The 908,122-nt window shown below is 65.2% G+C and carries 840 protein-coding genes, 12 tRNA genes, 1 other RNA gene, 2 pseudogenes and 2 riboswitches (2 of these 857 only partly in view); of the genes and pseudogenes, 379 read left to right on the top strand and 476 right to left on the bottom strand.

What is annotated here, in order from left to right; all coding sequences use genetic code 11:
- The 5 genes in view from ACZ1JC_RS16990 to ACZ1JC_RS16970 are tightly spaced (at most 54 nt apart) and all read left to right on the top strand, a layout consistent with a single transcriptional unit that may run on beyond the window.
- Nucleotides 1-1,243 carry the 3' portion of a type II and III secretion system protein family protein gene (locus ACZ1JC_RS16990; protein WP_465135754.1) on the top strand. Its footprint begins 362 nt before the window's first position, so only the last 1,243 of its 1,605 coding nucleotides appear in the window; its start codon lies off the left edge, out of view; its stop codon occupies nt 1,241-1,243.
- A gap of 14 nt (nt 1,244-1,257) precedes the next feature.
- Nucleotides 1,258-1,932, top strand: coding sequence for a CpaD family pilus assembly protein (locus tag ACZ1JC_RS16985; protein WP_465135755.1), 675 nt, complete (start codon nt 1,258-1,260; stop codon nt 1,930-1,932).
- A gap of 4 nt (nt 1,933-1,936) precedes the next feature.
- A complete protein-coding gene (locus ACZ1JC_RS16980; RefSeq protein ID WP_465135756.1) occupies nt 1,937-3,208 on the top strand; it encodes a pilus assembly protein CpaE in 1,272 nt (423 codons plus the stop codon).
- A 54-nt stretch (nt 3,209-3,262) separates the two neighbouring features.
- Nucleotides 3,263-4,234, top strand: coding sequence for a type II secretion system F family protein (locus ACZ1JC_RS16975; protein ID WP_465135757.1), 972 nt, complete (start codon nt 3,263-3,265; stop codon nt 4,232-4,234).
- Between the two features lie 15 nt (nt 4,235-4,249).
- On the top strand, nt 4,250-5,269 hold the full coding sequence (locus ACZ1JC_RS16970) for a type II secretion system F family protein (RefSeq protein WP_465135758.1): 1,020 nt from the start codon (nt 4,250-4,252) through the stop codon (nt 5,267-5,269).
- A 90-nt stretch (nt 5,270-5,359) separates the two neighbouring features.
- Here the strand turns inward: ACZ1JC_RS16970 and ACZ1JC_RS16965 are convergent, their stop codons facing one another.
- The 3 genes from ACZ1JC_RS16965 to ACZ1JC_RS16955 form a co-directional block, all read right to left on the bottom strand.
- On the bottom strand, nt 5,360-6,154 hold the full coding sequence (locus ACZ1JC_RS16965; protein ID WP_465135759.1) for a hypothetical protein: 795 nt from the start codon (nt 6,152-6,154) through the stop codon (nt 5,360-5,362).
- A 112-nt stretch (nt 6,155-6,266) separates the two neighbouring features.
- Nucleotides 6,267-6,911, bottom strand: a complete 645-nt coding sequence (locus ACZ1JC_RS16960; RefSeq protein ID WP_465135760.1) for a LysE family translocator — start codon at nt 6,909-6,911, stop codon at nt 6,267-6,269.
- A 53-nt stretch (nt 6,912-6,964) separates the two neighbouring features.
- Nucleotides 6,965-9,268, bottom strand: coding sequence for an arylsulfatase (locus ACZ1JC_RS16955; protein WP_465135761.1), 2,304 nt, complete (start codon nt 9,266-9,268; stop codon nt 6,965-6,967).
- 245 nt (nt 9,269-9,513) lie between these two features.
- On the opposite strand from ACZ1JC_RS16955, the gene ACZ1JC_RS16950 reads away from it, so the two are divergent.
- Nucleotides 9,514-9,589, top strand: a tRNA-Ala gene (locus tag ACZ1JC_RS16950).
- Between the two features lie 43 nt (nt 9,590-9,632).
- Here ACZ1JC_RS16950 and ACZ1JC_RS16945 read toward each other — a convergent pair.
- The 9 genes from ACZ1JC_RS16945 to ACZ1JC_RS16905 form a co-directional block, all read right to left on the bottom strand.
- Nucleotides 9,633-9,860, bottom strand: coding sequence for a hypothetical protein (locus tag ACZ1JC_RS16945; protein WP_465138568.1), 228 nt, complete (start codon nt 9,858-9,860; stop codon nt 9,633-9,635).
- A gap of 43 nt (nt 9,861-9,903) precedes the next feature.
- Nucleotides 9,904-10,794, bottom strand: a complete 891-nt coding sequence (mtnP, locus tag ACZ1JC_RS16940) for an S-methyl-5'-thioadenosine phosphorylase (protein WP_465135762.1) — start codon at nt 10,792-10,794, stop codon at nt 9,904-9,906.
- Complete coding sequence (locus tag ACZ1JC_RS16935) at nt 10,784-11,425, bottom strand: TetR family transcriptional regulator (RefSeq protein WP_465135763.1); 642 nt, start codon at nt 11,423-11,425, stop codon at nt 10,784-10,786. The genes mtnP and ACZ1JC_RS16935 overlap by 11 nt, the downstream gene beginning before the upstream one ends.
- Nucleotides 11,426-11,440: 15 nt before the next feature.
- Nucleotides 11,441-12,226 carry an SDR family oxidoreductase gene (locus ACZ1JC_RS16930; protein ID WP_465135764.1) on the bottom strand — a complete coding sequence of 262 codons (786 nt, stop codon included), beginning with the start codon at nt 12,224-12,226 and terminating at the stop codon, nt 11,441-11,443.
- 151 nt (nt 12,227-12,377) lie between these two features.
- Complete coding sequence (locus ACZ1JC_RS16925; protein WP_465135765.1) at nt 12,378-12,728, bottom strand: hypothetical protein; 351 nt, start codon at nt 12,726-12,728, stop codon at nt 12,378-12,380.
- Between the two features lie 97 nt (nt 12,729-12,825).
- A complete protein-coding gene (locus ACZ1JC_RS16920) occupies nt 12,826-14,319 on the bottom strand; it encodes a 2OG-Fe(II) oxygenase family protein (protein WP_465135766.1) in 1,494 nt (497 codons plus the stop codon).
- 6 nt (nt 14,320-14,325) lie between these two features.
- Nucleotides 14,326-15,540: an aspartyl/asparaginyl beta-hydroxylase domain-containing protein gene (locus ACZ1JC_RS16915; protein WP_465135767.1), complete on the bottom strand. Its 1,215-nt coding sequence runs from the start codon at nt 15,538-15,540 to the stop codon at nt 14,326-14,328.
- Nucleotides 15,541-15,563: 23 nt separating this feature from the next.
- Nucleotides 15,564-17,612, bottom strand: coding sequence for a tetratricopeptide repeat-containing sulfotransferase family protein (locus tag ACZ1JC_RS16910; RefSeq protein ID WP_465135768.1), 2,049 nt, complete (start codon nt 17,610-17,612; stop codon nt 15,564-15,566).
- A gap of 116 nt (nt 17,613-17,728) precedes the next feature.
- A complete protein-coding gene (locus ACZ1JC_RS16905) occupies nt 17,729-20,809 on the bottom strand; it encodes a TonB-dependent receptor domain-containing protein (RefSeq protein ID WP_465135769.1) in 3,081 nt (1,026 codons plus the stop codon).
- A 426-nt stretch (nt 20,810-21,235) separates the two neighbouring features.
- Here ACZ1JC_RS16905 and ACZ1JC_RS16900 point away from each other — a divergent pair, with 426 nt between their 5' ends.
- The 3 genes from ACZ1JC_RS16900 (at nt 21,236) to ACZ1JC_RS16890 (ending at nt 26,350) form a co-directional block, all read left to right on the top strand.
- The gene (locus tag ACZ1JC_RS16900) at nt 21,236-21,787 is read left to right on the top strand and encodes a hypothetical protein (RefSeq protein WP_465135770.1); all 552 of its coding nucleotides are present in this window, start codon (nt 21,236-21,238) and stop codon (nt 21,785-21,787) included.
- Nucleotides 21,788-22,128: 341 nt separating this feature from the next.
- Nucleotides 22,129-25,284, top strand: coding sequence for a TonB-dependent receptor domain-containing protein (locus tag ACZ1JC_RS16895; protein ID WP_465135771.1), 3,156 nt, complete (start codon nt 22,129-22,131; stop codon nt 25,282-25,284).
- A gap of 85 nt (nt 25,285-25,369) precedes the next feature.
- A complete protein-coding gene (locus ACZ1JC_RS16890; RefSeq protein WP_465135772.1) occupies nt 25,370-26,350 on the top strand; it encodes a 2OG-Fe(II) oxygenase in 981 nt (326 codons plus the stop codon).
- A gap of 48 nt (nt 26,351-26,398) precedes the next feature.
- Here the strand turns inward: ACZ1JC_RS16890 and clpB are convergent, their stop codons facing one another.
- Nucleotides 26,399-28,978, bottom strand: a complete 2,580-nt coding sequence (gene clpB / locus ACZ1JC_RS16885) for an ATP-dependent chaperone ClpB (protein WP_465135773.1) — start codon at nt 28,976-28,978, stop codon at nt 26,399-26,401.
- Between the two features lie 338 nt (nt 28,979-29,316).
- Here clpB and ACZ1JC_RS16880 point away from each other — a divergent pair, with 338 nt between their 5' ends.
- The 3 genes from ACZ1JC_RS16880 to ACZ1JC_RS16870 all read left to right on the top strand — a co-directional run bounded on the left by ACZ1JC_RS16880 (nt 29,317) and on the right by ACZ1JC_RS16870 (nt 33,261).
- Complete coding sequence (locus tag ACZ1JC_RS16880) at nt 29,317-29,772, top strand: nuclear transport factor 2 family protein (protein WP_465135774.1); 456 nt, start codon at nt 29,317-29,319, stop codon at nt 29,770-29,772.
- A 250-nt stretch (nt 29,773-30,022) separates the two neighbouring features.
- On the top strand, nt 30,023-32,923 hold the full coding sequence (locus ACZ1JC_RS16875) for a M16 family metallopeptidase (protein ID WP_465135775.1): 2,901 nt from the start codon (nt 30,023-30,025) through the stop codon (nt 32,921-32,923).
- 35 nt (nt 32,924-32,958) lie between these two features.
- Nucleotides 32,959-33,261, top strand: coding sequence for a hypothetical protein (locus ACZ1JC_RS16870; protein ID WP_465135776.1), 303 nt, complete (start codon nt 32,959-32,961; stop codon nt 33,259-33,261).
- Nucleotides 33,262-33,532: 271 nt separating this feature from the next.
- Here the strand turns inward: ACZ1JC_RS16870 and gatB are convergent, their stop codons facing one another.
- The 7 genes from gatB to ACZ1JC_RS16835 all read right to left on the bottom strand — a co-directional run bounded on the left by gatB (nt 33,533) and on the right by ACZ1JC_RS16835 (nt 39,706).
- Nucleotides 33,533-35,035, bottom strand: a complete 1,503-nt coding sequence (gatB, locus tag ACZ1JC_RS16865; protein WP_465135777.1) for an Asp-tRNA(Asn)/Glu-tRNA(Gln) amidotransferase subunit GatB — start codon at nt 35,033-35,035, stop codon at nt 33,533-33,535.
- Nucleotides 35,036-35,212: 177 nt separating this feature from the next.
- Nucleotides 35,213-36,700 (bottom strand): Asp-tRNA(Asn)/Glu-tRNA(Gln) amidotransferase subunit GatA, encoded by a 1,488-nt coding sequence (gene gatA / locus ACZ1JC_RS16860; RefSeq protein ID WP_465135778.1) that lies wholly within the window; start codon nt 36,698-36,700, stop codon nt 35,213-35,215.
- Nucleotides 36,700-37,002, bottom strand: coding sequence for an Asp-tRNA(Asn)/Glu-tRNA(Gln) amidotransferase subunit GatC (gene gatC / locus ACZ1JC_RS16855; protein ID WP_021234714.1), 303 nt, complete (start codon nt 37,000-37,002; stop codon nt 36,700-36,702). The genes gatA and gatC overlap by 1 nt, the downstream gene beginning before the upstream one ends.
- Before the next feature lie 123 nt (nt 37,003-37,125).
- The gene (locus tag ACZ1JC_RS16850; RefSeq protein ID WP_465135779.1) at nt 37,126-37,656 is read right to left on the bottom strand and encodes an FKBP-type peptidyl-prolyl cis-trans isomerase; all 531 of its coding nucleotides are present in this window, start codon (nt 37,654-37,656) and stop codon (nt 37,126-37,128) included.
- 11 nt (nt 37,657-37,667) lie between these two features.
- On the bottom strand, nt 37,668-38,261 hold the full coding sequence (locus tag ACZ1JC_RS16845; protein ID WP_465135780.1) for an FKBP-type peptidyl-prolyl cis-trans isomerase: 594 nt from the start codon (nt 38,259-38,261) through the stop codon (nt 37,668-37,670).
- 345 nt (nt 38,262-38,606) lie between these two features.
- Nucleotides 38,607-38,813, bottom strand: a complete 207-nt coding sequence (rpsU, locus tag ACZ1JC_RS16840; RefSeq protein ID WP_132386556.1) for a 30S ribosomal protein S21 — start codon at nt 38,811-38,813, stop codon at nt 38,607-38,609.
- A 242-nt stretch (nt 38,814-39,055) separates the two neighbouring features.
- Nucleotides 39,056-39,706 carry a hypothetical protein gene (locus ACZ1JC_RS16835; RefSeq protein ID WP_465135781.1) on the bottom strand — a complete coding sequence of 217 codons (651 nt, stop codon included), beginning with the start codon at nt 39,704-39,706 and terminating at the stop codon, nt 39,056-39,058.
- A gap of 166 nt (nt 39,707-39,872) precedes the next feature.
- On the opposite strand from ACZ1JC_RS16835, the gene crcB reads away from it, so the two are divergent.
- The 6 genes from crcB to ACZ1JC_RS16805 are packed head-to-tail and all read left to right on the top strand — an operon-like array spanning nt 39,873 to nt 43,798.
- On the top strand, nt 39,873-40,280 hold the full coding sequence (gene crcB, locus ACZ1JC_RS16830) for a fluoride efflux transporter CrcB (protein ID WP_465135782.1): 408 nt from the start codon (nt 39,873-39,875) through the stop codon (nt 40,278-40,280).
- Nucleotides 40,277-41,584, top strand: coding sequence for an RluA family pseudouridine synthase (locus ACZ1JC_RS16825; protein ID WP_465135783.1), 1,308 nt, complete (start codon nt 40,277-40,279; stop codon nt 41,582-41,584). Before crcB ends, ACZ1JC_RS16825 begins: the two co-directional genes overlap by 4 nt.
- Nucleotides 41,584-42,186 carry an FMN-binding negative transcriptional regulator gene (locus ACZ1JC_RS16820; RefSeq protein ID WP_465135784.1) on the top strand — a complete coding sequence of 201 codons (603 nt, stop codon included), beginning with the start codon at nt 41,584-41,586 and terminating at the stop codon, nt 42,184-42,186. Before ACZ1JC_RS16825 ends, ACZ1JC_RS16820 begins: the two co-directional genes overlap by 1 nt.
- Complete coding sequence (locus ACZ1JC_RS16815) at nt 42,183-42,833, top strand: HAD-IA family hydrolase (RefSeq protein ID WP_465135785.1); 651 nt, start codon at nt 42,183-42,185, stop codon at nt 42,831-42,833. Before ACZ1JC_RS16820 ends, ACZ1JC_RS16815 begins: the two co-directional genes overlap by 4 nt.
- The gene (locus ACZ1JC_RS16810; RefSeq protein ID WP_465135786.1) at nt 42,830-43,060 is read left to right on the top strand and encodes a hypothetical protein; all 231 of its coding nucleotides are present in this window, start codon (nt 42,830-42,832) and stop codon (nt 43,058-43,060) included. Before ACZ1JC_RS16815 ends, ACZ1JC_RS16810 begins: the two co-directional genes overlap by 4 nt.
- A gap of 15 nt (nt 43,061-43,075) precedes the next feature.
- Complete coding sequence (locus ACZ1JC_RS16805; RefSeq protein WP_465135787.1) at nt 43,076-43,798, top strand: ATP12 family chaperone protein; 723 nt, start codon at nt 43,076-43,078, stop codon at nt 43,796-43,798.
- Between the two features lie 141 nt (nt 43,799-43,939).
- Here the strand turns inward: ACZ1JC_RS16805 and ACZ1JC_RS16800 are convergent, their stop codons facing one another.
- The 5 genes from ACZ1JC_RS16800 to ACZ1JC_RS16780 form a co-directional block, all read right to left on the bottom strand.
- Nucleotides 43,940-44,488 carry an outer membrane protein gene (locus ACZ1JC_RS16800; RefSeq protein WP_465135788.1) on the bottom strand — a complete coding sequence of 183 codons (549 nt, stop codon included), beginning with the start codon at nt 44,486-44,488 and terminating at the stop codon, nt 43,940-43,942.
- Nucleotides 44,489-44,806: 318 nt separating this feature from the next.
- Nucleotides 44,807-45,436 (bottom strand): ABC-type transport auxiliary lipoprotein family protein, encoded by a 630-nt coding sequence (locus ACZ1JC_RS16795; protein WP_465135789.1) that lies wholly within the window; start codon nt 45,434-45,436, stop codon nt 44,807-44,809.
- Nucleotides 45,437-45,459: 23 nt separating this feature from the next.
- On the bottom strand, nt 45,460-46,398 hold the full coding sequence (locus ACZ1JC_RS16790; RefSeq protein ID WP_465135790.1) for an MlaD family protein: 939 nt from the start codon (nt 46,396-46,398) through the stop codon (nt 45,460-45,462).
- Between the two features lie 11 nt (nt 46,399-46,409).
- A complete protein-coding gene (locus ACZ1JC_RS16785; RefSeq protein ID WP_465138569.1) occupies nt 46,410-47,315 on the bottom strand; it encodes an ABC transporter ATP-binding protein in 906 nt (301 codons plus the stop codon).
- Nucleotides 47,316-47,320: 5 nt separating this feature from the next.
- Nucleotides 47,321-48,436, bottom strand: coding sequence for an ABC transporter permease (locus ACZ1JC_RS16780; protein WP_465135791.1), 1,116 nt, complete (start codon nt 48,434-48,436; stop codon nt 47,321-47,323).
- Nucleotides 48,437-48,611: 175 nt separating this feature from the next.
- Here ACZ1JC_RS16780 and ACZ1JC_RS16775 point away from each other — a divergent pair, with 175 nt between their 5' ends.
- The 3 genes from ACZ1JC_RS16775 (at nt 48,612) to ACZ1JC_RS16765 (ending at nt 53,891) form a co-directional block, all read left to right on the top strand.
- Entirely contained in the window at nt 48,612-51,281 is a 2,670-nt protein-coding gene (locus tag ACZ1JC_RS16775; protein WP_465135792.1) for a valine--tRNA ligase, read from the top strand.
- A 424-nt stretch (nt 51,282-51,705) separates the two neighbouring features.
- The gene (locus tag ACZ1JC_RS16770) at nt 51,706-52,452 is read left to right on the top strand and encodes a 7-carboxy-7-deazaguanine synthase QueE (RefSeq protein ID WP_465135793.1); all 747 of its coding nucleotides are present in this window, start codon (nt 51,706-51,708) and stop codon (nt 52,450-52,452) included.
- A gap of 8 nt (nt 52,453-52,460) precedes the next feature.
- Nucleotides 52,461-53,891: an MATE family efflux transporter gene (locus ACZ1JC_RS16765; protein ID WP_465135794.1), complete on the top strand. Its 1,431-nt coding sequence runs from the start codon at nt 52,461-52,463 to the stop codon at nt 53,889-53,891.
- A gap of 129 nt (nt 53,892-54,020) precedes the next feature.
- Here the strand turns inward: ACZ1JC_RS16765 and ACZ1JC_RS16760 are convergent, their stop codons facing one another.
- The 5 genes from ACZ1JC_RS16760 to ACZ1JC_RS16740 form a co-directional block, all read right to left on the bottom strand.
- Nucleotides 54,021-55,793 carry an ATP-binding protein gene (locus ACZ1JC_RS16760; RefSeq protein WP_465135795.1) on the bottom strand — a complete coding sequence of 591 codons (1,773 nt, stop codon included), beginning with the start codon at nt 55,791-55,793 and terminating at the stop codon, nt 54,021-54,023.
- A 121-nt stretch (nt 55,794-55,914) separates the two neighbouring features.
- The gene (locus ACZ1JC_RS16755) at nt 55,915-56,676 is read right to left on the bottom strand and encodes a TIGR02186 family protein (RefSeq protein ID WP_465135796.1); all 762 of its coding nucleotides are present in this window, start codon (nt 56,674-56,676) and stop codon (nt 55,915-55,917) included.
- Nucleotides 56,673-57,587 carry a sulfite exporter TauE/SafE family protein gene (locus tag ACZ1JC_RS16750; protein ID WP_465135797.1) on the bottom strand — a complete coding sequence of 305 codons (915 nt, stop codon included), beginning with the start codon at nt 57,585-57,587 and terminating at the stop codon, nt 56,673-56,675. Before ACZ1JC_RS16750 ends, ACZ1JC_RS16755 begins: the two co-directional genes overlap by 4 nt.
- Nucleotides 57,588-57,634: 47 nt before the next feature.
- Nucleotides 57,635-58,909, bottom strand: coding sequence for a hypothetical protein (locus ACZ1JC_RS16745; protein ID WP_465135798.1), 1,275 nt, complete (start codon nt 58,907-58,909; stop codon nt 57,635-57,637).
- 11 nt (nt 58,910-58,920) lie between these two features.
- Nucleotides 58,921-60,438: a glycosyl transferase family protein gene (locus ACZ1JC_RS16740; RefSeq protein WP_465135799.1), complete on the bottom strand. Its 1,518-nt coding sequence runs from the start codon at nt 60,436-60,438 to the stop codon at nt 58,921-58,923.
- Between the two features lie 120 nt (nt 60,439-60,558).
- On the opposite strand from ACZ1JC_RS16740, the gene nhaA reads away from it, so the two are divergent.
- Nucleotides 60,559-61,776, top strand: a complete 1,218-nt coding sequence (nhaA, locus tag ACZ1JC_RS16735) for a Na+/H+ antiporter NhaA (protein WP_465135800.1) — start codon at nt 60,559-60,561, stop codon at nt 61,774-61,776.
- A gap of 27 nt (nt 61,777-61,803) precedes the next feature.
- On the opposite strand, the gene ACZ1JC_RS16730 is transcribed toward nhaA, so the two are convergent.
- Together ACZ1JC_RS16730 and ACZ1JC_RS16725 are read right to left on the bottom strand one after the other, a co-directional pair.
- Nucleotides 61,804-62,232 (bottom strand): VOC family protein, encoded by a 429-nt coding sequence (locus ACZ1JC_RS16730; protein ID WP_395331588.1) that lies wholly within the window; start codon nt 62,230-62,232, stop codon nt 61,804-61,806.
- Between the two features lie 183 nt (nt 62,233-62,415).
- Nucleotides 62,416-63,180 (bottom strand): TorF family putative porin, encoded by a 765-nt coding sequence (locus ACZ1JC_RS16725; RefSeq protein WP_465135801.1) that lies wholly within the window; start codon nt 63,178-63,180, stop codon nt 62,416-62,418.
- A 237-nt stretch (nt 63,181-63,417) separates the two neighbouring features.
- Here ACZ1JC_RS16725 and ACZ1JC_RS16720 point away from each other — a divergent pair.
- Nucleotides 63,418-63,993, top strand: a pseudogene (locus ACZ1JC_RS16720) (metallophosphoesterase); the annotation flags it as partial.
- 227 nt (nt 63,994-64,220) lie between these two features.
- On the opposite strand, the gene rnpB reads toward ACZ1JC_RS16720, so the two are convergent.
- The 4 genes from rnpB to ACZ1JC_RS16700 form a co-directional block, all read right to left on the bottom strand.
- Nucleotides 64,221-64,653: RNase P RNA component class A (gene rnpB, locus ACZ1JC_RS16715), an RNA gene on the bottom strand.
- A gap of 9 nt (nt 64,654-64,662) precedes the next feature.
- Nucleotides 64,663-65,367: an N-acetylmuramoyl-L-alanine amidase gene (locus ACZ1JC_RS16710; protein ID WP_465135802.1), complete on the bottom strand. Its 705-nt coding sequence runs from the start codon at nt 65,365-65,367 to the stop codon at nt 64,663-64,665.
- Between the two features lie 27 nt (nt 65,368-65,394).
- Nucleotides 65,395-66,051, bottom strand: a complete 657-nt coding sequence (locus ACZ1JC_RS16705) for a histidine phosphotransferase family protein (RefSeq protein ID WP_465135803.1) — start codon at nt 66,049-66,051, stop codon at nt 65,395-65,397.
- A 48-nt stretch (nt 66,052-66,099) separates the two neighbouring features.
- Nucleotides 66,100-66,561 carry a M67 family metallopeptidase gene (locus ACZ1JC_RS16700; protein ID WP_465135804.1) on the bottom strand — a complete coding sequence of 154 codons (462 nt, stop codon included), beginning with the start codon at nt 66,559-66,561 and terminating at the stop codon, nt 66,100-66,102.
- 18 nt (nt 66,562-66,579) lie between these two features.
- Here ACZ1JC_RS16700 and ACZ1JC_RS16695 point away from each other — a divergent pair, with 18 nt between their 5' ends.
- Nucleotides 66,580-67,524 carry an RluA family pseudouridine synthase gene (locus ACZ1JC_RS16695; protein ID WP_465135805.1) on the top strand — a complete coding sequence of 315 codons (945 nt, stop codon included), beginning with the start codon at nt 66,580-66,582 and terminating at the stop codon, nt 67,522-67,524.
- An 89-nt stretch (nt 67,525-67,613) separates the two neighbouring features.
- Nucleotides 67,614-68,525, top strand: a complete 912-nt coding sequence (rpoH, locus tag ACZ1JC_RS16690) for an RNA polymerase sigma factor RpoH (RefSeq protein ID WP_465135806.1) — start codon at nt 67,614-67,616, stop codon at nt 68,523-68,525.
- Nucleotides 68,526-68,604: 79 nt separating this feature from the next.
- On the opposite strand, the gene ACZ1JC_RS16685 is transcribed toward rpoH, so the two are convergent.
- Both ACZ1JC_RS16685 and ACZ1JC_RS16680 read right to left on the bottom strand, forming a co-directional pair.
- Nucleotides 68,605-69,660 carry a patatin-like phospholipase family protein gene (locus ACZ1JC_RS16685; RefSeq protein ID WP_465135807.1) on the bottom strand — a complete coding sequence of 352 codons (1,056 nt, stop codon included), beginning with the start codon at nt 69,658-69,660 and terminating at the stop codon, nt 68,605-68,607.
- A 77-nt stretch (nt 69,661-69,737) separates the two neighbouring features.
- Nucleotides 69,738-70,487, bottom strand: coding sequence for an SDR family oxidoreductase (locus ACZ1JC_RS16680; protein WP_465135808.1), 750 nt, complete (start codon nt 70,485-70,487; stop codon nt 69,738-69,740).
- A gap of 113 nt (nt 70,488-70,600) precedes the next feature.
- Here ACZ1JC_RS16680 and ACZ1JC_RS16675 point away from each other — a divergent pair, with 113 nt between their 5' ends.
- Together ACZ1JC_RS16675 and mtgA are read left to right on the top strand one after the other, a co-directional pair.
- Nucleotides 70,601-70,981: a winged helix-turn-helix transcriptional regulator gene (locus ACZ1JC_RS16675; protein ID WP_465135809.1), complete on the top strand. Its 381-nt coding sequence runs from the start codon at nt 70,601-70,603 to the stop codon at nt 70,979-70,981.
- Nucleotides 70,982-71,061: 80 nt separating this feature from the next.
- Complete coding sequence (mtgA, locus tag ACZ1JC_RS16670; protein ID WP_465138570.1) at nt 71,062-71,727, top strand: monofunctional biosynthetic peptidoglycan transglycosylase; 666 nt, start codon at nt 71,062-71,064, stop codon at nt 71,725-71,727.
- 1 nt (nt 71,728) lies between these two features.
- Here the strand turns inward: mtgA and ACZ1JC_RS16665 are convergent, their stop codons facing one another.
- Entirely contained in the window at nt 71,729-72,376 is a 648-nt protein-coding gene (locus ACZ1JC_RS16665) for a YitT family protein (protein WP_465135810.1), read from the bottom strand.
- Nucleotides 72,377-72,477: 101 nt separating this feature from the next.
- Nucleotides 72,478-75,126 (bottom strand): TonB-dependent receptor, encoded by a 2,649-nt coding sequence (locus ACZ1JC_RS16660; protein ID WP_465135811.1) that lies wholly within the window; start codon nt 75,124-75,126, stop codon nt 72,478-72,480.
- A gap of 358 nt (nt 75,127-75,484) precedes the next feature.
- Here ACZ1JC_RS16660 and ACZ1JC_RS16655 point away from each other — a divergent pair, with 358 nt between their 5' ends.
- Together ACZ1JC_RS16655 and ACZ1JC_RS16650 are read left to right on the top strand one after the other, a co-directional pair.
- Nucleotides 75,485-76,429 (top strand): cation diffusion facilitator family transporter, encoded by a 945-nt coding sequence (locus ACZ1JC_RS16655; protein WP_465138571.1) that lies wholly within the window; start codon nt 75,485-75,487, stop codon nt 76,427-76,429.
- A gap of 137 nt (nt 76,430-76,566) precedes the next feature.
- The gene (locus tag ACZ1JC_RS16650) at nt 76,567-77,139 is read left to right on the top strand and encodes a nuclear transport factor 2 family protein (RefSeq protein WP_465135812.1); all 573 of its coding nucleotides are present in this window, start codon (nt 76,567-76,569) and stop codon (nt 77,137-77,139) included.
- A gap of 9 nt (nt 77,140-77,148) precedes the next feature.
- Here ACZ1JC_RS16650 and ACZ1JC_RS16645 read toward each other — a convergent pair whose 3' ends face one another.
- From ACZ1JC_RS16645 to clpP, 3 genes are all read right to left on the bottom strand, one after another.
- Complete coding sequence (locus ACZ1JC_RS16645) at nt 77,149-77,496, bottom strand: low molecular weight protein tyrosine phosphatase family protein (RefSeq protein ID WP_465138572.1); 348 nt, start codon at nt 77,494-77,496, stop codon at nt 77,149-77,151.
- A 123-nt stretch (nt 77,497-77,619) separates the two neighbouring features.
- Nucleotides 77,620-78,882: an ATP-dependent Clp protease ATP-binding subunit ClpX gene (gene clpX / locus ACZ1JC_RS16640; protein ID WP_395390794.1), complete on the bottom strand. Its 1,263-nt coding sequence runs from the start codon at nt 78,880-78,882 to the stop codon at nt 77,620-77,622.
- 148 nt (nt 78,883-79,030) lie between these two features.
- The gene (gene clpP, locus ACZ1JC_RS16635) at nt 79,031-79,699 is read right to left on the bottom strand and encodes an ATP-dependent Clp endopeptidase proteolytic subunit ClpP (protein WP_465135813.1); all 669 of its coding nucleotides are present in this window, start codon (nt 79,697-79,699) and stop codon (nt 79,031-79,033) included.
- Nucleotides 79,700-79,948: 249 nt separating this feature from the next.
- On the opposite strand from clpP, the gene ACZ1JC_RS16630 reads away from it, so the two are divergent.
- Nucleotides 79,949-81,424, top strand: a complete 1,476-nt coding sequence (locus ACZ1JC_RS16630; RefSeq protein ID WP_465135814.1) for a hypothetical protein — start codon at nt 79,949-79,951, stop codon at nt 81,422-81,424.
- A gap of 88 nt (nt 81,425-81,512) precedes the next feature.
- On the opposite strand, the gene tig is transcribed toward ACZ1JC_RS16630, so the two are convergent.
- On the bottom strand, nt 81,513-83,078 hold the full coding sequence (gene tig / locus ACZ1JC_RS16625) for a trigger factor (protein WP_465135815.1): 1,566 nt from the start codon (nt 83,076-83,078) through the stop codon (nt 81,513-81,515).
- Between the two features lie 88 nt (nt 83,079-83,166).
- Nucleotides 83,167-83,251 (bottom strand) — tRNA-Leu (locus ACZ1JC_RS16620).
- 209 nt (nt 83,252-83,460) lie between these two features.
- Here ACZ1JC_RS16620 and ACZ1JC_RS16615 point away from each other — a divergent pair.
- Entirely contained in the window at nt 83,461-83,622 is a 162-nt protein-coding gene (locus ACZ1JC_RS16615; protein WP_465135816.1) for a hypothetical protein, read from the top strand.
- Between the two features lie 19 nt (nt 83,623-83,641).
- On the opposite strand, the gene sppA is transcribed toward ACZ1JC_RS16615, so the two are convergent.
- Nucleotides 83,642-85,543: a signal peptide peptidase SppA gene (sppA, locus tag ACZ1JC_RS16610; protein WP_465135817.1), complete on the bottom strand. Its 1,902-nt coding sequence runs from the start codon at nt 85,541-85,543 to the stop codon at nt 83,642-83,644.
- A 154-nt stretch (nt 85,544-85,697) separates the two neighbouring features.
- On the opposite strand from sppA, the gene ACZ1JC_RS16605 reads away from it, so the two are divergent.
- Nucleotides 85,698-86,678, top strand: coding sequence for an aspartate carbamoyltransferase catalytic subunit (locus ACZ1JC_RS16605; protein WP_465135818.1), 981 nt, complete (start codon nt 85,698-85,700; stop codon nt 86,676-86,678).
- Complete coding sequence (locus ACZ1JC_RS16600) at nt 86,675-87,916, top strand: dihydroorotase (RefSeq protein WP_465135819.1); 1,242 nt, start codon at nt 86,675-86,677, stop codon at nt 87,914-87,916. The genes ACZ1JC_RS16605 and ACZ1JC_RS16600 overlap by 4 nt, the downstream gene beginning before the upstream one ends.
- A gap of 278 nt (nt 87,917-88,194) precedes the next feature.
- On the opposite strand, the gene ACZ1JC_RS16595 is transcribed toward ACZ1JC_RS16600, so the two are convergent.
- Genes ACZ1JC_RS16595 through ACZ1JC_RS16585 form a run of 3 tightly spaced genes read right to left on the bottom strand, consistent with a single transcriptional unit; the run spans nt 88,195 to nt 90,948 of the window.
- Entirely contained in the window at nt 88,195-89,499 is a 1,305-nt protein-coding gene (locus ACZ1JC_RS16595) for an SPOR domain-containing protein (RefSeq protein WP_465135820.1), read from the bottom strand.
- A 22-nt stretch (nt 89,500-89,521) separates the two neighbouring features.
- Entirely contained in the window at nt 89,522-90,208 is a 687-nt protein-coding gene (locus tag ACZ1JC_RS16590) for a hypothetical protein (RefSeq protein WP_465135821.1), read from the bottom strand.
- 14 nt (nt 90,209-90,222) lie between these two features.
- The gene (locus tag ACZ1JC_RS16585) at nt 90,223-90,948 is read right to left on the bottom strand and encodes an AAA family ATPase (RefSeq protein WP_395331538.1); all 726 of its coding nucleotides are present in this window, start codon (nt 90,946-90,948) and stop codon (nt 90,223-90,225) included.
- A gap of 282 nt (nt 90,949-91,230) precedes the next feature.
- On the opposite strand from ACZ1JC_RS16585, the gene ACZ1JC_RS16580 reads away from it, so the two are divergent.
- The 5 genes from ACZ1JC_RS16580 to ACZ1JC_RS16560 all read left to right on the top strand — a co-directional run bounded on the left by ACZ1JC_RS16580 (nt 91,231) and on the right by ACZ1JC_RS16560 (nt 95,776).
- Nucleotides 91,231-92,409, top strand: a complete 1,179-nt coding sequence (locus ACZ1JC_RS16580) for an SPOR domain-containing protein (RefSeq protein WP_465135822.1) — start codon at nt 91,231-91,233, stop codon at nt 92,407-92,409.
- Nucleotides 92,410-92,532: 123 nt separating this feature from the next.
- Entirely contained in the window at nt 92,533-93,834 is a 1,302-nt protein-coding gene (locus ACZ1JC_RS16575; RefSeq protein WP_465135823.1) for a DUF418 domain-containing protein, read from the top strand.
- Between the two features lie 86 nt (nt 93,835-93,920).
- Entirely contained in the window at nt 93,921-94,115 is a 195-nt protein-coding gene (locus tag ACZ1JC_RS16570) for a (2Fe-2S)-binding protein (protein WP_465135824.1), read from the top strand.
- 105 nt (nt 94,116-94,220) lie between these two features.
- Nucleotides 94,221-94,700 (top strand): bacterioferritin, encoded by a 480-nt coding sequence (bfr, locus tag ACZ1JC_RS16565; RefSeq protein WP_465135825.1) that lies wholly within the window; start codon nt 94,221-94,223, stop codon nt 94,698-94,700.
- A 23-nt stretch (nt 94,701-94,723) separates the two neighbouring features.
- Entirely contained in the window at nt 94,724-95,776 is a 1,053-nt protein-coding gene (locus ACZ1JC_RS16560; protein WP_465135826.1) for an NAD(P)H-dependent flavin oxidoreductase, read from the top strand.
- Here the strand turns inward: ACZ1JC_RS16560 and ACZ1JC_RS16555 are convergent.
- Complete coding sequence (locus ACZ1JC_RS16555) at nt 95,769-97,856, bottom strand: prolyl oligopeptidase family serine peptidase (RefSeq protein ID WP_465135827.1); 2,088 nt, start codon at nt 97,854-97,856, stop codon at nt 95,769-95,771. The genes ACZ1JC_RS16560 and ACZ1JC_RS16555 overlap by 8 nt on opposite strands.
- Nucleotides 97,857-98,001: 145 nt before the next feature.
- Between ACZ1JC_RS16555 and ACZ1JC_RS16550 the strand changes: the two genes are divergently transcribed.
- Complete coding sequence (locus ACZ1JC_RS16550; protein WP_465135828.1) at nt 98,002-99,159, top strand: AI-2E family transporter; 1,158 nt, start codon at nt 98,002-98,004, stop codon at nt 99,157-99,159.
- 82 nt (nt 99,160-99,241) lie between these two features.
- Here the strand turns inward: ACZ1JC_RS16550 and der are convergent, their stop codons facing one another.
- On the bottom strand, nt 99,242-100,618 hold the full coding sequence (gene der, locus ACZ1JC_RS16545; RefSeq protein WP_465135829.1) for a ribosome biogenesis GTPase Der: 1,377 nt from the start codon (nt 100,616-100,618) through the stop codon (nt 99,242-99,244).
- A 189-nt stretch (nt 100,619-100,807) separates the two neighbouring features.
- Between der and ACZ1JC_RS16540 the strand changes: the two genes are divergently transcribed.
- Nucleotides 100,808-101,452, top strand: a complete 645-nt coding sequence (locus tag ACZ1JC_RS16540) for a CHAP domain-containing protein (RefSeq protein WP_465135830.1) — start codon at nt 100,808-100,810, stop codon at nt 101,450-101,452.
- A gap of 193 nt (nt 101,453-101,645) precedes the next feature.
- Here ACZ1JC_RS16540 and ACZ1JC_RS16535 read toward each other — a convergent pair whose 3' ends face one another.
- Nucleotides 101,646-101,933 (bottom strand): DUF3297 family protein, encoded by a 288-nt coding sequence (locus ACZ1JC_RS16535; RefSeq protein ID WP_395331520.1) that lies wholly within the window; start codon nt 101,931-101,933, stop codon nt 101,646-101,648.
- Between the two features lie 89 nt (nt 101,934-102,022).
- Between ACZ1JC_RS16535 and ACZ1JC_RS16530 the strand changes: the two genes are divergently transcribed.
- Nucleotides 102,023-102,097: transfer RNA gene (locus tag ACZ1JC_RS16530), tRNA-Val, on the top strand.
- Between the two features lie 98 nt (nt 102,098-102,195).
- Here the strand turns inward: ACZ1JC_RS16530 and ACZ1JC_RS16525 are convergent.
- Nucleotides 102,196-103,392: a methyl-accepting chemotaxis protein gene (locus tag ACZ1JC_RS16525; RefSeq protein WP_465135831.1), complete on the bottom strand. Its 1,197-nt coding sequence runs from the start codon at nt 103,390-103,392 to the stop codon at nt 102,196-102,198.
- Between the two features lie 272 nt (nt 103,393-103,664).
- The gene (locus ACZ1JC_RS16520) at nt 103,665-104,723 is read right to left on the bottom strand and encodes an acyltransferase family protein (protein ID WP_465135832.1); all 1,059 of its coding nucleotides are present in this window, start codon (nt 104,721-104,723) and stop codon (nt 103,665-103,667) included.
- Nucleotides 104,724-104,908: 185 nt separating this feature from the next.
- Here ACZ1JC_RS16520 and serS point away from each other — a divergent pair, with 185 nt between their 5' ends.
- The 4 genes from serS (at nt 104,909) to ACZ1JC_RS16500 (ending at nt 109,295) form a co-directional block, all read left to right on the top strand.
- Nucleotides 104,909-106,189 (top strand): serine--tRNA ligase, encoded by a 1,281-nt coding sequence (gene serS, locus ACZ1JC_RS16515; RefSeq protein ID WP_465135833.1) that lies wholly within the window; start codon nt 104,909-104,911, stop codon nt 106,187-106,189.
- 189 nt (nt 106,190-106,378) lie between these two features.
- Nucleotides 106,379-107,143: a 5'/3'-nucleotidase SurE gene (surE, locus tag ACZ1JC_RS16510; protein ID WP_465135834.1), complete on the top strand. Its 765-nt coding sequence runs from the start codon at nt 106,379-106,381 to the stop codon at nt 107,141-107,143.
- Complete coding sequence (locus ACZ1JC_RS16505) at nt 107,140-108,231, top strand: LysM peptidoglycan-binding domain-containing protein (protein ID WP_465135835.1); 1,092 nt, start codon at nt 107,140-107,142, stop codon at nt 108,229-108,231. The genes surE and ACZ1JC_RS16505 overlap by 4 nt, the downstream gene beginning before the upstream one ends.
- A gap of 11 nt (nt 108,232-108,242) precedes the next feature.
- On the top strand, nt 108,243-109,295 hold the full coding sequence (locus tag ACZ1JC_RS16500; protein WP_465135836.1) for a potassium channel family protein: 1,053 nt from the start codon (nt 108,243-108,245) through the stop codon (nt 109,293-109,295).
- 20 nt (nt 109,296-109,315) lie between these two features.
- Here ACZ1JC_RS16500 and ACZ1JC_RS16495 read toward each other — a convergent pair whose 3' ends face one another.
- Nucleotides 109,316-109,708, bottom strand: a complete 393-nt coding sequence (locus tag ACZ1JC_RS16495) for a DUF1761 domain-containing protein (RefSeq protein WP_465135837.1) — start codon at nt 109,706-109,708, stop codon at nt 109,316-109,318.
- 347 nt (nt 109,709-110,055) lie between these two features.
- Here ACZ1JC_RS16495 and rimO point away from each other — a divergent pair, with 347 nt between their 5' ends.
- The 4 genes from rimO to ACZ1JC_RS16475 all read left to right on the top strand — a co-directional run bounded on the left by rimO (nt 110,056) and on the right by ACZ1JC_RS16475 (nt 115,360).
- The gene (gene rimO / locus ACZ1JC_RS16490; protein WP_465135838.1) at nt 110,056-111,435 is read left to right on the top strand and encodes a 30S ribosomal protein S12 methylthiotransferase RimO; all 1,380 of its coding nucleotides are present in this window, start codon (nt 110,056-110,058) and stop codon (nt 111,433-111,435) included.
- A gap of 1,100 nt (nt 111,436-112,535) precedes the next feature.
- Entirely contained in the window at nt 112,536-113,990 is a 1,455-nt protein-coding gene (locus tag ACZ1JC_RS16485; RefSeq protein ID WP_465135839.1) for a serine hydrolase domain-containing protein, read from the top strand.
- 79 nt (nt 113,991-114,069) lie between these two features.
- On the top strand, nt 114,070-114,831 hold the full coding sequence (locus tag ACZ1JC_RS16480) for a competence/damage-inducible protein A (RefSeq protein WP_465135840.1): 762 nt from the start codon (nt 114,070-114,072) through the stop codon (nt 114,829-114,831).
- Nucleotides 114,821-115,360 (top strand): chorismate--pyruvate lyase family protein, encoded by a 540-nt coding sequence (locus tag ACZ1JC_RS16475; RefSeq protein ID WP_465135841.1) that lies wholly within the window; start codon nt 114,821-114,823, stop codon nt 115,358-115,360. Before ACZ1JC_RS16480 ends, ACZ1JC_RS16475 begins: the two co-directional genes overlap by 11 nt.
- Nucleotide 115,361: 1 nt before the next feature.
- On the opposite strand, the gene ACZ1JC_RS16470 is transcribed toward ACZ1JC_RS16475, so the two are convergent.
- The 5 genes from ACZ1JC_RS16470 to ACZ1JC_RS16450 all read right to left on the bottom strand — a co-directional run bounded on the left by ACZ1JC_RS16470 (nt 115,362) and on the right by ACZ1JC_RS16450 (nt 119,803).
- Nucleotides 115,362-116,210 (bottom strand): TauD/TfdA dioxygenase family protein, encoded by an 849-nt coding sequence (locus ACZ1JC_RS16470; RefSeq protein WP_465135842.1) that lies wholly within the window; start codon nt 116,208-116,210, stop codon nt 115,362-115,364.
- Between the two features lie 294 nt (nt 116,211-116,504).
- Nucleotides 116,505-117,278, bottom strand: a complete 774-nt coding sequence (locus ACZ1JC_RS16465) for an SDR family NAD(P)-dependent oxidoreductase (protein WP_465135843.1) — start codon at nt 117,276-117,278, stop codon at nt 116,505-116,507.
- 172 nt (nt 117,279-117,450) lie between these two features.
- Nucleotides 117,451-118,152, bottom strand: coding sequence for a 50S ribosomal protein L1 (gene rplA, locus ACZ1JC_RS16460; RefSeq protein ID WP_465135844.1), 702 nt, complete (start codon nt 118,150-118,152; stop codon nt 117,451-117,453).
- 4 nt (nt 118,153-118,156) lie between these two features.
- Complete coding sequence (gene rplK, locus ACZ1JC_RS16455; RefSeq protein WP_395331488.1) at nt 118,157-118,588, bottom strand: 50S ribosomal protein L11; 432 nt, start codon at nt 118,586-118,588, stop codon at nt 118,157-118,159.
- A 171-nt stretch (nt 118,589-118,759) separates the two neighbouring features.
- A complete protein-coding gene (locus ACZ1JC_RS16450; protein WP_465135845.1) occupies nt 118,760-119,803 on the bottom strand; it encodes an acyltransferase family protein in 1,044 nt (347 codons plus the stop codon).
- 113 nt (nt 119,804-119,916) lie between these two features.
- Between ACZ1JC_RS16450 and ACZ1JC_RS16445 the strand changes: the two genes are divergently transcribed.
- Entirely contained in the window at nt 119,917-120,642 is a 726-nt protein-coding gene (locus ACZ1JC_RS16445; protein WP_465135846.1) for a GNAT family N-acetyltransferase, read from the top strand.
- A 72-nt stretch (nt 120,643-120,714) separates the two neighbouring features.
- On the opposite strand, the gene nusG is transcribed toward ACZ1JC_RS16445, so the two are convergent.
- The 4 genes from nusG to ACZ1JC_RS16425 all read right to left on the bottom strand — a co-directional run bounded on the left by nusG (nt 120,715) and on the right by ACZ1JC_RS16425 (nt 123,569).
- The gene (gene nusG / locus ACZ1JC_RS16440; RefSeq protein ID WP_465135847.1) at nt 120,715-121,251 is read right to left on the bottom strand and encodes a transcription termination/antitermination protein NusG; all 537 of its coding nucleotides are present in this window, start codon (nt 121,249-121,251) and stop codon (nt 120,715-120,717) included.
- Between the two features lie 23 nt (nt 121,252-121,274).
- Nucleotides 121,275-121,472 carry a preprotein translocase subunit SecE gene (gene secE / locus ACZ1JC_RS16435; protein WP_395331480.1) on the bottom strand — a complete coding sequence of 66 codons (198 nt, stop codon included), beginning with the start codon at nt 121,470-121,472 and terminating at the stop codon, nt 121,275-121,277.
- Between the two features lie 145 nt (nt 121,473-121,617).
- Nucleotides 121,618-123,153, bottom strand: a complete 1,536-nt coding sequence (locus tag ACZ1JC_RS16430; protein ID WP_465135848.1) for a hypothetical protein — start codon at nt 123,151-123,153, stop codon at nt 121,618-121,620.
- A gap of 340 nt (nt 123,154-123,493) precedes the next feature.
- Nucleotides 123,494-123,569 (bottom strand) — tRNA-Trp (locus ACZ1JC_RS16425).
- 215 nt (nt 123,570-123,784) lie between these two features.
- Here ACZ1JC_RS16425 and aat point away from each other — a divergent pair.
- Nucleotides 123,785-124,612: a leucyl/phenylalanyl-tRNA--protein transferase gene (aat, locus tag ACZ1JC_RS16420; protein WP_465135849.1), complete on the top strand. Its 828-nt coding sequence runs from the start codon at nt 123,785-123,787 to the stop codon at nt 124,610-124,612.
- A 35-nt stretch (nt 124,613-124,647) separates the two neighbouring features.
- On the opposite strand, the pseudogene ACZ1JC_RS16415 reads toward aat, so the two are convergent.
- From ACZ1JC_RS16415 to ACZ1JC_RS16400, 4 genes and pseudogenes are all read right to left on the bottom strand, one after another.
- Nucleotides 124,648-124,830, bottom strand: a pseudogene (locus tag ACZ1JC_RS16415) (DUF2155 domain-containing protein); the annotation flags it as partial.
- A 254-nt stretch (nt 124,831-125,084) separates the two neighbouring features.
- A complete protein-coding gene (locus tag ACZ1JC_RS16410) occupies nt 125,085-125,492 on the bottom strand; it encodes an NADH:ubiquinone oxidoreductase subunit NDUFA12 (RefSeq protein ID WP_465135850.1) in 408 nt (135 codons plus the stop codon).
- Nucleotides 125,493-125,681: 189 nt separating this feature from the next.
- Nucleotides 125,682-126,182, bottom strand: a complete 501-nt coding sequence (locus ACZ1JC_RS16405) for a DUF192 domain-containing protein (protein WP_465135851.1) — start codon at nt 126,180-126,182, stop codon at nt 125,682-125,684.
- A 3-nt stretch (nt 126,183-126,185) separates the two neighbouring features.
- Complete coding sequence (locus tag ACZ1JC_RS16400; RefSeq protein ID WP_465135852.1) at nt 126,186-126,740, bottom strand: regulatory protein RecX; 555 nt, start codon at nt 126,738-126,740, stop codon at nt 126,186-126,188.
- Nucleotides 126,741-126,903: 163 nt separating this feature from the next.
- Between ACZ1JC_RS16400 and ACZ1JC_RS16395 the strand changes: the two genes are divergently transcribed.
- Nucleotides 126,904-128,664 carry a fatty acyl-AMP ligase gene (locus tag ACZ1JC_RS16395; protein ID WP_465135853.1) on the top strand — a complete coding sequence of 587 codons (1,761 nt, stop codon included), beginning with the start codon at nt 126,904-126,906 and terminating at the stop codon, nt 128,662-128,664.
- A gap of 267 nt (nt 128,665-128,931) precedes the next feature.
- Here the strand turns inward: ACZ1JC_RS16395 and ACZ1JC_RS16390 are convergent, their stop codons facing one another.
- The 5 genes from ACZ1JC_RS16390 to ACZ1JC_RS16370 all read right to left on the bottom strand — a co-directional run bounded on the left by ACZ1JC_RS16390 (nt 128,932) and on the right by ACZ1JC_RS16370 (nt 133,505).
- Complete coding sequence (locus ACZ1JC_RS16390; protein WP_465135854.1) at nt 128,932-130,215, bottom strand: MFS transporter; 1,284 nt, start codon at nt 130,213-130,215, stop codon at nt 128,932-128,934.
- Between the two features lie 72 nt (nt 130,216-130,287).
- Nucleotides 130,288-130,749 (bottom strand): DUF2721 domain-containing protein, encoded by a 462-nt coding sequence (locus ACZ1JC_RS16385; RefSeq protein ID WP_465135855.1) that lies wholly within the window; start codon nt 130,747-130,749, stop codon nt 130,288-130,290.
- A 3-nt stretch (nt 130,750-130,752) separates the two neighbouring features.
- Nucleotides 130,753-131,568, bottom strand: coding sequence for a class I mannose-6-phosphate isomerase (locus tag ACZ1JC_RS16380; RefSeq protein ID WP_465135856.1), 816 nt, complete (start codon nt 131,566-131,568; stop codon nt 130,753-130,755).
- Nucleotides 131,569-131,593: 25 nt separating this feature from the next.
- Nucleotides 131,594-132,640, bottom strand: coding sequence for a mannose-1-phosphate guanylyltransferase (locus tag ACZ1JC_RS16375; RefSeq protein WP_465138573.1), 1,047 nt, complete (start codon nt 132,638-132,640; stop codon nt 131,594-131,596).
- Nucleotides 132,641-132,731: 91 nt separating this feature from the next.
- Nucleotides 132,732-133,505 (bottom strand): energy transducer TonB, encoded by a 774-nt coding sequence (locus tag ACZ1JC_RS16370; protein ID WP_465135857.1) that lies wholly within the window; start codon nt 133,503-133,505, stop codon nt 132,732-132,734.
- Nucleotides 133,506-133,706: 201 nt separating this feature from the next.
- Between ACZ1JC_RS16370 and ACZ1JC_RS16365 the strand changes: the two genes are divergently transcribed.
- Complete coding sequence (locus ACZ1JC_RS16365) at nt 133,707-134,423, top strand: dienelactone hydrolase family protein (RefSeq protein ID WP_465135858.1); 717 nt, start codon at nt 133,707-133,709, stop codon at nt 134,421-134,423.
- Nucleotides 134,424-134,857: 434 nt separating this feature from the next.
- Nucleotides 134,858-137,581, top strand: a complete 2,724-nt coding sequence (locus tag ACZ1JC_RS16360; RefSeq protein ID WP_465135859.1) for a TonB-dependent receptor — start codon at nt 134,858-134,860, stop codon at nt 137,579-137,581.
- A 157-nt stretch (nt 137,582-137,738) separates the two neighbouring features.
- Here the strand turns inward: ACZ1JC_RS16360 and ACZ1JC_RS16355 are convergent, their stop codons facing one another.
- Nucleotides 137,739-138,812, bottom strand: a complete 1,074-nt coding sequence (locus ACZ1JC_RS16355; protein ID WP_465135860.1) for a phosphotransferase — start codon at nt 138,810-138,812, stop codon at nt 137,739-137,741.
- Nucleotides 138,813-138,932: 120 nt separating this feature from the next.
- On the opposite strand from ACZ1JC_RS16355, the gene ACZ1JC_RS16350 reads away from it, so the two are divergent.
- The 4 genes from ACZ1JC_RS16350 to ACZ1JC_RS16335 all read left to right on the top strand — a co-directional run bounded on the left by ACZ1JC_RS16350 (nt 138,933) and on the right by ACZ1JC_RS16335 (nt 143,029).
- On the top strand, nt 138,933-140,144 hold the full coding sequence (locus ACZ1JC_RS16350) for a CaiB/BaiF CoA transferase family protein (RefSeq protein ID WP_465135861.1): 1,212 nt from the start codon (nt 138,933-138,935) through the stop codon (nt 140,142-140,144).
- Nucleotides 140,144-140,563 (top strand): Zn-ribbon domain-containing OB-fold protein, encoded by a 420-nt coding sequence (locus ACZ1JC_RS16345; RefSeq protein ID WP_465135862.1) that lies wholly within the window; start codon nt 140,144-140,146, stop codon nt 140,561-140,563. The genes ACZ1JC_RS16350 and ACZ1JC_RS16345 overlap by 1 nt, the downstream gene beginning before the upstream one ends.
- Nucleotides 140,560-141,744, top strand: a complete 1,185-nt coding sequence (locus ACZ1JC_RS16340; protein WP_465135863.1) for a thiolase family protein — start codon at nt 140,560-140,562, stop codon at nt 141,742-141,744. The genes ACZ1JC_RS16345 and ACZ1JC_RS16340 overlap by 4 nt, the downstream gene beginning before the upstream one ends.
- An 85-nt stretch (nt 141,745-141,829) precedes the next feature.
- Nucleotides 141,830-143,029, top strand: a complete 1,200-nt coding sequence (locus ACZ1JC_RS16335; protein ID WP_465135864.1) for an amidohydrolase family protein — start codon at nt 141,830-141,832, stop codon at nt 143,027-143,029.
- Nucleotides 143,030-143,244: 215 nt separating this feature from the next.
- On the opposite strand, the gene ACZ1JC_RS16330 is transcribed toward ACZ1JC_RS16335, so the two are convergent.
- From ACZ1JC_RS16330 to ACZ1JC_RS16315, 4 genes are all read right to left on the bottom strand, one after another.
- On the bottom strand, nt 143,245-144,291 hold the full coding sequence (locus tag ACZ1JC_RS16330; RefSeq protein ID WP_465135865.1) for a phosphotransferase family protein: 1,047 nt from the start codon (nt 144,289-144,291) through the stop codon (nt 143,245-143,247).
- Between the two features lie 129 nt (nt 144,292-144,420).
- Nucleotides 144,421-145,260, bottom strand: a complete 840-nt coding sequence (locus ACZ1JC_RS16325; RefSeq protein WP_465135866.1) for an IclR family transcriptional regulator — start codon at nt 145,258-145,260, stop codon at nt 144,421-144,423.
- Between the two features lie 234 nt (nt 145,261-145,494).
- Nucleotides 145,495-147,039 (bottom strand): class I adenylate-forming enzyme family protein, encoded by a 1,545-nt coding sequence (locus ACZ1JC_RS16320; protein WP_465135867.1) that lies wholly within the window; start codon nt 147,037-147,039, stop codon nt 145,495-145,497.
- Nucleotides 147,040-147,179: 140 nt separating this feature from the next.
- A complete protein-coding gene (locus ACZ1JC_RS16315; RefSeq protein ID WP_465135868.1) occupies nt 147,180-148,568 on the bottom strand; it encodes a helix-turn-helix domain-containing protein in 1,389 nt (462 codons plus the stop codon).
- A 164-nt stretch (nt 148,569-148,732) separates the two neighbouring features.
- Between ACZ1JC_RS16315 and ACZ1JC_RS16310 the strand changes: the two genes are divergently transcribed.
- From ACZ1JC_RS16310 to ACZ1JC_RS16290, 5 genes are all read left to right on the top strand, one after another.
- Entirely contained in the window at nt 148,733-150,325 is a 1,593-nt protein-coding gene (locus ACZ1JC_RS16310; RefSeq protein ID WP_465135869.1) for an isocitrate lyase, read from the top strand.
- A 72-nt stretch (nt 150,326-150,397) separates the two neighbouring features.
- Nucleotides 150,398-150,568 (top strand): hypothetical protein, encoded by a 171-nt coding sequence (locus tag ACZ1JC_RS16305; RefSeq protein WP_395331434.1) that lies wholly within the window; start codon nt 150,398-150,400, stop codon nt 150,566-150,568.
- Nucleotides 150,569-150,872: 304 nt separating this feature from the next.
- A complete protein-coding gene (locus tag ACZ1JC_RS16300) occupies nt 150,873-152,996 on the top strand; it encodes a putative bifunctional diguanylate cyclase/phosphodiesterase (protein WP_465135870.1) in 2,124 nt (707 codons plus the stop codon).
- Between the two features lie 155 nt (nt 152,997-153,151).
- A complete protein-coding gene (locus ACZ1JC_RS16295; RefSeq protein WP_465135871.1) occupies nt 153,152-154,081 on the top strand; it encodes a 1-phosphofructokinase family hexose kinase in 930 nt (309 codons plus the stop codon).
- 66 nt (nt 154,082-154,147) lie between these two features.
- Nucleotides 154,148-154,570, top strand: a complete 423-nt coding sequence (locus ACZ1JC_RS16290) for an acyl-CoA thioesterase (RefSeq protein ID WP_465135872.1) — start codon at nt 154,148-154,150, stop codon at nt 154,568-154,570.
- 134 nt (nt 154,571-154,704) lie between these two features.
- Here the strand turns inward: ACZ1JC_RS16290 and ACZ1JC_RS16285 are convergent, their stop codons facing one another.
- On the bottom strand, nt 154,705-155,355 hold the full coding sequence (locus ACZ1JC_RS16285; protein WP_465135873.1) for a TetR/AcrR family transcriptional regulator: 651 nt from the start codon (nt 155,353-155,355) through the stop codon (nt 154,705-154,707).
- A 172-nt stretch (nt 155,356-155,527) separates the two neighbouring features.
- On the opposite strand from ACZ1JC_RS16285, the gene ACZ1JC_RS16280 reads away from it, so the two are divergent.
- From ACZ1JC_RS16280 to ACZ1JC_RS16265, 4 genes are all read left to right on the top strand, one after another.
- On the top strand, nt 155,528-155,854 hold the full coding sequence (locus ACZ1JC_RS16280) for a 2Fe-2S iron-sulfur cluster-binding protein (RefSeq protein WP_465135874.1): 327 nt from the start codon (nt 155,528-155,530) through the stop codon (nt 155,852-155,854).
- Nucleotides 155,855-155,868: 14 nt separating this feature from the next.
- Nucleotides 155,869-157,128 (top strand): cytochrome P450, encoded by a 1,260-nt coding sequence (locus ACZ1JC_RS16275; RefSeq protein WP_465135875.1) that lies wholly within the window; start codon nt 155,869-155,871, stop codon nt 157,126-157,128.
- A gap of 990 nt (nt 157,129-158,118) precedes the next feature.
- Nucleotides 158,119-159,759: an FAD-dependent oxidoreductase gene (locus ACZ1JC_RS16270; RefSeq protein WP_465135876.1), complete on the top strand. Its 1,641-nt coding sequence runs from the start codon at nt 158,119-158,121 to the stop codon at nt 159,757-159,759.
- Between the two features lie 33 nt (nt 159,760-159,792).
- The gene (locus ACZ1JC_RS16265) at nt 159,793-161,130 is read left to right on the top strand and encodes an MATE family efflux transporter (RefSeq protein ID WP_465135877.1); all 1,338 of its coding nucleotides are present in this window, start codon (nt 159,793-159,795) and stop codon (nt 161,128-161,130) included.
- Here ACZ1JC_RS16265 and ACZ1JC_RS16260 read toward each other — a convergent pair.
- From ACZ1JC_RS16260 to ACZ1JC_RS16220, 9 genes are read right to left on the bottom strand one after another with little or no spacing between them, the layout of a single operon-like run.
- Nucleotides 161,117-161,719 (bottom strand): DUF938 domain-containing protein, encoded by a 603-nt coding sequence (locus tag ACZ1JC_RS16260; protein WP_465135878.1) that lies wholly within the window; start codon nt 161,717-161,719, stop codon nt 161,117-161,119. The two genes, ACZ1JC_RS16265 and ACZ1JC_RS16260, sit on opposite strands and share 14 nt — an antisense overlap.
- A gap of 40 nt (nt 161,720-161,759) precedes the next feature.
- Nucleotides 161,760-162,086 (bottom strand): hypothetical protein, encoded by a 327-nt coding sequence (locus ACZ1JC_RS16255; RefSeq protein WP_465135879.1) that lies wholly within the window; start codon nt 162,084-162,086, stop codon nt 161,760-161,762.
- 25 nt (nt 162,087-162,111) lie between these two features.
- Nucleotides 162,112-162,567, bottom strand: a complete 456-nt coding sequence (locus ACZ1JC_RS16250; protein ID WP_465135880.1) for a chemotaxis protein CheW — start codon at nt 162,565-162,567, stop codon at nt 162,112-162,114.
- Between the two features lie 14 nt (nt 162,568-162,581).
- Nucleotides 162,582-162,953: a response regulator gene (locus ACZ1JC_RS16245; protein ID WP_132386747.1), complete on the bottom strand. Its 372-nt coding sequence runs from the start codon at nt 162,951-162,953 to the stop codon at nt 162,582-162,584.
- A 17-nt stretch (nt 162,954-162,970) separates the two neighbouring features.
- Nucleotides 162,971-163,555: a chemotaxis protein CheD gene (locus ACZ1JC_RS16240; RefSeq protein ID WP_465135881.1), complete on the bottom strand. Its 585-nt coding sequence runs from the start codon at nt 163,553-163,555 to the stop codon at nt 162,971-162,973.
- 4 nt (nt 163,556-163,559) lie between these two features.
- Nucleotides 163,560-164,585: a chemotaxis-specific protein-glutamate methyltransferase CheB gene (gene cheB / locus ACZ1JC_RS16235; RefSeq protein ID WP_465135882.1), complete on the bottom strand. Its 1,026-nt coding sequence runs from the start codon at nt 164,583-164,585 to the stop codon at nt 163,560-163,562.
- Nucleotides 164,582-165,451 (bottom strand): CheR family methyltransferase, encoded by an 870-nt coding sequence (locus ACZ1JC_RS16230; RefSeq protein WP_465135883.1) that lies wholly within the window; start codon nt 165,449-165,451, stop codon nt 164,582-164,584. The genes cheB and ACZ1JC_RS16230 overlap by 4 nt, the downstream gene beginning before the upstream one ends.
- Complete coding sequence (locus ACZ1JC_RS16225; RefSeq protein ID WP_465135884.1) at nt 165,448-167,613, bottom strand: chemotaxis protein CheA; 2,166 nt, start codon at nt 167,611-167,613, stop codon at nt 165,448-165,450. The genes ACZ1JC_RS16230 and ACZ1JC_RS16225 overlap by 4 nt, the downstream gene beginning before the upstream one ends.
- Nucleotides 167,610-167,870 carry an STAS domain-containing protein gene (locus ACZ1JC_RS16220; protein ID WP_465135885.1) on the bottom strand — a complete coding sequence of 87 codons (261 nt, stop codon included), beginning with the start codon at nt 167,868-167,870 and terminating at the stop codon, nt 167,610-167,612. The genes ACZ1JC_RS16225 and ACZ1JC_RS16220 overlap by 4 nt, the downstream gene beginning before the upstream one ends.
- 199 nt (nt 167,871-168,069) lie before the next feature.
- Here ACZ1JC_RS16220 and ACZ1JC_RS16215 point away from each other — a divergent pair, with 199 nt between their 5' ends.
- Complete coding sequence (locus ACZ1JC_RS16215; protein ID WP_465135886.1) at nt 168,070-169,113, top strand: chemotaxis protein CheB; 1,044 nt, start codon at nt 168,070-168,072, stop codon at nt 169,111-169,113.
- A gap of 292 nt (nt 169,114-169,405) precedes the next feature.
- Here the strand turns inward: ACZ1JC_RS16215 and ACZ1JC_RS16210 are convergent, their stop codons facing one another.
- The 3 genes from ACZ1JC_RS16210 to ACZ1JC_RS16200 are packed head-to-tail and all read right to left on the bottom strand — an operon-like array spanning nt 169,406 to nt 173,569.
- Complete coding sequence (locus tag ACZ1JC_RS16210) at nt 169,406-170,956, bottom strand: DHA2 family efflux MFS transporter permease subunit (RefSeq protein WP_465135887.1); 1,551 nt, start codon at nt 170,954-170,956, stop codon at nt 169,406-169,408.
- Entirely contained in the window at nt 170,956-172,107 is a 1,152-nt protein-coding gene (locus ACZ1JC_RS16205) for an EmrA/EmrK family multidrug efflux transporter periplasmic adaptor subunit (RefSeq protein ID WP_465135888.1), read from the bottom strand. The genes ACZ1JC_RS16210 and ACZ1JC_RS16205 overlap by 1 nt, the downstream gene beginning before the upstream one ends.
- Nucleotides 172,100-173,569 (bottom strand): efflux transporter outer membrane subunit, encoded by a 1,470-nt coding sequence (locus ACZ1JC_RS16200; protein WP_465135889.1) that lies wholly within the window; start codon nt 173,567-173,569, stop codon nt 172,100-172,102. Before ACZ1JC_RS16200 ends, ACZ1JC_RS16205 begins: the two co-directional genes overlap by 8 nt.
- Nucleotides 173,570-173,695: 126 nt before the next feature.
- Between ACZ1JC_RS16200 and ACZ1JC_RS16195 the strand changes: the two genes are divergently transcribed.
- From ACZ1JC_RS16195 to ACZ1JC_RS16170, 6 genes are all read left to right on the top strand, one after another.
- Nucleotides 173,696-174,250: a TetR/AcrR family transcriptional regulator gene (locus ACZ1JC_RS16195; protein ID WP_465135890.1), complete on the top strand. Its 555-nt coding sequence runs from the start codon at nt 173,696-173,698 to the stop codon at nt 174,248-174,250.
- A 184-nt stretch (nt 174,251-174,434) separates the two neighbouring features.
- Complete coding sequence (locus ACZ1JC_RS16190) at nt 174,435-177,830, top strand: acyl-[ACP]--phospholipid O-acyltransferase (RefSeq protein ID WP_465135891.1); 3,396 nt, start codon at nt 174,435-174,437, stop codon at nt 177,828-177,830.
- 297 nt (nt 177,831-178,127) lie between these two features.
- Nucleotides 178,128-178,625 carry an asparaginase domain-containing protein gene (locus tag ACZ1JC_RS16185; RefSeq protein ID WP_465135892.1) on the top strand — a complete coding sequence of 166 codons (498 nt, stop codon included), beginning with the start codon at nt 178,128-178,130 and terminating at the stop codon, nt 178,623-178,625.
- 239 nt (nt 178,626-178,864) lie between these two features.
- Nucleotides 178,865-180,328 (top strand): sensor histidine kinase, encoded by a 1,464-nt coding sequence (locus tag ACZ1JC_RS16180; RefSeq protein ID WP_465135893.1) that lies wholly within the window; start codon nt 178,865-178,867, stop codon nt 180,326-180,328.
- Nucleotides 180,321-180,776, top strand: coding sequence for a response regulator (locus tag ACZ1JC_RS16175; RefSeq protein WP_465135894.1), 456 nt, complete (start codon nt 180,321-180,323; stop codon nt 180,774-180,776). The genes ACZ1JC_RS16180 and ACZ1JC_RS16175 overlap by 8 nt, the downstream gene beginning before the upstream one ends.
- A gap of 17 nt (nt 180,777-180,793) precedes the next feature.
- A complete protein-coding gene (locus ACZ1JC_RS16170) occupies nt 180,794-182,629 on the top strand; it encodes a putative bifunctional diguanylate cyclase/phosphodiesterase (RefSeq protein ID WP_465135895.1) in 1,836 nt (611 codons plus the stop codon).
- A gap of 60 nt (nt 182,630-182,689) precedes the next feature.
- On the opposite strand, the gene ACZ1JC_RS16165 is transcribed toward ACZ1JC_RS16170, so the two are convergent.
- A complete protein-coding gene (locus ACZ1JC_RS16165; RefSeq protein WP_465135896.1) occupies nt 182,690-183,364 on the bottom strand; it encodes a 2'-5' RNA ligase family protein in 675 nt (224 codons plus the stop codon).
- A gap of 199 nt (nt 183,365-183,563) precedes the next feature.
- Here ACZ1JC_RS16165 and ACZ1JC_RS16160 point away from each other — a divergent pair, with 199 nt between their 5' ends.
- Together ACZ1JC_RS16160 and ACZ1JC_RS16155 are read left to right on the top strand one after the other, a co-directional pair.
- Nucleotides 183,564-184,079: a nitroreductase/quinone reductase family protein gene (locus ACZ1JC_RS16160; RefSeq protein WP_465135897.1), complete on the top strand. Its 516-nt coding sequence runs from the start codon at nt 183,564-183,566 to the stop codon at nt 184,077-184,079.
- Nucleotides 184,080-184,133: 54 nt separating this feature from the next.
- Complete coding sequence (locus ACZ1JC_RS16155; protein WP_465135898.1) at nt 184,134-185,309, top strand: FAS1-like dehydratase domain-containing protein; 1,176 nt, start codon at nt 184,134-184,136, stop codon at nt 185,307-185,309.
- Here the strand turns inward: ACZ1JC_RS16155 and ACZ1JC_RS16150 are convergent.
- Nucleotides 185,306-186,145 (bottom strand): PhzF family phenazine biosynthesis protein, encoded by an 840-nt coding sequence (locus ACZ1JC_RS16150; protein WP_465138574.1) that lies wholly within the window; start codon nt 186,143-186,145, stop codon nt 185,306-185,308. The genes ACZ1JC_RS16155 and ACZ1JC_RS16150 overlap by 4 nt on opposite strands.
- Before the next feature lie 159 nt (nt 186,146-186,304).
- Between ACZ1JC_RS16150 and ACZ1JC_RS16145 the strand changes: the two genes are divergently transcribed.
- Nucleotides 186,305-186,712: a glycine zipper 2TM domain-containing protein gene (locus ACZ1JC_RS16145; RefSeq protein ID WP_465135899.1), complete on the top strand. Its 408-nt coding sequence runs from the start codon at nt 186,305-186,307 to the stop codon at nt 186,710-186,712.
- Between the two features lie 190 nt (nt 186,713-186,902).
- Nucleotides 186,903-188,387 carry a methyl-accepting chemotaxis protein gene (locus tag ACZ1JC_RS16140; RefSeq protein ID WP_465135900.1) on the top strand — a complete coding sequence of 495 codons (1,485 nt, stop codon included), beginning with the start codon at nt 186,903-186,905 and terminating at the stop codon, nt 188,385-188,387.
- A 333-nt stretch (nt 188,388-188,720) separates the two neighbouring features.
- Here ACZ1JC_RS16140 and ACZ1JC_RS16135 read toward each other — a convergent pair whose 3' ends face one another.
- The gene (locus ACZ1JC_RS16135; RefSeq protein ID WP_465135901.1) at nt 188,721-189,101 is read right to left on the bottom strand and encodes a VOC family protein; all 381 of its coding nucleotides are present in this window, start codon (nt 189,099-189,101) and stop codon (nt 188,721-188,723) included.
- A 236-nt stretch (nt 189,102-189,337) separates the two neighbouring features.
- Here ACZ1JC_RS16135 and ACZ1JC_RS16130 point away from each other — a divergent pair, with 236 nt between their 5' ends.
- Nucleotides 189,338-189,676 (top strand): glycine zipper 2TM domain-containing protein, encoded by a 339-nt coding sequence (locus ACZ1JC_RS16130; protein ID WP_465135902.1) that lies wholly within the window; start codon nt 189,338-189,340, stop codon nt 189,674-189,676.
- A 179-nt stretch (nt 189,677-189,855) separates the two neighbouring features.
- Nucleotides 189,856-190,614, top strand: a complete 759-nt coding sequence (locus ACZ1JC_RS16125) for a sulfotransferase family 2 domain-containing protein (RefSeq protein ID WP_465135903.1) — start codon at nt 189,856-189,858, stop codon at nt 190,612-190,614.
- A 31-nt stretch (nt 190,615-190,645) separates the two neighbouring features.
- Here ACZ1JC_RS16125 and ACZ1JC_RS16120 read toward each other — a convergent pair whose 3' ends face one another.
- A complete protein-coding gene (locus tag ACZ1JC_RS16120; protein WP_465135904.1) occupies nt 190,646-191,131 on the bottom strand; it encodes a nuclear transport factor 2 family protein in 486 nt (161 codons plus the stop codon).
- Nucleotides 191,132-191,387: 256 nt separating this feature from the next.
- Here ACZ1JC_RS16120 and ACZ1JC_RS16115 point away from each other — a divergent pair, with 256 nt between their 5' ends.
- The 4 genes from ACZ1JC_RS16115 (at nt 191,388) to ACZ1JC_RS16100 (ending at nt 195,462) form a co-directional block, all read left to right on the top strand.
- Nucleotides 191,388-192,125: an SDR family oxidoreductase gene (locus ACZ1JC_RS16115; RefSeq protein ID WP_465138575.1), complete on the top strand. Its 738-nt coding sequence runs from the start codon at nt 191,388-191,390 to the stop codon at nt 192,123-192,125.
- Between the two features lie 97 nt (nt 192,126-192,222).
- Nucleotides 192,223-193,467: a class I SAM-dependent methyltransferase gene (locus ACZ1JC_RS16110; RefSeq protein ID WP_465138576.1), complete on the top strand. Its 1,245-nt coding sequence runs from the start codon at nt 192,223-192,225 to the stop codon at nt 193,465-193,467.
- Between the two features lie 89 nt (nt 193,468-193,556).
- Nucleotides 193,557-194,777, top strand: a complete 1,221-nt coding sequence (locus ACZ1JC_RS16105; RefSeq protein WP_465135905.1) for an argininosuccinate synthase — start codon at nt 193,557-193,559, stop codon at nt 194,775-194,777.
- Nucleotides 194,778-194,907: 130 nt separating this feature from the next.
- Nucleotides 194,908-195,462: a septal ring lytic transglycosylase RlpA family protein gene (locus ACZ1JC_RS16100; protein ID WP_465135906.1), complete on the top strand. Its 555-nt coding sequence runs from the start codon at nt 194,908-194,910 to the stop codon at nt 195,460-195,462.
- A 29-nt stretch (nt 195,463-195,491) separates the two neighbouring features.
- Here the strand turns inward: ACZ1JC_RS16100 and ACZ1JC_RS16095 are convergent, their stop codons facing one another.
- A complete protein-coding gene (locus ACZ1JC_RS16095; RefSeq protein WP_465135907.1) occupies nt 195,492-196,346 on the bottom strand; it encodes a hypothetical protein in 855 nt (284 codons plus the stop codon).
- A 726-nt stretch (nt 196,347-197,072) separates the two neighbouring features.
- Between ACZ1JC_RS16095 and ACZ1JC_RS16090 the strand changes: the two genes are divergently transcribed.
- On the top strand, nt 197,073-198,770 hold the full coding sequence (locus tag ACZ1JC_RS16090; RefSeq protein ID WP_465135908.1) for a retron Ec67 family RNA-directed DNA polymerase/endonuclease: 1,698 nt from the start codon (nt 197,073-197,075) through the stop codon (nt 198,768-198,770).
- A gap of 116 nt (nt 198,771-198,886) precedes the next feature.
- On the opposite strand, the gene ACZ1JC_RS16085 is transcribed toward ACZ1JC_RS16090, so the two are convergent.
- The 3 genes from ACZ1JC_RS16085 to uvrA form a co-directional block, all read right to left on the bottom strand.
- Nucleotides 198,887-199,048: a hypothetical protein gene (locus tag ACZ1JC_RS16085; RefSeq protein ID WP_465135909.1), complete on the bottom strand. Its 162-nt coding sequence runs from the start codon at nt 199,046-199,048 to the stop codon at nt 198,887-198,889.
- An 18-nt stretch (nt 199,049-199,066) separates the two neighbouring features.
- Nucleotides 199,067-199,447, bottom strand: coding sequence for a hypothetical protein (locus ACZ1JC_RS16080; RefSeq protein ID WP_465135910.1), 381 nt, complete (start codon nt 199,445-199,447; stop codon nt 199,067-199,069).
- A gap of 180 nt (nt 199,448-199,627) precedes the next feature.
- Complete coding sequence (uvrA, locus tag ACZ1JC_RS16075) at nt 199,628-202,582, bottom strand: excinuclease ABC subunit UvrA (RefSeq protein WP_465135911.1); 2,955 nt, start codon at nt 202,580-202,582, stop codon at nt 199,628-199,630.
- Between the two features lie 525 nt (nt 202,583-203,107).
- On the opposite strand from uvrA, the gene ACZ1JC_RS16070 reads away from it, so the two are divergent.
- The 6 genes from ACZ1JC_RS16070 (at nt 203,108) to ACZ1JC_RS16045 (ending at nt 208,480) form a co-directional block, all read left to right on the top strand.
- Nucleotides 203,108-203,506, top strand: coding sequence for a UrcA family protein (locus ACZ1JC_RS16070; protein WP_465135912.1), 399 nt, complete (start codon nt 203,108-203,110; stop codon nt 203,504-203,506).
- Nucleotides 203,507-203,993: 487 nt separating this feature from the next.
- Nucleotides 203,994-204,428, top strand: coding sequence for a UrcA family protein (locus tag ACZ1JC_RS16065; protein WP_465135913.1), 435 nt, complete (start codon nt 203,994-203,996; stop codon nt 204,426-204,428).
- 176 nt (nt 204,429-204,604) lie between these two features.
- Complete coding sequence (locus ACZ1JC_RS16060) at nt 204,605-204,961, top strand: hypothetical protein (RefSeq protein WP_465135914.1); 357 nt, start codon at nt 204,605-204,607, stop codon at nt 204,959-204,961.
- 259 nt (nt 204,962-205,220) lie between these two features.
- Nucleotides 205,221-205,652 (top strand): VOC family protein, encoded by a 432-nt coding sequence (locus ACZ1JC_RS16055; protein WP_465135915.1) that lies wholly within the window; start codon nt 205,221-205,223, stop codon nt 205,650-205,652.
- Between the two features lie 293 nt (nt 205,653-205,945).
- Nucleotides 205,946-207,430, top strand: a complete 1,485-nt coding sequence (locus ACZ1JC_RS16050; RefSeq protein ID WP_465135916.1) for a DUF4403 family protein — start codon at nt 205,946-205,948, stop codon at nt 207,428-207,430.
- Nucleotides 207,431-207,547: 117 nt separating this feature from the next.
- A complete protein-coding gene (locus ACZ1JC_RS16045) occupies nt 207,548-208,480 on the top strand; it encodes a quinone oxidoreductase family protein (protein WP_465135917.1) in 933 nt (310 codons plus the stop codon).
- 12 nt (nt 208,481-208,492) lie between these two features.
- Here the strand turns inward: ACZ1JC_RS16045 and ACZ1JC_RS16040 are convergent, their stop codons facing one another.
- The gene (locus ACZ1JC_RS16040; RefSeq protein WP_465135918.1) at nt 208,493-210,160 is read right to left on the bottom strand and encodes a dipeptidyl-peptidase 3 family protein; all 1,668 of its coding nucleotides are present in this window, start codon (nt 210,158-210,160) and stop codon (nt 208,493-208,495) included.
- Between the two features lie 161 nt (nt 210,161-210,321).
- Here ACZ1JC_RS16040 and ACZ1JC_RS16035 point away from each other — a divergent pair, with 161 nt between their 5' ends.
- Nucleotides 210,322-211,188 (top strand): DUF3617 domain-containing protein, encoded by an 867-nt coding sequence (locus tag ACZ1JC_RS16035; RefSeq protein ID WP_465135919.1) that lies wholly within the window; start codon nt 210,322-210,324, stop codon nt 211,186-211,188.
- 33 nt (nt 211,189-211,221) lie between these two features.
- Here ACZ1JC_RS16035 and ACZ1JC_RS16030 read toward each other — a convergent pair whose 3' ends face one another.
- Nucleotides 211,222-212,547, bottom strand: a complete 1,326-nt coding sequence (locus tag ACZ1JC_RS16030) for a cytochrome P450 (protein WP_465135920.1) — start codon at nt 212,545-212,547, stop codon at nt 211,222-211,224.
- Nucleotides 212,548-212,814: 267 nt separating this feature from the next.
- Here ACZ1JC_RS16030 and ACZ1JC_RS16025 point away from each other — a divergent pair, with 267 nt between their 5' ends.
- Nucleotides 212,815-213,264 carry a hypothetical protein gene (locus ACZ1JC_RS16025; protein ID WP_465135921.1) on the top strand — a complete coding sequence of 150 codons (450 nt, stop codon included), beginning with the start codon at nt 212,815-212,817 and terminating at the stop codon, nt 213,262-213,264.
- Between the two features lie 7 nt (nt 213,265-213,271).
- On the top strand, nt 213,272-213,913 hold the full coding sequence (locus tag ACZ1JC_RS16020; protein ID WP_465135922.1) for a trimeric intracellular cation channel family protein: 642 nt from the start codon (nt 213,272-213,274) through the stop codon (nt 213,911-213,913).
- Here the strand turns inward: ACZ1JC_RS16020 and ACZ1JC_RS16015 are convergent, their stop codons facing one another.
- The 34 genes from ACZ1JC_RS16015 to rpsJ form a co-directional block, all read right to left on the bottom strand.
- Nucleotides 213,914-214,309 (bottom strand): hypothetical protein, encoded by a 396-nt coding sequence (locus ACZ1JC_RS16015; RefSeq protein ID WP_465135923.1) that lies wholly within the window; start codon nt 214,307-214,309, stop codon nt 213,914-213,916.
- A 114-nt stretch (nt 214,310-214,423) separates the two neighbouring features.
- Nucleotides 214,424-214,843: a hypothetical protein gene (locus ACZ1JC_RS16010; RefSeq protein ID WP_465135924.1), complete on the bottom strand. Its 420-nt coding sequence runs from the start codon at nt 214,841-214,843 to the stop codon at nt 214,424-214,426.
- A 126-nt stretch (nt 214,844-214,969) separates the two neighbouring features.
- Complete coding sequence (locus ACZ1JC_RS16005; protein ID WP_465135925.1) at nt 214,970-217,135, bottom strand: prolyl oligopeptidase family serine peptidase; 2,166 nt, start codon at nt 217,133-217,135, stop codon at nt 214,970-214,972.
- Nucleotides 217,136-217,372: 237 nt separating this feature from the next.
- Nucleotides 217,373-217,795, bottom strand: a complete 423-nt coding sequence (gene rplQ, locus ACZ1JC_RS16000) for a 50S ribosomal protein L17 (RefSeq protein ID WP_465135926.1) — start codon at nt 217,793-217,795, stop codon at nt 217,373-217,375.
- Between the two features lie 148 nt (nt 217,796-217,943).
- Nucleotides 217,944-218,339: a diacylglycerol kinase family protein gene (locus ACZ1JC_RS15995; RefSeq protein ID WP_465148395.1), complete on the bottom strand. Its 396-nt coding sequence runs from the start codon at nt 218,337-218,339 to the stop codon at nt 217,944-217,946.
- Between the two features lie 144 nt (nt 218,340-218,483).
- Nucleotides 218,484-219,551 (bottom strand): DNA-directed RNA polymerase subunit alpha, encoded by a 1,068-nt coding sequence (locus ACZ1JC_RS15990; RefSeq protein WP_465135928.1) that lies wholly within the window; start codon nt 219,549-219,551, stop codon nt 218,484-218,486.
- Nucleotides 219,552-219,656: 105 nt separating this feature from the next.
- On the bottom strand, nt 219,657-220,046 hold the full coding sequence (rpsK, locus tag ACZ1JC_RS15985) for a 30S ribosomal protein S11 (protein WP_007011846.1): 390 nt from the start codon (nt 220,044-220,046) through the stop codon (nt 219,657-219,659).
- Nucleotides 220,047-220,097: 51 nt separating this feature from the next.
- The gene (gene rpsM / locus ACZ1JC_RS15980; RefSeq protein ID WP_142635077.1) at nt 220,098-220,466 is read right to left on the bottom strand and encodes a 30S ribosomal protein S13; all 369 of its coding nucleotides are present in this window, start codon (nt 220,464-220,466) and stop codon (nt 220,098-220,100) included.
- A gap of 398 nt (nt 220,467-220,864) precedes the next feature.
- Nucleotides 220,865-221,557, bottom strand: coding sequence for an SRPBCC family protein (locus ACZ1JC_RS15975; protein ID WP_465135929.1), 693 nt, complete (start codon nt 221,555-221,557; stop codon nt 220,865-220,867).
- Between the two features lie 105 nt (nt 221,558-221,662).
- Nucleotides 221,663-222,310, bottom strand: coding sequence for an adenylate kinase (locus ACZ1JC_RS15970; RefSeq protein ID WP_465135930.1), 648 nt, complete (start codon nt 222,308-222,310; stop codon nt 221,663-221,665).
- Between the two features lie 35 nt (nt 222,311-222,345).
- A complete protein-coding gene (gene secY / locus ACZ1JC_RS15965) occupies nt 222,346-223,713 on the bottom strand; it encodes a preprotein translocase subunit SecY (RefSeq protein WP_465135931.1) in 1,368 nt (455 codons plus the stop codon).
- Nucleotides 223,714-223,950: 237 nt separating this feature from the next.
- Nucleotides 223,951-224,430, bottom strand: a complete 480-nt coding sequence (gene rplO / locus ACZ1JC_RS15960; protein WP_465135932.1) for a 50S ribosomal protein L15 — start codon at nt 224,428-224,430, stop codon at nt 223,951-223,953.
- 153 nt (nt 224,431-224,583) lie between these two features.
- Complete coding sequence (locus tag ACZ1JC_RS15955) at nt 224,584-225,933, bottom strand: hypothetical protein (protein WP_465135933.1); 1,350 nt, start codon at nt 225,931-225,933, stop codon at nt 224,584-224,586.
- 115 nt (nt 225,934-226,048) lie between these two features.
- Complete coding sequence (locus tag ACZ1JC_RS15950) at nt 226,049-227,596, bottom strand: hypothetical protein (protein WP_465135934.1); 1,548 nt, start codon at nt 227,594-227,596, stop codon at nt 226,049-226,051.
- A 150-nt stretch (nt 227,597-227,746) separates the two neighbouring features.
- Complete coding sequence (gene rpmD, locus ACZ1JC_RS15945; protein ID WP_395331284.1) at nt 227,747-227,923, bottom strand: 50S ribosomal protein L30; 177 nt, start codon at nt 227,921-227,923, stop codon at nt 227,747-227,749.
- A 6-nt stretch (nt 227,924-227,929) separates the two neighbouring features.
- Nucleotides 227,930-228,634, bottom strand: a complete 705-nt coding sequence (gene rpsE / locus ACZ1JC_RS15940) for a 30S ribosomal protein S5 (protein WP_465135935.1) — start codon at nt 228,632-228,634, stop codon at nt 227,930-227,932.
- 2 nt (nt 228,635-228,636) lie between these two features.
- On the bottom strand, nt 228,637-228,975 hold the full coding sequence (gene rplR, locus ACZ1JC_RS15935; RefSeq protein WP_465135936.1) for a 50S ribosomal protein L18: 339 nt from the start codon (nt 228,973-228,975) through the stop codon (nt 228,637-228,639).
- Entirely contained in the window at nt 228,975-229,508 is a 534-nt protein-coding gene (gene rplF, locus ACZ1JC_RS15930) for a 50S ribosomal protein L6 (RefSeq protein WP_465135937.1), read from the bottom strand. The genes rplR and rplF overlap by 1 nt, the downstream gene beginning before the upstream one ends.
- Nucleotides 229,508-229,903 carry a 30S ribosomal protein S8 gene (rpsH, locus tag ACZ1JC_RS15925; protein ID WP_465135938.1) on the bottom strand — a complete coding sequence of 132 codons (396 nt, stop codon included), beginning with the start codon at nt 229,901-229,903 and terminating at the stop codon, nt 229,508-229,510. The genes rplF and rpsH overlap by 1 nt, the downstream gene beginning before the upstream one ends.
- A gap of 12 nt (nt 229,904-229,915) precedes the next feature.
- Nucleotides 229,916-230,221: a 30S ribosomal protein S14 gene (gene rpsN, locus ACZ1JC_RS15920; RefSeq protein ID WP_086490047.1), complete on the bottom strand. Its 306-nt coding sequence runs from the start codon at nt 230,219-230,221 to the stop codon at nt 229,916-229,918.
- Between the two features lie 26 nt (nt 230,222-230,247).
- On the bottom strand, nt 230,248-230,829 hold the full coding sequence (gene rplE / locus ACZ1JC_RS15915; RefSeq protein WP_142635097.1) for a 50S ribosomal protein L5: 582 nt from the start codon (nt 230,827-230,829) through the stop codon (nt 230,248-230,250).
- The gene (rplX, locus tag ACZ1JC_RS15910; RefSeq protein WP_395331274.1) at nt 230,822-231,139 is read right to left on the bottom strand and encodes a 50S ribosomal protein L24; all 318 of its coding nucleotides are present in this window, start codon (nt 231,137-231,139) and stop codon (nt 230,822-230,824) included. Before rplX ends, rplE begins: the two co-directional genes overlap by 8 nt.
- Nucleotides 231,139-231,507, bottom strand: coding sequence for a 50S ribosomal protein L14 (rplN, locus tag ACZ1JC_RS15905; RefSeq protein WP_395331271.1), 369 nt, complete (start codon nt 231,505-231,507; stop codon nt 231,139-231,141). Before rplN ends, rplX begins: the two co-directional genes overlap by 1 nt.
- Nucleotides 231,508-231,711: 204 nt before the next feature.
- Nucleotides 231,712-231,981 carry a 30S ribosomal protein S17 gene (gene rpsQ / locus ACZ1JC_RS15900; protein ID WP_021233437.1) on the bottom strand — a complete coding sequence of 90 codons (270 nt, stop codon included), beginning with the start codon at nt 231,979-231,981 and terminating at the stop codon, nt 231,712-231,714.
- A gap of 12 nt (nt 231,982-231,993) precedes the next feature.
- Nucleotides 231,994-232,194, bottom strand: a complete 201-nt coding sequence (gene rpmC, locus ACZ1JC_RS15895; protein ID WP_465135939.1) for a 50S ribosomal protein L29 — start codon at nt 232,192-232,194, stop codon at nt 231,994-231,996.
- Nucleotides 232,195-232,206: 12 nt separating this feature from the next.
- The gene (gene rplP / locus ACZ1JC_RS15890) at nt 232,207-232,641 is read right to left on the bottom strand and encodes a 50S ribosomal protein L16 (RefSeq protein WP_465135940.1); all 435 of its coding nucleotides are present in this window, start codon (nt 232,639-232,641) and stop codon (nt 232,207-232,209) included.
- Between the two features lie 22 nt (nt 232,642-232,663).
- Nucleotides 232,664-233,359, bottom strand: coding sequence for a 30S ribosomal protein S3 (rpsC, locus tag ACZ1JC_RS15885; RefSeq protein ID WP_142635107.1), 696 nt, complete (start codon nt 233,357-233,359; stop codon nt 232,664-232,666).
- Between the two features lie 3 nt (nt 233,360-233,362).
- Complete coding sequence (gene rplV, locus ACZ1JC_RS15880) at nt 233,363-233,740, bottom strand: 50S ribosomal protein L22 (RefSeq protein WP_132386855.1); 378 nt, start codon at nt 233,738-233,740, stop codon at nt 233,363-233,365.
- Nucleotides 233,737-234,018, bottom strand: a complete 282-nt coding sequence (gene rpsS / locus ACZ1JC_RS15875; protein ID WP_142635109.1) for a 30S ribosomal protein S19 — start codon at nt 234,016-234,018, stop codon at nt 233,737-233,739. The genes rplV and rpsS overlap by 4 nt, the downstream gene beginning before the upstream one ends.
- A gap of 6 nt (nt 234,019-234,024) precedes the next feature.
- Complete coding sequence (gene rplB, locus ACZ1JC_RS15870) at nt 234,025-234,861, bottom strand: 50S ribosomal protein L2 (RefSeq protein ID WP_465135941.1); 837 nt, start codon at nt 234,859-234,861, stop codon at nt 234,025-234,027.
- 5 nt (nt 234,862-234,866) lie between these two features.
- Nucleotides 234,867-235,178: a 50S ribosomal protein L23 gene (locus ACZ1JC_RS15865; RefSeq protein WP_465135942.1), complete on the bottom strand. Its 312-nt coding sequence runs from the start codon at nt 235,176-235,178 to the stop codon at nt 234,867-234,869.
- Nucleotides 235,171-235,797, bottom strand: a complete 627-nt coding sequence (gene rplD / locus ACZ1JC_RS15860; protein ID WP_465135943.1) for a 50S ribosomal protein L4 — start codon at nt 235,795-235,797, stop codon at nt 235,171-235,173. The genes ACZ1JC_RS15865 and rplD overlap by 8 nt, the downstream gene beginning before the upstream one ends.
- Before the next feature lie 2 nt (nt 235,798-235,799).
- Nucleotides 235,800-236,555 carry a 50S ribosomal protein L3 gene (rplC, locus tag ACZ1JC_RS15855; protein WP_132263823.1) on the bottom strand — a complete coding sequence of 252 codons (756 nt, stop codon included), beginning with the start codon at nt 236,553-236,555 and terminating at the stop codon, nt 235,800-235,802.
- A gap of 347 nt (nt 236,556-236,902) precedes the next feature.
- The gene (gene rpsJ, locus ACZ1JC_RS15850; RefSeq protein WP_007011873.1) at nt 236,903-237,214 is read right to left on the bottom strand and encodes a 30S ribosomal protein S10; all 312 of its coding nucleotides are present in this window, start codon (nt 237,212-237,214) and stop codon (nt 236,903-236,905) included.
- 213 nt (nt 237,215-237,427) lie between these two features.
- On the opposite strand from rpsJ, the gene ACZ1JC_RS15845 reads away from it, so the two are divergent.
- Nucleotides 237,428-237,928: a hypothetical protein gene (locus ACZ1JC_RS15845; RefSeq protein WP_465135944.1), complete on the top strand. Its 501-nt coding sequence runs from the start codon at nt 237,428-237,430 to the stop codon at nt 237,926-237,928.
- 204 nt (nt 237,929-238,132) lie between these two features.
- Here ACZ1JC_RS15845 and tuf read toward each other — a convergent pair whose 3' ends face one another.
- The 4 genes from tuf to rpsL all read right to left on the bottom strand — a co-directional run bounded on the left by tuf (nt 238,133) and on the right by rpsL (nt 242,641).
- Nucleotides 238,133-239,323, bottom strand: coding sequence for an elongation factor Tu (tuf, locus tag ACZ1JC_RS15840; RefSeq protein ID WP_465135945.1), 1,191 nt, complete (start codon nt 239,321-239,323; stop codon nt 238,133-238,135).
- Between the two features lie 90 nt (nt 239,324-239,413).
- Nucleotides 239,414-241,498, bottom strand: coding sequence for an elongation factor G (gene fusA, locus ACZ1JC_RS15835; RefSeq protein WP_465135946.1), 2,085 nt, complete (start codon nt 241,496-241,498; stop codon nt 239,414-239,416).
- Between the two features lie 117 nt (nt 241,499-241,615).
- Nucleotides 241,616-242,086 (bottom strand): 30S ribosomal protein S7, encoded by a 471-nt coding sequence (gene rpsG / locus ACZ1JC_RS15830; protein ID WP_379486881.1) that lies wholly within the window; start codon nt 242,084-242,086, stop codon nt 241,616-241,618.
- A gap of 183 nt (nt 242,087-242,269) precedes the next feature.
- Nucleotides 242,270-242,641: a 30S ribosomal protein S12 gene (rpsL, locus tag ACZ1JC_RS15825; RefSeq protein WP_395390960.1), complete on the bottom strand. Its 372-nt coding sequence runs from the start codon at nt 242,639-242,641 to the stop codon at nt 242,270-242,272.
- Nucleotides 242,642-243,299: 658 nt separating this feature from the next.
- Here rpsL and ACZ1JC_RS15820 point away from each other — a divergent pair.
- Together ACZ1JC_RS15820 and ACZ1JC_RS15815 are read left to right on the top strand one after the other, a co-directional pair.
- A complete protein-coding gene (locus ACZ1JC_RS15820) occupies nt 243,300-243,680 on the top strand; it encodes an endonuclease domain-containing protein (protein ID WP_465135947.1) in 381 nt (126 codons plus the stop codon).
- 469 nt (nt 243,681-244,149) lie between these two features.
- Nucleotides 244,150-244,740: a hypothetical protein gene (locus ACZ1JC_RS15815; RefSeq protein ID WP_465135948.1), complete on the top strand. Its 591-nt coding sequence runs from the start codon at nt 244,150-244,152 to the stop codon at nt 244,738-244,740.
- 16 nt (nt 244,741-244,756) lie between these two features.
- Here the strand turns inward: ACZ1JC_RS15815 and ACZ1JC_RS15810 are convergent, their stop codons facing one another.
- From ACZ1JC_RS15810 to ACZ1JC_RS15795, 4 genes are read right to left on the bottom strand one after another with little or no spacing between them, the layout of a single operon-like run.
- Entirely contained in the window at nt 244,757-245,269 is a 513-nt protein-coding gene (locus ACZ1JC_RS15810) for a Csu type fimbrial protein (RefSeq protein WP_465135949.1), read from the bottom strand.
- Nucleotides 245,266-247,668 carry a fimbria/pilus outer membrane usher protein gene (locus ACZ1JC_RS15805; protein WP_465135950.1) on the bottom strand — a complete coding sequence of 801 codons (2,403 nt, stop codon included), beginning with the start codon at nt 247,666-247,668 and terminating at the stop codon, nt 245,266-245,268. The genes ACZ1JC_RS15810 and ACZ1JC_RS15805 overlap by 4 nt, the downstream gene beginning before the upstream one ends.
- Before the next feature lie 22 nt (nt 247,669-247,690).
- Complete coding sequence (locus ACZ1JC_RS15800) at nt 247,691-248,422, bottom strand: fimbrial biogenesis chaperone (RefSeq protein WP_465135951.1); 732 nt, start codon at nt 248,420-248,422, stop codon at nt 247,691-247,693.
- Complete coding sequence (locus ACZ1JC_RS15795; protein WP_465135952.1) at nt 248,422-248,973, bottom strand: Csu type fimbrial protein; 552 nt, start codon at nt 248,971-248,973, stop codon at nt 248,422-248,424. Before ACZ1JC_RS15795 ends, ACZ1JC_RS15800 begins: the two co-directional genes overlap by 1 nt.
- 286 nt (nt 248,974-249,259) lie before the next feature.
- Between ACZ1JC_RS15795 and ACZ1JC_RS15790 the strand changes: the two genes are divergently transcribed.
- Entirely contained in the window at nt 249,260-250,234 is a 975-nt protein-coding gene (locus ACZ1JC_RS15790) for a DUF1214 domain-containing protein (RefSeq protein ID WP_465135953.1), read from the top strand.
- 128 nt (nt 250,235-250,362) lie between these two features.
- Here ACZ1JC_RS15790 and ACZ1JC_RS15785 read toward each other — a convergent pair whose 3' ends face one another.
- From ACZ1JC_RS15785 to ACZ1JC_RS15755, 7 genes are all read right to left on the bottom strand, one after another.
- The gene (locus ACZ1JC_RS15785) at nt 250,363-250,983 is read right to left on the bottom strand and encodes a hypothetical protein (protein ID WP_465135954.1); all 621 of its coding nucleotides are present in this window, start codon (nt 250,981-250,983) and stop codon (nt 250,363-250,365) included.
- 209 nt (nt 250,984-251,192) lie between these two features.
- The gene (locus ACZ1JC_RS15780; protein WP_465135955.1) at nt 251,193-251,864 is read right to left on the bottom strand and encodes an imm11 family protein; all 672 of its coding nucleotides are present in this window, start codon (nt 251,862-251,864) and stop codon (nt 251,193-251,195) included.
- 320 nt (nt 251,865-252,184) lie between these two features.
- Nucleotides 252,185-253,555 (bottom strand): aromatic ring-hydroxylating oxygenase subunit alpha, encoded by a 1,371-nt coding sequence (locus tag ACZ1JC_RS15775; RefSeq protein ID WP_465138577.1) that lies wholly within the window; start codon nt 253,553-253,555, stop codon nt 252,185-252,187.
- Between the two features lie 156 nt (nt 253,556-253,711).
- Nucleotides 253,712-254,176 carry a hypothetical protein gene (locus ACZ1JC_RS15770; RefSeq protein ID WP_465135956.1) on the bottom strand — a complete coding sequence of 155 codons (465 nt, stop codon included), beginning with the start codon at nt 254,174-254,176 and terminating at the stop codon, nt 253,712-253,714.
- A gap of 68 nt (nt 254,177-254,244) precedes the next feature.
- Nucleotides 254,245-255,753 (bottom strand): hypothetical protein, encoded by a 1,509-nt coding sequence (locus ACZ1JC_RS15765; protein WP_465135957.1) that lies wholly within the window; start codon nt 255,751-255,753, stop codon nt 254,245-254,247.
- 197 nt (nt 255,754-255,950) lie between these two features.
- The gene (locus ACZ1JC_RS15760; RefSeq protein ID WP_465135958.1) at nt 255,951-256,832 is read right to left on the bottom strand and encodes an OmpA family protein; all 882 of its coding nucleotides are present in this window, start codon (nt 256,830-256,832) and stop codon (nt 255,951-255,953) included.
- Nucleotides 256,833-257,284: 452 nt separating this feature from the next.
- Nucleotides 257,285-259,762 (bottom strand): PhoX family protein, encoded by a 2,478-nt coding sequence (locus ACZ1JC_RS15755; protein WP_465135959.1) that lies wholly within the window; start codon nt 259,760-259,762, stop codon nt 257,285-257,287.
- A 457-nt stretch (nt 259,763-260,219) separates the two neighbouring features.
- Here ACZ1JC_RS15755 and ACZ1JC_RS15750 point away from each other — a divergent pair, with 457 nt between their 5' ends.
- The 3 genes from ACZ1JC_RS15750 (at nt 260,220) to ACZ1JC_RS15740 (ending at nt 262,627) form a co-directional block, all read left to right on the top strand.
- Entirely contained in the window at nt 260,220-261,305 is a 1,086-nt protein-coding gene (locus tag ACZ1JC_RS15750; RefSeq protein ID WP_465135960.1) for a 4-oxalomesaconate tautomerase, read from the top strand.
- 129 nt (nt 261,306-261,434) lie between these two features.
- Nucleotides 261,435-261,944, top strand: coding sequence for a c-type cytochrome (locus tag ACZ1JC_RS15745; protein ID WP_465135961.1), 510 nt, complete (start codon nt 261,435-261,437; stop codon nt 261,942-261,944).
- Nucleotides 261,941-262,627: a cytochrome b/b6 domain-containing protein gene (locus ACZ1JC_RS15740; protein WP_465135962.1), complete on the top strand. Its 687-nt coding sequence runs from the start codon at nt 261,941-261,943 to the stop codon at nt 262,625-262,627. The genes ACZ1JC_RS15745 and ACZ1JC_RS15740 overlap by 4 nt, the downstream gene beginning before the upstream one ends.
- Before the next feature lie 258 nt (nt 262,628-262,885).
- On the opposite strand, the gene ACZ1JC_RS15735 is transcribed toward ACZ1JC_RS15740, so the two are convergent.
- On the bottom strand, nt 262,886-263,251 hold the full coding sequence (locus tag ACZ1JC_RS15735) for a glutathione S-transferase N-terminal domain-containing protein (protein ID WP_465135963.1): 366 nt from the start codon (nt 263,249-263,251) through the stop codon (nt 262,886-262,888).
- 19 nt (nt 263,252-263,270) lie between these two features.
- Nucleotides 263,271-264,440, bottom strand: a complete 1,170-nt coding sequence (locus ACZ1JC_RS15730; protein WP_465135964.1) for a lactonase family protein — start codon at nt 264,438-264,440, stop codon at nt 263,271-263,273.
- Nucleotides 264,441-264,608: 168 nt separating this feature from the next.
- Here ACZ1JC_RS15730 and ACZ1JC_RS15725 point away from each other — a divergent pair, with 168 nt between their 5' ends.
- Entirely contained in the window at nt 264,609-265,127 is a 519-nt protein-coding gene (locus ACZ1JC_RS15725) for a hypothetical protein (protein ID WP_465135965.1), read from the top strand.
- Nucleotides 265,128-265,136: 9 nt separating this feature from the next.
- Here ACZ1JC_RS15725 and ACZ1JC_RS15720 read toward each other — a convergent pair whose 3' ends face one another.
- Nucleotides 265,137-266,276, bottom strand: coding sequence for a hypothetical protein (locus ACZ1JC_RS15720; protein ID WP_465135966.1), 1,140 nt, complete (start codon nt 266,274-266,276; stop codon nt 265,137-265,139).
- Between the two features lie 248 nt (nt 266,277-266,524).
- Here ACZ1JC_RS15720 and fumC point away from each other — a divergent pair, with 248 nt between their 5' ends.
- The gene (fumC, locus tag ACZ1JC_RS15715) at nt 266,525-267,904 is read left to right on the top strand and encodes a class II fumarate hydratase (RefSeq protein ID WP_465135967.1); all 1,380 of its coding nucleotides are present in this window, start codon (nt 266,525-266,527) and stop codon (nt 267,902-267,904) included.
- Nucleotides 267,905-267,946: 42 nt separating this feature from the next.
- Here the strand turns inward: fumC and ACZ1JC_RS15710 are convergent, their stop codons facing one another.
- Nucleotides 267,947-268,609 carry an O-methyltransferase gene (locus ACZ1JC_RS15710; RefSeq protein WP_465135968.1) on the bottom strand — a complete coding sequence of 221 codons (663 nt, stop codon included), beginning with the start codon at nt 268,607-268,609 and terminating at the stop codon, nt 267,947-267,949.
- An 85-nt stretch (nt 268,610-268,694) separates the two neighbouring features.
- Here ACZ1JC_RS15710 and ACZ1JC_RS15705 point away from each other — a divergent pair, with 85 nt between their 5' ends.
- Entirely contained in the window at nt 268,695-269,357 is a 663-nt protein-coding gene (locus tag ACZ1JC_RS15705) for a TetR/AcrR family transcriptional regulator (protein WP_465148396.1), read from the top strand.
- Nucleotides 269,358-269,367: 10 nt separating this feature from the next.
- Here ACZ1JC_RS15705 and ACZ1JC_RS15700 read toward each other — a convergent pair whose 3' ends face one another.
- The 13 genes from ACZ1JC_RS15700 to ACZ1JC_RS15640 all read right to left on the bottom strand — a co-directional run bounded on the left by ACZ1JC_RS15700 (nt 269,368) and on the right by ACZ1JC_RS15640 (nt 284,118).
- Nucleotides 269,368-270,792 carry an efflux transporter outer membrane subunit gene (locus tag ACZ1JC_RS15700; protein ID WP_465135970.1) on the bottom strand — a complete coding sequence of 475 codons (1,425 nt, stop codon included), beginning with the start codon at nt 270,790-270,792 and terminating at the stop codon, nt 269,368-269,370.
- Nucleotides 270,785-272,011: an efflux RND transporter periplasmic adaptor subunit gene (locus ACZ1JC_RS15695; protein WP_465135971.1), complete on the bottom strand. Its 1,227-nt coding sequence runs from the start codon at nt 272,009-272,011 to the stop codon at nt 270,785-270,787. The genes ACZ1JC_RS15700 and ACZ1JC_RS15695 overlap by 8 nt, the downstream gene beginning before the upstream one ends.
- A complete protein-coding gene (locus ACZ1JC_RS15690; RefSeq protein WP_465135972.1) occupies nt 272,004-275,198 on the bottom strand; it encodes an efflux RND transporter permease subunit in 3,195 nt (1,064 codons plus the stop codon). Before ACZ1JC_RS15690 ends, ACZ1JC_RS15695 begins: the two co-directional genes overlap by 8 nt.
- 297 nt (nt 275,199-275,495) lie before the next feature.
- Entirely contained in the window at nt 275,496-276,701 is a 1,206-nt protein-coding gene (gene pcaF, locus ACZ1JC_RS15685; protein WP_465135973.1) for a 3-oxoadipyl-CoA thiolase, read from the bottom strand.
- Nucleotides 276,702-276,709: 8 nt separating this feature from the next.
- Complete coding sequence (pcaD, locus tag ACZ1JC_RS15680) at nt 276,710-277,486, bottom strand: 3-oxoadipate enol-lactonase (protein ID WP_465135974.1); 777 nt, start codon at nt 277,484-277,486, stop codon at nt 276,710-276,712.
- On the bottom strand, nt 277,486-278,139 hold the full coding sequence (locus tag ACZ1JC_RS15675; RefSeq protein ID WP_465135975.1) for a 3-oxoacid CoA-transferase subunit B: 654 nt from the start codon (nt 278,137-278,139) through the stop codon (nt 277,486-277,488). Before ACZ1JC_RS15675 ends, pcaD begins: the two co-directional genes overlap by 1 nt.
- Nucleotides 278,139-278,846, bottom strand: coding sequence for a CoA transferase subunit A (locus ACZ1JC_RS15670; protein ID WP_465135976.1), 708 nt, complete (start codon nt 278,844-278,846; stop codon nt 278,139-278,141). The genes ACZ1JC_RS15675 and ACZ1JC_RS15670 overlap by 1 nt, the downstream gene beginning before the upstream one ends.
- Before the next feature lie 14 nt (nt 278,847-278,860).
- Nucleotides 278,861-279,646 carry a benzoate diol dehydrogenase BenD gene (benD, locus tag ACZ1JC_RS15665; protein ID WP_465135977.1) on the bottom strand — a complete coding sequence of 262 codons (786 nt, stop codon included), beginning with the start codon at nt 279,644-279,646 and terminating at the stop codon, nt 278,861-278,863.
- A 163-nt stretch (nt 279,647-279,809) separates the two neighbouring features.
- Nucleotides 279,810-280,322, bottom strand: a complete 513-nt coding sequence (benB, locus tag ACZ1JC_RS15660) for a benzoate 1,2-dioxygenase small subunit (RefSeq protein ID WP_465135978.1) — start codon at nt 280,320-280,322, stop codon at nt 279,810-279,812.
- Nucleotides 280,319-281,677, bottom strand: coding sequence for an SRPBCC family protein (locus ACZ1JC_RS15655; RefSeq protein ID WP_465135979.1), 1,359 nt, complete (start codon nt 281,675-281,677; stop codon nt 280,319-280,321). The genes benB and ACZ1JC_RS15655 overlap by 4 nt, the downstream gene beginning before the upstream one ends.
- A gap of 27 nt (nt 281,678-281,704) precedes the next feature.
- The gene (locus ACZ1JC_RS15650) at nt 281,705-282,625 is read right to left on the bottom strand and encodes a dioxygenase family protein (protein WP_465135980.1); all 921 of its coding nucleotides are present in this window, start codon (nt 282,623-282,625) and stop codon (nt 281,705-281,707) included.
- A 41-nt stretch (nt 282,626-282,666) separates the two neighbouring features.
- Nucleotides 282,667-282,957, bottom strand: coding sequence for a muconolactone Delta-isomerase (gene catC, locus ACZ1JC_RS15645; RefSeq protein ID WP_465135981.1), 291 nt, complete (start codon nt 282,955-282,957; stop codon nt 282,667-282,669).
- A gap of 3 nt (nt 282,958-282,960) precedes the next feature.
- Entirely contained in the window at nt 282,961-284,118 is a 1,158-nt protein-coding gene (locus ACZ1JC_RS15640; RefSeq protein WP_465135982.1) for a muconate/chloromuconate family cycloisomerase, read from the bottom strand.
- A gap of 110 nt (nt 284,119-284,228) precedes the next feature.
- Between ACZ1JC_RS15640 and ACZ1JC_RS15635 the strand changes: the two genes are divergently transcribed.
- From ACZ1JC_RS15635 to ACZ1JC_RS15625, 3 genes are all read left to right on the top strand, one after another.
- A complete protein-coding gene (locus ACZ1JC_RS15635) occupies nt 284,229-285,152 on the top strand; it encodes a LysR family transcriptional regulator (RefSeq protein ID WP_465135983.1) in 924 nt (307 codons plus the stop codon).
- A 70-nt stretch (nt 285,153-285,222) separates the two neighbouring features.
- Nucleotides 285,223-286,449: an NAD(P)/FAD-dependent oxidoreductase gene (locus tag ACZ1JC_RS15630; protein ID WP_465135984.1), complete on the top strand. Its 1,227-nt coding sequence runs from the start codon at nt 285,223-285,225 to the stop codon at nt 286,447-286,449.
- 344 nt (nt 286,450-286,793) lie between these two features.
- A complete protein-coding gene (locus tag ACZ1JC_RS15625) occupies nt 286,794-287,447 on the top strand; it encodes a Crp/Fnr family transcriptional regulator (protein ID WP_465135985.1) in 654 nt (217 codons plus the stop codon).
- A gap of 101 nt (nt 287,448-287,548) precedes the next feature.
- Here ACZ1JC_RS15625 and ACZ1JC_RS15620 read toward each other — a convergent pair whose 3' ends face one another.
- The 4 genes from ACZ1JC_RS15620 to ACZ1JC_RS15605 form a co-directional block, all read right to left on the bottom strand.
- Entirely contained in the window at nt 287,549-289,024 is a 1,476-nt protein-coding gene (locus tag ACZ1JC_RS15620) for a TRAFs-binding domain-containing protein (protein WP_465135986.1), read from the bottom strand.
- Between the two features lie 31 nt (nt 289,025-289,055).
- Nucleotides 289,056-289,532 (bottom strand): nucleotide synthetase, encoded by a 477-nt coding sequence (locus tag ACZ1JC_RS15615; RefSeq protein ID WP_465135987.1) that lies wholly within the window; start codon nt 289,530-289,532, stop codon nt 289,056-289,058.
- 18 nt (nt 289,533-289,550) lie between these two features.
- Nucleotides 289,551-291,131 carry a toll/interleukin-1 receptor domain-containing protein gene (locus ACZ1JC_RS15610; RefSeq protein ID WP_465135988.1) on the bottom strand — a complete coding sequence of 527 codons (1,581 nt, stop codon included), beginning with the start codon at nt 291,129-291,131 and terminating at the stop codon, nt 289,551-289,553.
- 170 nt (nt 291,132-291,301) lie between these two features.
- Nucleotides 291,302-293,566, bottom strand: a complete 2,265-nt coding sequence (locus ACZ1JC_RS15605) for a S9 family peptidase (protein ID WP_465135989.1) — start codon at nt 293,564-293,566, stop codon at nt 291,302-291,304.
- 545 nt (nt 293,567-294,111) lie between these two features.
- Here ACZ1JC_RS15605 and ACZ1JC_RS15600 point away from each other — a divergent pair.
- Nucleotides 294,112-297,507: a glycosyltransferase gene (locus tag ACZ1JC_RS15600; RefSeq protein ID WP_465135990.1), complete on the top strand. Its 3,396-nt coding sequence runs from the start codon at nt 294,112-294,114 to the stop codon at nt 297,505-297,507.
- 66 nt (nt 297,508-297,573) lie between these two features.
- Here ACZ1JC_RS15600 and tenA read toward each other — a convergent pair whose 3' ends face one another.
- Nucleotides 297,574-298,236, bottom strand: coding sequence for a thiaminase II (gene tenA / locus ACZ1JC_RS15595; protein ID WP_465135991.1), 663 nt, complete (start codon nt 298,234-298,236; stop codon nt 297,574-297,576).
- Nucleotides 298,237-298,360: 124 nt separating this feature from the next.
- Between tenA and ACZ1JC_RS15590 the strand changes: the two genes are divergently transcribed.
- Together ACZ1JC_RS15590 and ACZ1JC_RS15585 are read left to right on the top strand one after the other, a co-directional pair.
- Nucleotides 298,361-298,999 carry a GNAT family N-acetyltransferase gene (locus ACZ1JC_RS15590; protein WP_465135992.1) on the top strand — a complete coding sequence of 213 codons (639 nt, stop codon included), beginning with the start codon at nt 298,361-298,363 and terminating at the stop codon, nt 298,997-298,999.
- A 500-nt stretch (nt 299,000-299,499) separates the two neighbouring features.
- Nucleotides 299,500-299,952 carry an energy transducer TonB gene (locus tag ACZ1JC_RS15585; RefSeq protein ID WP_465169088.1) on the top strand — a complete coding sequence of 151 codons (453 nt, stop codon included), beginning with the start codon at nt 299,500-299,502 and terminating at the stop codon, nt 299,950-299,952.
- A 262-nt stretch (nt 299,953-300,214) separates the two neighbouring features.
- Here ACZ1JC_RS15585 and ACZ1JC_RS15580 read toward each other — a convergent pair whose 3' ends face one another.
- Nucleotides 300,215-302,269: an NAD(+) synthase gene (locus ACZ1JC_RS15580; protein ID WP_465135993.1), complete on the bottom strand. Its 2,055-nt coding sequence runs from the start codon at nt 302,267-302,269 to the stop codon at nt 300,215-300,217.
- 102 nt (nt 302,270-302,371) lie between these two features.
- Between ACZ1JC_RS15580 and ACZ1JC_RS15575 the strand changes: the two genes are divergently transcribed.
- Both ACZ1JC_RS15575 and ACZ1JC_RS15570 read left to right on the top strand, forming a co-directional pair.
- Nucleotides 302,372-302,803 carry a SufE family protein gene (locus ACZ1JC_RS15575; RefSeq protein WP_465135994.1) on the top strand — a complete coding sequence of 144 codons (432 nt, stop codon included), beginning with the start codon at nt 302,372-302,374 and terminating at the stop codon, nt 302,801-302,803.
- Nucleotides 302,800-303,159: a YbaN family protein gene (locus tag ACZ1JC_RS15570; RefSeq protein WP_465135995.1), complete on the top strand. Its 360-nt coding sequence runs from the start codon at nt 302,800-302,802 to the stop codon at nt 303,157-303,159. The genes ACZ1JC_RS15575 and ACZ1JC_RS15570 overlap by 4 nt, the downstream gene beginning before the upstream one ends.
- Before the next feature lies 1 nt (nt 303,160).
- On the opposite strand, the gene ACZ1JC_RS15565 is transcribed toward ACZ1JC_RS15570, so the two are convergent.
- Nucleotides 303,161-303,673 carry a sterol desaturase family protein gene (locus tag ACZ1JC_RS15565; protein ID WP_465135996.1) on the bottom strand — a complete coding sequence of 171 codons (513 nt, stop codon included), beginning with the start codon at nt 303,671-303,673 and terminating at the stop codon, nt 303,161-303,163.
- 544 nt (nt 303,674-304,217) lie between these two features.
- On the opposite strand from ACZ1JC_RS15565, the gene ACZ1JC_RS15560 reads away from it, so the two are divergent.
- The 8 genes from ACZ1JC_RS15560 to ACZ1JC_RS15525 all read left to right on the top strand — a co-directional run bounded on the left by ACZ1JC_RS15560 (nt 304,218) and on the right by ACZ1JC_RS15525 (nt 309,298).
- Complete coding sequence (locus ACZ1JC_RS15560; protein WP_465135997.1) at nt 304,218-304,592, top strand: hypothetical protein; 375 nt, start codon at nt 304,218-304,220, stop codon at nt 304,590-304,592.
- Nucleotides 304,593-304,738: 146 nt separating this feature from the next.
- A complete protein-coding gene (gene leuC / locus ACZ1JC_RS15555) occupies nt 304,739-306,172 on the top strand; it encodes a 3-isopropylmalate dehydratase large subunit (RefSeq protein ID WP_465135998.1) in 1,434 nt (477 codons plus the stop codon).
- 7 nt (nt 306,173-306,179) lie between these two features.
- Nucleotides 306,180-306,341 carry a hypothetical protein gene (locus ACZ1JC_RS15550; protein WP_465135999.1) on the top strand — a complete coding sequence of 54 codons (162 nt, stop codon included), beginning with the start codon at nt 306,180-306,182 and terminating at the stop codon, nt 306,339-306,341.
- Nucleotides 306,341-306,943, top strand: a complete 603-nt coding sequence (gene leuD, locus ACZ1JC_RS15545; RefSeq protein ID WP_465136000.1) for a 3-isopropylmalate dehydratase small subunit — start codon at nt 306,341-306,343, stop codon at nt 306,941-306,943. Before ACZ1JC_RS15550 ends, leuD begins: the two co-directional genes overlap by 1 nt.
- 210 nt (nt 306,944-307,153) lie before the next feature.
- Complete coding sequence (locus tag ACZ1JC_RS15540; RefSeq protein WP_395330959.1) at nt 307,154-307,471, top strand: DUF1476 domain-containing protein; 318 nt, start codon at nt 307,154-307,156, stop codon at nt 307,469-307,471.
- A 12-nt stretch (nt 307,472-307,483) separates the two neighbouring features.
- Nucleotides 307,484-307,717, top strand: coding sequence for a BolA/IbaG family iron-sulfur metabolism protein (locus tag ACZ1JC_RS15535; RefSeq protein ID WP_465136001.1), 234 nt, complete (start codon nt 307,484-307,486; stop codon nt 307,715-307,717).
- 29 nt (nt 307,718-307,746) lie between these two features.
- Nucleotides 307,747-308,076: a Grx4 family monothiol glutaredoxin gene (grxD, locus tag ACZ1JC_RS15530; RefSeq protein ID WP_395330955.1), complete on the top strand. Its 330-nt coding sequence runs from the start codon at nt 307,747-307,749 to the stop codon at nt 308,074-308,076.
- A gap of 427 nt (nt 308,077-308,503) precedes the next feature.
- A complete protein-coding gene (locus tag ACZ1JC_RS15525; RefSeq protein WP_465136002.1) occupies nt 308,504-309,298 on the top strand; it encodes an NUDIX hydrolase in 795 nt (264 codons plus the stop codon).
- Here the strand turns inward: ACZ1JC_RS15525 and ACZ1JC_RS15520 are convergent, their stop codons facing one another.
- The 4 genes from ACZ1JC_RS15520 to ACZ1JC_RS15505 all read right to left on the bottom strand — a co-directional run bounded on the left by ACZ1JC_RS15520 (nt 309,299) and on the right by ACZ1JC_RS15505 (nt 313,945).
- Entirely contained in the window at nt 309,299-310,570 is a 1,272-nt protein-coding gene (locus ACZ1JC_RS15520) for an MFS transporter (RefSeq protein ID WP_465136003.1), read from the bottom strand. It abuts the gene before it with no gap.
- 201 nt (nt 310,571-310,771) lie between these two features.
- The gene (locus ACZ1JC_RS15515) at nt 310,772-311,098 is read right to left on the bottom strand and encodes a PilZ domain-containing protein (protein WP_465148397.1); all 327 of its coding nucleotides are present in this window, start codon (nt 311,096-311,098) and stop codon (nt 310,772-310,774) included.
- A gap of 148 nt (nt 311,099-311,246) precedes the next feature.
- Nucleotides 311,247-312,557, bottom strand: coding sequence for a sugar MFS transporter (locus ACZ1JC_RS15510; RefSeq protein ID WP_465136005.1), 1,311 nt, complete (start codon nt 312,555-312,557; stop codon nt 311,247-311,249).
- Nucleotides 312,558-312,916: 359 nt separating this feature from the next.
- Entirely contained in the window at nt 312,917-313,945 is a 1,029-nt protein-coding gene (locus tag ACZ1JC_RS15505) for a bile acid:sodium symporter family protein (RefSeq protein ID WP_465136006.1), read from the bottom strand.
- Nucleotides 313,946-314,274: 329 nt separating this feature from the next.
- Between ACZ1JC_RS15505 and ACZ1JC_RS15500 the strand changes: the two genes are divergently transcribed.
- From ACZ1JC_RS15500 to ACZ1JC_RS15485, 4 genes are all read left to right on the top strand, one after another.
- Nucleotides 314,275-315,468 (top strand): efflux RND transporter periplasmic adaptor subunit, encoded by a 1,194-nt coding sequence (locus ACZ1JC_RS15500; RefSeq protein WP_465136007.1) that lies wholly within the window; start codon nt 314,275-314,277, stop codon nt 315,466-315,468.
- A 3-nt stretch (nt 315,469-315,471) separates the two neighbouring features.
- On the top strand, nt 315,472-318,663 hold the full coding sequence (locus tag ACZ1JC_RS15495; protein ID WP_465136008.1) for a multidrug efflux RND transporter permease subunit: 3,192 nt from the start codon (nt 315,472-315,474) through the stop codon (nt 318,661-318,663).
- Nucleotides 318,656-320,110 carry an efflux transporter outer membrane subunit gene (locus ACZ1JC_RS15490; RefSeq protein ID WP_465136009.1) on the top strand — a complete coding sequence of 485 codons (1,455 nt, stop codon included), beginning with the start codon at nt 318,656-318,658 and terminating at the stop codon, nt 320,108-320,110. Before ACZ1JC_RS15495 ends, ACZ1JC_RS15490 begins: the two co-directional genes overlap by 8 nt.
- 538 nt (nt 320,111-320,648) lie before the next feature.
- The gene (locus tag ACZ1JC_RS15485; protein ID WP_465136010.1) at nt 320,649-321,164 is read left to right on the top strand and encodes a porin family protein; all 516 of its coding nucleotides are present in this window, start codon (nt 320,649-320,651) and stop codon (nt 321,162-321,164) included.
- Nucleotides 321,165-321,496: 332 nt separating this feature from the next.
- On the opposite strand, the gene ACZ1JC_RS15480 is transcribed toward ACZ1JC_RS15485, so the two are convergent.
- From ACZ1JC_RS15480 to ACZ1JC_RS15470, 3 genes are all read right to left on the bottom strand, one after another.
- Entirely contained in the window at nt 321,497-322,681 is a 1,185-nt protein-coding gene (locus ACZ1JC_RS15480) for a pyridoxal phosphate-dependent aminotransferase (protein WP_465136011.1), read from the bottom strand.
- A gap of 61 nt (nt 322,682-322,742) precedes the next feature.
- On the bottom strand, nt 322,743-323,570 hold the full coding sequence (locus tag ACZ1JC_RS15475) for a sulfite exporter TauE/SafE family protein (protein WP_465138579.1): 828 nt from the start codon (nt 323,568-323,570) through the stop codon (nt 322,743-322,745).
- Nucleotides 323,571-323,650: 80 nt separating this feature from the next.
- On the bottom strand, nt 323,651-326,278 hold the full coding sequence (locus tag ACZ1JC_RS15470; protein ID WP_465136012.1) for a TonB-dependent receptor plug domain-containing protein: 2,628 nt from the start codon (nt 326,276-326,278) through the stop codon (nt 323,651-323,653).
- A gap of 898 nt (nt 326,279-327,176) precedes the next feature.
- On the opposite strand from ACZ1JC_RS15470, the gene ACZ1JC_RS15465 reads away from it, so the two are divergent.
- Nucleotides 327,177-328,157 carry a helix-turn-helix domain-containing protein gene (locus ACZ1JC_RS15465; RefSeq protein WP_465136013.1) on the top strand — a complete coding sequence of 327 codons (981 nt, stop codon included), beginning with the start codon at nt 327,177-327,179 and terminating at the stop codon, nt 328,155-328,157.
- Nucleotides 328,158-328,512: 355 nt separating this feature from the next.
- Nucleotides 328,513-330,039 carry an aldehyde dehydrogenase gene (gene adh / locus ACZ1JC_RS15460; RefSeq protein ID WP_465136014.1) on the top strand — a complete coding sequence of 509 codons (1,527 nt, stop codon included), beginning with the start codon at nt 328,513-328,515 and terminating at the stop codon, nt 330,037-330,039.
- A gap of 50 nt (nt 330,040-330,089) precedes the next feature.
- Here adh and ACZ1JC_RS15455 read toward each other — a convergent pair whose 3' ends face one another.
- The 3 genes from ACZ1JC_RS15455 to ACZ1JC_RS15445 form a co-directional block, all read right to left on the bottom strand.
- Complete coding sequence (locus tag ACZ1JC_RS15455) at nt 330,090-331,118, bottom strand: acyltransferase family protein (protein WP_465136015.1); 1,029 nt, start codon at nt 331,116-331,118, stop codon at nt 330,090-330,092.
- Between the two features lie 137 nt (nt 331,119-331,255).
- Nucleotides 331,256-331,594 (bottom strand): YciI family protein, encoded by a 339-nt coding sequence (locus ACZ1JC_RS15450; protein WP_465136016.1) that lies wholly within the window; start codon nt 331,592-331,594, stop codon nt 331,256-331,258.
- A 67-nt stretch (nt 331,595-331,661) separates the two neighbouring features.
- A tRNA-Arg gene (locus tag ACZ1JC_RS15445) sits at nt 331,662-331,738 on the bottom strand.
- Nucleotides 331,739-331,848: 110 nt separating this feature from the next.
- Here ACZ1JC_RS15445 and ACZ1JC_RS15440 point away from each other — a divergent pair.
- Entirely contained in the window at nt 331,849-332,661 is an 813-nt protein-coding gene (locus ACZ1JC_RS15440) for a queuosine precursor transporter (RefSeq protein ID WP_465136017.1), read from the top strand.
- Nucleotides 332,662-332,714: 53 nt separating this feature from the next.
- Nucleotides 332,715-333,806 carry a DNA replication/repair protein RecF gene (recF, locus tag ACZ1JC_RS15435; protein WP_465136018.1) on the top strand — a complete coding sequence of 364 codons (1,092 nt, stop codon included), beginning with the start codon at nt 332,715-332,717 and terminating at the stop codon, nt 333,804-333,806.
- Between the two features lie 86 nt (nt 333,807-333,892).
- Here the strand turns inward: recF and ACZ1JC_RS15430 are convergent, their stop codons facing one another.
- Complete coding sequence (locus ACZ1JC_RS15430; protein WP_465136019.1) at nt 333,893-334,306, bottom strand: hypothetical protein; 414 nt, start codon at nt 334,304-334,306, stop codon at nt 333,893-333,895.
- Nucleotides 334,307-334,538: 232 nt separating this feature from the next.
- On the bottom strand, nt 334,539-335,255 hold the full coding sequence (locus ACZ1JC_RS15425; RefSeq protein WP_465136020.1) for an arylesterase: 717 nt from the start codon (nt 335,253-335,255) through the stop codon (nt 334,539-334,541).
- A gap of 48 nt (nt 335,256-335,303) precedes the next feature.
- Here ACZ1JC_RS15425 and ACZ1JC_RS15420 point away from each other — a divergent pair, with 48 nt between their 5' ends.
- The gene (locus ACZ1JC_RS15420; RefSeq protein ID WP_465138580.1) at nt 335,304-336,020 is read left to right on the top strand and encodes an ABC transporter ATP-binding protein; all 717 of its coding nucleotides are present in this window, start codon (nt 335,304-335,306) and stop codon (nt 336,018-336,020) included.
- Nucleotides 336,010-338,541 (top strand): ABC transporter permease, encoded by a 2,532-nt coding sequence (locus tag ACZ1JC_RS15415; RefSeq protein ID WP_465136021.1) that lies wholly within the window; start codon nt 336,010-336,012, stop codon nt 338,539-338,541. Before ACZ1JC_RS15420 ends, ACZ1JC_RS15415 begins: the two co-directional genes overlap by 11 nt.
- Here the strand turns inward: ACZ1JC_RS15415 and ACZ1JC_RS15410 are convergent.
- Nucleotides 338,538-339,017, bottom strand: coding sequence for an RDD family protein (locus ACZ1JC_RS15410; RefSeq protein ID WP_465136022.1), 480 nt, complete (start codon nt 339,015-339,017; stop codon nt 338,538-338,540). The two genes, ACZ1JC_RS15415 and ACZ1JC_RS15410, sit on opposite strands and share 4 nt — an antisense overlap.
- A 583-nt stretch (nt 339,018-339,600) precedes the next feature.
- On the opposite strand from ACZ1JC_RS15410, the gene typA reads away from it, so the two are divergent.
- Nucleotides 339,601-341,433, top strand: a complete 1,833-nt coding sequence (gene typA, locus ACZ1JC_RS15405) for a translational GTPase TypA (protein WP_465136023.1) — start codon at nt 339,601-339,603, stop codon at nt 341,431-341,433.
- 244 nt (nt 341,434-341,677) lie between these two features.
- Here the strand turns inward: typA and ACZ1JC_RS15400 are convergent, their stop codons facing one another.
- Nucleotides 341,678-342,064 (bottom strand): PilZ domain-containing protein, encoded by a 387-nt coding sequence (locus ACZ1JC_RS15400; RefSeq protein ID WP_465136024.1) that lies wholly within the window; start codon nt 342,062-342,064, stop codon nt 341,678-341,680.
- A gap of 235 nt (nt 342,065-342,299) precedes the next feature.
- Here ACZ1JC_RS15400 and ACZ1JC_RS15395 point away from each other — a divergent pair, with 235 nt between their 5' ends.
- From ACZ1JC_RS15395 to ACZ1JC_RS15385, 3 genes are read left to right on the top strand one after another with little or no spacing between them, the layout of a single operon-like run.
- Nucleotides 342,300-342,983, top strand: coding sequence for a DUF969 domain-containing protein (locus ACZ1JC_RS15395; protein ID WP_465138581.1), 684 nt, complete (start codon nt 342,300-342,302; stop codon nt 342,981-342,983).
- The gene (locus tag ACZ1JC_RS15390; RefSeq protein ID WP_465136025.1) at nt 342,980-343,936 is read left to right on the top strand and encodes a DUF979 domain-containing protein; all 957 of its coding nucleotides are present in this window, start codon (nt 342,980-342,982) and stop codon (nt 343,934-343,936) included. The genes ACZ1JC_RS15395 and ACZ1JC_RS15390 overlap by 4 nt, the downstream gene beginning before the upstream one ends.
- Nucleotides 343,933-344,934 carry a DUF2891 domain-containing protein gene (locus tag ACZ1JC_RS15385; protein ID WP_465136026.1) on the top strand — a complete coding sequence of 334 codons (1,002 nt, stop codon included), beginning with the start codon at nt 343,933-343,935 and terminating at the stop codon, nt 344,932-344,934. The genes ACZ1JC_RS15390 and ACZ1JC_RS15385 overlap by 4 nt, the downstream gene beginning before the upstream one ends.
- Nucleotides 344,935-345,034: 100 nt before the next feature.
- Here the strand turns inward: ACZ1JC_RS15385 and ACZ1JC_RS15380 are convergent, their stop codons facing one another.
- On the bottom strand, nt 345,035-345,190 hold the full coding sequence (locus ACZ1JC_RS15380; protein ID WP_465136027.1) for a hypothetical protein: 156 nt from the start codon (nt 345,188-345,190) through the stop codon (nt 345,035-345,037).
- A gap of 1,117 nt (nt 345,191-346,307) precedes the next feature.
- Here ACZ1JC_RS15380 and ACZ1JC_RS15375 point away from each other — a divergent pair.
- The 3 genes from ACZ1JC_RS15375 to ACZ1JC_RS15365 all read left to right on the top strand — a co-directional run bounded on the left by ACZ1JC_RS15375 (nt 346,308) and on the right by ACZ1JC_RS15365 (nt 351,712).
- Nucleotides 346,308-349,358 carry a beta strand repeat-containing protein gene (locus ACZ1JC_RS15375; protein WP_465136028.1) on the top strand — a complete coding sequence of 1,017 codons (3,051 nt, stop codon included), beginning with the start codon at nt 346,308-346,310 and terminating at the stop codon, nt 349,356-349,358.
- A gap of 539 nt (nt 349,359-349,897) precedes the next feature.
- Entirely contained in the window at nt 349,898-351,169 is a 1,272-nt protein-coding gene (locus tag ACZ1JC_RS15370) for a DUF1214 domain-containing protein (RefSeq protein ID WP_465136029.1), read from the top strand.
- A 228-nt stretch (nt 351,170-351,397) separates the two neighbouring features.
- A complete protein-coding gene (locus ACZ1JC_RS15365) occupies nt 351,398-351,712 on the top strand; it encodes a DUF1622 domain-containing protein (protein WP_465136030.1) in 315 nt (104 codons plus the stop codon).
- Nucleotides 351,713-351,727: 15 nt separating this feature from the next.
- Here the strand turns inward: ACZ1JC_RS15365 and ACZ1JC_RS15360 are convergent, their stop codons facing one another.
- Nucleotides 351,728-353,230 (bottom strand): DUF1254 domain-containing protein, encoded by a 1,503-nt coding sequence (locus ACZ1JC_RS15360; RefSeq protein ID WP_465136031.1) that lies wholly within the window; start codon nt 353,228-353,230, stop codon nt 351,728-351,730.
- A 312-nt stretch (nt 353,231-353,542) separates the two neighbouring features.
- Here ACZ1JC_RS15360 and ACZ1JC_RS15355 point away from each other — a divergent pair, with 312 nt between their 5' ends.
- The gene (locus tag ACZ1JC_RS15355; RefSeq protein WP_465136032.1) at nt 353,543-354,547 is read left to right on the top strand and encodes a SphA family protein; all 1,005 of its coding nucleotides are present in this window, start codon (nt 353,543-353,545) and stop codon (nt 354,545-354,547) included.
- Nucleotides 354,548-354,589: 42 nt separating this feature from the next.
- Here the strand turns inward: ACZ1JC_RS15355 and ACZ1JC_RS15350 are convergent, their stop codons facing one another.
- Entirely contained in the window at nt 354,590-356,029 is a 1,440-nt protein-coding gene (locus ACZ1JC_RS15350; RefSeq protein ID WP_465136033.1) for an arylsulfatase, read from the bottom strand.
- A gap of 387 nt (nt 356,030-356,416) precedes the next feature.
- Here ACZ1JC_RS15350 and ACZ1JC_RS15345 point away from each other — a divergent pair, with 387 nt between their 5' ends.
- Both ACZ1JC_RS15345 and ACZ1JC_RS15340 read left to right on the top strand, forming a co-directional pair.
- A complete protein-coding gene (locus ACZ1JC_RS15345) occupies nt 356,417-361,363 on the top strand; it encodes an autotransporter outer membrane beta-barrel domain-containing protein (RefSeq protein ID WP_465136034.1) in 4,947 nt (1,648 codons plus the stop codon).
- 229 nt (nt 361,364-361,592) lie between these two features.
- On the top strand, nt 361,593-361,871 hold the full coding sequence (locus ACZ1JC_RS15340; RefSeq protein ID WP_465136035.1) for a hypothetical protein: 279 nt from the start codon (nt 361,593-361,595) through the stop codon (nt 361,869-361,871).
- A gap of 216 nt (nt 361,872-362,087) precedes the next feature.
- On the opposite strand, the gene ACZ1JC_RS15335 is transcribed toward ACZ1JC_RS15340, so the two are convergent.
- Both ACZ1JC_RS15335 and traA read right to left on the bottom strand, forming a co-directional pair.
- Nucleotides 362,088-362,786, bottom strand: a complete 699-nt coding sequence (locus ACZ1JC_RS15335; RefSeq protein ID WP_465136036.1) for a DUF6118 family protein — start codon at nt 362,784-362,786, stop codon at nt 362,088-362,090.
- 4 nt (nt 362,787-362,790) lie between these two features.
- The gene (gene traA / locus ACZ1JC_RS15330; RefSeq protein WP_465138582.1) at nt 362,791-365,619 is read right to left on the bottom strand and encodes a Ti-type conjugative transfer relaxase TraA; all 2,829 of its coding nucleotides are present in this window, start codon (nt 365,617-365,619) and stop codon (nt 362,791-362,793) included.
- A gap of 171 nt (nt 365,620-365,790) precedes the next feature.
- Here traA and ACZ1JC_RS15325 point away from each other — a divergent pair, with 171 nt between their 5' ends.
- From ACZ1JC_RS15325 to ACZ1JC_RS15305, 5 genes are all read left to right on the top strand, one after another.
- On the top strand, nt 365,791-366,117 hold the full coding sequence (locus tag ACZ1JC_RS15325; protein WP_465136037.1) for a conjugal transfer protein TraD: 327 nt from the start codon (nt 365,791-365,793) through the stop codon (nt 366,115-366,117).
- Nucleotides 366,118-366,133: 16 nt separating this feature from the next.
- Nucleotides 366,134-366,346 carry a conjugal transfer protein TraD gene (locus ACZ1JC_RS15320; RefSeq protein WP_465136038.1) on the top strand — a complete coding sequence of 71 codons (213 nt, stop codon included), beginning with the start codon at nt 366,134-366,136 and terminating at the stop codon, nt 366,344-366,346.
- Nucleotides 366,347-366,451: 105 nt separating this feature from the next.
- Nucleotides 366,452-366,823 (top strand): excalibur calcium-binding domain-containing protein, encoded by a 372-nt coding sequence (locus tag ACZ1JC_RS15315; protein ID WP_465136039.1) that lies wholly within the window; start codon nt 366,452-366,454, stop codon nt 366,821-366,823.
- Between the two features lie 351 nt (nt 366,824-367,174).
- Nucleotides 367,175-367,756, top strand: coding sequence for a hypothetical protein (locus tag ACZ1JC_RS15310; protein ID WP_465136040.1), 582 nt, complete (start codon nt 367,175-367,177; stop codon nt 367,754-367,756).
- Nucleotides 367,757-368,078: 322 nt separating this feature from the next.
- Nucleotides 368,079-368,297, top strand: a complete 219-nt coding sequence (locus ACZ1JC_RS15305) for a helix-turn-helix transcriptional regulator (protein WP_465136041.1) — start codon at nt 368,079-368,081, stop codon at nt 368,295-368,297.
- 63 nt (nt 368,298-368,360) lie between these two features.
- Here ACZ1JC_RS15305 and ACZ1JC_RS15300 read toward each other — a convergent pair whose 3' ends face one another.
- The 8 genes from ACZ1JC_RS15300 to ACZ1JC_RS15265 all read right to left on the bottom strand — a co-directional run bounded on the left by ACZ1JC_RS15300 (nt 368,361) and on the right by ACZ1JC_RS15265 (nt 375,876).
- Nucleotides 368,361-368,645 (bottom strand): sigma factor-like helix-turn-helix DNA-binding protein, encoded by a 285-nt coding sequence (locus ACZ1JC_RS15300; RefSeq protein ID WP_465136042.1) that lies wholly within the window; start codon nt 368,643-368,645, stop codon nt 368,361-368,363.
- Entirely contained in the window at nt 368,642-369,529 is an 888-nt protein-coding gene (locus tag ACZ1JC_RS15295; RefSeq protein WP_465136043.1) for an ArdC family protein, read from the bottom strand. Before ACZ1JC_RS15295 ends, ACZ1JC_RS15300 begins: the two co-directional genes overlap by 4 nt.
- A 371-nt stretch (nt 369,530-369,900) precedes the next feature.
- Nucleotides 369,901-371,166, bottom strand: coding sequence for a tyrosine-type recombinase/integrase (locus ACZ1JC_RS15290; RefSeq protein ID WP_465136044.1), 1,266 nt, complete (start codon nt 371,164-371,166; stop codon nt 369,901-369,903).
- 211 nt (nt 371,167-371,377) lie between these two features.
- Nucleotides 371,378-371,453 (bottom strand) — tRNA-Thr (locus ACZ1JC_RS15285).
- A gap of 61 nt (nt 371,454-371,514) precedes the next feature.
- A complete protein-coding gene (locus tag ACZ1JC_RS15280) occupies nt 371,515-373,248 on the bottom strand; it encodes a DUF885 domain-containing protein (protein ID WP_465136045.1) in 1,734 nt (577 codons plus the stop codon).
- 71 nt (nt 373,249-373,319) lie between these two features.
- Nucleotides 373,320-374,183 carry a hypothetical protein gene (locus ACZ1JC_RS15275; RefSeq protein ID WP_465138583.1) on the bottom strand — a complete coding sequence of 288 codons (864 nt, stop codon included), beginning with the start codon at nt 374,181-374,183 and terminating at the stop codon, nt 373,320-373,322.
- Nucleotides 374,184-374,203: 20 nt separating this feature from the next.
- The gene (locus ACZ1JC_RS15270) at nt 374,204-374,554 is read right to left on the bottom strand and encodes an MmcQ/YjbR family DNA-binding protein (protein WP_465136046.1); all 351 of its coding nucleotides are present in this window, start codon (nt 374,552-374,554) and stop codon (nt 374,204-374,206) included.
- Nucleotides 374,551-375,876 (bottom strand): replication-associated recombination protein A, encoded by a 1,326-nt coding sequence (locus ACZ1JC_RS15265; RefSeq protein ID WP_465136047.1) that lies wholly within the window; start codon nt 375,874-375,876, stop codon nt 374,551-374,553. Before ACZ1JC_RS15265 ends, ACZ1JC_RS15270 begins: the two co-directional genes overlap by 4 nt.
- 92 nt (nt 375,877-375,968) lie before the next feature.
- On the opposite strand from ACZ1JC_RS15265, the gene ACZ1JC_RS15260 reads away from it, so the two are divergent.
- The 7 genes from ACZ1JC_RS15260 (at nt 375,969) to ACZ1JC_RS15230 (ending at nt 380,545) form a co-directional block, all read left to right on the top strand.
- Nucleotides 375,969-376,406, top strand: a complete 438-nt coding sequence (locus tag ACZ1JC_RS15260) for a hypothetical protein (protein ID WP_465136048.1) — start codon at nt 375,969-375,971, stop codon at nt 376,404-376,406.
- A gap of 13 nt (nt 376,407-376,419) precedes the next feature.
- Complete coding sequence (locus tag ACZ1JC_RS15255; protein WP_465136049.1) at nt 376,420-376,740, top strand: hypothetical protein; 321 nt, start codon at nt 376,420-376,422, stop codon at nt 376,738-376,740.
- 87 nt (nt 376,741-376,827) lie between these two features.
- Nucleotides 376,828-377,067, top strand: a complete 240-nt coding sequence (locus ACZ1JC_RS15250) for a ParD-like family protein (RefSeq protein WP_465136050.1) — start codon at nt 376,828-376,830, stop codon at nt 377,065-377,067.
- Nucleotides 377,064-377,834, top strand: coding sequence for a type I methionyl aminopeptidase (gene map, locus ACZ1JC_RS15245; RefSeq protein WP_465136051.1), 771 nt, complete (start codon nt 377,064-377,066; stop codon nt 377,832-377,834). Before ACZ1JC_RS15250 ends, map (ACZ1JC_RS15245) begins: the two co-directional genes overlap by 4 nt.
- A gap of 168 nt (nt 377,835-378,002) precedes the next feature.
- Nucleotides 378,003-378,422, top strand: coding sequence for a hypothetical protein (locus ACZ1JC_RS15240; protein WP_465136052.1), 420 nt, complete (start codon nt 378,003-378,005; stop codon nt 378,420-378,422).
- A 283-nt stretch (nt 378,423-378,705) separates the two neighbouring features.
- A complete protein-coding gene (locus tag ACZ1JC_RS15235; RefSeq protein ID WP_465136053.1) occupies nt 378,706-379,254 on the top strand; it encodes a hypothetical protein in 549 nt (182 codons plus the stop codon).
- A 139-nt stretch (nt 379,255-379,393) separates the two neighbouring features.
- On the top strand, nt 379,394-380,545 hold the full coding sequence (locus tag ACZ1JC_RS15230) for a glycosyltransferase family 4 protein (RefSeq protein ID WP_465136054.1): 1,152 nt from the start codon (nt 379,394-379,396) through the stop codon (nt 380,543-380,545).
- 24 nt (nt 380,546-380,569) lie between these two features.
- Here ACZ1JC_RS15230 and ACZ1JC_RS15225 read toward each other — a convergent pair whose 3' ends face one another.
- The 4 genes from ACZ1JC_RS15225 to ACZ1JC_RS15210 form a co-directional block, all read right to left on the bottom strand.
- The gene (locus ACZ1JC_RS15225; protein ID WP_465136055.1) at nt 380,570-381,538 is read right to left on the bottom strand and encodes a MarR family transcriptional regulator; all 969 of its coding nucleotides are present in this window, start codon (nt 381,536-381,538) and stop codon (nt 380,570-380,572) included.
- A gap of 105 nt (nt 381,539-381,643) precedes the next feature.
- Nucleotides 381,644-382,633: a ferrochelatase gene (gene hemH, locus ACZ1JC_RS15220; RefSeq protein ID WP_465136056.1), complete on the bottom strand. Its 990-nt coding sequence runs from the start codon at nt 382,631-382,633 to the stop codon at nt 381,644-381,646.
- Nucleotides 382,633-384,903 (bottom strand): molybdopterin cofactor-binding domain-containing protein, encoded by a 2,271-nt coding sequence (locus tag ACZ1JC_RS15215; protein WP_465136057.1) that lies wholly within the window; start codon nt 384,901-384,903, stop codon nt 382,633-382,635. Before ACZ1JC_RS15215 ends, hemH begins: the two co-directional genes overlap by 1 nt.
- The gene (locus ACZ1JC_RS15210; protein WP_465136058.1) at nt 384,903-385,886 is read right to left on the bottom strand and encodes a P-loop NTPase; all 984 of its coding nucleotides are present in this window, start codon (nt 385,884-385,886) and stop codon (nt 384,903-384,905) included. Before ACZ1JC_RS15210 ends, ACZ1JC_RS15215 begins: the two co-directional genes overlap by 1 nt.
- 197 nt (nt 385,887-386,083) lie before the next feature.
- Here ACZ1JC_RS15210 and hflK point away from each other — a divergent pair, with 197 nt between their 5' ends.
- The 4 genes from hflK (at nt 386,084) to dinB (ending at nt 391,264) form a co-directional block, all read left to right on the top strand.
- Nucleotides 386,084-387,376 (top strand): protease modulator HflK, encoded by a 1,293-nt coding sequence (gene hflK, locus ACZ1JC_RS15205; RefSeq protein WP_465138584.1) that lies wholly within the window; start codon nt 386,084-386,086, stop codon nt 387,374-387,376.
- Nucleotides 387,376-388,212, top strand: coding sequence for a protease modulator HflC (gene hflC / locus ACZ1JC_RS15200; protein ID WP_465136059.1), 837 nt, complete (start codon nt 387,376-387,378; stop codon nt 388,210-388,212). The genes hflK and hflC overlap by 1 nt, the downstream gene beginning before the upstream one ends.
- 159 nt (nt 388,213-388,371) lie before the next feature.
- Nucleotides 388,372-389,913, top strand: a complete 1,542-nt coding sequence (locus ACZ1JC_RS15195) for a Do family serine endopeptidase (protein WP_465138585.1) — start codon at nt 388,372-388,374, stop codon at nt 389,911-389,913.
- Between the two features lie 235 nt (nt 389,914-390,148).
- On the top strand, nt 390,149-391,264 hold the full coding sequence (gene dinB, locus ACZ1JC_RS15190; RefSeq protein WP_465136060.1) for a DNA polymerase IV: 1,116 nt from the start codon (nt 390,149-390,151) through the stop codon (nt 391,262-391,264).
- Here dinB and ACZ1JC_RS15185 read toward each other — a convergent pair.
- The 5 genes from ACZ1JC_RS15185 to ACZ1JC_RS15165 all read right to left on the bottom strand — a co-directional run bounded on the left by ACZ1JC_RS15185 (nt 391,261) and on the right by ACZ1JC_RS15165 (nt 394,196).
- Nucleotides 391,261-391,743: an NUDIX domain-containing protein gene (locus ACZ1JC_RS15185; RefSeq protein ID WP_465136061.1), complete on the bottom strand. Its 483-nt coding sequence runs from the start codon at nt 391,741-391,743 to the stop codon at nt 391,261-391,263. The two genes, dinB and ACZ1JC_RS15185, sit on opposite strands and share 4 nt — an antisense overlap.
- Nucleotides 391,731-392,351 carry a 6-phosphogluconolactonase gene (locus ACZ1JC_RS15180; protein ID WP_465136062.1) on the bottom strand — a complete coding sequence of 207 codons (621 nt, stop codon included), beginning with the start codon at nt 392,349-392,351 and terminating at the stop codon, nt 391,731-391,733. The genes ACZ1JC_RS15185 and ACZ1JC_RS15180 overlap by 13 nt, the downstream gene beginning before the upstream one ends.
- Before the next feature lie 199 nt (nt 392,352-392,550).
- Entirely contained in the window at nt 392,551-393,012 is a 462-nt protein-coding gene (locus ACZ1JC_RS15175; RefSeq protein ID WP_465136063.1) for a Dps family protein, read from the bottom strand.
- 99 nt (nt 393,013-393,111) lie between these two features.
- Complete coding sequence (locus ACZ1JC_RS15170) at nt 393,112-393,669, bottom strand: hypothetical protein (RefSeq protein WP_465136064.1); 558 nt, start codon at nt 393,667-393,669, stop codon at nt 393,112-393,114.
- A 71-nt stretch (nt 393,670-393,740) separates the two neighbouring features.
- Nucleotides 393,741-394,196, bottom strand: a complete 456-nt coding sequence (locus ACZ1JC_RS15165; protein WP_465136065.1) for an XRE family transcriptional regulator — start codon at nt 394,194-394,196, stop codon at nt 393,741-393,743.
- Between the two features lie 104 nt (nt 394,197-394,300).
- Here ACZ1JC_RS15165 and ACZ1JC_RS15160 point away from each other — a divergent pair, with 104 nt between their 5' ends.
- Entirely contained in the window at nt 394,301-394,999 is a 699-nt protein-coding gene (locus ACZ1JC_RS15160) for a murein L,D-transpeptidase catalytic domain family protein (protein WP_465136066.1), read from the top strand.
- A gap of 24 nt (nt 395,000-395,023) precedes the next feature.
- Here ACZ1JC_RS15160 and ACZ1JC_RS15155 read toward each other — a convergent pair whose 3' ends face one another.
- The 10 genes from ACZ1JC_RS15155 to ACZ1JC_RS15110 all read right to left on the bottom strand — a co-directional run bounded on the left by ACZ1JC_RS15155 (nt 395,024) and on the right by ACZ1JC_RS15110 (nt 406,869).
- Nucleotides 395,024-396,166 carry a glycosyl hydrolase family 28 protein gene (locus ACZ1JC_RS15155; protein ID WP_465136067.1) on the bottom strand — a complete coding sequence of 381 codons (1,143 nt, stop codon included), beginning with the start codon at nt 396,164-396,166 and terminating at the stop codon, nt 395,024-395,026.
- A gap of 4 nt (nt 396,167-396,170) precedes the next feature.
- Nucleotides 396,171-397,433, bottom strand: a complete 1,263-nt coding sequence (locus tag ACZ1JC_RS15150; RefSeq protein WP_465136068.1) for a polysaccharide biosynthesis protein — start codon at nt 397,431-397,433, stop codon at nt 396,171-396,173.
- Complete coding sequence (locus tag ACZ1JC_RS15145; RefSeq protein ID WP_465136069.1) at nt 397,430-398,536, bottom strand: GumK N-terminal domain-containing glycosyltransferase; 1,107 nt, start codon at nt 398,534-398,536, stop codon at nt 397,430-397,432. Before ACZ1JC_RS15145 ends, ACZ1JC_RS15150 begins: the two co-directional genes overlap by 4 nt.
- Complete coding sequence (locus tag ACZ1JC_RS15140; RefSeq protein WP_465136070.1) at nt 398,533-399,660, bottom strand: glycosyltransferase; 1,128 nt, start codon at nt 399,658-399,660, stop codon at nt 398,533-398,535. Before ACZ1JC_RS15140 ends, ACZ1JC_RS15145 begins: the two co-directional genes overlap by 4 nt.
- Nucleotides 399,661-399,725: 65 nt before the next feature.
- Entirely contained in the window at nt 399,726-400,829 is a 1,104-nt protein-coding gene (locus ACZ1JC_RS15135; protein ID WP_465136071.1) for a glycosyltransferase, read from the bottom strand.
- Nucleotides 400,826-401,947 (bottom strand): glycosyltransferase family 4 protein, encoded by a 1,122-nt coding sequence (locus ACZ1JC_RS15130; RefSeq protein ID WP_465136072.1) that lies wholly within the window; start codon nt 401,945-401,947, stop codon nt 400,826-400,828. Before ACZ1JC_RS15130 ends, ACZ1JC_RS15135 begins: the two co-directional genes overlap by 4 nt.
- 10 nt (nt 401,948-401,957) lie before the next feature.
- Nucleotides 401,958-403,295 (bottom strand): O-antigen polymerase, encoded by a 1,338-nt coding sequence (locus ACZ1JC_RS15125; protein WP_465136073.1) that lies wholly within the window; start codon nt 403,293-403,295, stop codon nt 401,958-401,960.
- A gap of 121 nt (nt 403,296-403,416) precedes the next feature.
- Nucleotides 403,417-404,583 carry a nucleotide sugar dehydrogenase gene (locus ACZ1JC_RS15120; protein WP_465136074.1) on the bottom strand — a complete coding sequence of 389 codons (1,167 nt, stop codon included), beginning with the start codon at nt 404,581-404,583 and terminating at the stop codon, nt 403,417-403,419.
- Nucleotides 404,584-404,953: 370 nt separating this feature from the next.
- Nucleotides 404,954-405,700, bottom strand: a complete 747-nt coding sequence (locus ACZ1JC_RS15115; RefSeq protein ID WP_465136075.1) for an HAD-IIB family hydrolase — start codon at nt 405,698-405,700, stop codon at nt 404,954-404,956.
- Nucleotides 405,701-405,822: 122 nt separating this feature from the next.
- Nucleotides 405,823-406,869, bottom strand: coding sequence for a mannose-1-phosphate guanylyltransferase (locus ACZ1JC_RS15110; protein WP_465136076.1), 1,047 nt, complete (start codon nt 406,867-406,869; stop codon nt 405,823-405,825).
- Nucleotides 406,870-407,102: 233 nt separating this feature from the next.
- Here ACZ1JC_RS15110 and otsB point away from each other — a divergent pair, with 233 nt between their 5' ends.
- The 4 genes from otsB (at nt 407,103) to ACZ1JC_RS15090 (ending at nt 411,727) form a co-directional block, all read left to right on the top strand.
- Nucleotides 407,103-407,945 (top strand): trehalose-phosphatase, encoded by an 843-nt coding sequence (otsB, locus tag ACZ1JC_RS15105; RefSeq protein ID WP_465136077.1) that lies wholly within the window; start codon nt 407,103-407,105, stop codon nt 407,943-407,945.
- Nucleotides 407,942-409,756: a glycoside hydrolase family 15 protein gene (locus ACZ1JC_RS15100; protein WP_465136078.1), complete on the top strand. Its 1,815-nt coding sequence runs from the start codon at nt 407,942-407,944 to the stop codon at nt 409,754-409,756. Before otsB ends, ACZ1JC_RS15100 begins: the two co-directional genes overlap by 4 nt.
- Before the next feature lie 51 nt (nt 409,757-409,807).
- On the top strand, nt 409,808-411,250 hold the full coding sequence (gene otsA, locus ACZ1JC_RS15095) for an alpha,alpha-trehalose-phosphate synthase (UDP-forming) (RefSeq protein WP_465136079.1): 1,443 nt from the start codon (nt 409,808-409,810) through the stop codon (nt 411,248-411,250).
- A gap of 216 nt (nt 411,251-411,466) precedes the next feature.
- Nucleotides 411,467-411,727, top strand: coding sequence for a hypothetical protein (locus ACZ1JC_RS15090; RefSeq protein WP_465136080.1), 261 nt, complete (start codon nt 411,467-411,469; stop codon nt 411,725-411,727).
- A 19-nt stretch (nt 411,728-411,746) separates the two neighbouring features.
- Here the strand turns inward: ACZ1JC_RS15090 and ACZ1JC_RS15085 are convergent, their stop codons facing one another.
- The 3 genes from ACZ1JC_RS15085 to ACZ1JC_RS15075 all read right to left on the bottom strand — a co-directional run bounded on the left by ACZ1JC_RS15085 (nt 411,747) and on the right by ACZ1JC_RS15075 (nt 416,739).
- Nucleotides 411,747-412,925 carry a hypothetical protein gene (locus ACZ1JC_RS15085; protein WP_465136081.1) on the bottom strand — a complete coding sequence of 393 codons (1,179 nt, stop codon included), beginning with the start codon at nt 412,923-412,925 and terminating at the stop codon, nt 411,747-411,749.
- A 15-nt stretch (nt 412,926-412,940) separates the two neighbouring features.
- On the bottom strand, nt 412,941-415,136 hold the full coding sequence (locus tag ACZ1JC_RS15080; RefSeq protein ID WP_465136082.1) for a GumC family protein: 2,196 nt from the start codon (nt 415,134-415,136) through the stop codon (nt 412,941-412,943).
- 160 nt (nt 415,137-415,296) lie between these two features.
- A complete protein-coding gene (locus ACZ1JC_RS15075) occupies nt 415,297-416,739 on the bottom strand; it encodes an O-antigen ligase family protein (RefSeq protein WP_465136083.1) in 1,443 nt (480 codons plus the stop codon).
- 491 nt (nt 416,740-417,230) lie between these two features.
- Between ACZ1JC_RS15075 and ACZ1JC_RS15070 the strand changes: the two genes are divergently transcribed.
- The gene (locus ACZ1JC_RS15070; RefSeq protein WP_465136084.1) at nt 417,231-417,956 is read left to right on the top strand and encodes a polysaccharide biosynthesis/export family protein; all 726 of its coding nucleotides are present in this window, start codon (nt 417,231-417,233) and stop codon (nt 417,954-417,956) included.
- Between the two features lie 178 nt (nt 417,957-418,134).
- Here ACZ1JC_RS15070 and ACZ1JC_RS15065 read toward each other — a convergent pair whose 3' ends face one another.
- Entirely contained in the window at nt 418,135-419,151 is a 1,017-nt protein-coding gene (locus ACZ1JC_RS15065) for an NAD-dependent epimerase/dehydratase family protein (RefSeq protein WP_465148398.1), read from the bottom strand.
- A 222-nt stretch (nt 419,152-419,373) separates the two neighbouring features.
- On the opposite strand from ACZ1JC_RS15065, the gene galE reads away from it, so the two are divergent.
- The gene (gene galE, locus ACZ1JC_RS15060; RefSeq protein ID WP_465136085.1) at nt 419,374-420,378 is read left to right on the top strand and encodes a UDP-glucose 4-epimerase GalE; all 1,005 of its coding nucleotides are present in this window, start codon (nt 419,374-419,376) and stop codon (nt 420,376-420,378) included.
- A 64-nt stretch (nt 420,379-420,442) separates the two neighbouring features.
- Here the strand turns inward: galE and ACZ1JC_RS15055 are convergent, their stop codons facing one another.
- The 3 genes from ACZ1JC_RS15055 to ACZ1JC_RS15045 form a co-directional block, all read right to left on the bottom strand.
- Nucleotides 420,443-423,619, bottom strand: coding sequence for an autotransporter domain-containing protein (locus ACZ1JC_RS15055; RefSeq protein WP_465136086.1), 3,177 nt, complete (start codon nt 423,617-423,619; stop codon nt 420,443-420,445).
- Between the two features lie 53 nt (nt 423,620-423,672).
- The gene (locus tag ACZ1JC_RS15050; protein WP_465136087.1) at nt 423,673-424,638 is read right to left on the bottom strand and encodes a dioxygenase family protein; all 966 of its coding nucleotides are present in this window, start codon (nt 424,636-424,638) and stop codon (nt 423,673-423,675) included.
- A 146-nt stretch (nt 424,639-424,784) separates the two neighbouring features.
- A complete protein-coding gene (locus tag ACZ1JC_RS15045) occupies nt 424,785-425,573 on the bottom strand; it encodes a response regulator (protein WP_465136088.1) in 789 nt (262 codons plus the stop codon).
- A gap of 758 nt (nt 425,574-426,331) precedes the next feature.
- Between ACZ1JC_RS15045 and ACZ1JC_RS15040 the strand changes: the two genes are divergently transcribed.
- Together ACZ1JC_RS15040 and ACZ1JC_RS15035 are read left to right on the top strand one after the other, a co-directional pair.
- A complete protein-coding gene (locus ACZ1JC_RS15040; protein WP_465136089.1) occupies nt 426,332-428,512 on the top strand; it encodes an ATP-binding protein in 2,181 nt (726 codons plus the stop codon).
- Between the two features lie 11 nt (nt 428,513-428,523).
- A complete protein-coding gene (locus ACZ1JC_RS15035; protein ID WP_465136090.1) occupies nt 428,524-429,522 on the top strand; it encodes an autotransporter domain-containing protein in 999 nt (332 codons plus the stop codon).
- Between the two features lie 710 nt (nt 429,523-430,232).
- Here ACZ1JC_RS15035 and rtcA read toward each other — a convergent pair.
- The 4 genes from rtcA to ACZ1JC_RS15015 all read right to left on the bottom strand — a co-directional run bounded on the left by rtcA (nt 430,233) and on the right by ACZ1JC_RS15015 (nt 435,470).
- Nucleotides 430,233-431,249, bottom strand: a complete 1,017-nt coding sequence (gene rtcA / locus ACZ1JC_RS15030) for an RNA 3'-terminal phosphate cyclase (protein WP_465136091.1) — start codon at nt 431,247-431,249, stop codon at nt 430,233-430,235.
- Entirely contained in the window at nt 431,246-432,028 is a 783-nt protein-coding gene (locus ACZ1JC_RS15025; RefSeq protein ID WP_465136092.1) for a nucleotidyltransferase domain-containing protein, read from the bottom strand. Before ACZ1JC_RS15025 ends, rtcA begins: the two co-directional genes overlap by 4 nt.
- A gap of 47 nt (nt 432,029-432,075) precedes the next feature.
- On the bottom strand, nt 432,076-433,302 hold the full coding sequence (locus ACZ1JC_RS15020) for an RtcB family protein (RefSeq protein WP_465136093.1): 1,227 nt from the start codon (nt 433,300-433,302) through the stop codon (nt 432,076-432,078).
- A gap of 620 nt (nt 433,303-433,922) precedes the next feature.
- A complete protein-coding gene (locus ACZ1JC_RS15015; protein WP_465136094.1) occupies nt 433,923-435,470 on the bottom strand; it encodes a vWA domain-containing protein in 1,548 nt (515 codons plus the stop codon).
- Between the two features lie 266 nt (nt 435,471-435,736).
- Between ACZ1JC_RS15015 and rtcR the strand changes: the two genes are divergently transcribed.
- Nucleotides 435,737-437,323, top strand: coding sequence for an RNA repair transcriptional activator RtcR (gene rtcR / locus ACZ1JC_RS15010; RefSeq protein ID WP_465136095.1), 1,587 nt, complete (start codon nt 435,737-435,739; stop codon nt 437,321-437,323).
- A 359-nt stretch (nt 437,324-437,682) separates the two neighbouring features.
- Here rtcR and ACZ1JC_RS15005 read toward each other — a convergent pair whose 3' ends face one another.
- From ACZ1JC_RS15005 to ACZ1JC_RS14995, 3 genes are all read right to left on the bottom strand, one after another.
- Entirely contained in the window at nt 437,683-437,985 is a 303-nt protein-coding gene (locus ACZ1JC_RS15005; RefSeq protein WP_465136096.1) for an NmrA family NAD(P)-binding protein, read from the bottom strand.
- 91 nt (nt 437,986-438,076) lie between these two features.
- A complete protein-coding gene (locus ACZ1JC_RS15000) occupies nt 438,077-438,355 on the bottom strand; it encodes a DUF1330 domain-containing protein (protein WP_465136097.1) in 279 nt (92 codons plus the stop codon).
- A 155-nt stretch (nt 438,356-438,510) separates the two neighbouring features.
- On the bottom strand, nt 438,511-439,428 hold the full coding sequence (locus ACZ1JC_RS14995) for a LysR family transcriptional regulator (RefSeq protein WP_465136098.1): 918 nt from the start codon (nt 439,426-439,428) through the stop codon (nt 438,511-438,513).
- A 133-nt stretch (nt 439,429-439,561) separates the two neighbouring features.
- Between ACZ1JC_RS14995 and ACZ1JC_RS14990 the strand changes: the two genes are divergently transcribed.
- Nucleotides 439,562-440,458 (top strand): zinc-dependent alcohol dehydrogenase family protein, encoded by an 897-nt coding sequence (locus ACZ1JC_RS14990; RefSeq protein WP_465136099.1) that lies wholly within the window; start codon nt 439,562-439,564, stop codon nt 440,456-440,458.
- A 227-nt stretch (nt 440,459-440,685) separates the two neighbouring features.
- Nucleotides 440,686-441,138, top strand: coding sequence for a hypothetical protein (locus ACZ1JC_RS14985; protein WP_465136100.1), 453 nt, complete (start codon nt 440,686-440,688; stop codon nt 441,136-441,138).
- Between the two features lie 318 nt (nt 441,139-441,456).
- Here ACZ1JC_RS14985 and ACZ1JC_RS14980 read toward each other — a convergent pair whose 3' ends face one another.
- Together ACZ1JC_RS14980 and ACZ1JC_RS14975 are read right to left on the bottom strand one after the other, a co-directional pair.
- Nucleotides 441,457-442,527: a L,D-transpeptidase family protein gene (locus ACZ1JC_RS14980; RefSeq protein WP_465136101.1), complete on the bottom strand. Its 1,071-nt coding sequence runs from the start codon at nt 442,525-442,527 to the stop codon at nt 441,457-441,459.
- A gap of 310 nt (nt 442,528-442,837) precedes the next feature.
- The gene (locus ACZ1JC_RS14975) at nt 442,838-443,797 is read right to left on the bottom strand and encodes a GAF domain-containing protein (protein ID WP_465136102.1); all 960 of its coding nucleotides are present in this window, start codon (nt 443,795-443,797) and stop codon (nt 442,838-442,840) included.
- 214 nt (nt 443,798-444,011) lie between these two features.
- Between ACZ1JC_RS14975 and bioF the strand changes: the two genes are divergently transcribed.
- The 6 genes from bioF to ACZ1JC_RS14945 all read left to right on the top strand — a co-directional run bounded on the left by bioF (nt 444,012) and on the right by ACZ1JC_RS14945 (nt 449,303).
- Nucleotides 444,012-445,187 (top strand): 8-amino-7-oxononanoate synthase, encoded by a 1,176-nt coding sequence (bioF, locus tag ACZ1JC_RS14970; RefSeq protein WP_465136103.1) that lies wholly within the window; start codon nt 444,012-444,014, stop codon nt 445,185-445,187.
- A complete protein-coding gene (locus ACZ1JC_RS14965) occupies nt 445,184-445,819 on the top strand; it encodes an alpha/beta fold hydrolase (RefSeq protein WP_465136104.1) in 636 nt (211 codons plus the stop codon). The genes bioF and ACZ1JC_RS14965 overlap by 4 nt, the downstream gene beginning before the upstream one ends.
- Nucleotides 445,816-446,562, top strand: coding sequence for a methyltransferase domain-containing protein (locus ACZ1JC_RS14960; protein ID WP_465136105.1), 747 nt, complete (start codon nt 445,816-445,818; stop codon nt 446,560-446,562). The genes ACZ1JC_RS14965 and ACZ1JC_RS14960 overlap by 4 nt, the downstream gene beginning before the upstream one ends.
- Before the next feature lie 7 nt (nt 446,563-446,569).
- Nucleotides 446,570-447,214 (top strand): dethiobiotin synthase, encoded by a 645-nt coding sequence (gene bioD / locus ACZ1JC_RS14955; protein WP_465136106.1) that lies wholly within the window; start codon nt 446,570-446,572, stop codon nt 447,212-447,214.
- Nucleotides 447,211-448,464, top strand: coding sequence for an adenosylmethionine--8-amino-7-oxononanoate transaminase (locus tag ACZ1JC_RS14950; RefSeq protein ID WP_465136107.1), 1,254 nt, complete (start codon nt 447,211-447,213; stop codon nt 448,462-448,464). Before bioD ends, ACZ1JC_RS14950 begins: the two co-directional genes overlap by 4 nt.
- A gap of 179 nt (nt 448,465-448,643) precedes the next feature.
- Nucleotides 448,644-449,303, top strand: a complete 660-nt coding sequence (locus tag ACZ1JC_RS14945; protein ID WP_465136108.1) for a peroxiredoxin — start codon at nt 448,644-448,646, stop codon at nt 449,301-449,303.
- Nucleotides 449,304-449,447: 144 nt separating this feature from the next.
- Here the strand turns inward: ACZ1JC_RS14945 and ACZ1JC_RS14940 are convergent, their stop codons facing one another.
- Nucleotides 449,448-450,224: a class I SAM-dependent methyltransferase gene (locus ACZ1JC_RS14940; RefSeq protein ID WP_465136109.1), complete on the bottom strand. Its 777-nt coding sequence runs from the start codon at nt 450,222-450,224 to the stop codon at nt 449,448-449,450.
- Nucleotides 450,225-450,305: 81 nt separating this feature from the next.
- Between ACZ1JC_RS14940 and ACZ1JC_RS14935 the strand changes: the two genes are divergently transcribed.
- Nucleotides 450,306-451,091: a helix-turn-helix domain-containing protein gene (locus tag ACZ1JC_RS14935; protein ID WP_465136110.1), complete on the top strand. Its 786-nt coding sequence runs from the start codon at nt 450,306-450,308 to the stop codon at nt 451,089-451,091.
- A gap of 202 nt (nt 451,092-451,293) precedes the next feature.
- Here the strand turns inward: ACZ1JC_RS14935 and ACZ1JC_RS14930 are convergent, their stop codons facing one another.
- From ACZ1JC_RS14930 to ACZ1JC_RS14920, 3 genes are all read right to left on the bottom strand, one after another.
- A complete protein-coding gene (locus ACZ1JC_RS14930) occupies nt 451,294-452,343 on the bottom strand; it encodes a hypothetical protein (protein ID WP_465136111.1) in 1,050 nt (349 codons plus the stop codon).
- Nucleotides 452,344-452,453: 110 nt separating this feature from the next.
- Nucleotides 452,454-453,284 (bottom strand): type I methionyl aminopeptidase, encoded by an 831-nt coding sequence (map, locus tag ACZ1JC_RS14925; protein ID WP_465136112.1) that lies wholly within the window; start codon nt 453,282-453,284, stop codon nt 452,454-452,456.
- A 74-nt stretch (nt 453,285-453,358) separates the two neighbouring features.
- Entirely contained in the window at nt 453,359-454,162 is an 804-nt protein-coding gene (locus ACZ1JC_RS14920; RefSeq protein WP_465136113.1) for a DUF4163 domain-containing protein, read from the bottom strand.
- An 89-nt stretch (nt 454,163-454,251) separates the two neighbouring features.
- On the opposite strand from ACZ1JC_RS14920, the gene ACZ1JC_RS14915 reads away from it, so the two are divergent.
- The 8 genes from ACZ1JC_RS14915 (at nt 454,252) to ACZ1JC_RS14880 (ending at nt 462,071) form a co-directional block, all read left to right on the top strand.
- Nucleotides 454,252-455,646 (top strand): leucyl aminopeptidase family protein, encoded by a 1,395-nt coding sequence (locus tag ACZ1JC_RS14915; RefSeq protein WP_465136114.1) that lies wholly within the window; start codon nt 454,252-454,254, stop codon nt 455,644-455,646.
- A 129-nt stretch (nt 455,647-455,775) separates the two neighbouring features.
- Nucleotides 455,776-456,075, top strand: a complete 300-nt coding sequence (locus tag ACZ1JC_RS14910) for an SH3 domain-containing protein (protein ID WP_465138587.1) — start codon at nt 455,776-455,778, stop codon at nt 456,073-456,075.
- Entirely contained in the window at nt 456,075-456,998 is a 924-nt protein-coding gene (gene argC, locus ACZ1JC_RS14905) for an N-acetyl-gamma-glutamyl-phosphate reductase (protein ID WP_465136115.1), read from the top strand. Before ACZ1JC_RS14910 ends, argC begins: the two co-directional genes overlap by 1 nt.
- Before the next feature lie 393 nt (nt 456,999-457,391).
- The gene (locus tag ACZ1JC_RS14900; protein WP_021233466.1) at nt 457,392-457,730 is read left to right on the top strand and encodes a P-II family nitrogen regulator; all 339 of its coding nucleotides are present in this window, start codon (nt 457,392-457,394) and stop codon (nt 457,728-457,730) included.
- A gap of 205 nt (nt 457,731-457,935) precedes the next feature.
- The gene (gene glnA, locus ACZ1JC_RS14895; RefSeq protein ID WP_465136116.1) at nt 457,936-459,345 is read left to right on the top strand and encodes a type I glutamate--ammonia ligase; all 1,410 of its coding nucleotides are present in this window, start codon (nt 457,936-457,938) and stop codon (nt 459,343-459,345) included.
- 208 nt (nt 459,346-459,553) lie between these two features.
- Entirely contained in the window at nt 459,554-460,765 is a 1,212-nt protein-coding gene (locus tag ACZ1JC_RS14890; RefSeq protein ID WP_465136117.1) for a hypothetical protein, read from the top strand.
- A 58-nt stretch (nt 460,766-460,823) separates the two neighbouring features.
- On the top strand, nt 460,824-461,387 hold the full coding sequence (locus tag ACZ1JC_RS14885; protein ID WP_465136118.1) for a fasciclin domain-containing protein: 564 nt from the start codon (nt 460,824-460,826) through the stop codon (nt 461,385-461,387).
- A gap of 96 nt (nt 461,388-461,483) precedes the next feature.
- Nucleotides 461,484-462,071, top strand: coding sequence for a lysozyme (locus tag ACZ1JC_RS14880; RefSeq protein WP_465136119.1), 588 nt, complete (start codon nt 461,484-461,486; stop codon nt 462,069-462,071).
- A gap of 10 nt (nt 462,072-462,081) precedes the next feature.
- On the opposite strand, the gene ACZ1JC_RS14875 is transcribed toward ACZ1JC_RS14880, so the two are convergent.
- Entirely contained in the window at nt 462,082-462,591 is a 510-nt protein-coding gene (locus tag ACZ1JC_RS14875) for an Lrp/AsnC family transcriptional regulator (protein WP_465136120.1), read from the bottom strand.
- 97 nt (nt 462,592-462,688) lie between these two features.
- Between ACZ1JC_RS14875 and ACZ1JC_RS14870 the strand changes: the two genes are divergently transcribed.
- A complete protein-coding gene (locus ACZ1JC_RS14870) occupies nt 462,689-463,687 on the top strand; it encodes a DMT family transporter (RefSeq protein ID WP_465148399.1) in 999 nt (332 codons plus the stop codon).
- A gap of 33 nt (nt 463,688-463,720) precedes the next feature.
- On the opposite strand, the gene ACZ1JC_RS14865 is transcribed toward ACZ1JC_RS14870, so the two are convergent.
- From ACZ1JC_RS14865 to ACZ1JC_RS14855, 3 genes are all read right to left on the bottom strand, one after another.
- Nucleotides 463,721-464,077 (bottom strand): VOC family protein, encoded by a 357-nt coding sequence (locus ACZ1JC_RS14865; RefSeq protein ID WP_465136122.1) that lies wholly within the window; start codon nt 464,075-464,077, stop codon nt 463,721-463,723.
- 33 nt (nt 464,078-464,110) lie between these two features.
- Nucleotides 464,111-464,947 (bottom strand): arginyltransferase, encoded by an 837-nt coding sequence (locus tag ACZ1JC_RS14860; protein WP_465136123.1) that lies wholly within the window; start codon nt 464,945-464,947, stop codon nt 464,111-464,113.
- 471 nt (nt 464,948-465,418) lie between these two features.
- Entirely contained in the window at nt 465,419-466,672 is a 1,254-nt protein-coding gene (locus ACZ1JC_RS14855; protein WP_465136124.1) for a threonine ammonia-lyase, read from the bottom strand.
- Between the two features lie 211 nt (nt 466,673-466,883).
- Between ACZ1JC_RS14855 and ACZ1JC_RS14850 the strand changes: the two genes are divergently transcribed.
- Nucleotides 466,884-467,780, top strand: coding sequence for an NAD(P)-dependent oxidoreductase (locus ACZ1JC_RS14850; RefSeq protein WP_395328111.1), 897 nt, complete (start codon nt 466,884-466,886; stop codon nt 467,778-467,780).
- Nucleotides 467,777-469,489, top strand: coding sequence for an amidohydrolase (locus ACZ1JC_RS14845; RefSeq protein WP_465136125.1), 1,713 nt, complete (start codon nt 467,777-467,779; stop codon nt 469,487-469,489). The genes ACZ1JC_RS14850 and ACZ1JC_RS14845 overlap by 4 nt, the downstream gene beginning before the upstream one ends.
- Nucleotides 469,490-469,741: 252 nt before the next feature.
- Here the strand turns inward: ACZ1JC_RS14845 and tatC are convergent, their stop codons facing one another.
- From tatC to ACZ1JC_RS14800, 9 genes are all read right to left on the bottom strand, one after another.
- Entirely contained in the window at nt 469,742-470,560 is an 819-nt protein-coding gene (gene tatC, locus ACZ1JC_RS14840; protein WP_465136126.1) for a twin-arginine translocase subunit TatC, read from the bottom strand.
- 45 nt (nt 470,561-470,605) lie between these two features.
- The gene (tatB, locus tag ACZ1JC_RS14835; RefSeq protein ID WP_465136127.1) at nt 470,606-471,016 is read right to left on the bottom strand and encodes a Sec-independent protein translocase protein TatB; all 411 of its coding nucleotides are present in this window, start codon (nt 471,014-471,016) and stop codon (nt 470,606-470,608) included.
- A gap of 24 nt (nt 471,017-471,040) precedes the next feature.
- Nucleotides 471,041-471,286, bottom strand: a complete 246-nt coding sequence (locus ACZ1JC_RS14830) for a twin-arginine translocase TatA/TatE family subunit (protein WP_465136128.1) — start codon at nt 471,284-471,286, stop codon at nt 471,041-471,043.
- Between the two features lie 130 nt (nt 471,287-471,416).
- Nucleotides 471,417-472,052 (bottom strand): SMC-Scp complex subunit ScpB, encoded by a 636-nt coding sequence (scpB, locus tag ACZ1JC_RS14825; protein ID WP_465136129.1) that lies wholly within the window; start codon nt 472,050-472,052, stop codon nt 471,417-471,419.
- On the bottom strand, nt 472,049-472,867 hold the full coding sequence (locus ACZ1JC_RS14820) for a segregation and condensation protein A (protein ID WP_465138588.1): 819 nt from the start codon (nt 472,865-472,867) through the stop codon (nt 472,049-472,051). The genes scpB and ACZ1JC_RS14820 overlap by 4 nt, the downstream gene beginning before the upstream one ends.
- Before the next feature lie 4 nt (nt 472,868-472,871).
- The gene (gene nagZ, locus ACZ1JC_RS14815; protein ID WP_465136130.1) at nt 472,872-473,882 is read right to left on the bottom strand and encodes a beta-N-acetylhexosaminidase; all 1,011 of its coding nucleotides are present in this window, start codon (nt 473,880-473,882) and stop codon (nt 472,872-472,874) included.
- A 94-nt stretch (nt 473,883-473,976) separates the two neighbouring features.
- Nucleotides 473,977-474,795, bottom strand: a complete 819-nt coding sequence (locus ACZ1JC_RS14810) for an SPOR domain-containing protein (protein ID WP_465136131.1) — start codon at nt 474,793-474,795, stop codon at nt 473,977-473,979.
- 3 nt (nt 474,796-474,798) lie between these two features.
- A complete protein-coding gene (gene argS, locus ACZ1JC_RS14805; RefSeq protein WP_465136132.1) occupies nt 474,799-476,544 on the bottom strand; it encodes an arginine--tRNA ligase in 1,746 nt (581 codons plus the stop codon).
- A 117-nt stretch (nt 476,545-476,661) separates the two neighbouring features.
- The gene (locus ACZ1JC_RS14800) at nt 476,662-476,901 is read right to left on the bottom strand and encodes a helix-turn-helix domain-containing protein (protein ID WP_465136133.1); all 240 of its coding nucleotides are present in this window, start codon (nt 476,899-476,901) and stop codon (nt 476,662-476,664) included.
- A 165-nt stretch (nt 476,902-477,066) separates the two neighbouring features.
- Here ACZ1JC_RS14800 and ACZ1JC_RS14795 point away from each other — a divergent pair, with 165 nt between their 5' ends.
- On the top strand, nt 477,067-478,134 hold the full coding sequence (locus tag ACZ1JC_RS14795; protein ID WP_465136134.1) for an RDD family protein: 1,068 nt from the start codon (nt 477,067-477,069) through the stop codon (nt 478,132-478,134).
- 210 nt (nt 478,135-478,344) lie between these two features.
- Nucleotides 478,345-479,910, top strand: a complete 1,566-nt coding sequence (locus ACZ1JC_RS14790; RefSeq protein ID WP_465136135.1) for a hypothetical protein — start codon at nt 478,345-478,347, stop codon at nt 479,908-479,910.
- A gap of 6 nt (nt 479,911-479,916) precedes the next feature.
- Here ACZ1JC_RS14790 and ACZ1JC_RS14785 read toward each other — a convergent pair whose 3' ends face one another.
- Entirely contained in the window at nt 479,917-481,134 is a 1,218-nt protein-coding gene (locus ACZ1JC_RS14785; RefSeq protein ID WP_465136136.1) for an amidohydrolase family protein, read from the bottom strand.
- Nucleotides 481,135-481,254: 120 nt separating this feature from the next.
- On the opposite strand from ACZ1JC_RS14785, the gene miaB reads away from it, so the two are divergent.
- Nucleotides 481,255-482,601: a tRNA (N6-isopentenyl adenosine(37)-C2)-methylthiotransferase MiaB gene (gene miaB, locus ACZ1JC_RS14780; RefSeq protein WP_465136137.1), complete on the top strand. Its 1,347-nt coding sequence runs from the start codon at nt 481,255-481,257 to the stop codon at nt 482,599-482,601.
- The gene (locus ACZ1JC_RS14775; RefSeq protein ID WP_465136138.1) at nt 482,598-483,305 is read left to right on the top strand and encodes an alpha/beta fold hydrolase; all 708 of its coding nucleotides are present in this window, start codon (nt 482,598-482,600) and stop codon (nt 483,303-483,305) included. The genes miaB and ACZ1JC_RS14775 overlap by 4 nt, the downstream gene beginning before the upstream one ends.
- A gap of 3 nt (nt 483,306-483,308) precedes the next feature.
- Here the strand turns inward: ACZ1JC_RS14775 and ACZ1JC_RS14770 are convergent, their stop codons facing one another.
- Nucleotides 483,309-483,917, bottom strand: a complete 609-nt coding sequence (locus ACZ1JC_RS14770; protein WP_465136139.1) for a hypothetical protein — start codon at nt 483,915-483,917, stop codon at nt 483,309-483,311.
- Nucleotides 483,918-484,116: 199 nt separating this feature from the next.
- Nucleotides 484,117-484,566, bottom strand: coding sequence for an RcnB family protein (locus tag ACZ1JC_RS14765; protein ID WP_465136140.1), 450 nt, complete (start codon nt 484,564-484,566; stop codon nt 484,117-484,119).
- Nucleotides 484,567-484,847: 281 nt separating this feature from the next.
- On the opposite strand from ACZ1JC_RS14765, the gene ACZ1JC_RS14760 reads away from it, so the two are divergent.
- Nucleotides 484,848-485,882 (top strand): PhoH family protein, encoded by a 1,035-nt coding sequence (locus tag ACZ1JC_RS14760; protein WP_465136141.1) that lies wholly within the window; start codon nt 484,848-484,850, stop codon nt 485,880-485,882.
- A gap of 148 nt (nt 485,883-486,030) precedes the next feature.
- Here ACZ1JC_RS14760 and ACZ1JC_RS14755 read toward each other — a convergent pair whose 3' ends face one another.
- Nucleotides 486,031-486,330, bottom strand: a complete 300-nt coding sequence (locus ACZ1JC_RS14755) for a GIY-YIG nuclease family protein (protein ID WP_465136142.1) — start codon at nt 486,328-486,330, stop codon at nt 486,031-486,033.
- A gap of 205 nt (nt 486,331-486,535) precedes the next feature.
- Here ACZ1JC_RS14755 and ybeY point away from each other — a divergent pair, with 205 nt between their 5' ends.
- From ybeY to ACZ1JC_RS14740, 3 genes are read left to right on the top strand one after another with little or no spacing between them, the layout of a single operon-like run.
- On the top strand, nt 486,536-487,027 hold the full coding sequence (gene ybeY / locus ACZ1JC_RS14750; protein WP_465136143.1) for an rRNA maturation RNase YbeY: 492 nt from the start codon (nt 486,536-486,538) through the stop codon (nt 487,025-487,027).
- A 22-nt stretch (nt 487,028-487,049) separates the two neighbouring features.
- The gene (locus ACZ1JC_RS14745; protein ID WP_465136144.1) at nt 487,050-487,973 is read left to right on the top strand and encodes a hemolysin family protein; all 924 of its coding nucleotides are present in this window, start codon (nt 487,050-487,052) and stop codon (nt 487,971-487,973) included.
- A gap of 55 nt (nt 487,974-488,028) precedes the next feature.
- Entirely contained in the window at nt 488,029-488,913 is an 885-nt protein-coding gene (locus ACZ1JC_RS14740) for a LysR substrate-binding domain-containing protein (protein ID WP_465136145.1), read from the top strand.
- Between the two features lie 161 nt (nt 488,914-489,074).
- Here ACZ1JC_RS14740 and ACZ1JC_RS14735 read toward each other — a convergent pair whose 3' ends face one another.
- On the bottom strand, nt 489,075-490,757 hold the full coding sequence (locus ACZ1JC_RS14735; protein WP_465136146.1) for a SulP family inorganic anion transporter: 1,683 nt from the start codon (nt 490,755-490,757) through the stop codon (nt 489,075-489,077).
- A gap of 173 nt (nt 490,758-490,930) precedes the next feature.
- On the opposite strand from ACZ1JC_RS14735, the gene ACZ1JC_RS14730 reads away from it, so the two are divergent.
- Nucleotides 490,931-491,356 (top strand): hypothetical protein, encoded by a 426-nt coding sequence (locus ACZ1JC_RS14730; protein ID WP_465136147.1) that lies wholly within the window; start codon nt 490,931-490,933, stop codon nt 491,354-491,356.
- A gap of 57 nt (nt 491,357-491,413) precedes the next feature.
- Here ACZ1JC_RS14730 and ACZ1JC_RS14725 read toward each other — a convergent pair whose 3' ends face one another.
- Nucleotides 491,414-491,884, bottom strand: a complete 471-nt coding sequence (locus tag ACZ1JC_RS14725; RefSeq protein WP_465136148.1) for a peptidylprolyl isomerase — start codon at nt 491,882-491,884, stop codon at nt 491,414-491,416.
- Nucleotides 491,885-492,079: 195 nt separating this feature from the next.
- Between ACZ1JC_RS14725 and mgtE the strand changes: the two genes are divergently transcribed.
- Complete coding sequence (gene mgtE / locus ACZ1JC_RS14720) at nt 492,080-493,558, top strand: magnesium transporter (protein ID WP_465136149.1); 1,479 nt, start codon at nt 492,080-492,082, stop codon at nt 493,556-493,558.
- Nucleotides 493,559-493,702: 144 nt separating this feature from the next.
- Here mgtE and ribA read toward each other — a convergent pair whose 3' ends face one another.
- The 9 genes from ribA to ACZ1JC_RS14675 form a co-directional block, all read right to left on the bottom strand.
- Entirely contained in the window at nt 493,703-494,737 is a 1,035-nt protein-coding gene (gene ribA, locus ACZ1JC_RS14715) for a GTP cyclohydrolase II (protein WP_465136150.1), read from the bottom strand.
- 23 nt (nt 494,738-494,760) lie between these two features.
- Nucleotides 494,761-495,549: an exodeoxyribonuclease III gene (gene xth, locus ACZ1JC_RS14710; protein WP_465136151.1), complete on the bottom strand. Its 789-nt coding sequence runs from the start codon at nt 495,547-495,549 to the stop codon at nt 494,761-494,763.
- A gap of 559 nt (nt 495,550-496,108) precedes the next feature.
- The gene (locus ACZ1JC_RS14705; protein WP_465136152.1) at nt 496,109-496,765 is read right to left on the bottom strand and encodes a LolA family protein; all 657 of its coding nucleotides are present in this window, start codon (nt 496,763-496,765) and stop codon (nt 496,109-496,111) included.
- Between the two features lie 75 nt (nt 496,766-496,840).
- Entirely contained in the window at nt 496,841-497,008 is a 168-nt protein-coding gene (rpmG, locus tag ACZ1JC_RS14700) for a 50S ribosomal protein L33 (RefSeq protein ID WP_086490179.1), read from the bottom strand.
- 198 nt (nt 497,009-497,206) lie between these two features.
- Nucleotides 497,207-498,001, bottom strand: coding sequence for a polyphosphate kinase 2 (gene ppk2, locus ACZ1JC_RS14695; RefSeq protein WP_465136153.1), 795 nt, complete (start codon nt 497,999-498,001; stop codon nt 497,207-497,209).
- 16 nt (nt 498,002-498,017) lie between these two features.
- Entirely contained in the window at nt 498,018-498,830 is an 813-nt protein-coding gene (locus ACZ1JC_RS14690) for an undecaprenyl-diphosphate phosphatase (RefSeq protein ID WP_465136154.1), read from the bottom strand.
- Nucleotides 498,831-498,929: 99 nt separating this feature from the next.
- On the bottom strand, nt 498,930-499,628 hold the full coding sequence (locus tag ACZ1JC_RS14685) for a glutathione S-transferase (protein WP_465136155.1): 699 nt from the start codon (nt 499,626-499,628) through the stop codon (nt 498,930-498,932).
- Nucleotides 499,629-499,775: 147 nt separating this feature from the next.
- The gene (locus tag ACZ1JC_RS14680; RefSeq protein WP_465136156.1) at nt 499,776-501,932 is read right to left on the bottom strand and encodes a M13 family metallopeptidase; all 2,157 of its coding nucleotides are present in this window, start codon (nt 501,930-501,932) and stop codon (nt 499,776-499,778) included.
- 167 nt (nt 501,933-502,099) lie between these two features.
- Nucleotides 502,100-503,884, bottom strand: coding sequence for an ABC transporter transmembrane domain-containing protein (locus ACZ1JC_RS14675; protein ID WP_465138589.1), 1,785 nt, complete (start codon nt 503,882-503,884; stop codon nt 502,100-502,102).
- Nucleotides 503,885-504,157: 273 nt separating this feature from the next.
- Here ACZ1JC_RS14675 and ACZ1JC_RS14670 point away from each other — a divergent pair, with 273 nt between their 5' ends.
- The 5 genes from ACZ1JC_RS14670 (at nt 504,158) to ACZ1JC_RS14650 (ending at nt 508,671) form a co-directional block, all read left to right on the top strand.
- On the top strand, nt 504,158-505,402 hold the full coding sequence (locus ACZ1JC_RS14670) for a polyhydroxyalkanoate depolymerase (protein WP_465136157.1): 1,245 nt from the start codon (nt 504,158-504,160) through the stop codon (nt 505,400-505,402).
- 315 nt (nt 505,403-505,717) lie between these two features.
- The gene (locus ACZ1JC_RS14665; protein WP_465136158.1) at nt 505,718-506,398 is read left to right on the top strand and encodes a murein L,D-transpeptidase catalytic domain-containing protein; all 681 of its coding nucleotides are present in this window, start codon (nt 505,718-505,720) and stop codon (nt 506,396-506,398) included.
- Nucleotides 506,399-506,463: 65 nt separating this feature from the next.
- On the top strand, nt 506,464-507,096 hold the full coding sequence (locus ACZ1JC_RS14660; protein ID WP_465136159.1) for a TetR/AcrR family transcriptional regulator: 633 nt from the start codon (nt 506,464-506,466) through the stop codon (nt 507,094-507,096).
- Nucleotide 507,097: 1 nt separating this feature from the next.
- Nucleotides 507,098-508,102, top strand: a complete 1,005-nt coding sequence (locus tag ACZ1JC_RS14655) for an XdhC family protein (protein ID WP_465136160.1) — start codon at nt 507,098-507,100, stop codon at nt 508,100-508,102.
- Nucleotides 508,099-508,671, top strand: coding sequence for a nucleotidyltransferase family protein (locus ACZ1JC_RS14650; protein WP_465136161.1), 573 nt, complete (start codon nt 508,099-508,101; stop codon nt 508,669-508,671). The genes ACZ1JC_RS14655 and ACZ1JC_RS14650 overlap by 4 nt, the downstream gene beginning before the upstream one ends.
- Nucleotides 508,672-508,833: 162 nt before the next feature.
- Here ACZ1JC_RS14650 and ACZ1JC_RS14645 read toward each other — a convergent pair whose 3' ends face one another.
- The gene (locus ACZ1JC_RS14645) at nt 508,834-509,343 is read right to left on the bottom strand and encodes a YqgE/AlgH family protein (protein WP_465138590.1); all 510 of its coding nucleotides are present in this window, start codon (nt 509,341-509,343) and stop codon (nt 508,834-508,836) included.
- A 154-nt stretch (nt 509,344-509,497) separates the two neighbouring features.
- Here ACZ1JC_RS14645 and ACZ1JC_RS14640 point away from each other — a divergent pair, with 154 nt between their 5' ends.
- The 6 genes from ACZ1JC_RS14640 (at nt 509,498) to ACZ1JC_RS14615 (ending at nt 514,695) form a co-directional block, all read left to right on the top strand.
- Entirely contained in the window at nt 509,498-510,190 is a 693-nt protein-coding gene (locus tag ACZ1JC_RS14640) for a fumarylacetoacetate hydrolase family protein (RefSeq protein WP_465136162.1), read from the top strand.
- Between the two features lie 4 nt (nt 510,191-510,194).
- Nucleotides 510,195-512,210 (top strand): TonB-dependent receptor, encoded by a 2,016-nt coding sequence (locus ACZ1JC_RS14635; RefSeq protein ID WP_465136163.1) that lies wholly within the window; start codon nt 510,195-510,197, stop codon nt 512,208-512,210.
- Nucleotides 512,210-512,944, top strand: a complete 735-nt coding sequence (locus tag ACZ1JC_RS14630) for a metallophosphoesterase family protein (protein WP_465136164.1) — start codon at nt 512,210-512,212, stop codon at nt 512,942-512,944. The genes ACZ1JC_RS14635 and ACZ1JC_RS14630 overlap by 1 nt, the downstream gene beginning before the upstream one ends.
- Before the next feature lie 61 nt (nt 512,945-513,005).
- Nucleotides 513,006-513,602 carry a (2Fe-2S)-binding protein gene (locus ACZ1JC_RS14625; RefSeq protein ID WP_465136165.1) on the top strand — a complete coding sequence of 199 codons (597 nt, stop codon included), beginning with the start codon at nt 513,006-513,008 and terminating at the stop codon, nt 513,600-513,602.
- Nucleotides 513,603-513,615: 13 nt separating this feature from the next.
- Nucleotides 513,616-513,960 carry an arsenate reductase (glutaredoxin) gene (arsC, locus tag ACZ1JC_RS14620; protein WP_465136166.1) on the top strand — a complete coding sequence of 115 codons (345 nt, stop codon included), beginning with the start codon at nt 513,616-513,618 and terminating at the stop codon, nt 513,958-513,960.
- 102 nt (nt 513,961-514,062) lie between these two features.
- Nucleotides 514,063-514,695, top strand: a complete 633-nt coding sequence (locus tag ACZ1JC_RS14615; protein WP_465136167.1) for a class I SAM-dependent methyltransferase — start codon at nt 514,063-514,065, stop codon at nt 514,693-514,695.
- A gap of 151 nt (nt 514,696-514,846) precedes the next feature.
- On the opposite strand, the gene ACZ1JC_RS14610 is transcribed toward ACZ1JC_RS14615, so the two are convergent.
- Nucleotides 514,847-515,659, bottom strand: coding sequence for a DUF7847 domain-containing protein (locus tag ACZ1JC_RS14610; RefSeq protein WP_465136168.1), 813 nt, complete (start codon nt 515,657-515,659; stop codon nt 514,847-514,849).
- 82 nt (nt 515,660-515,741) lie between these two features.
- On the opposite strand from ACZ1JC_RS14610, the gene lipB reads away from it, so the two are divergent.
- Together lipB and ACZ1JC_RS14600 are read left to right on the top strand one after the other, a co-directional pair.
- Entirely contained in the window at nt 515,742-516,437 is a 696-nt protein-coding gene (lipB, locus tag ACZ1JC_RS14605; protein ID WP_465136169.1) for a lipoyl(octanoyl) transferase LipB, read from the top strand.
- Nucleotides 516,434-516,769 (top strand): hypothetical protein, encoded by a 336-nt coding sequence (locus tag ACZ1JC_RS14600; RefSeq protein ID WP_465136170.1) that lies wholly within the window; start codon nt 516,434-516,436, stop codon nt 516,767-516,769. Before lipB ends, ACZ1JC_RS14600 begins: the two co-directional genes overlap by 4 nt.
- On the opposite strand, the gene ACZ1JC_RS14595 is transcribed toward ACZ1JC_RS14600, so the two are convergent.
- Nucleotides 516,750-517,748, bottom strand: coding sequence for an HpcH/HpaI aldolase/citrate lyase family protein (locus tag ACZ1JC_RS14595; RefSeq protein WP_465136171.1), 999 nt, complete (start codon nt 517,746-517,748; stop codon nt 516,750-516,752). The two genes, ACZ1JC_RS14600 and ACZ1JC_RS14595, sit on opposite strands and share 20 nt — an antisense overlap.
- Nucleotides 517,749-517,989: 241 nt before the next feature.
- Nucleotides 517,990-519,174, bottom strand: a complete 1,185-nt coding sequence (locus tag ACZ1JC_RS14590; protein WP_465136172.1) for a GNAT family protein — start codon at nt 519,172-519,174, stop codon at nt 517,990-517,992.
- Between the two features lie 146 nt (nt 519,175-519,320).
- Here ACZ1JC_RS14590 and ACZ1JC_RS14585 point away from each other — a divergent pair, with 146 nt between their 5' ends.
- A complete protein-coding gene (locus tag ACZ1JC_RS14585) occupies nt 519,321-520,412 on the top strand; it encodes a fatty acid desaturase family protein (RefSeq protein ID WP_465136173.1) in 1,092 nt (363 codons plus the stop codon).
- A 195-nt stretch (nt 520,413-520,607) separates the two neighbouring features.
- On the opposite strand, the gene lptG is transcribed toward ACZ1JC_RS14585, so the two are convergent.
- Nucleotides 520,608-521,705, bottom strand: coding sequence for an LPS export ABC transporter permease LptG (lptG, locus tag ACZ1JC_RS14580; RefSeq protein ID WP_465136174.1), 1,098 nt, complete (start codon nt 521,703-521,705; stop codon nt 520,608-520,610).
- Nucleotides 521,706-521,711: 6 nt separating this feature from the next.
- Nucleotides 521,712-522,944: an LPS export ABC transporter permease LptF gene (gene lptF, locus ACZ1JC_RS14575; protein ID WP_465136175.1), complete on the bottom strand. Its 1,233-nt coding sequence runs from the start codon at nt 522,942-522,944 to the stop codon at nt 521,712-521,714.
- Nucleotides 522,945-523,300: 356 nt separating this feature from the next.
- On the opposite strand from lptF, the gene ACZ1JC_RS14570 reads away from it, so the two are divergent.
- Complete coding sequence (locus ACZ1JC_RS14570) at nt 523,301-523,804, top strand: hypothetical protein (RefSeq protein WP_465136176.1); 504 nt, start codon at nt 523,301-523,303, stop codon at nt 523,802-523,804.
- Between the two features lie 57 nt (nt 523,805-523,861).
- Here the strand turns inward: ACZ1JC_RS14570 and clpS are convergent, their stop codons facing one another.
- The 3 genes from clpS to ACZ1JC_RS14555 form a co-directional block, all read right to left on the bottom strand.
- Nucleotides 523,862-524,200 (bottom strand): ATP-dependent Clp protease adapter ClpS, encoded by a 339-nt coding sequence (gene clpS, locus ACZ1JC_RS14565; RefSeq protein ID WP_465136177.1) that lies wholly within the window; start codon nt 524,198-524,200, stop codon nt 523,862-523,864.
- Nucleotides 524,201-524,574: 374 nt separating this feature from the next.
- A complete protein-coding gene (locus tag ACZ1JC_RS14560; protein WP_465136178.1) occupies nt 524,575-525,768 on the bottom strand; it encodes a phasin family protein in 1,194 nt (397 codons plus the stop codon).
- Between the two features lie 537 nt (nt 525,769-526,305).
- A complete protein-coding gene (locus ACZ1JC_RS14555; protein ID WP_465136179.1) occupies nt 526,306-528,174 on the bottom strand; it encodes a PHA/PHB synthase family protein in 1,869 nt (622 codons plus the stop codon).
- A 227-nt stretch (nt 528,175-528,401) separates the two neighbouring features.
- Here ACZ1JC_RS14555 and ACZ1JC_RS14550 point away from each other — a divergent pair, with 227 nt between their 5' ends.
- Both ACZ1JC_RS14550 and ACZ1JC_RS14545 read left to right on the top strand, forming a co-directional pair.
- Complete coding sequence (locus ACZ1JC_RS14550; protein ID WP_465136180.1) at nt 528,402-529,601, top strand: LL-diaminopimelate aminotransferase; 1,200 nt, start codon at nt 528,402-528,404, stop codon at nt 529,599-529,601.
- Between the two features lie 372 nt (nt 529,602-529,973).
- A complete protein-coding gene (locus ACZ1JC_RS14545; RefSeq protein ID WP_465136181.1) occupies nt 529,974-530,693 on the top strand; it encodes a winged helix-turn-helix domain-containing protein in 720 nt (239 codons plus the stop codon).
- 15 nt (nt 530,694-530,708) lie between these two features.
- Here the strand turns inward: ACZ1JC_RS14545 and ACZ1JC_RS14540 are convergent, their stop codons facing one another.
- Nucleotides 530,709-531,233, bottom strand: coding sequence for a molybdenum cofactor guanylyltransferase (locus ACZ1JC_RS14540; protein ID WP_465136182.1), 525 nt, complete (start codon nt 531,231-531,233; stop codon nt 530,709-530,711).
- A 200-nt stretch (nt 531,234-531,433) separates the two neighbouring features.
- On the opposite strand from ACZ1JC_RS14540, the gene ACZ1JC_RS14535 reads away from it, so the two are divergent.
- Nucleotides 531,434-531,507, top strand: a tRNA-Cys gene (locus ACZ1JC_RS14535).
- A 221-nt stretch (nt 531,508-531,728) separates the two neighbouring features.
- Here the strand turns inward: ACZ1JC_RS14535 and ACZ1JC_RS14530 are convergent.
- The 3 genes from ACZ1JC_RS14530 to ACZ1JC_RS14520 all read right to left on the bottom strand — a co-directional run bounded on the left by ACZ1JC_RS14530 (nt 531,729) and on the right by ACZ1JC_RS14520 (nt 536,017).
- Nucleotides 531,729-533,099, bottom strand: a complete 1,371-nt coding sequence (locus ACZ1JC_RS14530) for a class I SAM-dependent methyltransferase (protein WP_465136183.1) — start codon at nt 533,097-533,099, stop codon at nt 531,729-531,731.
- A 145-nt stretch (nt 533,100-533,244) separates the two neighbouring features.
- Nucleotides 533,245-534,240, bottom strand: a complete 996-nt coding sequence (locus ACZ1JC_RS14525; protein ID WP_465136184.1) for a KpsF/GutQ family sugar-phosphate isomerase — start codon at nt 534,238-534,240, stop codon at nt 533,245-533,247.
- Between the two features lie 34 nt (nt 534,241-534,274).
- The gene (locus ACZ1JC_RS14520; protein WP_465136185.1) at nt 534,275-536,017 is read right to left on the bottom strand and encodes a hypothetical protein; all 1,743 of its coding nucleotides are present in this window, start codon (nt 536,015-536,017) and stop codon (nt 534,275-534,277) included.
- A gap of 214 nt (nt 536,018-536,231) precedes the next feature.
- Between ACZ1JC_RS14520 and ACZ1JC_RS14515 the strand changes: the two genes are divergently transcribed.
- Nucleotides 536,232-538,625, top strand: a complete 2,394-nt coding sequence (locus ACZ1JC_RS14515) for an HAD family hydrolase (protein ID WP_465136186.1) — start codon at nt 536,232-536,234, stop codon at nt 538,623-538,625.
- A 599-nt stretch (nt 538,626-539,224) separates the two neighbouring features.
- The gene (locus tag ACZ1JC_RS14510) at nt 539,225-539,521 is read left to right on the top strand and encodes a hypothetical protein (RefSeq protein WP_465136187.1); all 297 of its coding nucleotides are present in this window, start codon (nt 539,225-539,227) and stop codon (nt 539,519-539,521) included.
- A gap of 204 nt (nt 539,522-539,725) precedes the next feature.
- Here the strand turns inward: ACZ1JC_RS14510 and ACZ1JC_RS14505 are convergent, their stop codons facing one another.
- The 9 genes from ACZ1JC_RS14505 to ACZ1JC_RS14465 all read right to left on the bottom strand — a co-directional run bounded on the left by ACZ1JC_RS14505 (nt 539,726) and on the right by ACZ1JC_RS14465 (nt 549,227).
- Entirely contained in the window at nt 539,726-540,400 is a 675-nt protein-coding gene (locus tag ACZ1JC_RS14505) for a flagellar hook assembly protein FlgD (RefSeq protein WP_465136188.1), read from the bottom strand.
- Between the two features lie 14 nt (nt 540,401-540,414).
- Nucleotides 540,415-542,058, bottom strand: a complete 1,644-nt coding sequence (locus ACZ1JC_RS14500; RefSeq protein WP_465136189.1) for a flagellar hook-length control protein FliK — start codon at nt 542,056-542,058, stop codon at nt 540,415-540,417.
- Between the two features lie 94 nt (nt 542,059-542,152).
- Nucleotides 542,153-544,261, bottom strand: coding sequence for a flagellar biosynthesis protein FlhA (flhA, locus tag ACZ1JC_RS14495; RefSeq protein WP_465136190.1), 2,109 nt, complete (start codon nt 544,259-544,261; stop codon nt 542,153-542,155).
- Nucleotides 544,262-544,354: 93 nt separating this feature from the next.
- Entirely contained in the window at nt 544,355-544,942 is a 588-nt protein-coding gene (locus tag ACZ1JC_RS14490) for a helix-turn-helix domain-containing protein (protein WP_465136191.1), read from the bottom strand.
- On the bottom strand, nt 544,939-545,295 hold the full coding sequence (fliN, locus tag ACZ1JC_RS14485) for a flagellar motor switch protein FliN (RefSeq protein ID WP_465136192.1): 357 nt from the start codon (nt 545,293-545,295) through the stop codon (nt 544,939-544,941). The genes ACZ1JC_RS14490 and fliN (ACZ1JC_RS14485) overlap by 4 nt, the downstream gene beginning before the upstream one ends.
- 11 nt (nt 545,296-545,306) lie before the next feature.
- A complete protein-coding gene (gene fliF / locus ACZ1JC_RS14480; RefSeq protein ID WP_465136193.1) occupies nt 545,307-546,926 on the bottom strand; it encodes a flagellar basal-body MS-ring/collar protein FliF in 1,620 nt (539 codons plus the stop codon).
- A gap of 94 nt (nt 546,927-547,020) precedes the next feature.
- Nucleotides 547,021-547,806 (bottom strand): FliH/SctL family protein, encoded by a 786-nt coding sequence (locus ACZ1JC_RS14475; protein ID WP_465136194.1) that lies wholly within the window; start codon nt 547,804-547,806, stop codon nt 547,021-547,023.
- Between the two features lie 57 nt (nt 547,807-547,863).
- Complete coding sequence (gene fliG / locus ACZ1JC_RS14470) at nt 547,864-548,892, bottom strand: flagellar motor switch protein FliG (protein WP_465138591.1); 1,029 nt, start codon at nt 548,890-548,892, stop codon at nt 547,864-547,866.
- A 167-nt stretch (nt 548,893-549,059) separates the two neighbouring features.
- On the bottom strand, nt 549,060-549,227 hold the full coding sequence (locus tag ACZ1JC_RS14465) for a hypothetical protein (protein ID WP_465136195.1): 168 nt from the start codon (nt 549,225-549,227) through the stop codon (nt 549,060-549,062).
- Here ACZ1JC_RS14465 and ACZ1JC_RS14460 point away from each other — a divergent pair.
- From ACZ1JC_RS14460 to ACZ1JC_RS14440, 5 genes are all read left to right on the top strand, one after another.
- Complete coding sequence (locus ACZ1JC_RS14460; protein WP_465136196.1) at nt 549,214-551,724, top strand: hypothetical protein; 2,511 nt, start codon at nt 549,214-549,216, stop codon at nt 551,722-551,724. The genes ACZ1JC_RS14465 and ACZ1JC_RS14460 overlap by 14 nt on opposite strands.
- A gap of 26 nt (nt 551,725-551,750) precedes the next feature.
- Nucleotides 551,751-552,176, top strand: coding sequence for a flagellar basal body protein (locus tag ACZ1JC_RS14455; protein ID WP_465136197.1), 426 nt, complete (start codon nt 551,751-551,753; stop codon nt 552,174-552,176).
- Nucleotides 552,177-552,973: 797 nt separating this feature from the next.
- The gene (locus tag ACZ1JC_RS14450) at nt 552,974-553,978 is read left to right on the top strand and encodes an XRE family transcriptional regulator (protein WP_465136198.1); all 1,005 of its coding nucleotides are present in this window, start codon (nt 552,974-552,976) and stop codon (nt 553,976-553,978) included.
- Between the two features lie 79 nt (nt 553,979-554,057).
- Complete coding sequence (locus ACZ1JC_RS14445) at nt 554,058-555,419, top strand: putative bifunctional diguanylate cyclase/phosphodiesterase (RefSeq protein ID WP_465136199.1); 1,362 nt, start codon at nt 554,058-554,060, stop codon at nt 555,417-555,419.
- 63 nt (nt 555,420-555,482) lie between these two features.
- Nucleotides 555,483-556,364 (top strand): CatB-related O-acetyltransferase, encoded by an 882-nt coding sequence (locus tag ACZ1JC_RS14440; protein WP_465136200.1) that lies wholly within the window; start codon nt 555,483-555,485, stop codon nt 556,362-556,364.
- 107 nt (nt 556,365-556,471) lie between these two features.
- Here ACZ1JC_RS14440 and ACZ1JC_RS14435 read toward each other — a convergent pair whose 3' ends face one another.
- The 8 genes from ACZ1JC_RS14435 to flgC (ACZ1JC_RS14400) form a co-directional block, all read right to left on the bottom strand.
- Complete coding sequence (locus ACZ1JC_RS14435) at nt 556,472-556,894, bottom strand: flagellar biosynthesis protein FlgN (protein ID WP_465136201.1); 423 nt, start codon at nt 556,892-556,894, stop codon at nt 556,472-556,474.
- Nucleotides 556,884-557,345, bottom strand: a complete 462-nt coding sequence (locus ACZ1JC_RS14430; protein WP_465136202.1) for a rod-binding protein — start codon at nt 557,343-557,345, stop codon at nt 556,884-556,886. Before ACZ1JC_RS14430 ends, ACZ1JC_RS14435 begins: the two co-directional genes overlap by 11 nt.
- A 10-nt stretch (nt 557,346-557,355) precedes the next feature.
- Complete coding sequence (locus tag ACZ1JC_RS14425; RefSeq protein WP_465138592.1) at nt 557,356-558,426, bottom strand: flagellar basal body P-ring protein FlgI; 1,071 nt, start codon at nt 558,424-558,426, stop codon at nt 557,356-557,358.
- A 128-nt stretch (nt 558,427-558,554) separates the two neighbouring features.
- The gene (flhB, locus tag ACZ1JC_RS14420; RefSeq protein ID WP_465136203.1) at nt 558,555-559,625 is read right to left on the bottom strand and encodes a flagellar biosynthesis protein FlhB; all 1,071 of its coding nucleotides are present in this window, start codon (nt 559,623-559,625) and stop codon (nt 558,555-558,557) included.
- Between the two features lie 4 nt (nt 559,626-559,629).
- Nucleotides 559,630-560,400 carry a flagellar biosynthetic protein FliR gene (gene fliR, locus ACZ1JC_RS14415; RefSeq protein WP_465136204.1) on the bottom strand — a complete coding sequence of 257 codons (771 nt, stop codon included), beginning with the start codon at nt 560,398-560,400 and terminating at the stop codon, nt 559,630-559,632.
- 6 nt (nt 560,401-560,406) lie between these two features.
- A complete protein-coding gene (locus ACZ1JC_RS14410; RefSeq protein ID WP_465136205.1) occupies nt 560,407-560,670 on the bottom strand; it encodes a flagellar biosynthetic protein FliQ in 264 nt (87 codons plus the stop codon).
- A gap of 22 nt (nt 560,671-560,692) precedes the next feature.
- Nucleotides 560,693-561,028 carry a flagellar hook-basal body complex protein FliE gene (locus ACZ1JC_RS14405; RefSeq protein ID WP_465136206.1) on the bottom strand — a complete coding sequence of 112 codons (336 nt, stop codon included), beginning with the start codon at nt 561,026-561,028 and terminating at the stop codon, nt 560,693-560,695.
- A 12-nt stretch (nt 561,029-561,040) separates the two neighbouring features.
- Nucleotides 561,041-561,448 carry a flagellar basal body rod protein FlgC gene (gene flgC, locus ACZ1JC_RS14400; RefSeq protein WP_465136207.1) on the bottom strand — a complete coding sequence of 136 codons (408 nt, stop codon included), beginning with the start codon at nt 561,446-561,448 and terminating at the stop codon, nt 561,041-561,043.
- Nucleotides 561,449-561,576: 128 nt separating this feature from the next.
- Between flgC (ACZ1JC_RS14400) and ACZ1JC_RS14395 the strand changes: the two genes are divergently transcribed.
- Genes ACZ1JC_RS14395 through fliP (ACZ1JC_RS14385) form a run of 3 tightly spaced genes read left to right on the top strand, consistent with a single transcriptional unit; the run spans nt 561,577 to nt 562,889 of the window.
- On the top strand, nt 561,577-561,810 hold the full coding sequence (locus ACZ1JC_RS14395; RefSeq protein WP_395328355.1) for a FliM/FliN family flagellar motor switch protein: 234 nt from the start codon (nt 561,577-561,579) through the stop codon (nt 561,808-561,810).
- Between the two features lie 3 nt (nt 561,811-561,813).
- Complete coding sequence (locus tag ACZ1JC_RS14390; protein ID WP_465136208.1) at nt 561,814-562,125, top strand: flagellar biosynthetic protein FliO; 312 nt, start codon at nt 561,814-561,816, stop codon at nt 562,123-562,125.
- Nucleotides 562,122-562,889 (top strand): flagellar type III secretion system pore protein FliP, encoded by a 768-nt coding sequence (fliP, locus tag ACZ1JC_RS14385; RefSeq protein WP_465136209.1) that lies wholly within the window; start codon nt 562,122-562,124, stop codon nt 562,887-562,889. The genes ACZ1JC_RS14390 and fliP (ACZ1JC_RS14385) overlap by 4 nt, the downstream gene beginning before the upstream one ends.
- A gap of 129 nt (nt 562,890-563,018) precedes the next feature.
- Here fliP (ACZ1JC_RS14385) and ACZ1JC_RS14380 read toward each other — a convergent pair whose 3' ends face one another.
- Genes ACZ1JC_RS14380 through motA (ACZ1JC_RS14320) form a run of 13 tightly spaced genes read right to left on the bottom strand, consistent with a single transcriptional unit; the run spans nt 563,019 to nt 572,575 of the window.
- On the bottom strand, nt 563,019-563,714 hold the full coding sequence (locus tag ACZ1JC_RS14380) for a PilZ domain-containing protein (RefSeq protein WP_465136210.1): 696 nt from the start codon (nt 563,712-563,714) through the stop codon (nt 563,019-563,021).
- Between the two features lie 28 nt (nt 563,715-563,742).
- On the bottom strand, nt 563,743-564,180 hold the full coding sequence (locus ACZ1JC_RS14375; protein WP_465136211.1) for a hypothetical protein: 438 nt from the start codon (nt 564,178-564,180) through the stop codon (nt 563,743-563,745).
- A 40-nt stretch (nt 564,181-564,220) separates the two neighbouring features.
- Nucleotides 564,221-565,084, bottom strand: coding sequence for a flagellar motor protein MotB (locus ACZ1JC_RS14370; protein ID WP_465136212.1), 864 nt, complete (start codon nt 565,082-565,084; stop codon nt 564,221-564,223).
- A 10-nt stretch (nt 565,085-565,094) separates the two neighbouring features.
- Nucleotides 565,095-565,376: a hypothetical protein gene (locus tag ACZ1JC_RS14365; protein ID WP_465138593.1), complete on the bottom strand. Its 282-nt coding sequence runs from the start codon at nt 565,374-565,376 to the stop codon at nt 565,095-565,097.
- A 46-nt stretch (nt 565,377-565,422) separates the two neighbouring features.
- Nucleotides 565,423-565,953 (bottom strand): chemotaxis protein CheD, encoded by a 531-nt coding sequence (locus ACZ1JC_RS14360; RefSeq protein ID WP_465136213.1) that lies wholly within the window; start codon nt 565,951-565,953, stop codon nt 565,423-565,425.
- Between the two features lie 5 nt (nt 565,954-565,958).
- The gene (locus ACZ1JC_RS14355; protein WP_465136214.1) at nt 565,959-566,348 is read right to left on the bottom strand and encodes a response regulator; all 390 of its coding nucleotides are present in this window, start codon (nt 566,346-566,348) and stop codon (nt 565,959-565,961) included.
- Between the two features lie 15 nt (nt 566,349-566,363).
- Entirely contained in the window at nt 566,364-567,425 is a 1,062-nt protein-coding gene (locus ACZ1JC_RS14350) for a protein-glutamate methylesterase/protein-glutamine glutaminase (protein ID WP_465136215.1), read from the bottom strand.
- Nucleotides 567,422-568,300 carry a CheR family methyltransferase gene (locus ACZ1JC_RS14345; RefSeq protein ID WP_465136216.1) on the bottom strand — a complete coding sequence of 293 codons (879 nt, stop codon included), beginning with the start codon at nt 568,298-568,300 and terminating at the stop codon, nt 567,422-567,424. Before ACZ1JC_RS14345 ends, ACZ1JC_RS14350 begins: the two co-directional genes overlap by 4 nt.
- Nucleotides 568,297-568,788: a chemotaxis protein CheW gene (locus ACZ1JC_RS14340; protein ID WP_465136217.1), complete on the bottom strand. Its 492-nt coding sequence runs from the start codon at nt 568,786-568,788 to the stop codon at nt 568,297-568,299. Before ACZ1JC_RS14340 ends, ACZ1JC_RS14345 begins: the two co-directional genes overlap by 4 nt.
- Entirely contained in the window at nt 568,785-571,040 is a 2,256-nt protein-coding gene (locus ACZ1JC_RS14335) for a chemotaxis protein CheA (protein ID WP_465136218.1), read from the bottom strand. Before ACZ1JC_RS14335 ends, ACZ1JC_RS14340 begins: the two co-directional genes overlap by 4 nt.
- On the bottom strand, nt 571,037-571,402 hold the full coding sequence (locus tag ACZ1JC_RS14330; protein WP_395328388.1) for a response regulator: 366 nt from the start codon (nt 571,400-571,402) through the stop codon (nt 571,037-571,039). Before ACZ1JC_RS14330 ends, ACZ1JC_RS14335 begins: the two co-directional genes overlap by 4 nt.
- Nucleotides 571,399-571,707, bottom strand: coding sequence for an STAS domain-containing protein (locus tag ACZ1JC_RS14325; protein ID WP_465136219.1), 309 nt, complete (start codon nt 571,705-571,707; stop codon nt 571,399-571,401). The genes ACZ1JC_RS14330 and ACZ1JC_RS14325 overlap by 4 nt, the downstream gene beginning before the upstream one ends.
- Nucleotides 571,691-572,575 carry a flagellar motor stator protein MotA gene (gene motA / locus ACZ1JC_RS14320; RefSeq protein WP_395328393.1) on the bottom strand — a complete coding sequence of 295 codons (885 nt, stop codon included), beginning with the start codon at nt 572,573-572,575 and terminating at the stop codon, nt 571,691-571,693. Before motA (ACZ1JC_RS14320) ends, ACZ1JC_RS14325 begins: the two co-directional genes overlap by 17 nt.
- A gap of 204 nt (nt 572,576-572,779) precedes the next feature.
- Here motA (ACZ1JC_RS14320) and flaF point away from each other — a divergent pair, with 204 nt between their 5' ends.
- The 3 genes from flaF to ACZ1JC_RS14305 all read left to right on the top strand — a co-directional run bounded on the left by flaF (nt 572,780) and on the right by ACZ1JC_RS14305 (nt 576,690).
- Complete coding sequence (flaF, locus tag ACZ1JC_RS14315; protein ID WP_465136220.1) at nt 572,780-573,160, top strand: flagellar biosynthesis regulator FlaF; 381 nt, start codon at nt 572,780-572,782, stop codon at nt 573,158-573,160.
- A gap of 225 nt (nt 573,161-573,385) precedes the next feature.
- A complete protein-coding gene (locus ACZ1JC_RS14310) occupies nt 573,386-576,073 on the top strand; it encodes a PAS domain-containing sensor histidine kinase (RefSeq protein WP_465136221.1) in 2,688 nt (895 codons plus the stop codon).
- A complete protein-coding gene (locus ACZ1JC_RS14305; RefSeq protein ID WP_465136222.1) occupies nt 576,070-576,690 on the top strand; it encodes a response regulator transcription factor in 621 nt (206 codons plus the stop codon). Before ACZ1JC_RS14310 ends, ACZ1JC_RS14305 begins: the two co-directional genes overlap by 4 nt.
- Nucleotides 576,691-576,734: 44 nt before the next feature.
- Here ACZ1JC_RS14305 and ACZ1JC_RS14300 read toward each other — a convergent pair whose 3' ends face one another.
- From ACZ1JC_RS14300 to ACZ1JC_RS14275, 6 genes are all read right to left on the bottom strand, one after another.
- Nucleotides 576,735-578,201, bottom strand: a complete 1,467-nt coding sequence (locus ACZ1JC_RS14300; RefSeq protein ID WP_465136223.1) for an alginate export family protein — start codon at nt 578,199-578,201, stop codon at nt 576,735-576,737.
- A 302-nt stretch (nt 578,202-578,503) separates the two neighbouring features.
- On the bottom strand, nt 578,504-579,406 hold the full coding sequence (locus ACZ1JC_RS14295; RefSeq protein ID WP_465136224.1) for a sigma-70 family RNA polymerase sigma factor: 903 nt from the start codon (nt 579,404-579,406) through the stop codon (nt 578,504-578,506).
- A gap of 179 nt (nt 579,407-579,585) precedes the next feature.
- Nucleotides 579,586-580,605, bottom strand: a complete 1,020-nt coding sequence (locus tag ACZ1JC_RS14290; RefSeq protein WP_465136225.1) for a peptidoglycan-binding protein — start codon at nt 580,603-580,605, stop codon at nt 579,586-579,588.
- Entirely contained in the window at nt 580,602-581,054 is a 453-nt protein-coding gene (locus ACZ1JC_RS14285; RefSeq protein WP_465136226.1) for a hypothetical protein, read from the bottom strand. The genes ACZ1JC_RS14290 and ACZ1JC_RS14285 overlap by 4 nt, the downstream gene beginning before the upstream one ends.
- A complete protein-coding gene (fliI, locus tag ACZ1JC_RS14280; protein ID WP_465136227.1) occupies nt 581,038-582,435 on the bottom strand; it encodes a flagellar protein export ATPase FliI in 1,398 nt (465 codons plus the stop codon). The genes ACZ1JC_RS14285 and fliI overlap by 17 nt, the downstream gene beginning before the upstream one ends.
- Nucleotides 582,436-582,444: 9 nt before the next feature.
- Nucleotides 582,445-582,912: a flagellar biosynthesis repressor FlbT gene (locus tag ACZ1JC_RS14275; RefSeq protein WP_465136228.1), complete on the bottom strand. Its 468-nt coding sequence runs from the start codon at nt 582,910-582,912 to the stop codon at nt 582,445-582,447.
- 174 nt (nt 582,913-583,086) lie between these two features.
- Between ACZ1JC_RS14275 and flgE the strand changes: the two genes are divergently transcribed.
- From flgE to ACZ1JC_RS14260, 3 genes are all read left to right on the top strand, one after another.
- A complete protein-coding gene (gene flgE, locus ACZ1JC_RS14270; protein ID WP_465136229.1) occupies nt 583,087-584,400 on the top strand; it encodes a flagellar hook protein FlgE in 1,314 nt (437 codons plus the stop codon).
- A 201-nt stretch (nt 584,401-584,601) separates the two neighbouring features.
- Nucleotides 584,602-586,701, top strand: a complete 2,100-nt coding sequence (gene flgK / locus ACZ1JC_RS14265) for a flagellar hook-associated protein FlgK (protein WP_465136230.1) — start codon at nt 584,602-584,604, stop codon at nt 586,699-586,701.
- 12 nt (nt 586,702-586,713) lie between these two features.
- Nucleotides 586,714-587,622, top strand: coding sequence for a flagellin N-terminal helical domain-containing protein (locus ACZ1JC_RS14260; RefSeq protein WP_465136231.1), 909 nt, complete (start codon nt 586,714-586,716; stop codon nt 587,620-587,622).
- A gap of 291 nt (nt 587,623-587,913) precedes the next feature.
- Here ACZ1JC_RS14260 and ACZ1JC_RS14255 read toward each other — a convergent pair whose 3' ends face one another.
- Together ACZ1JC_RS14255 and ACZ1JC_RS14250 are read right to left on the bottom strand one after the other, a co-directional pair.
- The gene (locus tag ACZ1JC_RS14255; protein WP_465136232.1) at nt 587,914-589,800 is read right to left on the bottom strand and encodes a hypothetical protein; all 1,887 of its coding nucleotides are present in this window, start codon (nt 589,798-589,800) and stop codon (nt 587,914-587,916) included.
- Nucleotides 589,800-590,075, bottom strand: coding sequence for a hypothetical protein (locus tag ACZ1JC_RS14250; RefSeq protein WP_465136233.1), 276 nt, complete (start codon nt 590,073-590,075; stop codon nt 589,800-589,802). The genes ACZ1JC_RS14255 and ACZ1JC_RS14250 overlap by 1 nt, the downstream gene beginning before the upstream one ends.
- Before the next feature lie 139 nt (nt 590,076-590,214).
- Here ACZ1JC_RS14250 and ACZ1JC_RS14245 point away from each other — a divergent pair, with 139 nt between their 5' ends.
- Nucleotides 590,215-590,610 (top strand): hypothetical protein, encoded by a 396-nt coding sequence (locus tag ACZ1JC_RS14245; RefSeq protein WP_465136234.1) that lies wholly within the window; start codon nt 590,215-590,217, stop codon nt 590,608-590,610.
- Between the two features lie 212 nt (nt 590,611-590,822).
- Here the strand turns inward: ACZ1JC_RS14245 and ACZ1JC_RS14240 are convergent, their stop codons facing one another.
- The 4 genes from ACZ1JC_RS14240 to ACZ1JC_RS14225 are packed head-to-tail and all read right to left on the bottom strand — an operon-like array spanning nt 590,823 to nt 593,639.
- Nucleotides 590,823-591,491 (bottom strand): MotE family protein, encoded by a 669-nt coding sequence (locus ACZ1JC_RS14240; protein WP_465136235.1) that lies wholly within the window; start codon nt 591,489-591,491, stop codon nt 590,823-590,825.
- The gene (locus ACZ1JC_RS14235) at nt 591,488-592,087 is read right to left on the bottom strand and encodes a DUF6468 domain-containing protein (protein WP_465136236.1); all 600 of its coding nucleotides are present in this window, start codon (nt 592,085-592,087) and stop codon (nt 591,488-591,490) included. The genes ACZ1JC_RS14240 and ACZ1JC_RS14235 overlap by 4 nt, the downstream gene beginning before the upstream one ends.
- Nucleotides 592,084-593,106, bottom strand: a complete 1,023-nt coding sequence (fliM, locus tag ACZ1JC_RS14230; protein ID WP_465136237.1) for a flagellar motor switch protein FliM — start codon at nt 593,104-593,106, stop codon at nt 592,084-592,086. The genes ACZ1JC_RS14235 and fliM overlap by 4 nt, the downstream gene beginning before the upstream one ends.
- A complete protein-coding gene (locus tag ACZ1JC_RS14225) occupies nt 593,103-593,639 on the bottom strand; it encodes a flagellar basal body-associated FliL family protein (RefSeq protein WP_465136238.1) in 537 nt (178 codons plus the stop codon). The genes fliM and ACZ1JC_RS14225 overlap by 4 nt, the downstream gene beginning before the upstream one ends.
- Nucleotides 593,640-593,790: 151 nt before the next feature.
- On the opposite strand from ACZ1JC_RS14225, the gene ACZ1JC_RS14220 reads away from it, so the two are divergent.
- The 6 genes from ACZ1JC_RS14220 (at nt 593,791) to ACZ1JC_RS14195 (ending at nt 600,144) form a co-directional block, all read left to right on the top strand.
- Nucleotides 593,791-594,534, top strand: coding sequence for a flagellar hook-basal body complex protein (locus ACZ1JC_RS14220; RefSeq protein WP_465136239.1), 744 nt, complete (start codon nt 593,791-593,793; stop codon nt 594,532-594,534).
- A gap of 52 nt (nt 594,535-594,586) precedes the next feature.
- Nucleotides 594,587-595,372 carry a flagellar basal-body rod protein FlgG gene (gene flgG, locus ACZ1JC_RS14215; RefSeq protein WP_465136240.1) on the top strand — a complete coding sequence of 262 codons (786 nt, stop codon included), beginning with the start codon at nt 594,587-594,589 and terminating at the stop codon, nt 595,370-595,372.
- A 5-nt stretch (nt 595,373-595,377) separates the two neighbouring features.
- The gene (flgA, locus tag ACZ1JC_RS14210) at nt 595,378-595,827 is read left to right on the top strand and encodes a flagellar basal body P-ring formation chaperone FlgA (protein ID WP_465136241.1); all 450 of its coding nucleotides are present in this window, start codon (nt 595,378-595,380) and stop codon (nt 595,825-595,827) included.
- 29 nt (nt 595,828-595,856) lie between these two features.
- Nucleotides 595,857-596,624 (top strand): flagellar basal body L-ring protein FlgH, encoded by a 768-nt coding sequence (gene flgH, locus ACZ1JC_RS14205; protein WP_465136242.1) that lies wholly within the window; start codon nt 595,857-595,859, stop codon nt 596,622-596,624.
- A 410-nt stretch (nt 596,625-597,034) separates the two neighbouring features.
- Nucleotides 597,035-597,874 (top strand): flagellin, encoded by an 840-nt coding sequence (locus ACZ1JC_RS14200; protein ID WP_465136243.1) that lies wholly within the window; start codon nt 597,035-597,037, stop codon nt 597,872-597,874.
- A 380-nt stretch (nt 597,875-598,254) separates the two neighbouring features.
- Nucleotides 598,255-600,144 (top strand): methyl-accepting chemotaxis protein, encoded by a 1,890-nt coding sequence (locus ACZ1JC_RS14195; RefSeq protein WP_465136244.1) that lies wholly within the window; start codon nt 598,255-598,257, stop codon nt 600,142-600,144.
- A 98-nt stretch (nt 600,145-600,242) separates the two neighbouring features.
- On the opposite strand, the gene cobU is transcribed toward ACZ1JC_RS14195, so the two are convergent.
- From cobU to ACZ1JC_RS14150, 9 genes are read right to left on the bottom strand one after another with little or no spacing between them, the layout of a single operon-like run.
- Nucleotides 600,243-600,749 (bottom strand): bifunctional adenosylcobinamide kinase/adenosylcobinamide-phosphate guanylyltransferase, encoded by a 507-nt coding sequence (cobU, locus tag ACZ1JC_RS14190; protein ID WP_465136245.1) that lies wholly within the window; start codon nt 600,747-600,749, stop codon nt 600,243-600,245.
- Nucleotides 600,746-602,200, bottom strand: coding sequence for a cobyric acid synthase (locus tag ACZ1JC_RS14185; protein ID WP_465136246.1), 1,455 nt, complete (start codon nt 602,198-602,200; stop codon nt 600,746-600,748). The genes cobU and ACZ1JC_RS14185 overlap by 4 nt, the downstream gene beginning before the upstream one ends.
- The gene (gene cbiB, locus ACZ1JC_RS14180) at nt 602,188-603,141 is read right to left on the bottom strand and encodes an adenosylcobinamide-phosphate synthase CbiB (RefSeq protein WP_465136247.1); all 954 of its coding nucleotides are present in this window, start codon (nt 603,139-603,141) and stop codon (nt 602,188-602,190) included. Before cbiB ends, ACZ1JC_RS14185 begins: the two co-directional genes overlap by 13 nt.
- The gene (locus ACZ1JC_RS14175) at nt 603,134-604,129 is read right to left on the bottom strand and encodes a threonine-phosphate decarboxylase (protein WP_465136248.1); all 996 of its coding nucleotides are present in this window, start codon (nt 604,127-604,129) and stop codon (nt 603,134-603,136) included. Before ACZ1JC_RS14175 ends, cbiB begins: the two co-directional genes overlap by 8 nt.
- The gene (cobS, locus tag ACZ1JC_RS14170; RefSeq protein WP_465138594.1) at nt 604,126-604,839 is read right to left on the bottom strand and encodes an adenosylcobinamide-GDP ribazoletransferase; all 714 of its coding nucleotides are present in this window, start codon (nt 604,837-604,839) and stop codon (nt 604,126-604,128) included. The genes ACZ1JC_RS14175 and cobS overlap by 4 nt, the downstream gene beginning before the upstream one ends.
- Entirely contained in the window at nt 604,839-605,423 is a 585-nt protein-coding gene (locus tag ACZ1JC_RS14165; RefSeq protein WP_465136249.1) for a histidine phosphatase family protein, read from the bottom strand. Before ACZ1JC_RS14165 ends, cobS begins: the two co-directional genes overlap by 1 nt.
- Nucleotides 605,420-606,442, bottom strand: coding sequence for a nicotinate-nucleotide--dimethylbenzimidazole phosphoribosyltransferase (gene cobT, locus ACZ1JC_RS14160; protein ID WP_465136250.1), 1,023 nt, complete (start codon nt 606,440-606,442; stop codon nt 605,420-605,422). Before cobT ends, ACZ1JC_RS14165 begins: the two co-directional genes overlap by 4 nt.
- Nucleotides 606,439-606,846, bottom strand: coding sequence for a DUF1636 domain-containing protein (locus ACZ1JC_RS14155; protein WP_465136251.1), 408 nt, complete (start codon nt 606,844-606,846; stop codon nt 606,439-606,441). The genes cobT and ACZ1JC_RS14155 overlap by 4 nt, the downstream gene beginning before the upstream one ends.
- Nucleotides 606,846-608,813, bottom strand: coding sequence for a TonB-dependent receptor plug domain-containing protein (locus ACZ1JC_RS14150; RefSeq protein WP_465136252.1), 1,968 nt, complete (start codon nt 608,811-608,813; stop codon nt 606,846-606,848). The genes ACZ1JC_RS14155 and ACZ1JC_RS14150 overlap by 1 nt, the downstream gene beginning before the upstream one ends.
- A 188-nt stretch (nt 608,814-609,001) precedes the next feature.
- Nucleotides 609,002-609,210: riboswitch (cobalamin riboswitch) on the bottom strand.
- 57 nt (nt 609,211-609,267) lie between these two features.
- Nucleotides 609,268-609,477, top strand: a riboswitch (cobalamin riboswitch).
- A 199-nt stretch (nt 609,478-609,676) separates the two neighbouring features.
- Here ACZ1JC_RS14150 and ACZ1JC_RS14145 point away from each other — a divergent pair.
- From ACZ1JC_RS14145 to ACZ1JC_RS14135, 3 genes are read left to right on the top strand one after another with little or no spacing between them, the layout of a single operon-like run.
- Nucleotides 609,677-610,264, top strand: a complete 588-nt coding sequence (locus tag ACZ1JC_RS14145; RefSeq protein ID WP_465136253.1) for a hypothetical protein — start codon at nt 609,677-609,679, stop codon at nt 610,262-610,264.
- The gene (locus ACZ1JC_RS14140) at nt 610,261-611,577 is read left to right on the top strand and encodes a cobyrinate a,c-diamide synthase (protein WP_465136254.1); all 1,317 of its coding nucleotides are present in this window, start codon (nt 610,261-610,263) and stop codon (nt 611,575-611,577) included. Before ACZ1JC_RS14145 ends, ACZ1JC_RS14140 begins: the two co-directional genes overlap by 4 nt.
- 32 nt (nt 611,578-611,609) lie before the next feature.
- Entirely contained in the window at nt 611,610-613,355 is a 1,746-nt protein-coding gene (locus tag ACZ1JC_RS14135; protein ID WP_465136255.1) for a tetratricopeptide repeat-containing sulfotransferase family protein, read from the top strand.
- On the opposite strand, the gene nagE is transcribed toward ACZ1JC_RS14135, so the two are convergent.
- The 4 genes from nagE to ACZ1JC_RS14115 are packed head-to-tail and all read right to left on the bottom strand — an operon-like array spanning nt 613,295 to nt 622,446.
- Nucleotides 613,295-614,995: an N-acetylglucosamine-specific PTS transporter subunit IIBC gene (gene nagE, locus ACZ1JC_RS14130; RefSeq protein WP_465136256.1), complete on the bottom strand. Its 1,701-nt coding sequence runs from the start codon at nt 614,993-614,995 to the stop codon at nt 613,295-613,297. The two genes, ACZ1JC_RS14135 and nagE, sit on opposite strands and share 61 nt — an antisense overlap.
- Nucleotides 614,992-617,484, bottom strand: coding sequence for a phosphoenolpyruvate--protein phosphotransferase (gene ptsP, locus ACZ1JC_RS14125; RefSeq protein ID WP_465136257.1), 2,493 nt, complete (start codon nt 617,482-617,484; stop codon nt 614,992-614,994). The genes nagE and ptsP overlap by 4 nt, the downstream gene beginning before the upstream one ends.
- Nucleotides 617,481-619,730 (bottom strand): family 20 glycosylhydrolase, encoded by a 2,250-nt coding sequence (locus tag ACZ1JC_RS14120; protein ID WP_465136258.1) that lies wholly within the window; start codon nt 619,728-619,730, stop codon nt 617,481-617,483. The genes ptsP and ACZ1JC_RS14120 overlap by 4 nt, the downstream gene beginning before the upstream one ends.
- Before the next feature lie 40 nt (nt 619,731-619,770).
- Nucleotides 619,771-622,446, bottom strand: coding sequence for a TonB-dependent receptor (locus tag ACZ1JC_RS14115; RefSeq protein WP_465136259.1), 2,676 nt, complete (start codon nt 622,444-622,446; stop codon nt 619,771-619,773).
- 239 nt (nt 622,447-622,685) lie between these two features.
- On the opposite strand from ACZ1JC_RS14115, the gene ACZ1JC_RS14110 reads away from it, so the two are divergent.
- The 4 genes from ACZ1JC_RS14110 to ACZ1JC_RS14095 all read left to right on the top strand — a co-directional run bounded on the left by ACZ1JC_RS14110 (nt 622,686) and on the right by ACZ1JC_RS14095 (nt 627,712).
- A complete protein-coding gene (locus ACZ1JC_RS14110; RefSeq protein WP_465136260.1) occupies nt 622,686-623,420 on the top strand; it encodes a GntR family transcriptional regulator in 735 nt (244 codons plus the stop codon).
- Between the two features lie 10 nt (nt 623,421-623,430).
- On the top strand, nt 623,431-624,465 hold the full coding sequence (locus ACZ1JC_RS14105; protein WP_465136261.1) for an SIS domain-containing protein: 1,035 nt from the start codon (nt 623,431-623,433) through the stop codon (nt 624,463-624,465).
- Nucleotides 624,462-625,595, top strand: a complete 1,134-nt coding sequence (gene nagA, locus ACZ1JC_RS14100; protein ID WP_465136262.1) for an N-acetylglucosamine-6-phosphate deacetylase — start codon at nt 624,462-624,464, stop codon at nt 625,593-625,595. Before ACZ1JC_RS14105 ends, nagA begins: the two co-directional genes overlap by 4 nt.
- A 329-nt stretch (nt 625,596-625,924) precedes the next feature.
- Complete coding sequence (locus ACZ1JC_RS14095; RefSeq protein ID WP_465148400.1) at nt 625,925-627,712, top strand: DUF885 domain-containing protein; 1,788 nt, start codon at nt 625,925-625,927, stop codon at nt 627,710-627,712.
- Between the two features lie 296 nt (nt 627,713-628,008).
- Here ACZ1JC_RS14095 and ACZ1JC_RS14090 read toward each other — a convergent pair whose 3' ends face one another.
- Complete coding sequence (locus tag ACZ1JC_RS14090) at nt 628,009-629,223, bottom strand: M24 family metallopeptidase (RefSeq protein WP_465136263.1); 1,215 nt, start codon at nt 629,221-629,223, stop codon at nt 628,009-628,011.
- 123 nt (nt 629,224-629,346) lie between these two features.
- Here ACZ1JC_RS14090 and ACZ1JC_RS14085 point away from each other — a divergent pair, with 123 nt between their 5' ends.
- Both ACZ1JC_RS14085 and ACZ1JC_RS14080 read left to right on the top strand, forming a co-directional pair.
- Complete coding sequence (locus ACZ1JC_RS14085) at nt 629,347-630,258, top strand: dihydrodipicolinate synthase family protein (protein ID WP_465136264.1); 912 nt, start codon at nt 629,347-629,349, stop codon at nt 630,256-630,258.
- Between the two features lie 490 nt (nt 630,259-630,748).
- Nucleotides 630,749-630,883, top strand: coding sequence for a hypothetical protein (locus tag ACZ1JC_RS14080; RefSeq protein WP_465136265.1), 135 nt, complete (start codon nt 630,749-630,751; stop codon nt 630,881-630,883).
- 66 nt (nt 630,884-630,949) lie between these two features.
- Here the strand turns inward: ACZ1JC_RS14080 and ACZ1JC_RS14075 are convergent, their stop codons facing one another.
- Nucleotides 630,950-632,152, bottom strand: a complete 1,203-nt coding sequence (locus ACZ1JC_RS14075; RefSeq protein WP_465135341.1) for an IS256 family transposase — start codon at nt 632,150-632,152, stop codon at nt 630,950-630,952.
- Nucleotides 632,153-632,620: 468 nt separating this feature from the next.
- Nucleotides 632,621-632,711: transfer RNA gene (locus tag ACZ1JC_RS14070), tRNA-Ser, on the bottom strand.
- A gap of 75 nt (nt 632,712-632,786) precedes the next feature.
- Here ACZ1JC_RS14070 and ACZ1JC_RS14065 point away from each other — a divergent pair.
- Nucleotides 632,787-633,722, top strand: a complete 936-nt coding sequence (locus ACZ1JC_RS14065; protein ID WP_465136266.1) for a peptidylprolyl isomerase — start codon at nt 632,787-632,789, stop codon at nt 633,720-633,722.
- Nucleotides 633,719-634,039: a DUF1905 domain-containing protein gene (locus ACZ1JC_RS14060; protein ID WP_465136267.1), complete on the top strand. Its 321-nt coding sequence runs from the start codon at nt 633,719-633,721 to the stop codon at nt 634,037-634,039. Before ACZ1JC_RS14065 ends, ACZ1JC_RS14060 begins: the two co-directional genes overlap by 4 nt.
- 33 nt (nt 634,040-634,072) lie before the next feature.
- Here ACZ1JC_RS14060 and ACZ1JC_RS14055 read toward each other — a convergent pair whose 3' ends face one another.
- The gene (locus ACZ1JC_RS14055) at nt 634,073-636,169 is read right to left on the bottom strand and encodes a RelA/SpoT family protein (RefSeq protein ID WP_465136268.1); all 2,097 of its coding nucleotides are present in this window, start codon (nt 636,167-636,169) and stop codon (nt 634,073-634,075) included.
- A 291-nt stretch (nt 636,170-636,460) separates the two neighbouring features.
- On the opposite strand from ACZ1JC_RS14055, the gene ACZ1JC_RS14050 reads away from it, so the two are divergent.
- Nucleotides 636,461-636,958, top strand: a complete 498-nt coding sequence (locus tag ACZ1JC_RS14050; protein ID WP_465136269.1) for a PilZ domain-containing protein — start codon at nt 636,461-636,463, stop codon at nt 636,956-636,958.
- Between the two features lie 16 nt (nt 636,959-636,974).
- Here the strand turns inward: ACZ1JC_RS14050 and ACZ1JC_RS14045 are convergent, their stop codons facing one another.
- From ACZ1JC_RS14045 to hemF, 3 genes are all read right to left on the bottom strand, one after another.
- A complete protein-coding gene (locus tag ACZ1JC_RS14045; protein WP_465136270.1) occupies nt 636,975-637,361 on the bottom strand; it encodes a hypothetical protein in 387 nt (128 codons plus the stop codon).
- A 107-nt stretch (nt 637,362-637,468) separates the two neighbouring features.
- Nucleotides 637,469-638,593 carry an adenosine deaminase gene (gene add, locus ACZ1JC_RS14040; RefSeq protein ID WP_465136271.1) on the bottom strand — a complete coding sequence of 375 codons (1,125 nt, stop codon included), beginning with the start codon at nt 638,591-638,593 and terminating at the stop codon, nt 637,469-637,471.
- 129 nt (nt 638,594-638,722) lie between these two features.
- Complete coding sequence (gene hemF, locus ACZ1JC_RS14035) at nt 638,723-639,589, bottom strand: oxygen-dependent coproporphyrinogen oxidase (protein WP_465136272.1); 867 nt, start codon at nt 639,587-639,589, stop codon at nt 638,723-638,725.
- A gap of 59 nt (nt 639,590-639,648) precedes the next feature.
- On the opposite strand from hemF, the gene pdeM reads away from it, so the two are divergent.
- Together pdeM and infC are read left to right on the top strand one after the other, a co-directional pair.
- Nucleotides 639,649-640,341, top strand: a complete 693-nt coding sequence (pdeM, locus tag ACZ1JC_RS14030; RefSeq protein ID WP_465136273.1) for a ligase-associated DNA damage response endonuclease PdeM — start codon at nt 639,649-639,651, stop codon at nt 640,339-640,341.
- Nucleotides 640,342-640,505: 164 nt separating this feature from the next.
- Entirely contained in the window at nt 640,506-641,027 is a 522-nt protein-coding gene (gene infC / locus ACZ1JC_RS14025) for a translation initiation factor IF-3 (RefSeq protein WP_465136274.1), read from the top strand.
- 81 nt (nt 641,028-641,108) lie between these two features.
- On the opposite strand, the gene ACZ1JC_RS14020 is transcribed toward infC, so the two are convergent.
- The 17 genes from ACZ1JC_RS14020 to hisB all read right to left on the bottom strand — a co-directional run bounded on the left by ACZ1JC_RS14020 (nt 641,109) and on the right by hisB (nt 651,815).
- The gene (locus ACZ1JC_RS14020; RefSeq protein ID WP_465136275.1) at nt 641,109-641,630 is read right to left on the bottom strand and encodes a GNAT family N-acetyltransferase; all 522 of its coding nucleotides are present in this window, start codon (nt 641,628-641,630) and stop codon (nt 641,109-641,111) included.
- A gap of 77 nt (nt 641,631-641,707) precedes the next feature.
- Nucleotides 641,708-642,244, bottom strand: a complete 537-nt coding sequence (locus tag ACZ1JC_RS14015; RefSeq protein WP_395391636.1) for a J domain-containing protein — start codon at nt 642,242-642,244, stop codon at nt 641,708-641,710.
- A gap of 133 nt (nt 642,245-642,377) precedes the next feature.
- Nucleotides 642,378-642,866, bottom strand: a complete 489-nt coding sequence (pal, locus tag ACZ1JC_RS14010; RefSeq protein WP_465138596.1) for a peptidoglycan-associated lipoprotein Pal — start codon at nt 642,864-642,866, stop codon at nt 642,378-642,380.
- A 194-nt stretch (nt 642,867-643,060) separates the two neighbouring features.
- Nucleotides 643,061-644,497, bottom strand: a complete 1,437-nt coding sequence (gene tolB / locus ACZ1JC_RS14005) for a Tol-Pal system beta propeller repeat protein TolB (RefSeq protein ID WP_465136276.1) — start codon at nt 644,495-644,497, stop codon at nt 643,061-643,063.
- Nucleotides 644,494-645,459 carry a hypothetical protein gene (locus ACZ1JC_RS14000; RefSeq protein ID WP_465136277.1) on the bottom strand — a complete coding sequence of 322 codons (966 nt, stop codon included), beginning with the start codon at nt 645,457-645,459 and terminating at the stop codon, nt 644,494-644,496. The genes tolB and ACZ1JC_RS14000 overlap by 4 nt, the downstream gene beginning before the upstream one ends.
- 15 nt (nt 645,460-645,474) lie before the next feature.
- Nucleotides 645,475-645,933: an ExbD/TolR family protein gene (locus ACZ1JC_RS13995; protein ID WP_465136278.1), complete on the bottom strand. Its 459-nt coding sequence runs from the start codon at nt 645,931-645,933 to the stop codon at nt 645,475-645,477.
- Complete coding sequence (gene tolQ, locus ACZ1JC_RS13990) at nt 645,933-646,643, bottom strand: protein TolQ (RefSeq protein ID WP_465136279.1); 711 nt, start codon at nt 646,641-646,643, stop codon at nt 645,933-645,935. Before tolQ ends, ACZ1JC_RS13995 begins: the two co-directional genes overlap by 1 nt.
- Nucleotides 646,640-647,140, bottom strand: coding sequence for a YbgC/FadM family acyl-CoA thioesterase (locus tag ACZ1JC_RS13985; RefSeq protein ID WP_465136280.1), 501 nt, complete (start codon nt 647,138-647,140; stop codon nt 646,640-646,642). The genes tolQ and ACZ1JC_RS13985 overlap by 4 nt, the downstream gene beginning before the upstream one ends.
- Nucleotides 647,141-647,249: 109 nt before the next feature.
- Nucleotides 647,250-647,627 carry a histidine triad nucleotide-binding protein gene (locus ACZ1JC_RS13980; RefSeq protein ID WP_465136281.1) on the bottom strand — a complete coding sequence of 126 codons (378 nt, stop codon included), beginning with the start codon at nt 647,625-647,627 and terminating at the stop codon, nt 647,250-647,252.
- Nucleotides 647,628-647,642: 15 nt separating this feature from the next.
- Nucleotides 647,643-647,969, bottom strand: coding sequence for a phosphoribosyl-ATP diphosphatase (locus ACZ1JC_RS13975; RefSeq protein ID WP_465136282.1), 327 nt, complete (start codon nt 647,967-647,969; stop codon nt 647,643-647,645).
- Nucleotides 647,970-648,018: 49 nt separating this feature from the next.
- On the bottom strand, nt 648,019-648,237 hold the full coding sequence (locus ACZ1JC_RS13970; protein WP_465136283.1) for a PEP-CTERM sorting domain-containing protein: 219 nt from the start codon (nt 648,235-648,237) through the stop codon (nt 648,019-648,021).
- 123 nt (nt 648,238-648,360) lie between these two features.
- A complete protein-coding gene (gene hisF, locus ACZ1JC_RS13965) occupies nt 648,361-649,122 on the bottom strand; it encodes an imidazole glycerol phosphate synthase subunit HisF (RefSeq protein WP_395328566.1) in 762 nt (253 codons plus the stop codon).
- A 3-nt stretch (nt 649,123-649,125) separates the two neighbouring features.
- Nucleotides 649,126-649,371, bottom strand: coding sequence for a hypothetical protein (locus ACZ1JC_RS13960; protein WP_465136284.1), 246 nt, complete (start codon nt 649,369-649,371; stop codon nt 649,126-649,128).
- Between the two features lie 58 nt (nt 649,372-649,429).
- Nucleotides 649,430-650,161 (bottom strand): 1-(5-phosphoribosyl)-5-[(5-phosphoribosylamino)methylideneamino]imidazole-4-carboxamide isomerase, encoded by a 732-nt coding sequence (gene hisA, locus ACZ1JC_RS13955; RefSeq protein WP_465136285.1) that lies wholly within the window; start codon nt 650,159-650,161, stop codon nt 649,430-649,432.
- 138 nt (nt 650,162-650,299) lie between these two features.
- Complete coding sequence (hisH, locus tag ACZ1JC_RS13950; protein ID WP_465136286.1) at nt 650,300-650,923, bottom strand: imidazole glycerol phosphate synthase subunit HisH; 624 nt, start codon at nt 650,921-650,923, stop codon at nt 650,300-650,302.
- Nucleotides 650,920-651,213: a YciI family protein gene (locus tag ACZ1JC_RS13945; protein ID WP_465136287.1), complete on the bottom strand. Its 294-nt coding sequence runs from the start codon at nt 651,211-651,213 to the stop codon at nt 650,920-650,922. The genes hisH and ACZ1JC_RS13945 overlap by 4 nt, the downstream gene beginning before the upstream one ends.
- Complete coding sequence (hisB, locus tag ACZ1JC_RS13940; RefSeq protein WP_465136288.1) at nt 651,213-651,815, bottom strand: imidazoleglycerol-phosphate dehydratase HisB; 603 nt, start codon at nt 651,813-651,815, stop codon at nt 651,213-651,215. Before hisB ends, ACZ1JC_RS13945 begins: the two co-directional genes overlap by 1 nt.
- A 308-nt stretch (nt 651,816-652,123) precedes the next feature.
- On the opposite strand from hisB, the gene ACZ1JC_RS13935 reads away from it, so the two are divergent.
- The 9 genes from ACZ1JC_RS13935 to ACZ1JC_RS13895 all read left to right on the top strand — a co-directional run bounded on the left by ACZ1JC_RS13935 (nt 652,124) and on the right by ACZ1JC_RS13895 (nt 659,104).
- The gene (locus ACZ1JC_RS13935) at nt 652,124-652,627 is read left to right on the top strand and encodes an SspB family protein (RefSeq protein WP_465136289.1); all 504 of its coding nucleotides are present in this window, start codon (nt 652,124-652,126) and stop codon (nt 652,625-652,627) included.
- Nucleotides 652,628-652,660: 33 nt separating this feature from the next.
- Nucleotides 652,661-653,170, top strand: a complete 510-nt coding sequence (locus ACZ1JC_RS13930) for a hypothetical protein (protein ID WP_465136290.1) — start codon at nt 652,661-652,663, stop codon at nt 653,168-653,170.
- Nucleotides 653,171-653,275: 105 nt separating this feature from the next.
- Nucleotides 653,276-653,929 carry a guanylate kinase gene (gene gmk / locus ACZ1JC_RS13925; RefSeq protein WP_465136291.1) on the top strand — a complete coding sequence of 218 codons (654 nt, stop codon included), beginning with the start codon at nt 653,276-653,278 and terminating at the stop codon, nt 653,927-653,929.
- 122 nt (nt 653,930-654,051) lie between these two features.
- Nucleotides 654,052-654,822 carry a hypothetical protein gene (locus ACZ1JC_RS13920; RefSeq protein WP_465136292.1) on the top strand — a complete coding sequence of 257 codons (771 nt, stop codon included), beginning with the start codon at nt 654,052-654,054 and terminating at the stop codon, nt 654,820-654,822.
- A 116-nt stretch (nt 654,823-654,938) separates the two neighbouring features.
- On the top strand, nt 654,939-655,775 hold the full coding sequence (dapD, locus tag ACZ1JC_RS13915) for a 2,3,4,5-tetrahydropyridine-2,6-dicarboxylate N-succinyltransferase (protein ID WP_465136293.1): 837 nt from the start codon (nt 654,939-654,941) through the stop codon (nt 655,773-655,775).
- A gap of 179 nt (nt 655,776-655,954) precedes the next feature.
- On the top strand, nt 655,955-656,200 hold the full coding sequence (locus ACZ1JC_RS13910) for a hypothetical protein (protein ID WP_465136294.1): 246 nt from the start codon (nt 655,955-655,957) through the stop codon (nt 656,198-656,200).
- Nucleotides 656,201-656,205: 5 nt separating this feature from the next.
- The gene (locus ACZ1JC_RS13905) at nt 656,206-656,628 is read left to right on the top strand and encodes a DUF1810 domain-containing protein (protein WP_465138597.1); all 423 of its coding nucleotides are present in this window, start codon (nt 656,206-656,208) and stop codon (nt 656,626-656,628) included.
- A gap of 137 nt (nt 656,629-656,765) precedes the next feature.
- Nucleotides 656,766-656,969 (top strand): hypothetical protein, encoded by a 204-nt coding sequence (locus tag ACZ1JC_RS13900; protein WP_465136295.1) that lies wholly within the window; start codon nt 656,766-656,768, stop codon nt 656,967-656,969.
- A 548-nt stretch (nt 656,970-657,517) separates the two neighbouring features.
- Complete coding sequence (locus ACZ1JC_RS13895) at nt 657,518-659,104, top strand: GMC family oxidoreductase (protein WP_465136296.1); 1,587 nt, start codon at nt 657,518-657,520, stop codon at nt 659,102-659,104.
- A gap of 4 nt (nt 659,105-659,108) precedes the next feature.
- Here the strand turns inward: ACZ1JC_RS13895 and ACZ1JC_RS13890 are convergent, their stop codons facing one another.
- Nucleotides 659,109-659,906 carry a sugar phosphate isomerase/epimerase family protein gene (locus ACZ1JC_RS13890; protein WP_465136297.1) on the bottom strand — a complete coding sequence of 266 codons (798 nt, stop codon included), beginning with the start codon at nt 659,904-659,906 and terminating at the stop codon, nt 659,109-659,111.
- Nucleotides 659,907-660,032: 126 nt separating this feature from the next.
- Here ACZ1JC_RS13890 and ACZ1JC_RS13885 point away from each other — a divergent pair, with 126 nt between their 5' ends.
- Entirely contained in the window at nt 660,033-660,467 is a 435-nt protein-coding gene (locus ACZ1JC_RS13885; protein ID WP_465136298.1) for a cupin domain-containing protein, read from the top strand.
- Here the strand turns inward: ACZ1JC_RS13885 and ACZ1JC_RS13880 are convergent, their stop codons facing one another.
- The 3 genes from ACZ1JC_RS13880 to ACZ1JC_RS13870 all read right to left on the bottom strand — a co-directional run bounded on the left by ACZ1JC_RS13880 (nt 660,468) and on the right by ACZ1JC_RS13870 (nt 662,048).
- Nucleotides 660,468-661,061, bottom strand: a complete 594-nt coding sequence (locus tag ACZ1JC_RS13880) for a hypothetical protein (RefSeq protein WP_465136299.1) — start codon at nt 661,059-661,061, stop codon at nt 660,468-660,470.
- Between the two features lie 158 nt (nt 661,062-661,219).
- Complete coding sequence (locus tag ACZ1JC_RS13875) at nt 661,220-661,531, bottom strand: hypothetical protein (RefSeq protein ID WP_465136300.1); 312 nt, start codon at nt 661,529-661,531, stop codon at nt 661,220-661,222.
- A 109-nt stretch (nt 661,532-661,640) separates the two neighbouring features.
- On the bottom strand, nt 661,641-662,048 hold the full coding sequence (locus ACZ1JC_RS13870) for a hypothetical protein (protein WP_465136301.1): 408 nt from the start codon (nt 662,046-662,048) through the stop codon (nt 661,641-661,643).
- Nucleotides 662,049-662,227: 179 nt separating this feature from the next.
- On the opposite strand from ACZ1JC_RS13870, the gene ACZ1JC_RS13865 reads away from it, so the two are divergent.
- From ACZ1JC_RS13865 to ACZ1JC_RS13855, 3 genes are all read left to right on the top strand, one after another.
- A complete protein-coding gene (locus ACZ1JC_RS13865; RefSeq protein ID WP_465136302.1) occupies nt 662,228-662,464 on the top strand; it encodes a DUF2061 domain-containing protein in 237 nt (78 codons plus the stop codon).
- 182 nt (nt 662,465-662,646) lie between these two features.
- A complete protein-coding gene (locus tag ACZ1JC_RS13860) occupies nt 662,647-663,075 on the top strand; it encodes an OsmC family protein (protein WP_465136303.1) in 429 nt (142 codons plus the stop codon).
- Between the two features lie 57 nt (nt 663,076-663,132).
- On the top strand, nt 663,133-663,387 hold the full coding sequence (locus tag ACZ1JC_RS13855) for a hypothetical protein (protein ID WP_465136304.1): 255 nt from the start codon (nt 663,133-663,135) through the stop codon (nt 663,385-663,387).
- On the opposite strand, the gene ACZ1JC_RS13850 is transcribed toward ACZ1JC_RS13855, so the two are convergent.
- Nucleotides 663,336-663,803: a COG3650 family protein gene (locus tag ACZ1JC_RS13850; RefSeq protein ID WP_465136305.1), complete on the bottom strand. Its 468-nt coding sequence runs from the start codon at nt 663,801-663,803 to the stop codon at nt 663,336-663,338. The two genes, ACZ1JC_RS13855 and ACZ1JC_RS13850, sit on opposite strands and share 52 nt — an antisense overlap.
- A 416-nt stretch (nt 663,804-664,219) precedes the next feature.
- Between ACZ1JC_RS13850 and ACZ1JC_RS13845 the strand changes: the two genes are divergently transcribed.
- Nucleotides 664,220-664,510, top strand: a complete 291-nt coding sequence (locus ACZ1JC_RS13845) for a hypothetical protein (RefSeq protein WP_465136306.1) — start codon at nt 664,220-664,222, stop codon at nt 664,508-664,510.
- Nucleotides 664,511-664,685: 175 nt separating this feature from the next.
- Here ACZ1JC_RS13845 and ACZ1JC_RS13840 read toward each other — a convergent pair whose 3' ends face one another.
- Nucleotides 664,686-665,081: a hypothetical protein gene (locus ACZ1JC_RS13840; RefSeq protein WP_465136307.1), complete on the bottom strand. Its 396-nt coding sequence runs from the start codon at nt 665,079-665,081 to the stop codon at nt 664,686-664,688.
- A gap of 184 nt (nt 665,082-665,265) precedes the next feature.
- Between ACZ1JC_RS13840 and ACZ1JC_RS13835 the strand changes: the two genes are divergently transcribed.
- Complete coding sequence (locus ACZ1JC_RS13835) at nt 665,266-665,793, top strand: hypothetical protein (RefSeq protein ID WP_465136308.1); 528 nt, start codon at nt 665,266-665,268, stop codon at nt 665,791-665,793.
- A 16-nt stretch (nt 665,794-665,809) separates the two neighbouring features.
- Here ACZ1JC_RS13835 and ACZ1JC_RS13830 read toward each other — a convergent pair whose 3' ends face one another.
- Both ACZ1JC_RS13830 and ACZ1JC_RS13825 read right to left on the bottom strand, forming a co-directional pair.
- Entirely contained in the window at nt 665,810-666,205 is a 396-nt protein-coding gene (locus ACZ1JC_RS13830; protein WP_465136309.1) for a nuclear transport factor 2 family protein, read from the bottom strand.
- The gene (locus tag ACZ1JC_RS13825; RefSeq protein ID WP_465136310.1) at nt 666,202-666,504 is read right to left on the bottom strand and encodes a YciI-like protein; all 303 of its coding nucleotides are present in this window, start codon (nt 666,502-666,504) and stop codon (nt 666,202-666,204) included. Before ACZ1JC_RS13825 ends, ACZ1JC_RS13830 begins: the two co-directional genes overlap by 4 nt.
- A 174-nt stretch (nt 666,505-666,678) precedes the next feature.
- On the opposite strand from ACZ1JC_RS13825, the gene ACZ1JC_RS13820 reads away from it, so the two are divergent.
- Both ACZ1JC_RS13820 and ACZ1JC_RS13815 read left to right on the top strand, forming a co-directional pair.
- A complete protein-coding gene (locus tag ACZ1JC_RS13820) occupies nt 666,679-668,931 on the top strand; it encodes a transglycosylase domain-containing protein (protein ID WP_465136311.1) in 2,253 nt (750 codons plus the stop codon).
- A 342-nt stretch (nt 668,932-669,273) separates the two neighbouring features.
- Nucleotides 669,274-670,257, top strand: coding sequence for a CorA family divalent cation transporter (locus ACZ1JC_RS13815; protein WP_465136312.1), 984 nt, complete (start codon nt 669,274-669,276; stop codon nt 670,255-670,257).
- Nucleotides 670,258-670,394: 137 nt separating this feature from the next.
- Here ACZ1JC_RS13815 and ACZ1JC_RS13810 read toward each other — a convergent pair whose 3' ends face one another.
- Nucleotides 670,395-671,270: a dienelactone hydrolase family protein gene (locus ACZ1JC_RS13810; RefSeq protein ID WP_465136313.1), complete on the bottom strand. Its 876-nt coding sequence runs from the start codon at nt 671,268-671,270 to the stop codon at nt 670,395-670,397.
- A 74-nt stretch (nt 671,271-671,344) separates the two neighbouring features.
- Here ACZ1JC_RS13810 and ACZ1JC_RS13805 point away from each other — a divergent pair, with 74 nt between their 5' ends.
- Nucleotides 671,345-671,854 carry a protein tyrosine phosphatase family protein gene (locus ACZ1JC_RS13805; protein ID WP_465136314.1) on the top strand — a complete coding sequence of 170 codons (510 nt, stop codon included), beginning with the start codon at nt 671,345-671,347 and terminating at the stop codon, nt 671,852-671,854.
- Here the strand turns inward: ACZ1JC_RS13805 and ACZ1JC_RS13800 are convergent.
- From ACZ1JC_RS13800 to ACZ1JC_RS13790, 3 genes are read right to left on the bottom strand one after another with little or no spacing between them, the layout of a single operon-like run.
- Nucleotides 671,838-672,242 (bottom strand): VOC family protein, encoded by a 405-nt coding sequence (locus ACZ1JC_RS13800; protein WP_465136315.1) that lies wholly within the window; start codon nt 672,240-672,242, stop codon nt 671,838-671,840. The genes ACZ1JC_RS13805 and ACZ1JC_RS13800 overlap by 17 nt on opposite strands.
- A gap of 13 nt (nt 672,243-672,255) precedes the next feature.
- A complete protein-coding gene (gene purU, locus ACZ1JC_RS13795; protein ID WP_465136316.1) occupies nt 672,256-673,110 on the bottom strand; it encodes a formyltetrahydrofolate deformylase in 855 nt (284 codons plus the stop codon).
- A gap of 11 nt (nt 673,111-673,121) precedes the next feature.
- The gene (locus tag ACZ1JC_RS13790) at nt 673,122-674,144 is read right to left on the bottom strand and encodes an NAD(P)H-dependent flavin oxidoreductase (RefSeq protein ID WP_465136317.1); all 1,023 of its coding nucleotides are present in this window, start codon (nt 674,142-674,144) and stop codon (nt 673,122-673,124) included.
- A 150-nt stretch (nt 674,145-674,294) separates the two neighbouring features.
- On the opposite strand from ACZ1JC_RS13790, the gene ACZ1JC_RS13785 reads away from it, so the two are divergent.
- Entirely contained in the window at nt 674,295-675,590 is a 1,296-nt protein-coding gene (locus ACZ1JC_RS13785; RefSeq protein ID WP_465136318.1) for an acetyl-CoA hydrolase/transferase family protein, read from the top strand.
- Between the two features lie 243 nt (nt 675,591-675,833).
- On the opposite strand, the gene ACZ1JC_RS13780 is transcribed toward ACZ1JC_RS13785, so the two are convergent.
- Nucleotides 675,834-676,169: a GIY-YIG nuclease family protein gene (locus ACZ1JC_RS13780; RefSeq protein WP_465136319.1), complete on the bottom strand. Its 336-nt coding sequence runs from the start codon at nt 676,167-676,169 to the stop codon at nt 675,834-675,836.
- Nucleotides 676,170-676,262: 93 nt separating this feature from the next.
- Here ACZ1JC_RS13780 and ACZ1JC_RS13775 point away from each other — a divergent pair, with 93 nt between their 5' ends.
- Entirely contained in the window at nt 676,263-676,790 is a 528-nt protein-coding gene (locus ACZ1JC_RS13775) for a DUF2239 family protein (RefSeq protein WP_465136320.1), read from the top strand.
- A 57-nt stretch (nt 676,791-676,847) separates the two neighbouring features.
- On the opposite strand, the gene ACZ1JC_RS13770 is transcribed toward ACZ1JC_RS13775, so the two are convergent.
- Complete coding sequence (locus ACZ1JC_RS13770; protein WP_465136321.1) at nt 676,848-678,107, bottom strand: aspartate kinase; 1,260 nt, start codon at nt 678,105-678,107, stop codon at nt 676,848-676,850.
- A gap of 81 nt (nt 678,108-678,188) precedes the next feature.
- Between ACZ1JC_RS13770 and ubiG the strand changes: the two genes are divergently transcribed.
- Nucleotides 678,189-678,938 carry a bifunctional 2-polyprenyl-6-hydroxyphenol methylase/3-demethylubiquinol 3-O-methyltransferase UbiG gene (gene ubiG, locus ACZ1JC_RS13765; protein ID WP_465136322.1) on the top strand — a complete coding sequence of 250 codons (750 nt, stop codon included), beginning with the start codon at nt 678,189-678,191 and terminating at the stop codon, nt 678,936-678,938.
- Between the two features lie 112 nt (nt 678,939-679,050).
- Here the strand turns inward: ubiG and ACZ1JC_RS13760 are convergent, their stop codons facing one another.
- From ACZ1JC_RS13760 to ACZ1JC_RS13745, 4 genes are read right to left on the bottom strand one after another with little or no spacing between them, the layout of a single operon-like run.
- A complete protein-coding gene (locus ACZ1JC_RS13760; protein WP_465136323.1) occupies nt 679,051-679,581 on the bottom strand; it encodes an AAA family ATPase in 531 nt (176 codons plus the stop codon).
- On the bottom strand, nt 679,578-680,159 hold the full coding sequence (gene pnuC / locus ACZ1JC_RS13755; RefSeq protein WP_465136324.1) for a nicotinamide riboside transporter PnuC: 582 nt from the start codon (nt 680,157-680,159) through the stop codon (nt 679,578-679,580). The genes ACZ1JC_RS13760 and pnuC overlap by 4 nt, the downstream gene beginning before the upstream one ends.
- 24 nt (nt 680,160-680,183) lie before the next feature.
- Entirely contained in the window at nt 680,184-680,531 is a 348-nt protein-coding gene (locus tag ACZ1JC_RS13750) for an arsenate reductase (protein WP_465136325.1), read from the bottom strand.
- Nucleotides 680,528-680,842, bottom strand: coding sequence for an antibiotic biosynthesis monooxygenase family protein (locus ACZ1JC_RS13745; RefSeq protein WP_465136326.1), 315 nt, complete (start codon nt 680,840-680,842; stop codon nt 680,528-680,530). Before ACZ1JC_RS13745 ends, ACZ1JC_RS13750 begins: the two co-directional genes overlap by 4 nt.
- Nucleotides 680,843-680,936: 94 nt before the next feature.
- On the opposite strand from ACZ1JC_RS13745, the gene aroC reads away from it, so the two are divergent.
- Together aroC and ACZ1JC_RS13735 are read left to right on the top strand one after the other, a co-directional pair.
- Nucleotides 680,937-682,004, top strand: coding sequence for a chorismate synthase (gene aroC, locus ACZ1JC_RS13740; RefSeq protein ID WP_465136327.1), 1,068 nt, complete (start codon nt 680,937-680,939; stop codon nt 682,002-682,004).
- Between the two features lie 12 nt (nt 682,005-682,016).
- Nucleotides 682,017-682,517, top strand: coding sequence for a GNAT family N-acetyltransferase (locus ACZ1JC_RS13735; RefSeq protein ID WP_465136328.1), 501 nt, complete (start codon nt 682,017-682,019; stop codon nt 682,515-682,517).
- 149 nt (nt 682,518-682,666) lie between these two features.
- On the opposite strand, the gene ACZ1JC_RS13730 is transcribed toward ACZ1JC_RS13735, so the two are convergent.
- A complete protein-coding gene (locus ACZ1JC_RS13730; protein ID WP_465136329.1) occupies nt 682,667-683,251 on the bottom strand; it encodes a DUF3885 domain-containing protein in 585 nt (194 codons plus the stop codon).
- 270 nt (nt 683,252-683,521) lie between these two features.
- On the bottom strand, nt 683,522-683,905 hold the full coding sequence (locus ACZ1JC_RS13725; protein ID WP_465136330.1) for a hypothetical protein: 384 nt from the start codon (nt 683,903-683,905) through the stop codon (nt 683,522-683,524).
- A 197-nt stretch (nt 683,906-684,102) separates the two neighbouring features.
- Between ACZ1JC_RS13725 and ahpC the strand changes: the two genes are divergently transcribed.
- The gene (gene ahpC / locus ACZ1JC_RS13720; protein WP_465136331.1) at nt 684,103-684,669 is read left to right on the top strand and encodes an alkyl hydroperoxide reductase subunit C; all 567 of its coding nucleotides are present in this window, start codon (nt 684,103-684,105) and stop codon (nt 684,667-684,669) included.
- A 160-nt stretch (nt 684,670-684,829) separates the two neighbouring features.
- Nucleotides 684,830-686,419 (top strand): alkyl hydroperoxide reductase subunit F, encoded by a 1,590-nt coding sequence (gene ahpF / locus ACZ1JC_RS13715; protein WP_465148401.1) that lies wholly within the window; start codon nt 684,830-684,832, stop codon nt 686,417-686,419.
- 60 nt (nt 686,420-686,479) lie between these two features.
- Here the strand turns inward: ahpF and ACZ1JC_RS13710 are convergent, their stop codons facing one another.
- Nucleotides 686,480-687,808 carry an Hsp70 family protein gene (locus tag ACZ1JC_RS13710; protein ID WP_465136333.1) on the bottom strand — a complete coding sequence of 443 codons (1,329 nt, stop codon included), beginning with the start codon at nt 687,806-687,808 and terminating at the stop codon, nt 686,480-686,482.
- Between ACZ1JC_RS13710 and ACZ1JC_RS13705 the strand changes: the two genes are divergently transcribed.
- Together ACZ1JC_RS13705 and ACZ1JC_RS13700 are read left to right on the top strand one after the other, a co-directional pair.
- Complete coding sequence (locus tag ACZ1JC_RS13705; RefSeq protein WP_465136334.1) at nt 687,789-688,082, top strand: hypothetical protein; 294 nt, start codon at nt 687,789-687,791, stop codon at nt 688,080-688,082. The genes ACZ1JC_RS13710 and ACZ1JC_RS13705 overlap by 20 nt on opposite strands.
- Nucleotides 688,083-688,093: 11 nt before the next feature.
- Complete coding sequence (locus ACZ1JC_RS13700) at nt 688,094-690,976, top strand: TonB-dependent receptor domain-containing protein (RefSeq protein ID WP_465136335.1); 2,883 nt, start codon at nt 688,094-688,096, stop codon at nt 690,974-690,976.
- A gap of 258 nt (nt 690,977-691,234) precedes the next feature.
- Here ACZ1JC_RS13700 and ACZ1JC_RS13695 read toward each other — a convergent pair whose 3' ends face one another.
- From ACZ1JC_RS13695 to ACZ1JC_RS13685, 3 genes are all read right to left on the bottom strand, one after another.
- The gene (locus tag ACZ1JC_RS13695; RefSeq protein ID WP_465136336.1) at nt 691,235-691,810 is read right to left on the bottom strand and encodes a Smr/MutS family protein; all 576 of its coding nucleotides are present in this window, start codon (nt 691,808-691,810) and stop codon (nt 691,235-691,237) included.
- Entirely contained in the window at nt 691,807-692,991 is a 1,185-nt protein-coding gene (mltA, locus tag ACZ1JC_RS13690) for a murein transglycosylase A (RefSeq protein WP_465138598.1), read from the bottom strand. Before mltA ends, ACZ1JC_RS13695 begins: the two co-directional genes overlap by 4 nt.
- A 187-nt stretch (nt 692,992-693,178) precedes the next feature.
- Complete coding sequence (locus tag ACZ1JC_RS13685; RefSeq protein WP_465136337.1) at nt 693,179-693,874, bottom strand: Tim44/TimA family putative adaptor protein; 696 nt, start codon at nt 693,872-693,874, stop codon at nt 693,179-693,181.
- Nucleotides 693,875-694,257: 383 nt separating this feature from the next.
- Here ACZ1JC_RS13685 and secB point away from each other — a divergent pair, with 383 nt between their 5' ends.
- The 3 genes from secB to trpS all read left to right on the top strand — a co-directional run bounded on the left by secB (nt 694,258) and on the right by trpS (nt 697,817).
- Nucleotides 694,258-694,773, top strand: coding sequence for a protein-export chaperone SecB (secB, locus tag ACZ1JC_RS13680; RefSeq protein ID WP_465136338.1), 516 nt, complete (start codon nt 694,258-694,260; stop codon nt 694,771-694,773).
- A gap of 100 nt (nt 694,774-694,873) precedes the next feature.
- A complete protein-coding gene (gene murJ, locus ACZ1JC_RS13675) occupies nt 694,874-696,442 on the top strand; it encodes a murein biosynthesis integral membrane protein MurJ (protein ID WP_465136339.1) in 1,569 nt (522 codons plus the stop codon).
- A 355-nt stretch (nt 696,443-696,797) separates the two neighbouring features.
- Nucleotides 696,798-697,817, top strand: coding sequence for a tryptophan--tRNA ligase (gene trpS / locus ACZ1JC_RS13670; protein ID WP_465136340.1), 1,020 nt, complete (start codon nt 696,798-696,800; stop codon nt 697,815-697,817).
- Nucleotides 697,818-697,925: 108 nt separating this feature from the next.
- On the opposite strand, the gene ACZ1JC_RS13665 is transcribed toward trpS, so the two are convergent.
- Both ACZ1JC_RS13665 and ACZ1JC_RS13660 read right to left on the bottom strand, forming a co-directional pair.
- Complete coding sequence (locus tag ACZ1JC_RS13665; protein WP_465136341.1) at nt 697,926-698,384, bottom strand: UrcA family protein; 459 nt, start codon at nt 698,382-698,384, stop codon at nt 697,926-697,928.
- 312 nt (nt 698,385-698,696) lie between these two features.
- Nucleotides 698,697-699,368 carry an MOSC domain-containing protein gene (locus tag ACZ1JC_RS13660; protein WP_465136342.1) on the bottom strand — a complete coding sequence of 224 codons (672 nt, stop codon included), beginning with the start codon at nt 699,366-699,368 and terminating at the stop codon, nt 698,697-698,699.
- A 203-nt stretch (nt 699,369-699,571) separates the two neighbouring features.
- Here ACZ1JC_RS13660 and ACZ1JC_RS13655 point away from each other — a divergent pair, with 203 nt between their 5' ends.
- From ACZ1JC_RS13655 to ACZ1JC_RS13645, 3 genes are all read left to right on the top strand, one after another.
- Entirely contained in the window at nt 699,572-700,249 is a 678-nt protein-coding gene (locus ACZ1JC_RS13655; RefSeq protein WP_465136343.1) for a DUF4136 domain-containing protein, read from the top strand.
- Nucleotides 700,250-700,390: 141 nt separating this feature from the next.
- Nucleotides 700,391-700,570 carry a hypothetical protein gene (locus ACZ1JC_RS13650; RefSeq protein WP_465136344.1) on the top strand — a complete coding sequence of 60 codons (180 nt, stop codon included), beginning with the start codon at nt 700,391-700,393 and terminating at the stop codon, nt 700,568-700,570.
- Nucleotides 700,571-700,820: 250 nt separating this feature from the next.
- On the top strand, nt 700,821-700,997 hold the full coding sequence (locus ACZ1JC_RS13645; RefSeq protein WP_465136345.1) for a hypothetical protein: 177 nt from the start codon (nt 700,821-700,823) through the stop codon (nt 700,995-700,997).
- A gap of 22 nt (nt 700,998-701,019) precedes the next feature.
- Here the strand turns inward: ACZ1JC_RS13645 and dut are convergent, their stop codons facing one another.
- Genes dut through ACZ1JC_RS13615 form a run of 6 tightly spaced genes read right to left on the bottom strand, consistent with a single transcriptional unit; the run spans nt 701,020 to nt 707,595 of the window.
- The gene (dut, locus tag ACZ1JC_RS13640; protein WP_465136346.1) at nt 701,020-701,493 is read right to left on the bottom strand and encodes a dUTP diphosphatase; all 474 of its coding nucleotides are present in this window, start codon (nt 701,491-701,493) and stop codon (nt 701,020-701,022) included.
- Nucleotides 701,474-703,102 carry a bifunctional phosphopantothenoylcysteine decarboxylase/phosphopantothenate synthase gene (locus tag ACZ1JC_RS13635; protein ID WP_465136347.1) on the bottom strand — a complete coding sequence of 543 codons (1,629 nt, stop codon included), beginning with the start codon at nt 703,100-703,102 and terminating at the stop codon, nt 701,474-701,476. The genes dut and ACZ1JC_RS13635 overlap by 20 nt, the downstream gene beginning before the upstream one ends.
- A 37-nt stretch (nt 703,103-703,139) precedes the next feature.
- Nucleotides 703,140-704,297 carry a hypothetical protein gene (locus ACZ1JC_RS13630; RefSeq protein ID WP_465136348.1) on the bottom strand — a complete coding sequence of 386 codons (1,158 nt, stop codon included), beginning with the start codon at nt 704,295-704,297 and terminating at the stop codon, nt 703,140-703,142.
- A 23-nt stretch (nt 704,298-704,320) separates the two neighbouring features.
- Nucleotides 704,321-705,889, bottom strand: a complete 1,569-nt coding sequence (gene ubiB / locus ACZ1JC_RS13625) for a 2-polyprenylphenol 6-hydroxylase (protein WP_465136349.1) — start codon at nt 705,887-705,889, stop codon at nt 704,321-704,323.
- 8 nt (nt 705,890-705,897) lie between these two features.
- Entirely contained in the window at nt 705,898-706,629 is a 732-nt protein-coding gene (locus tag ACZ1JC_RS13620; protein ID WP_465136350.1) for a class I SAM-dependent methyltransferase, read from the bottom strand.
- A 51-nt stretch (nt 706,630-706,680) separates the two neighbouring features.
- On the bottom strand, nt 706,681-707,595 hold the full coding sequence (locus ACZ1JC_RS13615) for a DMT family transporter (protein WP_465136351.1): 915 nt from the start codon (nt 707,593-707,595) through the stop codon (nt 706,681-706,683).
- 312 nt (nt 707,596-707,907) lie between these two features.
- Here ACZ1JC_RS13615 and mutM point away from each other — a divergent pair, with 312 nt between their 5' ends.
- The 6 genes from mutM (at nt 707,908) to ACZ1JC_RS13585 (ending at nt 714,353) form a co-directional block, all read left to right on the top strand.
- Nucleotides 707,908-708,720 (top strand): bifunctional DNA-formamidopyrimidine glycosylase/DNA-(apurinic or apyrimidinic site) lyase, encoded by an 813-nt coding sequence (gene mutM / locus ACZ1JC_RS13610; protein WP_465136352.1) that lies wholly within the window; start codon nt 707,908-707,910, stop codon nt 708,718-708,720.
- Nucleotides 708,721-708,865: 145 nt separating this feature from the next.
- Nucleotides 708,866-709,126 carry a 30S ribosomal protein S20 gene (rpsT, locus tag ACZ1JC_RS13605; protein ID WP_465136353.1) on the top strand — a complete coding sequence of 87 codons (261 nt, stop codon included), beginning with the start codon at nt 708,866-708,868 and terminating at the stop codon, nt 709,124-709,126.
- A gap of 957 nt (nt 709,127-710,083) precedes the next feature.
- Nucleotides 710,084-711,520, top strand: coding sequence for a chromosomal replication initiator protein DnaA (gene dnaA, locus ACZ1JC_RS13600; protein WP_465138599.1), 1,437 nt, complete (start codon nt 710,084-710,086; stop codon nt 711,518-711,520).
- Between the two features lie 651 nt (nt 711,521-712,171).
- Nucleotides 712,172-713,038 (top strand): GGDEF domain-containing protein, encoded by an 867-nt coding sequence (locus ACZ1JC_RS13595; protein WP_465136354.1) that lies wholly within the window; start codon nt 712,172-712,174, stop codon nt 713,036-713,038.
- 113 nt (nt 713,039-713,151) lie between these two features.
- Nucleotides 713,152-713,559, top strand: a complete 408-nt coding sequence (locus tag ACZ1JC_RS13590; protein WP_465136355.1) for a DUF983 domain-containing protein — start codon at nt 713,152-713,154, stop codon at nt 713,557-713,559.
- Nucleotides 713,556-714,353: a HesA/MoeB/ThiF family protein gene (locus tag ACZ1JC_RS13585; protein ID WP_465136356.1), complete on the top strand. Its 798-nt coding sequence runs from the start codon at nt 713,556-713,558 to the stop codon at nt 714,351-714,353. The genes ACZ1JC_RS13590 and ACZ1JC_RS13585 overlap by 4 nt, the downstream gene beginning before the upstream one ends.
- Here ACZ1JC_RS13585 and ACZ1JC_RS13580 read toward each other — a convergent pair.
- The gene (locus ACZ1JC_RS13580; protein WP_465136357.1) at nt 714,332-714,670 is read right to left on the bottom strand and encodes a GFA family protein; all 339 of its coding nucleotides are present in this window, start codon (nt 714,668-714,670) and stop codon (nt 714,332-714,334) included. The genes ACZ1JC_RS13585 and ACZ1JC_RS13580 overlap by 22 nt on opposite strands.
- Nucleotides 714,667-715,380 carry an NAD-dependent deacylase gene (locus ACZ1JC_RS13575; RefSeq protein WP_465138600.1) on the bottom strand — a complete coding sequence of 238 codons (714 nt, stop codon included), beginning with the start codon at nt 715,378-715,380 and terminating at the stop codon, nt 714,667-714,669. Before ACZ1JC_RS13575 ends, ACZ1JC_RS13580 begins: the two co-directional genes overlap by 4 nt.
- A gap of 36 nt (nt 715,381-715,416) precedes the next feature.
- On the opposite strand from ACZ1JC_RS13575, the gene dapB reads away from it, so the two are divergent.
- From dapB to ACZ1JC_RS13560, 3 genes are read left to right on the top strand one after another with little or no spacing between them, the layout of a single operon-like run.
- Complete coding sequence (gene dapB, locus ACZ1JC_RS13570; protein ID WP_465136358.1) at nt 715,417-716,145, top strand: 4-hydroxy-tetrahydrodipicolinate reductase; 729 nt, start codon at nt 715,417-715,419, stop codon at nt 716,143-716,145.
- Entirely contained in the window at nt 716,142-716,801 is a 660-nt protein-coding gene (gene nth / locus ACZ1JC_RS13565) for an endonuclease III (protein ID WP_465136359.1), read from the top strand. Before dapB ends, nth begins: the two co-directional genes overlap by 4 nt.
- Nucleotides 716,802-716,846: 45 nt before the next feature.
- Complete coding sequence (locus tag ACZ1JC_RS13560; protein WP_465136360.1) at nt 716,847-717,239, top strand: hypothetical protein; 393 nt, start codon at nt 716,847-716,849, stop codon at nt 717,237-717,239.
- A gap of 116 nt (nt 717,240-717,355) precedes the next feature.
- Here the strand turns inward: ACZ1JC_RS13560 and ACZ1JC_RS13555 are convergent, their stop codons facing one another.
- Nucleotides 717,356-718,675 carry a dicarboxylate/amino acid:cation symporter gene (locus tag ACZ1JC_RS13555; protein ID WP_465136361.1) on the bottom strand — a complete coding sequence of 440 codons (1,320 nt, stop codon included), beginning with the start codon at nt 718,673-718,675 and terminating at the stop codon, nt 717,356-717,358.
- 250 nt (nt 718,676-718,925) lie between these two features.
- Entirely contained in the window at nt 718,926-720,071 is a 1,146-nt protein-coding gene (gene dapE / locus ACZ1JC_RS13550; protein ID WP_465138601.1) for a succinyl-diaminopimelate desuccinylase, read from the bottom strand.
- Between the two features lie 79 nt (nt 720,072-720,150).
- Between dapE and ACZ1JC_RS13545 the strand changes: the two genes are divergently transcribed.
- A complete protein-coding gene (locus tag ACZ1JC_RS13545) occupies nt 720,151-720,615 on the top strand; it encodes a cupin domain-containing protein (RefSeq protein ID WP_465136362.1) in 465 nt (154 codons plus the stop codon).
- A gap of 144 nt (nt 720,616-720,759) precedes the next feature.
- Here ACZ1JC_RS13545 and ACZ1JC_RS13540 read toward each other — a convergent pair whose 3' ends face one another.
- The 9 genes from ACZ1JC_RS13540 to rpmH form a co-directional block, all read right to left on the bottom strand.
- The gene (locus ACZ1JC_RS13540) at nt 720,760-721,620 is read right to left on the bottom strand and encodes a S1/P1 nuclease (RefSeq protein WP_465136363.1); all 861 of its coding nucleotides are present in this window, start codon (nt 721,618-721,620) and stop codon (nt 720,760-720,762) included.
- 8 nt (nt 721,621-721,628) lie between these two features.
- A complete protein-coding gene (locus tag ACZ1JC_RS13535; protein ID WP_465136364.1) occupies nt 721,629-722,291 on the bottom strand; it encodes a glutathione S-transferase family protein in 663 nt (220 codons plus the stop codon).
- Between the two features lie 263 nt (nt 722,292-722,554).
- Entirely contained in the window at nt 722,555-723,556 is a 1,002-nt protein-coding gene (locus ACZ1JC_RS13530; RefSeq protein WP_465136365.1) for an anion permease, read from the bottom strand.
- 15 nt (nt 723,557-723,571) lie between these two features.
- Nucleotides 723,572-724,708 carry a DUF47 family protein gene (locus ACZ1JC_RS13525; protein ID WP_465136366.1) on the bottom strand — a complete coding sequence of 379 codons (1,137 nt, stop codon included), beginning with the start codon at nt 724,706-724,708 and terminating at the stop codon, nt 723,572-723,574.
- A gap of 412 nt (nt 724,709-725,120) precedes the next feature.
- Entirely contained in the window at nt 725,121-725,762 is a 642-nt protein-coding gene (gene yihA, locus ACZ1JC_RS13520) for a ribosome biogenesis GTP-binding protein YihA/YsxC (RefSeq protein WP_465136367.1), read from the bottom strand.
- A 7-nt stretch (nt 725,763-725,769) separates the two neighbouring features.
- A complete protein-coding gene (gene yidC, locus ACZ1JC_RS13515; RefSeq protein ID WP_465136368.1) occupies nt 725,770-727,548 on the bottom strand; it encodes a membrane protein insertase YidC in 1,779 nt (592 codons plus the stop codon).
- A 72-nt stretch (nt 727,549-727,620) separates the two neighbouring features.
- Nucleotides 727,621-727,866: a membrane protein insertion efficiency factor YidD gene (gene yidD / locus ACZ1JC_RS13510; RefSeq protein ID WP_465136369.1), complete on the bottom strand. Its 246-nt coding sequence runs from the start codon at nt 727,864-727,866 to the stop codon at nt 727,621-727,623.
- A complete protein-coding gene (gene rnpA / locus ACZ1JC_RS13505; RefSeq protein WP_465136370.1) occupies nt 727,863-728,249 on the bottom strand; it encodes a ribonuclease P protein component in 387 nt (128 codons plus the stop codon). Before rnpA ends, yidD begins: the two co-directional genes overlap by 4 nt.
- A 152-nt stretch (nt 728,250-728,401) precedes the next feature.
- Nucleotides 728,402-728,536, bottom strand: coding sequence for a 50S ribosomal protein L34 (gene rpmH / locus ACZ1JC_RS13500; protein WP_086494189.1), 135 nt, complete (start codon nt 728,534-728,536; stop codon nt 728,402-728,404).
- A 224-nt stretch (nt 728,537-728,760) separates the two neighbouring features.
- Here rpmH and ACZ1JC_RS13495 point away from each other — a divergent pair, with 224 nt between their 5' ends.
- Nucleotides 728,761-729,054 (top strand): hypothetical protein, encoded by a 294-nt coding sequence (locus ACZ1JC_RS13495; RefSeq protein ID WP_465136371.1) that lies wholly within the window; start codon nt 728,761-728,763, stop codon nt 729,052-729,054.
- On the opposite strand, the gene ACZ1JC_RS13490 is transcribed toward ACZ1JC_RS13495, so the two are convergent.
- Entirely contained in the window at nt 728,996-729,841 is an 846-nt protein-coding gene (locus tag ACZ1JC_RS13490; protein ID WP_465136372.1) for an alpha/beta hydrolase, read from the bottom strand. The genes ACZ1JC_RS13495 and ACZ1JC_RS13490 overlap by 59 nt on opposite strands.
- A 169-nt stretch (nt 729,842-730,010) precedes the next feature.
- Here ACZ1JC_RS13490 and ACZ1JC_RS13485 point away from each other — a divergent pair, with 169 nt between their 5' ends.
- Complete coding sequence (locus tag ACZ1JC_RS13485; protein ID WP_465136373.1) at nt 730,011-731,519, top strand: YifB family Mg chelatase-like AAA ATPase; 1,509 nt, start codon at nt 730,011-730,013, stop codon at nt 731,517-731,519.
- Between the two features lie 367 nt (nt 731,520-731,886).
- Nucleotides 731,887-732,771 (top strand): EamA family transporter, encoded by an 885-nt coding sequence (locus ACZ1JC_RS13480; protein WP_465136374.1) that lies wholly within the window; start codon nt 731,887-731,889, stop codon nt 732,769-732,771.
- A 96-nt stretch (nt 732,772-732,867) separates the two neighbouring features.
- Here the strand turns inward: ACZ1JC_RS13480 and ACZ1JC_RS13475 are convergent, their stop codons facing one another.
- Nucleotides 732,868-733,593, bottom strand: coding sequence for an esterase/lipase family protein (locus ACZ1JC_RS13475; RefSeq protein ID WP_465138602.1), 726 nt, complete (start codon nt 733,591-733,593; stop codon nt 732,868-732,870).
- 59 nt (nt 733,594-733,652) lie between these two features.
- Complete coding sequence (locus ACZ1JC_RS13470; protein ID WP_465136375.1) at nt 733,653-734,198, bottom strand: DUF3617 domain-containing protein; 546 nt, start codon at nt 734,196-734,198, stop codon at nt 733,653-733,655.
- Between the two features lie 120 nt (nt 734,199-734,318).
- On the opposite strand from ACZ1JC_RS13470, the gene uvrB reads away from it, so the two are divergent.
- The 4 genes from uvrB (at nt 734,319) to ACZ1JC_RS13450 (ending at nt 741,282) form a co-directional block, all read left to right on the top strand.
- Nucleotides 734,319-736,505 (top strand): excinuclease ABC subunit UvrB, encoded by a 2,187-nt coding sequence (gene uvrB / locus ACZ1JC_RS13465; protein WP_465136376.1) that lies wholly within the window; start codon nt 734,319-734,321, stop codon nt 736,503-736,505.
- 245 nt (nt 736,506-736,750) lie between these two features.
- Nucleotides 736,751-737,863: a helix-turn-helix transcriptional regulator gene (locus ACZ1JC_RS13460; protein ID WP_465136377.1), complete on the top strand. Its 1,113-nt coding sequence runs from the start codon at nt 736,751-736,753 to the stop codon at nt 737,861-737,863.
- A gap of 127 nt (nt 737,864-737,990) precedes the next feature.
- Nucleotides 737,991-739,496 (top strand): acetyl-CoA hydrolase/transferase family protein, encoded by a 1,506-nt coding sequence (locus ACZ1JC_RS13455; protein ID WP_465136378.1) that lies wholly within the window; start codon nt 737,991-737,993, stop codon nt 739,494-739,496.
- 271 nt (nt 739,497-739,767) lie between these two features.
- Nucleotides 739,768-741,282, top strand: a complete 1,515-nt coding sequence (locus ACZ1JC_RS13450; protein WP_465136379.1) for a S10 family peptidase — start codon at nt 739,768-739,770, stop codon at nt 741,280-741,282.
- 111 nt (nt 741,283-741,393) lie between these two features.
- On the opposite strand, the gene ACZ1JC_RS13445 is transcribed toward ACZ1JC_RS13450, so the two are convergent.
- The 5 genes from ACZ1JC_RS13445 to tsaD form a co-directional block, all read right to left on the bottom strand.
- Entirely contained in the window at nt 741,394-742,035 is a 642-nt protein-coding gene (locus ACZ1JC_RS13445; RefSeq protein WP_465138603.1) for a hypothetical protein, read from the bottom strand.
- 157 nt (nt 742,036-742,192) lie between these two features.
- Nucleotides 742,193-742,912 carry an OmpA family protein gene (locus ACZ1JC_RS13440; RefSeq protein ID WP_465136380.1) on the bottom strand — a complete coding sequence of 240 codons (720 nt, stop codon included), beginning with the start codon at nt 742,910-742,912 and terminating at the stop codon, nt 742,193-742,195.
- Between the two features lie 9 nt (nt 742,913-742,921).
- On the bottom strand, nt 742,922-744,445 hold the full coding sequence (locus ACZ1JC_RS13435; RefSeq protein WP_465136381.1) for a lipopolysaccharide biosynthesis protein: 1,524 nt from the start codon (nt 744,443-744,445) through the stop codon (nt 742,922-742,924).
- Entirely contained in the window at nt 744,442-745,455 is a 1,014-nt protein-coding gene (locus ACZ1JC_RS13430) for an NAD(P)H-dependent glycerol-3-phosphate dehydrogenase (RefSeq protein ID WP_465136382.1), read from the bottom strand. Before ACZ1JC_RS13430 ends, ACZ1JC_RS13435 begins: the two co-directional genes overlap by 4 nt.
- The gene (tsaD, locus tag ACZ1JC_RS13425; RefSeq protein ID WP_465136383.1) at nt 745,452-746,486 is read right to left on the bottom strand and encodes a tRNA (adenosine(37)-N6)-threonylcarbamoyltransferase complex transferase subunit TsaD; all 1,035 of its coding nucleotides are present in this window, start codon (nt 746,484-746,486) and stop codon (nt 745,452-745,454) included. Before tsaD ends, ACZ1JC_RS13430 begins: the two co-directional genes overlap by 4 nt.
- Nucleotides 746,487-746,547: 61 nt before the next feature.
- On the opposite strand from tsaD, the gene hemC reads away from it, so the two are divergent.
- Genes hemC through ACZ1JC_RS13410 form a run of 3 tightly spaced genes read left to right on the top strand, consistent with a single transcriptional unit; the run spans nt 746,548 to nt 749,145 of the window.
- A complete protein-coding gene (hemC, locus tag ACZ1JC_RS13420; protein WP_465136384.1) occupies nt 746,548-747,501 on the top strand; it encodes a hydroxymethylbilane synthase in 954 nt (317 codons plus the stop codon).
- Nucleotides 747,498-748,205 carry a uroporphyrinogen-III synthase gene (locus ACZ1JC_RS13415; RefSeq protein WP_465169087.1) on the top strand — a complete coding sequence of 236 codons (708 nt, stop codon included), beginning with the start codon at nt 747,498-747,500 and terminating at the stop codon, nt 748,203-748,205. Before hemC ends, ACZ1JC_RS13415 begins: the two co-directional genes overlap by 4 nt.
- A gap of 49 nt (nt 748,206-748,254) precedes the next feature.
- Nucleotides 748,255-749,145: a hypothetical protein gene (locus ACZ1JC_RS13410; RefSeq protein ID WP_465169083.1), complete on the top strand. Its 891-nt coding sequence runs from the start codon at nt 748,255-748,257 to the stop codon at nt 749,143-749,145.
- A gap of 209 nt (nt 749,146-749,354) precedes the next feature.
- Here ACZ1JC_RS13410 and ACZ1JC_RS13405 read toward each other — a convergent pair whose 3' ends face one another.
- Both ACZ1JC_RS13405 and ACZ1JC_RS13400 read right to left on the bottom strand, forming a co-directional pair.
- Nucleotides 749,355-750,599: an FAD-dependent monooxygenase gene (locus ACZ1JC_RS13405; RefSeq protein WP_465136386.1), complete on the bottom strand. Its 1,245-nt coding sequence runs from the start codon at nt 750,597-750,599 to the stop codon at nt 749,355-749,357.
- Nucleotides 750,596-752,281: an alkaline phosphatase family protein gene (locus ACZ1JC_RS13400; RefSeq protein ID WP_465136387.1), complete on the bottom strand. Its 1,686-nt coding sequence runs from the start codon at nt 752,279-752,281 to the stop codon at nt 750,596-750,598. Before ACZ1JC_RS13400 ends, ACZ1JC_RS13405 begins: the two co-directional genes overlap by 4 nt.
- 98 nt (nt 752,282-752,379) lie before the next feature.
- On the opposite strand from ACZ1JC_RS13400, the gene ACZ1JC_RS13395 reads away from it, so the two are divergent.
- On the top strand, nt 752,380-754,443 hold the full coding sequence (locus ACZ1JC_RS13395) for a protein-disulfide reductase DsbD family protein (protein WP_465136388.1): 2,064 nt from the start codon (nt 752,380-752,382) through the stop codon (nt 754,441-754,443).
- A gap of 215 nt (nt 754,444-754,658) precedes the next feature.
- Nucleotides 754,659-754,781 (top strand): hypothetical protein, encoded by a 123-nt coding sequence (locus ACZ1JC_RS13390; RefSeq protein ID WP_465136389.1) that lies wholly within the window; start codon nt 754,659-754,661, stop codon nt 754,779-754,781.
- Between the two features lie 229 nt (nt 754,782-755,010).
- Here the strand turns inward: ACZ1JC_RS13390 and ACZ1JC_RS13385 are convergent, their stop codons facing one another.
- The 10 genes from ACZ1JC_RS13385 to ACZ1JC_RS13340 form a co-directional block, all read right to left on the bottom strand.
- Nucleotides 755,011-757,077 (bottom strand): MGH1-like glycoside hydrolase domain-containing protein, encoded by a 2,067-nt coding sequence (locus ACZ1JC_RS13385; protein ID WP_465136390.1) that lies wholly within the window; start codon nt 757,075-757,077, stop codon nt 755,011-755,013.
- Between the two features lie 162 nt (nt 757,078-757,239).
- A complete protein-coding gene (locus tag ACZ1JC_RS13380) occupies nt 757,240-760,026 on the bottom strand; it encodes a TonB-dependent receptor (RefSeq protein WP_465136391.1) in 2,787 nt (928 codons plus the stop codon).
- A gap of 206 nt (nt 760,027-760,232) precedes the next feature.
- Nucleotides 760,233-761,675, bottom strand: coding sequence for a glycoside hydrolase family 43 protein (locus ACZ1JC_RS13375; RefSeq protein ID WP_465136392.1), 1,443 nt, complete (start codon nt 761,673-761,675; stop codon nt 760,233-760,235).
- A 94-nt stretch (nt 761,676-761,769) separates the two neighbouring features.
- Entirely contained in the window at nt 761,770-762,786 is a 1,017-nt protein-coding gene (locus tag ACZ1JC_RS13370; RefSeq protein ID WP_465136393.1) for an arabinan endo-1,5-alpha-L-arabinosidase, read from the bottom strand.
- Nucleotides 762,787-762,788: 2 nt separating this feature from the next.
- Complete coding sequence (locus tag ACZ1JC_RS13365) at nt 762,789-763,421, bottom strand: 2-dehydro-3-deoxy-6-phosphogalactonate aldolase (protein ID WP_465136394.1); 633 nt, start codon at nt 763,419-763,421, stop codon at nt 762,789-762,791.
- Nucleotides 763,418-764,317, bottom strand: coding sequence for a 2-dehydro-3-deoxygalactonokinase (locus tag ACZ1JC_RS13360; protein WP_465136395.1), 900 nt, complete (start codon nt 764,315-764,317; stop codon nt 763,418-763,420). Before ACZ1JC_RS13360 ends, ACZ1JC_RS13365 begins: the two co-directional genes overlap by 4 nt.
- Complete coding sequence (locus ACZ1JC_RS13355; protein ID WP_465136396.1) at nt 764,314-765,891, bottom strand: alpha-N-arabinofuranosidase; 1,578 nt, start codon at nt 765,889-765,891, stop codon at nt 764,314-764,316. The genes ACZ1JC_RS13360 and ACZ1JC_RS13355 overlap by 4 nt, the downstream gene beginning before the upstream one ends.
- Before the next feature lie 22 nt (nt 765,892-765,913).
- Complete coding sequence (locus tag ACZ1JC_RS13350; RefSeq protein ID WP_465136397.1) at nt 765,914-766,840, bottom strand: Gfo/Idh/MocA family protein; 927 nt, start codon at nt 766,838-766,840, stop codon at nt 765,914-765,916.
- A gap of 3 nt (nt 766,841-766,843) precedes the next feature.
- A complete protein-coding gene (gene araD1, locus ACZ1JC_RS13345; RefSeq protein WP_465136398.1) occupies nt 766,844-767,848 on the bottom strand; it encodes an AraD1 family protein in 1,005 nt (334 codons plus the stop codon).
- Between the two features lie 80 nt (nt 767,849-767,928).
- Nucleotides 767,929-769,455 carry an aldehyde dehydrogenase (NADP(+)) gene (locus ACZ1JC_RS13340; protein WP_465136399.1) on the bottom strand — a complete coding sequence of 509 codons (1,527 nt, stop codon included), beginning with the start codon at nt 769,453-769,455 and terminating at the stop codon, nt 767,929-767,931.
- 106 nt (nt 769,456-769,561) lie between these two features.
- On the opposite strand from ACZ1JC_RS13340, the gene ACZ1JC_RS13335 reads away from it, so the two are divergent.
- Nucleotides 769,562-770,335 carry a FadR/GntR family transcriptional regulator gene (locus ACZ1JC_RS13335; protein WP_465138605.1) on the top strand — a complete coding sequence of 258 codons (774 nt, stop codon included), beginning with the start codon at nt 769,562-769,564 and terminating at the stop codon, nt 770,333-770,335.
- Nucleotides 770,336-770,697: 362 nt separating this feature from the next.
- Here the strand turns inward: ACZ1JC_RS13335 and ACZ1JC_RS13330 are convergent, their stop codons facing one another.
- A complete protein-coding gene (locus ACZ1JC_RS13330) occupies nt 770,698-772,020 on the bottom strand; it encodes a sugar MFS transporter (RefSeq protein ID WP_465136400.1) in 1,323 nt (440 codons plus the stop codon).
- 229 nt (nt 772,021-772,249) lie between these two features.
- Here ACZ1JC_RS13330 and ACZ1JC_RS13325 point away from each other — a divergent pair, with 229 nt between their 5' ends.
- The 3 genes from ACZ1JC_RS13325 (at nt 772,250) to ACZ1JC_RS13315 (ending at nt 776,229) form a co-directional block, all read left to right on the top strand.
- Nucleotides 772,250-773,356, top strand: coding sequence for an aldose epimerase family protein (locus ACZ1JC_RS13325; protein ID WP_465136401.1), 1,107 nt, complete (start codon nt 772,250-772,252; stop codon nt 773,354-773,356).
- A gap of 20 nt (nt 773,357-773,376) precedes the next feature.
- On the top strand, nt 773,377-775,185 hold the full coding sequence (locus tag ACZ1JC_RS13320; protein ID WP_465136402.1) for an IlvD/Edd family dehydratase: 1,809 nt from the start codon (nt 773,377-773,379) through the stop codon (nt 775,183-775,185).
- A gap of 177 nt (nt 775,186-775,362) precedes the next feature.
- Nucleotides 775,363-776,229, top strand: coding sequence for an SMP-30/gluconolactonase/LRE family protein (locus tag ACZ1JC_RS13315; RefSeq protein WP_465136403.1), 867 nt, complete (start codon nt 775,363-775,365; stop codon nt 776,227-776,229).
- Nucleotides 776,230-776,462: 233 nt separating this feature from the next.
- Here ACZ1JC_RS13315 and ACZ1JC_RS13310 read toward each other — a convergent pair whose 3' ends face one another.
- The 8 genes from ACZ1JC_RS13310 to ACZ1JC_RS13275 all read right to left on the bottom strand — a co-directional run bounded on the left by ACZ1JC_RS13310 (nt 776,463) and on the right by ACZ1JC_RS13275 (nt 783,121).
- The gene (locus ACZ1JC_RS13310) at nt 776,463-777,218 is read right to left on the bottom strand and encodes a sigma-70 family RNA polymerase sigma factor (RefSeq protein WP_465136404.1); all 756 of its coding nucleotides are present in this window, start codon (nt 777,216-777,218) and stop codon (nt 776,463-776,465) included.
- Nucleotides 777,215-779,287: a flagellar biosynthesis protein FlhA gene (locus ACZ1JC_RS13305; protein ID WP_465138606.1), complete on the bottom strand. Its 2,073-nt coding sequence runs from the start codon at nt 779,285-779,287 to the stop codon at nt 777,215-777,217. Before ACZ1JC_RS13305 ends, ACZ1JC_RS13310 begins: the two co-directional genes overlap by 4 nt.
- A 77-nt stretch (nt 779,288-779,364) precedes the next feature.
- Complete coding sequence (locus tag ACZ1JC_RS13300) at nt 779,365-780,258, bottom strand: lytic transglycosylase domain-containing protein (RefSeq protein WP_465136405.1); 894 nt, start codon at nt 780,256-780,258, stop codon at nt 779,365-779,367.
- 253 nt (nt 780,259-780,511) lie between these two features.
- On the bottom strand, nt 780,512-780,865 hold the full coding sequence (locus tag ACZ1JC_RS13295; RefSeq protein ID WP_465136406.1) for a flagellar protein FlgN: 354 nt from the start codon (nt 780,863-780,865) through the stop codon (nt 780,512-780,514).
- Nucleotides 780,862-781,176 (bottom strand): flagellar biosynthesis anti-sigma factor FlgM, encoded by a 315-nt coding sequence (locus ACZ1JC_RS13290; RefSeq protein ID WP_465136407.1) that lies wholly within the window; start codon nt 781,174-781,176, stop codon nt 780,862-780,864. The genes ACZ1JC_RS13295 and ACZ1JC_RS13290 overlap by 4 nt, the downstream gene beginning before the upstream one ends.
- Nucleotides 781,177-781,329: 153 nt before the next feature.
- Nucleotides 781,330-781,827 carry a flagella basal body P-ring formation protein FlgA gene (locus ACZ1JC_RS13285; protein WP_465136408.1) on the bottom strand — a complete coding sequence of 166 codons (498 nt, stop codon included), beginning with the start codon at nt 781,825-781,827 and terminating at the stop codon, nt 781,330-781,332.
- The gene (locus ACZ1JC_RS13280) at nt 781,824-782,360 is read right to left on the bottom strand and encodes a hypothetical protein (protein WP_465136409.1); all 537 of its coding nucleotides are present in this window, start codon (nt 782,358-782,360) and stop codon (nt 781,824-781,826) included. Before ACZ1JC_RS13280 ends, ACZ1JC_RS13285 begins: the two co-directional genes overlap by 4 nt.
- Nucleotides 782,357-783,121, bottom strand: a complete 765-nt coding sequence (locus tag ACZ1JC_RS13275; protein ID WP_465136410.1) for a MotA/TolQ/ExbB proton channel family protein — start codon at nt 783,119-783,121, stop codon at nt 782,357-782,359. Before ACZ1JC_RS13275 ends, ACZ1JC_RS13280 begins: the two co-directional genes overlap by 4 nt.
- A 205-nt stretch (nt 783,122-783,326) precedes the next feature.
- Between ACZ1JC_RS13275 and flgB the strand changes: the two genes are divergently transcribed.
- The 13 genes from flgB to ACZ1JC_RS13210 all read left to right on the top strand — a co-directional run bounded on the left by flgB (nt 783,327) and on the right by ACZ1JC_RS13210 (nt 793,261).
- Entirely contained in the window at nt 783,327-783,674 is a 348-nt protein-coding gene (flgB, locus tag ACZ1JC_RS13270) for a flagellar basal body rod protein FlgB (protein ID WP_465136411.1), read from the top strand.
- A 2-nt stretch (nt 783,675-783,676) separates the two neighbouring features.
- Nucleotides 783,677-784,102: a flagellar basal body rod protein FlgC gene (flgC, locus tag ACZ1JC_RS13265; RefSeq protein WP_465136412.1), complete on the top strand. Its 426-nt coding sequence runs from the start codon at nt 783,677-783,679 to the stop codon at nt 784,100-784,102.
- Nucleotides 784,099-784,437 carry a flagellar hook assembly protein FlgD gene (locus ACZ1JC_RS13260; protein ID WP_465136413.1) on the top strand — a complete coding sequence of 113 codons (339 nt, stop codon included), beginning with the start codon at nt 784,099-784,101 and terminating at the stop codon, nt 784,435-784,437. The genes flgC (ACZ1JC_RS13265) and ACZ1JC_RS13260 overlap by 4 nt, the downstream gene beginning before the upstream one ends.
- A 25-nt stretch (nt 784,438-784,462) precedes the next feature.
- Complete coding sequence (locus ACZ1JC_RS13255) at nt 784,463-785,278, top strand: flagellar hook-basal body complex protein (RefSeq protein ID WP_465136414.1); 816 nt, start codon at nt 784,463-784,465, stop codon at nt 785,276-785,278.
- 14 nt (nt 785,279-785,292) lie between these two features.
- A complete protein-coding gene (locus tag ACZ1JC_RS13250; RefSeq protein ID WP_465136415.1) occupies nt 785,293-786,051 on the top strand; it encodes a flagellar basal body rod protein FlgF in 759 nt (252 codons plus the stop codon).
- A 13-nt stretch (nt 786,052-786,064) separates the two neighbouring features.
- Complete coding sequence (gene flgG, locus ACZ1JC_RS13245; RefSeq protein ID WP_465136416.1) at nt 786,065-786,853, top strand: flagellar basal-body rod protein FlgG; 789 nt, start codon at nt 786,065-786,067, stop codon at nt 786,851-786,853.
- Nucleotides 786,854-786,870: 17 nt separating this feature from the next.
- Nucleotides 786,871-787,728, top strand: coding sequence for a flagellar basal body L-ring protein FlgH (locus ACZ1JC_RS13240; protein ID WP_465136417.1), 858 nt, complete (start codon nt 786,871-786,873; stop codon nt 787,726-787,728).
- Nucleotides 787,729-787,778: 50 nt separating this feature from the next.
- A complete protein-coding gene (locus ACZ1JC_RS13235; protein ID WP_465138607.1) occupies nt 787,779-788,870 on the top strand; it encodes a flagellar basal body P-ring protein FlgI in 1,092 nt (363 codons plus the stop codon).
- A complete protein-coding gene (locus tag ACZ1JC_RS13230; RefSeq protein WP_465136418.1) occupies nt 788,867-789,202 on the top strand; it encodes a rod-binding protein in 336 nt (111 codons plus the stop codon). Before ACZ1JC_RS13235 ends, ACZ1JC_RS13230 begins: the two co-directional genes overlap by 4 nt.
- Nucleotide 789,203: 1 nt before the next feature.
- The gene (gene flgK / locus ACZ1JC_RS13225; RefSeq protein WP_465136419.1) at nt 789,204-790,541 is read left to right on the top strand and encodes a flagellar hook-associated protein FlgK; all 1,338 of its coding nucleotides are present in this window, start codon (nt 789,204-789,206) and stop codon (nt 790,539-790,541) included.
- A 19-nt stretch (nt 790,542-790,560) separates the two neighbouring features.
- Nucleotides 790,561-791,484: a flagellin N-terminal helical domain-containing protein gene (locus tag ACZ1JC_RS13220; RefSeq protein WP_465136420.1), complete on the top strand. Its 924-nt coding sequence runs from the start codon at nt 790,561-790,563 to the stop codon at nt 791,482-791,484.
- Nucleotides 791,485-791,562: 78 nt separating this feature from the next.
- Nucleotides 791,563-792,426: a flagellar motor stator protein MotA gene (motA, locus tag ACZ1JC_RS13215; RefSeq protein WP_465136421.1), complete on the top strand. Its 864-nt coding sequence runs from the start codon at nt 791,563-791,565 to the stop codon at nt 792,424-792,426.
- Between the two features lies 1 nt (nt 792,427).
- Nucleotides 792,428-793,261 carry a flagellar motor protein MotB gene (locus ACZ1JC_RS13210; RefSeq protein ID WP_465136422.1) on the top strand — a complete coding sequence of 278 codons (834 nt, stop codon included), beginning with the start codon at nt 792,428-792,430 and terminating at the stop codon, nt 793,259-793,261.
- Nucleotides 793,262-793,545: 284 nt separating this feature from the next.
- Here ACZ1JC_RS13210 and ACZ1JC_RS13205 read toward each other — a convergent pair whose 3' ends face one another.
- Both ACZ1JC_RS13205 and ACZ1JC_RS13200 read right to left on the bottom strand, forming a co-directional pair.
- Nucleotides 793,546-794,607 carry a class I SAM-dependent methyltransferase gene (locus ACZ1JC_RS13205; protein WP_465136423.1) on the bottom strand — a complete coding sequence of 354 codons (1,062 nt, stop codon included), beginning with the start codon at nt 794,605-794,607 and terminating at the stop codon, nt 793,546-793,548.
- Nucleotides 794,608-794,795: 188 nt separating this feature from the next.
- Complete coding sequence (locus ACZ1JC_RS13200) at nt 794,796-795,614, bottom strand: flagellin N-terminal helical domain-containing protein (RefSeq protein WP_465136424.1); 819 nt, start codon at nt 795,612-795,614, stop codon at nt 794,796-794,798.
- Between the two features lie 282 nt (nt 795,615-795,896).
- On the opposite strand from ACZ1JC_RS13200, the gene ACZ1JC_RS13195 reads away from it, so the two are divergent.
- From ACZ1JC_RS13195 to ACZ1JC_RS13100, 20 genes are all read left to right on the top strand, one after another.
- Nucleotides 795,897-797,183: a sigma-54 interaction domain-containing protein gene (locus ACZ1JC_RS13195; protein WP_465136425.1), complete on the top strand. Its 1,287-nt coding sequence runs from the start codon at nt 795,897-795,899 to the stop codon at nt 797,181-797,183.
- Nucleotides 797,180-797,566, top strand: a complete 387-nt coding sequence (gene fliE / locus ACZ1JC_RS13190; RefSeq protein ID WP_465136426.1) for a flagellar hook-basal body complex protein FliE — start codon at nt 797,180-797,182, stop codon at nt 797,564-797,566. The genes ACZ1JC_RS13195 and fliE overlap by 4 nt, the downstream gene beginning before the upstream one ends.
- 6 nt (nt 797,567-797,572) lie before the next feature.
- The gene (gene fliF, locus ACZ1JC_RS13185; RefSeq protein WP_465136427.1) at nt 797,573-799,339 is read left to right on the top strand and encodes a flagellar basal-body MS-ring/collar protein FliF; all 1,767 of its coding nucleotides are present in this window, start codon (nt 797,573-797,575) and stop codon (nt 799,337-799,339) included.
- Nucleotides 799,339-800,364: a flagellar motor switch protein FliG gene (gene fliG / locus ACZ1JC_RS13180; RefSeq protein WP_465136428.1), complete on the top strand. Its 1,026-nt coding sequence runs from the start codon at nt 799,339-799,341 to the stop codon at nt 800,362-800,364. The genes fliF (ACZ1JC_RS13185) and fliG (ACZ1JC_RS13180) overlap by 1 nt, the downstream gene beginning before the upstream one ends.
- Nucleotides 800,357-801,058 carry a FliH/SctL family protein gene (locus ACZ1JC_RS13175; RefSeq protein WP_465136429.1) on the top strand — a complete coding sequence of 234 codons (702 nt, stop codon included), beginning with the start codon at nt 800,357-800,359 and terminating at the stop codon, nt 801,056-801,058. The genes fliG (ACZ1JC_RS13180) and ACZ1JC_RS13175 overlap by 8 nt, the downstream gene beginning before the upstream one ends.
- A complete protein-coding gene (locus tag ACZ1JC_RS13170; protein WP_465136430.1) occupies nt 801,055-802,383 on the top strand; it encodes a FliI/YscN family ATPase in 1,329 nt (442 codons plus the stop codon). Before ACZ1JC_RS13175 ends, ACZ1JC_RS13170 begins: the two co-directional genes overlap by 4 nt.
- A 4-nt stretch (nt 802,384-802,387) precedes the next feature.
- Nucleotides 802,388-802,846 (top strand): hypothetical protein, encoded by a 459-nt coding sequence (locus ACZ1JC_RS13165; protein ID WP_465136431.1) that lies wholly within the window; start codon nt 802,388-802,390, stop codon nt 802,844-802,846.
- Between the two features lie 8 nt (nt 802,847-802,854).
- Nucleotides 802,855-804,450 (top strand): hypothetical protein, encoded by a 1,596-nt coding sequence (locus ACZ1JC_RS13160; protein ID WP_465136432.1) that lies wholly within the window; start codon nt 802,855-802,857, stop codon nt 804,448-804,450.
- 48 nt (nt 804,451-804,498) lie between these two features.
- Nucleotides 804,499-805,104 carry a flagellar basal body-associated FliL family protein gene (locus ACZ1JC_RS13155; protein ID WP_465136433.1) on the top strand — a complete coding sequence of 202 codons (606 nt, stop codon included), beginning with the start codon at nt 804,499-804,501 and terminating at the stop codon, nt 805,102-805,104.
- A gap of 8 nt (nt 805,105-805,112) precedes the next feature.
- The gene (locus tag ACZ1JC_RS13150) at nt 805,113-806,006 is read left to right on the top strand and encodes a FliM/FliN family flagellar motor switch protein (protein WP_465136434.1); all 894 of its coding nucleotides are present in this window, start codon (nt 805,113-805,115) and stop codon (nt 806,004-806,006) included.
- Nucleotides 806,007-806,055: 49 nt separating this feature from the next.
- Nucleotides 806,056-806,376 (top strand): flagellar motor switch protein FliN, encoded by a 321-nt coding sequence (fliN, locus tag ACZ1JC_RS13145; protein ID WP_465136435.1) that lies wholly within the window; start codon nt 806,056-806,058, stop codon nt 806,374-806,376.
- A 6-nt stretch (nt 806,377-806,382) separates the two neighbouring features.
- Nucleotides 806,383-806,676 carry a flagellar biosynthetic protein FliO gene (locus tag ACZ1JC_RS13140; RefSeq protein ID WP_465136436.1) on the top strand — a complete coding sequence of 98 codons (294 nt, stop codon included), beginning with the start codon at nt 806,383-806,385 and terminating at the stop codon, nt 806,674-806,676.
- Nucleotides 806,673-807,455 carry a flagellar type III secretion system pore protein FliP gene (gene fliP / locus ACZ1JC_RS13135; RefSeq protein WP_465136437.1) on the top strand — a complete coding sequence of 261 codons (783 nt, stop codon included), beginning with the start codon at nt 806,673-806,675 and terminating at the stop codon, nt 807,453-807,455. The genes ACZ1JC_RS13140 and fliP (ACZ1JC_RS13135) overlap by 4 nt, the downstream gene beginning before the upstream one ends.
- 4 nt (nt 807,456-807,459) lie before the next feature.
- The gene (locus tag ACZ1JC_RS13130; RefSeq protein WP_465136438.1) at nt 807,460-807,750 is read left to right on the top strand and encodes a flagellar biosynthetic protein FliQ; all 291 of its coding nucleotides are present in this window, start codon (nt 807,460-807,462) and stop codon (nt 807,748-807,750) included.
- Entirely contained in the window at nt 807,747-808,529 is a 783-nt protein-coding gene (gene fliR / locus ACZ1JC_RS13125) for a flagellar biosynthetic protein FliR (protein WP_465136439.1), read from the top strand. Before ACZ1JC_RS13130 ends, fliR (ACZ1JC_RS13125) begins: the two co-directional genes overlap by 4 nt.
- 9 nt (nt 808,530-808,538) lie before the next feature.
- Entirely contained in the window at nt 808,539-809,684 is a 1,146-nt protein-coding gene (locus tag ACZ1JC_RS13120) for an EscU/YscU/HrcU family type III secretion system export apparatus switch protein (protein WP_465136440.1), read from the top strand.
- Between the two features lie 152 nt (nt 809,685-809,836).
- Nucleotides 809,837-811,021 carry a 5-demethoxyubiquinol-8 5-hydroxylase UbiM gene (ubiM, locus tag ACZ1JC_RS13115; RefSeq protein WP_465136441.1) on the top strand — a complete coding sequence of 395 codons (1,185 nt, stop codon included), beginning with the start codon at nt 809,837-809,839 and terminating at the stop codon, nt 811,019-811,021.
- 63 nt (nt 811,022-811,084) lie between these two features.
- Complete coding sequence (gene fliD, locus ACZ1JC_RS13110) at nt 811,085-812,539, top strand: flagellar filament capping protein FliD (RefSeq protein WP_465136442.1); 1,455 nt, start codon at nt 811,085-811,087, stop codon at nt 812,537-812,539.
- Nucleotide 812,540: 1 nt separating this feature from the next.
- Entirely contained in the window at nt 812,541-812,912 is a 372-nt protein-coding gene (locus ACZ1JC_RS13105; RefSeq protein ID WP_465136443.1) for a flagellar protein FliS, read from the top strand.
- 406 nt (nt 812,913-813,318) lie between these two features.
- Complete coding sequence (locus ACZ1JC_RS13100; protein ID WP_465136444.1) at nt 813,319-813,921, top strand: response regulator transcription factor; 603 nt, start codon at nt 813,319-813,321, stop codon at nt 813,919-813,921.
- A 316-nt stretch (nt 813,922-814,237) separates the two neighbouring features.
- Here the strand turns inward: ACZ1JC_RS13100 and ACZ1JC_RS13095 are convergent, their stop codons facing one another.
- Nucleotides 814,238-814,675, bottom strand: a complete 438-nt coding sequence (locus ACZ1JC_RS13095; RefSeq protein WP_465136445.1) for a hypothetical protein — start codon at nt 814,673-814,675, stop codon at nt 814,238-814,240.
- Nucleotides 814,676-814,873: 198 nt separating this feature from the next.
- Nucleotides 814,874-815,590 carry an alpha/beta hydrolase gene (locus tag ACZ1JC_RS13090; RefSeq protein ID WP_465136446.1) on the bottom strand — a complete coding sequence of 239 codons (717 nt, stop codon included), beginning with the start codon at nt 815,588-815,590 and terminating at the stop codon, nt 814,874-814,876.
- Nucleotides 815,591-815,675: 85 nt separating this feature from the next.
- Between ACZ1JC_RS13090 and ACZ1JC_RS13085 the strand changes: the two genes are divergently transcribed.
- Entirely contained in the window at nt 815,676-816,236 is a 561-nt protein-coding gene (locus tag ACZ1JC_RS13085; protein ID WP_465136447.1) for a TetR/AcrR family transcriptional regulator, read from the top strand.
- 548 nt (nt 816,237-816,784) lie between these two features.
- A complete protein-coding gene (locus ACZ1JC_RS13080; protein ID WP_465135341.1) occupies nt 816,785-817,987 on the top strand; it encodes an IS256 family transposase in 1,203 nt (400 codons plus the stop codon).
- 404 nt (nt 817,988-818,391) lie between these two features.
- Here the strand turns inward: ACZ1JC_RS13080 and ACZ1JC_RS13075 are convergent, their stop codons facing one another.
- The 5 genes from ACZ1JC_RS13075 to ACZ1JC_RS13055 form a co-directional block, all read right to left on the bottom strand.
- Nucleotides 818,392-819,312 carry an SDR family NAD(P)-dependent oxidoreductase gene (locus ACZ1JC_RS13075; protein ID WP_465136448.1) on the bottom strand — a complete coding sequence of 307 codons (921 nt, stop codon included), beginning with the start codon at nt 819,310-819,312 and terminating at the stop codon, nt 818,392-818,394.
- Nucleotides 819,313-819,426: 114 nt separating this feature from the next.
- A complete protein-coding gene (locus ACZ1JC_RS13070; protein WP_465136449.1) occupies nt 819,427-820,635 on the bottom strand; it encodes a CaiB/BaiF CoA transferase family protein in 1,209 nt (402 codons plus the stop codon).
- The gene (locus tag ACZ1JC_RS13065) at nt 820,632-821,657 is read right to left on the bottom strand and encodes an alpha/beta hydrolase (RefSeq protein WP_465136450.1); all 1,026 of its coding nucleotides are present in this window, start codon (nt 821,655-821,657) and stop codon (nt 820,632-820,634) included. The genes ACZ1JC_RS13070 and ACZ1JC_RS13065 overlap by 4 nt, the downstream gene beginning before the upstream one ends.
- Before the next feature lie 109 nt (nt 821,658-821,766).
- Nucleotides 821,767-822,903, bottom strand: a complete 1,137-nt coding sequence (locus ACZ1JC_RS13060; RefSeq protein WP_465136451.1) for an FAS1-like dehydratase domain-containing protein — start codon at nt 822,901-822,903, stop codon at nt 821,767-821,769.
- Nucleotides 822,904-822,935: 32 nt separating this feature from the next.
- Nucleotides 822,936-824,531: an acyl-CoA synthetase gene (locus ACZ1JC_RS13055; RefSeq protein WP_465136452.1), complete on the bottom strand. Its 1,596-nt coding sequence runs from the start codon at nt 824,529-824,531 to the stop codon at nt 822,936-822,938.
- A 133-nt stretch (nt 824,532-824,664) separates the two neighbouring features.
- Between ACZ1JC_RS13055 and ACZ1JC_RS13050 the strand changes: the two genes are divergently transcribed.
- On the top strand, nt 824,665-825,453 hold the full coding sequence (locus ACZ1JC_RS13050; RefSeq protein ID WP_465136453.1) for an IclR family transcriptional regulator: 789 nt from the start codon (nt 824,665-824,667) through the stop codon (nt 825,451-825,453).
- A 20-nt stretch (nt 825,454-825,473) separates the two neighbouring features.
- On the opposite strand, the gene ACZ1JC_RS13045 is transcribed toward ACZ1JC_RS13050, so the two are convergent.
- Together ACZ1JC_RS13045 and ACZ1JC_RS13040 are read right to left on the bottom strand one after the other, a co-directional pair.
- Nucleotides 825,474-826,247 (bottom strand): helix-turn-helix domain-containing protein, encoded by a 774-nt coding sequence (locus ACZ1JC_RS13045; protein ID WP_465136454.1) that lies wholly within the window; start codon nt 826,245-826,247, stop codon nt 825,474-825,476.
- Between the two features lie 158 nt (nt 826,248-826,405).
- Nucleotides 826,406-826,894 carry a DUF4136 domain-containing protein gene (locus ACZ1JC_RS13040; RefSeq protein WP_465136455.1) on the bottom strand — a complete coding sequence of 163 codons (489 nt, stop codon included), beginning with the start codon at nt 826,892-826,894 and terminating at the stop codon, nt 826,406-826,408.
- Nucleotides 826,895-826,910: 16 nt separating this feature from the next.
- On the opposite strand from ACZ1JC_RS13040, the gene ACZ1JC_RS13035 reads away from it, so the two are divergent.
- Nucleotides 826,911-828,146 carry a hypothetical protein gene (locus ACZ1JC_RS13035; protein ID WP_465136456.1) on the top strand — a complete coding sequence of 412 codons (1,236 nt, stop codon included), beginning with the start codon at nt 826,911-826,913 and terminating at the stop codon, nt 828,144-828,146.
- Between the two features lie 318 nt (nt 828,147-828,464).
- On the opposite strand, the gene ACZ1JC_RS13030 is transcribed toward ACZ1JC_RS13035, so the two are convergent.
- From ACZ1JC_RS13030 to ACZ1JC_RS13005, 6 genes are all read right to left on the bottom strand, one after another.
- Complete coding sequence (locus ACZ1JC_RS13030) at nt 828,465-828,956, bottom strand: MaoC family dehydratase (protein WP_465148403.1); 492 nt, start codon at nt 828,954-828,956, stop codon at nt 828,465-828,467.
- A 16-nt stretch (nt 828,957-828,972) separates the two neighbouring features.
- On the bottom strand, nt 828,973-829,374 hold the full coding sequence (locus tag ACZ1JC_RS13025) for a hypothetical protein (RefSeq protein ID WP_465136458.1): 402 nt from the start codon (nt 829,372-829,374) through the stop codon (nt 828,973-828,975).
- Nucleotides 829,375-829,472: 98 nt separating this feature from the next.
- Nucleotides 829,473-831,317 carry an acetyl/propionyl/methylcrotonyl-CoA carboxylase subunit alpha gene (locus ACZ1JC_RS13020; RefSeq protein WP_465136459.1) on the bottom strand — a complete coding sequence of 615 codons (1,845 nt, stop codon included), beginning with the start codon at nt 831,315-831,317 and terminating at the stop codon, nt 829,473-829,475.
- On the bottom strand, nt 831,314-831,787 hold the full coding sequence (locus tag ACZ1JC_RS13015) for a hypothetical protein (protein WP_465136460.1): 474 nt from the start codon (nt 831,785-831,787) through the stop codon (nt 831,314-831,316). The genes ACZ1JC_RS13020 and ACZ1JC_RS13015 overlap by 4 nt, the downstream gene beginning before the upstream one ends.
- 29 nt (nt 831,788-831,816) lie before the next feature.
- Complete coding sequence (locus tag ACZ1JC_RS13010) at nt 831,817-832,131, bottom strand: DUF3088 family protein (protein WP_465136461.1); 315 nt, start codon at nt 832,129-832,131, stop codon at nt 831,817-831,819.
- A gap of 5 nt (nt 832,132-832,136) precedes the next feature.
- Nucleotides 832,137-833,738, bottom strand: a complete 1,602-nt coding sequence (locus tag ACZ1JC_RS13005; protein WP_465136462.1) for a carboxyl transferase domain-containing protein — start codon at nt 833,736-833,738, stop codon at nt 832,137-832,139.
- 125 nt (nt 833,739-833,863) lie between these two features.
- Here ACZ1JC_RS13005 and ACZ1JC_RS13000 point away from each other — a divergent pair, with 125 nt between their 5' ends.
- The gene (locus ACZ1JC_RS13000) at nt 833,864-834,727 is read left to right on the top strand and encodes a LysR family transcriptional regulator (protein WP_465136463.1); all 864 of its coding nucleotides are present in this window, start codon (nt 833,864-833,866) and stop codon (nt 834,725-834,727) included.
- Between the two features lie 193 nt (nt 834,728-834,920).
- Here the strand turns inward: ACZ1JC_RS13000 and ACZ1JC_RS12995 are convergent, their stop codons facing one another.
- The 3 genes from ACZ1JC_RS12995 to ACZ1JC_RS12985 all read right to left on the bottom strand — a co-directional run bounded on the left by ACZ1JC_RS12995 (nt 834,921) and on the right by ACZ1JC_RS12985 (nt 840,888).
- Nucleotides 834,921-835,919 (bottom strand): LLM class flavin-dependent oxidoreductase, encoded by a 999-nt coding sequence (locus tag ACZ1JC_RS12995; RefSeq protein WP_465136464.1) that lies wholly within the window; start codon nt 835,917-835,919, stop codon nt 834,921-834,923.
- A 90-nt stretch (nt 835,920-836,009) separates the two neighbouring features.
- Nucleotides 836,010-839,480, bottom strand: coding sequence for an indolepyruvate ferredoxin oxidoreductase family protein (locus ACZ1JC_RS12990; RefSeq protein ID WP_465136465.1), 3,471 nt, complete (start codon nt 839,478-839,480; stop codon nt 836,010-836,012).
- Between the two features lie 301 nt (nt 839,481-839,781).
- Complete coding sequence (locus ACZ1JC_RS12985) at nt 839,782-840,888, bottom strand: TauD/TfdA family dioxygenase (protein WP_465136466.1); 1,107 nt, start codon at nt 840,886-840,888, stop codon at nt 839,782-839,784.
- Nucleotides 840,889-841,200: 312 nt separating this feature from the next.
- Here ACZ1JC_RS12985 and ACZ1JC_RS12980 point away from each other — a divergent pair, with 312 nt between their 5' ends.
- Nucleotides 841,201-841,680 carry an META domain-containing protein gene (locus ACZ1JC_RS12980; protein ID WP_465136467.1) on the top strand — a complete coding sequence of 160 codons (480 nt, stop codon included), beginning with the start codon at nt 841,201-841,203 and terminating at the stop codon, nt 841,678-841,680.
- Between the two features lie 78 nt (nt 841,681-841,758).
- Nucleotides 841,759-844,284 (top strand): mechanosensitive ion channel family protein, encoded by a 2,526-nt coding sequence (locus ACZ1JC_RS12975; protein WP_465136468.1) that lies wholly within the window; start codon nt 841,759-841,761, stop codon nt 844,282-844,284.
- Nucleotides 844,285-844,338: 54 nt separating this feature from the next.
- Here ACZ1JC_RS12975 and ACZ1JC_RS12970 read toward each other — a convergent pair whose 3' ends face one another.
- Together ACZ1JC_RS12970 and ACZ1JC_RS12965 are read right to left on the bottom strand one after the other, a co-directional pair.
- Nucleotides 844,339-845,685: a TldD/PmbA family protein gene (locus ACZ1JC_RS12970; RefSeq protein ID WP_465136469.1), complete on the bottom strand. Its 1,347-nt coding sequence runs from the start codon at nt 845,683-845,685 to the stop codon at nt 844,339-844,341.
- A gap of 428 nt (nt 845,686-846,113) precedes the next feature.
- The gene (locus tag ACZ1JC_RS12965; protein WP_465136470.1) at nt 846,114-846,425 is read right to left on the bottom strand and encodes a hypothetical protein; all 312 of its coding nucleotides are present in this window, start codon (nt 846,423-846,425) and stop codon (nt 846,114-846,116) included.
- A gap of 439 nt (nt 846,426-846,864) precedes the next feature.
- On the opposite strand from ACZ1JC_RS12965, the gene lptB reads away from it, so the two are divergent.
- The 5 genes from lptB to ACZ1JC_RS12940 all read left to right on the top strand — a co-directional run bounded on the left by lptB (nt 846,865) and on the right by ACZ1JC_RS12940 (nt 853,600).
- Complete coding sequence (gene lptB / locus ACZ1JC_RS12960; RefSeq protein WP_465136471.1) at nt 846,865-847,647, top strand: LPS export ABC transporter ATP-binding protein; 783 nt, start codon at nt 846,865-846,867, stop codon at nt 847,645-847,647.
- Nucleotides 847,648-847,726: 79 nt separating this feature from the next.
- Nucleotides 847,727-849,280: an RNA polymerase factor sigma-54 gene (rpoN, locus tag ACZ1JC_RS12955; RefSeq protein WP_465136472.1), complete on the top strand. Its 1,554-nt coding sequence runs from the start codon at nt 847,727-847,729 to the stop codon at nt 849,278-849,280.
- A gap of 174 nt (nt 849,281-849,454) precedes the next feature.
- Nucleotides 849,455-850,138, top strand: a complete 684-nt coding sequence (locus tag ACZ1JC_RS12950) for an energy transducer TonB (protein ID WP_465136473.1) — start codon at nt 849,455-849,457, stop codon at nt 850,136-850,138.
- Between the two features lie 284 nt (nt 850,139-850,422).
- Nucleotides 850,423-851,760: a methyltransferase domain-containing protein gene (locus ACZ1JC_RS12945; protein ID WP_465136474.1), complete on the top strand. Its 1,338-nt coding sequence runs from the start codon at nt 850,423-850,425 to the stop codon at nt 851,758-851,760.
- A 184-nt stretch (nt 851,761-851,944) separates the two neighbouring features.
- Nucleotides 851,945-853,600: a hypothetical protein gene (locus ACZ1JC_RS12940; protein ID WP_465136475.1), complete on the top strand. Its 1,656-nt coding sequence runs from the start codon at nt 851,945-851,947 to the stop codon at nt 853,598-853,600.
- A gap of 15 nt (nt 853,601-853,615) precedes the next feature.
- Here ACZ1JC_RS12940 and ACZ1JC_RS12935 read toward each other — a convergent pair whose 3' ends face one another.
- Nucleotides 853,616-855,853: an O-linked N-acetylglucosamine transferase, SPINDLY family protein gene (locus tag ACZ1JC_RS12935; RefSeq protein WP_465136476.1), complete on the bottom strand. Its 2,238-nt coding sequence runs from the start codon at nt 855,851-855,853 to the stop codon at nt 853,616-853,618.
- Between the two features lie 177 nt (nt 855,854-856,030).
- Between ACZ1JC_RS12935 and ACZ1JC_RS12930 the strand changes: the two genes are divergently transcribed.
- From ACZ1JC_RS12930 to ACZ1JC_RS12885, 10 genes are all read left to right on the top strand, one after another.
- Nucleotides 856,031-857,098, top strand: a complete 1,068-nt coding sequence (locus ACZ1JC_RS12930) for a glycosyltransferase family 2 protein (protein WP_465136477.1) — start codon at nt 856,031-856,033, stop codon at nt 857,096-857,098.
- A gap of 4 nt (nt 857,099-857,102) precedes the next feature.
- Nucleotides 857,103-857,489: a GtrA family protein gene (locus ACZ1JC_RS12925; RefSeq protein WP_465136478.1), complete on the top strand. Its 387-nt coding sequence runs from the start codon at nt 857,103-857,105 to the stop codon at nt 857,487-857,489.
- Nucleotides 857,486-859,087 (top strand): GtrA family protein, encoded by a 1,602-nt coding sequence (locus ACZ1JC_RS12920; RefSeq protein WP_465136479.1) that lies wholly within the window; start codon nt 857,486-857,488, stop codon nt 859,085-859,087. Before ACZ1JC_RS12925 ends, ACZ1JC_RS12920 begins: the two co-directional genes overlap by 4 nt.
- Nucleotides 859,088-859,167: 80 nt before the next feature.
- Nucleotides 859,168-859,707, top strand: a complete 540-nt coding sequence (locus ACZ1JC_RS12915) for a sigma-70 family RNA polymerase sigma factor (RefSeq protein WP_465136480.1) — start codon at nt 859,168-859,170, stop codon at nt 859,705-859,707.
- Nucleotides 859,704-860,378 carry a DUF1109 domain-containing protein gene (locus ACZ1JC_RS12910; RefSeq protein ID WP_465136481.1) on the top strand — a complete coding sequence of 225 codons (675 nt, stop codon included), beginning with the start codon at nt 859,704-859,706 and terminating at the stop codon, nt 860,376-860,378. The genes ACZ1JC_RS12915 and ACZ1JC_RS12910 overlap by 4 nt, the downstream gene beginning before the upstream one ends.
- 227 nt (nt 860,379-860,605) lie before the next feature.
- Nucleotides 860,606-863,617, top strand: coding sequence for a response regulator (locus tag ACZ1JC_RS12905; protein WP_465136482.1), 3,012 nt, complete (start codon nt 860,606-860,608; stop codon nt 863,615-863,617).
- Nucleotides 863,614-864,543: a CheR family methyltransferase gene (locus ACZ1JC_RS12900; RefSeq protein ID WP_465136483.1), complete on the top strand. Its 930-nt coding sequence runs from the start codon at nt 863,614-863,616 to the stop codon at nt 864,541-864,543. The genes ACZ1JC_RS12905 and ACZ1JC_RS12900 overlap by 4 nt, the downstream gene beginning before the upstream one ends.
- Nucleotides 864,536-865,162, top strand: coding sequence for a chemotaxis protein CheB (locus tag ACZ1JC_RS12895; protein WP_465136484.1), 627 nt, complete (start codon nt 864,536-864,538; stop codon nt 865,160-865,162). Before ACZ1JC_RS12900 ends, ACZ1JC_RS12895 begins: the two co-directional genes overlap by 8 nt.
- A complete protein-coding gene (locus ACZ1JC_RS12890) occupies nt 865,159-866,334 on the top strand; it encodes a sensor histidine kinase (RefSeq protein WP_465136485.1) in 1,176 nt (391 codons plus the stop codon). The genes ACZ1JC_RS12895 and ACZ1JC_RS12890 overlap by 4 nt, the downstream gene beginning before the upstream one ends.
- The gene (locus ACZ1JC_RS12885; protein ID WP_465136486.1) at nt 866,321-866,758 is read left to right on the top strand and encodes a response regulator; all 438 of its coding nucleotides are present in this window, start codon (nt 866,321-866,323) and stop codon (nt 866,756-866,758) included. Before ACZ1JC_RS12890 ends, ACZ1JC_RS12885 begins: the two co-directional genes overlap by 14 nt.
- A 20-nt stretch (nt 866,759-866,778) precedes the next feature.
- Here ACZ1JC_RS12885 and ACZ1JC_RS12880 read toward each other — a convergent pair.
- The 6 genes from ACZ1JC_RS12880 to ACZ1JC_RS12855 form a co-directional block, all read right to left on the bottom strand.
- Nucleotides 866,779-866,852: transfer RNA gene (locus ACZ1JC_RS12880), tRNA-Gly, on the bottom strand.
- 172 nt (nt 866,853-867,024) lie between these two features.
- Nucleotides 867,025-869,868 carry a TonB-dependent receptor plug domain-containing protein gene (locus ACZ1JC_RS12875; protein ID WP_465136487.1) on the bottom strand — a complete coding sequence of 948 codons (2,844 nt, stop codon included), beginning with the start codon at nt 869,866-869,868 and terminating at the stop codon, nt 867,025-867,027.
- 365 nt (nt 869,869-870,233) lie between these two features.
- Nucleotides 870,234-871,460 (bottom strand): glycoside hydrolase family 27 protein, encoded by a 1,227-nt coding sequence (locus ACZ1JC_RS12870; RefSeq protein WP_465136488.1) that lies wholly within the window; start codon nt 871,458-871,460, stop codon nt 870,234-870,236.
- Nucleotides 871,461-871,616: 156 nt separating this feature from the next.
- A complete protein-coding gene (locus tag ACZ1JC_RS12865) occupies nt 871,617-874,055 on the bottom strand; it encodes a glycoside hydrolase family 3 protein (RefSeq protein ID WP_465136489.1) in 2,439 nt (812 codons plus the stop codon).
- An 8-nt stretch (nt 874,056-874,063) separates the two neighbouring features.
- Nucleotides 874,064-875,611, bottom strand: coding sequence for a tryptophan halogenase family protein (locus tag ACZ1JC_RS12860; RefSeq protein WP_465136490.1), 1,548 nt, complete (start codon nt 875,609-875,611; stop codon nt 874,064-874,066).
- A gap of 110 nt (nt 875,612-875,721) precedes the next feature.
- The gene (locus tag ACZ1JC_RS12855; protein WP_465136491.1) at nt 875,722-878,853 is read right to left on the bottom strand and encodes a TonB-dependent receptor; all 3,132 of its coding nucleotides are present in this window, start codon (nt 878,851-878,853) and stop codon (nt 875,722-875,724) included.
- Between the two features lie 248 nt (nt 878,854-879,101).
- Here ACZ1JC_RS12855 and ACZ1JC_RS12850 point away from each other — a divergent pair, with 248 nt between their 5' ends.
- Together ACZ1JC_RS12850 and ACZ1JC_RS12845 are read left to right on the top strand one after the other, a co-directional pair.
- A complete protein-coding gene (locus ACZ1JC_RS12850) occupies nt 879,102-880,388 on the top strand; it encodes an ROK family protein (RefSeq protein ID WP_465136492.1) in 1,287 nt (428 codons plus the stop codon).
- A gap of 135 nt (nt 880,389-880,523) precedes the next feature.
- Nucleotides 880,524-881,444, top strand: coding sequence for an ROK family protein (locus ACZ1JC_RS12845; RefSeq protein WP_465136493.1), 921 nt, complete (start codon nt 880,524-880,526; stop codon nt 881,442-881,444).
- Nucleotides 881,445-881,593: 149 nt separating this feature from the next.
- Here ACZ1JC_RS12845 and ACZ1JC_RS12840 read toward each other — a convergent pair whose 3' ends face one another.
- From ACZ1JC_RS12840 to accD, 7 genes are all read right to left on the bottom strand, one after another.
- On the bottom strand, nt 881,594-883,060 hold the full coding sequence (locus ACZ1JC_RS12840; protein ID WP_465136494.1) for a carboxylesterase/lipase family protein: 1,467 nt from the start codon (nt 883,058-883,060) through the stop codon (nt 881,594-881,596).
- A complete protein-coding gene (locus ACZ1JC_RS12835) occupies nt 883,057-883,836 on the bottom strand; it encodes a GDSL-type esterase/lipase family protein (protein ID WP_465136495.1) in 780 nt (259 codons plus the stop codon). The genes ACZ1JC_RS12840 and ACZ1JC_RS12835 overlap by 4 nt, the downstream gene beginning before the upstream one ends.
- A 2-nt stretch (nt 883,837-883,838) precedes the next feature.
- Nucleotides 883,839-887,225 (bottom strand): glycosyl hydrolase 2 galactose-binding domain-containing protein, encoded by a 3,387-nt coding sequence (locus tag ACZ1JC_RS12830; RefSeq protein ID WP_465136496.1) that lies wholly within the window; start codon nt 887,223-887,225, stop codon nt 883,839-883,841.
- Between the two features lie 468 nt (nt 887,226-887,693).
- The gene (locus ACZ1JC_RS12825; RefSeq protein WP_465136497.1) at nt 887,694-888,641 is read right to left on the bottom strand and encodes an acetyl-CoA carboxylase carboxyltransferase subunit alpha; all 948 of its coding nucleotides are present in this window, start codon (nt 888,639-888,641) and stop codon (nt 887,694-887,696) included.
- Between the two features lie 32 nt (nt 888,642-888,673).
- On the bottom strand, nt 888,674-890,023 hold the full coding sequence (accC, locus tag ACZ1JC_RS12820; protein WP_465136498.1) for an acetyl-CoA carboxylase biotin carboxylase subunit: 1,350 nt from the start codon (nt 890,021-890,023) through the stop codon (nt 888,674-888,676).
- Nucleotides 890,024-890,036: 13 nt separating this feature from the next.
- Nucleotides 890,037-890,495, bottom strand: a complete 459-nt coding sequence (gene accB / locus ACZ1JC_RS12815) for an acetyl-CoA carboxylase biotin carboxyl carrier protein (protein WP_465136499.1) — start codon at nt 890,493-890,495, stop codon at nt 890,037-890,039.
- Entirely contained in the window at nt 890,492-891,340 is an 849-nt protein-coding gene (gene accD / locus ACZ1JC_RS12810; protein WP_395329164.1) for an acetyl-CoA carboxylase, carboxyltransferase subunit beta, read from the bottom strand. The genes accB and accD overlap by 4 nt, the downstream gene beginning before the upstream one ends.
- Nucleotides 891,341-891,830: 490 nt before the next feature.
- Between accD and ACZ1JC_RS12805 the strand changes: the two genes are divergently transcribed.
- The 4 genes from ACZ1JC_RS12805 (at nt 891,831) to ACZ1JC_RS12790 (ending at nt 895,438) form a co-directional block, all read left to right on the top strand.
- The gene (locus tag ACZ1JC_RS12805) at nt 891,831-892,247 is read left to right on the top strand and encodes a secondary thiamine-phosphate synthase enzyme YjbQ (protein ID WP_465136500.1); all 417 of its coding nucleotides are present in this window, start codon (nt 891,831-891,833) and stop codon (nt 892,245-892,247) included.
- A 43-nt stretch (nt 892,248-892,290) separates the two neighbouring features.
- Nucleotides 892,291-893,163, top strand: coding sequence for a cytochrome b/b6 domain-containing protein (locus tag ACZ1JC_RS12800; protein ID WP_465136501.1), 873 nt, complete (start codon nt 892,291-892,293; stop codon nt 893,161-893,163).
- A complete protein-coding gene (locus ACZ1JC_RS12795; RefSeq protein ID WP_465138608.1) occupies nt 893,157-893,924 on the top strand; it encodes a molybdopterin-dependent oxidoreductase in 768 nt (255 codons plus the stop codon). Before ACZ1JC_RS12800 ends, ACZ1JC_RS12795 begins: the two co-directional genes overlap by 7 nt.
- Before the next feature lie 134 nt (nt 893,925-894,058).
- Nucleotides 894,059-895,438, top strand: coding sequence for an L-serine ammonia-lyase (locus ACZ1JC_RS12790; RefSeq protein ID WP_465136502.1), 1,380 nt, complete (start codon nt 894,059-894,061; stop codon nt 895,436-895,438).
- 150 nt (nt 895,439-895,588) lie between these two features.
- Here the strand turns inward: ACZ1JC_RS12790 and ACZ1JC_RS12785 are convergent, their stop codons facing one another.
- Nucleotides 895,589-896,200 carry an LON peptidase substrate-binding domain-containing protein gene (locus tag ACZ1JC_RS12785; RefSeq protein ID WP_465136503.1) on the bottom strand — a complete coding sequence of 204 codons (612 nt, stop codon included), beginning with the start codon at nt 896,198-896,200 and terminating at the stop codon, nt 895,589-895,591.
- Nucleotides 896,201-896,214: 14 nt separating this feature from the next.
- A complete protein-coding gene (locus ACZ1JC_RS12780; protein ID WP_465138609.1) occupies nt 896,215-897,114 on the bottom strand; it encodes a tetratricopeptide repeat protein in 900 nt (299 codons plus the stop codon).
- A gap of 214 nt (nt 897,115-897,328) precedes the next feature.
- Here ACZ1JC_RS12780 and ACZ1JC_RS12775 point away from each other — a divergent pair.
- Together ACZ1JC_RS12775 and ACZ1JC_RS12770 are read left to right on the top strand one after the other, a co-directional pair.
- A tRNA-Gly gene (locus tag ACZ1JC_RS12775) sits at nt 897,329-897,403 on the top strand.
- A gap of 47 nt (nt 897,404-897,450) precedes the next feature.
- A tRNA-Gly gene (locus ACZ1JC_RS12770) sits at nt 897,451-897,525 on the top strand.
- 161 nt (nt 897,526-897,686) lie between these two features.
- On the opposite strand, the gene ACZ1JC_RS12765 is transcribed toward ACZ1JC_RS12770, so the two are convergent.
- The gene (locus tag ACZ1JC_RS12765) at nt 897,687-898,853 is read right to left on the bottom strand and encodes an aminotransferase class I/II-fold pyridoxal phosphate-dependent enzyme (RefSeq protein ID WP_465136504.1); all 1,167 of its coding nucleotides are present in this window, start codon (nt 898,851-898,853) and stop codon (nt 897,687-897,689) included.
- A gap of 123 nt (nt 898,854-898,976) precedes the next feature.
- On the opposite strand from ACZ1JC_RS12765, the gene ACZ1JC_RS12760 reads away from it, so the two are divergent.
- Entirely contained in the window at nt 898,977-900,041 is a 1,065-nt protein-coding gene (locus ACZ1JC_RS12760; protein ID WP_465136505.1) for an aldo/keto reductase, read from the top strand.
- Nucleotides 900,042-900,458: 417 nt separating this feature from the next.
- Here ACZ1JC_RS12760 and ACZ1JC_RS12755 read toward each other — a convergent pair whose 3' ends face one another.
- The 3 genes from ACZ1JC_RS12755 to ACZ1JC_RS12745 all read right to left on the bottom strand — a co-directional run bounded on the left by ACZ1JC_RS12755 (nt 900,459) and on the right by ACZ1JC_RS12745 (nt 903,529).
- Nucleotides 900,459-901,259 carry an SDR family NAD(P)-dependent oxidoreductase gene (locus ACZ1JC_RS12755; protein ID WP_465136506.1) on the bottom strand — a complete coding sequence of 267 codons (801 nt, stop codon included), beginning with the start codon at nt 901,257-901,259 and terminating at the stop codon, nt 900,459-900,461.
- Nucleotides 901,260-901,270: 11 nt separating this feature from the next.
- On the bottom strand, nt 901,271-902,023 hold the full coding sequence (locus ACZ1JC_RS12750; RefSeq protein WP_465136507.1) for an SDR family oxidoreductase: 753 nt from the start codon (nt 902,021-902,023) through the stop codon (nt 901,271-901,273).
- Between the two features lie 396 nt (nt 902,024-902,419).
- Nucleotides 902,420-903,529 carry a helix-turn-helix transcriptional regulator gene (locus ACZ1JC_RS12745; RefSeq protein ID WP_465136508.1) on the bottom strand — a complete coding sequence of 370 codons (1,110 nt, stop codon included), beginning with the start codon at nt 903,527-903,529 and terminating at the stop codon, nt 902,420-902,422.
- A 125-nt stretch (nt 903,530-903,654) separates the two neighbouring features.
- Here ACZ1JC_RS12745 and ACZ1JC_RS12740 point away from each other — a divergent pair, with 125 nt between their 5' ends.
- The 5 genes from ACZ1JC_RS12740 to ACZ1JC_RS12720 all read left to right on the top strand — a co-directional run.
- Nucleotides 903,655-904,785: an LLM class flavin-dependent oxidoreductase gene (locus ACZ1JC_RS12740; RefSeq protein ID WP_465136509.1), complete on the top strand. Its 1,131-nt coding sequence runs from the start codon at nt 903,655-903,657 to the stop codon at nt 904,783-904,785.
- A gap of 2 nt (nt 904,786-904,787) precedes the next feature.
- Entirely contained in the window at nt 904,788-905,951 is a 1,164-nt protein-coding gene (locus tag ACZ1JC_RS12735; RefSeq protein ID WP_465136510.1) for a sulfotransferase family protein, read from the top strand.
- Nucleotides 905,951-906,760 carry a sugar phosphate isomerase/epimerase family protein gene (locus tag ACZ1JC_RS12730; RefSeq protein ID WP_465136511.1) on the top strand — a complete coding sequence of 270 codons (810 nt, stop codon included), beginning with the start codon at nt 905,951-905,953 and terminating at the stop codon, nt 906,758-906,760. Before ACZ1JC_RS12735 ends, ACZ1JC_RS12730 begins: the two co-directional genes overlap by 1 nt.
- Nucleotides 906,761-906,764: 4 nt before the next feature.
- Nucleotides 906,765-908,000 (top strand): DUF1214 domain-containing protein, encoded by a 1,236-nt coding sequence (locus ACZ1JC_RS12725; RefSeq protein WP_465136512.1) that lies wholly within the window; start codon nt 906,765-906,767, stop codon nt 907,998-908,000.
- 119 nt (nt 908,001-908,119) lie between these two features.
- Nucleotides 908,120-908,122: transfer RNA gene (locus tag ACZ1JC_RS12720), tRNA-Thr, on the top strand; it runs 73 nt beyond the window's last position.

The following is a 908,122-nucleotide window of genomic DNA, read 5'->3' as shown; positions in this document are numbered from 1 at the left end:
CGGCTCCAACATCGACAGCGTCGATTCGATGCTGCACCTCGCCATGCCGGAAGCCCGGATCGGCGTCTCCACCGTGGGCACCGGCACGTTCCTGCTGACCGGCACCGTGAAGTCTCCGGAAGACGCGGCCGAGGCGGAGCGTCTGGTCCAGGCCTATGTCGGCAAGGACGCCAACGTGATCAGCCGCCTGCGCCTGGCGACGCCCGTGCAGGTCAACCTGCAGGTGCGCATTGCTGAAGTCAGCCGCACGCTGGTCAAGCAGTTGCAAACGAACATCACCACCATCGACGGCACCGGCGGCTTTCAGTTCGGCCTAGGCCAAGGCCGCACCGGCTGGTACGATCAATTCAATACCGGCGGCCCTCTCGGCATGGGAAACACCATCGTCCGCACCAACCCCGATGGGACGAAGACTCCCGGCACCGGGGTCAATCCCATCACCACTGGCAGCACGCTGGCAGGCATGGGCAAGCTGTTCGGCATGAACATCCTTGGCGCGCTCGATGCGGGTGAAACAGTGGGTCTTTCCACCACGCTAGCCCAGCCGAACCTGACCACGCTTTCGGGCGAGACCGCCAACTTCCTGGCGGGCGGCGAATACCCGATCCCGGTCGCGCAGGGCGGCACAAGCAACGCCATTTCCGTCGAATACAAAAACTACGGCGTCTCGCTCAGCTATACGCCCACGGTGCTTTCGAACGGCCGCATCTCGATGCGCGTGCGCCCCGAAGTGTCTGAACTTTCGGCTGACGGCGCAGTTGCGTTGAACGGATATGCGGTCCCGGCGCTCAACGTGCGCCGCGCCGAAACGACCGTGGAATTGGGCTCCGGCCAGAGCTTCATGATCGCCGGCCTGCTCAGCAACAATTCGCAGAACACCATCCAGAAGCTGCCCGGCGCGGGCGATATACCGATCCTCGGCTCCCTGTTCCGGTCGACCAACTACAAGCGCGGCGAAACCGAACTGGTGATCGTGGTCACCCCGTACCTCGTCAACCCGGTCGACGCCAACGACATCAAGCTGCCGACCGACGGGTTCAACGCACCCAACGACCTGCAGCGCCTGCTGGGCAACATGGCCAGCGACGGCGTCAGCGGCGCCAAGCAACAGGCACCGGCATCGAACGGCGACACCGCTCCGGCCGCGCCTTCGGTGGGCAGTGGCGCCAGCGCAAGCGACGGTAAAGGCTCCAAGGGCGCTTCGGCACCCGCAGGCGCCCGCCCCGGCTTCAGCATGAAGTGAGAAAGGTGAAACCGATGACCCTGATCAAAAGCGCCCCCTCGCGGGCTCTTTCCGGCCGCATCGCCGGGGGCGCATTCGCCCTCTCGCTTGGCCTCGCGCTGTCCGCCTGCGGCGGCATCCCCACCAACCGCTCGATGAATTCGGTTCATCAGCCGGTGGTGGAGAAAGTGAACTACACGCTGGACGTCGGCATGGGCGGCGATGGCCTGGCCTATGGCGAACAGACCCGCCTTGCCGACTGGTTCACCGCCATGGGTGCCCGCTATGGCGACCGCGTCTATATCGAGGATACCAGCGGCAACCCGGCCACGCGCAGCGCGGTGGAAGCCGTTGCCTCGCGCTTCGGCATTCAGCTGAGCGAGGGCGCGCCCGCCACCGAGGGCTATCTGGATCAGGGCCGCGCGCGCGTGGTGCTGGTGCGTGCCAAGGCGACCGTGGCCGGCTGCCCGGACTGGTCGAGCAACAGCGACTTCAATCCCGGCAGCGGCCTGTCCAGCAACTATGGCTGCGCCAACAATTCGAACCTGGCCGCCATGGTCGCCAACCCGGAAGACCTGGTCCATGGCCAGCAATCCGAAGGCACTTCCAGCGTGCGCAGTTCCAAGGCGATCGATGCCTGGCGCAACGCCATGCCCACCGGCGGTGGCGGCACTGCCGTTTCTGCCGTCTCTTCGAAGGGAGGGAGCTAATCCCATGAACGCACCCTGGAAATCCGGCGGCCCTGCTGGCCGCGACCAGTTCGCCGCCTATCTCTGCGACGAAGCCTCGCTCGACGTGCTGCGTCCGATCGCGATCGAGATGGGCTGGCAGCCCGAGAAGTGCAACAAGGGCGGCCTGCGCAACGCCGTGCAGTCGCTGGCGATCACTGCATCGCCCAACATCCTGCTGGTAGACCTGTCGGAAAGCGGCGATCCGCTGAACGACATCAATGCCCTGGCCGAAGTGTGTGAGCCGGGCACCGTCGTCGTCGCGGTGGGCCAGGTCAACGACGTGCGCCTCTACCGCGATCTGATCGCCAGCGGCATTCACGACTATCTGCTGAAGCCGCTCTCGCCCTCGCAAGTGCGCGATTCGCTGGCACAGGCGCAAGCCGTGTTCACCGCGCCGCGCAGCCATGACGGCGGCGCCTCCAAGCCGCACATCGCGACGGCCGTGATCGGCACGCGCGGCGGTGTGGGCGCATCGACGCTGGCCACCTCGCTGGCCTGGCTGTTCAGCGCCGACAACAAGCTGCCGACCGCGCTGCTGGATCTGGACATCCACTTCGGCACCGGCGCGCTGGTGCTGGATCTGGAGCCGGGCCGCGGCCTGACTGACGCGATCGAGAACCCCAGCCGCATCGACGGCCTGTTCATCGAACGCGCGATGATCCGCGCCAACGACAATCTGGCGATCCTTTCCGCCGAAGCGCCGATCAGCACGCCGCTGATGACCGATGGCTCCGCCTTCGTCCAACTGGAGGAAGAGTTCCGTCAGGCCTTCGAGATGACGGTGATCGACCTGCCGCGCAACATGCTGATCAACTTCCCGCAACTGGTGGCCGACGTGAACGTGGTGGTGCTCGCCACCGAACTCACACTGGCCTCCGCGCGTGACACGATCCGCATGCTGTCCTGGCTGAAGGCCCATGCCCCGCATGCCCGGGTGATCGTGGTGGCCAACAAGGTCCAGTCGGGTCTGGCAGAAATCAGCAAGGCCGATTTCGAGGCTTCGATCGAAACGCGCATCCAGCTTTCGATCCCCTACGATCTCAAGGCCGCCTCCACCGCGGCCAAGCTGGGGCAGACCTTTGCCGACGCCAACCGCTCCACCCGCGCGGGCGGGGCGATCCGCGAACTCTCGCGCATGATCCTGGAGGACGCCGGCGAAGCGTCCGAAAAGGGCGCGGCCAAGCCGTCGCTGCTCGGCAAGTTCGATCTCAAGGCGATGATGGGCAAGAGCACCAAGAAAGAAACGGCGGCCTGAGGGCACCGCGTGGGGAAACCCACGCGGCGCCTGGCCCGGTGACGGACGACGGCAATGAATGTGATGCAGCTCATCCTGGTGGCAGTCGGCCTGATCGCAGTGATCGGGCTGGTCCTGGCCGCGTTCTCCGGCCCTTCGGCCGCCAAGGAATCCTCGCGCCGCCTGAAATCGGTGCGGTTTCGCCATTCGCAGAGCCAGACGGATCGGATGGAGGCGCAGATGCGCCGCGCCGTCGCCGCGCGCAAGCCGCGCGTGCACAAGGTCGCCGGATCGGGATCGAGGATCGATGCGCTGGCTTTGCGCCTGCACCGTTCGGGGCAGGCCTGGACGGTGTCGCAGTACATCTACGGTTCGGCGGGGCTTGCCGTGGCGCTGACCCTGCTGGTCTACCTCAAGTCCGGAATGCCGCTGTTCGCGCTGGCTTTCGGCGGGTTCCTGGGCTTGTGGCTGCCGCATTTCGTGCTGGGCAAGATGATCTCGCGCCGCACCAATTCCTTCAACGTCAAGTTCGCCGATGCCATCGACCTGCTGGTGCGCGGCCTGCGTTCCGGCCTTCCGGTTACGGAGACGCTGGGCATCGTCGCCGCCGAAGTGCCCGGCCCGGTGGGCGTGGAATTCAAGCTGGTGACCGAACGCATGAAGATCGGCAAGACCATGGAGGACGCCCTTCAGGAGACTGCGGACCGGCTTGAGATTCCGGAATTCAACTTCTTCTGCATCACCCTTGCGATCCAGCGCGAAACCGGCGGCAACCTGGCGGAAACCCTGGCCAACCTGGGCGACGTGCTGCGCAAGCGTTCGCAGATGAAGCTGAAGATCCGCGCGATGAGTTCGGAATCGAAAGCATCGGCCTACATCGTCGGCTCGCTGCCCTTCATCGTCTTCGGCATGATCTACTGGATCAACCCGGGCTACATCGGAAAGTTCTTCATCGACGAACGCCTGATGGTCGCCGGCATCGGCGGCGGCATCTGGATGGGCATCGGCGCCTTCATCATGGCCAAGATGGTCAGCTTCGAGATCTGAGCGGAAAGAACCACCATGCTCAACCAATCCGCAGGTCCCACCCTCCTCGGCTTCGACGTCTACTTCGTCGCCACGCTTCTCTCGGCGGTGGCCGCCGTCGCCGTGCTCATGGCGATCTACGCCGCCATCACCGTGCGCGATCCGATGGCCAAGCGCGTAAAGGCACTCAACCAGCGCCGTGAAGCGCTGAAGTCCGGCCTCGTCACCAGCACTGCCAAGAAGCGCACTTCGGTCGTCCGCCGCAACGAGACGACCGACAAGATCGGCAGCGTCCTTGGCGCGATGCGGGTGCTGCAGGACAGCCAGCTGAAGGTGATCCAGCAGAAGCTGGCGCAGGCGGGCATCCGCAACAAGGAATGGGCGGTCGCGGTCGTCTTCGCGCGCATGGTGGCCCCGATCGTGCTGGGCGGCACTGCCGCACTGGTGATCTACGGCATCAACTATTTCCCCGAATGGAGCGCCTTCAAGCGCTTCATGGGCTTTGCCGCCATGCTGCTGCTTGGCTACAAGGGCCCGGACATCTTCCTGCAGAACCTGATCACCAAGCGCACCGATCTGATCCGCAAGGGCCTGCCGGACGCCTTGGACCTCCTGGTCATCTGCGCCGAGGCCGGCCTTACGGTCGACGCCGCATTCGATCGCGTCGCACGCGAACTGGGCCGTGCCTATCCCGAACTGGGCGAGGAATTCTCCCTCACCTCCATCGAACTCTCATTCCTGACCGAGCGCCGCCAGGCGTTCGAGAACCTGGCCTATCGCGTCAATCTGGACGCGATGCGGGGCGTGGTGACGACGATGATCCAGACCGAGCGCTACGGCACGCCGCTCGCTTCGGCACTGCGCGTGCTCTCGGCCGAATTCCGCAACGAGCGCATGATGCGCGCCGAGGAAAAGGCCGCGCGCCTTCCCGCGATCATGACCGTGCCGCTGATCCTGTTCATTCTGCCGACGCTGTTCGTCGTCATCCTTGGCCCGGCGGCCTGTTCGATCGCCGACGCCTTCTCCGGCGGCGATCCGCATCCGCCGCCGAAGTAAGACGCGCTGAGGTCATTTAAATACCGAGCCCCCTTCCCGGCACTGGCCGCGGAAGGGGGGCCGCGGAAGGGGGTTTGCTTTTTTGGAACCCTATTCGCCCGAATCTGCCGCCTTTGCCATTCGCGCCGAAATGTCGCTGCGCTGGTTTGGCCCCCTGGCATCCACGGCCGAGCGATAGAGACCGCTCAGGAAAGCCATGTCATTGCCGGTCAATTGCCAGCGTTCCCCCGGCGGCCGGTCCCGATCGAACATCGCCATGATCGAGGTCGCGGGCGGGGCGCCACCTCCGCGCGGATTGGCCAATGCTACGAAGGCCACATAGTCGGACAACTCGGAAAGATCGAAACCGTCGAGCTTGCGGCCATCAATGACCATCAGCATCCCGGTCAAGACCGGGCGTTCAGCCGTGGTGAGGCGCGAATTGGACACCGCACAGCCTCCGAATCCGCAAGGTTTGGTGACGCTGAGCCAGCGGACCGGCCGCCGCGACTGCGCAAACCGGGGCAGTCCGTCCGCATCATCAGGCCGCAGCGATATCGGAAACGACTTCACCAACCGCGCGACGACGCCATCCGCATCGTTGTCGACAATGATCAAGAGCGAGTTGGCGCAGGGACTTCGACCCGCCCGCAGCCTCACGCTGGCTGCCACTTCGCCGATCCGCCGTTCCATTGCCCGTGCCTGATCCGGAGCGATGCCGATCACTTCGGGGCAGACCTGTCGGTCCCAGCGCGCAAGTTGGCTGCTGATATTGGCAGATGTCATGGCGGCAACGAAATCGCGTGCTTCCTGCTTACGCTGGGCCCGGACGACGATATCGGCATTCGTGTCCGCAGAAGTCTGCGCCGCCACCAATGACGATTCCGACAAAGTCAGTATGGCCATTATGCAGACAAGCCGCCTTCTGAGCCGCAACCCCATCATAGCTTTCGCACCTTCGCCGCTACACGGTGCGCACTCTATCGCATTGTTACTCCGTTGATAAGTAGAGCGCGGCTCAACGCGCAGAAGAGGTCGCCAGCTTCAATCCGAACAGCACGAACACCCCGCCGGTCAGCCGGTCCATCGTCTTCACCGCACCGGGACGGCGCAGGAACCGGCCCAGCGGGGCCGCCGCGCCGATCAGTGCGGCGAACCACACGACCGTCAGGAGCACATGGACCACGGCAAGAAAGAAGGTGTACCCGGCAACGCCCGCGCTGCCCGTTACCGAATGCGGCACGAATTGCGGCAGGAAAGTCACGTAGAACACGCCGATCTTGGGATTGAGCATGTTGGTGAGGAAACCCTGCAGGAACGCCCCGTGCCCCGCGGGCGGGGCATCGACCGCCCCCTCCTTCACGTCCAGCGCCTCACGCGGGCGCAGCACCAGCTTCGCGCCCAGCCACAGCAGATAGGCGGCGCCGGCAAACTTCACGACCGTATAGGCCATCTCGGACGCGCGCAGCAGCGCGCCCAGCCCCAGCGCTACCGCCGCGCCCCAGATCAGGCAGCCGACCAGAATGCCCATGCCGGCAAAAGCTGCCGGGCGGCGACCGTCCACAGTGGCGGAGCGCAGCACCATGGCCGTGTCCACGCCGGGCGTGATCGTCAGGATCGTCGCCGCGACGACGAAGGCAAGCAGCAGGGAAAGGCCGGTCATGACGCGCTTCTACAGCCGCATCATGACCGTGCCACCCCTTTTGCCTGCAGATCCTATTGCCCGGGCTTCACCTCGATCTCCACCCGCTCCACCTTGCCGGTGAACTTGAACGGCATCTTGTAAGTGAAGTCGATCGGCGATCCGGTATCCAGGCCGATATCCAGCCCTTCCCCCAGCGAGAACTGGATCGGCACCGTCTTCTCCAGCCGCCCTCCGGCGATCTGCGCGCCATTGGCGGAAAGGGTGATCGTGCCGCCCTTGCCCATGCCGCCACCGTCGTACTTGAAATCGACCACCAGCGTCGTCTTGCCCTTCGGCAAGGCCGTTTCCGCCACGAATGTCGGCCGGTCGACCGAGAGGAAGTTATAGACGAACACCGGCTTGCCCTCCCGCAAGTAGAGGCCATAGCCGCCCTCCAGCCCGCCGTGGGTGACGATCATGCCTTCCGCCTTGCCATCGGGCACGTCGATCTCCGCGGTGATCGTCCAGCTCTTGTTGAGCATCGGCAGGCAGGCGGCATCGGGCAAGGCGACCTGCCCTTCGTAATAGACCGCCTTGGTCCGCCCGCCGACCAGACTGGGCCGCCCCATCGCTTCGGCATTCATGCGGATCGTCGCGCGCCAGTCCAGCGGGAGGACGCTGTACTTGGCCGCCTCCACCCACCACATGTCCTGCAGTTCTCGAAGCTTGTCGGGATGATCGGCCGCGAGGTCCTTCGCCTGCGAAAAGTCCCCGTCCAGCTTGTAGAGTTCCCAGACCTGCTCGTCAGGGTCCCAGTCCTCGGAGCGAACCGGGGCCCATGGCACGAAGGAAGGTGCGGAAGCCATCCAGCCATCGTGATAGAGCCCCCGGTTGACGCCCAACTCGAAATACTGCGTCTTGCGCTTGCTGGCCGCCGCGCCGTCATCGAACGTCGCTGCGAAGCTGACGCCTTCCACCGGCTTTTGCTGGATGCCGTTCAGCACGCTGGGCGCCTTCACGCCGCATACCTCGTAAAGCGTCGGCACGATGTCGATCACATGGATGAACTGGTCGCGCAGCGCGCCCTTGTCCTTGATGCCGTCCGGCCAGGAGATGATCATCGGATTGCGCGTGCCGCCGAAGTGGCTGGCGACTTGCTTGGTCCACTGGAACGGCGTGTTCATCGCGTGGGCCCATGATGACGGGAAGTGATTGAAGTGCTTCGGCCCGCCCAGTTCGTCGATGGCCTTGATGTTGTCTTCCCAATTTTCCGGAAAGCCGTTGAAGAACATGTTCTCGCAGAGCGATCCTTCAAGGCCGCCCTCCGCGCTCGATCCGTTGTCGCCGGCGATGTAGATGATGATGGTGTTGTCCGCATCGGGCAGCGCCTTCACGGCATCGACCACGCGGCCCATCGCCGCATCGACTTGCGCGCCATATCCCGCGAAGACTTCCATCATCCGCGCATAGAGCCGCTTCTGATCGGCGTTCAGATCGTCCCACGCGGGCAGGCCCTTTGACCGCACGGTCAGTTCGGTGTCGGCCGGCACCACGCCCAGCTTCTTCTGCCGTTCGATGGTCTGTTCGCGGTAGGCGTCCCAGCCTTGGTCGAACTGGCCCTTGAACTTGTCGATCCATTCCTTCGGCGCCTGATGCGGGGCGTGGGTGGCCCCCGGCGCGACGTAGAGGAAATAGGGCTTGTCGGGCGCGATGCTCTTCACCTGCCGCACCCAGGTGATTGCCCGGTCGGCCAGATCTTCGGTCAGGTGATAGTCCGGGTCTTCCGATGCGGGGACAAGGTTCTTGTTCTCGTAGAGAATCGGGTTCCAGTGGTTCATGTCGCCGGCGTTGAAGCCGTAGAAATAGTCGAAGCCCAAACCGTTGGCCCAGCGGTCGAACGGACCTGCCGCGCTGGTTTCCCAAGTGGGTGTGTTGTGGTTCTTGCCGATCCACGCGGTCATGTAGCCGTTCTGGCGCAGCACTTCGCCCACCGTGCCGCAATTGCGCGGCAGGATGCAGCAATAGCCGTCATAGCCGGTGGCCAGTTCGGTGATCCCCGCGAAGGACGTGGAATGGTGATTGCGCCCGGTGATCAGCGCCGCGCGAGTCGGGCTGCACAGCGCCGTCGTGTGGAAATAGTTGTAGCGCAGCCCCTCCGCCGCCAGCCGATCCATCGTTGGCGAAGGCACACCGCCGCCGAATGTGCTGAACTGGCCGAAGCCGACATCGTCCAGCAGAATCAGCACGATATTGGGCGCGCCTTTGGGCGGTTGCACAGGCTGGGGGAAGGTGGCGGGGTCCGAATCCTTGTAGGTCCGCCCCACTTCGCCCTGAAAGTGGAAATCCGGGCGAGGCAGAATGTCTGGCGTTTCGGCAGTTCGACGGTCGTTGGCCATGGCGCGGCTCCTTCGCGTGGAACCCTTGCAACACCACGCCCGCGCCCCCGCGCCCATCGGGTAAATCCCGCGCAAGCCGGTGGGGCGACTCCTATTTGCCGGCCTGAATGGAGGGTTCGGGCAAAGCCTGTCGATAACTTCATTTTTGTCTTGCCAGCCCGGCAAAGTCCCGCCAAAGGGCGCTCCTCCCCGGCGCAAGCAGGGGCACGGATCGACCTTCCCAGGATCGATCTGCTGAAATGATTGGGGCCTTAGCTCAGCTGGGAGAGCGCCTGCATGGCATGCAGGAGGTCAGCGGTTCGATCCCGCTAGGCTCCACCATTTCCCTTCCGCCAATGCGGACTTTCCCGTAAAATCAGATAGTTCAGACCGGAACTTCAGCCAGTTCCACGATCTCGAACTGATAGCTTTTCCAGCCGCGCATACGCTTGGCCTCTTCCGTGGCCGCACGCTTGCGCTTCGCCTCGGCCAGCGAACGCTCGTGGCCCCAGAACACCTCGGTCTTGCCGTTTTCCAGCTCGGCGACGATGCGCCAGTAATGGGTGAACGGATCGGCCGTGGGCCCGATGGTCTTCACATAACCATCGGGCATCGTCGCCGTCAGATAGCGTTTCTTGCGTTTCGCCACAGCCGGATCACCCTTGCGGTGAGAGCACCCTGCCCGCCACCGCATCCAGCCTTGCGAGCACGCCAGCATCGCGCGCGTCGGGCGCGGTGATCAGCGCGTGGTCCAGCGCATGGTCGATAGGGCTATGCGTACGCTCAGCCGGCAGCGTGGCGGCCAGCAGGCGCAGCGTCTGACGTGCAATGCGGGCATTGGCGTGCATCACTTCCAGCACGTGGCTGACCTCGACGCCGGCCTCGTCCTCGCGCCATGCGTCATAGTCGGTGACCATGCCCAGCATCGCGTAAGGCAGTTCCGCCTCGCGCGCGAGGCGTGCCTCGGGCATTCCGGTCATGCCGATCACATCCGCGCCCCAGCCCTGATACATGCGGCTTTCGGCGCGGGTGGAGAACTGCGGGCCTTCCATGGCAAGGTAGCACCCGGCCGGATGCACCGTGGCCCCGGCCAACTTCGCCGCCTCTCCCGCCAGCGCGGAAAGGCGCGGGCAGACCGGATCGGCCAGCGAGACATGCGCCACCATGCCGGTGCCGAAGAAGCTGCCGCTCCGGCCATGGGTGCGGTCGATGAACTGATCAACCATCACCATGTGCCCCGGCGCCATCGCCTCGCGCAGCGAACCGATGGCGGAAAGCGCCAGCACATCGGTCACCCCGCAGCGGGCCAGCACATCGATATTGGCGCGGTAGTTTACGGCAGAAGGCGGGATCGCATGCCCGGCCCCGTGGCGGGCGATGAAAGTGAAGCGGATGCCTTCCAGCCGCCCGGTCACGACCGGCCCCGAAGGCTCTCCGAAGGGGCTGGAGACCGCGATCTCCTGTGCTTCTTCCAGTTCGATCCCGGCAGTCAGACCCGATCCGCCGATCACCCCGATGTGCCAGAAGCTGCCTTTTTCAGCGCGCAAGAATACCTGCCATGATGATGTCTATGGTATGCTCGCGATAGCGGTCGCGCAGTTCCTCGGTCAATGTGTCCTGACCGAAACAGTGCTTGAGAACCAGCCGGGCCGAGAAGAACCGGTCCACCGCCCCCGTCACCGTGAAGTAGAACAACTGCGGGTCGATCTCGCGGAAAACCCCGGCGTCGACGCCGTTGCCGATCAGTTCCTCATAGGCCCGGTAGATCGGCGAGAGGTAGCTGTCGGCAATGCGGCGCGCCTCGGCATCGTCGCTTTCGCGGACCATGCGCATCGTCAGGCGGTTGAGGTAAGGCACTTCGTAGAAGGTATCGACCACCTTCCAGAGGTGACGGCGCAGCTTGGCCTCCGGCGACCAGCCATCTTTCGCCAGCAGCGCATCCACGCTGGTAACGATGGCCTGCCAGTCCCGGTCCAGCAGCGCCTTCAGCAGCCCGGCCTTGTTGCCGAAATAGTACTTCACCAGCGCCGAATTGAGGCCAGACCGCAAGGAAAGCTCCGACAGCGAGATGTCGATCACATCACCGTCGCGCATGATCGCGCTTGCCGTATCCAGCAGGTGCGCCCGCGCGCCCGGTGGCGGCGTGGTCTCTTCGCTGGTGGAGCTATTCTGGGCCATCTGACCGGGCCCCGCTTACTTCGGCCCCATGCGGATCGCGCCGTCCAGACGGACGCTTTCGCCATTGAGGTAGTCGTGTTCGACCATGAACAGCGCCAGCTTGGCGTATTCCTCGGCCTTGCCCAGGCGCTTGGGGAACGGCACCATCGCCGCCAGCGCATCCTGCACCTGCTGCGGCATCGCGGCCATCATCGGGGTTTCGAAAATGCCCGGCAGGATGGTGTTGACGCGAATGCCCTCGCTCATCAGGTCGCGGGCAACCGGCAGCGTCATCGCCAGCACGCCGCCCTTCGATGCGCCATAGGCCGCCTGCCCGATCTGCCCGTCCTGCGCCGCGACGGAGGCGGTGTTGACGATCGCCCCGCGCGCACCGAACTCGTCGACGGGATCCAGCGTGACCATGCCGGCGGCGGACTTGCTGATGCAGCGGAAGGTGCCGACCAGATTGATCGCGATCACCTTCTCGAACACGGCCATGTCGTGCGCGCGCGGCTCGCCCGTCTCGCGGTTCTTGCCCACGGTCTTGGACGCGGGCGCGATGCCGGCGCAGTTGACCAGCACGCGTTCCTGGCCGTGCGCCGCACGGGCCTTGGCGAAACCGGCATCGACGCTGGCGTCGTTGGTCACGTCCACCTTGCAGAACACGCCGCCGATCTCCGCCGCGATCGCTTCGCCCGCTTCCTCGTTCAGATCGAAGATCGCCACCTTCGCGCCCTTGGCCGCAAGCGCGCGGGCCGTGGCCGCGCCAAGGCCGGAGGCTGCGCCGGTGACTACGGCGGCCGTGCTGCTGTCCAGAATCATCGAATTCTCCCGTTCCACGAAGCCGCCCGCCTTCCGCCTGTGCGAGAAGGTTGCACGACAATTTAATCGGCCGGTTAAGCGGCCTTCGTGGACAGGTCAACACTCAGCGCGAAAACCCGCCCCGGCGACGTTGGCCGCCGGGGGCCGGACGTCACTGAACCGGGTCAAGCCCGCGCTGGATCTGCGAACGTTCGATATTCTCGCGGTTGATCTGGCGCTGGGCATCCCACTGGCTCTTGGGCATGCAGACCTTCTTCGCGTGCAGCAGCGAGCCGATTTCCTGCTGGCGCTGGCAGACGATGGGATCCTTCTTCTCGATCGGCGCCACTTGCGAGGCCGGCTGGACGGCAGCCTGACCGGCGGTTGGGTTCGCGGCAGCGGCAGCGCCATTGGCCGCATCGGCGGCGGCCGGGGCAGCCGGCGCAGTGGTCTGGCCCGCAGCGAAGGCCGGTGTCGCAGTCAAAAGGAAGGCGGCAATCAGAACAGGGGTACGCTTCAACATTGTAATCTCCCGGGCGCGCGCCCCGCAGGCATCGCGCCGCTTTCTCAATGAAACGAAACTATGCTGCGTTGCGGCCCCGTTCAAGTGCCCAAGATCATCACGCGCGGGGCGGTGGGGCGACATCGAATGCCACCGACATGCGCTCGCCGGACGGGAACGGGCGGGTGCCGTGCCACATCCACGACGGGAACAGCACCAGTCGCGCGGGCCGCGGCGCAACCGTAAGACGCGGGGCCAATTCGATTCCCAGCGGGGCCGGTGCGCCGCCGAGGTCAAGGTGCCCCTGCCCGTCCTCCAGCCCTTCGGGCACAGAGATATAGAGCGCCGAACTGATCCAGCCCTGCGGATGGTGATGCGGCGTATGAAACCCCGCCCCCGCCAGCCGGACCGACCAGCTGCCCGCAAAGCGCGGCCGTGCCGGACGGGCATGAGAGAGCAAGGGATGCGCCGCGTCCGGCGGCGGCAGATCGGCGATGTAACGCGCCACCTCGCGGCGTAGCAATGTGCGCAGACGCACCACTTCCGGCTCGATCCGCGACAGCAGCGCCCCATCGGTCTGCGAACCGCCGCGCACCGATTGATCGAGGAACCGGCCCGAACGGCCATGCAGCCCGCCCAGGAAAGCCCGCAGATCGGCAAGGCCCATCTCCTGCGGATCGAGATCGACCACGCGGGTCAGCCCCGCCTGTCCATCCAACCACTCCGAACGCGGATCGCCCGTCAACCGCCATGCCAGCGCGGCATAGGGCCACATGCCTTCCGCCCCCGGTGCCGTCAGCCAAGGCTCAATAGTCTCGCGCGCCTCCGCATGGCGCCCGCCGCGCAGAAGGTGCCGGACCAGCCAGACCGCGTGCCCCTGATCCGCCGGAGCGCCTAAGGCGGCGAACTGCGCCGCGGCCTCATCAATCCGGCCCAGATCGTCCAGCGCCGCCGCGCGCGCCAGTTGGAACCGCACAGACGGACCATTCCGCGCCAACGCGCGATCCGCCACTGCCAGCGCCGGCGCAAAGCGCTCGCCCGCCAGCAGCAGGTCCACCGCCAATCCGCGCAGCGCATCGCTATCGGGAAAGCGCGAAAGCGCAGCCTCTATCGTCGCCAGCGCCCGCGCATTCTGGCCCAGATGCGTGGCCAATTGCGCGAATTGCCGGTGCCCTTCCATCCAGCCCGGATTGGCGGTGAGCATCGCCTCCATCTCGGCCAGCCCCCGCGCGCCCTCTCCTTCCGCATGCCGGGCCGACGCCAGACCCAGCCGAATCTCGGCCTTGGCTGGAGCCAGCCGGACCGCCTGCTCGAACGCCGCCGACGCGAGAAGCCCTGCCTCCAGCCGGACATGCGCCAGAGCATGGGCAATGCCGCCATTGTCAGGCGAAAGGCGAAGCGCGTGTTCCAGCGCCGAAATCGCCGCGTCACGCCGATCCAATGCGCGGCGCAACATCGCCGCCCAGTGCAAAAGCGCGGGATCGGCCGGATGACGGTCCAGATAGCGGGTCAGTCGCGCCTCGGCCGCCTCCTCGGTGCCATCCGCCAGCGCCTGCCCGGCAAGCGCGGCCAGCTGTTCGGGATCGTCCCTTTCTGCCGCAACGGGCCGCATCGCCGGTCAGCCCCGCCCTTCGGAAGCGATGGTCGCCGCCACCGCATCGCGTTCGGGCTGGGAAAGGCCGGGATGCCAGACGTCGAAGATCAGCACCACGCGCAGCACCTCGCTGGGGTTCATCGCCTCATGCTCGATGGTATCGTCGAAGACAAAAGCCTCCCCCTCGCGCCATTCGCGGGTTTCGGCGCCCACGCGGAACCAGCAGCCCGGCGGCACCACCAGCGGGAGGTGGCACACCAGCCGCGTATTGTCGACGCCGACGTGGGCCGGGATCGCCGTGCGCGGCGCCAGCAGCGAGAACATCGCATTGGGAGACGCGCCGGGAACCTGCGGCTGCGGCAGGCGCGACAGGATCTCCATCGTGCGCGGCGCCTGCGCGGCATTGCGCTCCACCGTCTTGCCATGGCGCAGCAGGTGGATCGCGCTCCAGTCGGCATTGTGGTTCAGCGTGCGCCACTGATCGAGCGACTGGCGATCCTCGTACTGCACGTAAGGTTCCAGCTCGGCTCGTTCGGACTGGATCAGCGCCAGCATTTCCGCACGGATCGCGTCGAAACCCGCCTCCACATCGGCCAGCCAGGGCATCGTATGGCGCGGATGGAACTCGCGCTCGACCAGTCCGGGATAATGGAAATGCGTCGGGGTCGAGTGATAGACGCGCGTCTTGTGCAGGATATTGTCGCGAAACCGCGCCAGCTTCCACGCCATGTCGTCGCCATTCTGATCGACCGCTTCGGCAGTGGTTTTCGCGCTGGGCTCGGCCTGGGCAAGCGCCGCCTCGCTGGCTTCGGCCAGACGCTTTTCCCGCTCTGCCTGCCAGACGGCATGAAACGCCTCGCCCGCCGTGAAGGCGGCAGCAAGCGGCGCCGGCAATGCACCATCGGGCTTCTGCGCGATCGCCTGTCCCCACGCCTCACCGGCGCCGGGATCCTCCAGCCGTTCCAGCAAACCGGCGCGCATGACCAGAGCCATGACGTCGAGAGGCGCCAGTTCCAGCGCGCGGTGCACCGCGTCCAGCGCGCGGCGCGGCTGACGCAGAGCGCGCCGCAGCGCCGCCAGCTTCAGCCATTGCGCCAGGGCCTGCGCACCGGCAAATGCCCCCGCATTCCCGGTCAGCAGCCTTTCAAGTGCATCCGCCGCATCGGGCAAGCGCCCCGCAGCGACAAGTCGATCGATTTCCGCAAGTTGCGTTTCTGGTTGCGAAAGGCCTGAATTCATTACCCCCCCGGGTCCGATCAACTCTAAGGCACGTCGGAACCGGACGGTTCCGACCATGGCGGCACCCGATCGTCATCGAGCGAATATCCGAAGCCCTCCACCCAGGGCTTCAGCGTTGCGAAAATGGGTGCAAGATGGCGCTCATAGCGCCGCCAGCGACCGGCCGCGCGCGTGTAGACCGCTTCGGTCACTTGTGCATAGCTAGCCGTTCGTACGACGCCGCGCGACCGGGCGGCCTCCCGGTGATCGAAATCCTCGCCCTGCCAGGGCAGACCCAGCCAATCGAACAGCGGTTCCAGTTCACGGGCCTGATCGGCCACCAGCCGTTCGTAGACGACCGTCCGCACCGGCAGATCGAACACCGCGCGCGCCTGCTCCCAGTTGGAGAAGGTCAAGTCGTAAAACGCAGCGGCCGTTTCCAGATCGAGGAAATTGCTCATCGCGTTGTTCGGGCGGAAGTTGGTGATGAAGCAGCTGAGAACCACGTCGCACGGATGGCGCAGCGCCAGCACGAACTTCGCATCGGGGAACAGGCGGCGGATCACCGGCACCTTGTTGAGATGCATCGGGTGCTTGTCGATCACCGTAGTATCGGGGCCCAGCGTACCCAGTGCCGCGACCCGATCGAAATAGCGGGCGCGGGCCGCTGCGATCGTTTCGCCGTCCAGCCCCGCCAGCGCATCGATGCCGCCCAGTTCGGTCTCGAGCTGATCGAAGAGCGGCTCTTCCTCCAGCACCAGCGTGTCGGGCGCGGTCATCAGCATCGTATCGAGCAGCGTCGTGCCCGAACGCGGAAAGCCCAGCAGGATGATGGGCGCGGCGCGTTCGCTGGCCGGAGCATCGGTCCAGCCCGCCACCCACGGCGCCGTCACTTGCGCCTTCGCACGCGCAATAGCGTCACGGAACTGTGCGGCGCGTTCCGCCGGCTGCGAGGGTTCGTCCAACTGGCTGGCATTCATCGCGGTAAATTCCGCGAACGCCTCGTCATAGTGCTCCATGCGATCCAGCATGATGCCGCGCAGCTGGTGTAGACGGTGAGCGACCACCACATCGCCCGCCTGTTCCAGCGCGGTAAACGCCTGATCGAACTGCTCCATCCGCTTGAAGCGCAAGGCATCGATGAACGCCTGAGTCTGGGCATCGGCACCATGGGCGATGGCCCGTTCGCGCAAGGGCTCCAATTCCGCCTCGCGATTGCTGCGTTCATAGACCGCCGCAAGGCCAACCAGCGAAGGCCCTAGCGCCGGATCGATGACCAGCGCGGCCTCGAACTGGCGCTCCGCAATCGCGAAGTCGTTTCGGCGCGCGGCTTCCTGTCCGTAATCAGAAAGAATGCCTGCATCGCCCGGCGCCCGGCGCGCAGCCTCGGCGATCGCTTCGTATTGCAAAGCATCCATGCCGGTATCGCGATAGAAGGTCGCAAGGGTCAGCATCGGCACATGGTCGGCCGGAAAATCGCGCGCGGCATCGCGCAGGACCTGCACGCCCTCGTCGGTCCGCTCGGCGCGAAGCAACGCGGTACCCAGGTTCACGCGGATCGGCGGCGAGTCCGACGCCAGCTTCATCGCGCGCTGGAGCACCTCCACCGCCTCCGCGTGTTCGCCTTCCTGCGACAGCGCATTGCCAAGGTTGTTGAGCAAGGACCAGTCATCCGCCCGCTTGGCGAGCACGATCCGGTAGAGGCGGATGGCCAGCGGAAAGTCGCCCGCTTCCTGCGCCAGATGGGCGCCCAGCCCGGCCAGCCGCAAGCTGGGATCGGCGCGCGCGGAACCTTCGTCGCACAGCGCCAGGGCTTCGTCATTCCGGCCTGTCCGCCAAAGGCTTTCGGCAAGATTGGTGCGCACCACCAGATCCTGCGGCCGCATGGCATGGGCGGTTTCGAGATAGGGCACGGCACGCGCGAATTGGCCGCGGTGAAACTCCACCGCACCGCCTAGCGCGGCCAGCGTGGGGTCCGCCGGGCTTTCCGCGACCGCAGCGGCGACCGCCAAAGCGGCTTCGTCGAGCCGCCCCATGCGCGCGAGCCCGGCGATCCGGCGAAGCTCATCGGAGGGCGTGGCGGTATCGGTCATGCGCGAGATCCGGAAAATTCTGGGCCATTTCCCGCGATTTACGCGGAGGCCGGATACAAAGGCGGCGGCCCTCCCAGGGAAGACCGCCGCCGAAGACTAAACGTTCAAGGGAACGATTAGAAGTTCATGGTGATGCCGGTGAACACGTAACGACCCAGAGCGTCGTAGGTACCCGGGTAGGTGTTGCCGTTGCAGACCACGCTGGCGCAACCGGTCGAGGTGACCAGCGGCGGGTCCTTGTCGAACAGGTTGGTCGCACCCAGGCGCCAGGTCAGGTGATCGCCCAGAGCCGCCGTCAGAGTCAGGTCGAAGTAGTCCTGCGACTTGATCTTGGTGTCCAGGTCGTTCTGCTGCTGCAGCTGGTTCTTGGGAATAGACTGCAGCGTGCTCGACGCGTTGGCGAATTCGGTGGTGACACCCGAGAGGTGACGCCACTGGAACGACACGCCGATACCGCTGGCCGTGTTGAACGACACGCGGGCCTTATGGCGCCACTTGGGCAGCGGGGTGCCGCAAGTCGGGCCGTAGTAACCGGCGCAGTTGTACACCTCGGTCAGACCGTTATCGACCGTGTAGTGGTTCAGCCAGGTGCCGACCATGTTCAGGGTCAGACGGCCGGCATTACCGATTTCGGTGGTGTAGTTGCCGTTGAACTCCATGCCGCGGGTCTTCACGCTACCAACGTTGTGGTAGATGTCTTCCACGTAGCCGTCGGAGCTGAGCCACAGCGAACCGGCGGGGTTGCGATGGATGAGATCGCAGGCATCAGCCGCACCGTCCGAAACGCCGCAAGCAGCCAGGATCGCATCGGCGCCGTAACGCTGGATGGCGTCCTTCACCTTGATGTCGAACCAGTCGACGCTGCCGGTCAGACCCGGGATCCAGTGCGGAGCAAGCACGACACCGATGGTCTTGGTGGTCGACTTTTCCGGGTTCAGATCGGGGTTGCCGCCGATCAGGCCGTTGTACTGGCCAGCCGGGTTGACTGAGGTACCACCGGTGAGGCCCTGCGCGGCGCAAGCGGCGGAGAGTTCGTCCTGGCCGGCGCAAGGATCGGTCGTGCCGTCAAGCGCGACGATCTGCGGCGAGAACAGTTCCTGGATGTTCGGAACGCGAACGGCGCGGTTGTAACCGGCACGCAGGCGGATGTCCGAGATCGGAGCGAGTTCCACACCCAGCTTGTAGGTGCTGGTGTTGAAGGTACGGCCGTTCGAGATGCTGTAGTGCGAATAGCGGTAGCCGCCATTGAACGACAGGCTCTGAACGAAGCCGTCCTGAACGATCGGAACGTCGATTTCGCCGAACAGTTCGCTGACCTTGTAGCTACCCGCGGTCGAGAGCGTGGGAGCGCCCTGGCCGGTGAGGTCGCCCGTGGTGAAGGCTTCGTCGGTGTTCAGTTCCAGCGAGTCACGGCGATATTCGGCGCCGAGAGCGACGTTCACGCCATCCGAAGCGAGCGGCGACTGGATGCCGTATTCGCCCAGCATACCGGTGAAGGTGGCGCTGGCGACCTGCTGCGAGGTCTGGCCCTTCATGAAGCCGGTGGCCGACAGGTAATCGATCGCAGCCTGCGAAACGTTGCCACTGAAGATGTCGTAAGGAGCGCAACGCGACGACGGATCCGATATGGCAACGCGGCATACGTTGCTCGTTACACCAGTTTGGGGATTGGTGTAGCTAACCACGTCAAGCGCATTGGCCAGACGCGAAGCCGAGAACTCGTTCGAGTAGACCTGCGTGTAGTTGGTACGGCCATACTGGTAGTAAGCATCGTACGACCAGGCCTTGCCCAGCTCGCCGCGCGAACCGATGACGGTGCGGAACGCGGTGTGCTGGAGGTCGCTCTGGCGAGCGCCGCCCTGAACGTTACGCTGCAGCAACTGCATGAACGCCTTGTTGTACTGGCTGCCCCTGGGATCGGTAAAGTCGAGCGGACCCGCCCCCGGATTCGGGTTGAACGGCGCGCCGGAAGCCACCGGGAAGTTGCCGATATAGCCCGTAATCAGGTTGCTCGCCTGGCAGAGTTCTGCCTTCTGAGCGGCCGACATAAGCGGGTTGTCGCAGTTGATCGTCAGCGTGTTGCCGAAGTCGCCCGAAGGGGCGATCTGCGCAACGGTGCGGTCATCCATGAACATGAATTCCATGTACGGATGGATTGCTTCGCTGATTTCGTAGTCCGTAAAGACGCCAGCGGTGTAACGCTCGTCCGGACGCTGATAGTAGTTCAGCGGCGCGAAGTTGTAGATGTTCTGCGCGCCCTGCTTGATCGTGCCGGCACCCAGCGCGCCGATGGTCGACGACGAGGTGTTCGAGGGATCGTAGTAGAGCACGTTGCCCGGGTTGGCCGTGGCCGAACCGCCGCAGCTGAACACGCCGGTTTTGCTCACGCCGATCGAGCACGAAGAATAGTCGCGCTTGCGCTGCGTCACGGCGCTGGCACGGCGATAGCCGACATAGGCGGTGGCGTGGCCACGGCCGTCGTCGAAGCTGGTGCCGAACGCGGCAGTGACGTCATACTGACCACCGTCGGCATTGGTGCCGGTCGGGTAGGTGTAGTCGAGGTTGCCGGCACGCTTGTCGAGAATGCTCTGAGCGAAGTCATTGCCGTTGCTGTGCGTATAGAGGCCGTAGTTGGCGTCGATGCGGAAGCCTTCGAACTCGGTGTCCATCTGGAAGTTGACGACACCGGCAACGGCGTCCGCACCGTAGGTAGCCGAAGCACCGCCGGTCAGCACGTCGATGCGCTTCACCAGCGCGGCGGGGATGAAGTTAAGGTCGGCAGCCGACGAGGTGCTGTTCGGGTCGCCGGTCATCAGACGGCGGCCGTTGATCAGCACGAGGGTGCGCGACGGCCCAAGACCGCGAAGGTCGACCGTGGCGGTACCGGTGGCGCCGTTGGCAAGGCCCGAACTCTGACCCGCGACGACCTGCGGCAGCGAGTTCAGCAGGTCTTCCGTGCGGATCGTACCCTGCAGCTTGATGTCCTGCGAGGTGACGGTGGTGATCGGTGCGATCGAGGTCTGGTTCGGCGACGCGATGCGCGAACCGGTGACGACGATCGGCGTGCCGGCATCAGCAGGCGCGGCATCTGCGGGTGCAGCGGCGTCCTGCGCATAGGCAGCGCTGCTGACCAGAGCGAAGCCCAGCACCACGGGTGCTGCGCCTGCCTTCAGCGCGGTAAGAGTGGATTTTTTCACTGGTGTGTCCCTTTCATAAGGCGCGGCGTGACCCATGCGCCTTGAATTCCCCGGCAGTGCAAAATCCGAGCAACGATATTTCGCAACCCCGGAAGATGCCGTTTCATTGCGCAAAGCTGGGCTATCGCAAAGAGCCTTGCCTCTTGCGGCGCAACATTACCGTTACCTTGTGGCATATGCGCAACATTACAGATTTGCTGCGACGGACAGCCGCGCGTCGCAGCCGTCAAAACCAAGCCATCGGTCGTGGCATTGTCGCAACATTGCAAGAAACACGCCCTTAAAGTTCGCTCTTTTATTGCGCAACCGGACTCTCGCGCAGCGCATCCATTACGCGGATATGGCGCAAGCTTGCGAAAGCCCGCCGGGCCTTGCTACGCCCGTCTCGCGGCTGACCGGATGCAGCCGACATAAAAAGGACACACGATGCGCAGGACGATCAGCACGAGTCTGAAGACGATTATCGCCATTGCCCTGCTCACCCCCATTGCCGCCACGGCCGCACGCAAGGAGGCGGAATCCCCGGCACAGCCGGAACTGTTCCAGCGCCTTCTCGATTGCCGCACGATCACCGACAACACCGAACGTCTTTCCTGCTTCGATCGCCAAGCCTCTGCGCTGGACGATGCAGCACGCAAGAAGGAGATCGTCGTTGCCGACAAACAGGCCGTGCAACAGGCCAAGCGCGGCCTGTTCGGATTCGCCGCCCCGGTAGCCAAGCTGATGGGCTTCGGCGGCAGCGAGGAGGATGCCAACGAGATCAAGGAAGTGACGACCACGGTCCAGAGCGCGCGCCGCAACCCCAACGGCTGGGTGATCACTTTCGCCGACAACAGCACGTGGGAGCAGAACGACACCAACGATTTCGTCCTGTCCCCCAAGCCAGGCAACGAAGCTCGCATTACCCGCGGGGTACTCGGCACCTATTTCGTTTCGGTTCGCGGACAGACAGCGCTTAAGATGCGGCGTGTGCAATAATTCACACTTCGGCCGGCCCTTTGGAAACTGCACGATAATTACCAAAAGGACTTGGCGCGTGGAATTTTAGCCCATGCCTCGCGCTATATTCGACGCATCGTTGCGGCTTCCGCACCCAAACTCTGTTAATCCTGAAAAATCCCTGCAATAAATCTGTTACATAAACGCCACAAAGCAAAATTCATTATCCGTTCAGGTAGGAATACGGGTTGAACGGCCCGTCTGCTGAGGCAACACATCGTCCCATGGCGGCGGGCATTTTCCGATGCCTGTCAGCTACATCCACCCCCTCCCTGTTTGGTCACGCTGCGGGAGGCGGGTCGCAAACAAGGGACACACACTTGAAATCGACGCTCATGAAGGGCGCCCTGCGGGGCGCCACGAGCCTGACGGCGTTTGCCGTCCTGTGCTCGACCCAGGCTTACGCGCAAGAAGCGCCTGCCGACACCGCAAGCGACGCCGAAGCCGGCGAGGCCATCGTGGTCACCGGTTCGCGCATTTCGTCGCCGAACCTCGAATCGGCCAACCCTGTTGCCGTCCTTACCGGCGAGCAGATCTTCAGCTCCGGCAACCTTTCGGTGGGCGACCAGCTGAACGAACTGCCCATGCTGCGCAGCAACTTCAGCCAGGCAAACTCGACCCGCTTCCTCGGTACGCGCGGTCTTAACCTGCTCGACCTCTATGGTCTCGGAACGCAGCGCACGCTGGTTCTGGTGAACGGCCGCCGCCACGTCGGCAGCGACGTTCTCGTCAATGGCGTGTCGGTCGACGTCAACACGATTCCTGCCGACCTCATCGAACGCGTCGACATTCTGACCGGCGGCGCCTCTGGCGTCTACGGTTCCGACGCGATCGCCGGCGTCGTGAACTTCGTCATGAAGGAAGACTTCGACGGCATTCGCGCCCGCGCTCAGACCGGCATCTCCACTTACGGCGACGCTGGCAAGCAGTTCGTCTCTTTCGTGGCCGGCAAGAACTTCGCCGAAGGTCGCGGCAACATCACCCTGGCGGCCGAGTATTCGCACTCGGACGACTTCTACGCGTCCGACCGTCCCGGCCTGCGCCGCAACCAGAACTTCGTCATCACCGACGTCGATCCGGCCGGTTCGCCGAACGGTTCGAACGGGATTCCGGACCGCACGTTCTACAACGACATCCACTCGGCCACCATCTCGCTGGGCGGCCAGGTCGCAGCCTATGTGAATCCGACCGCAGCCCCCTGCGGCACCGGCACCAACGGCCGGGCCTTCACCTGCAACTACCTGTTCCAGCGTGACGGCTCGCTGGTGGCGCAGACCGGCGAACGCATCGGCATCGGTCCTAACGGCAGCTTCCAGGGCGGCAACGGCACGAACAGCCGCGAAGGCCAGCTGGTCGCGCTTTCTCCCGACCTGCAGCGCTACACCGTCAACCTGGCTGGCCATTACGAAGTCAGCCCCGCGCTGGTGCCGTTTTTCGAGGCCAAGTACAGCCGCACGGACGCGCGCGGTTCGCAGAGCGGTCCGTTCTTCTCGCAAGGCACCACGTTGGGCGACTCGCGCGAGCGGGTTCGCCTCGACAACCCGTATCTGAGCGACGACGCGCGTCAGACGCTGACCGATGCGTTCATGGCTTCGACGGTTAACGTGAACACCGGTGCTGCGCTCTCGTCCGCCGCACTCGCCGCACAGCGGGCCGCAATTGCCGATGGCTCGTTCCAGTTCAACCTTCGCCGCAACTGGACCGACTTCGGCATGCGCGACGAGCAGATCAAGCGCGAGACCTTCCGCATCGTCGGCGGCGTCAAGGGCGATTTCAACGATGACTGGCACTACGAACTGTCCGCCAACTATGGCGAGCACAAGGAACGCAACGTCATCACCGGCAACGTCAACGTCCAGCGCTACCTGCTGGCGCTTGACACGACGACGGACGCCAACGGCAACATCGTCTGCCGTTCGAAGGTCGACCCCTCGGCCGCGTTCTCGTACATCACTGGCGGCGACGCTTCCACCGACCCGCGTCTCGCCGGCGATATCGCAGCCTGCGTTCCGCTCAATCCCTTCGGTCAGGGTTCCGTCAGCCAGGCGGCCAAGGATTACATCCTGACCAAGAGCGTGGCGACCGGCAAGATCACCCAGTTCGACGCCGTGGGCTTCATCTCGGGCGACTCCAGCGAGTTCTTCAACCTGCCGGGCGGCCCGGTGGCCTTCTCGATCGGCGGCGAATACCGTCGCGAGACGCTGAAGTACAACCTCGATGACCTGACGCAGGAAGGTTACGCGTTCTACAACGCCATTCCGTCCTTCGACTCGCCCGCTTTCGAAGTGAAGGAAGCTTACGCGGAAATCGCGCTTCCGATCCTCAAGGACCGTCCGTTCTTCGAAGATCTGAGCGTGCGCGGCAGCGGCCGTATCTCGGACTACAAGGGCGCGACCGGCACCGTCACCACCTATGGCGCCGAAGCGATCTGGAGCCCGGTCCGCGACCTCAAGTTCCGCGGCACCTATGCCCGTGCAATTCGCGCGCCTAACCTGAGCGAACTGTACTCGGCCGTCGGCCAGAACTACGCGCCGAGCTTCGTCGACCCCTGCTCGGCCCGTAACATCGCCACCGGCACGACCAACCGCCCCGCCAACTGCGCCGCGGCTGGTATCCCCAGCTCGTACGACTACGCCTATTCGAGCTCGCTCGAAATCCTCAGCGGCGGCAACGTCAACCTGCGTGAGGAAACGTCGGATTCGTACACCGTGGGTGCCGTCATCCAGCCCCGCTGGGTCCCCGGCCTGTCGATCTCGGTCGATTACTGGGACATCACCGTCAACAACGTGATCGCTTCGGTTGACGCGCAGACCATCGCGGACCTGTGCTATGACTCGGCTTCGCTCGACAACCCGTACTGCGGGCTGTTCCAGCGCGCCGGTGCAAACGGTGGTCCCAACGGCGAACAGCCGTACCAGATCCTCGAAGGTTCGCTGCTGCAAAGCTCGCTGAACTACGCGAAGATGAAGGTTCGCGGCATCAACGTGGAAACCAGCTACGATCACCGGTTCGACTTCGGTCGCCTGACGCTGTCGGCTTACTGGACGCACTACTTCCAGAACGACACCTTCACCGATCCGACCGATCCGACCTACAAGGACACCTATCTCGACGAACTCAGCTACCCGTCGGATGCGGTGAACCTGAATGCGACGTTCCAGACTGGTCCGGTGAAGTTCAGCTACGGCCTGCGCTGGCTGGATGCCATGTATCTGAACGCTTACGAGGACTACAACTCGGTCAACGGCAACCCGCCGCAGAACGCGGACTACGCCCCGATCAAGAAGTACCCGGACGTGTTCTACCACGACATCCGCCTCGAAACGGAAATCGGCAAGGATTACACGTTCTACCTTGGCGTGGACAACGTCTTCAACAAGATGCCGCCGTACGGTCTGACCGGCGTCGGCGAAGGTTCGGGCGTTTACCCGAACATGGGTCGCTATTTCTACGCGGGCATCACCGCCAAGTTCTGATCGTAGCGATCACAAGCCTTCGAGGGGCGGCGGGTCATCCCGCCGCCCCTTTTCTTTGAAGACATGTCAGGCCAAGAGACTTTCCATGACCCTAGCCAGCGACCGAGCCCTTGCCGCCCTTGACAACGGCGATAATGCCGACGCCGTCGCGATTGCCCAGGATGCCGCGGCTCGCGGCGATGCCGACGCCTTGGCGCTGCTCGGACAATGGCGGCTGATCGGCAGCCCGCTTACGCGCGATCTTCCCGAAGCCCGGCGTTTGCTGCGCGCGGCAACGCTTGCCGGACATGAAGACGCGGCCCTGATGGAAGTGGCGCTGACCGCCAACGGCACCGGCGCGCCCGCAGACTGGGCCAGCGCCGTGGAATATCTCAAGGCGGCTGCGGATCGTTACGGCGGCCCGGCGGCGGATGATCTCGCCCTGTTGGAACAGATGAGCCTCGATGCGCAGGGCTACCCCTCCGTCCTCGGCGATCCGGAAGTCCTCGATGAAGCTTGCCAGGTCCGGCACTGGCGCGGCCTTTTCACGCCTGCCGAGTGCGCCCACATCGCCATGGCTGCGCGCGATCTGCTTGCGCCGTCAACGGTAGCCGATCCGCGCACGGGTCGCCTGATGGCACATCCCATCCGGACCTCCTCAGCTGCGGTCGTCGGCCCCACGCGCGAATCCCTGCCGCTACAGGCCATACTCCGGCGGATCGCCGCCGCCACCGGCACCCGCGTCGAGCAGGGCGAGCCGCTCAGCGTGCTCCACTACGCGCCGGGGCAGGAATACCGCGAGCACATGGATACCCTGCCCAACGAGCCCAACCAGAGGATCGCCACCGCTCTGGTCTATCTCAACACCGGCTACCTCGGTGGCGAGACGCGTTTTCCCCGGCAGGGCCTTTCCGTGGCGGGCGGCGGCGGCGACATGGTCGCCTTCCGCAATACACACGCAGACGGCGCGCCCGATCCCCGCAGCAGCCATGCGGGCGCCCCCGTTCGACAGGGCGCGAAGTGGGCGGCCACGCGCTGGATTCGTGCCGAACCCATCGACATCTGGAACCACCGCATTCCCGCGTAACGGGATGGAATGAAAAACGGGGGGCCGGTTTCCCGCCCCCCGTAGATTTTACGCCACGCTGATCGCCAGCGCCCCGTCGCCATCGTCGACCTTGACGTGCGAGCCATCCGGCACTTCGCCCGCCAGCAGCTTCTCCGCCAGCGGATCCTGCAGGTACCGCTGCACCGCCCGCTTCAAAGGCCTAGCGCCGTAGACCGGATCGTAGCCCACCCGGCCCAGCCAGCGCTTGGCGGCGTCGGTCAGGTCCAGCGTGATCTTGCGGTCCTTCAGCAGCTTCTGGACGCGCGCGACCTGGATATCGACGATCGGCCCCATGTGCTCCTGCCCAAGGCGGTGGAACAGCACGATCTCGTCCAGGCGGTTGAGGAACTCGGGCCGGAAATGCCCGCGCACCACTTCCATCACTTGCGGCTCCACGGTGTCCACGTCCTGCCCTTCATCAAGCTGGGTCAGGTACTGGCTGCCGAGGTTACTGGTCAGGATGATCAGGGTGTTGGTGAAGTCCACCACCCGGCCCTGCCCGTCGGTCAGGCGGCCATCGTCCAGCACTTGCAGCAGCACGTTGAACACGTCCGCGTGCGCCTTCTCCACTTCGTCGAACAGCACGACCTGATAGGGCCGGCGCCGCACGGCTTCGGTCAGCACGCCGCCTTCCTCGTAGCCGACATAGCCCGGAGGCGCGCCGATCAGGCGGGCCACCGCGTGCTTTTCCATGAACTCCGACATGTCGATGCGCACCATCGCGCTGTCATCGTCGAACAGGAAGCCGGCCAGCGCCTTGGTCAGTTCGGTCTTGCCGACGCCCGTGGGGCCGAGGAACAGGAACGAGCCCAGCGGTCGGTTCGGATCCTGCAGACCCGCACGCGCACGCCGCACGGCCTTGGACACGGCCGAAACGGCATCCTTCTGGCCGATCACGCGGGCGCCGATCATCTCCTCCATCTTGAGGAGTTTCTCGCGCTCGCCTTCCAGCATCTTGTCGATAGGCACGCCGGTCCAGCGGCTGACGACACCGGCGATGTCATCCTCGGTCACTTCCTCGCGCAGCAGCGCATTTCCGGCCTGCGCTTGCGCCTCGGCCAGCTTGCGCTCCAGCGAGGGGATCGTGCCGTAGGACAACTCGCCCGCCTTGGCGAGGTCGCCGCCGCGCTGCGCCTGTTCCAGTTCCAGCCGCGCCTGATCGAGCTGCTCCTTGATCTTGCCTTCGGCGGCGATCTTGTCGCGCTCGTTCTGCCAGCGGGTGGTCAGTTCGCTCGACTGCTGTTCGAGATTGGCCAGTTCCTCGCGCAGAGTGGCGAGGCGGTCCTTCGATGCCTCGTCGGTCTCCTTGCCGAGCGCCATTTCCTCGATCTTCAGCTGGATGATCCGCCGGTCGAGCTTCTCGATCTCCTCGGGCTTGCTTTCCACTTCCATGCGGATGCGGCTGGCGGCCTCGTCCATCAGGTCGATCGCCTTGTCCGGCAGGAAGCGGTTGGTGATGTAGCGGTTGGAGAGCGTCGCCGCCGCCACGATGGCGCCGTCGGTGATCCGTACGCCGTGGTGCAGTTCGTACTTCTCCTTCAGCCCGCGCAGGATCGAGATCGTGTCCTCGACCGTCGGCTCGCCCACGAAGACCGGCTGGAAACGGCGCTGCAGGGCGGCGTCCTTCTCCACGTACTTCTGGTACTCGTCCAGCGTGGTCGCACCGATGCAGTGCAGTTCGCCGCGCGCCAGCGCCGGCTTCAGCAGGTTGCCCGCGTCCATCGATCCTTCGGAGGCGCCCGCGCCGATCAGCGTGTGCATCTCGTCGATGAACAGGATGATCTGCCCGTCCGCGCCCTTCACTTCGTCGAGCACGGCCTTCAGCCGTTCCTCGAACTCGCCGCGATACTTGGCGCCCGCGATCAGCGCGCCCATGTCGAGCGCCATCAGACTGCGGCCCTTCAGGCTATCCGGCACGTCGCCATTGGCGATGCGCAGGGCAAGCCCCTCGGCAATGGCGGTCTTGCCGACGCCGGGATCGCCGATCAGCACGGGGTTGTTCTTGGTGCGGCGGGCAAGGATCTGCACGGTGCGGCGGATTTCCTCATCGCGGCCGATCACCGGGTCGAGCTTGCCCTCACGCGCGGCTTCGGTGAGGTCGCGCGCGTACTTCTTCATCGCGTCATAGGCGTTTTCCGCGCCCGCGCTGTCCGCCGTGCGGCCGCCGCGCAGATCGGTGATCGCCGCTTCCAGCGCCTGCGGCGTAAGGTTGGCCGCCTTCAGCGCCTGCCCGGCCGAAGTGGTGGTGGCGAGCGCCAGCGCCAGCAGCATGCGCTCCACGGTGACGAAGCTGTCGCCCGACTTGGTGGCAAGCTGCTCGGCCTGGTCCAGCACGCGCACGGCGTCGTTATCCAGCCCGGGCGACGCCTGCGCGCCGCTGCCGGATACCGCGGGCAACTTGGCCAGCGCCTTGTCCACTTCCTGCTGCGCGAACGCGGCATTGCCGCCCGCGCGCTGGATCAGGCCGGACGCCATGCCCTCGCTGTCTTCCAGCAGGGCCTTGAGGATGTGATCGGGACCGATGCGCTGGTGGTTCATGCGGATCGCAACGGTCTGCGCCGCCTGAAGGAAGCCCTTGGCCCGGTCGGTAAACTTTTCGAGATTCATGGTCGTGAATGCCTCCTGACCTCGATCATATAGTGTTGCATATTTACAACACAAGGCCTGCCCTGCGGATTTTCTTTCTGCCCGACTCGGGGCCCGAAAGCATTGATCGCGCTCAGTCTTTCCTCGTGACAGCGAATGCCGGAACCGGCCGGGCACCAAGATGGGTGTCTGCGCGCAGATTGCCACCCCCGATAACCCTGAACCGCGCGGCATTTTCTCCCCGCAAACGACGCCGGGGCGTTGATCGCGCGTCAAAGCTTGGCCTCCGCGCCCGCTTTGCCTAGCTTTCGCCGGGAAACCCGTAGCATCGGGCCAACCAACGGGAAGAGGCATCGACAGTGGCGAAATTCACCCCCCAGCAGGCAGCGGACGTGCTCGCGATCAAGCAGGTCGTCTATGAGTGGGGCGACGAGCTCGACCTCAACAACGGCCTCTCGATGCGCAAGGCGGACGTGCTGGCCGAAGACGTGGCCTACAACGTCGGCGGCGAATGGCGCGAAGGGTTGAAGGCGGTGGAAACCTTCTATCAGGGCCGTGCGGAGGCGCTGCGCGCGGGCGCCGGACTGATGACGATGCGCCACATCATCACCTCGCTGCGCGTCTCGTTCGACGATGCGGACAATGCCAAGGTCGGCTACCTGCTGGTGTTCTTCGCCGCCGTGGGCGAAGGACCGTTCGACAAGTATTGCGACCCGCTGGCCGTGGCTGACGTGAAGATGGAATGCCGCCGCGATGCCGATGGCGAATGGCGGATCACCCGCTTCGATTCGGGGCAGATCTTCCGGCGCGGATAAGTCGCCCAGTCAGGAAGTCGGACAAAAAGCTCGCATCTTAAATCCCGTCGCCCCCGCGAAGGCGGGGGCCCCGCTGCCTTTTGCTACATAGCCAAGAAAAGCGGGGTCCCCGCCTGCGCGGGGACGACGAGGTTTATGACGCAAAGGTGGCGCAGGCGATCAAAGCCCGTCAACCGTCTGAAACTCTGCCAATCGGTTGGGCTCAATCGAAACTCTGGTCAGTCGCGATCAACGTGATAGACCTTGCGCCATGCGTCTCGACCATCGTTCCAGCGCCATCGCGCTCGCCACCGCCCTTCTCCTGTCCGCCTGTGCCGGAGCGCCCGCCTCCAAGATGGCATCGACACCGCCGGCACCAGCCGTGCCCGCAGCGCCCCAGCCCGCTTCGCCGGCCGCGCTCGTTTCCAAGGTGGATATTCCTTACGAGAAGTTCGTGCTGGCCAACGGCCTCACCACCATCGTCCACACCGATCGCAAGGCGCCGATCGTCGGCGTCACGCTCTACTACCACGTCGGATCGCGCAACGAACCGCGCGGCAAGACCGGCTTCGCGCACCTCTACGAACACCTGTTCTTCGGTGGATCGTCCAACGTGCCCGATTTCGACGTGCCGCTGGATGCCGCCGGCTCCACGTCGAGCAACGGATCGACCTCCTACGACCGCACCAACTATGTAGAGACGGTGCCCACCGGCGCGCTGCCGCTGGCGATGTTCCTGGAAAGCGACCGCATGGGCCACCTGCTGCCCGCCGTCACCCAGGACAAGCTCGATAAGCAGCGGGGCGTCGTCCAGAACGAGAAGCGGCAGGGCGACAACCAGCCCTATGGTCTGGTCGAATATGCGCTGAACGAAGGGCTGCTGCCGGTCGGCCACCCCTATCGCCACACCACCATCGGTTCGATGGCGGACCTTGATGCGGCCAGCCTGAGCGACGTGCGCGCATGGTTCACCGATCACTACGGCCCCAACAACGCCGTGCTCGTGCTTTCCGGCGATATCGACGCCGCCACCGCCAAGCCGCTGGTCGAAAAGTGGTTCGGCCAGATCCCGCGCGGACCGGAAGTGGCGCCTGTCTCTGCCGGGCCCGTAACCCTGCCCGCCCCGCTCCATCGTGAGATCGCCGATCAGGTGCCGCTGGTCTACCTCTCCCGCAACTGGACCGGCCCCGGCCTCAACGATGCCGATGCCCCGGCTCTCGAAGTGGGCATGGACATTCTGGGCGGCCTCGCCAGCTCGCGGCTGGATAACGAACTGGTGCGCGGTCAGGAACTTGCCGTGGGCGTCACCGCCTCCGCGCAGATCGAGGAAGGCGTCAGCTTCCTGGGCATGGCGATGCAGGTGAAGCCCGGCGTCGATCGCGCCAAGGCCAATGCCGCCTTCGACAAGGTGCTGGCCGACTTTCTGCGTGACGGCCCGACCGAGGATGAAGTGCGCCGCGCCGTCGTCAGCACGCTGTCCGAAGAGATCGGCGGGCTGGAGCGCGTCGGCGGCTTCGCCGGCAAGGGCGCCACGCTGGCGGAAGGGCAGGCCTATTCGAACGACCCGGCCAAGTACAAGCATGACCTTGCCGCCATGGCCGCGCTGACGCCGGACCAGATCAAGGCGGCGATGAACAAGTGGCTCTCCCGCCCGGTCTACGCGCTGGACGTGGTGCCGGGCGAACGCACGATGGACGGCGCCAAGCTGGGCGGCTGGGGCGATGAGGACAAGACTCCTGCGCCGAAGCCGGACGCGAAGAAGCCCGCACCCGCGCTGCCGCCCGCCCCGAAGATCTCCGCCCCGCCGGTCGCCCCGGTGGGCGCGCTGGCCTTCCCGGCGATGGAGCGCACCACGCTTTCCAACGGCATTCCGGTGGTGCTGGCGCGCCGTACCGCTGTGCCGAAGCTGGTGCTGACGCTGGATTTCGACGCGGGCTACGCGGCGGATGCGCTGGACACGCCGGGCACGCAGGGCCTGATGCTCTCGATGCTCGATCAGGGCACCGCTACGCTCGACGCCACCCAGATTGCCGAGGCGCAGGAACGGCTGGGCGCCAGCATCTCCATCGACGGATCGCTGGACACCTCCAGCGCCACGCTGACCGCACTGACCGACAATCTTGGGCCCTCGCTGGACCTGCTGGCCGATGTGGTGCGCCACCCGGCCTTCGCCCCGTCCGAAGTGGAGCGCGTGAAGGCGCAGGCCGAAGCCTCGCTGGCGCAGACGCTGTCCTCGCCCCCCGCGCTCGCCCGCCGCGCGCTGGGCGCCGCGCTCTACGGTGCGCACCCCTATGCCCAGCCCAATGATGGACTGGGTCAGGCCGCCACCCTCGCCGCGCTGACACCGGATGCGCTGAAAGCCGCCCATGCCAAGTGGCTGCGGCCGGACCTCGCCCGCATCACCGTGGTGGGCGATGTGTCGATGGAGCAGCTGAAGCCGCTGCTCGAACGCGCGTTCGGCAACTGGCAGGCCCCGGCCACCCCCGCCCCGGTAAAGCCGCTGACCGCGCAGATCGCCGCCGGCAAGCCGCGCATCGTGCTGATCGACCGTCCGCACTCGCCCCAGTCGGTGATCCTGGCTGGGCGCGTGTTGCCGGTCACCGGCCGCACACCCGATACCGAAACGCTGCAGCTTGCCAACGACGTGCTGGGCGGCGGCTTCCTCTCGCGCCTGAACAAGGATCTGCGTGAGGAAAAGGGCTGGTCCTACGGCGTCCACAGCGGCGTCAGCAAGCCGATCGGGCCCAGCAGCTTCACGCTTTCCGCACCCGTCCAGTCGGACCGCACCGGCGCCTCGATCAAGGCGATCCTGGCGGACATGGCCGCCTATCCGGCCACCAAGCCGATCACGGACGAGGAATTCCAGCGCGTAACGGACGGCGCCATCCGCCAGCTTCCCAACTTGTTCGAAACCAACGGACAGGTGGCCGGCGCGATCAGCCAGAACGACCGTCTTGGCCGCCCCGAAGACTACTACGTGACGCTGGCCGCCAAGTACCGCGGCATCGACAAGCCCGCCGTCGCCAGCGCCGCCACGCAGTTCCTGCGGCCGCAGGGGTTGGTCTTCGTGATCGTGGGTGATCGCAAGGTGGTGGAACCCCAGCTCAAGGGGCTTGGCCTGCCGATCGAAATCCAGCAGGCACCCGCAGCAACGGGCGACGAATCGGAATGATCGATCCGCGCCGGACAACGAACAGGAGAATGTGAATGTCGCTTGGGGGAACCTACGAATGCTCGACCAAGACCCCGATGGGCAACCAGAAGGGCACGCTGACGGTCGTTCCGGGCGAAGGTGACAGCTTCACCGGCCAGATCACCGGCGACCTCGGCACGATGGACCTGCGCGGCGGCAAGATCAGCGGCAATCAGCTGAGCTGGAAGATGAAGATGACCTCGCCCATGCCGATCGACCTCGACTGCAAGGCGACCGTCGAAGGCGCCGAGCTTACCGGCACGATCAAGGCCGGCTTCTTCGGCACGATGCAGCTGACCGGCACCAAGGTCGCCTGAGATAGGCGAGCGATCGGGGTGGATGTGCCGATTGGGATGGCTATGCCGATAGCCATCCCAACAACCTCGCCGTCATCCCCGCGCAGGCGGGGATCCCGCTTGTTCTTGATGCGGCGCAAAGGCAACGCCCCCACCTGCCCTCCGGGCAGTTCATCCTGAGCGGCCGGCCTACTGGCCAGCAGAAGGGCGAGGCGACGAGATAAGGTTGATATGAAAAAGCCCCGGAAAGCGCGCTGCTTTCCGGGGCTTTTCTATGCGTTCGGTAAAGAGATCAGCCCAGCTTGGCCTTCAGGATCTCGTTCACCACCTGCGGGTTGCCCTTGCCGGCCATCGCCTTCATCGTCTGGCCGACGAAGAAGCCGAACAGCGCAACCTTACCTTCGCGGTACTGGGCAACCTTGTCGGCATTGGCGGCGAGGATCTCGTCCACCTTGGCCTCGATGGCGCCGGTGTCCGATTCCTGCTTCAGACCTTCGCGCTCAACGATGACGCCGGCATTGTCGCCGGTCTCGAACATCGTTTCGAGAACCTGCTTGGCGATCGAGCCGGAGATCGTGCCCTTGCCCACCAGAGCCAGCAGTTCCGCCGCCTGTTCGTGGCTGATCGGCGAGTCTTCCAGCGATTTGCCCTGCTTGTTGAGCGCGCCGAAGAATTCGGAAATCAGCCAGTTGGCCGCCTGCTTGGCCACTTCGGACGGAGCCTTGCCCTGTGCAGCAGCGGTTTCGGCCAGCAGCGCCTCGAACCATGCGAAAGTATCGACATCGGCGGTCAGCACGGCGGCGTTGTAGGCTGAAAGGCCCAGTTCGCCTTCGTAACGGGCGCGCTTGGCGTCCGGCAGCTCGGGCAGGCTCGCGCGGCATTCCTCAAGGAAGGCATCGTCGAGTTCGAGCGGCAGCAGGTCCGGATCGGGGAAGTAGCGATAGTCGTGCGCGTCTTCCTTCGACCGCATCGAACGCGTGGAGCCGGTGGTCGGATCGAACAGGCGGGTTTCCTGCACGATCTTGCCGCCGCTTTCCAGCACATCAACCTGACGGCTGGCTTCATGCTCGATCGTCTGCATGACGAAGCGCACGGAGTTGACGTTCTTGGTCTCCGTACGGGTGCCGAACGGCTCGCCGGCCTTCCGCACCGAGACGTTGACGTCGCAGCGCATCGAGCCCTGATCCATGTTGCCGTCGCACGAGCCGACATAGCGCAGGATCTGACGCAGCTTGGCCACGTAAGCCCCGGCCTCTGCGGGCGAGGTCATGTCCGGGCGGCTGACGATTTCCATCAGCGCCACGCCGGAACGGTTGAGATCGACATAGGACATCGTCGGATGCTGGTCGTGCATCAGCTTGCCCGCGTCCTGCTCGACGTGGATGCGCTCGATGCCGATCACCTTGTCGGCCGGGATGCCCGCCTTCTCGTCCGCCTCGATCGTCAGCGAGCCTTCGCCCACCAGCGGGTGGTAGAGCTGGCTGATCTGGTAGCCCTGAGGAAGATCGGCGTAGAAGTAGTTCTTGCGGTCGAAGCGCGACCACTTGTTGATCTGCGCCTCGATCGCCATGCCGGTACGCACGGCCTGACGGATGCATTCGCGGTTCGGAACCGGCAGCATGCCCGGCATCGCCGCGTCGATCAGCGAGACCTGCGAGTTCGGCTCCGCGCCGAACGCGGTGGCAGAGCTGGAGAACAGCTTGGAGTTCGAGGTGACCTGCGCGTGGACTTCGAGGCCGATCACGACCTCCCAGTCACCGGTGGCGCCCTGGATGCGATAGGTTGATTCAGTCATCGTGTTTCGGTCCACTTCTGGGGCGACGCAGCAGCCGATGCCGCTGCCTCACCCCGTCATTTGTTTCCCGCTCCGGCACTTTGCGCCGAGTTGCGGGTCGGTCGTCTTCCCTTTTCGGCTCCCGGATCGGCAACACCTCCGCGATGCCGCTGACCAGTTCGAAAAGGAACGACCAGCTTACCACCACTTCTCCGGCTTGGCCGCGAACAGCGCGCGCTGTTCCAGCGCGAGACCGGCGTTCAACACGCCCTGTTCGTCGAATGCCTTGCCGATGACCTGAAGACCCAGCGGCAGACCTTCGCGGTTGAGGCCGGCCGGGACCGACATCGCCGGAAGACCCGCAAGCGAGGCCGGCACCGCGAAGACGTCGTTCAGGTACATCTTCAGCGGATCGTCGACGTTCTCGCCAAGGCCGAAGGCGGCCGAAGGCGCGGTCGGCGCGAGGATCACGTCGCACTGCTCGAAAGCCTTGGCGAAATCCTGCGCGATCAGCGCGCGGACCTTCTGGGCCTGCGTGTAGTAGGCGTCGTAGAAACCGGCCGAAAGCACGTACGTACCGATCAGGATGCGGCGCTTCACCTCGGGGCCGAAACCGGCGGCGCGGGTCGCGGCGTACATGTCCTGAAGGTTCGCACCGTCCGGCAGATCGCGCAGGCCGTACCGCACGCCGTCATAGCGGGCGAGGTTCGACGAGGCTTCGGCCGGGGCGATGATGTAGTAAGTCGGCAGCGCGTACTTGGTGTGCGGCAGCGAAATCTCGACGATCTCCGCGCCCGCATCCTTCAGCCAGGCAATGCCGTCGTCCCACGACTTGGCAACATCGTCGTCCAGGCCATCGACGCGGTATTCCTTGGGAATGCCGACCTTCTTGCCCTTCATGTCGCCCGAAAGCGCGGCTTCCCAGTTCGGCACCGGGAGGTCGAGGCTGGTCGAATCCTTGGCATCGAAACCGGCCATGGCTTCGAGCATGATCGCGCAGTCCTGCACCGAGCGGGCCATCGGGCCTGCCTGGTCGAGCGAGCTGGCGAACGCCACCACGCCCCACCGCGAGCAGCGGCCATAGGTCGGCTTGATGCCGGTGGTGCCGGTGAAAGCGGCCGGCTGGCGGATCGAACCGCCGGTGTCGGTGCCGGTCGCCGCCGGGCAGAGACGCGCGGCGAGCGCGGCCGAGGAACCGCCCGAGGAACCGCCGGGCGCGAGCGGGGCATTGCCACCGTCATTGCGCTTCCACGGCGAGATCACGTTGCCGAAATAGCTGGTCTCGTTCGACGAGCCCATGGCGAACTGGTCAAGGTTCAGCTTGCCCAGCATGCCCGCACCGGCATCCCACAGCTTCTGCGAGACGGTGGATTCGTACTGCGGCTTGAAGCCTTCCAGCATGTGGCTGGCGGCGGTGGTCTGCACGTCGAAGGTGGCGAACAGATCCTTCATGCCGATCGGCACGCCGCCCATCTTGCCCAGAGCCTCGCCCTTGGCGCGCTTGGCGTCGGTGGCCTGCGCGGCCTCGATCGCCTTTTCGGGGGTGGTGATGATGAAGGCGTTCAGCGCTTCCTGCGCGGCGGCGACGTTCGCGTTGAACGCCTGCGCCACTTCGACGGCGGTGAAATCGCCGCCCGCAACACCGTCGCGGATCTGCGCGACGCCGAGTTCCGTAAGATCAGTCATTATTCGATCACCTTGGGCACGCCGAAGAAGCCGTGTTCGGCGGCGGGAGCATTGGCCAGAACGGCATCGCGCTTGTCGCCGCCGGTCAGCGGATCGGCATCGATCACGTCGTCGCGCAGGCGCAGCGTATTGGGGATGACGGCGGTCATCGGCTCGACTTGCGAAGTATCGACTTCGCCAAGTTGCTCGACCCAGGCGAGAATGCCGTTGAGTTCGGGGACCATCGCCTCGATTTCAGCCTCGCTCACCTTGATGCGGGCAAGGCTGGCGATCTTCGCAACGGTTGCGGTATCGACCGACATGGCTTTCCTTCACGATAAATCCGGCACGCGGCTGCCGCGCACCGGAAAGTTCAGGCCGGGGCGCTAGCACCCGGCCGGAATTGCTTCAAGCATCGAGCGGCCCACGAAGGGCCGCCGACGTCTTTATTGCTTGGGTTGTTGTGTCGCAGGGGCGCCAGCCGGATCACTCTGATCCGCTTCGTGCTGGGCCTGAACTTGCGCCATCATCTGTTCGAATTCGGCGCGGGTCTTCCAGTCGATCAGCTGCACTTCGAACACGAGGTCCGAATTTGCCGGGATCGGGCCGGTAGCTTCGGCACCGTACCCCAGCGCGGCCGGGATCGTCAGGCGATAGGAACCGCCGCGCTGCATCTGCACGAGGCCATCGGCAAAGCCGGGAACCACGTCGCCCACGGCCATCGGCGTCGCGTCCGACTGGTCGAACACGGTGCCGTCCTTGAGCATGCCCTTGTAGGCGATCAGCACGAAGTCGTCGCGCGTGGGCATGGCGCCCTCACCCTTGGTCACCGTTTCCACGGTAACCTTGGGCGCAGCCGGAGCGGCAGCAGCGGGGGCCGCAGCAACCGGCGCGGCAGCGGGCTTCGCAGCCGCGTGAGCGGCCACGGGGAGTGCGAGCGCCAGCCCGGAGGCCAGCGCGAGGGGGGCGAACTTCACCGGGCGCGCGATCAGGGCTGGACCGGGGCGCCGGCAGGCGCGCCTTCGGGAGCCGCACCGCCGGGGGCCACACCGCCGGGAACTGCGCCGCCGGGCATCGCGCCGGCCGCAGCGCCGCCCTGCTGCATCTGCATCTGCTGCAGCTGCTGAAGGATGCGCTGCTGCTGCTCGATCTCGGCGCGGCTCTTGAAGTCGATCAGTTCGATTTCGAACTTCAGATCGCTGTTCGGCGGAATCGGGCCGGCACCCTTGGGGCCGTAACCGAGCGCAGCCGGGATCTCGACATCGTACTTGCCGCCGCGCTGCATCTTCACCATCGCCTTGCCGAAGCCGGGGATCACTTCCGCCAGGGCCATCGGGGCGTTCTTCTGCTCGTCGAACACCTTACCGTCCGGCAGGGTGCCCTTGTAGTTGATCAGCACCACGTCATCCATGGTCGGCGATTCGCCCGAACCGGCCTTGATCGTCTCGACATGGACCGAAGGCGGCAGCGAGGCATAGGCGATGCCGGCAGCGGCGAGCGCGATTGCGGCCACGCCGATCCAGATCTTGGCAACGGCGCCCTTGGCAATCGGCTGCAGCGGGACGCGGGTGATCTCTGTCATGGAGCCTTCCTGGTTTATCTTGTGGCGCCGGTTGGGCTGCGTTCGCGCGCGGGACGCGGATACGCAAAAGGGCGCGGGATTCGTCCGCGCCCTCATGGATCAGGAAAACGCAACCATCAAGCGATTAAGCCGCGTTTCCGGTTGCCCGATATGCAGCAGGCCGCAAGATCGCGGAACCGAATGGGCGGGCAGGCAAATAAACGGCAGGCAAGCGAAAGCGGCCCGCGCCCTCACCCGACTTGTCCGCCCCGGCAAAACCGGAAGCAGTATCGGATGAGGGCGCGAGCCGCCCGAGACATGCCTGCAAGGCGCAGGGACAATCCCCACGCCTATCGGCAAGTGCTCTTACTTGACGCCGTCGCGCTCGAGACGCTTGCGCTCCAGCTTGCGGGCGCGGCGAACGGCAGCAGCCTTTTCGCGTGCACGCTTCTCGGAGGGCTTCTCGAAGTGACGACGCAGCTTCATCTCGCGGTAAACGCCTTCACGCTGCAGCTTCTTCTTGAGAGCCCGGAGAGCCTGATCGACGTTGTTGTCGCGGACGAGAATCTGCATAAACCGACACACCTCACAAATCGAAAGCACTGTTTCCGCATTCCGACGCGGAAGGTGCCCTGAGAAAATACGAAAATACGCCGAATCCCTTGCGAGGTCGGCTCGAAGTTGGGGGCCGCTAGCACCAACGGGGCTGCAAGGCAAGCAATGTCGGCACAATCGAGGCCGAAATAGCCGCTTTCACACAGTCCTCCGCCGGGCGCGGCTGCCCGACGGAGGATGTTCTACACCAATATGGCCAATCAGGCCAGTTGGTCGACGATCAGGCCGGAAGCCGTGGTTTCGCTGACGCCGGAGGCCGAATACGTGCTGCCAGTGCTCTGCGTGTCCTTCAGGTTCTGGATGAAGGCCAGGATCGCATCGAGCGCTTCCGACGTGGAATCGGTCGAATCCGTGGAATCGGTGTCATCGGTCGAATCGGTGGAAGTCGAATCGTCCGTATCGTCGGTTTCATCGGCCGCGCCCGTCGGCGGCGGACCCGGAGGCGGACCGCCGGCACCCTGGGGACCGCCCGGGCCGCCCATGCCCTCTACACCGCCCATCGCCTCTTCACCGCCGGCCGAAGCCGAGGCATCCGTGGCGGACGAGCCCGAAGGCCCCTGTGCGAACAACGATTGCAGCGCACTCGCCTGATCCTCGGTCAGCGTGCCGGACGATACCTGATCGGAAATCAGCGAATCGATCCGGTCCTTCATCTGCGAAGGATCGAGGCGGCTGCCTGAAGAACTGCTGGAGGAAAGCGAACTGTCGATCGAATCGAGCGCCGATTCCAGAGCCGAGGCATCGGTGTCGGTGATCGAACCGCTGGAAACGGCGGACGTGATCTTGTCGTCCATATCCTTGCGGGGATTGAACAGAGCGCTCATGGCGCTCGTTGCGGATGAGACTTGCATTGAATGTCTCCTTGCGGAGTGGGGTCGCACCCAGGGCTCTTTATAGAGTGCGGCACGCGGCAACCGGTCAAAGCGCACACAAGTATCTGCACGGATGAGGCGCTTCATTTGCCCATCCGCTCCACCACGATTGGAAATCCGCGCATTCGCGGCTAAGGCGGGCTCAATGCCCCAACCTTCCTTCCTCCTCGCCTCCTGTCTGGTGGTGCTGGGCGGCGCGGTCGGCTCATGGCTGCGGTTTGCCGTTGCCTATGCCTTCAGTGCCCTGCTTGGCCCCGTCCGTGCACTGGCGTTTCCCTATGGCACGCTGACGGTGAATATCGTCGGCAGTCTTGTCATGGGCCTGCTCGTCGGGTGGCTCGGCCGCTCGGCACCGGGTGGAGAGGGCCTGCGCCTGTTAGTCGGCGTGGGCGTGCTAGGGGGCTTCACCACGTTTTCTTCCTTCAGCCTCGATACCGTCGCGCTTGCCCAGCGCGGCCAACCGGGGCTTGCCGTGTTTTACGTCGCGATTTCGCTGGCCGCCGGCCTTTGCGCGCTGTTCCTCGGCCTTACCATGATGAGGAGCGCCGCATGAGCCGCCCAGAGAATACCGATACCGTCCGCCAGTTCACCGTCGGCCACGACGACGAAGGCGTCCGCCTTGACCGCTGGTTCAAGCGCCACCTGCCGCAAGTCGGCTTCGCCATGGTCTCGCGCTGGGCGCGCACCGGCCAGCTGCGCGTCGACGGCAAGCGCGCCGATGTCGATACCCGCCTTTCCGCCGGGCAAGTCCTGCGCGTGCCGCCGGGCGGCGAGCCCAAGCCCGGCCTTGGCGCCTCGCGCCCGCGCCGCGAACTGACCGAGGAAGAGATCGAGCGCGCAGACGCCATGGTGCTGACGCAGGATCGCGCCGCCATCGTGCTCAACAAGCCGCCGGGCCTCGCCACGCAGGGCGGTTCGGGCATGAAGGAACATGTCGACGGCCTGCTGGACGCCTATGCCGACAAGGGCCCGCGCCCCCGCCTGGTCCACCGTCTGGACAAGGACACCTCGGGCGTCCTGCTCGTCGCCCGCACGCCGGGCAGCGCGGCATTCTTTTCCAAGCGGTTCTCCGGCCGCACTGCCAAGAAGATCTACTGGGCGCTCGTCGTCGGCGTGCCCAGCATCAACGACGGCATGATCGAACTGCCGATCGCCAAGCAGCCGGGCACCGGCGGCGAGAAGATGCATGTGGACGAGAAGGAAGGCCAGACGGCCAAGACGCGCTACCGCGTGCTGGACCGTGCCGGCAACCGCGCCGCATGGGTGGAACTGCACCCGCTGACCGGCCGCACCCACCAGCTGCGCGTCCACATGGCGGCGATCGGCCACCCGATCGTGGGTGACGGCAAGTACGGCGGGCAGGAAGCGTTCCTCTCCGGCACGATCAGCCGCAAGATGCACCTCCACGCCCGCCGCCTGATCATCGAGCATCCGGACGGCGCCCCGCTGGACGTGACCGCCCCCCTGCCCGAGCACTTCGCCAATTCGATGGAATCGCTCGGCTTCGATGAGGCCGATGGCGCCGAACTGCCCGAAGGCGCGCCGGTGTTCACCAAGGACGACGAAAAGCGTGCCGCCAAGGCCCACGCCAAGCAGTACCGCAAGGAACGCCGCGGCGAACGCCGTTCGCGCCGCGACGGCGCCTCCGAACGCCCCGGCTCGCGCGGAAAGCCCAGCGGCAAAGCGGGTGGCAAGCCGAGCGGTCCGAAGGCCGGTCCGCGCAAGGCCGCAGGCAAGCCGGTTGCCGGAAAGCCCGCAGGCGTTCGCAAGCCGGCCGGCCCGCGCAAGCCTTCCGGCGGCGCTGGCGGGCGGCCCAGCGGCTCTCCGGGCGGCGGCGCACCGCGCGGCAAGCGCTGATGCACCCCAACGCGCAGTTCCGTCCGGCCGATCGCATGATGGCCGAGGCGCTGGTGGAGGAGATCGGCTTCGGCATGATTTTCGCCACCACGCCGGACGGGCCGCGCGTTGCCCACACCCCCCTGCTCTGGACCGGGGATGGCGCCGTGCAGTTTCATCTGGCGCGCGGCAACGCCCTTACCCGCCACATTGCGGACACCAATGCGCTGGCCGTCGTGAACGGGCCTGACGCCTACGTCTCGCCGCGCTGGTATGAGAGCAGCGAACAGGTGCCGACGTGGAATTACGTCAGCGTGGAAATGGAGGGCCGCGTGCGGCGGATGGACGACGAAGGCCTGATGGGCCTGCTCGAAGCCCTTTCCGCCCGTAACGAGGCGCGCATTTCGCAGGGTGAGGCCTGGACCATGGACAAAGTCTCGCCCGGCTATCTCGCGAAACTCAAGGCCGGCATCGTCGGCTTCGAGCTGGAAGTGCAGGCCTGGCGGCCGACGTTCAAGCTCTCCCAAAACAAGCCCGCCGACGAACGCGAACGCGTCGCGCTGGGGCTCGAAGCTGAAGGTTCGCGCGCGATTGCGCAGCTTATGAGGGATTTGGTTGGATGAAATTCGCCGTCTTCGATTGCGACGGCACGCTGGTCGACGGGCAGGCACCGATCTGTGAGGCGATGGAGGCGACTTTCGCCCAGTTCGGCCTGCCCGCCCCCTCGCGCGGGTTGATCCGGCGCGCGGTGGGCCTGTCGCTGCCGCAAGCGATGCGCCAGTTGCTGCCTGACAGCGACGAGGCGCAGCAGCACGCCATGGCCGATGGCTACAAGGCCGCGTTCCGGCAGGCGCGCACCGAGGGGCGCGTCTCGCAGCCGCTGTTCCCGGGCATCGCCGAAGTGCTGCACGGCTTGCAGGACGCCGGCTGGACGCTGGGCGTCGCCACTGGCATGTCCGACCGCGGCCTGTCGTTCTGCCTGGAGGCGAACGGCATCAAGGACCTGTTCGTCACGCTCCAGACGGCGGACCGCCACCCCTCCAAGCCGCATCCCGCGATGCTGGAGGAAGCGATGGACGATGCCGGCGCACGGCCGGGCGAAACGGTGATGATCGGCGATACCGTCTACGACATGCAGATGGCCACCAATGCCGGCGCGCGCGGGATCGGTGTGGACTGGGGCTATCACCACCCCACCGAAATGATCGCCGCCGGGGCCGAAAAGGTCTTCGAAACCCCGCAGCAACTGCTGGAGCACCTCCTCGCATGACGACCGACAGCAATGGCGCCGGCGCCAAGGATCCGGCCCGCAATCGCTGGATCACCATCCAGCTTGTCCGCCTGTTCGGCGTGGCCTGCGTGGTCGCCGGCATGGCGATCGGCGCGAACAAGCTGCAATGGCCGCTCTGGCTGGGCTATCTGCTCATCCTCAATGGCATGATCGACGTCTTCGTCATTCCCCGCCTGCTTGCGCGCAAGTGGCGCAGCGGCAACTGACCGGAAATTCGTGAAGTGAAGCGTTTCTACAAGGAAGTAACCGTCGCCCAGATGGACGGCGAGGCGGGCGGCGATGCGGGTGGCGGCTGGCGCGTGCTGCTGGACGGGCGCGGCATCAAGACCGCCGGCGGCCGCGCGCAAGTGCTGCCCAGCCGCGCGCTGGCAGAGGCGATGGCCGCCGAATGGGCCGCGCAGGGTGAGGAGATCGATACCGCGACCTTCCCGCTGCGCGACCTTGCCGATTTCGCCGTGGACGCCATGGCGGCCGACCCGCAATTGGCCGTTCGCGAGATCCTGCCTTATGCGGAAACCGATACGCTCTGCTACCGCGCCGATCCCGAAGACGCGCTGTACCAGCGCCAACTGGCGGTGTGGGAGCCGATGCTGGCTGCCGCCGAAGCGCGCCATGGCCTGCAGTTCCCGCGCGTTTCCGGCATTCTTCACAAGTCGGTCCCGGCCGACACGCTGGCGCGCCTTGAAGCCATGCTGACGGCACAGGATGCCTTCACGCTGGCCGCGCTGCGCATGCTGTCCAGCCTTGCCGCCTCGCTGGTGATCGCGCAGGCCGCCATCGAGCCGGACGCCGATGCCGACGCCTTGTGGAACGCCGCCAATCTGGAAGAGGACTGGCAGGTCGAACTCTGGGGCGAGGACTGGGAAGCGGCAGAACGCCGCGCCACGCGCTTCACCGCCTTCAAGCTGGCAATGGATTTCGCCCGCCTGGCACGCGCGGGGTAACGGCTGCCGCAGGCAGGTCGCAGCTTTCCATGCGACCTTCGGAACAGAAAAAGGCCCGCCCCGGACAAGCCGGAACGGGCCCCCTCGCGCGGACGGGGCTGGGTCGCTCGCCCCGCCCGTCAGCGTCGGTACCTCAGTTCATCAGAACTTGATGCCGAAGCCGGCCAGCGCCTGGTGGCGCGAAAAGCCGTCTTCATAGTTCGAATAGCGATATTCGATCTTGCCGAACATGTTGTGGCCGAGAGCCTGTTCGAAACCGGCGCCCAGACGGACGCCGTCGGCGTCGCCGCTGGCCTTCAGCTTGAGGTCCGGATCTTCGTAAGTCGCGGTGACGCGGCCATTGGTATAACCGGCAAGGACGTAGAGCTTGCTGTTCGCACCCACATTGGTGCCCAAGCGAACGACGCCGGCGAGGTCGCGGCCGGTCTTCATGCAAAGACGCGCCGTATCGTCACCGTAGCACTTCTTGCCGGTGCTGCCGGCAACCGTCGCCTCGATGCCCACGAACATCGCGTTGCTGATCGGCAGTTCGTATCCGGCAGCGGCGCCGTAGTCGAAGCCGTCGGAGTTGATATCGCTGCCGTAGGAGACGGCATCGTAGCCGCCAGTCACCTGCACATAAGCCTGCGCATTGGCAGCGGCAGGCATGGCAAACAGCGCCGCAACGGCGGCGAGGGTGATCTTCTTCATGGTAATTCGCACCTGTATTCACTCCCGCCCCCCTGGCGCGGAGTGGGGGCCGAATACAGGGCACCGGCCATGTTGCAACGATATAAGGAAGTGCACGACTTACCCTCGCCCTTGCCGTTGCAATCGGGCCACACAGGAATTTTCAGGAAAAGCAGTGCAACCCGCAGAAACGCTTAAGCAACAATTGACGAGCGCCAAACAGCAATCGCACTGTCAAATATAAACGGCCGGACTACAAAAAGTTCACACCTGGGGCCGGCAATGCGCGGGAATAGCAAAAATTACTTTCGCCACCCCGCCGGGTCGCAATCAAGTCTTTCAGGAACCCTTGATCCAGTCGGCTGCCTGCTTGGCCACATCGTTGGCGGCCCGGTTCAGCGCCGGTCCCACGGCGGCGGCATCGGGCTTCACATCGGGCACACTGGCTTCGAACCGGCGCGTGGTCAGCGGGCCGCCGCGTTCAACTTTGGTAACGTCAAGCCGGACAACCACCGAACGGGTCGGCACGTCATAGCCCATCGCCAGCAACCGTCCACCGATCTGGACTTGTCCGGCATTCTCGAAATTCAGCCCTTCCACCACCATTCGGCCGGTGCGCGCACGCAGCGTTTCGGCCAGCAGCGCGCGCATCTGGCGCGCAGGCTTCTCCGTCCAGAACGCATCCTTCAGGTAGGAAAGGCTGGAGGCATCGATCTTCACCGGCACGCGCGGCGTATCCAGGCTGCGATCGGAGTCGGGATCAAGCACCACGATCGCCTCGGACAGCTGGCCGCTGACCTGTGAACCCGCAGCGGCGCTTTCGTCCGGCGTCAGACGGATCAGCTGCTCCGGCGGCTTGGGGGCAAGGCTGATGCAGCCGGGCAACGCCAGACAGGCCGCGATCGCAAGCACGCTGCCCAGCGCCTTCCGGTGGAGAACCTTGCCGGCGTTCGTCTTCACGGTTCGCATCGCAGTTCGCATTTCGGGCCCCATCATGGCTTATAGGTGGGCAGCTTCTGCCCCTTCAGCAGCGCGCCGGCGCCCTGTTCGTCGATCTTTTCGGTTACCGAGCGCAAGGCGCGGCTGGTCGCCTGCAGGTCGCGGATCGCGGCTTCTGCGGCGGGCAGAGTCTGGTCCGAAACCTTGTCGAACGCGGGCTGCGCATGCTGCAGCGTCGTGTCCAGCGTATCCATGGACTTCTGCGCCGATGCCAGCGTCTTGCGCAGCTGATCGGCCAGCGAATTGCCCTGATCGCCCAGCAGGTTGTCCGCCTTGCCGGCCACGCCTTCGAAGGCGGCCAGCGTCTTGGTCGCCTGATCCAGCGTGCCCTGAAGCTGAACCAGCGTCTTGCGCACTTCCGGCGAAGCGGCCGAAAGGTCCTTGGTCATCTTGTCCGTGTTCTTCAGGATGCCGGTGATCGAACGCCGGTTATCCTCGGACAGCAGCAGGTTCAGGTTCTCGGTCAGCGTCGCCAGCCGTTCCAGCAGCAGCGGGGCGTTCGACAGGATTTCACCAAGGCCGCCACGCTTGGTGGGGATCACCGGCACGCCTTCGGGGCCCGGCTCGGTCAGCAGCGGGGCATCCTTCACCGCGCCTTCCAGCTGAATGTCGGAAACGCCGGTGAAGCTGCCCTGGATCGTTGCCGTGGTGCCGACCGTCACCGGCACCTTCTTGTCCACCCGGATGCGCACGCGCACGAAGCTGGGATCCTGCGGCCACAGCTCGATCTCGCGGATCTGGCCCACCGGCACGCCCGCGTAATCGACGCCCGACCCCTTCGCCAGCCCGTCTACCGACTGCTTGAAGAAGATGTCGTATTCGTTGCGCGCGCCTTCGTTCAGGCGGGCGATCCAGATGATGAACGCCGCAAGCGCCGCAAGCAGCACCAGCGTGACCGCTCCGACCCAGACGTGATTGGCGCGTGTTTCCATACTCTGGTGCCCTATGCCCCCGGCTCGTCAGACGTGTTGCCGGTATTGTCTTCCACGGCGGCGATCAGCGGTTCGTCCGCCGCTTTGCCTGCCGAAATCTCGTCCTTGGCGCCTAGCGCCGCACGGCCGCGCGGGCCGTTGAAATATTCCTGAATCCACGGATGGTCGAGCGCCAGAAGCTCCGGGATCGTCCCCACCGCGATCACCTTCTTGTCCGCCAGCACGGCCACGCGGTCGCAGATGGCGTGCAGCGTGTCGAGGTCGTGGGTGATTAGGAACACGGTAAGCCCCAGCGTTTCCTTCAGGCCGCGGGTCAGCCGGTCGAACGCGGCGGCGCCGATGGGATCGAGGCCGGCGGTCGGCTCGTCCAGAAACAGCAGCTCGGGATCGAGCGCCAGCGCGCGGGCCAGGCCGGCGCGCTTCCTCATGCCGCCCGAAAGCTCGTTCGGATACTTGTAGGCCGCCTCTTCGGCCAGACCGGCAAGGCGCACCTTGAAACGGGCGATATCCGCGCGCAATTCATCGCCGATCTCGGGGAAGAACTGCTTCAGCGGCACTTCCACGTTCTCACCCACCGTCAGCGTGGAGAACAGCGCGCCGCCCTGGAACAGCACGCCCCAGCGCGATCGCAGGTCGATCCCCTCCTCGTCGGTGGAATCCTCCATGTGGTGGCCCAGCACGGTAATATCGCCCGACTGCGGCTGCTGGAGCCCGATGATCGAGCGCATCAGCACCGACTTGCCAGTGCCCGATCCGCCGACGACGCCCAGAATCTCGCCCTTGCGAACCTTGAGCGACAGATTTTCGTGCACCACGAAACCGTCGAAGGCATTGGTCAGCCCTTCGACGACGATGGGATATTCATCGTCCGCTTCGGTACGGGCGGCGGCGCGGTCATCGACCTGTTCGGTGGCCATATCGGTCATTGCCAGCCGATCTTGGTGAAGAAGATGGCGAAGAAGGCGTCCAGCACGATCACCGTGAAGATCGCCGTGACCACCGCCTGCGTGGTGCGCTGGCCCACTTCCTCTGCATTGGAAGTGACCTGCATGCCCTGATAGCAGCCCGCCAGCGCCACGATCAGCGCAAAGACCGGTGCCTTCAGCAGGCCAACCCAGATGTCCGTCGTCGGCACCACTTCCTGCGTGCGCTGGAGGAACGTCCAGAACGGAATATCCAGCGCGAAGTTGGCAATGAAAGCGCCGCCGATGATCGCCAGCACCGTGGAATAGAAGCCCAGCAGCGGCATCATCAGCATCGCCGCCAGCACGCGCGGCACCACCAGCGCCTGCATCGGCGAAACGCCGATGGTGCGCATGGCGTCCACTTCCTCGGTCAGCTTCATCGTGCCGATCTGCGCCGCGAAAGCGGAACCGGAGCGGCCGGCGACCATGATCGAGGTCATCAGGATGCCAAGCTCTCGCATGGCAAGGCGGCCGGTGAGGTTGATCGTGTAGATTTCCGCCCCGAACTGCGCCAGCTGCACCGCACCCTGCTGGGCGATGACGATGCCGATCAGGAAGCTCATCAGCCCGATGATCCACAGCGAGTTGATGCCCACATGCTGCATGTGGAAGACCAGCGCCGTGCCGCGCAGGCGCGACGGGTGGCGGATCGCCACGCCCAGCGCCAGGATCAGTTCGCCCAGAAAGCCGATGGCCTTGACGAAACCCCTGCCCCAGTTGACCACGACATCGCCGAACTCACCCACCGTGCGCATCAGCAGGCCGGGTTGGGGCACGATTTCCGTTTCATCCTTGGGCATGCGGCCGATGGCCGCGAACAGGCGCTTGGCCCCTTCGCTTTGACCAACGATTTCAAGGCCATGTTCTTCAGCGAAACGCTTTACCAGCCAGGCGCCGGTGGTGTCGATATCGGTCACGCCGGACAAGTCTATGCGGTCTACGGGAGAGCCGCACTCCGCCATCTTGGCATCGAGATTGCCCAGCGAATGAACGCACAGCGGCCCCTTAAGCGCCACCGTGTGGACACCGCCTTGGTCGCTTCCCGACAGAGTGAATTCAGCCCATTCCCGCATGTGCGCTCGTATTGGGGGAAAATGCCTGTACCGGCAAGGGGTTCCCCGGTTGCGACGGATTGTTGATTTCGCAAGAGTCTGTCTGAGAATAGTCCGTGGCAATTTGATGGCAGAGTTAGCCCCCGCCCCTACGCGTACTTGCGCGCGAGGGGCTCTACTGGCAAAGCGCCGCGCCATGACCGACACTCCAGAAACCGCCCCCGAAGCCGCTCTCGAATCTGGGCTCGACAAGACCTTCGACCCCGCCCAGATCGAGGCGAAGTGGTATCAGCATTGGGAAAGCGAAGGGCTGTTCCGCCCCGAGCGTGCCGACGCGCAGCCGTTCACCATCGTGAACCCGCCGCCGAACGTCACCGGATCGCTCCACATCGGCCACGCGCTGGACAATACGCTGCAGGACATCGTGATCCGTCACGAGCGCCTGAAGGGCAAGGACGCGCTCTGGGTGGTCGGCACCGACCATGCCGGCATCGCCACCCAGATGGTGGTCGAACGCCAGATGGAAGCCAAGCAGGACAAGCGCGCCAACTACACGCGTGAGGCTTTCATTGAGAAGGTCTGGGAGTGGAAGGCCGAATCCGGCGGCACCATCACCGGCCAGCTGCGCCGCCTCGGCTGCTCGATGGACTGGAGCCGCGAGCAGTTCACGATGGATCCGCACTTCACCAAGGCCGTGGTCAAGGTCTTCGTGGACCTGCATAAGCAGGGCCTGATCTATCGCGACAAGCGGCTGGTGAACTGGGACCCGAAGTTCCGCACCGCCATTTCCGACCTTGAGGTCGAAACGCGCGAGACCAACGGCCACTTCTGGCACATCAAGTATCCGCTTTCGGACGGTTCGGGCTACATCCACGTTGCCACCACCCGCCCGGAAACGATGCTGGCCGACATGGCCGTCGCGGTTAATCCCGAGGACGAGCGCTACAAGGAACTGCTGGCGCGCGGCGCCACCGTTACCCTACCGCTCACCGGCCGCGAGATTCCGATCGTCGCCGACGAACACGCCGATCCCGAACTGGGTTCGGGCGCAGTGAAGATCACCCCGGGTCATGACTTCAACGATTTCGAGGTTGGCAAGCGCGCGGGCTTCAAGGCCGCCGACATGCTCAACATGCTCGATGCCGATGCCCATGTCTGCCAGACGCAGGACGGCCTTGTCCCCGCGCAGTTCATCGGCATGGACCGGTTCGAGGCGCGCAAGGCGATCGTCCAGTTCCTCGAAGACGACGGCCTGCTGGAAAAGGTCGAGGACCGCGTAATCCAGACCCCGTTCGGTGACCGCAGCGGCGTGGTGATCGAACCCTGGCTGACCGATCAGTGGTACGTCGATGCGCAGACGCTGGCCGGCCCGCCGATGGAAGCCGTCCGCTCCGGCGCGATCGAGATCGTGCCCAAGACCTGGGAAAAGACCTTCTTCAACTGGATGGAAAACATCCAGCCCTGGTGCGTCTCGCGCCAGCTCTGGTGGGGCCACCGCATCCCGGCATGGTACAGCGAAGACGGCGAAATCTTCGTGGCCGAAACCGAAGAAGAGGCACAGGCGCAGGCCGGCAACAAGAAGCTGACCCGCGACAACGACGTGCTGGACACCTGGTTCTCCTCCGCGCTCTGGCCTTTCGCCACGCTCGGCTGGCCCGATGAAGATGCCCCGCTGCTGAAGAAGCACTACCCGAACGACCTGCTGGTTTCCGGCTTCGACATCCTGTTCTTCTGGGATGCGCGCATGGCGATGCAGGGCATTCACTTCATGAAAGAAGTGCCGTGGAAGCGGCTCTACCTCCATGGTCTGGTGCGTGCTGCCGACGGTCAGAAGATGTCGAAGTCCAAGGGCAACGTGGTCGATCCGCTGGGCCTGATCGACAAGTACGGCGCGGACGCGCTGCGCTTCTTCATGGCCGCCATGGAAAGCCAGGGCCGCGACGTGAAGATGGATGAAAAGCGCGTCGAAGGTTACCGCAACTTCGCCACGAAGCTGTGGAACGCCGCGCGTTTCTGCCAGTCCAACGGCATCGTCGCCAGCACCTCGATCAAGGCGCCTGCAGCCAGTTCCGCCGTCAACAAGTGGATCATCGGCGAAGTCGTCGAAACCGTCGCCGCGCTGGACAAGGCCATGGCCGACCTGCGCTTCGACGCCGCTGCCAACGCGATCTACCACTTCGTGTGGAACCAGTTCTGCGACTGGTACATCGAACTCATCAAGGGCAACTTCGACGAAGAGACCAAGGCCGTCGCCGGCTGGGTGCTCGACCAGATCCTCGTCATGCTCCACCCCTTCATGCCCTTCGTCACCGAAGAGCTGTGGAGCAAGATGGGCGCGCGCGATCAGGACCTGATCGTCGCCGCATGGCCCGCGCCGGAAGCTTCGGTGGACGGCGAGGCCAAGGCCGAAGTCGAATGGCTGATCGCGTTGGTCGGCAACTTGCGCGGCGCCAAGTCCGAACTCGGTATCGCACCCGGCGCGCGCCTTACCGCCTATGTCGCCGATCCCTCGGACGCGACGCGCGCGGTGATCGGCCGCAACGGCACCGTGATCGACCGTCTGGCGCGTTTGGATGCGATTTTGTTCGAGGCCGCTCCGGCCGGTGCCGCCATGCAGGTGGGCGCGGGTGACGCGACGCTGGCGATCCCGCTGGAAGGCGTGATCGACATCGCCGCCGAAAAGGCCCGTCTGGAAAAGGCCATGGCCGCTTCGGTCAAGGAACGGGACTCGCTCGACAAGCGCCTGGGCAACCCGGCCTTCGTCGAGAAGGCCAAGCCCGAGGCGATCGACAAGGCCCGCGCCGACCATGCCCACCACTCGGCCGAAGCGGAGCGTCTGGCTGCGGCGCTGGCACGGCTGGGATAAGATGAAGCGGAGGGAAGCGGGGCCGACACAACCCCCTTCCCTCGTCGCCCCCGCGAAGGCGGGGGCCCCGCTTTTTCCTGTTTCACGCGGAGGCACGGAGACGCGGAGGGACAGTGCAGCCACCCCATTCTCCGTGCCTCCGCGCCTCCGCGCCTCCGCGTGCTAAAAAAGAAGCGGGATCCCCGCCTTCGCGGGGATGACGAATATTGAGGGATGGGCGTTGCTCCGGCACCGTTTCGCTTCGTTTTGGATTTCCTACCCCACGCGCATCTGACACTTTTCCGGGCATGACCGCCCTGCTCTTTCCCCACGATTCCAGCCACAAGGTGACACCCTCGACACAAGGTGACACTTTTCCCTCTGGACCGTGTAAACTGTGTCAACCTCACCCCTCAAAACCGTAACCTTGCATTCGAGACCATCCGTGACGCTTGCGCTTGCCACCACCACTCCCGGCGAACCCGAAGTGTTCGCTTCGCTTCAGGGCGAAGGGCCCAGCATGGGGCGGCCGAGCACTTTCGTGCGGCTGTCGCGCTGCAACCTTGCCTGCCAGTGGTGCGACACCGCGTATACCTGGCGCTTCACCGGCGATAACCGCTTCCACCGCGACGATCTGGCGTTCGAGCGCAAGGCCAATCAGGTCATGGCCGAAGAAGCCGATGTGGCACGCATGGTGGCGGACTTGCCGCCCGACCGGCTCGTCATCACCGGCGGCGAGCCGCTGCTGCAAGGCCCCCAACTGGCGCGAATGCTGGCGGCCCTCGACGAAGCGCGGCCGGGGATGCATGTGGAGATTGAAACCAACGGATCGGTCGCACCGCACGCCAGCCTCGATGCGCGGGTGCAGCAGTACAATGTCAGCCCGAAACTGGCGCACAGCGGCAACCCGGCGGAACTGGCATTGGTGCCCGAACGGCTGGCGGCATGGGCGGCGGACCCGCGCGCCTACTTCAAGTTCGTGGTGGCCGAACCCGCCGACGTGGCCGAAGTGGAAGCGCTTAGGGAGACTTACGCGATCCCGCGCGAGCGGCTATTCCTGATGCCGGAAGGCCGCTCCAGCGATGTCATCCGGCAGCGTTCGGGTTGGCTCTCGGATTTATGCATGCGTGAGGGCTATCGCTTCACGGACCGCCTGCACATCCACATCTGGGGCGATACGCGGGGCACGTAAGGGGACATATGAACGAAGCATCGCCGATTCCCGCCGGGGAAACCGAACCGGGGGAACCTGAAACGCCGGCGCAGCAGCAGCGCATGAAGGGCGACCTCACGCAGGGGCCGATCCTCAAGACGCTGCTGGTGTTCTCGATCCCGATGCTGATTTCGAACGTCCTCCAGACGCTGAACGGATCGGTGAACGCGATCTGGGTCGGGCGGCTGCTGGGCGAAAGCGCGCTGGCGGCCACGGCCAATGCCAACATCATCATGTTCCTGCTGATCGCGCTGGTCTTCGGCTTCGGCATGGCGACCACCGTGCGCGTGGGCCAGCACTTCGGCGCGCGCGACATCGATGCGGCGCGCAAGACCTTCGGCTCGGGTGTCGGCTTCTGCTCGCTGCTGGCGATCGGCTGCGGCCTGGCCGGCTGGTTCGGCGCCGATGCTCTGCTGCACGCGCTGGGTACGCCGGGCGCCAGCCGGATCGAGGCGCTGGCCTATCTGCGCGTGATCTTCGTGACGCTGCCGCTGGGATCGCTCTCGCTGATGGTCTCCATGGGCATGCGCGGTGCGGGCGATTCCAAGACGCCGCTCTACGCGATGATCCTGACGGTGGCGCTGGACGTGATCCTGAACCCGCTGCTGATCATCGGCCCCGGCCCGCTGCCCACGCTGGGGATTGCCGGCTCGGCGACGGCGACGGCCTTCGCGAACTTCGCCGGCCTCGTGTTCCAGCTCTGGACGATCTACCGCAAGGACCTGCCGATGCGCCTGCGCGGCGCGGAACTGGGCTATCTGATCCCGCGCGGCAGCGAGCTGAAGTATGTGATCCTGAAGGGTCTGCCAATGGGCGCGCAGATGCTGCTGGTGTCTTCCGCCGGCCTCATCATGGTCAGCCTCGTCAACGCGGAAGGGCTGGAGGCGGCGGCGGCCTATGGCGCCTCATTGCAGCTGTGGAACTACCTGCAGATGCCGGCGATGGCGATCGGTTCGGCGGTCAGCGCGATGGTCGCGCAGTCGCTGGGCGCGCACGATCACGGCCGCGTGGGCAAGGTGACCGAGATCGGCCTCGTTACCAACCTCGCGCTCTCCACGCTGATGGCAGCACTGATCGTGGTGTTCGATCACCCGCTGCTGGCGCTGTTCCTGGGCGGGCATAGCCCGGCGATGCCGATCGCGCAGCATATCCAGTTGGTCTGCACCGCCTCGTTCGTGATCGTGTCCATCACCATGATCCTCACCGGCACGCTGCGCGCCTATGGCGCGGTGGTAGTGCCGCTGGTGATCATGTTCATCGGCCTCTATCCCGGCCGTCTGGGCTTCTACCACCTCGCCTATCCGCTGATCGGCAGCGAAGCGCTTTGGTGGTCCTACCCGGTCGGCTCGGCGCTGACCGTGGCCCTGACGCTGGCCTACTATCGCTGGGGCAAGTGGCGCGCGGCCTTCGATCTTTGAGACATTCCTCCCCTGCAAGGGGAGGTGGCAGCCCGAAAGGCTGACGGAGGGGTATCCACGCCAGCGGCGACACCCCTCCACCGCCTTCAGGCGGTCCCCCTCCCCTTGCTGGGGAGGACACAAGCGCCGTTACCTACCCTGCGCGCGCCAGCGCTGAACGGTGCGCAGGACGGACTCCTCCTCCCCGCCGGAGCTGTTCCACAGCTCGGTGAACGAAGGGTCGGCCGAAGCGGGGCGCTTGTACTCTTCCAGCTCGTCGAAAGAGACGCGGATCGGGATCGTCACGCCCTCGCCGCAGATGATGCACTCGCGGTTGCGCAGCGCCGGGATGGAATCGAGGAACCCGCGTGCGCCTTCCGGCATCGCCGCGCGCACGAAGGCCTGGTCGCGATCGTTGTTGAGGCGCATCGAGATGATCGTGCCGCACTGCGACAGCACGCCTTCGGCGAGGTCGGACGGGCGCTGGGTGATAAGACCCAGCGAGATGCCGTATTTGCGGCCCTCCTTGGCGATGCGCGAAAGGATGCGGCCTACCGAGGATCCATCGGCGTTCTTCTCGCTGGGAACGTAGCGGTGCGCTTCCTCGCAGACGAGCAGGATCGGCCGCGTCTTCTCCTCACGCCCCCAGATCGCATAGTCGAACACCATGCGGCTGAGCACGGCGACCACGGTGCTGGTGATGTCCGAAGGCACGCCCGAAACGTCGATGATCGCGATCGGCCGGCCGTTCGAGGGCAGACGGAAGATCTTGGAAATGAACTCCGCCATCGTATCGCCCACCAGCATGCCGGAGAACATGAACTGGTAGCGCGGATCGCCCTTCATCTCGTCGAGCTTGTTCTTGATGCGCATGTAGGGTGCGCTGGAGTGCCCCTTGTCCAGCTTGCCCATGTGGTTGTTGAGGATGATGGACAAGTCGGAGAGCAGGTACGGGATCGGTGAATCCACGGTGATCTTGCCCAGCTGTTCCGCCAGCCGGCTCTTGCCCCGCGCTTCCAGCAAGCACTTGCCGAGGATCTCGGTATCCAGCTGGCGATCGTCCCCGCGCGAGGTCAGCAGGATCTCGCAATGCTCCTCGAAGTTCATCAGCCAGTACGGCATCTGCAGGTTCGACACGTCGAGGATCACGCCGGTGTTGCGAAACGCCGATGCATACTCGCCGTGCGGGTCGATCATGATGATGTGACCCTCCGGCGCATGTTCGCAGATGCGGTGCAGGATCAGCGCCGCGCTGGTCGACTTGCCGGTGCCGGTCGATCCCAGCAGCGCGAAGTGCTTGCCCAGCAACGCGTCGACATAGAGGCCGGCGCGGATGTCCTTGGTGGGATAGACGTTGCCGATCTGCACCGCGCTGCGTCCGTCGCTCGCGTAGATCTGGCGCAAGTCCTCCGTCGTCGCGGGATAGACCAGCGCGCCGGGAGAGGGATAGAAGGTGACGCCGCGGCGGAAGCCGTGAATGCGCCCGGTCAGCCGCTCCTCGCTGCCTTCGCCCAGAAAGTCCGCCTCGGCCACGATGCCGCCGGGAATCTTGCTGTCGCTCTTCTGGTTGCGGACGCTGGCGAGCAACCAGCCATTGCCGACACGGATCTTCACCTGACTGCCAACCTGCCCGGACTGCGCGACCGAGGGATCGCCGTCCTTCGTCACTTCGCCCAGTCGGTTGATGTCGAGCGCGATGCGCGTGCCGGCGCCGGAAATCTCCAGGATCACGCCGATCGGCTCGCGCCCGGTATCCAGCCGCGGCGCCTGCCGCTGGGCTGCGGCGTGAGCGTGGGGATTGGGCGCGCTGGTCCCCGGATGCGCGGCGGCCTGTTGTGTCGGTTGCCCCACAGGCTGCGCTGCCGGTTGCCCGGCCTGCGGCGCGCGCGCGGGATCGAAGCCTTCCATCTGCATCTGGTTCATTGTGCCCTCGAAACGGTACCGGAAGGAAAATTCCGGGCCATTGAGAGCTATGACCGGGCAGTTAATTTCCGGCTAAGATCGCACTCGTACAAAAGTCTCAGCACCAAACCGAGCCGGCGCTTCAGCGCAGCGCGAAAAGCCGGCCGGCGATCCAGCCCATGCCCACCGAAACGATCACCGCCAGCAGGCCATAAGCAAAGCCGTAGTTCTCGGCAAAAGTGGCGATTGCCCGCTCCACGCCGAGCTTGCGCACTTCGACCTGGCTGCTGGCCGATGCCACCACGCGCCCCTTCGAAATGGCAAAAGTCTCGGCCGTGTAGGTTCCCGTCGGAACGCGCGAGGGCAGGCCGATGCGCGCCTGATAGAGCACTTGCTCGCTGACCTTCACGCCGCCCTCATCTTCGCGATAGAGCCCGTTGCGACGGTTGAGGTCGACCAGACCATTGGCAAAGCGCGTCTGCTCATCCGGGTCGATCGCGCCGATCGGCGAGAGTTGCAGCCATTTCAGGCCCAATTCGTAGATCGCCGCCGTCTTGTCATCGACGATCCGGGCGATGGGCTTGGTCGAGGCGATGGCATAGTACGACGGCGCCGAACGCAGTTCGGTGCTGTTCGCATTGATCCAGATCCCGGCGACCTTGCGCTTTTCACGCAGGATGATCGATTGGGTCGGCCCCTTCAGCACCACGACGATGTCATAGTCCTGCGCGGCGCGTGATCCTTCCGGGGTCAGGATCGCGCCGAACAACAGCAGTTCGGTGCCGGTAAAACCCTGCTGCAGCGCCACTTCATGCTGCGAGACTTCGGGCACCAGGATCGGATCGCGCGCGCCGCCCAGCATGACCGCTGCCAGGAGAGCGAATGAGGCAGCCACCAGCCTCATAGCGGGGCGACCGTGAAGATCTCGTCAGGCCGATATCCCAGCCCGATCGCCATGCGCCCCGCCACCAGCAGCACGATCACCGCCAGAATCAGGCGCAGTTTCACCGGGCTTGCCTTCTGCGCGAGCTGTGCGCCCATCTGGGCGCCGGTAACGGAGCCGAACAGCAGCAGCGATGCCAGCACGATGTCCACGGCATGCGTGGTCATCGCGTGCATCATGGTGGTGGCAATCGTGGTGAAGAGGATCTGCCAGAGCGAGGTGCCGACGACGACATTGGCGCTCATACCCAGGATGTAGAGCATGGCCGGCACCAGGATGAAGCCGCCGCCGATGCCCATCAGCATCGTCAGGATACCGGTGGCGACCCCCAGCAACAGTGGCGCCAGTGGCGAGATGTAGAGGCCGGATCGATAGAAGCGCCAGCGCATCGGCAGGCTGGCGACCATCGGGTGATGCCGGCGTTTTCGCGCCGCGATCGGCACGCCGCTGCGCTCCGCCCGAATCGCCTGAATGCTTTCCTTGGCCATCAGGCTGCCGATCGAACCCAGCATCCCGACATAAAGGATGTTGATCACGGTATCGATCTGGCCCAGCCGCGCCAGCAGGTTGAACAGCAGCGCGCCGATCCCGGTGCCGACGATGCCGCCGAACACCATGACCGACCCCATCAGGTAATCCACTCCGCCGCGCTTGGCATGGGCGAACACGCCCGAAACGCTGGCGCCGGTAACCTGGCTGGCGGCCGATGCCGCCGCGACCGTGGGGGGAATGCCGTAGAAGATCATCAGCGGCGTGGTCAGGAAGCCGCCGCCCACGCCGAACATTCCCGACAGGATCCCTGTCAGTGCACCCAGCGCAACGATGACCAGCCCGTTGACCGAGAGATTGGCGATGGGAAGATAGACATCCATTCCAGTTCTCTCGCTAACGCAGCACGGCAGCGGAGAAAAGCCGCGAATCAGAAACCTGCGGAAAGAGTCAGAGCCGGTCCGGAGTCCGGTTTGGCGTCTCCGGCAACGCGGAAACGCCAATCGACTGCCAGACGCCCGAACACGTTCTTTGCCAGAGGCAGCGCCAGCGTGGCCGAGGGCCCAGCATCCAGCCTGCCCGCCCCCTTCTGGACACCGCCCCACAGCCCCCCGCCCAGCCGCGCTTCCGCGCGCGCCAGACTGAACAGGCTGCGATCAACCCGAAGCTGTCCTTCCGCAAACGGCGTCGCGAACTTGCCGCCGACATAGCCGGCTTGGCCATAGGTCTCACCGCGCAACCGGTGCGGCAGTTCGAACGGCGGCAGGGCGGTAATCGCCATGGCGACCGGCTGGAACCAGTGCTGCCCGGCCTGCTGGGTCATGCGCGCTTCAAGGGCGGTCACCACGGGCAAGCCTGGCAAAGGACGTGCGGCGAGGCCGATTGCGGTGGCGATCTCGTTCCGGGTCTGCCCCAGCGTGGTCGTGGATCGCAGGTAGACTTCGGGGCGATAGGCAGACTGCCGCGCCAGTCGGTAGCGGATGATCGCACCCGTCTGGCTGGCGCCATAAGTGGCCGGCAATGCGCCGTTCGCCAAAGGCCCCGCGCCATTGCCGCGCAGCAAAGCCCAGGAGTCGACCGACCAGCGCTTCAACGCAAACGCAGGTCGTGCGGCTCCGTCCTGCCCCTCCGGCGGCGCGACCTGCCCGGCACCAGCAGGCGCATCGACGGGTAACGGCGCGGAAAGCAACGCGAAGGACGGCAAACCGGCAGGGAGCCGCCGCGGCGCCACGGCCCCCATCGGCGTTCGCGGAAAGTCCCGCCCGGGGTCGACAGCGGCCCAGCCTGGAGCCTGCTCGTTATCGGCATTCGCCTGCGCGAAAAGGGCCGGGTCGCGCCCCGCTGCACCTGCCGGACCGGGCACGAAAACATAGGCTACGCCGCCCGGATAACCGGCGACGCGGACCTGCCGGAAAACCGCCCCGCGCGGAACCATCGCGCCCGGCTGCCAGTACTGCGGAGGGCCATAGGCCTGGCCGGCAGATGACGGCACATCCGGATATCCGCCGGCAAACGGATAGGTCCCGGTAAACGACTGGGGCCCCGTCGCAGGGTCGACGCGATAACCGCCCTCCCCTTCCGTGCCGGCGCTTGCCGTACCTATCGCCGGCGCCGCCACCGAAGGCTCCGCCTCCCATGCCGAGAGCCGGCCGCCCGCCCATCCGCAAAGCACCGCGAGCAAGGCGACCACAGGCTGTCCGCGCATGCGCCCCGACATCATGCGGCCGTCCGCATAGGTTCGGCCGCCGCAGTCCCACGTATCGACGAAACGGCCGCCGCTGGGCGATTTTGAGCAAGGCGGTGGCCACTTGCCGGAATGGCCGCCGGATGGGCCGCGTGGCGCGTCTTGTCCCAGACGACCGCACCGCCCGCCAGCGTCCGCACATAGCTGGTCAGTGCCCGGCGCGTGGCAAGGATCGCGATGATATTGGCCACCGGCAGGCGCAGAATAGCCCAAACCCCTTCCATCGCGCCGTATTCGCGGGCGGTGAACATCCCTCTGAGCGCGCATCGCCATGCCAGGCTGACGGCGCATGCAATCAGCATGATCCGCAGCACGGGCGATTGCATCGGCAAGATCTGCCAGCCACTGAGACGAAGAATTGCCAGGGCCGCCTCCACCACGATCAGCAGATAGCTCGCCGCCAGGATCACCGCCGTCAGCGGCCCGCGCCGATCGCGCAGCGCCATCCAGACATCGGCCATGCCTGCGGCCCGGCCGGCGCGCCCGTCGATGCGGCTCCAGCCCAGCCGGTCCCAGGACTGAAACGCGATGCCATGGATCCAGCGCGTCTTCTGCCGCACCGAATCCTCCAGCCGATCCGGAAAATAGGCCCGCGTAGCGACCAGTTCGCCCTGCGGATCGCGCGCGCGGACGAAGCGCCCCTTGCCGCCTTCCCGCCAGACCAGCACGCCCAGCTCGTAGTCTTCGGTAAGGCATTCGGCCGCGAACGGTCCCTTGCCGCCCGCCGCCACGCGTTGCTGTGCAATCCGCGCCAGCATCTTGCGGGAGAACCCGCAGCCCACCCCTGCAGCCGGCAACGCTGCCCCCAAGGCATCGCGCACCACCAGCGATTTGCCATGGGCTTCGGCAAACTCGTCGAGATAATGCCCGCCCACCCATCGCGAGCGCGCCTCGCGTTCGGCACGGACCGGCAACTGCACGAAATCGGCGTGGTCCAGCGTGCGGTCGATCACGGTCAGTTCGGCGGAATGAACCATGTCCTCGGCATCGTGAAGCACAATGCAGCGGAACGGATGATCCCAGCGCCGCTCATCCTCGCACAGGGCGTCGTAAAGGCGATTCAGGCAATCGGCCTTGGTGGTGGGGCCATGGCGCGAATGGATCACCAGGCGTACGCGGGCATCCTGCCCCGCTCCGTCCATCGCAGTCGCCAGCGTTTCTGGATCGTTGGCATAGCAGCCGATGTAGAGGCGAAAATCCTGCTGTCGCCACGCCGCAAGCGCGTGCCGGATGGTGTGGCCGATCACCTCATCCTCTTGCCAGGCGGCCACAAGGATCGCGACGCGTCCGGTCAATGGCGCATCGCAGTCCTCCTGCGACAAGCGTGTGCCGCGCGCCCTGCCCGTCAGCCGCAACCAAAGCCACGCAATGTCCGTGCCCAGATCGTCGCACGCGCCCAGCAAAAGCCAGAACGCCGTAAAGAGCAGAAGTTCCTGCTCGACATGCTGCAGGCACACGAGCGCCTGCTGAATCGCACCAGCTGTTACCACGTAGTCCCCCCGAACCCCGACAGGCGCATTCCGGATGAAGCGCTTGACGTTACCGTCAGGCCGGCATCCGGATTGCATGGGCGGCTTGCATCGCCGCCAAGTCTGCCCGAGACAGGACTTATGAGTGCACAGCGCAATTACGCCAATGAATTGGCGTTCCGTTTCATAAAGTTAATAAGCAGCGAGGCTTCGGCGGGGATTCTGCTGATTTTCGTCGCAATAATGGCGCTATTGGTGGCCAATTCGTCGCTTGGTCATGGTTACCATGAACTGTTTCACCATCCGCTGAGTTGGACGCCGGTCGCCCGACTCGACACGCTGCATGCCTGGATCAACGACGCGCTGATGGCGGTGTTCTTCCTTGTCGTCGGGCTGGAGATAAAGCGCGAGATCATCGACGGCGAACTGTCCAGCCCGGCGCGGCGGCGGCTTCCCGTACTGGCGGCGCTGGCCGGAATGATTGCGCCTGCACTGATCTATCTTGCGACCGCCGGCCTGGAGCCACCCGCCCAGCGTGGTTGGGCGATCCCGGCAGCAACCGACATCGCCTTTGCAGTGGGCGTACTTGCCCTGCTCGGCCGCCGCGTGCCGGCATCGCTACGTCTGTTCCTGCTGACCGTAGCCATTGTCGACGATCTTGGCGCGGTTGCGGTGATCGCACTGTTCTATACTGCGCACATCGATGCGATCTGGGCCATGGCGGGATTGGGCGTGCTGATCGCGCTGCTGGCCTGCGGGCGGCTGCGGGTTCCGTTCCTGTCGGTCTATCTGCTGCTGGGCCTTGCACTGTGGATCTGCGTGCTGAATTCCGGAATCCATGCCACGGTAGCCGGCGTGCTCCTGGCTTTCACGATCCCGCTGCGCCCATTGCGCCGCGAATCGATGCTGCTGCGGCTGGAACATGCGCTGGCGCCCTGGAACAGCTTCCTGATCGTGCCGCTGTTCGGCTTTGCCAACGCGGGCGTGGCGCTTTCGGGGGATGGCACCGGCAACAGCTTGTTGGATCCGGTGCCGCTGGGCGTGGCGCTGGGCCTGTTTCTGGGTAAGCAGATCGGCATCTTCGCCGCCATCGTGCTGGCGGACCGCACCGGTTTCGCCTCGCGCCCGGAAGGTGCCAGCTGGCTTCAGCTGTGGGGCATGGCAGCGCTGTGCGGGATCGGCTTCACGATGAGCCTGTTCATCGGCGCGCTTGCCTTCCCGCGCTTTCCGGAGCTGGTGGAGGAAGCCAAGCTGGGGGTGCTGGCCGGGTCGCTGTGTTCTTCGCTGCTGGGCTTCGCGATCCTGCGTTTCGCGCCGCAATCCGCGGGACGTACTGCGCGAACGGCCGACGCGGCCTGACGCCGCGCCGGTCTTCGTAGCAAGGCCTTACCAGGCGCCGACGTTCGGCATCGAGGCCCAGGGCTCTGCGGGTTCGAGGCGGCCGTCCTGCAGCAGTTCCACCGAAATGCCGTCGGGCGTGCGCACGAAAGCCATGTGACCGTCACGCGGGGGGCGGTTGATGGTCACGCCCGCATCGGCCAGCGTCTGGCAGGTGGCGTAAATATCGTCGACCTGGAAGGCGAGATGGCCGAAATTGCGTCCGCCGGTATATTCCTCAAACGAACCGTCCTCGGCCGGCCAGTTATAGGTCAGCTCCACTTCCGATTCCTCGCCCGGCACGGCCAGATAGATCAGCGTGAAACGGCCCTGTTCGCTGGAAAATCGGCGCGTTTCCTTCAGCCCGATCAGTTCGAAGAAGGCGATCGTCGCGTCCGGATCGGTCACGCGGATCATGGTGTGAAGGTACTTGGTCACGGGATGTCCTTTGGAAAACGGCAGCGCACCTTTGCGGGCGTCCGCACGCATTTTTGACTTGGATGGGGCACGATAGACCAGACCAAGCCTGCCACTCCACCATGTTCTCGCAATCGCAGCGTCCGGACGCGAAAAACCCGCCCGGAATGCTCCGGGCGGGTCCTCCTGCGAATTTTCGTTGGATCAGAACGAAGCGGTAAGCGTGCCCACCACCGCGTCGTTGGTGTAGCTGTCGATGCTGGGACCGCTGACGCCGACGTAGCTGACGCCAACCGAGAGCGGGCCGTACACCGTCATCGAAGCGCCGATCGAATAGTCGACGCCGGTCTTGTCGCCATTGCAGTAATAGCACGGCGCGAGCACGCCGTTGGTGTAGCCGAGGTGGCCCGACACGGTGACCGGCGTATTGGGGATGGCGACGTCGACGTTGCCGTAGACATAGACGTTGTCGTGCTTGTAGCCGTTGATGGTCAGCAGGCCCTTCTGCTTCCACGCATAGGCAAGGCCCGCCTTCAGCTTGGCCGGTCCGACCGAGTAGGCCAGCGATGCGTAAGGTTCCCAGTAGTTGGCATCGCCCACGTGGCCGCTCGGATAGGCGTAATACAGCATGCCGGCGTCAAGCGTCAGGCCGCTGCTGCCCAGGCCGCCGGTCCAGCCGGCGATGAGGTCCAGTTCCTGATCGCCATAGACGTCGCCACCATGGATCGAGGACGACCAGGTGCTGACGTAGACGCCGCTCTTGTGCGAAACGGTGATGCCGCCCTGAATGGCCGGATCGCCGTTCGACAGCGAAACGCCGCGGAAACGGTAATCGGTGGTGAGCGCAACGTTACCGGTGACGGTGAAGTCCTTGGGAGCGTCGGCTTCGTCGGCGAAGGCGGGGGTCGCTGCGAGCGCGGAGCCCGCAAGAAGGGTCGCGGCGATAAGGCCACGGACGGACATAACCATGTTCATTCCCTCACAAATTCTTTTTGGTGCTTCGTTCCCACCTGCGCTTTTCGCCGCGTCCTCGTTTCGGGACAGCGTGCGTCAGCACAATAATGCTGCATCGCACCAAGAAAACGCACAAGGAAAATTTCAGAAAAGCAACAATCGGGAAACGAAGTGTGGACTTTTTGCCACTCGCAGTTGCAGCGCGGCGCGCTTGCCCAGGCTCCGGGCGCGGCGTATACCGGCCGGCATAGAATGCTTTCAAAGCTCAAAAATCTTGTCGCCCGTCCCGCCAGACAATGGACGCCCAAGCTGCCGCCAGGCCAGCGAGTCTATGCCGTGGGGGACATTCATGGCCGGCTCGACCTCTTCGAGGGACTCATCGCCGCGATCGAGCGCGACGACGCCAATCGGGGTGAGGCCGTCAGCAACGTCATCCTGCTTGGCGATCTGATCGACCGCGGCCCCGCAAGCGCCGGCGTGATCGACCGGGCGCGGCGATGGTCGCGCGAACGCCGGGTGGACTTCATTCAGGGCAATCACGAGGAAATGCTGCTGGTCGCCGCGCGCAAGCTGGACGCGTTCCGCAGCTTCGTGAAGTACGGCGGGCGCGAGACGATCATCTCCTATGGCGTGGACCCAGGTTTCGTGATGGCAGCCGAGCCGGAAGAACTGCAACTGGCGATGCTGGATGCCATCCCGCAGGATGATTTCGATTTCCTCGACGGGTTCGAGAAAATGGTGCGCATCGGCGATTATCTGTTCGTCCACGCCGGGGTGCGGCCGGATACGCCGCTGGACCATCAGTTGGGCCATGACTGCCGATGGATTCGCGAGCCGTTCCTGACGCATGCCGGCGATTTCGGGGCAGTGGTCGTGCATGGGCACACCATCACCCAGCAGCCGGAAATCCGCTCCAACCGCATCGGCATCGACACCGGCGCCTATGTCCACGGCACGCTGACGGCTATCGGGTTGGAGGGCGAGAATCGCTGGTTCATCCAGGCCTGCGACACTGCAGACGGCATTGTCATTCAGGTCGCCGCTCAGGATCGTAACGCACCGGGGAGCCTGTAAGCCGGGTTCTGTACCTGGCGTGGTCTCCCAAACAGAGGGACCTTACGCCGCGGCGGCAGCCATTCCTCTAGGCGACGCATTGCTGCGTCGCTCAAGCGACCAACCCGGGCTGCCTGGGTCCGAAACGAACCCGCCATTCAAGATGGCGCGCAGCCCCTATTCGGTCTTGCTCCGGGTGGGGTTTGCCATGCCGCTTGCCGTTACCGGTAGCGCGGTGCGCTCTTACCGCACCCTTTCACCCTTACCTTCCGAACCTGAGCCCGGTTGGCGGTCTGCTCTCTGTGGCACTTTCCCTAAGCTTCGCCGGGCCTGAAAACCCAACTCGCCCGGCGGGCGTTACCCGCCACCCTTGTTTCGTGGAGCCCGGACTTTCCTCGCGCATCCAAAGATGCCCGCGGCTGCCCGGCTCCCCGGTGCGGGCGGTCACCTAGCACGACCGGTGTCGCGCTCCAACAGCAGTTCGAAGAGAATTCCGCCGATTTCGCCATCGATCACGCCATCGATGATCTCGGGCCGCCAGCGGCGCTGAAACGCGCTGACCGCCGCGCGGCCATCCGCGATGTCGTATCCGAACCGTTCGAGCGCCAGGTAGAAGGCGCCGGGATTGTCGTAGAACAGGTTCATCTTCGCCGGCGGGATTTCCAGCGCAAGCCCCAGTTGGCCAAGGCGGGCCCAATCGAAGTACTCGCCCGGATCCAGCTTGCGCGACGGCGCGATGTCCGAATGGGCGACCACATTCGCACGCGGGATGTCGTGCCGGTCCATGATGTCCGCCAGCAGCGGCAGCAGCGCGTCCATCTGCGGTTCGGGGAACGGACGATAGCCCCATTCATGCCCGGGATTGACCAGTTCGATCCCCACCGAGGCGGAATTCACGTCAGTCACGCCGCGCCAGTAGGACCGGCCGGCGTGCCACGCCCGCCTGTCCTCCGGCACCAGCGAGGTGACGATCCCCTCCTCGTCGATCATGTAGTGCGCGGAAACTTCCGCCGCCGGATCGCACATGCGCTCCAGCGCCTCATCGGCGCTCTTCATGCCGGTATAGTGGAGCACCACCATGGAAACCGGCAGCTTGCGCTCGTTGTGGTTGGGCGATTCGACGACTCGGTTGACCAGCCAGCGGTTCATCGTCCGATGCCCTTCCCTTGCGGCCCGTCAGATACCGGGAAGAACCGCGCCGAGCACCAGCGCATCGTCGCCCAGTGCATATTGCAACCGCCCGCCAAGGCTTTGCGCAAGCTGCTGGATCATCGCCGCCGGTGCGGTGCGGCTGGACAGGTCGCCCTCGGGCAGCGTGCCTTCAAGGGCCCGGCCGACGTCGCGGTCGAAAGCGATACGCGGGCCCGCCGCACGCACGACGATCTCGCTGGTGCCGCAAGTCAGCTGATCGGGACGCAGTTCGGCAGCGATATCCAGTGTGCCGCCGCGCGGCAGCGCCTCGATGCCGATCAGCGCGAAGTTGAGCAGCGTCTTGATCGCCGGCTTGGGCATCGTGTCGCTGCCCAGCGACCAGTTGACGACGATCCGCGCATTATTGGCGATCAGCGCATCGACCAGGGCCCGCGCCTCGGTAACCGGCACCATGTCGCCGAAACCGCCCGCCGCGCCGAACGCAAGGCGGAAGAACTTCAGCTTGTCTGCCGAGATTCGCGCGCTCTGGTCCAGCAGTTCGAAACAGCGCTGGCGCATCTCCGGATCCTTCTCGTCGGACAGGAGTTCAAGGCCGTTCGACAGCGCGCCCACCGGGCTCAACATGTCGTGACAAAGGCGCGAACAGAGGAGACTGGCAAGTTCGATCGCACTGGTGCTCATATTCGCGGAAACTTCCATGCTTTCAGGTGGCCAACAGATAGGTGGCGATCAGGTTTGGGCAAGATGCGCCGCATCAGCAGAATCTATAGGCGAATCCGGATGATTCCCGCCGATGACATCGCAGATAATTGGTGAAAAACCATTCCCGCTATCTCGCCAGAATGCAACACGCCCGTCGCCGATGATCGCCCAAATCCGCAAATCGCCGGTGGAATGTTCGCGATCCACGGCGGAAGGTACGGGCTGTCCCGTAGGATGCGAATGATAATAGCCGAGAATCTGCGGCCCGCCGGCCCGCGCGGCGCGGTGGGCGGCCAATAGCATCGCCGGATCGATCTCGAAATGGCGGGTGCGTTCGGGGGCGACATTGGCAGCGGAAACCGCACGGTCGATGCGCGTGCCCTCCCCCGCCGCTGCCCCCAGCAGCAGCCCGCAGCACTCTTCCGGATGGCAGCGCGCGGCTTCCTCCATCAAAGCGGTAACAACCTCTCTTGTCACTTCGACATTCATCCCCAAATCGTACAGACAATGGGGGTCATGGAAAACATCATTGAAGGTACGATCGGGGAGGCCGGTGGCCGCCTCGACAAGGCGCTTGCAGAGGCCAGCGGCCTCTCGCGCGAACGCATCAAGGCCCTGATGGGCGAAGGCCGCATCACGCTTTCGGGCAAACCTGCCGCGCAGGCCTCGCTCAAGGTGGAGCCCGGCACGCCTTTCGCCATCGCCGTGCCCGAAGCCATTCCCGCCGAAGCGGCGCCGCAGGACATTCCGCTGAACGTCGTGTTCGAGGATGAATACCTGATCGTTGTCGACAAGCCGGCCGGCCTCGTCGTCCATCCCGCCGCCGGCAATCTGGACGGCACGCTGGTCAATGCCCTGCTTCATCATTGCCGCGGCCAGCTTTCGGGAATTGGCGGCGTGGCGCGGCCCGGCATCGTCCACCGCATCGACAAGGACACCTCCGGATTGCTGGTGGTCGCCAAGACCGACCGTGCCCACGAGGGCCTCGCCGCCCAGTTCGCCGACCACTCGATCGAGCGTGCCTATCGCGCCGTCGTCGCCGGAAAACCGATTCCTCTTGCCGGCACTGTAACCGGATCGATCGGTCGTTCGAATACCAACCGAAAGAAGATGGCACTGGTCGAAGAAGGCAGAGGCAAACACGCGGTGACTCATTACCGCACGATCGAAGCGCTTAAAGGCGCGTCGCTTGTAGAATGTCGCCTCGAAACGGGAAGAACGCACCAAGTACGCGTTCACATGTCGTCAATCGGGCATTCGCTATTGGGGGATCCAGTATATGGACGTACACCTTCAGCGATTCGTCCGGTCGTGCAACGACTCGGATTTCACCGCCAAGCGCTTCACGCAGCGGAACTTGGCTTCGTCCACCCCGTTACTGGGGAGACAGTCCGATTTTCCAGCCCCCTTCCCGATGACATGCGGGCTCTGATCGACGAACTGCGTCAGTGAAATCGGATTAACATGCTATCTTACAAAGGTGGCCCCAAGCTAAGATGCCTGCATAGGGTCTTCGACCGCGGGCCGACCGGAAAGGACGGATGACAGTGAACACCAAGCGACGCAATCTCCCGGCGGTACCTTCGCTGGGCAGCGAGCAGAGCCTCAATCGTTATCTCTCCGAGATCCGCAAGTTCCCTGTGCTTGCGCCCGAGCAGGAATACATGCTCGCCAAGCGCTACAAGGAACACGAGGATCCCGAAGCTGCTGCACAGCTGGTAACCAGCCATCTTCGCCTCGTCGCGAAGATCGCGATGGGCTACCGTGGCTATGGCCTGCCCGTTTCCGAACTGATCTCCGAAGGCAACATCGGCCTTATGCAGGGGGTCAAGAAGTTCGAGCCCGATCGGGGCTTCCGCCTCGCCACTTATGCTATGTGGTGGATCAAGGCGTCGATTCAAGAGTTCATCCTGCGCTCGTGGTCGCTCGTGAAGATGGGCACCACCGCGGGCCAGAAAAAGCTGTTCTTCAACTTGCGCCGCATGAAGAAGAACCTCGACGCCTACGAGGACACCGACCTGCATCCGGACGATGTCGCCACGATCGCGACCACGCTTGGCGTGTCGCAGCAGGAAGTGGTGAACATGAACCGGCGCATGATGATGGGCGGCGATGCTTCGCTGAACGTCTCCCTGCGCGAGGAAGGCGAAGGCCAGTGGATGGACATCCTTGCGGATGACCGCCCGCTGCAGGACGAGACCGTTGCCGACGCGGAAGAAGCCACCGTTCGCCACGACATGCTGGTCGAGGCGATGGACTCGCTGAACGACCGCGAACGCGACATTCTCACCGAACGTCGCCTGACCGAAGACCCGAAGACGCTCGAAGAGCTGAGCCAGGTCTACAACGTCAGCCGCGAACGCGTGCGCCAGATCGAGGTTCGCGCTTTCGAAAAGCTGCAGAAGGCGATGGCCCGCATCGCCACCAGCAAGAAGCTGGTTCCGGCGATGTAATTTTCGTCTAGGTACGTGCAAAGATTAGCCGGGTCGCTCGCAAGGGCGGCCCGGTTTTCTTTTGTCATTTGCGCTGGCGTCACGCCGGCCCGAAGCGCTTGGCGAAATTCACGGTGCTACGCTTGCCAAGATGCTCGACATTCGCCTCGCACCACAGCTTGGCCGCCGCCTCACCGGCATCGTGAAGCTTCAGCAGCAGATGCCGCACCGGCAGCAGCTTGGTCTGCGCCGGCATGGCGGCAAGCGTGGGCTCATCGTGAATCTCATGAAGCCGCAGCCGCTCGACTTGCGCGACCAGCCCATCTTTCGCGCCGGCCTTCGTCCGGGCCTGCCCGATCGCGGATTGCAGCAGCACCAACCCCTGCAATTCCTTGCGCATGGACTGGTTGAAGCCGATTTCCGTCAGCCGATCGATGATTGCGGCGGCATTGCGCGGGGTTTCGGAACGTACCTGGGTATTCACGGTGATCAGTAGCAGATCGTCGTTGGCGCTTTCCTGCACCAGCGGAACCAGCGGCGGATTGGCGCTGTAGCCGCCGTCCCAATAATCCTTCCCGTCGATCGTGACGGGAGGGAAATAAAGCGGCAGACAGGCCGAGGCGAGCAGCGCATCGCTGGTCAAATCGGCATTGCGGAACAGACGCAAGGCGCCCGATCGGGCATTGGTAGCCGAAACGAACAACGGCGGCGCCTCTTCGCTGCGGATCGCATCGAAATCGACGTGCTTGTCTATCACCTTGCGCAGGATTTCCTGCATCTCGCGGCCCAGTTCGGGGGAAGCATGGGCCATGCCCACGTCTCTGAACACGGTCGACCACCAGGACGAGAGCGCGCGCGATGTCTGCGGAAACGCCTCGATCATCGGAATCAGCGGCCCCGCCTCTCGGCCGGAGCGGTTCAGCTCCTTCCAGAAGCTGCGAAGCCTATCCCGCGCGCCCTCGCGCCCGCCGCTAACGAGGCCCGAAACCAGCACGGCGGCATTCATGGCCCCCGCACTTGCCCCGCTCAGGGCGCCGGGGATCAACCGTTCATCCTGTAAAAGCCCGTCGAGCACACCCCAGGTGAAGGCGCCGTGCGCGCCTCCACCCTGAAGTGCGAGATCCAGGTAATGTACGTGCTTGTCTTTGGAAAACATGGCCGTGCCGCCGATGCTGCGCTGCAACATACAGTGATAGCACCGGCCGCCGGATGGTTCCAGCGGTGAGCCGTTTTTCAGGTGTGCGGCGCGTTGAGAGTGGCGAACGTCTCGGCATAGCGGCCTTCCGCCTCTGCATTGCGCAGAAAGCCAAGGCGCTGCACGCCGATCAGTTCGGGCGTCGGCTGCTGTGCGAACAGGCTCATCACTTCGTCGGTGAAATCGCCCAGCGGCATGTAGCCCTCCCGCGTGGACTGCCCAGGGGTCAGTTCGGTCTGCACCGCCGGCGGCGCCAGTTCGATAACCTCTACCTTGCCGGCCAGCGCGAAGCGCAGCGAATCGGTCCACGAATGGATCGCCGCCTTGGTCGCCGAATAGACCGCCGCCGCAACCAGCGGCACGAAGGCAAGCCCGGAACTGACATTGACGATCGCCGCATCCGGTTGCGCCGAAAGGTGATCGATCAGGGCATCGGTCAGGCGGATCGGGCCCAGCAGATTGGTGGTCACGCAAGCCTCCGCCCGCGACAGGTCGCGCGAGCTCGAAATGTCCTCCAGCGGCATGATCCCGGCATTGTTGACCAGCACGTTGAGCGCCGGGAACTTCGCCAGCACGTCCTGCGCAAAGGCACGGATCCCCTCCGGATCGCCGACATCCAGCGCCATCGGGTGAATGTTCGCATGCCCCTTTGCCGTCTCTTCCAGACTGGAAAGCGTGCGCCCGGTGACGATCACGACATTGCCGGCGTCATGCCAACGCTGCGCCAGTTCGCGGCCGATGCCCGTACCGCCGCCGGAAAGAAGAATGGTGTTGCCGCTGGTCTTCATAGTGAACTCCTTGGAAGCAAAGCTGCGAGGAAGGTTGCGAAGACGGTGTGATGCTTATACTCTCTTTTGGAAAGTAGGCACCTGAAAGTGCTGTAGTCACCGGAAGGTAAGAAATGGAAAATCAGCCGATCACCACCTACTCCAATGTCCCCGGTGTGGACGCGCTCGTCAATGAACTGATCGGCCGTGTAGCGGACAAATGGACCTTGCTGGTGCTGGAGGCGCTGGAAGAAGGCGGCGAATCACGCTTCAGCCAGCTTGCCCGCACGGTTCCCGGAATCAGCCAGAAGATGCTCACGCAGACACTCCGCCAGATGGAGCGCGACGGTTTCGTCCATCGCACCGTCCACCCCGTGATCCCCCCGCATGTGGATTATCGCCTTACCCCGCTGGGCCATAGCTTGGGCGAGGCATTCTGCGGCGTCTGGCTCTGGGCGGAGAAGCATCTGGGCGACGTTCAGACGGCCAGGGCCGCATTCGATACCCGCGATTGATCGCACGCCACCTTTCGCCCCTCGCGCAACCTCGCTAGGCAGGCGGCGTCAATCTGAGAATTCGGGGCTCCCTTCCTTTGCTGCGCATCCTTGCCAAGGTCATCATCTGGTTCGTCGCCATCAGCGTGGGGTTGACCGTGCTCTACCGCTTCGTGCCGCCGCCGGTGACGGTGACGATGCTGGTGGACGGCAACGGCATCACCAAGGACTGGCAGCCGCTCAGCCGGATAGACCGCAACATGGTCGCCGCCGCGATCGCAGGTGAGGACGGCAAGTTCTGCACCCACAACGGCTTCGACACCGATGCCATCGAAAAGGCGTTCGAGCGCAATGCCGCCGGCGGCCGCATTCGCGGCGGATCGACGATCAGCCAGCAGACCGCGAAGAACGTCTTTCTCTGGCAGGGCGACGGCTGGATCCGCTATCTGCGCAAGGGTTTCGAGGTCTGGTTCACGTTCCTGATCGAGAACCTGTGGGACAAGCGGCGGATCATGGAAGTCTACCTGAACGTCGCGGAAACCGGCATCGGCACTTATGGCGTGGAAGCGGGTGCCCAGCGCTACTACGGCAAGTCCGCCACCAACCTGACCCCGATCGAGGCCGCCCGCATCGCCGCCGCACTGCCCAGCCCCAAGACGCGCGACGTCAAGAACCCGTCCGGCTTCACGCGCCGCTACGGCAATATCATCGCCGCACGCATCGGCACGGTGAAGCGCGAAGGCTTCGATTCCTGCGTCTACGACTAAATTAATACCCGTTATAGCGACCTGGCCGGTGCCACACGAATAGGATGCCGCCGGTCGCCATGACGCCCAGCAGCGACCAGAGGACCTGCACAAGGTCCAGCGCCAGCAGCGAAAACAACAGAACGCCGGTATCGAAGATCATCTGCGTGCGCCCGGCATTCCATCCCCGCGTCCGGTAGAGCGACAGCACGACCGCACCCGACCCGCCCGAACCCGCCGCGTGCCGGGCCAGCGCCAATGCGCCCATGCCGATCAGCGTCCCGCCGAACACCGCGGCAACCGGGCGCGCGACATAATCCAGCACCAGCACATGCGGCGCAAGCGCGGTAAGTGCGAAGAGCCCCAGCGTCACGATCATCGTCTTGAGGAGGAACGCACTCCCCATGGACCGCACGGTCAGTGCCAGCATGGGCAGTGACAGCACCGCATAGAGCAGTCCCACGGGCGCGCCCGTGAGATAATTCAGCGTCAGCGCAAGCCCCGCCACGCCGCCAGTCGCAAGCTGGGCCTGCTGCAGCAGAATGAGGCCCATCGACAGCAGGATCGTGCCCACGACCAAGGCGTAGCCATCTTCGAACAGACTATGTGGCGTGCCCTCGGGAATTGCCCCGGCATCGGCAAGATCGACGGTATCTTCGTGAATTTCCATGTTCCGCGCTGAATGATTTTCCAAAGTTGGCAGCCAACAAAAAAGGGGAGGGAACCGCAGTTCCCTCCCCTCCCCTGTTTCGCGTGACGCGATTTTTCGGATCAGAAGCCCATCGAGATGGTGCCGCTGACAGTGCGCGGCGAACCGATGTAGGCGTAAGGAACCGAGTTCGTAGCCGTGTTCGACGTGAAGCCGCCGACATAGAGCTTGTTGAACAGGTTGGTCACGTTGAGCTGCAGGTAGGTCATGTCGTTCAGGCCGAGGAAGCCCAGACCGACCTTCGCGTCGAGATCCACGACCGTGTAGGCCGGGGTCTTGGCGCCATAGACCTGGTACGTGGTGGTCGCACCGTTGACCGTGTAGGTCTGAACGATCGGCAGGTTCTGATCGTTCACGTAACGCGGACCGGTACGCTTCGCCTGCGCGCCCAGTTCGACCGGCCCCAGGTTGCCCTGCACGCGGCCACCGAACATGTAGGTGGAAGCACCACCTTCACGCTTGCCCTTGGTGATGTAGTAGATCGGATCGCCAACGGCCGAGCAGGTGCCGATGCCGGTCGAGACGCCGGCAGCCACGTTGGCCGCGGTGCACTCACCCGACTGAACGTTGTCCATGATCTTCGACTTCAGCACCGAACCGAAGGCATAGAGCGTGACTTCCGGGATCGGCGAGTAGCCAACGCTGCCATCGAGGCCGTACTTGTGAACCTTGCCGAGGTTACGATAGGTCGTAACATCGAGTTCGGGGTTGTACGACGAAGCAAGGCGGTTGTTGAACCAGGTGTACCAGGCCGAGAACTGCGCCTGGAACTTGCCCGAGATGAAGCGCGTGCCGATGTCGAGGTTGTCGGTGGTTTCCGGCTTCGGCAGAGCCTGGCCAGCGGCAAAGCCCAGCGACTGATACAGGTTGTCCGTACCCGGAACCTGCATACCCTTGGTGTAGTTGGCGTACACGCTCAGGTTGTCGGTGACCGAGAAGTTCAAACCGCCGGTCGGCAGGATCTTGTGGAAGTTATAGTTGCGCTTGGTCGGGCCGACATAAGTCGGATTGGCCGCCAGGAAGGTTGCCTGCTGCGCCGCGTCGGTGAAGCAGTCGACGAACGAACCGCCCGCTTCGGTGACGCAGAGGTTGTTCAGCTTGCGCGTGAACCAGGGCGAACGAATGCCCAGGTTGACGGTCAGGCGCTTGTCGATGAATTCGCCGCGGTACTCACCCGAAACCTGGTTGAGCATGGCGATCGACTTGCGGTTGCGCTTCTGGATGACGCCGCCGCCCACATCGAGGAGCGGATTGTCTTCGGGGAAGTATTCCGTCGTCAGGCCGCTGCCGTACACTGCGGCAACTTCGCCAGTCTGGCGGTGACGGCCGTAGTCAAACGAGTAGTTCAGGCGGAAGGTCTGACCGTCGATCGGGTTCCAGATCAGGTTGGCGATCAGGCCGAAGCGGTTGGTCTTGGTTTCGCTGGGAGCATAAACCGTGACGCTGTCGCGCGTGTCGCCGTCACCGTTCAGATCGACGCCGCCAAAGTAAGGCTTGCCGCCAATGTAGCCATAGATCGGCCCGATTGCCGCGAGAGTGGAGGTCGCAGCGCGGGTGTAGAAGCCTTCATAGCCGGTGACCGCGCCGGTACCGCCATTGGCCTTAGTGTACTGGTAGCTCGGATCCACGGTCAGGATCAGGCTATCCGACAGCGTGAAGCGCGAGTTGATGCGGATGTTACCGGTGTTCGACGGGTTGTAGCTCTCGTCGTAACGGGTGCCGCAAGTGTTCGGCGAGTCGGTGACGCCGGGATTGGCGGCAGCGATGTGGCACGAGGCCAGCGTGTAATCGGCTTCGCTCATGCTGGTGGGGAAACGGTTGCTCGAACCCGAACCGACGACGCGATCGGTGCTCGTCAGGGTCTGATTCGGCGAGGTGCCGGACACGGCGAAAATCTTGCTGTCAGTGCGCAGCGGAACCGACGAGAAGTTGCGGTTACGGCTGATGTTGTAGTTGCCCGCAACCGACACGAAGTCGCCATTATCGCCGATCGGCTGATAAATCTTGGCGTTGAATTGCGTGCGGTCGGTCTTGCTCGAACGCTGATACGGGTTCTCGTTCGTCGCATGGCTGGCGGCAACGAACGCGCGGGTGCCAATGCCAGTGAACACGCCGGTGTCGACCACGCCGAACATGCGGAAGTAGCCGTATTCACCCGCCGAACCGCGCACGTTGACGTGGAAGTCTTCGGTGGGGTTACGCGTACGATAGTTCACCGTCGAACCCGACGCGGCAGCCGTGGGGCTATCGATGTCGGTGGTGCCGAGGTTGACGTTCACCTGCTCGACCAGTTCCGAATCGAGCTGCTGGCTCGAATACTGGGCGTAGTTGCCCGTATCGTTCAGCGGCAGACCGTCAAAGGTCAGCGAGATGCGGCTGGCATCGAAACCACGGATGTTCAGCGTACCGCCCGAACCGCCGTACGGATCGTTGTTCTGGAAGCTGACGCCCGGAACCAGGTTGATCAGTTCGTGAATGGCCTGACCCGAACGCTGATTGGCGATCATGTCCTGGGTGATGACCTGCTTGGTCTTGGTCGAATCGGGCAGCTGGATCCCGTCGATGCCGCGCTGGGCGGAACCGGTAACAAGGATCGTGCCTTCTTCGAATTCAGTCGAACCAGTCGACTGAGCGAGAGCCGGCATGGCAAGAAACGCTGCGCCAACGGCCAGCGTGCTGGTCGCCGTAGAGAGAACGGTGTGAAATTTCATCTTAGCCCCCTGGAGCCATCTGAATGGGTTGGTTGCAATTTGCAGAAGGTTTGCCCCGCCACAGTTTTGCTGCGGCTGCTAAGAGCAGCGCAATATGACAAGTCTCTGACACAGTGGATTCATTTCTGGACAGGTCGCAGCAATTTTTGACCCGTGTGGCAGAAACGATGCAGTTGGATCCGATTTTTTGTGACATTTCCGAGGATTGTCGAAAAATTCACGCTTCCCCACTGCGGCATAAATGTCACGAGGATGCCTTACGCCCGTTTTCCGCACTGCCGCATGAGGGCCGCCGAAGCTATGACATGTTACGACATCGCTTGATGGCGGCCGACTGGCCGTGGCAATCATCACCGTCATGGGCGTCGCACACGATCATCATGGCCACAATCATGGCCACCACCACCACGGGCATCATCATGCCGTTCCCGGTAATGTCGGCAGGGCCTTCGCACTCGCGGTAGGACTGAACCTGGTCTTCGTCATCGCCGAAGTCGCAGCCGGCTTCATCAGCGATTCGATGGCGCTGCTGGCCGATGCCGGGCACAATCTTTCGGATGTACTGTCGCTGCTGCTCGCCTGGGCGGCCAGCGTGCTCGCCTCTCGCCCGCCGACGGAACGGTTCACTTACGGCCTCAAGAGTTCCTCGATCCTCGCTGCCATCGCCAATGCCGCCCTGCTCTGGGTGGCGATCGGCGCGATCCTGGTGGAAACGATCCGCCGGTTTGCCGAACCGGCACCGGTTACCGGCACGACGATGATCGTCGTTGCCGCGCTCGGCATCGCGGTGAACGCGCTTTCCGCCCTGCTGTTCGCCAAGGGCAGCAAGGACGACCTCAACTTGCGTGCCGCCTTCGTGCACCTGATGGCTGACGCTGCGGTCTCGGCCGGGGTCGTGATTGCCGGGATCGTGATCGTGTGGACGGGCTGGGCCATGGTTGACCCTATCGCCTCACTGATCATCACCGCCGTCATCGCCTGGTCCAGTTGGAGCCTGCTGCGCGAATCGCTTCGCATGGGGATGATGGCCGTGCCCGAAAGCATCGACATCGCCGCCGTCCGCACCTTCTTGGAAGCTCGCCCCGGTGTCGCGCGCGTTCACGACCTTCACGTCTGGCCGATGAGCACGACCGAAACCGCCCTCACCGCGCATCTGGTGATGCCGGCCGGCCAGCCCGGCGATGGATTCCTGCATGATCTTGCCCACGATCTGGATCACAAATTCAAGATCGGCCACCCGACCATCCAGATCGAGACGGAGGCCCACACCCCCTGCGCTCTGGAAAGCGAAATGGTCGTCTGAACATTGACTGGGCTGTTTCCAGCACCGCGCAGGCGCACAGGGAATTCCGCGACAATAAGGTACAATAATCCCGATTGCGGCACGCGGGCCCGTGGCTAGGAATCGTGTCCATCACCGACTGGATGGACAGATCCGCAATGACACCTCGATACCCCGCCCGCCTGCTGCTTTCCGCGGCGCTTGGCTGCGCCCTGCTGCCCGGCCTTGCCCATGCCGACACCAAGAGCGACCTTGAAGCGCGCTACGCCGCCCTCAAGACCGCGATGGACACGCGCGAGCCGGACGATATCAAGCCCTTCCTCACGCCCGACTTCAAGCGCACCGATCTGGGCGGCAATTCGATGAATGCCGACGACATGATCGATCGCCTTGCCAATATTCCCGTCGACCCCAGCCGCAAGTCGACCAACACGATCCTTTCGGTGACCGTCAACGGCCAGACCGCCGAAGTCGAACAGCGTCAGGATGCTGCGGGCAATCGGCAGGACCGCGATGGCCAGTCACACCAGTTCGCCATGAGCGAGCTTTCGCACGATACCTGGGTGCAGAGCGATAAGGGCTGGCTGCTCAAGTCCACCGAGACCGAGCAGATGACCATCTCCCGCGACGGTCAGGTCGTTCGCACGATGAAGAAGGGCGATCCGATGCCCCCGCGCGGCCAGCGTGGTCCCGGTGGCGGCGGCATGGGTCCCCGCCCCGACGGTAACTGAGGCCTAGTTCTACCCGCCTCGGCCCGTCGGCCGGGGCGGCAGGTGGCGAGACATCCGCAGTTCGAGCAGTTCGACCAGCGCCGGATCCATGAACGCATAGTCGTCCGGAATGTCGAGGCAGATCATCCGCTGCCCGTTGAGATGGCGACGGAACCGCTGCTGCACTTTGCTGCGATGCACCTTTTCCATCACCACGATCACATCGGCCCATGCGACCAGTTCGCCAGTCAGCGGCTCCACGGCATCGACATTGGTTCCGGCCGAGGCCACTTCGATATCGCCCCGGCTGGAAAATATCTGTTCGGCCGTTGGACTGCGCAGCTTGTTCTGGCTGCAGACGAAGAGATAACGCTTCATCGCCCGACCGAAGCACACCGCGCGGACCACGGCAATTGCGCCGAACAACGAAAGCCCCACAACGAAAAGGGCCCGCCCGGATGATCCGGACGGGCCCTTTTCGTTTTGACCTAGCGGCAGCGCTTAAGCTGCGGCTTCGGCCTTGTCGCCCTTCAGCACGCGGACCGGTTCCTTGCGGCCTTCGACCACATCCTTGTCCACGACGACTTCGGCGATATCGCCTTCGGTCGGCAGGTCGAACATGGTGTCGAGCAGCAGCCCTTCCACGATCGAGCGCAGGCCGCGCGCGCCGGTCTTACGGTCGATGGCCTTCTGGGCGATCGCCTCAAGCGCCTCGTCCGTGAAGGTCAGTTCCACGTCTTCCAGCTCGAACAGCTTGGCGTACTGCTTGATCAGCGCGTTCTTCGGTTCGCGCAGGATCTTGACCAGCGCCTCGATGTCGAGGTCGTTCAGGGTCGCGATCACCGGCAGACGGCCGACGAATTCGGGGATCAGGCCGAACTTGAGCAGATCTTCCGGCTCCGCCTTCTGGAGCAGTTCGCCCACGCGGCGCTTGTCCGGATCGGCGACATGCGCGCCGAAGCCGATCGAACGCTTCTGGAGGCGGTCGGCAATGATCTTCTCAAGACCCGCAAAGGCGCCGCCGCAGATGAACAGGATGTTGGTCGTGTCCACCTGCAGGAATTCCTGCTGCGGATGCTTGCGGCCGCCCTGCGGGGGAACCGAGGCCGTGGTGCCTTCCATCAGCTTCAGCAGGGCCTGCTGCACGCCCTCGCCCGAAACGTCGCGCGTGATCGACGGATTCTCGGCCTTGCGGCTGATCTTGTCGATCTCGTCGATGTAGACGATGCCGTGCTGCGCCTTCTCGACGTTGTAGTCGGAAGCCTGCAGCAGCTTGAGGATGATGTTCTCCACGTCCTCGCCCACGTAACCGGCTTCGGTCAGCGTGGTGGCGTCGGCCATGGTGAAGGGCACGTCGAACGTCTTGGCGAGCGTCTGCGCGAGCAGCGTCTTGCCCGAACCGGTGGGACCCACCAGCAGGATGTTCGACTTCGACAGCTCCACATCGCCCTGCTTGCCGCTGTGCTTCAAGCGCTTGTAGTGGTTGTGCACCGCTACCGACAGCACGCGCTTCGCGCGGTCCTGCCCGATCACGTAGTCGTTCAGCGTCTCGCAGATATCACGGGGAGACGGCACGCCGCCGTCCTTCTTGCCCGCAATTCCGGCCTTGGTTTCTTCGCGAATGATGTCGTTGCAAAGCTCGACACATTCGTCGCAGATGAAGACCGTGGGGCCCGCGATCAGCTTGCGCACTTCGTGCTGCGACTTGCCGCAGAAGCTGCAGTAGAGGGTGCTTTTCGCGTCAGATCCGCTCAATTTCGTCATTTTCCGTCTTTAGGCCATTTCCAGGCGACTCGTCGAGTCTACCTTGGACGGGGCCGGTTTTGCAATCCTAGCCCTATATGGGTACCCCGATAACCGTTGCAAAGAACTGAAGGTCGATACCCGCAGGCACCGACCTTCTGCGTCATGCTCAGGCTTCGGCCGGCTTGTCGGCGTCGGGCCGCGTTTCGAAGACCTTGTCGACCAGACCGAACGCCAGCGCTTCCTCGGCTTCGAGGAAGGTGTCGCGGTCCATCGCCTTCTCGATCTCGTCCAGCGACTTGCCGGTGTACTTCACGTAGAGATCGTTGAGACGCTTGCGCATCCGCAGGATCTCACGCGCCTGGATCTCGATGTCCGAAGCCATGCCGCGCGCGCCGCCCGAGGGCTGGTGCACCATGATGCGGGCATTCGGCAGCGCGATGCGCATGCCCGGCTCGCCGGCGGCGAGCAGGAAGCTGCCCATCGATGCGGCCTGGCCGATGCACACGGTCGAAACGCGCGGCTTGATGTACTGCATGGTGTCGTGGATGGCCATGCCGGCCGTCACCACGCCGCCCGGCGAGTTGATGTACATCGAGATGTCCTTCGTCGGATTTTCCGATTCGAGGAACAGGAGCTGCGCGACGATCAGCGAGGCCATGTGGTCCTCGACTTCGCCGGTGATGAAAACGATGCGTTCGCGCAGCAGGCGCGAATAGATGTCGAAGCTGCGCTCACCACGGCTGGTCTGCTCGACGACCATCGGCACGAGTGCGCCGGTAACGGGGTCGGTAGTGAACTTTCCTTGGGCGCCCGAGGCGCCAAACAGGTCGAGCATGGGAGTCCTCTTTTGGTTTGGACCGCCTATGTCGCGTGCCCCTGCCCGATGTTCAAGGGCTTTAACCCTTCATTCGATGCAGGACACACAACTATCGGGGGGCAATCGGGCGGAACAGCGTAACTTGCGCCGGTTCCGATCGGATGGACGGGGGATTTGTGCCCTCTCCGTTGCCCGCCATCAATATTTCGGCCATCCCTTCATAAGATAAGTAAATTCACGTGTCGCCGGCTTCGGGGGGAGCCCACCATGTCGAAAAAGCTCCATGCGAGCACGATTCTGCTCGCCGCGATTGCTCTCGCCCTGGCGATTGCATGGGCCTGCCTGCATCGCGGGCCCTGGTATGACGAATTCTACACGCAATACGTCACCCGCGTCGGCCCGGGCTGGCTTGAGGCGCTTCACACCAGCTGGTTGCCGGACAACCACCCTCCCCTCTATTATGCGCTCGCCCGCGCGACCGCGTGGTTAGGCCAGACCGAGACGCACCGGCTGTTGAACCTGGCGATCGGCATGGTCAGTCTGCTGGCCGGCACGCTGATCGTCCGCGATGTGCCGCGCCTGCTGCCGGCCGGCACCGCGCTGCTCCTGCTGCTGATGGGCAATCTTTGGTCGGTGATGAGCGCGAGCGAGCTGCGATCCTACTTCCTATCGCTCTGCGTCGGCATTCTGTTGGCCTTGTCGCTTTCCGCGCTGGAACTCACCCGCGAAGGCGGATCAACGGCGCGGCGACTGGTCTACGCCGCCACCCTACTGGTGGCTTTCAACACCCATATCGTCACCACGCTGATCGCAGGGGCCCTTGTCGTCCCCTTCCTGGCAGCCGCGTTGGTGCGGCGCGACTGGGCGCAGACCCGCGCCATTGCCCTGCCTGCCGCGGCATCGGGGCTGGTCTTCATGGCCGTCAGCCTTGTCCAACTGCCCTATTGGCAGGCCAATACGCAAAGCTTCTGGATCAGCCCCGGCCTCGCCAGTGCGCGCTGGTCGATCGAATATGCACTGCTGCGAAGCCTGGAGGCGAATCCGCTGGTCCTTTTGGGGGCATTGGCGGGCGTGGCATTGCTGGGGCGCGATCTCATGCGCAGCCGCTTCCCCTGTCGCGGCATCAGCACGCTGACGCTGCTGGCGGGCGGCGTCGTGCTCGGGCTGGGCATTCTCGTGGTGCTGCACCTGCTGCATCCGATGCTGATCGAGAAGTATCTGACGGCGATGGTCGGCGCCGTCAGCGTCGGCATCGCTCTCGCCTGCGGGCGACTATTGCATGCGCTGGGGCCGCGCATGACCGCGCTATTCCTTGGCCTTGCGTTCATCCTCTCGGCATGGTCGCTGGTGGAGAACGTCGAAATCACGCAGGCACGCTATTCGTGGTATGGCACTGGCGGCTTCATCGCCGATCAGGTCGCGCACTGTCCGCAGACGCTGGTGCATACCGACCGCTTCTGGAACGCCAACGTCATCGCCGGCCCTCCGGTGGACAACGCCGCGGTGATTCCCTGGGCCTACCGGGCGGTAGCCACGCACTTCGGCTTCGCGCTGGAATCGGACGATTCGCGCAAGCTGGCGCGGAATTGCCCCACACTGTTCTGGGCCGAGCACGATGCCGACCACCGGTTCGATGCCGCCGCGATCCTCACCCACCTGCGACGCAGCGGCTTTGCCGTGAAATCCATCGAACTTCGGCGCATCGGCAATGGCTGGGTGGCAGTGGCGCCGCCCGGAGACTGAGCACTCTCCCGACTCCGCAAAAGGAAAGGCCCGCCGTGCTTGCGCACGGCGGGCCTTCAACGATCGGTCAGCGTTCTACGCGACGCGATCAGTCTTCCTTCTTGGCAGCAGCCTTCTTGGCCGGAGCCTTCTTGGCCGGCTTCGCCTCGGCTTCAGCTTCGACAGCCTCGTCCTTCTTGGCAGCGGCCTTCTTGGCGGGAGCCTTCTTCGGCTTTTCCTCGGCAGCAGCTTCCTCGGCCGTAGCTTCAGCTTCGTCCTTCTTGGCGGCAGCCTTCTTGGCCGGGGCCTTCTTGGCGGCCGGCTTCTTGGCTTCGGTGGCCTTCTCGCCGTCGGTGTCGGCTTCGATGGCGGCCTGCAGTTCGTCGCGGGTCACTTCACGCTCGGTGACGTCAGCCTTCTCGATAAGGAAGTCGACGACCTTGTCTTCGTAAAGCGGCGCGCGCAGCTGGGCAGCCATCATCGGGTCCTGGCGGACATATTCCATGAAGCGCTGGCGGTCTTCCGGACGATACTGCTGCGCGGCCTGCGCGACGAGCATCGACATTTCCTGCGCGGTCACTTCGACGCCGTTCGACTGGCCGATTTCCGACAGAAGCAGGCCAAGGCGCACGCGGCGCTCGGCGATCTTGCGGTAGTCGTCCTTCTCGGCTTCGATCTCGGCCAGAGCGGCGGCGGGATCTTCCTCGCCAGCGGCTTCCTGGGTCAGCTGCTGCCAGATCTGCGAGAATTCGGCTTCCACCATGGTCGGCGGCACGTCGAAGTCATGACCGGCGGCAAGCTGGTCGAGCAGCTGGCGCTTCATCGCGGTGCGGGTCAGGCCGGCAGTTTCCTGCTCCAGCTGGCCCTTGAGCAGGCCCTGGAGCTGCTCAAGGCTCTCAAGACCCAGTTCCTTGGCGAAATCGTCGTCCAGCTTCGATTCGGCAGGTGCCTTCACTTCGTGCACGACGATGTCGAAGGTGGTTTCCTTGCCGGCCAGATTCGCGGCCGGGTAGTCTTCCGGGAAGGTCACGGTGATGGTGCGCTCGTCGCCAGCCTTGGCGCCGCCCAGCTGCTCTTCGAAGCCGGGGATGAAGCGGCCCGAACCGATGACCAGCGGGGCCTTCTCGGCCTTGCCGCCGTCGAACTCGACGCCGTCGAGCTTACCGGTGAAGTCGATGATCAGCTGATCGCCGTCAGCGGCCGCGCCGTCCTTGGTTTCGAAACGCTGCTGCTGCGAGGCAATGCGCTCGACCGCTTCGGTCACGGCGTCTTCCGACACGGGCACGACCAGCTTTTCAAGCTTCAGACCGTCGATGGCGGGGGCTTCGATGACCGGAAGGACTTCCAGGCTGACGGTCAGCTCGGCATCCTTGCCCTGTTCGTAGCCTTCGCCCAGCGCAACGTCGGGGTTCATGGCGGGGCGCAGCGCGTGGTCGGTGACCAGCTTATCCATGGCTTCGCGGATGGTGGCGTTCAGCGCGTCCTGATGGATCGCTTCGCCGTGCATCTTCTTGACCAGGTTGGCGGGCACCTTGCCGGCGCGGAAGCCGGGCATCTTCACCTGCGGGGCGATCTTCTTGATTTCGCCTTCGACGCGCGCGGTGATGGCGGTAGCGGGAATGGTCACCGTGTAGGCGCGCTTGAGGCCCTCGTTGGTGGTTTCGACGATCTGCATTTCAAATGCCTTCCTGTGCAATTCAACGGGCCCGGCAACGAGCCTGCGGGCCGATTCTCGCGGCTACCCTCCCCCGGGGCGACGAGACTGGTGCGGGCGAAGGGACTCGAACCCCCACATCTTTCGATACTGGTACCTAAAACCAGCGCGTCTACCAGTTCCGCCACGCCCGCATGGATGAAAGCCAGAAACTCAAGGAACGTGCCCTTATAAGGACACGCGGGAAAGGGCAAGGGCGGCGATTCGCCGTGCCCTTATATTGTGCGTGGGATGGCCGTGGCGTTTCGGGTGCAAGGCGGGCTGCACCGCCTTGCCGGGGCACCAACTTGCACCCTCAGGCGTTACCTACGAACCAGACACGCACCAGCGAGCGAGAGGCGACATGGCCACCCAACCCGCAGACGATCCCGGCAATACCCCACCCGAAACGCCCGTTCCGCCGATGGAGCCCGGCCCGCCGGACTTGCCCGAGGAACTTCCGCCCGGAGGACCGGACTTCGACCAGCCAGATACCGGCCCGCTGGAGATGCCGCCGCCGGATTAAGCGGCGACATCCGGTTCCATCAGTCGAAACCGACCAGCTTGGCGAGCATCCGCAGGGTCGAAACCTGGTCCGCCTTGCGATCTGCGCTGCCCGGTACGACCGGGCATTCAAGGCAGTAGGCCTGCGCCCCGCGGCTTGAGAGCATCGCAGTCAACTGCCCGGCCACGCGCGAAGCCTGTTCGTCACGGCGGCGCGAAACCAGGCTGGTAAAGTCGTAGGCACCCGCCTGCACGTGGGCGCTGTCATCCGGGGCCTGAGAGGTCATGCTGCTGAGGAACTTGCTGAAAGTGTCCTCCTCGCTCTGCAGATAGACCGCATGCCACTTGCCGTTGCCGACGCCGCCGACCCGGGCCGCTTCGGCCAGCGCCGCGTCCAGATCGCCCATCTTGTCGACAAGGCCGATCCTCTGCGCTTCCGATCCCGGCCAGACGCGGCCCTGTGCGATCGTATCCATCTTTTCCGGCGTCGTCTTGCGCGCCTTCGCCGCAAGGGCGACGAACTTGCCATAGGTATTTTCGACGGAGGCCTGCAGCATCCCTTCCACTTCGGGGGTGAAACCGCCCAGAATGTCGGGCTGGCCGGACAGCGGCGTGGTCTTCACCCCGTCGCTGGTGACGCCGTATTCGCCCAGCGTCTTCTCGAAGCTGGTCACCACCGCGAAAACGCCGATCGAGCCAGTGATCGTCGCCGGCTGCGCGAACACCGTCTGGCCCGGGGTGGAGACCCAGTAGCCGCCGCTGGCAGCAAGGTTGCCCATCGAGACGACGACGGGGATCTTCTTCGCCTTATACCGATCGATGGCGCGGCGCATCCGCTCGGCGGCCATGGCCGAGCCGCCAGGCGAATCGATTCGCACGACCAGCGCCTTGAAGCCCTCGTCGATATTGTCGTCCAGCAGCTGGGCGATGCGGTCTCCGCCTGCTCGGCCCGGTCCGGCGTCGCCGTCGACGATCTCTCCCGCGATGGTGATAACGCCGATCTTCGCGCCTTCCTGCTTTTCGGGATTGGCCTTCAGCCATGCCGCCAGATCGGTGTGCTTGTAGGGCAGGTCGTTATCGTCCCGCGCGTCGTCCTCGCCCGCGATCTCGGTCACGCGGGCGTCGAATTCGCTCTTGTCGCCGATGCGGTCGACCAGTCCGGCCGCCTTTGCGCCTTGGGCAAAATCACCGCCGGTGGCCTTGGTCCAGGCGATAGGATCGCCGGTCATGCGGTCCAGCTGCGACTTGGGGCGGGCGCGGGCGACATCCGCCTTGTAGCTGCCCCACAGCGCGCCGTAGATGTCCTGATAGGCTTCCCGCGCGGCGGGGGACATGTCGTTGCGGAGATAGGGCTCCACGAAGCTCTTGTAGGTGCCCGCGCGATAGACGTGGGCGTTGACCTTGAAGCGATCGAGCAGCGCCTTGAAATAGACCTGGTTGCCGCCCGGCCCCGCCACGAAGGCGCCGCCCATCGGATCGATCCAGACTTCGCTGGCGTGGGATGCAAGCTGCACGCCGTCGTCCGCATAGGCATTGGCGAAAGCCAGCACCGGCTTGCCCGCCTTGCGCACATCGTCCAGCGCGTGGCCGATTTCCTCGATATGCACCATGCCGCCACCCAGAAAGCGCGACATGTCGAGCACGACGACCTTGATGCGCTTGTCCGTCGCGGCCAGCTTCAGCGCGCGTTCTATGTCGCGCGCCTGGAACTGACCGGCGGGCGCCTGGCTGCTGGCCAGCAGGCTTAGCGGATCGGGCCGGCTCTTCTCCTCGACGATGGATCCATTGAGGTCCAGCAGCAGCGCCCCGTCCTGAATGCGGGTGGCCGCCGGCCGGGACGTCAGCACTGCGTAGAGCAGGCCGAAAAACAGCAAGAGGAAAACCAGCGCCAGCGCGTCCTTCACGCCGACCAGCAATTTCCAGACCCTGTGCGCGAACTTCATGGATTCACCAGCCTTTCCGGGAACCTGCATACGCCCCACGGCGGCCTGCCGCCAGACCGCGAAACAAGGTTTCCGGACACAGCGCATCTCTTGCGTGTTATTGCCCGTAAAATGCTTGAGCCCGGAGCCAGCTGGGCCTAGTGCCTGATCTTCGATGACATCCCCAGAATATATCTATCCGGAAGGCGCGCTCGCCTTCCCGCATCGCGGTCTCGTGGGCATTGGCGGTCTTGCCCCGCATGAGATCTGGTTCCTCCTCGACGAGGCCGAACAATGGGTCGAGATGAATCGCGGCACGCAGAAACGCCGCGATCTGCTTTCGGGCCTGACGATCATCAACGCGTTCTTCGAGAATTCGACGCGGACGCTGCTGAGCTTCGAGATCGCCGGCAAGCGCCTGGGCGCCGATGTGGTGAACATGGCGGTGGCGAATTCCAGCGTGAAGAAGGGCGAAACGCTGATCGACACGGCGATGACTTTGAACGCCATGCGCGCCGATGCCATCGTCATCCGCCATGCCAGTTCGGGCGCGGTGCAGCTGATCGCCAATCTGGTCGACTGCCCGGTTCTGAACGCCGGCGATGGCCAGCACGAACACCCCACCCAGGCCCTGCTGGACGCGCTGACGATCCGGCAGGCCAAGCGCGCCTTCAACGGCCTGCGCGTCACCATATGCGGCGATATCCTGCACAGCCGCGTCGCCCGTTCGAACATCCTCTCGCTCGCCTCGCTGGGCGCCGAAGTGCGCGTCTGCGCGCCGCCCGCGCTGATGCCCGCGGATATCGAGCGGATGAACGTGAAGGTGTTCCACGATTTCGACGCCGCGCTGAAGGGCGCCGACGTGGTGATGATGCTGCGGCTCCAGCTGGAACGCATGGAAGGCCAGTTCATCCCCTCCCCGCGCGAATATCGCCATCTTTACGGTCTGACGCTCGACCGGCTTGCCAAGGCTGAGTCCAACGCCCTCGTCATGCATCCGGGGCCGATGAACCGCGGCATCGAAATCGATTCGAACGTGGCCGATCTGGTCGGCCGCTCGCAGATCACCACGCAGGTGGAAATGGGCGTGGCCATGCGCATGGCCTGTCTTGATGTGCTGACCCGAAAAGCCCGCAATGTGGAGGGCTGGGCATGAGCAATCAGGCACCCCTCACCCTCACCAACGGCAAACTGGTCCTTGCCGACGGCACTATCACCCCCGGCGCTCTGCGCTGCGAGGGTGGTTTCATCACCGCGATCGGCGCCGACGTCTCCGCGCAACCGGGCGACACCGTCCACGATGCCGGCGGCCACCTGATCGCACCGGGTCTGGTCGATCTTGGCGTCTTCGCCATCGACAAGCCCGCCTTCCACTTCGGCGGCATTACCCGCGCGGCGCTGATGCCGGACCAGAACCCGCCGCTCGACGTGCCGGCCCGCGTGCGCTTCGCCGCGCAATCGGGCAAGCCGGACTTCTGGGTCCACCCGCTCGCCGCCGCGACGCAGGGGCTGGAAGGCACTTCGCTGGCCGAAATCGCGCTGATGCGCGATGCCGGCGCCAAGGCGGTCGCCACTGGCCGCAGCTGGATCGGCGATTCGGGCACGATGCTGCGCCTGCTGCAGTACACCGGCATGCTGGGCATGGTGGTGATGACCCATTCGGAAGACGCGGGCATCGTCGGCAAGGCCGTCGCCACCGCGGGCGAAATGGCCACCCGTCTGGGCCTGCCCTCTGCCCCCGCCGAAGCCGAAGCGCTGGCGATTGCCCGTGACATCGCGCTGGCCGAACTGGCGAATGCGCCGATCCACTTCCGCAAGGTGACGACTGCCAAGGGGTTGGACCTCGTGCGCGCGGCCAAGGCGCGCGGTCTGAAAGTGACGGCGGGCGTGACGCCGGCCTACTTCATGCTCTCCGACCTGGCGCTGGCAGGTTTCCGCACGTTCGCCCACCTCTCCCCGCCGCTGCGTTCGGAAGACGACCGCAAGGCGGTGATCGCCGCCATCGGCGACGGCACAATCGACGTCATCGCATCCGGCCACGATCCGCGCGGGCCCGAGGACAAGCGCCTGCCGTTCTCCGATTCGGCGCCGGGCATGGCGGGGGCAGAGACGCTGCTGCCGCACACCATGAACCTCGTCCGCGATGGCGTGATTTCCCTGTCGCGCGCGTTCGAGCTGATCGCCACCAACCCTGCGAAACTGCTGGGCGTCAATGCCGGCAAGCTTGAGGTGGGCGCGGAAGCGGACATCGCGGTGATCGCGCCGGACCGTCCGTGGATCGTCGATTCGGACAAGATGGCCGCCCTCGCCGGCAATACGCCGTTCGACAAGCAGCCCGTGCAGGGCCGCGCCGTGGCGTTGTTCAAGGGCGGCGTGCCGGTTCTGCAGAAGTAATCGGTTTCATGGACCAGAGCGGGGCCGAACACGACGCAGCCCCGCTCAAATCTCTCTCAAAACACACCGTCATCCCCGCGAAGGCGGGGCCCCCGCTTCTCTTGCGCGCTGGGCAAAAAGAAAGCGGCCCCCCGCCTTCGCGGGGGCGACGGGTTGGATTTGATAAGCTCCGCTGATCGCTGACCAGCCAACTCCCCATACCCACAAAAAAAGACGGCCCCTGTTCGAAAACAGGGGCCGTTCAGGTTCACATGGAACTGGTAAAGCAGTGAGGCGCGTCAGCGGCTCGCAAGCTTGGCGCCCGGCAGCGGGCTGCGTTCGGAATAGGCAAGGCAAGCCGATCCGCCCTTGCGGACAGTGGAGCACAGCGACTGTGCGCCATCGCGATCGAAGCCTTCGGCGGCGACGCGGTAGTAGCGCTGGCCGTTCACCTGCGCCTCGGTGATGCGCAGGGTGTGATCCTTCAGCTTCGGATTCTTCGCCTGGAAGATGGCCCAGGCGCGCTTGGCACCGTCCATCGAGCGGAACGAACCGAGCTGGACGAGATGGGTCGTGCCACCGGCAACCCGCTTCGGCTGCGCAACGGCGACCTTGGCCGGAGCGGCAGCGCGGCGCGCGGCCGGCGCCTGTGCAAAGGCGGGTTGGGGCAGGCTGCGCGCAGCAACGGCAACCGTCATGGCCGGGCGCGGCGCGGCGACAGGCGCCGGGGCCGCTTCCTCGGCCTGGCCGGAGCCCCAGAAGGTTTCGCCGGACTGCACCGCCGGGAGTTCGCCACCGGCGGCAGCAACCTGCACGGGTGCCGGAGCGGCAACCGGTACTTCCGCGACCGGTGCGGGAGCTTCGGCGGTGGCAAGCTGAGCGCTATCGGTCGACGGGTTCAGTGCCAGCATTGCCGGCTGACCCGCATCACCCCGCAGCGGCGCGCCGATCAGCGTAGCGATACGCTCACGACCTTGCGCCGGGGCGGCGCTGGAGGCCCATTCGTTGAGGCGCGCATCAAGCTGATCGCCCGAAAGATCCTGCGATGCGATCAGACGCGCTTCGCGCCAGCGGCCGTCGAGGGCATAGGCATAGGCAAGGTTCTGGCGCGTTTTTGGCGACGCCTCGCCGCCGCGCACGAGGTCGGTCAGGATTGAAACGCCGCTGGCCGGCTGACCGGCCAATGCCACGGCCAGACCGAAATCGCTGGCAGGAAGCTTGTCCTGCACGCGCTCCAACACGGCCAGCGCCTCTGCATTGCGGCCGGCACCGATATAGGCCAGCGCGGCACCAAGGGCAGTATGCGGATCCTGATCGCCCAACGAGATCGCATCTTCGAACGTGGTGGCCGCCGAATCGAAGCGACCCGCAGTAAGATACGCCTGCGCCAGAGCCGAACGACCGGCAGCGTCACGCGGAGACTTGGCCACGCGCTGTTCGGCACGGGCAATAGCTTTGTCACCCGCATCGGCCGAAGCCGTGGCAGGGGCGCCGGAGCTGGCGACTGGTCCGTGGCTCGCACAGCTGACCAGCAGCGCCGCTGCCATGGCCGCGCCCATCGTCAGCCCAACCGTACGGGTGCGAGAAGAATTGAGGCGTTCCATCAGAATGTCCCCCCTAGGACGATCAGCTGCGCTTCGCGGCCATGCGGGCCGGTGCCGAAACGTCGGCGAATTCGGCCAGGTACTTGTCCAGCGCTTCGGTCACGATGGTCTGGGCGCTGCGGTTGAGCAGCACGCCGGCCATCTTGAGGCGGAAATGACGTTCGGCATCGAGCCGCAGCGTGAATGCAGCGCGGCGACCTTCGGTGATCATCGGGCGCACCGGCGCGGCGGTACGGTTGATGCGCTCGGCCAGATCCTCGATCTGACGCAGCACGTCCGGCTTGCGCGGCGCGAGAGCCGGCATTTCGGGCATGAGCGATGCCATCGGCGCGTCGGTCGAACCGTCTTCGCCTTCTTCCTCGCAGAAATGCATGTCGCCGAGATCAGCCTCATGCGTTTCCTCGAAAGCCTGAGCCTCGAAAGCCTGAGCCTCGAAAGCCGGTTCCTCGATCGGAGCCGGGTTCGAAACCACCACAGTCATCGGCGCAACGGCCTCGACAACCGCAACCGGAGGTTCAGCCGCAACCGGCGCAGCCTGTTCGGGCGCACCCCAGTCGTTCCAGCCAAGGTCGTCGATCGGTGCCGGCGCGGCGGTCATGCCGCTCATGCCGAAAGAGGCGTTGTCCTGACGGCGCATCGCCGGCTTGGCGCTGCCCTTGCGGGCCAGCAGGCTCGGCGAAAGCGACGCGAATGTACGGGGCTCGCTCATCGCGCCGGACATGCTCAGGACCCCGCGACGCGGCGGCCGAAGCCACCGACCGGACGCTGCGCGCCCTGGATCACCGGCTGCCCCGGAACCGGCGGGGCCGAGAACACGGTGCGGCGGAAGTTCTTTTCGAGACGGTCCGAAATGTAGTTCCACAGCGCCGCCACTTCCTGCGAGGAACGGCCGTTGGGATCCACTTCCATCACCGTGCGGCCATCGATCATAGAGGCGGCGAAATCGGTGCGCTGGTGCAGCGTAACCGGGGCAACGGTGCCGTGCTGCGAAAGCGCGACGGCGGCTTCGGCCGTGATTCGCGCCTTGGGCGTGGCGGCGTTGACGACGAAGAGCAGCGGCTTGCCCGAACGCTCGCAAAGATCGACCGTGGCGCCCACGGCGCGCAAGTCGTGCGGGCTGGGACGGGTCGGGATCACGATCAGTTCGGCAACCGAAATCACGCTCTGGATCGCCATGGTGATTGCCGGCGGCGTGTCGATCACGGCCAGCTTGAAGCCCTGCTGGCGCAGCACTTGAAGATCGGCGGCGAGGCGGGCCACGGTGGTCTGGGCGAAGGCGGGCAGTTCGGCCTCACGCTCGTTCCACCAGTCGGCCAGCGAGCCTTGCGGGTCGATGTCGATCAGCACGACCGGCCCGGCGCCGACGCGCTGCGCCTGGACGGCAAGATGTCCCGAGAGCGTGGTCTTGCCCGAGCCGCCCTTCTGCGATGCCAATGCCAGTACTCGCAAAGCCCTGTCCCCTGAGAATTCCATAAGGAATGTGAACCTGTCTGAGGGCTGGGATCGCAGATCGTTCCTAATTTAGAGTTAATTACGTACGCCGCGCTCCCGGGCGCAGGCTTCCCGCGCCCACCCTTTCATGCCACCTTCGCGTCAGTAATTTGTTTACCATGCCGGTTAAGGGCGATTTTCGGCAGTAGCCCGTATTGTCCCGCGACCGGGCTGGTGCCATCCGTCAATCTTCGCGTAGCATGTCTTCCATCCGGGAACGGTCATCGGGGCGGGATCAAGATGCAGAAAATTCTTCGTTTCCTTGCAACGAGCGCTGCCTCGACCGGGGCCTTCTGCACGTTTTGCGCCCTGATTCCGACTCCCGCCGCGGCTGACGTGAAGGCCGGAGTCGATGCCTGGTCGGACGGGAAATACGAAGCCGCCGTGCAGCAATGGCAGCCGCTGGCCGACAAGGGCGATGCCGACGCCGAATTCAACATGGCGCAGGCCTACAAGATGGGCCGGGGCGTGCCGCTGGATCTGGGGCAGGCCGAAACGCTCTATGGCAAGGCCGCCGCGCAGGGCCATGTGCAGGCCTCGGACAATTACGGCCTGCTGCTGTTCCAGCGGGGAGAGCGTGAGAAGGCCATGCCTTATATCGCCGCCGCCGCTGGCCGCGGGGATGCGCGGGCGCAGTACATTCTGGGCGTTGCCTGCTTCAATGGCGACCTTGCCGAGAAGGACTGGGTGCGCGCCTATGCGCTGGTCAGTCTGGCCCAGCAGGCCGGTCTGCCGCAGGCCACCCGCGCGCTTGCCCAGATGGACGAGCACATTCCGCTGGAACAACGGCAGCAGAGCGTCCCGCTGGCCGCAAAACTCGCCGCCGACGCCGATGCAGAGCGTGCGCGCGTGGATGCGTCCGCCGCACTGGGCGCACCCGGAGCCGCCGCGACTCGCCCGCAACTCGCCCGCGAATCGGTGCAGCCCACCGGCCCTGCGACGGCGGGCGCCGACTATGCGCGGCCCGTGCCAGCCTCGATCGAAAGGCCCGCCTCGATCGAAAAGCCCACGGTTTCGCCCACAAAGAAGCCGGCCATTGTCGCGACGGTGCCAAGCGCAAGCCCGCCCGAGCCGGCGCGGCTTGCCGTGGCGAAGCCCATTGCGCAGAAACCTGCCGCGCAAAAACCCGTCGCAATTGCCAAGCCCCCTGCCCTCGCTTCCGCCTCCGCCGCCACGTCCTCCAAACCCGGTAGCTGGCGCCTCCAGCTGGGAGCCTTCGGGGTGGCCGCCAATGCCGACAAGCTGTGGTCCAGCCTGTCGAAGCGCCCAGAACTGGCTGGAAGCCGCCGCGAGCAGGCGCGCGGCGGCACGCTGATCTTCCTCTATGCCACTGGCTTCGCCGGCAAGGCGGAGGCCGATAAGGCTTGCGCGGCGCTGAAGTCTTCGGGCCACGAGTGCATCGCCACACCGCCCAAATGACCGCCTGACAACGGCCTGAGGCAAGCGTCGGGGCGATAGCCCCCGCCATCCCGTCTTCTATCGGCAATTTCCATGGACTCCGGCGAGTCGCAGGCATAGCCTCCCGATTGGGAGACAGGGGCTATGCCGAAGGCATTGACGGGCGATAACGCCCGCGAAGTCCACTACGATTTCGAGGTGACCGGCGCGGCGGAAGCTGTGGACCGGCTCGAAACGCTTGACCTCATTCGCGGAATCGCCGTTCTGGGTATCCTGGCCATCAACATTTCGGGCTTTGCCGGGCCGGCGGTGGGATCGGCCTCCCCCGGATTTGCGATGCCCGTCAGCGGTGCCGACGAATGGGGCTATGCCATTGGCTTCCTGTTCTTCGAAGGCAAGATGCGCGCGCTGTTTGCGATGCTGTTCGGTGCCGGAATCGCGCTTTATTGCGATCGTATGGACGCCGCCGGGCGCGATGGAGACGTGTTGCAGGTCCGCCGCCTCGCCTGGCTGATGCTGCTGGGGCAGCTGCATTATCTGCTGCTGTGGTGGGGAGACATCCTGTTCGTCTACGCCACTTGCGGCATCGCCGTGCTCTTCGTGCGCCGCCAGCCTTGCGCGGTGCTGCTGGGATTGGCGGGGGGAATCGCGCTGACCGCCGCGATCGTCGATCTTGCCGCCATGCTGCCGCTTCTGCGGGCCGAAGAGGCCGTTCGCCTAGGCATCGCCACGCTGGCGGAGCGCCACGAAGTCGCCGACCGGCTCGCGCGATATCGCGAAGCGGCAAAGGCACAGGCAGCGCTCTACCATGCGGGATTCTGGGACATTGCGGCGGCCAAGCTGCGCGACGATCCCTTCTGGCTGGTGACGATGACTCTGCATGCGTGGAGCGAGGTGATCCCGCTGATGCTGGTCGGCCTGGTGCTTCAACGCATGGGGCTGGCCCAAGGCGCTATATCACGCCGCACTCTGCTGGCTTTCGGCACGGCAGCGGCGGGGATCGGTCTTGCCCTCACCCTGATCGCACTGGGCTGGGCCTGGCCGCGCCATTTCCCGCCGGTCGCCATGTACGTGATGCTCGGCAAGGGACTGATGCCGGCGCATTTCGTTACCGCGCTGGGCTACGGCGCGCTGATGCTGGCCGCCGCGCCGGCGCTGCTGCGCACCGGCATGGGCCGCCGTCTCGTCGCATGCGGGCAGATGGCCTTCAGCAACTACATCGGCACCAGCCTGCTGATGAGCGTCCTGTTCTTCGGTTGGGGCTTCGACCTTTACGGCAAAGTGGGCGCGGCGGCGCAGTGGCTGTTCGTGCTGCTAGGCTGGTCGATCATGCTGGCCTGGAGCGCACCTTTCCTGCGCCGATACCGGCGCGGACCGCTGGAACTTGTGTGGCGTTCGCTGGTCGAAAAGCGCCTTTTGCCCAATCGGCGCCCACTATCTACCTGAGTTTTTTGGCGGATTTTCGGCCCTAAAGAATGCTATTGCGATCCATTTGCAGTTGCATATGATGGGCCTTGTAAGAGGATTCGCCCATGTACGTTTGCATCTGCAATGCGATTAAGGAAAACGACCTGCGCACCGCCGCGCGCTGCTGCCGTGGGGATGCCAATGCACTCTACGCCGCGCTCGGCCGGACACCGCAGTGCGGACAGTGCCTGGAAGATGCCGAAGACATTATCGCCGATGAAATGTCGGCGCTGGAAGCACCACTCAGCGCCGCCGCCTAAACGGTACACCCGGCGTAAGAGGTTCACCTCGCGGGGCTTTCCGCGGGTTGCACCCGTTTGCATACGCGCCCATAATGCGCCCTGAAATTTTCAGGAGCATCCCCCATGAAGGGCGACCCCCAGGTCATCGACTTCCTCAACAAGGCTCTCTTCAACGAGCTGACCGCGATCAACCAGTACTGGCTGCATTATCGCATGCTGGACAACTGGGGCATCAAGAAGCTTGCCGAGTATGAGCGCCACGAGTCGATCGACGAGATGAAGCACGCCGACGTGCTGGCCGATCGCATCCTTTATCTCGACGGGCTCCCCAACTTCCAGGCGCTGGGCAAGCTGCGCATCGGTGAAAGCGTGGAGGAAGTGCTGAAGGCCGACCTCGCGCTGGAGCATGACGCCATTCCGCTGCTGCGCGAAGCCATCGCCCACTGCGAAGCCGTGCGTGACTATGTCAGCCGCGAAATCTTCGCGCGCATTCTGGAGAGCGAGGAAGAGCACGTCGACTTCCTCGAAAAGCAGTTCGACATGATCGAGCGCATGGGCATCCAGAACTACTGCCAGCTTCAAAGCAAGCCGGCGGAAGACTGATTTTAGGAAGGCGCGCGGGTTAGATGGACTTTCTCGCGCGCCTTGGCCTTTCCATTCCGCTGATACAGGCCCCGATGGCGGGCACTTCGACGCCGGCCCTTGCCGCCGAAGTCTGCAATACCAGGGCGCTCGGTTCGCTCGCCCTCGGCGCCATCGGACCGGATGAAGCCCGCAGGCAGATCGCCGATCTGCGCAGCCGCACCGACCGGCCTTTCAATCTCAACCTCTTCGTTCACGAGACGCCGCAGGCCGATCCTGTGGGCGAACAGGCATGGCTCGATGCCCTCGCCCCGCTGTTTCGCGGATATGGCGCAGAACCACCCACCGCGCTGGAAACGATCTACGACAGCTTCGCAGGCAACGCAGCCATGCTGGACGTCGTGCTGGAGGCCAAGCCCGCCGTCGTCAGCTTCCACTTCGGCTTGCCCGAAGCCGATGCCATCGCCGCGCTCAAAACAGGCGGTTGCCTGCTGCTCGGCAGCGTCACCAGTCTTGCCGAAGCGGAACTCTCGCTGGCGGCGGGTGTCGACGTGCTGGTCGCGCAAGGGTGGGAGGCCGGCGGCCACCGCGGCATGTTCGATCCCGATGCGCGAGACGACCGGCTTGGCACGTTCGCACTGACGCGGCTGCTGGCCCGCTGGGGCAAGCTGCCGGTGATCGCGGCGGGCGGCATCATGGACGGTGCCGGCATTCGCGCCGCGCTGAACCTTGGCGCGGTGGCCGCGCAGCTTGGCACTGCCTTCATCGCCTGTACGGAATCGAACGCCGATGCCGGTTATCGCGCCCTGCTCGCCAGCGACGCGGCACTCCATACGACGATGACGCGCGCCATTTCGGGCCGCCCTGCCCGCTGCCTTGCAAATCGCTATACGGAGTTCGGCGAACGCAGCGACATCCCGCCGGTCCCCGCCTATCCGCGCACGTATCTGGCCGGAAAGGCGCTCAACGCCGCGGCCAAGGCCAAGGGCGAGCCGCTCTACGGCGCGCAATGGGCGGGACAGGGTGCGCCGCTGTCCCGGCCGATGCCGGCGGCGGAACTGGTCGCCCAGTTCGCCGCCGAACTTTCGCTTACTTAGCGTCCGCCGCCGGAGCCGTCTTGTCGGTCCGGTACTTGTCGAACCACGCCAGAATCGCCGAAGCCTTGGCCGCCGACTGCGAAGGCCGCGCGGCGATACCGCCGTGGCTCGCGCCCGGCACCTTCACCAGCGCCGTCGGCACGCCGCGGATCTGCAGCGCGGCATAGTACTGCTCCGCCTCGCTGACCGGGGTGCGATAGTCTTCCGAACCCACCACGACCATCGTTGGAGTCTTCACGTTGCCGACGATGCTCAGCGGCGAGCGGCGCCAGTATTCCATCGGGTCTTCCCACGGCTTCTTGTCGAACCAATAGCGCGAGGTGAAGGTGGTGGCGTCCATGGTCAGCGCCTCGCTGATCCAGTTGATCACCGGCTTCTGCGTGACCGCCGCCTTGAAGCGATCGGTCTTGCCGACGATCCATGCCGTCAGCACGCCGCCGCCCGAACCGCCTGTGACGAAAAGGTTGTTCGGGTCGGCCACGCCATCGGCAATCGCCGCGTCTACGGCCGCCATCAGGTCGTCGTAGTCGGTACCGGGATAGGCACGGTCGATCAGGTTGGCGAACTCCTCGCCATAGGACGTGCTGCCGCGCGGGTTGGTGTAGAGCACCGCATAGCCGTGCGCCGCGTAGAGCTGGTAATCGGTCGCGAAACCAGGGGCGTAAGCGGTGTTGGGGCCGCCATGGATTTCCAGAATCAGGGGCGCGCGCTGGCCAGCGGCAAGGCCCGGCGGGGTCACCAGCCATGCGTCGATCGCACGGCCATCGGGCGCAGTGACGGCCAGCTTGCGCACCGGGGCCATCGCCTTGGCTTCCATCCAGGTGCCGTTGAGATCGGTCAGCTTGCGGCCCGCTCCGCCGCTGCTCACCCAAAGGTCCGCCGGCCGCGCGGCTGTGCCCGAGGTATAGGCAATGCGCCCGTTGCCGGAGACCGAGAACTCGCCGCCCGAATAGGGCCGGTCATACCCCTTGCCCGGGCTCAGCCCCTCCACGGCATTGCGGATCGAACCGTCGAGGCCCACGCGCGCCACGTAAGTCTTCGCGTGATCGTCGTACTGGGCAAGCACCGTCGAATTGCCGCTCCACGCGATCGAATCGATCGAATGGTCGAACTTGCCGGTCAGCGCCTTCACGCCCGAACCGTCGATGTTCATGACGTAAAGCTCGGTGTTCTCGTAAGACCGGTTCACATCGTCATAGCCGAGATAGGCCACGCGCTTGCCGTCGGGCGAGACCAGCGGATTGGCATCCGGTCCCTTGCGCGTGGTGAGCGCCGTCAGCGAACCGCTGGCGATGTCGAGCGAATAGACCTCGGAATTGTTCGCTTCCCGCTGCCAGTCGGCATTACGATTGCCCGAAAACAGGATGCGCTTGCCGTCCGGCGTCCACGAGAGCGGGCCCTCATCGTCGAAATTGCCGAAAGTCAGCTGGCGCGGCGCACCGCCATCGGTGGAGACGAGGAACAAGTGATCGTACCCCGGCTGCGTATAGCCGCCGCCATCGGCGCGATAGGTCACGCGGTCGATCACTTCCAGCGGATCGGCCCACTTGGCGCCTTCCGGCTTGTTGGCGGGGCCGGAACCCAGCTTCATCGCCTCACCCGGAACGCGCATGGTATAGGCGATCTGGCGGCCATCGGGCGACCAGGCGATGCTGCCGGGGCTATCCGGCAGGCCGGTCACGCGCACTTTGGCGCCGCTATCCAGCCACAGCACGTAAAGCTGCGGCGCGCCGCTGCCGTCGCTGGAAACGAAGGCCAGCCGCTTGCCGTCCGGCGACCAGACCGGTGAGAAATGCGCGCCCTGCCCGGTGACCAGCGGGCGCTGCGCGCCGCTTGCCACGTCCACCAGCCAAATCGACGGCACCTGCTTATCCACCATCACGTCCGCGCTGGAGCGCACATAGGCGATACGGCTGCCGTCCGGCGAGATCTGCGGATCGGTAACGCCCGAAAGCTTGAACAGATCGTCGGCTGTAAAGGCGCGCTGCGGGCCGGCATCGTCCGCCAGGGCGGGCGCAAAGGGAACCACGGCGCAGCCGAGGGACAGAATAGCGAGGCGAAGGGCGAGAGTTGTGCGCAAGACGCGATCTCCGGTTCTTTTTATGGATGCGCGGAAAGCCGTTCGCCGCCCGCCCGATGCGGCTTGTCTTGCCCAGCCGCCAGAAAAAATCCACCCCGTACCCGATCCGGGCTGGCGCAATATGAAATCGTGCTAAGACAGGATCATGGAGAGTCCACGTCCGCAGCCCCCCTATCGCCTCGAAGACTATGGCTTCGCATTTCTGGTCATCATCGTATCGGTCGCCTTCGCATGGCTGCTGATGCCCTATTTCGGCGCCGTGCTCTGGGGCGTGGTCGCCGCGATCCTGTTCGAGCCACTGACCTTCCGCTTTTCGCAGAAGATGGGCGGGCGGCCCAACACTGCCGCCGGGCTGATGCTGCTGATGCTGCTGGCCCTGTTCATCATTCCCGCCATCCTGCTGGGCATCAGCCTGGTGCAGGAAGTGAGCGCGATCTACGAGAAGATCTCCACCGGCCAGCTGGATGTCGGCCACACGATCGCAAAACTACGCGCGGCCCTGCCCGATTCGGTGGAAGGACTGGTGGACCGGTACGGACTGGCCGACTTCGAATCGCTGCGCCGCCAGTTCGGCGCAGGAATCGCCAGCGGTTTGCAGGGGCTGGCGACGCGTCTGGTCTCCGCCGGTCAGGGCGCGCTGAGCTTCCTCGCCGCATTGGGCGTGATGCTCTACCTCACGTTCTTCCTGCTCCGCGACGGGCGCCGTTACGGTGAACTGATCCGTGAATCGCTGCCGCTGCGCCCGCACCTGCGCGACCGGCTGATTACCAACTTCCTCGTCGTCGTGCGCGCAACGATGAAGGGCACAGTGGTCGTTGCCATCCTGCAGGGCCTCGTCGGCGGGGTCATCTTCTCGCTGCTGGGCATTCCCGGATCGCTGCTCTGGGGCGTGCTGATGGGCTTCTTCTCGCTGCTGCCGGCAGTGGGAACCGGCCTCGTCTGGGTGCCGATGGCGCTGTACCTGCTGGCGACGGGCCATGTCTGGCAGGGTTCCATCCTCGCCTTCTGCGGCATGTTCGTGATCGGCATGATCGACAACCTGCTGCGCCCGATCCTGGTCGGCCGCGATACCCGCATGCCAGACTTCGTGGTGCTGATCGCCACGCTCGCCGGCCTGCAGATCTTCGGCCTCAACGGCTTTATCGTGGGCCCGGTGATCGCCGCGCTGTTCATCTCGGTCTGGAACCTGATGCGCGAGATGCGCAGCGCAGACGGCATGATCGAGCCCGACGCCATCGAACTGGAAGACGAAGCCGCCGAGCAGCGCGGTGCCAGCGCCGAAACGGCAGCGCACCCCTCGTAAGCCACGGCTCCCCGCTCCCACGAAAAAGCCCGCTCCCGCACAATGCGGAAGCGGGCTTTTTCATGTCTGAGGCAATTGGCGCCTACTTGTTTGCGAAGGGGTTCTTCGCACTTCGCAGGTTCAGGCGGATCGGCACCGCGTCAAAGCCCAGTTCGCGGCGGATGCCGTTGACCAGGTAGCGCTTGTAGCTTTCCGGCAGCAGGTCCAGTCGCGTGCCGAACAGTACGAAGCCCGGCGGGCGGGTCTTGGCCTGGGTGATGTAGCGCAGCTTGATGCGCTTACCGCCCGGCGCCGGCGGCGGATTGGCCGACAACGCATCGTCGAACCAGCGGTTGAGCGCGGCAGTCGGCACGCGGCGCGTCCATGCCTCGCGGATCGAGAAGGCGGCGGCGATCAGTTCGTCCAGCCCCTTGCCGGTGCGTGCCGAAACCGCCAGCAGCGGCACGCCGCGGACCTGGGCCAGACCATCGTCCAGCGCGCCGCGAATGCCCTGGAACAGCTTCGAAGCGTCCTCGGCCACGTCCCACTTGTTGATCGCGATCATCAGTGCGCGACCTTCTTCCAGCACCTTTGAGGCGATGGTGAGGTCCTGATGCTCCAGCCCGCGCGTTGCATCGAGCAGCAGCACGACCACTTCGGCAAAGTCGATCGCATGGCGCGCGTCGGCCACGGCCATGCGTTCCAGCTTTTCGGTCACGTTGGCGCGCTTGCGCATGCCGGCGGTATCGATCAGGCGAACCGGGCGGACTTCGTCCGTCTTGGGATCGGTCCATTCCCAGTCGATCGCGATCGAATCGCGGGTAATGCCCGCTTCCGGCCCGGTCAGCAGGCGGTCCTGCCCCAGGATCTTGTTGATCAGGGTGGACTTGCCCGCGTTCGGACGGCCGACGATGGCCAGCTTGAGCGGCGCGCGCAGCAGCGCTTCCTCGTCCAGCTCTTCGAACTCTTCCTCTTCAGGCTGGAGCGGTTCCAGATGCGGTAGCAGGGCCTCGAACAAGTCGGCCATGCCCTCGCCATGCTCGGCGGAGATGCCAACCGGATCGCCAAGGCCCAGCGAATAGGCTTCGAGCAGACCACCCTCGCCCGCGCGGCCTTCAGCCTTGTTTGCCAGCAGGATTACCGGCACCGGCGAGGCGCGCAGCCAGTTGCCGATTTCCTCGTCCAGCGGGGTCAAGCCGGCACGCGCGTCGACCACAAACAGCGCAACGTCGGCGGTTTCCAGCGAAGCCTCGGTCTGCTGGCGCATACGGCCGGGCAGCGTCTCCGCTTCGTCGTCCTCCCAGCCGGCAGTGTCGACGATCTGGAACTTGAGCCCCAGCAGTTCGGCATCGCCGAAGCGACGGTCACGCGTGACGCCCGGCTGATCGTCGACAAGCGCAAGCTTTTTGCCGACGAGCCGATTGAACAGCGTGGACTTGCCAACGTTGGGTCGGCCGATGATGATCACCTGGGGAAGCATATAAGAACTCGATAAAGGATTCGCGCCGATAGGGGAATTTGCCGCAAATGGAAATGACCCTGCAAAAAGACACGGTTTTCTGCGGTTTCGGCGCTCAAATAGTTACCGCGCCATTAACCACATAATTCAGGAAGCCCCTAACCCTGCCCGCCGAACATGGCAAACATGAAGGGTTACCGCAGATTCATCATGTTGGGCCTCGCACTTGCGGCGGCGGCACCAGCCATCAATCCGGTCGCTGCCAGCGCCGCCATCGACGATACCATGGCCGGTGTCGACGGCGGATCGGACGCCGCCAAAGGCCCGGATTATCTGGAATGCGTGCCCTATGCACGCCAGCTTTCGGGCATCCGCATCTTCGGCGATGCCCATACTTGGTGGCAGCAAGCGCATGGACGCTATGCCACCGGCCACACGCCGCGCGTCGGCGCAGTCATGGCGATGCAACCTTACGCCAATTCCGAATTGGGCCATGTGGCCACGGTCAGCAAAGTCGTCGATTCGCGCACGATCCTGGTCAGCCATTCCAACTGGTCCCCGATCAATGGCCGCCGCGGCCAGATCGAGAAGAACGTGACCGTGCTGGACGTCTCGCCCGAGAACGACTGGAGCGAAGTGCGCGTGTGGTACGCACCGATCCATAACCTGGGCACCACGCACTGGCCAGTTTCCGGCTTCATTTATAATGCGAAGCCCGGCGCGATGAAGGATCTGGGCAGTGCCCGGCTCGACGCCATCGCGGAACCCGACGAATCGCCCGCCCTCACGCCGCAGGCAAAGAAAAAGGGCCGCCGAAGCGACCCTATCGGCGCCATCATCGCAGGCACCTACTGATAGCAATCGGGCCGCATCACGCGGCCCGATCCATATTCAGAGTCCGTTTGGAAAATGCCCGGATGGGCATTTTCGTAGCGGCACCGGCCCACTCCCCCTCCCGACCGCCCATCAGGATACACTCGTGGGCGGTCGGGTGGGGGAGTGGGCCGGTGCCGCGAAATTCGCCTTCAGCGAATTTCCAAACAAACTCTCAGAGCTTGGCGACCGGCGCGTCCTCGCCCAAATCCTCGTACCAGGCTTCGACCGGGCCGGCGAGCTTCACCGTCAGCGGATTGCCCTTGCGATCCAGCGTCTTGCCGGCCTGCACGCGCACCCAACCTTCGGAAATGCAATATTCCTCGACATTGGTGCGCACGGTACCCTTGAAGCGGATGCCAACGCCGCGCTTCAGCTTTTCCTCATCGAAGAACGGGCTCTTCGGGTTGATGGCAAGGTGGTCGGGCGGCACGTCTGCGCCGGTCTTGGTCTCTTCGGTCATGCCTCGCGATTTAATTGCAGATGCACGCTTGTCAATTCGATCCGACTCATCTAGAGGCGCGCTTCCGCAGCGGACATGGTCCAGCCGGCGGGCGCGTAGCTCAGTGGTAGAGCACACCCTTCACACGGGTGGGGTCGCAGGTTCAATCCCTGCCGCGCCCACCATTCCTTTCCCGGAATGGTAATCTCCAAACACCCCAAACATCGATGGCTTCTGCAGGCTTCCGCCGCAGCGACCCGTGCCGCCGCGACGGAATGAAGCGTCAGACGCGTCCGCTCACCAGCATCGGCCGGAAACCGCCCTGCGTCGGCGTCATGCGAAAACGATCCGCCTCCGCCGCCAGCGTGGCCACTTCGGACGTCAGATTGCGCGCCGCCGCCGAAGTCTGCTCCACCATCGCCGCGTTCTGCTGCGTCGAATGGTCCATCGCGCTGACGGCGGCGTTGATCTCTCCAATCGCGGCGGCCTGAGCGTCGTTGTCAGAGGCGATCAGCCCGGCTAGCCGTGTGACTTCCTCGCCCGAAACTGAGATCACGCCGAAAGCGGAATCGACCTTGTGCACGGCCTCCACGGCGGCCTCGATATCCGTCTGCGTCACGCCGAGTTGATCGCGCGCCCGCTTCGATTCCTCTTCGGCACGCATGGCCAGTGCCGAAACCAGATCGGCCACCACCGCAAAACCGCGCCCGGCATCGCCGGCGCGTCCGGCCTCCACCGCCGCGTTCATCGCCAGCACGCGCGTCTGGAAGGCGATCTTGTCCAGCCCCTCGATCACTGCGTCGATGCCCTTGGCGCTTTCGCTTACGCGGTTCATCGCCTCAACCGCGGCATCGGTGCGCGAGCGCCCCTCATGCACCGCATCCATCGCCTGCCCCGATGTCGCGACCGAACGCGTCGCCGCCTCCGCCGTCGCCTTAAGCCGATGATCGATCTGCTGAATCGCGGCAGCCGTCTGTTCCAGGCTGGCGGCATTGGCCTCCGTCCGCCGGGCAAGATCTTCCGAAGCCTGCGCAATCTCGCGCGAGCCGACAAGGCTGTTCTGCGTGCCTGACTTCACCGAACCCAGCAGCCCGCGCAGACTTCCCAGCGCTTCGTTGAAGCTATCCTTCAGCGCCGCATATTCGCCGGGATAGTCCTCGACGATGTCCGCCGTCAGGTCGCCATCGGAAAGACGGCGGAAGTTCACCGCCATGCCCTGCACCACTTGGGCATTGCGCTGCGCCTCGTCGCTCTTGGCGATCTCTGCCTGCGCGGTTTCGCGGAACTGGAACATCGCCTGCGTCATTCGCCCCACACAGTCGCGGAAATGCGTGAACTCGATCGGACTGTCGAGATCGCCTGCGGCAAGCCCCTCCATCCGCACGACGGTGGCAACGTAAGGCCCGGCAATCGCCTCGCGATAGGCGATACCCAAAACCGCCGCTACGAAAGTGGCTGCAACCACGGCCCAGCCCGCCATTCCGTCTGCCAGGTATAGCCCGGCCAGCCCGCTTGCCAAAGTCAGCGCCGCCATACTGCCAAATGAAATCAGCAATTTAAGCCGAATAGGCGCGTTCGCCCTGAACCACTCCATAGCTTTTACCCCAATCCCGCCCGCGCAAGTCGGAACCGTTCCGGCTTTTTGCGGACCCCAAGGGTTTTATAGGCGGCGTTCCCGACCTTCGATTGCGAAGAATTATCAACAGCGGTGTCGCAAGGGCAGCTTGCGGAAATTTAATGGTATTTTCCTGCTTAACAGGAAGCACTCTTCATATTCGTGGATATTCTTCGGGTTCGAATTCTCGTTCGGAGACGCTCTACGAGCGGGTCGAAGGTCAAAGTCAATAAACGGCCAAAAGCGATCGAGACTATCAAGGTGATGAGGCAAAGGGTCAGTCGCTGCCACAAATGCGCCCCTTGCCAGCCCAACGACCATGCAATGACCAACCCGACAATCCAGTGGGAAATATAGATTGGATACGACAAGTCCCCGAGGCGCTTGTCCAATGCGCGCGGAACGGGGTTCCAATCCGACACGGCCAAAGGCGTAACGATCAGGAGCGCGATCGGGCCGGTCACGATCAGAGCGATCGCATCGCAAACGCTCGGTCCCCACAGGGCTCTCGCGGCAAAACGCGATCCAATGACGGCTGCAAATGCCACAATCGCGCACCATGCCAGTTTCGGTGCATGCCCGGTGATACGGGCGCCGACCCCCTCCCGGTAATGATAGGCAAGCGCGCCAAGGCTGAACGGCAGACTGCCACCGGGAATGGCAAGGTAGGAAAACAAGCCCAGGTCACCGGCAAGTATTGCGACCATGCTGTAGGCGAGCGACAGGCCAAACCATACGAGCGTGATTTGCCGATTGCGGGAGATTCCCAGGCTGATGAGCAGGTAAAATACCAGTTCCGTCGTGATGGCCCAGGTCGCAGGCGCCAGCCTCGGCGAAATGCTGCTGGGTACGATGGCCGGATATATCATCGTCAGGTTCTCCAGCCATTGGCCGGTGGTAGCCGGAATCGCCATCTCCGGCTTGAACGCGATGCGAAAACCGTCGGGCACCAGGGCAAGCAGGCTCACCGAAAAGGCAAGCACGAGCAGATAGGACGGATACAGCCTGAGCGCCCTGTTGCACCAGAACCGGGCGAAACCCTCCAGGCCGTATCCGTAGCTGCGCTGCATGACGAAAGTCATGAGATAGCCCGAAATGACGAAAAAGCCGACAACGGCATTGTCTCCGCCGAACGGGAAGCGACCAATGTGCTGAAGCAGGACGGCGATGGCGAGGATCAGTCGAAGCGTTCCCATGGCCGGGATCGTTTCGCAATTGCGACATGGCGCCAACGGCAAATACGTCCGTTTCGGCCCGGGTTGGAACGGTGCGGACACTTTGCCCGCCATGCGCAAAGACTGTGGGTGCATCGAAGATCGGCGGCACAAAGCGCGCCGCCCAATCTTGCGCCTGCGGGCAGGAGGCGGCATAGCCCCGGCCCATGCACGATATCCGCCTGATCCGCGAGAATCCCGAAGGATTCGACGCCGGCCTCGCCCGCCGTGGGGTTGCCCCCGTGGCCGCTGACATCCTCGCGCTTGACGAGCAGCGCCGCTCGGTCGCGACGCACATGCAGGAGGGGCAGAATCGTCGCAACGAGGCCTCGAAGGCGATCGGCAAGGCCATGGGCCAGGGCGATACCGCCACGGCCGAAGCGCTGAAGGCCGAAGTGGCCCAGTTGAAGGACACCCTCCCCGCGCTAGAAGCCGAGGAGAAGGAGCTTTCCGCGCAGCTGCAGAGCGTGCTGGCCGGCCTGCCGAACATCCCGGTTGCCGAAGTGCCCGATGGCGCGGACGAGACCGAGAATCTTGAAGTTGCCAAGTGGGGCACCCCCGGCACTTTCGCGTTCACGCCCAAGGAACATGCGGACCTCGGCCCGGCGCTCGGCCTCGATTTCGAAACCGGCGCAAAGCTTTCCGGCGCACGCTTCACCTTCCTGAAGGGGCAGATGGCGCGCCTGCACCGTGCGCTGGCGCAGTTCATGCTGGACACCCAGACCGCCACCAACGGCTACATGGAATGCATCGTGCCGCTGCTGGTGAAGGACGAGGCCGTGTTCGGCACCGGCCAGCTTCCCAAGTTCGCGGAGGACCTGTTCAAGACCACCGACGGCCGCTGGCTGATCCCCACCGCCGAAGTCTCGCTGACCAACGCGGTGCAGGATGAGATCGTCGATCTTGAGGCCCTGCCCCTGCGCATGACCGCGCTCACGCCCTGCTTCCGCTCCGAGGCAGGCTCCGCAGGCCGAGATACGCGCGGGTTCATCCGCCAGCACCAGTTCGAGAAGGTGGAACTCGTCACCGTCTGCCAGCCCGACCAGTCGGAAGCCGAGCACGAGAAGATGGTCGCCGCTGCCGAATCGATCCTGCAGGCGCTGGAACTGCCTTATCGCAAGGTGCTGCTCTGCTCCGGCGACATGGGCTTCACCGCGAACAAGACGTTCGATCTGGAAGTCTGGCTGCCCGGCCAGGGCGCCTATCGCGAGATCAGCTCGGTCTCGAACTGCGGCGATTTCCAGGCCCGCCGCATGAACGCGCGCTTCAAGCCGGAAGGTTCGAAGAAGACCGAGTTCCTGCACACCCTCAACGGCTCCGGCCTCGCGGTCGGCCGCACGCTCGTCGCCGTGTTGGAGAACTACCAGCAGGAAGACGGCTCGGTTCTGGTGCCCGAAGCGCTGAAGCCGTGGATGGGCGGGATCGAGAAGCTGGAGCCCTGCTTCTGATTGAGTTCCGAGGGGGCTTCGACAAGCTCAGCCTGAGCGGGTTTGGGAAGATATTCATCCAATCCCACTCCGTCTGAGCCCCCCTTCCGCTCATCCTGAACTTGTCGAAGGATGGATGGGCCCCCTCCGCTCATCCTGAGCCTGTCGAAGGATGAATGGGCCAACGCCCGGCCAAGTTAGAGAGACATCATGCGCATCCTCCTCACCAACGACGACGGCATCAACGCCCCCGGCCTCTACGTCCTTGAAAAGATCGCCGCCCAGCTTTCGGACGACATCTGGATCTGCGCGCCGAGCGAAGAACAGTCGGGCGCCGGCCACTCGCTCACGCTGGGCCGTCCGGTGCGGATGCGCGAACATGCGCCCAAGCGCTTCTCGGTCACGGGTACACCGACCGATTCGGTGACGCTTGGCCTCAAAAAGGCCCTGCCCGGCCCGCCCGACCTGATCCTGTCCGGCGTCAATCGCGGCGCCAATCTGGGCGATGATGTGACCTATTCCGGCACCGTCTCCGCAGCGATGGAAGGGGCAATGGCCGGCATCCCCTCGATCGCGCTGAGCCAGGTCTACGCCGGCGAAGGCCACGGCAACAACGTCAGCTTCTCCGCCGCAGAGGAATGGGGCGCCAAAGTGCTGCGCCCGCTGCTGGACGTTCCGTTCGCGCCGCGCACGCTGATCAATGTGAACTTCCCTCCGGTGGCCGCCGCCGACGTGAAGGGTATCCGCGTGGTCCGTCAGGGCTTTCACGATTATGCGCGCGGTTCGGTCGTCGAAGGCATGGACCCGCGCGGGTTCCCGTACTTCTGGTTCGGCCTGCACGGCATCGAGCACACGCCCGGCCACAACACCGATCTGGAAGCGATTGCCGAGGGCTATATTTCGGTAACGCCGCTGCAATTGGACCTGACCCACGACGCCTCGCTGGCGCAGATCGCGAGCCGCTACTCGGCATGATCCGCCACGCGTTTCTCCCGATTGCCGCGCTCGCGCTAGCCGGCGCGCCCGCGCTTGCCGCCACGGGGGCCGAAAAGGTCCACGTCGTCGGGCAGGGAGAGACGCTGAACGGCATCGCCAATCGCGCCGGCGTATCGGCCACCGCGATCGCCAAGGCCAATGGGCTGAAAGCGCCTTATGTGGTCAAGGCCGGGCAGAAGCTGACGATCCCCCGCAGCTCTTCGGCCAAACCTCCCGCTTCGGCCAAACCTGCCGCCACACCCACGCCCACCGCAACGCCCACGCCCGAAGCGCGCACCGCCGCGCGCGCACAGACTGTGGCGCGCAGGGCTGCGGCCGCCTCTGCCGAGACCGAGGAAATCCATGAGGTCGAACCCGGCGAAACACTGGGCGGCATCGCCCAGCGCGCCGGCGTCGCCCGCGTACTGCTCATCGAAGCAAACGCGCTGCAGCCACCCTATGCGGTTCGCACCGGCCAGCAGCTCAAGATCCCGCGCACGCGGCGCCACACGGTGAAGGCGGGCGACACCGGCTTCTCGCTTTCGCTGAAATATGCCGTGCCGTGGGATCAGATCGCGCTTGCCAACGGGCTCGATCCCGCAGCGCCGGTCAAGCCCGGCCAGTCGCTGCTGATCCCGACTCTGGTCGATGCGAAGGCCGCGCCGGTCGCAGCCTCCGCGCCGGTGCCTGCATCTAGTGCAAAAACCACCGCCGCCCGCTTCCTCTGGCCTGTGTCCGGGCCGCTCCGCCGCAAGTTCGCCGCCGGGGCCGATCCGCATGACGGCATCGACATCAAGGCACCCGAAGGCACAATGGTCCGTGCCGCCGCCGCTGGCACCGTCAAGTTCGCCGGACCGGAAAAGCAGCAATTCGGCAACCTCGTCGTCCTCGATCACGGCGACGGATGGTTCACCGCCTATGGGTTCCTCAGCCGCGTCACCGTGAAGCAGGGCGCGAAAGTGGCCGCCGGCGAACGCGTGGGGCTGGTGGGCGACACCGGCCTTGCCAAGGGTGACGAGCTCCACTTCGAAGTGCGCCGCGACGGCAAGCCCGTAGACCCGCTGGACGAGTTGCCCAAGGCCCCGTAAGTTACGGGGGCATGTCGAAAAAGCGCCCTGCCCGTGCGGTGTTCAGGCCGCTGCGCCGCTCGCTGGCGGTTCCCGTCTGGGCCGATGTCGCCATGCGCCTCGGCGGCGCGTTCCTGCTGATCTTCATCGTCATCATGGTCCACTGGACCGACCGTGCGGGTCTGAACGACACGCATGATGGGCAGGTCAGCTTTCTGGACGTCGTCTACTTCACGATGATCTCCATCACCACCACCGGCTTCGGCGACATCGCCCCGGTCAGCGACCGGGCGCGGCTGATCGAGGCCATACTGGTCACGCCGATCCGGCTGGCGGTGATCACCATCTTCGTGGGCACCGCCTATAACTTCATCATCAAGCGAAGCTGGGAGACCTGGCGCATGAAGCACATCCAGGAAAGGCTGGAGGGCCATATCGTCGTTCTCGGCTTCGGGGTCAGCGGTTCGGAAGCGGTCAAGGAATTGGTCGAGCGCGGCACCGATCCCGCGCGGATCGTGGTCGTCGATCCCGCCCAAGCCCGGCTTTCGTTTGCAGAGAACATGGGCTGCAATGTCCTGCAGGGTGACGCCACGCGGGACGAGATCCAGAACGCCGTGCGCGTCAGCACCGCCAGCACCGTGCTGGTGTCCGCCGGGCGGGACGATACTTCGGTGCTGATCGTGCTGACCACGCGCCATCTTGCGCCGGAGGTGCCGATCACCGTCGTCATCCGCGCCGACGATAACGAGTTGCTCGCCCGGCAGGCCGGGGCCAACAACGTGATCAACCCGGTACGCTTCACCGGCCTGCTGCTGGCGGGATCGGCCGAGGGGCAGCATGTGGCCGAATACCTGTCGGACCTCGCCTCGGTCGCAGGGCGGGTGCAACTGGTGGAGCGGCCGGTCGAGCCATCCGAAATCGGCCAGCCGCTGGACCGCCTTGCCACCGGCGGACGCGGCCTCAGAGTCTATCGCGGGGATCGCTGCATCGGCTTCTGGGAAGACGACGCCAAGGTCCTGCAGGCCGGCGACATCGTGGTCGAGATCGCGCCCACCAAGGCGTCCGACGAAGAGCCCTCAGGCTAACGCCGTCAGGCCCGAATCGATCAAGCGAGCACCCAGAACACCAGCCCCATCGCCAGATAGGCCACCAGCCAGAACGCGCAGTCGACCACGCGCTTCAGCGGCTCGGTGCCCTGGCGCAAATGCGTAAGCCAGACAGAGGGGATCACGAAGGCAATGGCGACGCCGCCGGTCTGCATGAAATAGAGCCACGGCTTCACCGCCAGCGTCGCTTCACCGATGCGCGCGAAGTTGTGGCCGAGCATGATCGAGGAAATCAGCATCACCAGCCCGACAACGCCGTAATTCGCCGTGCGCTTGGAATTGCCCGGAAACAGCTGCCGACCGGTGCGGAACATCGGCCCGTGCCACACGATCCCCACGGCGATCGCCAGTGCCGCAGCAAGGAACACCGCCAGCCAGTTCACGGGACCCATTGCAAACCCTTTCGTCCATAAAGCACGAGCACAACCCGCACCCGCCGCACCCTGAAGGTACCGGCCTAGTGGTACAGCGGAACTCTCGCAAGCGATCCGCGCAGCAGAGCCGCCCGCGCGCGAATCTCCTCTGACGGCTTTTGGACGAAAACACCCGCCACACCGCGTTGTGACGGCCGCGTTCACGATTTTCCGCAACCCACGCTCGTTCGCAGCGGGGCCGCCTGCGAGGCGCAATTTCCATGACTTGCGCCCTGCCTCGGCACCGCTGCGGCAGGCCGACTCGCCCGGATTCCATTCAATCCGTGACTCCGGGGCGCAATCGGAGTATCGGGCGCGCCATTCCTATGGCTATTGAAATCCCCTCCCCGCCCAAGGTCGGCATGGTCAGCCTCGGCTGTCCCAAGGCGCTTGTCGACTCCGAACGCATCCTCACCCGCCTGCGCGCCGATGGCTACACGATGAGCCCGGACTATGCCGGCGCCGATGTCGTGCTCGTCAACACTTGCGGTTTCCTCGATTCCGCGAAGGAAGAGAGCTTGGCCGCAATCGGTGAAGCCATTGCCGAAAACGGCCGCGTGATCGTCACCGGTTGCATGGGCAATGAAGCCGACGTGATCCGCGCCCGCTTCCCGGACGTGCTGGCCGTTACCGGCGCGCATCAGTACGAAGCCGTGGTAGAGGCCGTGCACGACGCCGCCCCGCCGGAGCTTTCGCCCTACGTCGACTTGATCCCACAGATCTACGACGAAGCCGGCGTGAAGCTGACGCCGCGCCACTACAGCTATCTGAAGATCTCGGAAGGCTGCAACCACGCGTGCTCGTTCTGCATCATCCCCAGCCTGCGCGGGAAGCTGGCCAGCCGCCGCATCGACGCCGTGCTGCGCGAGGCGGAAAAGCTGGTGCAGGCCGGAACGCGCGAGCTGCTGGTCATCAGCCAGGACACGTCTGCCTATGGCGTGGACGTGCGGCACGAGACGCGCACGTGGAAGGACCATGAAGTCCGCACCCACATGACCGACCTTGCCCGCGAGCTGGGTCAATTGAAGGATGCGCAAGGCCGCGCGCCGTGGGTGCGCCTGCACTACGTCTATCCCTATCCCCATGTCGACGCGGTGATCCCGCTGATGGCGGAAGGCCTGCTGACGCCGTACCTGGACATTCCGTTCCAGCACGCCGCGCCGTCGGTGCTGAAGTCGATGAAGCGTCCGGCCAATGAAGCCAAGGTGCTGGAACGCCTGCACAAGTGGCGCGAAATCTGCCCGGATATCGCGATCCGCTCCAGCTTCGTGGTCGGCTTCCCCGGCGAGACCGAGGAAGACTTCCAGTACCTGCTGGATTGGCTCGACGAAGCCCAGCTCGACCGCGTCGGCGCGTTCCGTTTCGAACCCGTAGAGGGTGCTTCCGCCAACAACCTGCCGAATCCGGTTCCGGAAGAGGTGAAGGAAGAACGGTACGCGCGGATCATGGAAAAGACCGCCGCGATCAGCGCCGCCAAGCTTCAGGCCAAGGTCGGCCGCGTGATCCCTGTGATCATCGACGAAGTGGGCGAGCCGGACGAGGACGGCGAAATCGGTGCAACCGCCCGCTCGCAAGCGGACGCGCCCGAGATCGACGGCAATGTCTTCCTGCGCAACGTGGGCGACGTGCAAGTCGGTGATATCGTTGACGTTCTTGTAGAGGACGCGGACGAACACGACCTTTACGGGGCATTGACCCAGGGCTGATCCCTATCGGTTCTGCGCCTTATAGTTGCAAGTCTTGCAATCATTGGCGATTTTTTCGCGTTTGCGAAGAATCCGCCCGGCAAGCATATAGAGCGGGCCTTTCAGGCATCCTCTCCCAAAAACTTTCTAAAGGGGCTGGTCTTCGGACCGGCCCTTCTTTTTTGCCTGCTTTGCGCGGGAGGCTCGTTCGATCGAGTGCGGATGGTAGCGCATGACAATGGTGGCTGCGACATTGCCCTCATCGCCGGGTGCCCCCTCAGCATCACGACCTGACCAGCTAACGGGCCCACGCACCTCTTCAAATTCGTCGCCCCCGCGAAGGCGGGGGTCCCGCTTCCTTCCTGCGAGGTGCGGGCAAAGAAAAAGCGGGATCCCCGCCTTCGCGGGGATGATGAGTTGGGCAGGCGTTCCGACGAAAACTGCGGCGAATTAGACGGTTCGGCCCGCCCTCAAACCCAACCGAACATCGTTCAAATGCAATACTCACAAACCTGAACGACGCATTTCCGCGAGTTCACCGACCCGCCTAGTTGCACGTCTTGCAACCATACTCCAGTTTTTCGCGTTTGCGGAGAATCAGTCCAGCGAGCATATGGAGCAGGCCTTTCAGGCATCCTCTCCCAAAAACTTTCCAAGGGGCTGGTCTTCGGACCGGCCCTTCTTTTTTGCCCTCAGCCCGTCCGACTGTCGGGAAGGCTCTTAAGAGCCATCCATCAAGACATGTCGATCGCAGCAGCGACATCGGGATATGGCTTCGCGCTTACTGATAGCGCCACCACTTCGGCGCGTGCTGCCAGCAACACCCCTTCACACGCCCGAAACCCACCGAAACCCGCAAAAACGGCCAGGAAATGCAAATGCATCAAGCCGCACTCACGCAAATCCGCCACTTCGCCCCTGCGATGGGTTGCGCGACGCGCAACCATGCTCCATTTTTTCGCATTTGCAGCAAAACCTGTCTGGCAGCATAAGGATCGGGCCTTTCAGGCATCCTCTCCCAAAACTTTCACGGGCTGGTCTTCGGATCGGCCCTTTCTTTTTGCCCGGCTTCCGCGCGGTGCCGGCATTGAGTTTGCCGGGCTTGCCTGTAGCGTCGCGCCATGAATCGCACCGCTCTTACCCGCCTGCTGACTGCCGGCGCCTTCATCCTCTCCCCGGCCACTCTCGCCGCCGCCCCCGCGTCGCAGCCAGCGCCCGCCGCTGCTTCGACGAGCGCCGCGCTTACGCCCGCGCAGGAAAAGGCCATCGACGAGGCCGTGACCAAAGCTCTCGCCCATAGCGGCGTGCCTTCGGCGCAAGTCGCCATCGCGCGCGGCGGCCAAATCGTGCTGGCCAGGGCTTGGGGCAAGGCGGCAGACGGCATGCCCGCGCGGCCCGACCAGCCCTACCAGATCGCCTCCAACTCCAAGCAGTTCCTCGGCGCGCTGATCCTCAAGCTGCGCGATCAGGGCAAGCTTTCGCTGGACGACAAGGTTTCCAAGTACCTGACCGGCGTATCCGGCGGCGATGAGATCACGATCCGGCAGTTGCTCTCCCACACCTCGGGCCTGCGCGACTTCTGGCCGCAGGACTACGATTTCGTCGATATGCATACCCCGGTGAAGCCGGAGGAAATCGTCAAGCGCTGGGCCACCGCCCCGCTGGACTACAAGCCCGGCACGCGCTGGCAATATTCGAACACAGGCTATGTCGTGGCCGGCGTGATCGCGGAAAAGGCGGGCGGCGCCCCGCTGTGGCAGCAGTTCGAGCGTGAGCTGTTCCAGCCCCTCGGCCTGCATCCACTGAAGCTGGACGATACCAACAAGCCCGGTTTCCCGCAGGGCTATCACCGCTATGCGCTCGGTCCTGTGGTTGCTGCCACGCCGCCCGCCTCGGGCTGGCTCTGGGCGGCGGGTGAAATCTCGATGACCGCCTCCGACCTCGCCCGCTGGGACATCGCCCGGCTCCACCGCACCCTGCTACCCGCCGCCGACTGGGAAGAACAGGAAGCCCCGGTGATCCTCGCGGACGGCACAAACAGTTCCTACGGCCTTGGCGTGTTCACCCGCACCACCGATGGGCGCCGGATCATCAACCACGGCGGCGAATCGACCGGCTTCCTCTCGCAGGCGACGATGTATCCCGACCGCGATGTGGCCATCGTCGTGCTCACCAATGCCGATTTCGGCGCGGTGACGGGCACCGTCACCTCCGCAATTGCCGATATCGTGATGCCGCGTGACCTGCCGCTAGACAGCGGCGAGGCTCCGCGCACCGCCGATGCCCGCGCCGAACTGGAAGCGCTGGTGGCGGGCAAGTTCGAAGCCGCGCACTTCACTGCCCACGCGCTGGACTACTTCTCGGCCGCCGTGCGCAAGGATTACCGCGAGAGCCTGACGCCGCTAGGCCCGCTCACCGCTTTCGAACCGGCAGGCAAGCCGAAGCTGCGCGGCGGTTTCGTCAACCGCACTTTCACCGCCACCTTCGGCAACCGCAAGCTGGCGGTCTCGACTTACGCCGATCCCGGCGCGAAGGGCGCCTGGGAGCAGTTCATCGTAATGCCTTCTGACGATTGACGGCAGAAACGCCGTCGGGCTGACGATTGACGGCTTGGACGGGTGGCGGTGTCCCGTCGGGTCGGCTAGCCAATGCGGCATGGTCGATTCGTCGCGTATCTACACCGCCGCCCTCGTCGTCATCGGTGACGAGATTCTCTCGGGCCGAACCCACGACAAGAACATTGCCCAGGTCGCGACCTGGTTGCAGGTGCAGGGCATCCGCCTGAAGGAAGTACGCGTGGTGGCGGACGATACGCCCGCCATCGTCGAAGCGGTGAACCTGCTGCGCGCACGCAACGACTATCTGTTCACCACCGGCGGCATCGGCCCGACGCACGACGACATCACCGTGGACGCCATTGCCGAGGCACTGGGCGTTCCCGTGATCGTCCACCCCGAAGCGCGGGCGATCCTGGAGACTTATTACGAGACGCGCGGCGGCCTGACCGATGCGCGCCTGCGTATGGCGCGCACGCCCGACGGTGCCAGCCTGATCCCCAACCGCTACACCGGCGCGCCGGGCATCCGTTATGACAACGTGTTCATCATGGCGGGCGTGCCCAGCATCACCGCCGGCATGCTCGACGCACTGACCGGCACGCTGGACGGCGGCGCGCCGCTACTTTCCGAAACGGTCGGCTGCTGGGTCGGTGAAAGCGAAGTGGCGGACTTGCTGCGCGAGACGGAGAAGGCTTTCGAAGGCTGCCAGATCGGCTCCTATCCCTTCTGGGGCGAAGGCCGCACCGGCGCCAATTTCGTGATCCGCTCGGTCGATGCCGACCAGCTTGCCGCCTGCACTCGCACGCTGGTCGATGGATTGGCCGCGCTGGGCAAGGCGGCCGTGCCGGGTGGGATTTAGCTTTATCTCCCTCGCCCCGATCTTCCTTGCCGGCTCCGCGCCGCAAGAGGCCGAATTCGAACGCCTGCTCGCCCGCAACGACAGCGCCACCGCCGCACTGGGCGAGTGGTGCGCGACGCATCGCAGTGCCGACGCCCCGGTGGTCACCGCCAGGCCGGTGACGGGCGAGGACGCCGCCCTTCCCTCCGACGCGCGCGCGCTGCTGGAAGTCTCCGGCGATCAACCGCTCGGCTATCGCCATGTCCGCCTTACCTGCGACGGCGTGACGCTGTCCGAAGCGCATAACTGGTTCGTGCCGGCGCGGCTGACCGATACGATGAACGCGATGCTGGCCGATACCGACACCCCGTTCGGCAAAGTCGTCGCGCCCCTGCATTTCACCCGCGAGCGGCTCGAATCGCGGCATGGCCGGCTTGAAGGCTGCCCGCCCGGCACGTTCCTGACGCACCGGGCGCTGCTGCGTTTGCCCGACGGAAAGCCGATCAGCCTCGTCGTCGAATGCTACCAGCGCGAGGCGCTGGAGAAGTAGTTTAGGCTGCTACCGTCTCGGTCCCGGCGATCGAGGTGCGGTGCATCATGCGGCCGGTCGACTTGTCGTAGGGGATCGCGCGGTGCATCGCACCGGTGTTATCCCAGATCACGAAGTCGCCCTTGGTCCACTTGTGCCGCAGCGAGAATGCCGGCTGTGCCGCCCATTCCTGCAGGCGGATCAGCATCGCGCGGCCGGCCGGGATCTCCATGCCGACCACATGATCGGCGGTCGTACCGATCACCAGCGACTTGCGACCCGATTCGTGCGTCCAGACCAGCGGATGCTCCTTGACCAAGCCGATGCCCAGCACCTTCTCCCGGTGCTTTTCCGGAATGGCGTCGGCGATCGGCGAGAGGCTGGCACGCACCGAGTGGACCGCCTTCATCCCCTCAAGCTCGCCCTTTTCCTCGTCCGACAGGCCTTCATAGGCCGCGTAAGTGCTGGCGAACTCGGTTTCGCCACCCTTGTCGGGGGCGATACGGCAGGACAGCAGCGTCGCGAAGGGCGGCGGCATGTCCACGGTGATGCCGTCCATGTGCCAGAAGAACGTGCCCAGCACATATTCGGGCTGCGGGTTGATCTTCTCGTCCAGCGTGACCTGATAGACGTCCTCGTCGTTCGACTGGACATTGTTGCGCGCGGTCAGGCGCACCTTTTCGCCCATCAGGTTAGTGATTTCGAGCTGTTCGGCATCGGTCAGGTTCAGTTCGGGGAACACCACCACGGTGCGTTCCTCCACCTTGGCGCGGATCGCCTTGGCAGCCTCGGGCGTAAAGATGTCGGCGCGGTCGTCCCAGACCACGCGCGAGCCGATGTGTTCCTTGATGTCTTCAAAGCGGATAGCCATCTGGCCGCCTCTCCCGTTTCGTTATGCTGAACATGTGTACAGCACTCGCAAACCCCGTGCAACCTCGGACCGATGGATCGCGCCCGCGCGTCGCAAGGTGACACTTCGGTTGACACAGTTGACACGGTCCTGAAACGGAAAGCCCCGCCCCTGCATCGGCCGCCAGAATGGCCCCCGCCAAACGGCGTTCAGGCGCATAATCCCGACGATTTCAAAGAGCCTTGCCGCCGCGCAGGATGGCAGAACGAGGCCGCGTAGGAAAATCGCCCCCTCCTGAACCGATACTCCGGCAGATCAGATGCCTGCCGCCATGCCCCCGGTAACGCGCAGGGTCTCTCCGGTAATGAAGCGTGCGCGGGGCGAAGACAGGAACAGCATGGCTTCGACGATGTCCGCCTCCTCCCCGAAAGCTTCGAGGTACTGCATCGCCTTCACGCGCGCCTTGGTCGCTTCGGGCAGCTCATTGCGGATCGTGTCGGTCAGTATCAGGCCGGGCGAGATCGCGTTCACGCGGATGCCTTCAGGGGCCAGTTCGCGGGCGAACGTGATCGTCAATCCGGCAACCGCCAGCTTCGACGTGCCATAGGCCGTTCCGCCCATATGCGCGGCCGAGGACGAGATGTTGACGATGCTGGCGTTAGCGCGGCCGGCCATGAATGGTTTCGCCGCAAGCGTCGCGATCACGGTGCCCATTACGTTGACATCGAACAGGCGGCGCACCTTGGCGGCGCCCATCGCGGCAATCGGTTGGCTATATTCGTCGCTGTGCAGGCCGGCATTGTTGATCAGCAGGTCGATCCCGCTGTGCGCTGCGGCGACTTCGGCCATCAGCGCGTTCATCCGCGTCTCGTCGGTGACGTCGCCGGCATAGCCGGTGGCGCTACCGCCCGACGCCCGGATTGCCGCCGCGGCCGCTTCGGCTTCCGGCCCGTCGCGGTCGATCAGCACCGCATGGGCGCCCTCTGCGGCCAGGGCTGCCCCGAAGGACTTGCCGAAGCCCCGGCCGCCCCCGGTCACCACGGCGACTGAGCCTGCCCTCTCTCCTGCGGGTGCAATCGATCCGTTCATCCCATCGCTCTCCATCGCGCTGTTATGCCGGAGAGGTTAGGAGCGGGTGCCTGGGAACGCCAAGCGCAGGCGCGATGTCTATCGACCCCCAAAAACACAAAGAAAAAGGGCCGGAGGTTTCCCCCCGGCCCTTCTATCCGTTTCGCCGATCCCGAAGGACCGTGCGCCTAAATCAGGCGCCGGCGATGTCGGTCGTGTCGATCTTCAGGCCCGGGCCCATCGACGACGACAGCGAGATCTTGCGAACGTACTTGCCCTTCGAGCCCGAGGGCTTGGCCTTGACGATCGCATCGACGAACGCGCTGAAGTTGGTCAGCAGGTCGGCGTCCGAGAACGACATCTTGCCGATACCGGCGTGGATGATGCCCTGCTTTTCAACGCGGAACTCGATCTGGCCGCCCTTGGCGTCCTTCACGGCCTGCGTGACGTTCGGGGTCACGGTGCCGAGCTTCGGGTTCGGCATCAGGCCCTTCGGACCCAGCAGCTTACCGAGACGGCCGACGACGCCCATCATGTCCGGGGTGGCAATGACGCGGTCGTAGTTCAGGTTGCCGGCCTGCATGTCTTCCATGAGGTCTTCCGCACCAACCTTGTCGGCACCGGCGGCGAGAGCTTCGGCAGCCTTGTCGCCCTTGGCGAACACGGCAACGCGAACGGTCTTGCCGGTGCCGGCCGGAAGCGAAACCATGCCGCGAACCATCTGGTCGGCGTGACGCGGGTCAACGCCCAGGTTCATCGCGACTTCGACGGTTTCGTCGAACTTGGTCGTCTTCAGGTCGCGCAGGGTCTGCAGCGCGTCAGCGACGGGGTAGTGCTTGAGGTTTTCGCCGAGCTTTTCGGCCAGCGACTTCTGCTTCTTGGTCACCTTGGCCATGGAATCAGCCCTCCACCACTTGCAGGCCCATCGCGCGGGCCGAACCTTCGATGATCTTGGTGGCGGCATCAATGTCGTTGGCATTGAGGTCGGCCATCTTGACCTGGGCGATTTCGGCAAGCTGCGAACGCTTGACGGTACCGGCGCTGATCTTGCCCGGCTCCTTCGAGCCCGACTTCAGGTTCACGGCCTTCTTGATGAGGAAGGTCGCCGGGGGCGTCTTGGTGACGAACGTGAAGCTGCGATCCGCATAGACCGTGATGATGGTCGGGATCGGCATGCCCTTTTCGAGCTCCTGCGTGGCGGCATTGAACGCCTTGCAGAATTCCATGATATTCACGCCGCGCTGACCCAGCGCAGGGCCGATCGGCGGGGACGGCGTGGCGCTGCCGGCCTTGACCTGCAGCTTGATGTAACCTTCGATCTTCTTGGCCATGTGGCCACTCCTTTCACACTTTCGCACCTGCGGCGCAGATGCTCATGTTTAGCGGTCTTACGGACGCCGGGGGCATCCTCCCGCAGGGAATCGGTCGGCACAGGGCCGCTCCGAAGGGCGCGCCCCTAAACGAAATCGGGAGAAAAGAAAAGGGCGGAAAGTGATTCCCGCTCAGGCAGCGGTTACTGCCCTGCGCGCATCCACCTGCCGCTGCCAGGCCGCACGGATCATGCGGCGGGCCGGGCATTCCAGATAACGGAACGAAAGGTCCGACACCAGCAGGACCAGTGCGCCGAAGCCCAGCGTCACTGCAAACCAGGTTGCGATCCCGCCCGAGATGGGCCCGTAGTACCCCTCAAGGACACGCAGCAGCGGCCAGTGGACAAGGTATATCGCGTAAGACCGGTCCCCCAGCCAGCGCATGGGCGCGGAACCCATGAACTTCAGCCGCAGCGCCACCAGCAGCAGCGCCGGCCATGCCAGCAGGCTCAGCGGCAGCAGCGAACTCATCCGGCCCATGTCCAGCGCGATGCCGATGGCCATCAGGCAGGCCAGCAGCCCGGTCGGCGCATGGCGCAGCCGCGCCCGTGCGTGCCAGAGTACCTGCCCCAGAAAGAAGCCCAGAAGCCCGCGCGGAAGACCGTCGCCCACCCAGGGGCCGCCCGCCCTGCCCTGCACGGCAAAGTGCAGCAGCGCGCCGGCGATCGCCAGCACCGTCACTCGCTGCAAGATCCGCTTGCCGCCCACGGCACCCAGCGCGAAAAGCACGTAACACAGACACTCTACGGAGATCGACCAGCTCGGCCCGTTGAAACTGTGCCCCACCGTGCCGACGAAGCCCTGCAGCATGAACAGGTTGGCCATGAAGGTCAGCGGCGTGTTGTTCGGATCGCCAAGGAAAGTCACCGCGCAGACCAGCAGCGTGACGAGGTGCAGCGGATAGAGCCGCGCGACCCGCGCAACCGTGAAACTGCCCACCGCGCCGCGCCTGAGGACATAGCCCTGCCCCGGTCCGCGCTCGATCAGATAGACATGCGCGAAGATATAGCCGGAGATCAGGAAGAACAGGTCCACCAGCGTCCAGCCCCAGTGCTGGAACCAGCGCAACAGGCCCGGCAGAGCCTCGTTGACGTCCGGCGCGAACAGCGACTGCGGGTGATAGAGAAACGCCACCCCGCAAGCGGCGAGACCGCGCAGTCCATCGAGACGCGTCAAGCGTCCGCCCGGCCCTGTCGCCTCTCCTTTCAAGGTCGCGAAAATCCCCATCGCCGGGACTATTACAGAGACAGGGTTAAAAGGCTGATAATTACGTCTTCACGCGGAGAGCCGTGCCCGCCATAGCCCCCGGCATGGACAATTCGGAACTCGACCGCCTGCTCTGGACCGCGCTTTCCGGCGAACAGGCCCGCTTCGCCTTGGGCACGGAAAACGCCCGCCGCTTCCATCCCGAGATCGGCCCGCTGGCGGCCATTCGCGACTTTTCGGCGGAAAGCATGGCGGACTTCGCCGCCCTCGCCCGCGAGCATGGGCCGCTGGCTCTGATGCAGCCGGGCGAACCGGTGCAGATCCCCGGCGTCGAACTCGTGAAGTCGGCCCAAGGTGTGCAGATGATCTTCGCCGGCGATGCCGCCGCGCTGGAAGCAATCGCCGTGGCCGCGCAGGATCCGCGCATCGTTCCTCTGGGGGAGGACGATTATCCGGAGATGCTGGAACTCGCCACGCTCACCCAGCCCGGCCCGTTCGGCACGCGCACCGGCGAACTGGGCGATTTCTGGGGCGTGAAGGAAGACGGCCGCATTCTCGCGATGGCCGGGCAGCGCACGCGGACGGCCAACTATATCGAGATCAGCGCGGTCTGCGCCCATCCCGACGCGCGCGGTCGCGGGCTTGCTGGCCTGCTCTCACGCCGCGCCGCCGCCGCGATCCTCGACATGGGCCGCACGCCGATCCTGCATTCCTATGCCGATAACGAGGCCGCGCTTTCGCTATACCGCAAGCTGGGCTTCGTAGAACGCGCCCGAGTGGGGCTGACGATCTACGCCCCTTATGACTAACACGAAAAAGGGCGCCTTCCGTTTGGGAAGGCGCCCTTTTTCGTATCCACGGACCGCAAGCGGCCCAGCAGATTACTTGCTGAGTTCGACGTGCTCGAAATCGAGATCGACCGGCGTGGCGCGGCCGAAGATCGACACCGAAACCTTGACGCGGTTCTTGTCGAAATCGAGTTCCTCGACGATGCCGTTGAAGCTGGCGAACGGGCCGTCCAGCACCTTGACCGAATCGCCGATCTCGTAATCGACGCTGACCTGCTTGCGCGGGGCGGCGGCAGCGGCTTCGGCGGCGCCGAAGTAGCGTGCGGCCTCGCTCTCGCTGATCGCCTGCGGCTTGCTGTTGTTGCCCAGGAAGCCGGTGACCTTCGGGGTGTTCTTGACGAGGTGGTAGACGTCGTCGTTCAGGGTCAGCTTGGCGAGCACGTAACCGGGCATGGTCTTGCGCTCGACCTGGACCTTCTTGCCGCGCTTGACCTCGGTGATGGTCTCATGCGGGACCTGCACGTCCTCGACGAGCTGCGAGAGGCCGATACGTTCGGCTTCGGCGAGGATCGATTCCTTCACCTTGTTCTCGAAGCCGGAATAGGCGTGGATGATGTACCAGCGGGCCATGGTTCTCTCTTCGTTGTCTGGTTTCAGCCGATCAGCGACAGGAGCGAGCTGACGATCCAGCCGAACAGTGCGTCGATGCCCAGGAAGAACACTGCCAGCAGCAGCGTCATCAGGCCGACGAAGATCGCGGTCGTCACCGTCTCCTGGCGCGAGGGCCAGTGAATCTTGGAGGCTTCGGTGCGCACCTGGCGGAAGAATTCGCCGGGAGTGGTCTTGGCCATGTCAGTCGTACTCGCGTCTCTGCCTGGTGCCCGAAAGGCAATCCGGGCGGGAAAAAGTCTCTTGTCTTCCGCCTAGGGCTCATCGCCGCCCCGGCCTAGGCCGGGAGGGGCAGATGGGATCCGCATGTCGGAAGGAAAGCGCGACTTAGCGCCCGTCGCCCTGATTTGCAAGGTCTGCCGGATCGGCAAGACGTGCAAGGAACGAGTTGGAGCTGGAATACAGCACGCGCGCGCCATCGGGCAGCGCCACCGGCTTGATCGTGCCGATATACCACAGGTAATCGGCATGGCGCGCGGGCGGGAATGTGCGCAGATCAATGTGCTGCTGCGGTGAATACAGAATCCGCTGCGTGGGATCGGCGAAGCGATAGGAAAGATCGCGCATCGACAGCATGTGCACATCGGGCAGCGCGAAGTTCGAATTCTCCATCGCGCTGCGGCGGACCACGGCGTAGGAGCCGAAATGCTCGAACGGGCCGAAGCGCCACTGGCTGCGCGGGATCGCCACGGCGGTGGCGACACGGGCGCCTTCGGGCACCTTGTCCAACGCGGCGATCAGTTCGCGCGCGGTCTGCGCATCCTGATACCAGACCACCGTCGTCACCAGCGTGCGCGCCACGAACAGCGCGGTCGCCCCGCGTACCGCCCAGCGCGGCAGGTTCCAGTCGATCGCGAGACAGGCCACCATCAGCGCCATCGTGGACAGGCGATAGTCGGCATAGTCGCCGCCGAAGATCTGGCGCGGCACGATCAGCGTCAGCACGAACAGGATCAGCGCGGCCCAGCCGAAGCGCCCGTCGATCTTGCGCAGCGCCAGCGCCCCGCCCAGCACGCCCAGCACGATCCACAGGCTGGCGATATCGAACGTATAGTCGAAGCTGCGCATCGACTTGTAGAGGATGCTCCACTTGTAATCGAGCACCCAGCGTCCGTAGGAAACCTTGGAGTTGCTGCCCATGCCCATCAGCATCGGCAGCATCGGAAAGATCAGCGGCCAGGGCTTCAGGAACGGGCGCCAGTCGCGCCAGCTTTTCCGGTGGCTCCATTCATAGCCGAAGATCAGCACGCCCATCACGCCCCAGCCGGACACGTGGCTGAGCCAGACCACGAAGCTGGCCGGCACCATCGCCGCCCAGCGCCATGGCTTGCCCTCCAGCTTCACCCAGGCCGCGAAGACGAACAGCGCCAGCGCCACCGAGAGCGACCAGTTGACGAAGCCCATCAGCAGCGAGGGCGACCAGATCATCGCCAGCGAGAGAATCGGCCCCACGCCCATCTTGCGGTTCAGCGAACGGCACAGGGCGTGGACGGAAAGCACCGAAAGGAACGGAATCAGCGCGACGATGATGCGCCCGGCCTGCTCCAGCCCGAAGATCGGCGTCATCGGCACCATCAGCAGTTCGACGCCGAGATTGCCCGTCCATTCCCAATTGAAGCGGAAATAGCGCGTCAGATACGGGTCCTGCCCGTGATCGAGCGCGACCTTGTATCCCGCCAGGTGCGAGGGATAGTCGGTCATCTGCGGCGCCCAGGCGACCAGCACCGGCAATGCCGCGAGCACCGCCATGGCGAGCGCGAACATCAGTCCGCGATCCATCGTCGGCAAGCGGAAGCGGCCGCCGAAGCGACTGGCCGCAGCCTTGAACAGGTCCTGGGTCTGCGGTTGCGCGGTACCGTGCATCTGCGGCGTAATCTTTCCCGACTTCAAGCCAGTCTGGTGCCCAACGGGGCGGGAGATCGGCAAGCTTGCCGGCTTCTCCACGGGTGCCCGAATCGCCAGACGCGGCCCCTCCTAGAGCGCGCCTAACCGCAATCGCGGTATCGGCAAAGCGAATCACGGTATCGCGGCTTGCGGCTTATCGCAAATGCGAAGACGGGAACGGCACCCCAAGCGGCACGCAACGGCCACAACCAACCCGCCAAACGCGATCCGAATACGAATCACTTCGCCGTGAACGCACAAAGGCCCCGGAGATGTCCGGAGCCTTTGTATTTCAGCGCGTTCCAGCGAAGGAAAATGCTGGCAGGAGTGGAGGGACTCGAACCCACGGCCCTCGGTTTTGGAGACCGATGCTCTACCAACTGAGCTACACTCCTGCGGGCGGGCTGGCCTCTAGACACTGTTCCGCAGGATGACAAGGGGATTACGGCAGATAGTGCCGAACTTAATCCACAGGTCCGGCAACGCGCCCGATATCCCGGATGCATTTCCCGCCCCTTTTCGGCCTACAATGCGACTTGCAATCCACTGGCCCCTGCGTTCACCCTGACGCAGACCACCTTCAAGCCGCCATTCCAACCAGGCGAGAGACGTGCACGCACCCAATTCCACCCGAGCGATCGAGCCAGACCTGCTGATGCTGGCCTATCGCAGCGGGATCTTCCCGATGGCGGACAGCCGCGACGATCCGGAAATCTTCTGGATCGAGCCGCGACTGCGCGCGATTCTGCCGCTGGATGGCTTCCACCTTTCGCACTCGCTGGCGCGCACGCTGCGGCGCGGGCGTTTCACGGTTACCTGCAACACCGCCTTTTCCGAGGTGATGGAAGCCTGCGCCGCACCGCGCCGGGTGCGCGAGGATGACGACGAAGACGAATCGGGCAGCTGGATCAGCCATCGCATTCAGGCGAGCTACGAAACGCTGAACCACTTGGGACAGGCCCACTCGATCGAGGTCTGGCAGGAGCATGACGGCGCGCGCAGGCTGGTCGGCGGCCTCTATGGCGTGGGGTTCGACCGGGTGTTCTGCGGCGAAAGCATGTTCTCACGCGAGACCGACGCGTCGAAAGTGGCGCTGGCCTGGCTGGTGGCGGCGCTGCGCCTTGGCGGCGCGACGCTGCTGGACTGCCAGTTCATGACGCCGCACCTCGCCTCGCTTGGCGCGGTGGAAATGCCGCAGAAGCGCTATCTGGCGCTGCTGCAGCAGGCTCAGTCGGCAGTATCGTCCGAAGGTGACGGCGATGCGGAAGGCGTGGCAGTGGCTGCCGGAGCAGGCGCGGCCGAATCGGTGGCATCCGAAGAAGGCGCGGTGCTGGGCTTGCCCGATGCCTTCGCAGCGCTGCTGGAACTGGTTGCCGAGGCGGGCAGCGCTTCCTCACCCGGGAAAGTCATCGCGCAGCTCTTGACCCAGACGTCATAGACCGGGTGCTGCACCGTGTTCAGCGCGGGCGAATTCTTGAACAGCCAGCCAGAGAATACTTTGTGCCAGGCCAGCTTCTCGTTGGCGTTGGCGCGTTCTTCGACGAAGGCCTGGACGAAGGCGCCCTCTTCCTGAGGACGTTCCCAGGGCAGCGACTTCTCGCAGGTGGCGACCTTGACCACCAGATTGCCGATGCGCTTCGCCTCGCCCGGCTTCATTACCAGGTCCTGAGTCAGGTTGTTGCGCTTGTTGAGCACGCCCAGCGTGACCACGCGGTCCTTGTTCGGCGTGCCCAGCTGCTGGCCCTGCGCTGCCTGCGCGGGGCCCGCCTGCATGCCGGCAATGGCATCGGGGATCGAAGTATCCTGCGCTTCCGGCGCGGGCTCACCCTTGCCGCAGGCGGCCAGCGCCAGCGGCAAGGCCAGCGCAACGACCGGCGCGTAGGCGAAGACCCGCTTCACAGGCGCGCCCTTCAGGCTTCGGGAGACCAGGCCTCGTAATCGCCGGTGGCAGGCGCACGCACGCCACCGCGTTCGAGCGCACCCTGCGGGCGATAGGCGGAGCCGGTGCCGGTGGCATTGGGGGTGTAGTCCACTTCCCAGATGCGCGGCGGCGGCAGGTGGCTTTCGGGAACGCCGTCATAGCTGTGGTGCAGCCAGCCATGCCATTCGGCAGGAACGTTGCTGGCATCGTTGGCGGCCGCATAGATCACCCAGCGACGTTCGTACCCCTCGGTCGTCCGCACTTTGGCGGACTTCGAGCGATAGTACTTGTTGCCCTGCGCGTCGGTGCCGACGTGCTCGCCATTGCGCGAGCTCCAGAGCGAGGTGCCGATGGTGGCGCCGTCCCACCAGGTGAAGATCTTGGACAGGATTCCCATGGGCTGCGCGTTAGCGCCGTTCCACGCCGATGCCAAGCATGTTCCCGCGCGAAAACGACAGTTATGCCGAGCATGTAAGGCGGATCGCACGCCTTTCCCGCCCACTTGGCGGGGCAGGCGCCCGCAAGGCTTGCGCGCGGCGCTTCTGCCTTGCGCGTTTTTTCAACCGCCCCGACCTAGCAGGTCTCGCTACCAGCTCACTTTGTCGCCCGGCGCGATGCCGAGTTCGGCGGCCCGGCCACCGTTGAGTTCCAGCACACCGATCACGGGCCCCGCCGAAGGCAGCGGCTTTTCATCATAAGGCACGGCATTGGCGGCGATGTTGAGCACGCGGTGGTCCGGGCCGATGAACAGGATGTCCAGCGGGATCACCGTGTTCTTCATCCAGAACGCCGCCTTGCGCGGGGCCTTTTCGGGGAAGACCATGCCCTCGTCCGCGCCCATCGCGGTGCGGAACATCAGGCCCTTGGCCTGCTCCGCCTCGCTCTCGGCGACTTCGACCTGGAAGATGTGCGACTTGCCGGCGGACGCCACCGTCAACGGCACCACCGACAGGCCCGATTCGGGATGGACCGCGCCGGTCTGCGTCGCAGCGCTGATCGCGGCTTCCGCGCCGCTTTTCGAACAGCCGGCCGGCAACAACAGTACGGAAGCCAGCAGGCACGCGGCGATGGGACGATTGAGGGGCATGGTTCAGGCTTCTCCGGATTCCGATTCTGCTTCCTGCACCCAGGCCTCTGCCGCCTCCTGGCTTTCCGCGTTCATGATCGCGCGCGCCATGTCGAGGCGGTGCCCCGCCCGCAGCATGGCCGCGATGTGCTTTTCGCGCAGTGGCCTGTCGGCCGGCTGAACGGCAAACGGGCCGAACCGACGGCGCCGCGCCAATACAAACGCCGCGCGCCGGGCCGCGCCCTCATCCGGGCTTGCCTCATGGCGCAAGTCTTCGTCCACGCCGGCCTGACCCAGCGCCTCGCCCACGCGCCGGGCGCCATAGCCGCGCCGCAGCAGGCTGCCCGCCTTCATCCGCGCCCAGGCCGCGTCATTGACGTAGCCCAGCTCGCAATAGCGGGCGATCAAGGCATCCAGATCGGGGAAATCCCCATCATCCCATCCCCGCTCACGCAGTTTACGTTGCAGATAATCGCGCAGCTTCCCTTGCGTCGTCGCGAAACGCGCGACATAGGCGAGCGCCAATTCCTCCAGGCGGGTCTGGTTAAGCGGTTGTGGATTACGACGCTTGTCCGACATCTTGCCCTATTCGTGCCACAGTCGGCTCGGAATGGGGAGAGCGCACGGAACCATGCAGGTGGGATAGCTGTGAAAATTGCTATGTCCGGTTCAGGTTGGGCCGGATAGAAGTCCCAGGTTCCGTAGAGAATTAAACGGTATAACAACAACGGGTTATAACGAGATGAACGACACCATCAACATGGTGCCGCAAGCGAGTGAAGCACTTGTCGCAACCCCCAACGGGGACGCGCTTGCCCGCCGTTTTGCCGATTTTGACACTTTCTGCGATGCCCTCGACTATGCGGCGAAGGGCCAGCGCGGCTTCAATTTCCACGATCCGCGTGGCGTGCTGAAACGCGTCTATCCGTTTTCGCAGCTGCGCGAAGATTCGATCAAGGTCGCCCACGCGCTGATCGCGCGCGGCGTGAAGCCGAACGATCGCATCGCCCTGATCGCCGAAACCGGCACCGATTTCGCGGCACTGTTCTGCGGCGTGGTCTACGCCGGTGCCTGGCCGGTGCCGCTGCCGCTGCCCACCAGCTTCGGCGGCAAGGACAACTATATCGAGCAGTTGGCCGTCCAGCTTTCCAGCTCTGACCCGATGCTGCTGGTCGGCCCGGACGAGATTGCCGAGATGACCGCCGCCGCGGCCGAGCGCCAGGGCTGCGGCCACGCAACCTGGGCCGATTTCGCCGCCAAGGACGCGCCCGAAGTCGCCCTGCCTAAGGCCAGCCCGGACGATATCTGCTATCTGCAGTATTCCAGCGGCTCCACCCGCTTCCCGCACGGCGTTGCCGTTACGCACCGTTCGCTGATGTCGAACCTGGCCGCGCACAGCCACGGCATGCAGGTTTGCGAAACCGACCGCTGCATCTCCTGGCTGCCCTGGTACCATGACATGGGTCTGGTCGGCTGCTTCCTCTCGCTGATCGCCAACCAGGTCTCGGGCGACTACCTGAAGACCGAGGACTTCGCCCGCCGCCCGCTGGCGTGGCTGGACATGATCACGCGCAACGAAGGCACCTCGATCTCGTACTCGCCGACTTTCGGCTACGACATCTGCGCCCGCCGCATCTCCAGCCAGAGCCATGTCGACGACCGGTTCGACCTGTCGCGCTGGCGGCTTGCCGGCAACGGTGCCGACATGATCCGTCCGGACGTGATGCAGAACTTCGTCAACGCCTTCGCGCAGGCGGGCTTCAAGGCAACCGCCTTCCTGCCCAGCTACGGCCTTGCCGAAGCGACGCTGGCGGTGACCATCATGCCCCCGGGCGAAGGCATCCGCGTCGAACTGGTCGAGGAAGAGCGCCTGTCCGGCAGCCCGCGCGACCTCAGCCGCCCGGCCCGCTACCGCGCCATCGTCAACTGCGGCAAGCCCGTGCTCGACATGGAAGTGGTGATCCGCGGCGAGAACGGCGACAGCCTGACCGACCACAAGATCGGCAAGGTCTGGTGCCGCGGCACCAGCGTCATGCACTCCTACTTCCGCGATCCCGAAGCGACCGAGGCCTGCCTCGTCGACGGGTGGCTGGACACGGGCGACATGGGCTACATGGCCGATGGCTACCTGTTCATCGTCGGCCGCGCGAAGGACATGATCATCATCAACGGCAAGAACCACTGGCCCCAGGATATCGAATGGGCCGTGGAACAGCTGCCGGGCTTCAACCACGGCGATATCGCCGCCTTCTCGGTGGAAATGGACAATGGCGAGGAAGCCCCCGCCGTCCTGGTCCACTGCCGCGTCTCCGATCCGGCCAAGCGCATCGAACTGCGCGACCTGATCCGCGACAAGGTCCGCTCGATCACCGGCATGAACTGCGTGGTCGAACTGGTGCCGCCCAAGAGCTTGCCGCGCACCAGCTCCGGCAAGCTCAGCCGCGCCAAGGCGAAGAAGCTGTACCTGTCGGGCGAGATCGAGCCGTTCAAGCTCGCGGCCTGATCTTGCGGTTTTGAATTTGGGAACGGGCCGGGAAGCGTTGCGCTTTCCGGTCCGTTTCGATTCGTCGGCGAGAGTGTACCACTCACCCTCCTTCAACCACCCGTCGCCCCCGCGAAGGCGGGGGCCCCGCTTTTCTTGGTTTCACGCGAAGACGCGAAGGCGCAGAGCGGTCGCGCAGCAATCCACCCGCCCCTCCGCGCGCCAAAAGAAGAAACGGGATCCCCGCCTTCGCGGGGATGACGAAAACATTGTTGCTGGCAGAGAATGTTAGCCCGCCACCTCACGCGCCGCCCAATCGGGATAGCGCGGCAAAGTGACCAATAGCGCGCCGCTGACCACGCAGCCCACCACGCCGGCCCACAGGAACGGGCCGTAACCGCCGAACTTGTCGTAGACCACGCCCGCCAGCCACGGCCCCAGTCCCGAGGCGAAGGCCACCATTGCCGCCATCACGCCGTAGATCGCGCCGAAGTGCCGCATTCCGGCGTAACCGGCCGTGAGGAAAGCACAGATCTGCGTCTTGGTCCCGGCCGCGTAGCCGTTCACCAACAGGCCGAAGATCACCGCCGCCGTCGAATCGATCCACCAGATCAGAACGATGAAAGTCACGGCGGTAACGGCCATGGTCACGCCGCCGATCCAGTTAGGCTTGTAGCGGTCCATCAGCGCGCCCGTAACCAGCTTGCCGACGATCCCCGCGACGCCGGTCAATGCCGTAAGCCATGCGGCATTGGCGCGGGTGACGCCGGCTTCGGTCAGGATCGGAAACAAGTGAATGCCAAGGCCAACGGTCAGCGCCATGACGAGGAAAGTCGATGCCGCCAGTTGCCAGATCGCCCGACTACGCAGCGCCTCTCGCGGGGTAAGCCCCGGCAGATGCAACGTGCTGCGCGCGGCGGCGGCTTCGCCGGCCTTTTGCGCATCGCGCCGCGCACAGTCGTGAACGTCGTAGAGAAACAGCGCGCAGAGCAGCAGCGTCAGCCCGCCCCAGCCGATCCCGAACCAGACGAAAGCGCCGCGCCATCCGGCGTGGTCGATCAGATAATTGCCGAGCGGCGGGACGACCGCCTGCGCCACCGCCGTTCCCGCCACCGTCATACCGAGGGCAAGCCCCCTGCCCTTGTCGAACATGCCGGCGACGGCGGTGGTCCAGACGGTGGACTTGATCGTGGTGAGCAGCACCCCGAACACCACCCAAAGCGCGATCCACTGCACTTCCGACCCGTTGGCGAGGGCAAACGAACTCATCGAAACCATGACCAGCACGATCCCCGGCAGCGCCAGGCGGCGCGATCCCATGCGGTCGATCAGCGCGCCATAGAAGGGCGAGAGGATTGCGGTGACGAATGTGGCGATGCCGGGCCCTGCCGAAAGCAGTGAGCGACTCCAGCCGAATTCCTTGCCCAGCGGCTCGAAGAACAGCCCGGTCCCCGCCAGCAGCACGGAGAAGAACGAGAAGCCGACGGCCGAGGCCAGCACGAGCTTCCAGCCCCGTCGCCATTCCTCCCGCTGGCCGGTCGGTTCCGGCGCGGCTCTACCCGGTGCGTGCATCTGTTCTCTCCCTTGGGAGAGAGCCTAGGGCATGCGGCCAGATCGCCAAACGCCCCGGCGATACCCGCACGATCAAATGGTCCGGTGCAGCTCCAGATAATCGCGCGGTATGCTGAGGGCTTGCTTGGCCACTTGCGTCTCGCGCAGGAACAGCACCAGCGCGACAAGCAGCAGCACGATCGAGGCGAGGAAGATGATCGCCGCGATGCCGTGCATGTCGAAACCGGCCAGTCCCTGAAGGAACAACACCGCCACGGTCGTACCGATGCACAGCGCGGAAAGCACCATGAAGCGGATGGCGTTGGTGATGATGTTGATGCGCTTGTCGACCAGTCGGATTTCCAGCACCACCATGTCGTGGGCGGGGCCTTCGGTCTCGTTATGGCGTTCCTGAAGCGTGCGGGCGCGGTCCACCACCCGGCCCAGACGGGTCGAGAGGATGTTCAGGATATTGCCGATGGCGACCAGCACGAACACCGGCGTCAGCGCCAGTTGGATGGTCTGGACGATCGTTGAATCGCTGATGGTGAACACGGATCAGGCTTCGCAGGCCCGTGCCAGCAGGCACACTCCGTTTTCCGCAAAGGCGACTTCGGCCAGCGAACTGGCAAGGCCGCAGCCGCCCGGCGCGATCAGGTCGTCGCCCACCTTCACTGATTCCTCGCGCGGGATCACCAGCAGTGCGCCGGGATAACGCGCGGCGATGTCCGGCGTGGGCACGCCGGCCACCTGATCGAGCAGGAACAGCGGGCCATCAACGAGCACTTGCGTGTCGTTCGAGCCAATGCGCTTGTGCCAGCGCGCCAGATCGTAGACCTCGCCCTTCGACACCGCCATGCCCTCATCCAGATGCAGCTCGCGCGGGCGGCCGTAGTCGTAGAGGCGATAGGTAATGTCGCTGTTCTGTTGCACTTCGATCAGGCTGACGCCTTCACCGATGGCGTGCACGGTGTTGGCCGGAATGTAGAAGAAGTCACCCGGCTGCACTTCGTGCCAGGTCATCAGCCCTTCGATGCTGCCATCCAGCGAGGCGGCGCGCATGGCTTCCTCGGAAATCGGCGCATCGAAACCGATGCCCAGCGTGGCGCCCGGCTCGGCAGCGAGGATCAGCCAGCACTCTTCCTTGCCCTGCTTGCCAAGGCCCTTGGCGATCGTCTGCGCATCGCTGGGGTGGACCTGAACGGACAGCTTTTCGCTGGTGAAAATGTACTTCACCAGCAGGTCCGGCAGTGCGGCGGGCGGTTCGAACCAGACTTCGCCGATGCGCTCACCTTCCGGGGCGACGAAAGGCGCGGGCAGGACGTCCTTGCCCCAGGGCTTCTCGACTTCGCGGATCGCGAGTGCGGCAGTCATGGCAGGTCCTCTATTACTGGTGCGTCTATTGGTTTGCGGCGCCGTGAAGCTTTCCGACCTTCTGCACGCCTTCAACCGTAGTGACCAGCACCTCGTTCCCGTCCACCACAACTATGACGTCGGAAAGCCCGATTACCGAGACGCGCGGCCCGTCGCTGTCGACCAGCACATTGCTGCAATCGACCAGCTCCGCCGCGCCCGGCCCGCGCACCGAATTGCCGGTTTCGTCACGCTCCAGCGCGTCGTGCAGGGCCTGCCAGTTGCCGATGTCGGACCAGTCCATGTCGGCCGGCACCATGGCCGCGCGGGCCGTGTTCTCCATCACTGCGTAGTCCACCGAATCGCTGGGCACCTCGGCGAACGTCGCCGCGTCGGGATGGAAGCGCTGGCCGTCTTCGGCGCCCTTCGCCACGGCTTCGCGCACTTTGGCGGCGATCTCGGGACGGTGGGCGGCGAGTTCGGCCATGAAGTCACCGACGCGGAAGGCGAAGATGCCGCCGTTCCACGCATAGCCGCCGTCGGCCAGGAAGCTTTGGGCGCGCTCAAGGTCCGGCTTCTCGACGAACTGCGCGGTGCGATAGCCGGGCGTGCCCTCGATCGCCTCGCCGCGCTTCAGATAACCGAAGCCGGTTTCCGGCGCGGTCGCCTCGATACCGAAGGAGACCAGCCAGCCATCGCTCGCCAATGCAGCGGCGGCGCAGGCGGCTTCGGCGAAGACTTCCGGACGGCCGATGTGATGGTCGCTGGGGCAGACGAGCATCACCGCATCCTCAGGCAAGCGGCAGGCCGCCAGCGCGATGGCGGCGGCGGTGTTGCGCGCGGCAGGCTCGACGATGACGCTGGCACCGGGGGCGCCGGCAAGCTGCGCCTCGACATGGTCGAGATGCATGGCGCCGGTCACCACCACCGGTGCGGCAAAGCCCAAGTGCGCCGGGCAGCGCGCAAGGCTTGCCTCGAACAGCGTGCTGTCGCCCACCAGCGGCAGGAACGGCTTGGGCTTGGCAGCACGGCTGCGCGGCCACAGCCGGGTGCCGCTGCCGCCGCACAGGATGACCGGGACTATCGTGGGGATTGGGCGCGAAGCATCGCGGGAATCGGAAGACATGCCAATCGCCATACCGCGCCTTCGGGGCAATGCAACGGGGGTGATTAGGGATGCCCGATTACCGGGCGTCGCCATCCTGCCCCTTCAGGAACCAGCGTTGGCGCCAACCATAGTCGGCCTCCACCGCATTGCCTGCCGCATCCCGCGCGGGGCGGAAGCGGAACCGCTCCATGGCCAGGCGGCACGTGATGCGGTCCGCCTCGGCATCGGGACTGGGCTGCGCGACCCGGCAGGCTTTCGCCTTGCCGTCAACGCCCACGCGCAGGACCACCACGACCTGGTGGCCCAGCCGCAGCGCGCGACTGGCCGCTGGGTAATCGCGGGCCGAGTTGATGTCTCCGGCGATCCTTTCCGGCTTGCTGGCCAGACCGCCTCCGCCGCCCTGGTCCGATCCCGATGTGCCGGAACCGAGCCAGGTACCCTGCCCGCCCGCCCCCGTTCCCGTGCCGGCGCGACTGGCGCCCGCGGCATCGTCGTGCCCGGCGCCGGCCACCGGTGGCGCCTGCGTCGGCGCGATGGCTATCGGCGCCGTGGGCACTGCCACGTCGCGCGGAGTGGCGCGCTTGCCCGGCGCGCCTTCGGCTCCCGGTGCGCGCGGCGGCGCAGTCGGCTGCGCGGAGGCGCGGACTTCAGGCTGCGGGCTTGGCGGCGGCGAAAGCGGAATGTCGAACGCGCGCGTGGTCGAACGCACCACGTCTTCCGCAAAATGGGGCGCGAAAGCCCGCACCAGCAGCGCCAGCACCAACAGATGCAACACCAGCACAAGCGCGGCCATGCCCCACCGGATGGACCTCGGCGGCCGCAGATCGGCTCCTGTAGTCACCGGTCGCATGGCTCTTCGATGCCACGCCCTCCGCGCGAATGGCAAGCCATGCCGCGCCGGACCGAAGTGACTGCTGCCCCTTTGACAGCCGGCCCGGTCGCAGTCATTCTCATATGCGAACCCATGTTCCCCAGTGCGACAACGATTCGCCGGATATCCAGCGTCAGCATCGCCGAAGACAGAGAGCAGGGTTTTGGAGAGGGGAGGCGCATGGCGGGTTTCGAATCCCTTGAGTGCGAGCATGAAGGCACCGTCCTTCGGGGCCTTGTTGCGCGCCCCGAAAAGGCGCCGTCCGGCGCAGCGGTCATGATGTTTCCTGGCGCCACCGGGCCTTCGGAATGCTTTTATGCGGCCATGCGCGAAGTGGCCGCAGGCGGCAGGCTGGTTATCGCGCCCGACATGTACGGCGCCGATGCCGACATCTCTTCCAACCAGGCGGCAGGCACGCATTTCGCCGCGCTGATGGCCGCGCCCGACCGCTTGCGGGAACGCGTACTGGTCTGGTTCGAAGCCGTTCGCGCACTGCCCGGCGTCGATCCGGACCGAATTGCGGCGATCGGTTACTGCTTCGGCGGAAAATGCGTGCTGGAACTCGCGCGCAGCGGCGCGGCGTTGCGATCGGTCACAAGTTTCCATGGCCTGCTTGGCACCCATGCGGCGGCCGGCGCCGGCGATATCGGCGCGCGGATCGCGGTTTGGACCGGGGGCGAGGATCCATACGCCCCCGCTGCCGATGTCGATGCCTTGCGCGCGGAATTGGATGCGGCCGGCGCAGATTACCAACTGACGGTTTTCGCCAAGGCGGCCCACGCCTTCACCGACCCCGATCACGACGGCATCGCCCCGGGGATCGCCTACGACCGGACGGCACATCGTATTGCCTGGAACGGAACGATTATCCTGCTGGAAGAGACTGTAGACGCCTGAACGGCTCCAAAGAGTCTTCTACAGGCAATTGTTCCCCCACAAAGAAATGAGGGAGGTTCATCAGACGAATTGCACCGGAACGACAGGAGGGTTAGTTTTCGCGAAGACGCAGACTCAAGTGCGCACGCGGAAAAAACCGCCAATAAATACGGTCCATACAAAACAAAACCGCCCAGAAGATGCCGCTCATCGGCACGGGGAGAACGTGGGGAGGACAGATCCGGGAAACCGGGCCCAAACATACTGCAACGGGACATGCGCCTATTGTCGTCCGGCCATCTGCCGGCACGGCGCATTTTACCCGGAACGCCGAATCCCAAGAATTTCAATGCAGGCCCGTGTGCGTGTCGATCGGTCAGAACCGGCGTCGCGCATCGCCCCGAAATCGAGGCGGCCTGCCGTGAGAACATGGTTTCCGTGAGGAGAGGAAGAACATGCTTGCAAGGAATTTCAGGACTTCGCTGATGATCGGTGTCGCGGCGGTGGGGACCGGCGCGGGGCTGATCGCGTCACCCGCATTCGCCCAGGATGGAACGCAGGATCAGGCCGCTTCGACGGCGCCGCAGCAGGCCCAGTCTGGCCGCCGCGAAAGTCCGGCAGTCAATCCCGGCGACATCATCGTCACCGCCCGGCGTACCGAGGAACGCCTGCAGGACGTGCCGATCTCCATCACCGTGTTCAACCAGGAGCAGCTGACCAACCGCAACGTCGTCAGCGCGTCCGACCTCGCCACCAGCACGCCTTCGCTTTCCGCCAACACCAACTTCGGTTCGCAGAACTCGTCCTTCGCGATCCGCGGCTTCGTGCAGGATCTGGGCACCGCGCCCTCGGTGGGCGTCTACTTCGCCGACGTGGTGGCCCCGCGCGGCGCATCGAACGGTCTGCCCTCGGGTGACGGCGCCGGTCCGGGCGCGTTCTTCGACCTGCAGAACGTGCAGGTGCTGAAGGGGCCGCAGGGCACGCTGTTCGGCCGGAACACCACGGGCGGCGCGGTGCTGCTGGTCCCCCAGCGGCCCACCGACCTGTTCGAAGGCTATGTGCAGGGATCGATCGGCAATTACGACATGCGCCGCGTCCAGGCCGTGCTGAACGTGCCGCTGGCCGATACCTTCAAGGTCCGCCTCGGCGTGGACCGCATGAAGCGCGACGGGTATCTGCACAACACCAGCGGCATCGGCCCCAAGGATTTCAACGATGTGGACTATACCTCGGTCCGCCTCAGCGTGGTCGCGGAACTGACGCCGGACCTCGAAAACTACACGATCGCCACTTATTCGCGTTCGGACACGCATGGTGACGCGCAAAAGCTGATCGCGGCCGATCCGGCCTACAGCCTGGGCCACTTCGCGGACGAGCAGCTGACGCCGGGCAGCGCCAACTATCAGGGTTCGGGCTTCTACGACTTCGCGCAGGACGTGCCCGATGCGCGTTCGCTACTGACCGTCTGGCAGGTGATCAACACCACCACCTGGCACGCCAGCGACACGCTGACCTTCAAGAACATCGCCAGCTATGGCGAGTTGAAGGACAGCTTCAACAACCCGATCTTCGGCACTGCCTTCGAAACGCCGGCGATTCCGCAGATCGGCCTGTCCAGCTATCGCTTCGGCTTTGCCAGCAGCCGCCCGCTGCCCGGTCGTGACACGGCGGCGGAATCGACCTTTACCGAGGAATTCCAGATTCAGGGCCGCAGCAGCAACGACAAGCTGACCTGGCAGACCGGCGCCTACTTCGAATCGGTGCAACCGCTTGGGCTGGTGGGATCGAAGTCCCCCGTCATCCAGTCCTGCGCCGACTCCGCCGCACTCGCGGCCAGCCAGTGCTATGACATCCTGGGCTATCTGGCCGCCGTCACCCCGGTTTTCTTCGGCGGCGCCTTCGATCCCACCCAACACGCCGGTGCGATCAACACCACGGCGGGCCGTACTTCGTTCCGCAACGTCGGCCTCTATGCCCAGGCAACCTACAAGTTCACCGACCAGCTAAAGCTGACCGGCGGCTTCCGCTACACCTGGGACCGGGAGAACAACACCAGCGTCCAGACGACGACGATCACCGGATATCCGCTCAGCTTCCCATTCTTCCAGCCGGTGCCGGCCGGCCCGTTGTTCACGTATTGCACCTATCCGGACGCCCCGGTGCAGGATCCCACCGCCGCCAACGGATGCCGCCGCGACATCAAGCAGAAGTCGCAGAAGCCGACCTGGCTGATCGATCTTGACTATACGCCGATCCAGGACGTGCTGATCTACGGCAAATACGCACGCGGCTATCGCGCCGGCGGCATCGCGCCCAACGTGACCTCTGCCTTCGCGGTCTTCGGCCCGGAAAAGGTGGATGCCTTCGAACTGGGCGCCAAGACCAGCTGGCGCGGGTCGGTACCCGGCAATTTCAACATCGCCGGGTTCTACAACAAGTTCAGCAACCAGCAGCTGCAGCTGGGCTTCAACGCCAACCCCTGCCAGTTCACCGATCCCGACACCGGCGCCTGCATCGCCGCTCCGGTCTCGCCCACGGCCGCGCCGGTCAACGCCGGCAGGTCGCGGATCTGGGGTATCGAGGTGGACGCATCGGCCAGCCCGTTCGAAGGCCTGCTGCTGCAGGTCGGCTATACCTATCTGAACACCAAGCTGACTTCGGCGGAGACTTTCTCGCTCGAACCCGGATCGCCCTATGTGCTGTCGGGCACCTACCTGGTGGGTGATCCGCTGGCGCTCAGCCCGAAGAACAAGGTCACCGTCAGCGGCACTTACACGCTTCCGCTGCCCGACAGCGTGGGCAAGGTCTCGTTCGGGGCCACCTTCACGCATACCGACAAGATGCTGGCGAACACCGGCAACCGTTTCTACTTTGGCTGCAATGGTACGGCGAACACCTACCTGCCGAACTGCCAGGCAGGAGCGGTGTCCGATCCGGCCACGGTCGCCTACATCCAGAGCCTGACGTTCCTGCCGGCCACGGACCTGCTGAACCTGAACGTCAATTGGGACAATATCGGCGGCTTGCCCGTGGATGCGGCGTTCTTCGCCACCAACGTGACCAAGGAAAAGTATTATACCTTCTATCCGGGCCTTTCGACCGGCACCGGTTTCGAAACCGCATCGGTCGGCGCGCCGCGCATGTACGGCTTCAGCCTGAAGTATCACTTCGGCGGCTGATCCGGTTTAGAGCAGTCGACCCGACTGCGTCGGATCGACTGCTCTAAGTTTTTGGTTTGTCGCATTTTCCGAGTCATCGGGTGATTCTACCTGATTGGAAAATGCTCTAATCGCTTCGTCGGAGGGGCCGTCCGCACTGCGGGCGGCCCTTTTCCGTTCAGGTGGCCAAAAGGGCGAAGCTGCCGTGCCGCATGACCGCGCGGCCAAGGCGGCCGACGAACGCCTCGATGATCGGCGGATCGACGCGGCGGGTGATCGCCCAGAGATAGTACCCGTAGACCACCGCCTCCCGGTACTGCGCCCAGGCCTCGTCTTGATCGGGCATGGCACAGCCGTACCCGCGCATCGCGGCGAGATACTCGCCAAGCAGCCGCCGCTCCTCTACTTCCGCGATATCCACCGGCAACACGGCATTGATGTGATAGGCCACATCCAGCGCCCAGCCGCCGCGCTGGAGAAGCTGCCAGTCTATCAGACCCATTCCCGTCCCTTGGCCCTCGCTTGTCCGGTAGAGATTGCCGGCATGGGCATCGCCATGAAGCAGGAACTGCGGCCGCCCCGCATCGCGCGCCGCCAGTGCCTGCATCGCGGTGACGAGATTGCCGGCATGGCGCACATCGGGGGCGAGCCCCTCCCCGCGCGGCCCGTCGAGAAGGTCCTGCAGCATTTCCGGCGTCACATACGTCATCGCCGCAAGCTGCGCCGCGCGCGGGGCAATCCAGTCCTTGCCCGCAAGCAGGTCCGCCCGCGAATGAAGCCGGGCAAGCAAGGACAGGCTCTGCGCCGCGTCGTCCGCCGTGAACGGATCGAGCGCCGAACAGAACGCCGCCCCTTGCGCGATCAGGTCACGCATCACCGTCACCGCCTGCTGCCCCTTGCGGTCCACCACTGTGGCGACGCAGGGCGGCACCCGCAGATCCAGCACCGGGGCAAGCCGGTTGTAGAAGTCCGCCTCCAGCACACACGTCGGCCCGCCCCGCGCCGTGGCCTCGTCCACGTCGAGCAGGCCCTTGATGCAGAACTGGTGCGTGGCCTGTTCCCCTTCGAAGCGAACAGCAAAGCGCACTTTGGTGGCGACCGTGCGGATCACTTCCAATGTCTCGACAGAGGCGATCCTGCGGCCGAACACGCCTTCCAGCCAATAGGGATCCAGCGCTTCGGCCAGCGTAGCGGGCACCGGCCCGGCATGTTCCACAGGCCCATTCCGGGGCGGGGCTGCTGTGATCGTCATCGTCATCTCCCACGGGTGCATCGGCTTGCCCAATTCTCCATTTCGGTACATCATTCGCAATAGAGAATTTTAACGGTCACGCGATGGTCGTCGAAAAGGCCGAAACGGGAGAGGCAAACGATGGGAAAGCCACTTGAAGGCATCCGCGTGGTCGAAGTGGCGATGTGGGCTTTCGTTCCCGCTTGTGGCGGCATGCTGGCCGATCTGGGCGCCGAAGTGATCAAGGTGGAACCGCCCAGCGGCGATCCGCTGCGCGGGCTCAAGATCGGCAGCCTTGGTGTGGCTGAGGCCGCCTACGACTGGTCGTGGGAAAGCTATAACCGGGGCAAGCGATCGATCACGCTGGACTTGCGGCAGGAGGCCGGGCGTGCGGTGCTGGAGCGCTTGCTGGAAGGGGCAGACGTGTTCCTCACCAGCCTGCTGCCGCCTGCGCGCCGGTCGATGGGCATTGACGCACAGACTCTGCGCGCCCGCTTCCCCAATCTGATCTATGCCAGCGGCAGCGGCACCGGCCCCCATGGCCCGGATGGCGAGAAAGGCGGCTACGACGCGATCACTTTCTGGGCGCGCGGCGGCATTGCTTCCTCGCTCACCGAGAACGACGCGCCCGCGCCGGTCGGCCCGCCCGGACCGGCGTTCGGTGACACGCTTTCGGGCGCGATGCTGGCCGGCGCGATCTCCGCCGCGATCGCGCGGCGGGCCATGACCGGAGAGGCCGGCGAAGTGGACGTATCGCTGCTGGGCACCGCCATGTGGTCGCAGCAGCGGCTGATCTGTCAGGGCACGGCCGACGGTGTGCAGCGCTTCCCACGCCCGTCCGGCCCGCCGCACAATGTGCTGGTGGCGAATTATCGCACCGCGGACCACCGCTTCATCGCGCTCTGCATGTTGCAGGCGGACCGTTACTGGGCGCGCTTCTGCGAGGCGGCGGGACGGCCCGACCTCGCCGCCGATCCGCGCTTTGCGGATGATGCCGCGCGGCGAGCGAACGGTGCCGAATGCCATGCGGAAGTGACCGCCCTGTTCGCCTCCAAACCGCTGGCCGAATGGAAGCAGATCCTTGCCCGGCAGGACGGCCAGTGGGACGTGGTGCAGGACGTGGGCGAGCTGAAGGACGACCCGCAAGTGCAGGCCAACCAGTACTTGCGCCAGATCGATGCCGGAAACGGCGCAACGATCCCGATGGTGGCCAGCCCCATGCTGTTCGAAGGCCAGGCCCTGCCCTCCACCCGCGCGCCGGAGCTTGGGGCGGATAGCGACGCCGTGCTGGCCGAACTCGGCTATGACGAGGATGCCGTGATCGACCTCAAGGTGCAGGGAGTGGTGTTCTGATGGCGCCCGGAAGCGTTCCGGCACGCAAACTGCCCGCGCTCGAAGGCGAAACCGCGTTCTTCTGGACTTCGGGCGCGGACGGCCAATTGCGCATCCAGCGCTGCACCGAATGCCGCACATGGCAGCACCCGCCGCTTCCCCGCTGCGCCGCCTGTGGCAGTGAGGAGCTGGAGGCCGAGCCGACTTCCGGCAAGGGCCGCCTCGCCAGCTACACCATCAATCACGAGGCATGGCTGCCGGGCCTGCCCGTGCCGTTCGTGCTGGCGGCGGTGGAACTGGCCGAACAGGCCGGCCTCTACGTCCTTGCCAATCTCGACGATGCGCCGCAGGCCGCGCGCGTGGGTCTGCCCGTGACCGTACGGTTCGAACAGCATGAGGACGTCTGGCTGCCCTTCTTCACGCCGGAGGAAGGTCTATGACCACCCTTCCGGAGAAGTCCGTCTGCGTGACCGGCGCCGCGCAATCGGAAGTGGCGCGGCCGTCCGCCCGCAGCGCGCTGCAACTCACTGCCGACGCCTGCCTTGCCGCCATTGCCGATGCCGGCCTGACCGTGCGGGAGATCGACGGCATCGCCACTTATCCGCCCAAGTCGGCCGAAGGCGGCGGCATTGCCCCGGTCAGCACATCGGAAGCCGCCGCCGTGCTGGGCATCAATCCGCGCTGGATTCTCGCATCCGGCGAAGGGTTCAGCCACATGGCGCCGATCTTCAATGCGGTGACCGCGATCGCCTGCGGCCTTGCCCGCCATGTCGTGGTGTTCCGCACCGTCGCGCAGGCCAGCGCCCGCGCGCAGGCCCGCGCATCCACACTGATGGGCGGCCGCGGCGCGCGGGTAGACGGGATCAGCGCCTGGACCGTGCCGTTCAATGCGCTCTCCCCGATCAACATGTTCGCCCTCTACGCACAGGCCTATTTCGACAAGTACGGCGCCACCGAGGCGCAACTGGGCGCCTTAGCGGTGAACGCCCGCCGCCATGCCGCGCACAACCCCGCCGCGATCTACAAGGCGCCGCTGACGTTGGACGATTACCTGCAATCGCGCGTGATCTCCTCCCCCATGCGGCTCTACGACTGCGACGCCCATGTCGACGGCGCCACCGCCATCGTCCTCTCGCACAAGGATGCCGCAAAGGACCTGCGCAACCCGCCGCTGCACATCGAGGCGATGGGCATGGCTGTCGGCGGCCTCTGGGCGGGCCGGCATGATGGCGACTTCACCAGCCTGCCCGCCGCCCGCCGCGCGGGAGAGATGCTGTGGTCCCGCACCAGCCTACGGCCGACCGACCTCGATTGTGCACAGCTGTACGACGGGTTCTCGATCCACACCTGGCTCTGGATGGAGGCGCTGGGGCTGGTACCGCAGGGAGAGGCCTGCCGCTTCGTCGAAGGCGGCACGCGGATCGGGCTGGACGGCGAACTGCCGCTCAACACCGGCGGCGGCCAGCTCTCGGCCGGGCGCCTGCACGGCTATGGCCATATCCACGAGGCCTGCGTGCAGTTGTGGAATCGCGGCGGCGGGCGGCAGGTGCCGGATGCGCGCACCTGCCTGATTTCCAACGGTGGCTTTGGATACGGCGCGATGCTCTTGCGGCGGGATTGATGCTGAGTCGTCGTCTTGACTTTTCTTGTTCGTTATGCCGATAATATATTCACAATAGCGAATAATAGATCGAGAGGAATGGGAGATGAGCGAGGCTGATCCGGCCATCCGCGCAGGCGCCGCAACCGAATGGGCCTACGGTCCGATCTTCGATGCGGACGCGCACATCGATCCGCCGCATGACATGTGGAAGGACTACCTGCCCGCGCACCTGAAAGACCGCGCGCCCTATATCGAGCATGCGGAAGACGGCGATTACATCTGCTTCGAAGGCAATCGCCGCCCCTTCATGATGATCAACAATCAGGCGGGGCGAGAGGGAAAGAACTTCAAGATGAAGGGCCGCCTTGCCGACCAGCGCAAGGTCTGGGAGCCCGCCACCCGCCTGGCCGACATGGATGCGGACGGCATGGACGCCGCGCTGCTGTTCGGCGGCGGGCCGCTGGGATCGTTCGACAACGAACTCTACGTCGCCAGCTACGAAGCCTATCAGAACTGGGTGCTGGACTTCTGCTCGGCCGCGCCGGACCGGCTCTTCCCGGTCGGCTACGTGCCGATGCGCGATATCGAGGAGACGTGCGCCCATGTCCGCCGCCTCGCCTCGAAAGGCTTTCGCGCGATCAACCTGCCCGCCTTCCCCCAGAATCCGGAGGCGTGGAAGACCACTTCGGGCGTGCAAGCCCTGAAGGACGGGCAAGTCTCCGCGCTGACCGGCGATCCCAAGGGCGCGCTGCAATATTCGAACCCCGCCTTCGACGCGCTGTGGAAGACGGTGGTGGACGCCGGGATCGTGGTGACATTCCACCTCGGCGCCCGCGTGCCGCGCTTCGGGCAAAAGGAATATTTCCTGGCCGACATGCCGATGAGCAAACTGGCGATGGCGGAACCGATCGGCATCCTCATCTACAACGGCGTGTTCGACCGTTTCCCGGACCTGAAGATCGGATCGATGGAATCGGGCGTGGGCTGGTTCGCGTGGTTCGCCGAATACAACGATCGCACCTGGGAAAAGCAGCGCTACTGGACGGAATCGCCGCTGAAGAACCCGCCCAGCTACTACATGGACCGCAACGTCTACGGCTCCTTCATCCAGGACCGCGCAGGCATTTTGAACCGCGACCAACCGGGTGGCCGCAACATCATGTGGTCATCGGACTACCCGCATTCGGAAACGACCTTCCCGCATTCGCGCGATGTGATCCTGCGCGATTTCGCGGGCGTGCCGGAAGCCGATGTGCGGGCAATCATTCACGACAATTGCCGGCGATTGCTGGGGTTGTCGTAGGCGGCGTAAATACGGTCAACGAGGCGGATAAACGATAGCCCAATACACTTCGTCGCCCCCGCGAAGGCGGGGGCCCCGCTTTCTTCTCGCCAAGCGCGCAAGAAAAGCGGGATCCCCGCCTACGCGGGGATGACGGTGCGGAGGGAAGGTACGGCCCGCAAAACCCAAACCCGCTCATCCTGAGCTTGTCGAAGTATCCCGCACAGCCCTTTCCCTCACCCCACCTTCAACCGCCTCGCCATCGACGCCTCATCCATCATCGGTGCACCGCGCAAGTGGCCAAGGCGGATGCCGGTGCAGGTCATCTTGAACTTCGCAAAATCCTCGTACCATTCAAGGTCGGCGGCGGATTTGCCGGTCAGGCCTTCCCACAAGCCCACCGTTTCTTCGCGGCTGCCCATGCCTTCCAGCGGCGCGCCATAGGTCGAGCCCGGCCCGTGCATGGTATCCGCGATCACGCAGAACCACGCCAGATCGTGCAGTGCGCCGCCCAGCGAGGGCTGCTCCCAGTCCATCACCGCGACGACATCGAAGTTCGCATCGAACATCATGTTGCCGATCCGCGCATCGCCCCAGACCAGCCCCTCTGGCTGATTCTCGGGCCAGAGCCCGCGCAGCCGTTCCAGCGCCGCGTCGAGTATCGGCAGCGCCTCTACCTGCTGAAGCCAGCGGGCGAAGCGCGCGTACTTGTCCCATTCCTGCGCCAGCCCCCGCTCTCCGTTCGGCCCGGCAAGGAAATCGAACCCGTCCAGCCGCACGCGCTGCACCGCCGCCAGTTGCTCCACCGCATTGCGCCAGAGCACGCGGCGCTGCGCGGGCGCGGCGTCCCTCAGCCAACCTTCGCGCGCATAGGGCGGGATCGACACCGGCACGCGGCCGGTCTTGCGCTCCATCACGAAGAAGGGATTGCCCAGCAGCGCCGGATCTTCCTCGAACCATAGCGGGCGGGCGACACGCACCTCTCCACTTTCGGCCAGCGCCTTCATCACCCGGTATTGCTGCACGAACAGATCATCCGGGAAGACCGTGAAGCCGCCCGGCTTGATCCGCACCACGCAGCCTTGTTGGCGTTCTTCGCCCTGCTCGCGCCAGTGCGCTTCGAACAGCACCGTCTCATGGCTTTGCCCGGCGCCGCGCGGATAGGCGAGATCGGTGATCCGCACCTCGCTCGCCTGCGGCATCCGCGCCGCCAGCCATTGCGCCAGTGCGCCCGCCAGTTCGTCAAGGTCCCGGGTTTCCGGCGCGACGATCACGTCCGACATCCAGCACTCTCCCGCTCGTATCGCAATTCCAAATTGCGAATTTATTTTCGAATATTTGATAAATCGACAAGCAGGGACGGTCAAGCAAAGCCGGCTTTGACGGTGCGGGAACCGCCGGGGCGGCGGCGGTCAGAAGTCTTCGGGCTGGCCGATCAGAAAGCGGGAGATGCGGGCGCAGGCTTCGGCCAGCGCCTCACCCGCCTTGCGTACTTCGGCGCCGGTCATGGCATCGTTGAAGCCACCCAGCACCAGCGAGATGGAGACACGGTCACGCGCGTCGTAGATCGGCGCCATGATCCCCATCAGCGAATAAGTCCGCGCGTCGTCCAGCGTGATTTCGGGCACCACCGGCGGGTCCTGCATGCCGTTGATCGTGGTGATACCGTCATCGGGCACGGTACCGGCACGGCGCGACAGGGCGATGAAGCCATGTTCGCGCACGAAGGCCATGCCGCCGTGGAGCTGCTCCAGTTGCTCGGCCGTGGGCGCGGGATTGGTGCGGGCCTGCACCGCATCGGCCTCTCGCGGCGTGCGCGCGAAGAACGAGGTTGCCTGCACCCAGCGCAGCGGCATGCGCGTGCCCAGCGGCACCGGATAGCCGACGTGGCTGGCAGAGGCCGCACGCTCGCGAAGGTGGATCATGTCGCCTTCCAGGAAATAGGCACCGCAGACCACATCGAAATCGTCCGCCAGCTTGCGCATTTCCGGCTGCGCGACCTGCAGCGGCGAGAAATGCTCCGCCGCGGTGCGCCCGATCGCCGCCAGCACCGGGCCCAGCACATAAGTCTTGTCGCTGGTGCGGTAGAGATAGCCCACGTCGACCAGCCCGGTCAGCAGCGCATGGCAGGTCGCCCGGCTGAGCTTCAGCGCGCGCACCAGATCGGTAAGCGCGAAGGACTGCCCCGGATGATCGGCGATGAAATTGAGGATGGCGGCCATGCGGGCGACGCCAGGGGAAGAACGCGACATGAGTGCTTTCGCTATTTCGAATTACCTGTCGGGTTATGGGGCGTGGAGAGGTTCGTCAATGGGGGCGCAGAGGTGGCGGCCCCACATGCACGGCTCGCTAAACCCCTTCGTCGCCCCCGCGAAGGCGGGGGCCCCGCTTCCTTCTCGCCGCGCCCGCCAACAAAAGCGGGGTCCCCGCCTTCGCGGGGACGACGAGGTTTGGTGCGCGACGTTCGGGTTCAATCGTCGGACGCTCTAGCCGCTGACCGCAGTTTCCTTCAACCGCTCGGCCACGATCCGCGCGATTTCGCGTCGGGCAACCTTGTTGGAATGCAGCAGCGGCACCTCATCGCGGGTAAGCTCCACCCACGCGCGCGGCACTTTGTACGACGAAAGGCTGGCCTTCATCCGTGCCTCGATAGCCGCCACATCGAGCGCCGCCCCGTCGCGCGGAACCAGCGCCGCCACCAGCAGCGCCCCCCGCTCGCGATCCGGCAGGCCGACGACATAGGCGCTATGCACGCCGTCCAGCGCCTGCAATTCCATCTCCACCTCGGCGGGCGAGACGTTCGAGCCGGAAACCTTGATCATGTCCCCGCCCCGGCCAACGAAATGGATACGGCGGCCATCGGCGCGATCCTCGACAAGACAGAGGTCGCCGGTGCGCAAGTAGCCGTCCGGCGTGTAATGCTCGGCCCGGTCGATCTTGTGGAGCGCCGGGGCGACGGCAGGGCCGCGCACCTGCATTTCGCCCACTTCGCCGTTGCCAACCGGGCGGCCGTCCTCATCCGCGATGCGGACCTCGTAACCCGGGGCGAAGTGGTCCATCGGCGCGCAGACCGGGCGGCCGGGCACGCGGAACTCGTCACCCCAGCCGTAAGGCCCCAACGTTTCGCTCATGCCGAGGCCCCACCAGGGCTGCGGGCCCTTGATGCGTTCAAGGTCTTCCTCGGCCAGTACCGATCCCATGGCGAAGCGGCTGTTGCTCAGCGTTCGTTCGGAGCAAACCGTAACCGCGCCCTGCTCCCAATCCGGCAGCAGCGAGAGCATCAGCCCGCCCACCCAAAACATCGGCAATTGGGCGGGGCGTTCTTCGCCCTGCTTCACACCCAGCATCTCGACCAGCCAATGGCTGCGCGCCAGAACCGCGCCGTGGAGATGGCGCACACCCTTGGGCAGCGCCATCGAGCCGGAGGTGTAGATCTCGATCATCTGGTCGGTCGGATGAACTTCGGACTCGGCCTCGCGCAGCACCTCTTCGCCCACATCGACATCGCTAAGCCACGCCATTGGCGCGACGGCGGCGGGCAAGTCCGCGCCGCTGGAGACGATCCAACGCAGGTACGGCACACGCGGCAGGCGCAGCGCGCCGCAAGTCTGGCCGGAAAGTTCGGGCAGCGCCTCGGTAAGCCGCGCCACGAGGTCCTTGCCCAGCATGGTCCGCTGGACGATCAGCCCCTGTACGTCGCTCTGGCGCAGCACGCGGACCAGTTCGTTGGCGCGGATCATCGAGCTGATCGGCACCGCGACCGCGCCGATGCGGGCGATGGCAGCCAAGGCCGTGGCAAAGCCCGGACCGTTGCCGAAGATGAACCCGACGCGCGCGCCCTTCCCCACACCACGCGCCAGCAGTCCGCGCGCGAGGTCTGCGGATTGGCGGTCAAGATCGGAGAAACTGGCGCTTTCGCTGCCGGTTTCGGTCTCCAGCGTGATCGCCACGGCATCGCCATAAGCAGCGGCGGCGGAGCGGATCAGTTCGGGAAAGGTCCGGGCCGCGCCCGGCGTGCTTTCGCTGCTCAATGCACTCATCCTCTCGCCGGATTTTCTACCCTTTAGGGCGCGATCCTGCGTCGTGAGAACTGCCTTCGCAAGCATCTGCGGCGCGACATCGCTGGGGCGGAATCGTCGTATTGGCGAATTTAAATTCGCAATGGAGAATATCAGCTTTCAGAGAAGGTATAGGGCTGAGCGGCGCGGCGATAGTCGTCGGCCAGCACATCGCGGCCGATCGGCGGCACCGAGCGGGCGGCGCAATCGGCACGCTGGCAGAGGCGGCAGGTCACACCGATCGGCGTCGCCCTGACCTCAGCTTCACCGCCATAGACCAGCTTGCCCGCCTCTTCCGCCGCGCAGGCGAGCGCCACGGCGCGGGTGACTTTCATCCGCCCATGCCGCCCCTCGCCCGAGGTGACAGTGCGCGCGATCGAGAAGAAGCGTTGCCCGTCCGGCAGTTCCAGCCACTGGGTGCGCACTTCGCCCTGCCAGCGGAACACCTGATGTACCGACCACAAGGGACAGCCGCCGCCATGCGCCGCGAAGGGAAAGCCCGCGCCGTCCAACCGCTTCGAGACGTTCCCCGCCTCATCCACGCGCAGGAAGAAGAACGGCACCCGCTCCTCCCCCGGACGATGCAACGTGGTGAGCCGGTGCGCGACTTGCTCGAAACTGGTGCCGAACAGCCCGCAGAGCGCCTCTATATCGTAGCGCCGCGCCTCCGCGGCGCGGGCGAACTTGGCATAAGGCATCAGGATCGCCGCCGCCGCATAGCCCGCCAGCGCCCGGCGCACGAGCGTCGCCGTGGTGGTCTGCACAAAGGCGGCAGCGCGCACGACCGCCACGATGTCACCGCGCATCGCGGTATGGGCGATGTGCGTGGCGATCTGGAAGGCCCGGCTTGAGGGGCCGAGCGTATCGTCGATCAGCAGCTGCTGGTTGTGCCGGTCGAACCGCCGCAGGGAATCGACCATGACGTCGGGCGGCAGAAAGCGCACGCGAACGCCCTTGGCGGCAAGCCATGCGGTGGCGCCACCGGCTTGCTCGATTTCGCCGGCAAGTTCCTCCGCCCGCACGTCGATGGCGTGGAAGTAGTTGCGCGATTGGCCGAGGAACCGCTGCGCCTCACGCACCGGCTCGTTCTCTTCCGCCGCCGGGCCAGAGGCGCGCTGCTCTGCCAGAGCCTGACTTTCGCGGGTGTAAGCGCCGTGAAGCCGCAGCAGCGCTTCCGAAATGCCCGGAAAGCTCATCGCCAGGTCGGCCACTTCCAGCGAGGGCAAGTCGATATCGGCGAACAGCGGATCGCGCAGCACATCCCCCACGCGGCGAGCATAATCCTCGCCATCGTCCCCGGCGATGTCGGCAATGTCCAGCCGATAGGTCCGTGCAAGGCGCAGCAGCATGTCCGCCGTGACCGGGCGCTGGTTGCGTTCCAACAGCGCGACGTAGCTGGGCGAAATCTCCAGATCGTCCGCCATGGCCTGCTGCGTCAGGCCCAGTTCGCGGCGCAGGCGGCGAAGCCTGGGGCCAAGGTAGAGAGGTCTCGATTCCGCCATGGCTCAGCACTTTGTCATGCCTGCACATCTTTACAAGGAATATCTGTAAAGTTTTACAACCGGACTTCGCAGGCCGTTCCGCACTGCAAAAATGGGGCCTAGCTCAAGGTCATCGCCCAAACACATTTTTCGGCGCCCATTTTTCAAGACGGGGACTTTTGGCAGTGACCTACCAGAGCAAGATCACCGAAGCCGGCCAGACCATCGGCACCGAGCCCAACTGGAACGGCATCGAGCCGGAATCGGTCGCGCGCATGCGCCTGCAGAACCGCTTCCGCACCGGCCTCGACATCGCCCGCTACACCGCGCGCATCATGCGCGAGGATATGGCGGCCTATGATCGCGACCCTGCCAACTACACCCAGTCGCTGGGCTGCTGGCACGGCTTCATCGGCCAGCAGAAGATGATCTCCATCAAGAAGCATTTCGGCACGACCAAGGGCCGCTACCTCTACCTGTCGGGCTGGATGGTCGCGGCGCTGCGCAGCGAGTTCGGCCCCCTGCCCGACCAGTCGATGCATGAGAAGACCTCGGTTCCCGCGCTGGTCGAGGAACTTTACACCTTCCTGCGGCAGGCGGACGCCCGCGAACTGGGCATGCTGTTCCGCGATCTGGACAAGGCGCGCGAGGCCGGTGACGAGATGGAGGCCAAGCGCCTCGAAACCGCGATCGACAATCACGAGACGCACGTGGTGCCGATCGTCGCCGATATCGACGCGGGCTTCGGCAATGCCGAGGCGACCTACCTGCTCGCCAAGAAGTTCATCGAGGCCGGCGCCTGCTGCATCCAGATCGAAAATCAGGTCTCTGACGAGAAGCAGTGCGGCCATCAGGACGGCAAGGTTACCGTTCCGCATGAGGACTTCATCGCGAAGATCCGCGCAGTCCGCTACGCCTTCATGGAACTGGGCGTGGATGAGGGCCTGATCGTGGCGCGCACCGACTCGCTGGGCGCGGGGCTGACCAAGCAGATCGCCTTCACCCGCGAACCGGGCGATATCGGCGACCGCTATAACAGCTTCCTCGACTGCGACGAGATCGCGGCGGGCGATGTCGGCCACGGCGAAGTGCTCATCACTCGCGAAGGTCGCCTGATGCGCCCGAAGCGGCTGCCCTCGAACCTCTACCAGTTCCGCAGTGGAACCGGCGAGGATCGCTGCGTGCTCGATTGCATCCATGCGCTGGAGAACGGCGCGGACCTGCTGTGGATCGAAACCGAAAAGCCGCACATCGGCCAGATCGGCGGAATGGTCAGCCGCATCCGCGAAGTGATCCCGAACGCCAAGCTGGTCTACAACAACTCGCCCAGCTTCAACTGGACGCTGAACTTCCGCCAACAGGTCTTCGATGCCTGGACAGCGGAAGGCCGCGACACCGGCGCCTATGACCGGGCGAAGCTGATGAGCGTCGACTACGACGGCACCGAGCTGGGCAATGAGGCCGACGAGCGCATCCGCACCTTCCAGAAGGACGCGGCGCGCGAGGCGGGGATCTTCCATCACCTCATTACCCTGCCGACGTACCACACCGCCGCCTTGTCGACCGACAATCTGGCGAAGGAGTACTTCGGCGAGGCGGGCATGCTCGGATACGTCAAGGGCGTGCAGCGTCAGGAAATCCGCCAGGGCATCGCCTGCGTGAAGCACCAGAACATGGCCGGATCGGATATCGGCGACGACCACAAGGAATACTTCGCCGGCGAGGCTGCCTTGAAGGCGGGCGGCACGCACAACACGATGAATCAATTCGCTGCCTAAGGCGGCGACGAAACGAACTTCGAAGGTCGCCGGGAATCGTCCGGGACCGCCAAGCAAGGAAAGGAAGGTACTATGACCACCATGACCACCGAACCGGCCCGCGCCCGCGCGGTGCTTTCGAACCAGGACTTCAAGCTGCTGCAGGAAGCCGTGCTCTTCTACATGCGTGCACATGAGGACGATCCGATCTCGTCGCAGTACTCGAACCTTTATCACCGCCTCGGCAGCGCCGGACGGCGTTGAGCGGTAACTCGACACGAAACACGAAGAATGATGGTGCCGGAGGATCAACCGGCACCGAAACCCCGCCTTTGCCAACCGGCAAGGCGGGGCCAACTCAAGACCTTTCCTGGGGAGGAAAGCCGCCCGTCGCACCTTGCGTGCGGCGGGCTTTTTCGTCGGCCACCGGAAAAACACCGATCGCCGTGATAGCCGGTTAGCAACCAGAATGGATCATACTCTGGCGCTGGCACTCGTCCCGTCGCATCCGCATTGACAAGAAAATTAACGGCTTGCCTATATCCCCGGCTGCCAGCTTGGGGGCACCATGTTGATTCCTGGGGACGAATTCAAAGGCGATGTAAGCGAAACGGCGGGCGAACCGGCGATCGCGGACGCGCACGAATCGCTGGAGGCTGCCCTTGCCGCCGCCTCCCGCGCCGAACGTCTGCTGCGCGACGCGATAGAGGCGTTGCCGCAGGGAATCGTGATTCTCGACGAAGACGATCGCTACATCCTGTGGAATCGCCGTTACGAGGAAATCTACTGCCGCTCCGCCGATCTGCTGAAGCGGGGCGAGAAGCTGGGCGATACCCTGCGCATCGGCGTGGCACGCGGCGACTATCCCGAAGCGATCGGCCGTGAGGAAGAATGGCTGGCCGAACGCGTGGCCAAGCTGCGCCAACCCGATTGCCGCCACGAACAGCGCCTTTCCGACGGCCGCTGCATCCTGATCGAGGAACGCAAGACCGACAGCGGCGGCACCATCGGCGTGCGCGTGGACATCACCGACATCAAGCAGCGCGAGGAAGCCTTCCGCCTGCTGTTCGAACAGAACCCGCTGGCCATGCTGGTCTACGACGATGCCAGTGGCCGCGTCCGCTCCGCCAACGAGGCCGCCTGCCGGCTGTTCGGCTATGCCGGAGACCAGATCGCCGGCATTGAGGCGGTGCGCCTGTTCTCCGCGCCCGAGCGGGAGACCGCCGCGCGGATGCTGGCCACCGATTGCCCCGAAGGCGATTCGTGCTGGCGCCTCGTCCGCCGCGATGGCGGCACGGTGGAGGCCATGGTCTCCACCCGGCTGTCGCAGCTTGAGAACGAGACGGTGACGATCGTCTCGATCGTCGACGTGACCGAGCGCCGCCGCATCGAACAGCGCATGGCCCACATGGCCCGGCATGACGAGTTGACCGGCCTCGCCAACCGCGCACATTGCCGCGAATACCTGAGCCAGGTGCTGGAGCATGCCTCCCCCTCGGACACGGTGACGCTGGCCTTCGTCGACCTCGACCACTTCAAGGCGGTGAACGACACCTACGGCCACCACTTCGGCGACATGCTGCTGACCGACGCGGCGCGGCGGATGCGCGAGCTGATCCCGCCCGGCGCCCTGCTCTGCCGCATCGGCGGGGACGAATTCGCCATCATCTTCCGCCGTTCCAGCCAGACGCAGGCGGAACTGGTGTCCAAGTCGATCATCACCGCGCTGAGCGAGCCGTTCTTCGTCCACGGCAACATGCTGCACATCGGCGCTACCATCGGCTTTGCCAGCGCCCCTTACGACACCACCGATCCGCAGACCCTGCTGCGCTACGCCGATCTGGCGCTCTATGCTGCCAAGGGCGAGCGTCGCGGTTCCTGCCGCGGCTTCGAAGCGCGCATGGACGAGGCGGCGCAGGCCAAAAGCCGGCTTGAGAAGGACTTGCGCAAGGCCGTGCAGGAAGGCGGGCTGGAGGTCCACTACCAGCCGCTGGTCAATCTGGAGACCGGCGAGATCGAATGCTGCGAGGCACTGCTGCGCTGGGATCATCGCGATCGCGGGCCGGTCTCTCCCGAAGTGTTCATCCCACTGGCGGAAGAACTGGGGCTGATCGATCAGGTCGGCCGCTTCGTGCTCAATTCGGCCTGCCGCGAAGCGATGACATGGCCGCAGAACGTGCGCCTGTCGGTCAACGTCTCGCCGCTGCAGTTTCGCAATGGCAACCTGCTGAGCACGGTGATCAACGCACTTTCGGCCTCTGGTCTTCAGGCAGAACGGCTGGAACTGGAAATTACCGAGGCGGTACTGATGGAGCGCGGCCCGCGCCCTGCCGCGATCATCCGCAACTTGCGCGCCTTCGGCATCGGCATTTCGCTGGACGATTTCGGCACCGGCTATTCCTCGCTCAGCTATCTGCTCAATTACCCCTTCACCAAGATCAAGATCGACAAGTCGTTCATCCTGAACCTGCAGCGCGAGGCCAATTCGCGCGCGGTGATCCGCGCCGTGATCGGCCTTGGCCGCAGTCTGGGCGTGGCGGTGGTGGCCGAAGGGATCGAGCGCGAGATGGAGCGCGAATACTTGCGCACCGAAGGCTGCACGCAGGGACAAGGCTTCCTGTTCGGCCGCCCCGGCCCGGCCGGCACGATCACCTTCGAAGCGCGCGAGACCGGCAGCCGCGACGCGGCCTGATACGCCGCCAAGCCCGGCTGCCCGTTCTGGCGCCAGCCCGGCCCGCGTCTGACGCCGCTTGACGCATCTTTGCGATGACGGGCATGATTTCCGATAGATAAGCGCGCCATCACCAGCACCGGCACTCCCTTCCCCCCGCCACGGAGCCCGCCTCGATGAAAAGCATCGCCACGCTGACCATGAACCCGACGATCGACGTGTCGTATGATGTCGGAAAGGTCCGCCACACGCACAAGATGCGCACCGATAACGAGCACTATGCGCCCGGCGGCGGCGGTATCAACGTGGCCCGCGTCTTCGTGCGCCTGGGCGGCAATGCGCGCAGCTACTACCTTTCGGGCGGCGCCACCGGCCCGGCGCTGGACGGATTGATAGACCTGCACCAGCTTGTCCGCACCCGGATCGAGATCCAAGGCCCCACCCGCATCGCCGCCGACATTCTAGAGCACGAAACCGGCAAGGAATACCGCTTTACCCCCGCCGGCCCGCATGTCAGCGAGGCGGAATGGACCCACGCGCTGGAGGTTCTGGACGAGGCCGATTGCGACGTGATGGTGATGAGCGGATCGCTGCCGCCGGGCGTCCCGACCGACTTCTACGCCCGCGTCATCCGCCTGCTGCGGCCCAAGGGGATCGAGATCGTGCTGGACACCTCTGGCGAAGCGCTGGCGGCCGGCATCGCCGAGGGCGGGCTCACGCTGGTGAAGCCCAGTCATGGCGAATTGGCGCAATATGCCGGCCGTCCGCTCGACACACATGAGGCACTCGGCAAGGCGGCGATGGAGATCGTGGACGCCGGCAAGGCGCGCCTCGTCGCCGTCACCATGGGTCACGAAGGCGCATTGCTGGCCCACGCCGATGGCACCAAATTCCTGCCCGCATTGAAGATCGACGCCGCCAGCGCAGTGGGCGCGGGCGACAGCTTCGTCGCGGCCATGGTCCACGCCTTGTGCCGGGGGGACGATGATCTCACCGCGTTCCGCATCGGCCTTGCCGCCGGCTCCGCCGCCGTGCTGCGCGCCGGCACCGACCTTGCGCGGCCTGCGGATATCGAGCGACTGCTGGAGCAGGTCGAGCCGGTGTAAGAAATCCGCAGGAGGGTCCATCAAAGGCGCTATCTACCGATCCGCGCAAGTGATATTGACGTATACGTGAACTACGCGATTCCCCACCGCTTCCCGATCGGCATCGATCCCGAGGACATCGACTTTATGGGTCATGTCAACAATGCCAGTTATCTGAAGTGGGTGCAGGCCGCCGTGCTCGATCACTGGCGGGCGATTGCGCCTTCGGAAGCGATCACGCAGCACCTCTGGGTCGCGATCAAGCATGAGATCACCTATCGCAAGCCCGCCTTTCTGGAAGATGACGTGATCGCCACCGTCCTTCTGGAAAAGGTGCAGGGCGCGCGCGCGTTCTATGAAACCGTGATCCGTCGCGGCGAGGAAGTCCTGGCGGAGGTCAAGTCCAGCTGGTGCTGCCTCGATGCCGATACCATGCGCCCGGCGCGACTGGCACGCGACGTGATCCAGCGCTTCTTCTCCACCGAAGACGGCGAACCGGCGGCGGTCTGAACCCGCCGCTCAGCCTGCATGCGGCGCTGGCCTAGAACATTTTCTAATCAGGTGGAATCACCTGATGACTCGGAAAATGCGACCAACCAAAAACTTAGAGCAGTCGATCCGACGCAGTCGGGTCCAAAACGGCTCTAGACCCTGATCGCCCGCAGGCAGAACGACCAGATCGCCTCTGCCAATGCCTCTCGTTCGGCGCGGTCGGGAGCGCGGCCTTCCTCTTCCAGCAAGAGCGTGTGCACCGTGGTCGAAACCAGGTTGTAGATCAGCCGCGCCTGCAGCGACGGATCGGCCTGACGAAACACGCCTGCCGCCATCCCCTTGGCGATATAGCCGGCAATCAGATCCAGCAGCGGCTCCAGCGCCGCCTTGAGTTCGGCCGGACGCTGCTGGGCCAGCCGCAAGTGTTCGCGGCTGAGCGCGGCACTGCGCAAATGGGCGCCGGCAACGGGCATCTGCCCCAGTTGCGCCTGCCCCACCACGATGCCACGCACAACGCCCTCCAGCGCCTCGGCCGGGCCCACGGCATCGGCGGTCATCGCCCGGAACTGGTGCGCAGCAGCACGCAGGGTGGCGTCGAACACCGCCAGCACCAGATCGTCTTTGCCCTGAAAACGTTCGTAGAACGCGCGCCGCGCAAGGCCCGTGCGCGCCAGCACGGCGCGGATGGTCAGCCCTTCCAGCCCCGCCTCGTCCAGCAGATCGTGCGCGGCGGCGATCAGCCTGCGCGTGCGATCCTCATCGACATCGTCGAAGACCACGGACGGGTCGAGGCTCGGGTTCATGGTGGCCATCGCCAAAGGGTTATCGCCTCCGCGCCGCATGGTCCAGCCCCGGCCCACTGCTGCCCCGCGCCGACGGATAGGCGCCCGATTGACTCTTCGGCGCCCTTCGCGCTAGAAAATCGAGAACAGCGTTCTCAAAGCAACGCGGCAGACAGGATTTCAGGAGAGCAAGATGCCCAAGGTCACTTACGTCGACCATTCCGGCCACGCGACAACAGTGGAGGTCGAAGCCGGCGAAAACGTCATGCGCGGCGCCCTCTACAACGGGATCGACGGGATCACCGGCGAATGCGGCGGTGGCCTCTCCTGCGCCACCTGCCATTGCTACGTCGATGAGGAATGGACCGACACGGTGGGCGGCCCCGCTTCGCAGGCGGAGGAAGAACTGCTGGAATCCGCGGCAGACGAGGTGAAGCCCTCCAGCCGCCTGTCCTGCCAGATGGTGATGACCGACGCGCTCGACGGGCTGGTCGTCCACCTTCCCGAACACCAGTTCTGAGCGGGAGAGAGACGATGCCGATCGACGCCGCCAACCCCGTTCCGCCCAGCTTCCCCCGCCATGTCGGGATGGATCAGGTTCCCGATCACGTGCCGGCCGATCTGGTCCGGCAGGTGGGCCTGACCTTCGGGCCCGAATTCCTGGCTTCCCCGCACGATTTCATGGCCGCGCTGCACGAAAAGCAGCCGCCGATCTATTACGACGTCAGCCCGATGGGCAACATGTGGCATCTCACCAAGCATGAGGACGCCCTGTTCGGCCTGCGCCATCCGGAAGTCTTCTCGAACGAAGGCGCCACGCCCTTCCCGCGCGATCCGGACGACTATTTCTACTTCATCCCGATCGAGATCGATCCGCCGCACCACCGCAAGTATCGCAACATCGTCGATCCGGTGTTCAGCCCGCAAGGCGTGCTCAAGCTGGAAAAGCTGATCCGCGAGCGTGCCAACGCCCTGATCGACGAGATCGAGGCCAAGGTCGCCGCCGGTGGGACTTGCGAATTTACCGAGGATTTCGGCCGTCCGCTGCCGGTGGCCGTGTTCCTGGACATCATGGGCCTGCCGCAGGACATGCGCGATACCTTCGTGTCATGGGCGATGGACCTGCTGCATTCGAACGACCGCGCGATCATGGGCGGGGCGATGCGCAACATCACCGCCTATCTGAAGGAAGCCATCGCCGAGAAGAAGGCCAATCCGGACGACGGCGTGGTCAGCCTGATCGCCCATGCCGAACCGGGCGGCGTGCCGATGTCCGAAAAGGAGATCTTCGGCTTCGTCTGCTTCCTGTTCATCGCCGGGCTGGACACCGTATTCGCCACGCTGAACAACATCTGGGCGTGGCTGGCGGAGAACCCCGAAAAGCGGCAGGAGATCATCGATCGCCCGCAGGACATCGACAAGATCGTCGAGGAAGTGCTGCGCCGCTGGTCGGTCACTTTCTCCGGCCGCGTGCTGGACAAGGACCACGAAATGCGCGGCGTGCAGATGAAGAAGGGCGACCGCGTCACCTTCATCTTGCCCGCCTGCAACTTCGATCCGGACGTCTTCCCCGATCCGCTGACGGTGGACTTCGATCGTCCGCGCAAGACCATCCTGGCCTTCACCGTGGGCGTGCACAGCTGCATGGGCGGCCACCTCGCCCGTCTGGAAGTGAAGATCGCGCTGCAGGAATGGTTGAAGCGCATTCCGAACTTCGAACTGAAGCCCGGCACCCGGATCGAGTACCGCCCGGGCGGCGTGATCGGGCCGGAAGAAGTGCCGCTGGTCTGGTAAAGCGCCGGCCCGCCGTAGCGGCTGAAACGAAGGGGGCGGCGTTCAGCGGTCCCCTTTTTTTGTGCTGAGTTGCGCCCAAATTTCGGCGCGCAAATTCCGACTGGAGCGAAAAGGAGGGGCGGCGGCGCAAGTCGTTTGCCGGCTTGCGCCGCCGGGGCGAGTCCGCGCTGCCCCTCACGCGCACGCCCTCCCCCCTGAGGTCCACCGGGACCCACGCGACCACGAAGGACTCTCCGGCGGAAATAACGGGATGATCGATGCTTCAGCTCTCGACCGCGATGCGCGCGGTGATGCCGGTTCTTGACCGGCGGTGCTCAAGCGATCCTCTCCACGGTCCATTTTGATGGGAACATCTGTCTTCGATCAGCGGCCTTTCCTGGTCTGGAGCGCGAAGCTGTCTGAAGCGGATGTGCAGGATCGCATCGGCGCAATTCGCAGGAAAGACAGGATCGATCCAAATCCGAGCGATCACGGCGCCCCGCTATGCGCAGTCCTCTCAAGAAGAACCCTTGAGGCGCCCGTGCCGACGCATTGGTTAACCGACCGAAAACGGAGCCAATTGGGTGACTACGCAGCGCCCGTTCATTCGTCCGGCGCGAACATGCTGCGTAAAGCCGTCTACACGCCCGCGCAGGATGCTGCAGCAATGCCACAGTCATGGCCTTGTCCGCCCCGCTGTTATTCACCGATGCAAATTCGGACTTTGCGAAAGCGGAAAAATGTTTCAAGGTGCAAGGCGAAGGGCCGTTCTCGGCCTTGCCGGCGTTGGGAGAGAGCGCGTCGGGGAGAGTAAAAACCTCTCCGGCGCGCCGATACCTTCGCAAGTGCAGCATGATTTGGATATCTTGAATTCGCGCCCCTGTCCCTCGAAAAATGAGGACAGGGGCGCAATTCGTTCGGCCATCTTCCCGGCGATTTTTGCGCAGTTGCAGCATTAGTCGTATCAACTTGAAGCTTAAGCAAAAGACCAAAGGTGATTCGCCCGAATTCATGGGTTCGAAGCGCCCGGATGATGGACTGGCCAAGATGCCGGATATCGAGTGCGACGTCCTGATCGTCGGCAGCGGGATCGGTGGACTTACCGCGGCAATTGCCGCGCGCATGGCCGGTCTCGATACGCTGGTGATCGAGCAGGACCTGCTGGTCGGCGGCCCCTCTTCCTTGTCCAGCGGAATGCTCTGGCTGCCCAACAGCCCGCTGATGCGCCGTGATCGCGTACATGATTCGCGCGGCGAGGCGCTCAACTACCTTGGCAACTTCGTGGCCGACGGGGATCCCGCATCCACCCCCGAACGCCGGGCCGCCTTCGTCGACGGCGTCGCTCCGCTGGTGGCGCTCTACGATGCGCGCGGCGTGCCGCTGCGCCGGTGCCAAGGCTATTCGGACCATTACGACACCCTGCCCGGCGGACATGCGGAAGGGCGCGCGGTGGAAACTTCGGTGATCGACGCGGACAGGCTTGGTTCCTGGCGTCGGCGCATCCGGCCGCAGAGCCTGCCGATCCCGGCGCGTGCATCCGAACTGGCGCGCCTTGGCCGCACAGGCACGACATGGGAAGGCCGACTGGGCGCGGCCCGGCTGCGCTGGCGCCGGCTTGCGGGCAAAGTGCGCGCGCAGGAGCTGTTCACGGCGGGTGCGGCGTTGCAGGCGCGCTTGCTGCTGGCCGCGCTGGAACTGGGCGCCGAGATCCGCACCCGCACCGCGCTGTTGGGTCTGGAAAGCGAGCGCGGCCGCGTGAGCGGCGCGATGATCGATTGCGAAAGCTGGCACCGCCGCGTTCGGACGCGCCACGGTGTGATCGTCGCCAGCGGCCGCGTGGCACCCAACGCATCGCAGGGCTGTGATGGCGACGGCGTGCGCGACGCGGTTTCGGCGATGACCGGGCTTGGCGCCGGCACTGCCTGGATGAATGAGGCCTGGCGCTTCGTGCGCCTCGCCTCGGACCGGACCCCGCCAGCTCTGATCGTGCTGCCGGCACTGGCCAAGCCGCATCTGGTGATGGTGGACGCGCGCGGCAATCGCTTCGTCAACGAGGCTGCTCCGCCGATGGAAGTGGGGCGCGCCTGCCTCGTCCGGCAGGAAGCAGCCGGCGACATGCCCGCCATCTGGGCGATCTGCGACGCTCGCCACCGCGCACTTTACCGGTTCGGTCCGTTTCGAGCCGGCGCCCTCCCGCGTGAACGGTTGCACGACGGCACCGTCCACAAGGCCGGCACGCTGGACGCCCTCGCCCGCGCTTGCGGGATCGATCCCGCCGGCCTCCACACCACCGTGACGCACTGGAACGCCATGGCCACCCACGGAGAGGACGCGGACTTTGCCAAGGGCGCTTCGGCCTACGACCGCTATCACGGCGACCCGCGCCACTATCCCAATCCCTGCGTGGGGCGCATTTCGCAGCCGCCGTTCTTCGCGATTCCGCTACGTGCCGACAGCCTGGGCTCTTGCGGCGGCGTGTTGGTCGATGCCCATGCGCAAGTGCTGCGCGGCGATCTTCGGCCGATCCCCGGCCTCTACGCCATCGGCGGCTGCACTGCGCCGCTTTCCGGCCCCAATGACATTGCCCCCGGTTTCGCGGCGGGCGTCGGCGCGGTGTTCGGGATGATTGCCGTGCGCCACATGGTCGGATAGGCGCACGAGACCACTCCGCCCGACAGGTTCCACTTGCTCCGCTTCTCCCGCCCCGACACCGCACAGGCCCGCCTGCTCTGGTCCATCGCCCTGCCCGCGATGCTGACCAATCTGGCGACCGCGCTGTTCGGGTTGGCGGACATGTGGGCGATCGGCAGGCTGGGTGACGCGCCGGCGCAAGGCGCAGTGGAACTGGGTGCCAAGTTCATGATGGCGCTGCTCAACGTCTTCAACTTCCTGCGCACCAGCACCGTGGCGCTGACCGCGCAAGGGGCCGGACGCGGCGACACGCAGGCGCAGGCAGCCACGCTGGCACGCGCCATGGCGGTGGCGCTGGGGATCGGCACATTGCTGATCGCCGCGATGCCGCTGGCGATTCCGCTCGGTCTCGACCTGCTGGATGCCAAGGCGGCGGTGCGGGAGAGCGCGCAGCATTACATCGCCATCCGCTATTGGGCGGCGCCGCTGTGGCTGGGCAACTGCGTGCTGGTGGGCTGGCTGATCGGCCAGCGACTGGTGCGCCATGTGCTGGTGGTGGAAGTGGCCGCCAATGCCGTCCACATCGCGCTGGACCTGTTCCTGGTGCTGGTGGTGCACTGGGGCGTTGCCGGCGTGGCGACGGCGACTTTGACGAGCGAGGCATTCAAGTTCCTCGTCCTTGCCGCCATCGTGCTCAACCGCCCTTCGGCGCGCGCCGCCTTTGCCGCGATGCGCCGCCGGGTGACGTGGCGCCGTGCCGATCTGGCCGCGCTGTTCGCGCTGAACCGCGACCTGTTCCTGCGCACGCTGTTGCTGACGGCCGTGCTGCTGCTGTTCGCCCGCACCGGCGCGCAGGGCGGCCCGGTAACGCTGGCGGCCAACGGCATCCTGTTCCAGCTGTTCATGCTGGCCACGCTGATCCTCGACGGGTTCGAAAGCGCCGCGCAAGTGCTTTGCGGAGAGGCCCTTGGCGCCGGCGAGCGATCCCGCTTCAACGCTGCCGTGCGCGCGGCGCTGTTCTGGGGCGGGGCGACGGCGCTGGTGCTGACGCTGGGCTATGTCATTGGCGGGGAGGCGCTGGCCGCGCGCTTCAGCACCGACCCGGCGGTGATCGCCCGCGCCGCGCAGTTCGTGCCGTGGGTCATGGTGCTGCCCATCGCCGGCTATGCGTCCTACGTGCTGGACGGCGTCTTCGTCGGCGCAGGATGGACGCGGGCGATGCTGGGGACGATGGCCGTCTCCATGGCGATCTACGGCGCGTTGATCTGGCTGCTCCATCCACTGGGCAATGCCGGATTGTGGACCGCCTTCACCCTGTTCTTCGTCGCCCGCGCGGCCAGCCAGTTGGCCGTGCTGCCGCGCAAGGTGCGGGCAAGCTTCAGCGCTTCCTGAAAACGACCGTAAGGTTGTTCGCCGGCATCTCGATCACACGTTCGAGAGCAAACCCGCGCGCATCGGCCTCCCGCGCTACGTCTTCCAGCAAGCGCAGGCCCCACGCCGGATTGCGACGCTTCAGATCCTCGTCGAAGGCGGCATTGCTCGGCTCGATTGCATGGCCTTCGCGGCGATAAGGGCCGTAAAGAACCAGTGGTGCGCCGGCGGACAACAGCCGCCCCGCCGCCGCCATCAGCCCCTCGGTCGCGGCCCAAGGGCTGATGTGGATCATGTTGATGCAGACCACCGCATCGGCGCACTCCACGGGCCATTCCGCTGCGGCGGCGTCGATTTCCAGCGGAGCGAGCAGGTTCGCCACGCTCTCCGCCTCCCGCCACGCCTCGATCGAAGCGCGGGCATCGGCATCCGGATCGCTGGGCTGCCAGTCGAGATGCGGCAACCCGCGCGCGAAGTGGACGGCGTGTTCGCCGGTGCCGCTGGCCACTTCCTGCACCCTGCCCGATGCCGGCAGGACATCGCGCAGCACGTCGAGGATGGGATCGCGATTGCGAGCGACGGCGGGTGCAGTGCGGCGAAGATCGGACATGGCACGGGGTTAGCCCCGGCCGATCACGCCTGCAATACGCTCACTCCCACAGGCCAAGCGTGTCCATATCGTCAGGCTCCTGCGGGTCGAGCGGCACCTCGCACAACATTTCGCTATCGTCCAGAAAGCCGCAGAACCGCTGGTGCAGTGCCTCCAGATTGATCCGCCGCATCTCCGCCGCGCTGAACCCTGCGGCGACGATGGCCGCCAGCGCGCGCTGCTTCTGGGCGATCAGGTCGATCGCCTGAAGTTCCCGCATATGGCGCGCGGCGAAGTCCTCGTCACGGCAGAGAACTTCGCCCAGCGCCTCTATCTCCGCGCCCAGTTCCACCAGCACATCGGCCATTGCGACGAACTTCGGGGCCATGAATTTGGAATCGTGGATCATCGGGTCACGCGGCCAGAACCGGCGCGTCCGACGCGCTGAGCGATTGCAGGTCCAGCACCATGACCATGCGATCTTCTATCGCCACCAGCCCCTCCAGGAACGGGATCACTTCGTCCCGGCCCGCGCTGGGCGGGGCCTGCAGGGCCTCTGAGTTGAACGCCACGATGTCCGACACCGAATCGACGATCAGCCCCTGCGATTGCGTGTGCGCCGCATGACCGTCCACCTGACAGACGATGATCGCGTGGCGCGGCGTCGCCTCGGTCGGCGTCCAGCCCAGCCGCGCCGCAAGGTCGATCACCGGCAGCACGGTGCCGCGCAAGTTGACCACGCCCGCCACGTAGTGCGGCACGCGCGGCATCGGGGTTACCGGGGTCCATGCCCGGATCTCGCGGATCGACATGATATCGAGGGCGAAGATCTGGCCGGCGACTTCGAAAGTGATGAGTTCGCGGTGCATGGTCACGGTTTCCTTCAGTGGGCGACGCGGCGCACGGCCGCGACCAGCTTGTCGGTATCGAACGGCTTGACGATCCAGCCGGTGGCCCCGGCGGCGCGGGCGCGGGCCTTCTTCTCGTCCGAACTTTCGGTGGTGAGGACAAGGATCGGCCGGTCGCGATGGCGGGTGCCGCCGCGCACCTGCTCGATCAGGCCGAACCCGTCGAGCCGGGGCATGTTGATGTCGGTAATGACGACATCTACCTCGTTGGCGGCAAGCCATTCCAGCGCGGACATGCCATCGTCCGCCTGCGCGACATCGAAGCCGTTGGTGGACAGCGCATGATTGAGCAGCGCGCGCATCGATGCGCTGTCGTCGACGGTGAGGACACGGGTGGTCTTGGACATCAGGGGCCTCGTTTCCTTCAGAACAGTTCGACTTCGCCGCGCTGGGCCAGTTGGGCTGCGGCCAGCGGGGCGGCAGGTTGGGTAATCGGCTCCGGCGCGTCGGACGCGGCGACGGTGCGGCAGCGCACCAGTCCCGAGGCGGGGCGGAAATCCACGCGGCGGGCGCTGGCGCCGCCAAGGTCCTGCTTCACCAGTTCGATCCGCTCGCGCTCCAGAAAGCCGCGCGCGAATTCGGCGTTGGCGGTGCCGATCCGCTGCATTCCCGCGCGGATGTTGGCGCCGCCGTAAAGATGCGCGCGCAGCCGGTCCTTGCGCGCGCCGTAGGACAACATCTCGTTGATCAGCATCTCCATCAGGTAGACGCCGTAGTGCACGTCCACCTCGCCCCGCGCATGGCTGGCGGGCGGTTCCGAAAGCAGGAAGTGGTTCATGCCCCCCAGCTCCGCCACCGGATCGTAAAGGCAACTGGCAACGCAGGAGCCGAGCACAGTGCTCAGTTCCACGCGCGGCCCGGCGCTGACCTTGAACTGGCCTTGCAGCACGGTCAGCCGCAAGGGCTCTCCAGCGGTTGTGGGGCCGGTCTGGGTAGGCTGGAAATTCATCGCCTCAGGCCGCCTTGTTGAACGCATGGCGAGCGATGCGTCCGATCGGGGCGACAACCCGCGCCGCCCCCAGCGAGATCGCCGCGCGCGGCATCCCGAACACGGTGCATGTCTGCTCGTCCTGCGCGATGGTGTGCGCGCCCGCCTCGCTCATCGCCAGCAGCCCGCGCGCGCCGTCCTGCCCCATGCCGGTGAGCAGGATGCCGACCGCTCCCGGCCCCACCTCCTTCGCCACGGAAGCGAACAGCGCATCGACGCTGGGCACATGGCCGCTGATCGCCTGCCCGCGCCGCAGCCGCGTCGTCAGCGTAGAACCGCCGCGCACGGTCAGGTGATGATCGGCCGTGGCCGCCAGATAGACGTGCCCGGGCAGCAAGGGCATGTCGGGCTCCGCCACCTGCACCTGCGCCGGGCCGGCCTGATCCAGCGTGCGGGCAATGGCCGGGGCGAAGCGCGGGTTCACGTGCTGGACGATCATCGTCGGCGGGCAATCGACGGGAAACTCGCGCAGCAGCACCTGCAGCGCCTCCACACCTCCCGTAGAGGCGCCGATTGCGATCAGGCGAGTATCGCGCCGGATCGAGCGCCGGCTTTCCTCGCCCACCACCGGCGCGGTCTTGCCGGGCTTGTGGAACTTCACTTGCGCGGCATCGCGGATCAGTTCGGCCAGCTCGCCGCCGTCCTGCAGGGCCAATTTGCCGGTGGGATCGTACTTCGAATAGCAGCCCACCGCCCCCAGCCCCAGCGCCCGGGCGGTGACATCGTTGCCCTCTTGCGTGGCGCCGGACACGATGATCACCGGCGTCGGCCGCAGGGTCATGATCTTTTCCAGAAAATCGAGCCCGTTCATCCCCGGCATCTCGATATCCAGCGTGACCACGTCGGGATCGAGCCGCTTGATCAGCGCCCGCCCCTCCGCCGCGTCGGACGCGGTGCCGACGACTTCGATATCGCGCTGCTCGCTCAGCCGCGACATCAGGATCGCGCGCATGGTGGCGGAATCGTCGACGATCAGGACCCGGATGCTCACGCCTCGTTCCTCTTGTAGATGGTGGGGCCGACCAGCCGCAGCATGGCGGCGGCGGGCCCGGTCACGCGTTCGGAATGGCCGATGTAGAGATAGCCGCCGGGGTTGAGCGCCTGCGCATAGCGGGCGACCAGCCGCTCGTTGGTGGGGCCATCGAAATAGATCATCACATTGCGGCAGAAGATCGCATCGAACCGGCCCTTCATCGGCCAATTGCCATGCAGGTTGAGTTGGCGGAAACGCACGATCGCGCGTGCCGGATCGGCAATCGTAGTCTCGTCCCCCCGCGTGCTGCTCCACACCGTGCGCAAGTCGGCGGGCACCGGCTCTACGTCCTTGGCCGCGTAAGTCGCCGCCCGCGCCTTGGCCAGCGCATGGGGCGCGATGTCGCTGGCCAGCACCGCCAGATCGCGCCGCGCCAGATCCAGCCCTTGCGCGCGGTCCGGACCAAGCAGGGTCATGACCATCGACCACGTTTCCTCCCCGCTGGAACAGCCTGCCGACCACAGGCGCGCCGGTTCGCCGGCCTTCAGCTTGCGAATGAGATGCGGGCGCACTTCGCTGGCGAGGTGCTCGAAATGATGCGCCTCGCGGTAGAAGAACGTGTGATTGGTGGTCAGCGCGGCCACCGCGCGGGCCAGTTCCTCTGCGTCTATCCGCATCAGTTCGATGTATCGGCCGAAGCTGACCGAACCGGTGGAGCGCACCAGCGGGGCCAGTCGCGAATAGACCAGCATCGCCTTGCCTTGCGGCAGCACGATGCCGACTTCGTCATAGACGATCTTGGACACCGCAGCGAAATCGCGCGCGCTGTAGATATCCGGACTGATGCCGGGGATCGGGTCCATGGTGAGCGCCGGTGCGGTCACGCGGCGTGTCTTTCATGGCCGGGCTTGTCGAATGGGGGCCGATCTTGCGGCGGCAGCGCGCAGGCCACCAGACTGTCGACATCGACGATCAGCGCCACGCGCCCGTCGCCCAGGATCGTCGCCCCGGCGACGCCTTCCACCACGCGGAAATTGGTGGCCAGGCTCTTGATCACGAACTGCCGCTGGTCCTGGATATCGTCCACCAGCAGCGCGGCCTGCCCGGCGCTTTCGGTATCGACGACCACCAGCACGCCTTCTTCGGGCGAAGTCGCGCCCAGCGGCGATCCCAGCGCATCCTTCAGCGCGATCACCGGAATGAACCGCCCGCGCACATTGAGCATGGCCTGACTGGAACCAAGACCCTGCACCGCACCCTCTTCGGGGCGCAGGCTTTCCACCACATGCGCCAGCGGCACGACCAGCGTCTGATCGCCCACGTTGACGATCATCCCGTCCGAAATCGCCAGCGTCAGCGGCAGGGTGAGGATGAAGGTCGTGCCCTTGCCGGGCGTACTTTCGATGGTGATGCGCCCGCCCAGATCCTTCACGTTCTGGCGCACCACATCCATGCCGACGCCCCGGCCGGAAATGTTGGACACCACTTGCGCGGTCGAGAAGCCGGGGGCGAAGATCAGGTTGTCGATCTCCTCGGCGGAAAGCTGCGCCTCGGCGCTGACGATGCCTTTCTCGATTGCCTTGGCCAGCACGCGTTCGCGGTTGATCCCGGCGCCGTCGTCCCCGATCGAGATGAGAATACGGCCCGAACGATGCTCGGCCGAAAGCGTCAACGTGCCTTCGGGCGATTTGCCGGCGGCGATGCGTTCTTCCGCCGTTTCGATGCCGTGGTCCACCGCGTTACGGATCAGGTGCGTCAGCGGCTCGCCCAGCCGTTCGATCACGGTCTTGTCGAGTTCGGTGGTCTCTCCGAAAACGTCCAGCTTCACGTGCTTGCCGGTGGTCGCGGCCAGATCGCGCAGGATGCGCGGCACGCGGCTGAACACGCTGCCGATGGGCTGCGCGCGGATCGACATCGCGCTTTCCTGAATGTCCCGCGTCAGGCTTTCCAGCAGCGATAGCTCCTCGGTGGCGGTAACGCCGGCGCCTTCCAGCCGCTGGTCCAGCATGGCCTGCGCAATCACCAGTTCGCCCACGAGGTCGATCAGACGGTCCAGCTTGAACAAGTCGATCCGGATCGACTGACCGGTGGCGACCGGCGGTGGCGTCGATGCCGCCGAAGATTGAGTGGTGGACTGGGATGCAGGCTGGGGGGCGCTCTGTGTTGCAGACTGAGGGCCGGAAGCCGACGGACATGCCGGTTCCGGCGCGACGGGTTCGGCAATGGGCAGCGAGAGTTCGACCGGCGGAATGTCCTCATCCATGCCGAAGGCCAGCGCGCAATCGTCTCCGATGAAATCGAAGATATCGCGCACGGCATCCTCGGCCACGTCCTGCGGCATGGAGAAGGTCCAACCCAGATAGCCCTCGGAAACATTCAGGCTATCCAGCGGGGGCACCGGTAGGGCGTCGCACCGCTCGACCTGCCCGCCCAGCGCCACAACCTCCCGCAACATCAACAGCGGCTCGCTGCCATTGCGCATGGCGGCGGCGCGGGGGCGGAGATGGACATTCCAGCGGTCGGCTTCCGTGGCCTTCGGCGCATCGAAGCCGCCGGTGAGATCATCGAGCAAAGCATCGAGATCGAGGCCGAAATCGTCATCGCTGTCAGAGGCGGGCTCCGGTTCGGGCTCGGGCTCCGATGCAGCCTTGTGCGCCGCTCCGGCCCCGTTTGCCGCCATCGACGCTTCCATCTCCGCAATCAGCGCAGCATCGGGCGGCGGTGCCCCGCCCTCACGCGCCGCCTCGACATGGTCGGACAGGGTATCGAGCGCGCGCAGCAGTAGATCGACCAGCTTCGGCTCGATCGCCACCAAACCCTCGCGCACGTCGGAAAGCAGCGTCTCGAACGTATGCGTATAGGCCTGAAGCGCGGTGTAACCGAAGGCTCCTGCCCCGCCCTTGATCGAATGGACCGCGCGGAACACCGCGTTCACCGTATCGGCATCCTGCGTGCCTTCGCGGCAGGCAGCGAGGCCCGCTTCGGCGGCGGACAGCGATTCCTCGCACTCGGCGAAGAATATCTGCTGGATTTCCTCGGGGCTCACAGCGCGGGCTCCTCGAACAGTTCGGCGTTCAAACCGGTCAACCGTGCAGCTTCCTCCAGCGCCGGCGATGCGGTGATGCGCGCGCCTGCCCCGCTGCGCCGGGCGGAAACCAGCAATTGCAGCACCGCCTGGCCGACATGCGCGACGCCGGTGCCGTCGATCTGCATCGGCGCATCGCCCACGGCAGCCACCAGTTCGGGCCAGAGCGCTTCGGCGGCGGCCCGGTCGCAGCGAGCCGGCAAAGTGATGCTGGTCATGCAAATCCCCGTTTTTAAGTGGCCCCGGCCGCCCCGCACTGGATGCGAAGGGGCGCGCTGAACGCCCTGTCCTATCCACGACGATGCCAACACGGCGTTTGCCGCAAACTCAGGCGATGCCCTTATGGCGGCTAAGGGAATTGGTCTCAGGCTGGGGGCTATCGGAACTTTCGGTCTCAATCCGAAAGGCGAACCCCTCATGCATGACGCCCGCGTCCTGGTGGTCGACGATTCAGCCGCGATGCGCGCGCTGTTCTGCGACGTGCTGGAGCAATCCAAGAACGTCGTCGTCGTCGGCACCGCTGCCAGCGCGGCGGAGGCCCGCGACCAGATCGCCGAACTGCGCCCCAACGTCGTCACGCTGGATGTGGAGATGCCGGGGATGAGCGGGATCGAATTTCTGGAAGAGATCATGACCACCAACCCGATGCCGGTGGTGATGCTTTCCGCCCTTACCCAGAGCGGCACGGAAACATCGCTGAAAGCCTTCGAACTGGGGGCGGTGGAATGCTTTCCCAAGCCGCTGAAGGCCACGCCCGAACAGTTCGCCAAGACGGTGGGCAAGCTGGGCAAGATCGTGATCGCCGCCGCCAATTCGAACGTGCGCGATCGGCCGCGCCATCGCGGACCGAAAGCGGAAGGGGCGAGCGCGGGCGGCTATGCGCCCAACGGCAAGATCGCCGCGTTCAGCACATCGATGGGCGGCGTGGATGCGCTGACCGAAGTCTTGGCGCACTATCCGAAGAACTGCCCGCCCACCGTCATCATCCTCCAGACCGAGCCGGCCTTGGCCGAGATGTTCATAGCGCGTGCCGACAAGGACTGCGCCTGCGCGGTGAAGGCTGCGGCGGACGGGGCGGAACTGGCGCCGGGCACCGTCCACATCGCGTTCAATCCGGGCAAGCACGTAATCGTCGAACCCGGCAGTCCGGCCAAGCTGCGCATGGTGGAACGCGATCCGGTGGAGGGCTTCCGCCCTTCCGCCACGCTGCTGTTCGGAACGATCGCACGCGGTGGACTGCCGGCGATCGGCGCGGTGCTGACCGGCATGGGCGAGGATGGCGCCAAAGGCCTGAAGCTGCTGCAGGCGGCGGGGTGCCGCACGCTGGCGCAGGATCGCGGCACCGCCACGGTTCCGCAGGCCCCGGCTGCGGCAGTGGAGGCCGGCGCGGTGGATGCCGAACTGAAGCTGGAAGAGCTGGCCGCCGATGTGCTGGCGCAATGCGGAACGGCTGACGGCTGACGGCGGAAGAAAAGGGGGGTCCCCGCCTTCGCGGGGACGACGGGTAAAAGCGCCCACCTGTCCTGCGGTACCAGCCCACTCCCCCACCCGACCTCCCCTACGGGGTAGAATCTGGGAGGTCGGCCCCCTCAGCGAAAAGGTCCCCCGGACCTTTTCGTATTCTTCGGGACGGGAGTGGGCCGGTGCCGCAAGCCTTCGACGGATGTCGAAGGCGCACCCCACAAAAAAGCCGCCGACGCCAGGGATAGAGGGGGGAGGCGTCGGCGGCTGGCCGGTCGGCAGGCTAAGGCGGTTAGTGCCCGCCGGAAGCCGGCTTCGCACCACGCGGGGGACGCGGTGCAATCCAGATAGTGCATGCTGCGATGAACAGCAGGATCGCGCACAGGGCGAAGACGTGAACGGTGCCCAGCGCCGTGCCTTGCGCGTTGACGAGGTTGGCCAGCGTCTGGCGCGCCTGCTCCATGGAGAAGCCGGCGGCCTGAAGCTGATCCACCGTCTGCTGTGCGCCGTTCATCGATGCGGCCATGTCCGCCCCGTTGGCGCGGCCCATGTCTTCCCAGGTGGTGGTCACCAGAGCCGTGGCGATGGCGCTGGCCAGCGTGCGGCCGAAGTTGGCGATACCCGCCGCGCCCGCCGTTTCATCCGGATCGACCGAGGCCAGGCTGATGGTCGTCAGCGGCACCATGAACAGCGAGACGCCGACGCCCTGCACCAGCTGCGGCCAGGCGATCGTCCAGAACGGCACTTCGGTAGACCAGCTGGTGCGGAAGATCGCACAGATCCCGATCCACGAGATGCCCAGGAACACCAGCAGGCGCGGATCGAAACGCTGCATCAGCTTGGGCACGAAGGGTGATGCGAAGACCGCCAGCACGCCGGAGAAGGCCATGGCCTCACCCGCCTGCGTGGCAGTGTACCCCATCGAGGTCTGCAACCACTGCGGGATCACCACGACCGAGGCGAAGTAGGTGCCGAAGGCGATGGTGAGCGAGAACGTCGCCGCCGAAAAACCACGGTGACGGAAGACCTTCAGGTCCACAACCGGGTGATCCTCGGTCAGTTCCCAGATCACGAAAGCGATGAAGAACAGCACCGCGATCACCGCCAGCGCGACGATGAACGGCGAACCGAACCAGTCCCGCTCCCGCCCAAGGTCCAGCATCATCTGGAACGCACCGACCCAGGCGATCAGCAGGGCCAGACCGATGACGTCGATCGGCAGCTTGCGGGTAGGCGTCTCGATCCCGCGCAGCATCGTGAACAGGCCGAAGAAGACCAGTGCCACGATCGGCACGTTGATGAAGAAGATCCATTCCCACGACCAGTTATCGGAGATGTAGCCGCCGACGATCGGGCCCGCGATCGGCGCGGTGACGACCGTCATCGCCCACATCGCCATGGCGCGGGGATGCATGTGCTTGGGGAAGATGCGCAGCAGCAGCGTCTGCGTCAGCGGCATCAGCGGGCCACCGCAGAAACCCTGCCCCAGACGGAACAGCACCAGCAGCGGGAACGTATGCGCAATGCCGCAAAGCGCGGAGAACACGCCGAACCCGATCAGCGAGAGCAGGAACACGCGCAGGCTGCCGAAGCGCCCGGCGAGCCAGCCCGTAAGCGGCACGCAGATCGCCTCTGCCACGGCGTAGGAGGTGATCGCCCAGGTGCCGTTCGACACCGAGACGCCAAGGCCGCCCGAAATGTGCGGGATCGAGACGTTGGCGATCGTCATGTCGAGCACGACGACGAAGTTGGCCATCGCCAGCAGGAAGCCGGCGATGAGCAATTTCGCACCGGTAAAGGTGCCGCTATCGCCCGCCCCAGCAGTTGGGGGAGCGCTAGCCATCAGTCAGCGTCCGTCAGGTGGACTTCGGCGTCCATCGACAGGCCCACGCGCAGCGGGTGCTGCTGCAGTTCCTTGGGATCGAGTTCGATACGCACCGGCAGGCGCTGCACCACCTTGATCCAGTTGCCGGTCGCGTTCTGCGCCGGGATCAGCGAGAATGCCGCACCGGTGCCGCCGGAGAAGCCCACCACCTTGCCGTGGAACGTCACGCCGGAGCCGTAGAAGTCGGAAGTCAGCGTGGCCTTCTGTCCGGGACGGACATTGCCCAGCTGCGTTTCCTTGAAGTTGGCATCGACATAGAGCTGCGCGACCGGAACCACCGTCATGGCGACGGCGCCGATCTGGACCTTCTGGCCGACCTGGATCGCACGCTTGGCGATCACGCCGTCGATCGGGGCGCGCACGATCGTGCGTTCCAGATCGAGCTTGGCCTGATCGACCTTGGCCTGGGCCTGGCGGATCTGCGGTGCGGTATCGAGCGTGGTGCCCTTGGTGATGGCAACGGCCGCGTCTTCCTGGCGGCGGGCGCTGATCGAGTTGGCCTGCATCTGGGCCAGCCCGGCGCGGGCCTCACCCTCGCTCGCCTTCGCCGAAGCCAGCGCCTCGCGGGCAGTGGTCAGGTCTTCGGCGGAAACCGCACCCGAACCGACCAGAGCGGCACGGCGGGAATAGTCCGCCTGCGCCTTGGACAGCGTCGCCTGCGCCGAAGCCAGCTTGGCCTTGGCAGAGTTGATCTGCGCGTCGCTGGCGTCTGCCGAGGCGCCCAGGGCGCGGTTGTTGGCCAGCGACTGGCCATAGGTGCGCTGCGCAGAGGCCAGTTCCGCTTCGGCCTGTTCAAGGGCAATGCGCTGATCCGAATCCTCGATGCGGAACAGCAGTTGGCCCTTCTTCACCGGCTGCGTATCGGTAACCAGCACTTCGACCACGCGGCCCGAAGTCAGCGGCGTCACTTGCGCGTTGTCGGCTCCGACATAGGCATTGTCGGTAGAGACCGAGCGGCTGCCGATGAAGAAGTCATAGGCGCCATAGAGCACCGCGACCACGACCACGGCGACACCGAGGCCCACGAGCAACGGTTTGCGGCGGTCCTTGCCCAGCACGCTACCGTCTCCAGCGTTTTCAGCAGGCGAACCCTGCGCTTCGTCAGTCATTTTCGGGGGCCTTCTTGCTGGAATTGTCTTCGTAACCGCCGCCGAGCGCGCGCTTCAGCGCGACGTCTTCGGACAGGGTCCGGAAATGGGCGTCCACCGCCTGCTGCTGCGCATCGAGCGCGGTGGTCTGGGCGGTCAGGGCATCGAGGTAATTGCCGATGCCGCCGTGATAGCGCTGGAACGCAAGGTCCTGCGCGCGGGTGGACTTGGAGGCAGCGTCTGCCGAGGCCCGGTCCTGATCCTGTGCGGCATTGCGGCTTGCCAATGCGTCGGCAACCTCCTGCAGCGCACCGATCAGGGCGGAGTTGTAGTCCGCCACAGCCAGATCATAGCCGCCGCGCGCCTGGCGATAGTCGCCCTGCAGGCGGCCGCCCTGGAAGATCGGCAGACTGATCGCGCCGGTGCCGTTGCCGTAGGTCGACCCGCTCTTGAACAGGTTCGACAGGCCCAGCGATTGCAGGCCGATCAGGCCCGAAATCGAAATGTCCGGCATGAAGGCGGCCTTGGCGGCACCAATGCGCTTGTCCGCCGCCTCTGCACGAAGCCGCGCGGCGACGATGTCGGGACGACGGCCGAGCAGGTTGATGCCGGCATCGGCGGGAACCGCAGCGACCGGGATCGCGCCGATCGCGGTGGGCGTGATCGAGAGTCCGCGGTCCGGCCCAGCGCCCAGCAGCGCGGCAAGCGCATGGCGGCGCAGCAGGATCTGCTCGTCATTCTGCGACAGCGCGACGCGGGCGGAAGCGGCCAGCGCCTCCGACTGGCGCAGCGGCGCTTCCTGATCGAGGCCCTGTTGCACGCGCTGGCCGGTGAGATCCACAAGCGTCTGGCGGGCCTTCACGGCATCCTTCAGCGCTTCGCCCCGCGCGATCAGGCGGGCAAGGTCGAAGTAGGAGGATACGACGTTGGACGAGAGCATCAGTTCGGCCTGCCGCGCATCAGCCTCGGCGGCCATGCGTTCGGACGTCGCGGCGGCGAGTTCCTTGCGGTTCTTGCCCCAGAGGTCGAGGTCGAAATCGCCCGAAAGCGCCAGATCGCCGGTGCTTTTCCAGCCCTTGGGAACGAAATCGGCGGGAATGCCGTTGTTATAGCTCTGCTTGGCCATGCCGGCGGAGCCTTGGCCATTGAGGCTCGGCAGGGTCGCCGCGCCGGCCACCTGGGCGGCGCCGCGAGCCTGCAGGATGCGTGCCTGTGCGGCGGCGACATCCGGCGAGCCGGCAATGGCTTCGGCCACCAGCGCGTCAAGCTGCGGATCGCCATAGGCGGTCCACCACTGCTGCTGGGGCCACTGGGCAGCCTCACCGGCAGAAAGTGACCCAGATAGTGACTGGGTGCTGTCCAGCGTTGAAGGAGTCCGCAACTGCGGCTTCGGCCCAAGGTCGGGCACCGCGCAGGCGGATAGCGAAAGGCCGACGGCCAGCATGGATGCTGCCGCGACTCGGGGGAGCGGGATCGTACTCATCAGTACAGTTTTTATCCTCCTTGACCTTGCCCCTGTCAATCGAAAAGCGTACTATGCAGTACTATGACAGCATGTACGGGTAAGAGAGAACTCAACAAGGCCAGGAAGCGGGCGGAGATCGTCCAGGTGGCGACGCGTTCGTTTTTCGAGCGCGGCTATGCCGCCACCAGCATGTCCGCCATTGCCGACGAACTGGGCGGATCGAAGGCCACGCTCTGGGCCCACTTCAATTCCAAGGAAGAACTCTTCGCCGCCGTGGTGGACGACAAGGTGGAAGCCTTTTCCAAGGACGTGGACGAAGTGCTGACCGGGCAAACCTTTTCCTACCCGGCCCTGCGGCGCGCCTGCCTGCGATTCCTCGATTGCCTGCTGCGCGAGAATTCGGTGCAGATTTTCCGTCTCGTCGTCAGCGAGGGAGAAAGATTCCCCGAAATCAACGAGATGTTCTACGAACGCGGCCCCACCAAGTTTCGCGCCTGCGTGACCAAGTTCTTCGAAACGCGCTTCTCGCACGAAGAGGCCGAGCGGCTGACGCTGATGACGGTTTCAGCGATGGTCGGCTATCGTTCCGACGTGCTGATGCGCCCGCAGCGCCCCACCCTGCGCGACCGCGAGACTTTCGTGGATACCGTGATCGGCCTGATCGACTGGCCGACGCACCACGCCGTCGAACAGGACTGATCCCCAACCCCATCGGCTGCCGTCCAGCGCCAAGCCGCACGCTACAATTGAACGCTGTCTTTTTATAATTGAACGACGTTCAATTTCGTGTCATCACCGTCATGGCGATAACGAATCGCCTGCGGCTTAACCCTCCGCAAAGTCCTTGAAGTCCAGACAGCGCATTCAAACAGGGGATACGGGCGTGGCGGCACCAGACTTTTCATTGCTTACCAAGCGGCGTTTCGCGCCGATGTTCTGCGTCCAGTTCCTGGGCGCCTTCAACGACAACCTGCTGAAATACGCGATGCTGCTGCTGGCCAACTATGGTCTGCTGCGCGATGCGCCGGACAAGGCGGGAATGCTGTCGGTGGTGGCGACGGGGCTGTTCACCCTGCCCTATTTCCTGTTCTCCGCCCTCGCCGGCCAGATTGCGGACCGGATCGACAAGGCGAAGCTGGTCCGCTGGATCAAGCTGGCCGAAGTGGGGATCATGGGCCTCGCGCTTGTCGGCTTCGCGTGGGAATCGATCACGGTCCTGCTCGCCAGCCTGTTCCTGATGGGTCTGCATTCCACCGTGTTCGGCCCGGTGAAGTACTCGATCCTGCCGCAGCACCTTGGCGAACGCGAAGTCATGGGCGGCACCGGCCTGATCGAGGCGGGCACTTTCCTGGCCATTCTGGGCGGCCAGCTGCTGGCCGGGCAGGTCGTGCCGTGGGAAGCCGGTCTGGTCGCCATGGGCATTGCGGTGCTGGGCTGGCTGGCCGCGCAGGCGATCCCGCCCGCACCGCCCAGCCGCGACGGGCACCCGATCGACTGGAACATCGCGCGCGGTACTTGGGCCGTGCTGGTCGCCGCCCATCGCGGGCGCGGCGTCTGGCTGGCGGTGCTGGGCATCAGCTGGTTCTTCACGGCCGGCGCGATCCTGCTGACCGAATTCGTCCCCCTCGTTTCCGACACGCTGCAGGCGAAAAAGGAAGTGGCGACGCTGTTCCTGGTCGTATTCTCGGTGGTGATCGCGCTGGGTTCGATGACGGTGAACCGCATGCTGAAGGGCGAAGTTTCCGCCCGCTACGTGCCGGTCAGCGCGCTGATGCTGGCCATCGGCCTGATCGACCTCTGGCTCTCCACCCGCGCTTTCGTGCCCACGGTGATCGATGCCGATGTGCGCCAGTTCGTCTCCAACCCGCAGTCGTGGAAGATCTTCGCGGACCTCGTCATCATCGCCTTCTCCGGCGGGATGTTCATCGTGCCGCTCTACGCGATCCTCCAGATCCACTCGGCGCCCGAGGAACGTTCGCAAGTGATCGCCGCCAACAACATCCTCAACGCCGGCATGACCGTGGCGGCCGTAGGCATTGTCGCGGTGCTGCTGAGTAGCGGCGTTAGCGTGCCCGGCGTGATCGGCGTGCTCGGTTTCGCGACGCTGGTGGTTGCCGTCATCTCGATCTGGTTGCTGCCCGAAACGCTGTTCAAGGCGGTGATCCGCGCGGTGCTGCGCATGCTCTACCGCGTCGAGATCACCGGTATCGAGAACATGCCCAAGCCCGGTGAACCGGCGGTCGTCGTCGTCAACCACCTCTCCTACCTCGACGGCCTGCTGCTGGGCGCCTTCCTGCCCGGCAAGCCGACGTTCGCGGTCCACACCGCGATTGCCAAAAGCTGGTGGATCCAGCCCTTCCTCAAGCTGTTCCGCGCCTTCCCGGTCGATCCCACCAATCCGATGGCGGCCAAGGCCATGGTCCGCGCGGTCAAGGAAGGCCGCACCTTGGTGATCTTCCCCGAAGGCCGCATCACCGTGACCGGCGCGCTGATGAAAGTGTTCGACGGCCCCGGCATGGTGGCCGACAAGGCCGCCGCGCCGATCATCCCCGTCCGCCTCGACGGGCCGCAGTACACGCCCTTCTCCCACCTCAAGGGCAAGGTCCGCCAGCGCTGGTTCCCCAAAGTCTCGATCGAAGTGCTGCCCGCGCGCCGCTTCTCCATCGAGGGCGAGATGACCGCCCGCCAGCGCCGCGCCATCGCCGGCCGCCGTCTCTATGACGAGATGAGCCGGATGATCTTCGACACGAGCCACACCGATCGCACGCTGTTCGCCGCGCTCTGCGAAGCGCGCGCGGTCCACGGCGGCAAGACCAAGGTGGTGGAGGATATCAAGCGCACGCCGCTCGCCTACAACCGCCTGATCCTGGGCGCCGAACTGCTGGGCGAGCGGCTCGCCTATCGCACCCGCCCCGGCGAAGCGGTGGGCCTGCTGCTGCCGAACGTCAGCGGCGTCGCCCTCGCCTTCTTCGCGCTGCAGGCCGAGGGGCGCGTGCCTGCGATGCTGAACTTCACGGTGGGTCAGGCCAGCCTCGTTTCCGCCTGCGCCACGGCGAAGATCGAAACCGTGGTCACCGCGCGCGCCTTCGTCGAACAGGGCAAGCTGGAAGCCGTGATCGCCGCGCTGGAGACGGACGGTCGCAAAGTGCTCTACCTCGAAGACTTGGCCGCAGAGATCGGCACCGGCGCCAAGCTCTGGCATATGCTGACCGGCCGCCTTGCCGCCAGCCGTCATGCCCGCCGCAAGGTTTCGCCCGAGGCGCCGGCGGTGATCCTGTTCACCTCAGGCTCCGAGGGCGCGCCGAAGGGCGTGGTGCTCAGCCACCGCAACCTGCTCTCCAACTGCGCGCAGCTGGCCGCGCGGATCGACTTCAACCCTGCCGACGTGGTGCTGAACGCGCTGCCGGTGTTCCACTCGTTCGGGCTGACCGGCGGCACTTTGCTGCCGCTGCTGAACGGCATCCGCACCGTGTTCTATCCCAGCCCGCTGCACTACCGCATCGTGCCCGCGCTCGCCTACGACGCCAACGCCACGATCCTGTTCGGCACCGACACCTTCCTCTCCGGCTATGCCCGCATGGCGCACAGCTATGACTTCTACTCGCTGCGCTACATCTTCGCGGGTGCGGAGAAGGTGCGTGAGGAAACCCGGCGCACTTATGCCGACAAGTTCGGCCTGCGCATCCTCGAAGGCTATGGCGCCACCGAGTGCGCGCCGGTGATCGCGGTGAACACGCCGATGCACTTCAAGGCGGGCACCGTCGGCCGGATGCTTCCGGCGATGGAAGCGCGGCTTGAAGAGGTGCCCGGCATCGCCGAGGGCGGCCGTCTCTATGTACGCGGGCCCAACGTCATGGCCGGATACCTGCTGGCCAGCGAACCCGGCGTACTCCAGCCGCCCGCCGAGGGCTGGCACGACACCGGCGATATCGTCACCATCGACGAGATCGGCTTCGTCACCATCCGCGGCCGCGCCAAGCGCTTTGCCAAGATCGCCGGCGAAATGGTCTCGCTGCCCGCCGTCGAGGGTTATGCCGCCAAAGTCTGGCCCGACGCCGAAAGCGCCGTAGTCACCCGGCCCGATGCGAAGAAGGGCGAGCAACTGGTGCTCTACACCACGGCCAAGGGCGCCGATCACAAGGCGCTGCAGGAATGGGGCCGCGCCAACGGCATTGCCGAACTAATGATCCCGCGTGAAATCCGCGTGCTGGACGCCCTGCCTGTGCTGGGCACCGGCAAGCTGGACTATGTGACGCTGAACGAGATGGCGAAGGCGTGATCGAGGGCAGCGGGGCCAAGTCCCTGACCTAACCTCGTCGCCCCCGCGAAGGCGGGGGCCCCGCTTTTGGTTTCACGCGGAGGCGCGGAGGCACGGAGAGACCGTGCAGCAATCCGCCCCTTCGCGTCTCCGCGTCTCCGCGTCTCCGCGTCTCCGCGTCTCCGCGTCTCCGCGTCTCCGCGTGCTGAAAAAGAACAAGCGGGATCCCCGCCTTCGCGGGGATGACGGTGTGTGGGGAGGGTATCGGATATCCGCCAACAGTTGCCCCTCCCCCGTCGCCGGTTTAAAGGCGCGGGCATGACCCAGGCCCTTCCCCCCATCCTCGTCGTCACCACCGGCGGCACGTTCGACAAGCAGTATTTCGACGCGCTCAGCGAATACCAGATCGCCGAAAGCGTGATCGAAAAGCTGCTCAAGACCTCGCGCGTCGCCCATCCGTTCCGCGTGGTGGAACTGCTCCGCAAGGACAGCCTCGAACTCACCGACGAGGATCGCGCCTTGATCCGCGCCACCATCGCCGCCGCGCCCGAGAGCCACGTGGTCGTCACCCACGGCACCGACACGATGACCGATACGGCCAAGGCGCTGGACGGTCTGGACGGCAAGACCGTGGTGCTGACCGGCGCGCTCGCCCCCGCGCGCTTTGCCGAAAGCGATGCCGCCTTCAATCTGGGCATGGCCTTCGCCTGCTGCCAGGCCGCGCAGCCCGGCGTGTGGATCACCATGAGCGGATCGGTGTTCAACGGTCTGAAAGTTCGCAAGGATCGCGAAGCGGGCAAGTTCGTCGCCATCTGAGATTGACGCTCCGGGGCGCTGCCCCCGCACTTTTCACGAAACAATCGTTGCGAAGCGCTTGCATTTAGGGGGTTCGACGGAACGCTCCCTTGGTAAGCCGCAAACGCCCCATGCCCCAAACCATGACGCAGGAGGTTCGCCGCCCGCGTCGCTGAACGAACGCGAACGACCCTCCCGGTCGCCCTGCCGGACCCTTTCCCATTCCGGGGATGCGGCCTGCTTCTGTACTGGGAGGTTGCGTGTCGATCGTAGTCGATGGCCTTGCTGAAGTTCATGCGGCGCTGCAGCACGCACCGATCGGCGCTGCCGTGGTGGACCGTGCCGGCGTCATCTCCTGGGCCAATCCCGCTTTCGCCTCTATCGTGGGCGAAGCCGATCCGGCGGGCCTGCGCCTGTCGCTGGTCACGCTGTGGATGGAGCAGGAAGACGGCGAGGCGCTGCTCCAGATGCTGGAATCGCACTTCGCCACGCCTGCCGAAGCGCGGCTGCCGTGGACGCGCGCCACCACCTTCAAGCGGATCGACGGCGTGGAACAGCCCGGCGAGATCACGCTGGCCCCCTGCACCGGCGCGTTCGACCAGTGGGCGATCCTGCACGTGCGCAGCATGGTCCGCCTCGCCACCGCGGAAAAGCGCTTTTCCCAGATATTCGAGAATCTGCCGCTGGGCCTGATCGTGATCGACGCGCGCCAGCGCATCGTTCAGCTCAACCAGGCGCTGGCGGATCTGTTCGGCTATACTCGCGAGGAACTGGTGGGCCGCTCGCTGGAAGTCTTGCTGCCGCCGCGCTATCGCACCGATCACCACCACCATGTCGACGGCTATACCCACTCACCCGTCGCCCGTTCGATGGGCCTGGGCCGCGACCTGACCGGACTCCACCGGCTTGGCCGCGAGGTTCCCGTGGAAGTGGCGCTGACGCGGTTGGAGACGATGGCCCAGCCGCTCTACATGGCCATCGTTACCGACATCACCGTGCGCAAGCGCGGGCAGGAAGCGCTGCAGCAGACCAACGCACAGCTGGAAGAATTCACGTACGTCGCCAGCCACGACTTGCGCTCCCCCCTGCGCGGGATCGGCGATCTGGTCACCTGGATCCGCGAGGATCTGGGCGACGACGCCATGACGCCGGAGGTCCGGCACAATTTCGATCGCATCGCCCTGCGCATCAGCCGCGCGGAACAGATGATCGACGACCTGCTGAGCTATGCCCGCGCCGGCAACCGCGATCGGGAGACCGAAATGGTCACCCCCTGCGATCTGGTGGACGAGGCGCTGGGCCTGGCCTCGGTACCGGAGACTTTCACGGTCGATATCGACATAGAGGAAGGCGGCAGCCCGTTCCGCGCCCCGCGCGCACCGCTGGCCACATCGCTGCGCAACCTGATCGGCAACGCCATCAAGCACCATGGCGGCGATGAAGGCCGGATCCGCATCTCCGTGCGGGAGAACGGGCGCTACACCGTGTTCACCGTGGACGATAACGGGCCGGGCATCGCCAAGGGCAACGAGGAACGCATCTTCAAGCTGTTCCACCGCGCCTCTCCCGGCACCAGCGGCGAAGGCCTCGGCCTCGCCTTCACCCGCCGCATGATCAACGCCCACGGCGGCATGATCACCGTGCGCTCCCCCGGCGATCTGGGCGGCGCCTGCTTCGAAATCCACTGGCCGCGCGTCCTTCTGAAGGAGATGGACGATGATTGATGCCGGACCAGCCATGCAGGCCCTGCAGGACATGAACTGCTCCGTACTGGTGGTCGATGACGACGACGTCGCGCTGGAAGGCGTGCTGCGCAGCTTCGCGCGCCATCAGGTGCCCTGCCCGCAAATCACGGCCGGCGACGGTGCGGAGGCGCTGCTGATCCTGCGCGGACGGCACCCTTCGAAGCATGTCGAAACCCCGGTGATCGTCCTGCTGGACCTCAACATGCCTAACATGGATGGTTTCCAATTCCTTCAGGCCCTGCGTGCCGATCCCGAACTGGCGCGCACCGTGGTCTTCATCCTGACCACGAGCGCGCGCGATCAGGACCGGTCGCGCGCCTACGACGAACATGTCGCCGGATACATGGTGAAATCCGCGGTCGGCCCGCAGTTTTCCCAGCTTGCCCAGTTCATTTCCCAATACGCCTGCACCCAGAACCTCCCCTGACGAGAGGCCCTATTGTCATGACTTACCAACCTTCCTCATCCTCACTGCCCATTCCGCCCCAGAACGTGCCGATCGAAGGACAATTGCGCATGGAATACCTGCACAACGGCACGAACGACATTCAGGCGCTGGTGATCGATGACGACGATGTCGACCGTGAGCGCCTGATCAGGATGCTGGAACGTTGCCCGCGCCGGATCAACGTGATGGAGGCCGCCTCTCAGGCCGAAGCGCTGCAACTGATCCGCCTGGCCGAACCGCAGTTCGACATCGTGTTCCTGGACTTCGGCCTGGGCGATGGCGACGGGCGCGATCTGGTGCCGACGATCCGCGCGGAAGTCGATCCCGACTGCCCGATCGTGGCCGTCACCGGCAATTCGGACGAGCAGATCGCCGCCGATTCCATCAAGTCCGGCATGACCGAATTCCTCACCAAGCGCGCGCTTTCGCCCGAACGCGTGGCCGCCTCGGTCGAGGAAGGGATCGCCTGGCGCAAGTACCGGCAGGACCTGCGCCGGGCCGAGGAGGAACTGACGCACCGCAGCCTCCACGATCCGCTGACCGACCTGCCCAACCGCACGCTGTTGTTCGACCGGCTCGGCCAGTCCTGCGCCCGCGCCCGCCGCACCGGGGACGGTTTTGCGGTGATGATGATCGACCTCGACCGGTTCAAGGAGATCAACGACAGCTTCGGCCATGCCGTGGGCGACATCGTCCTCACCACCGTCGCGCGCCGCCTGCGCGGCCACTTGCGCGAGGTGGACACCGTGGCGCGCCTTGGCGGAGACGAATTCGCCCTGCTGCTGCAGGACGTGGACGATGAGGAGAACGCCGCGGCGCTGGCCGCCAAGCTGGTGCGCCTGATCGAACAGCCGATCGTCCACGAAAGCCGCGTGATGCATGTCGGCGCCTCGCTGGGCATCGCGCTCTGCCCGCAGCGCGGCTTCTCCCCTGCCGGCCTGCTCTCGGCCGCGGACGACGCCATGTACGAGGCCAAGCGCGGGCTGGCGAAGCTGGCGACGTATCAGGAGGGCATGCCCTCTCACCCGCCGGTCGATCCCAAGATCATGCTGGAAGAACTGGAAGGCGCCATCGCGCACGACGCGCTGCAGTGGCACTGGCAGCCCAAGGTGGATATGCGCGATGGCCGCGTGCTCGGGTTCGAGGCGCTGGTGCGCTGGAACCACCCGCGCATCGGCAATATTCCCGCCGACCAGCTGATCCGCGCGGTAGAGCACAGCCCGCTGCTGGAAACCTTCACCCACCAGTGCATCGACAAGGTGCTGGAACAGTTCGCGCAGATTCAGGACAAAGTGGACGGCGCCTCGATCTCGATCAACCTTTCCGCGCGGATGCTGGAGCGCCCCAGCTTCGTCGACGATCTGGTCGATATGGTGAACTGCCACCGTATCGATCCCAAGCGCGTGACGCTGGAACTGACCGAGACGGCGCTGATCACCAACCCCTCACAGGCACGCCGCGTGGTGGAGCGCCTGCGCGAAAACGGCATCGCCCTCTCCATCGACGACTTCGGAGCGGGCTTCACCTCGTTCGGCTATCTGCGCGATTTCGCGATCAGCGAGATCAAGATCGACCGTTCGTTCATCCAGCGCTTTACCGAAAACCGCTTCGACCAGTCGCTGGTCAACAGCCTGGTGGTGCTCTGCGAGAGCCTTGGCATCCCGCTCGTTGCCGAGGGCGTGGAGAACGAGGAAATCCGCGACCTGCTGGTCTCGCTCGGCTGCTACAATGGCCAGGGCTACGGCATCTGTCGGCCGATGCCCTACGAAGACGTGCTGGACTGGATGGAAGGCTGGCAGGAAAACACGCCGATCCGCCAGCTCAACGCCTGATCGATCGAGGTTGGTTTTAGCCCGGCTCATCGGAGGTCCGATGGGCCGGGCAAGACGCCCTCAAGAAGCGCAGCGGTATTCGGCCAAGGTCTTCACCACCTGCCCATTGGCATCGACGATCCCGATGCCAATGCCCTCGACCGTGCCTGCGGCCTTGGGCGGGTTTGCCTCCAGTTCGGCCATCACCGCCGCGAGGTTGGGATTGGTCTCGTTCGCCAGCAGCGTCAGATGCGGTTCGAACTGCATGAAGACGTTGGGAGAGCCATAGCGTTCGAACGCGGGAAGCTTGGCCGGATATTCGCGCATCCACGCCGGCGGAGCAATGTCGTGGGAGCGGAAGGGCTCCGCCGTCAGGGTGAGCTGATCCGCCAGCCGCTGCAGCGCGGCACTGCGCGTAACCCGCAGGAACAGCCAGTTGGACGCGGTCCGCTCCGACCCGTCGACGATCAGGGGGAAGGACTTGCACGCCTTCACGGCCTTGGCGATCGCGACCTTGAGCTGCGGCTCCACACTCGCGGGGTATTTCGTCAGGTATAGCGTGACATGGGCGGCGTGGCCCTGCGCGTAGAATGACGTCATGCCGTGCTCGGCAAGCTTGCCGCTGGCCTGCTCCACGGCATCGACGATCGGCTTCGACGGGATGGCATAGACGTCGATGCTGACGGTGTCTTCTGCTCGCGCAGGCAGCGAAACGGCCATGATCGCGAGGAAGGCTGGGATGAGATAGCGGCGCATGAGGGGCACATTTCCAACAATCGAATCGACAGGCCCGGTTCTTAGTTGGCGCCACCGCAGTCAGGCAAATCTGTTCGCCATGCCCGGTGATCGGCAAAACCCGCCCCGGTGATACTTCCCGGCCAGAGCGCATAGTTTCTGGACCCGCCGCGCAACCTTCGCGATCTTTCGCAGCAACAACCGTGGAGAGGAGCGCGGCATGAGCGACGAAACCGCAGCGGCCATCAGTGCCGTCAGGCGTGACTGGGTGACCGAGCATCGCGAGATGTATTTGGGCTCGGGCGGCGTGCAGGGCCATATCGTGGACATCACCCCCGTCGGCGGGCGCAAGTTCGCAACGCATTGTCTGGTGAAATACACCGGCCGCAAGAGCGGCAAGGTCTTTATCACCCCGCTTTGCTACGCCGATATCGGCGGCGAAGTGGTGATCTGCGGCTCCAAGGGCGGCGCCGATACGCACCCGCAATGGTATCTGAACCTCGTCGCGGACCCTGAGGTCGAATTCCAGATCGCCACGCAAGCCTTTCGCGGCACCTGGCGCGAACCGGAAGGGGCCGAGCGCCAGAAGGTGTGGGACTTCTTCATCGACTGCCACCCCTTCTATGCCGACTACCAGAAGTCGACCGACCGCGTGCTGCCGCTGATCCTGCTGAAAGCCGATGAGGAAATCCCGGTCTTCAAGCCCGAGGACGCCACCGGCACCCGCACTGCCTAACCCTTTTCCCTAGACAACACCGGCGGCCCATTGCCGCGCAAGGACACGCATCCGATGAACGCTACCGCAACCGCCACGCTCGACTGTTCGGACATCGACCAGTACCTCGGCAAAGTCATGGATTTCTCGCCGCTGCGCGAGCCCATCGCCGCCAACGATATCCGCCGCTGGGTCCATGCGATGCATTACCCCAACCTCGTCCATTTCGATCCGGACTTTGCGGCCGCCAGCCGCTGGGGCGGCCTTGTCGCGCCGCAAAGCTTTCCGATCGCCACCGACGACGGGCACGGCGCCGCCCCGGCCTGCGTCGGCTGCATTCCCAATTCGCACCTGCTGTTCGCGGGCGACGAATGGTGGTTCCATGACACCCGCATCAAGGCGGGCGACGTGATCACCAACACGCGCATCCCCTTCGACTATGCGGTGAAGGAAACCGGCTTCGGCCCCACCTGCTTCCAGCGCGGCGATAACAACTACACCAACCAGCATGGCGAGAAGATCGCCACGCAGCGCTCCACCGCCTTGCGCTACAACGCCCACGCGGGCGGCGCCAACGTCAATCCGGCCGATTTCGACGATCCCGAGTGGACCGACGAAGCGGTGACCGACATCGAGGCGCGCGTCTTCGCCTGGGTGAAGATGCTGCACGATCTTGGCCACAAGGAACGCTGGTGGGATGACGTGGCTGTGGGCGATCAGCTTCCGGAACGCGTGTTCGGCCCGCACTCGCTGGCCAGCTTCGCCACCGAATGGCGCGCCTATATCGTCAACACATGGGGGACGATGAACTTGCGCAAGAACGATCTGGAGGCGCTGGGCTTCACGCGCGAGATGGCCGGGTACGAGAACGATCCGGACATGATGAAGGAGAATCCCTTCCTGACCGACGGCGCCTATTACGGCCCCTCACGCGGACACCTGTTCCCCAAGTACGCCCGCCGCATCGGCATGCCGCGCGGCTATGGCTATGGCGCGTCGATGGGTTCGTGGGTGACCGACTACCTCTCCGGCTGGGCGGGCGAGCATGGCATGCTGGTCCACTCCATCTCGAACTATCGCGGCCCGGCGTTGACCGGCGACGTGACGATCCAGACCGCCGAAGTGACCGAAAAATCGGTCGATGCCGAAGGGCGCCACCTCGTCCACGTCAAGCATCTGATGACCAACCAGCGCGGCGTGAAGATGTGCCTCGGCACCGCCGAGATCGCGCTGCCCAAGAAGCCCGCTTAAGCCTTCAGGGCCCCGCCCGAAGACACCGTATCCACCCGGCCGGCGATCCATATCGATCCGTCGGCCGCGCGGGTACAGTGGACCAGACCGTCCGCGCCCACCTTGCGCCCCTGCGCGGCGACATAGCTGCCTTCTGCGAGCCCCGTCCCGAACAGATACTGCGCCACCGCCGCGTTGAGGCTGCCCGTCACCGGGTCCTCCACCATCCGCCCCTGCGGATCGGCGAAGAAAGCGCGCACTTCGAACTGGGCCGGCCCACCCGGCGCGCAAGGCCCCAGCAGCGCGACATCGGTGCCCTTGGGCGCCTTGGCGACCGGCTCGGCCGCCAACACGGCTTCCGCGCTGGACAGGTGGAGCAGCTTCCACGCCGGCCCGTTGGCGGCATGGACTGCGGCGACCACCGCCTGCGCATCGGCGCCCGTCAACCGGATCGTCTCCGCCAGATCGGCGTCGTCCAGCGGACCTTCGCGCAGCAGCGGCGGTGCGCGGAATGCCAGCATCCCGTCCTGCTGGCGCACTTCCACCAGCCCGATCCCGCATTCCTGCACGATCTTGCCCGGCACTTTCGGCACGCCGCCGGCCGCCAACCAAGCATGGGCGCTTCCCAGCGTCGGATGCCCGGCGAACGGCAGTTCGCCGGCCGGGTAGAAGATGCGCACGCGATAGTCGGCATCCGGATCGGTGGGCGGCAGCAGGAACGTCGTTTCGGAGAACCCCAGCCAGCGCGTCAGCGCCTGCATCTGCCCGCTATCCAGCCCCTCTCCCCCGCGCACGACCGCCAGCGGATTGCCCCGCAGCGCCGCACCGGGAAAGACATCGACAAGATCGAGCAGCATTGACGTCATGATCGCAAAGTCCTTCGTTTCGTCGCGCACACAGGGCGCTTCGCCTCTCGCCGCACGGCAGGCGGCACCCATTAATCCAGAGTTCCGCAGCCTAAGTCCATCACGGCCGTTAGCGTTCTAAGATACAGATTTCCAACAAGGACAGAATTCATGAAGAAGCTTCTGCTCGCGCTGTCCATGGCGAGCGCGATCCTCCCGATGGCCGCCCCCGTTGCGGCCGATCCGCCCCACGGCCGTTACGGCGATCCGCGGCACGGCGGCTACAACGCCTCTTCCCACCGCCCTCCCCAGCGCGACTACCGCTATGATAACCGCGGCCGCTATCGCAATCCGCCCCGCATCAGCCGCAACGACCACGTCTGGCGCGGCCGTGACGGGCGCTATTATTGCAAGCGCGACAACGGCACCACCGGCCTGATCATCGGCGCCGGCGTCGGCGCGCTGGCCGGCCACCAGATCGCCGGCAGCGGCGACCAGACGCTGGGCGCGATCATCGGCGGCGTCGCCGGCGGCCTGCTGGGCCGCGAGGTCGATCGCGGCGATCTGAAGTGCTATTGATCTGAAACAGGCGGGCCTTTTCCTAGGGCCCGCCCTTAGTCGTTCCATCTCATCATCTTAGTCTCTCACCGGTAAACCCGCCGCTATCGGGGGGCTTGCCATCGCGGCGAACCGTCCCGCGCCAAGAGACTTGCGGCCCGCTGCCCCGTCGCCCGGCGCAGAGGCGGGCCGCCGATGGGATGGACCGAACATGAGCGCCACTGCCGCCACCAAATCCGCCAGCAACGCCGCACCCCGCGTGAACATCGCCCCGCTGGACGAGGCGAACTACCGGCATTTCCCGAAGCTCTGCGCCGCCATGCGCAAGCACGCCCGCAAGGCGCTGGCCAAGCTCTACACCCGGATCGAGGCGACGCCCGAACTCTCCCGCCTGCTGCCCACCACCGCGATCCGCGAACGGGCATCCAGCGCGCAATACGAACACTGGATCAAGCTGTTCTCCAACCGCTTCGACGGCGAAGCGCGCGCCCGCAGCGAGAAGATCGGCGAAATCCACGCCCGCGTCGGGCTGACGCCGGACTACTACGTCTCCTCCTATGCAATGGTGCTGGAAGAGGTCATCACCGCGATGATGACCGGCCGCCTCGTCACGCCGCTCACCAGCAGCAGAATGGGCCACGCGATCGGCACGCTGGTGAAGGCGTCCATGCAGGACATGCAGATCGCCCTGAACACCTACTTCGTGCACGAGGCGCTGGACCGCGACCGCGCGCTGGACGCGATGAGCGGCGCCATGGAGCAAGTGGCCCACGGCAACCTCCAGGCCGAACTGGGCAACCTGCCTCCCGCCTTCGAGAAGCTGGCGATAGACTTCCACGAAATGCGCCGCCGCATCGGCGCACTGGTGCTGGACATCACCGATTCCTCGGAAAGCGTGAAAGTCAGCGCGCAGGAAATCAGTGCCGCCGCCAACGATCTGGCCTTCCGCACCGAAAGCCAGGCCGCCACCATCGCCCGCGTTGCCGAAGGTATCCGCGAGGTGACCGGCGCCATCGGCACCACGGCGGACAATGCCGGGCAGGTCAACGCCAGCGTGTCCGAAGTGGCGCACCATGCGCGCCATGGCGGCACCGTGATGGAATCGGCGGTAGTGGCGATGGACAAGATCAAGACCAGCTCGGCCGAGATCGCCAGCATCATCGACGTGATCGAGGCGATCGCCTTCCAGACCAACCTGCTGGCGCTCAACGCCGGCGTGGAGGCCGCACGCGCGGGCGAGGCTGGGAAAGGCTTCGCGGTCGTCGCCACCGAAGTGCGCGCGCTGGCCCATCGCACCACGGAATCGGCCAACAACATCAAGGACCTGATCACCAAGTCCACGCAAGACGTGCACGAAGGCGTCGACCTTGTCGCCCAGACCCGCGCCGCGCTGGATGAGATCATCACCAAGCTGGCCGACACCACCTCCCGCGCGGAGGACATCTCGCGCTATTCGGCCACGCAGGCGGAAACGATGCGCGGCCTGAGCGGCGAAATCCAGCAGCTGGACACCAACACCCAGCAGAACGCCGCCATGGTCGAACAGTCCAACGCCGCCGCCCGCGCGCTGACCGAACAGGCCGGCGCGATGAGTTCGACCGTCGGCAAGTTCAAGTTCGAACGCCGGCCGGGTTCGCACGACGATCACGGCGCGCGTGGCAACGAGCGCGAAGTACGGCGCGCGGTCGGCTATTGAGGCTGAAGGGACAGAAATGCGTTCCGTGCCGCGACTGAATATCTGCGCCTTGCGTTGAAAAGCTGTCGTTCCGCCTCTGCCGCCATAGGAACCGTTCCCGCTATTTGATAAGCGGCAACTGGTCCTGACACGGTTGGCGTGGGCGGCATGAGGCTTCAAGTCGTCTCGGCGGGTTCGACTCCCGCCCGTGGACCCATTTCACGGAAGTCAGGAATGGTGTCGCGTGAACGAAGTCCTGACAGACTGGTTACGCCGCCATCAAATCCCGCTCAGGCTGAGCTTGTCGAAGCCCCCGCCGCGTGGCGCCGACCCCGCGCCCGTTTGCCGATCCACTCACTCGGGCATCAGTGCCGATGGCCAGCCGATCCGCACCAGCAACCCGTCAGGCCCCGAGATGCCGACTTCGTAGAGCCCCCATTCCCGGTGCCGCAACACGCCGCCGGGCCGGATGATCAGGTCATCCACGCGCGCGGCGATGGCGTCCACTTCGGGTGTGCGGATGAAAACGCCGAAGGGGTTGTGCTCCGGCGAAACGCGCCAGGGGCCGGTGCCGGCCTGGGTCAGGTGAACCTCGCATCCCCAACCGGTCATGATCGGGTACTGCGCGTCGCCGCCGGTGTGAGCAAAGCCCAGACGCTCCCAGAAAGGAATGGCATTCGGCAAATCATTGCTGGGAACGATCGCGAATGCGCCGATGGGCGGTACTTCGGACATTGACGATTCCTCCACGATCTCGGCACCGGTTGTAAGGCGCGCCCGCGGGATTGGAACGCTGCACGCCGACGCGACTCCGCCCTCGCAAACTTACCTATAAGCAAGTGGCGTTCACCGACGCGGAGGCACATTCCGTCGCTTAGGGCCGAAACTTACGCCTCATTCATCGTGCGTTGAAGTGCCGCCAGCAAAGAGGGGGGCAAGTCGCAATAGAGATGAAATCAGGAGGAAATATTTTGCGTAAAGCCCTGTTCGCCGCTGCCATCGCCACCGTTGCCGTTCCCGTCGGCATGAGCGTTGCAGAGACCGCAGAGGCGCACGGCCGCGGCCGTGGCCCGGAATACCACCACACCAACAACGGCATCCGCTACTGGCGCGGCAATGACGGCCGTTACCGCTGCAAGAAGTCGAACGGCACCACCGGTCTGCTGATCGGCGGCGTCGCCGGCGCGCTGGTCGGCCGCGCGATCGACACGCGTGGCGATCGCGCCACCGGCACGATTCTGGGCGCCGGCGCCGGTGCGCTGCTGGGTCGCTCGATCGACCGCAACAACAGCAGCCCGCGCTGCCGCTGATCCACGACGGATCCGGCCGAAAGGCCGTTTAAATTATTGGGGGGGCGTACCGGCACAGGCCGGTGCGCCCCCTTTTCCTTTCCGGCCCAGCGCTTCCGCAATGCGGATTCACCGCCGAAGACGGGAACTGAAATATCCTGAAATTCGCCCCCCACATGAAACCGCCATTGCCTTGCGCCATGGCGACTGTCCTCCCGCATCCCGCCCTTGGCCGGACCACCGGAACGAGCGGCCTGAATCGCATCGTCGCGACCGCTTTCGGCGTCCGGCTCGTCAGCGACGTGCACGAGCGGCTGACCCGCTCTGGCGTGCGTCCCTGGCTTGATGCCAAACGGCGCGAGCGGCTGCACCGCATCCGCGCAAGCGGCCTGCTGTTCATCCACGTTCCGAAGAATGCCGGCACGTCGATCAGCGATCGCCTGTATGGCGCGCAGACCAAACATGCCTCCGCGATCTACTACGCCCGCGCCGCGCCGGACCTGCTGGCGCTGCCCAGCTTTGCGATCGTGCGTAATCCCGTTGACCGCTTCCTTTCCGCCTATCGCTATGCCCGTTCCGGCGGGACACGGCATCGCAAGATTTCGCAACCTTTCGCGGAACGCTACGCACGCTTTCGCTCTATCGACGATGCCATCGATCATCTGGCATCCGCGCGCAGCCCGTTCGACATCGATCACGTGTTCCGGCCGCAGGCCTGGTATCTGCTCGATGCCCATGGGCAACCGGCCATCGACCGCCTCCTCCCCTACGAACGTCTTGGCGAGATCGGACGCCTGCTGGGCCGCGTGGACCTCGACAATCTGCCCCAGTTCAACCGATGCGAGGCGCCATGCGACCTGCCGGGCCGGGCCCAGCTGGATTTCCTGCACCGCTTCTATGCGCGTGACTTCGAACTGCGCGAGCGGGCGTTGAAAACCTGCACTTCATTGCCGATCTGAATCCGGGCGGGCCAGTATAGACCCGCCCCGTTTATCGATCCGCCTGCGGTATCGCCCGCTGTTCGGCTTTGGTCATGGTGCGATGCCCGTAGCTGAGCACTTGCGTGGCGTGCCATCCATCCTCGCGCCGCGCCCAGACCATCACGAACTTGGCGATCCCCGCGCACTGCCCGGTGGCGCGTTCGCAGAAGTAGTGCTCCCCCTCCTCGATCGCGCCGTAATCCTTGATCGGATAGACATGCAGGCTGCCCGGCAGAAGTTCGCGGCGCACCTTGCCGCAGATGTACTTGCGGGTGCTGTCGACCACGGACTTGCGATCGAAGGTGGCCCCGCCGGTATCGTGGAAGAACGCAACGTCCGGGTCGAAATAGCGGGCGAAGGTGTCGAGATCGCAGGTATTGTACGCGGTGAAGACTTTGGCATCGATCGCGGCGATCTCCGCCGTCAGCGGATCGACCGGGGCGGGCGGCACAGCGGCAGCGGCAGTCGCCGCGGCAAGGAAAGCGAAAATGGCCATGCCCCGCAGCCTATCCAACGCCCCCGGAAAATCAATGAATTGCGCGGTGGATAGGGGCCTTTCCTAAGGCGCCGGACTGTGCTCCTATGCTGGCGATGTTCGCGTGGAATCCCCCCTACCCATCCCATCCGGAAAGCGACCCGCACGGGTGCCTTTCGGCCCCGGTCGGGAAGGCCGGCGGAACTTCCCCTGAACCGTGTCAACTGTGTCAACCTGCCGGCATCGGAGCTGCGAAAGCGTGATTGACCGGCCCGCGATGCTCGTCACCGGCGGCGCCAAGCGGATCGGCGCGGCCATCGCCCGTGCCTATGGCGCGGCGGGCTGGCATGTGGTGATCCATTACGGAACCTCACGCGGACAGGCCGAAACGCTCGCCGCCGAACTGCCCAGCGCGGAGATCGTCAGTTGCGAGCTGAACGACTGGAACGCGCCCGTGGCGATGGTGGAGGCGCTCTCCGTCCGCTTGTCCGACTGGCGGGTGCTGGTGAATTGCGCCGGGATGTTCGATCTGGACACCGCGCAGGATCTGGAACCGGCGACGTTCGAAAAGGCCATGCGCGTGAATGCTGGCACCCCGGCCAGGCTGGCGCAGGCCTTCCTCGCGCACGCGCGCAGCACGCATGGGCGGCGGGTGATCCACGTCACCGACCAGAAGCTGCTCAATCCCAATCCGGACTTCTTCTCCTACACGATGAGCAAGCACGCGCTTGCCGCGACGGTGCCCATGCTATCCATGGCGCGCCCGCAGGAGGAAGACCGGATCTACGCACTCGCGCCCGGCGCGATCCTCGCCAGCCATGACCAGACCGAGGCGGAGACCGAAGTATCGCACCGGCTGAACCTGCTCCACCGCAAGACCACTCCGGCGGATGTCGCGGGCGCCGCGCTGTTCCTGGGACAGGGCTGGCTCGCGAGCGGAGAAACCCTTTTCGTCGATTCCGGACAGCACCTGCTCGCGCAGCCGCGCGATGTGCTGTTCCTTGCCCGGCAGTAGGAGAAAGACTGCCGGATTTCTCGCCTTCGCTTGCGGTATTCGCACGTGAAACCTCCTTGTTCCGGGCCGAAGCGCCCTTCACAAACGGCTGATGGCAATGGGAATTCTCGATCGCTTCCTCGAACGCGGCGTCCGACAGGGCACGCTTGAACTGACCCGCCCCGATGGCAGCGTAAAGCACTTCGGCACGGCAACCGCCGGCTTCCCCGATGTCCGCATCCGCTTCATGGATGCCAAGGCCGAACGGCAGATCCTCACCGATCCCCGCCTGGGTGCGGCGGAAGCCTATATGGATGGCAAGCTCATCGTCGAAAACGACGATATCATGGGCCTCGTCGAGCTGCTGCGCGCCAATTCCAAGTGGGACAAGGGCGGCGAACTGCACGAACAGTCGGCGCTGAAGAAAGTCACCGGCAAGCTCGTCACGCTGGTGGATGGCATCAACAAGGCCGCCAGCGCCAAGAAGAACATCGCCCACCACTACGACATCGGGAACGAGCTTTATAAGCTGTTCCTCGATATCGAGCACATGCAGTATTCCTGCGCCTACTGGCCCGATCCGGAAGGCATGACGCTGGAGCAGGCGCAGACCGCCAAGCTGGCGCATATCGCCGCAAAGCTGGCGTTGGAGCCGGGCCAGCGCGTGCTGGACATCGGCTGCGGGTGGGGCGGCATGGCGATCTACCTCGCCAAGCATGCCAATGTTTCCGTGCTGGGCATCACGCTCAGCGAGGAACAGCTCGAACTCGCCCGCGAACGCGCCGAACAGGCGGGCGTAGCGGACAAGTGCACGTTCCAACTCGTCGATTATCGCGACCTTGCCGCGCGGGGCGAGAAGTTTGACCGCATCGTCTCGGTGGGCATGTTCGAACACGTGGGACAGGCCCAGTTCGCGCAGTTCTTCAAGGCCTGCGGACAACTTCTGCCCGACGATGGCGTGATGCTGCTCCACACCATCGGCCGCATGGGCGGCCCCGGCGCGACCGATGCATTCACCCGCAAGTACATCTTCCCCGGCGGCTATATCCCTGCTCTCAGCGAGACGGTGGCCGCGAGCGAGAAGTTCCGCCTGATCGCCACCGATGTCGAGAACCTGCGCCTCCACTACGCCTATACGCTGCGCGAATGGTACAAGCGCTGCGTCGCCAACAAGCAGGCGATCGTCGCGATGATGGACGAACGGTTCTACCGCATGTGGATCTTCTACCTTTCGGGTGCCACGGCTGCCTTCGAAAGCGGCGGCATGTGCAACTACCAGATCCAGTACACGCGCAACCGCCGCACCCTGCCGCTCACCCGTGGCTACATGGCCGTGGCGGAGGCCGCGCTGCTCGGCGAATAGGGGCGCACCTTTCCTTCATTGCGCAAGGGGGCGCGTGCTGATAGGCGCGCGTCCCGAATCCTATGCCCATTCCTTCGGAGCCCGCGCCCATGTCCGACAGCATCAAGAAGGTCGTCCTCGCCTACTCCGGCGGCCTCGACACCAGCGTCATCCTCAAGTGGCTTCAGGTCACTTACAACTGCGAAGTCGTGACGTTCACCGCCGACCTCGGCCAGGGTGAAGAACTCGAACCCGCCCGCGCCAAGGCCACGCTGATGGGCCTGCCGGACGAGAACATCTACATCGACGACCTGCGCGAGGAATTCGTGCGCGACTTCGTCTTCCCGATGATGCGCGCCAATGCCCGCTATGAAGGCGACTATCTCCTCGGCACCTCGATCGCCCGCCCGCTGATCTCCAAGCGCCTGATCGAGATCGCGCACGAGACCGGTGCCGACGCGGTCGCACATGGCGCCACCGGCAAGGGCAACGATCAGGTTCGCTTCGAACTCTCGGCCTATGCGCTCGATCCGAACATCAAGGTCATCGCCCCCTGGCGCGAGTGGGACCTGACCAGCCGCACCGCGCTCATCGCCTGGGCAGAGCAGCACCAGATCCCCGTCCCCAAGGACAAGCGCGGCGAAAGCCCGTTCTCGACCGACGCGAACCTCCTCCACACCTCGTCCGAAGGCAAGGTTCTGGAAGATCCGTGGGAAGAGACCCCCGACTACGTCTACTCGCGCACCGTCAACCCGGAAGACGCGCCGAACGAGCCGGAATACATCACCATCGACTTCGAGAAGGGTGACGGCGTCGCGCTCAACGGCGTCGCGATGAGCCCTGCCTCGTTGCTCACCGCGCTCAACGAACTGGGCCGCAAGCACGGCATCGGCCGCCTCGATCTGGTCGAGAACCGCTTCGTCGGCATGAAGTCGCGCGGCATGTACGAGACGCCGGGCGGCGAGATCTACGCCCGCGCCCACCGCGGCATCGAGCAGATCACGCTCGACCGTGGCGCCGCGCACCTCAAGGACGAGCTGATGCCGAAGTATGCAGAGCTCATCTACAACGGCTTCTGGTTCGCGCCGGAGCGTGAGATGCTGCAGGCCGCCATCGATCACAGCCAGCAACGCGTCAACGGCACCGTCCGCCTGAAGCTCTACAAGGGCAATGCCTCGGTCGTCGGCCGCAAGTCGGCGGACTCGCTCTACTCCGAACGTCACGTCACGTTCGAGGACGATGCCGGCGCCTACGACCAGAAGGACGCGGCCGGTTTCATTAAGCTGAACGCCCTGCGACTCCGCCTGCTGGCCCAGCGCGACGCCAAGTAAAAACCTTCGGATTCGGCCATCCGAATCCTTTCAATGCGTTAACAACATCGGGCGGCCCGTTGCCAAAGTGCGACGGGCCGCTTTTCCATGGGTCCTCAAGGCGATGAACTGCCTGTAGGAGTCCATCCCCATGACGGGGAAGCAAAACCAACCGCCTAAAGCTCGCGCAAAGCGCATCGGCTTCGTTCTGGCGACCGCCGCGCTTATCGCAGCTCCTGCCTCTTCGGCGATTGCCGAGGGGCGACTGGCCAAACTGCCGGGCTCCGAGCCCGTTGCCGCTGAAGCGCCGGTAGCCATGGTGCCGCCCGCCGCGCTGACGCCGGCTCCGGCCGCCCTTCCCGCCACGCCGCTTATCGAGGCCGTCCAGCCCGAAGAGCAGGAATTCGAGACCATCGGTTCCGGCATGGCCAGCTTCTACGGCCGCGAACTCGCCGGCAATCGCACCGCCAGCGGGGACCGTTTCGACCCGACCGCGCTTACCGCCGCGCACCGCACCCTGCCGCTCGGCTCGCAGGTTCGCGTCACCAACCCGGCCAACGGCCAGTCGGTGATCGTCACCGTCAACGATCGCGGCCCGTTCCATTCGAACCGCCTGATCGACCTGAGCAAGGCCGCCGCCGACAAGATCGGCATCTCGCGCGCCGGCTCCGGCAAAGTCGATATCGCCGTCCGCGACGACGATTGATCGCCCGTTCTGCCTGATCTGAAAGAAGGTTAGGCCGACGCGGTATCGGAGGGGGGTGGGGGAAGCACCGCGCCGGCCTTCACAGATACAAACATCGCCGGCGGCATAGAGTTCCCGGCCCGGACGATTTTTTTGCGCGCCCGCCGCGCCGCGCGGTTGACACAGTTGACACGGTCCAGCGCAAAACCACCCAGCCCTTTCTCCAGCGCCCCCAGTTCGTAATTGGCCCCGGAATTTGGCCAGCCTCCCAGCGACTTGAACTCCACCGGCGGCCCATCCCCCGCCAACAGGCCATCCACGCGCGCGACGGCGCGGGCCCGCCATGCATCCCAGTCGCCCGCCGCCACCGCCCGACACGCCTCCAGATCGAGCGCCGGCGCATCGCCGACCTCCTCCCCCGCATCCGCCGCATCGAGCCACGCCTCCCGCTCGGCCCCAGCCATCGCCGCACCCAGCTCCGCCACATAGCGCGCCCGGTCCGCCGGTAGCCCGGCCTCGTCATCCTCGCCCTCCAGCAGAGCCACCTCTTCCGGCACCTCGCCCGCCACCAGCGCCAGCACCTCGTCGAACCGCTGGGCATGAGCGCCCGCCTCGGCCTCCTCCGCCGCCCGGTCGAGCCGCGCCAGATGCGCCAGCAACAGCCGCGCATCGAACCGCCGCCGCACCGCCACCTGCTCGCCGTGGTAGAACACGGCCTCCTCCACCCCATCGAGCGCCCGCGTCGCCAGCACTTCCTCGACATGCCGCCGCGCCAACACCAGCGCCGCATCCCACCCCTGCGCAAACAGAGCGTCCCGCCGCCGCAGCATGTAGGCCGACTGCCGAGACAACCCCACCGCCGCACTCGCCGCCCGCACGTCCCCCTTGTCGGCCAGCCGATGCAAAAACCGAACCTTCCGCTCCGCCGTCCAAGAATTGTGAGGTGAAAGATCCTCCCCCACCGGGGGAGGGGGACCATCCGAAGGATGGTGGAGGGGGCGAGCCACAGCACCACCGCCAGCAGTACAAGAACAAGTCGAAAAGCGAGGGCCATCGCCCTCGCGCTCCCCAACCCTTGCCCTTGCGCCCGACGCCCCCGAAGCGCCCTGCCCCACACCGTCGCCAAGCCCGTCATCGAAGCCCGGACCCATACCGCACCTCGGCGCCATCCCGCACCCCAGCCCCTCCCCGTCATCCCAGCGAAAGCTGGGATCGCCCTCAACCAAGCGCCCACCTCGCTCATCACCCCGCCCGTGCGGAAAGGACTCCCCCGGCAACCCGATATCCCGAGAGCCCGGAATCCACCCCCGCCCGGCAGCGGTGGGATACGAAGAGTTTGAATGGTCGGACATGGTTCACCCCCAAGACTGGAGCCAAAGCCCCGGCGCCGCCGCGCCGGGGTGAACCGGATCATTTATCGCATGTGGGGAAGTGTAGGAAAGTGATGCCCAATAGTTGACAACAATGATCTCCATTAGCCACTGTAAATTCGCCCGTGGATAGAACTTTCTGCTTACGTTTCGTAGCAGTTGAGAAGTTAGCTAGCGTTGCTTGCTACCTCAGAAATTCTCCGCGATGAGACCCTTAACCACGACGACCACGACGTGTCGCATAGGAGTATCCACGGGCAAATGCTGCAAACTCTCCGGCAAGCTAAGAACATATATGATGTTGCTGATTTGCTTGGCTTCCAAGCGAAAGGCCTAGCCTATGTGTTATATTCTATGCCCGACACCTCAAAGTATACCGAATTTAGCATCATCAAGAAAAATGGAAAAACGCGGCTCATTTCGGCCCCAGCGCCCCAACTTAAATTAATGCAACGACGCCTGTCTGACATACTCTACCAGTGTCGGAGCGAAATTTCGCTTGCAGCAGGCAAGAGCAGATCGTTCGGGTTCGAAAAAGGCGTTGGAACGTTTGAGAATGCCGCATGCCATAGAAAAAAGAGATGGGTTTTCAATTCGGATATCGCCGACTTTTTCCCGAGCTTTAATTTTGGCAGGATCAGGGGATATTTCTTAAGTAATTCTAATTTCGAGCTCGATTCCGCAGTTGCCACGATCATCGCTCAAATAGCGTGTTACCAAAATCGCCTCCCTCAAGGAGCGCCAAGCTCCCCCGTGATTGCGAATCTTATTTGTGGCAGCTTAGATTATCGACTGTCTCGCTTAGCGAAAAGAAATCGCTGTTCATTCAGCCGTTATGCTGACGACATCACCTTTTCGACTAATGAACAAGATTTTCCGGCGCAAATTGCCGTTCCCGACAACAATGAGCAAGGCTGGATAGCTGGCAGTGTTTTAGAAGACATTCTTAAACAAGCAGGATTCAACATCAATCCCCTAAAGAGCAGGATGTCTATCAAGAACAGCCGACAGATAACGACTGGCCTTATAACAAATAGAATCATAAACACGCCGATTGAAGATCGTAAATTCTGCAGATCAAGTGTTCACAGACTCCTGAACAACGTGCCAATCGAAATCAAGAATTTTTGCCACCCATACGACAATGGCCGCGATGGTTTACCACCAAAACTGGTGAATCCAATGTTGTCCCTTGAGGCAAAAATCGTAAATTGCTTCAAGGTTAGAGATAAATCAGACAACAGAGATGATACGAAGAAATTTTATAAACCAACGTCGATCGGGCAATCCCTACGTGATTTTTATACATTTAAATATTTCGGCCGACCTGGACGACCTATAATACTTACCGAGGGACTAAGCGATATATTGTATCTAAAGTCAGCACTTAAGGCCTCAGGAACCTCTATCCCACATCTCTGCACCAAAGGTCGAGGAAGCGATGCAGACATTTTATGCGATTTTTACAATTTCCCCACGCTTCCGGGAAAAATCACGGGGCTAAGCGGCGGCACAGGAAATATCAAAATTTTCCTCGAATTCTATCACGAATTCCTCAAACGGCTTTCCAATAGTGTGAATTCTCGGCCATTTATAATCCTCTTAGATAGCGATAGCGGCATATCAAAAGTTCTTTCTGCAATTAAAAGCAACTTTGGGACAGAGATAAAAATCGATTCAAAGGCTAGGTTCCATTCTTTCGCCAAAAATGTTGCTTTAGTAAAAACACCAATTCCAGATGGTCAAAAAAGCTCAGATGTCGAGGATTTTCTCGACAATGCATTTACCAAAACGGCAATAAATGGCCGAATTTTCACCAAAAATGAAAATTATGACCGATCGAAAAATTTTGGGAAAATTGAGCTAGGAAAAATTCTCTACAATAATCGCCACGATGCAGACCATTCCCCCCTCGCACCTATTATAAACAATATTTCCGAGGCAATAGAATCTCTTTAATTTAATTATCTAACATCTGAAAATACGATACATCATCTGAGATTTATTGGCTCAATGGTTCAAATTAGCTGGTCACGGCCTAAAGCAGCCGCGGGGGAGTGAGCGCTGATCAGCCTTCACTTCCCTGCGGCAAGAAGCGGATTCAAATAATGCCCGGTTAAGGACTTCTTCACCTTCAAGATATCCTCCGGCGTACCGGCCGCGATCACCTCGCCGCCGCGCACGCAACCTTCCGGGTCTATGACGATGATCCAGCCGACGGTCTTGATGCAGCCCACAACGCCCCCACCAAACCCTCACATCATCGCGTAGGGCGACTTGCTCCAGGTAGCGTAGCCCTGCCGCACATCGGACGGCTTGAAATCGAGCCGCCAAGTGCGGCCATTGCTCCGCAGCAGCACGTGGACGCCGGAACGACGCAAGTCCTTGCCTGCCTGCCCGCCGCGCCCATCGTCGCAGCGCGTAGATGCCGCCGCTTGCGCACGACGTGAAACTGCAATCGATGGAGACGCCGGCACTGCCGCCGGCAACAGGCCGAGCGATCCGGGCTTGTCCGCCACGGCGCCGACCGCCGAACGCGGCGCGGTGCTCGCGCCGGCGAGGGTTTGCGGCAGGACCGCAAGCGCCGTCGTCAGGACGGCAATGGTCACGGTATTGGCTCTGCTGTTCGCGCGCATGTCTCCCTCCCGAAACAAGCGCCACTTCGCGGGGTCTCGCGCCCAAACGGCGCGGCCGACCATGCGAAGGACTGAGCGTGCCCCTACGCTTCCGCAGCGGCAAAGGGCGTGATGCCGCTCACACGTCCCTCTATACCACGATCCGCCGCGCCGAGGCGTATTCCCGGCGCGGCGGATCGATCACTTGGCCAGCAGCGGCTTCAGATAGTGCCCGGTGAAGGACTTCTTCAACTTCACGATATCCTCCGGCGTACCGGCCGCGATCACCTCGCCGCCACGCACGCCGCCTTCCGGGCCCATGTCGATGATCCAGTCGGCCGTCTTGATGACATCGAGGTTGTGCTCGATCACCACCACCGAATTGCCCTGCTCGACAAGGCGGTGGAGCACTTCGAGCAGCTTGCGCACGTCCTCGAAGTGGAGGCCGGTGGTCGGCTCGTCCAGCACGTAGAGCGTCTGGCCGGTGGAGCGGCGGGCCAGTTCCTTGGCGAGCTTGACGCGCTGCGCCTCGCCGCCGGACAGCGTGGTCGCCTGCTGGCCGACCTTGACGTAGCCGAGGCCCACCTCGTTCAGCATGTGCATCTTGTCACGGATGGGCGGCACGGCCTTGAAGAACTCTTCCGCATCCTCGATCGTCATGTCGAGCACGTCGGCGATGGAGTGGCCCTTGAACTTCACTTCCAGCGTTTCGCGGTTGTAGCGCTTGCCGTGGCATTCCTCGCACGTAACGTAGACGTCGGGCAGGAAGTGCATCTCGATCTTGATCAGGCCGTCGCCCTGGCACGCCTCGCACCGGCCGCCCTTGACGTTGAAGCTGAAGCGCCCGGCCTTGTAGCCGCGCGCTTCCGATTCCGGGAGGCCCGCGAACCAGTCGCGGATCTGGGTGAAGGCGCCGGTGTAGGTGGCGGGGTTGGAGCGCGGGGTGCGGCCGATGGGGGACTGGTCGATCTCGATCACCTTGTCGCAGTGTTCGAGCCCGGTGATCCGGTCATGCGCCCCGGCGACGACACGCGCGCCGTTGAGCTGGCGCGCGGCGCCGGCCTGCAAGGTGTCGATAGTGAGCGAGCTTTTGCCCGATCCGGAAACGCCGGTGACGCAGCAGAAGGTGCCGAGCGGGAACTCCGCCGTCACGTTCTTCAGGTTGTTGGCGCGGGCGTTCTCGACCACGATCTGCTTGCCGTTGCCCTTCCGGCGCGTGGTCGGCACCTCGATCTTGCGCGTGCCGTTGAGGTAGGCGGCGGTGAGGCTGTTCTTGCTCTTGAGAACCTGCTTCAGCGTGCCTTCGGCCACGACTTCACCGCCGTGGACGCCGGCGCCGGGGCCAAGGTCAACAATATGGTCAGCCGTGCGGATCGCGTCCTCGTCATGCTCGACGACGATCACGGTGTTGCCCAGGTCGCGCAGGCGCTTGAGCGTTTCCAGCAGCATGTCGTTGTCGCGCTGGTGGAGGCCGATCGAGGGTTCGTCGAGCACGTAGAGCACGCCCGACAGGCCCGAGCCGATCTGGCTGGCAAGGCGGATGCGCTGGCTTTCGCCGCCTGACAGCGTGCCGCTGGTACGGTCGAGATTGAGGTAATCGAGCCCGACGTTGTTGAGGAAGCCGAGGCGCTCGTTGATTTCCTTGAGGATGGCCTTGGCGATCTGCTGCTGCTGGCTGGTGAGCTTCTCCTCCAGCGCGCCGAACCACGCGAAGCCGTCCGCCACCGAAAGCCGCGCGGCATCGGCAATGTCGCTGCCGGCGATCTTCACCGAAAGCGCCTCGGGCTTCAGGCGCTTGCCCTCGCACGTTTCGCAGGGCTGCGCGGTCTGGAACTTGGACAGTTCCTCGCGCATCCAGGCGCTGTCGGTCTGGATCATGCGGCGGTTGAGGTTGCCGATCACGCCTTCGAACGGCTTGTTGACCGTGTATTCCTTCTTTCCGTCCTTGAACGTCAGCGGCACGGCCTTGCCGCCGGTGCCGTAGAGGATGACGATCTTCAGCTCGGTCTGCAGCGCGTCCCACGGGGTGGTGAGGTCGAAACCGAAGTGCTCGGCCAGGCTGGAGAGCACCTGCATGTAATAAGGCGAAGGCGGATTCGACTTGGCCCAGGGCACGATGGCGCCCTGCTTGAGGCTGAGATGCTCGTTCGGGACAACCAGCTGCGGGTCGAACAGCAGCTTCTCACCCAGTCCGTCGCAAGCCGGGCAGGCGCCCTGCGGGGCGTTGAACGAGAACAGGCGCGGCTCGATCTCCTCGATCGTGAAGCCGCTGACCGGGCAGGCGAACTTTTCGGAGAAGACGATGCGGTTCGGCGGCAGGCCGGCGCCCTTGAGGTTCTTCTTGCCCCCTGCCCCAGCGGAAGCTGGGGTCGCTGTAGTCGCATCACCACTGCCAGCGATCCCAGCTTTCGCTGGGATGACGTCAGCGACATTTTTGTCGGCCAGGTCGATATAGGCCAGCCCTTCGGCCAGCTTCAGCGCCTGTTCGAAGCTGTCGGCAAGCCGGGTCTGGATGCCGTCCTTCACCGCGATGCGGTCCACCACGACCTCGATGTCGTGCTTGTACTTCTTGTCGAGCGCGGGGGCGTCCTCGATGGCGTAGAGTTCGCCGTCGATGCGCACGCGGGTGTAGCCCGCCTTCTGCCACTCGGCCAGTTCCTTGCGGTATTCGCCCTTGCGGCCGCGCACGACCGGCGCGAGCAGGTAGGCACGGGTGCCCTCCGGCAGTTCCATCACCCGGTCGACCATGTTGGAGACGGTCTGCGCCTCGATCGGCAGGCCGGTGGCGGGCGAATAGGGAATGCCCACGCGCGCCCAGAGCAGGCGCATGTAGTCCCAGATCTCGGTCACCGTCGCCACCGTGGAGCGCGGGTTGCGGCTGGTGGTCTTCTGCTCGATCGAGATCGCGGGGCTGAGGCCGTCGATATGTTCGACGTCCGGCTTCTGCATCATCTCCAGGAACTGGCGCGCATAGGCGGAGAGGCTCTCCACATAGCGGCGCTGCCCTTCCGCATAGATCGTGTCGAACGCAAGGCTGGATTTCCCCGAGCCCGACAGGCCGGTGATGACGATCAGCTTCTCACGCGGGAGTTCGATGTCGAAACCCTTGAGATTGTGCTCACGGGCGCCGCGGACGGTGATGTGGGAGAGACTCATGGGGGAGGTATGTTCCAGATTTGTTCGCGATGCGCAAGCCGGGCGCAAGCCAGAAATGCGCGGTGAAGACGCGGGTTCGCGACGCCATGTGGGAACGACGGTCCCGATTGCAACAGAGCCATGTACGCGGGTTGTGTCGCACGCGATGCCGTTCGTCGGCGGCGGAATGTCGTCCATCGGTCGCTAGATGCCGTTCACCGATCCGACGGCCCGCGGACTTGAAAGCGTCATGCATATGAGCAATAAAAAGGCTGCCCGAAAAGAATAACGACTCGCTTCTTGCTTAAACGACGATCTATTTGAAATAAGTAGACACCGTGCGCAAGGGAGAGCCGAAGCGATCGTTGCGGGCCGATGGCAGACATTTGCATCGAATTGAGAGTGTGGGGTTTATCGAGCACAGGTGCGCCAAGCATCTGTGCGAGAGGGATTTTTTCAGATCGCACAGGGTCGTCGCAGCACATGCGCCGTGGAACCGATGTTCCGGGGACATGCGACTGTGCCCTTGAAGGAGGAGAACCCAAAATGTCCAGGAATTCCATGATCGCTTCCGCCGTCCTTTTCGGGGCCGCGCTTGGCCTTGCCATGCCCGCCGCCGCGGAGGACGTCGTCGTGAAGAACCGCGTCATCGATCCGAACGTGCCGCACGTTTTCGTGACCTACAACGACCTCAACCTTGACAGCGAGGCCGGCCGAGATCGACTGACAACACGGCTTGATTCCGCCGTTCGCACCGTCTGCGGCACCGCCGACGTGCGCAATCTGGACGAATTGAGCCACATGATGGACTGCAGGGACGAGTCCACTACGCGGGCCTATGCAGCCCGCGACGAACTCTTCGCGCAGCACATGGCCGCCCGTGCGCAGGGGCAAAACCTTGCCGCAGCCAGCACGCCGACACTTGCCGTTGTTGCCATGCGGTAACGGCGGCGCACCTCCGGCCCGGACGACAACCGGGCCGGAAGGTCGCACGAATGGATCGAATTGCTGAAACTTTCGGCAACCCGGCCGTAGCGACCGCAAACACGCACACACCAGAGACTACTTCCTGTTGGAATGACTTTCCCATCTGCGGAACTGATCTTCTACAAGGGTGAGTTATATTTCAATAGCCTGAAATAGACTGGATCACGCAGACTGCATTGCATGATCCGGACGACAAATCGTGTCGCACCAGGGTGCGGCAAGATCCGGCGCGGCCGCCATTCATTGCCGCCATTCATTCGGATTGGTCCGACGGCAATGTGGCCAAACGTCGCGTCAACCATCGCTGGGAAATGTCCAGCAGTTCCAAGGCAATTCAGAACAACTGCACATTCGAACATCGGCCGAATATCGGCAACGCAATGAGGGTCGCTCGCAGTCCACCACCGCGCCGGGGCAGTTTCCCGGACCGACCGGAGATACGAGCATGATGCAATCGAATATTCGCAAAGTTCCCGCTTTCATCCGCGCGCCCCGCACCGGGGCCATCGCAGGCGTCTCGCTACTGTGCGCGGCGCTGGCGGTAGCCACACCTGCCACGGCGCGCGGGGGATCCGCCCCGGCAACCACTGCCGAAGGATCCCTTCCGACCGAGGAAGTGCACTACGCAGACCTCGATTTGGGTACGCCGCAGGGCCGTGCGCAACTGGATACGCGCATTTCAACGGCCGTCGATCATGTTTGCGGCACTGCAGACCTGCGCGATCTGCCGGCCTATGCCGACATGCGCGCCTGCCGCACCCAGAGCACACAGCAAGCCTTCGCGGCGCGCGACACCGTGCTCGCCGCTCGCGATCACGGCGGGCAGGTAGCCGTCCTGGCGGTTGCCCGCGGTTCGACCGCCGGGCGTTCCGCGCGCTGACGGGACGGGATCGCCGCCCTGCCCCCGTGGGCGGCGATCCCGGTTCCCGACGATCCTCTCTTCTCGCCGCAGGCGCTGCACACTCCATCTCCCGCCGCCACCGTTCGTCGCATAGGCTTTGCACGGCGTTTCACACGGCGGCAGAGCTTGGCGCAAATACCTCAGGGATGGAGAAAATGATGAGGGGGTCGCGTATCCTTCTGGCGCTTGGCGCGCCGATTCTGGCGTGTGGGGCAATGGTGGCCATTGCCAGCCCGGCCCTGGCCGACGATCCGCGTGATCCGACGATGACGCCCGACGCCATTGCCCGCGATCGCGCGATCATCCGCAAGCTCAATCAGGACCAGCTGGCCTATGTGCGCAAGCGTGATGCGCAATATGCGGATGGCTGGAAGTCCTACAAAGGCCAGCGCGGCGATGAAGGCTACGCGAACGACGATGCGCAGGCGCGCCGCCAGTACGAAGCCGACCTTGCCAAATGGCGCCGCGATGTGGCCGCCTGCCGCGCGGGTAACTATTCGCGCTGCCGCTGAAGGCAATAGTTGAGGCAATCGCTGGGGCTGGGGCTGGGCTTCGACACGCTCAGCCTGAGCGGAGTTGAGGGAGCGGCTTGCTATAGGCCCCCTTCCCCCCTTCCCCCCTTCCCCCCTTCCCTTCCTTCCCATGCAAGCGCCCCCATCCGCTCGGGCTGAGCCTGTCGAAGCCCCACAGCGCCCCTCCGCCGTTCGCCCCTCCGCCGTTTCCCAGGCGTTTCCCGTGGCGCGCGCGTGCGATAGGCGGTAGTCAGCGCTGATGAGCCTGCGCCCCTTTCACCTCGCCTTCCCCGTCCACGATCTTGACGCCGCGCGCGCGTTCTGGGGCGGCCTGATCGGTTGCCGCGAAGGGCGCAGTAGCGAGGCCTGGGTCGATTTCGATTTCTACGGCCACCAGATCGTCGCCCATCTGGTGCCGGACCTTCTCGCCAGGAAAGAGCGTGACAGCGCAACCAACCCGGTGGACGGACACGGCGTGCCGGTGCCGCATTTCGGCATCGTGTTGGCCATGGAGGACTGGCAGGCCCTGGCGCTGCGTCTGCGTGAGGCCGGCGTCGCTTTCGGCATAGAACCTTACATCCGCTTTGCCGGGCAGGCAGGCGAGCAAGCCACGATGTTCTTTCGCGATCCCTCGGGCAATGCCATCGAGATGAAGGCCTTCGCCGATCTGGACCAGCTTTTCGCGACCTGAGAGACCGTTTGGAAAATGCCCATGGGGGCATTTTCAGAGCGGCACCGGCCCACTCCCTGCCACCCTGCCACCCGCAGGATACTACCGATGGGTGGCAGGGTGGCGGAGTGGGCCGGTGCCGCGAAATTCGCTCTTCGCGAATTTCCAAACAGGCTCTGAGCGGGAAATTCCTGCCCGAACTCCGGCCTGTCAGGGGCTCTCACGGCGGAAACACCCGATGCCGCGCCGCTGGAACAGCGAGGGCCTGTCGCGTATTGCTTGCGCGACGACGGCGAAGGCGGATCGGAGGCGAGATGATAGCAAGACGCGTCCCCCACTTCGCGCCGCTGACGGCCCTGCTGGCCGCGCTGGCGCTATATGGATGCAATCGGGGGGCCGAGGAAGGACCGCCGCCGCGCGCCAACGACGCCATCGTCATCGAACCGCAGGCGTCGGTGCTGACAGTGCCGATCGATGCCGACATCTCCGCATTGGGTCCGGCACTGGAACGGGAGATCCCGCGTACCTTGTGGTCAATCGACAAGGTCGGGCTGGAATGCGTTCCGTCGAAAAAGGTCAAGGTCGCCTTCGTCAAGCTGAAGACCCCCAAGATCAAGTGCGACATCGTCGGCGACGCGCGGCGCGGCCCCTTGCGCTTCACCGGAAAGGGGCGCGACGTGGTGTTCACCATGCCGATCACCGCGCAAGTGCAGGCGCGCGACATCGGCGGCGTGCTGAAGCATGAAACTGCAACGGCGCGCGCCGAAGCCACGGCGCGCGTGAACCTGGACATTTCGCCCGACTGGCGGCTGCGCGGAAAGGTGAACATCGCCTATCGCTGGATCGACAGCCCGCATCTCGATTTCCTGGGGCGGCGGATCGATCTTTCCGAAGCGGCCGACAAGAAGCTGGCGCCGATCGTCGCCGGGCTGGAGCGGCAACTGGCCGCCGAGCTGGCGAAAGTAGCGGTGCGGCCACCGATCGAGCGGGCCTGGACCTCCGCCTTCACCTCGCTGGAACTCAATCGCCGCAATCCGCCGGTGTGGATGCGGATCACCCCGCAGGAAGCGCAGTACGGCGGCTATACCGTTTCCGGGCACCATCTGCAGTTGCGGCTTGGCCTGAAGGCGCTGACCGAGACTTTCGTGGGTGATCGGCCGGAAGATCCCGCGCCCACCGCTCTGCCCCCGCTGCGTCCGCTGAAAGGCGATACCGGCAAGGTGGCGTTCTTCATCCCGGTGATCGCCGACTACCGCGAATTGGAGCCGGTTCTGCTGAAGGCGCTGGTCAAGCGGCAGCAGCGGCCTTTCGTGGTATCCGATATCGGTGCCGTCCATGCCGAGTTCCGCAAGGCGACCATCTACGGCACCACCGGCGGGCGCATCGCCGTGGGCATCGAACTGTCCGTGTGGGGCGACAAGGGCTATCTCCACAAGTCCAGCGGGACCGTGTGGCTGACGGCCAAGCCCGCCAATGCGCCGGATTCGCGTATGGTGGAGTTCACCGATCTGCATGTCAGCGGCGGCACCGACATGGTGGGCAGCAAGCTGCTGCTCAGCTTCGCCAACACGCCGGAGCTTTCGGCCACGCTATCCGGTGCGCTGGGGCAGAACTTCGAACACGACTATCAGGACCTGCTCGGCAAGATCCATCGCGCCATCGCCGAAAAGCGCGCCGGCAAGCTGATCATCCGCGCCGAGATCAAGGACGCGCGAACCGGCACCATCCGCGCGGCGGGACAGGGCCTGTACCTTCCGGTACACGGCAGCGGCGTTGCGACAATCACACTTGCCGAATAGTCCTTCGCAGCCCATCGCCGCGCTCTCATACGAAAGGCGGAGTCCGTTGCACCCCCGTCGAACTACGTATACAATATTCCGCTCGATGATTTCATAGAACACAAAGCAGAACACAAGTTGTACGCGGTATTCCAGCATGGCGGCGATGGCCAGATCGACCTGCGCTACGCACCGGCTACAAAGCCATCGCTTGGCACCGACACCGTACTCATTCAGGTGGAGCTCGCTTCGCTGGAATGCGTGGACATCCACAAGCTGGTCACGCTGCCGGCGCCGGTGCCCAAGCTGATCCCGGGTTGTCAGGCTGCAGGCACCGTCGCGGCGATCGGGCCCGCCGTTACCCGTTTCGCGGTGGGGGACCGCGTGGTCGGCCATCATCTGGGCGGGGCGTTTGCCGAATATTTCGCCGTCCCGGAAACGACCGTCTGGCACATGCCCCAGGGCATCGATCCCGCCTTCGCGGCCGCCGCCCCGCATGTCGTCGCCTCCGCCCATGCCACGCTTTTCACGCGCGGGGGGCTGCGGAAGGGCCAAACGCTGCTGATCAACGGCGTCACCAGCGGCACCGGGGTCGTCATCCTGCAGATGGCCGCGCAAGCCGGCGCACGCGTGGTCGGGATCGCGGCGGATACGTCCTACCGCTCCAACCTCGGCGATTTCGGCCTCTCCCGCCTGATCGACAAGTGGGATGAGGATATCCTTGCCGCCTGCGTGGAGGAGACGCAGGGACGCGGGTTCGATATGGTTGTCGATACCGGCATGGGCGCCGACTACCCCATGCTATCGCGCCTGGTCGTATCGGGTGGGCGCTATGCCAGCTTCCACGCCGATCACTTCGCCACCGAGCGGTTCGACCTGCTGCCCATCGCCCCCGCCGGGGCCATGGACGATCCCGAAATCTACGCGCTGGTCTGTAGCGCCCTGCAGCGCGTGGCGGACGGCGCGCTGGCAATCCCGGTGGAATACGAATTCGCGCTATGCGAGGCGGACGAAGCCTGGGCCTTCATGATGCGCGGGGGCGTCTACGGCCGCGTGGTGCTGCGGCCGTAGAGCCGATCGAGGTCAGACGCTGTCCGGATAGATCGGGCGGATGTCCACCGGCAGCGTGCCCATCGCCTTGATCACGCCTTCGGCATCGGGATCGAGCCTGGCCCAGCGGTCCATGAACGCGATCGTGCCGGCATAGTCGCCGCGCGCCTGCAGCATCAGCATGTCATGCAGCAGATCGCGCAGGCCCGCCTCCATCTTCGCATCGTCCACGGTGAAGCGCTTGGTGGCGGGATCATACGTGAACGCCCCCTTGGCCCGCAGATAGCCGTACTGCAGCGCCGCGCCCTTGCCATGCGCCTCCACCGCGCCGAAACGCACCGCGCGGAACACGCCGACCATATAGGTGGCGAACAGCTGCGGCTTTTCCGCTACCGGCAGTTCGCCCTTCTGCATCATCAGCAGCAAGTCCCACACGCCGGCGACGTCCGCCTTGGCCTCCTCGATGGCGGAGTTCTGCTCCTTCAGCGCCTTGTCCACGGTGGTCTTCTCACCATTCACCACGATCGAGCCCGGCCCGAGGCTGTGCGACAGTTCGTGGAACAGCGTTTCCAGCTGCATGTACTTGCGATCGACCAGCCCGGCCTGCGCGGGCACCAGCACCAGCGAACCCATCGGCTTCAGGATCAGGTCGAACTTGGCGCCCAGCACGTTGGAAAGGATCACCTTCTTCGCGCCTTTCGCCTCCCGCACGCGTTCGTCGTTGGGCAGGTTGAAGGCGATGGTCTGCGGCCCCGGCACATTGTCGCCGCCGCCGCGCACCTGTTCGGCCACGGCGATGGGGCTGGCGAAGCCGCGCTGGAAGTTCTTGTACTCATCCGGGATCGGCAGGTTCGCTTCCATGTCGCGCAGGAAGGCCTTGTACTTGGCGAGCTTGGCCGATTCCTCGGGATCCTTCAGCGTCACGAAGCTTTCGAAAGAGGCCTTCGCCCCCATCAGGCGATCGGTATAGACCTCGTAAGGCCCGATCGCCGGTTCGATCGGCGTGCCCTCGATATCCATCCACGCCAGTTCGCTTTCGAAGTAGTCATCCGTGCGCAGCGCCTTGGCGCGCAGGCTGAGGAACTTCTTCAGGCTGGCATTGCTGGTGCGCGCCGCCGCCTGATCGAGCAGCTTGGCCGCCGGCTCCAGCCACTCCTTGTACGCCTGCGAGTAGGGCACCGTGACCAGCTTGTCCCCATCGCGGCGCACCACGGTATAGGCGCTGGTGAGCGCCGCCTTCTGGTCGGGATGCGCGGTCAGATAAGCCTCAAACTCCTGCCGCGTCAGGTCTTCGGGATAGAAGCCCGCGCCTTCCGGCATCGGCTTGTCACCCCAGAACGGGTGGAGATCGGCCAGTTCGTCCCACGGGCCGAAGTTGCGATCGAACATCTCGACCAGCAGGTCGCGGTCCGCGCGGCGGTTCATGGAGATCGCGCGCTTGACCTGCGGGTTCTCGACATAGCGCTGGCGCAGATAGACGTCGCTGAACAGGTCCGAGACCTTGATCAGCATGTTGACGACATCGCGCTCCTCGGCGGTGAGGAACTTGGTATCGACCTGCATCGGCACCGTCGCCAGCTTCGCCTTCTGCGCGGCAAGGTCGTAGACCGGCTCCGCGGCCTGCGCCATGGCGGGTGCGACCTGCAAGGCACTGGCGGCGAGCAACAGCGGAACGAGGGCAAGACGGGTGGCGGAGCGCATTTGGGGGGCCTTTCAGGTCTGTTTTCGGCGCGAACCCTAGACCCAAGCATGGCGAGAGAAAAGCCGCGAGCGCAGCCGTTACGGTTTGGCTCTCCGAAGACCGACGCCGCTTTCTTTGTTAGGATATCAATGACAAGCATGACGGTATGCCGGGAGAAGTAATGGAGCGGTCATCCCTTGCGCGCCGATTTTTGGCGGCCTCGGCCTGCCTCTTCGTGACAGCGGGCAGCTTTGCCGGGCTGGCGGATACGCCTGAAACCATCGGCGATCCGATCGTGGTCACCGCCCGCAAGATGCGCGTGACGAAAATCGAATATACCGTGCGCGGCCCCTATCTTCGGGCCTGCGTGCCGAACCCATCGGTGGGATCGCCCGCCGCCGATCGCATCCTTTGCAAGATGCTACAACAATGTCTGCTGGAAGGCCACTCGGGAGAGGTCCGCGCCAAGGCCTGCCTGGACGAACGCATTCGACAGTTCGCAGAGCAGGACATGCCGATAGCCACCGCCGAAGCGTCATTCGACGCGGAGATCAAAGAAGCCCTCGCCGCTGCGCAAAGCGATGCCCCGCCCCCTCCGGACAACCCCGGCGAGATCACGGTTACCGGATCGCGCTACCCCATTCCGCCCGGACTGTGGCGCTTCCTCGAGTACAGCACCTACTCCACCAGTCGAAATCGGGTCATGGCGCCATCGGCGCGCCAATGGCAGGCGTGCATGACCGACGACGACCTCCATGTCTTTGCAAACGCGCTCCGAGCGCCAGACACTTTCGTGAGCCTCAGCGCGCCGCCAGGATGCCGAAGCTGGAAGATCCGGATCAAGGGCAAGGACATCTCCGGATCCTTGAGCTGCTTCCTGCAAGGCGGCGCCATCAATCAGGGCAAACTCACCGGCCGCATCGACGCAGACCGTGTCGAGATAACCAAGCAAGAACGGTTCGTCATGAAAACGTCGACGGGGCCCTTCTTCGCCGTGACCCAATCCGAACTGAGCGCCCGACGGATCGGCGCGTGCACAGGCCGCTAGCCGGTGCACGCCGCCGCCGATTGACTTGCCCCACTAAAGCGGATCGAACTCCAGATGCAGGCTCGCCAGTGCGCGCAGCACGTAAGTCGGTTCGTAATCGAAATGCCACGCCCCTTCCCGGCCGTGATGTGCTTCAGACAGACGGATATTGCCCATTCGCGCCAGCAGGCGCTCGATGCTGGTGACCACCTCTCGCCGGGCAAGCGGCGCACCGATGCAGGTATGCGCGCCGCGCCCGAAGGCGAGGTGTTCCTTGATTTTCGGCCGGTCCATGTCGAACGTGCCGGGATCGGCGAAGCGCGAGGGATCGCGGTTCGCCGCCATGTGCGACAGCAGCACCGCGGTGCCCGCCTTGATCTCCACGCCGCCCAGCACGGTCGTCTTCTGGCACATGCGCCCGCCGCTCTTCACCGATCCGTCGAAGCGCAGCACTTCCTCGATGAAGTTAGGAATCCGCGCCGGATTGTCGCGCAGTTCCTGCTGGATATCGGGCCGCGTGGCGATGACCTTGAAGGCGTTGGCCAGCAGGCGGTTGGTGGTGTCCTGCCCGGCCCCGAACAGGAAGGCGGCCAGGCTGGTCAGGTCCACCAAGGTCGGCTTGCGGCCGTCCGGATAGCGCGCCTCCGCCAGTTCGGAGAGAATGTCCTGCGGGGCCAGCATGCCGCGCAGGGGCCGCATCAGCGGGTGCAGCGCAAGGCGCCGCTGAGCGATCAGCTTGAACAGGTCCTTGCCCACACCCACCAGCGGGTTCTTGAGCATATCCTCCTCGCTGGCGTCCATCGGCACCGGGATCGCGCCTTCCAGCAGCGCGCGGAACTTGGCGCGGGTCTTTTCGGACAGGCCGAGCAGGTCGGAAATCACCAGCGCGCCGTAAGGGCCGCCGTACTGGCGCACGAGATCGACCTTGCCGTCGCGGTGAAACTCGTCGATCAGCCCCTCTGCCGTGGCGAGCAGCTTGGGCTGGAGTTCCTTCAACCGGCTCGGCGTGAACAGCCGCGCGAGGATCGAGCGCAAGTCGGCGTGGCGGCTGCCGCTTTCGGTGACGACCTGATCGGCGAAGGGAATCTGCTTGCGATGCGCTTCCAGCGTTTCGGTAATGTCATCGCCCTGCGGCGTGAACGGCAGTTCGGCCAGCGGGCCGGTGACGCCGTTGATCGAGGAGAAGTGCTCGGTATCGAGCATGACCTGAATGGTCTCCTCAAACCCCGTCACCGCCACGGCATTGCGATAGGGCAGGCGCACGACCGGCCCCTGCGCGCGCAGGAAATCGAAATAGGCGTGGGGATCATCTACCAGCGAAACATCGGTGTACCAATCGGCAGTTTCGTAAGGGGTGGTTTTGGGCACTGGATTGAGCACGGCGCGACATCTCCCGCATTTATGATCCTATGTGTATCACATATGCAGCGATGGTCAAAGGCCCGCCGCTATGATATCGCCCCGGCATGGCCAGCACCGCCGCCCTCACTGCCCCCCGCAATCGCCAACAAGGCGAGAGCGTCGGGTCGTGCGCGCGGGGAATCTAAGGCCTCCTTCCCTACACCCGCGACACGCCCGGCCCCTTCGGCCGGCCGGATACATGCGCGCTTGCCGTCGGAGCCGGTCTCCAGACACAGGATACCGACGATGACTTCCCATGATGACGAAACGATCGAACGCATCGCCCACGGCGTGCTGGACACGACGTGGCCCTATGCCGAGTGGAGCCATGCCGCCCACTTTGCCGCCGCGCTCTGGCTGCTGCGCCATCCTGCCGTGCTGGCCGAGCATGGCGGGATCGAGAGCGTGATCCGCCGCTACAACCGCGCGGTGGGCGTGCCGGAAAGCCCGACACGCGGCTTTCACGCCACGATCACCGAAGCCTCCATGCGTATCGCCGCGCTGGAACTGGCGCGCCATGGACCGGACGCGCCGCTCTCCCGCGTGCTGGCGGCGATCATGGCCTCTCCGCTTGGCGGTTCGGGCTGGCTGCTGACCTATTGGAGCGAGGGCCTGCTGATGAGCCCCGAAGCCCGCGCGGGCTGGATCGAACCCGATCTCGCGCCGCTTCCCGAACGCCTCGCAACGGGTCTATGATAGTGAGATGCCGACGATCGTCCCGCCCTTAGCTCCCGTCCTGCCCCCGGCGATCGACTTGTTCGGGATCGCCGTTTTCGCGCTGTCCGGCGCGCTGTCGGCCGTGCAGATGCGCCAGACGTTCGTAACGGCGGCGTTCTTCGCGCTGATGACCGGCGTGGGCGGCGGCACCTTGCGCGATCTGCTGATCGGCGCGCCAGTGTTCTGGGTGCGCGACCATACCGTGGCGCCGGTCTGCCTCGCCGTGGCGCTGCTCGCGTGGTTCACGCCGGTGCGCTGGTGGGAGGGACGCCTGCTGGAATGGGCGGACGCGCTGGGGCTGGCGGTCTATGCGGTGTTTGGCACGATCAAGGCGCTGGCCTGGGGCGTGCCTGCGGTGCCGGCGATCCTGATGGGCGTGGTGACCGGCTGCGTCGGCGGCATCATCCGCGACGTGCTGGCCGGACGCCCTTCGATCCTGATGCGACCAGAGCTTTACGTGACCGCCGCCGCGCTGGCCGCTTCGCTGGCAGCGGCCGGGATCGCGCTGGGACTTTCTGCGGGGCTCAGTTGGGCGCTTGCTGCCGCTGCCGGCTTCGCCCTGCGCGGGGCGGCGATCCATTGGTCGCTCGGCCTGCCAGCGCACATCGGCGCGGACGACGAGAAGTAACTACACGCCGGGAATATCGTCGAAGTCGAGATCGACGATGTTGCCTTGCTTGACTTCGCAATCGACCGTGCCGCGCAAGGGGCCGCCCTTGTCGCCATCCGTGCCGCGCCATGCCGGGCCGCCGCCGGAGACGCTGACCCAGGCTTCAAGCTCATAGCCTTCGGCCTTGGCCTCCACTTCCTTCAGCCCGACCACCTGCACGCCTTCGTAGCCTGCGCCCTTCAGGGCCTTTTCGGCAGCAGCAAAGCACATATGGGCAGCCTGCCTTGAACTGACGCCGAAAGCATCGCGCTGGTTGCTCAAACGGGGATCGCTCGCCAGTCTGTCGGCTTGGGCATAAGCGGAACCGGGCAACGAAATCGCAAGGATAGCGACGGTAAGGAGTCTGGCGTTCATCGATCGGGCTCCTTCGGGTTCGGGCAACGATGATGGCGGGGCGCTTACCTGCCCTCCGACCATGATCCCTGCAATTCTCCCGAAATTCAACCCGCTGTCAGAACGCCGTGCCCCTCACAGGCCCCGGATGCCCTTGAAATCGACGTTGTAGACCCGCCCGCGACGATCGACCTTGCATTCGAACGTGCCCGAATCCCAACCGCGCATGTTCGCATTCCACCCGCGATAGTCGCGGCCCCAACCCCGGCCGTAATCGGGATCGCCGCCGCGCCAGTCGCGGCCCATGGCGTTCACGGCGATGCGGCCCTTGACCTTGAAGCCATAGTCCTTGCGGTCGACGCTGCGGATATCGGTTACCCGCGCCCGCCCGCCATAGCTGTAGCGACTGGCTGTGCGCTCCGCCGCCGCGCTGCATTGTCCCGCCGGATCACGCGACCAGCCCTGGGCCGAAGCCGGCGCCGCCACGGCCACCGCAAGGCCGGAGGCCAGCAGCGCCGTGCAGAGCCGGGTCGAAGTTTCGTTGAAGATAGCCATGTGTCGCACTTCCCAATCCGGGCCCTATGCCCGGTCATGGGATCGACACTAAGTGCCTGAGCTTATGAACATCCTGAACCGTGACGACAGCCACGGTTCAGGATTATCGCTCATTTCATTAATGAATTACTGCGCTGCGGGCTTCAGGCCCGTCCATTGCGCCATGAAGGCCAGAACGTCGGCATTTTCCTCGATCTGCTTGTCGGTCGGCTTGCCGGAGCCATGGCCCGCGCGCGTATCGATGCGGATCAGGTGCGGCTTGTCGCCCAGCGATGCGTGCTGGAGCGCGGCCGCGTACTTGAACGAATGCCCCGGCACCACGCGGTCGTCGGTGTCCGCCGTAGTGACGAGGATCGCCGGATAAGGCGTGCCGTCGTGGATGTTGTGGTAGGGCGAATAGGCGCGCAGCACCTTGAAGTCCGCCTCACGGTCCGGATAGCCGTAATCGTCCACCCAGTAGCGGCCCGCCGTAAACCGGTCGAAGCGCAGCATGTCCATCACGCCTACTTGCGGCACGGCAGCAGCGAAGAGGTCCGGCCGCTGGTTGGTCACCGCGCCGATCAGCAAGCCGCCGTTGGAGCCGCCCTGAATGGCCAGACCGTCCTTGGCAGCGATGCCCTGCGCCTTCAGGTACTCGCCGGCGGCAATGAAGTCGTCGAAGACGTTCTGCTTGTTGGCGCGGCGGCCCGCGTCATGCCAGTCACGCCCGTACTCGCCGCCGCCCCGCAGGTTCGCCATGGCATAGGCGCCGCCGGCCTGCACCCAGGCCATCGTCTTCGGCGAATAGCCCGGCGTCAGCGCGATATCGAAACCGCCATAGCCGTAAAGCAGCGTCGGCACCGCCTTGCCCGAGGCCGCCACATCCTTGCGGCGCACCAGGAACATCGGCACGCGGGTGCCGTCCTTCGAAGTGTAGAAGCGCTGCTCCACCACGATCTGGTTGGGATCGAATTGCATCTTCGGTTCGGCGAAGATCTCGGATTTGCCGGTGCGCATATCGAGCCGGAAGATCGAGGCCGGCCGGTTGAAGCTGGAGAACGAATAGAACGTCTCCGGATCGCCCGGCTTGCCGTGGAAGCCCGAAGCCGTGCCGATCCCGCTGAGCGCCAGCGAGCGCGGGCTCTTGCCGTCCAGCGACAGGATCTCCGCATGGCTGGACGCATCGCGCATGTAGTTGAGCACGAGGTTGCTGCCGATCACGCCCGCGCGTTCGAGGATATCGTCGCGCTGCGGCACGATCTCGGTAAAGCTGGGCGCCGCCTGCGCAAGGTCGATGCTGACAAGGCGATAGCGCGGCGCGTTCTGGTTAGTGACGAACCACAGCTTCTGCCCCGCCCCTTCGACCAGGCTCCAGTCGTCGGCAAAGCCGGAGACGATAGACGTGGCCTGCCAGCCCTTCGTCTTGCGCGCGGCCAGGTCGATCACGTGGATGTCGTTGCGCGCATCGGTGCCGATGGTGGAGGCGATTACTACCAGGCGGCCGTCTTGCGTGACTTGCGCGGTATGGCCGTAGTCCGGATGGTCCGGCGTGGCATAGACCAGCTCGTCGGCCGACTGCGGCGTGCCCAGGCGGTGATAGTAGATGCCCTGGTTGTAGTTGCGGCTCTGGAACGTCTCGCCTTCCTTCGGCGCGGGGAAGCGCGAATAGAGGAAGCCGTCCTCACCGATCCACGACAGCGCAGAGAACTTCACCCAGCGCAGTTCGTCGGCCATGACCTTGCCGGTATCGACGTCCAGCACATGCAGCACGCGCCAGTCGCTGCCACCGTCCTGCACGCTGTAGAGCAGGTAGCGGCCCTTGTCCGAAGGCTCCCAGCTATCCAGCGCAGTCGCGCCGTCCTTGGCCCAGGCATTGGGGTCGAGCAGCAGGCGCGGCGTGCCAGCAAGGCCGTCGCGCACGAAGAGCTGCGACTGGTTCTGCAGGCCGGAGTTGCGCGTGTAGAAATAGCGCTTCCCCGCCTTCTGCGGCAGGCCGAAGCGTTCGAAGTCGGTCAGTGTGCTGATCTGCTTCTGGAACCAGGCGCGCTGAGGCAGCGTCTTCAGGTAGGTTTCGGTGAAGCCGGATTCGCGCGTGACCCAGTCGGCCACATCGGCATCGTGGCGCACATCCGCTTCGAGCCAGCGGTAGGGATCGGCGATCTTCTCGCCGAACTGCGTTTCCACCACGTCGCCACGGCGCGTTTCGGGGTAGCTCATTGCCGACTTGTCCTGTGCCGAGAGAGAAGTAGCCGCCAGAAACGCCATGCCGACAGCCCCGCCAAGAAGCCACTTACGGCCGGCCAAACGCACCATGTTATTCTCCGAGAATGAAAAAAGCGGCCGTGAGCCTAGCACTCACGACCGCCCTTTCAATCTCGCCAGCGGCTTTCCTGTTGGAAAGCCCGGGCTTTAATCCGGCTTATGCCGGATTGCGGCACCGGCCCTCTCCCCCACCCGACCACCCGACAATAGTACCCTATGGGTGGTCGGGTGGGGGAGAGGGCCGGTGCCGCAAGGAAGATGCGCTTCAGCGCATCTTCCCAAGCCCGATTACGCTTCGGCGTATTCGTTTTCTTCGGTCAGGACCGGACCCGAGTCCTTGCCCTTTTCCGAAACGTCGCGGTCAACGAGTTCGATGATCGCGATCGGAGCGGCGTCCGAAGCGCGGATGCCGGCCTTGATGATGCGGGTGTAACCGCCGCTGCGGCCTGCATAGCGCTCGGCGAGCACTTCGAAGAGCTTCTGTTCCTGAGCCTCGTCCATCAGGCGGGCGTGCGCCAGACGACGGTTCGAAAGGCCGCCATGCTTCGCGAGCGTGATCAGCTTTTCGATGTAGGGGCGCAGTTCCTTCGCCTTGGGCGTGGTGGTCTGGATCTGCTCGTGCTTGATGAGCGCGGCAGCCATGTTGCGCAGCAGAGCGGCGCGGTGGCCCGAGGTACGCTGCAGCTTGCGCTGGCCATACTTATGACGCATGTCTTCTTCTCCGTTCGTCAGGCAGCCGTTCAAGGTACTGCCTGCCGGGCGATGTGGTACGGCCACCGCCCCAAGCCGGTTCACTTACGTGTGAAGGGCGCCCTCAATACGAAAACGGCGGGAGAGTCAAGGATTGATGCCCTCCCCCTTACCCTAGCAAGGCCAAGACCGGCGGCCCAAGCGTCAGAAATCCGATGCCTGCAGCCGAGATCGAGGCAACTAGAACCGCGCCCGCCGCAATATCCTTGATGCGACCTATCGCCACATCGAAGCCGGGCTCGATCCGGTCACACAACGCTTCGACCGCAGTGTTGAACGCTTCGGCCAGCCAGACGAGCCCCATGGCGAGCAACAGCCAGCGCCATTCGCCTGCCGAAACCTTTAGAAACAGTCCAGCGGCCACCACGCCGATTGTCGCTGCCAGATGCACCCGCGCATTGTGCTCGCGCAGCACCATGCGACAAAGCCCGCGCCAGGCATGACCAAAGCTGGCGAGACGGGCGCGTGGGCTAAACCGGATACCGTACCTGTGCCGATCGTCCATACCGCCTGCTAGCCGCCAAACCCAGCGCGCGAACAGCGATCTTTCCGTGGAGATCCGGTGCACTATGCGTGCAGACGCCGCCCAAAGAAAAAGGCCCCGCGGTTTCCCGCGAGGCCCTCTTCAATTCGGTACCGAAGGTGCCGATCAGCCAAGCAGTTCCTGCTCCAGCTTCTTCGCCATTTCTTCGATGTTCTCGGGCGGCCAGCCCGGGATGTCCATGCCGAGGCGCAGGCCCATCGACGAAAGGACTTCCTTGATCTCGTTGAGCGACTTGCGGCCGAAGTTCGGCGTGCGCAGCATCTCGGCTTCGGTCTTCTGAACCAGATCGCCGATGTAGATGATGTTGTCGTTCTTGAGGCAGTTGGCCGAACGGACCGACAGTTCCAGCTCGTCCACCTTCTTGAGAAGGTAGCGGTTCAGCTGGTTGGTGTCGCTCTCTTCCGAAGCAGCAGCGCCGCCAGCAGCCATGCCGATCATCGGCGAGGCGCCAACCGGGGCGATGTCTTCGAAGTGGACGAACAGCGCCAGCTGGTCCTGAAGGATGCGCGCGGCGTATGCCACGGCGTCTTCCGGGGTGACGGTGCCGTCGGTTTCGACAGCGAGGCTCAGCTTGTCGTAGTCGAGTTCCTGACCGATACGGGCATTGTCGACCTTGTAGCTGACCTGACGGACCGGCGAGTAGAGCGAGTCGACCGGGATAAGACCGATCGGCGCGTCAACAGGACGGTTCGACACGGCGGGGACGTAGCCCTTGCCGGTATCGGCGGTGAGTTCCATGTTGAGGACCGCACCATCGTCGAGATGGCAGATCACGAGGTCCTTGTTCATGACCTCGATATCGCCCGACACGGCGATGTCGCCGGCCTTCACTTCGCCCGGGCCAGTGGCCGAAAGCTGGAGACGCTTCGGGCCTTCACCCTGCATCTTGAGCGCGATCTGCTTGACGTTGAGGACGATGTCCGTGACGTCTTCGCGAACGCCGGCCAGCGACGAGAATTCGTGAAGGACGTTCTCGATCTTGATCGAGGTGATCGCGGCTCCCTGAAGCGAGGAGAGCAGCACGCGGCGCAGCGCGTTGCCGAGCGTCAGGCCGAAGCCACGCTCCAGCGGTTCGGCGACGAACGTCGCCTTCAGCTTGGGGTCGGGTCCCGGCTTGATCTCAAGGCTGTTCGGCTTCTTGAGTTCCTGCCAGTTCTTGATGTTGACAGTCATGGACTTCCCCTGGGAGTGATGGCGGTTACGCCCCGAAGCCTGGTGGAAAGGCCCGGGACGTTCCGAAGTCGGACGACGACCGGTTCGCCGCCCGTATTAGCTCGATCAGACGCGGCGGCGCTTCGACGGACGAACACCGTTGTGCGGGATCGGCGTCACGTCGCGGATCGAGGTAATGGTGAAGCCGACAGCCTGGAGGGCGCGCAGAGCGCTCTCACGACCCGAACCCGGGCCCTTGACTTCGACTTCGAGGGTGCGCACGCCGTGCTCGGCGGCCTTCTTGCCGGCGTCGTCAGCGGCGACCTGCGCGGCGTAGGGAGTCGACTTGCGGCTGCCCTTGAAGCCCATCATGCCGGCCGAGGACCACGAAATCGCGTTGCCCTGGGCGTCGGTGATGGTCACCATGGTGTTGTTGAAGCTAGCATTCACGTGGGCGATGCCGCTGGTGATGTTCTTGCGTTCGCGGCGCTTAATGCGCTGGGGTTCGCGTGCCATGTCCGTATATCCTGTAGATTAGTCGCTGCGGGAAAGAAGCCGAAAGGCGACTTACTTCTTCTTGCCGGCGATCGGCTTGGCCTTGCCCTTGCGGGTGCGCGCATTGGTGTGCGTGCGCTGGCCGCGAACCGGCAGACCCTTGCGATGGCGCAGGCCGCGGTAGCAGGCGAGGTCCATCAGACGCTTGATGTTCATCGCGGTTTCGCGACGAAGGTCACCTTCAACGGTGTGTTCAGCGTCGATGGTTTCGCGAATCTGCAGGACTTCGGCGTCCGACAGGTCCTGAATGCGACGGCTGTGGTCAATGCCCAGCTTGTCGGCGATTTCCAGGGCCTTGGTACGACCGATGCCGTGGATATAGGTCAGCGCGATGATAACGCGCTTGTTGGTGGGGAGATTTACCCCTGCAATACGAGCCACTTAATTCTCCATGCTCCACAGGAACGCCCCTTCGGGCTTTCCCATCTCAACGCTCATGCACCTGAAACTGCTGAAATGGCAAAAGGTCCGGAGCACAGCAACATAGTTGCCTGTACCATCCGGACTTGCCGCAAGTGTCAAGTGAACGGCGCGCTTAGAACGATTCGCAAGGCATGTCAACGCCCGCGAACTCGCTTTCAAGCGCTCGGGCGACTGGGCCCGGACTGCGACCCGATGTGCGCAGCGTGCCGCGCTCCATGGCCGACGGGGCCGCCGCCGCCTTTGTGCGGTCAATCCGGAGCCCGTTATGTGTGGACTGTAACCCATCCGCGTCGGCCAGTCAAAGAAACCGCTGCAAGGGCAAGGACCTGCCCCGCGCGATAGCCCCGCAAACCCGCTCAACGCCCGATGATCCTTCCCTTCGTATCCGGTTCGGGCGCAGGCGGACCTGCCGGCTCCGCGCTCTCCACAGCGGCCGGATCTGCTGGCGGGGCTGATTGCAAATCCAGCGTCCCCGGCTTGAACGCCGCCGCGAAACTGCCGCCCAGCTTTTCGACCAGGCGGTCGACCTGCCCGCCCAGCACCCCGTCAAACATCGGTCCCAGTTTTGCAGCATCGCCACGGAAGAATCCGCCGACGACATATTCCACCAGAATCTGGGTGCCGGTCTCATCGGGCTTGAACTGGAACGTCAGCGTGGCGACCGCCGCATCGGCTTGCAGGGGCCCCAGCGGGCCGGACATCCGCAGCGCCCTGCCCTTGTCCACATAGATCACCCGCATGTGCTCCACGCCGCCCCGTGGCCCACCCTTGGCCCCATCCTTGCCCGGGAGCACTTCACAGAAGCAGCCGCCCGGCCGGACATCGAGCGAGAGGTTCGCCGCATCGCCCGAATAGGTGTGATCCGAATCCCACCACTGCGCGGGCTTCACCAGCACCGCCCACGCCTCGTCCGCTCCGACCGGCACATGCGCGACATAGCGCATGACCATGCCGCGCTCGCTTGCCTCCTGCACCCGCGCCGCCGCCGGTGCGGCGGCGATCGGGCCCAGCCCCGCCAGAGCCAGAGCGGCAATCACAGCTACCTTCATATTCGTGGATCCCCCTGTCGGCCCCGCGCCTGCCCTGACGCTGCGAACCATTCTGCCCGGCCAGATGCGAAAAGGGCCCGCGGTATGCCGCGAGCCCTTCGATGCTTAGGATTTGAGCACCGCCTCGATGCCGGCGGTGACATTATCCATCTCGGCCATTCCGTCGACCTTGGCGACGATCCCCCGTTCCTCGTAGATCGGCAGGATCGGCGCCGTCTTGGCGCGATATTCGGCCATGCGGGTGCGGACGGTTTCGGCATTGTCGTCCGGACGGCGCTTGAACTCGGTGCCGCCGCACTTGTCGCAGACGCCCGGAACCTTGGGCTGTTCGAACTTGTCGTGATAGCCCTTGCCGCACGTGGCGCAGGTGAAGCGGCCGGTGATGCGCTCTACCAGTGCATCCTCGTTCACTTCCAGCTCGATCACATGGTCAAGCTTGCGGCCGCGCGCGGCCAGGATCTCGTCCAGCGATTCGGCCTGCGCGGCAGTGCGCGGATAGCCATCGAAGATCGCGCCCGTGCCGGCGCCCATTGCGTCCAGCTCGTCACCGATCAGGGCCGAGACGATCGCGTCGGACACCAGTTCGCCACGATCCATCACGGCCTTGGCCTCCAGCCCGGTAGGCGTGCCCGCCTTGACCGCGGCGCGGAGCATGTCGCCGGTCGAGAGCTGGCGCATGCCATGCTTCTCGACCAGACGCTGTGCCTGGGTGCCCTTGCCCGCCCCCGGCGGGCCCAACAGGATGATATTCACGCCTTACCCCTCAATTATCCCTGTGCCTGCGCCCCTCAGCGCATGCGTCCCTTCAGCTTGGCCTTCTTGATCAGGTCGCCATACTGGTGTGCCAGCAGGTGCGACTGTATCTGGGTGATGGTGTCGACCGTCACGTTGACGACGATCAGGAGGCTGGTGCCGCCCATGAACAGCAGCGGCAGACCCGTCATCGAGAGGAAGTACTCGGGAACGGTGCAGACCACGGTCAGGTACAGCGCACCGATCACGGTCACGCGCGTCAGCACGTAATCGAGATAGTTCGCGGTGTTCTTGCCGGGACGGATGCCGGGAATGAAGCCGCCATTCTTCTTCAGGTTATCGGCAGTCTCTTCGGGATTGAAGACGACGGCAGTGTAGAAGAACGAGAAGAAGATGATCCCGGCGGCATAGAGCGCCATGTAGAGCGGCTTGCCGTGACCCAGGTACTGGTTGAGCGTAACGACCATCTTTCCGCCGACCGAATCCGGATTCAGCGACTTGCCCGCGAATTGGGTGATGGTCAGCGGCAGCAGCAGCAGCGAGCTGGCGAAGATCGGCGGGATCACGCCGGCCGTGTTCAGCTTGAGCGGCAGGTGGCTGCGGTCCGCCTGCATCATGCCGCGCTGGGTGGCGCGCTTGGGATACTGGATCAGCAGGCGGCGGGTCGCGCGCTCGAAGAAGCAGATGCCCAGGATCATGAGCACGACCAGCGCGATCAGCGAGATGATCAGGATCGAGCCGGTATCGCCGGCGCTGTAGGCCTGGCCAACGTTGCTGGCGAAAGTCGGCATCTGGGCGACGATGCCCGCCATGATGATCAGCGAAACGCCGTTGCCGATGCCGCGCGAGGTGATCTGTTCACCCAGCCACAGCAGGAACATGGTGCCGCCGACAAGCGAGATCACCGCGCCGACGCGGAAGACGATGCCCGGATCGACCACGGCCGGAAGACCGCTGGATGCGCCATAGGCTTCGAGGCTGACGGCAAGGAACCAGCCCTGGATCGCGCAGAGCACGACCGCGCCATAGCGCGTGTACTGGTTCAGCTTCTTGCGGCCGGCTTCGCCTTCCTTCTTCAGCGCCATCAGCGCCGGGTGCAGCGCAGCGGCAAGCTGGACCACGATCGAGGCGGTGATGTACGGCATCACGCCAAGCGCGATCAGGCTCATGCGCGAAAGCGAACCGCCCGAGAAAGTGTTGAAGAGGTCGAGAATGCCGCCCTGCGTCTTGTCATAGAGCTTGGCGAGAATCACCGGGTTCACACCCGGGAGCGGCACGAAGCTCAGGAAGCGGAAGACGATCAGCGCACCGACCGTGAACCAGATTCGGTTCTTCAGTTCGGTGGCCTTCGAGAAATTGGCCAGGTTCAGCGAGCTGGCAACGTTGTCGGCGCGAGAAGCCATGACGATTGGTAATGCCTCGAATAGTCGGTTCGCATTTGCCTTAGCGACTGCGCGCAGGCTTGTCGAACCCCGGTTCTGGTCCGCTCATATAGACATTCGTCCCGGGTCTGGAAGACCCGCCCCTGTCATTGTTCCCATATCATCCGTCATAATGCGGGTCCGGGAACAAAGAGAGGGCGAAGCGCATGGCGCCCGCCCTCTCCTATGAGCTTATCGCGGATGCGATGCCAACGGGCCTCAGGCCTCGGCGGCTTCCTTGGCAGGAACGATCACCGAACCGCCGGCCTTTTCAACCGCAGCAACGGCGCCCTTCGAGGCACCGGCAACGTTGAAGGTGACCTTGGCGGTCAGTTCGCCCTTGGCGAGGAGGCGCACGCCGTCCTTACCGCCACGAGCCAGACCAGCGCCCTTGAGAGCGGCGTGGTCGACAGTGCCGGCGATGTCCAGCTTGCCAGCGTCGATGGCCTTCTGCACCATGCCGAGGTTCACTTCAGCGTAATCGCTGGCGAACTTCTTGTTGCTGAAGCCACGCTTCGGCAGACGCATGTGGAGCGGCATCTGGCCGCCTTCGAAGCCGTTGATCGAAACGCCCGAGCGTGCCTTCGCACCCTTCTGGCCGCGGCCGGCGGTCTTGCCCTTGCCCGAACCGATACCACGGCCCACGCGGATGCGGCGGTGACGGGCGCCGGCATTGTCACGGATGTCATTCAGTTTCATAATCTGCACTCGCTTTCGCTTTAAATCGCGCTTGAAAGGAAGGCGGGCCCTTAGGGGAAAGCCGTCGGGCTGTCACCCCCTAATCCGGCAATCGCCGCACAAACCGCCCGTTTCTGCCGATTTCCAGCCCTGCATCGGCCAGTCTGCCGGCTTTCAGGTGCCGCGAAGACGGATCATCACCTTGCCCTCACCGCCGATCGGCCGGCCTTCCGAATCGCGGCCGGGCTGCCATTCCAGCACGTCGCGGCCCAGCTTGCAGATATCGGTGTCGAACTCCGGCGAAATGGTCTTCGGCGCGAATTCGCACGAGGTCATCTTTCCGCGCGCGTCCACCTTGAAGGTCAGCGAATGGCGGGTCATCTCGTCCTTGTGGAAGATCGTGCCGTAGCGTTCGCCCAGCTTGCCCAGTTCGTTGTTGAAGTCCGCCTTGCTGCCATCGGCCAGTTTCGGCTCCTCCGCCAGGGCCGCGTAATCCTCATCGGAGACCATCGGCTTCATCCGGCGCACCATGCCGACCCATCCCGATCTGCGCGCGATCTGCATCGGCGAATCGCGGTCGACCAGCGCCTGGCACTGCGCGCCTGAGGGGCTGGCCTTGCGCGAGAGGAGGAAGCGCACTGCTTCGTCCCGGTGATAGGCCATGGCCCAAGCCAGCGGCGTCATGCCGAAGAGATCCGGAGCATCGATCATGCCCATCGGCGTCGGCTTGTCCGTGGGCTTTTCATTGGGCTTTGCGGTTGGCTTGTCCGTAGCGGCAGCCGCCGCTTTCTTCAGTTCGCGCGCTTCTTCATCGAGCATCCGCCGCATTGCCGCGACATTACCGCGCCGCGCGGCGTCCGCCAGCGTCGCGCCGGTCTGCAGCGGACCGAGATCCGGGAAGCCGTAGGCGCGCGTCGGCGCCTCGCTGACGGCGCGAACGACTGCGCCGCGCGCAGACCCCACATCCTTGCCGGCGGCATCGGCCTCCTGTGCCGCGAGCGGACGGCAGATATCGCGATAGGGATAGGCCGGATCGGCGATCAGCGCCTGGTTGAAGGCGCGCGCAAAGGCGACCAGCTTGTCCTCGCTGCCACCTTCGGCAGACCCGCTCGCGGTGTCGGAGGGTTCGGGCGACGGCTCGCCATCCTCACCATAATACGTGACCACGCGGGCCATGCGCGGATTGAGCCCACCACGCAGCGCGCAGATCGCGCCAAATTCGCGCGTGTCGATTCCCTCGACGGTAACAGCGGCGACCAGACGGAAATCGCCGGCAGCGGCAGCCTTTTGCGCTTCCTCGATCGGATCGGCGCGACCGGAAGCGAGCGCTGCCTTCAGCGCGCGATCGGCATTGCGATTGCGCTCCAGCATCGCGGGATCCGCCAAGGGATCGGCGCAAGGCGGTTCGGCAGCGGGGCTTTCTTCAACGTAAGTCTCGTCGTCGCCCGAGGTGCCGCCACTGCAGCCGGTGACGGCAAGCGTGGCGAGAATCAGCGATGAGGCCGCGATTGTCCTGCGAAGCAAGGTATCCCCCAGGGAAGTGCAGTGTGCCGGAATGGGGGGCGCTTAGCACAGGATTCGGGCTCGGGTGGAGATGAACTTGCACCAACGCACAGCTTTTCGTGCCGCAGCCGGCCGATCAACGGCTTCGATTGCAGTCCGCCCAGACGTCGATGGTCTCTTCGTGCAGCCATTCCGGCGTGAGCACGCGGGCAACGAGGCGGCAGTTGCGCAGGGCATAGGCACGGACCGGCACCATGGTTTCCCAGTTCACCGGACCCTGTCGGGGCTTGCTGGCCGTGACCAGCGTACTCGGCCGCTCGGCGAGTACGCGGCGGACCTCGCCAAGCGTGGAAAGATGGCTGACGTCCTTCTCGATACCTTGCGCAAGATGGGGCCCGAAAACCAGCGGGGTGACGAAGCGGTGGCCGGTCATCGGATACAGCTGGAAGGGGCCGTCATAGACGAATAGCGGGCCGCCATCGTCGTGGCTGCGCACGGCCTGCGCCAGTTCCGCAATCGCCGCGCGGGATCGGGCGGCGTGGTCGAAGTCGAACGCCTGCGTGTCGCGGAAAGCCAGCAGCGCCATGACGGCGAGCGCCACCGGCCCGGTCCAGCGGCCGGCCAGGAAACCGGCGCCGGCGATGCTCAGGGGAACCAGGATCGGCAAGGCATAGTGCGGATAGAAGTTCGGCACCGACAGCAGCCCAAGCCCCGCCGCCGCGAGCCATCCGAATAGAAACACGCGCTCGCCCCGCGCCATCCTGGGAAGGCTCAAGACAAGGAGCATCGCGAAAGGCGCCAGCATGACGAACATGATAAGCGCGCGGATCGCAGAAGACGTGGGATCGATGGTCTTGTGCAAGTTCGCCCCGACCATCGCATGCCACCAGATCGGGCCATAGCCGGCAAGCGCGTAACCGAAAGCGATTGCCAGCGTCGGCGCGGCGCCCACCAACGCCCACCCGGCGATAGTCTGCAGCTTGCACCGCGTGGCGAGAGGAGAACGCCAGAGCGCATGCGCGGCGTAAATGCCCAGCCATGCACATTCGAACAGGCTGGTCTGCTTGATGGTGATCGCGCAGCCGCCCAGCGCCATCGCCGTCCAGCAACGCCACCCCGCCCTGCCCTCGCGGAGTTCCTGCACGAATTGCAGGATCAGCAGCGCGGCGGTCGCGACGAAGAGGTTGTACCAGACCGGCGCTTGACCGAAGAAGCCCTGCGCCTGCTCCAGCCAGAGCAGATAGGCCAGGCCTGCGAATGTGCCCCCCTGCCCGCCATGCCACCGGCGCGCGATACGGCTGATGACCCAAGACGTCGCCGCTGCGAAAGCTGTTGATGCGAACTGATAGGCGATCGGTTGATCTGAAATCGCGGTGATCAGGTAATAGAGGAAGAACAGGCCCCACGGCTTGCGGTCCCACACGTCCACGTAGGGTACCGCCCCGTGATGCATGGCCAGGCCCACCGTCTGGTAGAACACCTCGTCGCCGTGGACGTTGGGGTCACCGTAAGTGCTGGCTCGAAGCAAGACCGCCACGCAAAGGAACAGCAGCGCGGTCGGCGCCCGCCTTATCGTCCAGCCCCGCGCGAATCCGCCCGTGAGCCTGGCGATGTCGCGGGCTTCGGAACCGATACCGGCACCTGCTTGCCACGTCCTGCGCTGGAATACGCCTGCCTGCCCCACGCGGCCCCCTTTCCGCTATCCGCATAAGGCCGCATGGTTAACGAACACCCACGCACATCTACTTGGCGCAAAGAAAAAGGCCCCGGCGTTTCCACCGGGGCCCTTTCATGTTCCTGACCCGAACCTTTCGGCTCGGGACCGGAGGATCGATCAGTCGATCACCGCAACCATGTGCGGCAGCTTAGCGATCGCACCGCGGACTTCCGCAGTGTCTTCCAGCTCGACGACCTTGTGCATCTTGCCGAGGCCCAGACCGATCAGGATCTTCTTCTGGTTCTCGGGGCGACGGATCGGCGAACCGATCTGCTTGATCTTGATCTTCGCCATGACTGCTTACTCCGCGATGGCTTCGGCAGCGGCTTCCGCCTCTGCCTCATTCGCGCCGCCGCGACCCAGCAGGTCGGCAACCTTCTTGCCACGACGCTGGGCAACCGACTTCGGCGAAGTCTGGTTGGTCAGCGCGTCGAAGGTGGCGCGGATCATGTTGTACGGGTTCGAGGTGCCGACCGACTTGGTCACGACGTCATGGACGCCCAGGCTCTCGAACACGGCGCGCATCGGACCACCGGCGATGATGCCCGTACCGGCCGGAGCCGTACGAACGTTCACGTTACCGGCGCCGAAGTGGCCCTTGCCGTCATGGTGCAGCGTGCGACCGTCCTTCAGCGGCACGCGGACCATCTTCTTCTTTGCAGAAGCAGTGGCCTTCGTGATCGCTTCAGGCACTTCGCGTGCCTTGGCGTGGCCGAAGCCGACGCGGCCCTTGCCGTCGCCAACGACGACGAGAGCTGCGAAACCGAAGCGCTTGCCGCCCTTCACGGTCTTCGAAACGCGGTTGATGTGGACGAGCTTCTCGATGAGCTCCTCGCCCTGTTCTTCCTCGTTATTGCCACGGCCGCCACGGCGGTCGTCGCGACGGCCACGGCCGCCACGCTCGCCGCGTTCGCCACGGCCGCGACCACGACCACGACCTTCGCGGACTTCCTGGCCTTCAGCGGCCGGAGCCTCGGTCTGGATTTCGGTGTTTGCGTCAGCCATGATCAGAACTCCAGCCCGCCTTCACGGGCGGCTTCGGCCAGCGCCTTGACGCGGCCATGGAAGAGGAAACCGCCACGGTCGAACACAACCGAGGTAACACCCGCCTTCTTGGCGGCCTCGGCGAGTTCCTTGCCAACGCGGGTCGCGGCATCCATGTCGGTGCCCTTAGCGCCAAGAGTATTGGCGGCGGCCAGCGTACGGCCCTGCGCATCGTCGATGATCTGCGCATAGATGTGACGGCCGGTGCGGTGCACCGACAGGCGAGGACGGCCGCCCGAACGGGCCTTCAGGGCCGTGCGGACGCGGCGAGCGCGGCGCGCGAAAAGAGAAAGCTTGGCCATTACTTCTTCTTCCCTTCCTTGCGGAAGATGAATTCGCCGCGGTACTTGATGCCCTTGCCCTTGTAAGGCTCGGGCTTGCGCCAGCGACGAATTTCGGCCGCGAGTTGGCCGACCTTCTGCTTGTCGATACCGGAGATCTCGACCGTGGTGTTGTCCGGGGTCTTGACCTCGATGCCTTCCGGCACAGCGATGTCAACGTCGTGCGAGTAGCCGAGCTGCAGCTTCAGGTTCTTGCCCTGAGCCGCGGCGCGGTAGCCGACGCCCTTGATTTCGAGGACCTTGGAGAAGCCGTTGGTAACGCCTTCGACCAGGTTCGAAACGAGGGTACGCTGCATGCCCCAGTGGCTGCGGGCAGCCTTGGTCTGGTTGGCAGGCTGAACGGCGATCGAACCTTCTTCGACCGAGTAGGTCACGAGGTCCGACAGACCCATGGTGAGGGTGCCCTTGGGGCCCTTCACGCTGAGCGTGCCGTTATCGATGGCGGCAGTGACCCCGCCAGGGATCACAACCGGCTTTTTGCCGATGCGGCTCATCAGAACACCTCCGCAAGCACTTCGCCGCCGACGTTCTGCGAACGTGCTTCGGCATCCGAGAGCACGCCGCGCGGCGTCGAGACGATGGTGATGCCAAGACCGTTGCGCACAACCGGGAGTTCCTTCGAACCCGAGTAGACGCGGCGGCCAGGCTTGGAGACGCGGGCGATGTGCTTGATAGCGGCTTCGCCCTCGAAATACTTCAGCTCGATGCGCAGCTGCGGGTGGGCACCGGTGGTGTCATCGCTGAAACCACGGATGTAACCTTCACGCTGCAGAACTTCGAGCACGCGCGCACGCAGCTTGCTGGCGGGAGAAAGGACGGAGTCCTTCTTCGCCTGCTGGCCGTTGCGGATGCGGGTGAGCATATCACCCAGGGGATCGGTCAATGCCATTGCTTCTAACCCTTACCAGCTCGACTTGGTCACGCCGGGGATCATGCCCTTGTTGGCAAGATCACGCAGCTCGACGCGGCAGAGGCCGAACTTGCGGTAATAACCGCGCGGACGGCCGGTCGTGGCGCAACGATTGCGAACCCGGGTCGGGTTGCCGTTGCGCGGGATCTCGGCCAGCTTCAGGCGAGCGATGAGGCGCTCGGTTTCGTCGAGCGATTCATCAGCAGCGACCGCCTTGAGGCGCTCGTACTTGCCTGCATACTTCTTGACGAGCTTCTTGCGACGCTCGTTCTTGTTCACGGAACTCAGTTTCGCCATGGACTTAAGCTCTCTCTATCAGCGGCTCACGCCGCTTCCTTCTGTTCCGAAGCCGCTTCGGCCGGGAACGGGAAACCGAAAAGACGCAGCAGTTCGCGTGCTTCTTCGTCGGTCTTCGCGGTGGTGGTGACGATGATGTCCATACCACGCACCTTCTCGATCTTGTCGTAGCTGATCTCTGGGAAGATGATCTGCTCCTTGAGACCCATCGCGTAGTTGCCGCGGCCGTCGAACGACTTGGGGTTCAGGCCACGGAAGTCGCGAATGCGTGGCATCGCGATCGTGATGAGGCGATCGAGGAATTCGTACATACGCTCGCGACGCAGGGTCACCTTGCAGCCGATCGGCATGCCTTCGCGCAGCTTGAACTGTGCGATCGACTTGCGGGCCTTGGTGATCACCGGCTTCTGACCAGCGATGGCTTCCATTTCGACAGCGGCGGTCTGGACCTTCTTCTTGTCCTGGCTCGCCTCGCCCACGCCCATGTTGAGCGTGATCTTTTCGATCTTGGGCACTTCCATCGCGTTCTTGTAACCGAACTTCTCGGTCATCGCCTTGACGATCGCGTCGTCATAGCGGGTGCGCATACGCGGAGTGTAATCAGCCATCGATGGTCTCCCCGGACTTCACGGCCACGCGGACCTTCTTGCCGTCCTTGACTTCGAAGCGAACGCGGGTCGGCTTGCCGTCCTTGTCGGCAACGGCAACCTTGCTGATCGCCATCGGAGCCGGAGTGCGCTCGATGCCGCCCTGCGGGTTCTGCTGGGTCGGCTTGCGGTGCTTGGTAGCAACGTTCACGCCCTCGACCACGACCTTGGCGTCCTTCGGCATAACCTGAAGCACGGTGCCGGTGCGGCCCTTGTCCTTGCCGGACAGGACGACGACGGAGTCACCCTTCTTGATCTTCGCGGCAGCCATTACAGCACCTCCGGAGCAAGCGAGATGATCTTCATGAAGCCCTTGCCGCGAAGCTCGCGCACGACGGGGCCAAAGATACGGGTGCCGATCGGCTCCTCGTTCTTGTTGATCAGCACGGCGGCATTGCCGTCGAAGCGGATCACGCTGCCGTCTGCACGACGCACGTCCTTCTTGGTACGCACGATCACCGCACGGTGAACGTCGCCCTTCTTGACGCGAGCGCGGGGCTGCGCCTCCTTAATCGACACCACGATGATGTCGCCGACGCCTGCGAAACGACGCTTCGAGCCACCCAGCACCTTGATGCACTGGACGCGCTTTGCGCCGCTGTTGTCCGCGACGTCGAGATTGGATTGCATCTGGATCATCGATCCGAGTCCTTCTCAACTGGCTTGCCGGAACCAGTCCGGCAGTTCCTAAAAAGACAGGCCCACGAGGGGCCCGAGTCGCCCCGACGGGCGAAGTGCGGCCCTTTGCCGCATTCACCCGCCCAGGTCAACACTCTTGTCCGGCCCTGAGGCCGAGGCTGACTTGATCCGGAAATGCCGCGAAGGACATTTCCGTTTCAGATCTTACACCTCGGCTTCGAGCGCCGTACCCTTGCTCGCCTGAAGACGGTCAAGAACCTTCCAGGTCTTGGTCTTCGAGAAGGGCTTCGTCTCCTCGATCCGGACGCGTTCGCCGGTCTTGAAGGCGTTGTCTTCGTCGTGAGCGTGATACTTCTTCGAGCGACGGATGATCTTCCCGTAGAGGGGGTGCTTCACCTTGCGCTCGACCAGTACGGTCACGGTCTTGTCGGTCTTGTCGGAAACGACGGTCCCGATCAGAATACGCTTGGGCATCGTGTTTCCTCCTTAGGCCTGCGCCGAACGCTCGGCCTGGAGCGTCTTGATGCGGGCGATGTCACGACGCACCTGCTTAATGCGCGCAGGCGCCTCAAGCTGGCTGGTCGCGGCCTGGAACCGCAGGTTGAACTGTTCGCGCTTCAGCTCGACGAGATCAGCAGTGAGCTGGTCGTCGGTCTTGGCACGAAGGTCTTCGATCTTGTTTGCCATGATTCGACTTCCTTACTCGCCGCCAAGGTGCGAAGTGTCGCCGAGGCGAGCAACGACCTTGGTCTTGATCGGCAGCTTCATCGCAGCGCGGCTGAAAGCCTCGGCTGCGAGGGGGCCAGCGACGCCGTCCAGTTCGAACAGGATGCGGCCCGGCTTAACGCGAGCTGCCCAGTATTCGATCGAACCCTTGCCCTTACCCTGACGGACTTCAGCAGGCTTCTTCGAAACCGGCACGTCGGGGAAAACGCGGATCCAGAGACGGCCCTGGCGCTTGATGTGACGCGTGATCGCGCGGCGAGCCGCTTCGATCTGGCGGGCGGTGATCCGCTCCGGCTCGAGGGCCTTGAGGCCGTACGAACCGAAATTCAGGTCGGTGCCACCCTTGGCTTCGCCCTTGATCCGGCCCTTGAAGGCCTTGCGGAACTTGGTCTTCTTTGGTTGCAGCATGGTGCTTACTCTATCCTAAGCCTCAACGCGCGGGACGAACGCCGGAGGTCTGAGCCTCCAGCATCAGGCGGTCCTGCGCCGTCGGGTCGTGGCCCAGGATCTCACCCTTGAAGATCCAGACCTTGATGCCGATGATACCGTATGCAGTCAGCGCTTCGGCTTCGGCATAGTCGATGTTCGCACGCAGCGTATGAAGCGGCACGCGACCTTCGCGGTACTGTTCGACACGGGCGATTTCAGCGCCGCCGAGACGGCCACCGCACATGATCTTGACGCCTTCGGCGCCCAGACGCATCGCGGACTGCATCGCACGCTTCATCGCACGGCGGAAAGCCACACGACGGATCAGCTGATCGGCAATGCCCTGAGCGACGAGCTTGGCATCGATTTCCGGCTTGCGGATTTCGACGATGTTCAGCTTCACTTCGCTGCCGGTCATCGTGGCCAGCTCCTTGCGGAGCTTCTCGATGTCAGCACCCTTCTTGCCGATGATCACACCGGGACGGGCTGCGTAGATCGAGATGCGGCACAGTTTGGCCGGACGCTCGATGACCACCTTCGAGATAGCGGCCTGGGGCAGCTTCGCGACGATGAACTTGCGGATCTTGAGGTCTTCCTCAAGCAGCTTGCCGTAGTCCCGGCCTTCCGCGAACCAGCGGCTGTCCCAGGTACGGTTGATCTGCAGACGCAGACCGATCGGATTGCTCTTATGACCCATGGATCAGGCCTCCTCGACTTCGCGAACGACGATCCGCAGGCGCGAAAACGGCTTGAGGATACGGGTGGACTTGCCGCGACCACGAGCGTGGAAACGCTTCATGGTGATCGACTTGCCAACCGACGCCTCGGCGACGACGAGAGCGTCGACGTCGAGGTTGTGGTTGTTTTCCGCATTCGCGATCGCCGAAGCGAGGATCTTGCGAGCGTCCTGGGCCATCGCCTTCTTGGAGAAGGCCAGGATGTTCATCGCGTCCTCGACCTTGCGGCCACGGATAAGCGCGGCGACCAGGTTGAGCTTCTGGGCCGAACCACGAATGGTGGTGCCGACAGCCAGAGCTTCCTTTTCGCCTACGCGGCGGGGTGCTGCCTGCTTGCTCACTTGCGCTTACCCTTCTTGTCGGCAGCGTGACCCGGGAACGTGCGCGTGGGCGCGAATTCACCGAGCTTGTGGCCAACCATGTCCTCGTTGACGGCAACGGGGATGAACTTGTGCCCGTTGTAGACCTGGAAGGTCAGACCAACGAACTGCGGAAGGATGGTGGAGCGACGCGACCAGGTCTTGATCGGACCAGCGCGGGTGCCGGCATCCTGCGCGACCTCGGCCTTCTTGAGAAGGTACAGGTCGACGAAGGGGCCTTTCCAGACGGAACGTGCCATCGTGTCTTACCTCTTCTTCTTGGCGTGGCGCGAACGGATGATCATCTTGTCCGTCTGCTTGTTGTTGCGAGTGCGAGCGCCCTTGGTCGGCTTGCCCCACGGAGTGACCGGATGACGGCCGCCCGAGGTACGGCCTTCACCACCGCCGTGCGGGTGATCGACCGGGTTCTTGGCAACACCACGGGTAAGCGGGCGACGGCCCAGCCAGCGACCGCGACCGGCCTTGGCAAGCGTCTGGTTGGCGTTGTCGGGGTTCGACACGGCGCCAACGGTGCCCATGCAGTCGCCACGCAGGTAGCGCTGCTCGCCCGAGTTGAGGCGAACGATGACCATGCCGCGGTCACGACCGACGACCTGAACATAGGTGCCTGCCGAACGTGCGATCTGACCGCCCTTACCGGGCTTCATTTCGACGTTGTGGCAGATCGTGCCGACCGGCATCTGCGACAGAAGCATGGCATTGCCGGGCTTCACGTCGGTCTTTTCGCCGGCGACGACGACGTCGCCAACGGCCAGACGCTGCGGCGCGATGATGTAGGCCAGTTCACCGTCGGTGTACTTCACGAGCGCGATGAAAGCGGTGCGGTTGGGATCGTATTCGATACGCTCCACAACAGCTTCCATGTCCCACTTACGACGCTTGAAGTCGATGAAGCGGTACTTCTGCTTGTGACCACCGGCGATGCCACGCGAGGTGACATGACCCTTGTTGTTGCGGCCGCCAGTCTTGCTCTTGCCCTCGGTCAGCGCCTTGACGGGCTTGCCCTTCCAGAGCGACGACTTGTCGACGAGGACCAGGCCGCGGCGAGCGGGGCTGGTCGGGTTGTAGCTCTTAAGTGCCATCGGAATTAACCCCGCACGCCTTCGGTGATGTCAATCGACTGACCTTCGGCCAGCGTGACGATCGCCTTCTTCACGTCGCTGCGGCGGTAAGCCTTACCGCGCCAGCGCTTGGTCTTGCCCTTGACGTTCAGCGTGTTCACGCCGGTGACCTTGACGTCGAACAGAGCTTCGACGGCGGCCTTGATCTCGGGCTTGGTCGCCTTGTCAGCAACCTTGAAGACGACGGCGTTCTGCTCGGAAAGCAGGGTCGACTTCTCGGTGATGTGCGGCGAGAGGATCACGTCGTAATGACGGATGTCCACGTTGGTCTTAGCCATTGAAACGTGCCTCCAGCTTTTCGACAGCGGCGCGGGTCAGCACCAGCGTATCGTGCTTCAGGATGTCGTAGACGTTGGCGCCCACGGCGGGGAGCACGTTGATGCCGACGATGTTGCGGGCAGCGCGGGCGAAGCCCTCGTTGACCTGCTCACCATCGACCACGAGCACCTTCTTGCCGAAACCAGCCTTGGCGAGCTGGCCGACGAGCACCTTGGTCTTGGCATCGGCGACATCGAGCGAGTCGACGACGACGAGGCCGTTCTGGGCCTTCGACGACAGAGCCATCTTCAGACCGAGCGCGCGGATCTTCTTGTTCAGCGAGACGTTGAACTCGCGGCGACGGGCACCGTGAGCCTTACCACCGCCGATGAAGACGGGAGCAGCGCGGTCGCCGTGACGGGCAGTACCGCCACCCTTCTGGCGGCCGAACTTCTTGCCGGTACGGGCAACGTCCGAACGCTCGCGGGTCGCGCGGGCGATGCCGCGGCGGTTTTCGAGCTGCCAGGTGACGACGCGGTGCAGAATGTCGGCGCGCGGCTCGAGACCGAACACGTCGTCCGACAGTTCGATGTCGCCCTTGCCGGCAGTGCCGTCGATATTGAGGACCTGAACCTTCATGATTAGCCCTCCTGGCCTTCGGTCGCTTCGGGAGCCGCGGCTTCAGCCGGGGTCACGGCAGCGGCCGTATCATTGGTGTTGCTGGCCGACTTGATGCCGGCGGGGTACGGAGCCTCGGCGTGACGGTCGACCTTGACGGCGTCCGAAACGGTGAGCCAGGCGTTCTTCGAACCGGGGACCGAGCCCTTGACGAAGATCAGGCCACGCTCGTCGTCCACGCGGACGACTTCGAGGTTCTGCTGGGTGCGCTGACGGTCGCCCATGTGGCCGGCCATCTTCTTGTTCTTGAACACCTTGCCCGGATCCTGACGGTTACCCGTCGAACCGTGCGCACGGTGCGAGATCGAAACACCGTGGGTGGCGCGCATACCGCCGAAGCCCCAGCGCTTCATGGCGCCCTGGAAACCCTTACCCTGGGTGTGGCCGCCTACGTCGACCAGCTGGCCGGGCACGAAGTGCGAGGCAGCGATCGTGGCGCCAACTTCGAGAAGGGCGTCGTCGGCGACGCGGAATTCCGCGACGCGCATCTTGAGGGGGACCTGAGCCTTTGCGAAGTGCTCACGCTGCGGCTTGGCAACGTTCTTCTGCTTTGCTTCGCCCGCACCGAGCTGAACCGCGACGTAGCCGTCACGATCAGCAGTACGAACCGAAACCACCTGACAGTCTTCAAGTGCCAGGACAGTGACGGGCACGTGGCGACCGTCCTCCTGGAACAGGCGGGTCATCCCGACTTTCTTGGCGATCACGCCTGTACGCATGACCTTTCTCCTTACAGAGGCGTACGCAGGACCATCCCTCGTACGCGTGTCCAACCCTGTTATGATACGAACCCCGTCCGGGTCAGGTGTTCCCTGCAAGCCCACATGGGCAGCGGAAACGAGACGGGGGACGCATTCCCGACGCTTCCCGAAGGAGACGGCGGAGGTATCCCTTGTGTCCCCTCGGTTTCCCTTTGGGGCGCTGTCTCTGCGAACTGCTGTTCGCAAAGCCGGCCGCGAAGGCCGACAAGGTAATTTGGATCCGAGGATCCGAATTTCACCTGATCATTTTAAGTCCGATCAAAAAGACTATCGGGGCAACCTTGGCGGTCGCCCCGTAAACCGGCTTAGGCCAGCTTGATCTCGACGTTCACGCCGGCAGCCAGGTCGAGCTTCATCAGAGCGTCGACGGTAGCTGCGTTCGGCTGCACGATGTCAAGCAGACGCTTGTAGGTGCGAACTTCGAACTGCTCACGCGACTTCTTGTCGATGTGCGGACCACGGTTAACCGTGAACTTTTCGATCTTCGTCGGCAGGGGAATGGGCCCACGAATCAGAGCGCCGGTGCGGCGGGCCGTGTCGGCGATCTCGCCAGTGGCCTGGTCGAGCACGCGATGGTCAAACGCCTTGAGGCGGATACGGATGTTCTGAGCTTCCATTACCTACTACCGATGAGAAAGAGCCAAAGGGCATACGCCCCGTCAAATTCGAACCGCGCCCCTACACGCGGAATGCGAGTCGGGCAACCCCTGATTTCACGTAGCACGGCAGGTTTTTCGCAGGCTGCCGACGCCGTTCGTCGCATCCGCCCTTCCCTACCCCCTGCGTGCTTCCTACGTTGAGAGAGCGACGCCTAACAGAAGCCGCTCTCAATGCCCTCCATCATCACGACAATTTCTAGCGCGTTCGCCGCGCTGACTCTTGCAGGCCTGGCCCCCAATGCCCTTGCGGCCGATGGCCCAACCTACGCCCGAAGCGAAACCGGCACCCCCATCAACCTCGACGACACCGACGTATTGACCGCCCACGTCGGCATACCCGATGCAACGGGCGGCACCGTGGACGACGCCTGCCGGGCAGCCGCCCGCGCCAGCAATGGCGGCAATGACGGCACGATCGTCGTCTGCTCCCACGGCGGCGACGGCACGGACCCGCGCGTCCCGGCGTCAAAGTCCGTAGACGAAAGCACGCGCACGGGCGCGGCGTACCCACCGGACGTGGGGCACCTGCCCGGCTGCCTTGGCCCCTGCATCACCATACCGTTCGGCCGCGTGCCGGAACCGGTCTACTACATCGACCTCAAATCCATCCCCGAGACCCCCAAGGGTTCGGATGCCTGGAAGGTCGGACAGGGTGAGTTGCGAGCGCACTAGAGCGGTTTTCGATCCGATTGCATCGGCTCGACCGCTCTAAGTTTCTCGCTTGTCGCATTTTCCGAGTCATCAGGTGATACCACCTGATTAGAAAATGCTCCAAAGGCGCCCGCCAGGACCTTGCCCCCCCATCAACGCGAAAAGCCCGGGCTTCCTTTCGGAAGCCCGGGCCAATCACGTTAGCCGAAGCTGACGATCGACGAATTACTTCGTGATCGTGGCAACGACGCCCGAACCGACGGTGCGGCCGCCTTCGCGGATTGCGAAGCGGAGACCTTCGTCCATGGCGATCGGAGCGATCAGCTTAACCGACAGCGAAACGTTGTCGCCGGGCATGACCATCTCGGTGCCCTCGGGGAGGATCACTTCGCCGGTCACGTCGGTGGTGCGGAAGTAGAACTGCGGACGGTAGTTCGCGAAGAACGGCGTGTGACGGCCACCTTCGTCCTTCGACAGAACGTAAACTTCTGCCGAGAACTCGGTGTGCGGGGTCACGGTGCCGGGCTTGGCGAGAACCTGGCCACGCTCAACGTCGTCGCGCTTCAGGCCACGAACCAGAGCACCGATGTTGTCGCCGGCTTCACCCTGGTCGAGCAGCTTGCGGAACATTTCGACGCCGGTGACGGTGGTCTTCTGCGTGTCGCGGATACCGACGACTTCGACTTCTTCACCAACCTTGACGATGCCGGTTTCGACGCGGCCGGTCACAACCGTACCACGACCCGAGATCGAGAACACGTCTTCGACGGGCATCAGGAAGGGCTTGTCGGTCGGGCGCGGCGGCTGCGGGATGAAGTCGTCAACAGCCTTCATCAGCTCGAGGATCGAGCTCTTGCCGATGTTGTCGTCACGGCCTTCAAGAGCGGCCAGAGCCGAACCCTTGACGACGGGGATGTTGTCGCCGTCGAAGTCGTACGACGAGAGCAGTTCGCGAACTTCGAGTTCGACGAGCTCGAGCAGCTCGGCGTCGTCGACCTGGTCGACCTTGTTCATGTACACGACCAGCTGCGGCACGCCGACCTGGCGAGCGAGCAGGATGTGTTCGCGGGTCTGCGGCATCGGGCCGTCAGCAGCGTTCACGACCAGGATAGCGCCGTCCATCTGGGCAGCACCGGTGATCATGTTCTTCACGTAGTCAGCGTGACCCGGGCAGTCGACGTGCGCGTAGTGACGGGCTTCGGTCTCGTACTCAACGTGAGCGGTCGAGATCGTGATGCCACGCTCGCGCTCTTCCGGAGCCTTGTCGATGTTCGCGAAGTCAACGGCTTCACCGCCGAACGTTTCCGACATCACCTTGGTGATGGCGGCCGTCAGGGTGGTCTTGCCGTGGTCAACGTGACCGATGGTGCCGATGTTGCAGTGCGGCTTGTTCCGCTCGAATTTTGCCTTCGCCATTTTCAAACCTTCTTTGCTTGAATTGTAATCTGCGGGAATGTGAGGCAGCGCCCGCCGAAACAGGCGCCGCCCCTAGAATGATCTTGCCGTTTAGGCAAGCTTCTCCTTGACCTCGGCCGCGACGTTCGCCGGGACTTCGTCATAGTGGGAGAAGATCATCGAGTAGTTCGCACGACCCTGGGTGAACGAGCGGAGCTGGTTCACGTAGCCGAACATGTTCGCCAGCGGAACCATCGACTCGACAACCTGAGCGTTACCGCGGCTGTCGGTGCCCTGGATCTGGCCACGACGGCTGTTCATGTCGCCGATGACGTCGCCGAGGTATTCCTCGGGGGTGACGACTTCAACCTTCATGATCGGTTCGAGCAGCTTGATGCCGGCCTTCTGGGCGACTTCACGCATAGCACCGCGACCGGCGATTTCGAAGGCCAGGGCCGACGAGTCGACGTCGTGGTACGCACCGTCGTAGAGGACGATGTCGAAGTCGATGATCGGGAAGCCGACCAGCGAGCCCGAGGCAGCGGTTTCGCGCATGCCCTTTTCGATCGCGGGGATATATTCCTTCGGAATGTTACCGCCCTTGATCTCGTCCTTGAAGGTGATGCCCGAACCGCGCTCGCCCGGCGTGACCTTGATCTTCACGCGACCGAACTGACCGGTACCACCCGACTGCTTCTTGTGGGTGTAGTCCACATCGACAGGCTTCGCGAGGTATTCGCGATAGGCAACCTGCGGAGCGCCGACGTTGGCTTCGACCTTGAACTCGCGACGCATGCGGTCGACGATGATGTCCAGGTGAAGTTCGCCCATGCCCTTGATGATCGTCTGGCCCGACTCGTGATCGGTGGTGACGCGGAACGAGGGATCTTCCGCCGAGAGGCGGTTGAGGGCGACGCCCATCTTTTCCTGGTCGGCCTTGGTCTTGGGCTCAACCGAGAGTTCGATGACCGGCTCGGGGAATTCCATGCGTTCGAGAACGATCGGCGCCTTTTCCGCGCAGAGCGTGTCGCCCGTGGTGGTTTCCTTCATGCCGGCAAGCGCAACGATGTCACCCGCGAAGGCTTCATCGATGTCCTTACGCTCGTTGGCGTGCATCTCGAGGATACGGCCAACCTTTTCCTTCTTCTGCTTCACCGAGTTCAGGTAGGTGCCCTTCGAGAGCGTACCCGAGTAGATGCGGATGAAGGTGAGCGAACCGACGAACGGGTCGTTCATGACCTTGAAGGCGAGCGCCGAGAACGGAGCGTTGTCTTCCGGCGGACGGCTGTCGGCCTCGTCGCTGTCGACCTTGACGCCCTGGACGTCTTCGATGTCGAGCGGCGAAGGCAGATAGTCGACGACGGCGTCGAGCAGCGACTGAACGCCCTTGTTCTTGAACGCCGAGCCGCAAACGACCGGGACGAACGAGTGGTTCAGCGTACCCTTGCGGATCAGCGACTTCAGGGTGGCTACGTCAGGCTCGTTACCTTCGAGGTAAGCTTCCATGACCGCGTCGTCCTGCTCGACAGCGAGTTCGAGCAGCTTTTCACGGTATTCGGCAGCTTCGTCGACGAGGTCGGCCGGGATTTCTTCGTAGAAGAATTCGGCGCCGAGCGATTCATCCTTCCAGATGATCGCGCGGTTGTTGACCAGGTCAACCAGGCCCTTCAGGTCGGATTCGAGGCCGATCGGAATGTAGAGCACGGCCGGGGTCGCACCGAGGCGGTCGATGATCGACTGCACGCAGTACTTGAAGTTCGCACCGGTACGGTCGAGCTTGTTGATGAAGCACATGCGCGGAACGCCGTACTTGTCGGCCTGGCGCCACACGGTTTCCGACTGCGGCTCAACGCCGGCAACGCCGTCGAAGCATGCGACCGCACCGTCGAGCACGCGCAGCGAGCGTTCGACTTCGATGGTGAAGTCGACGTGCCCGGGGGTGTCGATGATGTTGATGCGGTATTCCTGGCCCTCGGAAGTCCAGAAGCAGGTGGTCGCAGCCGAGGTGATGGTGATGCCGCGTTCCTGCTCCTGCTCCATCCAGTCCATGGTAGCAGCGCCGTCGTGGACTTCGCCGATCTTGTAGGACTTGCCGGTGTAGTAGAGGATACGCTCGGTAGTGGTGGTCTTACCGGCGTCGATGTGCGCCATAATACCGATGTTACGGTACATATTGAGCGGATGGCTGCGTGCCATGGTGAGAATCCTTAGCAGGAGTGTTTCGGGAGCGAGGCGGCCTTCAGATAAGACCTCGCCCCCTGAAATAAAAGTGTGACGCCCGGATGACTGATCACCCGGGCCCACACACGCGCATTACCAGCGGTAGTGCGAGAAGGCGCGGTTCGCGTCCGCCATGCGGTGCGTGTCTTCGCGCTTCTTCACGGCATTGCCGCGGTTGTTGGCAGCATCGAGCAGCTCGCCCGACAGACGCGCCGCCATGGTGGTCTCGGGACGGTTGCGGGCGGCCGTGATCAGCCAGCGGATGGCGAGAGCCTGGGCACGCTCCGGACGGACTTCGACCGGAACCTGATAGGTCGCACCACCGACGCGGCGGCTGCGGACTTCGATCTGCGGCTTCACGTTGTTCAGGGCATCGTGGAACAGCTGGACCGGATCGGCCTTGGCGCGGGTTTCCATGGTTTCCATGGCACCGTAGACGATCGATTCAGCGACCGACTTCTTACCATCGAGCATGAGGTTGTTCATGAACTTCGACAGAACCTGATCACCGAACTTCGGATCAGGCAGGATTTCCCGCTTCTCGGGACGACGACGACGTGACATTTTTTAAACTCCAAAAGGTCCGGAGCGTAGCGGAGGTCTTCAACCGTCATCCCAGCGAAAGCTGGGACCGCTGGCCTCACTGGGCGCTCGGTATGTTTCCTGTCTTCAAGGCCGCTTCAGGCTGCCAGCGGTCCCAGCTTTCGCTGGGATGACGGGCTTCCTGCCGCGAGCCTTGCGAGCGGCTTACTTCGGACGCTTGGCGCCGTACTTCGAGCGCGACTGCTTACGATCCTTGACGCCCTGCGTGTCGAGCACGCCGCGCAGGATGTGGTAGCGCACGCCGGGAAGGTCGCGAACGCGGCCGCCGCGGATGAGCACGACCGAGTGCTCCTGAAGGTTGTGGCCTTCACCGGGGATGTACGAAATGACTTCGCGGCTGTTGGTCAGGCGAACCTTGGCAACCTTGCGGAGAGCCGAGTTCGGCTTCTTCGGGGTCGTGGTGTAAACGCGGGTGCAAACGCCGCGCTTCTGCGGGTTCTGCTCCATCGCAGGGACCTTCGACTTGGTCTTCTGCGGTTCGCGGCCCTTGCGGACCAGCTGGTTGATAGTGGGCATCTATACTCTTCTTTCGAAATGTGGAGTGCGATGGATCCGGGCCGAAACGCCCGGATAGACCGGATCGGCACGGACCCGTCGCACCCCGTGGTCCACGGGCCGACGCATTTCGAAAGGGAAGAGTGAGGTCACGTACGGCGGAAGTTTCGAAAACCGCATCGTCATCCCAGCGAAAGCTGGGACCGCTGCCGGTTTACGCCCACCTTTCGGCGGGAACCGTCGCACATGAGCCGAAAAACACTCCACCCGGCCGATAAGGCGCCGGATTACTTTGCCACCGCTTCCGCGAAGCCCTCACCCCGAATCGGGCATGACGGTTTCGGATGGGCCGATCCGCCGCCAAACAGCGGTAAAGCCCCCGGAAAAGCTGACGTGACAATGTTCAGCTCTATGTCGTTTCCTGAGGGCAGACCCACAGGAGATGCGCGCCCTTAGGAGATTTGGGGGTTGGGGTCAAGGTTGGGGTGAGTTTGCCCACCCCGCTGCGACTAACTTCGCTACGCTTCGTAAGTCTCGCGGCCCTCCCGCCTGCGGGAGGGCTTTGTTGCGCTGAAACTCCCCTCCCGCAAGCGGGGGGGTTGGGGGTGGGCTTTCGCTGCCCTTACCCGTTTCAGCACTTTAACTACTCGCGCATCCGCTCATCCATCACCCTCTCGCGATGCGCCCGTTCCAGCCTCGCAACACCGTTCGCGCCCGAGAGCTTCGGCGCGAAGCCACCCCGGCGGAGCGGCTGCTCTGGCGTTACCTTTCACGATCACAACTAGGCGCCAAGTTCAGCAGGCAGATGCCGGTGGGGCCGTACTTCGCGGACTTCCTCTGCCGGGAACTGGGTCTTGTGGTCGAACTCGATGGCTGGTCGCATGATGTCCGGGTCGAGCATGACGTTGCCCGTGATCGCTGGATGATCGCGCATGGACTTCGCGTGCTGCGGTTCTCGAACGAGATGGTGCGGGGCGATCTGGAAAGCGTGGTTACTGCGATCCGGGAAGAAGTTGCGGCGTTGCTGCGGCGGCGGGAGGGCCCACCCCGCTGCGACTAGGCAGCAAGCTGCCAAGTCTCGCGGCCCTCCCGCCTGCGGGAGGGCTGAATTGCTCTGCCATCTAGCCGTAGCGCTGGAACTCCCCTCCCGCAGGCGGGAGGGGTTGGGGGTGGGCTTTCAATGCCCCCTCGTGACAAACCATTTTCCTACACACTGCCGCTCACGGTACACCGTCCCGCCAAGGGGAAATCAGGTCCAACAGCGTGAGCGAGGTTGCCTTATGTCCTCCATGAAACGTTCGGGTGCCCGGGCGGGTTTGAACTCTTCTGATAGGGCAGCGCTTGGCCGCGCCCCCTCCACCACCTGCGGCGGTCCCCCTCCCCCAGAGGGGGAGGATCTGGTGGGTTCCGGTGACGGTCGCTCAACGCCGCGAGTCCCCTCCACCATCCGCAAAGCGGATGGTCCCCCTCCCCGATACGGGGAGGACTTGTTTTGCGCTTCGAAGCGGCCGGGGCGGCGGACTTCGCGGGTGGCGTTCTTCGAGGATGAACCCGACGCCGACGATCCGCTGCTGGGCTTTGCGCCCTATCTCCACAAGGCGCCGCGGCGCAACTCGATCACGCCGGAGCGGCAGCGCGCCTTCATCGCCGCGCTCGCCGCCACCGGCATCGTCACGCAGGCGGCGCGGACGGTGGGCGCCTCCATGGAGGCGCTCTACAAGCTGCGCGCCCTGCCCGGCGCCGAAGGCTTCGCCGCCGCGTGGGAAATGGCCATCGACCGGGGCATGGCCCGGCTGGAGGACTGCGCGCTGGAGCGCGCGATCCGGGGCGAGGAGCGGCCGGTGGTCAGCCGGGGGGAAGTGGTGGCCACTTATATCCGCCATGATACGCCGTTGATGCTGTTCCTGCTGCGCCAGCGCCGCGCGCACCGCTATGGCGCGGATGTGGACTTGCGGCCGGGCTCGCCCGCCTATGAGCGCATTCGTGCGGAGATCGAGGCGGAATATCCCTCGGTGGAAGAAATACGCGCCTCGATACAGGCCAAAGTGGCGCGGCTGCGCGAGGAAGTGGAGGCGCGCAAGGCGCGTGAGGCTGCCGATGCACGCGAGGCTTTGGACTGAGCGCGGCCCGCAGGCTTCAATACGTGACGGTGATCGTCACCGTATCCGAATAACTGCCTATGGGAACATTCTGGAGCGCCGGAATGCGCCCATAGGCCGTGGCGCTGGACGTGAAATTCAACAGGCCGTTGAGCGGCACTTGCACGATGGGCGCGCCGCCGGTGCCGTTGCCCCAGATGATGCTGTAGGCCGGGTCCGAATAGATATTGTAATAGAGAAGATTGCTGCCGGAGATCATGCGCCGCGCGGCGACGTTGTTGGACCCGCCGGTGCTGAGGGCGATGTCGGCGGTGCTGAGCACGCTGGCGACGCTGGTACAACTGATGGTCACGGTGGCGTTGACGTCCCTGGGGGCGGCGGAGGTCTGGTCGTAAGTGCCGAAGGCCATGGGCGTGGTGCTGACGGTGCAGGAACAGAGGCACAGCGCCTGCGCCGGTTCGGCCGGCAGGATCAAGCCGCAGAGGGCGAGCATAGCAGGTAGGAGCCGGGCAGGCAGAAGACGGGTGGCGGTGCGCCGGATCGGGATCATGGCCCGGCGATCCGGGGTTCGGGCTGGCAGGCAGCCTCGATCGGATGGGCCAGCACGTCGGCGGGGGCGGCGCCCCCCAGACGGACGATGCAGTGGCCGCCCTGCCCGTTCGCAATGCGCAGTACGGCGTGGGGCACGAAATCCTCAAGGTAGATTTCGCCGTCGTGGCCGGTGAGCGTTACCGTGGCGGGGCTGGCGGTGGCGGCGGTTGGGCGGGGTTGGCCCTGCCCTTCGATCACCACTTCGCGGCCGGCTTCCAGCGGCACGCCGGCAAGGTCCACCACGCGCAGGCGGGCGGGATGGGTATCGCGCTTGCCGAAGGTGACTTTCACCGCCTTGCCCCAACCGGGAGTGACGGTCTGCTCCACATCGCCCAGCGGCACTTCGATGGGGATCCTGGCGGGATCGATGCCGACGCGATTGGCGACATAGGGGGCAAGGCCGGTGACGATGACGTGGCTGGTTTTGACGACTTTGCCAGCGCTCTCCGGCGTAGTGTCGGACATCGGCACCGGGCGGTTTTCCAGCATGACCACCGCGCCGGGATCGCCGGTAACGTCCACCACAGCAAAGGCGTCTCCCACCCGCTGCGTCGCGGCCAGCCCTCCCCCCGCGGCGACGAGCGCGCCGCGCGCCTCGACCCGGGTGAACAGGGCCTGTTCGCGGTAGAGACCGGCCACTTCGATATCTCCGGCGGTGGTGCGCAGAGTCGCCATGGCTTCGGCCCAGCCCGCGCCGTGGTTCTCGCGGCCGATACCCACGCGGTAGCCAAGGCCGGCGTCGGTGGGCACGGCCTTGTCGTAAAGGGCGGAGACTTGCTGGGAATCCGCGCTGAAAGAGAGGTGGCGCGTGCGGCCCAGCGGCAGGGTGACCATGCCGAACAGCCAGTCCGACCGGCCATCGTCCCCGCTCTGCCGCTGCGCGCCGAAGCTGACGAAAGCGTCGCCCAGCATGATCGAATAACTGGCGGAGGCCAGCGTGCTGCGCGAGGGGCCGGTACGGGTGGAGAGGTAGCCAAGGTTGACCGACCCCGCGCGGCCCATCGCCAGACTGCCCGAAAACGCCAGTTCGCGCCGGGCGCCGGGGGTGATCCAGGGGTCGCCTACCTGACGATAGTCGGCACTCATCGCGCGGTAGCTGGCGGTCAGGCCGTAAGCGTGCGTCAGCCGCTGGGCCTGAACCTGGAGCAAAGTGCCGGTCCGCCCCCCACTGGTGGAGAGCGCGCCGGCAAGGCGGATCTCGCCCAGCGGCTGCACCACCAGTTGCCCGCCGAAACCGCCGACCGTCACCCCCGCGCCGCTTTCCAGCCGGCTCTCCAGCGTGAGGGTAGAAGTCAGGCCGTACCGCAGCGATGCGGCACCGAAGCCGGCGCCGTAATCGAAGCTGCAGATGCCGTAGTTCCGCCGCAGCAGCCCGCCCTCCAGCGAGAAATCGGCAAGGCCGTCGCGCAGTTGGCTGGTGCTGGCGTAGAAGCTGCGCGTCACCACACGCTGGTTGCCGGCAACGTCGCGCACGATCATCGTCACGTCCCCCGCCCCGCTGAACTGCGGGCGGTAGGCATAGCTGAACAGCCCCGGCTCCACCGCGAAATCGCGCACCCCCTCCCGCGCGGCCAGTTCCACGGTCGATGGCAGCGCCGATCCCCCCTGCAGCACCGGCAAGGGATATGTGAGGCGCGAGGGGTCGAGCGAGAAATCGGTGCCGATGCGGATGCCGCCGAAGCGCACGGGCTGGCTCCATGCCGATCCGTTGCCCAGCGTATCGCCCACCACCACCCGGATGCGGCGCCCGGGAAAGTCCAGCGTATAGGCCGTGTCCAGCCGCACGTTCGGCGTCCTGCCGGTGCCGCTGAAGGTCTTGCCGACAAGGCCGGTGGCCGCCAGCACCCCCCAGCCCCCCGAAACCCCCGCATCGAGCAGCGCGGAAAAGGCGGTGGTCCGGCGGTCCTGCGTGAAGGTCAGGTCATAGTCGATATAGGCCGCCGGGATCGACCGGCTGACCGCGACCGGGCTATCGGGCGGCCCGATCCGCAACGGGCCGTAGCGCTCTGCCGAAACCTCGATCAGCAGCAGCGTGCCGCTGGCGTCCAGCCGCGCGCTCACCCCCGGCACTTCGTCCAGCGCGAGGTAATCCTCCCCCGCCAGCGTGATCGAGACTGCCTTTTGCGTGCCCCCGGCAGGAAGCGGAACCCCGCAGGCGGCAAGATCGGCCCGGCGCAGATGCAGTCGCTTGCCGATCATCACCAAGAGCCCGTTGCAGCCGCGATCCTGCCCGTTGACCACCACGCCCACCGGCATTGCCGCCGGTACGGAAGCCGGCGCGCCGGCTGCGGCACCCGCCGTCCGGGCCGAAAGGGCCAGCACGGCGGCCGCAAGCAGGAGAACATGGCGGGAAGACACCGGGAATGGCCCATGACGCCGCTCAAGGCCCCGCGCGTGCGCGCAGGTCAAGCGAACCGTCGGGCGTGCTGGCGCGCACAGATTCGGGCGCACCGACAAATCCTGCCGGCAGCGGCAATTCCACGCGCCCACCGGCGAGGACGTAGAAGCTCTTGGCAATCGCCGCGTTCCCGCCGCCGCGGCGCGTCAGATCCAGCGAGAGCACTTGCACATGGCGCCGCCCCCGGTTCTCCACCACCAGCGCGCCGCCCGGAGCAAGCCCGCCACCGTCGCCGATGGACCAGACCAGATCGGGTTGCGCATCGGCCGGCGCACGGAAGACCGGAACGCTGATCCGCAGCAATGTGCGGATCCCCCCGTTGGCCGGGCCGGGCCGGGGCAACTCGTCCAGCACCATCCGCCAGCTCTGTTCGCCCGCGCCGCTGACCGGGGGCAGGCCGCAACGCACCAGCCGCTCCTCCTTGCCGCCCAGGGTCACGATCGTGGGGTTGATCTGGAAGCCCGGATCGTCGCTCAGCACATCGGCGCCGGCCGCATCCTTCGACCAGGCAAAGCCGCGCACTTGCACCGAGACGGGCGCATCCTCGTCGTTGGAGATCTTCAGGCTGCAGAACCGCGCATCGGCCGCCACTTCAACGCGGATCGGCATGATCCGCAGACTGCCTGCCTGTGCCGATGGGGAAATGCCGGCCGCCGCAGCCGCCGCCACCGCCGCGATCGCCACAGCCAGCGCCCGGCCACCGCGCGCGGGCATCAATAGTTGACCGTGACCGTGACCGTATCCGTATAGGCGCCCGCAGGCACGTTCTGCAGCGCGGGAATCCGGCCATAGACGGTGAGCGAGGCGGCCGAGGTCGTCGCCGTAGCAGAGGCCGGCGTATCGGTGCCCGGCGTGTTGCCCCAATTGTTAGTGCGGCCGGAATCGCGATAGAGCGTGTAGTTCAGCGCGTTGGCGCTCAGCAGCATCTGCCGCGTCGTCACCGTGGCGCCGCCGGTGGTGCCGGCATTCAGCCCCACGGTATAGACAGTGCCGGTCGTGCAGTTGACGGTGATGGTGCTGGTCCCGTCCAGCGGCGTTGCCGACAGCGGGTTGTACGATCCGAAGGCCAGAGCCGTTGCCGAAACGGTGCACGAAGGCTGGACCGTCGCCGTGACGGCGATCGTGGTGGTGGTGGTGGCCGCCTGCGCAGAATCGGGCGATGCGATCGCGAACGCGGTTACCGCAAACGTAAGGAAACCGGCCTTGCAAACGTTTGTGAAAAGCCGCTTCCGACGCGTGGCGAATTGAAAGACAAGATTTTCCATGCCCAGGAGTATGCTTGAAAATCCTTGACGCTGGCTGGCTGGCACCCCTGCGGACTCTACCTAGTTGCCAGTGTTCCCCGTGACTTGAAGGGTTAAGAGCCGGGGAAAGATCGCGGGGCAGCCGGCAGGCGCTTTCGCCCTGCCGCCTATCCGGCTGTGGAAAGGCCCGACATGCGACCTACCGATCCGCCGAACCACCGCTTCCGGGTATTCCCCGATTTCCCGCTTCCCGGCCGGCCCCCAAAGTTGGCCGGACCAGATTGGCCGGAAAAGGGAGTTTGCGACTATGTCCGATCGATCCGCCTTCGCCCCCCCGATCCCCGTGACACCGGAAAACTTTCTGCGGGCCGAATCCGATCTCTACTTCACTGCCGTGGCCGTGCGCGAAGGCGGGTTCGGCAAGTTCGAACATAAGCGAGAGCTTTCCCCGATCGATCAGCAGAACGTGATCCGCCAGAACCGCGATACGCTCTATTCGGCCGCCGTGTTCGATCTCGAAGCCGGCCCGGTGACGATCACGATGCCCGATGCGGGCGGGCGCTTCATGTCTTTGCAGATCATCGACGAGGATCAGTTCGTGCCCGGCGTCTATTACGACGCCCAGCCGCACCGGCTGGTGCGGGAAGAGATCGGCACCCGCTATGCGATGGCCGCCGTGCGCACGCTGGTCGATCCCGACGATCCCGCCGATCTTGCCGCAGCCCACGCCCTGCAGGACGCCATCCGGGTCGATCAGATCGATATCGGCAGCTTCGCCCCGCCCACGTGGGACCACGCGAGCCAGGACGAAGTGCGCGGCGCGCTGCTGACGCTGGCCCGGCACATGCCCGATACCAGCAAGGGCTTCGGCCCGCGCGGCAAGGTCGATCCCGTGCAGCGGCTGATCGGCGGCGCCATGGGATGGGGCGCCAATCCGCCCGAGGATGCGATGTACGTCAACGCCACGCCGCCGCGGAACGACGGCCAGACCGCCTATCGCCTGACGGTGAAGGACGTGCCGGTGGACGCGTTCTGGTCCGTGATCGTCTATGACGAGAAAGGCTTCATCCCCGCCAATGCCAAGGGCGTCTATTCCTTCAACAGCATCACCGCGAAGAAGGATGCCGATGGGTCGATCACGATCCAGTTCGGCGGCGAGGACACCGGCGGCAATTACATCCCGATCGTGCCCGGCTGGAACTACATGGTCCGCCTCTACCGCCCGCGCCGCGAAGTGCTGGACGGATCGTGGACATTCCCGCCAGCGCAGCCGGTGGGGTGATCGCGCGCGGAGGCCGGCGGCACGGATCATGCCTTGGTTTTACGGGAAGGTGGTTTCGTTATGCCAGCTTTCCGTACTGACCGCTTTTGCGGGGAAGCAGTCGTTCAAATTTACGAACTGACACGAGCCTAGTGAATGCGAAAGACTGTTCGGAGACCTGCTTCTTCGAGGGCATCGCCGAGTTGTTTGCTAAAAAAAATCGCCTGAAATAGGCCATGGTCAAGCCAGACGTCCGGCCCCAGAAGTGCGGCATGAGAGACCGCAACGTCTTCATCTTTCAGCTTCGAAGGCATGTTCCAGCGCAAGCCGGACACGCCAAAACGCCGCTTACTCGAAGTTTCCTCAGGCAGAAACGCTTCCTTGCAGTTGCCTATTGTCCAACAGAACCAGTCGCCAAGGATTTTGGTGCTCTTATCTTCTAAGAATATACCTTCTGAAACCGGATAGATCGCACCTTCGCCAAGGTTGTATCGCTCTAAGATCGATGCCGCTTTAGCTGATACGATCAATTGAGTTTGAGCGAAGAATAGATCGGGCATACTCTCTGAGGGCATTCGCTGATATTGTTCAACGTCATCAACAGCCCAAATTTTTTTAGGGCATAATGATGCCGGAACGGCGTCGCCATTTCGGTTCAGGTCATTGCCTTTGGTAGCGGCTTCACGATCATTAGTAGCAATGTCGGTCTCAACAAAGAGAGCGAGAGCAGAATCTCGAAACGCGTTACTGCACCAGACATAATCAGACACGCTCACCGCTCCACATCACGCAGGATCACACAAAATTTGTTTAAGTGATTAGCGCAACTGAACTAACGCAAGGTCAACGTCCGCTGTGTTGGCGTGTCCGGAATGGCAAGTTCCTGATTAAAAATATGAAAATCTGCCATTCCGCTTTTCAGGAGCGCTGCACGGCGCAACGGATGACCGGGATGTTGGGGTGAGCGGACGTGAAGCGGCTAACTTGCAAGGCGATTGCCCACCTGCTCGTACTTGCTTTTCGCGAAATCCAAGCCGGTCAACTTCTCTTCGACAAACCTCTCCGCCATAGCATCTGATATAAAGCATGAAGTTAGAATATGCTTATCGCGCCATAAATGACATCTTCCAACAGCAGAGAGATTGAAAACGATTTTAGCAGGCATCGAGGTATCGATATTATCGGGAACTTTTTCGCCCCTTCTAAGTATTTGTTTGGGAGCGACCCATTGCAATCCTTTTCTCAGCACCATGTTACTATTCTTCCGATCGACACTATCAATGCGATGGCAAGGAACGAGCCAGTAACGGGTGTCGATAAAATTCCCATGCGCGTCCTGATATTGGACGGGGAAAAATTGGTGAATACCCGGCTCCAATTGCTCAATTACGTCTTTCGCCTTGGACGACACGTTCAAATAGGGCGTACCGTCGAAATCGGGTGTGGGATTTCCGTTTGGATCGCTCCACCTCACCCAATTAGGAAAGTTGCTCCCGTCAACAGGAACACCGGCTAGGTGGTTATCACCACTCACGCCGCCGTCATCAGCAGGAACGAGAGCGGGAATCCTCTTAGCAGGTTGATCCTCGCCATCCCAGACACGCTTAGGCTCAAAGCCCCATTCTGGCTTTACATCCAGCCCGTAGACCATTGGGAACGTGTTCCTTCGAGTGCTTTTTCGCTAAAATATGGGCATATTCTTAAATTTGAGCTGCCGCGGACAACGTCTGCTGTCTGCAAGCGATATTTGCCCGTGATGTCCGCTATGTCGGCGAAAGCGGACGTTGCTCCTGCCCACCCCGCTGCGACTAACTTCGCTGCGCTTCGTAAGTCTCGCGGCCCTCCCGCTTGCGGGAGGGCGAGGTAACACTGCCCTCTTTGCGTTGCGCTGAAACTCCCCTCCCGCAAGCGGGAGGGGTTGGGGGTGGGCTTTCACAACGCCTGCGATTCCAGACCGTTCGGCCAGCCCCCTCAGTCGATGTCCAGCAGCCTCGGCGCGCTCATGCCGTCCATGAAATTGGCAAGGTTGCGGTGGAGGTTGATGACCTTCTGTTCCTGATGCGGATTGGGCAGCGGGCCGCGGAATCCGGAGGACTTCATACCCTTCTGCACGAACTGCATGTTGGAGAAGTCCTGCGCCAGAACCGAGCCCCAGTTCTCGCCGATCGGATCGGCGTAGACCCATTCGGTCTTCGGCTCTTCGCCTTCGGGGAAGCGTTCGAGGGCGTAGCTTTCGAACACGCACTTGTCCGGATCATCGCCATAGGGGCGCACGCGGTAGCAGAGCGCGAACGTCTCTCCGTGGAGGATGTTCTGATTGGGGAACAGGCCCCAGGCGAGGCCGCCCTCCTTCTTGATCTCCGGCGGAACTTCCGGCCAGACCACCCCGCGCGCGGCGTCGTCGGCCTTGGCGCTTTTCAGCCAGTGGGCGATGATCTCGCCCGGCGTGGCGGTTTCCGGAAGCTCGTCCACCAGGCGGCTGGCGGCGTTGACCAGCGTTTCCGTGGAGGCGGAGTAGTTCACCGTTTCGTAGTTCTCGCGGATCAGTTCATAGGTGGAGACGCGGGCGTCATCGCCCTTGCCGGCGCGGGTGGTGCCGGCGCTCTCGCTCATCTGGAACTTGGCATCGCGGGTGTCATAACTGGAGACCGAGTGCAGGCCGTACTGCTTCGACAGCGCGTAATAATCGCCATAGGCCAGGAGCTGCGTATGCGTCCCGGCGACGTGATAGGGCTCCAGAAACGCCTCGATCGCGGTCTTCCAGTTGCAGTCGTAGATCGCCCACTGGCGCCACTTGTAGTGCATGCCGGCAAGGTCGAAATGGTCTAGGATCTCGCCCGCGCGGCCCATCCATTCCTTCAGCGGCACCGCATCGGGGTCCATGGAGATGTAGATGTAGCCGCCCCAGGTATCGACCTGCACGTCCGACAGGCAGGTCATTTCCGGCGTCAGCTTGTTGTGCCAGTCCTGCGGGTCGAGGATGTATGTGTTCTGGCCGTCGAGGTCGAAAGTCCAGCCATGGAAGCCGCAGATGAAATTGCGGCGGTTGTTGCCGCGCACATCGTGGACTTTGCCGGGCAGCATGCTGGGCACCGAGACGAGCTGGCGGCCGCGATGCGGGCAGACGTTGTGGAAGGCCTTCAGCGTGCCATCGTCCTTGCGCAGGACGATGATCGATTCGTCGGCGACGTCGTAGGTCATCCAGTCGCCGGGATTGGGCAGGTCGCTCTCGCGCTCCACCATCTGCCAGACCTTGGGCCAGAGCAGCTTCTTCTCCGCCGCAAGGTAGTCCTTCGAGAGGAAGGCGGTGGTGGGGTAGGTGGCGAGGCGTTCCTCGTCCATGTCATTGGCGGTCAGCGTGGCCGTTTTGGTGCCCGTCTCTTTCACGTGGCCTCTCCTGTTATCAACAGGACTGTTCATTAAGCCATCGCCGGGGCGAGGGCCAGAGGGGTTCTGCGCAAGATCGCTGCCGGGATGGATGGGCCGATCCGATGGGTGTCAGGCGCGGTTTTCCAGGTCTTCCACCAGAGCGCGCAGCTGCTTGAGGGCGGCGCGAAGGGCTTCCTTGTCCTCCTTGCGATCAGACGTGCGCAGGGTTTTAAGGTCGCTACTCACCTGCTTCACGCTGTGGAGGGCGGTGTCCTGCTTGATCGTATCGATCCGTTTCTTGAGGGTGGCGACCTCTTTGAACGCCTTGTCCGTCTCGTGATCCGGTTGCCGCTCCACCAGCAGGCTCAGCGCATCGAGCATCTTGCCGATCTGCCGGCCATAGCTTTCCTGTGCGAGGATCGCCTGTTCCGTGCCCGGCGCGCTGGAGTTCTGCGGGTTGACGATCACATTGCCGAACGACCAGCCGGAATTGATCGATTGCGCCAGATCCTGCGGCGCCAGCACCAGTTTCGTGCCGAAATCGGTCCAGGGCTTCCAGAGTGCAGCCCAATCGTCGAGCGTGGTAGCAGTCATCGTGGCCCCCGCAGCAAGCAAAGCGATGCACGGATCATGCCCTCTCGGTGCGTTCAGCGCCAGCGCCGTCAGGCGTGCTTTCGGAAATCCGCCGCCGGGATCGGGCCGATCAGTTCGCCATCGTCCCACTCGACGCGGCGGTAGCGGTTCTCGTCCAGGCCCAGCGGGGGCAGCGGGGTGTAAACATAGCGGCTGAAGGCATAGACCCGGCGCGCCGGCAGCAGTGCGGCGCGGACTTGCCGGACCGGGGTGATATGGCCGCGATAGCCGCCGAAGGCCCAGGCGTCGGTCGGCGCACGGCTGGCCATGACCACCAACGGGAACGGGCAGCCGCCGCGTCGGAATTCCAGCATGCAGGCCTGCTGGACCACCAGCCCCACCGATTCGTGCGAGACCAGCAACGCCGCATGGGGTGTCTGCGCGACCGTCTGCACGGTGCGGCGCCAGTCCTGCGGCTCGGGTATCCAGACGAGCGTGACCAGTTCGTAGAGCCCCACCGCCGCCATCACCGCCAGCGTCGCGCCGCGCGCCGTGGTACCGAGGATCTTACCCCTCCCCGCCCCCTCGCCCACCAGCGCGGCAGCGGCAAGCAGGACGGTGAAGCTGGCGCACCAGTGCAGCGTGTAGTCGGAGATGATCGGGTGAATCCGGTCCGCCACCTTGAACGCCATCAACGCGCCAAGGACGATGAACAGCGCCAGCCGCGTTGTGCGGTCGCGGAAGGTGCGGATGACGCCCACCACCATCAGCACTGCCATCAGCCACGAACCGATATCGCCATCGAGCAGCAGTTGCAGGTTCACGCTGGAGAGCCAGTCGTCGAACGACAGCGGCTCTATCCAGGCGATATTGGCGGAAGCCGCATGGACTTGCGCCGCCGCGATCCACAGCGCCCAGCCGGACAGCGCAGCCACCACTAGATTCGCCGCGAGCAGCCGCACCAGCGCCGCGCGCCCGACGCCCCGGCGCAACGCCGCTTCCGCCAGCACCGCCAAGGTCGCGACCGGCGGCCAGAGCAGCATCGTCGTATGGCTGTAGATCGCCACCACCGCGCCCCCGGCATAGAACGCCCAGCCCCGCAGCGGATGCGGGCCGTCCTCCTCCAATGCCGCCAGCAGGCCGATGAACGAGACCGTCACCGCCAGCTTGGCCAGCACATAACCGCGCAGATATTCGGACTGATAGATGTCGGACGGCGAAAGCGCGAAGAGCAGCACCGCCATCGCCGCCGCCGCCCAGCCCCAGCGCCGCCCGGCGATCCGCGCGATCAGCCCAATCTGCGCCAGCGAGAGCAGCAGCGGCAGCAGGCGCAGCGCCGGCTGGCTGTCCGGCACCGCCATGCGCCATAGCTTCAGCAGCGTGTAGAACAGCGGCGGGTTCGTCTCCCGCAGCATCCACGGCCCCCACAATTCCGCGAAGGACCGGCCGGAGAAGTAGAGCGAGGCATATTCGTCGAAACCCAGCGGCGCCGGTTCCTGCCGCAGCCGCAGGGCCAATGTCAGCGCGAAGGCGGCGGCCAGCGCTCCAAGCGGCAGCAATCCTGCGGGCACCGAACGCGATTGCAGCCTGGCGTACATTCGATTCCCCCTGAGGAAGCGCACGCGGCGTTCCCCCATCCCCCCGGATGTTCAGGCCGATGTTTAGCCGCAGAGCGTCAGCGTGCAAGTGCCCGCTATCGCGCACGCGCTTGGCCTTTGGCGTATCCGTGCCGAACATAAAAAAAGCGGGCCCCGAATTGCTCGGAGCCCGCCCGTTTTCTGTCGGAGTACGCCGATCAGAAACCGTCCACGGCCTTGCTGACCATGATGTTCACGGCAACGCGGCGGTTCTGCGCCTTGCCTTCTTCGGTGGTGTTGTCCGCCAGCGGGTCGGCCTTGGCCATGCCGGTGGGGGTCAACATGCGATAGGGCTTCCAGTGACAAACCTGCTGGAGGTAGTTCACCACGCGGGTGGCGCGCTTTTCGCTGAGCGTCTGGTTGTAATCGTCGCTGCCGACGGAGTCGGTGTAGCCGACCACCAGCAGAAGGGCATTATCCATGCCATCGGCCGAAGTCGCCGCCGAGCAGAGGTTCTGCTTCGCTTCGGGCGAAAGATCGTACTTGCCTGTGTCAAAGTTCACGTTGGTCGTGCCCTTGATGTTGTACTTGTCGATGTCGGCCATGCGGCCGCGCAGTGCCTCGGTCGCCGCCTCGTTCGACGCGAAGCGCTGATCCGTGCCGTTGTGGATCATGGAGGCGACCTTCATGTCCTTGTTCTTCAGGTCGATCGAGCTGGCCACCAGCGCGCCGCCGCCCTGCAAGGTGTCGATCGAAACCGGCAGACCGTTGAGAAGCTGGTTTGCCGCCAGCTTGTTGCTGTTCATGCCGAGGAAGCCGCCGCTGGACTTGATCTTGGTGGCATTGGTAACGGTGACGATGGTCTTGTTGCCGTTGGCGCTGGTAACCTGGACCCGGTCGCCGCTGCGGGCGGAGATGATGCCTTCGACCTTGGGCCCCTTGGTCATGCCGGCCGTGTCGACCGGCTGCTGGCTGGAGGCGTCTGCCGTAACGCTGCCTTCCAGGCCGTCCTGCTGCTGCGCGGAAACGCTGGCAGAAGCGGTGCCGGCCAGCGCGGCAAGCAGCAGAAGGGCTTTGGGGCTTTTCGAGATGTTTTTCATTGGCTGCTCCTTCACACAGGTGGGCCCGCGCCGATCGCGGCTTCTCGTCCGACCGGCACGCCGACGGTGGCGTGTGTGCGATCGGAACCCCCTCCAATTTCGCTGTCCGGAAGAGCGGAAAAACGTTGCTGCATCCGGATCGATTTCCTGCGTGTTCAGCTTTAGCTTGCGCGTACATGAACAGTCCCCGCAGCAGGGGTCTTTGCGCCGTCTATGCGGGCGGGCCGTGCGACGAACCGAAGCGAAGTGTGCTGCGTGAACGGCGTTCACATGCCGTCACAGAGCCGCAATGAACCCTCAAAATTACGCTCTGCACACCCGCCGCGAGCCGTTTCGGAGCGGCGTCGAATCGACCCCGATTCCCTCCTGCGGGATCGATCCTGACGGGCAAAACGAAAGGGAGGAGACCGCAAAGGCCCCCTCCCCCCCCCTTCATGCTTTGAGCCGATCGATCAGAGGCCGATCACGCCGCCGTCATCCTTGGTGATCGCCACGATCGCCGAACGCGGGCGCACGGTGGCCGCCGCGGTGCCGGTCTGGCTGTCGGGCCAGTGGCTGGACGGGGCGGTCACCGCGCCTTCCTCACCCGGGTGCTGGATGCCCACGAACAGCGTGCGGCCATCCGGCGTCATGTCGATGCCGGTGATCTCGCACTGGACCGGGCCGACCAGGAAGCGGCGCAGCGTGGCCGCCGTCGCCGCCTTGCCGGCAATGGTCGCCTGCGTGGCGGTGGCGCCGGTCGAGTCCTTGTTGGTGATGGTCTTGGCGCCGCCGTCACCCACTTTGCCCGGCAGCGCGGCCAGCAGCATGCAGTTGGTGCGGTCGGTCAGCGCGCCGTCGTCCGTCTCCACCCAGAGCACCGGGTTGATCTGGCCCGCCGGGTTGGTGTCGCGCGAGAAGTAGCAACCGTCCGGGCTGGAGAAGTCGTTGTCGGCCGTGAGGCCCGAAATGTTGACGTTGGCGGGATCGGCGTCGGCGGCGTCAGCGCCGAACAGGTAGATATCCCACTTGAACGTCGTGGCGGCGGTGGTGTCGCCATCTTCGCGCAGGCGGATGATGTGGCCGTTGGGATTGCCGTACTGCGCGGTGTTCGCCGTGCCCTTGGGATCGTTGTAGTGGCGCGGGTTGGCCGCGTCGGTACCGTTCAGCGGACGGCCGGCGGCGTTGTTGTTGGTGAGCGTCAGATAGATTTCGCCGTTCACCGGGTTGCCGGCAGTCCATTCCGGACGGTCCATCGGTGTTGCCCCGACGGCATCGGCAGCAAGGCGGGTGTTGACGAGGATGTCGGCCTGATCGGCGAAGACATAGGCGGGCGTCGTCCCCGCAGCCGGGCGGTTCGGCACCGATCCGAACACCAGCGGCAGCCACTGGCCGCTGCCATCGGCATTGAACTTGGCAACATAGAGCGTGCCGGCGTCCAGATACTTGTCGCCCATGGCCAGGCGGCTGGTGCTGGCGGCGTCGGCGGCGGCGTAAGTGGTGCTCGACACGAACTTGTAGAGGTATTCGCGGCGGGAATCGTCACCCATGTAGACGCCCAGCTTCTGCCCGGCGACGGCGCGCACGAAGGCGCCTTCATGGCCCATGCGGCCCAGTGCGGTGCGCTTGCGCGGGGTCGATGCCGGGTCGTAGGGGTCGATCTCGACCACCCAGCCGTACTGATTGGGTTCGTTGCGATAGTCGTCGGCCGCGGTGGCGCCGGTGATCGTCGCGTTCCACTTGGTGTAGATCGAATCCGTGCTGTTCGCGGTGGACCAGGCGAAGTTGCCGGTGCGGCTGGTGACGCCGTAGCGGCTGATCCCGGTCATCTCGCGGGCGCTGCGCTTGGCATCGTCGGCCGCATCGCGGCGGAAGTAGCCGGCCCAGTTTTCCTCGCACGTCAGGTTCGTCGCCCAGGGGGTAATGCCGTTGGCGCAGTTGTTGATGGTGCCGCGCCCGGTCTTGCCGGTGGGCGAATAGGCGGTGGACAGCAGCGCCGAACCGGCCGCCGGGCCATTGAACGCCATCGGCGTGTTCGGGGTGATGCGGCGGTTGTAGGCGCTGTTCCGGACATAGGCCCACTTGCGATTGCCGGCGTCCTGATATTCCGACACCGAAACGCCGTGCGCCTCGATCTCCTTCAGCGCTTCATCCGCCGGGCGCGGGCCGGTGGAGACGTTGGTGGGGCCATTGGGATGGAGGTACTGGACGTTCAGGTTCTCATGGTTCTGCACCATCAACCCGCGCGTGGAGTTGGTGTCATCGCGCGCGCCGGCGGCTGAGAGGCCGAAGAAGTGCAGCGCATCGCCATGGTCGCCGATGCGGTGGGCGAAGTCGGTGTCGGTGCCGTTGTTGGCATAGGCAGGCGTGGAGGCGGAGAGCGGATCGCCCAGGCGGGTCATGACGGTGACCGAATAGCCCGTGGGCACCGCCACCACGTCGGCAAGGCTGTGCGGCACCGCGGTAAAGCCCAGCGTGTTGGGCGATACGCGCACGGTGGTCTGGGCGGTCTGCGAATGGCCGCCGGTCTCGACCACGGCGAACGTGAACACCAGATCGGTGGCGGCGCTGACGGCGGGCGCGATGAAGCTGACGGTCGATCCCGTGCCCGTCAGCGTGACGGCGGTGCCCGAAGTCTGCGCCCATGCGGTGGACGCGATGCCGCTGGTGCCGCTGGCCGGCGACCCCGTCAGCGTGACCACGCGGCCCGAACTGGTGGCCGCATTGGCGCCCGCCGAGATCGTCACCGAACTGGCGTTGTCGTCATCGTCGCCGCAAGCCGCCAGCAGCGCGGTGCCCATGAAGGCCATCGTCGTGGCGCCGGCGCCGCGAAACAGCGCCTGCCGGCGCGAATAGCGCTGGTCGGCCAGTTCTTCGAGCGAGGTGACGGAAGTGGAATTGGTATCGACGTCGCCATCGGTATAGCCGTTGGCCGGCAGGTCATGTGTCATGGATGTGCCCCTAGTATTGCAGGTCTTTCAGTCGCGGGGCGATTGCTAGGGGGAAAACATGGCAATCTGGCGCAAGTTCGATGGCAGTTCGCGGACGGTTTCACGACAATTACGACAAGACCGGCCCTTCGCCATTGCGGCTTTACTTCGATGATACGCAGCGGGCAGTTCAGGCGGCGAACAGGGATTTCGCAAAAATCTTCGCGATGTCTCGTGCCTGCGCGGAAAATACTGCGCATGGATGCAGGACGGACGCGAACCGTCGATGCTATGACGACCAAGCCGCTCATATTTCCGGGTTTTACGGAAGATTTTCGCGATTTTCCGGCACGCTTCTGGCTCCTGCTCACCCGAACGTTTAGCCAGAACCAATCGCCGCGCACGGCAACCGGCTTCCCCTTCGCGCGTCCCTCAGGGCATGTGCCCCTCTTCGAATCGATCTTGCCGGGAGTTCGCCATGAGTGAAGTACGCGTTATCGAGGGTGTGGCCTGCATGTGGATGCGCGGCGGCACTTCGAAAGGCGGCTACTTCCTCAAGTCCGATCTCCCCGCCGATCCGGCCGCGCGCGATGCCTTTTTGCTTTCCATCATGGGATCGCCCGATCCGCGCCAGATCGACGGTATGGGCGGCGCCGATCCGCTGACCAGCAAAGTTGCGGTCGTTAGCAAGTCCACGCGCGAGGGGATCGACGTCGATTACCTGTTCCTGCAGGTCTTCGTCGATCAGGCCCTCGTCAGCGATCAGCAGAACTGCGGCAACATCCTTGCCGGCATCGGCCCCTTCGCCATCGAGCGCGGGCTGATCGAGCCCAAGGGCGACGAAACCAACGTTGCCATCTTCATGGAAAACACCGGCCAGGTCGCCGTAGCCACCGTGCAGACGCCGGGCGGTCCAAATGGTCATAAGGTGACCTACAAGGGTGACGCCAAGATCGACGGCGTGCCCGGCAGCCACGCGCCGATCCCGCTGGAATTCCGCGACACCGCCGGCTCCTCCTGCGGCGCGCTGCTGCCCACCGGCAATGCCGTGGACGAAGTGAACGGCGTGCGCGTGACGCTGATCGACAACGGCATGCCCTGCGTCGTGATGAAGGCCGAAGATGTCGGCATCACAGGCTACGAAGACCGCGAAAGCCTGGACGCCAATACCGAGCTGAAGGCGAAGATCGAGGCCATCCGCCTTGCCGTGGGCGAGCGGATGAACCTGGGCGACGTCAAGGACAAGTCGGTCCCCAAGATGATGCTGGTCGCCCCGCCCAAGCATGGCGGCGCGGTGACCGTGCGCAGTTTCATTCCCCACCGCGCCCACGCCACCATCGGCGTGCTGGGCGCAGTCTCGGTGGCGACGGCCTGCCTGATCGAAGGCTCGCCCGCCGCCGAAGTTGCCATAAGCCCCGAGGGTCGCCGCAAGACGCTATCGGTCGAACATCCGACCGGAGAAATGTCCTGTGTCCTCGAAGTGGACGAGGGCGGCGCCGTCGTGAGCGCCGCCCTCCTTCGCACCGCGCGAAAGCTGATGGACGGGGTGGTTTTCGCGGGCTGACGGGCGGGCAAGGTTCGCCAACCGCTATTTTCCCAACGATTTCAGAATCTATTCGCCGCAACGCAACATTCCGCGTTATCAGGGCTTCAAGGGATTCATAAGCATCCCGCCCGACAAGGAGTTGCGACCATGGCCAAGACACTCGCCCTGACCACGACCATTGCTGCCGCCGCGCTGTTTGCCGTCGCCGGCTGCAAGGGCCCGCAGACCGCGCCCGACAGTTCCACCGACGCATCGGATGCCGCGGTGGACGTCGGCACGATCGTCAAGGAGCGCAAGGCGAACTTCAAGGACATCGGCAAGTCCAACAAGGTGGCCAAGGCCGCGCTGGAAAGCACCCCGCCGGACTTCACCACCGCCGCCTCCGCCGCCGCATCGATCAAAGACGATGCCGGCAAGATCGTCGGCTTCTTCCCCGAAGGCACCGGCCCGGACGCCAGTTCCAAGACCGAAGCCCTGCCCGCGATCTGGGAAAAGAGCGGCGAGTTCAAGGCCGCCGCCGCCAAGCTGGCCAGCGCCGCCGACGAGTTGAAGACCGCCGCCGACGCCAAGGACCTTGCCGCCACCACCAAGGCGATGGGCGACATCGGCGGCGCCTGCAAGGGCTGCCACGAGCAGTTCCGAAAGAAGGACAAGTGAGCCCATCGGCAGAGGGTGCGGACAAAGTCCGCACCCCGCTCTGGGATCTGCCCGTCCGCTTCATCCACTGGGCTTTCGTGGTGCTGATCCCGGCCCTGTGGTGGACGGCGGAAAACGGCAAGATGGCACTGCACATGCAGATCGGCACGGTGCTGCTGCAACTGCTGGTGATCCGTATTCTCTGGGGCTTCGTCGGCGGATCGACCGCCCGCTTCGCCGCCTTCGTGCGCGGCCCCGGCGCGGTGCTGGATTACTTTCGCGGCAGGGCCGGGCCCAGTGCCGGACCAAGTGCCGGGCACAATCCGGCCGGCGGCTGGAGCGTGATCCTGCTGCTGGGCCTGATGAGCCTGCAAGTAACGCTGGGCCTGTTCTCGGGAGACGAGGACGACGGCGTGACCGGGCCGCTCAACCACCTCGTCTCGTTCACCACATCGGACCGGGCGACCGATCTGCACGGGATCGTGTTCTACCTGATCCTGGCGCTGATCGCGGCGCATATCTGCGCGGTGCTCTGGTACCGTGTGGTTAAGCACGACAACCTGATCGCTCCCATGGTCACCGGCAAGCGCGCCCTTCCCGCAGGCACTCCGGGGCTGGTCCGCGCACCGGCATGGCGGTTCATCGCCTGCGTGGTGGTGGCTTGGCTGGTCGGCTGGGCGATCTGGAGCGGGGTGAAGGTTTAGGTTCGTTTAGGCCAAACCAAAGCCGCACTCTCACCCTAACACCCGTCGCCCCCGCGAAGGCGGGGGCCCCGCTTTTCTTGGCTCACGCGGAGAGGCAGAGGCGCAGAGAGATCGTGTCGGACTGATATGCCCCGCGCGGGTCACCGTCGCGCTAATCGCGGCCTTGAAGGAAGAAGCGGGATCCCCGCCTTCGCGGGGATGACGAGGATTTGGGGCGATGGGTTTTCCTGCGCCTTAGGCGGACTATCGAACCGCCCCCTACCCCTTCAGCTCCCGCAACTCCTTCCGCGCTGCCATGTAGTTCGGCAGCACGCTGCCCGCATAAGTCCCGAAGATCGGCAGGTGCGCCCGGTCGATCGTCTCCACGTCGGCATAGTGGGCGATGATCGCATCGGAATCGTTCATGTACTGGCCCGGCGCGTACTGCACGGTCGGGAAAGTCACTTTCTCGAAATGCGGGGCGAGTTCGGCGCGGATCGCCGCCTCGTTCTCATCACCGGCCGTGAAGATGCGCTGCTCGAACCGGTCGAGCAGGTCCGCTTCCAGCAGGAATATCCGCAGTTTGAGGCAATGCGGGCATGTCGCCTTCAGGTAGAGAACGGGGCGAAAGTCGTTGTCAGCCATGGATTTTCCTCGGGGATCGTCATTCCGTGAACGAGATGGAGGTTGGCTTGGCGACGTCAAGCCCGCTGCCCGTGGCGGTCAACCTTCCGCTGGCACGGTCCACCGCGAAGACGGCGAGATGGCCTGATCCCTGATTGGCCACCACCAGCCACTTGCCATCGCGCGAGAGCGAGAGACCCCAGGGCACTTGCCCGCCGCAATCGACTGCATCCACCGGAGCCAGACCGCCGTCTTGCCGCACCGCATAGATCTGGATGCGGTTGGCCGCGCGATTGCCCGCGTAGAGGAAGCGGCCATCCTGCGAGACGGCGATTTCGGACCCGCTGCGCGTGCCCGCGAAGTCGGCGGGATCGAGTTGGGTGGTCGTCAGCGGGGTCAGTTTGCCCTGCCGGGCATCCCACGCGAAGCTGACGATCGAGCCGCCCATCTCGGTGATCAGGAAGGCATGGCGGCCATCGGGTGCGAAGACGATATGGCGCGGACCCGAGGCGGGCGGCAGCGTCACGAACGGCTCCCGCGCGGGCGCAAGCGTGCCCTTGGCGGCATCGAAGCGGTAGATGAAGACCTTGTCCGCGCCGAGATCGGGCGAGAGCACCCAGCGGCCCGAGGGATCGAGCGTCACACCGTGCGCGTGCGGGCCCTTCTGCCGCTTGTGCGGGCCGGAACCCTGATGAGTATCGACGCTGGCAGGCTGCGCCGCCGGCTTGCCATCCCCCGCCGCCAGCAGTGCGGTCACCGGGATCGCGGAGACTTGTCCGGTGCCGTAATTGGCGACGAACAGCGTGCGTCCGTCCGCCGAGAGCGCCAGATGGGTCGGCCCGCCACCGCCCGAATCCGCACGGCCTTTAGGGGTCAGAGCGCCGGTCTTGGGATCGTAGGCGAAGCCGGTCACGGTGCCGTGGGTCACGCCGTCATTGCCAGTTTCGCTGACGGCAAAGAGGCGATGGCGGGCGGGATCGGCCAGAACCCAGGTGGGCCGCTCCATCTGCCCCACCACACCCAGCGAAGCGAGCGCGCCGGTCTGCGGATCGAGCCGCACGCCGACAATGCCCTGCCCCGGCCCGCTGCCCTGCGTGCCGACATAGGCCAGCGTCTGCCGCGGTGCTTCGGGCGTCGATACCGTGGCACAGCCGGCCAGTGCCCAGCCCATTACGCCGCACAGGGCCGCACCCCAGAGCTTCGCTTTCATTTCGCTTCCTTTCCCGGTCATTGCCGGCACGCTAGCGAAGGTCCGTCGGCAGGGCCACGCCGCCGCGTGCAATCTATCGGGGACGGCGCGGAATCGAGGTCCGGTGCATCGGCTGCCCCCGCGCGGCATCACGATATTTCAAGACTTCGCGGGTAGGCGGGCAAGGCGATGATCGAGACGATACTGGACCGGACCGGCCTGCGGCTTTTCCCGAAGGACCGCACGGCGGCGCTGCGGGCGACGCTCGCCTGTGTGGTCGGCGTCACTGTGTTCGTGCTGATCCTCGACGGCCTGCTGTTCCGCAGATCGTTGCCGGCCGGCTACGAGGCGCTGTTCACCACGCCCCTGCTGCCGCGCATGCTGTTTTCCGCCACCGGGTCGATGATCGAGGAGATCCAGTACCGCCTGCTGGTGATGACGGTGCTGGTCGTGCTGGCAACCGCCCTCACCCGCAAGCGTCTGCCGCCTTGGGGCGTTCTGCTCATCATTGGCGGCGTGCAGCTGTTCAACGCGTGGATCCCGGTTTCGCATTACCCGCTCTACGGCACCCTGCGGTACTGGCTGGTGGGCTGCGTGTGGGGCCTGCTCTACTGGCGCCATGGCTTCCTGTCGGCACTGGCGGGCCACGGGGCCGTGCATCTGCTGCTCGACCCCGCACTTCGTGAGATGCTGCTGCTTACGCAGTAGCCATGGCCCTCAAAGATCGATCGAGATCAGCAGGTTGATCGTCTGCTGGTTGTAGATCCCCTTGGCCCCATCCCGCCGCGCGTAATAGAGGTCGAGCCGGCCATGCCCGCCCAGCCGGGTGGAACCGCCGATCTTGCTGTAGAATACCGTGGGATCGTTGCCGGCATCCGTGCCCCTGGGGCTGATGTCCTGCACGAATTCCCGGATCAGCCCGCCCTCCACATAAGGCGCGAAGTGCCAGTTGCGGAATTCCTGCTTCTCAAGCCGCACGCTGCCTTCGACGAAGCCATAGTTCTCGTCTGTCGCCGGGTTCGCACCGTACCCGCGTGAGGCCTGATAGACCGCCTCCACCGCCGGGCGCAGGAACCAGCCGTCGGGAACGAAGCTTGCGGCGCGGTGGTCCAGCGTCTTCATCAGCTTGGCTTCGGTGAAGTAGCGGCGCCACTTCTGCCGTGTCTCGGCGCTACCGGGCATGCTGGTCACATCGCGGCCGTCCAGCACGATGGCGCGCACGGCAAGGCCCGTGGTGGGGCTGAGACGGTTGACGTAATCGAGCCGCACGCCGGTGCCCCGGCTGTCGATGTGGCCGCCGCTGTCCTTCAGGTCCACGTCGGTAACCTCGGTGGCGAAGCCCACGCCGATGGCCTGATTGGGTGAGATACGGCGCAGCACTTCGGCAAGGAAGTTGTAGCCGTCGCTGTCCTGGTCGGTGGGCGCGCTTTCGTTGCCGCGCGCGTAGATCGCCGCTCCGCCGACCTTCAGCAGCGTGTTGCCGTCGCCCGGCAGTTCGAAGGTGACATGCGCAGGCACGACGTAGGACGTGGCATTGTCGCGCACATGGCTGAGATCGTCGCCATACTGAGCGGCCTGCGCGTGGGCGGTGTATTGGCCGATGCGCTGCTGGACGGCGCCGTACGTCTCTGACGAGTTCATCTCGCCGATGATGCCCACTCCGGCGAATGTGCGCATGAAATCGGCGATGCCGTAGCCGGGCGTACCAGCGGCAGGCGCTGGCGGCGGAGAAGCGGCCCGCTCCGCGCCGTCCGTCGCTGTGTCCTGCGCCATTGCCGGAATGCTGTTCACGAATGCCATCGCGGCGATGGCTGCGGCAGCCACGCCGGGGCGGAACCCGCCCGAAATCCTTCTCACGACCCGTATGCTCCGATTGCTGGATGCTTGGTGAAAGTGGACCTGCCCGGCGGACGGCGCCTTGGCCATCGCGGCGGGAGCGGCTTCAATCATCGCGGGCGCGATTCAAATGGGCGTGACAGGCACGCGCAGGACCTTGTGCGAGAGGCGTTGCGCCTGCCCGTTCCGATACTTAGGTTACTCCCGCGCGCCCTCCCCCCTTTCCCTCCCACACGGGCTCGGGCGCGGCGATAAAGGAGGCTGTCCTCATGGAATTCCGTCGCGAATCGGACTCGATCGGCGAAATCGACGTTCCCGCCAGCGCCTATTGGGGCGCGCAGACCGAGCGCAGCCTGCACAATTTCCCCTTCGGGCCGACCGAGCGGATGCCCATCGCCATCGTCCACGCCCTTGCCCGCGTGAAGCTGGCCGCGGCGCGGGTGAATGCGAAGCACGGGCTGGACGCCGGGCTGGCCGAAGCCATCGAGGCTGCCGCCGCCGAAGTGATTTCGGGCACGCTGGACGATCAGTTCCCGCTCGTCATCTGGCAGACCGGATCGGGCACCCAGAGCAACATGAACGTCAACGAGGTGATCGCCGGCCGCGCCAACGAGCTGCTTTCAGGCAAGCGCGGCGGCAAGAGCCCGGTGCACCCCAACGACCACGTCAATCGCGGCCAATCCTCCAACGACAGCTTCCCCACCGCGCTCCATGTGGCGGCGGCGGTCGAAGTGGAACGGGCGCTGCTGCCCGCGCTGGAGCGGCTGACCCAGTCGCTGGACGCCAAGGCCAAGGCCTGGACCGATGTAGTCAAGATTGGCCGCACCCATTTGCAGGACGCGACGCCGCTGACCTTGGGGCAGGAATTTTCCGGCTACGTCCAGCAATTGCGCGATACGCGGGAGCGGCTGGTCCATGCCGAACAGGGCGTGCTGCGGCTGGCGCAGGGCGGCACTGCCGTCGGCACCGGACTCAACGCGCCGGAGGGCTTTGCGGCGGACGTGGCGGCGGATCTCGCCACGCAGACCGGCCTTGCCTTCGTGCCCGCGCCCAACACGTTCGAAGCGCTGGCCAGCAACGATGCGCTGGTGCAGCTTTCCGGCACGCTCTCCACGCTGGCGGTGGCGCTGACCAAGATCGCCAACGACATCCGCCTGCTGGGTTCCGGCCCGCGCTCCGGCCTTGGCGAGCTGGACTTGCCTGCAAACGAGCCCGGCAGCTCGATCATGCCGGGCAAGGTCAACCCCACCCAGTGCGAGATGCTGACGATGGTGGCCGCGCAAGTGATCGGCAACCATCAGGCGGCGACCGTGGGCGGCCTGCAGGGCGCGTTCGAACTCAATGTGTTCAAGCCGCTGATCGGCTCTGCCGTGATCCGCTCGATCAGTCTGCTGGCGATCGGCATGGTCAGCTTTGCCGAGCGCTGCGTGGACGGGATCGAGCCCAACCGCCGCCGGATCGCCGAACTGGTGGAACGATCGCTGATGCTGGTGACCGCGCTGGCGCCCGAGATCGGCTACGACAATGCCGCCAAGATCGCTAAGCATGCCCATGCGGACGGGCTGACCTTGAAGGAGGCCGCGCTCGATCTGGGGCTGGTGGACGAGGCGACGTTCGACCGCGTGGTGCGGCCCGAAAGCATGGTCTGAACCGGAGGGGCGGCGGCCTGCAATCAGGCCGCCCCTTCCCCGTCACAGCTTCATCGAAAGCTCGACATCCTCGGCAAACGGCACCGAGAGATAGCCGCCATCCGCCGCGCGCACGCGGGCGAGGTATTCGGGGCAATAGTCGGCATTGTCGGCCAGCACGAAGGCACCGGGGCGCAGGCGGCTTTCCAACCGGTCCAGCACATCGCCATAGAGCGACTTGGCGCCGTCCAGCAGCACGAGGTCGATGCTGTCCGGCAGACCATCGGCCAGCGTTTCCAGCGCATCCCCCACGCGGATCTCGACGAGGTCGGCCAGACCGGCCTCGGCGAGGTGCGCGCGGGCCTTTTCCACTTTGCCCGGTTCGAACTCGGTGGTGATCAGCAGGCCGCCGCCATTGTCGCGCAGCGCCGCGGCAAGGTGGATGGTGGAAATGCCGAAGGACGTGCCGAACTCCACCACCGTGCGCACATTACCGCTGCGCGCCAGCATGTAGAGCAGGCGGCCGGCTTCGGGCGAGACCGGCAGCGGCACTTCGCGCAGCGTACTGTACATCGTGCGCCATGCGGTCTTGTCCTGCATCAGCGCGGTGGTTTCCTGTTCCGACATGCCTTCGAAAGCGCGCAGCATCTCGGCACGCAGGCGGTCGGACTCCGCGAACAGCCGCGTCAGCAGCGGCGCGACCGGGCTTTGGGTCAATGTGGTCATCGTATTCTCCGTGACGCGTCGTTGCGTCGGAGAGAAAAATATGAGCAATTGATCACGTTTTCTAATCGCATTCCCGAGGGCATCGATGGCCGCCGCCGAAACCCCGCAGATTTCCACGCGAAAGCGCCCGCGCCAGAGCCGTTCGGAGGCCACCGTGAAGGTCATTCTCGAAGCGGCCGCTCAGGTTCTGGCAAGCGAGGGCGCCACCCGCTTCACCACCGCGCGCGTGGCCGAGCGGGCGGGCGTCAGCATCGGTTCGCTCTACCAGTACTTCCCGAACAAGGCGGCGATCCTGTTCCGCCTGCAGAGCGAGGAATGGACCGAGACGCGCGATATGCTGGGCGAAATCCTGTCCGACACCAGCCAGCCCCCGGCCGAACGCGTGCGCCGGCTGGTCCATGCCTTCGTGCGATCCGAATGTGCGGAGGCCGACTTGCGGCAGGCGCTCAGCGACGCGGCCCCGCTCTATCGCGATGCTCCGGAGGCACAGGCCGCGCGGGCCAGCAGTCAGGGGGTGATGCGCCGGTTCTTCGCCGAAGCGCTGCCCGATGCATCGGAGGAGGTGCGCGATCTGGCGGCGCGGCTGATCAAATCGACCATGCGCGAAGTGGCGAAGACCTTCTCCGAAACCCCGCGCAGCGAGGAGGAGATTCTGGCATGGTCCGGCGCGATGGCGGACATGCTCTGCGCCTATCTGGAAAGTCTCGGCGCCCGCGACGGGGGGGTCCGCGAGCGCCGAAGGGGGTAAGTAAGACCGCTCAGCCGCCCGCCTGTTCGGCAGGGCCGCCAATGGCCTTCACATAATCCACCGCCGCGCGCATCCGCTCGGTCTCCACCGCGATGGCGGAGCGCTGGGCGTCGAGCGCGTCGGTCTGCGCGGTCACCACGTCGAGGTAGTCCGAAGCACCGTCGCGATAGCGGGACATGGCGATCTCGCTGGTGCGCTGGGCGGCCTGCGCAGCGTCTTGCTGCGCTCTGCCCTGTGCTTCCAGCTGGCGCATCGCCGCGATCGAGTCTTCCACTTCGCGGAAGGCGCCCAGCACGGTGGTGCGATAGTCAGCCGCCGCCTCGTCATATTCGGCGCGCGAGATCTTCACTTGCGAGCGGCGGGCGCCGCCGTCGAACACCGTCAGCAGGGCCGAGAGTGGACCCAGCGCCCACATCGAGTTCGGCGCGCTGAGCAGGTTGCCGCCAGTGGTCTGCCACCCGCCCGATCCGCCAAGGCCGATCGTCGGGAACCATGCCGCGCGGGCCACGCCGATGCGGGCATTGGCGGCAAAGACGCGGCGCTCGGCCGCGGCAATGTCCGGCCGGCGCTGCAGCAGCGTGGACGGGGTATCCACCGTCAGCACCGGCACGTCGAACGGCGCGACTTGCGGGGCGATGTGGAAGTCCGAAGCGATGGCGCCGGTCAGCGCCGCCAGCTCGTGTTCGGTCTGCGCGCGGTCATTGGCGATGGAGGCCACTTGCGCGCGGGCGTTGGACAGCACCGTGCGCGCACGGTTGACGTCGATGCCCGAGGAGACGCCGCCTTCGTGGCGCGTCTCGGTCAGCTGGTAGGCGCGCTGGAAGGCGTCCACCGAACGGTCCAGCAATTGCGCCTGCGCATCCAGCCCGCGCAGCCGCAGGTAGGCATCCGCCACCGAGGCCTGCAGGCTGAGCCGGGCGGAGGCGAGATCGCCGGCCGAGGCATCCGCATCGGCCTTGCCCGCCTTCACGCTGTTGCGCACGCGGCCCCAGAGGTCCAGCTCGTAGGAGACGCTGCCGCCGACGATGTAGTTGTTGTACGTCGCCGACGATCCCGAGGAGAGCGGACGGCCTGCCGAAACGCGGTTGCGCGAGGCATCGGCGGAAACGCCGATCTGCGGATAGAGCCCTGCCTGATCGAGCCCAACGGCAGCGCGCGCCTGATCGTAACGGGCCAGCGCGGCAGCCAGCGTCGGGCTGGCATCGGCGGCCTTGGCCTCCAGATCGTTCAGCACGGGATCGCCGAACACCGTCCACCAGTCTCCGCGAATCTCGCCATCCTGCGGAGCGGCGGGGGCCCAGCCCTGCATTTCCGCGAACTGCTGCGGCGCGGCGGGCAGGCTGGACTGCGGCGGCGTATACGTGGGCGCCATCGAGCAGCCCGCCAACGCCGTCCCCGCAAGGAGGGACAGCGCGAGGAGCGCCCGCTTAGCCATGCGTCGCGGCTCCCTTCGCGGGCGCAGCAGCATCCGGCGCCTGCACCTGCACGCGGTCGCCCGTGCGCATCGAGTCCGGCGGCGAGTCCACCACGCGGTCGCCCAGATTGACGCCGACCGAGACGATCACCGACTTGCCCTGATCGCGGGCGATGGTGATCGGGCGGACGGTAACCTTGTTGTCCGCGCCCAGCACGGCCACGCTCGGGCCCTTGTCGGTATAGAGGATGGCGCTGCCCGGCAGCGTCACGCCCTTCAGCGTGGCGTCCACGTCGAAGTGGGCCTGTACGAAGGCGCCCGGCTTCAGCGCGCCATCGTTGTTGTCCGCCTGCACTTCAACCAGCACCGCGCCCGATTGCGCATCGACCGCGCCGGCGCTGCGGCTGACGGTGCCCGGGAAGGTGCGGCCCGGATATTCGGGCAGGCTGAGGTCGACATTGACGCCGGCGTTGACCAGCGACGAATAGATCTGCGGCACGCGCACGTAGACGCGCATGCGGTGCACGTCGGAAACCGTGAACAGCGGCTGCGCGGCGGCATTCCCGGCCACCACCAGCGCGCCGATCTGGGCCGAGCGGCTGGTGACGACGCCCGCGAACGGGGCGGAAAGCTGGGTGAAGCCGTGCTGGGCCTGAAGTTCACGCACTTGTGCCAGCGCGGCATTGGCCAGCGCGGTCTTGGCGGCAAGGTCGCCCGCCTTCTCATCCACTTCCTGCTGCGAGACGGCGTCCTTGGCCAGCATCGCGCTCCAGCGCTTGGCGGTGGTGGCGGCAAGGCGCTGGTTGGCGACGGCGGTCTGGTAGTCCGCCTTGGCCTGCGCCAGCTGCTGGTCGATTTCCGGCGCATCCAGAATGGCCAGCGGCTGGCCGGCCTTCACGTGATCGCCGATATCGGCCAGCCACTTGCTGACATAGCCGTTGGTGCGCGCGTTGATCGCGGCGCTGTTCCACGCCTGCGCGGTGCCGGGCAGGGTCAGCCCGCCCTCACCCGCCGCCGTCTTCGGCGCGATTACCGCGACGGTGGGCAGCGCGGCGCCTTCGGACACGGTTTCCAGATCGCGCGTCGCCTGGATGCGGGTGGCGGTGCCGATGCCGACCACGGCCAGCGCGACGATGGCCGCGCCGATGCCCACGCGCTTCAGGGTGCGGGAGCTGGGACCGGTGGGAGTGTCGTTGTCCATGGGGGCCTCGGGAATCTGGTGCATCTGGGGATCAAGCATGGGCGGCCTCCATCGTCGTGGGGGCTTCGTGGTGCTTGCGACGGCTATGGAAGAAAGCAAAGACGGTGGGGACGAAGAACAGCGTGGCGATGGTGGCGCAGATCAGACCGCCGATCACGGCGCGGCCCAGCGGGGCGTTCTGTTCGCCGCCTTCACCAAGGCCCAGCGCCATCGGCGCCATGCCGATGATCATCGCCAGCGCGGTCATCAGCACCGGGCGGAAGCGGACGAGGCCGGCTTCCATCGCCGCCTTCACCGGATCGCCCAGCTCGGCCAGCTTTTCGCGGGCGAAGCTGACGACCAGGATCGAGTTCGCGGTGGCCACGCCCATGCACATGATCGCGCCGGTAAGGGCCGGGACCGAGAGCGTGGTCCCCGTGGCGAACAGCATCCAGACGATGCCGGCAAGGGCCGCAGGCAGCGCGGTGATGATGATGAACGGATCGAGCCAGGACTGGAAGTTCACCACGATCAGCAGATAGATCAGTACGACCGCGCCCAGCAGGCCCCAGCCAAGCCCGGAGAAGGCGGTGTTCATCGTCTGATACTGGCCACGGATGGTGACGCTGGCGCCCTTGGGCACTTCGGCCTTCAGCGAGTTGATCGCGTGCTGCACCTCACCGGCCACGGCGCCAAGGTCACGGCCCTGCGTGGTGGCATAGATGTCGAGAACCGGCGCGATGTTGTAGTGCGAAACGATCGGCGCGGTGCTGGACCGGGTGAGCGTGGCCAGCGCGCCCAGCGGCTGCGGACGGGTGGAGGCGGCGCCGGAAACCGGCAGGTTGGCCAGCTTGCTCATCGAATCGAGCGCATAGTCCGGCGCCTGGGCGACCACCGCGTACTGCACGCCGTTGTCGGGGTTCACGAAGAACACCGGCGCGGTCTGCGAAGTGCCTGCCAGCGAGTTGCCGAGGCTGGTGGTCACGTCCTTTTCGGTAAGGCCGTACTGGCCCACGCGCGAACGGTCCACGTCCACATCGATCTGCGGCGAGTTCTGCGGCTGCTGGATGCGCAAGTCGGCAAGGCCGGGGATGCGGGCCAGCTTGACCATCAGCTTGTGCGCATATTCACGCGCGGCAACCGGGTCCTTGCCGGAAATCTGCACGTCGATCGGCGACGGCGAACCGAAGTTCAGGATCTGGCTGGTGATGTCCGCCGGCAGGAACGCGAACTGCGTACCGGGGAAGCGGCGCGGCAGTTCGCGGCGCAGCTGCGCCACATAGCCGTCGGTCGGCTTGTGGCCTTCCTCTAGCGTGATCAGCATGTCGCCGTCCTGCGGGCCGATGGTGCCGCTGTTGTTGTAGACGGTGTTGATCGAGCTGACCGGCAGGCCGATGTTGTCGGTAACCGACTTCAGTTCGGCAGTCGGGATGATCTTGCGGACTTCCGCGGTGATTTCTTCGAAGTTGCGCGCGGATTCGTCGATACGGGTGCCGACGGGAACGCGCACGTGCATGGCGATCTGGCCGGAGTCCACCGCCGGGAAGAAGTTGCTGCCCAGCAGCGGCAGCAGCCCGAACGAGAGCACGACCACGGCCAGGAACCCGATCATGAACGGCTTGCGGGAGCGCAGCGCGCGGGCGAGCATGCCAAGGTAGCCGTCGCGGATCTTTTCGAACTTCGCTTCGAAGCCGCGCTGGAACCGCACGAAGACGTTGCGCGATTCCGGGCTGCCGGCGTTGTGCGAATTCTCGCCATGCGGGGTGTGCGGCTTCAGCAGGTACATCGCCATGGTCGGCACCAAGGTGCGCGACAGGATGAACGAGGCGATCATCGCGAAGACCACCGAAAGCGCCATCGGCACGAACAGGTAGCCCGCAACGCCCGGCAGGAAGAACATCGGCACGAAGACGATGCAGATGCATAGCAGCGAGACGAAGGCCGGCGTCACGATCTGGGCGGCGCCGTCCAGGATGGACTCCATCACGCCCTTGCCCTGCTCCAGGTGCCAGTTGATGTTCTCGATCGTCACCGTCGCGTCGTCGACCAGGATGCCGACCGCGAGGGCGAGGCCGCCCAGCGTCATCACGTTCATCGTCTGCCCGAACATGGCCAGCGCGGCCACGGCGGCCAGCACGGCGAGCGGGATGGAGACGGCGATGATGACGGTGGAGCGCCAGGAGCCGAGGAACAGCAGGATCATCAGCGAGGTGAGCGCGGCGGCCATCGCGCCTTCGTGGACCACGCCCGAAACGGCGGCCTTCACGAACAGCGACTGGTCGCCCACCGGCAGCACCTTCAGCGTATCCGGCAGGGTGGAGGTGATCTTGGGCAGCGCGTTCTTCACGCCGTCCACCACCGAAAGCGTGGAAGTGGCGCCGTTCTTCAGCACCGTCAGCAGCACCGAGCGGCTGCCCTGCACGTGCACCACGTTCTGCTGCTGGGCGCTACCGTCGCGCACGAAGGCCACATCGCGCATGTAGATCGTTGCGCCGTTGACCACCTTCACCGGCAGATCGTTCAGCGCCTCGATCGAGCCGGGCGTGTTGTTCAGGCGCACGGTGTACTGCGCCGGGCCGATCTTCACGAAGCCGGCCGGGTTGATCTGGTTCTGCGCGGCAATGGCATTGCCGACGTCCTGCGCCGAAAGGCCGCGTGCCTGCAGTGCGTTGGGGTCAAGGTCGACCTGCACCTGGCGCTGCTTGCCGCCCGAGGGATAGGGCATGGCAAGGCCGGGAATGGTGACGAGGCCGGTGCGGATCTGGTTCTGGCCGATATCGAACAGCTGCTGTTCGGACAGGCCCTTGCCGGACAGCGCCAGCTGCAGGATCGGCACGGTCGATGCGGAATAGTTCAGGATCAGCGGCGGGTTCACGCCCGGCGGCATCTGGCGCAGCACCGTCTGCGAGACGGAAGTGACCTGCGCCGTGGCGGTGCGGATGTCGACGCCGGGCTGGAAGTAGATCTTGACGATGCCGGTGCCCTGCAGCGACTGGCTTTCGATATGTTCGATATCGTTGACCGTCGTGGTCAGGATGCGCTCGTAAGGCGTCACCATGCGGTCAGACATGTCCTGCGGAGACAGGCCCGAGTACGTCCAGGCAACCGCGATGACGGGGATCTTGATGTCCGGAAAAATGTCGACCGGGGTGCGGAAGGCGGCGATCAGGCCCCCCAGCGCGATCAGAATGGCCATGACGATAAACGTCAGAGGGCGATGCAACGCGGTCTTGACGATTCCCAGCATCGAATACTCCAGTCGCCGGACGGTCCGCGCAGACATGCACGGCTCACCGGCCAGAACGCCTCACCCCGAGTGATGGTTTTTATGAAGGGCCGGACGCCGGAAAGGCCACGCCATCGGCGCGGCCGGAAACCCGCTTCGACCCATCCCGTTTTTTCGAGAATCAGGCGACTATCAGCTTGGGCCGCAGGGAAATAGATACTTAGTTTTGATTGCTGTCATGAAGCCCGTTCATGACTAGCGCGTCACAAACTGTGGCTGGGAGCCATTTGTGACGGAAAATCCGCAGTATACTGCGGATCACACGCGTTCGAGCAGAACCGCCAAGCCTTGTCCCACGCCGATGCACATGAAGGCAAGGGCGTAGCGGCCATCCGTTCGGCTGAGCTGTTCGACCGCGCTCATCGCGATTCTGGCGCCCGACATGCCCAAAGGATGACCCAGGGCGATGGCCCCGCCGTTCGGATTGACGCGCGAGTCGGTGAAGGGATCGACGCCCAGATCGCGCAAGGTGGCGATGGCCTGGCTGGCGAAAGCCTCGTTCAGTTCGATCACGTCGATCCGGTCCATCGAAAGCCCGGATTTCCGCAGAACCTTGCGGGCGGCCTCGATCGGCCCTGCCCCCATGACGCGCGGCGCGATGCCCGATGCGGCCATGCCGATCACGCGGGCGCGCGGGGTCAGCCCGTGGCGCTTCGCCGCCTGCTCGCTGGCGACCAGCATCGCCGCCGCACCGTCGTTGAGGCCGGAAGCATTGCCCGCCGTCACCGTGCCCTCCGGAGAGACCACCGGCTTCAGCTTGGCCAGCGCTTCAAGGCTGGTGGCGCGGGGGTGTTCGTCGCGGTCGAAGACCAGCGCCTCGCCCTTTCTTTGCGGAACGGTGACGGGCACGATCTCCGCCGCGAGACGGCCGTTCCCTTGCGCGATCGCGGCCTTTTCCTGGCTGGCGAGAGCGAAACGATCCTGATCCTCTCGGCTGACCTGCCATTGCTGCGCCACATTCTCGCCCGTCTGCGGCATCGTATCGACGCCGTAAGCGGCCTTCATCGCCGGATTTATGAACCGCCAGCCCAGCGTCGTGTCCTCGATCTTCTGATCGCGGCCGAAGGCGCTGCCCGCCTTGCCCAGCACATAAGGCGCGCGGGTCATCGATTCGACGCCGCCGGCTATCATCAGGTCGGCATCGCCGCTGCGGATCGCCTGCGCCGCCATGCCCAGCGCGTTGAGGCCGGAGGAACACAGGCGGTTGACCGTCACCCCCGGCACCGTTTCCGGCAGGCCCGCCAACAGCACTGCCATGCGCGCCACGTTGCGGTTGTCCTCCCCCGCCTGATTGGCGCAGCCCAGGATCACATCGTCTACGGCACCCCAGTCCACGCCCGGGTTCCGCGCCATAAGCGCGCGCAGCGGGATGGCGGCAAGGTCATCGGCACGGACCGCGGAGAGCGAGCCGTTCAGCTTGCCGATGGGGGTGCGGATGGCGTCGCAGACGAATGCTTCGAACATGGGAGAGATCAGCCTTCGAGAAACGGAATGAGCGCCGCAGCCAGCGCCTCGGGCGCTTCCAGCGGCGCAAGGTGCGCGGCCAAAAGCGCGGCGTGGCTGGAGCCGGGAATGCGCGCCAGCAGATGCTCGCCGTGACCTTCGAGCGGCGTGGAAGTGTCGCGCGTGCCGGTGACGACCAAGGTGCGTGCGGCGATCCCGCCGATCCGCTCCGCAAGGTCCATGTCGCGGATCGCGGCGCCGCAGCCGGCATAGCCTTGCGGGTCCATGGTGACGAGCTGGCGGCGCACCGTCTCGTAAAGCGCGGGGTTCTCCTCGCGCAGCTCGTCGGAGAGGAAGCGGCCCATCGCCAGATCGGCAATGGCCGCCATGCCGGAGCCCCGGACTTTGGCAATGCGGTCGTTCCACGAGGCCGCGTCCATCGTCGCCGAGGTGCAGACCAGCACCAGCTTTTCCACCTGCTGCGGACGGGCCAGCGCCAGTTCCATGCCGATCATGCCGCCCAGCGACACGCCTGCGAGCGCGAACCGATCGATCCCGGCATCGTGCGCCACCGCCAGAACATCGCGCGCCAGCAGTTGCATCGAGAAGTCGCCGGGCTCAGCCGTTGAAGCGCCGTGGCCGCGCGTGTCGATGCGCAGCAGCCGGAAGCGCGCGCGCAGCAGCGGCAGCACCGGGTCCCACAAGTCCATGTCGGTGCCGATGGAGTTGAGCAGCACCAGCGGACGGGCGCCCTCACGCCCCTCCAGCTTCCAGTAGAGCCGCGCACCGGGAACGCTGGTGAACATCAGAGGGCCTCTTCCAGCGCGGAAACGAATGGGGCGCCGGTCTTGGTGGTGACTTCCTCAAGGCTCACGCCGGGGGCGAGTTCGACCAGCGTCAGTCCGCCCGCCTTGCGGTCGATGGCGAAGACGGCCAGATCGCTGACGATCATGTCCACCACCCGCTTGCCGGTCAGCGGCAGGGTGCAGGCGGGCAGGATCTTGGGATCGCCGTGCTTGGAGACGTGATCCATCACCACGATCACCTTCTTCACGCCGGCGACAAGGTCCATCGCCCCGCCCATGCCCTTCACCATCTTGCCCGGGATCGTCCAGTTGGCGAGGTCGCCATCGGCCGAAACTTCCATCGCGCCCAGCACCGCCATGTCGATATGGCCGCCGCGGATCATCGCGAAGCTGTCTGCGCTGGAAAAGAAGCTGCTGGTGGGCAGCGCGGTGATCGTCTGCTTGCCGGCGTTGATGAGGTCGGGATCGACATCCTCGTCATACGGAAACGGGCCGATGCCCAGCATGCCGTTCTCGCTCTGCAGCGTGACCTTGATGCCGGCCGGCACATGGTTCGCCACCAGCGTGGGGATGCCGATGCCGAGGTTCACATAGTACCCGTCGCGCAGTTCCTTTGCGGCGCGGGCGGCCATTTCATCGCGGGTCCAGCTCATCAGACGGCCTCCCTTTCGCGCACCGTGCGCTTCTCGATGCGCTTCTCGTTGATGGTGGAGAGCACCACGCGGTCGACATAGATGCCGGGGGTGTGGATGCAGTCCGGATCGAACGTGCCGGCGGGCACGACCTCTTCCACTTCGGCAACGGTGACTTTGCCGGCGGTGGCCATGTTCGGGTTGAAGTTGCGCGCGGTCTTGCGGAACATCAGGTTGCCCTCCTCGTCCGCGCGCCAGGCCTTGATGATCGACAGGTCCGCGCGCAGCCAGGTTTCGCGCACGTATTCCTCGCCCTCGAACACCTCCACCGGCTTGCCTTCGGCGACCACGGTGCCGACGCCGGTCTTGGTGTAGAACGCCGGAATGCCCGCCCCGCCAGCGCGAATGCGCTCGGCCAGCGTGCCCTGCGGGTTCAGTTCCAGTTCGAGTTCGCCCGAGAGGTACTGGCTCTCGAACAGCTTGTTCTCGCCGACGTAGGAGGAGATCATCTTACGCACCTGCCGGCTTTCCAGCAGCATCCACAGGCCGAACCCGTCCGCGCCGGCATTGTTGGAAATGACCGTCAGGTCCTTCACGCCCGCTGCGCGGATTTCGGGGATCAGGCTCTCGGGATTGCCCGAGAGCCCGAACCCGCCCGACATGATCGTCATGCCGTCGAACAGCAGTCCTTCCAGTGCGACCCGGGGGCTGTCGTAAATCTTGGACATCGTGTGTCTCCGTCTTAACCGAGATCGCCGCCCGCGACGGGCAACACGGTGCCGGTCACGTAGCTGGCCTCGTCCGAGGCAAGGAACAGGATCGGGGCGATCTGCTCCTCAAGGGTTCCGTAGCGCTTCAGGAAGGCGGAGGAGGTCACCTGCTCCACCGCTTCCGCCATCCAAGCCTGTTCCTGCGCATTGTCGCCTTCGGCGTTGCGGGCGACACGGCGGGGGGGAGCGCTCGTGCCGCCCGGCGCCGTCGCGACGACACGAATGCCCGCTTCGGCGTATTCCATCGCAAGGCTCTGCGTGAGGCCGTTGATCCCGCCCTTGGCCGCCGAATAGGGCACCCGGCGAATGCCGCGCGTGGCGTTGGAGGACAGGTTGACGATGGTGCCCGCCCCCTGCCCCAGCATGGTCGGCAGCACCGCATGGCAGCAGTAGAGCGTGGGCATCAGCGAGCGGCAGATTTCCGCATTGATCTGCGCGGGCTCGAACTCGGCATAGGGCCGCATCCGGATCGCGCCGCCGACATTGTTGATCAGGATGTCGATCCGCCCGAACGCCTCTACCGCCTTGGCCATCGCCATGGCCGCGCCTTCATACGTCTCAAGGTCGCAGCAGACGGAGACTGCTTTGCCGCCCGCCGCCACGATGGCCTGTTCCACCTCGGTCACGAATTCGGCGCGGTCCACCAGCACCACGCTGGCCCCTTCGGCAGCGGCGCGACTGGCGACGCCGGCGCCGATGCCCTGCGCCGCGCCGGTCACAACCATGACCTTGCCTGCGAAACGTCCTGCGAAGATCATGGCCGGGCCTCCGCGTCCTTCGTCATTGCGAGCGTAGCGAAGCAATCCAGGGGCGGCTCTGCGCGGCTCTGGCCCACGCCGCTCTGGATTGCCGCGTCGGCTTCGCCTCCTCGCAATGACGAGGGTTGGGGGTCGCCTGCGTCAACGGACATGCCCGCCCCCATCACACGTGGTAGATGTCGATGACCTGATGAATGTAGTCGTCCTTCAGGACGATCTTCTTCTTCAGGATCAAGGGCGCATCGCCAGAGGTATCCAGCGTCAGGAACGTGGTTCCGAAGAACTGCTGCGTCTGCTGGTAACGGTGGCTCATCGTGTGCCAGTTGTAGCGCAAGTCCACCTGCCCCTCGCGGCTGTCCAGCACTTCGACATTGGCGATGAAGTGTGCCGAGCGCGGTTCCGGCGTCGAGGCGGAGGAGCGTTCGGTGTTCAGGCGGTAGACGCGGTCTTCCAGCCCTTTGCGGTTGGCGTAGTAGATCAGCGAGATTTCGGTCTGCGGGTCGGTGCAGAGTTCATCGTCGTCGGTCCACGCGGGCATCCAGTATTCGGCGCTTTCGGCATAGCATTCCAGCCATTCGTCGAACCGGCGATCGTCCAGCAGCCGCGCCTCGCGGTAGAGGAAGGCGCAAATCTCGCGGTAGGACAGCGTTTCACGGGTTATGTCGAGCGCGCTCATTCCGCCGCCTCCATCATCGGCGGCTGATTGGCCGCGTCCTTCGCCAGACCGTCCAGCATGATCTGCGCCCAGAACTCATGCTGGCGCACAAAGAGGCCCTCGTCCTCGCTACGCTCGCTGGAGAGCAGCGGGTTCATGCCCATCGCGGCGGCATTGGCGTCCGGCCCATGGATCCAGCGCTTGGCCCCGCGGCTGAGGTCGTTCCACAGCTCGCCCGCGCCTTCGTAGGCCTTCTGGCAGCTGCGGAATTCCTCCAGATCGTCAGGCGTGCCCATGCCGGTGACGTTGAAGAAATCCTCGTACTGACGGATGCGGTGGGCGCGGTCCTCGGCGCTCTCGCCCTTGGGGGCGTAGCAGTAGATCGTCACTTCGGTGGTGTGCACGTCGATCGGGCGGACGACGCGGATCTGCGTGGAGAACTGGTCCATCAGGAACACGTTGGGATAGAGCGCCAGATTGCGCGTCTGCTCGATGATGAACTTGGCCTTGTCCTCACCCAGCCGCGCGTCCAGTTCCGGCTTGTGGTTCCAGATCGGCCGCACTTCGGGATTGATGACCTGCGTCCAGAGCAGGATGTGGCCATGTTCAAAGCCATAGACACCGCTGGCGGGCGCCTTGGACCAGCCGTTGGCGTCCACCGCCTTGGTGCCGCCCTCTGCGCGGCGGCCCATGGTGGACTGGTAGTTTTCGTGAACGGAGCTGACGTGATAGCCGTCGCAGCCGTTCTCCATCTGCATCTTCCAGTTGCCGTCGAAGGTGTAGGTGGAATTGCCGGTCAGCACTTCCAGCCCCTCTGGCGCCTGATCGACCATCTGGTCGATGATGACCTTGGCCTCGCCCAGATGCTGTTCCAGCGGCAGCACGTCATGGTTCAGCGATCCGAACACGAAGCCGCGATAGCTCTCGACGCGCAGGCGCGTGAGGTCGTGAGAGCCTTCGTGGTCGAAGCTTTCCGGATAGGCGCCGGTGCTGGCATCCTTGGCGCGCAGCAGCTTGCCGTCGGGCTTGAAGCTCCAGCCATGGAACGGGCAGACGAACAGCGGCTGGTTGCCCCGCTTGCGGCGGCACAGCTTGGCGCCGCGATGCGCGCAGGCATTGACCACGCCGTTGATCGCGCCGTCCTTGGCACGGGTCAGGATCACGGGCGTGCGCCCGATGAACGTCGTGAAGTAATCGTTCTTGCTGGGAAGCTGGCTTTCGTGCGCCAGATAGACCCAGTTGCTTTCGAAGATGTACTTCATTTCCAGTTCGAACAGCGCCGGATCGGTGAAGACGTCCCGGCGGCAGCGGAACTCTCCGGTTTCGACGTCATCGACCACGGCGGTCGAGACCCGGTGCATGAGGCGTTCGTACATGATCCTGTCTCCCGAATTCTTGTGTGGTCAGGCCGTTTCGGTCTGCTTCTGCGGTTCGGCCTCGGCCCGGGCGCGGGACGAGAAGTGCTCGTCGTCCGCATCGGCGGCGCGCTGCATCTGGAAGTCGAACTGGATGTAGGCGCTGTCGCCCTGGCGGCTGGGCACCGGCAGCAGACCCTCGCGGGTGCCGAAGGCGAAATCGTCGGCCGCGAAGGGATCGTCGCCGAAGTTGATCTGCGTGGTCAGCGTGCGATAGCCCGGCGCTTCGATGAAGAAGTGGACGTGGGCGGGGCGATTGCCGTGGCGGCCCAGCGCCTGCATCAGCTGGTCGGTCGATCCGCCCGGCGGCACCGAATAGCCGCTCGGCTGCTTGGAATGGAACGCATAGCGCCCGTCCTTGCCCAGCTTGATGCGGCGGCGGTTGTTGAACGGGGTCTGTTCGCCGGTCGGGTCGAAGTGCGAATACCAGCCCTTCGAATTGGCATGCCAGACGTGGACCACGGCGTTCTCCACCGCTTCGCCATCCGGGCCGGTGACACTGCCGGTCATGTGCAGGACCGTGGTGCCTTCGTCCTCGTCGACGGAAAGGTTCACATTGCCTTCCACCAGCGGCGCGCCGGCAACGTAGAGCGGCCCTTCGATGGTGCGCGGGGTGCCGCCGGAGAGGCCCGCTTCGGCATCCTTGGCATCCATGTAGAGGTCCAGGAAGTGTTCGAGGCCGGTGCCCGGCACGATCAGGCCGATCTCGCCCGCGCTGTCCGAAAGGTACTTCATGGCGAGCCAGAACTCGCTTTCGGAAATGTCGTGGCGGACGATCAGCTCCATCACCGATTCAGTGAGGTCACGCATGATCGCCTTGAGGCGCGGGCTGCCGCCGCTCTCGTTCACGCCGGCGGCGCGGTCGAGCAGCTGCTGGATTTCCGGGGTCTTTACGAAGCTGACGTCCATTTTATTCTCTCCCAAGGACTTGAGTTAGCTGGCGTCGGCGATCACCGATCGTCGTCATGGATGGAGGATGGGTGCCGGGCGAGCGGCGTGACCTTCATGGTCATGAAGGGGTAGAGCGGCAGGGCCATGAGCGTGTCATGCAGCGCCGCATTGCTCTCGACATCGAAGATCGAGACGTTGGAATAGAGCCCGACCTTGCGCCAGATGTGGCGCCACACGCCGGCGGTCTGGAGCTTCTGGAAGTACGCCTTTTCGGCGGCCTTGATCTTCGCGGCCTCATCGGCATCGAAGTCCAGCGGGATGTTTACGTCCATTTCGACCATGAACAGCATGGTTCAGGCTCCTGTCTTTACGGCGTGGAGGCGCGGGCCTGAACGGTCGCGCCGGAAGAAGGCGATCTTGTCGGGATCGAGCGCGATGCCGAGGCCGGGGCCAGTCGGCACCTTCAGCGCAAAGTCGCCGTAGCCGAGCGGCTGCGTGAGGATTTGCTCGGTCTGCAGCAGCGGGCCGAACAGTTCGGTGCCCCAGGCAAGGTCGGGAACGGTGGCGAAGACATGGGCCGAAGCCGCCGTGCCCACGCCGCCTTCCAGCATCGTGCCGCCATAGAGGCCGATGCCCGCGGCGGTGCCGATGGCGGCCACTTCGGCAGTGGCGAAAAGCCCGCCGGACTGCGCGATCTTCAGCGCGAAGACGCCCGCCGCACCGGCAGCGGCAATCCGCAGCGCCGTGCGCGGGCCGTGCAGCGCCTCGTCCGCCATCAGCGGCACCGCCTGCGTGGTGGCAAGGCGGGTCATCGCCGCAATATCATCCCCGGCGATGGGCTGTTCCACCAGATCGCAGCCGACATCCTGCAGCATCGCCATGCCCAGCTTGGCCTGCGCCTCGCTCCAGTTCTGGTTCACGTCCACGCGCACGCTGGCGCGGTCCCCCAGCGCCTTGCAGATTGCGCCGACATGGGCGACGTCCGCCCGCAGGTCGCGCTTGCCGATCTTCAGTTTGAAGATGCGGTGGCGGCGCAGGGACAGCATTTCCTCGCCCTCGGCAATGTCGCGCGCGGTGTCGCCGCTGGCGAGGGTCCAGGCCACCGGCATCTCGTCCCGCACGCGGCCGCCGCCGATGAGGTCAGAGACCGGCACGCCCAGCCGCTTGCCCGCCATGTCCAGCAGCGCCGTTTCCACCGCGCACTTGGCAAAGTGGTTGCCGCGCACGCACTTGGCCACCTTCGCCATCGTCGCGCCGACATGGGCGATGTCGCAGGTCTTCAGGACCGGGACGATATAAGTGTCGATGGCGGACTTGATGCTTTCCGGGCTTTCCTCGCCATAGCTGAGGCCGCCGATCGTGGTGCCCTCGCCAATGCCCTCCACGCCGTCGCTGTCCGTCAGGCGGACGATCACCATCGCCTGCGAATGCATCGTGGCCATGGCCAGCACATGCGGGCGGATCGTCGGTACATCGACGATTAAGGTATCAGCGCGATCGAGCGCAGTCATTGCAGAACCTCTCCGGTATGCTTAGGGTTTCGGCAACAAATTAGGGATGAGGCCGAGTCGCATCAAAGACCGATGTGGTTGCGCTTCGATACCTGACAGGTATTTCGATCATGGACCTTCGCCTGCTGAGGTACTTCGTCGCGGTTGCCGACGAAGGCAATTTCAACCGGGCCGCAGAGCGGCTCCACATCGCCCAGCCGCCCTTGAGCCGCGCCATCCAGCAGCTTGAGGCGCAAGTGGGCGCGCCGCTGCTCGACCGGGCGCAGCGCCCGCTGAAGCTGACGCCCGTGGGCCAGCTGGTCCACGATCAGGCGCTGCAGATGCTGGCGCGGATGGAGGACATGGAATCGATGGTGAAGGCCGCCGTCGGCAGCGAGCGGCGGCGCTTCGTGGTCGGCTTCGTCTCCTCCACGATCTATGCCCGCCTGCCCGAACTGATCCGCGAATTCCGCAAGGAGGCGCAGGACGTGGAGCTGGTGCTGGTGGAAAGCACCACGCTGGACCAGATCGCCGCGCTGAAGGAAGGCCGCATCGATGTCGGCTTCGGCCGCATCCGCTTCGATGATCCCTCCGTCCGCCGCACGGTGCTGCGGCATGAGAAGCTTGTCGCCGCCTTTCCCTTCACCCACCGGCTGGCGCAGGGCGACGGGCCGGTTTCGTTGCACGACATCGCTGATGAGACGCTGATCATCTACCCACGCTCCCCCCGGCCCAGCTATGCCGATCAGGTGCTGTCGCTGCTGCGCGACCATTCGATCGAGCCGCGCGTGGTGCATGAGGCGCGCGAATTGCAGATCGCCATCGGCCTGGTCGCGGCCGAGGAAGGCGTGGCCATCGTCCCCGAATCGGTCCACCGTGCGCGCAGCCACGATGTCGCCTATCGCGAACTGGCGGAGCCGGTGACGTCCCCGATCATCATGAGCCACCGTGCCGGCGACCATTCGGCCGAACTCCAGCGGATGATCGCCGTGATCGCCCGCAAGTACCGCGAGTGGGGCTATGACGTGCCGCCGGCGCTCGTAGCCACGATGTGATCACCCTCAAGCAAGAATATTCCACCCCAGACATTGACGGAGAGATGAAATTGCCCGAACGGAACGCCTCATGAGCAAGTCCGACGTCGTCATCGTAGGAGCCGGCCACGGCGGTGCGCAGTGCGCCATCGCCCTGCGCCAGAACGGTTTCACCGGAACCATCACCGTGATCGGCCGCGAGCCGGAATATCCTTACGAGCGTCCGCCGCTCTCCAAGGAATATTTCGCGCGCGAAAAGACCTTCGATCGCCTCTACATCCGCCCGCCGACGTTCTGGGCGGAGAAGGACGTGACCTTCAAGCTCGGCACCGAAGTGACCGCGGTCGATCCCTCGGCCCATGAACTGACGCTCTCCAATGGCGAGAAGCACGAATACGGCAAGCTGGTCTGGGCGACCGGCGGCGATCCGCGCCGCCTCAATTGCTCCGGCGCCGAACTGGCGGGCGTCCACGCCGTGCGCACCCGCGAGGATTGCGACACGCTGATGGCCGAAGTCGATGCCGGCACGAAGAACATCGTCGTGATCGGCGGCGGTTACATCGGGCTGGAAGCGGCGGCGGTGCTGTCGAAGATGAAGCTCAACGTCACCCTGCTGGAAGCGCTTCCGCGCGTGCTGGCCCGCGTGGCGGGTGAGGAACTCTCCGAATTCTACCAGAACGAACACCGCGAACACGGCGTCGATCTGCGCACCGGCGTTGCGGTGGAATGCCTTGAGGGCGACGGCCACCGCGTGACCGGCGTGAAGCTGGCGGATGGCGAAGTGGTCCCGGCCGAAGCCGTGATCGTCGGCATCGGCATCGTTCCCGCCGTCGGCCCGCTGATCCTGGCCGGGGCGGCGGGCGCGAACGGCGTGGACGTGGACGAATACTGCCGCACCTCGCTTCCCGACGTCTATGCCATCGGCGACTGCGCCTCCTTCGCCTGCGACTTCGCCGGCGGCAATGTGATGCGCGTGGAATCGGTACAGAACGCCAACGACATGGCGACCTGTGTTGCCAAGGCGATCTGCGGCGACGAAAAGCCCTACAAGGCGTTCCCGTGGTTCTGGTCCAACCAGTATGACCTGCGCCTGCAGACCGCCGGCATCAACGTGGGCTTCGACCAGACGGTGATCCGTGGCGACACCGCCGCCCGGTCGTTCTCGGTGGTCTATCTGAAGCAGGGCAAGGTCGTCGCGCTGGACTGCGTGAACATGGTCAAAGACTATGTTCAGGGCCGCAAGCTGGTGGAAGCCGGCGCTTCGCCCGATGTCGAGGCGTTGGCCGATGCAAGCACGCCGCTGAAGGAACTGGTCTGATCGAGGGCGAAAACGGCGGGGCTGCGATGCATCCGCCGTTTTCGCCTTTCCGCGCGCCACTGCCGATTCGCGGCGGATATGGCCCGCGCCCTTGCCCGGCACCGGGCAACATCCCGAAATTCCAAAAAAAGGCCCGGAAGAGCTGGTCTTCCGGGCCAAGTAATGTGGCTGCTCCTTTCAGAGCCGCCTTCGGGTCGCGATGTCTTACTAGCGGAGGCAAAATCCAAACCGCGTGACCGAAATCACGCTGCGAAGGGAATCACAGGCTTCCGCCTTCCGGGCAAAATCGGTTAAGCGCGATGGAATGGGTTCGGCCGCGAGGCCGCACGACAGGGGCAGCGTTTTTGGATTCCGACGAGAAAATCGAGATCATCGGCACGATCTTCCGGTGCGACCGCCCCGCGGCCGAGAAGCTCGCGCGTCTGCTTGCCCCCCAGAAAGTCGCTGCCAAGGAGATTCTGGCGCGGCAGGGCGAGGAATCGCACCACTGCTGGCTGGTGATCGAAGGCGGGATGCGGATAGAGGCTTTCGGGCTGGAGGGTCAGCGCCAGCAACTGGCGCAGTACGGCCCCGGCGAATTCTTCGGCGCCTACCCCTCCCCCACCATCCACCGCGCCGAAATCGCCTGCCTGATGGACACCACCCTGCTGCGCGCCGATGCCGCGCGGGTGGCCGATCTGGTGGCGGAGGACGCGCAAGTCGGCGCCGGCATGGCCCGGCTGCTGGCCCGCCAGCTCGACCGCGCGCTGGACCGGATGATGGCGCGCACCACCTATTCGGCAGCGGGCCGCGTCTATGCCGAACTGCTCTCCCTGGCCGGCAGTGCGGAGCGGATCGCGCCGCCGCCGAAGGTGACGATGCTGGCGCTTTCGGCCAATACGACGCGCGAAACCGCCTCCCGCGCGATCGCCGCGCTGATCCGGCGCGGCATCATCAGCCGCGACGACCGCGAACTGGTGATCCACTCGCCGCGCATGTTGATGGAACTGGTCTGCTGAACGGGGCTTGGCGCTAAGAGTCCGTTTGAAAAATGCCCGCAGGGGCATTTTTGAGGCGGCAAAATTCGCGTACCGCGAATTTTCAAACGGTCTCTCAGCCGTCAGCCCTGCGAATCCTGACAGAACAGCCCGATCGGGAAATCGCCGAGCGGGGTGACGACTTCACCCGCCGTTTCGAACCGATAGCGCGGCGCCAGCAGTTCCAGCACCGCGATCTGCGGCCAGTGCGCGCAGACGCTGCCCTCGTTGGCCGAACGGGCGAGCACGATCGCCGGATCGGCAATCTCGACAAGGCCCTTCTCGGAGCAGACCGGGCGGTAATCGAGGCCCAGCCGGCTTTCCGGCGCCGCGCGCAGGATCGCGGCGGCCTGATCCATCGCGGCAACCGGATCATCGAACTGCAGCAGCGAAAAGCCCTCGAACGTGGTCTGCCGGGTCACGAACGTCAGATCGCAGACCTTGGGCACCGTGCCGGCAATCGCCAGCACCGCGCGGTTCACCGCCGGATCGAAATCGGCGCCGCGCGCGGGCAGCGATTCGTCCAGCACCAGTTCGTGCAGCATCCGCCCCTGCCGCCGCCATTCGACTTCAGGCGGCGAAAGTTCGTCGAACGCGCGGCCCACGTGGAAGGCCAGCGCCTCGGTAGCCAGCACCCGCGCGCGGCGGATCGCCAGGCCCATCGCCACTTGCGCGGCCAGATGCACCGCCGCGCCGGAAAGCCGGCCCGGCCCTTCCAGAATGTCGATCACTTCGGCGGCATCGAGCAGGCGGTCGAAGCGCTCGCCCCAATCCTCGCCGAAATGCGCGACCGAAATCTCGCGGAACGCCTCGACATGGGTGGGCAGCACCACATGGAGCTGCGCGCCTGCGGCAATCGCCATTTCGGCGATGAGAATATCCGATCCCGCCGCCAGCGCGCCGAACACTACGCCCGGCTTCACGCGATCGAGCATGGAGCCGATCTCCTGCCGCACACGATCGGCATCCTCCGGCAAACCGATGATGCCGCTGAAATAGAGGCTGGCCGGCGGGCGCAAGTGATCGAACACGCCGAACGGAGCCCCGGTCCATTCGAGGATCTGCTGGAACTGGCGCAAGGTGGCGGCCTGGTCTTCCCAGGCGTCCGGCGCGGCTTTCACCGCCTCTTCCAAAGCCAATCGCGCAGCGCGGGCATCGCCCAGCAGCAGCTTGGCCTCCGCCGCGGTGGCGCCCAGCCAGTAGCGAGTCTCGGGCTCGTAATCGCCGCTTTCCAGCAGGTCCAGCACCTGCCGGGCTAATGTCTGCGCCTCATCCGGCTTGCCATTGAGCAAGGCGATGGTCGCCGCATTGATCAGCGGATAAGTGGCGCGCCGCCCGCCGGCGGCGCGCATGTAGGCGTCCTGCGCCTGATCGAGCAGTTCGCTGCGATCAGGCCCAAGACTGCGCAAGCCGCGATCCTTCAGCAGCCTTCCCTTGAGGCTCAGCGCCTCGCTATCCCGCGATTCGAGCAGGCCCGCGCCTTCGAACAGGCGCCATGCACGCAGCACGTCGCCCGATCGTGCGATCTGCCGAATACGGACAAGAAGAGGAAGGATCACGGAAGCGCCGCCTTGCAGGAGTTATTCGCGGTCAGGCATGGGGCGGCGGGTTCTTGATATCGGGATCGATGGTCAATCCGATCCACCGATCGGTATGATCCGCCGCCTTCTGGTGCAGGTCAATGTTAATGTTGAAACGATGGCAGGTGTTGTACTTACCGCCCTTGTTGGCACGTGCCTTGAACCGCACCGTCTTGTAGCGTTCAGTCGTCGTGTCGTAGTCAAAATATTCGAGGCTGCCGTAGAACGAGGCGAGCGATTCCTTCATCGTGATCCCCTCGAATTCCTTCGAGAACCAGATCTGATCCCCCTCAAGCTTGATGCAGACGTTCGTGTCGCGCTTGATGGGGATATAATCCTGCGAGTATTCGAGAGATATTTTCCCGCATTCGGTGCCGGTGAACTTGACGGTGAAAACCACCTCGTCCTTCGCCGCCCAGGTGCTGTCCACGCCTTCGAAATCGATCCACGGCGCCAGGCCGTATTCGGTATAGTTCACTGTCGACATGATGCTTCCCCTTTGCACTCAGTTGAACGGTTGATCGAACTTACGCCGCCAAATACGCCAATCGTTATTCTCGGGGTCGGATGCGATCAACCGGTCTACATCCGCCCGGGCCTCGTCGCTCATCGCTTCCGCTTCGTGCTGTTCGCCCATCGCGTGCAGCAGCTGCGAGGTGGAATAGCGGACGAGCATCCAGTCCTCCAGGAAACTGGCGTTCTTCGGATCTTCGCGCAGCAGGTTGCGGACGATGTCCGCCTGCTTCTTGCGCTGGTCCAGCGCCTGGCGGTTATGCCCGCCCACACGCAACGCGTCCGCCAGCCAGCCGTGGCGATTGGCGATATCTTGCTGCACGCCGGCATCACCGGGCGCCATGCGGCCCACCTGCTCCATCGTCGCCAATGCCTTGCCGCATTCCGAGACGCTGTCCTGCGCGCGTTTGCGCGTCACCGCGACCGAGCAGATGTTACCCTGTGCATAGCCGAGTTCGCGCAAGTAGCTGCGATCGTCGGGCCGCAGTTTCACCAGTCGGCGGGCAAGATCGCGATAGGCCGTAAAATGCGCCAGCGCGGCATCGTAGCGATAGGCGATGAAGTCCACGTAGCCGAGCCAGTATTCGCTCTGCGCATGGGCATAGACGCGCGAAGGATCGGTAGGTTCGGCGTCCATCAACGCCCCGGTCACACGGTGCGCCTCGCGGAACTTGGCCAGCGCCCCGGCCGCGTCGCCGCGCTTCTGATCGTCCTCGCCCATGGCATGAAGAATGCGGGCGCGCCGGTCGAGCGAATCGGCCGGCAGATCCTTCAGGTTCGGCTGGTCGGCATAATAGGCCAGCGCCCGCTGGTTCACGGTCTGGAGCACATCGAGTCGGCCGACGCCTTCGAGCTTTTGCCGCAGGTCCGTCAGCATGAATTCGATCAGTCCTTCTGCCTGCTGCCTCTGGCGTTGCGCTTCCATCTGCGCGCGCACCGCGAAGATCAGCATCAGCGCCATCGATAGCGTCAGCAGCACGGTCAGGAGCGTGATGGCAATCACGCGGCGCAACTGGCGCTGCGCATCGCGCTGGATGATCTGGTCCAGCGCCACGCCGGTAAGCCCGGCCACGATCTTCAGCCGTGCCAGTTTCGGCCCGTCCGCCATGGCGCGGAAATCGGCGGCGATCGGTTCGTGCACCACGCCGTTGGCATCGGGCTGGAGCAGCGCTTGCGGGAAGCTGTCCGCCGGCTCCCCCTCCACCAGCGCGGCAATCACCGGCCGGTCGGGGTAGAGGCTGCGGAACAGCGCGATTTCCGCATCGACCCAGCGCGAAGCGCGCGCCGCCGGGGAGCACAGCACCAGCAAGGCCTCGGATTGCGAAAGCGCGGTGCGCACTTCGTGATCCAGGCTGCTGGCCGCCGCCAATTCGGCGCGATCGCGGAAGATCGGCGTCAGCCGCTTGGGCACCGTCCCGCGCGACGAGGTCTTGCCGACGAGGCGCGCGGGAATGCGATAGGATTCCAGCCAGCGGTGCAGTTTGCCGGCAAAGCGTTCGTTGGCGTGGCTATAGCTCAGGAAGGCCCGATAGCTGCGCGCGTCCGCCGCTGTAACGATGCCCTCGTTAACCATTGCCTTGCGCCTGCGCCCCTGCAGATTGCCCCTCCGGGCCCGTCCGGAGTCGCGAATCCCCTATCAGATGCATTCGTCTGCGCAAATAACCGTTGCGTGTCCGCAAGGTAGCGGTCCGCATGGGCTGGCCAACCTCTAGCGGCTGCCAGCCCATGCGGACCCGATGGCCGTCAGTCCGGCTTCACGCCGTGCCGGCCGAGGAAGGCGAAGATCGTCTCCCACACGTGGCGCGCGGTGCTGCCGCGCACGGCCGAATGCGTCTGCCCCGGATAGAGCATCATTTCGAACGGGGTGGAGGCCGTCTGCATCTTGGCAATCAGCGCGGTGCTGTTTTCGAACACCACGTTGTCGTCCGCCATGCCGTGGATCAACAGCAGCGGATCGGCGATCTTCGGCGCATTGTCCACCGCGTCCGCCGCGCGGTAAACCTCGGGCTGCTTGCGCGGATCACCCAGGTAACGCTCGGTATAGCTGGTGTCGTAGAGTTCCCACTTCGTCACCGGCGCGCCGGAAATGCCCGCGGCGTAGAGGCCGGGATCGGTCTCCAGCATCTTCAGCGTCATGTAGCCGCCGTAGGACCAGCCATAAGTCGCGATCTTGGCCGGATCGACGAAGGGCAGCGACTTCAGGTACTTCGCGCCCGCGCGCTGGTCGGCCACTTCCACCGTGCCCATGGCGTTACGGATCTGGCTTTCGAAGGCGACGCCGCGATTGGCGCTGCCCCGGTTGTCGAGGCGGAAGTAGATGTAGCCCTTCGCCACGATCGCCTGCGGCAGCGCGCCCAGCCAGCCCTTTGAGACCGTCTGCGCGTGGGGGCCGCCGTAGTGTTCGAAGAACACCGGATAGCGTTTGCCCGGCTCCATCTTCGGCGTGATCATCAGCCAGTGCAGGTCCGACCCGTCATCGGCCTTGACCGTGCCGAACGTGGTTTCGCGGTGCGCGGCCATGTAGGGCGCGTAAGGATGCGTGCCCTCCACACGGTTTTCCTCGACCCAGGCCAGGCGCTTGCCGGCGGCATCGGCGACATAGCTCTGCGAGGGCTGCGTGGAGGAGGAGCGGGTGACGTAGAACGTCGTCGCATCGGCGCTGGCAACGGCGGCGTTGGCGAAGGCGGGATCGGTCAGGCGCTCCGGCGCACCCGGCTTGGCGAAGTCCAGTCCGTAAAGCTGCGGGGCCAGCACGCTGTCCTTGGTGCCGGTGAAATAGATGCGCCCCTTTCCTTCATCCACGCCGACAAGGCCGGTGACGACCCAGCGGCCCGAAGTCAGCTGGCTGAACTTGCCATCCTTGAACCTGTAGAGGTGGCCGAAACCGTCGCGCTCGGACCACCAGATCAGGCTGCCGTCCTTCAGGAATCGGTAATTGCTGGAAAGGTTTACCCAGCTTCCCTTCGGCGCATTCTCGGTGAAGAGCACGCGGCTCTTGCCGGTCTGCGGATCGACCGCGAGCATGTCGATCCGGCTCTGCGCGCGGTCCTCGCGCTGCACGTAGAGCGTGCGGCCATCGGGCGCCCAGTCTACGCGGGCAAGGTAGATGTCGGGATCGCTGCCGAGGTCGACCTTCACCAGCCCCGAACCGTCCGGGTTCATCAGGTGCAGCGAAACCAGCGCATTGGGCGTGCCGGCGGCGGGATAGCGCTGTTCGAAGGTCTTGGTGCCCTCCGCGCCGATGGCGGCGCGGGTGACGACGCCCACGGGCGCTTCATCGAAGCGTTCGACGGCGATGCGGCTTTCATCCGGGCTCCACCAGTAGCCGGCGAAGCGGTCCATTTCCTCCTGCGCGACGAATTCCGCCTCGCCCCAATGGACGGTCTTGGCGGATTCCTCAGGCGTCACCGCCTTGGGCGCATCGCCGGACAGCGTGCCGACCCAGAGGCGCTGGTCTCGCACGAACGAGAGATAGCGGCCGCGCGGACTGAGCGCGGCGTTCAGCTCATCCTCGGGCGAGTCGGTCAGCCGGCGGATCGAACCGTCGAGCGTGGCGAGCCAGAGGTCGCCATCGAGCGGGACGAGGATCGCCTTGCCGTCCTTGGTCCAGCTATAGCTGACGATACCCTTCAGGCTGCCCACGCGCTTGCGCTCGCGCTGCATCTTCTCAGCCTCGGAGAGTTCGCGGCCCGAGCCGAGCTTGAGCGAATCGACCAGCATCCGCCATTCGCCGGTCTGGCGGTCGTAGCCCCAGAGATCGTAGCGCTCGCGATCCTCGGTGCGGTTGCGCAGCAAGGTCAGCCAGCGGCCATCAGGCGAGATCTTCACTTCGCGCGGGGCCGGACCATCGAGCGAGGGGCTGGCGAAGACGCGTTCGAACGTGAGGGTGTTCTGCATGGCGGGCGCACTCTTTGCAGGCTCTGCCGAATAGGCGACGGAAGGGGCGAAAGCGGTCGTCGCCAGCAGCAGGCTGGCCAGCCCCGCCCGGAACGTCAAACGCGTGGTCACTGGGTATCTCTCCGTGGTTTCGTCCTGACCGACCGAGAACCGGCGGCGCGACGCGAGAACCCTCAGATGCGGACGACCCGAGGGGGAATGCAGCAGCGATAGCGGGGCCGAGGCGGAATTGCACCCATGAAGCAAAGGACCTCCCCAACCGCAAACTTCCCCGTCGCCCCCGCGAAGGCGGGGGCCCCGCTTCCTTTCTGCCCAGCCGCAAGAAAAGCGGGATCCCCGCATGCCCTTCGGGCAGTTTACCCTGAGCGGCCGGCCTGCCGGCCAGCCGAAGGGCGGGGATGACGGGATTTGGTGAGCCAGTGATGGATGCAAAAATCCGCTGCGAAACCATCACATGAATCTTTTGTAACCTCGCCTCCACCGCCGCTCCATCCCCGGACAGGCAAAAGGACCATGCGATCCGGGAACCACAGTCTGACAGTCGCACCCTCGTCATTGCCCCTGGTTCCCGGATCGCACCCCCGAAAAACCCTGAAACCGGGCGGCTCCCCTTAGCCGCCCGGTCCCCTTTCGAGGGGGCACTTGCGAGACTGGCCGTGTCTGCACCGATCTTCTTCGACCCCACCGGAAACCGCCGTGTCCGTGTCCGCAGGTTCGGGCTGCTCATGCTGCTGGTGGCGCTGGCCGCCTCGGCCGTGTTCGCAACCACCGTGGCCACCGTGCCGGCGCCGCCGCCGCTGCCGATCGCTTACGAGCATGCCCAGCCCCTGCCCTTCCGCGCGCAGATCGGGCACCTGACCCGCCGCGCGCGCAAGTTCCTGTTCGGCCCCGCCACCCCCGCACCGACCCCGGCGGCAAAGCCGATCACCGTCGGTTTCTACACGCCGTGGAACGATGACAGCGCCACCTCGCTGGAACGCCATATCGACCGGCTGGACTGGGTGGCCCCGGCCAATCTCTCGGTAGACGACAAGGGCGCGCTGAAGATCGAGGCGGACGCCCGTTTCGACCGGATCATGGCCACCGCGCTGCACCGCCCGCTGGTGATGCCCGTGCTGCAGAACACGCAGGACGGCGAATGGCAGGGCCCGCAGACCGCCGCGCTGCTGGCCAACCCCGCGCGCCGCCATGCGCTGGAAGCGCAGACGGTCGCCTATCTCGACAAGACCAACGCCGCCGGCGTGATGGTCGACTTCGAAACGATGCCCGCCGCCAGCCTGCCCAGCCTGCGTGTGTTCCTGAGCGAACTGCGCGCGCAGATTGCGCCCAAGCACCGCCTCGTCTCCGTCACCATGCCGATCGACAACCCGGACTGGTCCACCCGCGCCTTCGCGCAAGTGGCGGACCGTCTGGTGCTGATGGCCTATGACGAACACTGGCAGGGCGGCACCCCCGGCCCGATCGCCTCGAACCCGTGGTTCGTGCAGAAGCTGCAGGGCGCGCTCGCCGGCCTGCCGCGCGGCAAGGCCATCGTGGCGCTGGGCGAATACGCCTATGACTGGCACGACGGCAAGGCAGACAGCCTGACGGTCGAAGAAGCCTGGCTCTCCGCGCATGACAGCAGCACCACGCCGCAATACGATCCGATGAGCGGCAATGCCGGTTACTCCTTCGTCGACGGCAGCCGCCATGACGTGTGGATGCTGGACGCCGCCGCTTCGTGGAACCAGATGAAGATCCTCTCGCGCCTGGGCGTGGGCGACATCGCGCTGTGGCGCCTCGGTTCGGAAGACCCCGGCTTCTGGAGCGCCGTAAAGGCGTGGCACACAGGCGGCCAGTTGCCCAACCTGAAGCCGCTGGTGCAGGCCGCCAACGTCGATGTCGAGGGTCAGGGCGAAATCCTGCGCGTCACCGCCACCCCGCAGGACGGCACCCGCGCCGTCACGTTCGACAAGACCAGCGGCATGGTCTCGGCCGAAACCTATCAGGTGCTGCCCACGCCCTATGTCGTGAAGCGCACCGGCGCCCTCAACAAGCAGGTCTCGCTGACTTTCGACGATGGCCCGGACCCGACCTGGACGCCGAAGATCCTCGCGATCCTGGAACAGAACCACGTCCCCGGCACCTTCTTCATGGTGGGTGAGAACGCGCTGACCAATCGCGACCTCGTCAAGCGCATTGCCGACGATGGCGACGAGATCGGCAACCACAGCTATACCCACCCCAACATGGCGGAAGAAGCCGCCACCGGCATCGGGCTCGAGCTGAACGCCACCCAGCGCCTGATCGAGGCGACCACCGGACACTCGATCCGCCTGTTCCGCGCCCCCTATTTCGGAGACGCCGAGCCGACGACCGCCGACGAACTCGGCCCCGTCGTCGTCGCGCAGCAGCACGGCTACACCGTGGTCGGCCTGCACGTCGATCCGGACGACTGGAAGCGCCCCGGCGTCCAGCACATCATCGACAGCACCATCGAACAGGTGGAATCGGCCTCGCCCGACCGCAGCGAAAACGTGATCCTGCTGCACGACGGCGGCGGCGACCGTTCGCAGACCGTGGAAGCCCTGCCGATCATCATCCAGCGGCTGCGCCAGGACGGCTATACCTTCGTGCCGACCTCCAAGCTGGCCGGTCTGACCCACGATCAGGTCATGCCCAAGGTGGACGGCGTGGATCTGGCCGCCGTGCGTGCCGACGTTGCCCTCTTCGCCGTGCTGGCGGGTATTCTGGCGGCGCTGAACTGGACCTTCTTCTTCGCGATCTCGCTGGGCGTGCTGCGCTCCATCGGGCTGGCCTCGCTGGCGACCATGCTGCGCCGTCCGCAGCCGATGGCGGCGCCGGCCGACACCTGCGATCCGCTCGTGACCGTGATCATCCCCGCCTATAACGAGGAGCGGGTGATCGAAGCCTCCGTGCGCCGCGTGCTGGAAAGCGACTATCGCCACTTGCAGGTGATCGTGGCGGACGACGGTTCGAAGGACCGTACCAGCGCGATCATCGCCGATGCCTTCGCCGATAACCCGCGCGTCGAACTGCTGACACTGGTGAACGGGGGCAAGGCCGCCGCGCTCAACCGCGCGCTGAAACAGGCGCGGGGCGAGATCGTCGTCGCACTAGACGCCGATACCCAGTTCGAGCCGGAGACGATTTCCCGCCTCGTGCGCTGGTTCGCCGATCCCGCCATCGGCGCCGTCGCCGGCAATGCCAAGGTGGGCAACCGCGTGAACCTCGTCACCCGCTGGCAGGGCGTGGAATATGTCACCGCGCAGAACCTCGAACGCCGCGCGCTGACCAAGCTCGATGCGATCATGGTCGTGCCCGGCGCGGTCGGTGCATGGCGCCGGGAAGCGCTGGACGAAGTGGGCGGCTATCCCGAAGACACGCTGGCAGAAGATCAGGACCTGACCATCGCCATCCAGCGCAAGGGCTGGAAGGTCGCCTACGACGAAGACGCCGTGGCCTGGACCGAGGCGCCGGAAAGCTTCCACGCGCTTTCCAAGCAGCGCTTCCGCTGGTCGTTCGGCACGCTGCAGTGCCTGTGGAAGCATCGCGGCACGCTGAGGAAGGGCCGTCCCTCGGGTCTTGCCTTCATCGGCATGCCGCAGGCCTGGCTGTTCCAGATCGTTTTCGCGGTGATCTCCCCCGCGATCGACCTGGCCCTGCTAATCTCGATCGGCGGCACCGCGCTGCGCATCTCGCAGCATGGCTGGGCGCAGACGCAGACCGATGTGCTGCGCATGGGCGCCTATTGGCTGGGCTTCACCTTGGTGGACCTTGCCTGCGGCTGGGTCGCCTATCGACTGGATCCGCGCAAGGAGCGGTTCCGTCCGCTGCTGCTGCTGGCCCAGCGCTTCATCTATCGCCAGCTGATGTACAGCGTGGTGATCCGGGCCGTGGGCGCCGCCTTTGCCGGCAAGGGCATCGGCTGGGGCAAGCTGGAACGCACCGGCCGCGTCAATGCCATGCCGGCCGGAACAACCCCGGCCGCCAGCCCCGCGGTTCCGCTGGCCGCTACGGACACCCGTCCCGAATTGGAAACGGCAGGCTAACCCTCGGCCTCCCGACCAGGAAGGGGCCCTTCGCCAGAGCGGAGGGCCCCTTTTCTTATGCGGCGATCAGATCGGCCAGCCGGCCCGGCGATAGGCCGAATCCCAGAACATCCATTCGTAGCGGGCGGCATAGCGGAAGGCCGTCGCCATCGCCTCACGCGTGGCCGGGGTGGCCGCCTCCGCCGCCGCGTCGACCAGCGCACGCACGCGGTCCGTCGCCTCTCCGAACGAAGGCGCGGCATAAGTCTCGATCCACGCGGCATAGGGATTGGGCGAGGCGGCACGCGGCTTCACACGGCAGCCGACTTCCCAGTAGATCCAGAAGCACGGCAGGATCCCGGCGATCAGTTCCTCATAGCTGCGCGTCGCCGCCAGCGCGGAAAGATAGCTGGTATAGGCCAGACATTCGGGCGACGGCGCGCTGCCATGCGCCATTTCGGGAGTGACGCCGAACTGCGCGAAAAAGGCCTGATGCAGCGCCTCCTCCACTTGCACCGCCACTTTGGCGCCGTCTGAAAATTCCAGCCGCCCGGCCGCCGACGGCGCCCGCGCCGCTGCCAGCGCCAGCACGCGGGCATATTCGGCCAGATAGAGACTGTCCTGCACGATGTAGTGTCGGAAGCTTTCCGTCTCCAGCGTGCCCTCGGCCAGTTCGGTCAGGAACGGATGGTCCAGGATCGCCCGGCGCAGCGGGGTGAGTTCTTCCCAGATCGTGTCGCAAAAGCTCATGACGCGGACTTCCTTCGGCGGCAAATGACGAACCCGCCGCGCTTAGGAAGCGGATGAAAAGCCGTCAATCGCGCGGCGTAGACATTGCGATGGACGGGATGCAGGCCTCTGATAGTCTGGAAAAATGTCGAACGATTCCAACCTCCCCTCACTGGTCGCCGCGTGGCTTTCGGCGCGATCCGTAGGCCGGGGGCTGCCCCTGCCCGTTGCCGACCGAGGCGGATTGCGGGTGGACACCGGCCTTCCCGCCGAGACGCAGCGCTGGGTCTTCACCAGCCTCTGCGAAGGGCTGCGCGAAATCGGCCGCGAAGTGGCGCTGCCGCGCCACCCGATCAAACTGAGCGGCCCTGCCGACGAACTGATGGCAGCGCTGCCGGCGGGGTGGCAGCTTCAACCGCAAGGCTATTTCATGGTCTGGCGCGAAGCGAGCGGCACTCCAAGGCCCTTGCCCGCCGGCTACCGTCTGGAAACCGAGCGGAACGGTGCGGCGATCTCGTTGCGCGTACTGGCCCCGGACGGCGATCCGGCAGCGAGCGGCCACGGGGTCGAAGCCGCAGGCGTGTTCATCTACGACCGGATCGAAACCGCCCCCGAACACCAGCGGAAGGGGCTGGGTAATGCGGTCATGAACGCACTGAGGGCGCAACGGAGAGATACCGCCCTGCCCCAACTTCTCGTCGCGACGGAGGAAGGCCGCGAGCTTTACGAAACGCTGGGCTGGAGCGTGCTTTCCCCGTTTTCGACGGCAGCGATACCAGGCTGATCAGAGGCGAAGACCTCCGGTTTTCCCGCCCCCCGCCCGGTACCACCCTCGCCCATGCTGAGCCTGTCGAAGCATGGGAACCTGGCGCCGCTCCTCGGGGCTTCGACAAGCTCAGCCTGAGCGGATTTGGATGGCAGGAATTATGGGGAAGCGGTCACTTTCTCGGGTCTAATCGACCATGAATGGCAGCAGCCACATCCAATTAACGATTGCGGTCTACGATCGGAGGAACACAATGTGTTGGGCTTGTAGCGGTGCACGGATTCCCCTTCATCGGCGCGTTAATCTCACTTCTTGCAATTATAGCGCCCGAGCCAGCGTTGGCTTGCTGGCCCCAAGTCGATCAGGAACCACGCTCTCCCATTGAGTCGCCAGTGGCGTTGCGCATTAAAGCGCTTGAAACGGCAACCTTCCCGCAATCCGCAAGGGTCAAGATACTGGAAGTTTTGAAAGGCCCTTTCAGGCCAGGGCAGGAAATTACGCTACGAACCAACGGAAATATGTGTGACGACTACGGTCGAAGCATCGTGAAAGGATCGCGTGGGACAATATCGGCCACTCCGGCAAATGGGCAAACACCGATGTTATTCTCCGGATATTATGAGGTAAAATTGGCTGATTGGCGGACTCGCGAAAAGGCTCGTGCAGTACCCCGGAACAGGCCAGCAAGGCCTCTGAGTGATCCGCGAAAATGGATCACAGAGAATGACTATCCTGCAAGCGCCCTCCACGCCCGGCGTGAGGGTGCGGTGCGCTATCGTCTGTATTTCGGCGTAAATGGGCGTGTAAGCAGATGCGACATCATTCAATCGAGCAGCCACGTCGATTTGGACGATGCAACCTGTGAGAATGCAAGCCATCGCGCGAAGTTCGTGCCTGCTACAAACGGCAATGCCATGCCGGTGCCAGGTTCACTGTCCTACACCTACCATTGGAAGATTCCCCGCAACTGACGAGTGTCGTACGGGAAGGTCCGCTTAGTCGGCGCCACCAGACAGTCCGGTTCCATTTTCCTACACGAACCCGCAGGCATAAATTCGCCCGCGTGACCGATTGCCCCACCTTCTCGCATATTCAACGCAAGTGTCACCTTGTGACGCCGCAAGGTGACACTCCGCCGTGCAAGGTGACGCTTTCACGCTCAAAACCGTCACCTTGCACCCCCAAGGCAACGGTTTTTCCTTCTGGACCGTGTCAACTGTGTCAACCGCCGCTTCAGCGGATCGGCACGCGCGTTTCCAGTTCCGCCAGCCACACCGCCGCGCTGGCATCGGAGGGCGCGCGCCAGTCGCCGCGGGGGCTGAGCGCCCCGCCGGAAGAGACCTTCGGCCCGTTCGGCACGGCGGAGCGCTTGAACTGGCTGAAGGCGAAGAAGCGCCGCAGGAACTTCTCCAGCCACGAACGGATCGTCGCGAGGTCGTACTCGTTCTTGCGGTCCTCCGGGAAGCCCGCCGGCCACGCCCCCGCCGCCGCATCGCGCCAGGCGTGGAGCGCAAGGAAGGCGACCTTGGACGGCTTCTGCCCGAAGCGCATCACGTGATGGAGGAAGAAGTCGTTCAGCTCGTAAGGGCCGATCTTCGCCTCGGTGCTCTGGATCGCGCCGTCCGCGCCGGCGGGCACGAGTTCGGGCGAGATCTCGGTGCCGAGGATGGCGAGCAGCACCTCCTCGGTCTCGGCGCCGAACTGGTCGGTCGTCGCGCACCAGCGGATCAGGTACTGGATCAAGGTCTTGGGCACGCCCGCATTGACCGTATAGTGGCTCATCTGATCGCCGACACCGTAAGTACACCAGCCGAGTGCGAGTTCGGACAAGTCGCCGGTGCCGATCACGAAGCCGTCGTGCTGGTTGGCAAGGCGGAACAGGTAATCGGTGCGCAGGCCCGCCTGCACGTTCTCGAACGTCACGTCATAGACGGGCTCTCCGTTCGAGAAAGCGTGGCCGATGTTCTGGAGCATCGTCGTCGCCGTGGGGCGGATGTCGATCTCTTCGGCGGTGATGCCAACGGCGTTCATCAGCTTCCAGGCGTTGGACTTGGTGCCGTCGCTGGTGGCGAAGCCGGGCATCGTATAGCCGCGAATGAACGTGCGCGGCAGACCCAGCCGGTCGCAGGCGCGGGCGGCGACGATCAGCGCATGGGTCGAATCGAGCCCGCCCGAAATGCCGATCACCATCGACTTGGCGCCGGTCGCCTCGATGCGGCGCATCAGGCCGTCGACCTGGACGTTGAACGCCTCGTAACAGTCGGCGTCCAGCTTGTCCGCGCGCGAAGGCACGAAGGGGAAGCGCGAGACCGGGCGGATCAGGCCGATGTCGCCGCCCGCCGGGGCATGGCGGAAGCCCACGGTGCGGAAAGTCTCGTCGGGATTGCCCGCCACTTCGGCCGCGTCGTTGAAGGTGGGCACGCGCATCCGGTCGTTGACGATGCGGTCCACATCGACGTCGGCAATGCAGAGTTCCGCCTCCAGCGAGAAGCGCTCGCTCTCCGCCAGAAGGTCGCCCAGTTCGTAGACGATGCCCTGCCCGTCCCAGGCAAGGTCGGTGGTGCTCTCGCCGTGCCCGGCGGCGGAGTAGATGTAGGCCGCCGTGGCGCGGGCCGACTGCGAGCGGCAGAGCAAGTGCCGTTCGTCCGACTTGCCGATGACGATGTTGGAGGCGGAAAGGTTGCACAGGATCGTCGCCCCGGCGAGCGCGCCGTGCGAACTGGGCGGGGTCGCGGCCCAGATATCCTCGCAGATCTCGATGAAAAAGCGGAAGTTGGGCAGCACTTCGGAGGCGAAGACCAGATCGACGCCGAAAGGCACGTCCTGCCCGTTCACGCGGATGGTCTGGCCCTTCAGCGTCTTGCCACTGGCGAACCAGCGCTTTTCGTAGAACTCGCGGTAGTTGGGCAGGTAGGACTTGGGCACCACGCCCAACAGCCGCCCATGCGCAATGGCGAGCGCGCAGTTGTAGAGCCGCCCCTTGTGCGGCAGCGCCGCGCCCACCAGCAGCACGGGCGAGAGATCGGCGCTGGCGTGGACGATTTCCGCCACCGCGGCTTCCACCGCCTCGATCATCGCCGCCTGCAAGTGCAGATCGTCGATCGCGTAGGAGGAGAGGCACAGCTCGGGGAAGACCAAGAGGTCTACATGCGCCTCATGCGCGCGCTGCGCCTCTGCCAGCACGGCATCGCGATTGAAGGCGACATCGGCGGTGCGGACCTTGGGCGTGGAGGTGGCGACGCGCACGAAGCCGTGTTCGTGCATGGAATAGAAAGGGTGTGCACTCATGGGCAAATCCCTGACAGGATCGGGCGCCGGAAGCAACGTGCCCAAGACCGGCGCGATCAACTTCCCCTTGCCCTCCCCCGCGTCGCGCTTAAATGGCAGGTCATGCGCAGCCTCGACGACATCCGCGAAGAATACGAGTTTTCCGAGGGCGATGAACGCTATCGCCTGTTGATCGGCCTCGGTTCCGAACTCGATCCCATGCCTGACGCGCTGAAGACGGACGCGACCAAGGTGCGCGGCTGTTCGGCCAGCGTCTGGGTCTATCCGATGGCGCGCGAGGACGGGACGCTGCACTTTCTGGCGGACAGCAACGCGGCGATCACCAAGGGCATCGTCTCGCTGGTGATCTCTGCCGTGCAGGATCGGCCCGCTGCCGAAGTGGCCGCGACCGACATCGCCGCCGCGCTGGAGCCGTTCGATCTGAAGAACCAGCTTTCGTCCAACCGCACGCAGGGCGTGCCCAACATGATCGCGCTGATCCGCGAGACGGCGGCGCGTTATGCGCAAGATGCAGGAAGCGCGAGCACCGCATGAAGCACGTCAGCCGCCATGCATGGATGGCGGCGGGGCTGTTCTTCGTGGCGCTTGGCACCATCGGCATCTTCCTGCCGGTGATGCCGACGGTGGTGTTCTATCTTCTGGCGGCGTGGTGCTTCGGCAAAAGCCACCCGGAATGGGCCGAGCGGCTCTACAACCACCCGCATTACGGCCACAATTTGCGCGAATGGCGGGACCGGCGGGCAATCAGCCGCAAGGGTAAAATCTCTGCCATTCTGGCGATGAGCGCTTCGATCCCGTTCACCTGGTTCACCGTGGGCTGGCCCTGGGTGCTGATCCCGGTGGGCGTGCTGGCCGTGATCGGCCCGTGGATCTGGACGCGGGCGGAGTAGGCTAGACCGTTTCCCGCAGGTGCGCCGTGCCGTTCTCTCGCTGCCGGCGCAATTCCCGACTCAGTACCGCCGGATCGCGCGCGACAAGAAAGCCGAAGCTGACGCCGCCCTCGCGCCCCAGCGTCGCATGATGCAGCCGGTGCGCCTGTACCAGACGCTTGGCATAGCCGCGCCGGGGCACCCAGGTGAAATAGCGCTGGTGGACCAGACCATCGTGGATCAGCGTATAGATCACCCCATAGATCAGCACGCCAAGGCCCATCCAGGTGCCTGCCTCCCACGCGCTGCCCCCCATGATCATCGGCGACCCCAAAGCGAAAAGCGCGATGCTCAGCGCGGCGCCGAACAGCGCGAAGAGGTCGTTCTTTTCCAGCAGCCGGTCATGCGGTTCATGGTGATCGCGATGCCAACCCCAGGCAAAGCCATGCATGATGTACTTGTGGCTGGCCCAAGCCACCCACTCCATCGCCGCGACGGTGGCAAGTACGATAAGGATGATGGCGATCACGGACATGCCGCCCAATCTATCCGCCCCGGCCGCGTTTGTCAGCGCCCGGAAATATTCCGCACCTGCGGCATCACGTGTGCGACAGGCAAAAAAAGGGCCGGTCGCTAGGACCGGCCTTTGGAAAGTTTTTGGGAGAGGATGCCTGAAAGGCCCGATCCTTTTGCGTCATGTTGCGCCGCGGCACAAATGAGCAGAACGAATGGGGTGTTGCATAACATGCAACATACTCACACGCACTTCCTGCAACTGCCGGTCATCCGCTTGAAAACCAAGGAAACGGCGGCGGTTTTCCGGGAAATGGATTTTATCGAATGCAGAGGCAGCCGGGCCCACTTCAGGCGGGCACGGCTGCACCTGCATTCTCATTCCTTCCGGCACCCTCTCCCGTGGGTCGCGATGCCACCGTACCCAAGTGCACCTGCGACACTTAGTTACAAATGCCGACAGGACTGTGACCTTTCGGTCGTCTGACGTTCAGGTTCGTCGATCTAAATCTGAATGCACGGGACAAGCCCCGGAAAAGACGAGACGAAAAGAAGGAAACGTCCTCATGCGCAAGATCGCCCGCATCATCGCCCCCGCCCTGGTCGCCATGCTGGGTATCTCGGCCATTGCCCCCGGCATTGCCCAGGCTGCCGCGCCCCATCGTGAAGCCGCCCGCATCACCCCCAATCGCGAAGCCTCGATCCGTGCGGACATCGCCGGCCTGCGCGGCCAGATCGATCGCGCCGCCGCCCGCCGCACGATCAGCCAGCGCGAAGCCACCGGCCTGCGCCGCGATGCCGCCGATATCCAGCGCATGCACACCGCCTATGCCCGCGGCGGCCTGAACGCCCGTGAGATGCAGACGCTGCAGAGCCGCATCGACAAGGTCCACTTCGCCCTGCGCGCGGAGCGTAACGACCGCAACGGCCATCGCGGCTGATGCAAGCGGCCGCCGGAATGCGCCAAACGGCGGATTCCGGCGGCCGGCATCGCTCTGCCTATCAAGGTAAGCAAATAAAGTTGCGCCAAAAGCCGCACCGAACCCCCTTGAATTGCCGGACGGCCGCGCCTAATCGCCCTTTCATCATGACCAAACAGCCGCGCACCCTCTACCAGAAGATCTGGGATGCCCACGTTATCGACACGCGCGATGACGGCACCAGCCTCATTTATATCGACCGGCACCTCGTTCACGAGGTTACCAGCCCGCAGGCCTTTGAAAGCCTTCGCGTTGCCGGACGCCCGGTGCGCCGCCCCGACCTTACGCTTGCGGTGCCGGACCACAACCTGCCCACCACCGCGCGCAAGGATGCCGCAGGACATATCCTGCCCATCGCGGACCCCGAAAGCGCCCAGCAGCTGGCCGCGCTGAAGAAGAACGCGCCCGAATTCGGCATCCGCTACATCGATTCGACCGATGCCGAACAGGGCATCGTCCACGTCGTCGGCCCGGAACAGGGCTTCTCCCTGCCCGGCGCGACAATCGTCTGTGGGGACAGCCACACCGCTTGCCACGGCGGCCTGGGCGCCCTCGCCTTCGGGATCGGCACCAGCGAGGTGGAGCACGTGCTCGCCACGCAGACGCTGCTGCTGAAGCGTTCGAAGACCATGGAAGTGCGCGTGGAAGGCCAGCTTGGCGCCGGCGTCACGTCCAAGGACGTCGTGCTCCATGTGATCGGCGTGATCGGCACGGCCGGCGGCACCGGCCACGTGATCGAGTTCTGCGGCAACGTCTTCGAGGAAATGACCGTCGAAGGCCGCCTGACCGTCTGCAACATGGCCATCGAAGGCGGCGCCCGCGCCGGCCTGATCGCGCCGGACGAGACGACCTTCGCCTATGTGCAGGGTCGCCCCTATGCGCCCACGGGCGAGGACTGGGACAAGGCCCTGGCCTGGTGGAAGAGCCTGGCGACCGACGAAGGCGCGACTTTCGACAAGTCCGTCACGATTCGCGCGGAGGACATCCAGCCCACCGTCACCTGGGGCACCAGCCCCGAGGATACTTCGGCGATCGGCGGCATCGTGCCCGCGCCGGACGACTTCGCCGACGCTTCCAAGCGCGAAGCTGTGAAGGTGAGCCTGGACTACATGGGCCTCACGCCCGGCACCCGGCTGACCGACGTGGAAGTGCAAAACGTCTTCATCGGTTCGTGCACCAACAGCCGCATCGAAGACATTCGCGCCGCTGCCGAAGTGCTGAAGGGCCGCCACAAGGCGGACAACGTGAAGTGGGCGATCGTCGTCCCCGGATCGGGCCTGGTGAAAGCGCAGGCGGAAGCCGAAGGTCTGGACAAGATCATCATCGACGCCGGCCTCGAATGGCGCGAACCGGGCTGTTCGGCCTGCCTCGCCATGAACCCGGACAAGGTGCCGGCAGGCGAACGCTGCGCCTCTACCAGCAATCGTAACTTTACCGGCCGCCAGGGGCCCGGTAGCCGTACTCACCTGATGAGCCCCGCCATGGCCGCCGCTGCCGCGGTAACCGGCAAGCTCACCGATGTACGCGAACTGATGGGATAAGCACGACATGACTGACGAAACCAAGGATCTGGCCGGCAAGGCTGCAATCGCTGCCGGTGCCGCCATCGGTTCGGCCGCCATTGCCGCTGCATTGCTTTTCGTGAAGCGCCGCAAGGCCCGCGCCAACGACAAGCCGCTCCACCCCGAGAAGGCCGCCGAGACCGATTGATGGAACCGATTTCCCACGTCGCCGGGCGGGCCATCCCGTTCGGCCGCAAGAACGTCGACACCGACGTCGTCATCCCGGCCCACTGGCTGAAGACGATCACCCGCGAAGGCCTTGGCAAAGGCGCCTTCGAGGCGGTGAAGAAAGAGCCGGGCAACGTCTTCACCGATCCCGAATATGCGGGCGCCCCGATCCTGATCGCGGGTGACAACTTCGGCTGCGGATCGAGCCGCGAGCACGCCGCATGGGCCCTGCTCGACATGGGCGTATCCTGCGTGATCGCGCCCAGCTTCTCCGACATCTTCTCGGGCAATGCGTTCAAGAACGGCATCCTCACCGTGGCACTGCCGCAGGAAGCGATCGACCGCCTGATGGAAGTCGCGCGCGAGCAGCCGATCGACGTGGACCTTGAAACCCAGTCGGTAACGACGCCGTTTCAGGACCGCTGGACGTTCGAGATCGACGCCTTCCGCAAGCACTGCCTGCTGGAAGGGCTAGACGAAGTGGGCCTGACGATGGCGCAGGGCGACGCGATTTCGGTCTACGAGGCGAAGGCGAAAGCGGATCTGCCGTTCCTGGCAAAGACGCCGGCAACGGCGGCCTGAACCACGCGCCGCGAACCGACAATATCGGCTCGCCCTTCCAGCGAAGGGCGGGCCGATATCGTTTCGGCCCTCCGCGCAGAACCGTAGCAGCGGGGCGCTTTTGCGACTCATTCTGCGAAACAGGATTGAACCCGATCAATCCGCGCCCTATCGGCACGTGCTAATCCGTGCGGCCCGGTGTATTGACTGGGTATTGACAGAGGGTGCTTGATGACGACTTTCCAGGATCGCGAGCGGGCTGAGGAGGCCAAATTCGTGCATGACGCCGATATCCAGTTCCGCATCCAGGCACGCCGCAACCGTCTGTTGGGCGAATGGGCGGCAGAGCGCATGGCGCTTTCCCATGCCGAGACCGAGGCCTATGCCAAGGCCGTCGTCCAGGCCGACTTCGAGGAAGCCGGCGACGAAGATGTGATCCGCAAGCTGATCGGCGACCTTACCGCCGCCGGCGTGGACACCAGCGAAGCCGAAGTGCGCGCCGCGCTTGAGGCCAAGCAGGTCGAAGCCCGCCGCGCTTTCCTGGGCTGAGGAACCAACACGATGGCCATGTCCGCCCCCGAAATCGAGGCTCTCATCCGGGAAGCCCTGCCCGACGCCCTGGTCGAAATTACCGACCTTGCCGGCGACGGCGATCACTACGCCGCGCGCGTGACCAGCGCTGCCTTTGCCGGCAAGCCGCGTGTCGCGCAGCACAAGATGGTCTACGAAGCATTGGGCGGCCGCATGGGCGGCGTGCTCCATGCCTTGCAACTCACCACCGCCGTTCCCAACTGAGGTCGGTACGTTTCTGAAGGTTTCTAAAAATGTCCGACGTCAACGCCCGCATCGGCGAGATTGTAAACAATAACGACATCGTCCTTTTCATGAAAGGCACGCCGCTGTTCCCGCAGTGCGGTTTCTCCAGCCGCGCGGTCGCCATTCTTGAGCGCCTTGGCGCGCCTTACGAGAGCGTCGACGTGCTGCAGGACATGGAAATCCGCCAAGGCATCAAGGGCTTTTCGGATTGGCCGACGATCCCGCAGCTCTATGTGAAGGGCGAATTCGTCGGCGGCAGCGATATCATGATGGAGATGTACGAGGCCGGCGAACTCTCGCAGCTGTTCATCGACGCAGGCCTCGCAACCCAGGGCTGAGTAGGCAGGGCTAAGCCCGCCAGCGCCAGCGCTACGAATTCGGAACGCCCGGTGGGAAACCGCCGGGCGTTTTCGCATGCGCGCGGCAAAGCTTTGCCCTGTGCGGCTGACGGAATTTTGCGATTTTCGGGGAGGAGAGAGGCTCGGGGAGGCGGGGCCGGGAGACATTCGGCCCCGCCTCAGTCGAGACTACTCGGGGGTACGAAAATATATAAGCACGAGGCGTGCCAAACTTGAAATAATACCGAAATCTGCCGTTCCCGCCCAATCGCCCCGCGCCCCATTCTGCGTGAGTGTAAAGTCAGCCGACACCACGATCGCATGGGCTTGCCGGATAGGGTTGCCGCCACGGCGGCGAATTGCCGGTTTGCCGGCCGGGGCACGTAATTCGGCTTGCCACCCCGCCCCGCCCGCGCAAGATCGGGTGATGAGCACGACACCGCCCAGCGATCAGCCGATGCCGGCCGATGGCCCCAAGGTCATCCCGGCAGCCACTCTCGTCATCTTCCGCACGGCCGCAACGGGCGGTCCGCCCGAACTGCTGATGGTCCAGCGCGCCAAGGAAATGCGCTTTGCCGGCGGCGCGGCGGTGTTTCCCGGTGGCCGCGTGGACGAAGCCGATCGCGAACTCGCCCGCGCGATCCTGCCGAACGAGGCGGAAGAAATCGCTGCTGCCCGCGTGGCCGCCATTCGCGAGACGCTGGAGGAAACCGGCCTGATGGTCGCCACTGCCGAGCCGGTCTCCGCCGCACAGGCGGCAGAGGCGCGGCGGATGCTGCTGGAAGACGGCAAGCTGGCGCCGGTGCTGGCGCACTTCGGCTGGCATCTCATGCCCGAACGACTGGCGCTCTACGCACACTGGTGCCCGCCATGGGAAGGCGCGTTCGATACGCGCTTCTTCGTGATCGACCTCGGCACCGGCGCGGTCGATATCGAGGTGGACGCGACCGAGAACACCCGCCTGTTCTGGGCCAGCGCGACCGAAGCTCTGGCAATGGCGGATCGCGGGGAAATCTCGGTGATCTTCCCGACGCGGCGCAATCTTGAACGCCTCGCCCGCTTCGGCAGCCATGCAGAGGCCGTGGAAGACATCGCCCGCCACCCGGTCCGCCGCATCCATCCCCGGATAGAGATTCGCGACGGGGCCGAATGGCTGACGATCCCGGCCGACCTTGGCTACCCGGTAGACGGGCAGCCAAGAGCGACAGCGCAGCGCGGATAATTAAGCGGGCGCAGCTTCTGCCGGGTCAGGGTGCGCGATGCGCCCTCCGGCGGCGTAGAGGCCCAGCAGCATGGCCACTACGAAGAACGCCGCCATTGTGGTGATGGCGCCGTCATAGCTGTGCGTCTGCGTGTAGACTTTGGCCGATCCGATCACCGAAATCGCGATGAACGGCAGGCCGATCAGCGTGTTGAGCCCGAAGCCGCGGCTATAGCTCGCCTGCCCGAAGGCGTCCGAAAGCCCGCGGCCCAGCGTCGGGATCGCGCCCGCCCCGTGCAGGCCGATCAGTCCGATCACCACGGCGGTCACCACGAAAGGTGGATGGAGCAGCAGCACGGCCCAGAGCACCGCACAGTCGAAGCCGATCAGCGCCAGCGAGCGCCCGCCGCCCAGCTTGTCCGCCACCCAGCCGAACAGCACCGAACCCGCAATGCCGACCAGCGACATCATCGACTGCAGCAACGCCGATTCCGCGCGGGTGAAGCCCCAGGACTGGCCCATCGGCACCAGCAGCGATCCCAGCATGACCGAACTGGCCATGCTGGCAACAGCGGCGATGCACAGTGCCCAGAAGCGCGGACGGGCCAGCAGTTGTGCCACGCTGAGCGAACCGTCCGCCGTGCGCTTTTCCGTGCCGACCGGCGCCTTGCTTTCGCCGCCCGGCGGATGGTCGATCGCCAAAAGGCAGGCCGGGACCAGCACCAGCGCGATCACCGCGCCGATGGCAAGGTAGATCGTCGAGGGCGAAAACACCCGCAGCCCGCGTTCGGCCAGCCACGGCGTGATCGCGATCACCACCGGCAGATGGACAAGGCCGAGGGCCAGCCCGCGATTTCGCACGAACCAGCGCGTGACCAGCGTTGCCGGCGCGATCGAACCCGCCAGGCTCAGCGCCGGCCCCAGCAGCAGGCCATAGGCAACCAGATAGAGCGCATAGCTCTGCGTCAGCCCCAGCATGACGAAGCCGCCCGCCGCCAGCAGCGCGCCAATCAGCATCAGCAGCCGCAGCGATACTTTGGCGATCAGCACGCCCACGAAAGGTGCCAGCACGGACGATCCCACCAGCACCAGCGGAATGCCTGCGGCGGCCGCCTCGGCGCTGACGCCCAGGCGCTGTTCGGCGGGGGCCAGCATGATGCTGAACGCGCCCATGATCGTGCCGATCACGAAGTTATGCGAAAGCCCCGCGATCACGCCCATGCGCTTCGCCAGGGGGTTGTTTGGCGCCATGTCGGCGGGGGAGCCCCCGGCGCTGTCGGCAGCAAATGCCATCTCTCTCTCCCGACTCGCCGGCCGTTTGCCGGACTTCTTGCCTTGGAAGCGGAGAGCCTAGGCGCTGATCGGGGAGTGGCGAGCATGTTCGGGCGGGCGGCAGCAAATACCGCCATAGCGAAGCAACAGTGTTGATCATATCTTTGGCCGGACCGCAGAAAGGCGCGGTTCGCGGGCGCGTGGGCTCGTGGGCTGGGGGCCCTAGTCGAGCACCCACTCGACGGTGGTGAGGCCGTGCAAGCGGATCAGGTGATCGACCACCGGCTGATAGATGGCCCGGTCGAACTCCACGCCGGCAAAGTCGCCATCGACCCAGCGTACGACGCCGGTCAGCCCTTCCAACCCCTGCGGACGCACCACCACGCGGGTGCCGACGCGGAAGAGCAAGCCGCGCACGCGCAGACAGCAGCCTTGCGCCGAGATGTCGGAAATTTCGCCCTGATCGCGCAACCCGTTCTGCGTGCGACACTGTGCCGTTAGCGAAACGGAGCGCCGATATACCTGCCGGGAGAGGTCTGAGCGGGACATGGCCCGAACACTAACCCCGCCGCAGTTTAACAAGCGTTAATTTGCGGAACTTCTTCAGTATTCCGGATGGCAATTACTTTCCGCCGAAACAACAAATTGAATGGAAAGACAAATTCCAGATTGCGTTCACAAGTGAACGGTCTGACCGTTATTGTCCAAGCGGCCGCCGCGCGTACCAACCGAACAGGCCGATCACGGCATAGCACATCGCCGGCAGGGCCAGGGCCAGCGAAAGACTTCCCGAAGAGTCGGCCAGCAGGCCCGTCAGCGGCGGGATCACCGCGCCGCCCACCACCATCGTACAGAGCACGCCCGATCCATCGGGCGCCCGTTCGCCCAGCCCTTCGCAGGCAAGGCTGAAGATCGTGGGGTACATGATCGCGTTCGCCAGCCCCACCGCCAGAAAGGCGACGCCGGCCATGGTCCCTGCGCTCCAGACCGCCAGGGCCAGCAGCAGGATGGCCGCAACCGCCACGCTGGCCAGCGCCTTGCCGGGGCTCACCTTGCGCAGCACCCAGGATCCCACGAAGCGCCCCACCAGCGCGCCGCCCCAGTACCAGGGCAGCAACTTGCCGGCGGTCATCTCGTCCAGCCCCAGCACGCGCGGCTGCACCATCCAGCTTACCACCAGCGATGCCATGGCGTTTTCGACGCCCACGTAGAGGAAGATGCACAGCGCGCCGAAGGCGAAGCGCGGGCGCAGCAGCAGGTTGAAACTGCGGAAGATCGGCCCGCCTTCGCGCTTTTCGCCGGAGATGCGGTTGCGATTGAACCACACCACGGCCACGATCACCGCCAGCGCGGCGGCGACCATCAGGTAGCCGTGGGCGATCGCCTGCGTCGAGGCCGAGCGATAGCCTTCCAGCGCCGCGCCGGACAGCGCGCCTTCGTTCACATCGGCAAGGCCGCCCAGCATCAGCATCGCGCCGAAATGTGGGAAAAGCGTGGCGCCCAACGCATTGAAGCCTTGCGCGAACGTCAGGCGCGAAGATGCGGTACGCTCCGGTCCCAGCAGCGAGATCAGCGGGTTCGCCACCACTTGGATCAGCGTCACCCCGCTCGCCAGCACGAATAGCGCGAGCAGGAACATGGCGAACGTGGCGCCGGTGGCAGCCGGCACGAACAGCAGGCATCCGGCCAGCATCGCGAACAGGCCCAGCGCCGCCCCGCGCATATAGCCGATGCGTTTGACCAGCGCCGCGCCGGGCACGCTCAGCACGGCGTAAGCGGCGAAGAACGCGGTGTTGACCAGCATCGCCTCTGCATAGTCGAGCGCGAAGATCGCCTTCAGCTTGGGCATCAGCACGCCGTTGAGCGCCGTAACGCCGCCGAAGATGAAGAACAGTGCGAAGACGAAGACCTGAAGCCCGGGTGCGTCGATATGGCCGGATGTGGCGACGGCCGGGTCCGAAGCGGGCTCCGGATCGGTGCTGGTCGGAACCATGTCCTTCACATCCATCGGTGCCTGCCTCGAATTGGGGGATTCGTCTCAGAACTCCTGTGTGATCATTTCCGGACCGGGGGGCAAGTCGGGGCGGTCCGCATCATTAGCCGCCCTAGCCCTGCCGCCCTAGCCCTGCCGCCCTAGCCCTGCCGCCCTACCCTTCACGCCATACTCTTCGTCGCCCCCGCGTAGGCGGGGGCCCCGCTTTCTTCTGCACCCTCTCGTATGCCGCAAGATAAGCGGGATCCCCGCCTGCGCGGGGATGACGGGATGGAGGTTGCTGTTGGCGGGCGTGCGGTTCCGAAATGGAATGACAGCCTCCCCATCCCGCTCATCCTGAGCCTGTCGAAGGATGGGAGGCCTCGCGCCGCCCCTCAGGGGGCTTCGACAAGCTCAGCCTGAGCGGGATTGGAGGGCTGAGCAGAGTTGGCTTGCACCTTCGCTTCCGCCCGCGCCGCCAGCCTGCGCGCAAGCACGGCGCAAACCATCAACTGAATCTGATGAAAGAACATCAGCGGCAGGATGATCGCCCCGACTTGCGCCGGCGGGAACAGCACGCCGGCCAGCGGCACCCCGGTCGCGAGGCTCTTCTTGGAGCCGCAGAACAGGATAACGATCCGGTCCTCGTGAGAAAAGCCCAGCACCCGACCCAGCACATTGCCGACCACCATGATCACCGCCAGAATGCCCAGCGAGAGCGCCGCTATCAGGCCCAGTTCGGCCACCGTCACCTTATGCCACAGCCCCTCCAGCACAGCCGCGCCGAAGGCAGTGTAGACCACCAGCAGAATCGATCCCCGGTCGGTATAGCCCAGCAGCTTCTTGTGGCGGCTGACGAAGCCGCCGATCCACGGCCGCAGCAAGTGCCCGGCGATGAATGGCAGCAGCAGTTGCACGGCAATCGCAATGATCGGATCGGTCGAGAAGCCTTGCGTCTTGCCGGTAATGAACAGCGCGGTCAGCACCGGGGTGATGAAGATGCCCGCCAGGTTGGAGAACGAAGCGCTGCACACCGCCGCCGCCACATTGCCCCCGGCAATCGCCGTGAAGGCAATGGAACTCTGCACCGTCGAGGGCAGCAGGGTCAGGTAAAGCACACCCATCGCCAGCGAGGGCTCCAGCCCCGGAATGGCGCTGACGCCAAGGCCGACGATCGGGAACAGCACGAAAGTCAGGCAGGCGACGGTCAGGTGCAGCTTCCACGCCTTTGCCCCATCGACGATCGCCTCGCGCGAGAGTTTGGCGCCGTGGAGAAAGAACAGCAGCGCAATGCCCGCATCGGCCACGCCGCCGGCGATCCCCGCCCAGGCCCCGCGCGCCGGGAACAGCGAGGCAAGCCCCACGGTCGAGACCAGCAGCAAGAGGTAGGGATCGATGTTCAGGCGGGCGAGAAGGCGGTTCATAGCTGCTCCTCTAGGCCCATCCTGCCCCTGGCAAAAGCCCCTGCTTTCGGGGCTTTGCCATTGCCCCCTTTGCCATGTATCCTGCCGGTACCCCGCCACCCCAATATGGCGGTGTCTTCACGGATCCAAGACCGGGAGAACGACATGCGGCCCAAGGCTCGACTGGATCACCCCGCTTTCCTGAGGTCGGGAGACGGCGAGAGCGGCTAGGCGTGCGCCGCCCTCGATCCCTGCCCGCGCGCTTTTCGGCGTGGGCGGGATGCGTCCGGCCCGGAATGCTGCGGACCTTTGCCCCATCGCCTTCACCCTTTCCCCCGGAGGGTCATGCCATGCCGATACGTTCGGGCATTCACATCGGACCGCGCGCGCTGGCGCTGTTGGCCGCATGCACGCTTGCCGCGTGCGGCGGCGAAAAGCAGCAGGGCGAGATGCCGCCGGTGCCGGTGGAATCGATGGTGATCCGCGCCCAGCCCGTGCCCAACATCGCCGAACTGCCCGGCCGCATCGAAGCCGTGCGCTCCGCCGAAGTGCGCGCGCGGACGGACGGGATCGTGCTGCGCCGGCTCTATGACGAGGGCGCTTTCGTGAACGCCGGCACGCCGCTGTTCCAGATCGATCCGCGCGATTATCAGGCGCAGGTCAAGTCGGCCTCCGCCTCGCTCCAGCGCGCAATCGCGGCGGAGCAGAACGCCCGCTCCATCGTCACCCGCTATGGCCCCCTGATTCAGGAACGCGCGGTTTCGGCGCAGGAATACGATTCCGCCCAGTCGGATTATCGGCAGGCCAGCGCGCAAGTGGCCGAAGCCCGCGCCGCGCTGGACCGCGCCAAGCTGCAGCTCAGCTACACCACCGTAGATGCGCCGATTGCCGGCCGCGTCGCCGCCGCCGAAGTGACCGAAGGCGCACTGGTGAGCGGCGCATCGGGCACGCTGATGACGCGTGTGGACCAGACCAGCCCGGTCTACGCGGTGTTCTCCGCCTCCAACGCCTCGATCCTCGACCTCTTTGCCAAGCGTCGCAGCGGCGAACTCAACCTGCCTGCGCTGGAGAAGATCGAAGTCAGGCTGGTGCTGGAAAACGGGCAGGAATACGGGCCGGTTGGCCATCTCGATTTCGCCAGCCCCGTGGTCGCGCCCGAAACCGGTAGTCAGACGGTGCGCGCGACCTTCGTGAACAATTCACAGGGGTTGCTGTTCCCCGGCCAGTTCGTGCGCGGGCGGCTGGAACTGGGCACGCTGGAAGGCGGCATCGTCGTCCCCGCGCGCGCCATCCAGTTCAAAGGCGATGACGCGCAAGTCTCGATCATGGCCAAGGACGGCACGGTGACCACCCGCACCGTCCGGCTGGGCACCCTGCTGGGCAAGAACTGGATCGTGACATCCGGCCTGAAACCGGGCGAGCGCATCGTCGTCGACGGCTGGGCCAAGCTGCGCCCGGGCCAGAAGGCCGTGGACGCGGCGGAGATGAAGAAACAGGCGGCTCAACAGCCCCAAACCCAGCCTCAAACCCAACAGGGGCGCTGAGGCATGGACCGCTTCTTCGTCTACCGGCCGGTGTTCGGCTGGGTCATCGCCGCATTCATCGCGCTGGGCGGCCTCATCGCCCTGCTCAACCTGCCGATCGAGCAATACCCTTCGGTGGCGCCGCCCGCGCTGAACTTGTCGTACACCTACACCGGCGCCGATTCCGAAACGCTCGACAAGAACGTCACTTCGGTGATCGAGCGTGAGATGAACGGCATCGACGGGTTCCTCTACATGAACTCCGCCAGCCGTTCGAACGGCACCGGGCAGATCACGCTTACCTTCAAGTCGGGCACCGACCTCAACGCCGCGCGCGTGGAAGTGCAGGACCGGCTGAACCGCGCCGAATCCCGCCTGCCCGCCGAAGTGCGCGCGCTGGGCATTCAGGTGACCGACAATACCGCCGGCTTCCTGATGGTGCTGGGCGTGTCTTCCGATGACGGTTCGCTCAGCCCGCTAGAGATCGGCAACTACACCAACAACAACATCGTCAACGAGATCCGCCGCGTATCGGGCGTGGGCGATGTGCAGCTGTTCGGTTCGCAATATGCGATGCGCATCTGGCTCGATCCCGCCAAGCTGACGTCCTATTCGCTGACGCCGGGCGAAGTGCTGAACGCGGTGCAGGAACAGAACAGCCAAGTGGCCGGCGGCGGCATCGGTGAACAGCCGATCACGCAGGATACCGAATTCACCGCCAAGATCGTCACCCGTGGCCGCTTCTCCACCCCCAGCCAATTTGAGGAGATCATCGTCAAGTCCAACCAGGACGGATCCACCGTGCGCCTGGGCGACGTGGCCCGCGTGGAACTGGGCGCGGAGAACTACACCTTCAAGGCGCGGCTCAACGGCAAGGAAATCGCCGGCATGGGCGTGCAACTGGCCTCCGGCGCGAATGCCGTTGCCACCGCGACCGCCGTGCGCGAACGCATGAAGCAGCTGCAGGCGAACTTCCCGCCGGGCATGGAATGGCACGTCGCCTTCGATTCCACGCCGTTTATCAACGCCTCGATCGAATCGGTGATGCACACCCTGGTTGAGGCCATGGTGCTGGTTTTCCTGGTGATGTACCTGTTCCTGCAATCCTGGCGGGCGACGATCATCCCCGCCGTGGTGGTGCCGATCGCGCTGCTGGGCGCCTGCCTTGGCCTGCTGCTGTTCGGGTTTTCCATCAACACCCTCTCGCTGTTCGCCATGGTGGTGGCGATCGGTATCCTGGTGGATGACGCCATCGTCGTGGTCGAAAACGTCGAACGCATCATGACCGAGGAACACCTTCCCCCCCGGCTCGCCACGATCAAGGCGATGGGGCAGATCCGCGGCGCGATCATCGGCATCACGCTGGTGCTGATCGCGGTGTTCATTCCGATGGCGTTCTTCCCGGGATCGACCGGCGGCATCTACCGCCAGTTCTCGGTAACGCTGGCAGTCTCCATCTTCTGTTCGGCGCTGCTGGCGCTGACGTTCACCCCCGCGCTCTGCGCCACGCTGCTGAAGCACCGGACGGAGGCGGAGCACCGCGCCTCGCCTCCGCCGGGCTGGCGCGGCGCCCTGCCCCGCTTCTTCCGCTGGTTCAACGATCGCTTCGGCCGCGCGACCGACAGCTATACCCACCGCGTGGACGGCATGATGCGCGCACCGGTGCGCTGGCTGGCGGTCTTCGCGGTGATGGCGGTGTTGACCGTTCTGCTGTTCACCCGCCTGCCCGGCGGCTTCCTGCCGGACGAGGATCAGGGCTACTTCATGATCAATTTCGACGCCCCCGTCGGTGCCACCATGCAGCGCACGCAGGCGGTGGTGGAAGAGACCGAGGCGTTCCTGAAGAAGCAGCCGCAAGTGCGCGGCGTGGTCTCGCTGATCGGCTTCAACTTCTATGGCCAGAGCCAGGGCGCGGCGCTGTCCTTCGTCGACCTCAAGCCATGGGAAGATCGCAAGGATTCCGCCGACAAGGTGACCACGCTGATCGGCAAGACCCAGCAGTTCGTCTCCGGCCTGACCGGGGCGACCGTCTTCGCGCTGAACCCGCCCGCGATTCAGGCGCTGGGGAATGCCACCGGCTTTTCGATGAAGATCGAGGACCGTTCGGGCACGGACCGCGCCGGGCTGGTTGCCGCACGCGATGCGATCATTGCCGAGGCGGCGCAGAACAAGGTTCTGGCACAAGTCCGCCCCGATGGTCAGGGCGACGCGCCCGAACTCTACGTCGATATCGACCGGGTGAAGGCGCGCGCCATGGGCCTTTCGATCAACGACGTGAACCAGACTTTGGCGATCAGCTTCGGCTCCTACTACGCCAACGACTTCACGCGCGACGGCAATACCCTGCGCGTCTATTTGCAGGCCGATGCCGATGCGCGCATGACGCCGGACGACATCATGGCCCTGCAAGTGCGCGGCAGCGATGGGCAGATGGTGCCGTTCAGCGCCTTTGCCCGCGCCGCATGGGAATCGGGCCCGATTCAGGTGGAACGCTACAACGGCTACCCCTCGCTGACGATCTCCGGCACCGCCGCCCCCGGCCAGTCTTCGGGCAAGGCGCTGGAAGTGATGGAGGAGATCGCGGGCCGGCACCTTTCCGGCAATTTCAGCTTCGAATGGACCGGCACCGCCTATGAGGAAAAGCAGGCGGGCGGGCAGGTCGGCGCGCTGCTGGGGCTTTCGGTGATCGTCGTGTTCCTGCTGCTGGCAGCGCTCTACAACTCGTGGGGCATTCCGGTGTCAGTGCTGATGGTGGTGCCGTTCGGCATTCTGGGTGCGGTGGTCTTTACCTTGCTGCGGGGGCTCTCGGCAGACGTCTACTTCAACATCGGCATGATCACGATCATCGGGCTTGCCGCCAAGAACGCGATCCTGATCGTCGAATTCGCGATCGAGGATGAGGACGCGGGCAGTTCGCCCGATCAGGCCACTGTGGAAGCGGCCCGCCAGCGCCTGCGGCCGATCCTGATGACCAGCCTGGCCTTTATCCTGGGCATGGTGCCACTGGTGATCGCCAGCGGCGCCGGCGCGGCCAGCCGTCAGGCGGTGGGAACCGGCGTAATGGGCGGCATGATCGCGGCCACGCTGCTGGGCGTGTTTTTCACCCCGGTGTTCTACAACTTCGCGCGCAAGCACCTGAGCAAGCGGCGCGATCCCGCAGGGGAAGACGCGATCTGGCTGGAACAGCGCGAGCGCGAGGGAGGCGACCATGCGTAAGCGCGCGCTTCTCCCGGCCGCCGCGATCGCGACTCTGCTCGGAAGCTGCAATTTCGCGCCGCAGTACCACCAGCCGGTCGCCCCGGTTTCGGACGCCTTTCCCAATGCCCCTTCGAGCGAGGAATTGACCCCGCTCGCCACCGAACTGGGCTGGCGGGAGTTCTTTCGCGACCCCCGCCTGCAGGCGCTGATCGCGGCATCGCTGGAACGCAATCGCGATCTGGCGCAGTCCTATGCCCGCATCGAACAAGCGCGCGCGCAGTACCGCATTCAGGCGGCCGACCGCCTTCCGGCGATAGACGCCACCGGATCCGCCACGCGCCGCCGCACGCCGACATCGGTATTGGGGGCGACCGGGCAGACCACCGGTGCGGACCTGCCCGACGGTATCGACTATTCCGAATACGGCGCCAACATTGGCGTCACTTCGTTCGAACTCGACCTGTGGGGCCGGGTGCGCAACCTGACCGAAGCGCAGCGCCAGTCCTGGCTGGCCTCGGTGGAAGGGGCGCGGGCGTTCCGCATCTCTCTGATCGCACAAGTGGCCGCCACTTACTTCGACATCCGCAGCGGAGAGGATCGGATCGACCTTGCCCGCCGCAGCATCGAGGTCCGCCGCGAAGGCGCGCGCATCGCCAAGCTGCGACTGGACGCGGGCGTCACCTCCACGGTCGATTACGATCAGGCGGTGCTGCTGCAGACGCAGGCGGAAAGCGAACTGGCCGATATCCAGCGCACCACCGAACAAGCGCAGAACCTGCTGGACGTGCTGGTCGGCGGCCCGATCGCCACCCCGCTGCCGACCGGGCTTGCCCTTTCGGACCAATTGCTGCCGATCGCGCCGGGACTGCCTTCCGCCCTGCTGTTGAACCGGCCGGACGTGCTTCAGGCCGAACACAACTTGCGCGGGGCCAACGCCAATATCGGCGCAGCGCGCGCGGCGTTCTTCCCCACGATTTCCTTGACCGCAGCGTTCGGCTTCGGCTCCACCGCACTGTCCGAACTGTTCAAGGGCGCGAACCAGAGCTGGAGCTATGGCGGCGCGATCGACCTGCCGATCTTCAACTGGGGCAAGCGCGAGGCTCAGCTTAAGCTGAGCAAGGCCCAGGCCGAGGAACTCACCGCCGCCTACCAGAAGACGGTACAGACCGCCTTTCGCGAAGTGGCCGACGGCCTGGTCGGTCGCCAGCGCTATGCCGAACAGATCGAGACGCAGCAGCGCACGGTGGAGGCGCAACAACGCCTCGCCCACACCGCGCGGCTGCGGTACGACAACGGCATTTCGATCTACCTCGAAGTGCTGGATGCCGAACGCAACCTGTTCTCGGCCAACCAGACGCTGATCCAATTGCGGGCGACCGAATTGCAGAACGCCGTCAGCCTCTATGCCGCATTGGGTGGCGGCCAGGAGGAAATGGTCCAGAGCGTGCCAAGCGACACCCCGTAACCGGGCAGGACCACGCCCGCACAAGTTGACGCTTTGGTTGACACAGTTGACACGGTTCAGGGCATGAACCGTCACCTTGTGCAAAAGTGTCACCTTACCCTGCAAAACCGTCACCTTGCCGCCGCCGCTGTCGCAAGGCGCCGCCGACCTCTCTCCAGAACGACGATAGGCTTCAAAAGCAAGGATATCCGCGCGATTCATGCCGCACGGTACGCCCAATTGCCCGGTGTAGGAAAATGCGCCCCGCCCGCTGCGGCCACAAATCCGCCTCAATCCGGGGCCGGCCATGACGAGCCTGTCACATTTGTGAACGCCGACACACCCCGCCATTAATTTTGAGTACACCCTTGCTCTACCATAGCAAATTCCATCCAAGGCGTTGCTCGATAAACATATCACCCCCCCGAAATGCCCGAGCAACACGACAGACATGATTGCCGAAAAGCACGATAAATCGAAATAATATCGATTTATTGAACGATGAACGTCACCTTGGTGGATTTATATTTATAATATATAGTTTCAGATGAGGACTATTATGAAGTACATCGTTCTTTCGGCTGCTGCCGCTCTCGCTGCTTCGGCTTCGGTTCCTGCCTTCGCGCAGGACGGTGAGCCTTTCACGGGCCCGCGCGCCGGAATCACCATGGGTTTCGACAAGATCCAAGGCGATGAAGGCTTCTCGTACGGCGTGAACGCCGGTTACGACATCGGCGTGGCCCCGCGCATCACCATCGGCCCCGAAGTGACCCTGGGCGATTCCACCGCCGACAGCGCGACCACCGACGTCAGCCGTGACCTCACCGCCTCGCTGCGCGCCGGTTACGTGGTGACGCCGAAGGTCCTCGCCTTCGCCAAGGTGGGCTACACCAACACCCGCTTCGAGCCCTATGCCGGCGGCAACTACTCGCTGGAAGGCGTGCGCTACGGCGGCGGTCTTGAGTATGCAGTGACGCCGAAGACCTACATCTCGGCCGAATACCAGCGCACCGAATATGAAGCCAACTTCGGCGGCCGCGACGCCGGCGTGGTCGGCATCGGCTACCGCTTCTAAGGCTTCCAACCCGCCACCGAGACGGGAAGGCTGAAATGACGGGGAGGGTTGTCCTGCGGGATGGCCCTCCCCGTTTCGTTTCGGCAGAGCGCGGAACACCGCAGCACGCTCTGCTAGAGCAGTTTTCAACCCGACTGCGTCGGATCGACTGCTCTAAGTTTTTGGTTTGTAGCATTTTCCGAGTCATCAGGTGATTCCACCTGATTAGAAAATGCTATAAAAAAAGGGCCCGGCACGCTCCGTCCTGAACGCACCGGGCCCTCCCCTGTCGCCCATCCGCCCGCTGCGGCCGGCCAAGCCCCCTCAAGCCGGCGCGGCAGGTGTTTTCGCGATCAGGCCATCAGCACTTTGTCCAGCGCCAGACGGAACTTCTGCATGTCTTCCGCCGAGCCCACCGTCACGCGCGACATCGAGGGATAGGCGCTCCACGAGCGGCCGATCTGCACATTCTGCGCCAGCAGCGCCTCCATCATCGCCTTGGGCGCCTTGCCGCCCCAATCGACCATGAACATGTTCGCGTGGCTGCCGGGGAGGACCTTCAGCCCGCGCTTCTCGATATGGGCGATGGTCGCCTCACGCGCGGCGATCATCTGGTCGCGGCGGGCCTTGATCTGGTCGGCCAAGGTCAGCGAGGCAGTGCCGCAGGCCACGGCGGTCATCGGCAGCATCGAAGTGACCTGCCCGCCGTCGTAGCGCATCATCTTCTCGTGCAGCGCCTTGGAACCCAGCGTCAGGCCAAGGCGCATGCCCGCCATGCCGAACAGCTTGGAGAACGTGCGCATCACCAGCACATCGTCGCGTGAGGCCGCGAGTTTCGCGGCGTTTTCGGTGCCGGCGAAGTGGATGTACGCCTCGTCCACCAGCAGGATCGCGTCCTTGGGCTTGTTCTCGGCCAGCCAGGTGATGTCGGCAATCGGGGTCAGCGTGCCGGTGGGATTGTTGGGCGAGCAGATGTAGTAGAGCCCGGCGTTCGGATCGGCCGCCAGCATCGCCTTCACGTCATGGCGATAGTCCGAGGTGAGCGGCACTTTGGTGACTTTCGCGCCGATCCATGCGCCGGTGCGCCAGATCGCTTCGTACGTCGGGTCCGCGGTGACGATCCCGCGCGAGGGCGAGGCGAAAGTGATCGCGGTGCGGCTGAGCGGGTCGCTCGATCCCGGCCAGGCGACCACCCGGTCCTGCGGAATGCCTTCGACCTGGGCGACGGCGGCGAACAGTTTCTCATGCTCGCCATTGGGTTCGTAGCGGTTGCCCTCGGTGACGATGGCCATGGCGGCCTGCGCGCCGGCGGGGAGCGGGCCGGTCCAGCACTCGTTGGCGCCGATGCGCACGGCGCCGGCCACGGCCTTGGCCGCCTGCTGCGCCCCGGCCGGCATCGCCTGCGCCACCGCCATGCCGCCGCCCAGCAGCGCCGCGATCTTGCCCAGGTTGCGGCGCGAATAGCCGCGCGCCAGCAGGTCCTGCGTTACCTCTTCACCGCCGATACGCTCGGCCAGCATCTCTTGCTCAAGCTGCATCTTTCAAACTCCTTCTCGAAACAGGTGGTTTTCGGTCAAATTCAGGCATCAGATTTACGCATCAGATCTTCAGAGCATTGTGGAACATCACCATGGAGATCACGATCAGGTAGATGCCGAAGACGCGCTTCAGCATGCGCGGCTCCAGCCAGTGCGCGGCGGCGACGCCCAGCGGCGCGGTGAGGATCGACATCGAAGCGATAGCCAGCGTCGCAGGCATGTTCACGAAGCCGAGCGAGCCCCAGGGCAGGCCCTTCTCGTGCATCCCGATGATCGCGAAACCGATGGCGCTGGGGATGGCGATCAGCGTGCCCACGCCCGATGCCGTGCCCACCGCGCGGTGGATCGAACGGCCGCAAAGCGTCATCACCATGATCGCGATGGTGCCGCCGCCGATGCCGAGCAGCGAGGAGAACGTGCCAAGCCCGCCGGCGATGCCCACGCGCAGCATGCCGGTGGGCATCTGGTCGGTGATCACCTTGTCGCCCACGCGCGGCAGCAGGAAATTGAGGCTCATCAGCAGCACGCCGGAGGCGAAAACCATGGTCAGCACTTTGCCGTCGACATGGCTGGCGAGCACGACGCCCACGCCGTCGCCCAGAATCACCCAGGGCGCCCAGGATTTGAGGATTTCGAAGTCCACCGATCCACGCTTGGCATGGCTCATGACCGAGCGGATCGAGGTGACGATGATGGTCGCCGCTGAAGTGCCGATGGCGACATGCGCGTATTGCGCGTGGTCGCCGCCCAGCAGCGGCAGCATCAGCAGCAAAGCGGGCACGACGATGAAACCGCCGCCGATCCCGAAGACGCCGCCGGCGAAACCGGCGACAAGGCCGGCCACCAGCAGCCCGACTGCGGGGATCAGCCAGCCCATTTCAGATAGCATCACTATCGCAACTCCCTGAAAAATCAAATAAACGGCACTGCTTCCGTATTTCTGCGGAAGCAGTGCCAGGACTTTATCGATCAGAACTTCACGGTGACGCGGCCGTAGTAGTATCCACCATTGATACCGTAAGGCGAAATGGTGGGATATACGTTGGACGCATAAGAACTTGAGCCTGACGCCAATTGCGCGGCACGGATATTCTCGTAGGAACGCTTGGTCGGATACTTGTTGAACAGGTTGTTCGCGCCGATCGAGAGCTTGATGTTCTCGGTAGCCTTCAGTCCCAGTTCCAGATCGGTGATGAAGGCGGACTTGACCGGCACCTTCAGGTCCTGCCCGGCAATCGGGCTGCCGCCCGGCGCGGTTTCCAGCGCGTAGACCTTCGAATAGAAGCTCTCCCGCAAGTTCACGCTGAACAGGCTCGATTCCCAATAGCCGCCCAGCGTCGCGCGGAATTTCGGCGTGCTGTGCTCCAGCGTGACGACGTTGTACTTGCTGATCAGCGCCGATTTCGAAGGATCGACCGTGCTGGTGTAGAGCGCGTCGGGCAGATCGGCGATCTTCTTCACCTTGTTGTCGTTGTAGTTCGCCGAAAGCGTCCAGTTGATCTCGCCAATGCCGGTGGGCATGTCGTAGCTGGCCATGAAGTCCACGCCGCGCGTGCGCATGTCGGCGCCGTTGACGAAGGTCTGCACCGCCACGGTGCCGCTGGTGTTGCGCGCGCCGTTCACGTCGGTCAGCACATAGCTGGGAATCTCCCCGCCCAGCGCGCTGGCGACCGCGTCGTAGACCGCCTGCTGGTTGTAGAGGTTGTAGTTGTCCGAAGTGTAGGGAACGCAGCTGGCGGCGCTCGATCCTGCATAGCCCTGCGGACAGTATTGACCGTAGAAGCCGTAGAACGAGCTGGAGATCATGATGCGATCGCGGATCTCGATCCAGTAGGCATCGATGGTGACGCTGACGCGCGGGCTGGGCGTGAAGACGATGCCGGCGCTGAAGTTGGTGGACTTTTCCGGCTTCAACCCACCGAAGCCGAGCGAGGCCGCCGCCGGGGAGTTGGCGGGAAGCACGCCCGAAACCGAGCTGGGGCCGACGTTGATGCCCGAATAGAACCCTTCGGCCAGCGTCGGCGCGCGGAAGCCGGTCGACACCGTGCCGCGCACCGCGAACATCTCCGAAATGTCGTAGCGCGAGGTCAGCTTGAACACGGTGGTGTCGCCGAAATCGCTATAGTGTTCGTGGCGGATCGCGCCATCGACCAGCCACGCCTCGACCGGCTTCAGCGAAATGTCGAGGTATTGGGAGAAGTTGGTGCGGTGATAGTTGCCCGCGTCGTTCGGGCTATAGCCGAAGAACGACTGCGCGCCGCTGCCGTAGTATGAAGCCGGATCGCCAGCGACGATGCCGTAAGTCTCTCGCCGCCATTCGAGACCGCCGGCGATGTTCATCGGCTCTGCAAGGCCGATGTCGACGGGGTAGGTCAGGTCGAGCGTATTGCTCCACTGCGATGCCTTGAAGTCGCCGTTGTGGAACTCTGTCGGCGTGAAGCCGGTGGCCTTGTAGAGCGCGGCGTTGGCCGAATTCTCGACATAGACCTTCACCAGATCGTCGCCGTAGGTGGAGGCGAGGTCGAAATCGAGATCGCCGAACTTGCCCTTCACCCCGCCGCTGATCGAATAGTCCGTCTCACGCACGGCTTCCAGCGGCGCGAAGCCGGTGGGGAACAGCGGCACGCCCGCTGCCGAAACGACGATGCCCGGCGTGCGGTAATTCTCGTAGGCGCGGGCGTATTTGTGGCCGTAGCTGCCGAAGCTGTAGAGTTCGAAATCGCCCGAGGTCCAACCGGCGTTGAACATTGCCGTGGTCTGTTCGATCTGCGGATCGCCGGCGATGCGGTTGACGTAGGGATAGTCCTTCGCGTTGACGACATCGGGGTACTTGGCAAGGTTGCCCCGCGCCACCGCGTTGTCGCCATAGACGCGCGGATCGATATCGCCGCGGAAGCTGAAGCCCTTCTTCTTCTTCTGGACGGTCAGGTTGACATACGAATCCTCGATCGGGGCGAAGCCGACATTGCCCGATACGCTATAGGTGTCACCGCCCTGGTCGTAATATTGGCCGGCGGTGCCGGTAATCAGGCCGCCGTGGTCGTTGTCCTTGAGGATGATGTTGATGACGCCGGCGATCGCGTCCGTTCCGTATTGCGCGGCGGCGCCGTCCTGCAGCACTTCGATGTGGCCGATCGCATCGTTCGGAATGAAGCTCATGTCCGGTGCGGCGCTGCCACCATAAGGGCCGCCCGCGACCGAAACGTTGGCAGTGCCGTGGCGACGCTTGCCGTTGATCAGGATCAGGGTGTGGTTGGGCGATAGGCCGCGCAGCTTCATCTGCAGATTGTGCGCCTGAAGATCGCTGCCGAAGGCCTGCGCCTGGATCGAAGGCAGGTTCTGGGCCAGACTCTGGATCAGGTCCGGCTGGCCGGTTCGCGCCAGTACTTCCGCGCTCATGAGCTGGATCGGCGCCGGGCTTTCGGTGGCCTTCATTCCGATCGTGCGCGTGCCGGTGACGATGATCGCGCCACCGGAACCGTCTGCTGCCGCCTCTGCCGCGGCCGGTTCGGCAGGCTCATCCGCCCGTGCCGAAGCCGATCCCAATAAAAGCGCTGCCGCCAGCGCGCCTGCCGATACGGATACCCTGTATTTCATCTAGGCCCCCTTGCCTGGTTTTCATCCACGGTTGCGGCCTCTCCCCGGATTCTCGCGATCGTCGGCGCCTGCGCACGGTGCAGGCACGCGCTTCCCCGTCCGGCGCGCCGTCATGGCTGGTGGCCGGCAAGCGACTGTGAGCCGCTTTGGAAAAGGCGTGCGCGCGAACACTCCCCAGCCCACCCCCCGGGGGCCGGAAATGCATGTGCCCGGGCAGCAACGCCGCGAGTTTCAGTTCATTGGGAAACGGTGCGACCCGCAGGCGATCCTTGCGCACAGCGATGCGCAAGAGCGGCTTGGCGGCGATCACATTACCTGCAGGATCCTGACGCGCAGGAAACACCCGAGCAGCATCGGCCGAAGCCGGCAACTCTATTGCCGGGGCGACAAACCCCGTCCCGCAGACACACTAAAATGCGACCACGTTTCCAAATTAAAATTCTGCAGGATTAAAATGCACCAAGAAACGATTTATAAAATGCGTTCTTCAGATCACAACAGGTACGCGAATGCATTTTGAACATCGACCAGCCCCCTCATAAGTTGGTCTAACGCGTTCCTATCGGACACCGCTCCCGGAAATTGTGTTTCGTTTCTGTTACACGACCGTATTTGAATTCATCCCGGTGTCAACGCCGCCTCGTGCGATTTTCGCACGCTCAAGATTATGTGCGCCGTTCGTCAATTTTGCATCTCGCGCATGAGGTGGGCGGCAATGGCGGAAATCCGCCCAATCCCTATTTTGGACTGGATAGTTCGTCTCATGAATGGGACAGTCCCCCTGTGTGAAGGACTCGTTCCGCATTGCGTCCACCCCCCGCCGGCCACAGCTTCGGCAGGCCGGCAACGGACGAGACGGGCCTTCAAGGCAGCAGGATTCGTACCGGCGGAGAGGACGATGACGATGGCCAGCGACAAGCTGACGCATAGCGACCGGGTCTTGAATACCGTGCAGCAGGGCAATGCCGCGGCCACATCCTCGCTGGCGGCGTCCTGGTGCCGTTCGGCGCTGCACCACGGCCTCGATCCCGCTGCATCACGCAAGCAGGAACGGCTGGGTGCCGCCTCTCTGGCGGGTCTGCGCGAAAGCAATGGCGAATTGATCGCCGCCGCCGCGCCGGTGCTGGACCAGCTGTTCGGCAATGTCGGCCGCACCGGCTGCTGCGTGATCCTGTCCGATATCGACGGCGTGGTGCTGGAGGCGCGATCGACCGCCGGCGATTCACCGCTGTTCGATGCCATCGGGCTGGTTCCGGGCGGTCGCTGGGGCGAATCGGCCGAAGGCACCAATGGCATCGGCACCTGTCTTGTCGAGCAACGCCCGGTGACGATCCTGCGCGGCGAACATTTCGCCAGCCGCAACATCGGCGTCAGTTGCATGGACGCGCCGGTGTTCGATCCCGAGGGACGGCTGGTCGCCGCGCTCGACGTCTCCAGCGCGCGCGCCGAACATGGCGAGGCGCTGGCCGCGCTGGTCGCCGCGCTGGTGCAGGATGCCGCACGCCAGATCGAGCGGGACTTCTTCTGCATGCGCTATGCCGATGCGCGGATCGTCTATAGCCCGGATCGGCCGGACAGCCAGCGACGCGGACGCGGCGTGGCCTTGCTCGCGGTCGACCGCGACGATCTGGTGATCGGCGCCACCCGCGCCGCACGGTTGAACTTCCGGCTGGGCAACCGCCCGTTCGACCAGCCGCGCCCGCTGGCCGATGTGATCGGCGACGGTTCTAGCAGCTTCGACGACAGTGAGCGCGCGATCCTGCGTCAGGCGCTGGCCCGGTCCGGCGGCAACGTGACGCAGGCCGCTCGCGAACTGGGGATCGGCCGCGCGACGATGTATCGGCGCATGGAGCGCGTGGGGATGTCTCCGGGGCAATAGGCGGAATTTCGCGGTAGTTCGAGACTGGGTTCGCCTTGGGCTTCGGGCCCTCGAAGTCATTTCGCCCCCTCTCCTCATTGCGAGCGCAGCGAAGCAATCCAGGGGCGGTGGGCGCCGCTTTGGATTGCTTCGCTGCGCTCGCAATGACGAAGGGTGGGGTTTGAGGATCGCTCAGGGCAAGGGCCTTCCGCGATGCCCCGGCAGCGGCCGAATATGCCCAGCGCAATTCCCGTGTCTCACCTTCGAGACACTGGACGCCGCGGCTTGCGCCCTCCCCCTGTCGGACCGGCTCCGGCGCTGACACCTTGATCCCAAGGCCGGGCATCCCGCCGGACCATAAAGAGAGGATCACGCCATGTCCGACGCACAAGTCACCGAACGCCCCTCGGTGCTGGCGGCACCCTTCGCCAAGAGCTATGACAACTTCATCGGCGGCACATGGGTCGCCCCGGTCGCCGGCCGCTATTTCGACAATGTCAGTCCGATCACCGGCCAGCCGGTCTGCCGCGTCGCCCGGTCGGATGCGGACGATATCGAACTCGCGCTCGATGCCGCCCATGCCGCCAAGGACGGCTGGGGCCGTACGCCGCCGGCCGAACGCTCGCTGATCCTGCTGCGCATTGCCGACCGGATGGAGCAGAACCTCGCCAAGCTGGCCACCGCCGAGACGTGGGACAACGGCAAGCCGATCCGCGAAACTACCGCCGCCGACATTCCGCTCGCCATCGATCACTTCCGCTATTTCGCCGGCTGCATCCGCGCGCAGGAAGGCTCCATCGGCGAGATCGACGACGATACGATGGCCTATCACATCCACGAGCCACTGGGCGTGGTCGGCCAGATCATCCCGTGGAACTTCCCGATCCTGATGGCCGCGTGGAAGCTGGCCCCCGCGCTGGCCGCCGGCAACTGCGTGGTGCTGAAGCCTGCCGAACAGACCCCGGCCTCGATCCTCGTCCTGGCCGAACTGATCGCCGATATCCTGCCGCCGGGCGTGCTCAACATCGTCAACGGCTTTGGGATCGAGGCGGGCAAGCCGCTCGCCAGTTCGAAGCGCATCGCCAAGATAGCCTTCACTGGCGAAACCTCCACCGGCCGCCTGATCATGCAATACGCCAGCGAGAATCTGATCCCGGTCTCTCTGGAGCTGGGCGGCAAGAGCCCGAACATCTTCTTTGCCGACGTCTGCGCCGAAGATGACGACTTCCTCGACAAGGCGATCGAGGGCTTCGTGATGTTCGCGCTCAATCAGGGGGAGGTCTGCACTTGCCCCAGCCGCGCGCTGATCCAGGAATCGATCTACGACAAGTTCATGGAAAAGGCGCTGAAGCGCGTCGCGGCGATCCGGCAGGGCAGCCCGCTGGAGATGGAAACGATGATCGGCGCGCAGGCATCGCAGGAACAGCAGGAGAAGATCCTGCGCTACCTCGACATCGGGCGCGACGAAGGGGCCGAGGTGCTGATCGGCGGCGCGGCGGCGCAACTGGGCGGCGATCTTTCGGGCGGCTTCTATGTCCAGCCCACGGTGTTCAAGGGCCACAACAAGATGCGAATTTTCCAGGAGGAGATCTTCGGCCCGGTCGTCTCCACCACCACTTTCCGCACGCAGGAAGAGGCGCTGGAGATCGCCAACGACACGATGTTCGGCCTGGGCGCGGGCGTGTGGAGCCGTGACATCAACACCTGCTACCGCTTCGGCCGCGCCATTCAGGCCGGGCGCGTCTGGACCAACTGCTACCACGCCTATCCCGCCCACGCAGCCTTCGGCGGCTACAAGCAGTCCGGCATCGGGCGGGAGACGCACAAGATGATGCTCGATCACTATCAGCAGACCAAGAACCTGCTGGTGAGCTACAGCCCGAAGAAGCTTGGCTTCTTTTAAGGGTCGCACCCGTCCGGCGCGCGTTACTACCCGCGCCGGACGGCAAGCCTTCAGGGGCGTGGATCGAGCAGCGGCGGAGCCGCAACGTGGACCGGCTGCGTCCTGACGCGGGAGCGGACGCTGCGTGCCAGCCGGTGCGAAGGCCGCTCCACCGTCCAGTAAAGCGCCCAGGCGCCGACGATGCACACGACCATGATCAGGCCCAGACAGGCGAAATCCGCCATCAGCCCCTGCCCGGCCAGCCGGTGCACCACAAAGTCCGCCCCCTGCATCAGCGGCACATGGATCAGGTAGAGGCTGTAGGAAATGGTGCCCAGGAACTGCAGCCAGCGCCAGTTGAGACCCGTCTCCGCCCAGCCCGTCCACGCCGCGCCGAACAGCAGCAGCGCCACCAGCGCGGGCATCTTTTCGAAGCCCGTGCCCGTCATCAAGGCCAGCACCAGCACGATAAGCCCCAGCAGCGCGACTTCCGAATCCAGGGCCCGGCGCGCCATGACGCCGACGTAGAACACCGCCCAATGCTCCACGAAAAGGCCGTGCCACCCGCTGCCCACCAACCTCAGTGCCGAAGCCATCGCCAGTGCCCAGGCCGCCACGGCCATCCACCGCGCGGGCACCGTCAGGATCAGCGCGAAGACGAGGTAGAACTGGAACTCATACGTCAGCGTCCAGTAGACGATGTTGATTTCCGGAACGCGCAGGATTTCCTGCAGGTAGAATACATGCGCCAGCACATCGCCCACCGAAGGGGGATTGAACGGCCGATGGTGGTAAAGCGCGGTCAGCAGCACGAAAGCGATCGTCGCCAACATCGATGCCCAGTAGGCCGGATCGAGCCGGATCGACCGCCCCAGCATGAACGTGCCCACTTTGCCGGGCGTCATCGTCACCCCGGTAAGCCCGTGCGCGATCACGAAACCGCTCAGCGTGAAGAACACCGATACCGCGAAGTAGTCGTTGAACATCGAAAACGGCATCGCGGCCAGGATACTGGGGACATGGCCGCCCTGAATGGCGTGGAACAGCAGCACTGCGATCGACGTAAGTCCCCGCAGTCCTTGGACAATGGTATAATTCACCCGTTTTTCCGCCATCTCGCCATCATGACAGCGCGGCCATGCCAAGCGCAACGAAGCGGACCGAGGACGTTGATCGCGGACCTGAAAAATCGCCATCCACCGCAATGCGCGGCCGGACGCGCCTCGGCCTGCCGCAGCTAACTGGCCGGATCGTACATGAATTCCCGCAATTCCTGCGCACAGCGGCAAGCCACTGCGATCTTGCGCGCCCACTCCACCGCCGCCTCACGCGTGGGCAGTTCCAGCACGGTGAAACCGCCCTTCAGATGGCTGCCCGGATAGATCTGCGACGAAACCGATCCATTGGCCGAAACCAGCACCGGATCGACGCTTTCCTCGATCCCGCCGCCAAAGACATAGACGCCGGCGGACTTCGCCTCCTCGATCACTTTGTGCGCTGCCGCCGCGACGATCGGGAATTCCTCATCCGTCAGCACCATGGCTTCGCTGGGAAAGGAGATGAGGTACTTGGTCATCCCGTGATTATGCGCCCGCTCCCGAATGCCAACAAGAGGACGGCGATGCGGTGATTTTCGGGGAAATTGGCGCGCCCGACAGGGTTCGAACCTGTGACCCCAAGCTTAGAAGGCTCGTGCTCTATCCAGCTGAGCTACGGGCGCGCGCCGCGTCCCCATAGCGCGGTTCTCCGCACACGCAAACCGGGCATCGGAATGATCCCCGCACAACTTGTGCTTTGCCGAACGATCCCGGCAGGTTACGCATGCCGGCGATGAGCGAAGCACACCTTTCCCGTATCGACGGCATGGCCGGCGCCCGGCGCCATTTCCGCTATTTCGACTATGTGATGGTCGCCTTCGTAGTGATCCTCCTGCTCTCCAACCTGATCGGCGCGGCGAAGCAGGCGGAAGTGAACTTCCCCGTGTTCGGCCCCATCACCTTCGGCGCGGGCGTGCTGTTCTTCCCGGTATCCTACATCATCGGCGACGTGCTGACCGAGGTCTACGGCTATGCCAACGCCCGCCGCTGCATCTGGGTGGGTTTCTTCGCGCTGCTGTTCATGGTGCTGATGAGCGTGGTGGTGGTGAACATCCCCGCCAATGCCGAATGGGCCCTCGCCTCCTCCACCTACACCATCGAGGGCAAGCAGGTGACGGCGCCGAACCAGGCCGCCTATTACTCGATCTTCGGCCAGACGCCGCGCATCGTCTTCGCCTCTGTCTGCGCGTTCTGGGCGGGCGAGTTCGTCAACTCCTTCGTCCTTGCCCGCATGAAGATCATGACGCAGGGCAAGCACTTGTGGACGCGCACTATAGGTTCGACGATCTTCGGCGAAGGCGTGGACAGCGCGCTGTTCTACCCCCTCGCCTTCCTGGGCGTCGCCGGCTTCACGCCGCATTCGATCGCGCTGCTCGCGCTGACGCAGTGGGCGATCAAGACCGGCTGGGAAGTGGTGCTGACCCCGGTGACGTATTTGGTGGTCGGCTGGCTGAAGAAGCGCGAAGGCGTGGACGTGTTCGACAGCAATGTGGACTTCTCCCCCTTCGCCAAGGCGCGCAAGGCGACTGCTGCAACCACCGAATAAGCCGCGCGCGCGACTTGGCATCACCGGCTGGCCCCGGTAGGTCCGCCGCAGCCATGCTCGACCGCATCCTCCTGTCCCGTTTCCGCAACCACCGTGAGACCGCGGTGGAAGGCACGGCGCAGTTCAACCTGCTGGTGGGCGAAAACGGCGCGGGCAAGACCAATGTGCTGGAGGCGATCTCGCTGCTTTCGCCCGGCCGCGGCCTCCGCCGCGCCGCGCTGGCGGACATGCCGGGCCAGCAATTCGACGGCGGCTTCGCGGTCAGCGCATCGCTGATCGTGCCTGGGAGCGAACCCGTCCGCCTCGGCACCGGCGTCGCGCCCGAACGGCCCGGACGGCGGCTGGTGCAAGTCAACGGCGCAGAGGCCCCGGCGGTGCGGCTGGCCGAATGGCTCTCGATCGGCTGGCTGACCCCGGCGATGGACCGGCTCTTCGTCGAAGGCGCCGGCGCACGGCGGCGCTTCCTGGACCGGATGGTCATGGCGGTGCGCCCCGATCACGCCAGCCACGCCACCCGCCTCGAAAACGCCTTGCGCGAACGCAACCGCCTGCTCTCGGACGAATACGCCCCCGATCCGCGCTGGCTGGACGCCATCGAGACCCAGCTTGCCGAAAGCGGCGCGATGGTCGCCGCCGCGCGCGCGGAACTGGTGGAGCGGCTGGAGGCAACGCTGGCCGCGCTACCGGACTCTCCCTTTGCGCGCCCGTCGCTGGCCTATCAGGCGGGCGGCCCGATCGAGGCCGAGGCCCTCGCCCGCGCCTTGCGCGACGGCCGCCCGCGCGAACGCGCCGCCCAGCGCACGCTCACCGGCCCGCACCGCGACGAAGTGCTCGTCACGATGGCGGGCAAGGGCCAGCCTGCCGCCGAATGCTCGACCGGCGAGCAGAAAGCCATGCTGATCGCGATCACGCTGGCGCACTCGCAATTGCTGGAGGGCGGCACGGAACAACGCCCACGCCTGCTGCTGCTGGACGAAGTGGCCGCCCACCTCGACCCGCTGCGCCGCGAAGCCCTGTTCGACCGCCTGCGCGCCGGATCGGCGCAAGTCTGGCTGACCGGCACCGAACTGGCCCCGTTCGACGCCATCGCGAAAGAAGCGGCAATATGGGAAGTCAGCGCGGGCGCGGTGCGGCGACTGGGTTAACGCCCTGGAGCTCTGTCCCTTTTGCGCGACAATACTTGCCTCGGGAAGCCACTTTCCCGGAAATGCGTGATGTCGAAACTATCGCTTCAATGAGTGCCGCTAAAGACTGCAAAACCTAACCCAATTGCAAACAAGCCAATAGAGGTCGCCAGAAGCACAGCAACAATGCGCCTTTTAGTGGTTGCGCGAAAGGCGAGCAGGTATCGCCAGTAATTATGATAACTTTCCAAACCGAAAGATCTCGATACCAGCAGCGACATCGGCAGAGCGGCCGCCATTCCCGCCGACCCAAACATGAGAACATTCGGAAAATTCAGATCGAACCCGCTCGCAATCGCAACGTACCCTCCCAACGGAAGACTTATACATGCGCCCCCGACGAATATAGCGTATGCAAATCGCTCTCTAAGTCGGAATTCATCGCAGCCGTCGGTCGGATTTGGCCCAAGCAGCGTCCACAATCCCACCATTGAAATGTACGCGATCAGAAGATTGAGCATCGCGCTCTGGTAAAGAGCTCTTCAAACCATAGCCAATCAAATCCTGCACTATTTCCCGATGCCTTGTTGATACATTCCCCGTCATCCCCGCGAAGGCGGGGATTCCGCTTCTCTTGCGTCAGAGGAGAGGTTGCCAAGGCAGCGGGGCCCCCGCCTTCGCGGGGGCGACGGGTGTTGAGAGTTCGATGATCCCGACTGCCCAAACCGGCTATCCAAACCGGCAGCCCGCCGACTATTTCGCCCCCGCCGTCTTCGGCAGTGCGTCCGCCACATCGTCAACCGTTGCCGTCACGATCTCCTCGACCCCGATGGCAGTGGGATGCACGTGATCCTTCTGCAGCAGGTCCGGCTTGTCGATCACCGGCTGGAGGAAGAACGGCACCAGCACCGCGCCGTATTTCTGCGCGAGCTGCGGATAGATCGGGTTGAACTGAGAGGCATAGTCCTTGCCCAGATTGGGCGCGGCCATCATGCCCAGCAGCACCACGCGGATGCCGTCACCCTTCAGCCGCTTCAGGATCGCCTCAAGGTTTTGGCGCGTCTGTTCGGGCGGGAGGGAGCGCAGCATATCGTTGCCACCAAGGCTGACGATCGCCAGTTCGGGCTTTACCGGCTGGCTTTTCAGCGTGAAGTCCAGCCGCTCCAGCCCGGCCGCCGTGGTGTCTCCCGAAACACCGGCATTGGTGATCCGGGCATTGATCCCCTTCGCGCGCAGGGCGTTTTCCAGCCGCGCCGGATAGCTTTCGCCGTCTTCCAGACCATAGCCCGCCAGCAGCGAATCCCCGAAGGCCAGGATCGGCCGCTCCGGCCCCATCACCGGGATCGCCGGCGGCGCGTCGAGCGCACTGGTACTCTGTTCGGGGGCCGGCGGCGCGCCCTTGTCGCAGGCGGTCAGGGCCAGCGGCAGGATCAGGGAAGCCCCGAGGAGGACGATCGCTTTGGCGCGCAAGGGTTTCTCCGGTGAAATGACTTGTGGAACGGCAAGCCCAACACCCATATGGGGCACGTGACCGATCCTGCCCAGCCCCGCATCGCCCTTTCCGTCCACGCACAAGACCTGCGGCTCACGCTGGGAAGCGGTGACAGCGCGGTGGAGATCCTGAAGGGCATCGACCTTGCCGTGCCGCAGGGGCAGACGCTGGCGCTGCTGGGGCCGTCCGGATCGGGCAAATCCTCGCTGATGTCTGTGTTATCCGGGCTGGAGCGGGCCTCGTCCGGGGCGCTGCATGTCGCGGATCAGGACTTTTCGGCAATGGACGAGGATGCGCTGGCCCGTTCGCGGCGCGGCCGGATCGGCGTGGTGCTGCAGGCCTTCCACTTGCTGCCGACGATGACCGCGCTGGAAAACGTGATGACCCCGCTGGAACTCGCCGGGATCGACGGCGCGCGCGAGCGGGCGGAGGCGGAACTGGCCGCCGTCGGCCTCGGCCATCGCCTCCACCATTATCCGGCGCAGCTTTCGGGCGGCGAGCAGCAGCGCGTGGCGATTGCCCGCGCGCTCGCGCCGCGCCCCTCGCTGGTTTTCGCGGACGAGCCGACCGGCAATCTGGATGCGGCGACCGGCCACACGATCATCGACTTGCTCTTCGCCCGCCGTGCGGAGGCTGGCGCGACGCTGCTGATCATCACCCACGACGAAAGCCTCGCCCACCGCTGCGAGCGTGTGGTGACCCTGGCCGACGGCCGGATCGCGAGCGACATCCTTGCGGCCTGAGCGCACGATTTCATGGCGGACCGCGTGGACGCTGGCCCAGCGTGACCTGTCGGCCCGCTTCAAGGGCCTGCGTCTGCTGCTGGTCTGCCTGTTCCTGGGCGTCGGCGCCCTCGCCGCCATCGGCAGCCTGACCGGATCGATCGAGCACGAACTGGTCGCGCGCGGGCGGCAGGTACTGGGCGGCGATCTGGAGTTGCGGACATGGCAGCGCACGCTGTCCGACGCGGAACTGAAGGCGCTCGGCACTTACGGCACGGTGTCGCGGGGCTATCGCCTGCAGGCCATCGTCCGCAAGGGCGAGCTGACCGCGCCCGTCGCACTGAAATCGGTGGATGCCGGTTGGCCGCTCTATGGCCGCCTGACGCTGAAAGATGGCCGCAAAGTCGGCGCTCCGCCGGAAGGGACGATCTGGCTGGCCGAAGGCACCGCGGCGCGGCTCGAAGTGAAGCCGGGCGACACCGTGACGGTGGCCGAAGTGCCGCAGAAAGTCGGCGGGATCATCGATTCCGACCCCGAAACGCTGTCGGAAGGCTTCTCCTTCGGCGACACCGCGATCACCACGCTTTCCCTGCCCGACCGCGCCGGGCTGACTACTACGGGCGCGATGTATCGCGGCGCGGTGCGCGTGAAGTTCGCCGATCCCGCGCGCGATCCCGACGCGGTGGTCGATGCGATGAAGCGCAAGTTCGGTGAATCCACGTTCGACGCGCGCACCCGCAAGGCCGCCTCTCCTTCCACGCAGCGTTTCGTCGGCCGGATGGGGCAGTTCCTCTCGCTGGTCGGGCTGGCCGCGCTGGCAATTGCCGGGATCGGTATCGGCGGCGGCGTGTCGTCCTACCTGGAAGCGCGACGCACCAGCATCGCCACTCTGAAGGTTCTGGGTGCGACCAGCCGCGACATCGCGCGGGTCTATCTGCTGCAAGTCGGCGCGGCGGCGCTGGCGGGGAGCCTTGCCGGATTGCTGGTGGGCGTGGCGGTGACGCCGCTGCTCGCCCATGCGCTGGGCACTCTGCTGCCGGTGGAGGCGGGCTTCACGCTCTCCCCCTTCGCGCTGCTGACCGCTGCGGCCTATGGCCTGCTGGTGGCGCTGGTCTTCGCCGCTCCGCCGCTGGCCCGCGCGCGGAGTTTCCCGGCGATGGCGCTGATGCGCGCCCGCGTTTCGCCGCTGGCCGCCCGCCGCAGGGCATGGGCGATCCCTGTCGGGCTCGGCCTTGCCGCCATCGTCGCGCTGGCCATGCTCAATGCCGCGCAGCCACTGGTGACGGCGGGGTTCCTTGGCGGCGCGGCGCTGATGCTTGGCCTGCTGGCGCTGCTGGGCACTGGCATCCGCCGCCTCGCCGCCCGGCTACCACGTCCGCGCAATCCGCTATTGCGCTCAGGCCTCGCCAACCTCCACCGCCCCGGCGCGCAGACCGGCGCACTGGTGACGGCGCTGGGCTTCGGCCTTTCCGCCTTCGTGCTGATCGCCGGCGTGCAGACCAGCCTGGACGCCAATATCCGCAAGACGGTGCCGGATCGCGCGCCGGACTACTTCGTGCTCGATATTCCGCAGGACGGTGCGCAGGCCTTTCACGATCTGGTCGAGCAGGAAATTCCCGGCGCGACGTCCCACATCGTCCCCAACTTGCGCGGCCGTATCCTTGCCTATGGGCCGAAGGACCACATGACGCGCGTGGCCGATCTGAAGGACATTCCCGATGAGGCCTGGGCGTTGAAGGGCGAGCGAGGGCTCACCTACTCCGCCTACCTTCCCGAAGGCAGCACCGTCACCTCCGGCCAATGGTGGCCGGCGATCTGGCGCGGTGAACCGCTGGTTTCGCTGGACGAGAAGTTCGCCCAATCGGTCGGCCTGAAAGTGGGCGACTATGTGACCGTCAGCCTGCTCGGGGTGGAGCGCACCGCGAAAGTGGCCGCGCTGCGCAGGATCGACTGGGACACGATGGGGCTGAACTTCGTGCTGGTGTTCTCCCCCAACACGCTGGCCGATGCCCCGCACAAGCTGGCCGCAACCATTCAGGCGCCGCCGGGGCACGCGGGGACGAAGCTGCTGCCGCGCCTTGCCCGCATGTTCCCGTCAAGCTCTGTGATCGAGACCGGCACCGTGCTCAGCGAAGCGCGCGACCTGCTCGATCAGATGAGCGTGGCAATCCTCGCCGCCGCCTCCGTAGCGGTGCTGGCAGGCCTTGCCGTGCTGCTGGGCGCCATCGCCGCCGCGCGGGCCAGCCGGACTTACGACAATGTGATCCTGCGCGTGCTGGGCGCAAGCCGGGCGCAGTTGCTGACGATCCAGCTGGTCGAATACGGTGTGTTGTCGGTGGTGCTGGCAGCGGTCGCGCTCGCGCTGGGTAGCGCGATGGCCTGGGCGGTGATCGTCAAGCTGTTCGAATTCGACTGGCTGCCCGACTGGCCGCGTGTGTTCGCAGTCCTGGGTGCGGGCCTCGTACTCGTGCTGGCCTTCGCCCTCGCCGGATCGCTGCCGCTGTTGCGGGCGAAACCGGCAAGGGCGCTCAGGGAGCTTTAGGCGAACACGCCTTCGTCGACATGCTGCGCTTCGCGCGGATCGCGCGTCTTGTAGACGAGCGTGCTGGCGATGACGTCGTGCAGGCCCTGCTTGCGTTCGGTGAAGCCCACCATGATGTAGCCGATGAAGAGGATCAGGCCGGACAGGATCTTGGCGAAGTAACGACCCGTGGCGCGCAGGAAGCTGATCCGGTTTCCGTGCAGGTCGGTAACCACCAGCCCGACCGCCAGCTTGCCAATCGTGCCTTGCCATGGCGAGCTTTCGAGCCCGGCAAAGTAGAGCCATTGTAGGACCAACGATACGGACAAATTGAGCATCAGGATACCGAACATGGCGCCCGGATTGCTTTCCAGGGCCATCATCGAAGCCATGCCAAAACCGAAGATCGCCGATATCACATTCGTCACGATCGACAGGACCACGACATCGATCACGTAGGCGAGCACTCGCCACCAGAAGCCGCCGAAAGGTACCACGATTTCCCCCTTTGAAATTTCGGAGGCACAATAACGCCCGTTTGCGGGACCGCAACCGCCACTGGTTTCAGAAAAAGCCAACTCTGCAGAGCACGATACGGCCAATAAAATGGGGCGCGCATTGCTGCGCGCCCCTTGCCAGTTTGCAATCCTCCGCGTCTCCTCCCCGCCGCGTAAGGACCGCTTTCACGTTCCGGACTTGCGCCGGTAGCGTGCCGCCACGTCCTGCAACGCGGCTGGTTCCTCCTGATGTTCGCAAGCCTGAAGAATAACCGCCGCGAAGAATCCGACTCCATCGGACAATTCGTTCGGTGGGAAACCCCAGTCTTCCTCTCAACCGGCGCCCGGAACTTTTTCGCTGTTCCGATCCGCCCTTAACTCTGCACCGGAGCTTAGCGGATTGCATAGCAGTTACAATGACTCGAAAGTGTGATTGCGCGACATTCCATCCGCTGTGTCGGGAATGTCACAAATCGCGTGATCGTCGTCGCGCTTGCCGCAAAGCATGGTTTCGGCTAAGGGCGCCCCAATTTTGCGGTGCAGCATGTGCCGCTGGCCAACTCCTCGAACCGATAGGCAAAGCATGTCCGCCCCGCTTCCCCTGCGCAATATCGCAATTATTGCGCACGTCGACCATGGCAAGACCACCCTCGTCGACCAGCTTTTCCGCCAGTCCGGCACCTTCCGCGAAAACCAGCGCATCGAAGAACGCGCCATGGACTCGAACGACCTCGAAAAGGAACGCGGGATCACCATCCTTGCGAAGCCGACTTCGATCGAGTGGAACGGCCACCGCATCAACATCGTCGACACGCCGGGTCACGCCGACTTCGGCGCCGAAGTGGAACGCATCCTCTCGATGGTCGACGGCGTCGTCCTGCTGGTGGACAGCTCTGAAGGCGCTATGCCGCAGACCAAGTTCGTCACCGGCAAGGCGCTGGGCCTCGGCCTGAAGCCGATCGTCGTCGTCAACAAGATCGACCGTCCCGACGGCCGCCACGCCGAAGTGCTGGACGAAGTGTTCGACCTGTTCGTCAGCCTCGACGCCAACGACGAGCAGCTGGACTTCCCCGTGCTCTACGCTTCGGGCCGTAACGGCTACGCCAGCTACGATCCGGACCTGCGCGAAGGCACGCTGACGCCGCTGTTCGAAAAGATCGTCGAGCACGTGCCCGCGCCGAACCTCGACGTCGACGCGCCGTTCTCGTTCCTTGCCACCCTGCTTGACCGTGACAACTTCATGGGCCGCGTCCTCACCGGCCGCGTCCAGTCGGGCACGCTGAAGGTGAACGACCCGATCCGCGCCATCGACGCCGAAGGCAAGGTCATCGAAGTGGGCCGCGCCTCCAAGGTGCTGTCGTTCCGCGGCCTGGACCGCGTTCCCGTGGAAGAAGCCCGCGCCGGTGACATCATCGCGCTGGCCGGCCTGGAAAAGGCCACCGTGTCGAACACCATCGCTTCACCCGAAGTGACCGTGCCGATCAAGGCCCAGCCGATCGATCCGCCGACCCTGGCGATGCGCTTTGCCGTGAACGACTCGCCGCTGGCGGGCCGTGAAGGCGACAAGGTGACCAGCCGCATGATCCGCGATCGCCTGATGCGCGAAGCGGAAACCAACGTGGCCATCCGCGTCACCGAATCGGCTGACCGTGACAGCTTCGAAGTGGCCGGCCGCGGCGAACTTCAGCTGGGCGTCGTGATCGAAACGATGCGCCGCGAAGGCTTCGAGCTGGGCATCAGCCGCCCGCGCGTGCTGTTCGGCAAGGACGAAAACGGTGGCCGCACCGAACCGTACGAAACCGTCGTGATCGACGTGGACGACGAATTCTCGGGCACCGTCGTCGAGAAGATGCAGCGCCGCAAGGCAGAGCTTACCGACATGCGTCCTTCGGGCGCCGGCAAGACCCGCATCACCTTCTCGGCCCCTTCGCGCGGCCTGATCGGCTACCACGGCGAGTTCCTTTCGGACACCCGCGGCACCGGCATCATGAACCGCCTGTTCGAGAAGTACGACAGCCACAAGGGTCCGATCGAAGGCCGCCTGAACGGCGTGCTGATCTCGAACGGCACCGGCGAAGCGGTCGGCTACGCGCTGAACAGCCTTGAAGATCGCGGCATCCTGTTCGTGAAGCCACAGGAAAAGATCTACGAGGGCATGATCATCGGCGAAAACGCCAAGCCCGACGATCTTGAAGTGAACCCGATGAAGTCGAAGCAGCTGACGAACTTCCGTTCGACCGGCAAGGACGACGCCATCCGCCTCACGCCGCCGAAGGTGATGACGCTGGAACAGGCGATCGCCTACATCGACGACGACGAAATGGTCGAAGTGACGCCGCAGTCGATCCGTCTGCGCAAGGCGATCCTCGATCCGAACGAGCGCAAGAAGGCCAGCCGCAAGAAGGACGTGGCCTGATTGAAGACCCCGCCGCAGCGATGCGGCGGGGTTTTTCGTTTGGGGGAGTCTTCCGGCGGGAAGCCTTCCCAGTCCTCCCCCTTCCCTCGTCATTGCGAGCGTAGCGAAGCAACCCAGAGCGGCGTGGTGCTGCCCTGGATTGCTTCGCTACGCTCGCAATTACGAAAGGGTTGTTAGCCCGGCAGTCAGGCAGGCCACGCTCGATAACGGCGTGCTACCGCGCCAAACGGTCCCGCCAGCAGGCTTACAACCGCGTGCCGCCCTTCACCCAGCCCTGCGCCACTTCGCGCAGCATGTCGCTGTCGCGCGGCAGGTGCGAGGTATCGTCCAGATCGCGCGTGGCGATCAGCACCGGCGGCGCGATCATGTCGAAGAACGAGATCCCGCAGTACTGGCCGCGGATCCACACGACTTCGCCGAACGCCTCGAACTTGCCCCATTCCAGCACCACTTCGCCGCCCAGTTTCAGTTCGGCAGTGGTGGAGACCTTGGCCCCGGTCAGCGACAGATCGGCAAGGATGGCCTGCGCCGTCTGCGTGCGGGTGATGATCCGTGCCGGAAGGCGCACGCGCAGGCGGCTGCGGCCGCGTCTGCCGGCATTTGCGCTGTCCGAACCCGAAGGACTGTTCATTTCTATTCCTTGCGACCATGCTGCCTACCGTGCTTGCGCGGGGCGCGGCGCACTCGCTTGGGCAACGCGGACTTCTGCCCTGCAGTTCGCCCGAAAACGGTCGGCAATTCATTATAAAGGATGATGTGCCCGGCCGGTTGCACGCACCCGGGAAAAAATGTGCGGTGAGAGGCGCTTCCATCCCGCCGGGGAACCGCTAGACCTTGTGCTTTCGGGTGCAAGCAAGGCCGTGAAGATGATCGAATATTGGCCGCTGGCCGGCATCCTGGTGGTGATCGCGGGCTTCGCGTTGCGGTTCAATCCGCTGCTGGTGGTGGCCGCCGCCGCGCTGGCGACCGGGTTGCTGGGGCACATGGGCCTGGTCCAGATCATCTCGCTGCTGGGCAAGGGCTTCAACGATAACCGCTTTATTACCGTCGTTTACATCGTCCTTCCGGTGATCGGCCTGCTCGAACGCTTCGGCCTGCAGCAGCGGGCGCGCACGATGATCGAGGAAATGCGCGGGGCGACCGTGGGCCGCCTGCTCACCGCCTATCTCGCGTTCCGGCAGATCATGGCCGCGCTGGGCCTCACCTCCGTGGCCGGCCATGCCCAGACCGTGCGCCCGCTGGTCGCGCCGATGGCCGAAGCTGCCGCGCGCAAGCAGAACCCGAACGTCACAGAAGATGACGTTGAAGCCACCAAGGCCATGGCTGCCGCCACGGACAATGTCGGCGTGTTCTTCGGCGAGGACGTGTTCATCGCCATCGGTTCGATCCTGCTGATTCAGGGCGTGCTGAAGGGCGAAGGGATCGACATCGCGCCGATCCACCTTTCGCTCTGGGCGATCCCCACCGCGATCTGCGCGTTCCTGATCCACGCCTTCCGCCTCTGGCGGTTCGACCGCCGCCTGCGCGCCAAAGGAGCGCCAGCGGCATGATCGGCATCGGCACCATCTATGCCCTCGCCGGCATCCTGTTCGCCGCCTTCGCCGTGGCGACCGCGCGGGACCGGGCCAATCCCAGACGCTGGGGTAGCGCGCTGTTCTGGGGGCTGATCGCCGTCAGCTTCCTGGCCGGTGACCGACTGGGCGACTTCGGCAACGGCCTGCTCGTCCTCGCTCTCGTCGCCATTGCCGGTACGCGCCTGCTGGGCCAGGGCAAGCCGCGTACCACCGACACTGCCGAGCGGGAGGCATTTGCGAAAAAGCTTGGCTCCCGCCTGTTCCTGCCCGCGCTGGTGATCCCGGTCACCGCGTTCTGCGGCACGCTGCTGTTCAGCTATGCCGGGCTGGAGCGGCTTGGCCTTGTCGATCCGCGCTGGATCACGCCGGTGCTGCTGGCGCTGGGCGTGATCATCGCCTTGATCGCGACGATGCTCTGGCTGAAGCCGCCGCTTTCCGCCCCGGTAGAGGAAGGCCGCCGGCTGATGGATTCGATCGGCTGGGTCGTGCTGCTGCCGCAGATGCTCGCCGCGCTGGGTGCCGTCTTCGGCGCGGCCGGCGTCGGCGCGGCAGTCGGCGCCATCGCGCAGGGCCTGCTGCCGGAGGGCAATGTGTTCATGGCCGTCGTCGTCTTCGCGCTGGGCATGGCGCTGTTCACCGTGGTGATGGGCAATGCCTTCGCCGCCTTCCCGGTGATGGCCGGCGCGGTGGGCGTGCCGATCCTGATCCGCCTGCACGGCGGCGACCCTGCCGTGGTCGGTGCCGTGGGCATGCTGTCCGGCTTCTGCGGCACGCTGTTGACGCCGATGGCAGCCAATTTCAACATGCTCCCCGCCGCACTGCTCGAACTGAAGGACGAACATGCGGTGATCCGCCGTCAGGTCGGCACGGCCCTGCCGCTGCTCGCCTGCAACATCCTGATCCTCTACATCGCCGGATTCCTGCTGTGACCCCATCTGCCGAGACCCCGTCTGCCGAGACCGCCGCCCAGTTCATCCGCATCGCGCTTGGCCATGTCGGCCGCGAATACCCGCACAAGCTGGACCATGTGATGTCGTCCGACGCGGACGTGCTGCCACCGCGCGTGCTGCACCCGGCCTTCCACGGCAGCTTCGACTGGCATTCCTGCGTCCACGGCTGGTGGACCGCGCTGACCCTCACCCGCCTCCACCCTACCCTTCCCGAAGCGGCCGAGGCCGTGGGCCGCGCCGACGAGACCTTTACCGAGGAAAAGCTGGCCGCCGAACTGGCCTATCTGGACCGGCCGCTGTCGGGCGGGTTCGAGCGACCCTACGGCTGGGGCTGGCTGCTCTATCTGCACCTCGAAGCCAGCCGCCATGCGGACCAGCCCTGGGCCGCGCGTCTGGAGCCGCTGGCCCGCGCCTTCGCCGCACGGTTCGCCCATTACCTGTCGATCCTGACATACCCGATCCGCACCGGCACCCATTTCAACAGCGCCTTCGCCCTCGCGCTCTCGCTGGAATGGGCCGAGGCGTTCGACACCGCGCTGGCCGACCAGATTCGCGGCAAGGCCGTAAACTGGTTCTCCGGCGATGCCGACTGTCAGGCCTGGGAGCCGGGCGGGGACGAGTTCCTCTCTTCCGCGCTCAGCGAGGCGCTGCTGATGCGCCGCGCGCTGGATGGCGCCGCGTTCACCGACTGGTTCAGCCGCTTCCTGCCGCATCTGACGCAGCGCCGCCCTGCCTCGCTGTTCACGCCGGCGCATGTCAGCGACCGCAGCGACGGCAAGATCGCCCATCTGGACGGGCTGAACCTCAGCCGTGCCTGGGCCTGGCGCGAAATCGCCTCGGCCACGCCGGAACTGTCGCAGATCGCGGGGGAAGCCGCCGAAGCCCACCTCGCCGCCGCGCTCGACCATGTCGAGGGCGACTATATGGGCGAACACTGGCTGGCGAGCTTCGCCCTGCTGGCGATGCTGGCGCAGTAAGCGGAAAGACCGCGCCCGTTAGCGCATGGCTAACGGGTGGTGGCCATATATTGAATTGAAATGTGGCGGAAAATCGCCCCGCCGTGCCGAAATCGGCCGGTCAACCCAGCCAGGCGGTGACGTCGGAACAGCCGATCACCGCAGCAATGGTGACGCCCCAGAAGAACACGCTACCCATGACGATCGACATGTCGAGCTTGCCGCCTTCCTTGCCCTTTTCGGCGACGGAAGCGACGCTTTCGCTATAGGGAATCATCTGGCATCCTCGTTCGTCTTTTGTTGTCGCCGCAATGGGATATGCCCGGCGAACCCGTGAGGCAAGCCTTAGTAACTAATTATTAATCATTCCATTTTGGATGCGATCGAATGTGCGCCGGGCAAGCTGGGCCGAACGCAATGGGCGCTGCCTGGAGAATGAGCCGGGATACGGGGGAGTACTCGCGGGCCCGCTTGGGGCAACGGGCAAGGAATGGTGCGGCTACAGGAATCAATTTAAATAACTATATAATTGATATGATTACCTAATGATAGTTCGAATTATGATAATGGCACAAAACATGGCCACATCTCAAAAATTACTATCTGGTAAAACAAGGGTCTGGAATCACTTTCCGAACCCGCCCTATACGCATTCGTATAAACTGAACAATTTTGAGACGCCACGATTTTCGACACATCACAAGATGCGTCCCTCCCCTATTTAGATTCTCGCCATTCCGGCGATCACCCTGATCAAACTCATCAGCGATTTGCCGCACCGCTTCGAATCGCCGTTCTAGCTACAGGTGAATGACTGGGCCTGGGACCTTCGCGACCTTCTGGTTCTGAGTTCCCGACACCAGAAACCAGACACTCCCCACGTCCAGCTTGCTAAAAATAGATCGGCAATAACCGCCCCCAATAAAGACATACGGGGGCTATTCTGGCGAACCTGAAAGGAGACGATCAAGTGTCTGGCGGAATGGCTGGTCGGAGCCAGGAGCCAACGAGCAGCCATGGGCGCGACGCTTAGTAACCTGATGCGGCGGCCAACCCGCAGCGATCTAACGATGCTTGATCGAAGTTTATCTAGCGATTTCAACCATCAACGATATTTAAACGCAAAACATGTAAATGTATATCTTGGACTATATATTTATGATTTCTTCTTGGGTCATCATGCAATTTGATATGAATTAAGGCATTGTTTGTTGGCTAACAAGGCTATTAAATACCCAATTAAGTGTAGGTATAAATTCCAAAATAAATCAGCGCCCTCCCGATGAATTAAAATATTTTATCCGTCAGTATTTTTCGCCTCTGCTAAGCGAGGCGCCATTGGCAACATTGCACTGCGTCGTCCGCCCGCGGGATGGGAATTTGGGAGACGTTCGATGCAAACCTACGCCAAAAGCTATCGCCTTTGCCTGCTGACGAGCTCCGCCGCTGTTGCCGCAGTCAGTTTGATTTTTCTATCGCAGCCTGCGGCGGCACAATTCATTTGCATGGGGAACGCGACTGGGACGCCCTTTGACAATGCAACGGGCGACGGCGCCACAGCTGCGTCGAATGGTGTAGCTTGCGGAACGACGAGCCAAGCAACTGGCACCGACAGCACCGCTTTGGGATTGAACAGCCAGGCAACCAACGAAGGCGCAACCGCCGCTGGCGCGAATAGCGTCGCGAGTGGCGCTTCATCGACTGCAATTGGCGCAGGTGCGCAGGCTACAGGTGCTAATTCGATAGCAGTTGGCGCGGGTAATATCGTCACAGGCTCGGGAAGCGGAGCGATGGGTGACCCCAATATTGTTAACGGCAATAACAGCTATGCAGTCGGTAACGACAACCTGATCGATGCCAACAATGCTTTCGTGCTCGGCAATAATGTTACCATTGCTGCCGGGCTCGATGGAGCGATCGCTCTTGGCGATGGATCGGCCGTGGCTGCGCCCGTTACCACTTCGGCCATCATTCTAAATGGCACTTCTTATAGCTTCGCGGGCACCAGCCCGACGAGCACCGTCAGTGTTGGTGCCCCCAATGCGGAGCGGACCATTACCAACGTGGCAGCGGGACGGATCGATCCGTCGAGTACCGATGGGATCAATGGCTCTCAACTGTTTGCGACGAATAGCGCATTGGAGGACCTGAGCGACAATGCCGTGCTGTACGAGGATGCCAGCAAGAATCGCGTTGTTCTTGGTGGATCCGGAGGCACACTTGTCACCAATGTTGCGGCGGGCTCCATTAATTTCTCGTCAACCGACGCAGTCAACGGTTCCCAGCTTTATGGGCTGTCCGCATCTGTGGCGAACATGGCAGGCGGCGGCACTACCGTCAATGCGGACGGCACAATCACGGCGCCCAACTATTTCGTTCAAGGCTTCACATATAGTGACGTGGGTAGCGCGCTTGGCGCAATCGACGCACAGGTCGCAACTAACACGACCAATATCAACGCATTCAGCAATGGCACGGTCGGTCCGGTGCAGCGCACCGGCACGGATCAACTGTCGCTGATTGCTGCGGGCGGCGATGCATCGGCTCCCGGTGCGGCACAGGTGTTGACCAACGTCGCAAGCGGCGCGGTCAATGTAAGCTCCGTCGATGCCATCAACGGCTCCCAGCTTTACGCTACCGCCAGTCCGATCGCCAGTGCGCTGGGCGGTGGCACTACCGTCAATGCGGACGGCACGATCACAGCGCCCAGCTATACCGTGCAGGGCTCGACATATAACGACGTCGGCAGCGCTCTAGGCGCGGTCGATATCGCGATCAACAACGGTTCGATCGGCCCTGTGCAGCGAACCGGCACCGATCAGCTCTCGCTAATTGCCTCAGGTGGGGACGCAACGGCTCCCGGCGCGGCCCAAATCTTGACCAATGTCGCTGCCGGCGCGGTCAATGCAACCTCGGTCGACGCGGTCAACGGCTCGCAGCTCTACGGGACCGCCAGTTCCACCGCCAGTGCACTCGGGGGTGGCTCGACGGTCAATGCCGACGGATCGATCGGCGCGCCGACCTATAATGTTGGCGGGAATGTCTACAATAATGTGGGCGATTCTCTTACCAACCTCGACAATCGCACGACAACCCTCGAGACCAACATCACCGGCATCACCAACGGCACAGTTGGCCTCGTGCAGCAGGCCACAGCCGGTGCCAATCTGACGGTGGGCAAGGACACCGATGGCGCGGCCGTCGACTTTGCAGGTACGACAGGTCGGCGAAAGCTAATCAACGTTGCTGACGGCGCGGTAGCTGCCAGTTCCAACGAAGGCGTGAATGGCGGTCAGCTTTTTGGAGCGTCACAGAGCACTGCCACCGCATTGGGAGGCGGTACGGTCGTAAATCCTGACGGGTCCATTTCTGCACCTAGCTACACCGTGCAGGGCTCCACCTATAATGACGTCGGCGGTGCGCTTGGAGCTATCGACACTCAGGTGGCAACAAATACGAACAATATCACAAACCTTGACCGGCGAGTGACGATCAACACGGCTGACATCGTCAACCTTAACGGCCAAGTTGCAGCCAACACGACCAACATCACCAGTCTCATCGACGGGAAGTTGGGACTGGTTCAACAAGCTGCGCCCGGCGCGGACATCACGGTCGGCGCGGCCACGGACGGCAACCAGGTCAACTTTGCCGGAACCGCAGGCGACCGGAAACTGACCAGCGTGGCGGATGGCACGTTAAGCGCCAGTTCCTCAGATGCGGTTAACGGTAGCCAGCTCAACGCTACCAACGAAGCAGTGCTGGCGGTCACTAATCTAGTCACGGGCGTGAAGGCCGGCGCGTTCGCTTCGGACAATACATCAGCGGGAGTTGCGCCGGAAGCCACGGGAGCAGACGCCTCCGCCGGCGGTAATGGTTCGCGTGCATCGGGCTCTCACTCGCTTGCTGCAGGCAACTACTCGACGGCGACCGGCTCGACGTCCACGGCGCTTGGCTATGCAGCCCAATCCAGTGGTGCCAATTCGGTAGCTCTTGGTGCGGGATCAACCGATGGCGGTGTCGCGAATGTCGTGTCTGTAGGTTCTGTGGGCGGCGAGCGTCGCATCACGAACGTCGCCGCGGGGACGAGCGCGACAGATGCAGTCAACGTGGCTCAGCTCAATTCCGGTCTGAACAAGACGTTGGCGCAGGCGAACTCCTACACCGATACGCAACTCGCGAGCATACGCTTTGACCTGGACGACGTGCGCAAGCGCATCGATTCGGGCGATGCGCGCAATGCGGCACTTGGAGGAATTCCGCAGGCCTTTGAACCCGGACAAGGGCTTGTGGGGGTCGGCGTAGGAGGAACAGGTAGCAGAGTTGCAGTCGCCGTGGGCGCATCCAAGGCGTTTGACGAGCACCTCGTGGCGAAAGCGGGCCTCAGCTATGAGGGCTATCAGGACCGCGTAACCTGGCAGGTGGGCGCTGGGTTTGCGTTCTAAAGGCCGGTAAGGGACAGGCGCGACGGGAGCAAATCGCAAGCCTTTGCCTCCGTTGCGACCTGCCCGTCACCTGCATTATGGCCATTATCCCACGATGAGGAGTTTGCAATCGACTGCTCAAAGAATTCAGATTATGCGACAACAGGTTGCTGGTCGTCGCTGGTTCCTCTCCGGAAGAGATGCCAGCAACGTCACGACAGCTGCGTTCACATTCCAGTCCAAACCCATTCAGGCAGGAAGAGGGCAGAACTGATGGATAAATCGCAGTACGGCCAGCAGATCTGCAACCGCTAGCTTTGTCACCGTTCCATCACCCCATGGCCAATCGCGAATGCGGCCGCGCTAATGGTGTGCCGCGAGCCAGCGACCTGTCAGCGAAGCTATGGCGCCAGCCCTAGGAATGAAGCTGCAACGACCTCGGGTTTCCCCCAATCGCCACTGCTAAATTGTCGTCATAGCCTCCACCATGCAGACCTCGATCCCGCACAAGGTCATGCATCCGATCATCGAGGGTGGTCTCTCAAGAGGATGGTAATCTTATGGCTTCTGCGCAATCCAACACAGCCTCCGAATTTCTCCCGGATTCGGCAGTCAGTGATGCCTACATCTATTTGCTCGGCAGGCTGTTGATCACCAGGCAGCAGCAAGTCGACTTTGACGAGGAAGGGTTTGTCTGGAACCAATTGCTCCATCGCAAGCCGGGCCAGGTCGACTGGCCCAACCCCAATCTCGACGTCGCCTATTCCGAGGCATGGGTAACGATTGACGAAGCGAGCACGCTGCTCGTGACCGTGCCCGAGATCACCGGCCGTTACTATACGGTGGAGTTCATCAATGGATGGGGCGAAACGCTGGCCAACCTCAACGAACGTTGCCACCCCGATCATCCGAGCGGGCTGTTCGCCATTTGCTTCCAGGGCAGCAATGTGGAGGTTCCTAGCGGTGCCTTGCGGGTGGATGTGCCGGCGAAAACCATGCGCGTGCTGCTTCGCGTCGAACTCGGGGCGAATTGGGATGAGGCCATCGCCCTCCAGCACCAGTTCAAATTCGAGATTCGGGGAAACCCCCAGGCACCCGAAATCCCCCGTACCTTAATGTTCGACATGGCGCATTTACCTGGCGTCGAAGCGTTTGATTCCGCCGAGCTTGCGATGCAGGAAAAGGACCTCAGCCCCTTGGACGACATGCAGGGGAAGGTTCGCGCCATCGTCAGCGAGATTGCCGATCCCACGCGCCGTGCCGAAGTCGACGAGGTAATTCGAACGAAAGCGCAGGCCGACTTTGCAGCCGCCGCGCCTTACATCGGGCGGGGGTGGATACGCAACGGATGGGCCCGGGAAAGCTGTTGCGGGCACTGGGGCACGGATTGGTTGACCCGTACGACCGTCAACTACGGCGGCATCTGGGCCAACGTGATGGACGAAGTGGTCTATTACCGCGGGGCCTTGGACAAGACCCTGAGCTGGGTGGAAGCCGACGGTACCTACTCGCTCACGTTTCCGGCGGACGCACTGCCCGAAAAATTCGCGCGGTATTTCTGGTCGATAATCGCGGTCGATCGGCAGTTCCGCCACGTGCTTCCCAACCCACTCGAACGCTATCTGCTCAACAAGGAGTCCGGCGTCGTTAAAAGCGGCGATGGTTCGCTCACCTTATATTTCGGCCCGGCCAAGCCGGATGGTGCTCCCGATGCCAACTGGCTGCCTACGGGAGCCGGCAAGCCCTGGAGCCTGACATTTCGTTTCTATGGTCCGCAAGGCGGCGTTGCTGACGGAACTTACTATCCCCCGCCGCTGGTTCGATTGGCATGATGCGGCGAAGCAGGGGCACCAGTTGGGTTATACCTGGTCGCAATCCCGTAAGCAGCCATAAGCGACTTGCCTGTGGCATCGGCCCGTGCCTTTGCCGTACCTACAGACATTACCACCCATCACATCGGTAGGAGTCTGGGTGTTAACAGCTGCGCGCATCGTCATAATCGGGCTATGGACAGCACAGTCGATATCGTCGCTACCGCAGCAGCGCTCTCGTTGGAACTGATGGCCATCGTCATCGTCCTGATTGGAGGTGTTGAAGCGCTTTGGCATGTGGCGAACCGACTGATCCGGGGACCGGATTGCGCCTGGTCCCGCCGTACCATTTGGCTTGGCTTTGCCTCCTGGATACTCCTAGCGCTGGAGTTCGCTTTGGGTGCGGATATCGTCCGAACGGCGGTCGCACCGAGCTGGGACGATATCGGCAAGCTGGCCGCGATCGCGGCGATACGGACAGGTCTGAGTTTCTTCCTCGAACGGGACATTGGGGGCATGAATGAAGACCCGGGCCCTTTGCGCAAGGCTCCAGACAGGGGGTAGGTTTTCACCGCCACGCTAACGAACCCGGTTGACCTCCGGCAGCACATAGCTTCCGTTCAAAATTGGTTCGGTCGGCACATAAGCGCGCAATAGCAAGGCGAACTGGTCATCGGGAGCGGGGAGCCAATTCGCCTTGCCCTCGGCATCGACAGGCTCCTCATGAGAGAGCACCAGCGTCAACGAGCCGTCAGCGCCGAACGCCAATTCGTTTGCGTCCAGGTTCACGGTGCCGATGTTGTGCCGGCCATTGGGGCTGGTGGGCATCATGAAATAGTCGCGATCGTACATGGTCAGGGACCAGAAGCCGCCTTTGGCCGGATCGATCGGGGGCAGTTGCCCTTTCTCGAAGCGCATCGTGTAGCGGTAGCGGCCTTGCAGGAGCGCCCCTTCGGCATCCGTTCCGCGGATCAGGTAGGTCGCTTCGCGGTAGTGGTTGACGTAGATGTAGATCACCGCCGCAAGTGCCCGCCCGTACCAATCCGTACCCCAGTCGCCGCCATTTTCCTGCCGCTGCCAGCCATTACCGGCATCGGTGCCCACCTGATCGTACCGCGCGCCCTCGTAGAGTTCGGCATCGGCGGTCAGCGCAGCGCGGTCCAACAGCGCTTTCCAGCGCGGATCGCTCTGGCGCAATCCCAGCAGAGTCCGCGCCTGAGCCGCCATGGCCGCATCGTTCACGCCCACCTTGGGATTAGCGTCCAGAGCCTTTTCCAGATCGTCCCAGAAGCTCGCACCGTGGACCGGCCGGATACGCAGCAGATCCGGATCGGCGGCCAGCATCTCAGCGGTCAGCCCAGCGGGGTAGACCTTGTTGCGCGCGCTTGCCTCGCAATCGAACTTGCGCCGGCCCGGCGCATCCGCGCTTAGCGGATAAGCCCCCATCTGGTTGAGCACCGCCCGCGCCCTGGCCTTCCCCTCCGGCGTGCGCGCGGCAAAGCTACGCGCCATGGCCACACCGATGTTCGTCGGCGAGCGCAGCACATCCACGAACCCTTCGGGTGTACTGCCCTGCCAATCGGGCCCTACCCATAGGTACTTACCCGCCGGCGTCGCCGATGCCGAGCCCAATTGGTGCGTCACCGTGGTGAAGGCATCGACGATCTGGATCGTCCAGTAATGCCCCTGGGGCACGTCGTCCGGCGTCTGGATAACCACCGGCTCATCGCCCAGATCGGCGAAACAGGCGCCGTAGATCGTGTCATTATTGGGCGTCACCACTTTGCGCTGGGCAGCGGGCAGATAGTCGTCGACATAGCCCATCCAGTTCTTGGGGCAGCCGGGAAACAGCCCCATCGCCATACCGGGCCCATGCCCTTCCATAAGCGCCCAAGTGCTGGTCCGCCCCACGGTGTTCACCAGTGGATGCCCCCAGACATAAACGACGCGGGCCAGCGCTTCGACATAGTGCTCGCTGGTCAGGCTGGCGGGCACGCCGGCACCGTTGGCCAGCCCCGGATTGGCCGGCGTGAACTGGCGGACGAGGTATGGTGCCTTTGAACGGGGCGAGGTATCGACCATGACGGAAATCTCCTGGCAATCGCTCGCCGGAGCCTACCCGCCTTCGTTCACACCAATCATTGGGATGAACCCGCAAAACAGGGCGTAATGTCGTGTAGGAAACAGGCAAAGGCGCAAGCTTGTCCCATACTAATTCGCAGACGGCAAAGCGCCTCGGTGCCGAAAAGGGCAATCGTGGAACTCACCTAAACGCGCTGGACCTGGCGGGAGCTGCCGTTGCCGCCGGGTAGCAAACCTTCCTGATCTCGGTACTATCACCAATGGCAGTAAATCCGGTCCGCCCTAGTGTTCTCCGCGGTTCGGAGGATATCGATGACGACAAGCTGGCGGAAAACGAGCGCATTTTTTGGGAAGTGCGTGGTCGTAGCAGTTGGTGGTACTTGCCTCGTTGAACCAAGCCATGCCTCCGAAGGGGGCGCCTCGTTCTATTTACTCGGAGGAAGCGGTCCCGAAGCGGCAATCATGCCACCGGTCGAAGGTGTGTTCTTCGACGACACGATCTACGTTTACGATGGCAAAGCGAAAGCCGATCGGCGGTTTGTGATCGGCGGCAACGTCGTGGCCGGTGCGCATGCAACGCTCGTCGCGGATTTTGGAACAGTCATGTGGGTACCCACCACCAATTTCCTGGGTGGAACATTGGCAATCAGCGGCTCGCTTCCAGTTGGCGCCCCAATGGTCAACGTGAGCGCCGTGGTTACTGGTCCGGCGGGTGGAAGCGCATCCGTTAGCCGACGCGATTCCGCGCTATTGGTAGGCGATCCTGTTGGCGCCATTCTGTTGGGATGGAAAGCAAACAAGTTTCATGCCCAAGTGTCCGCCACCGTAAATGTGCCGGTCGGCAATTACCGCGAAGGGCAACTTGCCAACGTCTCCTTCAATCGCTGGGTCGTTGATACATCGCTCGCAACCACATGGAACGACCCGAAGGCGGGATGGGACATTTCTGCTAAGGCGGGCTTCACCTTCAACGGTAAAAATTCTGCGACCGACTATAAGACCGGCACCGAGTTTCACGTTGAAGGCTCGCTGGAAAAAACTTTGTCGCCGGCATTTTCCGCCGGAGTTCAGAGCTATTACTTCCAGCAGGTGAGTGGTGACAGCGGTGCGGGTGCGATCCTTGGCCCTTTCAAGGGGGAGGTCGCCGCGATCGGCGCGACCCTGGCGCTGAACGTCAACATGGCTGGGTTACCAGCGACTTTTCGCGTTCGTGCGTTCAAGGAATTCGACGTAACCAATCGATTGAAGGGCGAAGCATATTTCCTCAGTCTTACCCTTCCTTTGCACATGGTGACGCCTGCCAGCGAAGGGAAATAACGACAGCCGCCAAGTGAGACAGCAATCTGCCAATGAGCCGTCTCACCGTGCCTTTGGAGGCACGTACGGATCAGGCGTCCCTGGCGCGATCGGCGGATAGCGCTTCAGGCTCGCCTCGAATTCCGCGACGATCTTCATCATCGGTCCGCCGACCCAGGCATTCGGTGTCAGGGTCGCCCCATATTCCTCCTTGGGGTCGTTGAGCAGGTCATAAATCTTGGGGACGCCGAGCTTGATCGGCGAAGACCACCAATCTCGCTCCTGCTCGTAGAAAGCCATCTTCCAATTGCGCCATTTGACGGCTTCCAACCGGTCGGCGACGAAGACGGGGAAGCCGTCCCTTGCAGAATGATCGGTTCGACCGAACAGAAATGCGCTTTGATCCACACCGTCAATCGCCCGGTCCCCAGGAACCCTTGCGCCGGCTATGTTCGCAAAGGTCGTGAAGGTGTCGACCGAATGGACGATCTCATTACTGACGCGCCCTGCCGGCACATTGCCCGGCCATCGGATAATGAAGGGAGTACGGAGCGAACCTTCCATATGCGTGAAGTAATACCCGCTCCAGGGGCCGGACGTGCCCTGTGATGGAAACGTGGGATCGGGACCATTGTCGCTGGTAAAGACGACGATCGTATTCTCCCGAATGCCGAGTTGGTCGATTGTATCAAGCAGCTTTCCAAAATTCGCGTCCATCTCGGCGAGGCAGTCGGCGAAATCTCCATTGCCAGTGCGCCCGGAAAATTCCTGGCTTGGCAAGGCAGGAACATGAACCAGCGTGAAGGGAACATAAGCATAGAAAGGCTTCCCTGACTGCGCGGCGCGCTGCATGAAATCAGTGGTCCGCTTGACGATCTCCTGATCGATCCCGCGTCGTTGATCGAGGTCGTAGATGCCCAGCTCTCGGCTTGGCTCGCCCTTGCGGCCCTCCATGACATGCATGAATGGAATGCCTGCAGCGCGCGCGCCGGGCTGTGACGGAAACATCGACTCATCGGTGGTACGCGGAATACCGTACCATTCATCGAAGCCCTGCGCATTGGGCAGCCTTCCCTGTGAACTGCCCAGATGCCACTTGCCGAACGCGCCGGTCATGTACCCTGCGTTCGACAGGGTCTCGGCCAGCGTCACTTCCCATTGCGTCAGCCCGTCCAGCAATCCCGGCAGAGGCACCGAATGCGTGCCAGAGCGGATTGCGAAACGCCCCGTCAAGATGGCGGACCGGCTAGGCGTGCATTGCGCCTCCACATTGAAGTTGGTGAGACGCATGCCTTCGGCGGCCAACCCGTCAATACGCGGTGTCGGGGCCCCCCGCAGCTCGCCTCCGCCATAAACCCCGAGCTCGCCATAACCAAGGTTATCCATGAGCACGAACAGGATGTTCGGCCTGCTTCGAGGCGGTTGCGCGAAACCCTTGTTAGAAAGCGATACGGCCGCGAATGCCCCCAACATTCCGAGAGCACTTCGACGATCTGCTTCCATCCTCGGTTCTCCCTGAAATGATCCCGCAATCATTGCTCGGCAGGCGAGGTGCAGCCATTGGGGATTACCCCAAAGATGAAGCATGATGCCCGCGACTGCAGCTTCTACAACTGCTGGTATTGCTCGCCCATCGGCTCAAGCCTGCCCGTCTCTTCAACGCCAGATCTGGCCGCTTAAGCTTTAGCGAACTGCGAGCTGTGAACATCGGCCTTCGAAAATATCTTGAGCTCACTTTCACCATGATGGCTTTCGATCTGCGATAATCCGAATATTATTCCAATTGCAACCAAGCGGATTATCGAGGGTATTTCACTAGGTATTACCCCCCGGTTGTGGGCTAACGCATCAAACTGGCAGGCTTGATTGAGACGCGACGGGGAGCCGTTGATGCTCGAATGGTGCGAATTCTCAAATCGAACAGATGCGATCTCGACGCGCAAGCAAGCGAGGATCCGTCACGCCTGCCTGCTGCTAAGCACCTCGACGTTGGCGGCGAGCGCGGGGCTTGGAATTCCGCTTTCGCCTATTGCAGCGCAAACATGTCCTACCCCGATTTCGGTTACCGGTACGTCCTGCACCTTGCCTGCTGGGACGACCGTTACAGTGTCGACAGCCAATTCGACCGGAATCGCTGTAGGCGGCGCAACCGGCCGGATCGACGGAGATACCGTAACGATCAATCTTGGAGCAGCAGGAACCACCGGTGAGGCCGCCACAGCCCATGGAACGATCTTTCTGACCGGTAGCACGGTAAAGACATCGTCGACGACCGCAGCAGCCAGCTTGGGGCAGACCGGCCTCGTTTCAACCGGCGCGGGAAGCCAGCTGAGCTTTCTAACCGGTACCGTCGCCATGGGGCCGCAGACCGGGGCCACAATCATCAACAATCTACTGGCGGTGCACGCCGTCGACGGCGGACTGGTGACACTGACAAGCAGTGCCATATCCACGCGCGGCGGGGCGACCGGCACCGGCAACGATGCCCTTGTTGCGACAGGGCAAGACAGCGTGATCGACATGTCGGGCGGGTCGGCCAGCACGCTGTCGCGCAGTTCGACCGTGGCCCGTGCCGAAGTTGGCGGAGAAATCCGGCTGAACAATGCGGCAGTTTCCACCGCTGCCAGCGCCAACGGTCAGCGCGGGCTGTGGGCCACCGGAAGTGATGCCGCCGCCGTCGCCAGCAAGATCACCATGACCGGCGGATCGCTGACGCTGGGCTTGGGCACAACGGCCGCCAGCGACATGGTGGCGGCTTATGCCGGCGACGGGGGAGACATAACGCTCTCCGGCACAACGGTCCTAGTCCAGGGCGGCAATAGCGGGACAACCAGCTTTTCCGACCACGCCCTCGTTGCGGCGGGAGGCGGCAGTTCCATCACCATGGCCGGCGGATCGGTTACAACCACCTCCCGCGCATCCTTCGGTGCCCGGGCCGAGAATGGCGCACTGGTCTCCATCAGCGGCGGTGCCACCATCGCCACGACCGGGACCACATCATCGGTGGCACCGCTGGCGCCCAACACGGGGAGCTATGCCCTGTCATCAAGCGGAGCTGGCAGCCTCATTGAAGTGCAAGACTCCTCGGTAACGACCGCTGGCGCATTTGCCGATGCCGCGCGCGCGGAAAATGCGGGCTCGATCTCGCTGACGCGGGTGATTCTAGGCAGTAGCGGGAGCACGGCGCAAGGTCTGCTTGCGCTTGGCAGCGGAAGCGCCATCACGGGTTCGGCGGTTACCATCACGACCACGGGCGCTGCAGCAAGCGCGGCGCGAGCAGAAGGCGGTGCCACCATCACTCTAATCGACGGCAGCGGTCTCAACACAGCAGCGGGGGCAAGTCACGGCCTTATCGCTACAGGATCGGGCAGCCGGATCGAGGGTACGGGAACGACAATCGTCGCCGCCGGCACGTCAAGCAACGCAGTGCGCGCCGAGGACGGAGCCAGCGTGTCGCTGACCGGAGGATCGCTTCGCACTACCGGCGCTGGGCCCTCCGAAGCACTCAACGCGGCCGCCGCCGACGTGCGGTCGGGCGGCATGCTGGATCTCTCCGGGATTACGATCACGACAACGGGCGCCAGGGCTGATGGGCTACATGCAGAAGGCGCGGGATCGCAAATCCACGGCAGCGATCTTATCGTCTCGACAAGCTGGACCCAAGGCAATGCCGCCGCCAACGCCGTCGATGTGCAGAATGGCGGGACCGTCATTCTGGAACGCAGCCAACTGACTTCGGTCGTCACGGCCGTCAACGTCGGTCTGGCGGCCGATGTGACGCCCGCAACTTTCACCGCAACTGATACGATCATCGTGGCAACCGGGCCGACAGCGCCGGGCCTCAACGCCACTGGAGGAGGGACGGCCCGGCTCACGGGAGGCTCAGTCACCTCCAACGGCATCAACTCGCCCGCGTTGCAAGCAGGAGGCGCTACCATATTCGCAACGGATGTTGCGATCAGGACCACTGGGAATGGTCGCTCCTACGGCGTCCTTTCCGCGGGCAACAGCAACGTGACCGTTGTCGGCGGTTCGATCACGACGATCGGCGAGCCCGAAAACCCTTTCACCGCAAACGCGCGCAGACCCGAAGCCTTGGTCGCCACCAATCCCGGTGGCCTGTTGAGCGCGTCGGGCGTCTCTGTCACAACCAGTGGTGTCGAGGGGTTCGGTATAGTGGCCGATGACGGCGGCATCATCACTTTGACAGACAATCACATTGCGACATCAGGGCTGGCGGCGATCGGTCTCTACGCCGGTATCGATCAGGACGGCGCACAATTCCTGGTAAGCGTCACCGGTACCGATCAGGTTGTCGAAACCCAGGGCGAGCGCGCTTATGGCGCCTATGTTTCTCGGGATTTTCTGAGCGGAACAGCTACGATGGATCTCACCGGCGGTTCGATTACGACTGGAGGAGACAATGCGACCGGCCTCAGAGCGATAGGCGGAGGCGTGCTCTCCGCCCGGCAGGGCAGCGTTACCACCAGCGGAGCGCGCGCCTATGGGGTACAGGCGCGCTACTTCGTTGATGCGATAGTCGCGGATTCTCGAAACGAACCCACCTCGGTATCCCTTACCGATATGGAGATTCGCACGAACGGAGCTTCTGCGCACGGCGCCCTGGTCCAGAACGGCGCCGTGCTTGCCGGCGCAAACGTCGACATCTCCGCCAGCGGTGCATCGGCGATGGCGCTCTACTCGATTGGCGAGCTTGCCGGCACGTCGATCGATTTTGCTGACAGCCGCCTGATCAATGCCGAGGGGCCAACAGTTGGGGTAGCAGGTGCCAGCCGGATATCGTTGGTCAGGTCAGTCGTCGGGCGACCGCTGGCAGACGGCGGCAATGCCCAGTGGCTGCTGGTGGGCGCAACGGCAGACTTTCCCGCTTTGCTCGCCGAACCGCCCATTCGGGGAGATTCAGACGACGATCCAGCTATAACCGCCTTTACTCTCGCGAGCAGTTCGTTGCCGGCTGCGCTCGCATTGCCGGGAACCGCTGACATCGAGATCTATGCCTCTACGCTAACCGGCGCGGCGACTACTCTGCCGGGCAGCACATCGAACGTCACGTTGAACGAACACAGTCACTGGGACATGACCGGCAGTTCGAACGTCACCAATCTGTCAAACATCCAGAGCGGCATTTTCTACACCGCGCCAATCGGCGATCCAACCAGCAGCGCTAGCTACAAGACGCTGAATACCGTCAATTATTCAGGTGGCAACGGACTGATCGGCCTTCACACCTACCTTGCCGGCGACGGTTCGCCCTCGGACCTGCTGGTGATCGATGGAGGTGCAGGCTCGGGTTCGAGCAGGCTGCAAATATCGAACTCCGGGGGGGCTGGCGCCCTGACGGAGGTGAACGGGATCCTCGTCGTCGATGCGATCAATGCGGCGACCACCACAGGCGGGGCCTTCGCGCTAGCCAGCCCCGTGATCGCCGGACCGTACGAATACAATCTGTATCACGGGAGTGTGGACGCCTCGGCGCCGGAGAGCTGGTTCTTGCGGAATACGCTGCCGACGCCGACGCCCACGCCAACTCCGACACCAACGCCAACACCAACGCCGACCCCAACGCCGACCCCAACGCCAACACCAACACCAACACCAACACCAACACCAACACCAACACCAACGCCAACGCCAACTCCAACTCCAACGCCAACTCCAACGCCGACCCCAACGCCAACTCCAACCCCAACGCCAACTCCAACCCCAACGCCAACTCCAACGCCAACTCCAACGCCGACCCCAACGCCAACTCCAACCCCAACGCCAACTCCAACGCCGCCCCCCACGCCGACCCCAACGCCGCCTCCTGCACCCCGGCCATATTATCGGCAGGAAACCTCAGTCTACTCGGCGGTGCCAGCGATGCTCGCAATCTACGGCAGGCAAATTCTCGATACGTTGCATGAACGTGTCGGCAACGAGGAGCAGATCCGCGGGAATCCGGCACTCGCCGATTCAAACAAATGGGCTAACGGCATCTGGGGCCGCACGATTCTCCGGCATGGGCACACGAGCGGCGACACGCTTGGGATTTATGGCAATGATGGGCCTTCCTACAAATCGGACTTGATTGCTTTCCAGGCTGGGCTGGACGTCTATCGCCGTACGGAAAAGCGCGACGATGGTACCGAGGGAGACCGCGACCATGCCGGTATCATCGGCAGTTGGGGGACAATGGACGCCGAAATTGATCACAATCTGATCGATTTCAAATTCCGGGCCGGCAAAGTCGATATGCAGAGTTGGTCGCTTGGCGCGTTCTGGACGCATTTCGAACCGAACGGCGCCTATCTGGATCTGGTTGGCCAAGTCACTTGGCACGACATCCGAATGCGTTCGCTCCGGTTTGAGAGGGTCAAGACGAATGGGTTTGGCTTAGCCCTTTCAGCCGAAGGAGGCTATCCGGTGCCGCTCGACGAAGATTGGAAACTGGAGCCGCAAGTCCAGCTGATCTACCAATCTTTTGACATCGACAGCTTCGACGACCCCGCCGCCCATGTCCGCTTCCGCGATCTCGATTCGCTAACCGGACGCGCCGGTTTCCGGCTGGCACATGTGGGTGATCTCGAAGGATGGCTGCGCGGCAATATCTGGCACGAGTTTTTAGGCGGCTTCAGTACCGAATTCTCCTCAGCAGACGGTTATGTCCCGTTTGAAACAAAACCGCCCGTAACGTGGTGGCAAGTGGGCGCAGGCATCAGTTTCCTGCTTCACCCGCAACTCACTTTGTTCGGTCAGGGCAGTTACGAGGAGGCATTTAATGCCGACAGTCACGCCTGGACTGCGAAGATCGGAGTTCGCGTAAATTGGCGATAGCACTGCCTGCGAAATAAACAGAATACTCTTTGATGGACGATAATCCATTGTTTATAGCGGCATATGCATTGGACCACCCCCATCCTATATTCTACTAGACCGGGAATTTAACGCTTGCAAAAATTTAACCAATGACAATCCTTTAATCGGATTACTTTGGCATAAATTGCTCGCGATGTAATCGCAGTTCAGAAATTGCGGCACTCGAACAACGAGGGAGAGTAAGTCCATGCCACTGATTGAACGCGCTGCACGTGCGCTTGCTGAATCAGAATGCGGTAAAGACGCTTGGCGCAACCTCGACCTCGAACTGAGAGAAGAACTGAAAGAAAATGTGCGTGCCGTAATTAAAGCAATGCGCGTTCCTACGCTGCGCATGTGCATGGCAGGCCACGAATTATTTGAACAAGAGGGGGCAGTAAGGGATTGCGAAAGCATGCAGGATGCGTGGCAAGCTATGATCGACGCAGCCCTTCGGGACCCCATGATTTCTGAAAATGGGGTGTGATCACGTCCTGACAGGGAAAGTAGTTCGGCAGAAAAGCGGCCACAGGTTACCAGCGGCAAGGGGCGAACTAGCACCCGTTCCGGGACCACCGTGGGGATACGATTACCAATTCCGTCACGCAGGCGGGACGTTCTAACTCGAATAGGGCATGGCGGCAATGTCGGCTTTAGTTGGCCGGTTCTCCAAACCGGTCAGGCTACAAACGGCCAGAGCCAGTCATTCCGACGCGTGACGCCGTTTCGACTTTGCACGCCCACTCCCAACGCGATTGGCTTTGCGATCGGCAGATTTTGCAGATCTGGAGTCTTGGTCCTCGATCGAACGCAAAGCGGCCTGTACTTTTTGCCATCTTTCCACGTCGGCCACCTCCAAAAGTCGTTCGCCGGCAACCCATTTATCGCGCCCAAGGATCGCCGCTGCCCGTTCCTCCGGCCAATGCCAGCTTGCAGGCGCCATCCAAGGAATGGCGTCCTTTCCCACGCCCCCTAGGAAGAGCCCAACAACAAGCGTCGCGCTCGCGGTGATCGCCATCCACTTGTTCTGCGCCTGCCCATCGCGAGCCTTGGTGACGACGCTGTCGATGGAAGCAACAGCAACGCGAAGATCGCTCCGCGCTCTCTCCCACGCCTGCTGATCATCCAAGCGCCCATCCCTGCCTGCCTCCTTGATTTGCCCGGCGATCTTGTCGGGCGTCAGAGCCATGGCTGGATGATGGTTCAGCTTTTCGACGACGCCGCGCACGGCCTCGAAGCGCTCTTCGATCTTGGCCAGCTCGGGACTGTAATCGCGGGCATGCATCTCCTGAAATTTGACGGCGAGGCCGTCGATGGCGGCGGTCAGTCCTGCCAGGCGCTGGCCCATGGCCTCGAACGCAGCGGCAGGATCAAGCTCTTGGGGGGTGTGGATGTCGGGCATCCGATCAGCTTATCCCAAGCCCACGGTCGCGCGAGCGACCGAGCCAATCCTGGATACTGCGAGACAACGAAGCATTCTCACGCACCGGGATTCCAAGCTCAAACGATCTCGCCTTCAGCCGCGACTCGAGTTCGGGGTCGCGGTGAAGGCTTTTGGCGAACTGATCGATGCGCTCGGCCGCCCGTTCCATGCCGAGTTGATTGCCCTGCCTGCGCATGCGCATGAACTGCCGAGTCTGGGTCTGAAACTCGTTCACGAAGCGATCGGCACGCAAGTCGGCATCGATGCGGATCTCACTCTCGGCCATCATCGCCTGGATCGCGCGCCGGGTCTGCCCCTTGCCGGCTTCATCAGCGAGATCGGGGTCCTTGCGGATCGCCGCATGGAGATCACGGGCACCGTGCTCGCGCACCTTGTCGAGATCGCCCGCCGCCCGTTCCATCGCCTGCTGCTGAAGTTCGATGGGCTTCAACCCCATCGCTTTGATGCGCAGGATATCCTGCGCAGCGCGCCCATAGCCCTGCACGGCAACCTCGAGCGGATTAGCAGGCGCGGCAATGGCTGGCGCCTTGAGCCTGAGCCCGGCAAAGGGATCGCGCTTGATGACGATCTCGGCTTGCGGCTCGCGCTTCATCTCGAAGGCAGGGCCGTAATCGGAAGCCATATCCTTCGAGCGATCACGGCTGAGCGCCCGCACCAGCTTCGAGCGATCGGCAAAGTCATCCTTGCCATAGTGGAGATCAACCTGCGCACGGTGGCGCGACAACGCCACATAGGTCCCGTGCCGATCGAGCCCCGGCGTTGCCAGCAACCGCACCCGGTCCACGGTCATGCCTTGGGCCTTATGGATCGTCGCGGCATAGCCGTGATCCACATCGGCATAATCCTTGAGGTCGAAGGCGACCGCGCGGCCATCGTCGAGCATGACCGCCATGCTGAAGGGCGAGACGCTGCGGAGGACCCCAAGCGATCCATTCTTCACCCCCATGCTGCGCTCATTGCGGAAGAACATCACCCGGTCGCCCACGGCAAAGGCCCGCTCGCCGCGCTCGACCTTGAGCGCCACATCCTCGCCCAGCTCTCCCGCCTCGCGCATCTTTCCGCGCGCTGTCTGGTTGAGTTCGCCCACTTCGTCATTGGTGTGGGTCAGAATGATCCGGCTCGCCTCTGGATGGAGTTGTCGATCCCGATCCCATTGCCCGACGAGCGCTTCGCGCGCCGCCTCGCGGGTTGGCGCCACATGGACGTGCCCAGCCTGCTCATAGGCCAGCACCGCCTCCCCGGTCCGGCCGGTGGCCAGATCGCGCGTGGCCTCGCGCTGCCACTCCTCGCTTTGCCGCCGCACCTGCATGATCTCGACGCTGCCGTGCCGCTCGGCAATGCTGCGGAAGGCAGCGCCCGCCTCGATCGCCTGCAACTGCTCGGGATCGCCGACCAGCACGACCTTGGCGCCGCGCTTTTCGGCTTCGGAAATCACCCGCTCCATCTGCCGGGTGCCGACCATGCCGGCCTCGTCGATGACCAGCACCGAACGGTCAGTCAGCAGTTCGCGATCCTGCGCCCACTGCCGCTCCATGCTGGCGATGGTGCGCGACGATATTCCCGAACCGCTTTCGAGGTTCTCGGCAGCGATCCCGGAAAGCGCCGCACCGCGCACGTCGTAGCCCGCCGAGTGCCAGGCATCATGGGCAACACCAAGCATCGCGCTTTTGCCAGTGCCGGCATAGCCGATCACCGAAGAGAGTCCTCGGCTGTTGGTCACATGCTCCAGCGCCCCGCGTTGCTCGCCGGAGAGAGAAAGCCCCCTCGCCTCCGCATGGGCCAGCGCCTTTTCCTGCATAGCCCGGCTAACACCATGACGCCGCCCAGCATCGAGCTTGATCGTAGCCTTCTCAAGTCGCTTCTCGGTCTCGATCATCGTGCGTGAGGTGAAGCGATCCTCGCCGCGCCCATCCTTGCCCAGCGCGATGAGCTCGGGCGAGGATCTGACCGCGCCCAGGACCTGATCGAACTGTTCCTTCCCGTCGCTGTGCCGGTGCACGAACTTGGCAAGATCGCGGGTGGTGAACGTCGCCTGCTGGTGGGTGATAGCATCGAGCGCGATTGCTGGGTTGGCGAGGATCTTTTCGCCATTGGCTCGGGCAATCGCGTGGTGCTCTTCGAGCCTTTCACTCTCCAGCCCCTGCCCCGCCATGCGCGAGGCGGCGGGACCGATCTTGTGCTGCGGCTCAAGCTCTATCCCCTGGGCTTCCAGCGAACGGTGATCGATCCGCGCATCGATATCGAGTTCGGCCAATCGCTGATTGACGTGATCGGCCCAGGCTTCGCGCCAATGGGAAAGCAGTTCGGTGCGGTTCCAGTCGCGCACCTTGGGACCGAAGCCCTCCTCGGTCACTTCGCGCATGCCGAGCATCACATGGGCATGCGGCTTGGGCTGTCCATCTTCACCGATATCCCAGTGCACATTGAGATCGGCGACCATGCCCCGCGTCACGAATTCGCGTTGGACAAAGTCCCTTGCAAGGCGAATGCCCTCTGCCTGGTCAAGCTCGCGGGGAATGGCGAACTCGACCTCCCGGCACAGCTGCGCGTCCTTGCGCTTCTCGGCCGCCTCGACATCGTTCCACAGACGCTCGCGGTCGAGCCACTGTTCGGGCGCGTTCTCGGGAAGCAGGATCTCCGAGTGGACGACGCCTGCCTTGCTCGAAAAGTCATGATCGCGCCCCAGCCGCTCATCGTGCAGCCGCGAGGCGGCACGATAGGCGGCGGCTGCCACCGCCGAGGAGCCGGTAGCGCGCGAAATGACTTTGGCCGAGAAGTGGTAGATCGCCATGACGGCCATCCATTTACACTTCAAGCAGCACGTCGGCACGACGTATAAGCGCGCCCTCGAACGATTTCATCGCACTCGGGAACGCGAAATCCCAGAAGATTTCACGCTATTGTTCGGCGCTGAGACTCCCGATAGCTGAACCGTCCGCCTCGATCAAAGAAAGGACGGACGATGCGCAAGCCCCGTGACTATGACGCCGAACTCAAAGCGCTTACCGACAAGGCGCGGCAACTCAAAACGCGCAAGACCAGCCAGCTCGGAGAACTGGTAAACGCGACAGGAGCCGATGTCCTTTCCGCCGAAGTGCTGGCCGGCGCCTTGCTCGATGCCGCCACCACCACCGACGCGGCCAGAAAGGAGGCATGGCGCAAGAAGGGCGCCGCGTTCTTTTCAGGGGACGGCAAAGACGCTCGCACAGGAATTGGCAGCGAGCCGCGCAGCGCTGCGGCGGAGCCAGGCAGCGCGCAATTGCCACTTGGCGAGCCGGGCGCGGCATGATGCCCGCGCGTGGCAAGTGAAGCGGCGCGAGCGCACCCGCCGGCTCATCGAGCTCGGCGGGCTGATCGCGAAGGCCGAACTGGTCGAACTGACCGGGGATGACCGCGCGGTGATCCTCGGTCTGCTCGTCGAAGCGGCGGCCAGGCTGCGCGGCGAGGATCGCGAGCAGGCGCTGACGCTGTGGCGACGACGGGGCGTGCGGGCCTTTAGCGATCGTTTAGACTGTTGAAGGCACAACCAGCGTGTTCGCGGCACTTCGGTCCGCGAACACGCTGCCCTGATTGGGCAAACGGGGGGCGGGGGAGCGATGTCCAACAGGAGGCGATTTCGGGCAGTGCCGCTTCAGCACGGCAGACAGTTCAGGAAACGCCCTGGCCAGCGCAAGCGACGGTCGCAAACCCGCCGGACCGCGACGTGGCTCGGCATCGCGGCGATTGTGGGCGGCGGCCTGGGCTACCTCAGCACCCAGGGTGATGAACCGCTGCAAGCGGTCCAGCAATTGCTGCCGTCATCCAGCTCGGCCGCCTCGCCGAAGTCGTGGGCCTATTATGCCAATTGCGATGAGGCGAGAGCAGCGGGCGCAGCGCCGCTCTACGTGGACGAGCGCGGCTATCGGCCGCAGCTCGATGCCGATGGCGACGGTATTGCCTGTGAGCCCTATCGCGGTTCGCATTCGCGCAGGCGCAGGCTGCGTTTCCACTTCTAAGCGGAGCGCAGCATCGGAAAATCCCTGTAACTACCGTCCGACCGCCACTGGACCGGTCCGATCCAGTCAGAACTTGGCCTAAGGATTCCCGTCTGTTATCCTGCCAAGGCGCTGCGCAAAGGGCAGCGCCGGGACTGGTAATCCCGCTGACCATGCAAACTCGGAAAACACAGTTTTCCGGGGTGCCGACGCGTATGTCCAAACCTTCGGGTTAAAGGCGGCGGCGCATGCGGTCAGCATGTTACCAGCTCCGGCGGCTCCCGCGCGTTAGCGTGCGGGAGTTCGGGACTGGTCCGCAAGTTGTCCCGAGCCTTCCGCCAACCCCGCCTTGATGCGGACCCGGAGGTGCCAATGGACGTTCATGTTCCTGCTGCTTCACCCGATGAAATCGCCGCTGTCTCTGCGGCGCTCAACTCCTTGCCCGATGAGAATTCCGCGCTCGCCGCGCTCTGGAAAATCTACGATGCCGAACCGGTCCGGTTGCTACGCACCCGGCAAGGTCGCAGCCTCAGTCGTGATCGCTACAAGCGGGCCGAACAGTTCGCGGCGATGCTGTCACCGGACGCACCGTTCGACTGGCCGGACTTTCTCTATTCGACCGGCATCGTCGCGCAGCTCGCGCTGTCGTCGCATCTGCTCGATGTCGGCTTTCCGGATAGCTGGTGCGCGCGGTACATCAGCCTCCATGTCGATCGGTCTCTGGCCTACGCCAACGTGACCGCGTTCGGCTACGATTGCCCAGAGACGGCGCGGCTGATGCAGGTGCTCGCACCCTACTGGAAATGGAACCGGCGCAATCTGACGGACGGCCAGCATCCCGACGATGGCGGCTTCACGCCCGATGAGGTTCGGGGGCTGGTTACCGCGCTGCTCGCTCATGTGTGCCAGGTCACCGGACACGCGCGATCACGGCAGCGGGCGGTGCGATCCTGATCGCACCACTGCGGCGCTGACATTCCAGACCGCAAAGCGGCGTGATCGCCGCCGAGGTCTGGCGCGATTCGCGTGCCTGCGATGTCAGTGATTCGCGCGCACCGCGTGCTTTGAGACGGCTTGGGACGGGGCCGCCAGTCACGCGCCTCCGGCGGTGAGACTCTTTTTTGGTGTCCGTAGGGTACCGATGGAGTCCGTTAGAGTGCACATAGGGTACACTTCGTGACCGCCCACATTTTCAGGCACTTGCGCCCCGCTCGCTTTGCCCCAATCTTGCTCATGGCCGGCCAGTCCACCTCACGAATAGGAAAGGACAACGCCAATGAGCATGACGCCCCATGATCGTTTCCTGCGCCTGAATATCGTTCTCGAACGCACGGGCCTTTCCCGCGCGACCCTCTACCGCAAGATCCAGTCCGGGACCTTCCCCAGGCAGGTTCGCATTGCCGAGCGCTGCTGCGGCTGGCGCGAGAGCGCCATTACCGAATGGATGAATAGTCCCATCTCGTACCTGGTCGACGACGTCCCACCCCAAGCCTGAATAGTCGGTACGCCTGCAAGCAAGGCCGGGGCGCGTCCGCCGCAGCGGACGCGCCCCGGTTCCTTACCAGCCTTTCCGCTCCTGCCGATCCCGCGAGCGCACGATCAGGCCCATCGCGCAGCCGAGCTCTTTCTCCACCCGGCGGACGCTGATGCCCATGCGCTCGGCGATCTGCTCATACCGAAGACCCTCGAAGCGCCAGAGGCAGAAGGCCCGATTGGGCAAGTAAGGAAGCGAATAGATCGCGCGCGCCAGCCGCCGGTGTTCCGGATCTTCGTATTCCGGGAAGGCATTACGCAGGAACGCCTCGTGGATGCGCTGCTGCAGCAGATAGAGATGCCACCTCATGCCGCGTCCTCCCCGAAGGCGAGGAGGTAATCGGCCGCCTTGCTGGCAGCACTGGCCGCCCGGAAGATCGCCTTCTCGTCGGCGCGGAGCACTTCAAGCCATGAGCCGAGGTAATCCGAATGCCGCACCGTGGGCTGTATACCCAGCGACGCGCAGGCAAAGGCCGAGGTCATCTCGGCGATGAGCTCTTCCTTTGCGTACGATGCCGAGCCGTACTTGCCGGTCTGATCGCGGTCCAATCGCCCGTTTCCTCCGCTCCAATGACCAAGTTCATGAAGGGCCGTCCGGAACCAGTTCACCGGCTCATGGAAAGCCGCCTGCGGAGGCACCTGCACATAGTCCTGCTTCGGGGCATAGAACGCCTCGTCGCCGCCGATCCGGAAGTCCGCGCCGGTGTTCACAATCAGCCGATCCACCTCGGCAATAGCCATGACCGGATCGGGAACCTGCGGTTCCTCGACATAGCATTCGGGCAGCCCCTCGATCTGATCGAGGTTGAACACGACAAAGCGCTTCAGGAAGGCAATCGTCCGCGCCTCGCGATCCTCGCACCGCGCCTGCTCGCTCTCGGCCTTCGGGGTGAAGCGATCCGCATAGCAGATGACCGTGCCCTTCTCACCGCGCCGGACATGCCCGCCTGCGGCCAAGGCCTGCTTGTAAGTCAGCCAGCGCTGCGAGCCGAACCTGCGTTCCACCGCCTCGCACCATAGGATCAGCACATTGATACCTGAGTACACTCTTCCGGAAACGGCATTGTGCGGCATCAGACAGGGACACCGCGCACTGTCCCAGGGCTGCACCCAAGGGAGCCGCCCCTCTTCCAGCTCGGAAATGATACGAGACGTGACCTCTCCATAGAGGCTCTGGCGATTGGTCCTTTCCATTTCTCCTGTTCCTTTCCTCAACCGCCATTGACCGGCGCCGGGGTGGCGGGGGGCGGCAGGAGCGGACCAAAAGCCTCGCCAAGATGGCGGGGTGCACCGAAAGGCCGGAACAGGGTGGAGGACCTGGGCCCTGCCCAGGTTGCGGCTCGCCATGGCGGGGCTAAGGGGCCGTGACGCCCCCCGTCACCCTGGAGCCGAGGCACACGCCGACGCGCCACAGGCGCGGAGACCGCTGACGGGGCGTGAATAGCGTCCCGCCCGGTCCGCTCAAAACGGGACGGAACGCGTCATGCGATCGTTACGGCTATGCCGACGAGACGCCGAAGGTGGCTCGGCCGAAGCGCCAGCGGAGGTAGAGCGCGGTCAGGCCTTCAGGTCTGAGACGCCCACTTTCTTGCGTTAGCCTCCAAGTTGGATCGAAAACCCGAATCCAAAGTGGACTTTCCGGTCAGAGCCTTTTCCCGCAAACCGTCCAGATGATCGCTCCACCATTGATGCATGGCAGTGCGCTCCTCCCAATAACGCCCGCGATTGTAGATGCCGCGAATAGCATTGGCATCCATGTGGGCCAAGGAACGCTCGATGGCGTCCGGGCTCCAGTGTCCGCTTTCATTCAGCAAGGTTGACGCGGTCGTTCTCAACCCATGAGCGGTAAGCTCGCGCGTGCCGTACCCCATCCGCCGAAAAGCGGCATTGATCGTGTTTTCGCTCATCGTCTTGCGCGAGGTATGGCGTGCCGGAAAAGCATAACCTTCCGGACCCGTCAGCTCATAGAGCTGAAGCAAGTAAGCAATTACCTGCCGCGAAAGCGGCACTTGATGCGGACGGCGCATCTTCATGCGCTCGGCCGGGATCGTCCAGACTGCCGTCTCGAGATTGAATTCGGACCAATTCGCTTTTCGCAGCTCGCCAGGGCGCGCCATCACATGCGGGGCAATCTGCATCGCAAGACGGGTCAGAATACCGCCGCTATAGCCGTCGATGTCTCGAAGCAGCTTACCCACCCGATCGGGTTCAAGGAGCGCCGCGTGATGCCTGACTTTGGGCGTCAAGAGAGCGCCCTTCAGAATGAAGGTCGGATCGTTCTCCCCGCGACCGGTCGCAACGGCATAACGAAAAACGCGGCTGGCGAAGGAGCGGCAACGCTGCGCCGTCTCGCGCTTGCCCTTGGCCTCGATCGCCTTGAACACGGCGAGCAGTTCCAGCGGCTTGATTTCCGTAATCGGCCGCGAGGCGATTGGCTTCATGTGCGACAGTAGCCAGTTTGCCTTTACGGTCGTGGCCTCGGCCCGCTCCTCCGCCACCATCTTGTCGATGAATTCCTTGGCGATGTCGTCGAAGGTGTTGGCAGCCTTGTAGGCAGCAACAAGCTTGTGGATCTTCCGCGCCGCCAGCGGATCTTCACCAGCTTCGAGAAGCTCGCGCGCCTCATCCAGTTTCCTCCGCGCACCGGCAAGACCAACGTCAGGATAGCGCCCGAGGGCAAGACGCTTCTGCTTGCCGGCAAAGCGATATTTGAATCGCCAGAGCTTCGATCCGTTTGGGTGAATTTCCAGATAGAGCCCTCGGCTATCGGAGCACTGATAAATCTTCCCAGCAGGCTGAAGTTGACGGACCTGAACATCGGTAAGCGCCACGCGCGTTCTCCTCGACAAATCGAAGTGCGGCGTTGCAATTCCAAAGGGCCACCTGTTCGGTTCCTCTCGAGGAGGCTACCATGGCACCTTGTGGCACCATTTCGTTCAGGATGCCCTGAAATTTCCTGACACACTTCGAGACCAACGATGTCCAAAAGTGGCAGAAATCTGCCGTTTTGTCGAGGTTTTGGGATGTCTTGGGAGGGTCAAATGGTGCCGGCTACAGGATTCGAACCCGTGGCCCCCTGATTACAAATCAGGTGCTCTACCAACTGAGCTAAGCCGGCACTCGCCGTGGCAAGTCCGGCGCCCTTACAGCGTGGCAGGGGCGCCGGTCCAGCATTTTAATCAGAACACCGCGTGCGGGGCGTCTTCCTTCATCATCGCCTGGCGAACCAGCGGGATCGGCGGGCCACCGTAGCTGAGGAATTCGTCGTGGAACGCCTTCCAGCCGGCGCGGCCGCCGCGCGTGGCGGTCCAGTCGTCACGCAGCTTGCGGATCATCAGCTTACCCAGCGTGTAGTTGAGGTAGGCCGGATCGTAGGTGCCGCGCGCGGCCTGTTGTTCGGCGGTGCCTTCGTCCTGATAACACTCGGTCATGAACATCTGCTTCGACTGCTGCTGCGTCATGCCGCGCGCGTGCAGGCCGATGGCCGAGAGATAGCGGCAGTTGCGCAGCAGCGCGTTGGACAATTGCCCGACGTGGACGCCCGCGTCTCCGTTGCCGACGCCCGCATCCCACATCATTTCCTCGGCATAATGAGCCCAGCCTTCGGCAAAGGCGTAGCCGACGAACAGGCGCCCCACCCATGAGGGCGAGCGGTTCGAGTGCAGGAACTGCAGGAAGTGGCCCGGCATCACCTCATGCACGGAAGTGAACAGCAGATCGTTCTTCCCGGGAATGTAGTCCTGCTGCATCTGCTGCGACCACGCCGGATCGGGCGGCGAAATGTAATAGACCGAGGCGATGCCCTTATCGAGCGGCCCCGCCGGATCGATATAGGCCGAATTCTGGCGGTTGTAGGGCGGGCTTTCCTCCACCTTCGCCTGTTCGGTGCCGGGGATCGTCACGATGTCATGCTGGCGCACAAAGGCGGTGAGATCGGGGATTTCCTTGCGCGCCTCTACCACCGGGCCGCCATCGGGCTTGTCGCTGCGCATCTTGTCGAAGCAGCCCTGGATATCCTTGCCCGGCGCATATTCGGCGCAGGCGGCCTTCAGCAGATCCTGATTGCGCTTCAGGTCGGCGCGGCCGACGGCTTCGAGTTCGTCGAGCGGAGCGTCGACTGCCTCGGTCGCCGCCACCATGCGTGAGAAGCGCTCCGCCCCCATCGCGAAGTCCTGCGTCGGCGTCGCCTTGGATAGCCAATCGGCAAGGCCCTGCATGGACGTGGCGGCTGCTTCGGAACTCGCCTTGAATTCGGCCTGCAGCTTGGCGTCCTTCACATCGGCGAAGGCGGCGCGGGCATCGCCGCGGTAGTATTCGGCAAAGCCCGAGAACCCGGCGACGCCCAGCTTGATGAAGCTGGCGGGCATCGCGGTCTTCAGGTTGCCGCGGATCTGGGTGGCGGCGGTTGGCACGGCCTTGAAGAACGCGATCATCGCCTTCATCCGCGTCGGCTTATCCGCATAGTCGCGGCTGACGTAGACGTTGGGGTCGAGGCCGTTCTCGATGTAATAGCCGGGATTGTTGTGCGGCTTGTCGGCATCGACCAGCCAGAACAGCTGGCCCTTGGCGACCTGCACCAGATAGTCCCGCTCGAACCTGTCGGCGGCCGAGAGGTTGGTGAACTTGCCGGCATCGGCGATCACGCCGCGCAGGAAATCGGCGCGGGCCTTCAGGCCGGCGGCGCTCCAGTCGGGCAAGCGGCCATCGAACTGGTGCGCGCCCTGATAGATCGCGAAGGACGGGTCCTGCGCCATCCACGCGTCCAGCGTCTTGCCGACATAGGCCTTCCACGGCGTGGCAGGCGTGCCCATCGCGGCGCTGACCGGGGTGGGTTGAGATGTCTGCGTGGGTGCGGCGCCTGCGCCGGTGGCGAGTGCGAGGCAGGCCATGCCTGCCAGCAACGTGTGCTTCATGTCTTCGAGCGATCCCTGTCCATTTGAAGGCTTCGCCCGGCCGGGCGCGCCGTGATGGGCAAGGTTGTGCGTCAGACCGCGCCGAAGGTCCAGCCCTCGGTAAGGGCCAGTTCGGGGGTCATTTCGGCGGGTTTCCACAAGTCTGCGCGCGGCGCGGCGGTGCGCAGCCAGGCGGCGGTGAGCAGGGCATCGGCGCTGTGATCGTCGATGGGGCCCTCTCCTTCGACCTGTGGCGATCCGAGTACGGCCAGCGCCGCATTGAGCGCCGCGTAATCGGTCATCTTCGCGCGCCCGGCCGAGCGTCCGGCGGCCACGGCGGCGAGCGTGGTGTAGATCTCTGTCACCACCGATCCGCTTTCGGGCAGCGGGTCGATCGGCCAGACCGAGACGGCCCCGCCCAGCCGGTGCAGCAGGCGCATGCCGGTGAGGCTGGACTTGCCGACTTGCGCCGCGCCGACGAGGTTGAAGTTGGAGTACGGCTTGCACCCGGCGCGCGCCTGCGCCTCCTCGGTCACGCGCATGCGGCCGCGACGGTGCAAGGCTTCCGGCAAGTGAAAGCGCGCACCCTCGCGGCCACCATGGCGGCGGAAATAGGCGCTGAGCTGCGGGTGATCGACGAAGCTGGCGGCGGAGAGGTGCTCGTCCCCGGCACAAATGCCGTCGATCAGCGCCCAGAGCGCGCGGGCATCGGCGGGGCTCTGCGCCCAGCCGGGGAAGAACGCCCCGGCATCGGCGAAAGGTAGCGAGATGCCGAGATCGAGCCCCACCAGCGTGTCCTGCGGCAAGCCGTCGCGGAGCAAATGCAGCACCGCCTCGCGCGACCAGTGCGCATGGCCTTCGGGGCGCAGCAGCTTCGACGCGCCTTCAAGCCCGCAGAGCGCGACGGCGATCCCCTTCTGGCGCGGACCGAGCGCGCCGGACCAGTCGATCGCCATGAAGTGCCGGAAACGCGGGATCACTTCTTCGGTCGTGCGGGCTTGCGCGCTGCCGCCTGATCGCGGGCCAGCGCGATCATCGCCGCCACGCGCTCGGGATCGGCGGGGGCGAAGCGCACCAGCACGGCGGGCCAGCCCTGATAATGCGGCGTCTGCCAGTAGGTTTCCGGCTCGGTTTCCATCAGTATCTGGGCGGTATCGAGGTCCACCTGAAGCACGAAGGAGCTATCCGGCTCATGCCCCAGCGCCAGAAACGAGCGGCCGTTCGCCGCCACTTTCACCGCCGGTTTGCCATAACTGGTAGCGAGCACCGTGCCCTCCAGCGTCAGCGCATGGGCGACGACCGCATCCCAGTCGGCGAAGCGGGTCATTCCTCTTCCCGCCGTTCCGCCCGCTTGCGGTCCCACCATTCGATACGCTTGCGCAAGTCCCGCTCGAACCCGCGCTCGACAGGTTCGTAGAAAGTCTGCGGCGGCATGCCTTCGGGCCAGTAATTGTCGCCGGAGAAGCCATCCGGCGCATCGTGGTCGTAGGCATAGTCCTTGCCATAGCCGATGTCCTTCATCAGCTTGGTCGGCGCGTTCAGGATATTGGCGGGGGGCGGCAGCGATCCGGTTTCCTTCGCGCTCTGCCACGCGGCCTTCTGCGCCATATAGGCGGCGTTCGATTTGGGCGCGGTGGCGAGGTACAGGCAGGCCTGCACGATCGCGCCCTCCCCTTCCGGGCTGCCAAGGAACTCATAGGTCTGCTTGGCGGCGATGCACTGTAACAGCGCCTGCGGATCGGCCAGGCCGATGTCCTCGCTCGCCATGCGCGTCAGGCGGCGGAGCAGGTAGAGCGGCTCTTCCCCCGCCGTCAGCATCCGCGCGAGGTAATAGAGCGCGGCCTGCGGGTCCGACCCGCGCACCGATTTGTGCAGGGCGGAGATCAGGTTGTAGTGCCCGTCGCGATCCTTGTCGTAGACCGCGACGCGGCGCTGGAGAAAGGCGCCCAGCCCTGCGGGATCGAGCGGCTCCGGGATCTTCGCAGCGTAAAGCGTCTCTGCCTGATTGAGCAGGAAACGTCCGTCGCCATCGGCCGAGGCGACCAGGGCGGCGCGGGCATCGGCGTTCAGCGGCAGCGGGCCTTCCAGTGCCTCCGCCTTGTCCAGCAAGGTCTCCAGCGCGTCCGGGCCCAGCCGGTGCAGGATCAGCACTTGCGCACGGCTGAGCAGCGCCGCGTTGAGCGCGAAGCTGGGGTTCTCCGTCGTCGCGCCCACCAAAGTGACGGTGCCGCGTTCGACGAAGGGCAGGAAACCGTCCTGCTGCGCGCGGTTGAAGCGGTGGATCTCGTCCACGAACAGCAAGGTGCGCTGACCGGCCCGCGCCGCAAGGTCTGCCTCGGCAAAAGCCTTCTTGAGATCGGCCACGCCCGAGAACACGGCGGAGATCGCCGCGAAGCGCATGCCCACCGCATCGGCGAGCAATCGCGCGGTGCTGGTCTTGCCGGTGCCCGGCGGCCCCCAGAGGATCATCGAGGACAAGCGCCCCGCCGCCACCATGCGCCCGATCGCGCCTTCGGGGCCGGTCAGGTGCTCCTGCCCCACCACATCGGCCAGGGTGCGCGGACGCAGCCGATCGGCAAGTGGGGCATCCTCGCCCGGCAGATCGGGGGCATTGGAGGGCGGAAGATCATCGGCAAAAAGGTCGGCCATGGGGGCTATCTAGCGACTATGGCGCACAATTGCATCGGTTCCGCGCCGGGAGTAGCCTTGGGCCCGCAAGAAATCGGAGTGGGAGCAAGGGCATGATCGGAACCACGCTGGGCCGGGTGCCCCGGCATCTGTGGCTGGTAGGCATTGTCGCGCTGCTGTGGAACGCCTTTGGCTGCGTGGACTTTTCGATGACGGTCACGCGCAATCCCGTATGGATGGCGCCGCTTTCGCCGCAAGTGATCGACTGGCTGGACGAGGCACCGGGCTGGGCCGTGATCGCCTGGGCCATGGGCGTCTGGGGCGGATTGCTGGGTGCGCTGTTGCTGCTTCTGCGGTCCCGCTGGGCGGTTGGCGCTTTCGCGCTGTCACTGCTGGGGCTGGCGATCAACCAGACCTATCAGGTTCTGGTACCGATGCCGAATGGCGGGGTGAACACCGCCACTATCGCGCTGACTGCGACGATCTGGATCGTGGCATTGTTCCTGCTCTTCTACGCGATCCGGATGCGCAAGCGCCGCGTGCTGCGCTGAGGGGAAACCGGCGATGGACTGGAATCTGATCATCCACGCGCTGGATGAGTTGCGGGATGGGCCGCGGCCGCTGCTCGAATTCGCGAACATCGCATCCCGCCACGATCGCGCCTCCTGCCTGCAGACCGCACAGTACCTCGCCGATCGGGAGCTGGTTGCCCTGTCTACGGTCCAGTACCCTTTCACCTCCGTCGCCAGAGAGGAATGGCCGGACCGGCTGCGCGCGGCCTTTGCGGGCCAAGGCGCCGACCCCGTGCTCGCCGGGAACACCGCGATCGACCTGACCGAACAGGGCAGGCAGGTGCTTCAACTCTTCGGCATCGGCTATCCTTAGGGGCAAGCCGCATCCCGTCTGCGTACTTGCCCTTCGCGTGCGCTCGCCATATGGATCATATATGATTCGTATATTCGGGATAGCGTAATGGGCATCGTCAATATCGAGGACGAGCTGCACGAGCAGCTGCGCAAGGCCAGCAAGGCGTCTTATCGCTCGATCAATGCCCAGGCCGCGTTCTGGATCCGGATCGGCATGCTCTGCGAATTGAGCCCGGGGCTGACCTTTCAGGAGATCGTCATTCGCGAGTTGCGCGATGCGGGCGTAAATCCGGGGGTGGATCCCGGCGGGGTCGAACCGGCTGCTCTGGACATGCCCGCAAAATGATCAAGACGCCCGAAGAAATCGAACTGATGGCCGAATCCGGCCGTCTTCTCGCCTCCGTGTTCACCCATCTCGACACACTGGCGCTGGCCGGCCGGTCGACGATGGAGATCAACGATCTGGTGGAAGACCTGATCGTCCGCCAGTTGCACGCCCGCCCGGCCAGCAAGGGGCAGTACGGCTATGGCTTCGTGCTGAACTGTTCGCCCAATCAGGTGGTGTGCCACGGCGTCCCTTCCCCCGATGCGATCCTGCACGATGGGGACATCGTCAATTTCGACATCACGCTGGAAAAGAACGGGTTCATCGCCGATTCCAGCAAGACCTACATGATCGGCGAAGTGGCGCCGGCCGCGCGGCGGCTGGTACAGACGACTTATGAGGCGATGTGGAAAGGCATTCGCACGGTGCGCCCCGGCGCGCGGCTGGGCGACATTGGCCACGCCATCGAAAACCACGCCAAGCGCGCCGGCTATTCGATCGTGCGCGACTATTGCGGCCACGGCATCGGCCGCGAAATGCACGAGGCACCCGAAGTGCTGCATTTCGGCAAGCCGGGCACCGGCCTTGTGCTGAAGGAAGGCATGGTCTTCACCATCGAACCCATGGTGAATCAGGGCCGGCGGATGGTGGAGACGGAGAATGACGGCTGGACCGTCGTCACCGTGGACGGCAAGCTATCCGCCCAGTTCGAACATACCGTGGCGGTTACCGCCAATGGCGTGCGCGTGCTCACCCTGCGGCCGGACGAAATGCCGGCACGGCGATGATAGCGCGCAGGAATGTGCACTTTCATTCATACAACTTTGTACAAACCTGAACCGAATCTGCCAGTCCCGCTTCGATCCGGTTCAGCCACGCTCCTGTAGAACCGGTTTCAACGATGGCGGAAATGCTCCGGATGACCGGGTGCTTCCGCCGCTACAGGAGCACTAACCATGACCATCATGCGCAAGATCGGCCTTACCGGCGCGCTCGCTGCGACGGCGCTTGCCGCCGCGAGCCCGGCCATGGCCCAGGACTATCGCGGCTATCACCGTGGCGGCGACAATACCGCGGCCGTTGCCATCGGCGCCGGCGTCGTCGGTCTGGCACTCGGCGCGATCATCGCGTCGAACAACAACGACCGCTATCGCGACAGCTATCCCGGTTACTACACCAGCGGCTGGGAATATCGCGACGGCTGGTACTGGGACCGTGACGGCGGCCGCCACAGCCGCGACGAATATGCCCGTTACCACCGGGACAATCGCGGCGATTACCGTAACGATTATCGGGGCGGCAACTACGGCGCCGACCGGGTCGACTACCGTCGCGGCTACGACCGCAACCGGGACGACTTCCGCCGCGGTTACTGACGCCATCAAGAGCCACCGAGTGGCGGGATAAACCCCTCTCCCGCCGCAACGAGACGCCCGGCCCCTCCTCCTTGGCCGGGCGTCTTTTGGTGTTCGTTGGAGGCCGCCGAGTGATGCCCCTCGCATCGTCGCCGCGTCGCCTCCGATCACCGCAAACACAGCATTTCCAAACGGATCACAACGAGAAGTTCACAGGCGGTTCAGTGGAAACATTGCAGAAATGTTGCACGTGCCCGCTGGAACCGCCGTTGACTGGTTGGCCCGGAAAGGGAGTTCAATCGAGATGAATATCAGGATCAGGAATTTCGCCCTGGGCGCAGCGCTTGCGGCCTGCGCCGTGACCGCTTCGTCACCGGCGATGGCGCGTGGCGGCTATGGCGACGACACGGCAGCCGTGGCCATTGGTGCCGGCGTGATCGGGCTTGCCCTGGGTGCGGCGATCGCCGACCGGGGCGACCGCTACTACTACGATCGCGGCTATTACGGTTCGCGCCGCTACGTCACCGTGCGCGGCCGGCCGGGGTATTATTACTACTACGACGGCTATCCCAACCGGTACTATCAGGACCGCTATTACGATCGCTACTACGCGCCGTACTACCGCGAACACTATGGCCGTCCGGGCTGGGGCCGCCCCGGCTATGGCAGACCGGTTTATGGCCGTCCGGGCTATGCCCCGGGCCCCAACCGCTGGAACGATCATCGCGGCTGGGACAACAGGCGCGACTATGGGCACCGCGACTACGGCCGCCATGACGACCGTGGCCGCCACGACAACGGGCACCGCGATAACGGTCGCCACGACGATCACGGGCGCGGCTGGCGCCGCTAAACGGCGCGCGGATACGACCGAACCATATCGCACCTGAAATCGCAGGGCGGCGATCGAGCTTCGATCGCCGCCCTGTGCACGTCCGGTTCCGTCATCCGCACTCGCCAAGCCCTGCATGGGCGGCTATGGGGCGCCCATCATGGATATCGCCGACCTTCGGATCGCCCTGTTTTCGGGCAACTACAATTACGTGCGCGACGGCGCCAATCAGGCCCTTAATCGTCTGGTGGGATACCTGTTGAAGCAAGGCGCCCAAGTGCGCGTCTATGCGCCGGTGGTGGCCGAGCCCGCCTTCGCGCCGACCGGCGATCTGGTGGGCGTGTGCGCGGTGCCGATTCCAGGGCGTCCCGAATACCGCATTCCGCTTTCGATCGGGGCCAAGGCGCGCCGCGATCTCAATGCCTTCGCCCCCAACGTCATCCACCTTTCCTCCCCCGATCCGGTGGGGCATCAGGCGCTGAAGTGGGCGCGCAGCCGCAACCTGCCGGTGCTGTCCTCCGTCCACACGCGTTTCGAAACCTATCTGCGCTATTACAACATGGCTTGGGGCGAGCCGGTGATCGAGGCGATCCTGCGACGGTTCTACCGCCGCTGCGACGCGCTGGTGGCGCCGTCCGAATCGATGGCCCAGCTGCTGCGCGAACAGCGCATGAACTATGACGTGTCGATCTGGTCGCGCGGCGTCGATCGTGAGATCTTCCACCCGGACCGGCGCGATCTGGACTGGCGCCGCGCCCACGGCATCGCCGACAACGAGGTGACGATCGGCTTCCTCGGCCGTCTGGTGATGGAAAAGGGGCTGGACGTCTTTTCGGACACTCTCGACGAACTGACGCGGCGCGGCGTTGCCCACCGCGTGCTGGTGGTGGGCGAAGGCCCGGCCCGCGAATGGTTCGAAGAACGCCTGCCGCAGGCCGTCTTCGTCGGTTTCCAGCAGGGTGCCGACCTTGCCCGCGCGGTCGCCAGCATGGACATATTGTTCAACCCATCGGTCACCGAAACGTTCGGCAATGTCACGCTGGAGGCGATGGCCTGCCGCCTGCCGGTGGTCGCCGCCGCCGCCACCGGTAGCCAGAGCCTTGTCGACGATCGCCAGTCCGGACGGCTGCTGCCGCCGGGCGCGATCCACCAGTTCGCCGAGGCACTGAAGGCCTATATCGAGAATCCCGCCCTGCGCGAAGCGCACGGCGCCGCCGGGGAAGAGCGTGCGCTGGAATTCAGCTGGGATCGCATCAACAAGGAAGTGGCCGATACTTACGTGCGACTGGTTCGCCGGAAGACCCGCGCCTGAAGCCGTCTCACACCTGAATTCGCTTCATACCGGCGCCGGCTCGGCAAGCCCCACCTCGTCAAAATAGCGGCCCAATGCGTCCACCGCCTTGTCGGTCAATTCGATGAAGGCGCGCCGGCGGTCGCTGTCGTCGCATACGCGGCGGAACAGCCCGCCGGTGACCATCTGGCCGATCCAGCGCAAGGCGGTCGTCGGCGGTACCGCCGCGGCGATGCAGAGCGATGTGACGGAGACCTGTTTGCCTTCCTCACGCGCGGCCGCAAGGTCCAGCAACATGTCCCAGGCCGGATCGGCGAACAGATCGCCCTCGATATAGCGCGCGCGCAGCTGTCGCTGGCGCAGGATCTTGCGCACCAGCCGCGGTTCCGGGAGAGCCATCGACGTCAGGCGCGAGGGCGCGACGGCCGGTTCGGCGGGGCGTTCGCGCGGTTCCGGCTCGCCGCTGCCGGTCGGTGCCAGCCGCTCGATCCGGCCGGCGATCTGGCCCACCTGTTCGGTCAGACGCAAGATCATCAGGCGATCATCTTCCGACAGTTCGCGCACGCGGCTCTGCGGCAGCCCCGCCAACACCCGCCCCAAGGCCACCAGCCGCTCCGCCGGCGTAGGATCGACCAGCAGCAGCGGATCCGAACTGTCCATGCAGGCGAAAACATCGTCGAGAGCGTCGACACTGGTCGAAACGATCAGCCGCACGCCTGACCGGGCGGCACGCAAGTCCAGCCGCGTCAGTGCGGCAATGGTACCCAGGTCGGCAGTCGGGCAATCGACCAGCACGATTTCACCCAGCAGCAGATCGTGCGCGCTGGCATCGTCATCCAGCAGATCCGCCAGCGATCCGGCCCTGACGCGGAGCCCCGCTGCAACCGCGTCCTCGCGCATGGCGGCGTGGACGTGGGGACGCTCGGCAAAGATCGTGGCCAGAACCGATGGCCCGTGCCGCACGGCCCCGCCGCCGCGCTGATCCCCGCCGTAATTGAAATCCATCTCATCCATGCGCTCACCTTCCGCATTTTCACGTGCGTCTAGAGAACATGGTCCACCGGAAAACCGGGCGTTAAATCCTTGTTAAGTGTGAGCCACGAGGTTCCAGAGGCTCTCTCACCAGCCCGACAGTTCGCGGCGGACGAGTGCCTCCAGCATGTCGATCCCGACGGGCGTATCATTGAGGCAGGACAGCACCGCGAAATCGCTGCCGCCCGCCCCTTCGAACACTTCGCGCGCGCGGATCGCCAGTTCCTCCAGCGTCTCCACGCAGTCAGCCGAAAAGCCCGGCGCGGCGATGGCGATGCGGCGAGTTCCCGCTTTCGCCTCGGTTTCCAGCAGGTGCTCGGTCGACGGCTCCAGCCACTTGGCGCGGCCGAAGCGGGACTGGAAGCTGGTTTCGATGCGCAGCGCCGGGAAACGGCGGGCCAGCCGCTCGACCAGCAAGTGCGAGGTTTCGCGGCAGTGCCAGTAGTAGGGATCGCCCAGATCGGTCGTGCGCTGCGGCATGCCATGGAAGGACAGCACCAGCACTTCGGGCACGAAGGCCAGCGCTTCCAGCTGCCGGGCAAGATCGGTTTCCAGCGCATCGATATGCACGCGATCGGCGTAGTAGGGCGGCAGGGTGCGCAGCGTCGGCTGCGCGCGCATGGCCGCCATCGCCTGCCCCACCTTGTCCGCCACCGAAGCCGTCGTCGCACCCGAATATTGCGGATAGAGCGGTGCGATCAGGATGCGGTCGCAGCCCGCCGCTTTCATCGCGGCAAGCCGCGCGGGGATGGCGGGATTGCCATAGCGCATGGCCCAGTCGACGGTAATGCCCTCGCCCAGCCGCTGCTGCAGCTTCTCCGCCTGCGCGGCAGTGATGGCGGCCAGCGGCGATCCCTTGTCGGTCCAGACCTGACCATAGGCATGGGCGGACTTCGCGGGCCGCGTGCGCAGGATCACGCCGTGAAGGATCGGCTTCCACGCGATCGCCGGGATTTCCACCACGCGCGGGTCGGACAGGAATTCCGCCAGATAGCGGCGCACGGCCGGCGCGGTAGGCGCATCGGGGGTGCCAAGGTTCACCAGCAGCACGCCGATGCGCGGATCGGAAGTGGCCATCAGAACTCCTCGGCAAACAGGGGAAGGCGACGGAAGCGTAGCCCGGTCGCCGAGTAAAGCGCATTGGCGACGGCGGGTGCGACGGCGGCGGTGCCCAGTTCGCCGGGGTCAGCCGGATCGGCCTTGCTTTCGATGAAATCGACTTCGATGCGCGGGCAATCGGCCAGCGTGGGCAGCGCCATGTCGCCCAGCCGGTCACTGTCCGGCCGCCCGCCGACATAGCGCGGCGCGCAGCCCAGCGTCAGGCCCAGCCCGAACACCAGACCGCCCTCGATCTGCTGGCGGGCGATATCGTAATTGACGATACGGCCGATGTCGGCAACCGCGCTCAGCCGGTCCACCCGCACGCCGTTCTCGTCCCGCCGGGCGCTAGCGATCACGGCGATACGCCCCGCGCCGATCACGTGACAGGCAATGCCCTGGCCGCTGTTGTCTCCCCCGCCGCCCCATTCGGCCAGTGCCGCCACCCGCTGCAGGCACTCGGCCAGACGCGGATCGCCGCCCAGCATCGCCATGCGATAGGACAGCGGCTCCCGCCCGGCGCGATGGGCGAGTTCGTCCACGAAGCTTTCGTTGAAGAACGCGGTGTAGCCATGGGCATTGCCGCGCATGCGCCCCGTCGGCAGATCGATGGTCGCAGGGATGTGGTCGACGGCGAGCGCGGGGATGGCATAGGCCGGAACGGCGCCTTCCAGCGCCATCGGATCGGCCTTGCCCGCCACGGCGGCAATCGCCTCTCCGGCGCTGTCCCCGTCGAAGAAGCGGCGGCCGAATTCGCGGGCGCTGGCAGGCACGGCGATGCGCGCGCGCCAGCCGGCGATGCCGCCTTCGGCATTGGGGCGCGCGGCCATTACCGCCACGGCTGGCGTGCGCGGGAAAGCGGCGCGGAATTCCTCTCCGCGCGGCCAGGTCAGCTGCACCGGCCGTTCCATCGCCTTCGCCAGCTGTGCGACTTGCGCGGCGTGCTGGCATTCCAGCCGCAAGTCGAAGCTGCCGCCCAGCGCCAGGGGATAGAGCACGACCGCGCGCGGGCCGATGCCCACGGCCTCTGCCGCCGCCGCGCGCACCGCTTCGGGGGCCTGCGTGCCGATCCAGAGTTCCAGCTTGCCGTCCGCGAAGCGCGCCGTGGCGCTGGCGGTTTCTATCGTCGCGTGGGTGGCCGGCGCGACTTCGTAGCGGACCTGGAACGGCAGCAACCCGTCCACGGTAGCCTCATCGCCGGTCCGGTGAATCCGCTCCCCCGCGCCGGTGCGCATCGCCGCGTCCAGCGCATTGTCCACCACGTCGCTATCCAGCGCGCCGATCACGCGGTAGCGCGGCCGGGCGCGGACCAGTGCCGTCTCCGCGCTCCACCAGTCGTCCGCAACGGCGGCGACCCAGCCGGCCCCCTGCACGAAACGATGGAACCCGCGCACGGACTTGCCCGCCTGCTCGTCCAGCGCGGAGACTTCGGCCATCGCCCCCTTGCCGCCCACCAGCGGAGCATGGCGGATGGAGGCACGCAGCATGTCCGGCAGGCGGACGTCGCCGGCGAATTGCCATGACCCGTCGACCTTGGAAGGCAGGTCCAGCCGGGGATAGCGCAGCTTCGCGCCGGGCGGGAACTCCCCGGGCCTTTCCGCCGGGAAATCGGGCCGCAGCGGCGGCGGATTGGGCGGCGAGAGTGCCGCCGCCTCCGCTGCCAACACGCCGAAAGGCAGCACTTTGCCGGCATGGTGGACCAGCCCCGCGCCCACTTCGCATTCCTCTGCAGCGACGCCCCAGCGCGCGGCGGCGGCCTGCGCCAGCAGCGCCCGCGCCGAAGCCGCCGCGGCGCGCGCCGGCTCCTCATAAGCGGCCAGCGCAGTGCCGTTCGCGGTCACATTGAAACGATGGTCCTGCGCCCAGCGGCGGGTGACGAACGCGTCGGGGGCTTCGGCCAGCGAGGGCGCCAATGGCATCCACAGCGGCGCCCATTCGGCCGCCAGCACGGTGTTCGCATAAAGCGCGCTGACCGGCGCGGGCTCCACCGCCACCTGCCGCCAGTCCGCGCCCAGTTCCCAGGCGACCACTTGCGGCAGCAGCGTGGTGACGCCCTGCCCCATCTCCACTTGCGGCACCGCGACGCTGACCACGCCGTCCGCGCCGATCTTGATCCAGGCGCCGAAGGCATATTCGTCCGGCCCGGGTTCCAGCGGCAGCGGAAAGCGATGCGGGCGCAGCAGATAACCGACGGCAAGCCCGCCGCCCGCCAGCGCACCGATCAGGACGCCGCGCCGCGAAACCTGCATCAGATCTGGTCCAGCCAATCCGATACGCGGCGGCCCAGCGCCACGAAAGCTTCCGCCTGCGGGCCGGTTCCGGCGGCCGGCGGGGTGCCGGCATCGCTGTCCCGCCGGATCGCGATGTCCAGCGGAATGCGGCCCAGGAAGTCCAGCCCCATCGTTCGCGCCGCTGCCTCCGCGCCGCCCACGCCGAAGGGATCGCTCACTTCGCCGCAGTGCGGGCAGGCATAGCCGGCCATGTTCTCCACCACGCCGACCACCGGCACGCCGCTCTTTTCGAACAGAGACACCGCGCGGGCGGCGTCCATCAGCGCCAGATCCTGCGGGGTGGAGACGATCACCGCGCCGGCCGGCTTGAACTTCTGCAGCATGGTCAGCTGCACGTCGCCGGTGCCGGGCGGCAGATCGACCACGATGACTTCCGCATTTTCCCAGTGCGCCTCAAGAAACTGGGTGACCGCGCCCGCCACCATCGATCCGCGCCAGGCAATCGCCTGACCGGGTTCGGACAGTTGCGCCATCGACAGCACCGGCACGCCCCACTGGCTGGCCACCGGCACCAGCCGGCTTTCGTGCGCGACCGGGCGCTGCCCCTCGGTGCCGAGCAGCCGCGCCTGCGACGGGCCGGAAATATCCGCGTCCACCAGACCCACGCGGCGCCCCAGCCGGGCCAGCGCCACCGCCAGATTGGCCGCCAGCGTGGACTTGCCGACGCCGCCCTTGCCCGATCCCACCGCCAGAATGTGCTGGCGCGGCTTTTCGCCCATGACCGCGACGTGGACTTCGTCGACACCTTCCGCCGTTTGCAGCGCCGCCGTCACCGCCGGTTCGATCGCGGCCTGTTCCTGCACGGACAGGCCGGTGCCGTCGATCACCACGACCGCACGCCCATCGGTCAGCCGCAACGATCGCACGCGCGGCGCCAAGTCCGGCGAAATCAGCGATTTCAGGCGATCGGCATCGTGGCCGGAAGCATCGGGGGTAGTCATGAAGTCCTGCAAAGAATGTGGGGAGAATGGGGCATGAACAGGGTTCAGGTGGCCCAGTCGAGGAAAAAGGGCAAGAGAGGCACTGTTTTTGATGAAAAAGGCTTCCTATAGATGGTGACATGACAGCATTCGGTGACGCCATCTCACGCGCCGGCCTTGGTGCCGCACAAGATACAGGCTCCGGCGGAGCACTCGCCATGACCGGCCGCAAGAGCCCTTGGGGTTCAGGCGGCGATGGAGACGGTCAGGGCGGGGACGATGGACACGGTTCCGGGAACCCCGGTTCTGACGGCGGCGCTGAAGGCGGCTCCGATGTCCCCGGTCCGGAAGGCGCTGCGCCGGGTGGACCCGATGGCAATGCCCCCGGCAACAGCGAAGGCGCGAAGGGCGGATCGGCCCCCACTGGAAAGGGCGGCGACAAGCCTGACGACAGGCCCGGCCCCAACGACCCGCGCGGCCCGCGCAATCCGTGGCTGCCCAGCGGCGGCACGCCGCCGCGCCGCTCCGCCAGCATAGAAGATATCTTCCGCCCGCGCGATCCGCGCCGCGGCGGCGGCGGCTCCGGCGGTGGCGGCCTGGGCGGCGGTTTCCCCAACCTGCCGCGCCGCGCCGATGGCACCTCGTGGCTGCCGCTGGGCATCGGCGTGGCGGTATTGGGCGTAGTGCTCCTGTCCTGCATCCACTCGCTCAGCCCGCAGGAACAGGGCGTTGTCACGCGCTTCGGCCATTTCTCGCGCGTGATCGATTCCGGCGTCTCGCTGACCTTGCCCTGGCCGATCGAGCAGGTGGACAAGACCGACGTGCGCTCTTTCGCGGTGGACACGATCCCCGATGGAGAGAGTGAGAAGCTGATGCTGACCAGCGACAAGAACCTTGTCGACCTCAGCTATCTGGTCCGCTGGAACATCAAGGACCTGACGGACTATTCCTATCGCCTGATCGATCCCAAGGACACCGTGCGCGAAGTGGCGGAGGCCGCCATGCGCGCCTCCATCGCCCAAGTGTCTCTGAACGAGGCGCTGTCCGGCGCCGGCCGCGCGAGCGTGGAACGCGACGTGCGCGAGCGGACGCAGCGCATCCTCGATTACTATCGTTCCGGCGTGTCGATCCAGGGCATAGAGATCAAGAAGGCGGATCCGCCATCGAAAACCCGCGCGGCGTTCGATCAGGTCAACGTCGCCCAGCAGGAAGCCGATCGCGACCGTTCCAACGCACGCGCCAACGCGCAGCAGACGCTGGCGATCGCACAAGGTGAGGCTGCCGCGTTCGACAAGGTTTACGAGGAATACAAGCTGGCACCCGAAGTGACGCGGCGGCGCATGTATTACGAGACGATGGAGCGCGTGATCTCCCAGAACGATACGGTCGTGGCCGAACCCAAGAACATGACGAGCTACCTGCCGCTTCCGGAAATGAAGCGCCGCATCGATCCCGCGCCGGGCGACATCACCGTCACCGCCGGCCCGGCCGCCACGCAGGGAGGCCAGTGATGGGCGTGTGGCAGAACTACAAGGCCGCCTGGATCGCCGGGGGCGTCGTCGCCGTCGCAGTGCTGATGAGCGTCATCGTGGTGCCGGAGACCGAACAGGTCGTGGTCGTGCGCACCGGCCGGCCCGACCGCGTGTACAACGGCTATGTTCCCGGCGCACCGTTCGGCGCCACCGATGCCGGCATCCACTGGCGCATCCCCGGTCTTGAGCGCGCCGTGCGCATCGACAAGCGTCTGCTTTCGGTGGACATGCAGCAGGAACAGGTACTCTCCACCGATCAGCTTCGCCTGAACGTGGATGCATTCGCCCGCTACCGGATCATCGATCCGGTAAAGATGGTACAGACGGCGCGAACCACCGAGAACGTGACCGAGCAGCTTCAGCCCATCCTCTCCTCCGTCGTGCGGCAGGAACTGGGCAAGCGCACCTTCCAGTCGCTGCTGACGGCGGAACGGGGCGAGGCCATGGCCCATATCCGTGACGGGCTGGACCGCGAGGCCCGCGAATATGGCGCGCAAGTGGTTGACGTACGGATCAAGCGGGCGGACCTGCCAGAAGGCGCGCTGGAAAGCGCTTTCGCCCGCATGCAGGCCACGCGCCAGGAAGAAGCCAAGACGATCGCCGCGCAGGGCAACAAGGATGCGCAGATCATCCGCGCCGATGCCGAGGCGCAGGCCGCGCGCATCTATGCCGAAGCTTTTGGCAAGGATCCCAAGTTCTACGACTTCTACCGCGCGATGAAGAGCTATTCGATCTCGTTCGCCAAGGGCGAGGCCGGCAAGACCATTCTGCTTTCGCCCGACAACGCCTATCTTCAGCATTTCCGGGAACCGTAAGGCTTTCCGAACGATCAACGGATCGGCGCTCGTTTGCACCGGCCCGACGCGAGAACGCCATTCAAACCCGGTTAAGCTCGCGGAGCGTCAACCGGGGGCGATGACGACAGGATGTGACCCTGCACTGCCAGGACGGAGGAATCAAAGGACGTGAAGCCCGTGCGATACGCTTATGGATTGACCACAGCGCTCCTGCTGGGAGGCGCGACCGCCACTCTGGTCGCCGGCTATCCGGCTGGCGCCCAGGTCGCCCAGAACGAAGCCAGCCAGATGGCCCGCGTGGTGCCCCGATCGGGCGCCCCGGCGAGCTTCGCGGACCTGACCGAGCAGCTGGCGCCCTCCGTGGTCAACATCTCCACCCGCCAACGCGTGCAAGTGCAAGGCGGCGGCGCCAATCCCTTCGCGGGCACGCCCTTCGAGGGCCTGTTCGGCGGTGGCGGCGGCGGCTCCGGCCCGCAGACGCGTGAGGCGCAGTCGCTCGGTTCGGGCTTCATCGTCTCGGCCGACGGCTACATCGTCACCAACAACCACGTGATCACCGCAGAGGGCAAGGGCGAGGTCGAATCGATCACCGTCATCATGCCCGACGGTACCGAGTATCCGGCCAAGCTGATCGGCAAGGACGCTGCTTCGGACCTTGCGGTGCTGAAGATCACCGCCCCCAAGGCGCTGCCCTTCGTGAAATTCGGAGACAGTTCGAAGGCGCGCGTGGGTGACTGGGTGGTGGCCATCGGCAACCCCTTCGGCCTGGGCGGCACCGTCACCGCAGGCATCGTTTCCGCCGTGTACCGCAACACCGGCGCCGGCGGCGCCTACGACCGCTATCTCCAGACCGACGCCTCGATCAACCGCGGCAACTCGGGCGGCCCGATGTTCGACATGAGCGGGCAGGTGATCGGCATCAACAACGCCATCTTCTCGCCCACCGGCGGCAGCGTCGGCATCGGCTTTGCGATTCCTTCGGAAATCGCCTCGCCCATCGTCGAAAAGCTGATCAAGGGCGAAAAGATCCAGCGCGGCTATCTGGGCGTGCAGATCCAGGCGCTGAACGAGGATCTGGCGGATTCGCTGGGCCTTGAACACAACAAGGGCGAATTCATCCAGAGCGTCGTCGCCGATGGCGCCGCCGCGAAGGCCGGCATCCAGGCTGGTGACGTGGTCGTGAAGGTCGCCGGCAAGGAAGTGACGCGCGACCAGAGCCTCTCGTTCATCGTCGCCAATACGACGCCGGGTACCAAGGTGCCGGTCGAACTGATCCGCAACGGCCGCCGCATGACGGTGACCGCCACGGTAGCCCAGCGCCCGAGCGAAGACGATCTGGCCCAGAGCTTCGACAGCAGCGGTGACGATCAGGACAGCGACGCCTTCAACAACCCGCCGGCGCAGCAGGAACAGGGCGTGATCGAAAAGGCCACCGGCCTTTCGGTGACCCCGCTGACCTCCACGATCGCCCGCCAGCTGGGCGCGGCGGAAGGTACCAAGGGCCTGGTCATCATCTCGGTCGATCCCAGCTCGGATGCCGGCCAGAAGGGCTTTGCCCGCGGCTTCATCATCCTTTCGGCAAACAACCAGCCGGTCACGTCGAAGGCCGATTTCGAAAACGTGATCAAGGCCGCCAAGGCCGACAATCGCGCCGCGATCCTGCTGCGCGTTCAGCCGCGCGGTCAGCCCGCCGCCTTCGTGCCGGTGCGTCTGCGCTAAGAGCGTTGTTTGGGAAATGCCCGAAAGGGCATTTCCTGAGCGGCACCGGCCCTCTCCCCCACCCGACCACCCACTAGTGTACCCTGATGGGTGGTCGGGTGGGGGAGAGGGCCGGTGCCGCCAAAATCCGCCTACGGCGGATTTTCAAACGAACCCTGAATCGAAACGCCCGCCGGGAAACCGGCGGGCGTTTTCGTATGTGGAGCCTGCCCTGCACCCCGCTATAAGGCACCGCATGTCATCGGCCGATCATGAACGCGAAGAGGAAGCGGACGGCCTGCGCAAGATCATCCATGTCGACATGGATGCCTTCTACGCCAGCGTCGAACAGCGCGACGAGCCTTCGCTGAAGGGCCAACCGGTCGCCGTGGGCGGATCCTCCCAGCGCGGCGTGGTGGCCGCCGCCAGTTACGAGGCGCGCAAGTTCGGCGTGCGGTCCGCCATGCCATCGGCCCGGGCAATACGGCTCTGCCCGGATCTGATCTTCCGCAAGCCCCGCTTCGACGTCTACCGGCAGGTGAGCGACCAGATCCGCGCGATCTTCCTGGACTACACGCCCCACGTGGAGCCGCTCTCGCTGGACGAGGCCTATCTGGACGTCACGGCGGACCTCAAGGGCATCGGCTCCGCCACCCGCATCGCCGAGGAAATCCGCCGCCGCATCAAGGCCGAGACCGGCCTTACCGCCAGCGCGGGCGTCTCCTACAACAAGTTCCTCGCAAAACTGGCCAGCGACCAGAACAAGCCCGACGGGCTCTGCGTGATCCGGCCGGGCGAAGGCGCGCAGTTCGTGGCCGGGCTGCCGGTGCGGCGCTTTCACGGCGTCGGCCCGCGCGGGGCGGAGAAGATGGCGCGGCTGGGGATCGAGACCGGCGCGGACCTCGTCGCCAAGGATCTGGCCTTCCTGCGCGCCAACTTCGGCAGCTTCGCCGAATACCTGTTCCGCGCCGCGCGGGGCGTCGACTTGCGGCAGGTGCGCGCCGACCGGCCGCGAAAGTCCGTTGGCGGGGAACGCACCTTTTTCGAGAATATCGCGCGTGCCGACACGCTGCGCGCGACGATGGACGAGATCGTCGAGATCGTCTGGGCCCGCATCGAACGCGCCGATACGCGCGGACGCACGGTGACGCTGAAGCTGCGCTATGCCGATTTCACCACGCTGACCCGCGCGCGATCGCTGCATCATTTCGTGGCGGACAAGGCGGAATTCTCCGCCATTGGCCATGCCCTGCTGGACGATCTTATGCCCCTGCCCCAGCCGATCCGGCTGATGGGCCTGACGCTTTCGGCATTGGAACGGGGCGAGGACGAAGCCCGCCCCGCGAAGGACGGGCAGCTAACCCTTCTCTAACCCGCGTTCATGCGCTCCACCCATTCGCCGATCTTGCGGGCAAGGCCGGTCGGCATGGCGTCCGGCAGGGCGTCGAGCGGGAACAGCGCGATCTCCACGATCTCTCGCCCGTCCCACCGAGGCGTGCCCTCCACGCGGCCGACAACCATGTGCACGCGGTTGCTGGCGCCCTGCAGATCCTCATCCACCGCCAGCAGTTCGCGGCCGTCGAGTAGCGGGCGGCCGGTCTCTTCCTCGAACTCGCGCATTCCGGCGGCCAGCGCGCTTTCGGCGCGGTTCATGCCGCCGCCGGGCGGCATCCACTTGCCCGATCCGTAGGAATGGCGCAGCAGCAGCAACCGTCCCTCCGGATCGAAGGCCAAGACCCGCACGCCTTCCAGCTTCGGGCGCCGCACCCGCCAGACCGCCATGCGCACGCGGTGGGCGATGCGGTAGAGGGCCCGGTGCAGGCTGGCGGGCAGAAGGTTCAGCAGAAGCACGTCACCTTGTGACGGGCCGCGCGCAGCAGGCGGGCGATGGGCAGGTCATGCTCGCCCTTCGTCGCCGCCTCGAAGATCGCGCGCTTGTCGTCGCCGCGGATCACGAAAACGATCTCGTCGCTGTCAACCAGTGCCGGGATGGTCAGGCTCACGCGGTCGAACGGCGCTTCGGGCGGCAGCGGATCGGGCGTCAGGCGGCGGACCGGATAAGGATCGTCCGCCTGCGGATCGGTGTTGGGGAACAGGGAGGCGATGTGCCCGTCGCCGCCCATGCCCATCCAGGCGATGGCGAAGTGCGGCGGCTGCGCGTCTTCGGTCAGCGGGACGATCTGCGCGCCCACCGGCTCCAGCCGGGCGCGGATCTTGCCCACGTTGCTGGCAGGGTGATCCTCATCGACGATGCGGTCGTCCCCCGGCCAGACCGCGATGCGATGCCAGGGCAGGTCTTCCTTCGCCAGCAGGTCGAAGATCGGGAACGGCGTGGAGCCGCCCGGAACGGTGATCGCGATATCGTCCGGGCTGGTGGCGAGCGCGGCCTTCAGGCGCGCGGCGAACCACTGGGCGATGGCGGCGTTATCGGCGTTTTCGATGATTTCCAGCTTGGGCATGGAGGGAGCATTAGCACTCCCGCCCGCCCAAGAGCCAGTAGCAGAGTTGGTTTAAAATTCGCCTCAGGCGAAATTGGCGGCACCGGCCCGCTCCCCCGCCCGATCTCCCCTACCGGGTAGAATCTGGGAGGTCGGGCGGGGGAGCGGGCCGGTGCCGCCGGGAAAATGCCCTTGCGGGCATTTTCCTCAAACCAATACCTTATGCGAGAATTTCGCGCAGGAACCAGGCACGCTGTTCGGCCTGGTCGGTCCAGTCGTCGATGATGCCGTCGGTGGCATTGTCGCCCGCGTCGCCGGCCAGTTCCTTGGTCGCCTTCAGCGAAGCGACGTAAGAGGAATTGTCCTCGAACAGTTCCTTCACCATCGCCATTGCGTCCAGCGAGGTCTTGTCCTGATCGGCGATCGAGGTCTTGGCGCCGATCGAACCGATCGAGGTAAGCGTGGTGCCGCCCAGCTTGCGCACGCGTTCGGCGATCAGGTCGGTCAGGCCGAAGATTTCCGTCGCCTGCGTATCGAACAGCAGGTGCAGGTCGTGGAACTGCGGGCCCTTGACGTGCCAATGGAAGTTCTTGGTCTTCACATAGAGCGCGAAGGTATCGGCCAGCAGCCCGTTGAGGCTATCGATCAGCGCTGCCTTCGAATTGTCGTTCTTGGAAGTCATGCCTTGGTTCCTTGATTGGACAGTCATGGGGGGATGTCGGGGTGAAGTGTAGAGTGGTGAACGTATGAATTGAAGACTGGTTCGAATGCGAAATTTCGATCAGACTAGTGAGAATTCCCGAAGGAACAGCACCGCGGCCGCCAGCAGGAGCAGAAGGCCGATCAGCCGCCGGCCCCAGCGCAGCCATGGCCGCTGGAACATCTCCGGCGCCGCCCAGGCCGCCCCCGCCAGCACCGCGCCGCCCAATGCACCGCCAGCCCCGGCCGCAAAGGGTGCCGCCAGTCCTACGCCCAGCCCGAAGACCAGAAAGCGCGCGGCGTCGGTCAGTTCCTGGGCGAAAAGCACAAGCGCCAGTGCGCCCAGCGAATTGGTCGGCTCTTTCGGCGCGCGGCGCGGCACCAGCACCATCAGTTCGGCGCCCGCCAGCGCCAGCGCAATTCCCGCGAAAATCGCGCGCGCCGGCAGCGGCAGTTGTACCAGCAAGAGACTGGCCGCCCATGCGGCCACGCCTGCGGTCAGCACCGCGCAGGCCAGCGCCACCAGCAGCACACCCGGCCGTGCGCCCTGACGCCGGGCCAGCCCCGCCACAGTCGCCTGATCGCGCGCGCCGAACCCGGCCAGCAGCACCGCGATCCATGTCAGGTAAAAGGCGGACATCGATGCCTTCCGGGAAATTCCACTTGTTACCGGTTAGTTAGACGAGTTTCCCGAAATTGTCTCGCCCAAGCTCAGCGCGTATCGGCGCGGGCGATCAGGGCGTCCAGCGCGGCGCGGCCCTGTCGAAGCTCGGTCAGGATCTTACCCAGTTCGTGGCGGGTGATCCGCTTGCCCCCCTCGCTATCCACCGCCTGCGCCTCCACCAGCCGGTGCAGCGCTTCCACCAGTGCCAGGATGGGATCGACGCCCAGCATCCGTTCGGGCAAGGCAACCGCGCGGACTTGCGCCAGCCCGAGGCAACGGTCTATGGCTCCCGGGCCGAAGATCCTTTCGATGCCCAGCAGCATCATCGGATCCAGGCTGGTCGCTTCGGACTTCGCATTGCGAATCGTTCCCGGCGAACATCCCAGCCTTTCGGCGAGCTGGCGATCATTGAGAGCCTGGCTCTTCTGGATCTGTCGGATAATTGCCGAAACTGCCTTGCGATACTCATCGCTGGTGGGTGCGCCGGAGCGGGTTGCAGTCATGCGGAACGCTTTCCTGACGATGAACGCGAATACAGCACGTTGTGACGATTTATGAGAATCACTCCAAGACCTTGTCGACGAATCTGCCCTAATGGGGCGACGATATGAATTTCAGCCGACGTAACTTCATTGTCGCCGCGACGGCATTTGCGGCGAGTTCCTCGACTGCGGCCAGCGCCATTTCCTCCTCGCCCTTCGGCGTGGGCGGCGTGCTGCCCGAACTGCCGCGCGCCCCGCTGCCCGGCCCCGGCGTGGCGCCCACCGCCCCAGCGGCGCTGCCGGCCGTGCGTGCCGGGGTGAACCCCGCGCTGTTCGACGCGGCGATGGCCGCGCTGGACCGCCATGGCGGCCGCGTGATGCGGGATCGTATCGGCATCGTCGATTTCTCATCCTCCTCGTCCGACCCGCGTCTGCATCTCGTGGACCTGGTGGGCGGCACCACCTCCACGCTGCATGTCGCCCACGGCAGCGGTTCGGATCCGAGCCACACCGGATGGTTGCAACGCTTCTCCAACAGCCCCGGTTCCAACGCGACCAGCGAAGGCGCCTATCTGACGTCCGACTACTACTTCGGCCGTCACGGACGCTCGCAGCGGCTGATCGGGCTGGATGCCAGCAACAGCAACGCGCTGGAACGGGCCATCGTGATCCACGGCGCCTGGTATGCCGAACCCTCGATGATCGCGGTGCATGGCAAGCTGGGCCGCAGCCAGGGCTGCCTTGCAGTGGGCGACAGCCTGCTGAACCGCGCGTTCGACCACCTCGGTTCGGGCCGGATGATCTACGCCGCCAAGGTGGCCTGAGGTTTGAGCCGACCTTGGGGTTGGCTACGAAATCTTCAGGGATACTGCGCCCGGATCGCGCACGCCGGGATCGACCAGCGCCGCCGGGCGAGACCACTTGCCCGCGCCGCGCCGGCCGGTGACGCGCACGTCACGCACCGATCCCGCCGCCACTACGCCTGCCCGCGCGCCGAGGCCTAGGCCATCGATCTCCAGGTCCGATACAGTCACCCCCTGCGTGGAGCAGGCGATGGCGTCCGCACCGGCGCGTTGCACGCTGCAATCGGGCCGGCCCTGGATATGCACCGCGCCCTGATTGATGCCCTTGCGCGTCACGCAGTCCACCAGCGTCACGCGCTGGGCGGTAATGCGCGCATTGCCGAAGGTGCCGTAGCTACGCTCCGAATTGAGGTAGAGCCCCGCACAGGCTGAGCGCACCACGCGCACGTCGGACACGGTTACGTCCGCACCGCCCACCACCGCCACGCCGCGCGCATGGCCGTCGGTGATCGTCAGCCGGCTCGCCCGGACGTTGGTGACGCGGCGGCCCTTCTGGTTCGGCCGGTCATAGCTGACCACGGCAAAGCCATCGTCGCCGGTATTGATCGCCTGATAGTCGCTCACCGCGATGTCCGACGATCCGTTGGTGATATGCAGCCCGTCCGCCATCGTATCGCGCACCAGAATGCGCCGCAGCGTGCCGCCATGCGCATCGTCCAGCGCAATGCCCGCCGTCGCCGCGCCGCGCACGGTCACGTTGGTCAGCGTGAAGCCATGCGCCGCCTGCACCAGCAGGCCGAAGCCCGAATAGGCCTGAATGCGCTTGGTCGCCGGGGAGGTCAGCGTCAGGTCGCTGACCCGCGCGCCGCTGCCGGTTAGGCGCAGACGGCCCTTGTTGGGGTCGAGCGCCTTAAGGGTCGCGCCCATGCCCTCGATCGCGCCGCCGTCGAGGGCGAGCATGTCCGAATGGCAATAAGTGCCGCCCTTCTCCAGCCGCAGCACGCCCTTCGCCTGCGAGCACCAGTCCAGCGCACGCTGGAGTGCGGCCTGCTGGTCGCGTGCCGGGTCGGAAATCGCGCCAAACTCGCGAATGTCGCGCACCGGTGCGGCCGCTGCGGCGCGCGCCGCGACCGGCAGCAGGGCCAGCGCGGCAACCATGGCGCGGCGGGAGAGGACGGGTGGGGTCATCGGATCACTCCGGCTCCAGCGAAAGGTTTCGCGTATCGAGTACGGGCGCCCGCCCGGCGCCTTCGCGCAAGTGCAGCAGCACCAGCTTCGACACGACGACGCCGATCGTCACGCTCAGCACCAGATTCTGCAGCAGCACCGCCACGGCCACGGTCTGCGCCGCGCCCAGCAGCGGGGCCAGCGTCAGCGTGGCCGCGAAGCTGGCTACGCCGAGGAACCCGCCGATCACCCACCACTTCTCGCTATTGAGCGCCGCCACCGCCATGCCGAACGGCGCGGCGACGCACGTGACGAAAGCGCTGGCGAACAACGGCAGGGCAAGGTCGAACGAGACGCTGGCATGGATCCAGCCCAGTCGCCCAAGGATCAGCACGGCGGCCACCGCCAGCGGCAGGTAGACGGCCGCGAAAGCCACCGAAAGCTGCGTGTTGCGCCAGATCGTGCCGCGCACGGCGGTCCAGTCCTGCTCGGCCGCCGCCTTGATCAGGCGGGGGGCGAAGGCGATCGACAGGCCGTGGAGGAAGACCGAGACGGCGGAGGACAGCTTGCGCACCAGTTCGAACGTCGCCACCGCCTGCGGCACGCCCAGCGCGGTCAGCGCCAGGGTGGGCAGGCTTTCGGTGGCGGACATGACAATGCCGCTGACCAGAAAGGTGCGGCTCTCGCTCCACAGCAGGCGCACATGTTCCATCCGCATCGGCTGCACGGTCAGCGCCGCCACGCCCCGGCGCAAGGCGATCGACAGCAGCGAGGGCACCAGATAGGCCGCCGACATCGCCAGCGAGATCGCCATCCAGTCCGGATGCAACGCAAAGAACCACGATGCCGCGAACAGCACCGTCAGCATCACCGGCGGCACCACGTAGAACAGGCATACCGCCAGCAGTTGCCGGTCCAACGCAACCTGCCGCACTTCCTCTATCCGCGCGATTGCCAGCGAGCACACCGCCACGAAGATCGCCGCCAGCGCCATCAGGGGCACCCCCATGGCGACATGGCTGACCGCCATGCCCGCCGTGACCAGCGCGAGAAACACCAGCAGGATGTGCCAGGCCGAAATGTCCGGCCGGTCAGGCAGCAGAATGGACCGCAGATAACCCTGCTTGGCATATTGGGCGACCGGGCCGATCACCAGCATGCCCACCGCAAAGGAACTGGCGCCCAGCCCGTATTGCAGCCCGTCCAGCAGCGATGCCGCCACCAGCGGGGGCAGGAAGCCCGCCCCGCCCGCCATCAGGCGCGCCAGCAGCAGCCAGGAAAGCTTCATGCGGATGCTCCTGCCGAAGGGGCCAGCATCTCGTCCACCACGCGGTCCCAGGTGCGCGGGGCCGCCAGCGCGGCCTTGGGGGCATCCAGCGCGGCGCGCATGGCCGCGACGATGGAGGCGGGATCACCCACCCGGTACCCGTGGCGCGTGGGCTTGCCGCCCTGCACGAAGTCCGGGCAGACCGCCGGAAGCCCCGCGGCCTCGAACTGCAGCAGCTTCATGGAGGTGTCGATCAGATAGTCCGACGCCAGCGCAGAGCGATAGGGCGCGATGCCCAAGGTGGCGTGGCGGATATAGGGGATGGTGTCGCGGAACGGCATTTCCGGCAGCCAGCGCAGATTGGCGCGGTCGGTCCCCGGATGCCCCGATCCGATCACGGTGAACTGCAGATCGGGAAAGGCCTGCGCTGCCACCTCGAACACTTGCGGGTCGAACAGCATCGATCCCACCGAAACCGCTGCCCGCGCGCCGTCATAGGGATCGGGCAGAGACCCGGCGAAGAAGGCATCGTCCAGCCCATGCGCGATCACGCGGTGCTCGGCGATGCTGCGGTGATCGGGGATCATCAACGCGGAGGGCAACCGGGCGTAAGCGATGGCGGGCGCCGCTTCCGCAAGCTGATCGTCGTAATAGCGGCTGAGGCCGATGGTCCCCAGCGTGTCCGACGCGTTGTAGATCACTTTCGCCGCCGGGTTCAGGCGGCGGATTTCCGAGAGCAGCGCCACTGCACTGCCGGACTCGACGACGATGGTGGCGGCCTTGCGGATCATGGCGCGCACGATTGGCGGCATCCGCCGGCGGTAGACCGCGCTCGCCAGTGGGTTCCACACGCGCCCCGCTGCCGAGGCCACGTTCACCGGGTGCAGCAGCGAGTGCCAGAGGTAGCAGGAAACGCCATTGGCGGTCAGCCCCATCTCCGGAAACTGCCGATGCCGGGTATCGCGCCCTTTCAGCTTCGACAGCGCGCTGGAATGGGTGCTGAGGAACATCGTCTCACCGCGCGCGGCCAGCGCGTCGGTGATAAAATGAATATTGGCGCGCTTCTTCGAACGATAATCGTGCGCGGAACTGATCACCAGATAGGGGGCCGGAAAGGCGCTCATGCCCGCAGGCTCCGCTTCAGGTCGGCAAGATAGGCGGCGTGGCGCGCGACCACGGCGGCCTTGGCGCTGGCGGCGGCATGGCGTCGGCGAATGCTCACGTGATCGGGGCGCGGTTCCTGCCGCAATTGCCGGATCATCGCCTCCGCCAGCGCATCGGGATCGCCGGGCTCGGCCAGCACGCCCAGTTCGGGCGCGACGATCAGGTCTTCCGGCCCGAAATCGCACTTGGCGGCCACCACCGGCAGGCCCACGCTCAGCGCCTCGACAATGGCGACACCGAAGCCTTCCCAGCGTGACGCGGTGACGAAAGCCCGGGCCTTGGAGAGTTCGGCGGAAGGATCCGCCACCATGCCGGCAAGGCGCACATTATCCTGCAAGCCCAGCCGTGCGATCAGCGCCTCCAGCTTGGGACGTTCCGGCCCCTCGCCCACGATCGTCAGCCGAGCATCGGGAAAATCATCGACCACGCGGCGGAAAGCGGTGATCGCGATATCGTGCCCCTTCTGATAGGCCAGCCGCGCCACCGTGACGAAGTTTCGGCTGGCCAGCGCGGTTTCGCCCACCTGCACATGGTCGCCCAACTGGCGGACCGGGTTGGGCATGTGCTCCACCGCCACCCCGCCGCCCATCATCGCAGAGGCATGGCGCGCCAATCCCGGAGAAACCGCGATTACGCCTGCGAACCGGGGCGCCGCCGGCTTCAGGAAAGCGAACAGCACCCGCGATTTCAGCGATACGGCACGCTCGATCTCCGGATTGCCGTGCAGGTGGAGCACGATGTTGGTCCGCCGCCCGCGCAGGCGGTCCTGCAGCAGGCAGAGGAAGGCGATCTCGAACTGGGGGACCACAACGATGTCGAACCCCTGCCGATCCAGCACGCGTTGGACGGCGGCGGGAATGTGGCGCGTGCGTTCGGCCTCGCCGCGAATGACCGAATAGGCGGGGTCGACGACTTCGGGATAGTCGCGAAAATAGAGCACACTGACATCGAAACGTGGGTTTTCGAAAGTCGCGAGCGCCGATGCGATCTCGTCGGTCACCCGCTCGATCCCCGCGAACTGCTTTGACGGCGGGACCACATAGAGCACCCTAAGCGGCATCCGATCCGCTGCCATATCCGTCATCTGCCTGTCGCTTTGATCCATGCCGAATTGTCCTAGATAGTCGCGGGCGGGCGGCCGGGCGGCGATCACGCCGCAGCCAGATCGCGATAAAGCCCCAGCAGTTCCTCGTTCATCCGTTCCGCGCGGAACCGCGTTTCGAAGTGCTCGCGCGCGGCAATGCCCATGCGGCGGAACTCGGCGACCCCGTAGCGTTCCAGCACGGCGGCCAGGAAATCCGGATCCGCATTGTCCACCAGCACCCCGGTCACGCCGTCGGCCACCAGGTGCGGAAAAGCGCCGCCATTGGTGGCGATCAGCGCGCGGCCGGCGCGCATCGTTTCCAGTGCGACCAGCGGCAGCCCTTCCCAGCGGCTGGGCATGACCACCGCGTCCGCCTCCACGATCGCCTGCGCCACGCTTTCGCGCGGCAGCCAGCCTTTGAACTCGATAGGCAACCCTTCCGCGCTGGGCCGCCGGTCGCCGCGTACGACGTCGCCCACCACAGTCAATTTCGCCTTGCCCTGCGGCAGACGCGCGCAGGCTTCCAGCAGCAGATCGAAGCCCTTTTGATGGTCCAACCGCCCGATGAACAGCAGGTGGACAGGCCCCCCAGGCGCCTCGGCTGGCCGTAGCGGCGGCGCGGCGGGCAAATCGCCGATGCCGGAGACGACAAGGCCCAGCTTGTCCTCCGGAAACCCGCTATGGCGCAGGAAGTCCGCCTCATGCGGGGAGATATTGACGATCCGATCGGTCACATGGCTGAGCGAACGCTCGATCGCGGCGACCACCGATCGGCCGGTCAGCGGCTTGTCCGGATCGATCATCCAGCCATGCGCGCAATAGACCGTCTTGGGGCGCGGACGCGTGCCGATCACCGCCAGCCGCCCGATGGCGCCGGCCAGAGTGCTGTGCAGATGCACGACATCGGGGCGATAGCGCTGGACGATCCGCCGCACGGCGCTGGCCAGCCGCAAGGTGGCGGGCACGGTACGCTGCTGCTGTTCGTAGGAGAATGCCAGCAGGCCCGGGCTGTCCGGCAGCAAGTGCATCTGGCTCTGCGGCACCAGGATCGCCACCTTGCGCTTGCCCAACTGGCTGATCTGCGCGGGCAGCACTTCCTGCAGATAGCTGGCCGGCCCGCCGGGCAGGCATTCGCACACGTGCAGGACCTTGATGTCCAGATCGGTCATGCGGCGATATCCTTGAGTGCGGCGTTCTTGCGTGCGGCGTTCTTGACACTGGCGTCCTTCAACAGGGCGACCATGGTGCGGGCAGAGTGCTCCCAACTGTAGCGGGCCGCGCGTTCGTGGCCCTTGCGGACCAGTTCGTCCCGCAGGCCCGGCTCGTCCCGGATGCGCAGGATTGCGTCCAGCCATTGCCGGGCATCGGTGGGATCGGCCAGGATCGCCGCATCGCCCACCACCTCGGGCAGGGCGGAAGTGTTGGACACGATGGCCGGGCAGGCCATCTGCATCGCCTCTACCGCTGGCACGCCGAAGCCTTCGAAGAACGACGGGAAGACGAAAGCCAGCGCGCGAGCATAAAGCGCCTTCAACTGGCCGTCGGACACACGCCCAAGATCGACGACATCGCCGCCATAGCCATCCCGCGAACCGAAGATGCTGCTGATCCCGCCGCCGGCCACGACAACGGCAATGCCGTGAGAACGCAGTTCGTCCGCCAGCCCCGCGATCAGCCCGATGTTCTTGTTGGCCGACTGGCTGCCCAGGCACAGCACGAAACTTCCGCGCACCGCATCGGGCAGGCCGTCCAGACTTTCGGGCGCGATCGCCGCAAAATTGTCCGCCGCGTTGTAAGTGATCGCATCGGGCGGGCGCCGCGCGATCTTCAGGTCCTGCAATTTCTGCGCGGAGAATTGGGAAACCGTAGTCCAGCGGGCACTGCGCCGCAGCACCAGCGGGATCATCAGATCGTACCAGCGGCGGAACGCGGCGGAGAAATTCTCCGGCATCAGCCAGGGATGCGCATCGTGCACGCAAGTCACCTGCGCGCGGGCAAGCAACGGCGCCATGTTGCACAAGTTCAGGATCGCGGCGCCACCGGCGATGCGGGGCAAAGTGGTCTGTTCCCACACCACCCCGCGCGACGGACCGCCCCGTACTTCGGGAATGGCGCTGGTGAAGGCGGCGGCATCGGACTGCGGGCGGGCGACGACGAACTGCATGCCCCGCACCTCTGGATCGTCCGCCGCGACCATCCCGTCGATAGCCCGCACGATTTCGCGGGCATAGCGCTCGACCCCGGTGGTGGCTTTGTCGAGAAAGCGGCCATTGATGACTACGCGCATGTTGAGATCCTTAGACGCGGGAGGCCGCGTTCAGCGCGACGGCGCGTGGCGGCATCGGGCCGGTCGCTTTGGTCTTTCGCGGAATTTTCGGATTGGCCGGCACCCATTTGCCCCAGACCACGGCGCAGACGATGATGCCGATCAGCACCGAGACGGCGCGCCCATCGTAGATGTAGCCGATCCGCGTCATTTCGAGCATCGAATAGAGAAAAACCGGATAGATATAGCGCATCGGCCCCAATCCGCTTTTCAATGACGAATAGGATATTCCGGCAATCGCGCCGTAGATGATCATCAGAAATATCGCTAGAACCCAGCCCCAGTCATAGATCACGGTCAGAATACCGGTGGTATTATTGTATTCCGGCGTCGCGTAGACCGACAGGAAGCTGAGGAACCACGAACCGTCCTTGGTCGCAGGGCGCGTCGGCAGAAGCTGCCCGATCACCGGAAATTTGTAGAGCCAGTTGAGCGTCCATTCCCCGCGAAAGGTGGGGTTGGGTGAATAGCGCAGCAGCGCGCAGATATTGTTGATCGACGTTGCGTAGTAGAGCGTGAAGCGATCGGCAATGAAGTGCCAGAAGTTATCGTAGATGTTCACGTAGTGATTGATCCACGACCGCGGATATTCGAAGATCGCAAAGAATATCGGCGCGCCGGCATAGAGAAGGTAGGGAAAGAACCGGAACCCCAGATCGGTCACCCGCGCGCGCGGCGCCTTGGACGTGGCATAGACGGCGAACAGCGGCACCACGAGTTCGACGATGGCGATGCGTTCCGAAAACACTATTGCCCGGAACACGGCCAGAGCAATGATGCCCCACAGCATCCGGTGGTAACGGCGCGGGATCTTCTGCCCGTCCTGAAACACCTTCATCCCGTAGATGATGGCATAGGCGATGCCGAACTGGGTGGCGGTAGTGATGCCCGAAATATTCGGCGCCGACTCGCGCACTTCGTACATGGCCCCGCGAGAGGCGGACATCGTCGCCATGATCACATCGGGATGCAGGACGATGAGCGGGCCGAACCAGATCAGGTAGGCAGCCAGCGTCATGAAGAACAGGAAGTCCAGCGCGCGATTGCGGATCACCAGTTTGCGCCGGAACGGAAACCGCTCCGTCACGATCGCGCCGACCATCAGCGCCAGCAGCAGCGAAACGCCCTGCACCACGTTCTCGAACGTGACGTAGACCCGGTGCGACTGCAGGACAGGCGCGGTGCGGATCACGGCCGGCGTCACCAGAGCCAGCAGGAGGAAGAAAGGCATGACGAAGAAAGCGGTCAGCGCAGCGGGCGAATGCCACCACCTGATGCCTTTGAGCCTTGCCAGGGAACTCGCAACCATTACCGCGCCTCGCCAATATTCATTGTTATGAACAGCGCTTTTTGAATACGCGACAATATTCAAAATTATTCATGGACTGGCAGTATTGAAACCGACCCGAGCCAATCCATGAACATCAAAATCAGTCAGACCCGAACAAGTCGCGGGTAAATACCTTGTCCACCACGTCCTCGATCTCTGCCGTCATGCGATTGGCGATGATCACGTCCGCCTCCTGCTTGAAGACATCCAGATCGCGCACCACGCGGGAGTTGTAGAATTCGTTCTCGACCATGGCCGGTTCGTAGATCACGACCTCGATACCCTTGGCCTTGATCCGCTTCATGATGCCCTGGATGGAAGACTGGCGGAAATTGTCCGACCCCGCCTTCATCACCAGGCGGAACACGCCCACCTTGCGCGGGCGCCGCGCGATGATCTGGTCCGACAGGAAATCCTTGCGCGTGCGGTTCGCATCCACGATCGCGCGGATCAGGTTCTGCGGAACCTCCGAATAGTTCGCCAACAGCTGCTTGGTGTCCTTCGGCAGGCAATAGCCGCCGTAGCCGAAGCTGGGGTTGTTGTAGTGCATGCCGATGCGCGGATCGAGGCCGACGCCTTCGATGATCTGGCGCGTGTCCATGCCGCCGGCGATGGCGTAGCTATCCAGTTCGTTGAAGAAGGCGACGCGCATTGCAAGGTAGGTGTTGGCGAAAAGCTTGATCGCCTCCGCCTCGCGCGTGTCGGTGAAGAGGATTTCGACGTCCTTCTTCTCCGCACCGCCCAGCAGCAGGTCCGCGAACACGCGCGCCCGATCCGACTGTTCGCCCACGATGATGCGCGAGGGGTGCAGGTTGTCGTAGAGCGCGCGGCCTTCGCGCAGGAATTCGGGGCTGAAGATCACGTTTTCGGTGCGATAGCGTAGCCGCACATCGTCCACGAAGCCGACCGGGATCGTGGATTTCACCACGATCGTTGCTGCAGGATTGAGCTGCGTGGCAAGCTGGATCACCGTTTCCACCGAGGACGTGTCGAACTTGTCGGTGTTCACATCGTAGTTGGTGGGCGTCGCCACGATGACGTAGTCCGCCCCCGCCAGCGCCTCGGCCGGGTCCAGCGTGGCGGTGAGATCGAGATCGCGCGTCGCCAGGAAGGTTTCCAGCTCCGCATCGACGATCGGAGACTTGCGCGCCTCCAGCAAGGCGACGCGATCCGCCGAAATGTCCACCGCGAAAACCGTGTTGTGCTGCGCCAGAAGCACCGCGTTGGAAAGGCCAACGTAACCAAGTCCGAAAACGGCGATCTTCATAAACTCGCTCTCACGCTAACGATATATCCAGCCGTAACTATGCGGCTTTCTGCTGCAGTCGCAATCTACTCCGAAGGCGACGATCGGACCCATTCGGCTACCCTGTGGCTAAGTCTATTGAAGGCCCGAACGACGCCGTCAAACGAGATCTTGCTGCAACTGCACATAACGGGATAAACTGAATGATTTCAGCTGATGAAACGAATTTCGGATGCGTATAAATCGGCTGACGGAAAGCTATCGGGACGGATTGCCAGTAAAGAGCCCCTTCTCTGGCAATCCGTCGAATCCGAAACGCTAATATTAATAGGTCGTTCATCAACCAGATGACCCCGCCTAATAGGCGAGGCCAATTCACGGTAATGCCGCCTTACTTCTGGCAGGCGACGATAGCGTCGATCACGTTCAGGGTATCGGCCGGATCGCGTACGCAGATCGTGTCTAGACCCATCGCCTTTGCCGGATAGTCGTTGCCGCCCGGGAAAATGGCGTCACCGATGAACAGCATGTCCTCATGCGCGAAGTTGCCGCGTTCGGACAGGCGCTGCAGGCCCCAGGCCTTGTCCACGCCCGGTTGCGTCACGTCCACCGAAGTGGCGCCGCCCAGATTGACCGACACGCCCGGCAGGCGCGCCATCAGGTCGGCCTGGATCACCTTGCGCTTGGCGAAGTCCGGATCCCAGACTTCCTTGGCCTCCAGCGGCGCTTCCTGGCCGAGCGCGGAGAACGTGATCTGGCTGCCGCGATCCTCGATCCGCTCACCCCAGGTTTCCTCGGGCGTGAAGCCGGTGGCCGCCAGCGCGGCGTCGAAAGCGTCGAGGATTTCGCGCTTCTGCGCGTCGGTGAAAAGCTCGGCATAGACGGCGTTCCATGCGCCATCGCCATGAACGTAGAGCTTGGCGCCGCTGGTGGGCATCAGCCACAGGCGCGAGCGGTCGGCATGGGCGGGCAGCCGGCTGGCCACCTGCTTGTCAAACTGCGGCCAGTCCCCGCCGGAGATCACCGCCACGTCGGCAACGGTCAGCAGCCGGGCAATAGCCTCTGCCATCTCTTCGGTCATCGGCTGCTTGCTCTTGGCCAGCGTACCGTCGAGGTCGAAGGCAACGAGTTTCTTCATGTCCGGTCAGTCCCTGCAATCACATCGAAATGGTGCGCGCCCCTGCCATCAGGCGCTTGACTTGGAAATCCCCCCTTGCGCCGCATCCGTGGCAATCCGGGGACAACGGGCGCTTGCAGGCGCTATTGGTTTGCAGCGCCGTGAAGCTTTCCAACCTTCTGCACGCCTTCAACCGTAGTGACCAGCACCTCGTTCCCATCGACCACGACGATGACGTCGGAAAGCCCGATTACCGAGACACGCGGCCCGTCGCTGTCGACCAGCACATTGCTGCAATCGACCAGTTCCGCCGCGCCCGGTCCGCGCACCGAATTGCCGCCCTCGTCGCGCTCCAGCGCGTCGTGCAGGGCCTGCCAGTTGCCGATGTCGGACCAGTCCATGTCCGCCGGCACCATGGCGGCACGGGCCGTGTTCTCCATCACCGCATAGTCCACCGAATCGCTGGGCACTTCGGCAAAGGTCGCAGCATCGGGGTGGAAGCGATGGCCGTTCTCGGCGCCCTTCGCCACGGCTTCGCGCACTTTGGCGGCGATCTCGGGACGGTGGGCGGCGAGTTCGGCCATGAAGTCACCGACGCGGAAGGCGAAGATGCCGCCGTTCCAGGCATAGCCGCCGTCGGCAAGGAAGCTTTGGGCGCGTTCGAGGTTCGGCTTCTCGACGAACTGCGCGGTGCGATAGCCGGACGTGCCCTCGATCGCCTCGCCGCGCTTCAGATAACCAAAGCCGGTTTCGGGCGCGGTCGCCTCAATGCCGAAGGAGACCAGCCAGCCATCGGTCGCCAGTGCTGCAGCAGCGCAGGCGGCTTCGGCGAAGACCTCGGGGCGGCCGATGTGGTGGTCGCTGGGGCAGACCAGCATCACCGCATCATCGGGCAGGCGGCAGGCGGCCAGTGCGATGGCGGCGGCGGTGTTGCGCGCGGCAGGTTCGACGATGACGCTGGCACCGGGAGCACCGGCAAGCTGCGCCTCGACATGGTCGAGATGCTTTGTTCCGGTCACCACCACCGGCGCGGCAAAGCCCAAGTGCGCCGGGCAGCGGGCAAGGCTCGCCTCGAACAGCGTGCTGTCCCCCACCAGCGGCAGGAACGGCTTGGGCTTGGCAGCGCGGCTGCGCGGCCACAGCCGCGTGCCGCTGCCGCCGCACAGGATTACCGGAACTATCGTGGGCATGGGGCGCGATGAACTCGTCGAAGTCTTCGGATATGGCCCAAGGTGATACTTGCTGCCTTGCCTGTTGCAACCGCGAATTGGCGATAATGGCGCCGCTTGTCGCACGTGGATGTAGGCGGAACCTATTCCGGTTCAGCGCGTTGCCCCTGCATGGCTCTCCCCACGCCTCCCTGCTTCTCCCCCGTCCCCGACGGGGCTGGTGTTCGCTGCTGCAAAGTGCAAGACTGACCGTAATGACCGGCCCGAGCGAACGCATTCCTCCGGCGGAACATGGCGCCTTCGTGCGCGATCTGCCGCCGCCGCCGCCCTTGCGTCCTGCCCGCTTCGGTGAACAGGCGCGCATCGGTGAACCGCCGCCCGCGCTCTTTCTCGATTTCGACGGCACACTGGTTGAGATCGCCGATCACCCCGACGCGGTGGTCGTGCCGGACACTCTGCCCGGCCTGATCGCACGCCTGTCCGATCAGTTGGATGGGCGGCTGGCGCTGGTGACCGGCCGTTCGATCGCCGCGCTGGAAGCACTGGTCGGGCCGCTCGGCGTGGCGGTGGCCGGATCGCACGGCGGCGAGTTCCGCCCGGCAGGTCATGCCAAGGCGCAAGCTCTGGCCGATCCACTGCCTTCGGTGGCGATCGCCCGGCTGACGACTTTCGCGAAGGACAACGGCGGCCTGCTGGTGGAGCCCAAGCCCTTTTCCATCGCCGTCCATTATCGCCGCCATCCCGAAGCGCTGACCGGCCTGATCGCCTGTGCCGAGGGGGTTCGGCAGGAACTGGGTCTGGCGCTGAAGCACGGCAAGCAAGTGATCGAACTGGCCATGCCGGGATCGGACAAGGGCAGCGCCGTCACCCGCTTCATGGAAATGGAGCCCTTCGCCGGTTCGCGGCCCTTCTTCATCGGCGACGACGTGACCGACGAGGACGCCTTTGCCGCCATCACGCGGCTGGGCGGAGGGGGCGTTCTGGTGGGCCCGATGCGCAAGACCGCAGCCCGCTGGCGGCTGGATTCGGTCGCATCCGTCCATCGCTGGCTTGAACAGGCGCTCGCCGCCGCAATCGAGGAGTCCCGCCCGGCATGAGCACGCTTGAACTCTGGCCCATCGGCAATTGTCAGGTTTCCGGCCTGATCGACCGCTCCGGCGCGATCGTCTGGGGCTGTGTGCCCCGCGTCGACGGCGATCCCACCTTCAGCGCCCTGCTGCGCGGCGAGGACGGACAAGATGCCGGAACTTGGCGCTTCGAACTGGAAAACCAGACGACGGTGCACCAGTCCTACATGCGCAACACCCCGATCCTGGTCACCCGGCTGGAGGATGCGACCGGCGGCGCGGTGGAAATCTACGACTTCTGCCCGCGCCACGAGCGGCTGGGCCGCATGTACCGCCCGGTCGCCTATGCGCGCATCGTCCGCCCCGTGGCGGGATCACCACGCATCCGCTGCGTGCTGACGCCGATGAGCGGCTATGGCGCGCAGCTTGCAGCCACCACGCGCGGCTCCAACCACATCCGCTATCTTGTCGAGCGCAACACCCTGCGCCTGACCACCAATGCGCCAATCGGCTATGTGTTCGACGAGCGGTTCTTCCGCCTAGAAACGTCGCTGCACTTCTTCCTCGGCCCGGACGAACCTTTCGACGGCGAGGTGGAGCACCGGCTGGAAGCCATGCTGCGCCATACCTGCGAATACTGGCGCCTGTGGGTGCGCGGCCTTGCCACCCCGCTCGACTGGCAGGACGCGGTGATCCGCGCGGCGATCACGCTGAAGCTGTGCCAGCATGAGGAAACCGGCGCGATCGTCGCCGCGCTCACCACCTCGATCCCCGAAGCGGCGGGTAGCCAGCGCAACTGGGACTATCGCTACTGCTGGATCCGCGACGCCTACTACACGGTGCAGGCGCTGAACCATCTGGGCGCGCTGGACGTGCTGGAGAAGTACCTCGCCTATCTGCGCAACATCGTGGACGATGCGGAAGGCGGTGCGATCCAGCCGCTCTATGCCGTCAGCGGCGGGCGAGAGATCATCGAGTGGGAAGCCCCCGACCTGCCGGGCTATCGCGGCATGGGGCCGGTACGTGTGGGCAATGCTGCCTATTATCAGGTGCAGAACGACTGTTATGGCCAGATCGTCCTGCCCTCCATCCAGGCCTTTTCCGACCAGCGCCTGCTGCGCATGGCCTCCGCAGAAGACTTCACCAGCCTTGAGCAGGTCGGCGAACTGGCCTGGCAGACGCACGACCAGCCCGACGCCGGCCTATGGGAACTGCGCACGCGCACGGCAGTGCACACTTATTCCAGCGTGATGAGCTGGGCCGCCTGCGACCGTCTGGCCAATGCCGCCGAGCATCTTGGCCTGCACGACCGCGCCGCGCTCTGGCGCGAACGGGCCGACACGGTGCGCGCCAGAATCGATGCCGAGGCTTGGCACACGATCGAGGGTGCCGATTTCGACGATGGCGGCGCCGGCGGCCACTATGCCGCATCGTTCGGCGGCAACCAGCTGGATGCCAGCCTGCTGCAGATGGTGGAGCTGCGCTTCGTGGAGGCGGACGATCCGCGCTTCAAGGCCACGCTCGCCGCCGTGCAGAAAGCCCTGCGGCGGGGCGAACACATGCTGCGCTATGACAGCGAGGACGACTTCGGCCTGCCCGAAACCGCGTTCAACATCTGCACCTTCTGGCTGATCGAGGCGCTGCACCGATCCGGCCAGGACGAGGAGGCGCGGCGGCTGTTCGCCGCCATGCTGGCCCACCGCACGCAATCGGGCCTGCTGTCCGAAGACATGGATTTCGAGACCGGCGAGCTGTGGGGGAACTTTCCGCAGACCTATTCGCTGGTGGGTATCATCAACTGCGCCGGGCAGCTGTCCCGGTCATGGCGGGACTGGCGCTGAGCGTCCGTTCCGCAAAACGCGCGTCAGGAGGCGCGCCACAGGGGAATTTGAATGGGTAGATTGATCGTCATCTCGAACCGGGTCTCGGTGCCCAAGGCGGCCGGTGCCGCCGGCGCGCAAGGCGGACTGGCGGTGGCGCTCAATTCCGCGCTGCGCGAACACGGCGGCATCTGGTTCGGCTGGTCCGGGCAGGAAACCGAGGAGTTCACCGGCCATCTGGACATGCAGCGCAACGAAGGCGTCACAACTGCGACCATCGACCTGGAACCGCAGGACATCGAGGAATACTACAACGGCTATGCCAACCGCACGCTCTGGCCGCTGTTCCACTATCGCATCGACCTGACCGAGTACGATCGCAATTTCGGCGAAGGCTATGAGCGCGTGAACGAGCGTTTCGCCGATTCCGTGCTGCCGCTGATCGAGCGGGACGATCTGGTCTGGGTGCACGACTATCACCTGCTGCCGCTGGGTTCGATGCTGCGGCAGAAGGGCGTGAAGAATCGCATGGGTCTGTTCCTGCACACGCCCTGGCCGCCGACGCGCCTGCTGGTATCGCTGCCGCTGCATGAGCGGCTGGTCGCGTCCATGCTGGAATACGATGTGCTCGGCTTCCAGAACGCCGAATGGCTGGAGAGCTTTCTGCATTACGTGCAGAAGGAAATGGGCCTGAAGGTCAACGCCGACAATTCGATCGATTACGAGGGCCGCCGCGTCGTCGCCCGCGCCTTCCCCATCGGCATCGACTACGAAGAATTCACCGAGGCTTCCGGCGGCGCCGAAGCCCGCGCCGCGCATGACCGGCTGAAGCAGAGCGTGCGCGGCCGCAAGATCCTGATCGGCGTGGACCGGCTGGACTATTCCAAAGGTCTTGGCGAACGGTTCGAGGCCTATGGCCGCTTTCTGGCGGACAATCCCGAACTGGCGGCACGGGCGGTCCTGCTGCAGATCGCCCCGCCTTCGCGCGAGGATGTCGCCAGCTACCAGCAGATCCGCGAGGATCTGGAACGCAAGACCGGGCATATCAACGGCGCCCACGCCGATGTCGCCTTCGTACCGATCCGCTATGTCAACCGCGGCTATCCGCGTGCGCAACTGGCCGGATTCTACCGCGCGGCGGATATCGGCCTGGTCACCCCGCTGCGCGACGGCATGAATCTTGTCGCCAAGGAATATGTCGCGGCGCAGGACCCGGAAGACCCCGGCGTGCTGATCCTCTCGCAGTTTGCCGGCGCGGCGGACCAGTTGAAGGATGCGCTGCTGGTGAACCCGCACTCGATCGAACATGTGAGCGAAGCGATCAAGCGCGCGCTGGAAATGCCGCTGGAGGAACGCCGCGAACGCCATGGCAAGCTGCTTGCCTCTGTCCGCGATCACGATGTGCGGCGCTGGCGGGAGGATTTCGTCACCGCCCTGTTCGGCCCGGCCGAGGGGCAGGAAGCCGGGGAAGCGAGTGGCACGCCGAAAAGCGCCCCGGCCGACGAAACGGCATGACGCAGGCGGGATTTGCAACCCGTCCTGCGCGGACGGGTAATCAACCGGAAATTCCGGATCGTTCGCAAATCGTCACTCGCCTGCAACCAATCTGACCTCTAAGGCAGGTAATCAGAGGATGTGGACGGCGGAGACTCGCCCTTCGCGGCAGAAGAGGCTCCGTACCGTCCTATAGTACACTGGAAAGCCCGGATAACCGGGCGACAGGGTGAGTTGATGGGCCAAGTTCTTTACGGCGAATGCGTTCGCTCCGGCGAAGCCATGGCCGTGCGCATTCTGGACCTTGCACGCATTGGCTGCGCGGTCGAAACGGATGCAACCGCCATGGATCTGGAAGGCGAACTGACAGTGTGGATCGGTGCCATGGGGCCGTTTGCCGCCACCGCGACACGCAGCGACGACCGGCATCATTCGCTGCGTTTCGCGCAGCCGCTGGACGATCAGATCGTCCACCATTTCGCGCCTGACGGGGCCTGACCGGCCCCGTCATCGCCCTTTATTGCGCAACGATGCTCACCCGGCGGATGCGGCCCTCGCCCCGTCCGGTCAGCAGCGCCAGATCCTGGGTCCGGCACTCCTCGGCGGGGATGGTGAATTCGCCAGCTTCCGCCGGCGCTTCTGCACCCGATACGGATCGCGCGCCGGTGCCGATGGCGATGTCGGCCAGTCGGTGCTCCTCCCCGCGCGCGGAATAGCAGGTGATCCGCAGCAATAGCGGCCTGACGCCCGCCTCGCCTTCGGTGTCGGCATCGGCGGCAGCGGTGTAGCGGCCCGCCGCCAGCACTGCACTGCGCCGGGCGATCGGGCTGCGCACTGCCGTGCGGTTGGAATAGACGATGACGGTGCCGCCTTTATCAAACGTCCGTTCGATCCCTTCGACTTCCGGGTATTGCCAGTCGAACGGGCCGGGCAGCCTGCCATCGGCCATCGGCTGGAACCGGAAATCATCGGGTGCGGTCATCCGTCCCGCTGCGCAAAGCTCACCCCATAGCACGCCCGCCGCAGCCGGACGGCCTGACCGAACAAGCGCCGAAAGCCGGGTCGCCAGCGCGGCACAGTCCACCCGCGCACCATGGCGGGCCATGGCCCCCACCGTGCGCTGCAGCGCATCCTGCTCCAGCGTCGCCCCGGCCCAGGCAATGAACCCGTTCGACCAGTATTTCTCTTGCCCCAGTTGTCCGGCAAAGGCTTCCGCGCCCTTGGGCTGGGCCAGCAGGTGTTCAGTCATCGCCTTCAGCCGGTCATCGCCCAGCCCCACGCGCCAGAGCGCGACGAGGCGCTGCGCGGCGACGTTCCAGTCCTGCGCCTGGAATGCCATGACCACCAGCATGTCCTGCGTGAAGCGGTTGCGCCAGCCGCGCTGCCCGGCAAGCAGCAGCGAATGGACGGCGGCATCCTCGTCCCCCCGCTGCACCTGACCATAGGCCATCAGCGCCAACCCGTCCGAAGGGATCGGCCGGCGGCGGACATATTCGCGCGAGAGCGCCAAGCCCTGCTCGTCGTCCTGCCGCGCGTAAGCCTGCTCGATCAGCGGCTCCAGCGCGAAGTATCGGAACGGCGCCGGCACCAGCGCGACGACCGTATCGTCGCGCCGCGCCTGCCGGTCCAGTTCCATGCCCACCACCGGCACCGCGATCACGGCGGCAAGTGCGAACCAGGCGGCCTTTCCGATCACCGACGGCATCGCCCCTTACCCCTGCTTGCTGCCATAGCTGTAGTAGTCGTTGGTGTAATAACTGTAGTCTTCCCCGCCGACGCGCGGATCGAAGCGGTTCAGCACCACGCCAAGGACATTCGCCTTGATCAGCGCCAGACGGCGCAGCGCGGACTTCACCGCGCCGCGATGGAATTCGGACGCATCGATCACGAACAGCACGCCGTCCGCATGGTTCGCCAGCAGCGCCGCGTCCGACAGGCCCAGCAGCGGCGGACAGTCGATCACCACGATATCGAAGCGCTGCCGCGCCTGCTCCACGAAGCCCGCCATCCCCTCGCCCGCCAGGATCAGCGCCGGATCGGGCGGCACCGGCAGTGCGGACATGTAGCTGAGCGTTTCCAAGTCGCTGCCATGGACCGCCTCTTCGAAGGTCTTCTGCCCGGTCAGCACATCGGTCAGGCCGGTCGCCTTCTGGTTCTTCATCAGGCGGTGCAAGGTGGGGCGGCGCAAGTCGGCATCGACCAGCAGCACGCGCTTGCCCAGAAGCGCGATGTCGTTCGCCACAGCCCGCGCGGTGGTGGACTTGCCTTCGGATTCGCGCGAACTCGTCACCATCAGCACATGCGGCAGGCCCGATGCGGTGGAATAGCGCAAGTTGGTGACCAGCGACCGGAACGCCTCGCTGACTTTGGAGCGGTGGTCGCTGAAGTGGTTCTGGACGTCGCCTTCCTTTTCCAGCGGGATCAGCCCCAGCAGCGGCATGCCCAGCTTGCGCTCGACATCCTCGGGCGAGCGGATCGTGTCATCGAACAGTTCGCGCAGGAACACTACGCCGGCGGCGACGATGAGGCCGATCACCAACGCGATGATGATGTTCACCAGAAGGCGCGGGGAATAAGGCTTGGTGGGCACTTCGGCCCGGTCCACCAGCGTCAGGTTGTTGGACGAGGCGCCGGCCGCCGCGTTGAGCTGGTTATAGCGTGAGAGCAGCGTGTCGTAGAGCGTGCGATTGGTATCGGCCACGCGCTTCAGCACGGCGTACTGGACGCCCCGGTCCTGCTCCTTCAGCGCATCGCCGCGCAGCCCGCCGACCCGTGCGGTCAGCGACTTTTCCTGCTCCAGCGCGGCCTGATATTCCAGATAGGCCGTCTTCTTCAGCGATTGTGCGATCGTATCGATGCGGCGGTCGTACTCCGCGACTTCGGCCTTCTTCGACTTCACCGTGACGAAATCGTCCAGATGGCGGGATTGTTCTTCGGCCAGATCGGCCTCCACTTTGGCCTTTTCGCTCAGCAGCGTGGAGATCGCCGGATTGCCGTTGACTTCGGGAATCGAAAGCGGGTCCTGCTTCGCCAGCGTGCGCCAGCGATCTTCGGCCGCGATGCGCGTGGCGGTCGCCTTGGAGGCCGCGTCGGTCAGCTGGACCAGCGTGCTGTTGGTGACGGACAGCACCGATTCCGAATCGCCGTTCTCGCCCTGGCTGGTCACGCGGATCAGCCCGGCGGCGCGGGCATACTGGTTGAGATCCCGCTCAGACTGGGTGACCTTGTCGCGCGCTTCGTCAAGCTGATCCGAAAGGAAGCGGCGCGCGTAGGAGGAACTGTTGTACTTCTGGTCCAGATTGCGATCGATGAAGCGTTCGCCGTAAAGCTGGGCCAGCTTCGCCGAATAGCTGGGGCTGCGGCTGGACACGCTGATCGAGACGATTCGGCTGTCCGGCGGCAAGTCCACGCTGACATTTTCCAGCAGCGCCTCGATCGCGGCATCCTTGCGGACCTGATCCAGCGTCTTGCCGCCGCCCAGGTCGGACACGGTATCCGCCGTGGGCATATCCTGCCCCATCGCATCGAAGAACGCCGCGTCACGGTCCAGCTTGCCGCTTTCCACCACGCTCTGCGCCAGTGAGCGGCTCTGGATGATGCCCACCTGCGTCTGCAGGAAGCGATCGGTATCCTGCACGTTGTTGACCTTCTGCAGGTCCGTGCCCTCGATGATCTGGTCGGCTTGATCCTCGATCAGCACGCGCACTTGCGCGCGGTATTTCGGCGCGACCAGCAAAGTCATGGCCACGCCCAGCAGCACGATCCCGCCGACGATTCCGGCGATCAGCGCCCAGTTGCGGCGCACGGCGCCCACCACGGCCTTGACCATGGCGGATAGATCGGGGCCGCTTTCCTCCACGGCGGAGTAACCCTCCATATCGTCCCGTTCCAAATATGCGTCGTTCAAGGTTTCATCCCGCCATGTTGTCCGACCCGGTCGAAACCCGGGCCGCAGCCATTGTTCCCGTCAGCAGGTCGATCACGCGCAATGCCCCGCCTTCCGGGCCTTGCGCAGTGCCTGCCGCCGACGCGGACGTTTTCGTCCGCACCGTGGCAGGATTCGAATTTCAATCGCGATGCGACCCGCTGCCGTGTTGCGCCCTGTTGTGTTCCCGTTCTGCCTTTCCCGTTCCGATCAGCAGCGCCAGCACCAGTGCGGCAACGCACAGCAAGGTCTGGCTCCGCAAGGGATAGTCGGTGATGGACTGGAGCGCGATGAGCGCGAAGATGCCCAGCGCCGCAAGGCCGATTGCGCCATGCCGCCCCTGGTGGCGGGCGGCCCGCACGGTGCGCAGGCCCAGCATGGCCACGGCCACCGCCCAACCGGCCGCCAGCGCGATCCCGGCGAGGCCGGATTCGAGTGCGATCTCCAGAAAATCGTTATGCGCGCGGCCGGCGCGGCCATAGCTGAGGTTCTCCAGCGCCTCATCCACCTGGAACACTTCGTCGAAGGAACCCACGCCGCTGCCTACGGGCCAATAGCGGCCGATAGCCTCCACGGTGTCTTTCCAGATGATCGGGCGCTGTTCATCCTCCACGGAATGGAAGCGCGCCATGCTCTGCTGAATGCGGTGGTTGCCGCTGAGCAAGGCGCCGCCTGCCACAAGCGCCAGCAAGGCGCCCGCCAGGATCAACGCAGCCTTCTTGCGATTGCGGCCAAAACCATGTGCGCTCCACCCCATCCCCACGGCAAGCAAGACCGGCACGGCCAGAAGCATCATGCCGGAGCGAGAACGAGTCAACACAACACCCGTCACTAGCAGGATCGCCACCGCTACGGTGCCCAGCTTCCACGCGGGCGAGACCCGGCGCCACGGCACCGCGCCGATCAAGGCGACCAGCGCGATGTCCAGCATCAGCGCGCCACTGTTGCGGTTGGAGAAAGTGCCCTGCAAGTCGGCAGATCCGGCGACTTCTTCGTAGAATACGAAAAGCCGGTTGCCGCTAGCCAGTTGCTGTGCGCCCAGCGCGGTCACGATCACGCCGCCCGCTGCCACCGTCAGCAGCAGCATCCGCCGGTCGCGCTCCCCAAGGTCCCACGCAAGCGTCAGAATCGCGAGCGGCGCCAGCAGGGAAAAGAATGCGATCGCGGTGCGGGCCGCGCTGAGGGTGAACGGTTGCCAGGCGCCCTTCACCCCGATCAGGTCGAAGGACTGGACAACCAGATCGCGCCCGGGCAGCGACTGCCAGATCGCTGGCGGCAGCGGCACCAGTTGCAGCAGCGGCAGCGCAAGCGTGGCCGCCACCAGCACCACCGGCAGGCGCGGCGCTCTGGCGAAGAAGTCGAACACCGCGTCGCGATGGAATGCCAGCACGGCCAGCCCCGCCAGTTGCACGACCATGTTGGCCAGCCCGGCGCCGGACCCTCCGCCACCGAAGACAAGGCCGACAAGCAGCAGGGCAGCGGCAAGGCCCGCCCGGCCGCGCAGCGCCGCACCGAACCCGGCACGGGTACCGTGCGGACCCTGCCCGCGCGATGCGGGCCGCCGGCTCAGAAATTCAGCCCGCAATATAAGGCAATCCTGTTACAGAAAATCCATTCACGGGCACGACCTTTATATATGACGCCTGCAGCAGCTACGAAGCCGTTTACATCCTTTGGATTCATGGGCGCGCCTGAACAGTGGAAGACTTGGCCCAATGGAATGGAAAACGACCGTAGAATGCACGGCATTCGTATTTCTGTATTTTTCCGATGGTTAGCGCGATCTTTCCGCAGCGCAACCCGACTCGCCGGAACTTGCGGCTTCTCGTCGCAATTCCTGCGCTGCCTGGCGCATTAGCTTTTTATACCGCCCGGTCGGGTTGTTGCAGTGCAGCGAGGATTTTTATTCTACCCTAAGGGAAACACCGCATAGTCAACCGCACGCAAATGAGATCAAGCGAGAGCAGCAAGCTTGGAACCGATTTTCAGAGTATTGCACAGGCCTTTCCGCCCGATTACCCCCTCGAATTACCGGACAATTCCTCAATACCTTACTGGTCAGGGAGACACTTGAAGGTGCGCAGATCGAACAAGACCCCTGCCCTTTTCCGTCTGATTACCGGCACGTTGCTGGCCGGAACCGCACTCGCCGGCTGCACATCGACCACGCATAATCCGAACCTGCCCACCGGCGCCGCAGCATATCAGGTGGTCCCGCCCACAGTGCCCGCCCCCAGCGTCTACGCCATCACTCCGCGCGACGTGCTGCAAGTGCGCGTCTATGGCGAGCCTGACCTTTCGGTGGAGAAGGCGGTGGTTGACGATGCCGGCTTCGTTCAGCTTCCCATGGCCGGCCCGGTCAAGGTGGCGGGGCTCAGCGCGGCGGAGGCGACCACGCAAGTGGCAACGCTGCTGGGCAACAAATACCTGCGCGATCCGCAAGTGGCGGTTTCGGTGGACGTTCCGGCGCCGCGCTACGTCTCGGTCGAAGGCGAAGTGAAGATGCCGGGGGTCTACGAACTGACCTCCAACATGACGCTGCTGGGCGCGCTGGCCAAGGCGCAGAGCCCGTCGGTGACCGCCAAGCTGGACGAGATCGTGATCTTCCGCACCATCGACGGCAAACGCATGGCCGCGCGCTTCAACGTGAAGGACATCCGCACCGGCGTCAGCCCCGATCCCGTGATCATGGACGGCGACATCGTGATGGTGGGCTATTCGCGGATCAGGGGCCTGTGGCAGGACTTCCTGAAGATGGCGCCGATCTTCAACATCTTCGCGGTGATCAGCACGAACAGTTGAGTTTGGAAAATGCCCATCCGGGCATTTTCATGCGGCACCGGCCCACCCGACCACCCACGAGTGTATCCTGATGGGTGGTCGGCCCCCTCAGCGAAAAGGTCCCCCGGACCTTTTCGTGTTCTTCGGGACGGGAGTGGGCCGGTACCGCCAAAATCCGCCTTCAGCGGATTTTCAAACACTACCCATGGTAAGCGCGGTACCATTCCACGAAGCGCGGTATCCCCAACTCGATGTGCGTGCTGGGCGCGTAGCCGGTATCGCGTGTCAGCGCGGTGATGTCCGCATACGTCGCCGGAACGTCGCCCGGCTGCATCGGCAGCAGGGTGAGTTCCGCCTTCACGCCGCAGGCCTCTTCCAGCACCTCGATCATGCGCAGCAGGCGTTCGCTACGGTTGTTGCCGATGTTGTAAAGCGCATGCGGCTTCACGCTGCCACCCGCCTTGGCCTGCCCGTCGTCGGCCGGCGGCCGGTCCAGGCACGCCAGCACACCGGCGACGATATCGTCGATATACGTAAAGTCCCGGTACATATCGCCGTGGTTGTAGACTTCGATCGGCCGGCCCGAGAGCATACGCTCGGTAAACTTCCATAACGCCATGTCCGGGCGGCCCCAGGGCCCATAGACCGTGAAGAACCGCAGTCCCGTCAGCGGAATGCGGAACAGGTGCGCATAAGTCTCGCTCATCAATTCGTCCGCCTTCTTGGTGGCGGCATAGAGCGAGACGGGGTGATCGACGCGGTCCTCCACGGCGAAGGGCAGCTTCTCGTTGCCGCCGTAGACCGAGCTGGAGCTGGCATAGACCATGTGCGCCACCTGCCGCGCGCGGGCGATTTCCAGCATGTTGACGTGGCCCGCCAGATTGGACGCGACATAGGCCTGCGGGTTCTCCAGCGAATAGCGCACCCCGGCCTGCGCGCCGAGATGGACGATCGTGTCGAACCGGTGCGGCTCCAATGCCATGGTCAGCGCCGCCATGTCCGCGAAGTCCAGCCGGTGGCATGTGAACAGGTTGCCGTGCCGCGCGGTGAGCCCGTCCAGCCGCGCCTGCTTGAGCGCGACGGGGTAATAGTCGTTCATGTTGTCGATGCCGATCACCGGCGTTCCGCGCGCCATCAGCGCCTCTGCCACGGCAGCGCCGATGAAACCGGCGGCACCGGTGACGAGAACGGGGTGCGGCGACGGGGAATGGGGCACGCTAGATATCTCCGGTCTGGTGCCATTGTGGACGTGACAGCCTTTGCGCCACGCATCATGGTGCAGCAAGACTTAGCTTTGTGAAAACAGCGGTTAGCGGCAAATGCTTGCGATCGGTTGCCTTTTTATGGCGGCGGAAGCGTTTGACGCCTTGCAGCAAGACCCATATCGCAGAGCCCCTGACGACCGGGCTTCAGACCCGGCCCGACCGAGCGGAGACCCATGACCACCAAGCTTCCCGTCCTCGTCACCGGCGGTGCCGGCTATATCGGCAGCCACGCCGTTCTCGCGCTGAAGGACGCGGGCTGGCCCGTCACCGTGATCGACAACCTGACCACCGGCTTCCGCTTCGCAATTCCCGAAGGCGTGCCACTTTACGAAGGCGATATCGAGGATCCGGACCTGCTCGCCCGCGTATTCGCCGAACAGGGCATCCGCGCGGTGATGCATTTCGCCGGGTCGATCATCGTGCCGGAATCGGTCGAAAACCCCCTGAAATACTATCACAACAACACCGCCAAGAGCCGCGCCCTGATCGAGGCGGCGGTCAAGGCGGGCGTTTCCCACTTCATCTTCAGTTCGACAGCGGCGACTTACGGCATTCCCGAAGTCTCCCCGGTGACCGAGGACAGCCCCAAGCTGCCGATCAATCCCTACGGCATGTCCAAGCTGATGACCGAGATCATGCTGGGCGACGTGGCAAAGGCCCATCCGCTCAACTTCTGCGCGCTGCGCTATTTCAACGTGGCGGGCGCCGATCCGCAGGCACGCACCGGCCAGTCGACGGCGGGGGCGACGCACCTGATCAAGGTCGCGGTCGAGGCGGCGCTGGGCAAGCGCAGCCATGTCGGCGTGTTCGGCACCGATTTCGACACGCCGGACGGTACCGGCGTGCGCGATTACATCCATGTGTCGGACCTTGCCGCCGCGCACGTTCTGGCGTTGGAGGCCCTGATTGCCGATCCGGCCCGGTCGCTGACGATGAACTGTGGCTATGGCCAGGGCTTCTCCGTGCTCGACGTGCTGGACGCGGTGGACCGCGTGACCAACCGTACCATCGAGCGCCGCCTGGAAAACCGCCGCGCGGGCGATCCGGATTCGCTGATCTCCGACAACCGCCGCATCAAGGCGACGTTGCCGTGGGAGCCGAAATACGCGGACCTGCCCACCATCGTGCAGCACGCCCTCGCCTGGGAGCGCAAGCTGGGCGACATTCGCGGCGCGTAACGAAAAAGGCGTGGCCGGACCGAAGTCCGACCACGCCCCATCGATCAGGCTATGATGCCAGCCGTCAGAACGCGACGCTGAGCGAGGCGCGGGCCGACAGATCGGTAGACCAGGTGGTCTGCTCCGCACGGGCGGAGATCTTCCAGGTGAAGTCGTAACCACCCGCCAGCATCGAAACTTCGCCGATCCACGCGCCCTTCAGGCTTTCCGGTGCGATCGTGAAGCTGGAACCCGCGTCGTACGTATCGCCGCCGTTGAAGTAGGCAGTGGTGTCGCCCAACTGGCCGGAGATCACCTCGCGGCGGCCGGCTTCCAGCTGGAAGGTCAGCGGGCGCCAGTCGGGCGAGATCGTGCCCAGCGAATAGGCCGCCGTCAGCGTTGGCGTAAGGGTGGTTTCCTTGCTGGTGCGGCTGGCGACGGTCAGTGCGATGGCTTCGCTGGTGCCGGTTTCGCTGTAGCCGTCTTCCTTCAGCCAGTACTGCTGCAGTTCGACCTTCGGCTTCAGGCTGAAGCGGCGCGATGTCTGATACTTGTAGGACGCGCCGGCCAGGCCCGAGAGCAGCCAGCCATCCCACTTGCCGCTGGCGGTGTAGGTGAAATCGGTATCGTCGACCGTGCCGGTGAAGGTACGCTTCGAATCGACCGAGATGCGCGATGCGCCGATCCGCGCCCAGGCCATGAACGGCCCCTTCGCCGTGCGCCAGAATGCGCCGAAGTCATGCTGGCCGACGTCGAGGTCACCCGTTCCGCCATTGTCCTTCACGTTGCCCTTGAGCCATGCGTAGGACACACCGAAGTAGCCGAGATCGGTGTGCCGCTCGAACCCGGCGGAAAGGCCCCAGCCGCTGGTCTTGTAGCTGGCGGTGCTGCCCGCATCCTTGCTGGTGCGCCAGTAGATCGGCTCGAACCAGCCGCCGACGTCGGAAATGTCGAACATCGTGGTTTCGTCCGACAGGTGCTGCGATGCCAGACGATCGGCCGTGGTCACCGCATCGAACACGCCGCCGGCGTGATCGGGCAGCAGGCCGGAAACCTGCGACTTCAGCGTGGACGAATCGGTGACCTGCAGCAGGCTCTCGGTCAGCGAGGTGTCGTTCTGCGCGGTAGCATAGATCGCATCCCAGGCGGATGCCTGGCTGCGCGTCAGGCCCAGTTCGTCGGTCGTCTTGCGCGCGATCGTCAGGTAGACGTTGTTGGCATCGTTGCTGACTTCGCCGTTGTAGATGAACGGCAGGTCGGTATCGCTGGAATCCAGCGTGCCTTCGACGTTCAGGTTGGCGGCGGTCAGCACGGTATAGGTGCCTTCCGCATCGCCCAGCGAGGTGACCGTGGCGGTGACTTTCGCACCCGATTCCAACGTGGCGTTGGCCACGTTGAACAGCGAACTCGTGCCTGCCGAAGTATCGATATAGACCCCCAGCGAACCGCCGGACTTCACGGTGAGCGAGCCGAAGTCGATCGTCTCGGCCGCCTGCGCGGTCAACTTCGAACCGCTGTTCACGGTAACCGAAAGGTTGTCCGCATTGGTGAAGTTGCCGGTATAGACCGACGATCCGGACAACGTCAGCGTTCCCGCCTCACCCGCGAAGTCCATCGTGCCGGTGAACGCCGCAGTGTCCGCCAGCGATGCGGTGGCAAGGCCGGTGCCGAAGTAGACGTCGCCCTTGTAGACCGCGTTGCCCGACAGCGTCAGCGTATCGTCGCCCGCGCCGAACAGCGTGTTGCCGCTGATCGTGCCGGTCGACGCGTTCAGCGTGTCATTGCCCGATCCCAGCAGGATATTGCCGGAAATGCTGGCATAGACCGTCGGGTCGGTATCGACGTCGTTCTCATCCAGATAGTTGGCGCTGGTCTTGATGTCGTCCGAATTGAGGTACTGGTTGATGGTGACGCCAGTGGTATTCGCCGAAAGGTCGATGGCGGAAAGCGTGTCCGTGCTCGACCCCGATGCGGTGATATAGCCGGTGTTGTTGATCGTCGTCAGCGTGCCGGAAAGATCCTGGATCGCCGTGGCCACCCCCTCGCCCGGGGAGGAAATCACCGCCGAAATCGTGCCCGAGTTGTAAAGGCTGCTGACCGTGCTGCCGGCATTGATGACAAGGCCGTAGGCGGCCGTGTCGTAAGTCGTCGCGCGCAGCGTGCCGGTTACGCCGATCCCGTCGGTCAGCGTCACGTTGCCGCCCTGCCCGCCGATCACCACGCCATAGGCATTGGTGTTCGAGTAATAGGCGTTGGAGGTGACGGTGCCGTCGATCGCCAGCGAATAGGTGCCCGAATTGCTGGAGACGCCGCCCACGGTGATGTCGCTGGTGCCGCCGATCTGGATCGCCGGCGAATTGCCGTAAGCAGTGACGATGCCGGTGCCTTCATCCGAATCGTTGACGCCGTCGCCATCCTCGTCGGAGTTGGAGCTGTCCTCGTCCACCGGCGGGGCGGCGATATAGATGCCGCCCGCGACGTTGCCGGTGATCTCCACCGCCGCCTTGCCGGTGCGAAGCGCCGTGCGCGACAGGACGATCGTGGCGCTGTCGTCGTCGGCGTAGGACGCCGCCTGCGCGACGGTGCCCTGAATGGTGACCGTGCCGGACACGTCGCCAGCCACCACCAAGCCTTGCGCGCCGGCGCCCACCGTGGTGACGGTACCTTCCACCGTCACGTCGCCGTCTACGGCCTGAGTCTTGATGCCCACCGAACCGTCGCCGATCACCTTGATCGTGCCGGTGTTGGTAATGTTGCCGGTGTAATTCGAATCGACGACGATGCCGCCCGAATTGAGCCCTTCCACCGTGATCGTGCCCGCGTTCGAGATCGAGCCGCTGGTCGCCGCGCCCGAAAGCACGTGAATGCCGTAACGGTTGCTGGCCGAGGCGATGGCGCCATCGGCAATGCCGTTGGCGTCCGCGTCGGTCGGCACGTAGCTTTCGGTGACCGAGATCGTCGCATCCTCACCCACCGTGACGGTGGAACTGGTCCCCGCATTGACGACCACGCCCGCCGCGTCGTTCGCCCCGCCCACGGCAATGCCGCCTTCCACGTCCACGCCGTTGGCGCTGTCCACCGTCACCGCCTTGCCGCTCGACAACGTGATGGTGCCGGCGGTGCTGACCGTAACGTCGCCCGCAGTGGAGGTGACCAGCGGCGTGGTCGTCGCGGTGGAAACGGTGGTTGCGGCGAAAACGGGGCTGGCAGCCAGAGCCAGAGCCAACGCGCCCGCGCTGGCTGACGAATGCAGAGATTTCATGAGTTATCGCACTCTTTTGAAAAGGAAGACGGGGGCGCGGGAATGCCGCGGCGTCAGCCGGCGATGCCGATCAGGGCAGAGCCGGTGTAGCCGGAGGTAACCGTGCCGGTGAGGCTGGGAGTCATCTGCGCGATCTGCGCGGATGTGTTGTCGCCGAACACATTGTCGGACGAGAGGGTGATCGCGTTGTAGTTCGCGATGCTGGCGGTGTAGCGGCTGTCGCCGGTGAACACCGCGGTGTTGGTGGCCGCCGGCATCGCCAGCTGCGAGATCAGGCTGGCGGTGCGGCCGGTGCTGGCGGACGTCAGCCCGTCCAGAAACACCTCGAAATGGATGTGCGGCCAGCGTCCCGAATAGCAGGCGGGGTAGATCGTCGTGAAGGTGACCTTGCCCTCGCTATCGGTAACCTGCACGCCGCGCAGGTAGCTTTCGGTGGTCACCCCGCTGGAATAGAGCGAGTAGCGGCCATAGGCATCGCAGTGCCACACATAGATGGCTGCCCCGGCAATTGCCGCGCAGCCATTGTTGACGTCCACCAGTTGCAGCGTGATTTCCAGCGGAACGCCGGTTGCCGTGGTGGTGGAACCGATGAAGCTGGCGGTGATGTCCGAACGCACCACGCCGCTGACGGTCAGCACGTTGGAGGTCGATCCGCTGGCGCTGTTGGTGCCGTCCGCCGGATAGGGCCCGTTGGTCTCGGTAGGATCGGCGATGCAGCTGGCGCTGGACGATCCGCCCGATGTCGAGCTGGTGGTCGACGATGTGCTGGACGATGTGCTGGACGATGTGGAGGAAGTCGTGCCGCCCGATGTCGTCGTGCTGCTGGAGGACGATGTGGTGGACCCGGTCGATCCGGTCGAGGAATCGTCGCCCCCGCAGGCCGCCACCGTCACGGCGGTTCCGGCACTGGCCAGGAAGGCCAGCGCGCGGCGGCGCCCCATCAACCGTTCGGCGATCACGCCCAGATCGTGGTTCAAACCGCGATCGTGGTCGTCGTCATCCCGGTGATGAAGGTCCATGGCAGTCTCCCTCGCACTCGCACCGCCCCGGCCGTTTGGCGGCGGGTACGGGAGTTCAGGGCTGCAGGACTGGAAGCCCGCGTTTGCAGCGGGATTTCAGATCGATTTCAGGGTTGTAGCCGATTGTTGCAGAACATCGCAGCCCCTCAGGCGACGACCGAGGGCACGAACAGATAGCCTTCGTTGCGCACGGTGCGGATGATATCGCCGCCCCCGTCTCCGTCCGACAGCTTGCGACGCAGGCGAGAGAGCTGGACGTCGATCGCGCGGTCGTAGAGTTCGCTGTCCTCCCCGCGCGACCAGTCGAGCAATTGGTCGCGTGTCAGTACCCGCCGCGGATGCTGGGCAAAGGCGCGCAGCAGGCGGAATTCGCCATCGGACAGGGAAATCAGCCGGTTTTGCGGATCGAACAGCAGGCGCAGGCCCAGATCCATGCGCCAGCCGGCGAAGCGCAGCACTTCGCCCGATTGTACGTCTCCGTCCGACAAGGGCTGTTCCACCGGCAGCGAAACCACCGTACCGCCCGCGACCGGCGCGGCAGCCACCGCCGCGCGGCGGCGCAGCACGGTGCGGATGCGGGCCAGCAGTTCGCGCGGGTTGCAAGGCTTGGCCAGATAGTCGTCGGCGCCCATTTCCAGCCCGACGATCCGATCGACATCGCTGCCCACCGCCGAAAGCATGATGACCGGCGGTGCATCGGGGCCAAGCTGGCGCAGCGCCGTCAGCCCGTCCTCGCGCGGCATCATCACGTCCAGCACGATCAGATCGAAGCGTTGCTGCGCCAACAAGGCGCGCATGGCGTCCGGATCGGCTGCCGTTTCGGTGGCATAACCGTGCTTGCCAAGGAATTCGCCGATCAGCGAACGAATACCCTCGTCGTCGTCGACGATGAGAATGCGGGTCTGCAGGTCCATCGCGGGATGTTCTAGGATCATTGACGCCCGATAGAAAGCCCGTGTTCCGCGCACATTTCAGCAAGGCGCCTCATTTCCGATTTATTGCAACATGGCCGCAAACTCCGCGAAATCGCCCCGCAAACTCGGACGCCGACCTAGCCGTTCATGAACAGTCGAGTTCGCCAGGTTCTGCCACGGGCGACAGGCGGCTTCGGTCCCATGGCATCCCCCGCCCGGATCGGAAGCCGATTCCCTGTACCCGTGGTGGCCGGCAACGCCGTCCGTTACGCTACCGCCAAGGCGCCGGACGGTGCCGGGGCCATCGGCGCCGCAGGTCACGTAGTCGCACCCGCCCTGCCCGCCGATGGTCCCGGATCATCAGATCCCGAAACGCCGGTCACACAGCGTTCAGCTTCGCACCGGCACCAATCTGCCTGTGCCGCCGGTCCGCCAGGCGGTCCGCGAAATGTCACACACGGCTGCTACCCGGCAGCGCAAGACGACTCCGCTTTCTTAGGGTACACTGCGTGCTCTGGACGAAAGCGACTCAGAGATTTCCTTCCAGCCCCGGATCAGGGGACACGGCTGCTGGACAGGACCCGGGGTGACCGTCTCCGCCGAACGGCTTCGTGCCGCGCGGTGGGGACGCGGAGCGGGTTCGGAAGAGCAGTGTCCCTCTCTTTCGAGCCCGCTCCGCAATATTCGGCCCATGCCCCGGACCGCATTTCGCGCGCTCGCTGTTTCCGCCGCACCGCGATGCCTCGAATTCGCCGCGGAATCGTGGCAAGGGCGCTGCCATGACGCCGCCCCGCCTTACCAACCGAATCGGCATGCCCCTGGCGATCCAGATGATCGCCATCCTAGTCTGCGCGCTGATCGGCGCGCAGCTGGTGACGTTGGCCCTGACCGTCGTCCTGCCACCCAGCCCGGCTGCGCGCTGGAACATGGACGAAGTCGCTGCCGCGCTCAGCGGCAGCGAAGGCGGAGACCGGAGCGAGCGGCTGGAACGCAAGACGATGATCGGCCCGCCCGACGTTACCGGACAAGGCTGGCTGGTCTCCGAATCCTCACGCGAGGCACTGGCCACCCGCCTTGGCCGTGCCCGCACGGACGTGGTGCTGGCCTTCTATACCCAGCTTCCTGTCGGCGGCGTTGCCGTGCCGAGCGGATCGCGCTCCCCACTGGCGCTGCGCGACAATCCGGCCGCGCCTTCCGCGCTTTCGACCATGCTGGTGGGCAAGGCCGATGCCCAGTCGATCCCCGGCGGCCCGCCCGCAGGTGGCATGCCCGGCCCGTCCGGAATGCCCGGCGGCCATTTCCCCGGCGGGCAATTCCCCGGCGGACGCCCCGGCGGCCAGATGCCGGGCGGACACATTCCCGGCGGCCGAATGCCCGGCGTCCATGTTCCCGGTGGCCAAGGCCCGGGCGGACACGCCGGCGGCCAGCCCGGCAATCCTGGTGCCGGCCGTCCCGGCGGTAACCAACCGGGCGCTCCGTCTGGCGGAACCGGCGGGTCCACTTCGCCGGGAACGGGCGCGGGAGCCGGAACAGGAACCGGCACCGGAACCGGAACCGGCGGCAATTGGGGCAGCGGCACTCCGGGCTCGCTTCCCGGCCAGGGCGTAGGCCAGGGCACCGGCCAGCCCGGCGGGATCGAGGGCATCCGCCCCGGCGGCAACGCCGGCTTCGGCGGCGCATTCGGACGCCCGGGCGGCCAGATTCCGCTGTTCCCGGCCATGAACGACCTCCCCCGCATCACTTTGCCGCCACAGGCGACGGCAACGCCGGTGGCCGCCCCCAGCCCCGCCGAAACGGCAACCGTCCCGCGCACCGTTTCGATGCCGACGCAAGCCCCCATCGCCATCGCGATCCCTACGCCCACGCCGCAAGTGACGCTCTCGCCCGCCGCACCGGCGGCCGCGACGGTGGCTCCGCTGCCGGCCGTGCCGGGCACGCCGCAGCCGATCCCGTTCCGCCATGCCACCGGCAACATCTTCGCGCTGACTTCCCCTCCGTTCATTGAGGGCGACTTTGTGGCGGCCCTGCGGCGGAGCGACGGCCAGTGGGTCGCAGTGGCCCCCCGCGCCGAACCGTTCCCCAATGCCTGGCAGAAGCGGGTGATGCTGTGGTTCGCCTTGAGCCTGGCGATCATCAGCCCCTTCGCCTGGCTGTTCGCGCGGCGTATCGTGGTTCCCTTGCGCGACTTCGCCCATGCGGCGGAGCAACTCGGCCGCGATCCTTCGGCCACAATCCTGCCGCTTTCCGGCCCGGCCGAGATCGGCCGCGCGGCCAATGCCTTCAACCAGATGCGCAACCGCCTGCGCGCCTTCGTGGACGACCGCACCGCCATGGTCGGCGCGATCAGCCATGACTTGCGCACGCCGCTGACGCGCCTGCGCTTCCGGATCGAGGATGTGCCCGACGAACAGCGCGACGGGCTGCTGAAGGAAGTGACCGAGATGGAAGCGATGATCAGTCAGGTCATCGGCTTCATCCGCGACGCCTCCACCCCCGGCCCGCGCGAACGGACGGACTTTGCCGAACTGATCGCCAGCAGCGTGGCCGATGCCCGTCTGGTCGGCGGTGACGTCACGATCGAACGCAACACGCATATCCCGGTGGACGTGGACCCGGTGGGCATTCGCCGCCTGCTCGACAACCTGTTGGAAAACGCCGTGAAGTACGGCGAATGCGCGAAGGTACGCGTCAGCCTGAACGAGGGCGAGGCGGTGGCCGAAATTGTCGACACCGGCCCCGGCATTCCCGAGGAGGAATACGATCGCGCCTTCGAACCGTTCTACCGCACCGATTCCGCGCGCAAGTCCGGCCAGCGCGGATCGGGGCTGGGCCTCGCGGTATGCCGCTCGATCGCGCGTGCGCATGGCGGCGATGTCAGCTTTGCCCATGCGGGCGACGGCTTCGTCGTGCGCCTTGCCGTCCCCGCCGCCTACGACCAGAGCCTCAAGGCCGTAGCCTGATGTTGCGGACCATGACGAAGCGCTCGCTTGTGGCGGGCCCCGTAGGCCTCTGCGCCCTGATTTGCGCCCCCCCCGCTCTGGCGCAGGAAACTGGGTACGAGACTGGCTACGAGACTGGGCAGGCATCCACGCAGGACACGACCACGGCACCGTCGGCAGCGGCTACGGCCGTTACAGCTACCGATGCTCCGTCGGTATCGTCGGCCGCCGACACCTCACCGAAGCTGTGGAGCCTGTCCGCCGCCGCCGGCATCAGCAATCGCGATGATGGGCCCAACGGATCGTGGCAGTCGCTGGCGCTGACCCGGCAGATCGGGCGCGGCTATCTGCGCGGATCGCTGATGCGCTATCACGGCACCCTGCTGCAGGCCGATACCGCCTTGCCGTCCGACTATCTGGTCGGCACGATCGGCGGCGGCGGCAATTTCGACAATTGGGTGGTGGATGGCTGGGCCAGCTATGGCTGGCAGGACTATGGCCGCATCAGCACCGACGCCGGCAAGCGCGCCAGCACCGGCGCCAAGGGCAGCCCCTACTATTCGCTGGGCGGCGATTTCGGCCGGGTTCTGCCGCTGGGCAGCCGCCTGTTCGCCACGCCCACGATGACGATGTCCTATGCCCACGGCCGGCTGCTTCACCCCGCGCCCGAGGAAGCCGGCGTCGTCGACCTGGAAACCAACGAGCCCACCTGGAACGCGGCCGCGACGATGCGCATCGATCATGCCTTCGGCCGCGAAGGCAAACAGTACGTCGGCCTTTCGATCGCCCGCGCCTGGACCAGTAATGCAGTGTCCGAAGTGCTGGTGCGCAGCCGGGAAGATGCGATCAAGGCGGAACTCACCGGCGTGATGCCCGCGCGGCATATCGACGATGGCTGGTGGGAAGTGGGCGCCACCGCCAACATGCGGATCACCGACAGTCTGGGCCTCGATATCTACGCCACGCGCAGCTTCGACGCGCTGGCCGGGAATACGACGTCCGCAGGCATATCACTGCGCCAGTCTTTTTAGAGCAAATTCCGATCCGACTGCGTCGGCTCGGCTGCTCTAAATTATTGGTTGGACGCGTTTTCCGAGTCATCAGGTGATTCCACCTGATTAGAAAACGCTCTAGACATGTCTGGAAATTCTTTGCGCGCGCACGCACGCCGCGCTCGCTGCGTTCCGCTGCGAAGATCCATCGCGACCAAAAGAGGACTACTTGCACATCGCAAGGAACGTTGCGGTGACATAAAATCGCTCACCAGGAAGCACAGGCCTTTCGGCAGCAAACCGGGACTGAAGCCTTAGCCGCCGCGAGGGGCGCGTTTTTGCGGATTTTTGGGGTCTTGCGACCCGATTATCGGCACCAAACCGCGGCAGAATGAGTTTTGGGGACCATCTTGCGTTGATCCCCCAACATTCTCAATCACTTGAGAAGCGATGACGCCCAGACGAAAACTCGAAAAAAATCACTATCTTAAGTATATTTATATAACACGTCGCCACACAGACAAATCATCATCATTATTGATGCCAAAAATGTTTTCCACATATAAGTTTAGAAGGAAATTTCCGAAATCCAGAACGTTATTTTCGACTACCCCATAATTACTAAAACTTCAAGATTGAGAGGCCTTCGATCATGCTCGAAATCTGATCCTCAGCATACAGCCGTGGATCAGCGCGGAGCACGGCGGACGATCCAGCAGCTCTCTCCAGCTGCGACCATCCAGCTTTGTCTATCCGAATGTGAGCTGATGGCGCCCACAGTCGCCCAGCTTCAGTGAAATCCGGGTGTCCAGAAAACGCTGGGCGATTTCCATTGCCGTCAACAGATGGCCGCTTGGCTTCACGGTCGTAAACGTTCCCCCGCCCGCAAGGGCAAACGGCAGGAGCAACTGATCGGCAAGGTATGGCCCTGCGAATGCGCCCGACGCGACGTAGCCTTTGAGCCGTCCCGCCGCCGTCTTTGCCAGACGCTCTGCGGGAACGCCGAGTTGTCCGAATCCGCTGGCGATTTCGGTCACCGCGTCCTTGCGCGCCTCGATCATCAGAATGATCCCAGGCCCCTGATCGGCCGGCAGTTCGCGCAGTGAAAAGGCTTCCTCCGACCAATCCGGAAAATCCTTGCGGAGCCGCGCCATCATTCGCAGGGCGATTTCGCCGGGCAGGCCCGCAAACACGACCTGAGCCGAAGCATCACCCAAAGCCCCGGATTCGAGGCATTCGATCGGGAGAAGCGGGGCGGGCGTGATGTCCACCTCTATACGACCGCCGCCGCGCGGGTAGAAACCATGCCGCACCAGCCGGGCCGCCACCTTGGGTCCCATTCGGTTGATGACCGGCAGGAAGGTTCGCTCGATGAAATCAAACGGCGGTGCGAGCATGTTGTGGGTGCCGCCTTCCAGCACCAGCCGCGAAGGCCGGTCGGCCATAACCAGAGGCATCAGCACGGTCTGGAGGACCAGACCGGTGCTGCCCGCCGTGCCCACCGAGAAATGGTATTCGCCCGGCTCGACCCGGCCCGGCCGGAACTCGATTTCTTGCGAGCCAACCTCAAGGCCCTGCACATCCGCATTGCCGATCCGCGCCGCCGCCTCAACGGCGGTTACGTGCTGGCGCATCAGGCCGGGCTTCGAGCGATTTCCGCGCACCTTGGTGATGCGGAAAGGCTTTCCGGTGACAAGCGAGAGCGCGCAGGAATTGCGCACGACCTGCCCGCCACCCTCGCCTTCAGATCCATCGATTTCGATCATGAGTTTACTAAGTCCAGAAAAATGTCTTCCGCCGTCCGGAATGCGTCAGACGGCATGGGTCGCTCAGGCAATTCGCCCCCGCGCCCCAGCTCGTCGCGGATCAGAGCGTCGAGTTCGGGATAGCGCCGGGCATTGCCCTGCTCGCGCGTTTCGCGCTTGGCGGCGACCAGACCCTCGATCATCGCCACAGTGGCGAATGAAAGATCGGTCACTGCCATGAGCTGCTGGAGATTCATCGGCGGCCGCCGCGACGGATCAAGCCGCAAGGCCCGAATCGCAAGCGCCGGGCGAAGCGCGTAAAAGTAGCGCTTCACGGGCACCGGCGCGTCGTCGGGCCAACGATCCACCGCATTGCGGCCAAGACTGGCATAGTGCCGGGCAACGCCGCGCGGGTCGAAAACCATGTCTGCCAAGTCCGCCACCCGCGTCATCGCCGGATGGTCCGCGCGATAGCGGATTGGCGATTGCAGCCACTCACTGCCAGTCGCGTTCGACTTCAGCATCAGACCAAGCAGCTTGCGCAGATCCCAGCCGTTGACGTCGATCTCGTCGACGATGGGCCGCTCGACCACGTCGCGCGGCGGCCGCAGCGCCAAATAGGCATCGCGGGCCCGCACATAGACAAAGCGCACATCGTAGTCGCTGTCGGGCGAGGGAAAGCCCCAGGCCCGCGAGCCCGATTCCACCGCCAGCAACAGGTGCGCACCGTCGTCCGTCTCGATTGCGGCAAGGCGCCGGTCGATTTCAGCCTTTACGGTCGGGTCGATTGGCCCGGTCACGGTATTCACTCCATTCGATTTAGGGTGCGTTGGTCTGCGTGAAGGGATCACCCCTTCACGCAGACCACCTGCTTCAAGGTATGGACGATCTCGACGAGGTCGGCCTGGGCCGCCATCACCGCCTCGATCGGCTTGTAGGCGCGCGGCGTCTCATCGATGACGCCCGCATCCTTGCGGCATTCGACACCGGCCGTGTCAGCCACATGCTCGGCCAGCGACACCTGCCGCTTGGCCTCGTTGCGGCTCATCACCCGGCCCGCCCCGTGCGAGCAGCTGTGGAAGCTCTCCGGGTTGCCGAGCCCGCGCACGATAAAGCTCTTCGCGCCCATCGAACCCGGGATGATCCCCAAGGTGCCATTGGCGGCCCGCACCGCACCCTTGCGGGTCACCAGCACGTTCTCCCCGAAGTGGTTCTCCCGCGTCACATAGTTGTGATGGCAGTTCACCGCTTCCAGTTCGGCATCGAAGGGCTTAGCGATCTTCAGGCGCAGCGCGGCGATGACCTGCGCCATCATCATGCGCCGGTTCAGCGCCGCGAAGTCCTGCGCCCACTCCACCGCCTCGACATAGTCGTCGAAGTGATCGGTTCCTTCCGGAAAGTAGGCAAGGTCCTCGTCCGGCAGGTTGATGTGCCATTTGCGCATGTCCTGCTTGGCCAGTTCGATGAAGAACGTGCCGATGGCGTTGCCGACTCCGCGCGAGCCCGAGTGCAGCATGATCCAGACCCGCGCCTCTTCGTCGAGGCAAAGCTCGATGAAGTGGTTGCCCGTACCCAGCGTGCCGAGATGCGTGAGGTTGTTGGTGTTCTTCAGACGCGGGTGCTTGTCGCACAGCCGCTCGAAGCGCACCGCGAGCGTCGCCCAGGCTTCGACAATGGCCGGCGGCGGCGCGCCCCACGAACCGTGGTCGCGCTTGCCGCGCCCAACGACGCGCCCGTGCGGCACTGCCTGTTCGATGGCCGAACGGATGCCGTCCAGACTATCCGGCAGGTCATGCGCCATCAGCGAAGTGCGCGCGGCCATCATGCCGCAGCCAATGTCAACGCCGACAGCCGCCGGGATCACCGCGCCCTTGGTCGGGATAACCGAGCCCACGGTGGCGCCAATGCCGACATGCACGTCGGGCATGGCCGCCACATGGCGGAAAATGAACGGCATCTTCGAGGCCGCAGCAAGCTGGTCCTTCGCCTTCTCGTCCACGGGCACGCCGCGGGTCCACATCTTGATGGGCACGCCGCCTTCGACCTGCCGGAATTCGAAACTGGTGTCGGTCATGGCCGATCTCCTTGAAAATACGTCATAGGTGCTGGCGACGAGGTTTGGCGAGACATCCCGGTGAAATCCTTTCGGCTTCATCCGGGGCGGAATCGAACCGCTCGGCCTTTCGGCCTTTACCGATGTAGTCCCGCCGGCATTCGCCAGCTTTGAATTGGGTCACGGCGACGAAGGATTGGAAAGTCGTTCCTGCTCTACCCACTGAGCTATCCGGCCCCGATGGTGGCCGAAGCGGGGCTCGAACCCGCGACCTGGCGATTAACAGTCGTGTAGACCTTCCGGCATTCGCCGTGAAAAAGTGGCTCGGCCGTGGCGACGAGAAATGGCGAGACGCGGTCCTTAAGCTACATGGCAAGGCGGGATTCGAACCCGCATCTCCCCCATCCATCCCATCGCGAGGATGGGAAGGATCAGGGCGCTTTACTCGTCGGACCTATGTATGGTGCCAATGTAGTCCCACCGGCATTCGCCACGGCCTGAAGTGATGCATTCCGGCGACGAGGTATGGCAAAGACCGCTCTACCAGCTGAGCTACCGTTCGTTTCCGAGCGGGCAGGAGTCGAACCTGCGACACGTGTAGTCCTTGCCTCATTCGCCGAGGATGCAATCGTCTTCGTTCTTCAAACCTCCGTTTCGTTCACGATTTCGACCCAGTCGCGCGTCTGCCCGGAGGCAAAACGCGCCATTGCGTCGAACACTGCATCGGTGAAGCCGCCGACATTCAGAATGTCCGCCCGGCTTTTTGCCTGCGTGGAGCCTTGAGGTGCGATGTCGACACAGATCAGCTTCGCGCCCGGGTTGCGGGCCTTCAGCCGGTTCCACTCATCCATCGTCGCCGTGGCGCCGTGCCGTGAGGGATCGACCCAGGACTCGTTGTCCGAAACGATCACCACGGTGTCGACCTTCGCCCGCTCACGATTGAGCAGAGCCAGCGGTGCCGAGACATTGGTGCCGCCTCCGCAAACCCCGGCCAACTTCGCGGCGTTCACCGCCACTCGGGCCTTGGGATCGAGCTTCAACGAAACCACGTTGAACTCGAAAGGCAGTACGCGGGCCTGACGGTTGCCCCTCAGCATCGCCGCCGCGACCAGAGCCGCAACATCGATGCACCGCACTTTCGAACTCGCGCCCTTGCGATAGCCGGTTACCGGCGTTGACATCGAGCCCGAGACGTCCGGACAGACCACGACATTGCCGGCAAGGACCGGAACCTTCGCAAGCGAGGATTCCAGCGCCTTTTCCAGCGCCGCCTGCACGTCCAGCTGCACGCCATCCCCCACTTGCCCCATGGCGACCATGAGTTGGTAAGGCATGACCCGCGCACGGGAGAGCGCCTCGGTATCGCCGAGCCGCCTTGCCACCGCCTCGCTCACCCCCGGCACCGTGAAGGCGCCGTTGCGGGCAAGCGTGTTGAGGTTCATGCGCAGCGCCTGCCAGCCCATCCGTCCGGCCAATTCGCCCCACTGCTCCGCAGAGAGCACGTGCGCGGTCAGCCATTCGAACGGCACCGGGGGCAGCGGCAGCGAGGTATCCCGCTTCCACGCCTCGAACGCGGCGATTTCGGCCGGCAGCGCGGCGGTGTCATAGGGCTTGCCGATCAGCCAGCCGTAGAACGCGCGCCGTTCTGCCGACGCCGGCGCCGGGTGAACCATCTTGACGATATCCGCCAGAGAGGGGTCGTTGCCGGTTGCCGCCGCCATCAGGCGCTGCATCGATGCTGCCTCCAGCCACTCGCGCACGAGCCGCTTGGGACGCGAACCCAGCGAACGCCGCCCGACCTGCCCGGAGCGCATGATCTGCACAAAAGTGCGCAGCATGCGGCCGTTGTCGATCACGCGCCCGAAAACGCGGGGCGCAAGATCGGGATCGGCCGTGGTCAGGTAGGCCGTCAGCAAAGCCGGCATATCCTTCATCGCGCCGGACTTGCGGGCATAGACCGCAGCCTTCGCCACAAACTCGGGCGAAATGTCCGCAGCGGCAGCCAGCACATCGGCAAGCTGCGCTTCGGCGCCGGAGTAGAACCCGTCGGACAGCGAACCGGTGGCGGCCAGCTGAGCGAGCTTCGCTTCGGGACCATAGGCATAAGCCACGCCGCCTGCATGGTTCACCACATCGGCGCGCGGCAGAAACCGCGAAGCGGTGCCAGCAAAGAGGCGCTTGAGAGCCATGGTTGCAATTCCTTGTTCCGGGAGTGGAGGCAGCCGGCCCATTCCGGCCGCCCCGCTTTCCCGCTTCATCGTGCCGGAGTGTTCGACCGCTCCGACGGAACAGTAATTGCAGGCACCGTGCCAAATTCGATTTTGCGCCGAAGAAAAATTTGAAAATCCCGGAAATCTGCCAAATTTCCAGAGTCCGTCGCCGCTCCTGCCTGATATTGCCAAAAGATGGCGACCTAGATTTGTATCTATTTATATAAACTGATATCCAATCATATATGCGATCAACTACCGTCATCGGTTTCCTCGGCTCCACGCTTGATGCGTCCAAGTTCGGCCCCTCGCGCTGGATGAAGTGGCGCCCCTCGGTGGCGCTGGCCATGCATGAAGACTTGCGCGTCGACCGCTTCGTGATGATGCACGGCACGGGGCACAGCCGCCTTGCCGACTATGTCAGCGAGGACATCGCCTCCGTCTCGCCCGAAACCACAGTCGAGCGCCATGTCGTCGATTTTCAGGACCCCTGGGATTTCGAGGAAGTCTACGGGAAGCTGCTGGATTTCACCCGCACCCTGAAGATCGACCCCGAAGCGGAAGACCTGCTGGTCCACATCACCACCGGCACCCACGTCGCGCAGATCTGCCTGTTCCTGCTGACAGAGGCGCATTACCTGCCCGGTCGCCTACTTCAGACGCAGCCCAGCCGCCGCGAAGGCGCCACCGCGCCCGGCACCTGGAGCGTGATCGACCTCGACCTGTCGCGCTACGATTCCATCGCCACCCGGTTCGCCGAAGACAGCCGGGAAAGCGCGTCATTCCTGAAGTCGGGGATCGAAACCCGCAACGCTGCCTTCAACGCGATGATCGAGGAGATCGAACAGGTCGCCTCGCGCACCCGCGCGCCAATCCTGTTGATGGGCCCCACCGGCGCAGGCAAGAGCCAACTCGCCCGCCGCATCCACGATCTCAAGAAAGTGAAGCGGCAAGTCTCCGGCCCGTTCGTAGAGGTCAACTGCGCCACCTTGCGCGGCGACAGCGCCATGTCAGCCCTGTTCGGACACAAAAAGGGCGCCTTCACCGGCGCTGCAGCCGACCGCGCCGGCCTGCTACGCAGCGCCGATGGCGGGATGCTGTTCCTCGATGAGATCGGCGAACTCGGGCTGGACGAACAGGCGATGATCCTGCGCGCGATCGAGGACAAACGCTTCCTGCCCGTAGGTGCCGACAGCGAGGTGTCCAGCGACTTCCAGCTTATCGCCGGCACCAACCGCGATCTGGCACGCTGCGTGACCGACGGTACCTTTCGCGAAGACCTCTTCGCGCGCCTCAACCTCTGGACATTCTCGCTGCCCGGCCTCGCCGACCGACGCGAGGATATCGCCCCCAATCTGGACTACGAACTGGATCGCCACGCCGAACGCGAAGGCGAACGAATTTCGTTCAACAAGGAAGCGCGCGGCCGCTATCTGACCTTTGCGATGTCCCGAGAGGCACAATGGAACGGCAACTTCCGCGACCTCGCCGCGAGCGTCACGCGCATGGCAACCTTCGCGCCGAAGGGCCGCATCGATCTGGCGACGGTCGACAACGAAATCACCAGACTTGGACGCCTCTGGTCAAGCAACACCGCCAACAGGGAGGATGGACTGGTAACAGTCCTCGACGCGGAAAGACTGGACGAGATCGACCCCTTTGACCGCGTTCAGCTAGCTTACGTCGTGGAGACATGCCGCGAGAGCACGTCCTTGTCCGAAGCGGGACGACGCCTTTTCTCTGCCTCGCGCGCGCGCCGCAGCAGCACCAATGATGCCGACCGGCTCAAGAAGTATCTAGCTCGCTTCGGGCTGGATTTCGCTACGCTGTAATGGACGATATTTGCGCACGCCGCATTCATCCTCGGAGCACGATAGACGATCAAACGCCCAATGGCGCAACTTGACCGTTAAGCAAGTGTCCAGTTCTGAAGCGCGAGGCTGGGATAGCCGCAACTCCCACGGCGGCGGCCGCGAGCAACTCTCGCCTTTCCGGCGAAGACCTCAAGGTCAACCAGACGGTGCGGCGCAAAGGCGGGTATCGAGGCATGAGCCTCGGCATCTGCCTCGTCTCAAACCGCATCCGTGGGATCATTCTCGGGCGAGAGATCCTGCCTTTTCGAGTTGGTTGAGAGAACGCCTGCGCCGGAGGTGTGTATCAGGATCGGCGTCGTCCCCGTGCTGCTGGCGCGCTAAGACAAGCCGCGAACGATAGCAGCTGCGCTTGGTTGATGATCGCAGTTCGCATTGTTCAGCACGACGTGCGCCGCTGCGGCTTCCCGGGAGATCAGTTCGGTGTCGTCGAGACTGCCCAGCACCGGATTAATCCCCAGAGCGCACATAGCATCTGCATCTGCCGAGCGGCGAACAAGCACGGTGATGTCGAACCGGGCAAGGTAGCCACGTTCCAACATCAGATGGATGATGGATCCGGCGATGTACCCGGTGCCGCCGGTGACGAAAATCTTGACCTTGTCGGATTGGCCAGTTGTCATTGCCAACTCTCCGCTTGAGCGGCGTAGGACGCCGCCTACCAATGTCAAATGGTCGCGCCCCGGTTCGGGAAGCGTAGGACGAAGATTGGGTTCAGCCGATCAACTGAAAACGGCAGGTCATACCTGCATCACGATCGGCAAGCGCCGCCTGATAGGCTGGCGAATTGTACCAAGCGAGCGCTTGCTCGCGGCCAGGAAAGCTGATGATCGTGCCGTTCTTTAATCCTGGCTCCCCCGCCAGCTGATGCCACGCGCCGCTGGCAATGAATTCGCCGCCAAATTCTTTGATGACCGGGCCGGCCTGCTTGGAGTAGCGATCCTTTGCGTCCGGATCCTTCACTTCCATTTCGACATTGACATAGGCTGCCATGATGATTTCTCCGCCACTACCGAAAGCAGGGGCGTCATTTCTAACAACTTTCGGTTTCGGTAGGGGAGTTTACATGTCGCCAAGTCGATGATGAAGGCATCGAATTCAAATCACACTGTTATTCGGTCGGGTAACAATACCCTCGCGATTATCGCTCAAAGCGGACGGAGCCATTCACTCCGCTGGGCGGCAACCAACGCCACCATCCACTCAATGAACACCGTGACCTGTGGGGCTAGGTATTGCCGATTCGGATACATGATCCACATCGACCACTCGACGTCACCGAGCCCGGTCAACACGGGAACCAGCTCGCCGCGTGCCAGATGGTCTGCGATGAACATGTGAGGAACCTGGACTAGTCCCATTCCGGCAAGGGCACAGCCGACGAGGGTCTGGGTGTCGTTGGCCATGATCGCACTGCCTATCTCAATCGAGCCGCCGTTGACGCCGTCGGGCAGAGACCACGGAATTGGGCGGTGACTTCGGCCTGAGAAATAGTTGACCGGCTGATGTTCGCGGAGGGCCTCGATACTTGTCGGCTCCCCGTGCTGCGCAAGGTAGGTCGGTGATCCGCAGATCACCATTGTCATTTGGGCGATCTTGCGGGCGATCATGCTGCTGACCGGAAGGACGCCGATCCGAAGGACGCAGTCGACGGCATCGGCGACAAGATCGACCGGCTGATCGCTTACGCCCAACATGATGTCGACGTCTGGGTAGGCCTCGCGGAACGCGGGCAGTGCAGGAATGAGCAGCGGTTTGGCCAGGGCGACCGGGATGTCGATGCGCAGCCGCCCCCTCGGGCTTTCACCTGATCCTCCAAAGAGGTTCCGGGTATCGGCGACATCTTTCAATACCGCAGTGGCATGGGCGTAGAGCAGTTCGCCTTCGCCGGTTAGGCTGGATCGCCTTGTCGTCCGATGGAGCAGTCGTGCTCCGACGTCCTTTTCCAGACTATTAATGGCATTGGTGACCGCAGGTCGCGCCATCCTCAGCGTATCGGCCGCACGGGCAAAATTGCCCGTCTCGACCACGGCGACGAAGACCTGAAGTTGCCGGATGAAATCCATAGCTGAAGATTATTATCGTAATGGATAACAATAAAGTCAGTTTTGATAGCCTTATGGAGCGAGGTCAGCGTGTCTATCTTAGCCTGTGCAGCGAAGAAACGGCCGCCGTACGACGCTAGAAAGGACATTTTTCATGACCCGTGTTGTCCGCTTCCACGAATATGGCGATGCCGACGTACTGCGCATCGACGAAATTGACGTGCCGGCCCCCGCCACTAACGAGGTCCAGATTGCTGTGCGCGCGATTGGCCTCAACCGCGCCGAAGTGATGTTCCGCAACGGCGCTTACCTCCACGAAGCCCACTTCCCTTCGCAGCTGGGCTACGAAGCCGCGGGCCTCGTCCAATCGATGGGCGGGGACGTGACAGGGTTTGCCGAAGGCGACGAAGTGAGCGTGATTCCGACGCTCGATATGGCGCGCTGGTCGACCTACGGCGAAGTAATCAACATCCCCGCACGCTATGTAGTGAAGCACCCTGCGAACCTCTCTTTCGAGCAGGCCGCTGCGTCGTGGATGCAGTATGTCACCGCCTGGGGTGCGCTGATCGAGCGGGCCAAGCTTGGTGCCGACGATTTCGTGATCATCTCGGCGGCATCGAGCAGCGTCGGTATCGCCTCGTTCCAGGTCGCCCGCAGCGTGGGCGCCACCGTGATCGCGACCAGCAGGACACAGGCCAAGGCGCAGGCGCTGCTCGACGCTGGCGCGCATTATGTGATCGCCACCGAAGAGGAAAATGTCACGGAGCGTGTGCACGAGATCACCGGCGGCAAGGGCGCCCGAGTAGTCTTCGATCCCATCGGCGGGCCGGCAATTGCGATGTTCGCCGAATGCATGGCGGTTGGCGGAATTCTGCTTGAATACGGCGCTCTCAGCCCGGTTGAAGGACCGTTCCCGCAGTTTGCCGTCCTCGGCAAGAGTCTGACGCTCAAGGCTATCTCTACACTGAGATCGTCTCCAACGATGAGATCCTCGATCGTGCAAAGGCCTTCATCAGTGCAGGGCTGGAGTCGGGCGCGCTCGATCCCCTGATCTCGAAGATCTTCACCTTCAGATTCAGGACGCGACGCGCTTACTTGAATCCAACCAGCAGGTCGGCAAGGTCGTTGTGGCAGTCTGATGAATTGAACCTGAGCGCTTCGGCGCTCAGGGTCGACCTTCGGTTGAAATGCAGGTCGGTAAACGTCTCAAGTCCGCCATTCAAAAAAATCAAAGCCATTCCCGATTGCGGACATTCGCATGCTAGATAAAAGCGAGGAATGACTGAGCATTCCCCTTCCACTTTTGGTCGTTTTGTCGAAAGAATCGCGAACAGGATCGCTGCCGTCGGGGCGATTTGTATTTCTGTGGCGTTAGTCTCAGTGCCGTTGGGATTGGCGCACAGCATGCCGCTCTACATAGCTGCGGGAGCGATGTTTCTGATCGCTCAGCTTTTCATCATGCGCTGGATGTTCGGCAAAGGGATGAGATCGACCAAGGATTTAGGGTTCGGGTCGAACAGACAGGCCTTAAAATATGGGCTGTTCATGAAAGGGTTGGATTGGCGCCTTTCTGCGGTCGCAGCTTACGGGCTCGTCTCATCTATCGTGCTCGGCTTTTTTGGTATGGGACAATTCGTGTCAGGCGCTATGCTTCTTTCATTTGCGACTTTTGGGGCAGTAACTCAGGCGATGCGCCTCAACCGCTTTTGGCCTGCTGACACCAAAAGCTGACCGTCTCAAATCCACCCAAAGTCGTCGTCCCCGCGCAGGCGGGGACCCCGTTTTTTCTTTCAAGCGTGAAGTCGTGGCTCCAGGTAGCGGGGCCCCGCCTTCGCGGGGGCGACGAGACATGGGAGAGACGTTGGACTGGCAATTTCCTACCCAAAGTGACCTCCCAGCCCGCTCAAACCGAGCTTGTCGAAGCCCACGAGACATGACGCAAGGCGCCCCATCCTTCGACAGGCTCAGGATGAGCGGGGCCGGTGGGGCAGAGTCCGCCTCGCTGAAATTTTTGGCTCTCTCAACCGGTATCAAAACCGGCCTTCCGACCTAAGCCTGAAACACCACCTTGGTCCCCGCTGAAACCATCTGCGCCAGCCTTGCCGCATCCCAGTTGGTCAGACGCACGCAGCCGTGGCTTTCGGTCTTGCCGATGTTCTGCGGTTCCGGCGTGCCGTGGATGCCGTAGTGCTCCTTGGACAAGTCCAGCCAGACCACGCCCACCGGCCCATTCGGCCCCGGCGGCAGCAGCTTGTCCTTGGCGTTCTTCTTGGCATCCCAGAACAAGTCCGGATTGAAGTGATAGTCGGGATTGCGCGCCTCTCCCACGATCTTCCACGTGCCGAGCGGCAGCGGATCGTGACCGCTGCCGGTGGTGACCGGGAACTGCGCGATCAGGCGGTTCTGCGCGTCGTAGGCACGCAGCGCGCCGTCAGACTTGTCGACCACCAGATGATCGGCGCGCGGCTGATCGGCCGCGATGCCCAGACGCACCAGCGTGTCGGACCAGCCGGTCTTGTCGTCCGGGATCGACGCCGGCGCGGCATCGGGGATGTCGGGCACACGGATCGCCCTGCCCGCGCCCAGCACGGTGCCGGGGCCATTGAGCGCCAGCAGAACTTCGGGCGTGGTGTGGAACCGTTCGGCCAGTGCCTCGCGCATGCTGCGATAGCCGAGATGGTCGAACTTGGCCTGCCCGGCCATGTCCTTGGGCAGATCGGGATAGAACGGCCCCCGGGCGAAGGCGATGGGGATCAGTACCTTACGCGTGCCGGATCCGCCCAGCCCGGCGAACAGCGCCTGCTGCGTGGCGGGATCTAGCTTGCCGCTTTCGGGCAAGTCGCGGGACTGCTGGAATCCCCGCAGCGCCAGCGCATAAGCGGCGCTCTGCTTGCCGTCGATCACGCCGGGCGAGAAACCGCGCCGGTCCAGCGCGACTTGCGCGCGCAGCACGGGATTGTTCGGCGCCCCTTTGTCATCGCCCGCATCGGCGAAAGCCAAGGGGGCTGCAGCGGGCGATCCCGCCGCTTGGGAGGGCGCAGCATCCGGCTCCCGCTTCTCCGATCCGCAGGCGGACAGCAGGGTAAGGATGGTCAGCGAGACGGGGAGAAAAGGCTTCAAGCGACACCGTGGTTTTGCTGGTTCGGGTGATGGCTAAACGCCCGAACCGCCTTGCGGCTGCAAAATACACCTCGGTCAGAGGTGAAACCTTTTCGGATTGGAAAGCGCCGGCGAGGCCCGCTGCGGGGGGATGGGAGAGAGGTACAGGCCTCGCCAGCGCCTGAGCTTCACCGAGACGGCGGAGGGAGGAGGCCCCGGAGAAGCTGCAATGCCAAACTATGATTCGCCCGCCGGAGGAGCAAGGGGAGCGCGGTGCCCGATCGGCAAACCTGTCTCGCCAGCGGGACAGGTTCAGTCGTTTCCGGACCGATCAGGCCGTGAGCCCCACCCGGTCCATCCGGCGATAGAACGTGGCGCGGCCGATTCCCAGCAGCCGCGCGGCGGCGGAGACATTGCCCCCTGCCCGCGCCAGTGCCTGGCGCAGCACCGTGCGATCGCCATCGTCGAACCCGCCTGCGGCCGGCTGGCCCAGAATGTCGCCCAGCGGCCGTGGGTCCAGCGCACCGCCGATCTCAAGCCGCAACCTTCGCCGCGCCGCGCGGGTGGCGCCGATCACCAGATCGTCCCGATCCACCGCCAGCAGCGCCGGGCCGCTGCTCGCGCGCTCTCCGGGCGCCAGCACGATCCGCGCATCGGCAAAGCGGTGGCAGAACACGTCGCGCTCGATCGAACGGGCGGCATCCTGCACCAGCGCGGCCACCAGCAGAGCCATCGGCTCGTCCAGATCGCGGCGCGCGCTGGAAACGTTCAGCGCGGCCATGACCTGCCCGTCCGGATCGAAGACCGGCGCCGCCATGCAGGAAACCCCGGTGTTGCGGCTGGCAAAGTGCTCGTCACGCCGGATCGTCACCGCGCGCTGTTCCACCAGGCAGGTGCCGATGCCGTTGGTGCCCTGCCGCGCCTCGCTCCATCCCGCGCCGATCGCCAGACCGTGGGCCACGAAAACGTCCTGCTCCGCATCGCTGGCCCGCATGTCCAGCACCACGCCGTCGCCATTGGCAAGCAGCAGACAGGCTCCGCTCCGCCCGACGCTGCCGAACAGCGCATCGATCACGGGTTTGGCGATCAAGGGAAGCTCTCCGCTGGCTTCGCAGATCATCGCTATCGACGCCGCGCCCAATCGCTCCGCATCGCGCAAGTTATCGGGATCCAGCCCATAGTGCAGCGCGGAGCGGCACCAGGATGCCGCCACAGGCGACAGCGCGGCCGCGGTTTCGGACCGCACCGTGCGAAGGACAATTTCACCGTGACGGAAACCCTCTGCCGCCATCGCTTTCCCCTGTTCCGGACGGGGAATCTACCTGCATTTCAACGCCCCGTCGATCATCCAATTGATCGGGAAAAACACTGAGATACGCGTCAGTTGGGAAGATTCTCGCGGAGGGGGTGCTGCGGCGGATCGCCTTTCCCGCGAGGCGCGCTTCGGCGGCGGCGATGCGATCGCCCATTGTCTCGGCCGGCCGCTTGCCATACCGGCGACCGCGATGAAGAGGCTCGATTCCTTCCTCGCAGCGTCACTGGCGCGGATCGATGGCGCTGGGCAGCGGCGCGTGCTGCGCCCCGCCGCGCTTGCCGCCGCCGGGCGCATCCGGCGTGACGGGCGCGAACTCGTCGATTTCTCCAGCAACGACTATCTCGGCTTGGCGACCCATCCGCTGCTGGCGGAGCGCGCCGCCGAATGGACGCGCGAATACGGCACCGGGTCAGGCGCATCGCGGCTGGTTACGGGCACCAGCCCGGCGCATCTCGCCCTTGAAGCGCGGATCGCGCGGTTCAAGCATGCCGAGGCAGCACTGGTTTTCGCCAGCGGCTGGCAGGCCAATGCCGCAACCATTCCCGCACTGATCACCGCCATGCCCGGCGTCGCCGTCTTCGCCGACCGACTGATCCACGCCAGCATGCATGCCGGCGTGGCCATGTCCGGCGCGCGGCAGCATCGCTTTCGCCACAACGACCTGGACCATCTGGAACAGCTTCTCGCCTCCAAGGGTGCCGAGGCCCCCGCGCGACTGATCCTGACCGAGAGCGTGTTCTCGATGGACGGCGACCGTGCCGATGTGCTGCGCTTGGCAGAGATTGCCGAACATCACGATGCCATCCTCTACATCGATGAGGCGCATGCGACTGGCGTGCTCGGCCCCCAAGGCGCCGGCCTTTCAGCGCTTGCGACAAAGGGGACGGCGGGGCGGGTCGACGTCATCATGGGCACTTTCAGCAAAGCCCTGGGCGGGTTCGGCGCCTATATCGCCGGCTCCCAGATGCTGATCGACTATCTCGTCAATGCGGCCAGCGGCATGATCTTCACCACCGCGCCGCCGCCCGCCGTGCTGGGCGCGGTCGACGCCGCCCTGGACCTGGTGCCGACGATGGAGGCCGAGCGCGCGCACCTTTCCGCACTCGGCGACCGTCTGCGTGCGGGCCTTGCCCGGCTGGGGCTGGACCATGGCGAGTCTTCCACCCAGATCGTCCCCGCCGTGATCGGCGCGGAAGCCGATGCCATGGCGCTTTCCCGCAAGCTGGAGGAAGCCGGCTTCCTCGCTTCCGCGATCCGCCCGCCAACGGTGCCGCCGGGCACAAGCCGCCTGCGCATCGCCCTGCGCGCCACGCATTCGCAAGCCGATATCGACGCGCTGCTCGCCGCCATCGAGGCGCATCGGTGAAGCTGCTCTACGCCCATGGCTGGGGTTTCGACCGAAACTTCTGGCAGCCGCTTGCTGCGCTGCTGGCCGATTTCGACGGGGCGATCGATGATCGCGGCTACTTCGGCGCCCCCTTTGCGCCCACAGTCGAAGGCCCCTGCATCGCGGTGACGCACAGCTTCGGCACGATCCGCGTGCTGGCCGATCCGCCACCGGGGCTGGCCGGCGTGGTTGCGATCAACGGCTTTGCCCGCTTCACGGCGCCGCTCGGCCAGCCGGGCGTACCGGTGCGCGTGGTGGAGCACATGATCCGCCGCTTCGGACAGACCCCGGCAGGCGTGCTCGCCAGCTTCCACCAGCAGATCGGCGGGACGGTGCCGGCGGGGAAGATCGATGCCGACCTCCTTCGCCTCGACCTGCTGCGCCTGCGCGACGCGCGCGCGCCGCTGCCCAAGGTTCCGGTGATCTCGCTGCAAGGCGGGCAGGACCCGCTGCTGCCCGGCCCGATGCGCGCCACCACGTTCGAAGGCGCGCAAGTGCGCCGGATCGAAAGCGAAGCGGGCGGACACTTGCTCCCCGTAGAAAACCCCGAACTCTGCGCCGAAGCGGTGCGCGGGCTGGCGGCGATGTTAACACCGGCGGGGCCGGCATGAACGTCCCGCGCGAAAAAGTGCGCCGCGCCTTCGCCGCCGCGCCTGATTATGACGGTCACGCCCGCGTGCAACGCGATGTGGCCGGGGCGCTGGCAGCGCGGATCGCCACGCTTCCCCTGCCTGCGAACCCGCGCGTGCTGGAAATCGGCTGCGGCACCGGCTTTCTCACCGAGGCGCTGGCTAACGTCGGCATCGGCGGCGACTGGCTGATCACCGATCTCGCGCCCGAAATGCTGGGGCGCTGCCGCGCCCGCCTGGGAGAGAACGCGCACCGCCGCTTCGCCGTGCTCGACGGGGAATATGGCGCGCCCGAAGACGGGCCCTTCGATCTGATCTGCTCCAGCCTTGCCGTACAGTGGTTCGACGATGCCCCCGCCGCGCTCGCCCGCATGGCGGGATGGCTGGCGCCCGGTGGGCACCTGATGGTCACCACGCTCGGCCCCGGCAGCTTTGCCGAGTGGCGCGCCGCCCACGCTGCCGAGGGCCTGAGCGCCGGAACACCCGCTTTCGCGCCGGTCGAGGCTTTCAGAGATTGCGCCGTCACGGTCGAAAATCACGTGGAGCGCCACGAAGACCCGATGGCCTTCCTGCGCGGCCTCAAGGCCATTGGCGCACAGGCCGCCGACGCCGATCATCGCCCGCTGACGCCGGGACAATTGCGCCGCACGCTGGGTCGATTTGCCCAAAGCGGATGCGAAGTGACTTACGAGGTCGTGACCTGTCACGTATGCCGCGCTAGTTGAGCGGCTTATGAGCACCATCATCGTAACCGGCACCGATACCGAGATCGGCAAGACCGTCTTCGCCGCCGCCCTCGCAGGCGCGCTTGGCGCGCATTACTGGAAGCCGGTGCAGGCCGGGCTGGAAGAGGACGGCGGCGATGCCGACCGCGTCGCCCGCCTCTCTGGCCTGCCGCGCGAAAAGGTGCTGGCGGAAGCCTATCGCCTCACCACCCCCTGCTCGCCCCACCGCGCGGCGGAGATCGACGGGGTGGAAATCGATCCTGCCCGCCTCGCCCTGCCGCAAGTCGACGGCCCGCTGGTGGTCGAAGGTGCAGGCGGCGCGCTCGTGCCACTCTCGCGCGGAATGACTTATGCCGATCAGTTCGCGCGCTGGAACGCGCCGGTGATCGTCGTCGCGCGCACGGTGCTGGGCACGATCAATCACTCGCTGCTGACCATCGAAGCGCTGCGCGCGCGCGGGGTCGAAGTGCTGGGCGTGGCCTTCGTCGGCGAGGCTCAGGAAGACAGCGAGGCGACGATCTGCGCGATGGGCAAAGTCCGCCGCCTCGGCCGTCTCCCGCATGTCTCGCCGCTGACGCCCGAGGCGCTGCGCGAGGCATTCGCGGCGAATTTCGACCTCAACGATTTCGTCGCGCAAACGGGGGCAGCATGACCTCTTCGATCTGGCATCCCTTCACCCAGCACGGCCTTCAGGAGCCAGTGCCGCTGGTCACCCGCTCCGAAGGCGCGCTGTTGCACACGGCGGACGGGCGCGCGGTGGTGGACGCGATCTCCTCGTGGTGGGTGACCACGCACGGCCACTGCCACCCGCGCATCATGGACGCGATTGCCGAGCAGGCGGGCAAACTGGACCAGCTGATCTTCGCAGGCTGGACGCACGAACCCGCCGAGCAGGTCGCCGCCGGCCTGCGCGCGCTGATGCCCGAGAGCCTGACGCGCGTGTTCTTCTCGGATTCGGGCTCCACCAGTGTCGAAGTGGCGCTGAAGATGGCGCTCGGCTTCTGGCACTGGCGCGGCGAAAACCGCCACCGCATCGTGGTGATGGACCATTCCTACCACGGCGACACCATCGGCGCGATGTCCGTGGGCGCGCGCGGCGTGTTCAACCGGCCCTATGACCCGCTGCTGTTCGACGTGGGCCGCATCCCCTTCCCCGCCGCCGGTGCCGAGCAGGAAACGCTGGACGCACTGGAAGCGCTCTGCCGCCAGCCGGACACCGCCGCGCTGATCGTCGAACCGCTGGTGCTCGGCTCCGGCGGGATGCTCTTCTACGGACCGGAAACGCTGGCGGCGATGCGGGATATTTGCGCCAAGTACGGCGTGCTGTTCATCGCCGACGAAGTGATGACCGCATGGGGCCGCACCGGCACCCTGCTCGCCTGCGAACAGGCGGGCGTGGTGCCCGATATCCTCTGCCTGTCGAAAGGCCTGACCGGCGGCGCGATCCCGCTGGCGGTGACGATGGCCTGCGAGCCGATCTTCGAGGCGCATTACTCGACCGACCGGGCGCGGATGTTCTTCCATTCCTCCAGCTACACCGCCAACCCGATCGCTTGCGCTGCCGCGGCGGCGAACCTTGCCATCTGGCGCGAAGAACCGGTGCTGGACCGGGTGAAGACCCTGGCCGAAAAGCAGGTGGCATGGATCGAGAAGCTGGGCCGCTTCTGCCATTTCGACAATCCGCGCACTCTGGGCACCCTGGCCGCGCTAGACCTCAAGACCAGCGGCGAAACCGGGTACATGAGCGACCTTGCCCCCCGCCTGCTGACTTTCTTCCGCGAGCGCGACGTGCTGCTGCGCCCGCTGGGCAACACGGTCTACGTCATGCCGCCCTACTGCATCACCTACGACGAACTGGCGCGCGTATGGGATGCCATCGGTGAAGCGGTGATCTCCTTTTAAGCTCGCCTCGTCGCCCAATGCGGCGGCGCACATGAAGAAGTGTTCACCACTGCACAAAAGGTTCTGTCCAGCTTCCGACGAATCGGATACTCACTCGCGCGAATAACGCTTCTCGAATTCGACGTTTCACTTGTTCGGGAAGCACCAAGGTCTTCCCGGCGCCGAGAGGAAAGACCGCGATGACGCTCCGTATCAATTCCGAAGCGCCCAATTTCAGGGCGGAGACCACCGAAGGCCCGATCAATTTCCACGAATGGATCGGCGATAGCTGGGCGATCCTGTTCTCGCACCCCAAGGACTTCACGCCGGTCTGCACCACCGAGCTGGGCTATATGGCCAGCCTCAAGCCCGAATTCGACAAGCGCAACACCAAGGTGATCGGCCTCAGCATCGATCCCGTCGGCAATCACGACCGCTGGGCCGAGGACATTGCCGAAACGCAGGGCACCAGGCCGAACTTCCCGATGATCGGCGACACCGAACTGACCGTTGCCAAGCTCTACAACATGCTGCCGGAAGCGATCGAGGGCGGCGCCGAGGGGCGTACGGCCGCCGATAACGCCACCGTGCGCACCGTCTTCGTGATCGGCCCGGACAAGCGGATCAAGCTGATGATCAGCTATCCCATGACCACCGGCCGCAACTTCGACGAGATTCTGCGCGTGCTCGATTCGATGCAGCTCACCGCCCGCCACCGCGTGGCGACGCCGGTGAACTGGCAGGACGGGGAGAAGGTGATCATCGTGCCCGCCGTGTCGGATGACGAAGCGGCGGCGATCTATCCGGATGGTTGGGAGACGCTGAAGCCCTACCTGCGACTGGTGCCCCAGCCGGAGTAAGCCGTCTCAAGATCCTCCCCCACCGGGAGAGGTGGCAGCGCGAAGCGCTGACGGAGGGGGCTTTTGGCAGCACTGCGCCATTCCCCTTCCACCACCCTTCGGGCGGTCCCCCTCCCCCGGTGGGGGAGGATCGCTTGGCCGCGATCAAACCGCCTCGATCGTCACCGTATCGATGGTGAACGAGCCATCCGCCTCGATCCCGAACCACGCCGCCACTTCCGCCGGAGCGACCGCCTGAAGCCCCCGGATCGTCGCCACCCGCTCAGGCGGCGTGCGCATGCGGGCGGTCCAGGTCGCGAAGTCCATCCGCAAGCGCCCGGTTCGCACCTCTCGCGCCGCAAACCCGGCCCGATCCAGCATCGCGATCCACTGCGCCACCGTGTAATCGCGCACGTGGCTGACATCCCGCAGCAGTTCCACGGCCTGCAGATGCGTGTCCGCCGAAGCATCGCCCGGCGCCACCACATCCACGAAGATCGCCGGCGATCCCGCCTTCAGCACCCGCCGAGCCTCGCGCAGACCGGCCTCGGCATCGCGCCAGTGGTGTGTGGAGAAACGGCAGGCGAGGAAATCGAACGCGTCGTCCGCAAACGGCAGCGCTTCGGCTGGCGCAGCTTCCACGGCGATGTTCGCAAGGCCTCGCCGCGCTGCCTCGGCGGCAACCTGCTCCAGCATCTCCGGTGACAGATCGCAGGCCATCACCTGCTCCGCATGCGGCCCCATCGCATAAGCGACATGCCCGCCCCCCGCGCCGAGATCGATCGCATGGCGCGGCGCGGCGACGAGTGCGCGCGCGGCGATGGTTTCGAGATCCGCGCCAGAGGCGTGAACGGCGCTGGTCACATAAGCAGCGGACATTTCGCCGAACTGGCTTTGCGCCAGCCCATGCTGCGTGGGGGCATATTGTGTCTGATCGGTCATGGTCGATCTCCTTTCGGCGCTCCACATGAACGCAATTTAGCCTGTTACAATGGACATAATTATCCTGTTATAAATGCTGCCATGTCCACCGAGGAACAACGCCGCCTGCTGGGCGCCTTCGTCCGCGCCCGCCGCGAAGGACTCGCCCCCGAAGGTCATGCCCGTCGTCGCCGCACGCCCGGCTTGCGACGTGAGGAACTGGCTGCCCGCGCCGCCATTGGCTCCACATGGGTCGCCTGGATCGAACAGGGCCGCGAGGTGCGCCCTTCCGCCGAAACGCTCGGCCGCCTTGCCGGTGCCCTCAGCCTGTCACTGGCCGAGCGCGACTACCTCTTTTCCCTCGCCGAACGCCGCGACCCCGCCGATCCCTTCGCCGCTTCGCGCGAGGCCGCGCCGCCCGCAATCACCGCGGCCGTGGCCGCGCTGCCCTTCCCGGCCTATGCGCTGGATCCCGCATGGTCGGTCTGCGCCGCCAATCCCGCCGCGCGGCGCTTGTTCACCGGGCTGTTCGACAGCGAGAGCGCGCCCAATCTGCTGCGTTACGTCTTCACCTACCCCGCCGCGCGCACGCTACTGCCCGACTGGCACACCCGCGCCATGCGTCTGCTCGCCGAGTTCCGCCGCGACTACGGCCGCGTGATGAGCGATCCGCGCGTGGGCGCCGTGGTGGAATGGCTCCAGAACGAGAGCCCGGAATTCCGAGAGGGATGGGAGAGCCAGTCGGTGCTCGCGCGCGAAGGCGGAGCGCGCGATTTCCTGCACCCGGAGGACGGGTTGCTGCACTTCACCCAGCACACTCTGGCGGATGTAGAGCGAGAGGATTTTCGCTTGGTGTTTCTGGAACCGGCTGCCGCGACCGAGCCCTGAGCTAAGCACCAATCAGACCTGCTGCGATTGTCGCAGCCACACACACTCCGTCGCCCCCGCGAAGGCGGGGGCCCGCTGCCTTCGCGCTACGCTTCAAGAAAGCGGGGTCCCCGCCTTCGCGGGGACGACGGGGGGTATTGATCTGGACTAGCTCTTGGTCGGCCCGAGCGGCGCGGTTTAGCCAACCGCGCGTTGCCGCGCCCTAAAGCTCCATCACACTCGGCTTGCTCGACCGCTCGATCATGCCGGTCGTCCGCTCGCCATCCCAGGTGTAGAAAGCATGGCTCTGCTGCACGAGCGGGAAGTCCTTCGGCCAGTCCGGCGGCAGCACATGCCCGCCGCGTGAACGGGTGTTGGTGAAGGTCTCGCCCGCGATCTCCACGCGGCGGCCGTCGATGGTTTCCAGCACGAAGGACACGTCCTCTCCCCCGGTCAGGAAACGGCGCAGCCACGACACCTGCACCGGACGCGCCGGGGTGCGCGTGCCATCGGCATCGATGATCCAGCCCTCGGCATAGTTGAGGCCACCATCTTCTCTCGGGGGGTAGATGTTGAACCCGAAAGCGCGCCCGCTGGGGAAAGTGGCGGATTGCCAGCAGTGGCCCCAGAACCCGGCGAAAGCGCGGAAACCGGTGCGACGGATGCGCAACCCATTGGCCTTGAATGGGCGGCTTTCGCCATTGACGGTGAGCGTGCCGGCGCAGCGGAACAGCTGTTCGTAGCGCGGGCTCATGAAACTGCCCTGCTCGCCGCCCAGTGCTTCGGCGGCTTCGGGCAGAAGCGATCCCGGCACCCACGGCGGCGCGGCCATTTCCATGTCGACCGCAATTTCGAGATCGGCCCAGGCGGTTTCCGCGAAGCCGGGATTGTCGATGATTTCCTGCGCCGTGGTTTCGGCGACTTGGCCCTTATAGGTCGCGGTCCAGCGGCGGAACGGTTCCACGCATTCGAAGCGGACCGGCCCGGTACCGCGCACGGTGGGACGGCCATCGGTGCCGTAGGGCGAATGCGTCTCGCCATCGCCGCGCTTGGAGAGCAGGCGGCCGTCGGCAAAGGCAACGTCCAGCCAGAACTCGTGACGATCCCAGTGCGATCCCACCGCCTCGACGCCGATGCGCATGGCGAAGAGGCCGTTTTCTTCCTCGATCCACACATTCACGGCATCGCGCAGGCCATCGTCGGGCTTTTCCGCGACGACGAATTCGCGATCCTCGGGAACGCCGCCGGTCAGGTCCATCGCTGCGGTAGCCATAGTTCTCCCTTCCCTACTTTTGTGGGCGGAAGGCTGTCATGGCAGGCGCGTCAGGTCACGCCCCGGCAGATGCGCCGGGGCGATATCGGACCTGTCTCAAGCGGCAGGAATCAGGCGTAGGGCGGCTTGTGAAGGCCCTTGAGGCTGGTCGTGAAGATCTCGCAGCCGGTCTCGGTGATACCGATCGAGTGCTCGAACTGGGCCGAAAGCGACTTGTCGCGCGTCACCGCCGTCCAGCCATCCGAAAGCAGCTTCACCGGCGGCTTGCCCAGGTTGATCATCGGTTCGATGGTCATGAACATGCCCGGCTTGAGCAGCGGACCGGTGCCGGGGCGGCCGGCATGCACCACTTCGGGCGCGTCATGGAACAGGCGGCCGAGGCCGTGGCCGCAGAACTCGCGCACGACGCCATAGCGGAACGACTCGGCATAGGCCTGAATGGCCGCGCCGATGTCACCCACGCGGTTGCCGGGCTTGGCCTGCTCGATGCCGATCATCAGGCATTCGTAAGTCACGTCGACAAGGCGGCGGGCCTTCAGCGAGACGTCGCCGGCCAGGTACATGCGGCTGGTGTCGCCGTGCCAGCCATCGAGCAGCGGGGTCACGTCGATATTGACGATATCGCCGTCCTTGATCGTCTTGTCGGACGGAATGCCGTGGCAGACCACGTGGTTGATCGAGATACAGCACGAATGCGCATAGCCGCGATAGCCCAGCGTGGCGGGCACCGCGCCGCCGTCCAGCGTCAGTTCGCGCACCTTGTCGTCGATCTCGGCGGTCGACACGCCGGGCTGCACCATCGGCGCGATCTCGTCGAGAATCGAAGCGGCAAGGCGGCCGGCCTTGCGCATGCCCTCGAAGCCCTCGGGGCCGTGCAGCTTGATGGTGCCGTCGCGCAGGACGGTTTCACTTCCGGGTTCTACGGTCTGGTATTCGGTCATGGAGCCAAGATAGCGAGCATGGATTGAAAATGCGAATCAGGACTGCGCAGGTGCGGTTGCGTTTCCTCGATGCATCACTTTCCAAGCGAGAAACTGGCCCGATATTGGGGCTTCAACGCCGCCATCACGGCGCCCGTCACCGGCAAGGTGATCTCATAGCTGCCCTCTGCATAGGGCCCGGCATTGTACGGCGGCACCAGCACGCCGATGCGGTCGAACGTCTGCCCGTTGGTGGAGCCCAGGATCACCACCTGATCGAGCGGATCGATGCATTCGGAGAACATCTCGTCGCTCTTGTCGATCGGGCCGCCCCGGCGCTTGACCCGCTCCTTGTCGAGCGCGGCGCAGAACGGCGTGCGCAGGGCCTTGGACAAGGCCGCCTTGCTGACGAAAAGATCGACCGGCTTACGGACGGTCTCTGCATGCCGGTCCCAGAGCAGCGTGTCCGATCCGCTCATGCCATGCGCGCCGCCGGAGTACGTGTAGAATTCAGAGGAGATCGACAGCCAGCCGGGCAGACTGGCGACGACCTTCCAGTCTTCCTGATAGCTGTGCGCGTGGTAGGGGAAATCGTTCTTCTTGGCCTCGGCGCGGTCGTCCTTGGCGGAGCCGATCAGTTCCGTCCGCTGCTGGTCGAGTTGCTTGTCCAGTTCAGCCTTCAGGCCCGGAATCGCGCCCGCCGCATCAGGGTAGGAATAGTCGAACTCATAGAGATCGTTCGCCACCTTTTCCTTGCGGGCCCCACCCACGGGCACGGCGCTGGCATCGTCGGTGGGGGTGCCGGCATCCTCGGTAGCCACTGCCTGCACGGGCGCTTCGGAAGCGGTTGCGCTGGGCGAAGGCGCGGGATCGCCCTTGCAGCCCGCCAGCATAAGCATCGCTGTTGCAACGGACGCCATCAACCAACCACGATTTCGCATCATTTTCCTCTCGGCTACCGCTCTCAGGAAGGCTAGAGAATCTGGCCATGAGCGACAAGAACGCATTGATTCAGCCCGACCGTGGCCAGAAGGCCGTGACCATCCACCTTGTGAACAAGGATGGACTGGACCAATTCCTCAAGGGCCTCTCGGTTCCGCAGCGCGCCGCGCTGGATGCGCAGAAATTCGCGGGCGACGCGGGCACCCATGCGATCTTTGCCGATGGCGATGGCTGGGCAGTTGTGGCCGGCGTTGCCGATCCCGCGGCACTCACCTCATGGTGCCTTGGCAAGCTGGCCGATGTACTGCCCGAAGGCACCTATCGCTGTTCGGGCGGAGAACCTGGCAAGGCGCTGCTGGGCTGGGTGACCGGACAGTACCGGTTCGACCGCTATCGCTCCGACCCTTCCGACGAAGGCCCGCGCATTCTCCTCACCGGTGAGGTCAAGGCCATCGACGCGATGATCGCCGCGGCCGAGGCGACCGAACTCGTGCGCGATCTGGTCAACACGCCGGCCGAGGACATGGGGCCGGGTCAGCTTGAGGCGGAGGCCGAAGGGCTGGCCAAGGCGTTTCGCGCGGAAATCCATGTGACGCGCGGCGAAATGCTGGAGCGGGAATACCCGATGGTCCACGCCGTCGGCCGCGCGGCGGGCCGCTCCCACGCACCGCGCCTGATCGAACTGGAATGGGGCGATCCCAAGCACCCCCGTATCGCCGTCATCGGCAAGGGCGTGTGCTTCGATTCGGGCGGGCTGGACATCAAGCCCGGCGCCGGAATGCTGCTGATGAAGAAGGACATGGGCGGCGCCGCGCATGCCCTCGCCCTCGCCCGCCTGATCATGGGCGCGAAGCTGCCGGTGCGCCTGCACCTGCTGATCCCGGCGGTGGAGAACGCCATCGCCGGCAACTCCTTCCGCCCCGGAGACGTGCTCAAGAGCCGCGCCGGGATCACCGTCGAGATTGGCAATACCGATGCCGAGGGCCGTCTGGTGCTGGGCGATGCCCTCACCCGCGCGGGCGAGAAGGAGCCGGAACTGGTGATCGACTTCGCCACCCTGACCGGCGCCGCGCGCGTGGCGGTCGGCCCCGATCTTCCGGCGCTGTTCACGCGGCAGGACGGCACCGCGCAGGAGATCCTCGATGCCGGCCTTGCGGTGGACGACCCGTGCTGGCGCCTGCCGCTCTACGACGGGTACCGCGAATACCTGAAGTCCGACATTGCCGACATCAACAATGCCGGATCGAGCGGCTTTGCCGGGTCGAGCACCGCCGCGCTGTTCCTCGATCGCTTCGTGCCGGCCGGAACCGACTGGATTCACTTCGACACTTTCGCATGGCGCCCTGCCACCAAGCCGGGCCGTCCCAAGGGCGGCGACGCGCTGGGGCTGCGTGCGGCGTGGCACGTGTTGCAGCAGCGCTACACCCCGTCTGGCGGCTAATGTTGCGAAATGGGCGAAGCACCGCTAAGCGCGCGCATCTTTGCTTTTGGAGATTCCCCCGCGTTGGCCACTGAGGATTCCTATACCCGCCCCCAGACGGAAGGCACGCTTGCCGGAAAGCAGCTTGCCATGACGGGGCCGAGCGTGACCGCGGATCCCGGCTGCCTGCCCGTTCGCGGCGACCTTGCGCATATCAAGCTCGCCGGTCGCTACTTCGTGCCGCACTATGCGGTGCCGATGCCGCACAAGGTTCTGGACGGCGCCGTGCTGCGCACCTTCGGACGTGACGAGGCAGAGGCGATTCGCGAGTTGCCCGTGGGCGAGACGTTCAACGTGCTGGACATCGCCGGTCAGTGGGCCTGGGGCCAGCTGGGCGAAGACGGCCAGGTCGGCTATGTTTCGCTGAGCCAGATCGAGGCTGCAAACTGATGGCGAAGAGTGTCTTCATCGACGGTGCCGCTGGCACCACTGGGCTTGAAATCGCCGAGCGGCTTGCCGGTCGCAGCGAATTCGAACTGATCGTCCTCGACGAAGCCCGTCGCAAGGACGATGCCGCCCGCGCCGAAGCGCTCAATGCCGCAGACTTCGTGATCCTCTGCCTGCCCGACGATGCCGCCAAGGCCGCCGTCGGCATGATCCGCAACGACACCACCCGCGTGATCGACGCCTCTTCGGCGCACCGCGTTGCGCCGGACTGGACTTACGGCTTCCCCGAAGTGGTGGGGCGTGAGACCGTGGCCGCCGCGCGGTTCGTCAGCAATCCGGGCTGCTATCCCACCGGCTTCATCGCACTGGTCGCGCCGCTGGTGCGCGCCGGGTTGCTGCCGGCCGACTGGCCTTATGTGTGCCATGCCGTCTCCGGCTATTCGGGCGGCGGCAAAGCCCTGATCGCCCGCTTCGAGGAAGACCGCGACATCGCCTTCCGCGCTTATGGCCTGGCGATGGGCCACAAGCACGTGCCGGAAATGACCGCGCATGTCGGCCTGACCCACGCACCGATTTTCGCCCCCGCCGTGGTGCCCGCGCATCGCGGCATGCTGGTCGAAGTGCCGCTGCATCTTTCGATGATGCCCAAGGCCGGCACTGCCGCCGACCTGCGCGCCGCGCTGGCCGAGTTCTATGCAGGCAGCGAAATCGTCACCGTGGTTGACGATCAGCCTGACGAACTGCTGCTGCGCGCCTCGATGGAGCCGGTCGATACGCTGACGCTGCGTGTTCTCGGCGCCCAGGACGGATCGCAGGCCCGCATGGTCGCCATGCTCGACAATCTCGGCAAGGGTGCGAGCGGCGCGGCGGTGCAGAACCTCAATCTGATGGCGGGCCTTCCGGAGACCGCAGGTTTGCGCCTCTAGACAAACGCCTTCCTCTCAACGAACATGAGCGCCGCAGATCCCCAACCGGATCCGCGGCGTTTTTCGTTTACCCTCAGGAGCGGTGTTAACCACGCCGCTAACGACAGCGCCCTGCCGCCTTGTTCGCAGGCAGCACTTGCACAATTTTCAGGCACACCCTGCCCACTTCTTGAACAGATGTTGTGCCTCCTCCGGCATTGACCCTTATAAGACTGCTTAACGGCTATCGAAAAGGTGCAAATCCGGGCTTTTCGCGCCTGCACACTTCGCCTAGGACTTTCGCAACCGCATTGGCACGATTCTTGATGGGAGTCGCGCGCGAGGCAGCTGGTTCCCGGGACCGGACTCCTCATCGGAAGAAGCCGGGAAACAAGCGCAGGGGTCTAGACAGGCGTGAAGAAAATCGAAGCGATCATCAAGCCGTTCAAACTCGACGAAGTGAAGGAAGCGCTGCACGAAGTGGGCGTCTCGGGCATCACGGTTACCGAGGCGAAGGGCTTCGGCCGCCAGAAGGGCCACACGGAACTCTATCGCGGCGCCGAGTACGTGGTCGACTTCCTGCCCAAGGTGAAGCTTGAGGTGGTAGTTCCTGATGCCCTGGCCGAACGCGTTGTCGAAGCGATCGCCGACGCCGCGCAGACCGGCCGCATCGGCGACGGCAAGATTTTCGTCGTGCCGATCGAGACCGCCGTCCGCATCCGCACCGGCGAGCGTGACGACGACGCGCTCTAAGGCGCGACCGATTTGATAGGAGGGGTCGTCCGTCGCCTGACGGGCACGCCTTCCCGCACAGAGATTTTCCGGGCCCGTCCCCTAGCGGAGACTGGACCGGATCGGGAATGGACGGTCGGGGGGCCGTCCATTCCCGAAAGACACGAAATGCCCAAACTCAAAGTCTCTTTCGGGATCGGAAGAGCATCACTGGAGAACCAAGATAATGGCTAGTGCAAAGGACGTCCTCAAGAAGATCAAGGACGAGGAAATCGAGTGGGTTGATCTGCGTTTCACCGACCCGAAGGGCAAGTGGCAGCACCTCACCATGGTTTCTTCGGTCCTGGGTGAGGACGAGCTGGAAGACGGCCTGATGTTCGACGGTTCGTCGATCGAAGGCTGGAAGGCCATCAACGAGTCGGACATGATCCTCAAGCCCGACCTCGACGCCGTCTACGTCGATCCGTTCTCGGCCACGCCGATGCTGATCCTGTTCTGCGACATCGTCGAACCGTCGACCGGCGAACTCTATGCCCGCGACCCGCGCTCGACCGCGAAGCGCGCTGAATCGTTCGTGAAGTCGGCCGGCTTCGGCGACACCGTCTACGTCGGCCCCGAAGCCGAATTCTTCATGTTCGACGACGTGAAGTTCTACGACGGTTACGAAGGCAACGGCTTCAAGATCGACGACATCGAACTGCCCGGCAACTCGGACAAGTCGTACGACCAGGGCAACCTGGGCCACCGTCCGCGCGCCAAGGGCGGCTACTTCCCGGTCGCTCCGGTCGACTCGGCTGTCGACATCCGCGCCGAGATGGTCACCACCATGCTCGAAATGGGCCTGCCCTGCGACAAGCACCACCACGAAGTGGCGGCTGCCCAGCACGAACTCGGCCTGACCTTCGGCACGCTGGTCACCACCGCCGACCGCATGCAGATCTACAAGTACGTCGTGCACATGGTCGCGCAGGCTTACGGCAAGACCGCCACGTTCATGCCGAAGCCGATCATGAAGGACAACGGATCGGGCATGCACACCCACATCTCGATCTGGGACAAGGGCAGCCCGCTGTTCGCCGGTAACGGCTATGCCGGTCTCTCCGACATGTGCCTGTACTTCATCGGCGGCGTCATCAAGCACGCCAAGGCCCTCAACGCCTTCACCAACCCGACCACCAACAGCTACAAGCGTCTGGTGCCGGGCTATGAAGCCCCCGTGCTGCTCGCCTACTCGGCGCGCAACCGTTCGGCTTCGTGCCGCATCCCCTACGGTGCGGGCGACAAGGCAAAGCGCGTGGAATTCCGCTTCCCCGACGCGATGGCCAACCCGTACCTGTGCTACGCCTCGCTGCTGATGGCTGGCCTGGACGGCATCAAGAACAAGATCCACCCTGGCGACGCCATGGACAAGAACCTCTACGATCTGCCGCCGGCCGAACTCGCCGAAGTGCCGACCGTTTGCGGTTCGCTCCGTGAAGCGCTCGACTCGCTGGCTGCCGACCACGACTTCCTTCTCGAAGGCGGCGTGTTCACCAAGGACCAGATCGAAGCCTACCTCGAACTCAAGTGGCCGGAAGTGCTGCGCTGGGAAACCACGCCGTCGGCCGTCGAATTCGACATGTACTACAGCGCTTAACCCGCGCTGCCTCTCGCAAGAGAGCGAACCTCGGTTCACCGAGTGGGGCCTCCGGACTTGTCCGGGGGCCCTTTTTCTTTACCCTCCCCACCCGGCCGCCCTCCCGCCCCTGTTTGCCCGACCATCAGGCCGTTGCGACCATTGGCGACATGACGGGGGGAACAGCGGCCGGTATGCAACCGTTGCCTTTTCCCGAAGGAGACCCTGCATGGCCCGCACGCGCAGCACATTGACCAAGGCAACCGCCTCCCTTGCCCTGCTGGCGCTTTCGGCTTCCGTCAGCGCGCAGCAACCCGGCCACGATCAGGGGCCGCCGCAAGGTGGCGACCGGCCCGGACAACCTTCCGCCCCCCGCGATACCGGTCGGCCCAATCCGTCCGGCGATCGCCCGCAAGTCCATCCCGAAGCGGGGCAAACCCGGCCCGATGCGCCGGAACGCAATGCGCAGCGTGCGAATGCCCCCCGCGATCAGGGACCGCGTGAGCAGGGGTCTCACCAGCAGGGTCCTCATGAACAGAACCCCCGCGATCCGGGGCCCAATAATTCAAGACCGCGCGATCCTGGCCGCGACACCGGTCGCGATCCCCGCCCGGATGGCGACCGTCCCGCGCCGAAAGACGCAGGCCCCGACAGAGGCCCAGGCCAACCCCCGCAGCAGGAAGCATCCCGTCGCCGCGAACAGGAGCAACAATGGCAGCAGCAACGCGGCCAACAGCAGCGCCCGATCCGCGACGATGTGCGCGACATCGCGCATCGTGATGCGCAGGGCCGGTCGTTCGAGGTGCCCACCAACGACCGGGTGAATATCGTCACCGCCTCCGGCCATTCCTACTGGGCCGCGCAGCCCCCGCGCCAAAGCTTCGGCGGCTGCCCACCCGGCATCGCCAAGCGCTATGCGAACTGTGCTCCGCCGGCCCTGAGCGAGCCTGCGCCCAACCGCTGGAAACTGCCGGGCTGGTACGGGGACTACACCCGCGACGCCGGATACCGCTACACGGAAGGCTATCTGCTCCGCCTTGGCCCGGACAGCGCGGTCGCCAGCTATATCCCCCTGCTCGGCGGTGCACTGGCGGTGGGTCGGGTGTGGCCGGCGACCTATGGCGCCGCACCGCTGCCCGATTACTATTCGCGCTATTACGACCTCGGCCCGGCCAGCGGCTATCGCTATTACGACGATGTGATCTACCGCGTCGATCCCGACGACGCCGCCATCACCGCCGTGGCCGCGCTGTTGACCGGGAACGCGATCGAGGTCGGCGGCACGATGCCTGCCGGCTATGACGTCTACAACGTGCCCTACCGCTATCGAGACCAATATTTCGATGGGCCCAAGGCGTTATACCGCTATTCAGATGGCACGATCTACCAGATCGATCCCGCCACGCGCCTGGTGCAGGCGGCCATCGAACTGCTCGCCTGATCCGTACCGCCACCCGATCCACCCTCTGCCTCGCCAGCTACCACGGAAAACCGCCGCCATGCGCAAAGCCATCCTAGCCGCACCGCTGCTTGCCACCGCGCTGATCCTTGCCGCCTGCTCCGGCAAGTCCCCCTCGGCAGATGCCTCCAGCGAGATCGCCGCGGTTACGCCGGCCAGCGAGACCCTGCCCGAAATGCTGGACGATGCGGACGGGATGCAGACGATGGCCGAGGCGCTGAAGACCACCGGGATCGAAGGCGCCTTCAACGACCGGGGCAGCTACACTCTGCTGGCCCCGGAAGACGATGCGTTCGACGCGCTGGGAGACAAGGCCAAGGCACTCGTTACCGCCAACGATCACGCCGCCCTCGCCGCGCTGGTGCGCAACCACATGCTGACCGGCTACATGACGCCCGAGGACATTTCCTCCGCCATTGCCGCCAGCAAGACCGGCAAAGTGGCGATGCCCACGCTGGGCGGCGGTTCGGTGACGTTCACCAAGGCGGGCGACGCGATCACGGTTACCGCCGACGATGGCTCTCAGGCGACGCTGGAGGACAATCCCGTGGCCGGCGGCGCCAGCATCGCCATTCCGATCAGCGGCGTGCTGCGCAAGCTCTGACGCCTGCCGCCTGGCGCCGGCTGCGCACAAACCATTTTCCTACCGGCCCGCATCCGGCTTACTTGATCGGCCTTCCCGCCATTACGGAGAGGCCTGATGCTGGATCGCAAGCCGATTTTCGATGAAGTCCGCCACCTGATCGGACGCAGTTTCACCCCGCAGGACGTCACCCGTCTCGACAGCGCGATAGACCTTGCGCTCGGCATCGCGCCGGTTCCGGCACATACGCTGGGCGACGCCGGCAAGGCGCTGATCAAGACCTGGGAAGGTTGCGGCAGGAAGCGCCCCGATGGCCGCTTCGGCGCCTATCCCGATCCGGGCAGCCGCGACGGGCTCCCCTGGACGATCGGCTGGGGATCGACCGGCGCGGACATCGGGCCGGGCACGGTCTGGACGCAGGCGGAATGCGATGCCCGTTTCGATCGCGACGTGCAGCGCTATGTCGATGCGGTCGCAAGGTTCCTGGGCTCGGCCGCGACCACGCCCAACCAGTTCGATGCGCTGGTCTCGTTCCACTACAACACCGGGGCCATCGCCAGTTCCACGCTGGGCAAGCTGCACCTGCAGGGCCGGTTTGCCGAGGCGCAGCAGGAATTCGGCAAATGGATCCGCAACGACGGCAAAGTGCTGGAAGGCCTGAAGAAACGCCGCGCGGAGGAAGCGCGGCTCTACGCGGCGCCCTGACCTGTCACACTCAGCCGGGTGGCGGAATGACGACGCCGGTATCCACCTTCACCCGGTCGAGCGCGATCAGCGAGCCGTAGCTGGCGATGCAGTCGTTCTCTGCAAACAGTTCGCGGGTCAGCGCTTCGTAGGCGCGCATGTCGCTGGTGACGATGACCAGCACGAAACTGACGCCGCCGGTGACATAGTAACACTGTTGCACTTCCGGCCGCGCCCGGAACAGCGCCTTGGCGGCATCGACCGTGGGCGCGCGTTCGTCGCGCAGATTGACCTGCACGATCGAGGTGATGTCCTGCCCCAATGCCGCGGGATCGACCAGCGCGACGTTGCGGGTGATCACCCCCGCCGCCTCCATCGCCGCGATGCGCCGCTGCACCGCCGCCGCCGAAAGGTTCACTGCCTCGGCAATGCGGCGCTGCGGTGTGCGCGCGTCCTGCTGGACGATGCGCAGGATCGCGCGATCGAACGAATCGAGTCGGGGAGAGGTGCGGGGCGAAGATTTGCTGCTGGATCGGGTCATGCTGAGAGCTTTTGTTGCGTTCAGGGGGCAAATCAAGAGCGCATGCCTCATTCACATGATGATATGTCCCGCCTGACTGGCACGATGGAGCGCGAAGATGGAATTGGCGGGAAGCATGACGGCGGGCACCGCGGGCACGCGGACGACGCTGCTGGGTGTGCTTTGCGGGGCCGGGGCGGGCGCGCTCTGGGGCCTCGTCTTCCTTGCCCCGGAACTGGTGCGCGCCTTCGGTCCGCTGGAACTGACGATCGGGCGCTATGTCAGCTATGGCCTCATTTCCGCGCTGCTGCTGGCGCCGCGCTGGAAATCCATCACCGCCCATCTGCCGCGAGACGCGTGGATCGCGCTCTGCTGGCTCGCGCTAACGGGCAACACGCTCTACTTCGTGCTGCTGGTAAACGCCGTGCATATCGGCGGGATCGCCATGACCTCGATCATCGTCGGCTTCCTGCCGGTGACCGTCACCCTCGTCGGCAGCCGCGACCATGGCGCCGTGCCACTGATCAGGCTGGCGCCGTCGCTGCTGCTCTGCGCGGCGGGCGTGCTGTGCATCGGCTGGCAGGCGATTGCCGCGCCCGGCACGGCACCGATGGCCTCCCGCCTTGTCGGCCTGGCCTGCGCGGTGGGCGCGCTTGCTTCCTGGAGCGCCTTTGCCGTGGGCAATAGCCGTTGGCTCGCCCGGCTCGATGCGGTTTCATCTCACGACTGGAACCTGCTGCTGGGGGTCGTGACCGGCCTGCAAGGTGCGGCGCTGATCCCGCTGGCGATCTGGCAGGCCGACGCGGTGCGCACGACCAGCCAGTGGACCGGCTTCCTGACCGTCTCGGTCGGCATCGCCCTGCTGGCCTCGATCGCCGGCAATGCGCTGTGGAACCGGGCCAGCCGCCTGCTGCCGCTGACGCTGGTGGGCCAGATGATCCTGTTCGAAACGCTGTTCGCGCTGGCCTATGCGCTGATCTGGGAACACCGCCTGCCCACCGTGTTCGAGATCGCCGCCTTCGGGCTGCTGGTGGCGGCGGTGCTGACCTGCCTGGCCGCGCATCGCAAGCCGACGGACAAGGATCTGGCGGCGCTCAACGAAGGCGCCGCGCACTAGAAACGCGCGGCCTTGAGAACCCTCCAAGGCAGTTTATTCCGCCGGCGGCTCCCACAGCTCAACGGGATTACCCTCTGGATCATGGATGCGGGCGAACCTGCCCGTCTCGGGCGTGTCCCAATCGGGATTGGTGATCACCTCGATCCCTGCATCGCGCAGGCGGGCGAGCAAGGCATCCAGCCCGGTCACTCGGAAATTGATCATCCACTGCCGGTCGGCCGGAAAATAGTCCGTGTCCTGCGAAAACGGCATGAACACCGTGGGCCCGGCCTGCTGCATCCACTGATAGGGATCGTCCGCCGCAATGCCGAGGTGGGTGCGATACCAGGCCTGCAGAGCCTCCGGTTCTCGCGCCCGGAAGAAGACACCGCCGATACCCACCGCAGACATGCCGTTCTCCCGAATAGTATGCCGGAGGCTTCCTCAGCCGGTGATCGAGGGGACGCCGTCCTTGCGGCCCTTGCCGCCAAGGTCGTCGGGCCCGCGCGGATTGGCCACGGCAGAGGCGATCAGGCGCTCCTGCTCTTCGCTGCTGAAGCGTTCCCAGCCGGCGCGGCCCAGCTTTTCCATCGGCCGGAAGCGCACCTTGTACTGCATCCGCGGCGATCCTTCGACCCAGTAGCCGAGGTAGACATAGGACAGGTCCATCTCACGCGCGCGGCTGATGTGATCCAGAATGATGTAGGTGCCCAGCCCCTGCCGCTCATGATGCGGATCATAGAAGCTGTAGATCATCGAAAGACCGTCGCACTGGCGGTCGGTCAGGCAGGCGCCGACGAGGCGGCCCGGCGTCACGCCGTCCGCCGAAGGCTCCCGATATTCGACGACGTAGCTGGTTACCGGGGTGTGCTCCACCATGTCGGCAAAATCCACCTCGTCCATCGAGGTCATGCCGCCTTCGGGATGGCGCACGGCCAGATAGCGCTGCAGCAGTTCGAACTGCTCGCTGGTCGACCACGGACGGCAGACGGTGGCGACGAGATCGCTGTTGCGCTTGATCAGCCGCTTCTGGGTGCCCGATGGAACGAATTCGTCCGCCACCACGCGCACCGAGATACAGGCGCTGCAATCAAGGCAGGAGGGGCGATAGGCCACCGTCTGGCTGCGGCGAAAGCCGATGCGGCCCAGCGCATCGTTCAGCGAATCGGCGTGGGGGCCCTTCAGCTCGGTAAAGACCTTCCGCTCGCTGCGGCCCGGCAGATAGGGGCACGGCGCCGGGCTGGTCACGAAAAACCGGGGAAAGCGAACGGGTGCCGTCACGGGCGCAATCTATCCTCTGGCTGGCGGAGAGGCGGCGCTTTATTAAGCGACCTATCCGTGTCTGCCCTGAATATGCATACGGCTTGGCAACGTTGAAAGCGTTTTAACCACAAATCTGGACCTGTCGGCAACGGAATCGGACGAAGGGGCCCGAGTTAACCCTTTATTGTCCCGGAACGGGCCGAGTCCGCGGCCGATGATTTTTTTGAAAGCGGTAGATCGTCGGTCGTAAAAATGCCTTTCGGCATTTTCCTGCGGCACCGGCCCACTCCTTCACCCTACCACCCGATGGTAGTATCTTGCGGGTGGTAGGGTGAGGGAGTGGGCCGGTGCCGCAAAATCCGCCTGCGGCGGATTTCAAACGACTCTTAGAGCATTTTCTAATCAGGTGGAATCACCTGATGACTCGGAAAATGCGCCAAACCAAAAGCTTAGAGCAGTCGATCCGACCCAGTCGGGTCGAAAACTGCTCTAATCGGTTTCCACCTGACGCACTTCGTACCCTTCACGGCGCAGCGCGGAGACAAGTGCGTCCAGCTGTTCCTTGTCGCGCGCCTCGCACTCGATCTCGGTGACGAGGCCCTTGGCCGGCAAGTGCGTAAAGATACGCTGATGGAACACCTCGATGATGTTCACATTGTGCTCCTGGAACACCTTGGCCACCTTGAACAGCGCGCCGGCGCGGTCCTGCAGGCCGATCTTCAGGCGCGCGAGGCGGCCGGAGCGAGCAAGATCGCGCAGCAGCACATTCGCCAGCAGGCGCGTGTCGATATTACCGCCGGACAGCACGATGCCCACCTTGCGGCCGGCGAAGAGTTCGCGATTGGCCATGACGGCGGCCAGCCCGGTCGCGCCCGCGCCCTCGACCAGCGTCTTCTCGATCTGGAGAAGCAGCGCCAGTGCGCTTTCGATGCCCGATTCGCTGACCAGCAGGAACTCGTCGAGCAACCCGCGCAGCACGGTGGAGGTCATCTGCCCCGGCGCGAAGACGGCAATGCCCTCGGCCAGCGTATCGCCGCCGATCGGCAGGCTGGTGCCCTTCAGCAGGTTGTACATCGAAGGATAGAGCTGCGCCTCCACGCCAACCAGACGGATGTCCGGATTGATCGCGCGCGCCGCGGTGCCCATGCCGGTGGCAAGGCCGCCGCCGCCGATCGGCAGCACCAGGGTATCGAGATCCGGCACGTCCTCCAGCATTTCCAGCGCGACCGTGCCCTGCCCGGCCGCGACGTGCGGATCGTCGAACGGGTGGATGAAGGTCAGGCCCAGTTCGCCTTCCAGCTTGCGCGCGTGGGCATAAGCCTCATCGAAGCTTTCGCCTTCCAGCACGACTTTGCCGCCCACGCTTTCGGTCTGCATCACCTTCACGGTCGGCGTGGTGCGCGGCATGACGATGGTCACCGGCACGCCAAGGCGGGTGCCGTGGTACGACAGGCCCTGCGCATGGTTGCCCGCCGAAGCGGCGATCACGCCGCGCGACTTGCGTTCTTCATCCAGCAGCAAAAGGGCATTAAGCGCGCCGCGTTCCTTGTAGGCGGCGGTGAATTGAAGGTTTTCGAACTTGAGCCAGATGTCGGCGCCGGTGATCGCGCTCAGCGTGGTAGACCGGAGCGTGGGCGTGCGGACCACCTTGCCAATAATCCGCCCCGCCGCCGCGCGAACGTCTTCGGCAGTCAGGAGCGCGCGTTCGGGCTCCTCGGCGATCTTGAGTATTGGCTGTTCCATAGAGGGCCGCGCCTAACGGAATGCGGTGCAATTGGGAAGGCTCGTGTCATGAAAAAGCGCAAGAAGCCGCGTCATGGCAATTTTATTGCAGGAACATGGTTGCAAACGTTGCATCTTATCCTGCCTCAGGCGACTGAAAGCGCGGCGTAATGCGCGGGATAAGCGCTCCGGCGTGGTTTGCTTTCGTGCAAAACGCGCTAGAAAGAACACCATGAGCGAGCGACGCAAGGTTACCTTCATCGGCCTCGGCGTAATGGGCGGCGCAATCGCGCGGCACATTGCGCTCGCGGGCCACGAACTCACCATCTACAACCGCTCGCCAGAGCGGGCGCGGAAATGGGCGGACGACAACCCCGGTCTGGCCCACCGCATCGCCGCGAACCCGGCGCATGCGGCGCAGGATGCCGAAGTGGTGATCACTTGCGTCGGCAATGACGACGACCTTTCCGAAGTCGTGCTGGGCCCCAACGGCGTGTTCCGCATGCTGAAGAAGGGCGCGACGTTCATCGATCACACCACCGTCTCCGCCCGCATCGCCCGGCAGATTTCGGTAGAGGCGCGGGACTTGCGCATCCACTGCGTGGACGCACCGATGACCGGATCGCAGATCGGCGCCGAACAGGGCACGCTCACGCTGATGTGCGGCGGCCGGGACGAAGCGATAGAGGCCGCGCGCCCGGTGATGGAGGCGTACTCCGCCCGCATCGTCCACGTCGGCAAGGCCGGCTCCGGCCAGATCGCCAAGATGGCCAACCAGATCTGCATCGCCGGCAATGTCGCCGCGCTGGCAGAAGCGGTGCGCTTCGCGCAGGCTTCCCACCTCGACATGGACAAGGTCTACGAGGCGATCTCCGGCGGCGCCGCGCAATCATGGCAGATGGACAACCGCTGGCACTCGATGAACGCGGACGATTTCGATTTCGGCTTTGCGATCGACTGGATGCGCAAGGACCTTGGCCTCAGCCTCGACGAAGGGCGCGGGCTTGGCGTCTCGCTGCCGGTGGCGGCGCTGATCGACCAGTTCTTCGCCGACATCCAGGCACAGGGCGGTGGCCGCCTGGACACCAGCGCGATCATCAAGCGCCTGCCGAAAAAGGGTAATCCGTGAATTTCAGCAAAGGCGCAGGTGTTGCCCTGCTGCTCGCATCGACCGTGCTCGCCCAGCCGGCACTGGCCGATGTTCTGATCGACAACGTCAACGGCGTCACCGGAGACGGCAAGGGCGGCGTGGAGCACTTCGAAGGCTTCCTGATCGACGATCAGGGCCGCATCGTGCAAGTCTTTCACCACGGTGAGAAACGGCCGAAGAAGGTCGCCTATCAGGTGGACGGCAAGGGCCGCAACGTGGTGCCCGGCATGATCGATGCGCATGGCCACGTCATGGCGACGGGCTTTGCCAAAATGACGCTCGACCTCTCGATGGCGAAGACGCTGGACGAGGCTCTGTCCCGCATCACCGCTTGGTCGGCCGCGCATCCGGACCTGCCATGGATCCTGGGCACCGGTTGGAACCAGATGCAGTGGGGGCTGGACCGTATGCCCACCGCCGCCGAACTGGACCGCGCGACAGGCGGCAAGCCCGCGTGGCTCAGCCGCGTGGACGGCCATGCCGGCTGGGCCAACTCCGCCGCCATCGCCGCCGCCGGGGTGACCGCCGTGACGGCCGACCCCAAGGGCGGCGAGATCGTGCGTAGCACCGGCTCCAAGGCGCCTGCAGGCGTCTTCGTGGACGGTGCGATGGCGCTGATCGAGGCGAAAGTACCCAAGCCCCGGCCTGAGGACCGCGACACTGCTTTCGGTGAAGCGCAACTCGCGCTGCTGGCGCAAGGCGTCACCGCGATTGCCGACATGGGCACCTCGATCGAGGACTGGCAGGCCTTCCGCCGCGCCGCCGACCTTGGCAACATGCGCATCCGCGTGGTCTCCTACGCCGACAGCATCGACAACATGGTGCTGATCGGCGGCCCGCACCCGACGCCGTGGCTCTATGCGGACCGGCTGAAGATGAACGGGCTGAAGCTCTTTCTAGACGGCGCGCTGGGTTCGCGCGGGGCGTGGCTGAAGGCACCTTACGCCGATGCGCCGGGCACCAAGGGCCTGCCGCGCATGGACCAGACGCAGCTTGGCAACCTGATGAGCCGCGCCGCGATCGACAACTTCCAGATCGCCGTCCACGCCATCGGTGACGAGGCAAACGCCACCGTACTCGATTCGATCGCCGAGCTTTCCGCCACCTACAAGGGCGATCGGCGCTGGCGCATCGAACACGCACAGATCGTCGATCCCGCCGATATCCCGCGCTTCGGCCAGTTCGGCACGATCGCCTCCATGCAGCCGCAGCACGAAGCGTCCGACCGGACGATGGCGGAAGCCCGGCTCGGGCCGCAGCGGCTCGCCGGGGCTTATGCGTGGAAATCGATCGCCGCCACGGGGGCGAAGCTGGCCTTCGGATCGGACACGCCGGTGGAGCCTTCCGAGCCCTTCGTCGGCATGGCGGTCGCGATTTCGCGGCAGGGCGCTGACGGTCAGCCGTTCAATGGCTGGCAGCCGCAGGAGATCATCTCGCGCGAAGCGGCGCTAAACGCCTATACGACCGGCGCTGCCTACGCGATGTTCGCCGAGGACCGCCTTGGCCGCATCGCCAAGGGCTACCGCGCGGACTTCCTGTTCGTCGATGTGGACCCGATGCTGGCCACGCCGCAGCAGTTGCGCGCGACCAAGGTGATGGAAACCTGGATCGGCGGGCAGATGGCTTGGTCCGCCGCGAAGGATCGGGTGATTCCGGAGAAGAAGGTCGATACCGAGGCGGGGCGTTAAGGCAGAAGTCTTACACCCCGGTCTCGCGGTGCGTCGCCTACGTTTGCGACCTTATCCGGCACCAGCCTCAGACCAAACTTTGCGCCTAAACTTTGCTCAATCCGTCATCCCCGCGAAGGCGGGGATCCCGCTTGTTCTTGCGGCGGGGAGAAGGAAGCGGGGGCCCCGCCTTCGCGGGGGCGACGAGGGACTAGGCGAGGGAGTTGAAGGGGCTAGCAAAGCCTAAGCGCCTTCCCCCTTTGCCACCGCCGCTTACTCGGCGACGGCACCGCTTTCGGCCGGCGCTTCCGCCTCGGCCTTGGCCTGCTCGCGCGCGGCGGAGCGTTCGGTGAACCACATCAGCACCAGCGTACCCTCGTAGAGCGCCAGCAGCGGCACCGCGAGCAGCAACTGCGAAACCACATCCGGCGGGGTCGCCACGGCGGCGATGATAAAGATGCCGACGATGGCATAGCGGCGCGCGCCCACGCACTGCTTGCGGGTGATGATCCCCGCGCGGTTGAGCAGCATCAGCAGGACCGGCAGCAGGAAACTGATGCCGAAGGCCAGAATGAACTGCATGACGAGCGCAAGGTAATCGCCCGTGCCTGGCAGCGCTTCCAGCTTCAGACCGCCCTTCTCGCCCTCGAACTGGAGGAAGAAGTGGAATGCCGTGGGCATCACCACGTAATAGGCCAGCGCCGCGCCCATCGTGAACAGGATCGGCGTTGCGATCAGGAACGGCAGGAACGCCTTCTTTTCCTTGGCGTAGAGGCCAGGTGCCACGAAGGCCCAGATCTGGTTGGCGATCACCGGGAACGAGACGAAGAACGCCGCGAACAGCGCGATCTTCACTTCCACGAAGAAGGCTTCGTAAAGCTTGGTGTAGATCAGCTTGCCCTGCCCCGGCGGGAACGCCTCGGTCAGCGGCCGCACCAGGAAGGCGAAGATGTCGCCCGAGAAGTAGAAACACACGCCGAACGCCACCGCAAACGCCAGGAAGGCGCGCAGCAGGCGGGCGCGCAACTCGATCAGGTGATCGAGCAGCGGCGCCTGGGTGTCGTCGATATCGGAGATGCGGAAAGGCTGCATGCGGGCGGCTTTACAACAGAGTGCCGGGAAACGGTGGGCCAAAAATCATGGCGGTGGCGGCGGCAGGTGGAATTCCGCCTGCTGGGCGCTCTTCTGCTCGGCCGCCGGTTCCGCGCCTTCGGCCGCAACTTCTGCCACGGCGGGCGGTTTGTCCTCCGACAGGATGTCGGCAGGCGTCACCCGCGCGGGCGGCGGCAGCATTTCCTCGGCACTGGGCAGAACGGGATTGGCCTTCATGATGGCCTCGTTCTGCTCACGCCACTTGCGCTCCATATCCTCCAGCTCGGCCTCGCGCACCATGGCGTCGATGCCGGCGCGGAAATGACCGGAAATCTTGCGCATCTTGCCGATCCACCGGCCGGCCGTGCGCATCGCCAAGGGCATATCCTTGGGGCCGATGACCACGACCGCCACGATGACGATCATCAGAAGTTCGGATGCACCGACGTCGAACATGGCGGCGCCCTACCCTTCGCGCGCTCAGACCTGTTCGGACTTGTTCTCGGTGGGCGCCGGCGTGACCGGCGCATCCTGAGTTGCCGTGATCTGCGGGGCGGGAGCAGCCGGGGTCGATGCCTTCTTGGCCTCGTCCTCGTTCATACCTTCCTTGAAGCTCTTGATGCCCTTGCCGAAGTCACCCATGATTTCGGACACGCGGCCGCGACCGAACAGCACGAGCACGATGACCAGCACGATCATCCAGTGCCAGATCGAGAAGCTACCCATAACCTCAACTCCAAAAACCCTGGCCTGATCGGCGCCAATAGCCGTTGGCCGATTCAGACCCTATCCATCCCATCTAGGGACTTTCATCCCAAGTTGCCAGCCTGTCATCGTCCTGACCCGCGCCAGTCGTCTATTCGTCGCAGTCCGCCGCGTCGTCATCTTCCGGCGGCTCGTCCGAACTGTCGACCGGCTGGGGCCGCAGCGCGGATTCGATCATCTCGTCATCCACCGGATCAAGCAATCCCGCCGCGCGCAATTCATCTATCCCCGGCAGTTCCTTCAAGGAGGCGAGCCCGAAATGGGAGAGGAATTCGGGCGTGGTGGCATAGATCACCGGACGGCCCGGCACTTCGCGGCGCCCGGCGACGCGCACCCAGCCCGCCTCCATCAGCACGTCCAGCGTGCCCTTGGCGGTCTGCACCCCGCGAATCGCCTCGATCTCGTTGCGGCTGACCGGCTCGTGATAGGCAACGATGGCCAGTACTTCGGTCGCGGCACGGGTAAGCCGGCGCGCCTCCTCCTTCTCACGCCGCAACAGGTGCGCGAGATCGGGCGCGGTTTCGAAGTGCCAGCGCTTGCCGCGCTCCACCAGCCGGATGCCGCGCCCTTCGTAATGCGCCTTGAGTTCGGCCAGCGCGGCGCGGACGTCCGCCTTGCCGAGGTGATTGGAAATCTGATCGACGGTCAGCGGTTCTTCCGCCGCGAACAGCGTCGCCTCCACCGCGCGGACGAGATCGTCTGGCCCCTGCGCATCCTGCAGAGTCATGGGCGCATCGCCTTCAACCGCAGCGGGCCGAAAGTCTCTTCTTGCGCGATCTCCGCCTTGCCGGTGCGCGCCAGTTCGAGCGCGGCCACGAAGCTGGAGGCCAGCGCCGAGCGGCGCAGTTGCGGATTGGCCCAGGCCTCCTGCGCGGGCGGCAGAAAGTCCCGCAAGTCCATCCAGTCCAGCGAGACGCCCAGCATCGAGGAGACGCGGGCGATGGCGCTGTCCAGCGTCATCACCATGCGTTCGCGCACCATGTGCACCACGGGCTGGCTGCGCACTTTCACGTCGCCATAGGCACGCACGAGGTCGTACCACGAACATTGCCAGAGCGCCTTGCGCTCCACCCGCAGCCCTTCGGGTGCGCCGCGCAGGAACACGTCGCGGCCAAGGCGGTCGCGCGCCATCAGTCGCGCCGCCGCCTCCCGCATCGCGCCCAGACGTTGCAGACGCAGTTGCAGGCGCAGTGCCAGTTCCTCGGGGCTGGGATCGGGCTGCTCTTCCTTCGGCAGCAGTAGCGCGGACTTGAGATAGGCCAGCCAGGCCGCCATCACCAGATAGTCCGCCGCAAGTTCCAGCCGGAGCGCCTCCGCCTCCTCGACATACGTCAGATAGGCGTCGACCAGTTCGAGGATGGAGATGCGGCGCAAGTCGATCTTCTGCCGGCGCGCAAGGTCCAGCAGCAGGTCGAGCGGGCCTTCCCAGCCGTCGATCTCCAGATGCAGCGTTTCCTTGCGGGCCTCGGCGCGGTCCTCGCCGTCCCACGCGTCACCCTCATCGGCCGGAATGTCTGCCGGAAGATCGGCAGGCAGGTCCATCGGTTCAGGCCGCCAGCGCCAGCAGCGCGTCGCGCCGGGCGACGAGTTCGCCATGCGTGCCAGTGCCTGCCACGCCATCGACGGAAGCCAGCGCCCGCTCCAGCCGCGCCGCCGCCTCACCGCTCAGCGTGGGCAGCAGATTGGCGATGCCGACCATGTCGTCCATCTTCGCCCAGCAGTTCAGCGCGATGTCGCAGCCCGCCGCGATGGCCTGCGCGGCAAGGTCCGGCACACTGCCCGAAAGCGCCTGCATATCGAGGTCGTCGCTGAGCAACAGCCCGGTAAAGCCGATGCGCTGGCGGATCACGTCTTCGATCACGAAAGGAGAGAGCGTGCCGGGATTCTCGGCATCCCATGCGGTGTAGCGCACATGCGCAGTCATGCCGATGGGGGTGTCGTTCAGCGTGCGGAACGGCTCGATATCGAGTTCCAGTTCCTCCTCGCTCACGGTGACGGTGGGCAGTTCCTTGTGGCTGTCCGCCATCGCGCGGCCGTGGCCGGGGATATGCTTGATGCAGCCGACCACGCCGGCGCGGGCAAGGCCCTGCAAGGTCGCGCGGCCGAGCGCCGCGACGCGCATCGGTTCGAAGCCGAAGGCGCGATCGCCGATCACATCGTGCGCGCCCTTCTGGCGCACATCGAGCGTCGGGTGGCAATCGACGGTGATGCCCACTTCGGCCAGGTCCTGCCCCAGCGCCTCCGCATTGTCGCGCGCAGCCTCGATGGCGCTGGCAGGGGCGAGATCATAGAGCCGGTCGAACGCCTCGCCCGGCGGGTAGGCCTGCCAGACCGGCGGCTTCATCCGCGCGACGCGGCCGCCTTCCTGATCGATGCTGATCAGCAGCCGGTCGCGCCCGTGAATCGCGCGCAGATCGTCGGTCAGCGCGCGGATCTGGTCGCGGCTTTCGACATTGCGGCCGAACAGGATGTAGCCGGCGGGATCGGCCTCTTTGAAGAAGGCGCGCTCGTCGTCGCTGAGGGTCAGCCCGGAAAGGCCGAAGATCGCGGGTGTCATGCCGGTTTGCTCGCAAAGTTCGGGCCCGACCGCAAGGAAAGGCCGATCGGAAATGTGGAAAGGGCGGCCTCTGGAGCCGCCCTTTCCGGTATCGTCACTGCTTGACCTGGCACCCAAGCCCGGCCGATTTCATGCCGGAGCAGAGCGCCCTCGCCGCCGCGAGATCGCCGGGAACGGCCTGAAGGCGGAAAACCTTGCCGATATCGGCCTGGCCCTCAACCACGCGGTGGCTGACGCCCGAAAGCGCCGGATACTGCACCTTCAGCGTGGCCCAGCCGGCCTCGGCCGCGGCCTTGTTGGCATAAGCGCCGACCTGCACGCCCACCCCGGAAACGACCGGCTCCGGCTTCGCGGCCGGAGTGGCGGTCGCCGCGGGCTTGGCGCTGGCCTTATCGGCAGGCTTGTCCGCAACGGCGGGGGCCTTCGCATTCGAATCGAAGCCCGGAGCCGGCGCGTCGGGCTGGCCCTGGCCGATCTGCGGCGTGCGGCTCTGCCCTTCGGCAACGGCAAAGCTGGTGTCTCCGGTGCCGGCAACGACATCGCCGCCCGGATTCTCGGGACGGACCTTGTACGGTTCCTTCGGCGCTTCGATCACGCCGCCGCTGGCGACCAGCGGCTCGTCGCCCTTGTGCCGCGTGGCCCAGAATACGCCGCCGACGATGGCGCCGATGGCGACAAGCGCCAGCACCACCAGCAGCGCCGTCTGGCTGGTGCCGCCGCCCCGCTGCGGTTCGAACTCCTCGTCCTCGCCTTCCAGCCAGGGCAGGCGCACATCCTCGTCGCCCAGGTTGAGCTGCGCCGGCCGCTCATAGCTCTGCGCGGCGGAACGGGACGCATCGCGTTCACCTTCACCGAAGGCGCCCTCACCGGCATTACCGCGCGGTTCGTCCCGATCGTCACCCCAACCCATCATCGATTACATTTCCTCCACGGCTTCGACGCCAAGCAGCGCCAGGCCGTTGCGCACAATCTGCCCGATCTGCGCGGCCAGGAAAAGCCGCGCGGAAGTCAGGTTACCATCTTCGGCGTTAATAAAGCGCTTTTCCACGCGGTCATTGCCCAGGTTCCAGTAACCATGGAACGCGGCGGCCATGTCGCCCAGGAAGAAGGCGATGCGGTGCGGCTCACGCGCGGCCGCAGCAGCTTCGACGATGCGCGGGAACTGCGCGGCCAGCTTGACCAGCTCCAGCTCTTCCTCGCCCAGCGCTTCGAGATGATCCGAAGCGGGTGCGAAACCTTCGCCGGCGCCCTTGCGCAGCGTCGAGTGGACGCGGGCATTGGCGTACTGCACGTAGAACACCGGGTTGTCCTTCGATGCTTCCACCACCTTGGCGAAGTCGAAGTCCATCTGCGCTTCCGGCTTGCGGGTCAGCATGGTGAAGCGCACCACGTCCTTGCCCACTTCGGTGACGACTTCGGCCAGCGTGACGAAGTTGCCCGAACGCTTGGACATCTTCACCGGCTCGCCATCGCGCAGCAGCTGGACCATCTGGACCAGCTTGATCTCGAACGGCGTCGGCTCTCCATCGGCGCCGGTCATGGCGGCGACGGCGGCCTTGATGCGCTTGACGGTGCCCGCGTGGTCCGCGCCCCAGATGTCGACGAGCGCGTCGGCGGTCTGGGCCTTCTGGAAGTGGTAGGCAAGGTCGGCGCCGAAGTAGGTCCAAGTGCCGTCCGACTTCTTGATCGGGCGGTCCTGATCGTCGCCGAACGCAGTCGACTTGAACAGCGGCAGTTCCACCGGCTCCCAGTCCTCGGGCGTCTTGCCCTTGGGGGCTTCGAGCACGCCGTCGTAGACGAGGCCCTTCGCGCGCAGCCACGCTTCGGCCTCGTCCGGCTTGCCCGAAGCCTGAAGTTCGGCTTCCGAAGAGAACAGGTCGTGGTGGATGCCCAGCAGGCCAAGGTCCTGCTTGATCATCACCAACATCGCGGCGACGGCCTTTTCACGGAACAGCGTCAGCCATTCCGATTCGGGCGCCTTGGCGTACTTGTCGCCGAATTCGGCAGCGAGCTGCTGGCCCACCGGCACCAGATAGTCGCCCGGGTACAGCCCCTCGGGGATCGCGCCGACGTCTTCCCCCAGCGCCTCACGGTAACGCACGTGGGCCGAACGGGCGAGCACCTGCACCTGAGCGCCGGCGTCGTTGACGTAGTATTCCTTGATGACCTTGTGCCCGGCATATTCGAGCAGCGTCGCCAGCGCATCGCCGACCACCGCGCCGCGGCAGTGGCCCATGTGCATCGGGCCGGTCGGGTTGGCCGAGACATATTCGATGTTCACGGTCATGCCGCCGCCGACGGTCGAGCGGCCATAGTCGCCGCCCAGCGCCGCGATGGCGCGCAGTTCGGCCAGCCATGCCGCGGCCGAGAGGCGCAGGTTGATAAAGCCGGGGCCGGCGATCTCTGCCGAAGTCACCGAATCGAGCTTCGACAGTTCCGCCACCAGCGCTTCTGCCAGATCGCGCGGCTTCAGGCCGGCGGGCTTGGACAGGACCATCGCCGCATTGGTCGACAGGTCGCCGTGCGAGGCATCGCGCGGCGGCTCGACCGTGATCGCGCTTCGCTTCAGCCCGCCGGGCAGCGTGCCGGCTGCTTCAAGCGCATCAAGCGCGGCGTTGAGGTGGCCTGCGAAGGCGGCGTAAAGGGTCTGGTTATCGCTCATGACGCGCGCGGATAGCCGAAGTGCGGCAAAAGGGAAACAGGCTGCAAGGTGACAGGCCGGTTGACACAGTTGACACGGTCCAGGGCAAAAACCGTCACCTTGCGGCGAAGTGTCACCTTATCGGCCCTCAAGTGTCACCTTGTAGATCGCGGCCAGGTGCTGCGCTTCATCCCAAACCTCGGCAAAACCCTCCCCCAGCCGCTCGCGCAGGCGATAGGCCGATTGCCGGCTCATCCCCACCTCCCGCGCCGCCGCCGCGACCGAGCGGCCATCACGCAAGGCGTAGAGAAAGGCGAGCGCCTTGGATCGGGTCCAGCGATACTGGAAATTGAGGCGACGGGTGCGGGGCTGGGTCATGGCGCGCAGGGTATCGCGGCGGGGCGGGTGTAGGAAAATGGTTGGGCGGAAAGGCGCGGAGAGGTGGTTTTCGAACCATTGGATCGGAAAATAAGCCGCGACCACGCAGCTTAACGGGTCATTCCATAGCCTATAACCACAATACGACCATCAATAGGGTAACCCATGTCGCTGTTCACCGAAGATTCCGAATTCCGAGATGAGCACTTTGACGACGAATTTCTGGAAGTTGATGATCGTGAAGAAGCCAATCCTTGGGCCCGTTTCTGGTCGAGGCTTCTTGACCTATCCATCGAGATCACGGGACTAACGCTATTTGTCGCCGTACTCCTCCCCGACCTTTACGATACCTTGGGTTCAAAAGGCACGGCGATCTCCTCCGGACTTGGTTTGGTCCTCTTTCCCGTCGCCATGATTATCGACGCGCTCATTCTGACGATCTTTGGAACAACGATTGGTCGCAGCATTGCCGGAATTCGGGTTGAATGGCCAAGCGGCCGGCGCCTCAACTTCCAGACTGCGCTGAACCGAAATATCCGCCTCTATATTGTGGGCCTCGCCCTGGGCATTCCGTTTATCTGCCTCATCACCTATTTCATGAATCACGAACGCCTAACACGGGGACTGCAGACGCCTTGGGACGAGGCTCTCGGCACGCGTGTTTACAATGTCCGCGGCAGCACCAATCGGACAGTGCTCGTCGCCCTGTCGTTCCTGTTCATTCGCCTTGTAAATTCATTCATTACACACGAACTGAATCCCCCCGGCGCCGTCCTGCGCACCCAGGTCATTCCCGTAGAAGACACTATTGCGAGATCCAATAATCCCGTTGCACCGCCCCTCTCGGTCCCCGTTCCGGCAGTGCCCCCACCTCCTGTGCCCCCACCTCCTGTGGTCGTTCCCGGCTCAGCTGGCGACGGCGCCGATCCGATCGCAGAACGGCTGAAAACGGCAGCAGCTCAAATCCCCTCGAAGATGGTGAACGGCACCACTCGATTCGACCGAGCGGAAGCCAATGGGCGCGAGATCACGAATTTCTACACCATCACTCGCCGAGAGGCATCCGATGAGACTTTCAGCAAACTCTGGGCTGAACAGATCCGCCCGCAGGCTTGCGCAAATCCCAATATGATCGCGCTCATGCGAGATTTGCGGGGGTCATACCGCTACGTCTATCACATGCCGGACGACAGCAAGCCATTGGTGTTTGAGATTCATTGGTCGGATTGCTGACTCGCGCCAGACAAGAGCCATAGGCAAGCTCAACGGGCGATTGCAGAGTTTTAACCCCCACGCGATCCTGAAAATCATCGCCATTCCCGGCGTTGCTCTGCCGCGCCCGTTGCGCGACGCGGCTAGCCTCGACCGTCGTCATAACAATTCCTTAGCCAATCCGCCCGTGTTGCCATAATCGGACAGCGAATGGGGGAATGGGGCACTTACATGCATCGGAAATTGTGGAAGCAGCTTGCGTCGATTCCGGCGCTGATCTCGGGCAGCCTGATTTCGCCGGGGTTGGCTCATGCCGCCTGGATCGAAGCATCGAGCGATCATTTCGTCATCTACGCGCAGGACAACGAAAGCGAAGTGAAGCGTTTCGCCAATCAGCTGGAAAGCTATCAGGCGGCCATGGCGCTGGCGCTCCGCTCCGACGAGCCGGTACCTAGCCCGTCCAATCGGGTCACGGTCTATGTCGTGCGCAACGAAACCGCGGTGCGCGCGCTCTATCGCGGCGTCGAGGAAGACAAGAAATCCAGCAACAACGTCGCGGGATTCTACTTTCCTTACGCGGGCGGATCGATGGCGGTCGTTTCCGATATCCAGACGAGCAATGGCCAGCTGGATTTTTCCATGATCGCGCTGCTGCACGAATATGCGCATCATTTCCTGATTTCAGCGAATTCGACGGCGCGGCCGCGCTGGTTCAACGAGGGGGCGGCCGAATTCTTTGCTTCCAGCCGCTTCGATCCGGACGGCAGCGTCTGGTTGGGCCGCCCCGCCCAGCACCGCGCGGGCGAACTGTACGGGGCAGCGGACGTCAGGGCGTCCGAACTGCTCGATCCGGCGGAGTATGAAAAGCACAAGAATTACGGTTTCGATGCGTTCTACGGCAAGAGCTGGCTGCTTTATCACTACCTCACCTTCGAACCGTCGCGCAAAGGCCAGCTTGATAAGTATCTTAACCTGCTGGACGCCGGCAAAGACCAGCGCGAAGCCGGGCTGGAAGCTTTCGGCGATTTCAAGGAACTGGAACGGGCGCTCGATCGCTATCTGGCAGCCAACAAAATGGCGACGCTGAAGTTCTCCCCCTCACTGTTGAAGATCGGCACGGTGAAGCTGCGCCGGCTTACCCCCGGCGAGGCTGCCGTCATGCCGGTAATTGTCCGCTCCAAACGAGGCATCACTTCACGTGAGGAGGCCGACACAGTGGTGGCATTGGCCCGCTCCGTCGCCGCCGAATATCCCCACGATGCCATGGTGCTTTCCGAATTGGCCGAAGCCGAATTCGACGCCAGGCACGACAAGGAAGCCGTCGCCGCAGCCGACGCAGCGCTCGCGATCGACCCTGCCAGAGTGAACGCCTATGTGCAGAAGGGCTATGCCCTGTTCCGCCTGGCACATGACGCGGATGACAAGCAGGCCGCCTATGCCAAGGCGGTTGCCCCGTTCGTGAAGCTCAATCATATCGAGAACGACAATCCGATCCCGCTGATCTACTTTTACCGCAGCTTTGTGGAACAGGGTAAGAAGCCCACCGATCTGGCGCTCTCCGGTCTGATCAGGGCGATGGAACTGGCGCCTTTCGACATGGGCCTGCGCATGAATCTGGGCCAGGCCTTTCTGGCCCGCGGGCAGATGCGCGACGCGCGGATCGTGCTGCTGCCGGTCGCCAACGACCCGCACGAGAGCGGCATGAGCAAGGCCGCCCGCGCCGTCGTCGCCCGGATAGATGCCGACCCGAACTGGAAGGGCGACGGGGCGGCCGCCGTCATGGCGGGCGCGGACTGACCCTGCTTATTCCGCGCGGGACAGCACTTCTCCCGCGCGGATTGTCATCGCCACTTTTGCGAAGGCTGCGGCGTCCACCGCCGGATCGCCGTCGAGCAGCACCATGTCGGCCGCGAAGCCGCGCGCGATGCGGCCGCGTTGGGCGGACTGGCCGAAGCGGCGGGCGGGGGTAACGGTCAGCGCCGCCAGCACGTGGCGCCAGTCCATCGCCTGCGCCATCAGCCGATATTCGGCGCTGGGGTCGAACACATCCATGAAGCCGGCGTCGGTGCCGAACAGCACATCGCCGCCGCCCTCGCTCAGCGCGCGGACCTGCTGGACCACGCCGGACACCGGCGTGGCCTCCGCCGGATAGACCTCGAACAGCATCATCGTCGGCACCAGCGCGACATGCTTCTTCACCAGCTTGCTGACTTGCGCGGCATCCCAGGGGCCGGCGAGCGGCGCGCTGTGGGCGAGCACGTCGACGCCGTTCTCCACCGCCGCATCCAGCCCCGCGCGATTGGTGGGATGGGCGAAGACCGGCAGATGATGGCGGTGCGCCTCCGCCGTCAGCGCACGGATCTGGTCGGCGGGCATGACCATGACTTCGTCTTCGCCCAGGATCGCGCCGGTGAACAGTTTCACGCCGTCCACGCCTTCCCGTGCCTGCCGGTCCAGCCGCGCGACGGCTTCGGGGGTCGAGCGGATTTCGGGGATGGCGATGTGCTCCGCCTCGTAGACCGGGCGGGCGTAGACCGGGGTGCCGTCCTTCGGGAAAAACGGATCGCCCACCGTCAGGATCTGGGGGCCGGCGATCTTGCCCTCCCCGATCATCCGCCGCAGCGTGGTGGCGCTGGCGGTGCTGGAGGCAAGGTCGAACACGGTGGTGAAGCCCCAGCGCGTGAACATGTCGCGCAGTTGCCCCTCCAGCTTGGCGGGATCGGCCGCCTCGGGGTGGAGCAGGTCATGCGTCATCAGATGGACATGGCTGTTCCAGAACCCGGCAACGAGCGTGCGTCCGGTAGCTGAAACCTGCCGCATCCCTTGCGGCACCGCCAGTTTCGCGCGCGGGCCAACGGCAGCGATGCGGCCATCGCGGACGATCACCACGCTGTCGTCCAGCGCTTTCGCCTGCGGATCGGCGTAGACCCGCGCGCCGACGATCGCGAAATCGTCCGCAACAGCCGGTTCGCCCAAACCTATCGCAGCCAGACACGCCGCGACCACTGCCAGCCTTTTCATGCACACCCCCTTCAGTCGCCGCACCGCGACCGGCGCGCAATGGAGCGCAATGCGCGGCCCGGCGCAAGGCCTGCGCCCTCCCCCTTCAAAACCGCCCGAAACGCGTGTATCGGGCCGGTCATGCGCTCCACCCAGATTCCCAAGACCTACCGCGTCAAGAGCTTCGGCTGCCAGATGAACGTCTATGATGGCGAGCGTATGGCCGAACTGCTGGCCGAGCAGGGCATCACCGCCGCGCCGGAAGGCGAAGAGGCCGATCTTGTCGTGCTCAACACCTGCCATATCCGCGAAAAGGCAGCGGAAAAGGTCTATTCCGACATCGGCCGGATCGTGAAGGATTGGCGCCGCGACGATGGCTCCGCGCCGCTGATCGCGGTCGCCGGCTGCGTCGCGCAGGCGGAAGGGGACGAGATCATGGCCCGCGCCCCGGCGGTGAAGATGGTGGTGGGCCCGCAGGCCTATCACCGCCTGCCGGACATGATCCGCGAGGCGACCGAGGGCAAGCGCGTCACCGATACCGACATGCCGGCGGAAACCAAGTTCGACGCGCTCCCCCGCCGTCGCCGCTCCGGTCCGGCGGCCTTCCTCACCGTGCAGGAAGGCTGCGACAAGTTCTGCACTTATTGCGTCGTGCCCTATACGCGCGGCGCCGAGGTTTCGCGCCCGCATGCCGACCTGATCGACGAGGCCAAGCGGCTGGTCGATGCCGGCGCGCGGGAGATCACGCTGCTCGGGCAGAATGTGAATGCCTGGTATGGAGAGGATGCCAAGGGCCGCAAGGTCGGCCTGGACGGGCTGATCCGCGAACTGGCCGAGATTCCCGATCTCGCCCGCATCCGCTACACCACCAGCCACCCCAACGACATGACCGAGGGGCTGATCGCCGCGCATGGCGAAGTGGCGAAGCTGATGCCGTTCCTCCATCTGCCGGTGCAGGCAGGGAGCGACCGCGTGCTGAAGGCGATGAACCGCAGCCACACGGCCGAAAGCTATCTGAAGATCCTGGACCGCGTACGCGCGGTGCGGCCGGATATCGCGCTTTCGGGCGACTTCATCGTCGGCTTCCCCGGTGAGACCGATGCCGAGTTCGAAGATACGCTCTCGCTGGTCGATACGGTCGGCTATGCCCAGTGCTTCAGCTTCAAGTACAGCCCCCGCGCCGGCACGCCCGCCGCGACGATGGCGGACCAGATCCCCGTCGCCGTAATGGACGAGCGTCTCCAGCGTCTTCAGGCCGCGCTGCTGCGCGACCAGTTTGCCTTCAACACGGCTTCGGTAGGCAAGACCTGCGAAGTGCTGGTGGAGCGCAAGGGCAAGCATCCGGGGCAATGGGTGGGCAAGTCGCCCTGGCTGCAATCGGTTCACTTCACGGGTGAGGTGGCGATCGGCGATCTGGTCACCGTGGAACTGAGCGAGGCCATCGCCAACTCGATCTCCGCGCGGTTGCTGAGCCCGGTCGCCGCGTGAGCGACCGGGAAGCGCTGGTTCTCGTTCCAGGACTGTCCTGCGACCGCCACGTCTGGCAGGCGCAAGTCGCCGGGCTGGCGGACATCGCGGACATCACCATTGGCGATACGCTGAAGGACGATTCGATTGCGCTGATGGCCAGCCGCGTGCTGGACGCCGCGCCGGAACGGTTCGCCATCGCCGGCTTCTCGATGGGTGGCTATGTCGCGATGGAAGTGTGGCGCCGCGCGCCGGAGCGGGTGATCCGCCTCGCCCTCGTCGATACCAATGCCCGCGCCGATACCGAGGAGCAGGCCGCGCTGCGCCGCGCCGCCATCGCCACCGCCCGTTCGCGCGGGTTCGAGCATGTGCTGCGCGGGTCGCTGCGCCAGCTGGTCGCGCCGGACTGTCCCGAGCCGCTGTTCGAGGAGGTCGTACAGATGGCCCTGCGCGTCGGTTTCGGCACCTACATGGACCAGCAGGCCGCCATCATCGACCGCGAAGATTCGCTGGAGACTTTGGGCACCGTAACGGTTCCGGCGATGGTCATGGTGGGCGACGTGGACGCCCTCACCCCGCCGCGCCTTGCCGAAGAAATGGTGCAGGCGTTGACGCAGCCTCTGGCGGGGGCAGTCTACGAACTGATCGCCGACGCCGGGCACATGGCGCCGATGGAGCAGCCGGAGGCGGTCAATGCCGCCTTCCGGCGCTGGCTTATACGGTAACTGTCATTCGAACGGCTTGAGGTCGTCTGCGGAGATCAGTTCCTTGCCGATGGTGTCCGAATCGCTGGCGGGCTGCACGGTGGCGTTTTCGGGATAGACCTTGCCGTCGAACGGCAGCCGCTTCATGCCTTCGGGCATGCCGCCGCCGGATACGGTAACCGCCAGATCGCGCCAGCCGTGGCTCTTGCTGTCCAGCACGCCGACGGGAAGCTGTACCACGCTGACTTCGCCCACCTTCTTGAAGCCGCCGTTATCGCGCTTCAGCACCAGCAGGTTGCAGCCGCCGGTGCCGCACATCATCGGCCCGCCCAGATAGGCCAGTGTTTCGGCGGTGCCGTCCCCGTCCAAATCGACTTCCGCCGTCGCATATTGCAGGGTGCCCAGATCGCTGGAGACCGCATCCTTGTAATTGGTGCGGATCCAGTCCTCCACGCTCATCTCCGCCACTTCGGTGGCTTCCGAAGTCTCGCTGGCGGTGGCGGCCACTTCGGGTGGAGCCGCGTCCTTCTTGCAGGCGGCGAGCGAAAGCGCGAGCGCGGCGACAGCCAGCACGGCCGGAGCGGTGCGCAGCGCCTTGACGGAATCAAACCTGGTGGAAGCACGTTTTGTCATAGGGATAGGCTAGCCGCAGTGGCGCAGTGCCCGCAAGATCGGCCTGTCGCATAGGTGGCGGTACCCATCTTGCGCCGACGTGATCCGTATGGACGAGACGAAAGAGGCACATGTGAAGAGGGGTTCCGGCGCCTCACGCTCCGGAACCCCTCCCGCGACCCGCCGGGCGGCGGGGGCTATCTCCTGTTGGGGTCGACCCTTACCAGAAGAAGCCATTGAAGACGGTGGCAACGCGGCCGCTCCGCATGTTCACCATGACGACATCATTGCCGTAACGGACCCAGCGGTGACCGGCGTTCGGCGCCGGCAGGCGATAGCGGGCGTAGTCGTTCACCCAGTACCGGTTGTTGTAATAGGCCGGCTGGAAACGGTAGCCGACGGCGACCGGGCGATAGGCGTAGCCACGCGGGCCCTGATAGGCCGGGCGGTGATAGTCGTTGCGGTGCGCGCGGCGATAGTCGCGCCAATCCTCGTTACGCTCGCGGCGATCCTCGCGCGCCTCGCGGTAGTCGCCGCGGCGCACGTCGCGATTGATCTCGCGCTGGTCCTGCCGGACTTCACGCATGGACTGGGCCGACGCCATGGTGGGGATAGCCACGCTGGGAACTGCAACGCTTGCCGCCAGCACTGCCATGATGATCTTGCGCATTCTATTTCTCCTTGATTCGGCTCACCTTCTTTCGGGCGACCCGAGTGGCCCTTGGGGTGAGTTCATGTTTGAACCCCCGTGGCTGAACGGGGTTGCAATAAGTCCTTCAGGAATCGGTCAGAAGTGTCGCCGGCTTGCGACAAACCGTTCAAACCGCGCCGGAAAGCCGGATTATCCACCGTGAAGCGGGCAACTTTCGTATAGGCCCGCCTTGCGCGGCGCGATGTGCGGAGCCATCTTCAAGGCAGGACGAAAGAAGCATCCTCACCTGAAAGGAGCGCATGGCCCGTAAAGCAGCCCGTGCCGGAGATCCGGCGCAGTTCCGCCCCGAAAGCCAACGTCGGGCGCGTACCGAAGTCGAGTTCGACGAACAGACGCTGCTGGGAGCCGTGTTCGGCCAATTCGATTCCAATCTCGTACAGGTCGAAAACCGGCTCGGCGTCTATATCTCGGCGCGCGGCAACCGTATCCAGATCGAAGGACCGGAAGACGCCGTGGCCCGCGCACGCGACACTCTCAAAGGCATGTATCACCGTTTGGAAATGGGCCAGGACCTCGATTCCGGCGCCATCGAATCGCTGATCGCGATGTCATCCGAACCGACGCTGGAAGGCATCATCAGCGGCGATGCCGGCACGCCGCCGATCATGATCCGCACCCGCCGCAAGACGATCGTGCCGCGTTCCCCCACGCAGATCGAATATATGCGCGCGCTGGCCCGTTCGGACGTGATCTTTGCCCTCGGCCCGGCAGGCACCGGCAAGACCTATCTTGCGGTGGCGCAGGCGGTTTCGCAGCTGATGACCGGTTCGGTCCAGCGCCTGATCCTCTCCCGCCCGGCCGTGGAAGCGGGCGAGAAGCTGGGCTTCCTGCCCGGCGACATGAAGGACAAGGTCGACCCCTATCTGCGCCCGCTCTACGACGCGCTTTACGACTGCATGCCGCCCGAACAGGTGGAACGCCGTCTGGCCAGCGGCGAGATCGAGATCGCGCCGATCGCCTTCATGCGCGGCCGCACGCTCGCCGATGCTTTCGTCATCCTCGACGAAGCGCAGAACACCACGCGCGAACAGATGAAGATGTTCCTCACCCGCTTCGGCCAGAACAGCCGCATGGTCGTCTGCGGCGACCCCCGACAGGTCGACATCCCCGGCGGCGACCGCATGAGCGGGTTGGCCGACGCGGTAAATCGGCTGGAAGGCGTGGACGGCATCGACGTGACGCGGTTCACCGTGGCCGACGTGGTGCGCCACCCGATAGTCGGGCGGATCGTCGAGGCTTACGAGGGGCCGCTTAGCCAGTACGAGGCTGGGTGAGAAGGAATTAAGCGGGGTCCCCGCCTCCGCGGGGACGACGTGGGTTTGTTGGGTTGGCGTTACCCTGTGGCGCGCTCGCTTCCAAACGAGAGATCTCCCAATAAGATACCGTCGCCCCCGCGAAGGCGGGGGCCCCGCTTTTCTTGCGTTACAGCACCCCACCCAGCCGATCGAACATGTCCTCCCAGTCGGGGTTCATGGTTTCGATCAACCGGATCTTCCACTCCCGCCGCCATTTCTTGACCGCCTTTTCGCGGCGAATGGCGTCGTCAATTGCGTCATACCGTTCGGCGTAGACCAGCCGCGTAAAGCCGTATTCGCGCACGAAGACGGAGCCTGTGCCCTCGCGATGCTGCCAGACGCGGCGCTGGAGATGTGCGGTTACACCGGTGTAGATGCCGCCGCGATAGCGGTCGCTGGTCATGTAGAGCCAACCGCCTTTCTCCATGTCGATGGCTCCGAAAGAAAAGCGGGGCCCCCGCCTTCGCGGGGGCGACGAGGTTTGATTTGCAAACCTAGGCTGCCGAAACGACGGCCCGCCAATTAAACCCCCGCCATCCCTTTCCCGTCATCCCCGCGAAGGCGGGGATCCCGCTTCCTTTTCTCCCACCACACGGCTCGACCCCGCGCGCAACCGGGCGTAAAGCGCCCCGATGGATCTCGAAATCGACATCGAAGCCCCCTGGCCCGCCGAAACCGACTGGGCCGACCTTGCCGAACGCGCGCTGGAAGCGCTGGTCGAAGTGGCGCCGGAACTGGACAACCCGCGGCTGATCACCAGCCTGCTGTTCACTTCGGACGAGGAAGTCCACGTGCTCAACCGTGAATGGCGGGCCAAGGACAAGCCGACCAACGTGCTCTCCTTCCCGATGCTGGAACGCGCCGACCTGCTGGCGCTTGCCGAAGACGGGCCGCCGGAGATGCTGGGCGACCTGGCGCTCGCGGCCGAGACCTGCACGCGTGAGGCGGCGGAAAAGGGCATTTCGGTAGAGAACCACGCCACCCACCTGATCATCCACGGCTTGCTCCATCTGGCCGGGCTGGATCACGAGATTTCAGACGCCGATGCGGAGGCGATGGAAGCGCTGGAAACAAAGGCTCTTGCCCTGATCGGCATTCCCGACCCATATGGGGACCGCACTTAAACCTCAGGGGTAACCAAGCACGATGGCCGACAATGGCCGCCACACCGAGTCCGGCTCGGGAGATGGGGACAGTACCGGCACGCTATGGCGTGTAATCCGGCGACTTTTCCAGAACGACGTCGATCAATCCCTGCGCGCGCAGATCGAAGGCGTCATCAACGAACACGAAGGCGACGCCGATGAGGCGAGCGCCGCGAACGGCGACCTTTCGCCGCTGGAACGGCAGATGCTGCGCAATCTGCTGCACTTCAGCGAGCACGATGCGGACGACGTGGCAGTGCCGCGCAGCGAGATCGTGGCGATTCCCGCATCGGCCAAATGGGCCGACGTGGTGGAGGCCTTTGCCGAGCATGGCCACAGCCGCATGCCGGTTTACGGGGACTCGCTGGACGCCATCAAGGGCATGATCCACATCAAGGACGTGTTCCCGATCCTGGCGCGCGGCGAACAGCCGCCCGAGGATTGGTGCACCCTGCTGCGCCAGCCGCTCTACGTGCCGCAGGCACGCGGCGCGCTGGACGTGCTGGTTGACATGCGCGCCCAGCGCACGCACCTGGCCGTCGTCATCGACGAGTATTCCGGCACCGATGGGATCATCACGATCGAGGATCTGGTCGAGGAAATCGTGGGCAACATCGAGGATGAGCACGATGACGCCCCCGAAGAGTTGCTAATTTCGCAAGAGGGCGGTATCTGGGACGCCGACGCCCGTGTCGAGCTTGAGGATGTGGCGGAACGGATCGACCCGCGCCTCGCCGAAGTCGAGGAAGCGGTGGATACGCTGGGTGGGCTGGCCTTCGTGCTGGCCGGCGGCGTTCCCGAAGTTGGCACCATCCTTGAGCATGACAGCGGCTGGCGGATCGAGGTCACCGACGGCGACGAACGGCGCGTGACGAGGCTTCGGCTCCACCCGCCATCCGAACAGGCGGAAGACCAACCCGAGTAGCTTCCGGCGCCGCCATTCCGGCCACGTCGTACTCAAAAAAGAAAAGACTTGGACATTGCCAGTACGCCGTCTCCCCCCGCTGCGCGCACTTGAAGCCTTCGTCCGCGTCGTCCGCCTTGGTTCTGCCAAGGCGGCGGCAAACGAACTGGCGCTTTCCCCCTCCGCCCTCTCGCGCCGCGTCGCCGCGCTGGAGGATTTCACCGGCAAGCGCCTGTTCACGCGCCAACACCAGTCGATGAAGCTGACCGATGAGGGCATGGCCTTCTACAACGTGGTCGGCCCGAAGCTGGAAGAACTGGCCGAAGCGGTAGAATCGCAGATCGACCGTGGCCAGGTCCTGCGCCTGCACCTTGGCGTGCCCTCGCTGTTCGGCGGCCAGCGCCTGTTCCCGCGCCTGCCCGAACTGCGCAAGCTGCACCCGCGCCTGCATATCGACATTGATACCGGCACGCATCTTGAAGACCGCGTGGGCGACACGCTGGACGCCGCCATCATCCTCGCCAAGGAGCCGGACCCGGCCTATTACCGGATCCAGCTGGACCACAACAAGGTCTATGCCATCACCTCCAAGGAAATGGCGGCCGAGATCGGCACCGTGCCGGACGAAGGCATCCTGTCCAAGCAGACCTTCCTGATCCATCAGGACCTGCCCGAAAGCCTGGACGCCTGGAAGCAGGCGATGGGCATGACCAAGCTGGAGCCGGCCTCGGTAGACCGTTTCGATTCCGGCCAGCTGGTGCTGGAAGCGGCGGCGCAGGGCCTTGGCATCGCCATCATGCACGACGATCACTTCCGCCGCAGCCACGACAACCGTCTGGCCCGGCTGTTCGACGTCGATGTCGAAAGCCCCTACCGCTACTGGTTCGTGTGCAAGCCCAAGGCGCTGGAAAGCCGCCCGGTGCGCATCTTCCACGAGTGGCTGCTGCAGGCGGGGCTCTAAGAGACCGTTTGAAAATTCGCGAAATGCGAATTTTGCGGCACCGGCCCACTCCCCCACCCTACCACCCGCAGGATACTACCAATGGGTGGTAGGGTGGGGGAGTGGGCCGGTGCCGCCTCAAAAATGCCCCTGCGGGCATTTTTCAAACGGGCTCAAAAACCTCACTTCCGTGCAGGATGGGCCGCCAGCCAAGCCAGCGCTTCGGCGGCGGCGGCCCTTGTGGATGCTCCCAACAGGGGCGTCGCGCCGATAATGTGAACCGAGCCGCCAAGGTCCAACTTGCCGGCTCGGTTCAATTGGTCCGCCAGCGCCGGGCCTACGCCGCTCAGGTAGAGCGCCCCGCCGGCCCCGGCGATCTCATCGGCATAGCGGTCCAGCACTTCGATGAAGGTCGCCCCGGCCGGGCTGTAGCCGCGCAGCCGCAGGATCGCCACGGGCGCGATCGCCTGCGCGGGATCGGGCAGCTTTTCGCCCAGCGTGCGCGCGCCGGCGAAGAACAGGCTGCCGCGCACTTCCAGTATGGTGACAGCGTGCGAAGGCAGGCGCGCCGGCGGGGCATCCTCGCGAATGCCGCCGTCGCTCTGGTGGGTCAGTGCGGCAAGCGAGATGTCCGACGCGGCGGAGAGCAGGAAAGTCACCACCGTCACCGCCACGCCTACCGCCACGGCATTGGGGATCGAGGTGAGCAGGGTTGCCGCGAACGTCACCACGATGGCCCAGCGCGCGCCGCCGCCCACGCGCCAGACGCTCAGCCCCTCACGCCAGTTGAGCGCGCCGATCCCCGCCACTACCATCAAAGCGGCCAAGACCGGCATCGGCACTTTCGCCACCAGATGCGGGATAAGCACCACGAAGACCAGCATCCAGAGCCCTGAGAATATCGCCGCCCAACGGCTGCGCGCGCCAAGGCTGATATTGAGCGCGGTCTGCCCCACCGAGCCGCCTGCGGGGATCGTGCCGAACAGGCTGCCGGCGAGATTGGCGGCGCCTTGCGCGATCATGTCGCGCGAGACGTTCGGCTTCGAACCGTCAAGATTGAACGCCCCCTGGCTTACGCCCGCCCCCTGCACCGCGATCACCAGCGCGATCGCCAGCGCCGTTCCGGCAAGCTGCGGGGTCACGATGGCAAGATGCGGGATCTGCGGCAGCGGCAAGCCGCTCTCCCCTTGCCGGCCCACCGTCGCCACATCGCTCCAGCCTAGCCACGCCAGCAGCACCGTGGGCACCAGCAGCGCGATCAGCGGCGCCCAGTTGCCCAGCCGCGTGGGGCGGAGCAACAGCAGGATCGCCAGCGCCAGTCCGCCGATCGCCGCCGCCTTCGGCACGATGGCATCGAGATGGGCGAACAGCGCCACCGTCTGCATCACCAGATTGCCCGGCGGCGGGTGATAGCCCAGCAGTTGCGGCAACTGGTCCAGCACCAGCGCCGCCGCCACGCCGAGCAGAAAGCCGGTCATCACCGCGTGCGAGACGAAGCGCACCGGCCGCCCGGCCCTCAGCAGCCCCAGCAAGACCAGAAACCCGCCGATCAGCAGCACCAGCGCGGTCAATGCCTGCGCCCGAAGCGCAGCGGGATAGGCGGACAGCGCCTCCGCCGCAGCAATGGCCGATGCGCTGGTGGCACTGATCAGCAGGCGCTGGGTGCTGACGAACGCGCCGCCCACGGCCGGCGCGATCGCACCGGTATAGAGCCCCAGCACGGGATTGACCCCAACCATCGCTGCCGCCGCAAGGCCATCGGGGATCGCGACCACCGCCGCGATCAGCCCCGCGATCGGTTCACGCCCCAGCCTGCGCCACTTGCCCTGCGATCCGTTGTCGTCTGGAAAAGTCCCCGCGCTCATCCCGCATGAATGCGCGGTACCGGCGGCGATGGATATACAGACTATCCCGCGTTCGGCAGGGCAATGCTCCATGATCGCAAGCAGGTCATGCCTGGCCCTGGGTGCAATATTGCCGGAATTTCCTTTTCCAGCAGAGTCTTGAACAAGGGCGTGGGCGTGATAGCCTGAAATCGATGAGACATCTGTTTCTCGCCCCGGTCCTGCTGGTGGCGATCGCCCTGCCCGGCTGCTCCCGGAAACAGCCAATCGCGTGCACGGCGCCCCGCAGCTATTGGTCCATGCCCGACGAGACAGGGCCCGAAGCAATCTACAATCGATTGACCCTCGATCAGCACGGCAAGGCGTATTGGAACGGCTCACCTGTATCAGATGCGGTTCTGGACCAGATGCTAAAGGCCACGCGCGGCTACGATCCGAGGCCACAATTGGTGCTGGAAACGGAGATGGGGCTACCCTGCGCACGGCTTGAAGCGGTTCGGGACAGGATCGACAACCTATTGGATTGCCGAAATAACCGAGGCACCTGCAGCGAGGGTTTCAGACTGCTCACCCCCTTGCCCGGCCATGGGGCCAATCCTGTTCCGGCACCGGACAAATGAAAAAAGGGCGGCCCCTTGCGGAGCCGCCCTTTCATACCTTCAGGCGTCCGGAAAGGATCAGCCTTCCGAAACGGTCGCCTTCACGATCTTGCCAGGCTCACGCGGCGGCTCGCCCTTGGGCAGCGCGTCGACGTTTTCCATGCCTTCGACCACCTGGCCCCACACGGTGTACTGCTTGTCGAGGAAGCGTGCATCGTCGAAGCAGATGAAGAACTGGCTGTTGGCCGAGTGCGGATAGCTGGTGCGGGCCATCGAGCAGACGCCGCGCACGTGCGGTTCGGCGTTGAATTCGGCCTGCAGGTCCGGCTTGTCCGAACCGCCCATGCCGGTGCCGTTGGGGCAGCCGCCCTGCGCCATGAAGCCCGGGATCACGCGGTGGAACTTGATGCCGTCGTAGAAGCCCTCGCCCACCAGTTCCTTGATGCGCTCAACGTGGCCGGGGGCCAGGTCGGGACGCAGCTTGATCTTGACGTCGCCGCCTTCGCCGTTGCCGGTGTCCAGAGTGAGGGTCAGAAATTCGTCGGCCATCGATAGTCTCCTGTTGTCCGCCACCATTCTTTTGCATCCGGCGGCACTGGCTTGGCCCCCGATATAGGGCAGATCATGGCAAAGTCACGCGCCGGGCATCGGAAGGGGCGCTGTAACCATCATTTTTCGCGCCGAGCTTTGCCCCTGCCGCTTGCCCCTGTTGCAATTGCGAAATTGGCGCGTAGACCGGCCATCATGACGGAACCGGATATCGACGAAGAGCTGAAGGATCGCGCGTTCGACGTGCAGGACGGCGCTTCCGATTCCGAGACCGAAAGCCACAAGGATTCGGGCAAAGATTCCGGCAAGGAATCCGAAAGCCTGGACGAGGACAACCACCTGAAGTCCGAATTCGTGCGCAGCGTGAAGGACGCGCTGCACGATGAGGATTTCGAGCGGGTCTACGACCTTGTCGAGCCGCTCCATCCGGCCGACATCGCCGACCTTTTCGAGCTGTTCGACGAACGCGAACGCTTGGACCTGGCCCGCGCCATCCGCGACTTGATGAGCGTCGAGGTGATCGCGGAACTCAACGACTGGGTGCGCGAGGCGCTGATGGAGGCGCTGCCCGCCGAAGTCGTCGCCGAAATCGCCGAGCAGCTGGATACCGACGACGCCGTCGCCATGCTGGAAGACCTCGACAAGGAAGACCAGCAGGCCGTCCTGGCCGAGATGGAGCCAGAAGACCGCGCCGCCATCGAATCGGCGCTGTCCTACCCCGAGGAATCCGCCGGCCGCCTGATGAGCCGCGATTTCGTCGCGGTGCCCGAATCCATGACGGTGGGCGACCTCATCGATTTCCTGCGCGAACATCGCGAGCTGCCCACCGAGTTCTGGGAAGTGTTCATCGTCGATCCGATGCACCGCCCTATCGGCACTTGCGCGCTCTCGTGGATCCTGCGCACCCCGCGCAACATCCCGCTCTACGATGTGATGTCGCGCGACCAGACGCTGATCCCGGTGGACATGGATCAGGAAGAAGTCGCACTGCGCTTCCAGAAATACGCACTGATCTCCGCCGCGGTGGTGGACGACGCCGGGCGGCTGATCGGCCAGATCACCGTCGACGATATCGTCCACATCATTCAGGAAGAGGCGAGCGAGGATATCCTGCGCCTGTCCGGCGCCGGCGATGGAGACATCAACGAGCCGATCCTGGTCACCGTGCGCACGCGTTTGGCGTGGCTGGTGGTGAACCTGGGCACGGCGATGATCGCGTCATCGGTGGTCGGGCTGTTCCAGGGGGCAATCGCCAAGTTCGCCATCTTGGCGGTGCTGATGCCGATCGTTTCGGGCATGGGCGGCAATGCCGGCACCCAGACGCTGGCCGTGGTGGTGCGCGCCATCGCCACCAACCAGCTGACCGATTCCAACACCGTGCGCATGATCTTCCGCGAACTCAGGATCGCGCTGACCAACGGCTTCGCCCTGGGGGCGCTGATCGGTACGGGCACATGGCTGCTGTTCCAGAACCCCCTGCTGGGCGCGGTGATCGCGACCGCCATGGTGGTGAACAACCTGACCGCAGGCCTCGCCGGCATCCTCGTCCCCGTCACGCTCGACCGCTTCCGTATCGACCCCGCCGTCTCTTCGGCCGTGTTCGTGACGACGGCGACGGATACGATGGGCTTCTTCTCGTTCCTCGGCCTCGCAGTGCTGACCGGGCTGGCCTGAGGCTGGCCGCCCGTCGATCCTCCCCTGCAAGGGGAGGGGGACCGCCGCAGGCGGTGGAGGGGTATCGCCCTCTCGATAGCATGACACCCCTCCGTCATCGCTGCGCGATGCCACCTCCCCTTGCAGGGGAGGATCGACGGCAGTTTAGAGAATATGCCCCGTGCGATCCCGCTTGGTGTCGAGGTAGCGGGCATTGTGCGGGTTCGGCGGCAGCTTATGCGGCACGCGCTCGGCCACGGTCACACCCACGCCTTCCAGCGCGGCGACTTTGGCCGGGTTGTTGGTCATCAGCCGGATCGCGTGGACGCCCAGCAGCTGCAGCATCCGCGCCGCGACCGGGAAGTCGCGCGCCTCGGTCGGCAGGCCAAGGCGGTTGTTGGCGTCCACCGTATCGAAGCCCTGATCCTGCAACTGATAGGCGCGCAGCTTGTTGACGAGGCCGATGCCCCGCCCTTCCTGCCGAAGATAGAGCAGCACGCCCCAGCCGCCGTTCGCCGCCTCATCCGCCATCGCCCGCAGCGCCGCGTCCAGCTGCGGGCCGCAGTCGCACTTCAGGCTGCCGAGGATGTCGCCGGTCAGGCATTCGGAATGGAGCCGTACCAGCGGCGCGCGGTCGCCGTCCTGCGTGCCGATCACCAGCGCGACATGTTCGCGCAAGTCGTCCAGCGCACGGAAGGCGACGATCTCGGCATCCTCCGCCGCCGCGACAGGCAGCCGGGCGCGGGAGGCGATCACGAGGTTGCCCACTTCCTTCCACGCGGCCAGATCTTCGGCCGAAACCTGCTGCGCCTCACCCACCGGCTCCGGCGCGACAAGGAAAGCGGGCAGGATACCGGCGAGCCGGGCCAGTTCCATCGCCGTGCGCGCGGCCTCGCCATCGTCGATATGTTCGGCCGCGAAAGGGCCTTTCATCGGATGGACCAGATCGAGCGCGGGATCGGCAATGGCGCGCGCGGCGGCCAGATCGAAAGGCTCTGCCGCGCGGATCAGCACCGGCGCTTCCGGCACGGCCGCCTCGCGCTGGTTGGCCAGCTTCAAGGTCACCGCCCGGGCGGCGGAGATCAGCATGCGCGGTGCCGTCACGCCCGGCGCGAAGCCGGTCTCGGCGGGCAGGAGTATGGAATGCTCGCCCACCCGGATCGGCCAGCCATGGCGCAGCGCATCCAGCGCCAGCGCCACGCGGCGGGAGGAGCCCTGCCCGCTCAGAGTTCGAACTCGGAGATCAGCGGAATGTGGTCGCTCGGCTGCTCCCAGCGCCGGGTTTCCTCCACGAAGCTGTGCGCGCGCGCCTGCTTGGCGAGGTCGGGCGAGGCCCACATGTGGTCCAGACGGCGCCCCTGATCCTTCTGGCGCCAGTAGCTGCGGTAGGACCACCAGGAGTAATTGCGCTCCGGCGCCGGGATGAACTGGCGGCCGAGGTCGACCCAGCCATGCGCGTCCTGAAAGCGGGTGAGCGTCTCCACCTCGATCGGGGTGTGGCTGACGACCTTGAGCAGCGCCTTGTGGTCGTAGACGTCCGATGCCAGCGGGGCGATGTTGAAGTCGCCGACGATCAGCGTGGGCCGGTCGATCTTGTCCGCCCAGCGCGTCATGCGTTCAAGAAAGTCCAGCTTCTGGCCGAACTTGGGATTGACCGTGCGATCGGCGATGTCGCCGCCGGCGGGGATGTAGACGTTTTCGAGGATCAGGCCCTGCCCTGCGCCTTGCAGTTCGACGCCGACATGGCGGGCCTCGCCATTGTCCTGCCAGTCGTGGCGGCTGAATTCGGTGAAGGGCACTTTCGAGACGGTGGCGACGCCGTGATAGCCCTTCTGCCCATGGATCGCGCGGTGGGTGTAGCCCAGGCGTTCGAACATCTCATGCGGGAAGAGATGCTCGGCGACCTTGATCTCCTGAAGGCAGAGGACGTCGGGGGCCTGCTCGGTAAGGAAACGCTCTACCTGATCGAGACGCAGGCGGACCGAATTGATGTTCCAGGTGGCAATTTTCATGGCCTTGGCTTTAGGGATGCCACCCGCGAATTGCCAGAGGTGCACGTGGGCGCCGGTGCGGTTGGGCAAAGAAAAAAGGAAGCGGGGCCCCCGCCTTCGCGGGGCGACGGTAGTTTTTGATTTCGGACGGCTCAAGCAGCGTTTGCGTTTTTCGGATCGAATTTTCCGTCCGGCGGGAGCGAGAATGCTGCCGATCGAGAACCGGAGCGGAGCGGCCTGAATGGCCGTGAGCACCGGAAGCGCAGAGCGGTAGTGTTCGCAGCCCCGCCGGGCGGAAAAGGCGACCCGAAAAAACAAAAACCCTCGGTCCGGGGGCAGAGGACCGAGGGTTCCTGTAAGCGTTCGTCACGCTAATATCAGAGCGGTTCACTCAGGAGGCGTGGGCAACAGGGGGGAAACCCGCCTCGAACCGTTCTGACCATTCCTATCTAGGTGCTCTTGGCTTTCTGCCAAGTGAACGGGCTGAAAGAAACTGTCACAGTTTGTCGCTAAGGGCGGTCAAAACTCGGCCAAGCGTTTTCCCGTATAGATGAAATCCGCCAAGCCTTTCCGACTCGGTTCAGCGACGGTTGCGCGGGCGGGGATCGTTGAAGCGGAAATCGTTGTCCGTCACCGGAACGCCGTACCGGTGGTTCGAAAGCGCGATCGTGGTGCGCTGATTCTGCGAATCGAGCGCCACCCAGTAGGACAGCTCAAGCCCGCCGGGGGCAGAGGCCTTGCGCGTGAAGATCAGGGTGATCACGCCGTATTCGGGGTGCGAACGATCGCGCACTTCCACCGAGATCACATTGGGATTGCCGGTGGGGCGCACGGTGCCGAACTTGGCCACGTCGCGCTTGGGATCGAGCAGCGCGCCCAGCGGGCTGTTGCCGATCGGCCAGCGCTGCACTTGATTCACGGCATAGTCGATCATCGTCAGCGCCTTGCCGTCGCCAACGATGAGCATGCGCGCGCTCTTCTCGTACTGGAAGCGGATCCGGCCCGGCCGGGCGAGCGTGAGCTGGCCGCTGACCGACTGGCCATTGCGGTCGGTCTGCACGAAATCGGCCTTCAGCGTGGTGATCGCGCGCAGCGCGGCCACTGCGGAATCGAGCTGCTGCTGCTCTGCGGGCGATGCCGCGAGCGCAGGGCTGGCCGGAAGGAGGGCAGGAACGGAAAGCGCGGCCAAAGTGGCCGCGCCTACGCAAGAGCGAAAGATCTTGAAGGTGCGGGTCATAAGCCTCCCATTGGGTTCACAGCCTTGAACCGCACCTGAAGCGCTTCGGTTCCGATTCGCATCGGAACCAGCGAATTACTTGATCTTGGCTTCCTTGAACTCGACGTGCTTGCGCACGACCGGGTCGTACTTGCGGAAGGTCATCTTCTCGGTCGTGTTGCGCGGGTTCTTCTTGGTGACGTAGAAGAAGCCGGTGTCGGCGGTCGAGACAAGACGGATCTTGACGGTTGCGGGCTTCGCCATGGCGGTTTCCTAATTCTCTCGTTTCAGCCGCCCTGGCAGGCCGGCATCGTTGAAAAAGCATAGAGGCGGTACGAGACCGCCCCTCAAGGCTGGGCCCCATGCTTTAGATGTCGGCCAGAGTCAAGGCCAACGAGCGATTCGGGGCTGCAAGTTTGGACCGTTGGGGGGCAGCCGGAAGCCCCGCGCGCGGTGATCGCGTCAATCGACGTCGAAGTCCTTGATCGGCTTCAGCACGCCGTATTTCTCGTTGTAGGGGGCGTGCGCCAGCCGCTCCATGCGAATCGCTGCAGGATCCACCTTGGTATCGGGCAACCGGTCCAGCAGATCGCGCACCAGGGTCAGGCGGCCACGGCGCTGATCGTTGAAATCCACCAGCGTCCACGGCGCATGCTTCTTGTGCGTGGCCTTCAGCATGTCCTCGCGCGCCTTGGTGTAATCCTCGTACTTCTCGCGCGCCGCGACGTCGATGGGAGAGAGTTTCCAGCGCTTCAGCGGATCGATCAGCCGTTCGTTCAGCCGCTCCTCCTGCTTGTCCTGATCGCAGGTCAGCCAATACTTGAACAGCAAGATGCCGTCGTCGACCAGCATACGTTCGAACACCGGAACCTGCTCCAGGAAGCGCTTCACCTCACCGGCGGTGGCGAAGCCCATGACTTTCTCGACACCGGCGCGGTTGTACCAGCTGCGATCGAACAGCACGATCTCTCCGCGGCTGGGCAGATGCTCGACATAGCGCTGGAAATACCACTGCCCGCGCTCGCGCTCGCTGGGGGCACCCAGCGCGACCGTGCGGCACTGGCGGGGGTTCAGCTGGCCGGATACCGCCTTGATCGCCCCGCCCTTGCCCGCGGTGTCGCGCCCTTCGAACAGCACGACAAGCCGCGCGCCGGTGGTCGAGGCCCAGCGGGCCATGCCCACCAGTTCCTCGAGCATCGGCTCCAGCAGGTTTTCGTAGGGCTTGCGGCCGAGTTTCTTTTGCTTGTCCTCGGCCATGGTCCTTCAGCCTTTCTCAGACCCGCGAAAGCAGGAACAGCGCCAATGCGCCAGCAACGATACGATACCACGCAAAAGGCGCAAAGCCCGAACGGCTTACGAAAGCCATGAATGCCTTGATGACGACCAGCGCCACCACGAAGGCGACCGCGAAGCCCACGCCGATCTCACCCCAGCCCACCGGGCCGGTGCCCGCCATCAGTTCATGGCGCGCGCCCAGCAGTTCCAGCGTGGTGGCGCCCAGCATCGTCGGCACCGCCAGGAAGAAGCTGAATTCGGCCGCCGTGCGGCGCTCCACGCCCATCGCCAGCGCGCCCATGATCGTCGCGCCGGAGCGGCTCACACCCGGCACCATCGCCAGGCACTGCGCCAGGCCGACGCCGAGGCAGGTCTTGACCGGAAGCTGGGCAACACCGCTCGGCGCACCGGGCTTGGCCACCTTCTCGATGCCGAGGATGGCGATGCCGCCGACGATCAGCGCCCAGGCCACCACCATCGGCTGGCCGAGCAGACCCTCGATATAGTGCTTCAGCAGCAGGCCCAGCACGGCAGAGGGCAGGAACGCCAGCAGAATGTTGCGCACGAAGCGGACGGAAACCGGATCCAGCCGCAGCAGGCCCGCGCCCACCGCCGTGAAGGTGCGCCAGAACTGCACGATCACCGCCAGGATCGCGCCCAGCTGGATGACGATATTGAACGTCGCCCATTGCGACGCATCGTATCCGAACAGTTCGGTGGCCAGGATGAGGTGCCCGGTCGAGGAGACCGGCAGAAACTCGGTGACGCCCTCGACGATGCCGAGGAGGATTGCGGTAAGGGTAAGGTCCATCGGCGCAAGGTCATGCCGCACGGGCGAGCCAAGTCAACCCGGTGCGGGGAAAGCGAGCCTCTATAATCGCTGGAAAAACGCGGCTTGGCGTATTTTCCTCTAAAGGAGCACCTTGCGCAGCGATTTCTCGATCTGCCCGCCGCAATAGGCATCGCCATAGTCCCGCCAGGAATCGCGGGCGAGCGCGGCCAGCGGCGGCATGTCCTGCATCCGCCGCACCAGTGCCGCCACCTGCGGCGCGGCCTCTTCCAGCAGCGCGGCAATGGGGGCGAAGCGATCGGCCATCGTAGACCAGAGAATGGCCGTGACGATATCGGCCACGCCGGGCGTTTCGGTGCCCAGCAGCGTGCCGCCCTCGTCCGTCAGACCATGGGCGCTTCCGGTCGCCTCCCAAATCTCCATCCAGCGACGCAGGCGCGGCACGAATTCGCGCCATTTCTCTTCCGTCCACATCTCGCGCCCGCCGTCGAGTGTGATCTCGTCGATCACGTCGTTGGCATCGTTGACCACTTTGATCGAAAGTGCGCGGCCCTCTGAGGAGGACGGCAAGAGGTCCAGCCGCTCACCCAGATAGAGCGCGATCGCCGGCATTTCGGCCACGGCAAAGCCGCTGGCGCCGTCGATCAGCACTGGCGGGCCCATGAAGGGCACGGGCTGGTCGGCCGGCGCCTTCGCCATCAGTGCGCCGATCTCGTCGCTGTCATGCTCGGCCCAGGTCTTGCCCGCGAAGGCCAGGATGCCGCGGATGAACTGCCCGCGAAAAGGAACGGGCCAATAATAGAGATCGAAGTCGGGCAACGGGCTTCTCCTCGCGGCGGGTCGCGTAGGGAAAGCGCCGCGCCGGGCAGTCGTTCCCAAAAGCCCAAACGGGGGCGGCCCAAACGGAAGCGGCCCGACCCGGATGGTTCCGGATCGGGCCGCGTCATTCGTTCAGGCCATAGCGGCTTACCAGATGCGCACGCGGTCCGCAGGCGCCTGGTAGAGCTTGTCGCCCGGCTTCACGTCGAAGGCCTTGTACCACTCGTCGAAGTTACGAACGAGGCCGTTGATGCGGTAGTGCGCAGGCGAGTGCGGGTCGGTCTTCAGCTGTTGGCGAACCGCTTCCTCGCGGTACTTGCTGCGCCAGACTTGCGCCCAGGCCATGAAGAAGCGCTGGTCGCCGGTCAGGCCGTCGATCACCGGCGCTTCCTTGCCGTTCAGCGAGAGCTTGTAGGCGCGGTAGGCGAGGCTGAGGCCGCCGAGGTCGCCGATGTTCTCACCCATGGTCAGCTTGCCGTTCACGCAGGTCTTGCCGTCGTCGAACGGGCAGAAGCTGTTGTACTGGGCTTCCAGTCGGTCCTGCAACTTCTGGAAGTTGGCCTTGTCGGCCGCGGTCCACCAATCGCGCAGGTTGCCCTGACCGTCGAACTTGGCGCCCTGATCGTCGAAGCCGTGGCCCATTTCGTGGCCGATCACCGCGCCGATGCCGCCGTAGTTCACAGCCGGATCGGCCGAGACGTTGAAGAACGGCGGCTGCAGGATCGCGGCGGGGAAGACGATCTCGTTGAACGAGGGGTTGTAGTAGGCGTTGATCGTCTGCGGCAGCATGAACCATTCGGCACGGTCCACCGGCTGGCCGAGGCGGCGCATCTGGTCACCGTTTTCCCACTTTTCGGAGGCCATCATGTTGCCCAGCGGATCGGTGGCGGAGAACGCCAGCCCTTCGTATTCCTTGAACTTGGCCGGCTGGCCGATCTTGGGCGTGAAGGCGTCCAGCTTGGCCACGGCGGCCTTGCGGGTGTCCGCGCTCATCCACGAAAGGTCGGCCAGATTGGCGGCCATCGCCTTGCGGAGGTTGCCGACGAGCGCTTCCATCGCCGCCTTGGCTTCGGGCGGATAGTACTTTTCGGCGTAGATCTTGCCGAGCAGTTCGCCCGACATGCCTTCCACCGCCGCGATGCCGCGCTTCCAGCGGGCGCGCTGTTCGGGCTGGCCGCTCATGACCTTGCCGTAGAAGGCAAAGTTGGCGTCATCGATGTCGCTGGGCAGGACGGAGGCGTGGGTGCGCAGGAACTGCGCGGCCAGCCAGGCCTGCCAGGTGGCGATCGGCACGCTTTCGATCAGCTTGGCCGCTTCGGGCACGCCGCCGCCGAACCAGGCAGCCGCCTGCGCCGCATCGATGCGCGCGTCCTTCAGCTCTTCGGCCGTCGGCGGCATCTGGTCGACCAGCACGTAGCCAGCCTTGCTGGCGCCCATGGTGTCGACGAAGGTCTTCATCAGGCCGGGCGAGGCCAGCCCTTCGAACTCGGCGAGCGAGAGCTTGTTGTAGGTCAGGTCCGGGTTGCGGCTGGCAGCGCGGTCCCAGTCGGCCTGCGCCAGACGGGTTTCCAGCGAGAGCACCGCCTTCGCCGAAGCCGCCGGATCGGTGTAGCCCGCCTTGCCGAGCAGGAAGGTCAGGTAATCGAGGTACTTGGCGCGGATTTCCTGCGAACGGGCATCGCTCTTCAGGTAGTAATCGCGGTCGGGCAGACCAAGGCCGCCGAGGCCCACCTGAAAGGCGTTGACGTCGCTGGCCTTGGCGTCGGGCGAGATATAGGCGCCCAGCGGCGAGGCATATCCCGGCGAAGCGAACAGCTTCATCAGGTCATCCGGCGTCTGCGCGGCGTAGATGCGCTGAAGGTAGGGCTGTGCGGGAGCGAGACCGGCCTTGTTGATCGCGTCCACGTCCATGAAGGCGCGATAGGCATCGGCCAAGCGCGCCGCGTCGCTGCCCGGTGCCGGGTTCGAGGCGAGCAGTTCGTCCATGATGCCGTGCAGGCGCTGTTCGGAAAGATCGCGCAGCGCGGTGAACGAGCCCCAGTTGGTGCGATCGCTGGGCAGCACCACGGCGTCGGACCACTTGCCGCTGACGTAGCGGTCGAAGTCGTCACCCGGCTTCACGCTCTTGTCTTCCCACTGCGTCTGGATGCCCGCACCGCCCCACGAGACCTTGGCGGGATCGACTTCCATCGGGTTCGACGTGGCCGCGGCGGGCGCCGCCTGCTGCGCGAAAGCCGGGGCCGAGAGGACGGTTGCAGAGACGAGCGCCGTGGTGGCGAGCGCCCTCAAAAGGGTGCGAGGCATGAGCAAGCCTTTCCGAATTTTGTAACACGCATGGAATACGGAACGGGCCAGGACGACCCGCATATGGCGCAACATAATTGCCAGCGCGGGCAACGCCAGCCCCTCGTTGCAGTTCGTCGGCGCCTGTCAGCCGTTCGTCGATTGCGACGAACCGTTTCGAGCCCGGACTAGGCGCCCATCCCCGTAACCATGTCGAACTGCAGGGCGGCCAGGCGCGCATAGAGGCCGCCGGCGCGCGTCAGGCTCTCGTGATTGCCCTCTTCGACGATGCGGCCGCCGTCCATCACGACGATACGATCCGCCTGCCGCACGGTGGCAAGGCGGTGCGCGATCACCAGCGTGGTGCGGCTGGCCATCAGCTTGTCCAGCGCATCCTGCACCAGCCGCTCGCTTTCGGCATCGAGCGCGCTGGTCGCTTCGTCCAGCAGCAGGATCGGCGCATCGCGCAGCAGCGCGCGGGCAATGGCAAGGCGCTGGCGCTGGCCGCCGGACAGGCGTGCGCCGTCCTCGCCGAGGAACGTGTCCAGCCCCTCGGGAAGCGCAAGCAGGAACTGTTCGGCATTGGCGGCGCGGGCGGCATCCCAGATCGCAGCGTCGTCGGCATTGGGGTTGCCATAGCGGAGGTTGTCGCGCGCAGAGGCGGCGAACAGCACGCCCTCCTGCGGCACCAGCGCGATGCGGCGGCGAATTTCGGAAGGATCGGCGGAAGTCAGCTGCACGCCATCGATCTTCACGACGCCGCTCTGCGGATCGTAGAAACGCTCGGCCAGCTGGAACAGCGTGGACTTGCCCGCGCCGGAGGGGCCGACGATGGCGACGGTCTCGCCCGGCTCCACGGTCAGGCTGAAATCGTGCAGCGCGGCAGTGTCCGGCCGGGCAGGATAGCGGAAGGTCACGCGTTCGAAGGCGATCTTGCCGCGCGCGGGCTGCGGCAGCACTTGCGGGCGCGCCGGTGCGGTGATCGCGGGCCGCTCGCCCAGCAGTTCAGCCAGTCGGCTGGCCGCCCCTGCCCCGCGCACCAGATCGCCGTAGACTTCGGTGAGCGAGCCGAAGGCGCCGGCAACGATGCCCGCCGTCACCACGAAAGCAGCGATAGTGCCGCCGCTGATCGTGCCTTCAGCCACGGCGATGGCGCCGCGCCAGAGGATCACGGTGATCGCCCCGAACACCAGGAACATGATCACCGCCGTCATCGCCGCGCGCAGGATGATGCGGTGCTTGCCGGTTTCGAACGTGCGCTCCACCGTGGCGGCGAAGCGGTTCATTTCGTGGCCTTCTTGGTTGAACGCCTGCACCACGCGCAACGCGCCGAACACCTCGCTGGTCATCGCGCCGATATCCGCCACGCGGTCCTGGCTGGACCGGGCGACCGCGCGCAACCGGCGGCCGAAAGCGGCGATCGGCAGGATCACCACGGGAATCGCGATGACGAGGCCCAGCGTCAGATGCGGGGCCAGCATGAACAGGTAGATCACCCCGCCCACCGCCATGATCGCGTTGCGCAGCGCGACCGAGACGGTGGTGCCGACCACCGTTTCGATGATCGCGGTATCTGCGGTCATGCGTGAGGCAATCTCCTTCGGGCTGTTTTCCTCGAAGAAGCTGGGGGACAGGGTGACGAGGTGGCGCTGCACGCGCAGGCGAATATCGGCAACGACACGCTCGCCCAGCCACGATACCGAATAGAACCGGATCGCGGTGGCGACGGAGAGCACGGTGACGACGCCCATCAGCATCGCGAACCACCAGCGGATCGCCGAAGGATCGGCCCCTTGCGCGAAGCCCTGATCGACGATCTGGCGGAAACCATAGGGAATCGCGAGAGTGGAGGTGGCGGTGGTCACCAGCGCGGCGCCGGCGATCCCCATCCGGCCGGGGTAATGGAACAGCTCTCGCCAGACCATGGCCAGCGCGCCTAGGCTCTTGCCCCGGCTGCTCCGGCTTTCCTTCATCGCGGCGCCGATTTCCTGCGCCTCATTCTGATCCACATCGGCTTGCATGGCCGTGCGCATTATCGTGTTGCAGGCTCCGGGAAAAGGCCCGCCGCGCCGGCCTGCCGATGGATGTTCCGGATAGTGTGATCGGGGTTTTTACGCGGTGCAAAACGGGACGACCCACGAATGCCGCATTGCACAAGTAGGTTTGGAGGCCCAAATGGGATCCGCAAACCCACGAAAGAACGGCCCAAAAAGAGGCCGTCGGGCACGTCGCGCAGGAGAATTCGCTTGCTTTACAACGCTTATGAACTGCAGCGCACCATGCTGAGCGGCGCCGCCGCCTGGGCATCGGTGGGCGCGGAAATGCTGACGAATCCGTCGATGCCGTTCAGCCATTTCGGATTCGGCCCGGTCATGGCCTCCGCGCTCGACGTTTTCGCGCACGCCACGATGTCGCGCGGCAAGCCGGAATTCGACATCGAGGAAACGACGGTGGGCGGCAAGACCTACCCCGTCACCGAAGCGATCGTGATGCACCGCCCTTACGGCAACCTGCTGCGCTTCGATCACCCCGGCCTGCCCAAAAACGCGCCCAAGCTGCTGATCGTCGCGCCGATGAGCGGCCACTTCGCCACGCTGCTGCGCGGCACCGTGGCGCGCATGGTGGAAAGCTGCGAGGTCTACATCACCGACTGGGCCGATGCGAAGATGGTGCCGCAGAGCGCCGGCCGCTTCGATCTGGACGACTATATCGACTACCTGATCGCCTTCCTTGAGCACATCGGCCCCGGCACGCACATGCTGGCGGTGTGCCAGCCCTCGGTCCCCGCCTTCGCGGCCGCCGCGATCATGGGCAAGCAGGGCAACCCCTGCCGCCCCGCCACGCTGACGATGATGGGCGGCCCGATCGACACGCGCGAGGCGCCCACCAGCGTCAACGACGTGGCGATGAACCAGCCGCTTTCGTGGTTCGAGCATAATGTCGTCGCCACCGTGCCGCTCACTTATCCAGGCGGCGGCCGCAAGGTCTATCCCGGCTTCCTGCAACTGGCGGGCTTCATGGCGATGAACCTGGGCAGCCACGTGATGAGCCACTACGGCATGTTCAAGCATCTGGTGGAAGGCGACGACGAGAGCGCCGCCTCCACCAAGGCGTTCTACGATGAATACCGCGCCGTCTGCGACATGACCGCCGAGTACTATCTGCAGACCGTGGAGCACGTGTTCCAGAAGCACTCGCTGCCCAACGGCGAATTCGTCCACCGCGGCGAGCGCATCGATCTGGGCGCGATCCGCGACACCGCGCTGCTCTCGGTAGAGGGCGAGCGTGACGACATCTCGGGCATCGGCCAGACCAAGGCAGCGCTGCACCTGGCCACCAACCTGCCGGAAGACCGCAAGAAGTACCTCTTGGCCGAAGGCGTGGGCCACTACGGCATCTTCAACGGCAGCAAATGGCGCAACCGCATCGCGCCGGTGGTGGAGGACTGGATCCGCCAGCACCAGCACAAGCCGCTGAAGGTGGTTGCCTGAATGAGACTCGCGGCATCGGGGGCTTCGTCCGCCGATGCCGCAAGCCTCCGGGCCGAGCCGCGAACCGCGTGCAGTTGCGCCATCGCGGGCCATTCGACTTTTCCCTTGCCCTCGGGCCCGCCGGACCGAACGCGCCCGCCAACTGTTTTCCACCGCAATCCTTCCCCAAGAGATCCAGGTTTTTCAGTTCGTTAACCGCAACGGCGCGCGGCAGTACGACGAACCGTTTTCCATGCGCGATAACCTGACGTTTCTCCGAAATTCGACGGAGTGGTTCGTATGGCGCCGTTAACCGAAATCGGTTAATCTACGGGCATGGAACACACGTTGGGTCGGCGTGCTGTCCTCATGGGTGGACTGGCGGCGGGGGCAAGCCTCGCGCTTCCAACCCGCGTGCTGGCAGCAGGGAACACTTCAGTTGACGGGGCATCCTCCGGGGTGACGGCGGGGTACGGCGTGGGCACATACGTCCGCACGCCTTACGAACGCCGGATTCTGGACGTTGCCGCGCGGCAGGTTGGCCGCGTGGGCAATACGCTGTGGCGCACCGATCTGGTTGGCATCGCCGACTTCTCGCAACCCTCATGGAAGCCGCGCCTGCATTTCGCCAATCTGGAAAGCGGCACCGTCCGCTCCTTCCTGCTGGCGCATGGGCGCGGGTCGGACCCGATGCACAGCGGCTGGCTGCAGAGCTTTTCCAATCTGCCGGGATCCGAAGCCACCTCGCGCGGGGCCTTCCTCACGTGCGAATGGTATCAGGGCAAGTACGGCACCTCGATCCGGCTCAAGGGGCTGGACGCGGACAATTCGGCCGCGCTGGAACGTGCCATCGTCATGCATCCGGCGTGGTACGTCGATGCGACGATGATCGCCAAGTGGGGCAAGATCGGCCGCAGCGAAGGCTGCTTCGCGATGAGCCCTGAAGATTTCAACGAGGCGCTGATCCACTTGTCCGGCGGCCGCCTGCTGTTTTCGGATCGCATCGGCGAAGGGTGAACGCCCCGCCCGCCAATCGCGGGCGATAATTAGACACCGCCGCGACAGGGTGTTACGGATCAGTCATGGATGGTCATCTCGCGGGGTTCAGGAAAGACGCGCCCACCGATGCGCGGCAAGTGCGTTCGCGCAAGGCGCTGAACGCAACCATGCTTGCGTTGCTCGAAGAACGCCCGTTCGACCAGATCACCATCCGCGAAATCGCCGCCCATGCCGGGATCGGCTATGCCACCTTCTTCCGCCACTATCCCACCAAGGAAGCGCTGCTGGGCGATGTCGCCTCGGAAGAGATCGCCGGCCTGCTGGCGATGACCATCCCGGTGCTGCGCGATGCCGACAGCTTCGAATCGACGCTGGCGCTGTGCCGCTATGTCGATGGGCATCGGGGCCTGTGGTCTGCCCTGCTAGCGGGCGGGGCCGCCGCCATCGTGCGGGACGAGTTCATTCGCCAGGCGCGCGGACTTGTCGGTCAGGTGGAAAATCCGGTGCAATGGCTGCCCTCCGATCTTGGCGTGGTCCACGGGACCGGGGCCACCTTCGACATTCTTGCCTGGTGGCTGGGCCACGGCCCGGACATGCCGCCAGAGGAAATCGCGCCGATCCTGCATCGGTTGGTGATCGCGCCGGTGCTGGGTGCAAGCGATGCCGCCCACGATGCCGACCGCCCGCTGACCAAGGCCCCCGCCACGGCGGTCTGACATGGTTACGGCCGAAATCCTCGGCGAAATCGCGAATGCGGACTGGCCGCTGTTCGGCTGGATCGACGATATCCGCGCCCCGCTGGCCGCTGCCCGTGCCGCCGGACTGCCTTGCGCGCTGGCCACGCTGCACCGCGTGGAAGGCAGCGCGCCGCGCGGGCCCGGCGCGCAGATGCTGTTCACCGCATCGGCGGACGGCACGATCGAGGCGAGCGGCTATTTCTCCGGCGACTGCATAGAGGGCGACGTTGCCCACCACGCCGCGCAAGTGCTGGCGGACGGCCATCCGCGCCAGCTTCACTATGGCATGGGCAGCCCGTGGATCGATATCCGCCTGCGCTGCGGCGGCGCGCTTTACGTGATGGTGGAGCGGGTGCCGGCGGACTGCCCGGCCGTCGCCGAACTCCTGCGCCATGGCGCCGAGCGTCGCCCCTGCCGCTGGCACAGCGATGGCACCAGCCGCCGCGTCACGACTGAAGACGGCCCATTGCTGGAAACCACGGCAGAGCCCTTTTCGCTCACCCGCCGTTTCGATCCGCCGCGCCGGCTGATCGTTTCCGGCGGCGACCCCGGCGCTTTGGCGGCAGCGCAATTGGCGGCGCTGGCCCGTTTCGAAACCGTGCTGGTGCGGCCTGACGGACCGCACTCTCCACCGCCCTTCCCGCTCGCCCGTTATATTCGGGCGCAGCCGGCAGACGCGGTGGCCGAACTCGGCATCGATCGCTGGACCGCCTACCTCGGCGCCACGCATGAGGATCATCACGATCTTGGCGGCTGTCTGGCCGCGCTGCGCGGCGGCGCGGCATGGGTGGGCATGATCGGCGCGAAATCGCGGACGGAGGGGCGCATGGCGGCGCTCCGCACGCTGGGCGCCAGCGACGACGAACTGGCGCGGCTGCACCTCTCCCCCGGCGTGATCGGGCTGGGCAAATCGCCGTTCGAAGTCGCCACCGGCATTATCGCCCAGATCATGCAGGCCATGAACCCGGCGGCGGAGCGCGCGTGACCTACGCCGCGCTGGTGCTGGCCGCGGGACGTGCCAGCCGGTTCGGCAGCGACAAGCTTTCGGCCCTGCTCGACGGCGAACCGCTGCTGTTCCACGCCATCCGCGCTGCGCGGGCCGCGCCGGTCTCACGCGTGATCGTGGTGACGAAGCCCGGCATCGATATCGGCGCATGGCCGGGCGAACCGGTGGTGGAGGTGCTGCGGATCGACAGCGCGGCGTTGTCGCAATCGTTGCAGGCCGGGATCGCTGCGGCGGATGGGGCGGAGGGGGTCTTCGTCTTCCTCGGCGACATGCCGCGCGTGCCGCATGGCGTGGCGGCACGGCTGGCGGCGACTATCGGGGACGCCATCGCCGCCCTGCCTCGCTGCGAAGGGCGACCGGGACACCCTGCTCTGCTGTCCGTGCGCCAGTTTCCGGAGATCGCGGCGCTTTCGGGCGATGAAGGCGCCGGACGGCTGCTGAGGTCGCGGGACGATGTGGTGTTCTGCGAGGTAGATGATCCGACTATCCTGCTGGACGTCGATCGGCCCGAGGACTTGCAGGCCCTTCAGAACCAAACGCTGTCCTGACTCGCCGCTCTCAAAATAACCCCGTCCCCCCCGCGAAGGCGGGGGGCCCGCTTTCTTGAGCGGTAGCGCCGCGCGTCAAAGAACAAGCGGGATCCCCGCCTTCGCGGGGATGACGAGGATAGGAGGTCAACCAAATGTATGCGGGTTAGGATAGGCCGCCCATCACGCCCGCCCCGTCTCGCTCGCCAGCAGCGAGGGATCGATCCCCTCCGCCCGCCACGTCGCGCTCCAGCGGGCATCGACCGGGGTGTCGAACAGGATTTCCGGATGCGGATCGGCGGCATACCAGCCGTGATGGCGCATCTCGCCTTCCAACTGCCCCGCGCCCCAACCGGCATAGCCCAGCGCCATCAGCCAGCGGCTGGGCCCGCGCCCTTCGGCAATGGCGCGCAGCACGTCCATGGAGGCGGACAGCGCGCAGAGCGGGTGAACCTGCAAGGTATCCGTGCCGCCCCAATCGGTGGAATGGAGGATGAAGCCGCGCCCCGGCTCCACCGGACCGCCTTCGTGCACTTCGCAATTCGGGGCCTTGCCCGGATCGATATCGAGTTCTTCCAGGATATCGTGGAAGCGAACGCCTTCGCGCAATCGGCCGATGCCGATGCCCAGCGCGCCGTTCTCGTCATGCACGCACATCACGCTTACCGTGCGTTCGAAGCGGGGGTCGAACATGCCGGGCATCGCCAGCAGCAATCTCCCGGCAAGGTATTGTTTCTCGGTCACGCCGCGATTGTAGGCGCTTGGGCCGTAACGGCAATACGCTTGCGCCTTTTCGCGCCGGTCCGAGCGCTCTATGCGGTGGCGAAACCACAGGAGACATTCGATCGTGAGCCTGCTTTTCGAACTGCCCGCAACGCCATCGGTCCCCGTGGTCGGTGAGGAAGCCCGTTATCCCGTACGCCGCATTTTCTGCGTGGGCCGCAACTATGCCGCGCACGCCCGCGAACTGGGCAACGCGGTCGACCGCGAAGCGCCGATCTGGTTCAACAAGGCCCCCGCCGCGCTGTGCAATTCTCCGGCGACAATCCCCTATCCGCCGGGCACGCAGGATTGCCATTACGAGATGGAACTGGTGATCGCGCTGGGTGGCGAAGGCTTCCAAGTCTCCACCGATACGGCGATGAGCCTTGTCTACGGCTATGCCTGCGGGATCGACCTGACCCGCCGCGACCTGCAGAACGCATCGAAGGCCAAGGGCTACCCCTGGGACACCGGCAAGGATTTCGAAAACGCCGCAATCGTCGCCCCGATCACCCGCGCTGCCGATTTCGGCACGCCCGGCACCCAGCGCATCGCGCTCTCGCAGAACGGCACGGTGAAGCAGGACGCACCGCTGGACGAGATGATCTGGTCGATCCCCGAACTGATCGCCGACCTTTCGCGCATGTACCACCTTGCCCCCGGCGACCTGATCTACACAGGCACCCCCGCCGGCGTCGGCCCGATCGCGCCGGGCGACAGGCTGGAAGGCACCGTGGAAGGGCTGGAGCCGCTGGTTCTGGACATCGCGGTAGCCTGATCCCATGCGCAAGACTCTCAAGATTGCCCTGCTGGCGACCGTCTCCTTTGCCACCCCCGCATTGGCCGACGAACCGGCCAATCCCATCCCCTCTGGCCCGATCATCGTCACCGGCCATGGCCTCGACGATGGCCCGGCGACGCCGGCCTACGACGTGCAGATCATCGACCGCGATGCGGTGACCAGCAGCGCCTCGGGCCGGATCGAGGATGTGCTGTCCTCCGTCGCCGGCTTCTCGCAGTTCCGCCGGTCGGACAGCCGCTCCGCCAATCCATCGGCACAGGGCGCAAACTTGCGCGCGCTGGGCGGCAATGCGGCCAGCCGCACACTCGTACTGCTGGACGGCGTGCCGGTGGCCAACCCGTTCTTCGGCTACATCCCCTACAGCGCCATCGCGCCCGAGCGGATCGGCTCCGTGCGCGTGACGCGCGGCGGCGGTTCGGGTGCCTTCGGTTCGGGTGCGGTGGCCGGTACCATCGAGATGAGCAGCGCCGGGCCTGACCAAATCGGCCTGCTGCAAGGCGAAGCACTGGTGGACGACCGAGGCGAGACGCAAGCCTCGCTCACCGCCGCGCCGAAGCTGGGCAGCGGCTTCCTGGTCGCCAGCGTGCAGTGGGACCGGGGCGACGGCTTCTGGACGACGCCGAAGGATCAGCGCGTTGCCGCCTCTGCCCGCGCCGCGTTCGAAACGCTGTCGGGTTCCTTGCGCGCCGTCGCGCCGATTTCCGGCGATGTCGAAGTGCAGGCCGCCGTGCTGGCCTATGACGATTCGCGCACCTTGCGCTTCAAGGGCGCGGATTCGACCTCCGAGGGTCAGCAGGCCTCGCTGCGCTTCGTCGGCCGGGGCAAGTGGCAGTTCGACGTGCTGGGCTATGTGCAGGCGCAGGACTTCTCCAACGTGGTCATCAGTTCGACGAACTACAAAAAGACGCTCGACCAGCACCGCACGCCGACGACCGCCATCGGCGGCAAGGCCGAACTGCGTCCGCCGGTGGGCAGCGATCACGTGATGCGGATCGGCACCGATGTGAAGCTGGCGTCCGGCCACCTGCTGGAACTGCCCTATTCCACCGTCACCGGCCTCGCCACCGCCGTACGCCACGCCGGCGGCGACCAGTCCGACCTTGGCTTCTACGTTCAGGACGACTGGACCATCGGCAATGTCGTGCTCACCGCCGGGGGCCGTGCGGACCGCTGGACGATCCGCAACGGCTTCTACACCTCCGCCACGCCGGGCACCGGCGCGGTGACGCAGGATGCCAGCTATGCCAATCGCTCCGGCTGGGAAGGCAATGCGCGCGGCGGCATCGTGTGGAAGGCCAGCCAAGCGATCAGCCTGCGCGCCGCTGCCTACACCGGGATGCGCCTGCCGACGCTGAACGAACTCTATCGGCCCTATGTGGTCTTCCCGGTGACGACCAATGCCAACCCGAACCTCAAGCCCGAACGCCTGCGCGGGTATGAGGCAGGGATCGACGTCACGCCGATTGCACCGCTGACGCTCTCGCTCACCGCCTTCGACAACCGGCTGAAGGACGCCATCGCCAACGTCACCGTGGCCACCAATGTCCAGCAGCGCCAGAACGTCGATGCCATCCGTGCGAAAGGCATCGAGGCGAGCGCCGCCCTCGATCTGGGCACGGTCAAGCTCGACGGATCGCTGGCATGGACCGATTCCAAAGTTGAGGCGGAAGGTCTGGCGCTGGACGGGATGCGCCCGGCGCAAGTACCCAAGCTCTCCGCCACCGCGACGCTGGCGTGGCTGCCGCGCGAGGGCTGGCGCTTTGCCGCGACGGTCAGCCATACCGGCGCACAGTTCGAGGACGATCTGGAGCAATACGTGCTGCCCGCTGCGACGACGCTGGACGCCTATGTACAAGTGCCGGTCGCCGGCCCCGTCTCTCTGGCGCTGCGCGGCGAGAATCTGACCGACGAGACGATCGTCACGCGCAATCAGGCCGGGTCGATGGACCTTGGCGTGCCGCGCACGGTCTGGGCCGGTGTAAAGGTCATGCTCTGATGCAGATCGCCGTCCTCTCCGACATCCACGGCAACTTGCGCGCGCTGGATGCGGTGCTGGCGGATGCGGAGCGGCGCGGGATCGGGCGGATCGTCAATCTGGGCGACATTCTCAGCGGCCCGCTCGATCCGGCGGGCACGGCGGACCGGCTGATGGCGCTCGGCCTCGAAACCATTCGCGGCAATCATGAGCGGCAACTGCTGGATCTACCGCCCGAGCGGATGGGGCTTTCCGACGCCGCCACGATCGGCCGGCTGGAACCGCGCCACCTTACGTGGCTGGCCGCCCTGCCCGAGACCTTGTGGCTGGAGAGCGATCTCTACGCCTGCCACGGTTCGCCGGACTCGGACCTCGAATATCTGCTGGAAACGGTCGAGCCCGACGGGTGCCGCCCGGCGCGGGAGGAGGAAGTGGCCGCGCGGCTTGGCGATATCCGCGCGCCGATGATCCTTTGCGGTCATACCCATCAGCCGCGCCATGTGCAGCTCGGCGACGGGCGGCAGGTGGTCAATCCCGGCTCGGTCGGCCTGCCCGCCTATGCCGACGACCATCCTTTCCCGCATGTGATGGAGACCGGCGCGCCGCACGCGCGCTACGCCGTGATCGAGCGCGGGGCGGAAGGCTGGAGCGCCGAACTGATCGCCGTCACCTATGACTGGCAGGCCGCCGCCGCCGATGCCGCCGCCGCCGGACGCGACGACTGGGCCCGCGCGCTTGCCACCGGCTTCGCATGACCGTGGACAGCTTGTTGTTGCCGCACTGGAATCCCGCCCGCACCATGGTTAAGGAAAGCCGATGGCGCGCCTGACCCTTAACGACCACCCGGTCGAGATCCGCATGGATCCGCAGACACCGCTGCTCTGGGCCCTGCGTGAAGGCGCTAATCTTACCGGCACCAAGTATGGCTGCGGCACCGGCGATTGCGGGGCCTGCACGGTGATGGTCGATGGCGCCGCGCTGCGATCCTGCCTCGTCACCTTGGGCGAGTGCGAAGGGCGCTTCGTCACCACGATCGAAGGGCTGTCGCAGGATCGCTCGCACCCGGTGCAGCAGGCCATGGTGGCCGAGCAGGCGATCCAGTGCGGGTTCTGCACGCCGGGCATCGTCCTTTCCGCCGCCGCGCTGCTGGCGCGCAATGCCAACCCGAGCGAGGCAGAGATCGGCGCCGCCATTCCGAACCTCTGCCGCTGCGGCGTGCAGCCGCGCCTGCTTGCCGCCGTGCAACGCGCCGGGCGGGTGCTGCGGCGAGAGGAAACCATCAGCGCCGCCCCTGCCCCCGGCATCGCCCCGCAGGATGCGGCACGGGCGGTTCCGGCGCTGAATCCGAATCCATCCGGTTCCAATCCATCAGGCCGGGAACCCGCAGCGGGTCTGACCGCTTCACCTGAATAAAGAGGACAAGGCCATGAAGGCGACCATCTGGCACAACCCCAAGTGCGGCACATCGCGCAATACGCTTGCCGCGCTGGAGGAAGCGCCCGGCGTGGAGGTTACCGTGATCGAATACCTCAAGACCCCGCCCAGCGCCGAAAAGCTGGCGCAGCTTTATAAGGATGCGGGAATCACGCCGCAGCAGGGCCTCCGCATGCGCGGCACCGACGCGGCGGAGCGCGGGCTTCCCGATGCGGACGATGCCACGGTTCTGGCCGCGATGGCCGCAGAGCCGATCCTGATCGAACGCCCGCTGGTTGAGACGGACAAGGGCGTGCGCCTGTGCCGTCCGATGGAAAAGGTCCACGAGATTTTGTAATCGCTCTGCAACATTGCGCAGCGGCTTGCTTGCAATGTGCACCTTGATCTGCCACGCCTTCGCCCTTCGCAGGACGACAACAACGCGAGAGTCTTCGCCAGCATGACCAGTACCGAGCTTGCCCGAGAGGCGCTCCCCCAGCGAATCAAGCGAAAGATCAAGCACAGCCTCGGACCCTGGGGCGTGTTCATCGAGGGGTTCCTGCGCAACCCGGTGATGGTCGGTTCGATCGTCCCCTCGTCGCGCTTCACGATCAATCGCATGTTGGCGCCCGTCGATTGGGCGAGCACCAAGCTTTTCGTCGAATACGGCCCCGGCGTCGGCACCTTCTGCCGCCCGGTGCTGGATCGCCTGGGCCGCGACGGACAGCTGATCGTGATCGACACGAACCCGCTGTTCATCGACTATCTGCGCCGCACGATCACCGACAGCCGCTTCATCGCGGTGCTCGGTTCGGCCGCCGACGTGGAAGAGATCGTGCGCGCGCACGGGCATGAGAAGGCGGACTATGTGCTTTCGGGCCTGCCCTTCTCCACCCTTCCCGACGGTGTCGGCCCGGCCATCGCCGCCGCCACCTACCGCGTGATCCGCAAGGGCGGCGCGTTCCTGGTCTACCAGTTCACGCCCAAGGCCAAGAGCTTCATGGCCCGCCACTTCAAGCGGATCGACGATGCGATCGAGCCGATCAACGTCCCCCCCTGCTTCATGTGGTGGGGCTGGAAGGACGAGGACTGAAAAGTCCCGCCATCGGCAAAACAAAAAGGCCGGCGCGAGTAGCGTCGGCCTTTTTCGTTTGTAGGTCGGAGCCGGAAACTTCGCCCGTATCGTCATTGCGGGCGTAGCGAAGCAATGACGAACTACGATTCAGGCCGATGCCATAAGCCCGTCACTCGAACGGGCTGGTCAGCGTTTCCGCCGATGCGCCGGAAAGCTGGCGGTGGACCTGCCCGATCACCGCCACGAAGTAGAGCGCCATGATCGCGGCCAGCATCGATTCGATCACCGCGCCGATCAGCCCGGCAATGTGCTTCGGCGCCAGCAGCCCGATCGGCAGCGTGACGACATTGGCCAGGATCATCAGCGCCATCATTGCCAGGAACAGCAGCGCATAGAAGCCGAAGATCCGCGCCGTATGCCCGTGCGTCAGCCGCCAGGAACGCACCAGCGCACCGATCGGATTGCGCAGCTTGTCCACCGCGATCACCGGCCCCACCAGCGAGAGTCGCACGCCCACCGGGATCACCAGGAACAGGCCCACGGCAAGGCCGATCACCGCCCCCACCATGCCGCCCGCCGCTGCGAACAGGGTCGCCGCCGCAAGGCCGATGGTCATCAGCCCGAAGCCCATCAGGATCTGCGCGAGGAGGTAAGCCAGCAGACCCTTGAGACCATTGCCGATCGCTTCTCCCACGGTGGGGCGGCGGTCGGTATCCAGCACGCTCAGCAACGACAGCGTGCCCAGCGCCTGACACAGCGCCACGGGAATCATCACCGGCAGAATCGAGGCGTAATAGGCGCTCACCGCGTCCATCACTTGTTTCTCGCTCAGCCCCGTGCCCATTTCCGGGGCCGGGAAGAAGAAGGTGAAGATCAGCTGCGGCAGCAGGAAAAAGACCCCCGCGATGGCGAGAACCACTTCCTTGTTGGCGGAAACCGCGCGGCTTGCCTCGTTCCAGGCCCGATTGCTGTCGAACGTCATTGCTGCTCCTGGCACCGCCATGAAGGGGCGGTCAACTCAAAGTGGCTTGATAACCGCAGGGAATGACGCCACGCAACGCAACATGACTTTCCCTACGACTTTGGCCGGTGATATCGAACTGCGCATCAGCAGCGAACCGGTCCCCTACCGCGCCGCCCTTGAGGAAATGACCGCCCGCAACGCCGCCATCGCCGCGGGCGAGGCGCGCGAGTTGATCTGGCTGCTGGAACACCCGCCCGTCTACACCGCCGGTACCAGTGCCGATCTGACCGAACTGCTCGATCCGCGCTTCGAAGTGGTCGAGGCCGGGCGCGGCGGGCGCTACACCTACCACGGCCCCGGCCAGCGCATCGGCTATGTCCTGCTGGACCTCCGCAAGCGCGCGCGCGACGCGCGCGGCTTCGTCCATGGCCTCGAAGGCTGGGTGATGGACACGCTGAAGGACTTCGGCGTGGACAGCTTCCGCAGCGAAGGCCGCATCGGCATCTGGACCAAGGATGTGGACGGTCGCGAGGCAAAGATCGGCGCGATCGGCGTGCGCATCCGCAAGTGGGTGACGATGCACGGCTTTTCGGTGAACATTCACCCGGATCTGGGGCATTTCACCGGCATCGTGCCTTGCGGGATCGACGAATTCGGCGTCACCAGCCTGAAGCGGCTGGGCCACGATACCGACTATGCCCGCTGGGACGAGGCGCTGCTGACCCATGCCGATGCCTTCCTGTCCGCACTGGACCGCCCCTGCCCGCCCGTAACGCCCCCGGAGACTTCTGCATGAGCCTGCCGTTCCGCCCCGCTGTCGCGCTGCTGCCTGCTCTGGCAGTGCTGGCCCTTGCAGGCTGCAACAAGCAGGAGCCGACGAACAACAAGGCCGCCGCCGGTGCCGCGCTGCTGCCCCGTTCGGTGAGCGACGACATGCCGCCTTACGACAGCGTGCGTTCGCAGAACGACCATGCCGCGCCGGAGGCCGATCTGCCTTCGCGGCGTGACAGCGCGCGCGGCTCTGCCAGTCAGGCAGCAGTCGATGCCGATGCGGACGCTGCGGCGGCAGCGGCCGCCGATGTCGAGGAAGCCGCAGGAACCGCCCCGGTCAAGCCGGACGGAGAATAACGCTCCGCTTGGCATCCTCGCCAAGGGGACCGGGAGTGGGCCCACCGCCGGGGTTTCGTTCGAGAGGCGCGTGGCCCGGAACCGCCGCGTTTTGGGCCAGAGCGTGGCGTGCCAGCGTGTTCTGCGCCAGCGCCAGATCGGCGCGATCCACCATGCGGCCGGCGACCGCCAGCGAACCGAGATGCGGGCTGGCGGCGAAGGCGGCAACCACCTCGCGCGCGTCGTCCAGTTCATCCGCCCCTAGCGCGAAGGCCCGGTTGATCACCGCGACTTGCGCCGGGTGGACGGCGAACATGCCGGTGAAACCTTCGGCCCGCGCGCGCAGTGCGGCGCGTTCCAGCCCGACTTCATCCTCGAAATGATCGAACGGTGCTTCCACCGCGCGGATGCCGCCGGCATGGGCGGTGAGCAGGACCTGTGCGCGCACGAAGCTGCAGGGATCGCCCCAAGCGCCCTGCCCGTCGCGGCGGAGCCGAACGCCCAGCGCCGCACTCAGTCCGCCCGCACCCCATGCCAGCCCGTCCAGCCGCTGGTGCGCCGATTCGAGATAGCGGGGAATCTGCAGGGCGGCAGTGGCCGTTTCCCCCGCGACCGGCATGATCCGCGTGGCCCCGGCGACGATGCCGTTGCGTTCCTCATGATTGTAAATCTCGCTGGCGAGTTCGCGCACCGCGTCCGGCCCGGTCGCCCTCGGCAGGATCACCCCTTCCGGCGCGGAGGGCATGACGGCGGCCAGATCGTCGCGCCACAGGCCCGATTCGAAGCTGTTGATCCGCACCCAGCGCGCGCTGCGCCGGGCACCGCCCGCCGCGCGGCTGGCAGCCAGCCACTGCCCGGCCAGCCGGCAGCCGATCTCCCGCCCTTCGCGGGGGATGGTGTCCGACAGGTCCACCACCACGACATCGGCCCCGACGCCCTGCGTCATGGCCAGTCGCTTCTCGTTGTTGCCGGGTACGATCAGCCAGGATCGATACTTCATCGCGCGCCCTCTTCCTTGCTTTCCGGCAAGCCTAGGGGGCGAGCGATTAAGAAAATGCTGTGCGGAGCCGGGCACGACGGTGAAAATGCGTTCACGGGGGAGCGGCACACCGGCAGCACCAAGAGCCGCCACAAGCCACTACCCGTCATCCCCGCGACGGCGGGGATCCCGCTTCCTCATCCAACGGTAGAGCTGTGGCGGTAGGTGACGGAACCTCGCCGCACCTACCGCTTGACCGTTCTCAGAGCGCCTTTTCGTAGACCGCGTATTCGCGGTTGATCTTGCTGTCGATGGCGTCGGCGATGGCGACCATCCCCTGGTTGTCGTCCAGAATCCAGCCGATCTCCCCGCGCTTGGCGCCGAACTTGGCGGTGGCGGAGCGGCGGATGTATTCGATCATCATGAAGGCCAGCTGGCTGGCGAGGCGCGAGGATTGCAGCTTCTTGCGCACGCCCATCAGCGGCACGCGCATGTCCGCCGGGTTCGGCTTGCGCAGCCACAGCAGCAGCTTGATCAGGCCGAACAGGCCCGGCTTGCCCTTGGGCCCGTTGAACCGCTTCTGCGCCTGGTTGAGATCGGGCCAGGTCATCATGAAGGCCACCGGCTCGCCCTCATACTCGGCGATGCGGATCAGGCTGGGGTGGACCAGCGGCTTCAGCGCCTTGCCGGTATATTCGATTTCCTTTTCGGTGAAGGGCACGAAGCCCCAGTTGTCCGACCAGGCATCGTTCAGGATGTCACAGATCAGTGCCGCTTCCTCGTCGAACCGCTTGGGATCGACTTCGCGGATGCGGATCTTGGCATTCTTCTCGCCAGACGAGACGATGCGCTGAACCAGTGGCGGGAACTGCTTCGTAACGTCGAGATCGTAGGTGTAGAGCGTCTTCACGCGATCGTACCCGGCGCCTTCGATCCACGGCTGGTAGGCCGAATCGTGGTGCGCCATCATCACCATCGGCGCGTGGTCGAAACCGCGCACCTGCAGGCCCGGCTCTTCCCAGACGGACAGGTTCATCGGCGCCAGCACGCGCGTCATGCCCTGCCCGCGCAGCCAGTCCTCGGCCGTGGCGATCAGCGCCTTGGCGACGTCCTCGTCCTCCGCCTCGATCGCGCCCCAGTTGCCGGTGCCCGGGCCCATGCCCTGCTCCAGCGGCTGTTTCAGCGCCAGTTCATCGATATGCGCGGATATGCGGCCGACAACCTCACCCCCGCGCTTGGCCAGGAAAAGCTGGCCGCGCGCGTGATCCCAGAACGGGTTCTTGCCCGGGGTGAACTTGGAAATCTCCTCCGAGCGGAGGTTGGGGACCCAGTTTGGATCTGACGCCCCATTTTGATCTAACGCATAGTGCCGATAAGCGTAATCGACAAAGGCAGCGCGGTCGGCCTTGCTGGAAACGGGTGTGATGACTAGTTCGGCTTTGGCCACGATCCTGCCTTTGTTCCGCATTATGGGGAAAATCAGGATCGCGACCTGCGGCCGCACCCGCCACCTTGTCAAGCGGATGCAAGCGCAGGCACTCGCAAAACCCGTACCCGGCCGGATTTATGCCCGGAGACTATGGAACCAGACGTATGATTGCCCAGGATGCCACCACCCTGTCCCCCGCTGCACCACGTGACGTGGCCGGACACGTGCGCTCGTCCGAAATCCCCGACGACAAGGAGATGCTGCGCGCCGCCGTCGAGCTGACGCGCGACATCGCCAAGGCCCGTCCGGAAATCTATTGGCCCGACATGCTGGCCTCCACCGTGGTCGGCTATGCCGCGCTGGCGGGCGCCATTCTGGCGAGCAATCCGTGGGTCGCCGTGGCCTGTGGCCTGCTTTCGGCGCTCACCCTCTACCGCGCACTGCTGTTCATTCACGAGTTGACGCACATCCACCGCGATGCGCTGCCCGGCTTCCGCTTCGCGTGGAACCTGCTGGTGGGCATCCCGATGCTGATCCCCTCGCTGATGTACGAGGGCGTGCACACGATCCACCACACCCGCACCCGCTACGGCACCGTGGAGGATCCCGAATACCTGCCGCTGGCGCTGATGAAGCCGTGGAGCCTGCCGGTCTTCGCGCTCACCGCGATCCTGCTGCCGGTGGCGCTGCTGATCCGTTCCGCCGTGCTGGTGCCGCTGGGCGTGATTGTGCCGCCGCTGCGCAAGCTGGTGTGGGAACGCGCCTCCGCCCTCGCCATCAACCCGCAGTTCGGCCGCCGCCCGCCCGAGGGCAAGTTCGCCCGCATGGTGTTCTGGCAGGAACTGGGCTGCTCGGTCTGGGCGATCGCCGTACTTGCCGCCAGCTACACCTACGGCTGGCGCCCGCTGCTCATCGCAATCTGCGTGATGTCGCTCACCGCCTTCCTCAATCAGGTCCGCACGCTGGTCGCGCACCTTTGGGAGAACGATGGCGATCCCATGACCGTCACCGCGCAGTACCTCGATTCGGTGAACGTGCCGCCGCCGGCGAAGTATTCCGAACTCTGGGCGCCGGTGGGCCTGCGTTACCACGCGCTGCATCACCTGCTGCCCTCGATGCCCTATCACTCGCTGGCAGAGGCGCACCGCCGTCTGGCCAAGCAGTTCGGTTCGGGATCGACTTATTCCAAGGCGAACTACCCCGGCCTGATGCCGCTGCTGGAACGGCTCGCCAAGAGCACCATGCAGGCGCACTGATCGGCGCTGGATATGAAAAAGGCCTCGCGGAATGCGGGGCCTTTTTTGTTTAGGGGAAGGAAGAGAGACGTCCTGGGGGATGATCCCCCAGACCCTCGGAATGTCTTCGTCGCGCCCTGTCTATCCCTAGTGCGCTCCTTGCGGTGCAGCTATCGGATCCCATGGGCGCGCGGCGCTGTTAGCCTGCTCGACCTTCTACTCTTCCGTCCGTATCAGCACCGTCTCACCGATCAGCGCAAAGAGCATGAAAGGCGCCCAGGCTGCGATCAGCGGCGGGTAGCCCCCGAAATTGCCCATGGCCAAGGCGGCATTGTCGATCACGAAATAGGCGAAGCCCAGCGCCATGCCGATGACCGCACGGATCAGCAATTGGCCGGACCGGGCAAGGCCGAACGCGGTCACCGCGCCCAGCAGCGGCATCAGCACGGAGGAGAACGGCCCGGAAAGCTTGTGCCACCATGCGGCCTCAAGCTCGCTGGTGCGCCGGCCGGCGATCTTCATCGCCTCTATCGAGCGGGTCAGTTCGATGATGTTCTGCGAATCGGCATCGACCTTGGAAATCAGAATCTTCGCCGGCGTAATCCCCGGCGCCAGAGTGACGGAGGCGACGCGGGTTACCGTCGTGCGCGGCACATCGAAAACCGTGGGATTCTCAAAGCGCCAGCCCGGATTGGCGAAAGTCGCCCGGTCGGCGCGGACCATCTCGGTAATGATCCCCGCATCGTCGCGGCGGTAGAAGGTGATGTTGTGCAGCACCATGCCGTTGTCCGGCCCATCGATGCTGCCCGCCATCATCAGGTCGCGCCCATCGGCCAGATAGAGGTTGGCCCTTGCCCCCGGATCCTTCGGGATCGGCCCGTATTTCACGCCCTGCCATGCGTTCAGCATCGCGGTGGAGCGCGTCACCACGCGTTCGTTGAAAGCCAGGCTGCCCGTCGAAATGATGAAAGCGGCCAGAATCAGCGGCGCCAGCACCTGATGCGCGGAAAGTCCCGCCGCCTTCATCGAGATGACTTCGCTGTTCTGGTTCAGCGTGGCCAAGGTGATGATCGTCGCCAGCAGCACCGAATAAGGCAGGAAGCGCGCCACCAACTGCGGCACGCGCAGGGTGACGTAGTAGAACAGCTGCGCCTGACCATTGCCGGGATAGGCCAGGATGTCCCCGCTCTCGCCCAGCAGGTCCAGCACCTGAAGCACCAGCACCAGCATCAGCAGCACCGCGAAAATGCGGGTGACGAACAGGCGCGCAAGGTACCAGGTCAGTGTGCGCGAAGGGAAAAATTCCATCTGCATCCCAGGTCAGGCCCCGCTTTCCGAGGCGGGTTCGGGCAGGATCGGGCCTTGCCGGTGGCGCTTGAGCAGCGACTTGAGCCGCTTGATGACGATGTCCGAACCCTTTTCGAGCCAGCCCAGCGGCTGCCCGCCCGGTACGTAGGCAACGCGCCAGTACATCCACACGATCAGTGCGGCAAACAGCGCAAACGGGCCCCACAGGCCGATGATCGGGTTCATCTTGCCCAGCGAGGCAACGTCGGCCGCGTACTGGTTGACCTTGTGATAGGCCACCACCATCACGATCGAGACGAACAAGCCGAGCGCCGAAGTCGATCGCTTGGGCGGGATCGCCAGCGCCACCGCCAGCAAAGGCAGCAGCAGCATCATGATCACTTCGACCATGCGATAGTTGAAGTTGGCCTGGCTGGAGACGCGCTCTTCCTTCGGAAGGCTGTTGTTCCAGCCCAGCTTCATCAGTTCGGGCAGCAGGTATTCGCGATCCTGCCCGCCGCGCTGGCGGAACTTTTCCACCTGCGGCAGCTCGATCGGCAGATCATGCCGCGTGAAAGTCAGCACGCGCGGGTCCTTGCCCGGCATGTCCTGGATGATCTGGCCGTTGTCCAGCCGCAGGATGATCGTATCGGGCGCGCCCTTCAGCGCCAGGAACTGCCCCTCGCGCGCGGAGATCGACAGCACCTGTCCCTTGTCGTTGGCAACGCGCGCGAAGATGCCGTTCAGCCGGCGGCCGTCGTCGCGGCTTTGATCGATGCGCAGGGCGATGCGATCCTTCAGCGCGGTGAACTCTCCCACCTTGATCGAGGCGCCCAGCGCACCCGACTTCAGCTCGTAGTTGAGTTCCTCGTAATAATAGCGCGCCAGCGGCTGCAGATAGCCGACGATGGCGAAGTTCACGCCTGCCAGCAGGATCGCCAGAATATAAGGCACGCGCAGCAGGCGCGTGTAGCTGAGCCCGACGGCGCGCATCACGTCCAGTTCGCTGGACGTGGCCAGCTTGCGGAAGGCCAGCAGGATGCCCAGCATCAGCCCCAGCGGAATCGCCAGGCTGGCATATTCGGGCAGCAGATTCGCCAGCATCTTGAAGACGACGCCGATCGGGCCGCCCTCCGTCGCGACGAAGTCGAACAGCCGCAGCATCTTGTCGAGCACGAGCAGAGAGGCCGCCAGCAGGAAGATGCCAAGCATGGGCATCACCACCAGGCGGAGGATGTATCGATCGATGGCGCTGAGGAATTTCACGCTGAAGGGTTCACCGGAATGTCGTCACAAAACCGTGCATCTGAGGCCCTTAAACGCTTGCCGCAGGTGGGCAAAGCGAATTGTCCACGATGATGTGAAGAACGCGGCGGCGCGAGACCCCGAAGCGGCGGAAGGCGGCACCCGCGCGCCGGGCGGAGAACACGCGGAACGGCGCCGGACGGCGGTTTGCTGACTTCCGCCAAGTCACGGCAATTGCTGGATTTCACCGTTAAACGGGATCGTTTCACGATTGCGCATGGAGGCCAAGTCTCGAACAGCGGCCGGCGAATTGGCCGATCTCGCAAATCGCAGGCGGCACTCCCCTTCCCCCTTTTTGTGAACATGGGTCCCCCGCCATGCTGCCCGACCACTTCGATACCCGCGTCTTCTTCATGGCCGATGACATCCTGCGCGCCGATGCCTTGGGCTTCGCGCAGGACCTGGAACGCTTCGCGCAGCGCGCCGAAGCGGCCGAACGCGCGCAGGCAGGCATCATCGTGCTGGAGGCGCTGGTGGTGTTCGGCGAAGCGGGACGGCGCATCGACGAGGCCGGCTGGACCCTGCTCTCCACCGCCATCGCCGCATCGGTGCGCAAGGGTGAGGAAGAGAACGCGGCGCGGCTGCTGATCCCCCACGGTGCGCTGGCGATCATCGATACGCTGTCGCCCACGGCTGAAAGCGTCCGGATCGTGAAGCAAGACGCGGCGATCGATTCGGAAGCCGTCGCGCGGTCGCGCTGCGCAGCCATCGTGGCCGCCCTGTTCCGAGCGTTGTCGCAGCACTTCGAGGACGAGGTTGTTCCAACCGATGACGTGGAGCCGGAACACGCCGAAGAGCCTGCGGAGGGGACCGCCGGCTAGGCCGTAATCGCGGGTATCGCGCAAAGGGGCCTCAGCCGAGACCCCGAAAAGCCCGAATCAGGCCTTTTCCAGCGTGCACTGAAGCGGGTGCTGGTTCTGCCGGGCGAAATCCATCACCTGGTTCACCTTGGTTTCGGCGATCTCGTAAGGGAAGATGCCGCAGACGCCCACGCCCTTCTGGTGGACGTGGAGCATCACGCGCGTCGCCTGCTCCAGATCCATATGGAAGAAACGCTTGAGGACCATCACCACGAATTCCATCGGGGTGTAGTCGTCATTCAGCATCAGGACCTTGAACTGGCTGGGCTTCTTCGGCTTGGCGCGGGTCTTCGTGGCGATGCCGACCTGTTCGCTGCCGTCACCGTCATGACCGTCCGTATCAGGGCCGGCTTTCACATGACCGGCGATTCCCTCCATCCCCACTGAACCATCGTCCCGGAAATCGGCACGCAGGGTTTCAGGGCACAGGCATTCAGCGCGCAGAGGCGCCGGAAAGCTCGGAAAGGAATCGAAATTCGGGGAGTACATGGCAGCAGAATATCGTATCGACCGCCCGGGAAACAAGGTCTGCGTCGAACATTGTCGCGCCGGAGCGGCTACAGGCCGAAACACGGCCCCGCAGGAACCGCCCGAAAGACCGCCAATTGCCGGCCGGTGACCGGATATCGGCCGGGTGAACCGCTCCACCCGGCCGACGGATCGACCTCTCTCAGGACTGTCCGGGAGATCTGCCGGCGCCCGAACCGGGCGCCGGCAAAAGATCAAAAAGATCAAACAGCCGCGTGACGGGCCTTTTCCATGGCGATGCTGACGCGGCCCGAAATCGGGGCGGCCACATCGCTGAACAGCTTCAGCATGGTTTCGCTGTTCTTCGAGCTGTAGGCGACGGCCGTGTCGAAGTTCTTGCGCAGGATGTCGCCCTGCAGCTTGAAGAAGTCGGTCGGCGACTTCACGGCAGCCAGTTCCTTGATGTCGCCGGTCATGGTCGCGAAGGAGCTACGGCCTTCCGTAACCAGTTCCGAACCCAGGCCCTGCAGGCCTTCGGCGAGGATCTTGCCCGATTCAACCACGGCTTCAACGTTGCCCTTGGTGAAATCGCCCAGCTCACCGAACAGGCTGGAGCTCTTCTCGAAGGCAGCCTTGGCCTTGGTCTGGGCTTCCGTCACGGCATCCTGAAAAGCAGAGAAATTAGCGCTCATGTCCATCGTCGTATCCTCGAGCATGAAGTTGGATATCAGTCCTGCGAAGCTTGTTTTTGAAGCGCCCGTCTTCGCTGCGGGGCCTGTCTTTGCGGCGCTGGCGGGTGCGGCTTTCACCGTGCCCGTTCCGGCCGCGAGGGCCGGCTTGAGAACGGCAGGCGCGCGCGCAGCGACTGCCGGTTTGGTAATGGTCTTCCCGGCCGCCGCCACCTTGGGAGCGATGGCAGGAGCAGTGGGCTTGGGCGCGGGCTTGGCCGCAACCTTCGGCGCCACCACTTTCGCTGCCACTGCGGGCTTGGCCGCCGGTTTCGGCGCGATCTTTGCCGCCGGCTTGGCCGCAACTTTCGCTGCCACCTTGACCGGGGCCTTCGCCTTCGCGGCCACCTTTGCCTTCGCGGGCTTGGCTGCCGGCTTCGGGGCAACCTTGATCGCGGGCTTGGCAGCCACCGGTTCCGGCTTCGCGGCAACGACCGGGGCCGAAACCACCGGAGCCGAGACCACCGGCGCTGAAACCACCGGTTTCGGCGTGGCGGCAGGCACAGGCGCCACCTTCGCTTCTGCGGCAGGAGCGGCTGTCGGCACGGTCTTCACCGCATCACCAACGGGCCCTGAGACCGCATCGGCCTTGGCAGTCGCCGCCTTCGCAGGCGCAACTTTGCCGGTTTCAGTCTTATTCGTTGCGGAAGGTATCACGGGTTTGCTTTCAGCCGCTGCCGCGTAGGCCTTTTCGGCGAGGGCGTCATCCTTGTCTTCGTTGCCGGCCATCTGACTGTTCCTGCGTTCCTGGCGAGAATCGTAGCGATAGACGATGTTCGAGCCATTCGTGCCGCAGGACCGTCAAAGCGATCCGCCGACCCTTCAGGCTCTCCGTAAAACCAAGTCTGGAAATTCCTGCGATTCGTAAAATTCTTTTGCTGCGTTGCACAATATGCGGTCACAGCATCGAAGTCAATCGGGCTTTGCTGCATCGCGTCATGAAAATGTTGCACTGCAACATGGGCGCGCGCGAACGAGCCCGCAGCACCACCGGCGGGCTGCTCTATGAAGGCGCACTGCCTCGGAAGCCCAGCCGTAAGGCATTGAAGTCAGGTGTATAGTACGACTGCATCGGAAATGGACCGCAGCGGCGGATGTTCCCGCGGGCGCCGGCAGAACGGCACATCGATCCCGTGCGCACCGGCCAGGAACGGCAGCCGGCTGCGTTTTAACCGCTGGATCTCGAAAGAGATTGCGCCGGAAACTTTGGAGCAACTTCGGTGTACCGGTGGCGGCGCAGGCCAAAGCGTTGGCCCGCCACCCCACTCAGCGCGTCATGACGTAGCGGCCCGGCGCATCCTCGATCACCTTGTCGCCACGGCCGCCCGGACGGCGCTTGCCGCGTGCCGGCACTTCGGTTCCGTCCAGCCCGCGCAACCAGTCGATCCAGTGCGGCCACCAGCTGCCCTGATGCGCCTCCGCCCCGTCCACGAAGCTTTCCAGCGTGTCGGCCTTCGCCGGATTGGTCCAGTACTGATACTTGTTGGCGGACGGCGGATTGACGACGCCGGCGATATGGCCGGAACCTGCCAGCACGAACGTCCACGGCCCGGCCAGATAATGCGTCAGCTTCCACACGCTGCCGGGCGGGGCGATGTGATCCTCTCGCCCGGCCTGGATATAAGTGGGCGTGGCAATCCGGTGCAGGTCGATCGGCACGCCGCAAGCCTGCAGCGAATCCGCCACCACCAGCCGGTTGTCGCGATAGAGATCGCGCAGATAGCTGCGGTGCCACTTCGCCGGCAGGTTGGTGACGTCACCATTCCAGTGCAGCAGGTCGAAGGCGGGATACTGCTCGCCCATCAGGTAGTTCTTTTCGACCGTGCTCCAGATCAGGTCGTTGCCGCGCAGGATATTGAAGGTGGCGGCAAGGTACCTCCCGTCCAGATAGCCTTCGGGCGACAGCTTGCCGATCGTCTCGATCTGCTGGTCGTCCACGAAGGCCTTGAGGTCGCCCGCATCCTCGAAATCGACTTGCGCGGTGAAGAAGGTGGCGCTGGCCACCTTGTCCGCCTCGCCCTTGCGCGCCAGCACGGCCAGCGTGGCGGCCAGCGTGGTACCGGCGACGCAATAACCGATGGTGTGGACCGAAGGCACATCCAGCCGATCGCGCACGACGTCGATCGCCTGGACCTGCGCGGCGATATAGTCGTCCCACGCAAGGTCGGCCATCGAGGCATCGGCCGACTTCCAAGAGACCATGAACACTGTCGTGCCCTGCTCCACCGCCCAGCGCACGAAGCTCTTCTTCGCGTTCAGGTCCAGAATGTAGAAGCGGTTGATCCACGGCGGGAAGATCAGCAGCGGCGTCTTCAGCACATCGTCCGTGGTCGGCGTGTACTGGATCAGCTGGTAGAGCGGCGTTTCGAACACCACCTTGCCCGGCGTCACCGCGATATTCTCACCCAGCACGAAGGCGCCGGGGCGGACGTGGGTCAGCTGGCCCTTGCGCATATCGTCCAGCAGGTTCTCGAACCCGCGGATCAGGCTTTCGCCTTGCGACCGGCGCGCAGCCTCCAGCGCGACCGGGTTGGTCATCGGGAAATTGGCCGGGCTCAGCCCGTCGACGATCGCGCGGGTGGCGAAGATCAGTTGCGCCTTGCGGGCCGCTTCCAGCCCTTCGGCCTTTTCCGCCATGCCGACGAGCTGTTCCGCCAGCATCAGGTAAAGCTGGTGCAGCACCGCGAAGAACGGCTGGCGGCGCCATTCGGGATCGGCAAAGCGGCCGTCCGATCGCGGCAGCGCGGGGTCTGCTTCCGCCTTGCCCGTTTCCTTCGCGTCCGGCCCCAGCCCGTATTGCGCCAGCACGCCGTTGATCAGCCCGGCCGCATCGTTCCACAACCGCTGCTGCACTTCGGGATCGGAGAGCGGAAGCTGGCGCGCCACGGATTCGGCGGTGGCGATCCATTTCAGCGGATCCGACCAGTGCCCCTGCCCGTCCTTCGCCTTGCCGATCTGCTCCACCTGAAAATCGGTCCAGATCGAATGCATGCGGCTGGCGATTTCCGCCCAGTGCACCGCGCTTTCGGCCTCCGGCGTGCCTTCCTTGGGGACGAGGCCGCCGAACAGGCCGGTTACCTGGCTGGCGTGATCCTGAAAAAGCTTGGCCATAAGGTCGGTGGCGTCGGTCGCCATGTGCGGTCGAACTCCGGAGGGAGGGATCCGATGCGAATCCCCTCACCCTCATTCCTATCGAGTGCCCCGCCCGCCGCCAACTGGCAAAGCCGATCGGACAAAACTTGCGCATGTCCCCCACTTTCCCGTCACACGATTGCGCATCGGCCATTTGCGCGAGGGCTTTATTCCCCTACAGGGACCGGCGCGGCACTTTTCGCCGCGTGTTTTATGGATTCACAGAGGTCATGGAAGACGAGTTCTACCGCATCAAGCGACTGCCGCCCTACGTTATCGCCGAAGTCAACGCGATGCGTCATGCGGCACGCCAGGCGGGCAAGGACATCATCGACCTCGGCATGGGCAACCCGGACCTGCCGCCGCCCGCCCATGTGATCGACAAGCTGTGCGAAGTGGCCCGCAAGGAAGACGCGCACGGCTACTCGGCTTCGTCGGGCATCCCCGGCCTGCGCAAGGCCCAGGCCAATTACTACGGCCGCCGCTTCAACGTCGATCTCGATCCCGAGACCGAAGTGGTGATGACGATGGGCTCGAAGGAAGGCCTCGCCAGCCTCGCCACCGCGATCACCGCGCCGGGCGACGTGGTGCTGGCACCCAACCCCAGCTACCCGATCCACACGTTCGGCTTCATCATCGCCGGCGCGACGATCCGCTCGGTGCCGACCACGCCGGACGAGCGCTATTGGGAATCGCTGAACCGCGCGATGGCCTTCACGGTCCCGCGCCCGTCGATCCTGATCGTCAACTACCCATCGAACCCCACGGCCGAGACGGTGGATCTGGCGTTCTACGAACGCCTCGTGGCCTGGGCGAAGGAGAACAAGGTCTGGATCCTGTCCGACCTGGCCTATTCGGAACTCTATTTCGACGGCAACCCGACGCGCTCGATCCTCGAAGTGCCGGGCGCCAAGGACGTGGCGGTGGAATTCACCTCGATGTCTAAGACATTCTCGATGGCCGGCTGGCGCGTCGGCTTCGCGGTGGGTAACCCGAAGCTGATCGCCGCGCTGAAGCGCGTGAAGTCCTACCTCGACTACGGCGCCTTCACGCCGATCCAGGCGGCGGCCTGCGCCGCGCTGAACGGCCCGCAGGACATCGTCGAGAAGAACCGCACCCTCTACCAGAAGCGCCGCGACGTGATGGTGGAAGCGTTCGGCCGCGCCGGTTGGGACATCCCCAGCCCCAAGGCATCGATGTTCGCCTGGGCCCCGCTGCCGCCGGCACTGAAGGAAATGGGCAGCCTGGAGTTTTCCAAGCAATTGCTCACCCATGCCGAAGTCGCCGTGGCGCCGGGCGTCGGGTACGGCGAGGACGGCGAAGGCTTCGTCCGTATCGCCATGGTGGAAAACGAACAGCGCCTTCGCCAGGCCGCGCGCAACATCAAGCGCTACCTCACGTCGATGGGCGTCAACACGCCGGCGGCCTGAGAGTCCGTTTGAAAAATGCCCGCAGGGGCATTTTTCAAACGGCACCGGCCCTCTCCCGCACGCGAATCCGGCTGCGGCCGGATTTGCGGCATGGGGCCGCTGCCTCACTACGAATCGTTGATGGCCTCGCCCGCCTCCAAACCGTCAGGCGATGGGCCGGCCGATGACTATGGGAAAAACCCTATAGGGATTTTTCCAACTGCCTGATACCAGTCGAAAATCAACGCTATAGTAGTTTAGGCGCGGAAAACTGGGGAATTTTACCCTGGCATTACCTCGTACTGTAAAAATATAGGTATTGTTCCGCGGCCGACATCCGCCCAAGGATACCGGTTACCGGACCACCATCAATCTTGCAGAATAGGGGGGGGAATGACCTATCTGGGCAAGAGCGAATGTCACGCACCACGTTTTCGCTGGCTAACGCAACATACAATACCCTCGCAGCTGGACCTGCGCCGCTGCGGCTGGATACTCGAACCCGAGCATGAGGCCTCGATCGACTGCGTCGGGATGATCGACGCGCTCGGCCTGGATGCCGGGCAATGGCTGGCGCTGCTGGAAACACTGCCGCAGGACCAGCGCCGCACCGTGCTGGTCACTGGCGTCAGTACCGCGTGCGAGCGCGCTTCACTGCTCCATGTCGGTTTTGGCGATGTCGTCACCGACGCCATCGAGCTGGAAGAACTGGACGCCCGCGCCAGCCGCCTGTCGCAACTGGCGCAGTGCCTGCCGCGCCGCCGCCGCCTGGGCCGCCTGACGCTGGACCTTCTGGCGCGGGAGGCATTCGGCGATGGCGAACCGCTCAATCTCAACCCCCGCGAATTCGCGCTGATCTGGCGCTTGGCCGATTCGGTTAACACCACGGTGAGCAAGGAAACGCTGATCTACGACGTGTGGCGGATGGGCTTCGTGCCCGAAACCAACAGCGTTGCCGTCCACATGTCGCGCCTCCGCCGCAAGCTGGCCTTCGTGGGCCTTGCCGGCGTGATCGAGACTTCGTCGAACGGCGGCTACCGGCTGATCATGCCCGCCGAAGTTCCACCGGTTGAGCGGTCCGTCCGCGCCAAAGCCGAAACGCTGTCACACTGAACCACGCCCCCGCGGCTATCGTCGTTCCACAAGGGCGGCGAGATCGGCGGGGGTGTTGATATTGGCGATCGGCGCCGGCAGTTCGATCGCCCGCGCGCCCACCAGTTCCGCAAAGCGCCGCATCGAATGGCTTTCTTCGCTGTGGAGAAGGGTTTCCAGCGTGGCGGTCGCGGATACGGGCCATATGCCGATGATCGGCTGCACCGCCACGCAGGCCGGCGCATCGCCCAACCGCTCCAGCAGATCGTCGGGCAGCAGCCCGCCATCGACGCCGCAGGAAAGGACCTGGGTGTAGCCCTCATCCTGCGCCAGCCGCATCGCGGCAGCCAACCCACCCAGCGGCCCCATGTCGGCATGCGGCCAATCCGGCAGGGTAGAGGCCGGCGCGGTTTCCCGCCCGGTGACCACGACCTGCTCGCACCAGCCCGACAGCGCATCCACGGCCAGCGACAGCAGGGTATGACCGCCAAGCTCCGCCAATGCCTTGTCGCTGCCGAACCGGCTAGACCGCCCGCCTGCTAGAACCGCTCCGAGAATCATGGCCAGGCTCCATCGCAGGGGAGTGGGATCGTACCGGTAATGCTACCGCACTCCGGCGCGGATACAAACGGATCCGCCCTGAACCCGGTTCCCGCCCCGGTCCCGCGCGCACGAAGCTGTCGATGAAATTCACCGGAAACGTGAATCCCGGTTGCGCCCGAGCGAATCCGTTGATAGTGGCCCACTCCACCACACCGGATGGCCCGATGGCGGAGTGGTTACGCACCGGACTGCAAATCCGTTTACGCCGGTTCGATTCCGGCTCGGGCCTCCACCTTCCTACATCGCAAAGCGCTGCAATCGCCCTTTCGGGCGGCAGATTTGTGTGCGTCAGCGCCGTGCCTTCCTTTCGGGAAAACGCGGCGTCGCACTCAGGTCATCGATATCGAACGGGGCCCCGGCCGCCTCGCAAAAGACGGCCGATGAAAGTGTCTTCCTAGCGGATTCACGTGGCCCTGCTGTGCTTCATGCCGGCCTTTCCGTCGTGAGCGGCGCCTATCGTTTCTCGAATGCAAGGAAGGTCAGGCGGCTGTCGCGACCCGTGTTCCAGGGGGCGCAATTGTAGTGCTCGTACTCGTGCTTGGCGTAATCGACGAGGTTGAAGCCCAGCTGCTGCATCAGGTGGATGTAGATTTCGGGATCGCGATTGAAGACCGGCGGATTGCCCTCGCGGCGCCAACGCTGGTCCATGAGTTCGGCGATGACGACCCGTTCGCGGCCCTTCGTCGCCTCCACCATCATCGGCACCAGCGCATTGTCCGCCACGTGCAGCAGCACTGTGTAGATCAGCACCGTCGGCGCGGCCGGGTAGGTGTAGCCGTGGTCGTGGATGCGAAAGTTGTGATCGGGCAGCGCCGCGCGGGCCTGCCGCAGCGAATTCGGGTTCACGTCGACGCCGATGTAGCCCTCCGGCGTGAACAGCGAGGCGATACGGCCGACACCGCAGCCGATCTCCAGAACCGGAAAACGCGTGCCCAGCGCCTTGCCGAGGGCGGCGCCGACATCGAAGCCTTCGGGGAACTGATAGCCATTGCTGGGGATGATGTGGTCGACGCCTTCCTTGATCCAGAAGGCCTCTTCGGGTGTCCTCCAGAGGCGATTTTCCGCCCGGTCGCGCACACCGTCCTCGGTCACCTGCTGCGGTTCCGCAATGATCTTGCGTCCATCCGCCTTGGCCTGACGCGACGCCTGCCAGTGACGGATCACCGCGGTTTCCGCACCGGGCGCGCCGTCGATATGTAGATAAGCGCGCGGCAGCCACGTCGTCTTGAGCGGCCGGATGCTGGCGATATCACACCATGCGGAGGAGAGATGGACCTGATCCCAGGTCAGCGGATCCGCCTGGCAGCGCAGCACCCATTGGCGCAGCAGTTCGCCCGCCAGCTCGGTCTTGCCGAAATAGAGCGTGCCCGAGCAGAACTCCCAGCCGCGATCCTGCTCTGCATGGTTCCAGGTCCACTTGTGCAGGGCCACATCCGCATCCAGTGCCGAAAACAGATCCGGCGTGGCCTCCACCGTGGCATCGGCATCGAGCCAGACGACGGGGCGATCGGAAATCAGCCATTGTTCGTAGATGAACTGCGCCTTGTAGGCACAGTTCATCTCCCAGCCGCCGACGCTGCTGATCGGCTGCAGCACATGATCGATCCCGAACCCATCCAGCGTCGCACGCAGACGGGCGGCGTGATCGGCATATTCGTTGTCGGCGGTGAAGAACGACACCACGCGGAACGGATGCGCCCCGGGCGCAAGGACTTCGGCCGTGCCGCGCGGCTCCATGCCTCGGTCGAGGTCACGGCCGATGAAGCTCTTCACGGCAAAGTCGGCGGCGCTGGCGGCACGCGGTACGGCGGTCTGGAGATTCATCGCAGGCGATCCATCGAAGAGGCCGCCGCCGGACCGGAACCGACGCGCGGGCGAGGCGAACAGGGGCTGAGCGTCGGCGCGCTCGGCGGTGATAGCATTATAGAATGGCCGGACCGGCCGGCGTGGCAGCGGCGCAATTGCCCACTTAGGGGCGCAACAAGTCGTAACTCTGGATCATCCCGACCAGCCGCCCTTCCCGGTCCACCACCGGAACCACCGAAAGCGGGCGTCCCGCGTCCTGCATCAACAGCAGCACATCGGCGACCACGGCGCTGTCCGGCGCGACGATCGGCCCCGTCTTCATCACATCGGCCGTGCGGATCGCGTAAATGTCGTGCCGAGATTCGATCAGGCGGCGCACGTCGCCGTCCACCACCAGTCCCTGCAGACACCCCGCCGCATCGATCACGCAAGCCGCGCCCATGCGCCCGGCAGAGATCACCGCGATCATCTCCGCCACGCTGGCATCGGCCCCTACCGTGGGCAGGTCCGCACCCTTGCGCATCAGGTGGCGGATCGGGATCATGTGCCGGCCCAGCAGGCCCGCCGGGTGGTGCCGCAGGAAATCCTCCCGCGTGAAACCGCGCGCGCGGCTGACGGCGACGGCAAGGGCATCGCCGATCGCCATCTGCAACGTGGTGCTGGAGGTCGGCGCCATGCCGATATGATCGGCCTCCCCGGCGATATCCATCAGGATGCAATGTTCGACGACATGCGCCAGCGGCGATTCCGCGCGGCCGATCACCCCGATCAGGCGGCACTTGCGCGCCTTCAGGATCGGCAGGATGCGCATGATCTCCTCGGTCGATCCGCTGTTGGAGAACAGCAGCACCACGTTCTCGGTCTGCACCGCGCCAAGATCGCCATGCGCCGCCTCCGCCGCGTTGAGGAAGAAGGCGGAAGTGCCCAGGCTGGAAAAAGTCGCCGCCACTTTCGCCGCGACCAGTCCGGACTTGCCGATGCCAAGGCAGACGATCGGCCGTTCCTGCGCCGCGATCAGCGATACGGCGGCGGGGATCGCGCTGTGATCGCCCTGCAGGAACCCGTCCAGCGCATCACGCTCGGCCGCCAGGACATCGCGAAACCAGCGGGTTTCCCGCTCGTCCTGCTCCTGAAACCGCGCGACCTTGTAGTTCAGCATTCGATGACTCCGGCTATTCCATTCATGCGGGATGTCAGGCCTGCGCTGCCCGCAGCTCGCGGTTTTCCCGCTCCAGATCGAGGTTCCATGTCGCCAGGCCGAACCGGCGCACATCCACCTGTTGCCAGAACAGGCCGGGATCGCGTTCGAGCAGGTGGAACCTGGCCAGCGCGCTGGCGCACTGCGATCCCATGTCGATCACTTCGGCCAGTTCGGTAAGGTAGAAGGGGATCGGCCGATCCGGATCGCCCATGTGATCGCCATGGGCACTGCCTGCCGCGCGCAGGGCGATGTCGACCCCTTGCTGGAACGCCCGCCGTGCCGCCGCGTGATCGCCACCCGCGATATGCAGTCGCGCCGCGTAGAATGCCGCCGCGACCGATTTGGTGGCCAGGATCGGCGCGAAAGCCTGCCAGTCCGCCGCTGCCGTGGCGCCGTACCAGCGCAGCGCGCCGGCGTGATCGCCGGCCATCTCGCACAGCCGCCCCGCCAGGAACGCGTGCGAGATTGTCCACCGCGCCACATGCGCGGGCGGATGGTCGCCCGCCGCGATGGCATAGCCCTGGATCGCTTCCAGCAAGCCCGGCACTGCCGCGCGCTCCCGCGCCTCCAGCGCGCGGTAGCCATAGACGGTAAGCGCCGCGCCCTGATCGGCCGATCCCAGTCGCGCGTTACCGATCACATATTCGGCAAGACGGCACAGCGTATCCTCGTTGCCCAGCCGTTCCCCCATCTGGACCATCGTGCGATAGAGCCAGGGATTGTCATAGGCCCCGAAATCGGCGAGCGCGGGAAGGCTTTCCGCCGTCCCCGCGAAGGCGGGATGAGCATAGGCTGCGGTGTCCGATGCCCCTGCCAGCGGATTGGCGGAAACCACCGCCAGCAACCACGGCCCTTCTGCCTCCCCGTCCAGCGCGGCGGGAATGATATGGCGCGCGCCCATCGGATCCCGCGTGAGAGGAAGTTGCTCGTAACGGCATTCCACCAGAAAGCGGCTGGAAAGCGCTTCGTTCAGCGCCGCCCAGTTGCCCGGCAACGAAGCATCCCCTGCCTCCGCTTGGCGGAGGGCAAGGATCAGCCGGCCATCGCACTTCAGCACCCGCACGTAATCGTCCAGCCGCGCCTGCCAACCGCCCGGCATCGCCGGCTGGAACGCCACGAGCGTATCGAGCGAACGGTCCGCGATCTCATCCAGCGGCAGATTGGCGCGGACCGAGGCAGCCTGCGACAGTGCGCCAACGATGCTGGCCCCATCGGCGGCGAAGGCGCCCTCCACCAGTACGGCATCACCCGGGCGCACATGGCTGGCCGCCAGCGCATAGCGCGCGATCGCGGCATCGGCGTCCACCCCGCCGCTTGCAAGAAGCCCCTCATGCAGTTCGGCCTGCGATCCGGCTGGGGCACGGCGATAGAAGCTGAGCGGCGGCATCGCCCGGCCATTCCACTGCGGATAGTCGTAATGCGTCATGCCGCCGGGATGGCGGATCCAGCCTGCAGCAAACAGATCGGCTTCGATCGTCTCGCGCGGTCTGCCAAGGGATTGCAGCGCCAGCACGCCGGCGCCGGCATAAGGCCGGATCGCCTCCGCCAGCGTTTCGGCCCCGCCGACGCGGGGCCATTGGAGGTAAGCGGCGGCGCCGCCCTTGCCCGGTCCATCGTGCGGCCGGCAGCCCAGCAGCGCCAGTTCCTGCGCCAGTCGGCCATGGGCAGCGAGATCCATCGCGATCCGGCAGGGGCCCAGCCGCCTGACGATGGCGGCGGCGTCATGAATGCTCATGGAAGGCTGATTTCCCGCTTGTAGTTTGATGCAGGCTACGCCCGCCGTGCCGTACAATTATAGGATAACAGCACCCTATCCGAACGGCCGACGGGGAAAATTTTGCCGGGGGTGGGTGCCGCCGCCGGATGACTCCGCTTCCCCTCTATATTGGGCACATGGCCGTAGCCCGGCTGCCTGAAAACCTGCGTTTCGCCATTTCCCGAGGGATGCCATGTCCAAGACCTCCATCCGTACCGCAGCCCTTCCCGATTTCCTGGGCGCGCTGCCTGCGGAGCTGAAGATCGACACTCTCTCGCTGGACTGTTTCGATACGCTGATCTGGCGCAACACGCAGGCCCCCTATGACCTGTTCGCCGATCTGCCGGTAACCGGCGGAGCCCTGTACCCGCGCCGCCACGCCGAAAGCAACGCACGGCTCAACGCCCCGCACCGTCAGCGCCGTTTCGAAGTGACGCTGGACGAAATCCACGCCGAACTGCTGCCCCACCAGGGCGACGCCGAACGGGCGGCCATGGTTCAGGCCGAACTGGATGCGGAAGCACGCCACTGCTTCGCCTTTGCGCCCACCCGCGACCTGATACTGGATGCCAAGCGTCGCGGCATGAAGGTCGTCATCGTTTCCGACACCTACCTGTCCGAACCGCGCCTGCGCAATCTGATCGCGGATGTCGCCGGCGAAGAACTGGCCGGCATGATCGACCGCATCTTCTGCTCGTGCGAATACGGCATCGGCAAGGCCGGCGGCCTGTTCAAGCTGGTACTGAAGAAACTGGGCATCAAGCCGCAGCAGATGGTGCATCTGGGCGACAATATCGTCGCCGACATGCAGGCCCCGCGCATGCTGGGCATTCCCAGCATGCACATCACGCAGTTCGACACCGCGGCCACGCAGCGCCTGCGCATGGAGGCTGCCGCTGCCAGCATGATCGATCCGGCCACGCGCATTTCCGTGCCGGTCTATCAGCCGCACCGCGCGCAGGTTTCGCTGCGCACCAACGACGACCCGACATTCGCCTTCGGCCACGATGTCCTCGGCCCGCTGATGCACGGCTTCGCTTCATGGATCCGCGAGGAGGCCGAAGCGCTTGAACGGGCCACCGGCCGCCGCGCAAAGCTGCTGTTCCTGCAGCGCGACGGGCATCTGCCCGCCCGCGCCTTCGCCGCGCTCTATCCCGAATGGGCGGATCGCGTCACCGAACCGGCGATCAGCCGCGTCATCGCCGTCGCCGCCAGCTTCGTCGACAAGGAAGCCATCCGCAAGCACATGGCGCCCTGGCTGTCGCCGAACATCGAGAAGACGCTGACCAAGGCCCGCATCTGCGCCCGCCAGTTGCTGTTCGACGAGCGCGAGACGGCAAAGCTGCTGGAAGGCGGCGACCTGGAAGGCTTCGGTGCGCGGGTGATGAAGCCCGGCAATGTCGAAAAAATCCTGCGCCGTTCGGCCAGGATGGGTGAGCGTCTGTTCCGCCAGTTGCGCAATCTGGGCGTCGAACAGGGCGACGCGGTCATGCTGATCGATCTGGGCTACAATGGATCGGTGCAGAACGCGGTGGAAGCACGCCTGCGCGCGGGCATGGATCTGGATGTGGCCGGCCGTTATCTGCTGCTGCGCGAAGTGCTGCCCTCCGGCCTCGACAAGCGCGGCTATTTCGACACGCGCAATTACGACTACAACGTGCTGTCGACCATTTTCAGCTCGATCGCGGTGGTGGAGCAGTTCTGCACGATGGCGATCGGCTCCGCAGTCGACATTGCCGAGGACGGAACGCCGATCCGCGAAGCCGTGGGCGTCGAAAACGCCCAGAGCGACGTTCGCGAAGCGGCGCAGGCCGCCTGCCTGGAATTCCTGAGCGCCGTCGGCAGCGCCTTCGTGCGCACGCCCCGTTCGGACGATGTCGAAACCCGTCGCCGCGCGGCGATGGGCGTGCTCGCCCGCCTGCTGATGATGCCGATCGACCAGGAAGTGCAGATGCTGCAGCACTTCAACCACGATGCGAACTTCGGCGTGAAGGACATGATCCAGATGTCCGATCTGGAATCCGCCCAGCACAGCATCAAGCGGCGCGGCTTCTTCTACGTCCGCAATGCCGAACGCATGTATCTGCCGGGCGAACTTCAGCAGTTCGGCCTGCCGCTGAACCTGTCGGTCTTCAGCATGCGCCGCTTCAATCTGGACTTCGCGAAGGGCGACGTCGATATCGAGACGCTGCAGTTGCCGATCCAGGTCTATGGCGACGGCCAATCCACGGCCCGAACGGTGGGCGCGCATCGCACCGCGGACGGCTATTACCGCGCGATCGTGCCGGTCGGCACCGGCCAGTTTTCGATCGGCCTGTTCCTCGGCCGCCTGTTCGAATACGTGCAGGTCGAGGAAATCAGCGTGCAGCCCCTCACCACCGTGACCGGTGAGGATGCCACCCCCGCGCAAGTGGTGACCGACGGTATGGAGGAAGTGGCGCCCGGCCTGTACCGGATCGACGGCCCGCAGGGCTTCATGGTCGTTCCCGCCGTGCCGAGCGACGAGCAGATGCTGCTCAGCATCGTCCTGCGCCCCATCGTGGCCCGCAACCAGACCGTAGCAGAGGCGAACCGCGCGGCGGCCTGACCCGGCCTCCCGCCCAACGAAGAGCGACCGCCGGGCCGGGGCGCGTTCCCGAGGGACGCTCTCCGGCCTCGTTGCGCTGCAAACGAGGTGTTCCAGCAATAGGCGGACATCGTACAGCAATGGGAAAGACGCGGCCGCCTGCGCTATTCCGGCGCTACCTTTGACGATCGCTGCGATTGGCTGCGATTGCTCCGGCCAGACTTGATCGATTGGTATATCGTTTCAATGTGGCACGCATTTTACGATCATACATCTGTTTCACTGACCCGGCGCCGCGCAAGCGGCCCCGGCGGGACTGCCCACGGCGCGACCGTGGCCGAAAGCAGTTTTAAGGTCCCGATTCGCGACTAGGAAAAACCCCCATACGGCCTTTGTAATCGGCTGAAATCAGGGGTTTTTTCCGAACACCCATTTCCGCGAAAAACCCATACGGGAAATCCCTTAGTTGGTAGCTTAGTATACGAAAGCCATTGGTCTTCAGGTGAACATTTCCCGCGTCCTGGGGCGCGGACACATCAAGCAATGCGGGCAGTATTCTTGAGAGTTCGATGACGGAAAATTTACCTTTGGGTCGCGCGGAAAAGATCGACAGACATGCAATGTCGCAGACTGAATACAGCTTCTCTCTCAAACTGAGGGTGGATTCACCTGGCAAGCTCTGGCAGGCGGCGGCTCTCCGCTGCCTGGCGCAACCGGGGATTTGCGAGGATGACGTCGCCGAGATGATCGGCCCGTTCGACGATCCCTCGATCGTCGACTGCCTCATGGTGCTGGCCCTGCCCGATCACATGCCCGGCTGCACGCGGCTGGATGTGTCTTTGGGGAACCACGGGCCGGACTATTCCGCGGACCTCGCGGCGATCCTGGCCGGATGCCATAGCGCCAGCCGCAACTGAAACACGCCGGCGCGATCGCGCGCCGGGTTTCGCGCCCATTGCCGCCCTGCGAGCGGCCGGCGCCCGCTTTTCCCTATTCAGTTTCGGGCAGGCGCATCGGGCCATCAAGGCCGCCGCAGTGTCCCAAAACGCAGGCACCCGAAACAAAAGCGGCGGGGGGGCCCGCCAACCCCGCCGCCGCTGCCGCTCTCACAGGAAGTGTGTTCAGATTTCGCTGTCGGTGGCTGCCAGCGCGACCAGCCCATCCACCGACATGCGGATGCCGTTGACACCCAGCATGATCGTCGAACCGTCGGTGACGACGTCCGAAACCTTCGCCACCGAATTGATCGTGGTCTCCAGCTCGTTGCCGGCCGCGTCCGTCGCCGTGATCGCCATGGTATAGGCGCCGCTGGCGGCCGTGGTGCCATCCGCCTGGGCGCCGTCCCACTTGTATTCGCCTTGCGAGGTGGGATCGAGCTCCACCGTCTGCACGACCTTGCCATTGGCGTCGGTGATCGTCGCGGTGACCGACGCGGGCGTGCCGTCCACGTAGTAGGTCCAGTGCGCCGGGTCGCTGCCAAGGCCGGCCACCGGGGAGTCGAAGCGCGCTTCCTTGCCGATGAAGCTGGAATACTGCGACATCTGCGAGGAGGTGAGCTGCGAGAGAATGTCGCTGAGCGTGCCGTTCTGCTGGATCTGCTGTTCCACCTGCGAATACTGCACCAGCTGCTGGGTGTATTCCGAGGTATCGGTGGGGTTGAGCGGATCCTGGTTCGTCATCTGCGTGGTCAGCAGCTTGAGGAACAGGTTGTAGTCCGACAGCAGGCTGGTGGTGGCCGCCGAAGTGCTGTCGCTCGACGTGGACGACGAGGACGAGGTACCGGAAACTGTAGTCATGTGCTGCTGGTGTCCTATGCCATGAGATCGACGTGGCCGCTGCTTCCAAGCGACCGGTAAACCGGGTCGTCGCCCCCGCTGAAATCGTCTGTGCTGGCCTGCTGGCCCTGCCAGCGCTGCCCGCCCTGACTGCTGCCCTGGCCGCCGCCCTGACCGCCATTGCCCTGCCCGGCTCCCTGGCCACCGGCGCGCGTATCGAAACGCAGCGATTGGCCATCCGCGCGGATGCCGGCATCGGCCAGCGCGCGATTGAGATCGGTGCTTTCGCGGCGCAGCAGATCGGCCGCGGTCGAGCTGTCCGCCGACATCACCGCGCGCAGGACGCCGTCGTGATCGAACGACAGGCGCACGTCGATGCGGCCCATGTGCTGGGGATCGAGCTTGATGAGCAGGTCGCCCGCACCCTTGTCGAGCGCGCGGGCGATCTGGACGCCGATGTCGTTGCCGAACTGGCCTTCCTGCACCGAAACCGTGGCGGTCGGCGTGGTGGCAGCGGCAGTGGCGTAAGGCAGTGCCGCCGGCCGCATGGCCGTGGTGGCAAAAGTCTGCGTCAACACCGGGCTGGACAGCGTGGAGCCATCCGCGCCCGTCGAGGCCGGGTCGGAAGTGGTCAGCGCAGCGTCATGCGTGGCTGAGCCCTCCCCTGCGGCGTGGGCCCCACCGCTCGATGCGGTGCTTTCGGCGGCCGGGGTGAAGGCGGTGTGCTTGCCGGCGCCGCCGCGCGTCGAAGCGGCGGCGGCGAAGGTTGCCGTGCCGCTGGCTGCGGCCTGCCCCTTGCTGTCGACGCGGGTCGCCGCATCCGCCTTGGCATTTTCGCCGGTGGCGCCTTCGGTGGTGGCCTGCGCGCCAGCCAGGGCGACTTGCGCCGTCGCGGCGGGCATGGCCGCCGGAGTTGCGGGCGTAGCGGCCTGCTGGATCGGCAGCGGCACGGCCTGATCGTCCGCATCGGCGGTACGCGCCCGGTCGCTTGCCTTGGCGGGTTCGCCGGTTGCGGCGGGGTCGGCCTCGGTCGTCGCGGTAGCGTCGCCCGGCGTCGCCTTCGCTGTATCGGCGGCGGCAGCTGGCAATGCAGTCTTCCCCGCGCCATCCGCCTTGTTCGCGGCGAGGTGCGAGACGAGGTTCATCGGCTTGGCGGGCACCGGCGCAGGCAGCGTATCCACCACGGGTGCCGTCACCGCCGGTGCGGCATCGGTGACCGATGCGGGATCGGCATCGACGGCCGGAAGCGCATCCGCCAGCGCGTCGGTGGCAGAAACAACGGCGGTCTCGGCGGCAGTCTCGGCAGCAGTCTCGGCCGCCACCTGGGCATCGCCCTGACCGTTGGCGGCATCGGTGGCCGGCGTTTCGGCCGCGCTCGCGTCTTCGGCGGTGTTGGCCTGCCCCTTGTCCGTCGGTGCCTTGTCCGTCGATGTCTTGTCGGTCTGGGCCTTGTGAGAGGCCGTCCTGTCGGCCGTGCCATCGCTGGCCTTGCCCGAAGGGCTCTTGGCCGACTGGTCCCTGCCGGACTGGCTCTGCGGCCGCTCCGCGCGCGTGCCGGCTGCGTCGTCGACCATCGACCCGAAGGACGAAGCCCCGCCGTCATCATTGCCAAATGCACTCGCCGGCGAACTTGCGGCAGGCGCCGCCATCGGAAGCACGGCATTGATGGAAACTGTCATGTATCGCTACCCTCTCCGGGGTTTACCCGGCCACATCCTATCATAGAGCGATTTGCGCCTTCCCGGTCTCGCCCCGCTTCACGTCATCCGCCCCTCACCCGATCGCACCAAGGCTGCGCAGCCGTGCGCGCGGGTGGATCTCGTTCTGCGAAAGCACCACCGTCGCCGGGCGCACGCGCTCGATGATCGAGCGCACGTAAGGCCGCAGCGGCGGGCTGGTGAGCAGGCACGGGATCTCACCCTGCGCGGCAAAGCGGTCATACGTCTCGCGCACCGAGGCGATGAACTGCTGCAGGTTGGACGGCGCCATCGCCAGGTGGCGGTCATCGCCCTGCCCGACGATCGCCTCGTTGAAGGCTTCGTCCCAGTCGCCGCTGAGCGTGACGATGGGGATCGTGCCGTCGAAAGTCTGCTGCGCCGAAATCTGGCGCGCCAGACGCGCACGCACATGCTCGGTCACCAGCGTCAGGTTGTTGGTCATCGCGGTGGCTTCGGCGATACCTTCCAGGATCGTCGGCACGTCGCGGATCGAAACGCCTTCGGACAGCAGGTTCTGCAGGATGCGCTGCACGCCGGAGATGGAAATCTTCGCCGGGATCAAGTCGCCGATCAGCTTTTCGGTGTCCTTGTGGACTTCGCTCAGCAGCTTCTGCGTCTCGGTGTAGGAGAGCAGATCGGCGATGTTGTCCTTGACGATTTCGGTCAGGTGGGTGGTGACGACAGTACCGCAGTCCACCACGGTCAACCCGCGGAAGCCCGCTTCCTCACGCATTTCGCGATCGATCCACAGCGCCGGAAGCTGGAACACCGGCTCCTTGGTCGGCTCTCCGCGCAGGCCGGTTTCGCCGCCGGCGGCATTGATCAGCAGCAGCTTGCCGATGCGCAGTTCGCCGCGCGCGATCTCGGTCTCCTTGACGAAGACGATGTATTCGTTGGGCTGCAGCGCCATGTTGTCGAGGATGCGGACGGCCGGCAGCACGAAGCCGAAGTCGATCGCCATCTGGCGGCGCAGCGCCTTGACCTGATCGTCCAGACGCGGCTCGGCCGTGGCGTCGTTGATCAGCGGCAGCAGGCCATAGCCCAGTTCGATGCGCAGCGCGTCGATCGCCAGCGTGCGGGCGATCGGCTCTTCCGCCGTCGCCGCCTCGCGCTGCTTGGCTTGCGCGGCTGCGGTGCGTTCGCGGATGACTTCGGCCTCGGCCTTCTTCGTCATCGTCCACGCCGCCCAGCCGCAAAGGCCGCCCAGCGAGGCAAAGGGGATGAACGGCAGGCCGGGCACCAGCGAGAGCAGGCCCATCAGCACCGCAACGATGCCGAACGCCTTCGGGTAACGGCCCAGCTGCTCACCCAGCGCCGCACCGGTCTTGCCGGAAATGCCGCCCTTGGAGACCAGCAGGCCCGCCGCGGTGGAGACGATCAGCGCCGGGATCTGGCTGACCAGACCGTCACCCACGGTCAGGATCGTATAAGTCTTGAACGCTTCGCCAAACGGCACGCCGTGGATGGCAACGCCGATGATCAGGCCGACGACCACGTTGATCCCGGTGATCAGCAGGCCGGCGACTGCATCGCCCTTCACGAACTTCGAGGCACCGTCCATCGCGCCGTAGAAACCGCTTTCGGCCTCGATTTCGGCGCGGCGCTCGCGCGCCTCGGCTTCGGTGATGGTGCCGGCGTTAAGGTCAGCGTCGATCGCCATCTGCTTGCCGGGCATGGCATCCAGGCTGAAGCGCGCCGCCACTTCGGCGATACGGCCGGCACCCTTGGTGATGACGACGAAGTTGATGACGATCAGGATCGCGAAGATGGTGAGGCCGATGACGGTCTCACCGCCCATCAGGAACTCGCCGAAGGCCGCGATCACACCGCCTGCCGCGTGATGCCCCTCGTGCCCATGGCCTAGGATCAGGCGGGTGGAGGCAAGGTTCAGACCCAGACGCAGCATCGTGACGATCAGCAGGATCGTCGGGAAGCTGGACAGCTGCAGCGGCTTTTCGATGAACAGCGCCGTCATCAGGATCAGCACCGAAGCGGTGATCGAAAGCGCCAGCCCCATATCCAGCATCCAGCCGGGCATCGGCAGGATGAGCATGGCGATGATCGCGGTGACGCCCAGTGCCAGCGCAAGGTCGCGGCTGGGCCCAAGCCGGGTCAGGAACTGGTTCAGCCTGGGAGCGGCCCCGGCAAAGGTTGGAGCATTCATCGCGTCATCCGAAATCTGTTACGGCGTTCGAAGGCGTATTCGGCGCATCGGCCCGGGCTATCCGCCCCTCGGCGGGCCGATAGCCCGGCAACGTCAGTGGCGCAGGAGGCCCGGCGGCAGTACCTGCCCGTCGGACAGGAAAGTGCGCAGCTTGTTGCGCATGGTCCGCACGGAAATGCCCAGCATCGATGCTGCGCTGGTGCGGTTGCCCGAACAGCGCTCCAGCGTCTGCAGGATCAGCTCGCGCTCGACATGATCGAGACTGTGGCCGACCAGCCCGCTGACCGCGCGGCGGAACGTGAGCTTGCCGCTGCGCTCGCCGCGCAGGCGGGCGATCACATCGGGCATGTCCACGGCGATTTCCACCACCGCGACTTCGCCGCCGCAACGCCAGGTCTCGCGGATCGCGCCCCCGGCAGTGCCGACCGCGATGCTGGCGGCGGAACCGCGCACCATCTCCACCGCCAGCCCCATCGCCGGGCCCAGTTCGCCCACCAGCATCAACCGCGTGGCATCGGGCTGCGTGCCGTCCTCGATCTCCATTCCCGCCGCGACCGGTGCATCGATGCCCCGTCCGATTGCGGGTTCGATTCCCGATTCGATCCTCGGCTCGATGCCCGGTTCAATGCCTGCTTCTCGCCCCGGTTCCGGGCCGGCTTTGGGTTTGCCGACGGGGATCATCCCTCCTGCCTCACGATTTCGGTCAGGGTCACGCCCAGCGTGCTGTCGATCAGCACCACTTCGCCGCGCGCGATCAGACGGTTGTTGACGAAGATGTCTACCGGTTCACCCACGCGGCGATCCAGTTCGACGACCATGCCCGGCTTCAGGCGCAGCAGGTCGCCGATGTCCATGCGCGAGCGGCCCAGCACGGCCTGCACCTTCACCGGCACGTCGAACACAGCCTGAAGATCGTCGGGCGTGGGCGGCGTGGTCGGGCGCGGCGACCAGGGGCGCGCTTCGGAATCGTCCAGCGGCTCGTCGTCGTTCAGGAACGCCGGGGCAAGCTGGCGGGGTTCGAGTTCGTCGCTCATCTGGGGGCCTTTCAAGAGTTCATCCATTGACGGATCACCGATGCGGATTCGGCAGGACTAGAGGAGATGGCATCACCGATGCGCCGCAGGGCGGAGAGCTTGATGCGGCCATCGACCTGGGCCAGCGCGATTTCCTGGTCGAGCAGCGGCTCGCCATTCTCGCCGCGCAGCTGTTCGAGGCGGCGCATGGCTTCCTCGTCGCCATCGGCGGCACGCTCGCCCAGCGCCAGCATCTCGCTATCCAGCGCAGACTTTTCCACCACGCCTTCCAGCAGCTGCGGCGCCGGGGCCGGCAGCGCCAGCTTGGGCTTCAACATGCGCAGGCCGATCAGGGCAATACCGCCGACGAGCACGATCTTCAGCACGTCGAACAGACGGTCCCAGGTCAGGCCGAATGGCAGGCCGGCGGAGGCACCGTCGATATCGGCCGGGGCGCTGAACGTCATGTTCTCGACCACGACGCTGTCACCGCGGGCGGCATCGAAGCCCACTGCGTTTTCGACCAGGCGCTGGAGGCGCTGCACTTGCGGAGCAGGCAGGCCCTGCGGGCCGCCGTCCACCATCACCGCCACGGTCAGGCGCTTGACCTGGCCGGGCGTGCGCACCGCCACCTTGTTGGTGCGGCTGTTCTGGTAGGTGGTGTCTTCGGAGGTTTCGTTGCGGGCGGAGCGACGGCTGTCGCCACCGGTGCCGTTGACGTTCCCCTGATTGTCGGGAAGCTGCGTGGCGACCGAGGCGCCGCGCGCGCCGGCGGCGTTTTCATCGTTCTGGTCGTTCGATTCCACCGTAACCTGATGGGCGACGACTTGCGTATCGGGATCGTAGACCTCCGATTCCTCACGCACCTGATCGCGTTCCAGCACGGCGGCCACTTCGGCGCGGACCTTGCCCTGGCCGACGATCGGTTCGATCATCGCCTCGATCTCGTCGCGCAGGCGCGCTTCCATCGCCGACTGGCGATCCTCGATATCGCCCGAACCACCGGCCCCGCCGTCGCCCGCGCGCGCCAGCAGCGCGCCGGTCTGATCGACGATGGAAACCGCTTCGGGCGCCAGATCGGGCACCGAGGAGGATACGAGGTAGCGGATCGCCTGCACCGTCTCGTTCGGCAGGCGGCCGGCCGTCTTCACGGTGACGGCGGCACTGGCCTTGCGCGGTTCGGTTTCGAACATCGCGCGCTCTGGCATGACGATGTGAACGCGCGCCTTGCTGACCTTTTCCAGCGTCTCGATCGAGCGGGCGAGCTCGCCTTCGATCGCGCGGGTCTCGTTCAGCTTCGCGCGTGAGGAGGACACGCCGAAGGGCTCTTCCGCATCCAGCACTTCGTAGCCGATCTTGCCGCCCAGCTGCTCACCGGCCAGCGACATGCGCAGTTCGGCCAGCTTGTCGACCGGGGCCATGACCGCCGTGCCGTCCGGCGAGATCTGATACGGCACGTTCTGCGCCTTCAGCTTCTCGGTGATGGACTGCGCGGCAGCAGGATCGAGATCGGAGTAGAGGTAGCCCATCTCGCTGGCGGGTGTGCGGAACGCCACCCAGGCGAGGGCTCCCAGCATGGCGAGGGCCACACCGCCCATCAGCAGGGCACGGCGCGCGCCGATCTGCTCGATAAAGTTGCGCAACGCGTTCAAGATCGCCTCTTATTCCGGACGAGACCCCCCTGGTCTCGCTCGGGTCCATTATAGGATAAGAGACTAGGCAACTCTTGCCGGTCGCCGGAAAAGTTTACGCCGCGGCGGTAAGCCCGGTTTCCGGCCGCATTTCGGCATCCTCGGCAAGCGCTTCGATGACGTCGGAAGCCCCATCGCGTGCCACATCAATGGCTTCCAATACAGGAGAAGCCATGGGCGCTTCCGCCTCCTGCGGACTGGCCAGCAGGCCTGCGAGTTCCGCCAACACCGCGGTACGGCGCGCCTCCGCACTCACGCCCAGGCCGCCTTCGGCCCAGCCGATGCGGGCATCCGCCGGCGGCATGGCGGGATCGTCCATGACGACGATCGACAGCGTCCGGCGTTCGCTGGCCTGACGCGCGGCAACGACGCCTTCCAGCGCTTCCCGCATGGTCGGATGGACGCGCACGGTGATGCGGGTGCCGCGGGCGACCTGATCCAGCGCACGCGACAGCGCCTCCTCGATGGCGCGCGCGGGCTCCAGCGCGACGGCGTGGCCGGCCAGCATTTCCGCCGCCAGCAGAGCCACCGATCCGGCTTCGCAGGCGACCAGATCGGCCATGTCCTCGAAACGGCGGGCAATATCGTCAAGCCCGGCGTGCAGGGCGTCGGTGGCGGCCAGCAGTGCGGCATCGCGTTCGTGCCGCGCCTGCTCCAGCCCGGCGTCGAAACCGTCTGCACGGGCGCGGACCAGTTCGGCTGCGTGTTCCTCACGCAGACGCTCGATCCGTGCCTCCAGTGCGGCAAGCTGTTCATGTACGGCATCGCCGCCGGTCTTCTCCTCCGCCTCTGCCGAGGCAAAGCGGAAGACCCGATCGAAACCGAAAGGCTCAATGGCCATGGTTGTCTCCATTTGCGCGCACCCTGGGTTCGTCTACCGCCCTAGACCGTCCAAGTCTCAGTAAATCATCGCATCGTCGCTCTTGGGATCGACCAGCATGATCTCGCCCCGATCGCCCAGCGACTTGGCAAGGCGCACCAGCGCGGTCTGCGCTTCCTCGCACTCGCGCGCGCGGACCGGGCCCATCGCGGCCATGTCGTCGCGCATCAGCTTGGCCGCACGCTCGGTCATGGCGTTGAAGAACACCTTCTTCATGTCGTCCGGCGCGCCCTTCAGGGCCAGCGCCAGTTCGCGCTTGTTGCAATTGCGCACGATCGTCTGGATCGCGCCCGGCAACAGGTTGGCCAGATCCTCGAAGGTGAACATCAGCGCGCGGATGCGTTCGGCCGATTCCGGCGCCTTGTCGTCCAGCGCGTCCAGCATCGCTTCCTCGGTCGAGCGGTCCAGCGCGTTGAACAGTTCGGCCATCGTCTCGTGGGGATCGCGGCGCTGCGCGCGCGAGAGATTGGTCATGAACTCGCTCTTCAGCGTCTGTTCCACCTGGACCAGCACGTCCTTCTGCACCGTGTCCATCCGCAGCATGCGCATCACGACGTCGGTGGCGAAATCGCGCGGCAGTTCGGACAGCACGCGCGCGGCGTGATCGGGGCGCAGCTTGTGCAGGATCACCGCCACCGTCTGCGGATATTCGTTCTTGAGGTACCCCGCGAGCACCGCCTCGCTGACGTTGGACAGCTTATCCCACATCGTGCGACCGGAAGGACCGCGGATGTCCTCCATGATTTCCTTGACCTTGTCGGACGGCATGATGCCTTCCAGCAGGCGCTCGGTCGTCTCGTAAGAGCCGTGGAGCGTCGCCATGCTGGAGACTTCGCCCGAGAACTGCACCAGCAGATATTCGACCACCACCGACGGCACGCGGCCGAGCTGGGCGATCGTGGCGGACAGTTCCTTTATTTCCTCGGTCGTGAGCTGATCCCAGATCGGGCCGCCCTGCTCGTGGCCGAGCGAGAGCATCAACGCGGCAGCGCGTTGCATTCCCGAAAATTTCTTAAGCTCGGGCGGTTCGCCCACCGCGGCCATCATCGTCACGTCTTTCATCCCCAAAAAAGTCCGCGATGCCGACCTGTCGGCGCCTGCGACCGTCTATCTTATAGGATGATAGCGGGCGGGTGCGAAGCCCGGGAGGCAGATTTGACGATAAACTACAGCAGCGGGCTCATCGGACTGTCGATTCTTGGCGGGACCAGCGCTTACTCCAGCGCCATTTCGACGAGCACGTCCACCGACAGCGCCGCGGTCACCGCGGCGAAGAAGGCTTTCACCATGCCGGCGACCACGCCGCCGTGGAAGCTGGCGGACACCGATACCTCGTCGACCAGCTCGCAGGTGTCGGCGATCAAGAAGATGCTGTCGGTCATCGACAATTCGTACAGCCGCGACAGTTCGCTGGACGATCTGCCCGACGTGAAGGCCACCTTCACGATCTACAAGGCGCTCACCCGCCTGCAGACCCTGGCCGAAAGCGCCGCCAAATCCGGCACATCGGCCACCGAGCGCGCGGCGCTGGAAAAGGCCTTCGCCAAGGGGCTGTCCGATATTCAGTCCTATATCGGTTCGACAGATACCGATCTGCTGACGCTGAACTTCGGCACCTCGGCCAGCCGGGTGCAGACCGTTGCGGTAGACAAGCCGGACGTCACCGGCGCCATTACCGGCGAGACCGTCTCCACCAAGGAGGGTGACGCGATTTCGGGCCTGACCGGCAGCGAAGTGTTCCAGATCACCCTGGCCAAAGGCACGACCACGCAGACGGTCAATGTCGACCTGTCGCAATCGACCCAGCCGCCCACGCTCGATTCCGTTGCCGCCGCGCTGAACGCCGCAATTTCGGCGCAGCCGCAGCTCGACGCCAACGGCGATCCCGTGCTCGATGCCGATGGCAACCCCGTCAGCGAGTGGAAATCCAAGTTCACGGTCGCTTACGACAGCGATGCCGAGAAGTGGGGCCTGGTATTCAAACCTTCCGGCATCGAGAAAGTCTCGCTGGAACAGGTGGATGCCGGCGATGCGATCATGGTCGCCAGTGGCGAGACCCGCACCGATTCCACTACCGATGCGGAAATCTACAAGTTCGGCGACATTGCCGGTTCGCTGACCTGGGAACGCCTGAGTTCGATCAACGGCGTGGACGCCACCGCCACCGCGCAGGCCGAAGCCGCCGCCAGCCCGGATGACGACGAGGATACCGGCTATACCGTCGATGCCAGCACCAGCGCCCGCGCCATGGTGACGGATTCCGATGGTTTCGGCTATATCGTCGGCACGACCGACGGCGATCTGGGCAGCCAGGTTTCGGACGGATCGAACGATCTTTTCCTCACCAAGGTCGATTCCGAAGGGAATGTGGTCTGGAAGCGCAATCTGGGCGCGGCCGGATCCGCATCGGGTTCCGCGATCAGCCTTGCGCCCAATGGCGACATCGTCGTCGCCGGTTCGGTCAGCGGCGAATTCAACAACAGCGATCCGGACCAGACCGACCTGCTGGTGGCGCGCTTCAGCGCCGCGGGTGAGGAACTTTCGGCCACCGCGATCCGCCAGGTCGGCAACGAGACCGCCAGCGCGGTGACGGTGGGCAACGACGGCAGCATCTATGTCGCCGGGCGCGCCTCCACCGGCGGCGGCGATGCCGTGATCGTCAAGCTCGATTCCAGCGGCCAGTTCGTGGAACGCCGGACGATCGACAGCGGCAGCAACGACCTTGTCAACTCGCTCGCCATCGACGGTTCGGGCAACCTGCTGGCCCTGACCAACGAGGGCGGCGTCGCCAAGCTGCGCCAGATCGATGCCAGTTCGCTGTCCAACGATCTCGGCTCGATCACGCTGGGCAGCAATGTCGAAGCGCGCGCCATTGCGGTTTCGGACAGCGGAGAGATCGCCGTGGTCGGTGCCGCCAGCAGCGCGGTCGCCGGCGATCAGGTCAATTCCATCACCGGGTCCCGCGACGCCTTCGTCACCCGGATCGATGCCGGCCTGACTTCCGCCAGCACCACCTATATCGGCACTTCGGACGATGATCAGGGTGACAGCGTTACCTGGCTGGGCAACACGCTCTATGTCGGCGGCCGCACCGCCGGCACGCTGGAAGGCACCAAGGCCGGCACCGTGGACGGCTTCATCGCCCGCGTCGACGGCGATACCGGCGAAGTGCAGACGGTCTCGCAATGGGGCCTCGTCGCAACCACCGTGGAGCCGGTGCGCATCACCACCCTGTCGGGCGGCGACAATGCGCTGGACGCGCTGGGCCTGCACAGCGGCCTGCTGAACCCGACCACCTCGGCCACGCTGGTTTCGCAGACCAGCCTGCGCGCGGGCGACGAATTCTCGATCGCGGTCGATGGCGAGGATGCGCGCAAGATCACGATCGACAAGAACGAGACGATGACCACGCTGGCGGCCAAGATCAAGAAGATCACCGGCACCGACGCCACCGTCACCACCTCGCTGGTCGATGGGCAGACGACGCTGAAAATCACCGTCGCCGCCGGCCACACTTTGGTTCTCAGCGCCGGCGGAGACGGCAAGGACGCACTGGCCAAGCTGGGGCTCACGCCGGTAAAGCTCAGCACGCCCAAGGTGAAGGGCAAGAACGATCCCAAGGTCACGCCCGGCGGATCCTACAGCCTCTCGCTCAGCAATGCGCTGAGCCTGTCCACCAAGGCTGCGGCGACCGAGGCGCTGACCAAGATCAAGTCCGCCGCATCGATGATCCAGAGCGCCTATCGCTCGCTCTACTGGGATTCGACGAAGACCGCGCTGGTGGACGGCGTCACCTCAAGCGGCGGCGGCTCGGCGTACCAGAAGGCACAGCTTGCCAACTATCAGGCCGCGCTGTCGCGCCTGACCGGTTCTTCCTGATCCTTCCTTCCCGAAAGGAACATTCGATGTCTTCGCTTCCCCCGCTGCTGGACGGCATGGCCGCCTCGATGAAGGCGATGGCCGAACATCAGCGCGTCATTTCCGAGAATATCGCCAACAGCGAGACGCCCGGATACAAGGCGCGCACCGTTTCCGCGCCGGACTTCTCATCGCTCGTCTCGCAATATGGCGAGGCGACCGGCGCCCCGCACGTCGCCCGCCCGCAAGTGGCGCTATCCGCTTCGATGACGGCGCTTGGCGCCCGTCCTCCGCAGGCCGGCGGCCGCATCGTGCTGGATAGCGACACCAGCGAGACCAAGCCGGACGGCAACAACGTCACCCTGGAAGACCAGCTGATGTCGCTGGGCCAGGTCCAGGCCGACTACACGGCGATGACCAATATCTACAAGAAGCAGATCGGCCTGCTGAAGCTTGCGCTTGGCCGCAACTGATCATGCGGTCCGCGCCGAATCGACGGCCTTGGCCACCGAACACCCCCGTCCAAGCATCCCCAGATAGAATCGGACGGGAATAGACTGGGCGCGCGCTTTCGGGTGCGCGCCTTCCTTTTGCCGAATCGCCTCGTTCGCCAGCAATACAGGAACCCTACGCCGTTTCAGGCGTTTATCCCGGAACATGCGGGATTTCCAGAAATCGCCTCGATATCCGAACGGTCTCCGGCCACGCAGGCAGCGACCGAAAAGCCGTTACCTGCGGTTTCCCGATATGCAATTATCCTGAAATTTTGTGATTAATTTCAATATTTTGCAAAATCTCAGCTATTCCCGAAAACCTGCACCGCGGCAGCGTTACATGGCCCAGGTAACGGTTAAAAACCTGCAATCGGGGCGATACAATGCTCATTCATCGTTAAGCAATCATAATAAAGAGAGAACACGGGTTTCCGGATAGCCATCCAGTTCTGACCCGTTTTGGACCATCATCCCAAGTGCGATATTGACCACCTCGGTGCTTCATGAAACATCTTGGGCATTGCAATGAAATTCGAGCTTCGATGACAGAAAAACCAGTTCGATCCGGCAGGCGGGCAAGGAAGGCGACTGCCTCCGGTTTCGCAGCCCTTCAGATCGACGCCTGCCGCAGCCTGGTATTTCCAAACGGGATAAGGAAGTTTCGCAAGCAACGAAATATAGGTTCACTGCTGGAACTGGCCGAACAGCTTCCTGACATTACCTATATTCGACTTTCCAAGATCGAACGGGGCGAAGTATTTGCCCGCGCCGCAGAGATGCGCGCGATCGCCGCCGCGCTCCACGTCGATCCGCTGGACCTGCTTGTCGACATCGACGATCCCGCTTTCGATATCGAGGTCTGGGCAGAGCCGATCCTGGGTGCCGACCGCACCGATCCCGAGGCGGACCGCCTGGCCGTGGTGATCGCCGGTGCCGTGCGTGCGCGCCGTGCCGCGGACGATACGCTGACGATCGCCGTGTTGGAGGACGAATACGCCATCGCGCCCGTCATCCTTTCCCGCATCGAAAACGCCCACAAGCCTTTCGATCGCTGGAACGAAGAAGTGCGCACCTCGCTGCGCCGGCTGTTCGGCGCGGCGGACGATGCCGCGCTGGCAGCACTCGCCACCGATGCCTGCGATCGCGGTGAACTGGATGCCTTCCTGCCGATGATCGCCAACCCGCAACTGCGCATCGCCAAGACCCGCGCCCGCACCGCGGCACTGCGCGCGGAACTGAGCGGACCTTCGCCGGCCGCCGCGCCGGCGCCTGCAAATACCCGCACGGTGCGCGAAAAGGCCGCCCGCCCCTCGCTGGAAACCTCGGTGCTCGAACGCCCCGTTCCCGTACTGGACGCCCCTACGCCGCGCACGTTCGCGGCGGAAGATATCGCCGCCGACGCTTGCGCCACGGCCACCGTGCGGCTGGTGCCGGTCTTCGGATCGCCGCTGCCCGGCGGGCTGCTGGCGCGCACGCCGACCGATACCCATGTCGAAGCGCCGCGCAGTGCCGGCCCGCGTTCCTATGGCCTGCGGATTGGCCGCTCCACGTTGGGGGCGGGATTGCCCGGCCGCGCAGTGCTGGTGGTCGATCCCGATCGCTTCCCCTCGGCCGGCGGTCTTGCCGTGGTCGAACTGGACGAAGGCCTGCGGGTTATCGCCATTACTTTCGATCGTCAGGGCCAGACACTGGGCTTCTGTCTCAATCCCGAGTTCGAAGTCGCAGTCGATGCGATCGATCCCGCGCGCGTCGCCACGGTATTGTCGGCCGTATTCGAATAGTCGTCAATTTGCAGGACTTTCGGGGCCGCTCCTCACTCCAATCCGATATAATGGGATATAGGAGAAGAGCGGACCGAAAATGCGCAGCGCTGGCCAGTTAGAATCGATTGCAGGGCAACTATTGCGGCCGGCGAGCGATGCCGATTCCAGCGACCTTTCGCTCAAAGGGCACGAACCGCCACTGCGCGGGGTTGAACGCGCTGTGGCCTCGCTGCGCGGGAGCGGCGGATCGCCGCAGCCCCTGTCCCTGCTGATCCTCGACCTCGACCGCTTCAAACTGATCAACGACTTGTGCGGCCATGCCGCCGGGGACGAAGTGATCGCCATCGCCGCCGATCGCTGCTCCCGCATCGCCGTGCGCTTTTCCGGCCGCGTGGTTCATGTCGGCGGGGACGAATTCGCCTGCGTGCTGCCCTTCGTTGATGACGCCGATATATCCGACGGGGTCGCCACCAGCCTGCTGGACGTCCTGGCCTCTCCCATCATGCTCGGCCGGCACATGATCCACCTTACCGCTTCGATCGGGATTGCCAGTGATCCAACCGGCATCGAGGCGCCCGAACGGCTGCTGCGCGCCGCCTCGATCGCCATGTCACGCGCCAAGGCCTCCGGCGGAGCCGCCTTGCGCCGCTTCACGCCGGACATGCTGGCCAGCCTGACCGACCGCGCGGCATTGGAGGAGGCGCTACGCTCCGGCCTTCTGCGCGGAGAGCTGGTGCCTTACTACCAACCCATCGTCACCCTGCCCTCGCGCCGGATCGCGCGCTTCGAGGTGCTGGCGCGCTGGCAGCACCCCGATCGCGGGCTACTGGGCCCCGACCTGTTCCTGCAACTGAGCGAAGACCTGCGCCTGATCGACGAGATGCTGTTCGCGCTGCTGCGTCAAGCCTGCCGCGACGCGCGCGACTGGCCGGACGACGTGGGCCTTGCCGTCAACATGTCGCCCCGGCAAGTCTGCGACCCGGGCCTGGCCGGCCGACTGCTGCAGATCGTCTTCGCCTGCGGCCTGCCGCCAGAGCGGCTGACTGTGGAAATTACCGAAAATGCCATGATGAACAGTCTGGCCGATGCGCGCGCGACCATCGATTCCCTGCGCCGGGCCGGGGCAAGGATCGCGCTGGACGATTTCGGCACCGGCTACGCCAGCCTGGCCCGCCTGTGCCACCTGCCGCTCGACACCATCAAGATCGATCGCACCCTGATCCAGGCACTGGATCACGACGCCGGACGCAAGCTGGTGAACACGGTGCTGGACCTGGGCCGCAGTCTGGCGATGCCGGTGACCGCCGAAGGGATCGAGACCGAGGAGCAGGCACGCTTCCTGATCGAACGGGACTGCGCCTTCGGTCAGGGCTTCCTGTTCGGCCGCCCGGCCCCCGCTTCCGTCGCGGCCGAGCTTGTAAGAGACGATGCCAAGCCGCGCGGGGACAGCAACGGCTGAGAGGCCGCCCGAAATTCACCCAGAGCGATTTAGCGGCACCGATCCCGCCTGCCGCAATCGGCCGTGCGCCGCACCACGGCATCGCCATTCTATAATGCCGATAACGCGAACGAATTACTGGAGAGTCTTGTGGGAAATCATCTGTCCGATGATGAAATCGCCAAATGTCGATATCATAACGTCGCGATAGATCCGCTGTCGCAGATTGGCTTCGGCCCCAAAAAATCGATGTTGATCGAACACAATGTGGAACTTCGAAAAGGTGTCTACGACATCGACTTCATCGGAGCCTACACGTTCCTCGGCGGACGGGACACGTTCATGAGGCACGTTTCATCGATCGGCCGGTTCTGCTCCATCGCAAGCAATATCGTGGCGGGTGAAATTGAACATGCGACGGACTTTATCTCCGCCGCCCCTCTGTTCACCGGGTCGTCCTTGCCCGCTGCAACCCCCGGGGAGCGATACGAATTCGGCGAAGCCAACCGGCCCATGCTGGACAAGTCGGCATGCACGCTGGAAGCCTCGCTGGCCGGACGGGTATCCAAGATTACGATCGGAAACGATGTCTGGATCGGGGAAGGCGTCTTTATCCGGCGCGGAGTCACGATCGGCGATGGCGCCGTGGTGGCAGCCCGATCGGTTGTGACGCGCGATGTTCCTCCTTACGCCATCGTCGGTGGGGCGCCCGCAAAAACCATTCGCTACCGGTTCGAACCCGCCATCGTCGACGATTTGCTGAGCCTGCAGTGGTGGAAATATGGGTTGAGCGCCGTGAACGGTGCCGATTTCACCGACATCGGCTCATGCCTCGACACGATCGCGAGCAATATTGCATCGGGCCGGGCGCAAATTCACAATGGGACATTGATGTCCATTGATGAGGATCTGGTCGCAACGCCGGTTCGGTATGACGCCTCAAGCAACATGTTTGAGCTCGTTTAACAGCAGGCTCCCGAGGCCCCAAACACAGCAGGGCCGGTGCCATGCCGGAAATGCCCGCTAAAGGCATTTCCGGCATGGCACCGGCCCTGCTTGCATTCTCAATTCGCTCAATATTCGCCGTTGAACGAGATCGGCGTCGCGGCATCCACGCGGGCCAGATCGCCACTGGCGACGTAAGTATAGGATCGGTTGCCGCTGAGGCGCTTGGCCTCGTCGGCGATGGCCGTCATCATTTCCATCGACAGCTCGATCTGGCGTTCCAGCAGCGCGGCATTGGCGATCGAGGCGGCGCGCAGCTCGGCTAGGCATTCGGTCAGCCGCTCGCGCGTCTCTTCGTTCATCGCCGCCTGCCATTCGGGCTCGCGGCGATTGCGGCGGGCCAGCACTTCCTCAAGCTGCGCGACCAGACGCGCCTTGGCAGCCGCCAGCGCGGCAAGATCCAGCACGCGTTCGCGCCGCTGCAGCCGCTCGGTCTCTTCCCGCATGACCAGCGAGAGCGAGGTCATGATCTCGATCATTTCATTCGGCATCGCCGCTATCCCCTTGGTCGTAACCGGCCTGCGTGGCGATCGCTTCCGCCGCCGCCGCCTGCCTGGCCGCTGTCTGTGTCGCACCACTTTGAACGGTGTTGGGCTGCGTATTCCCTGCGCCGCCACTGGCTGGCCGGGCCATCGCGGTCTGGGGGTTGCCCCCCTGCATCCGGATGATCTGCGCCTCCACGGCGGAGGCGATGCCGAGGCCCTTGCCCTTGGCGATCTGGTTGCCGATCTGCTCGGCCATCATGCCGCGGAACATCTCCTCACCATGACCGCCGCCGAATTTCTCGTCCACATCGACGGTTTCCAGCATGATCTTGGCGATCTGGCCGGCGAACACGCCTTCGAACTGGCGGGCGACAGCGGCAGGCGACTTGTCCTGCGCGGTCACCGTCTGGCGCGCGGGCTGCGCAGTGATGGCGGAGGCGGTTGTGGTATCGGTCATCGCCGCGCCCTTACTGAACGGTGATCTCGGCCTGGAGCGCGCCGGCGCTCTGCAGGGCCTGAAGAATGGTAATCAGGTCGCGCGGGCTGACGCCCAGCGAATTGAGGCCCGAAACCAGCGTGCGCAGCGAGGTGCCCTCGGTCAGCATCGCCAGTGCGGCGCCGTTGCCGTCGTTGGCTTCGACGCGCGTGCGCGGCACGGTGGTGGTCTGGCCGTTGGAGAACGGCGCCGGCTGCGAAACGATCGGGCTTTCGGTGACGCTGATGGTCAACCCGCCCTGCGCGATGGCCACAGGGCTGACGCGCACGTCCGCGCCCATGACCACGGTGCCTGCCGCCTCGTTGATGACGATCCGGGCCGGCTGGTCGACGGGCACGGTCAGGTTCTCGATCCGCGTGACCATCTCGATCACGTTGCCGCCGCGCGGGGTGATCTGCACGGTTGCCGGGTCGAGCACTTCGGCCGAGCCTGAGCCTTCATCGTTGATCCGCGCGGCGATGCGCTGCGCCGTGGTGAAATCGGGGTTCTTCAACGCAAGTTTCAGGTTCTGCGCGGTGCGCAGGTCGTACGGCACTTCCCGCTCGACGATGCCACCACCGGCGATGCGCGCGGTGGTCATCACGCCGCGGCTCAGCTTGGCCGCCGCGCCCTGCGCCTTGAAGCCCGATACCGCGACCGGGCCCTGCGCCACGGCATAGATCTCGCCGTCCAGCGCCCGCAGCGAGGAGACGAGCAGGATGCCGCCCTGCAGGCTGGTGGCGTCGCCCAGCGCGGACACCTGCACGTCGATGGTGGAGCCGGAGCGCGCGAAGGGCGGCATCGTTGCCGTCACCGTCACCGCCGCCACGTTCTGGGTCAGCATCTGGTCGCCGCGAATGTTGACGCCCATGCGTTCCAGCATGGCCTGCAGCGTTTCCTCGGTGAAGGGCACGTTGCGGATACGGTCGCCGGTGCCCTGCAGGCCGACCACCAAGCCATAGCCCACCAATTGGTTCGGACGCACGTTCTCGACATCGACGATGTCCTTGATACGTGGCTGCGCGTCCGCAAAGGCGGTGCCGGGCACGGCCAGCGCCAGCATCGCCGCAAGGGCGATCAGCGGCGTGCGCTTCCTCGATTTCAGGGGCATCTTCATCACTGTCCTTATAGGAAGGTGGAACGGCGCCTTGGCGCGGGCCGCCGGCCTTTTTGCCGTCAGCAGCTTTACCGTCATCGGGCGCCTCGCTTGGCAAGGCGCATGACGTAGCCGATGATCTCGGCCACGGCGGCGTAGTGTTCGATCGGGATGGGCCGGTCGATCTCGACCGAGGCGAACAGAGCGCGGGCCAGCGGCGGGCTTTCGACGATGGGCACGTTGGCCTCTTTCGCGATCTCTCGGATCCGCAGGGCGATGGCGTCCACGCCCTTGGCAACGACCAGCGGCGCGGCCATCTGCCCGTGATCGTACTTCAGCGCCACGGCATAGTGCGTGGGGTTGGTGACGATCACGCTGGCAGTGGGCACCGCCGCCATCATGCGCTGGCGCGAACGCTGCCTCTGGATCTGGCGGATCTTGCCCTTGATCTTGGGATCGCCCTCGCTCTGCTTGTGTTCGTCCTTCACTTCCTGAAGCGACATGCGCATGCGCTGGAAGAAGGACCGGCGCTGGTAGAAGAAGTCAGCCATGGCCAGCACCGCCACGGACAGCGCCGCGGCGCGCACCGCCTCGAACACCAGCGTGCCGGCAGCATGGGCCAGCGCGCCGGGGGTGTAGCCGACCAGTTGGTCCAGTCCCACCATGCGCGGACGCAGCACCGTCATCACCACGAAGGCGATGCCGGCGAACTTCGCCAGCGTCTTGCTGAATTCCACCAGCGATCGCTTGCCGAAGATGCGGCCCAGGCCGGACATCGGATTGAACTTGGACCACTTGGGCGCCAGACGGTGCCAGCTGATCGTGAAGCGGCCCTGCAGGAAACCGATGCCCAGCGCGCAGCCCACCAGCACTGCAAGCACCGGCAGCAGCGACCAGAAGAAATGCAGCGCCAGCCCGGTCATCAGGTTCTGCGCGCCATCGGGATCCATGCGGAAATCGTCGGCATTGCCCCAAAGGCGTACAAGCATCGTGCTCAGCCCCGCGAAAGCGCTGGCGCCCAGCCCGCCTGTGACGATCAGCCCGCCGAGCAGCATCGCCGCGTGGCGCATTTCGGGCGACATCGCCACTTCGCCGCGCTTGCGCGCTTCATCGAGCCGCTTGGGTGTGGCCTCGTGTGTACGTTGGTCCTTGTCGGTATCGGCCATGGCGTCAGAACTTCCATCCGTCCTGCATGAACGAGGTCATGGCGGTGGCGAAGGCGGTGAGCATGCTGCCGAGCACCACGCTGAAGACCGAGATGCCCAGCATCAGGTTCAGCGGCTGGGTGATGAAGAAAACCTGGATCTGCGGTGCCACGCGCGCCGAAAGGCCCAGCGCCAGATTGAACAGCGCGCCATAGAGGATCAGCGGCGCGGCCAGACTGATGCCCAGCGACATGGCCTGACCGGTCACATGCACGGCCAGCTGCGCGAAGTCCGCCGCCGGCGGCAGCCCGCCAACCGGGAAGGTGGTGTAGGACTGCACGATGCCGCCGATCCACAAGTGGTGGACGCCCAGCGACATGCAGACGATCAGCGCCGCCAGCCCGAACAGCCGCGCCAGCAGCGGCGACTGTCCGCCCATGGACGGGTCGTTCACGAGGGCCGAGGACAGGCCTACCTGCTGCGTCACCATCGAACCGGCGATGGCGGCGGCACTGAACATGATCTTGATGATGGTGCCGAAGGCCAGCCCTACCAGCATTTCGGAAATGACCAGGATCGGCAGGTCCGCCCCGCCCTTCACCGCCGGCGTCACATGCGGCGCCAGCAGGCCGTAGAGGCCCAGCGTCATGCCCAGCGCCATGACCAGGCGGATCTGCATCGGCACCGAATCCTCCGAAAAGGCCGGCAGCAGCATGATCACCGCCCCCACGCGCGTGAACACGATCAGGAAAGTCGCCACATCGATCGGCAACGCGGCAAGAACGGCGGCGTCCATCGCGGGCTATCCGGTCACGATGATGTCGGCAATGCGCTCCATGAACGCGGCAAGCGCATGGCCGATCATCGGCAGGGAGAGCAGCAGGACGGTGCCGAGAACCAGCAGCTTTGGCACGAAAGTCAGCGTCATTTCCTGCACTTGCGTCAGGGCCTGAAGCAAGCCGACAGTGACGCCGACGATCAGCCCGGCGATCAGCATGGGCCCGGCGATGGTCAGCACCAGCACCATTGCGGCGCGGGTCAGCTCGATGGCGGAAGCCGCATCCATGGCGCCCCCTCCCCTTTCTGGACTAGATCTGCATCCGCATGATTTCGGAATAGGCGTTGACCACCTTGTCCCGCACCGAAACCACGGTATCCAGCGCGGTCTCGGCCGCGCCGATGGCGGTGACGACGTCGATCAGGTCACCCTTGCCGGCCACCTGCTTGGCGCTTTCGCTCTCCGCCGTGCGCAGCGCGCCGGCCGCGTTGCCGACCATCGATTCCACCATCGATCCAAAGCTGCTGCCGCCGCCGGCCGCGCCGGTGATCGAGGTGGAGGAATCGTCCGAAGCGCCCGACGAGGGCGCAGTGGTCTTAATCGCGCGGCCATAGGCGGCCGCGGCGTCGAGGGCTCCGATTGCCATGGAGAGTGTTCCTTACTTGAGCAGGTCGATCGTGCGCATGGTCATGCCGCGCGCGGATTCGATGGCGTTGAGATTGGCTTCGTAGGACCGCTGCGCCGCCTTCATGTCGGCCGCTTCGATCAGCGGGTTGACGTTGGGCTGCTCGATATAGCCGGCCGCATCGGCCGCCGGGCTGTTCGGCTGGTAGACGCGGGTGAACTGGCTCTGATCGCCCTCGATCGACTTGACGCCCACTTTGGTGGCGCCGGTGGCGCGATCGACTTCGGCCGCGAACGTGGCGACGCGGCGGCGATAGGGATCGCCGCCCGGCGTGGTGGCCACCGAGTCCGAGTTGGCGAGGTTTTCCGCGATCACGCGCATGCGCAGCGACTGTGCGCGCAGGCCCGAGGCCGAAACGTCGATCGAGTCTTGCAATTCCATCGTCTTAGCTCCCCTGTCCGCAGGTCGACCTGCGGTGCAGACAGCTTCCTTATAGGCATTTTTTGCCTAGTTCGGATCACTCCTATATTTTTCTTTCCTATAACGAGGGCGAAAGGAGACGCACTGCGATGTCCGTCCTCGAAGGAATTCCCATCGACCTGCAGATCGTGCTGGGTTCAACCAGCATCCCCATCCGTCAGGTGCTGAAAATGAGCCGTGGCGCGATGATCCCGCTGGACTGCGGGCACAGCGATCCCACCCGCGTCTATGTGAACGACGAACTGGTGGCCGAAGGCAAGATCCTGGTGAATGGAGAGCACATGTCGCTCGAAATCACCAAGGTCGTCCAGCGCGAGCGCTGAGCCGTGGAGATCCTCGCCGTATTGCGCACGCTGGGGGCGCTGGGCGTTGTGCTGGGCCTGCTGGTCGGCGCGCTCTGGGTGGTGCGCCGCTATGACTTGCGCCTGCCGCAGAAGTGGCTGGCCAATCTGGGCGACAAGGACACCCCGCGCCGGCTGGAACTGGTGGAGCGCCTCTCGCTCGATCCGCGCCGCCAGATCGTGATGATCCGCCGCGACTACAAGGAAATCAGCCTGCTGATCGCGCCCGAAGGCGTGATCATGCTGGATTCGGCACCGTGCAGCGGTTCCGTGCGAACAAAGGATATCGCTGAATGAACCGGCGTTTCGCTCTTGCCGCGGCGCTGGGCTGCGCCGCGATCGTTGCCCTGGTGCCCGAACTGGCGATGGCCAAGGCAGCCGCCGCGCCCGACGCGCTGGGCGGCCTTGGTGGCGCGGGTGGCGGTGCGGTGTCGGGCCGGGTGATCCAGCTGGTCCTGCTGATGACGGTGCTGAGCCTTGCGCCCGGCATCCTGATGACGATCACCTCGTTCACCCGCATCGTCGTCGCGCTCTCGCTGCTGCGTTCGGGCCTTGGCGCGCAAGGCGTGCCGCCGAACCCGGTGATCATCAGCCTGGCGCTGTTCCTCAGCTTCTTCGTCATGGCGCCGACGTTCGACGCCGCGTGGAAGGATGCCATGGTCCCGTACAACCAGGGCCGCATCAACGAGACGCAGGCGCTGGAAGCAGGCTCCAAGCCGTTCCACACCTTCATGCTGAAGCAAGTGCGGGACGAGGACGTGAAGCTGTTCGTCTCGCTCTCCGGCAAAGTCCCCGCCTCTCGCGAGGCGCTGCCGATGTCGACACTGATGCCCGCCTTCATGATCTCCGAACTGCGCCGCGCGTTCGAGATCGGCTTCCTGCTGCTACTGCCGTTCCTGGTCATCGACCTTGCCGTGGCCGCAGTCCTCATGGCCATGGGCATGATGATGCTGCCGCCGGCGACCATATCCCTGCCGATGAAGATCATCTTCTTCGTGCTGGTGGACGGCTGGGCACTGGTGGCAGGTTCCCTTGTCAAAAGCTTCGGTGGGCCGGGTTAAAACCGAGGTGCGCCTTCGACATTCGTCGAAGGCTTGCGCCACCGGCCCACTCCCCCACCCGACCTCCCACAACAGTGTATCCTGGATGGGAGGTCGGGTGGGGGAGTGGGCCGGTGCCGCATTCGGCCATCAGGCCGACGTACCGAAACGCGCACGCATGTCGAGGAGCCACGGGCCAAGGTCGGCAAAGGAGATGGGTTCGAGGAACACGAGCCCGCAGGAATCCTCGCCGACCCAACGCACCGCAGCCTCGCGCTCGCCAAGGCCGGGGATGGAAACGCCCAGCAACTGGTCGCGCGGCATGGCGCTGGCGACGGTAACGCGGGCCCCGCCCTGCGAGATGTCGACCAGACGGGCCGGATGGCGATAGCCGACCACCAGCAGCGCCACCGGGCAATCGGTGGTAAAGCGCGGGCCACGCGCGATGCCCTCGATGCCGGTGCGCATCGCCGCGTGGGCCAGCAGTTCGGGCACGTCGACGCGGCCGTCGAACGCCACGCCGATCCGTCCGGCGCGGTTCCAGCGCACGGTTCCGGCCAGCGTGTCGCCGGCTTTCAGCGTCACCTCCACCGCTTCGTCGACGATGAAAGTGCCGTGGACTTCGGCCATCATGCCGGTTTCGGAGATGTTACGCACACGGCACAGGGTCTCGCGGTTGCCCGCGGCCAGCTTGCCGATCAGCAGGATCGTGGTGACGCGCGGGGCGCGGGCGACCAGATCGCGGGACGTCAGTTCGGGGCCGGAAGGGTCGAACGACGGCGATGCCTCTAGCCCGCCGGACAATTCGCCGGCGGCACCAAGGCGGTAGGAAGGCGGCAACGACATGGGGGCTCGTTTCCTTGGTGCTTGCAGGTCAGATCGGCGCGGCCTGGGTGATCACGGCGCGGCGCACGATGTCTGGTCCATAGACTTCGCGCGCGGCGTCCATCATCACCCGGCGAAACAGGTCCAGATTGGGGATCATCCCATCCGGCCCGCTGGCCAGCGGTTGGCGATAGCTGCGCATGTTGACCGCGTTCAGCAGCACCGGCAGTTGCTGCGTCACTTCCGCGGCCTTGCCCTGCGGCACTTCCAGCTGGCATTCGAAAGAGACATAGCCGGAAAGGCGGCCATCCGCGAATGTAACTGGCGCCAGAATGGTTCCGGTTGCCACGAATTCGCTGGCCTCGCGCGGCTTGGGAATGCCGGGCAGCAATTGCGGCGCGAAATGCACCACGGCGAAGGCCGCGCCGCCGCCGATGGCCGTTCCGCCAACCAGCGCCGCGGCCGCGATCATGATCTTTCTGATCACCTGATGCTCCAAATCTGCATGTGTCTGCCCCGGTTCATCGTCAGAACTGGAAGCTCGCGTCCTGCGGCAGAGCCGAAGGCTCGGCCATCACGACGATGGTGATGCGGCGGTTCTCGGGCCGCTCGGGATGGTCGGGGTAGACCGGCTCGGTTCCCGCCTTGGCCACCACTTCGGCGAAGCGGTCTGCCGGCAGGCCTGCGTCCACCATCGCCGCGCGCGCGGCCAGCCCGCGCTGGGCGGAAAGCGACCAGTTTGCCTCGCTCTGCCCGCCGGTGGAATCGGTATGCCCTTCGATGGCGATCTGCGCGCCGGTGCCGGCCAGCTTGTGGGCGATGCGCACCAGCATGTCGCGCGCATAGGCGTTGAGCTGGGCAGTGCCGCCCTTGAACATCGAACGGTCTGCCGTGTCGACCAGGTGGATGCGCATCCCGTCGCGCGAGGGTTCGACATCGACGTTGCGCTTGCCCTGCGTGGGATCGACCGGCTGCTCCAGCGAAAGCTGCATTTCCTGCGCCATCACCCGCAGCGCCGCTTCCGGCACATTGGCCGTGCCGCCGCGCGCCGCGCCCTTAACGCCGGCTTCGGCGGACGGTTCGCCCACGGCCCGCTGGTCTTCCGACTGCGCCTTGCGGCTGTGGCCGCCAAGGCCCGGCTGCGGACCGGGATTCTGGGTCAGCGCCGAAGGCACGGCATCGCGATCGGCAGCGGGCGAGAAGTATTCGGCCAGCCCCTTCAACTGCTGCTTGTCCGGATTGGCTAGGAGCCACAGCAGCATGAAGAAGGCCATCATCGCGGTCACGAAGTCGGCATAGGCCACCTTCCACGCGCCGCCGTGGTGCGCGTGCTTGGCATGTTTCTTGACCTTGCGGATGACGATCGTCGCATCGCCGTGCCCCTGCGCCACCGGCCGCTCCTCAGTCGAAAGCGGCGCGAAGCCGCTCTTGCATCACGTTGAGCCGCACTTGCCCCAGCGCCTCTCCCAGCGCCGAGCCGCCGGCCATCCGGTCAAGCAGCGCCGCGCTCTCGTCCACGTGCTGGACGATCAGGTCGAAGGCCTGAAGCTGGTCGAGATAGTCGGTCACGAACCGCTCGTCGGACACCAGCACGCCGGCCAGTTCCTCCAGCAGTTCGCGCGCCACGCGCATCTCCTGCGCGATCGCCTGGCACAGCGAGGCTCCGTGGCCTTCCAACATCATCGTCACTTGGTCGCTTCCCCTGTAGTCGTTTTGTGCCCCGACATGGTCAGAACAGTTCGAGTTCGCCGGTGCGCTGCGGCGCCGCGACCGGCACCGGCCTGACGATCACCGGCAGTGGCTCGTCCTTGACCGTCTTCGCCCGCACGCGGCCCTCGAAAGGCATGAATTCCACCTTGCGCGCCTGCGTGCCGCCAAGATCGCAGTGGTCGAGAGGGATGCTCTCGGTCCGCAGGAAATTGCGCGCAAACTCGCCGTTCTTGGTGCCGATGCCGCCCAGCCCCGCCACGATGTTCGCGCCGCCGTAAAGGTGGCAGCGCAGCCGCGAACGCTGGGCCCCGCGCTGCATCAGCGCATTGATCAAAAGCTCCATCGCGTGAATGCCGTAGCGCTGCATTTCCGTGGGCGAGACCGGGCTGTCGGCGCCCGGCTCCCCCAGCAGGAAATGGTTCATGCCGCCCACGCGCGCCACCGGGTCCTGCAGGCAGGCGGCGACGCACGATCCCAGCAGCGTGGAGATGACCACGCCCTGCTGGTTGGCGACATGATATTCGCCCTGAACGATGGCGACCCGGCGCATCGGGTTCAGACGAGCTCGCCGAAGACGCGCTCGATCTTTTCCTTCAGCGCGGCCGGCGCGAAAGGCTTGACCACGTAGTTGTTGACGCCCAGCGCGGCCGCCTTCTGGACCACTTCCTTGTCGGCCGATCCCGTGAGCATGATGAACACGGTCTTCCCGATCACCGGATCCTGTCGCACCGCTTCCAGGAACTCCAGCCCGTCCATTTCGGGCATGTTGTAGTCCGAGATGATCAGATGGACCCGGTCCGCCTTGACCGCGGCCAGAGCCTCGGTCGCCGCGCCCTTGTCGCGAATGTCCTTGAAACCCAGATCCTGCAGGGCGCGACGGATCATCGCGCGCATGCTCGTCTGGTCGTCGACCACCATTACCTTGATTGCAGCCGCTGCCGGCATTTGACCCGCTCCAAATTACCGCCGGCAGGCCCCGAGGATCGCCTCGGGGAGTGCCGACAAATTCACTTCCTTCTCGACCGCGCCCAGCTCGAAAGCCGCGCGCGGCATGCCGTAGACCACGCAGGTCTCCCGGCTCTGGCCCAGCGTGCGCGCACCAGCTGCGCGCATTGCCGCCAGTCCCGCGGCCCCGTCAGAACCCATGCCGGTGAGGATGACCCCCACCGCGCGCGAGCCCATCTTGGAAACCGAGTGGAACAGCACATCCACCGAAGGCCGATGGCCGCCGACGGGATCGCTCTCGATCAGCCGCACATGGCCGCTGGTCCCGCCAACGAGTTCCATGTGATGACTGCCACCGGGCGCGAGGTAGACGGTGCCGCGCTTCAGCTGCATGCCGTCCTTCGCCTCGACCACGGTAACGCGCGCCTCACGGTCCAGCCTTGCGGCGAAACCGCCAGTAAAGATCGCCGGCATGTGCTGGACAACCAGCACCGGCGGGCAATCGACCGGCAAGGCGCCGATGATCGAAAACAGGGCTTCGACGCCGCCGGTGGAGGCGCCGATGGCAATGACGACATCGCGCATCGGGCCCGCAGAGGGCGCCGGTGCCGGTGCGGCCTGTCCGGGGCGCGGCACCGCCGGACGGGCGACCGCCGCGCGGACCGACGATCGCGCCGCCGTTCGTACCATCTTGCGCAGCAATGCACCGTCCTGCGCGATCTCCAGCGGATTGCCCGAAGGCTTGGCGATGCAGTCCACCGCGCCCAGGCGCAGGGCCTCGATCGTGGCCTCGGTGCCGCGCGCGGTCAGCGTGGAGCACATGACCACCGGCATCGGCCGCAGGCGCATGATCCGTTCCAGGAACGAAAGCCCGTCCATCCCCGGCATCTCCACGTCGAGCGTGACGACATCGGGGTTGAGCGCCTTGATCATTTCCCGCGCGGCGTGCGGTTCTGGGGCCTGACCGACAACCTCGATCATCGGATCGTGGTTGAGCAGCTTGGTCAGCAGCGCGCGCATGGCCGCGCTATCGTCGACGACGACGACGCGGACCTTCTCGTTTGCAGCGTCCGTCATGCCGCACCTGCCCCGTCGATCCGCGCATAGGCGGTCTGGGCGACCGGCTTCATGCGGGTGGCAGCAGGGCCGATCAGGCGTTCGGAATGGCCGATGTACAGCGTGCCGCCGGGGTGCAGCATCTCCACGAGACGCGCCTCCAGCTCCGCCTTGGCGGTATCGTCGAAATAGATCATCACGTTACGGCAGAAAATCACATCGTACTTCTGGCGCATCGGCCATTTGTCGAAGAGGTTCAGCACGCGCGCGGCCACCAGCCTGCGCAGCGGTTCGGCCACCACGTTGTATCCGGTGCCCGCCGGCTTCAGCCAACGCTGGCGGTAGGCGGCCGGGATCGGCTCCACCGCGCTGTCCGGATACGTCGCCAGCGATACCGCCTCGACCACCGGGGGCGAAATGTCGGTCGCCAGCAGGCGCACGTCGCCCTGTTCCAGCCATGCCGCGCTCGCCTGGCTTTCGCCGGCAAGGCACATGGCGATGGTGTAGACTTCCTCGCCGCTGGAGCAGCCGGCCGACCAGATGCGCACTTTCTCGCCCCGGCGCGCACGCTCCTGCAACTGCGGCAGCACGTGGCTGCGCAGATGGTCGAAGTGATGCGCCTCGCGGAAGAAATGCGTGTGGTTGGTGGTCAGCGCCACCACCATGGCATGCCGCTCCTGCGCATCGCGCTGCACCAGCGAGACATAGTCGGCAAAGCTGCTCAACCCGTGTTCGCGCAGGCGACGGCTGAGGCGCGAATGCACCAGCGTCGTCTTCGCCTCTACCAGATGGATGCGTGCCTCCCGCTGCATGATCGCGGCGATCTCGCGGAACTGCGCGGGGCGCAGCTCCGCGTTCGCCGAGAGCGTGCCGGCAGAGGCCAGTTCGGTGCTCACGCAGCCAGTTCCGGGATATGGCGCGTCAGGCTCAGCGCTTCGAGGTCGAGCAGCAGGCACATGGCTTCGGGGTTCGAGGCGTCGGAGGTGCGACGCTCGATCTTCACCAGCCCGGCGATGGCGCTCTGTTCGTTGACTTCGGTATCCGGCGCAGGCTGGATCTCGCTGCCCTTGATCGAGACGATGTCCTGCACTTCGTCCACCAGGAAACCGGCGTTGCGGCCGCCGATGGTGACGACCAGCACGCAGGAACGGGCATGAAGCACGCTCGGCTCCCAGCCCAGACGCTCCGACAGGCCGACGATCGGGATCACCGAACCGCGCAAGTTGGCAACGCCCAGCACATAGGACGGCACGCTGGGCAGCGGCGTGGGCGCTTCCCACTCGCGGATCTCGATCAGCGAGGCCATCTCGATGCCGAAAAGCTGGTTGCCCAGCGTGAAAGTCACGATCTTGCGTTCGTCGTTAGCAATCGCGTCGGTGCTCATGCCGCCAGTCCTTTCAGTGCAAATTTGGAAGCGCCGCCGGTCGCGACCAGCGCGTCGATGTCGAGGATCAGCGCGATGGCGCCGTCGCCCAGGATGGTTGCGCCGCCCAGGCCCCGGATCGGGTGGAGGTTGTCCTCCAGGCTCTTGATCACGACTTCGCGGCGGTTATCGATCGTATCGACCATCAGGCCGACATGGCCCGCCGTCTCGCTTTCGACGATGATGACCAGCGAGTCCTCGGGCGGACGGGTGGAGCGCGCGCCGAACATCTCGCCCACGCGGCGTACCGGCAGGTACTGGCCGCGCAGCTCGATCACTTCGGAGGTGGGCGATGTGGCCTGAACCTGCCCCGGTTCGGGCTGGACGGTCTCGATCACATTGGCCAGCGGCAGCACGAAGCGCTGGTCGCCCAGGCGCACGATCATGCCGTCCAGAATGGCCAAGGTCAGCGGCAGCGCCATCGAGAAGGTGGTCCCCTCGCCCGGCACCGAGGTGATTTCCAGTCGGCCGCCCAGCGCCTCGACGTTGGAACGCACCACGTCCATGCCGACGCCGCGGCCGGAAATGTTCGAGATGGTTTCCGCCGTGGAGAAGCCCGGCGCGCAGATCAGGCTGTCGATCTCTTCGTCCGAAAGCTGCGCGTCGGCGGCGATGATGCCGCGCTGCACGGCGATGGAACGCACGCGTTCGCGATTGATGCCGCGGCCGTCGTCACGCACCTTCACAAGGATGCGGCCGCCCTTCTGCTCGGCGGACAAGTGGATCGTGCCTTCGGCGGACTTGCCGGCGGCAAGGCGATCCTCGGGCATTTCGATGCCGTGATCGACCGCGTTGCGGATCATGTGGGTCAACGGGTCGCCGATCTTCTCGATCACGCCCTTGTCGACTTCGGTCATCTCGCCGATGGTCTCCAGCACCACCTTCTTGCCGGTTTCGGCGGCCAGATCGCGGAGCATACGCGGCACGCGGGAGAACGCCTGTTTGATCGGCTGCGCGCGCAGCGACATCACATTGTCCTGAATCTGGCGCGTGAGGCGCGAGAGTTCGGGCAGTTCGACGCGTTCCTGATCGGCGGGCGAAAGGCGGTCCGACAGGATCGAGCCGCGGATCACCAGTTCGCCGACAAGGTTCAGAAGCTGGTCCAGCTTGCCCAGATCGACGCGGATCGTCTGCGCGACTTCGACCGCCTGTTTCGGTTCGGACTTGGGTGCCTCCGCCTTCTTCGGCGCTGCCGCCACGGGCGCAGCGACCGGAGTTGGGGCGGCGGCGGGGGCCGAGACTTCCGCCACCATGTCGTCCAGCACGACCGCGATCGGCTCGAACCCGAAGGGATCAGCCTCGGCAACAACCTCGGCCGCAGACTCAGCCACGACAGGCGTTTCGGGCACCACCGGCGCGACCGCTTCGGCCTGCGTGACCTCGATCAGCGAATCCGGCGCCACGAAATCGAAGCAGTCGCGGATATCGCGCTCGTCCACGCTGGCAGGCAGCCTCAGCGTCCAGATGAAGTAGCTGTCCTCGGGATCGAGTTCGGCCAGCGGCGGCAACGCATCGGCATCGATTCCGACGACTTCGCCGCCCATCGATTCCAGCTCGCGGATCACCAGCAGCGGTTCGCCGCCATTGGCCATGGCCGCGCGCGAGGGGCCGAAGCGCACCGTCCAGCCTGCCGGCTCGGCGGGGGCTGCAGGCGCATCGAAATCGTCGAGCACAACGGCCACTGGCTCGAAGCCGAAAGGATCGAAGTCTGCATCCAGATCGACGATCGGCGCGGCCACCGGCACGAAGCCGAATTCGTCTTCCGCTGCGGCGACGGGTTCCGGCACCGCGACAGGTTCAGGCGCAGCGGCCGGTGCGGCACCAGCGCCGCCATTGGCCAGGATCGCGTCCAGCTGTTCCAGCATGTGCCCGTCGGCCGGCGTATCGCCGCCGGTCTGCGCGGCGGAAACGTGGTCGGACAGGATATCGAAGGCACCCAGCAGGCACTGGGTCACCTCGGGCGTCGGCGCGATGCGGCCGGCGCGCACTTCGTCCAGCACGTTCTCGAACCGGTGCGAAAAGCCCAGCAGCGCGGTGTGCCCGAACGCGCCCGAACCACCCTTGATCGAGTGGACGGCGCGGAACACGCCGGCGATCACGCCCGCCGAAGTATCGCCGGCGGCCATGGCGGACAGGCCTTCCTCGGCCATCGCCAGACCCTCGGCGCACTCCTCGAAGAAGATCGCCTGGATTTCGTCGAGTTCGTCGCTCACGGGCAGACGCGGCGGATCGCCGCCCCCAGACGGTCTGCGTCGAAGGGCTTGGTGATCCAGCCGGTGGCCCCGGCCTCACGGGCGCGGGTCTTCTTCTCGTCCGAGAATTCGGTCGAGAGCACCAGGATCGGCGTGCCCTTAAACTCGCTGGTCTTGCGCACCGCCTCGATCAGTTCGAAGCCGTCCATCTTGGGCATGTTGATGTCGGTGATCAGCAGGTCGGGCTTGACCTCGTGCATGCGCTCCAGCCCGTGTTCGCCGTCATTGGCGCTTTCGATGCGGAAGCCCTGCGCGCTCAGCGATGCCTTCAGCAGCATGCGGATCGTGGCGGAATCGTCGACAGTCAGGATGAGTTTGCTCACGCGGGAAATTCCTCTTCAACGAGCCCCAGCGGCGCCGCCAGCCCGCAGGCGCGGACGCGGTCCACGAAGGGCCGGCTGGGATTGACGATGGCGAACGGACGGCCGCCGGCCTCCGCTTCGTTCCGGGCGGCGAGAAGCAGCTGGAGCACAGCCTGCCCCACCGATTCCACGTTTCCGGCATCGATCTGGATGGCGCCGACGGCGGCGACCAGACGGTCGCGCAAGTCTTCGGCGGTGACGGTGGATGCGTGCGTCGGCAGCGCCAGCACGCCCTCTTCAGTTGCGACTTCAGGCTGGCTTGGCATTAAGCTGGTCCTTCACTTCGTCGAGCGCGGTTTCGAGCTGGGTGAACGTGGGCGCATAGGGCGACGGCGTCATGCGGCGCGCCAGTTCGATCGCCACTTCGGTGGGCTGACCCTGCGCGTGGCCGATGATCGCGGTCTTCACGATCAGGTAGGGCTTGAAGTCCTCATCGATCACCTGATGCAGCTTCTGCGCGATCGGCCCGACCAGGCAGTAGGCCAGCAGAACGCCCAGGAACGTACCGACCAGTGCGCCGCCGATCATCGCGCCCAGAATTTCCGTGGGCTGGTCGATCGAGCTCATGGTCTTGATCACGCCCAGAACGGCGGCAACGATGCCCAGCGCGGGCAGGCCGTCGGCCATCATCTGCAAGGCGGTTTGCGGGGCCAGTTCCTCGGCATGGTGGCGTTCGATATCGCCTTCCATCGCTTCGGCCAGCTGGTGCGGATCCTCGAAGTTGACGGTCATCATGCGCAAGTAGTCGCAGATGAATTCGACCAGACCCTTGTCCGCCAGCAGGTTCGGATAGCGCTTGAACAGTTCGCTCTCTTCCGGCTGGTCAAGGTGCGGTTCGATGGCGTTGGCGCCGCTCTTGCGGAAGGTCGCCAGCAGGGTGAACAGCAGCGCCAGCAGGTCGCGGAAGTCGGTTTCCTTCCAGTGCGATCCCTTGAACACGCGGATCACGCCCTTCCAGGCCTTCTTGCACGTCTCTACCGAGTTGCCGAGGATGAAGGCGCCGATGGCGGCGCCGGCGATCGCCATCATTTCATGCGGCAGCGCATGGAAGATGACCATGATATTGCCGCCCGACATCAGGAAGCTGCCGAAGACGCACAGCAGGATGACGACAAGGCCGATGGCGTTGAGCATGAATGGATCCGCGAATGGTGAATGGCGTAAGGCCGTATGCCGTGATTATAGGAAAAAGATCGCAGCCCCCGGATGCGGCGCACCGCTTTTTGCAGGAGAGGCCCCTCAACATGGCATCGGGAGAGCATGACGCGACCGTTCGCGGCAATTCCGTCCTATATTTGAGGGGCGCCCATCGGCGCGGACGATTTCGTTGGAGCCACCATGTCGATCAATGCCTATCGCCGTGTGCAGGAGGTCGCCGCCTCGCCGCGGAGCACCGAGTACCGGTTGATGACCCAGGTCACCGCGGAAATGATCGCGGCACGCGACGCGGGCCTGAAGGGTTCGCAACTGATGCCCGCCCTGCACCGCAACCGCGTGGTCTGGAGCACTTTCGCAAACCTTTGTGCAATACCGGGAAATCGCCTTCCCGACGACTTGCGGGCCACGATCATCTCGATCGGCCTGTGGGTCGGCAAGCATACGTCGGGGGTGATGAGCGGGCGATCCGCCATCGACGATCTGATCGAGGTGAACCGCGCGATTCTCGACGGCCTTTCGAACGAGAACGGACGCGTCGGCCAGGCTGCTGTCCTGCGCTGAAAATCGTCGGCCCTAGTCACAGTTTTTAGAAACTGATTTTCAACCGGTTATCCGCAATGCGGGGGTCATGCCTTGGCTCCCGCGCACCCTGTCTATTTACAATCACGCACGAAGCGATAATGCGACCCTCGCCTTCGAGCCTGAGTTTCTAGGCACAGACAGCGGACCCGGATGCAGGAATTGAATCCACCGCCGCCGCACCCGGGCGGGTCGCCTCCAGCCAACTTGGCATCGACCATTCCAGCCCTTGTCGCGGTGGCGCAAGTCATCGGCGCGGTTGTCCTTTTGGGCTGGTTCTCGGGGAACCTGGGCCTGACCGGACAGCCGGCCACCGGCTATCTCATGCAGCCGCTGACGGCGGTTTCCTGCATGGCGATCGGCATGGCCGTGTGGGCAACCGCGCGCGGCCACCGTTTCGCTGCCCGCGCCATTCTGGCGATTCCGGTGCTTATAGGACTGGTCGCGCTGATAGAGGAGGCCTGCGGCCGCAACCTCGGGCTGGACCTGCTGCTGTTCCCCCATGCCGTCGGCATGCAGGCGCGCCATGCGCCGGGCCGCCCCGGCGTATTGCCCGCTGTGGCCATTCTGTTGCTTGCCATGGGCACTTACTCGGTGGCTGCGCCCTACCGCGCGGTGCGCCGCGTCACCGTAACGTTCGCCTGCGTCGCCATCGCCGTGGCGGGCATCGCCGGCACCCTGCTGCCGGCCGGCGTCAGTCTTCCGGACATGGAAACGCGCCACGCGCTGATGTCGGTGCCGACGATGCTTTCGGTCGGCGCGCTGGCATTGGCCATCATCCTGCTGCGCCGCGAATATGCCTGGCCGGTGAAGCCGCTGTGTGGTTTCAGCGCCTCCACGCTGCAATGGACGCTGGGGCTTTCGGTGGCGCTGCCGGTATCCTCCGCGATCATCCAATTCTGGGCACGCAAGCACACCGACCTTGCGCCGGAAACGGTAGTGATTTTCCTGGCGGCGCTGCAAGTGACGGCATCCTGCGCCCTGATCGCCTGGGCGTGGCTGCGCATCGGCCGCGAAAGCAACGCGCGCTGGGCGATCAATGTCGCGCTCGATTCCGCGCCGATCGCCATCACCGACCTGGAAGGGCGGATCCTGCGCTGGTCGGACGGTGCAGCGCGGCTCTATGGCTGGACCGCCGAACAGGCAATGGGGCTGGACAAGCACGCGCTGACCGGCGCCACCAAAGTCGCCGGCCGCGATTACGAACGCGCCCACGCCCTGGCTCCGGAAGAGACCGAACTGGACGAAATGCGCAGCGACGGCACCCGCCTGCGCGTGTTCGAGACGCGCCAGGTGGTGCAGCCGCGCAGCGACCTGCCGCCGATGGTCGTCCTGTCAATGACCGACGTCACCGCGCGCCAGCGGGCCGAACAGGCGATGCTGGCCAGCGAGGCCCGGCTGGCCCTGGCGGTAGACCTCCACGGGCTGGGCATCTTCGAATGGTCCAGCGAAGATGATCGGTTCCGCTTCCACGGTCAGGTGGAATCGCTGTTCGGCCTTGTCCCGGGCAGCTTCCCCGGCGGCGTCGACGACTGGCGCCGGCATCTGGCCGATGCCTTCGACCGCAAGGTGGGCCCGCCGACGGAATGGCTGCCCGGGCGCTATGCCTTCCGCCTGCAGTCCCGCGATGCAGACCAGCCGCGCGTGATCGAAGGTACCGTGCTGATCCACAGCGACACGGCCACCGGCGCGCTGGGGATGATCGGCATCGTCATGGACGCCACCGAGCGCGAACAGCGCGCCGAAATGCTGGAATCGCGCGAATCCGAACTGCGCTCGATCCTGGAAACCGTGCCGGAAGCGATGATCACCATCGACGAGCATGGCCAGGTTCGCAGCTTTTCCGCCACGGCCGAAGCCTTGTTCGGCTATGCCGCCGGCGAAGTGCTGGGCGAGGATATCCGCCTGGTCCTGCCGCAATACTTCCATCAGGCGGCCGAGCCGGACGCCCAGCCCAACAAGGCGGAGCGCTGGCAGAACCGTCCGACGCGCACGCGCATCACCGCAGGGATCGACCGCGCCGGCAATCAGGTGCCGGTCGAACTGGCCGTGGGCGCCGCCAATATCGGCAACGAGCAGATTTCCATCGCTTTCGTGCGCAACTTGCGCGAGCAGCTGGATACCGAGGCACGCATCCACGAACTGCGCGAACAGTTCCTCCACGCCTCCCGCGTCAGCGCCATGGGCGAAATGAGCGCGGGCCTTGCGCACGAATTGAACCAGCCGCTGACCGCCACGTCGAACTTCCTCGGCGCGATCGAACTGCAATTGCAGCGCGAATGGCGGCAGGACCAGTTGCGCCGCCTGCTGCGCCTCGCCAGCCAGGAAGTTCTGCGCGCGGGCGACATCATCCGCCGCATGCGCGCCTTCGTCTCCAAGGGGGAGATGGACATTCGCGCCGAGCCGCTGGACGATCTGGTCGCCGATACGCTGCAACTGACCCGCGCGCGCAGCCGCGCACCCGGTGTGCGGCTGGACTATCGGCCCAGCGTCGCCACCTCCTGCGCTTCTCCGCTGGTGCTGGCGGACCGCATTCATATCCAGCAGGTGCTGGTCAACCTGATCAACAATGCCTTCGACGCGCTGGAAGCGCACGAGGTTCCGACGCCGGCCGTGACCATCACCACCCAACGGGCGGGCGGGCAGGCTGGTGAGAGCCTGATCACCATCCGCGTCGTCGACAATGGCCCTGGCTTTCCCGAGCAGGTCATCAATCGTCCGTTCGAGGCCTTCGCTTCGACCAAGGCCAACGGCATGGGCTTGGGACTCTCGATCTGCCGCCGTATCGTGGAAACGCATGGCGGCACCCTGTCGCTGCGCAACATCGAAGGCGGCGGCGCGGCGATCGAGTTCACCTTGCCGACTTACTGCGAGCAGGAGATGAAGGCCGGATGACCACGCGGCGGATCTATATCGTCGATGACGATTACGCGGTGCGCACTTCGCTGGAGTACCTGCTGTCGTTGATCGTCGACAGCCGCATCACCTGCTTCGAATCCGGCGATGCCTTTCTGGAAGCCGCCCCCTCGCTGGAACCCGGCTGCCTGCTGCTGGACCTGCACATGCCCGGCACGCCCGGCCTGCAAGTGCTGGCGACGATCGGCGATGCCCCCTCGCGCTTCGTGCCGATCGTGCTGACCGGCGAAGGTGACGTTTCGGTGGCGGTGCAGGCGATGAAGCTGGGCGCGGCGGACTTCATCGAAAAGCCCTGCGATCACCTGAAGCTGATCGCCGCGCTGGAAGCCGCGTTCTCGCACCAGGCCGCCTCGCGCGCGGCGGCGCAGCGCAAGGAGCAGGCGATCACCATGCTGGAGCAATTGTCTCCGCGGGAACGCGATGTGCTGATGGGGCTGATCGAAGGACAATCGAACAAGGTGATCGCGCACGATCTGGATATCAGCCCGCGCACCGTGGAGATCTATCGCGCCAAGCTGATGGAAAAGCTGGGCGTGCGCAGCCTGTCCGAAGCGCTGCGCATCGCCTTTGCCGCCGGTCTGGTACCGATGGACTGAGTATTCGGGAGCGCCCCGGCATTCCGGGACCGCTCCCGTTATCTTCAAAAATCGAAATACATGTCGAAGTAGCCGTACTTCGTGTCGCCCGTCTGCGGCGCATTGGGCGCGTCGTTCAGAAAGCGCCCCTTGTCGAGATAGGCAACGCCGGTATCGAAATGCAGCACGTTCGGCACCAGCGTGCGGCGGTAGCGGAAATCGAACTGGTTGCCGGCGAAGCGCCCGCTCTGCCCGCTCGCATCCTTCACGCTGGTGGACGCGAACGTATCGGTGCGCGAGGCCAGCCATAGCGCGCGATAGGTGAACATCACGTCCGACTTCTTATCAGGCTTGGCCTCTGCCCGCACGCCGCCCGAAAGCAGGTTGGAGCGTCCCACCGGACCGTAGAGCGCGGTCGGCCCGAAATCGAACCGGCGCGCGCCGTAAAGCGTATCGAAGCGGTTGTAGGTCTTCGATCCGGCCTGATCGCCGCTGGCAAGGTCGAACAGGGCCGAAAGGCGCGGCTGCCAACCAGTCTTGAAGGTCTTCCCCGCTTCCGCGTGGATCAGGTAGGCAGAGACCTGCACGTCCTTCAGGTCGGTGGCCGCCGTGGTCAAGCGGGTCGATCCGAACTGGTAGGCCCCCTCCAGATCGTAATCGAGCTTCCCGGCCTTGGGCTTGCGGTAGAAGCGCATGCCGGGGGTGAACAGGTGGCGGTTTCGGGTCAGCACATCGGGGCTGTCGCGTTCGTCCAGGCCGAAGCCGTAGAATTCCATCACGCCGCCGAATACGCCCGCCTTGGTGAAGTGCGCACCCCAGAGCTGGAGATCGGTGCTCTCCCGGTCCCACACCACCTTGTTGTCGTGAATGCCGTCCGGATCGTCGGGCAGGCGCTGCTGCGGCATCGACCAGAGCGCGATCAGCTGGTCGCCATTGCCGCCCTTCCACACGAAGTTCACGCCGGTATAGGCATTGGTCGAATTGCGAAACTGCTGGCGGGCGACCAGACGGCGCGAACCGATGTTCATCGTGAAGCGGCCCGCAGTCAGCTTCGCCTCGCCCCTGGCGCCGGTCTTGAAGTCCAGCCCGACATAGGCCTGCACCAGTTCCATTGCGTTGACTTCGGTGGTGCCGGCCGAGGAATCGTCGTGCTCGCCATAGGCACGCGCGTCCCACAGTTCGCCGCCGATGCGGAAAGGGCCGCCATCGTATTCAACCGCCAGCGTGGTCTTCAGCGAGAACATCACGTCGTCCTCCGCCACCTTCGGGCGGAACTGGCCGTCGATCCCCTCGACGCGCGCCCGCACGCCGCCGGTGATGGTCAGGCCGTCCGGCCCGCCGATCGCCTGCTTCAGCAAGCCGTCGTCACCGTCTGCGGCAAGGGCGGTGCCGGAAGTGCCGGCCAGCAGCGCCGCCGCGCCGATCAGGGCGCCCGCTCCGCATGCGGCGCGGCGCAGACGCCGTTTCGCAGTCGGAACGATCGCCGGGGTTGTCCCGTAGGCGATGGCCGGGTGGCCGCTAGAACGGATCATGATTACGTTGAAACTCCCTCACTCGCGTCCGGCACCAGTTGTCTGGTTTCGCGCCGGGCTAACCGCAATCTAGCATCGATTGCAGAGGTTCGAACGAACATCGGTGAATTTTCGGAGATTTTGCGGCGAAAATCGCCAGCGGGAAAATTCCGCGCGCCAACGCAAACGGGAGAAGACGCCATGGCATCTTCTCCCGGCAGCCTCGCACAGCACTGGCGACAAGGCGCCGGCATCGCGAGGAGGTGCGACCCGATTGCCCCGCCCAAGGATAGCGGGCGGAGCAGGCGAGTTTCGTTGAAGTCTTAGTGCGCGGAGAGCAGCTGGCCGTATTCCGCCATCATCGCAAAGCGCGGATCGAGCCCGGCCAGTTCGCACATTGTGCGCGCGGCACGCTTGGCGATCTGCCGCGCACGCTCGCGCAACAGGCCCGTCTCGTCGTCGAACAGGTCACCCGGCACCAAGTCGAACAGGCGGTTTTCAACCACCTGGCGATTGTGGCGCAGGCGTTCTTCCAGTTCGGCAAGATCGGCCGGATCGATCGGCGCGCTCTCGGCGCGCCATACGCGGCGGGCCTGGCGGTCGGCCGGCGTCGCCTCGGCCACGTCCCCGCCTTCGACCACGGCCTTGCGGCCCTTCTTCGGGCGGGCCTGACGGCGCAGGCGATCCATCCCGATCTTGCGCAGATGCTCGATATAGGTGTCGGTCAGCGAGAGCATGGCTTCGCGGGCCAGATAGTCCGACGCCGCCGATTCCGTGCGCGGCAGCGCGTCCTCATCCTCGATCGAGGCGACGATGGAAATCTCCTCGCCATCTTCGCCCATGCCGACCGCGTCGAGCGAGACGGTCACCGCCTCCACCTTCTTCGCCGAGGGCCGCTGGTCGGTCATCAGGCGAAAGCGCAGGCTCTGCAGCTCACCGCGGATCTGCCAGTTCACGAAAGTAGTGAACTGCGCCTTCTCCGGATCGTAAGCCTGAATGGCACGATGAACGGCAATGGCGCAGGCCTGTTCGGCATCGTCCCAATGGGCGGCAAGGCCGTACTGGCGAATGAAGTGCCGGATGCGCGGTGCGATCAGGCGCAGGATATGCGCGAAGGCGCGGTCCACCTCGGCACGCTGACGTGCGCTGGGCGACTTGCCTTCGACAGGTGTATTGGCCTTCACGCCGGCCACGGCGGATTCCAGAGCAATAGTGATCTTCGACATGTTGAGCCCCCAAGCACGGGACGGACCGCACCCCTGCAGCCGCCGTCCTTCAACCAGTCCAATCTGTGCCCGGCATTCTTAACGCGTCATCAATCCTATAACAAGAAATCTTTTATCCTATATTTTTTGAAAGTTCCGCGACAGTCCGGAAAGCCTCGGCCAGTCGCGCGTAGAGCCCGTCAGGCCGCGAAAACCGCGGGTTTTATGGTGCGGCCGACATAGTCCATCAGCCAGGAACGGTGCGCAGCAACCGCACTTCCGGCCGCTTCGATGCGACGATTCGCCTGTGCCGAACCGATCTGCGCGTCAAGCAAGCGGCGCGCGCGCGCCGGGTCCAGATTGCCGGTGAGGAAGCGCACCGCGTCACCGCGCCCCAGGTGGTGGCCGATATAGGCGGTCTTCGCCAGATCCTCCACGCCCTCACCGATGCGCACGCCGGCGCGGCGCAGGCCGTCCAGATTGGCGCGGGCATAGTCGGCAGTCGTCTCGATCGCCGCCTGCGGATCGTAGCGCAGCGACAGCAATTCCGCACGGGCATCGCCGCGCACGTGGCCGCGATCGTCCAGCCAGCCATTGGCGCGGGCCGTGGCGTTGAGCCAGGTGCCTTCGCGCTCGGCCTCACCCTCCCAGGTGCCTGAAAGAAACTGGCCAAGGCCTGCCGCGCTGGAACGCGGGTTGCGCGAATAGGGCATCCAGCGCCCCTCGCCGTCCTTGGCCGCTTCGGCATGGACGATGGTCGCCAGTACCGGCGCCGGAAGCCCCGTGCGCGAAGCGGCGGCGCTCAGCATCGGGGCGTAGCGGGCATTGGGCCCGTTGCCGAGCGAGAGCGCGCCGACGCTCTCATTGCTTCCATCGCCCTGCGAGCCGTCGCGCCGCTTGCCGTCGCCGGCATCGCTGGACATGTCGGACTGCCCATGTGCGTGCGGCACGATCGGCGCGGTCGGATTCTTGTCGCCTTCCAGCATGCCGATCAGCGCTTCAAGGCTGAAAGGCAGCCCGTGCCGGTCGGTGCCACGCGCGCCATCCGTCTCGGCATCGCCGTCGGAACTGCCGTCGCCCAGCGCTGCGCGCCAGAGCCGGTCGGACATCTCGCTGCGCGCCTGCGCATAGATCACGCGGGCCTTCTGCGCCGCGTCCAGCCCGCGCATCTGCGCGGCCTGCGACGGCGTATGGGAAACCTGGCCGACCGGATCGCTCATGCCCGGTCCTCGCTCTGACCGGCTGCAGCCTGCGCGGCGCGGCGCGCCTTGATGAAGGCCAGCGCGGCGAGGTCGTCGATCCCCGCCTGCTCGGCATTGGCCAGTGCCCGCTCGGCCTCCTGCCGGAAGGAGTCAGCGGCACTTTCGATGGCGCGGAACGTGCCGAAGGCCTCCACCGCCTCTGCCCGCAGCGTTTCCAGCCGCGCGCTCAGTTCGGTCTGCAGGCCGGTCAGCTGGCGCCGCTCCGCCCGCAGGCGCGCGAAATAACCGTGGGAGGAATAGCCGAGATCGGCCCCCGCCAGATCGGCCTCGCGGCGCAAGGCCGCGCCGGTATCCGCCTGCGCCTGCTCCACGGCGGCGAGCACGCCCGCCTCGCGGCTGATGGCGACGCTCATCTCGTCGATCTCGCGCTGCTGTACGCGCAGCGCGGCGTCATACGGTGTCTGCACTGGAAGCCTCCATTTCCGGCTCCGCCTGAACCGGCGCCGTCGGCGCCGGTTCGCCCATGATTTCCGCCAGCGCCGCGAAACTCTCGTCCGCGTGGCCGCGCTCGTTCTTGCCCTGCTTCAGCAGTTCCTCGATCCGGGGCGCGAGGGTAACCGCACGGTCCACCTGCTCGCTCGATCCGGCGCGATAGGCGCCCAGCCGGACCATTTCCTCCATGTCGCCAAACGTCGAAAGCTCGCGCCGCGCGGCAAGGCGCAGGCGGTTCTCATCCTCGCCCAGGGCATGGGGCAATGTGCGGGAGACGGACTTGAGCACGTCGATCGCGGGATAGCGGCCACGTTCGGCAATCTTGCGGGTGATCACCACGTGCCCGTCCAGAATGCCGCGCACGGCGTCGGCCACAGGTTCGTTGTGATCGTCGCCATCCACCAGCACGGTGAACAGACCGGTGATGGTCCCCTGCCCCGGCAGCCCCGGCCCCGCACGCTCCAGCAGGCGCGGCAGTTCGGCGAAGACGGTGGGGGTATAGCCCTTGGTGGCAGGCGGCTCGCCGCTGGCCAGCCCGATCTCGCGCTGCGCCATGGCGAAGCGCGTCACCGAGTCCATCAGGCACAGCACATTGAGCCCCTGATCGCGGAAATGCTCGGCCACGCTGAGCGTGGTCCAGGCCGCCTGACGGCGCATTAGCGCCGGCTCGTCGGACGTAGCGACGACGACGACGCTGCGGGCAAGGCCCTCCTCGCCCAGATCGTCCTGTACGAATTCCTGTACTTCGCGGCCGCGCTCACCGATCAGGCCGATCACCGCGACATCGCACTCGGTCCAGCGCGCCAGCATGGAAAGCAGCACCGACTTGCCGACGCCCGAACCGGCGAACAGGCCCAGTCGCTGCCCCTTGCAGAGCGGTGCGAAGATATCGAGCGCACGCACCCCGGTAGAGAGGCAAGTGCCGACGCGTGCCCGCGCCGATGCGGAAGGGGGGGACGCCTTGATCTTGCGCAGGATCGCGCCCTGCGGCAGCGGCCCCTTGCCGTCGACCGGGCGGCCGAGGCCATCGATCATGCGGCCCAGCCAGCCCTCGGAAGGGCGCAGGCCGAACTGGCTGGCGGAAAGATGGGCGCGAGAGCCGGTGGCGATGCCCTGCGGATCGCTGAACGGCAGGCAGTGGGCGATCCCGCGATCGAGGCCGGTGACTTCGGCCTCCACGGTTTCCGCGCCGATGCCGCCGCCCTGCGCCTGAAGGCTGACGCGCGACCCGATCTGGGCGGCCCCGGCCAGCCCTTCCACTTCGATCAGCGCACCGCGCACCGCGACCACGCGGCCATGCCGCTGGTCAGGCGTCAGCAGGCGCAAGCCTGCGGCAGCGGCAGCAAGACTGGCCATCGCGGCAGCTCAGGCGGCGGAAACGGGTTCGACTGGCGCCCCGGCGGCCACCGCATCGGCGGCTTCACCAGCGGCTTCACCTTCTGGCGCGAAGCGGGCCAGCGCATCGCTTTCGTAGGCGATCAGCCAGCGGCAATCGGCCAGCGCGGCGTAGAACTGGCCCACCGCGATCTTCTGGGCAAAGCGGATGCAGACGGCCTTGGCCTCATGCGATTCCAGCGCGACCATCAGCGCTTCCAGCCGTTCCAGAACGGTCTGCTGGTGGCGGGTGAGATCGGCCTCATCGATATAGGCCATCATGCAGGCGAAATAGAGCGCGCGTGCCGGGGTCACGGCTTCTTCGGGCTTCATCACTTCGCGGCCGCGCAGGATCGTGGCGGTGTTCTCCACCACCAGATCGGTGCGCGACTGCGCGCGCAAAACCGCGCCGTTGACGATCACCGGCTCGCCCTTCTTGAGCGAAATGCGAAGAGTCATGTGTGCAGCCCCCGAGACACTTTCCGAAATTATAGGATGAACAATGTCATCCCGGTGACGGCGCTGCGGGTTTTTTCACGCACATCCGCACGGTTGAGGGTCGCTTTCATCCTACAATGGCTTGTCCATATGCCGGAACCGCCATTTTCCGGCCCGGACGCACAGGAGAATGACATGAGCCTCTATTCAGCTCTATACGCTGGCGTGTCCGGCCTCGGCGCTCAAGCGAGCGCGATGGCGACCGTCGCGGACAACATCACCAACGTCAACACCGTCGGCTACAAGGGCGTTTCGGCGCAGTTCCAGACCCTCGTCACCGACGGCAAGGTCAAGAGCAGCTATTCGGCCGGCGGCGTCACTGCCGCTCCCAAGGCGCTGATTTCCAAGCAGGGCCTGCTGCAGGCGTCCAGCAGCCTGACCGACATCGGCATCGACGGCGCGGGCTTCTTCGTCGTCCGTTCCAGCTCGGACACCAGCGGCTCCATCGCCTATACGCGCGCGGGTTCGTTCACCACCGATCCCGAGGGCTACCTGGTCAACACCGCAGGGTATTACCTGACCGGCTGGCCGCTTGATGCCGACGGCAACTACGTCAACAACGGCAACCTCAATTCGCTTGAGGCAATCAAGCCGAATGCGCTGACCGGTGCCGCCACGCCGACCACCAAGATCTCGATGCGCGCCAACCTCGATTCCACCGCTACCGCGGTAACCGGCTACACCGCCGGCGACATGGCTTCGGGTACGACCACGCCGCAGTTCTCGCGCTCGGTCACCGTCTATGACGCACAGGGCACCTCGCACGATGTGACCTTCAACTTCATCAAGACCGGCACCAACTCCTGGGCCGCCGAAATCACCGCCGATCCGGCCGACGTCTCGACCGTCGGCGGCGTGGCGAACACCACTGGCCTGCTGGCCAGCGGCACCGTCAGCTTCAACGCCGACGGCAGCCTGGACCTGGCCGGATCGTCGGCCGGGCTGTTCTCCAACCTCGACATCGGCTGGTCCAACGGCGCCGGCTCGACGCCGATCAGCCTCGCGCTGGGCAGCGACGACGGGCTTGACGGCCTGACCCAGTTCGGCAGCGATTCCGCGCTACTTTCGTCCAGCGCCAACGGCGGCATGCTGGGCACCGTGTCTTCGGTGGAAATCTCGAAGGACGGCGTGGTCAGCGCGGTGTTCGACGACGGCACCTCGCGCGCGATCTACCAGCTTCCGCTGGCGACTTTCGCCAACCCGGACGGCCTGACGCGCATCAGCGGCAACGCCTATGTCGCCTCGCAGGATTCGGGCGGCCCCTCGATCAACGAGCCGGGCTCGCTGGGCGGCGGCTCGCTTTCGGCCGGTACGCTGGAAGCCTCGAACGTCGACCTCGCCGGCGAATTCTCGAACATGATCATCTACCAGCGCGCCTACAGCGCCTCGTCGAAGATCATCACGACCGTCGACGACATGCTTCAGGAAGTCAGCAACCTGAAGCGGTAGTTTGTTTGCGGGAATGCCCTGACGGGCATTCCCGTCGCGGCACCGACCCTCTCCCCCACCCGACCTCCCCTACGGGGTAGAATCTGGGAGGTCGGGTGGGGGAGAGGGCCGGTGCCGCAAAATCCGCCCACGGCGGATTTTCAAGCAAACGCCAACCTGATCTCTTCCTTCCCTTCCACGAGAATCGCAGGAAACCGAAAAGTGTCCCTCAACCAGATCCTCAGTTCCGCCATTTCGGGCCTTTCGGCGTCGCAGGCGGGGATGCAAACGGTCTCCAACAACGTCGCCAACGTGAACACCACCGGCTACGCCCGGCAGAAGGTGTCGCTGGCGACTTCCGTTTCGGGAGGGCAGGTCACCGGCGTCGTCGTCGGCGAGCCTTCGCGTGTGGCGGACAAGTTCCTGGAAAACGCCGTCTACCAGCGCGCCGGCACTTCGGGCCGCGCCGAAGCGGTGAACACTTATCTCGACCGGCTGCAGTCGCTGCTGGGATCCACCGATTCCACCTCCAGCCTGACCTCGCGCCTGTCCGCGATCTCCTCCTCGGTTGCGCAGATCAGCGGCCTCAACGGCTCCGCGCAATCGATCGCCAACTTCACCGGCAATATCGACGATACGCTGGACACGCTGAACGGCCTGACCAAGGACGTTTCCAGCCTTCAGGCCGATGTCGAGAGCGAAGTCAGCGACACTGTCAGCCGCAGCAACGTGCTGCTGCAGAAGATCAACGACCTCAATGACGAGGTCGCCCGCCTGCAGGGCCTGGGCCAGAGCACGTCCGGCCCCGCCGACCAGCGCATGTCCGCGCTGCAGGAACTCAGCGGACTGATGAACGTGACCGTCCGCGAACAGAGCGACGGCCGCGTCTTCATCGACACCGCATCGGGGCAGACCTTGCTCGACAAGCGGCTGCGCCAGCTTTCGTACAATTCGGGCGCCGGTGCCTCGCAGGCGACTTATCCCGCGATCGATATCCGCTTCGCATCGGACGACGGCGTGATGGGCGCCTCCACCGGCGAGAAGATCGATTCCACCTCGGTCGGCGGCAAGCTGGGCGGTTTGCTGGACATGCGCGACCGCGTGCTGCCGCAGTTCAACGAACAGCTGGGCCAGCTGTTCTCCGGCCTGGCCCAGACGCTGAACAAGGTTTCCAACGAGGGCACCACCCTGCCCCCGCCGAACACGCTGACGGGTGAGGCCAACGGCCTGACCGGCAGCGACCGCCTGGGCTTCACCGGCAAGGCGACTTTCGCCGTGCTCGGCAAGGACGGCACCCTGGTCAACAAGGTGACGATCGATTTCGACGCGCTGGGCGCCGGCGCTACCGTCGACGACGCAGTGGCCGCGATCAACGCCGGCCTGTCGCCGGATGCCACTGCCAGCATCGATGCCAAGGGCGTCCTGTCGATCAGCGCCGCGAACAGCACGAACGGCATCGCCATCGCGCAGGATCCGGATACGCCCAGCGACCGCGCGGGCGTGGGCTTCTCGCAGTTCTTCGGGTTGAACAACATCATCCGGTCGGACAGCAGCGCGCTGGCGCCTTCGGGCTTCACCAGCACCGATCCGGCCGGCTTCGGCGCGGGTGAGACGGCGCAGATCGTGCTGCGCGACGCCAGCGGCAAAGTGCTGACCCAGTACACCTACACCAGCAGCGGCAGCGAAAGCTGGGGCGATCTGGTCAATACCCTCAATTCCAGCCCGCTTGCCTCCTACGGCAGCTTCGCGCTGGACGACAGCGGCCGCGTGGCCTTCTCGCCCAACGCCGCCAGCGCCGGTTCGACCGTCCAGATCCCTTCGGATTCCACCAACCGTTCGGGCACCGGCCTGTCGTTCTCGGCGCTGTCGGGCCTGACCGGCGCGGCCAGCGGCCTGGCCGACGCGGAAGTCGATGCGGGGATGCTGGCAGACACTTCCAAGGTGCCGCTGGCCCAGCTCCAGCTCGACGCCGCGATCGGCGAAAAGGCCGTGGGTTCGGGCGACTTGCGCAATGCCACCGCCTTCATCGACGCGCTCGCCGCCACGGCGGACTTCGGGAAGGACGGCAACAAGACGGTCGGCAATTTCGCCAACGCCCTGCTTGGCAGCGTTGCCTCCGCCGCGTCGCTGGCGTCCAGCTCCTATGACGATGCCTCCGCCCGCATGTCGGACGCGGTGGACCGGCGCGACAGCTACGCCGGCGTCAATATCGACGAGGAACTGGCCCAGATGGTGGTGCTGCAGAACAGCTACAGCGCCGCCGCCCGGGTGATGACCACCGCCTCGGAAATGTACGACACCCTGATCGGCATGCTCGGATAAGGAACCCAGCAGATGACCCGCGTAGCCACCATTCCCATGCAGACCACGCTTGCCAACGCCATCCAGCGTTCGCAGCAGGCGCTCAACGCCAGCCAGCTCCAGCTTTCCACCCAGAAGAAGGTGAACAGCTACGCCGACCTCGGCCTGGACGCCGTGCGCACCCTTTCGGCCCGTTCGATGCTGGCCCAGCAGGACGCGTATCAGGCGGTATCGGGCCGCGTCGCGACCACGCTGTCGCTTTACGACGCCAATCTCAACCAGATCGATTCCTCGCTGTCGGACTTGCGTACGCAGCTGATGGAGGCGCTGGGCACCGGTAATTCGCCCGACCTTCAGGGGGCGGTGGAGAGCACCTTCACGGACGTGCGCAACTCGCTCAACGCCACCGAAGGCGGCGTGCCGCTGTTCGCCGGTTCGCAGACTTCGGACACGCCGTTCATCCCGCAGACGCTGCAGGACACCGTCGGCCTCAATTCCGCCGACGCTTTCGCCAACGACAATGTCCGTCAGTCGGCCCGCATGGGAGACGGGGTGGACGTGGAATACGGCATCACCGCCAGCGATGTCGGCACCAACCTGATCCCGGCGTTCCGCACGCTGGCAGAGGCCGGGCCCTTCGGCGATACGCTGACCGAAGACCAGAAGACCGCGATCAAGACCGCGCTCGACCAGCTCGACACCGGGCTGGGCGACGTGCGCAACGTCAATGCCTCCAACGGCCGCCGCCAGAACCAGGTGGACACGCTGACCACGCGCGCCTCGGAACGATCGGACCTGCTGACCGAAGTGATCGGCAGCGTGGAAGATGCCGATCTGGGCCAGGTCGCCATCGACATCACCCAGCGCCAGTCGGTTCTGGAGGCCAGCTATTCGGTGTTTGCCCAGCTTTCGAGCATGTCGCTGGCAAATTACCTCAAGTGATTGGGGGGAGGCTTTCGGGCCTCATCCAAGACAAAAAAGAGGGGCAGGAGGTTCGATCCTCCTGCCCTTTTTCTTTGCCTATGGCGCAACCTCAGAGACCGTTTGAAAATTCGCGAAATGCGAATTTTGCGGCACCAGCCCACTCCCGTTCCGAAGAACACGAAAAGGTCCGGGGGACCTTTTCGCTGAGGGGGCCTACCACCCGCAGGATACTACCGATGGGTGGTAGGGTGGGGGAGTGGGCTGGTGCCGCCTCAAAAATGCCCCTGCGGGCATTTTTCAACCGGTCTCTCAGCCTTTCTTTGCAGCCTTGGTCGGCACCGGCGCCACATCGGGCGCGCGGTCGATCAGGTCGGCCATGTCGCCCGCCGGACTGGCCGAGGGCAGCGCCGCCATGGCGCGGCCCAGCGCGCCCGCATCGGCGCCCATCGGGCTGGAGGTCAGCATCTCGAAGACCGGCGCGGACGGCAGGCCCGCAAACGCCTGTTCGTACCGCGCATGAAGCGATGCCAGCGCGTCCTCATGCCCCAGCATCGCCAGCGAGATCGCGTGGCGCAGGACCACCGCCTGCCCAACCTGATCGAGCGCGCGCGCGCTCGGCAAGGTGGCGGCCGAAGCGGCGGCATAGCGCTGCCAGTCACGGTGCTTCCACAGAATCTCCGCCTGAAGCGGCGCGCTGCCGGGCACGGTTTCCAGCACGGCCAGCGCCTCGTCCACGCGGCCGATCTGGCTGAGCGCGACGGCCTCCACGCGGTCGCGCGCGGCGATCATGGCATTGGGGAAGCTGGGATCCTCCGTCTTGCGCAGCACGTCCAGCGCCCGGTCCGGCCGGCCGGAGAGGATGTAGAGGCTGGCGACGCGGGCCGAGAGCGGGCCGCGCGCCAGATCGCCCGCACGCACGAAGAGCTGGTATCCCAGCAGGTCCGCAGCCCGCTCATAGAGCCCGGCCGCCTGCAGACGCCCGGCCAGCTGGCTGGACATCAGATCGCCCTCGGCACCGCCCGGCGCCAGATCGCGATAGTCCCAATAGAGCCCCGCGGCCTGATCCAGCGGCAGGTTGCGCGCGGGATCGAGCGCAGTGACCAGCTTGGCGCGCAGGGCCGGCAGCATCGGCGCATCGGCGCCTTCCAGCCCGAAGTTGCGCAGCAGCGTGGCGCCGCTGCTCAGCGCGCCGGGAAGGTCACCGCTGGCATCCTGCAGGCGATAGGTCAGCCGCAGCGCGCGCTGTTCGATCACATCCCCGCGCCAGCCATAGCGCAGCGCATCCAGCTGGCGCAGCGCGTCCTTCATGCCGATCGTATGCGCGGCCACGCGCGCCTCGATCTCGCTGAGCCGCGCATCGGTGCGCTGCTCCAGCGTGCCCGACTGCTCCACCCGCGCGAACCGCAGCCGCGCCTGATCGCCGTGCCCCTGCAGCAGTTCGGCGCGGCCGCGCAGCAGATTGGCGGCAGCATCGCGGTCCGGCATCGGCTGGAGCCATTCGATCGCCTTGTCCGGCTGCCCGGCATCGACCGCGGCCTGCGCAGCCGAAAGCACGAAAGGCTTGGGCCGCGCGGCCCGCAATGCCGGACGCGCGCAGGCGATCTGTTCCAGCGCCTGTTCGGCCAGATGGCTGTTCGCCAATGCCCGCAGGCGCCAGGCGCAAGCTTCCGGATTGATCGCAAGCCCGGCCGAGGACAACGCCGAAACCGCTTCGGGATAGCGCCCCAGCAGCGTCAACGCGGCACCCCGCGCAAGCCGATAGCTGTCCACCATCGCCAGGTCGGGATCGTCCTGCACCATGACTTCCAGCACGCCGAACGCCTCGCCGCCGCGCTCGGCACCGACGAGGCTGCGGGCATAGTCCCATCGCGCCTGTTGCAGCTCGGGCTGCGGCACGCGCGCGATTCGCTGCCACGCGGCCGTCTGCGAAAGCGCCCCCCACGCACCGGGGCCGACGATGGCCGGCTGCTGCGCAAGCGCGGCAGCAAAGCCCGGCAGGCGCGGCGGCTGCGGCAGCATGGGCGCCACATTTCCGGCCAGATTTTTCGCCTGAGTCGTTCCGGTCGGTGCCCCCGAAGGGTCGGCGGTCGGGGCGGCGGATGGCGTCGAAACCGGGGTGGCCCCCAGCAGCGCGGCGGCGCTGGCCGCCAGCAACAGGCCCTTGACCGCCTTGCGTGCCGGTGTGTTCGCCCGCATCAGATCAGCCCCGGATAGAGCAGCGAAAGCGTAACCAGCACGCCGCCGGCGGCGCAGCCCAGCACGAACAGCACTACGGCCCCCGCGATCCACAGCAGGCTGCGGCTGGCATCGGCGCCCTGTACTTTGGCCTGCTCGGCAACGACGGCCAGCTGCGGTGCAGCCTCGTCCTCGCTCTGGCGGCCGATATCCCCGCGACGGCGCGCGGGTACGCCGTGCGGTCGATCACCGGACGACAGAACCCGGACTTTTGCCGGGCCCGTATTGCCACTCATGCTGCTTGTCCCCTGCGGCGTAATCCAAAAAGTAACGAATTGATCCTATTATAGAGGAGCGGTCCGCCTCCCGGATTGCGCTGAAATTCCCTTATTCGCCGCCATTGCCGGCGAAACAGTACAGATGCCGGAGTACCGAATGCCCCGTAGCGCCCTCTTTGCCTTCATGGCCCTCGCCACCGCCGGAATGGCGCCCGAGGCGACGCAAGCGGTGCCTTTCAGCCCGGCCAATCTGGTCAAGCTGGACCAGATCGACACGCCGATCGTCGATGCCGGCCGAATCGATGGCGTTATGCATGTGCAGCTGGTGGTGGAAACCAATTCCGCCGCCACGGCGAGCGACCTTGCCAAGCGGATGCCCGAACTGCGCGCCGCCTCGCTGGCGGCCTCGATCGAGTTCGCCCGGCTGCGCGCATCGCCGTTCACCGCGCTGGATGTGTCCAAGCTGTCGCAATCGCTCACGCCCGCGCTGCAGCGCGTCGATCCCGGCATTGCGCGTGTGCTTATCGTGCGTGCCACCGCCTTTCGCAGCTGACCGGAAGACCGGTCCGATCACGGCGGCGCTCTAGCCGCCACGGGCAGCCGCGCAACTGAAAACGCGGTAATGTCCCGGCATGGGGCACAAGTAGCTGATATCGAAGCGCGAATCGCACTAGGCCCGGTTTCCGGGCGGGCGTCGCGATCTGCTGAAATGCAAATGGATCCGAAGCGCGGTGGCTCCGGATCCATTGCTTCATTCCGCGCGAATCACTTCGCGGCGGGTGTCGTCTGTCCCGGTGCCTTGCCCCCTCGGGCCAACGCCGCCGGCGCCGGTGCTGGAGGACGCCCGCGCACGACCTTGCGGCCGGCCAGAGACATCGAAAGTTCCACCGCCGCGCTGGGCGTCATGTAGGACATGATCTGCGCGGTGACGGAATCGCGCATCCGCCGGGCGACCTGTGCCTGCACTTCCAGATCGAGCTTCTCGAAGATCGGCGCGGCGCGCTGCGGCTTCATGCGCTGGTAGATCTGCGCCAGGGTGTCGTAGGGCACCTCCGGCTGATCCGCGCCGGGCTGGCCCGGACGGGACGGCGCCGCGCCCGGATCGGGCTGCCCCTGCTGCTGGCCCTGCAACTGGCCGGCCAGCCGGGTTTCCCCGGCGCGCACGGCCTGTTCGCGCATTTCCAGCTTGCGCCGTTCGGCAGCGGCATCGCGATCGCGCTTGCCCAGCGCATCCTGCAACGACGCGCCAAGGCGGCCCGACGATGCATTGCCGGCGCCCGGGTCCGGTGCGGCCAGTGCCATGGCATTGGCCACGACCGCCGCCCCGGCGACACCCAGCATCAGCCGCGATGGCTGGGCCAGGCTGCGCAGCGCGTTGACCGCCCTGACCTTACCGGTGACCCGGACCGGCAAATTGGCCGAAGCGGTTGTCATGCGGCGGCGCGCTTACGGCGGGCCGACGGGTGCATGACGATCTCGGCCGAGATTTCCTTGGCTTCGGCCACGGCGGCGGCGATGGCCGCTTCCACGCTATCATCGGCGGCAGCAACGGCGGCGATCTTCGGTGTGGCGACCTTGGGCTTCGCGGTGCGCGTGCGGGTCGTCTTGCGGGCGCCGCCACGGCTGGAGGTGCGCTTCGCGGCAACCTTTTCCTCGCCCGCTTCGCCGGCCACGACGTCGGCCTTGGCAGCAGGCTTGCGCGTGGTCTTCTTCGGCGCGCTGAGCTCGGTGGCGGCGACGATGCGATCGGCCACGGCATTGCCGATCCCGACCATGTCGGCCAGTTCGTCCCGCATGGCTTCGGCATCGGCGATCGTGCGGGCCTGGGCCATGCCGTCGGTCGCCAGTACGCGCTTCAGTTCGCCCAGCACGGCTCGGGCCTGCGCGGTCGCGCGTTCAAGGCTGGCCACGCCCTCGGTCAGCGGCGCATTGCGGAATGCGCGCATACGGCGGTCGATCCGCCAGCCCTGCACCATCACGGCGGAGCAGAGCGGGATCAGCGTGAAGTTGATCATGGTGGCAGTGTTCACTTCGGATACCCCCTTGAGATGTCGTTCGCCATGCGGACGGCAATGTTTCTGGAACGCTGCCCGATATGCGCGATGCCCAGCGGGACGCCGCCGCACTGGACCTGAAGCGCATCGTTCGGGCTTTGACTGAAAGCTATGGTCTGGCCGACCTTGAGGTTCATGACGTCGCGCAGAGACATCTGCTTTTCGCCCAGAACCACGTCGACCGTCACTTCGGTCTGGGAAAGTTCGCTGGCCATGTGCGCCGCCCACATGCGGTCACGCCCCAGCTTTTCGCCCATGAAGCGCTGCAGCAGCTTGTTGCGCACCGGTTCGATGGTGGCATAGGGCAGCAGCACGCTGAACTTGCCGCCGCGCCCTTCCATGTCGACGCGGAAGGTTGCCACGGCAGCGATGTTGCTGGGCCCGGCGATGGCGGCGAAGCGCGGGCTGGCCTCCATGCGTTCCACCTGCATCGTCACCGGCTCGATCGCCTCGAACGCCTGCGACAGGTCATCCAGCGCCAGCTGCACCATGCGCGAAACCAGCATGGTCTCGATCGTGGTGAAGGCGCGACCTTCCACGCGCATCGGCTTGCTGCCCTTGCGCCCGCCCAACAGGGCATCGACCACCGCGTAGATCAGGCTCGATTCCACAGTGACGACGCCGTAGTTTTCCCACTCGGTCACCTGAAACACGCCGAACATCGCCGGCAGCGCCACGCGGTTCATGAACTCGCCGAAGCGGGTGGAGGTGATCTCCTCCAGGCTGACGTCGATCGCGTCGGACGTCAGGTTGCGCATGCTGGTGGCGAACGTGCGCACCATGCGTTCGCACACCACTTCCAGCATCGGCAGCCGTTCGTGGCTGATGACGTTGGATTCGATGACCGCCTTCAGGCCGCTCTTGGTCTGGGCGGGCGCATCGGCGTCGAACCCGAACAGCGCGTCGATACCCGCCTGGTCGAACGTATCGCCGACCATGTCCTCCATCTTGGGCGGATCAGGCAGCAGGAAATCGTCGAAATCGTCGTCGTTCATTGCTGGATCAAGTCCTGAATGAGCACGTCCGTGACCATGCCGGGGCCAAGCGCCTGGGTAGAGCGGCGCAGCATCTCTTCCTTGATGCGGAACACCGCCGCCGACCCGTCAAGGTCTTCGGGGCGCAGTTCGCGCAGGAAGGGTTGCAGCGAATCCAGCACCAGCGGCAGCTTTTCCTTGACCGTGTTGGCCTTGCCCTCGTCCGCCGCGACGATGATCACGCGCAGCTTCAGGAACCGCGCCGATGCATCGCTGCCGCGCAGGTTCACCACCATCGACGGCACTTCGACATAGGAAGACTTGCCCGGCGATGCCGCTTCGGAACCGCCTTCCGAACCACCTTCAGACGAGGCGCTCTCGCTGGCGTGGCCGCCGCTGCTGCCGCCGGCAAACTTGGTATAGCCGTAATAGCCCACGCCGCCGCCGATCAGCAGCACGGCCGCAGCCGCGCCGATCAGGATCATGCGCTTGCGCGACGGCTTACTTTCGTCCGCATCGACGGGCGCAACGTCGATGATCTCTTCGTCCGACACTTTCGAACCCCCTTGGCTCCTCGCGAAACGGTGCGGAAATCGAAATCCTCGATACCGACCGCATTCGCGTTTTCGCCTCTATTATAGGAGGACCAAGCGGCAAATTCTGCCTGGTGCCGAAAACCGCTAACTTTTTCTCGGGATGCCGGAAATGGACGTTTCCTCCTTCGTTCTGCTGAGCCACGAGCAGGCCCTGCGCCGCCAGTTGGACATCGTCGCCAACAACATGGCGAACACCAGCACCGTGGGTTACAAGCGCGAACAGGCGCTGTTTCACGAATATGTAGAGACCGCACAGCAGGCCCCGGTGGAGGATGCGCGCAAGACGTCGTTCGTGCTGGATTTCGGCACCGTGCACGACACTGCGCAAGGTTCGTTCCAGTCCACCGGCAACCCGCTGGACGTGATGATCGACGGCGCCGGCTATCTGAATGTCGAAAGCCCGGACGGCGGCGTGGTCTATACGCGCGCGGGATTCATCAAGGTTCTCCAGAACGGTGACCTTGCCACTTCCGGCGGGCAGCGCCTGCTGGACGAGAACGGCCGCCCGATCAACGTGCCGGCAGACCAGCAGGCCGGGCTGAACATTGCCGAGGACGGCACCGTGATGGGCAGCACCGGCCCGCTCGGCCGCCTGGCCGTCACCACCTTCGGCAACGAAAGCACGGTCGATCCGCGCGGCGACGGCATGTTGACCGGCACCGGCGGCACGATGCTGACGGCGGCGCAGACCAAGCTCAAGAGCGGCGGCGTCGAAGCCTCGAATGTCGAGCCGATTACCGAAACCACGCACATGGTGGAAATCCTGCGCTCGTACCAGACCAGCCAGCGGCTTTCCGCCGATCTGGCGGACATGCGCAAGAAGGCCATCGATCGCCTGAGCAAGGTCGGCTGAACCCGCCTCACTTTCACTCTGATTTCACGCCCGTTTCCACGAAGGAGTCATCATGCGTTCGCTCTCCATCGCCTCGACCGGCATGCTCGCGCAGCAGACCAACGTCGATGTCATCTCGAACAACATCGCCAACATGAACACCACCGCGTTCAAGCGTCAGCGCGCGGAATTCCAGGATCTGCTCTACCAGCAGGTCTCGCGCCCCGGCGCCACCACCAGCTCGGACGGCACGCAGGTTCCCACCGGCATCCAGCTCGGCGCGGGTGTGAAGACCGGCGGCATCTACCGCATCACCGAACAGGGCGCGCTGACCAACACCGGCAATACCTATGACCTTGCCGTCGACGGTCAGGGCTATTTCCAGATCATGCTGCCCTCGGGCGACCTCGCCTATACCCGCGCCGGCTCGTTCCAGCTTTCGGATCAGGGCGAACTCGTCACCACCGACGGCTACCGCGTCCAGCCCGACATCACGATCCCGCAGGGCGCCACCAGCGTTTCGGTTTCGAAGACCGGCGAAGTGCAGGTGAAGCTGGACGGCCAGACCCAGATGCAGACCGTCGGCCAGCTCGAACTGGCGACCTTCGTCAATGAAGCCGGCCTCGAAGCCATCGGCTCGAACATGTACCTCGAAACCGGCGCATCGGGTCAGCCGACCGTCGCCAACCCCGGTGAGCCGGGCTTCGGTTCGCTCAGCCAGGGCTTCGTCGAAGCATCGAACGTCAACCCGGTCTCCGAAATCACCTCGCTGATCACCGCGCAGCGCGCCTACGAGATGAACAGCCGCGTGCTGAAGACCGCCGACGAAATGCTCCAGACCTCCACGCAGACGGGTTGAGGACGATGACCGCCGCGATCCTGCTCATGCTGGCGGCAGCAGCTCCGGCTGCTGTCGCACCCGCCGCTCCCGCCACGATCCAGGCGCCGGTGCTCGCCCGCACGGTAGAGCGCGGCGAGAAGCTGGCCGCCGGGGACTTCACCCGGGGCCCGGTGTCCCCCAATGCCGCGCGCGGCATGCTGGCCCCGGCAGAGGCGGCCGGGCAGGAAGCGACGCACCGCATCATGGCGGGCGCCCCGGTGCGCGCCGCCGATGTCGTCCAGCCGCGCGTGGTGCGGCGGGGCGAAGCGGTGACGATCTCGTTCGTCACCGGCGCGCTGACGATCACCTCTGCCGGCCGCGCGATGAGCGATGCCGGCAAGGGTGAGCCGGTGCGCGTGTTCAACACCGCCACCGGCCGCACGCTCGACGGCATTGCCGATGCGCCGGGCCAGGTCAGCATCCCGGTCCACTGAGGCCTGAGAGAAGCCAGGATTTTTCGATCATGAAATCGACTTATACCCGCCTCGTACCGGTCCTCATGGCCGCCACGCTGCTCTCCGGCTGCGGTGCGGTCGGCCGCCTGAAGAACGTGGGCAAGGCGCCGAAGATGAGCGAATCCGAAGCGCCGGTGGCCCCGCGCGTCGAACCGTCGATCGGCAACCAGGGCGTGGCCGATCGCGGCGCGGTGGACGATCCGGCTTTGGCAGAGGGCGCCCGCGGCGCATCGCTGTTCCGCACCGGCGCGGGCGCATTCTTCCACGACCAGCGCGCCTCACGCGTGGGCGACATCGTGACGATCCGCATCAACATCGCGGACAACGCGCAAGTGGACAACAGCACCACCCGCACGCGCGACGGCAAGGAAACCGCCGGCGTCGCCGCGCTCTTGGGTCTGCAATCGCACATCCAGAAGCTGACCGGATCCGATCCCTCTGCGCTGACCGATACCAGTTCCTCGTCCAGCGCCGTGGGCGTGGGCAAGACCCAGCGCAGCGAACAGATCAACATGACCATCGCCGCCTCGGTGATCGGCGTGCTGCCCAACGGCAACCTGCAGATTCGCGGCCGTCAGGAAGTGCGCGTGAACTACGAGTTGCGCGAACTCGTCGTCACCGGCGTGATCCGTCCGGAAGACATCGCCCGCGACAATTCGATCAAGCATTCGCAGATCGCCGATGCCCGCATCAGCTACGGCGGACGCGGCCAGCTGACCGACGCGCAGCAGGCGCGCTGGGGCCAGCAGATCTACGACGCGCTGTTCCCGTTCTGATGCCGACTTCCTAATGGTGACTCTGTAAAACGATCCCGTCGTCCCCGCGAAGGCGGGGATCCCGCTTTCTTCTTGCGAGGTCGCAGAAAAAAGCGGCCCCCCGCCTTCGCGAGGGCGACGAAGAGTTAAGCCGAAGAACAGTCTTCCGAGAGCAGTCTCTCTCGTACCCGAAAGGGCGTCGCCGGAAGGCGGCGCCCTTTCTCCGTTTCAAGCCGTCATATCGGGACGACGACGGCGCCAACCCGGCAAATTTTGCCTACCGCACAAATAATTAGCGCCAATCGCAACGAACCTCTCACACGCCTTCCTAGAAGACTCGTGCAGGCCTGAAGAAACAGGACCGCACGCGGACCGGCGTACCCCGGTTCAGGCCGCAGAACCGGCCTCAATATTCTAGAAGGAATGAAACAATGGCGTTTTCCGTCAACACCAATGCCGGTGCAATGGCTGCCCTGCAGTCGCTGAATGCCACCAACAAGGCCATGAACACCACCCAGAGCCGCATCAACACCGGTCTGAACGTTGCTTCGACCAAGGATGACTCGGCCAAGTACACCGTCGCGCAGACCCTGCGTGGCGACCAGGGTGGTCTCACCGCGGTTACCTCGTCGCTCAACAACGCCAAGTCGGTTGTTGACGTCGCGGTTTCGGGCACCGAGCAGATCTCGGACCTCATCAACGACATGAAGTCCAAGGCCTACGAAGCTGCCTCCGCAACGGACTCGGGCACGCTCAGCGCGCTTCAGAAGGACTACGACGGCCTCAAGGCTCAGATCGACTCGATCATCTCGTCGTCGGACTTCAACGGCGTCAACCTGCTCGACAGCAGCGGCGGTTCGGTCAGCTCGCTGCAGACGCTCGACACCGGCAACCTGCTGAGCGTCGGCACTGTGAACCTCGCCTCGGCGAAGGGTTCGTCGACCGTCGAGCTGGGTGACCTGTCCGGCAGCACCGACCTTGCTTCGGCCACGTCGGCTGCGACCACCGTCGACAACCTCGATGCACTGTCGGACGCTCTGAACGACAAGCTCAGCACCCTGGGTGCCGCTTCGCGTCAGATCGACGGTCAGCTGGACTTCACCAGCAACCTCAGCGACGTGATCGAGACCGGCATCGGCAACCTCGTCGACGCCGACCTCGCCAAGGAATCGGCGAAGCTTCAGGCCCTGCAGGTCCAGCAGCAGCTGGGCGTTCAGGCTCTGTCGATCGCCAACCAGGCACCGCAGACGATCCTGTCGCTCTTCCGTTAAGAGAGACTGGCGGCCAGCCCCCAAGCAGAAGGCCGAAACGTCTTGAAGGCCAGGGTGGTTCGCCACCCTGGCCTTTTTTTTTCGTTTGGAAGGGGGGGTTTTGCGAAAATGCCAAAAGGGCATTTTCGAAATGCGGCACCAGCCCACTCCCCCACCCGACCACCCATCAGGATACACTCGTGGGAGGTCGGGTGGGGGAGTGGGCTGGTGCCGCCAAAATCCGCCTTCAGCGGATTTTCAAACCGACTTCCCAGTGAGGGCCCCGGGCCTGAACGCGCACACAAATGACCGCGCACGGCGGCCGAACGGCACCATCATCCTATAATAATTGTGGCGCGCCGATGGCAGACCGCCCCCTTCAAGCTGGAATTGGACCTAAGATGCTTGATTCACTCAATAATTGGCGGTTGCCTAAAAAGCTGCTGGCCGCCTTTGCCCTGCTCGGCATCATGCTGGGCGCTGTTGGGCTCAATGGATTTATTTCGACCCGGGAACTGAACGCGATCGCGCAGACCCATGTGCAACGCGGCGTTGGCGGCATGTCGGCGCTTGCCGACGTGATCAGCAACGTCAAGGAACTGCGCATCATCGTCTACAGCTACTACAATGCTGCCGACGCCGAGGACGCCTCCAAGCTGCGTGACCGCCTGAAGGCCGGCAACGAGGCACTGATCAAGTCGATCGACGCTTTCGACGCCGTCGCCGACGATTCGCTGTCACCCGAAGTGTCCGAGATGCGCCGCCAGGCGCTGGACCTGGGCCGCGTCAACGACCACGTGTTCGAACTGCGCACCAAGGGCGATTTCCCCGGCGCGATGGCCTCCATCAAGAAGGAAGGCAAGGCCGCCTCGCACGACACGATCGCGCAGGCGCAGAAGCTGATCGACCTGATGCGCCAGCGCACCGCGCAGAAGGCCGCCGACGGTGAGGCCACTGCGAATATCGCGATCACGCTGGCGATCAGCCTTGCCAGCATCGGCATCGTCACCATCGTGCTGGTGTGGCTGGCGATCAATCGCTCGGTCGCCGTGCCCATGGGCCGCATCGCCGAAGTGACCACCATTCTGGCCGAAGGCGGCAAGGCCGATGTGCCCTACCGCGAACGTGGTGACGAAATCGGCGAGATTGCCGAAGCCGTCGAACAGTTCCGCGTCGCCGCCGAAGCCCGCGCCGAGATCGATGCCCAGCATGCGAAGGAACAGGAAGTCGTCACCTCGACCCTGCGCTCCAGCCTGCAGGCGATCAGCGAGGGCGATCTGACCCAGTCGATCACCGCCGACTTCCCGCCCGCCTACGCCGAGCTGAAGAACAACTTCAACCTGGCCGTCGGCGCGCTGCGCGATCTGATCGGCGCGGTGACCGAAAGCGCCACCGCCATCCGCACGGGTTCGAGCGAGATCGCCCAGGCTTCCGAGGATCTGGCCCGCCGCACCGAAAGCAATGCGGCCAGCCTTGAGGAAACCTCCGCCGCAATCACCCAGATGGACGAGCGTCTGCGCGTTACCGCCGCCGCCGCCGGCCGCACCGTGCAGCGCGCGGACGGCGCGATGGGCGTGGTCGAATCCGGCCGCTCCATCGCCGATGAGGCGGTGCAGGCGATGGGCCGCGTCAGCGAAAGCGCTAAGGGCATCGACTCGGTTATCGAAGGGCTCGACAAGATCGCCTTCCAGACCCGCGTGCTTGCCATGAACGCCGCCGTCGAGGCGGGCCGTGCCGGCGATGCCGGTCGCGGCTTCGCGGTCGTGGCCGATCTCGTCTCGGCGCTCGCCATGCGCTCGGAAGAAGAAGCCAAGCGCGCCCGCGAACAGCTGACCGCGACGCAAGCCGACATCGGCACCGCCGTGCAGGCCGTGCAGCGTGTCGACGGCGCCCTGCAGAACATTTCGGGCGACGTGACCGAAGTGCACACGCTGCTGAGCGACATCGCCACCGACAACCAGGCGCAGTCCTCGACGATCACGCAGATCAGCGCGGCGATCGGCACGATGGATCAGGCCACGCAGCAGAACGCGGCGATGGTGGAGGAAACCTCCGCCGCCGCACGCAACCTCAACAGCGAAGTCACCTCGCTGTCGGACCGCGCGGCGATGTTCCGCGTGGGCAACGAGGCGCGTTCCTATTCGGCACGCCCCGCTCCGGCTCCGGCCTCGGCGCCTGCACCCGCCCCGCGCGCGGTTCCGGCGGCGATCACCACCAGCCAGATCGCGCCCCGCAAGCCCGCGGCCGTCGCGCTGGCGACCGGTCAGGACGATGACTGGATGGATTTCTGACGAACTAACCCGGAACCCGGTCGAACTTGCGCAAGCGGGGGAGTCCGGGTTCTGACCTGAGGGGGCCGCCTGTCCGCAGGCGGCCCCTTTTTTATGCGCTACTTCAGGCGCAGCGGCAGCCCGGCAGCGACAAAAAGGACTCTGTCCGCCACCGCCGCAACCTGCTGGTTCAGCCGCCCCGCCTCATCACGAAACGCGCGGCCCAGCGGCGTTTCGGGCACGAGCCCCAACCCGACTTCGTTGGAAACCAGCGCCAGCGGCACCGGGCAATCGGCGATCGCGCTGCACAGCGCCTCGAACTGCGGCGGCAGCGGCACTTCGGCCAGCATCAGGTTGGACAGCCAGAGCGTCAGGCAATCGACCAGCACGGCATCGGCCTCCGCCGCTGCGCGGGCGATGCCGCCCACAAGGTCCAGCGGCGCCTCCAGCGTGAACCAGCGCGGCCCCCTCTCCTCGCGGTGGCGGGCGATCCGCGCATCCATCTCGTCATCGAGCGCCTGACCGGTGGCGACATAGACCAGCCGGCCGGGAAACGCCTCGATCAGGCCCTGCGCATGGCGGCTCTTGCCCGAACGCGCGCCGCCGAGAACGAAAGTGCTGGTCATGCGCGATACTCCGTCAGCGCGAGTAGGCCATCGATGTCGAGGTGCTCTTCCATCGCGGCGGCGAGTTCGTCCAGCGCGGCATCGACTTCGGCATGATGGTCGCGGCGGTCGCTGGCGATGCCGAGGCGGGCGAGCAGTTCGGCGCGCAGATCGGTGGAGGCGAGCAGGCCGTGGCAATAGGTTCCGATCACCCGCCCGGTGGGATCGATCGCGCCGTCAGGTCGGTCGCCCTCCAGCATGGCGAAGGGGGCGCCTCTGCGCCGTTCAGTGATGCCTAGGTGCATCTCATAGCCGGTTAGGTTCACCCCAAAAGCCGTGCCCGAAACCTCGCGCAGGGCCTTGCGTTCGCCCAGCACGGTCGTCACGTCGAGCAGGCCCAGACCCGGCATTTCGCCCGGCGCGCCCTCGATCCCCAGCGGATCGGCAATACGGCGGCCCAGCATCTGAAAGCCGCCGCAGATGCCCAGGATCATGCCGCCGCGCCGGTGGTGCGCCAGCACGTCGATATCCCAGCCCTCGGCCCGCATGAAGGCAAGGTCCGCCAAAGTCGCCTTGGAGCCGGGCAACACGATCAGCGCGGCTTCGGCGGGGATCGGTGTGCCGGGCGGAATCATCGCCACTTCCACACCGGATTCCTGCCGCAACGGGTCGAGATCGTCGAAATTGGCGATGCGCGGTAGGATCGGGCAGGCGACCAGCAACTTGCCCGAACCGCCTCCCAGCCCGCGTTCCAGCACCACGGCATCCTCGCTGGGCAGGCGGCCGACCGCGCTCTGCCACGGCAGCACGCCATAGCCGCGCCAGCCGGAACGCTGCTCGATCGCGGCATAGCCATCGGCGAATAGCGCCGGATCGCCGCGAAACTTGTTGATCAGGAAGCCCCGGATTTGCGCGGCATCCTCCGGCTCGATCACCGCGCGGGTGCCCACCAGCGAGGCGATCACCCCGCCGCGATCGATATCGCCGATCAGCACCACCGGCACATCGGCTTCACGCGCGAAGCCCATGTTGGCGATGTCCCCCGCGCGCAAGTTGATCTCCGCCGGGGAGCCGGCGCCTTCCACCACCACAAGATCGCACTGCGCTTCCAGCCGGCGATAGCTGGCCATGACTTCGGGCAACAGCGTGCGGCGCGCCTCGCGGAAATTGGCGCTTCCCAGAGTGCCGCGCACTTGCCCATGGACCACGAGCTGCGACGTGCGATCCGCCTGCGGCTTCAGCAGCACCGGGTTCATATCGACATGCAGCGGCACGCGCGCGGCCAGCGCCTGAAGTGCCTGCGCGCGGCCGATCTCGCCGCCTTCTGGCGTGACGGCGGCATTGTTGGACATGTTCTGCGGCTTGAACGGCAAGACGCGCAGCCCCCGGTTGGCGAGCGCGCGGCACAGCCCCGCCACCATGACCGATTTGCCGACGTCCGAGCCGGTTCCCTGCAACATCAAGCCAGCCATGATACTCCCAACACTGCGATTCCCGCCGCAACCAGCCCAAGCAGCGCGCAAGCCCGCCGATAGATCGTCAACGCCCGCCGCACATCCGCCGCGCCGGCATCGCGGCCCTCCTCCCCGATCCACGGCTTGTTCGCAAGTTCGCCGTCGTAGACCACCGGGCCCGCCAGTCGCACGCCCAGCGCGCCGGCCATGGCCGCTTCGGGCCAGCCAGCATTGGGCGAGGCATGGCGGCCATGATCGCGCGCCAGTACCCGCCAGCCGCGCCCGCCGGCAAGGCAGAGCAGCACGCCCGCCAGCCGCGCCGGGATCAGGTTCGCCAGATCGTCGATCCGCGCCGCCGCCCAGCCATAGGCGCGCAGCGGTTCCTCGGGATGGCCGATCAGACTGTCGGCCGTGTTGATCGCCTTGTAGGCCCAGACGCCCGGCAATCCGCCGACCAGCAGCCAGAACAGCGGCGCGGCGACGCCATCGCAGAAGCTTTCGGCCAGACTTTCGATGGCGGCGCGGGCCACGCCGGCTTCATCCAGTTCCCCCGTCTCGCGCCCGACGATCATGCCCACGGCGCGGCGGGCGCGGGGCAGGTCTCCGCCCTCCAGCGCGGCCAGCACCGGGCGGACGTGATCGTCCAGACTACGCGCGGCCAGCGCGGGCCAGGCCAGCAGCGACAACACGGCCCAAGCCAGGCATCCCGTCCCGGCGCGGACGCCCACCGTGATCGCAAGACAGGCCGCTGCAACGGCCGCAATCAACAATAGCATCGCCGCCAGCCCGGCTCCGCGCCGCACGGCCGCCGGCCATTGCGGACGATTCAATGCACGCTCGCACCCGCTGATGATCCGGGCGAAGAGGCCGACCGGATGCCCGATCCGCGCATAGAGCCACGATGGCCAGCCGAACGCGGCGTCCAGCGCCAGCGCGGCGAAAGCGATCGGCTCAGCCATCGCTCGATTTGGCGCCTAATGCGGCGTCGAGCCGGGCCAGCGCTGCGCCATCGGCGGGAACCCCTAAGCGCAGCCAGCCGGGATCGGATGCGAAAGGCCGCACCAGAATGTGGCCGCGGGCAAGGCGTTCGAAAATGGTCTCCGCCGCGCAGCCGGTGACGAGACGGAACAGCGGACATGCGCCCTGCGGTTCGAGACCGTGACGGCGCAGCACGGCATCCAGCGCCGCCGCGCGAAGGGGCAAGCCGTCCCGCGTCGATGCAATCCAGCCGGCATCGGCATAGGCAGCCGCACCGATTTCAAGCGCGGCGGTGTGGATCGGCCAGCTGCCCATGACATCGCGCAAAGCGGTGAGGATTGCAGGCGGCGCCAGCACAAATCCGAGCCGCAATCCGGCAAGCCCGAAGAACTTCCCGAAGGAGCGCAGCACGATTAGGCGGCCTTCCGGGTGGACGGCCGAGGCGACGCTCATGCCGTCATGGCAATCGGCAAAGGCCTCATCGACGATCAACCAGCCACCGTGCCGGGCGATCCGGCCTGCCCAGTCCAGCACCTGATCCGGCGCGCGCAGAGCGCCATCGGGATTGTTGGGATTGGCCATCACGACGACTTCGCCCGCCCCCGGCGCGTCATCGAACTCGATCGGCCGGGACAGTGCGAAAGCCTCCACATGGCTGCGATAGCAGGGCACCAGCGCCCGGCCCGGCAGGTCGAGTATCCGCGCCAGCAGGCGCAGCGCCGTCTCGCTGCCCGGCACCGCGCAGCACAGCGCCGGATCGACGCCGAAATGCCGCGCCGCCGTTGCCTCCAGCCGCGTCAGCGCATCGGGATCGGGCAAGGCGTGCCAGTCCGGCGTCAGCTCCTGCGGGATCGGCCATGGACGCGGGTTCAGCCCGGTCGAAAGGTCCAGCCAGTCCGCGGGCGCTCCGCCGAACAGCCGCGCCGCTTCGTCCACCCGTCCGCCATGGTGGAGGAAACGGGCGATCATGACAGCGCCACCAGAGCGGCCAGCAGCGCGGTTTCGACCAGTTCGATGCCGGCGCCGTGGCCATCGCCGGAAATGCCGCCGATGCGTTTGCCCAGCCAGCCCGCCCAGAGCGGCACGACCAGAAACAGCACAAGCAGCGGCGGCGCCACGAACAGTCCGGCCACGGCCGCCAGCACGCTCCAAGCGGCAACATGGGGCCAGCCCACCGCGCGGCGGAACCGCGTGCCCAGCCCTTCGTGCAGCGGCGGCAGCGCCAAAGTCCACGCCAGCGGCCCGATCCGCGCGAGCACTGGCACCAGCAGCAATGCCCACACCTGCCCAAGACCCAGCGCGTGAAGCAGCACCAGCTTCGATAGCAGTTGCAGCACGATGGCGACCACGCCGAAGCTGCCGATGTGCGGATCGGCCAGCACGGCGGAAACCCGCTCGCGGTCCTTGTGCGCCGCGCCGGATGCATCGGCGATATCGCCCAGTCCGTCGAGGTGGAGCGCCCCGGTCATACCGACCCAGGCCAGCAGCCCCACCAGCGCGGCAACCCAATCTGCGCCGAGGCGTGCGCCCAGCCACCATGCGCCGGCCACCGCCGCGCCCACCACCAGCCCGGTCAGTGGAAACCAGCGGATCGACTTGGCAAAATCGTCCTCGTCCGCACGCACCATCGGCAATGGCAGCCGCGTCATGAACTGCAGGGCAAGGACGATCTGCCGGATCATCCCTGATTCCTCTCCAGCGCGACGATCTGGGCGGAGGGAAGGCGCCCGCCCGTCTCCGGCCAGAGGCGCAGGCTCAGCACCGCGCCATAGCCCAGCTCGAACGCCCATACCTGCCGGTGATCGAAGCCGAACAGCACCGAAAGCGCCGCGCGCATGGTGCCGCCGTGGGTGATGACAAGGCTGGAGCGCTGGATGCCGAGCAGCGCGTCCGAAACACGCGCGCGCAATTGCGACCAGCGCTCTCCGCCCGGCGGGGCGCAAGCGTCGGGATCGTCCCAGAACCGCGCCTGCACCGCCGGATCGAGCGCATCGGGCGCCAGCCCGTCCCACGCACCGAAATCGAGTTCGCGCCAGCGCCGGTCGGCCTGATGCGTCAGCTTGCGCAGCGCCGCGATCTGGCGCGCCGGAATGCGCGCGCGCGACAGGTCGGAACTGAGGACTTGCGCGAATTCCAGCTTTTCGGCCCGTACCACGCAGCGCGCCGTGCCCGATGGCAGCGGCAGATCGTCACGATGGCCGAGCAGCAGCCCTGGCTCGCTGGGCTCGCCATGGCGCATCAGGTGCAGCAGGATGCCGTTCACGCGGCGTCTTTCCCGGCGACCGCCGCCTCCGCAAACGTCGCCATTCCGGCATGGGCGGCCAGGGCCGAGCGCACGATCTGCGCCGCCACCGCCGCGCCCGATCCCTCACCCAGACGCATGCCCAGATGCAGCAGCGGATCCAGCCCCAGCTTTTCCAGCAGGCGCACATGCCCGCCTTCGGCCGAGCAATGCGCGGCGATGCAGTGATCCAGCGCGCCCGCATTGTCCGCCTGCAGCGGTGCCACTGCGGCGCAGCAGATGAACCCGTCCAGCAACACCGGAATTCCGTGATGCCGCGCTGCCAGAACGGCGCCGGCCATCGCCGCGATCTCGCGCCCGCCGAGGCGGCGCAGGGTTTCGAACGCGTCGGTGCAGGCGGCGCCGTGCAGCGCCAGTGCCGCCGCCACGGCATCGGCCTTGCGCGCCACGCCCTGATCGTCGACCCCGGTGCCGCGCCCGGTCCAGTCCCGCGCGGCCCCGCCGAAGACTTGTGCGCAAAGCGCGGCTGCGGGCGTGGTGTTGCCGATGCCCATCTCGCCCACGAACAGCAGGTCCAGACCGGGTAGCACCGATGCCGCGCCGATGTTCAGCGCCTCCAGGCATTCGGCCTCGCTCATCGCCGGTTCGGCGGTGATGTCACCGGTCGGCCGGTCGAGGTCGATGGGAACGACAGACAGTTCAGCGCCGCAGGCCTGCGTCAAGGCATTGATCGCCGCCCCGCCCGCTAGGAAGTTGGCGACCATCTGGTGCGTCACTTCGGGCGGATAGGCGCTGACCCCGCGCGCGGCGACGCCGTGATTGCCCGCGAAGACCACCGCGCCGATCCGGTCCGCGCGCGGCTTTTCGCGGCCCTGCCAGCCGGCCATGAACACCGCGATCTCCTCCAGCCGGCCCAGCGAACCGGCCGGCTTGGTCAGTACCGCCTGCCGGCCCTCGGCCGCGGCGACGGCAGCGGCATCGGGCGCGCGAAGCTGTGCAAGCGCGGCGGCGAAAGCGGCGCGATCGGCGAACATGGTCATGTGCAGATAAATCCCTCTGGCGGGGTGCGCGTGATGAAATGGCCCTTCACGCCATCCGGCCACTGTCGATAGGGCACCTGCCCCTCTTCGCTGGCCGCATGGCGCGCGGCATATTCCAGCACGGCGCGCGCAGCCTCTTCACCGGGCGTGAAATCGCCCAGCACATAGCCGACCTTGCCCGGCGCGCGGATGTGCACGGTGCAATGGCGCTGGCAGGCGAACAGGCAGGCCGTTTCCTGAACGGCCACGCCCTGCAATTCCGGATCGGCGGCCTGCACTTCGCGCATGGCCTCTGCCAGCAAGGCGCCGCCGCGCCGACCGCCGTCGTCCTCGCGCGCTTCTGCCGAAAGACGGCAGGTGTTGCACACGACCACGGATGGCCCCGGCGCGACGGCGCGCAGCATCAGAACTGGCTCCGGATGCCGAAGTAGACCGTTCGGCCAAGCTGGCTATAGCCGGCTACCGTCTCATAGTCCTTGTCGGTCAGGTTCTCGATCCGGCCCTGCAGCATCAGCCCGGGCATCACCTGCCACTGCGCGCGCAGATCCAGCAGCCAGTAATCGTCCAGCTTGGCAGTGCCGGTGGCGGCATTGTAGCTTTCACCCGAATAGCGCGCGGCCAGGCTGGCGCGGATGCCCTGCGGCAGATCCACGCCGCCCTCGATATTGGCGAGATGACGCGGCACGCGCTGCAGCTGGCGGCCATACGTGCTGCTGTCCGGCGTGCGGTCTTCCGCTTCGATCAGGCTGTAGTTGCCGTCCAGGAACAGCACCTTCCACTTGGCCGATGCCGCCAGTTCCAGACCTTGCGCATGGGCCTTGCGGACATTGGCGTAGTAGCCGAAGCGCGTGGTATCGGTGCCCGGCACATAGCAGATGTCGGGCAAGGTGCCGCTGGTGGGGCAATAGGCAAAGTCGATCAGATTGTCGGTATTGCGCTGGAACCAGGTGGCGGAGACATGGAGCAGTTCGCCCAGGCTCTGCTCGGCGCCCACTTGCCAGCCCTTGGCCTTTTCGGGCTTGAGGTTAGCCACGCCATAGTCGCTGAACATCTGGTAGAGCGAAGGCGCCTTGTACCCCTGGTCGTAGCTGGCACGAAGCACCGTCTTGCCTTCGTTCGGCGTGTAAGCCGCGCCGGCGCTGAACACCGTGTTGCCGCCGAAGCGCGACTGGTGATCGTACCGTGCGCCGCCGTTCACGGTCAGCCCGGTCACCGGCGTAACCCGCAGCTCGCCGTAGACGCTGTTCGTGTCCACCTTGTACGGCGTGGGGGTATAGGGCGTGGTGCTGTTGGTGGGGGACGCGGTGGTCATGCGCTGCTCCTCGCGCTCGGCGCCGAACACGGCCTGCACGGCCTCTGAGAAGCTGTAGGTACCCTGATATTCGTAACGGCGCACGCGGCCATGCGCGTCGAAAGTGATCTGGCGGATATTGCGCGTGGGATCGTAGTTCGCGCGGTCTGTCTCGGTCTGCGTCACCGCCACGCGGTTGACCAGCTTGCCGTCCAGCAGCGCGAAGTTCAGCCCGGCATAGCCCGACCATTCCTCGGTCCGGCCATAGGCCTGCGAATCGCCCGCAGTGCCGTCGAATTCATTGCGCGAGTTGGACCAGTATCCCCGCAGATCGAGCGATACGCCGGGCGCCACGCGGAACGTCATCGTGCCGTTGGCCGAAGTGCGGGTGAAGCCGTCATCCTCTGTGCCGGTGTCGCGCGCCGAAATGCCGTCGGTGGTGAAGCGCGATGCGGAGACGCGCCAGTCGATCGCGTCCGACGTGCCGCCGATCCCGGCGCGGGCGGATACGGTGTCATGCGTGCCCGCTTCCACCGCGAAATTGCCTTCCAGCGGCTTGGTGGGCTTGCGGGTGGTCACATTGATGACGCCGCCGATGGCATCGCTGCCCCACAGGATCGACTGCGGGCCGCGCAGGATCTCGATCCGATCGATATCGTCGGTGAAGAGCGTGGAAAATCCGTAGCCGCCGGCGGTGGAGGAAGCGTCGGACAGGCGCATCCCGTCGATCACCATCACGCTCTGCCCCGCGTCCGCGCCGCGAATGCGCACACTGGTGGTGGTGCCATAACCGCCGTTGCGCGAAAGACTGATGCCGGGCGTGCGCAGCAGCACGTCGGTCACGGCGATCGGCTGGGCGGCGGTGATCTGCGCATCGTCAAGCACGGTGATCGTCTGGGCGACGCGGTCGGCCTCCACCGGGGTACGCAGCGCGGTGACGACGATGCCGTCTCCTCCTGCACCGGCGCCCGAATCAGCTCCGGCATCGGCGGCATCCGCAGCCCGGGCGACGGTGGGGACGGCGATGGAGACGAGTGCCAGCGCAAGCGGGCTGGCGGCGGTGAGAATGGGGTACTTCATGGCATTTCCTTCGATACAGTCGTCGAAGCTCCAGCCAAAGGCAGCGGCACGAAGAACACGCGGGCGCGCGCTCGGCATCGCTGCCGGGCGCTCGGACGGCGTACCCCGCGCCGGCGCTGGTCCGGCGGAGCAGTGGCTGTCGTTGCGCGAGGAAATCCCCCCGTTCACCCGGCACACCCTGTCCGGACGAAGAACGACTGCGACGGGCAGGTCTCCTGGCTCGCGGGTCGGTGCCGGTTCAGCCGCCTTCTCGGGAATTGCGCCGGTTTCAATGGCTTGGCCCCCAATGGCGAAATGGCCGAACGGCTCGCCGCTTACAGTTGCAGGGGCAGCCCAGGTCTTACACCTGTGTTCCCTTTTGATCCCCTTGCGGGGAACCTGTCGCGGCGCGGCAACTATCGTGCGGGAAGCCGGCTGGCAAGTGTGCGACGCTTGCGCCCTTGCGCAAAGTGCCATAGGCGGGGCGGCGCAAGGGGTGCCCGAAAGGGCTTAATCGGGAAGCCCGGGGCCGCGGCGACGTTCGCGGCAGGCCGGCACTGCTCCCGCAACTGTAGCCGGGGATGCGCCCCGCCATATGCCATTGGGCCGAAAGGCATCCGAGAAGGCGGCGGAAAGGCGCGACGATCCGGCAAGTCAGGAAACCGGCCCTTCGCTGTCGATCCTTCGCGCGGGCGGGATGTACCGGGCGGACGGGGCGGGGTTCCATCGCGGGAACCGCCTTGGCGAGACGACAAGCCGCATGTCGTGTCGAAGGGAGCCTGTACGAAATGACACCGATCCGCTGATCCACTCGCCCCGGCGATATCGCCCCGGGACCTTTCGTGCACGCGCCTTCCTTCCATTTTGCCGGGAGACCATTGCCCATGAACGCCGCCGCCAAACCTGCCTTCGCCCGCCTTGACCTTTACGTGTTCGCCGCGCTGGCCGCGCTCATGCTGGTGACGCGCAGCCATTCGCTGAGCCACCTGGTCCATTTGCCCGATACAGACCTTGCCAGCTTCTTCGTGCTGGGCTTCTTCGTGCGCCGCATTTCCGCCTTCGCCGCGCTGTTCACGCTCGGTTTCGCGATTGACGTGGTGGTAATCCGGGTGCTGGGCGGTTCGGGCTTCTGCTTCACGCCCGCCTACTGGATGCTGCTGCCGGGGCACGCCGTGCTGTGGTTCGCCGGCCGTTTCGCCGCCACCCGCTGGGGAGATCGCCTTGCCGCCCTGCCCGCGATCGCCGCGCTGCTGGTCGCCGCCACATTCACCTCGCACCTGCTGACGAGCGGCGGGTTCTACTTCCTTGGCGGCCGCTTTGCGGATCCGACGCTGGCCGGATTCCTGCCGCGCATCGTTCGCTATTTCCCCGGCAACCTGCTGGCCACGCTGCTGTGGGCCGGTGTTGCCGCCGCGCTCTGGGCACTGGTGGTGAGCGCGCGTCCCGATTTGCGCCTCCAGCGCAGCCGATGACCAGCTGCCCGGCGCTGCTGGTCGCCGCGCCCGCATCGGGCCAGGGCAAGACACTGGTCACGGCCGCCCTCGCCCGCCGCCACGCCCGCGAAGGGCGGCGCGTGCGCCTGTTCAAATGCGGGCCGGACTTTCTGGACCCCATGGTGCTCGAAGCCGCCAGCGGCGCCCCGGTGCATCAGTTGGACCTCTTCATGGTGGGTGAGGCGCAATGCCACGCCCTGCTGCACGAAGCCGCGCAAGAGGCCGACCTGATCCTGATCGAAGGGGTGATGGGTCTGTTCGACGGCGATCCTTCCGCAGCAGACCTCGCCCGCCGGTTCGGCGTGCCGGTGCTGGCGGTGATCGACGGTTCGGCCATGGCGCAGACTTTCGGTGCGCTGGTCCACGGCCTTGCCAGCTACCGCCCGGACGTGACGGTGGCCGCCGTGCTGGCGAATCGCGTGGGCAGCCCGCGCCATGCGGAGATGCTGGAACAGGGCGTGCCCCCCGGCGTGCGCTGGCTTGGCGCAATGGCACGCGACACCGCGATTAGCCTGCCGGAGCGGCACCTCGGCCTTGTGCAGGCCGGCGAAGTGGGCGATCTCGCCGCGCGGCTGGACCGGGCGGCGGACCTACTGCCCGAAAGCGCGCTATGGCTGCCGGCTCCCGTGGATTTCCCGGCTTGCGCCATTGATGCCTCCGCAGCAACGCTGGCGGGCCGCACTATCGCCGTCGCCCGCGATGCGGCCTTCTCCTTCATCTACCCTGCCAATCTGGCGATGCTCGAAGGTGCCGGCGCACGGATCGCCTTCTTCTCTCCGCTGGCCGACAGCGAATTGCCGGACTGCGACGCGCTCTGGCTGCCCGGCGGCTATCCGGAACTGCACAGGCATCGTCTCGCCGCGAACGCAGCGATGCTTGCCGCGATTCGCGCGCACCATGCCGCCGGCCGGCCGATTCTGGCCGAATGCGGGGGGATGCTCTACGCCTGCGAAACGCTGGACGATGGCAAGGACGGCCAAGGCCGCGCCCATCTGCTGGGCCTGCTGCCGGCCCGCGCGGCGATGCAGCCCCGCCTTGCCGCGCTGGGCATGCAGCAGGCGGAAATCGACGGGCAAACGGTGCGTGGACACACCTTCCACTACTCCACGCTCGATACCGCGCTGGAGCCGATTGCCCGCGCCATCACCCCCGATGGCCGGCCCGGAGAGCGGGTATTTCGCCACGGTTCGCTGACGGCCAGCTACATGCATCTCTACTTCGCGTCCGCGCCGGAACTCGTGGCAGCGCTATTCGGCGCTACCGCACTGGAACCAGCCGTAAAGTCCGGTTGACTCCGCCGCGCGCAAGGGCACTAAGCTGGCGCATGTCCGCCGATCCGCAGACCATTACCGCCGCGCGCAGCGCGCTATCCTCGGGCGATCTCGACCGGGCCGAGACGCTCGCCCAATCGGCGCGCACGCAGCCCGCGCTCGCGCTGGACGCGGTGGAAGTTCTCGCACTCTGTGCCAAGGCGCGCGGAATGGGCGACCGCTTCGAGGCGCTGCTGCGCGAAGCCATCGCGCTGGCCCCCGATCGGGCGTGGCCGCGCGACGATCTGGCCGAGTGGCTGCATGACACCGGCCGGCTTCACGACGCCGAAACCACGCTGCGCGAAACGCTGACCGAGCAACCCGGCAATGCCAACGCGCATATGCGCCTGGGGAACCTGCTGAGCGAGCGCGAGGAACTGGTGGAAGGTGCCGAGCACCTAGAATCCGCGATCGGCGTGGCCGGGCGCCACCCCCAGCTACTCGCCAATCTGGGCCGCAATCTCCAGCGCCAGGGGCGGCTGGACGAGGCGGCTCCGCTTCTGGCCGACGCCGCGCGGGCCATGCCGGAGGCGCTGCCGCCGCTGGCGTGGCTGGCCGAACTGGAGGAACAGGCCGGTCGCTTCGACCGTGCCGCCGCCCTGCTCGACCGGGCCGAGGTACTGGCGCTGCGGCAGGGAACCGACGTCACGCTGCAACGCGTCACCTTGCTGGCGCGCACCGATGGCTGGGAAAAGGGCCTCTCCATGCTGGAGGCCGAAACCGCCCCGTCCGGCGCGGCACTGCTGCTGCGCGGGCGCCTGCGCGACCGGGCGGGACGCAGGGCGGAAGCATGGGAGGATTTCGTGGCCGGCAAGGCGGCACTGGCCGCTGCCGCCAGCCGCACGTATCCGGCCCGCGCGGTGGGCGAATTGGTCCGGCAATGGCAGGACTGGTTCACCACCGATCGCTTTGCCGAATATACCCCGGCACCGCGCCGCAAGGGCGTGCCGCAGCCGGTCTTCGTGCTGGGCTTCCCGCGTTCAGGCACCACCCTGACCGAACAGGTGCTGGCCAGCCATTCGCAAGTGCGCGCGGGCGGCGAACTGCCATTCGGCCGCGAACTGGCCGAGAAAGCCGCCGCCTTGACGGCAGGCGCCTTCCCTCGCCATCCCGACGCGGTGACGGAGGAGCAGCGCGAAACGCTGGGAACGCAGCTGCGCGACCATTACCTCGCCCGTGCCGAACGCTACGGCCTGCTGCGCGAAGGGGCGATGTTCTTTAGCGACAAGATGCCGCTGAACGAGCTGTACCTGCCGCTGCTGCAACTGGCCTTCCCGCAGTCGCCGGTCGTGGTGGTCTCCCGCGATCCGCGCGACGTGATGATCTCCGCCATGAGCCATGATTTCACCCATGGCTTCGCCTGCGGTTACCGGATCGAGGATCTGGCCCTGCACTATGCGCGGATGGAAGCGCTGACCGGCCACTGGATCGACACGCTGCCGGTCCCTGTCCACGAACTCGGCTACGAACACTTCGTGGCCGATCAGGAAGAGGAAACCGGCGAGCTGATGGCGTGGCTGGGCCTCGATGCGGAACCGGCGCAACTGTCCTTCCACACGCTGGGCCGCCACGCGCCGACGCCCAGCTATGCGCAAGTGCAGGAGCCGCTCAACCGCCGCTCGATCGGCCGGTGGAAGGGCTACGCACGCGAACTGGCGCCGGTGCTGCCGGTCCTGGCCGACGCCGTCGCGCGGGGCGGCTATGCGGCTTCGGACAGTCCCGAGGCCAGCGACGGCGCCAGCGACCCGACGATCAACTGAACGCCGCCCGGCGCTCTCACCACCATGCGGGCGCCAAGGCGCCGAAGCGCGGCCTCATCGACGGCGTCCGTATCCGCCAGATCGATCCAAACGCGGCTTGAGGCCGAACCCGCTGCCGTGACATTGCCCCTGCCGCCCAGCGCGGCCAGCCACGGCGCAGCGTTTACCGCGGAAGCCGCTTCGGTCTTGGTCGCGACCGGTGCCGCCGCACGCAGCGGCCCCGCCGCCTCGCGCATTTCGCTCGCCACATCGTCGGCGATGGGGCCGACGACGACTTGCAGCGCGCCCGGCGCAGGGCGGATCAGCCCGCGCGCGCCTAGGGCCTTGAGGCGCGGCTCATCCACCGCCTCGCTATCGTGCAGGCGCAGGCGCAAGCGCGTGGTGCAGGCGCCGATCTCGGCAAGATTGCCGGCACCGCCCAAGGCCGCGACGAAGGCCGCACCGCGTCCGCCCTCGGCAGGGGCGATGGAACCCAGTTCCTCGCCCACCGGTTCATCCTCGCGGCCCGGCGTCTTGATGTCGAACCGCGCGATGGCCCAGCGGAACGAGGCGTAATAGAGCAGCGAATAGCCCGCGCCGATCGGCAACAGCAGCAGCGGATTGGTGGCCTTCGAGAAGTTCAGCACATAGTCCAGCAGGCCTGCCGAGAAGCCGAAGCCCAGCTTCACGTGCAGCAGGTCCATCAGCGCCATAGCCACGCCGGTCATCACCGTGTGCATCGCGTAGAGCAGCGGCGCCAGGAACATGAAGGTGAACTCGATGGGCTCGGTCACGCCCGTCAGGAACGCGGTTAGCGCCATGGAGAGGAACATGCCGCCCACGGCCTTGCGCCGCTCCGGCTTGGCCGCGTGGTACATCGCAAGACAGGCGGCGGGCAGGCCGAACATCATCACCGGGAAGAAGCCCGACATGAAGCTGCCGGCAGTGGGATCGCCCGCGAAGAAGCGATTGAGATCGCCGGTGGTGCCGTGGAAGTCGCCGATGATGAACCACGCCACATTGTTAATCACGTGGTGCAGGCCGGTAACGATCAGCAGGCGGTTGAGCACACCGTAGGCGAACAGCCCCAGCACCCCCGCGTGGACGACGCCGTTGCTGACCAGATCCATGCCGCCGGTGATCGGCGCGAAACCATAGCCGACCAATGCGGCTAGCAACAGCCCAGCCAGCCCCGAGAGGATCGGCACGAACCGACGCCCGCCGAAGAAGGCGAGGTATTCGGGCAGGCGGATCGTGGCGTAGCGGTTGTAGAACGCGCCCGCGATCAGGCCGGAGATGATGCCGATCGGCACCGAAAGCTTGGCAATGGCCTTGGCCCGCCACGCGTCGGCGGCAAGGCCTGCCGCCACATCATGCGGCACCACCAGCAGCGTCTCGGCGCCCTTGCTGGCGACAAGGAAGCAGACGAGGCCCGCCAGCCCCGCCGCACCGTTGGAATCGCGCGCAATGCCTACGGCAATGCCCAGCGCGAACAGCAGGCCAAGGTTGTCGAAGATCGCCGCGCCCGCCGCTGCCACGAACGGCAGGGCCAGCAGGTCGGGCTGGCCAAGACGCAGCAGCAGCCCGGCGATCGGCAGCACCGCGATCGGCAGCATCAGCGCGCGGCCCAGCGGCTGGAGCGATTGCAGCGAGAGCTTCATGCCACTTCCTCCACGACTTCACGGACCATCGCGTGCACCGCGGCGGCATCGGGCGATTCCAGCGCCCGTTCTGCCAAAGCGCGGCAACGGGCGAGATCGAGCGTACGCACCAGCGCCTTGGTTTCGGCGATCGACGCAGCGGAAACCGAAAGTTCGCTCACGCCAAGGCCGACCAGCAGCGGCACCGCGTCGGGATCGGCGCCCAGCCCGCCGCACAGGCCGGTCCAGCGGCCATGGCGCGCGGCGCCGGTCACGGTGGCTTCGATCAGATGCAGGATCGCCGGGTGCAGTGCATCCAGCCCGGCCGCGACATGCGGGTTCGTGCGGTCGCGCGCCAGCGTATACTGAGCCAGATCGTTGCTGCCGATCGAGAAGAAGTCGGCCTCCGCCGCCAATGCCCCGGCGTGCAGCGCGGCAGCGGGCGTTTCGATCATGATGCCGAGTTCGGGACACGGACGCCCCTCTTCGGCGGCAATCCGCTCCAGCACGGCGCGTGTGGCGCGCAGTTCGGAGAGGTCGCTGACCATCGGCAGCATGATCTGCACCGGGCCTTGCGCCTCCATGGTCACCAGCGCGCGCAATTGCGCATCGAGCAGGCCCGGCGTCGCCAGTTGCAGACGGATGCCGCGCAGGCCCAGCGCCGGGTTTTCCTCACCGGTCATCGGCAGATAGGGCGCCGGCTTGTCGGCACCGATGTCGAGCGTGCGCACGACCAGCGGGCGACCTTCGAGTGCGGCGGCGATCTCGGAATAAGTCTCGCGCTGTTCGGCCAGCGAGGGGGCTTCGGCGCGATCGAGGAACAGGAATTCGGTGCGTAGCAGTCCGCAACCCTCAGCCCCGGCGGCGACGGCCGCGCGGGCATCGGTGGCGGAGGCGAGGTTGGCGAACACCTCGATCCGGGTGCCATCGCGGGTAATCGCGGGCTCATGCGCGTAAGCCACGGCGGCGGCGCGGCGGCCACGCGCGCCTTCGATCCGCGCCTGCGCAGCGGTGAGCGCGCTCACCTCGGGGGCGTGAGTCAGTGCCCCCTTTTCAAGCAGCAGTGCGGCGCCTTGCGGGATCGACTTCAGGCGCTCGCCCGCCGCCGCCAGCATCGGCACGCCCATGCCCGCTGCGATGATCGCCACGTGCGAGGTCGCGCCGCCGTGGACGGTGACCACGCCGCCAAGCCCGGCATTCGCCAAGGCCATCAGCTGCGAGGGATAGAGATCGTCCGCCAGCAGGATTGCGCCGGGCGGCGGCAGGGCCGGGGCTTCGTCGATCCCGGCGCTCGCCAGCGCAACGCGGCGGGCAAGGTCGGCAAGATCGTCCACCCGCTCTCGCAGGCGCGGATCGGGCGAGAGGCGCAATTGGGCCATGTAGCCCTCTACCGCAGCGATCCACGCCTTGCCCGCCGGAAGCCCGCCCCCAATGCGGGTGCGCGCCGTATCGAGCAATTCGGGATCGTCGAGCAGGACGAGATGCGCAGCAGCGATCTGTGCCGCCTGCCCTTCACCCTCGGCCGCATTGTCGAGGCTGGCGCGGATCTGGGCGATGGCCCGATCAAGAGCAGCGTTCTCGACCTCCCGCGAACCGGCTGTTTCGGGAAGGGTAGAGAGCGGATCGGCCAGCCAGACCGCCGATCCGATGGCCGCACCGGGAACGGCGGTAACGGCCGCAAGGGCCTCGCCTTCGGCCAGCGGGGCCAGCGCGGGTTCAACGGTTTCCGGGGCAGGCTCGCCAACCGCGACCGGACGATGTTCGCCCATGCCGCTCTCGATCAGGTCCGCAAGCGCGTCGATGGCAGCGGTATCGCTGCCGCGCAGGGTCAATGTCTCGCCATGGCTGAGGCCCAGCGCCAGCATGGCGACCGCACTGCGTGCCGAAGCCACGCGGCCATCGGCGGCGACCATTTCGAGCGTGCAGGCGTATTGTCCCGCCAGCTTGGCCAACCGCGCGGCAGGACGGGCATGGAGGCCGTGCGCCAGCGGCAGCAGGAGCGAACGGCTGGCGAGCGGCGCCGCGTCGATCGCGACAGCCGCCAAGGCCACGCCGCAGGATTCGAGAGTCATCAGCGCTTCGCCCGCAGCGATCTCGCGATCCGCCTTGCCCTCGACAAACGCAAAAGCCTCGCCATTGGTGACGATCACCGGCGTCACCAGACTGCGCGCGGTGCGGGCAAGGCGGTCGAGATCGAACTCGATCAGCAACTGGCCGGCCTCGACACGCTCACCGTCGGCAACATTGGGCGTGAAGCCCGCGCCGCCAAGGCCCACGGTATCGAGCCCGATATGCATCAGCAGCACCGGCCCGGCATCGAGTTCCAGCGTCACCGCATGGCCCGCCGGATGGACCGATACCACCCGCCCCGCGCCCGGCGCGACAAGACGGCCCTCGGCGGGATCGACCGCGATGCCCTGTCCCATCATGCCTTCCGCGAAGACGGGATCGGGCACCTCGGAAAGCGGCGTGGCCCAACCCGAAAGCGGGCTGGCGATGGTAAGCGTCATTGCACGGGGTCCAGCGTCAGGCGGTCGAGCATCCAGAGCGGATCGGGACCGGGCTGCGCAAAGCTGAAGTAGAGGTCATGCGGGCCGGCCTGCGCCGGAAGAATCGCCGTGAGCGTGCTGACACCGGGGTTCTCGGCTGCCTTGCCCAGCGGCACGCGGGCCACGATGGGGCCATCGGCAGCGTCGAGCCGGACGAGCAGTTCGCCCGCCTTGGTCTCGGGCTTGTCGAACACGACTTTCGCGAGGTCGGGGCCGATCTGGTAGTTAAACGGCACTTGCCCGACTTCGGCAGTCAGCCCTTTGATCCCCGCGAGCGGAGCGCCGCGCCAGATCCAGCAGGGATGGAAGATGTCGCCCCAGAACACGCGGCGCTTGCCGTTCGTCTCCGCATCGTCCTCAGGCCGCAGCGGCACGGAGCGGGTGCAGAGTTCGAGCTGCGACGCACTGCGCGTGCGCGTCATCGCGGCGGCGAGCGTCCAGCTCTTCTCTTCGCCGAAAGGCTCGGTGCCGATGAAGCTGCGAGTGCGCAGAACCGTACCGGGCGCCAGCGTCAGCGGCGCGTCATAGGCGGGCGAAGTGGCCAGCGGCGCGCTGCCATCGGTGGTGTAATGCAGCGTGCCCGCCTTCACCGGCTGCTCCAGCGACACCGCGATCTTGTCGCCGGCACTGGTGAACATGCCCAGCGCCTGCAACGGCGTGTGGTTGTAGCCGATGCCCAGCACCTTCTCACGCGCCAGTTCGGCGGGCAGACGCGTGGCGAACTCGTCCCATTGGCGGCGGTCGCCCGAAGTCCAGGCGATTTCAGCCAGCATCGCGGCGCGCGGCCACATCTGGCGCTCCATGATGTCCGTCGTGCGCATGTGCTCGGTCCAGAGGTTCGCCTGAACACCCAGGATATGCGCGCGCTCCGCATCGGTCAGGCCATGAGGCACGACCGGGGTTTCGTAGAACTTCTTCCAGTCGATCACCTCGCCCCGGCTCGAAGGCTCGTCGGCGGACATCGACTGCATGTGATCCAGATAGAATTCGGGCGACGGCGAAAGCACCGCGTCGTGCCCGGCCTTGGCCGCGACGATGCCCCCGTCGATGCCGTGCCACGACATGACCGTGGCCGAAGGCGGCACATGCCCTTCGAGAATCTCGTCCCAGCCGACGATCTTGCGGCCCTTGGTGGCGAGGTAGTCGCCGATGCGGGCGATGAACCAGCCTTGCAGCTCTGCCTCGTTCTTCAGGCCGAGCGCCTTGATCCGGGCTTGCGCGCGCGGATCGGCGATCCACTGGACTTTCACCGCCTCGTCCCCGCCGACATGGATGTAGGTGGAGGGGAACAGTTCGATCACCTCGTCCAGCACGTTCTGCAGGAAGGTGAAGGTCGAATCCTCGGTGTTGAACAGGTTCTCGTAGACGCCCCAGTCGGCGCCCGGCACCTTCACCGGATCCGCTGCCGCCGCCAGCGCCGGATAGGCGGCAATGGCCGCCGTGGCGTGGCCGGGCATCTCGATCTCGGGCACGATGGTGATATGGCGTTCGGCTGCGTAGGCTACGATCTCGCGGATCTCGGCCTTCGTATAGAATCCGCCGTAACGCAAGGGATTGCCCGCCGCGTCGGTGCCTGCGGCGCCCGCCGGACGGCGCCATGCCCCGATCTCGATCAGGCGCGGGTACTTGTCGATCGGGATGCGCCAGCCCTGATCGTCGACCAGATGCCAGTGCAGCACGTTGAGCTTTTCGGCCGCCATGCGGTCGATCAGCGCCTTCACGAAAGCGGGCGGCTGGAAATGACGGGCGGAATCGAGCATCAGCCCGCGCCAGGCGAAGGCGGGGGCATCGTCGATCACCATGGCCTCGATCGTGCCGTCCTTCGACGCGGCGATCAGCTGCCAGAGCGTTTCCGCGCCGTAGAACAGCCCGGCGTCGGTGGCGGCTTCGACGGTGACATCCCCCGATGTCACCGTCAGCCGATAGGCTTCCTCACCCGCGATCGCGCCGTTGCGGCGAAAGCGAATGTCGCCCTCGGATGAGGAAATCAGCTGCGGCGAGCGCGTCTGGCGGAGGAGAAGTGCCAGCCGGCTCGCCGCCGCCCGTTCACCGCTGTCTGTCGCGGCAACGCGGGCATGTCGGAAATCGAACCGCCCCTGCTGCGGCAGGACTTTCGCCGGAAGCGGGAGGAGCGGAGGAGAGGCCGCCGCAGCCGCTCCGGAAACGAGCCCGGAAACGACGGCGGCGGTAAGGAGGATTGAACGCATTATGTCAGTCTATCCTCTGTGCGACCCGTAAGCGACCAGATCAGAAGTGAATCTTGCCACCGATCCAGAACGTGCGGCCATTGTTGTAGTAAGCACGCGGGATCGAGGGATCGCCCACGAAGTAATAGAGCTTGTGGTTGAGCATGTTCTGCGCATCCACCGTGATTGCGGCGTAGTCGGTCACGTTGACGGTCACCGAACCGTCGAGCGATCCGAAATTGTCCTGCCACATCGGCGTCGCGCGATCGATGCCCGAACGGAACTTCGAACGGAAAGTATAGGCCAGACGGGCCGACACCAGCTTGTTTTCGAAGTAACCGGTCAGGTTGTAGGTGTGCTTCGAATTGCCGTCGATCACTTCGCCATCGTCGCTCTTGGCGTTGGCGTAGGTGTAGTTGGCCTGGACGCCGAAGCCGCCCCAGATCGGCTGCTGCCAGCTGACTTCGAAGCCCTTGTTCCTGCCGCCCTGGCCGTTGATCGGCTGGGTGATCTCGAAGTCCGCACCGTTCGGATGCTGCTGGGTGACCAGATGAACCGTCGAGGTCTCGCTGGTGACGTAGGAGTCGATGTCCAGATAGAACAGCGTAACCGAGAACAGCGCCTGCGGGGCATAGTACCATTCGGCCGCAAGGTTGAAGTTCCAGGCGCGGGTCGGCTTCAGGTAGGGGTTGCCGCCTGCCGTGCCGGTAAGGGCAAGGTCGCTGACGGTGAAGGCACCGGCAAGCTGGGCATAGCCCGGACGGGTCATCGTCTTGGCCGCACCGGCGCGCAGCAGCAGGTCTTCGCGCAGGTTGTAGGTCAGGTTGGCGCTGGGCAGGAAGTCCCAGTAGCTGCGATCGACCTGCACCTTGCCGCAAGTGGCGCAAAAGGCGGTGATGGTGTCGGCCACCGGCGCATTCGGCGAATACTGCGTGGTGGTCAGGTCGGTGTGAACCGCACGCAGGCCAATGTTGCCGCGCCAGTTGCTGTCGTCACCCAGCTTGGCCATCGCGTAGAAGCCCTGGGTCTTCTCCTTCACCGAGAAGCTGGCCTGCGGATAGAAGTCGAACATGCGGCCGCCGTTGGTGCCGTCGAGCTGGTCGAGCACCAGGCCCTGGTCGGCCAGGGTATAGCCGGGCAGGTCGATCAGCCCGTCAAGGTAGTCGCTCGGGGTCGAACCGCCGGCATAGACGGTGCCGAGACCCACCAGCTTGGTGCCCGAATAGGCGCCGTTGCCGGCCCACGAATAGGCATAGTCATTGACCGCACGCTTGTGGTTGGTGATGCGCGCGCCGACCTTGATCGACTTCAGGAAGCTGCTGCCGATGTCGTACTCGGCGTCGAGGTTGCCGTAGAACTCCTTGTCGGGCGACTTGATCTTGGCGCCCCACGACCAGCTGTAATAGTTGTTGAGATAGTCAGCCGAGGTCGGATCGGTGGGCAGGCCCGGATAGCTGAGCACCGCGCCCTTGCCGGCGAAGTTGTAGCCCATGCCGGTATCCCAGTAGGTTTCCCAGGCGAAGCTGTCCTTGGTGACGCCCTTGCCTTCGGTGTAGCCCACCTGGCCGGTCACGTTCAGGCGATCGGTCGGCTGCCACTTCGCCTCAAGGTTGGCAACCCAGGTGGAGGAGTAGGACTTGCGGAAGATATCGTCCTGCACGCGGCCCTGCACGGCCGAACCATCGGCGGTGGTGGCATTCCACGCGGCCTGCGTCAGGTAGCCGTCCTTCACCGTGGCGCTTGCCAGTGCATAGCCGTCGGTGCCGGGCGTGGAATTGTTGGTGAGCAGACGGCTGACCCAGGCCATCGAGTTCACGTTGATATTGTCCGCGTCCATCCGGGTGTAGATGGCGTTCGCGTTGATCTCCAACGTATCGGTCGGCTTGAACTCGACGGCGATCGTGCCGCCCTTGCGCACGCGCTTCTGGCGGAAGTAGGACTGGCCGATCAGCGTCGGCGCGGCCACGGTTTCACCCGTGCCGTTGAAATCGTCATAGTTGCCATAGCCCAGGAATTCCATGCCATCGCGGCGGAAGGCGCGTTCCTGATAGAAGCCGGAGACGAGGACGCCGAAGGTCTCTTCATCGTTCTTCCAGCTGTAGAGCCCGGAAACCTGCGGCTTCCACTTGCCGGCCAGATCGTTGTAGTTCATCTGCGCGGTCAGGCTGAAGCTGTTGGCCTTCAGGTCGAACGGGCGGCGGCTCTTCAGATTGATGGTGCCGCCGATGCCGCCTTCGACAATATCCGCTTCCGAAGACTTGAACACTTCCAGCTGGCCGACGATTTCCGACGGCAGCAGGCTGAAGTCGAAGCTGCGGCCGCCGGAGGTCTGGTCGAGCACGAACCAGTCGCCGGTGGCGACCGAGTGGCCGTCGAGCAGGGTGAGGTTGAGCGTGGGATCGGTACCGCGGATCGAGACCGACTGGTTTTCACCGAAGCCGCCGGCGGCGGCCGAACCGGTAACGACGTTCACACCGGTCAGGCGGCCCAGCGAGTCGGCAACGTTCTTGTCCGGAAACTTGCCGATGTCCTGCGCGGTGATGACTTCCGAAACGATGTCGCTGGAACGCTTCGCATCGAGCGAGGCTTCAAGCGAGGCACGAATGCCGCTGACGATGATTTCGCCGGCCTTGTCGGCATCGGACGATGTGGCTGATGTGTCCTGCGCGAAAGCCGGCGTTGCCATGGCCAGAGCGAGAAGACTTACGGTACCCCCGAAGATTGAACCTTTGCTCATCTTGCTACCCCTTCATGTTGACCGCATTGGAGCCATACCAAATGGAAACCAATGCACGTCCTCCTGTACCCCGAGGGCGTTCGAGCGCCCTTCGAAACATTTCTGTCATGGATTTAACGCGCATTGGTAGCAATAATGCAATACCAAAAATCGTCTTTGCATAAATTTCATGATTTTTGGTATTGAAATGGCATTGATCGTTGCCCTATGAGAATGGTCATTGGATGGAGACCACACCCATGTTCGTTGATCGCGTCGGCCAGCTTCCAGAAGGGGATACCGCCCCGCTGTACCGGCAATTCCAGCGCCTTTTGCGCGACGCGATCGAGCGGCAGGTGCTCTCCGCAGACGAAGCGCTGCCGCCGGAGCGCGACCTTGCCGCCGCCTACAACCTGTCGCGCGTAACCGTCCGCAAGGCGCTGGACGGGCTGGTGGAAGCGCGCATGCTCACCCGCCGTCAGGGCGCCGGCACGTTCGTGGCCGCCCGTGTCGAAAAGAACTTCGCAGCGATCTCCTCCTTCACCGAAGACATGATTTCGCGCGGCCGGGCGCCGCACAGCGAATGGCTGTCGCGCGCGGAATCGGTGGTCTCGCCCGAAGAAGCGATGGCGCTGGGGTTGAGCCCGGGCAGCTCGGTCTATCGGTTCACCCGCATCCGTTATGCCGACGGCATTTCGATGGCGCTGGAATCGGCAACGGTGCCAGCCTCCTCGCTACCCTCGCCCGAAGCGGTCGAGGATTCGCTCTACGATGCCCTCGGCGATGATCGCCCGGTGCGCGTGCTGCAGCGGTTCCGCGCGGTGCTGTTCACCGACGAGCAGGCCGCGCTGCTGAAGATCCCGAAGAATTCACCCGGCCTTGCCATCGAACGCCGCGGCTACAATGCCGATGGCCGAACGGTGGAGTTCACCAAGTCCTGGTACCGTGGCGACGCCTATGACTTCGTCGCCGAACTCAATGTGCCTCCGGCCTGATTGCAGGACCATGATCCAGAATCCCGAAACCACTTTGATGTTTGCCGAAGCGGCTGAGGCGGCCGAGGCCGTTGCCCGCCAGCGTGCGCACAATGCCCCTGCCCTTGCCGTGCTGGCCGAAAGCCTGCGCACCGCCCCGCCCCGCGCGGTGGCGACGCTGGCGCGCGGCAGTTCGGACAATGCCGCCACGCTGGCCCGTTATCTGGTGGAAACCCAGCTGCGCCTGCTGACCACCTCGGTCGCGCCCTCGGTCAGTTCGGTCTACGATTCGCCGCCCGACTATGCCGATACGCTGATGATCGCCATCTCGCAGTCCGGCCGCAGCCCCGACCTGATCGCGGCTGCCGAACATGCCCGCGAAGGCGGTGCACGCCTGGTTTCGCTGGTCAACGATGAAGCCTCGCCGCTCGCCACCGATGCCGAAGTGCTGCTGCCGCTCTGCGCCGGTCCGGAACGCTCGGTAGCGGCAACCAAGTCCTACATCACCAGCGTCGCCGGGGTTCTCGACCTGATCGCCGCGTGGAGCGATGACGCCGAACTCGCCGCCGCGCTGGATGGCCTGCCCGCACTGCTGGCACAGGCGTGGTCGCTCGACTGGACCTCGGCACTCGAACCGCTGCGCGAAGCGCGCAGCCTCTTCGTCGTCGCGCGCGGCCCGGCCTTTGGCGTGGCGCAGGAGATGGCGCTGAAGATTAAGGAAACCTGCGGCTTTCATGCCGAGGCTTTCAGCGCCGCCGAGGTGCGCCACGGCCCCATGGCCATCGTCGAGAACGGTTTCCCGGTGATCCTGCTGGGTCAGGACGACGAATCGAACGAGAGCGTCGCCGCCCTTGCCCCGATGTTTGCCGAGCGCGGCGCCACCGTGATCGGCGCGGGCATTGGCGAAGTGCCGGGGATCACCCTGCCCACGCTCTCCGCCCATCCGATGCTGCAGCCGGTGCTGGCGGTGCAAAGCTTCTACCGCCTTGCCAACGCCCTTTCGGTCGCGCGCGGCCGCGATCCCGACAGCCCGCCGCACCTTGCGAAAGTGACCCGCACCGTATGACCCGACAGGCGCTCGTCAATGCCCGCGTCGCCCTTCCCGTGGGCCTGCGCGAGGGCCTGTGCGTCCTGATCGAGGATGGCCGCATCGCTGGCGTCAGCTCGGGCATCCCGGCCAATGCAGAGATCGTCGATCTCGGCGGCGGCACGCTGGTGCCCGGCTTCATCGATACCCAGGTCAACGGCGGCGGCGGCCGGCTGTTCAACGACGATCCCTCGGTAGAGACGATCCGCGTGATCGCCGAAACGCACCGCCGCTTCGGCACCACCGGCCTGCTGCCGACGATCATCAGCGACGACCTCACCGTCGTCGAAGCCGCGATCCGCGCCACCGATAAGGCGATCGAGGCTGGCGTCCCCGGCGTGCTGGGCCTCCATATCGAAGGCCCGTTCCTCGACCCCGCCCGGCGCGGCATCCATGACGGCGCCAAGCTGCGCCGGCTTGAGGATTCCTTCCTCGAACTGCTGGCATCCGCCAAGCACGGCCGCACGCTCGTCACCCTCTCGCCCGAAAGCGCCACGCCCAATCAGGTCGAATGGCTGACCGGGCAGGGCGTGATCGTTGCCGCCGGCCACTCGGACGCGCCCTATGACACAGTGCGCGCCATGATCGATGCCGGCATCACCGGCTTCACCCACTTGTTCAACGCCATGTCGCAACTGGTGAACCGCGCGCCCGGCATGGTCGGCGCCGCGCTGGAAGACGATGCGACCTACGCGGGCCTCATCGTCGACGGCCACCACCTCCACCCCGCCACCGTGCGCATCGCCGTGCGTGCCAAGGGGCCGCAGCGGCTGATGCTGGTCACCGACGCCATGCCCAGCGTCGGCACCGAGGATCCCGAATTCACCTTGCAAGGCCGCCGCATCCGCCGGGTGGGCGACAAACTGCTGGGCGAGGACGGGGTGATCGCCGGTTCGACGCTGACGATGGACGCGGCGGTCCGCCAAGTCCTGACGCAGACCGGCATCCCGCTCGCCGATGCACTCGCCATGGCCTCGGCCACGCCGGCCCGTTTCCTGGGCCTGCAGGGTGAAACCGGCGCCATCGCCCCCGGCCTGCGCGCCGATCTGGTACTGCTGGATGCGGAGCTTGCCGTGCGCCGAAGCTGGATCGGCGGCATCGCCGACTAGAGCATTTTCTAATCAGGTGGAATCACCTGATGACTCGGAAAATGCGCCAAACCAGAAACTTAGAGCAGTCGATCCGACGCAGTCGGGTCGACTGCTCTAGCATGTAATTCGGCCGGACGTGGGAAGACTTCCGGCCCGATTACAATCATCCGCACCCGCAGAAAATCATTCCGCTCCAAGTCCCTTGTGGCTTTGGGCGGGCAATTCGCGTGCAGTAATAACGCGCTATTACAATTTTTTCTCTCCCACAGCCTGCCCTCCTCTGCTACACGGCCGCCGCATAAAATACCGTATACTCGCATAAGATAGACGAAACCCGGAGGGTCGAGTTGTCCAAGTTCGCGTCTCGCGCCGCGGCTGCCCTCCTGCTGGCAGGCGTAGCACTTCCTGTTCATGCCGCCGCTGTAGACGCTGGCGCGGGCGAGGTATCCACCGCAGCCGACGCGCAGTTCAAGGCCATTACCGACAAGGAATGGGCCTGGCGCAAGGAACAGCAGGGCGACGATGAGGACGACGGTCCGGGCAAGCTGCGCGCGCACATGCCGGACGTCACGCCCAAGGCACAGGCCATGCGCCTCGCCTACTGGCAGGACGTTCGCAAGCAGGTCGCCGCGATTCCGGCAGAGCAACTCTCCCCCGCCGTGCGCGTGGACCAGCAGGTCTACATCAACCAGATCGACGTGCTGATCGCCCAGCAGAAGTTTCACGAGTGGGAAAAGCCGGTCAATTCGGACACCAGCTTCTGGAGCAATCTGGCCAGCATGGGCCGCCGTACTTTCTCCACCGAGGAGGAATACCGCCGCTACATCGCGCTGATGAACGAATTTCCGCGTTATTTCAGCGACCAGACCGCCAATATGAAGGCCGGCCTCGCGCGCGGGTTCACCGCGCCGCAGGTGACGCTGAAGGGCCGCGACGAATCGATCGCCTCGGTCGCGGGCAAGGCGGCGGAGGACACCGTCTACTTCGAACCGTTCAAGACCATGCCGGCGACGATCCCTGCCGCCACGCAGACCGAACTGCGCGCGGCCGGGCTCAAGGCGATCAACGAGTCGGTGATCCCGGCGCACAAGGACCTGCTGGCCTTCGTTCGCGGCACCTATATCCCCGGCGCGCGGAAAGCATTGGCGGCCGAGGGCCTGCCCGACGGCAAGGCCTATTACCGCTCGGTCATCAAGGAATACGCGACGACCGACATGACGCCGGAGCAGATCCACGAGATCGGCCTGTCGGAAATGGCCAAGATCCGTGCGGAAATGCTGGAAACCATGAAGGAGGCGAAGTTCGACGGCGATCTGCCCGCCTTCCTCCAGTTCCTGCGCACCGATCCGCAGTTCTACGTGAAGACGCCGCAGGAACTGCTCGACCGCGCGGCCTGGACCGCCAAGGAAGTGGACCGCAAGATCGGCCGCTTCATCGGCCACCTGCCGCGCCAGCGCTTCGGCATCATCCCGGTGCCCGACGATATCGCCCCGTTCTACACCGCCGGTCGCGGCGGCCCGGGCGTCTACCTCGTCAACACCTACGACCTGCCCAGCCGCCCGCTCTATTCACTGCCGGCGCTGACGCTGCACGAATCCGCCCCCGGCCACGCCTTCCAGATGCCGATCGCGGCTGAGAACAAGGACCAGCCGGACTTCCGCCGCGAAACCTATATCTCCGCATTTGGCGAAGGCTGGGCGCTCTATACCGAGCGCCTCGGCACCGACATGGGCATCTACCAGACGCCTTACGAGAAGTTCGGGATGCTCAGCTATCAGGCCTGGCGCGCGGCGCGCCTCGTCGTCGATACCGGCGTGCACCACTATGGCTGGACGCGCGAGCAGGCGCAGCAGTACCTGCACGACAACACCGCGCTGTCCAACCACGAGATCGAAACCGAGGTAGACCGCTACATCGCATGGCCGGGTCAGGCGCTGGCCTACTACCTCGGCGAAATGACGATCATGCAGGGCCGCCGCAAGGCCGAAGCCGCGCTAGGCCCCAAGTTCAACATCCGCGCCTTCCACGATACCGTGCTGGCCCTCGGATCGGTGCCGCTGCCGATCCTGACCGCCCGCATCGACCAGTTCATCGCCGAAGGCGGCAAGGGTCCCTATCCCGACGAGGAGTCCTGACGATCCAGAGACGGGCGGCAAAGATCGCCCGCCGGATCTGACGAGCCCACGGGTCGCAAGGAGGGGGCGGCAACGACCGCCCCCTCCGTTTATTTTCAAGGTTTAAGGGGTTGAGGCGGGGGAGCATAGCACGCGCCCGTTCCAACGCTCTCGTTTCAAACCGCCCTTACCAAACTCACTCCGTCGCCCCCGCGAAGGCGGGGGCCCCGCTTTCCTTCGCCAAGCGCACCAAGAAAAGCGGGATCCCCGCCTTCGCGGGGATGACGAGGTTTGGTGGCTGATTAGCTACGTTCAGTTCAACCGAACGGCCGATCGATCGAAGGCTGAGGCTCCGTGAACCACTTCGCACCGCTGTCGGTCACATAGAAGTGATCCTCCAGACGCACGCCGAAACGATCGGGAACGACGATCATCGGCTCGTTCGAGAAGCACATGCCCGGCGCCAGCGGCGTCTTGTCGCCACGCACCAGATAGGCCGGCTCATGGATCGACAGGCCGATGCCATGACCGGTGCGATGCGGCAGACCGGGCAGCTTGTAATCCGGCCCCAGACCCGCCTTTTCCAGCACCGCGCGCGCCGCATAGTCGACCAGTTCGCAAGCCTTGCCCGGCTCGACCGCATCGAAGGCGGCCTGCTGCGCCGTGCGCTCCAGTTCCCAGATCGCGCGCTGTTCGTCGTTCGCCTGACCGAAGACGTACGTGCGGGTAATATCCGAGTGATAGCCGGCGACGCGGCAGCCGGTATCGATCAGCACGATCTCACCCTCTTGCAACTCGCGGTCCCCGGGGAGGCCGTGCGGATAGGCGCTGGCGAGGCCGAACTGGACGATCACGAAGGCATTGCCGCCGGGGGCCCCGATGGCGCGGTGGGCCTCATCGATAAAGCGGGCGACTTCGCTCGCCCGGATGCCGGGGCGCAGAATGCTGGCAGCGCGGCGGTGCACTTCCAGCGTCATCGACTTGGCCTGCTGCATCAGCGCCAGCTCGGCGGCCGACTTGAACATGCGGCATCCATCGATCACCGGCGCGCCCGAAACGAGCGTGGCAGAAGGCGCATCCTTGGCGATGCGGTCGACGAAGAGGTAACTCATGGCCGGATCGATCGCGAGGCGCGAGACGCCCTTCTCACGCAGCGCGGCGGCCAGCAGCGCCGTCGGGCTCTCGTCCTCTTCCCAAAGGCGGAAATCGGCCTCGATCAGCAGGCCCGCTTCCAGCGTGCCCAGTTCGAAGCGCGGCGCGATCAGGATCGGCGCGCCGTCCACCGGCAGCAGCATCGCCACCAGACGCTCGGATTCGCTCCAGGCAAGGCCGGCGAAATAGTTGAGGCTGGCGCCTGCGGTGATCAGCAGCGCCTCGGCACCGATGTCGCGCGTCAGGCGGCGCGCCTTCTCGATGCGGGCCATGCGCTCTTCCAACGTGATCGCCGGGGCAGGATCGGCCCAAGGGCGGATTTGCGCCAGCTGCTCGGCCGCATTCGACCCCCCGATACCGCCTGCATTACCCTGTGTCACCGTTAACTCCTGTCCATATTGAAAGTCGGCGCTAGCACTTCCGAGGAGGCCCAGAAACCCATTGCCGAGATGAATCTTATATCGTATACGAATGATCCAGTCAATTTTCAGGAACACTGCAAGATGCCTTCGACCAAGACGCTCTGGACCGGGGTCTACCCCGCAGCAACCACGCAGTTTGCGCCGGACTACTCGGTCGATCACGATGCCACGCAGGCCGTCCAGACCGCCCTCGTCGACGACGGCGTCGATGGCCTGATCCTGCTCGGCACCTGCGGTGAGAACAACTCGCTGGAAGGCGATGAGAAGCGCACGATCCTGGCCGGCGCGGTGGAAGCCGTGGGCGCGCGCGTGCCGCTGGTGGCGGGCGTTTCCGAATTCACCACCGAACGCGCCGTGGCCTATGCCAAGGATGCCGAAAAGATCGGCGTGGACGCGCTGATGCTGCTGCCGGCGATGGTCTATGTGCCCACCACCGAGGAACTGGTCGCCCACTTCCGCACCGTGGCCGAGGCGACCTCGCTGCCGATCATGCTCTACAACAACCCGCCGGCCTACCGCGTCAACGTCAGCGCCGAAGCGCTGGAAGCGCTGGCCGACGTGCCGAACATCGTCGCAGTCAAGGAAAGCGCGCCCGACACCCGCCGCTTCACCGACCTGATCAACCGTTTCGGTGACCGCTACTCGGTCATGGCCGGCCTCGACGACGTGGCGCTGGAAGGCATGATGCTGGGCGCGAGCGGCTGGGTCTCGGGCCTCACCAGCGCCTTCCCGCGTGAATCGGTGCGCCTGATCGCCGCCTTCAACGAAGGCAATATCGAGGAAGCCCGCGCGATCTACCGCTGGTTCATGCCGCTGCTCCACCTCGATGCCGAGCATGACCTCGTGCAGTCGATCAAGCTGGCCGAAACGATCATGGGCCGTGGCACCGAACGCGTCCGCATGCCCCGCATGCCGCTCACCGGCAAGCGCCGCGAGGATGTGATCCAGTGGGTCGAGACCTGCAAAGCCACCCGCCCCTGCCCGGACGCCTGATCCCTCGGGAAATCAGCGAGATTTCCAGCCATATGATCATGAATAAAGCGCGCGATGCCCCAGCATCGCGCGCTTAACGTTTGCCCTCTACGAATCTTATGTCGGTGTTCGCGGGTCACGGCGGCAGGCCCAAACAAGTGCTGCAATCGCGGTGACGAATGAAGATACTCCACCCAACAAGCCGACCAAACCTAGAGCGTCTGCTGAGAGTTGAAGCATGGAAGCCGCCTTTCTGCCCGGAGGAAATCAACCTACCAAAGACATCGGCCTTTTATTCATTATCCATCAATTTATCAAAAATCCATTTTTAAAAATCCGACCACAATGTGTTATGGCTTAGCCCTTATATGTCTTGTTAGGAGGACATAGGCGTCCACCCCGATCTTAAATCGAGGACCCTTTGACCGTATCTATTCACAATTTGTCATCAACTCGGAATTTAATGTCTGCTTTCTAGGGGACAGACAAGTCCTCCAGAAGGAGAAAGCTAATGTCGACAATGAAAGAACGTTGGGGCGAGGAAACAATTCGCTTCGGATTCACCGGCATCCCCAATCTCCTGCTACGCGTTAACGCGCTTGAGGAAACCAAAGGCTCCGAACAGATCACCCCTGCGGAGATGTGACTGTGTCCCGGGGCGTGGTGTAGCTGAAGCCGAGGCGCCGCGCATTTCGGCATCCGTCTGGGCCGTTCATGCTCCTGGGACTGCTGAGAGCATGGTGATTGGATTGTCGCTGACCGGCGCCATGGTTTCAAGGGTCATATAGCGGGCACGCTGGACGGCCCATTCGTCTGACTGTTCCATGAGGATAGCGCCGATGAGTCGGGTGATGGCAGCCTCATTGGGGAAGATGCCGACGACATCCGTGCGGCGTTTGATTTCGCCGTTGAGGCGCTCGATGGGGTTTGTGCTGTGTAATTTGGCGCGATGCTCGCGCGGGAAGGTCATGTAGGCCAGCACATCGGGTTCGGCTTCATCCATCAGGTTTGCCAGTTTGGGCAGTTTGGGTCGCACCTGATCGGCCACGGCACGCCATTGCTGGCTGGCGGCCTCGGGTGTTTCCTGAGCGAAGGCGGTGGCGATGAAGGCGGAGACAACCCTGCGGCCGCTTTTACCGGCATGAGCCAGCGCATTGCGCATGAAGTGAACCCGGCAGCGCTGCCACGTGGCACAGAGCAGTTTGGAGACGGCTGCCTTGATGCCTTCGTGCGCGTCGGAGATGACCAGCTTGACGCCGCGCAGTCCTCGGCGCGTCAACTTGCGCAGGAAGGCGGTCCAGAAAGGCTCGGCTTCCGAGGCGCCGATGTCCATGCCCAGCACTTCGCGGCGACCGTCGCTGTTCACGCCTACCGCGACGATCACCGCCACCGAGACGATCCGCCCATTCTGCCGAACCTTCACGTAGGTTGCGTCGATCCAAAGGTACGGCCAATCCCCTTCGATCGGGCGGTCCAGGAAGGTATGCACGCGCTCGTCGAGCTCCTCACATAGGCGGCTCACTTGGCTCTTGGAGATGCCGTCCATGCCAAGCGCTTTGACCAGATCGTCCACTGAGCGGGTGGAAATGCCCTGGATGTAGGCCTCCTGGATCACCGCAGTCAGCGCCCGCTCCGCCATCCGACGTGGTTCGAGGAAAACGGGAAAGTAGCTGCCTTTGCGCAACTTTGGGATCCGCAGCTCGACAGTGCCGGCCCGCGTCTGCCAGTCGCGCTCGCGGTGCCCGTTGCGCTGAACAAGCCGGTCGGGAGACTTCTCGCCGTAGCCAGCGCCAGTCAGGTTGCCGACTTCCATCTCCATCAGCCGCTCGGCGGCAAACGAGATCATCTCGCGTAGAATATCCGCGTCCGGGGTCTTCTCTACCAGCGAACGCAGGTGCATCATCGGATCGGTCATCGTGATTCCTTCCGTCAGGTTCGAGTTTCGCAACCCAAACCTATCCGAAAATCACGGTGACCACCTCAACCCTCAGCTACACCACCTCCCGGGACACGATCCAACTCACAGCCTGCGATCAAAACCTTTAATGTCGCTTCAGCCTCTCGGGGGTGAATGGAATCCCCCGCTCCCTCGACCCAATACCAACGCTTGTTGAGGTCAAAAGCATCGAAATAACGCTCTACTTCAGCCCAATCCGTAGGCGAACCCATAATCAGACTAGAAAGATTAGCTGTTGAAAGCGCCTCAGGGTGCCATGCGTCCGAAGGGTGCGATCGACTTGGCCCCATTCCTAAGATCAATGGCTTCATCAAGCCACGATACATAGAAATGCGACAGTCTAAACTTCAAAAATATATGACCGCTTCAACGCATCCATACTTGTCATTTTGAATGGATCACAATGGTGGACTACCAGATGGCAGTTGGCGGAGCGGGAGGGATTCGAACCCTCGATACGCTTTTGACGTATACTCACTTTCCAGGCGAGCGCCTTCGACCACTCGGCCACCGCTCCGCATGCACTGGAGACGCGCGCCCTAGCGTGCGCGAAAGGCTTTCGCAAGCGTTCGCAGCGTGCCATCACACAAGAATGCGCAAATTCCTTTTGGCCTCCGTGCTTTCCGCCAGTTTTTCCGCCCCTTTGCTAGCCGAAGAGGCCAAAACGCTCTCCACGCCGAGTGAAATCGTCGCCAGTGCGCCGGCCGCGGATTGGGTGTGGATCGCCCCGCACGATCTGATGGTGATGGACCTTGCGCCCGATGCCGCCGGAAAGCCGCGCCGCGTGGTGATTCAGCTCATCTCCGCCCCGTTCTCGCAAGGGTGGGTGGAGAATATCCGCAAGCTGGTTGCTGCGCGCTGGTATGACGGGATCGCCGTGGTGCGGGTGCAGGACAATTACGTCGTCCAGTGGGGCGATCCCGATGGCGAGGATGCGAAGAAGGCCAAGCCGCTGCCGGGCGGACTGAAAGTGATGACCGATGGCGATTACGCGGTTTCCGACAAGCCCGTGGCCGCGAAATATGCTGCGAAGCCCGGTCCACTCGCCATCCGCGACAATTATGCCGCCGTCACCTCGTTCCGTGGCGGCTGGCCCTATGCCAAGTCCGCAAGCGCCGTCTGGCCCATCCATTGCTACGGATATGTCGGCGTCGGTCGCAATCTTTCGCCCGACGCCGGGACCGGGGCGGAACTTTACGCCGTGATCGGCCATGCGCCGCGACAGCTTGATCGCAATGTCGCGATCGTCGGGCGCGTAATCGAGGGGATCGAAAACCTCTCCGCCCTGCCACGGGGGACCGGGGCTCTCGGCTTCTACGAGAATCCGGCGCAGCGAATCGGGATCGTCTCGGTGCGGATGGGCAATGAGGTTTCGGGCCTGCCGGGGTACGAATATCTGTCGACCGAAAGCGCCAGCTTTGCGGCCTATGTCGGCAAGCGGGCCAACCGGAAGGACGATTTCTATATCCAGCCCGCCGGGGGCGCCGATGTGTGCAACGTTCCCGTGCCGGTCCGCGAGGTGAAATGAGAGCCGAACAGGTCACTCATACCGGCCGCCTCTGGCGCTGGACCGGCGGGGCGAACAACGGCACCTGGCATTTCCTCACCATCGACGGCGCGGCGGGAGAAACGCTTTCCGGCACCGCGCTGATGCGCAAGCTGGAAGGCGTTTCGCGCGGGTTCGGATCGCTGAAAGTGAAGGCTCGGATCGGCGATACGGCCTTCGCCACATCCGTCTTTCCTAGCAAGGCGGACGGGGGCTGGCTGCTGCCGGTGAAGGCCAGCGTCCGGCGCGCCGAGCGGCTGGCCGAAGGCGACGAGGTGGAAGTCACCCTGGAGTTCTGACCTCTCCGCTGGAGAGGTCAGCCGGCACAGCGCTTAGATCCGCTGAGCTTCCGCCACCGCTTCGCTGGCGCGCAGCGCGCCCACGATGCGGGTGAGGTGGGCCAAGTCGCTCACTTCGACATCCACATCGTAAGTGCCGAAAGGCTCATCGCGCTGGATCATCTGCAGGTTGGTCACGTTGGCGCGGTTGGATGCCAGGATCTGCGTCACATCCGCCAGCGTACCGGGGCGGTTGTAGAGCACCAGCCGCAAGTGGCCGACCGCGCCGGTGGTGGTTTCGCCCCAGGACAGGTCCAGCCAGTCGGCATCGACGCCATTCGCCAGCGTCAGGCAGTCGATCGTATGGACTTCCACTTTGTGGTCGGGGCGGCGCAGGCCGACGATGCGATCTCCGGGCACCGGGTGGCAGCAGGAGGCCAGTTCGAAACCCATGCCCGGCGTCAGGCCACGGATCGAGATGGCTCGTTCTGTGCGCGTCCATTCAGGTTCTTCGGGCAGTTCGGCGGTGCTGCCAGGCATCAGCGCCTCCATCACCTGCCGGTCGGTCAGGCGGGCGGAGCCGATGGCGAACATCAGGTCTTCCTCATCGCGCATGTCCAGCCGGTGGATCGCGGCATCGATCGCCTTCTTGCCGATGCGGGCAGGCAGGCGGCCAGCGATCTCGTCCAGCAGCTTGGCGCCGATCTCGGCGACTTCGGCCCGCTCCTTCGCACGCACCGCACGGCGGATCGAGGCACGCGCCTTGCCGGTGACGACGAAGCCCAGCCACGAAAGCTGCGGCTCCGAAGCCGGGCTCTTGATGATCTCCACCACGTCGCCATTGGCGAGGCGCGTACGCAGCGGCATGTGGCGGCCGTTGATCTTCACGCCGACGGCAGCATTGCCCAGATTGGTGTGCACCGCATAGGCGAAGTCGACCGCCGTGGAACCCTTGGGCAGCTGGAACAGCGCACCCTTGGGGGTGAAGGCGAAGATGCGATCCTGATAGATCGCCAGCTTCGTGTGTTCGAGCAGTTCCTCCGCATCGTGGCTGGCGTCGACGATCTCGATCAGGTCGCGCAGCCAGCCCACCTGTCCGTCGGGCCGGGAACCGCCGCCCTGCTTGTAGGCCCAGTGCGCGGCGAGGCCGAACTCGTTCAGGCGGTGCATGTCCTTGGTGCGGATCTGCACTTCGACGCGCATCGAATTCTCGTAGATCAGCGAGGTGTGCAGCGACTGATAACCGTTCGACTTGGGCGTCGAGATATAGTCCTTGAAGCGGCCGGGGATCGATTGCCACGTAGTGTGCAGCACGCCCAGCGCCTTGTAGCATTCCTCGACATCTTCCGTGAGCACGCGGAAGGCCATGATGTCGGTGATCTGTTCGAAGGTCACATGGCGCTCGGCCATCTTGCGCCAGATCGAATAGGGGTGCTTCTCGCGGCCGGAGACTTCCACGTTCAACCCGGCTTCGGTCAGCGCCTGCTTGATCGAAAGCGCGATCGCATCGACTTGGCTGCCTTCCTGGCTGCGGATCTGCGCCAGACGGCCGGTGATGGTGGCGTAGCCTTCGGGCTCCAGTTGCTCGAAAGCGAGCATCTGCATCTCGCGCATGTATTCGTACATGCCCACGCGCTCCGCCAGCGGGGCGTAGATATCCATGGTCTCGCGGGCGATGCGGCGGCGCTTGTCCTCCTTCTTGATGTAATGGAGGGTGCGCATGTTGTGCAGGCGGTCCGCCAGCTTCACCAGCAGCACGCGCAAGTCTTCGCTCATGGCGAGCAGGAACTTGCGCAGGTTTTCGGCCGCACGCTCGTTCTCGGTCATCACCTCGATCTTGGAGAGCTTGGTGACGCCGTCCACCAGCCGCGCGACATCGGGGCCGAACAGCTTCTCGATCTCGTCGATCGTCGCCAGCGTGTCCTCCACGGTATCGTGGAGCAGTGCGGTGATGATCGTCTGCTGATCGAGCTTCAACTCGGTCATCAGGCCGGCCACTTCGACCGGGTGGCTGAAGTAGGGATCCCCCGAAGCACGCTTCTGGGTGCCGTGCTTCTGTACGGTGTAGACGTAGGCACGGTTGAGCAAGGCTTCATCAGCCTGGGGCGCGTATTCCTTGACGCGTTCGACGAGTTCGTATTGGCGCAGCATTTCCAACAAAGCATGTCAGGATTTTTTGCGGCGCGGCAAGGGGCAGATGCTGCACGTGCAACATTTGCACGCCAGCCCTGCGGCGAAAGTGCAACACGGGCGCCTGCTTCGGGTCCCGACAGGCGATCCTAAACCCGAATCCTAAGCGGAATCCATATGCAATCGTTTGCCTGCGGAAGACCACGAGGTCCCGCTTAAACGCGCCTAAACATGCGCGCCGTGATGATCGGGGCGAAGAATGGCAGGGTGCGAAAGGCCTCGGCCCCGCATCCGCCATGTGAGGAGGCGGCAATGGGGAAAAATTTGGACATGGCGGTCTACGCCGCGATTCTGGGAATGAGCGACGATGAACTCATCACCGCCTCCTTCCTTCCGGACGCGGATGACGGCGGCCCTCAACACGGCGAGCAGCATCCGCGCGCGCCAAGGATGCGCACACTGATTCGCGCCACCGTGGTTTCGACCAACCGCGATGGCACCGCCGCTGCAGCGCATCGTTCGGAGGAAACCACACTCGTCCGCAATGTCTCGGAACGCGGCATGTGCCTGCTGCTGCGCGGAGCCGCGCCGCATGCAGGCGACATCGTGATCGTCCGCATGCCTTCGCACCGCGAGTACCGCGCGCAAGTGCGCTGGACCGACGGCCGCGCCTGCGGCGTCCAGTTGTTCGAAAAACTCGATGTCGATGCACTGGTGGTGTCGGATCGGCGCGACAACGCCCCAGTGGTCAAGGCGATGGACGTGCCCTTGCGTTGCAGCCCGGGCGGCATGCAAATGCGTCCATGCTGAGCGATCGCTGTTCCGATCAGTTGCTATAGGTAAACGCAGTCACGACGCCGTGGCGCGTATCGCATTTGATGGTCCGCTTCTTGGTCTTGGTCGTCCCGTCCTTCTGGCGCAGCGCCACATCGACTTGCGCGCGCAGCGATGCCCGTCCGTCGCTCTTCTTGTCGGTATCCTCAACCTTGCGCATGCTGACGTCCACCGCCCCCAGCTTCTCGCCGCGCGTCTTGGCCTCAGCCATGCAGACTTGCACGACCTGATCGCGCGCATCCGCATCCGGTGCCATCGCCGCTGCGGGTGGCGCAGGTGGCGGGGGCGCAGGATCCTGGCTCCAGGCCTTGGACACCATGGCCATGCCCAGCACTACCGCATTGGCGCCAGCGAACATTTTCCAGGATCGGTCGTGCATCGTCACCTCCTGCCCGCCATCGCGCGGGGTCATTGCAGTAACGATGGTGCAAGCGAATTGGCTGCCGGCCCATTGGGGGCAGCCCCCAGCGCGCCAGGGGAAAGTCCCTAGGCGATCAATCCCTGCTGCCGGGCGAAGGCATCCAGCCTGCTCTGGAACGCGGCGCGTCGGTCCGGCGCGATCCACGCCGCGTCGAAGGCATTGCGCTCGATCTGCACCAGTTCGGCCTTGGTCAGCCGGCTGCGCGCCTGGGCCCGCACTATGACTTCGTTGATATATTCGCTGCCCATGTAGGCGGGATCGTCCGAATTGAGCGTGACCTTCAGCCCGTTGTCCAGCATCCCGCGCACCACGTCGACCGGCTTGCCGTCGACCATGATCTGGCCCGAGAAGGTGGGGCAGACCGTAAAGGGAACGCCCCGTTCGCGCGCGATCGCCATCAGTTCGGGCGACTGCAGGATGTTGCCGCCGTGATCGATGCGTTCGACATGGATATCCATCAATGCTTCGCGGATGTGGCCCAGCGTGTCCTTCTGGTTGACGTCGCAGTGCGCGGTAACGTGCAGCCCCGCCGCCCGCGCCTTGGCGAAATGGGCGGCGAACTTGCCCGGCGGATTGTCCTTCTCGTCCGAATCGAGGCCGACGCCCACCAGTTTGTCCCGATAGGGCAGCGCCGCATCCAGCGCCTTCATCGCATTGTCGGCGCTCAGATCGCGCATGAAACAGAGGATCAGCTGCGATTCGATGCCCAGCTTTGCCTGTGCATCAGCGCGCGCCTGAGTGATGCCACCGATCACCGCCTCGATCGGGATGCCCCGGTCGATATGTTGCTGGGGATCGAAGAACATCTCCGCATAGAGCACGTTCTGCGCATGGGCCTTGGCCAGATAGGCATAGGCCAGATCGTAGAAGTCCTGCTGCTTCAGCAGCACGTTCATGCCGTCGTAGTAGATCGCCAGAAAACTCGGCAGGTCATGGTAGACATAGCTGCGCTTCATCGCCGCGACATCCGCATAAGGCAGCTTCAACCCGTTGCGCTGCGCCAACGCGAACTTCATCTCCGCCTCCAGCGTGCCTTCGAGATGGACGTGATATTCCGCCTTGGGCATGCCGGCGATGAAGGCCGCCATATCGTCACTGGCGGGCGCTGCCAACGCGCGCGTCGCGCCAAGAGCGTGAAGCGCAGGCGTGCACAGTGCCGCCTGCACCAAGGACCGTCGGGAAAGCTGCATGAAAAACTCGCGTGGAAGGAAGCCCCGTCCCTCTATCCGCGAGCGAGCAACTCCCTGTCCATCAACGAAAACGGCACGCCCCGTTCCATAAAAGCGGCCGGACGGCCTGCCCGCTTCAGCTCCCCTGCTTCAGCTCCACGTCGCTTCGGGCGGCAGGCTCATCAGGATGGCGTCGATATTGCCGCCGGTCTTCAGGCCGAACAGCGTCCCCCGGTCGTAGACCAGGTTGAATTCGGCGTAGCGGCCGCGCCATTCAAGCTGGCGCGCCTTGTCCTCGGCCGAGAATTCCATCCCCATCCGCCGGCGCACGAGGCGCGGGAACACCGCAAGGAATGCCTCGCCCACCGCGCGGGTGAAGGCGAAGTTCGCTTCCCATGCCGCCTCGTCCGCGCATTCGAGGTGGTCGTAGAAGATGCCGCCGACGCCGCGATGGACCTTGCGGTGCGGGATGTAGAAGTAATCGTCGGCCCAGGCCTTGTACCGCTCATAGTAATTGTCGCCATGCGCGTCGCAGGCGGCCTTGAGTTCGGCGTGGAACTCGGCCGTGTCCTCATCATAGGCGATCGGCGGATTGAGGTCGGCGCCGCCGCCGAACCAGGCCTTGGTCGTCGTCAGGAAGCGGGTGTTCATGTGCACCGCCGGCACGTGCGGATTGGCCATGTGGGCGACAAGGCTGATGCCCGTCGCCGAAAAGGCATTCTGCTCGGCCGAGGCGCCGTTGATGGTGCCGGCAAAATCCTTCGACAGCGATCCGACGACGGTGGAGACGTTGACGCCCACCTTCTCAAACACCTGGCCCTTCATCAAGCCGCGGGTGCCGCCGCCCGTCTCTCCCTCTTCGCCGCCTTCCACCGCCGCGCGTTTCCACGGCGTGTAGTCGAACGCTGCGGAGGAGCCTGCCTCGCGCTCGATCGCCTCGAACTCGGCGCAGATCCGGTCACGCAGGGTTTCGAACCAGTCGCGGGCGCGTTCGGTTTGGGCGGTCCAGTCGGTCATGCAATCTCCCCTTCAGCGGGGCGCTTGCCAAAACCGGCGGCCTGCGGCAAGGGAAAGCCATGGTTCCCTTTTCGTTCTGCGCGCAGGAGATATGCCTCGTGCCTGCCCCGGCGGGACGCGGCGCGGCGCTTTACTGGCCCCGCGAGCAGGCGCTGTTGGTGGCGGACCTGCATCTGGAAAAGGCCAGCTTCTTCGCCAAGACCGGCCAGATGCTGCCCCCCTATGACAGCCGCGAGACGCTGGAGCGGCTGGCGCTGGCGGTGCGGCAGACCGGCGCGCGGCGCGTCTATGCGCTGGGGGACAATTTCCACGACAGCGCGGGAACGGACAGACTCGATCCCCATAGCGCCGGGATGCTTTCCGCGCTGACCCACGCGCTGGACTGGGTGTGGATCACTGGAAATCACGATCCGCATCTGGGCGCAGAGGCCGGCGGCACCCGTGTCGAGGAAATCGCCATTGGCGGCATCATGCTGCGCCATGAAGCGAAACCGGGCACCGCAGAGCCCGAACTGTCCGGCCATTACCACCCCCGCCTGATCGTCCACGCGCGCGGCAGGCGCATTGCCCGCCCTTGCGTCGTCCATGGCGGAAATCGGCTAATTCTGCCGGCTTTCGGCGCGCTGACCGGGGGGATGGATGCCGCCGATCCGGTCATTCTGAAAGCGCTTCAGCCGGCCGAGCGGATCGACGCACTGGTCGCCGCGAAAGATCAACTTGTGCGTTACCCCCTCTGGCGATCCGCCGCCTGAAACCCTATATCCGCATGGACCGTTTCATACGGCAGCGGCGTCCTGTAGATTTCAGTGAAATCCGCCTTTGCGTGTCGACGCGATTCGCACTAATGACGCCCGAACTTGCACCCGATTGACAGAAGCGATTCAGGAGAACGCATATAGCACCCCCACCCCGGCGTATGATGACGCCCCCGGTCAAGAGTGGACCGCGCTTCAATAACATGATCCAGTCGGACAAGGTCCGCGTGATCGATGAAAACGGCGAGAACATCGGCGTGATGTACACGCGCCAGGCAATCGAGCAGGCGGCCGAAGTCGGCCTTGACCTGGTCGAAGTCTCGCCCAACGCCGATCCGCCGGTCTGCAAGTTCCTCGATGTCGGCAAGTACCGGTATGAGGCCCAGAAAAAGGCCAATGCCGCGCGCAAGACCCAGAAGACGCAGGAGATCAAAGAGATCAAGATGCGTCCGAACATCGATGACCACGATTACGACACCAAGATGCGCAACGTCCAACGCTTCATCGGTGACGGTGACAAGGTGAAGGTAACCCTGCGTTTCCGCGGTCGCGAGCTTTCGCATCAGCAGCTGGGCATGAACCTGCTGCGCCGCGTGCAGGAAGACGTGGCGGAAATCGCCAAGGTCGAAGCCTATCCGCGCATGGAAGGCCGCCAGATGCTGATGGTGCTGGCGCCCAAGTAAGCGCCGCGGCACATCATATGGCCAAACGCAAAGGGCGCGCCGCAAGGCGCGCCCTTTGTCGTATCGGCCTCATATCCGCGCTCAGTCGGGAAGATTTTCCGGCAGCAGTGCCTTTTCCAGCACCACCATTTCCAGCGGCGGATCAAACAGGATCGGAAATGGCCGCTTCTCGCCGGTCAGGCCGTAACCGCGCCGCTCGTAATAGGCGATCAGCTCCAGCCGCCGGTCGATCACCGTCATTTCCATGGCCCGCGCGCCGAACACATCGCGCGCCAGGCTTTCCGCCGCGACAATCATCGCGCGGCCCATGCCGCCGGCCTGAAGCAGCGGATCGATGCAGAGCAGGCCGAGGTAGCACAGCCCCTCTCCCCGATTCGTAACCTGTACGCATCCGATCGGCGCGCCTTCGTCCGACAGCGCAACCAGCAAGCGATCGGCGGGGCTTTCGAGAACGGCAGTCAGTTCTTCCAGATCGGTGCGTTCGCCGTCCAGCAGATCGGATTCGAAGGTCCAGCCCGCCCTTGCGCTGTCCCCCCGATAGGCCCGCTCGATAACCGGGTGGAGCGCAGGCAGGTCGGCGGGAACGGCAACGCGGATTTGCATGACAGGCTCCTGAAGGGGGCGGATCGGACCGGATTGAATATGCGGATGAGCAGTGGCCACCGCGCGGTCTGCGTGGCTCAGCGGCCCTTCCACTCGCGGCGTTCCTCGGCCGCGCGCAGCACTTCGTAGGCCAGCTGATAGGTCTGGAAGGCCTTGGCCGCTTCCGCATCGCCCGGCTTCACGTCCGGGTGGACTTCCTTGGCCTTCATGCGCCAGGCCTTGCGCACGGCGTCGAAGTCCGCATCGGGGTCGAGGCCCAGCGCTTCCAGCGCGCGAAGTTCGTCCCGGCTGCGCGTGCCGTCACCCGAACCGGCCCAGCCATAGTGCGCCGATTCCTTGTAACCTTCAGCTTCGGAGCGTTCCTCCGCCTCGCGCCGCGCGGCTTCCTCGGCATCGAGGCCGGCGAAATAGTCCCACCCGGCGTTGTATTCGGCGGCGTGCTTCTGGCAGAAATACCAGCGATCGGGGCTGTTCGGGCTCTTCGGTGCGGGGCAATCGCCCGGCTCGTTGCAGCCATGCCGATCGCACAGGCGCACCTGCGCCGCCTCGCGCGAGCTGCCATAGCTGCGCCAGCGCGGAAATCCCCAATCCATGGAACGACCAGCCCGACTCATTCGACCGCCGATACCTGCCGACTCGAAGCCATTGCAAGCCCCATGTGGGCGCACCGCAAAAGCGTCAGAAATGAAAAAGCCCGGCTCGCACTTGCGAACCGGGCCTTCTCGGAAATCATCGGATCGATCAGGATCAGTCGATCGTCACGGTCACCGCACGGCGGTTCTGCGCCCATGCCGCCTCGTCCGAGCCAAGCGCGATCGGGCGTTCCTTGCCGTAGCTGACGGTGTTGATGCGCGCAGCATCGACGCCCAGGCTGACGAGGTAATTCTTCGCCGCATTGGCGCGGCGCTCACCCAGCGCAAGGTTGTATTCGCGGGTGCCGCGTTCGTCGGCATGGCCTTCGATCGTGGCGCGCTTGTTCGGGTACTGCATCAGCCACTGCGCCTGCTTCGACAGCGCGGCCTGGTCTTCCGCATCGATGTCATAGCGGTCGAGCGCGAAGTGGATGGTGTCCGAACCCATCATCTTCGACACGAAATCGGCCTGGCTGCCCGGAACCGGGCCGCTCGGCTGCTCGGGGCCCTGGGTGGTGGTGGCCGGGCCCGGCTCGGGCGGAAGCTGCTTGGGCGCCTTGGTGCCGCATGCCGACACGGCCAGCGCGCCGGCGACGAGGAGCATTGTCGTTCCGGTCTTCACGTATCCGGCTTTGCGCGGGAGGGGGGACATGAGGGCAGGCATGAGGCAATCTCCTGTGGTGCGCAGCCATTTAAATGGCCTGCGTCTGTTGAGGTTCCGTGTAATTTTAAACACTGTCAACCTGAACGGTTGCCGACCGGGGGCCGGCAGCGCTCAGGCTGCAGCGCAAGAAAGGCTCAGGGGCGAACGGGGCCCCAGGCCGGATCCGAAGCGCCGACGGGGGTCGGCAGCTTTCGCTCGTTCTTGCCGGTAAGGTCCACCTGCCAGATCGACGACTTGCCCGTGCTCTTCTCGGTACGGAAGAACTGGACGATGCGGCCGTTGGGCGACCAGGTCGGCGCCTCGTCCTGCCAGGAATTGGTGAGGTAGCGCATACCACCGCCGCTGGGGGTCATCACCGCGATGCGCAAGTTGCCGGCGATGTGGGTGAAGGCGATCTGGTCCCCGCGCGGGCTCCATTCCGGCGTGGCCGAACGGCCGCCGAAGAAGCTGATGCGGCGCTGGTTCGAACCGTCCGCGTTCATCACGTAGACCTGCTGTGAACCGGAACGATCGCTTTCGAACACGATCTGGTTGCCGTCGGGCGAATAGGACCCGCCGATCGAGATCCCCGGCGTGTTGGTCAGGCGGGAGGGCGTGCCGCCGCTGGACGAGATGCGATAGATGTCGGTGTTGCCGCCGGTGGACATCGAATAGAGGATCCACCTGCCGTCCGGCGACCAGCGCGGCGCCATCGTCGGCGCGCCGGTGCGGGCGATCAGCTTCTGCGAATCGCTGGCAAGGTCATAGACGTAGATGCTCGGCTGCCCGTTAAGATAGGACAGGTAGAGGATCTTCGAATAGTCCGGCGAATAGCGCGGCGTCAGTGCGGTGGCCTGCCCGCTGGTCAGGTAGCGGTGGTTGGCGCCGTCCGAATCCATGATCGCCAGCCGCTTCATGCGGTGGTCCTTCGGGCCCGTCTCGGCGATGTAGGCGATCTTCGAATCGAAGAAGGGGCTTTCGCCCGAAAGACGCGAATAGACCATGTCCGCGCACTTGTGCGCGGCACGGCGCCAGTCCGCCGGGCCGACCTGCCAACCGCCCTTGATCAGCTGCTGCTTGAGCTGGACGTCGTAGAGGTAGCACCCGATCGTCAGGTTGCCGTCCGCACCGGCGCGGACGTAGCCCTGCACCAGCATGTTTGCGGCACGCGCGGACCAGGTGGGGTAGTCGGGCGCCTGCACTTGCGGATAGGCCGGCTGCGGCAGGCCATCGGGGCCCGAAGGCTTGAACAGACCGTTGTTGCGAAGGTCCGACGCGACCACTTGCGAAAGCGCACGGCCCAGCGCGGCGGTCGACCCGGCATTGGTGCTGGTCGGCACATCGTTGTCGGTCGCGAAATTGGTGATCGCGATGCCAAGGTCCTGCCAGGCGCCATCGGCGGAGACCGAGCCGGTCAGGCCGCCATCATCCACATCAAGGCCCTGATCGCCCTGCGGTGCAGGCTGACCGGAGGCAGGTTGCGCCGGGGCGGGTTGCGCCGGCGCCGGCTGCGATTGCGCATAAACGCCGTAGACGGGCGCGGCCGAAGCCAGGGCGAACGACAGGACGAACCTAAGAGGACGAGAAGTCATTGCGAAAGCCTCAAGTCGAAGCGGAAGGATGAAACGCGTTTCCACGAATCATAGTATTCCGAGGGGAGATTGAAAGGCGAAGCGAGTTGCACCGCCCGGATCGCCTGTTCGGCATGGCGCTGCGCCTGCGCGCGGTTGGCATCGGTGATGCCCATCTGTCGTACGACCGTGGGCTTGCCGGCAAGGCTGCCGTCCGGGTTCAGGTTGAACGACAGGATCGTTACCAGCTGATCGGCATCGGCGCCGTCTGGCGGATTCCAGTGCGGCTTGAGCTGGCGGGTAATCGCGCCCGACAGGGCCGAGCGGACTTGTGGCCCCACGGCCGCGGCGGGCGCGCCCTTGCCCTGATCACTCGTCGCGCCGGGAACGCCCGGCAGGAAGTCTGCACCCACGCGTGAGCCGCCGGCCTTCTTCGGTGGGCTGGCCGACTTGGCCGGGGCGTTGAGACCCGCGAGAATATTGTCGATCGGGTTCTTGCGTGGCGGCGTCTGGGCCGCGGGCTTGGCGGCAGGCTTGGGTGCCGGTTTCGGAGCAGGCTTGGCCGGCGGAACCGGTGCCGGCTTGGGCGCAGGCTTCTGAACCGGCTTTGGCACCGGCCGGGGAGCCGGCGCGGGCTTGGGTGCCGGAGCCGGCGGTGCGGGCCGGGGCTGCGGGATCGGCCTGGGCGCAGGCGCAGGGATCGGTTCCGGCGCGGGTGCGGGTTGGGGCGCCGGTTCGGGAGCCGGGGCCGGCACCGCCTCACCCAGTTCCGGCGCGATATCGGGTGCGGCCTGCTCGTTGGGATTGGGCGAGGTGGACGTCAGGCCGACATCATCGCTCAGCGTCACTTCGATCCGCTGCGGCGGGGTGATGACCGGCGGTGTGGATGGGTGCAGCACAAGCGCGGCCAGAACCGCCGCGTGCAGCGCAATCGCCACCGCGAGGCCCAGCCCCTCTTCCTTGCGTAGTCCCTGAGTTGCCATCGCGATCAGCCTAGCTCAGCCGCCTGAACCGCCGCTGACACCCGTCACCAGCGAGATCGACGTGAAACCGGCATGGTTCAGCTCACCCATGACTTCGATGACGCGGCCGTAATCGAGCGACTTGTCCGCGCGCAGGGTAACCTGCGGCTTGCGGCCGTCGGAGCCATTGGGAACGCCGGCAAGGCGTTCGGACAGTTCGCCCGGCGCCAGCGCCTCGGTCTCGTAATAGACGGTGCCGTCGCGCTTGATGGAGATCGTCAGCTGGTCGGTCTCGTCATTCATGGCCTGCGCGCGGCTGTCGGGCAGGTCCACCGGCACGGCCGCCTTCAGCAGCGGCGCGGTGACCATGAAGATGATCAGCAGCACCAGCATGACGTCGACCAGCGGCGTCACGTTGATTTCGGCCATCGGCGTGCGACCGCCGCCGCTGCGACGGCCCCCTCGCCTGCCTCCGCCGGAGACGCCCATGCCCATCAGCGCTGCTCCAGCTCACGCGTGAGCGCGGAGTGCAGCTTGTCGGCAAAGCGCTGCATGCGCGATTCGAACAGGTTCACGCGGTGCGAGAAACGGTTGTAGGCGATGACCGCCGGGATCGCCGCGAACAGGCCGATGGCAGTGGCGAACAGCGCTTCCGAAATGCCCGGCGCGACGACGGCGAGCGAGGAATTCTGCTGCTGGCCGATCTGGAAAAAGCTGTTCATGATGCCCCAGACGGTGCCGAACAGGCCCACGAACGGCGCAACCGAACCGACCGTCGCCAGGAAGTTCAGGCGGGCGGAAAGATTGTCCGCCTCTTCACCGACGGAGGAGCTCATGGCGAGGGCAATGCGTTCGCGCGCGCCTTCCGGATCAATCTGCTTCATCGCGGCATTGCGGCGCCATTCGGCAAGGCCGGCACCGGCCACTTTGCCCATCGGCACGTCGCCGCGGCGGCGATCCTTCTGATAGGCCTCGAAATTCTGAGCCTCCCAGAAGCCTTCCTCGTAATCTTCGGAGGCCCGCGAGACGCCGCCCATGCGCAGGGTGAAGCCGATGATGATCGTCCAGACCCACAGGCTGGCCAACAGCAGCCCGCCCATGATCGCCTGCACGACGATATCGGCGTGGAGGAACAGTTCGACCGGGTTCAGGTGATGGGAATCGCTGCCGATGGAAATGGCGGAGGCGAGTATTTCGAAAGTCATTCTTGTCCTTCCGGGCCGGGCTGGAGGTCCTGCGAGGAGCTTTGGAGGATGGTGTGGAAGGCCTGCTGCCAGGCCTCGGGCTGTCTGCGCGGTCGTCCTTCAGGACTGATGAACCCGACCTTTACCATGGCTTCGGCAAGGCGGATTTTTCCGCGACGAGCCACTTGGCGCAGGGTGCAACTGACGCGGCCGACCTGCATGGCATGGGTTTCGATCACCACGGCGTCGCCAAGGCGGGCGGGCGATAGGTAGCGGATATTGACTTCCGCCACAGTGTAGAGCCCCTCTCCCGATTCCAGCGCGGCGCGCTGGTCGATGTCGAGCAGGTCCAACAGGTCCGACCGCGCGCGTTCGAACCAGCGGATGTAATTGGCGTGATAGACCACCCCGCCCGCGTCGGTATCCTCATAGAACACGCGCAGGGCATAGCGGTGGACCGGGCCATCGAAGCTGCCGCTTTGGGGGCGCGGGTCCAAGGAAGGGGGATCGTCGCTCATTGCGGCGGTTGTGTAACGGCAGGGGCCCGGCCTGCAAACCCTGCGGGGGAGAATTGCCGACGTGATGGCAGATGACCGGGGCGAAAACCCCGGTTATCCCCCAAAAACCTCAATCCGCGATCATCTGGAAGAACTGGCGCCCACCGAAGATATGCACGTGCAGATGCGGCACTTCCTGATGGCCGTTAGTGCCCATGTTGACCATCAGGCGGTAGCCGGGGCCGTCCATTTCCAGCTGCCGGGTCACGTTGCCCACCGCGCGCATAAAGCCGGCGATTTCCGCATCATCGGCCTTGGCGGTAAAATCGTCCCAGGACACGTAGCGCGCCTTGGGGATGACCAGCACATGGACCGGCGCCTGCGGACGGATGTCATTGAAAGCAAGCGCGAACTCGTCTTCATAGACCTTGGAGCACGGCAGTTCGCCGCGCAGGATCCGGGCGAAGATATTGTTGTCGTCGTAAGGCTCTCTGGGGTCGATCGGCATCGGTATCTCCGCTTATCAGTCTTGTGGACGCGCTGCCTTTTCGGCGATGCCCGAAACGCCTTCACGGCGATCCAGCTCGGCCAGAACGGCACTGAACGGCACGTTGCGGGCACCCAGCAGCACCATGAGGTGAAAGATCAGGTCCGCCGCCTCGCCGGTCAGCGCCTTCTCGTCCTCGGTCAGCGCGGCGATCACCGTCTCGGTCGCCTCCTCTCCCATTTTCTGCGCGATCTTGCCCAGCCCCTTCGTGTGGAGCTTGGCGACATAGCTGCTTGCGGGATCGGCATCGCGGCGCGCGGCGATGGTCGCTTCGAGGCGAGCCAGAGTATCGGAAGTGCTCATCGCCAGCAGCCATGCGCAAGCCGGTGCCGTGGGTCAAGCGCGCTGGCGCTCAGTCCTCGCTCTTCCCGCGTGAGAAGCGCCGGCCGATCCACACGCCGGCCACCCCGATGCCGAACAGCACAAGGCCGCTGGGCTCCGGCAATATCGTGGCGTCGGCCGCGAACGCGGGTACGGGCGCAAGCGTCGCGACCAGCAGGGCCGGGATCCGGGGACCGGGAAGCCAGGGCGCGCGCGGCGATGGAAGCGTATCGATCAAACGGGGGAGCAAGGGGGGCGACTCCGACAGTTTCGACTTGGTGTTCCCCCTTGTGGCCCACCCACCCGCAACGACAAGTTGCGAGGTGGGCGCGTCCCGATCCGGGGCAGGTTTTTGGCGAATATTACAGCGGCCTCAACCCCGCGCCGGCAGCCCCGCCGCGCGCAGCGCCGCATGGGCTTCGGCGATGGAGTGCTTGCCGAAGTGGAAGATCGATGCGGCCAATACCGCGCTGGCCTTGCCCTCGGTCACGCCGGCCACCAGGTGGTCGAGATTGCCGACGCCGCCGCTGGCAACCACCGGAATCGACACCGATTCCGCGATCGCGCGGGTGAGCGCCAGGTCGTATCCGTTCTGCGTACCATCGCCGTCCATCGAAGTGACGAGCAATTCACCGGCGCCATAGTCGGCCAGCTTCACCGCGTGTTCCAGCGCGTCGATCCCGGTCGCCTTGCGGCCGCCGTGGGTGAAGATCTCCCACTTGCCGGGCGCCACGCGCCGCGCATCCACCGAGGCGACGATGCACTGCGATCCGAACTTCTCGGCAATGTCCGCCACCACTTCGGGGCGCGAGACGGCGGCGGAATTGACCGCCACCTTGTCCGCGCCGGCCAGCAACAGCGCGCGGGCATCTTCCGCCGTGCGCACGCCGCCGCCCACGGTCAGCGGCATGAAGCAGACCTCTGCCGTGCGCTGCACCACGTCGAGCAGCGTGCCGCGCCCTTCGTGGCTGGCGGAAATGTCGAGGAAGCACAGCTCATCCGCGCCGGCCTTGTCATAGGCGCGGGCCTGCTCGACCGGATCGCCGGCATCGATCAGGTCGACGAAGTTGACGCCCTTCACCACGCGCCCGTCGCGGACATCGAGGCAGGGGATGACGCGGATTCGAACGGTCATGACTTACTCTACCGGCTTGAAGAACAGCATCACGCACAATGCGCCCAGCGTCAGGCACACGGCAAGATTGAACGCCGAATAGCGCCAGAACTTGGTCGGATTGTCCGCCAGCGTGGTCTCGATCTTCGAGCGCGCACGGCTGAACAGCAAGAGCTTCGCCTTGCCCTCGCGGAAATCGCGCAGCGCCCAGAGCGCGCTCGGCACGAGAATGACCATCGCCAGCACGGCCATAAGACGGTTTTCGTTCATGGACGGCTCGCCACGAAACGCATAGCGGCGACGCCGACGGCCGGAAACGGCGCGCCGCTCACCCTTCGCGCTCGGCCATCCGGATCGCGGCGGCGAGGTCGAGACGCCCATCGTAGAGCGCGCGCCCGGTGATGACGCCTTCGATCCCGTCGCGGGCATGAAGCGCCAGCAGGCGAATGTCGTCGAGGCCCTTCACGCCGCCCGATGCGATCACCGGCAGGTCGGTGCGGCGGGCCAGATCGACGGTGGCGTCGATGTTCACGCCCTTCAGCAGGCCGTCGCGGCCGATATCGGTGAACAGCAGCGATGCAACGCCCGCATCTTCGAACCGGCGGGCCATGTCGACGATCGAAACGTCGGACACTTCCGCCCAGCCCTCGGTCGCGACCATGCCGTCGCGCGCGTCCACGGCGACGACGATGCCGCCGGGGTATTCCTTCGCCATGTCCTTGACGAACTGCGGGTCCTTCAGCGCGGCCGTGCCCATGACGATGCGCGAGACGCCAAGCTCGAACCAGCCCGCCACCGCTTCGCGCGTGCGGATGCCGCCGCCGAGTTGCACGTGGCCGGGGAACACTTCGAGGATCGCCTCCACCGCCTCGCGGTTTTCGGCCTTGCCTGCGAACGAGCCGTCGAGATCGACGACGTGGAGATATTGCGAGCCCGCTTCGGCAAACATCTTGGCCTGCGCGGCGGGATTGTCGCCATAGACGGTGGCGCGATCCATGTCGCCTTCGGCAAGGCGGACGACCTGCCCCTGCTTGAGGTCGATGGCGGGAAATACGATCATCTGGCGATCCTGACCTGTACTACTTCGTCGCCCCCGCGAAGGCGGGGGCCCCGCTGGCGGCAGGGCGGGACGAGAGCAGAAGAAAAGCGGGATCCCCGCCTGCGCGGGGATGACGAAGAAGGTGTTTGGTGCCGAAGCTCACGGCTTCCATTCCAGAAACCGCGACAGCAGCGAAAGGCCGTAAGCCTGGCTCTTTTCCGGGTGGAACTGCACGCCCACGACATTGTCCTTCGCCACCGCCGCAACAAGGCCGCCGCCATGGTCGGTCATCGCCGCCACATGCGCGCCGTCGTCGGGCTGGAAGTGGTAGGAGTGCAGGAAATAGGCCTCTCCCGCGTCGATCAGGCCCTGCGCGGGGTCCTTGCGGCCCAGCGAGACGTCGTTCCAGCCCATGTGCGGGATCTTGATTGCGGGATCGGTGCGCTCGATCAGCTGCACCTGCCCGCCGATCCAGTCCAGCCCGCGCGTCACGCCATGCTCCAGTCCGCGCGTGGCGAGAAGCTGCATGCCCACGCAAATGCCCAGGAACGGCGCCCCGCCGACGTGGACGCGCTCGTTCATCGCCTCCACCATGCCGGCAATGCCCCAGAGCCCTTCGGCGCAGGCGCGGAAAGAACCCACGCCCGGCAGCACGATGCGGTCCGCCGCACGCACGACATCGGGATTCGCGGTGATCGCCACGTCCTCGGCCCCGGCGGCGCGCAGCGCGTTCGCCACCGAGTGCAGATTGCCCGCGCCGTAGTCGATCAGCGCCAATGTCATCCGGCGAGACCGGCCACGCTGTCATCCAGGAAGCCCGGCGCCCATTCGATCACTTCGGCTTCGGCCACGACGCCGGCCACGAAGGGGTCGGTTGCCGCCAACGCGGCCACCGCCTCACGGCTATCGCCCTTGGCCAGGATGATACCGCCATCACGCGGAACCTTGCGGCCCCAGGCGACGAAACGCCCGGCAGCATGGTGCGCGCGCAACCACTCGACATGTTCGTCCAGAAATGCATCGACCTGTTCGACCGGGGCGATGTAGCGAAGCGAGATAATGAAGAGTGCCATCAGAGAGTGTCTCCGCCGAGGATGCCCTTGGTCGAGGGGATTGCCCCGCCCTTGCGCGGGTCCAATTCCACCGCCGTGCGCATGGCACGGGCAAAGCCCTTGAACAGGCCTTCGCAGATGTGGTGGTTGTTGGTGCCGTAGAGCAGTTCCATGTGCAGGGTGATGCCCACGGCCTGCGAGATCGAATGGAACCAGTGTTCGACCAGTTCGGTATCGAACTCGCCCAGCTTTTCCTGCGTGAAGCCGGCCTTCCACACGAAGTAGGGGCGGCCCGAAATGTCCAGAGAGACGCGGCTCAGCGCCTCGTCCATCGGCGAATGGACGTCGCCGTAGCGGCCGATGCCGGCCTTGTCGCCCAGCGCCTGGCTGATGGCCTGACCGATGGCGATGGCGCTGTCCTCGGTCGTGTGGTGCTGGTCCACATGCAGGTCGCCCTGGATATGGCAGGTGATGTCGATCAGCGAATGGCGCGAGAACTGCTCGATCATGTGATCGAGGAAGCCGATCCCGGTGGAGACGTCATAGGCCCCCGTGCCGTCGAGGTTCACCGAAACGGCGATCTGGGTCTCGTGGGTCTTGCGATTGATCGAGGCGGTACGCATGGCAAGGGCCTATAGACCTCTATCGCGCGGAATCAATTGTGCGCGTGGCATGGCGGGCGAGCAATCTTAGTACGCGCCCGGTACGCGGCGACCATCGTTCGAAAACGCGCCGCCCCCTCCCTGTAACCCATCGGGATTTACACCTAGGGCAGCCCCGCAGGAGTCGCGGTCCAGGCCGGGAATCAGGTAAAAATCGCGATTTCGGCCCGCCCCGGCATCAAAACGACCTAGGGAAAACACGCCCGGTCATGCTATTTTATCGCCGAACCCGCTTGACCGGCAGGTCTTGCGCAAGCACCTAGGGCGCGATGAACGATACGCCTCAAGACAGCCTGATCCCCTACGACGAGATCGTCCAGGAGGCCCTGCGCGCCGTCGTCGGCCGCGTACTGGGCCAAGTGGAAGCATCCGGCGGCAACCTGCCCGGCGGCCACCACTTCTATATCACCTTCAAGACCGGAGCCCCCGGTGTGTCGATTCCCCCCGAATTGCGCACCCGCTTTCCGGACGAGATGACGATCGTGCTCCAGAACAAGTTCTGGGACCTCGCGGTCGGGGAAGATGGCTTTTCCGTCAGCCTCAGCTTCAATCAGCGCCCGTCGAATCTGGTGATCCCGTTCTCCGCGATCACCGCCTTCGTCGATCCGGCCGTGGATTTCGGCCTGCAGTTCCAGGCGATTTCGGACGACGAGCTGGAAGACGAGATCGCCGCCGAACCGGGTAACGACGCGGAACGCGACGTGGCCTCGCGCATTACTCCCAGTGAGGATGGATCGAACGTCGTTTCGGTCGACTTCGGCAAGAAGAAGTAGGCGGGCCCAGCTGCCCGGGAAAGCGTAACGGCTATGGCCCTGGGCAAGTTGCAGCGGGCAATCAAGGACGAGCAGGGACGGTTAGCGGCCATGGCCGAAGCCGCCGTTCCTGCGCTTCCGGATGCCGACCCCGCTGACGAAAAGAAACCCAAGGGCCGCGCCGCCAAAGTGAAGGCGCGGATCAAGGGCAAGGCGGCCGATCTGCACGGCCCCAGCCCCAATTCCGCTACCAATCTGGTCATCGCCGACATCGCCCTGCGCGGCGGTGCCGCCATCGCGCGGCGCGCGGTGGAGCACGCCCTGCTGGGCAAGGCCTATGCCCCGCGCAAGGCCACCGCGATCCTGAAAGGACGCTCGCTGGGCGAATCGCTCGCTCACGGCGTGCTGGCGCGCGTGGCGCTGACTTCGGTGCCCGGCGCCATCATGGTGGTCGGCGGGCTGGCCGCAAAGACGCTCTACGACCGTTCGCGTGCGCGCAAGGCCAAGGCGCAGGGCAAGAAACAATTGAACGATATGGCCGAGGACGGCACGGATAGCTGGTAAGGGCCGGTGCCGCTTTCCCGCAATGCAGGCGGGGCAAACTAGGCACTTTCCCGCGATCTGCAGCTGCCCTCTTGATTTGCGCGCCATGCATCGGCATCGGGGCACATGGTCAATTCTCCCGAAAACCCCGCAGATGCGCTGGCCCGGCGCGGCCTGATGCTGATCATGTCCTCGCCATCGGGCGCGGGCAAGACGACGATCTCGCGCATGCTGCTGGAACACGATCCGCATATCCGCAACTCGGTTTCCTGCACCACCCGCGCGCCGCGCCCCGGCGAAGTGGACGGCAAGGACTACTTCTTCGTCAGCCAGGCCCAGTTCGACCGCATGGCGGAAGACGGCGAGTTCCTGGAATGGGCAACCGTCTTCGGCAATTCCTACGGCACCCCCAAGGCGCACGTGAAAGCGGGCCTGAAGGACGGTGAGGACTATCTGTTCGACATCGACTGGCAGGGCACCCAGCAGCTTTACCAGAAGCTGGAGCGTGACGTGGTACGCGTGTTCCTGCTGCCGCCCAGCATCGACGAACTGCGCCGCCGCCTGACCGGGCGCGGGACCGACAGCGTGGACGTGATCGCCGCCCGCATGGAGCGGGCCCGCTCCGAAATCAGCCACTGGGACGGCTACGACTATGTGGTGGTCAACGACGATATCCAGGCCTGCTTCGAGAAAGTGAAGAAGATCCTGGCCGCCGAACGCATGCGCCGCGCCCGCCAGACCGGGCTGATCGGCTTCGTACGCGAGCTGATGGCGCCCTGACAGCGATTTTTTCGCCTCCTTGCGGGCACCGGCGTGCCTTTCGCGCGTAATTCTCCGTAAGGAGGCGGCCCAGCCAGCCGCCTCCGCCAGAGTTGGATCGGGCCAAAATCGGGGAGACGGGGATGACCAGAGGTTTCACTTGCGCGCTGCCGGCTCTCGTCCTCGTCGCCGTTACGGCCTGCGGGCCGTCTCGCGATCGGGAAGCGGCAAGCGACAGGCCTGACGATTCCGCCTCCAGCGAGGCGGTGACCCAGCAGGTCGCCAGCGAAGTGCCCGGTGCTGCCCTAACCGAATCCGCACAGCCCCCCCTATCGGCCCCCGCCTCCACGCCGCTGTCCTGCGCCGACGAGATCGGCACAACCGCCGCGCAAAAGCGCGCGGACCTCTGCCGCAATGTCTCGCCCGCCACGCATCCGCCCTGCAATGTCGCCAACAGCTGTGCGATGATCGAGGACGAGATCGCGCGCAGTTGCGCCATGGTCGGGCCGGGCGAAAAGCCCATGGCAGGCTGCCAGCCCGACCCGCGCAGCAAGGAAGCGGCAGCGGCAGTCGTCCAGCGTTACTACTCCGCCCTTAACGCCCGCGATTTCGACACCGCTTGGCAGCAATGGGGCGAGAACGGCCCGCCGAACCAGACGCCGGAGAAGTTCCGCGCCGGCTTCGCGCATACCCGCGCCACGCATGTCGTGATCGGCACACTCCAGCCGGGCGATGCCGGAGCGGGATCGATCTACCAGCCCGTGCCGGTAACGGTGGACGCCACGCTGGATGACGGCACCCACCAGCGTTTTCGCGGCACTTATGTCGTCCGGCGAGTGAACGACGTGGACGGCTCCTCGTCCGCGCAGCTGCGCTGGCACATCGATTCGGCCAAACTCGCCCCGGCCCCCTGATCGTTTCGGGACGCTTCGCTTATAGCGCCTGCGCCCTTCCTGCTTGTCCTGCCCGCCCGCACCCTCTAGGCGCGCGGGCGACGATTTATACTGGCAGACTTTCTGGAGACGCGAACATGTCCGAACTCGAAACCGCGATCGAAGCCGCCTGGGATGCGCGCGACACCGTCACCCCCGCCAGCGCCGACGTGCGCAAGCTGGTGGACGAAGCGCTTGGCCTGATCGAATCGGGCACCGCCCGCGTCGCCGAGCCGGACGGCAACGGTGGCTGGAAGGTCAACCAGTGGCTGAAGAAGGCCGTGCTGCTCTCGTTCCGTCTGAACGACAACGCCCCCGTCGCCCACGGCGCCGGCGGCGCGCCCGCGTTCGACAAGGTGCCCGTGAAGTTCGACGGCTGGGCCGATGAAGACTTCCGCAAGGCCGGCTTCCGCGTGGTTCCGGGCGCCGTCGCCCGCCGCGGCACCTTCATCTCGAAGGGCGTGGTGCTGATGCCCAGCTTCGTGAACATCGGCGCCTATGTGGGCGAAGGCACCATGGTCGACACCTGGGCCACCGTCGGCTCCTGCGCGCAGATCGGCAAGAACGTGCACATCTCGGGCGGCGTCGGCATCGGCGGCGTGCTTGAGCCGCTGCAGGCCGGTCCGGTCATCATCGAGGACAACTGCTTCATCGGCGCCCGTTCGGAAGTGGCCGAAGGCGTCGTCGTCGGTGAAGGCGCGGTGATCTCCATGGGCGTGTTCCTGGGCGCTTCGACCAAGATCGTCGATCGTGCGACCGGCGAAGTCCACATCGGCAAGGTTCCGCCTTACTCGGTGGTCGTCCCCGGCTCGCTGCCCGGCAAGCCGCTGCCCGACGGTACCCCCGGCCCGTCGCTCTACTGCGCCGTGATCGTCAAGACCGTGGACGCGCAGACGCGTTCGAAGACCGGCATCAACGAACTGCTGCGCGACTGATCGCAAGCATCGCGGAATTTCCAAGGGGTCGGATGCAGAGGCATCCGGCCCCTTTTTTCGCGTGCCATCCTGCGGATAAAACGCCGCTTTATCCCGGGAACAGGCAACCCGCCCAAGCGTTCTCCCGCCGACAGGGTTTCCGATTCGAGACGCCCGTCACCGATCGGGAGTCGCGATCCGTGAACAATCGTAGCGAAGATGCACAACCGGCACGCGCCGCCCGGCCCCGCTCGCCCGAGGCCATGCCTGCCGTGGTTCGCAAGGCTATCCTGATCAGCTTTATGGCATCGGTAGCCATGCTGGGCATGCTGGGCATCGCCCATCGGCTGCGATTGTCCGATTCCTCGCCCCCGACGCAGACGGCGACGCAGACGGCGCGCGAGCCTCGCCCACAGCAGTCCGCCTTCCGCGCCGGACTCGGCTGATGCCGATGGATGGCCTCCAACGCTTCGTCGATGCGCAGGCGGCAATCTATCCCGATATCGTCGCCGAACTGGAAAGTGGCGCCAAGCGCAGCCACTGGATGTGGTTCGTGTTCCCCCAGATCGCCGGCCTGGGCCTCAGCCAGACCGCGCAGATTTACGCAATCGCAGGACTGGCCGAAGCCCGCGCATACCTTGCCCACCCTTTACTGGGCGCGCGGCTGGACGAATGCACGGACACCATGCTGGGCTGGGCGGGAGAGCGCAGTGCCGCCGCGATCCTGGGCGAAGTGGACGCGATGAAGTTCCGCAGTTCGATGACGCTTTTCGAGGCGGCCGGCGGCGGGCAGCGCTTTTCCCGCGCCCTCGATGGCTTTTGCGACGGCCGGCGCGACGCACGCACGCTGGACCTGATTTCGGCACCGGATTGACGGCGCAGGCCACTGCCGGGAACTTCGCCCCCCGAACGCGCGTTACCTACTTGGCCCGTGGTCTACTGTGGGCATTACCGCCCCCTTTGCCCGCGCGAATGCGGCCAGAAATGCCGCCGGCCTGCGGGAGAGCCCTGATGCAACGCGTTGGCGACGAAGTTCACCTTGACGACGATGAAGCCCGTTCGGGCAGCACCCCCCACGTGGTGCGATGGATGCTGGTGTTCGGCCTGCTCCTTGCCGTTCTGGCGATGTCCGCGATCTGGATCAGCCGGGCGGTCTACGAGCAGCCGCGCCAGGGCGATCCGGTAACGGCCGAAGAACACGCGCTGGGCAACTGACCAAGCCGCACCATCGACGGCATTCGCGCAAGAGCTGAGGCCGCGTAGGCGTGGTGACTTCGGCTGCCATCGTAGCCGCTGAACAGGTTGGGCGATTGTGGAAAAAAGAGCCGCCGGCGAAGGCGGGGCACGTGAGGCGACCTCATGCTCGTGTCCGTTCTACCTTGCCGGAAATGGATCGCCCCCCGACGTCCAATCCCAGCCAAGCACCGACGGCTCCCGTAAAAATGGCGACGCATCGCCATCCCCCTATGGCTTGACGCATAGGTTCATTCACTTGCGCAATGGTTAAATGAGCTTGCGTATATCGCAAGATGTTAGAGAGATTAAATTCCGTTAATCCGGAACTTTATCCCGGGTTTGCCGTTCAGCCGTTCACACCAACGATGTCTCGAGGCCCCGATTTCGATCGGCCCCGCCCCCCATCGCACCACAGAGCATCACCGGGCATCGCCGGGCATCGCCGGGCATCGCCGGGGCGGGTTTGCCTCCCCCCTCTCCCCTCCACCAGCTTGATCCCCCCTGCCATGCAGCCTAGCCCATGGGGAATGGGAGAGTTCGACTACATCGTGGTGGGCGGCGGCAGCGCCGGCTGCGTGCTGGCCAACCGGCTGAGCGCCGATCCGCGCAACCGCGTGCTGCTGCTGGAAGCGGGCGGCAAGGACGATTACGTCTGGATCCGCGTGCCGGTGGGCTATCTCTATTGCATCGGCAATCCGCGCACCGACTGGTGCTATGCCACGCAGGCCGAACAGGGCCTTGGCGGGCGCGCGCTGAAATATCCGCGCGGCCGGGTGCTGGGGGGCTGCTCCTCGATCAACGGCATGATCTACATGCGCGGGCAGGCGGCCGATTACGACCAGTGGCGACAGGCGGGCAATCCCGGCTGGGGCTGGGACGACGTGCTGCCCTATTTCACCCGCGCCGAAGACCATTACGACGGCGCCAGCAGCTTCCACGGCACCGGGGGAGAGATCCGGGTGGAACGCCAGCGACTGCGGTGGGACATCCTCGAAGCGTTCCGCGATGCCTGCGAGGAGCAGGGCATTCCGCATAGCCACGACTTCAACACGGGCGACAATGACGGCGCCGGCTTCTTCCAGGTGACCCAGCGGCGTGGCTGGCGCTGGAGCGCATCCGACGCCTTTCTGAAACCGGTGCGCACGCGCGCCAATCTCAAGGTCGAAACCGGCGCGCTGGTGGACCGTGTGGTGTTTGAGGGGACGCGCGCGGTGAGCGTGGCCTATTCGGTGGGCAACGAACCACGCGAAGCCCGCGCACGCGGCGAAGTGGTGCTGGCAGCAGGCGCCATCGGCTCTCCCGCGATCCTCGAACGCAGCGGCGTGGGCGATGCGGCGCATTTGTCCGCGCTGGGGATCACCACGCGACTGGACCGGCCCGAGGTCGGCGCCAACCTGCAGGACCATCTGCAATTGCGCTGCGCCTGGCGCGTCACTGGCGTTTCCACCCTGAACCAGCGGGCCGCGACCCTGTTCGGCAAGGCGCTGATCGGCATGGAATATGCGCTTCGCCGTAGCGGACCGATGGCGATGGCGCCCAGCCAGCTGGGGGTCTTCACGCGCAGCGATCCGCACTATGCGACGCCCAATCTGGAATACCACGTCCAGCCGCTGAGCCTGGAGGCGTTCGGCGGGGCGCTCGATCCCTTCCCCGCTTTCACCGCCAGCGTCTGCAACTTGCGGCCCGAAAGCCGGGGCACCACGCGGATCGCCGCCGTGGACCCCGCGGCGCCACCGGCGATCCGGCCCAACTATCTTTCGACCGAGGAGGACTTGCGCGTCGCCGCGCAGGCGATCCGGCTGACGCGCGCGATCGCCGCCCGGCCTGCCCTTGCCCGCTATGCGCCGCAGGAATTGCGCCCCGGCCCGGCGTTCGAGAGCGAGGCAGACTTGCGCCGCGCGGCGGGGGAGATCGGCACCACCATCTTCCACCCGGTGGGCACGGCAGCGATGGGCCGCGTGGTTGATGCACGCCTGCGCGTGGCCGGGCTGGACGGCTTGCGCGTGATCGATGCCTCGGTGATGCCCACGATCACTTCCGGCAACACCAATGCGCCGACGATGATGATCGCGGAAAAAGGGGCGGAGATGCTGCTGGCCGACGCCCGCAGCTGACGCGTCAGGCCAGCAGGGCCCGGGTCCGTGCGACGATCTCGCCCACGTAGTCCCGCGCCGCCTCCACGCCGATCGCGGCTTGCGGCAGGGTCACGTCTATGCCCAGCGTCTTGCCGCGCGGCAGGGCATCGACGAATTCGCGCAGCGGCAGTTCGCCCTCGCCAGGGATCAGGCGCGGACTGCGGGTGTCGCTCTCGCCATCGCCCAGCGCCCCGTCGCAAATGCGCACGTGGCCGACTAGCGCCGAATCCAGCTCCGCGATCTGCCGCACCGATCCGCCGGTGCGGAAGAAATAGAGCGAATCGATCGTCAGGCTGGCTTTGTCTTCCCCGATCTCGCGCACGAGGGTGAGCGCATCGCCAAGGCTGCGGGTGGTCAGCACAGGCGCGAAGATGATCGACAGGTCCATGCCGCGCGCCTGCGCCATCGTCGCCAGTTCGGCCAGTTGATCGCGCGCACGGTCGCGCTCCAGTCCGTTGTCATGCGCGCCCAGACGCTTGGCGCCAAGCTCTGCAAACAGGTCGAAATCGACGGCACGGTCGGCCGGGGCGATCATGTCCGACGCCGCCAGCCCTTCGCCTAGCTTGATGCAGATGCCGGTGTCCGCCAGCACGGCCTTGACCTCCCGCCGCAGCGCCGCGTCTTCGCGCAGCGACCACGCCGGATAACCGGCCTGGCTGTCCCGCAACTGCTCCAGCCCCAGCGAAACGCGGGTGCAACCCAGTTCCGCCGCCAGCCGAATGTGCTGGACCGGCCCCATTCCGGCGAGCGTGCGCGATTCGATACCGAGCGGATGGGGCATGATGGGATCCTCTCGTTTCTGAAAGCTTGGGATTTGCGCACTTGTAGACAGTCTGCGAATGCCTCCAATATCGCGCCCGCATTGCCAATGCACGCGCGAAAGCCGCGCCGGAGTTGAAAGGACAGCATGACCGATCCCGCCGCAATCATCTCCCGCCTCGATCTTGCCCCGCATCCCGAGGGTGGCTGGTATCGCCAGACTTGGCGGGCCGAGACCCTTGAGGGAGAGCGGCCCACGGCCACGATGATCCATTTCCTGCTCGAAGCACATCAGCGGTCGCACTGGCACCGGGTGGACGCGGCGGAACTGTGGTTCTGGCACGCCGGCGCACCCATCGCGCTGTCCATCGCGCCGGACGATGCCGGCCCCGTCACCCGCACGGTGCTGGGCGGACGGGTGCTGGAGGGAGAGGCGGCGCAAGCGCTGGTGCCCACCGGCCACTGGCAGGCGGCGGAACCGCTGGGAGGCTGGGCGCTGGTAAGCTGCGTGGTGTCCCCGGGCTTCCATTTCGGCGGGTTCGAACTGGCCGCGCCCGACTGGTCCCCCGGGGCTCCTTGCTGATCAGCCGATCGAGCAGCCGTCGCCTTCGCTGGTCTTGGTGCCGTCGGGCTTGAACCAGGTGGCGATCGGCCCTGCCTTTTCGTCGTAATAGCAGACCGAGGAAACGCGGTTGGTCACCGCGTCGACATGCACGGCATAGTTGTGTGCGCCGCAGTTGTGCAGTTCGCAGCGCGACGCGGCGATATCGCCGCCCACCTTCTTTACCGGGCCGACGGGGCCCTTCATCGCGGCGATGGCAGCGGCGGCTTTGGGATCGGTGACGGCGGCGGCGACGCCGGAAACGACGACCGGATGATCGAAGAAGGCGTAGTTGCCCACTTTGTCCAGCGGGTACTTGCCGACATAGACGGAGAAATCGGCGCCCGGTGCCGGAGCGCCGGTGCCATTGTCCGAACTCACCATGCCGGTCTCCACCACCACCGGGGCGACCGTTTCGGTGGCGACGGCGGTGGTTTCGATGACGGTCGGCTGCTTGCTGCCGCAACCTGCGGCCAGCAGAAGCATGGCCAGCGCCGTCCAGTTTCGGGCCGTCCAGTTCCTCCTGTCGAGGCGGCGGCGGCGAAGTGGGAAATCACGCAGTTGGGGATCATGCATCGCATCGTCTCCTGTCCGGAAGGCTTCAGCCTCTCCCGTGAAAGTCGCGAGCCCCCGTATCGGCTCCCATCCGCAGCCCGCCCTGACGCGCGGACTATGCCCACGTGCCCTCTCCGGTGTCCAGCGCCCTTGGCCAGCCAAAGGCGCGGACCGGGAAATCACCCCCGGATCGCGGGCTTCCAGCGCAGGGCCAACATGATCACCGTCGGCCAGAACAGCGTGGCGATGAAATCCCGGATCGTGTCGGGCCAGTTCCACGAACCATGGGCCAGCCGATCGACGCATTCGTTGGCCACTTCGCACAGCAGCACCACCATGACCGGCCAGCGCGAACTGAGTTTCCGCTTCAGCAGGATCGCGGAGACCAGCCAGATCGTCAGGCCGGCATATGTATGCGCGAACTTGTCGGGCTGAGGGCATAGGGACACGATCCAGTCGATCGCCTGCTCGTAATAATGAACGAAAGCCATGGCGCGGGGTTATGCTGCAAGGCAGCATGGCGGTCCAGACCACCTCGTCTCAGGCCTGTGTAATCCCGCCCGCAAGAGGCGACTTTTCGCAACAGGGCGCGGCCGCCCGTCAGGCAACCTTGCGCTGAAGCTTCGCCAGAGCGCGGTCGATCGCATCGCGCGCGGCGGCGTTCACCGTACCCGATACGATGCGGTAGACGATCCGCCGCCCCTCCAGGGAATAGGCCACCGTCGCCATCCCATCGTTGAAACTGGACAAGTAGAGCGCCGGCTTGCGCTGGATCAACGCCACGTCGTCCGCCCGGGGCACTAGGCTGTCGCGCATGAAATAGGCGCCCGTCATCGCCTGGACATCGGGAACTGAGGCATCTGCAGCGGCATCCGGGGCGCCAAGGTCTTCCGTCGATCCGGGTAATTCGCGGGAACCCAGCCCCGCGCCCTGCGCCAGCGCATAGCCCGGGCAAAGCAGAAGGAAGGCTGCAAAACATGCCTGAAGTGCTGTCAGGAATCGCTTCATGACACCGCCTTTCGATGGCCTCTTCCATGGGCGGGACCGTCTGCGCGGCACGCCTTACTTGTTGGGAAACCATATCAGTCGATCAGGGAAATCGAAAGCGCTCGTTGGAATTCCCGCAGCGTTCCGGCGATGTTCGGTCGGCACCCGATGGACGGATGGCTCAACCTTAGGTATTGCTAATGCGACGCGATATTGCAAAAACGCTGACGTACTTGTGTGTTCACCTGACGGTGGGCTTCACGGTGGCTTATGTAATGACCGGCTCGCTGGCCCTGGCGGGCGGCATCGCCCTGATCGAACCTTGCATCAATGCGGTGGCGTTCTGGTTCCACGAACGTGCGTGGAAGCGTCTGGACGCCTCGGAACCGTCCGACAGGCGGGCGGGCGCGGCGTTGAATGCGCTGCATCCGGCCTGAAGACCGGAGGCCGGCGCCTCCGGATCGCCCGGGAATCATCCTGTCATGACTCGGTCCGGTTTATGTGCGAGGAATTGCCCGCGCGCCGGATCCGGTGCGTTTCCGGAACCCGTGCACCAGGCGGCGGCGCCGAATGTCCCATGGCCCGCCCGCGTGAAGGCAGCACCGAAAGGACCATCCCGATGACCACCAATTCCGCTTCCGCCCGCTACGAAGGCTTCGGCAAGGAAGGCAAGGGTTCGATCACCACGCGTTCGGGCGTGCTTTCCGGCCAGCCTTACGGCTTCGGGACGCGGTTCGAAGGGCAGCCCGGCACCAATCCGGAAGAACTGATCGCCGCCGCCCATGCCGCGTGCTTCACCATGGCCACCAGCTTCGGCCTGGCCCGCGCGGGCCACGCGGATGGCACGTTGGACACCCAGTGCACCATCACCCTCGATCAGGCGGATGGCGGGTTCAAGGTGTCCAAGTCGGCGCTGGTCCTGAAGGGCAATATCCCCGGCATTTCAGCCGAAGAATTCGCCAGCATTGCCGAGGATGCAGAGAAGAACTGCCCGATTTCCAAGCTGCTCAACTGCGAAATCACCTTGGACAAGTCGCTGGAAAGCTGAGGGAACAGCCCCGGACCCGACGCGTTGAACGATGAGGAGGGGCAAGCGGAGGCCGCTTTGCCAAGATACAAGCCGATATCCGTCAACGTGATCGGGGCCGTGGCCGGCGCTATCGCCATCGGCGTGCTGGCCGGTGCCTGCCTGCCCGCAGGAAGCGGGGGCGACAGCGACAATCCCGGTACGTCGCCCGTGGTTACAAGCACGCAGGCCCGCACCATCGCCTCGCGCGATTGGGTGCCGCCGATCGGCGATGGCGGCAATCAGGGGGTCGGCGATGCGGGATCGGGCTCGCCCGTCCCCATGGCCCCGTAAGTCTCCACGATCCCCGATTCGGCGGCCGACTGGGTCGCCGACTGATCGGCATTTCGGCCTTCGATCATCCTGGCGGGCCGGCGGTCACTCCAGGCGCAGCCCTTGCGCACCTCTGCGCCGATCTTGAGCAACGCGTTATAGGGATAGTGGCGGTCCGACATTCCTTCCGTGCAAGGTCCGGGCCCGATCGCCAGCGTAAAGTCGCGCCCGGCCAGCGTGCCGCTGAACGATACGCCGCCCCGCCCCGCGAAGCGCCGCACGGTCGCCTGATCGCCGGCCGGCCGCTCCGGCGTGCGATAGGTGATCAGGCCATCGCGCACTTCCGCGTTCCAGAACGGCTCGGTTCCCGAAACGCGAATCCGTTCCGCAACCGAGATCTCACCCCAGGGCTGATGGTCGTCGCGATCGCCCGGCATGTCATTGCCGGTATCGTTCCGGCCATGACATGCTGCAAGTGCGAGAATCGGCAATGCGATCGCGGCAGATCGCATCCGAGGGCGGCGGGACGTGCAAGTCACGGAATGCATTGGCATCTTGGTAGGGTAACCGGGGTCAACACCCCCCGCAAGATGGCTGAATTGCGGCCTCTGCACCTCGTTCGGGTGGCCACATGGCTCATTTGCAAGGCGTAAATTTATCCGAAATAGGGAGAATCTGGCAGCTTTAGCGCTAACTACTTACCTTGCTGAGCTTTTTGGATATGATTGCACTTTCTGCAACACCGGTGGCATCTATTGCCATTGCGAACGCAGCGCCCTGACCTCATGTTGCAATGCAACAAGATAAGAGATGCCCCGAGGCAATCTCCTGCTTCTTGAAAAAGGATATTGCCATGTTCAAGACTGTCTTTGCCGGTGCCGCCGCTCTTGCTGCCGTTTTCGCCACCTCCGCCCAGGCTGAGGATGCCCGCAGCTTCCAGCATGACGGCGTCCACTACAACTACACCACTGCCCAGAAGGGCAAGGTTACCGTGATCCAGGGCACCGCTTCGGGCCAGGTTCCGTTCCGCCTCTACGTCAGCGGCAACCGCGTGACCGGTACCTACAACTCGCGCAACGTCGACTTCCGTCTGGCCGATGCGCGCAACGCGCTGGCCGTCGAACAGGCTGTCGACGCCAAGTAATCCGATTTCGGCCGGACTTCGGTTCGGTCGGATCGCACACGAAAAAGGGCGCCGTTCCCAGTGGGAACGGCGCCCTTTTTCGTGTGCGTACGGAGTTGGTTTGAAAATTCGCGGTACGCGAATTTTGGGCCGGTGTCGCGTTAAAATGCCCGCCTGAACATTTTCAAACGACCTCTCAGTGCCGTTTGTCCTGCATCGCCTCATGGCTGATCAGGCGGACTTCCAGATCGTCGCCCGGCACGATGCCGTGCTTTTCGATGATGCGATCGCGCAGCGCGGCAATGTCATCCTCGTCCGCCCCTTCGGGCAGCGGATAGCGGGCGATAACCATGTCGCCGATCGCATCGACCACGCTGAAATGGCTGGACATGCACGATGCCGCCAGCGCGTCGAGGTCCAGCCCCTCCGCCAGCCGCCAGGTCTTGCCCTCGCGCGATCGGATCTCCTTGCGGCAATGCCGGCAAGTGCAGAGGATCGTGCCGTCTTCCTCACGGCGCCGCCGACCGGCCGGTTGATGGTCGCCCCGATACCAGCAGGGCGTCATCGCAAAGGAATCGCGGCGCGTATACATCTGCTAAAATAACCTCGTGGATCAGGCTTAACCGTCTCACAATCCTGATTGCTGAATGGTTGCCGGCCGCCCTCATGGAAATGCGTAGGACCGGGTGGGCGGCCTTCCGTTCACCGCCCCGACAGGGCGGCCCACCTAGGCGGCGCGCGGGAAGCGGCGGATTCGATTCGGGATGTGAGTGACGATGGGTGCTGGTAAGTGGATGGTGTTCATGCTGGTGGCGGGCGTGGGGATCGGCGTGGGTGCGGCCAACCTGGCCAACGGCGGAATGCGCCAGTGGGCGGAACGCTTCGATCAGCACCAGGGTGCCGCCGATCAGGGCCTTGTCGCGCTTGAGGGGGCCGACATGCCGCTGCGCGGTGCCGCGCGCCATCACGAATACAATGACGAGGAAGGCTACCCGCTCGAAGGCGGTGACGGCGGCGAGTTCGCCTATGCGCCCGAACCGGCCTTCCGCCCTGCCCCTCCCGGACAAGTCGTGATCCTGCGCGCACCGGACTGGGGCTATGACGAGGGCCACAGCGATGCGGATGATGGCAACTATGCGCAGGCCGCGCCGCGTGTCCGCGCCTATGCCCCGACACCGCAATATGCGCCCGCCGCGCCGCCGCGCACCGCTTCGCCGCCCCCGCAGGACGCTGCTGCCGCCGCTGCCGAGCGTGCCCGCGCCGCCGCAGCCGACGTCGCGGCGGCGGAACGCGGGACGATCTGAACGGTAGACCCGGCCCTCAGGCCAGCGTCAGGAACACTTCCGCCTCGATCACCCAGTCGCCGCCAAGGTCGCGCCACTTGGCGACATAGCTGCCGGATGCCAGCACGGCGCCTTGGCTGTCGAGGCCTTGCCACGCGCCATATTCCATGGCGATCGGCTCTACCGGAGAGGTTTCGATACGCTCCGGTTTGCGCAAGTAGACCATGCGCGCGGGCGCGGCGAATTCGCGCTTCCACACTTTCACTTGCGCCATGCGGCCGGCGATCACCGCGCTGTCGGTGCCGGTCACCATCACGCAATCACGCGCCAGAACCGGGCCGATCGCGGCGGCATCCCCTTCGGCAATCGCACGGTTGAATTCGGCGCGGCGGGCACGGACCGCCAGTTCGGCGCCGGCGTCCGCCCCGCTCACGGATGCACCGGATTGGCCGCCAGCGGGCCGACCACGGTGTTCCACGGGCGCACCGTCCAGCGCTCGACCAGCCCTTGCGTCACATAGGGATCGGCCTTGGCGAAGGCTTCCGCGACCTCGCGCCCCTCCCCCGCGAACAGTAGGCAGGCGGTGTCCACCGGATCCTCCAGCGCGCCTGCCAGTATAAGTTCGCCGCGCTCAGCGGCTTCCCAGGCCAACGCCAGATGGGCGCCCCGAAATTCCGGCCGCCGGTCGAGATAGTCGGCACCGAGGTGATAAGTGAGCAGGAAATGAGCCATTCACCGCTTGTGCCATCAGCCCCGCCGGGTTTCCAGTGCGGCGAATTTCCAGGGTCTCGCGGGGTCCCCAGGAAATCCTGACAGGGCCCGTTAAGCGCGGGTTACAAAACCCGCGTCCATGGGGTAGAGAGCGCTCGGACCGTCCGGTCCGCATAAGGGATCTGCACCTAGAAAATGGCCAAGAATACCGGCCGGAGCCGCTCGTCCGGCGGGCCTTCCTCCTCCAATCCGAAAGAATCATCGTTCCTCGGTCGCTTTGCGCGGCGCGTGCTCATTTGGGGCGGCGCGCTGACATTGCTGGCCGCCATCGGCCTGGGCACTGCCGTGGCCGTGACGATGAGCGAACTGCCCGCCTATGACGCGCTGAAGAGCAGCCAGAACGGCCAGATGATCGTCGTGCGCGCGCGCGACGGCAGTGAGCTTGTCTCGCTCGGGCCCAGCTATGGCCGGTGGCTTTCGTACAACGAGATTCCGCCCGTCATGCGCGATGCCATGGTTTCGGTGGAAGACCGCCGCTTCCGCGAGCACATCGGCGTGGACGCGCTGGGCCTGTTCCGCGCCGTCTACGTCTCGCTGACCACCGGCGGCCGCGCCAAGGCGACCTCCACGATCACCCAGCAGCTGGCGCGCAACGTGTTCCTGAACAACAGCCGCTCGATGGGCCGCAAGGCGCGCGAAGCCGTGCTGGCACTGGCGCTGGAACGCAAGTTCACCAAGGACCAGATCCTCGAACTCTACCTGAACAAGGTCTATTTCGGCGGCGGCGCCTATGGCATCGACGCGGCCAGCCGCAAGTTCTTCGGCCACCCGGCTACCGAGCTTTCGACGGCCGAGGCCGCGATCATCGCCGGCCTGGTGAAGGCGCCTTCGAACTATTCGCCCACCGCCGACCTCGACGCTGCCAAGGGCCGCGGCGAAGTGGTGCTGGGCCTGATGGTCAAGAACGGCGCGATCACGCAGGAAGAGGCCGACCGGGCCGACATCGCCGATGTCGCCGTGACGCATGAGAAGGGCCAGAACTCGGTCCGCTACTTCACCGACTGGGCGCTGCCCCAGCTGGACATGCTGCTGCCCGACACCAACGAGCCGATCGAGGTCTGGACCACGCTCGACCCGAAGATGCAGCAGGCTGCGACCAATTCGATCGCCGCCAATGCCCCCAAGGGCGCGCAGGGCGCGCTGGTCAGCCTGGACCGCGACGGCGCCGTGCTGGCCATGGTCGGCGGCACGGACTACGTGAATTCGAACTATAACCGCGCCACCAACGCCGTGCGCCAGCCCGGTTCGGCGTGGAAGCTGTTCGTCTATCTCTCCGCGCTGGAAGCCGGCTACACGCCTGACGACCGCGTGATGGACGAACCCGTCACCATCGACGGGTGGAGCCCGCAGAACGACGGCCGCAACTTCGCCGGCCAGATCGACGTGCGCACCGCCTTTGCCTATTCGAAGAACACCGTGGCCGCGCAGCTCGGCAACGAAGTGGGCTTCGGCACGGTCGCCTCGATGGCGCGCCGCTTCGGCATCTCCACCCCGATCAACACCAAGCCGGCGATGGTGCTGGGCACGTCCGAAGTGCGCGTGATCGATATGACGCGTGCTTTCGCCGCGATCTCCGCAGGCGGCACCTCGGTCGAGCCCTATGGCATCGTCAAGGTCACCACCTCGTCCGGCAAGACGCTCTATGAGCACAAGTCCACGCGCGGTCAGGTGTTGGTGCCGCCCAATGTCGCCGCCGGCATTACCGACCTGTTGCAGACGACCGTCGCCACCGGCACCGGCCGCGCCGCGCAGATCGGCCGCCCGGTCGCGGGCAAGACCGGCACCACCAGCTCCAACAAGGATGGCTGGTTCCTGGGCTTCTCCAGCGGCATCACCACCGGCGTGTGGATGGGCCGCGACGATGCCAAGCCGGTCCCCGGCCTCTCCGGCGGCCACGCCCCGGCGCGCGCCTTTGCGGACTACATGAAGGTCGCCGTCTCCACCCGCCCGGTCGAACAGTTCCAGACCGAAGTGAAGCTGCCCGAATGGCAGCTTGAGCCGGACGACGAGGCGATGCAAGGCAGCCCGGACGACTACTACTACGTCGATGAGAACGGCAACGTGGTCCATCCCGGCGCGGGCGATCAGGGCGATGGCCAGCCGCGCTATGACGATGGCAGCGTCGGCCCCGGACCGGGCCCCGGCGCACCGCAAATGCCGGATTACGGCCCCGGTTCGGGTCCTGCCTCCGGCCCCGGTTCAGCTGGTGGTCCCGTCCCGCGCGCGCCCGCCAACGGCGCGCCGCCGGCGGCCAACGACGACTTCCTCAACCGCGCGACCGGCCGCACGTCGAACGAGGACGGCCAGCGGGGCGCGCAAGGCACGCCCCCCCGCCCAAGCGCGGCAAGGACGCCCACCCCGGTGCGAACGCCGAACCCCGGGCAATAATCGATACGCGAAAGGGGCCGGATTTCCGGCCCCTTTTTGTTTGCCGGCTGCTCGTCGGTAGGAGAATTGATGGCTCCCCCATCACTCTCTCTCACACCAAATCCCGTCATCCCCGCGAAGGCGGGGATCCCGCTTTTTCTTGAGGCGGTGCGCAAAGGCAGCGGGGCCCCCGCCTTCGCGGGGGCGACGGGATGAGAGGCACACTATAGTCCCGATGAAGAGCAAGCCTCTCTCGGTCCCCGCCGATGGCTCTTCCAGCCCGCCGCCATACGGGTGCAGTCTGGCCGTGTTAGAAGGCCTAGAAATACATTCGGGAACTGGAAAACATTCGGGGAATTGCCAATGCGGCAAGCGCAGGAACAAACGCCGGCTCTGGGTCCGGGGCTGATCTGGGGCTTCGAATTCACCGCCGAGGGAAGCCGGCCGGTGGAGGATTGCGACAGCCCGCATGGAGATCGGCTGCGCTGGCTGCACCTGAACCTGGCCGATCACGGCACCCGCAAATGGGTGGAAGCCACCCCTGAACTGCCCGCCGCCGCGCGCGAAGTGCTGCTGTCGCAGGACCGGCACCAACGCGCGCTGGTAGACCCCACCACCGTCGCCTGGGTGCTCCACGATCTGGAGCGGGACTTCGACAAGGACGATACCGGCCGCATCGGCGCGCTGCACATGGCGCTGACACCCAACCTGATCGTTTCCGCTCGCCACCATCCGATCGGTTCGGCCGATATCGTCTATCGCCGGCTGAGCGCGGGCGGGATGGCGATCACCCCGCCGCGCGCGGTGGACCTGATGGCCAGCGCCCTGCTGGAAAATTTCGGCCGCGTCATCGCCCGCCTGTCGAGCGAAGTGCAGGGCGCCGAGGATGCGCTGGTGGAGGACCGCCAGGCGCCCGACAGCCACCGGCTGATGGACGTCCGCCGCCGTCTGGCCCAGCTTCACCGGATGCTGGACGGGATGAAGAGCGTGTTCCGCCGCCTCGAACTCGACAGCGACCTGCCGGCCGACCTGTTGCCGACGATCGAGAAACTCTCCCAGCGGGTACAGGGCGTCGATGGCGATATCGTCAGCGTGCTCAACCAGCTGCGATCGGTGCGGGACGAGATCAACGATCAGTCGAACCAGCGGATCAACCAGAACCTCTACCTGCTTTCGGTCATGACCGCGCTGATGCTGCCGACCACGCTGGTCACCGGCATCTTCGGCATGAACACCGGCGATCTGCCGCTGACCGGCCACGGCGGCACCATCGTCGCCACCGCAATCGCGGCCGGATGCGCGCTGGCGACGTTCGTGTTCCTGCGCGGGCGCGGGTTCTTCAGATAAGAGACATGCTACCGGCCACCTATCACTGTCCGTCGCCCCCGCGAAGGCGGGGGCCCCGCTGTTCTTCTTCGCAACGCTGAAAGAAGCGGGATCCCCGCCTCCGCGGGGATGACGATGTTAAGGGCATGGTTTCAAAACTAGAGTCCCGCGTACAACGCCAGCATCCGCTGCCACGCCTTGTCCGCCGAATCCGGATCCCACGAAGGCGAATCGGGCACGCACCAGCCGTGATCGGCGGGATAGACTTCCACCTCGGCCGGACGGCCGGCCGCTTCGGCGGCCTTTTTCAGCTCCGTCTTCTGCTCGGGCTGCTTGGCATCGTCGTTGCGGGCGATGGCGAAGAGGAACGAAGCCTGCGTCTTGGCGATCAGGCGGTGCGGGCTGTCAGGATCGGCCGTGACAAGGCCGGCACCGTGCAGTGCCGCCGCCGCACGCACATGGTCCGGCTCGGCCGCTGCCGCACGCACGGTGAAGGGGCCACCCATGCAATAGCCGTGGCTGCCGATGCCTCGCTTGCCATCCACTGCCGGATCACCGCGCAGGAAGGAGACATAGGCGCGGGCATCGCGGGTGATCGCATCGGGGGTCAGCGCGCCGCGCAGCGGGCCGACCTTGGCCTGCCCTTCCGGCGTGCGGTAGTCCGAGAAGCTCTCGAACGTCGGCGCCGGGCCGCCGCGATAATAGGGGTTCACGCATAGCACCGCGTAACCTTCGGCGGCGAGCGAGCGGGCCATGATCTTCATCGCCTCTCGCAAACCGGCGATGTCGGGCCACATGATAATGCCGGGATGCGCGCCCTTGGCGGGATGGACGAAGAAGGCATCGGCCACGCCGTCGGCGGTGGTGATGGAGATCATCTTCTCCTTCACGTCGCTGCCGCCGCTCTTGGGCGCGAAGCTGCCCGCGCAACCAGCCAGCGCCACGCTGGCACCCAGCGCGGCAAAAGTCCGGCGGTCAAGCCCGCGACGGGCGAGGTTCGCGTCTTCGGTCAGAGCCGTGAAGTCGTCACACATCGAACGGATGCTCCATTGTTGCCGGCCCGCTGTTGTTTTGGAGGCGAAATTCAGGCTAGCGAGGAGGCGGGCTCATGAACAGTCCCCTCCGTATAGGAAAGGCACATGATCGTATGGCCGACCCGGAACAGATCGCCTGCTGGCAGCGCATCGACGCACGCCTGACGACTTCGGGCAAGCTGGTGGACGGCGATCCGCAACGGCTTGCCGCGCTGGGCGTGCGGCGCGTGATCAACCTTGCGCTCGCCAGCCATCCAGAGGCTCTGCCTGACGAAGCCGGCCAGTTTGCGGGCGTGGGGATCGACTATGTGCACATCCCGGTGCCCTTCGACGCGCCGGACGACAGCCATTTCGCCGCCTTCGAAACGGCCATGGCGGAAGCGGGCGAAGCGCCCGTGCACGTGCACTGCATCCTGAACTGGCGCGCTTCCGCCTTCGTCTACCGCTGGAACCGCGCGCACGGCATGGCGGAGGCCGATGCCCGCGCGCTGATGCGCCAGCAGTGGGAACCGGAAACCAGCGACAACAAGGACGCCCCTGCCTGGGCGCGCTTTATCGCCAGCAGAATCAAACCTCGCCGTTGAAGTTCAGTTCGAGGTTCACGGCGTTGGGATCGACCAGGAAAATCTGCGCGAGGCCAAGCTGCGGGTGCTCCATCGCGCGGTGCGGCAGCCCCAGTTCTTCGATCCGCGCAAGGGTTTCGGCATAGCCGGAACAGCGAAACGCGAAATGGTGCAGCGCGTTGGTCGGTTCGCCCGGATGATAGGCGTCATAGCGGCCCGGCGCGGTCGTGCGGTCCACCAGATGGACGATCGCATTGCCCTCACCGTCGCGCATCCAATAGCCGGCGATATGCGTGGCCACGGTGGAATTGGGGCTGCGGGTGAGGCCCAGCACGCTTTCATAGAAGCGCGCCGTGGCCTCCAGATCGTCGGTCAGGACATTGACGTGATCGATACCGCTGACCTTCATGGCACCCTCTCTCTTATCCTCTGAACACCACCGTGCGCGCGCCGTTCAGCAGCACGCGGTCCTCCAGATGCAACCGCACCGCCTCTGCCAGCACGCGCCGCTCGATATCGCGGCCCTTGCGCACCATATCCTCGGGCGTGTCGGCGTGAGTCACGGCTTCCACATCCTGATGGATGATCGGCCCTTCGTCGAGGTCCGCCGTCACATAGTGCGCCGTCGCGCCGATCATCTTCACCCCGCGCGCGTGCGCCTGATGATAGGGCTTGGCACCCTTGAAGCCCGGCAGGAACGAGTGGTGGATGTTGATGCAGCGGCCCGAAAGGAACGCGGCCATCTCGTCCGAGAGGATTTGCATGTAGCGGGCCAGCACCACCAGTTCGGCGCGCGTCTCATCCACCAGCGCGCGGATCTGCGCTTCCTGCGCAGCCTTGGTGTCCCTGGTCACCGGCAAGTGATGGAACGGCAGATCGCCGATCATCGCCGAATCGATCGCCTCGCGCGGATGGTTGGAGACGATGCCGACGACGTCCATCGGCAGTTCGCCGATGCGCAGGCGATAAAGCAGATCGGCCAGGCAGTGATCGAACTTGCTGACCAGCAGCAGCACGCGGCGCGGCCGGTCGCGACGGGTCATCGACCAGGCCATGCCGTATTCGTGCGCGATCGGGCCGAAGCCCTCGCGAATTTCCTCGCGATCTGCACTGCGCGGATCGAAAGCGACGCGCATGAAGAACTTGTCTTCATCCAGATCGTTGAACTGCTGCGCCTCGATGATGTTGCCCCCGGCTTGCGCGAGGTAGCCGGTCACCCGGGCGACGATGCCCGGGCGATCGGCGCAGGACAGCGCGAGGATCAGCGGTTCTGCCATAGGATCAGGCCTCAGGCAGCAGCAGCGCGGTTGGAAAGCGCGGCTTCGGATTCGGCCATGAGCGCGGCGATGATCTCCGTCACCGGCTCTTCCTTGCTGACCATGCCGACCGACTGGCCGGCCATGATCGAACCGTTCTCAACGTCGCCCTCGATCACCGCACGGCGCAGGGCACCGGCCCAGAAGTGCTCGATCTTGAGCTGCGCTTCACCCATGTCGACCTCACCGGCGTCCAGCAGGCGCGCCACTTCGATCTGCTTGGCGGTGAATTCCTCGGTACCCTTGTTCTTCAGCGCGCGCACCGGGATCACCGGCAGGCGCGGATCGACCTGCACCGAAGCCACGGCATCGCGGGCATTGGCGCGGAAGAAGGCCTTCTTGAAGTCCGGGTGCGCGATCGATTCGGTCGCGCAGGCGAAACGAGTGCCAAGCTGCACGCCCGCCGCGCCCATTTCCAGGTAGCCGGCCATCGCCTCACCACGGCCGATGCCGCCGGCGACGAACACAAGTTGCTCCTCAGCCAGCGCCGGCAGGATTTCCTGCGCCAGCACCGAGGTAGAGACCGGGCCGATGTGGCCGCCGGCTTCCATGCCCTCGATCACCAGAGCGTCCGCGCCGGAGCGCAGCAGCTTCTTGCCCAGCGCCAGCGTCGGCGCGAAGCAGATCACCTTGGCGCCCGATTCCTTGATGGCTTCCACGCTGCCCTTGGGCGGAATGCCGCCCGCCAGCACGACATGGCTGACATTGTGCTTCGCGCAGACTTCGATCAGATCGAACAGCTGCGGGTGCATGGTGATCAGGTTCACGCCGAAAGGCTTGCTGGTCAGCGCCTTGGTCGCGGCGATTTCGGTGTCGAGCAGCGCGGGCGTCATCGCCCCGCAGGCGATCACGCCGAAGCCGCCGGCATTGCTGATGGCCGAAACGAGGTTACGCTCGGACACCCAGGACATGGCGCCACACAGGATCGCATATTCGCTGCCGAGGAATTCACGTCCCCGCGCCATCAGCGCGGAGGTCTTAGTGGTGGCGGCCATTGATGCTCCCATAGCCCGCAGTCATAAATCAGCCTGCGCCATAGGATGCCCGCACGCGCGGCACAAGCGGCGGCTTGGGGGGATAGTTCGGCGGTTCGGCAACATCCGGAAACTTGATCTCCGCCGCGGAGGGTGAGACCCATGGAGACGATGGACGCCAGAACTCTCTACGAAGCCAAGCTGACCACTGCCGACAGTGCGGTGCAGGCGATCGCCAGCAACAGCGACCTTGCCATGGGTATGGCCGTGGCAGAGCCTCCCGCGATCCTGGCCGCGCTCGCACGGCGGGCCGAAGCAGGCACGCTGACCGACTTGCGCGTCTGGTACCTGCTCTCGCAGGCCCATGCCGGATCGACCATCTTCCGGCGCGAGTTGCTGGGCCGCATTCGCCCGCAATGCCTGTTCGTGAGCGGGATGGAGCGCGCGCTCATCAAGGCCGACCCTGCTGCCGAGGCTCTGATCGACTTCGTGCCCACCGCGTTCAGCGGCTCACCCCGGGTCATGCGGGACGAAGTGGGCATGGATGCCTGCGTGCTCACCGTCTCACCGATGGATGCGGACGGCTATTTCAGTTTCGGCGCCGCCAACGACTACACCTCGATCGTCGCGCACAGCGCGAAGACGGTGATCGTGGAGGTCAACCCGGCGATGCCGCGCGTCGCCTGCCCGGCTCCGCTCCATGTCTCGCAAGTTTCCGCAATCGTCGAAAACCACGTGCCGCTGCTCAGCTTCGGAGAGGCCGACGCCGCGCCGGAGGACGAGGCCATCGCCGCGCTGATCGCGGAAATGATCGACGACGGCGCCTGCCTGCAAATGGGCATCGGCAACCTGCCCGGCGCGGTCTGCCGCCGCATCGCGAACCGGCGGGACATGGGCATCCACACCGAACTGCTCACCCCCGCGCTCGCCCGTCTGGCGCAGCAAGGGGCGGTGACCAATCGCCTGAAGACGACGCAGCCGGGCCTCAGCGTCTATTCCTTCGCCATGGGGAACGAGCCGTTCTACCGCTGGATGGACGCCAATCCGCATGTCTATTCGATGCCGGTGGACGTGGTGAACGATCCCGCCGTGATCGCGCAGAACGACAAGGTCGTCTCCGTCAACGCCACGATTCAGGTGGACCTGCAAGGCGCGTGCAATTCCGAATTCATGGGCGGACACCAGCACTCAGCAGCGGGTGGCCAACTCGATTTCGTGCGCGGCGCCTATGGATCGAAGGGCGGGCTTTCGGTGATCGCTTGCCGCTCTACGGCGAAGGGCGGCACTGTAAGCCGCATCGTGCCGAAGCTGGACGGACCGGTGACGACGCCGCGCAACGATGTGCAGTGGATCGTGACCGAACACGGCGCCGCCAATTTGCGCGGCAAAACCTTGCGCCAACGGGCGGAACTGCTGATCGGGCTGGCCGATCCGAAGTTCCGGGATGAACTGGCCAAGGCGCTCTGACCGGACCGCCCTTTCCACCGTCCGAAACGACGACGACGCCCCCAAAACTTACCTTACCAAACTGCCTTTACCTCAAACCACTTCGTCGCCCCCGCGTAGGCGGGGGCCCCGCTTCCTTTTCGCCACGCTAGCGAAGAACAAGCGGGATCCCCGCCCACGCGGGGATGACGAAAGTGGTTGGGGTGGGATGCGTGAAGCTCACGACCCTCGCCTTACGCAGGGGGCGACTGGGGCGCGTAAGGATCAGATGGCCGTCGCGCCCAGCCGCTCCACCCAATCCGCGTGGCGCTTCTTGAGTTCGCGCTCCCAGCCGAGGCCGATCTTCTCGGCATCCAGCACTTCCAGCACATCGAAGGCGAAAGCATCCACCCCGTGCGCGTTCCACGCATCCTGCAACGAACGCTGCGGCGTGGAGCCCAGCCGCAGAGTGAAGAACAGCCGGTTGCGGATCGCCGGAAGGTTCGGCGCCCGGCCCACCCACGCCTCTCCGCTGGCGGTGCAGCGCAGGGCGTAGACGCCCGGTTCGGGTTTGCGTTCGCGATATTCGGCAAGGGCCGCCTTGCGATCGGCACGATCCATGATTCGATTCCCTGAAGTTATTTTTTGCCCGGGTAAATTGACTCGCCTACAATTTCAATTTACCCGGGCAAAAATAGTTCCAGGATCCCTTCCATGACGCAGACCTGCACCGCCTTCCTTGGCACCATCCGCGTTGGGCGCGGAACGCCCGCCGAACTGATCGCCACTCTCTCGGGAGAGGAACAGGGCGTGCTGGTGTTCGACGACGCGACCGGAAGGCCCGTCGACCTCGACTGGCGGGGCGTCACGCCGATCTTGGAAGAAAGCGAAGCCCCGCGCCGTCGCGGCCGCCCGAAACTGGGCGTCACTGCCCGCGAAGTGACCTTGCTGCCCCGCCAGTGGGACTGGCTGGCCCAGCAACCCGGCGGCGCCTCGCAAGCCCTGCGCCGCCTCGTCGACGAAGCGCGCAAGGCCGATGGCGGCCGCACCGCCAAGCGCACGGCCCACGAACGCGCCTACCGCGTTATGTCCGCGCTCGGCGGCGATCTGCCCGGTTTCGAGGAAACGAGCCGCCTGCTCTTTGCAGACAAGCTGGAGGCGTTCGCCGCCGCCATGGCCGCATGGCCGGCGGACTTGCGCGATCACGTCCTCGAACTCGCGCAGCCGTCTCTGGAAGACTGATACGAAAAAGGCGGCGCTCCCGCGCCGCCTTTCCCTAATTCACGCTATGCCGCCAGGTCAGGCAGCAGCATCAAGCCCGTAAGCCGTGTGCAGCACGCGGACCGCCAGTTCGGTCTCGTCGGTATCGATCAGGACCGAAACCTTGATCTCGCTGGTGGAGATGGCGATGATGTTGATGCCGCGATCGGCCAGCGTCTTGAACATGGTGGAGGCAACACCGGCGTGGCTGCGCATGCCGACGCCGACGACGCTGACCTTGGCCACGTTGCTGTCGGCGATCATGCGGTAGTAGCCGATCGATTCCTTGCGCTCTTCCAGCAGCGCCTGCGCGCGGACGAGGTCGGCCTGCGGCACCGTGAAGGTGACGTCGGTCTCGCCCTTATCCTTGGCGACGTTCTGGATGATCATGTCCACGTTGATGTTCTGCTCGGCCAGCGGCGCGAAGATCGCGGCCACGGCGCCCGGACGGTCCGGCACACGGGTAAGGGTAACCTTGGCTTCGTTCTTGTCAGCGGCGATGCCGGTGATCAGCTGGCGTTCCATATCGCTTCCTTCAAGTTCTTCGTCGCTGACGATCATCGTTCCGGGGAGAGTGTCTGCCGCAGGGGCGTTCTCATCGATGAACGAGGACAGCACCTGCACGCGCACGTTCTCCTTCATCGCGAGGGAGACCGAGCGGGTCTGCAGCACCTTAGAGCCGACCGAGGCCAGTTCGAGCATTTCTTCATAAGTCACCAGCGGCAGCTTGCGCGCCTTGGCGACGATGCGCGGGTCGGTGGTGTAGACGCCGTCGACATCGGTGTAGATGTCGCAGCGGTCGGCCTTGACCGCCGCCGCCACGGCCACCGCCGAAGTGTCCGAACCACCGCGCCCCAGCGTGGTGATGCGGTTATCGGGCGAAACACCCTGGAAACCCGGGATCACGGCGATTTCGCCGGACGCCATCGACGCCAGCAGCGCGTCCGAATCGAAGTCTTCGATACGAGCCTTGGCATGGGCGTCGTCGGTCTTGATCGGCAGCTGCCAGCCCAGCCACGAACGCGCCTTGCAGCCCATCGCCTGCAGCGTCAGCGCCAGCAGGCCGGACGTGACCTGCTCACCGGACGCGACGACAACGTCGTATTCGGCGGGATCGTAAAGGGCATTGGCCTCACGGCAGAAGTTGACGAGACGGTCCGTTTCGCCCGCCATCGCCGAAACGACGACCGCGACTTCGTGGCCGGCTTCCTGCTGACGTTTGACGATACCCGCCACGCGCCGGATTCGCTCGGTCCCGGCCATGGAAGTGCCGCCGAATTTCATCACGATACGTGCCAAGGTGCCGTTGCTCCCCGTGAGATTGTGCGCATGAACGATGCGCGTGTGGATAAGAGTTCGGCGGGCTGTTAGGGGGGAGTCATGGATAATGCAACTGCTTCGAACACGCCTTCCGGCGCAACAATCGATCCGAAGGAAGCCGCCCACTTCGGCGCGCTGGCGGCCGAGTGGTGGGATCCGAAGGGCACTTCGGCGATGCTCCACCAGCTCAACCCGGTGCGCCTGGGCTTCATCCGCGCCGAGATCGATCGGCATTTCGGCAGCGATTCCCGTGCCTTGAAGCCGCTGGCTGGCAGGCGCGCACTCGACGCCGGCTGCGGCGCCGGGCTGCTCTGCGAACCGCTCGCCCGACTTGGCGCGGCGGTGACGGGCGTGGATGCGGCGGCGGAGAACGTCGCGGCGGCCCGTGCGCACTCGGAAGCGATGGGCCTGCCGATCGACTACAAGCACGGTGAACTGGGCGCGCTGGGCCTCTCCGGCTACGACCTCGTCTGCTCGCTGGAAGTGATCGAGCACGTGACCGACAAGGCGCTGTTCATCGGCCAGCTTGCCGCCGCACTGGCAGACGACGGGCTGATGATCCTCTCCTGCCCCAACCGCACCCCCGCCTCGCGCCTGCTGCTGGTCAAGGCGGCCGAGCGGCTTGGCAAAGTACCGCGCGGCACGCATGACTGGCACCAGTTCGCGACGCCCGAGGAACTGCGCGAACTGGCCGAAGGCGCGGGCCTGACGCTGGGCGAGCCCAAAGGCATCGCCTGGTCGCCGACGAGCGGGCTGCACTTGTCGGACGATCTCTCGCTGAACTTCATCGTGACGGCGCGGAAGGGCTGAGCCTCAAAGCTCCTCCCCCACCGGGGGAGGGGGACCACCCCCGCTCATCCTGAGCTTGTCGAAGGAAGGGTGGTGGAGGGGGCAGGCGCAGCGCTGCCGAAAGCCCCCTCCGTCAGCGCTGCGCGCTGCCACCTCCCCCGGTGGGGGAGGATCTCAATCGTTCAATCGCCTCACGGACCTGCGCCTCGCGCTCATCCCACGATCCGCCGATCCGCGTGAACGGCACCCCGGCCCGCACCAGCATCTCCTCCGCCAGCGCCGCAAACCGAGCGCGGGCTTCATCGGTCCCGAAGAACCGCGTCCCATCATCGCGCCACGGCACGTCGGGCGAGAACAGCAGGTAGTGATCGGCCTTGGGATAGCCCATCAGCACTTCAGGCATCTCGCCGAACAGCATCTCCGCCCAGGCCGCCGTCATCAGTTGATCGGTATCGAGCAGCAGCACCTCCGGGGCCGCCGCCATGGCCCTGCGGTTTGCCTCCGCCTGCCCTTCGGCAATCGCCAGCAGGTCCGCCATCGTCAGGTCGGTGCCGCGCTCCTCGCAGTAGGTGCGGCCATATTCGGGCACCCACGGCAGCCCAAGCCGCGCAGCCAGCACCGACTTGCCCGTGCTTTCCGCGCCGTGGAGGCAGACCGTGATCACGCGGCCTTGAGTTCCCGCTTTTGCACCCGCTCCGCCGCGGCCCATTCGATCAGGCCCAGCACAGACATCACCAGAAACACCACATAAAGCGCCGCCGTCGGCCACAGGTCCTTGTAGGCATAGACCCCGATGGAGGCGACATCGATGGCGATCCACAGCACCCAGTTCTCGATCCGACGGAACGCCAGCAGGATTTGCGCGGCGATCGAGGCGCCGGCGATGGCGGCATCGGCATAGGGCAGCGAGGCATCGGTGAACTTGTGCATCACCCAGCCGAGGTTCAGCGTCAGCGCCGCCGTCGCCACCAGCCAGAGCATGCGGCTGAACACGTCCAGCCGCCGCACCGGCACCCGGCTCTCACCCCCGCCGGCACGCACCCAGAGCACCCAGCCCCAGGCCTGCGCCGCGAAGAAGAAGATCTGCAGGCCCGCCTCGCCATAAAGCTTGGCTTGCCAGAACACTACGAAGTACAGCGCCACCATGGCCATGCCGAACGGGTAGTTCCACACGCTGCGCCGCACCAGCAGTGCGATATTGGCGAGCCCCAGTGCCGCCGCGATCCATTCTACCGGATCCATTGTCGCCCCTGTAAATTGCGCGGATCAGCCCAGAGCGCCTTCCCACTCCGGCTCCTTGAAGCCTACCAGCAACCCGCCCGGATACTCGACGACGGGACGCTTGATGGTGCTCGGTTGCGCAACCATGATCGCCACGGCCTTGGCGGCATCGAGGTCCTGCTTGTCCGCATCCGGCAGCTTCTTGAACGTGGTGCCCGCGCGGTTCAGCAGCTTTTCCCAACCTGCCACGGCAATCCACTTTTCCAGCCGCGCGGCGTCGGCGCCTTCCTTCTTGTAGTCGTGGAAGGTGTAGTCACTTCCCCGCGCTTCCAGCCACTTGCGCGCCTTCTTCACGGTGTCGCAGTTGGGGATGCCGTAGAATTCAAGGCTCACGATTCGATTTCCCTTTCGAAGTGGCGCACCCGCGGTTCTTTGCAGGCGAAGAGGGTGTAGTTCTGATAGTAGTTCTCACGCCCCTTGCCCTGCACTTCGGCATGGGCGGCCACCCGGCGCCAGGCCAGCGCGGCAGCTTCGTCGGCCCATTCGGACAGCGCAATCACTTCGCCGTCCTCGCTGGTATAGCTCTTGAAGGCGAGGAAACCCGGCTGCGCGCGGGCGAGCCTCTCCATCGCCTGGGCATCGGCGGAATAGGCGGCCGCGTCGATGTCGGCGCGCTTGCGATTGCGGAAGACTACCAGGAACATGGCCGCGCTCATGGGCCTTTGCAGACCATTCCGCAAGCATCTGACTCGCACCCCATGCTGGACAATCCGAAGATTGCGCGCCAAGGCGCGGGGCATGAGCGTGAACACTTTCGGCCGTCTTCTGCGATTCACCACCTGGGGCGAGAGCCATGGCCCTGCCATCGGCGCCGTCGTCGACGGGTGCCCGCCGGGCCTGCCCATCGACGAGAGCGTGATCCAGCCCTTCCTCGACGCGCGCCGTCCCGGCCAGTCGAAGTTCACCACCCAGCGGCAGGAACCGGATCAGGTCCGCATCCTGTCCGGCGTGTTCGAAGGCAAAACGACCGGCACGCCAATCTCGCTGATGATCGAGAACGTCGATCAGCGCTCGAAGGACTATTCGGACGTCGCCAAGGCCTATCGCCCCGGCCATGCCGACTATGCCTATGACGCCAAGTACGGCTTCCGCGACTATCGCGGCGGCGGCCGCAGCTCGGCGCGAGAGACGGCCAGCCGTGTGGCGGCAGGCGGCGTGGCGCGGCTGGTGATCCCGGAAGTGACGATCCTGGCCTATGTCTCGGAGATCGGCGGCGACGCCATCGACATGGTCAACTTCGATCCTGCCGAGATCGGCAACAACCCGTTCTTCTGCCCCGACGCACAAGCAGCGAAGCGCTGGGAGAAGATCGTCGACGATGCGCGCCTTGCCGGCTCCTCGGTCGGCGCGGTGGTCGAATGCGTTGCCACCGGCGTGCCCGCCGGCTGGGGGGCGCCGCTCTATGGCAAGCTCGACGCCGATCTGGCCGCCGCGATGATGGGCATCAACGCGGTGAAGGGCGTGGAGATCGGTGACGGTTTCGCCGCCGCGCGCCTGACCGGCGAGCAGAACGCCGATCCGATGCATCCGGGCGCTTCCGGACCCGAATTCAGCGCCAATCACGCGGGCGGCATTGCCGGCGGCATTTCGACCGGCCAGCCGGTGGTGGTGCGCGTGGCCTTCAAGCCGACCAGCTCGATCCTCACCCCGCAGCCCACGATCACTCGCGAAGGTGAGGCAACCGAGCTGTTCACCAAGGGCCGCCATGACCCCTGCGTCGGCATTCGCGGCGTGCCGGTGGTGGAGGCGATGATGGCGCTGGTGCTGGCCGATCACAAACTGCTCCATCGCGGCCAGTGCGGCTGACGGCCGGCTGAGGTGATCACCCTTCGCCCCGAGCGGGACGGCGACGCCCCAGCCATCCGCGCCATCGTGACCGCCGCCTTCCTCGGCGCCGAGCATTCCAGCGGCACCGAAGGCGCTATCGTCGATGCCTTGCGCGCTTCCGACATGCTCACCGTCTCGCTGGTGGCCGAGGAAGGGGGCGTGATCGTCGGCCATGTCGCTTTCTCGCCCGTCGCCATCGATGGCACGGATCTGGGCTGGTTCGGCCTCGGCCCGGTGGCGGTCAGCCCGGATCACCAGCGACGCGGCATCGGCGCCCGGCTGATCGAGGCCGGCCTTGCGCAGTTGCGCGACGCCGGTGCCCAAGGCTGCGTGGTGCTGGGCGATCCGGCCTATTACGCCCGCTTCGGCTTCGAGTGCGATCCCGCCCTCGCCTATCCCGGCGTGCCGGCCGAATACTTCCAGCGCCTTGTCCTCGCCGGCTCGTCGCCCGTCGGCGAAGTCGCCTATCACCAGAGCTTCGCCGCAAGCTGACCATCCTCCCCTGCAAGGGGAGGGGGACCGCCGAAGGCGGTGGAGGGGTATCCACCTCTCGATAGCATGACACCCCTCCGTCATCGCTTCGCGATGCCACCTCCCCTTGCAGGGGAGGATCAGTAAAGCGCAATGGTCAGCTTCCTGCGTCAAAGGCCATCCTCGCGGTCCGAACGCCATTCTCGATATGTCGCCCGCAAGTGTTCCACGTCGCCCTCAGAACTCGGGAACAGGTCGAAACCACCATCATAGGGCGCGAAGATGCCTCCGGTCTCACGACTGATCCAGAGGACATAGGCCGGGCCATCATCAGCGATCGCGGCAATTTCAGTATCGAACGCCCCGCTTATCCAATCTTGCTCTCGGACATAGTACCGCCAGGCCGGCGCATCTTCTTCCTCTACGTAACTTCCGATGAACTCTCCGTGCCCTTCCGCTTCGTCAGCCCGGGCTTCCACGATCCAGCATGGCGTTCCAACGCCGAGAAGCGCCGTTCCGAGTGTATTCGCGCGGGACAGTATGATGGCGCGCTCTGTGGCATTTTCAGCATATCGCTTGGATTGGGGCAGAGCATGAAAGCGCACCCAAAGCGCTGCCGTGCCGCGCAATTTCCAGCCCATCGGCTCGGCTTCGGGATGCGCGCGAAGCCAATGTTTCAGGAACGCGCCGTGGCCTCCCTCGGATGGTGATTGCAGCATGCCACGACATATAGACGTGCGCAGCTTGCCACCCAAACCCCGAATCTTCACAAGGTATGATCTCGATTTTCTTGGGCTAACCGACAGGCTGAAAGGCAGCGGGGCCCCCGCCTTCGCGGGGGCGACGAGCGTGTTTGGGATACGGATCCCACTTCACCACCCCTTCCAACCGCTCAGGCTGAGCTTGTCGAAGCCCCCTGCGGGCATGGCGCGAGGCCTCCCATCCTTCGACAGGCTCAGGATGAGCGGGGCGGGAGAGGTGGAGTTGAAAGGGCCGGATGGGAGCGAACCACCCGCCATCCACCCTCAGTCCAGCTTCGCGTCCGGCAGTGGCGCCTTGCGTGCCTCCAGCTTGCCCTCACCGCGATAGACCAGCACACAGCTGGCGCTGCCGGCGCAGAACTGCTGCACCGGCGCCAGCGCGCGGGTGCCGTAGCGATAGGTCAGCTTGCCCTCGGTGATCTCGAACCCGGAAATGTCACGGATGCGGTGTTCGTGCGCGAACATCACCGCGCGGCCCTGCTGTACCGGCGCCCAGAACGACCACTGATCGTAAAGGCGATGGTGATAGCGGAACTTCATGTCGCCATCCGCCCGGTTGTCCAGCGAAGTGGGCCAGCTGTTGCAGGCGGCCAGCGACGCGCAGGCGGCGGCCAGCAGCGCAAGTCTGCCAAGTCGGATCGTTTTCATCGCCCCCCTCTGCCCCACTTGCCGCAGCGCCGCACGGATTTTCGCACGCGCGAGCATTTTATCGACAGAATCGTTCAGTCCGTCGTGACTTATCGAGCAATCCGATCAACCCAATCGGATCAAGCCCCTACACATCGTCACACGGGCGGCCTATCTCCGGCTCGTCAGTTTCAACACCCATCGAGGGAGAATACACCATGGGTATCATCGGCAGCACCATCAAGCCGTTCAAGAACACCGCTTTCCAGGCCGGCAAGGACTTCTTCGACGTCACCGACGCCGACATCGCCGGCAAGTGGGCCGTGTTCTTCTTCTACCCCGCCGACTTCACCTTCGTCTGCCCGACCGAGCTGGAAGACCTGGGTGAACAGTATGCCGCACTGCAGGGCATGGGCGTCGAAGTGTACGGCGTTTCGACCGACACGCACTTCAGCCACAAGGCCTGGCACGACACTTCGGACAAGATCGGCAAGATCCAGTACGCGTTCCTGGGCGACCAGAACCACGCGCTGACCGAAGCCTTCGACGTTCTGCGCGAAGATTCGGGCCTGGCCGACCGCGCCACCTTCGTGGTCGATCCCGAAGGCGTCATCCAGATCATGGAAATCACCTGCGAAGGCGTTGGCCGTAACGCTGTCGAACTGGTCCGCAAGATCAAGGCTGCCCAGTACGTCCGCGCCAACCCCGGCCAGGTTTGCCCGGCCAAGTGGGAAGAAGGTTCGGAAACCCTCGCTCCCTCGCTTGACCTCGTCGGCAAGCTCTAAAAACCACGCGACCAGGCCGTAAGGCCATCCGGGTCGCGTGCCGAAGGTGTGCGGCCCGGGGCTTCCCTCCCCCGGAGCCGCACCCTCGTGCGCTTCGCGGCTGACGGATCCCCGGGCCGCCTCTTTCTCTCCCCACGCATTTCATAAGGACCTGTGACTCATGCTCGACCCCGCTCTGAAGCAACAGCTCTCGCAATATCTCGCCATGCTGCGCGAGCCGATCGAGCTCGTCGCCTCGCTGGGTGACGATGCCAAGTCGACCGAAACGCGCGAGCTGCTGACCACCATCGCCTCGCTCTCGGACAAGGTTACCGCCACTTTCGACGGCGACGACACGCGCCGCCCCAGCTTCATCGTGCGCCGCGCTTCGGACGCCAGCGCCTGGGTGCGCTTCGCCGGTTTGCCGCTGGGCCACGAATTCACCTCGCTCGTCCTCGCCCTGCTGTGGACCGGCGGCCATCCGCCCAAGGTTTCTGACGAGACGCTGGAGCAGATCCGCAATCTGGAAGGCAGCTACGAGTTCGAGATGTATTTCTCGCTCTCCTGCCACAACTGCCCGGACGTGGTGCAGGCGCTGACGCTGATCGCGCTCAACAACCCGCATGTGAACGCCACCCTGATCGAAGGCGGCGCGTTCAAGGACGAGGTGGAAAGCCGCGGCGTCATGGCCGTGCCCGCCGTGTTCCTGAATGGCGAGATGTGGGGTTCGGGCAAGATGGGCGTGGAAGAAGTGCTCGCCAAGCTCGACACCGGCGCCGACGCGAAGGCGGCTGCCAAGCTGGCCGAGAAGAAGCCGTTCGAAGTGCTGGTGGTCGGCGGTGGCCCCGCCGGTGCCTCGGCCGCGATCTACACTGCGCGCAAGGGTTTCAGCACCGGCATCGCGGCGGAACGCTTCGGCGGCCAGGTGCAGGACACCATGGGCATCGAGAACTTCATTTCGGTCCCCTATACCGAAGGCCCGAAGCTGGCCGCCGCGCTGGAAACGCACGTTGGTGAATACGACATCGACGTGATGAACCTGCAGCGCGCCGAAACGCTGATCCCGGCCAAGGAACTGGGCGGCTATCACGAAGTGGTCTTCGCCAACGGCGCATCGCTCAAGGCGCGCTCGCTGGTGCTGACGACCGGTGCCCGCTGGCGCAACCTGGGCGTGCCCGGTGAGGCTGAGTACAAGAACAAGGGCGTGGCCTACTGCCCGCACTGCGACGGCCCGCTGTTCAAGGGCAAGCGCGTGGCGGTGATCGGCGGCGGCAACTCCGGCGTGGAAGCGGCGATCGACCTTGCGGGGATCGTCGGCCACGTCACCCTGATCGAGTTCGACAGCCAGCTGCGTGCCGACCAGGTGCTGGTGGACAAGCTGCGTTCGATGAAGAACGTGGACATCCTCACCAGCGCCCAGACCACCGAAGTCACCGGCGACGGCGATAAGGTGAGCGGCCTCCACTACAAGGACCGCGCAAGCGGCACGGAGCACAAGGTCGAACTGGAAGGCGTGTTCGTCCAGATCGGTCTGGTGCCGAATACCGAGTGGCTGAAGGACAGCGGTGTTGCGCTCTCGCCGCGCGGCGAGATCGTGATCGACGACAAGGCGGCGACCAACCTGCCCGGCATTTTCGCGGCGGGTGACGTGACCACCGTGCCGTACAAGCAGATCATCATCGCCATGGGCCAAGGGTCGAAGGCGGCACTCTCCGCGTTCGACTACCTGATCCGCAACGAGGCGCCCGTGGAAGCCCTCGAACCGGCCTGAAGCTAAATACACCCCCGAGCGAAGCGGGCGGGTGCCGAGAGGCTCCCGCCCGTTTTCGTATCAGGCCACGTCGGCCGTAAGGTCGGTGGCGACCCATTCGTCCAGATCCGGCGACTGGCCGATCAGCGCAAGGCCGTGTGCGATCGAGGTCAGTTCGTTACCGCTGGCGATGCGGCCCGCGCCGAAGCGCTCCTCGAACAGCGCGCGCACCGCCGGGATCAGTGAGGAGCCGCCGGTCAGGAACACATGGTCGATCTGGTTCGGCTGCAGCCCCGCCTTGGCGAGAGCGCCGTCCACCGTCTCACCGATGCGGTGAAGGTCCGGCGCGATCCAGCGTTCGAATTCGGCGCGGCTGACTTCGGCCTCGATCTGCAATTCCTCGCTCTCGAACCGGAATGCGCCGTGGTCGCTGGAGGAAAGTGTGCGCTTCAGCTGACCCACCGCTTCGTAGAGGCCGAAGCCCAGTTCATGCTCCACCACCGCGATCATGCGGTCGATGGCGGCCTGATCGGTGGCCGAATGCCGCAGCTTGGCCAGTTGCTCCAGCGTGCGCCGGTTGCGCATCATCGCCAGCCGCGACCAGTCGCCGAAGTCCTTGAAGTGGCCCGGCGGGATCTCCAGCACTTTGTCGAACGAGCGATAAGTGCCGCCCTTGCCCAGCAGCGGCAGCACCAGATGGTCCATGATGCGATAGTCGAAGCGGTCGCCGGCAATGCCGATACCCGCCGATCCCAGCGGCACGCAGCGCCGCGCCGCGCCGGGGGCTTCCACCCGCACGATCGAAAAGTCGCTGGTGCCGCCGCCGAAGTCCGCCACCAGCAGCGTCGCCGGGTCGGACAGGCGCGAGGCGAAGCTGAACGCCGCGCCCACCGGCTCGTAGACATAGTGAACCGGCCGCTTCAGCAGCGCGAACATCGCGTCATACCGCTTGCGCGCCAACGCCTCGTCCGGCCGCGCGCCGACGTAGCGGACGGGCCGCCCGATCACGATCCGCTCCGGCAAGTCGCGTAGCGCCGTACCGGCATGGTCCAGCAAATGGGTGAGGAAGACCTGCCCCAGTTCCTCGAACCGCATGCGCTTTTCGAACAGCGTGGCATGTTCGAAGGCCGGATTGGCCGCGACCGACTTGAACGATTGCAGGAACCGCGATCCTTGCGGAAACTCCAGGAATTCGGAGATCGCCCAGGGCCCGGCCTCATGCGCCAGGCCGCCGCGCACGCCCTCGTCCTGCCAGAAACACAGCGCGGAGCGGAACACCGAACCGCTGCCGCCCGGCGCCGCGAAATCGACGAGATCGGCCTCACCGGCCGTGCCGGACAGCGCGATCACCGAATTGGTGGTGCCGAAGTCGATGCCGATGGAACCGGCGGTGACCGTGGAGGACGGCATCTCAGTACTCCCTGTTGAAGGCGGCGTTGAAAGCGGCCGGCGCCTATCGCAGTGCAGCAGGCTTTGCGCAACCACCGTAATCGAGCAGGCGGTCGCATTCGAAATTCCCGTTCGCCCCGTTCGAAAAAGCCGCGCACCCTGCGAACAAATAGTTGTATTTTTACATCAATTTTGCAGTTTTATTGCTGAAATTATACAATATTTCAAAATCATGTTGCACGGCAAAAAGGTGCGCACGACCCTCTCAAGTGCCCGTTTCAGGGTGATTTCATGAGGGGTCGTTACATGAATATACGTAACTTCCATTTGCACTGCAGCATTGCGGCACTCACTTTCGGGGCACTGGCCATGCCCGCCATGGCACAGGCGCAAGACACCGATTCCGGTGCTTCCGCCCCGGGCGATGCGATCATCGTCACCGGATCGCGCATCCGCCAGAACCCGCTCGACAATCCCAGCCCCGTCGTCACCCTCAGTAACGAGGATATTGCCAAGACCGGTCTGTCCTCGGTGGCGGACGTGCTGCAGCGCCTGCCCAGCGCGGCGGGCGGCCTCAATACCAAGGTCAACAACTCGGGCAATATCGGCAACCCGCAGGACGGCGGCGGCGTCGGCGCCGGCACCAGCGAGATCGACTTGCGCTACCTTCTGGCCAAGCGCACGCTCGTGCTGGTGGACGGCATGCGCTACGTCAACGCCACGGCGGCCAGCGGCATTCCTTCCACGGTTGACCTCAACACCATTCCCGCCAGCCAGATCGAGCGGATCGAGGTCCTGCAATCGGGCCAATCGCCGCTCTACGGGTCGGACGCGATCGCCGGCGTCGTCAACATCATCACCAAGTCCGAGCAGGAGGGCCTGCGCGCATCGGCCCAGTTCGGAACCTTCCGGCAGGGCGACGGCCACACGCAGGACTACAACGCCAGCTACGGCGTGAAAGGCCCGACGACCTCGGTGGTGTTCGGCGCCAGCTATGTGAAGCAGGACAAGGTCAGCACGGCGGACCGTTCGATCTCGCAATTCCCCAACCCCGGCCAGACCACGTGCCTCGATCCGCGCGGCGGCTGTTCGTCGGCGGCGGTGAACGGGCGCATCGTCTTCAATCCGGGCAACCCCTCGCTTCCGGCGGGCGGCAGCATCACCCCGCGCAATCCCCCGCTCACCACGCAGGGCGTCTACGACCCGACGCTGCAGGGCGGCGATTTCCGCGCCTTCACCGATGCGGACCGCTTCAACTTCTCCCCCTACAACTACTTCCTGACGCCGCAGGAACGCTATGGCCTGTGGGTCAGCGCCAAGCAGGAACTGACCTCCAACATCACGTTCCGCGCGAAGATGGTCTACAACCATCGCAATTCGCAGAACCAGGCCGCCTTCCTGCCGCTGTTCGTCGGACCGGACGCGGGCAATGGCAACTTGCTCGACACCGTTTCGATCGATGCGACCAACCCCTACAACCCCTTCGGCATCACGCTGAATTCAGGCGCGAACGGAGAGCCGGCGACCTACAGCTTCATCGCCCGCCGATTGGTCGAGGCCGGGCAGCGTACCTATACCCAGCACGTCGACACGATGACGGCCAATGCCTCGCTGGACGGCAGCTTCCAGATCGGATCGCGCAAGTTCTACTGGGACGCCAACGCCGCCTTCGGCTGGAACGACGCCAAGCAGACCTTCACCGGCAACGTCAACGCCGCCAAAGTGGCGCAGGCACTGGGCCCGCTGGCAGACTGCACCGGCGCCTGCGTACCGCTGAACATCTTCGGCGGCGAAGGCTCCATCACGCCGGAAATGCTGAACTTCATCACCTTCACCGAGCATGACCGGTCCAGCCAGCGCATGCAGGACTATACCGCCAACGTCAGCGGCGACTTGTTCGACCTGCCCGCCGGCCTGGTCAGCATGGCGGTGGGCTATGAACACCGCTTCCAGCACGGATCTTTCACCCCCGATCCGATCATTCAGGCGGGGCTTGGCGCGGACATTCCCGCACAGGCGGCCGAAGGCGGCTACAATTCGGACGAGTTCTACGGCGAATTGCGCGTGCCGATCCTGAAGGACACGCCGTTCTTCCAGATGCTGGAGGCCGATGGCGCGGTGCGCCACGCCAATTACTCGACCAGTGGATCCAGCACGACCTTCACGGCCACCGGCCTGTGGAAGCCGGTTTCGGACCTGCTGCTGCGCGCCAACTATGCCGAAGGCTTCCGTGCCCCGGCGATCGGCGAACTGTTCGGCGCCCAATCCCGCGCCGACGCGCCGATCAACGATCCCTGCACCAACGTGACGGGATCGCTGTGGCAAAGCTCCGCCACGGTGCGCACGAACTGCATCGCCAACGGCGTGCCCGCCAGCGGCAGCTATCAGGAACCGCAGGGCGGCCAGATCGGCACCCTGACCGGCGGCAACGACACGCTGAAGCCCGAGACCAGCAAGACCTGGCTGTTCGGCGGCGTCTACAGCCCGTCCTGGGCGCGCGGCGGCTTTGCCCGCAATCTCAGCCTTGAGGTCAATTACTACGACATCAAGGTGAAGGACGCGATCTCGGCCATCAACCCGCAAGTCACCCTGTCACGCTGCGCCGAACTGGGCGATCCCACGGCCTGCGCCAATGTGATCCGCACGCCCAGCGGCATCATCTCGCGCGTGGTGGGCCTGCTGCAGAACATCGGCGGCATCCGCACGCAGGGCATCGACATCAGCCTGAACTATGCATCGCCCGAAACCGGCGCAGGCACGTTCGGCCTGTCGTTCAATGCCAACCGGCTGCTCAAGTATGCCGAAACGTTCCCCACCGCGGACGGTTCGGCCACGATCAGCTACAAGGGCACCACGCGCGGCTTCCCGGATCAGTCCTATCCGAAGTTCAAGGGCACCGGCATCGTCTCGTGGTCCTACTCGGGCATCGATGCCTCGTTCACCGGCCGCTATATCGACAGCGTGACCGAGAGCGACGGCCACAAGATGAACAGCCGCTTCTACGGCGACCTGCAGCTGAGCTACACGCCCAGCTTCATGGACAGCGGCCTGACCTTCACGCTGGGCGTGATCAACGTGTTCAACACCGATCCGCCGCCGTGCAACACCTGCACCGGCCCTAACTATGACCCGACTACTTACGACGTGCCCGGCCAGTTCGGCTACCTGCGCGTCTCGGTGAAGATGTAAGGGCAGCTTCCGGGCGGCCCTTATAGGCCCGGCGCGGATGTCCCTTCCGCGTCGGGCCGCCGGGTGGTGGCTCGTGGGGCTCCGCCTCCTTGCTCCGTCAGGCCCCAACCCCTCGTCATTGGGAGCGTAGCGAAGCAATCCAGCGCAGAGTGGGCCCGGCTCTGGATTGCCTCGCTACGCTCGCAATGACGATTAGAGGTGATCGGAGAGAAGGATGGCGGAAAGCTGGGCGACGCCAAGGCTGCTGCGCCCCTCGCCCTACCGCCGCTTCTTCAGCACCACGTAAAGCGCACCCTGCCCGCCGTGGCGGCGGTGGGCGCCGCGAATGGCGACGATGTCGTGCGAGTGCTCGCTGGCCGCCAGCCAGTCGGTGATCTTGGCGCGAATGGCGCCGCGCGCCGAGCCACGATCCATGGCATCGACCGGACGGGACTTGCCGGTCACCACCAGCACCACGCGCGCGCCCATCGATTTGGCCTGCGTCAGCCCGTGCATCAGCCGAACATAGGCCTGATCGAGGCTGGATCCGTGCAGGTCCAGACTGAAATCGGGCGCCAGCGTGCCCTTGGAAATGCGCTTCTCCCACGATCCGTCCAGGTGAAGCTGCGATTCTGCCTGCGGCTTGGCGGGGGCAGGTTTTGGGGGCAACGGCGGGGGCACGCGGCCCTTCACCTTCTTCGCCGGAGGGGGCGGAGGAGAGACGACGATCTGGGCCGGAACCGGCTCGGGTGCCACTGCCTTGGGCCGGCGCTTTTCAAGCGGCGTCACCGTCCGGGCGACTTGCGCCCAGACTTGTGCCTCTTCCGCCGTCAGTCGCCGTCCCGGTCTTCTCATGGCTGCAGACGCGAAAGCGTGCCCTTGGGGACGAGCACCAGAGCCTCGCCGCGCCCGCTCATGCCGCCGGCAGTCAGGCGCGCCTGATCGCCCGCGCCCCAGAAGGTGTCGAAACGGTTGGCGCCCTTGATCGCGCCGCCGGTGTCCTGCGCGATCCACACGCCCGAGGCTTCGCTGCGGTCCAGCGAGAGCCAGACCGGCGCGCCCAGCGGCACGAACTTGGGATCGGCGGCGACCGAAGCATGGGCACGCACCGGCACGCCCAGCGCGCCGAGCGGACCGTCGCCGGTCAGTTCGCGGAAGAATACCCAGGACTGGTTCTGGCGCATCAGCACATCGCCTTCGACCGGATGGTCATGGATATACTGCATGATGCCCTGCATCGAGCCGGGATATTGCCCCGGCCCGGTGCCGACCAGCCCCTGATCGCGCATGACCGCGCCGATGCCGGTGTAAGGCAGGCCATTCTGCCCGGCATAACCGATGCGCATCACCGTGCCGTCCGGCGCGCGCAACCGGCCGGAGCCTTGCACCTGCAGGAAGAACACCTCCACCGCATCGCGCGCCCAGGCGATCTCCAGCCCGCGATTGGCCAGTGCACCGTCCTCGATCGCGCCGCGGTCGTAATAAGGCACGAAAATGCCGGACTGGTCATAGCGGCCCAGCGGCATCTGGCCCTTGGCATTCGGCGCTGCATCGCCCGGCTGTGCGCGCACGAGATCGGCCGGCATGCCGTAGATCGGCACGTCATAGCCGGGCAGATGCTGGCGGGCGCCGGCAATCTCCGGCTCGTAATAGCCGGTGGCGAAGCCGCGCCCGTCGCCGACTTTCACCGCCTCGAAATAGGTCTGGAAGAACTGCGTGGCACTGGCGTTCGGCCATTTCGCGGCGGCGGCGCAGGCGGGCTGCCAGTCGGCGGGGCGGGTCAGGCCGCTGCTGTCGGTGCGCTTGGAGACGCTGGGGCAGCTTTCGCGGAAGGAGGCCAGCGCCGCGGCGCCATCGGCGGCGCCCACTTGCAGGCTGGCAATGGGCGGTCCGGCGCGCACGCCCAGCGCCAGCGCATTGGCGGGCGGCGGCGGAGTGGGCGTGGTTGGCGAAGTCGGCGGCGAAATCGGCGGCGGGGCCACACCCGGCCCGGTGCCGCCGGGGATCACGCGCGCGCAGCCGGCCAGCAGCGCCATCGCCAGCAGAACCGTTCCTATACGAACCGAGAACCGGCGGATCGGCAAATCCGTCCCGCGTTTCACCAAAGCTGCCTGCAAGTCGATCCTCCGCACCACACAACAAGAGGCCGGACCTTTCGGCCCGGCCTCTCGATCCTTGTGGGATCAAATTCCTGAAATCAACCGACTAAGCGGCGTTTCGAACTTACCCTGCGTCCGTTTCGTCGAGCAGCCAGTCGGGGCCAACGGCATCGACGCGGCGGCTGAAGGTCCAGATGTCCACCGCCTCGATCGCATCGTCCAGCGAACCGGCGATCACGTGACCTTCGGCATCGCGCGTCACCGCCGCGATGTCCGAACGGAAGCGGATGGTGATGCGGGCAAGCCCGTTGTCGACACCGGCGCTGACGATCGCGGCTTCCTCGATACGGATCAGGCGGTTGTCCAGCGTTTCACCGGCTGCCAGACGCGCATCGATGGCGCCGCTGAAGCTGTCATAGACGTCACCGTCGCACAGCGCGCGAAGCTCTGCCTTGTCGCCCTTCCAGAACGATTCCAGAATCAGGCGATAGGCGCTGCGCGCACCTTCGACGAAGGCGAACGCGTCGAAACGACGGTCCGCATTGGCGATTTCGGCAAGACCACGCTCTACCGAGGGCGGTGCAAGGGGCATTTCCCGCTGGCGCGGCGCGAAGGGCTGCCGTTCGGCCTGCTTGGCGTCGGGCTTTACCTCGGCCTTAGGCTGCACGGGGACGCGCGGCGCACCGGGTTGGCCCTGGCGGCCCTCGAAGCGTCCCTGGATCGGCTCTTCCTCATGCTCGGCACGACGGCCGAGTACCGAATAGAGCCGCAGGCCAAGGAAGGCTGCGATCATGGCCAGGATCACGATTTCCGGTGTCACGTTCCTTTGTCCATCCTTTGCTTGGACGCTTCTTTTTCGGGTGGTGCGAGCCTCGGCAAAGTGCGGAGAGGGGGCGAATCGCCCAAGTCCACATAGAGGCCGGGCACACGCCCGGAAACGTCATCATAACCTCAGATAGGTACAGTTTACAAATGAACAACGTGTGAGCGGCGGAATCGGGGATTTTTTCGTCAATCCGTCCGCGATCCTGCCTATCCTCGGTTATCCAACGCGCGGGCCTGTCGCGGGTTGCCCCTTTCGCGAGAAAAAGGCCCCGCAACAAAATCCGCACCGTACCTTCCACCGCCCGCGAAAACGCGCTACGCGCCCCGCTGACTTTCACAGAATACCATCCGTATCCTTATAGACGGGACAGAATCGAAATGGCCGACGAAGGCAACGTCATCTCCGACATCAACCTCGGCAATGCCGACGATAATGCGCCGGCCGCCGGCATCATCTCGCAGTACGTGAAGGACCTCTCGGTAGAGAACCCGAATGCACCGCAGAGCTTCTCGTGGCAGAACCAGCCGCAAGTGGACATCCAGTTCAACATCGGCGCCCGCCCGATCGACGGCGAAGTGCACGAAGTCGAACTGAAGATCACCGTCGCCGCCAAGGCCGACGAAGGCACCGCCTATGTCGTGGATCTCAGCTACTGCGGCCTCGTCGGCATGCGCAATCTGGACGAGCCCAGCATGCACGCCTTCCTCTATGCCGAAGCGCCGCGCATCCTGTTCCCGTTCGCCCGCCGCGTCGTTGCCGACGCCGTGCGCGATGCCGGCTACCCGCCGCTGATGCTGGAACCGATCGATTTCAACGGCCTCTACTTCCAGCAGCTTGCCGCCCGCCAGCAGGCCGAAGCCGAAGGCATGGGCGAACCGGCCGGCCACGCCTGAGCCGCGCGCCAAAGCCGATGACATTCAGGCCCGTCCGCACCCTGCCAGCAATGGCGAAGGGCGCGGGCGGGCCTTTTGATATTTAGGGACCCCGAGGGGCATGAATCTTACCAAGGCGCTTGCCAGTGTCGGCGGCCTCACCCTTGCCAGCCGCGTGCTCGGCCTTGTGCGCGACAGTCTGTTCGCGCGCTTCGTCGGTGCGGGCTTCGCCTCGGACGCGTTCCTGATCGCCTTCCGCCTGCCCAACATGTTCCGCGCACTGTTCGCGGAAGGGGCCTTCGCATCGGCCTTCATCCCGATGTTCAACCAGAAGGTGGCGGACAAGGACGGGCCCGGGCTTCCGGCAGGCATCACTTTTGCCGAACAGGCGCTTTCGGTGCTGCTGCCAATCCTGGTGGTGATGACCATCATTCTGGAAGTCTTCGCCTGGCCGGTGACCCTGGTGTTGTCCGGCGGCTTCAACGGCGTTTCGCATGATCAATTCGCCTTCGCGGTCATGCTCAGCCGCCTCACCATCCCCTATCTGGGGCTGATCAGCGTCGTTTCGCTGCTGGGCGGCATCCTCAATTCGCTCAACAAGTTCTGGGTCAACGCCGCCGCGCCGATCCTGCTGAACGTGACGCAGATCGTTGCGATACTCGGCTTCCACTCGGCCGATCCGTTGGTTACGGCGCGCAATCAGGCCATCGCCGTCTCGGTCTCCGGCGTGTTGCAGCTGATCTGGCTCTACTTCGCCTGCCGCGCCAACGGTGTACCGATGCGCCTGCGCGCGCCGGTCTGGAACCCCGACGTGAAGCGCTTGCTGGCCTTGATCTGGCCCGCTGCCGCCGGCGCCGGCGCCGTGCAGATCAATCTTGTGGTCTCGACCTTCCTTGCCGCCACCTTCCTTGCCCACGGCTCGGTCACGTACATCTACATGGCGGATCGCCTGAACCAGCTGCCGCTCGGCCTGATCGGCATCGGCCTTGGCACCGTGCTCCTGCCCACCATCTCGCGCCAGCTTGGCGGCGGGGAGGATGCGGCGGCGATGGACACGCAGAACCGCGGCATGGAACTGGCGTTGCTGCTCACCCTGCCCGCCTCGGTGGCGCTGATCGTCTGCGGCCAGCCGATCGCCGCCGCGCTGTTCGGCTATGGCAAGTTCGATGCGGGCGACGTGGCCCGCACCGCAGAGGCGCTGGCGGCCTTCTCGGTGGGCCTGCCCAGCTACATCCTCGTCAAAGTGCTGACGCCGGGCTTCTACGCCCGTCAGGATACCCGCACGCCGGTGCGCTATGCGATGATCTCCATGGCGGTGAACCTCGTGCTCAACCTGGCGCTGATCATGCCGCTGCAGCATATGGGCCCGCCGCTGGCGACCGCGATCGCCTCCACCGTCAATGTCGCCATGCTCTACTGGACGCTGGTGAAGCGCGGTCATTTCCAGGTCGACGCCCGTCTGAAGCGCCGCGCCCCGCGCCTTGCGCTGGCCGCCATCGCCATGGGCGTGGTGCTGTGGTTCGGGGAGGACATGCTGACGCCCTACCTCCATGGCAGCTGGCTGATGCGCGGCCTTGCGCTGGCCGTGCTCGTTTCGGCCGGCGGCGTGGTCTACGCGCTGGCAACCTTGGTGACCGGCGCCTTCACCCGTGACGATCTGGCCCTGCTGCGCCGTCGCAAGGCGGCGTAAAGCGCACCGAATGGGCTCCTTCGGCAGCCATGACCTAAAACTCCGTCGCCCCCGCGAAGGCGGGGGCCCCGCTTCCTTTTTGCCCAGCCGCAAGAACAAGCGGGATCCCCGCCTTCGCGGGGATGACGGGGTAGGTATGGGCAACGGGACGCGCGCTCTTCCCTCAGCGGTCAACTATGCTATGAGCCACGCCCATGCAGAGCCTTTCGCATCCGAAGTCTGCCGCAACCCGTCGCCTCTCGTGGCGATGGCGGAGTGTCGCGCGCGTTTCGCGCTGACCCTGCCTGCCTGCGCGCCCCAACCGGCGCACCCAAACCACACATCTGACAACCCATAAATCGCGAAGGACGCGTCCATGCGTATCGTCTCCGGCATTCAGCCCACCGGCAACCTGCACCTCGGCAACTACCTGGGCGCCATCCGCAACTGGGTCTCTATGCAGGACGACGCCACCGCCAGCGGCGGTGAGTGCCTCTACTTCCTGGCCGATCTCCATGCGATCTCGATGCCGCACACCCCGGCCGACCTTTCGGCCAACACGCGCGAGATGGTGGCCGCCCTTGTCGCCTGCGGGATCGATCCCGATCGCTCGATCCTGTTCAACCAGGCACAAGTGCCCCAGCATGCCGAAATGCAGTGGCTGCTGAACGGCACCGCGCGCATGGGCTGGCTGAACCGCATGACGCAGTGGAAGGACAAGGCCGGCAAGAACCGCGAAGGCCAGTCGGTCGCGCTGTTCACTTATCCGGTGCTGCAGGCCGCCGACGTGCTGATCTATCAGGCCACCCACGTGCCGGTGGGCGAGGACCAGAAGCAGCACCTGGAACTGGCGCGCGACATCGCGCAGAAGTTCAACAACGACTTCTGTGCCGAAGACGCGCCGCTGTTCACGCTGCCCGCGCCGTTCATCCCGCCCGAAGCCGCCCGCATCATGAGCCTGCGCGACGGCACCTCGAAGATGAGCAAGTCCGACCCTTCGGACATGAGCCGCATCAACATGACCGACGATGCCGACACCATCATGCAGAAGGTGAAGAAGGCCAAGACCGATCCGGAGCCGCTGCCTTCGGAAAAGGCCGGTCTGGAAGGCCGTGCGGAGGCGAACAACCTCGTCTCGATCTATGCAGTGATGGCCGGCACCACGGTCGATGCGGTGCTGGCGCAGTTCGGCGGCCAGGGCTTCGGCGCGTTCAAGCCGGCACTGGGCGAACTGCTGGTGGAGAAGCTTTCGCCGATCAACGCGCGCTTCGTCGAACTGCGTCAGGACCGTGCGGCGCTCGACGCGATCCTGAAGAAGGGCGCCGAAAAGGCCCGCGCGCTGGCGATCCCGACGCTGGAGAAGACCTACGAAGCGCTGGGTCTTGTTCGCGGATAACCGATAGATAGATCCTTCCGGATAGATGCAATGCGGCCCGGTCACCCGGGCCGCATTCTTTTTGAGAGCGCGTCGTTGCACCGGACGTTCGCCTTTGCCGAACCGCCTTTACGGGCGTCCCGCCGTTTCCACGACGGCGATGGCCAGATGCGCCCCCACATTTCCCCGGTCTATGGCAGCCAACATGTTCGAGATCTGGGGCTTGGCGGCTTCATAGGTCTCGTGGAAGCAATTGATCACAGCCCGCTCCGGCCGATAGACCTGTTGCTTTCGGCTCGGCTGATAGACCGCCACGCTGCAAAGATCGTGCACCCCGCGCCGCACGCGGGAGATCATGGTGGTACGCCCTGCCTGCTGCGTGAGGTCGAGGTCGGAAATATCGATCCGTGCGGAATAGGTGCCATCGGTGGTGGGGCCATAGACGCCCAGCCAGTCCGGCCCGGCCTTTCGCACGCCAAGTGCGGTGATTTCGCTGTTATCCTCATCAGGCGACGCCGAAATCGAAACCGGACCCCAAAGGACCGCCAGTCCAAACAGATAGATCGCCTTAATCATGATGCCCTCCATCTTCCTGAATGTGTACAGAGAAGTGCAGGCGTCAATGCGCTAAGAACCAAGCGCGATTCCCGAAAGCCAGACCACACACCCGGCTACATGGCGCAGGGACGTCGGCGGGCAGCTATTTATTTCCAAATCTATTGTAGATCAATTTAATTCTATTCTATTTTTGATAAATATTTTAATTGATATGAAATTTTCCAAGCAGACTAATAATCTACAAAATTACTTATCCAACCTCCCTCTTGCGACAATCAAGCCGCTGACCGAAAGCACTAATATCGATTTCAGAAAGCGAGCCATCTGGAACCCGGCGAAAACTCAACCCAGCAGTCTGTCGCGGCGCTTCCGCCACGACTCGGCCAGTGCGTCCACTTCGCCCAGCGCCTCCAGCCCTTCGCGGTCCTTCTTGTGGTCCCCGGCGATCAGCAGACCGAACACGCGCTGCACATTCCATTCGGGCCATGGCCGCGCGACCAGCCGCATCGCATCCCCGGCAGCGACGTCGCCTTCCTCGATCACGCGGTAGTACCAGCCGGCACGGCGCGATTTCACCACGCCGGCGTTGACCGGCGCCCCGTCGAAGCGATGGTCCAGCTTCCAGCACGGCTGGCGGCCCTGGCTCACTTCCACCAGCGCACTGCCCAGCCGCCAGCGATCGCCAATGCAGATCGCATCCTCGGTCAGGCCATCGGTGGCGATGTTCTCTCCGAAAGCGCCATAGTCTGCCAGCAGCGGGTGATCGCCCAGCACGCCGCGCCAGAAGGCATAGTGATCGTGCGGATAGTGATGGATCGCCTTGTCCGGCCCGCCGTGGACCGTCAGATCCGCCTGCGCGTCCCCCTCCAGACCCAGCCGATGGACGCGCACCGGGCCGATCACCGGATGCTTGCCGATTGCGCTGGGCTCGTCCGCCCCGCGAAAGGGCGCGACCGGGCCGCATTGAACCGAACGAATCGGCACGGAAATTAAGGGGGTGGCACTGGTGGTCATGCCCGATGAGTCCTACATAGCGGTAGCTAACTCAAGCCGGGACCGATCCCCTGACCGGCGAATGAACGCAGCAACGGTCCATCACAGTTGTGCCACCATTCAACCGCTATTCAGGGCATTGATAATAAGGCAGAGTCGCAAGGAATCGCGGGCCGCGCTTGGGAAAGGGCGTTTCGGGCCTAAGGGTTCATGGAGTAAGACCAATGACAAACAATCCCGGAACGCACTTCGGCAGGCTTAGGGTCGCAGCCGTCGCCGTGCTTCTCATGGCGCTGGCCGCTTGTGCCACCCCCTTCAATGCCAACGTTTCGCGTTTCCGGACGCAGCTTCCGGCGCCGGAAGGGCAATCCTTCGTGGTCGTCGCCGATGATCCCAAGCTCGCCGGCGGTCTGGAATTCGCCACTTACGCCGCGCTGGTGCGCGATCGCATCGCCAAGCTGGGCTACACGCCGGTGGACGATCCCGCCAAGGCAACACTGATCGTGCGCTTCGACTATGGCGTCGATACCGGCCGCGAACGCGTGCGCTCCACCCCCGGCATGGGCGGCTTCTGGAGCCCGTGGTACGGCCCGGGCTTCTACGGCCGCGGCTTCTACGGACGTGGTTGGGGCGGCTGGGGCGGCGGCCCCTGGGCGATGGGCTGGTACGATCCGTTCTTCTCGGGCGGCGTGGATAGCTACACCGTCTTCACCAGCGGCATCTCGCTGAAGATCGACCGTGCGGTGGACAACCAGCGCCTGTTCGAAGGCAAGGCCGAGGCGGTCTCCACCTCGAACCGCCTGCAGTATCTGGTGCCCAACCTGATCGAGGCGATGTTCACCAACTTCCCGGGCAATTCGGGCGAGACGCTGCGCATCTCGGTGGCGCCGGAAAAGAAGTGATCCGATAGGACTGCCCCCGCTGCGACGTGGCGGGAGGTAGTCCGGAACGGGGCAGAAGCGGGCTCGCCGGGCAACCGGTGGGCCCGTTTCTGCTTTATGGGGCTATCTCCCCTTGGCCGCGCCGGATATAGCCCCCCACGAATGAATACCTTCATGGCCATCATGTCGCAGCTCTTCTGGGGGGTGACCGTAGGAGCGCTGACATCGGCCTTCTCGTTGCTTGCCAAAGGCTTGGCAACCATTGCGGGGATCGGCGGCGTGGGCTGGTACAGCCTCAAACGCCACCGCGAGAGGCGCGCGCGAATCAATCGCGAGGATTGAGAGCGAGGATCGGCGCCGGCGAATTTTGCCGATCGCGCCGGTTTGCTTCAAACACCCTGTTAGCCTCAAACATTTCGTCGCCCCCCGCGCAGGCGGGGACCCCGCTTCCTCGCGCGCTAAAGAAAAGCGGGATCCCCGCCTTCGCGGGGATGACGGGATTGGTTTGTGGAGGTCATGAGACAGAGAACAACGCTCTGACCTTTCAGTGCTTTCACTTGCCAATCCGCGCGGAAAGCAGAACGGGTCGCGCATGGTCGACGACATTCTTGGACAGATCGCCGGTGGCGTCGCCGAAGCTGCGATGGATGCAGCCTCAGACGAAATTCAGCGCCGTTGGGGCTGGAAGGGGTGCCTCACTACCATCGCAGTGCTCGCGCTGATCGTCGTCATCGGGCTGTGGGCGCTCGGCGCCTTCTCGAACGCCTGAGCCCCACACACCAGAGGGGAAATCAGTTCCCCAGCGCCACCACGCCGCCGGTCGAGCCGAAGCCCCCCTCACCGCGCAGGGTTTCGTCCAGTTCCTCCACCTGCAGCCATGAGGCGCGGGTGACGGGGGCGAGGACGAGCTGCGCCACGCGGTCGCCGCGGCGGATGTCGAAAGCCTCGGCACCGTGGTTGATCAGGATCACCTTCAGCTCGCCGCGATAGTCGGAATCGATGGTGCCGGGCGAATTGGGCACCGAAATGCCATGCTTCAGCGCAAGGCCCGAACGCGGGCGCACCTGGATTTCGAAGCCTGCCGGGATCGCCATGGCAAGGCCGGTGGCGACGGCATGACGGCCGCCAGGGGCCAGCGTCACATCCTCAGCCGAGACGACATCCATCCCTGCCGCGCCATCGGTGGCATAGACCGGCAGCGGCAGGCCCTCACCATGAGGGAGGACCTTTACGGCAACGGGAACGTCATTGTCGGGGGAGTGCATCGGTAAACCTTTCGACGAGGAGGCGCGCGACCTCCTCCTTGGGCATTTCGGGAAGAGAAATCACATCGTCACCGCGCACGATGTGCACGGCATTGACATCGCCGCCCATCACATCGCCGGAAACGTCGTTGGCAATGATCCAGTCCGCGCCCTTGCGCTTGCGCTTTTCCTTAGCGTAGCGGATCACGTCCTCGGTCTCGGCGGCGAAGCCGATCAGCAGCGGCGGCCGGTCCGGCCGCGCGGCAACGCTGGCGAGAATATCGGGATTTTCCGTCAGCAGCAGCGCCGGCGGGGCCGATCCGCGCTTCTTCAGCTTGTCCTTGGCGACACTGATAGTGCGCCAGTCCGCCACTGCGGCGACCATCACCGCGATGTCTGCGGGCAATGCCTGCTTCACCGCATCGGCCATCTGCTGCGCGCTTTCCACATCCACCCGGTCCACGCCCGGCGGCGTCGGCAGATGGACGGGGCCGGCCACCAGCGTGACCCGCGCACCCGCCTGCGCGGCGGCGGCGGCGATGGCAAAGCCCTGTTTGCCGGAAGAACGGTTGGCGATGTAGCGCACCGGGTCGATCGGCTCCCACGTGGGCCCCGCCGTCACCAGCACATGGCGCCCGGAGAGCGGGCCATCGGCCGGCTTTTCGAACGGCACTTCGGGCGCGGCGCCGAAAGGCTGCGGCACGGAGGCCTGCGAAACGGTGTGGTTGATCGCATCGGGATCGGTCGGCGGGGCTGACCGCGCCGCGCCCTTCTTGACGACCAGCAGGCCTGCCGCCGGATCGGCAATCGCGCCGCCATCCGCGAGCGGGTCGAACATTGCACCATCATTGTCCGGCGCGCCGAAACTGATCGCGCGCTTGGCCTTCTGGAGGCCGCGGCTGATCATCGATCCGCTCAGCCCGCCAAGGCCGTAGCCTTCGCTTTCGGAGGGGCTTTCCTCTGCCGTCGGTTCCGGCTCGGGCGCAGCGAACTGCGGTTGCCACGGGAACGGATTGGCGAGATCCAGGCCCACCTCAGGCTGCGGCAGCGAAGGCACAGAACCCGGCAATGGGGCCACTTCCACCGGGCCAAGCCCCAGCGCCCAGGCAATGCGCTGCCAGATGGCGATCGGATCGGGCAAGCGGCCGGGGCCGAATTCACCGCAGGCCATCGTGCCCTCATCGGGCTCCATCACATCGACGCCGGCATCGCGCAGCGTCTGCACGTTGCGCACGGTGGCGGCGTGCTGCCACATGCGCACGTTCATCGCCGGCACGGCCATGACCGGCTTGTCGGTCGCCAGCATCATCGTCGTGGCCAGATCGTCGGCAATGCCCGAGGCCATCTTGGCCATCAGGTCCGCCGTCGCCGGGCAGACCACCACCAGATCAGCCTCCCGGCTCAGCTGGATATGGCCCATCTCGACTTCGTTCTTCAGGTCGAAGAGCGAGGTGTAGACCGGCCGTTCGGACAGCGCGGCCAGCGCCATCGGGGTGACGAAATGCGATCCGCCCTCGGTCAGCACGCAAGTCACCTCGCCGCCTTCCTTGCGGATATGGCGCACCAGTTCGCAGGCCTTGTAGGCCGCGATACCGCCGCCGATGACCAGAAGAATACGGGGACCACTCATGGTCCGGGCTTGTGCAACAGCGTTCATGGGTGCGCAATCAGTTTAGGGTGTTTGCCGGAGATTTGGCGAGCTTTGCAGCAACCACAAGCCCTGCCAGCGCACGCGGCGCGAAAGCGATGCCGGCGAACATGGCCGGCGCGATCATCGCCCCCCAGTAGAAATTGTCCCACCGCCCCGCCGCCATGAACAGCACGCCGTAGCCCGCCGCCAGCAGGAAGGCGAACACGCCCTCCGCCCGATTCCAGCCGAGCCAGCCGAACGTCATCAGCACCACCGCCGGGCCCGCCAGCCAGTGCGGCAGCCAGCGCAAGTTGCTCGACTGGACGACATTGGAAAGCCAGCCCGGCAGCCCGCGCATGACCAGCCAGGGTGCGGAGTGCGCATCGCTGGGCAGCACCTGCTGCGCAATGATCGAAAGGTGCCAGGCGAGCACAGCGAAGAACACCGCGATCAGCGCGCTCCAAGCCGCCGCCTCGCGCCAGTTGCGCTGCCATAGCGCGGTCGCGGCCATCAGCGCGACGAAGGGCAGCGAATGCTCGCGGATCGCCAGCGCCAGCGCGGCGGCGGCGAAAGCGGCATGCCAGCGGCCGCCCTGCCCTCTCGTGCCGATCCGATGCAGGCCCAGCGACAATGCGATCAACCCGCCCGCCCAAAGCTCGTGCAGCGGGAAGTAATGCCGGTTCAGCCCCAGCGAGGCACCGACGAAGGCCAGCGCCACGGCCATGCGATTGAGGCGCGGCGAGACGCCCGCCTCGCCCAACTTGCGCCACCACGCGATGATAATGCCCACCATCAGCGCGACGGCCGCCGCGATCTGTCCCGCGCTGCCCAGCCAGGCATCGAGATAGGCCAGCGTCGGCAAGCGCACCGCGATCGCCGGGTTCACCGGATAGTCGCGCGCCCGCTGCTCGGGGACGATGAAGCTGTAATAGTTCTCACCCTTGGCCACGCGGGCGATCGCCACTTCGTATAGGGCGATGTCCTCGTCATAGGGTTTTGCCGAAGCGCCGGGCTTACCTGTCGTGGAAACCGGCCCTTCCACCGGCCCGGCCCAAGGCGAGCGATTGCCCGACTTGGCGACCGGCACCATGGCCGATGCCACCAGCAAGACCGCCAGCAAAGCCAGCGCCAGCCGCGCCAGCCAGACAGGCCATGCCGCAAAGCGGGTCACAGAGACAGGTACAGGGGCGGGCACAGGCGCCGCCCCTTCGGAAAGGCTCAATGCCCCAGCAGAGTCCAGTACGTCAGCGCCCATGCAGCAACACCCCCAAGGATTGCCGCCAGACCATAGCCTAACCAGTGGTTACTTTCGGGTTTACGAGATTCCCCGAGGCCGAGAATAAGATCGACATCCGGCAGCGGCGCCTGTTCGGGCGCGCCGCCCTTGGGCGGGAACTTCTCCTCGATCCGCCGCACCAGCGCGGGCAGGCGGAACAGGGTGCCCAGATCTTCGCGCAGGCGGTCGGCAATCACCGCCTCCGGCCCCAGTTCGTCGCGAATCCAGCTTTTCACGAAGGGCGCCGAGACGTCCCACATGTTGATGCCGGGATCGAGCGCGGTGGCCAAACCTTCGACCATCACCATGGTCTTCTGCAGCAGCAGCAGGTGCGGCTGCACCGCCATGTCGAAATCGCGGGTGATCGCGAACAGCCCGTCGAGCATCTGCCCCACCGAGAGTTCGGACACCGGCTTGCCGCGCATCGGTTCGCCCACGGCGCGCAGCGCGGTCGCGAACTCTTCCACCGTGTGATAGCTCGGCACGTATTGCGCCTCGAAATGGATCTCGGCCACGCGGCGATAGTTGCCGGTGGTCAGGCCATAGAGGATTTCCGCCAGCCACAGCCGCGCCTGCCGGTTGATGCGGCCCATGATGCCGAAATCGATGGCGACGATGGTGCCGTCATCTTCCACGAACAGGTTGCCCTGGTGCATGTCGGCATGGAAGAACCCGCAGGAAATCGCCTGCGTCAGGAAGGTGAGCACCAGCTTGTGCGCCAGCTTGGGCAGATCGTGCCCGGCCGCGCGCAGCCCCTCGATATTGCTCATCTTGGTGGCGCCGATCCATTCGATCGTCAGCACCTGGCCGTTGGTACGGTCCCAGTCGATGTGCGGCACGCGGTAGCCATGCGTGCCCTTCATCGCGTCGGTCAGTTCCGATGCGGAAGCGGCCTCGCGGCGCAGATCGAGTTCGCGCAAGGTCCAGCGCTTCAGATTGGCGACGACCGCGCGCGGGCGCAGGCGTGCGGCCTCCCCGCCCAGCGCTTCGAGATGCGCGGCGGCCCATTCGTAAGTCTCGACATCGCGCGCGAACTGCTCGCGGATGCCGGGGCGCAGCACCTTTACGGCCACTTCGCGGCCATCGGGCGTGACTGCGCGGTGGACTTGCGCGATCGAGGCGGCGCCTACCGGATTCTCGTCGATAGAAGCGAAGATCTGTTCGAGCGGACGGCCGAAGCTGCTCTCGATCACATGGCGGATTTCGGAGAACGCCACCGGCGGCAGGCTGTCCTGCAAAGTCAGCAGATTGTGCGCGGGGCCTTCGCCGACCAGATCGGGCCGGGTGGCCAGCGCCTGCCCCAGCTTGATTGCCGCCGGGCCGATTTCCTGAAAGGCACCGGCATAGTCCGGCTCTACCGGCTGCCGCGCGCCGAAGCGGGCGATCCGGCACAGGCGCTTCACCTGCGCCGGGGCATTGCGGTCATTCTCGATCCCGCGCAGCGCCCCGTGGCGCGCAAGGACGCGGCCCCATTTGAGGAGCCGCAGGATATGCGTCGTCGAACCCGTCACGCGCCTGGTTACACTTTCCAGCCCGAATGGATTGCGACCAGGCCACCCATGATCGGCTCCACCTTGGTGTGCTTGAAACCAGCCGCGCGGATCATCTTCTCGAATTCCGGCATCGGCGGGAAGCGGCGGATCGATTCGATCAGGTAGCGATACGATTCGGCGTCCCCGGCAATGGCCTGCCCGATCTTCGGCACCAGATGGTGCGAATAGACGTCGTAGACTTCCTTGAAGCCCGGCCATTCGGTGGTTGAGAATTCCAGGCAGAAGAAACGCCCGCCGAACTTCAGCACGCGGTGCGCCTCGGCCAGTGCCTTGTCGATATGGGTGACGTTGCGGATGCCGAAGGCGATCGTATAGGCATCGAAGTGGCGCGCGGGGAACGAGAGTTCCTCGGCATTCTGGCGCGACCAGACGAGGCCGTCGATGCCGCGCTCCATCGCGCGTTCGATGCCGACGTCCAGCATGTCCTGATTGATGTCCGACACCGTGATCGAGGCGCCCTGCGCGGCCATGCGGAAGGCGATATCGCCCGTGCCGCCCGCCATGTCGAGGATCTGCTCGTCGCGATGCGGCTTCACGCGGCGCACGAACTTGTCCTTCCAGAGCCGGTGCATGCCTGCCGACATGGCATCGTTCATCACGTCGTACTTGCGTGCAACGCTGGAGAAGACCGCGCCGACGCGCGCCTCCTTCTCGTCGGTGGCCACATCCTCGTAGCCGAAGGAAACCGTTTCGCTCATGGCGCAGTCCTCTAGCCGTCCGGCCGCGCGGGCGCCACCGGAGTTTTGAAGTCAATTTGTCGTATTGGGGGTTCCGCGAAGCGCCAGCGCCGAGAGCACGATCCCCGCGAGAATCAGTGCCATGCCCACAAGGTGGTAGGGCATCAGCCGCTCGCCCAGCAGCAGGGCGGAAAGCAGCGCACCGAACAGCGGCATCAGCGTGATTGCCTGTCCCGCGCGCGCGGCGCCGAGTTCGCCCGTCGCGCGGTTGTAGATGAAGTAGGCGATCGTCGAAGGGAACAGGCCGACATAGGCGAAAGCGGCCAGCACGGCCGGGCTCCAGTGCACCACCTGCCCGCTCGCCGCCTCCATCGCCGAAAGCGGCGCCATCGCCAGCGCGCCCAGCGTAAAAGTCAGCAGCAGGAAGACCACCGGCGGCACCGGCGGCCGCTTGCGCAGCAGCACCGTATAGAACGACCAGGCCACCACCGCGCAGAAGACCAGAATATCGCCGCGCCCGAAGCGCAGGCCCATCAGCGCCGCCGGATCGCCCTTGAACACGATGGCGACGACACCGAGCGTCGAGATGAGCACCCCCAGCCCGTGCAGCTTGCCCGGCCGTCCGCCGAACAGCACGCGGTCCAGCACGGTCACCACGGCCGGGATCGCGGCTTGGAGCAGCAAGGCATTGGCGGCGGTCGTGTAGTGCAGGCCCTTGTAGATGAAGCCGTTGAAGCAGACGACGCCCAGCACACCCAGTACGACGATCCAGCGCCACCCGGCCAGCACCGCGCGCCATTCGCGCCGCAACGGCCCCAGCGCGAAGGGCAGCAGCACTGCCACTGCGATCAGCCAGCGCCCGAAAGCGAGCGTGAACGGCGGAATGTCATCGCGCACCGCCCGCCCGGTGATCGAGTTGCCCGCCCAGAACAGCATGACGAGGCCGAGCATGCCAAAAGCGCGAAGATGGGAGCGGTTCTCTTCCATGCGAGGCACTTAGAGGCCGTGTGCGAAATGCGCAAAACTGCATTTGCGCGCGGCGGTGGCCGCTTCGACACACAAAACCCGTCGTCCCCGCGAAGGCGGAGACCCCGCTTGTTCCTTTTTGCGCTCCCAAGCGGCGTGTGCTTCGTTACGGTCTGCGTGCCCGCCAAAGAAAAGCGGGACCCCCGCCTTCGCGGGGGCGACGAGGATTTATGGGGTGGGCTCGTCAATACGTCCGCCGCCATCGGAAGCCCGCCCCTCATCTTCCCGCGCTCGCTTTTCTTGGCGGCCCCGACACCCTATCTCACCCGCACGATGCCAGAACTTCCAGAAGTCGAAACCACCGTGCGCGGCCTTGCCCGCTATCTTGAGGGCGAGCGGATCGCGCGCGTGACGCTCAACCGTGCGGACTTGCGCCGCCCCTTCCCGCCCGATCTGGTGCAAGTGCTCACCGGCGCGCGCGTCACCACGATGGGGCGGCGCGCCAAGTATGGCCTGATCCATACCGACCGCGACCAGACCATGGTGTTCCACCTGGGCATGTCCGGCCGCTGGCGGATCGAGCCCGAAAAGCCTGAGAAGCACGATCACCTCGTGCTCGAAACCGGATCGGGCCACGTGCTGGCGCTCAACGACGCGCGGCGATTCGGTTCGGTGGACCTCGTGCCGACCGGAACGCTCGATTCGTGGGGCGCTTTCGCCGCGCTGGGGCCGGAGCCACTGGGCGACGGGCTGACGGCGGCGCATCTCAAGGCGCATTTCGCGGGCCGAATCGCCCCAATCAAGCAGATGCTGCTCGACCAGCAGGTGGTCGCCGGGCTCGGCAATATCTACGTGTGCGAGGCGCTGTTCCGGTCCGGCATCCGGCCGGACAAGGAAGCGGGCCGCGTCACCCTGCCCGCACTGAACCGGCTGGTCCCGGCGATTCGCGAGGTTCTGTCCGAATCGATCGCGGCGGGTGGATCGACGATCCGCGATTACGCGCAACCCAACGGAGAACTGGGCTATTTTGCGACTTCGTGGCAGGTCTATGGACGCGAAGGGCAAGCTTGCCTATGTGGCGGCACCGTTCGGCGCTTCGTTCAAGGTGGACGCAGCACGTTCTGGTGCCCGAAATGCCAGAAATAGGCGGTTTCGGAGGCGTCTCGCGGGTTGACGGAATAGCGTCACACCGCTAAGGGGCGCGCTTTCCGGCGAGTCCGCTCGCCAAGCAGATTCGTTAGGCATTGGGCCGCCATCACCGCTGCGTGGGGGGCCAGACAGAGGAAATTCGATGGCCAATACGCCGCAAGCCCGCAAGCGCATCCGTCGCAACGAGCGCCGCGCCGAGATCAATACCAACCGCGTCAGCCGCATCCGCACCTTCATCAAGAAGGTCGAATCGGCAATCGCCGGTGGCGACAAGACCGCTGCTGCGGCCGCCCTCAAGGAAGCCCAGCCCGAGCTGGCCCGCGGCGTCGCTCGCGGCGTGCTTCACAAGAACACGGCTGCGCGCAAGTTCTCGCGCCTGACCAAGGCCGTCTCGGCTCTCTGAGACGCGCCTGACAGTCCGGCCTCGATGCCGGACTGATGCATCGGCCCAAGCTGCCGTCCGACCATCCGCGATAGCGCGGAAAAATCGGACGGGATGCTTGGGCCGATGGCGTTTCAGGGGCCGACGCTCTGCGAACCCCGAGCGCCCGCATGGCGCGTGCACGGGGCGACCACCGCATGACAGGGGCGGAACGGTTCAATCCGGAGGCATCTGAGCGATCCGCACGGGCCGCGATGCATGCGCCGCGATCTGACCGCCACCTTGACCTCTCCCGCACACTATCGGCGTTGCCAACGCCTGCCTCACGGCGCCCCGCCCACGGCGGAGTGTCGCAAAAAGAGACAGGCGCGCAGGAGCAATGGAGCGGCGCGAGGGTCATCCCGATTCGCGGTGCCGGCCATCCATTTGGGCAAGCGCGTGCCGACTCGAATTCCGATTCGGAGCGTGGCCGACAACGATGCCAAGTACGGAACAGGAACGAAGCCGGCGCTCGCGCGTTTGGCTTTCGGGCCCGTTCAGGTGCGCGCAGGCAAGGCCGTGCGATGAAATGACGGAAACCTTGCGATTCGCACGAGGCGCTTTTGGGCGAGATCGACAAGTTGCTGATTTTATTCATGAAATTCAATTCATGACGGAAATTGGGCACTGAGAGCCGAGTCAACAGGCATAATTTTTTTTATTTGGGGAGGAGCGTATTGCACCGCGACCAAACCCGTTTCTAAAAGGGTCCTCGGCCGTTGCGGAACCGGCCGGGGAACATCGACAGCGACGAAGCACCAGCCGCAAACATGCGTTTGCGGTTTGGGGATTTTTTACGTGTGGCGACGGTGCCTATCCGGTTGCGCGACAGCCCGTTCGGGGCGGCAGCCAACAAGGGGGGTTGGTCTAATGTCAGGTAATTCTGCAGGTCAGGGCGCTAACGGCGTGAGCAAGAAATCGAAGGCGGTAAAATTGGTGATGGAAGAGGATCAGGAAGCCGTGAATTTGGCGGCCGACTGGGCGGACATCAGCCAGGGCTTGCGCAAGGACCTCGGTCAACAGGCGCACAGCCAGTGGATCAAGCCGATTCAGCCCGGCAATTATTGCAAGGAAACCGGTACGCTTGACCTCTATCTGCCCACCGAGTTCTCGGCGAACTGGGTGGCGGATCGTTTCGCGGACCGTCTTTCGCTGGCGTGGAAGATCGCCCGGCCCGACGTGCGCCACGTGCGCATTCTCGTGCATCCGGGCCGCCGCCAGCTTCCCGAACTGCGTCTGGGCGGCGGCGGTGGCCGTCCGTCGAGCGCGCCGGCCAACGATTCGGCCCAGGGCACGCCCGATCCGATCTCGGCCGCACTGTCGGGCGATTCGTTCGCGGCGCTGGGTCAGGGCCCTGCCGGCATCGATGCCTCGCAGACTTTCGCCAGCTTCGTGACCGGCCAGTCGAACGTGCTGGCCTGCAACGCGGCGCAGCGCATGTCGGCCACCGAAACGCCGCAGTTCTCGCCGCTCTACCTCAAGGCCGCCACTGGCCAGGGCAAGACGCACCTGCTGCACGCGATTGGCCATGCCTATCTTCAGCACCACCCGCATGCGCGGATCTTCTACTGCTCGGCAGAGCGCTTCATGGTCGAATTCGTCCAGGCGCTGCGCCAGAACCAGATGATCGAGTTCAAGTCGCGCTTGCGCGGGTTCGACCTGCTGCTGGTGGACGATATCCAGTTCATCATCGGCAAGGCTTCGGCGCAGGAAGAGCTGCTCTACACGATCGATGCACTGCTGCAGGAAGGCAAGCGTCTGGTCTTCGCCGCCGACCGTGCGCCGCAGGCGCTCGACGGGGTCGAGCCGCGCCTGCTCTCGCGCCTGTCGATGGGTCTGGTGGCGGATATCCTGCCGGCGGACATCGAACTGCGCCGCTCGATCCTGGAAAACCGTCTGGGTCGCTTCGCTTCGGTGGACGTGCCTTCGGACGTGATCGAGTTCCTGGCCCGCACCATCAACCGCAACGTGCGCGAACTGGTCGGCGGGTTGAACAAGCTGATCGCCTATGCCCAGCTCACGGGTCAGGCGGTTTCGCTGCAGCTGGCCGAAGAACAGCTGACCGATATCCTGTCGGCCAACCGCCGCCGTATCACGATCGACGAGATCCAGCGCACGGTCTGCCAGTTCTACCGGATCGACCGGACCGAGATGAGCTCCAAGCGCCGCGCCCGCGCCGTCGTGCGTCCGCGTCAGGTGGCGATGTACCTTGCCAAGGTGCTGACGCCGCGCTCCTACCCGGAAATCGGCCGCAAGTTCGGCGGCCGCGATCACTCGACCGTGATTCACGCGGTTCGCCTGATCGAGGAACTGCGCACCCGCGATGCCGATATGGACGGCGACGTGCGCTCGCTGCTGCGCCAGCTCGAATCCTGAGCCAGCCATGATGTGAGGGCCCGGAGTTCTGCTCCGGGAACCCGCAGAGGCTTTCACACGTTTTGCCTGCAGGGTCGCACCTGATCGCGCGCGAGAACTTCGGTTCTCGCGCGCGACATCGTTTTGGGCCATCGTTTCTGGAGCTGACGCGCTGAGAAAAATGCCCGCAGGGGCATTTTTGAGGCGGCACCGGCCCTCTCCCGTTCCGAAGAACACGAAAAGGTCCGGGGGACCTTTTCGCTGAGGGGGCCTACCACCCATCGGTAGTATCCTGCGGGTGGTAGGGTGGGGGAGAGGGCCGGTGCCGCAAAATTCGCATTCCACGAATTTTCAAACGGCCTCTAACAACCGCGCGCGAGGCGATTTCCGATCCGGTTTCTCGAGTCGGATTTTGGAGATTGCGGAGAGCACCGCCGGAATAGAGCAGACGGGGATCGCACCACACCTGCGCCACACTTAAAGTAATACCGATGTACTCGTTGTAGAATTACTTGTAACCGGCGCCCGATACTTCCGAATCGATTTTTCACCGTCCGACAGCAAGTGTCGATTCTGCGACGAATGGGAAAATCTTAACCATTGGATAAGGGTCTCTCCCTAGCCTGTCTGCAAACCGGAAATGTCCCGGTTGCACGAGAGGAGCATCCCCCCATGCGCTTCTACCGGGCCACGTCCTTCCTGTTTCCGCGCCATTACGAATGGCGCATCCTGTTGGCCTGCCTAGCTGCCGTTCATCTGCCCCTGCTGGCGCTGGCCGGCTATCAGGCCGCGAGTGGGCAATGGCAGCCAAACCTTCTGCTGGGCCTGCTGGCGGCATCGCTGGTGGCCGGTCTGCTGGGCCTACTGGCGATCCGGGCGCTGCTCGCCCCGCTGGCACGCGCCATTGCCACGCTGGGCGCCGCGCAGCGGGGTGAGAACGTCCTGCCACTGCCGCGCGGCGGTGACGATCTGGTGGGCCGGCTGCTGCGCGGCGTCGCCATTGCCGCCAGCGAGACCGCGCTGCGCCACGCGCCCCACACCGGCACCGGCGACCGCGACGCGCTGACCGGTCTGCATAGCCGCCATGCCTTCCTCGATACCTCGGAAAAGGTGCTCTCGGGCGAGAGCAATTCGGTGATCGCGCTGATCGACATCGATCATTTCCAGTCGATCAAGGATCGCTTCGGCCGCACCGCCGGCGATGCCCTGCTACGCGCGGTGGGCCACCGCCTCGAACGCGGTATCCGCCGCAGCGATCTGGCCGCGCGCTGGAGCGGGGAGGCCTTCGTGGTGCTGCTGCCCGATACCCAGCTGGACGAGGCGCGGCTGGTGCTGGAACGCCTGCGCGCCAGCATCGCGCTCGATCCCCTGCTCGGCCCCGAAAGCACCGGCAATGCCTGGCCGGTGACGTTTTCCTGCGGACTGGCGCCGGTGCGGGCCTTCTCGCACCTGGGCGAGGCCACGCATCGCGCCCATGCCGCCTTGAATGCCGCCAAGAATGGCGGACGCAATCGGGTGCGGATCGCCGGCAACGGCTGATCTGCCCCTCTTTCCTGATGCGGGGGCGTTCATCCTCCCCCCTTACTGAACACCCCCGCATCTTCGTCTTTTGCGCTTTGCCCGCAGCGGCGCGATGCTGTAGGCGCTGGGCCATGACGCTTCCCGCCACTTTCGGGCAGGCCGCGCTGCGCGGCATTCGCTGCCGCTGCCCGCGCTGCGGCGAGGGCCGGCTGTTCCGCCAATGGCTGAAGCCGCTGGAACGCTGCCCGGCCTGCATGCTCGACCTGACGCCCCAGCGCGCGGACGACTTTCCCGCCTATATCGCCATGCTGGTGACCGGCCACCTGATGGCGCCGATCATCATCATGCTCTCCAAGGATTTCGCAATGGGGCCGCTGGGCATGTTCGCGATCGTGGTGCCGCTGGCGCTGGTGATGATGCTGGGCATGCTCCAGCCCGCTAAGGGCGGCGTGATCGCCACCCAGTGGTGGTTCGGCATGCATGGCTTCGCGAAGGAACGTGTACCGGCGGCCGAAACCGGCGAAGCGGGGCGCGAATGACGCTGACGCCCGAACGCCTGGCGCGATTCGCGCGGCATATCGTGCTGCCGGAAGTGGGCGGGGCCGGTCAGGTCGCGCTGGCGGATGCCCATGTGGTCCTGGTCGGCTGCGGCGGAATCGGCAGCCCTGCGCTCCAGTATCTCGCCGCAGCCGGGATAGGACGCCTGACGCTGATCGACGACGACACGGTGGACGTCAGCAATCTGCAACGCCAGACGATTTATACGCCATCGGATATCGGCAAGCCTAAAGCGGAAGCGGCAGCCGAGTGGGTGCGGCGCTTTGATTTTGGCCTTGAGATCCTGCCGCACGTTACGCGTCTCGGGGGTGACAACGTGGCAGAGATTCTCTCCGGCGCGAGCGTGGTACTGGACGGGTGTGACAACTTCGCGACTCGGCTGCTTGTGTCAGATTGCTGTGTGAAACTGGGCATTCCCCTCACCACGGCGGCGATTGGTCGCTTTCAGGGGCAAGTCGCCAACTTTGCCGGGCACCTGCCGAATCAGGCCTGCTATCGCTGCTTCGTGGGTGACGCCTTCGATGCGCAGGACTGCGATACGTGCGCGGCGGATGGCGTGCTGGGGGCCATGGTCGGCATGGTCGGCACTTTCGCGGCAATGCATGCGATGCGCGTGCTGCTGGAGGGCAAGGCCGCGCTGGGGGTGCCGCAATATGGCACGCTCCAGCTGATCGACGGCATGGCCCCGTCGATGCGGCCGCTGAAGATCGCCAAGGATCCCGGCTGCCGCGCCTGCGGCGTGGAAGCGGCAGTTCAGGCCGATCTGCCGTCGTGATTGTAGACCGCTAGGCCGGCAAGCAGTTCGGGGGCGAACAGGCGCATGTTCACGCCCATGCGGTCCTCAGCCGGATCGACCGGACTCCAGTGCGTGGTGCAGCCGCACTGCGGGCAGTGCCAGAAGGTCAGTACCCTGTCGCTGGTCTGATAGCCGACGAGTTCACCCTCGATCCGCAGCTTCGTGGGACTGTGATAGGACCAGAGCGTCCCCAGCCGGTGGCAGATCGAGCAATTGCAATCGCAGACCGCGTGCGGCTCGTCCGCCAGTTCCAGCGTGACCGCGCCGCAATGGCAGCTTCCCTGATGGACGGTCATGCGCCTAGTACCTCGTCCACCCATGCCGTGACCAGTTCGGTCGCCGGGCCATGGCGCGCCTCGTCGAACCACGATGTGCCTTGTGAGGGTTCCAGGTTCAGTTCCAGCGTCTCCGCCCCGAACTCGCGCGCGTTGCGCACGAAACCGGCGGCGGGATAGACCGCGCCCGAAGTGCCGATGGAGACGAACAGGTCCGCCCGCTCCAGCGCCTCGAAGATTGCGTCCATGCGGTAGGGCATTTCCCCGAACCAGACGATATCGGGCCGCAGCGCCGCCTCTCCGCATTCGGGGCAGGCCGGGCGGTCGATCAGCGGCCCGGTCCAGGGCACGCGCTCGTCGCAGGCGGTGCACCAAGCGTTAAGATGCTCGCCGTGCATGTGGAGCACGCGTTTGGCGCCTGCCCGCTCGTGCAGGTCGTCTATGTTCTGGGTGACGATCAGCAGTTCGCCCTCCCACTCGCGGTCCAGCTTGGCCAGCGCAAGGTGGGCAGCATTGGGTTCCTTGGTCTGGATCGCCTCCCGCCGCATGTCGTAGAAGCGCAGCACCAGATCGGGATCGCGGGCGAACGCCTCGGGCGTCGCCACGTCCTCTACGCGGTGCTGCTCCCAGAGGCCTCCGCCCCCATCTTTGGCATCCCGAAAGGTATCGATGCCGCTTTCGGCGCTTACGCCCGCACCGGTGAGGATGACGATGTTGCGGATGTCCTTCATCCCGGCCATGAGACCAGCCTTCAACGGAGACGGCAAGTGGCACGAATCGGAATTATCGGCAGCGCGGGGCGCATGGGACAGGCCATCGCAGAGGCCATCACGGCAGCCGGCGAGGAACTTTCCGGCGGCGTGGACCGCGATGGCGACATCGGCGGGCTGGCCGCGCATTCGGACGTGCTGATCGATTTCTCCAGCCCGGTCGCGCTCGAAGCCAACCTCGATGCCGCGGTGGACGCAGGCATTCCCATCGTCGTCGGCACCACCGGCCTTGAGGAACGTCACCACTGGCTGATCGATGCCGCCGCGCAGCACATTCCCGTTCTCCAGACCGGCAACACTTCGCTCGGCGTCACCCTGCTCGCCCACCTCGTGCGCGAAGCCGCCAGCAAGCTGGGCGAGGACTGGGATATCGAGATCGTCGAGACGCACCACCGCATGAAGGTCGACGCCCCCTCCGGCACCGCGCTGCTGCTGGGTGAAGCTGCCGCCAAGGGGCGTGAGGTCAGCCTGTCGAACGCCGCCGTGCGCGCGCGCGACGGCATCACCGGCAAGCGCGAGGCGGGCACCATCGGCTTTGCGGCGTTGCGCGGCGGCACCGTGGCGGGCGATCACACCGTGCACTTTCTGAGCGATAACGAACGCCTCTCGTTCTCCCACCTCGCCGAAAACCGCACGATCTTTGCCAAGGGCGCGGTCAAGGCGGCGCAGTGGCTGAAGGACAAGCACGCCGGCCGCTACACGATGCCCGAGGTTCTGGACCTTTGAACAAGGCCGAAATCTTCGAATTCTTCCGCCGTCTCGCCGAGCTTAACCCCTCGCCCGAGACGGAGCTGGAATTCGGCAACAACTACCAGTTGCTGGTCGCCGTGGTGCTTTCCGCGCAGTCGACCGACGTGGGCGTCAACAAGGCCACGCGGGCGCTGTTCCGCGAAGTGAAGACGCCCGCGCAGATGGTCGAACTGGGCGAAGAGGGCCTGAAGCAGCACATCAAGACGATCGGCCTGTTCAATGCAAAGGCCAAGAACGTCATCGCGCTCTCCGAAATCCTGGTCGAACGCTACAACGGCGAAGTGCCGGAAGACCGCGATGCGCTGGTCGAACTGCCCGGCGTCGGCCGCAAGACCGCCAATGTGGTGATGAACTGCGCCTTCGGGGCCGAAACCTTCGCGGTGGACACGCATATCTTCCGCGTCGGCAACCGCACCGGCATTGCCAAGGGCAAGACCCCGCTGGCGGTCGAAAAGCAGCTTGAAAAGCGCGTGCCGCAGCCCTTCCGCGTGGGATCGCACCACTGGATGATCCTGCACGGCCGCTACATCTGCAAGGCGCGCACGCCCGAATGCTGGCGCTGCCCGGTGATTGACTTGTGCGATTACAAGGACAAGGTTCTGGAGAAGGGGGCGGGAAAGAAAGCCGCCTGAATTCAGGTGACCGCCATTCAGGTAAACGATCGGAAGGACGTTAACATGCGCCGCCGTCACATTGCCTTTTCAGCCATTCCCCTGATCCTCACCGCCTGTTCACAGCAGGAAGCCAAGCCGCCACCGCCCGTCAGCCCCGCCGCCGAAGCGATCGGCCCTGCGCAGGACTGCCTGCCGCTGACGCAGTTCTCCAACACCCGCATTCGCGACGATTGGACGATCGATTTCATCGGCGGCGCGGGCAACCGCGTCTGGCGGGTGACATTGCCGAACCGCTGTTCAGGGCTCAGGTCGGCGGACAGCTTTACCTATTCGACTTCGCTCTCGCAGCTGTGCCGGCAGGACATCATCTATCCGCTCATGCGCGTGGGCAGCGGCTTCCAGCGCGGTGGCGGATGCGGTCTGGCGCCATTCGTTCCGGTGAAGTTGGCGCAGTAGCTATCAGTCAAATCCTCCCCCTTGGGGGGAGGTGGCAGCGCGGAGCGCTGACGGAGGGGTAGCCACGCCGGCGGTGACACCCCTCCCCCGCCCGTTACAGGAAAGGAGTAGGAACCTCAGCTTTCGTACTGCTCCGGATCGATATTGAGTCCGGCCCGCCCATGCGACGAGGTTCGCGTCGGCGCATGCGGCATTTCCTCTTCCGGATCGACCAGCGGCTGCAGCATGCCTTCGCTGCGCGTGATCACCGCCGTCGCCACCGCGTTGCCGACTACGTTCGTGGCCGAGCGGCCCATGTCGAGGAAAGTGTCCACGCCCAGCAGCAGCGCGATGCCTTCGACCGGCAGGCCGAACTGCGAGAGCGTGGCGGCGATCACCACGAGGCTGGCGCGCGGCACGCCGGCGATGCCCTTCGAACTGACCATCAGCGTCAGCAGCATCAGGATCTGCGTGCCGATGGGCACGTGAATGCCATAGGCCTGCGCGATGAAGATCGACGCGAAGCTCATGTAGATCATCGAGCCGTCGAGGTTGAAGCTATAGCCCAGCGGCAGGATGAAGCCCGAGATGCGGCGCGGCACGCCGAACCGGTCAAGCTGTTCGAACAGCTTGGGCAGGCTCGCTTCCGACGATGCGGTCGAGAACGAGAGCAGCAGCGGCTCGCGAATGTAGCGGAACAGGGTGACGATCCGCCCGCGCAGGAAAATGCCGCCCACCAGGAACAGTAGCACCCAGAGCAGCAGCATCGCGAAATAGAACTCGCTGACGAGCACGCCGTAGGTGACGATGATGCCAAGGCCCTGCTTGGCGATCACGCTGGCGAGCGCGCCGAACACCGCGAACGGGGCGAAGCGCATCACGTAATCGGTGACCTGCAGCATGAGTTCGGACAGCGCCTCGCTCACCTTGACGATGATCGCGCCCTTCTCGCCGATGGCGGTAAGGCCGACGCCGACGAAGACCGAGAAGACAAGGATTTGCAGGATGTTGTTCTGCGCCATCGCATCGACGGCGCTGCTCGGGAAGATTTCCAGGATGAAGTGCCGCAGCGTCAGTTCACCCATTTCCAGCTTGCCGAGGTCAGAACCGGTGGTGAGGCCCGCGCCGACGCCCGGCTTGAACAGGTTGACCAGCACCAGGCCCAGGCCCAGCGAGATCAGGCTGGCCGATATGAACCAGCCAAGCGCCTTGCCGCCGATGCGGCCCAGCGCCGCGCTGTCGCCCATGCCCGAGATGCCGGTGACGATCGTCGCGAAGACCAGCGGCGCGATGATCATCTTGATCAGCTTCAGGAAAACGTCGGGCAGCAGCTTGAAGTAGTCGGCCCACTGCGCAAGGCGCGGATCGTCCGCGGCGATGGTCGCATGCAGCAGCCAGCCTACGGCGATGCCCAGCACCATGCCGATAATGATATAAAGCGTCAGCCGCCGGCCCATTCCCACCTCGCAATAAAATTGCTGGCGAGACTAACAGCGTGACCCGCCCGGTCAACGCCGGGCACGCCCTTATTCTTGACGTTGTCCGCGAGAATCAGCGGATCCGGGGGTGATTGAAAATCCGCCACAGGCGGATTTTGACGGCACCGGCCCACTCCCCCACCCGACCTCCCATCAGGATACTTTCGTGGGAGGTCGGGTGGGGGAGTGGGCCGGTGCCGCACGAAAATGCCCATCCGGGCATTTTCAATCAAACTTTCAGCGCGGCTTCGGTGACCCGGCGATAGATCTTCACCAGCGCTTCCAGATCGGCTACCGCCACCGCCTCGTCGCGCTTGTGCATCGTTGCGTTGCACAGGCCGAACTCGATGACGGGCGACAGGTCCTTGAGGAAGCGCGCGTCGGACGTGCCACCGCTGGTCGAAAGCTCCGGCTCCACGCCGGTCTCCGCACGGATCGCCTCAGCCAGCAGGGCGGAGAAATCGCCCGGCTCGGTCAGGAATGCCTCGCCCGAGATAACCGGGCGCGCGGTGCCGCCGTGGCGCTGGGCGATCTCGGAAACGCGCTGCGACAGGCCCTCGCCCGTGTGCAGATCGTTGAAGCGGATCGAGATGCGCGCCGATGCCTTGGCCGGGATCACATTGGTGGCCGGGTTGCCGACGGTCAGGTCGGTCACTTCCAGATTGCTCGACTGGAACCAGTCGGTCCCCTCGTCCAGCACCAGTGCATCGAGTTCGGCGAGCATGGCGACCAGCTTGGTGATCGGGTTGTCGGCCAGATGCGGGTAGGCGACGTGGCCCTGCACGCCGTCGACTTCCAGCCAGATGTTCACCGATCCGCGGCGGCCGATCTTCATCATGTCGCCCAGACGGTTCACCGAAGTGGGTTCGCCGACAAGGCAGAGGTCCGGGATCGCGCCCACTTCACGCATATGGTCGATCAGCGCGAGGGTGCCGTATCGGGCCGGGCCTTCCTCATCCCCGGTGATGACGAAGCTGATCGTGCCCGCCTCGGCCGGGATCTGCGCGGCGGCGGCGACCATCGCCGCGATCGAGCCCTTCATGTCCACCGCGCCGCGGCCGTAGAGCAGTTCGCCGCGCACTTCCGGCGTGAAGGCGCCGCTGGCCCAGCCCTCGCCCGGCGGCACCACGTCGAGATGGCCGGCGAAGGCGAAGTGGCGCGATCCTGCAGGGCCCTTGCGGATCGCGAAGAGATTTTCGACCGGCCCGTCCGGAGCCTCGCCCGAAAGCGCGCGGTGAACCTCGAAGCCCAGCGGCAGCAGCTGCGCCTCAAGGCAATCGAACACCTGCCCGGTGGCCGGGGTGACGCTGGGGCAGGCAATCAGCGCTTCGGCAAGCGCGAGGACATCGGCGGCGGTCTGCACGGTCTCGGTCATCCGGCCGCCATTGCACAGGTCTGCGCGCATGACCATAGTTTCGGCACAGGTCCGCCCAGGGCCGGCGAGGGAGGGACTCGTGCCAAAGATCGATATCGACGCCATCGCGCCATCCAACCGCACCGGCTATCCGGCCCCGTTCGACCAGCCCGTGGCCGGCCGCTGGTATCGCCGACTGGCGCCCACTGGCGGGTTGACCGAAATGGGCGCCAGCCGGGTGGTGCTGGAGCCCGGCGCCTGGTCCAGCCAGCGGCACTGGCATGACGACGAGGACGAACTGCTGGTGATGCTCTCGGGAGAGGCGGTGCTGGTCGAGGATTCGGGCCGCACCGTAATCCGCGCGGGCGACATCTGCGCCTGGCCCAAGGGCGTGACGAACGGCCATCACCTGATCAACGAAAGCGACGCGGACTGCATGTTCGTGGCCATCAGCGCCGGCAATCCCGACGGTTCAGGCGCCTATTCGGACATCGACATGAAGTTCGAGGGGGACGGGTACTTTCACAAGGACGGCACGCCGTACCCCACCGAACGGATGCGTTAGGTCCCCCTCCAAAGCCCACAATCTCGTCATCCCCGCGAAGGCGGGGATCCCGCTTGTTCCTATGTGCTCAGCTTTATGCCGCAAGAAAGCGGGGCCCCCGCTTTCGCGGGGGCGACGATAGGTTTGAACAGAAGGGCGGGTAACTCAGCCCAGCGCTTCATCCAGCATCTTGGCCAGACGCAGGCCGGCCTGCTGGATGCGCTGGTCCACGATCGGGATCGCCGCTTCGATCGCGGCTTCGTTCCACGTCGCCTTGGCGTCCTTCACATCACAGGGCAGTTTGCCGCCGAAGGCCGCCGGATAGATCATGTCGCGGCTGATCTCCCACGATTCGCGGGCCCAGTCTTCGGTCTTGCCAGTCGCGAGGCGGGCCTTCTCTTCGGCCGAATAGCGGCGCACCAGCGGCGGATTGGCGGAACTGATCGCGCGTTCGGCCATCAGGCCGTCCCACACCGAATGCAGGTTGAAGCCGGTGGCATCGCCATAGCCGCTGTCCACCTTGTTGCCGCCCTGGTCGGCATTCTCGCCCACATGGAGCGGCTGGTGCACGTCGCCCACGAAGTGCGTGACGAGGATCAGCGCCTCAAGCCTCATCGCGGGGGCCAGCTTGCGGTCTGCCAGCAGGCGGGCGTTGCGGTCGATCTGCGCGGTGACGCAGTTGCCGTCGCGGCAGTCGGCCTTGAGGTCGAAGGTGCCGCAGACCGGCTGATCGTGATAGTGCCACGAGGACATGAACGCGAAGCGCCAGCGCTCGTCCTTGTTCTTGATGCAGTCCGGCCAGACGGCGGCATCCTCGAACGTCTTCGCGCTGCATTCGGGCGTATCGAGTTCGCCCTGATGGCGCAGCAGCGCGGCGATCTGCGCGCGGGTGGCGGGCTTCACGTTTTCCAGCGCGATGGCGGCAACGGTGCGGTGCCCCAGCGCGCCCCAGGCCATGGCAGGCGTGGCAAGCGCAGAGGCGGCAAGGCCAGCCATGGCGGCCAGCGTCATTACGATCTTCTTCATGGGGAATTTCACTTAATCGGCGTTTCGTACTGTTCGATGACCCATTGCTCGGTCTGCGCGGCATTGATCCACTGCTGCATCCACTCATGCTCCCACACGGCCTCCATATAGGCCTGCGCGAAACCGGGGACGCCGATGCCGTAAGTCAGGAAACGGCTGACGACCGGGGCGTAGAACACGTCGGCCGCGCTGAAGGTGCCGAACAGGAACGGCCCGCCGCGCCCGAAGCGCGCCCGCGCCTCTGCCCAGAGCGTGAGGATGCGCACGATGTCCACGCGCACGTCATCGCCCAGCGTCACCCCCTCCACCCGCATGCGGATGTTCATGGGGCAGGCGCGGCGCAGTGCGAAGTAGCTGGAATGCATTTCGGCAACCATCGATCGCGCCATGGCGCGGGCATCGTCGCCCTTGGGCCAGAAACGGTCGCGCCCCACCTTGTCCGCGAGGTATTCGACGATCGCCATGCTGTCCCACACGACCGCGTCGCCATCCCACAGGATCGGCACTTTGCCGTGGCTGGGGGCAAGATCGTCGGAAGTGCGCTGGACGTCCCATTCCTCGCCATAGAGCGGGACGGTGATCTCCTCGAAATGGAGGCCCGACTGTTTGCACGCCAGCCAGCCGCGAAGCGACCAGCTGGAGTAGTTCTTGTTGCCGATGATCAGCTTCACTTACGCGGATTCCCCATAGGTCCAAGTCCGAGGTCCAAACCTGGGGCCTATCGGTTCAGCCCCGACAAGTCGAGAATGAACAGCGACTCTTTTATCCGGACTGACGTCCGGAAGCGGCGCCGGCCCACTCCCCCACCCGACCACCCAACAGGATACACTCGTGGGTGGTCGGGTGGGGGAGTGGGCCGGTGCCGCAAGCCTTCGACGGATGTCGAAGGCACACCCATCAAACAAGCCTTCGACAGATGTCGAAGGCGCACCCATCAAAAGAGTCGCGTGATCTCGTAGAACAGCGCACCGACCACGGCGCTGGCCGGGATCGTCACCACCCAGGCCACGATCACGCGGCTCGCCACCGACCAGCGCACGGCGCTGGCGCGGCGGGCGGCGCCGGTGCCGACGACGGCGCCGGTGATCGCGTGCGTGGTCGAAACCGGAATGCCCATGGCGCTGGCGCCGAACACCACGATCGATCCTGCAGTGGAAGCGCAGAAGCCGGAGTGGTGGTTCAGCTTGGTCAGCTTCGAACCCATCGTCTTGATGATCTTCCACCCGCCCGACAGCGTGCCGATAGAGATCGCGGCGTAGCAGCAGATCACCACCCATTCGGGCACATGGAAGCCGCCCTGAAGATGGCCGGTGGAATAGAGCAGCACGGCAATGATGCCCATCGTCTTCTGCGCATCGTTACCGCCGTGGCTGATGGAATAGGCGGCGGACGAGAACAGGTGCAGCGTCTTGAAAATGCCGTTCGACTGGCGCGGGGTGGTGCCCCGGAACAGCCACGAGGTCACCAGCATCATCAGCATCGCGATCAGGAAGCCCAGCACCGGCGAGGCGACGATGGCGATCAGCGTCTTCACCGTGCCGTCCGATTCGACGACGCCCGGCCCGGCCGCGGCAACGCCCGCGCCCAGCAGGCCGCCGATCAGCGCGTGGCTGGACGAGGACGGAATGCCCTTGATCCAGGTCAGCACGTTCCAGAACATCGCGCCGACCAAGGCGCCGAAGACGACGGCGGGCGTCACCGCATCCTTGTCGATGATGCCCTTGCCCACCGTCTCGGCGACGTGGAGACCCATGATCCAATAGGCGGCGAAGTTGCCGAACGCGGCGAACAGCACCGCGACGACCGGCGAAAGCAGGCGCGTGGCGACGACCGTGGCGATGGCATTGGCGGCGTCGTGCAACCCGTTCAGGAAGTCGAACGCGAGCGCGAGCGCGACAAGGCCGATCAGCAGCGGCAGGGCAAGCGTGTGTTCCATGGGGGGATCTGACCGTCAGGCGTGATCGATGACGAGGCCGTCGATCTCGTTCGCCACGTCCTCGAAACGGTCGACCACGCGTTCGAGGCGCTTGAACATCTCCTGGCGGACGATGAAGTGCAGCGCATCCTTGCCACTGTCGGCCTTGAACACGCGCTTCAGGCCGGCGGCGTGAATCGCATCGGCATGGCCTTCCATGCGCACCAGGCGTTCGGTCAGTTCATGCAGGCGATGGCCATTGTCGGCGATCTTGCGCAGCAGCGGCATGATCTCCGCCGTCAGGCGCGCGGCGTCGACGATGATCGCCGCCATATCGATCATTTCCGGCTCGAATTCGGAAACCTCGTAAAGGTTCACGGCCGTGGCCACCTGCTGCATCTCGTCGATGGCATCGTCCATCGTCGTGATCAGGCTGGTGATCGACGAACGATCGAATGGCGTCAGGAAGGTGCGGCGCACGGTCTGCAGCACTTCGCGGGTGATATTGTCCGCGTCGTGTTCACGCTCCTCGATCTCGCGGATGTGCTGCGCGCGGCCGGCGCCGCCCTGTGCCAGACGCGCCAGCGCATCGGCACCGGCGACGAGCGTCGCGGCTTGCTGTTCGAACAGATCGAAGAAATTGCCCTGCTGCGGAAGCAGCTTCTGGAACCAGGCAAACATTGTATTGATCCCTGTCTTGTCGGCCATCCGGTCAGCCATCGCGCCGATCATGCGCGCGGGGCTGGCGGCGGCGCGGAACTCGCGCGCACCGAAGGACCGGATCAGCGCGCGAAGATCCTCTTCGTCGACCGCCTTAGCGGCGTCGGCGAGTGAGAACCAGCGGCGTTCGCGCTGATGCTGTTCGTCCCACGAGTCAAGTTCTTCGGTGACGGCGAAAGGAAATACGTCGACATCCGCCCAGACCGATGCGCCCGATGCCCGCTGCTTGCGATAGCGGTACGATCCCAGCGGAACCGGACAGGCGGCGCCCAGCACGCCTGCTTCTTCCTCCGCCTCGGCGGCGGCAGCGGCATGGGGGAGGTAGCCCTTCATCAGCCCGCCCTTGGGAATCACCCAACGGCGCGTGCTGCGCGAGGTGATCAGCAGGATCTGGATCGGCGCATCGACCGCGGGGCCGACGGTGCGATAGGGAAGAACGGCGATCTGGCGCATGGCGAGTCTCCTTTCTTCTCTGACGCGCGACCGCGTGCCCCTAGGGGAAGCGGGCCGGTCACGCAATCGTCACATACCAGGTTTTCCGGCCTGTGCGGTTGAGGGGCAGGTCGAGGACGGTCCACAAGTGCCGATGATGGCGCGATAGTGCGATGGTATCGTGACGCCGCCACGGCGGCGCGGTGGAGGACAAGCGATTGATGTGAGGAGAAATCTTGGGCGGAGTGAAAACTCCATGCCCCCGCTCAATCAACCGAACCGTCGCCCCCGCGAAGGCGGGGGCCCCGCTTCCTTTTCCTCGCCGCCCGAAGAACAAGCGGGGTCCCCGCCTTCGCGGGGACGACGGAGTGGTATTGCGGAAAGTTCGCGTGCGGGGCCGGGCGAAACCCAACCCCGGTCCGATCACCAATCGTCAGATCAGCGAATCGGCAAACACCGCCGCACGCAATTCGGCGATGCCGAGGCCCTTTTCCGAAGAGGTGACGTGCACCTCCGGATAGGCAGCCGGGTGCTTGCGCGCCTCGGCGATCGTTTCGGCGTGAACCTTTTCCAGTTCGCTCGCCTTGATCTTGTCCGCCTTGGTCAGGACGATGCGGTAGCCGACGGCGGCCTCGTCCAGCATCTTCATCATGTCGGCATCGACATCCTTCACGCCGTGGCGCGAATCGACCAGCAGCAGCGTGCGCTTCAGCTCCACGCGGCCGCGCAGATAGTCGCGCACGAGGCGGCGCCAGGTCTCGACGACCTTGGGCGGTGCCTTGGCAAAGCCATAGCCAGGCATGTCGACCAGGCGGAACTGCAGCGGCTCGCCCACGTCGAAGAAGTTCAGTTCCTGCGTGCGCCCCGGCGTGACCGAAGTGCGCGCGATCGCCTTGCGGCCGGTCAGCGCGTTCAGCAGCGACGATTTGCCGACGTTCGAGCGGCCGCAGAAAGCGATCTCCGGCTCACCCGATTCGGGCAGGAACTTCAGCGCGGGCGCGCTCTTCAGGAACGTCACCGGTCCTGAAAAGAGCTTCCGTGCCTGTTCGATCAGTTCTGCCTGTTCTTCTTCCATGTCAGCCTCAGGCCTTCTTCTCGCGCTCGCGGGCACGAGCCTTGTCCTGGGCTTCCTTTTCCTGCTGCGCCTTCAACTGCGGATGCATCACGTAGAGCAGCTTCTGCTGACCGATCGCGAGCAGGTTGGAAGTGATCCAGTAGACCAGCAGGCCCGAGGCGAACGGCGCCATGATGAACATCATGAACCAGGGCATCAGGGCGAAGACCTGCTGCTGCGCCGGATCCATCTGCTGCGGGTTCAGCTTGAACTGCAGGTACATCGTCACGCCCAGCAGCAGTGCCAGCACGCCGATGCCAAGGAAGGCCGGGGGCGTGAACGGCAGCATGCCGAACAGGTTCAGGATGTGCAGCGGATCGGGCGCCGAAAGGTCCTTGATCCACAGCACGAACGGCTGGTGGCGCATTTCGATCGCCAGGTTCAGCACCTTGTAGAGCGCGAAGAAGACCGGAATCTGCAGGAACATGGGAAGGCAGCCGGCAAGCGGGTTCACCTTCTCTTCCTTGTACAGCTTCATGATCTCAAGCTGCTGCTTTTCCTTGTCGTCCTTGTAGCGCTCCTGGATCGCCTTCATCTTCGGCTGGATCGCACGCATCGCGGCCATCGAAGCGAAGCCGCGCTGCGCGACCGGGAACATGATGCCGCGCACGATCGCGGTCAGCAGGATGATGGCGACGCCGAAGTTGCCGACGAGCGCGAACAGCTTCACCAGCAGCCAGAAGATCGGCTTTTCGAACCAGCGGAACCAGCCCCAGTCGATCGCGAGGCCGAAGTTGGCGACGCCCGCCTTCTCATAGGCGTCGAGCACCGCGTGCTCCTTGGCACCGGCGAACAGCATGGTCTGGCGGCTGAGCGTCTGGCCCGGCTGGACCACGCTCTGTTCGTAGACGGCGTCGGCACGGAACAGCTGGTTGCCCAGCGAACGGAACGAGCCGGTGGCCTTACCGTTGTTGGCGGCGTTCACCGGAATTACCGCGGACATCCAGTAGACGTCGGTAAAGCCGATCCAGTCGACCTTGCCGGCCGGGTCCTGCGTGCCCGCGCCGACGAGATCGTCGTACTTGGGTCCGAACACCACCGAACCGTCGAAAGCGCCGATGCCGCCGGTGCGCAGCGTCCAGGCATAAGCGGCGGCGGTGCGGTTGGTGCGGTTCACGAAAGCGAAGGGCTGCACCGTGACGGGTGCCTGGCCCTTGTTGATCACCTGCTGGTCAGCCGTGATCATGTAATTGTCATCGACCTTGAAGGTCAGCGCGTAAGTCTGGCCCTGGCCGTTGTCCCAGGTGAGCGTGACGGGCGTGGCCGGCGTCAGCTTGGCGCCTGCGGGCGCGGTCCAAACGGTCTGGGCATTGGGCGCGGCGTTACCCTGGCCGACCCAGCCGAACTGCGCATACTGCTGCGCCGGCGTGCCGGAGGGCGAGAACATGCGGACCGGGCCGGAATCCTTTTCCACCGTCTCACGATGGCGGTTGAGCACCAGATCGTCGAGCAGCGCGCCGGTCAGGTTGATCGAACCCGAAACGCCCGGCGCCTGGATCGGCAGACGGCCGCCCTTGGTCAGCGCGGTCTTCAGGTCCTGCCGTTCCAGCGCAACGTCGTCCGCGTTCAGCAGGCCGCCCTCACGGGTGGGCTTGGCGGCGTTGGTCGGGGCCGGGTTCGCGGCGGTCTGCTCGACCTTGGCGGGCTTGTTGGCGTTCGGATAGAAGTGATTGACGCCGGCTTGCCAGCCGAAAAGCACGAGCGCGGTCAACAAGACCGCCAGAATGATGTTGCGCTGGTTATTCACGAAGGCTTTCCTGTCGTAATCCCGTCGAAGGCGGCGGCCGCGCGATGGCTTTGGCCGCTACCTCAATTCATGTCAGTCCGGCACCGGGTCGTAGCCGTGCCCACCCCAAGGCTGGCAGCGCAATAGACGCTTGAACGCCAGCCAGCCACCCTTAATCGCACCGTGCTTGCGCACCGCAATGATCGCGTACTGCGAGCACGAGGGCGAATAGCGGCAGGACGGCGGCAGCACTTGCGAAGGGCCCAGTTGCCACGCCCGGGCGATACCGATCAGCAGCAACCCCGGAAGACGCGCGAACAAGGCGAATAGGCGCTTCATTTGCGGGGCTTGCCCTTGCGGCCGCGATGGCTGCGCGGCGGATCGCCCTTCCCGGCCTGAGCCCGGCCCAGCGCCACCCGCAATTCCTCGCGCAGCAGTGCGAAATCGCGCTCCACCCCGCCCTCGCGCCCGATCAGCACGTGATCGGTATCGGCAAGGCCGAGTTCGGGCAGAAGTTCGCGCAGCAGCGCACGAAAGCGCCGCTTCATGCGGTTGCGCACCACCGCATTGCCGATCTTCTTAGTGACGGTGATGCCCGCCCGCTGCCCCTGCCCATCGTTACCCTTGGCCAGGAGCACGAATCCGGGCCGCGCCACACGAAGGCCGCCATTGGCCGCAACGAAGTCGGCCCGGCGGGTCATGGTGGAATAGGCGGCGGTCATGTCAGCCGGCAGATAGGGAGGAGAACTGCAAAGTACAAACGGCGGCGGCCCGTGCCGCTACCCGATTCCTCACCACGCAACACAGCATGCGAGGGATCGGATAGCGGCACGGGCCGGTGCCGCATCCAGCCGTTAAGCTGGAAAAGTCTCGATTAGGCCGAGAGCTTCGAACGGCCGCGGGCGCGGCGCGCACGAAGAACCTTGCGGCCACCGACGGTCGCCGTGCGAGCGCGGAAGCCGTGACGGCGGGCGCGGACAAGGCGGCTGGGCTGGAAAGTGCGCTTCATGACGGTCCTCGAAAATCCGAACAAAAGAGGCCGCCCGACCGGGACGACCGCAAAACAGAGCGCGCCGATACTGGAGCGCCGAAGCAGAGTCAAGCAAAGCCAGCCTCTTTCGGCCGTCAAACCGGGCGGCACCGCGATTCTTTTCATGCGGCGGCTATTCGGCAACTACCTCCTATGGGGATCGCCGGATAGCCATGCGTGCCCAAGCCTTGCGGGCAAGGGGCATGATAGACTCGGTCCGTCAGATCGACCGGAGCGGCGGAAACGGGGCAACGATGAAGGAAGACGATCAGGTCGGCGTGCTGGTGGGGTGGTCTTCGCAGACCTTCGGGCCGAATCTGATCCTCGACCTTCAGACTTTCGAGCGTTCGTCATGGGATAGCGGCGACGAACCCGAAATCGCGCGGATCTACATGACCCGCAATCAGGCCGCAGTCCTTGCCAATCACTTGTTCGAAATCAGCGGAACCTCACCCCCGAAGCGACCGCAAGGTCGATTCGGCCGGCTCTTTGGCTAGGCGGCGAATCAACCCGGTCCAGCGAGACCCAGCGATTCATTTCCCCCGCGCCGAACCACAGCGCCGATTCGAACGGCACCGAATTGGTCATCGCGTAAAAGGCCCGCGCCTCGCCTTCGTCCATGCCCATCTGGCGATAATAGTCCAGATATCGGCGGTTCTCCGGCCCATCTGCCGAATAGTCTTTCGCCTCACGCCCCGAATCGTCGATCCAGGAATGAACCGCGAACTCCGCGCCGTCGTCGGCATATCGCCGGGTTCCGGCCAGAAACAGCTCGACCGCGCCGGAGCGGACCGAACCGCCATCGGGCACATGGGTGGCAATGCCGCGCGCGCGGATCATCCGGCCCAAGCGCAGATTGGCGAAGTCATCCTCGGTACCCGGGCATTCGATCATCTCGATTTCGGCGATTGCCGGCCAATCGCGCAGCATGGCGGCGAACTGGGCGGGGCTGCGCGAATCGGTGACATCCACCAGCGCGACATGGCGCGCATCGATCACGCGGAACGGACCGTAGCGGGCGACGCCGCGCGGGATAGGGGCAGGCTGGGTCTGCTGCCAGGCGATATCGACCAGTCGCTCGCCGCCGACGAAAGGCTCCGCCTCGTCTGCGATCACCGCCACGGGCTGCTGCACGTAGCCCGGCTCCTCGAAGAGCACCATTTCGTAAGGTAGCATGGGCGCGAGCGTGGCCGCCGGCGCCGCCTCCTGCGCGCAAACGGAAACGGCGCCCAGCGGCAGCAGGGCCATGAGCGGTGCGAGCAAGGCAGCTACGATCGTACGCATGTGCCAAAACTGCGCCGCAAGTCCTTACCCAAGCCGTGAGACTTGCGGTTAAAACGGTGTAACGATTGGCCTGGGTAGCGCTTTGAATATCGACAGTGCCGGGGGGCAGTGTCATTCGGTGGATGTACCTAGTTCATCCGTCGTTTTTCCTGAGAGCCAAGGGTCCTTCGTGGTCGCACTCGTTTCGACCGTCGCCTACCTGGGGTTGGAGGCGCGCCCGGTCGAAGTTCAATGCCAGGTGGCGCCGGGAATGCCCGCGTTCACCCTGGTCGGCCTGCCCGACAAGGCAGTGGGCGAAAGCCGTCAGCGCGTCAGCGCGGCGCTGACGGCGATGGGCCTTGCCCTGCCGCCCAAGCGCATCACCATCAACCTCTCCCCCGCCGATCTGCCGAAAGAGGGCTCACACTACGACCTGCCCATCGCGCTGGCCCTGCTGGCGGCGATGGGCGTGGTCGATGCCGAGCAATTGGCCGATTTCGTGGCGGTGGGCGAACTCGCGCTGGACGGCCGCGTGATCCCTTCCCCCGGCGTGCTGCTCGCCGCGATCCATGCCAGTTCGCTGGACAAGGGACTGATCTGCCCCGCCGCGCAAGGGACCGAGGCGCGCTGGGCCGAAGGCGTGCCGGTGGTGGCAACGCCCAACCTGATCAGCCTGCTCAATCACCTGAAGGGCACGCAGGTCCTGCCGCCGCCCGCTGTCGGCCGCGCCGATCCGCCCGTCAGCGGCCCGGACCTGAAGCAGGTGAAGGGGCAGGAAGTCGCCCGCCGTGCCCTGGAAATTGCCGCCGCCGGATCGCACAACCTGTTGATGAGCGGCCCTCCGGGCGCGGGGAAATCGCTGCTCGCCTCTTGCCTGCCCGGCATCCTGCCCGAACTGACCCCGGCAGAGGCGCTGGAAGTCTCGATGATTTCCTCGGTCGCCGGCACATTGGAAGAAGGCCGCATCAGCCGCGCCCGCCCGTTCCGTTCGCCGCACCATTCGGCATCGATGGCAGCGCTGACCGGCGGCGGCCTGCGGGTGCGGCCGGGCGAAGTCTCGATGGCGCATCTGGGTGTGCTGTTCCTCGACGAACTGCCCGAATTCCAGCGCGCGGTGCTCGATTCGCTGCGCCAGCCGCTCGAAACCGGCGAGATTTCGGTGGCGCGCGCCAATGCCCATGTCACCTATCCGGCGCGCGTGCAGCTGGTGGCGGCGATGAACCCCTGCCGCTGCGGCTATCTGTCCGACCCGTCCCTCGCCTGTTCACGCGTGCCCAAGTGCGCCGCCGATTATCAGAGCAAGGTCTCCGGCCCGCTGCTTGACCGCATCGACCTGCATGTCGAGGTCGATCCCGTCCGCGCCGTGGACCTTGCCCTGCCTCCGCCCAAGGAAGGCAGCGCCGAAGTGGCCCAGCGCGTTGCCCGCGCCCGCGCCGTGCAGACCGCGCGTTTGGACGGCACCGGCAAGCGCACCAATGCCGAACTCGACGGCGACCTGCTGGATATGCACGCCACGCCCGATGAGCCCGGTCGCAAGCTGCTGATGCAGGCGGCGGAGGCGATGCACCTCTCGGCCCGCGGCTATACGCGCATCCTTCGCGTGGCTCGCACGATTGCCGACCTTGCCGGAGCGACTGAAGTGGGCCGCGTGCATGTAGCCGAGGCCTTGAGCTACCGACGGCAGCCGCCGAGAGGCTGATCGGCGGCTGCGACCGGCATCCTGATGCCTCGTCCTAATACCTAATCCCAATGCTTCGTCGTCGTCGCGAAGGCGGGGACCCCGCTTTTCTGGCGCCGTGGAGACAAGGAAGCGGGGCCCCCGCCTTCGCGGGGGCGACGGGCTAAGGTTTGGCGTGAATTCGGAGTTTCTCGTGTCCTCGCAAACCCAAGCCCGCCTCGTCATTGCGAGCGCAGCGAAGCAATCCAGAGCGGCGCCGGACTGCCCTGGATTGCTTCGCTGCGCTCGCAATGACGAGATTTTCGGCCGGCCTAAACGATCCTCTGCGTCGAATGTCCGCCAGCAACTTCCCTTCCCTTCTGCGCTCCCAACTGGCATCGCCCCGCACATGACCTCGCAGACCGACCGCACTGCCCTTCTTGCCGGCCTTTCGATCATCGTTGCGCAAAGCTCGATCAACCTGGGCGCTGCCTTCGCCAAGAGCCTGTTTCCACTGGTCGGGCCCGAAGGCGTTGCCGCTCTGCGCACGACGATTTCGGCGCTGATCCTGCTCGCCATCGCCCGCCCGTGGCGCGTGAAGATGACGGCGCGGCAGTTGAAGTGGCTGCTGCTCTACGGCGTGGTGCTCGGTTGTATGAATCTGGCGATCTACTGGGCGATCCGGCGCATTCCCATCGGCATCGCCGTCGCCATCGAGATCTGCGGACCGCTCAGCCTGGTGCTGGCAAGCTCGCGCTCGGTGAAGGATTTCCTGTGGCTGGCGCTGGCGGTGGGCGGCATGGCGCTGCTGATCCCGTGGGAGGGCAGCGCGCACGCGCTCGATCCGCTGGGCATCCTGTTCGCGCTGGCGGCCGCGACTTGCTGGGCGCACTATATCCTCTGCGGGCGGCGCGCTTCGGAAGTCGGTGGCGCCGTTGCGGTGTCGGTGGGCATGGTGGTGGCCTGCTGCATCACGATACCGGTCGGCCTCGCCTCGGCCCCGCACAGTCTGCCCTTGCACGCCTTGGCGCTCGGCGCGGTCGTGGCGGTCCTCTCCAGCGCGCTGCCCTATGTGCTGGAAATGCGCGCGATGCGCCAATTGCCAAGCCGCATCGTCGGCCTGCTGAGCAGCATGGCGCCCGCATTGGGCGCCATCGTCGGCTATCTGGTGCTGGATGAGCGGCTAAGTGGCCTGCAGTGGCTGGCCGTCGCCATGCTGATCGGCGCCAGCGCAGGCTGCTCGCTGGCCTCGCGCCCGCCCGTCGCGCAGGCGCGAGACGATGTGATGGCGTAGAGCGTTTTCCAATCGGGTGGGATCACCTGATGGCTCGGAAAACGCGATAAACCAAAATCTTAGAGCGGTTGATCCGATGCAATCGGATCAACCGCTCTAATCTTCGAAATCGAGCTGACGCAGCACTTCCGCCACCACGCGCGGATCGCTGGCAAAGCCCAGGTGCGAACACCGGATCGCCACGGCCCGGTCTCGCTCGCCCGGCCAGCCGCAGGCCGAGCGCGGGTGAATCACGCCATCGCGCGGGCTCCACAAGGCGACGGTTGGCACCGGCGGCTTGGCGGTGAAATCGCAGTCGATCGGCGGCGCGCTGACCGAGTGGCCGGTGACCATCTGATAGGCACGCCAGGCATTGTTGGCACGCGGATCACCTGAGAACGGCGTGCCCATGGTGATGACCTTGGACACGCAATCGGGCTCCCGCCGCGCAATCTCCCGCGCGAACAGGCCGCCAAGGCTCCAGCCGACCAGCGCGACGGGGCGCTTGTGCTGGCGTGCCAGCGCGCCCACGCGGCGCATCAGGAACGTGAAGTTCTGCTGGTTCGGCCCGAGATTGAGGCCAAGGCCCCATTCGTGAACCTCATGTCCTGCCTCGGCCAGTGCCTCCGCCATCGGGCGCATCCGGTTGGGATGCGCGCCGAAGCCGGGCAGGAGCATGATCGGCTGCGGATGCAGCGCCTTCTCCACCGCGATCCGCTTCTTCCCGCCCCGCCGCAACGACGCGAGTTCGGCCAGGAACAGACGCAGCGAAGGCTTTCGCACGCCTTCGGGATGCGGCTCACGCGCCAGCGCTGCGCGGCGCGCGATGGCGCTGCGCATCATGTCGATCTGTCGCGGAGCGGATCCGTTCACTTCAATCCTTCAACTTGCTGTCAGCCACTCTATCGGCAATCGCCCACGCGAGCGGTCTTCATATGCATCGCCATCGTCATCTCGCCCATCGGCGCGGTGCCGCCGGACATGTTCATGTTCACCGTCACGTCGGAACCCTGCTCGCCCACCGTGCCGGCCAGCTTGATCGTGGCCGTTCCCTGATCGGCGGACTTGCAATCCATCTGGGCATCCAGCTTGCCGCCATCAACCTCGAACCGCGAATAGGAGCATTCACGGCCCTTGCCGATGTTGTCGAACATGTCGCGATAGCCTTTATCGGCCTCCGCCTGCGTCAGGCAGAACTCGTTGACCTGCCCCTTGGCCATCATCGTCTTCATCTGCGCGGCAGCCTCGCTGGGCATGCCCGGCACGTCCATCTTCGTGATCTCTACCGTCTGCCGGTACTGGCCGGGCTTCGGTCGCTGCAACTGGGCGGCTTCCTGCTTCACTTCGTCCATCGACTTCGCCTCGCCGGACTTGCCCTGTTCCTTGGAGCCACAGGCAGCCAGAGCCAGCGCCGCACACATCACCGAAACCGCCATGATCCGCTTCATAGAGTCGAGACCTTTCGCACCAGACCAAAGAGGTGAGGAAGTATCATCGACGCGCCCTTCCCGCGAGTCCCCTCCCACGAGACATTGCGGGCACGGGCGATATACCCCATATGTTCTCCCATGGCAGAGCTGATCATCCGCCGGGGCCTTGAGGAACCGGACACTTCGGGCACGTTCGTCCCCCACAAGCCGGCACGTCCCGACAAGTCGATGCCTGGCAGGCCCTTCAAGGTCGTTTCGGAATACGAACCCAACGGCGACCAGCCCACCGCCATCGCCGATCTCGTCTCCACGGCGGGAGAGGGCGAGAAGACGCAGGTACTGCTGGGCGTCACCGGATCGGGCAAGACCTTCACGATGGCCAAGGTGATCGAGGAACTGCAGCGCCCCGCCCTGATCCTGGCGCCGAACAAGATCCTGGCCGCGCAGCTCTATGCCGAAATGAAGGACTTCTTCCCGGAGAACGCGGTCGAGTACTTCGTCTCCTACTACGATTACTACCAGCCCGAAGCCTACGTTGCCCGGTCGGACACTTACATCGAGAAGGAAAGCTCGGTGAACGAGGCGATCGACCGCATGCGCCACTCGGCCACGCGCGCGCTGCTGGAGCGGGACGATGTGATCATCGTCGCCTCGGTCTCATGCCTTTACGGCATCGGCTCGGTCGAGACGTACTCGGCGATGATCTTCGACCTGAAGACCGGGGAGTCGCAGGACCAGCGGGAGATCATCCGCAAGCTGGTCGCCCTGCAGTACAAGCGCAACGATGCCGCCTTCACGCGCGGCACCTTCCGCGTGCGGGGGGACAATCTGGAACTGTTCCCCAGCCACCTTGAGGACACCGCCTGGCGCATCTCGTTCTTCGGGGACGAGATCGAGGAGATTGCCGAGTTCGATCCGCTCACCGGCAAGAAGGGCTCGGTGCTCGAAAAGGTGCGGGTCTATGCGAACTCGCACTATGTCACGCCCGGCCCGACGATGAAGCAGGCAAGCGAGGCGATCCGCTTCGAACTGACCGAGCGGCTGAAGGAACTGGAAGCCGAAGGCCGCCTGCTGGAAGCCCAGCGGCTGGAGCAGCGCACCAATTTCGATCTGGAAATGATCGCCGCCACCGGAAGCTGCGCGGGGATCGAGAACTATTCGCGCTTCCTTACCGGCCGCCTGCCCGGCGAGCCGCCGCCGACGCTGTTCGAATACCTGCCGGACAATGCGCTGCTGTTCGTGGACGAAAGCCACCAGACGGTGCCGCAGATCGGCGCCATGTCGAAGGGCGACCACCGGCGCAAGATCACGCTGGCCGAATACGGCTTCCGCCTGCCGAGTTGCATCGACAACCGCCCGCTGCGCTTCAACGAATGGGACGCGATGCGGCCGCAGACCATCGCTGTCTCGGCCACGCCCGGCCATTGGGAGATGGACGAATCGGGCGGCGTCTTCGCCGAACAGGTGATCCGTCCGACCGGACTGATCGATCCGCCGGTGGAAATCCGCCCGGTCGAGGATCAGGTGCAGGACTGCATCGTCGAGTGCAAGACGACGGCGGAGCGCGGCTATCGCACGCTCGTCACCACGCTGACCAAGCGCATGGCAGAGGATCTGACCGAGTTCATGCACGAGGCCGGCGTGCGCGTGCGCTACATGCACAGCGACGTCGAGACGCTGGAACGCATCGAACTGATCCGCGATATGCGCATGGGCGTCTACGACGTGCTGGTGGGCATCAACCTGCTGCGTGAGGGCCTGGATATTCCCGAGTGCGGGCTCGTCTGCATCCTCGATGCCGACAAGGAAGGCTTCCTGCGCAGCGAAACCTCGCTGATCCAGACCATCGGCCGCGCCGCGCGTAACGTCGATGGCCGGGTGATCCTCTATGCTGATCGCATGACCGGCAGCATGGAACGCGCGATCGCGGAAACCGACCGTCGCCGCACCAAGCAGGAAGAATACAACACCGAGCACGGCATCACCCCGCAGACGATCAAGCGGCGCATCGCCGACATCGTGGCGGATACCGCCAGCCGCGACGGCGTGCTGGTGGACATCGATGCCGAGGGCCAGAACAATCTCGTCGGCCACAATCTGCGCGCCTATATCGAGGATCTGGAAAAGAAGATGCGCACCGCCGCCGCCGATCTGGAATTCGAGGAAGCCGGCCGCCTGCGCGACGAGATCCGCCGCCTGGAAGCCAGCGAACTCGGCATCCCGGACGATCACAAGAAAGCCCCCATCGTCGGCCGCAGCAACGAGGGCAAACCCGGCACGCGCAAGACGCGGTATGGCAAGATGCAGAAGAAGTGGGGGAAGTGACCGGCTACCAGCCGTAAACGCCCGCCTTCGCTTCGCAATCGATACCCCTAAAACAAGACGCCCGGGGCCTGCCGTGGCAGGCCCCGGGCCAGTCTCAGGATCGAATTTCGCCGATCCCTCGGGTCGCAAATCCGTTTTGGACGGAATGACCCGCGACGGCATACCACGTTCATGGTAGCCGCTCTGAGCACGAGTGCTCGTTAACAGTACTTGTTAAGTAGTTTTACAGGCGGCATGAAGGTGTTGTGCCGGGAAACAGGGAATTCCGCAGTGACGCGGAAGTGGTGGGCAGCCTCTTCGCGCGTGCACCCTTCGAAAAGGAAGGCTGGGACATTGCGCTCCAGGCTTTGCGCGACGCTACAGGCTCTTCGCGGGCACAGTTGCTGGCGTTGGGCAGTCGATTCCAAGCCTTCAATTGGGCGACCGACACCCCTCCCGAATACGAAGCGGAGTTCATAGCAGCCGGCGGATTGCGCCCCGATATTAACTACCGTGTCGGCGCCACCCGACCACCGATGGAACTGACCTGGGAGGCGCATTATGATCAGGTGCGCCAAAATGGGACAGGTGAGGCCTATCTGGAGCACGTGCGCAAGTACGATGCGGAGTTCGGCGCGCAGATCGTGCTCAGCCAGCGGCCCGGCGTATTCTTCGGCCTTGCGGTGCTGCACGGGCCGGCGGAAGGCCGCACGACCGAGGCGCAGCGCGCCGTACTGGAAGCGGTCGCGCCGGACGTGCTGGCCGCGATTCGCATGCAGGACGCGATCGAGCACCAGGGGATAGCCCTGCTGCGCGGATCGCTGGAGGCATTCCACAGCCCGGCGATCCTGCTCGATGCGCTGGGCAAGGTTTGCGATGCCACCGAATCGGCGCGCAACCTGCTCGGCCCCGGCACCCTGCAAGTGCGCGGCGGCATGTTGCGTGCGCCCAGGCCCGATCTGGACCGTCTGCTGCAAGGCCGCATCGCCGCCGCGCTTGCCGGCAAGGGCGATGACCCGGCCGACCTCTGGCTGCGGTCCGATAGCGGGTTGCTGCTGGTGGACGTGCGCACGCTGCCCCGGCAGGACTGGAGCTTCGGCTTCGCCCCGCGCGTGATCGTCACCTTGCGCGCCCCGCTCGGCCCCGCGCAAGCGCAGGCGCGCACGATCGGATCGGCTTTGGGGCTGACGCTGGCCGAAGGCGAAGTGGTGGCGCTGCTGGCCCATGGCCATTCGCGCCAGCAGGTTGCGAATCTGCGCGGCGTCAGTGTGCAGACAGTCATCAGTCAGTTGCGCACGATCTTCCAGAAGTGCGGCGTCAATCGTGAAGCCGAACTCGTCGCACTTGCGCGCGCCGTCATGGAAATGGGGCCGCGCTAGAAGCACTTGCGCCTTCCGTGTTACTTGTCATGCGCTGGCCGCAATCGCTTCTGTACACTTTGCACTGTACGCGGCGAGCGGACGGCGCGACTGGCTCGCTCGGAAAGTCACAATTCAAGAGGTTGCCATGCGGATCGAATGCCCGGAAATGCGTTCCAAGATCATGCCTGCCGAAGCGGCTGCCCGCCTCATTACCAGCGGTTCCACCGTGGGCATGAGCGGCTTCACCGGTTCGGGTTACCCCAAGGCGGTTCCCCTCGCCCTTGCGGCCGAGATCGAGGCCGAACACGCCGCCGGACGTCAGTTCCGCGTGCGCATGTGGACCGGCGCCTCCACCGGGCCGGAACTCGATGGCGCCCTTGCCAAGGCGGACGGCATCGAATTCCGCTTGCCCTACAATTCCGATCCCATCGCCCGCGAACGCATCAACAAGGGCGAGATGAACTACTTCGACATGCACCTGTCGCAAGTCGCGCCGATGGCCTGGCAGGGCTTCCTGGGCCCGCTGGACACGGCCGTGATCGAAGTGGCCGGCATCCGCGCCGACGGCAGCCTGATCCCGTCCTCCTCGGTCGGCAACAACAAGACCTGGCTGGACCGCGCCTCCAAGGTCATCCTCGAAGTGAACTCGTGGCAGAACGAGGCGCTGGAGGGGATGCACGACATCTACTACGGCACTGCCCTGCCCCCCAGCCGCGTGCCGATCCCGCTGGTGAAGCCCGATGACCGTATCGGTTCGCCCTACCTCAAGGTCGATCCCGCCAAAGTCGTCGCCGTGGTCGAGACCGACCGGCCGGACCGCAACGCCCCGTTCAGCCCGCCGGACGAGAAGGCCAAGGCGATCGCCGGCCACATCCTCGAATTCCTGCAGCACGAAGTGAAGCTGGGCCGCCTGCCCAAGGCGCTGCTGCCGATCCAGTCCGGCGTGGGCAATATCGCCAATGCCGTGCTGACCGGCCTTGTCGATGCGCCGTTCGACAGCCTGACCTCCTACACCGAAGTGATTCAGGACGGCATGCTGGACCTGCTGGATTCGGGCAAGCTGCGCATGGCCTCCGCCACCGCGTTCTCACTGAGCCCCGAGGCGGCCGCCCGCGTCAATGCCGATATGGCCCGCTACCGCGACAAGATGATCCTGCGCCCGCAGGAAATCTCCAACCACCCCGAACTGATCCGCCGCCTGGGCTGCATCGCCATGAACGGGCTGATCGAGGCGGACATCTACGGCGCGGTGAACTCCACCCACGTCATGGGTTCGCGCATCCAGAACGGCATCGGCGGTTCGGGCGACTTCGCGCGCAATGCCTATATCTCGATCTTCATGACGCCCTCCACGGCAAAGGGCGGCAAGATCTCGGCCATCGTGCCGCAGGCGAGCCACGTCGATCACATCAATCAGGACGTGCAGGTGATCGTCACCGAGCAGGGTCTGGCAGACCTCCGCGGGCTCAGCCCCAAGGAACGCGCCGCGGTGATCATCGCCAACTGCGCGCACCCGGACTATCGCCCGCTGCTGGAAGACTACTACGCCCGCGCGCTGAAGGGCTCCTACGGCCTGCAGTCGCCCTCGCTGCCGGGCGAGGCGCTGTCGTGGCACCAGCGGTTCATCGAGACGGGTTCGATGCTGCCTTGATTGTCTGAAAAAACGCCTTCCCACCGATCCCGCTCAGGCTGAGCCTGTCGAAGCCCCATAGGCGTGGCGCAAGGCTGCCATCCTTCGACAAGCTCTGGATGAGCGGGGTCGGTAAGAACGGCGAGTGGTCGGTTAAGCAGCCAGTTCCCTAAGGGGGGCTACACTACTTTTACGTAGTCACACTCTTGCCGTATACTATTTACCCGTTCTAAGCATCGGCCCCATCGGCGCCCCGGTCGCGGGCGCGAACAACAAGGGGTCGTACTTCCCGATGCGTACCGTTTCCCTCGCCTGCGTGGCGCTTTCGCTCGCCCTCGCCGCGGGCCCTGCCGCCACTTACGCGGCCGACAAATCCGACAAGCCCGCCGCCGACGCCAAGGATGAGAAGAAGGACGACAACCAACTCGCCCCCTTCCCCGAGGCGAAGTCGATCAAGCAGTCGGCGGTGATCGGCGGCAAGACGGTCAACTACGTCGCCACCGTCGGTTCGCTTCCGGTGAAGGACGAAAAGGGCAAGACCATCGGCGAGGTGGTCTACACTGCCTATACCGTGCCCGGCGCCCCCACCAATCGCCCCGTCACTTTCGCCTTCAACGGCGGCCCCGGCGCGGCATCGGTCTATCTGAACCTCGGCGCCATCGGCCCCAAGCGCGTGCAGTTCGGCGCGCAGGGTGATGCCCCGTCCGATCCGGCGGTACTGCGTGACAACCCGAATTCGTGGCTGGACTTCACCGACCTCGTCTTCATCGATCCGATCGGCACCGGTTTCTCGCGCAGCCGCGTCGATGCGGAGGCGACCAAGAAGGCGTTCTACACCTCCGAAAACGACATCAAGTACCTCAGCCGCATCGTCTATGACTGGCTGAATGCGAACGGCCGCCTGACCAGCCGCAAGTATCTGGCCGGCGAGAGCTACGGCGGTTACCGCGTGCCGCGTCTGGCCTATTACCTGCAGACGCAGATGGGCGTGGGCATCAACGGCATGACCATGGTCTCGCCCTACCTCGATCCGCCGGCGATCGGCCAGGACGACGCGCTTTCGCCTCTGCCCTGGATGATCAACCTGCCCGCGATGGCCGCCGGCCATCTCGAACGCGAAGGCAAGCTGAGCGCCGAGACCATGGCGCCGATCGAACAGTACCTGAAGACCGAATTCGTGGCCGACTTCCTCGCCGGCCCGAAGGACAAGGCCGCGACCGACCGCCTTTCGGCCAAGGTGGCCGAGATCACCGGCCTCGATCCCGCGCTGGTCCGCCGCATGGACGGCCGCGTCGACATCGGCACTTATCTGCGGGAGATCCGCCGCGATCAGGGGCTGGTCGGTTCGGTCTACGATTCGAACTTCACCGCGTTCGACCCGTTCCCGGCCAGCGCCCGTGCGCAGTACGGCGATCCGCTGCTGACCACGCTGATCGCGCCCACCACCTCGGCCATGGTCGATTTCGTGACGCGTCAGGTCGGCTGGAAGGTCGATGCCCGCTACAACGCCCTGTCGTTCGAAGTGAACGAGGCGTGGGACCGCGACAACAGCGACAACCCGGTGAAGGATCTGCGTCAGGCGATCTCTATCGACCCGAAGATGACCGTGGACATCGTCCATGGCTGGGACGACCTTTCGTGCCCCTACTTCGGATCGCGCCTGATCGTCGGCCAGATGCCCGAATTCGGCCGCGCGGACCGCGTGCGCCTGCACATGTACCCCGGCGGGCACATGTTCTATTCGCGCACCGACAGCGGCGCGGCGCTGCGCCACGACATCATGGAAAGCTATCGCGCCGGGGCCTGACGGTTTCGCGTGACGGTTTCAGGAGCGGCCTTCGCGCCGCTCCCTCCAGCCACGAAAAAGGGGCCGTGCCAGCGGAGGCACGGCCCCTTTTTTGGTGCCCGGAAAAGCCGATCAGAGCTTGCCGAACTTCGCCTCGTAATCGCCGGTGTCGCCGCTGGAGAGCAGGCGGGCCTGTTCCACCCAGTTGTCGCGGCGCGGACGACCGGCGAAGGCGCCCAGCTTGCCGTCCAGCTCGTCGAGATCGGCATCGCTCCACGCGGCGATCTGGTCGAAGCGAGTGACGCCCATCGCATTGAGCAAGGTCAGCATCTTGGGGCCGAGGCCCTTGATCTTGCGCAGATCGTCCGTCGCGCCGGTCACGATCGGCGAAGTCGGCGCGGCGACAGGGGCCGGAGCGGGCGCCGGCTCCTCAGCCGGTTCGGCGGCGATGGTCTGCGGCGGCGCGTGCGGCTGTGTCTGCGGCTGGGCGTCGTCCACTTCGGCCTGCGCGGCAACGGCGATCACTTCGCCGATCCCGGCCATCGTGCCGGCCATTGCCGGCGGATCGATATGCACGGGCGCCGTGAACTGCGCGGCGGGCGGGGCATCGTCTATCAGGGCCTGATTGCGCTGCGCGGGCGCGGCGCCTTCGTCCAGCACGTCCGGCCGGCGATCGCGGGCAACGGGTTTCGAAGCCCGCGCGAACAGCCAATAGGCGACGACGATGCCGATCAGCAGGGCGGCGATGAAGACCAGCCAGTTGGCCTGGATCATTTGCAGCACGAAACTATCCCTTCCGGTTCCACAGGAGCCAGCCGATGCCGAACCCCGCAAAGTAGGTCAGCAGCACCGAAACGGCCATTTCAAGCCATAGCGGCATGGGCGGCTCCTTTCATAGTCTTTCCCGTGCCCGGAAGCATCAACTGGGCCATCAACTGGGGCCGGGCGTATCGATCGGCGTCGGCTTGACCGGGGCCGATGCGATCACGGAGAACTCGATGCGGCGATTGGCCGGGTCGTGCGGGTCCAGTCCCGGGATCGGCGATTTCGGGCCGACGCCTGTGGCGCGCAACCCGTCGGCCGGAATGCCGCGCCCGATCAGCGCCCAGCGCACCGCCTCTGCCCGCGCGCGAGACAGCGCCACGTTGGCCTCCGGAATGCCGCCGGCATCGGTATGGCCGGTCACCGCGATGATACTGCCCACGCAAGGCCGCAGCGCCTGCGCCACTTCGTCCAGCAGGCGCACGCTGGCCGGATCGATCTGCGCGCTCGCCTCCGTAAAGCGGATGGACCGGGTGGCGAGGATCGCCTCCACATCGTCCTGGCAGCGCAATTTGGTGGAGCCCTTGTCCTGCCCGGCCCAGCTGATCCCGCCGATCCCCGGCACTTCGGAGACGGCGGCGGCCACGCGTGTTCGGGTGGCGTCGTCCAGCCCCTGTCCGCCCGACAGGACCGGATGGCGGGTGATCCAGCCGTAGCGGTCGCGGAAGTTCAACACCACACCGCGCCCGCCGGCCGCATCGCGCACGGCCACGGCCTGCTGCTCAAGCCCGCGCACGAAATCCGGTCCTTCCATGCGGGTGGCGATGAAGGACAGGGCAAGGCTGAATGCGGCGCCGGCGGCGACGATGGAAGCACGGCGAGGATTCATGGGATCAGCTTAGGCCGTCTTCGCCTTCTGGAACAGCTTGCGGTCTTCCGGTCCGAACGCCTTTTTCCAGATCACCAAGAAATAGGATCCCAGGATCGCGGGAATGCCGAAGGCCAGTTCCGCCCATTCGGGCAGGAATTCGGTGGCGAGGTAGCCGATGATCACCGCCGGGACCGCCGCCCAGACCAGCGCCCAGCGCCAGTTGTTGATCGGTTCGCCCAGGAACTTGCCCAGCATGTTCGATTTCACCAGCGAGGCGAAACCCAGCGAGACCATCAGCGCCGCCGCCGCCGTCGCCGCCTGATAGAGCGAGTTGTAGCCCCAGTGCTGCATCAGCAGGATGCCGCCGAAGGTCAGCACCGCCTGCACGCCGATGGTCACGATGGACACGATCAGGTTGCGCATCTTCGCCACGTAGATCAGCGCCGCTTCGCTGACGACAGCCGTGGCCGCCACCACTTCGGCCGCCAGCAGGAACGCCAGTGCGCCGGTGCCACCCACGAATTCGCGGCCGACAAGACCCATCACGCCCTCGCCCGGAAGCCCCAGCGCCAGCGCAATGCCGGCCTGCGCGGCGGTGATCCAGAAGCCCACCTGACAGACCTGCCGCGCAATCGCGGCATAGTCCTTTTCCTTCAGGTTGCGGGTGATCACCGGGCCCAGCACCGGCTCGAAGCTGGTCTTCAGCTTCTGCGGCAGGCTGGCCACCTGTTGCGCGGCGTAATAGACACCGACCGCCGAGGACGGCGCCAGAAAGCCCAGCAGGAACAGATCGACGCGGCGCGTGCCCCATTCGATGGTGTCCGCCAGCGCGATCGGCGCCGAACGCAGCGCCAGCTTGCGCATCTCGCGCGGTTTCGGCCGCCAGCCCCGCGGCAACCCATATTCGCGCACGAAGGGAATGAACGCGGTGAGCGCCGCGGCGAAGATCGAACCGATATAGGCGATCGACAAGCCGCTGTGCGGGGCGATCCAGATCATCGCGCCGGCCAGGATGGAGATCGTCCACGGCTCGACAATCGCGCGCGACCACACCGTGGGGGTCACCCGCAGGCGATAGGCCAGCGCCGCAAGCCAGATTTCCGTCATCGTCAGCGGCGGGATGGCGATCACCATCATGCGGTCGATCTCGGTATAGTGGCCGCCCGGGAACATCGGTGCAGGCACGAACCAGAAGAACACCGCCGCCGCCACGCTGGCCAGCACGGCCAGAATCGTGCCATCGGCAATCACATTCGCCGGCTGTGTCTGCCCATCGATGTTCGAAAGGCGCAGCGCCAGCCCGCGCTTTTCACCCATCGTGCAGATCATCGAGGTGAGTTCGATCACCACCAGCGCCGAGGCGAAACGGCCCAGCGCGGCCGGGCCGTAGACCGAAGCGCGGCCGGCGATGAACAGGAACGGGATGCGCGCGGCAAGGCGAAGGAAGAAGCCGAACAGGTTCGTCCGCCCGCCCTTGGCAAGCGCGGCGATATCGTCGCGCTCTTTTTCCTGCCGGACGACGTCGTCGTGGGCGGTAATGCCGTCGGTCAAAGAATCGGCTCCTGCTCGGCGCGCAGGGGGCGGGCGAGGATGCCGCTGACCACTTCGGCGGCGGGTGCCTTGCCTTCCAGCAGGCGGCAGACGGCTTCGGCAATCGGCATTTCAATGCCATCGCGCCTGGCCAGATCGACCAGCACCGGCGCGGTGGCGGCGCCTTCGGCCACGGTGGCCTTGCCGGACAGCGCCTGCTGCGCGGTCTGCCCCTCACCCAGCGCAAGGCCGAGCGAGAAATTACGGCTGGAAGTGGACGAACAGGTCAGCACAAGGTCTCCAAGGCCGCACAGGCCCGACAGCGTTTCCGCCCGCGCCCCACGCGCAAGGCCGAAGCGCAGCATTTCGGCATAGCCGCGCGCAATCAGCGCCGCGCGCGCGTTCTGGCCGAGCCGGAGCCCTTCCACCACGCCGCAGGCAATCGCCAGCACGTTCTTGATCGCCCCGCCGACTTCCGCGCCGATGACGTCGTCGGAATAGTAGGGCCGCAGCGCCGGCCGCGCGATCAGCGGCGAAAGTCGTTCCCACTGCGCGCGGCCGCCCGAGCAGGCGAGGGTGACGGCGGTGGGCAGGCCCGCGGCCACTTCATGCGCGAAGGTCGGGCCGGACAGCACGGCAATTTCGGCGCCGGGCACGGCCTCTGCGGCGACTTGCGCCATCAGGCGGCCCGAACCGGCCTCGATCCCCTTGGCGCAAAGCACCAGATCGCGCTGAGCCCCGGTGAAACCCAGCGCGGGAAGCTGTGCCAGCACACCGCCCAGAAACTGCGCGGGCACGACCGCCAGCAGCGCCGGCAAGGCGGCCAGTTCGGCGAGATCGGAAGTCGCCCGGACGCCGGGCGCCAGCGTGGCGGCGGAGAGATAGACGTCGTTGCGGCGCGTCGCGTTGATGCGCGCGGCGAGGTCCGGTTCGCGCGTCCAGAGCAGCACTTCGCTGCCGTCACCGGCGGCGGCCTGCGCCAACGCGGTGCCCCAGGCCCCCGCGCCGATCACGCCGATAGGCGGGCTCATGCCTTCACCCCCGCGCCGCGCACGGCGCCGGCTTCGGGATCGAGCGGCCAACGCGGCCGCGCGGCGACATCGAGCGGGTCGGACTGGCCCAGCGCAAAGCGCTCCACCCCGGCCCAGGCGATCATCGCTGCATTGTCGGTGCAGAGCGCCATCGGCGGCGCCACGAAATCGAGATCATACCCGGCAGCCAGTGCCTCCAGCGCGCCCCGGATCGCCTTGTTGGCGGCGACACCGCCCGCCACGACCAGTGCATTGACCTGACCGACAGACGCCAACGCCCGCTTGGTGCGGTCGATCAGGCAGTCGATGGCCGCCTGCTGGAACGAGGCGGCGATATCGGCATCGCTGTACTGGCCCGACTGCTTGGCGCGCATCACCGCGCTCTTGAGCCCGGCGAAAGAGAAGTGCGGCTCGTCCGAACCCTTCAGCGGGCGCGGCAGCGGCACTTTCTTCGCATCGCCCTCCAGCGCCAGCCGCTCCATCGCGGGGCCGCCCGGATAGCCAAGGCCCAGCAGCTTGGCGGACTTGTCGAAAGCCTCGCCCAGCGCATCGTCGATGGTCGTGGCCAGACGGCGGAACTTGCCGACGCCTTCCACCAGCAGAATCTGGCAGTGGCCGCCCGAAACGAGCAGCAGCATGTACGGATATTGCAGGTCGCCATCGGCCAGACGCGGCGAAAGCGCATGGCCCTCCAGATGATTGACCGCGATCAGCGGCTTGCCCGTCGCCATCGCCAGCGCCTTGGCGGTGACGAGGCCGACCATCACGCCGCCGATCAGGCCCGGTCCGGCGGTGGCGGCAATGGCGTCCACCTGATCCAGCGTCATGCCGGCATCGGCCAGCGTCGCCTCGATCAACGGGGCAAGGCGCTCGGCATGGGCGCGCGCGGCGATTTCGGGCACGACACCGCCATAAGGCCGATGCGCCTCGTCCTGCGAGGCGATGCGCTGCGCAAGGATCGTGCGGTCGCTGGTTACCAGCGCTGCCGCAGTCTCGTCGCACGAGCTTTCGATGCCCAGTATCGTGGTCATTATCGTATTACCCTGAACGGCCCTTCCACTGGACGACATTGGCGGGTAGCACAACCCGCCGATGACGACGCCAACCAAAACGCATGAGACCCATTTCCGCCTTGGCACCCGCCGTTCGCCGCTGGCGATGGCGCAGGCCGAGGAAGCGCGCGACCGGCTTGCTGCCGCGCATGGAATCGATGTTGCGCATATAGAGATCGTGGCCGTCACCGCCAGCGGCGATCGCATCCAGGACCGGGCCCTCGCCGAAATCGGTGGAAAGGCGCTCTGGACCAAGGAACTGGACGCCTGGCTGGCGAGCGGAGAGATCGATTTCGCGGTCCATTCGGCCAAGGATGTCGAGACGATCCGGCCCGAGGCGTTCGCCATCGGTGCGATTCTGCCGCGGGAAGACGTGCGCGATGTGCTGGTCGGCGCCGAATCGATCCGCGCCCTGCCGCAGGGCGCGATTGTAGGCACCAGCGCCCCGCGCCGCGCCGCGCAGCTTCTCCATGCCCGCCCGGACTGCAAGGTGGTGACGTTCCGCGGCAATGTCGCCACCCGCCTTGCCAAGCTGGCGGCGGGCGAGGCCGACGCGACCTTCCTTGCCGCAGCCGGCCTCAAGCGCCTTGGCGAGACCGGCACCGGCCATCCGCTCGACGAGAACGACTGGCTGCCCGCCCCGGCGCAAGCGGCGATCATGATCGAATGCCGCGCCGACGATGCGCGCACCATAGCCTTTCTGGCCGCAGTCGACCACGCCCCCAGCCGCGCCGCCGTGGAGGCCGAACGCGCCCTGCTGGCCGGGCTCGGCGGCAATTGCCACAGCCCCATCGCGGTGCTGACACGCCACGAAGGCGCCGAACTGGTAATGCGCGCGGCACTCTACAGCCCCGATGGAGCCGAAAAGGTCGAAGGCGAAGCACGCTTCCCAGCCCATGACGCGAAAGGCCCGGCCGCTCTCGCCGCCGATCTGCTGGCCCGCGCGGTTCCGGCCATTGCCGTGCATTTCGCCGGTGTCGGAGCGGAGAGCTGACCGCCACCGCGCTCCCTCTTATCGTCATCCGCCCCGAGCCCGGCGCGCAGGCGACTTGCGCGGCGGCGCGAAACGCGGGGCTGGGCGCCCTCTCGTTCCCGCTGTTCGCCGTGCGCGCGCTCGATTGGCAGCCAGTGGCGCGCGACACGGTCGATGCGCTGCTGCTCGGCAGTGCCAATGCCCTGCGCCACGGCGGCCCGGCCCTCGATCTCTACCGCGGATTGCCGGCCTATGCCGTGGGCGAGCGGACCGCCGAAGCCGCGCGCGAGGCCGGCCTCGACGTGGTGCTTGCCGGCAGCGGCGGGTTGCAGGGCGTGCTGGGTCGGATAGACTCCGCAAACCGCCGCCTGCTGCGCCTGGCCGGGCGCGAGCGGATCGTGCTGGACGTGCCGGACCACCTCTCGATCACCACGCGGGAGGTCTACGCCAGCGAAGCCTTGCCGCTACCGTCCGAATTGACCGAACTGCTGGTCAATCCCGCCGTAGTGCTGCTCCATTCCGGCGAGGCCGCGGCCCATTTCGCCCGCGCCTGCGATCAGGCCGGGATCGACCGTACCGCCATTCGCCTTGCCGCCCTAGGCCCGCGCATTGCCGAAGCGGCTGGCGCCGGATGGGCCGCCATCGCCATCGCCCCAGAACCCAACGATGCCGCATTGCTGGCCTTGGCCCGCGACTTGTGCCAAGGCTTTACCTCGGGATCGTGATCTTACAGAAACGAGCGTGATGCAGGACCTGACCTCGCAGCCTTCCTTGATGCCACACCGCCCGCGCTCCCGCGCCGGGGCGGTTTTCGTTGCGCTGCTCGCCTTCTTGCTGGGGGGTGCCCTGGCCCTGTGGGGCGCGCAGGAGGGCTATTTCGATCGCCTGCTGCCCGGCCACGAGGCGAACCCGCCTGCCGTGCAGACCCCCGCCCCGCAGGCAGCTGTGCCGCTTCCCGCCCGCGCGCCCTCGCCGCAGGACATGGCCGCGCTCAGTTCGGTGGAAGGGCGCGTGGCGCTGATCGAGGATCGCCTTTCGCGCATCGATTTCCAGACGGACGCGGCTTCCGGCAACGCCGCCCGCGCCGAGGGGCTGCTGATCGCCTTCGCCGCGCGCCGCATGATCGATCGCGGCGAGCCGCTGGCCTATGTGGCCGACCAGCTGCGCCTGCGCTTCACCAATGCCCAGCCGCAGGCGGTGGAAACGGTGATCGAATTTTCCAAGAACCCGGTAACGCTGGACGAGCTTTCCGCACGGCTGGAAGCGCTTTCGCCCGAACTGAGCGAAAAGCAGAGCGATGAGAGCCTGTGGCAGAAGGCCAAGGCCGAATTTTCCAACTTCTTCACGGTACACCGCGATTCCTCGACGCTGCTTTCGCCCACCGCCCGGATCGACCGCGCGCGCCTGATGGTAACCGCACGGCGCATTCCCAATGCGATCAGCGAAGTGGAGCGCCTGCCCAACGCCCAGGCGGCCGACACCTGGATCGCCGACGCGCGCCGCTATCAGGATACGCAGAAGGCGCTGGACCTGCTGGAAACCACGGCGATGCTGGAATCGCACCGTCTGCAGGATTCGGCAGGCGCCGCCGTCAACCAGCAGAGCCCGCTGGCGACGCCGGGCAGCGAACCTTCGCCGACGCCGGAGCCGACCGGGGAGGAGTGAGGCGGGCACCACGCGTCCAACCTCAAAGATTCCAAGAAAACTTCGTCGCCCCCGCGAAGGCGGGGGCCCCGCTTTCTTCCCGCTACGTCTCAAGAACAAGCGGGGTCCCCGCCTTCGCGGGGACGACGGCGTGTTGTTGCGCTGGCTTGGGTCGATAATCGCGGGCCGCGTGCTGAACGCGGCGGGCCGGGTGCTGAACGCCCCCGTCGTTACCCCTGAAGCAGTTCCGGCAGCTTGCCCGACATGCCCCGCGCCTCATCCATGAAGAAGCGCTTGAGTGTCGGCATGCGCTGCACCGCGCCCATGCCGAGCCGGCGCACCGCGCTGGGCAGACGGCCGGGAATGCCGAACAGGCGCGTCAGCCCGTCCGTAACCGACATGACCATGAAGGCATCGAGGCTGCGCCACTTCTCGTAACGCTTGAGCAATTGCATATCGCCCGGCTCCAGCCCGAGGCGCATGCCTTCGGTCAGCACTTCGACCAAAGCGCCCACATCGCGCAGGCCAAGGTTGAGGCCCTGCCCGGCAATCGGGTGCATCCCGTGCGCCGCATCGCCGATCACCGCGAGGCGATCGTCGATCACATGGCCGGCATGGTGGAAACGCAGCGGATAGCTCATACGCGGGGCCGAGAGCGAGATCTTGCCCAGCACGCCCTGCATGCGGCTCTCCACCTCGTTCACGAACATCGCATCGCTCATGGCAATGACGCCGGCGGCATCCTTTTCCGAAACGGTCCAGACCAGCGCGCTGCGGTGGCGCCCTTCGGCATCGTCGAGCAGCGGCAGCAGCGCGAAGGGGCCGGCGGGATAGAAGATTTCCCAGGCGGTGTTGTCGTGCGACTTCTCGTGGAACAGCCCCGTCACCATCGCGCGGTGCTTGTAATCCCATTTGGCGAGCGCGAAGCCGGCCTCGTCGCGGGTGGGCGACTGGCGGCCTTCGGCGGCGACCAGCAGGCTGGCCTTCAGCACGCGCCCGTCGCTCAGTTCCACTTCCACGCCGTGCGGACCGCGATCGCGGCGCACCGCCTCGGTCTTCACATGCCAGGCGATGTTCGGCTCACTCTTTGCCGCATCGAAAAGCGCGATGCGCAAGTCGCGGTTGGCGAACATGCGGCCCAGGGTGCCCTCGTCGGGCTGGGGCGTGAAGTCGATCCGGCCGGGCTTCATCCCATCGGTCACGGCAATCGAATCGATGGGGCAGCCAAGCCCCTTCAGCGCCGGCGCCAGACCGATGTTGGTGAACAGGTTCCAACTGGCGGTCGAAATGGCCGAGGCACGACCGTCCGCGCCTTCGGCCGTAAGGTCCGCCGGATCGGCGCGGTCGATCACGTGGCTGGTGATCCCCGCCTTGGCCGCGGCCAGCGCCAGCGTCATGCCGACGAGACCGCCGCCGAGGATGATCAGGTCGCGGCGATCCGCCGCTGTATCGAGCCTTGCTGCCGAGTCGTTCATCGACGGCAGCTATCGGCCTCCGTCGCGTCGATGTCGAGACACCTTCCGTCCCAAGTGCCCGCAGGCGCGGACAAACCCACCGTCGCGGCAAGGGTGGGGGCGATGTCCACGGTCTCCACCGGGTTCGGCTGTTCGAAGCCGGTCATGCCCTTGCGCCAGAACAGCATCGGCACGCGGCGGTCGTAATCCCACGGGCTGCCGTGCGAGGCGACCTTGAACGGCGCCGCCTTGCCCGGAACCACGCCGCGCACGGTCAGCATCTGCACTTCGCCCGAGCGGCCCGGCACGAACGAGGCGCGGACCTTCTGCTCCATCGTCCAGTCCTGCGGATGGCCCTTCGGCTCCGGCCACTGCATGATCTGGTCCTGCGTATAGACCGCCGCGATCTGCGGATTGGCCTTCAGCCGGGCGACGAGCGCCGGGATCACCTTGGCCTTCTGCTCGGGCGTCAGTTCGGCGGAGAGCCAGACGCTGCCCGCCTCGCCCGCGCCATAGAACAGCGGGCCGTTCTTCACGGTAACGCCGGTATCCTGCGAGACGGCGGCGGCCAGTGCCTTTGCGCTGAGCGCCGGATCGATGCGGACGGCATCGGGATTGCCACGAAGCTGCTGACGCTCCGGCGCGTCGAAGCCGCCATGGTCGGCGCTGAGCACGACTTCATAGTCGATCCCGCGCGCGTCGAGCTGGTCGAACAGATAGCCCAGCGCCTCATCCAGCACGTTCATCTGCACGCACATCTCCACGCCCTCGGTCCCAAAGGCATGGCCGACCTTGTCGGTGGCCGAGAAGCTGACCGAGAGCACGTCGGGCACGGCGTCCTTGCCCATGCCCAGTTCGTCCACCATGCGCACCGCCATTTCGGCCGTCGCGGTATCGATGCGCGGACCGTTGACGTAGCTCTTGTAATCGCCGGCTGCGGCAGGGAAGCGGTAGGTGCCGATGGTGAAATCGCCGATCGGCGTCGCGCGATCGACATTGCCGCACCAGCCCGGAACCGCCAGCGGGCCGTCACCGGCGGCGATGCTGCGGGTGAGTTCGGCGTTCTCTGCTTCGGCCGCCTTCGAGATGCGGCGATTGGCGAACGTGGTGAAGCCCTTTTCGCCGATCCAGTAGACGGCATCGGTATCGTGCCCGCTCATCATCACCGCCGCACGGTCCTTCGCGGAGACGGCCGCGTTGATCGTCTTCGGATTGGCCTTCTTCATCAGATCGCCCAGCGTGGGGGCGAGCAGGTGTTTGGGGCTGACCACCGGAACATCGGGCGTGGACTTGGGATCGCTCTCGTCCTCCACGCAATAGACTTCCTTCTCCGCGCGGCCGATGCCGGGGACGTACCAGGAATTCGCGGTGATGCCGGTGCGGGCGGGATGCACGCCGGTCAGCAAGGTCGAGTGGCCGGGGCACGTCTCCGTCGCGGCGTGCGACTGGAAGCCCTGCGCGAAGACCGCGCCTTGCAGCAGGCGGGTGAAGCCCTTGGCATAATGTTCGCGATACTGCGCGAAGAGATCGGCGGAGAACTGGTCTACCGAGATCGCCACGATCAGCTTCGGCGCGGTCTGCGGCACCTGCTCGGTCACTTCCGGCATCGTGATGGAGGCGGAAGGCGCATCCTTCGCCATGGCGGGCGCGGCAACGGCAAGCACCATGGCCATCGAAGCGAGCGAGGCGGAGAGAAAGCGCATCGGGGGGTCTTCCTTGAAATCTGGAGGCGTTGGGCGCAGATGCTGCATGGGCCGGATCACCGGATCGACGCAACCCTCGGCCAACCCACGGGAGTTTCATGAAAACGCGCCGCTATCGACTCTCCGTGACAGTCCTGTGTCAATTGCTGGTGCTGCTGCTGATCCCGTTTGCCGCGCAGGCGCAATCGGGGGCGACGCAGCATATCGCTGCCGAACTGGTCGCTGCCCCCGCCACGCCGGGCAGCGAGACCACGGTGGCCATCCACATGACGCCCGAAAAGGGCTGGCACGGCTATTGGTCGAACCCCGGCGATGCCGGCCTGGGCATGGAACTGAACTGGACGCTGCCGGCCGGCGCAAAGGCCGGCACCCCGCGTTATCCGGTGCCGCAGACGCTGGTCGTCTCGGGCCTGATGAACCATGTGTTCGAACATGACTATGCCGTGCTGGTGCCGGTCACCGTGCCCGCCGATGCCGCGCCGGGCAGCCGATTGCCGATCCGCGTTGCCGCCCAGTGGCTGGCCTGCACGGAGCAGATCTGCGTGCCCGAACGCGCCGACCTTGCCGTGGAAGTGCCGGTCGTCGCCAAAGCGGTGGCACCCGATGCGCGCTTTGCCGAATGGACGCGGCGCCTGCCCGCCCCGCTCGATGCCAGCGCCACGTTCTCGCTCGATGGCAAGGCGCTGCACCTCGCCATCCCGCTACCCGCCACGACGCCGCTGGCATCGCCGCATGTCTTCGTGGGCGAGGACAAGCTGGTGGACTATGCCGCGACGCAGACTTTCGCGTGGAACGGCGACAGGCTGATCGTCACCATCCCCCGCGCCAAGATCGACGCGCGCGATGCCTCTGCGCTGACCGGCGTGCTGCGGCTGGACGGCGAAGGCAACGGCATCGCCTTTTCCGCCAAGCCCGGCACGGTGCCGACCGGCGGCACGCCGCTGGCCGGCGACGCGGGCAATGCCCCAGCCCTCGCCCCGCTGCCGCTGCTGCTGCTAGCCGCGCTGGCGGGCGGGCTGCTGCTTAATGTGATGCCCTGCGTCTTCCCGATCCTCAGCCTCAAAGCCTTGAGCCTTGCCCGCGCGGGCGAGAGCGAGGCCCATGCCCGGATCGAGGGGCTCGCCTATACCGCGGGCGTCGTCGTCGCCTGCCTCGGCCTCGGCGGCGTGCTGCTGGCGCTTCGCGCGGGTGGTCAGGAAGTGGGTTGGGCCTTCCAGTTGCAGGAGCCGCTGGTCGTGGTCGCGCTGCTGCTGCTGGCCGCCGCCATCACCGCGAACCTGTTGGGCCTGTTCGAACTGACCGTGCCGGGCTTCGTCTCGGGCGGATCGCCTTCCAGCTTCACGCGCGGGGCCTTCGTCACCGGACTACTCGCTGCTTTCGTGGCGACGCCTTGCACAGGGCCGTTCATGGCGAGCGCCATGGGGGCGGCGCTGCTGTTGCCGGTGCTGCCCGCGATGGCGCTGTTCGCGACTTTGGGCGTGGGCATCGCACTGCCGTTCCTGGCCATCGCCTTCATTCCCCCGCTGCGCCGCCGCATGCCGCGGCCCGGCGCCTGGATGGTGACGTTCCGCCGCTGGCTGGCCGTGCCGATGGGCCTGACCGCGCTCGCGCTGGCATGGCTGACGTGGAAAGTCGGCGGGCCGTGGTTCGCGGGCGGAGCGCTGCTAGGCCTCGCGCTGGTCATGGCGGCGCTCTTCGTGATGGGGCGCACCCAGCGCCAGGGCGGCTCGGCGCGACCGGCAGCCGCGATTGCGCTGGCCATCGCCGTCTTCGCACTCGTCGTCCTGCCCAAGCCGATGCCGCCCGCCGCCGCGGTCGATTCCATCCTCGGCGCCAAGCCTTTCAGCGAAAAAGCGCTGGCCGATGCCCGCGCCGCCGGAAAGCCAGTCTTCGTGTGGATGAGCGCCGACTGGTGCCTGTCCTGCAAAGTGAACGAGGAAGTCGCCATCGAGCGCGCCGAGACCAAGGCCGCGTTCGACAAGGCCGGCGTCGTCGTGCTGCGCGGAGACTGGACGCGTCGCGATCCGGAAATCACCCGCTACCTCACCGCGCAAGGCGCCGCCGGCGTGCCGCTCTACATGTGGTACGGGCGCGACGGGAAGGCACAGCAGTTGCCGCAAGTGCTGACCCCCGACCTGCTGGCGAACGCCGCCAGCAGGTGAACCGAGCGCGCCGCGCGACGAAAAATCGCCGAAATACGGCGCTCACCGTATTGTCCACCAAATCAGTTGAGATATGATGGAGGCATTCAGGGACGTATTCCAAGTCGACCTGTGAAAACCGATCGAGGAATCCCCCCATGTACCATGCCGCTATTCTCTTCCCCCCGGATCGAAGCGAAACCGTTTTCCGCTCCGTTACGCGCGCCCGATCGCCAATGCCCTCTGACCGTAAACTCGCCGATCGGGACAGCGAGAGGCGCAATCCCGTGCTGGGGCTGACGCTGGCCGCGGGAATTTCGGCGCTCTGCTGGGCAGGACTTGCCGCGCTGGTGTTCTGACGGATCGCCCTATCGCGTCTCGTGCCGCAGCAGGCCGGTGAACAGCACCGCGCAAACCACGTGCACCGCGACAACCCCCGCCAGCCAGCCGGGTATCACGACCGAAAGGTCGATATATAACGAAGCCCCAGCGACCAGCGATGCGAATGGATATCCGTGCGACATGCCCGGATAGTCCGAAAACGCGGTTAATTCCGATTTTCAAACAGGGGTTTACACGTAAGTAAGGTTAAATTTTTCCACCCGCGAAGGCCTTGATCTCGGCAAGGCGCATCGCCTTGCCGTTGGCCGGCGTCATCGTCACGCGCAGCCGCTCTGCAGTAACGGGCGACCACGAAAGCCGCGTCACACCGTTGGCGAGCGGTGCGGCTGAAGGCGCCGCGACCTGCTGCCAGCGACCGTCCACCCATGCCTCCACCACGACCTTGCGCGGCGCGGCGAACTTTGCGCCATCGGCGAAAAAGGCCAGTTCGGCGCTGCCCAGCGTGACCGGCTTGCCGAAGTCCACGGCATACCATTGGTCCAGCTTCCCGGCGGCAGAATCCCAACCATTGGGAAGTTCCGGATAGAACCACGCGCGGCCGTCGATGGCGTCGTGCAGGTTCTCCGCCTCGGTGCCGGACGAGGCCGACGCCTTGGGGAAATTGCTGCGTACCAGCTGCACCGCAAGGTTGGTCTCGCGCACGATCGGCGCATTGGCCTTGCGCGCCAGCGGCACCTCGATTCGGCCGAGTTCGTCGCGATGGGCCACTTCCGCACCATCTACCGCAACCGTCAGCCCCTTGCGCCCGTAACGCTTACCATCGACGTCCCAGGTCACCGAAACCTCGTGCCCGTGATAGGGCACGCGCTCGATATGGAACCAGTTCAACGCCTGCGCATCGCCGGCGGCGGGTAGCAGCGGGTTCACTTCCAGCACATCGTCCGCGCGCGGGCGGATGCCGACAAGGCCGGTCAGGATCAGGTCGTTGTAGCCCGAGTGGAAGTAGTGATGGCTGCGGTCCAGCCCGACGATCGGCTTGCCCGTCTCCGGGTCGTAGTCTTCCTCCAGGTCCAGCCGCGTGCCCTGATAATGCAGCTGCGTGTACTGGCGCAGCATCCGCATGTAATCGCTGCGCGTGACCGGGCCGTGATCGTCGTAATGGTCCAGAAGGTTGCCCATCGCCGCCAAGACCTGCGTCGTCTGGTAAGGCCAGATCGGGCCGTTCCACTGGCACTCGCGCGCATCGCCGAGGTAGCGATACTGGCGCATGTAATATTCGTAGCCCTTCTCGACCGTGCGCATCCCGGCCTTGCCCGCCAGCCCATTCGCATCGAGCAGGTGCGACCAAGCCGAGGCATACTTGCCATCGTCCGGCACCATGTCGAACATCCAGGGCAGATAACCGACCAGCTCACGATTGCGGATCGGGTCCCAGTACTTCACGAACTCGTTATTGACCTGATAGCGATCGGCGAAGTGGCCCAGTGCGGGGTTCCACAAGTCCTGAAGCACATGCGCCTTCAGCGCTTCGGCCCGCTCGGCATATTCCTTCGCCATCGCGGTGTCGCCGGCCAGTTCCGCCATCTTCGAGAGCGCGCGGGCATTGGCGAACATGTAGCTGTTGATCGAGGGACGGAAGGAGTCGCCGCCCCGGAACCCGTCCTTGCCGCCCGACGCGTCGATCGAGGAGACGGTGTACTCGGTGGCATCCAGCAGCGGCTCGACGAAGTAGAGCCCCTTGGAGAAGTCGTACTTCTCATCCCACAGCCGGTAGACGTGGCGCATCGTCTTGAGATTGGCCAGCAGTGCCTGCTTGTCGCCATCGACGAGGTAACGGCCCCAAACCGAATCCGCCATGTAGTCGGTGAAGTGGCGGTCGTTGCCGCCTTCGTACATGAAGTTGACGTAGTCGTCGGTGAAGCGGCGGTCGTTCAGCCAGCGCCCTTCGGCGATGTGAAAGCCGCTGGCATCGTTGAGGCTGGCGAAAGGCTCTCGCTGCCAGCCCACATCGTCCGCGAATTCGGTGGTGATGTAGCCCTGCGCGCCAAGGTCGCGCTGGTGCGCGCGGAACAGGCCCCAGCGGTAGTAATAGACCGCATCGATCTTCGGATCGGCGCTTTCGAAGAAGGGAATGCGCTGCTGATACCAAGCGGCGTCATTGCCGAAGCGGGCCTTGGCGATGGCGGCGATATCGAGCTTTGGAGGAGCCTTGCGGCTGGCCGAAGCGGGGACGGTCGGGGCGGCAACCGGCGGGCTGGCCGCCGTGGCAAGAAGCGCCGCGGTGGCAAGGATCGTCCGTAGATTTCCGCGCATCGTTACCCTTTCATGGTCCGGCGAGCGTCTGGCAGCCATCAATCAGAAAAAACAAGAGCGGCCGGTCCCCGGGGTGTGTTGGGAGAGGAAACCCCGGAAAACCGGCCGCCCGAAGCAGCCCACGACGCGGAATGGCGATGCGTCGCGGGTTGCTGGTACGTCTTACTTAAAGGTGAAGCGGGCACCCAGCGCGAAGGTGCGCGCCAGCTGGAGCGTACCCAGGTTGAACTGCTGGGCATTACCCACGTTGTCGAACTTGTAGTAGTTCTGCTGCTTCGACTTGGTCAGGTTCGTCGCGTCGAACGTCAGGCCGATGTCCTTGGTGACGTTCCAGGTCAGCTGCATGTCGAGGCTCTCTTCCGGCTGGTACCAGACGCCAATCGGGTTGGCGAAGAGGCGAGCTTCGTTGTTATGCAGGAAGCCCTTGCGCCAGACGTAGGAAACGCGGGCGTTGAACGGACCACGATCGTAAGCAAGCGTCGCGTTGTACGAGAACTTCGAAACGTTGAAGAACTGTGACGTGCTCTCGCCGGTGATGTTGCCGGCCGAGTCCGTCAGCGGAATGTTCTGCTTCGAATCAAGCACCGTAGCGCTGCCCTGGAAGCCAAGGCCGTTCAGGATGCTGGGCAGGTAGTTCGGGAAGTAGGTCACGCCCACTTCCACGCCCTTCAGCACGCCGTTCGACGCGTTCACCGGACGGGTGATTGCGAAGTTGTCGGTCGCACCGGCGACGATACCGTTGTTGGGGATGTGCTCCATCACCGTCAGCGGCACGACCAGGCCCTGGATCTCGCGGCGGAAGCCCGTCACGAAGATGCCGCTGTTGCGCTCGAAGTACCATTCGAGTGCAAGGTCATAGTTCTTCGAGTGGGTCGGCTTCAGGTTCGCCGTACCCGCCGAACCGCTGCCGTAGCCGACATTGGTAAGGTCACCCGTGAGCGAGTAGTTCGGGTTGATATCCGCGAAGTTGGGACGACGCAGCGTTTCGCCATAGTTGAAGCGCAGGCGCAGGGTCGGCGTAATCTCGTAGCGGGCGGTGAAGTTCGGCAGGAACTTTTCCGACTGCGCGCCGGACTTCGTGAGAGCGCCGTTATTGTAGCGGTCGTAGAAGTTCGAGTTCGTGGTCACCGAGACATAGCGCACGCCGCCTTCAAGCTGCAGCGGGCGGCCGAAGATCGACAGTTCGCCGTCAGCCATGACGTAGGCCGACATGGTCACTTCGTCGATGTCGAAGGTCTTCGCCAGCGAGAGCGCATCCGAGGTCGGCAGGCCGTAGAGACCGCGCACATAGTCGGCGTTGTCGTGCACCCAGCTGCCCTTCGGGAGCACCCAGCTGCGCGGCACGTCGGCAATGCCCTTCATGAAACCGGAGTTGGTGAACCAGGCTTCTTCCGGCAACGACGACAGAGGCACGCCAAGACCGGCGGCATCCTGCGTGCGGACGTAGTTGGACGCCTTGCGGTCGTCGATACGCATACCCGCCTTGATGCGACGAATGAAGCCTTCGTCCCAGGTGTAGTAGCCATCGAGCGTGCCGGTGATGGCGCTGCCCTTGTCCTTGCTGGCATTGTCGTAAAGCTGCGCCACGTTCCACTGGCTGGGATCGGTCAGCTGCGAATCGTCGTTGAAGTGGTACGACGGAATGCCGCCGCCAGCATTGAAATCGACCGCGATCTGGTCCGCGACGCGATCGGTACGCATGGCGATGAACGAAGTCTTGTTGGTGCTGGTCTGGTAGGCGACGTCGCCGATGATCTTGCCGCGATCGCCCAGATCCCATTGACCGTTCAGCGCATAGATAAGGCTGTCGGTACGGTTGGTCGAATAATCGCCGCTGTTGAAGCCATAGACGTCGTTGGCGACGCGCGACTTGACGATGTTCGTGCCGTCATAAAGCTCGACCGCCTGCGGATCGGCCCAATAGTCGACGAAGCTGAACTGCAGCGAGTTGAAGGTGTGCCCACGGAAGCCCGCATAGAACACTTCGGCGGTGTAGACCGAGCTGGAGTTCGGCGCCCACTGCAGGGCGACGTTGAACGAAGGACGCTCACGCTCGCCATAAAGGTCCGACGAGAAGGCCGCATCGCGCGACAGGTAATAGGGAACGTCAACGCCGTTGTAGTTGATCGTCGAACCCGGCGCGGTCGGCAGGCCGTAGTTCAGGCCCGGCTGCCAGCCCGAGAAGATGCGCTCCAGCGGGGCAAGGCCCGAACCGGCAGGCGGGGTTTCCGTTGCAAACGGCACCATGGCGCCGGCCGTGGTCGACATGTTGCGGTACTTGGTCTTGCTCCACGAACCGTTAACCAGCAGGCCCACGTCGCCAATGCCGGTTTCCCAGCGGTCGCTGACCAGCAGCGCGACGTTGGGGTTGTAGCTGTCGGCCTGCTCGTTGTAGATGCCGCGCACGAGGCCCGAGATCGCGAAGCCGTCGAAATCGAACGGGCGACGGGTCTTCACGTCGATCTGGCCGGCAAGGCCGGTTTCGATCTGGTCGGCCGAACGGGTCTTGTAGACGTCGATCTGCTTGACGAGGTTCGCCGAGATATCCTGCAGCGCGAACGACTGGCCGGTCGCGGTGAAGACGTTGCGACCGTTCAGCGTGGTCAGCGGGTCGGAAAGGCCGCGAATGGTGATCGTGGCCGCTTCGCCGCCGGCGCGGTCGGTAACCTGCACACCGGTGACGCGCTGCAGTGCTTCGACCACGTTGTTATCGGGCAGCTTGCCCACGTCTTCGGCGACGACCGAATCGACGATCTGGATGTTGTTCTTGCGGACGTTGAGCGCGCCGACGATCGAGGCGCGGACGCCGGTGACGATGATGTCTTCGCTGCTGGGTGCGGCGGCATCGTCGGCGGTGGTCTGCGGGGCCGCATCCTGTGCCTGAGCGACGCTGGCGAGGCCGAGCGCGAGAACGGATGCCGTGCAGAAAGCAAATGGCTTAAGCGCCATGGATCAACCCTCCCATGTGGGGCTGGCCCATACCATGCCCCTTCCGATTACTCTGACTAATTATTAGTCGGACTAATCGTGCGCAAGCGGAAAAGCGATCACGTTGCAAAAAAGCTGAAACGAGTGTGGCACAATGGCCGCAGATCTCCGCTACATGCCGCCCCAAGGGTGCGTCATGCAGCGGAGATTGTCTGACTTTTATCTGATTAGTCAGCCTTCCAGGCGCTGGCGGCGTCCTGGCCGGCGGCGAGGCGCAGGCCCTCCGGCGTGCCGGTCAGCGACTTGCCGGCGTCGCTTGCCGAAACGAATCGTACAGCGCCGCCGCCGGCATCGGTGCGGCGGAACTTCTCGGCACCGGGTTGCGCGCCGGTCGCCTTGATCGGGGCGATGGCGACGGTGCCGTCGGCCTGCGGAACAAGGCACTGGTCGCGCAGCAGGATCGGCGAGAGCATCACCGTGCCGTCGCCCGCGTCGATCGAGCGGAACTGCGTCTGCGGCAGCGGCACCTTGGCGCCAGTGGTCTTGGTACCCTCATGCGCCATGTAGGTGCCCGGGCGGGCGACCGAGAGGAAGCGCTCCGGCAGCGGGCCATTGCCCACCGGCACGCCGAAATCGGGCACGCCCTTGTCGTCGAAATAGAGGCGCTGGACGCGGGTGTGGCGGTCCGGATTGAACAGCGGATCGCCTTCGATCTTCTCGTAATCGCGGCCGTGGTAGACCAGCAGCGGGCGGCCCTTCTCGTCCACCGTGAAGCTGTTGTGGCCGGGGCCGTAGACCGAGGTTTCGCGGTTGGTGACGAAGACCGGCTGCGGCGACTTGGTCCAGGCCTTGGCGTCCATCAGGTCGCCCTCGGCATCGATCGACAGCATGCCCAGGCAATATCGCGCGTCGGTGGCGCTGGCCGAGTAGGTCATGAACAGCTTGCCGGCGTTTTCGATCACGGCCGGGGCCTCGTTGACCTTGTAGCCGCGGATTTCCCAGTCCAGCGTCGGCACCGAAAGGCGCGTCGGCGCGGCGGAGAGGGTCAGCGCGTCCTTCATCGGCGCGATGTAGAGGTTGGAATTGGTCTCGATGCCCGGCTCGCGCTGCGCCCAGGCGAAGTAGCGCTGGCCGCGATGGACGAAGCTGGTGGAATCGAGGTTGAAGCTGTCCCACGGCGCCTTGAATTCGCCCAGCACGCTCCACTTGCCGGTCATCGGATCGGGCCCGTCGCAGACCACGGCATACGTGCGGATGCGGAACACGTCTTCGCCGCCGCCGCTGGGGCCGGCCGCGAAGTACATGGTCCAGCGGTTGTCGATCAGGTGCAGTTCGGGCGCCCAGAGGAAGCCGGACATCGGGCCGGTCTTCTCATGGCGCCACAGTACGCGTTCCTCGGCGGTGGAGAGGCCGGCGACGGTCTTCGAACGGCGCAGGACAAGGCGGTCGTACTCCGGCACCGAGCCGGTCATGTAGTAGTAACCGTCGTCGTGGCGGAACACCTGCGCGTCGGCGCGGTTCTTGACCAGCGGGTTCACCGGCACCGGGGCAGCGGCCTGATCGGCGGCTTCGGAAGTGGCATCGCCGGCCGTCTTGCCCGCCTTCGAACAGGCGATAGGCAGCAGCGCCGCCGAAGCGGCAAAGGCCCGGCGTGACATGGAAAAGTTCATGGTGTCCTCTCCAGAGTTTTCGTTGGGGGTGTTCCGGATCGCTCCGGGGAAAAGGACACCCCGGCCCGAAAGCCGGGGTGTCAGCTGGTGGGTCTCAGTATTGCGCCACGGGCCAGCCATCGGCGCCCCAGACGATCGGCGCGATGCGCAGCGTCGGGCGGCCTTCGGCGGTCTTGTCGTAGGCGTGGTAGGCCAGGTAGGTCGTGCCGTCCTTGTCGGTGAAGGCGCCGGCGTGGCCGGGGCCGCGGAAGCGCTGCTTCTCCTCCAGATCGGCGCGCAGCAGGATCGTGCCGCCGCCCTGCATCATGTCGCTGCCGTCCTTGCCCTTGTAGGGGCCGGTGATCTTCTTCGATCGCGAGACGACGGTGTAATAAGTGCTGTTCACGCCCTTGCAGCAATAGTCGTAGGACGCGATCAGGTAGTACCATCCTCCATGCGGGATGATGAACGGCGCCTCGATCGGGGCCGGACCGCCGGCGGGGGCCGGACGGCGGGCGATCGAATAGGGCTCGGTGCCCGGCGCCACCTTGCCGGTCTTCGGATCGAGCGGGAACAGCTTGATCCCGCTCCAGAAGCTGCCCAGCGTGAGCCACTGGCGGCCCTGATCGTCCTGCACGAAGTTCGGATCGATGGCGTTGAAGTCATCGTCATGCGTGGACATGACGACAAGGCCCTGATCCTTCCAGCCATAGCCCTTGGCCTTGGGATCGAGCGTCTTGCTGGTCGCAAGGCCGATGGCCGAGCGGTTCGAGCCGAAGGTCGAGACCGAGTAATAGAGCCGGTATTCGCCGTTCACGTAGGAAATGTCCGGCGCCCAGATGCCTTCGGTGCCGGGCACGGCCTGCTTGGCCCATGCCGGAATCTCCGCAAAGACGGAGCCCGCGTCCTTCCAGGCCTTCAGGTCCTTCGAGGTCTTGATGCCGACATAGCGGCCCACGGTCGAGAAGACGTAGTAGGTGTCGCCCTCGCGGATGATGACCGGATCGTGGACCACGAGGTCGCCGGACATCTGCGAATTGATCGTCGGGGCGCCGTCAGTCTGCTGGGCGCCGACACTACCGGTCAGCCCCAAGGCAGTGAGACCGAGCAGGAACGAGAACTTGCGGATCATGCTCAGCCCCCGGCCGCGTTCCATGCGGCGATCAGTTCGGCCGCCTTGGCGCCGACCGTCGCGGCATCGAAGCCGGGCTTGTAGAGGCTGCCGCCCACACCGATGCCATAGACGCCCGCCGCGCGGTATTCCGCGACATTGGCAGCGCCCACGCCGCCCACCGCCCAGACGCGGCTGTGCTTAGGCAGCACTTCGCGGATCGCCTTGATGTAGCTGCTGCCCAGCACCGAGCCGGGGAAGAGCTTCAGGTCGCTGGCGCCTGCCGCAACGGCGGCGAAAGCCTCGGTGGGCGTCAGGAAACCGGGCAGGACATCCATGCCGAGTTCGATCGAACGCTTGATGACCGCCGGATCGACATTGGGCGAAACCATGAAAGTGCCGCCGACGCCGGCCAGCGTTTCGGCCAGATCGGTGCCGATCACGGTGCCGCCGCCGATGGCCGCGCGGTCGCCCAGCGCCTGCACCATTGCGCCGATCGAGCCGGCCGGATCGGGCGAGTTGAACGGCACTTCGATGATGCGCACGCCGGCTTCTACCAGCGCTTCGCCGATGGCGACCGCTTCATGGGTCTGGATGCCGCGCAGGATCGCCACAACGGGCGCATGGCCTGCGGCCAGAACGTCTTCGATCTTCATGCCTTCTGTCCTTTCGCGATGGCGAGCCCGGCGAGGACCGCCGCATCGCCATCGATCTTGCGCGAGGTGCAGCCACGGGCAGCCAGCGCGCGATCATAAAGCGCCACAAGCGCCTGATCGCCGATCAGCACCACCGTAATGCCGGTCGGCACTTGCGCGGCAACTTCGCCGCCGATCAGCAGACCGGAGATATAACCGCGCGACCAGTCTTTCGAGCGTCCATCGAGCATACGCGCGGCGCGGGCTTCGAACAGCGCGCCGGTCAGCGGTTCCTCGCAGCGCTCAACGCCGCGCGCGAAGCCATCGTCGAATGTGCCCTGCCCCAAAGTACCATCGGGGAGCGTATCCGGCCCGGTCAGCGTCGATTGGCCGGCCAGCAGCGCGAAGAGTTCGCCGGTCGGGTGGGTACGGAAACCGACGATGGTGCCGTTCACCACCGAGACCCACTTGCAGTGGGTGCCCGGCAGCGCGATCAGATGTTCGCCCACGGCAAGTTCGGGATGGAGTGCGAGGGCGCCGAAGACTTGCGCCTCCTCGCCCCGCATCACTTCGGGCACGCCCTCGGAATCCTTGCAGCTCAGCCCCGGCAGTACCGAGACCGGAATACCGGCCACTTCGAGCCGGGTGCGCGAGGACAGCCAGTGGGCCGCGTCCGCCGGGCAGGCCGCATAGCCTGCCGCGACGAGCGCGCCCGGAGCGCCGGCCATGCCGCACAGCACGACTTCGGACAGCGCCCCTTCCGCCTTCCACACGTCCAGCCTTTCGGCCAGCGCGCCCTCGGCATCGCCGGCGAGCGCGCCCGGCCCATCGAGCCGGGCGTCTACGTCACCATCCGCCATGCGGAACAAGCGCAGACGGGTAGTACCCCAGTCACCAAGAACGTGCTTAACGCTCATTGCAGTTCGAGCACTACCACCGACTTGGCCGGCAGGGTGACGACAAGATTGCCGCCCTGAACGCTCGCGCCCGAGAACGCCTCCGGCTTCACCACGCTGGGCGCGTCGAAGGTGTTGTGCGAATTGATCGCCGGTGCCGTCAGGATCTTGCCGGTGACGGCCCCTGCCGAAACGCCGTCGAGCTTGATCGTCACCGTGTTCGACTGGTTCGGATCGAGGTTCGACAGGCCGACATGGATCTTGCCGTCCTTGCCCTTCACGGCCGAGCCGCTGACGGCCGGCATCGTGAATTCGTCCTTCGCATACCACGGCGACTTGATCTGGATCGGCAGCACCGTCGCATCCTGCCACGGCTTGTACATGTCGAAGACCCAGTAGGTCGGCGTCAGCACCATCTTGCTGCCGTCAGTCAGGATCATCGCCTGCAGCACGTTCACCATCTGGGCGATAGCGGTCATGCGCACGCGGTCCGCATGCTTGGCGAAGATGTCCAGATGGACCGAGGCGATCAGCGCATCGCGCAGGGTGTTCTGCTGGCGCAGGAAGCCCACGTGCGTGCCCGGATCCTGGGCGTACCAGGCGCCCCATTCGTCGACCGCGAGGAAGACCTTCTTCGCCGGATCGTACTTGTCCATGATCGCCGAGTGCTTGGTGATCAGTTCGTCCATGTGGCGCGCGCCGTTCAGCGCGTCGGCCCAGCCATGCTCGTCGAAATCGACGGCGGGCGCACGCGGTGGCCAGCCACCGGCCGGGTGGACGTAGTAGTGGAGCGAAAGGCCGTCGACATTGCCGCCGGCGACGCGCATCATCGTCTCGGTCCAGTTATAGTCGTCGACGTTGGCGCCCGAGGCGACCTTGATAATCTTGGTGCCGGCCGGGGCCTTCACGAAAGTCGCATAGCGGCGCGTCTCGTCGGCGGCGAATTCGGGGCGCATGTTGCCACCGCAACCCCACAACTCGTTGCCGACGCCGAAGTAGGCGACCTTCCACGGTTCCTTGTGGCCGTTGCGCGCGCGCTCGTCGGCCAGCGAGCCGGCGGGCGCGGTCATGTATTCGACCCATTCGGCCATTTCGCGCGGGGTGCCGTCACCGACGTTGCCGGCGATATAGGCTTCCGCGCCGACCTGGCGCAGCAGTTCGAAGAATTCGTGGGTGCCCACGGCGTTGGGCTCGGTCACACCGCCCCAGTGGGTGTTGACCTTGACCGGGCGCTTGTTGGGCGCGCCGATGCCTTCACGCCAGTGGTATTCGTCGGCAAAGCAGCCGCCGGGCCAGCGGATCACCGGCACCTGCAGTTCGCGCAGCGCGGTGACGACGTCGTTGCGGAAACCGTTGGTGTTCGGAATCTTGCTGTTCTTGCCGACCCACAGGCCGCCGTAGATCCCGGTGCCAAGATGCTCGGCGAACTGGGTGAACACTTCCTTGTGGTAGACCGGGCCGGGCTTGTCGGCTTCGATCGTCGCGGTGGTCGGCTGGCCGTTGGTATCGGCATGGGCCACGGTCGGGGCCATGCCTGCGAGCGCGGTGGCACTCAGCAGGACGGCGGCAGTGGTCAGGCGAAGCGCCTTCAACATTTTCAGTCCCCTCCCTGGGATATCAGTCGTGGAATTCTTCGACGAGGTCGCGCTTGCCGCGCAGGAATGCGTCGGCAACCAGGCGCAGCGGCGCGATGTCCACATCGCTGCGGCCGCCGCGGATCAGGTTGGCGAAGCGCGCGTAGAGGCCCGGATATTCCATGTCCTCATTGTGCTCGGTGCTGGTGGGCAGGGTGAGCACGGCGCCGCCATTGGCCAGCTTCAGCGTGCCGGCATCGGTCTCCACCACGATGTCCCACGATTGCGGGCCGGTCTGGCGCCAGTCGAGGTCCATGTGGATTTCGGCCCCGGCGGTATCGCGGAACTCGATATCGGCGGCGATCGGCGCCGCGCGATTGGCCGGCAGGCTGAGCGTCGCTTCCTTCAGGAAGAACGGGCGCGGCATGATGTGGGTGGCGATCGAAAGGGCATTGATGCCCGGATCGAACACGCCAAGGCCGCCCGGCTCCCAGATCCAGTCCTGACCCGGATGCCAGACGCGCACGTCCTCGCGCCAGATGATCTTGGCGCTGAGGATGGTGCGCTCGGCGAGCCAGGCGCGGGCCGGGGCAACGCCGGCAGCGTAGCGCGAGTGCCACGAGGCGAACAGCGTCGCGCCCACCTTCTCGGCGCGGTTTTCCAGCGCGGCCACTTCGGACAGCGTGGCGCCCGGCGGCTTTTCGAGGAACACGTGCATGCCCTTCGACAGCGCCAGCGCGGCCAGATCGTAACGGACCTGCGGCGGGGTGCAGAGCGCCACCGCGTCGATCGCCGGACCGTTCTCGATCAGGTCTTCCAGATTGCTGAAGTGCGGGATGCCTTCAGGGCCGCGATGATGCGGGCTGACCGTGGCACCCAGGCTGAAGTTCGGGTTGCCCTCGATCGCGGGGATGTGCTGGTCGCGGGCGATCTTGCCCACGCCAACGATGGCAATGCGGATCGGATCCATGGCTCAGAGCGCCTTCACGGTCATGGTCGGCGCGGCCGGGGCGGCAGCGCGGGCCACCGGGTTGGCGACCGGCAGGGTAAACGGCGCGGCCGAAATCTCGAACACGTCGCCTTCCTGCGTCGTCACACCGTCGCTGAACGAGAGCGTGGCAGTGCCGAAGAAGTGGACATGCACGTCACCGGCGCGGCGGAACAGGTCGTACTTGAAGTGGTGGTGCTCAAGGTTCGCGAACGTGTGCGACATGTTCGCCTCGCCCGAGAGGAAGGGCTTTTCCCAGATCGTTTCGCCATTGCGCACGATCTTGCTGGTGCCTTCGATCTTCTCCGGCGGGGTGCCGAGCAGCAGTTCCGGGCCAAGCGCGGCCTGGCGCAGCTTCGAGTGGGCGAGCCAGAGGTAGTTGTGACGCTCGGTAACGTGGTCCGAGAACTCGTTGGCGAGCGCGAGGCCAAGGCGGTACACGGTGCCGTCTTCACCGACGAGGTAGATGCCGGCCAGTTCCGGTTCTTCGCCGCCGTCCTTGGCGAACGACGGCATGGTCAGCGCTTCGCCGGGGCCGACGAGCAGCTGGCCGTCGCCCTTGTAGAACCATTCCGGCTGCTGGCCTTCGGTGCCAGCAGCGGGTTTGCCGCCTTCCAGACCTTCAAGGAACATGCGCATGGAATCGGTGACGTGCTCACCCGAGGCGGCGGCGGCGTGCATCTTGTTGCGGCCTTCGGCCGAACCGAGGTGCGTCAGGCCGGTGCCGGTCATCAGCAGGTGAGCCGAATCGTCATGGTCGATCGGGGCCAGCAGGGTGCCGGCCGCGAATTCGGCAGCGATATCGACCGCTTCGCCCGCAGCGCAAGCCTTGGCGGCCTCGGCCAGCGTCACGCCATCTGCAATGGCGCGCTGTGCGAGTTCGCGGGTGGTGGTGACGCCCTGAAGGAAATGGGCGGCATCGCCCTCGGCAAGGATGACGGAGCGCACGCCGTCAGGCGCGCGATGCTGGAGCAGGCGAAGGTAGGTCATGGATCTCTCCCGGGGCGTCTTAGCCCGATCCGCGGCGCGCCTTCTTGGGGGAGCGCGCCGCGGCGGTTGGGTTGGACTGATTAGAGGGTAAGCGTGCCGTCGATCAGGCGGGGGGCGCCGTCACCGTAGGCTGCGTCGCGCAGTTCTGCCGGAAGCAGGCCCTGGGCGAAGTTCTGGTAGCTGACCGGACGCAGGAAGCGGTCGATCGCAAGGCTGCCGACCGACGTGGTGCGCGGGTCAGTGGTCGAGGGGAACGGGCCGCCGTGCACCATCGCGTGGCACACTTCGACGCCGGTCGGCCAACCGTTGACGAGGATACGGCCGACCTTGCGCTCCAGCACGGGCAGCAGGCGCGAAGCAGCGGCTTCGTCGGCAGCGTCCATGTGCAGGGTGGCGGTCAGCTGGCCTTCCAGGCCTTCCAGCAGGCCGGCGAGTTCGGCTTCGTCCTTGCAGCGCACGACGATCGAGGCAGCGCCGAACACTTCGTGGCCGATGGCCTTGTCCGCCAGAAACTGCGCGGCCGTGGTCTGGAACAGGATCGCACCGCCGGTGGTCTTGCTGCCTTCTTCGCCCTTGGCGATGGTTTCGACGCCCGCGTTGCCTTCGAGCGCTTCCACGCCCTTGGCATATGCGGCGGCGATGCCGGTGGTGAGCATGGTCTGCGGCTTGGCTTCCGACACGCCGCCGGTGGCGGCAGCGACGAATGCGTCCAGACCTTCACCTTCGACGGCCAGGATCAGGCCGGGATTGGTGCAGAACTGGCCGGCGCCCATCGTCAGCGAGCCGACGAATGCGGTGCCTAGCGCTTCGCCGCGCGCCTTCAGCGCTTCGGGAAGCAGCAGGACCGGGTTGATGCTCGACATTTCGGCATAGACCGGGATCGGCACTTCGCGGGCCTGTGCCAGCTTGGCGAGGGCGAGACCGCCACCGCGCGAGCCGGTGAAGCCGACAGCGGCGATGCGCGGATCCTGAACCAGCGCGGCGCCGAGTTCGTTCGACGGGCCGACGAGGTGCTGGAACACGCCTTCGGGAAGGCCGGCGTCCTTGACTGCCTTGGTGATCGCGGCGGCAATCAGGCTGCCGGTGATCGGGTGGGCCGGGTGGCCCTTGACCACGACCGGGCAACCGGCGGCGAGCGCCGAAGCGGTGTCACCACCGGCGGTCGAGAAGGCGAGTGGGAAGTTCGATGCGCCGAACACGGCGACCGGGCCGACCGGAATCATGCGCAGGCGCAGATCGGGACGGGGCAGCGGAGCGCGGTCCGGCAGGGCCGGATCGATGCGCAGCTGCTGCCACTGGCCCTTGCGGACGACATCGGCGAACATGCGCAGCTGGCCCATGGTGCGGCCACGCTCGCCCTCACCGCGCGCACGCGGCAGGCCGCTCTCGGCCATGTAGGCCTCGATCAGCGGCTCACCGATGGCGAGGATCTCGTCAGCGATTCGCTCCAGGAACGAAGCGCGGGTTTCACGGTCGGTCGCGCGGTAGGTATCGAAGGCCGCGGCGGCTGCGGCGCAGGCGGCAGCGACATCGGCAGTGCCGTTCACGGCCAGCGGTTCGCCCTGGGGCTCACCGGTTGCGGCCACGATGGAACGGAATTCGGTCATTTGGGGTCTCCCTATTTACTCCGACATATTCCCAGCGCATCAGAAACGCAATGTTTGTCGTTCCTTCATGTGAGAAGGGCTGTTACGTTCCCTGCGGGAGGTGCCAATAACAGTGTCAGAAGCCAATTTCGTGAACGATGAAGAAAGTGCAAGGCCGGCCGACGAGGCCCGGGGTCCGGGCCGCCGCCTGCACGGTGCAATCGCCCATAAACTGGGAACGGCAATCTTGTCCGGCAAATATGCGCCCGGGGACATTCTTTCTGGTGAAGTTGCCTTCGCCGAGGAACTCCAGGTGTCGCGCAGCGCCTATCGGGAAGCCATTCAGGTGCTCACCGCGAAGGGTCTGGTGGCAAGTCGCCCCAAGGCCGGAACGCGCGTGCTGCCCCGCGATCGCTGGAACCTGCTCGATCCCGAAGTGCTCGGCTGGGCCTTCGCGGGGGAGCCGGACATCGAATTCGTGCGCAGCCTGTTCGAGCTGCGCGCCATCGTCGAACCCGCCGCTGCCCGCCTTGCCGCGCAGCGCCGCGACAAGAACGACCTCAAGACGATGAAGGACGCGCTGGCGGCAATGCGCCGGCACACCCTCACCACCGAGGCCGGCCGCGCGGCGGATCGCGACTTCCACAATGCGATCCTGCAGGCGACGCGCAACGACGCCCTGCTGGTGCTCAGCGCCTCGATCGGGGCGGCGGTGAACTGGACCACCCAGTTCAAGCAGCGCGCCCGCGCCCTGCCCCGCAACCCGATCCCCGACCACGTGCGCGTCTACGACGCCATCGCGGCGGGCGATGCGGCGGGCGCGGCAGAGGCAATGAACGTGCTGGTCGATCTGGCGCTTGAGGATACCCGCAGCGCGATGGGGCAGCCGGACGGGGGGTGATTGCTCCCTCTGTCCAAGACCAATCCATCTATTACGACCAAAACCACGCCAACCAGCAGAGCTCCGCCGCTCGCAACTCAATATCCGTCATCCCCGCGAAGGCGGGGATGACGCTTTTCTTCAGGCGTGGAGAAAGGCAGCGGGCCCCCGCCTTCGCGGGGGCGACGGAGTTTGAGGACGGAAGCTTCACTCGCCCCAATGCCACCCCTCGTCATTGCGAGCGCAGCGACGCAATCCAGAGCGGCGCAAACCGGCCCCTAGATTACTTCGCTGCGCTCGCAATGACGAGGCAGACTCACCATAGAAAAAGGCCCCGGCGATCACTCGCCGTGGCCTTTTTCATTATCGCTTACAGCGAAGCGTCACTCCGCCGCAGCGGGCACCAGATCCGGCTCCGCATGCGTGGTCTTGCTGCCCCAGAGGGCGTAGAACAGGATGTAGAGTTCGCAGATCGCGGTCAGCAGGAACGAGGTCTGAAGGCCGTAGGTATCGGCCAGCCAGCCCTGCACAACCACCAGCGCACCACCGGCGATCGCCATCACGAGCAGGCCCGAAGCTTCTTCGGTCAGCGGGCCAAGGCCCTTGATGCCTAGCGTGAAGATGGTCGGGAACATGATCGAGTGGAACAGGCCGACGAGAATCAGCGACCACATGGCGACCGGACCGTGCGCGAAGACGGTGATCATCATGACCGCGAAGGCGCCGACCGAGAAGAACGCCAGAACCTTGCCCGCATCGAAGCGCTGCATGATCGCGGAGCCCGCGAAACGGCCGACCATCATGCCGCCCCACAGGAAGCTGAGGTAGTTGCCGGCCTGCTCATGCGTCAGGTTGGCAATGTCGGGCTGGCTGACGAAGTTCACGAAGAGGTTGGCGACGCCGATTTCCGCGATCAGGTAGATGAAGATCGCGGGGATGCCGAACACCAGGTTGCGGTGCTTGAACAGTTCCGGATTGATCAGCCCCTTGCGCTTCGCCTTGTCGTCGGACGAGGCCGACTTCATCGCCGGCAGCGGGAACTTGGCGATCACGACCGCCAGGATCACCAGCACCACCGCGACCAGCGCGTAAGGCAGGATCACCGAGTGTGCGTCTGCCATGCGTTCGGCTTCGGTCAGCACGGTGCCGGCAGCGGCCGTACCGCTCTTCGAACGGCCGAGGATCAGGTAGGCACCGAACATCGGGGCCAGCATGGTGCCCATCGAGTTCAGCGCCTGCACCAGATTGAGGCGCGAGGAAGCGGTTTCGGGCTTGCCGACGACGGCGACGTAGGGGTTCGCGGCGACCTGCAGCAGCGTGATGCCGCTGGCGATCACGAACAGCATGACCAGCGTGACGCCGTAGGACGGGATGCTGGCAGCCGCCATCATGCCCACCGCGCCGGCTGCCATGATCAGCAGCCCGATCACCAGCGACTTCTGGTAGCCAACCCGCTCGATCAGCTTGGCCGAGGGGATCGAGGCGAAGAAGTAGGCGATGAACCACACCGATTCGATCAGCGTCGTCTGGGTGTAGCTGAGCGAGAACACGGCGCGCAGGTGCGGCAGCAGCGTGTTGTTGATGACGGTGATGAAGCCCCACATGAAGAAAAGGCTGGCGAGCAGCGCAAGCGCTGGGCCGTAGCGAACGCCGGCCTGCGGCGCATGGGCCACGGGGGCATCTGCCGATGATACCACTGGGGGCATGTCTATCCTCTCATAACAGAACTGCCGGGTGCTTGTGGCAAACCAGCTTGCGCTCTTTCTATTTGTCGGACTATATGCGCTGAACGTCTCCGTCAATGGCTTCTCGCGGCTGGCGGCGACCATTCACATCAAGATTCGAACGCACACAGAAATCAGAATGGGAGCTAAGGGAATGGGGATTCTGCGCAAGGCATTTGTGACTTCTTCTGCGCTTTCTCTTGCCTGCGTAATGCCGGCCCTCGTACCGAGCACGGCTTTCGCCGCCGATGCCTCGCAGGCCCCTGCCGGCACGCTTTCCAACGGCAGCGCCGTCACCGCCGTGACGTTGAAGGCCGGCAACGGCGTTTCCGCCACGATCCTCAGCTTCGGCGCCACGCTCTGGAAGCTGAACGCGCCCGACCGCGATGGCAAGGTGGCCGACGTGCTGCTGGGCTATGACGATATCGCCAGCTACGAAACGCGCCCGAACTACTGGGGCGCCACCATCGGCCGCTATGGCAACCGCATCGCCAACGGCCAGTTCAGCCTGGACGGCAAGACCTACCAGCTGCCCCAAAACGACCACGGCCAGTCGCTGCACGGCGGCGGCAAGGGCTGGGACGTGCAGAACTGGAAGGTCGAATCGATCAAGTCCGGTCCCGTCGCCACGGCCGTCTTCACGCTCGTCAGCCCCGATGGCGATTCGGGCTATCCCGGCACGGTGAAGACCAAAGTGACCTACTCGCTGGACGAGAAGGGCAACCTGCAGATCGTCTTCGAGGCGACCACGGACAAGCCCACGGTCATCAACATGACCAACCACGCCATCTTCAACATGGCCGGCGAAGGCAGCCCGCGCGACGCCATCCAGGACCTGCTGACGATCCCGGCGAGCCACTACACCCCGGTGAACGACAAGCTGATCCCGACCGGCGAACTGCGCGATGTGACCGGCACCGCATTCGACTTCCGCAAGGCCACCGTCGTCGGCGAACGCATCCGCGACGGCAAGGACGAGCAGATCGTCATGGGCCGCGGCTACGACCACAACTTCGCGCTCGACAAGGGCGTGACCAAGACGCCGGAACTCGCCGCCCGTCTTGAAGATCCCGTTTCGGGTCGCGTACTCGAACTGCTGACGACCGAACCCGGCGTCCAGTTCTATGCCGGCAACTTCCTCGATGGCACTTTCATCGGCAAGAACGGCCACCTCTATCGCATGGGCGACGGCATCGCACTGGAACCGCAGAAGTTCCCGGATTCGCCGAACCACGCGAATTTCCCGTCCACCCGCGTCGATCCCGGCAAGCCGTACAAGCATGTCATGATCTACCGCGTTACCACCTCTTCGCGCTGACAGAACGAAACGAACGCCCCATGACCGAAAAGACGCCCCCTAGCACTGGCCCCAAGCTGCGCTCGCGCGCCTGGTTCGATAATCCCGAAAACATCGACATGACCTCGCTCTATCTGGAGCGGTACCTGAACTTCGGCCTCAGCCTGGAAGAGCTTCGCTCGGGCAAGCCGATCATCGGTATCGCCCAGACCGGCAGCGACCTGTCGCCCTGCAACCGCCACCACCTGGTGCTTGCCGAGCGTATCCGCGAAGGCATCCGCGAAGCCGGCGGCATCGCCATCGAATTCCCGGTCCACCCGATCCAGGAAACCGGCAAGCGCCCGACCGCCGGCCTTGACCGCAACCTGGCCTACCTCGGCCTGGTCGAAGCGATCTACGGTTACCCGCTCGACGGCGTGGTGCTGACCACCGGTTGCGACAAGACCACCCCGGCGCTGCTGATGGCGGCGGCCACCGTGAACATCCCGGCGATCGCCCTGTCGGTCGGCCCGATGCTCAACGGCTGGCACAAGGGTGAGCGTACCGGTTCGGGCACGATCGTGTGGAAGGGCCGCCAGATGCTGGCAGCGGGCGAGATCGACGATGAGGGCTTCATCAAGCTCGTCGCGTCCTCGGCCCCCTCGACCGGCTACTGCAACACCATGGGCACGGCGACGACGATGAACTCGCTCGCCGAAGCCCTCGGCATGATGCTGCCCGGTTCGGCCGCGATCCCCGCGCCTTATCGTGACCGCCAGGAATGCGCATGGCGCACCGGCAAGCGCATCGTCGACATGGTGCACGAGGATCTGAAACCCTCGGACATCCTGACACTGGAAGCGTTCCACAACGCCATCGCCGTCAACGCCGCCATCGGCGGTTCGACCAATGCCCCGATCCACCTTGCCGCGATCGCCCGCCACATCGGCGTGGATCTGCCGCTGAAGGACTGGGAACGCATCGGCCACAAGATCCCGCTGCTGGTGAACCTGCAGCCCGCCGGTGAATACCTGGGCGAAGACTACTACCGTGCCGGCGGCGTGCCGGCCGTGGTCGCGCAGCTGATCAAGCAGGGCCTGATCCATGAGGGCGCGATGACCGTCAATGGCCAGACCATGGGCGACAACTGCCGCGATGCCACGATCGAGGACGATCGCGTCATCAAGACCTTCGACCAGCCGCTGGTCGAGGAAGCGGGCTTCCTGGTGCTGTCGGGCAACCTGTTCGACGCCGCGATCATGAAGACCAGCGTGATCTCCAAGGAGTTCCGCGACCGCTACCTGTCGAACCCGGCAGATCCGGACGCTTTCGAAGGCCCGGCCGTGGTGTTCGACGGTCCCGAGGACTATCACCACCGCATCGACGATCCGGCCACCGGCATCACGCCCGATACGCTGCTGTTCATGCGCGGCGCAGGCCCGATCGGCTATCCGGGCGCGGCGGAAGTCGTCAACATGCGTCCGCCGGCCTATTTGATCACCGAAGGCGTCACCGCGCTTCCGTGCATCGGCGACGGCCGCCAGTCCGGCACTTCGGGCAGCCCCTCGATCCTCAACGCTTCGCCTGAAGCGGCGGCGATGGGCGGTCTGGCCCTGCTGGAAACCGGCGACCGCGTGCGCATGGACCTGAAGAAGGGCCGCGTGGACGTGCTCATTTCCGACGAGGAACTGAGCGCCCGCCGCGAAGCTCTGGAAGCCAAGGGCGGCTATGCCTACCCGGCTTCGCAGACCCCGTGGCAGGAAATCCAGCGCTCGGTCGTGGGCCAGATGGACACCGGCGCGATCCTCGAAGGTGCCGAGAAGTACCAGCGCATCGCCCAGACCAAGGGCCTTCCGCGCGACAACCACTAAGAGATAACGGGGCTTCGGCCCCGCTATCGCACAAAATTGCCCGGGACTTGTTCCGGGCGGGTCCCGGCCCACTCTCCCACTGGTCCTGCCACCGAGTCTGCACAAGGCAGGGGGCTGGTGGAAGAGTGGGCCGGAACCGTATCCAGATCAGCGAACCGACGATTAGGGAGACTTGGGATGACACTCTGGCGCAAGATCGATCGCGACGTCCGCGACACGCTGGGCGAAGGCGCGCTGTGGTCCGCGCGTGACAACGCGTTCTACTGGGTGGATATTCTCGCCCCTGCCCTCAACCGCCTGAGCCTGTCTGACAATACCGTCACCCGCTGGGACATGCCTGCCCGGCTCGGCTGGGTCGCCCCGCGCGCGGAAGGCGGCTTGATCGGCGGTTTTCAGGACGGCGTCGCCCAGATCACGCTCGACCCGCTGACCATTTCCGAGCGCAACGATCCCGAACCCCACCTGCCCGGCAACCGCATGAACGACGGCAAGGCCGACCGCCACGGCGCGATCTGGTGCGGTACGCTGGAAATGGCCGAAGAGAACGCCATCGGCACGCTTTACCGCCTCTCTCCCGAAGGCGACTGGCAGGTGATCGATTCCGGCTATGTCGTGCCCAACGGCCCGGCTTTCTCGCCCTGCGGCCAGTGGCTCTACCACACCGATTCGGCGCTGCGGACGATCTACCGCTTCAAGCTCGACGCGAACGGCGCGCCGGACAGCGCGCATGACCGCGAGGAATTCATCCGCTTCTCCGAAGAGGACGGCTATCCGGACGGCATGACCACCGATGCAGAGGGCTTCCTTTGGGTCGCCCACTGGGACGGCGGCAAGATCACCCGCTTCGCCCCCGACGGCACGCGCGAACGTTCGATCGAACTGCCCGCCAAGCGCATCACCAACATCGCCTTCGCCGGCGAAAACCTCGACCGCATGTTCGTGACTTCGGCGTCCAAGGGCCTGCCGGAATCGGAGTTCGACGGTGCGCTGTTTGAAGTGGAATCGGGCGTGACCGGCAATCCGACTGGGATCTACCTCGGGTAAGGTCGGAGACGGCTCTGCCGTCACCACTTACCGCTACACACCAATCTACCCCGAAACACCCCGTCGCCCCCGCGAAGGCTGGGACCCTGCTTCCTTCTTGCGGCGCAGAAGAACAAGCGGGGCCCCCGCCTTCGCGGGGGCGACGAGTGAGGTGTGCGGTTGAGGCGTTTGATAGTGCCCTCATTCTAAACCGACTGCTCGCAATGACGAGGGCGGATGGGCGAGGCGTCCCCTCACAAAACCTCCGCCACACCCTCCAGACTCTCGCGCAACTTGCCCAGGGCCTGCGCCTTCAACTGGTGCACGCGCGGGATCGAGACTTGCAGCACCCCCGCGATCTCGGCCAGATTCAGCTCCTCCACGAAGTAGAGTTGCACCACCAGCATCAGCCGCTCCGGCAGCTGCGAAATCGCCTCGACCACCCCGGCGCGCAGTTCCTCGTCCGCCAGCAGTTCCAGACTGTCCGGCCGGTCGTCGGCGAAGGCCATGTTCTGATCCGAATAGGTCTCGTCGATCGAATCGAACCGCAACGGCTGGCTGGAATCGCGCAGACCGGCCAGTTCCGCCTCGTCGATCCCCATCGCCTCCGCCAGTTCGTGGGCGTGCGGCTCGCGGCCCAATGTGCCGCGCAAGTCCCGTTCCTTCTCGGCCAATTGTCGCCGCCGCTCATTGGCCCCGCGCGACATCGGCACGGTGCGGCGGATCAGGTCCACCATCGCCCCGCGCACGCGCATCTTGGCATAGGCGGCGAAACCGTCCTCGCCCGGCCCCTGATGCTTCTGCGCGCATTCGGTAAGCGCGACGAGGCCCGCCTGGATGAGATCCTCCACCTCGATCCCCGGCCGGCCGGAGCCGTGGACATGCCAGGCCAGCCTCCGCACCATCGGCAGGAAGCGCCGCACGCGGTCGGCAACGTCGCCCTGATAGGCACCGGCAACACGGCTGCCATAGGCGCCCAGAACGGCAAATCCTTTCTGATCCTGTTTCATGCAGCCATGCTTTCGGCTTGGTCGTTGTCGGAATCGGGGTGCGGCAGGCCCGCCATGCCCCGCTCGGGAACCGGTGCGCCGACGACGTCGATCACCTCGATCGGCTGGGTCGGCGGCAATTCGGCGATGGAAAGCACCAGACAACCCGGCGCGCGCAGCCGCAGCAGCGCCGCCAGTGCCCGCCGCGCGCGCGGCTGGACCACCAGCGCCAGCGGCGTCGCGTCGCTCCCCCGTTCGGCGATCAACGCGGCGATGCGCTCCCCGATCATGCGGGCAAGGTCGGGTTCGATCACCGGCTGGCCGGTGGTCGGATCCTGCATCCCCTGAATGATCGCGGATTCGAGCCCGGCGTCGAGCGTGATGACCGGCAACCGCTCGCTGGGCGGGCAGACGCGGCCGACGATCAGCGCACCCAGATCGGCGCGGAGCAGATCGACCAGCCGGTCGTGCTCCACCGTCTGCTGCAACGCGCGGCCAAGGCTGGCAAAGATCGGCAGCGGGTGCGCGATGGGAATGCCGTCTTCCAGCAAGGCCCGCAGCAGCCGGGTAAGCGCGGCGAGCGAGAGCGGCTGCGGATGCACCGTCTCCACCAGCCCGGCCGAATGGACCTTCAGCGAATCGACCAGTGCCTTCACTTCGTCCGGCCCCAGCAGGTCCTGCGGGCGTTCGGCCAGCAACTGGTTCAGGTGCGTGGCGATCACCGTGCCGGCGTCCACGGTCAGGAACCCTTCGGCGATGGCATGATCGCGCGAGGCGGGATCGATCCACAGCGCCGGGCAACCGAAGCTGGGATCGCGTGTCGCCTCCCCGCGCAGGGTGTGGTTCGCCCGCGCCTCACCCGCATCGATGGCCAGCACGCGGTCGGCCCGGATCACCGCACCGCCCAGATTCACACCGCCCAGCATGACGCGGTATTCGTGCGGCGGCATGTCCAGCGCGTCGCGCACGCGGAACTGCGGGATGATAAAGCCGAACGCCTGACTCAGTTGCTTGCGCACGCCGGTGACGCGGCTGACCAGCGGCGATCCGCGCCGCTCGTCCACCAGTTGGACAAGGCCATAGCCCAGCTCGATGGTGACCAGCGTGTGATCGGAAACGTCCTCCAGATCGATGCGCGAAGGGTCGGCGGCGGGCGGCGCTTCCACAACAGGCTCGGCTGCGAGCATCTGCCGCTTGCGCATCGTGTGCCAGATCCACAGCGCCAGCGCTGCAGCCGGCAGGAACACCGTCTGCGGCATGGCCGGGATCATGCCGATCGCCGCCAGCACCACGCCCACCGGCAGCCATGTCGCCGGGGAAGCGAACTGGCCGCCGATCTGGGCGGCAAGATCGCGCCCCTCGCCCAGCCGATCGTCGGCAACGCGGGTAACGATGACGGCAGCGGCGATGGACAGCAGCAGCGCGGGCACTTGCGCCACCAGCGCGTCACCGATGGCGAGAGTGATGTAAGTCTGCGCCGCCTCGCCCGCCGAAAGCCCGTGGCTGATCATGCCCAGGCAGAAGCCCGCGACGATGTTCACGCCCAGGATCAGCAGCGCGGCGATGGCGTCGCCCTTCACGAACTTGGAAGAGCCGTCCATCGATCCATAGAAATCGGCCTCGGTCGCCACTTCGCGGCGGCGGGCTCGTGCCTGATCGGCGGTCAGCAGCCCGGCGGCAAGGTCGGCGTCGATGGCCATCTGCTTGCCGGGCAAGGCATCCAGCGTGAACCGCGCGGACACTTCCGAAACGCGGCCCGCGCCCTTGGTCACCACCACAAGGTTGATGATGATCAGGATCAGGAAGACGAAGATGCCGACGGCGAAATTGCCGCCGATCAGGAACTTGCCGAAGCTTTCGATCACTTTGCCGGCGGCTTCCTCACCCTCGTGCCCGTGGACCAGCACCACGCGGGTGGAGGCGACGTTCAGCGCCAGCCGCAGCAGCGTCGCGAACAGCAGGACCGAGGGGAAGGAGGAGAAATCCAGCGGCCGCTGCGCGTTCATCGCCGCCATCAGCACGGCCAGCGACAGCGCGATGTTCAGCACGAACGACACGTCCAGCACGAAGGCGGGCACCGGCACGATCATCAGCACGATCAGCGTCAGGATGCCCGCCGGCAGCGCCGCCGCTGCCGGATTGCCGAAGCGGTTGAGCAGGGCCCGGTTCACAGGCCGAGCCCCGCGAGACGGGCATAGGCCGCGCGCACATGGGCAGGCGCGGCGGTGCCGGTGGCGTTAAGCATGCTTTGCAGCGCTTCCGCCATGGTGCCGCCGCCCGATTTCGCGGCTTGCGGCGCATCCCCGGCGCGGCGGTGAAATTCGCGGGCGACCGGTCCCATCGGCATCTCCGGCGGCTGGGACACCGCCTCATAGGCGATACGCGGGCTGGCGGATGCGGCCAGCATGTCGATGGAGGGCAATCCATCACCGGTGCCCATCGCCGTTTCGACCTTGCCCCGCATCAGCGTCATCACGTCACCAAGGCTGCGCGCGCCGCCATTGCCGTAGAAGATCGTGGGATTGGCCGCCGCCGCGCGCGGCAGGACGGAAGCCGCGCTCTGCGTCGGGTCGGCAGAGAGCGCGGAAAGGAACTGGCCGGCGCCGCCCATTCCCAGAAAATGGGCCAGATAAAGCTCGGACGCGTCCGGCTCCCGCCCCAGCTGCGCGGTGAGGCCGGCCTTGTTGTCGCTGGCGAGTTCGGCGGCCATCATGGCCGAGGCATCAGCATCGTAGCGCAAACCCATGACTTGCGCGCGCATGCCGGGGTCGGTCATCTGCCCGCCGGCAATCGCCTGCTGGACCCAAGCCATGCCGTGATCCGCCGCGTGGCGGCCCAGCGTCTGCAGCCAGGTTCCGTCGGTAAACTGGAAAAGGCCGGTCGCGCTGGAAGTGGAGGCGCGCGCCGTGGGGTCCAGGCTCGATTCAAGCTTGGCCTGCGCCAGCAGGTAGCGGAAATCCACCCCGGTCGCCTGCGCGGCGCGGGCGATGGCGCCCTGCACCCTTGCTGCAGTATTTGTCGCGCCCGCGCCACCGGCGCCCGCAACTTGTCCTTCGCTCAACGCTTCGCTCCCGATCGTATCGGGAAATCTTCAGCAAGAGCCGTGCCAGAAGCTGCGGTGGAGATCGGGGCGGCTGCTTCTCACGCAGCCGCTCAACTCAACTCGTCATTGCGAGCGCAGCGAAGCAATCCCGGGCGGTTTGCGCGGCCCTGGATTGCTTCGCTGCGCTCGCAATGACGAAGAAGGTGCTGGTTTCCGGCGGTAAGCGGGAATTTGAGGCCGGGCAGGAAAATCCTCGGCTCGCCGCTTTTCCCTACCGCCGTCCAGCCGCGAGGGCGTAGTTCGCACCGGCGCGATAAAGGCGCGAACTGCCGGTCAGCACGTCCAGCCGCTTGGCCACATTGGCCGCGATGATATTGCGAACCTGACGGTTTACCTCGTTCAACCGCTTGGCCGTTTCGACCATGCCGCGGCATTCCTCGTCCAGATCATCGATCGTCGCGTCTTCCAGCGCGCCGCAAAGGCGATCCTTCGCCTGCGTGGCGCCGACGATCGCGTCGAGATCCAGACCGGCAAGCGCCTGCCGCTCTCCTTCCAGAACGGCAAGCATTTGCCGCAGGACCTCGCGCAGGCTTTCCTCCCCGTTCGCGGCGTTCGATTGCGTCATGCCTCGGGGCTCCTCAGCAGCATTCCCGCTGCGATGATGGCATCGGCGATCTGGGTCGGGATCACGGGATAGGTGCCGTTCTCCACCGCCTTGCGGATCAGCGCCACGCGGTCGCTGTCGACCGGGATCTGGCCCGGATCGAGCGCCGAGGATGCTTCCACGGCCGTGCTGGCGGTGGCGGCGGTGGACCGCGCCTCGCTCGATTCCGCGCTGACGGTAACGCCATTGGCGCCGGACAGGGTTTCACCGCCTGCCGTGCGGGCAAGCCGTGCACTGACCGCGCTAGTCGCTCCCACTTCGATAGGTGGCATCACGCCGCTCCTTCCTTAAATTCCGGCCATCGGGCCTAACTCTTGCCCTTCAGAACGGTGCGGCGCGGAAAGGTTTAAGGATCGCCGCGCAATTCTGTTCGGGATTCCGCCGGATCGCCTAAGGATTTCCGCAAAATCAGCGGCAAAGAACGGTTAAGGCAGCGGAACGGACACCGTGCCGGGGCTGACGATCTGCGCGCGCAGTTCCTGCGTGCGGTTGGCGGTGCCCGCGCCGGAGAGCGGCCGCACACGAATCCAGTCCCCCTCTACCCCGCCTTCCAGCGCCATGCCGGGTTGCGTCACCGTGAAACCGTCCCCGGCGACCGAGATGGCCACCGCATCGCCGCGCTTTACCACCTGCTCTGCCGGTGCCTGAGCCACGGTGGCCGGACGGCGCACCGGCACGAACAGCCGCCACCCGCCGGGATCGCCGCATTGGACGACCACGCTGTCCTGCCCGTTCCCGCGCCAGGAAAGCGCCAGTCCGCTGCGGCATGGGGACAATCGCAGCCTGCGGTCGACCGGGGTCAAGGCCCCGCCGATCTCGCCCACGGGCGCACCGGTGAAGGCGGCAACTTGCCGGTCGATCGCGTCGAGATCGGCGAAAGGGCTGGAGGCGGAGGCGCTGAGGATAAGCAGGGCAGGGATCATTGCAGCACGGGTCCATGGGTTGAAGCTTGCCCGGACGGACGCAAGCTTCGTGCCACGCCCTCCACCGCAGCCGGAGCGGGCGGCAGCAGGAGCGGCATGGAAGGCGCATCGAACGCCAGTTCCGCACGCGGCGGCCCGGCGCCGGGTTCGACGACGATCCGTGCTCCGCCGAAATCGGATGCCCCGGCCTGCGCCTCCCGCAGCAATCCCGCTGCCGTCTCCAGCGCGCGCGCTTCCATGCCGGGAGCATAGGCGACGGTAATGGTCAGTTGCTGGCGGGGATCGCGCGGCTGCTGGCTGAGCCAGCGCGCCAGCGGCGGCGCCCCGGGCGCGGCGATGTAGACGGCCAGCGCCTGCCCCCGGTCCGATGGGCCTGCAGGCGGTTGAGCAGCAGGCGAGTGGGCGGCCACCGACTTGTCAGCCTGGCGCTTGGGCGGCGGTCGATGCGTCACGGCGGCGGCAGTGATCATGAACAGGATCAGCGACAGGTCCGCGAGCGAGGTCTGCCAGCTGACGGCCGTGCGCGCGCTCACCAATTGCCTCCCCGGCCCCAGTCCTCGCTTTCATCAAGGACCGCATCGGCCGGATCGGTTCGGGTGGGTTCGGGGTTCTCGGGCACCGCGTGCTCGTCTTCGCGCGGGATAGCCATGCGGCGCGGCTTCAGTTCGGACGGCAGGGCATCGACCACCTGCCCCTTCAGCCAGTCGAGCACTTTCTCCCGCTCCCCCTCCTCCTCGCTCGCCCGCCGCGCGACCATGCGGGCGAGCGGGGCGAAGACCAAATTGCCCAGCAGCAACCCGTAAAGCGTGGTCAGCACCGCCAGCGAGATCACGCGGGTGAAATCGTCCATCGCCGCGTCCCCGCCCGGCATCTGCGCCAGCGAGATCAGCGTGCCGGCCAGGCCGAACACCGGCGACAGGTCCGCCGCCTGATGCAGCGTGCGCACCGCGCGCCCGGTCAGATCGCCACGTCGCTGCTTGTGCGCGGCATGGGCGATGTTCAGCGCGTCCAGCGATCGGCTGGCGATGAACAGGCTGGTCGCCTCGTCGAATTCGGGATCGCCCGAACGGAACGGCTGCGCGCGGATCACCCCGTCGCGCTGCATTTCCTGGATGTGCACGGCCAGCGCAGTCTTCGCGCGGGCCGCGCGGAAACGGGGCCGCGCCAGTTCGCGCAGCGCGGCGCCGGCCAGCCGGGTATCGGCCAGCCCACAGCGCAGCACCGTCCCCAGCACGGTGCCGCCGACGACAATGACGGCACTGGTGCCGTCCAACAGGGTTCGCGGATCGATCACGCGGTCCTTCTCCTTTTGCGGACAAGAACGGCGCTTTTCGCAGGCTTTCAGCCGGAGGCCGCGATTTGCCGCTTTCCGGCAAGCGATTGCCGCCTGCCCCATGCCCCGGCGCCCCGCCACCCGCCGCATTCCCGCCAAACGGCAACTGGCACACCCCTTGCTACCGATCCGGGAACGACGCCCCTTTCAATCGGAGCCACAAGAAATGTCGCAGGACCTGTTCGGGATTCATGCCGAGGCGCTGGAGCTTCGCTCGCGGCGGATGGGCCTGATCGCCTCGAACATCGCCAATGCCGCCACGCCCGGATACAAGGCGAAGGACATCGATTTCACCGCCGCGCTCAAATCCGCGGAGCGCGGCGGCAATGTCGATACCGCCGCCGACGATGCGACCCAGTACCGCGTCCCCGTCATGCCCTCTCTCGATGGCAACACGGTGGAGATGCAGAACGAGCAGGTCGCCTTTTCCGAAAATGCGGTGGGCTATTCGGCCACGCTCCAGTTCATCAGCGCCCGGGTCAACTCCGTCACGCGCGCGCTGAAGGGCGAATGACGATGGCCGGCAGCACCACGAACAACGGGCAGCCGATGACGATGTTCTCCCTCGCCCAGCGGGCCATGTCCGCGCAGCTGGTGCGGATGAACGCGGCGGCATCGAACCTGGCCAACGCCGGTTCCGTCGCCGGCAGCGAGGATGGCACCTACAAGCCGATCCGCCCGGTCTTCGCCACCGATCTGGACCGCCAGAGCGGCCTAGCCTCGGTCGATATCGAAGGCGTGCAGCGCGAACAGGCTGCCGCCGTGCGGCAGCACGATCCCAGCCATCCGCTGGCCGATGCCAATGGCGACGTCTGGGTCGCCCCCGTCGATGAGAATGCCGAGATGGTCGAGATGCTCGAAGCCTCCCGGCAGTACCAGAACCTGGTCGAGGCCCTTTCGACCGCCAAGCAGCTCATGCTCGATACCGTGAGGATGAAATGACCGTCAGCACCGTCAACACCACCAGCAGCACCTCGGCCGCCACGACGCCTGCGAAGACCTCGCTCGCCGACCTCGATCAGGGCGATTTCCTGAAACTGATGCTCACGCAGATGCAGCAGCAGGATCCGTTCAACCCGATGGACCAGACCGAGATGCTGGCCCAGATGGCGCAGTTCTCCTCGCTCGCGGCGACGACGACGATGTCGGACACGCTGAGCACGATCTCTTCCAAACTGGATACGCTCGTGTCCACGCAGACCGCCACGCAGAACTCGATCGCCGATCTGGTCAGCGCCGTGACGGGCACGTCCGACGCCGGCGCCGCCACGAACTGACCCCACTTTCCCGCAGGAGCATCCCATGTCGTCCTTCTACACTTCGATCACGGGCCTCAAGAACGCCCAGACCGATCTCGACGTCATCGCCCACAACATCGCCAACTCGGAAACCAACGGGTTCAAGAAGAGCGATGCCTCGTTCGCCGATATCGTCTCGGCCTCGGTGCTGACGGATCCCAAGCTGACCATCGGCATCGGTGCGCGCGTCTCGTCGATCAAACAGAATTTCAAGCTCGGTCCCACCGAACAGACCGGATCGGCGCTGGACGTCGCGATCAATGGTGAGGGCTTCTTCACCGTCGTCGCGCCGACCTCCGGCCAGACCTCCTATACCCGCAACGGTGCTTTTTCGGTCGGCCAAGGCGGCTACATCGTGAACGAACAGGACGCACGGCTTCAGGTCTTCCCTGTCGATGCCAGCGGCGCCATCAGTTCGACCACATTACAGGACGCGCAAATCCCCGCGACCAATGCCGCCGGCGCCGAATATGCCGGTGTGACGATCAGTGCCACCGGCCAGGTCATCGCGACTTACGCCGACGGCACCAATACGACGGTGGGGGTGATGGCGCTGGCCACTTTCGTCTCGCCCAACGGGCTCAAGCAAGTGGGCAATGCCAGCTGGAAGGCCACCGGCGTTTCCGGCGCAGCCAACTACGGCCAACCGGGATCGAGCCAGTACGGCGAGCTGCTTTCCGGCACGCTGGAGCGGTCCAACGTCGATCTGGCCGAAGAACTGGTTTCGCTGATCACCGCTCAGCGCGATTTCCAGGCCAATGCCAAGGCAATCGACACGGCCAGCCAGATTGCGCAGACCATCATCAACTTGCGGACTTAAGCGGTAGCTGAACCATGGACCGCCTGATCTACACTGCCGTGTCCGGCCTCAACGCCTCGCTCAATCGGGAGCGGGTGATCGCCAGCAACATGGCCAACACGCACACCACCGGCTTCAAATCGGAAGTGCTGCAGGCCGCGCCGACGACGCTGGAAGGCCCCCAGCTGGAAGTGCGCGCACTTTCCAGCAGCGGGGTCATCGGCGCCTCGATGAAGCAGGGGGAAATCGCCCGTACCGGCAATCCGCTGGACGTCGCGCTGCAGAATCAGTCTCTGCTGGCGGTGCAGGCGAGCGACGGGCAGGAAGTCTATACCCGCCGCGGCGACCTTTCCGTCACCGCGACGGGCGTGCTCCAGAACGGAGACGGCCTGCCCGTGCTGGGCGACAACGGCCCGATCACGGTGCCGCCGAACGGCACCGTCACCATTGCCGACGATGGCGGCATTCTGGTGGCCGATCCCACCACGCCCGACGAGCCGCCGCAACGGGTGGATCGCTTGCGGCTGGTCAGCCCCACCGGCACCCAGATCGCCAAGGATCTTTCCGGCACGTTCCGCGTGGTCGGTTCCAATGGCCAACCGGGTGGAGCCCTGCCGGTGGACGAAAATGCACAGGTGATTCCCGGGGCCCTGGAGCAGTCCAACGTCAACGCATCGGAGGTACTGACCGACATGATCTCGGCCCAGCGCCTTTTCGAGATGCGCACCAAACTGGTCGAGACCGCGCGCCAGGTCGACGAAGGCGGCGTCCGGCTCATGCGCATAGACAGCTGAGGAAACACAAGAAATGCCCAGTTCCGCACTACAGGTCGCTCGCACGGGTCTTGAGGCACAGGACACGCGCATGCGCGTGATCGCCAACAACCTGGCCAACGTCTCCACCACCTCGTTCAAGCGCGATCGCGCCAATTTCGCGACGCTCGCCTATCAGGACGCGCGCGTGGCGGGGGCGCAGTCTTCCAACGAGACGGTCTACGCCACCGGGCTGAACCTCGGCACCGGTGTGTCGATCCAGTCCACCTCGCGCATCGATACGCAGGGGACCTTGCAGACCACCAACAACACGTTCGACCTGGCGCTGGACGGGGACGGCTATTTCCAGATCAGCCTGCCCGGCGGCCAGCTGGCCTATACCCGCGCCGGGAATTTCACGCGCTCCTCGGAGGGCCAGCTGGTGACGACGCAGGGCTATGTGGTCCAGCCGTCGATCACCGTGCCTGAAGGCGCCACCTCGATCACCGTCTCGCAGGACGGCACCGTCTCGGCTCAACTGGCCGGGCAGTCGGATCCGTCGCAGCTCGGCCAGATCACCATTGCCAGCTTCACCAACCCTTCCGCCCTGCAGGCCGGTTCGGACAACTTCCTGCTGGAAACCGCCGCCAGCGGCCCGGTGCAGCTGGGCATCGCCGGGCAGGACGGGCGCGGGCAGATCCGGCAGGGCATGCTGGAAGCCTCGAACGTCAACGTGGTCGAGGAACTGGTCGACATGATCGAGACGCAGCGCGCCTACGAGATCAATTCCAAGATGATCTCCGCCGTGGACGAGATGCTGCGCAACGCGAACCAGACGTTGTGACCGCCATGGGGTGCGCGATGATTTCAGCTTTGGGCCAGCGTGGTGACAGGTCCTTCGACAAGCTCAGGACGTATGGCGGCGGGTCCTTCGACAAGCTCAGGACGGGCGGAGCGGGGGTGTCTGCCGCAGGAACCCCGCCCATTCGCCCCATGACACCCACCCCGCTCATGCTGAGCTTGTCGAAGCATGTCCGCACCCCACTGAGCCTGCTCGCCGGTGCCGCGCTGTGCCTGACGCTCACGTCCCCCGCACTGGCGAAGAAGCCGCCCAAGCCCTCCGGATTCGAGCCAACCCTGCCCGCGCCCCTGCCCGCCCCGGCGCAGGAACCCGCTGCGCAGCCCACCGGCGGCATCTTCAACGTCTCGCTCGGCTACGCCCCGCTCCACGGCGGCACCCGTGCCGCCCATGTGGGCGATGCGGTGACGATCCTGCTGCTCGAAAGCACCACCGCCGCCAAGACGGTCAGCTCCAAGAGCCAGAAGGGAGGCGGCGCCTCGATCACGCCGCCCACCAAGGGCCCGCTGGATTTCCTGACGGCCGATGCACTTAACGCCAGCTCCAACTCGACGTTCAATGGTCAGGGCAATGCGGCGCAGACCAGTTCACTGGTCTCCACCCTGTCCGTCACCATCGCGGAAGTCCGCCCCAATGGCACCGCGCTCGTTAAAGGAGAGAAGAAGATGCTGGTCAGTCAGGGCGATGAATGGATCCGGTTTTCCGGCATCGTCCGCCTCGCCGATATCGACGAGGACAACCAGATCGCCTCCACCCGCGTCGCCGATGCGCAGATCGAATATACCGGCAAGGGCGCGATCATGCGTTCGGGCCGCCAGGGCTGGCTGGGCCAGTTCTTCAACATGATCTCGCCATTCTGATGCAGGATTTTCCGCCCCCTTCCCGCCGGCTGTTCGATGTGATCCTGGGCATGCTGCTGATCGGGCTGATCGCACTGATCGTGTTCCTGGCCCCCGTCAGTGCCCATGCCGAGCGCGTGCGCGACCTTGGCCAGTTTCAGGGCGTGCGCGAAAACCAGCTGACCGGCTACGGCATCGTCGTCGGCCTGCCGGGCACGGGGGACGACAATCTGGAATATACGACGCAGGCGATGAAGGGCGTTTCCGGCCGCATGGGGCTGACGCTGCCGCCCGGCGTCTCGCCCGGCCTGAAGAATGCCTCCGCCGTGATGGTCACCGCCGAACTGCCTGCCTTCGCGAAGCCCGGCCAGCGGATCGACGTGACCGTTTCCGCCATCGGCAAGGCCAAGTCGCTGCGCGGCGGGGCCCTGATCATGACCCCGCTCTACGGCGCGGACGGGCAGATCTACGCGATGGCGCAGGGCAACCTTGCCGTCGGCGGTCTGGGCATTTCCGGCCGGGACGGTTCCAACGTCACCGTCAATATCCCCACCGTCGGCCGCATCGCCGAAGGCGCCAGTGTGGAGCGCGCCGTCGCCACCGGGTTCGACAGCAATGCCGTGCTGCGCTGGAACCTGTTCGACGCCGATTTCCTGACCGCCGCACGCGTGCGCGATGCCATCAACAACCGCCTGCCGGGCACCGCCTCGGTCGAGGACGGCGTGACCCTGGCCCTGCACCTGCCGGCAGAGCCGGACACCCGCGCCAGCATGATGGCCGCGATCGAGATGATCGAGGTGGACCCGGCCGAGACCCCCGCCCGCGTGGTGGTGAACAGCCGCACCGGCACCGTGGTCATCAATTCCGCCGTGCGTCTGGCCCCGGCGGCCATCAGCCACGGCAAGCTGACCGTGCGGGTGGAGGAACGGCCCACGGTCGTCCAGCCCGCCCCGTTCAGCCAGGGCCGCACCGCGATTGAGCAGAACTCCACGCTCGGGGTCGAGGAAGAGAAGCGCGCGGTGATGCTGTTCAAGGGCGGCGCCTCGCTGGCCCGCGTGGTCGATGCGCTGAACCTGCTGGGCGTCACCCCGTCCGACCTCGTAGCGATCCTCGAAGCGCTGAAGCAGGCCGGCGCGCTCAAGGCGGAGATGGTGGTGATATGAGCACGATAGACACCAGCCTTCCCGGCCTGACCATCCAACCCGGTGCCAGCGACCGGGAGAAGCTGAAGGCCACCGCCAAGCAGTTCGAATCGATGCTGGTGCGCCAGATGCTGGCCGCCGCACGGAAGACGGACTTCGGCGGAGATGACGTGTTCGGCAGTCAGGCGATGGATACCTTCCGCCAGATGCAGGACGAACACTTCGCCGACGTGACCGCCGACAGCGGCGTGCTGGGCCTCGCCTCGATCCTGGAAGCGCAGATGCAGCGCTACCTGCCTGCCGAGGCAGCCGCCGCCACCGATACCGCCACACCGTCAGAGGGAGCCGCCTGAAATGGCCTCGAACCTCATCTCGATCGCCAACTCGGGCGCCCGCGCCGCCAAGGCCGCGCTCGACGTTACCGCGCAGAACATCGCCAATGCCTCGTCCGACGGCTATGTGCGGCGCAGCGTTTCGCTGTCCGAACTGGCGATCAACTCGGTCAGCGCCTCCCCCACGGCCATCAACCTTGCAGGCGTGCGGATCAACGGCATCACGCGCAATGCGGACATGTTCCGCCAGTCCGAAGTGCGCCGCACCGGTGCCGACGCGGCGCGCGCCGATGCCGAAGTGACGGGGCTGGAAAACGTCGAAAGCGCGGTGGAGCAAACCGGCGTCTACGATTCCGTCGTCAATTTCGAAGCCTCGCTGAAGCAATTGCTGTCCGATCCCACCGATGGCTCGCTGCGCGCCTCGGCGCTGGAACAGGGCCGCACGCTGGCGCAGACGATGAACACCGCCGCCTCCAGCCTGGACGCCGCCGGACAAGGCCTGCGGTTCGAGGCGCAGGACGGGGTCGATCAGGTCAACACGCTGTCCGCCGAACTGGCCCGCGTGAACTTGCGCCTCGCCCGATCGTCCGATGCTTCCAGCGACCAGTCCAGCCTGCTGGATCAACGCGATTCGCTGCTGCAGAAGATCAGCGGCTACGTCGACATTTCCACCAGCTTTGCCGACGACGGCACCGTCGAAGTGCGATTGGGCGGCAGTACCGGGCCGGACATCGTCAACGGCGGCACCGCCGCCACGCTGGCCGCGAACACCGAAAGCGACGGCACGCTCAGCTTCACGCTGGACGGCAATGCCGCCACGATCTCCTCGGGTTCGGTCGCTGGCAAGAACCAGGCGCTGTCCGAACTCGCCAATGTCCATTCGCAGCTCGATGCCATCGCTTCCGAAGTCATGACCGCGATCAATGGCGTGCAGACCGCCGGAGTCGATCTGGGCGGCAATGCCGGGCAGCCGATGTTCTCCGGCACCGATGCCGCCAGCATGTCGCTGTCGCTCACCAGCGGCAGCCAGATCGCCACGGCGCCGGCCGGTTCGGGCGCGAACAGCCGCGACGCCTCCAATCTGGAAGCGATGCGCAGCGCGCTGGACGCCGCCGATCCGGCTGGAGACATGGACACGTTGCTGTTCGGCATATCCAGCGCCGTCGCCGGCCGCACGGTCACGCGCGATTCGCTGGAATCGATCGCCAGCAACGCCAAAGTCGCGCTGGAAGCGCAGGCAGGCGTCGATCTCGATCAGGAGGCGGTGAACCTCACGCTGTTCCAGCAGGCCTATCAGGCCAACGGCCGGGTCATGCAGGTCGCTTCCGACATCTTCGATTCCATCCTCTCGATCAGCTAGTCCGAACGGAGCCCTTCCCATGACTATCGTCTCGACCAGCACCAGCGCCTTCTTCGAGAGGTCCCGGAGCGACATCAAGGCCCTGCGCACGCAGGCGGAAAACTACCAGTCGCAGATGTCCAGCGGCCTGAAGTTCGACCGGTCTTCGGACAATCCGGTGGCGGCATCGCGGTTGCGCTCGCTGTCCCGGCAGGAGGCGCTTTCGGGCATCGACAAGACCAATGCCCAGCGCGCTAATGCCGATCTCTCGCTGGCGGATTCGACGATGTCGGACATGGCGGACGCGCTGATGCAAGTGCAGGATCTGGCGACGCAGGCCGCCAGTTCGACGCTGACCGACGATCAGCGCGCCTCCATCGGCACGCAGCTGGACCAGATCTTCAGCAACATGCTGGCGCTGGCCAATGCACGCGATTCCAACGGCCATGCGCTGTTCGGCGGCACCAGCGCGGGCGATGCCTATTCGCTCGATGCTTCGGGTAACGCCGTCTATGTCGGCACCACGAGTTCGGACACGCTGCCGCTGGGGGCCGGGCAGAGCGTGACCCGGTCGATGACCGGGCCGCAATTCCTCAGCTTCACCAATGCCGGCGGCACCCAGACCGACCTGCTGGCCGTGGTGAAGGGGTTGGCGGACGCGCTGAACGGCGGCGCCACCGACCCGACCGGTGCTGCCGCTGCCGCGCTGACCGACCTCAAGGCCGGGCTGGATACCCTCACCACCGGACAGACCGTGATCGGCACGCGGCTCGCCTGGATCGACGTGGTGGACGACCGCCGCACGAACCTTTCCGAACTGCGCTCTTCCGAGGAAGCGGACATCGGCGGCGCCGACCCCGCCACCACGATCGCCAATCTTCAGGAAACCATGACCGTGCTGGAAGCGGCGCAATCGACCTTCGGCAAGCTCGCCTCCCTCAGCCTCTTCAACGCAATCGGCTGATCCGCACCACCCGGCCGCACAGGGGAAAGCGGCGCAGGGGAAGGGGCCGGGGCTTTTACACGACAGGGGACGTTAACCATGTTTGCAGTGATCGGCGTCGTCATCCTGCTGGTGATGGTGTTCGGTGGATTCGCGATCACCGGCGGCGCGCTCGGCCCGGTGATGGAGGCGATTCCGCACGAAATGCTCATCATCGGCGGTGCCGCGCTGGGTGCCATCGTCACCGGCAACTCGATGCACGAGATCAAGGCGCTGGGCAAAGGCGTGGGCAAGGTCTTCAAGGGCCCGCGCCACAACAAGCAGGACCATGTGGACGCGATCATCCTGACCGTGAAGCTGATGAAGATCCTGCGCTCCGAAGGCCCGGTGGCGCTGGAAAGCCACGTGAACGAGCCGCAGAACTCCGCGCTGTTCGCCGAATTTCCGCGCCTGCTGGCCAATGAGGCGCTGGTCCACCTGATCTGCGATACGCTGACCCTGATCGTCGTCTCGTCCGGCACGCTGGAAGTCCACGCGGTGGAAGACGTGATGGATAATTCGATGAAGACCCACTTCCACGAATTGCACGAACCGCAGCACGCGTTCCAGAACCTGGCGGACGCCCTGCCGGCGCTGGGCATCGTCGCCGCCGTGCTGGGCGTGGTGAAGACGATGGGATCGATCGACAAACCGCCCTCCATTTTGGGCGGCATGATCGGTTCGGCGCTGGTCGGCACTTTCATGGGCGTGCTGCTGGCTTACGGCATCGTCGGCCCGATGGCCGGCCGCATGAAGCAGATCAACGAGCAGGACGAACAGATCTTCCACGCCGTGAAGCAGGTGATCATTGCGTCCTTGCACGGCTGGCCGCAGCCGCTGGTGGTGGAATCGGCCCGCTCCGGCCTTGGTCATGCCTTCCGCCCCGGCCTTTCCGAACTGCTAGACGCGATGCGGGGCCGCTGAGGTGGCAACCAAGAAACCCAAGGAGGCGCCGCGGCCGATCATCGTCAAGAAAGTGACGGTGGTCGAAGCCGGGCACCACGGCGGCGCCTGGAAAGTGGCCTATGCGGACTTCGTGACGGCCATGATGGCCTTCTTCCTGCTGCTGTGGATCGTGGGCGCCACCACCGAAAAGCAGCGCAAGGGCATTGCCGACTATTTCTCCCCCACCCTCGTCAAGACGCGGCAGGGCAGCGCGGGTTCGGCCAACGGGCTGCTCGGCGGATCCTCGCTGACCGAAAAGGACAACCTGCCCCATGCCGGCGGCACCGGCACCAAGACCATCACCATCCCGCGCGACGCCACCGGCGGCAACCGCGAGGGCGGCACCCCGATCAAGCGCACCTCGCTGGCGCGCGAGGCGCTCAATCGCAAGCTGCAGTCGACCGCGGAACTGCGCAAGCTGGCCAAGCAGATCCGCATGGTGGACACCACCGAGGGCATTCGCATCGACATGGTGGACGATGCCGATTTCTCCATGTTCCGGCTGGGCACCACGATCCTGACGCCGCAGGCGACGGAACTGCTGAAAGCCATTGCCGAAGCCATCGGCCCCGAAGGCGGCCCGCTGACGATCCGGGGCCATACCGACGCCATTCCCTATCGCGACGGCGTGCCCGGCAACAACTGGTCGCTTTCCGCCGGCCGTGCCGAAGCAACACGCCAGCAACTGATCGCAGACGACATTCCCGCCGACCGCTTCAAGCGGATCGAAGGCGTGGCCGACATGGAACTCCTGATCCCGCAAGACCCGCATGATCCGCGCAATCGCCGGATCTCGATCACGATCGCGAATTAGGGTCAGGCCCCTAAGGAAAGCGGGCCTGCCCCTACTCCCACCGCCCGCTCATCCTGAGCCTGTCGAAGGATGTGCGCCACAGCGCCACGCCACGGGGTCTTCGACAAGCTCAGCCTGGGCGGATTTTGAAGCACCCCACCCGGTCTCGTCGCCCCCGCGAAGGCGGGGGCCCCGCTCTCTTTTTCAAGCTGCCCACCTCGCACAAAGGAAGCGGGATCCCCGCCTTCGCGGGGATGACGGACGTGGGGCTTCGGCGCAGCTTGGCTCTGTCCCTCAAAAAACCCTCAAGCCGCTTCCAGCACCATGTTGAACGACCCCTCCGTCGCGCGGCGGACATACGTGAAGCCGGCCTCACGCATGATCGCCGAGAGGCGCGTCTCGCCGGCCTGTGCGCCCAGCCCCTCTCCCACTTCCTGATCGAGCGAGGTCGGCACGCAGATCATGGTCGATGCATTGTAGTAGAGCCGGCCCACCGGGTTGAAGTTCTGCTCCGGCGCGTCGCCGGCGATCGGCTCCACCACCATCCAGCGTCCGTGCGGCGCCAGCATCCCGCGCACATGCGCCGCACAGCCGCGCGGGTCGCCCATGTCGTGCAGGCAATCGTACATCGTCACCAGATCGAATCCCGATTCCGCGATGGACTTCGCGGTGGAGACTTCGAAGCGGACGCGGTCGTCCAAGCCATGCGCTGCCGCGTGGCGGCGGGCTTCCTCGATCGAGGGTTCGTGGAAATCATATCCGATGAACAGACTGTCGGGATAAGCCTCCGCCATCAGCATCGTCGAGAAGCCGACCCCGCAACCGACATCGGCGACTTTCGCGCCCTTGCGCAGCCGCGCTTCCACCCCGTCGAGCGCGGGGATCCAGTTCTGGACGATGTTGTTGACATAGCCGGGGCGAAAGAACGCGCCGGTGGCGCAGAACAGGCATCCCGCGTGATCGCCCCAGCGCACCCCGCTGCCGTCGCGGAAACACTGCTCCACCCGGCCCTCGGCCTCGATCATCGCGGCGACCAGTTCGTAGGCGCCAGCCAGATAGACCGGGCTGTCCGGCACCACGAAGACCATCGCCTGCTCGGGCGAGAGGCTGAACGTGCCGCCTGCCGCATCATAGTCCAGATAGCCGTTGGCCGCCTGCGCCAGCGCCCATTCGCGCACGTAACGGGCGTGGAGCCCGCCCGCGCGCGCCGCCAGTTCCTCGGCCGTCGCCGGGCCTTGCGCCAGCGCCGTGAACAGGCCCAGCCGCAGCCCGACCCGCACCGTAGGCACGCTCATCGCGCCGCCCAGATCGCCCAGCATCTTGCCGATGAACGCATGAAGCTTCGCTTCGTCTACAGGGTCTGACATCGCGGATCCCCTCTCACCGAGTCGCTGTTGTCATGGACCGCCCCTTGCGGCGGATAATACCATGACGCGGCGTGGCGGGGACGCAAAAACGGGCCCGGCGGCTGGGGAAAGCCCGCCGGGCCCGAAGGGCCGGCCCGAAGGGCCGGCCCGAAAGCCAGCCCCAATAACCGATGCGCTTGCGCGTCAGGTTACCGCAGCAGCGAGAGCACGTCCTGCTGGCTCTGGTTGGCCTGCGCGATCATTGCCGTCGATGCCTGGCTCAGGATCTGCGCCTTGGCCATCGCCGTGGTTTCGCTGGAATAATCGGCATCCTCGATCCGCGAACGTGCGTCCGACAGGTTCGTCACGTTGTTGGTCAGGTTGTTGATCGCCGATTCGAGGCGGTTCTGGCCGGCACCCAGCGAGGCGCGGGTCGAGTTCACGTCCGCCAGAGCCAGGTCGACGCTGTCGATCGTGTCCGAAGCGAGCGCGGCGGTCGAAACGTCCAGCGCCGTGCCCAGGTTGGCGCCGTCGATCACGGCCGAGGTCAGCGTGACCTTTTCGCCCGAGTTCGAACCAGTCTGGATGTCGAAAGTGACGTCCGAGCCCGAGGTTGCGAACAGCGTGTTGCCGTTGAACTTGGTCTGCGTCAGCACGTCGTTGATCTGGCTGGTCAGCGCGGTCACTTCGGACTGCATCGCATCGCGGTCGCTGTCCTGATACGTGCCCGAGGACGACTGCACGGCCAGTTCGCGAACGCGCTGCAGCATGTTGGTCACTTCGTCCAGACTGCCTTCGGCGGTCTGGGCCAGCGAGATGCCGTCGTTGGCGTTGCGGATGCCCTGGCTCATACCACGCACTTGCGAGGTCATGGAGGTGGCGATGGCCAGACCGGCGGCGTCATCCTTGGCCGAGTTGATTCGCTTGCCGGTCGAAAGACGTTCCATCGCGGTGCTGAGCATCTTGTTGGCCGAGGTCGAGGAATTCGAAGCACGGATGGCGCTGATATTGGTATTGATGACAGACATGTAATTGCTCCCGTAGGGTATCCCGAGTTCCGAACGGCGGGATCCGGCGCATCCGGCCCAACCGTCGACAGCTAGACCGGCAAGCGTCCGGCAAAATTAAGCCGCCCCCTTGCCGGATTGTTGCCGGAAGGGGCCGGAAAGGGCGTCGGAAGCCGCCGAAACGGGCCGGCCGAAAGGGCAAAACTAAGGGTCGCTACGGGGACTTAAATTTTCGAAGGATTCGCCGTTTGGCCAGCATACCCCGCCTTGGAAGAAGATTAATTCCACGGGGTATATCGAGACATGGTCGAAGAAATTTTCGACATCGAATTTGAACGTCGCCACGGCCCTCTGGTCCGCCGCGCGACGGCCATCGCCGGGTCGCTGCTGGAGCCGGGAACCGTCGCGCTGCGCGATGCCAAAAGCGCGGATGAGCGGACGGGTGCACGGATAGTGCATCTGGCACGCGGAAACGCGCCGGCGCTGTCCCGCGCGGCAAACGGATCGGTGGCGGTGACATACGCCGATCCGGTAAGCGAAGGCTCGCTGGCGATGCTGCTGGCCGCGCTGTCCGGCGCGGAGTCCCCCATCGCCGCCGATCCGGCCAGCCTGTCCGTCTTCGCGCTGGCCGAGCGGCTGGCGGGCAGCGACATCCCCGTTCTTATCAACGGCCCCACCGGCACCGGCAAGGAAGTACTCAGCCGCTTCATCCATGCCCGGTCCGACCGGCGGGGTGGGCCGTTCGTGGCGGTCAATTGCGCGGCGATGCCGGAAACGATGCTGGAAGCGCTGCTGTTCGGCCACCAGAAGGGCGCCTTTACCGGGGCGACGCAAGCCAGCGAAGGCTTCATGCGCGCGGCCGACGGCGGCACCCTGCTGCTGGACGAGATCGCCGAACTGCCGCTGACCTTGCAGGCCAAGCTGCTGCGCGCGCTGCAGGAGCAGGAAGTGGTGCCGATCGGCTCCACCAAGCCGATCAAGGTGGACATCCGCGTGATCGCCTGCGCCAACCGCGATCTGCCCACCGAAGTGGCCGAAGGCCGGTTCCGCGCCGACCTTTACTACCGGCTCAACGTTTTTCCGCTGACGCTGGATTCGCTGCGCGAACGCCCGGACGACATTGCCCCGCTCGCTTTCGCCATGGCCCTGCGCCATGCGCCCGATCCGGCGCGGGTGCCCTGCCTTTCGGACTCCGCCATCGCCATGCTCAAGCTGCACGCTTGGCCCGGCAACGTGCGCGAACTGGAAAACGTGATGCGCCGCGCGCTGCTGCTGGCCCATGGCAAGCCGATGATCACGCCCGAGCACATCGTGTTCGACAGCCCGGCCCGCCTGATCACGCCGATCGTGCCCGGCACCGCGCATGGCACAATCGATGTGCAGGATCACGATGGGCCGCGCCGCCTGTCCAGCATCGTCCAGATTTCCGAAGCCCGCGCCATCGTCGAAACGCTGGAGGCTTGCGGCGGCAGCCGGGTGCGCGCCGCGCGCGAACTGGGCATTTCCGAACGCACCTTGCGCTACCGCCTCGCCTCGCTGCGTGAGGCCGGGATCGAGATCGGCCGCCATGCCGCGGGAGCCTTCCGATGAGCGCCATTTCCGGCATCGTTGGCGGGGCCGGCGGAGGCGGCGGCATCCAGCAGATCATGGCCATGCGCCAGCAGATCATCGATCGCAGCGATCTGCTGAAGCAGATCCATGCCACGCAGGGATCACAAGCCCCCGCCGATGCGTCCGGCATCCAGCCCCCCGCGCAAGGCTTTGCCGATACGCTGAAAACCGCGCTGGACAGCGTCAATTCCGTGCAGACCAATGCCGAGAACGTGACCGACGCCTACCAGAAGGGCGAAGTGACCGATGTCGCCAAAGTCATGCTGGCGCGGCAGGAGGCGGGCGTTGCCTTCGAAGCCACCCTGCAGGTCCGTAACAAGCTGCTGTCCGCCTATCAGGACATCATGCGGATGGGGCTTTGATAGATCATGGCCGACGCAATCTCCCCCGACATGCCCGAAGGCGCCGGCAGCGGCCAGCTTCCGGCAACGCGATCGGTCTTCGCACCGTTTGCGGATCCGCAGGGCGGCCCGGTGCTCACCCGCATCGGATCGTTCACCGCGCAGCCGGCGGTCCGCCGCTTCCTGCCGGTGTTCATCGGCCTTGCCGCGGTGGGCGGCGCGCTGCTGGCGTGGGACACACTGGCCCCGTCGCCCCAGCGGGTGCTCTATGCCCAGCTTGACGATGCCGACCGCGCCGGCGTGGCCGCCGCGCTGGAACAGGCGGGCATCTCCTACCATATCGACAACGGCTCCGGCGCGCTTACCGTGGACGAGGGCGACTTTTACCGCGCCCGCATGCTGGTGGCGTCCGACGGGGCGCTGGCGACGCCCGAAAGCGGCGACCAGATGCTGGACAAGCTGCCGATGGGCGCCAGCCGCACACTGGAAGGCGAACGCCTGCGCGCCGCGCGCGAGCATGACCTGCAACTCTCCATTGCCGAAATCGACGGCGTCGACGGTGTGCGCGTGCACATTGCCGAGGGCGAGAAATCGGTCTTCGTGCGCGACAACGTGCCGCCGTCTGCCTCGATCATGGTCCGGCTGAAGGCCGGCCGCCAGCTCTCGGACAGCCAGGTTTCAGCCATCGTCAATCTCGTCGCCGCATCGGTGCCGGGGCTTTCCCCGGATGCCGTGCGCGTGGTCGATCAGCACGGGCGCCTGCTTTCGCAAGCGGGCGGCCCGGATACCGACCGGCTGGACCTGCAATCGCGGATGGAATCGAAGCTCCGCGAACAAGTCAGCCAGTTGCTGACGCCGATGCTGGGTGAAACCAATTTCACCACGCAGGCCCAGGTCGAACTGGACATGGACGACGTGACGCAGGCGCGCGAAAGCTACGACAAGGACGGCGTCGTCCGCAGCGAGACGCAGGAACAGTCGCAATCGACCGGGGCCGGCCCGGCGGCGGGCGTTCCGGGCGCGCTGTCCAACTCGCCGCCGCCCCCCACGCAGGCCCGGCCCGGTGCGCCGCAGGGCACGCCCACCGCCGCCCCCGGCGGCACCCCGCCGACCAATGGCGAATCCTCGTCCAGCAAGAACTACGAACTGGGCCGTCAGGTCTCGGTCTCCAACTCGCGGCCGGGCGGGATCAAGCGGCTTTCGGTGGCCGTGGCGGTCAGCGATGCCGGGTTGAAGGGCGCGAAGGCGCAGGAGATCCAGGATATCCAGTCGCTGGTCAGCGCCGCCGTCGGTGCCGATCCGCAGCGCGGCGATCAGGTCAAAGTGGTGATCCGCAATTTCGAACCGACCGGCGCGGACAAGCTGCCGTTCTACGAAGCGCCGTGGTTTGCCATGGTGGTGCGCAACGGTGCGGCGCTGCTGGCGGTACTGCTGGTGCTGCTGATCGGCGTGCGCCCGCTGGTGAAGGCGATCCGTGGCGACCGCACGCCCCCGGCCAAGCGCGGCTCCAAACATGGCAAGGCGAAGTCCGTCGCGCAGATCATGGGGCCTGAGGAGGATGACGAGGAAGAGGTCCATACCGGCCTTGTCGGCCGGATGCTCGGCTCGTCCGGCTCGCGCTCTGCCGCCAGCGAGAACACGATCGACATGGATATCGACGTGACCCGGTCGGACCTGCTGACGCGGCAGGTGGACCTGGCGCAGCGGCTGGTCGCCGAAAAGCCCGAAAGCGCCGTCGCCGCGCTGCGCCAGATGATCAACGAGCCCGCCGAAGAGCAAACGAAAGCAGCCTGATGAGCGAGATGGATCCCGCCCCCCTCAACGCCCCCCTGCATCCGGCCGACAACGCGGCGGTCATGATGATGCTGCTGAACGAGGAGCAGACCTCGCGCATCCTGGCCGAGCTGGAACCCGATGAGCTGCAGCGGCTGGGCGAAAAGATGTGCGCGCTGGGCGAGATCGGGCCGGACCTGATTGCCGGCGCGATCACCGGCTTCGTCGAGAAAACCGAGGCGCTGGGCATCGTCGCGCACGACCGCGTCGGCCAGGTGCGCACGATGATCACCCGCGCGGTGGGCGAAGTGAAGGCCGAAAACCTGATGAGCCGCATCCGGCCCGAGGCTCCGCGCCATTCCAGCATCGAACTGGCACGCTGGCTGACGGCGGATTCGCTGGTCCCGCTGGTGAAGGACGAACATCCGCAGGCCGTCGCCGTGCTGCTGGTGCAGCTGGATCCCGAAGTGGCGGCCGCCGTGCTCCATTCCCTGCCCGATGCGGTGCAGCCGGAAATCGTCCACCGCATCGCCACACTGGGCCCGGTGACGGTTCAGGCGATCGAGATGCTGGAAGACCTGTTGACCCGCCGCATTTCCGATTTCCACGGCCAGCGTCCGTTCGAAGTGGGCGGCATCCGAGAGGCGGCGGGCATCGTCAACGGCGTGAACAAGATCGTCGAGAAGCGCGTGATGGGCGATCTTACCCGCCGCGACAAGGCGCTGGCCAAGCAGATCGAGGACGAGATGTTCAAGTTCGAACATCTCTTCGTGCTCGATCCCAAGGCCATGGGCACGCTGCTGCGCGATGTGCCCAACGATGCCCTGATCGATGCGCTGAAGGGCATCGGCGAGGAAGAGCGCGATGTGTTCTTCCGCGCCATGTCCTCGCGCGCGGCGGAAGGCGTGAAGGACGAGATCGAGGCACGCGGCCGCACCAAGCTGGCCGACGTGGTGGCAGCGCAAAAGGAAGTGGTGACCATCGCCCGCAAGCTGGCGGCCGAAGGCGCGATCATCTTCGGTTCGGGCGACGACGAATATGTCTGATCTGGGCTTTTCGCTAGGCCGCTTCAGCCCGAAGGACTTCGGCCAGAGCCGGTGGGAGCGGGATGAGGCGGAGCGCGGCGAACGCACCCGCGCCGCATCGATGCTGTTCGAGACCCTGGCACGCCCGGCCCGGTTCCAGCCGGATCTGCGCTTCACGGCCACAGCCCCCGCCGAACCGCCGCCGCAAGAGCAGCCGCCCCCCGAACCCGCCGCAGAGCCCGAAACGCGCGATCCGATTGCCGAGGCTTATGCGCAGGGCTTTGCCGAGGGGCATCGCCAGGCTGCCGAGGCCGCCGCCGAACGCGCCGCCGCCGATGCCGCCGCGCGCGAGCGGCTGGCCCTCTCCTTCGCGCGGATCGACGAACGGCTGGAAGAGGAATTGCGCCTGCGCCTGCGCGATACCGTCGCCGCCTTGTGCGAGGCGGCAATCGCGCCCCGTGCGATCGATCCGGTGGCACTGACGCAACGCATCGAGACTGCCGTATCGATGCTGGCCCGCGCCGACGACGACAAGGTGATCCACCTCAACCCCCGCGATTTCGACCTGATCTCGCCGCGCCTGCGCAGCGAATGGAAGATCCTGCCCGACCGCACGCTGGAACGAGGCACCGTGCGGATTGAAACCGCCAACGGCGGCGTGGAGGACGGCCCGGCAAGCTGGCGCCGCGCCATTGCCGAAGCGCTTCAGCAATGATGAAGCTCTACGGAGCGATCCTCGACGATCTGGCCACCGGCGGCCCGCTGGATCTGGCCCCGCGCCGCTATGGTCTGGTCGCCGCCTGCGATGGCGGATTGCTGGAAGTGAGCGGGCTGTCGGTGCCGGTCGGCGCGATGTGCCGCATTGCCCATGGCCCGCAGAAGGCGCTCGCCGCCGAAGTGATCGGCTTTCGCAACGGCCGCACGATGATGATGCTCTTGGGCGACATGATCCTGCTGCGCCCCGGCGCGCGCGTCTGGGCCGAGGGTCGGCCCGGCTTGCTGCCGGTGGGCGAACCGTTCCTGGGCCGCGCCGTCGATGGTGAGGGGCTGCCCATAGACGGCGGCTTTCCGATCCACAGCCGCATGGAATGGCCGGCAGGCGGCGTGCGCACTTCGGCGCTGGACCGCAGCCCGGTGCGTCTGCCCTTCGATACCGGCGTGCGCGCGCTGAACGCGCTGACCACTTTCGGCGTCGGCCAGCGCATCGGCGTGATGGCGGGATCGGGCGTCGGCAAATCGGTGCTGATCGACATGATCGCGCGCGGCGCCTCTGCCGATGTGATCATCGTCGGCCTGATCGGCGAGCGCGCGCGCGAAGTCTCCGATTTCGTCGAGCGGCACATGCATGGCGCCAAGAAGGACAAGACCGTGGTGGTCGCCGTCCCCGCCGACCATGCGCCGAACCTGCGCCTGCGCGGGGCCATGCTGGCCACGTCGATGGCCGAACATTTCCGCGCGAAGGGGCGCCGCGTGCTGCTGATCATGGACAGCCTGACCCGCGTGGCCCACGCCGCGCGCGAGATCGGCCTGCTGCTGGGCGAGCCCGGCGCGGCGCGCGGCTATCCGCCTTCCGCCCTTGCCACGATCACCAAGCTGGTGGAGCGGGCGGGCAATTCGGCCGCTTCCGGCGGGTCGATCACCGGGCTCTACACCGTGTTGGCCGATGGCGACAATCAGGACGATCCGGTGGTGGACACCGCACGGTCAATCCTGGACGGGCATATCGTGCTTTCCCGCGATCTGGCCCAGCGCGGGCAATATCCGGCGGTGGACATCGCCGCCTCGCTCAGCCGCGTGATGAACGACATCGTTCCCCCCGAGCATGAGCAACTGGCCCGCCAGTTCCGCGCGCTGTCCGCCAGTTACGAGGCGAACCGCGATCTCGTGCTGATGGGCGCTTATCGCGCGGGGGCAGACCCGCAACTGGACCGCGCCATCGCCATGCATCAGGCTTTGTCCGCCTTCCTCAGCCAGCCGGCCGGTGAAGTGGTGGATCTGGCCGAGAGCACCGCGCGGCTGACGCAGTTGCTGTCCGGCTGACATCATGAACGCCGATCGCAAGCGCCTGATCCGGCTGCGGCGACTGGAAAAGATCCGCGCCATCGCCAAGCAGACCGCCGCGCTGGAGGCTGCGCAGGCCGAAAGCACGCTGTCGCAGCTGAAATCGCTGTCCGAACGCACGCGCCAGCTTGCCGCCGACTATGCCAGCCGCCGCGAAATGGCCGATGGTGCCGCGCTCTATCAGGTCGGCCGCTTCGTCAGCGGCTTGCAGGCGATCAGTCAGACCACCGAGGGCGACGCCCAGCGCGCGCAATCGATTGCCGACGCCAAGCAATTGCAGCTTGCCGCCGCCGAACGCCGCCGCGCCGCCATCGAGGAACGCGCCGCCCTGCAGGAACGGATGATCGCCAAGGCCGGCGAGACGCCTGCACTTTCGGCGCGGCGACCCTCGGGCGGCACAGAACCCGGTTCAGGCAGCGGTTCTGGCACGGGTCTTGAATAGGGACAGGTATGATGATCCCCTCCGCAGCCTCGTCCACCTCGGCATCCACCGGCAGCGCCGCCTCTACCGCCCCATCCAGCGGCGCGAAGAATGGCGGTTTTGCGGCTATTCTTACCGACGCGGCAGCTGGAACGGGCAAGGCGGAGGCCGCCCCGGCCGAACCGGCTTCCGCAAAGGCGGCCGCGGTCGTCGATCCCGGCATGGCCGGCCCCGGCAAGGCACCCGGCAAAGCCCTGCCGGACGTTGCCGCCGCCACGCTCGCCACGGACATCAATGCGGCCTCGGGCGAAACCGACGATGCCGATACGCCAGCGGACACGCCCCCGGACGGGGCGGACGGCACGGAAACCGATCCCGCCGACACGCTGCTGGCCGTTCTTGCCGTGCTACCGCCCGTAACGGCGGAGCGGACAGCGCCCACGGTGGCGATAACGGCGGCACAGGCAGCTGCGAGCCCCGTGCCTGCCGCCACCGCCAATGCCGCCTCCGCACAGGCCACATTGGCCCAACTCCCGGCCGCCACGCCAAACGCCAACCCGGCGGAAGCCGGCGCGGCGCCCGTCACGCCCGCACCAGTTCAGGTCGGCGCGACGGCTTCGCTGGAACAGGTCCGGCTTGCCCCCATCGAAGTCGCACCGGCAGGCACCGCTCCGATCGCCCCCGACGCCCCCGTCCCCGCCCCCGCAGTTGCTCCTGCACCCGTTACAATCGCGACCATTCTCGGCGCCCAGCCGAAAGGCGTGACCGAACCGCAGAGCCACGCGGCGCCCGCCGCAACGGCCACGCAGACGACCGCGCCCACGGCAAACCCCGCAGCCGGCGCTGCGCTCCAACCGATGCTCACCGATCCGGCAGCACAGCAGCAGCGCGCCACGCCCAACCTTGTCGAGCAATCCGCCCTGAGCGGCGAACGCGCTTCCGCGGCCACCGACCGGCAGGCCGATGCATTCGCCCTCGCCCGCGTGGCAACGAACGAGACTGCCCAGCCCTCCGCTCCGCCACTTACCGTGGCGCACCTGACCGCCAACGCCACCCCGGTCGCGACCAGCGGCAGCGCAGCTCCGCAGGACGCCGCGCAAGGTCCGCAGGACTTCGCCACGCTGGTCGGCAAGATCACCGAAGCGCGGGAGGCGGCGGGCACGCAAGTCGTCCGCACCGCCGTCAGCCACACCCAGTTCGGCTCCGTCTCGCTGCAGTTCCGGCCGGATAGCAATGGTCTTTCGGTCACCATGGCCAGCGCCGATCCCGCCTTCAGCACCGCGGTTCACGCCGGCGTCGCAGCCTCGCTGGCCGGCCAGATGAGCGGCGATCAAAGCGACACCGCCAGAGGAGATGCGCGCGGGGATGCGCGCGGAGATGGGCGGCAGGGCTGGCAGCAGCCCGGCAACAACACGCCCGCGCAGACCGGCGGCAATTCCGCACAGGATCAGCGGCAGGCCTTTGCCCATTCCGGCATGCTGGCAGGCGGGCAGGACGGTCAGCGGCGTCAGGCTTCCGCCCAAACGGGGGCCCAAACAGAGACGGCGCGCAGCGCTTCCGGCACGGCCCGCGAGGATGGCGCCTCGCGCGCCGCGCGCCCGGATCGCGGCGGCATCTACGCCTGATCCACCAAGACCATCACACTGGCCACCATCACATTGGGGAACACGACTGTGAGCGACAAGGGAGCCAAGGACGGCGCCGGTGACGGCAGTGGCGAGAAGAAAACCAAGGGCAAGCTGGGCTTCATCCTCGTGGGCCTGGGCATGCTGGTGCTGGGCGGCGGCGGCGGTGCTTTCGCGCTGGTCGCCAGCGGAGTGCTGGGCAAGCATGACGCGGCAAAGGAAGACAACCGCCCGCAGCTGATCCGCAAGGGGGAGACCGATCCCTATGCGCCGAAGCAGGAAGGCGGCGAAGCCGATGCCGGCGCTGGGGAAGTGGAAGGCGACGGCGGCGATCAGTACCGCACCGCCTATTACACTTTCACGGATGATTTCACATCGAACCTGAAGGATTCGGATTCGATGATCCAGCTCAGCCTGGCGTGCTCCACCCGGTATGACGGGCGGGTACTGCAATGGCTGAAGAAGCATGAACTGGCGATCCGCTCCGGCCTGCTGACGATCCTTGCCGATACGCCGGAAAACGACGTCTACACCCTGGAAGGCAAGACGCGCCTGCAAAAGCGGATGACTGACTCAATCAACCGCGTGCTGATCCAGAAGGAAGGCTTCGGCGGGGTCGACAACGTCTATTTCCGCAACTTCATCATCCAGTGAGGGCGGCGATGGCACCTTCCTCTCCATCCCGGGCAGCCAGACATGCCGCCGAACTGCTCGGCAAAGTGCCCCAGCTTGCGGATCTGGTTCCCGCGCTTTCGCTGATCGGCGAGCGGCTGAGCCGCACGCTTTCCGCGACGCTGGCGCACCTTTCGGGCGGGGAAGCGCCGCTGGTGCGCGTGGGCATGCCGATGGACGGCACCTTGGGATCGCTGCAGGCCGAACTGGAAGGCCCCGCCGCGCATAGCCTGCTGGTGCTCGGCCCCGCGGGACTGCCCCTGCTGGCGACGTTCGAGGCGTGCGCGGTGTTGCGCATCGTCGATCGGGCCTTCGGCGGACGCGGCGAGATGCCCGAAACGATCCCGGAAACCCTGCCGCTATCGGCGCTGCTGCTGCTCGAACGGATCGAGGCGGCGCTGGCCACCGCGCTAGGGCTGGCGTTCGGCGGGCATGACGATCTGCGGGTGCGGCCGCTGCGGCGCGACACCAGCCTGCGACAACTCGATCCCTTCCCGGCGAACGAGGAACTGCTGACGCTCTCGCTGGACATAGAGGATCCCGGCTTTGCACCCTGGTCGCTGCAACTGGCCTTTCCGATCACATCACTGGCCGCCGCCATCGCCGCACCGCGCCCGGTACCGGCGCGCGCTCGCGGCCAGCGTCCCGGCCAGCGTCCCGGCCCCACTGGCGAGCCTTTCGCCTCGATCCCCATCGAAGTGACCGCGGTGCTGGTGGACATGCCGATCGCCATGTCGCGCCTGTCCAACCTGCGCCCGGGCGACGTGTTGCCGGTCGCCGTCGCCCGCAGCGTGCCGTTGCAGGTGGACGGCCAGACCATCGCCACCGGCACCGTCGGCGAACTGGACGACCGGGTGGCGGTGCAGATCGCCCATGCATTCTGAAAACGACGCATTCTGAAAACGACAACCCACGCCAAGGAAACGACCTTTCATGAGCATCCATCCCCGCAGCCTCGAATTCCTGCGCGACGTCGATGTGCGCCTGTCGGTCGAACTCGGCCGCACCCAGATGAAGCTGCGCGACGTGCTCTCGCTGGGCCCGGAAAGCCTGGTGGTGCTCGACCGCATGACCGACGAACTGCTGGACGTGCTGGTCAACGGCAAGCCCATCGCGCGGGGCGAGGTCGTCTCGCACAATGGCCGCTTCGGGCTGAGGATCGTCGAGATGACCGGCGACGACTCCGCAAAGGACGCCGCCGCCCTGCCTCAAAGCGGTGCCGAAGCGGGTGCACCTGCCGAAGCGCAGGAGTGATCGGCCATGGGCTGGTATCTGCTCAAGCTGGTGCTGCTGCTGCCGCTGATCGCAGCGATGATCTGGGGCTGCCTCTGGCTGGCCCGGCGGATGCAGGAACGCGTGGGCGGCCCCGCCACCGGACGCTCGGTACGGATTGTGGAGACGCTGATGCTTTCTCCCACGATGAAGCTGGCGGTGATCGAGTTCCACGGGCGCGAGATTCTCGTCTCCGCCACCCGGCAGGGGCTGACCCCGCTGGCCGAAGCGCCCGCCCGAAGCTTCGAACAGGACTTGGCGGTCGAGGACGCAACGCGATGAAGCGCGCCCTTTCCCTGACGGCCCTTTCCCTGACGGCAGCGCTGGGTGCGGCGCTGCTGCCCCTCACCGTCCACGCCCAATCGGCGATCCCCGGTGCGCTGGACCGGGCCCTGGGCTCCGTCGGCGGCACCGGATCCGGTCCGGGAGGGCCGGGCATGAGCCTTTCTTTGCAGCTCCTGCTGATCATGGGGCTGCTGACGATCCTGCCCAGTCTGGTGCTGATGATGACCAGCTTCACGCGCATTCTGGTGGTGCTGGCGATCCTGCGGCAAGCCATAGGCTTGCAGCAGTCGCCCCCCAATCAGGTGCTGATCGGGCTGGCGCTGTTCCTCTCCCTCTTCGTCATGTCCCCCACGCTGGAGCGGGTGAACGCCAGCGCCATCGCCCCTTATGCGGCGGATAAGATCAACGCCCAGCAGGCCATCGAGGCGGGCGGGCGAGAGTTCCACGCCTTCATGATCCGCCAGACGCGCGAACGCGACCTGACGATGTTCGCGGACATGGCGAAAGCGCCGCGCTTCGCGAATACGACCGACGTGCCCTTCTCCATCCTGCTGCCCGCCTTCGTGACCAGCGAGTTGAAGACCGCGTTCCAGATCGGCTTCATGCTGTTCCTGCCGTTCCTGGTGATCGACCTTGTCGTCTCTTCCGTGCTGATGAGCCTTGGCATGATGATGATGAGCCCGATGGTCGTCTCCCTCCCCTTCAAGCTGCTGCTGTTCGTGATGGTAGATGGCTGGGCGCTGCTGATGGGCTCTCTGGCGGCGAGCTTCGGATAGGGCGATGGAAGACATCGGTGCCCTCCTCGATCTGGCGGACAAGATGCTGTGGGTCACCGCGCTGGTCGCCGCGCCGGTGCTGATCGCCTCGCTGGCGGTTGGGCTGGTCGTCGGCGTGATTCAGGCGGCGACTTCGGTGAACGAGCAGACGCTGACTTTCGTGCCCAAACTGGCGATAACCGCGCTGGTGCTGGTGGTGCTAGGCAGTTCGATGATGACGCTGATCGGCGATTTCACGCAGGAGATCTTTGCCGAGATCGCGCGCACCGGGCAGGCCGAGCAGGTCGCCCCGTGAACGCCCTCGATTTCGGTTTCGGCCCGGTAGAGCACGAATTCTGGCGGCTGCTCTTCGTGATGACGCGGATCGGCGCCGCATTGATGGCCGCGCCGATGTTCGGCATCGCCGGGGTGCCGCCGCAAGCGCGGGTGATCGTGACCGGGGCGGTGGCGGTGATGATCTGCGCGTGGACGCCGGTGCAGGCGCCGGCCGCGCTATTCTCGCTGCTGGGCATGCTCTCCGTCGCGGGGGAGGTCTGCATCGGGCTGGCGCTGGGCTTCGCGCTGCAACTGGCCTTCGCCGCGCCGATTCTGGCGGCCGAAGTGGTCGGCGGGGCGATGGGCATGAACATGGCGGTTTCGGTCGATCCCAATTCCGGCGCACAATCCCCCGCGCTGGGGCAATATTTCACGGTGGTGCTGACGCTGATGTTCCTGGCCCTGGGCGCGCACCTGCAATGGTTCGCGCTGCTGGTGGAAAGCTACCGCACGTTCCCGCCGGGACAGACCTGGCTGGGCGCGCAGCGGTTCGCGCTGGTCGCCTCTTTCGCATCGCGCACTTTCGCCACTGGCGCCGCAATCGCCCTGCCAGCCTGTCTGGTGCTGCTGGTGGTGCAGGTGGTGACCGGCGTGCTCAGCCGCTCCGCCCCCGCGCTCAACCTCTTCGCGCTGGGCCTGCCGGCAGGTGTGCTGGGCGGGCTCGCCGCGCTGCTGGCCAGCGCGCCGGTGTTGACCGATCTCGTCACCCGCCTCTCGGCCGATGCGATCGAGCAGGCCGCCGCGATCATGCATCCCTAGGACGCAACCATGGCCGAGCAGGAAGGCGAAAAGAGCTTTGCCCCCACCGCCAAGCGCAAGAAGGACGCCGCCGAAAAGGGCGACGTCATCCGTTCGCGCGAGATGGCGACGGCGGCAGGCATGGCGATGGGCGGGGCATGGCTCACGCTGGCCGGGCCATGGGTGATGGACCGGCTGCTGCGCGCCCTTGCCACCGGCTTCACCTGGCGCCGCGCCGATATCGACGATTTCACGCCGGGCCAGCGCCTGCTGCAAGTGCTGGTGGAACTGCTGCCGCCGATCCTGGTGCTGGGCCTTGCCGTGCTGCTGGTCTCGCTGATTTCGCAGCTGGGCTTTGGCGAGGGGCGCTGGGTGGGCGGCAACGTGCTGCCCAAGGGATCGCGCATCAATCCGCTTTCGGGGCTGAAACGCATGTTCGGCCCCAGCGGCTGGATAGAGATGGCCAAGGGCGTCGCCAAAGTGACGCTGCTGCTGGCGATCGGCTGGTACTGGGCGCGGGGGCAGATCGAAACGCTGCTCCACCTCGGCAGTGGGGACCTGCTGGGGCAAGTCTCGGCCGCGTGGCACAGCGTGACCACGCTGCTGTTCTGGCTGTCCGGCGGACTGTTCCTGATCGCCATGTTCGACCTGCCGGTGCAGATCGTCCGCCGCCTCTCCCGCCTGAAGATGACGCTTCAGGAAGTGCGGGACGAGAACAAGGATGCCGAAGGCGCGCCGGAAAAGAAGGCCGCGATCAAGCACCGCCAGCGCCAGATCGCCATGGGCGCGCTGATCCCGGCGATGAAGGAGGCGCAGTTCGTCATCACCAACCCCACGCACTTCTCGGTGGCGCTGGCCTACGATCCCGCCAAGGCTCCGGCGCCGGTAGTGCTGGCCAAGGGACGCGGCGAGAAAGCGATGGCGATGCGCGAACTCGCCGCCGAATATGCGGTGCCGATGCTCGCCTATCCCACGCTCGCCCGCTCCGTCTTCTACACCACGCGCGAAAAGCAGATGATCCGCGAGGAACACTACGTCGCCGTCGCCGCGATCCTGGCCTTCGTGCTCTCTCTGAAGCGCGGGGAGAAACGCGCCGCGCCCGAAGTGGCGGTGCCGGTCACCCTGCGCTTCGATGCCGACGGGCGACTGGACCCCACCGGCACGCAAGAGGGCTGATCTGCCCCCTCGCAATCACGAGGGAAAGGGAAGCACTGTTCACAATTTGACGTGAATCATGGCGAAAATCGCGTGTGACCTCCACGGCTTGCACTCCTATCCCGGATGGCCCCCAATCGCCGTCCGACCCGCACAACGATGGAGCCCGCGCGATGACCCATGACCTGATAATCGTCGGCGCCGGGCCGGCCGGCCTGGCCTTCGCCGCCTCGCTGGCGGACGCGGGCCTCAGCATCGCCGTGGTCGAGCGTCAGCCGCTGGAGGCTCTGGTCGAACCGGCGGTCGATGGCCGCGAGATCGCGCTGACGCACCGCTCCGTCCGCGAATTGCGCAAGCTGGGCGCCTGGGGCTGGATCGACCCGCGACAGGTCTCGCCCCTGCGCGAGGCCCGCGTGCTGAACGGCGGCTCCCCCTTCGCGCTGTCTTTCGGAGCCGATGGCACGGGCGAGGACCGGCTGGGCTGGCTCGTATCCAACCATCGCATCCGCCGCGCGCTGTTCGCGGCCACCGAAGCACAGGCGGGCATCGACGTGCTGGCCGGGTGCACCGTGGCATCGCTGCGCAGCGATGCGGACGGCGCCAGCGTCACGCTCACCGACGGAACCCGGCTCCGGACGCGCCTGCTGGTGGGCGCCGATTCCCGCTTCTCCTTGGTGCGCGAGCAACTGGGCATCGATGCGGAGGTAAACCGCACCGGCCGCTCGATGCTGGTATGCCGCATGGCGCACGATCTCGATCACGACGGCGTGGCCACCGAATGGTTCGATCATGGCCAGACCATCGCCATGCTGCCCCTGAATGGCAGGGAACTGAACGGCAGAGAGTCCTCCGCCGTGCTCACCCTCGCCGCGCCTGAGATCGAGCGGCTGGCCGCGCTGGATGCGCAGAGCCTCGCCGCCGAGATCACCCGCCGCTACCACGGCCGCCTCGGCCGCATGAGCCTGATCGGCAAGGCCCATGTCTATCCGCTCGCCACGACTTATGCCCGCCACTTCGCCGCCCGCCGCGCCGCGCTGATCGGCGATGCCGCCGTGGGCATGCACCCGGTTACGGCGCATGGCTTCAACCTCGGCCTTGCCAGTGCCGTCACGCTCGGCAAACTGGTGGCAGATGCGCATCGGCAAGGCGGAGACATCGGCGCATCGCTGCTGCTGCGCCGCTATGAAGCCGCGCACCGCCTTGCCAGCCGGCCTATCTATACCGCCACCAACATGATCGTCGGCCTCTACACCGCCGAACGCCCCGCCGCCCGCGCCGCACGCCATCTGGCCTTGCGCGCCGCCGCACGAATGCCTTTCGTCTCGCGGAGCGTCAGCCGGATGCTGATGCAGCCGTAATGCGGGCCTGATGCAGGCCTAATGCGGGCTTAATAAATCGCCGCGCCTGCCGTCCTGCGCTGCATGGCTACCACCACCTCCACCACTTCGACGACGAGCGCGACATCCTCGCTCACCACTTCCTCGCTGGTAACGGCGCTGGGCGGCGGCAGCGGCGTGGACATGGCCGCGCTGGCCAACAACCTTGCCATCGCGCAGTTCGCCAGCCGCAACGACCGGCTGACGGCGAAGGCGGAGGATCTCAACACGCGAATCTCCACCGCATCGAACATCAAATCGATGTTGCTGGCGATCGACACGTCCTTGGGCACGCTGGTGCGCAGCGGCGATCTGGCGCGCACGCCGAAAGTGGCCAACAGCGCGGTCGCCAGCGGCACCCTGACCGGATCGACCACGCCGACCGGCACCTATTCGCTGGAAGTGAGCAAACTCGCCTCGGCCCAGCAGATCGCCAGCACGGCCTATGGCGCCAAGACCGATGTCGTCGGCGCGGGCACGCTGACGCTGCGCTTCGGCACCGTATCGGGCAGCAGCTTCACGCAGGATACCAGCCACACGGCGGTGAACATCACCATCGACAGCGACGATACGCTGGCCGACGTCGCCACCAAGATCAACGGCAGCAACTCGGGCGTCACCGCCTATGTCGCGCAGACCGTGGACGGCGCGCAACTGGTGTTGAAGGGCGCCGAAGGCGCGAAGAACGGCTTCGTTCTGGATGCCAGTCCGGCGTCCGGTACCACCAGCCTCTCCACCCTCGGCTGGAATCCCGCATCGACCGCCGGCACCGTGCTTTCCAACGCCAGCGATGCTTCGTTCAAGCTGGACGGCCTGGCGATGACCTCCGCCACCAACACGCTGACCGACGTGATCCCCGGCGTGAAAATGACGCTGTCCGCCACCAATGTCGGCGCGGCCACCACGGTCAGCTTTGCCGATCCCACCACCTCCATCGCATCGTCCATGCAGGATCTGATCGATGCGCTGAACGAAGTGGTGGGCACGCTGAACACGGCAACCGCAGTCGGCGGCGATCTCGCCAACGATAGCGGTGCGCGTGCGCTCAAGCGCTCGCTGTCCGCGCTCGGCAGCACCACGATCATGCCGGATGCGACGGGCGCGGCGAAGACGCTGGCCGATCTGGGCCTCAAGACCCAGCGCGACGGCACATACACGCTCGATACGGCCCGGCTGAACGCCACGATCGCCGCAGATCCCGATGGCGTCGCCGCAATGTTCACCAATGGCATCAATGGCGTGTTCGGCACGGTGGACAAGATCTATCGTACCGCCAGTTCCAGCACGGACTATGGATCGCTGGGCGGTTCGATCGCCCGTTACACCAAGCAACTTGCGCAAGTGGCCACCGACCAGAGCGACCTTGCCGACCAGCAGGAAAAGCTGCGCGCCCGGCTGGCCGCGCAGTATTCCGTTTCCGAGACGCGCGTCAGCGTCGCCAAATCCACACTGAGCATGCTGCAGAGCCAGATCGCCCAGTGGAACAAGTCGAGCGATTGAGATGCTGCGCCAACAGAACCCCAACGAAGCCTATCGCCGCGTCGACTTCGACGCCCGCGTCAATGGCGCCAAGCCCGCCGATCTGGTCCACTTGTGCTACGAACATCTGGTGGCGGCGCTGGGCACTGCGATCCATGCCGACAAGATCGGCGACAACGGGTTGCGCAGCCGCTCGCTCACCCGTGCGCTGACCGCGATCACGGCGCTGCAACTGGGCGTTTCGGGCGAAAACAGCATGGCCGGCGCGCTCAACCAGCTCTACACGGCGGCGCGGCGCACCGTGCTGGACTGCGCGATCACTTTCGATGCCCGCCGGATCGGCACCCTGCGCCAGGATTTCGACGAAATCGGCCGCGCGCTGCAAGCTGGCTGAGCGGAAAGTTTGAACATTCGCGAAATGCGAATTTTGCGGCACCGGCCCTCTCCCGTTCCGAAGAACACGAAAAGGTCCGGGGGACCTTTTCGCTGAGGGGGCCTACCACCCATCGGTAGTATCCTGCGGGTGGTAGGGTGGGGGAGAGGGCCGGTGCCGCCTCAAAAATGCCCCTGCGGGCATTTTTCAAACGGTCGCTAAAACATGCTTTGCAGGCATTTTCCAAACAAGACTAATTTTAAGTTATTATAATAGCTAGGTCCGATTCGGTTTGCGTTTTCGCCCGAATTTCCTGCGTATTTACCGAAATGGATGGGGCTGCGTCGGTTTTGGATCAGGTCTCGCGCCCGCTTTTCACTGCACTGAGATAACTTCCTTAAGGCAGATGCCGAATAAGGAGGATACCATGGAGCGGATTTCAAACCTCATCCTCATCGATAACGATATGCGACGTCGTGCTGCCATCAGCCACGCCCTGTCCAACGGCAACATCCATGTCGAACCGTTCGAGAACATATCCGAACTGTCCAGTACCTGGCCAAGATCGGGCGTGATCCTGATCCATGACGAAGCCGGCGCGATCGACGATCTGATCGAATCGATGGCCCGTCACGGCGAATGGTTCCCGATCATTGCCTTCAGCGAAGCCCCCTCGGCCAACCGCATCGTCGAAGCCATTCTGGACGGCGCGATCGACTACATTGCCTGGCCGATCTCCGCCGCCGAACTCAACGATACGTTGTCGCGCGCGATCGATCGGGCCGAAAGCGTGGGCAATGCGAAGCTGCGCGAAGTCATGGCCCGGGCCCGCGTCGAACGGCTGACCCGCCGCGAACGCGAAGTGCTGGGCGGCGTGGCCAGTGGCCTGTCGAACCGGCTGATCGGCGAACGCCTCTCGATCAGCCCGCGCACGGTGGAAATCCACCGCGCCAACATGCTCAACAAGCTGGGCGCCAACCACACGTCCGACGCGATCCGCATCGCGATCGAAGCGGCGCTGGTCAATTGAGCCTCTGCTGAGCAGGTCGTCCCGGGGGCCGGGCACCGTTCGAGCCAATCCTTTCGAACGGGCCCGGATCAGCCCCTAGCGCGGCAGGCACGAAGGTTTAGCGGATGCGATGCTACCCAGTCAGTGCCGGCTCGCCACACGATTGATCCTGCCGGCATCCGGTTCCGCATTCCGCCGCAGCAGCGGCCGGAAAAGACGACACGGCCAGATACCCTCCCGGCCGGAGCCGTCGCGGTTCCCCCGATGAACAGACTGACGGCGCATCCGAAACCTCGTGCGACCCCTTTGGATGCGCCGTCCCGTTTGCGGAGATCGTTCAGTGCAACCGGGCCCCGGCAGGCAGCGTCAGGGGAGAGGATATCGCATCCTCGCGCTCCAGACCCGCCAGCAGCATCGACACGTAGGCCGCCAGCAATGCCAGCGCCAGAGTCGCGCCTTCGCTGATCACCTCTTCCGATCCATCGGGAAGCACCAGCGTGGCCAGACAGGTCCCGGCACTGCCGCGAGAGACCATGCAGTTCACGTCCGGCCCCAGGATCGCCAGCACGGCGCTTTCCGCAGCACCGCACGCCAGCATCGCCTCGATAGTGGATGGTTCGAACATTGCCGTGGCATCGCCTGCGGGATCGTGCAGCAGCAGCACGGCTTCCCGGATCCGATCATGCTCCTCTACCGCCGCGCTGCCGGCGCAGTCGTGCAGAAAATCCCGCAGGCGTGCGGTCCATACGTCGGTTTCGGATACGTGATCGGTCAAGACACTCGCCATCGTTAGCAACCCGTTCGAGCGGATAGCGCCAAAGTCCCCATGTGGCCCCGGCTGTCAATCCGCACAAATCACGTGGGTTCTCACCCCGTGTCAGGTTGCTACAGCCTATTCACCATTGGTGAAGCAAGTGTTCATCGAACCGAAAACAGTTCCGCGGCAGCAAGTCTCTCCATAATCGTGCGAATTTCAGCTTCTGGCGATGACATCCAGCCGTTCGGCCACCCAGTCGGGCTCGGTAAGCATCAGATCGTGTCCGGTATCGATATCCCACACGCGGCCTTGTGATCGATCGGTCAACAGCGCCATATCGCGTCCGGAGATGGTCGAAGTGCAGATCAGATGGCTTTCGGGAATCGCCCGCATGGCCGATTCGCCGGTGAAAGCGATCTTCTGCGCGAAGCATTTCCAGGGCTGGCGCGTCAGCCGCGCATCGGTCCAGGCGCCCAGTTCCGGATCGGTCACACCGAAGAAGGCGGCAAAGCCGGGCATGGGTTCCAGCACCACGTCCACACCGTCCACTTGCTGCATCGTCTGGCGCGCCTGATCGATCATTTCGAAGGCATGTTCGTGCAGCGATTCCCCGTCTCGCGGATAGGCGGCATCCAGATAGACGCGGTGCCCCACCCGGCCCGGCTGCCGGTCCGCCGCGCCGGTGATGACCATGCCGCCATAGCTGTGGCCGACCAGGATCGCGTCGGTCAGATCCTCGTATTCCAGCAACTGTGCAATGTCGTCGATATGGGTTTCGAGATCGATATCGGGGCTCAGCAGGTGCTTCCGGTCCCCCAGCCCGCTGAGCGAAGGCGCATGAACCTCGTGCCCCATGGCGCGCAGCCGCTGCGCCACCGGCTTGTAGCACCAGCCGCCGTGACCGCCGCCGTGAACCAGAACGAAAGTCGCCATCTCAGCCTTCTCCGCAGTTATGTTATCGACTGGTAACTTCTGTTGCTCTTGCCCTTCTGTCAATCCCGGCGATAGCCTACAGGCGATGGAAACGCCTCCTCTCCGAAACAGTCCCCGAAATGCCGAAGCCACGCGCGCGCGCATTCTCGACGCGGCCAAGCACCTGTTTTCGACCAGCGGCTATTCGCATACCGGCATCCGCGAAATCGCCGCGCGCGCCGGGATCAGTTCGCCATTGCTGCTGCGCTACTACGGATCGAAAGCGGGGCTGTTCGAAGCGGCGCTGGATCAGGCCATGGCGGTCGATCCGCTACTGGCCGTCGCGCCGGAGGATTTCGCCCGCCACATCACCGCCGAACTGCTGGGCAGCGCGGAATCGGTACAGCCGATGCTGATGATCGCCATGGCCTCCGGCGCGCCGGAAGCGGCCGAGATCGCCGCCCGTGTCTTCGCCCGCCGCTGCATCGAGCCGCTGGCCGGGGCGATCGGCGGAGAAAGCGGCGCGGTGAAGGCGCTGGAAATCTCGATCCTGTCGATCGGCTTCGTGTTCTTCCTGCGCCACCTGCCGCTGACCGGCTTCGGCGAAAGCGAGCGCGCGCAAGTGGCGGACTGGTTTACGCGGTGCCTGCAGGACTTGCGCGGCTAGGCGCCTGGCGAGCCGTCATGGGAGCCTGATGGTCTGAGATGGTAATGCGTTGCCATCACCCCACCCACCCCGCTCATGCTGAGCTTGTCGAAGCAAGGGGAGCCGCAGCGCCTAGCCTAGGGGGCTTCGACAAGCTCAGCCTGAGCGGAGTTGGAAGGACGGCTTTGGGAGGAAAGCGGACCCTATGACGGGCTAGGTTCGCTCGGCTGACCGTTCATAAGAAATAGTCACGAACAGGGCCAATGCTGTTACCCCCAACCACGTTAGGACGGCGAGTACGAACTCGCCATGCCATGACGTTCGTACAAGGAAGGCAAGTAAAATAGTCGAACCAAGCGCTAAGTGACAAAAACTGCGGAATGGTCGCTGTACCCGCTTTTGGATCAGGCCAAACGCTGCCCCGACCGCAAGAAAAACAATCCCACTAATTACAGATCGAACCGAAAAGATCGTGTCCCGGGAGGTGGTGTAGCTGAGGGTTGAGGTGGTCACCGTGATTTTCGGATAGGTTTGGGTTGCGAAACTCGAACCTGACGGAAGGAATCACGATGACCGATCCGATGATGCACCTGCGTTCGCTGGTAGAGAAGACCCCGGACGCGGATATTCTACGCGAGATGATCTCGTTTGCCGCCGAGCGGCTGATGGAGATGGAAGTCGGCAACCTGACTGGCGCTGGCTACGGCGAGAAGTCTCCCGACCGGCTTGTTCAGCGCAACGGGCACCGCGAGCGCGACTGGCAGACGCGGGCCGGCACTGTCGAGCTGCGGATCCCAAAGTTGCGCAAAGGCAGCTACTTTCCCGTTTTCCTCGAACCACGTCGGATGGCGGAGCGGGCGCTGACTGCGGTGATCCAGGAGGCCTACATCCAGGGCATTTCCACCCGCTCAGTGGACGATCTGGTCAAAGCGCTTGGCATGGACGGCATCTCCAAGAGCCAAGTGAGCCGCCTATGTGAGGAGCTCGACGAGCGCGTGCATACCTTCCTGGACCGCCCGATCGAAGGGGATTGGCCGTACCTTTGGATCGACGCAACCTACGTGAAGGTTCGGCAGAATGGGCGGATCGTCTCGGTGGCGGTGATCGTCGCGGTAGGCGTGAACAGCGACGGTCGCCGCGAAGTGCTGGGCATGGACATCGGCGCCTCGGAAGCCGAGCCTTTCTGGACCGCCTTCCTGCGCAAGTTGACGCGCCGAGGACTGCGCGGCGTCAAGCTGGTCATCTCCGACGCGCACGAAGGCATCAAGGCAGCCGTCTCCAAACTGCTCTGTGCCACGTGGCAGCGCTGCCGGGTTCACTTCATGCGCAATGCGCTGGCTCATGCCGGTAAAAGCGGCCGCAGGGTTGTCTCCGCCTTCATCGCCACCGCCTTCGCTCAGGAAACACCCGAGGCCGCCAGCCAGCAATGGCGTGCCGTGGCCGATCAGGTGCGACCCAAACTGCCCAAACTGGCAAACCTGATGGATGAAGCCGAACCCGATGTGCTGGCCTACATGACCTTCCCGCGCGAGCATCGCGCCAAATTACACAGCACAAACCCCATCGAGCGCCTCAACGGCGAAATCAAACGCCGCACGGATGTCGTCGGCATCTTCCCCAATGAGGCTGCCATCACCCGACTCATCGGCGCTATCCTCATGGAACAGTCAGACGAATGGGCCGTCCAGCGTGCCCGCTATATGACCCTTGAAACCATGGCGCCGGTCAGCGACAATCCAATCACCATGCTCTCAGCAGTCCCAGGAGCATGAACGGCCCAGACGGATGCCGAAATGCGCGGCGCCTCGGCTTCAGCTACACCACGCCCCGGGACACAGTCTCCGAAAATCCGGCCATTAGGAAAAACATCACGACCATCCAAATTTGCGGCTTCCATTTCCGCCAATTCATCAGCCCGTTCGTCATCCTCCCTTGATGTCACTTGTGCTCAACGACCGCAATGGGGCGACAGAAGAAACAAGGAGGTTCGCGCGAAGGCGCGGAGGCGCAAAGGTGTTGTGTAAAGCTCCAGGTCATTTCTGTCTTCTCGCGTAGCGGATAGCGCAACGTCAAAAAGAAGGGCGGCTTTGCCGCAAGAACGACCTCTTTGCGCCTCCGCGCCTTCGCGCGAACTCTTTTTTCTTTGTTTACCCCCAGCCAAAGACAGTGAAGCCCGTCAGGCCACGGTTTCGCGCCGGATCATCGCGAAGCCATAGAGCAGATGCTCCAGCTGCCCGTCCGGCACCGGCGGGAAAGCCAGAACCTCGCCGCCGCCCCGGATGGCATCGATCTGTTCGGCCACTTGCTCCAGCGACCAGTCCGGCCGGAACGCGCCTTCGTTCTCCACCACTTTGGCGCGCGCCAGACGGCCGCCCATGGCGACGAACATCTCGCCCGAAGCCTCGCAGCTTTCGTGGCAGAGATAGCCGACCATCGGCGCCACCTGCTCCGGCTCCATCGGCGGGAACTGGCTGGTGTCGATCCCGTCGGACATGCGGGTGACGGCGGCGGGCACGATCAGGTTGGACTTCACGTTATTGTGCTGCCCCTCGATCGCGGCGGTGTTGGAGAGGCCCATGAAGCCCGCCTTGCACATCGCATACGTCACATTGTCCGACTTGCCGTAGAGCCCGTTGATCGAACTGGTCAGCACGATCCGCCCGAAGCCCTGCGCCATCATGTGCGGAAACGCCTCCCGCACCACGTGATAGGCGCCCTTCAGATGGACATCGAGGACGCTGGTGAAATCCTCGTAGGCAAGATCGGTCAGCTTACCCCGCCGCACGTTCCCGGCCGAGTGGATCAGGATGTCGATCCGTCCGAAGGCATCGAGCGCGGACTGGATGATCGCCTTGCCGCCCTCGGGCGTGGCGACGCTGTCGGTATTGGCCACAGCCTCCCCGCCCAGGGCGCGGATTTCGGCGGCAAGCGCCTCTGCCGGGCCTTCGTCGGTGGCATCGCCCGCCATCGAGACGCCGGGATCGTTAATGACGATCTTGCAGCCCCGGCTCGCCAGCAAAAGCGCATGCGCCCGCCCGAGCCCACGCCCGCCGCCGGTGATCACGGCAACACGGTTATCGAAGCGCAGGTCTGGCATAGTCATCTCCCACCAGTCATCGTCATTGCGAGCGGCAAAGCCGCGCGGCAATCCAGAGTCGCCCAAGCCGCCATGGATTGCTTCACTCCGTTCGCAATGACGAAGGTTCGGGTCTCACGCAACGACGCCCGACGCCCTGAGCGCCGCAATTCGCTCCGGCGAAAGATCGAGCACGTCTTCCAGAATGGCATCGGTGTGCTCGCCCAGCACCGGCGGCGCGCTGGGCACCGGCTGAGGGGCATCGGTGAAACGGATCGGGCGATTGACGATGGGGATCGGCCCCAGCGTCTTGTGCTGCGTTTCCACCACCATCTCGCGCTCCACCGCCTGCGGCTGCGCCAGCGCTTCGGACACGCCCAGGATCGGCGCGTGCGGCACTTCGTGCGCGGCGAAGATCGCCACCAGTTCGTCCACGCTGTGGCGCTCCGTGAAGGCGCTGACGATGGCGTTGACCTCCGCCCGCGCGTCGCGGCGCTTTTCCAGCGTGTCGTAGCGCGGGTCTTCGGTCAGTTCCGGCCGATCGATGGAGCGGCAGATGCGGCTCCAGAACCCCGGCGTCAGGCAGGCGACGACGATCGAACCCTCGCGCGCCGGGAAGATGCCATAGGGTACCAGATTGGGATGCTGCGACCCTACCCGGCTGGGGTCGGTGCCGTTGAAGAAGGCGAGCTGCGCGATGTAGCCCAGCATGCCGATCAGCCCGTCCATCAGGCTGACGTCGATATGCCGGCCCACGCCGGTCCGCTCGCGCTCGTAAAGGGCGGAGAGGATGCCGATGGGCCCGTTGATGCCGCCGACCAGATCGCCCAGCGGAATGCCCAGCTTGGTCGGCAGCCCGTCCGGCTCTCCGTTCATGGAGAGCGCGCCGGACATGGCCTGAAGCACGATGTCGAAACTGGGCCGGTCCTTCAGCGGGCCGGTCTGGCCATAGCCGGAGATAGAGCAGTAGATCAGGCGCGGATTGATCGCCTTCATCGCCTCGTACCCAAGGCCGAGCCGATCCATCACGCCGGGGCGGTAGTTCTCCACCAGCACATCGCACTTGGCCGCCAGATCACGCACCAGCGCCAGCCCTTCCTCGCTCTTGAGGTCGACGACGATGGATTTCTTGCCGCGATTGACCGCGAGGTAATAGTGGCTCTCCCCATCGCGCGTGGGCGGGAAAGTGCGCGTCTCATCCCCGGTGCCGGGAGGTTCGATCTTGAACACCTCGGCACCCATGTCGGCCAGCGCCAGACTGGCAGCGGGCCCCGCCAGCACGCGGGTAAAGTCGATCACCCGCACCCCGGCAAGCGGACCGGCCCAAGGTGTGTCTGACGTCATCGGGACAGGTTCTCGCGGAAGAAGGAGAGGATCAGCGCCACGGCATCGCGCCCTTCGGGCATGTGGAGGCCGTAGTGGTAGCAGTGGCCCATGCCCTCGCCCACGATCAAGGTGGAGCGGATACCGGCCTTGAGCAGCTGGGAGTTCGTGAAGATCGCCGGGCTGAGGTCCATCGCGCGGGTGCCGGTGATGATCAGCGTGGGTGGGAAAGTGGCCAGCACGTCCAGATGATAGCCCGGCCAGGCGCTGGGATCGCGCGGATCGCAATGATCGAAATAGCCGCGCGTGATGTCGATGGGCGTGCTGCCGTCGGCGGGCGGCGGCGGGAACGAGCCGTCGATATACCCTGCGACATAGGCGGACTCGCCCGCCCCGAACGGCACCCCGCCCGCGCCGAAAATGCCGACTGCGCCCGCTTGCGGCAGTCCATGCGCCGGAAGCCATGCCGCCGCCTGCGCCGTCAGCGCGCCGCCTGCGGAACCGCCGTAGATGCCGATCCGGCCCGGCGCGTAGTCCTGCAGCAGCGCGGCATAGACCGCCGCAACGTCCTCCACACCCGCCGGGTGGCGATATTCAGGTGCCATGCGGTAATTGACGCTGACGACGCGGAACTTGCCGAGCGCGGCGATGGGGATCGCCTCCATCAGCGCAATCCCGTCCCACCCCACGGTGAAGGCCCCGCCGTGCAGGTTGATCAGCACGCGCTCAGGATCGTGGCTGCCATCCGCCGGGGTGACGTCCAGAACCTCCACGCCGCCGATGGTTTTCGTGACGATCTCCACCGCGAAATTCTCACGCAGGCGGGCGACGCCTTGCGCGGCATAGGCATTGATCTGCTCGCGCCGGGCCGCAATGTCCGCCTCATGCTCACCGGCGGCATCGAAGGCCGGCATTGTCGCGCGAGAACGCTGGAACGCGGCGGCTTCCTCGCTCAGCAGGCTGGAGACCGGCAGGACGAAGGCCGAAACCCGCACATCGCCATTGGCTTCGAATTGCGGCGCCGCCGCTGCATCCTGTCCCACTGCCTGCTCTCCCGTTATTTTTCGCAGCATTCATACGACACGGCCCGGACCTTGCGCAAAGGTCCGGACCGAAATCGCTGCACCGGTATGCGACCCGGAGCGCTCGTTATCAGCCCTTACTGGGCAGTTCCGCAACGGCGGTGCCGAAAGCCGAGAGTTCACCGCGATGGGTGGTCGCCTTCTGCGCCACTTCGACGAACTTCTTGCCGCCTTCCTCGAACTTGCGCGTCACTTCGCCGGTGATGATGATGGCGTCACCATCCGGGTTGTGGCGACGGATCTGGCAGTCGGACTTGGTGAGGAAGCCATCGTCGCCGATCCAGTTGGTCATGTGGTGCGTCAGCCACGAGCAGCGCTCCGGGCCGTAATCGTAAGCGCCCGGCGCGCCTACTTCGAGAGCGAAAGCTTCGTCCCAGTGCACGCGCTCGGGGCAGTCCGGCACGTTGAAGCGGTTGCGGATGCCCAGACCTGGGTGCGCCTTCTGCATCTTGTAGGCCAGCTTGTTGGCGCGGATGTAGAGGCCGCCCCAGCCCTGTGCGTAGCAAATGAAGCCGGTGACGGTCATCGGGCCCTTCATCATCGGCGGCAGCTTGTCGCCGACGTTCACGTCCTCGAAGTAGCGCGGGGTGGCGCCGCGGATCTCTTCCTGGTCGTAGATGTCGTAGAATTCGTCGAGCTGGGCCTGGGTGAAGGGCTCCACGCGGCCGCGCGCTTCGGTGTACTTGGTGCCGCGCTCGCGCGCCTCGTCACGGTCGGTGCGGAACACCCACGAATCCGCGCCGGCAACCTGCTCGCCGTGCTGGTTGTAGAAATCGACGTGGTAGATCTGCTGGAACGAGCGGCCGGCGAACTTGGTCTGGTGCTCGACCAGATCCTTCAGATAAGCGACGGTGGTGATGGTGTCGTTGCGCAGCACCGGCTTCTGCCAGGTCCAGTCCGCACCCGCCCACATGGCGTGCACGCCCGAAAGACCGCCGCAGTAGCCGGAGACGATGCGGCTGGTGGTGAACAGGAACGAAGGCAGCGCGACGATCGAGCCGTACTTGGTGTTCTTCGCATATTCCGGATCGCACCACAGCGGATTGTCGTCGCCGATGCCGTGGGCATAGTGGCGGATCGCGTCGCGGGTGGCTTCGTAGTTCCACGGCTCAACGGTGTTCTCGATCTTCACGCCGATGCGGGCGCGCAGATCGTCGAGGCCGGCCTCGGTGATCTTGGGGAACTTGGATTCTGCTGTGGTTGCCATTTCGGTACTCTCCTGGATTCGTTGAATAAGTTTCAGCCGACCGCTTCAGCGGCTTTCGCCGCCTCGCGATCGCGCAGCATCTTGCGGTGGACCTTGCCGGCCGGGTTCTTGGGAAGCTCTTCCACGAACTCCACGATGCGCGGGAATTCGTGCTGGGCCAGACGTTCGCGGGTGAAGTCCTGAAGCTCCTTAACGAAGGCATCGTCGCCCGCGCGGTTGGCGACGACGAAAGCCTTCACCACTTGCCCGCGCTGCTCATCCGGCACGCCGATCACGCCGCATTCGAGGACGTTTTCATGCCGCAGCATGGTGTTCTCGATCTCGACGGCGGACATCGTCCAGCCGGCCGAGATGATCACGTCATCGGCGCGGCCGCAGTGGTAGAAATAGCCTTCGTCATCGATCTTCGCGCGGTCCTTGGTGGTCATCCAAGCGCCGCCCCGCCAGAGCATCAGCTCGCCGATCTCGCCGGGCGCGGTGGGGGTGCCATCGGGGCGCTGGACTTCCAGCTTCTGCCCCGGCACCGCCTTGCCCAGCGAACCCGGCTTCACCGTGAAGTCCGCCGCGCCGGGGTAGTTCACCAGCACCACGCCGATCTCGGTGGTGCCGTACATCGAGCAGACGGGCACCTTAAATGCCCCGTCGATGAATTCCAGCGTCGCCGGATCGATCGGCTCCCCGGTGTAGGACAGCTTGCGGAAGTGGAACGTGTAGTCCCCCGCCGCGCCGCTGTTCTTCATCATGCGGTAGTGCGTCGCCGCCGCCGACATATTGGTGATGCCATAATCGTCCAGCGCCTTCATCAGCCGCACCGGATCGAAGCGCCCGGCGAAAGTGCCGGTGGTGACGCCGAGCCCCAGTGGCGCCAACGTGCCGTGCCACAGACCATGCCCCCATGCGGGCGAGGACGGGCAGAAGAACTCATCGCCTTCCCCGTTTGCGGTCTTGGGCCTGATCCCGGTGCCATAAAGCGCCGCGAACATCAGCGTAACCAACGCCTTGTGCGTGTGCTTCACCGCTTCGGGCAGTTCGCGCGTGGTGCCGCTGGTGTACTGGAACACGGCCAGATCGCCCGCCTTGGTCTTCGGCGTATAGGTCGCGGGGAACTTCGCGATCTCGTCCAGCAGGCCCTCGTCCGCGACGATCACGCGCAGCCCGTTTTCCGCCGTCACGGCGCCTCGTGCGAGCTCCGCCTTCTCGGCATTGGTGACGAGGATCGAGGGCTTGCAGTCGTCGATCCGCAGCTTCAGCGCGTCCGGCCCGAACAGCGTGAACAGCGGCACGGAGATCGCCCCGGTCTGCATCGCCCCGAACAGGCAGACGTAGAACGGCAGCGAGGGTTCGAGCATGAAGGCGATGCGCTCGCCCGGCTGCACACCCTCGGCATCGAGCCAGTGGGCGAACCGTGCGGCCCCGGCGGCGATCAGATCGAAGCTGAGGATTTCATCGCGGCCGTCCGCATGGGCAATCCGCACCGCCGCCCGGCCCGAGCCATCGGCATGGCGAGTGATGCACTCATGCGCGATGTTGAGCACGTCGCGGTCGCCGTCGAACAGCTCCCACAGCGCGGCCGACGAGGCATGCGCCTGCGCATCGGCATAGCTCGAAAGGTCGGTCAACTTCGCCATCGCTCATCCCGCTCCACGCACCGCCCTGAATCGCTTCTGCGACTCACGCGCCGGTCGTTTGTCCTTGTGTTCAACAAATGTGATGAAGTGGGCTTGTTTTGTAAATATTGAATGTTATTCTATATATTGAACAATGATCCCCACAGACCCCCTCGAAGACGCCGTGCGCGCCAGCAAGGCCCCCGCCATCGCCCGGGCGGCGGCAGTGCTGCGCCTGCTGGGCAAGCGCGGATCGCCGATGGGGGTGCAGGCCATCGCCCGCGAACTGGGCCTTGTGCCCAGCACCTGCCTCTATGTTCTAAGGGCCTTGGTGGCCGAGGAATTCGTGGCTTTCGATCCCGATACCAAGCGCTACGCGCTCGACGCTGGCGTGCTAACGCTCGCCCGCGGCTGGCTAAAGCGGGACCAGTTCAACGACCTTGCGCAAGGCCCGCTCGACCGCATCTCGCGCGACTTCGGCCTGACCACGCTGGGCGTGCAGGTCTTCGGGCTGGACCACATCATCGTCACGGCGATGGCGCAATCGGGCGAGGCATTCCAGCTCTCCACCCAGGTGGGCAGCCGCTTCCCCGCGCTCGTGTCCGCCACCGGCCGCTGCATTGCCGCCTTCGGCGTGGAGGACCTTGAAAGCCTGCACCCGCGCTTCGAAACGCTGCGCTGGGACCATGCCCCGTCATGGCAGGAATGGTGCGCGCAAGTCGCCGAAGCGCGGCTGACCGGCGTGGCCGTGGACGACGGCCACTACATCGCCGGCGTCACCGTGATCGCCGCGCCGGTGTGGAAAGGCAGTCGCGGCAGCGGCGCGCCTTCCCATGCACTTGTCGCCATCGGCATCGGCGCAACGCTGCGCGGCGAGATGGACCGGGTGAAACAGGCACTGGTCGGCGCGGCGCGCTCGCTCAGCGAGCATCTGGCGGGCTAGGCGACCCGCGCCCGCCCGACTTACTCGATCGTCACGCCCGCCACGCGCCACACGCCATCTTCGCGCGCCAGCGAAACCGTCTCCACCGCATCCGCCTTGTTGGCGTAGCGGGTGCGGAACTTCACGACTTCGTAGCCTGCCGGCGGCGCGGGCAGGTTCTCCTGACTGAGCAACGTGCGCGAGATCACCGCACCCAGCGGCACGCGCACCTTCTCGGACGTCTCCGCCCATACCTGCAGGGTGTTCAGCTTCTGGAATGCGGAGCCGGTCCCCTTGTAGCTATCCGCCCAGCGCCCCTGATCGACCAGCGTCAACCACTGGCGCGCCGCATCGACGACCTCCTGATTGACCGCACTGGTCGGTACTGGCGAGGGCGATGTGGCGACTTGCGTGAGGCTGGCGAGCGCCAGAAGGCCAAGGGCAAAGGTCATGAGCAGAACTCCGATGCTGATCCGGCGATGGCGATGAAGCCACCCCGCGCCGCCGATCGGCGCCTCTGCCTGATCCGCCCGGACCGCCGCCCCGTCTCCCCCGATTCCCGTGTCCACAAGCAATTCGGGGGCTGGAGCGGCTCCAATATCCCCCTCCACTTCCAGCAGCAGACGCGCCGCCTCCCGGCTGCTGGACACTGCCATCTTGCGCCGCGCATCGCGCAGCCGCTCATTGATCGTATGGACCGAAAGGTCGAGGCTGCGGGCAATCGACTTGGCATCGTGCCCGCGCACGATCAGGCGAAGCGTCTGCTTCTCCTTCTCGGTAAGGCCCCAGGAAGCGTGGTGCACCGGCATGTTCATACCTTCCGGTGCCTAATGTACCCGGCGGCGCCTCAGCCACCCCGAAAATCTTGTACCTTCGGCCCGGGCGATGGTCTCCGGCGTGGTCGCGGCGCACCGATCCTGTGACCGGTGCGCCCCAAGTCAGTTCAGGTCACGTCAGGTCAGGTCAGGTCAGGTCAGGCTGCAGCGCGGGCCGGGAACTGGGCCATCAGCTTGCCCACTTCCTTCTCCACCTTTTCGGGATTGAGCTTCGTGCCGACATCGTCGACGGCCTGCCCATGCCAGAGCGGCCGCTTCGTCTTGGCATCGAAAACATCGACGGAAAGCTGCCCCTCGCGATACTGGTGCACGTCCACCTGGCGCCCGAACGCGCCCCAGGTCTCGATATCCGTCTTGTCCTTGGCCCCCACGGTTATGACCACGGCCAGATCGCCCGCGGACCCTTTGGTGTAGCCCTTGCCGGTCAGGCCCTGCTCGATATCCATGCGGATACGCTCGTAGGCGACGGGATCGATCCCAGCCGGCGGACCGGGGTTCACGAAATAGAACGTCTTGTAATCGGCAAAATTGACGCCCGGCGTCGCATCGGACGAGACTTTCGCCAGAGTGGCAACCGGTGTCGCAATCATGGCCGCAAGCGCTGCGGCAAGTACCAGCTTTTTCATGTTCAGGCTCCGTCGCATGCTGTTCGTCGTATTGGCAGTTCGTCGTATCGGCGGCAGCATAAGGACGGCACGTGCCCGCGTTGATGAGGATTTTCCCGAGATCGGCGCAAGGGAAGTCCCGATGGGGCGCGCCGCCAATTCGCTCTACCAATGGAAGGCGCGAGGCCGAGGACGATGGGCGATGGAAGACGGCGCGAGACGGTTCTGGTTCTCTTTCGTCCTGCCGCTGCTCGCCCTGTCGACACCGGGGTGTACGTCCATCGGCGCGCAGCGCATGGGGATCGATCGGTCGGACTATTCCATGCGCCTGCTGCAGAACAACAAGGAGCAGTTGCTGCTCAATATCGTGGCGATACGCTACGGCGATGCCCCCGCATTCCTGGAAGTGGGCTCGGTCATCAGCCAGTACACGCGCGAAGGCTCGCTTCACGCCGATTTCGGCATCAATCCCGCCCCCGACGACGCCAGCGGGGCCGCCGGCGCCAATGTCCTGCTGCGGGAAACGCCCACGATCACTTACGCGCCGCTATCGGGAGAGCGCTTCTCACGCAGCATGCTTTCGCCGATCCCGCCGGCCTCGCTGCTGGCGATGATGGAGGCGGGATGGTCCGCCGAATATCTCCTCCGGCTCTCGGCCCGATCGATCAACGGCGTTCGCGCGGGCAGTCACGATCCCCTGTTCGCCGGCGCGGCGGATCCGCAGTTTTCCCTCATCATCAAGGCGCTCGGACGCTTGCAGCGCAGCGGCGGCATTGCCCTGCATATCGAGCGCGACGAGAAATCGCACTTCACGGCCCGCGCGATCCTGTCGAGAGAACCTTCGGCGAGCGATCGCGCGGATCTCGACTTCATCCGACATGCCCTCAATCTGCCGGACGATGCCAAGGAACTCGCGATCCGTTTCGGGGCGGCTCAACCGGCGTCCGGCCAACTGGCGATAGGCTCCCGCTCGATGTTCGAAATCCTGACGGAAATGGCACAGGGCGTCGACATTCCCGACAAAGATCGCAATGGCAGGGCCGCCGACGCGCAAACCGATCCCGCCGGAACGGCCCCTCTGGTCCGCATCCATTGCGGCGCCACCCGCCCCGCCGATCCGCATGTCGCGATCCGCTATCGCGGCAACTGGTTCTGGATCGATGGCACGGACAGCGAATCCAAGCGCATGTTTCTGATCGCCCAGATATTGCTGTCGCTCAACGATTCCAGCAGCGCCAACAACGCGCCGCTGGTGACAATCCCGACCGGCTGAGCGGCAGGCTTCTGAGCGCCCGGAATGGAAGGGTTTTCCTACGCCGCGCCGCTCTGTCATGGTCGCCTGCGCAGCGGTCTTTGACATCGGAAAGATTGGGGGGCGGAAATAGTCGGCCGCCCCGCCGCATGGTGACACGCACCGGCGGAAAGTGTCACCTTGCACGGCACAAGGCGACACTTTCAGCGCACAAGGTGACGGTTCGCCCCCGCAAGGTGACAGCTCACACCCGCAAGGTGACAGTTTTCACGGCCCGGAGGCGGGTTTTTCCTCTGGACCGTGTCAACTGTGTCAACCGGGTTGGATCAGGCCCGATGGTCAGGATGGTCGCTTGTTGAGGAGGACGGTGCGCAGCATCGACAGGGCTGTCTCGCCGCGCTGGTTGGTCAGTTCGTGCTTGAACACGACGATGCCCTGCGTGGGGCGCGACTTGCTCTCGCGCATTTCGACCACTTCGGAATGGCAGGTGAGCGTATCGCCGATGAAGGTCGGCTTGGGCGTCACCACTTTGTCAAAGCCAAGGTTGGCGACGAGTGTGCCCACGGTGGTGTCCGCAATGGACAGGCCGACGGCGAGGCTGAAGGTGAAAGTGGAATTGACGAGGATCTGGCCGAACTCGCTCTGCTTGGCGAACTCGGCGTCAAGATGAAGCGGCTGCATGTTGTGCGTCATGGCCGAGAACATCAGGTTGTCGGTCTCGGTAACGGTGCGGCTGGGCTGGTGCGTAATCCTGTCGCCCACGGTCCATTCGTCGAAAAAGCGGCCCGGCAAAATCGTGTCTCCCCTGTTGGTCCGGCCGGCGCGGGGCACCGGCCGGTGGAATTGGTCAGCGCACCATCACGCGAAGCTGCGGCGCGCGTTGGCCGTGCGGAATGCGCTGGTACGAAAGGTCGATGCGGGTGATCCGGCGCGGCGCGCTGGTCAGCGACGTGATCCGTGTGCACGCGCCCGAGGTAACGCGGCCGTGGACCGGGATCGTCTGCTGCCGGCCGTTGTCGAAACGCACGGTGTAACTGTTCAGGCTGATCGACGCGAGGCGCGCGCAGACCTGTATCTGCCGGTAGCGGTTGGAACTGCGCGTGTTGACCGAATCCCGCGAGCTGCCGACGCTCAGCGTCCGCGACGCCAGCACACGCCACGCGGAAGGCGGCTGCGCATCGGCGGGCGAGAGGGCAAGGATGGGGGTAAGGACGGCCAGACTAACTGCGGGAAGATACGAAAGCTTCATGGGAACTCTCCTCGTATCGAGTCCGTCACGAACGCGCGGACAGATGAGGGGCTAGGCCGATCCCACGCAAATGCAACGGGAACCGGCCTGCTCCCGCCTCAAGCCTCCGTCGGTTCGACGCGCGCCAGCAGGGCCTCGACCTGAATCTGCGCCCCGGCGACGGCGTTGAGTTCGGCCACAACGCCATCGAACGGCGCGGTGAGCGTGTGCTCCATCTTCATCGCTTCGAGGGTGAGCAGCTTCTGCCCCTTGGTCACGGCCTGCCCTTGCGCGACCTCGACCGCGATCACCTTGCCCGGCATCGGCGCGAGGATCGCGCCGGAAGCATCCGCGCCGCCATGCACGCCGTCACGGCGCCAGGGGGTAAGTAGCCAGGCCTGACCCAGCTCGGTGACGAGCACGGCTTCGTCGGGTTCCTCACTGCCTTCGCCGGTCAGTGCGATCTCCACCTTCTCGCCATCGAGCGAGAACCACGCCGAACGCGCAGGCGCGGCATTCAGGCGGAAACCGGCGAGCGGGGTGACCGGCACGAGCGAGTTGGCGGCGGCCTCCAGCACTTCGTCCGAAGGCATGGGCGCCTCTGCCATGGCCTCGCCATCGCGGCCGATCAGGCCGGTGTCGACCTTGCCCGCGGCGAAGTCGGGATGCTGCAGGGCTTTCACCAGGAACGAGGCATTGGTGCGCACCGGCCAGACGGCGGTATCCTCCAGCATCTCGCCCAGCCGTTCGCGCGCTTCGTCGCGGTCCTCGCCCCAGGCGATGACCTTGGCGATCATCGGGTCGTAGAAGGGCGAGACTTCGGCGCCTTCGTAGACGCCGGTGTCGATGCGGCCACCTTCTGCCTCGCCGAACTCCAGCAGTTCGAGCTTGCCGATGCTGGGCAGGAAGCCCTTCGCCGGGTCCTCAGCATAGAGGCGCGCTTCCATCGCCCAGCCGTCGATGGTCAGGTCTTCCTGAGACTTCGGCAGCGGCTGACCGCTGGCGACGAGAAGCTGCCATTCGACCAGATCGACGCCGGTGATCTCCTCCGTCACCGGATGCTCGACCTGCAGGCGGGTGTTCATTTCCATGAACCAGATGCGGTCTGCGGAAAGCGGGCCCGAACCGTCGGCGATGAACTCGATTGTGCCGGCGCCGACGTAATCGACCGCCTTGGCCGCACGCACCGCTGCCGCGCAGAGCGCCTCGCGCGTCGCGGGATCCATGCCGGGCGCGGGGGCTTCCTCGATCACCTTCTGGTGACGGCGCTGAAGCGAGCAGTCACGTTCGAACAAGTGGACGACGTTGCCGTGGCTGTCGCCGAAGACCTGCACTTCGATATGGCGCGGGCTGGCGATGTACTTCTCGATCAGCACGTGGTCGTTGCCGAACGAGGACGCCGCCTCACGCTTGCACGATGCCAGCGCGTCCACGAACGCCTCGGGCGCCTCGACCAGCCGCATACCCTTGCCGCCGCCACCGGCGACGGCCTTGATCAGCACCGGATAGCCGATCTTCGCGGCCTCTTCGGCAAGGAAGGCAGGCTCCTGGTTCTCGCCCATGTAGCCCGGAGTCACCGGAACCCCGGCCGCCGCCATCAGCGTCTTGGCCGCGTCCTTCAGGCCCATCGCGGTGATCGAGGACGGATTGGGCCCAACCCACACCAGCCCCGCATCCTTCACCGCCTGCGCGAACTCGGCGTTCTCGGACAGGAAGCCGTAGCCCGGGTGGATCGCCTCGGCACCGGTCTGCTTGGCGGCGGCGAGGATTTTCTCGCCGACGAGGTAGCTCTCCCGCGCCGGCGAAGGGCCGATATGCACGGCCTCGTCCGCCTCGCGCACATGCAGCGCATCAGCGTCGGCATCGGAATAGACCGCGACGGTGCGGATACCCATCTGGCGGGCCGTGCGAATGACGCGGCAAGCGATCTCGCCGCGATTGGCGATCAGAAGCGACTGAATCATTGTGTGCTTTCCGGTGCGTGAAGCCCGGCACAAGCCGAAAGCGGCTCGACCGTGTAACTGAGGTTGGCGACCATCCACTTCCCTTCGCGCCTGACGATAGTGAAGTTGTCGATGCCGCAATGGCTGTTCTTCCCGTCGATCGAGAAGACGTATGGTGCCCAGACCTGGGCCAGATCGCCGCGCTGGAGCACCGTTGGCACCCCGATCTTCTCGGCATAGCGCCGCCCGGAGGTATCGTCCGGTTTGCCGACCAGATCGGCGTTGGGCCTGACGCGCCAGCTTGGCGCATCGCCCCTCAGGTCCAGGACATAAGTCGTGCCATCGGCCGCGAAAGTGCGTTGCATGTCGGCCTGCTTTCCGCTGGCGATGGCCGCCAGCATAGCGTTCGCCGCGAACAGGATCGCCGTGCGATCATCCCCCGCCGGCGGCGGTGGAACCATCATCATCGGCAGCAGCATCGCGAGGCTCATGGCATGGCACTCCTATGCAGGTCATTCGGTCAGGGATGGCGTTCGGGAAACCCGTGGCGCGTATGCAGCGCCGCAAGCACGCCCTCGATATCATTGGCAAAACCACCCTCGGCAAAGGCGAGCGCGGGAAGGTTCTGGTTGGCCTCACCCAGCATGGCAACCACCGCCGTGCGCGGACGCGGCCAGCCGACGCGAACCACTTCGATCTTGCCCGCACGTTCCGGGAACAGCGCCAGCAGGCCCTCCACCGTCACGCAATCCTTGCAGTAGAAGCGACGCTCGCCGCCGAACGCCGGATCGGCATAATCGGTATCGAGTACGAAGAGTCTATCCATATCGGCCATCGCCATCACATCCTGAACACGCCGAACTGCGGCTTTTCGGGGATCGGTGCCTCAAGGCACGCCGCCAGCGCAAGGCCTAGCACGTCGCGAGTCTGCGCCGGGTCGATCACCCCGTCATCCCACAGGCGCGCGGTGGCGTAGTAGGGATTGCCCTCATCCTCGTACTTCTGGCGGATCGGCGCCTTGAAGGCCTCTGCCTCCTCGGGCGACCACTTCGCGGCATCGCGGTGGACGGTCGCCAGCACCGATGCCGCCTGCTCGCCGCCCATCACCGAGATGCGCGCATTGGGCCAGGTGAACAGGAAACGCGGGTCATAGGCGCGCCCGCACATGCCGTAGTTGCCCGCGCCGAACGAGCCGCCGATCAGCACGGTGATCTTCGGAACGGTGGCGGTGGCAACGGCAGTGACGAGCTTGGCGCCATGCTTGGCGATGCCCTCCGCCTCGTATTTGCCGCCGACCATGAAGCCCGAGATGTTCTGGAGGAACAGCAGCGGAATGCGGCGCTGGCAGGCCAGTTCGATGAAGTGCGCGCCCTTTTGCGCGCTCTCGGAGAACAGCACGCCGTTGTTGGCAAGGATCGCCACCGGCTGCCCATGGATATGCGCGAAACCGCAGACCAAGGTGGTGCCGTAGAGCGCCTTGAACTCGTGAAACTCGCTGCCATCGACGATGCGGGCGATCACCTCATGCACGTCGTAAGGCGCACGCACGTCTTCCGGCACAACTGCATAGAGTTCTTCCGGATCGTACTTGGGCGGACGCGGTTCGCGCAGCGGTTGATCGTGATGATGCAGTGGGCCAAGATGGCTGACGATATCGCGCACGATGGTCAGCGCGTGCTCGTCGTTGTCGGCAAGGTGATCGGTCACGCCCGACTTGCGGCTGTGGAGATCGCCGCCACCGAGGTCCTCTGCCGAGATTACTTCGCCCGTCGCCGCCTGCACCAGCGGCGGGCCGGCGAGGAAGATCGTGCCCTGCTCCTTCACGATCACCGATTCATCGCTCATCGCCGGAACATAGGCGCCGCCGGCGGTGCAGCTTCCCATCACGCAGGCGACCTGCGGAATGCCCCTCGCGGACATCTGCGCCTGATTGAAGAAGATGCGGCCGAAGTGATCGCGGTCCGGAAACACCTCTGCCTGATGCGGCAGATTGGCGCCGCCGCTGTCGACCAGATAGATGCACGGCAGGTTGTTTTCCTGCGCGATTTCCTGCGCGCGGACGTGTTTCTTCACGGTGATCGGGTAATAGGTGCCGCCTTTCACGGTGGCATCGTTGCAGACGATCATGCACTGGCGGCCGGAAACGGTGCCGATGGCGGTAATCAGCCCCGCGCCGGGAATGTCGTCCTCATAGAGTCCTTCCGCGGCAAGCTGCCCCAGCTCCAGCAGCGGCGAGCCGGGATCGAGCAGTCGCTCCACGCGCTCACGCGGCAGCAGCTTCCCACGCGCGACATGGCGTTCGCGCGATTTCTCGTTCCCGCCGAGTGCCGCCTTGGCGACTTTCCCGCGCAGTTCGGCCACCAGCGCGCGATTGTAGCGATCACGCGCCTGCGCTTCGGGGCTGTCGAGATTCAGGCTGGTATGGAGCACTGGTGCGCTCATGCTTCCTTCTCCGGTCGGGCCCGCGAAGGCCTCTCCCACGTTCGAGTGATGTGCCCCACCTATGTAGACAAGCCGAAACGCCAGCGGAAATTGAAAGTTTCCGCCCTTCGTAATAGATCGTGTCTATGATCGACCAATATCTGCTGCGCTACTTCCTGGCCGTGGCCGAAACCGGCAATTTCAGCCGCGCAGCGCGTGCGGTCAGCGTCACGCAGCCGACGCTTTCCGCCGGGATCGCCAAGCTGGAACGCGAACTGGGCGCGCGGCTGTTCGACAGGGATCGCCAGCGCGTTGCTCTGACACCGGCGGGAAGCCGCTTCCTCGTCCGCGCCCGCCGCATCGCCGCCGAATACGAACACGCATTGGTCGAACTGGCCGAGCCCGCCGAACTGAGCCTGCTGCGCGTGGGCGTACTGAACACCATCCCCACCCGCGTGATAGGCCGCGCCTTGGCCCAGCATAGCGAACAGGGCGGCGGCGAGGCGCTCGAACTGCTCGACGGCAGCGAGCGCGATCTGGCTGAGCGGCTGGAGCGTGGGCGGATCGACGTGGCCCTTACCGTCGTTCGCCCCCACCACGCGCGCTACCAACCCGAAGTGCTCGCCCGCGAGCGCTACATGATGGTGCTGCCGCCTGACCATCCGCTGGCCGCCGAGCGCGAGATTCTCGCCGAACAACTCGCGCAGGATCGCATGGCCCTGCGCCGCCATTGCGAGGCCCTGCCGGAGATCAACCGCTTCTTCACCCAGCGCGGCGTCCGCCCGCGCTTCGTGCTCAAGACCACCAGCGACGAGCGCGTTCTCTCGGTGATCCGCAGTGGCGCAGGGGTCGGAATGATGCCGGAGGGGTTTGCCGATGGCTCGGTGCGGTTCGTGCCGGTGCGCGATTTCGAACTGACGCGCGAGGTAGGTTTGCTGCACGCCGGGAGTGCGAGGAGAAGCGCATTTCTGGAGATTTTGCGGGGGCTGTATCGGGAAGAAAAGGAATAAACAGGGGAGCAAAGCCCCCCTGCTCCCCCAATACCGTCTAGGTTACGCGGACCAACCGCGTTGCGCGCCCATTGCGGCGTCGGGAGACTCATTGGCTGCGCCGCAAAGGGCGCACTACGGATAGGTGACGCGCGGCGAAGACGCTTTGCGGGTCTGGGGGATCTCCTGAGCTGGTCGAAGGGCCCCAGGACTTCTACTTTCCTGCCTTCAAACGCGGCATCGTCGCTTCCAGCAGCTTGAGGCTTTTCCAGCCCTCCTCCGGCGAAAGTCCACCCAGCAAAGGCTGGAAACCGACATGACCGACGCCGCCCATGCTGCGCACTTTCTCGACGAGTTGGTCCGGCGTCCATGCCACGAACATGCCTGCCTGACGCAGCACCGTCGGATCGGTAAGGCCCTTGAACGGCGAACTGGTGCCGTCGCCTTCCTGTTCGGCCCACTTGGCATATTCGGTGATGACGTGGACGGCGTGCGGCGCGATCGCTTCCCATCCCGCATCGGGATCCTCGCAAAGATGGACCGCCAGCGGCATCCCCGGCGTCGGGCGGAAATAAGTGCGCGGCGCGTGACCGAGCCGTTCGCATTCGGCAAGGTAGAGGTCGATAAGTTCGGGCTTCATCGGCCCGAAGCCGACGCCGAACTTCGCCGCGCGCTTGGCCGATGCGGGCACGCCGCCGCCGACCATAACGATATCCTCCGGGGCCTGCACCGGCAGCGGGCGGACGTAGATCGGGCGACCGTCGAACTCGAACGTCTCGCCCCGCAGCGCGCGCAGGATCACCTCCAGCCCTTCGTCCATCAGCCGCGCGCGGTCCTTCAGGGACTTGCGGAACATGGCGAACTCGAATGGCACATAGCCGGCACCGAAGATGACATTGAGCCGCCCGTTGGACATCTGATCGACCACCGCGATCTGCTCCGCCAGTTCGACCGGATCGTGCAGCGGCAAAACCACCGCGCCCAGCATGAAACGGATGCGGCTGGTCACCGCCGCCATGCCGCCCGCCAGCGTGAACGGCTGCGGCAGGTAGCCATCGTCGGAACCGTGATGCTGCATCAGCCCGATCTGATCCGCGCCGATCCTGTCGACGAAGGCGGCCATCTCGATTGCTGCGCGGTAGAGTTCGTGCGTGGGCGCCGCCCAATCGGGCGAGCGCATGTCGAACGAGACATGGATGCGGATGTTCTTCATGGGCCGACTCCCCTCCAGCAGCGACGGCCCCGGTGGTGCGGCAATCGCTTTCGCGCGGCAATTTCGGGGTGGCAGATACCGCCCCGGCGGTCAGGCCGGTTCGAGTTCCGTCATTGCCGTTTGGGGTTCAAGCCTTGGCGAGAGTTCGACTACGCGGGCGCGGTAGGCGGTGACACCGGTCTCCTTCACCGCACCGAATCCGGCGATGAGCGCGGGGGCGGCGGCAAGTTCGATCGCCGTGTCCATCGTCGTTGGCTCCACCTTCGCGGCGATCCCGCGCACAAGGTCGCGGTACTCGCCAATCAGCGCGCGTTCCATGCGGCGCTCGGCGGTGTACCCGAACGGGTCGAGCCATGTTCCGCGTAGCCCCTTGGCTTTCGCGAGCACGGCGAAGACCGGGAATATCCAGCTTCCGAAGGCAATCTTGCGCGGGCGGCCGGTCTTGCGATCCTTGCGTAATGCGAGCAGCGGCGGGGCGAGGTGGAGCTTGAGGCTCGGCTTGCCGTCGAAGGTATCGGACAGGCCCGCGCGGAAGGCCGGTGTGCTGTATAGGCGAGCGACTTCGTACTCGTCCTTGTAAGCCATGAGCCGACCAAGCTGACGCGCGATCTCGCGCAGCAGCGGTTCGCTGTCCTCCAGCCCGCGCGCCGCCAGTGTGCCCGCAATCTCATCGAGGAACTTGCGGTAATCCGCAGCATAGGCCGCGCTCTGCCAGTCGGTCAGCAGGCGCACGTAGCTTGAAGTCACGGTCACCAGATCACGCGGCGGCTCGGGCGCGGAAGGCGCAGCATCGGCGAGCGCAAACAAGTCTTCCCCGCCCTCCGCCGCCAGCCTTCCCAGCGACAGCGCGGCGAGGTTCGCACGCACCGCCACACCGTTCAACCGCACCGCCTCCTCCACCGAGCCCAAGCGCACCGGCAGCAAGCCCTTCTGCGCGGCAAAGCCCAGCATCATCAGGTTGGTGAAGATCGAATCCCCCAAGAGCCGCGTCGCCAGCGAACCGGCGCGCAGCGAGGCGATCATTGCCGGATCGACGCGCTTGCCGATGGCGCCGAGGAAGCGGCTGGCGGTAAGATCGAGGTTGCGGTTGCGCTGGAATTCACCGGTGGGCACCACGTCCTCGTTCGCCAGCACGCGCGTATCGGGCCGCGCCAGCGCCAGCACTTCGGGTGAGGAGGCCACCACCAGATCGCAGGCGATCACCAGATCCGCCATGCCCGCGCCCAGTCGCGCGGAGGGGATCGCGGCAGCATCGGCGCCGATGCGGATATGGCTCGCCACCGCGCCGCCCTTCTGCGCCATACCGGTCTGGTCCAGCACTTTGGCGGCCTGGCCCTCCAGCTGCGCCGCCATCGCCAGCACCGCGCCGACCGTGAGCACGCCGGTGCCGCCGATGCCCGCCACCAACATGGCGGAGGCTCCGCCGGACAAGTCCGCCACCGCCGGGTCGGGTAGCGCCGCGACCATGCGCGCCAGCGCGGCATCGTCCATGCTGCGCTTTCTGAGCGTGCCGCCCGAAACCTCCACGAAGCTGGGGCAGAAGCCCTTGATGCAGGAAAAATCCTTGTTGCAGCTCGACTGGTCGATGGCGCGCTTGCGGCCGAATTCGGTCTCGACCGGCACGACCGAGAGACAGTTCGACTGCACCGAACAATCGCCGCACCCTTCGCAGACCGCCGGATTGATCCAGAGCCGCCGGTCGGGGTCGGGATAGGCCCCCTTCTTGCGGCGACGGCGCTTCTCGTTGGCGCAAGTCTGCTCGTAGACGATGGCGCTGGTGCCGGGGAGATGGCGCAAGGTCCGCTGCACCGCGTCCAGTTCATCCCGGTGCAGCACGCGAATTGCGGCGGGCAGATCGGAGGCTGCGAAACGCGACGGGTCCTCGCTCACCAGCACCACCGGATCGACGCCTTCCACCGAGAGTTCGCGCACGATCTGCTCGGGGCTGAGCGCGCCTTCGGCGGGCTGCCCGCCGGTCATGGCGACGGCATCGTTGTAGAGGATCTTGAACGTCACCCGGCTCTTCGCCGCCACCGCCGCGCGGATCGTCAGCAGGCCGGAGTGCGTGTAAGTGCCATCACCCAGGTTCTGGAACATGTGCGGCGTATCGACGAAATGCTGCGCGCCGATCCAGGGCATCCCCTCCTGCCCCATCGACACCGTCTGCATCGTGTTGCGTTCGGGCATGTAGTGCGCGAGGCCGTGGCAGCCGGTCGCCCCCATCGCCGCCGATCCTTCGGGCACCACGGTCGAGGTATTGTGCGGGCAGCCCGAGCAGAAATAGGCGGGCCGGATCGCGGTGCGTTCGAGCGCGGCGGCGGAATCCTCCCGCTCGCGCAGCGTGGCATCACGCGCGGCAAGGTCGCCCTGCAGCATGCCCAGCGCCGCCATGCGCGCGATCAGCGCCCGGCGGACCGTGGCCGCATCGAGCACGCCCACCTCGGACAGCAGCGCGGAGCCATCGGGCGTGATTTTGCCGGAGAGCGCAGGCGCATCGACGCGGCCGTAGAACAGGCGGGCGATCTGGTCCTCGATAACGGGCCGCTTTTCCTCGACCACCATGACTTCGGCGCTGCCCCCGCAGGCCTGCCGCACGAATGCAGCATCGAGCGGCCAGACAAGGCCAAGCTTCACGACCCTGAGCCCCAGCGCCGCACACCCGGCCTCGTCCAGCCCCAGATCCGCCAGCGCCTGGCAGAGATCGAGCCAGGCCTTGCCCGCGCTCACCACCGTCAGCCGCGCGCCGGGCGCTGCATGACTCACGCGGTCGATGCGGTTGAGCGCGGTGAACAGCGGCACGATCGGCAGGCGCCGCTCGATCACCATCCGCTCCTGCTCCAGCGCCGACATCGCGATGCGCAAGTTCGGAGGGGGGCCGGCGGGAATCTCCGGCAGCGCAATCGGAAAGCTGTGTCCGGGCAGTGTGACGGTTGTCGTCAGGTCCAGCGTGTCGGTCACCGCTTTCATCGCCACATAGAGCCCGCTGGCCCGCGACAGCGCCCAGCCGAACTGCCCGAAGCTGAGAATTTCGTCGGTCGTCGCCGGGTAGAGCACCGGGACCATCGCGGTCATCAGCACATGTTCGGACTGATGCGCGGTCAGCGAGGACTTGGCCGCATGGTCGTCCCCGCAGAGCAGCAGCGCGCCGCCCTTGGGGTGCGTGCCTTCGAAATTCGCCGCCTTGATCGCCTCCCCCGCGCGTTCGACGCCGACGCCCTTCGCGTACCAGAGCGCGAAGACGCCATCGACGTTGGGCTTGCCGTACCAATCGAGCTGCTGGGTGCCGCGCACCGAGGTCGCCGCCAGTTCCTCGTTCAGGCCGGGCTCGAAGCGCACATGATGTTCGGTCAGCAGCTTTTCGGAAGCCCACAACTGCGCGTCGAGCGTGGTGATCGGGGAGCCGCGATAGCCGGTGACATATCCCGCCGTGTTCAGCCCCGCCGCGCGGTCGCGTCGCGATTGGTCGAGCAGCAGGCGCACGACGCCCTGAAGGGCCGAGAGCATCACCTGCCCATCAGCCTGCCTGTACTTGTCTTCCAGCGTCACGACCGTCTTGGTCACTCGGATCCCCGGTTTTCCTGTCCTTTCTCGCGGCCTTTCAGATGGCGCGCGGGGGTGCAAGCGGGGAGCGCGCGGTGCGCCGTGGGGGTCAATTAGGGGTGCGGTTGGGTCCGCTTTCGATCCTTTTCAATCCTCCCCTGCAAGGGGAGGGGGACCGCCCCCGCTCATCCTGAGCTTGTCGAAGGAAGGGCGGTGGAGGGACGTCACCCTCTCGGTAGCGAACTACCGCGCCGGTTACCCCCTCCGTCAGCGCTACGCGCTGCCATCCCCCTTGCAGGAGAGGAGTTTGATTACGCCACTCTCAACTCATCAAACGCGGCACCGAGACCGAGAACACATCGAAGTGCGCATCGGGATGCTCGGCCTGCCCGTCGCGGGGAGCCTGACGCACCTGCACCACGCCGTTCTTGCCGAACCCGTCCACCACCGGACGCCCGGCATCGCGGCTCAACCAAAGGCGCAGCAAATGCCGCTTGCGCTGCGGTTCCGGCCAGTCCCAGAACGTGGTGCGGGCGTGCAGCGCGGCGTAGTTGGAAAGCCACTGGATGTCGCCGGGGCGGAAATCCATCTCGATCGCCATGCCCTCTTCGTACGTGATCGTGTCGAAGAGTTCGAGCACCTCGATCTGCTCGGGGCTCAGCTTGGGCACGCCCTCGTATTCCTGCGCGGTCAGGATGTAGAGCGATCCCGCGTACATCGAGAACACCCCGTCGACGAGGCTGACGATCGGCGAAGTGTAGGTATCAGACGGCGCGTTATGGTCCTGCCGGCGCCAGTCCCAGTGGAACGGCTCCAGCAGCAGCGGCGCCAGATCGGGGCGGCGGCGCAGGATCTCGTTGTAGATCTCCGCACCGGAAACGAGGCAGGAAAGCCCGCCCTCCTTGGCCGGACGCAGGCACATGAGCGCGACGATATCCGAACTGTCCGAGTGATAGACCAGCTTGTCACGCACCTTGGACGAGAGCGCGGTGGGATCGTCCATGGTCTTGTCGCTGGTGGCGTAGACGTGGTCGATCAGGTCGCCCATCTCGTTCTGGCGGATCGGGTCGCCCATGTGCAGGCCGAGCACGTAGTAGATCGCGTTCGACAGCGCATCCGAATAAAGCTCGGTACGCAGGCCCCGCACCAGCACGAAGCCGCGCCCGTAATCGACATCCTCGCCCCAGGATTTCACCGCATCGGCGCAGGCCACCAGCGGATATTCCTCCGCCGTGACGGTGCGCAGATCCGGGTTCTCGGCCATGAAGCGCGTGCCGAGCGTTTCCAGTTCGGCAACCTGCTCGCCAGACAACATGTAGATCCACTCGTCGGTCCCCGTGAGCCTGTCCCCACGCCAAGCGGCGGCGGTGGTGACGGGCGGGAAAACTTCGCCAGTCGTGGGGGCCGAGGTGGAGGCGGAACTGGCCATGCTTTCAGGTCCTTTTGCGGGGCATTGCTTGATGCCCCTGTCTAGCCCGCCAAAGCGCCTGCGACTTGTCATGCCATGTCCGAAAGCTTTCCCGAATGCGTATCTCGGGCCTTTGCGCACCGGTAACGCCGCCGGGACACACCACCATGCGATACCCCCCGGTTCGCGCGGCAAGATCATGGCGCAAAAAGCGAAATCGCGAAAATTGCTGCCCGGGTTCCAGGATGGTATTCCGGGCGGACACCCGGAATGCCTCGCCATCGGCCAGTTGAAAATTCCTGCCCCTTCGACCCGACAAGCGGAGACTATGCCATGAACCGGATTTCCTTCGTTCCTGCCGCGCTTGCGCTGGTGATCGCCCTTGGCGGATGCGGCGAAACTTCCTCCGCCCCCGCCTCCACGCCGCCGCCGGCCACCACCCCGGCAACGGCAGGCTTGGCCGCAACCTCCTGGAAGCTGATCGGCTTTCAGTCGATGGACGATGCCCAGGGAACGACGAAGCCCGGCGAGGGCCGCATGTATACGCTGGAATTCGGCACCGACGGCGCGCTGGCCATGCAGTTGGACTGCAATCGCGGCCGCAGCACCTGGAGCGCCGATCCCCACGGAACCGATGGCGGCGGGCTGAAGATCGGCCCCGTCGCCTCCACCCGCGCGCTGTGCCCGCAGCCGGACATCGGCCAGATGATGGCCACGCGACTGCCGGACGTGGCCAGCTATACGATGCGCGACGGGCATCTTTTCCTTGCGCTGAAAATGGATAGCGGCATTTTCGAGTTTGTCCCGCAGTAAACCGGTGCGGCGGGGCCGCCTAAAGGGGGATCGATTGAGCATCGCGGTGTCCATCGCCGGCCTGAAAGTCTGCGGAATATGAGCGGGCGCGGCCACGGCTTCGCGGCCAGCGCGCTTGTGGCGCTGCTGCTGATCTGCACGGCGGTCTGGAGCCCGGTGGCGCTTGCCCAGATACCGGGACTGTCGAAGCTCGTGCCCGGCACCAAATCCTCGCCCGAGCCGGCGGAGACGCCAGGTGACAGCCAGACTGAAACCGCCCCCGAAACCACCCCTGCCGGGCCTCCCGCCAAGCCGACGCCGACGACACCTTTCGCCGGGCCGGAAACCATCGCCCGCTTCAATGCCGACGCTGCCGATGCGCAGGCCGTGCTGCGCAAGCCGGTGGGCCGATACGACTACGAAGAGGTCCACCGCCTCAACAAATTGCGCGACCGGCTGGCCGCCGACCGCGACCTTGCCCGCCAGATCGCCGACCGCAGCAATCTCGATGCCCGGATCATCCAGGCCCAGATCACCGCGCTCGGCGCCCCGCCAGCCGACGGCAAGACCGAGGCCGGGGCCGTCACCCAGCGCCGCAAGGATCTGGATGCCCAGCTTTCGGTCACCCTGGCCCCGGTGCTCGACGCGCGCGAAGCGCAGGCGCGTGCCGCCACACTGGTGGCTGAACTGGACGAACGGATCGCGACGATAGAGCGCAATCGCCGGTCCGAACGCGCGTCCTCGATCCTTGATCCCAACTCCTGGATCGCAGTGGCGGGAGACACCCGCAAGGCGATCGATATTGCCGCGCCGCAAATCGCCAAGGGCGTGGCCAAGGACGGCGCCAGCGGCTTCGGCCTGCGCCTGCTGGCCGTGGCGGTGCTTGTCCTGCTTGGGCCCTTCGCGGCGATCCGCCTGCTGCATATCCTCCGGCGCCGCTTCACCATCCGGCGCGAGGCGATTCCCCAGATCGCCAAACGCCTGATCGTCGTCATCGTAGAGGATATGATCGCCGCGATCCTGCTGTTCTTCGCGATCGGCTGTTCGGTCGCCGCCTTTGCCGTGCTGATGAAGCCCTTCCTGACCGTGGAGGCGCTGACCGGGCTCAGCCTGCTGCTGCTGTTCGCCGCGCTGGTGGTGGCCATCGCGCAGTGGCTGGCCAAGAGCACGCTGCAATCGCCCTTCCCCGAATTGCGGCTGATCCAGTTGCGCACGGACGTGAGTGCCCGTGCGGTCTCCACGATCCGCCTGCTGGGCGTCGTGCTGGGGCTGGAACTGGTGATCGAGGGGATCGAGGATCTGGGCCTTCTGGCCATCACTTTCATCGACATGGCATCGGCCGTGCTGCTGATCTGCGGCAGCGCGCTGGTCTGGCGCCTGGCCCTGATGATCGACAAGGGACGTGAACCGGCGAGCGACGCCCCCGCGCAAACGCCGCACCACGCCCATGCCCGCAAGGAAGGCAATCCGCTGGATTTCGCGGGCCCGCTCAGCAAGATCCTGATGCTGCTGGCGGCCGGCTGCGTGGCGGCGGCGGTGGTGGGCTATATCGTCTTCGCGCGCGAGATTTTCTCCGATCTCGTCGTTTCCGTGGGGATCATCGCCATCGCCATCTTCCTGCACCGGCTGGTGACGCTGGTGGTCGGAATGCTGTCCGAAAGCGGATTGAAACGGTACCGCACCGGCATTCATTTCGTGCCGATGCTGGCGGGCATAACCCTGACGCTGGCGGTACTGCCACTGCTGGCGATCACCTGGGGATACAATAGCCGCGAAATCGGCGACGCCATCGTCACCCTGCGCACCGGCGTGACCTTCGGCAACGTCAACATCTCGGCGGGGGACATCCTGACTTTCGGCTTCGTGTTCCTGGCCGGCTATATCGCCACGCGCTGGACGCAGCGGATCATCAACCTGACGATCCTGCCCCAGTTCGAGATCGACCGCGGATCGCAGGCCTCCATCGTCACCATCATCGGCTATGTCGGCATCGTCATTTCGGCCGCCGTCGCCGTCGCCACCACGGGCCTCGACCTTACCAGCCTGGCCTTCATCGCCACCGCCCTTTCGGTCGGCCTCGGCTTCGGCCTGCAATCGACGGTGGAGAACTTCACCAGCGGCATCATCCTGCTGGTGGAACGCCCAATCCGCGAGGGCGACTGGATCGAGGTGGGCACCTATTCCGGCATCGTGCGCAAGGTCTCGGTGCGCTCAACCCACCTGGAAAGCTTCGACCGGCACCAGATCATCATCCCGAACTCGCAGCTGATCACCGGAAGCGTGAAGAACCTGAGCCTTGGCGAGCACCTCGCCCGCGTGGTGCTGCCGATCGGTGTCGCCTACGGATCAGACCTCGACCGCGTGCGCGAAGTGCTGGTGGAGATCGCCAAGGCGCAGGACGGCGTGCTCGACTGGCCGGAGCCCAACGTCATGCTGGATGCCTTTGCCGAAAGTTCGATCCAGATGCGCCTCTTGGTCTTCGTGCGCGATGCCACCGACGGCACGGTCACCGCCTCGAAAATGCGCTTCGAAATCGCCCGCCGCTTTGCCGACGAGGGCATCGAACTGCCCTTCCCGCAAATGGAAGTGCGCATCCACGAGGAAGATCCGCGCAAGAAGAAGTGAGGGAGCGGGCCGGTGCCGCAAAAATCCGCCTGCGGCGGATTTTCAAACAGACAATCAATCCCCGGCTACGGTCAGCCCATCCACGCGCAGGGTCGGCACATTCAGCGAGCGGTCGCGCTCAAGGTCGTTGGCGGGTGTCAGCGCCGCGAACATCGCCAGCAGGTTTCCGGCCACGGTGAATTCCGCCACCGGCCCGGCGATCTGGCCATCGACGATGCGGAAACCCGAGGCGCCACGGCTGTAATCCCCGGTTACGCCGTTCACGCCCTGTCCGATCAGCTCGGTGATGTAGACCCCGTCCTTGATGTCCGCCATCAGTTCGCCGGGGGAGAGGGTACCCGGCAGCAAGTCCACATTGCCCACCGAAACCCCCGGCGCACCGTTGCCGCCGCGTGCGGCATGGCCGGTGGGCGCCAGGCCCAACTGGCGGGCGGAGGCGCTTTCCATCAGCCAGCCGGTCAGCCGCCCATCTTCCACCAGATTGCGCGCGCGGGTCGCCAGCCCCTCGCCATCGAATGCACGCGAACGCAGACCGCGCGGGCGCAGCGGATCCTCCACCACGGTGATGCCGGACGCGAAGATCGCCTGATCCAGCCGGTCGAGCAGAAAGCTGGAGCGCCGCGCGATTGCGCTGCCCGACATCGCGCCCAGCAAGTGCCCGATCAGCGAACCGCCCACGCGCGGATCGAACACCACCGGCATCGGGCCGCTATGCAGGCGGCCCGGCGACAGCTTGGCAACGGCGCGCTCACCCGCCAGCGCGCCGATCGAGGCCGCGGTGGGCAGATCCGCCCAGTGATGCATGGCGCGCCAATCGCCGTCGCGCTGCTTGTCCGCTCCCTCGCCCGCGACCACGGATGCGCTGACCGAGCGGCTGGTGGAGCCATAGGCCCCGCCGAAGCCATGGCTGGTCGCCAGCGCGGCCACGCCGCCGCCCGAACTGGCCGAGGCGCCGTCCGAATTGGTGACACCGGCCACCGCGCGCGCGGCGTCCTCCGCCTCCTCGGCCATCCGGCGCAAGTCCTGCGGGCCGGGTTCGCGATCATCCAGCAAGTCGAGATCGGCCCAGGGCCCGGTGGAGAGCAGTTCCTCGGGCGCCAGTCCGGCATAGGCATCCTCCGGCGCGCTGCGCGCCATCGCCAGCGCCCGGCTCGCCAGTTCGTCCAGCGCCTGCGAAGACAAGTCGCTGGAGCCGATGCTGGCGGAGCGCTTACCGACGAACAATCGCAGCGAGATATGCTCGCTTTCCGACCGTTCGACGTCTTCCAGCTTGCCGAGACGAACCTGGATCGACTCCGACGAACTGGCGCCATAGACCGCATCGGCGGCATCGGCACCGGCACGGCGCGCACGCTCCACCAGCTGCTGGGCGCGGTCGAGCGCTTCGTCGGGGGTCAGCATCCTCTTTAGGTCTCCATGGGCACGGCGCGCAGAACGAGCGCGCGGCATTCAAACCGGGACTAGACCTCCCGGCAGCGAAGGGCAAACGCGGGACGGAAACTCTCCCGCCTGCCCGTCCTGAGTTTGTCGAAGGACGTAGGCTGAGCGCCCCGCCGCCGGGGGCTTCGACAGGCTCAGCCTGAGCGGTGTTGGAAGGTGGGAATGAGGGGATCGGACGTTGCGCTTGCCCACCCCGCTGCGACTAACTTCGCTGCGCTTCGTAAGTCTCGCGACCCTCCCGCCTGCGGGAGGGTGGAACAGCGCTGCATCTATTCGCTGCGCTGGAACTCCCCTCCCGCAGGCGGGAGGGGTTGGGGGTGGGCATTCACGACGTCGGGAATTGATCGTTTCCAGAACGGGGAACTTTTGCCGCTCCGCCGCCTCTTCGCTTAACGCGCCAGCACCAACGCCAGCCCCTTGAACAGCCCAGTCAGCGCAAACGGCAGACCAATCGCCAGCCCCCAGAGCATCATCAGATCGCGGCGGTAGAACGGCTGGAGCGCGGGATCGTGCGCCTGTTCGTCGCTCAGGCGGTTCCAGCGGGCTTCGAAACGGCGGCAGGCGGGGATGATGGCGATCACCAGGATCACCAGCGCCAGATAAGGCAGCAGCGATTCGCCGCTCGACTTCAGTGCACCGATCGTCACGAAAATCTGCAGCGCGGTGTAGACCAGCAGGGCGTAAGCGATGTGATCGCTCATCTTCCGGCGGAAATCGGGAAGCGGTTTCGCGTGGGGCTGATCGACTTCAGGCAGGACGCGATGAATGGGCCTTGGGCCGGACGAGGAACGCATCTCCTTCTGGCCTGCTTCGGTATCGTGTCCGAAACCGTCTGAAACCCCTGCATGTCTGCCGGTCTTGGCCATGGAGCCCAACCTTTCTGTCCTGAGTGCGACCTTTATTGTCTCTCCCGCGATCACTAGATCACGCTGCGCATGGATTGGCAAGTTCACCCCACGCAAAGCGCAATATTCGATCCCCGAGATATCAACCTTATTGCCCATCAACCATAAGGGGAAACCATCGGATCGCCGCGACGGTTCCGGCCGAGAGCGGGCCGGGCATTCAGGCGCGCGAAATGCCGACTAAGGGAAATGGCGGCTTGCGGTGGGCCGGTGGGCTGCGTAAACGGCGGGGAAGATGACCGAAACGAGCGAACGCATGCAGGAAACCTCGGCCGCCGCGGTAAGCGTGGCGCAGAATGGCGGGCTTGAGGTCATCTCGATCGCCAAGAGCTATGACAAGCGCGCGGTGCTGACCGACATCTCACTGTCCGTGGCCAAGGGCGAAGTGCTGGGTCTGCTGGGCCCGAACGGCGCCGGCAAGACCACCTGCTTCTATTCGATCATGGGTCTGGTGCGCCCCGACTCGGGCCGTATCCTGATGGATGGCGTGGATGTGACGCGGCTGCCGATGTACCGCCGCGCGGTGCTGGGGCTGGGCTATCTGCCGCAGGAAACCTCGATCTTTCGCGGCATGACCGTCGAACAGAACATCGGCGCGGTGCTGGAACTGAACGAGCCCGAGAAGGACGTGCGCGCCTCCGAACTGGAGCGCCTGCTGGACGAATTCGGCCTTACCCGCCTGCGTTCCAGCCCGGCGATGGCGCTTTCGGGCGGTGAACGCCGCCGCTGCGAAATCGCCCGCGCGCTGGCCGCCAAGCCTTCGATCATGCTGCTGGACGAACCGTTCGCCGGCATCGATCCGCTGTCCATCGCCGACATCCGCGAACTCGTGCGCGATCTGAAGAATCGCGGCATCGGCGTGCTGATCACCGACCACAACGTGCGCGAAACGCTGGATATCGTCGACCGCGCCTGCATCATCTACGGCGGCCAGGTGCTCTTCGCGGGCAGCCCCGAAGCGCTGGTTGCCGATGAAAACGTCCGCCGCCTCTATCTGGGCGAAGGCTTCACCCTGTGATGGGGTTCACGCTGTGAGGGGGCTCCACGGCGCGAACGGGGTGGCAGGATTGAGGCAGCCCCACTCGGGAACCTGAGCCATGGCGCTGGGGCCCCGGCTCGACCTGCGGCAAAGCCAGTCGCTGGTAATGACACCGCAGTTGCAGCAGGCGATCAAGCTGCTGGCGCTGTCCAATCTGGAAATCGAAACCTTCATCGGCGAAGCGCTGGAGGCGAACCCGCTGCTGGATGTGGGCGGCGCTGCCTCCGCGCCGGATATCGGACCGGCCGCAGGTGACGCTCCCCCGGAAACGCCGCGCCTGACCTCGCCCGAAACCTCGGCGGTGGACCGGCTGATCGGCGAAGGCCGCGGCGGCGAGGATCGCCCGCTCGACAACGAAATCCCCGCCAGCGAACGCGAACGTGACACCGGCGACGGCCACGAGCGCGATACCGCCTCGGCGGACTGGAGCGGGGACCTGCACTTGGGCCGCGCGGACGAAGGCCCGGGTATAGACCAGCATGGCGGCGGCGAGGCATCGCTGGTCGAACATCTGGAAAGTCAGCTTGGCACCGCCAGCGAAGACGATCTGCTGATCGGCATCGCCCGCTATCTGATCGGCCTGCTGGACGAAGCGGGATACCTGCCGGTGGCGCTGAACGAAGTCGCCATCGATCTCGGCGTGGAGATCGCGGAAGCGGAAGCCGCCCTTGCCGTTCTGCAGTCGCTGGACCCCACCGGCGTCGGCGCGCGAACGCTGGGCGAATGTATCGCGCTTCAGGCGAAGGAAGCGGACCGCTACGACCCCTGCATGGCGCGATTGATCGACAATCTGGATCTCGTCGCGCGCGGCGACCTGCCCCGACTCAAGCGCATGTGTAGCGTGGATGACGAGGACATGGCCGACATGCTGGCCGAACTGCGCGGCTACGATCCCAAGCCGGGCCTGCGTTTCGGCGGCGAGCCCGGCGCGGCCGTGGTGCCGGACATTCTCGTCTCCCCGGCAGAGGCGACGGAAGCGGAGCGCACGAAAGGCGAAAGCCAGCCCGGCTGGAACATCGCGCTGAATGAAGCGACGCTGCCGCGCCTGATCGTCAACCGCGGCTATTTTCTGGAACTGCGCAGCGGCTGCACCGACAAGGCTTCGCGCAACTGGCTTTCCGAAAAGCTGACCGATGCCAACTGGCTGATCAAGGCGCTGGACCAGCGGCAGAAGACCATCCTGAAAGTCGCCGCAGAACTGGTGCGCCAGCAGGACGGCTTTTTCCGCCACGGCGTCTCGCAATTGAAGCCGCTGACGCTGCGCACGGTGGCGGAGGCGATCGGGATGCACGAATCCACCGTCAGCCGCGTCACCTCCAACAAGTATCTCAACTGCCCGCGCGGGACTTACGAGCTGAAATACTTCTTCACTTCGGGCGTGGCGGCGGCCGGCGGCGAAGGCGCTTCTGCAGAGGCGGTGAAGGCGGCGATCCGCCAGTTGATCGATGCGGAGGATCCCAAGGCGATCCTTTCCGACGATACGCTGGTGGACCTGCTGAAGGCCAAAGGCTTCGAATTGGCCCGGCGCACCGTGGCCAAGTATCGCGAGGCGATCGGCCTTGGCAGTTCGGTTCAGCGCCGCCGCCAGAAAGCGATTGCTGCGGCGCGGTAAATACTAAGCACGGTGATAGTCAGTATTGCCAGTTAAATGCTTGTATTGCTGAGTATTATTTTATTTGAAAACAGCCGAATCGTGTTAGCCTCCACTCCATGAAATGCACCTGGCTTGCGATAGTCCGAAGGGCGAAATCGCAGGAATAAAAGGGCATAGATGGAGAGAATGCCGATGTCCTACGTCGATCGGAATTCCAACCCCAACCAGAAATTCCTCACGGGGGGAATTGTCGCACTGATCCAGGGCGGCGTGGCGCTGGCGCTGATCAATGGTTTTGCCGTGACCATCTTTCAGGCCAGCCCGCCGCGGAATCCCGAAGGCGTTTTCGTTCCGCTCGCTCCGCCGCCACCGCCGCTGCCCACGCCAACCGTGCAGCCGGAGGACGCCAAGCCGATCGACACCATCACCACCACCACCCATTCCGATATCGTCAAGCCAACGACCAGCACCCAACCGACCACTATTCCCACCACGTTCCCGACGGCCACCGGAACGCCGGACGGCGATGTAATCGCCCCCCTCCCACAGCCGTCGACCACGCCCAGCCCCCGCTTCCAGCCGCGCGGCGCGATCCCCCGCAACGATCCTTCGACGTGGATCACCACGCAGGACTATCCCACCAGCGAATTGCGGGCAGAGCATCAGGGTCTGGTGCGTTTCCGCGTCGACGTGGATGCACGCGGCCGCGTGGGCCAGTGTTCGATCCTGGCGTCCAGCGGCTATTCGGGGCTGGATGAGGCCACCTGCAAATATGTCAGCAAGCGGGCGCGGTTTGAGCCCGCCACCAATGCCGACGGCGAAACGGCCGCCGGCAGTTACATGGGGACGATCCGCTGGATCATCCCGCGGGACTGACCCTATCCCCCTTTGGGTCAGACCGCCCGGAGCGGCGCACATCCGCACCACCGTGCCGCTCCGGCACGTCGAGGGGCCGGGGTACATCCCGTCGCCGGCCCACGGTCCCGTCCGCCCGGCGTACCCCTCGCCGCGCGGGCGGGGCGCCGTTTTTTGAGATTGTTACCAAGCCTGCTTAGGCACTTTCCCCTGCGACCTCTTCGGGCTTGGTCAACCCTGTTGGCCTAATTCTCGCCGATGACGCCGGCGCTTCCGGCGGCATCCTTGCGGACGGGCATAACACCATGATCCCGAAGACCTTTCACTTCATCTGGGTTGGCGATGAAAGCCGGCGTCCCGACAACTGCATCGAAACCTGGCGCGCTGCGCATCCGGGCTGGACCTTCCGCCTCTGGGGCAACGCCGATCTCGACGGGCGGGACTGGATCAACGCCCGGCACATGGCGGCAATGCGCCAGCGCGAATGGAATGGCGTGGCGGACATGATGCGCTGGGAAATCCTGCACGAACATGGCGGGATCGTGTTCGACGCGGACAGCATCTGCACCCGCCCGCTGGACGAAGAGCTGCTCGATTGCGACGCTTTCGCCTGCTGGGAAAGCGAGATTGCGCGGCCCGGGCTGATCGCCGCCGGCTACTTCGGCTGCGCGGCGGGCAATCCCTTCGTCAAGCAGATCGTCGAGGACATCGCCGCCAGCCCTTCGGTGGTCGGCGAAATGGCGTGGAAGACAGTGGGGCCGCAGCGGCTGACTGACTGCTATCGCAAGTTCGCCTATACGCCGCTGCGCATCTATCCCAGCCATTACTTCATCCCCCGCCACTTCACCGGGGTGACCTACGAAGGGCGCGATCCGGTCTATGCCCATCAGCTATGGGGATCGACCAACCAGAGCTACGACCGCATTCACAAGGCCGATCTGGGTACCGTCACGGCGCCGGCCCCCACGCCGGCACCCTCACCAGCCCCGGAGGAGCCTACGCCGCAACCTGCCGCCGAAGCCTCGCCTCTGGAAAAGATCCATGCGCCCTATTTCCTGCAGCGCGTGCCGGTCAGTTCCGAACTCGCCGCGCTGGGCCGCATGGATGTCTTCGCCAGCCTGCTCGCCGGGCAGCGCGTGCTGCATGTCGGCTGCGCGGACTGGCCGATCACCGATCCGCGCACTTCGCTCCACGTCCAGCTGGAACAGCACTGTGCCCATCTCGACGGCGTCGATCCGCATGGCGAGGCGCTGGAGCAGTTGCGCCCTTACGTGAGCGGGGAACTCTTCACCGATCTGGCGCAGGCGAACGGCCGGTACGATGTGGTGCTGGTGCCCGAAGTGATGGAGCACGTTCCCGATGTGGCAGGGTTCCTGACCCAGATCGAGGCAGTGGATGCCGGCCTGTTTCTCATCTCCGTGCCCGACGCCTTCCAGTGCCGCGCCCGTCACTTCGACTATCAGGCGGAGAGCGAGACCTTTCTCGAAGGCGTCCACCCCGATCACAACGTCTGGTACACGCCGTACACCTTCGCCAACACCTTGCGGAAATACAGCAGGCTGGAACTGCAAAGGATGTGGTTCTTCAACCGCATCTCCCTCCTCGCCCTGCTGAGCAAGCCAGCACTGGCACAGGCCGCCTGACAACGCATCCCATTCGCGAAGCGTGAACCGGACGGAGCCCACTTTTCTGCGGGTCTTGCGCACACCATCCGATGCGTTACGGATTCGGCCTTGTCCGCCAGCGGCAATCGGCCAGCACGAAGCGCATTCGCGCGACAGCTTTGCAGCCCCTTGCCGCCGCGCACCAACGAGGGTGGACATCGCATTGAAAATCGACAGTAGAACCGCCGCGCTTGCAGCAGTCCTCGCCACGCTGGCGACAGGTGCACAGGATCTTGCCGCCGCCCCTGCCGCCCCCTCGGCGGATGCCTCGCGGGCTTCGGGGCGGCATGGCGTCTCCACCATTCCGATGCCGGCGGGCATCACGGTCCGCTCGGCCACCTATACGCCTTCGGGCAAAGTGCTGGTCAGCTACGCGAAGGACGCCGCCACGCCGGAACGGGACATCTCGCTGGCAACGCTGAACGACGACGGCACCGGCTTTCGCCCCTTCTTCACCGGCCCAATTCCGGACCGGCCGAAAGACAACGGCCTGCGCTACATGGTCTTTCCCGACGACCGGCGCATCTTCCTGGGCGATTTCGTGATCGAGTGCACCAAGGCCCTTGAAGCCTGTGACGATGCGAAACTGCTTCCGGTGCAATACCCGGCCGAAGTGGCGGACGGTGACGACATCGGCCACCGATGGTCGGAGCCCATCGTCGCTCCGGACAATCGCCACGTCGCCTGGACCACGCTGCTGGCCAACTATTCGGCACTGGTCTTCACCGGCGAGTTGCGGCGGAACGATAGCGGCTACGCCATTGCCGGCGCGCAGATCGTCAGCACGCTGGACCCGTTCACCACGCGCGACCCTGCCCATGCCGATGGCGTCCTGCCCGCGCCGATCCGCGGCGGCGAGGTCAAGCAATTCGTGGACGGCGGCACAGCGATATCGGTCGCCGGGGCGGCGCGTCGGGACTTGCCGGATTCGGTCATCCTGCATCTGGCGGATGGCCGCAACGAAGCCGTCACCGATACGCCGGGCTATACCGAAACGACGATTGTCTCCCCCGACGGCCGCCTTGGCATCACGATGACGACGCGCTTCTCGCCCGGATCGAACCCGGCGGTGCTGGACCTGTTGCCGCGCCCTTACCCGGACAGTCTCAATATGGGCCTGAGCATGTTCGCCTATACTTACGGGGTCACCGGCGTGCGGCGCGATCGCCCCGGGAATATCGGGCCCGCGCTGATCGACATCGCGCAATCGCAGCATCAACCCGGCTACAAAGGCATCGGCCTGAACACCGATCCGGCATGGGTCTACTATTCGCCGATGTCCTGGCATCCCGACGGCAAGCGGGCGATGTGGATGGAGGGGCGGCGCGATGGCGGTAGCCAGCGTATCCAGGTCGTGCGCCTGCCCGATTACCGGCCCGGTCCGGCCGTTCCTACACACCCGACGCCCGACCGCGTCTCCTATGGTATTACCGACCTGTCGGCGGTTGGCGTCTATGCCCGGTCCAGCCACGATATCGACATCAAAGTCTATGGCCGAGTGTCGGGCTACGTGACCTACCACCGCACGCCCACGCGGATAGAAAAGACCTACGCCAATTTCAGCGACGATGGCCGCAATGTCTATTCGGGCAGCGAATCCATGGCGATCGACCCGCGTGGCCGATCGACCTACACCGCCAAGGTCGAACTGGCGGGCCCGCAGCCCGGCCGCATGGACCTGACGATCACCTTCGGACCGCTGGGCGGCAGACTGCCCGCCGGCATCGTGTTCGATGGAGGCGCCGATGGCCTGCCCCTGTCGCGCGGCTACGCCGAATATGCCGGGCAGCGGCTGGAGGTTTCCGCACTCGTTCCCTGAAAGGGTTCGGGCGGATCAGCCCTGTTCGAAGTGATCCGGCGCCAGCCCCTCCAGCCGGCGCCGGTGCATCTCCGCAAAGGCTCTTTCAAGGCGGCGCGTGTAATCAGCGGTGCGGAACAGCGGCGCGGTCAGGCGGTTTTCCGCCAGCCGCGCCCGCAGTTCCATTAGCCGCTGGGGATCGCGGGCCAGCGCCAGTGCCGTCGCCTCGTAGGCATCGACCGCCGTCACCGCCATTTCCGGCAGGCCCACGGCATGGACAAGACTGGTCGCCACCCGTGCGGCGAACTGGCAGCCGGTCAGGGTTAGCACCGGCAGCCCCGCCCAGAGCGCATCGGACGCGGTCGTATGCGCGTTGACGTTGAAGGTATCGAGGAACAGGTCGGCATGGGCCAGGCGGCCAAGGTGCTCGCCATGGGGAATGCCCTTGGTGAAGACCAGCCGTGCAGGGTCGATGCCGCGCGCCTCTGCCTCTCGCCGCAAGTTCGCTTCGGCCCATTCGTTGGAGCGCAATAGCCAGAGCACGCTGCCCTCCACCTGATCCAGCAACCGCATCCACACGGCGCATTCGGCCGGGCCGATCTTGTAGGTGTGGTTGAAGCAACAGAACACGAAGCCCCGCTCCCCGTCCCGCTCCGGCAGGCCCCAGTCCGCGCGGGATCGGCTGTCGGGCACGATGACGCGCCGGTCGTCGTTGGCCTGATAGCAGCCGGCAAGACGTACGATCTTCTCGCTGAACCACGCCTCAGTGCCGGGCGGCAGCGCGACCGTGTCGGCCACGAAGTAATCGATGCAGGAATGGCCGATGGTGCCCGGATAGCCCATGTGGCTCACCTGCACAGGCGCAAGGCGCTGGCCGAACATCGTGCTGCGGGTGCCGCGCGTATAGCCCTTCAGGTCCACCGCGATGTCCAGTCCGTCGTCGCGGGCCAGATCGCGCACTTGCACGTCTGTCAGATGGCCGATCTCGGTGAAGGCATCGATATGCCGGCGCAGTTCGGCGCGGGAGGCATCTTCCTCGCGCGGCGGGCCGTAGCTGTAAAGGCGGATGTCGAAGCGGGTGCGGTCATGCTCGCGGAACAGGCCGCTCATCAGGTACATCGTCGCGTGATCGTGGAAGTCGGCCGAGAAATAGCCGATGCGGATGCGACCATCGGCGGATGGCTGCGGATCGGGCAGGGTTTCCGGCTCAGCGCCGAACTTCACAGCCGCGCAGGCCAGCGAGCGGCGAAGCTGGTGCTCGGGATCGTCAAGGAACGGCAATGTCGCGAAAGGCTGGACGGCGGCTGCCGATGGGCCATCGGTCAGCGCGAACTGGTCGCGGTGGCGCCAGTCGCAGACATGCGCTTCCTCGAACAGCGCCTGCAGCAGCGCGGAACGGTCGTCCGGATCGATGGTGAAGGCCTGGCGGAAGGCGGCGATGGCGTCGGGCAGCGCCCCTTTCAGCACCAGCGCCTTGCCCCGGTTGACGATGGCCTGGGTATTCTCGGGCCCAGCTGCCAATGCGTGGTCGTAAGCCTCCAGCGCTTCGTCAATGCGGTCCAGCAACAACAGTTCGCCGCCCATGTTGTTGTAGGCATTGGCATGGTCCGGCTTCAGCGTCACCGCCTTGCGATAGGCGTCGATCGCCGCGCCGCGCGCGCCCCGCTTCGCGCGCAAGTTGCCTAGGTTGTAGTGCGCCTCGACATAGCCGGGGTCGATCTTCACGGTCGCGGCGAATTCCACCTCGGCCTCCCGGGCGCGTCCGGCAAGGTCCAGCAGGTTGCCAAGGTTGTAGTGGGCATCGGCATAGTCGGGGTGGCGGGCGATCACCGCGCGATAGATCGATTCGGCTTCCGATGTGCGGTTCTGTTGCCGCAAGGTGATGGCCAGGTTGTTGTAGCAGGCGGCGGCATCGGGATCGGCGGCGATGGCACGGCGGAACGCCGCTTCCGCCGCCGGCAGCACGCCCAATGCCAGCAGGGCCGCACCCTGAAGGTTGTGGACGGTGAAACTTTGCGGGAATGCCTCGGCCAGCCGAGCGCCATGACGCGCGGCCTCGTCCATCGCCCCGGCTTGGTAGGCGGAGATCATCGCGTCGAGCTGCTCCGCCGGCGGATTGGCATTGGCCGCCTCCAGCGCGTGGAGTGCGGCACGGGCGCGCGAATTGCGCGGAAACCTGTCCAACGCCTCGCGGTAGAGCGCCCGTGCGGCCTCGGTCTCCCCGCGCCGCGCCGCGCCCCGCGCCTTGATCATCAATGCTTCCAGTCCGCTCACAGCCAACCTCCCCGGCGCCAGGCTTCGCGCGTCCAGAGCTAGGCAAACAGGGTTCATGAGCCATGACGGCCATCCTCCGCAAAAACCCGCGGTTCGTGCGGTTTTACACAGGATTAACCATTCGTGGCGGATAAGGCGGGAGACGCCGCAAGGGCCGTTCGGGGGATTTCGAAGACCATGAAGATGGAGCCGATCGCTTCGCAGCTGGCAACCGCACAGCTGACACCCGCGCCGCCGCGCCTTTCGGTGGTGGTTCCCTGCTACAACGAACAGGCCGTGCTCGACATGCTCGAAGCGCGACTCACCGCCGCCTGCGCGGCCGAGGTGGGCGACGATTTCGAGATCGTGCTGGTCAACGACGGTTCGAAAGACGGCACCTGGGCCAAGATCTGCGCCCTTTCCGCGCGCAACCCGCATGTGCTGGGCGTGGACCTCTCCCGCAATCACGGCCATCAGCTGGCCGTGACCGCCGGGCTGCAGGTTTGCCGCGGCGACCTGGTGATGATCATCGATGCCGATCTGCAGGACCCGCCGGAACTGCTGCGGGAAATGCTGGCGAAGATCGACGAGGGTTACGACGTCGTCTATGGCAAGCGGCGCGAGCGGATGGGCGAAAGCCGCTTCAAGCGCGCCACCGCTTCGGTATTCTACAAGCTGCTCAATCGGATGGCGGATCACGAGATCCCGCTCGACACCGGCGATTTCCGGTTGATGACCCGGCGCGTGGTGGACCAGTTGAACGCTATGCCCGAACGCTTCCGCTTCATTCGCGGCATGGTCAGCTGGATCGGTTTCGAACAAGTCCCCGTGGAATACGACCGCGATCCGCGCGTGGCGGGGGAAAGCCACTATCCGCTGCACAAGATGATTCGCCTGGCACTCGATGCGATCACCAGCTTTTCCACGCTGCCGCTGCGCATCGCCTCGCACCTGGGGCTGGCGATGGGCCTTGTCGGCTTCGCCATGTTGGGCTGGGCGCTGGTGCGCTGGATAGGTGACGGCACGATCGCCGGCTGGACCAGCCTGATCGCCGTGGTTCTGATCATGGGCAGCGTGCAACTGCTGATCCTGGGCGTTTTCGGCGATTATCTCGGCCGCCTCTACCTTGAGAACAAGCGCCGCCCGCTGTTCATCGTGCGCGAGATTCGCTCGCAGCGCGCACCGGCCGCGCAGGCCATCGCGCCCGTTTCCTTCGATTCCATGATTGCCGCCACGACCTGGACCATCGGCGCCGGACGCGACTGACCGGATGCTGCGCGCAGGTTTCCGTTTCGGGCTTGTCGGCCTGATCAATACACTGGTCGGACTGGCCGCGATCGCTGTGCTGCTGCGTTCGGGCGCGGGCGACTGGATCGCCAATGCGGCCAGCTATGCCATTGGCCTCTGCGTTTCGTTCACATTGAACCGGCGCTGGACTTTCGGCGTCCGCGGCGCGGTGGGCGCGCGGGAAATCGGACTTTTCCTGGGAGTTTTCGCAGTGGCCTACGCAACCAATCTTGCCGTTCTGGCGGCCATGCGAAGCCTGGGCTTCGTGGAGAACCTGATCGGGCAGGTGGCGGCAATGGCAGCCTATTCCGTTACGTTCTTCCTGCTTTCGCGCCGCTTCGTCTTCGCCGCAACAGGAGCCGCACGATGAGAGCGCTGACGGCCCAAGAGCGTGCGGCGACCAGTCCGGCGGACTGGCGACATGGCTACCTGCCGGGCGGTTGGGCGGCCGTGCTGGTTTTGGTGCTGCTGGCCTGCGTGCCGCTGATCGTTCCGCAAGTGCCGCCGCTGACCGATCTTCCCGCGCATATGTCGCGATTCATGGTGCAGCAGGACGCGGGGCGTTCGGCCGATATCGCCCGGTGGTTCCACTTCCAATGGAACCTCATCCCCAACCTCGGCACCGACCTGCTCGCCTTTGCGCTGGAGCCGCTGCTCGGCCTGAGGCTGACGATGAAGGCGATCGCGCTACTGATCATCGCCTTGCAGACGGCGGGCTATCTGCTGCTATCGCGCGCGGCCCATGGCCGGATCACGGCATCCGCGCTGTTCGCCCTGCCGCTGGCCTATGGCAATCCATTTCAATACGGCTTCATCAACTTCACGCTGGCAATCGCGCTGGCAACGCTTTCGCTGGCGCTTTGGATCAGCCCGTGGATGGCCGCGCGCCCGCGCCTGCGCTGGCTGGTGTTCTGTCCGATCGCCGGGGTCGTCTGGATCAGCCATCTGGCCGGATGGGCCGTGCTTTGCATCATGGTCGGCTGCTGCGAATTCGCGGCAAGACTGGAAGCCAGCGGCCGGTTCTGGCGCGCGGCGATCATCGGGTTCGTGGCCAGCAGTTGCCTGCTGGTTCCGCAGCTGCTCAGCCTGCTGTGGCCGCACACACCGGAACACCTCCCGACCAAGGGCTGGTTTCTGCTCGCCTATAAGCTCTACTTCATCGCCAATGTCCTGGCCGACCGCTGGAGCCTTTTCGATTCGCTCTGCGCCCTGGGTCTGGTGATCCTGATCGTATCGGCCTGGCGCTCTTCCTCTTTCGCCTTGCACAAGGGGCTGGCACTCTCCGCCGCGCTGCTCTTCGCGGCATTCTGGATAATGCCCAGCTGGATCTACGGTTCGTATTACGCGGATATGCGCATGATGCCGTCGATCTTTGCGCTGGCCCTGATTGCGCTGCGCCCGGCCTCCGGATCGCGCGCAATGGGTTGGCTGGTCGTGCTGGGGTTTGCCTTCTTCGGAATGCGACTGGCCGGAAACACCGTGAGCATGGCCATGTCGGACCATCAGATCCAACAGGAAACCGCCGTGCTGGACCGACTTCCGCGCGGTTCGCAACTCGTCACCTTCAATGCCATGCCCTGCCGCACTTACGTTCTGCAGGGCCGGCAGCGAAACATGCACATCGCCAGCTATGCGCTGATGCGCCGCCATGCTTTCGCCAACGACCAGTTCGCGATGTCCGGCGGCCAGTTGTTGAGCATTTCCAATCCGGCAGCCGCGCCGTTCGACCGCGATCCTTCCTCGATCGAGATCGGCGAACCCTGCGAAGGGATGATCCAGACGTTTGGCGAGCCGCACCCCGGCGCGCCGGTGCCGCTGCTGCAAAGTGCCGCGCAAGTCCCTCTCGCCGTGCCCTATCTCTGGATCATCTGGCAGGATACGCGCGTCTTGCCGGTGCCGGGCTGGACCCCGGTCGCCCGCTCGGGCGAAAATGGCCACTCGGTGCTCTACCGCCGCGCAGGGGAATGATCGCACAAGGATAAATCCTCGCACATCTTCCGGCAGCGTGTAACGTCCTGGCCCATTGGGACGAACCCCAGGATATGCTGATGCGCACCGGCGATACCGAACTCAGGGACTGGATGGTCCGCGCCCTCGATGGCGACGCCCGCGCCTATGCCCGCCTGCTGGAGGCTCTGGTGCCACGCCTTCGCGCATTCTTTCGCCGCCGGATGCGCGGGCAGGATGACGATATCGAGGATCTTCTACAGGAAACGCTGATCGCCTTGCACTCCCGCCGGATGACCTACGATCCTTCGCGCAGCTTCACCGGCTGGCTCTATGCGATCGCCCGATACAAGATGATCGACCATTTCCGGCGGCAGGGCCGTACCGTGCCTATCGACGGGCTGGAGGACAGCTTTCCGATCGACAGCTTCGAGGACGAAGTGGGCGCCGGCATCGATACCGAAGCGCTATTGGGAACGATTCCCGACAAGCAGGCCCGCGCCATCCGCGCGACGCGGATCGAAGGACTGTCCACCGCCGAAGCCGCCGCGCGGGAGGGGATGGGCGAATCGGACGTGAAGGTTTCCACCCATCGCGGGCTCAAGGCGCTGGCCGCCCGCGTGCGGGAGGCGCTGAAATGAGCGCCCATCGCGAAAAAGGCCATGATAGCGGCGCGTGCGACCGTCTCGTCGCCTCGCTCAGCGCGGACTTGTGCGCCGTGCCGCGCCATGCCGCCGCACGGCGAATCATGACCGGGCTGGCGCTGGGCGCGTTGGTGACGGCGGCCTTGCTGGTGCTGGGCCTGGGTATCCGGCACGATCTGGCCCAGGCGATCCAGGGCGGGCGGTTCTGGATGAAAGCGGTCTATGTCGCCGCGCTGGGCGCGCTGGCCATTGCCGCCACCTTGCGCCTCGCCCGGCCGGACTGCGGGCCGCAGCGACGGCTGTGGCTGCTGGTGCTGCCGCTGATCCTGCTTGGCTTCGCTGCCGCGCTCGAACTTTTTCATGTGCCGCCGTCGCAATGGCTGCACATGTGGCTGGGGCACAGCTGGAAGGTCTGTGCTGGCGTGGTGTTCCTGCTCTCGCTGCCGATCCTTGCCGGGCTGCTCTGGGCCTTGCGGCGGCTGGCGCCGACGCGCCTGCGTCTGGCCGGCGCCACTGCCGGCTTGGCTGCCGGGGCATGGGCGGCCTGCCTCTATTGCCTGCATTGCCCTGAAACATCGGCGCTTTTCGTGCTGACCTGGTATTCGCTGGGCATTGCGCTCGCCGCCGGACTGGGCGCGCTGCTGGGGCCCCGCGTGCTGCGCTGGTAGCCGTTTCACGGCACCGCCCCGTATCGATACCTAGTCCGCCATTAGCCATTAAAAAGCGGTTTTCGGCCATTGCCTTAAGGGCTGACCGACGTCGAATGCGCGGGGGCGCCCGGGGGAGATCATGGGCGAAACGGCGGATCCGCGCAGCGGCAGCATGAGTTCTTCCATTCCGGCCACGACGGCTGCCGACAACGCCGTCGCCGCTGCCGGAATTCCGAGAGACGCCCATGATGCCAGCGCCGCGCAAGGAAGACCTGCCACCGGAAAACTTGCAGGAAAACCTGTTTGCCCGCCACGCCACGGCGATCGCCATAGGGGTGGTCACGGCGGCCTTCCTGCTGGCCACGCTGATGTTCGCGATGCAGGATGCCGCCGTCAGCCGGGCGCGCGGCTGGGTGGATCATACTTACTCTGTCCGCCGACACATATCCCTGCTTCGCGATCTCTATGAAAGCGCCGGAGCCGGTCACCCCGGCTATCTGCTGACCGGAAATCCCGACTTTCTTCAGACGTACACCGACGCTCTGCGCGATGGCAAAGCCGCGCCGACGGACGATGACAGAGCGCCCGTGCACCGCTCCATCAGGCAGGAACTGGCGCTGCTGCGCAGCCTGACGGCGGACAACGCTTCCCAGCAAGCCAATATGGACGAACTGGAGAACCGAAGCCGGGCCCTGCTCGATTACTTCGCAAAAACGATAGAAGCGCGCGAGGCGGCGCCTCAGGCGGACGTTACCGAACCCGTCCTTATCCACGGCCAGACCCTGATCGCGCGGGTGCGCGAGCAGCTGACCGTCATGACCGCCGAGGAAGAGCACCTGCTGCGGCAACGCCAGGAAGTGGATGCGGCCAATCTGGAGCACAACAAGTGGCTGATGGGCGGCATCACCCTGGTCTCCTACTTCGGCATCGTTGTCGCCATCTGGCTCTACCAGCGCAGCCGCGCCCGCGCGCAGGCCCAGCAACTGCTCTACACCCAGGAACTGGAAAGGCGCGAAGAAGAGCTGAAGATGCAGCAGGAGGAGCTCAAGGCCTCCAACGAAGAGATCGAGGTTTCAAACGAGGAACTGGAGGAAAAGACCAGCGCGCTGGAGGAGCAGAACGAGCGGATCCGCGCCCAGTCCCGCGAACTGGAAGAGTCCCGGCGCCTGGTCGAACAGAAAGTGCGCGAGGTCGAACAATCATCGCGGTACAAGTCCGAATTCCTGGCCAACATGAGCCACGAACTGCGCACCCCGCTCAATTCGCTGCTGATCCTGTCCCGCAGCCTTGCCGCCAACGAGACGGGCAACCTGACCGTCGAACAAGTGGAGGAAGCCCGCGTCATCCACAACGGCGGGCTGGAACTGCTGAACCTGATCAACGATATCCTCGACTTGTCAAAGGTCGAGGCCGGCAAGATCACGATCGTTGCCGAAGAAACGCCCGTCGATGCCATCGTCGCCCGGCTGAAGCAGGGCTTCGAACTGGTCGCCCGCGACAGGGGCGTCGCGTTCCGGATCGAGTGCGACCCCGCCCTGCCCGCGCGGATCGAAACCGATGCCCAGCGCGTCGAACAGATCATGAAGAACCTGCTGTCCAATGCCTTCAAGTTCACCGAACAGGGTGCGGTCACGCTGGCGCTGCGGCGCGCGCGGGGTGGAGAGGGGCTGCAGCGCGCCGATCTCGATCCCGCCCATACGATTGCGCTGGCGGTGACGGATACCGGCATCGGCATCGACGAAACCAAGTTGAAGGACATTTTCGAGGCGTTCCAGCAGGAAGACGGATCGATCGACCGCCATTACGGCGGCACCGGGCTGGGCCTGACGATCGCGCGCAAGTTCGCACAAGTGCTGGGCGGCGAAATCCACGTGGAGAGCGCGAAGGGCCAGGGATCGACCTTTACCCTGTTCCTGCCGATTGGCCGGGTCGGCCCGGCGGTGGCAACCATTGCGCCCATGGTGGCGGCCCCGGTCGTCCTCCCGCCCAACGCCGCCGCCGCCGAACGCCCGCCCATGCGGCGCTTCATCGACGATGACCGGCAGGTGATCGCTCCGGGAGATCGCGTCCTGCTGATCGTGGAGGACGATCCCGGCTTCGCGATGATCCTAATGAAAACGGCACACAAGCGCGGATACAAGGTGCTGGCCGCCGGGGACGGCAAGAGCGGCCTGATCCTGGCCGCCGAATATCCCGTGACCGCCATCCTGCTGGACTTGCGCCTGCCCGATATCGACGGCCTCATCGTGCTTGACCAATTGAAGCACGCGTTGAACACGCGCCACATCCCGGTCCACATCATCTCCGGCGTCGAGAATGTCGAGGCACTGGCCCCCATGCGCAAGGGGGCGATGGGCTTCCTGGCCAAGCCCGTGGCCGAAGAGGATATCGACACGGCCTTCACCCGCATAGAGGCGCTGCTGCATGCGGAGATCAAGCGCGTGCTGCTGATCGAGGACGACCGCGTCACCCAGACCGCGATCCGCAGCCTGCTGACGCAGAAGAACATCGAGATCACCGTTGCCGAAACCGGCTCAGGGGCGCTGGAGCAGATGAAGCGGCAAGCGTTCGACTGCGTGATCCTGGACCTCAGCCTGCCGGACATGACCGGTTTCGAATGGCTGAAGAGGGCGGAAGGCCTGATCGGAGAGGATGGCCGCCCGCCAATCATCGTCCACACCGCCCGCGATCTGACCGAGGAGGAAAACCGCAACCTCGCCAACTATACCGAAAGCATCGTGATCAAGGGCGCGTCCTCTTCGGAGCGGCTGCTGGATGAGGTCACCCTGTTCCTGCACAGCGTGGAATCGAGCCTGTCGCAAGACCAGCAGGCGCTTATCCGTATGCACCACGATCCGGATCAGACGCTGAAGAACCGCACCGTGCTGCTGGTCGACGATGACATGCGCAACACCTTTGCCCTTTCCAAGGTGCTGAAGAAGCACAACCTCAACCTCGTCATCGCCGACAATGGCCAGATGGCGATCGAAAAGCTGCGGGAGCACAAGCAGATCGAACTGGTGATCATGGACATCATGATGCCGGTGATGGACGGCTACCAGGCGATGCGCGAAATCCGCCGCAACCGCGAGTGGGACAGACTGCCGATCATCGCGCTTACCGCCCGCGCCATGCCGGAAGAGGTCGATCACTGCATGGATGCCGGCGCCAACGACTATATGACCAAACCCGTCGACATCGACAGGCTGCTGACGCTGCTGCGGGTCTGGCTGTTCCGGCAGGAGAAGGCGGCATGAAGCTGGCTTCGCTGCGCATGCCGATGTCAGGCGCGCCACTGCCCGCCGGCTTGCCCGAGGACGATATCGCCGATCTGCCCGCGCCGCATGGGCGCGAGGACGTCGAAACGATCGAGATCGCGCTGCTGCTGGAGGCCATCCGCCGCCGCTGGAGCTACGACTTCACGCACTATTCGCACGCCTCCATCCGCCGCCGCCTGGATCAGGCCCGGCGCGCGGCGGGTCTTGCGCATTTCAGCGACCTTCAGGCGCGCGTGTTGCACGATCAGGACTTCTTCGACCGGCTGCTGCGCTACATGTCGGTCACCGTCACCGAAATGTTCCGCGATCCGCCTTGCTACCGTGTGATCCGCGAACGCCTGATCCCGGTGTTCAAGACGTATCCCTTCATCAAGATCTGGTGCGCCGGCTGCGCCACCGGCGAGGAAGTCTACTCGCTGGCGATCCTGTTGCACGAGGAAGGCTATCTGGACCGCGCGCGCCTTTACGCTACCGACTTCAACAAGGATTCGCTCGATATCGCGGAAAAGGGGATTTACCCGGCCCGGGCCATGGCGGGCTATGCCGACAACTATCGGCAAGCCGGCGGCCGCGGCGATTTCGCCGACTATTACAGCTCCAGCTACGGCTATGCGCGGATGAAAAGTTTCCTGCGGGAGCAGATCACCTTTTCCTATCACAACCTGGTGACGGACGGCGTGTTCGGTGAGATGAACCTGATCACTTGCCGCAATGTCATGATTTATTTCGACAAGACATTGCAGGAGCACGTGCTGGGCCTGTTCACGGATTCGCTGCGCCACGGCGGCTATCTGTGCCTGGGGGCCAAGGAAAGCCTCAACTTCTCGGCAGTGCGGCCACTGTACGACGCGCTCGACGGTCGGCAGCGGATCTACAAGAAGCGCGGGATCGTCCCCCATGGCTGAGCCCCGCTACGAGGCCGTCGTGGTGGGGGCATCCGCCGGCGGGATCCAGGCGCTGAAATCGCTGTTGTCCGCGCTGCCCGAACGGTTCGCGCTGCGCGTCGCCGTGGTTCAGCATATCGACGCCGGATCGCGCGGCTATCTGACGGAGATCCTTGCCAGAGATTGCAAACTTGCGGTTACCGAGGCCGAGGACAAGTCCGATTTCCTGGGCGGCACCGTCTACATCTCGCCCGCCGGCTATCATCTTCTGGTGGAGCCCGATCGCAGCCTCAGCCTCTCGGTCGACGAGAAGGTCAACTACTGCCGGCCCGCCATCGATCCGCTGTTCGAAAGCGCGGCCGACGCCTTCGGCCCGGCATTGATCGGCGTGGTGCTGACCGGCGCCAATCGCGACGGGGCAAGCGGGTTGCAATATATCCGCGCCCGGGGCGGGCGGGCGATCGTGCAGGACCCGGAAACCGCCGAAGCCCCGCCGATGCCCCGCGCCGCTCTGGATGCCGGCCCGGTGGATGACATCCTGCCGCTGCCCGCCATCGCCGCCCTTTTGGGCAAGCTGGGCAAGCTGGGAAGGCCAGCCCCGATCACCGGAAAAACCCTGTCGAAGGAACGACCGGCATGACCACCGCGATCCTCAAAAGCGTACCGCTGACCACCGGGCCGGCCGCCCTGGCGGAGACCCGCCCCAAGATCCTGCTGGTCGACGACCGCTGGGAAAACCTGCTGGCCACGGAAAAGGTGCTGAGGCCGCTTCAGGCCGATATCTTCAAGGCGGCCTCTGGCAACGAGGCGCTTTCGCTGGTGCTGCGGCACGATTTCGCCATCGTGCTGCTCGACGTGCAGATGCCGGAGATGGACGGCTTCGAAACCGCCATGCTGATGCAGGAACACGAAAGCATGGCCGGGGTGCCGATCATCTTCGTCACCGCCATTTCCAAGGAAGACAAGTACGCTTCCAAGGCCGCCGAAATCGGCGCCGTCGACTACATCTTCAAGCCGATCAATCCGGATATCCTGAAAAGCAAGGTGAAGGTCTATCTGGATCTCTATGTGCAGCGCCAGCAGATCCTGCACCTGAACGCCATCCTGTCGCAATCGAACGAGGAACTGGAGCGCTTCGCCTACATCTGTTCGCACGACATGCAGGAACCCGTGCGGATGATGAACGCCTTCGCCGGGTTGCTGGCCGAAAGTTCTGAGGAAAGCCTGGGCGAAGGGGGCAAGCGCTATCTGAACTTCATCCTCGACAACGCCCGGCGCATGCAGAAGATGATCAGCGACATCCTGACATTCTCCCGCGTGGGGCGAGAGGAGATCGCGCTGGAAACGGTCGATTGCGAAGCGATCCTGGGCGAAATCCTGATCGAATTCGAAGATGCGATCGAAAGCAGCGGCGCCCGGGTGACTTATGCCCCCCTGCCCCGGCTGGAAACCAGTTCCACGCTGATCCGCGTGCTGTTCCAGAACCTGATCGGCAATGCCCTGAAATTCCAGAACGGCGATCGCCCGCCGGAAATACAGGTTACGGCGGCTCGCCAGGGCCGTTTCTGGCATTTTGCGGTCCAGGACAACGGCATCGGCATCGACGAGGCTTTTCGCACGCGAATCTTCACGATCTTCCAGCGGCTGCACCGCAAGGAAGACTATCCCGGCACCGGCATCGGGCTGTCCACCTGCCGCAAGTTCATCCAGCTCTGCGGCGGTGACATCGATTTCACCTCGGCGCCGGGCCAGGGCACCACGTTTCATTTCACGCTCCCAAGCAAGGAGGCCGGCCATCATGAAACCGTTTAAGATCCTGATCGTAGAGGACAACGAGGGCGACGTGGAAATGACGGAGCGCGCCCTGAAAAACGCGCAGCAGCCTTGCGCACTGACAGTCGCCCACGACGGGGTGCAGGCGCTGGAAATCCTCCGCCCGGACGGTGGATCGGAATCGGGCGAGGATCCCGCTCAGATTCCCCAGCTTATCCTGCTGGACATCAACATGCCGCGGATGGACGGCAAGGAACTGCTAGCCACGGTGAAGGCGGATGCGCGCCTGCGACATATCCCGGTGGTCATGTTCACATCGTCGGAATCGCCCAACGACATCCGCGAATGTTACGAACGGCACGCCAGCTGCTACGTGGTAAAACCGTTCAACGGCCGCAAATATGCCGAAGCCCTGCACGACGTGGTGAACTTTTGGAGCACGACCAGTCGCCTGCCGAACTGACCGTGCCTGTCATGGGGAATTGGAGCGGGTGAAGGGAATCGAACCCTCGTATTCAGCTTGGGAAGCTGCTGCTCTACCATTGAGCTACACCCGCACGCCGGCTTGCTGGCCGGAGGCGAGGCATTGCCACGGTCACGGGGGATCCGTCAATATGGTGAGGCGCATCAAATTGATCGCGCCGCCGCACATGGGTTTCGATCATGGAAAAATGCCCGGCTCGTCATCGACGGCCGGGCAAGGATGGTCGTAAGTGGTGATAGCCGCGTTCAGAGTTTCAGGCGCAGACCGGCAAGGAACGCCCGCCCGATCGGATCGTCGCTGAGGGCAAAGCCGTCGCGCAGCCCGGCGCGGGTGCCGTTGCCCGAATAGGCCGCTGCCGGCGGCTTGGCATCGAACAGATTGGTGACGTTGACGTAGAACTCCGCCTTGCCGAAGCCGGCGTCGGCATCGAAGGTCAGCGTCAGGTTCGTCGTCGCGAACGAATCGACGTGGTTGCTCACCCAATACTGCGTCGGATCGCCGCCCAGCTTCATCGAACCGCGCCAGCGTTCCAGCAGGTCTACCGTCAGGTGTTCGGCCGGCTTTACTTGCGCGAAGGCGCTGATCCGCCATGCCGGACCGGCGGACAGGCCCAGCGGCCCGAAGGCGACATTGCCCTGATCGAGCGTGGTCGTGCCCTGCTGGCGATAGTAGACATGCGGCTGCCACGACGTCAGCACGCGCAGCGAGGCCGGGCGGCCGAACAGGCTGGTGCGGTAGTTGCCTTCCACATCGATGCCCCATGTCTCCACTTGCGCGAGGTTCATGTAGAGCGTGTACCAGTGCGTCACCGCATTCGCGGCACTGGTGTCCGCGTAGCCGTTCGGGCGATCCTGCAGCGAGCAATAGAACGAGGTTCCGCCGCTGGCATAGCAGGCCTGCTGATAGGCCGTGGTTGAACCGGCGATCTGCGTCACCGCATCGTCGATGGTGATGTGATAGGCGTCCACCGCGATGCTGGCGCGCGGCGTTGGGCTCCAGACCACGCCCCCGGTCAAGGTATTGGCGATTTCCGCCTTGAGGTTGGGATTCGAAAGGTCGGTCTGCTGCACGCTCGGGCTGGTACCCGTCAGCAGGTCGACCGGATTGACCGGGATCGAGTTGGCCGGCGCGAAGAGTTCGTAGAGCGTGGGCGCCCGGATATCGCGCGACCGGGTGCCGCGAATGCGCAGCGTATCGGTAACATGCCAGTCCAGCCCGGCCTTCCAGGTCCAGTACGTGCCCGAGGTGTTGTAATGCGTGTAGCGCGCCGCACCATTGACGTTCAGCGCCTGGATGAACGGCACGTCCTTCAGCAGCGGTACGTCCACTTCCAGCGCGGCTTCATAAACGGTCTGGCTGACTTTGGGCGATGCGGCGAAGCTGTTGAGCCAGAGCTTGGTGGTTGCCGTGCAGTTGTAGCGCAGGCCGGTGCAATCGGCATATTCGTTGGGATCGGTGTCGCTGTCCGCATCGAAGCTGACCTTGCGCCATTCGGCCGAAAGCGCGGCGTTGATCGGGCCGGCCCAGGTGCTGAGCGGCGAGCCGGAGATGCTGCCCGAAACATTGTTCATCCGCGTCTGCGCCCGGTAATGCGTGCTGGGCATCACGTAGGCGAGCGCGGCCTGGCTAGCGGAAGTGGGGCCGAATACGTTGAGCGGCACGCAGCCCGGCATCTGCCCGGGATTGGTGAGCGTCACGCGGCAGACGACATTGCCCGTCGCCGGATCTGTAACCGCATCGAGCGCGGCGGCGAGGTTCTGGTTGTTGACGTTGTTGTTCAGCGTGGTCTTGAGCGTGGTGACGCCCCAGACATAATCGAGGTTCCAGTCGAACGCGCCCAGCTTGCCATCGAACCCGGCGTTGGCGGTCCACTGGTCGGTGTGCGAGACCGAGTTGAGGCGGCCGGATTCGTTGACCATCTCGCCGAACTTGAAGCTGCTGACGCCGGCCATCGCGGTCTGATAGGCCTGCGGCAGGAAGGCGTTGGTCGAACTCATCGTCACGCCCGAAAGGCGCAGCGGATCGGCCCAGTTCTGGTTGCTCTTGATATCGCCGGCGACTTGCGCGTGGAAATGCACCTTGTCGCTGACGTCGAAATCGAAGCGGCCGAAGATCTGGTTGAATTCCAGCGGGCTGACCAGCGAACTGTCGTAATAGCCGCCGTCGCCGCCGATTTCGAGGCCGCTGGTGCCGGTCGTGGTGCCGTGGACGAAGGGGCGCAATACGCCGTTCTCGCCGAAGATCTGCCCGGCCAGCGGGCCGCTGGTGATCAGGCCGCCGAACGGCGTGTTGGCCTGACGGACATCGTGCTGGAGCACGTAGGGATTGGCGGCGGTGCCGGTGCCGGTCACGCCGATACTGTCGAGATAATCGCGCGAGGAGCGGTATTTGATGCCCCCTTCCTTGCGGTATTCGTAGCTCGCCTCGATATGGCCGCGGCCGCCGAACAGGCTGGTGCCGCCGGCGACGCCGATGTCGTATTGCGACGCGTCGCCGCGCTGCGAAATGCCACTGCTGGCCTGCACTTTCAGGCCGTTGAAGCCCTTGTCGATGATGTAGTTGACGACGCCGCTGACCGCGTCCGAACCATAGACCGCCGAGACGCCGCCGGTCACGGTATCGACGCGCTGGACCAGCATTTGCGGGATGATGTCGACATCGACGACGCCGTTCAGCAGCGTCGGCGGGACGCGCAACCCGTCCATCAGCACCAGCGTGCGCGTGGGGCCGAGGTTGCGCAAGTTCAGTTGATTGGCCGAGCCGTTGCCCGCGCCGCCGCTGCCGGTCGAGGTCGGGTTGCTGGTGCGGCCGCGTGCGCCGGCGAAGACGGGCAGTGCGTTCAGGGCATCGGCCAGCGTGCCGGGCTGGACCGCGAGCAGGTTGGAGGGCTGGACCACGGTGACCGGCGACGGCATGGAATCGCCGTTGCGGATCGCTCTTGAACCGGTGACGATGATGTCCTGCGCGGAGACGGCGGCGGGTTCGCTAGCGGAAGTATCCGCAGCCTGCGCGTCTTGCGCCAACGCCGGAACCGCATGCAAAAGACTGGCGCCGCACAGAAGCGCGGCAGCCCGATGGGCTTTCCTCATCACAACCTCCCAATGGATCGGCAAATCGAGTTACCGAAAGACCTTGTTCGGCGACCCCGGGAGATCGCCGTTAATTTGCTGTCTTGTTACAGCTTTGTTATCGGTCTTTGCTGTTGGGGTGTGATTGAAACAGGTGCCCCGGCTATTCACAACGGGGCTTCTAATCGCCTCTGCCCAGACAATGCGACTGAACGACACCTAACATGACCCGAGATGCACCTAGAGCATTTTCCAATCAGATGGCATCATCTGATGACTCGGAAAATGCGTCAAACCAGAATCTTAGAGCAGTTGATCCGATGCAATCGGATCGGAAACTGCTCTAGAGTTCCCCCAAGGCGCATCCCGTCATTCACAGGCTGCCGTCAGGGCGTCAGCGTCACCATGACGACGCCGTGGGGATCGACCTTGGCCGAATAGCTGCCCTTCATCGCGCCCAGATCGCGGTGCGCCCACAGGTCGCGGACCTTCAGCGACTGGCCGGCCGGATAGTCCAGCTGCGCCCAGTTCACCGTCAGCGTGACGGGCGCCTCACCCCGGTTGAACAGCAGCGCGGCGCGCTTGCCATCAGCCAGGGTGCGTACCCAGACTTCTCCGTTTCCCTCCTTCGCGATCCGGCGGCCCTGACGGCCCAGCTTGTCCTGGTCGACCGCGATCACATCCTTGTTGAGCAGGATCGCCTTGGTGTCCGCGCTCATGTTCGCCACGTCGTTACCGGCGATCAGCGGCGAGGCCATCATCGCCCAGAGCGAGAAGTGGCTGCGGTATTCGGTGGTCGTCATGCCGCCGTTGCCGACTTCGAGCATGTCCGGATCGTTCCAGTGCCCCGGCGCGGCATAGGGCCAGAGCGGCTCGTTGAGATCGACGATATCGAGCATGCCCAGTGCATAGCCGTGCTTGCCCGACCACTTATCGGTGATGTCGGCCGTGGTGCGCCAGATATTGCCGATCTTCGAGGCCCAGAGCCACGGCTTGTTGGTGCCCCACTCGCAGAGCGAAAGCAGCACGTCGCGCCCCGTGGAGCGCAGCGCATCCGACATCAGCGCATAGGCTTCTTCCGCATTGCGGCTGCCGGTGCTGCACCAATCGTACTTCAGGTAATCGACACCCCACGAAGCGTAAGTGATCGCGTCCTGATACTCGTGGCCCTGGCTGCCGGGGCGGCCGCCGCAGGTCTTGGTGCCGGCGTCCGAATAGATGCCGAACTTCAGGCCCTTCGAGTGGACGTAGTCCGCCGTGGCCTTGATCCCCGAAGGGAAGGCCTTGGCATTGGCGGTGATGAAGCCCTTGGCGTCACGCTCACCATGCCAGCAATCGTCGATGACGAGATAGTTGTAGCCCGCATCCTTCATGCCGGTGGAGACGATGGCGTCCGCCGTATCGCGGATCGTCTTTTCCGAGATGTTGCAGGCGAACTTGTTCCAGCTGTTCCAGCCCATCGGCGGCGTCTGCGCAAGGCCGTTGGCCACGCGCGTCGGATCCTGCGAGGGCGGCAGGCGGTTCTGGTCCACTTCCTCCGCCAATGCCGGATTGACGAGTGCCACGGGGGCAAGGCTCAGGGCGAGCGCGACGAGCTTCGCGAAACGCGACATAGCGGATGGTCTTTCTTTAGAATGCGACGACATCACCCTGAACCTCAGTGCGTCATTGCGAGCGAAGCGAAGCAATCCAGAGTCGCGTAAGCCGCCGCTGGATTGCTTCGCTCCGCTCGCAATGACGATTCAAGGTGAAGTCATCCTGCTTGATACTTAGTTAGGGCAGATCGCGCCGGTGGGATCGGCATCGAGCTTGATGGTGGAAATGGCGATCGCCTGACCCGCATTGCCTTGCAGCACGAAGGGGCGCGCAATCTTCGTCATGTCCGCACCGGCCTTGGCGAAGCAGGAGAGCGAGACCTTGACGCTGGCCCATTGGCCCGGCGCGGCGGTGAAGACTTTGCCGCCGTCGAGGAACGTCTCACCCACGCCCAGCTTGGGTGCGACCGAACCCTTGGCATCGATGCGGTAGTCGATGCGCAGGCTGAGCATGGCATTGCTCTGGCGATTGAGATCGACAGTCGGCCCTTCGATGCGCACTTCGCCGGGGCCGGAGAAGGTGAGCTGGCGCGCGCCTTCCTGCGTGCCGCCACCGTCGACGTTCTTCACCGCCACCGCGCCGCCCGTGGCGAGCTTCCACGGTGTCAGCACCTTGCCCGGCAGGTAGTAGACCGAGACGTTGGAAAGCGAGGCATCGAGCCCGGCCACTTCGCTCAGCTGCGGAACCGCGGTCTTGTCCTTGTAGGTCAGGCCATAGCCATAGGCGAACTGCGGATCGTAGCCCGGCTGGCCGACGTTGTTGGCGAACTGGCCGGCGTTCTTCGGCCAGGAATAGCTGAGCTTGCCGCGGAAATCCTTGTTCGGCGTGCCGTCCTTCTTGGCCACCAGCACGTCGGCAAGGCCTTCGCCTTCCGAGCCCGGCAGGAAGGCAGCGACGAATGCGTCGGACTGGTTGATCTCCGGATTCACCCAGAGCGCGCGGCCGGAGATGAACACCGAAACCACCGGAATGCCGGCGGCCTTCAGCGCCTTCAATTGCGCCAGCGCCTGCTTGTCGCCCGGCTGGAATTCCAGCGTGGAGATATCGCCGACCATTTCGGCATAAGGCGTTTCACCGAAGACGACGACGGCAACGTCGGGCTTTGCGCCCGTGACCTTGCCATCGGCGCTCAGCGTGGCGGTGCCGCCGGCCGCTTCGATCGCGGTCTTGAGGCCGCCCCAGATCGAGGTGGCGCCGGGGAAGTCGGCATTGGTGTTGCCGGTGCCCTGCCAAGACATCGTCCAGCCGCCGGTCTGCATGCCGATATCGTCGGCATGGGTGCCGGTGACGAGCACCTTCTGGCCCGGCTTGATCGGCAGAAGCGCACCGTTGTTCTTCAGCAGCACCAGCGATTCCGAAACCGCCTGGCGGGCGATGGCGCGATGCGCCGGTGCGCCGAGTTCGCTGCGCTGTTCATAGGGGCGCGCCGGATCGAACAGGCCCAGCTTGAACTTCACGCGCAGGATGCGGCGCACCGCGTCGTCCACGCGCGCCATCGGGATCGTACCGTCCTGAACCTGCTTCAGCGTGTTGTTGAACAGGTCCTTCCAGTCGTTCGGCACCATCGCCATGTCGAGACCGGCATTGAACGTCTGCGGGCAATTGCCGTTGGTGCAGCCGGGGATCTGGCCGTGTGCATTCCAGTCGCCCACGGTGAAGCCTTCGAAGCCGAGGCGGCCCTTAAGCACATCGGTCAGCAGCGTCTTGTTGCCGTGGTTCTTCACCCCGTTCCACGAGGAGAAGCTGGCCATGACCGTCATCGCGCCGGCATCGATGCCGCTGACGTAACCGGGCACGTGAAGCTCGATCAGGTCCTTTTCGGGGACCTGTGCGTCGCCCTGATCGATGCCGCCATGGGTGCCGCCGTCAGCCAGAAAGTGCTTGATGGAGGCGGCGACATTGCCGTTCTGGATGCGGCTTTGCCCCGGCGCGCCCTGAAGCCCGCGCACCATGGCGGCGGAATATTCGCGGGTGATCTCGGGTCGTTCCGAATAGCCTTCGTAGGCGCGGCCCCAGCGATCGTCCTGCGGCACGGTGACGGTGGGACCGAAAGCCCAGTCGAAGCCCGAAGCGGCGCTTTCGGCAGCGGTCGCCTGCCCGATCTTTTCCATCAGCGCGGGATCGCGCATCGCGCCGAGGCCGACGTTGTGCGGGAAGATCGTGGCGCCGAAGACGTTCGAGTTGCCGTGGACGGAATCCATGCCGAAGATCACCGGGATCGGCACGTGGCCGGGGCGCTTCTCGATCGAGATCTGGCGGAAGGCTTCGGCGGTGGCGATCCAGTCGCTGGCCGGGCCGCGATCGTTGCCCGAAAGCGGCGGATCGTTGCCTCCGCCGAGGATCGAGCCGACCGGATATTCGCGCAGTTCTTCCGGCTTCATCGAGGCGATGCTGGGCTGGATCATCTGCCCGACTTTCTCGCGCACCGACATTTCGGCCATCATCTTGGTGATCTTCGCCTCCGTCTCCGGATCGACGAGGCCGACGCTCTTCGCCTTGGGCCAGAGTTCGGGATGCGCGGTCGCGGCAGCGGGCAGCGGCGCGTCAGCCGACGCCGCAGCGAAGGGAACAGCGGCGCAGGACAGGGCAAGAAGGGAAAGCGTCAGTCGCATCGATTTTCCTAGGCGGAGTGTAGCGCGGATTGGGGCGCAGCATATTGCGCAGCAGACGCGGCGCAAGTCTCTGCAATAAACTCTTCATGCGTGCCGGCCTGCGCCACCGCACGGGCAATGGCGGCGCGCATCTGTTCGAACGATCCGGCCAGTTCCTCGTTGGAAAACTGATCGGCCAGCGGGTCGTAGCGCTGCGGCAGGATATCGAAACCGGCGAACATCGACAGCCAGCTGGGCGCCTGGAACGAATCCCATTCGAAGCGCGGCAGCTTGCCCGAACCCTGGAACGTACGGATGCGCTGCGCCAGCGTTTCCGGCAGGCCCAGCGCGCGGCACTCTTGCCACATCTGCTCGGTCCGCTGGCCGCCCCAATAGTGCAGCAAAAGGAAGTCGCGGATGCGCGCATATTCCAGCGCGGTGATGCGGTTGAACTCGTCCGTCAGCGTGGGATCGAAATCGCTGTCCGGGAAATGTGCGAGCAGGCGTTCGATGCCGCTCTGGATCAGCACGATCGAGGTCGATTCCAGCGGCTCCAGGAAGCCGGCTGCCAGCCCGAGGGCGACGCAGTTCTTCTCCCACACCTTGGTTCGGTGGCCGGTGCGGAAGCGCAGCATGTTCGGCTCTGCCAGCGCCTCGCCCTCAAGGCTGGCGATCAGCGTGGCGGTCGCCTCGTCGTCCGAGATGTGGCGGCTGGAATAGACATAGCCGTTGCCGACGCGGTGCTGCAGCGGAATGCGCCACTGCCAGCCCGCCGCCAGCGCGGTGCTGCGGGTATAGGGCGTCAGTTCGTCACCGTGGGTGCAGGGCATCGCCACGGCACGGTCGCACGGCAGTAGATGCGTCCAGTCCTCGTAAGGGACTTCCAGCGTCTGGCCCAGCAGCAGGCTGCGGAAGCCAGAGCAATCGACGAAAAGATCGGCTTCCAGCACACGCCCGTCATTCAGCGTGACCGAGGCGATGCGGCCGTTTTCGGCATTGCGGCTGGCGCCGGAGATGGTGCCTTCGATGTGGCGCACGCCCAGCAGGTCGCGCGCGCGCTGCGACAGGAAGCGAGCGAACAGGCCCGCGTCGAAATGGATCGCCCAGTCGAACACGCCAAGGTCGTTGGCGGGCTGTTCGGGCGGCAACAGCATCAGGTTGCGCATCGCCGCCTGCGTGGGCAGGCAATACGCGGAAAGCGGCGTCTCGTCGCCCGCCATGCGGCGCTTCAGCCAATACTGGTGGAACGGTACCGAGAAGGCATCGACGCCGTAGCGGCCGAAGGGGTGGAAGAAGCTGGTGCCCGGCCGCTGCCAGTCGCGGAATTCGATGCCCAGCTTCACGGTGCCTTGCGATGCCTGCATGACTTCGGCCTCGGTCACGCCGATGGCCTTGAAGTAGTCGCGGATCGCGGGAACGGTCGCCTCGCCCACGCCGACGGTGCGGATGTCGGGGCTTTCGACCAGCGTGATTTCGATGGGAAGGCGGCGCAGGCGCGTCGCCAGCAGGTTCGCCGCCATCCAGCCTGCGGTGCCGCCGCCGACGATGAGGATCGAACGAATCGGTTCGTTTGCCATGGCTTACTCTCCCGGCAAGCTTGTTAGGCTGTAAACCTCACCGATGCTGCCTGAAAAAGGGATCCCCCCGCCCGGAGGAGGAGTGGGCGGGGGGAAGGGGGGAGGAGCTGTTAGAACTTGACGCGGACGCCAGCGGTGTAACGACGCTCGAAGATGTTGTTGTAGGCCTTCTCGTCCTTCCAGGTGAGGTAGTACTTCTCGTACTCACCCGTCAGGTTCGAACCCTGCGCATAGACTGTCACGTTCGGCGTGACGTCGTAGCTGACCGAAGCGTCGACGTAGTTGGTCGGCGCCTGGTACATTTCAAGGCCCTGGATGCCGCCGAAGTCGGACTGCACGGCGCGCTTCGAACGGAAGTTCCACGCGATGCGGGCCTGGAAGTGCGAGTCCTGATAGAACAGCGCGGCGTTGGTCTGGATCTTCGAGTTATCCTGGAACGGGATCTTGCTGCCAGCCAGATCCTTCTCACCCGTGTCGGACGGCGAGAAGGTGAAGTTGGTGTCGATACCGAAGTTGCGCAGGAAGTCCGGCATGAAGTTCAGGTCGAGGAACGAAAGCTTGGCGCCCGCCTCGATACCCTGCAGCGTACCGCCCGTGCCCTGCACCGGCGTGCTGATCGACACGGTACGACCGCGCACCACACCGTCGTTGTCGGGCAGGTCGGTACGGATGACGTTGCCGCTCTGGATGAAGCTGTCCACCGCGATGTGGAACGCGCCCAGGCTCAGCAAGCTGCCGCGGCCCATGTAGTATTCCAGCGAGGCTTCGACGTTGGTCGCACGCCACGGATCGAGCAGCGGGTTGCCGTTCTGGCTGCCGCCGGTCACGCGGAACACCGGCGAGCCGGGGTTGCTGGTGTCGATCGCGTAGTTCGGGGTCAGACCGCCGCCCCACTGGTTGAGATCGAGCAGCGTCATCGTCTTCGAGAAGGCGACGCGGAACTTCAGGTTCTGCGCGAAATCGAAGGCGACGTTGAAGGCCGGCAGAATGTCGGTGAAGCTGCGCTTGGTCTCGACCGTACCCGCCAGGGTATTGGCAAGGCCGTAAGGCTGTGGGCTGCCGGTGACGTACTGCGTCACGTCCAGCTTGGTGTTGATGATCTTGACGCCCGCGTTACCCGAGAACGGCAGGCCGAACAGGTCGCCCTTGAAGTCGGTCTGGATATATCCCGAGATCTGCTTGACGCCCACCTGGTAGGACGAGCCGGGGTTCATCACCTCGACATTGCCCGGGTAGAAGCTGTCCTGATAGGCCTGCGCGTTGTCCATCGCCTTGGGGTTGAGGACGTACATGTTCGGCACGCCAGCAACGCCGGGGTTGAACAGCTTGACCATGCCGGACAGCGTCGGATCGGTTGCCGGACGGGTCAGGCCGGCGGTGAAGTAGCCAGAAGCATCGCCCGCGCTGCACGAGCTGTCGCTCATCGGCACGTCGAAGGCCTTCCACTTCACGAGGCAGCCGTTCGGATTGCTGGCCTGGCCGGCATAGAGCGGCGCGGCGCGGTCGAACTCATAGTCGCTGACCGAGCGGTCCGAATAACGGGCGCCGAAGCTGACCGTGACGTTCGGATTGGCTTCGTACGAACCATCCGCACGCACGACCTTCATGTCGCCGTTCTTGCGGAAGTTGCCTTCCGACGACAGCGTCTTGAGCGCGTAGTTGCTCATGTCGCCCAGCTCGCTCAGCAGCTGCGAAGGCAGCGTGAAGACGGGCTTGTTGCCGGAGAAGTCCACCGTGGCGGGCAGCGAGTTCAGGCCGGCGATGGTGTTGACGGTGTAGCCGTTCGGATTGAACTCACGGTCGCCATCCGGATAGTGGCCCACGCCGCCCGGCTGCCACTGCTGGCCGTTCGTCATGCTGAACTGGGTGTAGCTCTGGTCGTAGTACTGGTGCGCCTTGCCATAGACGCCGCGCAGGCTGGCTTTGAACGGGCCGCCGTTGTCGAACTTCAGCTCAAGGTTGTAGTTCTGCGACTGCGAGCGATAGCGGTCGGTCTGGGCATAGGAATCGAAGTTGCCCAGATCGTAGTCGTACACTTGCGTGGTATTGATGTTGTACGTGCGGCCATCGTTGCCGACCACGGTGGCGCCGGTATCGCGCGACTGGCCGGGCACGAATTCCGCCGCCTGCCAGTTCACGTTCTGCATCTGGAAGCCGGCCGTGCGGTCGTGCTCGTCCTGCTTGGTGAAGAACGCGTCGCCGGTCAGCGTCAGCGCGTCGTTGATTTCCCACTGGGCCGAACCGTTGATGCCCAGGCGTTCGCGCTGGTTGATCTTGTTCCAGCCGGTGAAGCCCTGCGGGACGATGAAGGCGTCGTTCGAATCGCCATCGCCGTTGACGTCCACGCCGCCGGCCACGGCCGTGCCGCGCGGGCGGTTGGCGGGCGAGAAGCCGTTGGTCGAAGTGACGTCGGCGGTGCCTTCGTTATGCAGCGCGGCGCCGTAGCCTTCCTGAATGCCGTTGTGCGAGTTCGACAGGCGGACATTCGAATAGGCGGCCGAGACCAGGAACCCGAAGCGATCGTTGTGCCAGGAGATCAGGCCGTTGAAGTTCGGATCGAACTCGTGCTTGGTCTTGTCGCCGTAGGAACCTTCGGCAGCGGCGGCGAACGTGAAGCCTTCCTTCAGGTCGAACGGACGGCGCGTGCGCAAGTTGACGGTGCCGGTGATGCCCGCGTTCAGCAGGTTCGCGGTGCTCGACTTGATGACGTCCGCGCCGGAGAACAGCTGCGAGGGGATGTCGTTGAAGTTCGGCTGGACCGAGGTGATCGACTGCGCGCCCAGGTAGGTTTCGCCGTTCATCAGCGTGACCACCTGCGGCAGGCCGCGGATGTTGATGGTCGAACCTTCACCGGCGCTGCGCAGGATCTGCACGCCCGGAATGCGCTGAAGCGAGTCGGAGATGGTGACGTCGGGCAGCTTGCCGATGTCTTCGGCGGAGATCGAATCGACGACCGAAGTCGCTTCGCGCTTGATGGCGACCGCGCGTTCCTGCGAACCGCGAATACCGCTGATGACGATCTCGCCGCTATCGGCGGCGGCGTCTGCGGGGGCATCAGTTGCGGCCTGCGGAGCAGCGGCGGCAGGTGCAGCAGCGCCGATATCGGCCATCGCCAGACGCGTTGCCGCGCCGGTAACGACGGGTGCCGCCTCCTGCGCGAAGGCGCCATGCGCCGTACCCAGCGCCACGATCGACGTCGCCGTCAGCAGCACGCCACGATTCAGGAAACCATGTCGGGTCATTCCCCCAAAACTCCTCTCCTCACACGCGCCTCGCGTGCTTCTCGTTCTTTTTGCGGAGAGGGGTCGGCCAGGGGCCGTGTTCGGTTCCTCTCCTGCCACGAGGTTTCTTGTGACTCGTGTTGCCTTAGACATCCGCGCAAACCCCCAGGCCGTCAACTTAAATTTTTTCTTTTTTGTTAGTTTGCATGGCAGACTGGTTGTATTCAGGGCGGATGAAAAAAGAGGATCGCACCCGAGAGGCTCGCGAAATGGCTATAAAACAGGCGGATAACGTCGGCGGAAAACCGAAGTCGGCACGATCGGAAGCGGGCGCGGGCACCCCGCGCGATGGCGTAAGGCAAGGAAAACGCCTGGCTGTCTCGCTTTCCGGCACCAACCTGGCGCGGGCCAGCGATTACAACCAGCGCATCGTGCTTCAGGCGATCCGTCTGTCCGGCGAAACCACGCGTATCGCCTTGGCCAACCAGACCGGGCTGACCCCGCCGACCATCGCCAATATCACCACCAGGCTGGAGGATATGGGCCTTGTCGCCCAGATCGGCCGCAAGCACGGCGGACGCGGCCAGCCCGCCCTGCGGCTGGCGATCGACCCGGACGGCGCCTTCGCCATCGGCCTGAATGTCGACCGCGACCACATCACGCTGGTCACGCTGGACCTTGCCGGAGAGGTCCGCAGCCGGGTTACCCGCGATGTGCGGTTCGCCCTGCCGAAAGACGTGGTGGCGATCGTCGCCGACGAACTCGACGGGTTGCTGGCGGCGGGCAAAGTGGATCGTGAGCGCGTGCTGGGTGTCGGTATCGCGCGGCCGGACGATCTGGGCGGGATCGCCCTGCCCCACAAGCCGGCCGGTTACGAAAGCTGGAGCGCCGTGGATTTCTCCCAATTGTTGAAGGATGTGCTGCCCTGGCCGGTGCATGTCGACAACGACGCGGCGGCGGCGGCGCTGGGTGAGGCGCAAGGCGTGGGCGGGCAGGAACGGCCCAGTTTCTTCTACCTGCTGATCAGCGCGGGCCTTGGCGGCGGCCCGGTGATCGACGGTTCCTACTATCGCGGCGCCCGCTCTCGCAGCGGTGAAATCGGCCTGCTGCCCGATCCCGGCTGCGCCACGCCGGGCGCGGTGGTGCAGGATACCGTCTCGCTTTCCGCCATCGAGGAACGGCTGGAACTGGCGGGCCGCCAGCTTGCACAACTGGACGATCTGCTGGCGCTCGATCCGATCATGGCCACCACCGTGGACCAGTGGATCGCCGATGCTACGCGCGCCCTTACCGCGCCGCTGACGGCGGTTTCCTGCTTGCTGGACCCCGACGCCATCCTGATCGGCGGACGCCTGCCGCTGCCCCTGATCGAACGGCTCTCAGCGCGGATCGAGGCAGCGCTGGGTCAGGTGACGATGCCCAACCGGGTGCCGGTACAGCCTGCGCAAATGGCCAGCGATGCCCCTGCCATCGGCGCCGCGATCCTGCCGTTTCTGGACGAATTGCTGCCTTCGGACACGATTTTGATGCAGGCGGGCCGCTCGGTCGAAATCTAAAAAAAAGAAATTGTCTTAATTTCTCGACCTGCCATGATGCCTGCTCATGGCACGAAGCGGCGCGCGCCCGATCGGGAAGCGCGAACGCGACAGGAGAGGGCTTTTTATGAAGCGCATTATGCGCAGGGCAGCACCGTGACGCTGCGCATCGGTATCGATTTCGGCGGCACCAAGATCGAGGCGGCCGCTCTCGACGAACAAGGCGCGGTGCTCCACCGGCAACGAACGGAAACGCCCGATAGCTATGATGCGGCGCTGTCCACGCTGCGCGATCTTGTCGCCGCCGTGGAAGGCCGGCTCGGCCGTCAGGCGCTGATCGGCATCGGCACGCCGGGATCGGCGATCAAGGCCACCGGGCTGATCCGCAATGCCAATTCGGTCTATCTCAACGGCCGGCCCTTCCAGCACGATCTGGAACAGGTGCTGGGCCGTCAGGTACGTCTTGCCAACGATGCCAACTGCTTCGCCCTGTCCGAAGCGGTGGACGGCGCGGCCGCAGGCAAGGCATCGGTATTCGGGCTGATCATCGGCACCGGCTGCGGTGGCGGTCTGGTGATCGACGGCAAGGCGATCGGCGGCGCGCATGGGCTGACCGGCGAACTGGGCCATATGCCCCTGCCCGATCCCCAGCCCGATGAACTGCCCGCCCCCACCTGCTGGTGCGGCCTTCGCGGCTGTTTCGAATCCTGGGTTTCCGGCACCGGGTTCCGCCGCGCCTTTACGGCGGCGACGGGGCGCGATCTCCATTCTCCCGCCATCGTCGAGGCGGCGCTGGACGGCGATGCCGAAGCCAAGGCCGCGCTCGAACGCTACCGCGACCGACTGGCCCGCGGGCTGGCGGTAGTGGCCAACCTGATCGACCCCGATGCCATCGTGCTGGGCGGCGGCATGTCCAACGTCGCGCCGATCTACGAAGGACTGGCCGAAGCCATCCGCGCGCGCACCTTCTCGGGCGCATGGACGGGCGATGTCGTGCAGGCGCGCTGGGGCGACAGCTCAGGCGTGCGCGGCGCGGCGCTGCTGTGGAGCGTGGAAGAGGCGACGGCGCAGGCCTGAAGGCGGCCGCGCAAAGGCGCGAAGGGGCTGCTTTTCGCGGGCGAGGCCGCCTTGCTAGGCCGCCTTGCCCCCTTCCGCCCCGGCTTCGGACTCTGCAGGTGGCGCAACAAGCATACCGGGCCGAGCCGGAGCCCGGCCCGGACAAGAATTCAGGGCGCTGCCCGCAAGGCGCAGGTCTGGGCGGATAACCCTTCGACCTGCCGTACGCCATCCGCCGCCAGTTCAAGGCTGGTCCCCCGCGCGCCGAAGCGCGGCCATTCGGGTAGCCCCGGACCGTTCGGATCGCCGGTGCGCGCAAAGTTCGTCCAATAGGCCGCGAGCGGCGCCGCTGCGTCGGGAGCGGCGCCCTCCTCCGCCAGCACGAAACGGATTTCGGAGCCGTGCGTCACCGGCTTGTCGCCCGGGCCGTCGATATCGAACTGGTAATGCCAGGTCGGTCCACCGCTGCGGGTCCGCTGGGCAGCGACATGGAGCGCGGGGCAGCGGAAGGTCAGATCGTTGGCCAGTCGCAACGCCAGATCGCCGGGGGGCGTACCACCCGGTGCAAGGCCGTAAGCCGCCTTGGCGGCGCCGGCGTTACCGCCGAAAACTTGCTCTATGGCGCGTTCCGGCGTTCCATAGAGACCGAGTTCATAGCGGTTGTTGCCAAGGATCAACGGGATATCCCGGCCCACACCCTTCGCCAGCGAGGCAGCAGGCGTTTCGGTCAGCACTTTGCCGTCGACCACGGCCTGAAGCCAGATGAAGCTGTCGTCATCCAGGTTCGGCACATCGGCATGCTCGGCGGCATCGATCAGGGCCTTGCCCGGCAAGGCGCGGAGCTGTGCGGCGGTGGCGTGCTCGGGCGCGCCGGCGGCCTTGGCGATGATCGCCCCCACCGCCTCGTTCTCTGCCAGCGAGCGCGGCGGCAGGCCGAACCCGGCGGTGCCGCTTTCCTCGATCGCCTTGTGGAACAGGCCCTTTGCGCCGGGCGAGAGCATCTGCAGGCCGACATCCTGCCCGCCGGCGGATTCGCCGAAGATGGTGACGTTGCCCGGATCGCCGCCGAAGCGCGCGATATTCGCCTGTACCCAGCGCAGGCTTGCCTGCTGGTCCATCAGCCCGTAGTTGCCGGACTGTTTGCCCAATGCCGCGTGCGACATGAAGCCCAGTGCCGAAAGCCGGTACTGCACGCTCACCAGCACGACGCCGCGGGCGACGATGGGCGATGCGGCCGGACCCGGCCCGCCGCCTGCGCGGTTGCCACCGCCGTGGATCCACACCATCACCGGCATCGGCTTGGCGGGGCGCAGCGTGGGTGTCGCGACGTCGAGGTAGAGGCAGTCTTCCGACTGATAGGCCGCGGCCTCGTGATTCCAGCCGTAATCGACCTGCAGGCACGCCGGCGCGGACTTCACGGCTTCGCGCGCGCCCTGCCAGTGCGGGACCGGCTGGGGGGCGCGGAAACGGAAATCGCCGACCGGCGGCGCCGCGAAGGGAATGCCGCGAAACATCGCGCGCCCGTCCGCGCCGGTCGCGCCCTGCACCGCGCCGGCGTCGGTCTGCACGACAGGCCCAGATGCGGGTGCGGATGCCGTTGCCGACGCCAGGGCCAGCGCGACGAGGGCGAGACTCATGGGATGTTCGCCGCCGCGATCGGGCGGGGAACGGGCTTGGCCATCGCGGCCTTGAACGCGGCCTCGGCCACCTTGTTCATCTCTTCATAGCCGGCGACGGTGGGATGCACGTGGTCCGACGTCAGCCCTTCGCGCGCGCCGAGGCCGGAGCCTTTCATCGCCGTCCAGTAATCGGCGTAGACCGATCCGGTCTTGGCGGCATAGCTCTTCAGCCAGGTGTTGAGCTTGACGATATGCATGCCCGTCTCCAGCCCCGGACGCCACGGGAACTGGTCCGCCGGCGGGATCGAGGCGAGGATCACGCGGATGCCGTGCGCCTGCGCCAGTTCCACCATGGAGCGGTAATTGCCCTGGATCGCCTCGTCGCTGATCGGGCCGGTGTTGCTGGCGATATCGTTGGTGCCGGCCATGATCTGGACGACATCGGGCTTGAGGTCGATCACGTCCTGCCGGAAGCGCAGCAGCATCTGAGAGGTCGTCTGCCCGCCGATGCCGCGCCCGATCCGGCCCGGCGTGAAGAACGCGCGGTCAAGGTCGTACCAGCCCTGCGTGATCGAATCGCCCATCAGCACGATGCGCGGGCGCGGCGCCTTGACGGCATCCACGGCGTTCGCTTCGCGATAGCGCGCGGTCCAGGCCCAGTCGGTATGCAGCCGCTCCTCCGCCGCCTGCATCCCGGCATTGGGCGCGGCAGGAGCGATCGGCGCGGATTGCGCCATGGCCGCGGCGGGCAGCAGGAATGCGGACAGGGCAAGACAGGCGAGATTACGCTTCAAGATCAATTCCCCACGGCAATGGTCTGGGCCGCGACGTTCCAGCCGCGCAGCTTGACCGAGGGTGAACCACCCGCGAGCGCGCTCGGCGCAGTCACCGTCACCTCGCGGGTTTCACCCGGCAGCAGCGAGACATAGTTGTCCGAGAAGTAGGCGGGAAGCACTTGCTTGCCCTTGGCATCGAACAGCGTGAGCTTGGTCTGGATCGCGGCGGTCTTGCCGGGGTTGGTCAGGGTGACGACGATCTTCGTATCGCTGCCATCGGTGCTGACCTTGGCCGCGCCCGTCAGCGGCACTTGCGCCATCGTGCTCAGCGCCTGCAGTGCCTCGTCGCTGGCGGCCTGCCAGTAGAAGTTGTCCGAAAGGCGCGTGCCGGACGCATCCAGCGCTTCCAGACGCACGAGCACCGGGCCAGAGGCCATCAGCGGCGCAAGGTCCAGCGTGAAGGCATCGGCCACCTTGCCGGCCACCGCGTCCACCTTCGCATCGCGGGTGGCGAGCGTGCGCCCGTCCAGCGCCTGCACCGTCGCCCGCACCGTCACGCCCGGCAGCGCCGCCATGCGGTTGTTGACCAGGATCACCTTGTGATCGGGCAGGTTCATCTGCACGTGCACCGGCTCCGACGCCTTCTTCATGCCGTAGAACGCGCCGTGGGTGTCGTAGTCGGACGAGAACACCTGCCAGGCGGAGCTGGGCCATGCCGGCTGAGTCATCCACAGCATGCGGCCGGAGTTCGTGGTCCAGAGCCCTGCGTTCATGCCCTCGAAGATCGCGCGGTAGCTTTCGTATTCCAGCATCTGCGCCTTGCGCTCGAAATCGGGCAGGCTGGTGGGCTTGCCGAATTCGCGGTCCATGGCATCGGTGAAGCTCTTCACCGCGCCGTTCCCGGTCTGGTGCCAGTCGTGATAGGCCCAGGTGTCGCTGATCGGCCAGCGCTCGCTGGCCGGGATCGCGCGTTCCCACGATTCCAGCGTCGGGAACGAGGGGGTGCCCACCTCGACCGCAAAGCCCTTCGAATATTCGGTGAAGTACTTCTCCGGCTCACGCCAGTTGTAGGGCCCGGAATCGTGCAGGTTGATGCGGTTGGAAGAGGGCATGTAGAGGCGCGTGCCGTCCTCCTTGCGCAGCAGATCGTCCAGTCCTTCGTTCAGGATCGGCTGCGGCACGCCTTCGTTGCGGCCGAACCACAGGACGATGGAGGGATGGTTGCGGAAGCGCGAAACCACGTCCTTCGCATTGTCCAGGAACAGCGTCGGGTCCTGCGCCTCGATATTGTAGTCCTGCGTCGATTCCCAGAAATCGCTCATGACCATCAGGCCATATTCGTCGGCCAGATCGAAGAAGCTGGCCTGCGTGTTCTGGCCCACCCAGTTGCGGATCACGTTGACGTGGGCGTCCTGGTGCAGCTTGAAATAGGGCTCCAGATGCGCGCGATCGACGCGCTTCATGAAGTCGTCCATGCCGACCGAGCCGCCGCGCGCGGCGATGCGCACGCCGTTGACGCGCAGGACGAGGAAGGGCGAGAGCCCCTCATCCCCGGCAATCGGGGTGACGGCGGGCGACTTTTCCGCTCCGGCTTCGAAGGAATAGGCCCAACCGCCCGGCACCTGCCGGATCGCATCGTGGCGCTCATCGACGATATGCTGGCCGAGCTTGCGGGCCTTCTCGAAATCGATGGTGACACGGTCGAGCTTGCCCTCGCCGTCCACCAGCGACATTTCATAGGTCACCTGACGCATGCCGAAGCGCACGTCCTTGCTGTCGGACGGCTGGCCGTCGACGGCGGTGGTCAGGTGCAGCATGTGCAGCGCCGGGGCGCCGTAGCCGTTCGGCCACCACAGCTTCGGATTGTTCACGGCGAGCGCGCCGTCGGTCTCGGGCGAGAAGCGCACGGCCACCGACTGGCCTGCGGGCACGGTCACGCTGCGCTCCACCGCCACATCGTCGAACGCGGCGCGCACGGTGGTGGTCACGGCACGGTCGGACAAGTTGGTGACCGGCACGGTGATCTCGATATCGGCCACGCTGTTGTCCGCCTTGGGCAGCGTGGTGACGACTTGCGGATCGCCGATCTTCGCATCACCGCTGGCGAGCAATTGCACGTCCTGCCAGAGCCCGGTCTGGCGGTCGCGGATGGTCGGGATCCAGTCCCAGCCTTCCGAGGCGCCGAAGGTCGGCCCGTCGAGCATCATCATGCCGCCGTTCTCGCCCACGCCGGAGGTCAGCGATTCCTCATGGGCGACGCCGGGGCGCGGCGGCGGCGAGACGCGCACGGCAATCGCGTTGCGGCCCGGCTTCAACAGCGGCGAGACATCGAACTTGCCGCGCACGAAGGCGCCCTTGGTCGTGCCAACCTCGGTGCCGTTGACCCATACTTGCGACGCGAAGTTGACGCCGTTGAGCAGCAGTTCGAGGTGGCGGCCGCTAGCCCCTGCGGGCAGATCGAACTCGGTACGGTACCAGTAGTCCTGATGCGCCAGCTTCTCAGGGATCACGAGGTTGTTGAGGCCATGCGCCGGGTCGGGATAGACGCCGCGATCGACGAGCGTGGTCAGCACGGTGCCGGGGACGGTGGCGGCGTACCACTTGGCATCGCCGAAACCGGGGCGCGAAATCGCAGCGGCATCGCCGTTCACGTCCGGCGCGGCGGCGAGCGTCCACTTCTGCAGCGTCCACTTGCCGGCACCTGCTTCAGCGAGCGGGGTGACTTGCGGCACAGGCTTGGCGACCGGCTTGTCCGGCGCGGCACCGCGCGGCAGCGTCGATACGGGCTGCGGCGTGACCTGACCCTGCATCTGGCGCACCTGCAAGGGCCAGCGCGGGCTGGTTTCGGCAAACTGGATCAGCGCCGGATTGGGCTGCGCGCCGGTGGCCTTGATAACGCCGGCATCGAGGCGCAGGCCCGCGAGACGGGCGGCGGGGGCGGGCGCGGAACCGACCAGCAGGCGGGCGGGCTGCACAGACAGCGGCTGCGCGAGCGTCGCGGCGGGCTTGCCGTCCACCGAAAGCGTCAGGCCCTTGGCACTGTTGACGAGCGCGAAGTGGTGCCACTGGCCGCCGCGCAGGGCCGTGCCGCTGGCGGTCTGGCCATTGGCGCTAAGCACCGGCTTGCCGCCGGTAACTGCGACCGAGACAAGCGCCGTATCGCTGTCCTTGCCGGCGAGCGTCGCCAAGGTGCCGCCGTCATTGCCATCGAGCGAGGCCCAGAAAGAGAGCGTCCAGTCGCCCGCCGGAACGGCAACGTCGCGCGACCAGACGGGGCTGGCGGGGATCACGGCAAGGTCGAAAGGTCCGGCCACCTGGGCCGTCGCCGCCTGCGATGTCGCGATGACCGCCAGAGCGCAAGCACCCATCCATGCCGTGCGCGCACGCAGTTTCGCCCCGTTGCTCATCCTCGTCCCTTTCAATGTCACCGCCCGGCTTCGGGCTTTCGCGGACACCAAACACGTACCGAGGCAAAAAGCCAAATGTTTTTATATAATCGGTTGCGGATTGCCGGACGTTTCGGCTGATCGCGCGGCACACACAGATCGCCACGCCGGACCGCCGACGCCCCACCCCCGCGCAAAAATTCCCGTCGTCCCCGCGAAGGCGGGGACCCCGCTTTTTCTTCTTAAGCACGCAGAGGCGCGGAGACGCAGAGGGGTTGGTGCTGCACCACCATCTCTGCGTCTCCGCGCCTCTGCGTGAATTCAAGAAAAGCGGGGCCCCCGCCTTCGCGGGGGCGACGAGGTATTGTTGGATGGGTAAGGGGCAAATCCAACCGCCCCACGGGCCCAAACGCAAACGGCGCGGGAAGAGCCCTGCCCTTCCCGCGCCGTGCGAAATCTCGGATCGAAGCCTGAACTCAGGCCCAGAACTCAGGCCCTACCGATCTTCAGGAAGCGTTCCTCGCGGCGGGCCAGCAGTTCGCTGGTCGGCAGCACGCGGAGCGTGTCCAGTTCCTGCTCGATCGCGCCCAGCAGGGCCTGCGCGGTCTTGCCGGCATCGCGGTGCGCGCCGCCGGTCGGCTCGGGCACCACGCGTTCGATCACGCCCAGCGAGAGCAGGTCCTGCGCCGTCACCTTCATCGCCTCGGCCGCGTCGGGGGCCTTGTCCGGCGTGCGCCAGAGGATCGACGAGGCGCCCTCGGGCGAGATCACCGAATAGATCGAGTGTTCGAGCATCAGCACGCGGTCGGCCGCAGCCAGCGCCACTGCGCCGCCCGAGCCGCCCTCGCCGACGATGGCCGAAACCATCGGCACTGGCACGCCAAGGCAGGCCTCGATCGAACGGGCAATCGCTTCCGCCTGACCGCGCTCCTCGGCCTCGACGCCGGGGAAGGCACCGGCGGTATCGACCAGCGTGACCACCGGCAGGCCGAACTTGCCGGCCATTTCCATCAGGCGGATCGCCTTGCGATAGCCTTCGGGCTTGGCCATGCCGAAGTTGTGGCGGATGCGCGAGGTGGTGTCGGAACCCTTCTCGTGGCCGATCAGCATGACCTTGCGGCCATTGAGCTTGGCCAGACCGCCGATGATCGCCTGATCTTCACCATAGAGACGGTCACCGCCCAGCGGCACGAACTCGGTAAAGCCCAGCGCGAGGTAGTCCACGAAGTGGGGGCGCTGCGGATGGCGCGCCACTTGCGTCTTCTGCCAGGGCGAGAGCTTGGCATAGGTGCCGCTCAGCAGCGCCGCGCTCTTCTTTTCCAGACGGCCGATCTCGGAAGCGATGTCGAGATCGCTGCCGCTGGCGGTGGCGCGCAGTTCGGCAATGCGCGCTTCCAGTTCCGCGATCGGCTTTTCGAATTCAAGAAACGAGATCATGCTCTATCCGTTCAGGTCTGTTGCCGCACGCCTCAGGAGGCGCGCTTCGCCAGCCACTCTTCCAGCCACTTGATGGTATAGTCGCCGCTCTGGAACTCGGGATCGTCCAGCAGCGCCTGATGCAGCGGGATCGAGGTCTTGACGCCGTCGATCACCATTTCATCCAGCGCACGCTTCAGGCGCATGATCGCGCCCTTGCGGGTACGGCCCGAGACGATGAGCTTGCCGATCATCGAATCGTAGTAGGGCGGGATGCGGTAACCCGCATAGAGCCCCGAATCGACGCGCACGTTCATGCCGCCCGCCGCGTGGTAGGCCGTGACCTGACCCGGCGAAGGCGTGAAGTTCCACGGGTCTTCCGCATTGATGCGGCACTCGATGGCGTGGCCCTTGAACTCGATCTCTTCCTGGCGGAACGAAAGCGGGTTGCCTTCGGCCACGCGGATCTGTTCGCGCACGAGGTCGACGCCGGTGATGGCTTCGGTCACCGGATGCTCCACCTGCAGGCGGGTGTTCATCTCGATGAAGTAGAACTCACCGTTTTCCCACAGGAACTCGATGGTGCCGGCACCGCGATAGGCCATGTCGGCCATCGCCTTGGCAACGATGCCGCCCATGCGGTCACGCTCTTCGGGGGTGATGACCGGCGAAGGCGCTTCTTCCAGCACCTTCTGGTGGCGGCGCTGCAGCGAGCAGTCGCGCTCACCCAGGTGAACCGCCTCGCCCTTGCCGTCGCCGAAGATCTGGAATTCGATATGGCGCGGGTTGCCGAGGTACTTTTCCATGTAGACGGTGGCATCGCCGAAGGCGGCCTTCGCCTCCGAACGGGCCTGGCCCATCTGGCTTTCGAGTTCCTCGGCCGAGTTCACGACCTTCATGCCGCGGCCACCGCCGCCCGAAGCGGCCTTGATGATGACCGGATAGCCGATCGTCTCGGCCAGATCGCGCGCAACCGCGAAATCCTCGATCGCGCCGTCCGAACCCGGAACCAGCGGCAGGCCCAGCGCGCCGGCGGTGCGCTTGGCTTCCACCTTGTCGCCCATCGTGCGGATGTGCTCAGGCTTGGGGCCGACCCAGATCAGGCCATGCGCCTCGACGATTTCGGCGAACTGGGCGTTCTCCGAAAGGAAGCCGTAGCCGGGGTGGATCGCGTCGGCATGGGTGATCTCGGCCGCGGCGATGATCGCCGCGACATTGAGATACGAATCCTTCGCTGCCGGCGGGCCGATGCAGACCGCATGGTCGGCAAGGCGCACGTGCATGGCGTCGGCGTCAGCGGTCGAGTGGACCGCGACGGTTTCGATGCCCATCTCGCGCGCGGCGCGGTGGATGCGCAGCGCGATCTCGCCGCGGTTGGCAATCAGGAGGCGCTTGATGGCCATCAGATTATGGTCCTCAGGCGATCACGACGAGCGGCTGGTCGAATTCGACCGGCTGCTGGTTGTCGATGAGGATGGCCTGGATCGTGCCGCCCTTGGGCGCGACGATCTGGTTCATCACCTTCATGGCTTCGACGATCAGCAGCACGTCGCCGGCCTTCACCTGCTGGCCGACGCTGATGAAGTTCGGCGCGGTGGGCTCGGGCGCGAGGTAGGCGGTGCCGACCATCGGCGACTTCACCGCATCGACCGGAGCGGCCGGGGCAGCAGCTTCGGCAGCCGGAGCAGCAGCAGCAGCCGGGGCCGCGGCGGGCGCCGGGTAGGGGAATGCCGGGGCGGCGGCAGCGACGAGCTGCTGCGCAACCTGGCGCGTCACCTTGATCTTGCGTTCGCCGTCCTCGACCTCGATCTCGGTCAGACCGGTTTCAGCCAGGAGCTCGGCGAGCTCGCGTACCAGCGCGCTGTCGATGTTCACGCAACTTCCTTTCGTTCAAGATAACCGAGCAGCGATGCCAGCGTGCCTTTGAGGTCCTTGCGGTGGACCACCATGTCCACCATGCCGTGGGCATGGAGGTATTCGGCGCGCTGGAAGCCGTCGGGGAGTTTCTCGCGGATCGTGTCCTGGATCACGCGCTGGCCGGCGAAGCCGATAAGGGCGCCCGGCTCTGCAATGTGGATATCGCCCAGCATCGCATAGCTGGCGGTGACGCCGCCGGTGGTGGGATCGGTCAGGACGACGATGTAGGGCAGACCCGCCCGCGCAAGGCGGCGGATCGCGACAGTCGCCTTGGGCATCTGCATGAGCGAGAGGATACCCTCCTGCATGCGTGCGCCGCCCGCGGCGGTGAAAATGACGTAGCCGCAATTCTCGGCAATGGCGCGCTCTGCGGCTTCGACGAAAGCCTCGCCCACGGCCATGCCCATCGACCCGCCCATGAACGCGAAGTCCTGCACGCCGAGGACGACCTTGCGGCCCTCGATCGTGCCCAGCGCATTGGTCAGCGCATCGGGGAAGGGATTGGCGGCGCGAGCGGCCTTGAGGCGATCCGAATACTTCTTGGAATCGCGGAAATTGAGCGGATTTTCCGGCACGCGCGGTGCCGAGAGGACACCGTAACCGGCGTCGAGAAGCTGGTCGAAGCGCTGCTGCGCGCCGATGCGGCCATGATACTGGCAGCGCGGACAGACCGAGAGGTTGTCCTCGAACTCCTTGGTGAAGAGCATCTCGCCGCAACCGGGACACTTGGTCCACAGGTTGTCGGGCGTATCCCGCTTCTTCAGGTTCCCGAGGGAATTGCGTACTTTGCTAAGCCAACTCATGACCAACCCTTGCGTGAGACCCGAGCGGCCCGGTGATTGTCCGGGCTCATCTCGCGGCCGTCCGGAAGCCGTGTGAATGCGCCGATTTCCGGCATATCCTGCGACCGAACGATCCTTGCGGACGACAGACACCGTGCCGGTCTGCCGGCCCGTCGCCGTGCGCGGCAATACGCGGCAGATATGGGTAGATCAATCGCCTGCGCGAGCAAGGTGGGACAAAAAGTGCCAGATCGGGGCACCGGGGCCGCTGAGCGATAGGGGCTAAGGCCGCAGGAATCCGCGATTTCCATGGTCCCGACGCTGCCCCTGTAAAGTTACATGGAAGCCCTCAAACTTTGCTGTGTTCCATCACCTTCCCAATACGTCAAGCAAGAAATTTTCGGTCTTTCCACTCACCTCCTGTTGCCGAAATGAGACATATTTGTCCCACGAGCGGGTGCTTGATCGGGAGAAGTCCTGCGATCAGGATGGCTTGATGATGAGACAGGCGATGAAACAGGCGACCGGGATCCTTACTTTCGACACCCCCGGCCAAGGCCTTACCGATATCACGCGGGCGATTGCCGCATGGCAGCGGGAGAGCGGCATCGGCGAAGGATTGCTGACGCTGCTCTGCCGCCATACCTCCGCCTCGCTGCTGATTCAGGAGAATGCCGCGCGCGAGGTACGCAGCGATCTGGTAGCCTGGCTGGACCGCATCGCGCCGGAAGGCAGGCATTACGATCATGACGACGAGGGGCCGGACGACATGCCGGCGCACCTCAAGGCCACGCTGACCGGCGTGAACCTGTCGATTCCGGTGATCGACGGGCGGATGGCGCTGGGAACGTGGCAGGGCATCTATCTGGCCGAGCATCGCTGCATGCCACATCGCCGGCAGGTGGCGCTTCATCTCTTTGGAGCGTAGAATCAGCCTGTAACCGGCAGCAGGCGCGAGGCGAACTGGGATCATGAGCGACATCGCCCCGCCCGCCGAATCGCCGCCAGCCCCAGACGCTCGACCGCATGGCGGCGATCTGGTGAAGCGCCACCGGCTCTCGACGCGGCTCTGGCACTGGACGAACGCGGTCACGCTGCTGATCATGCTGATGAGCGGGCTGATGATCTTCAACGCCCATGCCCGGCTCTACTGGGGCGAATACGGCGCGAATTTCGATGCGCCGTGGCTGAAGATCGGCTCCGCGCGGATCGGCACTTATGAATATGGCTATCTGCAAGTGGCCGGCCACCGCGTCGAGACAACCGGGCTGCTCGGCTATTGGAAAGACCCCGACGGCACCCCGCATCGCCGCGCCTTTCCTTGTTGGGCGACGATTCCCTCCGCCTACAGCCTGGCCGATGCGCGGACATGGCATCTGGCTTTCGCCTGGGTGCTCTCGCTGGGGCTGGCGGCCTATCTGATCTGGTCGCTCGTCAACCGGCATATCCAGCGCGACATTCATATCACCCGGCGCGAGTGGCGGCTGCGGCATGTGTGGCAGGAAGTGAAGGACCACGCCCGGCTGCGTCTGCCCACCGGCGCGGCCGCGCGGCGCTACAACACGCTTCAGAAGATCGCCTATGCCGGGGTGATGTTCGGCCTGCTGCCGCTGATGATCCTGACCGGCCTTGCCCTCTCGCCCGGAACCGATGCGTGGCTGCCATTGGTGACGGAAGTGTTCGGCGGACGGCAGACGGCGCGCTCGATCCACTTCCTTTGTGCCTTTGCGCTGGTCGGCTTCTTTATCGTCCACATCGCCATGGTCGTGCTGGCGGGGCCGTTCAACGAACTGCGCTCGATGGTGACGGGCTGGTATCGCCTGCCAAAGGAGCGGGAATCGTGAGCAAGCTGATCCTCTCGCGGCGGCGGCTGATTCAGGCCGGAGCGGTGGGCGCTGGCGGGCTGCTGCTCTCCGGCTGCGACCGGCTGACGCGCGATCCTAAAGTGCTCGATTTTCTGGGACAGGCGGAAGATCTCCACCGCGTGACACAGCGCGGGCTGGCCGGCGATGCGCTCGCCCGCGAGTTCGCCGAATCGCAGATGTCGCCCACCTTCCGCGCCAATGGCAGTCTTGCCGTCGCCGATCCCATCTACCGCGCCCACTTCGCGCAGGGCTTTTCCCAATGGGCGATGCGGCTGGACGGCATGGTAGAGCGTCCGCTCACGCTGCCGCTCACCGCGCTGAAGCAGTTTCCCCAGCGCACCCAGATCACCCGCCATGATTGCGTCGAGGGCTGGAGCGCCATCGGCAAATGGACCGGGCCGCGCCTCGCCACCCTGCTCGATCTCGCGCGGCTGCGGCCGGAGGCGCGCTACCTCGTGTTCCACTGCGCCGATCTCTACGGCGGGCGGCCCTATTACGAATCGATCGACCTTGTGGATGCCTTCCACCCGCAGACGATCCTGGCCTGGGCCATGAACGGTCGTCCGCTGGAAGAGCAGCACGGCGCCCCGCTGCGGCTGCGCGTGGAGCGGCAGCTCGGCTACAAGCACGCCAAGTTCGTCACGCGCATCGAAGCGGTCGCCGCGCTGGACGGAATCTACGGCGGCAAGGGCGGCTACTGGGAGGATAACGGCCGCTACGCGTGGTACGCCGGGATTTAGAGCACTGGCCCCCTGCATCCGCCATTGCATCGCGGCCTATCTGGCTTATCCACGCCACTTCAAAAAATATCGCGAGAGCGTGCCCCCGTGACTTTCCCTGCCATGACCTTCCATGACCTTCGTGAGTTTCAGCCGTGATTTCCGCGCTCGACTTGTTCCGTATCGGCCTTGGCCCGTCCAGTTCGCACACCGTCGGCCCGATGCGCATCGCCATGCGCTTCCTGCAGGGCATCGAAGCCAGTGGACAACTTGAAGCGATCGCCCGCGTCCGCGTGGACCTGCAAGGATCGCTGGCGCTGACCGGCGAAGGCCACGGCACGCCCGACGCCTGCCTGATGGGCCTGATCGGCTTCGAACCCGAAACCGCCGAGCCGGCCGAAGCCCATGCCGCCGCTGCCGCAGTGCATGCCAGCGGCCGGATCATGCTGCTGGGCCGTCACGAAATCGCCTTCGACTGCAAGAGCGACCTGATCCTCGATTTCGACCACATCCCCGACCTCCACCCCAACGGCATGGTGCTGACGGCATGGGACACTGCGGGCGAGGAACTGGCGCGCGGCGAGTATTTCTCGACCGGCGGCGGCTTCTATTCCAGCCGCCACCAGCTGGAACAGCCTGCTCCGGACGATCAGGTGGTCAACGGTCCTCCGGTGCGCTTCCCCTTCACTTCGGGCGCCGAACTGCTGGCGGTCTGCGAAGCGAGCGGGCTGGACATCGCCGAAGTCATGATGGCCAACGAAGCGGCGCGCCGGCCCGAGGAAGAGACCTGCGCGGGGCTCGATATCATTGCCGATGCCATGAATCGCTGCATCGACGAGGGGCTTTCGCGTGAAGGCCACTTGCCCGGCGCGCTCAAGGTCCGCCGCCGCGCCCGTGCCATTCACCAGAAGCTGATCGCCCGCCCTCAGGACAATCAGGCGGAAACGCTGATGGACTGGCTCAACCTCTACGCCATGGCGGTGAACGAGGAAAACGCCAGCGGCGGCCGCGTCGTCACTGCGCCCACCAATGGCGCGGCGGGCATCGTCCCCTCGCTGCTGCGCCAGTATTGCAGCGACGGCAACGTGGCGATCCCCTCCAAGGCGCGCCGCTATCTGCTCACCGCCGCCGGAATCGGCCTGCTTTACAAGCAGCGCGCCTCGATCTCCGGCGCGGAGATGGGCTGTCAGGGCGAAGTCGGCGTGGCCTGCTCGATGGCGGCGGCCGGCCTCGCCGCGGTCTGGGGTGGCACTCCGGTGCAGGTTTGTGCAGCAGCGGAGATCGGCATGGAGCACAACCTTGGCCTTACCTGCGATCCGGTGGGCGGGCTGGTGCAGATCCCCTGCATCGAACGCAACGCCATCGCCGCAGTGAAAGCCGTGAACGCGGCGAAGCTGGCCCTCCACGCCGGGGAGACGCCGCGCGTGTCGCTCGATCAGGTGATCGAGACGATGCGGCAGACCGGGCTCGATATGTCGAGCAAGTACAAGGAAACCAGTCAGGGCGGGCTGGCGATCAACGTCGTCGCGTGTTGAGCGCTTTGGAATAAGCGCGCAGTTCCCTCACAAAACCTCGTCATCCCCGCGAAGGCGGGGATCCCGCTTGTTCTTCAGCCGTGGCGCGAAGGAAGCGGGGCGACGGAGTTCTTTGGGCAGGTCTCTCAGCTACATATGACGAGCGGCGGGCTACTGCAACGTCACCCCATCCTCATCGTCATCATCCGACCGACGCCCGAAGAACTGCATCAACTGCACCAAAAGCTCACACCGCTCGCGCAGACCGGAAACCTCCAGCAGCGCCTGCTTCGCCGCCGCATCGAACGGCGCGATTTGCGAGACGCCGTTGATCAGCGACTGGTCATCCAGCCGCGCGACCTGATCCCAGTCCACCGCATAGCCTTGCGCATCGGCAAAACGCCGTGCCTCGCGCTCGAAGCTGGCGCGTTCGATGGCAGCCAGCACTTCGTCACCGTCGTCAGGCAGCAGTTCGGCTTCGATCTGCCGAAACGGCGTGGAGACATCAAGTTCGCGCACCACGCGAAAGCGCGATTCGCCTTCGAGCAGGATGTTGAACCGCCCATCGTCCAGCGCCTCGACATCGCCGATGCGGCCAAGGCAGCCCACGGCGTAGAGCGGCGCGCCTTCGGCCGGGCGTTGTGGCTGGATCATGCCGATGCGCCGGTCCCGCGCCAGGGCATCGCTGATCATCGCGCGGTAGCGGGGTTCGAAGATGTGGAGCGGCAGTTGCAAACCCGGATAGAGGACGGCGCCCGGCAGAGGGAAGATAGTGATCCGCACGGGCGCCGCTCCGATCAGCCGAACAGCACGGTGGAGAGCTTGCGGCGCGTGGCGGAGACCCAGGGATCTTCCAGGCCGACCGCCTCGAAGATCTGCAGCAGCTTGGCCCGTGCGGCGCCTTCGTTCCACTCGCGGTCGGCGGCGACCATGCGCAGCAGCGTGGCGGCGGCATCGTCGCGCTCACCGGCCGCGAAGGCGGCATTGGCGAAGGCAAGCTGGGCGTCCATGTCAGCGGGACGTTCGGCCGCGGCGGCGCGCAGGGCGGCGAGTTCGCTGTCTTCCGGCTTATCCTTGGCCAGCGCCAGTGCCGAGCGTGCCCGATCCAGATGCGCATCGGCGGCAAGTTCCGGCTCAAGGCTGGACAGCACCTGCTCGGCTTCCTCGATTCGCCCGGCCGCGACCAGCCCGCGCACGAAGCCGGCGATCACTTCGGGATTTTCCGGCGCGATGTCGAGGATCTGCATGAAGATCGATGCCGCGCGTTCACCGTCGCCATCGGCCAGCGCTTCTTCGCCCATGGCGATCAGCGGGGCGATGTCCTGTTGCGGTTCGCCGCCGGCCTGCACCGGAAGCTGCGCCAGAAGCTGATCCAGCATCTGCTTCAGCTGCGATTCGGTGCGTGCATTGGTCAGATCGGCCACCGGCTGACCCTGGAAGATCGCATAGACCGTGGGGATGGAGCGGACCTGGAACTGCCCGGCGATGAACTGTTCCTCATCGACATTGAGCTTGGCGAGCACCACGCCCTTGTTGGCATATTCGGCGGCGACCTTTTCCAGCACCGGCGTCAGCGCCTTGCACGGCCCGCACCATTCCGCCCAGAAATCCAGGATCACCAGCTTCGTCATCGACGGTTCGGCAACGGACTGACGGAAGCGGTCCACCGCCTTCTGTTCGTCGAGGTTGAGACCCATGCTGGCCAAGATTCTTGCTCCCGTGAATGCGTGCGTAAATGCGCTAGAGGGCACTAGATCGGCCTTCGCGACCGATTTGTGAAGGGTTTATGGGCCTGTTGCAGGTCTTCGTACGATTCTTTCAATTTAGCTCTTGCCGACCCCAAAAAGCACTGCTAGTGGGCCGCCTCCACCCCGGACCTGCCGGTTAATCCAGCGGGTCTCGAACGTCAGAGCGGGCGTAGCTCAGGGGTAGAGCACAACCTTGCCAAGGTTGGGGTCGAGGGTTCGAATCCCTTCGCCCGCTCCAGTTCATAATCGGGTTTTCCGGTTTTCCGGAAGGTCTCGAACGCCAGAGCGGGCGTAGCTCAGGGGTAGAGCACAACCTTGCCAAGGTTGGGGTCGAGGGTTCGAATCCCTTCGCCCGCTCCAGTTCGACAGCACAGCAAAACGAACCCTCTCTTCATTTGAGCGCTACGCGGCAAGCCGCTTCGCTTGTGGTTCGAATCCCTTCGCCCGCTCCAGTTCGACTTCTCACCACATCGACGGTAAACCAGCACAAGGCCGAAGCCTTGCGCCGGCTTTTGTCGCGATCAGCGCGCGGCGAACCAAGCGGCCATGCGTTCGATCGCCTGTTCGATCAGCGGCGTGGAAACCGCGAAGCTCATGCGGAAATGGCGGTGGCCGTCGACCGGGTCGAAGTCGATCCCCGGCGCGGTGGCGACGCCGGTATCGCGCAGAAGCTGCCGGCAGAAGGCCAGACTGTCATTGGTCAGATGGCCGATATCCGCATAGATATAGAACGCCCCGTCGGGCGGCGCGATCTCGCTGAGGCCGAGGCGTGGCAGCGCCGCCAGCAGTAATTCGCGATTGCGCGCGTAGGTATGCAGATGGCCTTCGAGTTCTTCGGTCGCATCCATCGCGATCAGCCCGGCGTGCTGCGCCAGTACCGAAGGCGTGAGGAACAGATTACTCATCCGCGACCGCGCCGGGACCACCACTTCGGGCGGCACCACCAGCCAGCCGAGCCGCCAGCCCGCCATCGAATAGTATTTCGAGAAGCTGTTGACGATCACCGCCTCGGGCAGATGCTGCAGGGTGGACTGCGCCGCCTCGCCATACGTCAGCCCGTGATAGATCTCGTCCGACACCACGCGGATGCCCTTGCGGCGACAGACTTCGGCAATAGCGGCCAGTTCCTCCGGCGCGATCACCGTGCCGGTCGGGTTGGCCGGGCTCGCGAGAATCAGGCCATCAGGCACCGGATCGAGCGCATCGAGCGCGGCGGCCGTCACCTGATAGCGCTCGGCCGGGCCGCAGGGCATCTCCACCGGCTCCAGATAGAGCGTCTTCAGCGTATTGCGGTAGGCGACATAGCCCGGCCGTGCCAAGGCCACCCGCGCCCCCGGCGCAAAGAGGCTGGTCAGCGCCAGCACGAAAGCAGGCGATGCGCCGCAGGTCAGGATCACCTGTTCTCGGCCCACCGAAACGCAATAAGTCTCTGCATAGTGGCGTGCGATGCGGTCCAACAGCTCGGTGCTTTCCCAATATCCGCCCGGATCGCTGTCCAGCACCTTGTGCGCCGCCGCAATGGCCGCGGCCGGCGCGCCGGTGGAAGGCTGGCCATATTCCATGTGAATCACGTCGCGCCCCTCGGCCTGCAATTCATAGGCTAGGCGGCCGATCGCCATCGCATGAAAGGGATCGACCTCTGCGATCTTCTGGGCAATCTTCGGCGCGATTTTCTCGGGAGCGTTCATCCTTGCTTGCTAGGTGCCTTCAGTCGCGCAGGCAATCCCGCTTGCCCAAGCGGGCAGGCAGGGCCCGGCCATCTGGCCCAGCCGCGCGCCACCCGGCAGACTGTGCACCGAAGGAGAGTTCTCTTGCCCACTCAACTCGATCACTATCGCCTGCTCGGCCGCTCGGGCCTGCGTATCTCGCCGCTGTGCCTCGGCACGATGACTTTCGGCGTCGGCCCCAGTGGCTGGGGTTCCACTGACGAGGAAGCCGCGCGGATGCTGGACATCTATGCCGATCGCGGCGGCAACTTCGTCGATACGGCGGACTTCTACGGCCAGATGGGCGGTTCGGAACGACTACTCGGCCAGATCGTGGGCGACCGGCGCGAGAAGCTGGTGATCTCCACCAAGTATTCGATCACCACCAGCCCCGGCGATCCCAATGCGGCGGGCAATTCGCGGCGCAACATGGTCCGCTCGGTCGAAGCCTCGCTGAAGCGCATGAATACCGACTGGATCGACCTGCTCTACCTGCATATGTGGGATTTCCGCACGCCGGTGGATGAGATCCTGCGCGCGTTCGACGATCTCGTCCGTAGCGGCAAGGTGCTCTACATCGGGCTTTCCGATACGCCGGCATGGCAGGCGAGCCGGATGCAGGCGATTGCCGAACTGCGCGGATGGACGCAGTTCTGCGCGCTGCAGATCCAGCACAACCTGATCGAGCGCACGGTGGAGCGCGAACTGATCCCGATGGCGCGCGAGATGGGGCTGGGCGTCTGCCCGTGGTCTCCGCTGGGCGGCGGGGTGCTGACCGGCAAGTACAGCAGTGCCGATGTCTCCGCCCCCGCCGGCGAAATGATGGGTTCGCGCAAGGCGATCAACGTCGCCACCGGGCGGCTGAGCGAACAGAACCTCGCCATCGCGCAAGTCACGGCCGAGGTGGCGAAGGATATCGGCTGCACGCCTGCGCAGGTGGCGCTGGCCTGGCTGCTCGCCCATCCCGATGTCGATTCCCCAGTACTGGGCGCGCGCACCCCGGCGCAGCTGGAGGACAACCTGGGCGCGCTGGAGGTGACGCTTTCGGACGAACATCTCGCCCGGCTCGATGCCGCCAGCGCGGTGCCGAAAGTCTTCCCGATGGATATGCTGACCGGCCCTGCAGAGCATATCATGACCGGCGGCGTAACTGTCGAAACGCGCGGCTGACCGCCAGTTTTCGCACCGTTTGCCGCATCTGCGAAAGAGCGTGAGCCAGATCACGCTCTTTCGAGCCGCGCGGTGCCATAACGGGCCATCCGGAGCGGTCAAAGTGAACCTGCCCGTTCCGGATATCGTCTCAGACACCGATGGCCACCGTGGCCGGGTTCGGGGACATTCGCGTTTTGGTGGCGGCGATGACGCGCGGGGCTCTGTGGGAGCGCGACGCGGCGCCACCCGGCTGATCGTCCGGCCATCCGGCACAGCCGGAACGCGGCGCCGATCCGATCCGCACCTGCGGAAGCGTGACGATCCGGGGGGAATTCGTCACCACCCAGAGCGGTTTCTCACCGGGGGGATTTGGCCGAAAGGCCGGGTGAGAAGCGGATCGGCGCCGCGTATAGCCGCCCAATGTCAGGACCTGACTCAGCCCGGATTGGCGCTGGCGATGCCGGGACGCTCCGCCCCCATCCCCGAAAAGCCGATCGAATAGCCACCATCCACCGGCAGGACTACGCCGGTAACGTAAGCCGCCTCGTCGCTGGCCAGATAGAGCGCGGCCTGCGCGATGTCCTTCGCCAGCCCCCAACGCCCCATCGGAATGCCCGCCAGCACCGGGAACTCCGCCGGCGGCTCGGCATGGGTGCGGGAGGCTTCGACCAGCCCCGTCCACATCGTGCCCGGCGCGATGGCATTCACGCGGATGCCTTGGTCCGAATAGTCGAGCGCCGCCGCCTTGGTCAGTTGGTTCACGCCCGCCTTGGCCGCGCCGTAGACCGAATGGTGCTTCCAGCCGATCACGCCCGAAGCCGAAGTCGTGTTCACGATCGCCCCGCCGCCGGTCTTCAGCATGGAGATAATGCCGTACTTCATGCCCAGAAACGCGCCGCGCAAGTTGGTCGCATGAACGCGATCCCATGTTTCCAGCGATTGCGTGTGCAGCGGCGCCATCGGCCCGCCGAACCCGGCATTGTTGCACAGCACGTCGAGGCGCCCGAAGCGCTCCTCGGCGGCGAGGATCATCGCCTGCACTTCCGCCTCATCGGAGACATCGCACTGCACGCCCACCGTATCGCCGCCGAGCGATGCCGCCACTTCGTCCTGCTTGCCCGAGATATCGGCCAGCACCAGCCGGGCCCCCTCGGCATGGAACAGTTCGGCCATGGCCCGTCCCATGCCCGAACCCGCGCCGGTGACGATGCAGACTTTATCCTGAAGCCTTCCCATGATCGTTCTCCTCAAGCGCTCGTGTCGATGGTCGGACGGATCGAAATCTCGGAGATGTTCGTCCGGCGCGGCATGGCGAGGATGAAGACGATGGCCTCACCGATATCGCGCGGTTTCACTGCGCCTTCCTTGCTGACATGGGCCTTGATCGCCGTGCGCCACTGCGGGTCGGAAATCGAATCCGCCACCTCGGTCTCGGTCGCGCCGGGCATCAGCGTGGTGACGCGGATGTTCTTGCCGCCCAGTTCCTGCCGCATCCCGTCGGTCATCATGTTGACCGCGTGCTTGCTGGCCGAATAGGCGCTGGTCATCGGCCCGCCCTTGCGCCCGGCGAGCGAGGAGATGGTGATGATATCGCCCCCGCCCTGCTCCAGCATGTGCGGCACGGCGGCGGCGCTGGTATAGACCGTGCCCATCAGGTTGATGTCGATCACCCGGCGATAGATTGCGGTATCGCAGTTCTCGATCCCGCCCGCTTCCATGATCCCGGCCGAGTTGATCAGAATGTCGATCCGCCCGAACGCCGCGACGGTCTGCGCCACGGCCCCGCGCGCATCGTCCTCGACGGTCATATCGCCCGGAATTGCCAGCGCCTTGCCGCCGGCCGCCTCGATCTGCTCCACGAGCCCCGAAAGCCGCTCCGCCCGGCGTGCGCAGACGACGACCGTCGCCCCCGCCTCGGCAAGGCACGAGGCCGCCGCCTCCCCGATCCCCGACGACGCGCCGGTAACGAGCGCGACCTTTCCTGCAAGCTGGCCCGACATGCCTTCTCCACTCCACCCGTGCGGCACCTTGCGGCCGCTTTCGTATCCATTGGCTGGAGCGTGGCGAAGACGAAGTCAACGGAAAATGCTGAACATATGTTCAAATCGCTACTGCGGGGTGGCGGGAATGTATCCAACCGGCAGGGCCCGGTCAGATGGTTTCACGCGGAGGCGCGGAGACGCGGAGAAGAAAAGGGAATCGGATCGCGCGAAGGCGCGAAGGCGCAAAGAGGTCGGTGGTGCCGCAGGCTGTTCTTGCCTCGCTTCGGTTGCGCGTGAGGTGATTTTGAAAGCGGCTTCGCCGTAAGCACCGACCTCTTTGCGCCTTTGCGCCTTTGCGCGATTATCTATCTTGTTCTTCTCCGCGTCTCCGCGCCTCCGCGTGAACCAACTCGCTCACGCAATCGCCAGCACACTGCGATGAATGAACCGCACCAGATCAGCCTGCCCCCGCGCCCCGGTCTTGGCGTAGATCCGCTTGGAATACGTCCGCGCCGATTCCACCGTCAGCCCCACTTCCGGCCCCGCCTCGGCAATCGACAGCCCGCGACTGAGAGCCAGCGCCAGCCGCGCCTCGCTTGCGGTGAGGTCGAACAGTTGCGCAAGCTGCCCGCAACGGTCGGCGGAGGACCAGTGATCGGCGTGGAGATAACAGAGCACCGCCGGCGCCGCCCGCGTCGTCCCCATGCGCCGGCCGGAGGGGACCAGCAGCAAGTCCAGCCACGGCTCCCGGCACAGCACCAGCGCACGCGGCCGGGCATCGGGATCACGCGCCAGTTCGCCGATCGCTTCCGCAAGCTGCCGCCGCAGCTTCGTGTCATGGGCACTCAGCCGGCCATCGCGGGTCCGCATGAGCCCGGCCGAGCCTGCCAGCATCCGCGTACCCAGCGGATCGGCATCGAGCACCCTGCCCTCCCCGTCGAGCGTCACCCAGCCGAAGTTCATCCGCCGCACCGCCTCGCGTTCGATCTCCGCGCCCATCCGCTCACGCTCCAGCGCCACGAAGCTGCCGAGCGCCGCGCGCAGATGGGGGGCCAGGTCTTCGAGCAGGCCGTCGACATCCGCCGCAAACTCGCCATCACGCCGGGTGATCGTGATCCAACCGTTCACCCCGCCCGGCTCGGCAAAGCGGATCATGCGCATGTGGTTCATGCCGGAGGGCGCTAGAAGCTGGTCGAGATAGGCGTCGTGCCGCGGATCGCCGAAGCGCAGCAATTCGTGCAGCGCATGGCTGCGCCCCTCCTGCATCGCATGGTAGGGCATGGGATCGCGCAAGTAGAGGCTCTCACGATAGAGCTGCGAAACCGGCGGGGGCGAGGGCTGGCCGGAATAGAGGTGGATCACCCGCGCCTCCGGCGTGCCCAGCGGCAGGGGGCGGAACACGAGGCTGGCATAATCCGCCGCAACCCGCGCGCGCAGCGCATCGAGGAAGCGCCGCCAGGGCGGGTCTTCCACCAGTCCCTCGATCAGCGGCACCAAGAGCGCCGCGTCCTCTCCATGCAGCATTTCCGTGATCCCCAAATGGGAATTTTCCTGATCCGAGGGCTAACCCACAACCGCATCCAGAGACAACGAGCGGCGCCGAACCATCACCCCTGCGGTGCGCGGACGCCGCCTGAGAGGATGACGCAATGCTCGAGGCAACCAAAGTGCAGCCCGCAGCCTTCCTGCGAACTACCCTGCCGCTCGGCATCGATATGGCGCAGGACTACGATTCGGGCCGCTATCACTCGATCTGGCTGCCCGATCACATGGTCAGCTTCTGGCCCGATTCGATCTGGACGCCGGAATTCACCGATCTCGCCAAGGCCTCGCCCAGTCCGCACCGCCATCTCGACGGTCTGGCGGTGGCGGCGGCGACGGCGGTGCTGACCAGGAACACCCCGTTGGCGACCACCGTGGTCGATACCGTACGCCGCCATCCCTCGCTGCTGGCGCAGACGGCGCTGACGATCAGCCACTTGTCGAAAGGCCGCTTCATCCTCGGCCTCGGTTCGGGCGAGCTGGAAAACACGGTTCCTTACGGGTTCGATTTCGAAAAGCCGGTGGGGCGACTGGAAGAGTCGATCAAGGTCATCAAGCTGCTGTGGCATGCGGACGGCCCGGTCGATTTCGAAGGGCAGTTCTTCCACCTCCACCACGCGCGGATGGACACCGAGTTCTACGAGGGCAAGGCTCCGCCGATCTGGCTGGGCGCGGCCGGCCCGCGCATGCTTTCCATCACTGGACGCGAGGCGGATGGCTGGTGGCCGGCGGGGTCGTGGACGCCGGAGGACTATGCGGCGAAGCTGAAGGTGATCCTGGATGCGGGCGATGCCGCCGGGCGCGACATGAGCCACTTCACCCCCGCCCTCACCCAGATGTGCCTGATCGGCGAGCCTGATGAGATCGACGAAATGCTGCGCGCGCCGATGGTGAAATCGATCATCCTGATGATGACCGCCAAGGACCTTGCCCAGTTCGGTTACGAGCATCCGATGGGCACAGACTGGCGCGGCATCATGGACTTCGATCCTGTACGCCTCAGCCGTGAGAAAATGCTGAAATTCTGTGACGAGATGGACCCGCAGGCGATCCGCGACGTGCTGCCCGTGGGCACGCCGAAGGAAGTCGCGCTCAAGATCAAGGGCTTCGCCGACGCCGGGATGCGCGTCTACAAGCTGATGGAATATGGTGCGATGGGCGGCATGAAGTTCTCCGCCACCAGCGCTGCCAAGGTCCGCGAGACCGAAGACGAAATCGCCCGTCTGGTGGAGGCTTGACCATGGCCGACCTGAACGCGCAGCAATTGCTTCTCGAAGCGCAGCAAATCACCGGCCTTTCCGATTGGGCGGATGAAGACTTCCCCGAACGCTTCGCCCTCGCGGTGGAGCACATCAACAGCATCGCCATGGACGAAACCGGCCGCGCGGCAGCGGCGGAGAATGTGCTCTGGCTGCTCACCGATCGCCTGCGCTTCTTCGAGGATCGCAAGCGCTTCCCACTGGCCAATGAAGCGATCGACCGCCCGATGTTCGTGAGCGGCGAGCCCCGCTCGGGCACGACGTTGATGCATGCGCTGCTCGCCGTCGATCCCGGAGCGCGAGCGCTGCGGTTCTGGGAGGTGATGCATCCCTCACCGCCGCCGGGCACGGTGGAGGGTGTCGATCCCCGTATCGCCACCGCCGATGCCGAATGGCGCGAGATCAATGCGAAGATGCCGCGCTGGCTGCACTGCCACCCCTACAACGACATGCTGGGCCAAGGCCTGCCCGAAGACGAGCGCACCTGGGCCTTCGACTTTCGCGTGATGACCCCCACGGCGTGGTGGCGCGTGCCGATGCAGAACCTCTCCTTCGGCCTGCCCACCGATCCGCCCGCACAGTACCGCATTCACAAGGCCATGCTGCAAGCGCTGCAATACCGGCGGCCCACCCGGCACTGGGTGCTGAAGGGCTTCCACACCACCCGGCTCGACGCGTTCTTCGATGCCTATCCCGATGCCTCGCTGGTCTGGCTCCACCGCGATCCGGTGATGGTCGCCGCCAGTTCGACGATGATGATGGCAGACATCATGGACGGGATCGTCGGCAAGATCAATCTGGTGAAGGAAGCCCGCGCCCATCTGGAGCGTGTGCGCTGGTCGATCGGCAACACGATGGCCCATCCGCTGGCAAACGATCCGCGCATCCACCACGTCCGCTACCGCGACTTCGTGGCCGATCCGATCGGCGTGATCCGCGATTACTACAAGTTCGCGGGCCGCCCCTTCACGCCCGAAGCGGAAGCGGCGATGCGGCGCTATCTGGCCGAGAACAAGGGCGACCGCCACGGCAAGTTCCATTACTCGACGCAAGTGCTTGTCGATGCCGGTTACGACATCGATGCGCTGAACGCAGAGTTCGCGCCGTTCCGGGAACGCTTCGGCGTAGAGATCGAACAACGCTGATGCACCCGCGCGTCAGCCTTCATCAAGTGGCGATGGTGGACCGGGAGACCGGCCCATTCCTCCAATTTTGCTGCGATATCGGGGTACAGCATGCCACGCTGGTTTCGCCGCGTCTGTTGCAGGCCAACGAACGAGATGCTGCACGTGAGGCAGTGCAGCATGGCCGGATCGCCGTGGGGTGCATCAACCATCCCTTCGCGCTCCACCCCGACCTCGAACGCGACAGCGGGATCGCCGCGCGCGATCTGATCCGGGTGATCGACATGGCCGCAGAGCTTGGCGCGCCATCGATCTACCTCATCACAGGCGGGCGCGGCGGACTGTCGTGGGAACAGGCGGCGACGCGCTTCGCCGAACTGCTCGCGCCTTGCCGTGACCATGCCGCCGCACGCGACGTCGCCCTGCTGGTCGAGAACGCCTCACCGCTGACGGTGGACATCCACATCGCGCATACGCTGCCCGATACGCTGCGCCTCGCACGGCTTGCGGGCACCGGCCTCTGCGTCGATCTCCACGCCTGCTGGGTGGAGGCGGACTTGCGCGAAAAGCTGGCCGAGGCCCTCCCCCTCGCCGGCCTCGTGCAAGTCAGCGACCACGTCCCCGGCGACCGCACCACGCCCTGCCGCGCCGTCCCCGGAGACGGCGCCGTGCCGCTGGAGGCGATCCTGCGCGATGTGCTGGACCTCGGCTACACCGGCTTGTTCGACCTCGAACTGGTCGGCCAGCGCATAGAGGCGGAGGGCGCCGAACAAGCCTGCACCCGCGCCGTCCACATCCTTTCCGACATTCTCACCCGGCTAGGAGCCTGACACGATGGCATTCGGCGATGGAACCGACGACGCGGCACTCAAAACGGCGTGGGACACGTTCTGCGAACAGTTGAAGCACGCCGGCATGGCCGCCTTCAAGGACGCCAATCCGGCCAACCCGCTCCAGCGCGCCGACGCCTTCCGGTTCCTGACGCAAAACCTGGGGCAAGCCTTCGACCTTGCCCTCGAAACCCGCGATCCGGCTTTCCCGCAGATCCACCGGTTCACCACGCCGACCATGAAACTCGGCGGCGATCTGGCCGACTTCACCTACCGGCAGGCATGGATTTCCGGCGATCACGTCTACCGCCTCAACGGCCGCCGCGGCACCGCGCGCTGGCTGAACGTAACAGTCCAAGGCCCGCGCCCGGACAAGATCCCGGGCACCGACTGGCCAAGCCTGCACGAGCCCTTCGGCGACATTCCCGAGGCCAACCTGTTCGGCCACCAGATCGAAGCCGATGCAGATGGCCACTTCGAAGTGATCATCGGCGGCGCTCCGCAGGAAAAGAACTGGCTGCCCACCACACCCGGATCGCGAAAGCTGTTCATCCGGGAGGCCTTCGACGCTTTCGGCGAAACGCCCACCACGCTCTCGATCGAGCGGATCGGCATGGCCGCCCCGCGCCCGCTGCCCTCACCCGCACAAATGACCGAAGCGATGGGCTGGGCCGGAAATTTCGTCATCGGCCTGATGCGCGACTGGCCCGAACACGCCTGGCTCACCTCGCGCGGGGTCTGCGATCCCGCCAGCCTCAACATGTTCCCGGCGGACAAGGCCGCCAACGACGCCAGCGACGCCAAGCGGGGGCGCATGGCCGCGCACATGGTCTGGCACCTGGAACCGGATGCGGCGCTGATCGTCGAGATGGATTGGCATCCCGGCTTCTGGCTGTTCGGCATGGGCGGCGCGCTGATGGGATCGATGGACTTCCTCCACCGCCCGGTCAGCTACACCCCCGCCCGCACGAAAGTGGACGACGACGGAGTGGTGCGCCTGATTCTCGCCCACCAGGATCCCGGCCTCCACAACTGGCTGGACACGCAGGGCTTCTCCGACGGCAACCTCACCTACCGCAACCTGATGAGCCAGCAACCCGCGACTTTCCGCACGCATCGGGTGAAGGCCGCCGACCTGCAGAAACACTTGCCGAAAACGACCGCCACGGTCACCCCGGACGAACGTGCGGCCCTGCTGCTGGAGCGATATCGCGCCATCAAACTGCGCTTCGGGTTGTGACGGACGCAAAATCCAAAAAAAGTTCATCGCGAGTGGGTGCAAAGCCCCTTGCGCGATCTTCGCGCGCTCGGTAAAGGCGCCCCCTGCCCATGGCCGGCTCGCCGGTTCACATCAGGCATGCC

Source organism: Sphingomonas sp. BL-S-28 (genome assembly GCF_055521515.1).
This window is presented reverse-complemented; position numbering and strand designations above follow the sequence as displayed.

Bases quoted from the DNA above. Each gene is read 5' to 3' on its own strand.
- ACZ1JC_RS16985 (WP_465135755.1), top strand. From the start codon at position 1,258: ATGACCCTGATCAAAAGCGCCCCCTCGCGGGCTCTTTCCGGCCGCATC.
- ACZ1JC_RS16980 (WP_465135756.1), top strand. From the start codon at position 1,937: ATGAACGCACCCTGGAAATCCGGCGGCCCTGCTGGCCGCGACCAGTTC.
- ACZ1JC_RS16975 (WP_465135757.1), top strand. From the start codon at position 3,263: ATGAATGTGATGCAGCTCATCCTGGTGGCAGTCGGCCTGATCGCAGTG.
- ACZ1JC_RS16970 (WP_465135758.1), top strand. From the start codon at position 4,250: ATGCTCAACCAATCCGCAGGTCCCACCCTCCTCGGCTTCGACGTCTAC.
- ACZ1JC_RS16965 (WP_465135759.1), bottom strand. From the start codon at position 6,154: ATGGCCATACTGACTTTGTCGGAATCGTCATTGGTGGCGGCGCAGACT.
- ACZ1JC_RS16960 (WP_465135760.1), bottom strand. From the start codon at position 6,911: ATGACCGGCCTTTCCCTGCTGCTTGCCTTCGTCGTCGCGGCGACGATC.
- ACZ1JC_RS16955 (WP_465135761.1), bottom strand. From the start codon at position 9,268: ATGGCCAACGACCGTCGAACTGCCGAAACGCCAGACATTCTGCCTCGC.
- ACZ1JC_RS16945 (WP_465138568.1), bottom strand. From the start codon at position 9,860: ATGCCCGATGGTTATGTGAAGACCATCGGGCCCACGGCCGATCCGTTC.
- ACZ1JC_RS16935 (WP_465135763.1), bottom strand. From the start codon at position 11,425: ATGGCCCAGAATAGCTCCACCAGCGAAGAGACCACGCCGCCACCGGGC.
- ACZ1JC_RS16930 (WP_465135764.1), bottom strand. From the start codon at position 12,226: ATGATTCTGGACAGCAGCACGGCCGCCGTAGTCACCGGCGCAGCCTCC.
- ACZ1JC_RS16925 (WP_465135765.1), bottom strand. From the start codon at position 12,728: ATGTTGAAGCGTACCCCTGTTCTGATTGCCGCCTTCCTTTTGACTGCG.
- ACZ1JC_RS16920 (WP_465135766.1), bottom strand. From the start codon at position 14,319: ATGCGGCCCGTTGCGGCAGAAAGGGACGATCCCGAACAGCTGGCCGCG.
- ACZ1JC_RS16915 (WP_465135767.1), bottom strand. From the start codon at position 15,540: ATGAATTCAGGCCTTTCGCAACCAGAAACGCAACTTGCGGAAATCGAT.
- ACZ1JC_RS16910 (WP_465135768.1), bottom strand. From the start codon at position 17,612: ATGACCGATACCGCCACGCCCTCCGATGAGCTTCGCCGGATCGCCGGG.
- ACZ1JC_RS16900 (WP_465135770.1), top strand. From the start codon at position 21,236: ATGCGCAGGACGATCAGCACGAGTCTGAAGACGATTATCGCCATTGCC.
- ACZ1JC_RS16890 (WP_465135772.1), top strand. From the start codon at position 25,370: ATGACCCTAGCCAGCGACCGAGCCCTTGCCGCCCTTGACAACGGCGAT.
- clpB (WP_465135773.1), bottom strand. From the start codon at position 28,978: ATGAATCTCGAAAAGTTTACCGACCGGGCCAAGGGCTTCCTTCAGGCG.
- ACZ1JC_RS16875 (WP_465135775.1), top strand. From the start codon at position 30,023: ATGCGTCTCGACCATCGTTCCAGCGCCATCGCGCTCGCCACCGCCCTT.
- ACZ1JC_RS16870 (WP_465135776.1), top strand. From the start codon at position 32,959: ATGTCGCTTGGGGGAACCTACGAATGCTCGACCAAGACCCCGATGGGC.
- gatB (WP_465135777.1), bottom strand. From the start codon at position 35,035: ATGACTGAATCAACCTATCGCATCCAGGGCGCCACCGGTGACTGGGAG.
- gatA (WP_465135778.1), bottom strand. From the start codon at position 36,700: ATGACTGATCTTACGGAACTCGGCGTCGCGCAGATCCGCGACGGTGTT.
- gatC (WP_021234714.1), bottom strand. From the start codon at position 37,002: ATGTCGGTCGATACCGCAACCGTTGCGAAGATCGCCAGCCTTGCCCGC.
- ACZ1JC_RS16845 (WP_465135780.1), bottom strand. From the start codon at position 38,261: ATGACAGAGATCACCCGCGTCCCGCTGCAGCCGATTGCCAAGGGCGCC.
- rpsU (WP_132386556.1), bottom strand. From the start codon at position 38,813: ATGCAGATTCTCGTCCGCGACAACAACGTCGATCAGGCTCTCCGGGCT.
- ACZ1JC_RS16835 (WP_465135781.1), bottom strand. From the start codon at position 39,706: ATGCAAGTCTCATCCGCAACGAGCGCCATGAGCGCTCTGTTCAATCCC.
- crcB (WP_465135782.1), top strand. From the start codon at position 39,873: ATGCCCCAACCTTCCTTCCTCCTCGCCTCCTGTCTGGTGGTGCTGGGC.
- ACZ1JC_RS16825 (WP_465135783.1), top strand. From the start codon at position 40,277: ATGAGCCGCCCAGAGAATACCGATACCGTCCGCCAGTTCACCGTCGGC.
- ACZ1JC_RS16820 (WP_465135784.1), top strand. From the start codon at position 41,584: ATGCACCCCAACGCGCAGTTCCGTCCGGCCGATCGCATGATGGCCGAG.
- ACZ1JC_RS16815 (WP_465135785.1), top strand. From the start codon at position 42,183: ATGAAATTCGCCGTCTTCGATTGCGACGGCACGCTGGTCGACGGGCAG.
- ACZ1JC_RS16810 (WP_465135786.1), top strand. From the start codon at position 42,830: ATGACGACCGACAGCAATGGCGCCGGCGCCAAGGATCCGGCCCGCAAT.
- ACZ1JC_RS16800 (WP_465135788.1), bottom strand. From the start codon at position 44,488: ATGAAGAAGATCACCCTCGCCGCCGTTGCGGCGCTGTTTGCCATGCCT.
- ACZ1JC_RS16795 (WP_465135789.1), bottom strand. From the start codon at position 45,436: ATGCGAACCGTGAAGACGAACGCCGGCAAGGTTCTCCACCGGAAGGCG.
- ACZ1JC_RS16790 (WP_465135790.1), bottom strand. From the start codon at position 46,398: ATGGAAACACGCGCCAATCACGTCTGGGTCGGAGCGGTCACGCTGGTG.
- ACZ1JC_RS16785 (WP_465138569.1), bottom strand. From the start codon at position 47,315: ATGGCCACCGAACAGGTCGATGACCGCGCCGCCGCCCGTACCGAAGCG.
- ACZ1JC_RS16780 (WP_465135791.1), bottom strand. From the start codon at position 48,436: ATGCGGGAATGGGCTGAATTCACTCTGTCGGGAAGCGACCAAGGCGGT.
- ACZ1JC_RS16775 (WP_465135792.1), top strand. From the start codon at position 48,612: ATGACCGACACTCCAGAAACCGCCCCCGAAGCCGCTCTCGAATCTGGG.
- ACZ1JC_RS16765 (WP_465135794.1), top strand. From the start codon at position 52,461: ATGAACGAAGCATCGCCGATTCCCGCCGGGGAAACCGAACCGGGGGAA.
- ACZ1JC_RS16760 (WP_465135795.1), bottom strand. From the start codon at position 55,793: ATGAACCAGATGCAGATGGAAGGCTTCGATCCCGCGCGCGCGCCGCAG.
- ACZ1JC_RS16755 (WP_465135796.1), bottom strand. From the start codon at position 56,676: ATGAGGCTGGTGGCTGCCTCATTCGCTCTCCTGGCAGCGGTCATGCTG.
- ACZ1JC_RS16750 (WP_465135797.1), bottom strand. From the start codon at position 57,587: ATGGATGTCTATCTTCCCATCGCCAATCTCTCGGTCAACGGGCTGGTC.
- ACZ1JC_RS16745 (WP_465135798.1), bottom strand. From the start codon at position 58,909: ATGCGCGGACAGCCTGTGGTCGCCTTGCTCGCGGTGCTTTGCGGATGG.
- nhaA (WP_465135800.1), top strand. From the start codon at position 60,559: ATGAGTGCACAGCGCAATTACGCCAATGAATTGGCGTTCCGTTTCATA.
- ACZ1JC_RS16725 (WP_465135801.1), bottom strand. From the start codon at position 63,180: ATGGTTATGTCCGTCCGTGGCCTTATCGCCGCGACCCTTCTTGCGGGC.
- ACZ1JC_RS16710 (WP_465135802.1), bottom strand. From the start codon at position 65,367: ATGAACCGCTGGCTGGTCAACCGAGTCGTCGAATCGCCCAACCACAAC.
- ACZ1JC_RS16705 (WP_465135803.1), bottom strand. From the start codon at position 66,051: ATGAGCACCAGTGCGATCGAACTTGCCAGTCTCCTCTGTTCGCGCCTT.
- ACZ1JC_RS16700 (WP_465135804.1), bottom strand. From the start codon at position 66,561: ATGAATGTCGAAGTGACAAGAGAGGTTGTTACCGCTTTGATGGAGGAA.
- ACZ1JC_RS16695 (WP_465135805.1), top strand. From the start codon at position 66,580: ATGGGGGTCATGGAAAACATCATTGAAGGTACGATCGGGGAGGCCGGT.
- rpoH (WP_465135806.1), top strand. From the start codon at position 67,614: ATGACAGTGAACACCAAGCGACGCAATCTCCCGGCGGTACCTTCGCTG.
- ACZ1JC_RS16685 (WP_465135807.1), bottom strand. From the start codon at position 69,660: ATGTTTTCCAAAGACAAGCACGTACATTACCTGGATCTCGCACTTCAG.
- ACZ1JC_RS16680 (WP_465135808.1), bottom strand. From the start codon at position 70,487: ATGAAGACCAGCGGCAACACCATTCTTCTTTCCGGCGGCGGTACGGGC.
- ACZ1JC_RS16675 (WP_465135809.1), top strand. From the start codon at position 70,601: ATGGAAAATCAGCCGATCACCACCTACTCCAATGTCCCCGGTGTGGAC.
- ACZ1JC_RS16665 (WP_465135810.1), bottom strand. From the start codon at position 72,376: ATGGAAATTCACGAAGATACCGTCGATCTTGCCGATGCCGGGGCAATT.
- ACZ1JC_RS16660 (WP_465135811.1), bottom strand. From the start codon at position 75,126: ATGAAATTTCACACCGTTCTCTCTACGGCGACCAGCACGCTGGCCGTT.
- ACZ1JC_RS16655 (WP_465138571.1), top strand. From the start codon at position 75,485: ATGGGCGTCGCACACGATCATCATGGCCACAATCATGGCCACCACCAC.
- ACZ1JC_RS16650 (WP_465135812.1), top strand. From the start codon at position 76,567: ATGACACCTCGATACCCCGCCCGCCTGCTGCTTTCCGCGGCGCTTGGC.
- ACZ1JC_RS16645 (WP_465138572.1), bottom strand. From the start codon at position 77,496: ATGAAGCGTTATCTCTTCGTCTGCAGCCAGAACAAGCTGCGCAGTCCA.
- clpX (WP_395390794.1), bottom strand. From the start codon at position 78,882: ATGACGAAATTGAGCGGATCTGACGCGAAAAGCACCCTCTACTGCAGC.
- clpP (WP_465135813.1), bottom strand. From the start codon at position 79,699: ATGCTCGACCTGTTTGGCGCCTCGGGCGCCCAAGGAAAGTTCACTACC.
- ACZ1JC_RS16630 (WP_465135814.1), top strand. From the start codon at position 79,949: ATGTCGAAAAAGCTCCATGCGAGCACGATTCTGCTCGCCGCGATTGCT.
- tig (WP_465135815.1), bottom strand. From the start codon at position 83,078: ATGCAGATCGTCGAAACCACCAACGAGGGCCTCAAGCGCGCCTACACG.
- ACZ1JC_RS16615 (WP_465135816.1), top strand. From the start codon at position 83,461: ATGGCCACCCAACCCGCAGACGATCCCGGCAATACCCCACCCGAAACG.
- sppA (WP_465135817.1), bottom strand. From the start codon at position 85,543: ATGAAGTTCGCGCACAGGGTCTGGAAATTGCTGGTCGGCGTGAAGGAC.
- ACZ1JC_RS16605 (WP_465135818.1), top strand. From the start codon at position 85,698: ATGACATCCCCAGAATATATCTATCCGGAAGGCGCGCTCGCCTTCCCG.
- ACZ1JC_RS16600 (WP_465135819.1), top strand. From the start codon at position 86,675: ATGAGCAATCAGGCACCCCTCACCCTCACCAACGGCAAACTGGTCCTT.
- ACZ1JC_RS16595 (WP_465135820.1), bottom strand. From the start codon at position 89,499: ATGGAACGCCTCAATTCTTCTCGCACCCGTACGGTTGGGCTGACGATG.
- ACZ1JC_RS16590 (WP_465135821.1), bottom strand. From the start codon at position 90,208: ATGAGCGAGCCCCGTACATTCGCGTCGCTTTCGCCGAGCCTGCTGGCC.
- ACZ1JC_RS16580 (WP_465135822.1), top strand. From the start codon at position 91,231: ATGCAGAAAATTCTTCGTTTCCTTGCAACGAGCGCTGCCTCGACCGGG.
- ACZ1JC_RS16575 (WP_465135823.1), top strand. From the start codon at position 92,533: ATGCCGAAGGCATTGACGGGCGATAACGCCCGCGAAGTCCACTACGAT.
- ACZ1JC_RS16570 (WP_465135824.1), top strand. From the start codon at position 93,921: ATGTACGTTTGCATCTGCAATGCGATTAAGGAAAACGACCTGCGCACC.
- bfr (WP_465135825.1), top strand. From the start codon at position 94,221: ATGAAGGGCGACCCCCAGGTCATCGACTTCCTCAACAAGGCTCTCTTC.
- ACZ1JC_RS16560 (WP_465135826.1), top strand. From the start codon at position 94,724: ATGGACTTTCTCGCGCGCCTTGGCCTTTCCATTCCGCTGATACAGGCC.
- ACZ1JC_RS16550 (WP_465135828.1), top strand. From the start codon at position 98,002: ATGGAGAGTCCACGTCCGCAGCCCCCCTATCGCCTCGAAGACTATGGC.
- der (WP_465135829.1), bottom strand. From the start codon at position 100,618: ATGCTTCCCCAGGTGATCATCATCGGCCGACCCAACGTTGGCAAGTCC.
- ACZ1JC_RS16540 (WP_465135830.1), top strand. From the start codon at position 100,808: ATGTTGGGCCTCGCACTTGCGGCGGCGGCACCAGCCATCAATCCGGTC.
- ACZ1JC_RS16535 (WP_395331520.1), bottom strand. From the start codon at position 101,933: ATGACCGAAGAGACCAAGACCGGCGCAGACGTGCCGCCCGACCACCTT.
- ACZ1JC_RS16525 (WP_465135831.1), bottom strand. From the start codon at position 103,392: ATGGCGGGCTGGGCCGTGGTTGCAGCCACTTTCGTAGCGGCGGTTTTG.
- ACZ1JC_RS16520 (WP_465135832.1), bottom strand. From the start codon at position 104,723: ATGGGAACGCTTCGACTGATCCTCGCCATCGCCGTCCTGCTTCAGCAC.
- serS (WP_465135833.1), top strand. From the start codon at position 104,909: ATGCACGATATCCGCCTGATCCGCGAGAATCCCGAAGGATTCGACGCC.
- surE (WP_465135834.1), top strand. From the start codon at position 106,379: ATGCGCATCCTCCTCACCAACGACGACGGCATCAACGCCCCCGGCCTC.
- ACZ1JC_RS16505 (WP_465135835.1), top strand. From the start codon at position 107,140: ATGATCCGCCACGCGTTTCTCCCGATTGCCGCGCTCGCGCTAGCCGGC.
- ACZ1JC_RS16500 (WP_465135836.1), top strand. From the start codon at position 108,243: ATGTCGAAAAAGCGCCCTGCCCGTGCGGTGTTCAGGCCGCTGCGCCGC.
- ACZ1JC_RS16495 (WP_465135837.1), bottom strand. From the start codon at position 109,708: ATGGGTCCCGTGAACTGGCTGGCGGTGTTCCTTGCTGCGGCACTGGCG.
- rimO (WP_465135838.1), top strand. From the start codon at position 110,056: ATGGCTATTGAAATCCCCTCCCCGCCCAAGGTCGGCATGGTCAGCCTC.
- ACZ1JC_RS16485 (WP_465135839.1), top strand. From the start codon at position 112,536: ATGAATCGCACCGCTCTTACCCGCCTGCTGACTGCCGGCGCCTTCATC.
- ACZ1JC_RS16480 (WP_465135840.1), top strand. From the start codon at position 114,070: ATGGTCGATTCGTCGCGTATCTACACCGCCGCCCTCGTCGTCATCGGT.
- ACZ1JC_RS16470 (WP_465135842.1), bottom strand. From the start codon at position 116,210: ATGGCTATCCGCTTTGAAGACATCAAGGAACACATCGGCTCGCGCGTG.
- ACZ1JC_RS16465 (WP_465135843.1), bottom strand. From the start codon at position 117,278: ATGAACGGATCGATTGCACCCGCAGGAGAGAGGGCAGGCTCAGTCGCC.
- rplA (WP_465135844.1), bottom strand. From the start codon at position 118,152: ATGGCCAAGGTGACCAAGAAGCAGAAGTCGCTGGCCGAAAAGCTCGGC.
- rplK (WP_395331488.1), bottom strand. From the start codon at position 118,588: ATGGCCAAGAAGATCGAAGGTTACATCAAGCTGCAGGTCAAGGCCGGC.
- nusG (WP_465135847.1), bottom strand. From the start codon at position 121,251: ATGGCCCGCTGGTACATCATCCACGCCTATTCCGGCTTCGAGAACAAG.
- secE (WP_395331480.1), bottom strand. From the start codon at position 121,472: ATGGCCAAGACCACTCCCGGCGAATTCTTCCGCCAGGTGCGCACCGAA.
- ACZ1JC_RS16430 (WP_465135848.1), bottom strand. From the start codon at position 123,153: ATGCACGGTACCGCGCAACCGCAGACCCAGGACCTGTTCAAGGCTGCG.
- ACZ1JC_RS16410 (WP_465135850.1), bottom strand. From the start codon at position 125,492: ATGGGAATCCTGTCCAAGATCTTCACCTGGTGGGACGGCGCCACCATC.
- ACZ1JC_RS16405 (WP_465135851.1), bottom strand. From the start codon at position 126,182: ATGCCCCTCAATCGTCCCATCGCCGCGTGCCTGCTGGCTTCCGTACTG.
- ACZ1JC_RS16400 (WP_465135852.1), bottom strand. From the start codon at position 126,740: ATGTCGGACAAGCGTCGTAATCCACAACCGCTTAACCAGACCCGCCTG.
- ACZ1JC_RS16395 (WP_465135853.1), top strand. From the start codon at position 126,904: ATGAACGACACCATCAACATGGTGCCGCAAGCGAGTGAAGCACTTGTC.
- ACZ1JC_RS16390 (WP_465135854.1), bottom strand. From the start codon at position 130,215: ATGCACGCACCGGGTAGAGCCGCGCCGGAACCGACCGGCCAGCGGGAG.
- ACZ1JC_RS16380 (WP_465135856.1), bottom strand. From the start codon at position 131,568: ATGACTGCCGCACTCGCGATCCGCGAAGTCGAGAAGCCCTGGGGCAAG.
- ACZ1JC_RS16370 (WP_465135857.1), bottom strand. From the start codon at position 133,505: ATGCGACCGGTGACTACAGGAGCCGATCTGCGGCCGCCGAGGTCCATC.
- ACZ1JC_RS16365 (WP_465135858.1), top strand. From the start codon at position 133,707: ATGGCGGGTTTCGAATCCCTTGAGTGCGAGCATGAAGGCACCGTCCTT.
- ACZ1JC_RS16360 (WP_465135859.1), top strand. From the start codon at position 134,858: ATGCTTGCAAGGAATTTCAGGACTTCGCTGATGATCGGTGTCGCGGCG.
- ACZ1JC_RS16355 (WP_465135860.1), bottom strand. From the start codon at position 138,812: ATGACGATCACAGCAGCCCCGCCCCGGAATGGGCCTGTGGAACATGCC.
- ACZ1JC_RS16350 (WP_465135861.1), top strand. From the start codon at position 138,933: ATGGGAAAGCCACTTGAAGGCATCCGCGTGGTCGAAGTGGCGATGTGG.
- ACZ1JC_RS16345 (WP_465135862.1), top strand. From the start codon at position 140,144: ATGGCGCCCGGAAGCGTTCCGGCACGCAAACTGCCCGCGCTCGAAGGC.
- ACZ1JC_RS16340 (WP_465135863.1), top strand. From the start codon at position 140,560: ATGACCACCCTTCCGGAGAAGTCCGTCTGCGTGACCGGCGCCGCGCAA.
- ACZ1JC_RS16335 (WP_465135864.1), top strand. From the start codon at position 141,830: ATGAGCGAGGCTGATCCGGCCATCCGCGCAGGCGCCGCAACCGAATGG.
- ACZ1JC_RS16330 (WP_465135865.1), bottom strand. From the start codon at position 144,291: ATGTCGGACGTGATCGTCGCGCCGGAAACCCGGGACCTTGACGAACTG.
- ACZ1JC_RS16325 (WP_465135866.1), bottom strand. From the start codon at position 145,260: ATGTCGCGTTCTTCCCCTGGCGTCGCCCGCATGGCCGCCATCCTCAAT.
- ACZ1JC_RS16315 (WP_465135868.1), bottom strand. From the start codon at position 148,568: ATGGCGGAATCGAGACCTCTCTACCTTGGCCCCAGGCTTCGCCGCCTG.
- ACZ1JC_RS16305 (WP_395331434.1), top strand. From the start codon at position 150,398: ATGACCACCATGACCACCGAACCGGCCCGCGCCCGCGCGGTGCTTTCG.
- ACZ1JC_RS16300 (WP_465135870.1), top strand. From the start codon at position 150,873: ATGTTGATTCCTGGGGACGAATTCAAAGGCGATGTAAGCGAAACGGCG.
- ACZ1JC_RS16295 (WP_465135871.1), top strand. From the start codon at position 153,152: ATGAAAAGCATCGCCACGCTGACCATGAACCCGACGATCGACGTGTCG.
- ACZ1JC_RS16285 (WP_465135873.1), bottom strand. From the start codon at position 155,355: ATGAACCCGAGCCTCGACCCGTCCGTGGTCTTCGACGATGTCGATGAG.
- ACZ1JC_RS16280 (WP_465135874.1), top strand. From the start codon at position 155,528: ATGCCCAAGGTCACTTACGTCGACCATTCCGGCCACGCGACAACAGTG.
- ACZ1JC_RS16275 (WP_465135875.1), top strand. From the start codon at position 155,869: ATGCCGATCGACGCCGCCAACCCCGTTCCGCCCAGCTTCCCCCGCCAT.
- ACZ1JC_RS16270 (WP_465135876.1), top strand. From the start codon at position 158,119: ATGGGTTCGAAGCGCCCGGATGATGGACTGGCCAAGATGCCGGATATC.
- ACZ1JC_RS16260 (WP_465135878.1), bottom strand. From the start codon at position 161,719: ATGTCCGATCTTCGCCGCACTGCACCCGCCGTCGCTCGCAATCGCGAT.
- ACZ1JC_RS16255 (WP_465135879.1), bottom strand. From the start codon at position 162,086: ATGGCCCCGAAGTTCGTCGCAATGGCCGATGTGCTGGTGGAACTGGGC.
- ACZ1JC_RS16250 (WP_465135880.1), bottom strand. From the start codon at position 162,567: ATGCACCGCGAACTCATCACTTTCGAAGTCGCCGGCCAGATCTTCGCC.
- ACZ1JC_RS16245 (WP_132386747.1), bottom strand. From the start codon at position 162,953: ATGTCCAAGACCACCCGTGTCCTCACCGTCGACGACAGCGCATCGATG.
- ACZ1JC_RS16240 (WP_465135881.1), bottom strand. From the start codon at position 163,555: ATGAATTTCCAGCCTACCCAGACCGGCCCCACAACCGCTGGAGAGCCC.
- ACZ1JC_RS16220 (WP_465135885.1), bottom strand. From the start codon at position 167,870: ATGACCAGCATCACTTTGCCGGCTCGCTGCGACCGGGCCGCCGCCGAA.
- ACZ1JC_RS16215 (WP_465135886.1), top strand. From the start codon at position 168,070: ATGCATGACGCCCGCGTCCTGGTGGTCGACGATTCAGCCGCGATGCGC.
- ACZ1JC_RS16210 (WP_465135887.1), bottom strand. From the start codon at position 170,956: ATGGCTAGCGCTCCCCCAACTGCTGGGGCGGGCGATAGCGGCACCTTT.
- ACZ1JC_RS16205 (WP_465135888.1), bottom strand. From the start codon at position 172,107: ATGACTGACGAAGCGCAGGGTTCGCCTGCTGAAAACGCTGGAGACGGT.
- ACZ1JC_RS16200 (WP_465135889.1), bottom strand. From the start codon at position 173,569: ATGAGTACGATCCCGCTCCCCCGAGTCGCGGCAGCATCCATGCTGGCC.
- ACZ1JC_RS16185 (WP_465135892.1), top strand. From the start codon at position 178,128: ATGACCCAGGCCCTTCCCCCCATCCTCGTCGTCACCACCGGCGGCACG.
- ACZ1JC_RS16175 (WP_465135894.1), top strand. From the start codon at position 180,321: ATGATTGATGCCGGACCAGCCATGCAGGCCCTGCAGGACATGAACTGC.
- ACZ1JC_RS16170 (WP_465135895.1), top strand. From the start codon at position 180,794: ATGACTTACCAACCTTCCTCATCCTCACTGCCCATTCCGCCCCAGAAC.
- ACZ1JC_RS16165 (WP_465135896.1), bottom strand. From the start codon at position 183,364: ATGCGCCGCTATCTCATCCCAGCCTTCCTCGCGATCATGGCCGTTTCG.
- ACZ1JC_RS16160 (WP_465135897.1), top strand. From the start codon at position 183,564: ATGAGCGACGAAACCGCAGCGGCCATCAGTGCCGTCAGGCGTGACTGG.
- ACZ1JC_RS16155 (WP_465135898.1), top strand. From the start codon at position 184,134: ATGAACGCTACCGCAACCGCCACGCTCGACTGTTCGGACATCGACCAG.
- ACZ1JC_RS16150 (WP_465138574.1), bottom strand. From the start codon at position 186,145: ATGCTGCTCGATCTTGTCGATGTCTTTCCCGGTGCGGCGCTGCGGGGC.
- ACZ1JC_RS16145 (WP_465135899.1), top strand. From the start codon at position 186,305: ATGAAGAAGCTTCTGCTCGCGCTGTCCATGGCGAGCGCGATCCTCCCG.
- ACZ1JC_RS16140 (WP_465135900.1), top strand. From the start codon at position 186,903: ATGAGCGCCACTGCCGCCACCAAATCCGCCAGCAACGCCGCACCCCGC.
- ACZ1JC_RS16135 (WP_465135901.1), bottom strand. From the start codon at position 189,101: ATGTCCGAAGTACCGCCCATCGGCGCATTCGCGATCGTTCCCAGCAAT.
- ACZ1JC_RS16125 (WP_465135903.1), top strand. From the start codon at position 189,856: ATGGCGACTGTCCTCCCGCATCCCGCCCTTGGCCGGACCACCGGAACG.
- ACZ1JC_RS16120 (WP_465135904.1), bottom strand. From the start codon at position 191,131: ATGGCCATTTTCGCTTTCCTTGCCGCGGCGACTGCCGCTGCCGCTGTG.
- ACZ1JC_RS16115 (WP_465138575.1), top strand. From the start codon at position 191,388: ATGCTCGTCACCGGCGGCGCCAAGCGGATCGGCGCGGCCATCGCCCGT.
- ACZ1JC_RS16110 (WP_465138576.1), top strand. From the start codon at position 192,223: ATGGGAATTCTCGATCGCTTCCTCGAACGCGGCGTCCGACAGGGCACG.
- ACZ1JC_RS16105 (WP_465135905.1), top strand. From the start codon at position 193,557: ATGTCCGACAGCATCAAGAAGGTCGTCCTCGCCTACTCCGGCGGCCTC.
- ACZ1JC_RS16100 (WP_465135906.1), top strand. From the start codon at position 194,908: ATGACGGGGAAGCAAAACCAACCGCCTAAAGCTCGCGCAAAGCGCATC.
- ACZ1JC_RS16090 (WP_465135908.1), top strand. From the start codon at position 197,073: ATGCTGCAAACTCTCCGGCAAGCTAAGAACATATATGATGTTGCTGAT.
- ACZ1JC_RS16080 (WP_465135910.1), bottom strand. From the start codon at position 199,447: ATGCGCGCGAACAGCAGAGCCAATACCGTGACCATTGCCGTCCTGACG.
- uvrA (WP_465135911.1), bottom strand. From the start codon at position 202,582: ATGAGTCTCTCCCACATCACCGTCCGCGGCGCCCGTGAGCACAATCTC.
- ACZ1JC_RS16070 (WP_465135912.1), top strand. From the start codon at position 203,108: ATGTCCAGGAATTCCATGATCGCTTCCGCCGTCCTTTTCGGGGCCGCG.
- ACZ1JC_RS16065 (WP_465135913.1), top strand. From the start codon at position 203,994: ATGATGCAATCGAATATTCGCAAAGTTCCCGCTTTCATCCGCGCGCCC.
- ACZ1JC_RS16060 (WP_465135914.1), top strand. From the start codon at position 204,605: ATGATGAGGGGGTCGCGTATCCTTCTGGCGCTTGGCGCGCCGATTCTG.
- ACZ1JC_RS16055 (WP_465135915.1), top strand. From the start codon at position 205,221: ATGAGCCTGCGCCCCTTTCACCTCGCCTTCCCCGTCCACGATCTTGAC.
- ACZ1JC_RS16050 (WP_465135916.1), top strand. From the start codon at position 205,946: ATGATAGCAAGACGCGTCCCCCACTTCGCGCCGCTGACGGCCCTGCTG.
- ACZ1JC_RS16040 (WP_465135918.1), bottom strand. From the start codon at position 210,160: ATGCGCTCCGCCACCCGTCTTGCCCTCGTTCCGCTGTTGCTCGCCGCC.
- ACZ1JC_RS16035 (WP_465135919.1), top strand. From the start codon at position 210,322: ATGGAGCGGTCATCCCTTGCGCGCCGATTTTTGGCGGCCTCGGCCTGC.
- ACZ1JC_RS16025 (WP_465135921.1), top strand. From the start codon at position 212,815: ATGACTTCCCATGATGACGAAACGATCGAACGCATCGCCCACGGCGTG.
- ACZ1JC_RS16020 (WP_465135922.1), top strand. From the start codon at position 213,272: ATGCCGACGATCGTCCCGCCCTTAGCTCCCGTCCTGCCCCCGGCGATC.
- ACZ1JC_RS16015 (WP_465135923.1), bottom strand. From the start codon at position 214,309: ATGAACGCCAGACTCCTTACCGTCGCTATCCTTGCGATTTCGTTGCCC.
- ACZ1JC_RS16010 (WP_465135924.1), bottom strand. From the start codon at position 214,843: ATGGCTATCTTCAACGAAACTTCGACCCGGCTCTGCACGGCGCTGCTG.
- ACZ1JC_RS16005 (WP_465135925.1), bottom strand. From the start codon at position 217,135: ATGGTGCGTTTGGCCGGCCGTAAGTGGCTTCTTGGCGGGGCTGTCGGC.
- rplQ (WP_465135926.1), bottom strand. From the start codon at position 217,795: ATGCGTCATAAGTATGGCCAGCGCAAGCTGCAGCGTACCTCGGGCCAC.
- ACZ1JC_RS15995 (WP_465148395.1), bottom strand. From the start codon at position 218,339: ATGGACGATCGGCACAGGTACGGTATCCGGTTTAGCCCACGCGCCCGT.
- ACZ1JC_RS15990 (WP_465135928.1), bottom strand. From the start codon at position 219,551: ATGACTGTCAACATCAAGAACTGGCAGGAACTCAAGAAGCCGAACAGC.
- rpsK (WP_007011846.1), bottom strand. From the start codon at position 220,046: ATGGCACGCGAACCCCAGCGCATTAAGCGCCGCGAACGCAAGAACATC.
- ACZ1JC_RS15975 (WP_465135929.1), bottom strand. From the start codon at position 221,557: ATGAAGGTAGCTGTGATTGCCGCTCTGGCTCTGGCGGGGCTGGGCCCG.
- secY (WP_465135931.1), bottom strand. From the start codon at position 223,713: ATGGCTTCTCGCGCCGACAACGTTGCCAGCTCGCTGAACCTGGCCAAT.
- rplO (WP_465135932.1), bottom strand. From the start codon at position 224,430: ATGAAACTGAATGACATCCGTGACAATGCCGGCGCCCGTCACCGCCGC.
- rpmD (WP_395331284.1), bottom strand. From the start codon at position 227,923: ATGGCGAAGATCAAGATCAAGCAGATCGGTTCGCCGATCCGTCGCCCC.
- rpsE (WP_465135935.1), bottom strand. From the start codon at position 228,634: ATGGCTGACGCAAACACCGAAATCCAGACCGAGGCTCCGGCCGCTGAA.
- rplR (WP_465135936.1), bottom strand. From the start codon at position 228,975: ATGGCCAAGCTTTCTCTTTTCGCGCGCCGCGCTCGCCGCGTCCGCACG.
- rplF (WP_465135937.1), bottom strand. From the start codon at position 229,508: ATGAGCCGCATCGGCAAAAAGCCGGTTGTGATCCCTGGCGGGGTCACT.
- rpsH (WP_465135938.1), bottom strand. From the start codon at position 229,903: ATGGCATTGACCGATCCCCTGGGTGATATGCTCACCCGCATCCGCAAC.
- rpsN (WP_086490047.1), bottom strand. From the start codon at position 230,221: ATGGCGAAACTGAGTTCCGTGAACAAGAACGAGCGTCGCAAGAAGCTC.
- rplE (WP_142635097.1), bottom strand. From the start codon at position 230,829: ATGGCTGATTACACTCCGCGTATGCGCACCCGCTATGACGACGCGATC.
- rplX (WP_395331274.1), bottom strand. From the start codon at position 231,139: ATGGCTGCCGCGAAGATCAAGAAGGGTGACTCCGTCGTCGTCCTGTCC.
- rplN (WP_395331271.1), bottom strand. From the start codon at position 231,507: ATGATCCAGATGCAATCCAATCTCGACGTCGCGGACAACAGCGGCGCA.
- rpsQ (WP_021233437.1), bottom strand. From the start codon at position 231,981: ATGCCCAAGCGTATTCTGATCGGGACCGTCGTTTCCGACAAGACCGAC.
- rpmC (WP_465135939.1), bottom strand. From the start codon at position 232,194: ATGGCAAACAAGATCGAAGACCTTCGTGCCAAGACCGACGACCAGCTC.
- rplP (WP_465135940.1), bottom strand. From the start codon at position 232,641: ATGCTGCAACCAAAGAAGACCAAGTTCCGCAAGGCCTTCAAGGGCCGG.
- rpsC (WP_142635107.1), bottom strand. From the start codon at position 233,359: ATGGGTCATAAGAGCAATCCGATCGGTCTGCGTCTGCAGATCAACCGT.
- rpsS (WP_142635109.1), bottom strand. From the start codon at position 234,018: ATGGCACGTTCCGTCTGGAAAGGCCCCTTCGTCGACCTGTACCTTCTC.
- rplB (WP_465135941.1), bottom strand. From the start codon at position 234,861: ATGGCACTTAAGAGCTACAACCCGACCAGCCCCGCTCGCCGCGGCCTG.
- ACZ1JC_RS15865 (WP_465135942.1), bottom strand. From the start codon at position 235,178: ATGGCTAAGACCAACGTGGACATCCGTCATTACGACGTGATCCTCTCG.
- rplD (WP_465135943.1), bottom strand. From the start codon at position 235,797: ATGAAGGTTCAGGTCCTCAATATCGACGGCACTGCCGGCAAGGGCGAC.
- rplC (WP_132263823.1), bottom strand. From the start codon at position 236,555: ATGCGTACAGGCGTGATCGCCAAGAAAGTCGGGATGACCCGCCTGTTC.
- rpsJ (WP_007011873.1), bottom strand. From the start codon at position 237,214: ATGGAAGCTCAGAACATCCGTATCCGCCTCAAGGCGTTTGACCATCGC.
- ACZ1JC_RS15845 (WP_465135944.1), top strand. From the start codon at position 237,428: ATGCCCTCCATCATCACGACAATTTCTAGCGCGTTCGCCGCGCTGACT.
- tuf (WP_465135945.1), bottom strand. From the start codon at position 239,323: ATGGCGAAGGCAAAATTCGAGCGGAACAAGCCGCACTGCAACATCGGC.
- fusA (WP_465135946.1), bottom strand. From the start codon at position 241,498: ATGGCACGCAGCCATCCGCTCAATATGTACCGTAACATCGGTATTATG.
- rpsG (WP_379486881.1), bottom strand. From the start codon at position 242,086: ATGTCACGTCGTCGTCGTCCCGAGAAGCGGGAAATCCTGCCTGATCCG.
- rpsL (WP_395390960.1), bottom strand. From the start codon at position 242,641: ATGCCCACTATCAACCAGCTGGTCCGCAAGGGCCGCGAACCGCAGAAG.
- ACZ1JC_RS15820 (WP_465135947.1), top strand. From the start codon at position 243,300: ATGCGCCCGTTCCAGCCTCGCAACACCGTTCGCGCCCGAGAGCTTCGG.
- ACZ1JC_RS15810 (WP_465135949.1), bottom strand. From the start codon at position 245,269: ATGATCCCGATCCGGCGCACCGCCACCCGTCTTCTGCCTGCCCGGCTC.
- ACZ1JC_RS15800 (WP_465135951.1), bottom strand. From the start codon at position 248,422: ATGCCCGCGCGCGGTGGCCGGGCGCTGGCTGTGGCGATCGCGGCGGTG.
- ACZ1JC_RS15795 (WP_465135952.1), bottom strand. From the start codon at position 248,973: ATGGAAAATCTTGTCTTTCAATTCGCCACGCGTCGGAAGCGGCTTTTC.
- ACZ1JC_RS15790 (WP_465135953.1), top strand. From the start codon at position 249,260: ATGTCCGATCGATCCGCCTTCGCCCCCCCGATCCCCGTGACACCGGAA.
- ACZ1JC_RS15780 (WP_465135955.1), bottom strand. From the start codon at position 251,864: ATGGTCTACGGGCTGGATGTAAAGCCAGAATGGGGCTTTGAGCCTAAG.
- ACZ1JC_RS15775 (WP_465138577.1), bottom strand. From the start codon at position 253,555: ATGGACGAGGAACGCCTCGCCACCTACCCCACCACCGCCTTCCTCTCG.
- ACZ1JC_RS15770 (WP_465135956.1), bottom strand. From the start codon at position 254,176: ATGACTGCTACCACGCTCGACGATTGGGCTGCACTCTGGAAGCCCTGG.
- ACZ1JC_RS15765 (WP_465135957.1), bottom strand. From the start codon at position 255,753: ATGTACGCCAGGCTGCAATCGCGTTCGGTGCCCGCAGGATTGCTGCCG.
- ACZ1JC_RS15760 (WP_465135958.1), bottom strand. From the start codon at position 256,832: ATGAAAAACATCTCGAAAAGCCCCAAAGCCCTTCTGCTGCTTGCCGCG.
- ACZ1JC_RS15755 (WP_465135959.1), bottom strand. From the start codon at position 259,762: ATGACACATGACCTGCCGGCCAACGGCTATACCGATGGCGACGTCGAT.
- ACZ1JC_RS15750 (WP_465135960.1), top strand. From the start codon at position 260,220: ATGAGTGAAGTACGCGTTATCGAGGGTGTGGCCTGCATGTGGATGCGC.
- ACZ1JC_RS15745 (WP_465135961.1), top strand. From the start codon at position 261,435: ATGGCCAAGACACTCGCCCTGACCACGACCATTGCTGCCGCCGCGCTG.
- ACZ1JC_RS15735 (WP_465135963.1), bottom strand. From the start codon at position 263,251: ATGGCTGACAACGACTTTCGCCCCGTTCTCTACCTGAAGGCGACATGC.
- ACZ1JC_RS15730 (WP_465135964.1), bottom strand. From the start codon at position 264,440: ATGAAAGCGAAGCTCTGGGGTGCGGCCCTGTGCGGCGTAATGGGCTGG.
- ACZ1JC_RS15725 (WP_465135965.1), top strand. From the start codon at position 264,609: ATGATCGAGACGATACTGGACCGGACCGGCCTGCGGCTTTTCCCGAAG.
- fumC (WP_465135967.1), top strand. From the start codon at position 266,525: ATGGAATTCCGTCGCGAATCGGACTCGATCGGCGAAATCGACGTTCCC.
- ACZ1JC_RS15710 (WP_465135968.1), bottom strand. From the start codon at position 268,609: ATGACCACATTGACCCAAAGCCCGGTCGCGCCGCTGCTGACGCGGCTG.
- ACZ1JC_RS15705 (WP_465148396.1), top strand. From the start codon at position 268,695: ATGGCCGCCGCCGAAACCCCGCAGATTTCCACGCGAAAGCGCCCGCGC.
- ACZ1JC_RS15700 (WP_465135970.1), bottom strand. From the start codon at position 270,792: ATGGCTAAGCGGGCGCTCCTCGCGCTGTCCCTCCTTGCGGGGACGGCG.
- ACZ1JC_RS15695 (WP_465135971.1), bottom strand. From the start codon at position 272,011: ATGCTTGATCCCCAGATGCACCAGATTCCCGAGGCCCCCATGGACAAC.
- ACZ1JC_RS15690 (WP_465135972.1), bottom strand. From the start codon at position 275,198: ATGCTGGGAATCGTCAAGACCGCGTTGCATCGCCCTCTGACGTTTATC.
- pcaF (WP_465135973.1), bottom strand. From the start codon at position 276,701: ATGTTCGAAGCATTCGTCTGCGACGCCATCCGCACCCCCATCGGCAAG.
- pcaD (WP_465135974.1), bottom strand. From the start codon at position 277,486: ATGTTCACCAGCGTTCCCGGTGCGCGGCTCTACTGGAAGCTGGAGGGG.
- ACZ1JC_RS15675 (WP_465135975.1), bottom strand. From the start codon at position 278,139: ATGAGCTGGACCCGCGATGAAATGGCCGCCCGCGCCGCAAAGGAACTG.
- ACZ1JC_RS15670 (WP_465135976.1), bottom strand. From the start codon at position 278,846: ATGTCCAAGATTTACGACAGCCCCCGGGTCGCACTGGAAGGACTGCTG.
- benD (WP_465135977.1), bottom strand. From the start codon at position 279,646: ATGATCTTCGCAGGACGTTTCGCAGGCAAGGTCATGGTTGTGACCGGC.
- benB (WP_465135978.1), bottom strand. From the start codon at position 280,322: ATGAGCGCGCTCGACATAACCCGTGAAACGCTGTCCTACCGCGAGATT.
- ACZ1JC_RS15655 (WP_465135979.1), bottom strand. From the start codon at position 281,677: ATGTACGAACGCCTCATGCACCGGGTCTCGACCGCCGTGGTCGATGAC.
- ACZ1JC_RS15650 (WP_465135980.1), bottom strand. From the start codon at position 282,625: ATGGACGTCAGCTTCGTAAAGACCCCGGAAATCCAGCAGCTGCTCGAC.
- catC (WP_465135981.1), bottom strand. From the start codon at position 282,957: ATGCTGTTCATGGTCGAAATGGACGTAAACATCCCGCTGGACTTCGAT.
- ACZ1JC_RS15640 (WP_465135982.1), bottom strand. From the start codon at position 284,118: ATGACTGCGCTCGATCGCGCTGATACCTTAATCGTCGATGTACCGACG.
- ACZ1JC_RS15635 (WP_465135983.1), top strand. From the start codon at position 284,229: ATGGACCTTCGCCTGCTGAGGTACTTCGTCGCGGTTGCCGACGAAGGC.
- ACZ1JC_RS15630 (WP_465135984.1), top strand. From the start codon at position 285,223: ATGAGCAAGTCCGACGTCGTCATCGTAGGAGCCGGCCACGGCGGTGCG.
- ACZ1JC_RS15615 (WP_465135987.1), bottom strand. From the start codon at position 289,532: ATGTCGACAGTGAACTATACCGAATACGGCCTGGCGCCGTGGATCGAT.
- ACZ1JC_RS15610 (WP_465135988.1), bottom strand. From the start codon at position 291,131: ATGGTTAACGAGGGCATCGTTACAGCGGCGGACGCGCGCAGCTATCGG.
- tenA (WP_465135991.1), bottom strand. From the start codon at position 298,236: ATGAGCTTTTGCGACACGATCTGGGAAGAACTCACCCCGCTGCGCCGG.
- ACZ1JC_RS15590 (WP_465135992.1), top strand. From the start codon at position 298,361: ATGTCGAACGATTCCAACCTCCCCTCACTGGTCGCCGCGTGGCTTTCG.
- ACZ1JC_RS15585 (WP_465169088.1), top strand. From the start codon at position 299,500: ATGTGTGACGACTACGGTCGAAGCATCGTGAAAGGATCGCGTGGGACA.
- ACZ1JC_RS15580 (WP_465135993.1), bottom strand. From the start codon at position 302,269: ATGAGTGCACACCCTTTCTATTCCATGCACGAACACGGCTTCGTGCGC.
- ACZ1JC_RS15575 (WP_465135994.1), top strand. From the start codon at position 302,372: ATGCGCAGCCTCGACGACATCCGCGAAGAATACGAGTTTTCCGAGGGC.
- ACZ1JC_RS15570 (WP_465135995.1), top strand. From the start codon at position 302,800: ATGAAGCACGTCAGCCGCCATGCATGGATGGCGGCGGGGCTGTTCTTC.
- ACZ1JC_RS15565 (WP_465135996.1), bottom strand. From the start codon at position 303,673: ATGTCCGTGATCGCCATCATCCTTATCGTACTTGCCACCGTCGCGGCG.
- ACZ1JC_RS15560 (WP_465135997.1), top strand. From the start codon at position 304,218: ATGCGCAAGATCGCCCGCATCATCGCCCCCGCCCTGGTCGCCATGCTG.
- leuC (WP_465135998.1), top strand. From the start codon at position 304,739: ATGACCAAACAGCCGCGCACCCTCTACCAGAAGATCTGGGATGCCCAC.
- ACZ1JC_RS15550 (WP_465135999.1), top strand. From the start codon at position 306,180: ATGACTGACGAAACCAAGGATCTGGCCGGCAAGGCTGCAATCGCTGCC.
- leuD (WP_465136000.1), top strand. From the start codon at position 306,341: ATGGAACCGATTTCCCACGTCGCCGGGCGGGCCATCCCGTTCGGCCGC.
- ACZ1JC_RS15540 (WP_395330959.1), top strand. From the start codon at position 307,154: ATGACGACTTTCCAGGATCGCGAGCGGGCTGAGGAGGCCAAATTCGTG.
- ACZ1JC_RS15535 (WP_465136001.1), top strand. From the start codon at position 307,484: ATGGCCATGTCCGCCCCCGAAATCGAGGCTCTCATCCGGGAAGCCCTG.
- grxD (WP_395330955.1), top strand. From the start codon at position 307,747: ATGTCCGACGTCAACGCCCGCATCGGCGAGATTGTAAACAATAACGAC.
- ACZ1JC_RS15525 (WP_465136002.1), top strand. From the start codon at position 308,504: ATGAGCACGACACCGCCCAGCGATCAGCCGATGCCGGCCGATGGCCCC.
- ACZ1JC_RS15520 (WP_465136003.1), bottom strand. From the start codon at position 310,570: ATGGCATTTGCTGCCGACAGCGCCGGGGGCTCCCCCGCCGACATGGCG.
- ACZ1JC_RS15515 (WP_465148397.1), bottom strand. From the start codon at position 311,098: ATGTCCCGCTCAGACCTCTCCCGGCAGGTATATCGGCGCTCCGTTTCG.
- ACZ1JC_RS15510 (WP_465136005.1), bottom strand. From the start codon at position 312,557: ATGGATGTGAAGGACATGGTTCCGACCAGCACCGATCCGGAGCCCGCT.
- ACZ1JC_RS15505 (WP_465136006.1), bottom strand. From the start codon at position 313,945: ATGAACCGCCTTCTCGCCCGCCTGAACATCGATCCCTACCTCTTGCTG.
- ACZ1JC_RS15500 (WP_465136007.1), top strand. From the start codon at position 314,275: ATGCCGATACGTTCGGGCATTCACATCGGACCGCGCGCGCTGGCGCTG.
- ACZ1JC_RS15495 (WP_465136008.1), top strand. From the start codon at position 315,472: ATGGACCGCTTCTTCGTCTACCGGCCGGTGTTCGGCTGGGTCATCGCC.
- ACZ1JC_RS15490 (WP_465136009.1), top strand. From the start codon at position 318,656: ATGCGTAAGCGCGCGCTTCTCCCGGCCGCCGCGATCGCGACTCTGCTC.
- ACZ1JC_RS15485 (WP_465136010.1), top strand. From the start codon at position 320,649: ATGAAGTACATCGTTCTTTCGGCTGCTGCCGCTCTCGCTGCTTCGGCT.
- ACZ1JC_RS15480 (WP_465136011.1), bottom strand. From the start codon at position 322,681: ATGCAGCTTGAGCAAGAGATGCTGGCCGAGCGTATCGGCGGTGAAGAG.
- ACZ1JC_RS15475 (WP_465138579.1), bottom strand. From the start codon at position 323,570: ATGCTATCTGAAATGGGCTGGCTGATCCCCGCAGTCGGGCTGCTGGTG.
- ACZ1JC_RS15470 (WP_465136012.1), bottom strand. From the start codon at position 326,278: ATGAAATACAGGGTATCCGTATCGGCAGGCGCGCTGGCGGCAGCGCTT.
- ACZ1JC_RS15465 (WP_465136013.1), top strand. From the start codon at position 327,177: ATGACGATGGCCAGCGACAAGCTGACGCATAGCGACCGGGTCTTGAAT.
- adh (WP_465136014.1), top strand. From the start codon at position 328,513: ATGTCCGACGCACAAGTCACCGAACGCCCCTCGGTGCTGGCGGCACCC.
- ACZ1JC_RS15450 (WP_465136016.1), bottom strand. From the start codon at position 331,594: ATGACCAAGTACCTCATCTCCTTTCCCAGCGAAGCCATGGTGCTGACG.
- ACZ1JC_RS15440 (WP_465136017.1), top strand. From the start codon at position 331,849: ATGAGCGAAGCACACCTTTCCCGTATCGACGGCATGGCCGGCGCCCGG.
- recF (WP_465136018.1), top strand. From the start codon at position 332,715: ATGCTCGACCGCATCCTCCTGTCCCGTTTCCGCAACCACCGTGAGACC.
- ACZ1JC_RS15430 (WP_465136019.1), bottom strand. From the start codon at position 334,306: ATGCTCAATCTTCTGATCGCGTACATTTCAATGGTGGGATTGTGGACG.
- ACZ1JC_RS15420 (WP_465138580.1), top strand. From the start codon at position 335,304: ATGGGGCACGTGACCGATCCTGCCCAGCCCCGCATCGCCCTTTCCGTC.
- typA (WP_465136023.1), top strand. From the start codon at position 339,601: ATGTCCGCCCCGCTTCCCCTGCGCAATATCGCAATTATTGCGCACGTC.
- ACZ1JC_RS15400 (WP_465136024.1), bottom strand. From the start codon at position 342,064: ATGAACAGTCCTTCGGGTTCGGACAGCGCAAATGCCGGCAGACGCGGC.
- ACZ1JC_RS15395 (WP_465138581.1), top strand. From the start codon at position 342,300: ATGATCGAATATTGGCCGCTGGCCGGCATCCTGGTGGTGATCGCGGGC.
- ACZ1JC_RS15390 (WP_465136025.1), top strand. From the start codon at position 342,980: ATGATCGGCATCGGCACCATCTATGCCCTCGCCGGCATCCTGTTCGCC.
- ACZ1JC_RS15380 (WP_465136027.1), bottom strand. From the start codon at position 345,190: ATGATTCCCTATAGCGAAAGCGTCGCTTCCGTCGCCGAAAAGGGCAAG.
- ACZ1JC_RS15375 (WP_465136028.1), top strand. From the start codon at position 346,308: ATGCAAACCTACGCCAAAAGCTATCGCCTTTGCCTGCTGACGAGCTCC.
- ACZ1JC_RS15370 (WP_465136029.1), top strand. From the start codon at position 349,898: ATGGCTTCTGCGCAATCCAACACAGCCTCCGAATTTCTCCCGGATTCG.
- ACZ1JC_RS15365 (WP_465136030.1), top strand. From the start codon at position 351,398: ATGGCCATCGTCATCGTCCTGATTGGAGGTGTTGAAGCGCTTTGGCAT.
- ACZ1JC_RS15360 (WP_465136031.1), bottom strand. From the start codon at position 353,230: ATGGTCGATACCTCGCCCCGTTCAAAGGCACCATACCTCGTCCGCCAG.
- ACZ1JC_RS15355 (WP_465136032.1), top strand. From the start codon at position 353,543: ATGACGACAAGCTGGCGGAAAACGAGCGCATTTTTTGGGAAGTGCGTG.
- ACZ1JC_RS15350 (WP_465136033.1), bottom strand. From the start codon at position 356,029: ATGGAAGCAGATCGTCGAAGTGCTCTCGGAATGTTGGGGGCATTCGCG.
- ACZ1JC_RS15345 (WP_465136034.1), top strand. From the start codon at position 356,417: ATGCTCGAATGGTGCGAATTCTCAAATCGAACAGATGCGATCTCGACG.
- ACZ1JC_RS15340 (WP_465136035.1), top strand. From the start codon at position 361,593: ATGCCACTGATTGAACGCGCTGCACGTGCGCTTGCTGAATCAGAATGC.
- ACZ1JC_RS15335 (WP_465136036.1), bottom strand. From the start codon at position 362,786: ATGCCCGACATCCACACCCCCCAAGAGCTTGATCCTGCCGCTGCGTTC.
- traA (WP_465138582.1), bottom strand. From the start codon at position 365,619: ATGGCGATCTACCACTTCTCGGCCAAAGTCATTTCGCGCGCTACCGGC.
- ACZ1JC_RS15325 (WP_465136037.1), top strand. From the start codon at position 365,791: ATGCGCAAGCCCCGTGACTATGACGCCGAACTCAAAGCGCTTACCGAC.
- ACZ1JC_RS15310 (WP_465136040.1), top strand. From the start codon at position 367,175: ATGGACGTTCATGTTCCTGCTGCTTCACCCGATGAAATCGCCGCTGTC.
- ACZ1JC_RS15305 (WP_465136041.1), top strand. From the start codon at position 368,079: ATGAGCATGACGCCCCATGATCGTTTCCTGCGCCTGAATATCGTTCTC.
- ACZ1JC_RS15300 (WP_465136042.1), bottom strand. From the start codon at position 368,645: ATGAGGTGGCATCTCTATCTGCTGCAGCAGCGCATCCACGAGGCGTTC.
- ACZ1JC_RS15295 (WP_465136043.1), bottom strand. From the start codon at position 369,529: ATGGAAAGGACCAATCGCCAGAGCCTCTATGGAGAGGTCACGTCTCGT.
- ACZ1JC_RS15280 (WP_465136045.1), bottom strand. From the start codon at position 373,248: ATGAAGCACACGTTGCTGGCAGGCATGGCCTGCCTCGCACTCGCCACC.
- ACZ1JC_RS15275 (WP_465138583.1), bottom strand. From the start codon at position 374,183: ATGGCGATCGACTGGTCCGGCGCGCTCGGTCCGCGCCAGAAGGGGATC.
- ACZ1JC_RS15270 (WP_465136046.1), bottom strand. From the start codon at position 374,554: ATGACCCGCTTCGCCGACTGGGATGCGGTCGTCGCCCATGCGCTGACG.
- ACZ1JC_RS15265 (WP_465136047.1), bottom strand. From the start codon at position 375,876: ATGGCCGACCTTTTTGCCGATGATCTTCCGCCCTCCAATGCCCCCGAT.
- ACZ1JC_RS15260 (WP_465136048.1), top strand. From the start codon at position 375,969: ATGATCGGAACCACGCTGGGCCGGGTGCCCCGGCATCTGTGGCTGGTA.
- ACZ1JC_RS15255 (WP_465136049.1), top strand. From the start codon at position 376,420: ATGGACTGGAATCTGATCATCCACGCGCTGGATGAGTTGCGGGATGGG.
- ACZ1JC_RS15250 (WP_465136050.1), top strand. From the start codon at position 376,828: ATGGGCATCGTCAATATCGAGGACGAGCTGCACGAGCAGCTGCGCAAG.
- map (WP_465136051.1), top strand. From the start codon at position 377,064: ATGATCAAGACGCCCGAAGAAATCGAACTGATGGCCGAATCCGGCCGT.
- ACZ1JC_RS15240 (WP_465136052.1), top strand. From the start codon at position 378,003: ATGACCATCATGCGCAAGATCGGCCTTACCGGCGCGCTCGCTGCGACG.
- ACZ1JC_RS15235 (WP_465136053.1), top strand. From the start codon at position 378,706: ATGAATATCAGGATCAGGAATTTCGCCCTGGGCGCAGCGCTTGCGGCC.
- ACZ1JC_RS15230 (WP_465136054.1), top strand. From the start codon at position 379,394: ATGGATATCGCCGACCTTCGGATCGCCCTGTTTTCGGGCAACTACAAT.
- ACZ1JC_RS15225 (WP_465136055.1), bottom strand. From the start codon at position 381,538: ATGGATGAGATGGATTTCAATTACGGCGGGGATCAGCGCGGCGGCGGG.
- hemH (WP_465136056.1), bottom strand. From the start codon at position 382,633: ATGGCCACTTCCGATCCGCGCATCGGCGTGCTGCTGGTGAACCTTGGC.
- ACZ1JC_RS15215 (WP_465136057.1), bottom strand. From the start codon at position 384,903: ATGCAGGTTTCGCGGCGCGGCGTCCTGATCGGTGCGCTGGCGGGCGGC.
- ACZ1JC_RS15210 (WP_465136058.1), bottom strand. From the start codon at position 385,886: ATGACTACCCCCGATGCTTCCGGCCACGATGCCGATCGCCTGAAATCG.
- hflK (WP_465138584.1), top strand. From the start codon at position 386,084: ATGACCGGCCGCAAGAGCCCTTGGGGTTCAGGCGGCGATGGAGACGGT.
- hflC (WP_465136059.1), top strand. From the start codon at position 387,376: ATGGGCGTGTGGCAGAACTACAAGGCCGCCTGGATCGCCGGGGGCGTC.
- dinB (WP_465136060.1), top strand. From the start codon at position 390,149: ATGTCATCGGCCGATCATGAACGCGAAGAGGAAGCGGACGGCCTGCGC.
- ACZ1JC_RS15180 (WP_465136062.1), bottom strand. From the start codon at position 392,351: ATGCCCAAGCTGGAAATCATCGAAAACGCCGATAACGCCGCCATCGCC.
- ACZ1JC_RS15175 (WP_465136063.1), bottom strand. From the start codon at position 393,012: ATGACTTCCAAGAACGACAATTCGAAGGCAGCGCTGATCGATAGCCTC.
- ACZ1JC_RS15170 (WP_465136064.1), bottom strand. From the start codon at position 393,669: ATGTCCGCCTTTTACCTGACATGGATCGCGGTGCTGCTGGCCGGGTTC.
- ACZ1JC_RS15165 (WP_465136065.1), bottom strand. From the start codon at position 394,196: ATGACTGCAACCCGCTCCGGCGCACCCACCAGCGATGAGTATCGCAAG.
- ACZ1JC_RS15160 (WP_465136066.1), top strand. From the start codon at position 394,301: ATGAATTTCAGCCGACGTAACTTCATTGTCGCCGCGACGGCATTTGCG.
- ACZ1JC_RS15155 (WP_465136067.1), bottom strand. From the start codon at position 396,166: ATGACCCCACCCGTCCTCTCCCGCCGCGCCATGGTTGCCGCGCTGGCC.
- ACZ1JC_RS15150 (WP_465136068.1), bottom strand. From the start codon at position 397,433: ATGAAGCTTTCCTGGCTGCTGCTGGCGCGCCTGATGGCGGGCGGGGCG.
- ACZ1JC_RS15145 (WP_465136069.1), bottom strand. From the start codon at position 398,536: ATGAGCGCCTTTCCGGCCCCCTATCTGGTGATCAGTTCCGCGCACGAT.
- ACZ1JC_RS15140 (WP_465136070.1), bottom strand. From the start codon at position 399,660: ATGACGGATATGGCAGCGGATCGGATGCCGCTTAGGGTGCTCTATGTG.
- ACZ1JC_RS15135 (WP_465136071.1), bottom strand. From the start codon at position 400,829: ATGACCGATCTGGACATCAAGGTCCTGCACGTGTGCGAATGCCTGCCC.
- ACZ1JC_RS15130 (WP_465136072.1), bottom strand. From the start codon at position 401,947: ATGCGCGTAGTCATCAATGGCCGCTTTCTCGACAAAGCCACCACCGGG.
- ACZ1JC_RS15125 (WP_465136073.1), bottom strand. From the start codon at position 403,295: ATGGTTGCGAGTTCCCTGGCAAGGCTCAAAGGCATCAGGTGGTGGCAT.
- ACZ1JC_RS15120 (WP_465136074.1), bottom strand. From the start codon at position 404,583: ATGAAGATCGCCGTTTTCGGACTTGGTTACGTTGGCCTTTCCAACGCG.
- ACZ1JC_RS15115 (WP_465136075.1), bottom strand. From the start codon at position 405,700: ATGAAGAAACTCGTTGCCTTCGACCTCGACGGTACGCTGGCCAAGAGC.
- ACZ1JC_RS15110 (WP_465136076.1), bottom strand. From the start codon at position 406,869: ATGCCCACGATAGTTCCGGTAATCCTGTGCGGCGGCAGCGGCACGCGG.
- otsB (WP_465136077.1), top strand. From the start codon at position 407,103: ATGACCGGCCCGAGCGAACGCATTCCTCCGGCGGAACATGGCGCCTTC.
- ACZ1JC_RS15100 (WP_465136078.1), top strand. From the start codon at position 407,942: ATGAGCACGCTTGAACTCTGGCCCATCGGCAATTGTCAGGTTTCCGGC.
- otsA (WP_465136079.1), top strand. From the start codon at position 409,808: ATGGGTAGATTGATCGTCATCTCGAACCGGGTCTCGGTGCCCAAGGCG.
- ACZ1JC_RS15090 (WP_465136080.1), top strand. From the start codon at position 411,467: ATGGGCCAAGTTCTTTACGGCGAATGCGTTCGCTCCGGCGAAGCCATG.
- galE (WP_465136085.1), top strand. From the start codon at position 419,374: ATGACCACCAAGCTTCCCGTCCTCGTCACCGGCGGTGCCGGCTATATC.
- ACZ1JC_RS15055 (WP_465136086.1), bottom strand. From the start codon at position 423,619: ATGAAATCTCTGCATTCGTCAGCCAGCGCGGGCGCGTTGGCTCTGGCT.
- ACZ1JC_RS15050 (WP_465136087.1), bottom strand. From the start codon at position 424,638: ATGGACCTTCATCACCGGGATGACGACGACCACGATCGCGGTTTGAAC.
- ACZ1JC_RS15045 (WP_465136088.1), bottom strand. From the start codon at position 425,573: ATGATCCTAGAACATCCCGCGATGGACCTGCAGACCCGCATTCTCATC.
- ACZ1JC_RS15040 (WP_465136089.1), top strand. From the start codon at position 426,332: ATGACGCCGCCCCGCCTTACCAACCGAATCGGCATGCCCCTGGCGATC.
- ACZ1JC_RS15035 (WP_465136090.1), top strand. From the start codon at position 428,524: ATGACGAAGCGCTCGCTTGTGGCGGGCCCCGTAGGCCTCTGCGCCCTG.
- rtcA (WP_465136091.1), bottom strand. From the start codon at position 431,249: ATGATCGAAATCGATGGATCTGAAGGCGAGGGTGGCGGGCAGGTCGTG.
- ACZ1JC_RS15020 (WP_465136093.1), bottom strand. From the start codon at position 433,302: ATGACCGACACCAGTTTCGAATTCCGGCAGGTCGAAGGCGGCGTGCCC.
- ACZ1JC_RS15015 (WP_465136094.1), bottom strand. From the start codon at position 435,470: ATGGCTCTCAAGCGCCTCTTTGCTGGCACCGCTTCGCGGTTTCTGCCG.
- rtcR (WP_465136095.1), top strand. From the start codon at position 435,737: ATGCGATCAACTACCGTCATCGGTTTCCTCGGCTCCACGCTTGATGCG.
- ACZ1JC_RS15005 (WP_465136096.1), bottom strand. From the start codon at position 437,985: ATGACAACTGGCCAATCCGACAAGGTCAAGATTTTCGTCACCGGCGGC.
- ACZ1JC_RS15000 (WP_465136097.1), bottom strand. From the start codon at position 438,355: ATGGCAGCCTATGTCAATGTCGAAATGGAAGTGAAGGATCCGGACGCA.
- ACZ1JC_RS14995 (WP_465136098.1), bottom strand. From the start codon at position 439,428: ATGGATTTCATCCGGCAACTTCAGGTCTTCGTCGCCGTGGTCGAGACG.
- ACZ1JC_RS14990 (WP_465136099.1), top strand. From the start codon at position 439,562: ATGACCCGTGTTGTCCGCTTCCACGAATATGGCGATGCCGACGTACTG.
- ACZ1JC_RS14985 (WP_465136100.1), top strand. From the start codon at position 440,686: ATGACTGAGCATTCCCCTTCCACTTTTGGTCGTTTTGTCGAAAGAATC.
- ACZ1JC_RS14975 (WP_465136102.1), bottom strand. From the start codon at position 443,797: ATGGCGGCAGAGGGTTTCCGTCACGGTGAAATTGTCCTTCGCACGGTG.
- bioF (WP_465136103.1), top strand. From the start codon at position 444,012: ATGAAGAGGCTCGATTCCTTCCTCGCAGCGTCACTGGCGCGGATCGAT.
- ACZ1JC_RS14960 (WP_465136105.1), top strand. From the start codon at position 445,816: ATGAACGTCCCGCGCGAAAAAGTGCGCCGCGCCTTCGCCGCCGCGCCT.
- bioD (WP_465136106.1), top strand. From the start codon at position 446,570: ATGAGCACCATCATCGTAACCGGCACCGATACCGAGATCGGCAAGACC.
- ACZ1JC_RS14950 (WP_465136107.1), top strand. From the start codon at position 447,211: ATGACCTCTTCGATCTGGCATCCCTTCACCCAGCACGGCCTTCAGGAG.
- ACZ1JC_RS14945 (WP_465136108.1), top strand. From the start codon at position 448,644: ATGACGCTCCGTATCAATTCCGAAGCGCCCAATTTCAGGGCGGAGACC.
- ACZ1JC_RS14940 (WP_465136109.1), bottom strand. From the start codon at position 450,224: ATGACCGATCAGACACAATATGCCCCCACGCAGCATGGGCTGGCGCAA.
- ACZ1JC_RS14935 (WP_465136110.1), top strand. From the start codon at position 450,306: ATGTCCACCGAGGAACAACGCCGCCTGCTGGGCGCCTTCGTCCGCGCC.
- ACZ1JC_RS14930 (WP_465136111.1), bottom strand. From the start codon at position 452,343: ATGGCTACCGCAGCGATGGACCTGACCGGCGGCGTTCCCGAGGATCGC.
- map (WP_465136112.1), bottom strand. From the start codon at position 453,284: ATGACCGAATACCAGACCGTAGAACCCGGAAGTGAAACCGTCCTGCGC.
- ACZ1JC_RS14920 (WP_465136113.1), bottom strand. From the start codon at position 454,162: ATGCTTATGCTGGCGGGCTGCAAGGGCGATCCCGCGCCTTCGCCCAGC.
- ACZ1JC_RS14915 (WP_465136114.1), top strand. From the start codon at position 454,252: ATGAGCGACAAGAACGCATTGATTCAGCCCGACCGTGGCCAGAAGGCC.
- ACZ1JC_RS14910 (WP_465138587.1), top strand. From the start codon at position 455,776: ATGACGGGGCCGAGCGTGACCGCGGATCCCGGCTGCCTGCCCGTTCGC.
- argC (WP_465136115.1), top strand. From the start codon at position 456,075: ATGGCGAAGAGTGTCTTCATCGACGGTGCCGCTGGCACCACTGGGCTT.
- glnA (WP_465136116.1), top strand. From the start codon at position 457,936: ATGGCTAGTGCAAAGGACGTCCTCAAGAAGATCAAGGACGAGGAAATC.
- ACZ1JC_RS14890 (WP_465136117.1), top strand. From the start codon at position 459,554: ATGGCCCGCACGCGCAGCACATTGACCAAGGCAACCGCCTCCCTTGCC.
- ACZ1JC_RS14885 (WP_465136118.1), top strand. From the start codon at position 460,824: ATGCGCAAAGCCATCCTAGCCGCACCGCTGCTTGCCACCGCGCTGATC.
- ACZ1JC_RS14880 (WP_465136119.1), top strand. From the start codon at position 461,484: ATGCTGGATCGCAAGCCGATTTTCGATGAAGTCCGCCACCTGATCGGA.
- ACZ1JC_RS14875 (WP_465136120.1), bottom strand. From the start codon at position 462,591: ATGACCCGATCCAGCAGCAAATCTTCGCCCCGCACCTCTCCCCGACTC.
- ACZ1JC_RS14870 (WP_465148399.1), top strand. From the start codon at position 462,689: ATGGAATTGGCGGGAAGCATGACGGCGGGCACCGCGGGCACGCGGACG.
- ACZ1JC_RS14865 (WP_465136122.1), bottom strand. From the start codon at position 464,077: ATGTCTGCGGTGGGTATCGGCGGTGTCTTCTTCCGGGCGCGAGAACCG.
- ACZ1JC_RS14855 (WP_465136124.1), bottom strand. From the start codon at position 466,672: ATGGAACAGCCAATACTCAAGATCGCCGAGGAGCCCGAACGCGCGCTC.
- ACZ1JC_RS14850 (WP_395328111.1), top strand. From the start codon at position 466,884: ATGAGCGAGCGACGCAAGGTTACCTTCATCGGCCTCGGCGTAATGGGC.
- tatC (WP_465136126.1), bottom strand. From the start codon at position 470,560: ATGCAGCCTTTCCGCATCTCCGATATCGACGACACCCAGGCGCCGCTG.
- tatB (WP_465136127.1), bottom strand. From the start codon at position 471,016: ATGTTCGACGTCGGTGCATCCGAACTTCTGATGATCGTCATCGTGGCG.
- ACZ1JC_RS14830 (WP_465136128.1), bottom strand. From the start codon at position 471,286: ATGGGTAGCTTCTCGATCTGGCACTGGATGATCGTGCTGGTCATCGTG.
- scpB (WP_465136129.1), bottom strand. From the start codon at position 472,052: ATGACTCTGCAGGATGCGCAGGGGCCAGACGATCTCGTCCGCGCGGTG.
- ACZ1JC_RS14820 (WP_465138588.1), bottom strand. From the start codon at position 472,867: ATGGACCTGCCTGCCGATCTTCCGGCAGACATTCCGGCCGATGAGGGT.
- nagZ (WP_465136130.1), bottom strand. From the start codon at position 473,882: ATGACACCCGCGATCTTCGGCCTTTCCGGGCTGACCCTCAGCGACGAC.
- ACZ1JC_RS14810 (WP_465136131.1), bottom strand. From the start codon at position 474,795: ATGATGGGTTGGGGTGACGATCGGGACGAACCGCGCGGTAATGCCGGT.
- argS (WP_465136132.1), bottom strand. From the start codon at position 476,544: ATGAGCGATAACCAGACCCTTTACGCCGCCTTCGCAGGCCACCTCAAC.
- ACZ1JC_RS14800 (WP_465136133.1), bottom strand. From the start codon at position 476,901: ATGACCCAGCCCCGCACCCGTCGCCTCAATTTCCAGTATCGCTGGACC.
- ACZ1JC_RS14795 (WP_465136134.1), top strand. From the start codon at position 477,067: ATGTCGCTGTTCACCGAAGATTCCGAATTCCGAGATGAGCACTTTGAC.
- ACZ1JC_RS14790 (WP_465136135.1), top strand. From the start codon at position 478,345: ATGCATCGGAAATTGTGGAAGCAGCTTGCGTCGATTCCGGCGCTGATC.
- ACZ1JC_RS14785 (WP_465136136.1), bottom strand. From the start codon at position 481,134: ATGAAAAGGCTGGCAGTGGTCGCGGCGTGTCTGGCTGCGATAGGTTTG.
- miaB (WP_465136137.1), top strand. From the start codon at position 481,255: ATGCGCTCCACCCAGATTCCCAAGACCTACCGCGTCAAGAGCTTCGGC.
- ACZ1JC_RS14770 (WP_465136139.1), bottom strand. From the start codon at position 483,917: ATGACAAAACGTGCTTCCACCAGGTTTGATTCCGTCAAGGCGCTGCGC.
- ACZ1JC_RS14765 (WP_465136140.1), bottom strand. From the start codon at position 484,566: ATGCGCAAGATCATCATGGCAGTGCTGGCGGCAAGCGTTGCAGTTCCC.
- ACZ1JC_RS14760 (WP_465136141.1), top strand. From the start codon at position 484,848: ATGGCCCGTAAAGCAGCCCGTGCCGGAGATCCGGCGCAGTTCCGCCCC.
- ACZ1JC_RS14755 (WP_465136142.1), bottom strand. From the start codon at position 486,330: ATGGAGAAAGGCGGTTGGCTCTACATGACCAGCGACCGCTATCGCGGC.
- ybeY (WP_465136143.1), top strand. From the start codon at position 486,536: ATGGATCTCGAAATCGACATCGAAGCCCCCTGGCCCGCCGAAACCGAC.
- ACZ1JC_RS14745 (WP_465136144.1), top strand. From the start codon at position 487,050: ATGGCCGACAATGGCCGCCACACCGAGTCCGGCTCGGGAGATGGGGAC.
- ACZ1JC_RS14735 (WP_465136146.1), bottom strand. From the start codon at position 490,757: ATGAGCGCGGGGACTTTTCCAGACGACAACGGATCGCAGGGCAAGTGG.
- ACZ1JC_RS14730 (WP_465136147.1), top strand. From the start codon at position 490,931: ATGAGACATCTGTTTCTCGCCCCGGTCCTGCTGGTGGCGATCGCCCTG.
- ACZ1JC_RS14725 (WP_465136148.1), bottom strand. From the start codon at position 491,884: ATGGCCGACGAATTTCTGACCCTCACTCTGGACACCGGCAACGGCGAA.
- mgtE (WP_465136149.1), top strand. From the start codon at position 492,080: ATGACGGAACCGGATATCGACGAAGAGCTGAAGGATCGCGCGTTCGAC.
- xth (WP_465136151.1), bottom strand. From the start codon at position 495,549: ATGAAAATTGCCACCTGGAACATCAATTCGGTCCGCCTGCGTCTCGAT.
- ACZ1JC_RS14705 (WP_465136152.1), bottom strand. From the start codon at position 496,765: ATGACCCGCACCTTCAAGATCTTTCGCTCTTGCGTAGGCGCGGCCACT.
- rpmG (WP_086490179.1), bottom strand. From the start codon at position 497,008: ATGGCGAAGCCCGCAACCGTCAAGATCCGTCTTGTCTCGACCGCCGAC.
- ppk2 (WP_465136153.1), bottom strand. From the start codon at position 498,001: ATGGCCGAGGACAAGCAAAAGAAACTCGGCCGCAAGCCCTACGAAAAC.
- ACZ1JC_RS14690 (WP_465136154.1), bottom strand. From the start codon at position 498,830: ATGGACCTTACCCTTACCGCAATCCTCCTCGGCATCGTCGAGGGCGTC.
- ACZ1JC_RS14680 (WP_465136156.1), bottom strand. From the start codon at position 501,932: ATGCCTCGCACCCTTTTGAGGGCGCTCGCCACCACGGCGCTCGTCTCT.
- ACZ1JC_RS14675 (WP_465138589.1), bottom strand. From the start codon at position 503,884: ATGAAGGAAAGCCGGAGCAGCCGGGGCAAGAGCCTAGGCGCGCTGGCC.
- ACZ1JC_RS14665 (WP_465136158.1), top strand. From the start codon at position 505,718: ATGGAACACACGTTGGGTCGGCGTGCTGTCCTCATGGGTGGACTGGCG.
- ACZ1JC_RS14660 (WP_465136159.1), top strand. From the start codon at position 506,464: ATGGATGGTCATCTCGCGGGGTTCAGGAAAGACGCGCCCACCGATGCG.
- ACZ1JC_RS14655 (WP_465136160.1), top strand. From the start codon at position 507,098: ATGGTTACGGCCGAAATCCTCGGCGAAATCGCGAATGCGGACTGGCCG.
- ACZ1JC_RS14645 (WP_465138590.1), bottom strand. From the start codon at position 509,343: ATGTTCGACCCCCGCTTCGAACGCACGGTAAGCGTGATGTGCGTGCAT.
- ACZ1JC_RS14635 (WP_465136163.1), top strand. From the start codon at position 510,195: ATGCGCAAGACTCTCAAGATTGCCCTGCTGGCGACCGTCTCCTTTGCC.
- ACZ1JC_RS14630 (WP_465136164.1), top strand. From the start codon at position 512,210: ATGCAGATCGCCGTCCTCTCCGACATCCACGGCAACTTGCGCGCGCTG.
- ACZ1JC_RS14625 (WP_465136165.1), top strand. From the start codon at position 513,006: ATGGCGCGCCTGACCCTTAACGACCACCCGGTCGAGATCCGCATGGAT.
- arsC (WP_465136166.1), top strand. From the start codon at position 513,616: ATGAAGGCGACCATCTGGCACAACCCCAAGTGCGGCACATCGCGCAAT.
- ACZ1JC_RS14615 (WP_465136167.1), top strand. From the start codon at position 514,063: ATGACCAGTACCGAGCTTGCCCGAGAGGCGCTCCCCCAGCGAATCAAG.
- ACZ1JC_RS14610 (WP_465136168.1), bottom strand. From the start codon at position 515,659: ATGACGTTCGACAGCAATCGGGCCTGGAACGAGGCAAGCCGCGCGGTT.
- lipB (WP_465136169.1), top strand. From the start codon at position 515,742: ATGACTTTCCCTACGACTTTGGCCGGTGATATCGAACTGCGCATCAGC.
- ACZ1JC_RS14600 (WP_465136170.1), top strand. From the start codon at position 516,434: ATGAGCCTGCCGTTCCGCCCCGCTGTCGCGCTGCTGCCTGCTCTGGCA.
- ACZ1JC_RS14595 (WP_465136171.1), bottom strand. From the start codon at position 517,748: ATGAAGTATCGATCCTGGCTGATCGTACCCGGCAACAACGAGAAGCGA.
- ACZ1JC_RS14585 (WP_465136173.1), top strand. From the start codon at position 519,321: ATGATTGCCCAGGATGCCACCACCCTGTCCCCCGCTGCACCACGTGAC.
- lptG (WP_465136174.1), bottom strand. From the start codon at position 521,705: ATGCAGATGGAATTTTTCCCTTCGCGCACACTGACCTGGTACCTTGCG.
- ACZ1JC_RS14570 (WP_465136176.1), top strand. From the start codon at position 523,301: ATGCTGCCCGACCACTTCGATACCCGCGTCTTCTTCATGGCCGATGAC.
- ACZ1JC_RS14560 (WP_465136178.1), bottom strand. From the start codon at position 525,768: ATGGCCGGCAACGAAGACAAGGATGACGCCCTCGCCGAAAAGGCCTAC.
- ACZ1JC_RS14555 (WP_465136179.1), bottom strand. From the start codon at position 528,174: ATGGCGACCGACGCCACCGACCTTATGGCCAAGCTTTTTCAGGATCAC.
- ACZ1JC_RS14550 (WP_465136180.1), top strand. From the start codon at position 528,402: ATGGAAGACGAGTTCTACCGCATCAAGCGACTGCCGCCCTACGTTATC.
- ACZ1JC_RS14545 (WP_465136181.1), top strand. From the start codon at position 529,974: ATGACCTATCTGGGCAAGAGCGAATGTCACGCACCACGTTTTCGCTGG.
- ACZ1JC_RS14540 (WP_465136182.1), bottom strand. From the start codon at position 531,233: ATGATTCTCGGAGCGGTTCTAGCAGGCGGGCGGTCTAGCCGGTTCGGC.
- ACZ1JC_RS14530 (WP_465136183.1), bottom strand. From the start codon at position 533,099: ATGAATCTCCAGACCGCCGTACCGCGTGCCGCCAGCGCCGCCGACTTT.
- ACZ1JC_RS14525 (WP_465136184.1), bottom strand. From the start codon at position 534,240: ATGCTGAACTACAAGGTCGCGCGGTTTCAGGAGCAGGACGAGCGGGAA.
- ACZ1JC_RS14520 (WP_465136185.1), bottom strand. From the start codon at position 536,017: ATGAGCATTCATGACGCCGCCGCCATCGTCAGGCGGCTGGGCCCCTGC.
- ACZ1JC_RS14515 (WP_465136186.1), top strand. From the start codon at position 536,232: ATGTCCAAGACCTCCATCCGTACCGCAGCCCTTCCCGATTTCCTGGGC.
- ACZ1JC_RS14510 (WP_465136187.1), top strand. From the start codon at position 539,225: ATGTCGCAGACTGAATACAGCTTCTCTCTCAAACTGAGGGTGGATTCA.
- ACZ1JC_RS14505 (WP_465136188.1), bottom strand. From the start codon at position 540,400: ATGACTACAGTTTCCGGTACCTCGTCCTCGTCGTCCACGTCGAGCGAC.
- ACZ1JC_RS14500 (WP_465136189.1), bottom strand. From the start codon at position 542,058: ATGACAGTTTCCATCAATGCCGTGCTTCCGATGGCGGCGCCTGCCGCA.
- flhA (WP_465136190.1), bottom strand. From the start codon at position 544,261: ATGAATGCTCCAACCTTTGCCGGGGCCGCTCCCAGGCTGAACCAGTTC.
- ACZ1JC_RS14490 (WP_465136191.1), bottom strand. From the start codon at position 544,942: ATGATCCCCGTCGGCAAACCCAAAGCCGGCCCGGAACCGGGGCGAGAA.
- fliN (WP_465136192.1), bottom strand. From the start codon at position 545,295: ATGAGCGACGAACTCGAACCCCGCCAGCTTGCCCCGGCGTTCCTGAAC.
- ACZ1JC_RS14475 (WP_465136194.1), bottom strand. From the start codon at position 547,806: ATGGCCATTGAGCCTTTCGGTTTCGATCGGGTCTTCCGCTTTGCCTCG.
- fliG (WP_465138591.1), bottom strand. From the start codon at position 548,892: ATGATGGCCGCGGTGGGCGAACCGCCCGAGCTTAAGAAATTTTCGGGA.
- ACZ1JC_RS14460 (WP_465136196.1), top strand. From the start codon at position 549,214: ATGCTGTCGGTCATCGACAATTCGTACAGCCGCGACAGTTCGCTGGAC.
- ACZ1JC_RS14465 (WP_465136195.1), bottom strand. From the start codon at position 549,227: ATGACCGACAGCATCTTCTTGATCGCCGACACCTGCGAGCTGGTCGAC.
- ACZ1JC_RS14455 (WP_465136197.1), top strand. From the start codon at position 551,751: ATGTCTTCGCTTCCCCCGCTGCTGGACGGCATGGCCGCCTCGATGAAG.
- ACZ1JC_RS14450 (WP_465136198.1), top strand. From the start codon at position 552,974: ATGCGCGCGATCGCCGCCGCGCTCCACGTCGATCCGCTGGACCTGCTT.
- ACZ1JC_RS14445 (WP_465136199.1), top strand. From the start codon at position 554,058: ATGCGCAGCGCTGGCCAGTTAGAATCGATTGCAGGGCAACTATTGCGG.
- ACZ1JC_RS14435 (WP_465136201.1), bottom strand. From the start codon at position 556,894: ATGCCGAATGAAATGATCGAGATCATGACCTCGCTCTCGCTGGTCATG.
- ACZ1JC_RS14430 (WP_465136202.1), bottom strand. From the start codon at position 557,345: ATGACCGATACCACAACCGCCTCCGCCATCACTGCGCAGCCCGCGCGC.
- ACZ1JC_RS14425 (WP_465138592.1), bottom strand. From the start codon at position 558,426: ATGCTGGCGCTGGCCGTGCCCGGCACCGCCTTTGCGGACGCGCAGCCA.
- flhB (WP_465136203.1), bottom strand. From the start codon at position 559,625: ATGGCCGATACCGACAAGGACCAACGTACACACGAGGCCACACCCAAG.
- fliR (WP_465136204.1), bottom strand. From the start codon at position 560,400: ATGGACGCCGCCGTTCTTGCCGCGTTGCCGATCGATGTGGCGACTTTC.
- ACZ1JC_RS14410 (WP_465136205.1), bottom strand. From the start codon at position 560,670: ATGGATGCGGCTTCCGCCATCGAGCTGACCCGCGCCGCAATGGTGCTG.
- ACZ1JC_RS14405 (WP_465136206.1), bottom strand. From the start codon at position 561,028: ATGGCAATCGGAGCCCTCGACGCCGCGGCCGCCTATGGCCGCGCGATT.
- flgC (WP_465136207.1), bottom strand. From the start codon at position 561,448: ATGGAATTGCAAGACTCGATCGACGTTTCGGCCTCGGGCCTGCGCGCA.
- ACZ1JC_RS14395 (WP_395328355.1), top strand. From the start codon at position 561,577: ATGTCCGTCCTCGAAGGAATTCCCATCGACCTGCAGATCGTGCTGGGT.
- fliP (WP_465136209.1), top strand. From the start codon at position 562,122: ATGAACCGGCGTTTCGCTCTTGCCGCGGCGCTGGGCTGCGCCGCGATC.
- ACZ1JC_RS14380 (WP_465136210.1), bottom strand. From the start codon at position 563,714: ATGTCGTTGCCGCCTTCCTACCGCCTTGGTGCCGCCGGCGAATTGTCC.
- ACZ1JC_RS14365 (WP_465138593.1), bottom strand. From the start codon at position 565,376: ATGATGTTGGAAGGCCACGGAGCCTCGCTGTGCCAGGCGATCGCGCAG.
- ACZ1JC_RS14360 (WP_465136213.1), bottom strand. From the start codon at position 565,953: ATGCGCCGGGTCGCCATCGTTCAGGGCGAATATCATGTCGCCAACCAG.
- ACZ1JC_RS14355 (WP_465136214.1), bottom strand. From the start codon at position 566,348: ATGCCGGCAGCGGCTGCAATCAAGGTAATGGTGGTCGACGACCAGACG.
- ACZ1JC_RS14350 (WP_465136215.1), bottom strand. From the start codon at position 567,425: ATGACGGACGCTGCAAACGAGAAGGTCCGCGTCGTCGTCGTCGACGAT.
- ACZ1JC_RS14340 (WP_465136217.1), bottom strand. From the start codon at position 568,788: ATGAGCACCGACGCGATTGCTAACGACGAACGCAAGATCGTGACTTTC.
- ACZ1JC_RS14325 (WP_465136219.1), bottom strand. From the start codon at position 571,707: ATGCCAAGCCAGCCTGAAGTCGCAACTGAAGAGGGCGTGCTGGCGCTG.
- motA (WP_395328393.1), bottom strand. From the start codon at position 572,575: ATGCTCAACGCCATCGGCCTTGTCGTCATCCTGCTGTGCGTCTTCGGC.
- flaF (WP_465136220.1), top strand. From the start codon at position 572,780: ATGTCGATCAATGCCTATCGCCGTGTGCAGGAGGTCGCCGCCTCGCCG.
- ACZ1JC_RS14305 (WP_465136222.1), top strand. From the start codon at position 576,070: ATGACCACGCGGCGGATCTATATCGTCGATGACGATTACGCGGTGCGC.
- ACZ1JC_RS14300 (WP_465136223.1), bottom strand. From the start codon at position 578,201: ATGATCCGTTCTAGCGGCCACCCGGCCATCGCCTACGGGACAACCCCG.
- ACZ1JC_RS14295 (WP_465136224.1), bottom strand. From the start codon at position 579,406: ATGTCGAAGATCACTATTGCTCTGGAATCCGCCGTGGCCGGCGTGAAG.
- ACZ1JC_RS14290 (WP_465136225.1), bottom strand. From the start codon at position 580,605: ATGAGCGATCCGGTCGGCCAGGTTTCCCATACGCCGTCGCAGGCCGCG.
- fliI (WP_465136227.1), bottom strand. From the start codon at position 582,435: ATGGCCAGTCTTGCTGCCGCTGCCGCAGGCTTGCGCCTGCTGACGCCT.
- ACZ1JC_RS14275 (WP_465136228.1), bottom strand. From the start codon at position 582,912: ATGACTCTTCGCATTTCGCTCAAGAAGGGCGAGCCGGTGATCGTCAAC.
- flgE (WP_465136229.1), top strand. From the start codon at position 583,087: ATGAGCCTCTATTCAGCTCTATACGCTGGCGTGTCCGGCCTCGGCGCT.
- ACZ1JC_RS14260 (WP_465136231.1), top strand. From the start codon at position 586,714: ATGACCCGCGTAGCCACCATTCCCATGCAGACCACGCTTGCCAACGCC.
- ACZ1JC_RS14255 (WP_465136232.1), bottom strand. From the start codon at position 589,800: ATGCGGGCGAACACACCGGCACGCAAGGCGGTCAAGGGCCTGTTGCTG.
- ACZ1JC_RS14250 (WP_465136233.1), bottom strand. From the start codon at position 590,075: ATGAGTGGCAATACGGGCCCGGCAAAAGTCCGGGTTCTGTCGTCCGGT.
- ACZ1JC_RS14245 (WP_465136234.1), top strand. From the start codon at position 590,215: ATGCCCCGTAGCGCCCTCTTTGCCTTCATGGCCCTCGCCACCGCCGGA.
- ACZ1JC_RS14240 (WP_465136235.1), bottom strand. From the start codon at position 591,491: ATGACAACCGCTTCGGCCAATTTGCCGGTCCGGGTCACCGGTAAGGTC.
- fliM (WP_465136237.1), bottom strand. From the start codon at position 593,106: ATGAACGACGACGATTTCGACGATTTCCTGCTGCCTGATCCGCCCAAG.
- ACZ1JC_RS14220 (WP_465136239.1), top strand. From the start codon at position 593,791: ATGGACGTTTCCTCCTTCGTTCTGCTGAGCCACGAGCAGGCCCTGCGC.
- flgG (WP_465136240.1), top strand. From the start codon at position 594,587: ATGCGTTCGCTCTCCATCGCCTCGACCGGCATGCTCGCGCAGCAGACC.
- flgA (WP_465136241.1), top strand. From the start codon at position 595,378: ATGACCGCCGCGATCCTGCTCATGCTGGCGGCAGCAGCTCCGGCTGCT.
- flgH (WP_465136242.1), top strand. From the start codon at position 595,857: ATGAAATCGACTTATACCCGCCTCGTACCGGTCCTCATGGCCGCCACG.
- ACZ1JC_RS14200 (WP_465136243.1), top strand. From the start codon at position 597,035: ATGGCGTTTTCCGTCAACACCAATGCCGGTGCAATGGCTGCCCTGCAG.
- ACZ1JC_RS14195 (WP_465136244.1), top strand. From the start codon at position 598,255: ATGCTTGATTCACTCAATAATTGGCGGTTGCCTAAAAAGCTGCTGGCC.
- cobU (WP_465136245.1), bottom strand. From the start codon at position 600,749: ATGACCAGCACTTTCGTTCTCGGCGGCGCGCGTTCGGGCAAGAGCCGC.
- ACZ1JC_RS14185 (WP_465136246.1), bottom strand. From the start codon at position 602,200: ATGGCTGGCTTGATGTTGCAGGGAACCGGCTCGGACGTCGGCAAATCG.
- cbiB (WP_465136247.1), bottom strand. From the start codon at position 603,141: ATGGCTGAGCCGATCGCTTTCGCCGCGCTGGCGCTGGACGCCGCGTTC.
- ACZ1JC_RS14175 (WP_465136248.1), bottom strand. From the start codon at position 604,129: ATGATCGCCCGTTTCCTCCACCATGGCGGACGGGTGGACGAAGCGGCG.
- cobT (WP_465136250.1), bottom strand. From the start codon at position 606,442: ATGACCATGTTCGCCGATCGCGCCGCTTTCGCCGCCGCGCTTGCACAG.
- ACZ1JC_RS14155 (WP_465136251.1), bottom strand. From the start codon at position 606,846: ATGCTGCGCGCCGTCGCGCCGGGGCCATCCGTGGTCGTGTGCAACACC.
- ACZ1JC_RS14150 (WP_465136252.1), bottom strand. From the start codon at position 608,813: ATGAAGTACCCCATTCTCACCGCCGCCAGCCCGCTTGCGCTGGCACTC.
- ACZ1JC_RS14145 (WP_465136253.1), top strand. From the start codon at position 609,677: ATGAACGCCGCCGCCAAACCTGCCTTCGCCCGCCTTGACCTTTACGTG.
- ACZ1JC_RS14140 (WP_465136254.1), top strand. From the start codon at position 610,261: ATGACCAGCTGCCCGGCGCTGCTGGTCGCCGCGCCCGCATCGGGCCAG.
- ACZ1JC_RS14135 (WP_465136255.1), top strand. From the start codon at position 611,610: ATGTCCGCCGATCCGCAGACCATTACCGCCGCGCGCAGCGCGCTATCC.
- nagE (WP_465136256.1), bottom strand. From the start codon at position 614,995: ATGAAGCTCTCGCTGCAATCGCTCCAGCCGCTGGGCCGCGCGCTGATG.
- ptsP (WP_465136257.1), bottom strand. From the start codon at position 617,484: ATGACGCTTACCATCGCCAGCCCGCTTTCGGGTTGGGCCACGCCGCTT.
- ACZ1JC_RS14120 (WP_465136258.1), bottom strand. From the start codon at position 619,730: ATGCGTTCAATCCTCCTTACCGCCGCCGTCGTTTCCGGGCTCGTTTCC.
- ACZ1JC_RS14115 (WP_465136259.1), bottom strand. From the start codon at position 622,446: ATGAGCAAAGGTTCAATCTTCGGGGGTACCGTAAGTCTTCTCGCTCTG.
- ACZ1JC_RS14110 (WP_465136260.1), top strand. From the start codon at position 622,686: ATGTTCGTTGATCGCGTCGGCCAGCTTCCAGAAGGGGATACCGCCCCG.
- ACZ1JC_RS14105 (WP_465136261.1), top strand. From the start codon at position 623,431: ATGATCCAGAATCCCGAAACCACTTTGATGTTTGCCGAAGCGGCTGAG.
- nagA (WP_465136262.1), top strand. From the start codon at position 624,462: ATGACCCGACAGGCGCTCGTCAATGCCCGCGTCGCCCTTCCCGTGGGC.
- ACZ1JC_RS14085 (WP_465136264.1), top strand. From the start codon at position 629,347: ATGCCTTCGACCAAGACGCTCTGGACCGGGGTCTACCCCGCAGCAACC.
- ACZ1JC_RS14080 (WP_465136265.1), top strand. From the start codon at position 630,749: ATGTCGACAATGAAAGAACGTTGGGGCGAGGAAACAATTCGCTTCGGA.
- ACZ1JC_RS14075 (WP_465135341.1), bottom strand. From the start codon at position 632,152: ATGACCGATCCGATGATGCACCTGCGTTCGCTGGTAGAGAAGACCCCG.
- ACZ1JC_RS14065 (WP_465136266.1), top strand. From the start codon at position 632,787: ATGCGCAAATTCCTTTTGGCCTCCGTGCTTTCCGCCAGTTTTTCCGCC.
- ACZ1JC_RS14060 (WP_465136267.1), top strand. From the start codon at position 633,719: ATGAGAGCCGAACAGGTCACTCATACCGGCCGCCTCTGGCGCTGGACC.
- ACZ1JC_RS14055 (WP_465136268.1), bottom strand. From the start codon at position 636,169: ATGCTGCGCCAATACGAACTCGTCGAACGCGTCAAGGAATACGCGCCC.
- ACZ1JC_RS14050 (WP_465136269.1), top strand. From the start codon at position 636,461: ATGGGGAAAAATTTGGACATGGCGGTCTACGCCGCGATTCTGGGAATG.
- ACZ1JC_RS14045 (WP_465136270.1), bottom strand. From the start codon at position 637,361: ATGCACGACCGATCCTGGAAAATGTTCGCTGGCGCCAATGCGGTAGTG.
- add (WP_465136271.1), bottom strand. From the start codon at position 638,593: ATGCAGCTTTCCCGACGGTCCTTGGTGCAGGCGGCACTGTGCACGCCT.
- hemF (WP_465136272.1), bottom strand. From the start codon at position 639,589: ATGACCGACTGGACCGCCCAAACCGAACGCGCCCGCGACTGGTTCGAA.
- pdeM (WP_465136273.1), top strand. From the start codon at position 639,649: ATGGTTCCCTTTTCGTTCTGCGCGCAGGAGATATGCCTCGTGCCTGCC.
- infC (WP_465136274.1), top strand. From the start codon at position 640,506: ATGATGACGCCCCCGGTCAAGAGTGGACCGCGCTTCAATAACATGATC.
- ACZ1JC_RS14020 (WP_465136275.1), bottom strand. From the start codon at position 641,630: ATGCAAATCCGCGTTGCCGTTCCCGCCGACCTGCCTGCGCTCCACCCG.
- ACZ1JC_RS14015 (WP_395391636.1), bottom strand. From the start codon at position 642,244: ATGAGTCGGGCTGGTCGTTCCATGGATTGGGGATTTCCGCGCTGGCGC.
- pal (WP_465138596.1), bottom strand. From the start codon at position 642,866: ATGCTCCTCGTCGCCGGCGCGCTGGCCGTGTCGGCATGCGGCACCAAG.
- tolB (WP_465136276.1), bottom strand. From the start codon at position 644,497: ATGACTTCTCGTCCTCTTAGGTTCGTCCTGTCGTTCGCCCTGGCTTCG.
- ACZ1JC_RS14000 (WP_465136277.1), bottom strand. From the start codon at position 645,459: ATGGCAACTCAGGGACTACGCAAGGAAGAGGGGCTGGGCCTCGCGGTG.
- ACZ1JC_RS13995 (WP_465136278.1), bottom strand. From the start codon at position 645,933: ATGGGCATGGGCGTCTCCGGCGGAGGCAGGCGAGGGGGCCGTCGCAGC.
- tolQ (WP_465136279.1), bottom strand. From the start codon at position 646,643: ATGACTTTCGAAATACTCGCCTCCGCCATTTCCATCGGCAGCGATTCC.
- ACZ1JC_RS13985 (WP_465136280.1), bottom strand. From the start codon at position 647,140: ATGAGCGACGATCCCCCTTCCTTGGACCCGCGCCCCCAAAGCGGCAGC.
- ACZ1JC_RS13980 (WP_465136281.1), bottom strand. From the start codon at position 647,627: ATGCCGATCGACCCCAGAGAGCCTTACGACGACAACAATATCTTCGCC.
- ACZ1JC_RS13975 (WP_465136282.1), bottom strand. From the start codon at position 647,969: ATGAGCACTTCCGATACTCTGGCTCGCCTCGAAGCGACCATCGCCGCG.
- hisF (WP_395328566.1), bottom strand. From the start codon at position 649,122: ATGACCGTTCGAATCCGCGTCATCCCCTGCCTCGATGTCCGCGACGGG.
- ACZ1JC_RS13960 (WP_465136284.1), bottom strand. From the start codon at position 649,371: ATGAACGAAAACCGTCTTATGGCCGTGCTGGCGATGGTCATTCTCGTG.
- hisA (WP_465136285.1), bottom strand. From the start codon at position 650,161: ATGATCGTATTTCCCGCCATCGACCTCAAGCAGGGGCAGGTCGTCCGC.
- hisH (WP_465136286.1), bottom strand. From the start codon at position 650,923: ATGACATTGGCGCTGATCGACTACGGCGCGGGCAATCTGCACTCGGTG.
- ACZ1JC_RS13945 (WP_465136287.1), bottom strand. From the start codon at position 651,213: ATGGCACTCTTCATTATCTCGCTTCGCTACATCGCCCCGGTCGAACAG.
- hisB (WP_465136288.1), bottom strand. From the start codon at position 651,815: ATGCGTACCGCCTCGATCAATCGCAAGACCCACGAGACCCAGATCGCC.
- ACZ1JC_RS13935 (WP_465136289.1), top strand. From the start codon at position 652,124: ATGAACGATACGCCTCAAGACAGCCTGATCCCCTACGACGAGATCGTC.
- ACZ1JC_RS13930 (WP_465136290.1), top strand. From the start codon at position 652,661: ATGGCCCTGGGCAAGTTGCAGCGGGCAATCAAGGACGAGCAGGGACGG.
- gmk (WP_465136291.1), top strand. From the start codon at position 653,276: ATGGTCAATTCTCCCGAAAACCCCGCAGATGCGCTGGCCCGGCGCGGC.
- ACZ1JC_RS13920 (WP_465136292.1), top strand. From the start codon at position 654,052: ATGACCAGAGGTTTCACTTGCGCGCTGCCGGCTCTCGTCCTCGTCGCC.
- dapD (WP_465136293.1), top strand. From the start codon at position 654,939: ATGTCCGAACTCGAAACCGCGATCGAAGCCGCCTGGGATGCGCGCGAC.
- ACZ1JC_RS13905 (WP_465138597.1), top strand. From the start codon at position 656,206: ATGGATGGCCTCCAACGCTTCGTCGATGCGCAGGCGGCAATCTATCCC.
- ACZ1JC_RS13900 (WP_465136295.1), top strand. From the start codon at position 656,766: ATGCAACGCGTTGGCGACGAAGTTCACCTTGACGACGATGAAGCCCGT.
- ACZ1JC_RS13895 (WP_465136296.1), top strand. From the start codon at position 657,518: ATGGGAGAGTTCGACTACATCGTGGTGGGCGGCGGCAGCGCCGGCTGC.
- ACZ1JC_RS13890 (WP_465136297.1), bottom strand. From the start codon at position 659,906: ATGCCCCATCCGCTCGGTATCGAATCGCGCACGCTCGCCGGAATGGGG.
- ACZ1JC_RS13885 (WP_465136298.1), top strand. From the start codon at position 660,033: ATGACCGATCCCGCCGCAATCATCTCCCGCCTCGATCTTGCCCCGCAT.
- ACZ1JC_RS13880 (WP_465136299.1), bottom strand. From the start codon at position 661,061: ATGCATGATCCCCAACTGCGTGATTTCCCACTTCGCCGCCGCCGCCTC.
- ACZ1JC_RS13875 (WP_465136300.1), bottom strand. From the start codon at position 661,531: ATGGCTTTCGTTCATTATTACGAGCAGGCGATCGACTGGATCGTGTCC.
- ACZ1JC_RS13870 (WP_465136301.1), bottom strand. From the start codon at position 662,048: ATGAAGCGATTCCTGACAGCACTTCAGGCATGTTTTGCAGCCTTCCTT.
- ACZ1JC_RS13865 (WP_465136302.1), top strand. From the start codon at position 662,228: ATGCGACGCGATATTGCAAAAACGCTGACGTACTTGTGTGTTCACCTG.
- ACZ1JC_RS13860 (WP_465136303.1), top strand. From the start codon at position 662,647: ATGACCACCAATTCCGCTTCCGCCCGCTACGAAGGCTTCGGCAAGGAA.
- ACZ1JC_RS13850 (WP_465136305.1), bottom strand. From the start codon at position 663,803: ATGCCGGGCGATCGCGACGACCATCAGCCCTGGGGTGAGATCTCGGTT.
- ACZ1JC_RS13845 (WP_465136306.1), top strand. From the start codon at position 664,220: ATGTTCAAGACTGTCTTTGCCGGTGCCGCCGCTCTTGCTGCCGTTTTC.
- ACZ1JC_RS13840 (WP_465136307.1), bottom strand. From the start codon at position 665,081: ATGTATACGCGCCGCGATTCCTTTGCGATGACGCCCTGCTGGTATCGG.
- ACZ1JC_RS13835 (WP_465136308.1), top strand. From the start codon at position 665,266: ATGGGTGCTGGTAAGTGGATGGTGTTCATGCTGGTGGCGGGCGTGGGG.
- ACZ1JC_RS13825 (WP_465136310.1), bottom strand. From the start codon at position 666,504: ATGGCTCATTTCCTGCTCACTTATCACCTCGGTGCCGACTATCTCGAC.
- ACZ1JC_RS13820 (WP_465136311.1), top strand. From the start codon at position 666,679: ATGGCCAAGAATACCGGCCGGAGCCGCTCGTCCGGCGGGCCTTCCTCC.
- ACZ1JC_RS13815 (WP_465136312.1), top strand. From the start codon at position 669,274: ATGCGGCAAGCGCAGGAACAAACGCCGGCTCTGGGTCCGGGGCTGATC.
- ACZ1JC_RS13810 (WP_465136313.1), bottom strand. From the start codon at position 671,270: ATGTGTGACGACTTCACGGCTCTGACCGAAGACGCGAACCTCGCCCGT.
- ACZ1JC_RS13805 (WP_465136314.1), top strand. From the start codon at position 671,345: ATGAACAGTCCCCTCCGTATAGGAAAGGCACATGATCGTATGGCCGAC.
- ACZ1JC_RS13800 (WP_465136315.1), bottom strand. From the start codon at position 672,242: ATGAAGGTCAGCGGTATCGATCACGTCAATGTCCTGACCGACGATCTG.
- purU (WP_465136316.1), bottom strand. From the start codon at position 673,110: ATGGCAGAACCGCTGATCCTCGCGCTGTCCTGCGCCGATCGCCCGGGC.
- ACZ1JC_RS13790 (WP_465136317.1), bottom strand. From the start codon at position 674,144: ATGGCCGCCACCACTAAGACCTCCGCGCTGATGGCGCGGGGACGTGAA.
- ACZ1JC_RS13785 (WP_465136318.1), top strand. From the start codon at position 674,295: ATGGACGCCAGAACTCTCTACGAAGCCAAGCTGACCACTGCCGACAGT.
- ACZ1JC_RS13780 (WP_465136319.1), bottom strand. From the start codon at position 676,169: ATGGATCGTGCCGATCGCAAGGCGGCCCTTGCCGAATATCGCGAACGC.
- ACZ1JC_RS13775 (WP_465136320.1), top strand. From the start codon at position 676,263: ATGACGCAGACCTGCACCGCCTTCCTTGGCACCATCCGCGTTGGGCGC.
- ubiG (WP_465136322.1), top strand. From the start codon at position 678,189: ATGGATAATGCAACTGCTTCGAACACGCCTTCCGGCGCAACAATCGAT.
- pnuC (WP_465136324.1), bottom strand. From the start codon at position 680,159: ATGGATCCGGTAGAATGGATCGCGGCGGCACTGGGGCTCGCCAATATC.
- ACZ1JC_RS13745 (WP_465136326.1), bottom strand. From the start codon at position 680,842: ATGTTCCTGGTAGTCTTCCGCAATCGCAAGCGCGCCGACATCGACGCG.
- aroC (WP_465136327.1), top strand. From the start codon at position 680,937: ATGAGCGTGAACACTTTCGGCCGTCTTCTGCGATTCACCACCTGGGGC.
- ACZ1JC_RS13725 (WP_465136330.1), bottom strand. From the start codon at position 683,905: ATGAAAACGATCCGACTTGGCAGACTTGCGCTGCTGGCCGCCGCCTGC.
- ahpC (WP_465136331.1), top strand. From the start codon at position 684,103: ATGGGTATCATCGGCAGCACCATCAAGCCGTTCAAGAACACCGCTTTC.
- ahpF (WP_465148401.1), top strand. From the start codon at position 684,830: ATGCTCGACCCCGCTCTGAAGCAACAGCTCTCGCAATATCTCGCCATG.
- ACZ1JC_RS13710 (WP_465136333.1), bottom strand. From the start codon at position 687,808: ATGCCGTCCTCCACGGTCACCGCCGGTTCCATCGGCATCGACTTCGGC.
- ACZ1JC_RS13700 (WP_465136335.1), top strand. From the start codon at position 688,094: ATGAATATACGTAACTTCCATTTGCACTGCAGCATTGCGGCACTCACT.
- ACZ1JC_RS13695 (WP_465136336.1), bottom strand. From the start codon at position 691,810: ATGAGAAGACCGGGACGGCGACTGACGGCGGAAGAGGCACAAGTCTGG.
- mltA (WP_465138598.1), bottom strand. From the start codon at position 692,991: ATGGCGCTGCTGGCCGGCTGCGCGCGCGTGATCCCCGGCGGCACCGGG.
- secB (WP_465136338.1), top strand. From the start codon at position 694,258: ATGGCCGACGAAGGCAACGTCATCTCCGACATCAACCTCGGCAATGCC.
- murJ (WP_465136339.1), top strand. From the start codon at position 694,874: ATGAATCTTACCAAGGCGCTTGCCAGTGTCGGCGGCCTCACCCTTGCC.
- trpS (WP_465136340.1), top strand. From the start codon at position 696,798: ATGCGTATCGTCTCCGGCATTCAGCCCACCGGCAACCTGCACCTCGGC.
- ACZ1JC_RS13665 (WP_465136341.1), bottom strand. From the start codon at position 698,384: ATGGAGGGCATCATGATTAAGGCGATCTATCTGTTTGGACTGGCGGTC.
- ACZ1JC_RS13660 (WP_465136342.1), bottom strand. From the start codon at position 699,368: ATGACCACCAGTGCCACCCCCTTAATTTCCGTGCCGATTCGTTCGGTT.
- ACZ1JC_RS13655 (WP_465136343.1), top strand. From the start codon at position 699,572: ATGACAAACAATCCCGGAACGCACTTCGGCAGGCTTAGGGTCGCAGCC.
- ACZ1JC_RS13650 (WP_465136344.1), top strand. From the start codon at position 700,391: ATGAATACCTTCATGGCCATCATGTCGCAGCTCTTCTGGGGGGTGACC.
- ACZ1JC_RS13645 (WP_465136345.1), top strand. From the start codon at position 700,821: ATGGTCGACGACATTCTTGGACAGATCGCCGGTGGCGTCGCCGAAGCT.
- dut (WP_465136346.1), bottom strand. From the start codon at position 701,493: ATGCACTCCCCCGACAATGACGTTCCCGTTGCCGTAAAGGTCCTCCCT.
- ACZ1JC_RS13635 (WP_465136347.1), bottom strand. From the start codon at position 703,102: ATGAGTGGTCCCCGTATTCTTCTGGTCATCGGCGGCGGTATCGCGGCC.
- ACZ1JC_RS13620 (WP_465136350.1), bottom strand. From the start codon at position 706,629: ATGAGCGAAACGGTTTCCTTCGGCTACGAGGATGTGGCCACCGACGAG.
- ACZ1JC_RS13615 (WP_465136351.1), bottom strand. From the start codon at position 707,595: ATGGAAGAGAACCGCTCCCATCTTCGCGCTTTTGGCATGCTCGGCCTC.
- mutM (WP_465136352.1), top strand. From the start codon at position 707,908: ATGCCAGAACTTCCAGAAGTCGAAACCACCGTGCGCGGCCTTGCCCGC.
- rpsT (WP_465136353.1), top strand. From the start codon at position 708,866: ATGGCCAATACGCCGCAAGCCCGCAAGCGCATCCGTCGCAACGAGCGC.
- dnaA (WP_465138599.1), top strand. From the start codon at position 710,084: ATGGAAGAGGATCAGGAAGCCGTGAATTTGGCGGCCGACTGGGCGGAC.
- ACZ1JC_RS13595 (WP_465136354.1), top strand. From the start codon at position 712,172: ATGCGCTTCTACCGGGCCACGTCCTTCCTGTTTCCGCGCCATTACGAA.
- ACZ1JC_RS13590 (WP_465136355.1), top strand. From the start codon at position 713,152: ATGACGCTTCCCGCCACTTTCGGGCAGGCCGCGCTGCGCGGCATTCGC.
- ACZ1JC_RS13585 (WP_465136356.1), top strand. From the start codon at position 713,556: ATGACGCTGACGCCCGAACGCCTGGCGCGATTCGCGCGGCATATCGTG.
- ACZ1JC_RS13580 (WP_465136357.1), bottom strand. From the start codon at position 714,670: ATGACCGTCCATCAGGGAAGCTGCCATTGCGGCGCGGTCACGCTGGAA.
- ACZ1JC_RS13575 (WP_465138600.1), bottom strand. From the start codon at position 715,380: ATGAAGGACATCCGCAACATCGTCATCCTCACCGGTGCGGGCGTAAGC.
- ACZ1JC_RS13560 (WP_465136360.1), top strand. From the start codon at position 716,847: ATGCGCCGCCGTCACATTGCCTTTTCAGCCATTCCCCTGATCCTCACC.
- ACZ1JC_RS13555 (WP_465136361.1), bottom strand. From the start codon at position 718,675: ATGGGCCGGCGGCTGACGCTTTATATCATTATCGGCATGGTGCTGGGC.
- dapE (WP_465138601.1), bottom strand. From the start codon at position 720,071: ATGACCGAGACCGTGCAGACCGCCGCCGATGTCCTCGCGCTTGCCGAA.
- ACZ1JC_RS13540 (WP_465136363.1), bottom strand. From the start codon at position 721,620: ATGAAGAAGATCGTAATGACGCTGGCCGCCATGGCTGGCCTTGCCGCC.
- ACZ1JC_RS13530 (WP_465136365.1), bottom strand. From the start codon at position 723,556: ATGGAACACACGCTTGCCCTGCCGCTGCTGATCGGCCTTGTCGCGCTC.
- ACZ1JC_RS13525 (WP_465136366.1), bottom strand. From the start codon at position 724,708: ATGCGCCAGATCGCCGTTCTTCCCTATCGCACCGTCGGCCCCGCGGTC.
- yihA (WP_465136367.1), bottom strand. From the start codon at position 725,762: ATGGAAGAAGAACAGGCAGAACTGATCGAACAGGCACGGAAGCTCTTT.
- yidD (WP_465136369.1), bottom strand. From the start codon at position 727,866: ATGAAGCGCCTATTCGCCTTGTTCGCGCGTCTTCCGGGGTTGCTGCTG.
- rnpA (WP_465136370.1), bottom strand. From the start codon at position 728,249: ATGACCGCCGCCTATTCCACCATGACCCGCCGGGCCGACTTCGTTGCG.
- rpmH (WP_086494189.1), bottom strand. From the start codon at position 728,536: ATGAAGCGCACTTTCCAGCCCAGCCGCCTTGTCCGCGCCCGCCGTCAC.
- ACZ1JC_RS13495 (WP_465136371.1), top strand. From the start codon at position 728,761: ATGATAGACTCGGTCCGTCAGATCGACCGGAGCGGCGGAAACGGGGCA.
- ACZ1JC_RS13490 (WP_465136372.1), bottom strand. From the start codon at position 729,841: ATGCGTACGATCGTAGCTGCCTTGCTCGCACCGCTCATGGCCCTGCTG.
- ACZ1JC_RS13480 (WP_465136374.1), top strand. From the start codon at position 731,887: ATGACCTCGCAGACCGACCGCACTGCCCTTCTTGCCGGCCTTTCGATC.
- ACZ1JC_RS13475 (WP_465138602.1), bottom strand. From the start codon at position 733,593: ATGATGCGCAGCGCCATCGCGCGCCGCGCAGCGCTGGCGCGTGAGCCG.
- ACZ1JC_RS13470 (WP_465136375.1), bottom strand. From the start codon at position 734,198: ATGAAGCGGATCATGGCGGTTTCGGTGATGTGTGCGGCGCTGGCTCTG.
- uvrB (WP_465136376.1), top strand. From the start codon at position 734,319: ATGGCAGAGCTGATCATCCGCCGGGGCCTTGAGGAACCGGACACTTCG.
- ACZ1JC_RS13455 (WP_465136378.1), top strand. From the start codon at position 737,991: ATGCGGATCGAATGCCCGGAAATGCGTTCCAAGATCATGCCTGCCGAA.
- ACZ1JC_RS13450 (WP_465136379.1), top strand. From the start codon at position 739,768: ATGCGTACCGTTTCCCTCGCCTGCGTGGCGCTTTCGCTCGCCCTCGCC.
- ACZ1JC_RS13445 (WP_465138603.1), bottom strand. From the start codon at position 742,035: ATGATCCAGGCCAACTGGCTGGTCTTCATCGCCGCCCTGCTGATCGGC.
- ACZ1JC_RS13440 (WP_465136380.1), bottom strand. From the start codon at position 742,912: ATGAATCCTCGCCGTGCTTCCATCGTCGCCGCCGGCGCCGCATTCAGC.
- ACZ1JC_RS13430 (WP_465136382.1), bottom strand. From the start codon at position 745,455: ATGAGCCCGCCTATCGGCGTGATCGGCGCGGGGGCCTGGGGCACCGCG.
- tsaD (WP_465136383.1), bottom strand. From the start codon at position 746,486: ATGACCACGATACTGGGCATCGAAAGCTCGTGCGACGAGACTGCGGCA.
- hemC (WP_465136384.1), top strand. From the start codon at position 746,548: ATGACGACGCCAACCAAAACGCATGAGACCCATTTCCGCCTTGGCACC.
- ACZ1JC_RS13410 (WP_465169083.1), top strand. From the start codon at position 748,255: ATGCCACACCGCCCGCGCTCCCGCGCCGGGGCGGTTTTCGTTGCGCTG.
- ACZ1JC_RS13405 (WP_465136386.1), bottom strand. From the start codon at position 750,599: ATGAACGACTCGGCAGCAAGGCTCGATACAGCGGCGGATCGCCGCGAC.
- ACZ1JC_RS13400 (WP_465136387.1), bottom strand. From the start codon at position 752,281: ATGCGCTTTCTCTCCGCCTCGCTCGCTTCGATGGCCATGGTGCTTGCC.
- ACZ1JC_RS13395 (WP_465136388.1), top strand. From the start codon at position 752,380: ATGAAAACGCGCCGCTATCGACTCTCCGTGACAGTCCTGTGTCAATTG.
- ACZ1JC_RS13390 (WP_465136389.1), top strand. From the start codon at position 754,659: ATGCCCTCTGACCGTAAACTCGCCGATCGGGACAGCGAGAGGCGCAAT.
- ACZ1JC_RS13385 (WP_465136390.1), bottom strand. From the start codon at position 757,077: ATGCGCGGAAATCTACGGACGATCCTTGCCACCGCGGCGCTTCTTGCC.
- ACZ1JC_RS13380 (WP_465136391.1), bottom strand. From the start codon at position 760,026: ATGGCGCTTAAGCCATTTGCTTTCTGCACGGCATCCGTTCTCGCGCTC.
- ACZ1JC_RS13375 (WP_465136392.1), bottom strand. From the start codon at position 761,675: ATGAACTTTTCCATGTCACGCCGGGCCTTTGCCGCTTCGGCGGCGCTG.
- ACZ1JC_RS13370 (WP_465136393.1), bottom strand. From the start codon at position 762,786: ATGATCCGCAAGTTCTCGTTCCTGCTCGGTCTCACTGCCTTGGGGCTG.
- ACZ1JC_RS13365 (WP_465136394.1), bottom strand. From the start codon at position 763,421: ATGAAGATCGAAGACGTTCTGGCCGCAGGCCATGCGCCCGTTGTGGCG.
- ACZ1JC_RS13360 (WP_465136395.1), bottom strand. From the start codon at position 764,317: ATGAGCGTTAAGCACGTTCTTGGTGACTGGGGTACTACCCGTCTGCGC.
- ACZ1JC_RS13355 (WP_465136396.1), bottom strand. From the start codon at position 765,891: ATGTTGAAGGCGCTTCGCCTGACCACTGCCGCCGTCCTGCTGAGTGCC.
- ACZ1JC_RS13350 (WP_465136397.1), bottom strand. From the start codon at position 766,840: ATGGATCCGATCCGCATTGCCATCGTTGGCGTGGGCAAGATCGCCCGC.
- araD1 (WP_465136398.1), bottom strand. From the start codon at position 767,848: ATGACCTACCTTCGCCTGCTCCAGCATCGCGCGCCTGACGGCGTGCGC.
- ACZ1JC_RS13340 (WP_465136399.1), bottom strand. From the start codon at position 769,455: ATGACCGAATTCCGTTCCATCGTGGCCGCAACCGGTGAGCCCCAGGGC.
- ACZ1JC_RS13330 (WP_465136400.1), bottom strand. From the start codon at position 772,020: ATGCCCCCAGTGGTATCATCGGCAGATGCCCCCGTGGCCCATGCGCCG.
- ACZ1JC_RS13325 (WP_465136401.1), top strand. From the start codon at position 772,250: ATGCCGGCCCTCGTACCGAGCACGGCTTTCGCCGCCGATGCCTCGCAG.
- ACZ1JC_RS13320 (WP_465136402.1), top strand. From the start codon at position 773,377: ATGACCGAAAAGACGCCCCCTAGCACTGGCCCCAAGCTGCGCTCGCGC.
- ACZ1JC_RS13315 (WP_465136403.1), top strand. From the start codon at position 775,363: ATGACACTCTGGCGCAAGATCGATCGCGACGTCCGCGACACGCTGGGC.
- ACZ1JC_RS13310 (WP_465136404.1), bottom strand. From the start codon at position 777,218: ATGAAACAGGATCAGAAAGGATTTGCCGTTCTGGGCGCCTATGGCAGC.
- ACZ1JC_RS13305 (WP_465138606.1), bottom strand. From the start codon at position 779,287: ATGATCGTGCCGGTGCCCGCCTTCGTGCTGGACGTGTCGTTCGTGCTG.
- ACZ1JC_RS13295 (WP_465136406.1), bottom strand. From the start codon at position 780,865: ATGACGCAATCGAACGCCGCGAACGGGGAGGAAAGCCTGCGCGAGGTC.
- ACZ1JC_RS13290 (WP_465136407.1), bottom strand. From the start codon at position 781,176: ATGCCACCTATCGAAGTGGGAGCGACTAGCGCGGTCAGTGCACGGCTT.
- ACZ1JC_RS13285 (WP_465136408.1), bottom strand. From the start codon at position 781,827: ATGATCCCTGCCCTGCTTATCCTCAGCGCCTCCGCCTCCAGCCCTTTC.
- flgB (WP_465136411.1), top strand. From the start codon at position 783,327: ATGTCGCAGGACCTGTTCGGGATTCATGCCGAGGCGCTGGAGCTTCGC.
- flgC (WP_465136412.1), top strand. From the start codon at position 783,677: ATGGCCGGCAGCACCACGAACAACGGGCAGCCGATGACGATGTTCTCC.
- ACZ1JC_RS13260 (WP_465136413.1), top strand. From the start codon at position 784,099: ATGACCGTCAGCACCGTCAACACCACCAGCAGCACCTCGGCCGCCACG.
- ACZ1JC_RS13255 (WP_465136414.1), top strand. From the start codon at position 784,463: ATGTCGTCCTTCTACACTTCGATCACGGGCCTCAAGAACGCCCAGACC.
- ACZ1JC_RS13250 (WP_465136415.1), top strand. From the start codon at position 785,293: ATGGACCGCCTGATCTACACTGCCGTGTCCGGCCTCAACGCCTCGCTC.
- flgG (WP_465136416.1), top strand. From the start codon at position 786,065: ATGCCCAGTTCCGCACTACAGGTCGCTCGCACGGGTCTTGAGGCACAG.
- ACZ1JC_RS13240 (WP_465136417.1), top strand. From the start codon at position 786,871: ATGATTTCAGCTTTGGGCCAGCGTGGTGACAGGTCCTTCGACAAGCTC.
- ACZ1JC_RS13235 (WP_465138607.1), top strand. From the start codon at position 787,779: ATGCTGCTGATCGGGCTGATCGCACTGATCGTGTTCCTGGCCCCCGTC.
- ACZ1JC_RS13230 (WP_465136418.1), top strand. From the start codon at position 788,867: ATGAGCACGATAGACACCAGCCTTCCCGGCCTGACCATCCAACCCGGT.
- flgK (WP_465136419.1), top strand. From the start codon at position 789,204: ATGGCCTCGAACCTCATCTCGATCGCCAACTCGGGCGCCCGCGCCGCC.
- ACZ1JC_RS13220 (WP_465136420.1), top strand. From the start codon at position 790,561: ATGACTATCGTCTCGACCAGCACCAGCGCCTTCTTCGAGAGGTCCCGG.
- motA (WP_465136421.1), top strand. From the start codon at position 791,563: ATGTTTGCAGTGATCGGCGTCGTCATCCTGCTGGTGATGGTGTTCGGT.
- ACZ1JC_RS13205 (WP_465136423.1), bottom strand. From the start codon at position 794,607: ATGTCAGACCCTGTAGACGAAGCGAAGCTTCATGCGTTCATCGGCAAG.
- ACZ1JC_RS13200 (WP_465136424.1), bottom strand. From the start codon at position 795,614: ATGTCTGTCATCAATACCAATATCAGCGCCATCCGTGCTTCGAATTCC.
- ACZ1JC_RS13195 (WP_465136425.1), top strand. From the start codon at position 795,897: ATGGTCGAAGAAATTTTCGACATCGAATTTGAACGTCGCCACGGCCCT.
- fliE (WP_465136426.1), top strand. From the start codon at position 797,180: ATGAGCGCCATTTCCGGCATCGTTGGCGGGGCCGGCGGAGGCGGCGGC.
- fliF (WP_465136427.1), top strand. From the start codon at position 797,573: ATGGCCGACGCAATCTCCCCCGACATGCCCGAAGGCGCCGGCAGCGGC.
- fliG (WP_465136428.1), top strand. From the start codon at position 799,339: ATGAGCGAGATGGATCCCGCCCCCCTCAACGCCCCCCTGCATCCGGCC.
- ACZ1JC_RS13175 (WP_465136429.1), top strand. From the start codon at position 800,357: ATGTCTGATCTGGGCTTTTCGCTAGGCCGCTTCAGCCCGAAGGACTTC.
- ACZ1JC_RS13170 (WP_465136430.1), top strand. From the start codon at position 801,055: ATGATGAAGCTCTACGGAGCGATCCTCGACGATCTGGCCACCGGCGGC.
- ACZ1JC_RS13165 (WP_465136431.1), top strand. From the start codon at position 802,388: ATGAACGCCGATCGCAAGCGCCTGATCCGGCTGCGGCGACTGGAAAAG.
- ACZ1JC_RS13160 (WP_465136432.1), top strand. From the start codon at position 802,855: ATGATGATCCCCTCCGCAGCCTCGTCCACCTCGGCATCCACCGGCAGC.
- ACZ1JC_RS13150 (WP_465136434.1), top strand. From the start codon at position 805,113: ATGGCACCTTCCTCTCCATCCCGGGCAGCCAGACATGCCGCCGAACTG.
- fliN (WP_465136435.1), top strand. From the start codon at position 806,056: ATGAGCATCCATCCCCGCAGCCTCGAATTCCTGCGCGACGTCGATGTG.
- ACZ1JC_RS13140 (WP_465136436.1), top strand. From the start codon at position 806,383: ATGGGCTGGTATCTGCTCAAGCTGGTGCTGCTGCTGCCGCTGATCGCA.
- fliP (WP_465136437.1), top strand. From the start codon at position 806,673: ATGAAGCGCGCCCTTTCCCTGACGGCCCTTTCCCTGACGGCAGCGCTG.
- ACZ1JC_RS13130 (WP_465136438.1), top strand. From the start codon at position 807,460: ATGGAAGACATCGGTGCCCTCCTCGATCTGGCGGACAAGATGCTGTGG.
- ACZ1JC_RS13120 (WP_465136440.1), top strand. From the start codon at position 808,539: ATGGCCGAGCAGGAAGGCGAAAAGAGCTTTGCCCCCACCGCCAAGCGC.
- ubiM (WP_465136441.1), top strand. From the start codon at position 809,837: ATGACCCATGACCTGATAATCGTCGGCGCCGGGCCGGCCGGCCTGGCC.
- fliD (WP_465136442.1), top strand. From the start codon at position 811,085: ATGGCTACCACCACCTCCACCACTTCGACGACGAGCGCGACATCCTCG.
- ACZ1JC_RS13105 (WP_465136443.1), top strand. From the start codon at position 812,541: ATGCTGCGCCAACAGAACCCCAACGAAGCCTATCGCCGCGTCGACTTC.
- ACZ1JC_RS13100 (WP_465136444.1), top strand. From the start codon at position 813,319: ATGGAGCGGATTTCAAACCTCATCCTCATCGATAACGATATGCGACGT.
- ACZ1JC_RS13090 (WP_465136446.1), bottom strand. From the start codon at position 815,590: ATGGCGACTTTCGTTCTGGTTCACGGCGGCGGTCACGGCGGCTGGTGC.
- ACZ1JC_RS13085 (WP_465136447.1), top strand. From the start codon at position 815,676: ATGGAAACGCCTCCTCTCCGAAACAGTCCCCGAAATGCCGAAGCCACG.
- ACZ1JC_RS13080 (WP_465135341.1), top strand. From the start codon at position 816,785: ATGACCGATCCGATGATGCACCTGCGTTCGCTGGTAGAGAAGACCCCG.
- ACZ1JC_RS13075 (WP_465136448.1), bottom strand. From the start codon at position 819,312: ATGCCAGACCTGCGCTTCGATAACCGTGTTGCCGTGATCACCGGCGGC.
- ACZ1JC_RS13070 (WP_465136449.1), bottom strand. From the start codon at position 820,635: ATGACGTCAGACACACCTTGGGCCGGTCCGCTTGCCGGGGTGCGGGTG.
- ACZ1JC_RS13060 (WP_465136451.1), bottom strand. From the start codon at position 822,903: ATGGCAACCACAGCAGAATCCAAGTTCCCCAAGATCACCGAGGCCGGC.
- ACZ1JC_RS13055 (WP_465136452.1), bottom strand. From the start codon at position 824,531: ATGGCGAAGTTGACCGACCTTTCGAGCTATGCCGATGCGCAGGCGCAT.
- ACZ1JC_RS13050 (WP_465136453.1), top strand. From the start codon at position 824,665: ATGATCCCCACAGACCCCCTCGAAGACGCCGTGCGCGCCAGCAAGGCC.
- ACZ1JC_RS13045 (WP_465136454.1), bottom strand. From the start codon at position 826,247: ATGAACATGCCGGTGCACCACGCTTCCTGGGGCCTTACCGAGAAGGAG.
- ACZ1JC_RS13040 (WP_465136455.1), bottom strand. From the start codon at position 826,894: ATGAAAAAGCTGGTACTTGCCGCAGCGCTTGCGGCCATGATTGCGACA.
- ACZ1JC_RS13035 (WP_465136456.1), top strand. From the start codon at position 826,911: ATGCTGTTCGTCGTATTGGCAGTTCGTCGTATCGGCGGCAGCATAAGG.
- ACZ1JC_RS13025 (WP_465136458.1), bottom strand. From the start codon at position 829,374: ATGAAGCTTTCGTATCTTCCCGCAGTTAGTCTGGCCGTCCTTACCCCC.
- ACZ1JC_RS13020 (WP_465136459.1), bottom strand. From the start codon at position 831,317: ATGATTCAGTCGCTTCTGATCGCCAATCGCGGCGAGATCGCTTGCCGC.
- ACZ1JC_RS13015 (WP_465136460.1), bottom strand. From the start codon at position 831,787: ATGAGCCTCGCGATGCTGCTGCCGATGATGATGGTTCCACCGCCGCCG.
- ACZ1JC_RS13010 (WP_465136461.1), bottom strand. From the start codon at position 832,131: ATGGCCGATATGGATAGACTCTTCGTACTCGATACCGATTATGCCGAT.
- ACZ1JC_RS13005 (WP_465136462.1), bottom strand. From the start codon at position 833,738: ATGAGCGCACCAGTGCTCCATACCAGCCTGAATCTCGACAGCCCCGAA.
- ACZ1JC_RS13000 (WP_465136463.1), top strand. From the start codon at position 833,864: ATGATCGACCAATATCTGCTGCGCTACTTCCTGGCCGTGGCCGAAACC.
- ACZ1JC_RS12995 (WP_465136464.1), bottom strand. From the start codon at position 835,919: ATGAAGAACATCCGCATCCATGTCTCGTTCGACATGCGCTCGCCCGAT.
- ACZ1JC_RS12985 (WP_465136466.1), bottom strand. From the start codon at position 840,888: ATGGCCAGTTCCGCCTCCACCTCGGCCCCCACGACTGGCGAAGTTTTC.
- ACZ1JC_RS12980 (WP_465136467.1), top strand. From the start codon at position 841,201: ATGAACCGGATTTCCTTCGTTCCTGCCGCGCTTGCGCTGGTGATCGCC.
- ACZ1JC_RS12975 (WP_465136468.1), top strand. From the start codon at position 841,759: ATGAGCGGGCGCGGCCACGGCTTCGCGGCCAGCGCGCTTGTGGCGCTG.
- ACZ1JC_RS12970 (WP_465136469.1), bottom strand. From the start codon at position 845,685: ATGCTGACCCCCGACGAAGCGCTCGACCGCGCCCAGCAGCTGGTGGAG.
- ACZ1JC_RS12965 (WP_465136470.1), bottom strand. From the start codon at position 846,425: ATGAGCGATCACATCGCTTACGCCCTGCTGGTCTACACCGCGCTGCAG.
- lptB (WP_465136471.1), top strand. From the start codon at position 846,865: ATGACCGAAACGAGCGAACGCATGCAGGAAACCTCGGCCGCCGCGGTA.
- rpoN (WP_465136472.1), top strand. From the start codon at position 847,727: ATGGCGCTGGGGCCCCGGCTCGACCTGCGGCAAAGCCAGTCGCTGGTA.
- ACZ1JC_RS12950 (WP_465136473.1), top strand. From the start codon at position 849,455: ATGTCCTACGTCGATCGGAATTCCAACCCCAACCAGAAATTCCTCACG.
- ACZ1JC_RS12945 (WP_465136474.1), top strand. From the start codon at position 850,423: ATGATCCCGAAGACCTTTCACTTCATCTGGGTTGGCGATGAAAGCCGG.
- ACZ1JC_RS12930 (WP_465136477.1), top strand. From the start codon at position 856,031: ATGAAGATGGAGCCGATCGCTTCGCAGCTGGCAACCGCACAGCTGACA.
- ACZ1JC_RS12925 (WP_465136478.1), top strand. From the start codon at position 857,103: ATGCTGCGCGCAGGTTTCCGTTTCGGGCTTGTCGGCCTGATCAATACA.
- ACZ1JC_RS12920 (WP_465136479.1), top strand. From the start codon at position 857,486: ATGAGAGCGCTGACGGCCCAAGAGCGTGCGGCGACCAGTCCGGCGGAC.
- ACZ1JC_RS12915 (WP_465136480.1), top strand. From the start codon at position 859,168: ATGCGCACCGGCGATACCGAACTCAGGGACTGGATGGTCCGCGCCCTC.
- ACZ1JC_RS12910 (WP_465136481.1), top strand. From the start codon at position 859,704: ATGAGCGCCCATCGCGAAAAAGGCCATGATAGCGGCGCGTGCGACCGT.
- ACZ1JC_RS12905 (WP_465136482.1), top strand. From the start codon at position 860,606: ATGATGCCAGCGCCGCGCAAGGAAGACCTGCCACCGGAAAACTTGCAG.
- ACZ1JC_RS12900 (WP_465136483.1), top strand. From the start codon at position 863,614: ATGAAGCTGGCTTCGCTGCGCATGCCGATGTCAGGCGCGCCACTGCCC.
- ACZ1JC_RS12895 (WP_465136484.1), top strand. From the start codon at position 864,536: ATGGCTGAGCCCCGCTACGAGGCCGTCGTGGTGGGGGCATCCGCCGGC.
- ACZ1JC_RS12890 (WP_465136485.1), top strand. From the start codon at position 865,159: ATGACCACCGCGATCCTCAAAAGCGTACCGCTGACCACCGGGCCGGCC.
- ACZ1JC_RS12885 (WP_465136486.1), top strand. From the start codon at position 866,321: ATGAAACCGTTTAAGATCCTGATCGTAGAGGACAACGAGGGCGACGTG.
- ACZ1JC_RS12875 (WP_465136487.1), bottom strand. From the start codon at position 869,868: ATGAGGAAAGCCCATCGGGCTGCCGCGCTTCTGTGCGGCGCCAGTCTT.
- ACZ1JC_RS12870 (WP_465136488.1), bottom strand. From the start codon at position 871,460: ATGTCGCGTTTCGCGAAGCTCGTCGCGCTCGCCCTGAGCCTTGCCCCC.
- ACZ1JC_RS12865 (WP_465136489.1), bottom strand. From the start codon at position 874,055: ATGCGACTGACGCTTTCCCTTCTTGCCCTGTCCTGCGCCGCTGTTCCC.
- ACZ1JC_RS12860 (WP_465136490.1), bottom strand. From the start codon at position 875,611: ATGGCAAACGAACCGATTCGTTCGATCCTCATCGTCGGCGGCGGCACC.
- ACZ1JC_RS12855 (WP_465136491.1), bottom strand. From the start codon at position 878,853: ATGACCCGACATGGTTTCCTGAATCGTGGCGTGCTGCTGACGGCGACG.
- ACZ1JC_RS12850 (WP_465136492.1), top strand. From the start codon at position 879,102: ATGGCTATAAAACAGGCGGATAACGTCGGCGGAAAACCGAAGTCGGCA.
- ACZ1JC_RS12840 (WP_465136494.1), bottom strand. From the start codon at position 883,060: ATGAGTCTCGCCCTCGTCGCGCTGGCCCTGGCGTCGGCAACGGCATCC.
- ACZ1JC_RS12830 (WP_465136496.1), bottom strand. From the start codon at position 887,225: ATGAGCAACGGGGCGAAACTGCGTGCGCGCACGGCATGGATGGGTGCT.
- ACZ1JC_RS12825 (WP_465136497.1), bottom strand. From the start codon at position 888,641: ATGATCTCGTTTCTTGAATTCGAAAAGCCGATCGCGGAACTGGAAGCG.
- accC (WP_465136498.1), bottom strand. From the start codon at position 890,023: ATGGCCATCAAGCGCCTCCTGATTGCCAACCGCGGCGAGATCGCGCTG.
- accD (WP_395329164.1), bottom strand. From the start codon at position 891,340: ATGAGTTGGCTTAGCAAAGTACGCAATTCCCTCGGGAACCTGAAGAAG.
- ACZ1JC_RS12805 (WP_465136500.1), top strand. From the start codon at position 891,831: ATGAAACAGGCGACCGGGATCCTTACTTTCGACACCCCCGGCCAAGGC.
- ACZ1JC_RS12800 (WP_465136501.1), top strand. From the start codon at position 892,291: ATGAGCGACATCGCCCCGCCCGCCGAATCGCCGCCAGCCCCAGACGCT.
- ACZ1JC_RS12780 (WP_465138609.1), bottom strand. From the start codon at position 897,114: ATGGGTCTCAACCTCGACGAACAGAAGGCGGTGGACCGCTTCCGTCAG.
- ACZ1JC_RS12765 (WP_465136504.1), bottom strand. From the start codon at position 898,853: ATGAACGCTCCCGAGAAAATCGCGCCGAAGATTGCCCAGAAGATCGCA.
- ACZ1JC_RS12755 (WP_465136506.1), bottom strand. From the start codon at position 901,259: ATGGGAAGGCTTCAGGATAAAGTCTGCATCGTCACCGGCGCGGGTTCG.
- ACZ1JC_RS12750 (WP_465136507.1), bottom strand. From the start codon at position 902,023: ATGTCGGGCCAGCTTGCAGGAAAGGTCGCGCTCGTTACCGGCGCGTCG.
- ACZ1JC_RS12745 (WP_465136508.1), bottom strand. From the start codon at position 903,529: ATGCTGCATGGAGAGGACGCGGCGCTCTTGGTGCCGCTGATCGAGGGA.
- ACZ1JC_RS12740 (WP_465136509.1), top strand. From the start codon at position 903,655: ATGCTCGAGGCAACCAAAGTGCAGCCCGCAGCCTTCCTGCGAACTACC.
- ACZ1JC_RS12735 (WP_465136510.1), top strand. From the start codon at position 904,788: ATGGCCGACCTGAACGCGCAGCAATTGCTTCTCGAAGCGCAGCAAATC.
- ACZ1JC_RS12730 (WP_465136511.1), top strand. From the start codon at position 905,951: ATGCACCCGCGCGTCAGCCTTCATCAAGTGGCGATGGTGGACCGGGAG.
- ACZ1JC_RS12725 (WP_465136512.1), top strand. From the start codon at position 906,765: ATGGCATTCGGCGATGGAACCGACGACGCGGCACTCAAAACGGCGTGG.